The organism is Bradyrhizobium sp. 215_C5_N1_1 (assembly GCF_052075935.1).
GTDB classification, from domain to species: Bacteria; Pseudomonadota; Alphaproteobacteria; order Rhizobiales; family Xanthobacteraceae; genus Bradyrhizobium; species Bradyrhizobium barranii.
The window spans coordinates 5075028-5997773 of record NZ_CP197228.1 but is presented as its reverse complement, the minus strand read 5'-3'; the positions used below and the strand labels follow the sequence as shown (position 1 = coordinate 5997773).

856 protein-coding genes, 1 tRNA gene and 6 pseudogenes (2 of these 863 running past the window's edge) are annotated in these 922746 nt (G+C 63.8%); 458 read left to right on the top strand and 405 right to left on the bottom strand.

Going from position 1 to position 922746, the window contains the following annotated elements:
• The 8 genes from AB7G19_RS28975 to AB7G19_RS28940 all read left to right on the top strand — a co-directional run.
• A protein-coding gene (locus AB7G19_RS28975; protein ID WP_441268589.1) for an ABC transporter permease crosses the window boundary here: on the top strand, positions 1–155 show its final stretch. 880 nt of this gene lie to the left of the window's left edge; the window shows 155 of its 1035 coding nt (coding positions 881–1035); the start codon falls outside the window, past its left edge; it ends in the stop codon at positions 153–155.
• Positions 152–1000: an ABC transporter permease gene (locus tag AB7G19_RS28970; protein ID WP_441268588.1), complete on the top strand. Its 849-nt coding sequence runs from the start codon at positions 152–154 to the stop codon at positions 998–1000. The genes AB7G19_RS28975 and AB7G19_RS28970 overlap by 4 nt, the downstream gene beginning before the upstream one ends.
• Positions 997–2667 (top strand): nickel ABC transporter ATP-binding protein NikE, encoded by a 1671-nt coding sequence (nikE, locus tag AB7G19_RS28965; protein ID WP_441268587.1) that lies wholly within the window; start codon positions 997–999, stop codon positions 2665–2667. The genes AB7G19_RS28970 and nikE (AB7G19_RS28965) overlap by 4 nt, the downstream gene beginning before the upstream one ends.
• Before the next feature lie 141 nt (positions 2668–2808).
• The gene (locus AB7G19_RS28960; RefSeq protein ID WP_231144494.1) at positions 2809–4410 is read left to right on the top strand and encodes an ABC transporter substrate-binding protein; all 1602 of its coding nucleotides are present in this window, start codon (positions 2809–2811) and stop codon (positions 4408–4410) included.
• A 17-nt stretch (positions 4411–4427) separates the two neighbouring features.
• Entirely contained in the window at positions 4428–5369 is a 942-nt protein-coding gene (locus AB7G19_RS28955; RefSeq protein WP_071915430.1) for an ABC transporter permease, read from the top strand.
• Positions 5366–6289, top strand: coding sequence for an ABC transporter permease (locus AB7G19_RS28950; RefSeq protein WP_441268586.1), 924 nt, complete (start codon positions 5366–5368; stop codon positions 6287–6289). The genes AB7G19_RS28955 and AB7G19_RS28950 overlap by 4 nt, the downstream gene beginning before the upstream one ends.
• A 19-nt stretch (positions 6290–6308) precedes the next feature.
• Positions 6309–7298: an ABC transporter ATP-binding protein gene (locus AB7G19_RS28945; protein ID WP_441268585.1), complete on the top strand. Its 990-nt coding sequence runs from the start codon at positions 6309–6311 to the stop codon at positions 7296–7298.
• Positions 7295–8272 carry an ABC transporter ATP-binding protein gene (locus tag AB7G19_RS28940; protein ID WP_441268584.1) on the top strand — a complete coding sequence of 326 codons (978 nt, stop codon included), beginning with the start codon at positions 7295–7297 and terminating at the stop codon, positions 8270–8272. Before AB7G19_RS28945 ends, AB7G19_RS28940 begins: the two co-directional genes overlap by 4 nt.
• A 5-nt stretch (positions 8273–8277) precedes the next feature.
• Here the strand turns inward: AB7G19_RS28940 and AB7G19_RS28935 are convergent, their stop codons facing one another.
• The 11 genes from AB7G19_RS28935 to AB7G19_RS28885 all read right to left on the bottom strand — a co-directional run bounded on the left by AB7G19_RS28935 (position 8278) and on the right by AB7G19_RS28885 (position 19160).
• A complete protein-coding gene (locus AB7G19_RS28935) occupies positions 8278–8565 on the bottom strand; it encodes a YciI family protein (protein WP_248882321.1) in 288 nt (95 codons plus the stop codon).
• A gap of 88 nt (positions 8566–8653) precedes the next feature.
• Complete coding sequence (locus AB7G19_RS28930; RefSeq protein ID WP_441268583.1) at positions 8654–9628, bottom strand: sugar ABC transporter substrate-binding protein; 975 nt, start codon at positions 9626–9628, stop codon at positions 8654–8656.
• A gap of 42 nt (positions 9629–9670) precedes the next feature.
• The gene (locus AB7G19_RS28925; protein ID WP_014496503.1) at positions 9671–10648 is read right to left on the bottom strand and encodes an ABC transporter permease; all 978 of its coding nucleotides are present in this window, start codon (positions 10646–10648) and stop codon (positions 9671–9673) included.
• Positions 10645–11595, bottom strand: coding sequence for an ABC transporter permease (locus tag AB7G19_RS28920; protein ID WP_441268582.1), 951 nt, complete (start codon positions 11593–11595; stop codon positions 10645–10647). Before AB7G19_RS28920 ends, AB7G19_RS28925 begins: the two co-directional genes overlap by 4 nt.
• On the bottom strand, positions 11588–13114 hold the full coding sequence (locus AB7G19_RS28915; protein ID WP_441268581.1) for a sugar ABC transporter ATP-binding protein: 1527 nt from the start codon (positions 13112–13114) through the stop codon (positions 11588–11590). Before AB7G19_RS28915 ends, AB7G19_RS28920 begins: the two co-directional genes overlap by 8 nt.
• Positions 13111–14505, bottom strand: a complete 1395-nt coding sequence (locus AB7G19_RS28910) for an FAD-linked oxidase C-terminal domain-containing protein (RefSeq protein ID WP_441268580.1) — start codon at positions 14503–14505, stop codon at positions 13111–13113. The genes AB7G19_RS28915 and AB7G19_RS28910 overlap by 4 nt, the downstream gene beginning before the upstream one ends.
• A gap of 54 nt (positions 14506–14559) precedes the next feature.
• Positions 14560–15444, bottom strand: a complete 885-nt coding sequence (locus AB7G19_RS28905) for an intradiol ring-cleavage dioxygenase (protein ID WP_441268579.1) — start codon at positions 15442–15444, stop codon at positions 14560–14562.
• Between the two features lie 14 nt (positions 15445–15458).
• On the bottom strand, positions 15459–16361 hold the full coding sequence (locus AB7G19_RS28900; RefSeq protein ID WP_441268578.1) for an NAD(P)-dependent oxidoreductase: 903 nt from the start codon (positions 16359–16361) through the stop codon (positions 15459–15461).
• A gap of 21 nt (positions 16362–16382) precedes the next feature.
• Positions 16383–17756, bottom strand: a complete 1374-nt coding sequence (locus AB7G19_RS28895) for an amidohydrolase family protein (protein WP_441268577.1) — start codon at positions 17754–17756, stop codon at positions 16383–16385.
• Between the two features lie 4 nt (positions 17757–17760).
• Positions 17761–18840, bottom strand: a complete 1080-nt coding sequence (locus AB7G19_RS28890) for a maleylacetate reductase (protein ID WP_441268576.1) — start codon at positions 18838–18840, stop codon at positions 17761–17763.
• Positions 18837–19160 (bottom strand): Dabb family protein, encoded by a 324-nt coding sequence (locus AB7G19_RS28885; RefSeq protein ID WP_441268575.1) that lies wholly within the window; start codon positions 19158–19160, stop codon positions 18837–18839. Before AB7G19_RS28885 ends, AB7G19_RS28890 begins: the two co-directional genes overlap by 4 nt.
• 108 nt (positions 19161–19268) lie before the next feature.
• Here AB7G19_RS28885 and AB7G19_RS28880 point away from each other — a divergent pair, with 108 nt between their 5' ends.
• From AB7G19_RS28880 to AB7G19_RS28860, 5 genes are all read left to right on the top strand, one after another.
• On the top strand, positions 19269–20192 hold the full coding sequence (locus AB7G19_RS28880) for a LysR family transcriptional regulator (protein ID WP_028147172.1): 924 nt from the start codon (positions 19269–19271) through the stop codon (positions 20190–20192).
• Between the two features lie 13 nt (positions 20193–20205).
• The gene (xylB, locus tag AB7G19_RS28875; protein WP_441268574.1) at positions 20206–21651 is read left to right on the top strand and encodes a xylulokinase; all 1446 of its coding nucleotides are present in this window, start codon (positions 20206–20208) and stop codon (positions 21649–21651) included.
• 130 nt (positions 21652–21781) lie between these two features.
• A complete protein-coding gene (locus tag AB7G19_RS28870; RefSeq protein ID WP_441268573.1) occupies positions 21782–23305 on the top strand; it encodes a sugar ABC transporter ATP-binding protein in 1524 nt (507 codons plus the stop codon).
• On the top strand, positions 23298–24335 hold the full coding sequence (locus AB7G19_RS28865; protein ID WP_441268572.1) for an ABC transporter permease subunit: 1038 nt from the start codon (positions 23298–23300) through the stop codon (positions 24333–24335). Before AB7G19_RS28870 ends, AB7G19_RS28865 begins: the two co-directional genes overlap by 8 nt.
• A 102-nt stretch (positions 24336–24437) precedes the next feature.
• A complete protein-coding gene (locus AB7G19_RS28860; RefSeq protein ID WP_441268571.1) occupies positions 24438–25385 on the top strand; it encodes an ABC transporter substrate-binding protein in 948 nt (315 codons plus the stop codon).
• A gap of 79 nt (positions 25386–25464) precedes the next feature.
• On the opposite strand, the gene AB7G19_RS28855 is transcribed toward AB7G19_RS28860, so the two are convergent.
• The 3 genes from AB7G19_RS28855 to AB7G19_RS28845 form a co-directional block, all read right to left on the bottom strand.
• The gene (locus AB7G19_RS28855; protein ID WP_441268570.1) at positions 25465–27000 is read right to left on the bottom strand and encodes a glucosamine inositolphosphorylceramide transferase family protein; all 1536 of its coding nucleotides are present in this window, start codon (positions 26998–27000) and stop codon (positions 25465–25467) included.
• 29 nt (positions 27001–27029) lie between these two features.
• Positions 27030–28205 carry a glycosyltransferase family 4 protein gene (locus AB7G19_RS28850; RefSeq protein ID WP_441268569.1) on the bottom strand — a complete coding sequence of 392 codons (1176 nt, stop codon included), beginning with the start codon at positions 28203–28205 and terminating at the stop codon, positions 27030–27032.
• Between the two features lie 227 nt (positions 28206–28432).
• On the bottom strand, positions 28433–29779 hold the full coding sequence (locus AB7G19_RS28845) for a lipopolysaccharide biosynthesis protein (RefSeq protein WP_441268568.1): 1347 nt from the start codon (positions 29777–29779) through the stop codon (positions 28433–28435).
• Between the two features lie 472 nt (positions 29780–30251).
• Here AB7G19_RS28845 and AB7G19_RS28840 point away from each other — a divergent pair, with 472 nt between their 5' ends.
• Positions 30252–31475 (top strand): FAD-dependent oxidoreductase, encoded by a 1224-nt coding sequence (locus AB7G19_RS28840; RefSeq protein ID WP_441268567.1) that lies wholly within the window; start codon positions 30252–30254, stop codon positions 31473–31475.
• A gap of 28 nt (positions 31476–31503) precedes the next feature.
• On the opposite strand, the gene AB7G19_RS28835 is transcribed toward AB7G19_RS28840, so the two are convergent.
• Positions 31504–32640 carry a GNAT family N-acetyltransferase gene (locus AB7G19_RS28835; RefSeq protein ID WP_441268566.1) on the bottom strand — a complete coding sequence of 379 codons (1137 nt, stop codon included), beginning with the start codon at positions 32638–32640 and terminating at the stop codon, positions 31504–31506.
• 231 nt (positions 32641–32871) lie between these two features.
• On the opposite strand from AB7G19_RS28835, the gene AB7G19_RS28830 reads away from it, so the two are divergent.
• Both AB7G19_RS28830 and AB7G19_RS28825 read left to right on the top strand, forming a co-directional pair.
• Positions 32872–34158, top strand: a complete 1287-nt coding sequence (locus tag AB7G19_RS28830; protein WP_441268565.1) for an O-antigen ligase family protein — start codon at positions 32872–32874, stop codon at positions 34156–34158.
• A gap of 21 nt (positions 34159–34179) precedes the next feature.
• Positions 34180–35205: a glycoside hydrolase family 5 protein gene (locus AB7G19_RS28825; protein ID WP_441268564.1), complete on the top strand. Its 1026-nt coding sequence runs from the start codon at positions 34180–34182 to the stop codon at positions 35203–35205.
• Positions 35206–35258: 53 nt separating this feature from the next.
• Here AB7G19_RS28825 and AB7G19_RS28820 read toward each other — a convergent pair whose 3' ends face one another.
• Genes AB7G19_RS28820 through AB7G19_RS28800 form a run of 5 tightly spaced genes read right to left on the bottom strand, consistent with a single transcriptional unit; the run spans position 35259 to position 41335 of the window.
• Positions 35259–36623: a four-carbon acid sugar kinase family protein gene (locus AB7G19_RS28820; protein WP_441268563.1), complete on the bottom strand. Its 1365-nt coding sequence runs from the start codon at positions 36621–36623 to the stop codon at positions 35259–35261.
• Positions 36620–37828 carry a ribulose-bisphosphate carboxylase large subunit family protein gene (locus AB7G19_RS28815; RefSeq protein ID WP_441268562.1) on the bottom strand — a complete coding sequence of 403 codons (1209 nt, stop codon included), beginning with the start codon at positions 37826–37828 and terminating at the stop codon, positions 36620–36622. Before AB7G19_RS28815 ends, AB7G19_RS28820 begins: the two co-directional genes overlap by 4 nt.
• A gap of 15 nt (positions 37829–37843) precedes the next feature.
• Positions 37844–38383: a VOC family protein gene (locus AB7G19_RS28810; RefSeq protein ID WP_441268561.1), complete on the bottom strand. Its 540-nt coding sequence runs from the start codon at positions 38381–38383 to the stop codon at positions 37844–37846.
• Positions 38384–38402: 19 nt separating this feature from the next.
• Positions 38403–40313 (bottom strand): TRAP transporter large permease, encoded by a 1911-nt coding sequence (locus AB7G19_RS28805; protein WP_441268560.1) that lies wholly within the window; start codon positions 40311–40313, stop codon positions 38403–38405.
• A 5-nt stretch (positions 40314–40318) separates the two neighbouring features.
• Positions 40319–41335, bottom strand: a complete 1017-nt coding sequence (locus tag AB7G19_RS28800; protein ID WP_441268559.1) for a TRAP transporter substrate-binding protein — start codon at positions 41333–41335, stop codon at positions 40319–40321.
• A 136-nt stretch (positions 41336–41471) separates the two neighbouring features.
• Between AB7G19_RS28800 and AB7G19_RS28795 the strand changes: the two genes are divergently transcribed.
• Positions 41472–42527 carry a LacI family DNA-binding transcriptional regulator gene (locus AB7G19_RS28795; RefSeq protein ID WP_441268558.1) on the top strand — a complete coding sequence of 352 codons (1056 nt, stop codon included), beginning with the start codon at positions 41472–41474 and terminating at the stop codon, positions 42525–42527.
• Between the two features lie 307 nt (positions 42528–42834).
• Here the strand turns inward: AB7G19_RS28795 and AB7G19_RS28790 are convergent, their stop codons facing one another.
• On the bottom strand, positions 42835–43566 hold the full coding sequence (locus tag AB7G19_RS28790; protein ID WP_441268557.1) for a DUF3750 domain-containing protein: 732 nt from the start codon (positions 43564–43566) through the stop codon (positions 42835–42837).
• 121 nt (positions 43567–43687) lie between these two features.
• Between AB7G19_RS28790 and AB7G19_RS28785 the strand changes: the two genes are divergently transcribed.
• Together AB7G19_RS28785 and AB7G19_RS28780 are read left to right on the top strand one after the other, a co-directional pair.
• Positions 43688–43948: a hypothetical protein gene (locus tag AB7G19_RS28785; protein WP_441268857.1), complete on the top strand. Its 261-nt coding sequence runs from the start codon at positions 43688–43690 to the stop codon at positions 43946–43948.
• Between the two features lie 372 nt (positions 43949–44320).
• Positions 44321–47425 (top strand): DEAD/DEAH box helicase, encoded by a 3105-nt coding sequence (locus tag AB7G19_RS28780; protein ID WP_441268856.1) that lies wholly within the window; start codon positions 44321–44323, stop codon positions 47423–47425.
• A gap of 7 nt (positions 47426–47432) precedes the next feature.
• Here the strand turns inward: AB7G19_RS28780 and AB7G19_RS28775 are convergent, their stop codons facing one another.
• The 12 genes from AB7G19_RS28775 to AB7G19_RS28720 form a co-directional block, all read right to left on the bottom strand.
• The gene (locus tag AB7G19_RS28775; RefSeq protein WP_441268556.1) at positions 47433–48407 is read right to left on the bottom strand and encodes a tripartite tricarboxylate transporter substrate-binding protein; all 975 of its coding nucleotides are present in this window, start codon (positions 48405–48407) and stop codon (positions 47433–47435) included.
• A 26-nt stretch (positions 48408–48433) separates the two neighbouring features.
• The gene (locus tag AB7G19_RS28770; protein WP_085403183.1) at positions 48434–49147 is read right to left on the bottom strand and encodes a GntR family transcriptional regulator; all 714 of its coding nucleotides are present in this window, start codon (positions 49145–49147) and stop codon (positions 48434–48436) included.
• 23 nt (positions 49148–49170) lie between these two features.
• A complete protein-coding gene (locus AB7G19_RS28765; RefSeq protein WP_441268555.1) occupies positions 49171–49911 on the bottom strand; it encodes an SDR family oxidoreductase in 741 nt (246 codons plus the stop codon).
• Positions 49912–49930: 19 nt separating this feature from the next.
• Positions 49931–50701 carry an SDR family oxidoreductase gene (locus tag AB7G19_RS28760; RefSeq protein ID WP_441268855.1) on the bottom strand — a complete coding sequence of 257 codons (771 nt, stop codon included), beginning with the start codon at positions 50699–50701 and terminating at the stop codon, positions 49931–49933.
• Positions 50702–50716: 15 nt separating this feature from the next.
• Complete coding sequence (locus tag AB7G19_RS28755; protein WP_441268554.1) at positions 50717–51097, bottom strand: carboxymuconolactone decarboxylase family protein; 381 nt, start codon at positions 51095–51097, stop codon at positions 50717–50719.
• 40 nt (positions 51098–51137) lie between these two features.
• A complete protein-coding gene (locus AB7G19_RS28750) occupies positions 51138–52373 on the bottom strand; it encodes an ABC transporter substrate-binding protein (protein ID WP_063984369.1) in 1236 nt (411 codons plus the stop codon).
• A gap of 33 nt (positions 52374–52406) precedes the next feature.
• Complete coding sequence (locus AB7G19_RS28745; protein WP_441268553.1) at positions 52407–53657, bottom strand: ABC transporter substrate-binding protein; 1251 nt, start codon at positions 53655–53657, stop codon at positions 52407–52409.
• Positions 53658–53690: 33 nt separating this feature from the next.
• Positions 53691–54398 carry an ABC transporter ATP-binding protein gene (locus AB7G19_RS28740; RefSeq protein WP_441268552.1) on the bottom strand — a complete coding sequence of 236 codons (708 nt, stop codon included), beginning with the start codon at positions 54396–54398 and terminating at the stop codon, positions 53691–53693.
• Positions 54385–56157, bottom strand: a complete 1773-nt coding sequence (locus AB7G19_RS28735; protein WP_441268551.1) for a branched-chain amino acid ABC transporter ATP-binding protein/permease — start codon at positions 56155–56157, stop codon at positions 54385–54387. Before AB7G19_RS28735 ends, AB7G19_RS28740 begins: the two co-directional genes overlap by 14 nt.
• Positions 56158–56159: 2 nt before the next feature.
• Entirely contained in the window at positions 56160–57095 is a 936-nt protein-coding gene (locus tag AB7G19_RS28730; RefSeq protein ID WP_028147199.1) for a branched-chain amino acid ABC transporter permease, read from the bottom strand.
• 112 nt (positions 57096–57207) lie between these two features.
• Positions 57208–58602 carry an MmgE/PrpD family protein gene (locus tag AB7G19_RS28725; protein ID WP_441268550.1) on the bottom strand — a complete coding sequence of 465 codons (1395 nt, stop codon included), beginning with the start codon at positions 58600–58602 and terminating at the stop codon, positions 57208–57210.
• A 30-nt stretch (positions 58603–58632) separates the two neighbouring features.
• Positions 58633–59526 carry an NAD(P)-dependent oxidoreductase gene (locus AB7G19_RS28720; protein WP_441268549.1) on the bottom strand — a complete coding sequence of 298 codons (894 nt, stop codon included), beginning with the start codon at positions 59524–59526 and terminating at the stop codon, positions 58633–58635.
• A gap of 226 nt (positions 59527–59752) precedes the next feature.
• On the opposite strand from AB7G19_RS28720, the gene AB7G19_RS28715 reads away from it, so the two are divergent.
• The 11 genes from AB7G19_RS28715 (at position 59753) to AB7G19_RS28665 (ending at position 69178) form a co-directional block, all read left to right on the top strand.
• Positions 59753–61129 (top strand): MmgE/PrpD family protein, encoded by a 1377-nt coding sequence (locus AB7G19_RS28715; protein WP_441268548.1) that lies wholly within the window; start codon positions 59753–59755, stop codon positions 61127–61129.
• Between the two features lie 30 nt (positions 61130–61159).
• Positions 61160–61546, top strand: coding sequence for a carboxymuconolactone decarboxylase family protein (locus AB7G19_RS28710; protein WP_027575101.1), 387 nt, complete (start codon positions 61160–61162; stop codon positions 61544–61546).
• 21 nt (positions 61547–61567) lie between these two features.
• Positions 61568–62401 (top strand): N-acyl homoserine lactonase family protein, encoded by an 834-nt coding sequence (locus AB7G19_RS28705; protein WP_441268547.1) that lies wholly within the window; start codon positions 61568–61570, stop codon positions 62399–62401.
• A 69-nt stretch (positions 62402–62470) separates the two neighbouring features.
• A complete protein-coding gene (locus AB7G19_RS28700; RefSeq protein ID WP_441268546.1) occupies positions 62471–63199 on the top strand; it encodes a GntR family transcriptional regulator in 729 nt (242 codons plus the stop codon).
• Between the two features lie 52 nt (positions 63200–63251).
• Entirely contained in the window at positions 63252–64208 is a 957-nt protein-coding gene (locus AB7G19_RS28695; RefSeq protein WP_441268545.1) for an ABC transporter substrate-binding protein, read from the top strand.
• Positions 64209–64213: 5 nt separating this feature from the next.
• A complete protein-coding gene (locus AB7G19_RS28690; protein WP_441268544.1) occupies positions 64214–64969 on the top strand; it encodes an ABC transporter permease in 756 nt (251 codons plus the stop codon).
• Positions 64948–65754 (top strand): ABC transporter ATP-binding protein, encoded by an 807-nt coding sequence (locus AB7G19_RS28685; protein ID WP_041956016.1) that lies wholly within the window; start codon positions 64948–64950, stop codon positions 65752–65754. The genes AB7G19_RS28690 and AB7G19_RS28685 overlap by 22 nt, the downstream gene beginning before the upstream one ends.
• Positions 65755–65761: 7 nt before the next feature.
• Positions 65762–66571 carry an ABC transporter permease gene (locus AB7G19_RS28680; RefSeq protein ID WP_441268543.1) on the top strand — a complete coding sequence of 270 codons (810 nt, stop codon included), beginning with the start codon at positions 65762–65764 and terminating at the stop codon, positions 66569–66571.
• 9 nt (positions 66572–66580) lie between these two features.
• The gene (locus AB7G19_RS28675) at positions 66581–67240 is read left to right on the top strand and encodes a polysaccharide deacetylase family protein (protein ID WP_085403197.1); all 660 of its coding nucleotides are present in this window, start codon (positions 66581–66583) and stop codon (positions 67238–67240) included.
• 3 nt (positions 67241–67243) lie between these two features.
• Positions 67244–68098 carry a fumarylacetoacetate hydrolase family protein gene (locus AB7G19_RS28670; protein ID WP_441268542.1) on the top strand — a complete coding sequence of 285 codons (855 nt, stop codon included), beginning with the start codon at positions 67244–67246 and terminating at the stop codon, positions 68096–68098.
• A gap of 36 nt (positions 68099–68134) precedes the next feature.
• A complete protein-coding gene (locus AB7G19_RS28665) occupies positions 68135–69178 on the top strand; it encodes a uroporphyrinogen decarboxylase family protein (protein WP_441268541.1) in 1044 nt (347 codons plus the stop codon).
• 162 nt (positions 69179–69340) lie between these two features.
• Here the strand turns inward: AB7G19_RS28665 and AB7G19_RS28660 are convergent, their stop codons facing one another.
• On the bottom strand, positions 69341–70348 hold the full coding sequence (locus AB7G19_RS28660; RefSeq protein ID WP_441268540.1) for an alpha/beta fold hydrolase: 1008 nt from the start codon (positions 70346–70348) through the stop codon (positions 69341–69343).
• Between the two features lie 131 nt (positions 70349–70479).
• Between AB7G19_RS28660 and AB7G19_RS28655 the strand changes: the two genes are divergently transcribed.
• Positions 70480–71511 carry an alpha/beta fold hydrolase gene (locus AB7G19_RS28655; protein WP_441268854.1) on the top strand — a complete coding sequence of 344 codons (1032 nt, stop codon included), beginning with the start codon at positions 70480–70482 and terminating at the stop codon, positions 71509–71511.
• Positions 71512–71681: 170 nt separating this feature from the next.
• On the opposite strand, the gene AB7G19_RS28650 is transcribed toward AB7G19_RS28655, so the two are convergent.
• Positions 71682–72440, bottom strand: coding sequence for an SDR family NAD(P)-dependent oxidoreductase (locus tag AB7G19_RS28650; RefSeq protein WP_441268539.1), 759 nt, complete (start codon positions 72438–72440; stop codon positions 71682–71684).
• A gap of 166 nt (positions 72441–72606) precedes the next feature.
• On the opposite strand from AB7G19_RS28650, the gene AB7G19_RS28645 reads away from it, so the two are divergent.
• From AB7G19_RS28645 to AB7G19_RS28620, 6 genes are read left to right on the top strand one after another with little or no spacing between them, the layout of a single operon-like run.
• Entirely contained in the window at positions 72607–73866 is a 1260-nt protein-coding gene (locus AB7G19_RS28645; protein WP_028155765.1) for an extracellular solute-binding protein, read from the top strand.
• A gap of 2 nt (positions 73867–73868) precedes the next feature.
• The gene (locus AB7G19_RS28640) at positions 73869–74810 is read left to right on the top strand and encodes a carbohydrate ABC transporter permease (RefSeq protein WP_441268538.1); all 942 of its coding nucleotides are present in this window, start codon (positions 73869–73871) and stop codon (positions 74808–74810) included.
• Complete coding sequence (locus tag AB7G19_RS28635) at positions 74803–75651, top strand: carbohydrate ABC transporter permease (RefSeq protein ID WP_441268537.1); 849 nt, start codon at positions 74803–74805, stop codon at positions 75649–75651. The genes AB7G19_RS28640 and AB7G19_RS28635 overlap by 8 nt, the downstream gene beginning before the upstream one ends.
• 22 nt (positions 75652–75673) lie before the next feature.
• Positions 75674–76771 carry a Gfo/Idh/MocA family protein gene (locus AB7G19_RS28630; protein ID WP_441268536.1) on the top strand — a complete coding sequence of 366 codons (1098 nt, stop codon included), beginning with the start codon at positions 75674–75676 and terminating at the stop codon, positions 76769–76771.
• 10 nt (positions 76772–76781) lie between these two features.
• A complete protein-coding gene (locus AB7G19_RS28625) occupies positions 76782–77426 on the top strand; it encodes a ThuA domain-containing protein (RefSeq protein ID WP_014496439.1) in 645 nt (214 codons plus the stop codon).
• Positions 77423–78472, top strand: coding sequence for a LacI family DNA-binding transcriptional regulator (locus AB7G19_RS28620; protein ID WP_441268535.1), 1050 nt, complete (start codon positions 77423–77425; stop codon positions 78470–78472). Before AB7G19_RS28625 ends, AB7G19_RS28620 begins: the two co-directional genes overlap by 4 nt.
• Before the next feature lie 71 nt (positions 78473–78543).
• Here the strand turns inward: AB7G19_RS28620 and AB7G19_RS28615 are convergent, their stop codons facing one another.
• From AB7G19_RS28615 to AB7G19_RS28520, 20 genes are all read right to left on the bottom strand, one after another.
• Entirely contained in the window at positions 78544–79170 is a 627-nt protein-coding gene (locus tag AB7G19_RS28615; RefSeq protein WP_039157148.1) for an FMN-dependent NADH-azoreductase, read from the bottom strand.
• Between the two features lie 3 nt (positions 79171–79173).
• On the bottom strand, positions 79174–80748 hold the full coding sequence (locus AB7G19_RS28610) for an isochorismatase family protein (protein ID WP_441268534.1): 1575 nt from the start codon (positions 80746–80748) through the stop codon (positions 79174–79176).
• Positions 80749–80770: 22 nt separating this feature from the next.
• The gene (locus AB7G19_RS28605) at positions 80771–81619 is read right to left on the bottom strand and encodes an N-acyl homoserine lactonase family protein (RefSeq protein ID WP_028147221.1); all 849 of its coding nucleotides are present in this window, start codon (positions 81617–81619) and stop codon (positions 80771–80773) included.
• Positions 81620–81649: 30 nt separating this feature from the next.
• On the bottom strand, positions 81650–82534 hold the full coding sequence (locus AB7G19_RS28600; RefSeq protein ID WP_441268533.1) for an amidohydrolase family protein: 885 nt from the start codon (positions 82532–82534) through the stop codon (positions 81650–81652).
• Positions 82531–83652 (bottom strand): vWA domain-containing protein, encoded by a 1122-nt coding sequence (locus AB7G19_RS28595; protein WP_441268532.1) that lies wholly within the window; start codon positions 83650–83652, stop codon positions 82531–82533. The genes AB7G19_RS28600 and AB7G19_RS28595 overlap by 4 nt, the downstream gene beginning before the upstream one ends.
• Entirely contained in the window at positions 83649–84530 is an 882-nt protein-coding gene (locus tag AB7G19_RS28590) for an AAA family ATPase (protein WP_071915377.1), read from the bottom strand. The genes AB7G19_RS28595 and AB7G19_RS28590 overlap by 4 nt, the downstream gene beginning before the upstream one ends.
• Before the next feature lie 7 nt (positions 84531–84537).
• Positions 84538–85560, bottom strand: a complete 1023-nt coding sequence (locus AB7G19_RS28585; RefSeq protein WP_441268531.1) for a xanthine dehydrogenase family protein molybdopterin-binding subunit — start codon at positions 85558–85560, stop codon at positions 84538–84540.
• The gene (locus AB7G19_RS28580) at positions 85560–87152 is read right to left on the bottom strand and encodes a xanthine dehydrogenase family protein molybdopterin-binding subunit (RefSeq protein ID WP_441268530.1); all 1593 of its coding nucleotides are present in this window, start codon (positions 87150–87152) and stop codon (positions 85560–85562) included. The genes AB7G19_RS28585 and AB7G19_RS28580 overlap by 1 nt, the downstream gene beginning before the upstream one ends.
• Positions 87153–87163: 11 nt before the next feature.
• Positions 87164–87640 (bottom strand): (2Fe-2S)-binding protein, encoded by a 477-nt coding sequence (locus AB7G19_RS28575; RefSeq protein WP_441268529.1) that lies wholly within the window; start codon positions 87638–87640, stop codon positions 87164–87166.
• Between the two features lie 6 nt (positions 87641–87646).
• The gene (locus AB7G19_RS28570) at positions 87647–88465 is read right to left on the bottom strand and encodes an FAD binding domain-containing protein (RefSeq protein WP_441268528.1); all 819 of its coding nucleotides are present in this window, start codon (positions 88463–88465) and stop codon (positions 87647–87649) included.
• A 2-nt stretch (positions 88466–88467) separates the two neighbouring features.
• The gene (locus tag AB7G19_RS28565; protein WP_441268527.1) at positions 88468–88911 is read right to left on the bottom strand and encodes an SRPBCC family protein; all 444 of its coding nucleotides are present in this window, start codon (positions 88909–88911) and stop codon (positions 88468–88470) included.
• Positions 88912–88916: 5 nt separating this feature from the next.
• Entirely contained in the window at positions 88917–89354 is a 438-nt protein-coding gene (locus tag AB7G19_RS28560; RefSeq protein WP_014496426.1) for an SRPBCC family protein, read from the bottom strand.
• Between the two features lie 9 nt (positions 89355–89363).
• Complete coding sequence (locus tag AB7G19_RS28555) at positions 89364–92276, bottom strand: flotillin domain-containing protein (protein ID WP_441268526.1); 2913 nt, start codon at positions 92274–92276, stop codon at positions 89364–89366.
• Positions 92277–92301: 25 nt separating this feature from the next.
• A complete protein-coding gene (locus AB7G19_RS28550) occupies positions 92302–93135 on the bottom strand; it encodes a phosphoenolpyruvate hydrolase family protein (RefSeq protein ID WP_063984343.1) in 834 nt (277 codons plus the stop codon).
• Between the two features lie 3 nt (positions 93136–93138).
• Positions 93139–95352, bottom strand: a complete 2214-nt coding sequence (locus AB7G19_RS28545) for an ABC transporter permease (protein WP_441268525.1) — start codon at positions 95350–95352, stop codon at positions 93139–93141.
• Positions 95345–96127 carry an ABC transporter ATP-binding protein gene (locus tag AB7G19_RS28540; protein ID WP_028147232.1) on the bottom strand — a complete coding sequence of 261 codons (783 nt, stop codon included), beginning with the start codon at positions 96125–96127 and terminating at the stop codon, positions 95345–95347. Before AB7G19_RS28540 ends, AB7G19_RS28545 begins: the two co-directional genes overlap by 8 nt.
• On the bottom strand, positions 96120–97229 hold the full coding sequence (locus AB7G19_RS28535; protein WP_441268524.1) for a branched-chain amino acid ABC transporter permease: 1110 nt from the start codon (positions 97227–97229) through the stop codon (positions 96120–96122). The genes AB7G19_RS28540 and AB7G19_RS28535 overlap by 8 nt, the downstream gene beginning before the upstream one ends.
• 1 nt (position 97230) lies before the next feature.
• Entirely contained in the window at positions 97231–98241 is a 1011-nt protein-coding gene (locus tag AB7G19_RS28530) for a branched-chain amino acid ABC transporter permease (protein WP_071915371.1), read from the bottom strand.
• Between the two features lie 239 nt (positions 98242–98480).
• Entirely contained in the window at positions 98481–99308 is an 828-nt protein-coding gene (locus tag AB7G19_RS28525; RefSeq protein ID WP_071915370.1) for a helix-turn-helix domain-containing protein, read from the bottom strand.
• A gap of 136 nt (positions 99309–99444) precedes the next feature.
• A complete protein-coding gene (locus AB7G19_RS28520) occupies positions 99445–100695 on the bottom strand; it encodes an ABC transporter substrate-binding protein (RefSeq protein ID WP_166351801.1) in 1251 nt (416 codons plus the stop codon).
• Between the two features lie 452 nt (positions 100696–101147).
• Between AB7G19_RS28520 and AB7G19_RS28515 the strand changes: the two genes are divergently transcribed.
• Positions 101148–103418, top strand: coding sequence for an MHYT domain-containing protein (locus AB7G19_RS28515; protein WP_441268853.1), 2271 nt, complete (start codon positions 101148–101150; stop codon positions 103416–103418).
• A gap of 205 nt (positions 103419–103623) precedes the next feature.
• On the opposite strand, the gene AB7G19_RS28510 is transcribed toward AB7G19_RS28515, so the two are convergent.
• Entirely contained in the window at positions 103624–104175 is a 552-nt protein-coding gene (locus AB7G19_RS28510) for a hypothetical protein (RefSeq protein ID WP_441268523.1), read from the bottom strand.
• Positions 104176–105206: 1031 nt separating this feature from the next.
• Here AB7G19_RS28510 and AB7G19_RS28505 point away from each other — a divergent pair.
• From AB7G19_RS28505 to AB7G19_RS28495, 3 genes are all read left to right on the top strand, one after another.
• Complete coding sequence (locus AB7G19_RS28505) at positions 105207–106577, top strand: calcium-binding protein (RefSeq protein WP_175618100.1); 1371 nt, start codon at positions 105207–105209, stop codon at positions 106575–106577.
• A 207-nt stretch (positions 106578–106784) separates the two neighbouring features.
• Positions 106785–108626 (top strand): type I secretion system permease/ATPase, encoded by a 1842-nt coding sequence (locus AB7G19_RS28500; protein WP_441268522.1) that lies wholly within the window; start codon positions 106785–106787, stop codon positions 108624–108626.
• 134 nt (positions 108627–108760) lie between these two features.
• Positions 108761–110164, top strand: coding sequence for an HlyD family type I secretion periplasmic adaptor subunit (locus AB7G19_RS28495; RefSeq protein ID WP_441268521.1), 1404 nt, complete (start codon positions 108761–108763; stop codon positions 110162–110164).
• Positions 110165–110253: 89 nt separating this feature from the next.
• Here AB7G19_RS28495 and AB7G19_RS28490 read toward each other — a convergent pair whose 3' ends face one another.
• The 4 genes from AB7G19_RS28490 to AB7G19_RS28475 form a co-directional block, all read right to left on the bottom strand.
• Complete coding sequence (locus AB7G19_RS28490) at positions 110254–110940, bottom strand: N5-glutamine methyltransferase family protein (RefSeq protein ID WP_071915364.1); 687 nt, start codon at positions 110938–110940, stop codon at positions 110254–110256.
• A 61-nt stretch (positions 110941–111001) separates the two neighbouring features.
• A complete protein-coding gene (locus AB7G19_RS28485; RefSeq protein ID WP_155795295.1) occupies positions 111002–111499 on the bottom strand; it encodes a hypothetical protein in 498 nt (165 codons plus the stop codon).
• A 119-nt stretch (positions 111500–111618) separates the two neighbouring features.
• Positions 111619–112641, bottom strand: coding sequence for a TAXI family TRAP transporter solute-binding subunit (locus AB7G19_RS28480; protein ID WP_085400993.1), 1023 nt, complete (start codon positions 112639–112641; stop codon positions 111619–111621).
• Positions 112642–112688: 47 nt separating this feature from the next.
• The gene (locus AB7G19_RS28475; RefSeq protein ID WP_441268520.1) at positions 112689–115085 is read right to left on the bottom strand and encodes a hypothetical protein; all 2397 of its coding nucleotides are present in this window, start codon (positions 115083–115085) and stop codon (positions 112689–112691) included.
• A 240-nt stretch (positions 115086–115325) separates the two neighbouring features.
• Here AB7G19_RS28475 and AB7G19_RS28470 point away from each other — a divergent pair, with 240 nt between their 5' ends.
• A complete protein-coding gene (locus AB7G19_RS28470; RefSeq protein WP_441268519.1) occupies positions 115326–115862 on the top strand; it encodes a DsrE family protein in 537 nt (178 codons plus the stop codon).
• A 128-nt stretch (positions 115863–115990) separates the two neighbouring features.
• On the opposite strand, the gene AB7G19_RS28465 is transcribed toward AB7G19_RS28470, so the two are convergent.
• The 19 genes from AB7G19_RS28465 to AB7G19_RS28375 form a co-directional block, all read right to left on the bottom strand.
• Positions 115991–118723: an AMP-binding protein gene (locus AB7G19_RS28465; RefSeq protein ID WP_441268518.1), complete on the bottom strand. Its 2733-nt coding sequence runs from the start codon at positions 118721–118723 to the stop codon at positions 115991–115993.
• 138 nt (positions 118724–118861) lie between these two features.
• Positions 118862–120739, bottom strand: a complete 1878-nt coding sequence (locus tag AB7G19_RS28460) for a hypothetical protein (protein WP_441268517.1) — start codon at positions 120737–120739, stop codon at positions 118862–118864.
• Between the two features lie 10 nt (positions 120740–120749).
• Positions 120750–122738 carry an asparagine synthase (glutamine-hydrolyzing) gene (asnB, locus tag AB7G19_RS28455; RefSeq protein WP_441268516.1) on the bottom strand — a complete coding sequence of 663 codons (1989 nt, stop codon included), beginning with the start codon at positions 122736–122738 and terminating at the stop codon, positions 120750–120752.
• Positions 122739–122741: 3 nt separating this feature from the next.
• On the bottom strand, positions 122742–123998 hold the full coding sequence (locus AB7G19_RS28450; protein ID WP_441268515.1) for an O-antigen ligase family protein: 1257 nt from the start codon (positions 123996–123998) through the stop codon (positions 122742–122744).
• The gene (locus AB7G19_RS28445) at positions 123995–125218 is read right to left on the bottom strand and encodes a glycosyltransferase (protein ID WP_441268514.1); all 1224 of its coding nucleotides are present in this window, start codon (positions 125216–125218) and stop codon (positions 123995–123997) included. The genes AB7G19_RS28450 and AB7G19_RS28445 overlap by 4 nt, the downstream gene beginning before the upstream one ends.
• A 239-nt stretch (positions 125219–125457) precedes the next feature.
• Entirely contained in the window at positions 125458–126120 is a 663-nt protein-coding gene (locus AB7G19_RS28440; RefSeq protein ID WP_144030703.1) for a helix-turn-helix transcriptional regulator, read from the bottom strand.
• A gap of 289 nt (positions 126121–126409) precedes the next feature.
• Complete coding sequence (locus AB7G19_RS28435; protein WP_085401006.1) at positions 126410–127681, bottom strand: polysaccharide biosynthesis/export family protein; 1272 nt, start codon at positions 127679–127681, stop codon at positions 126410–126412.
• 65 nt (positions 127682–127746) lie between these two features.
• Positions 127747–128787: an NAD-dependent epimerase/dehydratase family protein gene (locus AB7G19_RS28430; protein ID WP_063984323.1), complete on the bottom strand. Its 1041-nt coding sequence runs from the start codon at positions 128785–128787 to the stop codon at positions 127747–127749.
• Between the two features lie 12 nt (positions 128788–128799).
• Positions 128800–129537, bottom strand: coding sequence for a sugar transferase (locus tag AB7G19_RS28425; protein WP_063984322.1), 738 nt, complete (start codon positions 129535–129537; stop codon positions 128800–128802).
• Positions 129534–130700, bottom strand: a complete 1167-nt coding sequence (locus tag AB7G19_RS28420) for a DegT/DnrJ/EryC1/StrS family aminotransferase (RefSeq protein WP_441268513.1) — start codon at positions 130698–130700, stop codon at positions 129534–129536. The genes AB7G19_RS28425 and AB7G19_RS28420 overlap by 4 nt, the downstream gene beginning before the upstream one ends.
• A gap of 18 nt (positions 130701–130718) precedes the next feature.
• Positions 130719–131435, bottom strand: coding sequence for a nucleotidyltransferase family protein (locus AB7G19_RS28415; RefSeq protein WP_063986521.1), 717 nt, complete (start codon positions 131433–131435; stop codon positions 130719–130721).
• A gap of 350 nt (positions 131436–131785) precedes the next feature.
• The gene (locus AB7G19_RS28410) at positions 131786–132064 is read right to left on the bottom strand and encodes an acyl carrier protein (protein ID WP_166353815.1); all 279 of its coding nucleotides are present in this window, start codon (positions 132062–132064) and stop codon (positions 131786–131788) included.
• Positions 132065–132113: 49 nt separating this feature from the next.
• Positions 132114–133676 (bottom strand): class I adenylate-forming enzyme family protein, encoded by a 1563-nt coding sequence (locus AB7G19_RS28405; protein ID WP_441268512.1) that lies wholly within the window; start codon positions 133674–133676, stop codon positions 132114–132116.
• Positions 133673–135700 carry an asparagine synthase (glutamine-hydrolyzing) gene (asnB, locus tag AB7G19_RS28400; RefSeq protein ID WP_441268511.1) on the bottom strand — a complete coding sequence of 676 codons (2028 nt, stop codon included), beginning with the start codon at positions 135698–135700 and terminating at the stop codon, positions 133673–133675. The genes AB7G19_RS28405 and asnB (AB7G19_RS28400) overlap by 4 nt, the downstream gene beginning before the upstream one ends.
• Before the next feature lie 5 nt (positions 135701–135705).
• A complete protein-coding gene (nadE, locus tag AB7G19_RS28395) occupies positions 135706–136716 on the bottom strand; it encodes an NAD(+) synthase (RefSeq protein WP_441268510.1) in 1011 nt (336 codons plus the stop codon).
• Positions 136670–137572: a thioesterase domain-containing protein gene (locus tag AB7G19_RS28390; protein ID WP_354117169.1), complete on the bottom strand. Its 903-nt coding sequence runs from the start codon at positions 137570–137572 to the stop codon at positions 136670–136672. Before AB7G19_RS28390 ends, nadE begins: the two co-directional genes overlap by 47 nt.
• Positions 137565–137723, bottom strand: coding sequence for a hypothetical protein (locus AB7G19_RS28385; RefSeq protein WP_223153622.1), 159 nt, complete (start codon positions 137721–137723; stop codon positions 137565–137567). Before AB7G19_RS28385 ends, AB7G19_RS28390 begins: the two co-directional genes overlap by 8 nt.
• A 56-nt stretch (positions 137724–137779) precedes the next feature.
• The gene (locus AB7G19_RS28380; RefSeq protein WP_063986520.1) at positions 137780–139084 is read right to left on the bottom strand and encodes a lipopolysaccharide biosynthesis protein; all 1305 of its coding nucleotides are present in this window, start codon (positions 139082–139084) and stop codon (positions 137780–137782) included.
• Between the two features lie 259 nt (positions 139085–139343).
• The gene (locus tag AB7G19_RS28375) at positions 139344–140249 is read right to left on the bottom strand and encodes an FkbM family methyltransferase (RefSeq protein ID WP_441268509.1); all 906 of its coding nucleotides are present in this window, start codon (positions 140247–140249) and stop codon (positions 139344–139346) included.
• A 374-nt stretch (positions 140250–140623) separates the two neighbouring features.
• On the opposite strand from AB7G19_RS28375, the gene AB7G19_RS28370 reads away from it, so the two are divergent.
• Entirely contained in the window at positions 140624–141622 is a 999-nt protein-coding gene (locus AB7G19_RS28370) for a glycosyltransferase family 2 protein (RefSeq protein ID WP_441268508.1), read from the top strand.
• An 18-nt stretch (positions 141623–141640) separates the two neighbouring features.
• Here the strand turns inward: AB7G19_RS28370 and AB7G19_RS28365 are convergent, their stop codons facing one another.
• Both AB7G19_RS28365 and AB7G19_RS28360 read right to left on the bottom strand, forming a co-directional pair.
• Entirely contained in the window at positions 141641–142888 is a 1248-nt protein-coding gene (locus AB7G19_RS28365; protein ID WP_231144509.1) for a hypothetical protein, read from the bottom strand.
• Between the two features lie 314 nt (positions 142889–143202).
• The gene (locus AB7G19_RS28360; RefSeq protein ID WP_085401020.1) at positions 143203–144009 is read right to left on the bottom strand and encodes a LuxR C-terminal-related transcriptional regulator; all 807 of its coding nucleotides are present in this window, start codon (positions 144007–144009) and stop codon (positions 143203–143205) included.
• Positions 144010–144591: 582 nt separating this feature from the next.
• Here AB7G19_RS28360 and AB7G19_RS28355 point away from each other — a divergent pair.
• The gene (locus tag AB7G19_RS28355; protein ID WP_441268507.1) at positions 144592–145284 is read left to right on the top strand and encodes a LuxR C-terminal-related transcriptional regulator; all 693 of its coding nucleotides are present in this window, start codon (positions 144592–144594) and stop codon (positions 145282–145284) included.
• A 115-nt stretch (positions 145285–145399) separates the two neighbouring features.
• Here AB7G19_RS28355 and AB7G19_RS28350 read toward each other — a convergent pair whose 3' ends face one another.
• Positions 145400–145636 (bottom strand): DUF6894 family protein, encoded by a 237-nt coding sequence (locus tag AB7G19_RS28350; RefSeq protein ID WP_028147263.1) that lies wholly within the window; start codon positions 145634–145636, stop codon positions 145400–145402.
• A 391-nt stretch (positions 145637–146027) separates the two neighbouring features.
• A complete protein-coding gene (locus tag AB7G19_RS28345; protein ID WP_441268506.1) occupies positions 146028–147035 on the bottom strand; it encodes an NAD-dependent epimerase in 1008 nt (335 codons plus the stop codon).
• Between the two features lie 376 nt (positions 147036–147411).
• Here AB7G19_RS28345 and AB7G19_RS28340 point away from each other — a divergent pair, with 376 nt between their 5' ends.
• The 3 genes from AB7G19_RS28340 to AB7G19_RS28330 all read left to right on the top strand — a co-directional run bounded on the left by AB7G19_RS28340 (position 147412) and on the right by AB7G19_RS28330 (position 151177).
• Positions 147412–148398 carry an aldo/keto reductase gene (locus AB7G19_RS28340; protein WP_441268505.1) on the top strand — a complete coding sequence of 329 codons (987 nt, stop codon included), beginning with the start codon at positions 147412–147414 and terminating at the stop codon, positions 148396–148398.
• A gap of 287 nt (positions 148399–148685) precedes the next feature.
• Complete coding sequence (gene glmS / locus AB7G19_RS28335; protein WP_441268504.1) at positions 148686–150509, top strand: glutamine--fructose-6-phosphate transaminase (isomerizing); 1824 nt, start codon at positions 148686–148688, stop codon at positions 150507–150509.
• A gap of 467 nt (positions 150510–150976) precedes the next feature.
• Positions 150977–151177 carry a hypothetical protein gene (locus AB7G19_RS28330; protein ID WP_014496380.1) on the top strand — a complete coding sequence of 67 codons (201 nt, stop codon included), beginning with the start codon at positions 150977–150979 and terminating at the stop codon, positions 151175–151177.
• 120 nt (positions 151178–151297) lie between these two features.
• Here the strand turns inward: AB7G19_RS28330 and AB7G19_RS28325 are convergent, their stop codons facing one another.
• Positions 151298–151696, bottom strand: a complete 399-nt coding sequence (locus AB7G19_RS28325) for a hypothetical protein (RefSeq protein ID WP_441268503.1) — start codon at positions 151694–151696, stop codon at positions 151298–151300.
• A gap of 290 nt (positions 151697–151986) precedes the next feature.
• Positions 151987–152235 carry a hypothetical protein gene (locus AB7G19_RS28320; protein ID WP_441268502.1) on the bottom strand — a complete coding sequence of 83 codons (249 nt, stop codon included), beginning with the start codon at positions 152233–152235 and terminating at the stop codon, positions 151987–151989.
• 232 nt (positions 152236–152467) lie between these two features.
• Between AB7G19_RS28320 and AB7G19_RS28315 the strand changes: the two genes are divergently transcribed.
• The 7 genes from AB7G19_RS28315 (at position 152468) to AB7G19_RS28285 (ending at position 161284) form a co-directional block, all read left to right on the top strand.
• Positions 152468–152647, top strand: a complete 180-nt coding sequence (locus tag AB7G19_RS28315) for a hypothetical protein (RefSeq protein ID WP_247308935.1) — start codon at positions 152468–152470, stop codon at positions 152645–152647.
• Between the two features lie 77 nt (positions 152648–152724).
• Entirely contained in the window at positions 152725–153405 is a 681-nt protein-coding gene (locus AB7G19_RS28310) for a response regulator transcription factor (RefSeq protein WP_014496376.1), read from the top strand.
• Positions 153406–153460: 55 nt separating this feature from the next.
• Complete coding sequence (locus tag AB7G19_RS28305; RefSeq protein WP_441268501.1) at positions 153461–154882, top strand: ATP-binding protein; 1422 nt, start codon at positions 153461–153463, stop codon at positions 154880–154882.
• A gap of 179 nt (positions 154883–155061) precedes the next feature.
• On the top strand, positions 155062–155982 hold the full coding sequence (gene rpoH / locus AB7G19_RS28300) for an RNA polymerase sigma factor RpoH (RefSeq protein WP_166353817.1): 921 nt from the start codon (positions 155062–155064) through the stop codon (positions 155980–155982).
• 139 nt (positions 155983–156121) lie between these two features.
• Entirely contained in the window at positions 156122–159304 is a 3183-nt protein-coding gene (locus AB7G19_RS28295; RefSeq protein ID WP_441268500.1) for an efflux RND transporter permease subunit, read from the top strand.
• On the top strand, positions 159301–160572 hold the full coding sequence (locus AB7G19_RS28290) for an efflux RND transporter periplasmic adaptor subunit (protein WP_441268499.1): 1272 nt from the start codon (positions 159301–159303) through the stop codon (positions 160570–160572). Before AB7G19_RS28295 ends, AB7G19_RS28290 begins: the two co-directional genes overlap by 4 nt.
• 10 nt (positions 160573–160582) lie before the next feature.
• A complete protein-coding gene (locus AB7G19_RS28285; RefSeq protein ID WP_441268498.1) occupies positions 160583–161284 on the top strand; it encodes a hypothetical protein in 702 nt (233 codons plus the stop codon).
• A gap of 87 nt (positions 161285–161371) precedes the next feature.
• Here AB7G19_RS28285 and AB7G19_RS28280 read toward each other — a convergent pair whose 3' ends face one another.
• Together AB7G19_RS28280 and AB7G19_RS28275 are read right to left on the bottom strand one after the other, a co-directional pair.
• A complete protein-coding gene (locus tag AB7G19_RS28280; protein ID WP_441268497.1) occupies positions 161372–162580 on the bottom strand; it encodes an ABC transporter substrate-binding protein in 1209 nt (402 codons plus the stop codon).
• A gap of 79 nt (positions 162581–162659) precedes the next feature.
• The gene (locus tag AB7G19_RS28275) at positions 162660–165560 is read right to left on the bottom strand and encodes an ATP-binding protein (protein ID WP_441268496.1); all 2901 of its coding nucleotides are present in this window, start codon (positions 165558–165560) and stop codon (positions 162660–162662) included.
• A 596-nt stretch (positions 165561–166156) separates the two neighbouring features.
• Here AB7G19_RS28275 and AB7G19_RS28270 point away from each other — a divergent pair.
• Positions 166157–167050, top strand: coding sequence for a helix-turn-helix transcriptional regulator (locus AB7G19_RS28270; RefSeq protein ID WP_441268495.1), 894 nt, complete (start codon positions 166157–166159; stop codon positions 167048–167050).
• Positions 167051–167352: 302 nt separating this feature from the next.
• Here AB7G19_RS28270 and AB7G19_RS28265 read toward each other — a convergent pair whose 3' ends face one another.
• The 3 genes from AB7G19_RS28265 to AB7G19_RS28255 form a co-directional block, all read right to left on the bottom strand.
• Positions 167353–167586, bottom strand: a complete 234-nt coding sequence (locus AB7G19_RS28265; RefSeq protein WP_063984302.1) for a hypothetical protein — start codon at positions 167584–167586, stop codon at positions 167353–167355.
• A gap of 153 nt (positions 167587–167739) precedes the next feature.
• The gene (locus AB7G19_RS28260; protein ID WP_441268494.1) at positions 167740–168987 is read right to left on the bottom strand and encodes an ABC transporter substrate-binding protein; all 1248 of its coding nucleotides are present in this window, start codon (positions 168985–168987) and stop codon (positions 167740–167742) included.
• A gap of 380 nt (positions 168988–169367) precedes the next feature.
• Entirely contained in the window at positions 169368–169610 is a 243-nt protein-coding gene (locus tag AB7G19_RS28255) for a hypothetical protein (RefSeq protein ID WP_063984300.1), read from the bottom strand.
• A gap of 313 nt (positions 169611–169923) precedes the next feature.
• On the opposite strand from AB7G19_RS28255, the gene AB7G19_RS28250 reads away from it, so the two are divergent.
• Together AB7G19_RS28250 and AB7G19_RS28245 are read left to right on the top strand one after the other, a co-directional pair.
• Positions 169924–170205 carry a hypothetical protein gene (locus AB7G19_RS28250; RefSeq protein WP_028153535.1) on the top strand — a complete coding sequence of 94 codons (282 nt, stop codon included), beginning with the start codon at positions 169924–169926 and terminating at the stop codon, positions 170203–170205.
• A gap of 118 nt (positions 170206–170323) precedes the next feature.
• Positions 170324–173185: an ATP-binding protein gene (locus AB7G19_RS28245; protein WP_441268493.1), complete on the top strand. Its 2862-nt coding sequence runs from the start codon at positions 170324–170326 to the stop codon at positions 173183–173185.
• 258 nt (positions 173186–173443) lie between these two features.
• Here AB7G19_RS28245 and AB7G19_RS28240 read toward each other — a convergent pair whose 3' ends face one another.
• Both AB7G19_RS28240 and AB7G19_RS28235 read right to left on the bottom strand, forming a co-directional pair.
• The gene (locus AB7G19_RS28240) at positions 173444–176347 is read right to left on the bottom strand and encodes an ATP-binding protein (RefSeq protein ID WP_441268492.1); all 2904 of its coding nucleotides are present in this window, start codon (positions 176345–176347) and stop codon (positions 173444–173446) included.
• Positions 176348–176577: 230 nt separating this feature from the next.
• Positions 176578–177471: an SDR family NAD(P)-dependent oxidoreductase gene (locus tag AB7G19_RS28235; RefSeq protein WP_441268491.1), complete on the bottom strand. Its 894-nt coding sequence runs from the start codon at positions 177469–177471 to the stop codon at positions 176578–176580.
• A gap of 357 nt (positions 177472–177828) precedes the next feature.
• On the opposite strand from AB7G19_RS28235, the gene AB7G19_RS28230 reads away from it, so the two are divergent.
• The 13 genes from AB7G19_RS28230 (at position 177829) to cydB (ending at position 189429) form a co-directional block, all read left to right on the top strand.
• Positions 177829–178881 (top strand): catalase family peroxidase, encoded by a 1053-nt coding sequence (locus AB7G19_RS28230; RefSeq protein ID WP_085401765.1) that lies wholly within the window; start codon positions 177829–177831, stop codon positions 178879–178881.
• Positions 178878–179441 carry a cytochrome b gene (locus AB7G19_RS28225; protein WP_441268490.1) on the top strand — a complete coding sequence of 188 codons (564 nt, stop codon included), beginning with the start codon at positions 178878–178880 and terminating at the stop codon, positions 179439–179441. The genes AB7G19_RS28230 and AB7G19_RS28225 overlap by 4 nt, the downstream gene beginning before the upstream one ends.
• A gap of 125 nt (positions 179442–179566) precedes the next feature.
• A complete protein-coding gene (locus AB7G19_RS28220; RefSeq protein ID WP_063986515.1) occupies positions 179567–180067 on the top strand; it encodes a Dps family protein in 501 nt (166 codons plus the stop codon).
• A 38-nt stretch (positions 180068–180105) separates the two neighbouring features.
• A complete protein-coding gene (locus tag AB7G19_RS28215; protein WP_441268489.1) occupies positions 180106–180729 on the top strand; it encodes a histidine kinase dimerization/phosphoacceptor domain -containing protein in 624 nt (207 codons plus the stop codon).
• A gap of 137 nt (positions 180730–180866) precedes the next feature.
• On the top strand, positions 180867–181466 hold the full coding sequence (locus AB7G19_RS28210) for an HdeD family acid-resistance protein (protein WP_441268488.1): 600 nt from the start codon (positions 180867–180869) through the stop codon (positions 181464–181466).
• Between the two features lie 3 nt (positions 181467–181469).
• Positions 181470–182306 carry a formate dehydrogenase accessory sulfurtransferase FdhD gene (fdhD, locus tag AB7G19_RS28205; RefSeq protein WP_247308970.1) on the top strand — a complete coding sequence of 279 codons (837 nt, stop codon included), beginning with the start codon at positions 181470–181472 and terminating at the stop codon, positions 182304–182306.
• Positions 182307–182324: 18 nt separating this feature from the next.
• Complete coding sequence (locus AB7G19_RS28200) at positions 182325–182990, top strand: YoaK family protein (protein WP_441268487.1); 666 nt, start codon at positions 182325–182327, stop codon at positions 182988–182990.
• Between the two features lie 164 nt (positions 182991–183154).
• The gene (gene fumC, locus AB7G19_RS28195) at positions 183155–184591 is read left to right on the top strand and encodes a class II fumarate hydratase (RefSeq protein ID WP_247308975.1); all 1437 of its coding nucleotides are present in this window, start codon (positions 183155–183157) and stop codon (positions 184589–184591) included.
• Positions 184592–184604: 13 nt separating this feature from the next.
• Complete coding sequence (locus AB7G19_RS28190; protein WP_441268486.1) at positions 184605–185030, top strand: hypothetical protein; 426 nt, start codon at positions 184605–184607, stop codon at positions 185028–185030.
• Complete coding sequence (locus AB7G19_RS28185) at positions 185027–185431, top strand: hypothetical protein (RefSeq protein ID WP_166351885.1); 405 nt, start codon at positions 185027–185029, stop codon at positions 185429–185431. The genes AB7G19_RS28190 and AB7G19_RS28185 overlap by 4 nt, the downstream gene beginning before the upstream one ends.
• 42 nt (positions 185432–185473) lie before the next feature.
• Positions 185474–187012 (top strand): malate dehydrogenase (quinone), encoded by a 1539-nt coding sequence (gene mqo, locus AB7G19_RS28180; RefSeq protein ID WP_441268485.1) that lies wholly within the window; start codon positions 185474–185476, stop codon positions 187010–187012.
• Positions 187013–187030: 18 nt separating this feature from the next.
• Complete coding sequence (locus tag AB7G19_RS28175; protein ID WP_441268484.1) at positions 187031–188440, top strand: cytochrome ubiquinol oxidase subunit I; 1410 nt, start codon at positions 187031–187033, stop codon at positions 188438–188440.
• A gap of 2 nt (positions 188441–188442) precedes the next feature.
• Positions 188443–189429, top strand: coding sequence for a cytochrome d ubiquinol oxidase subunit II (gene cydB / locus AB7G19_RS28170; RefSeq protein WP_441268483.1), 987 nt, complete (start codon positions 188443–188445; stop codon positions 189427–189429).
• Between the two features lie 95 nt (positions 189430–189524).
• Here the strand turns inward: cydB and AB7G19_RS28165 are convergent, their stop codons facing one another.
• Entirely contained in the window at positions 189525–190772 is a 1248-nt protein-coding gene (locus tag AB7G19_RS28165; protein ID WP_085401753.1) for an oxalate decarboxylase family bicupin, read from the bottom strand.
• Positions 190773–191012: 240 nt separating this feature from the next.
• Here AB7G19_RS28165 and AB7G19_RS28160 point away from each other — a divergent pair, with 240 nt between their 5' ends.
• Positions 191013–193304, top strand: coding sequence for an FdhF/YdeP family oxidoreductase (locus AB7G19_RS28160; protein WP_441268482.1), 2292 nt, complete (start codon positions 191013–191015; stop codon positions 193302–193304).
• 6 nt (positions 193305–193310) lie between these two features.
• On the opposite strand, the gene AB7G19_RS28155 is transcribed toward AB7G19_RS28160, so the two are convergent.
• From AB7G19_RS28155 to AB7G19_RS28140, 4 genes are all read right to left on the bottom strand, one after another.
• The gene (locus AB7G19_RS28155; RefSeq protein WP_441268481.1) at positions 193311–195275 is read right to left on the bottom strand and encodes an ATP-binding protein; all 1965 of its coding nucleotides are present in this window, start codon (positions 195273–195275) and stop codon (positions 193311–193313) included.
• 168 nt (positions 195276–195443) lie between these two features.
• Positions 195444–195860 carry a thioesterase family protein gene (locus AB7G19_RS28150; protein WP_441268480.1) on the bottom strand — a complete coding sequence of 139 codons (417 nt, stop codon included), beginning with the start codon at positions 195858–195860 and terminating at the stop codon, positions 195444–195446.
• A complete protein-coding gene (locus AB7G19_RS28145; RefSeq protein ID WP_441268479.1) occupies positions 195847–198990 on the bottom strand; it encodes an efflux RND transporter permease subunit in 3144 nt (1047 codons plus the stop codon). The genes AB7G19_RS28150 and AB7G19_RS28145 overlap by 14 nt, the downstream gene beginning before the upstream one ends.
• Positions 198987–200159: an efflux RND transporter periplasmic adaptor subunit gene (locus AB7G19_RS28140; RefSeq protein ID WP_441268478.1), complete on the bottom strand. Its 1173-nt coding sequence runs from the start codon at positions 200157–200159 to the stop codon at positions 198987–198989. The genes AB7G19_RS28145 and AB7G19_RS28140 overlap by 4 nt, the downstream gene beginning before the upstream one ends.
• 23 nt (positions 200160–200182) lie before the next feature.
• On the opposite strand from AB7G19_RS28140, the gene AB7G19_RS28135 reads away from it, so the two are divergent.
• Positions 200183–200587 (top strand): hypothetical protein, encoded by a 405-nt coding sequence (locus AB7G19_RS28135; protein ID WP_085401748.1) that lies wholly within the window; start codon positions 200183–200185, stop codon positions 200585–200587.
• 336 nt (positions 200588–200923) lie between these two features.
• Here the strand turns inward: AB7G19_RS28135 and AB7G19_RS28130 are convergent, their stop codons facing one another.
• Positions 200924–201265, bottom strand: a complete 342-nt coding sequence (locus AB7G19_RS28130) for a hypothetical protein (RefSeq protein WP_166351901.1) — start codon at positions 201263–201265, stop codon at positions 200924–200926.
• Positions 201266–201570: 305 nt separating this feature from the next.
• Here AB7G19_RS28130 and AB7G19_RS28125 point away from each other — a divergent pair, with 305 nt between their 5' ends.
• The 10 genes from AB7G19_RS28125 (at position 201571) to AB7G19_RS28080 (ending at position 210359) form a co-directional block, all read left to right on the top strand.
• On the top strand, positions 201571–202356 hold the full coding sequence (locus tag AB7G19_RS28125; RefSeq protein ID WP_063984278.1) for an alpha/beta hydrolase: 786 nt from the start codon (positions 201571–201573) through the stop codon (positions 202354–202356).
• A 94-nt stretch (positions 202357–202450) separates the two neighbouring features.
• The gene (locus AB7G19_RS28120; protein ID WP_441268477.1) at positions 202451–203317 is read left to right on the top strand and encodes an MBL fold metallo-hydrolase; all 867 of its coding nucleotides are present in this window, start codon (positions 202451–202453) and stop codon (positions 203315–203317) included.
• Positions 203314–204960: a malonate decarboxylase subunit alpha gene (gene mdcA / locus AB7G19_RS28115; RefSeq protein WP_166351905.1), complete on the top strand. Its 1647-nt coding sequence runs from the start codon at positions 203314–203316 to the stop codon at positions 204958–204960. Before AB7G19_RS28120 ends, mdcA begins: the two co-directional genes overlap by 4 nt.
• 9 nt (positions 204961–204969) lie before the next feature.
• Entirely contained in the window at positions 204970–205287 is a 318-nt protein-coding gene (mdcC, locus tag AB7G19_RS28110; RefSeq protein ID WP_063984275.1) for a malonate decarboxylase acyl carrier protein, read from the top strand.
• Positions 205284–206222, top strand: coding sequence for a biotin-independent malonate decarboxylase subunit beta (locus tag AB7G19_RS28105; RefSeq protein WP_441268476.1), 939 nt, complete (start codon positions 205284–205286; stop codon positions 206220–206222). Before mdcC ends, AB7G19_RS28105 begins: the two co-directional genes overlap by 4 nt.
• On the top strand, positions 206209–206931 hold the full coding sequence (mdcE, locus tag AB7G19_RS28100; protein WP_063984273.1) for a biotin-independent malonate decarboxylase subunit gamma: 723 nt from the start codon (positions 206209–206211) through the stop codon (positions 206929–206931). Before AB7G19_RS28105 ends, mdcE begins: the two co-directional genes overlap by 14 nt.
• The gene (mdcG, locus tag AB7G19_RS28095) at positions 206906–207586 is read left to right on the top strand and encodes a malonate decarboxylase holo-[acyl-carrier-protein] synthase (protein ID WP_441268475.1); all 681 of its coding nucleotides are present in this window, start codon (positions 206906–206908) and stop codon (positions 207584–207586) included. Before mdcE ends, mdcG begins: the two co-directional genes overlap by 26 nt.
• The gene (gene mdcB / locus AB7G19_RS28090; protein WP_441268474.1) at positions 207583–208464 is read left to right on the top strand and encodes a triphosphoribosyl-dephospho-CoA synthase MdcB; all 882 of its coding nucleotides are present in this window, start codon (positions 207583–207585) and stop codon (positions 208462–208464) included. Before mdcG ends, mdcB begins: the two co-directional genes overlap by 4 nt.
• Complete coding sequence (locus AB7G19_RS28085) at positions 208461–209411, top strand: AEC family transporter (RefSeq protein WP_208086004.1); 951 nt, start codon at positions 208461–208463, stop codon at positions 209409–209411. The genes mdcB and AB7G19_RS28085 overlap by 4 nt, the downstream gene beginning before the upstream one ends.
• A 9-nt stretch (positions 209412–209420) precedes the next feature.
• A complete protein-coding gene (locus AB7G19_RS28080) occupies positions 209421–210359 on the top strand; it encodes an acyltransferase domain-containing protein (RefSeq protein WP_441268473.1) in 939 nt (312 codons plus the stop codon).
• A 195-nt stretch (positions 210360–210554) separates the two neighbouring features.
• Here the strand turns inward: AB7G19_RS28080 and AB7G19_RS28075 are convergent, their stop codons facing one another.
• From AB7G19_RS28075 to AB7G19_RS28045, 7 genes are all read right to left on the bottom strand, one after another.
• Positions 210555–211601 (bottom strand): helix-turn-helix domain-containing protein, encoded by a 1047-nt coding sequence (locus tag AB7G19_RS28075; protein ID WP_063986513.1) that lies wholly within the window; start codon positions 211599–211601, stop codon positions 210555–210557.
• Between the two features lie 256 nt (positions 211602–211857).
• On the bottom strand, positions 211858–213156 hold the full coding sequence (locus AB7G19_RS28070) for a biotin/lipoyl-binding protein (RefSeq protein WP_441268472.1): 1299 nt from the start codon (positions 213154–213156) through the stop codon (positions 211858–211860).
• A 10-nt stretch (positions 213157–213166) separates the two neighbouring features.
• Positions 213167–213370 carry a DUF1656 domain-containing protein gene (locus AB7G19_RS28065; RefSeq protein WP_028155834.1) on the bottom strand — a complete coding sequence of 68 codons (204 nt, stop codon included), beginning with the start codon at positions 213368–213370 and terminating at the stop codon, positions 213167–213169.
• On the bottom strand, positions 213367–215205 hold the full coding sequence (locus AB7G19_RS28060) for an FUSC family protein (protein ID WP_441268852.1): 1839 nt from the start codon (positions 215203–215205) through the stop codon (positions 213367–213369). Before AB7G19_RS28060 ends, AB7G19_RS28065 begins: the two co-directional genes overlap by 4 nt.
• A gap of 216 nt (positions 215206–215421) precedes the next feature.
• Positions 215422–215802, bottom strand: a complete 381-nt coding sequence (locus AB7G19_RS28055) for a response regulator transcription factor (protein ID WP_441268471.1) — start codon at positions 215800–215802, stop codon at positions 215422–215424.
• Positions 215803–215902: 100 nt separating this feature from the next.
• The gene (locus AB7G19_RS28050; protein ID WP_038944749.1) at positions 215903–216574 is read right to left on the bottom strand and encodes a response regulator transcription factor; all 672 of its coding nucleotides are present in this window, start codon (positions 216572–216574) and stop codon (positions 215903–215905) included.
• The gene (locus tag AB7G19_RS28045; protein ID WP_441268470.1) at positions 216571–218448 is read right to left on the bottom strand and encodes a PAS domain-containing sensor histidine kinase; all 1878 of its coding nucleotides are present in this window, start codon (positions 218446–218448) and stop codon (positions 216571–216573) included. The genes AB7G19_RS28050 and AB7G19_RS28045 overlap by 4 nt, the downstream gene beginning before the upstream one ends.
• Positions 218449–218900: 452 nt before the next feature.
• On the opposite strand from AB7G19_RS28045, the gene AB7G19_RS28040 reads away from it, so the two are divergent.
• The 3 genes from AB7G19_RS28040 (at position 218901) to AB7G19_RS28030 (ending at position 220882) form a co-directional block, all read left to right on the top strand.
• Positions 218901–219740 carry a helix-turn-helix domain-containing protein gene (locus AB7G19_RS28040; protein WP_441268469.1) on the top strand — a complete coding sequence of 280 codons (840 nt, stop codon included), beginning with the start codon at positions 218901–218903 and terminating at the stop codon, positions 219738–219740.
• A gap of 23 nt (positions 219741–219763) precedes the next feature.
• On the top strand, positions 219764–219946 hold the full coding sequence (locus AB7G19_RS28035) for a hypothetical protein (protein ID WP_223153619.1): 183 nt from the start codon (positions 219764–219766) through the stop codon (positions 219944–219946).
• Between the two features lie 69 nt (positions 219947–220015).
• Positions 220016–220882: a PhzF family phenazine biosynthesis protein gene (locus AB7G19_RS28030; protein WP_441268468.1), complete on the top strand. Its 867-nt coding sequence runs from the start codon at positions 220016–220018 to the stop codon at positions 220880–220882.
• A 63-nt stretch (positions 220883–220945) separates the two neighbouring features.
• Here AB7G19_RS28030 and AB7G19_RS28025 read toward each other — a convergent pair whose 3' ends face one another.
• From AB7G19_RS28025 to AB7G19_RS27980, 10 genes are all read right to left on the bottom strand, one after another.
• Complete coding sequence (locus AB7G19_RS28025; RefSeq protein WP_441268467.1) at positions 220946–221677, bottom strand: YoaK family protein; 732 nt, start codon at positions 221675–221677, stop codon at positions 220946–220948.
• Between the two features lie 52 nt (positions 221678–221729).
• Positions 221730–222512, bottom strand: coding sequence for a 3-hydroxybutyrate dehydrogenase (locus tag AB7G19_RS28020; protein WP_441268466.1), 783 nt, complete (start codon positions 222510–222512; stop codon positions 221730–221732).
• A gap of 34 nt (positions 222513–222546) precedes the next feature.
• On the bottom strand, positions 222547–224163 hold the full coding sequence (locus tag AB7G19_RS28015; protein WP_441268465.1) for an MDR family MFS transporter: 1617 nt from the start codon (positions 224161–224163) through the stop codon (positions 222547–222549).
• Positions 224164–224245: 82 nt separating this feature from the next.
• Positions 224246–225394: an HlyD family secretion protein gene (locus AB7G19_RS28010; RefSeq protein ID WP_441268464.1), complete on the bottom strand. Its 1149-nt coding sequence runs from the start codon at positions 225392–225394 to the stop codon at positions 224246–224248.
• Between the two features lie 32 nt (positions 225395–225426).
• On the bottom strand, positions 225427–226602 hold the full coding sequence (locus tag AB7G19_RS28005; protein WP_441268463.1) for a DUF3734 domain-containing protein: 1176 nt from the start codon (positions 226600–226602) through the stop codon (positions 225427–225429).
• Between the two features lie 33 nt (positions 226603–226635).
• Entirely contained in the window at positions 226636–227433 is a 798-nt protein-coding gene (locus AB7G19_RS28000) for an acetoacetate decarboxylase (protein WP_166353821.1), read from the bottom strand.
• Positions 227434–227512: 79 nt separating this feature from the next.
• On the bottom strand, positions 227513–228718 hold the full coding sequence (locus AB7G19_RS27995; protein WP_441268462.1) for an NAD(P)/FAD-dependent oxidoreductase: 1206 nt from the start codon (positions 228716–228718) through the stop codon (positions 227513–227515).
• Between the two features lie 116 nt (positions 228719–228834).
• Positions 228835–229128, bottom strand: a complete 294-nt coding sequence (locus AB7G19_RS27990; protein WP_441268461.1) for a hypothetical protein — start codon at positions 229126–229128, stop codon at positions 228835–228837.
• Between the two features lie 101 nt (positions 229129–229229).
• A complete protein-coding gene (locus AB7G19_RS27985) occupies positions 229230–230180 on the bottom strand; it encodes a helix-turn-helix transcriptional regulator (protein ID WP_441268460.1) in 951 nt (316 codons plus the stop codon).
• A 52-nt stretch (positions 230181–230232) separates the two neighbouring features.
• Positions 230233–231186, bottom strand: coding sequence for a helix-turn-helix domain-containing protein (locus AB7G19_RS27980; RefSeq protein ID WP_441268459.1), 954 nt, complete (start codon positions 231184–231186; stop codon positions 230233–230235).
• A 447-nt stretch (positions 231187–231633) separates the two neighbouring features.
• Here AB7G19_RS27980 and AB7G19_RS27975 point away from each other — a divergent pair, with 447 nt between their 5' ends.
• A complete protein-coding gene (locus AB7G19_RS27975) occupies positions 231634–232563 on the top strand; it encodes a helix-turn-helix domain-containing protein (protein WP_441268458.1) in 930 nt (309 codons plus the stop codon).
• Between the two features lie 8 nt (positions 232564–232571).
• Here AB7G19_RS27975 and AB7G19_RS27970 read toward each other — a convergent pair whose 3' ends face one another.
• The gene (locus AB7G19_RS27970) at positions 232572–233495 is read right to left on the bottom strand and encodes a catalase (RefSeq protein ID WP_441268457.1); all 924 of its coding nucleotides are present in this window, start codon (positions 233493–233495) and stop codon (positions 232572–232574) included.
• Positions 233496–233931: 436 nt separating this feature from the next.
• Between AB7G19_RS27970 and AB7G19_RS27965 the strand changes: the two genes are divergently transcribed.
• Genes AB7G19_RS27965 through AB7G19_RS27945 form a run of 5 tightly spaced genes read left to right on the top strand, consistent with a single transcriptional unit; the run spans position 233932 to position 239068 of the window.
• Positions 233932–234882 carry a PDR/VanB family oxidoreductase gene (locus tag AB7G19_RS27965; RefSeq protein WP_441268456.1) on the top strand — a complete coding sequence of 317 codons (951 nt, stop codon included), beginning with the start codon at positions 233932–233934 and terminating at the stop codon, positions 234880–234882.
• A gap of 17 nt (positions 234883–234899) precedes the next feature.
• Positions 234900–236240: a Rieske 2Fe-2S domain-containing protein gene (locus AB7G19_RS27960; protein ID WP_441268455.1), complete on the top strand. Its 1341-nt coding sequence runs from the start codon at positions 234900–234902 to the stop codon at positions 236238–236240.
• Entirely contained in the window at positions 236237–236713 is a 477-nt protein-coding gene (locus tag AB7G19_RS27955) for an aromatic-ring-hydroxylating dioxygenase subunit beta (RefSeq protein ID WP_441268454.1), read from the top strand. The genes AB7G19_RS27960 and AB7G19_RS27955 overlap by 4 nt, the downstream gene beginning before the upstream one ends.
• Before the next feature lie 7 nt (positions 236714–236720).
• Positions 236721–238337, top strand: coding sequence for an ATP-dependent acyl-CoA ligase (locus AB7G19_RS27950; protein WP_441268453.1), 1617 nt, complete (start codon positions 236721–236723; stop codon positions 238335–238337).
• A gap of 2 nt (positions 238338–238339) precedes the next feature.
• Positions 238340–239068, top strand: coding sequence for an SDR family NAD(P)-dependent oxidoreductase (locus AB7G19_RS27945; protein ID WP_441268452.1), 729 nt, complete (start codon positions 238340–238342; stop codon positions 239066–239068).
• An 81-nt stretch (positions 239069–239149) separates the two neighbouring features.
• Here AB7G19_RS27945 and AB7G19_RS27940 read toward each other — a convergent pair whose 3' ends face one another.
• The 4 genes from AB7G19_RS27940 to AB7G19_RS27925 all read right to left on the bottom strand — a co-directional run bounded on the left by AB7G19_RS27940 (position 239150) and on the right by AB7G19_RS27925 (position 244003).
• On the bottom strand, positions 239150–239632 hold the full coding sequence (locus tag AB7G19_RS27940; RefSeq protein ID WP_028153094.1) for a MarR family winged helix-turn-helix transcriptional regulator: 483 nt from the start codon (positions 239630–239632) through the stop codon (positions 239150–239152).
• Positions 239632–240126 (bottom strand): MarR family winged helix-turn-helix transcriptional regulator, encoded by a 495-nt coding sequence (locus tag AB7G19_RS27935; RefSeq protein ID WP_085401716.1) that lies wholly within the window; start codon positions 240124–240126, stop codon positions 239632–239634. Before AB7G19_RS27935 ends, AB7G19_RS27940 begins: the two co-directional genes overlap by 1 nt.
• 155 nt (positions 240127–240281) lie before the next feature.
• Positions 240282–241847 carry an indolepyruvate oxidoreductase subunit beta family protein gene (locus tag AB7G19_RS27930; RefSeq protein ID WP_441268451.1) on the bottom strand — a complete coding sequence of 522 codons (1566 nt, stop codon included), beginning with the start codon at positions 241845–241847 and terminating at the stop codon, positions 240282–240284.
• Positions 241844–244003, bottom strand: coding sequence for a thiamine pyrophosphate-dependent enzyme (locus AB7G19_RS27925; RefSeq protein ID WP_441268450.1), 2160 nt, complete (start codon positions 244001–244003; stop codon positions 241844–241846). Before AB7G19_RS27925 ends, AB7G19_RS27930 begins: the two co-directional genes overlap by 4 nt.
• Before the next feature lie 127 nt (positions 244004–244130).
• Between AB7G19_RS27925 and AB7G19_RS27920 the strand changes: the two genes are divergently transcribed.
• The 12 genes from AB7G19_RS27920 to AB7G19_RS27865 all read left to right on the top strand — a co-directional run bounded on the left by AB7G19_RS27920 (position 244131) and on the right by AB7G19_RS27865 (position 252284).
• Complete coding sequence (locus AB7G19_RS27920; RefSeq protein WP_441268449.1) at positions 244131–245147, top strand: carbon-nitrogen hydrolase family protein; 1017 nt, start codon at positions 244131–244133, stop codon at positions 245145–245147.
• 52 nt (positions 245148–245199) lie between these two features.
• Complete coding sequence (locus AB7G19_RS27915; protein WP_028153098.1) at positions 245200–246306, top strand: cupin domain-containing protein; 1107 nt, start codon at positions 245200–245202, stop codon at positions 246304–246306.
• Between the two features lie 43 nt (positions 246307–246349).
• Positions 246350–247258, top strand: a complete 909-nt coding sequence (locus AB7G19_RS27910) for a fumarylacetoacetate hydrolase family protein (protein ID WP_063984241.1) — start codon at positions 246350–246352, stop codon at positions 247256–247258.
• Positions 247258–247695, top strand: a complete 438-nt coding sequence (locus tag AB7G19_RS27905) for an acyl-CoA thioesterase (RefSeq protein WP_231144522.1) — start codon at positions 247258–247260, stop codon at positions 247693–247695. Before AB7G19_RS27910 ends, AB7G19_RS27905 begins: the two co-directional genes overlap by 1 nt.
• Positions 247692–248399, top strand: coding sequence for a hypothetical protein (locus tag AB7G19_RS27900; RefSeq protein ID WP_441268448.1), 708 nt, complete (start codon positions 247692–247694; stop codon positions 248397–248399). Before AB7G19_RS27905 ends, AB7G19_RS27900 begins: the two co-directional genes overlap by 4 nt.
• A 200-nt stretch (positions 248400–248599) precedes the next feature.
• Positions 248600–248815: a dodecin family protein gene (locus AB7G19_RS27895; RefSeq protein WP_063986511.1), complete on the top strand. Its 216-nt coding sequence runs from the start codon at positions 248600–248602 to the stop codon at positions 248813–248815.
• 144 nt (positions 248816–248959) lie between these two features.
• Positions 248960–249265, top strand: coding sequence for a hypothetical protein (locus AB7G19_RS27890; RefSeq protein ID WP_071917568.1), 306 nt, complete (start codon positions 248960–248962; stop codon positions 249263–249265).
• A gap of 152 nt (positions 249266–249417) precedes the next feature.
• Positions 249418–249597, top strand: a complete 180-nt coding sequence (locus AB7G19_RS27885; protein WP_063984236.1) for a hypothetical protein — start codon at positions 249418–249420, stop codon at positions 249595–249597.
• Positions 249598–249748: 151 nt separating this feature from the next.
• A complete protein-coding gene (locus tag AB7G19_RS27880; protein WP_208086031.1) occupies positions 249749–250390 on the top strand; it encodes a glutathione S-transferase family protein in 642 nt (213 codons plus the stop codon).
• Between the two features lie 83 nt (positions 250391–250473).
• Complete coding sequence (locus tag AB7G19_RS27875; RefSeq protein WP_028155869.1) at positions 250474–250803, top strand: GcrA family cell cycle regulator; 330 nt, start codon at positions 250474–250476, stop codon at positions 250801–250803.
• Between the two features lie 313 nt (positions 250804–251116).
• Entirely contained in the window at positions 251117–251563 is a 447-nt protein-coding gene (locus AB7G19_RS27870) for a bleomycin resistance protein (protein WP_075019313.1), read from the top strand.
• Positions 251564–251870: 307 nt separating this feature from the next.
• Complete coding sequence (locus AB7G19_RS27865) at positions 251871–252284, top strand: hypothetical protein (protein ID WP_245328455.1); 414 nt, start codon at positions 251871–251873, stop codon at positions 252282–252284.
• 404 nt (positions 252285–252688) lie between these two features.
• Here the strand turns inward: AB7G19_RS27865 and AB7G19_RS27860 are convergent, their stop codons facing one another.
• Positions 252689–253255: a hypothetical protein gene (locus AB7G19_RS27860; RefSeq protein ID WP_063984233.1), complete on the bottom strand. Its 567-nt coding sequence runs from the start codon at positions 253253–253255 to the stop codon at positions 252689–252691.
• Between AB7G19_RS27860 and AB7G19_RS27855 the strand changes: the two genes are divergently transcribed.
• A complete protein-coding gene (locus tag AB7G19_RS27855; protein WP_441268447.1) occupies positions 253254–253565 on the top strand; it encodes a hypothetical protein in 312 nt (103 codons plus the stop codon). The genes AB7G19_RS27860 and AB7G19_RS27855 overlap by 2 nt on opposite strands.
• A gap of 252 nt (positions 253566–253817) precedes the next feature.
• On the opposite strand, the gene AB7G19_RS27850 is transcribed toward AB7G19_RS27855, so the two are convergent.
• A complete protein-coding gene (locus AB7G19_RS27850; RefSeq protein WP_441268446.1) occupies positions 253818–254789 on the bottom strand; it encodes an alpha/beta hydrolase family protein in 972 nt (323 codons plus the stop codon).
• A gap of 120 nt (positions 254790–254909) precedes the next feature.
• On the opposite strand from AB7G19_RS27850, the gene AB7G19_RS27845 reads away from it, so the two are divergent.
• From AB7G19_RS27845 to AB7G19_RS27825, 5 genes are all read left to right on the top strand, one after another.
• On the top strand, positions 254910–255719 hold the full coding sequence (locus tag AB7G19_RS27845) for a LytTR family DNA-binding domain-containing protein (RefSeq protein ID WP_063984230.1): 810 nt from the start codon (positions 254910–254912) through the stop codon (positions 255717–255719).
• Positions 255720–255899: 180 nt separating this feature from the next.
• Entirely contained in the window at positions 255900–256859 is a 960-nt protein-coding gene (locus AB7G19_RS27840; protein ID WP_231144527.1) for a helix-turn-helix domain-containing protein, read from the top strand.
• A gap of 137 nt (positions 256860–256996) precedes the next feature.
• A complete protein-coding gene (locus AB7G19_RS27835) occupies positions 256997–257710 on the top strand; it encodes an SDR family NAD(P)-dependent oxidoreductase (RefSeq protein WP_441268445.1) in 714 nt (237 codons plus the stop codon).
• 10 nt (positions 257711–257720) lie between these two features.
• Complete coding sequence (locus tag AB7G19_RS27830; RefSeq protein ID WP_441268444.1) at positions 257721–258800, top strand: NAD(P)H-dependent flavin oxidoreductase; 1080 nt, start codon at positions 257721–257723, stop codon at positions 258798–258800.
• 742 nt (positions 258801–259542) lie between these two features.
• Positions 259543–260301, top strand: coding sequence for a ThuA domain-containing protein (locus AB7G19_RS27825; protein WP_223153616.1), 759 nt, complete (start codon positions 259543–259545; stop codon positions 260299–260301).
• Positions 260302–260326: 25 nt separating this feature from the next.
• Here AB7G19_RS27825 and AB7G19_RS27820 read toward each other — a convergent pair whose 3' ends face one another.
• Positions 260327–261214 (bottom strand): haloalkane dehalogenase, encoded by an 888-nt coding sequence (locus AB7G19_RS27820; RefSeq protein WP_441268443.1) that lies wholly within the window; start codon positions 261212–261214, stop codon positions 260327–260329.
• Between the two features lie 317 nt (positions 261215–261531).
• Here AB7G19_RS27820 and AB7G19_RS27815 point away from each other — a divergent pair, with 317 nt between their 5' ends.
• A complete protein-coding gene (locus AB7G19_RS27815; RefSeq protein WP_441268442.1) occupies positions 261532–264399 on the top strand; it encodes an ATP-binding protein in 2868 nt (955 codons plus the stop codon).
• Between the two features lie 224 nt (positions 264400–264623).
• On the opposite strand, the gene AB7G19_RS27810 is transcribed toward AB7G19_RS27815, so the two are convergent.
• Positions 264624–265274 carry an FMN-dependent NADH-azoreductase gene (locus AB7G19_RS27810; protein WP_063986507.1) on the bottom strand — a complete coding sequence of 217 codons (651 nt, stop codon included), beginning with the start codon at positions 265272–265274 and terminating at the stop codon, positions 264624–264626.
• Positions 265275–265477: 203 nt separating this feature from the next.
• Between AB7G19_RS27810 and pdxR (AB7G19_RS27805) the strand changes: the two genes are divergently transcribed.
• The 3 genes from pdxR (AB7G19_RS27805) to AB7G19_RS27795 all read left to right on the top strand — a co-directional run bounded on the left by pdxR (AB7G19_RS27805) (position 265478) and on the right by AB7G19_RS27795 (position 267909).
• Positions 265478–266899, top strand: coding sequence for a MocR-like pyridoxine biosynthesis transcription factor PdxR (gene pdxR / locus AB7G19_RS27805; protein WP_441268441.1), 1422 nt, complete (start codon positions 265478–265480; stop codon positions 266897–266899).
• A 127-nt stretch (positions 266900–267026) separates the two neighbouring features.
• On the top strand, positions 267027–267482 hold the full coding sequence (locus AB7G19_RS27800; RefSeq protein WP_247310112.1) for a carboxymuconolactone decarboxylase family protein: 456 nt from the start codon (positions 267027–267029) through the stop codon (positions 267480–267482).
• A 106-nt stretch (positions 267483–267588) separates the two neighbouring features.
• A complete protein-coding gene (locus AB7G19_RS27795) occupies positions 267589–267909 on the top strand; it encodes a DMT family transporter (RefSeq protein ID WP_441268440.1) in 321 nt (106 codons plus the stop codon).
• Positions 267910–268119: 210 nt separating this feature from the next.
• Here the strand turns inward: AB7G19_RS27795 and AB7G19_RS27790 are convergent, their stop codons facing one another.
• Entirely contained in the window at positions 268120–269349 is a 1230-nt protein-coding gene (locus tag AB7G19_RS27790) for a cupin domain-containing protein (RefSeq protein ID WP_354177046.1), read from the bottom strand.
• A gap of 167 nt (positions 269350–269516) precedes the next feature.
• Here AB7G19_RS27790 and AB7G19_RS27785 point away from each other — a divergent pair, with 167 nt between their 5' ends.
• The 7 genes from AB7G19_RS27785 (at position 269517) to AB7G19_RS27755 (ending at position 277419) form a co-directional block, all read left to right on the top strand.
• A complete protein-coding gene (locus tag AB7G19_RS27785) occupies positions 269517–269891 on the top strand; it encodes a hypothetical protein (protein ID WP_441268439.1) in 375 nt (124 codons plus the stop codon).
• A 195-nt stretch (positions 269892–270086) separates the two neighbouring features.
• Positions 270087–271217, top strand: a complete 1131-nt coding sequence (locus AB7G19_RS27780; protein WP_441268438.1) for a L,D-transpeptidase family protein — start codon at positions 270087–270089, stop codon at positions 271215–271217.
• A gap of 554 nt (positions 271218–271771) precedes the next feature.
• A complete protein-coding gene (locus AB7G19_RS27775; RefSeq protein WP_085398148.1) occupies positions 271772–272176 on the top strand; it encodes a nuclear transport factor 2 family protein in 405 nt (134 codons plus the stop codon).
• 1245 nt (positions 272177–273421) lie between these two features.
• Positions 273422–273640, top strand: coding sequence for a DUF1127 domain-containing protein (locus AB7G19_RS27770; RefSeq protein WP_441268437.1), 219 nt, complete (start codon positions 273422–273424; stop codon positions 273638–273640).
• A 993-nt stretch (positions 273641–274633) separates the two neighbouring features.
• Positions 274634–275710: a hypothetical protein gene (locus AB7G19_RS27765; protein ID WP_071915261.1), complete on the top strand. Its 1077-nt coding sequence runs from the start codon at positions 274634–274636 to the stop codon at positions 275708–275710.
• Positions 275711–276141: 431 nt separating this feature from the next.
• The gene (locus AB7G19_RS27760) at positions 276142–276426 is read left to right on the top strand and encodes a patatin-like phospholipase family protein (RefSeq protein WP_441268436.1); all 285 of its coding nucleotides are present in this window, start codon (positions 276142–276144) and stop codon (positions 276424–276426) included.
• A 9-nt stretch (positions 276427–276435) separates the two neighbouring features.
• A complete protein-coding gene (locus AB7G19_RS27755) occupies positions 276436–277419 on the top strand; it encodes a patatin-like phospholipase family protein (protein WP_441268435.1) in 984 nt (327 codons plus the stop codon).
• A 63-nt stretch (positions 277420–277482) separates the two neighbouring features.
• On the opposite strand, the gene AB7G19_RS27750 is transcribed toward AB7G19_RS27755, so the two are convergent.
• The 5 genes from AB7G19_RS27750 to AB7G19_RS27730 form a co-directional block, all read right to left on the bottom strand.
• Positions 277483–280842, bottom strand: coding sequence for an adenylate/guanylate cyclase domain-containing protein (locus AB7G19_RS27750; RefSeq protein WP_441268434.1), 3360 nt, complete (start codon positions 280840–280842; stop codon positions 277483–277485).
• 643 nt (positions 280843–281485) lie between these two features.
• Positions 281486–282199 (bottom strand): ABC transporter ATP-binding protein, encoded by a 714-nt coding sequence (locus AB7G19_RS27745; RefSeq protein WP_014496276.1) that lies wholly within the window; start codon positions 282197–282199, stop codon positions 281486–281488.
• A complete protein-coding gene (locus AB7G19_RS27740) occupies positions 282196–283965 on the bottom strand; it encodes a branched-chain amino acid ABC transporter ATP-binding protein/permease (protein ID WP_441268433.1) in 1770 nt (589 codons plus the stop codon). Before AB7G19_RS27740 ends, AB7G19_RS27745 begins: the two co-directional genes overlap by 4 nt.
• A complete protein-coding gene (locus AB7G19_RS27735; protein ID WP_014496274.1) occupies positions 283962–285005 on the bottom strand; it encodes a branched-chain amino acid ABC transporter permease in 1044 nt (347 codons plus the stop codon). Before AB7G19_RS27735 ends, AB7G19_RS27740 begins: the two co-directional genes overlap by 4 nt.
• Positions 285006–285048: 43 nt before the next feature.
• Positions 285049–286197, bottom strand: coding sequence for an ABC transporter substrate-binding protein (locus AB7G19_RS27730; RefSeq protein WP_063984213.1), 1149 nt, complete (start codon positions 286195–286197; stop codon positions 285049–285051).
• 619 nt (positions 286198–286816) lie between these two features.
• On the opposite strand from AB7G19_RS27730, the gene AB7G19_RS27725 reads away from it, so the two are divergent.
• Genes AB7G19_RS27725 through AB7G19_RS27695 form a run of 7 tightly spaced genes read left to right on the top strand, consistent with a single transcriptional unit; the run spans position 286817 to position 294189 of the window.
• Positions 286817–287599 (top strand): aspartate/glutamate racemase family protein, encoded by a 783-nt coding sequence (locus AB7G19_RS27725; RefSeq protein ID WP_441268432.1) that lies wholly within the window; start codon positions 286817–286819, stop codon positions 287597–287599.
• Positions 287600–287615: 16 nt separating this feature from the next.
• On the top strand, positions 287616–288044 hold the full coding sequence (locus AB7G19_RS27720) for an organic hydroperoxide resistance protein (protein ID WP_441268851.1): 429 nt from the start codon (positions 287616–287618) through the stop codon (positions 288042–288044).
• Positions 288045–288068: 24 nt separating this feature from the next.
• A complete protein-coding gene (locus tag AB7G19_RS27715; protein WP_441256666.1) occupies positions 288069–289247 on the top strand; it encodes a thiolase family protein in 1179 nt (392 codons plus the stop codon).
• Positions 289244–290485, top strand: a complete 1242-nt coding sequence (locus tag AB7G19_RS27710) for an SDR family NAD(P)-dependent oxidoreductase (RefSeq protein ID WP_441268431.1) — start codon at positions 289244–289246, stop codon at positions 290483–290485. Before AB7G19_RS27715 ends, AB7G19_RS27710 begins: the two co-directional genes overlap by 4 nt.
• 35 nt (positions 290486–290520) lie before the next feature.
• Positions 290521–291303 carry a cyclase family protein gene (locus AB7G19_RS27705; RefSeq protein WP_441268430.1) on the top strand — a complete coding sequence of 261 codons (783 nt, stop codon included), beginning with the start codon at positions 290521–290523 and terminating at the stop codon, positions 291301–291303.
• 57 nt (positions 291304–291360) lie between these two features.
• Positions 291361–292518, top strand: a complete 1158-nt coding sequence (locus AB7G19_RS27700; RefSeq protein WP_441268429.1) for an ABC transporter substrate-binding protein — start codon at positions 291361–291363, stop codon at positions 292516–292518.
• A gap of 9 nt (positions 292519–292527) precedes the next feature.
• Entirely contained in the window at positions 292528–294189 is a 1662-nt protein-coding gene (locus tag AB7G19_RS27695; RefSeq protein WP_441268428.1) for an ATP-dependent acyl-CoA ligase, read from the top strand.
• A gap of 12 nt (positions 294190–294201) precedes the next feature.
• On the opposite strand, the gene AB7G19_RS27690 is transcribed toward AB7G19_RS27695, so the two are convergent.
• A complete protein-coding gene (locus AB7G19_RS27690; RefSeq protein WP_028149405.1) occupies positions 294202–294705 on the bottom strand; it encodes a MarR family winged helix-turn-helix transcriptional regulator in 504 nt (167 codons plus the stop codon).
• A 290-nt stretch (positions 294706–294995) separates the two neighbouring features.
• Here AB7G19_RS27690 and AB7G19_RS27685 point away from each other — a divergent pair, with 290 nt between their 5' ends.
• From AB7G19_RS27685 to AB7G19_RS27675, 3 genes are read left to right on the top strand one after another with little or no spacing between them, the layout of a single operon-like run.
• On the top strand, positions 294996–297314 hold the full coding sequence (locus tag AB7G19_RS27685) for a bifunctional salicylyl-CoA 5-hydroxylase/oxidoreductase (protein WP_441268427.1): 2319 nt from the start codon (positions 294996–294998) through the stop codon (positions 297312–297314).
• Positions 297315–297330: 16 nt separating this feature from the next.
• Complete coding sequence (locus AB7G19_RS27680) at positions 297331–298509, top strand: acyl-CoA dehydrogenase family protein (RefSeq protein WP_441268426.1); 1179 nt, start codon at positions 297331–297333, stop codon at positions 298507–298509.
• Between the two features lie 18 nt (positions 298510–298527).
• Positions 298528–298959 (top strand): RidA family protein, encoded by a 432-nt coding sequence (locus tag AB7G19_RS27675; RefSeq protein ID WP_441268425.1) that lies wholly within the window; start codon positions 298528–298530, stop codon positions 298957–298959.
• 50 nt (positions 298960–299009) lie between these two features.
• Here the strand turns inward: AB7G19_RS27675 and AB7G19_RS27670 are convergent, their stop codons facing one another.
• Together AB7G19_RS27670 and AB7G19_RS27665 are read right to left on the bottom strand one after the other, a co-directional pair.
• Complete coding sequence (locus AB7G19_RS27670) at positions 299010–299690, bottom strand: MBL fold metallo-hydrolase (RefSeq protein ID WP_441268424.1); 681 nt, start codon at positions 299688–299690, stop codon at positions 299010–299012.
• Positions 299691–299870: 180 nt separating this feature from the next.
• Positions 299871–300239, bottom strand: a complete 369-nt coding sequence (locus tag AB7G19_RS27665; protein WP_441268423.1) for a nuclear transport factor 2 family protein — start codon at positions 300237–300239, stop codon at positions 299871–299873.
• 181 nt (positions 300240–300420) lie between these two features.
• Between AB7G19_RS27665 and AB7G19_RS27660 the strand changes: the two genes are divergently transcribed.
• Complete coding sequence (locus AB7G19_RS27660) at positions 300421–301302, top strand: LysR substrate-binding domain-containing protein (protein ID WP_441268422.1); 882 nt, start codon at positions 300421–300423, stop codon at positions 301300–301302.
• 187 nt (positions 301303–301489) lie between these two features.
• Here AB7G19_RS27660 and AB7G19_RS27655 read toward each other — a convergent pair whose 3' ends face one another.
• Positions 301490–302395, bottom strand: coding sequence for a LysR substrate-binding domain-containing protein (locus AB7G19_RS27655; protein WP_441268421.1), 906 nt, complete (start codon positions 302393–302395; stop codon positions 301490–301492).
• A gap of 224 nt (positions 302396–302619) precedes the next feature.
• On the opposite strand from AB7G19_RS27655, the gene AB7G19_RS27650 reads away from it, so the two are divergent.
• The 3 genes from AB7G19_RS27650 (at position 302620) to AB7G19_RS27640 (ending at position 305387) form a co-directional block, all read left to right on the top strand.
• Positions 302620–303951, top strand: a complete 1332-nt coding sequence (locus AB7G19_RS27650; RefSeq protein WP_441268420.1) for a C4-dicarboxylate transporter DctA — start codon at positions 302620–302622, stop codon at positions 303949–303951.
• Positions 303952–303978: 27 nt separating this feature from the next.
• Positions 303979–304488: an ureidoglycolate lyase gene (locus tag AB7G19_RS27645; RefSeq protein WP_259257990.1), complete on the top strand. Its 510-nt coding sequence runs from the start codon at positions 303979–303981 to the stop codon at positions 304486–304488.
• Positions 304489–304550: 62 nt separating this feature from the next.
• Positions 304551–305387, top strand: a complete 837-nt coding sequence (locus tag AB7G19_RS27640; RefSeq protein ID WP_259257989.1) for a bifunctional allantoicase/(S)-ureidoglycine aminohydrolase — start codon at positions 304551–304553, stop codon at positions 305385–305387.
• Between the two features lie 75 nt (positions 305388–305462).
• Here the strand turns inward: AB7G19_RS27640 and AB7G19_RS27635 are convergent, their stop codons facing one another.
• Together AB7G19_RS27635 and AB7G19_RS27630 are read right to left on the bottom strand one after the other, a co-directional pair.
• Positions 305463–306503 (bottom strand): Bug family tripartite tricarboxylate transporter substrate binding protein, encoded by a 1041-nt coding sequence (locus AB7G19_RS27635; RefSeq protein ID WP_441268419.1) that lies wholly within the window; start codon positions 306501–306503, stop codon positions 305463–305465.
• A gap of 212 nt (positions 306504–306715) precedes the next feature.
• A complete protein-coding gene (locus tag AB7G19_RS27630; RefSeq protein WP_441268850.1) occupies positions 306716–307687 on the bottom strand; it encodes a LysR family transcriptional regulator in 972 nt (323 codons plus the stop codon).
• Positions 307688–307860: 173 nt separating this feature from the next.
• Here AB7G19_RS27630 and AB7G19_RS27625 point away from each other — a divergent pair, with 173 nt between their 5' ends.
• The 13 genes from AB7G19_RS27625 to AB7G19_RS27565 all read left to right on the top strand — a co-directional run bounded on the left by AB7G19_RS27625 (position 307861) and on the right by AB7G19_RS27565 (position 323835).
• Complete coding sequence (locus AB7G19_RS27625) at positions 307861–308481, top strand: UbiX family flavin prenyltransferase (RefSeq protein WP_071915243.1); 621 nt, start codon at positions 307861–307863, stop codon at positions 308479–308481.
• Positions 308482–308506: 25 nt separating this feature from the next.
• Positions 308507–309928: a UbiD family decarboxylase gene (locus tag AB7G19_RS27620; RefSeq protein WP_259261118.1), complete on the top strand. Its 1422-nt coding sequence runs from the start codon at positions 308507–308509 to the stop codon at positions 309926–309928.
• A gap of 127 nt (positions 309929–310055) precedes the next feature.
• Positions 310056–310895, top strand: coding sequence for a helix-turn-helix transcriptional regulator (locus tag AB7G19_RS27615; RefSeq protein WP_071917558.1), 840 nt, complete (start codon positions 310056–310058; stop codon positions 310893–310895).
• A 136-nt stretch (positions 310896–311031) separates the two neighbouring features.
• Positions 311032–314034, top strand: coding sequence for a xanthine dehydrogenase family protein molybdopterin-binding subunit (locus AB7G19_RS27610; RefSeq protein ID WP_441268418.1), 3003 nt, complete (start codon positions 311032–311034; stop codon positions 314032–314034).
• Positions 314031–314846 (top strand): FAD binding domain-containing protein, encoded by an 816-nt coding sequence (locus tag AB7G19_RS27605; protein ID WP_441268417.1) that lies wholly within the window; start codon positions 314031–314033, stop codon positions 314844–314846. The genes AB7G19_RS27610 and AB7G19_RS27605 overlap by 4 nt, the downstream gene beginning before the upstream one ends.
• The gene (locus tag AB7G19_RS27600) at positions 314843–315361 is read left to right on the top strand and encodes a (2Fe-2S)-binding protein (RefSeq protein WP_441268416.1); all 519 of its coding nucleotides are present in this window, start codon (positions 314843–314845) and stop codon (positions 315359–315361) included. The genes AB7G19_RS27605 and AB7G19_RS27600 overlap by 4 nt, the downstream gene beginning before the upstream one ends.
• The gene (locus tag AB7G19_RS27595; RefSeq protein WP_441268415.1) at positions 315354–316898 is read left to right on the top strand and encodes an AMP-binding protein; all 1545 of its coding nucleotides are present in this window, start codon (positions 315354–315356) and stop codon (positions 316896–316898) included. Before AB7G19_RS27600 ends, AB7G19_RS27595 begins: the two co-directional genes overlap by 8 nt.
• A 36-nt stretch (positions 316899–316934) precedes the next feature.
• Entirely contained in the window at positions 316935–317741 is an 807-nt protein-coding gene (locus AB7G19_RS27590) for an enoyl-CoA hydratase/isomerase family protein (protein WP_439034484.1), read from the top strand.
• A 72-nt stretch (positions 317742–317813) separates the two neighbouring features.
• Entirely contained in the window at positions 317814–319145 is a 1332-nt protein-coding gene (locus tag AB7G19_RS27585) for an MFS transporter (RefSeq protein WP_439034485.1), read from the top strand.
• Between the two features lie 63 nt (positions 319146–319208).
• Positions 319209–320906, top strand: a complete 1698-nt coding sequence (locus AB7G19_RS27580) for a GMC family oxidoreductase (RefSeq protein WP_439034486.1) — start codon at positions 319209–319211, stop codon at positions 320904–320906.
• A gap of 602 nt (positions 320907–321508) precedes the next feature.
• The gene (locus tag AB7G19_RS27575) at positions 321509–322501 is read left to right on the top strand and encodes an NAD(P)-dependent oxidoreductase (protein ID WP_441268414.1); all 993 of its coding nucleotides are present in this window, start codon (positions 321509–321511) and stop codon (positions 322499–322501) included.
• Positions 322502–322516: 15 nt separating this feature from the next.
• Positions 322517–323299 (top strand): class II aldolase/adducin family protein, encoded by a 783-nt coding sequence (locus tag AB7G19_RS27570; RefSeq protein WP_441268413.1) that lies wholly within the window; start codon positions 322517–322519, stop codon positions 323297–323299.
• A gap of 134 nt (positions 323300–323433) precedes the next feature.
• Positions 323434–323835 carry a VOC family protein gene (locus tag AB7G19_RS27565; protein ID WP_441268412.1) on the top strand — a complete coding sequence of 134 codons (402 nt, stop codon included), beginning with the start codon at positions 323434–323436 and terminating at the stop codon, positions 323833–323835.
• A gap of 25 nt (positions 323836–323860) precedes the next feature.
• Here AB7G19_RS27565 and AB7G19_RS27560 read toward each other — a convergent pair whose 3' ends face one another.
• The gene (locus AB7G19_RS27560) at positions 323861–324775 is read right to left on the bottom strand and encodes a LysR family transcriptional regulator (protein ID WP_441268411.1); all 915 of its coding nucleotides are present in this window, start codon (positions 324773–324775) and stop codon (positions 323861–323863) included.
• Positions 324776–324864: 89 nt separating this feature from the next.
• On the opposite strand from AB7G19_RS27560, the gene AB7G19_RS27555 reads away from it, so the two are divergent.
• Together AB7G19_RS27555 and AB7G19_RS27550 are read left to right on the top strand one after the other, a co-directional pair.
• Positions 324865–325788: a hypothetical protein gene (locus AB7G19_RS27555; RefSeq protein ID WP_441268410.1), complete on the top strand. Its 924-nt coding sequence runs from the start codon at positions 324865–324867 to the stop codon at positions 325786–325788.
• Positions 325785–326798, top strand: coding sequence for a DUF2891 domain-containing protein (locus tag AB7G19_RS27550; RefSeq protein WP_441268409.1), 1014 nt, complete (start codon positions 325785–325787; stop codon positions 326796–326798). The genes AB7G19_RS27555 and AB7G19_RS27550 overlap by 4 nt, the downstream gene beginning before the upstream one ends.
• A 43-nt stretch (positions 326799–326841) precedes the next feature.
• Here AB7G19_RS27550 and AB7G19_RS27545 read toward each other — a convergent pair whose 3' ends face one another.
• The 10 genes from AB7G19_RS27545 to AB7G19_RS27500 all read right to left on the bottom strand — a co-directional run bounded on the left by AB7G19_RS27545 (position 326842) and on the right by AB7G19_RS27500 (position 336991).
• Positions 326842–328530, bottom strand: coding sequence for an ABC transporter ATP-binding protein (locus tag AB7G19_RS27545; RefSeq protein ID WP_441268408.1), 1689 nt, complete (start codon positions 328528–328530; stop codon positions 326842–326844).
• Positions 328509–329357: an ABC transporter permease gene (locus AB7G19_RS27540; RefSeq protein ID WP_441268407.1), complete on the bottom strand. Its 849-nt coding sequence runs from the start codon at positions 329355–329357 to the stop codon at positions 328509–328511. The genes AB7G19_RS27545 and AB7G19_RS27540 overlap by 22 nt, the downstream gene beginning before the upstream one ends.
• Entirely contained in the window at positions 329354–330364 is a 1011-nt protein-coding gene (locus tag AB7G19_RS27535) for an ABC transporter permease (RefSeq protein WP_439034493.1), read from the bottom strand. The genes AB7G19_RS27540 and AB7G19_RS27535 overlap by 4 nt, the downstream gene beginning before the upstream one ends.
• A gap of 38 nt (positions 330365–330402) precedes the next feature.
• Positions 330403–332055 (bottom strand): ABC transporter substrate-binding protein, encoded by a 1653-nt coding sequence (locus AB7G19_RS27530; protein WP_439034494.1) that lies wholly within the window; start codon positions 332053–332055, stop codon positions 330403–330405.
• A 601-nt stretch (positions 332056–332656) separates the two neighbouring features.
• Positions 332657–333169, bottom strand: coding sequence for an Lrp/AsnC family transcriptional regulator (locus AB7G19_RS27525; RefSeq protein ID WP_441268406.1), 513 nt, complete (start codon positions 333167–333169; stop codon positions 332657–332659).
• Between the two features lie 45 nt (positions 333170–333214).
• Positions 333215–333367: a hypothetical protein gene (locus tag AB7G19_RS27520; RefSeq protein ID WP_439034496.1), complete on the bottom strand. Its 153-nt coding sequence runs from the start codon at positions 333365–333367 to the stop codon at positions 333215–333217.
• Positions 333368–333580: 213 nt separating this feature from the next.
• Positions 333581–333907 (bottom strand): hypothetical protein, encoded by a 327-nt coding sequence (locus AB7G19_RS27515; RefSeq protein WP_439034497.1) that lies wholly within the window; start codon positions 333905–333907, stop codon positions 333581–333583.
• A 9-nt stretch (positions 333908–333916) separates the two neighbouring features.
• Positions 333917–334732 (bottom strand): MetQ/NlpA family ABC transporter substrate-binding protein, encoded by an 816-nt coding sequence (locus tag AB7G19_RS27510; RefSeq protein WP_439034498.1) that lies wholly within the window; start codon positions 334730–334732, stop codon positions 333917–333919.
• Between the two features lie 45 nt (positions 334733–334777).
• A complete protein-coding gene (locus AB7G19_RS27505; RefSeq protein ID WP_441268405.1) occupies positions 334778–336121 on the bottom strand; it encodes an LLM class flavin-dependent oxidoreductase in 1344 nt (447 codons plus the stop codon).
• Between the two features lie 33 nt (positions 336122–336154).
• Positions 336155–336991, bottom strand: a complete 837-nt coding sequence (locus AB7G19_RS27500; protein ID WP_439034500.1) for a class I SAM-dependent methyltransferase — start codon at positions 336989–336991, stop codon at positions 336155–336157.
• A 373-nt stretch (positions 336992–337364) separates the two neighbouring features.
• Here AB7G19_RS27500 and AB7G19_RS27495 point away from each other — a divergent pair, with 373 nt between their 5' ends.
• The 5 genes from AB7G19_RS27495 to AB7G19_RS27475 all read left to right on the top strand — a co-directional run bounded on the left by AB7G19_RS27495 (position 337365) and on the right by AB7G19_RS27475 (position 342809).
• Positions 337365–338804, top strand: a complete 1440-nt coding sequence (locus AB7G19_RS27495; RefSeq protein WP_439034501.1) for an FAD-dependent oxidoreductase — start codon at positions 337365–337367, stop codon at positions 338802–338804.
• Positions 338805–339100: 296 nt separating this feature from the next.
• Complete coding sequence (locus AB7G19_RS27490) at positions 339101–340015, top strand: TauD/TfdA dioxygenase family protein (RefSeq protein WP_441268404.1); 915 nt, start codon at positions 339101–339103, stop codon at positions 340013–340015.
• A gap of 22 nt (positions 340016–340037) precedes the next feature.
• On the top strand, positions 340038–341096 hold the full coding sequence (locus tag AB7G19_RS27485; protein WP_439034503.1) for an ABC transporter substrate-binding protein: 1059 nt from the start codon (positions 340038–340040) through the stop codon (positions 341094–341096).
• On the top strand, positions 341093–341950 hold the full coding sequence (locus AB7G19_RS27480; protein WP_439034504.1) for an ABC transporter ATP-binding protein: 858 nt from the start codon (positions 341093–341095) through the stop codon (positions 341948–341950). The genes AB7G19_RS27485 and AB7G19_RS27480 overlap by 4 nt, the downstream gene beginning before the upstream one ends.
• Positions 341943–342809, top strand: a complete 867-nt coding sequence (locus tag AB7G19_RS27475) for an ABC transporter permease (RefSeq protein WP_063984176.1) — start codon at positions 341943–341945, stop codon at positions 342807–342809. Before AB7G19_RS27480 ends, AB7G19_RS27475 begins: the two co-directional genes overlap by 8 nt.
• Here the strand turns inward: AB7G19_RS27475 and epsC are convergent.
• The 6 genes and pseudogenes from epsC to AB7G19_RS27445 all read right to left on the bottom strand — a co-directional run bounded on the left by epsC (position 342806) and on the right by AB7G19_RS27445 (position 348123).
• Positions 342806–343723 carry a serine O-acetyltransferase EpsC gene (gene epsC / locus AB7G19_RS27470; RefSeq protein ID WP_166352076.1) on the bottom strand — a complete coding sequence of 306 codons (918 nt, stop codon included), beginning with the start codon at positions 343721–343723 and terminating at the stop codon, positions 342806–342808. The genes AB7G19_RS27475 and epsC overlap by 4 nt on opposite strands.
• Positions 343713–344285, bottom strand: coding sequence for a flavin reductase family protein (locus AB7G19_RS27465; RefSeq protein WP_085404163.1), 573 nt, complete (start codon positions 344283–344285; stop codon positions 343713–343715). Before AB7G19_RS27465 ends, epsC begins: the two co-directional genes overlap by 11 nt.
• Positions 344286–344329: 44 nt before the next feature.
• A complete protein-coding gene (locus AB7G19_RS27460) occupies positions 344330–345562 on the bottom strand; it encodes an acyl-CoA dehydrogenase family protein (RefSeq protein WP_439034505.1) in 1233 nt (410 codons plus the stop codon).
• A gap of 15 nt (positions 345563–345577) precedes the next feature.
• Positions 345578–346582, bottom strand: a complete 1005-nt coding sequence (locus tag AB7G19_RS27455) for an NrtA/SsuA/CpmA family ABC transporter substrate-binding protein (protein ID WP_208086070.1) — start codon at positions 346580–346582, stop codon at positions 345578–345580.
• Positions 346583–346601: 19 nt separating this feature from the next.
• A pseudogene (locus AB7G19_RS27450) lies at positions 346602–347329 on the bottom strand (ABC transporter ATP-binding protein).
• Positions 347326–348123 (bottom strand): ABC transporter permease subunit, encoded by a 798-nt coding sequence (locus AB7G19_RS27445; RefSeq protein ID WP_208089367.1) that lies wholly within the window; start codon positions 348121–348123, stop codon positions 347326–347328. Before AB7G19_RS27445 ends, AB7G19_RS27450 begins: the two are co-directional and overlap by 4 nt.
• A gap of 297 nt (positions 348124–348420) precedes the next feature.
• On the opposite strand from AB7G19_RS27445, the gene AB7G19_RS27440 reads away from it, so the two are divergent.
• Entirely contained in the window at positions 348421–349512 is a 1092-nt protein-coding gene (locus AB7G19_RS27440) for an LLM class flavin-dependent oxidoreductase (RefSeq protein WP_441268403.1), read from the top strand.
• Positions 349513–349525: 13 nt separating this feature from the next.
• Here the strand turns inward: AB7G19_RS27440 and AB7G19_RS27435 are convergent, their stop codons facing one another.
• Entirely contained in the window at positions 349526–350866 is a 1341-nt protein-coding gene (locus AB7G19_RS27435; RefSeq protein ID WP_208086073.1) for an LLM class flavin-dependent oxidoreductase, read from the bottom strand.
• Here AB7G19_RS27435 and AB7G19_RS27430 point away from each other — a divergent pair.
• The 5 genes from AB7G19_RS27430 to nikE (AB7G19_RS27410) are packed head-to-tail and all read left to right on the top strand — an operon-like array spanning position 350825 to position 356337.
• Positions 350825–351202, top strand: coding sequence for a hypothetical protein (locus tag AB7G19_RS27430; protein ID WP_439035790.1), 378 nt, complete (start codon positions 350825–350827; stop codon positions 351200–351202). The genes AB7G19_RS27435 and AB7G19_RS27430 overlap by 42 nt on opposite strands.
• Positions 351189–352799, top strand: a complete 1611-nt coding sequence (locus AB7G19_RS27425; RefSeq protein WP_439034507.1) for an ABC transporter substrate-binding protein — start codon at positions 351189–351191, stop codon at positions 352797–352799. Before AB7G19_RS27430 ends, AB7G19_RS27425 begins: the two co-directional genes overlap by 14 nt.
• A gap of 3 nt (positions 352800–352802) precedes the next feature.
• Complete coding sequence (locus tag AB7G19_RS27420) at positions 352803–353720, top strand: ABC transporter permease (RefSeq protein WP_439034508.1); 918 nt, start codon at positions 352803–352805, stop codon at positions 353718–353720.
• Complete coding sequence (locus AB7G19_RS27415) at positions 353717–354631, top strand: ABC transporter permease (protein ID WP_441268402.1); 915 nt, start codon at positions 353717–353719, stop codon at positions 354629–354631. The genes AB7G19_RS27420 and AB7G19_RS27415 overlap by 4 nt, the downstream gene beginning before the upstream one ends.
• Positions 354628–356337, top strand: a complete 1710-nt coding sequence (nikE, locus tag AB7G19_RS27410) for a nickel ABC transporter ATP-binding protein NikE (RefSeq protein WP_439034510.1) — start codon at positions 354628–354630, stop codon at positions 356335–356337. The genes AB7G19_RS27415 and nikE (AB7G19_RS27410) overlap by 4 nt, the downstream gene beginning before the upstream one ends.
• A gap of 8 nt (positions 356338–356345) precedes the next feature.
• Here nikE (AB7G19_RS27410) and AB7G19_RS27405 read toward each other — a convergent pair whose 3' ends face one another.
• Positions 356346–357311, bottom strand: a complete 966-nt coding sequence (locus AB7G19_RS27405) for an aliphatic sulfonate ABC transporter substrate-binding protein (RefSeq protein ID WP_439034511.1) — start codon at positions 357309–357311, stop codon at positions 356346–356348.
• A 210-nt stretch (positions 357312–357521) separates the two neighbouring features.
• Complete coding sequence (locus AB7G19_RS27400; protein WP_441268401.1) at positions 357522–359144, bottom strand: MFS transporter; 1623 nt, start codon at positions 359142–359144, stop codon at positions 357522–357524.
• Between the two features lie 130 nt (positions 359145–359274).
• Between AB7G19_RS27400 and AB7G19_RS27395 the strand changes: the two genes are divergently transcribed.
• Entirely contained in the window at positions 359275–360129 is an 855-nt protein-coding gene (locus tag AB7G19_RS27395; protein ID WP_441268400.1) for a LysR family transcriptional regulator, read from the top strand.
• A gap of 12 nt (positions 360130–360141) precedes the next feature.
• Here the strand turns inward: AB7G19_RS27395 and AB7G19_RS27390 are convergent, their stop codons facing one another.
• Entirely contained in the window at positions 360142–361548 is a 1407-nt protein-coding gene (locus tag AB7G19_RS27390) for an LLM class flavin-dependent oxidoreductase (protein ID WP_441268399.1), read from the bottom strand.
• A 250-nt stretch (positions 361549–361798) separates the two neighbouring features.
• On the opposite strand from AB7G19_RS27390, the gene AB7G19_RS27385 reads away from it, so the two are divergent.
• The 7 genes and pseudogenes from AB7G19_RS27385 to AB7G19_RS27355 form a co-directional block, all read left to right on the top strand.
• On the top strand, positions 361799–363118 hold the full coding sequence (locus AB7G19_RS27385) for an O-acetylhomoserine aminocarboxypropyltransferase/cysteine synthase family protein (RefSeq protein ID WP_439034514.1): 1320 nt from the start codon (positions 361799–361801) through the stop codon (positions 363116–363118).
• A 35-nt stretch (positions 363119–363153) separates the two neighbouring features.
• Positions 363154–363984: a MetQ/NlpA family ABC transporter substrate-binding protein gene (locus AB7G19_RS27380; protein ID WP_439034515.1), complete on the top strand. Its 831-nt coding sequence runs from the start codon at positions 363154–363156 to the stop codon at positions 363982–363984.
• On the top strand, positions 363981–364226 hold the full coding sequence (locus tag AB7G19_RS27375; protein ID WP_063984162.1) for a hypothetical protein: 246 nt from the start codon (positions 363981–363983) through the stop codon (positions 364224–364226). Before AB7G19_RS27380 ends, AB7G19_RS27375 begins: the two co-directional genes overlap by 4 nt.
• A 41-nt stretch (positions 364227–364267) precedes the next feature.
• Positions 364268–365050 (top strand): MetQ/NlpA family ABC transporter substrate-binding protein, encoded by a 783-nt coding sequence (locus tag AB7G19_RS27370; RefSeq protein WP_441268398.1) that lies wholly within the window; start codon positions 364268–364270, stop codon positions 365048–365050.
• 24 nt (positions 365051–365074) lie between these two features.
• Positions 365075–366703 carry an FAD-dependent oxidoreductase gene (locus AB7G19_RS27365; protein WP_441268397.1) on the top strand — a complete coding sequence of 543 codons (1629 nt, stop codon included), beginning with the start codon at positions 365075–365077 and terminating at the stop codon, positions 366701–366703.
• Positions 366700–367020, top strand: a complete 321-nt coding sequence (locus tag AB7G19_RS27360; RefSeq protein WP_439034518.1) for a 4Fe-4S binding protein — start codon at positions 366700–366702, stop codon at positions 367018–367020. Before AB7G19_RS27365 ends, AB7G19_RS27360 begins: the two co-directional genes overlap by 4 nt.
• 28 nt (positions 367021–367048) lie before the next feature.
• Positions 367049–367189: pseudogene (locus AB7G19_RS27355) on the top strand (DUF3088 family protein); the annotation flags it as partial.
• A gap of 261 nt (positions 367190–367450) precedes the next feature.
• On the opposite strand, the gene AB7G19_RS27350 reads toward AB7G19_RS27355, so the two are convergent.
• The 8 genes from AB7G19_RS27350 to AB7G19_RS27315 all read right to left on the bottom strand — a co-directional run bounded on the left by AB7G19_RS27350 (position 367451) and on the right by AB7G19_RS27315 (position 373238).
• Entirely contained in the window at positions 367451–367891 is a 441-nt protein-coding gene (locus AB7G19_RS27350; RefSeq protein ID WP_081369286.1) for a hypothetical protein, read from the bottom strand.
• Positions 367892–368046: 155 nt separating this feature from the next.
• Positions 368047–368247 carry a hypothetical protein gene (locus tag AB7G19_RS27345; RefSeq protein ID WP_166352105.1) on the bottom strand — a complete coding sequence of 67 codons (201 nt, stop codon included), beginning with the start codon at positions 368245–368247 and terminating at the stop codon, positions 368047–368049.
• A 130-nt stretch (positions 368248–368377) separates the two neighbouring features.
• Complete coding sequence (locus AB7G19_RS27340) at positions 368378–369142, bottom strand: outer membrane protein (RefSeq protein WP_439034519.1); 765 nt, start codon at positions 369140–369142, stop codon at positions 368378–368380.
• 292 nt (positions 369143–369434) lie between these two features.
• A complete protein-coding gene (locus AB7G19_RS27335) occupies positions 369435–369557 on the bottom strand; it encodes a hypothetical protein (protein WP_256376419.1) in 123 nt (40 codons plus the stop codon).
• 121 nt (positions 369558–369678) lie between these two features.
• Positions 369679–369906 (bottom strand): hypothetical protein, encoded by a 228-nt coding sequence (locus AB7G19_RS27330; protein ID WP_166352109.1) that lies wholly within the window; start codon positions 369904–369906, stop codon positions 369679–369681.
• Positions 369906–370631 (bottom strand): response regulator, encoded by a 726-nt coding sequence (locus tag AB7G19_RS27325; protein WP_441268396.1) that lies wholly within the window; start codon positions 370629–370631, stop codon positions 369906–369908. Before AB7G19_RS27325 ends, AB7G19_RS27330 begins: the two co-directional genes overlap by 1 nt.
• On the bottom strand, positions 370624–372234 hold the full coding sequence (locus AB7G19_RS27320) for a sensor histidine kinase (protein WP_441268395.1): 1611 nt from the start codon (positions 372232–372234) through the stop codon (positions 370624–370626). Before AB7G19_RS27320 ends, AB7G19_RS27325 begins: the two co-directional genes overlap by 8 nt.
• Before the next feature lie 428 nt (positions 372235–372662).
• Complete coding sequence (locus tag AB7G19_RS27315) at positions 372663–373238, bottom strand: hypothetical protein (protein WP_439034522.1); 576 nt, start codon at positions 373236–373238, stop codon at positions 372663–372665.
• Positions 373239–373680: 442 nt separating this feature from the next.
• Here AB7G19_RS27315 and AB7G19_RS27310 point away from each other — a divergent pair, with 442 nt between their 5' ends.
• From AB7G19_RS27310 to dusA, 9 genes are all read left to right on the top strand, one after another.
• Positions 373681–375303, top strand: coding sequence for an outer membrane beta-barrel protein (locus AB7G19_RS27310; protein WP_441268394.1), 1623 nt, complete (start codon positions 373681–373683; stop codon positions 375301–375303).
• A gap of 65 nt (positions 375304–375368) precedes the next feature.
• Positions 375369–376094, top strand: coding sequence for an outer membrane protein (locus AB7G19_RS27305; RefSeq protein ID WP_441268393.1), 726 nt, complete (start codon positions 375369–375371; stop codon positions 376092–376094).
• Between the two features lie 518 nt (positions 376095–376612).
• Positions 376613–377842 carry an efflux RND transporter periplasmic adaptor subunit gene (locus tag AB7G19_RS27300; protein WP_441268392.1) on the top strand — a complete coding sequence of 410 codons (1230 nt, stop codon included), beginning with the start codon at positions 376613–376615 and terminating at the stop codon, positions 377840–377842.
• Positions 377843–377862: 20 nt separating this feature from the next.
• Positions 377863–381021: an efflux RND transporter permease subunit gene (locus AB7G19_RS27295; protein ID WP_441268391.1), complete on the top strand. Its 3159-nt coding sequence runs from the start codon at positions 377863–377865 to the stop codon at positions 381019–381021.
• Between the two features lie 83 nt (positions 381022–381104).
• The gene (locus AB7G19_RS27290; protein ID WP_441268849.1) at positions 381105–382439 is read left to right on the top strand and encodes a TolC family outer membrane protein; all 1335 of its coding nucleotides are present in this window, start codon (positions 381105–381107) and stop codon (positions 382437–382439) included.
• 26 nt (positions 382440–382465) lie between these two features.
• Complete coding sequence (locus AB7G19_RS27285; RefSeq protein WP_441268390.1) at positions 382466–382720, top strand: hypothetical protein; 255 nt, start codon at positions 382466–382468, stop codon at positions 382718–382720.
• A gap of 812 nt (positions 382721–383532) precedes the next feature.
• Positions 383533–384393, top strand: a complete 861-nt coding sequence (locus tag AB7G19_RS27280; protein WP_247315075.1) for a DUF4118 domain-containing protein — start codon at positions 383533–383535, stop codon at positions 384391–384393.
• Between the two features lie 102 nt (positions 384394–384495).
• Positions 384496–385461, top strand: a complete 966-nt coding sequence (gene corA / locus AB7G19_RS27275) for a magnesium/cobalt transporter CorA (protein ID WP_247315078.1) — start codon at positions 384496–384498, stop codon at positions 385459–385461.
• A 422-nt stretch (positions 385462–385883) separates the two neighbouring features.
• On the top strand, positions 385884–386879 hold the full coding sequence (dusA, locus tag AB7G19_RS27270) for a tRNA dihydrouridine(20/20a) synthase DusA (RefSeq protein WP_441268389.1): 996 nt from the start codon (positions 385884–385886) through the stop codon (positions 386877–386879).
• 52 nt (positions 386880–386931) lie between these two features.
• On the opposite strand, the gene AB7G19_RS27265 is transcribed toward dusA, so the two are convergent.
• The 6 genes from AB7G19_RS27265 to AB7G19_RS27240 form a co-directional block, all read right to left on the bottom strand.
• Positions 386932–387600 (bottom strand): outer membrane protein, encoded by a 669-nt coding sequence (locus AB7G19_RS27265; RefSeq protein ID WP_208086087.1) that lies wholly within the window; start codon positions 387598–387600, stop codon positions 386932–386934.
• A gap of 366 nt (positions 387601–387966) precedes the next feature.
• Positions 387967–388506, bottom strand: coding sequence for a TIGR02281 family clan AA aspartic protease (locus tag AB7G19_RS27260; protein WP_063984038.1), 540 nt, complete (start codon positions 388504–388506; stop codon positions 387967–387969).
• 28 nt (positions 388507–388534) lie between these two features.
• The gene (locus AB7G19_RS27255; RefSeq protein ID WP_028146760.1) at positions 388535–388738 is read right to left on the bottom strand and encodes a DUF1289 domain-containing protein; all 204 of its coding nucleotides are present in this window, start codon (positions 388736–388738) and stop codon (positions 388535–388537) included.
• Positions 388739–388782: 44 nt separating this feature from the next.
• Positions 388783–390378, bottom strand: coding sequence for a sensor histidine kinase (locus AB7G19_RS27250; protein ID WP_439034545.1), 1596 nt, complete (start codon positions 390376–390378; stop codon positions 388783–388785).
• Positions 390379–390515: 137 nt separating this feature from the next.
• Positions 390516–391793, bottom strand: coding sequence for a sodium:proton antiporter NhaD (gene nhaD / locus AB7G19_RS27245; protein WP_071915184.1), 1278 nt, complete (start codon positions 391791–391793; stop codon positions 390516–390518).
• A gap of 22 nt (positions 391794–391815) precedes the next feature.
• On the bottom strand, positions 391816–392688 hold the full coding sequence (locus AB7G19_RS27240) for an NAD(P)-dependent oxidoreductase (RefSeq protein ID WP_439034546.1): 873 nt from the start codon (positions 392686–392688) through the stop codon (positions 391816–391818).
• 188 nt (positions 392689–392876) lie between these two features.
• Here AB7G19_RS27240 and AB7G19_RS27235 point away from each other — a divergent pair, with 188 nt between their 5' ends.
• The 4 genes from AB7G19_RS27235 (at position 392877) to AB7G19_RS27220 (ending at position 396725) form a co-directional block, all read left to right on the top strand.
• Positions 392877–393314 (top strand): VOC family protein, encoded by a 438-nt coding sequence (locus tag AB7G19_RS27235; protein WP_071915182.1) that lies wholly within the window; start codon positions 392877–392879, stop codon positions 393312–393314.
• Between the two features lie 108 nt (positions 393315–393422).
• Positions 393423–394565 carry an Mrp/NBP35 family ATP-binding protein gene (locus AB7G19_RS27230; RefSeq protein ID WP_071915181.1) on the top strand — a complete coding sequence of 381 codons (1143 nt, stop codon included), beginning with the start codon at positions 393423–393425 and terminating at the stop codon, positions 394563–394565.
• 193 nt (positions 394566–394758) lie between these two features.
• Positions 394759–395850 carry a TRAP transporter substrate-binding protein gene (locus AB7G19_RS27225; protein WP_014496209.1) on the top strand — a complete coding sequence of 364 codons (1092 nt, stop codon included), beginning with the start codon at positions 394759–394761 and terminating at the stop codon, positions 395848–395850.
• A gap of 524 nt (positions 395851–396374) precedes the next feature.
• A complete protein-coding gene (locus tag AB7G19_RS27220; protein ID WP_071915180.1) occupies positions 396375–396725 on the top strand; it encodes a YunG family protein in 351 nt (116 codons plus the stop codon).
• Positions 396726–396758: 33 nt separating this feature from the next.
• Here the strand turns inward: AB7G19_RS27220 and AB7G19_RS27215 are convergent, their stop codons facing one another.
• A complete protein-coding gene (locus AB7G19_RS27215) occupies positions 396759–397883 on the bottom strand; it encodes an alpha/beta hydrolase family protein (protein WP_439034547.1) in 1125 nt (374 codons plus the stop codon).
• Positions 397884–398053: 170 nt separating this feature from the next.
• Positions 398054–398911 (bottom strand): hypothetical protein, encoded by an 858-nt coding sequence (locus AB7G19_RS27210; RefSeq protein WP_063984030.1) that lies wholly within the window; start codon positions 398909–398911, stop codon positions 398054–398056.
• Positions 398912–399375: 464 nt separating this feature from the next.
• Between AB7G19_RS27210 and AB7G19_RS27205 the strand changes: the two genes are divergently transcribed.
• The 4 genes from AB7G19_RS27205 to AB7G19_RS27190 all read left to right on the top strand — a co-directional run bounded on the left by AB7G19_RS27205 (position 399376) and on the right by AB7G19_RS27190 (position 404461).
• Positions 399376–401139 (top strand): cache domain-containing protein, encoded by a 1764-nt coding sequence (locus tag AB7G19_RS27205; protein ID WP_441268388.1) that lies wholly within the window; start codon positions 399376–399378, stop codon positions 401137–401139.
• A 131-nt stretch (positions 401140–401270) separates the two neighbouring features.
• The gene (locus AB7G19_RS27200; protein WP_071915177.1) at positions 401271–402224 is read left to right on the top strand and encodes an ABC transporter substrate-binding protein; all 954 of its coding nucleotides are present in this window, start codon (positions 401271–401273) and stop codon (positions 402222–402224) included.
• A gap of 160 nt (positions 402225–402384) precedes the next feature.
• Positions 402385–403059 (top strand): response regulator transcription factor, encoded by a 675-nt coding sequence (locus AB7G19_RS27195; RefSeq protein WP_028146749.1) that lies wholly within the window; start codon positions 402385–402387, stop codon positions 403057–403059.
• Between the two features lies 1 nt (position 403060).
• Positions 403061–404461 (top strand): sensor histidine kinase, encoded by a 1401-nt coding sequence (locus tag AB7G19_RS27190; RefSeq protein WP_441268387.1) that lies wholly within the window; start codon positions 403061–403063, stop codon positions 404459–404461.
• A 125-nt stretch (positions 404462–404586) separates the two neighbouring features.
• Here AB7G19_RS27190 and AB7G19_RS27185 read toward each other — a convergent pair whose 3' ends face one another.
• The 6 genes from AB7G19_RS27185 to AB7G19_RS27160 all read right to left on the bottom strand — a co-directional run bounded on the left by AB7G19_RS27185 (position 404587) and on the right by AB7G19_RS27160 (position 410948).
• The gene (locus AB7G19_RS27185) at positions 404587–405873 is read right to left on the bottom strand and encodes a M20/M25/M40 family metallo-hydrolase (RefSeq protein WP_441268386.1); all 1287 of its coding nucleotides are present in this window, start codon (positions 405871–405873) and stop codon (positions 404587–404589) included.
• A 121-nt stretch (positions 405874–405994) separates the two neighbouring features.
• On the bottom strand, positions 405995–407596 hold the full coding sequence (locus AB7G19_RS27180) for a TRAP transporter large permease (RefSeq protein ID WP_166352235.1): 1602 nt from the start codon (positions 407594–407596) through the stop codon (positions 405995–405997).
• Entirely contained in the window at positions 407593–408132 is a 540-nt protein-coding gene (locus tag AB7G19_RS27175) for a TRAP transporter small permease subunit (protein ID WP_014496195.1), read from the bottom strand. Before AB7G19_RS27175 ends, AB7G19_RS27180 begins: the two co-directional genes overlap by 4 nt.
• 300 nt (positions 408133–408432) lie before the next feature.
• Positions 408433–409485 carry a GTP 3',8-cyclase MoaA gene (moaA, locus tag AB7G19_RS27170; protein WP_085404869.1) on the bottom strand — a complete coding sequence of 351 codons (1053 nt, stop codon included), beginning with the start codon at positions 409483–409485 and terminating at the stop codon, positions 408433–408435.
• A 131-nt stretch (positions 409486–409616) separates the two neighbouring features.
• Positions 409617–410120, bottom strand: a complete 504-nt coding sequence (locus AB7G19_RS27165; RefSeq protein ID WP_439034550.1) for a hypothetical protein — start codon at positions 410118–410120, stop codon at positions 409617–409619.
• A 153-nt stretch (positions 410121–410273) separates the two neighbouring features.
• On the bottom strand, positions 410274–410948 hold the full coding sequence (locus AB7G19_RS27160) for an HAD-IA family hydrolase (RefSeq protein WP_063984022.1): 675 nt from the start codon (positions 410946–410948) through the stop codon (positions 410274–410276).
• 165 nt (positions 410949–411113) lie between these two features.
• Here AB7G19_RS27160 and rpiA point away from each other — a divergent pair, with 165 nt between their 5' ends.
• From rpiA to gor, 3 genes are all read left to right on the top strand, one after another.
• On the top strand, positions 411114–411839 hold the full coding sequence (rpiA, locus tag AB7G19_RS27155) for a ribose-5-phosphate isomerase RpiA (protein ID WP_028146742.1): 726 nt from the start codon (positions 411114–411116) through the stop codon (positions 411837–411839).
• Positions 411840–411841: 2 nt separating this feature from the next.
• Positions 411842–412390, top strand: coding sequence for a DUF2059 domain-containing protein (locus AB7G19_RS27150; RefSeq protein ID WP_063984021.1), 549 nt, complete (start codon positions 411842–411844; stop codon positions 412388–412390).
• Positions 412391–412521: 131 nt separating this feature from the next.
• Positions 412522–413910: a glutathione-disulfide reductase gene (gor, locus tag AB7G19_RS27145; protein WP_439034551.1), complete on the top strand. Its 1389-nt coding sequence runs from the start codon at positions 412522–412524 to the stop codon at positions 413908–413910.
• 269 nt (positions 413911–414179) lie between these two features.
• Here gor and AB7G19_RS27140 read toward each other — a convergent pair whose 3' ends face one another.
• Both AB7G19_RS27140 and AB7G19_RS27135 read right to left on the bottom strand, forming a co-directional pair.
• Positions 414180–415475: a DUF892 family protein gene (locus AB7G19_RS27140; protein WP_439034552.1), complete on the bottom strand. Its 1296-nt coding sequence runs from the start codon at positions 415473–415475 to the stop codon at positions 414180–414182.
• Between the two features lie 108 nt (positions 415476–415583).
• Positions 415584–416591, bottom strand: a complete 1008-nt coding sequence (locus tag AB7G19_RS27135; protein ID WP_063984018.1) for an alpha/beta fold hydrolase — start codon at positions 416589–416591, stop codon at positions 415584–415586.
• Between the two features lie 485 nt (positions 416592–417076).
• Between AB7G19_RS27135 and AB7G19_RS27130 the strand changes: the two genes are divergently transcribed.
• From AB7G19_RS27130 to AB7G19_RS27110, 5 genes are all read left to right on the top strand, one after another.
• Complete coding sequence (locus tag AB7G19_RS27130) at positions 417077–417556, top strand: hypothetical protein (RefSeq protein WP_439034553.1); 480 nt, start codon at positions 417077–417079, stop codon at positions 417554–417556.
• On the top strand, positions 417553–417756 hold the full coding sequence (locus AB7G19_RS27125) for a hypothetical protein (protein WP_259257953.1): 204 nt from the start codon (positions 417553–417555) through the stop codon (positions 417754–417756). The genes AB7G19_RS27130 and AB7G19_RS27125 overlap by 4 nt, the downstream gene beginning before the upstream one ends.
• 74 nt (positions 417757–417830) lie before the next feature.
• Entirely contained in the window at positions 417831–418067 is a 237-nt protein-coding gene (locus tag AB7G19_RS27120; RefSeq protein ID WP_259266565.1) for a hypothetical protein, read from the top strand.
• A gap of 85 nt (positions 418068–418152) precedes the next feature.
• Positions 418153–418488: a hypothetical protein gene (locus tag AB7G19_RS27115; RefSeq protein ID WP_063984016.1), complete on the top strand. Its 336-nt coding sequence runs from the start codon at positions 418153–418155 to the stop codon at positions 418486–418488.
• A gap of 28 nt (positions 418489–418516) precedes the next feature.
• Complete coding sequence (locus AB7G19_RS27110) at positions 418517–419137, top strand: hypothetical protein (protein ID WP_071915165.1); 621 nt, start codon at positions 418517–418519, stop codon at positions 419135–419137.
• A 61-nt stretch (positions 419138–419198) separates the two neighbouring features.
• On the opposite strand, the gene AB7G19_RS27105 is transcribed toward AB7G19_RS27110, so the two are convergent.
• The 4 genes from AB7G19_RS27105 to AB7G19_RS27090 all read right to left on the bottom strand — a co-directional run bounded on the left by AB7G19_RS27105 (position 419199) and on the right by AB7G19_RS27090 (position 423011).
• Positions 419199–420338, bottom strand: coding sequence for a hypothetical protein (locus AB7G19_RS27105; protein ID WP_441268385.1), 1140 nt, complete (start codon positions 420336–420338; stop codon positions 419199–419201).
• Positions 420339–420685: 347 nt separating this feature from the next.
• Positions 420686–420907: a hypothetical protein gene (locus AB7G19_RS27100; RefSeq protein WP_175618061.1), complete on the bottom strand. Its 222-nt coding sequence runs from the start codon at positions 420905–420907 to the stop codon at positions 420686–420688.
• Positions 420908–420933: 26 nt separating this feature from the next.
• Positions 420934–422160, bottom strand: a complete 1227-nt coding sequence (locus AB7G19_RS27095) for a carboxylate-amine ligase (RefSeq protein ID WP_441268384.1) — start codon at positions 422158–422160, stop codon at positions 420934–420936.
• 20 nt (positions 422161–422180) lie between these two features.
• Positions 422181–423011: a class II glutamine amidotransferase gene (locus tag AB7G19_RS27090; protein WP_441268383.1), complete on the bottom strand. Its 831-nt coding sequence runs from the start codon at positions 423009–423011 to the stop codon at positions 422181–422183.
• Between the two features lie 202 nt (positions 423012–423213).
• On the opposite strand from AB7G19_RS27090, the gene AB7G19_RS27085 reads away from it, so the two are divergent.
• A complete protein-coding gene (locus tag AB7G19_RS27085; RefSeq protein WP_441268382.1) occupies positions 423214–423810 on the top strand; it encodes a hypothetical protein in 597 nt (198 codons plus the stop codon).
• Positions 423807–424292: a hypothetical protein gene (locus AB7G19_RS27080; protein WP_071915161.1), complete on the top strand. Its 486-nt coding sequence runs from the start codon at positions 423807–423809 to the stop codon at positions 424290–424292. Before AB7G19_RS27085 ends, AB7G19_RS27080 begins: the two co-directional genes overlap by 4 nt.
• Positions 424293–424344: 52 nt before the next feature.
• Here the strand turns inward: AB7G19_RS27080 and AB7G19_RS27075 are convergent, their stop codons facing one another.
• The 4 genes from AB7G19_RS27075 to AB7G19_RS27060 form a co-directional block, all read right to left on the bottom strand.
• Positions 424345–424974: an FMN-binding negative transcriptional regulator gene (locus AB7G19_RS27075; RefSeq protein WP_441268381.1), complete on the bottom strand. Its 630-nt coding sequence runs from the start codon at positions 424972–424974 to the stop codon at positions 424345–424347.
• A gap of 74 nt (positions 424975–425048) precedes the next feature.
• On the bottom strand, positions 425049–426527 hold the full coding sequence (gene pdxR / locus AB7G19_RS27070) for a MocR-like pyridoxine biosynthesis transcription factor PdxR (RefSeq protein WP_441268380.1): 1479 nt from the start codon (positions 426525–426527) through the stop codon (positions 425049–425051).
• 51 nt (positions 426528–426578) lie between these two features.
• Entirely contained in the window at positions 426579–427175 is a 597-nt protein-coding gene (locus AB7G19_RS27065) for a redoxin domain-containing protein (RefSeq protein WP_354176918.1), read from the bottom strand.
• Between the two features lie 64 nt (positions 427176–427239).
• Positions 427240–428997, bottom strand: a complete 1758-nt coding sequence (locus tag AB7G19_RS27060; protein ID WP_441268379.1) for an MOSC domain-containing protein — start codon at positions 428995–428997, stop codon at positions 427240–427242.
• A gap of 176 nt (positions 428998–429173) precedes the next feature.
• Between AB7G19_RS27060 and AB7G19_RS27055 the strand changes: the two genes are divergently transcribed.
• The 5 genes from AB7G19_RS27055 to AB7G19_RS27035 all read left to right on the top strand — a co-directional run bounded on the left by AB7G19_RS27055 (position 429174) and on the right by AB7G19_RS27035 (position 432203).
• Positions 429174–429554 (top strand): nuclear transport factor 2 family protein, encoded by a 381-nt coding sequence (locus AB7G19_RS27055; RefSeq protein ID WP_441268378.1) that lies wholly within the window; start codon positions 429174–429176, stop codon positions 429552–429554.
• Positions 429555–430113: 559 nt separating this feature from the next.
• Positions 430114–430587 (top strand): TerB family tellurite resistance protein, encoded by a 474-nt coding sequence (locus tag AB7G19_RS27050; protein ID WP_439034564.1) that lies wholly within the window; start codon positions 430114–430116, stop codon positions 430585–430587.
• A gap of 2 nt (positions 430588–430589) precedes the next feature.
• Positions 430590–430952, top strand: a complete 363-nt coding sequence (locus AB7G19_RS27045; RefSeq protein WP_439034565.1) for a hypothetical protein — start codon at positions 430590–430592, stop codon at positions 430950–430952.
• Positions 430949–431584 carry a TerC family protein gene (locus AB7G19_RS27040; protein WP_247307055.1) on the top strand — a complete coding sequence of 212 codons (636 nt, stop codon included), beginning with the start codon at positions 430949–430951 and terminating at the stop codon, positions 431582–431584. The genes AB7G19_RS27045 and AB7G19_RS27040 overlap by 4 nt, the downstream gene beginning before the upstream one ends.
• A 34-nt stretch (positions 431585–431618) precedes the next feature.
• On the top strand, positions 431619–432203 hold the full coding sequence (locus AB7G19_RS27035; protein ID WP_071915153.1) for a TIGR00645 family protein: 585 nt from the start codon (positions 431619–431621) through the stop codon (positions 432201–432203).
• Positions 432204–432219: 16 nt separating this feature from the next.
• Here AB7G19_RS27035 and AB7G19_RS27030 read toward each other — a convergent pair whose 3' ends face one another.
• The 3 genes from AB7G19_RS27030 to AB7G19_RS27020 all read right to left on the bottom strand — a co-directional run bounded on the left by AB7G19_RS27030 (position 432220) and on the right by AB7G19_RS27020 (position 435403).
• On the bottom strand, positions 432220–433188 hold the full coding sequence (locus tag AB7G19_RS27030; protein WP_167767998.1) for a helix-turn-helix domain-containing protein: 969 nt from the start codon (positions 433186–433188) through the stop codon (positions 432220–432222).
• A 176-nt stretch (positions 433189–433364) separates the two neighbouring features.
• On the bottom strand, positions 433365–433925 hold the full coding sequence (locus AB7G19_RS27025) for a DUF2478 domain-containing protein (RefSeq protein WP_441268377.1): 561 nt from the start codon (positions 433923–433925) through the stop codon (positions 433365–433367).
• Positions 433926–433993: 68 nt separating this feature from the next.
• Entirely contained in the window at positions 433994–435403 is a 1410-nt protein-coding gene (locus AB7G19_RS27020) for an aldehyde dehydrogenase family protein (RefSeq protein WP_441268376.1), read from the bottom strand.
• Positions 435404–435586: 183 nt separating this feature from the next.
• Between AB7G19_RS27020 and AB7G19_RS27015 the strand changes: the two genes are divergently transcribed.
• Positions 435587–435964, top strand: coding sequence for a hypothetical protein (locus AB7G19_RS27015; RefSeq protein ID WP_028159380.1), 378 nt, complete (start codon positions 435587–435589; stop codon positions 435962–435964).
• Between the two features lie 157 nt (positions 435965–436121).
• Positions 436122–437108 (top strand): cysteine synthase A, encoded by a 987-nt coding sequence (locus tag AB7G19_RS27010; protein ID WP_039150086.1) that lies wholly within the window; start codon positions 436122–436124, stop codon positions 437106–437108.
• A 48-nt stretch (positions 437109–437156) separates the two neighbouring features.
• On the opposite strand, the gene AB7G19_RS27005 is transcribed toward AB7G19_RS27010, so the two are convergent.
• The 6 genes from AB7G19_RS27005 to AB7G19_RS26980 all read right to left on the bottom strand — a co-directional run bounded on the left by AB7G19_RS27005 (position 437157) and on the right by AB7G19_RS26980 (position 442130).
• Positions 437157–437531, bottom strand: coding sequence for a winged helix-turn-helix domain-containing protein (locus AB7G19_RS27005; RefSeq protein ID WP_441268375.1), 375 nt, complete (start codon positions 437529–437531; stop codon positions 437157–437159).
• A gap of 147 nt (positions 437532–437678) precedes the next feature.
• A complete protein-coding gene (locus AB7G19_RS27000) occupies positions 437679–438890 on the bottom strand; it encodes an MFS transporter (RefSeq protein ID WP_441268374.1) in 1212 nt (403 codons plus the stop codon).
• 118 nt (positions 438891–439008) lie between these two features.
• On the bottom strand, positions 439009–439452 hold the full coding sequence (locus tag AB7G19_RS26995) for a cupin domain-containing protein (protein ID WP_441268373.1): 444 nt from the start codon (positions 439450–439452) through the stop codon (positions 439009–439011).
• Positions 439453–439477: 25 nt separating this feature from the next.
• Positions 439478–440278, bottom strand: coding sequence for an alpha/beta fold hydrolase (locus tag AB7G19_RS26990; protein ID WP_441268372.1), 801 nt, complete (start codon positions 440276–440278; stop codon positions 439478–439480).
• Between the two features lie 42 nt (positions 440279–440320).
• Positions 440321–440869: an NAD(P)H-dependent oxidoreductase gene (locus AB7G19_RS26985; RefSeq protein WP_441268371.1), complete on the bottom strand. Its 549-nt coding sequence runs from the start codon at positions 440867–440869 to the stop codon at positions 440321–440323.
• A 28-nt stretch (positions 440870–440897) separates the two neighbouring features.
• Positions 440898–442130, bottom strand: a complete 1233-nt coding sequence (locus AB7G19_RS26980) for an acyl-CoA dehydrogenase family protein (RefSeq protein WP_441268370.1) — start codon at positions 442128–442130, stop codon at positions 440898–440900.
• A gap of 420 nt (positions 442131–442550) precedes the next feature.
• Here AB7G19_RS26980 and AB7G19_RS26975 point away from each other — a divergent pair, with 420 nt between their 5' ends.
• Positions 442551–443342, top strand: coding sequence for a response regulator transcription factor (locus AB7G19_RS26975; protein WP_441268369.1), 792 nt, complete (start codon positions 442551–442553; stop codon positions 443340–443342).
• A gap of 126 nt (positions 443343–443468) precedes the next feature.
• Here AB7G19_RS26975 and AB7G19_RS26970 read toward each other — a convergent pair whose 3' ends face one another.
• The gene (locus AB7G19_RS26970) at positions 443469–444551 is read right to left on the bottom strand and encodes a substrate-binding domain-containing protein (protein WP_441268368.1); all 1083 of its coding nucleotides are present in this window, start codon (positions 444549–444551) and stop codon (positions 443469–443471) included.
• A 112-nt stretch (positions 444552–444663) separates the two neighbouring features.
• On the opposite strand from AB7G19_RS26970, the gene AB7G19_RS26965 reads away from it, so the two are divergent.
• Both AB7G19_RS26965 and AB7G19_RS26960 read left to right on the top strand, forming a co-directional pair.
• Positions 444664–446148 (top strand): aldehyde dehydrogenase family protein, encoded by a 1485-nt coding sequence (locus AB7G19_RS26965; RefSeq protein ID WP_441268367.1) that lies wholly within the window; start codon positions 444664–444666, stop codon positions 446146–446148.
• Between the two features lie 187 nt (positions 446149–446335).
• Positions 446336–446599, top strand: coding sequence for a hypothetical protein (locus tag AB7G19_RS26960; protein ID WP_166352275.1), 264 nt, complete (start codon positions 446336–446338; stop codon positions 446597–446599).
• A gap of 11 nt (positions 446600–446610) precedes the next feature.
• Here the strand turns inward: AB7G19_RS26960 and AB7G19_RS26955 are convergent, their stop codons facing one another.
• From AB7G19_RS26955 to AB7G19_RS26945, 3 genes are all read right to left on the bottom strand, one after another.
• Positions 446611–447402, bottom strand: coding sequence for a COG4705 family protein (locus AB7G19_RS26955; RefSeq protein WP_441268366.1), 792 nt, complete (start codon positions 447400–447402; stop codon positions 446611–446613).
• A 69-nt stretch (positions 447403–447471) separates the two neighbouring features.
• A complete protein-coding gene (locus AB7G19_RS26950) occupies positions 447472–447810 on the bottom strand; it encodes a hypothetical protein (protein ID WP_441268848.1) in 339 nt (112 codons plus the stop codon).
• Between the two features lie 121 nt (positions 447811–447931).
• On the bottom strand, positions 447932–448681 hold the full coding sequence (locus tag AB7G19_RS26945; RefSeq protein WP_441268847.1) for a COG4705 family protein: 750 nt from the start codon (positions 448679–448681) through the stop codon (positions 447932–447934).
• A 227-nt stretch (positions 448682–448908) separates the two neighbouring features.
• Between AB7G19_RS26945 and AB7G19_RS26940 the strand changes: the two genes are divergently transcribed.
• Positions 448909–449571 carry a response regulator transcription factor gene (locus AB7G19_RS26940; protein ID WP_441268365.1) on the top strand — a complete coding sequence of 221 codons (663 nt, stop codon included), beginning with the start codon at positions 448909–448911 and terminating at the stop codon, positions 449569–449571.
• Positions 449568–450878, top strand: a complete 1311-nt coding sequence (locus AB7G19_RS26935) for an ATP-binding protein (protein ID WP_441268364.1) — start codon at positions 449568–449570, stop codon at positions 450876–450878. Before AB7G19_RS26940 ends, AB7G19_RS26935 begins: the two co-directional genes overlap by 4 nt.
• A 2-nt stretch (positions 450879–450880) precedes the next feature.
• On the opposite strand, the gene AB7G19_RS26930 is transcribed toward AB7G19_RS26935, so the two are convergent.
• A complete protein-coding gene (locus AB7G19_RS26930) occupies positions 450881–451777 on the bottom strand; it encodes an alpha/beta hydrolase family protein (RefSeq protein ID WP_441268363.1) in 897 nt (298 codons plus the stop codon).
• Positions 451778–451959: 182 nt separating this feature from the next.
• Between AB7G19_RS26930 and AB7G19_RS26925 the strand changes: the two genes are divergently transcribed.
• The 3 genes from AB7G19_RS26925 to AB7G19_RS26915 are packed head-to-tail and all read left to right on the top strand — an operon-like array spanning position 451960 to position 455481.
• Positions 451960–453348 (top strand): class II 3-deoxy-7-phosphoheptulonate synthase, encoded by a 1389-nt coding sequence (locus AB7G19_RS26925; RefSeq protein ID WP_441268362.1) that lies wholly within the window; start codon positions 451960–451962, stop codon positions 453346–453348.
• 4 nt (positions 453349–453352) lie between these two features.
• Positions 453353–453706, top strand: coding sequence for a diacylglycerol kinase (locus tag AB7G19_RS26920; RefSeq protein WP_014496149.1), 354 nt, complete (start codon positions 453353–453355; stop codon positions 453704–453706).
• A 17-nt stretch (positions 453707–453723) separates the two neighbouring features.
• Positions 453724–455481 (top strand): NAD+ synthase, encoded by a 1758-nt coding sequence (locus AB7G19_RS26915; RefSeq protein ID WP_441268361.1) that lies wholly within the window; start codon positions 453724–453726, stop codon positions 455479–455481.
• A 154-nt stretch (positions 455482–455635) separates the two neighbouring features.
• Here AB7G19_RS26915 and AB7G19_RS26910 read toward each other — a convergent pair whose 3' ends face one another.
• From AB7G19_RS26910 to AB7G19_RS26890, 5 genes are all read right to left on the bottom strand, one after another.
• Positions 455636–456028: a cytochrome C oxidase subunit IV family protein gene (locus AB7G19_RS26910; protein ID WP_085404837.1), complete on the bottom strand. Its 393-nt coding sequence runs from the start codon at positions 456026–456028 to the stop codon at positions 455636–455638.
• A 9-nt stretch (positions 456029–456037) separates the two neighbouring features.
• Positions 456038–456760, bottom strand: a complete 723-nt coding sequence (locus AB7G19_RS26905; RefSeq protein WP_085404836.1) for a heme-copper oxidase subunit III family protein — start codon at positions 456758–456760, stop codon at positions 456038–456040.
• Positions 456761–456774: 14 nt separating this feature from the next.
• Complete coding sequence (locus tag AB7G19_RS26900; protein ID WP_441268360.1) at positions 456775–457479, bottom strand: cytochrome c oxidase subunit 3; 705 nt, start codon at positions 457477–457479, stop codon at positions 456775–456777.
• On the bottom strand, positions 457476–459254 hold the full coding sequence (locus AB7G19_RS26895) for a cbb3-type cytochrome c oxidase subunit I (protein ID WP_441268359.1): 1779 nt from the start codon (positions 459252–459254) through the stop codon (positions 457476–457478). The genes AB7G19_RS26900 and AB7G19_RS26895 overlap by 4 nt, the downstream gene beginning before the upstream one ends.
• Before the next feature lie 74 nt (positions 459255–459328).
• Positions 459329–460162 (bottom strand): cytochrome c oxidase subunit II, encoded by an 834-nt coding sequence (locus AB7G19_RS26890; RefSeq protein ID WP_071915136.1) that lies wholly within the window; start codon positions 460160–460162, stop codon positions 459329–459331.
• Positions 460163–460707: 545 nt separating this feature from the next.
• Here AB7G19_RS26890 and AB7G19_RS26885 point away from each other — a divergent pair.
• Entirely contained in the window at positions 460708–461616 is a 909-nt protein-coding gene (locus AB7G19_RS26885) for a DUF2189 domain-containing protein (RefSeq protein ID WP_166105719.1), read from the top strand.
• Positions 461617–461670: 54 nt separating this feature from the next.
• Here the strand turns inward: AB7G19_RS26885 and AB7G19_RS26880 are convergent, their stop codons facing one another.
• Together AB7G19_RS26880 and AB7G19_RS26875 are read right to left on the bottom strand one after the other, a co-directional pair.
• The gene (locus AB7G19_RS26880) at positions 461671–462867 is read right to left on the bottom strand and encodes a DUF2865 domain-containing protein (protein WP_441268358.1); all 1197 of its coding nucleotides are present in this window, start codon (positions 462865–462867) and stop codon (positions 461671–461673) included.
• Positions 462868–462997: 130 nt separating this feature from the next.
• The gene (locus AB7G19_RS26875) at positions 462998–463303 is read right to left on the bottom strand and encodes a hypothetical protein (RefSeq protein WP_354117388.1); all 306 of its coding nucleotides are present in this window, start codon (positions 463301–463303) and stop codon (positions 462998–463000) included.
• 289 nt (positions 463304–463592) lie between these two features.
• Here AB7G19_RS26875 and cysS point away from each other — a divergent pair, with 289 nt between their 5' ends.
• The 4 genes from cysS to AB7G19_RS26855 all read left to right on the top strand — a co-directional run bounded on the left by cysS (position 463593) and on the right by AB7G19_RS26855 (position 467697).
• Positions 463593–464975 carry a cysteine--tRNA ligase gene (gene cysS / locus AB7G19_RS26870; RefSeq protein WP_441268357.1) on the top strand — a complete coding sequence of 461 codons (1383 nt, stop codon included), beginning with the start codon at positions 463593–463595 and terminating at the stop codon, positions 464973–464975.
• A gap of 115 nt (positions 464976–465090) precedes the next feature.
• Positions 465091–465582 carry a GNAT family N-acetyltransferase gene (locus AB7G19_RS26865; RefSeq protein ID WP_063986451.1) on the top strand — a complete coding sequence of 164 codons (492 nt, stop codon included), beginning with the start codon at positions 465091–465093 and terminating at the stop codon, positions 465580–465582.
• Positions 465579–467177 carry a citramalate synthase gene (gene cimA, locus AB7G19_RS26860; protein ID WP_441268356.1) on the top strand — a complete coding sequence of 533 codons (1599 nt, stop codon included), beginning with the start codon at positions 465579–465581 and terminating at the stop codon, positions 467175–467177. Before AB7G19_RS26865 ends, cimA begins: the two co-directional genes overlap by 4 nt.
• Positions 467178–467319: 142 nt before the next feature.
• Complete coding sequence (locus tag AB7G19_RS26855; RefSeq protein ID WP_441268355.1) at positions 467320–467697, top strand: VOC family protein; 378 nt, start codon at positions 467320–467322, stop codon at positions 467695–467697.
• Between the two features lie 4 nt (positions 467698–467701).
• On the opposite strand, the gene AB7G19_RS26850 is transcribed toward AB7G19_RS26855, so the two are convergent.
• Positions 467702–468307, bottom strand: a complete 606-nt coding sequence (locus AB7G19_RS26850) for a TIGR00730 family Rossman fold protein (RefSeq protein ID WP_071915130.1) — start codon at positions 468305–468307, stop codon at positions 467702–467704.
• 201 nt (positions 468308–468508) lie between these two features.
• On the opposite strand from AB7G19_RS26850, the gene AB7G19_RS26845 reads away from it, so the two are divergent.
• The 4 genes and pseudogenes from AB7G19_RS26845 (at position 468509) to AB7G19_RS26830 (ending at position 473156) form a co-directional block, all read left to right on the top strand.
• Positions 468509–470467, top strand: coding sequence for an ABCB family ABC transporter ATP-binding protein/permease (locus AB7G19_RS26845; RefSeq protein ID WP_441268354.1), 1959 nt, complete (start codon positions 468509–468511; stop codon positions 470465–470467).
• A 74-nt stretch (positions 470468–470541) separates the two neighbouring features.
• Positions 470542–471252: pseudogene (locus AB7G19_RS26840) on the top strand (phosphatidylserine decarboxylase); the annotation flags it as partial.
• An 80-nt stretch (positions 471253–471332) separates the two neighbouring features.
• Entirely contained in the window at positions 471333–472214 is an 882-nt protein-coding gene (locus tag AB7G19_RS26835) for a CDP-alcohol phosphatidyltransferase family protein (protein ID WP_028146689.1), read from the top strand.
• A 222-nt stretch (positions 472215–472436) separates the two neighbouring features.
• Positions 472437–473156 carry an RraA family protein gene (locus tag AB7G19_RS26830; protein ID WP_441268353.1) on the top strand — a complete coding sequence of 240 codons (720 nt, stop codon included), beginning with the start codon at positions 472437–472439 and terminating at the stop codon, positions 473154–473156.
• A 16-nt stretch (positions 473157–473172) separates the two neighbouring features.
• On the opposite strand, the gene AB7G19_RS26825 is transcribed toward AB7G19_RS26830, so the two are convergent.
• Positions 473173–473466, bottom strand: coding sequence for a hypothetical protein (locus AB7G19_RS26825; protein ID WP_441268352.1), 294 nt, complete (start codon positions 473464–473466; stop codon positions 473173–473175).
• Positions 473467–473566: 100 nt separating this feature from the next.
• On the opposite strand from AB7G19_RS26825, the gene AB7G19_RS26820 reads away from it, so the two are divergent.
• From AB7G19_RS26820 to AB7G19_RS26780, 9 genes are all read left to right on the top strand, one after another.
• Positions 473567–474391 carry an SDR family NAD(P)-dependent oxidoreductase gene (locus AB7G19_RS26820; RefSeq protein WP_441268351.1) on the top strand — a complete coding sequence of 275 codons (825 nt, stop codon included), beginning with the start codon at positions 473567–473569 and terminating at the stop codon, positions 474389–474391.
• 226 nt (positions 474392–474617) lie between these two features.
• Positions 474618–475391 carry a motility protein A gene (locus AB7G19_RS26815; protein WP_028146686.1) on the top strand — a complete coding sequence of 258 codons (774 nt, stop codon included), beginning with the start codon at positions 474618–474620 and terminating at the stop codon, positions 475389–475391.
• Positions 475392–475415: 24 nt separating this feature from the next.
• Positions 475416–476246, top strand: a complete 831-nt coding sequence (locus tag AB7G19_RS26810; protein WP_014496126.1) for an OmpA/MotB family protein — start codon at positions 475416–475418, stop codon at positions 476244–476246.
• 273 nt (positions 476247–476519) lie between these two features.
• Positions 476520–478418: a potassium transporter Kup gene (locus AB7G19_RS26805; protein ID WP_441268350.1), complete on the top strand. Its 1899-nt coding sequence runs from the start codon at positions 476520–476522 to the stop codon at positions 478416–478418.
• Between the two features lie 140 nt (positions 478419–478558).
• Positions 478559–480487 (top strand): potassium transporter Kup, encoded by a 1929-nt coding sequence (locus tag AB7G19_RS26800; protein ID WP_028146684.1) that lies wholly within the window; start codon positions 478559–478561, stop codon positions 480485–480487.
• 304 nt (positions 480488–480791) lie between these two features.
• Positions 480792–481118 carry a rhodanese-like domain-containing protein gene (locus AB7G19_RS26795; RefSeq protein WP_028170872.1) on the top strand — a complete coding sequence of 109 codons (327 nt, stop codon included), beginning with the start codon at positions 480792–480794 and terminating at the stop codon, positions 481116–481118.
• A 7-nt stretch (positions 481119–481125) separates the two neighbouring features.
• Positions 481126–482307, top strand: coding sequence for an aminotransferase (locus AB7G19_RS26790; RefSeq protein ID WP_441268349.1), 1182 nt, complete (start codon positions 481126–481128; stop codon positions 482305–482307).
• 5 nt (positions 482308–482312) lie between these two features.
• Complete coding sequence (locus AB7G19_RS26785; protein WP_441268348.1) at positions 482313–483425, top strand: polyamine ABC transporter substrate-binding protein; 1113 nt, start codon at positions 482313–482315, stop codon at positions 483423–483425.
• A gap of 300 nt (positions 483426–483725) precedes the next feature.
• The gene (locus AB7G19_RS26780; protein WP_441268347.1) at positions 483726–484532 is read left to right on the top strand and encodes an outer membrane protein; all 807 of its coding nucleotides are present in this window, start codon (positions 483726–483728) and stop codon (positions 484530–484532) included.
• Positions 484533–484757: 225 nt separating this feature from the next.
• Here AB7G19_RS26780 and AB7G19_RS26775 read toward each other — a convergent pair whose 3' ends face one another.
• The 6 genes from AB7G19_RS26775 to AB7G19_RS26750 form a co-directional block, all read right to left on the bottom strand.
• Positions 484758–485690, bottom strand: a complete 933-nt coding sequence (locus AB7G19_RS26775; protein ID WP_439034590.1) for a lipid A biosynthesis lauroyl acyltransferase — start codon at positions 485688–485690, stop codon at positions 484758–484760.
• A gap of 8 nt (positions 485691–485698) precedes the next feature.
• Positions 485699–486976 carry a beta-ketoacyl-ACP synthase gene (locus AB7G19_RS26770; RefSeq protein ID WP_063983968.1) on the bottom strand — a complete coding sequence of 426 codons (1278 nt, stop codon included), beginning with the start codon at positions 486974–486976 and terminating at the stop codon, positions 485699–485701.
• Positions 486977–487023: 47 nt separating this feature from the next.
• Positions 487024–488229 carry a beta-ketoacyl-ACP synthase gene (locus tag AB7G19_RS26765; RefSeq protein ID WP_085404820.1) on the bottom strand — a complete coding sequence of 402 codons (1206 nt, stop codon included), beginning with the start codon at positions 488227–488229 and terminating at the stop codon, positions 487024–487026.
• On the bottom strand, positions 488226–488696 hold the full coding sequence (locus AB7G19_RS26760; protein WP_441268346.1) for a 3-hydroxyacyl-ACP dehydratase FabZ family protein: 471 nt from the start codon (positions 488694–488696) through the stop codon (positions 488226–488228). Before AB7G19_RS26760 ends, AB7G19_RS26765 begins: the two co-directional genes overlap by 4 nt.
• Before the next feature lie 10 nt (positions 488697–488706).
• Positions 488707–488994, bottom strand: a complete 288-nt coding sequence (locus AB7G19_RS26755) for an acyl carrier protein (RefSeq protein ID WP_007592476.1) — start codon at positions 488992–488994, stop codon at positions 488707–488709.
• 210 nt (positions 488995–489204) lie between these two features.
• On the bottom strand, positions 489205–489546 hold the full coding sequence (locus AB7G19_RS26750) for a hypothetical protein (protein WP_063983965.1): 342 nt from the start codon (positions 489544–489546) through the stop codon (positions 489205–489207).
• Positions 489547–489883: 337 nt separating this feature from the next.
• Between AB7G19_RS26750 and AB7G19_RS26745 the strand changes: the two genes are divergently transcribed.
• On the top strand, positions 489884–490513 hold the full coding sequence (locus tag AB7G19_RS26745) for a ParB-like protein (RefSeq protein WP_063983964.1): 630 nt from the start codon (positions 489884–489886) through the stop codon (positions 490511–490513).
• A 15-nt stretch (positions 490514–490528) separates the two neighbouring features.
• Here the strand turns inward: AB7G19_RS26745 and AB7G19_RS26740 are convergent, their stop codons facing one another.
• Complete coding sequence (locus AB7G19_RS26740) at positions 490529–490684, bottom strand: hypothetical protein (protein ID WP_166352319.1); 156 nt, start codon at positions 490682–490684, stop codon at positions 490529–490531.
• Between the two features lie 276 nt (positions 490685–490960).
• Here AB7G19_RS26740 and AB7G19_RS26735 point away from each other — a divergent pair, with 276 nt between their 5' ends.
• A complete protein-coding gene (locus AB7G19_RS26735) occupies positions 490961–491104 on the top strand; it encodes a hypothetical protein (protein WP_441268345.1) in 144 nt (47 codons plus the stop codon).
• Between the two features lie 43 nt (positions 491105–491147).
• Here AB7G19_RS26735 and AB7G19_RS26730 read toward each other — a convergent pair whose 3' ends face one another.
• Entirely contained in the window at positions 491148–491351 is a 204-nt protein-coding gene (locus AB7G19_RS26730) for a hypothetical protein (protein ID WP_441268344.1), read from the bottom strand.
• 60 nt (positions 491352–491411) lie between these two features.
• Between AB7G19_RS26730 and AB7G19_RS26725 the strand changes: the two genes are divergently transcribed.
• Both AB7G19_RS26725 and AB7G19_RS26720 read left to right on the top strand, forming a co-directional pair.
• Positions 491412–492245, top strand: a complete 834-nt coding sequence (locus AB7G19_RS26725) for a Crp/Fnr family transcriptional regulator (protein ID WP_441268343.1) — start codon at positions 491412–491414, stop codon at positions 492243–492245.
• Positions 492246–492384: 139 nt separating this feature from the next.
• Positions 492385–492552, top strand: coding sequence for a hypothetical protein (locus AB7G19_RS26720; RefSeq protein WP_166094532.1), 168 nt, complete (start codon positions 492385–492387; stop codon positions 492550–492552).
• 32 nt (positions 492553–492584) lie between these two features.
• Here AB7G19_RS26720 and AB7G19_RS26715 read toward each other — a convergent pair whose 3' ends face one another.
• From AB7G19_RS26715 to AB7G19_RS26695, 5 genes are all read right to left on the bottom strand, one after another.
• On the bottom strand, positions 492585–493082 hold the full coding sequence (locus AB7G19_RS26715; RefSeq protein WP_247307148.1) for an MgtC/SapB family protein: 498 nt from the start codon (positions 493080–493082) through the stop codon (positions 492585–492587).
• Positions 493079–493660 carry a peroxidase-related enzyme gene (locus tag AB7G19_RS26710; protein WP_441268342.1) on the bottom strand — a complete coding sequence of 194 codons (582 nt, stop codon included), beginning with the start codon at positions 493658–493660 and terminating at the stop codon, positions 493079–493081. The genes AB7G19_RS26715 and AB7G19_RS26710 overlap by 4 nt, the downstream gene beginning before the upstream one ends.
• 114 nt (positions 493661–493774) lie before the next feature.
• Positions 493775–495547 carry a di-heme-cytochrome C peroxidase gene (locus AB7G19_RS26705; protein WP_441268341.1) on the bottom strand — a complete coding sequence of 591 codons (1773 nt, stop codon included), beginning with the start codon at positions 495545–495547 and terminating at the stop codon, positions 493775–493777.
• A gap of 275 nt (positions 495548–495822) precedes the next feature.
• Entirely contained in the window at positions 495823–498717 is a 2895-nt protein-coding gene (locus AB7G19_RS26700; protein WP_441268340.1) for an ATP-binding protein, read from the bottom strand.
• Between the two features lie 249 nt (positions 498718–498966).
• Entirely contained in the window at positions 498967–500721 is a 1755-nt protein-coding gene (locus tag AB7G19_RS26695; protein ID WP_162136488.1) for an ATP-binding protein, read from the bottom strand.
• Between the two features lie 420 nt (positions 500722–501141).
• Between AB7G19_RS26695 and AB7G19_RS26690 the strand changes: the two genes are divergently transcribed.
• Positions 501142–502110 (top strand): catechol 2,3-dioxygenase, encoded by a 969-nt coding sequence (locus tag AB7G19_RS26690; RefSeq protein ID WP_038955078.1) that lies wholly within the window; start codon positions 501142–501144, stop codon positions 502108–502110.
• A 70-nt stretch (positions 502111–502180) separates the two neighbouring features.
• Here the strand turns inward: AB7G19_RS26690 and AB7G19_RS26685 are convergent, their stop codons facing one another.
• Together AB7G19_RS26685 and AB7G19_RS26680 are read right to left on the bottom strand one after the other, a co-directional pair.
• Entirely contained in the window at positions 502181–505708 is a 3528-nt protein-coding gene (locus AB7G19_RS26685) for a molybdopterin cofactor-binding domain-containing protein (RefSeq protein WP_441268339.1), read from the bottom strand.
• The gene (locus AB7G19_RS26680) at positions 505708–506190 is read right to left on the bottom strand and encodes a (2Fe-2S)-binding protein (RefSeq protein ID WP_441268338.1); all 483 of its coding nucleotides are present in this window, start codon (positions 506188–506190) and stop codon (positions 505708–505710) included. Before AB7G19_RS26680 ends, AB7G19_RS26685 begins: the two co-directional genes overlap by 1 nt.
• A 250-nt stretch (positions 506191–506440) precedes the next feature.
• Here AB7G19_RS26680 and AB7G19_RS26675 point away from each other — a divergent pair, with 250 nt between their 5' ends.
• The 9 genes from AB7G19_RS26675 (at position 506441) to AB7G19_RS26635 (ending at position 515226) form a co-directional block, all read left to right on the top strand.
• Positions 506441–507898 carry a 6-hydroxynicotinate reductase gene (locus AB7G19_RS26675; protein WP_175618064.1) on the top strand — a complete coding sequence of 486 codons (1458 nt, stop codon included), beginning with the start codon at positions 506441–506443 and terminating at the stop codon, positions 507896–507898.
• The gene (locus AB7G19_RS26670) at positions 507895–508791 is read left to right on the top strand and encodes a UPF0280 family protein (protein ID WP_441268337.1); all 897 of its coding nucleotides are present in this window, start codon (positions 507895–507897) and stop codon (positions 508789–508791) included. The genes AB7G19_RS26675 and AB7G19_RS26670 overlap by 4 nt, the downstream gene beginning before the upstream one ends.
• A gap of 15 nt (positions 508792–508806) precedes the next feature.
• A complete protein-coding gene (locus AB7G19_RS26665; RefSeq protein WP_085404807.1) occupies positions 508807–509391 on the top strand; it encodes an amino acid synthesis family protein in 585 nt (194 codons plus the stop codon).
• A gap of 80 nt (positions 509392–509471) precedes the next feature.
• Positions 509472–510674, top strand: a complete 1203-nt coding sequence (locus AB7G19_RS26660) for an ABC transporter substrate-binding protein (RefSeq protein WP_166094556.1) — start codon at positions 509472–509474, stop codon at positions 510672–510674.
• 152 nt (positions 510675–510826) lie between these two features.
• Positions 510827–512716: an ABC transporter permease gene (locus tag AB7G19_RS26655; protein WP_441268336.1), complete on the top strand. Its 1890-nt coding sequence runs from the start codon at positions 510827–510829 to the stop codon at positions 512714–512716.
• Positions 512713–513498, top strand: a complete 786-nt coding sequence (locus tag AB7G19_RS26650; protein WP_063983951.1) for an ABC transporter ATP-binding protein — start codon at positions 512713–512715, stop codon at positions 513496–513498. The genes AB7G19_RS26655 and AB7G19_RS26650 overlap by 4 nt, the downstream gene beginning before the upstream one ends.
• Positions 513495–514199, top strand: coding sequence for an ABC transporter ATP-binding protein (locus AB7G19_RS26645; protein WP_085404805.1), 705 nt, complete (start codon positions 513495–513497; stop codon positions 514197–514199). Before AB7G19_RS26650 ends, AB7G19_RS26645 begins: the two co-directional genes overlap by 4 nt.
• Before the next feature lie 14 nt (positions 514200–514213).
• A complete protein-coding gene (locus AB7G19_RS26640) occupies positions 514214–514669 on the top strand; it encodes a MarR family winged helix-turn-helix transcriptional regulator (protein ID WP_063983949.1) in 456 nt (151 codons plus the stop codon).
• 167 nt (positions 514670–514836) lie between these two features.
• Positions 514837–515226: a hypothetical protein gene (locus AB7G19_RS26635; protein ID WP_441268335.1), complete on the top strand. Its 390-nt coding sequence runs from the start codon at positions 514837–514839 to the stop codon at positions 515224–515226.
• Between the two features lie 4 nt (positions 515227–515230).
• Here AB7G19_RS26635 and AB7G19_RS26630 read toward each other — a convergent pair whose 3' ends face one another.
• Together AB7G19_RS26630 and AB7G19_RS26625 are read right to left on the bottom strand one after the other, a co-directional pair.
• Complete coding sequence (locus tag AB7G19_RS26630) at positions 515231–515914, bottom strand: hypothetical protein (RefSeq protein WP_441268334.1); 684 nt, start codon at positions 515912–515914, stop codon at positions 515231–515233.
• Between the two features lie 125 nt (positions 515915–516039).
• Positions 516040–517236 carry an amidohydrolase family protein gene (locus tag AB7G19_RS26625; protein WP_441268333.1) on the bottom strand — a complete coding sequence of 399 codons (1197 nt, stop codon included), beginning with the start codon at positions 517234–517236 and terminating at the stop codon, positions 516040–516042.
• A 157-nt stretch (positions 517237–517393) separates the two neighbouring features.
• Between AB7G19_RS26625 and AB7G19_RS26620 the strand changes: the two genes are divergently transcribed.
• The 3 genes from AB7G19_RS26620 (at position 517394) to AB7G19_RS26610 (ending at position 519994) form a co-directional block, all read left to right on the top strand.
• A complete protein-coding gene (locus AB7G19_RS26620; protein WP_063983946.1) occupies positions 517394–518167 on the top strand; it encodes a ferredoxin--NADP reductase in 774 nt (257 codons plus the stop codon).
• 106 nt (positions 518168–518273) lie between these two features.
• Positions 518274–518597, top strand: coding sequence for a hypothetical protein (locus AB7G19_RS26615; protein ID WP_166352348.1), 324 nt, complete (start codon positions 518274–518276; stop codon positions 518595–518597).
• 89 nt (positions 518598–518686) lie between these two features.
• Positions 518687–519994, top strand: coding sequence for a cytochrome P450 family protein (locus tag AB7G19_RS26610; protein WP_441268332.1), 1308 nt, complete (start codon positions 518687–518689; stop codon positions 519992–519994).
• Here the strand turns inward: AB7G19_RS26610 and AB7G19_RS26605 are convergent.
• From AB7G19_RS26605 to AB7G19_RS26595, 3 genes are all read right to left on the bottom strand, one after another.
• Positions 519895–521145 (bottom strand): DUF763 domain-containing protein, encoded by a 1251-nt coding sequence (locus AB7G19_RS26605; protein ID WP_441268331.1) that lies wholly within the window; start codon positions 521143–521145, stop codon positions 519895–519897. The two genes, AB7G19_RS26610 and AB7G19_RS26605, sit on opposite strands and share 100 nt — an antisense overlap.
• A gap of 92 nt (positions 521146–521237) precedes the next feature.
• A complete protein-coding gene (locus AB7G19_RS26600) occupies positions 521238–522038 on the bottom strand; it encodes an ABC transporter substrate-binding protein (RefSeq protein ID WP_441268330.1) in 801 nt (266 codons plus the stop codon).
• 10 nt (positions 522039–522048) lie between these two features.
• Entirely contained in the window at positions 522049–523026 is a 978-nt protein-coding gene (locus AB7G19_RS26595) for a tripartite tricarboxylate transporter substrate binding protein (RefSeq protein WP_441268329.1), read from the bottom strand.
• A 110-nt stretch (positions 523027–523136) separates the two neighbouring features.
• Between AB7G19_RS26595 and AB7G19_RS26590 the strand changes: the two genes are divergently transcribed.
• The 6 genes from AB7G19_RS26590 to AB7G19_RS26565 are packed head-to-tail and all read left to right on the top strand — an operon-like array spanning position 523137 to position 528022.
• Positions 523137–523847: a TetR/AcrR family transcriptional regulator gene (locus AB7G19_RS26590; RefSeq protein ID WP_166094647.1), complete on the top strand. Its 711-nt coding sequence runs from the start codon at positions 523137–523139 to the stop codon at positions 523845–523847.
• A gap of 30 nt (positions 523848–523877) precedes the next feature.
• On the top strand, positions 523878–524762 hold the full coding sequence (locus AB7G19_RS26585) for an amidohydrolase family protein (RefSeq protein WP_441268328.1): 885 nt from the start codon (positions 523878–523880) through the stop codon (positions 524760–524762).
• Between the two features lie 52 nt (positions 524763–524814).
• A complete protein-coding gene (locus AB7G19_RS26580; RefSeq protein ID WP_439034608.1) occupies positions 524815–525528 on the top strand; it encodes a PIG-L deacetylase family protein in 714 nt (237 codons plus the stop codon).
• On the top strand, positions 525525–526208 hold the full coding sequence (locus tag AB7G19_RS26575; RefSeq protein ID WP_441268327.1) for a 4-carboxy-4-hydroxy-2-oxoadipate aldolase/oxaloacetate decarboxylase: 684 nt from the start codon (positions 525525–525527) through the stop codon (positions 526206–526208). Before AB7G19_RS26580 ends, AB7G19_RS26575 begins: the two co-directional genes overlap by 4 nt.
• 27 nt (positions 526209–526235) lie before the next feature.
• Positions 526236–527105 (top strand): hypothetical protein, encoded by an 870-nt coding sequence (locus AB7G19_RS26570; RefSeq protein WP_441268326.1) that lies wholly within the window; start codon positions 526236–526238, stop codon positions 527103–527105.
• Positions 527105–528022 carry a DUF1932 domain-containing protein gene (locus AB7G19_RS26565; RefSeq protein WP_439034611.1) on the top strand — a complete coding sequence of 306 codons (918 nt, stop codon included), beginning with the start codon at positions 527105–527107 and terminating at the stop codon, positions 528020–528022. The genes AB7G19_RS26570 and AB7G19_RS26565 overlap by 1 nt, the downstream gene beginning before the upstream one ends.
• Before the next feature lie 19 nt (positions 528023–528041).
• Here the strand turns inward: AB7G19_RS26565 and AB7G19_RS26560 are convergent, their stop codons facing one another.
• From AB7G19_RS26560 to AB7G19_RS26550, 3 genes are all read right to left on the bottom strand, one after another.
• Positions 528042–528353 (bottom strand): hypothetical protein, encoded by a 312-nt coding sequence (locus AB7G19_RS26560; protein WP_247307230.1) that lies wholly within the window; start codon positions 528351–528353, stop codon positions 528042–528044.
• 153 nt (positions 528354–528506) lie between these two features.
• On the bottom strand, positions 528507–529712 hold the full coding sequence (locus tag AB7G19_RS26555; RefSeq protein ID WP_441268325.1) for an amidohydrolase family protein: 1206 nt from the start codon (positions 529710–529712) through the stop codon (positions 528507–528509).
• 73 nt (positions 529713–529785) lie between these two features.
• Positions 529786–531024, bottom strand: coding sequence for an amidohydrolase family protein (locus AB7G19_RS26550; protein ID WP_439034613.1), 1239 nt, complete (start codon positions 531022–531024; stop codon positions 529786–529788).
• 148 nt (positions 531025–531172) lie between these two features.
• On the opposite strand from AB7G19_RS26550, the gene AB7G19_RS26545 reads away from it, so the two are divergent.
• Complete coding sequence (locus AB7G19_RS26545; RefSeq protein ID WP_441268324.1) at positions 531173–531589, top strand: nuclear transport factor 2 family protein; 417 nt, start codon at positions 531173–531175, stop codon at positions 531587–531589.
• Here the strand turns inward: AB7G19_RS26545 and AB7G19_RS26540 are convergent.
• A complete protein-coding gene (locus tag AB7G19_RS26540; protein ID WP_354237887.1) occupies positions 531586–532344 on the bottom strand; it encodes a GntR family transcriptional regulator in 759 nt (252 codons plus the stop codon). The two genes, AB7G19_RS26545 and AB7G19_RS26540, sit on opposite strands and share 4 nt — an antisense overlap.
• Positions 532345–532542: 198 nt before the next feature.
• Between AB7G19_RS26540 and AB7G19_RS26535 the strand changes: the two genes are divergently transcribed.
• From AB7G19_RS26535 to AB7G19_RS26515, 5 genes are all read left to right on the top strand, one after another.
• Positions 532543–533400 (top strand): ABC transporter ATP-binding protein, encoded by an 858-nt coding sequence (locus AB7G19_RS26535; RefSeq protein ID WP_039157079.1) that lies wholly within the window; start codon positions 532543–532545, stop codon positions 533398–533400.
• Positions 533400–534176 (top strand): ABC transporter permease, encoded by a 777-nt coding sequence (locus tag AB7G19_RS26530; RefSeq protein ID WP_014496070.1) that lies wholly within the window; start codon positions 533400–533402, stop codon positions 534174–534176. Before AB7G19_RS26535 ends, AB7G19_RS26530 begins: the two co-directional genes overlap by 1 nt.
• A gap of 40 nt (positions 534177–534216) precedes the next feature.
• The gene (locus tag AB7G19_RS26525; RefSeq protein ID WP_439034616.1) at positions 534217–535242 is read left to right on the top strand and encodes an ABC transporter substrate-binding protein; all 1026 of its coding nucleotides are present in this window, start codon (positions 534217–534219) and stop codon (positions 535240–535242) included.
• Positions 535243–535258: 16 nt separating this feature from the next.
• Positions 535259–536698 carry an amidohydrolase family protein gene (locus AB7G19_RS26520; protein WP_441268323.1) on the top strand — a complete coding sequence of 480 codons (1440 nt, stop codon included), beginning with the start codon at positions 535259–535261 and terminating at the stop codon, positions 536696–536698.
• Positions 536699–536847: 149 nt separating this feature from the next.
• Positions 536848–537756 (top strand): amino acid ABC transporter substrate-binding protein, encoded by a 909-nt coding sequence (locus AB7G19_RS26515; RefSeq protein WP_439034618.1) that lies wholly within the window; start codon positions 536848–536850, stop codon positions 537754–537756.
• A gap of 10 nt (positions 537757–537766) precedes the next feature.
• On the opposite strand, the gene AB7G19_RS26510 is transcribed toward AB7G19_RS26515, so the two are convergent.
• Complete coding sequence (locus AB7G19_RS26510; protein ID WP_439034619.1) at positions 537767–538993, bottom strand: MFS transporter; 1227 nt, start codon at positions 538991–538993, stop codon at positions 537767–537769.
• Between the two features lie 91 nt (positions 538994–539084).
• Between AB7G19_RS26510 and AB7G19_RS26505 the strand changes: the two genes are divergently transcribed.
• From AB7G19_RS26505 to AB7G19_RS26490, 4 genes are read left to right on the top strand one after another with little or no spacing between them, the layout of a single operon-like run.
• The gene (locus AB7G19_RS26505; protein ID WP_028146632.1) at positions 539085–539558 is read left to right on the top strand and encodes a MarR family winged helix-turn-helix transcriptional regulator; all 474 of its coding nucleotides are present in this window, start codon (positions 539085–539087) and stop codon (positions 539556–539558) included.
• A gap of 1 nt (position 539559) precedes the next feature.
• Entirely contained in the window at positions 539560–541611 is a 2052-nt protein-coding gene (locus tag AB7G19_RS26500) for an FUSC family protein (RefSeq protein WP_441268322.1), read from the top strand.
• Positions 541608–541814 (top strand): DUF1656 domain-containing protein, encoded by a 207-nt coding sequence (locus tag AB7G19_RS26495; protein ID WP_028146630.1) that lies wholly within the window; start codon positions 541608–541610, stop codon positions 541812–541814. The genes AB7G19_RS26500 and AB7G19_RS26495 overlap by 4 nt, the downstream gene beginning before the upstream one ends.
• Positions 541811–542677 (top strand): efflux RND transporter periplasmic adaptor subunit, encoded by an 867-nt coding sequence (locus AB7G19_RS26490; protein ID WP_439034622.1) that lies wholly within the window; start codon positions 541811–541813, stop codon positions 542675–542677. Before AB7G19_RS26495 ends, AB7G19_RS26490 begins: the two co-directional genes overlap by 4 nt.
• Positions 542678–543337: 660 nt before the next feature.
• Here AB7G19_RS26490 and AB7G19_RS26485 read toward each other — a convergent pair.
• Positions 543338–544549: an acyl-CoA dehydrogenase family protein gene (locus tag AB7G19_RS26485; RefSeq protein ID WP_441268321.1), complete on the bottom strand. Its 1212-nt coding sequence runs from the start codon at positions 544547–544549 to the stop codon at positions 543338–543340.
• A gap of 568 nt (positions 544550–545117) precedes the next feature.
• Between AB7G19_RS26485 and AB7G19_RS26480 the strand changes: the two genes are divergently transcribed.
• The 4 genes from AB7G19_RS26480 to AB7G19_RS26465 are packed head-to-tail and all read left to right on the top strand — an operon-like array spanning position 545118 to position 547783.
• Complete coding sequence (locus tag AB7G19_RS26480) at positions 545118–545846, top strand: outer membrane protein (protein ID WP_441268320.1); 729 nt, start codon at positions 545118–545120, stop codon at positions 545844–545846.
• A gap of 51 nt (positions 545847–545897) precedes the next feature.
• Positions 545898–546407 (top strand): porin, encoded by a 510-nt coding sequence (locus tag AB7G19_RS26475; protein ID WP_085404777.1) that lies wholly within the window; start codon positions 545898–545900, stop codon positions 546405–546407.
• Between the two features lie 52 nt (positions 546408–546459).
• The gene (locus AB7G19_RS26470; protein ID WP_071915031.1) at positions 546460–547218 is read left to right on the top strand and encodes an outer membrane protein; all 759 of its coding nucleotides are present in this window, start codon (positions 546460–546462) and stop codon (positions 547216–547218) included.
• A gap of 31 nt (positions 547219–547249) precedes the next feature.
• A complete protein-coding gene (locus AB7G19_RS26465) occupies positions 547250–547783 on the top strand; it encodes a porin (RefSeq protein WP_063983914.1) in 534 nt (177 codons plus the stop codon).
• An 82-nt stretch (positions 547784–547865) separates the two neighbouring features.
• On the opposite strand, the gene AB7G19_RS26460 is transcribed toward AB7G19_RS26465, so the two are convergent.
• Together AB7G19_RS26460 and AB7G19_RS26455 are read right to left on the bottom strand one after the other, a co-directional pair.
• The gene (locus AB7G19_RS26460) at positions 547866–548984 is read right to left on the bottom strand and encodes a glycoside hydrolase family 172 protein (protein ID WP_441268319.1); all 1119 of its coding nucleotides are present in this window, start codon (positions 548982–548984) and stop codon (positions 547866–547868) included.
• Between the two features lie 92 nt (positions 548985–549076).
• The gene (locus tag AB7G19_RS26455; protein ID WP_441268318.1) at positions 549077–550702 is read right to left on the bottom strand and encodes a long-chain fatty acid--CoA ligase; all 1626 of its coding nucleotides are present in this window, start codon (positions 550700–550702) and stop codon (positions 549077–549079) included.
• Between the two features lie 163 nt (positions 550703–550865).
• Between AB7G19_RS26455 and AB7G19_RS26450 the strand changes: the two genes are divergently transcribed.
• From AB7G19_RS26450 to AB7G19_RS26380, 15 genes are all read left to right on the top strand, one after another.
• Positions 550866–552728, top strand: a complete 1863-nt coding sequence (locus tag AB7G19_RS26450; RefSeq protein WP_441268317.1) for a flavin-containing monooxygenase — start codon at positions 550866–550868, stop codon at positions 552726–552728.
• Positions 552725–553531 (top strand): shikimate dehydrogenase family protein, encoded by an 807-nt coding sequence (locus AB7G19_RS26445; RefSeq protein WP_441268316.1) that lies wholly within the window; start codon positions 552725–552727, stop codon positions 553529–553531. Before AB7G19_RS26450 ends, AB7G19_RS26445 begins: the two co-directional genes overlap by 4 nt.
• Positions 553532–553650: 119 nt before the next feature.
• Positions 553651–554484: a lytic murein transglycosylase gene (locus AB7G19_RS26440; RefSeq protein ID WP_063983910.1), complete on the top strand. Its 834-nt coding sequence runs from the start codon at positions 553651–553653 to the stop codon at positions 554482–554484.
• Positions 554485–554589: 105 nt separating this feature from the next.
• Complete coding sequence (locus AB7G19_RS26435; RefSeq protein ID WP_028146622.1) at positions 554590–554811, top strand: hypothetical protein; 222 nt, start codon at positions 554590–554592, stop codon at positions 554809–554811.
• 12 nt (positions 554812–554823) lie between these two features.
• Positions 554824–555246, top strand: coding sequence for a hypothetical protein (locus AB7G19_RS26430; protein WP_063983909.1), 423 nt, complete (start codon positions 554824–554826; stop codon positions 555244–555246).
• 387 nt (positions 555247–555633) lie between these two features.
• Positions 555634–556080 carry a MaoC family dehydratase gene (locus AB7G19_RS26425; RefSeq protein ID WP_014496047.1) on the top strand — a complete coding sequence of 149 codons (447 nt, stop codon included), beginning with the start codon at positions 555634–555636 and terminating at the stop codon, positions 556078–556080.
• A 100-nt stretch (positions 556081–556180) separates the two neighbouring features.
• Positions 556181–556693, top strand: coding sequence for a hypothetical protein (locus AB7G19_RS26420; RefSeq protein ID WP_354237903.1), 513 nt, complete (start codon positions 556181–556183; stop codon positions 556691–556693).
• A gap of 289 nt (positions 556694–556982) precedes the next feature.
• Positions 556983–558140 carry a helix-turn-helix transcriptional regulator gene (locus AB7G19_RS26415; protein WP_441268846.1) on the top strand — a complete coding sequence of 386 codons (1158 nt, stop codon included), beginning with the start codon at positions 556983–556985 and terminating at the stop codon, positions 558138–558140.
• Between the two features lie 228 nt (positions 558141–558368).
• Complete coding sequence (locus AB7G19_RS26410; RefSeq protein WP_441268315.1) at positions 558369–559343, top strand: AraC family transcriptional regulator; 975 nt, start codon at positions 558369–558371, stop codon at positions 559341–559343.
• Between the two features lie 135 nt (positions 559344–559478).
• Positions 559479–559727, top strand: coding sequence for a DUF6894 family protein (locus AB7G19_RS26405; protein ID WP_441268314.1), 249 nt, complete (start codon positions 559479–559481; stop codon positions 559725–559727).
• A 73-nt stretch (positions 559728–559800) separates the two neighbouring features.
• On the top strand, positions 559801–559929 hold the full coding sequence (locus AB7G19_RS26400; protein ID WP_441268313.1) for a hypothetical protein: 129 nt from the start codon (positions 559801–559803) through the stop codon (positions 559927–559929).
• A 144-nt stretch (positions 559930–560073) separates the two neighbouring features.
• Complete coding sequence (locus tag AB7G19_RS26395) at positions 560074–561192, top strand: helix-turn-helix transcriptional regulator (RefSeq protein WP_441268312.1); 1119 nt, start codon at positions 560074–560076, stop codon at positions 561190–561192.
• A 112-nt stretch (positions 561193–561304) separates the two neighbouring features.
• A complete protein-coding gene (locus AB7G19_RS26390; protein ID WP_441268311.1) occupies positions 561305–562357 on the top strand; it encodes a helix-turn-helix transcriptional regulator in 1053 nt (350 codons plus the stop codon).
• Positions 562358–562588: 231 nt separating this feature from the next.
• Positions 562589–562846: a hypothetical protein gene (locus tag AB7G19_RS26385; protein WP_441268310.1), complete on the top strand. Its 258-nt coding sequence runs from the start codon at positions 562589–562591 to the stop codon at positions 562844–562846.
• A gap of 193 nt (positions 562847–563039) precedes the next feature.
• Positions 563040–563768 (top strand): sulfite exporter TauE/SafE family protein, encoded by a 729-nt coding sequence (locus AB7G19_RS26380; protein WP_063983902.1) that lies wholly within the window; start codon positions 563040–563042, stop codon positions 563766–563768.
• On the opposite strand, the gene AB7G19_RS26375 is transcribed toward AB7G19_RS26380, so the two are convergent.
• Positions 563765–566968: an efflux RND transporter permease subunit gene (locus tag AB7G19_RS26375; protein ID WP_441268309.1), complete on the bottom strand. Its 3204-nt coding sequence runs from the start codon at positions 566966–566968 to the stop codon at positions 563765–563767. The two genes, AB7G19_RS26380 and AB7G19_RS26375, sit on opposite strands and share 4 nt — an antisense overlap.
• Positions 566969–567103: 135 nt before the next feature.
• A complete protein-coding gene (locus tag AB7G19_RS26370) occupies positions 567104–568348 on the bottom strand; it encodes an efflux RND transporter periplasmic adaptor subunit (RefSeq protein ID WP_071915009.1) in 1245 nt (414 codons plus the stop codon).
• Positions 568349–568549: 201 nt separating this feature from the next.
• On the opposite strand from AB7G19_RS26370, the gene AB7G19_RS26365 reads away from it, so the two are divergent.
• Positions 568550–569155 carry a TetR/AcrR family transcriptional regulator gene (locus tag AB7G19_RS26365; RefSeq protein ID WP_441268308.1) on the top strand — a complete coding sequence of 202 codons (606 nt, stop codon included), beginning with the start codon at positions 568550–568552 and terminating at the stop codon, positions 569153–569155.
• Between the two features lie 16 nt (positions 569156–569171).
• Here AB7G19_RS26365 and AB7G19_RS26360 read toward each other — a convergent pair whose 3' ends face one another.
• From AB7G19_RS26360 to AB7G19_RS26345, 4 genes are all read right to left on the bottom strand, one after another.
• The gene (locus AB7G19_RS26360) at positions 569172–570659 is read right to left on the bottom strand and encodes an amidase (RefSeq protein ID WP_441268307.1); all 1488 of its coding nucleotides are present in this window, start codon (positions 570657–570659) and stop codon (positions 569172–569174) included.
• Between the two features lie 235 nt (positions 570660–570894).
• Positions 570895–572262 (bottom strand): MFS transporter, encoded by a 1368-nt coding sequence (locus AB7G19_RS26355; RefSeq protein ID WP_439034640.1) that lies wholly within the window; start codon positions 572260–572262, stop codon positions 570895–570897.
• Between the two features lie 76 nt (positions 572263–572338).
• Complete coding sequence (locus AB7G19_RS26350) at positions 572339–573868, bottom strand: aldehyde dehydrogenase (protein WP_166094885.1); 1530 nt, start codon at positions 573866–573868, stop codon at positions 572339–572341.
• Complete coding sequence (locus AB7G19_RS26345; RefSeq protein ID WP_441268845.1) at positions 573865–574515, bottom strand: GntR family transcriptional regulator; 651 nt, start codon at positions 574513–574515, stop codon at positions 573865–573867. Before AB7G19_RS26345 ends, AB7G19_RS26350 begins: the two co-directional genes overlap by 4 nt.
• 156 nt (positions 574516–574671) lie before the next feature.
• Between AB7G19_RS26345 and AB7G19_RS26340 the strand changes: the two genes are divergently transcribed.
• The 5 genes from AB7G19_RS26340 to rnz all read left to right on the top strand — a co-directional run bounded on the left by AB7G19_RS26340 (position 574672) and on the right by rnz (position 580440).
• Entirely contained in the window at positions 574672–575445 is a 774-nt protein-coding gene (locus AB7G19_RS26340; RefSeq protein ID WP_166352435.1) for an alpha/beta fold hydrolase, read from the top strand.
• 397 nt (positions 575446–575842) lie between these two features.
• Positions 575843–577060 carry a multidrug effflux MFS transporter gene (locus AB7G19_RS26335; RefSeq protein ID WP_441268306.1) on the top strand — a complete coding sequence of 406 codons (1218 nt, stop codon included), beginning with the start codon at positions 575843–575845 and terminating at the stop codon, positions 577058–577060.
• Between the two features lie 15 nt (positions 577061–577075).
• Positions 577076–578473, top strand: coding sequence for a guanine deaminase (gene guaD, locus AB7G19_RS26330; protein WP_441268305.1), 1398 nt, complete (start codon positions 577076–577078; stop codon positions 578471–578473).
• 14 nt (positions 578474–578487) lie between these two features.
• Positions 578488–579471, top strand: coding sequence for an antibiotic biosynthesis monooxygenase (locus AB7G19_RS26325; protein WP_439034643.1), 984 nt, complete (start codon positions 578488–578490; stop codon positions 579469–579471).
• A 66-nt stretch (positions 579472–579537) separates the two neighbouring features.
• Entirely contained in the window at positions 579538–580440 is a 903-nt protein-coding gene (gene rnz, locus AB7G19_RS26320) for a ribonuclease Z (RefSeq protein WP_441268304.1), read from the top strand.
• Positions 580441–580455: 15 nt separating this feature from the next.
• Here rnz and AB7G19_RS26315 read toward each other — a convergent pair whose 3' ends face one another.
• Complete coding sequence (locus AB7G19_RS26315; RefSeq protein WP_439034645.1) at positions 580456–581289, bottom strand: IclR family transcriptional regulator; 834 nt, start codon at positions 581287–581289, stop codon at positions 580456–580458.
• A gap of 123 nt (positions 581290–581412) precedes the next feature.
• Here AB7G19_RS26315 and AB7G19_RS26310 point away from each other — a divergent pair, with 123 nt between their 5' ends.
• The 10 genes from AB7G19_RS26310 to AB7G19_RS26265 all read left to right on the top strand — a co-directional run bounded on the left by AB7G19_RS26310 (position 581413) and on the right by AB7G19_RS26265 (position 591001).
• Entirely contained in the window at positions 581413–582333 is a 921-nt protein-coding gene (locus tag AB7G19_RS26310) for a dihydrodipicolinate synthase family protein (RefSeq protein WP_439034646.1), read from the top strand.
• Between the two features lie 27 nt (positions 582334–582360).
• The gene (locus tag AB7G19_RS26305; protein ID WP_439034647.1) at positions 582361–583800 is read left to right on the top strand and encodes an FAD-binding oxidoreductase; all 1440 of its coding nucleotides are present in this window, start codon (positions 582361–582363) and stop codon (positions 583798–583800) included.
• Between the two features lie 2 nt (positions 583801–583802).
• Positions 583803–584909, top strand: a complete 1107-nt coding sequence (locus AB7G19_RS26300) for a four-carbon acid sugar kinase family protein (RefSeq protein WP_439035743.1) — start codon at positions 583803–583805, stop codon at positions 584907–584909.
• Positions 584906–585943 (top strand): 4-hydroxythreonine-4-phosphate dehydrogenase PdxA, encoded by a 1038-nt coding sequence (gene pdxA, locus AB7G19_RS26295; protein WP_439034648.1) that lies wholly within the window; start codon positions 584906–584908, stop codon positions 585941–585943. The genes AB7G19_RS26300 and pdxA (AB7G19_RS26295) overlap by 4 nt, the downstream gene beginning before the upstream one ends.
• A 13-nt stretch (positions 585944–585956) precedes the next feature.
• Positions 585957–587087, top strand: coding sequence for an iron-containing alcohol dehydrogenase (locus AB7G19_RS26290; RefSeq protein WP_441268303.1), 1131 nt, complete (start codon positions 585957–585959; stop codon positions 587085–587087).
• Positions 587088–587145: 58 nt separating this feature from the next.
• Entirely contained in the window at positions 587146–588117 is a 972-nt protein-coding gene (locus AB7G19_RS26285; protein ID WP_441256502.1) for a Bug family tripartite tricarboxylate transporter substrate binding protein, read from the top strand.
• A gap of 97 nt (positions 588118–588214) precedes the next feature.
• Positions 588215–588574 (top strand): hypothetical protein, encoded by a 360-nt coding sequence (locus AB7G19_RS26280; protein WP_441268302.1) that lies wholly within the window; start codon positions 588215–588217, stop codon positions 588572–588574.
• A 73-nt stretch (positions 588575–588647) separates the two neighbouring features.
• On the top strand, positions 588648–588968 hold the full coding sequence (locus AB7G19_RS26275; protein ID WP_063983883.1) for a hypothetical protein: 321 nt from the start codon (positions 588648–588650) through the stop codon (positions 588966–588968).
• Positions 588969–589229: 261 nt separating this feature from the next.
• Positions 589230–589303 (top strand) — tRNA-Gln (locus tag AB7G19_RS26270).
• Positions 589304–589558: 255 nt separating this feature from the next.
• A complete protein-coding gene (locus AB7G19_RS26265; RefSeq protein WP_441268301.1) occupies positions 589559–591001 on the top strand; it encodes an SEFIR domain-containing protein in 1443 nt (480 codons plus the stop codon).
• 1 nt (position 591002) lies between these two features.
• Here AB7G19_RS26265 and AB7G19_RS26260 read toward each other — a convergent pair whose 3' ends face one another.
• The 8 genes from AB7G19_RS26260 to AB7G19_RS26225 form a co-directional block, all read right to left on the bottom strand.
• A complete protein-coding gene (locus AB7G19_RS26260; protein WP_441268300.1) occupies positions 591003–591686 on the bottom strand; it encodes a hypothetical protein in 684 nt (227 codons plus the stop codon).
• Entirely contained in the window at positions 591677–592429 is a 753-nt protein-coding gene (locus tag AB7G19_RS26255; protein WP_441268299.1) for a phage terminase large subunit, read from the bottom strand. Before AB7G19_RS26255 ends, AB7G19_RS26260 begins: the two co-directional genes overlap by 10 nt.
• Positions 592420–593067 carry a hypothetical protein gene (locus AB7G19_RS26250; protein WP_441268298.1) on the bottom strand — a complete coding sequence of 216 codons (648 nt, stop codon included), beginning with the start codon at positions 593065–593067 and terminating at the stop codon, positions 592420–592422. Before AB7G19_RS26250 ends, AB7G19_RS26255 begins: the two co-directional genes overlap by 10 nt.
• A 781-nt stretch (positions 593068–593848) precedes the next feature.
• Entirely contained in the window at positions 593849–595543 is a 1695-nt protein-coding gene (locus AB7G19_RS26245; protein ID WP_441268297.1) for an AAA family ATPase, read from the bottom strand.
• Positions 595544–595856: 313 nt separating this feature from the next.
• Positions 595857–596057, bottom strand: coding sequence for a cold-shock protein (locus tag AB7G19_RS26240; RefSeq protein WP_441268296.1), 201 nt, complete (start codon positions 596055–596057; stop codon positions 595857–595859).
• Between the two features lie 56 nt (positions 596058–596113).
• Complete coding sequence (locus tag AB7G19_RS26235) at positions 596114–596296, bottom strand: DNA-binding protein (RefSeq protein ID WP_284274625.1); 183 nt, start codon at positions 596294–596296, stop codon at positions 596114–596116.
• 594 nt (positions 596297–596890) lie between these two features.
• Entirely contained in the window at positions 596891–597103 is a 213-nt protein-coding gene (locus AB7G19_RS26230; RefSeq protein ID WP_441268295.1) for a hypothetical protein, read from the bottom strand.
• 40 nt (positions 597104–597143) lie between these two features.
• Positions 597144–597314 (bottom strand): hypothetical protein, encoded by a 171-nt coding sequence (locus AB7G19_RS26225; RefSeq protein ID WP_441268294.1) that lies wholly within the window; start codon positions 597312–597314, stop codon positions 597144–597146.
• Between the two features lie 842 nt (positions 597315–598156).
• On the opposite strand from AB7G19_RS26225, the gene AB7G19_RS26220 reads away from it, so the two are divergent.
• Positions 598157–599377, top strand: a complete 1221-nt coding sequence (locus AB7G19_RS26220; RefSeq protein WP_441268293.1) for a hypothetical protein — start codon at positions 598157–598159, stop codon at positions 599375–599377.
• Positions 599378–599992: 615 nt separating this feature from the next.
• On the top strand, positions 599993–600235 hold the full coding sequence (locus AB7G19_RS26215) for a hypothetical protein (protein ID WP_135217241.1): 243 nt from the start codon (positions 599993–599995) through the stop codon (positions 600233–600235).
• A gap of 72 nt (positions 600236–600307) precedes the next feature.
• Here the strand turns inward: AB7G19_RS26215 and AB7G19_RS26210 are convergent, their stop codons facing one another.
• Positions 600308–600538, bottom strand: coding sequence for a DUF6894 family protein (locus tag AB7G19_RS26210; RefSeq protein WP_135217240.1), 231 nt, complete (start codon positions 600536–600538; stop codon positions 600308–600310).
• 197 nt (positions 600539–600735) lie between these two features.
• Between AB7G19_RS26210 and AB7G19_RS26205 the strand changes: the two are divergent.
• Positions 600736–600888: pseudogene (locus AB7G19_RS26205) on the top strand (transposase); the annotation flags it as partial.
• A complete protein-coding gene (locus AB7G19_RS26200) occupies positions 600855–601922 on the top strand; it encodes an IS3 family transposase (RefSeq protein ID WP_231142186.1) in 1068 nt (355 codons plus the stop codon). The pseudogene AB7G19_RS26205 and the gene AB7G19_RS26200, both read left to right, overlap by 34 nt.
• 2032 nt (positions 601923–603954) lie before the next feature.
• On the opposite strand, the gene AB7G19_RS26195 is transcribed toward AB7G19_RS26200, so the two are convergent.
• The 5 genes from AB7G19_RS26195 to AB7G19_RS26175 all read right to left on the bottom strand — a co-directional run bounded on the left by AB7G19_RS26195 (position 603955) and on the right by AB7G19_RS26175 (position 608669).
• On the bottom strand, positions 603955–604119 hold the full coding sequence (locus AB7G19_RS26195) for a hypothetical protein (protein ID WP_441268292.1): 165 nt from the start codon (positions 604117–604119) through the stop codon (positions 603955–603957).
• A 14-nt stretch (positions 604120–604133) separates the two neighbouring features.
• Positions 604134–604817, bottom strand: a complete 684-nt coding sequence (locus AB7G19_RS26190; RefSeq protein WP_441268291.1) for a hypothetical protein — start codon at positions 604815–604817, stop codon at positions 604134–604136.
• A 51-nt stretch (positions 604818–604868) separates the two neighbouring features.
• Entirely contained in the window at positions 604869–605093 is a 225-nt protein-coding gene (locus tag AB7G19_RS26185) for a hypothetical protein (protein ID WP_441268290.1), read from the bottom strand.
• A gap of 177 nt (positions 605094–605270) precedes the next feature.
• Entirely contained in the window at positions 605271–606536 is a 1266-nt protein-coding gene (locus AB7G19_RS26180; RefSeq protein WP_441268289.1) for a site-specific integrase, read from the bottom strand.
• A gap of 309 nt (positions 606537–606845) precedes the next feature.
• Positions 606846–608669, bottom strand: a complete 1824-nt coding sequence (locus tag AB7G19_RS26175) for a caspase family protein (protein WP_441268288.1) — start codon at positions 608667–608669, stop codon at positions 606846–606848.
• A 208-nt stretch (positions 608670–608877) separates the two neighbouring features.
• Between AB7G19_RS26175 and AB7G19_RS26170 the strand changes: the two genes are divergently transcribed.
• The 6 genes from AB7G19_RS26170 to AB7G19_RS26145 all read left to right on the top strand — a co-directional run bounded on the left by AB7G19_RS26170 (position 608878) and on the right by AB7G19_RS26145 (position 614252).
• Entirely contained in the window at positions 608878–609240 is a 363-nt protein-coding gene (locus AB7G19_RS26170; RefSeq protein ID WP_441268287.1) for a DUF1428 domain-containing protein, read from the top strand.
• Between the two features lie 369 nt (positions 609241–609609).
• Entirely contained in the window at positions 609610–610863 is a 1254-nt protein-coding gene (locus tag AB7G19_RS26165; RefSeq protein ID WP_085402001.1) for an ABC transporter substrate-binding protein, read from the top strand.
• A gap of 67 nt (positions 610864–610930) precedes the next feature.
• A complete protein-coding gene (locus tag AB7G19_RS26160; protein WP_071914968.1) occupies positions 610931–611794 on the top strand; it encodes a branched-chain amino acid ABC transporter permease in 864 nt (287 codons plus the stop codon).
• A gap of 13 nt (positions 611795–611807) precedes the next feature.
• Positions 611808–612779, top strand: a complete 972-nt coding sequence (locus AB7G19_RS26155; protein WP_071914966.1) for a branched-chain amino acid ABC transporter permease — start codon at positions 611808–611810, stop codon at positions 612777–612779.
• Positions 612769–613536, top strand: a complete 768-nt coding sequence (locus AB7G19_RS26150; protein WP_071914964.1) for an ABC transporter ATP-binding protein — start codon at positions 612769–612771, stop codon at positions 613534–613536. Before AB7G19_RS26155 ends, AB7G19_RS26150 begins: the two co-directional genes overlap by 11 nt.
• Positions 613533–614252 (top strand): ABC transporter ATP-binding protein, encoded by a 720-nt coding sequence (locus AB7G19_RS26145; RefSeq protein WP_441268286.1) that lies wholly within the window; start codon positions 613533–613535, stop codon positions 614250–614252. Before AB7G19_RS26150 ends, AB7G19_RS26145 begins: the two co-directional genes overlap by 4 nt.
• On the opposite strand, the gene AB7G19_RS26140 is transcribed toward AB7G19_RS26145, so the two are convergent.
• Entirely contained in the window at positions 614234–614899 is a 666-nt protein-coding gene (locus AB7G19_RS26140; protein ID WP_441268285.1) for a TetR/AcrR family transcriptional regulator, read from the bottom strand. The genes AB7G19_RS26145 and AB7G19_RS26140 overlap by 19 nt on opposite strands.
• 105 nt (positions 614900–615004) lie before the next feature.
• Here AB7G19_RS26140 and AB7G19_RS26135 point away from each other — a divergent pair, with 105 nt between their 5' ends.
• Positions 615005–617293, top strand: a complete 2289-nt coding sequence (locus AB7G19_RS26135) for an arylsulfatase (RefSeq protein WP_441268284.1) — start codon at positions 615005–615007, stop codon at positions 617291–617293.
• Between the two features lie 177 nt (positions 617294–617470).
• On the opposite strand, the gene AB7G19_RS26130 is transcribed toward AB7G19_RS26135, so the two are convergent.
• From AB7G19_RS26130 to AB7G19_RS26120, 3 genes are all read right to left on the bottom strand, one after another.
• The gene (locus AB7G19_RS26130; protein ID WP_167767988.1) at positions 617471–618037 is read right to left on the bottom strand and encodes an invasion associated locus B family protein; all 567 of its coding nucleotides are present in this window, start codon (positions 618035–618037) and stop codon (positions 617471–617473) included.
• 64 nt (positions 618038–618101) lie between these two features.
• Complete coding sequence (locus tag AB7G19_RS26125; RefSeq protein WP_063983863.1) at positions 618102–621248, bottom strand: multidrug efflux RND transporter permease subunit; 3147 nt, start codon at positions 621246–621248, stop codon at positions 618102–618104.
• A complete protein-coding gene (locus AB7G19_RS26120) occupies positions 621245–622417 on the bottom strand; it encodes an efflux RND transporter periplasmic adaptor subunit (RefSeq protein ID WP_441268283.1) in 1173 nt (390 codons plus the stop codon). Before AB7G19_RS26120 ends, AB7G19_RS26125 begins: the two co-directional genes overlap by 4 nt.
• A 397-nt stretch (positions 622418–622814) precedes the next feature.
• Here AB7G19_RS26120 and AB7G19_RS26115 point away from each other — a divergent pair, with 397 nt between their 5' ends.
• The 6 genes from AB7G19_RS26115 (at position 622815) to AB7G19_RS26090 (ending at position 628927) form a co-directional block, all read left to right on the top strand.
• Complete coding sequence (locus tag AB7G19_RS26115; RefSeq protein ID WP_071914955.1) at positions 622815–623054, top strand: hypothetical protein; 240 nt, start codon at positions 622815–622817, stop codon at positions 623052–623054.
• Between the two features lie 424 nt (positions 623055–623478).
• Positions 623479–626028, top strand: coding sequence for a TonB-dependent receptor (locus tag AB7G19_RS26110; protein ID WP_354117475.1), 2550 nt, complete (start codon positions 623479–623481; stop codon positions 626026–626028).
• A gap of 20 nt (positions 626029–626048) precedes the next feature.
• Positions 626049–626738: a Fe2+-dependent dioxygenase gene (locus AB7G19_RS26105; RefSeq protein ID WP_441268282.1), complete on the top strand. Its 690-nt coding sequence runs from the start codon at positions 626049–626051 to the stop codon at positions 626736–626738.
• Positions 626735–627643: a tonB-system energizer ExbB gene (gene exbB, locus AB7G19_RS26100; protein WP_063983859.1), complete on the top strand. Its 909-nt coding sequence runs from the start codon at positions 626735–626737 to the stop codon at positions 627641–627643. The genes AB7G19_RS26105 and exbB overlap by 4 nt, the downstream gene beginning before the upstream one ends.
• 3 nt (positions 627644–627646) lie before the next feature.
• Positions 627647–628102: a TonB system transport protein ExbD gene (exbD, locus tag AB7G19_RS26095; RefSeq protein ID WP_014495997.1), complete on the top strand. Its 456-nt coding sequence runs from the start codon at positions 627647–627649 to the stop codon at positions 628100–628102.
• A gap of 9 nt (positions 628103–628111) precedes the next feature.
• On the top strand, positions 628112–628927 hold the full coding sequence (locus tag AB7G19_RS26090) for an energy transducer TonB family protein (RefSeq protein WP_439034656.1): 816 nt from the start codon (positions 628112–628114) through the stop codon (positions 628925–628927).
• Here AB7G19_RS26090 and AB7G19_RS26085 read toward each other — a convergent pair.
• From AB7G19_RS26085 to AB7G19_RS26075, 3 genes are all read right to left on the bottom strand, one after another.
• Positions 628915–629334 (bottom strand): hypothetical protein, encoded by a 420-nt coding sequence (locus tag AB7G19_RS26085; protein ID WP_441268844.1) that lies wholly within the window; start codon positions 629332–629334, stop codon positions 628915–628917. The two genes, AB7G19_RS26090 and AB7G19_RS26085, sit on opposite strands and share 13 nt — an antisense overlap.
• Positions 629335–629396: 62 nt before the next feature.
• Positions 629397–630077, bottom strand: a complete 681-nt coding sequence (locus AB7G19_RS26080) for a site-2 protease family protein (protein WP_063983857.1) — start codon at positions 630075–630077, stop codon at positions 629397–629399.
• Between the two features lie 71 nt (positions 630078–630148).
• Positions 630149–631015 carry a LysR family transcriptional regulator gene (locus tag AB7G19_RS26075; protein ID WP_439034657.1) on the bottom strand — a complete coding sequence of 289 codons (867 nt, stop codon included), beginning with the start codon at positions 631013–631015 and terminating at the stop codon, positions 630149–630151.
• A gap of 90 nt (positions 631016–631105) precedes the next feature.
• Here AB7G19_RS26075 and AB7G19_RS26070 point away from each other — a divergent pair, with 90 nt between their 5' ends.
• Positions 631106–632017 carry a DMT family transporter gene (locus AB7G19_RS26070; RefSeq protein WP_441268281.1) on the top strand — a complete coding sequence of 304 codons (912 nt, stop codon included), beginning with the start codon at positions 631106–631108 and terminating at the stop codon, positions 632015–632017.
• A 2-nt stretch (positions 632018–632019) separates the two neighbouring features.
• Here AB7G19_RS26070 and AB7G19_RS26065 read toward each other — a convergent pair whose 3' ends face one another.
• From AB7G19_RS26065 to AB7G19_RS26040, 6 genes are all read right to left on the bottom strand, one after another.
• On the bottom strand, positions 632020–632412 hold the full coding sequence (locus tag AB7G19_RS26065) for a GFA family protein (RefSeq protein ID WP_071914943.1): 393 nt from the start codon (positions 632410–632412) through the stop codon (positions 632020–632022).
• Positions 632413–632415: 3 nt separating this feature from the next.
• On the bottom strand, positions 632416–633549 hold the full coding sequence (locus AB7G19_RS26060; protein WP_441268280.1) for a serine hydrolase domain-containing protein: 1134 nt from the start codon (positions 633547–633549) through the stop codon (positions 632416–632418).
• Between the two features lie 69 nt (positions 633550–633618).
• Positions 633619–634365, bottom strand: a complete 747-nt coding sequence (locus tag AB7G19_RS26055) for an SDR family NAD(P)-dependent oxidoreductase (RefSeq protein ID WP_014495989.1) — start codon at positions 634363–634365, stop codon at positions 633619–633621.
• Between the two features lie 120 nt (positions 634366–634485).
• On the bottom strand, positions 634486–635217 hold the full coding sequence (locus AB7G19_RS26050) for an SDR family oxidoreductase (RefSeq protein WP_014495988.1): 732 nt from the start codon (positions 635215–635217) through the stop codon (positions 634486–634488).
• A gap of 164 nt (positions 635218–635381) precedes the next feature.
• Positions 635382–637211: an IlvD/Edd family dehydratase gene (locus AB7G19_RS26045; protein WP_439036267.1), complete on the bottom strand. Its 1830-nt coding sequence runs from the start codon at positions 637209–637211 to the stop codon at positions 635382–635384.
• A 122-nt stretch (positions 637212–637333) separates the two neighbouring features.
• The gene (locus tag AB7G19_RS26040; RefSeq protein ID WP_166095128.1) at positions 637334–638434 is read right to left on the bottom strand and encodes a LacI family DNA-binding transcriptional regulator; all 1101 of its coding nucleotides are present in this window, start codon (positions 638432–638434) and stop codon (positions 637334–637336) included.
• Positions 638435–638635: 201 nt separating this feature from the next.
• Between AB7G19_RS26040 and AB7G19_RS26035 the strand changes: the two genes are divergently transcribed.
• The 13 genes from AB7G19_RS26035 (at position 638636) to AB7G19_RS25975 (ending at position 651248) form a co-directional block, all read left to right on the top strand.
• Positions 638636–639697 carry an ABC transporter ATP-binding protein gene (locus AB7G19_RS26035; RefSeq protein ID WP_063983849.1) on the top strand — a complete coding sequence of 354 codons (1062 nt, stop codon included), beginning with the start codon at positions 638636–638638 and terminating at the stop codon, positions 639695–639697.
• 72 nt (positions 639698–639769) lie between these two features.
• Positions 639770–641083, top strand: coding sequence for an ABC transporter substrate-binding protein (locus AB7G19_RS26030; RefSeq protein WP_071914934.1), 1314 nt, complete (start codon positions 639770–639772; stop codon positions 641081–641083).
• Between the two features lie 67 nt (positions 641084–641150).
• On the top strand, positions 641151–642098 hold the full coding sequence (locus AB7G19_RS26025) for a carbohydrate ABC transporter permease (protein ID WP_063983847.1): 948 nt from the start codon (positions 641151–641153) through the stop codon (positions 642096–642098).
• A gap of 2 nt (positions 642099–642100) precedes the next feature.
• Positions 642101–642976: a carbohydrate ABC transporter permease gene (locus AB7G19_RS26020; protein ID WP_014495982.1), complete on the top strand. Its 876-nt coding sequence runs from the start codon at positions 642101–642103 to the stop codon at positions 642974–642976.
• 79 nt (positions 642977–643055) lie between these two features.
• A complete protein-coding gene (gene denD / locus AB7G19_RS26015) occupies positions 643056–644042 on the top strand; it encodes a D-erythronate dehydrogenase (RefSeq protein ID WP_441268279.1) in 987 nt (328 codons plus the stop codon).
• A gap of 29 nt (positions 644043–644071) precedes the next feature.
• Entirely contained in the window at positions 644072–645058 is a 987-nt protein-coding gene (locus AB7G19_RS26010; RefSeq protein WP_167767987.1) for a sugar kinase, read from the top strand.
• Positions 645059–645071: 13 nt separating this feature from the next.
• Positions 645072–645722, top strand: a complete 651-nt coding sequence (eda, locus tag AB7G19_RS26005) for a bifunctional 4-hydroxy-2-oxoglutarate aldolase/2-dehydro-3-deoxy-phosphogluconate aldolase (protein ID WP_085401986.1) — start codon at positions 645072–645074, stop codon at positions 645720–645722.
• A gap of 57 nt (positions 645723–645779) precedes the next feature.
• On the top strand, positions 645780–646949 hold the full coding sequence (locus AB7G19_RS26000) for an acetyl-CoA acetyltransferase (protein ID WP_063983845.1): 1170 nt from the start codon (positions 645780–645782) through the stop codon (positions 646947–646949).
• Positions 646950–647072: 123 nt separating this feature from the next.
• Positions 647073–647279, top strand: coding sequence for a hypothetical protein (locus AB7G19_RS25995; protein ID WP_014495977.1), 207 nt, complete (start codon positions 647073–647075; stop codon positions 647277–647279).
• 119 nt (positions 647280–647398) lie between these two features.
• Positions 647399–648601, top strand: a complete 1203-nt coding sequence (locus tag AB7G19_RS25990; protein ID WP_441268278.1) for a CaiB/BaiF CoA transferase family protein — start codon at positions 647399–647401, stop codon at positions 648599–648601.
• Between the two features lie 124 nt (positions 648602–648725).
• Positions 648726–649718 carry an OmpA family protein gene (locus AB7G19_RS25985; protein ID WP_439034662.1) on the top strand — a complete coding sequence of 331 codons (993 nt, stop codon included), beginning with the start codon at positions 648726–648728 and terminating at the stop codon, positions 649716–649718.
• A gap of 37 nt (positions 649719–649755) precedes the next feature.
• Entirely contained in the window at positions 649756–650892 is a 1137-nt protein-coding gene (locus AB7G19_RS25980; RefSeq protein WP_439034663.1) for a thiolase family protein, read from the top strand.
• Positions 650889–651248 (top strand): Zn-ribbon domain-containing OB-fold protein, encoded by a 360-nt coding sequence (locus AB7G19_RS25975; protein WP_439034664.1) that lies wholly within the window; start codon positions 650889–650891, stop codon positions 651246–651248. Before AB7G19_RS25980 ends, AB7G19_RS25975 begins: the two co-directional genes overlap by 4 nt.
• 448 nt (positions 651249–651696) lie before the next feature.
• On the opposite strand, the gene AB7G19_RS25970 is transcribed toward AB7G19_RS25975, so the two are convergent.
• A complete protein-coding gene (locus AB7G19_RS25970) occupies positions 651697–652452 on the bottom strand; it encodes a FadR/GntR family transcriptional regulator (RefSeq protein WP_208086263.1) in 756 nt (251 codons plus the stop codon).
• Between the two features lie 127 nt (positions 652453–652579).
• On the opposite strand from AB7G19_RS25970, the gene AB7G19_RS25965 reads away from it, so the two are divergent.
• From AB7G19_RS25965 to AB7G19_RS25945, 5 genes are all read left to right on the top strand, one after another.
• Positions 652580–653971 (top strand): aspartate aminotransferase family protein, encoded by a 1392-nt coding sequence (locus tag AB7G19_RS25965; protein WP_439034665.1) that lies wholly within the window; start codon positions 652580–652582, stop codon positions 653969–653971.
• 20 nt (positions 653972–653991) lie between these two features.
• Positions 653992–655596, top strand: coding sequence for an ABC transporter substrate-binding protein (locus AB7G19_RS25960; protein ID WP_441268277.1), 1605 nt, complete (start codon positions 653992–653994; stop codon positions 655594–655596).
• A 13-nt stretch (positions 655597–655609) separates the two neighbouring features.
• The gene (locus AB7G19_RS25955) at positions 655610–657847 is read left to right on the top strand and encodes a N,N-dimethylformamidase beta subunit family domain-containing protein (RefSeq protein WP_441268276.1); all 2238 of its coding nucleotides are present in this window, start codon (positions 655610–655612) and stop codon (positions 657845–657847) included.
• A gap of 95 nt (positions 657848–657942) precedes the next feature.
• Complete coding sequence (locus tag AB7G19_RS25950; protein WP_441268275.1) at positions 657943–658470, top strand: carboxymuconolactone decarboxylase family protein; 528 nt, start codon at positions 657943–657945, stop codon at positions 658468–658470.
• A gap of 26 nt (positions 658471–658496) precedes the next feature.
• Entirely contained in the window at positions 658497–658799 is a 303-nt protein-coding gene (locus tag AB7G19_RS25945; RefSeq protein ID WP_014495972.1) for a nucleoside triphosphate pyrophosphohydrolase family protein, read from the top strand.
• A 15-nt stretch (positions 658800–658814) separates the two neighbouring features.
• On the opposite strand, the gene glsA is transcribed toward AB7G19_RS25945, so the two are convergent.
• The 4 genes from glsA to AB7G19_RS25925 all read right to left on the bottom strand — a co-directional run bounded on the left by glsA (position 658815) and on the right by AB7G19_RS25925 (position 664478).
• Entirely contained in the window at positions 658815–660662 is a 1848-nt protein-coding gene (gene glsA, locus AB7G19_RS25940; RefSeq protein WP_441268274.1) for a glutaminase A, read from the bottom strand.
• 22 nt (positions 660663–660684) lie between these two features.
• On the bottom strand, positions 660685–662883 hold the full coding sequence (locus tag AB7G19_RS25935; protein ID WP_441268273.1) for a TRAP transporter permease: 2199 nt from the start codon (positions 662881–662883) through the stop codon (positions 660685–660687).
• Positions 662884–662925: 42 nt separating this feature from the next.
• Positions 662926–664089, bottom strand: coding sequence for a TAXI family TRAP transporter solute-binding subunit (locus tag AB7G19_RS25930; RefSeq protein WP_441268272.1), 1164 nt, complete (start codon positions 664087–664089; stop codon positions 662926–662928).
• 167 nt (positions 664090–664256) lie between these two features.
• The gene (locus AB7G19_RS25925; RefSeq protein ID WP_014495968.1) at positions 664257–664478 is read right to left on the bottom strand and encodes a biotin/lipoyl-containing protein; all 222 of its coding nucleotides are present in this window, start codon (positions 664476–664478) and stop codon (positions 664257–664259) included.
• Between the two features lie 94 nt (positions 664479–664572).
• On the opposite strand from AB7G19_RS25925, the gene AB7G19_RS25920 reads away from it, so the two are divergent.
• A complete protein-coding gene (locus AB7G19_RS25920) occupies positions 664573–665547 on the top strand; it encodes an IclR family transcriptional regulator (protein WP_208086270.1) in 975 nt (324 codons plus the stop codon).
• Complete coding sequence (locus AB7G19_RS25915; RefSeq protein WP_441268271.1) at positions 665477–667036, top strand: acyl-CoA carboxylase subunit beta; 1560 nt, start codon at positions 665477–665479, stop codon at positions 667034–667036. The genes AB7G19_RS25920 and AB7G19_RS25915 overlap by 71 nt, the downstream gene beginning before the upstream one ends.
• Before the next feature lie 489 nt (positions 667037–667525).
• On the opposite strand, the gene AB7G19_RS25910 is transcribed toward AB7G19_RS25915, so the two are convergent.
• Positions 667526–667801 (bottom strand): DUF3303 domain-containing protein, encoded by a 276-nt coding sequence (locus AB7G19_RS25910; RefSeq protein ID WP_038941960.1) that lies wholly within the window; start codon positions 667799–667801, stop codon positions 667526–667528.
• Positions 667802–668070: 269 nt separating this feature from the next.
• Here AB7G19_RS25910 and AB7G19_RS25905 point away from each other — a divergent pair.
• Positions 668071–669987: pseudogene (locus tag AB7G19_RS25905) on the top strand (molybdopterin-containing oxidoreductase family protein); the annotation flags it as partial.
• 141 nt (positions 669988–670128) lie between these two features.
• On the opposite strand, the gene AB7G19_RS25900 reads toward AB7G19_RS25905, so the two are convergent.
• The 6 genes from AB7G19_RS25900 to AB7G19_RS25875 form a co-directional block, all read right to left on the bottom strand.
• Positions 670129–671604: an FAD-binding oxidoreductase gene (locus AB7G19_RS25900; RefSeq protein WP_441268270.1), complete on the bottom strand. Its 1476-nt coding sequence runs from the start codon at positions 671602–671604 to the stop codon at positions 670129–670131.
• A 172-nt stretch (positions 671605–671776) separates the two neighbouring features.
• Positions 671777–672544, bottom strand: coding sequence for an amino acid ABC transporter ATP-binding protein (locus AB7G19_RS25895; RefSeq protein WP_441268269.1), 768 nt, complete (start codon positions 672542–672544; stop codon positions 671777–671779).
• 40 nt (positions 672545–672584) lie between these two features.
• The gene (locus AB7G19_RS25890) at positions 672585–673277 is read right to left on the bottom strand and encodes an amino acid ABC transporter permease (protein WP_166095254.1); all 693 of its coding nucleotides are present in this window, start codon (positions 673275–673277) and stop codon (positions 672585–672587) included.
• Complete coding sequence (locus AB7G19_RS25885) at positions 673274–674068, bottom strand: amino acid ABC transporter permease (RefSeq protein ID WP_441268268.1); 795 nt, start codon at positions 674066–674068, stop codon at positions 673274–673276. The genes AB7G19_RS25890 and AB7G19_RS25885 overlap by 4 nt, the downstream gene beginning before the upstream one ends.
• 62 nt (positions 674069–674130) lie before the next feature.
• Positions 674131–675027, bottom strand: a complete 897-nt coding sequence (locus tag AB7G19_RS25880) for an amino acid ABC transporter substrate-binding protein (protein ID WP_441268267.1) — start codon at positions 675025–675027, stop codon at positions 674131–674133.
• Between the two features lie 29 nt (positions 675028–675056).
• Entirely contained in the window at positions 675057–676217 is a 1161-nt protein-coding gene (locus AB7G19_RS25875; RefSeq protein WP_441268266.1) for an aminotransferase class V-fold PLP-dependent enzyme, read from the bottom strand.
• A gap of 237 nt (positions 676218–676454) precedes the next feature.
• On the opposite strand from AB7G19_RS25875, the gene AB7G19_RS25870 reads away from it, so the two are divergent.
• From AB7G19_RS25870 to AB7G19_RS25855, 4 genes are all read left to right on the top strand, one after another.
• A complete protein-coding gene (locus AB7G19_RS25870; protein ID WP_441268265.1) occupies positions 676455–677249 on the top strand; it encodes an IclR family transcriptional regulator in 795 nt (264 codons plus the stop codon).
• Positions 677250–677629: 380 nt separating this feature from the next.
• Entirely contained in the window at positions 677630–679054 is a 1425-nt protein-coding gene (locus AB7G19_RS25865) for a TadE/TadG family type IV pilus assembly protein (RefSeq protein WP_071917521.1), read from the top strand.
• 10 nt (positions 679055–679064) lie between these two features.
• On the top strand, positions 679065–679622 hold the full coding sequence (locus AB7G19_RS25860) for a TadE/TadG family type IV pilus assembly protein (RefSeq protein ID WP_063983829.1): 558 nt from the start codon (positions 679065–679067) through the stop codon (positions 679620–679622).
• Positions 679622–680275 (top strand): TadE/TadG family type IV pilus assembly protein, encoded by a 654-nt coding sequence (locus AB7G19_RS25855; RefSeq protein WP_028157690.1) that lies wholly within the window; start codon positions 679622–679624, stop codon positions 680273–680275. The genes AB7G19_RS25860 and AB7G19_RS25855 overlap by 1 nt, the downstream gene beginning before the upstream one ends.
• 117 nt (positions 680276–680392) lie before the next feature.
• Here the strand turns inward: AB7G19_RS25855 and AB7G19_RS25850 are convergent, their stop codons facing one another.
• Positions 680393–681193, bottom strand: a complete 801-nt coding sequence (locus AB7G19_RS25850) for a type 1 glutamine amidotransferase domain-containing protein (RefSeq protein WP_441268264.1) — start codon at positions 681191–681193, stop codon at positions 680393–680395.
• Between the two features lie 466 nt (positions 681194–681659).
• On the bottom strand, positions 681660–682835 hold the full coding sequence (locus tag AB7G19_RS25845; protein WP_135214333.1) for a patatin-like phospholipase family protein: 1176 nt from the start codon (positions 682833–682835) through the stop codon (positions 681660–681662).
• A 226-nt stretch (positions 682836–683061) separates the two neighbouring features.
• Between AB7G19_RS25845 and AB7G19_RS25840 the strand changes: the two genes are divergently transcribed.
• The 3 genes from AB7G19_RS25840 (at position 683062) to AB7G19_RS25830 (ending at position 686401) form a co-directional block, all read left to right on the top strand.
• Positions 683062–683844: an acetoacetate decarboxylase gene (locus tag AB7G19_RS25840; RefSeq protein ID WP_063983825.1), complete on the top strand. Its 783-nt coding sequence runs from the start codon at positions 683062–683064 to the stop codon at positions 683842–683844.
• Positions 683845–683959: 115 nt separating this feature from the next.
• A complete protein-coding gene (locus AB7G19_RS25835; RefSeq protein ID WP_028157684.1) occupies positions 683960–684976 on the top strand; it encodes a transporter in 1017 nt (338 codons plus the stop codon).
• A 21-nt stretch (positions 684977–684997) separates the two neighbouring features.
• On the top strand, positions 684998–686401 hold the full coding sequence (locus AB7G19_RS25830) for a carbohydrate porin (RefSeq protein ID WP_441268263.1): 1404 nt from the start codon (positions 684998–685000) through the stop codon (positions 686399–686401).
• Here the strand turns inward: AB7G19_RS25830 and AB7G19_RS25825 are convergent.
• The 3 genes from AB7G19_RS25825 to AB7G19_RS25815 all read right to left on the bottom strand — a co-directional run bounded on the left by AB7G19_RS25825 (position 686398) and on the right by AB7G19_RS25815 (position 690096).
• Entirely contained in the window at positions 686398–687693 is a 1296-nt protein-coding gene (locus AB7G19_RS25825; protein ID WP_439034682.1) for an MFS transporter, read from the bottom strand. The two genes, AB7G19_RS25830 and AB7G19_RS25825, sit on opposite strands and share 4 nt — an antisense overlap.
• Before the next feature lie 113 nt (positions 687694–687806).
• Complete coding sequence (locus AB7G19_RS25820; protein WP_441268262.1) at positions 687807–689003, bottom strand: acetyl-CoA C-acyltransferase; 1197 nt, start codon at positions 689001–689003, stop codon at positions 687807–687809.
• A gap of 322 nt (positions 689004–689325) precedes the next feature.
• Positions 689326–690096: an enoyl-CoA hydratase gene (locus AB7G19_RS25815; RefSeq protein ID WP_441268261.1), complete on the bottom strand. Its 771-nt coding sequence runs from the start codon at positions 690094–690096 to the stop codon at positions 689326–689328.
• A 153-nt stretch (positions 690097–690249) separates the two neighbouring features.
• Between AB7G19_RS25815 and AB7G19_RS25810 the strand changes: the two genes are divergently transcribed.
• A complete protein-coding gene (locus AB7G19_RS25810; RefSeq protein WP_085402205.1) occupies positions 690250–690780 on the top strand; it encodes a PaaI family thioesterase in 531 nt (176 codons plus the stop codon).
• 69 nt (positions 690781–690849) lie between these two features.
• Positions 690850–691470, top strand: coding sequence for a TetR/AcrR family transcriptional regulator (locus AB7G19_RS25805; protein WP_028153393.1), 621 nt, complete (start codon positions 690850–690852; stop codon positions 691468–691470).
• A 109-nt stretch (positions 691471–691579) separates the two neighbouring features.
• Here the strand turns inward: AB7G19_RS25805 and AB7G19_RS25800 are convergent, their stop codons facing one another.
• A complete protein-coding gene (locus tag AB7G19_RS25800) occupies positions 691580–692488 on the bottom strand; it encodes a LysR family transcriptional regulator (protein ID WP_028157678.1) in 909 nt (302 codons plus the stop codon).
• Positions 692489–692589: 101 nt separating this feature from the next.
• Here AB7G19_RS25800 and AB7G19_RS25795 point away from each other — a divergent pair, with 101 nt between their 5' ends.
• The 8 genes from AB7G19_RS25795 (at position 692590) to AB7G19_RS25760 (ending at position 701853) form a co-directional block, all read left to right on the top strand.
• The gene (locus tag AB7G19_RS25795; protein WP_063983817.1) at positions 692590–694086 is read left to right on the top strand and encodes a CoA-acylating methylmalonate-semialdehyde dehydrogenase; all 1497 of its coding nucleotides are present in this window, start codon (positions 692590–692592) and stop codon (positions 694084–694086) included.
• Positions 694087–694109: 23 nt separating this feature from the next.
• A complete protein-coding gene (locus AB7G19_RS25790; RefSeq protein WP_441268260.1) occupies positions 694110–695255 on the top strand; it encodes an isobutyryl-CoA dehydrogenase in 1146 nt (381 codons plus the stop codon).
• Positions 695252–696319 carry an enoyl-CoA hydratase/isomerase family protein gene (locus AB7G19_RS25785; protein ID WP_441268259.1) on the top strand — a complete coding sequence of 356 codons (1068 nt, stop codon included), beginning with the start codon at positions 695252–695254 and terminating at the stop codon, positions 696317–696319. Before AB7G19_RS25790 ends, AB7G19_RS25785 begins: the two co-directional genes overlap by 4 nt.
• 24 nt (positions 696320–696343) lie before the next feature.
• Positions 696344–697240: a 3-hydroxyisobutyrate dehydrogenase gene (mmsB, locus tag AB7G19_RS25780; protein ID WP_441268843.1), complete on the top strand. Its 897-nt coding sequence runs from the start codon at positions 696344–696346 to the stop codon at positions 697238–697240.
• On the top strand, positions 697240–698955 hold the full coding sequence (locus AB7G19_RS25775) for an AMP-binding protein (RefSeq protein WP_441268258.1): 1716 nt from the start codon (positions 697240–697242) through the stop codon (positions 698953–698955). Before mmsB ends, AB7G19_RS25775 begins: the two co-directional genes overlap by 1 nt.
• A complete protein-coding gene (locus AB7G19_RS25770; protein WP_014495943.1) occupies positions 698956–699435 on the top strand; it encodes a MaoC family dehydratase in 480 nt (159 codons plus the stop codon).
• Positions 699436–699718: 283 nt separating this feature from the next.
• Positions 699719–700636 carry an SDR family NAD(P)-dependent oxidoreductase gene (locus tag AB7G19_RS25765; protein WP_071914878.1) on the top strand — a complete coding sequence of 306 codons (918 nt, stop codon included), beginning with the start codon at positions 699719–699721 and terminating at the stop codon, positions 700634–700636.
• Entirely contained in the window at positions 700633–701853 is a 1221-nt protein-coding gene (locus tag AB7G19_RS25760) for an NAD(P)/FAD-dependent oxidoreductase (protein WP_441268842.1), read from the top strand. Before AB7G19_RS25765 ends, AB7G19_RS25760 begins: the two co-directional genes overlap by 4 nt.
• Here AB7G19_RS25760 and AB7G19_RS25755 read toward each other — a convergent pair whose 3' ends face one another.
• Positions 701854–703071, bottom strand: a complete 1218-nt coding sequence (locus tag AB7G19_RS25755) for an MFS transporter (RefSeq protein ID WP_441268257.1) — start codon at positions 703069–703071, stop codon at positions 701854–701856.
• A gap of 93 nt (positions 703072–703164) precedes the next feature.
• On the opposite strand from AB7G19_RS25755, the gene AB7G19_RS25750 reads away from it, so the two are divergent.
• Positions 703165–704067: a LysR family transcriptional regulator gene (locus AB7G19_RS25750; protein WP_441268256.1), complete on the top strand. Its 903-nt coding sequence runs from the start codon at positions 703165–703167 to the stop codon at positions 704065–704067.
• On the opposite strand, the gene AB7G19_RS25745 is transcribed toward AB7G19_RS25750, so the two are convergent.
• The 3 genes from AB7G19_RS25745 to AB7G19_RS25735 all read right to left on the bottom strand — a co-directional run bounded on the left by AB7G19_RS25745 (position 704064) and on the right by AB7G19_RS25735 (position 707569).
• Complete coding sequence (locus tag AB7G19_RS25745; RefSeq protein WP_441268255.1) at positions 704064–705143, bottom strand: D-TA family PLP-dependent enzyme; 1080 nt, start codon at positions 705141–705143, stop codon at positions 704064–704066. The genes AB7G19_RS25750 and AB7G19_RS25745 overlap by 4 nt on opposite strands.
• Before the next feature lie 108 nt (positions 705144–705251).
• On the bottom strand, positions 705252–707063 hold the full coding sequence (locus AB7G19_RS25740) for an ABC-F family ATP-binding cassette domain-containing protein (RefSeq protein WP_441268254.1): 1812 nt from the start codon (positions 707061–707063) through the stop codon (positions 705252–705254).
• A 2-nt stretch (positions 707064–707065) separates the two neighbouring features.
• Positions 707066–707569, bottom strand: a complete 504-nt coding sequence (locus AB7G19_RS25735; RefSeq protein ID WP_063983805.1) for a YaiI/YqxD family protein — start codon at positions 707567–707569, stop codon at positions 707066–707068.
• A gap of 107 nt (positions 707570–707676) precedes the next feature.
• On the opposite strand from AB7G19_RS25735, the gene AB7G19_RS25730 reads away from it, so the two are divergent.
• Both AB7G19_RS25730 and AB7G19_RS25725 read left to right on the top strand, forming a co-directional pair.
• Positions 707677–708477, top strand: coding sequence for a hypothetical protein (locus AB7G19_RS25730; RefSeq protein WP_085402218.1), 801 nt, complete (start codon positions 707677–707679; stop codon positions 708475–708477).
• 18 nt (positions 708478–708495) lie between these two features.
• The gene (locus tag AB7G19_RS25725; protein WP_085402219.1) at positions 708496–709920 is read left to right on the top strand and encodes a DUF5107 domain-containing protein; all 1425 of its coding nucleotides are present in this window, start codon (positions 708496–708498) and stop codon (positions 709918–709920) included.
• A 55-nt stretch (positions 709921–709975) separates the two neighbouring features.
• Here AB7G19_RS25725 and AB7G19_RS25720 read toward each other — a convergent pair whose 3' ends face one another.
• Positions 709976–712348 (bottom strand): xanthine dehydrogenase family protein molybdopterin-binding subunit, encoded by a 2373-nt coding sequence (locus AB7G19_RS25720; protein ID WP_441268253.1) that lies wholly within the window; start codon positions 712346–712348, stop codon positions 709976–709978.
• Between the two features lie 212 nt (positions 712349–712560).
• Here AB7G19_RS25720 and AB7G19_RS25715 point away from each other — a divergent pair, with 212 nt between their 5' ends.
• From AB7G19_RS25715 to AB7G19_RS25705, 3 genes are all read left to right on the top strand, one after another.
• Complete coding sequence (locus AB7G19_RS25715; RefSeq protein WP_441268252.1) at positions 712561–713634, top strand: Ppx/GppA phosphatase family protein; 1074 nt, start codon at positions 712561–712563, stop codon at positions 713632–713634.
• A gap of 1 nt (position 713635) precedes the next feature.
• On the top strand, positions 713636–714328 hold the full coding sequence (locus AB7G19_RS25710) for an RlmE family RNA methyltransferase (RefSeq protein ID WP_063983800.1): 693 nt from the start codon (positions 713636–713638) through the stop codon (positions 714326–714328).
• Positions 714329–714444: 116 nt separating this feature from the next.
• The gene (locus AB7G19_RS25705) at positions 714445–716301 is read left to right on the top strand and encodes a hypothetical protein (RefSeq protein ID WP_441268251.1); all 1857 of its coding nucleotides are present in this window, start codon (positions 714445–714447) and stop codon (positions 716299–716301) included.
• Position 716302: 1 nt separating this feature from the next.
• Here AB7G19_RS25705 and AB7G19_RS25700 read toward each other — a convergent pair whose 3' ends face one another.
• The 3 genes from AB7G19_RS25700 to AB7G19_RS25690 form a co-directional block, all read right to left on the bottom strand.
• Positions 716303–717157, bottom strand: coding sequence for a TorF family putative porin (locus AB7G19_RS25700; protein WP_441268250.1), 855 nt, complete (start codon positions 717155–717157; stop codon positions 716303–716305).
• Positions 717158–717240: 83 nt separating this feature from the next.
• Positions 717241–717924, bottom strand: coding sequence for a VIT1/CCC1 transporter family protein (locus AB7G19_RS25695; RefSeq protein ID WP_441268249.1), 684 nt, complete (start codon positions 717922–717924; stop codon positions 717241–717243).
• Between the two features lie 173 nt (positions 717925–718097).
• A complete protein-coding gene (locus tag AB7G19_RS25690) occupies positions 718098–719588 on the bottom strand; it encodes an MFS transporter (RefSeq protein WP_071914852.1) in 1491 nt (496 codons plus the stop codon).
• Between the two features lie 469 nt (positions 719589–720057).
• On the opposite strand from AB7G19_RS25690, the gene guaB reads away from it, so the two are divergent.
• The 3 genes from guaB (at position 720058) to AB7G19_RS25675 (ending at position 723367) form a co-directional block, all read left to right on the top strand.
• The gene (guaB, locus tag AB7G19_RS25685) at positions 720058–721551 is read left to right on the top strand and encodes an IMP dehydrogenase (RefSeq protein WP_028150953.1); all 1494 of its coding nucleotides are present in this window, start codon (positions 720058–720060) and stop codon (positions 721549–721551) included.
• A 253-nt stretch (positions 721552–721804) separates the two neighbouring features.
• A complete protein-coding gene (locus AB7G19_RS25680; protein ID WP_441268248.1) occupies positions 721805–722827 on the top strand; it encodes an NADP-dependent oxidoreductase in 1023 nt (340 codons plus the stop codon).
• 243 nt (positions 722828–723070) lie between these two features.
• Positions 723071–723367 carry a hypothetical protein gene (locus AB7G19_RS25675; RefSeq protein ID WP_085402226.1) on the top strand — a complete coding sequence of 99 codons (297 nt, stop codon included), beginning with the start codon at positions 723071–723073 and terminating at the stop codon, positions 723365–723367.
• Between the two features lie 9 nt (positions 723368–723376).
• On the opposite strand, the gene AB7G19_RS25670 is transcribed toward AB7G19_RS25675, so the two are convergent.
• From AB7G19_RS25670 to AB7G19_RS25625, 10 genes are all read right to left on the bottom strand, one after another.
• Positions 723377–724441 (bottom strand): LacI family DNA-binding transcriptional regulator, encoded by a 1065-nt coding sequence (locus AB7G19_RS25670; RefSeq protein ID WP_441268247.1) that lies wholly within the window; start codon positions 724439–724441, stop codon positions 723377–723379.
• A gap of 41 nt (positions 724442–724482) precedes the next feature.
• Positions 724483–725511: a succinylglutamate desuccinylase/aspartoacylase family protein gene (locus tag AB7G19_RS25665; RefSeq protein WP_441268246.1), complete on the bottom strand. Its 1029-nt coding sequence runs from the start codon at positions 725509–725511 to the stop codon at positions 724483–724485.
• Between the two features lie 61 nt (positions 725512–725572).
• Positions 725573–725917, bottom strand: coding sequence for a RidA family protein (locus tag AB7G19_RS25660; RefSeq protein WP_018645782.1), 345 nt, complete (start codon positions 725915–725917; stop codon positions 725573–725575).
• A gap of 56 nt (positions 725918–725973) precedes the next feature.
• The gene (locus tag AB7G19_RS25655) at positions 725974–726771 is read right to left on the bottom strand and encodes a transporter substrate-binding domain-containing protein (RefSeq protein WP_441268245.1); all 798 of its coding nucleotides are present in this window, start codon (positions 726769–726771) and stop codon (positions 725974–725976) included.
• Between the two features lie 31 nt (positions 726772–726802).
• Entirely contained in the window at positions 726803–727531 is a 729-nt protein-coding gene (locus AB7G19_RS25650) for an amino acid ABC transporter ATP-binding protein (protein ID WP_441268244.1), read from the bottom strand.
• Positions 727518–728168, bottom strand: coding sequence for an amino acid ABC transporter permease (locus AB7G19_RS25645; RefSeq protein WP_071914840.1), 651 nt, complete (start codon positions 728166–728168; stop codon positions 727518–727520). Before AB7G19_RS25645 ends, AB7G19_RS25650 begins: the two co-directional genes overlap by 14 nt.
• Before the next feature lie 10 nt (positions 728169–728178).
• Positions 728179–728838, bottom strand: a complete 660-nt coding sequence (locus tag AB7G19_RS25640) for an amino acid ABC transporter permease (RefSeq protein WP_063983789.1) — start codon at positions 728836–728838, stop codon at positions 728179–728181.
• An 11-nt stretch (positions 728839–728849) separates the two neighbouring features.
• Positions 728850–730145, bottom strand: coding sequence for an amino acid deaminase (locus tag AB7G19_RS25635; RefSeq protein ID WP_441268243.1), 1296 nt, complete (start codon positions 730143–730145; stop codon positions 728850–728852).
• A gap of 141 nt (positions 730146–730286) precedes the next feature.
• Entirely contained in the window at positions 730287–731129 is an 843-nt protein-coding gene (locus AB7G19_RS25630; protein WP_441268242.1) for a metallophosphoesterase family protein, read from the bottom strand.
• A 70-nt stretch (positions 731130–731199) separates the two neighbouring features.
• Complete coding sequence (locus tag AB7G19_RS25625; RefSeq protein WP_441268241.1) at positions 731200–731814, bottom strand: acriflavin resistance protein; 615 nt, start codon at positions 731812–731814, stop codon at positions 731200–731202.
• A 168-nt stretch (positions 731815–731982) separates the two neighbouring features.
• Between AB7G19_RS25625 and AB7G19_RS25620 the strand changes: the two genes are divergently transcribed.
• Positions 731983–732357: an MAPEG family protein gene (locus AB7G19_RS25620; protein WP_063986431.1), complete on the top strand. Its 375-nt coding sequence runs from the start codon at positions 731983–731985 to the stop codon at positions 732355–732357.
• Between the two features lie 109 nt (positions 732358–732466).
• Positions 732467–733765, top strand: a complete 1299-nt coding sequence (locus tag AB7G19_RS25615) for an RsmB/NOP family class I SAM-dependent RNA methyltransferase (RefSeq protein WP_441268240.1) — start codon at positions 732467–732469, stop codon at positions 733763–733765.
• 214 nt (positions 733766–733979) lie between these two features.
• On the opposite strand, the gene AB7G19_RS25610 is transcribed toward AB7G19_RS25615, so the two are convergent.
• The 3 genes from AB7G19_RS25610 to AB7G19_RS25600 all read right to left on the bottom strand — a co-directional run bounded on the left by AB7G19_RS25610 (position 733980) and on the right by AB7G19_RS25600 (position 735412).
• Positions 733980–734189 carry a cold-shock protein gene (locus AB7G19_RS25610; RefSeq protein WP_008141931.1) on the bottom strand — a complete coding sequence of 70 codons (210 nt, stop codon included), beginning with the start codon at positions 734187–734189 and terminating at the stop codon, positions 733980–733982.
• A 265-nt stretch (positions 734190–734454) separates the two neighbouring features.
• Complete coding sequence (locus AB7G19_RS25605; protein WP_063983785.1) at positions 734455–734787, bottom strand: DHCW motif cupin fold protein; 333 nt, start codon at positions 734785–734787, stop codon at positions 734455–734457.
• 253 nt (positions 734788–735040) lie between these two features.
• On the bottom strand, positions 735041–735412 hold the full coding sequence (locus tag AB7G19_RS25600) for a nuclear transport factor 2 family protein (protein WP_441268239.1): 372 nt from the start codon (positions 735410–735412) through the stop codon (positions 735041–735043).
• Between the two features lie 149 nt (positions 735413–735561).
• Between AB7G19_RS25600 and guaA the strand changes: the two genes are divergently transcribed.
• Positions 735562–737160 carry a glutamine-hydrolyzing GMP synthase gene (gene guaA, locus AB7G19_RS25595; RefSeq protein ID WP_441268238.1) on the top strand — a complete coding sequence of 533 codons (1599 nt, stop codon included), beginning with the start codon at positions 735562–735564 and terminating at the stop codon, positions 737158–737160.
• Between the two features lie 434 nt (positions 737161–737594).
• Here guaA and AB7G19_RS25590 read toward each other — a convergent pair whose 3' ends face one another.
• The 3 genes from AB7G19_RS25590 to AB7G19_RS25580 all read right to left on the bottom strand — a co-directional run bounded on the left by AB7G19_RS25590 (position 737595) and on the right by AB7G19_RS25580 (position 740898).
• The gene (locus AB7G19_RS25590; RefSeq protein ID WP_441268237.1) at positions 737595–739241 is read right to left on the bottom strand and encodes a DUF4238 domain-containing protein; all 1647 of its coding nucleotides are present in this window, start codon (positions 739239–739241) and stop codon (positions 737595–737597) included.
• Positions 739242–739547: 306 nt separating this feature from the next.
• Positions 739548–740147, bottom strand: a complete 600-nt coding sequence (locus AB7G19_RS25585; protein ID WP_441268236.1) for an NADPH-dependent F420 reductase — start codon at positions 740145–740147, stop codon at positions 739548–739550.
• Between the two features lie 16 nt (positions 740148–740163).
• Positions 740164–740898 (bottom strand): SDR family NAD(P)-dependent oxidoreductase, encoded by a 735-nt coding sequence (locus AB7G19_RS25580; protein ID WP_441268841.1) that lies wholly within the window; start codon positions 740896–740898, stop codon positions 740164–740166.
• A 291-nt stretch (positions 740899–741189) separates the two neighbouring features.
• Here AB7G19_RS25580 and AB7G19_RS25575 point away from each other — a divergent pair, with 291 nt between their 5' ends.
• Positions 741190–742086: a LysR family transcriptional regulator gene (locus AB7G19_RS25575; RefSeq protein WP_441268235.1), complete on the top strand. Its 897-nt coding sequence runs from the start codon at positions 741190–741192 to the stop codon at positions 742084–742086.
• A 75-nt stretch (positions 742087–742161) separates the two neighbouring features.
• Here AB7G19_RS25575 and AB7G19_RS25570 read toward each other — a convergent pair whose 3' ends face one another.
• The 4 genes from AB7G19_RS25570 to AB7G19_RS25555 all read right to left on the bottom strand — a co-directional run bounded on the left by AB7G19_RS25570 (position 742162) and on the right by AB7G19_RS25555 (position 744833).
• The gene (locus AB7G19_RS25570; protein ID WP_441268234.1) at positions 742162–742656 is read right to left on the bottom strand and encodes a DUF302 domain-containing protein; all 495 of its coding nucleotides are present in this window, start codon (positions 742654–742656) and stop codon (positions 742162–742164) included.
• Positions 742657–742719: 63 nt separating this feature from the next.
• Positions 742720–743595: an alpha/beta fold hydrolase gene (locus tag AB7G19_RS25565; protein ID WP_441268233.1), complete on the bottom strand. Its 876-nt coding sequence runs from the start codon at positions 743593–743595 to the stop codon at positions 742720–742722.
• 175 nt (positions 743596–743770) lie between these two features.
• Complete coding sequence (locus AB7G19_RS25560; RefSeq protein WP_063983778.1) at positions 743771–744541, bottom strand: alpha/beta hydrolase; 771 nt, start codon at positions 744539–744541, stop codon at positions 743771–743773.
• Between the two features lie 166 nt (positions 744542–744707).
• A complete protein-coding gene (locus AB7G19_RS25555) occupies positions 744708–744833 on the bottom strand; it encodes a hypothetical protein (protein WP_354117641.1) in 126 nt (41 codons plus the stop codon).
• Between AB7G19_RS25555 and AB7G19_RS25550 the strand changes: the two genes are divergently transcribed.
• The 9 genes from AB7G19_RS25550 to AB7G19_RS25510 all read left to right on the top strand — a co-directional run bounded on the left by AB7G19_RS25550 (position 744777) and on the right by AB7G19_RS25510 (position 755816).
• Positions 744777–745736 (top strand): cupin domain-containing protein, encoded by a 960-nt coding sequence (locus AB7G19_RS25550; protein ID WP_439037332.1) that lies wholly within the window; start codon positions 744777–744779, stop codon positions 745734–745736. The genes AB7G19_RS25555 and AB7G19_RS25550 overlap by 57 nt on opposite strands.
• A gap of 396 nt (positions 745737–746132) precedes the next feature.
• Positions 746133–746429: a hypothetical protein gene (locus tag AB7G19_RS25545; protein ID WP_028150930.1), complete on the top strand. Its 297-nt coding sequence runs from the start codon at positions 746133–746135 to the stop codon at positions 746427–746429.
• Between the two features lie 173 nt (positions 746430–746602).
• Positions 746603–748816 (top strand): hypothetical protein, encoded by a 2214-nt coding sequence (locus AB7G19_RS25540; RefSeq protein WP_441268232.1) that lies wholly within the window; start codon positions 746603–746605, stop codon positions 748814–748816.
• 184 nt (positions 748817–749000) lie between these two features.
• Complete coding sequence (locus tag AB7G19_RS25535) at positions 749001–749894, top strand: APH(6)-I family aminoglycoside O-phosphotransferase (protein ID WP_441268231.1); 894 nt, start codon at positions 749001–749003, stop codon at positions 749892–749894.
• Positions 749895–750166: 272 nt separating this feature from the next.
• On the top strand, positions 750167–752086 hold the full coding sequence (locus AB7G19_RS25530) for a Vps62-related protein (RefSeq protein ID WP_441268230.1): 1920 nt from the start codon (positions 750167–750169) through the stop codon (positions 752084–752086).
• A gap of 192 nt (positions 752087–752278) precedes the next feature.
• Positions 752279–753538, top strand: a complete 1260-nt coding sequence (locus AB7G19_RS25525) for a serine hydrolase domain-containing protein (protein WP_441268840.1) — start codon at positions 752279–752281, stop codon at positions 753536–753538.
• A 205-nt stretch (positions 753539–753743) separates the two neighbouring features.
• The gene (locus tag AB7G19_RS25520; protein WP_135214287.1) at positions 753744–754622 is read left to right on the top strand and encodes an AraC family transcriptional regulator; all 879 of its coding nucleotides are present in this window, start codon (positions 753744–753746) and stop codon (positions 754620–754622) included.
• A gap of 169 nt (positions 754623–754791) precedes the next feature.
• Positions 754792–755454: an SRPBCC family protein gene (locus AB7G19_RS25515; RefSeq protein ID WP_135214286.1), complete on the top strand. Its 663-nt coding sequence runs from the start codon at positions 754792–754794 to the stop codon at positions 755452–755454.
• Entirely contained in the window at positions 755454–755816 is a 363-nt protein-coding gene (locus AB7G19_RS25510) for an ArsR/SmtB family transcription factor (RefSeq protein WP_135214285.1), read from the top strand. Before AB7G19_RS25515 ends, AB7G19_RS25510 begins: the two co-directional genes overlap by 1 nt.
• An 81-nt stretch (positions 755817–755897) precedes the next feature.
• Here the strand turns inward: AB7G19_RS25510 and AB7G19_RS25505 are convergent, their stop codons facing one another.
• Positions 755898–756869 (bottom strand): LysR family transcriptional regulator, encoded by a 972-nt coding sequence (locus AB7G19_RS25505; RefSeq protein ID WP_439034730.1) that lies wholly within the window; start codon positions 756867–756869, stop codon positions 755898–755900.
• A 150-nt stretch (positions 756870–757019) separates the two neighbouring features.
• On the opposite strand from AB7G19_RS25505, the gene AB7G19_RS25500 reads away from it, so the two are divergent.
• A complete protein-coding gene (locus AB7G19_RS25500) occupies positions 757020–757445 on the top strand; it encodes a hypothetical protein (RefSeq protein ID WP_441268229.1) in 426 nt (141 codons plus the stop codon).
• A gap of 162 nt (positions 757446–757607) precedes the next feature.
• Positions 757608–758126 (top strand): hypothetical protein, encoded by a 519-nt coding sequence (locus AB7G19_RS25495; protein WP_439034732.1) that lies wholly within the window; start codon positions 757608–757610, stop codon positions 758124–758126.
• Positions 758127–758273: 147 nt separating this feature from the next.
• Here the strand turns inward: AB7G19_RS25495 and AB7G19_RS25490 are convergent, their stop codons facing one another.
• The 8 genes from AB7G19_RS25490 to AB7G19_RS25455 form a co-directional block, all read right to left on the bottom strand.
• A complete protein-coding gene (locus AB7G19_RS25490; protein ID WP_085402293.1) occupies positions 758274–758660 on the bottom strand; it encodes a hypothetical protein in 387 nt (128 codons plus the stop codon).
• Positions 758661–759020: 360 nt separating this feature from the next.
• The gene (gene clcA, locus AB7G19_RS25485) at positions 759021–760349 is read right to left on the bottom strand and encodes a H(+)/Cl(-) exchange transporter ClcA (protein ID WP_439034733.1); all 1329 of its coding nucleotides are present in this window, start codon (positions 760347–760349) and stop codon (positions 759021–759023) included.
• A 253-nt stretch (positions 760350–760602) separates the two neighbouring features.
• A complete protein-coding gene (locus AB7G19_RS25480; RefSeq protein WP_028157629.1) occupies positions 760603–760866 on the bottom strand; it encodes a hypothetical protein in 264 nt (87 codons plus the stop codon).
• Positions 760867–761226: 360 nt separating this feature from the next.
• Positions 761227–762900: an arylsulfatase gene (locus AB7G19_RS25475; protein ID WP_441268228.1), complete on the bottom strand. Its 1674-nt coding sequence runs from the start codon at positions 762898–762900 to the stop codon at positions 761227–761229.
• A gap of 296 nt (positions 762901–763196) precedes the next feature.
• Positions 763197–764198, bottom strand: a complete 1002-nt coding sequence (locus tag AB7G19_RS25470) for an ABC transporter substrate-binding protein (RefSeq protein WP_439034734.1) — start codon at positions 764196–764198, stop codon at positions 763197–763199.
• Between the two features lie 397 nt (positions 764199–764595).
• Entirely contained in the window at positions 764596–765690 is a 1095-nt protein-coding gene (locus tag AB7G19_RS25465) for a transglycosylase SLT domain-containing protein (RefSeq protein WP_439034735.1), read from the bottom strand.
• Positions 765691–766298: 608 nt separating this feature from the next.
• Entirely contained in the window at positions 766299–768041 is a 1743-nt protein-coding gene (locus AB7G19_RS25460) for a tetratricopeptide repeat protein (protein ID WP_441268227.1), read from the bottom strand.
• Positions 768042–768484: 443 nt separating this feature from the next.
• Complete coding sequence (locus tag AB7G19_RS25455; protein ID WP_441268226.1) at positions 768485–768982, bottom strand: peptide deformylase; 498 nt, start codon at positions 768980–768982, stop codon at positions 768485–768487.
• A gap of 77 nt (positions 768983–769059) precedes the next feature.
• On the opposite strand from AB7G19_RS25455, the gene AB7G19_RS25450 reads away from it, so the two are divergent.
• Together AB7G19_RS25450 and AB7G19_RS25445 are read left to right on the top strand one after the other, a co-directional pair.
• Entirely contained in the window at positions 769060–769644 is a 585-nt protein-coding gene (locus AB7G19_RS25450) for a TetR/AcrR family transcriptional regulator (protein ID WP_441268225.1), read from the top strand.
• A 103-nt stretch (positions 769645–769747) separates the two neighbouring features.
• The gene (locus tag AB7G19_RS25445) at positions 769748–770326 is read left to right on the top strand and encodes a DUF308 domain-containing protein (RefSeq protein WP_441268839.1); all 579 of its coding nucleotides are present in this window, start codon (positions 769748–769750) and stop codon (positions 770324–770326) included.
• A 16-nt stretch (positions 770327–770342) separates the two neighbouring features.
• On the opposite strand, the gene AB7G19_RS25440 is transcribed toward AB7G19_RS25445, so the two are convergent.
• Positions 770343–770804: a cupin domain-containing protein gene (locus tag AB7G19_RS25440; protein WP_441268224.1), complete on the bottom strand. Its 462-nt coding sequence runs from the start codon at positions 770802–770804 to the stop codon at positions 770343–770345.
• 323 nt (positions 770805–771127) lie between these two features.
• Between AB7G19_RS25440 and AB7G19_RS25435 the strand changes: the two genes are divergently transcribed.
• The gene (locus AB7G19_RS25435; protein WP_441268223.1) at positions 771128–772348 is read left to right on the top strand and encodes an MFS transporter; all 1221 of its coding nucleotides are present in this window, start codon (positions 771128–771130) and stop codon (positions 772346–772348) included.
• Between the two features lie 6 nt (positions 772349–772354).
• Here the strand turns inward: AB7G19_RS25435 and AB7G19_RS25430 are convergent, their stop codons facing one another.
• Genes AB7G19_RS25430 through AB7G19_RS25420 form a run of 3 tightly spaced genes read right to left on the bottom strand, consistent with a single transcriptional unit; the run spans position 772355 to position 774132 of the window.
• A complete protein-coding gene (locus AB7G19_RS25430) occupies positions 772355–773233 on the bottom strand; it encodes a bifunctional helix-turn-helix transcriptional regulator/GNAT family N-acetyltransferase (protein WP_441268222.1) in 879 nt (292 codons plus the stop codon).
• Positions 773234–773285: 52 nt separating this feature from the next.
• Positions 773286–773699 (bottom strand): cupin domain-containing protein, encoded by a 414-nt coding sequence (locus AB7G19_RS25425; protein ID WP_441268221.1) that lies wholly within the window; start codon positions 773697–773699, stop codon positions 773286–773288.
• A 31-nt stretch (positions 773700–773730) separates the two neighbouring features.
• Positions 773731–774132 (bottom strand): Ohr family peroxiredoxin, encoded by a 402-nt coding sequence (locus AB7G19_RS25420; RefSeq protein WP_441268220.1) that lies wholly within the window; start codon positions 774130–774132, stop codon positions 773731–773733.
• A 148-nt stretch (positions 774133–774280) separates the two neighbouring features.
• On the opposite strand from AB7G19_RS25420, the gene AB7G19_RS25415 reads away from it, so the two are divergent.
• A complete protein-coding gene (locus tag AB7G19_RS25415; RefSeq protein ID WP_441268219.1) occupies positions 774281–774751 on the top strand; it encodes a MarR family winged helix-turn-helix transcriptional regulator in 471 nt (156 codons plus the stop codon).
• Between the two features lie 78 nt (positions 774752–774829).
• On the opposite strand, the gene AB7G19_RS25410 is transcribed toward AB7G19_RS25415, so the two are convergent.
• Together AB7G19_RS25410 and AB7G19_RS25405 are read right to left on the bottom strand one after the other, a co-directional pair.
• On the bottom strand, positions 774830–774985 hold the full coding sequence (locus AB7G19_RS25410) for a hypothetical protein (protein ID WP_094184234.1): 156 nt from the start codon (positions 774983–774985) through the stop codon (positions 774830–774832).
• Between the two features lie 100 nt (positions 774986–775085).
• Positions 775086–775439 (bottom strand): MmcQ/YjbR family DNA-binding protein, encoded by a 354-nt coding sequence (locus AB7G19_RS25405; protein WP_014495871.1) that lies wholly within the window; start codon positions 775437–775439, stop codon positions 775086–775088.
• Positions 775440–775508: 69 nt separating this feature from the next.
• Here AB7G19_RS25405 and AB7G19_RS25400 point away from each other — a divergent pair, with 69 nt between their 5' ends.
• The 3 genes from AB7G19_RS25400 to AB7G19_RS25390 all read left to right on the top strand — a co-directional run bounded on the left by AB7G19_RS25400 (position 775509) and on the right by AB7G19_RS25390 (position 777479).
• Entirely contained in the window at positions 775509–776060 is a 552-nt protein-coding gene (locus AB7G19_RS25400) for a carboxymuconolactone decarboxylase family protein (RefSeq protein WP_441268218.1), read from the top strand.
• Between the two features lie 128 nt (positions 776061–776188).
• Positions 776189–776815, top strand: a complete 627-nt coding sequence (locus AB7G19_RS25395) for a PadR family transcriptional regulator (protein ID WP_071914765.1) — start codon at positions 776189–776191, stop codon at positions 776813–776815.
• A 19-nt stretch (positions 776816–776834) separates the two neighbouring features.
• Positions 776835–777479, top strand: a complete 645-nt coding sequence (locus AB7G19_RS25390) for an O-methyltransferase (protein WP_354179888.1) — start codon at positions 776835–776837, stop codon at positions 777477–777479.
• Here AB7G19_RS25390 and AB7G19_RS25385 read toward each other — a convergent pair.
• Positions 777466–777693, bottom strand: coding sequence for a tautomerase family protein (locus AB7G19_RS25385; protein ID WP_014495867.1), 228 nt, complete (start codon positions 777691–777693; stop codon positions 777466–777468). The genes AB7G19_RS25390 and AB7G19_RS25385 overlap by 14 nt on opposite strands.
• Before the next feature lie 117 nt (positions 777694–777810).
• Between AB7G19_RS25385 and AB7G19_RS25380 the strand changes: the two genes are divergently transcribed.
• The 11 genes from AB7G19_RS25380 to AB7G19_RS25330 all read left to right on the top strand — a co-directional run bounded on the left by AB7G19_RS25380 (position 777811) and on the right by AB7G19_RS25330 (position 786012).
• Positions 777811–778704, top strand: a complete 894-nt coding sequence (locus AB7G19_RS25380; RefSeq protein ID WP_259257858.1) for a LysR family transcriptional regulator — start codon at positions 777811–777813, stop codon at positions 778702–778704.
• A 250-nt stretch (positions 778705–778954) separates the two neighbouring features.
• Complete coding sequence (locus tag AB7G19_RS25375) at positions 778955–780619, top strand: acetolactate synthase large subunit (RefSeq protein WP_441268217.1); 1665 nt, start codon at positions 778955–778957, stop codon at positions 780617–780619.
• A 166-nt stretch (positions 780620–780785) separates the two neighbouring features.
• Positions 780786–781133 (top strand): Lin0512 family protein, encoded by a 348-nt coding sequence (locus AB7G19_RS25370; RefSeq protein WP_441268216.1) that lies wholly within the window; start codon positions 780786–780788, stop codon positions 781131–781133.
• 4 nt (positions 781134–781137) lie between these two features.
• On the top strand, positions 781138–781827 hold the full coding sequence (locus AB7G19_RS25365) for a GNAT family N-acetyltransferase (RefSeq protein ID WP_441268215.1): 690 nt from the start codon (positions 781138–781140) through the stop codon (positions 781825–781827).
• A 73-nt stretch (positions 781828–781900) separates the two neighbouring features.
• The gene (locus AB7G19_RS25360; protein WP_441268214.1) at positions 781901–783085 is read left to right on the top strand and encodes a serine hydrolase domain-containing protein; all 1185 of its coding nucleotides are present in this window, start codon (positions 781901–781903) and stop codon (positions 783083–783085) included.
• A gap of 95 nt (positions 783086–783180) precedes the next feature.
• Positions 783181–783390 (top strand): YgaP family membrane protein, encoded by a 210-nt coding sequence (locus AB7G19_RS25355; protein WP_441268213.1) that lies wholly within the window; start codon positions 783181–783183, stop codon positions 783388–783390.
• On the top strand, positions 783387–783908 hold the full coding sequence (locus tag AB7G19_RS25350) for an RNA polymerase sigma factor (protein WP_441268212.1): 522 nt from the start codon (positions 783387–783389) through the stop codon (positions 783906–783908). Before AB7G19_RS25355 ends, AB7G19_RS25350 begins: the two co-directional genes overlap by 4 nt.
• 3 nt (positions 783909–783911) lie before the next feature.
• Positions 783912–784259, top strand: coding sequence for a carboxymuconolactone decarboxylase family protein (locus AB7G19_RS25345; RefSeq protein WP_441268211.1), 348 nt, complete (start codon positions 783912–783914; stop codon positions 784257–784259).
• A gap of 28 nt (positions 784260–784287) precedes the next feature.
• Positions 784288–784953, top strand: coding sequence for a DUF429 domain-containing protein (locus AB7G19_RS25340; RefSeq protein ID WP_441268210.1), 666 nt, complete (start codon positions 784288–784290; stop codon positions 784951–784953).
• A gap of 118 nt (positions 784954–785071) precedes the next feature.
• Positions 785072–785215: a hypothetical protein gene (locus tag AB7G19_RS25335; RefSeq protein WP_166095729.1), complete on the top strand. Its 144-nt coding sequence runs from the start codon at positions 785072–785074 to the stop codon at positions 785213–785215.
• 92 nt (positions 785216–785307) lie between these two features.
• Complete coding sequence (locus tag AB7G19_RS25330) at positions 785308–786012, top strand: glutathione S-transferase family protein (RefSeq protein WP_441268209.1); 705 nt, start codon at positions 785308–785310, stop codon at positions 786010–786012.
• Between the two features lie 2 nt (positions 786013–786014).
• Here AB7G19_RS25330 and AB7G19_RS25325 read toward each other — a convergent pair whose 3' ends face one another.
• From AB7G19_RS25325 to AB7G19_RS25315, 3 genes are all read right to left on the bottom strand, one after another.
• Positions 786015–786797 carry a sulfite exporter TauE/SafE family protein gene (locus AB7G19_RS25325; RefSeq protein ID WP_441268208.1) on the bottom strand — a complete coding sequence of 261 codons (783 nt, stop codon included), beginning with the start codon at positions 786795–786797 and terminating at the stop codon, positions 786015–786017.
• 3 nt (positions 786798–786800) lie between these two features.
• On the bottom strand, positions 786801–787433 hold the full coding sequence (locus AB7G19_RS25320) for a TetR/AcrR family transcriptional regulator (protein ID WP_441268207.1): 633 nt from the start codon (positions 787431–787433) through the stop codon (positions 786801–786803).
• A 214-nt stretch (positions 787434–787647) separates the two neighbouring features.
• On the bottom strand, positions 787648–788019 hold the full coding sequence (locus tag AB7G19_RS25315) for a tRNA-binding protein (RefSeq protein WP_071914740.1): 372 nt from the start codon (positions 788017–788019) through the stop codon (positions 787648–787650).
• Between the two features lie 104 nt (positions 788020–788123).
• Here AB7G19_RS25315 and AB7G19_RS25310 point away from each other — a divergent pair, with 104 nt between their 5' ends.
• Positions 788124–788477 (top strand): ArsC family reductase, encoded by a 354-nt coding sequence (locus tag AB7G19_RS25310; protein WP_441268206.1) that lies wholly within the window; start codon positions 788124–788126, stop codon positions 788475–788477.
• A gap of 39 nt (positions 788478–788516) precedes the next feature.
• On the opposite strand, the gene AB7G19_RS25305 is transcribed toward AB7G19_RS25310, so the two are convergent.
• Positions 788517–789209 carry a hypothetical protein gene (locus tag AB7G19_RS25305; protein ID WP_063983736.1) on the bottom strand — a complete coding sequence of 231 codons (693 nt, stop codon included), beginning with the start codon at positions 789207–789209 and terminating at the stop codon, positions 788517–788519.
• Positions 789210–789511: 302 nt separating this feature from the next.
• On the opposite strand from AB7G19_RS25305, the gene AB7G19_RS25300 reads away from it, so the two are divergent.
• The 7 genes from AB7G19_RS25300 to AB7G19_RS25270 all read left to right on the top strand — a co-directional run bounded on the left by AB7G19_RS25300 (position 789512) and on the right by AB7G19_RS25270 (position 796005).
• Entirely contained in the window at positions 789512–790267 is a 756-nt protein-coding gene (locus AB7G19_RS25300) for an ABC transporter ATP-binding protein (RefSeq protein ID WP_063983735.1), read from the top strand.
• Complete coding sequence (locus AB7G19_RS25295) at positions 790260–791006, top strand: ABC transporter ATP-binding protein (RefSeq protein ID WP_014495849.1); 747 nt, start codon at positions 790260–790262, stop codon at positions 791004–791006. The genes AB7G19_RS25300 and AB7G19_RS25295 overlap by 8 nt, the downstream gene beginning before the upstream one ends.
• Before the next feature lie 48 nt (positions 791007–791054).
• The gene (locus AB7G19_RS25290) at positions 791055–792275 is read left to right on the top strand and encodes an ABC transporter substrate-binding protein (protein ID WP_071914736.1); all 1221 of its coding nucleotides are present in this window, start codon (positions 791055–791057) and stop codon (positions 792273–792275) included.
• A 72-nt stretch (positions 792276–792347) separates the two neighbouring features.
• The gene (locus AB7G19_RS25285) at positions 792348–793211 is read left to right on the top strand and encodes a branched-chain amino acid ABC transporter permease (protein ID WP_063983732.1); all 864 of its coding nucleotides are present in this window, start codon (positions 792348–792350) and stop codon (positions 793209–793211) included.
• A 1-nt stretch (position 793212) separates the two neighbouring features.
• Positions 793213–794181, top strand: coding sequence for a branched-chain amino acid ABC transporter permease (locus tag AB7G19_RS25280; protein ID WP_071914733.1), 969 nt, complete (start codon positions 793213–793215; stop codon positions 794179–794181).
• Between the two features lie 156 nt (positions 794182–794337).
• The gene (locus AB7G19_RS25275) at positions 794338–794982 is read left to right on the top strand and encodes a DUF47 domain-containing protein (RefSeq protein WP_014495845.1); all 645 of its coding nucleotides are present in this window, start codon (positions 794338–794340) and stop codon (positions 794980–794982) included.
• A gap of 15 nt (positions 794983–794997) precedes the next feature.
• Positions 794998–796005: an anion permease gene (locus AB7G19_RS25270; RefSeq protein WP_441268205.1), complete on the top strand. Its 1008-nt coding sequence runs from the start codon at positions 794998–795000 to the stop codon at positions 796003–796005.
• On the opposite strand, the gene sugE is transcribed toward AB7G19_RS25270, so the two are convergent.
• On the bottom strand, positions 795998–796312 hold the full coding sequence (sugE, locus tag AB7G19_RS25265) for a quaternary ammonium compound efflux SMR transporter SugE (protein ID WP_231144876.1): 315 nt from the start codon (positions 796310–796312) through the stop codon (positions 795998–796000). The genes AB7G19_RS25270 and sugE overlap by 8 nt on opposite strands.
• A gap of 158 nt (positions 796313–796470) precedes the next feature.
• Here sugE and AB7G19_RS25260 point away from each other — a divergent pair, with 158 nt between their 5' ends.
• From AB7G19_RS25260 to AB7G19_RS25225, 8 genes are all read left to right on the top strand, one after another.
• Positions 796471–798090, top strand: coding sequence for a peptide chain release factor 3 (locus tag AB7G19_RS25260; RefSeq protein ID WP_441268204.1), 1620 nt, complete (start codon positions 796471–796473; stop codon positions 798088–798090).
• 201 nt (positions 798091–798291) lie between these two features.
• The gene (locus AB7G19_RS25255) at positions 798292–798870 is read left to right on the top strand and encodes a hypothetical protein (RefSeq protein WP_071914722.1); all 579 of its coding nucleotides are present in this window, start codon (positions 798292–798294) and stop codon (positions 798868–798870) included.
• Positions 798871–799036: 166 nt separating this feature from the next.
• Positions 799037–799621, top strand: coding sequence for an NnrU family protein (locus tag AB7G19_RS25250; RefSeq protein ID WP_441268203.1), 585 nt, complete (start codon positions 799037–799039; stop codon positions 799619–799621).
• 76 nt (positions 799622–799697) lie between these two features.
• Positions 799698–801290 (top strand): class I adenylate-forming enzyme family protein, encoded by a 1593-nt coding sequence (locus tag AB7G19_RS25245; RefSeq protein ID WP_441268202.1) that lies wholly within the window; start codon positions 799698–799700, stop codon positions 801288–801290.
• A 167-nt stretch (positions 801291–801457) separates the two neighbouring features.
• Entirely contained in the window at positions 801458–802111 is a 654-nt protein-coding gene (locus tag AB7G19_RS25240; RefSeq protein ID WP_063983726.1) for a tetratricopeptide repeat protein, read from the top strand.
• A gap of 44 nt (positions 802112–802155) precedes the next feature.
• Complete coding sequence (locus tag AB7G19_RS25235) at positions 802156–802707, top strand: hypothetical protein (RefSeq protein WP_208086392.1); 552 nt, start codon at positions 802156–802158, stop codon at positions 802705–802707.
• A gap of 49 nt (positions 802708–802756) precedes the next feature.
• Entirely contained in the window at positions 802757–804139 is a 1383-nt protein-coding gene (gene der / locus AB7G19_RS25230) for a ribosome biogenesis GTPase Der (protein WP_247311469.1), read from the top strand.
• Complete coding sequence (locus AB7G19_RS25225) at positions 804136–805392, top strand: TCR/Tet family MFS transporter (RefSeq protein ID WP_441268201.1); 1257 nt, start codon at positions 804136–804138, stop codon at positions 805390–805392. Before der ends, AB7G19_RS25225 begins: the two co-directional genes overlap by 4 nt.
• 105 nt (positions 805393–805497) lie before the next feature.
• Here the strand turns inward: AB7G19_RS25225 and AB7G19_RS25220 are convergent, their stop codons facing one another.
• The 7 genes from AB7G19_RS25220 to radA all read right to left on the bottom strand — a co-directional run bounded on the left by AB7G19_RS25220 (position 805498) and on the right by radA (position 812870).
• Positions 805498–806724 carry an ABC transporter substrate-binding protein gene (locus AB7G19_RS25220; RefSeq protein WP_063983724.1) on the bottom strand — a complete coding sequence of 409 codons (1227 nt, stop codon included), beginning with the start codon at positions 806722–806724 and terminating at the stop codon, positions 805498–805500.
• Between the two features lie 166 nt (positions 806725–806890).
• Positions 806891–808054, bottom strand: coding sequence for a hypothetical protein (locus tag AB7G19_RS25215; protein WP_441268200.1), 1164 nt, complete (start codon positions 808052–808054; stop codon positions 806891–806893).
• Positions 808055–808132: 78 nt separating this feature from the next.
• On the bottom strand, positions 808133–808873 hold the full coding sequence (locus AB7G19_RS25210) for an SDR family NAD(P)-dependent oxidoreductase (protein ID WP_354117582.1): 741 nt from the start codon (positions 808871–808873) through the stop codon (positions 808133–808135).
• 70 nt (positions 808874–808943) lie between these two features.
• The gene (locus AB7G19_RS25205) at positions 808944–809075 is read right to left on the bottom strand and encodes a hypothetical protein (RefSeq protein WP_439036340.1); all 132 of its coding nucleotides are present in this window, start codon (positions 809073–809075) and stop codon (positions 808944–808946) included.
• Positions 809076–809090: 15 nt separating this feature from the next.
• Positions 809091–810596, bottom strand: coding sequence for an amidophosphoribosyltransferase (purF, locus tag AB7G19_RS25200; RefSeq protein ID WP_441268199.1), 1506 nt, complete (start codon positions 810594–810596; stop codon positions 809091–809093).
• Positions 810597–810625: 29 nt separating this feature from the next.
• Positions 810626–811255, bottom strand: coding sequence for a CvpA family protein (locus tag AB7G19_RS25195; protein WP_071914705.1), 630 nt, complete (start codon positions 811253–811255; stop codon positions 810626–810628).
• Positions 811256–811421: 166 nt separating this feature from the next.
• On the bottom strand, positions 811422–812870 hold the full coding sequence (radA, locus tag AB7G19_RS25190) for a DNA repair protein RadA (protein WP_354117583.1): 1449 nt from the start codon (positions 812868–812870) through the stop codon (positions 811422–811424).
• A 201-nt stretch (positions 812871–813071) separates the two neighbouring features.
• Here radA and AB7G19_RS25185 point away from each other — a divergent pair, with 201 nt between their 5' ends.
• Together AB7G19_RS25185 and AB7G19_RS25180 are read left to right on the top strand one after the other, a co-directional pair.
• On the top strand, positions 813072–814229 hold the full coding sequence (locus tag AB7G19_RS25185; protein WP_439034761.1) for an ABC transporter substrate-binding protein: 1158 nt from the start codon (positions 813072–813074) through the stop codon (positions 814227–814229).
• Positions 814229–816307: a putative bifunctional diguanylate cyclase/phosphodiesterase gene (locus AB7G19_RS25180; protein WP_439034762.1), complete on the top strand. Its 2079-nt coding sequence runs from the start codon at positions 814229–814231 to the stop codon at positions 816305–816307. The genes AB7G19_RS25185 and AB7G19_RS25180 overlap by 1 nt, the downstream gene beginning before the upstream one ends.
• Positions 816308–816313: 6 nt before the next feature.
• Here AB7G19_RS25180 and AB7G19_RS25175 read toward each other — a convergent pair whose 3' ends face one another.
• The 8 genes from AB7G19_RS25175 to AB7G19_RS25140 form a co-directional block, all read right to left on the bottom strand.
• A complete protein-coding gene (locus AB7G19_RS25175; RefSeq protein WP_439034763.1) occupies positions 816314–817039 on the bottom strand; it encodes a sulfite exporter TauE/SafE family protein in 726 nt (241 codons plus the stop codon).
• Between the two features lie 104 nt (positions 817040–817143).
• Entirely contained in the window at positions 817144–817590 is a 447-nt protein-coding gene (rpiB, locus tag AB7G19_RS25170; protein WP_085402833.1) for a ribose 5-phosphate isomerase B, read from the bottom strand.
• A gap of 68 nt (positions 817591–817658) precedes the next feature.
• The gene (locus AB7G19_RS25165) at positions 817659–818453 is read right to left on the bottom strand and encodes a transporter substrate-binding domain-containing protein (protein WP_071914695.1); all 795 of its coding nucleotides are present in this window, start codon (positions 818451–818453) and stop codon (positions 817659–817661) included.
• Between the two features lie 19 nt (positions 818454–818472).
• Entirely contained in the window at positions 818473–819231 is a 759-nt protein-coding gene (locus AB7G19_RS25160) for an amino acid ABC transporter ATP-binding protein (RefSeq protein ID WP_439034764.1), read from the bottom strand.
• A gap of 1 nt (position 819232) precedes the next feature.
• Complete coding sequence (locus tag AB7G19_RS25155; RefSeq protein ID WP_439034765.1) at positions 819233–819901, bottom strand: amino acid ABC transporter permease; 669 nt, start codon at positions 819899–819901, stop codon at positions 819233–819235.
• Positions 819902–819908: 7 nt separating this feature from the next.
• Positions 819909–820592, bottom strand: coding sequence for an amino acid ABC transporter permease (locus tag AB7G19_RS25150; RefSeq protein WP_439034766.1), 684 nt, complete (start codon positions 820590–820592; stop codon positions 819909–819911).
• Between the two features lie 10 nt (positions 820593–820602).
• A complete protein-coding gene (locus AB7G19_RS25145; RefSeq protein ID WP_441268838.1) occupies positions 820603–821556 on the bottom strand; it encodes an NAD(P)-dependent oxidoreductase in 954 nt (317 codons plus the stop codon).
• Positions 821556–822296: a FadR/GntR family transcriptional regulator gene (locus AB7G19_RS25140; protein ID WP_208086404.1), complete on the bottom strand. Its 741-nt coding sequence runs from the start codon at positions 822294–822296 to the stop codon at positions 821556–821558. The genes AB7G19_RS25145 and AB7G19_RS25140 overlap by 1 nt, the downstream gene beginning before the upstream one ends.
• Before the next feature lie 180 nt (positions 822297–822476).
• Between AB7G19_RS25140 and AB7G19_RS25135 the strand changes: the two genes are divergently transcribed.
• From AB7G19_RS25135 to AB7G19_RS25125, 3 genes are all read left to right on the top strand, one after another.
• On the top strand, positions 822477–822794 hold the full coding sequence (locus AB7G19_RS25135; protein ID WP_208086405.1) for a hypothetical protein: 318 nt from the start codon (positions 822477–822479) through the stop codon (positions 822792–822794).
• Between the two features lie 77 nt (positions 822795–822871).
• Positions 822872–823240 carry a GFA family protein gene (locus tag AB7G19_RS25130; protein WP_441268198.1) on the top strand — a complete coding sequence of 123 codons (369 nt, stop codon included), beginning with the start codon at positions 822872–822874 and terminating at the stop codon, positions 823238–823240.
• Between the two features lie 100 nt (positions 823241–823340).
• The gene (locus AB7G19_RS25125) at positions 823341–824153 is read left to right on the top strand and encodes a DUF4886 domain-containing protein (RefSeq protein WP_208086406.1); all 813 of its coding nucleotides are present in this window, start codon (positions 823341–823343) and stop codon (positions 824151–824153) included.
• A gap of 142 nt (positions 824154–824295) precedes the next feature.
• Here AB7G19_RS25125 and AB7G19_RS25120 read toward each other — a convergent pair whose 3' ends face one another.
• Entirely contained in the window at positions 824296–825072 is a 777-nt protein-coding gene (locus AB7G19_RS25120; RefSeq protein ID WP_208086407.1) for an exodeoxyribonuclease III, read from the bottom strand.
• 68 nt (positions 825073–825140) lie between these two features.
• Positions 825141–825521, bottom strand: a complete 381-nt coding sequence (locus tag AB7G19_RS25115; RefSeq protein ID WP_208086408.1) for a hypothetical protein — start codon at positions 825519–825521, stop codon at positions 825141–825143.
• Positions 825522–825571: 50 nt separating this feature from the next.
• Here AB7G19_RS25115 and AB7G19_RS25110 point away from each other — a divergent pair, with 50 nt between their 5' ends.
• Positions 825572–825796, top strand: coding sequence for a cysteine rich repeat-containing protein (locus AB7G19_RS25110; RefSeq protein ID WP_071914679.1), 225 nt, complete (start codon positions 825572–825574; stop codon positions 825794–825796).
• A gap of 150 nt (positions 825797–825946) precedes the next feature.
• On the opposite strand, the gene alr is transcribed toward AB7G19_RS25110, so the two are convergent.
• Complete coding sequence (gene alr, locus AB7G19_RS25105; protein ID WP_441268837.1) at positions 825947–827224, bottom strand: alanine racemase; 1278 nt, start codon at positions 827222–827224, stop codon at positions 825947–825949.
• A 46-nt stretch (positions 827225–827270) separates the two neighbouring features.
• Positions 827271–828779: a replicative DNA helicase gene (locus AB7G19_RS25100; RefSeq protein ID WP_063983703.1), complete on the bottom strand. Its 1509-nt coding sequence runs from the start codon at positions 828777–828779 to the stop codon at positions 827271–827273.
• A 1057-nt stretch (positions 828780–829836) separates the two neighbouring features.
• Between AB7G19_RS25100 and AB7G19_RS25095 the strand changes: the two genes are divergently transcribed.
• The 3 genes from AB7G19_RS25095 to AB7G19_RS25085 all read left to right on the top strand — a co-directional run bounded on the left by AB7G19_RS25095 (position 829837) and on the right by AB7G19_RS25085 (position 831982).
• Positions 829837–830799: a hypothetical protein gene (locus AB7G19_RS25095; RefSeq protein WP_441268197.1), complete on the top strand. Its 963-nt coding sequence runs from the start codon at positions 829837–829839 to the stop codon at positions 830797–830799.
• Positions 830800–830907: 108 nt separating this feature from the next.
• Complete coding sequence (locus tag AB7G19_RS25090; protein ID WP_441268196.1) at positions 830908–831504, top strand: TetR/AcrR family transcriptional regulator; 597 nt, start codon at positions 830908–830910, stop codon at positions 831502–831504.
• 10 nt (positions 831505–831514) lie between these two features.
• Positions 831515–831982, top strand: a complete 468-nt coding sequence (locus AB7G19_RS25085) for a PaaI family thioesterase (protein ID WP_441268195.1) — start codon at positions 831515–831517, stop codon at positions 831980–831982.
• Between the two features lie 36 nt (positions 831983–832018).
• Here AB7G19_RS25085 and rplI read toward each other — a convergent pair whose 3' ends face one another.
• The 4 genes from rplI to rpsF all read right to left on the bottom strand — a co-directional run bounded on the left by rplI (position 832019) and on the right by rpsF (position 834527).
• Positions 832019–832621 carry a 50S ribosomal protein L9 gene (gene rplI / locus AB7G19_RS25080; RefSeq protein WP_063983702.1) on the bottom strand — a complete coding sequence of 201 codons (603 nt, stop codon included), beginning with the start codon at positions 832619–832621 and terminating at the stop codon, positions 832019–832021.
• A 48-nt stretch (positions 832622–832669) separates the two neighbouring features.
• On the bottom strand, positions 832670–833647 hold the full coding sequence (locus tag AB7G19_RS25075; RefSeq protein ID WP_063983701.1) for a hypothetical protein: 978 nt from the start codon (positions 833645–833647) through the stop codon (positions 832670–832672).
• Between the two features lie 128 nt (positions 833648–833775).
• Positions 833776–834015 carry a 30S ribosomal protein S18 gene (gene rpsR, locus AB7G19_RS25070; RefSeq protein WP_007592020.1) on the bottom strand — a complete coding sequence of 80 codons (240 nt, stop codon included), beginning with the start codon at positions 834013–834015 and terminating at the stop codon, positions 833776–833778.
• Between the two features lie 5 nt (positions 834016–834020).
• Complete coding sequence (gene rpsF, locus AB7G19_RS25065) at positions 834021–834527, bottom strand: 30S ribosomal protein S6 (protein ID WP_014495806.1); 507 nt, start codon at positions 834525–834527, stop codon at positions 834021–834023.
• A gap of 344 nt (positions 834528–834871) precedes the next feature.
• Here rpsF and AB7G19_RS25060 point away from each other — a divergent pair, with 344 nt between their 5' ends.
• The 9 genes from AB7G19_RS25060 (at position 834872) to gmk (ending at position 843478) form a co-directional block, all read left to right on the top strand.
• Positions 834872–835576, top strand: a complete 705-nt coding sequence (locus tag AB7G19_RS25060; protein WP_282522315.1) for a TetR/AcrR family transcriptional regulator C-terminal domain-containing protein — start codon at positions 834872–834874, stop codon at positions 835574–835576.
• A gap of 3 nt (positions 835577–835579) precedes the next feature.
• Positions 835580–836605, top strand: coding sequence for a fatty acid desaturase family protein (locus tag AB7G19_RS25055; RefSeq protein ID WP_441268194.1), 1026 nt, complete (start codon positions 835580–835582; stop codon positions 836603–836605).
• A gap of 172 nt (positions 836606–836777) precedes the next feature.
• Complete coding sequence (fabD, locus tag AB7G19_RS25050) at positions 836778–837737, top strand: ACP S-malonyltransferase (protein ID WP_441268193.1); 960 nt, start codon at positions 836778–836780, stop codon at positions 837735–837737.
• Positions 837738–837749: 12 nt separating this feature from the next.
• Positions 837750–838487 carry a 3-oxoacyl-[acyl-carrier-protein] reductase gene (fabG, locus tag AB7G19_RS25045; protein ID WP_028147729.1) on the top strand — a complete coding sequence of 246 codons (738 nt, stop codon included), beginning with the start codon at positions 837750–837752 and terminating at the stop codon, positions 838485–838487.
• Positions 838488–838794: 307 nt separating this feature from the next.
• Complete coding sequence (locus AB7G19_RS25040) at positions 838795–839034, top strand: acyl carrier protein (RefSeq protein WP_008130699.1); 240 nt, start codon at positions 838795–838797, stop codon at positions 839032–839034.
• A gap of 108 nt (positions 839035–839142) precedes the next feature.
• Positions 839143–840408 (top strand): beta-ketoacyl-ACP synthase II, encoded by a 1266-nt coding sequence (gene fabF / locus AB7G19_RS25035; RefSeq protein ID WP_135215283.1) that lies wholly within the window; start codon positions 839143–839145, stop codon positions 840406–840408.
• Positions 840409–840533: 125 nt separating this feature from the next.
• Positions 840534–841811, top strand: a complete 1278-nt coding sequence (gene mltG, locus AB7G19_RS25030; protein WP_441268192.1) for an endolytic transglycosylase MltG — start codon at positions 840534–840536, stop codon at positions 841809–841811.
• 116 nt (positions 841812–841927) lie between these two features.
• Entirely contained in the window at positions 841928–842815 is an 888-nt protein-coding gene (locus tag AB7G19_RS25025) for a YicC/YloC family endoribonuclease (RefSeq protein WP_071914661.1), read from the top strand.
• Between the two features lie 3 nt (positions 842816–842818).
• Positions 842819–843478: a guanylate kinase gene (gene gmk / locus AB7G19_RS25020; RefSeq protein ID WP_063983694.1), complete on the top strand. Its 660-nt coding sequence runs from the start codon at positions 842819–842821 to the stop codon at positions 843476–843478.
• Here gmk and AB7G19_RS25015 read toward each other — a convergent pair.
• The 17 genes and pseudogenes from AB7G19_RS25015 to lptF form a co-directional block, all read right to left on the bottom strand.
• Entirely contained in the window at positions 843411–844661 is a 1251-nt protein-coding gene (locus AB7G19_RS25015) for a hypothetical protein (protein ID WP_441268191.1), read from the bottom strand. The two genes, gmk and AB7G19_RS25015, sit on opposite strands and share 68 nt — an antisense overlap.
• A gap of 151 nt (positions 844662–844812) precedes the next feature.
• The gene (locus AB7G19_RS25010; RefSeq protein WP_441268190.1) at positions 844813–845319 is read right to left on the bottom strand and encodes a hypothetical protein; all 507 of its coding nucleotides are present in this window, start codon (positions 845317–845319) and stop codon (positions 844813–844815) included.
• A gap of 28 nt (positions 845320–845347) precedes the next feature.
• Complete coding sequence (locus tag AB7G19_RS25005; protein ID WP_441268189.1) at positions 845348–846694, bottom strand: caspase family protein; 1347 nt, start codon at positions 846692–846694, stop codon at positions 845348–845350.
• Between the two features lie 189 nt (positions 846695–846883).
• The gene (locus AB7G19_RS25000) at positions 846884–847105 is read right to left on the bottom strand and encodes a hypothetical protein (protein WP_441268188.1); all 222 of its coding nucleotides are present in this window, start codon (positions 847103–847105) and stop codon (positions 846884–846886) included.
• A 60-nt stretch (positions 847106–847165) separates the two neighbouring features.
• Positions 847166–847342, bottom strand: a complete 177-nt coding sequence (locus AB7G19_RS24995) for a hypothetical protein (RefSeq protein WP_441268187.1) — start codon at positions 847340–847342, stop codon at positions 847166–847168.
• Positions 847343–847376: 34 nt separating this feature from the next.
• Positions 847377–847568 carry a hypothetical protein gene (locus AB7G19_RS24990; protein ID WP_063983688.1) on the bottom strand — a complete coding sequence of 64 codons (192 nt, stop codon included), beginning with the start codon at positions 847566–847568 and terminating at the stop codon, positions 847377–847379.
• Positions 847569–847674: 106 nt separating this feature from the next.
• The gene (locus AB7G19_RS24985; RefSeq protein ID WP_441268836.1) at positions 847675–847890 is read right to left on the bottom strand and encodes a DUF6894 family protein; all 216 of its coding nucleotides are present in this window, start codon (positions 847888–847890) and stop codon (positions 847675–847677) included.
• Between the two features lie 48 nt (positions 847891–847938).
• Positions 847939–848649 carry a Crp/Fnr family transcriptional regulator gene (locus AB7G19_RS24980; protein ID WP_441268186.1) on the bottom strand — a complete coding sequence of 237 codons (711 nt, stop codon included), beginning with the start codon at positions 848647–848649 and terminating at the stop codon, positions 847939–847941.
• Positions 848650–848891: 242 nt separating this feature from the next.
• Positions 848892–849128: a hypothetical protein gene (locus AB7G19_RS24975; RefSeq protein WP_028157550.1), complete on the bottom strand. Its 237-nt coding sequence runs from the start codon at positions 849126–849128 to the stop codon at positions 848892–848894.
• Positions 849129–849200: 72 nt separating this feature from the next.
• Positions 849201–849363: pseudogene (locus AB7G19_RS24970) on the bottom strand (Flp family type IVb pilin).
• 168 nt (positions 849364–849531) lie between these two features.
• Positions 849532–850590, bottom strand: coding sequence for an alcohol dehydrogenase (locus AB7G19_RS24965; protein WP_441268185.1), 1059 nt, complete (start codon positions 850588–850590; stop codon positions 849532–849534).
• A 22-nt stretch (positions 850591–850612) separates the two neighbouring features.
• Positions 850613–851470: a 16S rRNA (adenine(1518)-N(6)/adenine(1519)-N(6))-dimethyltransferase RsmA gene (rsmA, locus tag AB7G19_RS24960; RefSeq protein WP_085402860.1), complete on the bottom strand. Its 858-nt coding sequence runs from the start codon at positions 851468–851470 to the stop codon at positions 850613–850615.
• Positions 851470–852504, bottom strand: a complete 1035-nt coding sequence (gene pdxA, locus AB7G19_RS24955) for a 4-hydroxythreonine-4-phosphate dehydrogenase PdxA (RefSeq protein ID WP_441268184.1) — start codon at positions 852502–852504, stop codon at positions 851470–851472. Before pdxA (AB7G19_RS24955) ends, rsmA begins: the two co-directional genes overlap by 1 nt.
• A complete protein-coding gene (locus AB7G19_RS24950; protein ID WP_439034779.1) occupies positions 852504–853439 on the bottom strand; it encodes a peptidylprolyl isomerase in 936 nt (311 codons plus the stop codon). The genes pdxA (AB7G19_RS24955) and AB7G19_RS24950 overlap by 1 nt, the downstream gene beginning before the upstream one ends.
• Positions 853440–853507: 68 nt before the next feature.
• Complete coding sequence (locus tag AB7G19_RS24945; RefSeq protein ID WP_441268183.1) at positions 853508–855994, bottom strand: LPS-assembly protein LptD; 2487 nt, start codon at positions 855992–855994, stop codon at positions 853508–853510.
• Positions 855994–857091: an LPS export ABC transporter permease LptG gene (gene lptG / locus AB7G19_RS24940; protein ID WP_063983680.1), complete on the bottom strand. Its 1098-nt coding sequence runs from the start codon at positions 857089–857091 to the stop codon at positions 855994–855996. The genes AB7G19_RS24945 and lptG overlap by 1 nt, the downstream gene beginning before the upstream one ends.
• Positions 857088–858257, bottom strand: coding sequence for an LPS export ABC transporter permease LptF (gene lptF / locus AB7G19_RS24935; RefSeq protein ID WP_135215292.1), 1170 nt, complete (start codon positions 858255–858257; stop codon positions 857088–857090). Before lptF ends, lptG begins: the two co-directional genes overlap by 4 nt.
• A gap of 341 nt (positions 858258–858598) precedes the next feature.
• Here lptF and AB7G19_RS24930 point away from each other — a divergent pair, with 341 nt between their 5' ends.
• The 6 genes from AB7G19_RS24930 to AB7G19_RS24905 all read left to right on the top strand — a co-directional run bounded on the left by AB7G19_RS24930 (position 858599) and on the right by AB7G19_RS24905 (position 868140).
• Positions 858599–860098 carry a leucyl aminopeptidase gene (locus AB7G19_RS24930; RefSeq protein ID WP_441268182.1) on the top strand — a complete coding sequence of 500 codons (1500 nt, stop codon included), beginning with the start codon at positions 858599–858601 and terminating at the stop codon, positions 860096–860098.
• Between the two features lie 6 nt (positions 860099–860104).
• The gene (locus tag AB7G19_RS24925; protein WP_441268181.1) at positions 860105–860557 is read left to right on the top strand and encodes a DNA polymerase III subunit chi; all 453 of its coding nucleotides are present in this window, start codon (positions 860105–860107) and stop codon (positions 860555–860557) included.
• A gap of 166 nt (positions 860558–860723) precedes the next feature.
• A complete protein-coding gene (locus AB7G19_RS24920) occupies positions 860724–861212 on the top strand; it encodes a hypothetical protein (RefSeq protein ID WP_028147753.1) in 489 nt (162 codons plus the stop codon).
• Between the two features lie 483 nt (positions 861213–861695).
• Positions 861696–864545 (top strand): beta strand repeat-containing protein, encoded by a 2850-nt coding sequence (locus AB7G19_RS24915; RefSeq protein WP_441268180.1) that lies wholly within the window; start codon positions 861696–861698, stop codon positions 864543–864545.
• Positions 864546–864572: 27 nt separating this feature from the next.
• Entirely contained in the window at positions 864573–866705 is a 2133-nt protein-coding gene (locus tag AB7G19_RS24910; protein WP_441268179.1) for a type I secretion system permease/ATPase, read from the top strand.
• Positions 866692–868140, top strand: a complete 1449-nt coding sequence (locus AB7G19_RS24905) for an HlyD family type I secretion periplasmic adaptor subunit (RefSeq protein ID WP_208086443.1) — start codon at positions 866692–866694, stop codon at positions 868138–868140. The genes AB7G19_RS24910 and AB7G19_RS24905 overlap by 14 nt, the downstream gene beginning before the upstream one ends.
• A 106-nt stretch (positions 868141–868246) precedes the next feature.
• Here AB7G19_RS24905 and AB7G19_RS24900 read toward each other — a convergent pair whose 3' ends face one another.
• The 3 genes from AB7G19_RS24900 to AB7G19_RS24890 all read right to left on the bottom strand — a co-directional run bounded on the left by AB7G19_RS24900 (position 868247) and on the right by AB7G19_RS24890 (position 870811).
• Positions 868247–870109, bottom strand: coding sequence for an ABC-F family ATP-binding cassette domain-containing protein (locus AB7G19_RS24900; RefSeq protein ID WP_208086444.1), 1863 nt, complete (start codon positions 870107–870109; stop codon positions 868247–868249).
• A gap of 57 nt (positions 870110–870166) precedes the next feature.
• A complete protein-coding gene (locus AB7G19_RS24895; RefSeq protein WP_441268178.1) occupies positions 870167–870340 on the bottom strand; it encodes a hypothetical protein in 174 nt (57 codons plus the stop codon).
• 216 nt (positions 870341–870556) lie between these two features.
• The gene (locus AB7G19_RS24890) at positions 870557–870811 is read right to left on the bottom strand and encodes a hypothetical protein (protein ID WP_014495771.1); all 255 of its coding nucleotides are present in this window, start codon (positions 870809–870811) and stop codon (positions 870557–870559) included.
• A gap of 310 nt (positions 870812–871121) precedes the next feature.
• Here AB7G19_RS24890 and ndk point away from each other — a divergent pair, with 310 nt between their 5' ends.
• The 4 genes from ndk (at position 871122) to AB7G19_RS24870 (ending at position 876294) form a co-directional block, all read left to right on the top strand.
• The gene (gene ndk / locus AB7G19_RS24885; RefSeq protein WP_027535388.1) at positions 871122–871544 is read left to right on the top strand and encodes a nucleoside-diphosphate kinase; all 423 of its coding nucleotides are present in this window, start codon (positions 871122–871124) and stop codon (positions 871542–871544) included.
• 41 nt (positions 871545–871585) lie between these two features.
• Positions 871586–872446, top strand: a complete 861-nt coding sequence (locus AB7G19_RS24880) for a TerC family protein (protein WP_135215298.1) — start codon at positions 871586–871588, stop codon at positions 872444–872446.
• A gap of 623 nt (positions 872447–873069) precedes the next feature.
• Complete coding sequence (locus tag AB7G19_RS24875; RefSeq protein WP_441268177.1) at positions 873070–875115, top strand: TonB-dependent receptor; 2046 nt, start codon at positions 873070–873072, stop codon at positions 875113–875115.
• 30 nt (positions 875116–875145) lie between these two features.
• The gene (locus AB7G19_RS24870) at positions 875146–876294 is read left to right on the top strand and encodes a PepSY-associated TM helix domain-containing protein (protein WP_439037338.1); all 1149 of its coding nucleotides are present in this window, start codon (positions 875146–875148) and stop codon (positions 876292–876294) included.
• A 97-nt stretch (positions 876295–876391) separates the two neighbouring features.
• Here the strand turns inward: AB7G19_RS24870 and ppx are convergent, their stop codons facing one another.
• The 4 genes from ppx to AB7G19_RS24850 form a co-directional block, all read right to left on the bottom strand.
• On the bottom strand, positions 876392–877894 hold the full coding sequence (gene ppx / locus AB7G19_RS24865) for an exopolyphosphatase (protein ID WP_041957841.1): 1503 nt from the start codon (positions 877892–877894) through the stop codon (positions 876392–876394).
• Positions 877895–877909: 15 nt separating this feature from the next.
• Positions 877910–880102, bottom strand: a complete 2193-nt coding sequence (locus AB7G19_RS24860) for an RNA degradosome polyphosphate kinase (protein WP_439037339.1) — start codon at positions 880100–880102, stop codon at positions 877910–877912.
• A gap of 144 nt (positions 880103–880246) precedes the next feature.
• Complete coding sequence (locus AB7G19_RS24855; protein WP_439036365.1) at positions 880247–880924, bottom strand: chromosomal replication initiator DnaA; 678 nt, start codon at positions 880922–880924, stop codon at positions 880247–880249.
• Positions 880925–881036: 112 nt separating this feature from the next.
• Positions 881037–881579, bottom strand: coding sequence for a CDP-alcohol phosphatidyltransferase family protein (locus tag AB7G19_RS24850; protein ID WP_063983669.1), 543 nt, complete (start codon positions 881577–881579; stop codon positions 881037–881039).
• Positions 881580–881733: 154 nt separating this feature from the next.
• Between AB7G19_RS24850 and purM the strand changes: the two genes are divergently transcribed.
• Together purM and purN are read left to right on the top strand one after the other, a co-directional pair.
• Entirely contained in the window at positions 881734–882807 is a 1074-nt protein-coding gene (gene purM, locus AB7G19_RS24845) for a phosphoribosylformylglycinamidine cyclo-ligase (RefSeq protein ID WP_354179782.1), read from the top strand.
• 14 nt (positions 882808–882821) lie between these two features.
• Complete coding sequence (gene purN, locus AB7G19_RS24840; protein ID WP_038957360.1) at positions 882822–883475, top strand: phosphoribosylglycinamide formyltransferase; 654 nt, start codon at positions 882822–882824, stop codon at positions 883473–883475.
• Positions 883476–883569: 94 nt separating this feature from the next.
• Here purN and AB7G19_RS24835 read toward each other — a convergent pair whose 3' ends face one another.
• On the bottom strand, positions 883570–883776 hold the full coding sequence (locus AB7G19_RS24835; protein ID WP_007591938.1) for a cold-shock protein: 207 nt from the start codon (positions 883774–883776) through the stop codon (positions 883570–883572).
• A 372-nt stretch (positions 883777–884148) separates the two neighbouring features.
• On the opposite strand from AB7G19_RS24835, the gene AB7G19_RS24830 reads away from it, so the two are divergent.
• Positions 884149–885303 (top strand): autotransporter outer membrane beta-barrel domain-containing protein, encoded by a 1155-nt coding sequence (locus AB7G19_RS24830; RefSeq protein WP_441268176.1) that lies wholly within the window; start codon positions 884149–884151, stop codon positions 885301–885303.
• Between the two features lie 20 nt (positions 885304–885323).
• On the opposite strand, the gene AB7G19_RS24825 is transcribed toward AB7G19_RS24830, so the two are convergent.
• Positions 885324–886364, bottom strand: coding sequence for a LysR family transcriptional regulator (locus tag AB7G19_RS24825; RefSeq protein WP_071914600.1), 1041 nt, complete (start codon positions 886362–886364; stop codon positions 885324–885326).
• Between the two features lie 71 nt (positions 886365–886435).
• On the opposite strand from AB7G19_RS24825, the gene AB7G19_RS24820 reads away from it, so the two are divergent.
• From AB7G19_RS24820 to AB7G19_RS24805, 4 genes are all read left to right on the top strand, one after another.
• Positions 886436–887053 (top strand): hypothetical protein, encoded by a 618-nt coding sequence (locus AB7G19_RS24820; RefSeq protein ID WP_208086453.1) that lies wholly within the window; start codon positions 886436–886438, stop codon positions 887051–887053.
• A complete protein-coding gene (locus AB7G19_RS24815; RefSeq protein ID WP_063983664.1) occupies positions 887040–887660 on the top strand; it encodes a GNAT family N-acetyltransferase in 621 nt (206 codons plus the stop codon). Before AB7G19_RS24820 ends, AB7G19_RS24815 begins: the two co-directional genes overlap by 14 nt.
• A 25-nt stretch (positions 887661–887685) precedes the next feature.
• On the top strand, positions 887686–888249 hold the full coding sequence (locus AB7G19_RS24810; RefSeq protein ID WP_208086454.1) for an isochorismatase family protein: 564 nt from the start codon (positions 887686–887688) through the stop codon (positions 888247–888249).
• 73 nt (positions 888250–888322) lie between these two features.
• A complete protein-coding gene (locus AB7G19_RS24805) occupies positions 888323–888454 on the top strand; it encodes a hypothetical protein (RefSeq protein WP_256468603.1) in 132 nt (43 codons plus the stop codon).
• A 30-nt stretch (positions 888455–888484) separates the two neighbouring features.
• On the opposite strand, the gene AB7G19_RS24800 is transcribed toward AB7G19_RS24805, so the two are convergent.
• Together AB7G19_RS24800 and AB7G19_RS24795 are read right to left on the bottom strand one after the other, a co-directional pair.
• Entirely contained in the window at positions 888485–890077 is a 1593-nt protein-coding gene (locus AB7G19_RS24800; RefSeq protein ID WP_441268175.1) for an FAD-dependent monooxygenase, read from the bottom strand.
• 98 nt (positions 890078–890175) lie between these two features.
• On the bottom strand, positions 890176–890919 hold the full coding sequence (locus AB7G19_RS24795) for an IclR family transcriptional regulator (RefSeq protein ID WP_441268174.1): 744 nt from the start codon (positions 890917–890919) through the stop codon (positions 890176–890178).
• Positions 890920–891074: 155 nt separating this feature from the next.
• Here AB7G19_RS24795 and AB7G19_RS24790 point away from each other — a divergent pair, with 155 nt between their 5' ends.
• The gene (locus AB7G19_RS24790; protein ID WP_208086456.1) at positions 891075–892406 is read left to right on the top strand and encodes an MFS transporter; all 1332 of its coding nucleotides are present in this window, start codon (positions 891075–891077) and stop codon (positions 892404–892406) included.
• A 195-nt stretch (positions 892407–892601) separates the two neighbouring features.
• Positions 892602–893984 carry an aspartate aminotransferase family protein gene (locus AB7G19_RS24785; RefSeq protein ID WP_441268173.1) on the top strand — a complete coding sequence of 461 codons (1383 nt, stop codon included), beginning with the start codon at positions 892602–892604 and terminating at the stop codon, positions 893982–893984.
• A 255-nt stretch (positions 893985–894239) separates the two neighbouring features.
• On the opposite strand, the gene rnd is transcribed toward AB7G19_RS24785, so the two are convergent.
• Positions 894240–895409: a ribonuclease D gene (gene rnd, locus AB7G19_RS24780; protein WP_085402881.1), complete on the bottom strand. Its 1170-nt coding sequence runs from the start codon at positions 895407–895409 to the stop codon at positions 894240–894242.
• 353 nt (positions 895410–895762) lie between these two features.
• The gene (locus AB7G19_RS24775) at positions 895763–896662 is read right to left on the bottom strand and encodes a LysR family transcriptional regulator (protein WP_354131214.1); all 900 of its coding nucleotides are present in this window, start codon (positions 896660–896662) and stop codon (positions 895763–895765) included.
• Positions 896663–896765: 103 nt separating this feature from the next.
• On the opposite strand from AB7G19_RS24775, the gene AB7G19_RS24770 reads away from it, so the two are divergent.
• A complete protein-coding gene (locus AB7G19_RS24770) occupies positions 896766–897755 on the top strand; it encodes a zinc-dependent alcohol dehydrogenase family protein (protein ID WP_354131215.1) in 990 nt (329 codons plus the stop codon).
• A 32-nt stretch (positions 897756–897787) separates the two neighbouring features.
• On the opposite strand, the gene AB7G19_RS24765 is transcribed toward AB7G19_RS24770, so the two are convergent.
• Positions 897788–898522 (bottom strand): FadR/GntR family transcriptional regulator, encoded by a 735-nt coding sequence (locus AB7G19_RS24765; protein ID WP_207794725.1) that lies wholly within the window; start codon positions 898520–898522, stop codon positions 897788–897790.
• 193 nt (positions 898523–898715) lie between these two features.
• On the opposite strand from AB7G19_RS24765, the gene AB7G19_RS24760 reads away from it, so the two are divergent.
• From AB7G19_RS24760 to AB7G19_RS24745, 4 genes are all read left to right on the top strand, one after another.
• A complete protein-coding gene (locus AB7G19_RS24760; RefSeq protein ID WP_441268172.1) occupies positions 898716–899855 on the top strand; it encodes an ABC transporter substrate-binding protein in 1140 nt (379 codons plus the stop codon).
• 66 nt (positions 899856–899921) lie between these two features.
• Positions 899922–900986 (top strand): ABC transporter ATP-binding protein, encoded by a 1065-nt coding sequence (locus AB7G19_RS24755; protein ID WP_354131218.1) that lies wholly within the window; start codon positions 899922–899924, stop codon positions 900984–900986.
• A gap of 11 nt (positions 900987–900997) precedes the next feature.
• Positions 900998–901882, top strand: a complete 885-nt coding sequence (locus AB7G19_RS24750; protein WP_028147781.1) for an ABC transporter permease — start codon at positions 900998–901000, stop codon at positions 901880–901882.
• Positions 901883–901892: 10 nt separating this feature from the next.
• Positions 901893–902714, top strand: coding sequence for an ABC transporter permease (locus AB7G19_RS24745; protein WP_354131219.1), 822 nt, complete (start codon positions 901893–901895; stop codon positions 902712–902714).
• Between the two features lie 75 nt (positions 902715–902789).
• Here AB7G19_RS24745 and AB7G19_RS24740 read toward each other — a convergent pair whose 3' ends face one another.
• Genes AB7G19_RS24740 through AB7G19_RS24725 form a run of 4 tightly spaced genes read right to left on the bottom strand, consistent with a single transcriptional unit; the run spans position 902790 to position 906802 of the window.
• Positions 902790–904121 (bottom strand): ABC transporter substrate-binding protein, encoded by a 1332-nt coding sequence (locus AB7G19_RS24740; protein WP_354131220.1) that lies wholly within the window; start codon positions 904119–904121, stop codon positions 902790–902792.
• An 11-nt stretch (positions 904122–904132) separates the two neighbouring features.
• Positions 904133–905002: a carbohydrate ABC transporter permease gene (locus tag AB7G19_RS24735; protein ID WP_135215311.1), complete on the bottom strand. Its 870-nt coding sequence runs from the start codon at positions 905000–905002 to the stop codon at positions 904133–904135.
• A complete protein-coding gene (locus tag AB7G19_RS24730; protein ID WP_441268171.1) occupies positions 904999–905949 on the bottom strand; it encodes a carbohydrate ABC transporter permease in 951 nt (316 codons plus the stop codon). The genes AB7G19_RS24735 and AB7G19_RS24730 overlap by 4 nt, the downstream gene beginning before the upstream one ends.
• A gap of 1 nt (position 905950) precedes the next feature.
• On the bottom strand, positions 905951–906802 hold the full coding sequence (locus AB7G19_RS24725) for a phosphodiesterase (RefSeq protein ID WP_135215313.1): 852 nt from the start codon (positions 906800–906802) through the stop codon (positions 905951–905953).
• A 260-nt stretch (positions 906803–907062) separates the two neighbouring features.
• Between AB7G19_RS24725 and AB7G19_RS24720 the strand changes: the two genes are divergently transcribed.
• Both AB7G19_RS24720 and AB7G19_RS24715 read left to right on the top strand, forming a co-directional pair.
• Positions 907063–908073: a M23 family metallopeptidase gene (locus AB7G19_RS24720; protein ID WP_354131221.1), complete on the top strand. Its 1011-nt coding sequence runs from the start codon at positions 907063–907065 to the stop codon at positions 908071–908073.
• Between the two features lie 75 nt (positions 908074–908148).
• On the top strand, positions 908149–908682 hold the full coding sequence (locus tag AB7G19_RS24715; protein WP_135215315.1) for an REP-associated tyrosine transposase: 534 nt from the start codon (positions 908149–908151) through the stop codon (positions 908680–908682).
• A gap of 120 nt (positions 908683–908802) precedes the next feature.
• Here the strand turns inward: AB7G19_RS24715 and AB7G19_RS24710 are convergent, their stop codons facing one another.
• Complete coding sequence (locus AB7G19_RS24710) at positions 908803–910281, bottom strand: protein adenylyltransferase SelO (protein ID WP_135215316.1); 1479 nt, start codon at positions 910279–910281, stop codon at positions 908803–908805.
• 197 nt (positions 910282–910478) lie between these two features.
• Between AB7G19_RS24710 and aspS the strand changes: the two genes are divergently transcribed.
• Both aspS and AB7G19_RS24700 read left to right on the top strand, forming a co-directional pair.
• A complete protein-coding gene (aspS, locus tag AB7G19_RS24705; RefSeq protein WP_135215317.1) occupies positions 910479–912251 on the top strand; it encodes an aspartate--tRNA ligase in 1773 nt (590 codons plus the stop codon).
• A 268-nt stretch (positions 912252–912519) separates the two neighbouring features.
• Positions 912520–913461: a transposase gene (locus AB7G19_RS24700; RefSeq protein WP_208067597.1), complete on the top strand. Its 942-nt coding sequence runs from the start codon at positions 912520–912522 to the stop codon at positions 913459–913461.
• 70 nt (positions 913462–913531) lie between these two features.
• Here AB7G19_RS24700 and AB7G19_RS24695 read toward each other — a convergent pair whose 3' ends face one another.
• Complete coding sequence (locus AB7G19_RS24695) at positions 913532–915505, bottom strand: hypothetical protein (RefSeq protein WP_354131222.1); 1974 nt, start codon at positions 915503–915505, stop codon at positions 913532–913534.
• A 246-nt stretch (positions 915506–915751) separates the two neighbouring features.
• Between AB7G19_RS24695 and AB7G19_RS24690 the strand changes: the two genes are divergently transcribed.
• On the top strand, positions 915752–918061 hold the full coding sequence (locus AB7G19_RS24690) for an NADP-dependent malic enzyme (protein ID WP_063983646.1): 2310 nt from the start codon (positions 915752–915754) through the stop codon (positions 918059–918061).
• Between the two features lie 350 nt (positions 918062–918411).
• Complete coding sequence (locus AB7G19_RS24685; RefSeq protein WP_354131223.1) at positions 918412–918864, top strand: DoxX family protein; 453 nt, start codon at positions 918412–918414, stop codon at positions 918862–918864.
• 182 nt (positions 918865–919046) lie between these two features.
• On the opposite strand, the gene AB7G19_RS24680 is transcribed toward AB7G19_RS24685, so the two are convergent.
• The 4 genes from AB7G19_RS24680 to AB7G19_RS24665 form a co-directional block, all read right to left on the bottom strand.
• Positions 919047–919598, bottom strand: coding sequence for a dihydrofolate reductase (locus AB7G19_RS24680; protein ID WP_028147792.1), 552 nt, complete (start codon positions 919596–919598; stop codon positions 919047–919049).
• A 7-nt stretch (positions 919599–919605) separates the two neighbouring features.
• Positions 919606–920619: a polysaccharide deacetylase family protein gene (locus tag AB7G19_RS24675; protein ID WP_028147793.1), complete on the bottom strand. Its 1014-nt coding sequence runs from the start codon at positions 920617–920619 to the stop codon at positions 919606–919608.
• Positions 920620–920785: 166 nt separating this feature from the next.
• A complete protein-coding gene (locus AB7G19_RS24670) occupies positions 920786–921352 on the bottom strand; it encodes a glutathione peroxidase (protein ID WP_247311262.1) in 567 nt (188 codons plus the stop codon).
• Positions 921353–921462: 110 nt separating this feature from the next.
• Positions 921463–922746 carry the 3' portion of a L,D-transpeptidase gene (locus AB7G19_RS24665; protein WP_354131224.1) on the bottom strand. It continues 336 nt past the right edge of the window, so the window shows 1284 of its 1620 coding nt (coding positions 337–1620); the start codon falls outside the window, past its right edge; its stop codon occupies positions 921463–921465.

The window sequence follows — 922746 nt, the reverse complement described above, 5'->3', positions numbered from 1 at the left end:
CGGGCGTCGCTTCCTACGCGCTCGATGCGCTCTTATCCTCCGACTATGCGCCGGTGCAGGGCTTCGTGCTGCTGATGGCCAGCCTGTTCGTGCTGGTCAATCTCGTGGTCGACATCTGCTACGGCATCGCCGATCCCAGGGTGTCGATCGAATGACCAGCGCAACTCTCCGCCATTCGGTCTGGATCCTGCGCGGCAATCCGCTCACCGCCGTTGCAGCGGCCGGCGTTGCGATGTTCGTCCTGATTGCGATCTTCGGGCCCTGGATCGTGCCTTATGATCCCGTGGTCTCCAATGTCTCGGAGGCTCTTTTGCCGCCGAGCGCGGCGCATCTCGCCGGCACCGACCAGCTCGGACGCGACGTGTTCAGCCGCCTCATCATCGCAGCACGCCTCGATCTTGCCATTGCGGTTTCCGCGGTCGGCATCTCCTTCGTGATCGGCGCCGTCGTCGGCGCGTTCTGCGGCTATGCCGGCGGCAAGCTCGACCGCGGCGTCGGCCGCTTCGTCGATGTGATGATGGCCTTTCCGCTGTTCGTGCTGGCGATGGCGATGGTTGCCGCCTTGGGCAACCGGATCGAGAACATCGTGATCGCAACCGCGATCATCAATCTTCCGTTCTACATCCGCTTCGCGCGCGCCGAGGTCAATGTCCGCCGCAATGTCGGCTGGGTTGAAGCCGCGCGCGCCTGCGGCGAGAGCCATTTCTCGGTGGTGCTGCGCTTCCTGCTGCCGAATATCCTGCCGGCGATGGCGGTGCAGATCTCGCTCAATCTCGGCTGGGCCATTCTCAATGCCGCCGGCCTGTCCTTCATCGGTCTCGGCGTCAAGCCGCCGACGCCGGAATGGGGCATCATGGTCGCGGAAGGGGCGCGCTTCATCTCGACCGGGCGGTGGTGGCTGGTGGCCTTTCCGGGTCTTGCGCTGATGATGGCGGTGCTGTGCTTCAATCTCCTCGGTGACGGGATGCGGGACATTCTCGACCCGCGGATGCGCACATGAGCGAGGAGCTGCTAGGGATCAACGACCTCCACGTCTCGTTCTCGACGCGGCGTGGCATGGTCGAGGCCGTGCGCGGCGTGACGCTCTCGGTTCAGAAGGGCGAGATGCTCGGCCTCGTCGGCGAGAGCGGCTCGGGCAAGTCGGTCACCGGCTTCGCGACCACGCGGCTGCTCGATGCGGCCGGGCGCGTCACCGGCGGCAAGATCCTGTTTCGCGGGCAGGACGTCACAAAACTCAGGGGCGATGACCTTCGTCAGCTCCAGGGCGCCGCGATGTCGATGATCTTCCAGAATCCGCGGGCGGCCCTCAACCCGATCCGCGCGATCGGCCTACAGATCGCGGACGCGATCCTCACGCATAAGAAGATATCGAAGGACGCCGCGCGCGCCGAGGCGCTGGAGCTGCTGCGCGCGGTCCAGATCCGCGACCCCGAGACGCGGATGAACGCCTACCCGCATGAGCTTTCCGGCGGCATGTGCCAGCGCGTGATGATCGCGATCGCGATTTCCTGCAATCCCGCGCTGCTGATCGCCGACGAGCCGACCACCGGGCTCGACGTCACCACCCAGAAGGTGGTGATGGATCTGCTCGCAGATGTTGCCGCCGCGCGCGGCATGGCGACGATCCTGATCACCCACGATCTCGGTCTCGCCGCGCGCTATTGCCGCCGCATCGCCGTGATGGAGCGCGGCCGCATCGTCGAGGAAGCGAGCCCCAAAAAGCTTTTCAGCGCACCGCAACACGCCTATACCCGCCGCCTCGTTGCGGCATCGCCGACCGCGACGTCGCGGATCGAGGATCTCGTGACGGAGGAGGAGCGGGAGCGGCACGCGACGATCGTCAGCAAGCCAAGGCAGGAGCTCCCGCACGGGACGCCACCGCTCCTTGAGGTGCGCAAGCTCGCCAAGCGTTTTGACCAGGGCTCCGCGGCGGTCGCGGATTTCTCGATGACGATGGCCGGCGGCGAGAGCGTCGGGCTCGTTGGCGAGTCCGGCTCCGGCAAGAGCACGACGTCGCGGATGATCTGCCGTCTGATCGACCCGAGCGAAGGCGATATCGTGTTCGACGGGCAGTCGATCGGCCATGTCGCCTCGCGCGACTTCCATCGCTCGCCGCTGCGCAAAGACATCCAGATGGTCTTCCAGGACCCGAACGAGAGCCTCAACCCGCGCTTCACGGCCTTTGACTGCATCGCCCATCCCCTGATGCGGCTCGACGGCATGCGGGCGGGCGATGCGCTGCGCAAGCGGGTGGAAGAGTGTGCGGAGCGGGTGGGGTTGCCGCTCGATCTGCTGCCGCGTTTTCCGCACCAGCTCTCCGGCGGCCAGAAGGCGCGCGTCGGCATTGCCCGCGCCATCGCCTGCCGGCCGCGGCTGCTGGTGCTGGACGAGCCGACCGCCGCGCTCGACGTCTCGGTGCAGGCGGTGGTGCTGCAACTGCTCGACCGTCTCAGGCGCGAGAACGACATCGCGCTGCTGTTCGTCAGCCACGACCTCAATGTCGTGCGCATGCTCTGCGACCGCACCATCGTGCTGCGCAACGGCGGCATCGTGGAGCAGGGGGAGAGCCGGGCGCTGTTCGATAATCCCAAGACCGACTACACGCGCAAGCTGGTCGAGGCGATTCCGCATATCGAGACCGGACCGGCACTGGCGGCCGCGCTTTGACGCCTGAACCGGTCGAAATCCCGAACAGATCCCGCTGGCGAAGGCCCGGTTAGTGGCATACCATTTGCACGCCAATGGGTTCTGGTTTCACCTGCCTTTGGCCAACGATGGCCGGCATCACGGCACTACTGGGAGGATTTCATGGATCGTAGGACCGTATTGAAGGGACTGGCCGGCGCGGGCGGTCTGGCATTGACCGGCCTCTCGGCCCCGGCGATCGCACAAGGCGCCTCTGCGCGCACCCTGCGCTTCGTGCCGCAAGCCAACCTCGCCAATTTCGATCCCATCTGGGGCACGCAATATGTCGTGCGCAACGCGGCGGCGCTGGTCTGGGATACGCTTTACGGCGTCGATGCCAAGCTCCAGCCGCAGCGTCAGATGGTCGAGTCCGAGGAGACCACCGACGACGGCAAGACCTGGACCTTCAAGCTGCGCCCGGGTCTCAAGTTCCATGACGGCGAGCCGGTGCTGAGCAAGGACGTCGTTGCGAGCCTGTCGCGCTGGGCCGCGCGCGATCCAATGGGTCTGATGATCCTGGCCATCCAGCAGGAATTGACTCCGGTCGACGACCGCACCTTCAAATGGGTCCTGAAGCAGCCTTTCCCGAAAATGCTGTACGCGCTGGCCAAGAACAACGCGCCGTGCTCCTTCATCATGCCCGAGCGCATCGCGAAGACCGATCCGTTCAAGCAGATCACCGAATATGTCGGCTCGGGTCCGATGAAGTTCGCCAAGAGCGAATGGGTGCCCGGCGCCAAGTCGGTGTTCGAGAAGTTCACCGATTACGTGCCGCGACAGGAGAAGGCGTCGTGGCTTGCCGGCGGCAAGAACATCCTGGTCGATCGCGTCGAGTGGCTGGTGATGCCGGATCCGGCCACCGCTGCGGCCGCCTTGCAGAACGGGGAGGTCGACTGGTGGGAGAACCCGATCTCCGATCTCGTACCCGTGCTGAAGAAGAACAAGAACATCAGCGTCGATATCGGCGATCCCCTCGGCAATATCGGCTCCTTCCGCATGAACCATCTGCACCCACCCTTCAACAATGTGAAGGCACGGCGCGCGGTGCTGATGGCGTTGAGCCAGGAAGACTATATGCGTGCGCTGGTCGGCGACGACGATACGTTGTGGAAGCCGCTGCCCGGCTTTTTTACGCCGGACACACCGCTCTACACCGAGTTGGGCGGCGAGATCCTGAAAGGAAAGCGCGATTTGGATGCGGCCAAGAAGCTGCTCGCCGAGAGCGGCTATTCCGGCCAGCCGGTCACATGCGTGGTCGCGCAGGACCAGTCGATCACGAAGGCGCAGGGCGACGTCACCGCGGATCTGCTCAAGAAGCTCGGCATGAATGTCGATTTCGTCGCGACCGATTGGGGCACGGTGGGCGCGCGCCGCGCGATGAAGACACCGCCGGGGCAGGGCGGCTGGAATATGTTCCACAGCTGGCACGCCGGCGCCGATTGCATCAATCCGGCCGCCTACACCGCCATCCGCGCCAATGGCGACAAGGCCTGGTTCGGCTGGCCCAACAGCCCGAACACCGAGAAGGAGATCACGGCCTGGTTCGACGCCAAGAATCTCGAGGAGGAGAAGGCCGCGATCGGGCAGGTCAACAAGGCGGCGCTCGAGGATGTCGTCTACGCGCCGACCGGCTTCTTCCTGACCTACACGGCATGGCGCAAGAACGTCTCCGGCATCACCAAGGGGCCGCTGCCGTTCTTCTGGAACGTGTCGAAATCCGCATGATGGTACGCTGAAGCCAGATGCTCTCTTACATCCTCCGTCGCATCGTCTCGACCTTGCCGGTGATGGCAATCGTCGCGCTGTTCGTGTTCAGCCTGCTCTACATCGCGCCGGGTGATCCCGCCGTGGTGATCGCGGGCGACCAGGCGAGCCCGGAGGATGTGGAGCGCATTCGCCAGAGTCTGGGTCTCGACCGTCCTTTCCTGATCCAGTTCGGAAGCTGGGTCTGGCGCATTCTGCACGGCGATCTCGGCACCTCGATCTTCACCAACCTTCCGGTCTCGACGATGATCGGACAGCGTCTCGGGCCGACACTGTCGCTGATGATGGTCACGCTGCTACTCACCATCGTGGTCGCGGTGCCGCTTGGCGTCGTGGCCGCGTGGAAGGCGGGGAGCCTGATCGACCGCGTCATCATGGCATTCGCCGTGTTCGGCTTCTCGCTGCCCGTCTTCGTCGTCGGCTATATCCTCGCCTATGTCTTCGCACTCGAGCTCGAATGGCTTCCGGTGCAGGGCTATACGCCGCTCACGGAGGGCTTCTGGCCGTGGCTGCAAAACCTGATCCTGCCGTCGATCGCGCTGGGCTGCGTCTACATCGCGCTGATCGCGCGCATCACGCGTGCCACCATGCTTGAAGTCTTGCAGCAGGACTATATCCGCACCGCGCGGGCCAAGGGCCTCGGGCAAGGCGGCATCCTCTTCGTTCACGCGCTGAAGAATGCCGCGGTCCCGATCGTGACCGTGATCGGGATCGGCATCGCGCTCCTGATCGGCGGAGCGGTCGTCACGGAAAGCGTGTTCGCGATTCCCGGTCTCGGCCGGCTCACGATCGACGCGATCCTGCGGCGCGACTATCCCGTCATCCAGGGCATCGTGCTTCTGTTCAGCTTCGTCTACGTCCTCGTCAATCTGATGATCGACGTCGTCTATACGCTCGTTGACCCGAGGATCCGCTATTGACCGACACGACCGTCACTCCGCAAGCGCTGCCGGCCGGCTTCGTTCTCGCACCGCAACTGCCTGAAATCCTGCGGCCGGTCAGGATCCGGCGCGGCTTCATCGGCCTCTTGCGCGGCCATCCCACGGTCGCGATCGGCGGCGCGCTGCTGCTGACGCTGGTTCTGATCGCGATCTTCGCGCCTTATCTCGGGACGGTCGATCCGACGGCACTTGCGCCCGCCAAGCGCACGCGGGCGCCGTCGGCCGCTTTCTGGTTCGGCAGCGACGTGCTCGGCCGCGACATCTATTCGCGCGTGCTCTTTGGCGCGCGGGTCTCGCTCACGGTCGGTCTGTCGGTTGCGATCCTCGCATCTGCGGCGGGCCTCGCCATCGGCATCGTCTCCGGCTTCATCCGCTGGGCCGACGGCATCTTGATGCGCTTCATGGACGGCCTGATGTCGATCCCGCCGATCCTGCTTGCGATCGCGCTGATGGCGTTGACGCGCGGCAGCGTCGGCAACGTCATCCTGGCCATCACCATCGCCGAGATCCCGCGGGTTTCCCGTCTTGTCCGTAGCGTGGTGCTGTCGCTGCGCGAGCAGCCCTATGTGGACGCCGCGGTCGCCTGCGGCACGCGCACGCCGATGATCATCCTGCGCCACATCCTGCCCAACACGCTGGCGCCGATGCTGGTCCAGGCGACTTACATCTGCGCCAGCGCCATGATCACGGAGGCGATCCTGTCCTTCATCGGGGCCGGCACGCCGCCGACCATTCCGTCCTGGGGCAACATCATGGCCGAGGGCCGCGCGCTGTGGCAGGTCAAGCCCTACATCGTGTTCTTCCCGGCGGCATTCCTCTCCGTCACCGTGCTCGCCGTGAACCTGCTCGGCGACGGCCTTCGCGATGCGCTCGATCCGCGCATGGCCAAGAGCCTGTGATGTCGAGGGGTTGATCGCGATGGCCTTGCTCGAAGTCGAGAACCTCCAGACCCACTTTCGCACGCCCGGCGGCATCAACCGTGCGGTCGACGGCGTGTCCTTTCATGTCAACGAAGGCGAGACGCTCGCCATCGTCGGCGAATCCGGCTGCGGCAAGTCGGTGACCTCGATGTCACTGATGCGGCTGATTCCGGAGCCGCCGGGCAGGATCGCGGGCGCTGTTCGCTTTGCGGGCAGGGACCTGCTGCAACTATCCGACCGCGAGATGCGCGCTATCCGCGGCAACGACATCTCGATGATCTTTCAGGAGCCGATGACGAGCCTCAACCCGGTGCTGACTGTCGGCCGCCAGATCCGCGAGACGCTGATGATCCATCAGGGCCTCGACAAGCAGGCGGCCGAGGCGCATGCGATCGAGATGCTGACGCTGGTCGGCATTCCCGAGCCGAAGCGGCGCGTGCGGGAATATCCGCACCAGCTCTCCGGCGGCATGCGCCAGCGCGTGATGATTGCGATCGCGCTGGCCTGCAATCCAAAACTCCTGATCGCGGACGAGCCGACCACGGCGCTCGACGTGACCATCCAGGCGCAGATCCTGAAGCTGATGCTTGATCTCAAGCGCCGGGTCGGTGCGGCGATCATCCTGATCACCCACGATCTCGGCGTCGTCGCCGAGATCGCCGAGCGCGTCATGGTCATGTATGCCGGCCGCAAGGTCGAGGAAGCGCCGGTGGCCGAGCTGTTTCGCTCGCCGCGCCATCCCTATACGCAGGGCCTGCTCGGCGCCGTGCCGCGGCTCGGCTCGTCACTAACAGGCACCGCGAGGCGGCTGGCCGAAATCCCGGGGCAGGTGCCTGATCTGCGCAAGCCCATCGTCGGCTGCGTCTTCGCCGGCCGCTGCGCGCTCGCGACCGACCTCTGCCGCCAATATGCGCCTGGACTTGAAGAGAAGGCGCCTCGCCACGTCGCCGCCTGCCACTATTCCGCCAAGGGGGCCATCGCGGCATGAGTCCTCCGCTGCTCCAGGTCAACGACCTCAAGAAGCATTTTCCGGTCAAAAAGGGCCTGTTCGGCCGCAAGCCCGAATATGTCTATGCCGTCGACGGTGTCTCGTTCGAAATCGCGAAGGGCGAAACGCTGTCGCTGGTCGGCGAGTCCGGCTGCGGCAAGTCCACGGTCGGCCGCGCCATCCTGCGGCTGTTCGACATCACGGCGGGCCAGGTGATCCTCGATGGCCAGCGCATCGACGACGCCCATCCGAGCACGATGCGCCAGATGCGCCGCCGCGTGCAGGTGGTGTTCCAGGATCCGTTCTCGAGCCTCAATCCGCGCATGCGGGTGCGCGACATCCTGGCCGAGCCGATCCGCAATTTTGGGCTCGCCAAATCCGCCATCGATCTCGAAACCCGCGTGACGGCGCTGATGGATACCGTTCGGCTGCCGCGCGAGGCGCTCAACCGCCGGCCGCACGAATTCTCCGGCGGCCAGCGTCAGCGCATCGGCATCGCGCGGGCGCTCGCAGCCGAGCCCGAGCTGATCGTCTGCGACGAGGCCGTCTCGGCGCTCGACGTCTCGGTCAAGGCGCAGATCGTCAATCTCTTGCAGGACCTCCAGCGCGAGTTCGGCCTCGCGCTGCTGTTCATCAGCCATGACCTCGCGATCGTCGAGCACATGACCCACCGCGTCGCGGTGATGTATCTCGGCAAGATCGTCGAGGTCGCGCCGCGCCGCGAGATCTTTGCCGCGCCAAGGCATCCCTATACCAAGGCGCTGCTCTCCGCGGTGCCGCTGCCCGAGCCCGGCGCCCAGCGCAATCCCATCATCCTCAAGGGGGACGTGCCGAGCCCGATCAACCCGCCGAGCGGGTGCCGCTTCCACACCCGTTGCCCATACGTCTTCGATCGCTGCCGGACGGAGGAGCCGACGCTGCGCTCGACCGGACCCGAGCAATGGGTGGCTTGTCACCTCGAAGAGGCGCCGTAGGCCCCTCAGCCCTGGCGGCGCAGGAAGCCTGTGATCGTGACTTTCTCCCAGATGCCGGCTGCGGCAAAGGGATCGGCGCGGTTGAAGGCTTCGACCTCGGCGCGGCCGGGCGCCTCGATCAGGAACAGGCTGCCGATCATGTTCGCGCCGTCGTCGGAGACGAGCGGGCCCGACATCACGATCTTGACGCCGAAGCGCGAGGTGTCGCTCAGGAAGGCCTTGTGGGCGTCGTAATTGGCGAGCCGGGTCGGCAGCGCGCCGGCGCGGTCGAGGGCGTGAATGGCGAACAGCATGATGTCTCCGTTGACGTGTCGGCTTTCTTGGGACGTTTCTTGGGACGGCCGCGAAGGCGGCCGTCCGTGCTTGTGATGAGCGGTTGGGCTACTTGGCGCCGAGCTTGCCGGCGTCCTCGAAGGTCGGGCAGGTCCGCTGCTCCAGCGGCACGTCGAACGGCTGGTAATTTTCCTTGGTGATGACGGTCGGCTTCAGCACGATCTCGGAAATGACAGGCTGGTTGCGTAAGCTGCGGATCGCCATCATGGTGCCGAGGCACCCTTGCGCAAATCCGTTGTAGTCGCCGCTGGCGAGCAGCTTGCCGGACTTGATCGCGTCGATCGCCTCCTTGGTGCCGTTGATGCCGATCACCTGGGCCTTGCGGTTCGCGCCGTCGAGCGCCTCGATCGCGCCGACCGCCATGGCGTCGTTGGCCGCCAGCACGCCGTCGATCTGCGGGTTCGACTGCATCAAATTCTCCATGACCTGGAGCGCCTGCAGCCGCTGGTAGTTGCCGGGCTGCGAGGCCAGCAGCTTGGCGCCCGAATTCTCCTTCAGCGCGTCGTTGAAGCCGCGGACGCGGTCGACATTGGTCAGCGAGCCCTTGACGCCCTCGATGATGACGATGTTGCCCTTGCCGCCCAAGGTCTTGAGCAGGAAGCGCGCGGTTTCGAGGCCAAGGCTGTAATCGTCGGCGCCGACGAAGGAGAGGAACTTGCCGCCGGCGGAGCGGTCGGTGATGTTGACGACGGGGATTTTCGCCTCGTTGATCTTCTCGACGCCCGGCACCATCGCCTTGTAGTCGACCGGCGTGAACACGATCGCGCTCGGCTTCTTCACCACGACGTCCTCGATCTGGCTGAGCTGCTCGGGGATCGAGTCCGGCTTGGTCGGGATGTACTGCAGCGTCTTCGCGTTCAGCGCTTTCGCCATGTTGTCGGCACCGACCCGTACAGTCTGGAAGAACGGATTGGTCTGGTTCTTGGTGAACACGGCGATGGTCTCGCCGTCGGCGCGCGCTTGCGTGGTGAACGCGGCCGCCATCAGCAGCGGCAGCGCCAAATAACCCAGTGTCTGTTTCATGTAGCCTCCATCCCTCATTTTGCTTGTTGGATTTCTAAGAGCTCATTGCGCGCGGCGGCGGGTCTTCATGTCGAGCCAGACCGCGAGAATGACGATGATGCCGGTGACGAGCGGCTGCCAGTTGGCGCTGACCGACAACAGGTTCATGCCGTTCAGCACCAGCGTCAGGATCAGCGCGCCGATGAAGGTGCCGAACACGGTGCCGACCCCTCCGAACAGCGAAGTGCCGCCGATCAGCACGGCTGCGATCGCGGGAAGCGTCAGGCTTTCGCCGATGTCGGCTTCGGCCGAATTGAGCCGCGACAGGAAGATGATCGAGGCCAGTCCCGCCATGGTGCCGGATACCGCATAGACCAGCAGCAGGCGGCGCGCGACCGGAATGCCGGAGAGGCGGGCGGCGACCGGATTGGCGCCGATCGCATAGATCTCCTGGCCCCAGATCGTGCGCTGCGCAAACAGCGTTCCGATCCCGAGGAACACCAGCAGCAGATAGACCGGGATCGGCAGGCCGAACAGATAGCCGCTGCCGATCTGGCGGAAGCCCGCCGGGAAGCCATGCAGGGTCTCGCCTGCCATGTACCAATAGGTGAGGCCGTTCAGCACCCAGAGCATGCCATAGGTGGCGATGAAGGAGGGGATGCGCAGCGCGGTGACCATGATGCCGTTGAGCAGCCCAACGATTCCGCCGCAGGCAAGCCCGGTGAGGATGCCGAGCGCTGGCGAGCCGGTCTTGTGGATCACGGTGCCGGCGATGCAGGCGGACAGCGCGACATTGGCACCGACGGAGAGATCGAGGCCGGCGGTGAGCACCACCAGCGTCAGGCCCGACGCGATGAAGAAGGTCAGGCTCGCCTGCCTCAGCACGTTGAGGATGTTGCCGAGGCTCAGGAAGGAGTCGCTGAGTACGGCGAGCACCGCGCAGATCAGCAGCGCTGCGAGCAGGCGATAGAACACCTGGATCGCGTCCTGCGACAGGAATGATCGGGGCGGCGAGAGGGCCTCTTTGGAGATGTCGGTCATGCTCGGCTCCGCAGGCCGTCGAGGAAGAGAGCGACGATGACGAGGACGCCGACGCTTGCGACCTGCACCGAGGAGGGCATCGAGATCAGGTTGAGCCCATTGCGAAGCACGCCGACCGCGATCACGCCGAGCAACGTGCCAAGCAGCCAGCCATTGCCGCGCTCGAACGAGGTACCGCCGACCGCGACCGCGGCGATGGCGTCGAATTCGAGACCGAGGCCCGCGGTCGGGTGGCCGGAATTCATGCGCGCGGTCATCAGCAGGCCGGCAATGCCGGCCATGGCGCCGCCGATCGCGTAGACCGCGATCAGCAGCTTGTTTGGCGAGAGGCCGGCGTAGCGCAGCGCCTCGCGGTTGCCGCCGAGCGCGAAGATGTAGGTGCCGAAGCGGGTGTGGTAGAGCAGGCCGTGGAAGGCCGCATAGGTCACCAGCGCCATCACGATGGGCACAGGCACACCCAGAAGCGTCGCCGAATAGATGTCGCGTACGCTGTGGGGGATGCCGACCACGCTCTGGCCGTCGCTGACGATCAGCGACAGGCCCTGCGCCATGCCGAGCGTGCCCAACGTCGCGACGAAGGGCGGAATGCCGACGATAGCGACCAGCCAGCCGTTGGCGAAGCCGAAGGCCGTGCCGACGAGCAGCCCGGCGCCGAGGCCCAGCAGCATCGACTTGGTCGCAAGCGACACGATCGCGACGCAGAGCGAGGTCAGCGTCAGCACCGCGCCCATCGACAGGTCCAACCCCTCGGTCATGATGATCAGCGTCATCGGCAGCGCCAGCATGGTCAGGATGGTCGACTGCACCAGCACGTTGGAGAGGTTGGCGACCGACAGGAAGCCGGGCGCGATCGCGCTGAACAGGGCGATCAGCAGCACCAAGACGATGGCAACGCCGGGAATGCGCTGCAGCGGATTGGGTTGAGAGACGACTGCGGCTTCACGCATGATGCATCCCCAGTCGCACGATGTTCTCCTCGGTCAGTTCGCTGCGGGTCAGGTGTCCGGCGATGCGGCCTTCGCGCATCACATAGGCGCGGTCGCAGACATGGCAGATCTCGACCTGCTCGGACGAGATCATCAAGGCCGCCGCGCCTTCGGCGACCAGCCGGTCGATCAGAGCAAAGATCTCGGATTTGGCGCCGATGTCGATGCCCCGCGTCGGCTCGTCGAAGATGAAGAGCTTCGAGCCGGCCGCCAGCCACTTGCCGATCACGACCTTCTGCTGGTTGCCGCCCGAGAGCAGGCCGACAATCTGGCGCGCGCTCGGGGTTGCGATGCGCAGCTGCCGGATCAGGCTGTCGGAGGTGCGCTGCGCGCTGCGCTGGTCGAACAGGCCGCTCGGGAACAGTTTTCGCAGTGCCGACACCACCAGATTGTCACTCACCGACCGCAACAGCGCGAGGCCCTCGCTCTTGCGGCTCTCCGGGATCAGCGCGATGCCGCGGCGGGCGGCAAGGTCAGGCTCGCCGGAGATGGCCTTGCCGTCGAAAATGATCTCGCCTGACGTCACGGCATCGGCGCCGAATATGGCGCGGGCGACCTCGCTGCGGCCGGAACCGACCAGGCCGCACAGGCCGACGATCTCGCCCCGGCGCACCTCGATGTTGATGTCGGAGATGCCGGTCGACGAGCTCAAGCCCTTGACCTCGAGCAGCAGCTCGCCGGGCTTGTCGGCAAAATTGCGCGGATAGGTCATGTCGACGTTGCGACCGACCATCATGCGAACGAGCTGGTCCGGCGTGACGTCGGCGGGGCGAACGCCGTCGATACGGCGACCGTCGCGCAGCACCGTGATGCGGTCGCCGAGCGCGAACACCTCCGCCATGCGGTGGGAGATGTAGACGATGGACACGCCGTCGGCCTTCAGCCGCGCGATCAGGGCGAACAGCAGCTCGGTCTCGCGGTCGGACAGCGCCGCCGTCGGTTCGTCCATGACCAGGATGCGCGCGTTTTGGCTGATCGCCTTCGCGATCTCGACCATCTGCTGCTGCGCCACCCCTAACTTGTCGACGGAGGTGGAGGGATCGATGTCGAACCCGATCGTGCCGAGCACGCGCCTGGCGTCGGCCAGGATCTTGCGGCGGTCGATGGTGCCGGGAATGCGGCCCTTTGGCTCGCGGCCGAGGAAGATGTTCTGGGCGATATCGAGATGGGGGACCAGCGAGAATTCCTGGAAGATCACGGCAATGCCGAGCTTCTGCGCGTCCGCGGTCGAAGAGATCGCGACCTTGTCGCCCTTGTAGTAGAACTCGCCGGCATCAGCGCGGTAGGCGCCGCACAGCACCTTCATCAGGCTCGACTTGCCGGCGCCGTTCTCGCCGAGCAGCATGTGGACTTCGCCGGGGAAGACGGCAAAGGACACGTCATCCAGCGCCTTGACACCGGGGAATTCCTTGCTGATGCCGCGCAGCTCCAGTAGCGGCGTGGGTGAGGCGGGCTCGATGGCCAATGCGGCGCTGCTCATGCGTGCACTCCGCTCGCGAAGATCTTTCCGGGATTCATCAGTCCATCAGGATCGAGCGCGGTCTTGATCGATCGCATCACGTCGACGGCCTCGCCGAGCTCATCGGTGAGATATTCGATCTTGCCGAGCCCGATGCCGTGCTCGCCGGTGCAGGTGCCGTCCATGGCGATGGCGCGCGCGACCATGCGGGCCTGCAGCGCCTTGGCGCCTTCGGCCTCATCCGGCTTGGCCGGGTCGATCAGGATCAGCATGTGGAAATTGCCGTCGCCGACATGGCCGACGATCGGGGCGGTAAAGCCGTGCTCGTCGGCGTCGCGCCGGGTCTCGGTCAGGCATTCGGCCAGCCGCGAGATCGGCACGCAGACATCGGTGATCACGGCGCGTGCGCCGGGCCGCAAGCCGAGGCCCGCATAAAGCGTGTTGTCGCGGGCGTGCCAGAGCCGGCTGCGGTCTTCCTGCGCCTTCGCCCAGGCAAAACCATGGCCGCCATGGTCGGCCGCGATCGCCTGCGCGGCTTCGGCCTGCTCGGCAACTGAGGTCTCGGAGCCGTGGAATTCGAAGAACAAGGTGGGGGCTTCGCGATAGCCGAGCTTTGCGTAGGCGTTGATGCCGCGCATCATGACGTCGTCGAGCAGCTCGATGCGTGCCACGGGGATCGCGGACTGGATCACGGAGATCGCAGTGTCCACGGCGTCGTGCAGGGTGTCGAAGCTGCAGACCGCGGCTGAGATCGCCTGCGGCACGGGATGCACCTTCAATGTGACCTCGGTGATGATTCCGAGCGTGCCTTCGGCGCCGACGAACATTCGAGTCAGGTCATATCCGGCGGCCGATTTGCGCGCGCGCCTTGCGGTCCGGATCACGCGTCCGTCGGCCAGCACAACCTCCAGCGCCATGACATTGTCCTTCATGGTGCCGTAGCGCACCGCCATGGTGCCGGACGCACGGGTGGAGGTCATGCCGCCGATCGAGGCGTCGGCGCCGGGGTCGATCGGGAAGAAAAGTCCGGTGCCGCGCAGCTCCGCATTGAGCTGTTTGCGCGTGATGCCGGGCTGCACGACGACGTCCATGTCGCTCTCGTGCACCGTCAGCACCTTGTTCATCCGGACGAAGTCGAAGCAGACGCCACCCGCGACCGCGGCCGCATTGCCTTCGAGCGAGGTGCCCGCGCCGAACGGAACGATCGGCATGCCCGCATTGGCGCAGAGCTTGACGATCTCGGCGACCTCCTGCGTGGTTTCAGGGAAGACGACGATGTCCGGCGGCAAATTGCGATAATGCGATTCGCTCTGCCCGTGCTGATCGAGCACGCCGCGCGCAACGCTCGCGCGCGGGCCGATCATGCCGGCGAGGCGATCGGCCAATATGCTCGTGCTGACCCGCGGTCCCATCCTTAGCTCCCGTCTGCTCCCTGTTGCCGGACTCTTGTTGGTCCTTGGTTTAGCCTAGGCGGCTCTCGCGTTGCTCGCGACCTGCTTCACGCCGAAATCGTAATTGAGGTGGAAATAGTCGCGCTCCACCATGCGACCATCCGGCGCACGGCCGGCAGGATGCCCAGTGAATTCGCGGATCAGGCTGTCCTTGACGCCGAACACCACGTCAGAGTCGAGATATTTGTCGCCGGCGACGAACACATGGGTCACCAGCTGCTCGAAACCGGGCGCCGAGATCATGAAATGCACGTGCGCCGGACGCCAGGGATGGCGGCCCTGCACCTCCAGCATCTCGCCGACAGGGCCGTCATGCGGGATCGGATAGGCGGCCGGCTTGATCGACCAGAAATGGAAGCGGCCATTGGCGTCGGTGTGGAAGCGCGCGCGCATCGCGAGATCGCCGATGTCGTCGAGCTGCTGCACGTCGTAATAGCCGTCGTCGTCGGAATGCCAGACATCGACGATGGCGCCCGCAAGCGGTTGTCCGTCGACGGTCGAGACCGAGCCTGTGACCAGCATCGGATCGCCTTCCATCGGGCCGGAGATATCGGCGCCGCTGTCCTTCTCCGGCGCGGCCTGGACGAAGAACGGGCCGAGCACCGTCGTCTCGGTCGCGCCTTCCGGCACGGGATGGTTGATCGCGTCGACCAGCATGGAGACGCCGAGCGTGTCGGACAGCAGGATGAACTCCTGGCGCTTGTCGTCGCACATGTGCCCGGTGCGGGTCAGGAAATCGATGCCGTATTCCCATTCCTTCTGGGTCGGGCGGATCTCGCGGACGAAGGCATGCAGGTGGCGCACCAGCGCTTCGCTGACCTCTTTGATGCGTGGATCGGTCGCGTCCTTGATCCGCTCCAGCACCGCGTCCGTGATCGTAGTCTCGTTGAAGTTGCGCATCGGTGTCTCCGCGATCAGAGTTTGGGTTCGCCAAGCCCGGACAGACGTTCCAGGTGCTTGACGGTCGCGATGAAGTCGGTGTCGCCGTCGCCCTGCGCGACCAGCGAGCCATAGGTTTCACGCACCTGCGCTGCGAGCTGCAGCGGCACGCCCACGGCGTGGCCGGCGCCGAGGATGAGATCGAGATCCTTGGCCATCTGCTTGCACGAGAAGGTCGACTCGAAATCGCGTGTCCGCAGCGGTGCGGTCTTGTACTTCACCATCGGCGAGGCGACCGCGCTGTCGTCGAGCACCTTCAAAATGTCCTGCCAGGCGATGCCGCCCTTGCGCGCCAGCGCCAGGCTCTCGGCCATCATCGCGGCCGACACCGCGATCATCAGATTGACCGAAAGCTTTGCAAAGCGTGCTTCCTCGGCCGGCCCGAGATAGGTCTGGGCGCGGGTGAAGGCGGCGAACAGCGGCTTGGCGTTGTCGAAGGCATCCTTCGGCCCGGAGACGAAGCAGGTCAGGGCGCCGGTATGAACGATGCTGGCGTTGCCGGAGACCGGCGAACGCAGATAGGCAATGCCGCGGGTTTGAGCCGCGGCCGCAACTTCGGTGGAGGCCTCGACGCTCACGGTGCTGGTCTCGATCAGAACAGATCCAGCAGCCATCGCGGCGATCAGACCAGCGGGGCCGAGCAGCGCGCCGCGCAAGGCGGCGTCATCCGGCAGGGACGTGATGACTGCCGCTTTGCCGCTCACGGCCTCGGCCGGCGAAGCCGCAATCGAAATGCCTTGCGCACGCGCCTCGTTGATCCGGGCTGCGCTCTGATCGAATGCGGTCACGGCGTAGCCGGCCTTGGCGACGAGCGCCGACATCGGCAGGCCCATCTTGCCGATCCCGATGAAAGCGACATTCCTTGAAGCGTCGGTCATTGATCTCATCCATTGGCGCCTTCAGGCGGCGCGTCCCTGTCGTTCGATGTCCTGCACCAGCCGCCGGCCGGATTGGGCCAGCAGGTCCTTCTTTGTCTCCAGCCCCTCGGCCAGCAGCCGGCCGTCGCGCTTTTTCCAGGTACCGCCGATCATGACGGCCTCGATATTGGCAAGGCTCGTCTGCATCACGACGGTCGCGACGGGATCGTGCACCGGGAAGAGGTTGAGATCGGATGCGTTGATGATGACGAGGTCGGCGAGCTTGCCCGGCGTCAGCGAGCCGATCTGGCCCTCGCGGCCGAGCATGCGGGCGCCTTCGGTCGTGATCCAGCGCAGCGCTTCGCGGACGGGGATCGTGGTGGTCGCCGGAATGGTGCCGCTCACTTGACGCGACTCCGCATTGTCGAGCGCCCGCTGCATCGACAGCGCGACGCGGGCGACGGAGAAGAGATCGCCGGCCAGCACGGATTCCAGGTCGATCCCGATGGTCGGGCGAACGCCGCGCTTGAGCAGCCGGCCGGTGATCGGAAAACCGTGGCCCTGGATCATCTCGTTCTCCGGCGTCACCGAGAAGGAGACGCCGAGGTCGACCATCTTGTCGAGAAGACCGTCGGGGAGATCGTTGCCATGAACGATGTTGATGCCGGCGCCGACGAGACCCGATTCGATCAGCTTCTCCCAGCCGCCGGGCGTCTTGGCCGGACCGCCGCCCTGATGCATGGATGCGATCAGGTTGAGCTCGCGCGCGAGGCGGAAATCATGCATCGCGACGTCGAGCGTCGAATAATGCGGGCCGAGAATGGCAAGCCCGAGCGTGACGAGGCCGTCGCGATCGGCAAGGGGACCTGCCAGCAGCCGCTCGACTTCGCGGCGCGGATGCGGAATCTCGGAGAAATGCGGCTCGCCCGGTTTCGGCTCGGGCTTCGGCGAGCCGTGGAAGAAGGCGGCGCGGATGCCGCTCTCGATCAGCCCGCGCACGGCGGCATCGGTATGATCAGGCGTCGGATTGTTGTGGCACCAATCGACCAGCGTGGTGGTGCCGCAGTTGATCTGGTTCAGCGCACCGACGAGGGTCGCAATGTAGATGTCGTCCGGCCGGAACACCGTCGCGAGCCCGGCATGCATGCGACGGAAATATTCCAGCAGCGTCCAGTTCGCCGCATAGCCGCGCAACGCGGTTTGCCAGGTGTGCATGTGCGCGTTGATCAGGCCGGGGATGACGATCCGGCCGTTGCCGTCCACGATCTCGGTTTCGGAAGCGCCGCTGCCGAGGTCGATCGATGGGCGCACATCGACGATGCGGCCGCCCTCGACCAGCACATCGCCGGTGTTGAGGTCGCCAATCGCGTCATCCATGCTGATGATGACAGCTGATTTGATCAGCGTGCGCCGCATCGCTTCAGGCCGCCGCTTTGATGGTAACAGGCGGCTCGCCGGCCCAGGCGCGGGCGATCAGCTCGCGGATGGCATTGCGCTCGAGCGGGCGCGGGTTCCAGTAGGCGTTGCTGACGGCAAGATCAGCCGCCTTGTCGATGCCGCTTTCGGGCATGCCGATGTCGCGCAAGGCCAGCTTCGCACCCAGCCGCTTCGCGAGCACGTAGAGCCCTTGGGACGCATCGGCCCCGCCGATCGCGCGCGAGATCCGCGCCATGGCATCGGGCACCGCCGGTGCGTTGTAGGCCAGCGCATGCGGCAGCACGATGGTGTGGGTTTCGGCGTGCGGCAGATCGAAGGTGCCGCCGAGCGTGTGGCAGAGCTTGTGATGCAGCGCCATGCCGACGGTGCCGAGGCAGACGCCGCACAGCCAGGCGCCGTAGAGTGCTTCGGTGCGCGCCTCGCGGTCATCGCTTTTGGCCGCAATGGCGGGGAGGGCGCGAGCGATCGCGCGGATGCCTTCCTCCGCCATCAGCGATGTCACGGGATTGGTGTCGCGCGCATAGAGTGCCTCCACGGCATGTGCGATCGCGTTGATGCCGGATGTCGCAGCCAGGCTCGCCGGCAGCGTCAGGGTGAGGTCGACATCGTAGATCACGGTCTCGGGCAGCACGGCTGCGTCGCGCACCGTGGTCTTCAGGCCGTTTTCGGTCTGGCCGACGATTGGCGTCATCTCCGAGCCGGCATAGGTGGTGGGAATGCAGAGCTGATTGACGCCGGTGCGCAAGGCCAGCGCCTTGCCAAGGCCGGTGGTCGAGCCGCCGCCGAGCGAGACGACGCAATCAGCCTCGCATGCCTTCATCGCCGCGAGCGCGCGCTCCGTGACCTCGACCGGCGTATGCATGGTGGCGCCGGGAAAGATGCCGGCATAAAGCGGGCCGAGTGCGGCCCCCAAGCTCTTGCCTTGCGCCTCCTGCTGCGGCGTCGTCAGCACCAGCGCGCGCTTGCCGCCGAGCCGCTCGATCTCGGCCTTGGCCGAAGTCAGCGTTCCGCTGCCGAACACGACGCGGCAGGGCAGGTTTTCAAAGGTGAACGAACCGATCATGCGCCGGTCTCTTTGATGGGATAATCGACCTGGAAGCGTCCGATCCGCAAGTCGCCCAGCGCCTCGCGGACGCGCAAATGTTCGGGGTGGGTGGCATAGGCGGCGAGTGCGGCCTGGTCGGCAAATTCGGAGAACAGCACCACGTCGCAGGCGTAATCGACATCGCTGACGTCGACACCGACCTCGATGTGGGTGAGGCCGTCGATCCGGCCCCGCAGTCCCTCGAACAGGGTCTTGACCTTCACCCGGGCGGCGGACCGCTCTTCGGGGGTCTCCCCGCGCAGCCGCCACATCACGATGTGCCTGATCGGGCCCGACATTTCCAAGTTTCCTCGCCTGCTATCTTGCTTGTGTTCGGGCCATTTTGACTTGCGGGATGTGGAAATAAAGGTCAATATTTGTAAGTCTCTTTTTCTAAAAGTGGAAAAATGGATCGCCTGCTGCAACTGGAGGTGTTCTCCAAGACGGCCGAGCTCGGCAGCCTGTCAAAAGCCGCCGAGGCCTTGCGCATGTCGAATGCGGCGGCGAGCCGCCATCTCAGCGCGCTCGAGGAGCGCCTTGCGGTCAGGCTGATCGAGCGCAACACACGCAGGCTGTGGTTGACGGAGGCGGGGCAGGAGCTGCTGGAGCGCTCCAGCCGGGTGCTGAGCGAACTGGCGGAGGCCGAGGACATCGTCAGCGATCGCGCGCTGTCGCCGCAGGGCACGCTGCGGGTCACGAGCTCGCTGTCCTTTGCGGTGATCTATCTGGCGCCGATGTTGCCGGCCTTCCGCGCGCGCTATCCGAAGCTCAACATGCAGATCACGACCGCCAACCGCTATCCCGATTTCATCGAGGCCGGCATCGACGTGGCGATCCGGACGCGCGAGCAGGAGCCGGATTCGAACATCATCGTCCGCCGCATCGGCCAGATGCGGCGCGTGCTTGCCGCCGCGCCTTCCTATCTCGCAAGCGCCGGCGAGCCGGAGCAGCCCGCCGATCTCGCGCGCCACAACATGCTGGTCTACAATCTCGCGAACGATCCCTATTCGCTGCGCCTGCGCAAAAGCCATGGCGCGCAGACCGTCCGCATCACGCCGACGCTCGACAGCAATGACGGCCAGGTCATTCGCGGCGCGGCGCTGGCAGGGCTCGGCATCCTCATCCAGCCGCTCTACATCGTTCAAAGCGACATCGCGGCGGGCCGTCTCGTCCCGGTGCTGGTGGATTGGGAGCTGCCGCTGCTCACCATGAACATCGCATACCAGAACCGTGCCGGATTGCCTGCCAAGATCAGGGCTTTTTCCGACTTCCTCGTCACCCATATCCGCGAGCATTCGGAGCCGGGAATCTGGATGGACGCGACCAAGTGAGCGGGTAGCAGCCATGTATCTCGGCATCGATCTCGGCACCTCGGCGGTCAAGACCGTTCTCGTCGATAGCGCCCAGCGCGTGATCGCAAGCGAGAGCCGGCCGTTGACGACCGCCTCGCCGCTATCAGGCTATTTCGAGCAGGATCCCGCGCAGTGGATCGATGCGACCTTCGCCACGCTGGATGCCTTGAAGGCGACGCATGCCGGCGCGTTGGCGGCTGTCGAAGGCATTGGACTGTCAGGGCAGATGCATGGCGCCACGCTGCTCGATGCGAGCGCGAGACCGTTGCGGCCCTGCATCCTCTGGAACGACGGACGCTCCGCCGCCGAGTGTCGTGTCCTGGAACGTCGCTGGCCCGACTTGCGCGCGACGTCGGGCAACAAGGCGATGCCGGGATTCACCGCGCCGAAGCTGCTCTGGATCGCGACGCACGAGCCCGAGATCTTTGCGGCGACGAAACTCGTTCTGATGCCAAAGGCCTATCTGCGCCTGGTGCTGAGCGGCGAGGCCATCGAGGACGTCTCGGATGCGTCGGGATCGCTGTGGCTCGACGCCGCGCGCCGGGACTGGTCGGACGCAGCACTGGCAGCGACCGGCCTGTCGCGCGATCACATGCCGCGTCTGGTCGAGGGATGCGCGCCCGCGACCACGCTGCGCGGCGAGCTGGCGCGGCGTTGGGGCATGACCGGACAGCCGGTGATCGCGGGCGGTGCCGGCGACAATCCGGCAGGCGCGGTCGGCATCGGCGCGATCCGGCCGGGAACCGCGTTCGTGTCTCTGGGAACCTCGGGCGCCTTGCTGGCACCGACCAGCAAAATCGCCGCCACCCCGGACCGCGCGGTGCATACGTTCTGCCACGCCATTCCCGACATGTGGATTCAGGCCGGCGCGATCCTCTCGGCCGCCTCCTGCCTGGCCTGGATCGCGCGCCTGTTCGGCGCCACCGAGGCCGAGTTGCTGGCGCCGCTTGGATTGCGTCCGCAGGCGCCGTCGCCTGTAAGCTTCCTGCCTTATCTGGCGGGTGAGCGGACACCGCACGATGATCCCGCCGTGCGCGGCATGCTGGATGGATTGAGCCACGGCACCGATCGCGGGTCGATCGTGCAGGCGGTGCTCGAGGGTGTTGCCTTCGCGCTTGCCGATTGCCGCGACGCGCTCGCGGATGCCGGCATCGCCATGACGGAAGCCGACGCCATTGGCGGTGGTTCACGGTCCGGGTTCTGGCTCTCGGTGCTGGCAAACGTGCTGAATGTTCCGGTCCATCGCTTTGCCGGAGGCGAGACCGGCGCGGCGTTCGGTGCGGCGAGATTGGGGCGGCTTGCTGTCACCGGTGAGGCGATCGCCGCCGTGTGCACGCGGCCGCAGCGCATCGAGACGTTCGAACCCGACGCAAGACTGGTCGATGCCTATGCCGAGCGGCTTCCCGCCTGGCGCGAACTGTATCGGCCGCGCCACTAGCATCGCCTCGACGTTGCATTCCCGTGTGTTCGGTATTGCTCTGTGCCGCGGCCTTTTGTTTAATGCGTGAACCGCGCTGACAAAATGATTGAGACGCGGGTAGGAAACGCATTGTGCGTCGGGAGGCACGATGAACGATCCGATCCTCGAGATGCGTGGGGTCTCAAAATCCTTCTTTGGCATCAAGGCGCTGCGTTCCGTCGATCTCACCGTCTATGCCGGCGAAATTCATGCCCTGATGGGTGAGAACGGCGCCGGAAAGTCGACGCTGATGAAGATCTTGTCCGGCGCCTACAGGCCCGATCCCGGCGGCGAGATCCGGATCGAAGGAAGCCCGGTACGGATCGAAGGTCCGCTCGGCGGCCGCGCGGCGGGCATCTCCATCATCTACCAGGAGCTGTCGTTGGCTCCCAATCTCACAGTTGCCGAGAATATCTATCTCGGCCGGGAGCTATCGCGAGCAGGTTTGCTGGCACGCGGCGCCATGCGCGAGGGCGTCGGCCCCATCCTGAAACGGCTGGGCGCAGACTTCCTGCCGTCGACGCTGGTGGCGCACCTCTCCATGGGCCAGCGGCAACTGGTCGAGATCGCGCGTGCGCTGCACGTCAGATCAAAAATCCTGATCATGGATGAGCCGACCACGGCGTTGTCGGCCGGCGAGAGCGCGCGGCTGTTCGCGCTGATCCGCCAGCTTCGCGCCGAGGGGCTTGCCATCATCTACATCTCGCATCGCATGGACGAGGTCTACGCGCTCGGCGACCGCGTCACCGTGCTACGCGACGGCCGGCTGGTCGGGGCGCTCGACAGGCAGGACATCCGCGCCGACACCATCGTTCGGCTGATGGTCGGGCGTGACGTCTCCTCGTTCTACAAGAAGGATCATGATCCGGAGGCGGGGCGGGGGCATCCCGTGCTCGCAGCGATCGACATGGCCGATGGCCGGCGCGTCAAGGGCTGCTCGCTGACCGTGCATGCGGGCGAGGTGGTCGGCCTCGCCGGCCTGATCGGCGCGGGTCGCACCGAGCTTGCGCATCTCATCATTGGTGCGGCGCCCAAGACCTCCGGCCGTGTCGAGCTGGAGGGACGCCCGGTCGATATCCGCACGCCGGGTGAGGCGCTCGACATCGGCGTCGCCTATCTGACCGAGGACCGCAAGGCGCTCGGCCTGTTCCTGGACATGTCATGCCTGGACAACATCAACCTCGCGGTGCTCGGCCGGGATGCCCGGATCGGTTACATCCTCGACCGCGACAAGGGCCGTGATCGCGCCAACAGGGCGTTCGCGGCGCTCGGTATTCGTGCCGCCGATATCAACGTCACCGTCGGCGCATTGTCCGGCGGCAACCAGCAGAAGGTGCTGCTGTCGCGCCTGCTTGCGACCACGCCAAAGGTCCTGATCCTCGATGAGCCGACCCGCGGCGTGGATGTCGGCGCCAAGTCCGAGATCTATTCGATCATCGACAATCTTGCCAAATCCGGCACCGCAATCCTCGTCATCTCGTCCGATCTGCCCGAGATCATCGGCATCTGCGACCGCGTCGTCGTCATGCGGGCAGGACATATCGCCGGTGAAATCGAGCGTGGCGCGACGTCGCCCCTGAACCAGGAAGACATCATGGCGCTCGCCACGGGGATGGAGCAACTCGATGCATGACGGCTCTTCAAAGACGGACGCCGCCGCCGCCGCGGGCCTCGCGGCCGCACAAGAGACGAAGCGTCAGCGCATAAGGCTTCTGATCCGCGCCGCCGGCATGTTGCCGGTGTTGTTGATCTTGTGCGGCGGCTTCCATTTTCTGTCGGAGGGCCGCTTCTTCACCGGACAAAATCTCGGCATCGTGTTGCAGCAGGCCGCAGTGAACACCGTGCTCGCCGCAGGCATGACCTTCGTCATCCTCACCGGCGGCATCGACCTCTCCGTCGGCTCGATCCTGGCGGCGTCCGCGATGGCCGGGTTGACGCTCTCCAAGCTGCCGGAGCTCGGGATGCTGTGGCTGCCGGCCGCGCTGCTCACGGGCCTCGGCTTCGGCGTCATCAACGGCGCGCTCATTGCACTCCTCCGCCTGCCGCCTTTCATCGTCACGCTCGGCTCTCTCACCGCCGTACGCGGCCTGGCGCGACTGCTCGGGGCCGACACCACCGTCTTTAATCCTTCCATTCCCTATGCCTTCATTGGCAACGGCTCGCTGACGCTCATTCCCGGCGTCGCGTCGATCCCGTGGCTCTCGGTGATCGCCTTGCTCGTCATCCTCGTCTCCTGGCTGGTGCTGCGCCGGACCGTCCTCGGCGTGCACATCTATGCGGTGGGTGGCAATGAAAGCGCGGCGCGGCTTGCCGGCATCAAGGTCTGGGCCGTGCTGATCTTCGTCTACGGCATCTCGGGACTCTTCGCCGGGCTCGGCGGCGCCATGCAGGCGGCGCGGCTCTATGCGGCCAACGGTCTCCAGCTCGGTCAGTCCTACGAGCTCGATGCGATTACCGCCGTGATCCTCGGCGGCACGTCGTTCGTCGGCGGCATCGGCTCGATCTGGGGCACGCTGGTTGGCGCGCTGATCATCGCCGTCCTGTCAAACGGCCTGATCCTCGTCGGCGTCTCGGACATCTGGCAATATGTGATCAAGGGCCTGGTGATCATCGGCGCCGTGGCGCTGGACCGCTACCGGCTGCAGGGCTCCGCCAGAACCTGAATGGGTTCGGCGCGCACCTGAGTGCGCATGGTGTGATGCGAGGTTCCGCTGCGGCAACTGGTCTGCCGTGCCGGATAAGAATACAGACCAGGGAGGAAGCCAATGTTGAAGACGATCACGTTCGCCGGCGCCGCGATGGCGCTTGCCCTAAGCACCGCGCCATCCTTCGCCAAGGAACTCAAGTCGATCGGCGTCTCGCTGGGGTCGATGGGCAATCCGTTCTTCGTCGCGCTGTCGAAGGGCGCCGAGTTCGAGGCCAGGAAGACCAATCCCAATGTGAAGATCACGACGGTCGGCTTCGAATACGACCTCGGCAAGCAGGTCACCCAGATCGACAATTTCATTGCCGCCGGCGTCGACCTGATCCTGTTGAATCCCGGCGATCCCAAGGCGATCGGGCCGGCGATCAAGAAGGCGCAGGCGGCGGGCATCGTGGTCGTCGCGGTCGACACCGCGGCCGAAGGCGCCGACGCCACCATAACCACGAACAACGTGCAGGCCGGCGAGATCTCATGCCAGTACATCGTCGACAAGCTGGGGGGCAAGGGCGACGTCATCATCGAGAACGGGCCGCAGGTCTCGGCCGTGATCGATCGCGTCGTCGGCTGCAAGAACGTTCTCTCGAAGAATCCCGGGATCAAGGTGTTGTCCAGCGACCAGGACGGCAAAGGCTCGCGTGAAGGCGGTCTCACCATCGCGCAGGGCTATCTGACGCGCTTTTCCAAGATCGACGCCATCTTCGCCATCAACGATCCGCAGGCGATCGGCACCGATCTCGCGGCGCGCCAGCAAGGCCGCAGCGGCATCGTCATCACCGCGGTCGATGGCGCGCCCGACATCGAGGCCGCGCTGAAGGATCCGGCGGCGCCGCAGGTCCAGGCGTCCGCTTCGCAGGACCCGTTCTTCATGGCGCGGCGCGCGGTGCAGGTGGGCGTCGGCATTCTCAATGGCCAGAAGCCGGCCTCGACCGTCGAGCTCCTGCCTTCGAAGCTCGTGACCAGGGACAACGTCGCCGAGTACAAGGGCTGGACCTCGGATCGTTCTCAGTAGAACGCCGCCTCCCGCGCGAGCGGTCGAAACACGAGATGACGGGCGGCGTTGTGATCCACGCCGTCCGTCGTGCCACGCGCTAACAGGCGGTGTGGGGACTGGTTCGCGGGGACAAGACGACCGATGGAAATTTGCTTGCGAAGGCCCGGGTCTTGGGTTGAACACGCGATCCGTCGATCACCTCGAGCCGGCCGCAGCGGTTCAGCGTGTGCAGCTTTCTGCCGGGCCATGCCGGTCCGGGCCTGAGGGAGTGGCGGACGACCTGCTTGAATGTCGTCGGAGACAGTTCGATCACTTCCGCGAGGCCGAGCGCGGCGCCATATCCGTCGGCGCAATCCTGCACCGGCCGCCACAATTTGCCATCGATGGTGACGAAATTCCCCGCGGGTCGCGCACTTGCGCGATCGATCAGGACCGGGTTGCTGGCATGGGGCAACCAGGGGCCGAGCAGGTGCTCGGCGTAATAGATCGCCAGCGAATCCGAATAGCCGCCGGTTCCGTCTCGCCAGGCTCCGAACAAGTAGTTCAGACCGTTGTGCTGCGTGATGGTCACATCGGCCAGTTCGAGGCCTGAGAGCAGCGTGGCGTGTCGTTCCCATTTGTCCGGAAACCGAATGCATTTGTAGAGCGCGACGTCCCCGTGGAGCGAGCTCTCCGGGATCATCCACAACTCGCCATTGTCCTCGATCAGGAACGGATAGGACAGGTGCCAGGATTCTTCCAGCACGGACACGACCTCGCCGACCGGGCCGGCGTCGCCGAACTCGACTGCCGAAATGATGCCTTTTCCAACCCGATGATCGAGATCTTCGAAGTAGACGAATGTTCGTCCCTGCCATGTGATCGGGAAGGGATCGGCGTAGAAATGATTTCCGGGATCGGCGAGGACGTTCCAGCCAGGCCCGGAGAGATCTCCCGTCTGCCAGACACCCGCGCCATCATTGAAGCGCCATCCGACATGCCAATGCGGCGCATAGCAGCAGAGGCGGTAGATCTCCTTGGCGATCGATACGGCGAGGCCGCGCACGACATAGGCCGCCGGCGGCCGGCCGTTGCCGGCTCGGGCCTGGCGTGCCAGCTGAGGCACGATACGCGGCCGTCCCGACAGGATGGCCGCCACCATGGTCAGGGTTCGCACCATGACCGTTTCGAGCCCACCGCTCAAACCGGCGGCGATTTCTGCGGAGGGATGGCCGCGATCGAGCACCGCGCCGTCGATCTCGTTGACGATCTCGATGACGGGCAGGTCGCCGGCGAGAATCGCCGCGAGTGCCGCGTTTTCACCTGCAGTTCCGTTGAACAACGGGCGGAGATACAGCCGGGCCGAACAGTCCGGATCGCGCGCGACGCTGGTGAAATCGACGATCACATCGGCCGTGCCGGTGCGGGCCTGCGTCTGTTCCGGATCGATCTTCAGCCCGTCGGCGCCGCTGTGCCTGCCTTTACGCAGCACCACGCGCTCGAGCTCGAACAGGGCGTCGAGCCCCGCGGGCCGTGGCTCCACCGTTGCAGTCAACGCGATTTGAACCGGAACGTCCCGGCCGTCGATCGACAGCGTCTGGCGGTGCATCCACCGCCGCGCATGGTCACGTTCGCAGCGAAACTCGATGATCATGTCGAGCCAACCTATTCCAACGCATCGGCTCAGACGACCCGATTGAGGATTTGAACGTATTCCTCAACCATCGCATCGACCGAATAGCGCAACCTAAGGCCTTTGGCATTCTTTTGCAGTTCGTCGCTCAGTGCTTGGTCGGTCAGAAGTCTGGAGACGGCAGCCGACAGCTTCGCTTGATCTGAAGCATCGACAAAGAGGGCAGTGGGCTTTCCTTCGAAGGACAGCACCTCGCGCAGCACGGGAAGATCGGTGACGACCGAGGGAACGCCGGCGTTGGCGGCCTCGACGGCGGCGAGGCCAAAGGTCTCGGCCTGCGTCGGAAACACGAATATATCGAGACAGGCGAGAAAATCCGCGATCTGGCGTGGCGCGATTTCGCCGAGCAGATGCAATCGGTCCGAGACCTTCAAATCGTCCGCAAGCTGCCGCAGTCGCGCTTCGTCGGCGCCCTGGCCGGCGAGTGCAAGGTGCCAGGACGGCTCGTCCGGCAGGAGGCGTATCGCCGCATCGAGCCGCTTGTGCGGATGCAGCCTCGCCGCGCAGCCGAGCAGGACGCGGTCCGGCGGCAGGTTGAATTTCTGTCGTGCGGCGCTCTTCGGCAGGATGAGGGCCTTGTCCTCGAAGCCGTGCGGGACATGCACCATGCGCGACCGGTAGGCCTGCGGGTAGCGCGAATACTCGCGCTCCATGTCCTTTGAGTTCAGCGTGATGCGATCGAAGAAGCCGACGCTGCCCATGACGATGTCGGCCGTGCGGATCGGCCAGCTCATCGACAGCGCGGATGAAACCTGGTTGGCGACGACAGGGGCGCGGCTGACGAGGCGCGTCACGCCCGCGCCGATGACGTTGCCGAAATGCTGGAAGGTCAGGACCGCGTCGGGGCGCGTGGCTCTGATCTGACCGCCAAGCGTCCACAGCATCCGCAGCAGCGCAACCGGATTGCCCGGCCGGCTCGGTGCGCAATAGAACGTCTCGGGCGGCTCGTCGAACGAATCCGATTTGCGGAAGAAAAACAGGTTGGAGACGCGATGGCCGCGCGCGGAGAGGCCGGCGCCGAGCAGCCTGGAGATCTCCTGCGCGCCCGCGTTCTCGGCCTGGGTCTGTACGAGAAGGACGTGCAGCTTTCGTTCGCTGCCGTTCAGCCGCGCGAGTTCTGTCGCGGTCGTCTCGCCCAATTCCTTGTTCGGCTGGTAGTGGAGCACGGATCCCGACCGCTAAAGAAACGAAATCTTCACCTTCTTAACCCCGTACCTATCATGCAGGCATCGGGCAGACACCGACTAGCAACAAACGGAGTTAATGCGCGAGCCGCCGATTGCCGCGTTCTCGCGGGAATTCTGCTGGTTCCCGGATGGTGCGCAGCGAGCGCGTTAACCAACGGGACGCGCGCGCCGTCGCGGATCAGCCAAGCCGATCGTACGGTTGACGCCTATTCGGCGGAGTCGGCGCCGCGAACCGCATAGCGGCCGCGTCGCCACGCCGAGAAGCGCAACAGCACGAGAACCGAAGGATCGACCCCGGTTCGCCGCCGGCACAAGATATTGAGCGCGATGGTCGTGAGCGCCAGCGACACGGTGGCCGCAATCGCCGCGCCAAGCACGCCGAGCCAGGGGATCAGGACGAGGAATCCGACCAGTCTCAACGCGACATTTGCGGCGACGACGGGGACGTAGATGCGTTCATGGCCGGTCAATTGCAGGATCGCCGCCGACGGACCGCCCGCGGCCTGGATGGCCGTTCCGATCGCCAGCACGATCAGCACCGAGTGCTGCTCGGTGAAATGAGGCCCGAACAGGTTGAGGAGATAGGGGCCGCCGATCCAGATCATGGCGAGGCCTGCGACCACGCAAAGTGCGGTCACTTCCGCCATGAGCTGCAGCGTCCGCTCGAATTCCCGGTGATTTTTGCTGAAGTAGAGCGAAGGAAGCCGGCGCGCGCCGAACGAGTACAGCGCGGCGGAGAGCATGGCAAAGATGTTGGCGAGGCGTGACGCCGCGAAGTAGATGCCGGCGGTCGCCGGATCGAGCATCCAGTAGACCAGAATGACGTCGAAATACTGGTTCGCGACTTCAAGGATGGACGCAAGCCAGAAATGCAGCGCGCTCGATCGCCAGCGTGTTGCTTCGGAATTCGCTGCAGTCGCGCGCAAATCCGGCAGCGCCCGTACGATCGCAATGATCTGTGCGACGAGGCCCACCGACATCGCAATCGTCATTGCGGCGATCAGCTCGGCGGGATCGAGCTGCCGATGCCCGAACAGCATGGCGAGCAGAAACAGCACGACGAAAACCCGCCAGAAGAACTCGCGGTTGCCTTCGCCCATGATAATGCTGACCAGCGAACGCGCGATCTGGCTGCCGAGCATCAATCCAGCACTCACGGCGGTGTAGGCCGAGACGGCGAGGATCAGCAGCCACAAATCCCCTCTGAAGTGCGCAACCAGCGCAACCGCGGCGATCGCGATCAGCATCGCGACGGCGGAAATCCTGAAGCTGGAGAGCAGGAGGCCCTTGGTGAGGTCGGGCCTGTCGCCGACCTCATACTCGTTCAGGAATCGCACCAGCAATGCTTCCTGACCGACCAGTCCTACGACTGCGGCGATCTGGGCAACCGAAAGCCAGGTCGCAAAGATACCGAATCCATCGGGCGTCATCGTTCGCGCCGCCAGCGAGAACAACGCAAACGCGAGCGCGCCGCTACCAACCTTCAGCAGGATGGTCCCGACGACACCGCGCGTGACGTCACGCCGCAGAAATTGAACAATGGAATCGATCATCGAAGATGCGGAGCGTTCCCCGAAGATGGGCGTTGCAAGGACGGCGAGAGCCTAGCATGCCGGAAAAATGCGAGTGTTAATGCGCGGTCTTCAGGTCCCGTCGTCCAAGGTCGACGAAGGTCGTACGCCGCTGCTTCACTGCGGAACAGCCGCGTCCCCGATGTGCCAGATTGAGCTGGCACCGGCTCGATCGAAAAGCGGCGCGATGTCGTGCCGGTGCAAGATGCGGGGCGAAGCCGGCCAGCCTGCGGCTGTTCGAGCATTGGAATGGCCTCTCTGGAACGAATTCGGACGCTTGGTCTGACGAGACAGCAGTATTTCGAGGTCGTTCTGAGCAAGGCGCGTGCCGGGACGGATGTGTCCGGCGACCCGTTAACCTCAATCGCCGGAAATGATCGCGTTTGGCTCTGCGATACGACATCAGGCGAGGGAATTGCACATGGAACCACCGTTAACCGTGGAGCCCTAAACCATGACGACGGATAGACCCGTGACCGAGCCGAGCGATGCAGCCGCGACTGCGGCCATCGTCGCAGACATTGCGATCGTCGGCGGCGGCCTTGCGGGATCGCTCGCCGCGTCCGTGCTTGCGCGGGCGGGGCATCGCGTCGCACTCGTCGACAAGCGCGCGGTACATCCAGACGAATTCCGGGTCGAGAAGCTCGGTGGCCAGCAGCTCGAGATGTTCCGCAAGCTGGGCTTCCTCCATGCGCTCGAGAACGTCGCCTGCCGGTATGACCGGGTGCTCAATATCCGGGAAGGCAAGGTCGTCGATGTCAGCGTCGGCCAGGCTTACGGGTTTTCCTATGCCGGCCTCGTTGCCATGGCGCGCGGCCAGCTGCCTGATCCGTCCAATCTGATCGTCGACGAAGTCACCGCAATCAGACCCAGCGACGATGTCCAGCATATCGAGCTTGCGTCCGGACGGCGCCTGGACGCGCGGCTCGTCGTGCTCGCCACAGGCATGGCGGGAGCGCTCGGCTACAAGCTCGGCATCAAGCGGCGCGTGCTGGCCGAGCGCCATTCGGTGTCGTTCGGCTTCACGATCGCGCGCCGCGATGGCACGCCGTTCGATTTCGAGGCGCTGACCTGTTACGGCGAGCGCACCGCTGACGGCATCGACTATCTCAGCCTGTTCCCGGTGCCATCAGGCATGCGGGCCAATCTGTTCATGTTCCGCGACCCGACCGATCCGATTATGCGCGAGCTGCGCCGCGAACCGGAAGCGACCGTCCTGCGGCTGCTGCCGGGACTGCGGCCTTACCTCGGCGATTTCCACGTGACCGACAAGGTGCAGAACTGGGTGATGGATCTGACCGTGGTGGAGGGACACCTTCAGCCCGGAATCGTCCTCATCGGCGATGCGTTCCAGACCAATTGTCCCGCCGCCGGCACGGGCGTCGCCCGCCTCCTGGTGGACGTCGATCGCCTTTGCACGGAGTACGCGCCGCGCTGGCTCGCAAGCGCCGGCATGGGCACGGAGAAGATCTCGCAGTTCTATTCCGATCCCGACAAGCTCGCGGCAGACCAGCGGTCGCTGAAAATGGCGCGCTTCCGTCAGGCCCTGACGTCCCGCAACGATATCGAATGGGATGTGCGGCGGCGCTTGCACTTCCTGCGGCGCAGTCTAGCGCATCGTGTCGATCAGATGCATCCGGGCTGGCTCGGACGCGTCCGCGGCGCGTTGCGCGCCTGAGTTCTGTGCTCCCTAGCTTGCGCTTCGGTTAGCGTGTGGGCGTCGGGGTACGGGCCGGCAGGAGCCTGAAATCCGACAGCCGCTTGGCCGCCAGTTTGAGCCAGGGAGCCTGCTTCAGCGCGAACAGGCTGATGGCGCCTGCGGTGCTGCCGGCCTGCGTGACCATCCACATCGGCGAAGGCTGGCCGCCGAACAATTTCTTGTACGGCTCGTCGCCAATCGTGAAGTCGAGCATCTGATCGCCGCGCTCGATGCAATCCCTCGCCACTTGCTCGAACATCAGAGAGCCCAGGGATTGGCTCTTGTACCCGTCGATATCGAAGGCGCTCATGATGACGAGGAAGCTGCCGCGATGGCGCAGTCCGAGCACGGCGGCGATCACGCCGCCGTCCATCTTCATGGCGTAGAGTCGGACGAACGAGCCGAGACCGCGGGCCGCCACGTCAGAATAGAAGCTGTAATATTCGGGGCGCTGGAGCAGGTCGCCGTCGCCCTGGGCGTGAAAGCGCGGGCCGCGATATTGCTTCATCGCGTCCATCGCCTCGGAGATCGAGGCGCTGTCGTCGCAGCATGAGAAGCTCAATGCTCCCTTCTTCTGGAGCTGGCGATATTTCTTGGCGAGCTCCTTCTGATAGGAGCGATCCAGCGCGCTGGCACGCCATTGCTCGAACGGGGCGACGAGAACGGTCGCGTAGGCGTTCGTCTCCATCGAGACCCGGCGTGGCGCGCCGAGTAAGCTCTCGATCGGAAGCCGTCCGGCGGGCAGCTTGGTCATGCGGAGCAGGTCGAACGGGCGGACGAGGCGCCGGATCTCCGCGCAGGCCGCTTCGTCCTCCAGCAGGCTGGCAAACACCTCGGCGCTGCAGACCGGCGCCAGATAGTCGGATACGCGCAGATCGGCGAATTCGATGGTGCGGATCGGGCCGCGGCGGATCCGGAGCAGGGGCAGCACCATCGCCAGCGCCCCCGTCGTACGGCGGCGGACCACGACGACCAGCGGCGTCGCGCCTGCATGGGATGCGAGCCTGGCGTAGAGGCTGTCCAGCCAGAGCGGATGCTGAAATGCGGTCGCCGCAGAGCTGTCGAACAGCGCCGCGTATTCCGGAGACAGGAAGTCGAACGCCTGCTCGATGGCGATATCGAATGTATTGCTCGGCTTATTCATGCGTGACCACGGAAACCAGATAACCCGGAGAAGTCGATCGAGCCGGATCCCGCGCTTGTATAGCAGGGTCGTGACGGCCGAGGCACCAGCGGGGTGCGATTTGCATTAACGCATCGAGCAGGCGCCGTATCGTTATCGATCCCCCGAAGTGTCGAGATTTCGTGGTGCCGGGGCTCGGGAGATCAACCCGCAGTAGCAGATAATTAACCAAGCTTAAGGGAAAGTCACCTCATGGCGATCCTGCAGACCGAGAGAGACTCCGAGGCACTCACGAGCGCGATCTGGAAGACGCGCAGTGCCGGCGTTGAGAAGATCGCCAGGCTCGTCATCTGCGTATCGATCACCGTCAATGTCGTCGCGTCGATGGGGACATTCAATACGGCGATACTGCCGGCGGGACTGACTTATCTGCAACAGGCGGTCGCACTCCTGATGTGGAGCGTCCTGATCTACGCAAGCGCGTTCGTGCGCCCGCGTCTGCAGTTGGCGTTCAACCCTGATCTGATCGCGCTCCTCGCATTCTACACGTTGGCGGTTGTCTCGGTGTTGTGGACCACTCTGAATGCCGCAGCCATCATGAAGAGCGCCGCTCTTGCAATGACGACGTTTGGCGCGTTCTGTATGATCACGCGGATCGATATCGACGATGTCGTGAAGGCGACATCCTCCGGGCTCTTCATATTGGTCGCCGCATCGGCGCTTTGCGCACTCGCCGTGCCCGATATCGGGATAGATCATAGCTGGATGCACAATGGTCAATGGCAGGGCGTCTATGAATCGAAGCAGACGCTGGGCTTTGTCGGCGCGTATCTGATGTTTTTCTCCTGCTACCGGAAGATGACGGGGCAGGGGTGGTTGGCGTTCCTCGTCGCGTTCCTGCTGGCGTCGACCTGCGTCCTCGCGTCGGAATCGCGCGGCGCCGGTGCTGTCGCCCTGGCGGCTTGTGCGCTGCTCGTGACGTCGATGTGGTCGGTCGGCTGCATGAGGCTCTATGCGATCCTGCCGTTCGTCATGTGCGTTATGGCCGGCCTCCTGATCGTCTATTTTTACGCGACGGGATACGACGCCATCCACATTGGCGATGCGACCGTCAATTTTACCGAACGGACCTTCATCTGGCACTACGCGATAAGCCATTTCGACGATGCGCCGCTGCTCGGCTTCGGAATCAACGGTTTCTGGACGATCCCGTCGATCTACGATTATTTCGAGCAGAACCACGGTTGGGTGCTCGACAACTATCATAGCGGCTATATCGCGATTCTGATGGAAACGGGGTTTCTGGGCTACGCGCTTTTCGCCGCGAGTGTTCTTCTGTTCTCGAACAAGGTTCTCTATTTGATTTCTGCACGATCGATCCACCGGGCGCACTGTGCCCTCATCATCGGATTTGTCGCCCTCAGCTTTCAGACCAATTTCACCGAGACGACGTTCCTTCGCTCGACCATGTTCACGTCGGTGCTCCTCGTGGCGTTCCTCCTTGCAACGTGCAGGCCGGTGCCGGAGACTGATTTCTAACCCTTACGGAATGGAAGCAAGATGACCGCCCTCCGCGCTCGTTGGTCGAGACGCTTCAATCTTGCCGCAGCGGCTTTCGTCTTCGCATCGCTCTTCTCCGACGCCCATGGCGCCGGGCAGGTCGTGCCTCGTGATGCGGCAAAATTGGGACGCGGGATCAACATTCTCGGTTATGACGGAATCTGGGAGGGCGGCCAGAACGCGCCGTTCCGTCTGGACAATTTGACGGCGATCAGAAAGGCCGGATTCTCGCACGTCAGGATCAATTTCTTCGGTTTCAAGTTCATGGATCGCGGGAATGTGCTGGATGAGGTCGTGCTGAGAAGGCTTGATGCCGTCATCGAGGAAATCCTCGCCAGGAAACTCGTTCCCATCCTCGACGAACACGACACGCATGTCTGTCAGCGTGATGTATCCGAATGCGGCGAGAAGCTCAGGGCATTCTGGCGGCAGATCGCCGAGCGCTATGCCGGAAGATATCCCGGGCTCGTCTTCGAGGTCTTGAACGAGCCGGGGGGACAGATGACGTCCGCCAGCTGGAATTCGCTCCTCAACGAATGTATCGGCATCATCCGCCGCAACAACCCCGAGCGGCGGGTCATTGCTGCCGTTCTCAACACGGACGAGATTCCCATCGACGATCTGGCTCTCCCCGCCGGCGACAGGAATCTCATCGTCACCTTTCATTATTACGCGCCGATACGCTTCACGCATCAGGGGGCGCCATGGTCCGAGACGTTCGCGCGCATCGGGCCGCTGGATTGGGGCAGTCCGGACGACGAAGCCAAGGCGGCCGCTGATTTCGAGAAGGTCAGCCGGTGGTCGGAGCGGGAGAAGCGCCCGATTTATCTCGGCGAGTTCGGGGTCTACGAACGGGCGCCATCCGAGAGTCGCCAGAGATACCTGTCGTTCGTGGCGCGAAGTGCCGACAGACGTGGCTGGGCATGGGCCTATTGGCAGTTCGATCATGATTTCGCGGCCTTTGACAGCGCCCGTCAGGCCTGGAAGCCCGACATCCTGCGCGCCCTGATCCCGCCGGTCCGTTGAAGCCGCGGTTCACGGCCAATGTCGGCCAGTTCACGATCGCCTAGCGGTGACGGCTAACCGCCGTCCCTCGCCCGGCAGAACAGATCGATCCCGCCGACCTGTCCGCCCTTGAGCGCGATCTCGATGTTCGCATGCGCGCGATCCGATGATGCGCGGTTGAGCGGCGCGCCTTCCGCGAGAGGGGCGATCGCGGTCAGCGCATAGATGCCCATCGCCTGCAGCGCATGGCCGGACGTGTCGCCGCCGGCGACCACGGCGCGCGGGAGCCGCGCGGTTTTCAGAATGGAGTCCAGCGCCTGGCCGAGCCCCGCGCCGATGCGCTCGTTCACTGCACTCGCCGTTGCGCCGCTCGCCTCGACGGCCGCGTTGAGCGCACCGACGGCGGGATCGTCGGGGCCGCTTGCGGTGATCAGGAGCGCATCGCGCCCCGACGCGAGCGCTGCGAGCGCGCGTTCGGCAGCGCGGCCGATCTCCCTGGTCCATTCAGCCGCGTCGACGGCGCGCGTCGCATCGAGCCGCTCGATATCGAAGCCGTTGTCCGCGGCATGGGCGATCTGCGCGGCGGTGACAGGCGAGCAGGAGCCGGAGACGCACGCGATGCGCTCGACGCCGGCAAGGCGCAGATCGGGCTTGCTGTCGGCAATCAGGCCCGTCGACCGCCAATAGGCGACCAGCGCCTGCTCGACGCCTTGCGAGCCGGCGACAAAGAGCCGCTCGCCGCGATATTCCCAGATCAGGCGGCCGGCTTCGATCAGCGAGGCCTGGTCGAACACGTCGAGCGAGATGATCTCGGTGCCGGCGCCCCTCGCGCGCATCAGCGCCAGATCCGCGCCGCCATTGGCCATGGTGACGAAGTCGATCAGTCCGATCGATCGCGCCGTCTGTTTTGCAAGATGTCGGCCGAGATCGGACTCGTCCATCGGCGTCACCGGATGACGCGACATGGTCGGGTGCCGGTCGAGACGATGGCCGACGCCATTCACGGCCGCGAACAGATGGCCGAATATCTGATAGCGGCCCATCGCCGGCGATCCCACGAGGAGCGGATGCCAGGCGCCGCCGAGCTGCGGCACGGCGAGATCGATCGCACGCCCGATCGAGCCGATCTGCGGCGAGGAGTCGAAGGTCGAGCACACCTTGTAGTGTGCGATCGGCGCGCCGATACCTGCGAGCACCGCGAAAGCCGGCGGCAGGTTTTGCTCCATCCAGGCCGGATCCTTCGCGCGCGCCGTGCCGGCGATGCCGATGCCGCGGAACTGGCTGGCGGACGCAAGACGTTCGGGCGTTGGAGGTTCGAGGAACAGGATTGTCGGCAGGCCCGCGAAGGTGAGGGCCTCCATCGCCGCCGACGAGCCGGTGTAATCGTCGCCATAGAAAGCAACGAGTGGACCGTCGGGCAGGGTGGATGCGCCGCTCACGGCTGCGGGCTCGCCATCGCGGCATCCCATGCTGCGCGCAAATCGGCAACGCCGGCGGCAGGTCCATCGGGATGGGCGAGAATGCCGCCGCCTGCTGCGAAGATCAGATCTGTCGAGCCGAGTGCGCGCCAGGTCGGCGCGGCCTGAGCCGGCGTCTGGCCCGAGGAGAACACGGGCATCGCGACGCACGGCTTGTGCGCGAACATCGGCGTCAGCGCCGCCTTTGCGGATGTGACCACGCTGTCATCGGTCTCGCTGAACTTGTTGCCGATGCCGTTGACGTGCATGTGGTCGGCGCCGGCCAGCCGCCAGATCTTGTGCCAGGCCGTATAGTCCCAGCCGAGTGCCGGATGACGGTTTAGCGCGCCCCAGCCGTTGCGATGCGCATGAACGGGGAGCTGCGTGTGGCGGCCGAGCTCGACCATGCCGGCGAGCCCGACCGAGTTGATGCTCGCCATCACGCAGGTGCCGCCCTCGCTGAGCACCAGATCATGCCGGCGGCGCATCTGGTCGATCTCGCCGGTCAGGTTGAAGGCGATCATGACCTTCTTGCCGGTTCGATCAGCGTGGTCGTTGACGACGCGCATCACGGCGCGCACACGCGCGTCGAACGGACAATAGGCGCCGTCCGATTGCAGCTCGTCGTCCTTGATGAAGTCGATGCCGGCCTCGCAGAGCGTGGCGACCAGATTGGCCGTCTCGGTGGGGCTGAGCCCGATGCTCGGCTTGATGATGGTGCCGATCAGCGGACGGCCGCTGACGCCGGTCAGCGCGCGCGTGCCGGCGACGCCGAATTTTGGTCCGGGATAGGCGGCGGCAAACGCGAGCGGCAGTCGCAGATCGAGCAGGCGCAGGCCGGTCAGCTGGCGCAACTCCCAGAGATTGCCGGCGATCGCCGTGACCAGATTGGGCAGTGACGCGCCGATATTGTCGAGCGGCCATGACAACGTCACGCGCGCGCGATTCCAGGGGCCATCGGGGTTGATCGGGCGGGCGACCGGGAGCGACGGCGCGGAGATCGCATCAAGCAACTCGATGCTCTCGACTCGGGCGGCCGCACGCGCCTTCAGCTCCGGCGTTTCGCCGGGCACCGCAACGAAGGTGCCGCTCGACTGCTCGCCCGCCATGGTTTCCGCGGCAAGACGCGGATCTTCCGGCGTTTCGATCAGATAGTCGGCTTCGATGCGAACGGGATTTTGCGTCACGGGAGTGCAGACAATCTAGAGCTTGGTAAGATCGGGGAAGGGACGGACGGGGTCGCGCCCGTCCCAGTCCTTGGCGGCTGCGCGGATGAGATCGAACATCTTGCCCTTGGGTCCCGAGACTTCAGACAATTCGATCACCGTTCCCGGATGATACTCCGTATCGAAATAGACGAAGCGACCGCGCGCGCCGACTTCGCCGCTCATGACCGGCTTGAAACCCTCGGCTTCGAGACGGGACAGATCGGCGTCGTAGTCTTCGGTCCAATAGGCGACGTGCTGCAGACCCTTATGTCCGGCTTTCAGGAAGTCGGCATACATCGACGGCGCATCGTTGCGGATCTGGATCAGCTCCATCTGCAGCGGACCGGAATTGGCCAGCGCCACCGAATTGTGCGGCTCATAGGCCTTGCCGCGATAGTGGTAGTTCACGATTGGAACCCGCGGATTATAGAACCACGGCCCGATGCCGAGCTCGCGGCTCCAATAATCCATGGCCTTCTCGATGTCGTCAACGACGTAGCCGGCTTGCCGGATCTCACCAAAAAAACGGCTCATTGCATGATTCCCATGATCTTCAGAATTTGAGGAAGCCGATCGACAGCCACGGCACGGCCGCGACGATGGCGAGGCCGATGAAGAGCGCCGCGACATAGCCCCAGATGTGCTTGAGGCCTTCGTCCGGCGATATCTTGCTGATCGCGCAGGCGCCGTAATAGCCGACGCCGAACGGCGGCGCGAACAGGCCGATGCCCATCGCGAGGATCACGACCATCGCATAGTGCACTTCATGCACGCCGGCCTGCTTGGCAATCGGAAACAGCAATGGGCCGAACAGCACGATGGCCGGAATGCCTTCGAGCACGCTGCCGAGCACGACGAAGGTCACAATCGAGATCGCGAGGAAGCCGTGGGCGCCGCCGGGGATCGCCGCCATCGCCTTCGCCAGCTGTTGCGAGAAGCCCGATTGCGTCAGTCCCCAGGCCATCGCCGTGGCGCAGCCGATGATGAAGATGATTGCGCCCGTCAGCGAGGCCGTCTCGACGAGCATGGATTTCAGCCGCCGCCAGGGAAACTGGCGGTAGACCACAAGGCCCATCAGCACGGCGTAGGCGATGCCGATGGTCGAGACCTCCGTGGCAGTGGCAACACCTTCGACCACGGCAGTGCGGATCACGAAGGGCAGCAGGATGGCGGGCAGAGCGATCATTGTGAGCTTTGCGATCTCGCGCTTCGAGGCCCGCCGCACATGGCTCAGATCCTCGTTCCGGTAGCGCCGCCACACCACCACGCAGAGCGCGGTGCCCACGACCAGGGCCGGTAGCAGGCCGCCCGTGAACAGCGCCGCGATCGAGACCCCGGTCACCGAGCCGATGGTGATCAGCACGATGCTCGGCGGAATGGTCTCGGTCTGCGCGCCAGTGGCCGACAGCAGCGCGACGAGGTCGCCGGGCTTGGCGCCACGCCGCTGCATTTCCGGCAGCAGCACTGGCGCGATCGCGGCCATGTCGGCGATCTTTGAGCCGGAGATGCCGGAGACCAGATACATGGCCCCGATCAGCACGTAGGACAGTCCGCCCCTGACATGTCCGAGCAGGCTTGCCAGAAACTGGATCATGGCCCGCGCCATGCCGGTCATCTCGATCAACGCGCCGAGGAAAATGAACAGCGGCACCGCGAGCAGGATCAGGTGCGACATGCCCTCATCGAGACGGCCGACCATCACCATCATCGGGACGCTGGTTGTCAGCGCCAGATAACCGAAGGTCGCGAGCGCAAAGGAGAAGGCGATCGGTACGCCGGCGAACACGTTGGCTGCGACCACGCCGACGAAGAAAATGATGAGATTGTAGCGTCCGAGCGGGGCGAGCAACGGTCCGGCAAGCCAGAATGCGGCAATCAGGACGGCGGTGGTGATGAGGGCCGCGACGACCAACGCGGGGCGGTGATGCGTCGCGAGCCGGATCGCGGCGACGACGGCCATCAGGGTCATCCCCACGGGAATTGCGGCTGCGCGCCAGGCGTTGCTGATCTCCAGCGCCGGGGTGACGATGACCTGTTCCTCGCTCGCATAATCGAAGGCGGGATGCAGGATCAGCGCCAGCAGGGCTAGCGGCGCCACCGCCGCGATCGTGTCGAGAAAGGCGCGTGCGCCCGGGCCGACATGGCTGACGAGCCCTGTCATGCGCATGTGCTCGCCTCGGCGCAGCGCGATCACCGCGCCCAGCATCGAGAGCCAGAGAAACAGGATCGAGGCCAGTTCGTCCGACCAGATCAGCGGGCTGTGGAAGACGTATCGCATGATGACGCCGGCGAGCATGATGCCGATCTCGACCAGCACGACAGCTGCCGCGGCGGTCTCGACCACCGCACCGAGCCAGCGGTCGACGGTGCCAAAGGCGCTCGCAAGCTTGCGCGTGCCCGCAGCGGAAGCAGGGTGGCCGGCCGCCGCCAGATAATCCGTCATCTGATGCTCTGCGATCGTCATCGCGCTCAGGCCAGCTTGCCGACGGCGCCTTCGAGCAGCGCCCAGGCTTCGTCGCCGAAGCGGCCCTTCCATTCGCCGTAGAAGCCGGAGTCGCGCAGTTTTGCGCGGAACGAGTCCGGTGAAGGCGTGGTGAATTTCATTCCATTGCTCTGGAGATCGGCCTGCACGGTCGCATTGAACGTCTTGATGTCCTCGCGCTGCTTCAAGCCGGCATCGTTGATGGCGTTGCTGACGATGGTCCTGAGATCGGCGGGAAGGGCGTTGAAGGCGCGGGCGTTGGCGATGAACCAGAAGCCGTCCCAGATGTGGTTGCTGATCGCGCAGTACTTCTGCACCTCGTAGAGCTTCGCCACCTGGATGATCGGCAGCGGATTTTCCTGCGCGTCGACAATGCGTGTCTGGAGCGACGAATAGACCTCGCTGAATTGCAGGCTGGTCGGCGAGGACGAGAGCGCCTTGAACATGGAGATGCTGAGCGGAGACACGGGCACGCGGATCTTGAGGCCGTCCATGTCCTTGGCGCTCTCGATCGGCTTGGTGCCGCTGGTGATCTGGCGGAAGCCGTTGTCCCACATCTTCTCGAACGTATGGAGGCCGACCTTGGCCATGGCGGCACGGATATGCGCGCCGAGCCCGCCGTCCATCGCTTTCCAGACCTGATCGTAATCGGCAAAGGCAAAGCCGACCGCATTGATCGCGGCGATCGGCACCAGGGTCGCGACCACGAGCGCGGAGGGCGTGAAGAAGTTCAGCGCGCCGTTGCGCACCTGGGCGAGCATGTCGGTGTCGCCGCCGAGCTGGTTGTTCGGGAAGATGGCGATCTCGACCCGGCCATTGCTCTCCTTGGCGACGCGGTCGGCGGCTTCCTGGGCGCGGATGTTGAGGGGATGCGTCAGCGGCAGGTTGTTGCCGTATTTCAGTGAGAACTCGGCCGCCCGGGCCGGGCGCGAGAGACCGCCCATCAAGCCCGCGGCGGGGAGAACGGACAGGGCTTGCAAGGCGCGCCGACGGGTCAGGGACATGGGCTTCTCCTCCAACAGCGATTTGATGTTATTTGATGTTTCTGCGACAATGTTGATGCGAAAATTGCGACTTTGAGCTAGCATGTCAAACGATAAAGGTGATGGTTTTTGATGTATTCGACGATTGGGCCCCGGAATGAATAAACCAGTGGCTCCTTCGCTGAGCCGCATCGTTGACGTGGCGCGCCGGGCCGGCGTCTCCACGGCGACGGTCGACCGCGTGCTGAATCGTCGGCCCGGTGTGCGGGCGATTACGCAGCAGCGGGTGCTCGCCGCCGCGTCCGAGCTCGACTACATGCCGGCCGAGAACATCCTGGCGGCGATGCGGCCGAAGCCGATGCGGCTCCTGTTCCTGCTGCCGGCCGGCACCAACCGCTTCCTGTCCACGCTCGGGCAGCTGATCGCCCATTCCGACGGCCGGCTCGCGCCTTTCAACGTCCATTGTCAGGTCGACACCATCAAGGGCTTCAATCCCGACCTGCTGGCACGTCAGCTCTGGCGGGCCCGCGACAAGGCCGACGGCATCGCTTTCATGGCGCTCGAGCATCCCGTCGTGAGGGAAGCCGTCGACCGATTAGCGGAGCACGGCGTGCCGACGGTGACGCTGATCTCGGATATCCTGAATGCGCGCCGCGCGGCCTATATCGGACTGGACAATCGCTCGATCGGACGCACCGCCGGCTATCTGATCGCGCGCTTTCTGGGCGAGCGTCCGGCCAAGGTCGCGATGATCGCGGGCAGCCGCAGCTACCGCGCGCACGAAGAACGCGAAATGGGCTTTCTGCACGTCTTCGAAGAACTGTTCCCGGCCATCAAGGTCGTGGGCCTGCGCGAAGGTCACGATGACGCCGACCGCAACTATCGCCAGACGCGCATGCTGCTGGGCCAGCATCCGGATCTTGCCGGAATCTACAACATCGGCGGCGCCGCCGATGGTGTCGCTCGCGCCCTGAACGAAATGAACCGGGCGCGCGACGTGGTCTTCATTGGCCATGGTCTGACCTCCGATACGCGCGGCTTTCTGCTCGACGGGACGATGGATGCCGTCATCACTCAAAATCAGCTCAACACGATGATGAGCTGTGTCGGCATCTTCGACAATCTGCGCGCCGGCCGCAGCGCCATGCACGGCATCGAGGCGCCGCGTAGCGAGATCATCTTTCGCGAAAATATTCCGGCGCTTGGGGGCTAGGATTCAAGCAGGCTTGCTGGACCCATGGTCGGCCTGGTCGAGCGCATCCTTAGCCTGATTGCCACGTTGCAATTTTGCCGGTGTTTTGCCCGACGAGTCAAATGACCGGCGTCTGAAGACATCGGGCCCGTCGAGCACCTCAACGTGCGTTGCAGGAGAGATGCCTCTCGTTCTGCGCGCGCAAGGCAATTCACCCAAGCCTCATCTCGACTTAAGCCGCGCCACCGCGACCAACCGGCCAAGGGCGGTTCTACTGTGCATGGGGTTGTTTTTCAGTTTTTTGTTTGGCGAGGCGCCGGCGGGCGCTCTACAGGCCGGCGGCGATGCCCAGGCGGCCGATGCCGGGGAGCTTGAGCGCCGGCCGCCGGATGTCGATGCCCAGCACCGCGCCGAAGAAATTGATCTCGAACCCTTCGACCCAGCCGACCGTCATGCCGAGGTAACCCGACAGCGAGGCGTAGGCGCCGGTACGGGAAGGGGTGATGCCGGCCCAGCGTCCGCTGTACGGATAGTCCTTGCCGACCGCGGTGGGTGGAAGGACGGCACGAAGCTCGGGAACGGCGTCCAGCGCCGCCTGCACGAAGGTGTTGGAATTCGGTCCGGGCCAGGCGCTGTAATCGCCGTAGGCGCGGAACTTGTAGGTCTCGACGACGTGGCGGATCTTGGGGATCAGCGCTTCGGCCCGCGCGCCGTCGACCGCCACGACGGTTTCGGGCATGGCGCCGAACCAGCGGCCGTCGGGTGCAAATCCGTTGCTCCGGATCGGGTCGCCCCACGCCGTGTAGTCGTATCGGCTGTAGGTGCTGGCACCTTTCTCCTTGACGACGATCCAGCTGTGGACCGCGAAAATGCTGCGCCACCGCACCGTGCGCGCGGCAAAGACCCGGATCAGCGCGTCCGGATTGGCCGATGCCGGCGGCAACAAGCCGGCGCTCGAGCGATCCGCCGTCTGCCAATTGCCCCGGCCATCGCCGAACAGATAATAGCGTCCGGCCGACAGTCCTATCGGCACGGAGACCAGCAGCAGGAAGAGAATCAAGAGTTTCCTCAAGGGCAGACGGGGGCAGGCGGGACGACACGATTAATATAGTTCGCGCGGCGGGTCGCGCCAGCACGCTTCCGCTCTTGCATTTGGGAGGTGCGCCCCCATGTTCCCGATTATGATGAAACTGTCCCTCATCGAAGACCAAGCCATCCAGGCGCGAATCGCGGGCATCGCGGGCGCCGAGACGTTCGATCGCATCTTCGCCGGCATCCGATTCGACGAGATCGACGGCAATCTGCTGTTCGCCATTGCCAGGGACGAAGACTGCGCGAGCGAGATCGAGGACGAGTTCTCGCATCACCTCGCGGTGGTTGCGACGCAAATCCTCGGGCAGAGCGTCGACGTGGTCGTGGTGCTGCCGAAGGTCCTGCAATAGGCCTTATTTTGGCATGCAGGCCGGTCGTCGGGGCTTGCATCCGTGCTTTCCAACGCAATCGTGAAATTGTAATGACGTGCTTGGGCGCTTAGGCCCAGTCCGCGTTGTCGACCGAGCTCTACGGCAGGGCTCGTCGGCGCGCGACTCTATTTCTGAAACAAAGTTGGATACACATTGGCGTCCACCAAAAAAGCCCGGGCCGCGACCGGCGCGAAAAAGACCAAGGCCAAAAGCTCGAAAGGCGAGAGCCCGAAGACCAAGAGCTCGAAGAGCAAGGGTTCAAAGAGCAAGGGTTCGAAGAGCACAGAGAGTAAAGGCTCGAAAGGCAAGAGCGCGTCGCGTTCTACGGTCTCGTCCTCATCGCCTCTCGGCATGCTGGCGCTGCATCTGCGCGAGCAGTGGGAGAAGTCCGGCCGCGACGGCCTCGTCTTCCTCTGCGACAATGAGAACAGGGCGGAGCGGCTGGGCGGCGTGATCCACGCGCTCGACCCTTCGGTCGACGTGCTGGTGTTCCCGCGACTGAACAATCTGCCATTCGATGGTCTGGAGCCGTCGCGCGAGATCGCGGGCAGGCGGAGCTCGGTGTTGCGGCGCCTTGCCAAGGCAAGGAAGCCGGTCTTCCTCGTATCGACCGCAGAGGCCATCATGGAGCGGCTGCCACTGCCGGCGAGCTGGTCAAAGACCAGCCTCAGCCTGAAAGTGGGCGCGGCCTATTCGGAGGCCGAGCTGGAACGCCGTCTGGATGCGCTCGGCTACGACCTCGACGAAGAGGCGGAATATCCGGGTGGCGTCCTGTTCCACGGCAAGACGTTCGAGGTGTTTCCCGCGGGCGCACTTGGTCCTTTCAGGATCGAACATTCCGACGGTGTTATCCGTAAGATCGTTGCCGTCGATCCGGTCGAGCATGAGGTCGTCTACGAGACCAGGGAATTGCTGATCGATCCGATGTCCGAACAGATTGCGCTCGGAGGCAAGCGCGGACAGCGGGCGACGCTGCCGGATTATTGCGCTCGCGCGCGGTGGATCGTGGATGCCGGCGTACCGGGCCACGCCGATATCTGGCTGGGCACCATCGAGGAGGCCGCTGGCCGCAGGGATGCGGAGCGCGAGTATCTCGGACGGGCGGATTGGAAGCGGATGAAGAAGCGCATCAGCGTGCTTCCGCAAAAATCGGCCTTCACGCCGACGCCCGATTTCTCGAAAGCCTCATCGCCAAGAAAGATCCTCCGCGCTTTTATTGACGACATGCAACGCGCCGGGTCGCGGGTGCTGTTCGTCGCGGCCGTCGAGGATGACCTTCGCGCAATGGAGCGGATGAGCGGCATCAAGGCGGAGCGCTGCGCCGATTGGAGCGAGGCGACCGAGGGACGGGATCGCGAAACGGCGTTCCTGGCCGATTTCGATGCCGGCTTCGTCGGGGCCGGCCGCAAGCCTCTCGTCATCGTCACCGCGTCCGACGTGCTCGGCAGCAGAGCCCATCATCCGCAGCCCATGGCGAGAGCCTGGACGGCCGCATTCGACCATCCTGACGTTCCGGAACGCGGCGCGGCGGTGGTCCATTTGCAGCGCGGACTCGCTCTGCTCGACGGCTTGCAAACCCTCGCCATGGGGACGGGATCGCGGCGCGAGATGGTCAGGCTTGCGTTCGCGGGAGACAACGCCGTTCTCGTGCCGCCGGCCGATCTTGCCTTGATCTGGCCGTATGCGGCCGAGCCCGGCAAGCTGGCACGGGACAAGGCGGACGGGAGCACATGGTGGGCGCGGCGGACCGAGGCCGAGGCGGAGATTCAGGTCGCCGCCAAGGCGCTCGCAAAGCACATCAGCCAGCGCCACCGCCGCCGCGCGCCGAAACTGGTCGCACCCGGGCCACTCTATGAAAGGTTCGTTGCGCGTTTTCCGTATTTCCCGACCGTCGATCAGGCGAAGGCCATTCAGGACGTGCTCGATGATCTCGCGGCAGGTCATCCCATGGACAGGGTGGTGTGCGGCGACGTCGGATTTGGAAAGACCGAGGTGGCGTTGCGCGCGGCAGCCGCGGTGGCGCTGTCCGGGAAACAGGTGGCGATCGCGGTGCCGACCACGGTCCTGGCGCGGCAGCATGTCGAAACCTTCCGCAAGCGCTTCGGTCCTCTCGGTATTGACGTCGGAAGCCTGTCGCGAGCGACCTCCGGCCCGGAGACGCGAGGGATCAAGGAGGGCTTGCGAAGCGGCAGGCTGAAAGTCGTTGTCGGCACGCAGGCGCTCTCTGCAAAGGATGTGAAGTTCGCCGATCTTGGCCTCGTCATCATCGACGAAGAGCAGCACTTCGGAGCGGCGGAGAAGGCGAAGCTTTCTGGGCTGGCAAAGAATGCCCATACGCTCTGGATGAGCGCGACGCCCATCCCGCGCACGCTCGCTGCTGGTCTTGCGGGCTTCCGGGATCTCAGCGTGATCGCAACGCCGCCGGTTCACCGGCTTCCGATCGTGACCAAGATCGCTCCGCTGTCGGATGCGGCCATTGCCGGAGCATTGCTTCGCGAGCGGCGGCGGCACGGACAGAGTTTTCTGATCTGCCCGCGCATCCAGGATCTGGAGCCGATGCTGGCGCGCGTGCAATCATTGGCGCCCGATCTCCGCATCGTCTGCCTTCATGGCAAGATGCCCGTCGACGACCTCGACGACCGCATGATGAGTTTCGTCGATGGCGAAGCGGACGTCCTCCTGGCGACCAACATCGTGGAAAGCGGTCTCGATATCCCGCGCGCGAACACCATCGTGGTGTGCTGGCCCGAAAAGTTCGGCCTCGCGCAGCTCCATCAGCTCAGGGGGCGGGTGGGACGCGGCGGAACGCGCGCCTTCGCCTATCTGCTGACGGAGTCGACCTCGGAGCAGTCCGAGAAGCGTTTGGCCGTCCTCGAGGAGTTCAGCAAGCCCGGCGCCGGCTTTGCCATCAGCGAGCGCGACCTGGACCTCAGGGGCGCCGGCGATCTGTTTTCCGAACAGCAGTCCGGGCACGTGCAGGTGTTCGGGCCGGTGCTCTACAGTCATCTCCTGAAGCTAGCCTCGGAGAGAGTGAACGACTCGGGCGCCTTTCTGTGGGTGCCGGATCTGAATCTGCCTGTCGGCGACATGTTGCCTGAAGGTTATGTGCAGTCGGAAGCAATGCGGCTCGAGATCTATGGTCGCGCCGCCAGGTGCCGGAGCGACGACGATCTGGAAGATCTGGAGGAAGAGACCTCGCGGCGTTTCGGCAGGCTCCCGCCGGAGGCGCGTGATTTCTTTGCGGCCGCCAGGCTCCGGATCGATTGCAAGCGGCGTGGCATCGTCAGGCTCGATGTCGGGCCCGAGGCCGTCGCTGCCACTTTCCTCCCCGGGCGGCTGCGGAAATCCAGAGCGCGATCGCTCCAGCGCGACGGCGATCGCGTCGTCTGCGCCGCCCGCGGGCATGCGGACCCGTTCGGCCGGATCGAGGAGTTCCTGGAGCTTCTGGACGAGTGAAGAAGGCCTACTGCGGTTCGATTCCGGCTGCCTTAATGATCCGGCCCCATTTGGTGATCTCCGCCTTCAGGAAGGCTTCGAGCGCAGCCGGCGTCGCGCGCTCGGCCTCAACCGGAGCCATGCTCAGCTCGGCAAAGCGGCTGATCAAAGCAGGGTCTTTGAGCGCCGTCTGCAGCGCACCGACGAGCTGGTCGATCACGGGCTTCGGCGTGCCGCGCGGCGCGTAGAGGCCATACCAGGTCGTCACATCGAATTCGGGAACGCCGGCCTCGGCCGAGGTCGGCACGCCGGGCAGTGTCGCGACGCGCGTCTTGCTGGTGATCGCGTAGCCCTTGATCGTGTTCGACTGGATATAGGGCGTCGGTCCCGTCGCGGGATCGCAATAGACGTCGATATGGCCGGCGATGACGTCGTTCAGCGCGGGCCCGCCGCCCTTGTAGTAGATTTGCGAGAGTTTCGTATCGGTGGTGCTCATGAACATCAGGCCGCAGAGCTGCGAGGCTGAGCCGAGACCGACATTGCCGAAAGTCATCTTGTCGCCTTCGCTGCGGATGCGCGCGATCATCTCGCCGAGATCCTTGGCCGGGAAATTCGGCCGGGCCACCAGGATCATCGGGACATCAGTGACGAGCCCGATCATGGCGAAGTCGCCGACGGGATCGAACGGCAGCTTGGCATAGAGCGCGGGCGCGGTGGCCTGGCCGACATGCATCAGGAGCAGCGTGTAGCCGTCAGGCGCGGCCTTGGCGACGCGGTTGGTGCCGAGTGTGCCGCCGGCACCGACGACATTCTCGATGACGATGGACTGCTTCAGCGTCGCGCTCATGGCGTTGCCGAGAATTCGCGCGATGACGTCGCCGGGGCCGCCGGCGGAGAACGGCACGATCATCGTGACCGGGCGGGTGGGGTAGTCGTCTGCGATTGCCGCGCCGCAGGGCGAGAGCAGGAGACACAGGATCAGCGATCGTACCAGAGACAACATCGAACACTCCCTGAATTCTTGTTTTTCTAGTCGTCGGAAGGCGCCGCCTCCTTGGCGGCGTTTCGTTCAATCATGTCGAGCGCGGCCACCGCAGCCGCATTGATGTGATCGACGCAGCAGCGCTCGGCGAGATCCGGATCGCCGTTCTGGATCGCACGCCAGATCGCGGTGACCTCGCGCAGGCTCTTGTTGATCCGTTTCGGCTGCGACATCGACGTGATCCGCAACAGTTGGATCCGGTCGTGCAGCGGCTTGAGCATGCGCTCGATGAAGGCGTTGCGGCAGCCGCCGATCAGCGCGGCGTAGAAGTCGGTCTTGGCTTCGAGGCTCCCGACGAGATCCTGCTTGGCTGCGGCCGCCTTCAGCCGTGCCAGGGCTTCCCCGATCCGCCGGGCCACTTCCGGGTCGTGGAGTCTGGCGCATTCGCGGCCGGCAAATCCTTCGAGCACCGCGCGCGCCGCGTAGAGCTGCCGGGCTTCTTCGAGGCTGATCGTGGAGACCACGGGGCCGCGGTGCGGGACGATGTTGACGAGGCCGTCGGCTTCGAGGGCACGCAGCGCTTCACGGATCGAAGGCCGGCTGACGCCCATCATCTCGCAGAGCTCGCGTTCGACCAGGCGCTGGCCCGGTTTGAGTGTTCCGGACATGATCGCCTCGCGCAGCTTTTGCGCGACCATCGCCCGGACGGTCGGGACGTCCTCGATGCGGAGTGTCGACTGCAATTCGCTACGTCTTTCCATGTCCGGACCCTGGTTGGGAAAAGTCAGTACCGGTTTACAGGCAGAATCATCATTTCGGCAATTTGAACGTGCGCGGGCTGGTCCAGGGCGAAGACGATCGAACGGGCAATATCGGCAGGCTCGAGCGCCATCCTGAACTGGTCGAAATAGTCTTTTTCCTTCTGCCTGTCGCCGCGGTAGCGGGTCAGGATGATGTTGGTCCGGGTCAGGCCAGGCTGGAGTTCGGTGACCCGGATCGCGGTTTCCGCCAGCTCGCCCCGCAGCGTCTCGGTGAACATGTGGACGCCCGCCTTGCTGGTGCTGTAGGCGGCCATATCGGGGACGATGCGGACGGCGTTGATGGAGCTGATGTTGACGACATGGCCGGCGTTGCGCCTGACCATGTCGGGCAGGATCGCGCGGGTAACGCGCATCAGGCCGATCAGATTGGTCTGGATAATGTTGGACCAGTCGTCGGCGGAGCCGGCATCGAACCGCGTCCGCCCGCCGATATCGTGCCCGGCGTTGTTGATGAGGACGTCGACCGGCTTGAATTGCGCGGGAATGGCGTCCGGCAGGCGATCCACGGCCTGCCCATCGCTAATGTCGAGCTGGATCGGAAACACCGCGTTGCCCGCCGTGGACGCGAGTTCCTGAAGCGCCGTGGCGTCGCGATCGACCAGCACGACGCGGCGGCCGCTTTCCAGCAAGGCCTTGGTGATGGCGCGTCCCATGCCGCCGGCGGCACCCGTCAGCACGACGCTCTGGCCCGATTGTTCAGTCATCGCAACACTCCCAATGTTTTCATGCGACCGACCAGCCGCCGTCGATCGGCAGGCTGGCGCCGGTGATATCGTTTGCAGCGGGCCCACAGAGAAAGACGACCATGGCGGCGACCGCATTCATTTCGATGAAACGCTGCGTCGGCTGGCGCTCACCGAGATATTCCTTGGTCACGTCGTCGACCGGACGGCCGCTGTTCGACGCGATCGTTGCGATCTTGTTCAGGATCGCGGGCGTTGGCAGTGTGCCTGGGCAGAGCGTGTTGCAGGTGATGCCGCTCCGCGCCGTCTCGATCGCCACCGCGCGGGTCATACCGAGGATCGCAGTCTTGGTGGTGACGTAGTCGATGCGATCCTCGACCGCGCGGCTGGAATAGATCGAGCCCATGTTGATGATCCGGCCCCAGCCGCGCTGCTTCATGGCTGGCAGCGCCAGGCGGATCAAATGGAACGGCGCCGACAGGTTGACGGCCAGCGCCTGCTCCCAGCGATCGGGCGGAAACTGCTCGATGGCGGAGAAATGCCTGACCACGGCGTTGTTGACGAGGATGTCGATGGCGCCGCAGCGGTCGAGCAGATCGGCCATCATGGCCTCGATCGCCTCGCGCTGGGCGAGATCGGCGCCGGCCGAGACGACCTCGACGCCGAAGCGGGCGCGGAGGTCATCCGCGGCCTGCTTCGGCGCGACGAGATCATGAAGGACGATATTGGCGCCCGCGCCGGCAAGGCCTTCCGCGACGGCGAGGCCAAGGCCCGCGGTCGCACCGGTCACGAGTGCCCATTTGCCCTTCATCGTCGTCACGCTCCGTTATTTCTTGTCGAGCTCGGAGAAGACTTCCTTCGCGTTCCGGAACGCATCCACGCCGGCCGGCACGCCGCAATAGATCGCGACCTGCATGAAGACCTCGCGGATCTCCTCCTTGGTGGCGCCGTTGGCGAGCGCGCCGCGGACATGGGTTTTCAGCTCGTGCGGGCGGTTGAGCGCGCAGAGCATCGCCAGATTGAGGAAGCTGCGCGTCTTGCGCGTGAGGCCGTCGCGGCCCCAGACGTAGCCCCAGCAATACTCCGTGGTGAGGTCCTGCATCGGACGATTGAACTCGTCCGCGGATGTGATCGCCTTGTCCACGAACTCGTTGCCGAGCACGCTCTTGCGGATTTCGAGCCCGCGGTCGTAGGTCGCCTTGTCCATGTTGTTCTCCGTTTCTCTTTCGGGCGTTGTCAGTTCTCAGTCAGTTTTTGGGCCAGAACGGCTGCGCCAGCGCGAGCTGGGGCGGGAACACCGTCACCGGCACGCCGGATTGCCACTGCACGATGGTCATGCCGGCGCCGACGCGGCGGCCCTTCTCGTCGAACTTGATCTCGCCAAGCGGATAGTATTTCGAGGGGCCGGCATCCATGGTGCGCAGCGCCTCGCCGACGGCAACGCGGTCGGCCTTGCCGGCCTTCTCGAGCGCGTCCTTGATCACCCACATGTCGCCATAGGTGGAGATCGCGTTCTGCGTCATCCATGGCTCCTTGTAGCGGGTCTTCAATTCCGCGATCAGCGCCTCGTGGCCCTTGGCGCCCCAGCTTGCAACGCAGGTCAGCACGCCCTGGAGCAGTTCGGGGCTGACGGTTTGCAGCATGTCCGGCTCGGCGATCGCGATGCCGAACGAGATGGTTGGAATCTTGCCCTGGCCGAGGCCAAACTCGTTCATCTTCTCGAGCAGCAGCTTCGCGTCCGAGATCACCGTCGGCAGGAAGAACAGCAGATCGGGTTTCGCCGAGCGGATCTTCTGCACCAGCGACGTCGCATCAGCCAGCGGCGGCGTGAACGTCTCGTCGACGATCAGCTGCAACTGGTTCTCCGCCAGCAGGCCCTCGCGCATCGCCTTTGCGGAGGCGATCGAGGCCCCCGTGTTGTCGGTCAGGATCGCGACCGTCTTCGGCCGCTTGCCGGAGGCCGTCTCCGCCAGCTTGATGATCTGGGGCAACGCCTGCCGTGCCTGCGAACCTGCGGTAGCCGCGGTCTGGAACACGTATTTGAAGCCGCGGTCGGTGATCAGGTCGGAATAGGAGAGGGTGAGGACGGGCAGGCTGGCGCGCTCGGTGACTTCGGTCACCGCGAGCGTGAACGAGGACAGGTACGCGCCGCTGGCAGCAACCAGATCGGTCTCCTGCGCGACCATGCGCTGGGCGGCGTTCTTGGCCTTTTCCGTAGTGTCGCCGGAATCGAGCACGACCAGCTTCAGCTTGGCGCCGCCGAGGGCCTTGATGCCGCCTTGCGCGTTGATGTGGTCGACCGCCATCTCGGCGCCCTCACGCATCACCGTTCCCGGGCGGGCGTAGAGGCCGGAGATCGGCACCAGCAGGCCGACCTTCACCTCGGAAGGTTGCTGCGCCCAGGCCCGGGATGCGATCAGCGTGCCGGAGGCGCCGGCCAATAGCGTTCGCCGCGAGATCGTGAACTTGCTTTTTGCAGTCATGACAATTCTCCTCCCTGAAAAATCGCGCGGCGCTTAGGATTTCTTCGGCCAGAACGGCTGCGCCTGCGCGAGTTCGGGCGGATAGACGGTGACAGGCACGCCCGATTGCCATTGCACGATGACGACGCCGGCGCCGACGCGGCGGCCCTTCTCGTCGAATTTGAGCTGACCGCCCGGATAGTATTTCGACGGGCCGGCATCCATGGTGCGGAAGGCCTGTGCGACCGAATTGCGGTCGGCCTTGCCGGCCTTCTCCAGCGCCTCCTTCATCAGCCACATGTCGCCATAGTTCGAGATGACGTTCTGCGTCATCCAGGGCTCCTTGTATTTGGCCTTGAGCTCGGCGATCAGCGCCTCGTGACCCTTCGAGCCCCAGTTGGCGACGACGGTCATGATGCCCTGCACGGTCTCCGGGCTCACGCTCTGGAGCATGTCCGGCTCGGCGATGGTGATGCTGAACGACACCGTCGGGATCTTGCCCTGGCCGAGGCCGAACTCGCTGATCTTCTCCAACCCCAGCTTGGCATCCGACACTGCATTCGGCATGAACAGCAGCAGATCGGGCTTGGTCGAGCGGACCTTCTGGATCAGCGGGGTGGCATCCGACAGCGGCGGGGTCCAGACTTCCTCGACGACAAGCTGGAGGCCTTCCTGTGCGAGCAGCTTTTCCTTGAGTGCCTTGGCGGTGGCGACGGATGTCGCGGTGTTGTCCATCAGCATCGCCACGGTCTTGGGCTTCTTGCCCGACGCGTTCTCGGCGAGCTTCATCAGCGTCGGCAGGCCGAGCTCGGACTGGCGGCTCGCGGTCGCGGCGGTCTGGAAGATGTATTTGAAGCCGCGGTCGGTCAGGAGGTCCGAATAGGACAGCGTCAGCACCGGCAGTTCGGCGCGCTCGGTGACCTCGGTGACGGCGAGGGTGAAGGACGAGAGATAAGAGCCGGTGGCGGCGACCAGATCGGGCTCCTGTGCCACCATGCGCTGCGCCGCGTTCTTGGCCTTCTCGGTGGTGTCGCCGCAGTCGATCACCACCAGCTTCAGCTTGGCGCCGCCGAGCGCCTTGATGCCGCCCTGCGCGTTGATGTGCTCGATGCCCATCTCTGCGCCCATCTTCATCACCTGGCCGGGGCGGGTGTAGATACCCGACAGCGGGACGATCAGTCCGACCTTGACCTCGGCCGGCGCCTGCGCACGTGCCACGCCGGCGAGGCCGACGGCGGCGGCGCCCGACAGCACGGTCCGGCGCGTCAGTCCTTTTGATATGCTGCCCTTCGATGTCTTGTTCACCTTGTTGTCTCCCTGCTCTTTGTTTTTTGCTCGTCACATGCCGAGATAGGCTTTGCGCACGCGATCATCGGCGCGCAGCGTGTCGTTGTTGCCTTCGAGCACGACGTGTCCGGCTTCGAGGACGTAGCCGTGGTCGGCGGACTCCAGTGCTTCCGCCACGCGCTGCTCGACCAGCAGCATGGTCAGCCCGGACTGACGCCGGATATCGATCAGCCGCTCGAAGATGAAGTCCGCGGTTGACGGCGCGAGCCCCATCGAGGGCTCGTCCAGCATCAGCAGCTTCGGCGAGGAGGCGAGGCCGCGGCCGATCGCGAGCATCTGCTGCTGGCCGCCGGACATCGTGCCGGCGAATTGGTTGCGGCGTTCCTTCAGCACCGGCAGCCATTCGAAGATGCGCTCGATATTGGTTTGCCAGTCGCGCCGGCCGCTTTCGGTCATGGCGCCCATTTCGAGGTTCTCCATCACCGTCAGCGACGGGAACACCTGGCGGCCCTCGGGGACATGGGCGATGCCGAGATGGGCGCGCTGCGGCGGCGGCACTGCGAGCAGATCGACGCCGTCGAACGTAATTGCCCCGCTGCTCGGCTTCACGATGCCGGAGATCGTCTTGAACAGGGTGGTCTTGCCGGCGCCGTTAGGCCCGACGATCGCAACGAACTGGCCCGCGCCGACATTGATCGACACGTCGTTCAGGACGGGCTTGGCCGAATAGCCCGCGCTTAATCCCTCAATTCGCAGCATGGCCCGCCCACTTCTTGCCGAGATAGGCCTCGATCACCCGGTTGTCGCGCGTCACCACTTCGGGCAGGCCCTCGGTGATGACGGCGCCATGGTCGAGCACGAGGAATCTGTCCACCAGGCGGACCATCGCCTGCATGGTGTGCTCGATGATGGCGATGGTCATGCCGTCGCGTGCGAGCTGCTGGATCACGGCGACGACCTCGTCCGCCTCGCCGTGGCCAAGGCCCGCGAGCGTCTCGTCGAGCAGCAGGATGCGGGGCTGGCCGGCGATCGCGCGGGCGAGCTCCATCAGCCGCAGCTCCTTGGTCGAGAGTTCGCCGGCGACACGGTTAGCCACGGCGGAGAGCCCGACGCGGGCGACCGCGTCGGCGGCAAGCTTGCGGGCCTCCGCGTCGGAGCCGGCGCGCACATAGGCCCCCACCACGACATTGTCGAGGATCGACATGCGCAGGAATGGGCGCATGACCTGGAAAGTTCGCCCGATGCCGGCCTCGCAGATCACGTGCGGCCGTTGGCCGGACATGTTGCGGCCGTCGATCAGCACCTCGCCCTCGCTCGGTTTCAGGAAGCCGTTGAGGAGGTTGAACAGCGTGGTCTTGCCGGCCCCGTTGGGACCGATAATGCCGAGGATCTCGTTCTTGTGCAGCTTGAAGCTGACGTCCTGAACGGCTTTGAGTCCGCCGAACGAGCGCGAGAGGTTGCGAACCTCGAGCATCACCTCGCCGGTGGCCGCACGCTGCCGCGCGGCGGGCTTCAGCGCCGTGACGTTGGCGACGGCCGTTTCCGGAGTGTCGCTAGCCGTGGCCTTGGATGCACTTCGCTTGCGCAGGAGATCGCGCAGTTTCCAGAACAGGCCTTCCGGCGCGAGCAGGATGACACAGACGATCGCTAGGCCGAAGATGACGCCCTGAATGCCGGGGATGCGCGCACCGGCCTCCGCGTGCAGGATCTCGGCGAGTGGGATCAGGATCACGGAGCCGATGACCGGCCCCCACACCGTGCCGACGCCGCCGAACATCGCGACCGTGAGCGCCTGCGCCGACACCAGCATGCCGAACACCGATTGCGGGGTTACGACCAGCAGCACCTGCACATAGAACCCGCCGATGGCTGCGGCGATCGCGCCGCTCAGCGTGATCGCGCGCAGCTTCCAGGCCAGCGTGTTGATTCCGGCCGCTTCCGCCGCAGCCTCGTTCTGCTTGATCGCGAGCAGCGCCATGCCGAAGCGGGATCGCTCGATCACCTGCGTCAGCACGATGGTGGCAAGCATGATGGCCAGCCCCAGCAGCGTGTAGATGTGGGGATCGGAGAACTGCATATAGGCGATCGGCGCGTCACGTTTGATCGGAAGCGTGACCTCCTGGAAGCCGAGCCACTCGAACACGTAGAGAATGGCGAGCGGGTAGGCGAGCATCGCGAGCGCGAAGTAGTGGCCCTGGAGGCGGAAGGTCGGAAATCCGATCAATAGCCCGGCAATGCCGCCGAGCATGGCGGCCACCGGGATCAGCAGCCAGGGGGAGATATCAAAATAAATCTGCCCGAGCGCGGTCGCATAGGCGCCGATTCCGAAGAAAGCGGCGTGGCCGAACGAGATCAGCCCGGTGTAGCCGCTGAGCAGATTCCAGGACAGGCCGAACACCGCCCACACCGGCACCAGCGTCAGGATGAGCTGGTAGTACGAGTTGGTGACGCCGAGTGATATCCCGGCGTAAGCGAGCGTGAAGAGCAGGGGAGGCAGCAGTGAACGCATCCGGAGCATGGTCACGTCCTCTCGACCATGCGTCCGAAGAAACCTTGCGGACGGAAGAAGATGATGAGGAGGAAGACGGCGAAGATCGCGGCGTTCTGCAATTGCGTCGGCAGGATCAGCGTGGACATCTGCTGCACGAGCCCGATCGTCATACCACCCCAGAAGGCGCCGATGATGCTGCCCATGCCGCCGAGCACGACGCCGGCATACATGACGATCACGTATTCGAGGCCGACGAAGGGGTGGAACGGATAGTTGGTCGCGAGCAGGCCGCCGGCAATCGCGGTGATGCCGCAGCCGAGCGCGAAGGCCGTGCGGTGCGCGCGGTCGACGTCGATGCCCATGTAGGTCGCGGCGGTCGGATTGTCGGCCGCGGCGCGCAGCGACTTGCCGATCCGGGTGCGCGTGATCAGCAGCGAAAGCAGAATCATGATCGCGAGCGAAACGATCGCGTCGATGCTGCGCGCCTTGTTGAGGAAGATGCTGATGTCGAAGAAGGGAACGAACTCCCAGGCCGAGCTCGACAGCGGCGTACGGATCGAGGCCAGCACCGATCCGAAAACGATGAGGCCGCCATTCTGCAGGATCAGCGCGATGCCGAGCGTCAGGATGAGCTGGGCGTAATGGCCTTCGCCTTCCAGCGAGGCGGTACGTGTGCCCGAGACGCGCGAGATCAGGGCCAGATGGACGAAATAACCGAACACGGCGAGCACGGGTCCGGCCAGCAGGATGGCGACGAACGGCCCCACGGTGTTGCCGAACAGCGCCTGGATGCCGGCGGCGGTGAAGAGATAGAAGGCGGCATACATGCCGAGCATCATGAAATCGCCATGGGCGAAGTTGATGACGCGCATGACGCCGAAGATCAGGCCGAGCCCGACGCACATCAGGCCGTAGACGGCGCCGATCAAAAGGCCCGCAGCGAGCGCTTGAAAGAAGCCTTCCATCAGCCCCGCCTCCGCGCGGCGCGAGCGCCGGCTTGCTGGCGATTGTGCGCCGTCGGCACTGCTAGGCTGGTCTCCCGGTCGACCATGTTTCCCCCGTATTGTTTGGCATTTCTTATGATGCCGATCGTAAAACTCGTTCCGGCGCATCCAGACGACACTGCGCTGCGATGTCGCCGGCATTGCCTAGCTGCTCGCAGCCGTCGATGAGTTGCTCGAGCCGGTGCGCGCGATCGTCGCCAAGGACTCTGGTTGCGGCGGCGCGGAAGCGCGCACGAATATCTGAAGGCGTTGCGGCGATGACGTCGGGCAAAGCGTGCCGGATGGTCCGGCCGCTGCGCAGATGCACGGTCACCTCCGCGCCCTGCTTGCCGGGGAAGGCGGCGGTGAAGCCTGGATCTGCCCCGAGATCGGTGACCGCGACCAGGCGAATTATGTCGGCATCATCGAGTTCGGAATAGTTCTCTTCCTCGATCTCGCCCCGCGTCAGCGTCGCAGCAACGCTGAAGGGAATGCTCATCTTGGCCTGGAGCGCGTTGCGATAGGGCCCCATGGAGTCGCAGCCGGGATAGCGAACGGCGGCATCGGGTGCGCGAATGATGACGCGGTCGATCTCCTCAGTGCTGGCGAGCTCGTGCGAGACGCGAAGCGCTGCTTGGGCCGCGGTCTGCGCGAAATTGCAGGCCGGGACCGGCTTGTTGTAGACGGCCATGATCTCGCTCTCGCCATCGGGGAAGAGCGTGATGCTGTCGGGCGCGGCCTGGCGTCGATAGGCGGCGAACAGGCCGGCTTCACCCTCCAGTATGGTTTCCGAGCCGAAAGCGCCGGCTGCCGCAAGACCGATCGCCTTGATGGCGTTGCTGGCCGCAAAGCCCGGATGAAAATACATGTCGGAGCCGCCGGCATGCGGCCACTCGTTCAGCCCGCTGGATGTATTGGCCGCGATCGCGATGGCGCTGGTTGCCTGGTCCTCGGACAGGCCGAGCGCAAAGCTTCCCGCCAGCGCCGCGCCCGGAGGTGCGACCAGCCCAGTCGGGCGATAGAGGCGTGCGAGGTCGGAGGTCAGGAGCGCGCGGCCGATCCGCGCGCCGGTCTCATAGCCGATGATAGCGGCAGCGAGCAGCCTGGCTCCGTGCAGCGGCGTCTGCTCCGACAGCGCGAGCAACGTCGGCCAGATCACCACGCCGTGGTGCGCGATGCTGGCCGCATGCATGTCCTCGCGGACGAGGCCGTGCCCCATGACGGCATTGGCAAAGGCGGCATCGGCCGACGAGGAGAGTTGTGACGTCCCGATGATCGTTGCGTTGCCGCCGGCCTGCGCGATCGCAACCGCCTGACGGCTCCAGGGATGATGGCCGGCCTCGAAGGCGCAGGACAAGAAGTCGAGCAGACAGAGCTTTGCCTTCGCGACGACCTCCGGCCCGAAATCTCCAAGATCAAGCGCAAGCACGCTCCGCGCCATCTGGCGCGCGAGCGAGACCTTGCCTGATCCGGTCGGGCCGATCGTCATCGCAATCGCTCTCCCTGAAGGCTTGCGTGATCAGCCGCGCATCTCAACCCCGGCCCACTCCTCGAGCACCTTGGCGATCGAGGTGAAGTCGGACGAGGCGCCGTACTTGGCGTTGGTGATCGCGAGCATCTGCCGCACCACCGCGCCGCAGACCATCGGCACGCCCATGGCCTCGGCCTCGTCGACGCAGAGCCGGACGTCCTTGTAGGAGAGGCCGGTGGCGAAGCCGAAATCGAACGTGCCGGGCAGCACCGCGCGGGGGAATTTGTCTTCGGAGGCGCTGTTGCGGCCGCTGCTGGCGTTGATGATGTCGATCAGCACCTTGGCGTTGACGCCGCCCTTGACGCCCATCGCGACGGCCTCCGACGTGATGACGAGCGCCGCGGCCGCCATCAGGTTGTTGGCGAGCTTGGCCGTCTGCGCCACGCCGGGCTTGTCGCCGGTGTAGAACAGCTTGCCGAAATTCTTCAGGATCGGCTGCACGGTCTCGTAGGTCGCCTGCGGGCAGGACACCATCACGGCCAGCGTGCCGTTGACGGCGCCCTTGATGCCGCCGCTCACGGGCGCATCGACCAGCGTCATGCCTTTGGCCTTCAGGCCTTCCGCAACGATCTTCGCGGCGCCGGGACCCGAGGTCGAGAGATCGATGACGATCTTGGCGCGGTTGCCGCTGCTGATACCGTCTTGTCCGAGCGTGACGGCCTTGACGATGTCGGGCGTCGGAAGGCTGGCGAGCACGATGTCGGCGCGGGATGCGACGTCGGCCGGCGACTTTGCGAGCTGCGCGCCGCGCTTGACCAGCGGCTGGGTCGCCTCGGCTTGCGTGTCATATATGACGAGCGAATAGCCCGCGTCGATCAATCGCCCCGCCATGGGGCCGCCCATGCGGCCCGTGCCGATTACGCCGAGAATCTCTCCCGCCATCGTCTACTCCCTGTCGCGCGACCCGTGACGGGCGCGCCTTCTTGATCTCGTTGGTCAAACGCTTTCGCCGGCCGGCCTTCTCGGCCGCCGTCGTCGTGGCAGCGGGCTCCCGCGCCAACGGGCCGGATTGTTATGATTGTCAGACAAGCTGTCAAGCATAACATTTGGGGTCGACAGTTTGCCGCGGATCGTCATATGGTCCGGGAAAACGAGGAAGACGCCCCGCGTGCCGCAAGCTTCAATTCCGAGTGTGAGCAAGGCGCTCGCCGATTTCGTCGCGTCCTCGTCGTGGGCGGACGTGGAGGCGCAGAGCCCTGAGGCGAAGCGATCGATCCTCAATTTCTTTGCGACCGCGCTCGGCTCCGCGCGCGATCCGGTGGTCACGGCCGCGATGCGCACGCTGTCGCCATTCAGCGGCGCCGCGACATCGACAATCATCGGCCATTCGGAGTCCATGGACGCGCTGTGCGCGTCATTTCTCAACGCCATCTCGGCGAATCTGCTCGACTTCGACGACACGCACCCTGAAACGATCATCCATCCGGCCGCGCCGGTTGCCGCGCCGATATTGGCGCTGGCAGAGACGCGCAAGCTGACGGGGCGCGCGGTGCTGACCGCGTTTATCCTTGGCGTGGATGTGGAGTGCCGCATCGGCAACGCAGTCTCGCCGCGGCATTATGCGCGGGGCTGGCACATCACCTCGACCTGCGGGATTTTTGGCGCTGCGGCGGCGTGCGCGAAGCTGTTGGGACTGCCAGCGGAAGGGATTGCGAACGCGATCGGACTTGCGGCGAGCCAGTCGGCCGGCAATGTCGAGAATCTGCCAAGCGCCGCCAAGAATGTCAGCGTCGGCAATGCCGCGCGTAACGGGTTGTTCGCCGCGCTGCTGGCGCAGCAGGGCTATGAGGCTGCGCCCCGCGCTATCGAAGGTCCGCTCGGCTGGGCGCGTACCATGGGGGATGAGCCGGATCTCGCCCGCATGCTCGATGGCCTCGGCAAGACCTGGGAGATCGCGAAGAACACCTACAAGCCCTATCCCGCCGGCATCGTGTTCCATTCGGTCATCGACGCCTGCCTGCTGTTGCGCGAACGGATTGGCCGGCGCGTTGACCAGGTCGAGTCGGTGGCAGTGCAGGGCTCGGCACTGCTGCTCGCGCGCGGTGATCGCCCCGTGAACAACGAGCGCGATGCGCGCGTCAGCATCCATCATTGCGCGGCTTGCGGACTGTTGCTCGGCGCGGCCGGTGTGGCCGAGTTCGCGCAGGAGACCGTGGTCCGGCCCGATATCGCGCGGCTGCGGCAGAAGGTGAGGGCGGAGCTTGATGCTCAGATGCCCGATGGCGCTGCCCGCGTCACCTTGCGCCTTTCGTCTGGTGAAATTCTCACAGAGACCGTGACTTCGCCGCGCGGCAGCCAGGCTGCGCCGCTTTCAGACCGCGAGATCGAAGAGAAGCTGCGCGAAGGCGTGAGGACCGGTCGAAGCGACTGGGATGCGGACCGTGTCATCGATGCGGTCTGGCGGCTCGATGCGGCGGACGACGTCGCCACGCTGCTGCAATCACTGCGACCGCCATCGGAGTCGCGCCAAACAATTTCCAACTAGAAAATCTCTCAAGACCGGAAAGGGACGATCATGAGCAAGACCGAACTGTTCGAAAAGGGCCTCAAAGTTCGCAAAGAAGTGCTGGGCGAGGACTACGTCAACAAGTCGATCGCCGGTGCCGACGAGTTCACGCGCACGATGGCGGAGTGGTCGACCGAATTCTGCTGGGGCGCGCTGTGGACGCGGCCCGGCGTCGACCGCCGCACGCGCTCGATCGTCAATCTGGCGATGCTGGGTGCACTGAACCGCCCGCACGAACTGAAGCTGCACGTGAAGGGCGCCCTGAAGAACGGGCTGACCAAGGAGGAGATCAAGGAGATCCTGCTCCAGGTCGCGGTCTATTGCGGCGTGCCCGCCGGCATCGACGCCTTCCGCAACGCGCGCGAGGCCTTCAACGAGGTCGATGCGGGGTCCTGAGCCCGCTTGATTGGAGGCCCCATGGCTGACCCGGACTACGAGCTCTTCGCCATCCGCTATGCAACGCGGGATGCCCAGCGGAGCGAGCACTTCATCGGCGGCGACCCGCATGACGGGCCGATGCCGATGGACTATTTCATGTGGCTGGCGAGGGGAGGTGGCCGCACCTTCGTCATCGACACCGGGTTCAACGCCGAAATCGCAAGGCAGCGCAGGCGAACATTCCTGCGCTGCCCGGTGGAGACGCTTGCCGCGTTCGATATCGACGTGGCCGACGTCAAGGATGTGATCCTCACGCATCTGCACTACGATCACGCCGGCAATTTCGACCGGTTTCCGAATGCGCGGTTTCATCTCCAGGAGCGCGAACTCGCCTACGCCACCGGGCGCTATATGCAGTATCCGCGGCTGTCGCATTCCTTCGAGGTCGAGGACGTCTGCGGGATCGTGCGGCTGAACTATGCGCGCCGGGTGCTGTTCTACGACGGCGACGCCGAGATCGCGCCCGGACTGACGGTCCACGCGGCTGGCGGGCATTCAGCCGGTCTTCAGTTCGTCCGCGTCAACACGCGCCGCGGCCCGGTCGTGCTCGCCTCCGACGTCAGTCATTTCTACGAGAACATGACGAGCGAGCGTCCGTTCACGACGGCATTTCATGTCGGTGACATGCTGGTGGGCTTTGACAAGCTGCGAGCCGCGGCGCCGGACGCGGACCATATCGTTCCCGGCCATGATCCGCTCGTCATGAAGCTCTACCCGGCGCCAGGCCCGAATTTGAAGGGTGTAGCGGTTCGTCTCGACGTGGCGCCATCCAGGGCCGCGCATTCCCAGGACGTTCGGCAAGGCGTAGCGTAACCTAGGCTAGAAAAAATCGATTTTCGATTTTCTGTTGACCGGCGGCCGCCGCCTTGCAATCATCCGACGATGGGTCCGCTTCAGTTCCAGTTGTCCGGAAGCCCCGGGGATGGTCCGCGCAGCCTGACGTCGGCGCTGCACGAACGTCTGCGCGCCGACATCCTGGCGACGCGGCTGCCTCCGGGCCAGAAGCTGCATATCGCGGGGCTCGCCAAACAGTTTTCCGTGAGTCTCGCCGCCGTGCGTGAGGCGCTGTCGCGACTTGTCGCGGACGGGCTCGTGCAGGCGTCAGACCAGCGTGGCTTTCGCGTGAGCCCGGTGTCGCTCGCCGATCTCGCCGACGTGACGCAGACCCGTATCGACATCGAGGGGCTTGCGCTCCGTCGCTCGATCGAGCGGGGCGATGAGGCCTGGCTCGCATCGGTGAAATCCGCCTGGGCGGATTTGAAGGCCGTTCCCCATCGCTATCCCGACGATCCGACCGTGCACTACGAGGAGTGGGTGGTCCGTCACCGCATCTTCCATCGCGCGCTGGTCAACGCGTGCGGCTCGCCATGGCTGCTCGGCTTCCGCGACGTGCTGCACGAGCAGAGCGAGCGTTATCGCCGCCTCTCGATCCGGCGAGAGGCCGGTGGCAAGCCGCGCAACGTCGAAGCCGAACACAAGGCGATCGTCGCCGCCGTGATCAGGCGCGATGCGGATGCGGCAGTTCGCGCCTTGTCAAAGCACTTCGGCACCACCAAAGAATTCGTCGAGCTCGCCGCCTCTCGCATTGCGGAGGTGAGCCTTACGACCTGACGATCCGGAAAATTCCGGCACACAAAAAACAGAGACCGGGAGGAAGCCAATAATGAAGATCAATCACGCGCTGATGTCGCTGATCGCCGCCGCAATTCTGGTGGGCCCTGCGAGCGCCGCCGACACCATCCGCGTCGGCCTGCCCACGAAAACCTATTGGCCGACGACGATTGCCGAGACGGCGGTGCGGCAGAAGCTGTTCGAGAAGGAAGGCATCCAGGCCGAGTTGACGATCTACCGCAGCGGCGCCGAGACGTTCGAAGGCATGGCTGCGGGCGCGGCCGACATCATTCTCGATCCACCGTCGCTGGTGTCCGCCGGACGCAAGAAGGGCGTGATGTCACGGATCGTCGCCAATGCCGCGATGGGCAATTTCGGCTGGCAATTGATGGTCCCGACCAAGTCGACACTCGACGTCAAGGACCTCAACGGCAAGAAGGTGGCGATCACCGCGGCCGGCTCCGGCTCCGACCTGCTCGCGCTGTGGACCATCCAGGACAAGAAGATCGAATTTACGCGCGTTCCCGTCGGCGGCGGTGGCCTGGTGCCGAACCTGCTGGCCGGAAATGTCGAGGCGGCCGTGGTCTATTCGCCTCTGAGTTTCCAGATCTCGAAGTCCGGTGAGGCCAAGCCCATCCTCGATTACGCGACCGCGGTCCCGCCGAACCTCACCGCGGGCTGGATCGTGCTCGACAAATTCGCCGAGGCCAAGCCCCAGATGGTGCAGAAGGCGGTGAACGCCCTCTATGGTGCGGTCGCGTTCATGCGCGCCAACCGCGACGTCACCGTCAAGCTGATCGCCGAGCTCTATGAAATGCCGCCGGAGATCGCGGGCCTTGAGTACGACAACACCATCATGAAGCTCGAGACCAGCGGCGACATGGGCGCGGCCAACGTCAATGCGGCCGTGCAGCTCTCGCTCGACCTCGCCAAGCTCGGCGGCCTCAAGGACATCGTGCCGGTCGAGGACGTGATCTCGGCCAAGTTCAAGCCGGTTCCGACCAAGTAGTCACGATGCAAAGCACGTTCGTCATCAACCTTGCGCGGATCGCGATCATCATCGCGGTCCTGGCGCTGTGGGAGGTGCTGTCGCGCACCGGCATCGTCAATCCGCGCCTGCTGCCGTCGGCGTCCGACACGTTTGCAACGCTCGGCGATCTCCTGCAACGCGCGGCGGTGCAGAAGGATTTGATGGTGACCGCGACCGAGGTGCTGGCCGCGTTCGCGCTGGCCGTGCCGTTCGGTGCGGTGATCGGCTTCCTGGTAGCGGAGAACCGCTACTTTGCGGACGTGGCCAAGCCGCTTTTGTTCTTTGCCTTCAGCATCCCGAAGTCGATCTTCCTGCCGATGTTCATCCTGGTGTTCGGCGTCGGCTTTGCCCAGAAGGTGGGATTCGGCTTCTTTTCGACGATCTTCATCGTGATTATGTCGACCACCACGGCGGTGGAATCGGTCAAGGTCGACCATTTGACGGTGGCGCGCTCCTATGGCGCTACGCCGATGCAGACTGCGTTCCGGGTCTATCTGCCGAGCATGCTGCCGGTGCTGCTGGAGGCCTTGCGGATCTCCATGATCTTCAACCTCACCGGCGTGATTTTGGCCGAAATGTACGCCTCGCGCGACGGCATCGGTCACCAGATCGCGACCTGGGGCGAGAACTTCCAGATGAAGCAGCTCCTCGCCGGCGTCGTGATGGTCGCCGCGATCGCCATGACCTTCAACGAACTTGTCAGATGGGTGGAAACGCGATGCAGCCATTGGCGAACGTGACCCCGTTGAAGCCCGCCGCGCGGGCCGGCGCGATCGAGGTGAAGAACGTCGGTCAGGTCTTCAAGACGAGATCGCAGGACGTCGTCGCGCTGGAGGACGTCTCGCTCGAGGTCAAGCCCGGCCGCTTCGTCGTGCTGGTCGGCCCGAGTGGCTGCGGCAAGTCGACCCTTTTGATGATGATGGCGGGACTGCGCCAGCAGACCTCCGGCACGATCACCATCAGCGGCGCGCCGATCCTGCAGCCCGACCCCGACAGGGTCGGCGTGGTGTTCCAGGAGGCCAGCCTGTTTCCCTGGCTGACGGCGGAGGACAATGTCGAGTTTCCGCTGGCGCTGCGGGGCGTGCCCAAGGCCGAGCGCCGCGCCAAGGCACAGGATGCGCTCAAGCTGGTCGGCCTCGACGGCTTCGGCAGGCGTCATCCGCACGAACTCTCCGGCGGCATGAAGCAGCGTGTGTCGATCGCGCGCGGGCTGGTGCAGGACCCGCCGGTGCTGCTGATGGACGAGCCGTTCGCCGCCCTCGACGAGCAGACGCGCATGACTATGGGCGACGAGCTGCTGCGGATATGGGCCGCGACCGGCAAGACGGTCGTCTTCGTCACGCACAGCCTCACCGAAGCCGTCTATCTCGCCGACGAGGTGATCGTGATGTCGGCGCGGCCGGGCCGCATCGTCGACCATCTCCAGGTCCAGCTGCCGCGGCCGCGCACGTACGAGATGCTGAGCGGCGACGCCTTCGGTGCGCTGCGCGACCGCATCTGGCGGCACATCCGCAAATCGGCGTGAGGCTGATATGAACGCCAGAATAAGTGCGAAGACGCTGCGATACCTGATCGTGATCGGCCTGATTGCGCTGTGGGAGTTGCTGCCGCGCACCGGTCTCATTCCCGAGCTGTTCCTGCCGTCACTGTCATCGACGCTGATCGCCGGATGGACCGATGCTGCGGAATACGGTCATGCGCTCGCGGTGACGCTCTATGAGGTCGTGGTCTCCATGGCGTTCGCCTGCGGCGGCGGCATCCTGCTCGGCGCGATCGTCGGCAGCCTGCCGCGTCCGCGCGTCCTGATCATGCCGATGGTGTCGAGCCTGTATGCGGTGCCGCTCGTGATCCTCTATCCCGTCTTCACGGTGTGGCTCGGCATCGGCTCGGAGTCCAAGATCGCGTTCGCCTCGATCTATGGCTTCCTGCCGACGATGCTCGCCACCGCCGCCGGCATCCAGACCATCGATCCGCAGCTCCTGCTCGCGGCACGCAGCATGGGCGCGACGCTGAGCCAACGGTTGGTTCGCGTCATCATCCCGGCGGCGATTCCGACGGTGCTGTCGGGCCTGCGTGTCGGCGGTGCGCTGGTCATCGTCGGCGTCGTCGTCTCGGAGATGCTGATCTCATCGGCCGGCATCGGCTATCTGATCTCGCGCTACCGCACAATTCTCGATAGTCCGCACGTGTTCGCGGGCGTGCTGCTCGTGCTGTTCCTCGCCATCGCTTTCAATGCCGCGATCCGGTGGATCGAGCGCAAGGCGGCGATCTGGCAGACCGGTACGCGGGCCGGTCAGGCCAATGACGAGATCGCGTCGAGCGCGATGCAGCCGGCGACCTGAGGTACCAGCGTGTACGATTTGACCCTGACATTCGACAACGGCCCCGATCCCGATGTGACGCCGCGCGTGCTCGATGTTCTCGCCGGGCGCGGCATCAAGACCACCTTCTTCGTCATCGGCGAGAAGCTCGCTGACCCCGAGCGGCGCGGGCTTGCGGTGCGTGCGCACGGGGAGGGGCACTGGATCGGCAATCACACGTTTACGCACAGCATTCCGCTCGGTGAGCAGGCGGATCGCGAGACGGCAGAGAACGAAATCGGCCGAACTCAAAAAGCGATCTCCGATCTCGCGCATCCCCAGCGCTGGTTCCGGCCGTTCGGCGGCGGCGGCAATCTTGATGCGCGGCTGTTGAAATCCTCCGTCGTGGACTATCTCGCCCGCAACAAGCACAGCTGCGTGCTCTGGAATGCGATTCCGCGGGATTGGGACGACCCCGAGGGCTGGACCGGGCGCGCGCTCGACCAGTGCAGCCGGCAGTCCTGGACGCTGATGGTGCTGCACGATCTTCCGACCGGCGCGATGGACCATCTCGAGCGTTTCCTTGACGCTGCCGAGGCGGCCGGCGCCCGCTTCCGCCAGGACTTCCCGCCGCAATGTGTTCCGATCCGCAACGGCGAGATCGCGCTTCCGATCAACGACTATGTTTCCTCCATCGAAGAGAGTGTTTGACTGATGAAAGTTGCGAGCTTCACGAACGCCGGCACCGCGAGCTTTGGCATCGTCACCGACAAGGGCGTCATCGATGCCGGCAAGCGCCTGAAGGCATATCCGACGCTGAAGGCGCTGCTTGCGAAGGGATCGCTCGACGAATTGAAGAAGTTGACCGTCGAGAAGCCCGATTACGCGCTGCAGGATGTCGCGCTGCTGCCGACGGTACCCGATCCCGACAAGATCTTCTGCATCGGCGTCAACTATGCCACGCATCTGGCCGAGAGCGGCCACCCGACGCCGGCGCATCCGATGATCTTCACCCGCTTCGCCAACAGCCAGGTCGGTCATGGCCAGCCGATGATCCGGCCGCTGGAGTCCGAGCGTTTCGATTACGAAGGCGAGATGGCCGTCATCATCGGCAAGGCCGGTCGCCGCATCTCGCGCGAAGCCGCGCTCAGCCATGTCGCCGGCTATGCCTGCTACAATGACGGCAGCATCCGCGACTGGCAGCGCCACACCTCGCAATTCGCGCCCGGCAAGAACTTTGCCGGCACCGGCGGCTTCGGGCCCTGGATGGTGACGACCGACGAATTGACCGACGTGACCAAGCAGACGCTCATCACGCGCCTCAATGGCGTCGAGGTGCAGAAGGCCCCGATCTCTGATCTCGTTTTCGACGTGCAGGCCTTGATTGCTTACTGCTCGACGTTCACCGAGCTTGCGCCCGGCGATGTCATCGTCACAGGCACGACCGGCGGCGTCGGCGCCTATCGCACGCCGCCGCTGTGGATGAAGGGCGGCGACGTCGTGGAGATCGAGATCTCCGGCATCGGCATCCTGCGCAATCCCGTCGAGGACGAGGGACGCGCGGCCTGATCGGCTGCACTCAACAACAAAAAGAAGGAGAATCCCATGCCCATGCCAACGCATATCCTGCCGACCACGGTGGTCGGCAGCTACCCGCAGCCGGAATGGCTGGTGAATCGCGCGATGCTGTCGAAGGTGGTGCCGCGCACGCGCCTGCACGACATGTGGCGGTTGCCGGCGGAGCATCTGGAAGAGGCGCAGGACGATGCGACCATCGTCGCGATCCGCGACATGGAGCGCGCCGGCATCGACATCGTGACCGATGGCGAAATCCGCCGCGAGAGCTACTCCAACCGCTTCGCCACCGCGCTCGACGGCATCGACGGCGACAATCCCGCGATGATCGTGGCGCGCGCTGGCAACACCCAGACCCCGGTGCCGCGCGTCGTGGGTCCCGTGAAGCGCAAGGGACCGGTCGAGCTGCACGACATGCAGTTCCTGCGCAAGAACACCGACCGTGCCGCCAAGATCACGTTGCCGGGCCCGTTCACCATGAGCCAGCAGGCCAAGAACGAGTTCTACAAGGACGAGGAGGAGCTCGCGATGGCGCTGGCCGAGGCCGTCAACGCCGAGGCGCTCGATCTGCAGGAGGCTGGCGCCGACGTGATCCAGCTCGACGAGCCCTGGGTGCGCAACAATCCGGATCTCGCCAAGCGCTATGCCGTCAAGGCGATCAACCGGGCGCTGAAGGGCATCACTGTGCCGACGGTCGTGCATCTCTGCTTCGGCTATGCCGCGGTCGTGCCGGGCTCGAACAAGCCGGCCGGCTATTCCTTCCTCGCTGAGCTCGACGACACTATTGCCGACCAGATCTCGATCGAGGCCGCGCAGCCGAAGCTCGACCTCGGCGTGCTCAGGGACCTGTCGTCGAAGAAGATCATGCTCGGCGTGCTTGACCTCGCAGATCCCGCGATCGAGAGCGTCGACACCGTGGCCGCCCGTATCCGCAACGGCCTGAAGTACGTCTCGCCGGACCGCCTGGTCCCCGCGCCCGATTGCGGCATGAAGTACATGCCGCGCGCAACCGCGTTCGGAAAGCTGAAGGCGATGTGCGATGCGGCGGCCATGGTCCGGCGGGAGATCGGCTGAACAAGGCTGGGCCGGCGAGGATGGTTCGTTCGCCGGCCATCGCCTGGCTGTGGCCAGCCTGGTCGAAATCTGCGCGGGCGTCGGCTCAAAGACCAGTTTCACAACGTTGAACATTCGTCGTCATTGGCGAGGACGACATCGCCGCGGAGGTGCAGCCGCCATTCAAGCCGACAGGAATTTGGTTAGAAGCTCGGTTGTGTCGGTGGGGTTTTCCTCGGGAAAGAAGTGACCGCCCTTGACGGCCCGACCTTGTACGTTGTCGGCCCACTTCTTCCAAATTCCCAATGCGCCGCCATTCTGCTCGTAGAATGTATCGAGTGGCCCGCCGGAGGCCCACAGGTGCAGCATAGGGCACTTAATGCGCCTGCCTTCCTTCTGGTCCGCCTTGTCATGCTCGATATCCAGGGTTGCGGCCGCGCGGTACTCTTCGCAGATCGCATGCACCCGAGCCGGATCGCGGTAGGTTTCGATGTATTCCGCTTTCACCTCGGGGCCGAATGAGCCTTGGCCGAAGGGATTGTCGAATACCGCGTCCGGCGCACCGGTCAGGTATTTTTCGGGAAGCGGTGCCTTCTGCGAGAGTAGACTCCATGGCCAGTAGGTCATGGCGAACTTTGCGTCGGCGTGGCCCCAGGCTTCCGAGATCGGCAGCACGTCAAACACTGCGAGACGCTGCACCTTCTCCGGGTGATCGAGCGCAAGGCGGTAGGAAACGCGACCGCCCCGATCGTGTCCAACCAGATCGAATTTGGAAAAGCCAAGCTTATCCATCACGGCGACGAGCTCATTCGCCATCGCCCGCTTTGTATAGGGATAGTGATCCTCCGCAGAGGCGGGAACGCCGCTGCGGCCATATCCACGAAGATCGACGCAGATGACCGTGCGATTGCGGGCGAGACGCGGCGCGACATGACGCCACATCAGGCTGGTTCGCGGAAATCCATGGACCATGAGCAGTGGGGATCCACTCCCGTAGCGCCTGATGAAAATGGTGTTGTCATCGGTCTTGATCTCCTTTGACTCGAAGAGATCGGAAGCGTTCGAGGTGGAATTGTTTGGGGATTGGCCGGCCGCGCGCCGCGGTAGAAGCGCCAGTGATAGAGCGGCGCTCGATGCAGCGGTCATCACCTGGACGAAGGTGCGGCGCTCGATCTTTGTCTTTTCTGTCATCCCTGAGGTCCTTCGAGGTTCGCGCGACGCTCCTGGCAAACGCCCCCCTCAATGACGACGCGGTGAGACATGTTAGCACCTGCGTGGAAGCGCGCTTTCGCAGGATTAGCGTCACTGAACCGTTCGTGCTGATGATTTCGGTCATCCCGCTGGCGCGATGGGGCAGAGGCGGGGAGCAGTCGGGAAGTGATCGCTGGAATGATCCTCCGCCTGTAACCAATTTGGTCGCGTCGCCGAATAGCGGAGGTCAGGGTGAGCGGAGGTGCGTCAACGCACGCCGCCAGAGCAATGGAGGATTCATGTCCGACGAAATCAACCACGATCGCCGGCGTTTCGTTGGTGCTGCGGCAACGACAGTTGCGGCAGCACAATTCGGCGTGATCGCGCCGGCGGTTGCAGATCCCCGAGCGAGCAAGAAGGTCGCCCGCGACGTCAGCAGAAGATCGGAAGCGGCGGGGACGGACGCCACCGTCGTTCTCGTCCATGGCGCCTGGGCCGACGGTTCAAGCTGGGCGCACGTCATTACGCTGCTGCAGTCCGAGGGACTGAAGACGATGGCCGCGCCGATTCCGCTCACATCGCTATCAGATGATGTTGCGGCGCTTGAACGAGCGCTGGAGCGGACCGACGGGCCGGTTGTCCTTGTCGCGCATGCCTATGCCGGCGCCGTGATAGGTGCGGTCACTCAGGACAGAGTGCGGTCGCTGGTCTTCATTTCGGCTCTCTCTCCCGACGAAGGCGAAACAGTCGCGCAAATATTCTATCGCGACAAGCCGTCGCCGGAGGCGCCGAAACTCACCCCCGACAGTCATGGTTTCCTCTGGATGCCGAACGACCGGTTTGGCGCGGCTTGGTGCCAGCATGCCCGACCTGAGCAGGCTGCGCTCCTGGCTGCGATCCAGCGTCCCATTGCCGTCGCGGCAATCCAGGAAAAGGCTCCGAAAGCGGCATGGAAGGCAAAGCCGTCGTGGTACCTGGTCGCCGAGGAGGATCGAATGATCAATCCGGCGACACAGCTATTCCTGGCACGACGGATGGGTGCGCAGGTTCGCTCCGAGAAAGTCGATCATGCATCGCCGATCACCGCGCCGAAGCTGGTCGCCGGAACGATACGGGAGGCCGTCACCAACTCACGTCCGAGCGTCACGCAGCAACACGGCTGAACTGTCGCGGTGTGAGCTGATTGAAAGTGCCATTGGCATCTTTCCAATAGGCTTCGCGACCTCGGCTTGTGCAAACAACTGGACGGAGCCACCCGCTGACTCTTAGTCAGCGGGTAGTCAGCGGGGCCCCGGGTTCGAGCTCTGGTCCCGCCCACGACCTTCAAAGCATCTCACACCCAGCCGCCATCCACGACGTAGTGCTGAGCGGTGCAGGCGGAGGCCTCGTCGGACGCGAGGAACAGAGTGAATTTCGCGACCTCGTCCGGTACCAGCCGGCGCTTCAGGCATTGTCGCTGCTGCAGTTCGATCTCGCCCGCCGGCGTCATCCATTTCTCGAGCTGGCGCTCGGTCATGATCCAGCCCGGCGCGATCGCGTTCACGCGGATGTTGTAGGGACCGTAATCGCGCGCGAGGGAGCGCGTCAGACCGACCACGCCCGATTTGCTGGCCGTGTACGCGGCCATGCCGCCTTGTCCGGCCATCCACGACACCGAGCCGAAATTGATGATGGCGCCGGCGTTCGCCGCCTTCATGTCCGGCAGCACGGCTTGCGCGGCGAAGAACTGGTGCTTCAGGTTCACCGCGATGCGGTCGTCCCAGTATTCCGGCGTCATCTCCTCGGTGTTGTGCCGTTCGTCATGTGCGGCATTGTTGACGAGGATATTGATCGCGCCGTGTGCTTTGCGCGCCTCGGCGACGCCGGCGCGCAACGCGGCGATGTCAGTCAGGTCGACGCGCTGGAAATGCGCAGCCAGACCCTGATCCGACAGCTCGTGTGCGAGGCGTTGGCCCTCGTCGGCCTTGATGTCGAAGAACACGACATTGGATTTCTGCTGCGCGAAGCGCCGCACGATCGCAGCCCCAATCCCCGATGCGCCACCGGTGACGAGAACGACCTTGCCGGCAAGGTCGGAATAAACGGCGGCCATGGGCACCTCTCAAGTTGCATTGCGGGCGGTGCGAGGCGCCGCCCAGTTGTCCCGACAACCTTAGCCATTCCCGACGTGAGGTGCATAGATCAGAATTTTAGTTGCGTACCTCAAAAATCGAAGGCAGGATTGCAGCCAAAGAATAAGAGCCGGTGGGAGGAATGTGATGAGACTGCTCGGGAAGCTGGGACTCGCCGCCGCCGCATGCCTGCTTTGGGCCAACTCCGCCGCGGCCGACACAACGGTCAAGTGGTTGCACATCGAGGCCAATCCGGCCCAGGTGAAGATCTGGGAGGAGGTTGCGCGGGCCTATGAGGCGTCGCATCCCGGCACCAAGATCGAGATGCAGTTCCTCGAGAACGAGGCCTACAAGGCCAAGCTGCCGACCATCCTGCAATCCAAGGACCGGCCGAACATCATCTACAGCTGGGCCGGCGGCGTCCTGAAGACGCAGATCGAGGCCGGCGTCCTCGACGACATCACCGATCAGGTGAAAGGGTACAGCGACAGCCTCACGCCGGCAGCGCTCGCCGCCTTCACGGCCAACGGCCGCGTTTACGGTCTTCCGACCGCGTTGTCGCAGGTCGGCTTCCTCTGCAACAAGGAGCTGATGGCGAAGGCGAAGGTCGATCCCGCAGGGATCAAGAGCTGGGACGATCTTCTTGCCGCGGTGAAAACGTTGAAGGCCGCCGGCGTGACCCCGATCGTGGTCGGCGGCGCCGACAAATGGCCGCTGCATTTCTACTGGACGCATCTGGCGGTGCGCGTCGGCGGCAAGCCGGCGTTCGACGCGGCGCTGCGCGGCGAGAATGGTGGCTTCGCCGGCGAAACCTTCCAGAAATCCGGCGAGCTGTTCAAGCAGCTGGTCGATCTGCAGCCGTTCCAGAACGGTTTCCTCGGCTTCAAGAATCCGCAAGCCGTCGGCTATTTCGGCGATGGCAAAGCGGCGATGACGCTCGCCATCAGCACGGTCTATCATTTGCAGCGCGCGCTTGCCGCCGACAAGGTCGGATTGAGCGAAGACAAGATCTGCTGGTTCGACTTCCCGGTCGTGGCCGGCGGCAAGGGCGCGCCAACCGATACGCTCGGCGGCATCACCGGCTGGCTGATCACCAAGGGCTCGCCGAAGGAGGCCGTCGATTTTCTGAAATACTTCGTCTCCAGGGACGTGCAGACGCGGCTCGCTGCGGGCAACTTCATCATCCCGGTGGTGCAGGGCGCGGATGCCGGTCTCAACAACGCCTTCATGAAGCTGATCGCGGCCAATCTGGCGAAGTCGAACTACCACCAGAACTTCTATGACCAGAGCCTCGGCCCCTCGGTCGGCCGCGTCGTCAACGACGTTACCGCGGAGATCGCCGGCGGCAGCATGAGTCCGCAAGACGCGGCCAAGGCGATCGAGGCGGCGTGGAAGCAGGGTAACTGACGGTGGTACGGCGGGCCGCGAGCGTGTCGGCGATGGACGTTGCCGGTGAGATGGTCCCCCAGGTCGCCGAGCGCGGCCCGAGCTGGGACGGCAGGCTGACGGTCCTCATTCTGTTCCTGCCGCCGGCGCTGCTGTTGTTCACGCTGTTCGTGGTGCTGCCGATCGGCGAGGCGGCCTGGTACTCGGCCTTCAACTGGAACGGGTTCGGCAGGCCGACCAACTGGATCGGCTTCGACAATTACCGATTCGTGCTGGAGACACGCGCCTTCTGGCTCGCGCTGCGCAACAACGGGCTGATCATCGCTGTTTCGCTCGCCATCCAGCTGCCGCTTGCGCTCACGCTGGCCTTGATGCTCGCCGAACGCTTTCGCGGGGCGGTGGCGCTGCGCATGCTGTTCTTCATGCCTTATATCCTGGCCGAGATCGCGACCGGGCTGATCTTCAGCTTCGTCTATGACGGCGATTACGGCCTTGTCGCCTCGATCTGGCGTACCTTCGGCGCCGAGCCCCCGCATCTGCTGGCCTCGACCGACACGGCAATGCTGGCTGTGCTGATCGTCGTCGTCTGGAAGTACTTCGGTTTCCACATGATGCTGTTCATCGCGGCGCTCCAGGGCCTCGACAAGAGCCTGATCGAGGCCGCGCGCATCGACGGCGCGACGCGATCGCAAGCCCTGCGACACGTGGTCATCCCCTTGCTCTATCCGACGATTCGGCTCTCGGTGTTCTTCGCCATCGTCGGCTCGCTGCAGCTGTTCGACCTCGTCATGCCGCTGACGCGCGGGGGGCCGGCGGACTCCTCCAACACGCTGGTAAGCTTTCTCTACAACAACGGCATCTCCCGCATGCGGGTCGGCTATGGCAGCGCCATCGGTGTCATTCTGTTCACGATCTGCGTGACCTTTGCCTTCACGTACAAGCGATGGTTCATGCGCGATGAGTAGCACCGAGACCAATCGTACGCCGTTCGATCCCGCCGTGCTGTTCAAGGCGGTGTTCCTCGCGGTCGTTGCCGTCTTCGTGCTGGTGCCGCTGCTCGCGACCTTGCTCGGCGGCTTCAAATCGCTCGGCGAACTGCGCGTCAATCCGTTCGGCCTGCCACGTCACTGGGAGTGGCAGAATTATGCCGACATCCTGTTCTCTACGCGCTACTGGCAGCTTTTGCGCAACTCGCTGATCATCTCGACGCTCACGGTGACCCTGACCCTGATCGTCGCCTCGATGGCGGCGTTCACCTTCGCCCATGTCAGGTTCTACGGCTCATCGATGCTGTTGAGCTACCTGACCCTCGGCCTGCTGTTTCCGGCCGCGACCGCGGTGCTGCCGTTGTTCATCACGGTGCGCGATCTCGGGCTGCTCGATACCTATTTTGGCGTGGTGCTGCCGCAGGTGGCCTTCAGCCTCGCGATGAGCGTGTTGCTGCTGCGGCGTTTCTTCAAGGACATTCCCTATGAACTGCTCGAGGCCGCGCTGGTCGACGGCTGCAGCTACATCAAATTCTTCCGCTATGTGACGCTGCCGTTGTCGCGACCGATCCTGGCGACCGTCGGGACCATCACCTTCGTCAACAGCTGGAACGCCTATCTGTTGCCGCTGGTGATGCTCAACACCGATGCGCTCTATCCCTGGCCGCTCGGCATCATGGTCTATCAGGGCGAGTATTCGTCCGAATGGCACCTGATCCTGGCCTTCATCACGCTGACCATCCTGCCCACCATCATTCTGTTTCTTCTGGCGCAGAAGCACATCGTCGCCGGCCTCACCGCAGGCGCGGTCAAGGGATGAACGATACCTTACGGAGATTACAATGAGAAAAGTCGGCATCGGAATCATCGGCTGCGGCAATATCAGCACCGCCTATCTGAAGGCGGCCCAGCGCTTTCCGGTCATGGAAATCAAGGCGCTCGCCGATATGCGCAGCGATGCGGCAGAGCGGCAGGGCGCCGCCTTCGGGCTGCCGGCGATGCGGGTCGACCAACTGCTCAAGCGAGAGGATGTCGAGATCGTCATCAATCTTACGGTCCCGCTCGCCCACACCGACGTCAGCCTCGCCGTGCTGAATGCCGACAAGCACGTTCATTCCGAGAAGCCCCTCGGCATCGACGTCGCGGAAGCCCGCAAGGTGATCGATCTCGCCGCGCAGAAGGACCTTCGCGTCGGTTGCGCGCCCGATACGTTCCTTGGCGGTGGCCACCAGACCGCGCGCAAGCTGATCGACGATGGCGCGATAGGCACGCCAGTCGCGGGCAGCGTCTTCTTCGGCTGTCCTGGCCATGAGCGCTGGCACCCGTCGCCGGGCTTCTATTACCTTCGCGGCGGAGGGCCGATGCTCGACATGGGGCCGTACTACATCACGGATCTCGTGCAGCTGCTTGGCCCGGTCGCGAGCGTGATGGGCTCGACCGCGCGCCCGAAATCCGAACGGCTGGTCACCAGCCAGCCGATGAACGGCACCCTTATCCCGGTCGAGGTTTCAACCCATGTCGCCGGCACGCTCGAATTCGAGAGCGGTGCGGTCGTCTCGATCGCGATGAGCTTCGACGTGCCGAAGCACCGGCACGCGCCGATCGAGATCTATGGCGACAAGGGCAGCATGCTGGTGCCGGACCCGAACCGGTTCGGCGGCGAGGTGCAGGTCGCGAAGACTGGCGGTGAATGGGAGCCGGTGCCGCTGACCCACGGTCATGTCGATGGCGAGTTTCGTTCCATCGGGGTCGCCGACATGGCCTCCGCGATCCTGAACAACCGTCCGCATCGCGCCAGCGGCGCGCTCGCTTTCCATGTGCTCGAGGTGATGGAGGCGTTCCAGACCTCCGCCGACGAAGGACGCCGCGTCAAGATCGGGAGCTGCGTGGAGCGGCCGGCGATGCTGCCGGCCGGACGTGAAACCGGACAGATCGACTGAGGGAATGACCATGCGCAAGGCAATGATTGTATGGGGCGGCTGGCCGGGACACGATCCCGATCTCTGCGCCTCGATGATCCGCGGCTGGCTGAAGGCGGAAGGCTTTGAGGTTCGGGTCGAGACCACGACGGCGGCGTTCGCCGATCCCGCGATCCACGATCTGTCGCTGATCATCCCGATCTATACCATGTCGAAGATCGAGAAGGCGGAAGCGCTCAATCTCTGCGCGGCCGTGCGTGGCGGCGTCGGGCTGGCCGGGCATCATGGCGGCATGTGCGATGCGTTCCGCGAGTCCGTCGACTACCAGTTCCTGTGCGGCGGGCAGTGGGTCGCGCATCCCGGCAACATCATCGACTACAAGGTCGACTTGACGAAGCCAGATGACCCCATCATGAAGGGGCTGAAGAGTTTCGAGCATCGTTCCGAGCAGTACTACATGCATGTCGACCCCGCCAACGAGGTGCTGGCGACGACGACCTTCACCGGCGAGCACGCGCCCTGGATCGACGGCGTGGTGATGCCGGTGGTCTGGAAGAAGCGATACGGCGCGGGCAGGGTGTTCTACTCCTCGCTCGGCCACCGCGCTTACGAGCTCGACGTACCGGAGATCCGCACGTTGATGACCCGCGGCATGCTGTGGGCGGCGCGGGAATGACAGCTGGCGCGACCCAGCCGACGGTTCGCGCTACGCTTGAGGACGTCGCACGCGCCGCGGGCGTTTCGCTCGCTACCGTCGACCGAGTCGTCAACCGGCGCGAGGGCGTGCGTGCCAAGACCGTCGCGCGTGTCGAAGCTGCGGTTGCAAAACTCGGCTATCGTGCCGACGTCGCGGCCGCGCGGCTCGCCCGCGGGCAGACGTTCCGCTTCGCCTTCGTGCTGCCGAGCGGCAGCAACAGCTTCATGACCAACCTGGCCGAGCAGGTCCAGCGCACCGCGGACTGGCTCGCCGGCCACCGCGGCTTCATCGATATCCTCCATGTCGACGTGTTCGATCCGGATGTGCTCGCCGGTGCGCTGGAAAACCTGTCGCCGGCCTATCAGGGCGTCGCCGTCATCGCGCTCGACCATCCCAGGGTGCGCGCAGCGATCGACGAACTCGCCACGCGCGGGGTCGCCGTGGTGACCCTTGTGTCGGACGCGCCGAGCTCGCGGCGGCTGCATTATGTCGGCATCGACAACCCGGCCGCGGGGCGAACTGCCGCAACGCTGATGGGACGTTTCCTCGCCGGCTGCGAGGGGAAAGTTGCCGTGATCGCGGGATCGTTATCGCTGCGCGATCATACCGAGCGGCAGTTCGGCTTCCACCAGATCCTGTCCAGCGAGTATCCGAGCCTGCTCGCGCTGCCGGTGATCGAAGGTCGCGACGACAGCGAGCGCACGCGGGAGCTCACGGCCGCACTGCTGGCGCGCCACGCCGATCTCCGCGGCATCTACTGCTGTGGCGCCGGGAACCGCGGCATCGCCGATGCGCTGGAGGCCTCGGGCCGCGCGCGTGAAGTCGTCTGGATCACGCACGAGCTGACCCAGTACACGCGGCGTTTCCTGGTCCGCGGCACGCTCGATGCCATCATCAACCAGGATCCCGGCCACGAGGCGCGGTCTGCGGCGCGAGTTCTGCTCGCGCATTGCTCGGGTGAACCCATCAGCCCCGACCAGGAGCGCATCCGCATCGATATTTTTCTGCGGGACAACCTGCCGTGATTAGCGTTCGCAGGTGATGCGCAGCTTGCTTCGATAGGTGTCGCGAAGTGCGGCAACGGCCTCAACGGTGCTCAGAAGTTCGCCGCCATTGCTGCGAGGTGCTGATGGGCTCTTTCGCGGGCAGCCTCGATGGGCTGTTGCGGTCCGGTGGTTGGCCCGATCGGCACGAAACGGACATTGCTGATACCGATAAAGCGCAAAATTTCCCGCAGGTAAGGCGTTGCCATGTCGATGCGCCCGCGGTTCATTCCGGTGGCGAAATCGCTGCCACTGGCGAGGATCACCGTGGTCGGCCGGTCCTTCAGCAGCGGGAGATATCCCAGGGAGGGATCGAACCGAAAGGTGAGCCCGGGCTGGACGATGACATCGAACCATTGCTTGAGCTTGTAGGGAATGCTGAAGTTCCACATTGGCGTCGAGATCAGAACCCGATCGGCCAGTGAAAAGCGCAGCGCCATCCGCTCGGCCTCCGCAAAGCTGTCCCGTTGCGCGTCGTTGAAGGGCTGCGCCTTCATGCGCGCATATTTGGCCTCGACGATGGGACCTGCGAATTCCGGCAGCCGCTCGCGCCAGAGATCCACGACGTCGATATCCCAGTCCGGACGGGCCTGCCGAAACCCGTCAAGAAAGACGCGCGCGCCGGCGCTCGACTCGGAGTCGGCACGGGGCGAGCAGGAGAGGTGCAAGAGCTTTGCCACCACTCATCCCAGCGCTCTGATGACGGCATCCGCCCGGGTGACGACGGCGACGTTCTGCATGGCAAAGTTGATCGAGGCGGAGTGCCAGTCGGCATTCATGGTCGAGCAGCAGTCTTCCGGCACGATCATGAAATAGCCCTTGTCGGCGCCGGTGCGTGCGGTGTGCTCGACCGACATGTTGGTCCATGCGCCGGTGTTGATGATCATGTCGCGGCCGGTGGCTTTCAGGATCGTCTCCAGCCGGGTGCCCTCCCAGGCGCTCATCCGCATCTTCTCGACGACGAAATCGCCGGGCCGCGGCTCGAGGCCGGAGACCGGGGCGGCGCCCCAGCTGCCGCGCACCATCGCCTTGCTGTCGACGAGACCCTCGAACAGCGGTGCGTTCAGCGTCACGCCGGGTGCGCCGGGCTCGACCACGAACCAGACATGGATGATGGCGACGCCGCGCGCGCGAGCTGTCTCCGCCAAGCGCCGGACGTTCTCGACCACATGCTGTTGCTTCGCATGACCCGGTGCGCCTGACTCGGCGAATGCGCCGCCATCCATGATGACGTCGTTCTGAAGATCCTGGATGATCATGGCGCAGCGGCTCGGATCGAGCCGCATCTCGCCGTCGGCGAGGATGGGCGCCGCAGAGGCGGGGCCGGCACTTGCGCGGCCGCTGCCGCGTTTGCCGCTCATATAGGGCTCGTGGCGCGGCCCGGCCTTGGTCGGGATCGCATAGACCGAATGCGTCGACGTCAAATAGAGCGTGCGGAAATCCGGGCCACCCCAGGCAAGGTTGGCGACGAGCTCAGGCACGCGGACCTTCCCCAGCAACTCGCCGCGCGGCGAATAGACCCAGACGCCGCCGGGCGCGGTGACCCAGACATTGCCATGCTGGTCGCACTTCATGCCGTCGGGCAGGCCCGGCTCCAGCTCGGAGCGGATGCCGCTCGCGAACACGTGCGCGTTCGACAGCGAGCCGTCGCCGTTGACGTCGAATACGCGGATCAGCGCCTCCACGGTGTCGTTGACATAGAGCAGTTTCTCGTCGGGCGAGAAGCACAGCCCGTTTGGCTGGTCAAACAAATTGCGGTCCACCACGAGCGTTGGCTCGCCGCCGGGCATGACGCGATAGACGCCCTGGAAGCCGAGCTGGCGCGGCCGCTCGACACCATAGACCGGCATGCGGCCATACCAGGGATCGGAGAAATAGATGGCACCGGAGGAGTGCACGCAGACGTCGTTGGGGCTGTTGAGCTCCTGTCCCTGGAAGTGCGAGGCCAGCACCTCGCGCCGCCCGTCCGGCCGCTCACGGATCAGCGACGAGGTCGCGTGCTCGCAGACGATCAGATTGAGCTCGGCATCGTAGGTCATGCCGTTGCATTTGTTCGACGGGCGCTTGACCTCCGCGACGCCGCGCCGCGCATCCCAGCGCCGGCGCACGTCGCCCGGCATGTCCGAGAACAGGAGATAATGATCGACCGGATGCCAGATCGGCCCCTCCGTGAAGTCAAAACCCGTTCCGACCTGCGCGACCGGCGTGTAGGGGTCGATCAGGGTCTCGAATTCGGAGCGCAAGGTGACATGCGTCATCGGTCGATATCCTCAGGTCACGTCAGGCAGGGAACCAGTTGCGCGCGGGCAGCGACTGCACGATCGGTCCGGGGACCTGGTCGTGCAGGCGTCCAACGACCATGCCGCCCTCGATCTTGGCCGGCCTGTCGTGCACCGGCAGCAGATAGCGCGAATTGCTGAGCAGCTTCTTGATCGACGCCTTCTCGGCCCGCTTGCTGGTGCCGTGGTTTCCCGTCGTCCGCGGCTCCCAGTCGTGGATCTCGTTGAATGGCGTGACGATCTGGTCGTTGAAGTCGTAGATCACGTCGCCGCAGATCGTCGCGATCCCGTCGGCAGTCTCGACGATGACGTTCATCGATCCCTCGGTATGTGCATTGGCCGCATCACAATAGACGCCGGGCATCAGCTCGATAGGACCTGTGATCTCGAGGTCGAGGAAGCGCAGCGCACTCTTGGTGTGCAGTCGGTCGATGAGATGCTTGATGTCGGGCGCCGGATATTGCGGATGCATCAAGCCGGAGACGGAATATTCGAGTTCTTTCCGGTTGAGGACGACGGTCGTATTCATCGGAAACAGATCGTCCTTGCCGGCGTGGTCGATATGCAGATGGGTGTGGCAGACGAAGCGGACGTCGCCCATGCGCACGCCATGGCGGGCGAGCTGGTTCTCGATCATGTGCTCATGGTACTGGAGGCCGCGCATCCCAAGCGTTTCCATGATCTGGTTGGAGCGGTAACCGGTATCGACCACGACCGGATATTTGCCGCCGAGGATCAGAAAGCCGAGGGTGAGGACGCGGCGCGTGCGGCCGCAGTCGCGGCCGAGGACCAGAAAGCTCGATTCCAGCTCGATATCGCCATAGTCCAGGATCTTGATCTCCAGCGCCATTCGTTTCCCTCCCTGTTCTGTTCTTGTCTGTCAAAGCCGGTAGACGCGCGTTGCCGTCGCCCTGAAAACTGCGTCCTGCTGCTCGGTCGTCAGCCTCGCGGCTGCGGCACGAAAGGCGTCGACGAGCTCCCGATAGCTGGTCCACAATTTCTCAATCGGAAAATTGGAGCCGAACAGGCAGCGCTCCGCGCCGAAAATCGCGACGGTATCGGTAAGGACGGCCGCAATGTGCGCGGGATCGTTGCGATGGATGAAGGTGCCGAGCCCGGAGAGTTTTGAGACCACGTTCGGACAGACCGCGAGCCGGGCCATCCCGGCGCGCCAGGCGGCCCGGCCCGCCGGCGAGAGGTCTTCCAGCATGCCGGCATGCTGGAGGATGAAGGTCACCCTGGGGCAAGACTCGGCGAGTTGCGCCGCGTCCGGCATCTGCGGCGTGAAGACCTGGAGGTCAAAGCTCCAACCGTAGTCGGCCAGGCGTGCGATGTTGCGGCGGACCATGGGATCGACGCAGAGATCGGGCTTGGCCGCGAAGCGATAGAGCGGATTGTCGTGCCAGTGCAGCTGCATGCGCACGCCGCGCACGAGCGGGTAGCGCTTCAGGCGATCGAGTTGCGGGCGCACGTCGTCGACGGCGAAATCGGCGTAGGCGACGATGGCATGCGGCCAGCCGTGCTCGTCGGCAGTCTGTTGGACCCAGGCTGCCTCGTCCTCGAAACGGTCGTTGGCCCAGTTGGTCTGGACATAGACCGAACGGGTGACGCCGGTGCCCTTGAGGTCGTCGAGATATTCCCGGATCGGATAATCGCGACGGATCGGCTCGTAGGGTCCAAAGATGCGCGGCTGCATCGGGCCGGTCAGCCAGGGCAGGTCGGCCTGTCGCCAGATGTGATGATGGCCGTCGACAATGTCGCTCACGCCGCTTTCCTCCGTCCCAACGTCAGAATGTGCGCGACAATCGACGCGCTTGAACCGCCATCCACGAGATCATCGACGAAGCGCTGGATGGCCACCAGCGCCTCGGTCTGCGGGCGGAAGTCCGGGCCCGTCGCGAGCGGCGTCAGCCAGCTCACGCGCCAGGCGCGCCGCGACAACTTTGCGACCGCGTCGCGTAACGCATCGACTTCGCCGCGCTCCAGCCCGTCCGACACGACGACGACGGCCGCGCCTCGCGCGTAACCACCGAACCGCGGCACCGCGAGGAAGGCTTGCAGCGCGTCGCCGATGCGGGTGCCGCCATCCCAGTCGCTGACGAGGTGCGCCGCCGCGCTCAGCGCCTGCTCGCGACGCTTGAGGCGCAATGGGCGGGTGACGCGGGTCAGCCGCGTGCCGAAGGTGAAGACCTCGACATTGGGCGCGGCCTGTACCAGCGCATGCGCGAGCTTCATGTTCTCCTCGGTGCGAATCTTCATCGAGCCGGAGACGTCAATCAGCAGCAGGAGTTTTCGTCGGCGCGGGCGCCGCTTCAGGTGCCCGAGCCGCAGGATCTCGCCGTCGTTCCGGACACACTCGCGCAGGGTTCGGCGAAGGTCGGCAAACGGCCCGCGGCGGGCGCGCATGCGCCGGTGGCCGCGACGCTGCGGCAGGCGCCGGGAGGCCTCGCGGGCCAGGCGGCGGAGCGCGTCAGTGGCGGAGAGCTGGGCGAAGCGGCGCTCCACCAGCGCCTCGGCGCGCGTCGCGGCAAGGCCGGATTCATTGGCGTCGTCGGAGAACAGGGGATCCTGTTCGCCGCGGCCCTCTTCCTGGAGCCGGACAGTCTCGTCATCCTCGCCGTCATCGACATGTTCGATGGCTTCGCTGCCGCGGAAGTGCAGGTCGAACAGCCGGTCGAAGGTCGTGCGGCGCTCGGGTGGCGGGGCGAGCGTGGCCAGCGCCGATTGCCTGATGTCGTTGAGGTCGCGCGGCCCGAGCAGCTCGATCGCGGCGAGATAGGAGGTGGTCTGCTCGGGCGCGACGGCGAAGCCGTTAGCGCGCAGCAGCGCGACGAAGGAGACGAAGATGCGGGCGGCGCGCGGAAGCTCCGGCTCGGTGCTCATGCGGTTGCCTCCGCGAGCATGACGTCGAGCCGTGGCGAGATGAAGTGCAGGTCTTCCTCGTCTTTCAGCGCCACGCCGATCGAGCGCTTGAAGGCGTCGGGCCAGCGCGCACCGCCCTTGTGAAGGAGCGTCGCCGCTTCAGCCCAGTCGACGGCTTCTGCGATGCCCGGTGCCTTGCTGAGCGGCTCGCGGCGCAATTTGCCGACGGCCGCGACGACGGCCCGCGCGGTCGCCTCGGCGACGCTGGAGGCCCGCAGCATCACGATACGCGCCTCCCGCTCTTCGGTGGGATAGTCGATCCAGTGATAGACACAGCGGCGGCGCAGGGCTTCGTGCAGGTCGCGCGTCCGATTCGATGTCAGCACGACCACGGGACGTTCGGCCGCGCGCACCGTGCCGCGTTCGGGGATCGAAATCTGGAAGTCCGAGAGAAATTCGAGCAGGAATGCCTCAAATTCCTGGTCGGCGCGGTCGATCTCATCGATCAGCAGCACGGTGGAGTCGGGCGCGCGGAGCGTCGCCAGCATCGGCCGCTCAATCAGAAACGTCTCGCCATAGATGTCGATGCTCTCGTCGCCAGCCTGGCGGATCGCGAGCATCTGGCGTGGATAGTTCCACTCGTAGAGCGCGGCCGAGGCGTCGATGCCCTCGTAGCATTGCAGGCGAATGAGGCGGCGGCCGAGGACGGCGGCGATGGCTTTCGCGGCCTCGGTCTTGCCGACGCCGGGGGCGCCCTCGAGCAGGAGCGGTTTGCCGAGGGCAAGGCCGAGATAGGCCGCGGTCGCGAGCCCTTCATCGGCGAGGTAATAGGCTGCCCGAAGCGCCTTCTCCAGCGCCTCGGGGCTGTCGATGCCAACGATGTTGCTGCGAACTGCCATGGCCAGCCTAGCGTCGCGCCTGTGGCCGCGCGCCGCCCTGAGTCTTGATCGCGCGCAGCACCTTTTCCGGCGTAATCGGCAGATCGTCGATGCGTACGCCGACGGCGTTGAAAATCGCATTCGCGACAGCCGGCAGCACGGGATTGGCGCACATTTCGCCCGGTCCCTTGGCGCCGAACGGGCCATCTGGCGCGGGGCGCTCCAGCACGGCGATATCGTGCGGACAAATGTCGCCCGGGCCGGGCATCAGATATTCGACGAAGTCGCGGGGGCCGTGAACAGGGTCGGGATAGTGAGGCTCCGTCGTCTCGTAGAGGGCGTGGCTGACGCCCATCCAGGCGCCACCCACGAGCTGCTGCTCGACCAGGCGCGGATTGAGCGCGCGGCCGAGCTCATAGGCGGAGTCCATGCGGACCATCGCGACTTCACCGGTCTCGTCGTCGACCTCGACCTCCGCCACGAGACAGGCATGGGCGTAGCAGGTCGCCGGCGACATCTCGCCGGTTTCGGGGTCGACGTTGGACAGAGGCACGAGGAATATGCCACGGCCGGAGATGGTCTTGCCCTGCTTGAACTGGGCGGCGATGGCGACGTCCTTGGTCGAGATCGAGCGATGCGGCGCACCCTTGACGTGGATGTTGCCACGTCCGTCGGTTTCGAGATCGGCGGCGTTGACCTCGAGCTCCTCGGCGGCCGCCTCCATCATCACGCCGCGTGCCTCGCGCGCCGCGGCCATCACCGCATTGCCGACGCGATGGGTGCCGCGCGAGGCGAAGGAGCCCATGCAATGCGGACCGGTGTCGGAATCCGCGGTATCGACATAGACGTCCTCGACGGGAACGCCCAGCGTCTCCGCGCAGATCTGCCGCGTCACCGACTTCATGCCCTGGCCGAGGTCGATCGACGACAGCGCCACCGTGAACTTGCCGCTCGGGTTGGAATGAACCAACGCCTGGCTGGGATCGCCGCCGAGATTCATGCCGATGGGATAGTTGATCGACGCCATGCCGCGTCCGCGATGCCGGGTCATCAGCGCCTCCTGGTGCCGAACACGGAGGAGAAGCGGGGCGCGCTATGCGAGGGCGCGGCCGGCCGCGGTGGAGGTGGCGACGGCGCAGGGGGCGGCGGCTCGCGCGGTGGTTCGCGGGTGACGGTGGGCGGGAGCCGGTCATAGCTGGTGCGCTGCTGGGCCGGCGCGGCCGGCCGGCTGCGCGAATCCGTCGGTGTCGGCGGGATCACGGCGCGGCTGCCGCCGCCGTCCTTGCGCGACGACGCTCGCTTGAACTCCTCGCGGATCGGCCATTTCGCCTTCTCGGCGGCGACCTGGACGCATTCGATCAGCGCGGTGTTCTTGGCTTCGCGCCGATGCGCCTTTATGTCGCCGTCGCGATAGGCATTGAGGATCCGGAACTCCATCGGGTCCATGCCGACGAGGTTCGCCAGCTTGTCCATCTGGCACTCGATCGCAAAATCCATCGCGGTGACGCCGAAACCGCGCATCGCCGTCGCGGGCGTCCGGTTGGTGAAGACGCAATAGACGTCGCCATAGACATTGGGGATAGTGTAGGGCCCGGGCAGATGCGCGGCGCATTTCACGGCGGCGTAGCTGGAAAGCCTCGTATAGGCGCCGCTGTCGAAATAGGCGCGGATTTTTCGCGCGATGACACGGCCATCCCGCATCACGCCGTCCTTGATGTAGATGCGCTCGGCCCCGCGGGGCGGGCCGTACTGCATCTCCTCCTCACGCCCGAACACATAGCGGACGGGCCGCCCGGTCAGCATCGCGCCGAGGATAGCGAGCGGCTCGGTCAATGTATCCACCTTGCCGCCAAAGCCGCCGCCGACCGTGCCGCCGATGAAGTGAAAGGTGTTGGAAGGCAGGTCCAGGATCTTGGCGCAGGTGTCGACCGAGAAGAACAGTGCCTGCGTCGAGGTGTAGACGACGTAGCGCCCGTTGGTGTCGGGCGCGGCGATCGCGCCATTGGTTTCGGTTGGCGCGTGCTCGATCGGAGACATCTGGTAGCGCTGTTCGAGCACGTGGTCGGCGGTCGCGAGTGCGGCGTCGGCATCGCCGAAGCGCAGCTTCTGGTGATCATGGACGTCGTGATAGATGAAGGCGTTCTTCGGATAGGTCTCGTTGACGACGGGCGCCCCGGCCTTGAGCGCGTCCTCGACGTCGAGTACGACCGGCAGTGGCTCGTAGTCGATCCGCACCTTTGCTATCGCCTCGAACGCCTCGCGCTCGCTGTCCGCGACGATGGCGACGACCGGCTCGCCCTTGTAGCGGACCTTGTCCGCCGCCAGCGTAGGCTCGTCGTCCTTACCGAAGTTGATGAGGCTGAGAAGCGTGTTGAGATTGCGCGGCACGTCGGCGCCGCGGATGATCCGGCGTACGCCGGGCGATCGTTCGGCTTCCGTGGTGTCGATATGGCGCAACCGCGCGTGGGCCTGTGTCGAGCGGACCACCTTCAGATGCAGCATGCCCTGAAGCTTGTGGTCGTTGAAATAGCTCGAGGTACCCGTGACATGGCCGAGCATGTCCTGGCGCTGCGTGCCCTTGCCGATCTCCTTGAGATTGTCGTCGCGCTCGTCGGCGAAAATGTCCTTGCGCAGTTCCAGCATGATAAAATCCTTTAGGCGCTGGCCCGGCCGCCCGAAGCGGCGAGGATGGCATCGATGATGGGTTCGTACCCGGTGCAGCGGCAGATGTTGCCGGAGATCGCCTCGACGACCTCGGCGCGGCTAGGCTGCGGATTGCGATCGAGCAGCGCCTTTGCGGCCATCAGCATGCCCGGCGTGCAATAGCCGCATTGGGCGGCAAAACTGTCGGCGAAGGCACGCTGGAGCGGATGCAGGTTTGGGCCCTGCTTGAGGCCGTCGAGCGTGTCCACCGATCGGCCTGCGACTGTCTCCGCCAGCGTCAGGCAGGACAGGTGCAGCTCGCCGTCGATCAGCACACTGCAGGTGCCACAGCCGCCTTGGCCGCAGCCGAATTTCGGCGTCATATCGCCGATCAGTTCGCGCAGAGCGACCAGCAGATTGGTGCCGCCATCGACGAAGATCGCGACGTCGCGGCCGTTATGACGAAATTGCAGGGCGGTCTTGGCCATGACGAGCTATTCCTGACCCGAGAGGAGACGGCGCAGATGTACGCCGGCGATCTCGCGGCGATACCAGGCGCTGCCGAGCGCGTTGTCGAAGGGTGAGGTGCCCTCGGTGACGGCGGACGCCGCAGCCCCGATGGTCGCGGCATCCAGCGAGCGTCCCTCGAGCACACGCTCGGCGGCGCGTGCCCGAATCTGGGTCGGCGCCATCGAGCCCAGCGCGATCCGCGCCCCGGCGATCCGTCCGCCGCTGATCGGCAGATGGGCTGCGAGCGTAATGACGGAGCCGCCCTTTGGCTTGATACGGGCGACCTTGTGGTAGCGGAAGGCGTCCGCGCTCGCCGGCCGTGCGCAGGACACCGAGAGCACCAGCGTGCCGGCCTGCCGCTCGCGCGACTGCAAGAACTCTTCGATGGCGATGTCGCGCGTGCCAAAGCCGCCCTGCACGGCGACAGTGGCATCGAGCGCAAGCAGCGCCACCGTGAAGTCGCCATAAGGACTTGGCGCGAACAGGTTGCCCCCGACCGTGCCCATGTTGCGCACCGCAGGTCCGCCGATCGAGCGGGCAGGGGCGTGCAGGAAGCCGAGGTCGCGCTCGGCGAGGATTTTTGCGAAGGTGATGCCGGCCCCGAGCGTCACGCGCGGGCCCGATGCGTCGATCCGGGTCAGGGCATGGTCGTTGGCGCGGATGACGGTGGAGACAGAGACGTCACCCTCGTTCAGCGCCCGCATCACCAGCGTGCCGCCGCCGAGATAGCGCGCGCCGCGATCTGCCGACAGCGCACCGGCCGCTTCGCTGGTGCTGGCAAAAGTCTTCACTGTCACGGCCATTGCTATGCCGCCTCCTTCAGGTGCCGGCGGATCGCCTCGAAGCCGGCTTGATAGATGTCTTCAGCGACCATGTGGATGATGCGATCGCGGTCTTCCGGCCGGGTGCTGAAGCGCGACTCCCAGTGCCAGAAGGTGCGGTCGCCGTCGGTCACCGGCAGCAGGCGGACATGCGCCACGTAGTTGAACATCGGCACCGGCGTATCGAGCAGGCAGTAGCTGAAGGTCTGCTCGAGATCGGACAGCGCCAGCAATTGCTCGCGCAGCTCAGATCCGTCCTGGAGCTTGAAGCGCCTGACACAGCCGATTTTGTCAGGCGAGTGCGCGCGCTCGATCGTGGAGGTTGCGACCGCTGGATGCCAGCGATCGTGTCCGTTGAAATCGCGCAGCACGTCCCACACGGCATCGGTCGGCGCATCCAGGATCGTGCTCTTGACGATATGCGGCACGGAGCTCACCCTCCGAACTGGCGCTTGAGGGCGTCGAAGCCGCCCTGGAACACACCGCCGCCGATATTGCCGACGAGCTCCGCTTCCCGTTCGGGTGCGCAGTCGAACTCGGCGGTCCATTCCATGAAGGTCTGGTCGCCGTCGGTGACCGGCGTCAGCCGCAACGTCGCGACATAGTTCTCCACGCCCATGGGGGATTCCAGGATCGAATAGGTGCAGAACATGTCGTAGTCGGAAAGGCCGAGCAGCTTTTCGCGGATGCGGTCGCCGTTGCGCAGGCGAAAATCCCTGACACAGCCGATCTTGTCCGAGGGCTCGCCGCCCTCGATCCGGCTTTCCGCGATCGCGGGATGCCAGTTCGGCATGCCGTTGAAGTCGCGCACCCGCGCCCAGACGCGATCGTTGCGCGCATTGACGACGGTTGAGACATAGACGCGGGCCATGATGTGACCTCAGCTCTTCTTCCGGGGGCTGCGCTCCGCGGGCGGCTCGCCCTCGGTGGAAGGCGAGGGAGCTGCAGCCGGCTTCTCGCCGCCTCCGCCTCCACCGCCGCCCTTGCGGGCGGACTCCTTGATGCCTTGCATGTCGCGGGCCTCGCGGATCAGGCCCGGCATCTTGGCGAGGCTGCCGCCCTCGACGCCGATATCCGCCAGAAGCGAATCGATCAGCGGCGCCTGGACGCGGTAGCGCAGCGCCGAGTCGATCACCTCGTCGGTGGCGCTGCGGCCGCCATTGCCGCCATGGCCGTTGCCGTTGAGGCCGTCGACCTGGAGGATGCGGATGCCCTCGATCTTTTCCATTGGCTTGACGCTCTCGCGCACGATGCCTTCGATGCGGTCGAGCAGCTTCCTGCGGAACAGCGAGTAGCGAGCCTGGTCGGTCAGCACGTTCTCGGCCTCGTTGAGCAGCCGCTGTGCCTCGGCCTCGACGGCCGCGCGCACGCGCTCGGCTTCGGCGGCAATTCGGGTCTCCTCGGCCTGCTTCTCGGCGATCACGATTTCCACGCTCTTGCGACGCCTGGCGATCTCGTTTTCGCGCGCGGTGATGACGCGCTCGGTGGCCTCCGTCGCATGTATCCGCGCTTCCTCGGCCGAGGCCCTGGCTGCGGACTCCTCCAGCGACTTCAGGTGGATCGCGATCGCCTTCTCCATCAGAACGGTCTCGACCTCCTTCTCGCGGTTGACTTCGAGCTTGCGCAGCTCGCGCTCGCGGCCGATGCGGGCTTCATCCAAGCCGCGATCCGACGAAATGCGGGCTCGCTCGACCTCTTCGCGCGCGGCAATCTCGGCTTCCTGCAGCGACTGGACGCGGGCGACCTCGAGCTGCTCGATTGAGCGGCGGCGTTCGATCCGCGCCGCCTCCAGCGCCTGCTCGCGCGAGACGTCGGTGGTCTCGACGTCCTTGCGTGCGACGATCTCGGCCTGCTTGACCTGGCGGTCGGCGTCGATGCGTTCCGAGCGCTTGGTCGAGAGCGCGATGACGCGATCCTCGTCCGCGATCTCGATTGCCTTCTTCTGCTCGATATTGAGCACTTCGCGCTTCTTGGACGAATTGATCCGCTCGGACTCCAGCGCGAGATCGACGCCGATGCGCTGGCGCTCGATTACGTCGCGACGCTGGAGGTCGGCTGCCTCGACTGCGGCGGTCCGCTCGATCTCCAGCGCCTTGGTCTCCCTGTCGGCCTGGATCCGCTCGGCCGCGATCGCCTTCTCCTGCGCGATGCGCGCGGCCTCGATCGCTTCGCGGGAGGCGATATCGGCTTCCTCGACGGCGCGGTTGCGGGCGATCTCGAGCGAACGAACTCGCTCCTCCTGGGCGATACGGGTGGCTTCCGTCGCCTCGCGTGCCGTGATTCCCGCGACGTCGAGTGCCTGGTTCCGCTCGATCTCCAATTGCCGCGTGTTCTGCTCGGCGGCGATGCGCTCGGCGGCAAGCGTCCGCTCGCGAGCGATGCGCGCAGCCTCGACCGCGCGCTGGGCCTCGATCTCGGCTTCCTGGATCGTGCGCACCTGCTGGATCTCAAGCGCGCGGGTGCGCTCGTCTGACGCGATGCGCTCGACATTGACAATCATGGTCTGGGCGATGCGGGCCTTTTCGGTCGCTTCGCGGGCGGCGATCTCGGCTTCGTCCACGGCGCGGGTCCGCTCGATCTCGCGGCGCCGTGTCTCTTCTTCATTGGCAATGCGGGCGTCGGTCACCACCCGGTCCTGCTGGATACGCGCTTTCTCGATCGCCTCGCGGGCGGCGATCTCGGCTTCCTCGATAGTACGCATCCGCTCGATTTCGCGCTGGCGCACCTCGCGCTCCGAGGCGATGCGGCTGGTGTCGATCGAGCGCTGGTTGGCGATCCGGGTCTTCTCGACCTCCTCGCGGGCGAGCAGTTCCTTCTCCTCGATGGTGCGGGTGCGTTCGATCTCCCGCTGGCGTGTCTCGCGCTCCGAGGCGATACGGGCTTCCGCGATCGCCTGGTCGTTGGCGATGCGTGCCTTCTCGATGGTCTCCCGCGCGGAAATCTGCGCCTGCTCGGCCTCGGTCTCGCGCAAGGCCCGTTCACGCGCGACCTCGGTGCGTTGCAGGGCGCGGCGCATCTCGATGTCGCGTTCCTGCTCGAGGCGAGCCGTCTCGCTTTCGCGCTCGATCTCGAGGGCCTGTCGCTCGGCCTCCAGATTCCGGGAGCGGATCTTGATCATCGAATCCTGCTCGATGTCGTTGCGCAGCTTGCGCTTGGCTTCGATGTCCTCCATCAGGCGTGTCAGACCTTCGGCGTCGAAGCGGTTCGAGGGGTTGAAGAATTCGAGATCGGTCTGGTCGAGATCGGTGATCGCAACGGATTCCAGCTCGAGTCCGTTCTGAGCGAGGGCCTCAGCCGCGTTCGCTTTGACGCGGGCCACATACTCGCCGCGCTGCTCGTGCATCTGCTCCAGGGTCATCTCCGAGGCAATCGAACGGATCGCGGAGATGAATTTGCCGGCGAGGAGGGCGTGGAGCTTCTCGGGCTCCATGGTGCGGCGGCCGAGCGTGGCGGCGGCGATGGACACGGCTTCGCGGGTCGCCTGAACGCGGACATAGAAGTCGGCCTCGATGTCGACGCGCATGCGGTCCCGGGTGATCACGGCGTCCTGCCGGGAGCGCACGATGCCCATCGGCTGCACGTTCATGTTGACGGGCGTGTAGTCGTGGATGAAGGGCAGCACGAAGGCGCCGCCGTTGATCACGACGCGCTCGCCGAGCAGGCCGGTCCGGACGAATGAGGTCTCCTTGGAGGAGCGATGGTAGAGCCAGTTCACGATGTAGACGCCGACCACGATCACCACGATGGCGACGATCAGCCAGAGGATCAATTCACCGACCAGAGTCCCTGACATATTTCCCTCCCTCGACCTTCCGGCGTTATCGCGCGCCGATCGCCTTGAATTTGCGTACCTGATCCGTCAGCGCCCGCTCGACCGGCAGCCGCTCCATCGAGGAGGCGCCGTAAAAGCCGTGGCAGTAGCGGGTGTTCTTCATGATGAAATCGGCGTCGTCCGGATCGGCGATCGGTCCGCCGTGGGCGAGCACCAGAATGTCCGGATTGACGCTGAGCGCGGCGGAGGCCCAGGTGTCGATGCGCGCCGGGCAATCCTTGAGCTTGGGCGCGGTCTGCGCGCCAATGGTGCCCCCGGTCGTGAGGCCGAGGTGACAGACGATGATATCCGCGCCCGCGATCGCCATCGCGGCGGCTTCCTTCTCGGTAAAGACGTAGGGCGTCGTCAGCAGGTCCTTCTCGCGCGCCTTGGCGATCATGTCGATCTCGAGCGCGTAGGACATGCCGGTCTCTTCGAGATTGGCGCGGAACACTCCGTCGATCAGGCCGACGGTCGGAAAGTTCTGCACGCCGGCGAAACCGAGCGCCTTCAACTGGTCCAGGAAAACGTCCATGTCGCGGAACGGATCCGTGCCATTGACGCCAGCGAGCACTGGCGTTTTGGTCACGACGGGCAGCACTTCGCCGGCCATCTCCAGCACGATGGCGTTGGCGTCGCCATAAGCCATCAATCCCGCAAGCGAGCCGCGGCCGGCCATGCGATAGCGGCCGGAATTGTAGATGACGATGAGATCGACGCCACCGGCTTCCTCGCACTTGGCCGACAGGCCGGTGCCGGCGCCGCCGCCGATGATGGGCTCGCCGCGCTTTGCCATGTCGCGGAAGCGTTTCAACAGTTCTGCGCGTTCAAACCGGGCCATCGGTCACCTCGCTAGTCTCCGGCGCGCCCCGGTGCGGCCGAACAAGGTCCGGAACGCGCTGACAATGGTGGAGGCGAACTCGGGATCGTTGATGTTCTTGGGGACGCGGATGAGCTGACGGTTGGCGGTCTGCCGCACGTTCCGCTCCAGCGCACGGAACAGCGCCGCATCGGCATCGGGATCCCAGAATGGCTGTCCTCGCGCGTCGAGCGCGGAGACGCCGCCCTCGGGCAGGAAGAAGCGCACCGGGCTGTCCATCTGGTTGAGCCGATCGGAGATCCAGCGGCCCATGCGTTCGTTTTCCTCCACCGTGGTCCGCATCAGGGTGACCTGCGGGTTGTGGACGTGGAATCTGCGGCCGCGGTAGCGCTCCGGAATGGTGTCCGGGGCGCCGAAATTGACCATGTCGAGCGCGCCTACCGAGCCGACGTAAGGCAGGCGGCTGCGGATGATGGCGCCGAAGCGGTCGTCGGTTGCCGGGAACACGCCACCCATCAGGAGATCGCAGATTTCCGTGGTGGTGAGATCGATGACGCCGGCGATGTGCCCGGAATCGACGAGCTTCTCCATTGAGCGGCCGCCGACGCCGGTGGCGTGGAAGACGAGGCATTCGAAATCCTCGCGCAGGTCGGCCGTGATCTTCTGCACCGCGGGCGTGGTGACGCCGAACATGGTGATGCCGACCGACGGCAATCCGCCGTCGCCGCGATCCTTCCGCGCGTGCTGATCGAGGCGCGCCCTGACCATGCCGGCCAGCGCATTGGCGCCATTGGCGAGCACGGCACGCGAGATCGAGTTGAGGCCCTGCACGTCGGTGACCGAATGCATCATGGTGATGTCGGCGGGGCCGACATAGGGTCCGACGTCGCCGGAGGCGACGGAGGAGATGATCAGCTTGGGCACTCCGACGGGGAGGGTCCGCATCCCCGGCGCGACCAGTGACGCCGCGCCCGAGCCGCCCGCCGAAATCACGCCGGCAATATTGCTTTGGCGTCGCAGCCAGCTGGCGAAGGCCTCGGCCATCGCGGTGACGGCGGCGCCGCGGTCGGGTCCGAACACCGCCGATCCGCCGCGCCCATGGTTCAAGGCAATCTCCTGGGCGGACACGTCGCTGGTTGCCTGCCTGCCGCTGGTGGAGACATCGACCAGTCGCGTGCGCAGGCCGCTCCCGGCGATGATGTCGCGGATGAAGCGAAGCTCCGTGCCCTTGGTGTCGAGCGTGCCGACGACGAGCACGACCGGGGGTCCCTGCGTTTGCGCCGCGACCGGCTCGCGCCGGCGCCGGGCGGTCTCGTCGAGACGCGCCACCTGTGTCGAGAGCGTGCGGGCGGCGGCCTCGATGCGGGCGATCGGGACCGGCTGTGACCATCGGGTGGGCGGCGTCGGGTTGGAGATGTAGACCCGGATCGGGCCGCCTGGACGGGACGGCTGCGGTGCGGCCTTCGCCGCGGTGCCTGCCGCCGGCATGTCGACGGCGGGCTCGAGCTCGGCGTGGAGGCCGACGCCGAGCAGGCGCTGCTGCAACCCCCGGTCCGCGGCAAGGCGCGCGGAATCGATGATGCGGTTGATGCGGCCGTTGACCATGATCGCGACGTTGCGCGAGACGGCCGTGGCCACACCGATGTTCTGCTCGATCACGAGCACGGACATGTCGCCGTCCTCGCCAAGCCGTACCAGCATCTCCTCGACCTGGGCGACGATGACGGGCGCAAGCCCCTCGGTCGGCTCGTCCATGATCAGGAGCTGCGGATTGGTGAGCAGCGCGCGGGAGATCGCCAGCATCTGCTGCTCGCCGCCGGAGAGCTGGCCGCCGCCATGGTCCTTGCGCTCGGCCAATCGCGGAAAGGTCTCGTAGATGCGCTCGACCGTCCAAGCCCCGCGCCGCAGGCCCGCGGCAAGCTGCAGATGCTCGTCGACGCTGAGCGAGCGCCATAGCCGCCGGCCCTGCGGCACGTAGCCGACGCCGAGCCGGGCTATGTGGGCGGGCGGCCGCCGGGTGATGTCGTCGCCGCGGACGCGGATCGAGCCGCCGCTGACCGGCACCAGCCCCATGATCGCCTTGCACAGCGTGGTCTTGCCCATGCCGTTGCGACCGACCACCGAGAATACGCCGGCTTCGAGCGTCAGGTCCACGCCCTGCAGCGCATGCGAATGCCCGTAGTAGACGTCGAGGCCGCGGACTTCGAGGGAGGCGGCCGAGCGGCGGACCTCATTCATGGCCGCCTCCGAGGTAAAGCTCCTGCACCTCGGGATCGGACTCGATCTCCTGCGGCAGGCCTTCCTTGAAGATGCGCCCGTTGTGCATCATCGTGACGCTCTCGACGACGCGTAGCGCCACGTCCATGTCGTGCTCGATGATGATGTAGCCGATATGCGCCGGCAGCGAGGTTAGGATCTCGACCAGCTCGGCACGCTCGGTCGGAGACAGGCCCGCGGCCGGCTCGTCGAACAACACGAAGCGCGGCGCGCCGGCGAGCGCCAGTGCGATCTCGAGCTGGCGCTGCTGGCCATGCGCAAGCTCCGCGACGCGCTGGTCCTTCACGCCTGTGAGATGGACGGCCTGCACGAGATTATCGGCCGCGCTCATCAGCGCGTCGTTCTGTCCGGGGCGCAGGAACGAGAAGCGTCCGCGCGAGACGCCGCGGCAGGCGAGGTAGACGTTGTCCTGGACGGTGAGACCGGGAAAGAGCGCTGAGATCTGGTAGGTCCGGCGCAGGCCGCGGCGGATGCGCTCGTAGGGCGGGAAGTGGGTGACGTCCTCGCCGAAGAAGCGGATGGTGCCGGAGGAGGGCGGGAAATCGCCGGTGATGCAGTTGAACAGGGTGGTTTTTCCGGCACCGTTCGAGCCGAGCACGGCGCGCCGCTCGCCGGGGCGCACGGTAATGGTGACGTCGGTGAGCGCGGCCAGCGCACCGAACAGGCGCGTCACGCCGCGAAGCTCCAGCGCCGCGCCGGCGCCGACGGCCGAGAGGCGTTGCGCGACGCTATCCATGACCGGATCCTTGACCAGATCCTCGGCCGTGACGTTCGCGTGAACGGGCCGCGCCGGATCGCTGGCGCTGTCGCCAGCTCTGCCAGAGGCCGATCACGCCGTCCGAGGACCAGAAGACGATGGCGAGGAAACCGAGGCCGATCAGCAGCCGGAAGCGGTTGCCGTCGAGCCCGAGCTTGACCAGGAAGTCGAGCGCGAAGGTGCGTAGCAGCACGAAGATCAGTGCGCCGATGAACGGACCGATGGGACGCGTGATGCCGCCGACCACGGCGATGATGAGGATATCGATGCAGGCGCCGACGCTGACGGATCCCGGCGAGATCTGCCGGTAGTTCCAGACCTGGAGAACGCCGGCCAGCGCCGCGACAAAGGACGCGAAGGCGTAGGCGGCGACGCGGTGCGCATTGACGTTGAAGCCGAGCGCCGCCATGCGGCGGGGATTGTCGCGCACACCTTGCAGCGCCAGGCCGAACGGTGCGCGGGAGATGTATTCGACGGCGAAATAGCACAGCGCGGCAACCGCGAGCACGATATAGTAGAAGGGAATGTCGGCGCGCCAGTTGACGCCCCAGAAATGCGGCGTGGCGACGGTGTTGATGCCGGTGTGGCCGTTGAAGATCGCCCAGTTCTGATTGGTGAAATAATAGAAAGCCGCGCCGATCGCGAGCGTGATCATGATGGTGTAGATGCCCTCGGTGCGCACGGCCAGCGCGCCGCCGAGTGTTCCGAACATGGTCGCGAGCACGAGCGCCATCGGGACCGCGAGCCACCACGGCCAACCCAGGCTGATATTGGCGTTGCCGCTGACGCCGAACACCGCGACCATATAGGCGGAGAAGCCTGCGATGGTGAGCTGCATCAGGCTGACCATGCCGCCGTAGCCGGCGAGGAACATCAGGCTCAGCGCCATGATGCCGAGGATCAGCGTGGTCGCAAAGATCTCGATCAGGAAGAAGCCGTTGGCGATCAGCGGCATGATCAGGAGAATGGTCGCGACGATCCAGGCTGCAGGATTGTTGATCTCCGGCCATCCGCGCAACGTGGGGCGCTGCGCCGCTGCGGCGGGACGAACGGTGACGTGGGCGTCGTGGGCGAGCGACATCTCAGCGCCTCGCCAACAGGCCTTGCGGCCGGACTGCCAGGACCAGCACCATGATCAGGAAGGTCACGACGATGGCGTAGGTCGGGATGTAGACCGAACCGAGCTGTTCGGCGAGGCCGATGATCAGCGCGCCGAGCGCGGCACCGGGGATCGAGCCCATGCCACCGACGATGACGACGACGAGCGAGGCAAGCAGGAAGCGGATGTCTTCGCCGGGCGAGAGTGACTGGAAGGTGCCGCCGACGACGCCGGCGATGCCGGCAAGCCCGGCGCCGAGCGCAAAGACCAGCACGAAGACGAGCTGGATCCGCACTCCGGTCGCGGCCAGGATGTCGCGATCGTCGACGCCGGCGCGGATGATCATGCCGATGCGTGTGCGGTTGAGCGCCAGCCACATCGCCAGGCCGATCACGACGGACGCGGCGAAGATCACCAGCCGGACCAGGGGATAGCGGAGATAGACCGGTTCGCCCGAGGATTTCACCGCAGTGACCAGCGGCAGCTCGATCGGGCCGATCAGCCAGTTCGGTGTCTGGATCTGATAGAAGTCGCCGCCGCAAGCCCACAGCATGAGATCGGCGAAAACGATCGAGAGACCGATCGTCACCATGGTCTGCCGCAAGTCCTGGCCTTCCATGCGGCGGAAGACGATGAGCTGAAGCAGGACGCCGACCAGCGCCGTCAGGATGAAGGCGACGATGAAGCTGAGGAGCCAGGAGCCGGTCGAGGCGCTGATGGCGTAGCCGACATAGCCGCCGAACAAATACAGCGAGCCGTGCGCGAGGTTGACGTTGCGCATCAGGCCGAAGATCAGGGTGAAACCGCTGGCGACCAGGAAGTAGAGGCCGCCGAGCGTGATGCCGTTGAACACGGCGTTCAGGAAGACCCGCTTGCGGCCGATCGCCTCTTCAAGTCCGGGCGGCCACACCGCCAAGGTCAGCCACAATGCAAGCGCGATCGCAACGATCACGATCAGGGCCCAGGCCGGATGACGTTCGACGAAGCGCGTCATGTCAACTGCCTCATCCCCGCCTCGCGCCCCCGCAAACGGGAAGAGGGCGCGATCAGGCCGCTTCGACCTCGCCCTGCCTCATGTTTTGAACGCTGGTCGAACAGCCTTGCGTAGGCTGCGTACCTCGCCATGGACGTGCGTCCTCCCGGACTTGCGATCCTCTTTTCGGGATCGCGTTCCGACCATCTTAGCGAGGGCACAAGGGGAGCGTTTGATCGTCAGTATCTTTTCGCGCGCGGTCAGGCCCGCAAAACCTTGGCGGCGCGGCGGTAATCCGTCGGCGCCATCCCGACATTGGCGGTGAAGAAGCGTGTGAAGCCGCTTTGCGAGGAGAAGCCGAGGTCGAAGCCGATGTCGGCGATCGGTGCTTCGCCGGCGACCAGGGCTTCCAGCGCCTGTTCCATGATCAGGGTGTTGAGGTAGAGATGCGGCGTGACGCCGGTCTGGGTGCGGAATAGCCGGTAGAAATGCGGTCGCGATAGGCCGGATTCGCGCGCGATCGTGTCGAGCTCCATTTCGGCGCCCGGACTTTCCGACATCAGCTTGATGCATTTGCGCACGCGGAAGTCGGTGACGGCGCCGGCCGTGCGCGCGTCGCGCGCGATCTCGGCCTGCTGCCAGCTTTCGTCGTAGCAGATGTCGATCAGCCGCCGCAGCTCGGCATCGAGGCTGGAGAGCGACGGTGCGCCGCACACAAGCGCTGCGGTTCGTCTGATGTGCTTGTCGAGTGCGACCGTGCGCTTGAACTGGGTGCGGCCGAAACGCAGGCGGTCGGCGCCGGGCGCATCGGGGGCGAACCACTCCGGATTGACGTAGAGCACGAAGAAGATCGCGCCACCGTCGAGATCGGACGGCAGGAAATTGTGAGGCTCCCAAGGATTGACCGCAACGATGGAGCTTTCCGTAAGGTCGTAGTGCCCGTTACAGACGTCGATGCATGCGGACTGGCCGCCAACATGGAAGATCAGATGACCTTCGCGATGTGCGTGCACGTTGAAGGGGCGGTTCAACTGATAGACCGTCGCCCGACCGAACCGGCCGTGAAAGACGGCAAGCGCCCGGCTCATGCCTTCCCTCCCGAATGTTCTTGTCTTTTCAGTCAGCGTTCAACAACCGGGGCGAGATTGCAAGAGCACAAGATATCGCGCCTGCAAATCGCTCCCGGTTGCCGGAGAGCATGCGAAACGAGCGACGGTGAATGCGTCAGTACTTCTTACATTCCGGGACCGTACGGCTCGGCAGTCCGATCTTGGCGAACACCGCCGGATCGTAACCGAGCGTCTGGTTCACGTTCGGGATCACCTTCACGACCTTGCTGAACAGCGCGCCCTTGCCGTCATCGACGACCTCGGTGACGAAGTTGGTGCCGATCGCCTGGCGGTTGGCGTCAAGCTTGATCTTGCCGTTCGGTGCGTCGATCTCGATCTTGGCCAGCGCCTCCTTGTATTTGGCCTGGTTATTGGAAAGATCGCCATTGACCTCGCGGAGCGCGAGGATCAGCGCCATAGTCGAGCCGTAGTAGTTGGTCGCAAGAAGCGACGGGCTCGGGAAGCGCTTGTTGGGCGGAAACGCGTCCTGATAGGCCTTCACGAACTTCTGCCAGCCCGGATCCTCCCAGGTGTCGGCCTGGCCGCTCGCCGCGATGGTGCCGACCAGCGCATTCTTGGCGTTGCCCTTGGACGAGAGGATGGTCTGGTCGATCATGATGGACCCGCCCATCAGATGCGCCTTGCCGCCGGCCTGCTGGTATTGGTTCAGGAAGTTGACGGCGTCGGCGCCGCCGAGGCCGAGATAGATGGCATCGACATCATCGGGCAGCGCGGCGATGACGGAAGCAAAATCCTTGGTGCCGAGCGGCACCCATTGCCGGTTGGTGACCTGGCCGCCGGCGCCGCAGAATTCGAGCACAAGGCCGAACACCTGCGTATAGATGAAGGAATAGTCTTCGCCGACGGTCGCGATCTTGCGATACTTCTTGTCCTCATAGGCGTATTTGCCGAGGCCGACCTGCCACTGCGCGCCGTCCATGTTGTAGCGGAAGAAGTTCGGGGCGGGATCGACATAGGTGGTTTCTTGCGCGCCGGATGCCGCATTGATGAAGGTCAACTCGGGATGGGTCTTGGCGAAGTTCTTGACCGCAATGCCCTCGTCACCGGAGAGCGGCGACAGCAGGATCTGCACCTTGTCCTGCTCGATCAGCTTGCGTACGGCGCGCACCGCGGAATCCGGCGTCGCGTCGGTCGAAGCAACGATGAATTCAAGCTCTTTGTCGCCGACCTTCTTGCCAAGCACATTGAGCGCCGTCTGGTGGCCGCGCATGCCGTCCTCGCCTAGCACCGTGTAGGTGCCTTCCAGCGTTGCCGTGACGCCGACCTTGATCTTTTCCTGGGCGATTGCCGCGCCTGAAAGGAAAAGGCTGCTTAGCGCGATCAGTCCCACACTGCATTTCAACATTTCATTCCTCCCTCTATGGCCAAATTTTTCGCTGAATTGGCGCGGCGCCGTGGCTCCCGAAAGGCGCCCGGCTGTTGAACGAAGGCTAACCGAAGTCGGATGCAGTGCACGTATGGGCGCATCGTGCGGCTTGACGGGCAGTCTCATTTTGAATGTTGCGGCGCAATTGGCTTCGCGGTGCAATAGGCGGCCGGCTTGCCCAATTTGCAGGGCGGTGCGTGAGCGGCACGATCCCCTCCGGTTGATCCGTGCACGGAGCCTGATCCAGCACAGGCCTGGTCCGGTTCAAAATCCCCAAGGGAAGGTAGGGTGGAAACAGCCCCCCGACGGCTGGATCCAGCTTGAATTTGCCGACAGGGTGCCACGGATCGCGGCCGGCCGGGCCTCGATCCCCGCGCCGCTATTCGACCTAGGGTGAATTTGCCCCGGATTTCCATTACCATCTGGTGGAAATGAATCACCATACGGCCTCTCACGATCCCGTACTTGTGGCGCTGTCGATCCTGATCGCCGCGCTCGCCTCCTACACAGCGCTCGACCTCGCGACCCGGATGCGTGCCGCGTCTGGGCGGGCTCGTCCGGCTTGGCTTGCAGCCGCGGCCACCGCTATGGGGGGCGGCATTTGGTCCATGCATTTTGTCGGCATGCTGGCTTTCAGGCTGCCGGGGGTCGAGATCTCCTACGATCCATTCCTCACCTTTCTATCGCTTGTCGTCCCCATTGTTGTCGCGGCCGCGGCCTTTGCCGTGGTCGGAAGACGCCCGCAGGCGCTCCTGGTGTCCGGCCTGGCGATGGGGCTCGCCATATCCGGCATGCACTATACGGGCATGGGCGCGATGAGAATGGCGGCATCCGTCGCGTACGATCCTCGGTGGGTCGTGCTCTCGGTCGTGATCGCGATGTGCGCTTCGGTCGTGGCGCTCTGGCTTGCCTTTCGCAAGACAAATGCGACGCAGCGGCTGTTTGCAGGACTTGTCATGGGTCTCGCGATCTCCGGCATGCATTACGCAGCTATGGAAGGTGCCTCGTTCGAGCCTGCGAACACCATGGCGGGACACGCTGGACATTTCGTGGGTCGGGCGCCGCTGGCATTTCTGCTCGCCGGCGCCACCATCTTGATCCTGAGCATCGGGATTGCCGCTGCCGTCTATGATCGGGCCTCGGCGGAGCGCGCCGAACGCGAGGCCAGCGCGCTGAGGCGAAGTGAAGAACGCTTTCGGCTCCTGGTGGAGGGCATCGCCGATCACGCCATGTTCATGATCGAGCCGAATGGGTCGGTGGGAAACTGGAATCTCGGGGCGCGCCGGCTGATGGGTTATGGCGATGACATCGTAGGGACCAGCTACGCGATCCTTCATACCGACGAAGACCGCGCGTCCGGGGCGCCAGCACGTGCTCTCCTGGAGGCGGAGCGGTACGGCAAGTCAGCAGTGGAAGCCTGGCGCGTGCGCCGGGATGGCAGCCGTTTCTGGGCAGAGGCAACCCTAGTCGCGGTACGGAACGAAAGCGGCTTGATCACTGGGTTTGCCAAGATCGTGCGCGACATCAGCGAGAGGAGGCGGGCACAGGAAGAGCTGGATCGGGCACGCGAAGCGCTGACGCTGTCGCAGAAAATGGAGACCATCGGTCAACTTACCGGCGGCGTCGCCCACGATTTCAACAACCTGCTCGCCGCCGTTCTCGGCAGCCTCGAGCTTCTGAAAAAACGCCTGCAAACAGACGATCCGAAGATACAGCGTCTCGTGGACAACGCGATGCAAGGCGCGCAGCGGGGCGCACTGCTAACCCAGCGCCTGCTCGCCTTCGCTCGCAAACAGGATCTCAAGCCGGCTGTCGTCGATATCGCCGCACTGGTGCGGGGCATGGCGTCACTGCTGAAATTCGAGGCAGGCGTCCGTATCGACACACCCTTTCCGCTGGACCTGCCAAACGTAAAGATTGACGCCAACCAGCTCGAACTGGCCATCCTCAATCTCGCCGTAAACGCGCGTGATGCGATGCCGGCCGGTGGCCTGATAACCATCTCCGCCAGAGACGAGCAACACGAAGCTGGCGCTCCCCGCTACGTGGCGCTCTCGGTGAGCGACACGGGCTGCGGCATGGACGAGGAAACGCTGAAGCACGCTCAGGAGCCGTTCTTTACGACGAAGGGTATCGGCAAAGGCACCGGGCTCGGACTATCGATGGTTCACGGCCTCGCCGAGCAGTCCGGCGGCAGGCTCGTCCTGAAGAGCCGCCTTGGAGTGGGCACGACGGCCGAGATCTGGCTGCCGGTGGCTGAGGAGGAGGCCGCGGTGCCAGCGCCGCGAGCGGAGTCCCCGGCACCCATGCTTCGGGCCGACCACCGGCTTTCCGTGCTTCTGGTCGACGACGACCCTCTCGTGCTGGAGAATACGGCGGCAATGCTGGAGGATCTCGGGCATGCAGTGGTCGAGGCACGCTCGGGCGAAGAGGCATTGGATCTCCTCCGCCGCACGCAGACCATCGAACTCGTCGTCACCGACTATGCGATGCCGGTCATGACCGGCCTGCAGCTTGCTGAAGCCGTGGTCGTGGAGCGTCCCGGTACGGTCATCCTCCTGAGCACCGGATATGCGGAGCTTCCCATCGACGCGCGTTCCAATCTGCGCCGCCTGTCGAAGCCGTTCGATCAGGCTGCCCTTGAGAAGGCTATCGAGGGAGCGATGCGAGAGCGGGAGAGCGCGAGATCTGTCGTCGCCTGACGGTGTCGGGCTGACGGCCGCCGATCGGTGCCGCCAGCACATTTGCCTCCAGCTCCCCGACCAACCAATGTGATTGCGTTGAGCCATTAGATCGTGTTTCGACCGGAGAGAATAACGGCGCCTCAGCGACGAGAGATTGCCGCTGTCCCGGTGAAAGCATGCCGGTGCTTGGCAACCGTGTTGCCGATTCGATAAAGGGCTAAATTCAAGTCAGCGTCGCGCGCGGATTCACAACCGTGTACCCCCTCAAAGAACGCGCGTGTATTCTCGTTGCGCGTCCACCTGAGTTGCCGTCGTACGCCATCCAGACGTCGCCCCCGATGTGCTGCTCGAGGACGAAAACGTGCCCGCGTCTGGCCGCGACCATTCCTGGTGCCGGCGACGTACGCGGAAATCTCAGCCAGTTTGCCGCGAGATTCAATTCCGGAACGAGGCGACCAAACAGGCGCAGGGCTGCGGCACAACCGCAGAATGAGGAGGGGCAGCCCGCGGGGCGGCCGCCAACGATCCGAGTGCTGACGGGACTATCAGACGCCGCAATATTTGTATTGGCGACGACGGAGAGTTGTTTGGTTCGGTGCATCTGCAATGAGTCTCGCACCTCTCTTCGCTGGTTCGGGATTTGCGCGTAGTTCGAGAAGTCGCATGGCATGGTGACGTTGCATTCAGAGGCGTGCTGCATGCGATAGGGGCGTGCATCGGAATTGAGCGAGGTGATCACAACGAGGCAGCACGCAGAAATAACTTGCTTGAACATCGCAGGCTCCGGGATTGATGGATCCTGCCCCGAGCAACGAGCAACTAACAAAGATTGGCTGAAATGGGTCAAAAGAGCGGCCCAATGCTGGATCAGGGGCCGGCTATACTTCTGGAGTAACTCAAAACGCGTCGTTGAAGAGCGCCTTCTGCCGCAAGTGGGGCCGTGAACGCTGCGCCCGCTTCACGTGTCGATCATGGCCACGTAGTCCACGTGAAGAGTAATTGGTCCCTTCGATCCGTCCAGAATGACGCGGAGGCTCTTCGGATAGTATCCGGCCCCAACCACGGTCCCGGTCTTTCCAGATAAGCGAGGACCGGCTGCCGGCTTTACCTGAATTCGTGAACCCGGCGGAAACTTGACGTTCGTTTGGGCCGACCCTGACATGACGTCCTCGGCAGCAAATGAGCTGATTCTACTCGAAAAATCGCCAGCGCGCGGCACAGCGAACGGGTGGGACAAATTCGCTTCGCGTGCGCTATCAAAAAGAGCTCTCCAGCCACGGTGCTAAAGAGCGGCAAGGCAACCCAGCGCCTAATACTTCCGCGATTCGCAATTGCCCCCGCAAACGAGCTCGCCTTTGGTGCTAAAATACCGGCTCACAGGAGCGCTGATCCGCTTGGATTTTCTCTCTATTTGCGCCACGCCCTTTACTGAACAACGGAAACGCTTCGATGAGAACATCCGTCATCGGAGGTAATCCACGGACATCAATCCGGTTTGCTGCCCGCTACCGGCATTGAACAATTTCGTCGGCGTTGTGCCAGATTCAACATTGATCTTCTCGGCCTCGATTGGCCGCATATCGTTGAATCGTCTTTCAAAACAAGTTTTCCCGCAGATCCGGCGATCAGCGTTGGCGCGTTGTTGTGCAAACTTTCAGCACAATAATCCCTTGGTTACGCCCAATGGAACGGAGATTCCTGCCTCAAACGTAAACATACGTTCACCTCGGTGGGACGCACGATCGGTTGTCGGGCGCTCAGACCTACAGGTCACTGGGGGCTTTCAACACTGACAGGGGAATATCATTGGCAACATTACACTACGCTGCGGGCGGGGGTCTGGACTCGCAAGGTAACTTCGCACCAGCTGAAGCTGGCTTTAATCTCGCAGATGTCCAGTATGTCGACCAGGTGAATGCACTGCCCGACGGTGTGCAGGGTCTGGTCTGGCTCGATCAGTACCACGGCGTGACTCAGGACTTTATCGACCAGGTGACGCCGTTCCTCAACAATCCGAAAGTGTTCGGCTTCTACCTTGTGGATGAGCCTGATCTGACCGGTCAGTGGGGACCGCAAGCCGACCCCGCGGATCTGAAGGCTGAATCTGACTGGATTCATCAGCACGATCCCGGGGCCAAGACGTTCACCGTCCTGATGAACACTGGATCATCGGACGATCCGAACTACATGAACAGCTACAACCAGGCGAACACCCACATCGACTACTTCGGTCTCGATTGGTATCCGGTGTGGACGGACCGTCCGAACGTCGACCTCAGCACGATCGACAAGTACGTTTCTGCCGCTGAGCAAGCCGGAATCCCGCTCGACTCCATCGTTCCGGTTTATCAGGCGTTCGGCGGCGGCGGCTGGTCCACCGAAACCGGCAGCAAGGTCGCTGTGCCGACTGCCGCGCAAGAGCAGGCAATGATCGATCATTGGGCGGACCTCGTTCCCAATCCGGCCTTTGACTATGCTTACGCGTGGGGATCGCAAAATGGCGACACTGCGCTCGAGAATTTGCCGGCACTGCAGCAGGTGTTCCTTGCGCACAATACGAGCCATGGCACGGGGGGCGCGACCGCTCCGCCTGTTACCGATCCCGTTACCGATCCGGTGACCGACACGCCGCCGCCGGTGGACGCTGGCGGTAGCACCGGCACGGACGGCAGCACGCCGCCGGTTGACAACGCTGGCGGTAGCACCGGCACGGGCGGCAACACGCCGCCGGTTGCGGACGGTGGCGGTAGCACCGGCACGGACGGCTCCACGCCGCCGGTTGCCGATGCTGGCGGTAGCACCGGAGGCACTCCTCCCGTGTCGGGCTCGGACGGAACGACGGATCCGTCGACCGGCGGTTCGACCGATACTGGCGGCTGGGGTGGTCATCACCACGGCGGCGGCTGGTCGGGCGGTTCGTCCTGGCAGGCGGGCAACGGCGGTGGCGGGCACAACCACAACGGTGGTGGGCTCGATTTCTCGCAGTGGCTCAATAATGCCAGCACGTCGTCCGCATCCGGAGATCATTCCTGGTGGCGGGGTCACACTGCGACGTCGAACACGACTGCGGATGCCGATTCTGGGCAGACGGATACGCCGGACACAGGCTCGTTCGTAGCGCATCTGGCTGATTGGATGTCTCACCACAACAACGATCATCACGGGTGGCACTCGTAAGCTCGTAGGTCGTCTACATCGACAAGGACATGCGCGCGGTGCGCTGCGCGCATGTCCACTCTGGGGAGTTCCTCGCGATCACCGGGGCGGTCGAGAGGCGGGGTACCATTCCGCGCACGGCGGAATGTTGAAATGCGGGCGTCTTGACGCTCGATCGCATGCAATTTTTCAACCGTTTACCGCCGCCCGGCCAAGGGCGGCCCGGATATGCACATGCACGCTTCGGCAAAACAGTCTGCGCTCGCGGATGTCTTCCGTCGGATACGTCCCGGCCTGCTCGCGGCGGGTGGACTATCCATCTTCATCAATCTGCTGGTGTTCGTGTCGCCGATCTACACCATGCAGATCTACGATCGGGTGCTCACGAGCCGAAACGGGATGACGCTGCTACTGCTCTCGCTCATCGCGCTCGTGCTCTTCATCAGCTACGCGACGCTCGAGCATTTTCGCAGCCGGGTTCTCGTGCAAACTGGATTGCGCTTCGACCGGTTCGTCTCGGGCGAGACGTTCGAGACCGCGCTCGGACAGGCGCTGAGCACGAGCAGCTCGCATCACGTCCAGCTGCTGCGCGATGTCGACACCTTGCGCGAGGTGCTGTCGGGGGGCGTCATCACGTCGCTGATGGATGTGCCGTGGACGCCGATCTTCCTCGCGATGTGTTTCTTGCTCCATCCGCTGATCGGCCTGGTCGCCCTGATCGGCGCGATCATCATCCTGACGCTCGCCTTCCTCAACGAGCGGGTTACGAAGGCGCCGCTGAATGCGGCCGCATCGAAGAACCTTCACGCACTGGACCGGTTGACGTCCTCGCTGCGCAACGCAGAAGCGATCCGCGCGCTTGGAATGGGACCCGCGGTCCGCGCCGCCTGGGCGGTAACTCATGGTCAGGCGTTGCTGGAAAGCGCTACGGCCGGAGAGCGGGGCGGGACCCTGCTCGCCATCTCCAAATTCCTGCGCATGGCGATTCAGGTAGCCATCATGGGAGTAGGCGCGTATCTCGCGATCCAGCAGGAGATTTCGGGGGGCGTTCTGTTCGCGGCTTCGCTGATCATGGGACGCGCGCTCGCGCCCGTCGAGGCTGCGGTGTCGCAATGGAAGGCGCTGGTTGCCGCGCGCACATCATATGCCCGGCTGGATCGCGCGCTTGCGAACCGCGCGACTGAGCGACAGCCGACACGGCTGCCGCCCCTGGTCGGCGAAATCTCCGTCGAGGCCGCGACAGTGCTTGTCCCTGGATCGCAACTGCCGGCCATCGCCGACGTCACGTTCCGGCTGGCCCCTGGCGAAGTCGTCGCCGTGGTCGGCCAGTCCGGCTCCGGAAAATCGTCGTTGGCGCGGGCCCTGGTCGGCGCCTGGCCGCTGGTGCACGGCTGCGTGCGCATCGACGGCAACGACGTCAGGCATTTCGATCCCAATTTCCTTGGACAGAACCTCGGCTACCTTCCGCAGGACGTCGAGCTGTTCGCCGGTACCGTGCGTGACAACATTGCACGTTTCCGCGACGACGCCTCCGACGAGGCGGTCGTCGAGGCAGCGCAGCTGGCGTCGGCGCACATGATGATCCAGCGCCTTCCCAAGGGCTATGACACCGTGATCGGGGATAATGGCGCAGGTCTTTCTGGCGGTCAGCGACAGCGCATCGGGCTCGCGCGCGCACTGTTCGGCAAGCCTGTGTTGGTTGTGCTCGACGAGCCGAATGCAAATCTCGACGGCGACGGCGATCGCGCCCTGGCCGATGCGATCCAGCGACTGAGGCAGAGCAAGGTGACGATCGTCATCATCAATCACCGCCCGAACCTGCTCGCCGCGGTCGACAAGATCGTGTTCATGCACGAGGGGCGGCTCGGGCAAATCGGCACGCGCGAGGAGATGTTGCCCGCGCTGCTCGGCAAAACGGTTGCGCCGATGCGGCGCGACGTGCGCGAGCCCGCTGAACATCATCGCGCCGATCGTCATCACCATGCTGACGGCAACCATCGAACCGATGGCGCTCACCGTCCGGCACAGCTTTCAAATCAAGCGCGTCAGGCGCACGCGACGAGGCAATAATGGATAATCTATTGCGGCGGGGACCGGACGCTCTTCACGACGAACTGGCGGAGCTTTTGAAGCAGTTCAACAAAGCAGATAAAGTGGCGCAGGAGCCGCTACCTCCGGGCAAACTCCTTGCGAAGACGGAGACCATGACAAGGTCGCTGGTCGATCTTGCCAAGCTGGTCGATCTTGCCAAGCTGGTCCATCTTGCCAAGGTGAAACTGCCGACCTTGTGGCCCCGAGGGCCAGTGGGCAACGATGAGGATCCGTCGGGCGATTGGCAGACCCCCGCGCGGCGAGGCTTCCTGGTCGTCTTCCTGACCTTCGGCGTATTTGGCGGCTGGACCGCCCTCGCATCGATCGACGGTGCCGTGGTGGCCCCCGGCTCCGTCGTTGTCGAGAGCGACCGTAAGGTGGTGCAGCATCTCGAGGGTGGCATCGTCCAGAACCTGTTGGTCACAGGCGATTCTCATGTCGCGGAAGGTCAGGTCCTGTTGCGGCTCGATCCGACCCAGGAGCGGGCCAAGGAAGAGATCGCACGCTCGGCGGTGTACTCGGCGGTTGCCGAGGAGGCGCGCCTGCAGGCGGAATCCGAAGGCAAGGACAGCATCACGTTTCCGACCGAGCTGCTCCAGAAGACGTCCGATCCGAACGCGATACGCGCAATGGGTGATCAGAAGCGGCGCTTCGATGAACGTCGCGCTGCACGAAAGATCGAGATCTCGATCCTCGAGGAACGTATCGCGCAGGCGCAGCGGCAGATCCAGGGGAATACCGCGCAGAACAAGGGCGCGCGCGCGCAGTTCGACAGTGTCAGTCAGGAATACACCAAGCTCAAGCCGCTCGTTGATCAGGGCATCGTACCGTTCGCGCGCGTCGCCACGCTGGAGCGCTCCAGAGCCGATCTCGAGGGCAAGATCGGCGCATATGAAGCGGATATCGCTCGCTATGGCCGCATCATCGACGAGTCGCGGCTCCAGATCGATCAGGTCGGGCAGAAGGTGCTGGAGGAAGCGACCGGGAAGCTCACCGACACGCGCGCCCAGCTTGCTGATGCGCGTGAGAAGCTGCGCGTCGCGGTCGATGTTCTGGCGCGGATGGAAGTACGCGCACCGCGATCGGGGCGGATCGTGAACCTCAAGCTTCACACGATCGGTGCCGTGATCAAGGCGGGCGACGTGCTGATGGAGATCGTGCCGGACAACGATGTTCTTGTGGTGGCCGCAAGGGTGTCGGCACTTGATATCAACCACGTCCAGCTCGGCCTTCCGACCGAGGTGCGGCTTCCCTCGTTCAAGGCGCGCTCCACCCCGATCGCTGTCGGCGAGGTTCTTTCGATCTCGGCCGACGCCACGCGCGACGATGTCACCCATCAGCCCTATTACGAGGTGAAAGTCTCGGTCCAGGTGACGCAATTCCCCGACAAAGTCCGCGAGAAGCTCAAGCCGGGCATGATGGCCGACGTCCTGATCGCAACCGGAGAACGCACAATTCTTGCTTATCTGACCCAGCCGATCACGGACGCGATCCGGCGCGGGATGCGGGAGAGCTGATTGGCTGACCGGCCCGTGCGAGGGCCGCTGGGTTCAGGGTGCTACGCTGCAATGCCAACGATCATTGTGGAGGAAGTGCTCGAACCCGGCTATCCCTTCGCGTACGCCATGACGACGCGACCGGCGCCCGCGTCGTCCAAGACCACGCTGACATTCTCGTAAGCGTCGTTGCGTTCGAGCAGGGTTGCCACCTGTCGATCCTGGTCGCGGCCCACCTCGAACAACAGCAGTCCTCCCGGCCGCAAGTAGCGAGGTGCGTCTTTTGTAACGCGCATATGGATGCTCAGTCCGTAGGGCCCAGCGGCGAATGCCTCGCGCGGCTCGTTCATGAGTAGAGAGGCGCGATCGCCTTTGAGTCGGGATTCCGAGATATAGGGTGGGTTGCAGACGATCATATCGATGGTTTGCTCGAGTTGCAGGCCTGCGAGAGCTTCGAACAGATCGCCCTGGAGCACGGTGATGCGGGTCTCGGCGCCCTGGCTCGCGGCATTGCGTCGCGCGAGCTCGACACATCCGTCAGTCAGATCGCTCGCCCAGACGCGAGCGTCGGGAATATTGAGCGCGATCGCGCATGCAAGATTGCCGGCGCCGCAGCACATGTCGACGATCCGCGGCGAGGGGAGGTGTGCTCGGCGCAGTGCTTCAACCGCGGTCCTGCCAAGCAACTCCGTCTCCGGCCGGGGCACTAGCGCGCCGGGAGCAACCTGCAGTTCGATTCCCATGAATTGGGTACGTCCTCGCTCGTAAGCCTCGGTTACATTGATCGTCTCGCTCATCGCATTCACACCTCTCGCGTGACGTCTTCCCTGTCAGCCGTACAGTCCGACTTGCGGCTATTCAGCTGGGCGGCCAGGTGCAGACCTTTGCAAATCGCCGGCGAACGGCGTCCAGACCCGTCAGTTCAAATGTTTCCTCGTAGGGCGCAGCCGTTCCAGCATACACTTTGGTCAGAAGCCGGCCCACCCCTGGCATGGAGCTCATGAAGCGGGCGGCGTCGCCCGGAAAGGCGAGACTTCGTCCGCCATCAACAACCCTCCAGCGCTGATCGACAGGCGGTTGATCATTGATCTGGAATACGACCCTCATGTCGGTGCCTGGAGTTTTGGTCCAGGAACTCGCCGCGGAAAGCAACACCTCGGTCCGATTGGCGCGACAATGAATGGCGAGCGACGAGGGCCCATCCTTCGCGCCGGCTCGTGCGGTGGTCCGGGCGGCGATCTGCGGCTTGTGGTCCACCGGTGATGTCGTTTCACTCAAGATCCAGTTCGGACTTGGCGGCGGAGCTTGGAAGGACTGCTCAGGTGCTTCCCCAATCTGCTCGTCGACGCATGTCATGTGCTCCATTCCCTGAAACTGCGCACATGCCCTCGAACGATCTGGCGTGTCGCCGGCTTGCGCGCAGCTTAGATGACCGGTACCCACGAGAAAGACGGCCGCAAGGGTACCGGTTCGCTTCATCGCGATAGTCCGACTGTCGCGCTGGGCGAGCGATCGAGCCATTCCTGCGCCGGACCAAACCGGGCAAGAGTGGGGACGCTGGCGCGGAGATTCACGTCCTTCCATTTTGTATCGAAGCCAGCGGATTGCAGCCGGTCGAGCCGTCCGAACAGGTGGTCAACAAAGCGCACCATGCGCCGATAGCGATCGGTCTGCGGCTGCCAGTTGTAGGCGGCAAGAATCGTCGGGACGGCAATGGTCGCGATCCGCTTGCCCGCCGGCACGAGGTTTGGATAGTCCTTTGAATCGAGGGACGACGGAAGATAATAGTCTTCAAATCTGGGGTCGTATTCGATCGGCAGGAACTTGAAGCCATCATCCCAGCGTCCTTTCAAGAAGGCGTCGACCGGCTTTGATGTGATGAAGACGACCGCTGCGATTTCGCCGCTCTTCATCTGCTGCAATGCGACCTGGTGGGGAATGAACATCTTTTCGACGTTCAGTCCCAGCCGGCTGAAGATCAGCGGACCAGAATATGCGGCTGCCGTACCCTGGGTGTTGAAATTGACCTTCTTTCCCTTGAGGTCGTCGAGCGACTTGATCTCGGGACGCACGAAGACGTGCAGCTCGGCCGGAAAGAGGTTGAGAACATAGACGATGCGCTTTTCGATCGACGGAACCTGCGCCTTGTACTCGTCAAGGGCATCCATGTTGATGATCGCGGCATCAACGCCCTTGAGATAGAGCAGCGAATTGACGTTCTCGGTCGCACCGGTCGTCACGATCGGAATGACGTGAAGCTTGTCCTCCTCGTTGGCGACGCGTGCGATCTCTGCGGCGAGCCGAAGCGGTGCGCCCTCGATAAGTCCTCCGGCGAGTCCCACCGTCCATGCATTGATACGTTCCTTTGCGGCCGTATCGGCATTCCGCGGCGCGGTCGGCGCCGGCGGGTCGCGCGGCGAGCGAGATTGGGCATTGGCAGCAAGCTGCAGGCCGACCAGTGCCAATGCGACCGTGAACGCGAGCTTACTCAATGACATGGGGCCTCTCCATTCTCTGGTCTGGCTTCCGGGGCTCGCTCCAGCAGCTATTTGAGCCCCTTGATCCGTCCTTCTGCATCTCGAATGCCGCCGGCCTGGGCTCGTTCATACAGCTCGCGCGCCTTCGCGGAATCGCCGGCGACGCCGCGAGCGTCCCAAGATTGCAGCATGTGAGGATCGTAAGTTTCGGCCAGCATAAAGGCTGCCTGCGCGCTGCCATGTCCAAGCACGTATTCCAGCAAGCCGCGGGCACCGTTGATGTCGGACTGCCGCAACAATGCGCTGGCGCGCGCGAGCAGTCGCTCCTCGTTCGCAAGCGGGCGCGGTACTCCGCTCGCGGCGGCCTGTCGCTCCACCGAAGCCATGGCCTTGGAGTCGGCACCGGGCAGGGCAGCCCCTTTTGTGATCTGCGCGCTTGGTGGCGTCGGGGCGGAGGCTGACTGTGCGGGCGGAGGCGAAGCAGCGGGCTGGAGGCTGCTCTGGCTCGATGCGCGGCCGGTGGGCTGACGCGAGGGCGCCGCTACAACCGTGGAAGCATTCCACGCGGCCAGATGATCCCGGACGGATGCGAACGTTGGGAGCATTGCCGCGCTGCTGCCCGGTTGCTCCTTTTCGCGCTTGGCTGCGGCCTTTGCGGCGACCTCGGCGGCTCGTGCAGCCTCCGACGTTTCAGCCCGCGCCAGGTCGCGCTGATCCTTCAGCGACGCCGCCTCGCGCGCGAGAGCGTCCGCGCGACCGCGCTGCTGTTCGACATCTCGTTTCAGTGCCAGTTTTTGCTCGGCGTCTGCAGCCCGGACCGCAGCCAGCTCGGAGCTCGCGGTTTGCGCTGCACGGAGTTCAGTCTGAAGGGACTGCAGCTTGCGGTCCGCGCTCTCAGCTCGGTCCCGCTGCTTCTCAACCTCTCGGTTCAGTGCCAGTTTTTGCTCGGCGTCTGCAGCTCGGGACGCAGCCAGCTCGGAGCTCGCAGTCTGCGCTGTACGGAGCTCAGCCTGAAGGGGCTGCAGCTTGCGGTCCGCGTTCTCAGCTCTGTCTCGCTGCTTCTCGACCTCTCGTTTCAGTGCCAGTTTTTGCTCGGCGTCTGCAGCTCGGGCCGCAGCCAACTCAGAGCTCGCGGTTTTCGCTGCGCGGAGTTCAGCCTGAAGGGGCTGCAGCTGGCGGTCCGCGTTCTCAGCTCTGTCCCGCTGCTTCTCGACCTCTCGTTTCAGTGCCAGTTTTTGCTCGGCGTCTGCAGCTCGGGCCGCAGCCAACTCAGAGCTCGCGGTTTGCGCTGCACGGAGTTCAGCCTGAAGGGACTGCAGCTGACGGTCCGTGCTCTCAGCTCTGCCCCGCTGCTTCTCGAGCTCGCGCGTCAGCGTCAACTGTTGATCGACATCTGCAGCGCCGACCTTCGCGGTCTCGGAGGCCGCGTTCCGAAGGGGGCCGAGTTCGCTGATCAGGGCTTCTGTCTTGTCCTGCTCCTGCTTTAGTTCGCGCTCGAGAGCCTGCCTTTGTGCGGCCTCCGCCGCGGCAGACTTCGTGGCTTCGGATGCTGCGCTGCGCGAAGCCTCAAGCTCCGAGCGAAGCGAGGCAAGCTGGAGGGCAAAGCGTTTGGCCCCATTCCGTCGGTCGACCGGACGCTCCTGCTTCGGTTCGGGTTCGGGCGCCTGCATAGCCTTTGAAGCTGCAACCCTTGCGACGTCGAGCTCCGCCTTCAGGAAGGAGATCTCACGTGACAGATGATCGGTCTTCTCCCGCTCCTGTTCGAGCGCCTGCGTTTGCTTAATACCAATCTCCATGGCGCGGACGGTGTGCGTCTGGGTCTGCCGCGCCGCGTCGAGCTCCACTCGAGCCGCAGCCAATTCGCGCGCAAGCTTGTTCGCTCGTTGCCGCTCCTGATCCAGCAACAGGTTCTGGTTGAGTCGCTCCGTCTCGGAAGCTGCTTGAGCCGCATTTGACACCGGGGGCGGCGTAGACGTCATGTCCTGCGCAGGGGCATCGGCAGCCGCGCGGGGCTGCTCGGTCGCGGTCCTCGCTCCGCGCGGTCCGGTCGCGGCGGGCCTGCTTCCAGCGGGCTGTGTCGCGGCGGGTCGCGCCTCGTCCGCGCGTTGGACGAGCTTCAGCCTTTGTTTAATCCCGTCGATCCGCTCTGGTCCGCGCGTACATCTGCACAGATCGAGCATCGCCGGTGTGATGTAGGAGGCACCCCGGTCGCCGTCGTCCTGGGATTTGGCATCGGCAGTTGCAGTCAGAACCGGCAGAAAGCAGGTGATCAGAACCACCATGAGCCGGCCGGCTCTGTCGCATGCGCGCGAGCCGTCAGCGATGTCGAACAATCCGAGTTCGCGGAACGCAAATTGCCGGTGCCTGGGCCGGCGCGTAGCTTTGCTCAGCGCGACGGCTGTTCCTTTCGACAAGTCGAATCCGTGTACCCCCATTGCGACGCCCAACTGCTTGGTAGGGACCATGATGCTTGGTAGCTTGGTAGGGATCATGATGCTTGGTAGCGATCATGGCATGTCGTTTATGACGGCGCTTTCATCGACGCGATGTCGATGTCGCAGTTGCGGTAGCCAAAACGGAGTAGTGCGCCGACAATGGGAATTAAGTAGATCGGGCGGAGCTTTGGCCAAAGCTGCTTGCCCCCACGGTTGCGCTTAAATAGCTTGCGACGTGCACGCTTCGTCACACACGCAGGAAGCACAGTCATGAGCAGATCATTTGCCATTTTTGCCGGCGTGGCGGCTGTCGGACTGGTTCTCATTAGCGGCATCGAAACCCGCGGTTCTGCGCAAACCACCCTCTCCACCAAGAATCCCGGCACTGCCGCCAGGAACGCAAATGCCAAGATGGGTGTTGCGACACCTCGGAAGCAGCCGCCGCATCGACTTGTCATCCATGTCGACGTCAACGATCCGGCCGTCATGAATCTCGCTCTCAACAACGTCAACAACGTCGTTCAGCACTACGGCGACCTCAGTCAAAAAGTCGAAGTCGAAGTCGTCGCATACGGGCCAGGACTGCACATGCTGCGAGACGATACCTCGCCTGTGAAGGGGCGCATCAAAATGATGAGTGAGACAACGCCCGAGCTTACGTTCTCGGCCTGCGGAAATACACGAGAGAACATGACCAAGAATGAGGGCAAAGAAGTGCCTCTCATCACGCAGGCGAAGGTCACCAAATCCGGGGTTGTTCGCCTGATGGAGCTTCAGGAGCAAGGCTGGAGCTACCTGCGGCCCTGATGATCGTACGCGACACTCCCAAGCGCGAGACAGCGGGTTCGAGCCAGGTTTGAGCCGAACCCGCGTGATCTCTCCGTGCTGGCCTGTGGTGGGCAGGACCGGCCCCCCAAAAAGCATTGTGTTGTGGATCAGGAGCAGGACGCCCCGATCGCGCGCTCGATGACGGGTCGATTGATCGAGAGGTGGGGCTCGACCACCAGATCAAGATGTCCGCCGGCGATCGGAATCACGTCCAGTTCTTCAAACAGGGAGTCCCATCCGAGGCGCGGCGTCACGCCAGGCCGATGACAGGCAAAGACAGTCCCCTTGATGGCTAGACGAGGCTTGGCATCCTCGACCCAGCGTCCGAACGCGCGCATCCGGAGAATCTCCTCGAGCTCGAGCTTGAGCATGAAGCGCGTATTTGCCAGGCGAGGCCATGTAATGGTGTCGATGAGCCTGCAGAATCGAGCCTCCTGGCCCAAGCGAGCGGCGAACTTCGCCACCGAGCGACAGAACATGCGGTAGATCGTCACTCGATGGGATCGAATCCGCTGTAGCGTGCGAGAGAGGGCTTCTCGGTGATTTGCTCTGCGAGGGCCGACATTGGTGTCGAGGATGCCCAGGAATTTGACGGCACGACCTTGTTCGATCAACCGGCTTGCGACTTCGAAGGCGACGCCGCCGCCCAGGGAATAGCCGATCATTCGGACGTCGCCGCGTGGTTGGACCGCATTGATCTGTTCGACGGCCATCGCGGCCATCTCCTGCACGGAATCGCGTCCCGCGAGGCTCCAGCTCAGATCTGGATAGCGAATCGGAATCACCCGCGCCACCTTGCCGAGCTGAGCGCCAAATGCGGCCATGCTCGGGCCATACCCCATGGAGCCGGGCAGTATGACAAGACCTGGGAGAATCTGGTCGTTTAGACGCTGCCGCACCGGTGGCTCCACCGTCGCGATAGCCCGGATCATGTCTTCAGCGCTCATATCGACCGTGAACGCTTCCATGCTGACTTCGCGGCCGATGAGGTCTTCGATATCCATGACGCAGCGCAGGAGCTTTAGGGAATCACCGCCGGCCTCATCCCAGCGTCCGGCAGCTTCCGGCACGCCGAGGATGCTGCTCCACACCTGCTGCACGATCCTGTTGGCCTCGGCCATTCCTTGCATCGTCGGCACGGGCGCGGGCGAGGTCGTTTTGCTCTCGAGATCGAGCAGTTTCAGCTTGGCGTGATCGATCTTACCTCCTGGAAGGCGCGGCATCTCCGGTATCTCGTGCAGCCTGGTCGGATGCAAAGCCGCAGGAACAGTCTGCCGGATGCTGTTGCGAACGTCGGTCCGGAAGTGCGCTTTCTGTGGATCGGCCGGCGATGCAAACAGGACCAGCTCGTTCGCATCCGTCACGACGGCGACAGCGTCCTTCACATAGGTGAGCTTGCGCAACGCACTCTCGAGCTCGGCCGGCTCGACACGCTGGCCATTGATCTTGAGCTGGCGTCCCTTCCGTCCAACGATCCGCATCAGTCCGTGTGTATCCACGGTGACGAGGTCGCCGGTCTGATAGATGCGAGACTTTGGGTCATCCGGGGAGGGCGATGCCGGAGAAAGCCGACCGTCTTCCCAGTATCCGAGCATGACGTACCTGCTCTTGATCACCAGTTCGCCGACTTCACCGTGCGGGACGGGCTTCCCGCTTTCGTCGACCACGGCGTACGATATGCCGGGAAGCAGGTAGCCAACAGGAACGCTGACGCCGTCCTCTCGCCATTGCTTGGGAAGAAACCACTGGGTGCCGGTGGTTTCCGTCGACAGATAGCTGACCTGGATGAAGCAACCGGGTGGTATCGCTCGCCGAACGAGCGCGATATCGGTCCACAGGACCTTCTCCCCGCCGATGCGGATCATGCGAAGCGAGTCGAGATCGCCTGACCGGCTTGCGTTGATCAGTGCACGCACCAGGGCTGGTACAACGTATGTAATCGTCACCTGTTGCGTGGTGATCTGGCGAAGAACGCCGCGCAATCCGAGCGCCTCGACGTCGACGATGTGCAGTTTCGCCCCCGTCAACAAAGCCGACAGCATCTCTCGGCAACCGGCGATCGTGGTGGGGCCGCTCAGAGGCATGAAGACGTCTGCCGCACCTATGTGGCAGGCGTCCACATATTGCTGGACGCGCTGGAGCAGGTTGCGTTGGCTGTTGACGACCCCCTTCGGAGTTCCGGTGCTGCCGGAGGTATAGAGCACTACGGCAGGCGCATCGACCGAAACCTGGGGGAGTGTTGAAGTTGCCGCGGAAGGGTCGCTGGCGCCGGCGACGTCGAGCCAGCGCAGGCCGTGCTGTTGGATCCACCCGGCGGAGCTGTCGCCGTCTTGCCCGATCAGCACGGAAATCCGGGCGGCCGCGGCGATAGCCGTGAGCCGCTGAACTGGATCGCGGGGATTGAGTGGGACGAGGACTCGTCCGGCCGCCATGCAGGCCAGCATAGCGATCGGCTGCCAGGCCGAGCTGCGCAATAGCCATCCGACGGCTTCCTGCTCCGGGATCAGCGCGCTGATCGCCTGGGCCAAGGTCAAGACGCGGGACAACAGCTGCGCGTACGTGAAGCTGTGATTGCCGTCGCTGATTGCGACCCTGTCGGCGAACTTCGCCGTCACCGCAATCAGGTGTTCGATGGCGGGGACGCAGGCAAAGCCGGCTTCCAGGGGATCGAATGATCGATCGACTGGACCGTTCAGATCGAGAGGGACCCCCACGGGGCTCAGCCAGTTCAGCGTCGCTGGAGCTTGCTGAACGGTCGAGGGCAGGTGCGCGTCAAGGGCGGCGCATGGATCACCCGACGGATCGCCAGATATCTGAAGCCGCATCACCGTACCCGTCATTTTGCTTTCCCAACGTACTTAATCAGGCCTGGGTACGCATACTTCAAACGAAGGATGCCGGTTTCGCAGCCACCGTCTGGTCGATCGGCTGGCTGCCATATCGAAAGACCCGGGCGATTAACCCAGGCCGCCTCGGGATCATTGCCGTGGTCTCAGGCCAGATGCAGCGTGGTCGGAAACATTGATTGCAGGTTCGATGCTTGTCCACCGTACCGCCGTTGTTTTGAAGCGGCGATAGTAATGCATCAAAGTCGATGTTGATGACGGCTCCAGATCCGAGGGCGCGAGCTCGGACGGTACTCCGTGCGTCAGGACACACCAGAGCTTGACACGAGAATCGAGATCCGACGTCCCGGCAAACCGGGTCAAAGTGCTTCGCACGACGTCGCGGCTCGTACTTCCGGCGCGGACGGCAAGCAGAACGTGATCCGCCCAGGAGGCGAGGAGGCGCACTTCCGGCGCATCATCCAGCGATGGTGCGTTGATGACGACGAGATCGTAGGTGTTCCTGAAGTGCTCGAACAGCGAGGCGACTTTCGGACCCGCCAACGGCCCCAGGCGACTGCCCTCGGACAATCTTGACGATATGTAGTCGAGTCCGAGCTCCGGGATGTGCTGGACGGCCTTGGCGGCCGCTCCGTCGTGCGCCAACAGCTTGAACAGATCTGCAGCCTCACCGCCGACGCGCCGGGGCAATTGAGAGAAATCCAGGAACAGAACGCGCTGTCCGAGTTGCGCCGCACAAAAGCCGAAACTCCAGGCGATCGCGCTCTTGCCTTCACCGTGCAAGCTGGATGTCACCAGGATGACATGCGGCGTCTGTGGCGAGACCGGATCGGCGGCCATGAGGGATACGACGGTCGAGCGAACGGCCCTGTTATGCGAGACAGCCGATTGCTCTACGAACCGCTGCGGCGAGATGCTCAGCTCCGGCGGGATCGAGGGGATCAACCCGACGCACGGGATGTCCAATGCCTCTGCAGCTTCCGCCTCGGTGTGCAGACTTCGATCGAAGTGCTTCAGGATGATCGCGACGAGACATGCCAGGAGCGCGAAGATAATCGTGATCGGTGGAACAAGGAGGAACGGGTTCAACGAGCTCGGAAAGTCGGGTGGTGAGGCGTCCGCGATGACGGTCACGTCTGGCTCGGCGACCACGCCCTTCGTGGTGAGATCCTGCCGCTTTCGTATCAGTGTTTCATATTGCTGCGCCAGCGTGGTTATTTTCCACTCCAACGCGGCGGCGGCCTGTGCGGCTGCCGGTGATGACGAGATCTGACCTGAGTGACTGGCGTCCCATTCCGCCTTCGCCGTCGAAAGTTCGCGCTGAACATTCGCCGATTGTGCTGCGATGGCGTCCAGAGCCTGGAGCTCCACAGCCCGCTTTTGCCGGACAAGCTCGTCAGCGTAGGATCGGGTGACCAGGTTTGCGACGTCTGCGGCCCGTTGTGGATTGGGGTCGCTGGCAATTACGCTGATAACTCTGGACCGGCGCTCCTGGCTGACCTTCAGGCGCCCTTTCAATGCTGCCACCGCCGCGCCGTCGCTCGGGTCTTTCCGGAAGGAGAGGAACCCCTTTATCTTTGACAAGGCAGTGCGGAGCACCGAACCGTTCTCGTTGGCCGGGTTGTCGAGCATCCTCAGTGCCGGCAGGAGCCGCCGCAGATACGCATCGGATGACATGACCGTTACGTGCGTATCGATCGTCGGGTCGTCCGAACCGCCAGTCGGCGCGGAATTTCCGGATGCACCGGCATTGTCGGCCGCTCCGCTTCGAGCGCTCACGACAAGCTGTGCCGTTGCGAGATAGGTGGGCGACATGAAAATACTACCGAGCACCGCGAGCAGCGCGCCCGCGCCGATCATTTTGACGATGAAGAGCTTGTATCGCCTGATGCTCTCGAAGACATGCTTGAATGCCGCGATGGCGTCATCGGGAGGTGACTCGTCGCCCTTTGACCGACCCTGGGTCAGGACAGTCACCGGCAGAATCCGTTTATTTGTGAACGCTTCCATCGCCTGCTCCTTATTGCGCCGGTTCCATCACGCCTGCTGTTCGCGAAGGCCCGGAGGTAACTGCTGAGTCGAGCCAGGACTGCAGCATCAAGACAGCCCACAGCGGTCGTGAGAAATCGCGGCGACCGCTAAGATGTTGAAGCCAGCACTCCTGCACGCGGGAAACGTCCAGAAGATGCTGGTTGCGAAGGCGCGACTCCGAAAGGAGGTCCGACGCCCACGAACGAAGCGGTCCCTTCAGCCAGGAGCCGATCGGCACGTCAAAGCCCTGTTTCGGTCGCTCGAAGAGGTGGCGCGGCAGGTAACGGCCAAGGACCTGGCGCAGGAGCCATTTTCCCTGGCCATGACGCACCTTCGCCGAATTCGGCAGCGCCCAGCTGAACTCGACAACGCGATGATCCAGAAGCGGGCAGCGAGCCTCCAGGCTCGTGGCCATGCTCGCGCGATCGAGCTTCACGAGAATATCGCTCGGGAGATATCCAAGCATATCTCGAACGATAAAATCAGACAGCAGATCGTTGAGCGGCGGGATCGTGTCCGGCTCCGAGCCTGCCTGGGTCCGCGTCAACTGCAGTTCGGAGAGCCGCGTCGACCGACGGTACATCTCGCCGACGTCGTTGCTGCCGATAAGATCTGCCAGGCGGTTGATCCGGTCGCCGTGTGTCATCCTCTGCAACCAACCTGGAAGACGAAGTGTTTCGACGACGCTTTCGCGCATGCCGCGCCCGAGCAGCGCCACACCGCTCGCGGCCATGGTCCGGATCGATCGGTTGGAGTTCAGCAGAGGCGCTAAACGGGCGGAAAGTACGTGCCTGGAATACCCTCCGAAGCACTCGTCACCTCCGTCGCCCGAAAGCGCAACGGTGACGTCCTGCCGTGCAAGTCGAGATAGAAGCAGTGTCGGGATCTGCGATTCATCGGCAAACGGCTCGTCCCAGATGGTTGGAAGTTCGGGGATGACCGCTCTGGCGTCCGCGGAGGTGAGACGTAGCTCGGTATGGCTGGTGCCGAGGTGCCGCGCCACGGCCGCAGCGTTAGCCGTTTCATCAAAGGCGCGCTCACCGAATCCGATCGTAAAGGTCCGTACCGGGCGCGCCGATTGGGCCTGCATCAGGGCCACGACGGTCGAACTGTCTATTCCGCCCGACAGGAACAGCCCGACCGGAACGTCGGCAACCATTCGGTCGGCAACCGCGGCCTTGAGGAGATCGCAAGCCTGGGAGACGAGCTGCTGGTCATCCGCGGTGGCCAGCGCTGCGCGGCCCGTGTGCGCGACATCGGCCAACGACCACCAGGAGCGTGCGCGTTCTTGTAGAGCTGCGGCATCCCGGCAGACCGAGAGGTCCTCGGCACGGATCGATAGGGCGCCCCCGGGTGGAATCTTGAAGACGCCTCGCCATATGCACTGGTCTTCCGGCAACCATCCGCGCGATAGAAACTCCGCAACCGCGCCCGGGTCGATCTCCTGGTGAAAGTCGGGGAATGCCGCGATGGCCTTCAACTCCGACGCGAACACCACCGCACTAGACGTCCGCGCGACGTAGAGCGGCTTTTTCCCCATTCGATCGCGGGCCAGATGCAGCGTGCGGTTCCTGCGATCCCACAGGCCGATTGCGAACATACCATTGCAGCGCTGGAGGGCCTTCTCCAGGCCCCATTTCTCGATCAGGCCCAGCAAGACTTCTGTATCGCTATTGCCGATGAAACGCCTGCCTGCGCACTCGAGCTCTTGCCGCAATGGCTTGTAGTTGTAGATCTCGCCGTTGAACGTAATGACGAAGCGGCCGTCGCTCGAAAGCATTGGCTGCCGGCCCGCATCCGAGAGATCGATGATGGACAGCCTGCGATGCCCGAACGCAATGCCGGCGTCACGATCGCTCCAGAACCCGTCCGCATCAGGACCGCGGTGGCGCAGGCGAGCCGTCATCGGCCCGATCGCCGCCAGGTCGGCGGATCGACAAGCATGCGGCGTCTGAAGTATTCCTGTAATTCCACACATTGCTTAACTTCCAACTCGCGCATGCGCCAATGAGCGCCGATCCGAGCCCAGGATGAGGCCCAGCGTGACGGCAAACCACACGGTCGGGTGCCGCAGAATGAAATGGCTGATGCTGAAGACGGCGAGTGCAAAGATCAGGACAGCCAAGGCGTCGAGCCGTGCGCGAAGCAGGAGCGCAAACGTGCCGACAAGCAGGCTGACAATGGCGATCACGCCAGGCAGTCCACCTTGGGTGAACACGTCCAGGAGGGTGCTGTGAGCTTCCACCGGGAGTGCTACGCCCTTGTCCGTGATTCCGGTTGGCTTCTCCAGATGCGGCCCGGGCCCAAGGCCAACCGACCCGGATTCCAGTCCGGCATGCAAGGCGTCTTGCCAGAGACTTAGCCGCAGATTGGCGGTTGCCTTCGTTGCCTCACCGCCACGATCCTTCATCATGCCGGCGGCCAGCCCCTCGACATCATTCGCCGTTGCCACCCCGTAGGGGAGCAGTGAGAGCGAAAGGGGAATTATGGCGACAACGACGATCGCTGCAGCTGCGAAACGCAGGTTCCATCGATGTTCGGGGGATGTCAGCCAGCTTCGCAAGCGTAGCGCAACGAGCAGCGGTATCGACAGCGACATCGAGATAAGAAAGGTATCGCTCTTCGTCAGCCGGCCGACGACGAATGTTACGATGCAGCTAAACACCGCGACGATCCGGCCAAACCGCTTGGCCGTCAGAGCCATGTGAAGCGAGAGTGGTGTCAAAACCGCACAGTAGATTGCAAGCTGGTTTGGATTCTCCGACCACCCGCGGAACCGGTCCCAATACCATGGATCGACCGACGAGATGCTGAGGTAGCCCCAGCCCAATGCAAGTTGCACCGCCACGGCGAGGATCCAAAATCCGATCAGGAACCACAGCGATTGGCGTAGGGTATCCTCGGGTCTCAACGTTGCAGCAACCAGGCAAGTGAGGGCCGCCACGAGGAGATATGCGAAGATGTCGTGCACGACGAGCTCTGGGTCGACGATCTCCGGGCGCAGCAATGCAAGGAAGCCCCCGAAACTCTGAATCAAGACAAAGCAGCCCCAGAATGCAACGAGCCAGAGCAGGGCTTGGGGGTTGTAAATTCTTGAGCTGACCAAGAGATGCAGGGATGCGAGACCGAGCCAGAGGACGAGGCAGGCTTCCCCGATGCCCAGGGGGAAGCTGGGAAGACGCAGCTGCGAGGCTGTCCCAAGTACGAGGCCAAGCGCAAGAAGGGCACTGCCGATCATTGTACTTCACTGCTGCTGTGCGCCGCAGCCCGCCAGCCACTGGAATAGCTGCGGGAAAGCAGCTGCGTGTAAAGCTCGGCATAGCGATCGGCGACGACGTTGAGGTCGAACTCCTTGCGCACCACGTTGATCGAGCGTTGACCCATCGTCTTGGCACGCGCGGAATCCTGAAGAAGGTCGAGAATTGAGGCGGCGAGCGCGCGCGGGTCGCGCGGCGCTACAAGTTTGCCGTTCCAGTCCTCGCGGACAACGTCGTCGCACCCCGGCATGCGGGAGGCGACGATTGGCACGCCAGCCAATCCGGCTTCCAAAAGAACACGGGGAATGCCTTCACGATATTCGGTCGGAAAGGCAAAGAGGTCGGCGATACCCAGAAGCGCGGGAATATCCGATCTGGCGCCGGTCGCAATCACATATGGTGCGTGCGCCTCGATCAGCTCCTGACCTACGGCGAACGGGCCCTCGCTTTCGCGCGGACCGACGAGCAGAAAGCGGACATTCGGGCGGACCTCATGCACGAGCTTTGCCGCTTCGAGGAGCGTTGTGATTCCTTTTTGGACAGTCAATCGGCTTACTGTCAGGACAATCTCGGCATCGTCGAGCCCGAGTTCGGCGCGCAGCGCGGCAGGCGAGGCCGTTCGCGCTTGCGCCGCTTCGAAAGCGCCGACATCGATCCCCGAGCTTCCGATGATGACAGATGAGCTCTTTCCAAGCAGGCGGTGTCGTTGAAAGAAGCTGCTGTCGGCCTTGTTCTGGAAAACCGTTGCTGCGGTCCAGCAAGCAGCCAGGCGTTGCATCGCCAGATAGACGGGGCGGAAGGCCAAGGCTCTCAGTTCTGTCGATGAGAATACCCATCCCATTCCGTTGATCGTGCGCACAACCGGTACGGAGCCGCGAAGCGCCAGCGGCGCAAACAGGTTGGGCTTGGTATCAAACGTCTGGATCACGTCGGGCCGAGCGCTCTTCACGAGCCGCGCCAGTTGACCCATGGCCGCGCGATCGGCAAAGCCGACGCCAAATCTGTCGAACTGATATTGATGATACGGGATTCCGGTCTTCGCGAATGCAGATGCTGCACCAGTGCCGGCCGCGCTCACGCGCAGGCCGCGGTTCTGCAGAGCCGCCAGGAACGGGATACGCAAAGCGTGATCCTCGCCTCCTACGCAAAGCAAGTGCAGCGCCATGTTGGTTCCTTCCAGCCCTTTAAGCAATTCCGCCAAGATGTTAATCTTTGCGGAGGCCCCCGGTTTTCCCGGCGAAAGTTTGACAGGATCAGGTTAGGACGTGGCCGCGGCCTGTCTTCATTCATTCGCATGACAGCGGAAGTGAGCGGTTGGCGGACGTGCTCGAACAGGGCTGAAAAGACGACGCGGCGCGAGTGCATGTTTGCTGAACGCGCCGCGAAGCACGTCGATCTCCGACCAGTCGAGACAACGCGACACCGTATTCCGCGTCCACGCTAGGGCAGGACGGCGAGGCGGCCCAACAACGCGATCAGGTCTGCTTGCCGGCGTGTCTGTGTTTTGACAAACAGGGAAGCCAACTGGGAGCGTACTGTCGTTCGACTCAATCGTCGCGAACGAGCAATGTCGATCAGGTTGTTGCCTCGCGCCAACTCGAGAGCAAGCTGGGTTTCGGCAGCGGTGAATCCAAACAATCGCTGCAGCGTCCGCGGCGAAGGCTCCGGATGCGCGTCGAGATCCAGCAGGATCAATGCGATGGTCTCGTCGGACCACGCATTCGCGACCTGGTTGATCAGCGCGGTAAATCCTTCCTTGGTGGATGTCGCCAACCAGGAAGTCGAGCCTGCCGGAAACTGTGCGCCGGCGCGGTGGACCAGTTGCTTGACGGCGCCATAGAGCGTTTCGTGGCTCGCATCCACGCGCGCTTCGCGTTCCAATATTGCACGGCCGGCCGGACTGAGCTCGATAACCTTGCCGCGTCTGAGCAAGACCTGTCCGCAGCCGATCCGCGCGAGCACCCCGCGCAAGCCGTCCTGCTTGGGGTTCTGGGCGTCAGAGTGAGCAGATGAAACGGGACTGGAAATATTGAATATCGATTCAGAAGAATGACGCTGTAGAGCAATGGTAGACCTTGGCAATGCTTGGCTTAAGTTCAACATTTTATTCCCCCGGCCGCGCTGACCCGATGGAGTGAACGTGCCACAAAGATTCCCAACTTCTGCCACGCCTGGCAACGTTGAATGGGGGGTAACCCCGCGGCCGTCGGAGGGGGTGAAAGTTGCCGATCTTCCGGGCATCGACCCGGTTGTGATCAACGAAGAGGTAGCAACGCGGGTTGAAGGGGTAGCAAGGCGGGTTTAAGCCTCGCGGGAGCAGCCATGGAGGTATGCGGAAGCTACTCCGGAAGGAGCGCCCTGCTTACTCTTAAGGGAGTACCTCTGTTCGTGCTCAGTTCGAGAAGGCCGGCGCAGGGCGCAATGTGACTTCGATCACATCGCCTGGCTCCACGTCGAAGTCGACGGATGCGGTTATCCTGTCCCACTGTTGACCGAGCCGCCGCACGACGACCACGTCGGGATTGAGCTCGCCTGAATTGACGGGGATGGCACCCGAGCCGCCGATGGGCTGCAGTTTCTGGCTGAGCGCCTGCATTCTCACGCGCAAGTCCGCCAATCGAACGTTCGAGTCTTTCTGCTCCCTGAGCAGATTGATCGTGCGCTGGCTGGTGACACGTCCCGCTTGCCGCAGGAAGTCCTCACGCTGGCGCTGGAGCCGCATGAGTTCGACGCTCGTCTGCAGGCGTCGGGTCGACGATAGCAGCAGGGCGCGCCGGCTTTCGCTGACACGAGGACTTGCAAGCAATCCGGAGCCGAACGCCTTCATGACCCGTTCGAGCTCCTCTTCGTCGGCCTGCACGCCCTTCTCTTCACCTTCCTGTTGCTTCTTGAGCGTAGCGAACTGCGCGTCCGTTTGCTTTACGGCGTCGTCCAGGAAGCGTTGTTCCGTGCGGTAGTCGCTTTGTGAGGTCTTCAGAGAGTCCTTCTCGGCTTGAACGACCGAACCGATCACACCCGCGGGCAGCGAAATGTCGCTTGGAGGCGTGGCGTCGAACGTGTCGCGGCCATCAAGCTCCGCGCCGGTTCGGACGATATGGAAGTATTCCTTGGTGTATTCGGTGGCGAGGGACTGGTAGTCCCGCACAAGATCCGCAGGGTCGGTGGCGCCGGGCTGCATGCCACGCGACCGCAACAGGCTGAAGCCGCCGGCCACTGCCACGGCCTGGCGCACGGTCATTGAAGCCCGATACGTCTGCTGTCCGGGCGTGAGCACATCGCCGGAAACATAGACCGGCCGATATTCAACGACGCTTGCTATGACGTCGCCGGGCTTGACCACGAATGCCTGGTCGCGTCCGTCGGTCAGGCGTTGACGCAGTATCCGTGCCTGCAGCAGCGTCTCGATGCGGTTCTGCATCTGCGCGGGGGTCAGGCCGGCAACTTCAACCGTCCCCCCTCCCGGAAGCGGGATGGTGCCGTCGATCTGGATCTGCGTGCGGTTGCGTTGATCGGGGAGGCCACCGATCGAAATCTCGATGGTATCACCCGGTCCCAGCTTGTATGGCGCGGCAAGGGATAGCCCGCTTGTCGCGAAAAACAGAACTGCCGCGCATGAGCCCAGCAGGAGGGTGGAAGAGGGTCTGCCTTGCTTCTTGCACTTCATGGACGAACTCCCGATGTAACCGAGCCTTCGCCGCTCGCGATTTAGGGACACCGATATCGGATCCTTCAGCCGGCTCTCTTCAAATCCGGGATGAGGGCGGTCGGAAGGAAGATCTCGTAGTTTCCGAAGAAGTGCCTCTGCTCCTCGACGTGGTCGAACAGGCCCTGGCTCAAGGCAGCGAGGATTTCGCTGATCCCTTGCTGAACGCTGATCTCGGGCGTGAAATTCAATACCCGACGGATCTTGTCGAAGTTCACGCGGTAATTCCGGGGATCGGCGCCGCGCTCCTGATAGGTCACCTTCGATCGCGGAATGTGCCGCATGATCTCCTCAACGACCATCAGCTTGGTGAAGTTGTTTTCCTCGCAGCCCACATTGAAGACTTCGAAGGCGACCTTGCTGGTGGGCGCGCGGAGCACTTCCTCGATCGCGCGGGCAAAATCACGAACATGGCAGTAAGGACGCCAGGTGTTGGGATCGAATACCAGCAGTTCTTTTCCCAGGTGCAGTTCACGCACAAATTCGTTCACCGTGAGATCGAAGCGCATTCGCGAGGAAAGACCAAAGGCCGTCGCAAAGCGGAGAACCGTTGGATGGAATCCAGCCTTTCCCTTGAGACCCAGGATCTTCTGCTCCATCTCCACCTTGTGCTTGGCGTAGAGGGAGAGTGGTGCGAGCGGGTAATTCTCGTCGACGGCCGTGTCTACTTCCACTAGCCCATAGTTCGAGCAGGTGGACACGAAGATGAGCCGATCGACCGGATGGTGTTGCATCGCGTCGATGAAGGACGCGACGCCATTGCGATTGATGGCGTGACTTTCATCGGGGTACTTGCTCGTGATCGGATCGCCGACGAGCCCGGCGAGGATAACGACGTCATCCACACCCTTCAATGCTTGATTGGCGAAACGGGGATCGCGAATATCGCCTTGCATGAACTCGTATTGCGGAACGCTCAGATAAGGCCAGGCACAGCTCTCGTTCTTGTAGATGAGCTGATCCAAGCAACGGACGTGCCAACCCTTTCTCAGAAGATGGCCCGTGATCACTGAGCCCACGTAACCAGCACCACCTACCAGAAGCACAGTTCGCTTTTCAGTCGCCATTTGATCACCCGTCTACTTTTGAAATAAGTTCGCACCGACAGATCCGCCAGTTGGCGCTATGCCGCTCTGGCTCTCCGGTCGGGGTCTTCGCATGCGGTTGAGAAGCGGCTCCCCCACGGCGATCCAGCCGGCCTGAACGATCCACCGGAGATCGGACGTGACGGTTCGATTGGAATAATATGCCAGGTCGATCTTCGCCTTGGCGGGAAACAGAACCTCCCGATAGAAATCCGCCACATTGCCGTCCGGCGGGAACAGCTCATTTTCATGCCGGAAGAGAACCTGGCACGGCCCGACGAGGCCTGGCCGGTGTTCCAGGATCTTTTCGAATCCGTTCCTGAAACAGTCGGCAAATACGAGGGTCTCGGGTCGCGGGCCGACGAAAGACATGTCACCCCGCAGGATGTTCCAGAGCTGCGGTAGCTCATCTAGCTTGAATGCAGCCAGCAGCCCGCCGATCGTCGTCATGCGGTTGTCGTTCACCATCGTGAGCGGACTTCCGCGATCGTCGCAATCGGCTCTGAACTTCCGGAACTTGTACATGCGGAACGGCGCCCCGTTCAGCCCGAGACGGAGTTGCGAATACAGTATCGGTCGCCCGCCTTCGATCCAGACTGCAAGCGCAATGACCAACAGGATCGGCAGCGAGACGAATATGGCCGTCCCGGCACCGAGGACATCGATGACGCGCCGCAAACGCACGGCCGGAGCTGCCGGCCCAGCGCATCCCGCATTGACCGTTTCGCTCATGCCTGTTCGACCTCCGCGGGACAGGTTGCCCGAAGTCCATCCGCGAGGCTGTCTGCCACGTGATCGACGTCGGCGGGAGTCATCGCGGGATGGAGCGGCAAGGTGAGCTCACGTCCGCAAAAATCCTCAGTGTTGGGTAGACTGATGCCCGGATACTGATCCTGGTAGAACGTCAACCGATGCACCGGGGGATAGTGAATGGTCGTCTGAACGCCGCGCTTGCTGAGCTGCTCGATCAGGGGCTGCCGCGCGCTTGCCGCGGGGAGAACGACCGGCATGAGATGGTGGGCCGAGACCCACGACGCGTTGAATGGCACCAGGACCGAAGGGCAACGTTCGGCGAGCCGCCGCCGATAGTGCAGCGACAGATGCCGCCTGGCGTCGTTCCAACCTGCCAGCTTACGCAGCTGCACCAGGCCGACCGCGGCGCGTAACTCGTCCATGCGGTAGTTGAATCCAAGAAGCGTCACGTCGTATTCGGGGCTGCGGCTGACGAGGCGCTGGCGCGTGTTGGTGGTCATGCCATGCGACCTGGCGCGCTTGATCATGTCGTTCAAGATCCGGTGACGCGTTATGATTGCGCCGCCTTCAGCAGTCGTCATGTTCTTGTTGCCGTAGAAGGAGAACGCGGCTGCATCGCCAAACGTGCCGACCCCCTTGACGCCGGGCGCATGCGCGGCGTCTTCGATCAGGAGCAGACCCTTGCTGCGAGCGAAGGCCTGCCACTCCTCTCGATCAGCGAGGTAGCCCCCAAAATGCATGAGGATCACCGCTTTCGTCCGCGAGGTGCATTTGCGGAGCGCGTCGGCCGCGGACATCAGGGGAATTGCCCCGGATTGGACATCGACGAACACGGGCCGCGCTCCGACGTAGAGCACGGCATTGGCCGTGGCAACGAACGTGAGAGATGGAACGAGGACTTCATCACCGGGGCCGACGCCGAGCGCATGCAGGATGAGGTGAAGTGCGGCCGTGCATGATCCGACTGCAATCGAGTCCTCGGCGCCGTGCATGCGTGCAAACGTTTGCTCGAACTCCCGTACGCGATCCCCCATGGTGATCCAGCCGCTATCGATCGCGGCAACAAGAGCTTCCTTTTCGTCAATTCCCAGGGCCGGTTCTGATACCAACAGCATGTGTTCCTCTTCCCGTTCATTCCCCATGCGAAGGGTGACGCTGCGTCACGCAGCCGCAGTTGCGAATGCAGTCGATTGCTCGTCCCATGCAATGTCCTGGGCTTTCAGGAAGTCCTCGACCCGGCCAATGTCGAGCCACAGGCCAGTGTGCTTGAAGACGTTGACGCGGGCTTCTTCCTCGAGCATCTGGAACATCAGGTCGTCGAATCCGAAGGGGACGCCCGACGGAATGCGCTCGAGGACGACCGGATTCATGCAGTAGATTCCCATGCTGACGAGGTTCGTCAGCTCCGGCTTCTCGCGAAATCCGGTCACGCGTCCATCGATTTCATCAATCACACCGAAGTCCATCTTCGTGCTCCGAACGGAGGTTCCGATGGTGATGTTGGCGTCGGATTTTCGGTGATTGTGGATCAGCTGGTTCAGGTTCAGGTCTGTCAGGACGTCACCGTTGAGGACCAGGAACGGCTCGTTGAGCTGTTCTCGCAGCAATGACAGCGGGCCGATCGTGCCGAGCGGCTCGAGCTCCTGCGTATACGTGATCTGCATGTTCCACTGGCTGCCGTCACCACAGACGCTGCGGATCAGATGGCCCAGATAACCGGTGGTGACGAAGACCTCTCCGATCCCGTTCCGTCTCAACCATTTGAGAACGAGCTCGAGGACGGGACGGGCGCCGATTGGCATGAGGGGTTTTGGCAAAATGGACGTATGTGGACGAAGTCGAGTTCCTCTGCCGCCGCACTGAACTACCGCTTTCATCTGAACCTCCATGTACTCAAAAAAATACGCTTCAAAAAAAACGAGATATGCTTCTCAAGGAAAAAGGTAGGAGCAAACCATGCCTGCGTCTTCGTTCGTTTGCATGAGAGCGTTGGAATCGGACGGCGGAGGAATGCCGGCGGGTTGTCCACGCAGTCGTGCAGCCGAGGGCGTACCTCTCCGGAAGACACGGGATTCGCCTCGACTACTCGACTAAGGGCCTCATGCGGAAGGGTTCGCGAAGGGCGAAAAAACGCCGCACTCGGCGGCCGGGTGAACCCCCGGGGCGCCAAGCCGCGATCGAGTCACAGGACAGCTCGTTTCCTCTGCTTGCCGAACGCGCCGGTCGGTCAGGTATCGGCGGCCAAGTTAACCTTGCTGGCGATGTAACGTGCCATGCCCCGAATGGAATCGAGATTCTCGGGCAGGATCTCATTGTCGTCGACGGCGATGCCGAAGGTCGTCTCGATGAACCCGACCACCTCGAGCACTCCGGTCGAATCGATGATCCCCTGGTCGAGCAGGGAAGCGTCGTCGTTCAGCGACGCGATGTCGCTGATGTAGAAATTCGATGTCAGAAAAGCGCGGATCTGCTCCTTGCAGCGGTCGGGTGCCAAGACCAGTGTCATTGCGTTGGTGCTCCATATGAAAGCGGTTCGTCGATTGGTCGTCCACAAGCTATCCCGTGATGAGTTCTCTCTTGTTGATCTTGCCCGTATCCGTGCGCGCCAGTTCCGGCACGATAACGACGTACTTGGGGACCATGAAACTCTCGAGGCGCTTCTGACATTCTCGCTGGATCTGCTTGGCGTCGATCGGCCGCCCCTGGTCGATGACCACGAATGCCTTGATCGCGTGGCCGAGCAGATCGTCGGGAACGCCGACGACTGCCGCTTCTCTTATGCCGGCAATGTCGAGCAAAGCGCTCTCCACCTCCTTGGGCGCGACCTTCTCGCCGCGAGATTTGATGACCTCGTCGCTCCGGCTGACGAAGTACAGATATCCGTCGGCGTCCATCTGACAGTAGTCGCCGGTGTAAAGCACCTGCTCGCCGGGAAGCGGTCCGGGCTTGAGTTTCTTCGCAGTAGCTTCGGGCTTTCGCCAATAGCCCTTCATGACGGTCGCACCGCGGATCACCAGCTGTCCGGCGATGCCGGGGCCGACCCGTTGATCACGCTCGTCGACGATCCACATTTCGGTATTTGGGATGGCAATTCCTACGCTCGACGGCTTCCGATCGAGATCCTCCGGCGGCAGGTAGGTGCAGCGTTTGCATTCGGTAAGACCGTACATGGAGTAGATGCGGGCGCCGGGGAACGTGTGTCTCAGGTGCACCAGGTGCCGGACCGGCAGTGCGGCACCGGTGCTCGTCACGTAGCGAATGCTGGATAAATCGTAACTCTTCAACGACTCAAGCTGCAGCAGAGTCGAAAACATCGTCGGCACGCCGGGAAAACCCGTCACTCTCTCTTCTGCAATACGCCGAAGCGTCTCGGCGGGGAAAGCAAACGAGCGCTCGAGAACAAGGCGCGCTCCGGCGCGTACGGCCATGATCATCTGATACAGGCCGTAGTCGAAGGCGAGTGGCAGAGCGTTGAGGATGACCTCATCGTCACGGACGTCCAGATACGACGAAACCGACGTACACGCCGTCATCATGTTCCGGTGCGTCAGCATCACCCCCTTGGGCTCGCCGGTCGAGCCCGAGGTGTAGACAATGGCGGCGAGATCGATATCGATGCAGCGGCGCGGGGGTGCTGCGTCGTGCTCGGTGGCCGTTACAGTGTTCCATCGCACGGCATGCGGCAGCGCGTTCAAATCGGCGTCGTCGATGGGGCCGGACACGATCACGCGGCGCAAGGACGGGCAATGTCGTGCAGGTTCGCGGAACGTGGCGTAAAGGCGCGCTTGCGTAATGAGCGCAGTCGGCTGGCAGTCATTGAGGAGATAGCCGAGCTTGTCGGGTTTTGTGAGAGGGTTGATGAGGCATACGATCGCGTTGGCCTTGAGGACGGCCCAGAAACTGACGGCTGCTTCGACGGTGTTGTCGGCAAAGATCATCACACGATCGCCGCGCTCGACGCCGGCCTCGACCAGGTGGTGCGCGACCGCATTCGACCACGCCTCGAGCTGGTCGTAGGTGACCCGATGACCGTCGCATACGAGCGCGACCTTCGCGCCGTTTTGATGGGCCGAGTTGATCAGGTAATCGTGCAGGAGCGGCACAGGATTATTGATCATGCGTAAACTCCCGGTACGTCCTGGCGGTCGACGTCCACACTGAGCTCGAGGCGATGCGGTGCTTCCGGCCGGTCCGCGACGAATTGCTGGAACAGGAGCTGAGTGGACAAGATGCCGACGAGCGCCATGTTGTCGAAATTGGACAGGTCGCCACCGCCGGCGTGCGCATGAGCTTGGCACTTGGTGCGCAACCGTTCGACCGCCACCGGGTCGAAGATGTTGGCGGCGCGGACGCTTGCGCTTGAAAGCGCTTCGTCGACATAAGGGGGGGCATCCCTGTCGACGAAGCAGAGCGCATTGGGGGTCCGGTAGGGCTGCTTCTTGCGTGTGACGATCTCTGGTGGAACCTGCGACTGTGTTACACGCTTAAGGACGTGCTTCTCGTCGAGGATACGAAGCTTGCAGGCGTCCGGAAGGGAGTTCGCGAGCTCGACGACGTCGTCGTCAAGGAATGGAAAGCGTCCCTCGACCGAGTGCGCCATCAGCATCCGGTCTCCCTGGGAGGAGAGCAGGTACCCGGCCAGGAGCGTCTTGGTCTCGAGGTACTGATCTTGTGCGAGCGGCGTCCAGCGGGAAAAATCCGGTGGCAGACGATCGAGCAGTTCGGTCACCGGGTCGGCTCGCGAAGTCGCCGCGCGCATGTCTGCGGAGAACAGGCGCTTGATCGCGCTCGTGCTGCGCCAACGCGGAGAATGAGCGAAGCCGGGCGCATCCGGGGCAGAAATGCCGTGTCCGAAGAACTTTAGCGCGATGGCCTGCATGTGGACCGGCGATCGCGAGATGTAGGGATAGAGCCGGCTCAGGAGGGCGGCGCGCCGCGTTGAGGCCGGCTGGCGGCCCCAGAAACGGCGGATCTTGCCCTCCCGAAACACATCGTAGCCGGCGAACATTTCATCTGCGCCTTCGCCGGTCAGCACGACCTTGATGCCGCGCTCGCGTACGAGCTTCGAGAGCAGGAACAGCGGTGCAGGGGCGGTCCGCAGGATTGGCCGCTCAGTGTGGTAGATGACCTTGGGAAATACCTCGGCGATATCCTGTCGCGAGACCATGAGCTCGTGGTGCTCGCTCGCAATCGTGCGTGCCATCAGGCGCTGATAGGAGGTCTCGTCATACTCAGCGTCGGCAAAGCGCACGGAAAACGTCTGGAAGCGCCTGCCCGCAAACCGGCTTCCCAATGCTGCAACAAGCGAACTGTCGAGACCACCGGAGAGATAGCTTCCCACGGGGACGTCGGACCGCACCATTCGGAGCGCCGTAGCCGCCTCCAATGCGCTACGCACAGCATCGATCACATCATCATTGCAGCCGGCAGACGAAATGCGATGCGCGTCGGACCGGGTCGCATAGCACGGAGTCCAGAATGCGCGGTCCCGGACCGCGCCGCGCACGTAACTGCGGACGTGTCCCGGTTCAATTTCCGTGATCCCCTGAAACACGCTTTGCGGCGGCACGCTACTCCAGAAGGTAAAGGTCTGATCGATGCCCGCTGGATCAAATGCCCGAGGGATTGCCGGATCTGCCGCGAAGATGGCCTTGATCTCACTGGCGAAGTAGAGTTGGCCTTGATGGTTGCAGATATAGAGCGGACAGATTCCGGTCCGGTCACGGGACAAGACGAGGCGGCCGGCGGAGGCGTCCCAGATGGCAAGGGCCCATTGCCCGTTCATCCGTTCGAATGCTGCCTCGCCCCAGGCGCGATAGGCCTGAATCACGACCTCCGTGTCGCTGCGGGTGCGGAAGCGATGGCCGAGCGAGATCAGCTGCTCGCGCAGCTCGACATAGTTGAAGATCTCGCCGTTGAACACGATCCAGGCGGGCCCGCCGGGATCGGAGAGAGGCTGTTGTCCGCCCGCTATGTCGATGATCGATAGCCGGGCGTGCGCCAGGCCCGCGCGTTGGTCCCGGTAGAGGCCTCGCTCGTCTGGCCCGCGATGTGCAAGCGCCCCGGCCATCCGCAACAGCGCTCTCCGCGAAGGACTCGGAGCGTTCGCACTCAGCGCCACGATGCCGGCGATGCCGCACATGCCGTCTAGTCCTCGATTACCGCATCAACGAGTAGAGGCGGGCTGTGAAGATAGCGCGTCGCCCGACGCTTGGAAGTGATGTCCTTGAAGACCTTCTGCACCTGCGCTGTGGCCAGACCTACGGCCTCGGCCACGTTGTCGGCGGAAATGCCGTGGTTGACCGCGTACATGCAAACGTCAGTCAATCGATACGGGGCAGCGAAATAGAACTCCTCCTGGCTCTGCGGCAGCGAGAATGTGTCGGACGTCGGCGGCCGTCGCCTGATCTCGTCGTCGATGCCAAGGTATTCGGCCAGTTGGTAGACCTGGCTCTTGTAGAGATGCGCAATCGGCATGACGTCCGCATCCCCGTCACCCTGCTTCACGAAGAAGCCTTGATCGTGCTCGAGCCGGTTTGGCGTACCTATCACGGCATATTTCAGACGGTCCGCGTGATAGTACTCGGTCATCTTGCGGACCCGTTGCTTGTAGTTGGTTGCAGCAACGATCTGCAGGTAGACCTCGGGCGGGAGACGCACGGTGGAGGTTTCGCCGTCCGGGTCTTGTACGGTCAGACGGGTGATGTTGATGCCGGCGCTCTCCGAGCCCGAGCCAAGCACCAGCTTGCACTTCCAGTCGATTCCATACTCGGGTACGACGGCTTGGATCGCCTCTCGCTGCCGGCGGTACGCGCCCAATGCTTCGAGAGCCGGTGCGATGTCTTCGACGACCGTCGTGAGGCGCAGTTGCGTAGCAACGGCCCGGCCGAGCCTCAGCGAATCGGAAGACGAATCGCGCTCGGGCATCAGGAGGCCGAGGACCTTCGTATTTCCAAATGCGCGCGCACAGAGCGCTGCGACCACGGAGCTGTCGATGCCGCCGGACAGTCCGACGATGGCTCCGCGTCGGCCAAGCACGCCAAGGACACGGTCGCGCAAGAACGCGACGATGCGCGCGACCTCCAATGGCGCATCCAGGACCAGGGCGTCTTTACTGAACGCGGGTTCGGTTTGGCTGTGGGCTGCTTGCAAGGTCACTTGAACAATCCGCCTCTCTCTGGGGAAACTCGGCCGGTGAGTAGGTTTGCGACAGCGCCTTCTGGACGAGGTGCAAGTTCATCGCGAGGTAAGGCGGCATGACTAGATCGGTGTGAGTGCCTGCGCTTGGGACGACATCGATCTGGGCGAACGCACGATCCCATCCCAGAGTTTGCGGCATCTTCTTTCGCTGGCATCGGAACAGGACGGCGGAGAACGGCAGCATCGATTTCGGCTCCGCCAACCAGCGGAAGTAGGCCTTCGCGCGCAAGACTTCCTGCAATTCCTGCTTGAGCCTGAAAGACGTGAGATCGAACTGCCCCTTCGCGCGGCGATCGAGCATCCGGGCCAGGTTAGCTTCATGGCCGATCGCAACGGTTGCCTTGGCGAGGGCCCGGCAGACCATCCGGGGCGCGGTGACCCGGTTGTTGCGGATTCGACGGATCGTGCGGGTCAACGTCTCCCATGCAGAACTGCGCTCGCCCATGAGGCTTGTATCGAGAATTCCGAAAAACTTCACCGAGCGGCCGGCGGCAAACATTCGCGTCGCGACCTCGAAGGCGACCGCCCCACCGAGGGAATGACCGAGAAGTCTGATGTGGCCGCGCGGCTGGATGCGATTGATCTGCTCCACGGCAGCAGCAGCCATATCGCAAACGCTGTCCTGACCCTGCAATATCTTGCCGAGATCCGGGTAGCGGATCGGAACGACATGTGCAATTTCGCGGATTGAGGCTGTCAGGGCGGCGAGGCTGGCTCCATAACCAAGTGAGCCGGGCAGTAGGAAAAGCACGGGCGGCGCCGCCGCCACAATGCACGAGGGCGGAGAAGCCAAATCCTCGCCTGTATCAATCAATGGCCGTAGCTTCATTGGCATGCAACCGACTGACCGAGCTCCAAAATTGGAGTATGAAGACGTTGAAAATCCTCTCATCATTCATTTGCATGAAGCACATGGTCGCGCCCAGGAAATTGGTTATTTTCGCCCCAGCGCGTCTGTCGTCCATGTGCCGCCTCCTCGAGCGGACGCGAAGTTCGGGGCGTGCTCTTTCGACCCTCTGGGTCACACAGGCCCATTGATCGGTGCGCCCGACGTCCGCGCGCCGCCAGGCCCATTCAAGAGAAACAGCGCCACGATAATTCCCAGGGCGTAGCCGGTAGCTCCTCCGGCGGCCATCATGTAGATCACCTGCAACGGGTCGAGGCCGAGGTGAGCACCGATGAGAAGCGGGCCAAATACAAACACGGCCCGCACCAGATCAACCAGCAGACGCAGTTCCTGACGGCGAAAAAGAGTCGGAACTTCCTGAATGGGCGTCGACAAGGCCTGTGCGGCGCACATGAGCGCCAGGGCGCCCATGATCTGCCCCGTAGGTATCCAGGATTCTCCGAGCAGCGGAACGACGACGTAGGGGGAGATAAATCCAAGGCCGAGCACCGGCAGAACGATCAGGCCGGCCGCAACGACCAACAGGCCGCATGCGGTGCCGAGCAGATGATGACGGTCGAAGTCTTTGCTGGCCTCGGCGACGAAGACATTGCTGAGCGGCAAGGCGATCAGGGTGACCGGACCGGTCACGAGACGGGCGGCGACGCCAAAATGCCCGGCGAATGCGGTACCGAATAGCGAGCCTATGAAAATTGCGGGGAGATTGATGATCGCGAATCCCGCAAGGGCCGAGGGCAGCTCGAACAGGGGAAATTTGTACTCTCGCCGCGCCGTCGCCGCGACCGAACCCCACGGGGCTTGCGCGATGCGGCGGATGTCCTCCCATTTCAGGAGCCGGACGCAGAGAAATGCAATCAACACAGCCTGGCTCAGGATGTGGGCTTGGATCATTGCGCCGTCCCCGAGGTGCGCGAGGCCGAAGCTCACCTGGAGCACTGCCATCGACGCCGGCAGGATCAGGCGGCCCATGCCGAAGTCACGCATATGATTGAAGCGCAAGCACCAACAGTTCATTGCGTCGGCAACGCCGACCGCAGCCATCCCGATGGGTACGAGGTAGGTAAGATGTTGCAGTCGTGCTGGCACCACGTCCGACAGCAGGTATCCCGCGGTAAGCACAACAGAGGTCGTAAAGCAGACCGCCACGAGCGTGAGCTTGAGCGCGACCAGCGCGTGAGCTCTGTCCTCAACCACATACAGAGACGTGCTGAAGCGAAGTCCGGCTATCGCGCCGACGATGTTTACGATTGAGAGATAGATCGTGAATATTCCAAAATCCTCCGGCGAATAGAGCCGGGTAAGGATGGGAATGGCCGCTACGAGCATGAGCTGGCCGGTGAGTGCGAGGGCGGAGACGCCCGCCGCTGCACGAACAAGAGCCCTTGTCCGCGTCGGACCGGTCGCCGGTTTCGCGGCCATGAAGAACTTCCTCGGTCCAGAATTCATTTCAAAAACGGCAAGATCGTCGCGACGACGGTGCGATCTATTTCGATTCGATCGTAGGATGGAGAGGGGTGCGCGCCATCATTCGTTCGCATGACGCTGACTGAAGTGTCGCGGAATCGAAGGAGAGTTTGTATGAACAGCTCGTGCTTGCGGAATAGACGACGCACGGAGCCCGATCGTGGGGCCGGAACCCAGCTGTGATGCGCGTGGCTTGTGGGCGGATGATGGATGCTCACGCAAGCCGCGCCGACGGGAGACGCCGATCTACAGGCGATGGGGACGTGAGCTGTGCAAGCCGAAGGCCGGTCCGCGCGAGCAAGTCCGACAAGGCGGATGGTCTGACGGCGATCAGGTTATCGTCGTCCGGTCCCGGTATGTCGGGAGACGCCGGCTCGAGTCGTCCCGCCCTGAGATGGAAGAGCTCAAACCCGTGATCGGTCAGTCGGTCATACAGCTCCGCACGCGAGGTGCCGGCCCGCCGAAGGTTGAGCTCAGAATCCTCTATGTACAGACATCGGCAATTGGAAATGGTCTGGGCGGCGCCCTTGAGAAGATCGACTTCGAACCCTTCGACATCGACCTTCAGGAGATCGATCGCCCGATTTCCGACGATCGAATCGAGCGTTCGTACTGGAACTCGGAGCGCCGCGATGCCGGCCGGAGGAGTAGCGCATGCGAAGTTCATGTCGTCACTCCGAAAGTCCGTGAAGACGAGCTCGCCTTCGGCGCTGCCGATCGCCGTGTTGTGGACCTCGACGGTCAATCCGTTCAGGCGAATGTTGCCCAGCAGGTATTTGCAGATGCGCGGATGTGCTTCGATAGCGATGACTCGACCGGATCGGGCAACCCGCATGGCGGCCGCGAGGCTCAACTGTCCGACATTCGCGCCGACATCGACGAAGGTTTCTCCGGGCTGCAGGTAAGATCCGACGAAGTCGGCGTCTTCGGCGCGAAGGTTCCGGTTGCGCCAGAGTCCTGCGGACATGGAGCTGGGATAGAAACGCATTCTGTATCCGGCAGGAAAGCCGAAGGTGATAAAGCGGCACAGTCCGCTCACCCACAGTCCGCGCGATAGCAGGAACCGAGCCTTGTCGGGCTCCTCTTGAATTCGAGCGAGCAGTTGATGCAATTTGTGCAAGGGGCCACCCATCTCTAGCGGTTAGCTGCTCGGGAGAGCGTAGGCTGACTGGGGCGCCCGGCCATCCTTCATTTGCATGATGGTATCGATCGTTCGATTCCGGATCTCCCGGCTCCGCCGTGATCCTGCCGACCGAGCTGGCCGCTTCGAGACCTCGCGTCTGGGGATAATCATCGTCATGCGAATGAAGGATGACCAGTCCCATGCCGCTACCTAGCGTTCGTCGTGTGTAATTCGGTCGGTCTTGACGTTCACTGCTCATCAAGAAGGACGCGGTGCAACGCGATGAGGTCGGTTTTCTGCGGAGCCGATCGCGGGGTCGTCAGGTCGACTGCTTGAATGAAATGAACTGAACTGAGCTTGAGGGAAAAGCGATGAACCTGTTGCAGCCCGACGGGTCGGAGAGCATTCGAGATCCGGACGCCCGCCCCATGATTTCGGTGGCCATACCAACCTTCCGTCGACCGGATATGATACGCCGTACGATTGAAAGCGTGCTGCAGCAGAATTACGCCGACTGGGAAATGGTGATCAGCGACGACGAAGGTCCAAAAGGCGTCAGTTGGAGCATTCTGTCTGAATACGCGCGGAGCGATTCCCGTATTCGAATTGTCCAGAACCACCGAGGACGGGGCCAGGTTGAGAATACGAACAGCGCGATGCTCGCATGTCGTGGTCATTGGATCAAAGTGTTGCATGACGACGACTGGCTCGTGCCGGGATCGCTCGAGACCTTTGCGGAATTGGCGAGGACGTATCCCGCCGCTGCGTTCATGACCTCCACATCTCATCTCGTTCAGGATGAAGGCATAAAATACCGCCGGGGAGGGCAGGTCACGCTGTATTCGAGCCAGCAGTGCCTGACTGATCTCTATTTGGTCGGCAAGACCCGGGTGCTGGGAATTGTTCCGTCGACCCTGCTGATCAACAGCGAGGTCATCCAGGCGGGTTGTCTGATGCGAAACTACAAGTCGATCCGGTGGGGAGTGGACCAGCTGTTCTTCGTCGACCTCGCCTGTCATGGCGACATGGTGGCGATCGACGACGGCCTGATCTTCTACGATATGACGGACCATGCGAACATTACCGCTTCCAAATCGTTCTCTCAGATCGATGAGGAGACCCTTGATCTCAAGAATCTGACCTGGAGCCTGGTCGAGGACAAGCAAGGGCTTCCGGATCCCGAAACGGTCGTGCGTGCATTGCGGGTTGCAAGATTGCGCGGAAGATTTCGCCACCAGTCCTGGGGGGCGACGATCCGGGACGCGCTCCAGATCCTGCGTCCCTCGGTTATCAAGGCAGCCAACAAGGCGATCCGGGCGCGAGCGCGTACATCGGCAGCGGGCTCATTAGCTCGTGTGGGTCACGCCTGACGGAGCCGCCGCCGATCATTATCGGGACAAGGCGCTGGTCCGATCGGGGGCATCGAGACGTGTTACGAAGTCGAACACGGGGCCGCCCGCTACCCCCCAATTGCTCGACCAGATCACCTGGGAACCGTCAGGCGACGGCGAGCCGTGAGTCTCGCTCCAGTAGTCGTGCGGGACGTTGCGTGTGTACGCGATGCGTCGGAATTCGCCACTGCCGTCAATTCGCAGAGCAATGACTTCCCGAGCGAAGGGTGCAAACTTTGGTAGCTGGGCGATCTCGGCTGGATCGCCGCCATAGCTTAGAATCACCCAGCCGGGCCAGTGGATCGCGCGCGTGGACGCATGCGAGGCCTCTCCACGCGGAGCAAGGGCGGTAACCACGCCGTCATCCAGCCGGCGCTTGATCACCTGGTATATGTCGGGATCAGCTTTGCTGATTCCGACGTATACCTCGCGTCCGTCTGTGTCCACGGCCATGTCGCCATGACTCGGACGATGATGTTCGGTCCAGCTCTGCACCAGATCGCCTGCGACGGTATAGATGAATGCCTCATCCTTTCCGTCGACCCAGCGGCTGCATCTGATGTAGCTGCCCAGGGCAGATATCTCGCAAACGCCGTCTCGCCCGGGCAGTTTCCCCACCTCGATGTCCGGAAACTTCTGTCGGCTCACGAGGTCAAACGCGAATGCGACGACGACGCCGTCGGCGCGCGTGCCTCGCACTGCGATGCGCCGGCCGTCCTGAGAGGGATTGCCCTTGCCCGGTCCGAACTGAAGGCCGCGATAGCCCTCGGCCATCAGCATGATCTCTTCGGCATTGGTTCGCGGCGTCCAGAGCGAGATCTTGCGCCCGATCACGCATATCATGCGCTCGGGATCGCGCGGGTGCCATTCGCACTCGTCTTCGCGTTGCCGGCGGAACAGCGGAACGTATGTCCGTCCGTCCAGAAAGCAGAGCCCGTTACAACCGTTGGCGATCAGAAGCAGAGTCTGGTCGGCGTTCCAGGCCTGCGCGCTCGAATATCGGTGGGTGCAATAAGCTCGTTGGCAGGCCAGGCCAGCGCCCAAGGGCCCCGGGGTTGTTATCCGGACGATCGTGGCGCCGGTGTCGGGATCGGTGACCGGAACGAGATAATCGGGCAAGTTCATGCTGCTGGCAGTAGTCAGCTTGGTCTTTGCAAGCGTCTGTGCGGCGGCGATGCCCGCCAATGCAAGCACGACGGCCACGGCGCCGGCCAGGCCAATTCGCGTGTAGAGGGACGGAGACATCCGTATCTTGCTCCATGGCAAGCAGGGGGCTCGGATCATCCGGGTGGGCAAGCGATCGATACAAGGTTCGATGCTTGCCGGTCACCAGGCTCCTGCGGGGACCAGGACTATTGGTTCGACGATGCGTTCTAGCCGCTCGGTCCCAGCGCGCATCATTTGAATGCAGGAGACGCCCCACGAAATGTTGCCGCTCCACGGGCAGGTCCTGATCCTCTCGATCGATAGATCAGTCCGGCGCGGTTAGCTGGGCGGCGCGTATAGGCGCCGCCCGGCATTTGTTGAGGGCTTGATGGGCGTCAGGCCGATCCGCCAGGCTAGTCCGGCTCTGCGGCGCCGATTTCGTGACGTCCGCGGTCGCTTGACACGAGGCTGAGCGTAGGTTCCCGATCGATTGACAACGGCAGCGCGTGACCATTCGAGACCCGCACCAGTGATCCGTTGTTCATTCCCCAAATTGCGGCCTGCGTCCTGTTCTGGACCCGTATCTTGCGCAGGATCGCCTTGACGTGAACCTTCACGGTCGCCTCGGCAATATCGATCTTTCGCGCAATGCACTTGTTGGAATTGCCCTCGATCAGATAGGAGAGAATCGCCCGCTCTCGCGGTGACAGATGAGGTGCTATCCGTTCTTCGGCCGCAACGAGGAGATTTGATCGCTCTTCGATCACTGGCTGAAGCTGAGGCTCGCGATCGAAACCGCTATCGAGCACGAATGACAGGAAAGCCGGTGGAAACACCGTCTCGCCCATCGTCACGAGTTCGATGGACTTGATGAAAGCGTCGCATGAATTGACGTCGACGAAATAGCCGCTGGCGCCGGCCTTGTAGGCCGCGATCAACTCATCCGGCCGGTAGTGGTCCGAAACGATCGCTACGCGCGCATCCGGATAGTTCTCTCTTACAAATCCGATGTGCTTCATGGCTGCATCGAATTCGCCGGTGCTGTGGATAATCACAAACAGGAGCTGCTGATGTGCCTGGAGTGTGCTTGTAATTTCATCGGTGCTCGAGGCCGACACCGCAATTTGAAAATCTGCCGCATGCAGTATTTGAGAAATTCCCTCTCGCAGCAAAATGTTTCGTCCGATCAAAACAACTTTGCAGGATTGCCGCCTCCTCATCTTACCCTCCGCAACCAACGCAATGACACAACTTGAATGAAAAACACGCAGGAAAAGGAACAAAGCATTGCACAGCCCGTTTTTTCTGATTTACAGAAGTCGGGCGCCGTTTAGTTAATAATTGCTGAAGGTTAGATTCGATCTTTCGATTTTGCCTATATACCTTTCGTTATAGGCCGATGGGTCCCCAAGCTGTTGGTGAATGGTCGTCGGAGATTGACTTGGGGGCGAAAGAGAATACTGATTCAACCTTTGAATGTTCGCCCTGAGCGGGTGAATCCGTTCGCGAAAGCCTTGCTCCATCGCGATGCTTTCGAACTTGCCAAGTGGCAAGACCGCTCTCCAGCGGTTGTGAGCCGAGACCACCGGGTTCATACGGCCCTTTGATCCGGCGAACTTGATGTATATTGCGATCACAGACTCGTGCGGTTATTTGCCTCATAGGTCCGCTACGCCAAATGATACTTTAGGGAATTGCTCGAAGTTTATTTGTTGGTGATCAATTGATGTTGGAGCGGCAAGGGCGGGGGCCTGTAGCTTCAATCGCGGGAATTTTGGGGGCGGCAGGTTAGGGAGCGCCCGATGCGTCGTGCGACTGTAGTGATTGCAGACCGACACCCAATGGTTTTGCAGGGTCTCGCAAGTGTTCTCGGTTCAGAATCCGATTTTGAGGTCGTTGCATCCTGCGGCGATGCTGCGAGTTGCATCCAGGCAATTTTGACGCTTGCGCCCGACATAGCGATCATGGATGCGGCAATGCCGGAGCTGACCGCGCTGATGAACAATTCGCTCAGCCATTCGGACAGCCGACCAACGCGGTTTGTGTTCTTCGCGCCCAGCGAGGACTATGATCTTGTGTTGGCGGGCGCCCCCGCCGGGTACAGTGTCCTTCTCAAGGAGATGACAGGCCAAGCCGTGGTGCAAGGCTTGCGAGACATTGCCAACGGCCAGACCGTTGTTCCGTTATCACCCACCGATCAGGCCGCGCCTCGCGAGCAGAGTCCGAATCCGGAAAGTGCGCTCGCGGTGCTCACCGAGCGCGAGCGGCAGATCATGCGCCTGGTCTCTCGTGGCCTGTCCAACAAGGAAATCGGCCGCCGGCTCAACATTGCGGATGGCACCATCAAGGTTCACCTCCACAACATTTTCCAGAAGCTTGAAATCGGCAATCGCACTGCGCTTGCGGCCCTCGCCATCTCGCAGGATGACCGCGCCAATTCGGTGCAGGACAAACCGGCGCATGCTGGATCGGATCCGGTGCCCGGGGAACGCTAAGACATCATCTCGCACTGTTTGCAGTGCGAGATGCGGGCATTTCGCCGAAGCCCAGCCGAGCGACTATTGCACCTTCAGATTGCGCAAGCGCCGGCAAAGCTGCGTTTTCGGTCTCTTATCCCTCGATGGAGAACTGAAGAACGAACAGCGACCGGCCGCCAAGCTCGGGGCTGTCGCTGACTTCCACCTGCCAGGAAATGTAATGCAGGAGTGGGTCCATCACGTCGTGCTTGAGGATCTCGCCGCTCAGTTCGATCGCAGTGGTCCGTGCCGCGGAAATGTCGGGGAGATCAAGTCCGACATCGTCGAGCACTGAATGACCGTCGTGGATATGAAAGAAATACCGCGGCATGGATGTCTCCGGACAACGCGAACATTCCGATGACTGCAGCGAGCCCCCCGCATCACGGTCAAGATTTCGCATCGCAGGGGCGCGCATAGCAAGCGGCTATTCTAGGAGGGCTCAATCATCATTGATGGGTACCCCGACGTTGATCTCTATGATCACGAATTCAGAATGAACAATTGCTTCTCGAGGACTACGATGATGTTGCGTCGACGGAGCCCACTTCGGCGCAGCGTTGCGGCCCCGGCCCTGCGAATCCCCAATGCCCCCGCCGGGGCCGCGCTCTTTTCTTCGCAAGTCCCGCCTGGTCGTCCATCACCGCCGCGCAGAAGTTGCAACCGATACGCCGATCGATCGGGAGCGGACGGTTTGACCCTTGGGGAGATGATCTCGAAAATCATATCCGGTAGTAGTCGCGATACCAGCGGACGAAATTGGATATGCCGGTTTCGATAGGGGTGGAGGGCGAAAACCCGGTATCGCGCATGAGATCGCCAACGTCGGCAAACGTTTCCGGAACATCCCCAGGCTGCATTGGCAGCATTTCCTTCGCCGTGGTTCGTCCCAGCTCTTTCTCGATCAATTCGAGGACGTGCATCAGCGCTTCCGGGCGGTTATTGCCTACATTGTAGAGCTTGGCCGGTGCGCCCGCCGCATCGGCGTTGTCCTCCGGAGCGCGCTCGATCAGCCGCGAGATGACGCGCGTGACGTCGTCGACATAGGTGAAGTCGCGCCGCATCCTGCCATGGTTGAAGAGCTTGATCGGCTTGCCTTTGACGATCGCGTCGGCGAACAGGAATATCGCCATGTCGGGCCGGCCCCACGGGCCGTAGATCGTAAAGAATCGTAAGCCGGTGACCGGGAGCCGGTACAGGTGGCTGTAAGAATGGGCCATCAGCTCGTTGGCTTTCTTCGTCGCGGCATAGAAGCTGACGGGGTGGTCGGCCCTATGCCGGGTCGAAAATGGCAACTCGGCATTGGCGCCGTACACGGACGATGATGATGCGTAGATCAAATGACCACAGGCGTTATGCCTGCAGCCTTCGAGGACGTTGAGGAACCCCTCAAGATTGGCGTCGACATAAGCGTGCGGCTGATCGATCGAATGCCGGACGCCGGCCTGAGCGGCCAAATGGACCACTCTCGCAAAACGATGTTTTGCGAACAACTCGGCCATCGTCGACCGATGTCCAAGATCGATCTGCACGAAGGAAAAACGCGGATCGCGGCGCAGAATGTCGAGACGCGCGCGCTTCAAGGCGGGATCGTAGTAGCTGTTGATGTTGTCCAATCCGACGACCCGGCGTCCCTCGTCGAGCAGCCGACGGGCGACATGAAAACCGATGAAGCCAGCAGCTCCGGTCACCAGAACGTCGTCGGCAACTTGTTTTGAGCGAGATGACATTCGCTGTCCAAGTTAGATGGAGTTTCGAACGGCGAAGAAGGCGCCATCGATCGCAGAAAGTTAACTCTCAATCGCGCCGCATCTCGATTGCGCAAATGAGCACACCTGACGATGGCGGCGGAGCCGAGCTGCCAGCAGCCGCTCGAACGGACTACTCCGTGCATCCCCGCCACTGTCTCAAATTCCAGGGGCGTAGCGTATGTAATGTCCGAGCGAACCCCGTCATCATCCATTTGCATGAAGATGAAGCCAGGCAAACCTGCAGAGATGTTTCAGCGGCGGGCTTGCCCGACGTGGCCGTCGGCTTGGAGTACGCGCTGTCGAACGATCGACGTCGGTGACTTGAGCGCAAACGGCGTGGTCAGGGGTGCTTGCGATGAAGATGGTCCGTGTTGATGCTCTCGGCGCGAATGTATCGAGCATCGGTTTCGGCTGCGCGTCGCTCGGGGGGCGCGTTGGGGCTCGCAGGGGGATCGAGGGGCTCGAGCGCGCATACGACGCCGGAATAACCTGGTACGACGTGGCGCCTTCGTATGGCGATGGGATGGCCGAGTCTATTTTAGGCCAATTCGTATCCGGGAAGCGCGGCAGCGTCCATATCTGCACAAAGGTCGGGATGCGCCCGCGTGATACCTCCGCCGTTAAGCGGATCCTGAAGCCGATCGCGCGCGCCGCTCTTGCGGTGTTTCCCGGGATCCAACCGCGCCTCTCCGCAATGAAGTCCAAGCCCTTCAAAGTGCCGCTATCGGCCGAGCTGATCAGCACGAGCATCGAGGACAGCTTGAGGCGGCTTCGCACGGATTATGTCGACGTGCTTGCTCTCCACCGTCCCACCCGCGAAGAGGTCGTTCGCGAAGACATCATTCGAGCGGTCGAGCGCATCGTCCAGGACGGGAAGGCCCGCGCCATTTCGATTGCGGGCAATAACGAGGGTGGAATTGACGACCTCCATGAATCGCTACCATACCGGCTGATACAGATCGCGAATAATCCGCTCGAGCCGAATCTTCAGAGGTCGACGGAGATTGCGCGGCGCAGGACGTTTGTCACGTATGGATCATTTTCGAGCGTCGATCCGCTTGTCGCGAGGCTGGGATCGGAGAAGGAAATACTGAGCGGCCTTTACGAGATGGGATACCGGGGTGACCTCACCGAGATCGCTGCTGCCTTCGTCGTGGATTATGCGCTGGCAACGAACTCGGCAGGGATCTCACTGTTTTCGATGTTTCGGAAAGAGCATCTCGCGTTCAATCTGCGCCGGTCAGCGCAAATCCCGGCGCTTCATCAGCTCAATCGCATCGCCGCCGAGCTCTCGAACGGGCCGCGGCAAACCGAACGATTGGTCATGCGTGCGTCGGTGTAACGATCAAGTGCGGAGCTTATGGGCATGAGGTCTACTCCGTCATCATCATACAATCGGCGGCTGCGCGTGCTAGAATTCGCGTCCCACGATACTACTCGCCAATGTTGTCGACGATATTCGACAGGCGCGCGGACGGCCGGGAGGCGGCTAGCTTGAGCGTCTCGCCGAAGCACGCGCAGCAGGCAGGCCAAAGGTGAGGGGGCCAGGCCGCTGCCGTCGCGTTAGGAGATTGCCCGCAATCGTGGTTGCGCTTGGTGGGCCCGTTGATAGATGCTCGGAGAGAGGCTATGTGCGGAATTGTTGGTGTCGTCGGGCGGGGCCCAGCCTCTGCTCTCCTTCTAGATGCGCTGAAGCGGCTTGAATATCGCGGATATGACTCGGCCGGTATTGCCACTCTCGAGGACGGTTCGCTGACGCGACGTCGTGCGGTCGGAAAGCTCGTGAACCTCAAGAGTCGGCTCGACTTGGAGCCGCTTGCCGGGCGGATCGGAATTGGTCACACCCGCTGGGCAACGCACGGCCGTCCCGATGAGACGAATGCGCATCCTCACATGGTTGATGGTGTGGCGATCGTGCACAATGGGATCATCGAAAACCATCGAGAGTTGCGCAATGATCTCAAAGCGGCCGGTGCACATTTTGCGACCGAAACCGACTCCGAAGTGGTTGCGCATCTCGTTAGCCGCGAGCGGAAGAACGGATACGAGCCGGTCGCAGCGGTGCGTAAGGTGCTCCCGCGCTTGAGCGGAACGTTCGCGCTCGCCTTCCTGTTCGAGGGGCACGACAATCTCCTGATCGGTGCCCGAAAGGGCTCGCCGCTTGCTGTTGGCTACGGTTGCGGCGAAATGTTCCTGGGGTCGGATGCGATGGCGCTCGCGCCTCTGACGGATATTGTCGCCTACCTTGAGGACGGCGATCTCGCCGTTGTGACCCGAGAGCAGATCGAGTTTATCGACGTGAACGGCGCGCGCCTGCGCCGTACGTCGGCCAAAATCGCCGGTGCCGCCGTGATTGTTCACAAGGGCGAGCATCGCCACTTCATGGCGAAGGAGATTCACGAACAGCCGAAGGTGGTTGGGCAGACGCTTGCGCAATATATCGCGCGCGACGGGACAATCAGGTTGCCGGCGGGCGTGGATGCGGACCTCAGGACAGTCGATCGCGTGTCGATTGTAGCTTGCGGGACCTCCTTCTACGCCGGTCTGATTGCGAAGTACTGGTTCGAGCGCTACGCCAAGCTCCCGGTCGAGATCGATATTGCTTCGGAGTTCCGCTATCGCGATGTTCCGTTCGGCGCGGGCAATCTGGCGATTTTCGTGTCGCAGTCCGGCGAAACGGCCGACACGCTCGCTTCGTTGGAGTTCGCCAAGACCCACGGCCAGCGCGTTCTCGCTGTCGTCAACGTGCAAACCTCGACGATGGCTCGTTCGAGCCACATCGTAATGCCCACATTGGCCGGTCCGGAAATAGGGGTCGCATCGACAAAGGCGTTCACCTGTCAGCTGGCAATCTTGCTCTGCATTGCAATCGCTGCCGGTCGCAGTCGCGGTGTGCTCTCGGCCGAAGACGAGCGCTCACTCGTCCGGACCCTTGCCGAGATTCCAGACTATATGGCCCGCGCGCTCGAACTGGAGCCGAAAGTCCATGAGCTCGCGCGTGAGATCGCCAGGGCCAGAGACGCTCTATTCATAGGCCGGGGCACCAATTATCCGCTGGCATTGGAGGGAGCCCTCAAGCTCAAGGAGGTCACTTACATTCACGCAGAGGGCTATGCGGCCGGCGAGCTCAAACATGGACCGATCGCGCTGATCGACAAGGGCCTGCCGGTCATCGTCATCGCGCCGTACGACGCGACGTTCGAAAAGACCATGTCGAATATGCAGGAGGTGATCGCCCGCGGGGGCCGCATTATCCTCTTGACCGACGAGAGAGGTGCTTCACTCGCCGCGTCCAGTGGTTGCTCGGTCCTGGCGTTGCCGGATATGCCCCCGATCGTGGCGCCGCTGGCTCTCGCGGTGCCGCTACAACTCCTTGCCTATCACAGCGCCGCGATTATGGGGACCGACGTGGACCAGCCGCGAAATCTCGCGAAGTCCGTGACCGTCGAATAGTCGGTCCGGTCGCGCGACTTCCGCTTCAGAAAGAGGTGCTGCCGAAAGCAGGATGCTGGTCTGACAGACCGGGACGCTCCGAAATGGGTGCCTCCTTCGACCAGTCCGCGTTCTCGGCCGCTCGGCGTAGAGTCTAGTGGCCTTCGGGCCCAGGTTAAGCACCGATGTCCGTAGGGCAGGCGGCCCCGCTATATTGTAACCGCGTTGGCGGGGCCGCTGCTGCCAAGAAACGAGCTAGGACCTGTGCGGCTCGGACTTGAGATACGCAACTCCTCAGAACCAGCCGCCTTGCGCGCGCTCCGCAGCCGAATCCTCGCGGACTCTTCGGCATCAGGCGGCAAGGGCAGCCCGTTCAGGGAGTAGTCCTTTCGGGTTATTGGAAGACCGTTCCGCTTCGAGATAGCTTCAGACAAGCCCGTCCGGTCGACGAGCTCGTTTGGCATGCTACGTGCGCTTCGCGAGGGATCATGTCGGTTTTGACGGGAACAGCCGGCGCGGACATTCGACGTGGTGATATGATTAAGGTGATCAAAGGGAGGCTGTTCCCGGCGCTCCTTTACGAGCAATATGAGGGCGGCGCCGCCGAAGATATTCCCGAGGGCGCCCGTGCCTATTGCCTCAAAGACAAAGTCTGGCGAACGATGCCTCCGGGCTTCCGCCCCTCCTAGAGCTTATTGGCGAAGCAGCATCGCAAGATGGCCGAGCCAGGCTCGGCCAAGTCGCGAGCGGGGCGGCGCCGCAACCTCCGCGGTCGGTCTGGACCGACGGCGGAGCGCCGTGTGTGCAGACTAGCTGCAGCTCAGCGGCAACGGCTGGTCGGGGTGCAACTCGTACCAATCGTAGCAATCTGGATAGGCGCCGTAGAATCCGTATCCGGGTCGATCGCGACCAAAGCGGTGGAACGCATGTTGGCGCAGGCCGATGCCGCCGTTGCCGGCATGACCGCCGAATCCGAGATGTTCGCCGCCAAAGCCTCCATCACGCGCCATGCCACCGAAATGCGCGCCGCCGCCGCCGAAGCCCATATGTCCGCCGCCAAAGCCACCACCGCCAAAACTGCCGTGGCCGCCGCCGCCAAAGCCACCACCGTGGCCGCCGCCGCCGCCACCGCCGTGCGCCTCGGCCGCGCCGATGGCTAGGGTCGAGGCAAGCGCCGCTGTTGCCAAAATCATGATTGCTCGTTTCATGGGACACTCCTTTCGTGTCGATCTGCCTGGTCACCCATGCAATCCGCTTCCGCGTCGTGCCGTCGCCGAAGCTCCTGATGACAAGGCTCGTGATGAAAGGAGAGGTAGGAGCGATGCGCGGCAATCCCACTAAATTCGACTTCAGGAACGAGGCGCGCCGGTAGGGAAGGTGATCCTGCCCGCGGGGGCCGCGGCCCACAGAAGGGGCGGGCTGAACGTTCCAGCCCGCCCCCGTCGTTCGATGAGGAACGGCCGACCGAGGCGCCCGGCCGGCCAAGGAAATGCCGCAATCAGAAGCTGCCCGTGCCGGGCTCGCAAGGCACGTTGTTGCCGGTCCACGGCGCCGTCGCGAAAGCGCCGACGCGCGGCGCGGGAACGCAGACGCGGCCTCCCTGCTGATAGAAGGGCGCGTCCGACGCGGCCGTATCGGTTGTCATCGCGGGCTGTCGCATGACGGAATGGTGCTCGCGCGCCATGACGGGTCCCCCGAGCAAGGCGGCTGCAATCAATCCCGTCGACAAGAGTTTGAGAGTGGTCATTTCGGCTTCTCCTTTGATGACATCAGGCCGACCAAGCGGCTCACCATCAACGTATGGACGGCCGGGCGTCATCCAAATGCACGAATTGCTCACCGGATTTCAACGGCCTGTGAGCCGGCGCGGCGCTGCAAGCACGATCGTGCGAATGCGCAACATCCGTTGCCTTGAGAGTAACGGGGAGCGCATCGCAGGCATATGTTCATGAAAGCGCAGTTCAGAATGGAGGCGGAAGATGATCATGACGACAGCGAGACGTATGGCCATCGCGCTGGCCCTGTTGGCGACGGGCTCGGCGCGCTTCCTGAATCGCTATTTAGTGGTGCCCCATGCTCCGCAGGACTATCTCGTCAGACAACGAGTGGCCTATGGCAGGCTGGCGCGGCGCCGCGCGTCCAGAGCGGGCGGGCATTGAACATGACGCTCCGGACCGCCGAGCCCGTGCTCCCGCGCCGCAGGCCGAAGCGCCTCGCAGAACGTGGGAGCAGGATCATGACGCGGATTCTTCTGATCGAAGATGATGCCGAAACCGCCGAGGTGATCGTCGCCGAACTCGCCGATCGCGGTTTTGAGGTCCAATGGGCCCCTGACGGCGTCGACGGTCTCGATCGGGCGCGCGCGGCGTGTCCGGATGCCATGATCGTCGATCGCATGCTGCCCGGAATGGACGGACTGACCGTGATCGAGGCCTTGCGCAAGGATCGGGTCGGGACGCCGGTGCTGGTTCTGAGTGCGCTCGGCGCCGTCGACGATCGGGTCCGCGGATTGCGCATGGGGGGAGACGACTATCTCACCAAGCCGTTCGCCATCATCGAGCTCGTCGCGCGCATAGAGGCATTGCTGCGCCGTCCGATGGACAGCCGCGAGACCACGTTGCATGTCGGGCCGCTGGAGCTCGACCTGATCGAGCGGACCGCGCGACGGGACGAGCGCGAGATCGATCTGTTGCCGCGCGAGTTCCGCCTGCTCGAATACATGATGCGCCGGAGCGATCAGTTGCTCACGCGCGCGATGCTGCTCGAAGAGGTCTGGAACTACAAGTTCGTTCCGGCAACGACGAATCTGATCGACGTGCATATGGGCCGGCTGCGCCACAAGGTCGATGGTCCCGGCGATACGCAGCTCATCCACAATGTTCGCGGCTCCGGCTTCATTCTGCGTTCGCGCGCATAGAGACGCGAAACCCAGGGGCTCGCGGAGCACATCTCGGACGAAGAGTGCCGGTTCGATGCGCCAAATTCAGTTCATCCGTTCGAACACGTTCCTCTGGGCCCTGGCGGTGGCGGCCGCATTTGCGCTGTTCGTAGTTGGGCTGTTCGCGTTCACCTATTGGAAGCTCGACGACTATCTGATCGCGCGATCCGACCGCATGATCATGACCCGGATCAATTTCATCGCCGATTTGCCGTCGGGGCGCCGCATTGGAGCGATCTCCGATCATCTCGAGCAGGATTCCAGGGGCGTGCAGTACGCGGGACTTTTCAATGCTGCCGGCACCCGGCTTGCCGGCAACATCGACAGCTTGCCGCGCGCACTCGATCTCGGCGGAGCGGCGCAGGGTGTGCGGCTCGACCTCATTGAGAAATCGGCGGTCCACGGACCGGTCATCAGGGTCGTGGGCAGGCGTCTTGAGAACGGCGATGTCCTGGTGATGGGACGGAATGTCGATGAGACGCGCGAAATCTCAAGTGTCGTGGGGCAGGCACTCGCGCTCGGCCTGCTGCCGGCGTTCTGCCTCTGTCTGCTGGCCGGAGCGTGGCTGAGTGTTCGCGCGCAGAGACGCGTGGAGGAGGTGAACCAGCGGGTGCAGCGGATCGTGGCCGGGGAGTTGCGCGAGCGGCTTCCGGAGGACAATTCCGACGATCCGTTCGCGCGACTGGCCAGGATCGTCAACGGCATGCTCGCCGAGATGGAGACCATGATCAACGCGCTTGCCGGTGTCGGCAACGATATCGCCCATGATCTCAGGACGCCGCTCACGCGCGCACGCCTGGCGCTGGAGCGCGGCCGAACGCATGCGACCACCCTGGAGCAGCTCCAGGAGGTCACGGACAAGGCAATGGCCGGAATCGACCAGTCGCTCGCGATCGTCACCGCCTTGCTGCGCCTCACCGAGATCGAGAACAGCCGCCGCACCGCCGGTTTCGGTAACGTTGCGCTCGACGAGATCCTGCGCGAGGTGTGCGACGTCTATGAGCCCATCGCCGAAGACAAGGGCATCGGGCTTGGCGTCGTCATCGATCGCAATGTGCAGGTGTGGGGCGATCGGGACCTGTTGTTCGAAGCGATGGCAAATCTCGTGGACAATGCCGTCAAGTTCACGCCGCCCGGCGGCCAGGTGAGGCTCGAACTGGTGTCGGAAGACGACACGGCGCTCGTGCGCGTAAGTGACACCGGACCCGGCATCAGCACGCAGGAGCGCGAAGCGGTGCTGCGGCGATTCTATCGTTCCGACAAGATGCGCAATACGCCGGGGGTCGGGCTGGGACTGAGCCTGGTGGCTGCCATCGTCAAGCTGCATGGCTTTCGATTGATCATCGGTCCGGCTCCCGGCGGGCGGATCGAGATCCTTGCCTGGACCGGGAGGGCGAGCAAAGCCGCCGCATGCCGGTCCCGGACCCCAACTCTCGCAACCGTCAATCAGATGTGATGCCCCTCATGATGCGCGATGTTCACGATGCCAGGACATGCCGAATGTCTGAAGGCGAATTCAGGTTTGTTACGCTCAATTCAGTGGCCTCCTCCTTCGGAGGCTTCCTAGAGTCCGCTTGCCGGTTTCGTATGTGGGAGTGACAGATGCAGAGCCACGAAGTCGCGAGGAATGGTGCCATGGCTGTCGCGGCCGGAGCCCCATCGCTCCCCTTTCTCAGCGCCTATTCCGCCGCCATCAAGCGCTATGAACTGCTTGAGCCCGGTCACGAGCAGCAGCTTGCGCGCCGCTGGCAGGAGACGCGGGACCGCGGTGCCGTGAACGCGCTCGTCACGAGCCATCTCCGGCTCGCAGCCAAGGTGGCGCGCGGCTACAAGGGGTACGGTCTGCCCTTGGCCGATGTGATTGCGGAGGCAAATCTCGGCCTCGTCATCGCGGCGTCACGCTTCGAACCCGGCCGCGGTGCGCGGTTCTCCACCTATGCGGTTTGGTGGATCAAGGCCTCGGTTCACGAATACATCCTGCGCTCCTGGTCTCTGGTCAGGATCGGCACGACGGCAGCGCAGAAGAAGCTGTTCTTCAAGCTCCGTAGCGAGATGAGGAAAGCCGCGGGCGGCGCGATGGCGGCGCTCACGCCCGATGTCGCCGAGACGATCGCGGAAAGGCTCGACGTCACGGCGCGTGAGGTGATCGAGATGGATTCCCGCCTGAACGGTGACATGTCGCTGAACGCGCGCGTTGGCGACGACGAGCAGGGAACCGAATGGGAAGCGTTGCTGGTCGATCAGGCGATCGACGCGGAGACGGTGCTCGCCGATCATGAGCAGACGGAGCGCCGTACCAACGCCTTGCGCGTTGCGCTGGGCATGCTCACGGCGCGCGAGCGTCATATTCTGGAGGCAAGGCGGCTGGCGGAATGCCCGGTTACGCTGGACCAACTCGGCTTCGAGCTTTCGATCTCCAGCGAGCGGGTTCGGCAGATCGAGATCCGCGCCTTTGCCAAGGTCAGGCGAGCCGCAATTCTTGCCGCGCAGGATGCGGCGCGCAAGCGCCCCGACGGCGCCTCGGGCTCACGACCGCGGGAGCTCACCGCTCCATGAGCGATCGAGAAGCGGTGATGCCGGTACGAATGATGTCTGTCCTGCCACGGAGCATCTGAATTCGTTTTCATTTGAACGGATGCTCTCCCGTCCTCATCTGTTCAATGATCCCGCGCAACTTGCTTCAGGCAGAACCACCATGGGAATTGTTCGCTTCGCGCTACGGTTTCCGCACACGTTCTATGTGCTTGCGGCACTGATCCTGTTTCTCGGCGGCATCGCGATCTGGTCGATGCCGACGGACATTTTTCCGGAGATCCGCATTCCCGTCGTCACGGTGGTGTGGAGCTACACCGGCCTGTCTACGCCCGAGATGGAGCAGCGGGTCAGCACCTACAGCCAGTATTCGATCAGCGCCAATGTCAGCGGCATCAAGAACATCGAGGCGCAAACTCTCAACGGCCTGTCGGTTCAGAAGATCTACTTCCAGCCGGACGTGAATCTCGACCTCGCAATCTCGCAGATCGTCTCGGCAACCAACGCCATCCGCGCTCTGATGCCGCCGGGCATTCAGCCGCCAATCATCGTGCAGTTCAATGCATCGAGCGTGCCGGTGCTGCAGCTCAGCCTCGAGTCCAATAGTCTGAACGAGCAGCAATTATACGATTTCGGTATCTACCGTATCCGGCAGCAATTGGCGCCTGTTCCGGGCGTGACGCTGCCCACGCCTGCCGGCGGCAAGTACCGCCAGATCATGGTCGACATCGATCCGAACAAGCTCCTGTCGCGCGGATTGACGCCGCTCGACATCGTCAATGCGGTGAACACCCAAAATCTGACGCTGCCCACCGGGACGACGAAAATCGGCGACACCCAGTACACCGTTCGAACCAACGCCACGCCGGCCTCGATCAAGGATCTCAACATGATCCCGGTCAAGTTCGTGAACGGGGCCACGATCTTCCTGAAGGACGTGGCCCAGGTCCGGGACGGCTCCCAGGTCCAGCAGAACATCGTGCGCGAGGACGGTCATCGCGCCGTCCTGCTCAGCGTGATCAAGAACGGAAATGCCTCGACGCTCGCTGTCGTCAACGGGGTCAAGAAGGCCTTGAGTTCGATTCGCGCGTCGGCTCCTGCAGGGCTGAAGATCAACGAGCTGTTCGATCAGTCGGTCTTCGTCACCCATTCGGTCGATGGCGTGCTGCGCGAGGGCGCGATCGCGGCCGGCCTCACTGCAATGATGATCCTGCTGTTTCTGGGATCGTGGCGATCGACACTGGTCGTCTTGATCTCGATCCCGCTGGCGATGCTGTCTTCGCTGGTCGTGCTGTATTGTCTCGGCGAGACCTTGAACACGATGACGCTCGGCGGGCTTGCACTCGCGGTCGGTATCCTGGTCGACGATTCCACGGTGACGATCGAGAACACGCACCGGCTCTGGACCGAGGAAGGCATGCCGTTGCCTGATGCGACGCTGCACGGGGCGGCTGAAATCGCAGTGCCGACGCTCGTCTCCACGCTCGCGATCAGCTGTGTGTTCACCTCGGTCGTCTTTCTGGAAGGGCCGGCCAAATACCTCTTCACCCCGCTGGGTCTGGCGGTGGTGTTCGCGATGCTGGCGTCATATGCGTTGTCGCGAACGCTGACGCCGATCACTATCGGCCTGCTGCTGAAAGGCGAACGGCGCCATGGCGAGGGCGGAAGCCCGTCGGGCATGTTCGGTCGCGCCTCGGCGATGTTCGACCGCGGATTCGAACGCCTGCGCAACGGCTATTCCGACCTGCTGTTGACGTTGCTTCGGCGTCGCGTTGTCGTGCCGGTCGTCGCGGTGCTGGTGCTTGCTCTTGGGGCCACCATGTTCGTCTATGTCGGTAGGGACTTCTATCCCCTGATCGACGGCGGCCAGATCCAGCTCCACGTTCGCGCGCCCGCGGGTACCCGCATCGAGAAGACGGAAGCGATCTTCCAGGCGGTCGAAGACATGATCCGTGAAGTGATTCCAGAGCGGGACCGGGCGCTGATCGTCGACAATATCGGGCTTCCGGCGCGTCCCTACAATCTCGCATTCACCGACGGCTCGACGATCGGTGTGAACGACGGCACCATTCTCGTGTCGCTCAAGGACGGACACAAGCCGACCGCGGACTACGTCAGGAAACTGCGCCAGGTGCTGCCGGCGGCGTTCCCGGAGGACACGTTCTATTTCCAGGCGGCCGACATCGTGACGCAGATCCTGAACTTCGGTCTTCCGGCACAGATCGATGTCCGCACGGTTGGCTACGGCGCCAACAATCTGGCCGTGGCCAAGGAGCTGCAGAAGAGCCTCGCGGCGATCCCCGGTGTCGTCGATGCGCATCTGCAGCAGGAAGTCGATGCTCCGGCGTTCTATGCCGACATCGACCGCACGCGGGCCGCGCAGCTCGGGCTCAACGCCAGCACGGTGGCGACCAATATCAATGTCAGCCTCAGTTCGTCGGCTCAGGTCTCGCCGAACTTCTGGACCGATCCGACGTCGGGCATCCCGTATTATCTGGCCGTGCAGACGCCCGAATACAGGGCCAATTCGCTGAACGCACTGGGAAATACGCCGGTGTCGGCCTCGCTTGCCGCGAGCGGGCAGACGGTGCCCGGCCTCCTCAGCAATGTCGCGACGTTCAAGCGGGGGAGTGTCCCCACCAATTCGAACCAGGCAAACGTCCAGCCGGTGTTTGACGTCTATGCGAGCGTCCAGGGTCGCGATCTCGGCGGCGTCGCGGCCGATATCAACAAGGTCACGTCCACACTCCAGAAGCAGCTCCAGCCGGGTAATTCGATCCAGGTCCTGGGACAGATCCAGAGCATGAATCAGTCGTTCCGCAATCTCGGAATCGGCCTGCTGTTTGCCGCCATCCTGGTCTACCTGCTGATGGTCGTGAACTACCAGAACTTCGGCGATCCCTTCGTCGTCATCATGGCGCTGCCGGCGACCTTGTGCGGCATCTTGACGATGCTGTTCATCACCGGAACGACACTGAACGTGCCTTCGCTGATGGGGGCGATCATGGCGGTCGGCGTTGCCTCCGCGAATTCGATCCTGCTCGTGACGTTCGCGCGTGATGAGCAATTGAAGGGACATTCCGCGTTCCAGGCGGCGCTGAGCGCGGGCCGCACCAGGATCCGTCCAGTCTTGATGACTGCTGCCGCGATGATCGTGGGCATGATCCCGATGGCGCTCGGAGGTCCGGGCGAGGAGCAGAACGCCGCGCTCGCGCGCGCGGTGATCGGCGGACTTCTGTTCGCGACCCCGACGACTTTGCTGATCGTGCCGTACCTCTTTGCCATGCTGCGCAAAGGTAACGATGGCAAGCCTCACCACGGCGTATTCGAGGAGCAACCGGAATGAGCGACGTTCGTGTGCGGACCAATGACGACGAGGCGAGGGACCCGCCCGATGCGGAGAGCCGCCGCATCGTCGAGCTCCCCGGCAAGGCCGCGCCATCCGGACGCCGTTACGGCGGCGCGCTGCTCGGAGGAGGGATGCTTCTGCTGCTCGCGGGCGGTCTCGGCATTGGCGGCTGGCGGCACTATCAGGCGGCGCGTGAGGTCGCTGCAGTGGCGGAGCAGGTGAGAACCGCCATTCCGGAAGTGCGGGTGGCGGCGGTCCGGCCCAGCGGCGATCTGATGAAGGTTACCTTGCCGGCGACGACGACCGCGTTCGAGGCAGCTAATATCTTCGCGCGGACCAGTGGCTATATCGAAAAGCGCTACGTGGATATCGGCGATCGGGTCAAGAAAGGCGATCTTCTCGCGGCAATCACCGCTCCGGAGCTCGACCAGCAGATCGCCCAGGCCCAGGCGACGTTGGCCCAAAACCAGGCCGCCTTGCAGCAGGCGCAAGCGAGCCGGGAGCTTGCCGACGTCACCAATGCGCGCGACAGCAATCTGGTCAAGCAAGGCTGGCTGACGGCACAGCAGGGCGACAACGATCGTCTCACCCTGCGTGCACAGCAGGCGGCCGTCGGTGTCGCCCAGTCGAACATCACAGCGCAGGAAGCCCAGATTCGGGTGCTCCAGCAGGAGAAGGCCTATCAGCGCGTGGTGGCGCCGTTCGACGGCGTGATCACACAGCGCAACGTGGACAATGGCAGCCTGGTGCAGGCCGGGTCGACCTTCATGTTCACGCTGATGCATTCCAATGTGATCCGAACCCAGGTTTTCGTGCCGCAGGACGAGGCCTTCGGAGTTGGACCGGGCGTCGACGCGGATATTCGCGTCCCCGAGATTCCGGGGCGGACGTTTCCGGGGAAAGTCACGCGCATCGCAAGCGCATTGCAGCCGGGAAGCCGAACTCTGCTGACCGAGATCGACGTGCCCAATCCGGACGGTGCCTTAAGTCCTGGTATTTACTGCACGGTCGAGCTGTCGATCCCACGCAAGACGCCGTCGATGACCGTCTCGTCCGATGCGCTCGTCTTCGATCAGAACGGTCTTCATGTCGCGGTCGTGCGGAATGGCACCGTTCATCTGCAGCACGTCTCGATCGCGCGGGACTTGGGCACCACAATTGAAGTGCGCGAGGGGCTACAGCCCGGCGACCAGGTCGTGCTCAATCCGGCGGTGAACCTGGCGGAGGGCAGCAAGGTCACCATTCGCAAGGTCGAGGTCAGTTAGGAGCATAGAGATGATCCGGATCGTGCTCGCAACAACGATCGCCCTGCTGTTGGGCTGTTCTTCGAGTGAGGCGCAGGTCTCAACGATGGGCACCACGGCGATGGGCCTTCCAACCGTACCGGGTGCGATCGTCACCTCGCCGCTCAATAGTCCGGGTCCGTTTTCCGCAACAACCGAGCCTGGCACTCCCGACACGACGCTGGCGCCTGTTCCGCTCGCCTCGGATCCGACGACGCCGGGTACGGTCGTCGTCTGCGCCACGCCATCGACGTCTCCGATGCCGGTGCCGGCGACCCCGATCGTATCGAGCATCGGCTCGTCAGCGTCAGGCATCGGCGCTCCGCTATTGCCGGTCACAGGCCAAACCGGCAGCTCCATCGGAACGATTCCCGCAGCGGCACCGGCGGGAACGGGGACGACGGTCGCATGCAGCTCGACGCCGGGAGGGCTCGCGACAAGCGCTGCGTCCCTGCCGCTCTCGATCCCGCAAGTGCCGTCCAGTCTCGCGCCCGGCACGATCCTGGCGGACACCAGCGCCGCCGGCGGCACCGGCATCGATCCGAATGCCGCCGTCATGCCGAGCCCGAACAGCACGGCCTGCGCGGAGGGAGTCTCGATGAACCTCGCAGCGCCTGCGACTGTGTTGCCGGCCAACGCCTCAGGCGCGGCGCCAACGCCGGGAGTGTCGCCGATCTTGCCGCCGGGATGCTGAGACGACGCCGCTACAGGACTCTCGTCGCACCGGGTGCGGATCGGGGGATGACACGTCGGCTGGCGTAGCCTTGGCCGTACCAGCGCTTCACGTTGCCGGGCGTAGCTTCAAAACTTCGGCGTCGGGCGGCAGCATCGTTCCACCGTCCCGGTATTTCCAGTCCACCATCACACCCTTGTTGCCCCGTACAGTGGTGCGGCCGACGAAGGTCCCCATGGTGCTCTGATGGTCGATGGAACGCCAAATCGCCGGGCCGAATGGCGTTTCGAAGCCGACGTTGCCAAAGCCGTCGGCCATCGCCTCGGTATCGAATCTCCCGAGCTTCGCGATCGGCGCCACGATGGAGCTGATCAAGGCGTGACCGACCACGGATCCCATCGTGGGAGCCTCGCCATATCGTGCGGAATAGGCCGAGATGAAGGCGTTGTTGGCGTGATCCAAGACCTCGGTCACCGGATAGCCGGTCACGATCCATCCTTCCGGTGCGTCCTGCCCGAGGGGAAGAAGGTATTCGGGTTCGCCGGTCGTGAACGACACGACGTGTCGCCCTTCGAACAGGCCGCGATCATTGCCTTGCCGGACAAATCTGGCGAGATCGGGTCCGAAGGTGGCGTTGAGGATCGCTTCGGGCTTCTGCTGCGCGAGAGCGTTGACGACCACGCCGGCATCAATGGCACCCAGCGGCGGCCACTGACTGTTGATGAACTCGACGTCGGGACGACGGCGGCTCAGAAGCTGCGTGAACCATCTTACGGCCGACTGCCCGTATTCGTAGTTCGGGGCGATCGTCGCCCACCGCGTCGCCTCCAATTGAGCTGCCTCCTCCACCAGCATGGCTGCCAGCATGTATGTCGAGGGGCGGAGCCGGTAACAATATCGATGTCCTTGCTCCCAAACGAGGGCGTCGGTGAGCGGTTCGCTCGCCACGAAGAGGATCCGGTTTTGCCGGGCGAAGTCGCTGATCGCCAGTCCGACATTCGACAGATATGCGCCGGCCAGAAGATCGACTTCATTCCGCCGCACCAGTTCTTCGGCGGCACGCAGCGCGACGCTCGGCTTGCCTTCGTCGTCCCGGCTGATGACCTGCAGCTCTCGCCCGAGCAGGCCTCCACTCGCATTCAGCTGTTCGACCGCCAACTGCCAGCCGCGACGATAGGGCAGGGTAAACGCGGGCGCGCTGCTATAGGAGTTGATCTCGCCGATCCTGATCGGTCTCGTGCCCTGGGCGCGGATGATGCCGGGCGAAAACACCGACGCGCCAACACTGCCTAAGACCTGTCGTCGAGAGATGCTCATCTGGTACGATCCGGAGGATTGATTGTGAGGGCTGGTCCAGCGCTGCAGGACATGTCGTGCCGGTCGAAAGATCAGCAACCTAGTGGCAGGTGCAGGACGGGGGCCGGTCGTCGCCGCATGTCGAAATCGAGATGCCGGGACTTGCAGCGAGACCGCGCGCAAAGGCGAGCGCGGGAAGATCGACCTCCCGATCGAACAGCGCGCTGACCGGACCGACGAGATCAAGCGCGGTCTGCTGGCGGTCCGACGCTGCCATGATCCTTGCCCAGGCTGCCGCGACCTTCAGCTCGTAGAAGCGGCATTGCTGCTCTCTGGCAACGGACAGGCCCTCGGAGAACAGGACTTCCGAGCGGGACCGATCTGACGAGCCATCGGCCAGCAGGATCTCGCCCTTGATCCGCAGCAGATCAGCAAGGCACCACAATTGCTGGCCTTGCCGGGAGATGGCCAGGGCATCTTCCACGGCGGCCAAGGCCTGCGCAGTCTCGCCGACCGCGAACAGTCCTTCGGCGAGCGATCCGAGAAATTCGGGATTGCGCATCAGCCAGCCGTTCTCGGCCCGCGCTTTCAGTCCGCTGCGCAGCAGCTCTATTCCATCGTGATGTCTGCCTTGCAGGACGAGCAACTGCCCCTTCAGGCAGGACGTCCAGCTCGTCCAGAAAGCTATTCCCTCGCGCGTGACGAGCTCGAGGAGAGACGCTATCGCCTGATCGGCAGTGGCGACATCATGCGTCATCAGCGCAATGGGGCACACGGCGTTCCGCAGCGCGTAAGCGATCGCGAGCTTGTCCTTCTCACGCTGCGCCTCCTCGAGGCATTCCGCGGCCAGGGATCTGCTCTGGGCGATCTTTCCCTGGAGCAGCAGCACGCGGGCTAACATGGCCTTTGCCAGGACGCTCTGGTTGAGCAGGAACCACATCTGGTTCGCGCCGTCCTTCAATCCGTGAGCCGAGTGGTCCAGGGACAGGGTCAGTTCGCGTCGAGCTTCCTCCTGCGCGCCGTAAAAATGGGTGGCGGCGCCGATCAGGCGGCGGCCGACCGTCTCGTTGGCGGGGTTTCCCGTGCGAAGGGCGATCTCCAGATATCGCTCTCCGACACTCTTGGCCGCGTCGTATTGGCCCGAGTTGAGATTATAGCTCCACAGCGTCCAAACAGCCTTGAGCTGAAGCTCGAGATCGGACAGCTCTTCGCCGAGCGCAAGGCCGATGTTCAGAGCCGCCTTCATGCGCTCCGCCGAGCCTGTCGTATTGAGAAGCGCGAACCCCAGCGCGACATAGAGCTGCGCCTTGAGCCTTGGATTGCAGGTCAGCTCTCCGTCAAGATGGGCGAGAGCGTGCTCGATCCGGGTCGAGCATTCCATGAAGGACAGCAGTTGCATCCACACCGGCACAAAGCCGGCTGTCAGCTCTACGCCGAGCGCGGCATCGCCGCCGGGTGCGAAGGCCCAGTCGAGCGCCGCATGCACGTTTCCAATTTCCTGGGCAAGGCGAGTGAGATCGTCGGAGGCGGGGGAGGCATCGCCAGGTGGCATGATGAGCTGCCTGAGAAAGCCCGCATGCCGTCTGCTGGCCTGCGCGCAGAGCCCTGCTTCTGCCAGCTTCTCCAGAGCATAGGCGCGGGTGGTCTCCAGCAGACGCCACCGCCCTTCGAAGGAGGGATCGAGCGAGACCAGCGATTTTCCGACCAGATTGAACAGTGTTTCGATGACGTCCGACCGGGACAACGCGTCGTCCATCATTGCAATGGCCGCATCGAGTGTGAAACCTGCCGGAAACACCGCGAGCCAGCACAACAGCCTTTGCTCGTCGGGCGACAACAGATCGTAGCTCCAGTCCAGCGTCGCTCGCAGGGTCTGGTGCCGCGGCAGTTGGTCCCTGCGGCCGCCGCTCAGCAACTCCATTCGCCTGTCCAGGCGCAGCAAGACGGTGTCTACCCCAAGATTCGCGGTCTGAGCCGCGGCGAATTCCAGCGCGAGCGGAATTCCGTCGAGCCGGCGACAGATGGCAGCCACTTTCAGCAGATCGTCCGCGCCTGGAGAGAAGTTCGCGCGTAGCGCCTGTGTGCGAGCGACGAAGAGCTGCACGGCGCTTGCCTGCAACAGCACACCGGGATCACGCAAACCAGAGTCCGGGACCGACAGCGGCGGGATGGCCGCGACGTATTCGCCATCGATGCGGAGGCCTTCCCGACTCGTCGAAAGAATAGTGACATTGGGACAATAGCGAAGTGCAGCACTCGCGATCTGTGCAGCGATGTCGATGACATGCTCGCAATTGTCCAAGATGAGAAGCAGACGCCGTGACCCGATAGCCTGCGCGATGCAGGCGGCCGAAACCTCCTTGTCACTCAGGGCAAGCTTGAGTGCACGCGCGGTGGTCGATGTCGCAAGTGCCGGATCATGCAAGGTCGCGAGCTCGACCAGCGCCACCGCACCATCGAATGAGGATGCGACCAGGCGCGCAAGTTCGATGGCCAGCTTTGTTTTCCCGATGCCTCCCGGGCCGACCAAAGTCACGGCCCGATATGCGAACATAAGTTCGGCAATTTCGCTCAGGCAATCCTCGCGCCCGATAAGAGGAGCGCGCGTGTTCGGTAGGTTGTTCGAAAAGGATTCGATGGCCGGGACGGATACCGATGTCGCTGCGGGCTGATCCAAATGCCCGCTTCGCCAGGTCCCGGCGAGGGTATATCCACGGCCCGAGATCGTCTTGAGGAGATCGCGATCTTTGCCCAGCGCCTTGCGGACGGCGGAGATATGGACCTGTAGCGTGTTGTCCTCGACGGCCAGGCCTGACCAGACACTTCCGATCAAATCATCCTTGGTCACCAGGTGACCGGCGCAACCCGCCAGTTTCTCGAGAATCTCGAATGCGCGGCTTCCGATCGGGACCGTGATGTTGTCGCACTTCAGCTCTCTCCGCTGGCAATCGATGAGCCAGTTACCGAAAGAGTAGGTTCGTACAGCGGGCGAAGGCGACATAAGGGGGTCCGTGGATCAGCTTCACTGCCGCAATCTAGGAGAGTGACGTGACCCCCAAAGATCACCGCCCCTGGCAAGATTCTGAAAGCGTCAGTATGCCCAGGTGTCGTACAAGGGAGGCCGTTGGGGTGTCAAGACGACCTTCTCAGTAGCCGGCTGTTCGCCATGGCTCGATGCAGGCGTCCGAAACGCTCGTTGCTTGCACACGAATTCGTGAGGACGAATGGGAGTGCCAAAATGGGAGAGCGGGCCGGAAGGAGCGTGCAGCACATCCCGACAGCAACACAGGGCAGGGGATTTCGCGTCGCGACGGTTCAGAAGCTCGGCGGCCTGCTTGGTCTCTTCATTATCGAACGGTCGAAGCGACACCTGTTCACATCGCGAGCTACAGGATATCGCGCGGCATCTCGCTTGAAGCGATGGCACGACGCATCGCTTCGACGGTGTCGGCATGTCGGCGACGGAGAGCCTGAAGTTTCCTGATTTTGCGCCTCTTCACTCGCGATCGGGCCATAGCTTGCTACCTTACTCTGCGATCGATGCGCTTCGCCGGAATGGGGCATCATCGTTTGGATTGTCCTTGCCAGAGTAAGATCATGTCTCAGCCATTATTACTGTCGCCACAACCGAAGCATGGCGACACCCAGGCGACCGTCACCGCGGACGAAACAGATTTCCGCGCGGCCATCGCAATGGCCTCGATCGCGCCGCTTCCGAAGGTCATCGCGCCTACCACCGTTTCGCGCAGGGACGATCTGTCCCCCCTTGATGCAACGACGATTGCCTTCGAGCGGCTCGGCCTGGTCATTGCGATCGAAGGGCAGCCACGGCGCAGCTCCAGCATATCCTCGTGTAATCCGGCGCGCGACACCGGCTGGCTGCGCGTCGAAATCCCGTGGCAACGCGCGGCCATGACTGCACCTAGCTCTCTGACAACTGCGCCCATTTGTGACGACGATCCGGTAGTTCAGCGCCTGTCCGAAGCTCTCGTCGCGATGGAGCGATTGAAAGCCCCCGATAGCGCCCTTTGCGTCGACGCCCTGCGATTTGCCGTCATTGCCCGACTCCTTGCCTTGCGGTCCGAGGCGCAGCCGAGGTTCGACGAGCGAGCCCGCGTCGGCCAATGCACTTCTGAAAGGCCGGTCCAGGGATTGCAGAAGTGGCGGCTCAAGCGGGTGCTCGACTATATCGAGACTCACTTCCGCAAGAAAATCGTGCTGGCGGATCTTGCCGCGGCCGCGGGCCTGAGCCGGATGCATTTCGCCGCCCAGTTCCGCGCCGCGACGGGTTGCAGGCCTCACGAATATATCTTGCGGCACCGGATACAGCGCTCCAAGGATCTGCTGCGGGACTGGGAGATGCCGATTGTTGAGGTCGCGCTCACAGTGGGTTTTCAGAGCCAGGCCCACTTCACGACGACGTTCAGGCGCTTCGCGGGTGACACGCCGAGTCGATGGCGAGATGCCGCTGCGGCTGGATTCGATCTTTGATGCCCTTGCCTCGAGCGAGTAGGCCTCGCCCCCGTGGGGCCTGAGACTGCAGTGGCGAGGTTGGTGAATTCTGCGATGGAGCTGGCATCGCTCTCGGATCCGCTGCAGATGCCGGGCCGCGGCGTTGGTACGGATCAATGCGTCTCAGACATGGCCGGTCGGAAGAACGGGGCTTCATAGGGCCGCCATTCTTCCTCCAGTCACGTCCGTGAGATGGAAGCCCCCGAAGCGCGGAGATGAACCTCTTCAAGTCCGCGCTGACGATTGCCTTGCGGCAAGGGGGCTCGCTCCGGTTGGCGTGCTCAATAGCCCGACTTGGGCTCGCACGGAGGCCGACGCCAGGGGTCGCTCGCATACGCACCGACGTCGGGAGCGCGAACACAGTTGCGCTTGGACGTCACCGGAACGCGCTGAACCGACGCATAGGCGTCGTCATTGGTCCGGCGCGCCTGGTTGTTGCCTTCGCGAGCCATCGCGGGGGAGGCGATCATGGCCGAAACCATCAGTCCCGCCGACAAGAGCTTCAGTGTAGTCATTGCACGTCTCCTTGACAAAGCGACGCCGGGAACGCCTCGGCTCGCCTGCCAGACATGTGTACGCGTGTGTCGGATGAGCAGTATCAATTGAACGATCATTTTCGCCTTTGCACGAAGTTGGCGCCCGCGCTTCATCTCGAAAGCGATTGCTCGCTAGTCGGGCGAAAGCGTTATCCGGTCCGAATGGCCATTCATGAGCGGACCGAACCATTCCCACTTCTCGCCGGTGAAACGCATCATTTGGAGATGCTCGATCGGGCGAAAGTCCGTCGGCGATGTCTTGACCCGGACGCCGGGAATATAGGCCGCCCCCTCGATGTCGAGATTCGTCGCCACCTGCATGATCCTCTCGCGCGTGAGATCGTCGCCACAGCGCCTAAGCACCTCAACGAGCGCGCTCGACATATTGAATGCCACCAGCGGGCCGCTTTCGGATCGATCTGCGTCCGGATAGTATTTCGCCATGAACGCGCGAAAATGCTGCATGCCCGGGTATGAGTCCCACTGCGGGTCGGTCACGTCCATCTGGTACCCGGCACTCAGGACTCCCTTCGCGTTGTCCAGTCCTGCGAGCTTCAACACTGAGCCGACCGAAACCGAGACGTTCGTCATGATGTGGACGGGATGCCAGTCCAGCTCGGCGAGCTTCCTGATCGCCTGAGCCGCGAATTTTGGCGTGGCGACATTGATGAAAATGTCGGGGGCGGCCGCCTTGATCGCCACGATCTGCGAGTCGATTGTCGGCTCGCTGATTTCATATGGCAGGCTCGCAACCACCATTTGCGCGTACCTGTCTTGCAGCACCTCCTTCAGGCCAGCCAGATAATCGCGTCCGAAGTCGTCGTTCTGGTAGAGGATGCCGATCCTGGCGCCAGGGTGATGCGTCAGGACATAGTCCGCGTAGATGCGTGCCTCGGTTCGGTAGCTCGGTAGCCAGCCGATCGTCCACGGAAAGTGGACGGGATCAGCCCAGCGAGATGCTCCCGAAATGGCGAACAATTGCGGCACGTGGCGATTATTCATGTACCTTTGAATGGCGGCGTTGCTCGCGGTGCCGAAGGGGGCGAAGATCGCGAGCACTTCGTCGGCCTCGACGAGCCGCCGTGCCTGCTCGACCGCTCGGGACGGATTGTAGCCATCGTCGTAGGAGATGAACTCGACTGTCCGGCCGTTGATGCCGCCATTGTCGTTGACCATGCGAAAATACGCACTCATCGTCCTGCCGATGATGCCGTAAGCCGATGCCGGGCCGCTATAGGGCATGATGTTGCCGATCCTGATCTCGGTGTCGCTCGCACCGGGATCGTATCGCTGTTGCGCAGAGGCGCTGGCTGCGCCGGCCGCAAATATGACGGCGACGATCGCCAGTTTTCGCAGGCGCCTCGCAATGTCGGGACTCAAATGGCCACTTCCACCGGTGATCAAGCGATGCCTCCATAGCGCTGCTGGTCATCGTGCCTGCCGGGCGGCGGTATGGCGCCAATGGGGGGCCTGCTCGTCCAACAGTCGATAGCCGGAGTGTAGCGCGGGACCCGACGCGAGCCGGATTACAGAAGCTGAAGAACTGTGAAGTTTTACAATGGTGTGCGTAGAATTGACCCGTCACCGGCGCCCGATCTGGGGGAGCGTTCTACGCCGTCGTCGCGAACAAACGTTCGGAGCTGATGATATCGATCGAGGCTCCGGACCCGCGGGGTGCGCCGCGTGGCGCGGTCGCACGCCGAGCGGGGTCACGGACAGGCATGGTTACGCGGCAATTTGCCTTTGCGTGTTGCCGCCGCTCACCGATGCCCGTGGCGGTTGTAGATGTGGCCCGCTCCGAACACCGGAGCCGCGCCACCGGACCGCTCGAGACCCATTCGCCCTGCCGGCGTCAATGCGCCGCCATTCAGCACGTCGCGATTGGGATACATTGATGCAAATGCGGCGGGCTCCTGATCGGCAAAGGACCAGGCCGCGGAGGCGGATGATATCGTTGCCGTTGAGAGCAGCACTGCGGCGATCAGGGTTTTGAATGCACTCATAGCGAATCTCCATTGTTCGTGACGTGCGGAGAGTCGCTTGGCGATGATCGCTGCTCGGCTGATGGCGTTTCCGGAATTGCTTTCTATACCGGGCTATATAGGCAGTCCGGCCGGAAAACCCTGCTTGTCACGCATCACTCTTGCGAGAAGATGACGGGAATATCAGGCAGAGCGCGCGGTTACGAAGGTCTGATGCGTCTTCGAAGCCGAACTCTGTCACAATTGTCATAGTTGCTCGCGCGATCGTGCATGGTCGAATCGTGTGCGACGCCCAGTTCAAGGTGCAGGTCATACAACATGAGGAGTGTGAGCCATGAGACTGCTCTGGTTTCTCTGCGTCGTTGCCAGCCTTGCGCTCTCGGGCGTTGCATCTGCCCGCGGCGGCATGGGATCTCACATGTCGATGGAGAGCGGCGGCGCGCTCGGTACCAGCGCTGCTGCGCCGGGAACGAACTCGCTCGGCACCGCGCTCCCGTCATCGGAGGGGGTTGGTCATCCGACGAAGGGACCGCTGCTCGGCTCGGATGCGACCATCGACAAGGAGGACGCACGGGTCGAGAAGATGCTGGAAGGATCCATCTGTCGCGGCTGCTGACGTGCGAGCATTGCGATATTTGCGGCGAGTGTCTGGCGGCCTTGGTCGCCGGACAGATTGTGTATTTTGAAAGCGTTGGTGATACGCTGGGCGCAAGATCAAACAACCGCCTGGGGCTATGCCGATGATGGCCGAGCCAAACCAGCGCCCCGTCTACGCCTGCGCTGAATGGGAGATCGATCTTGCCAGACGCGAACTGCGCTCGATGGGAGAGTCCGTTCCTCTGGGCGGTCGTGCCTTTGAGATTCTTGCGGAATTGGCTCAGGCCGAAGGCGGGCTGGTCACCAAGAATGACCTGACAGAGCGTGTCTGGCGCGGCGTCTTCGTCGAGGAGAGTGCACTTCGGGTCCATATCGCGGCGATCCGGAAGGCCTTTGGTTCGGATCGTGACATGCTGGCGACAACGGTCGGCCGGGGCTATCGCCTGCTGGGTTCATGGCGGACCCGGCAGATGGATGCCCCGCTACAATCTGCCGCACCCCAGCCACTGCCGTCGACCAACATTCCCAATGCATCATTCGTTCTCATCGGCCGCACCACCGCGGTCGCGCGTTTGTGGGAGCTTCTGTCGGCTTATCGCGTCGTGAGCCTCGTCGGGCCTGGCGGGATCGGCAAGACGGCCCTTGCACTACAAGCTGCCAGGACGCCGCCAGCCGGTTTTGCGGCCGACCGGTTGCTGGTCGAATTGGCCTCGCTGCCCGATCCCAAGCTCGTGTGCTCGGCCGTCGCCAGCACGCTCGGTATCAAGCTCGAAGGGGAGGAGATCACCCCGGGCTCCATAGCGCGCGCGATTGGAGCCAGGCAGTTGTTGCTCATTCTCGACAATTGCGAGCACGTCGTTGATACCGTGGCCCAACTGGCCGAGACGATCGTCAGCCAGTGTTCCGGAACGATCGTCCTGGCGACAAGTCGCGAAGCGCTGCGCATTGACGGCGAACATGTCTATCGCGTTCCGCCCCTGGGGGTGCCGCCCGAAGTCCGGCTCGGGTCTGACGCCGCATCGGCCTACACGGCGGTGGAATTGTTCACGACCAGAGCGAAAGCGCTGGGCTCCAGCTTCGCGCTCGACGAAGAGAACCTCGATGCCGTCGCAGCCATCTGCCGCCGGCTGGATGGCATTCCGCTCGCGATCGAGTTCGCGGCGGCACGCGCCGTGATGCTCAGTCCGCCGAAGATCGCGGCACTTCTCGACGACAGGTTCAAATTTCTGACGACCGGCCGGCGTACTGCGTTGCCCAGGCAGCAAACGCTTCGTGCGACGCTCGACTGGAGCTACGATCTACTGCCGGACGCCGAGGCGCGGGTTCTGCGGCGGCTCGGCGTGTTTGCCGGAGAGTTTCTACTCGATGCCGTGATCGCGGTCGCCGGCGAAGGGATGGGCGATGTCACCGCGGAGCTTGCCAACCTGGTGGCAAAGTCGCTCGTCCTTGCGGATATTCGCGGCGAGCGCCCGTACTATCGCCTGCTGGACACCACGCGCGCCTATGCGCTGGAAAAGCTTCACGCCAGCGGCGAATTTCCCGGCGTCGCGCGCCGCCAGGCCGGATACTATGGCGGGTTCTTTGCGAATGCGGAAGCTGACAGCGAAGTGAAGCCGCAGGCGGAGTGGCTCGGCTTCTATGGCCAGCACATCGACAACGTACGATCCAGCCTCGATTGGGCTTTCTCGCCCGACGGAGATGCGCAGATCGGAGTGGCGCTGACCGCAGGGGCCGTCCCGTTATGGGTACAATTGTCGCTCCTCGCCGAGTGCCGCGAGCGGACCGAACTGGCGTTGGCCAGCCTCGACGGCAGCGCCGCGGGCGCTTTGCGGCTCCGCATGCAATTATCGGCCGCGCTTGGCTGGTCACTGATGTACGGCGTTGGCAGGGCTCGAGAGGCCGGTCCGGCCTGGGCGGCGACCCTGCAGCTGGCCGAGCAGCTCGGCGACAGCGACTATCTGTTGCGTGCGCTTTGGGGGCTCTGCATCGATCAATTCAACAACGGCGAATTCCGCAAGGCGTTGGAATTCGCGCACCGCTTCGCGGATATCGTGGCCGATTCCCAAAATTCGGTCGACCGGATGATGGGTGATCGGCTGCTTGCCACCACGCTGCACTACCTCGGTGACCAGCGGTTGGCGCATCATCACATCGGGCGAACCTTGTCTCGCCTCTCCGATCTGGCGGCGAAGCCGCAGGTGATCCGTTTCAGGTTCGACCTGCGAGCCTCGGCACGCTATTTCCAGGCGCGCATCCTGTGGCTTCTCGGGTTGGCGGATCAGGCACTCAGCGTCGTCGAGCGCAATGTCGAGGAGGGCCGTGCGAGTGGTCACGCTCTGACCTTCTGCAGCGTGCTTGGCCAGGGTGCCTGTCCGATTGCCTTCCTGGCCGGCGATCTCGATGCCGCGGAAGGCTATTGCACCATGCTGCTGGAGCATACCGAACGTCATCCGATCCGTCTGTGGAACGTGTGGGCGCGCGCCTTCAGGGGCATGGTCATGGCGCGGCGTGGCGATGTCGCCGCCGGACTGACGTTGCTGCGCAAGGCGCTCGAGCTTGCGGGCGAGGCGCGTTTCCTGCCGCGCTTCCTGCTTCCTCTCGGCGAACTGGCGGCATGTCTCGGAGAGGTCGGCGAAGTATCGCTGGGGCTTGCGACCGCGGACGAGGCGCTTGCGCGCTGCGAGGCGAGGGATGAGCGGTGGTACGCGGCCGAGCTCTGGCGCATCAAGGGCGAGTTGCTCCGGCATCCCGGCGAGCGTCGCTCGGCTATCGCCGCCGAGCAGTGCTTCGACAAGGCGTTCGAAGTCGCGCGCGGCCAAGGTGCGCTGTTCTGGGAGCTGAGGGCGGCCATCAGCCTGGCACGGTTGAGGACGAGTCAGGGCCGTCCCGCCGATGCGCACCAAATCCTGGCTCTTGTGTACGGCAAATTCACCGAGGGTTTCGAGACCACGGATCTCAGGCTCGCGAGAGCGATGATGACGGAGTTTTCGACCTCATAGTACGGGCGGTGCTCCAGGATGCCCCGGGGGGGGCGTCCGATACATGTCATCGGACGCAGGTGCGGCCTCGGCGAGCGCCGCATCCCCCGTGCTCCAGAACGTTGGCTTCGAAGTCCTATTGCCGGACGTAGAATGCGCCGGCCCCTCGACGCGGTCTTTCCACGCCGCGCGCTTCTATTCGGATTGCACGGCATCGCGGCCAGCCGCGCGACCTGGCCACTGCAGGTTGGCGCACCCCTCGCGAGTTTGTCAGAGCCATCAACTCGCGGCGAGCGAGCCCGAAGGCGGGGACGCCAATTCGGCCAGCAATTCGCTGGCCGCTTTCAGGACGGGCGTATTGAACCCCTCGGTGAATCGTCCATAGATGGGCGCAAGCACGTCTTGCGCTTCACTGCGGCGGCCCCGCCGCCGCAATAGCCCTGCAAGACCGATTGCCGTGCGCAACTCAAAACCGAGCGCCCCCTGATGTCGGGCCAGGTCAAGTGACTGCGCCAGGCTCCGCTCCGCCTCCAGGAAGTCGGGATTGTCCTTACGGATCAGCACTTCTGCCCTTGCCCGCAACATGTCCGGCATCTCCACCATGAAGTTGCGACGCCGACCCCGGGCAATCGCCTGATCGAGGATGTCGAGTGCTTCATCTCCACGACCCGTCGCCGCCAGAGCTTCCGCGAGCGGCACGCAAAGTCCGGCCGCCGCGCCGTAGCGCTGGCTCTGCAGCTTCTTGACGGAGCTGTTCAGCATGGCCAGCCCGACATCACTTTCGCCGCGGGCCAACAGCGCAATCCCTTTCATGGCGTCGCCGACCGTCTGGAGGGTGGCGAGATTGTGCTTGCGGGTCTCCACGAGGAGCCTGTCAATGTGCTCTTCGCACACACCCACATCCCCGTTCCAAAGGAAAACGCCGAATGCCCAGGGCAGCGCTATGCACAATATGGTTGGATGGTTGATGGCGATCACATCGGAGATGGCTTGGCGCGCCGTCGCCGTGGCCTGATCGGGATGTCCCTCGAGCCATAAGATGCGGGCGAGGGTGATTTGAGGACGCCTCGGGTAATCGGACGTCAGGCCGCCACGGGAGTCGCCTTCCAGGCCCGGATGGGACAGCGCCGCTTCGACGTACGAGCGAGACGCGGCAACCTCGCCCAGATAGTGGCACGACGTGCCGAGCAACATGCGCATGCGCGCCACCCCGACGGAATCGTTGCCGGCGAGGGCAATCGCTTCGCCGCGCTTTGCGGTGGCCAGCGCATCGTCGAAATTGCCGACGAGCAGTTGGAGCAGATGCAGTCGGCCAATCAGACGGATTTGGCCGGCGACATCGCCAATTGTCTCGGCCAGCCCGACCGCTCTGTCGAGATAGCCGACGCCCAATTCGTCGATTTGTCCCGTCAGCATCCGGGCAGACGCCAGCGCGGCATGAAGTGCGAGGTCGTGCCTGACACTTCCGCCCGTCTCATGAAGCGCTTCGATTGCGCGCGTGACCCAGAGCTGGCATTCGGTGAAGAGCGACAGCTTGAAGAACAGGGGGATCGCTGCGGCAGCGAGGCCGACGCCGGTTCTGCGGTCGCCTCGATCCGAGAAGCACCACGCCAGCGCGCCGCGTATGTCGCCGAATTGATCGGCCATCGACGACAGGCCTTCATTCGGCTCGTCGGCCGTCTTTTCAAGCAAATCCCGAAAGTAGGATGCGTGGCGTAGCGGCACGATTTCGGCGTCGGTGCTGGCGGCGAGCTTCTCCTGCGCGTAGGCCCGCGTCGCGTCCGCGAGCCTGTAGCGGATCGATTGCGAGCCCTGGTTCAGGGCAAGCATCGACTTGGCCACGAGGTTGTCGAGCCCAGCCATGGTCGTGTCGTCGCTGGTCGGATCGCTGCCGGCGATCGCTCGGGCGGCATCGGCGGTGAAGCTGCCGACGAACACCGATAGCTGGCTGAGAACCACCCGTTCGGGCCCGGATAGAAGATCGTAGCTCCACTCGATGGTTGCGCGAAGCGTCCGGTGCCGGGGCAGCGCCGTGCGTCGTCCTTCCCACAGCAGATTGAAGTGCTTGTCGAGGAGTTGGACCATGGCCTTGACGCCGTAGGCGGTCACATGGCCGGCGGTGAGCTCGATCGCGAGCGGGATGCCATTGAGCCGACAGCAGAGGTTGCCGACGTCCGACGCGTTCGCATCCGTCAATCCGAACCCACCTCCAGCTGCGGCCGCGCGTTCCACGAAGAGTTTTACGGAGGGGTAGGCAATCGCGCTCTCGGCCGTCAGAACGGCATTTTCCGGCGGGCTTGTCAGAGGCGAGAGACGATATGTGTGCTCGCCTTCGACCCGCAGCAGCTCCCGGCTCGTGGCCATGATGTGCAGCTGCGGTGCCTCCTGGTAGAGCCGTTCGGCCAGCGCCGCCGCGGCGTCGACGACATGCTCGCAGCAATCCAGAATGAGCAGCATCCGCCGGTCGCGCAGGAATGCCACAAGGTTGTTTGAGGGATCGTCCGATCGCGCCCGCAGCCCGAGCGAAGATGCTGCAATGGCCGGCACCAGAGCGGCATCGCGAGTCTCGCCGAGACTGACGAAGTGAACCTGGCCGGCGAATTCCGCGAGAAGGGCGTGGCCCGCGGAAACTGCGACCGTCGTCTTGCCGATGCCGCCTGGGCCGACGACCGTGATGAAACGCTGGGCTTTGAGCCTTTCCGATATATCCTGGATGGTTTGCTCGCGGCCCACCATCTGCCAGGGATGTGCCGGCAGGTTGTGCGCGCGAACAGGCTTGGTCGGTGCAGGTTGATTCTGCTCCGGGCTCGCGGCCGAACCGACGAAACAATAACCCTGTCCCGAGACCGTGCTCAGATATTTGGCGCCGGCATTGCCGTCCCCGAGCGCCTTGCGGAGTGCTGCGATATGGACGCGCAGGCTGTTGTCATCGACGCGGGAGCCTGGCCATGTCCTGGCTATCAGATCGCTCTTGCTGACGACGTCGCCCGCATGCCGGATCAGTGTCAGCAGAAGGTCAAATGCGCGAGCCGACAGTTGGACCGGATGGCCATCTTTCTCGATCCGTCTCTGCGAGGCGTCCAGACGAAACGGCCCAAAGACGAAAATCTCTTGAGCGGAGCTCTCCTGGAGAGAGGGTCCGGTCGTGCTTGTTGTGGCGTTGCTCTGCCAGCGGTGGACCATTTGGAAATATCAAATCCGACGACCGACTCGTCGTACTCTATGACTTGAACTCGGGCCGAAACGTGTGACCGCGGTGGCAGCTTCAAACGTAACATCCGGCCGTATCGCGGTAAAGGATCACCGATGGATGTCGCCGATCACTTTCGTCCGGAGGGCAGGGAACTCCGGGGAGAGTCCTGATTTTTCAGGAAACGACCGTCGATTGGGGAAATCTCCGCCAATGGGTGATCTCATCGGATCAACACGGGCTTGAGAAGATCCTCCAGGCCGATCTGGCGGAACAGTTCCGTGCGAGCGCGGTCGGCGACGGCGTCGACAGCTGCCGCCCCATCGTCATCCGGGCCGAAATGAACTTTCAGCGGACGTTGTCCGAACGGCATGTTCACGACATTCGCAACTGTGCTTGCGACATCTTGTGGAGCCGTATCCTTCGGCGAAAGCTGCGCGAGTCCCGCAAGCGCGATTTCACTCACGTCGGCGGTTGGACCATCCGCGTATTCTTCCGCTCGAACAGTATCCTGCGGCCGGCCGGATCGGACATAGTGGCCGGGTCCGAGAGCGCTGGGAGCGATGATAGTCGTCTCGACGCCCCAACGCGCGAGTTCGCCGGCGTAACTGAGTGCCAGCGAATCCAGGGCGGCTTCCGTTGAAGCACAGGCGCCGAGGAACGGAACCGAGCTGCCCCGTGCGCTGCTTGACGTGATCCATATCAGCAAGCCCTGACCTTGCTTGCGCAATTGTGGCAACGCCGCGCGATTGAGGCGCTGTGCGATCAGGACGTTGGTATCGTAGAGCTCGGCGAGCTGCTCCGGCGTGAAGGCTTCTGCGGGTCCGTAAACGACTTGCCGGGCATTGTGCACGACCACGTCGAGGCGGCTGTTTTCGGCGATGATGGTCTCAACGGCCGAGGTCACTGAGGATTCCGAAGAGACGTCGAACTCGATCGTGCGGAGATCGGCGCCGGGCTGGCCGGGATTTGATCCAGCCTCCTCGATCCCTTGCGCAATAGGGCCCCTCATTTCCTGGCTTGAAACGTAGACCGTGTGGCCTGCCTGCATCAGTTGCCGGCAGGTGGTTCGTCCGATGCTGTTTGCAGCACCCGTGACGATGATCACTTTGCTCATTCGATTCCCAATCGCATTCCAGCCACTGCGGCGCTGGCGGCCCCGTCGCGACACGGTCCATCGTTCGGGAGTCGACCGCCGCCATCGTGCGAAGCGCATCTGGAATAGGGCGGGGCGCAGGGTGGGTCTTTTCGGGCATCACGATCGATTGTCAAATTGCACGAAAAATTTCGAGAATGCCCGAAGCTGGATCCGGTCCGGCGAACGCCGAAGACAGTTCAGGCGTGCCTTCGCGAAATTGGCGGTGGGTTCGAAAAGATCGGGCCTTGGCCGCCGGCTACAAGGAGGCTGCGTCGCTCGAAAGAGCGCCGCGCGCACCCGATCGCCAGGCGGTCTGCGCATCGCAAAGGAGACCGGATGAATCAAGGCAAGCTACCACGTTCGGGGCTTGGGTCCCTCGTCCTGATTGCGGCCGTGGTCGGCGGCGGCGCGGCTGCCTTCGCATACACTGCGGGATGGCTCTCGCCGGGGCGTCTGACGCCGGAACGGATGATCGCGGCGCTGACGCCTCCGAGCGGCCCGCCGCTCGGGCACCGGCGAAATCATGCCAAGGGAATCTGCTTCACCGGGACATTCGAGGCGAATGGAAACGGTGCGGAGCTCTCCCGGGCCAAGGTCTTCGCGCAGGGGCACTATCCGGCCTTGGGCCGTTTCAATCTCGGCACGGCCGATCCGAACGCGGTTGATGCGACCGTGCGCGTCCGCGGCCTGGGATTGCAGATCACGACGGCAGACGGCGAAGAGTGGCGCATGGCGATGATCAACCCGCCGGTCTTTGCGGTTTCCACGCCGCAAGCATTTCACGACCTGCTGATCGCATCCGGAAAGAAGGATCCGGAGGCGATGAAGGCATTCATTCAGGCCAACCCGGAATTCGGCCCCTTCGCGGCCTGGGCCAAGACGGCGCCCTGGACCGGCAGTTATGCGGAGGAGCCCTATAACGGTCTCAACAGCTTCGTCTTCACGGACGCCGGAGGCGGCGACCACACCGTGCGATGGTCGCTGTTGCCCTCGGCGCAACCCATTCCGATCTCGCAGGCCGACCTCGAAAAGCGCGGGCCGGATTATCTCGAGCAGGAGATCACCGAACGGGTCCGGACCGCCGGTCCACTGCGATGGACCATGGTCACGACCGTCGCCGATCCGGGCGACCCGACCGCGGATCCGAGCAAGGCCTGGCCGGAGAACCGTCGCAAAGTGGAGGTCGGAACGCTGATCGTGCAGCGGATCGAGCCGGAGCGCGATGGACCGTGCCGCGACATCAATTTCGATCCGGCGGTCCTGCCACAGGGAATCCGGGTGTCGGACGATCCGTTCCCGGCTGCACGCTCATCGGTCTACCGCAAATCCTACGATCTGCGCGCGGCCGAAGCCAGGGACTATCCGCGAACCGGGACCGCCAAGCCATGACCAGCGCTCCTCATCGTTTTGCCCTGATCCAGCGGGTTCTGCACTGGCTGATGGCGGTCTGCATCCTCGCCATGCTGTTCATTGGCGTCGGCATGGTCTCCACGGTCGCGCCGAAATATCTGCCGCTCATCCTGGTCCACAAGACGATCGGCGTCATCCTGCTGGTCCTCGTTCTCATCAGGCTGGCGTTGCGGCTGCATTACGGTGCGCCGCCATTGCCGGCCGATCTTTCGAGACCCATGAAGTTTGGAGCAAGATTGTCGCATCAGCTCCTGTATGCCCTCATGATCGTCATGCCGTTGCTCGGTCTCGGCATGCTCTGGGCCGCGGCCTATCCGGTCGTCCTGTATGGCGGGATCCGAATTCCCGCGCTGCTGCCGCAGAGCGACCTGATGCACACGCTGCTCTGGAATGCCCACGTCTATCTGGGTTTCGCGTTCTTTGCCCTCGTGCTGCTGCATCTGGCGGCGGGGCTATTCCACGCATTGATCCGTCGCGATGGCGTATTCGCATCGATGTCGCTTCTGCCGCTGTGGGACAGGGTGACACAAGCGAAATGAACCCGCTACGCGCCGGCGGGCGCCCCTCGCAGGCGTGCGATCCCAAAAGGATCTTTCGCGCTGGAAAGATTCCTCGCGCACCGCGCGGTTAGATGTTTCCAACCTCCAACACAAGGATGCCGACCATGACCAAAGCAGACCTCCAAAGCCCGACGGATCTCGGAGCGAATGCGAACCGGGACGTTCCAGCCGCGCTGAGAGCGCTGCTCGCCGACGTTTTCGCTCTCTACCTGAAGACCAAGAACTTCCACTGGCACGTGTCGGGCAGCCACTTTCGCGACTACCACCTTATGCTCGACGAGCAGGCCGACCAAATCTTCGCCATGACTGACGACATCGCCGAACGCGCACGCAAGATCGGCGGCACGACGCTACGCTCGATCGGCCACATCGCGCGCGAGCAGCGCATTCTCGACAACGATGCCGACTATGTCGATCCGCAGGACATGCTCGCCGAGCTGCGCAGCGACAACCAGCAGCTAACGCGGGAAATGCGCCGGGTCCACGAGCTCTGCGACGAATACGGCGATGTCGCCACCGCGAGCGTGCTGGAAAACTGGATCGACGAAACGGAACGGCGCATCTGGTTCCTCTACGAGACCGGCCGAAGCGGCCAGAACCCGTAAGTGCAAAGCACGCCGTTGGGCCGGGAGGCGGGTGAAGGATGAGCAGCCTCTCGGAACTCCTGCCGGATGGCGGCGTCAAGGCGGAGCGCCTGCTGCTGCGTGAGCTCGCGCACCGGATCGACGACGAGCTCGCCTCGGCCATTGATCTGGTGGCGCAGGCGGCCGATCGTTGCGACGGCATCGAAGCGAGGGCGACCCTCGCTTCCGTGCAGGACCGGCTGGAAGGTCACGCGCAACTTCACCATGCGCTGCAAATGCCGCAGTTCACCACCACCGTCGATCTGGCGGCCTATCTTCAACAATTGTGCCGCTCGATCAGCCGCTCGAGCCTCGAAGGCAAGGGTATTGCGCTCTCGCTGCTGCTGCATCCACTGCAGATGAGCTCCGAGCGCTGCTGGCTGCTGGGGATGATCGTCTTCGAACTGATCACCGGTGCGGTGCGCCACGTATCCCACTGCGGAGCAGGCGCCATTCGTCTCGAAGTATGGCTCACTGCGACGTCGGTTGCGTGCAGCATCATGGACAACGGCTCGTCCGACGAAAGTCGGTACCGGGAAGAGGACCGCTCCATCGTCGAGACGCTTGCGGCGCGTCTGCACGGGACCATCGACGTCCGCGGCGGCTCCGACGGGTTCAGGACCGTCGTGACCATCCCGCGCTAGTCGCGATCCTCGCGCAACGGTCCGTATCGTGCGGATCAAATAATATCGCTGCGTCCTCGAAAGATGACTTGGGACAGATCTCGATACGCTTGCCCTATTCATGATCTGCGGATCGTCGTGCGAACAAGGGTCAAGCCATGACGGACATGTCGAACTCGAAGGCCTCGCTCGGATGGGCCATCCACGCCATCACCGGAAAATGGGGCTGGTTCGTTGCGCTGGGTGTCGGCGAACTGATCCTCGGCGGTGTTGCATCTGCCAATCTGATGGCGGCGACCCTCGCATCCGTACTGGTCATCGGCGCCACCATGGCGGTCGCCGGCATCTTCCAGATCGTGCAAGCGTTTTCGGTGCGCGGCTTGCGGGGATTCCTGCTTTGGCTGCTGGCCGGGATCGTCTATGCGGCCGCCGGGGCCATCATACTCTACGATCCGATCCTGGCTTCGTTCACGCTGTCTCTCGCAGTGTGTGCCTTCCTGGTCGTAGCCGGGGTGACAAGGATCTGGGCCGGTTTCCATATCCGGCCGGCCGCGGGCTGGCGTTGGATCGTGGCTGCGGGCGTCCTGACCTTCTGCGTCGGTGTCATGCTGGTTGCGGCTTGGCCCGCCATCGGTTTGTGGCTGCTTGGTGTGATGCTGGTCGTCGACCTGATCTTCCAGGGATGGGGATTCATCGCATTCGGGGTCGCGCTCAAGAGCCGCGCGTCCCGCCATTCGTCCCAGCCGGCGACGGTATGAGTCATGGCGAAAGGCTCGACATTCACCCGGCATTGGGAGATTGCCTGGCGCGGCGGTCAGACGAAGTCGACCTCGCGGCTGGTTGCCGAGGAGACCGCGATTGCGCTCACCTATAACGGCTCGACCCAGGCGGTGATGATGGGCACGCCGGGAGATCTGGAGGATTTCGGTATCGGCTTCAGCCTCACCGAGGCCATCGTCGAACGTGCGAGCGAGATCAGCAGCATCGAGCTGATCCCGAACGATCTCGGCGTCGAGGTTCGGATGTGGCTCGATGGTGACCGCGCGGCATCCCTGGCTGCACGGCGCCGAACCATCAGCGGCCCCGTTGGCTGCGGGCTATGCGGCATCGAGAGCCTCGAACAGGCTCGCCGCGCGCCGGCGCGGGTGAAGGGCCGGGGCATCGTTTTTCACGCGCGCGACTTGCTGGGCGCCATGCAGGCCCTTTCTCCGCACCAAATCCTGAATCAGCAAACGCGGGCCGTCCACGCGGCGGCCTTCTGGCATCCGCGGGCCGGCATCGGCCTGGTCAGAGAGGACGTCGGCCGGCACAATGCGCTCGACAAGCTCGCCGGCGCGATCGTACGCGAGGGGAGATCGGCGTGCGATGGCGCGGTACTGCTGACCAGCCGCGTTTCGGTCGAGATGGTGCAGAAAGCGGCGATGCTCGGCGCACCGGTCATCGTGGCCGTATCCGCACCCACCGCACTCGCGATCAAGACCGCGGATGAAGCGGGGATCACGCTGCTCGCGATCGCTCGCGATGACGGATACGGCGTATTCACGCACCCGCGTCGCGTTCTGCTGCCGGATGAGGCCGCAACGCACGCCGGCTGCTGACCTCGCGGGCCGACGCACATGGCGATGCAAGCCGTATCTCCGGAACCGGTCGCCGAGACCGGAAGCGTCGTCCATGCTCCGGAGCGATCGGTTCTCGTGGCGTCTCTTCTGAGCATGACGGGCGGCTTTCTCGACGCCTTTACGTGGCTCTCGCTCGGCGGCGTGTTTGCAAGCTCGCAAACCGGCAATGTTATCTTCCTCGGCATCGACGCCATGTCCGGGCAATGGCGGCAGGCAACCCATCATCTTCTTCCGCTTGCCGCCTTTCTGCTCGGCGCATCGCTGGCAATCCGCCTCAAGTCGCCGCTGCTCTGCCTCGCCGGAGAGATCGTCTGCCTGGTCGCGGTGATGCTGTTGTATCATCAGATTCCGGACATGATCACGATCCTCGGAATCTCCTTCGGCGCCGCGCTGCAGTCGGCCAGCTTCAGGCAGGTCGAGCGCTGGAAATATCTCACCGTCACCGTCACCGGCAACATGCTCCGTGCCCTCGATCAATCAGTTGCGTCCGATCGCGATGCGGCGCGCGGCACCGCAGTCATGCTTCTGGTCTGCCTGATGTTCCTGTCGGGGGCCGCCATCGGGGCCTGCGTGACGAAATGGCTGCACGCCTGGGGCCTTGTCCTGCCGATCGCATCTTCGGTGAGCGTTCTTTGGCTCTGCCGGCCACAGCTGCGAAGCTGAACCGTCGATCCACGTCCCATGATTTTGCTCGTTGACGGTGCGGAGCGCGCACCATGCCATTCGGCAAAAGGACGTTCATTCACGGAAGCATGCGCGTCATGCGGTGCATACACTTTCTAACAGCGCCGAGATGGCCTTTCGACGTCAACTGCCAAGAGGCACGGATGAACAACCTTCGCAAAGAGACGGACAGCCTGGGTGAAGTGGACGTTGCCGCGGATAAGCTCTGGGGGGCGCAGACGCAGCGTTCGCTCGAGCATTTCAGCATCGGCAAGGACCTGATGCCGCGCGAGATGATCCAGTCCTACGCGATCCTGAAGAAGGCGGCCGCGAACGCCAATTGCGCCGGCGGCCGTCTCGACGGCAAGGTCCACAAGCTGATCGCGCATGTCTGCGACGAGATCCTCTCCGGCCAGCATCAGGACATGTTTCCGCTTCACGTCTGGATGACCGGCAGCGGCACGCAATTCAACATGAACGTGAACGAGGTGATCTCGAACCGATGCTGCCAGCTTGCGGGCACGCCGCTCGGGAGCAAGCACCCGGTTCACCCGAACGATCATGTCAATATGTCGCAATCCTCGAACGACAGCTTTCCCTCGGCCATGTACATCGCAGCCGCGATGAACGTGACGGAGCGGCTCGTTCCGGCGGTCGAGGCGTTGCACGACGCAATCGCGGCAAAATCGAGCCAGTGGGACGACGTCGTCAAGATCGGCAGGACCCACATGCAGGACGCGACCCCCCTGACGCTCGGGCAGGAATGGTCCGGCTATGCCGGCATGCTCGCCGACGATCTGGCCCGCATCGACGACGCGCTCAAGGGGGTCTTCCGGCTCGCCCTGGGCGGCACGGCCGTCGGCACCGGCATCAATGCCGCGCCGGGCTTCGCCGAGGCGGTCGCCGCGGAAATCGCGCGGCTGACCGGGCTGCCCTTCGTCAGCGCACCGAACAAGTTTGCCGTCCAGGGTGCGCATGACGCGCTGGTGCAGCTATCCGGCACGCTCCGCACGCTCGCGGGGTCGCTCTACAAGATCGCGAACGACATCCGTCTGATGTCCTGCGGCCCGCGCGCGGGCTTTGCCGAATTGCTGATCCCCGAGAACGAGCCGGGCTCGTCGATCATGCCGGGCAAGGTCAACCCGACGCAGGCCGAAGCGCTGACGATGATCGCCGTGCAGGTGATGGCGAACGACGTCGCCGTCGGGTTCGGCGGAGCCGGCGGCTATCTGGAAATGAACGTCTATAAGCCGCTGATCATCCACAACATCGCGCAGTCCGTCACCATCCTGACCGATGGTTGCACCAATTTCCGCACCTTCCTCGTCGAGGGCACCGAGCCGAACCACAGGAAGATCAAGGAGTATGTCGAGAGATCGCTGATGCTCGTGACTGCGCTGGCGCCCGTGATCGGCTACGACAAGGCGTCGCGGATCGCGCACTATGCGATGGACAACGACCTCACGCTGAAGTCGGCGGCGCTCAAGCTCGGTTTCGTGACCGAGCCGGAGTTCGACCGCATCGTGGATCCCGCCAAGATGGTCAAGCCCTATGTGGCGGAGATCAAGGTGCCGCTCGCAATCGGCGCGAAGGCCGGCTGAAGGGGCGGCGGCAATGATCCGGTGCGTCAGGCTCTGGACGGGTGCGGATGGCAAGTCGCACTTCGAGGATGGCGTCGTCGAGCTCGCGCGCGGGGCGAGGGGCGATGCGCTCAGCGCAAAGCTTCGGATCGATGCCGCTTCGTTCCACGAAACGGATGCAGATCCGAAACTCGGCTGGCATCCCGACGCAGCGCGCCAGCTCGTCATGTCCCTGAGCGGGACGCTACGGTTCGAAACGGCGGACGGAAGCTTCACGCTGCGCCCGGGCGATGTCCTGTTCACGGAAGATACCGGCGGGACGGGCCACAATTGGACCATGACGGACGAGGCACCATGGCAGCGCCTCTACGCGGTTCTCGAGCCGGACGCCGAGGTGCCGTTCCGGTCCGAACGACGCCGCGCAGGCGGCGCAACCACAATGCAAGGAGAGACACGATGATCCGCTGTGTGCGCCTATGGACCGGAGAGGACAACAACTCGCATTTCGAGGAAGGCTTCCTCGAGCTGGAGCCGGGACAGCGCGGCGACTTCCTGACCGGAAAGATCGATGCCGCCAGCGTCTCCTTTCAGGAAACGGAATCGGGCGGAGCTTTCGCCTGGCACACCGCGCCGATCCGGCAGCTGGTGATCACGCTCAGCGGAACGCTCGATTTCCAGACGCGTGACGGCCACCACTTCCTGCTCCACCCCGGCAACATCCTGCTGGCGGAGGACACCGCCGGCTCGGGGCATAGCTGGAAATTGACCGACGATTCATCCTGGCGCCGTGCCTACGTGATCCTGCGCCCGGGAGCGGACGTGCCGTTCCGCGCCAAGGTGCGGCAATCGGTGCGGGCCTGATCGAGCCATCCAAAGCAGCAACACCCGACGAAGGAAATAGCCATGTCAGCAGCTTCCGACCGCGAAACTGATGTCGTCCTCATTGGCGCCGGCATCATGAGCGCGACACTCGGGGTCTTTCTCAAGGAGCTCGAGCCCTCCCTGTCGATCCAGATGTACGAGATTCTCGGGGATTGCGCGCAGGAAAGCTCCGACTCCTGGAACAATGCCGGGACCGGCCACGCGGCGAACTGCGAGATGAACTATACGCCGCAGCGGCCCGACGGCAGCATCGACATCTCCAAGGCGCTCCAGGTCAACGTGGAGTTCGATCTGTCCCGGCAGTTCTGGTCCTACCTGATCGGTCGCGGAGCGATCGCGGATCCGCAAGCGTTCATCCATCCGGTGCCGCATATGAGCTTCGTGCACGGCGCGGAGAACGTCGAATTTCTCCGGAAGCGGTTCAAGGCGATGTCGGCCCATCATTGCTATGAGGGGATGGAGCATACCGAGGATCCCAGGCAGATTGCCGAATGGGCGCCGCTGGTGATGGACGGACGGAGTGGCGACGAGCCGGTTGCCGCAACACGGATCATCACCGGCACCGACGTCGACTACGGCTCGTTGACGCATCTGCTGGTCAAGCATCTGGTCAGCCAGCCGGGCTGTGCGGTCCACTACAACAGCTGTGTCACCGGACTTGACCGGGAGCAGGGTGGCCGGTGGCGTGTCGAAGTGCGGGACACCGCGAGTGGCGAGACGCGGTCGGTACGCGCAAAGTTCGTCTTCATCGGTGCCGGCGGCGGTGCGCTGCCGCTGCTGGAGAAATCCGGCATCCCGGAGGGGCGCGGCTATGGCGGTTTCCCGGTCAGCGGGATCTGGCTGCGCTGCGATGATCCCGAGATCAACAAGCGTCACCATGCCAAGGTCTACGGCAAGGCGGCGGTCGGATCGCCGCCGATGTCGGTGCCGCATCTCGATACGCGGGTGATCGGCGGCCAGCACTCGTTGCTGTTCGGTCCCTATGCCGGCTTCTCGAGCAAATTCCTCAAGCATGGCTCGCTGCTGGATCTCTTCGAGTCCATTCGTCCCGCCAATGTCAAGCCGCTGCTTTCGGTGGCGCGCGACAATTTCGATCTCACCGAATACCTGGTCGGGCAGGTGCTGCAATCCGAGGGACACCGGCTCGCCGCACTCGACGAATATTTCCCGAAGGCCGACCCGAAGGACTGGAGGCTGCAGGTCGCGGGCCAGCGCGTCCAGATCATCAAGCCCAATGTCAAGCGTGGTGGGTTGCTCGAGTTCGGGACCGAGCTCGTCGGCGCGGACGATCATTCGCTGGTGGCCCTGCTCGGTGCTTCACCGGGGGCTTCCACCGCCGCGTTCATCGCGATCAGCGTGCTCGAGAAGTGCTTCGCCGGGGAGCTGACGGCAAGCGCCTGGCTGCCCAAGCTGAAGCAGATCATCCCGTCCTATGGCGTGTCGCTGATCGACGATGCGGATTTCTGTCGCCAGATTCGTGCAGCGACCGCTGCGGTCCTCAAGGTCGACAACATTCCGCAGCCGGCCGCACGCGCGCCGGCGGCCGCGAAGCGGGCGTGAACCAACGGAGAATGTTCGATGGACCCGACGGCGCTCCTTCTGTCGCGGCTGCAATTCGCTTTCACCATCTCGTTCCACATCATCTTCCCGGCGTTCACGATCGGGCTTGCCGCCTGGCTCACCGTGCTCGAAGCGATGCACCAGTACAGTGGCAAGCCCGTCTACCGGACCCTGTTCGCGTTCTGGCTGAAGATCTTCGGCGTGGCGTTCGGCATGGGCGTCGTATCCGGCGTGGTGATGGCGTTTCAGTTCGGAACGAACTGGAGCGTGCTCTCGAAGATGTCGGGCCCGATCCAGGGCCCGCTTCTCTCCTACGAGACCTTCACCGCCTTCATGCTGGAAGCGGCCTTTTTCGGCATCCTCATCTTCGGTCGCCCCCGGGTGCCGCCGTGGTTCTACCTGTTCTCGACGGCGATGGTCGCGCTCGGGACGACGCTTTCGGCGTTCTGGATCATGGTCAACAACAGCTGGATGCAGGTGCCGACCGGCTACGTCCTGCAGAACGACCAGTTCGTGCCTGATGACTGGACGCAGATCATCTTCAATCGCGTGGTCTGGGTCCGGTTTCCGCATATGCTGCTCGCGTCCTACCTGACCGGCGCGTTCTGCGTGGCGGCAACCGGCGCGTGGTATCTGCTGCGGCGGACCTATCGCCCCGAAGCTCATGTCATGCTGCGGATGGGCCTTGCGCTTGCGGCGGTGCTGCTGCCAGTCCAGCTCTTCATCGGGCATCTCGTCGGCGACTATGTTCACGATTACCAGCCGGCCAAGTTCGCCGCGATCGAGGCGCGCTGGCATGACGAGCAGCCGGCCTCGGAGGTGCTGATCGCGATCCCGGATTCGAGTACCGAATCGAACAAATACGCGATATCGATTCCCGTGCTCGGGAGCATCATCGGAAGCATGAGCCTGACGTCGAAAGAGGTCGGCCTCACCAGCTTCGCGCCGCAGGACCGGCCGCCGGTGCTGATCCCGTTCTTTGCCTTCCGCATCATGGTCGGCTGCGGCTTCGTGATGCTGGGGCTGGCCTGGCTCGGGACCTGGCTCGGCCTCAAGCACCGGCTCGATCGGAACCGCCTCTTGCTGTGGGGCATCTTCCTCAGCTTCCCGCTGCCGTGGGTCGCGATCCTCACCGGCTGGTACACCGCGGAAGTGGGGCGCCAGCCATGGACGATCTATGGCGTGCTGCGGACTGCGGACGCCGTGACGCCGTTCCTGACCGCGTCGGCTGCGATGACTTCCTTGATCCTGTTCGTCGCGGTCTACGCCTTCATCTTCTCGTTCGGGACGTATTACATCTATCGGCTGCTGCGTGCCGGCCCGGCGGGACTCGGCGGCAGGCCGCTCCACGTTCCCGTCCCCAATCGGCCGATGTCGCTCGCCGATCAGGTGCCGGCTGCACGCAGCTATCTCGGGGCGGGAGAATAGCCATGGTGATGTACTGGGTTGCCCTTCTTGCCATCAGCATCCTGATCTATCTCCTGCTCGACGGGTTCGATCTTGGCGTCGGCATGCTGTTCGGGGCGGCCGGGGGTGAGTCGCAACGGGATGCCATGCTGAGCACGGTCGCTCCGGTCTGGGACGGCAATGAAACTTGGCTGATCGTCACGGGCGTGATCATGTGGGGCTCGTTTCCCGTGGTCTACGCCATGGTGATGTCGGCCTTCTATATCCCTGTTCTCGTGATGCTGCTCGGATTGATCCTGCGCGGCGTGGCGTTCGAGTTTCGCGGCAAGGCGCTCAGTTCGCGCTGGGTCTGGGACGTCAGCTTCGTCGTGGGCTCGTTTGCCGCCAGCTTCATGCAGGGCGCGATGGTCGGCGCTCTGGTCGAAGGACTCGAGTTCTCCAACGGCGATTATACAGGCGGAACGCTCGGCTGGCTGACCGCCTTTTCCGCCCTGTGCGGGATCGGGCTCTGCTTCGGCTATTCGCTGCTCGGCGCCTGCTGGCTGGTGCGGAAGTGCGACGGTCCCGTTCGGGATGTCGCACGGCGCCAGATCCCGCCGCTGGCAATCGGCGTGCTGGTCTTCCTGGTCGTCGTCTTTGCGTATGCGCTTGTCGAACATCTTCCGATTCTACAACGCTGGACCGACCGGCCCTATCTGTTCGTGTTTCCCGTGATCGGTGCCGGTGCGGCCGCGATGCTGGCCAAGAGCATCCTGCGCCATGACGACTATTGGCCGTTCCATATGGTCGCCCTGATCTTCGTCGCGGCCTTCGCCACGCTGGCCTTATCGTTCTGGCCCTACATGATTCCGTTCGTCGTCACGATCGACGAGGCCGCGGCGCCCCATGCAAGTCTCGCATTCATGTTCTGGGGCGCCGGCCTGTTCGTATTCCCGCTGATGCTGCTCTATGTGGCGATCGGCTATCGCGTCTTCCGCGGCAAGTCGGCCCCTGCTGCCGATCACTACTGACGGCTGCACGCTCGAAGTTGCCGTGAGCTGTCACGGATAAAAAGAAAGGCGCCGGTTTCGGCGCCTTTCTCGTTCAGAACTCTTGCGAGGCTGGTTCAGGATTTGGGCATGACGCCGGGGCTGTTGTCCGGCCATTGGGCGATCAGCTTCTCGTCGATGTTGAAGTGCTGGGCGACCAGTTTGGGTGGCGTGTGCGTCAGCCAGTAGGAGAGCGACACCTCCTCGTAGCGAGGGGCTCGAAACACGCCGACGAACTGCAGCTCGGTGTCGCCGACGTTCTCGACATAGTGGCCGAGATTGCGCCGGACATAGCCGATGTCGCCGGCCGCGAAGTCCGTCGTGAACGCATTGGGGCCGGTGTCGAACACCGTCATTCGCGCCTTGCCCTTGATGTAGTACTGCCACTCGTCGGCATTCGGATGCCAGTGCATCTCCCTGACAGCGCCCGGCGGCATCGACACCAGCGCCGCAGCGACGGTGGTGGCAACCTTGAAGGTCGTGCTGTCGGCGACGCGGATGCTGCCGGCGGAGCTCTCCTTGACCGGGGCCGAGCCGCCGAGCGAGTGGACGAAGGGGTAGGGCGGCGCTTCGGCGTGCTTCGCAACGGCTGCGCGATCGGCGGCGAGATCGCCGGGCACGGTCCCCTGGAAGATCCAGCGGTTGTGCAGCGGGATCTTTGCGAACGCGTCGGCCGGAACACCGAAGTTCTTCGCCAGCACCTCGGGCGGCGTGTGGGCGAACCAGTCGGTCACCAGGAGCGTGTTGAATTCATTGGCGTGGCCGTCGTCGAAACAGATCACGAACTCGCAACCATCGGGGCCCAAGCCCTGCAGCGAATGCGGCGCGCCCGGCGGAAAATACCAGAGGTCGCCGACTTTGAGGTCGCCGACATAGGGACGCCCCTGCGTGTCGAGCACGGTGACGCGGCAGGAGCCGTAGGTCAGGATCGCCCATTCGGCAGCCTGGTGCCAATGCAGCTCGCGGATTCCGCCGGCAGCCAGCCGCATATTGACGCCGGAGATCTCTTTCGAGATGGCGAAATCCTCGACCGTGACCTGACGGGCCCAGCCGCCATTCTGGATGCGCCTCGGCGCATTGTTGAACGAGGCCCAATCCATCGGCAGGCCGCCGACGTCCGTCGGGGGCGGGGTTTGGGCTGAGGGGAAGTGCTTGGCAAGGTCCGGATCTTGAGGACCGGGATCGGACAGGCTTCCCGGGCTCTTGGCGTTCACGGCGCCTTGCGGCGGCTCGTCCGGATTGCCGAAAGTTGCGGCCTGCGCGCTGGAGCCGACCATGGCGGCGCCTGCCGCGGACATGGCCAGCAAATCACGTCTTGAGAACATCTTGGGTCGCTCCTGAAAAATGTCGAAAGCCCTCCGTAGCGACGGGGCTCCAACTGACAAACCTAGTTTCCGGTCGCCGATTCAGCTTCCGTGAACGCGCTCTTTTTGCCGGAATGCACTGGCTGCTGCGGCCGGCTCCGAACATGTGCAATTGCGAAATTCGGCTTCGTTTTGAAAAGACGGCTCTGCCCGCACGATCCTTAACTGGCCCGGAGAATTGCCATATCGCGAGATATCGAGATGACAACGAAATCGGTTCGTCCCTACCGTGAACCCGCCGGCGGCTGGGGCGCACTCAAGGCGCTCAGCGAGGCGCTTCTGGTGCAGCGGGCGCCGCTGAAGGGTGCAGCGACGCTCAGCAGGATGAATCAGCCGGAGGGCTTTGATTGCCCCGGCTGCGCCTGGCCAGATCCGAAGCACACCTCGTCATTCGAATTCTGCGAGAACGGCGGCAAGGCGGTCGCCTGGGAGACGACATCGAAGCGCTGCACGCCCGAATTCTTTGCCGAGCATACCGTCACGGAGCTCGCGAGTTGGAACGATTACGATCTCGAAATGGTAGGTCGGCTCGCCCATCCGATGGCCTATGACGCCGCATCCGACCGCTATCTCCCGGTGCAATGGAGCGACGCATTCGCCATGATCGGCCGCGAGCTGAATGCGCTGCCGGATCCGAACATGGCGGAGTTCTATACGTCCGGGCGAACCTCGAACGAAGCCGCCTTCCTCTATCAGCTGTTCGTGCGCGAGTACGGCACCAACAACTTTCCCGACTGCTCGAACATGTGCCACGAGGCGACCAGCGTCGGCCTGCCGGAATCGCTCGGCGTCGGCAAGGGCACCGTGCTGCTGGAGGATTTCGACAAGGCCGATTGCATCTTCATCTTCGGCCAGAATCCAGGCACCAACAGCCCGCGGATGATGACCAGCCTGCGCAACGCGGCCCGCCGAGGGGCCTCGATCATCTCGTTCAATCCGTTCCGCGAGCGCGCGCTGGAGCGCTTCCAGGCGCCGCAGAGCCCGGTTGAGATGATCACGCTGTCGTCGACGACGATCAGCTCGAAGCTTTTCCAGGTGCGTGTCGGTGGCGACGTCGCCGTCCTCAAGGGGATCATGAAGATCCTCGTCGAAACGGACGAGGCCGCCCGTGCGGCCGAGCAGCCGGAGATCCTGGACTGGGATTTCATTCGCGGGCACACCGCCGGCATCGACGCGCTGATCGACGATCTCAAGCGAACGCAATGGCCCGACATCGAACGTCAGTCCGGCCTGACGCGCGAGGACCTGGAATATGCCGCCGGCGCCTATATGAAGGCGGAGCGCGCCATCCTTGTCTACGGCATGGGCATTACCCAGCACCAGCGTGGCGCGCACAACGTGCAGCAGATCGCCAATCTTGCGCTCTTGCGCGGCAATGTGGGACGCGACGGCGCCGGCGTTTGTCCGGTTCGCGGTCATTCCAACGTGCAGGGCGACCGAACCGTGGGGATCACGGAGACCCCCAAGGCGGATTTCCTCGAGCGCCTCGAGCACCGCTTCGGTTTCAAGCCGCCGAGCGCGCCGGGACACAACGTCGTGACGGCATTGGAGGCAATGATCCGCGGCGAAGTGAAGGTCTTTTTCGCGATGGGTGGCAACTTTGCCGCGGCCATACCCGACTGGCAGGCGACGCAGGCCGCGCTGCGCAAGCTCGATCTGACCGTCCACGTCTCCACGAAGCTCAACCGCAGCCATCTGATCCATGGCCGCGCCGCCCTGATCCTGCCGTGCCTCGGGCGAACCGAGATCGACATTCAGGAATCGGAGCCGCAGTCGATCACGGTCGAGGATTCGATGTCGATGGTCCACGCCTCGGGCGGTCGCAACAAGCCGGCGTCCGAGCACCTTCTCAGCGAGGTCGCGATCGTCGCAGGCCTCGCCAAGGCGACGCTCGGCGAGCGCACGGTGGTCGATTGGGACGGCTTTGTGGGCGACTACGATCGCATCCGGGATGCGATCGAGGCCGTCTTCCCTATCTTCGAGAGCTACAATGCCCGTATCCGCATTCCCGGCGGCTTCCATCTGACCTCGACCGCGCGGGAGCGCATCTGGGCAACGCCGTCCGGCAAGGCCAATTTCCTGGTGTTTGAGGGCTGCGGCGAGGACCCGCCGCAGGCCGATCCGGATTTCCTGTGGCTCAGCACGATACGCAGCCACGACCAGTACAACACGACGCTCTACTCGCTGTCGGATCGCTATCGCGGCGTCTTCGGCCAGCGCGACGTGGTTTTCCTCAACGAATATGAACTGAAGAAGCGCGGGCTCGTGGACGGCGATCGCGTCGACCTGATCACGGAGTCGACCGATGGCGCCGAGCGGATCGTGCGCAACTTCCGCGTGGTGGCGTATTCGTTTCCGACCGGCTGCTGTGCCGCGTACTATCCGGAGACCAATCCGCTGGTGCCGCTCTATGCCCGTGATCCCCTCAGCTTTACGCCGTCATTCAAGGGCATCCCGATCCGCCTGGTGCGCTCGACCGCCCCGGCGCAATAGAGCGGGTCAGGCGTCGGCGTCCCGACCGGATGGCGGCGATGACGCCGGCGTCGCGATCGGCAGCGTAAACCAGAACCGGGCGCCGCGATCGGTGCCAAGGCCTTCGGCGCCAAGTCCTTCGGTGCTAAGTCCTTCGGCGTCGATCCGGCCGCCATGCGCTTCGACGATGGACCGGCAGATCGGCAGCCCCATGCCCATGCCGGACTCCTTGGTCGTGAAAAAGCTTTCGAACACCCGGCCGGCATGTTCGGCGGAGATGCCGGGACCGTTGTCCTCCACGGAGCAGCACAGGGTTGTCACGTCCTGCGCGGCGGTGGTGATGACGATCTTGCCATGGTCGCGTCCCGCCTGCGCCATCGCTTGCACGGCGTTGATGGCCAGATTGACGATCACCTGCTGGAGCTGGGTGCGGTCGCCGAGCACGAGTGCAGCTTCCGCGTCGGGCCGGTGCAGGATCGTTACGCCTCGGGATTCCATCTCGTGGCGCAGGAACAGAAGCGCCTCGCGAATGACATCGTCAAGCGACAGAACGGCACGCTCCGGCGCCTTGCTTGAAGCCATCCCGTGAACACGCGCCACGATGTTCGCGGCCCGCCTCGTATCCGTGGCCATATTCTCGATTGCGCTGCGGACCTCGGCCATGTCGGGAATGGGCCTGTTCAGCCAGCGCAGCCCGGCGGCGGCGTTGGTCGCGATGGCGGCCAAAGGCTGGTTGACTTCGTGCGCGATGGAGGCGGTGAGCTCACCGAGCATCGAGACGCGCGCCGCATGCGCGAACTCCGCCTGCACCTGCCGAAGTCTCTCCTGGGCGCGGACGCGTTGCGAGATGTCGATCGTGGCGACCAGGCTTATTTCGAGATCATTGATTGGACCGACGCGGGCCGTGGTGAAGAGAACGTCGACGACGCGGCCGTCCCACGTCACCATCTTGGTTTCTTCCTCGAAGTTCGTTTCACCGCGAAAGCGGGACTCCATGGCCCGCCGAAACGTATCCGGGCGTGCCTTCCAGGTGTCGGACATGGAACGCCCGACATAGCCGTCGACGCCTCCTCCGAACATCTGGATGGCCCGTTCGTTGGCTTCCTGAAACGAGAGCGCGTCCATGCAGGTCCGGAGAAAGTCGGGATGGCTGTCGAAATAGCTGCCGAGGTCCTTGATGCCCTCGGCTCGCAGTTTTCGGAACAGCACCACCAGTCTGCTGGCGTCGAGCTGACGGAGGGCGATCGGCATGCGGCCGAACAGGTGGCGGTAGCGCTGCTCGCTCCGCTCCAGCTCGGTGTGGTCCTTCTTCTGGGCGGTGATATCCCTGACCGCGCCGATGAACCGAAATTGTCCGCGCTCTTCCGACGTTCCACGGGCGACCACGCGAATGTGCCTGATCGAGCCATCGCTCAGGATCAGCCGATGTTCCAGGGAAAAGTCGTTCCTGTCGTTCGTGGCGCGATCGAGCGCCTCGCGTACGGCATTGAGATCGTCGGGATGCGTACGCTTCAGGATAGTGTCGAGCGACGGCGGCAAGGTCGGCTCGAGATCGAAGATCCTGAACGTCTCTTCGGACCAGAACAGCTCGCCGCTGGCGACGTTCCAGCCAAAGCTGCCGGTGTGGCTGAGCTTCTGGGCCTCGGCGAGATAGGCGACCTGACGCCGCCGCAAGACGTCCTCGCGCTCGAGCCGGTGCTGCCGCCTGACCAGGCTCGCGATCGCAAGCAACGACAACACGACAATGACGACCAGCAGGGCGAGGGCGCTGGTGGTGAGGTCGATCCCGAGCAGGAAGCACGTGAATGACAACACGCCGAGCGCGACGCCTCCCAGGACCCAAAGGGCGGGATGAGCGTAGCGCGAATGGTCGGGCCACGATGCGCGACAGACCATACCCGTGTGACGGACCGTCGCGGGTTCCTTGCCTTCGTGAGCGAGTCCGAGTTGGGCCAGCAGATTGAAGAGGTCCAAGAGATACTCGCCGGGCATGAGACCAATTCCCGAGCCCGGATGTCCGGACGCGGGATGCAAGCGATGTACCGCAGCGTGGAAAACCGGTCTTTTGCTTTTTCGCGGACCCTTTGTCAAAACGCACGGCGTCGCGATGCGAGCCTGCGCGCAGATCCGGGATGTTGCCGCGGGAAGGATTCCGCGACCTTAAGCCAACGCCGCGGTGGGCCTCGTCACGCCGAAACGCCTCTCGAACTCGGCGACATCGACAACGCCGCGCCGATGGGTCCCGTCGCCGATCTTGCGGCCGCCGTCCCAGGCCTCGACCTCGAACACGACGCTCCTGGCTTCGACGGCGACGACCCGTGCGACCGCGCGCACGGTGCGGCCGACCGGCGTCGCCGCCAGATGACGGACGTTGACCATCATCCCGACGCTGACATAGCCGGTCGGCAGGGACGGCTGGATCGCCGATCCCGCCGCCATCTCCATGTGCAGGATCATCATCGGCGTGCCGTAGACCTCAGGCATTCCCGGCACCACGTGGCCGACCGTCATCTCCGCCGTGACGGTCACCAGCTTTTCCGCCGTCATGCCGACGCTCACCTGATCAAGCGGACTCATGGCCCAATCCGGCATCTGCTTCACTCGTGGAGGGGGCGGGTGTCTCGACCGCATGTGGCTTGCGGTTGGTGAACCAATTGCCGAGCCGGTCGAGATAGAGATAGACCACGGGCGTGGTGTAGAGCGTCAGGATCTGCGAGAGCATCAAGCCGCCGACGATCGTGTAGCCGAGCGGCTGGCGCAGTTCGGCGCCGGTGCCGTTGCCGAGCATCAGAGGCACGCCGCCGAGTAGCGCGGCCATGGTCGTCATCAGGATCGGACGAAAGCGGAGCGTGCAGGCCTGGTAGATCGCTTCCTCAGGGCTCAGCCCTTGATTGCGCTCCACCTCGAGGGCGAAGTCGACCAGCATGATGCCATTCTTCTTGACGATGCCGATCAGCAGGATGATGCCGATGATGGCGATGACGCTGAGATCCATGTGGACTGCCAGCAGCAGCAGCAGCGCGCCGATGCCGGCGGAAGGCAGCGTCGACAGGATCGTGATCGGATGGATCAGGCTCTCATAGAGGACGCCGAGGATGATGTAGATCACGATCAGCGCCGCCCCGATCAGCAGCGGTGTGCCGGACAGGGACGACTCGAAAGCTTGCGCGTTGCCCTGGAACGAGGTCGACAGCGAGGCGGGCTTACCGGTGTCCTTCTCGATCTTCTGGATCGCCGTCACCGCATCGCCCAGCGCTACGCCCGGTCGCAGGTTGAACGAGATCGTCACCGAGGGAAACAGGCCCTGGTGATTGATCAGAATCGGCGCCGGCATGATGACGCTGTGGACCAGCGTGCTCAGAGGTACCTGTTGGCCGGTGGCCGAGTTCAGGTAGATATCCTTGAGCGCGTCAGGCCCATACTGGAAGGCTGGATCGACCTCCATGACCACGTGGTATTGGTTCAGCGAGGTGAACATGGTGGAGACGATGCGCTGACCGTACGCGTCGTCGAGGGTGTTGTCGATCGTCGTGGGCAGGATGCCGAAGCTCGAGGCGACTTCGCGATTGACGGTGACCTGCAGCCTCGGGCCGGCATTGGCCTGGTCGCTCGCGACGTCGGTGACGAGGTCGAGCGCGCGAATCTTCTCCAGGAAGATCGCCGACCAGTGGTTGAGTTCGTTGGAATCGGCGTCCGTCAGCGTGAACTGATACTGCGTCTTCGACAGGCGCGCGCCGATCGTGATGTCCTGGGCCGACTGCATGTAAAGCTTGATGCCCTGGATATGGGCGAGCCGGGGTTCCAGCCGCGCGATCACCTGGTCGGCGCTGGCCTTGCGTTCCGGCTTCGGCTTCAGGACGATGAAGATGCGCCCCTGGTTGAGGGTCGCGGTCGGGCCGCCCGGACCGATATAGCTCGCCACCGACTGGATCGCCGGATCCTTTGACAGGATGTCGACGACCGCCTGCTGGCGTTCGGACATGGCGGGGAAGGAGATGTCCTGGGCAGCCTCGGTGATGCCGACAATCTGTCCGGTATCCTGTTGCGGGAAGAAGCCTTTCGGGATGATCACATAGAGATAGCCGGTCAGCGCGATCGTCGAGAGCATCACGAGCAGCGTCACGAAACGATGGCGCAGCACGATTCGCAGGCCGCGCGCGTACAGCGCAAGCAGGCCATCGAAGCCGCGCTCGAACATGAGATAGAGCCGGCCATGCTTCCTGCGCGATTCGTCCTTCAGGAGGCGCGCGCACATCATCGGCGTCAAGGTGAGCGAGATCACCAGCGACAGCAGCAGCGATGCGGTGATCGTGACGGCGAACTCCTGGAACAGCTTTCCGACGTAGCCGCCCATCAGGAACAGCGGGATGAACACCGCGATCAGCGACAGGGTGATGGAGACGATCGTGAAGCCGATTTCGCTGGAGCCTTTGAGCGCAGCCTCCATGGGCGTCATGCCCTGCTCGAGATGGCGCACGATGTTCTCGATGACCACCACGGCGTCGTCGACCACGAATCCCACCGCGATCGACAGCGCCATCAGCGAGAGGTTGTCGAGACTGTAGCCGAGCACATAGAGGACCGCGAAGGTGCCGATCAGCGCCAGGGGAACAGTGATCGCCGGGATGATGGTGGCCCAGAAGTTCCGCAGGAACAGGAATATCACCATCACCACCAAGGCGACGGTCAGCATCAGCGTGAATTGCACATCGGAAACCGCAGCGCGAATCGTGGCGGTGCGGTCGGCGGCGATCGTCACCTTGATCGCCGGCGGAACGGAAGCCTGCAGCTGCGGCAGCAGTTTCTTGATGCGATCGACGGTTTCGATGACGTTGGCGCCGGGGACGCGCTGGACGGCGAGGATGACGGCGGGGTCCTTGCCGTACCAGCCGGCCAGCAGATCGTTTTCGGGCCCCTCGATCGCCGAGCCGATGTCGCGCAGCCGCACCGGCGAGCCGTTGCGATAGGCGATGATGAGGGCTTCATAGGCGGAGGGCTTCAGCAACTGGTCGTTGGTATTGAGCGTATAAGTGACGCGCGGGCTGTTGAGCGTGCCCTTGGGCAGGTCGACATTGGCGCCGGCGATCACGGTGCGGACGTCTTCGAGGCCGATGCCGCGGGCGGCAAGCGCCTGCGGATTGACGCGGATGCGGATGGCGGGCTTCTGCTGGCCGCCGATACCGACCAGGCCCACGCCCGGCACTTGGGAAATCTTGGGCAGCAGGATGTTTTCCGCGTAGGCATCGACCGTGGTCTGCTGCATCGACTCTGACGTCAGCGCGATCAGCATGATCGGCGTTTCCGCCGGATTCACCTTCCTGATCGTCGGCGGGTAGGGGATGTTCTGCGGCAGGTACGGGCTCGCGGCGTTGATCGCGGAGAGCACGTCGACCGCCGCGCTGTCCACCGTGCGCGACAGCTCGAACTGCACCGTGAGCTGGGCGACGCCGAGTGCGCTGGACGAGGTGAGCTGCGTGACGCCGGGGATCTGGCTGAGCTGCTGTTCGAGTGGCGTCGCGACCGACGAGGCGATGGTTCCGGGGTCGGCGCCGGGCAGTTGCGCCGAGATCTGGATCGTCGGGTAGTTGACGTTCGGCAGCGCGCCGACCGGCAACAGGGGATAGGCCGCGAGGCCGCACAGCAGCAGGCCCGCCATCAGCAGAGCGGTTGCAATCGGCCGCAGGATGAAGGGCGCGGACAGGTTCATGGGAGCGCGTCCTGCACGGAGCTTTGCAGGTCGGCTTCGCGCGCGGCCTTGCCGTGCAGTTCCCGAACCTGGCTTCCTTCCGTCAGCCGATACTGACCGTCGACGACGACGGTATCACCTGATTTCAGTCCCTGGTCGATCAGGGCCTGCCCGTCGCTGATCTGTGCGACGTGAACGGGACGCAAGGAAGCGGTCTGGTTGGGAGCGACGACATAGACATAGCTGCCGTTCGGGCCCTGCTGGACTGCGGAGCCGGCGACCGTCAGCGCATCCTTCTGAATCTTCAGCAGCAGCCGGGCATTCACCAGCTGTCCCGGCCACAGCCGGTGCTCGTGATTGGCGAATGTGGCCTTGAGCTGGACGGTGCCGGTCGTCCCTGCGATCTCGTTGTTGACGAGCAGCAGCGTGCCTTCGCCGAGCTTAATCTTGTTGTCCTGGCTGTAGGCGATGACCTTCAACTGGCCTTTTGCTTCGTGTTCCTGGATCACGGGCAGATCCGTCTGCGGAAGGGTGAACAGCAGCGAAATCGGCTCGATCTGGGTGACGACGACGAGACCGTTCGGGTCGGTCGGATGAATCACGTTGCCGACATCGATCTGGCGGACGCCGGTGATGCCGGGAATGGCCGATGTCAGGCGCGTGTAGCTGAGCTGGACGTTGGCCTCGTCGATCTGCGCCTGGTCCGCTTTCACGGCGGCCTTGAGTTGGGCCACCTGCGCGGTCTGCGTCTCGATCAGCTGCGGGGTCGCATAACCCTTGTCACCGAGTTTACTGTAACGGGAGAGATTGGCTTCGGCATTGGTGAGTTGGGCCTGATCTCGGTCGCGATTGGCCGTCAATTGCTCGATCTGGGCCTCGTAGGGACGCGGGTCGATCTGGGCGAGCAGATCTCCGGCCTTGACGGTCTGTCCCTCGGTGAAGGCGATCTTGACGATCTGTCCCTGAATCTGGCTGCGCACGACATCGGTGTTGTAGGCGATCACGGTGCCGATGCCGCGCAGATAGATCGGAACGTCCTTGCCGATGACCGCCGCGGTGACCACCGGTACGGCCGCGGGCACTGGCGCGGCGGCGACGACCGGCTTCCGGTCCGCGGCGAAGAACCAGAGGCCGGCTCCGACGAGAATCGCGGCGAGAGCGACAAGCGCGATGGCGAGATTTCGTTTCATGAGACCGTCCTGGATGTCAGGGATTGCTTGAGCCGCTGATCGAAGTCGTGCTGCCCGTTGCGGCAGGGCCTTGCACCGGGACGGACGGACTGATTCCGGCGCCGCCGAGCTCGGTGGCTCCGAGCGGTATCCCGACGCGTCCGACCGTCGATGCTGAAGGCAGCGGAGGCGCCGCCGTGATGCTGCCGTTGCAGGTGACGGATGAGCCCCCGGACAGTCCGCCGCCGTCGAACAAGGCTCCGGACGAGGCGGTATTGCCGGATCCGGCACAACCCGCCGTGCTTTGCGCCGGATTGAGCGGCGAAATGCCGGGTGTTGCGATCTCGGTCGATCCCAGCGGAACGCCGACGGGCCGCGTGGATTGCGGGTTGAGCGGCGACGTCGCCAGCATGCCGGTGGAAGGCTGCATTCCCGGCATGGTCGTTTGAGCGGACGTCGCAGCCGGGACGAGCCACAGCATGCCGGCCGTGAGTGCCACGGCGAGCGGTATCAGGGTGAACCGGCGCGAGCTGGATCTTCCCGAGCCGACGTCGTTCGATGGGTGCTGCTCTCGCATGAAAAATGCTCCGGCTGAATGCTGTCGAGCACTAGAGAGGTGCGGAACGGTGGGGTATTTCCAGAACGCACGTCCCGCTACCCGGCAGCACGACGACAACGGGCATTCGACGCATCGTAAGCGGGCATTCGTCTTCGTTCGGCCGCGTCGCCGAGTTGCCTCGCCGATGACAGCGCCGTTGGCCGGCTTTGGCTTCGGCTCGCTTTCGCTATTTCAGAATGGCCCGCACATGCGCGAGTTCCCGGCTGCATGTGCCTGTGTCGCCGTTTTGTTCGGCGGTACGTGCGCGGTCAAGCGAATCCAGCGCATCCGCGAAAACCGCTCCGCGGCCGCCTTCGGCCTCTGCAATCGAGCGAGGCGTCGGTTGATGACTGCGCAGCGCGCTGAGGCTCTCCCGCTGCCAGCCGTGGGCGCCCGCGTCTTTTTCTATGGCCTGATCCAGCTGGATCTGGGTTTTCGCGATGTCGTCCGCACAAGTGCCTGCACGCGCGGGCGAAGCTGCGCACAACAGGATGAGAAGCGCGATCTGGAGATTTGCTGTGGATGTCATGTGTCCGATCCCATGCATGGAGTTCAATCAGCATCAGATGCGACCTCTTGAATGCCAAAGCGGATCGTTCGTCTTTCGCGTATGAACGCCGGCCGTTCACAGTAATGAGAGGTCTGTACGCCTGACATATGCGCTGCGCTTTGAAGTGCGCGCCCTAGCTAGGCAGTGTCCCGAGGATGCACGAGCAGCCGTTGTCTCGATCGGCATGTCCCGACGTGCGAAGTGGCAAGGGCCGTTGTTTGCCGAAATACGCCGGCGAGTGTCGACACTACTGTCGCACCATTCCAACCTGGAGTGATCCCGACATGAAACACCTCAACGCTGGCCTCGCCTTCGCTGCCACTCTCTCCCTGTTCGCGACCGTCGCCCCGGCGCGCGCTGAACCCCCGAAGAACATCGTCCTGGTGCACGGCGCCTGGGTCGATGCGTCCGGCTGGAAGCCGGTCTACGAGATCCTGGTCAAGGAAGGCTTCCGCGTCAGCATGCTGCAGGAGCCCGAGACGTCGTTTGGCGATGATGTCACGGCGGCGAAGCGGCTGCTCGATCTCCAGAATGGCCCGACGCTTCTGGTCGGCCACAGCTATGGCGGCTCGATCATCACCGAGGCGGGTGTTCATCCCAACGTGGTCGGCCTGGTCTACGTCGCTGCGCATGCGCCCGACGTCGGAGAGGACGAAGCGGCGCTGGGCAAGAAGACGCCGAGCGTACTTGGAAAGACCGAAGGCGCCATCAAGGTCACGCCCGACAAATTCACCTATCTCGATCCCGTGCAATTCCCCAAGCTGTTCGCCCCCGATCTGCCGCGCGAGCAGGCGGAGTTCGAATCACGCTCCCAGGTTCTGGCCGCGACGCAGGTGTTCAGCACGCCGCTGACGGCGGCTGCGTGGAAGACCAAGCCGAGCTGGGGCATCGTTGCCGGCAACGACCAGATCATCAATCCGGATCTCGAGCGCTGGTATTACGAGCGCGCCAAGAGCCACACCACCGTGATCCCGGGTGCAAGCCACTCGGTCTACGAGTCGCATCCGAAGGAAGTGGCGGAGATCATCACCCGTGCCGCTCGCAGCATCGATCAACCGGCCACCCGCTGACGCGTTTTGCCGGTCCTGACGCACGGCCGGCAGAAGGAAGGACGGCGGGAGAGACAGCACTCCCGCCGGCCCGACTGCCCCTCCGGAGAATTCCATGAGCATGATCGAGACGACCGGCACGATCCTGGACTGGGACGTGACGACGGTGAAGCGGGCTGGACTGAGCCGCGATCTGCCGTCCGGCAATCCGGACCTGATGTGGGTCGCGAATTCGTCGACTTTGATCTACGGCGAGCGGGATGCCATCCTCGTCGACACGTTCCTCACCGCCGGGCAGTCGAAGACGTTGCTGGATTGGGTCGTGTCGCGGGAACGAAATCTGACCGCGATCTACGTCACGCATGGCCACGGTGATCATTTCTTCGGCCTCGCGCCGCTGCTCGATCGCTTTCCGCGGGCACGGGCCGTTGCCGTTCCCGAGGTTGTCGACGAGATGAAGACGCAGCTTTCGCCGGCATCGCTCGACGGTTTCTGGCGCAAGCGCTTTCCGGGCGAGATCGCACAGCGCCTGGTCGCTGCAGAGCCTCTCGAAGGCGAGCTCACGCTCGAGGGACACAAGCTCGTCGTCATCGACATGGGACGAACCGACACGGCGCGTTCCACCGCCCTTCATGTCCCGTCTCTCGATCTGATCGTCGCCGGCGACACCGTGTACAACGGCATTCATCCTTATCTCGCCGAAACCGACACGCAGAGCCGGCTGGAATGGATCGCCGCGCTCGATCGGCTCGAAGCGTTGAAGCCCCGCTTCGTGGTGGCCGGACACAAGAAGCCGGAGAACGATGACGATCCGCGCAGCATCGCGGAGACCCGGCAATATCTGCTCGATTTCAACCGCCTCGACCAGGCGACGATTTCTCCGCGCGAACTCTACGAGGCGATGCTCGCGCTTCATCCCGACCGTGCCAATCCGGGATCGCTCTGGAGCGGAGCCAACGCCGCAAAGGGGCCAAGGTCATGACGAGCTGGCAGAACAACCGCGCCGCGCGCGATGCCCGCATTGCGGCCGGTGCCGGCCTGGCCCACGGCAAGGTCGTGGAAGCATCCGACGCAACGCGCCTGCTGGAGGCCGTGATCCGGCCGGGCGACCGGGTTTGCCTCGAAGGCGACAACCAGAAGCAGGCGGATCTCTTGAGCCGCGCGCTGCTGGCGGTCGATCTGTCCAAGGTCAACGATCTGCACATGGTGCAGTCGGGCGTCGTTCTGCCCGAACATCTGGACCTGTTCGACCGCGGGGTCGCGAAGCGGCTCGACTATGCCTATTCCGGGCCGCAATCGGCGCGCATCGCGCGCATGCTGTTCGGCGGCAAGATCGAGCTGGGAGCAATTCACACCTATCTCGAACTGTTCGCGCGCTACTTCATCGATCTCACCCCGCACGTCGCCCTGATCGCCGCCGTCAGCGCCGACCGTGACGGCAACCTCTACACCGGCCCGAACACCGAGGACACGCCCACCGTGGTGGAGGCAACGGCGTTCAAGGACGGCGTCGTGATCGCCCAGGTCAACGAGATCGTCGAGACGGTTCCGCGGGTCGATATCCCGGCGGACCGCGTCCATTTCGTCGTCAAGTCCGACAAGCCGTTCTTCGTCGAGCCACTGTTCACGCGCGATCCGGCGGCGATCACCGAGGGGCAGATCCTGACCGCGATGCTCGCGATCAAGGGCATCTATGCGCCCTATGGCGTGCAGCGGATCAATCACGGGATCGGCTTCAGCACGGCCGCGATCGAGCTTCTGCTGCCGACGTTCGGCGAGAGGCTGGGCCTGAAGGGCAGGATCGCAACCCACTTCGCCCTGAATCCGCATCCCGCGCTCATTCCCGCGATCGAGTCCGGTTGGGTCCGGCAGATCCACTCCTTCGGCTCGGAGGTCGGCATGGACGAATACATCCGGGCCCGATCCGACGTCTATTTCACCGGCCCCGACGGCTCGCTGCGCTCCAACCGCGCGTTTTGCCAGACCGCCGGACTCTATGCCTGCGACATGTTCATCGGCTCCACACTGCAGATCGATCTCCAGGGAAATTCTTCGACCATCACCACCTCGCGCATCGCCGGGTTCGGCGGCGCGCCGAACATGGGCGCGGATGCGCGCGGGCGCAGGCATCCGAGCGAGCCCTGGCTGAAGGCCGGCGCGGAGGCCGATCCGGACAGCCCGGCGCCGTTGCGCCGGGGCCGCAAGCTGGTGGTGCAGATTGGCGAGACTTTCGGCGACAAGAACGTCCCGTTGTTCGTCGAGAAGCTCGATGCGATCGAGCTCGCCGAGAAGCTCAACCTCGAGCTCGCGCCGGTGATGATCTACGGCGACGACGTCACGCACATCGTCACCGAGGAGGGCGTGGCAAACCTCCTGTTGTGCCGTACGGCGCAAGAGCGCGAGCAGGCGATCCGCGGCGTCGCCGGATACACCGATGTCGGTCGCGGGCGGGATCGCAGCATGGTCGCGCAGCTGCGCGAGCGCGGCGTGATCCGGCGGCCGGAAGATATCGGCATCAATCCGCTCGATGCGGATCGCAACATGCTGGCGGCGCGCTCGATCAAGGATCTCGTGCGCTGGTCGGGCGGGCTCTACGCGCCGCCGTCGAAATTCAGGAACTGGTGAGGACAGGCCATGGAAGATCTCAGCTTTCATCATCCGGTTCGCGAGCGTGCGGGCGGTATCAGGCAGAGCGCGATCGTGGGCGTGGTCGCCTCGGGCAATCTGGAAGTCCTGGTCGAGCGCGTCCTGCCGGATGCGGAATGCGCGGTCGAGATCAAAACCGCGGCGATGGGCTTCGGCGAAGTCTGGAGCGCCGTCATTGGCGATTTCGTCGAGCGCTATTCGCCCGGCGGGCTGAAATTTTCCATCAATGACGGCGGCGCGCGGCCCGACACGGTCTCGCTTCGGCTGGCGCAGGCGGTGCGATTGATCGCGGGGAGCGAGCAATGACCGCGCCGCTCCCGCACATCGCCCCGGCCGAACGGGCCCGCAGCACGAGCTTCAACGAGGCATCGGCGCGGACGAGGCTTGATCTGCTGCTTGATGCCGGCAGCCTGGTCGAGTTCATCGGGCCGGAACAGCGCGAGGTCAGTCCGCATCTGGAGATATTCGGCCTTCCCGAGCAGTTCGATGACGGCATCGTCGTCGGCCATGGCCGGCTCGGCGGCGCGCCGGTCTTCGTCGCCGCGCAGGAAGGACGTTTCATGGGCGGCGCCTTCGGCGAGGTGCACGGCGCCAAACTGCTGGGTCTGCTCCGCGCAGCGCGCGAGATCGGATCGATCCCCGTTCTGATCCTGCTCGATACCGGCGGCGTCCGGCTGCAGGAGGCCAATGCCGGTGAGCTCGCCATCGCCGAGATCATGCGTGCGGTGATGGAGGCGCGCAGTGCTGGCGTGAAGGTCATCGGCCTGATCGGCGGGCGCTCCGGCTGCTACGGCGGCGGCGGTCTGATCGCAGGCTGTTGCTCCGCGCTCGCCGTGTCGGAGGCGGGACGGATCGCGGTTTCGGGCCCCGAGGTGATCGAGACCAATCGCGGCGTCGAGGAGTTCGACTCCCGTGACCGTGCCCTGGTCTGGCGCACCATGGGCGGCAAGCACCGGCGGCTGCTCGGTGCAGCCGACGTCTTCGCCGATGACACTGTGCAGGATTTTCGCGAGGCCGCACTCGAGCTGATCGGGTTGATCGGCCCCTTCGGCCTCGACCGGCTCAGGGCGGAGCAGGGGCGTCTGGCCGACAGGTTGCGCCGCTTCGGCGCTTGCCAGGACGCCGTCGATATCTGGACCGTGGAAGGTGTTGCGCATGCGGAAACGGTTCCGGAATTGCCGGCCGACCAGTTCATTGCGCTCGCTAGCAGGATCGGGAGGAGCAGCCGTGACGCTCGATGACATTCTCGCCTCGCTGTTTCCCGACGGCCATGAGGTCAGGAACGACAATGGCGTCATTGCCGGCGCGGCGACGCTGCGGTCCGGCGGCAGGATACTCGTGATTGGTGTTGCGGATCGGACTGCGCTCGGCGTCGACGAGGCGATCAGGCTTTCCGCGCATGTTCTGGAGTCGATCGACCGGGGGAGCGGACCGATCCTGGTGCTCGTCGACAGCGACAGCCAGCGCATGAGCAAGCGTGACGAGCTGCTTGGGCTCAACGAATTCCTCGCGCATCTGGCGAAAGTGCTGATCCACGCGGACATGCACGGCCGCCCGACCATCGGTCTTCTCTACGGCCACTCGGCGGCGGGGGCCCTGCTTGCGACGGGCCTTGCGACGCGCGTGCTGGTCGGATTGCCCGGCGCCTCTCCCGCGGTGATGGATCTGCCGTCGATGGCGAAGGTCACCAAATTGTCGATGACCGCTCTTGAGGAGAAAGCCAAATCGACGCCGGTTTTCGCGCCGGGGCTCTCCAATCTCGAGCAGATGGGTGCCGTTCATATGACATGGAGCGATGCCACCTCACTCGCAGACCAGCTGGAGGCGCTGCTCGCCGACATGCCGGCTGCGCGGGATCGAAGAGATGCGCTCGGTAAGGAGCGCGGTGGCCGGCCGAAGGCCGCCGATATCGCGGAGCGCGTTCGTGACCTTGCCCTGCAAACCCGCTGAACCGCCGGTCGGTCGCCACGACCTTGTCTTTGTCAGCCCGCAGGGTTGGCGCGCGATGATCGGGATGCGCGGCGATCTCGCAGCCGACCCGCTGGTTTCGCGTTGGTCCGAAATGGGATGGCCGACGATCAGGCGGCGCGCTCTGCCTAGCGAAGCGACCGGCCTTGCGCTCGGCCTGCCGTTGCCGCCCTCCGCCGGCAAGAAGCGGCTGTCGTTTCTCGCGGATATCAACCACGTCACCTCGGTCGCGAGGCCGCCCGCGCTGCGGCAGGTGCGCGCCTCGGCGCCGCGCAACTGGTGGCCGACGCTCGATCGGCTCGACGGGCTCGCGCTCCGTCATTCGGTGGATTTGCGCGTGTTCGGCAGCCTCGCATGGCAATCGCTGACCGGGCTCGATTACGTGACCGCTCGTTCCGACCTCGATGTCCTGTTCGCGTTCCCCCACGAAACCGATCTGGATCGTCTCGCCGCCGAATTGGCTGCGATCGAGACCGATGCGCCGATGCGGCTCGATGGCGAATTGATGCGCGCGGATGGTGCAGCGGTGAACTGGCGCGAATTCCATGCCGGCACGGACCAGCTTCTGGTCAAGAAAATCGGGTGCGTGGCCCTGCTCGACAGGGATCGATTCATTTCGGGAGCGATGGGATCATGATCACAGCGGCCGCGCGAAACATCGAACCGCTTGTTGCCAGCCGGGGGCAGACGCCGTCCGGTATCCGGGCCATCGGCGGCTTCGCTGCCGATTGCCTCGCCATGGAGCTGGAAACCTGGCCCAAGCCGGGGCTCGTGAGCCATGTCGACAATGGTAGTCACGTCGACATGGATGCCGGCACGTTTCGTCGCAGCGCCGCGGCCATCAGGCCTTACCTTCAAAGTCTTGCCGAAGCGGGCGCGCTTGGCTGCGGCATGGGAGTGCTGCGGGTCATCGGCCTGGAGGCCGAACGGGCGATGCTCGAGGCGACCGCGGGCGTTAATACGCATCGCGGCGCGATCTTCGGTCTTGGCCTGTTGTGCGCGGCGGCCGGTGCGAGGGCCGGCGGGCTGGTCGATCCGGCACTTCCGCTCGGCGACGTCGTGGCACGCCTCTGGGGCGCCAGCATACTCGACGGTCCGGTGTTGCTGCACAGCCATGGCAGCGCTGCTCGCCGCCGCTTTCGCGCAGGCGGAGCCCGTATCGAGGCGGCGAGCGGGTTTCCCAGCGTCTACCGGATCGGCTTGCCGGCCCTGCGGAGAACAATGCCTGCCACGCCCGAGGATGCGGAAGCGGCTCGGGTCGAAGCGTGCTTTGCCCTGATTGCGTCCGTGGAAGACACGAATCTGCTGCATCGTGGCGGGCTCGAGGGGCTTCGTTTTGCGCGTCGCGCGGCACGTCGTTTCATCGACGCCGGCGGCGTGCGCGCTCCCGGCTGGCGCGTCAGCGCGCGATGGATCCATGAAAGCTTCGTCGCCCGTCGTCTCAGTCCCGGTGGCTCGGCTGACCTGCTTGCGATGTCGCTCTTCGTCGATGCCCACGACGCGCCGGGGCCATGATGTCCAATGCAATCCTGATGGCGCTGGTGCCGGTGTTCTTTGTCTTGCTGCTTGGATACGCCGCCGGAAGGTTTCATGTCGTCGACAATCTCCATGTCGATGCTCTCAACGCACTCGTGATGGATTTCGCCGTGCCGGCGTCCCTGTTCGCCGCGACCGCCTCAGCGTCGCGCAGTGAGATGATCGAGCAGGTTCCGCTGTTTCTGGTGCTCGGCATAACGATGTCGTTGCTCTATGCCGCCTGGTATCTTGCCGCGCGCAGGTTGTTCAAGGTGTCGCGGCCCGATGCGTCGATTCAGGCACTCACGGTTGGCTTTCCAAATCTTGCCGGCGTCGGTCTTCCAATCCTGACATCCGTCGCGGGACAGGCGGGCGCCGTTCCGGTCGCCGTCGCATTGGCAACCGGTTCGGTCCTCATCAGCCCGGTGACCCTGATCATGGCGGAAATGGACGCCGCCAGGTCCCGTGGCGAGGAAATGGCGGCGCGGCAGATGCTGACGGCAGTGGGGCGTGCGATCACCAAGCCGGTCGTGCTCGCGCCCGTCTTCGGCATCCTGTTTTCCGTGTCGGATCTGAGCCTCGACGCGCTCGCTCATGCCTGCCTCGCCCTGATCGGGAGTTCGGCCGCCGGCGTCGCGCTGTTCCTGACCGGAGCCATCCTGTCGGCACAGTCGTTCCGCCTGAACTGGAAGATCGCGGCCGCAACCGTGGCCGCGGACGTGGTTCGGCCGCTCGCAGCCGTTGCAATCACTCACGTCTTTCCAATCGCTCCCGACACAGCGAGGACGGCCATTCTGCTCGCCGCGGTGCCTTCCGGCTTTTTCGGCATCCTGTTTGCGGTCAACTACCGGCTGGACTCGGCAGCGGTCGGATCGATGGTCATTTCGAGCACCGGATTCAGCGTCGCGACCATGGCGGTCGCGATCGCCGTGCTCTTTCCGCACTAGGCGGCAATCATGACACTTGCGATCCTGTGCTCGGGACAAGGCGGACAGCATCGGGACATGTTCGCCCTGACGGGCGTTGCGCCGGAAGCGACGCACCTGTTTGCACACGCGGCAACGTTGCTGGGCGGCTGGGATCCGCGCGATTTCGTGCGCAGCGAATCTGACGAGGCTCTGCATCGCAACCGGTCCGGCCAGATTCTATGCACGTTGCAGGCACTGGCCGCCGCTGCCGGGCTCAGGGACATCATTCCACATGGCGCTATCATCGCAGGCTACAGCGTCGGTGAGGTGGCGGCATGGGGCGTGGGAGATCTGTTCGAACCGGTCCTCACGCTCGACCTCGCAGTGCGCCGCGCGGAAGCGATGGACGCCGCCACCTGCGCCGGTGACGGGCTGATCTTTGTCCGCGGTCTTTCACATGACGATATTAAGCGCCTTTGCGAGCGCCACGGTGCGGCGATCGCCATCGTCAATCCAGGCGATGCCTTCGTGATCGGCGGTGGCCGGGAGGCATTGAACGGGATTGCCGGAGAGGCGAGGGCGATGCGTGCCACAAGGATCGTCGATCTGCCGGTTCGGGTTGCCTCCCACACCGGACGGCTCGCCGAGGCGTCGGTCGTGTTTCGCGAAGTCTTGCGGTCGGCGCCGGTGGCGTTCCCGTCGGCCGCCGGTGCGCGCATCCTGAGCGGCATCGACGGCGGTTCGGTCGTCTCCGCCGAGACGGGCCACGACAAGCTCGCCGCGCAGATCTCGCAAACCGTGCAGTGGGGAAATTGCCTGCAAAGCTGTCTCGAAGCGGGTGCCACGGCATTTCTCGAATTTGGACCTGGACATGCACTGAGCCGGATGGTTGCGAGCATCGAGCCCGGCCTTCCGGTGCGGTCGCTGGACGATTTCAGGAGTCTTCAGGGCGTACGCAACTGGCTTGCGCGGCATCTCAGCGACTGAAATGGCAACAGCTTCGTTCTGGAATCGGACGGACGGTGCGCTCCGGATCGACGTGCGGCGAGGCAAAAAAAGGGGCCGTCCTTGTGGGGAGGACGGCCCAATGCTCGCATGCCTGGGAGGAGAAGGCTCGAGCCGTGACTTGGGGGTCTCAGTCACTAACACTGCCAGCATCGCCGATCCGGCGTGCAAAGTATTTCACGTCCCCACGCTGTTTCTCATTTCGCATGATTCACGAAGGTCCGCCGGCAGGACATGAGACACCGGCTCGCGTGACGGAACCGGGTCGCATTCGGCTAGCCTGGGTGACGCCAATGCGTTCCGGCTGGTGCATCGCCAACGTGCCGGCGTGTCGCCTGTCAGACGTTTGAAGACAGTCGAGAAATGCGCCTGCGTGCAGAAACCGACGGCCAGCGCCGCCTCGACCAGCGGCGTCTCGGTATTCGACAGGAGAGATTTTGCATGCTCGATGCGCTGTTGCAGGAGATACTCGCGCGGCCGGTATCCAGTCGCGGCGCGAAACTGCGCTGCGAAGTGCATCCGGGACAATCCCGCGACGCCGGCGAGGTCGGATAGGCTGATGGAGTGGTCGAAGCGCGCCCTGACATACTCCTCGACGCGTCGGAGCCGCCATTTCGGCAAGGCGTTGACTTTCGTACGCGGGGGCTCGCGCCGAGCGACGTGCATCACCAGCGTCTGGGCGATGCAGCACGCAAATTCGCGATCGGCCGAATGGCCTTGTTCGGTCAGCGCCTTCGCGAGTTGCTCGGCGAACGGGTCGCGCAACAGAAGGAGATCGTTCAGGCATTCGGGCGCGAGCGGCTCCGTTCCCTGCTGTGGAGATGGAAAGCAATTGGCCGAGATGTGGAAGTGCAGGAAATCGCACGGCGCAAGAAACTGCGCGCGGAGCGGCTTCGACGGCGCGCCGACATAGAGCGTGCCCGCCGGCATGGCGCCGTCGAAAATGGTCTGACTGCCTCTGGTCAGCTTGAGACGTGTGCTCTTCAGGGCGATCGAGAAGAAGTACCGGTCGGGAGGCGTCGTTGCATCCTCGCGCCTGACGGCCGTCTGCGCATAGGTAAAGCGCGAGATCGTGATGTCCTCGCGCGCGACGCCCGCGCGTTGCTCGGGCTGGCGCCATTTTCGTTCGTGGGGGAATGCCCGTGCCCCCTGAGAGAAATCCGGTTCGCGGGCGCCGGGTTGATGTGTCAATCGGGCGCCGGCCGCTTGCATATCGGTGAGCATCGTTCGTCCCGTCTTTTGGATTCCGCTGCCGCCGTGACGGCTGCTGAATGCCATTGGTTGACGCTCGAACGATATGTCTGATGCCGCCACAAGGCCCGTTAGCGTTGCTGAAATCGTGTTAGATTTTGCGAAAGCTGCAGGTGCGTCGGAACGTCGCGATACTCCGAATTAAGCAAGAAGAATCAAAGGCCTGCGCTGTGAGTTCCGATGTTGCGGCGCGATGCAGCTCTCTTCAGGTCGGGCGATCTGACCGGATTCAGGGAAGGCGTGGCGAGGCATCGATGCCGGGGGTGAGTCCGGGCGCGATCTTCTCCGCCGGCGGAATTGCGGGCACCCGCGCGTAGGGAAGCGCCGTCACCTCGGGAGGCTGCTGGGATGGGGATTGGAGGCAGTTGGGGCGCGGCGGATCTCCTGCGCCGAACACATCGAACATTGGGTCCACGAAGGTCGTGCGGAGCCGATGAGGCCAGGTCTGGCGATCGACCGCATCGGGCTGCCGGATCGTCACCGTGGCCGTCATGCCGGAGACCAACGGCACGCCCGGCGGCACCGTGTCGATGGCGACACGAACCGGTATGCGCTGTGCAAGCCGCACCCAGGTGTAGATCGGGTCCACGTTGGGCAGACCTTGCGTGCCCGCCGCGGCGTTTGACGGGCTGATGCCGCGGGTCACGGTTTTCACGTGTCCCAGGATCGGCTTGGAGTAACCGATGAGCTGTGCCTCGACGCGATCGCCGACGCAGACATGCGCCATCTTGGTTTCCTCGAAATAACCGTCGATCCAGAAGCTGTTGGAATCGATGATGGAGACGTTGGTGACGCCGGTCAGCGCATAGTCGCCGACGCGTAGCAGGAGATTGGTGACATAGCCGTCGACGGGGCTGAGCACATTGGTGCGCTTCAGGTTCAATTCCGCCTGTGCAAGCTGGTGAGCGGCCGCTGCGTAGGCGGCCTTCGCCTGCGAGGCGTTGCCGGCGAAGATCTGCTGCTCCTCTGGCGTCGTCGCGAGGTCGGACAGACGCCGGCGCCGGTCGGACTCGGCCTGCTTCACCTCCAGGTCCGCCGCCCGCTGGTCGACGAGGGCCTTGCCGATGCGGACGGCTACGTCGAAGTCGAAGGGATCGATGACGTAGAGCACGTCACCCTTGTGGACGAACTGGTTGTCGGCCACCCGCAGCTCCACGATTTTGCCCGCGATCTGCGGCGCGACATTGGCGACCTGCACGCGCACGCTGCCATTGCGCGTCCAGGGCGCGGTGACATAGTGCTGCCAGGTTGCAACCGATATCAGGATGGCGACCAGGGCGATGGCAAGAGTGGCGAAATGCTTGCCGACGCCGGCCATGAAACGCCCGGCGGCCTTGCGCAGCGACCGCGTCAATGGCGTCGCCTGCCGGGAAGCTTCGCCATCGTTCGCGGCGCGGTCGCTGGTCGCGCGCGCCGCGGCCTCCGTCGGGCTGGAACACGCGACGGCGTCGGCTGCGTCCGCCCGTGCTTCGGCTGAAGATTCGGGGCGGGGCGGAAAGGCCGCATCTCGAGGCAGAGCCGCGTCCATGACTTTCTCCCTAGCAAAACAGCGCGAGCAGGCCGAAGATCGACACGTAGAGGCAGAGCTCGGCCAGCGACGGGTTGCTGAAGATTCTTGTAAATCCAACGAAGCGCAGCACCGGGCGGAGCAGCAGGAATGCGAGCAGCGCCGTTGCCGCATAGGACACGATCGGGGCGATCAGCACGCCGCCCACGACGAGTTCACGATAAGTATTCGTCACGGATGCGTCCCCTGGCCGGAACCGGCGAAACTCTGCCTTGCTTCGAGGACGATGCTGGCCGGAACGAGCGCGGCGAGCACCGGATCGACGGCCAGGTTGCCTTGGGCAGCCGTCTGTCGAAGCGCCTCGGCGGCAGTCAGGATTGCGCCTCCATCTCGTAGGGTGAGCGCGGCTCGCGCGGCGCGCACCGCGTTGCCGAGTGAGGTCTCGGCCAGGCGGTCCAGTTCGGCATGGCACCGTCGCAGCACCACGGCCTCGTCGAAGCAGCGCAGCGCTTCCGCGACGACCCGAGGGGGAGGTGCCGTGGCGCCGTTCGTCGTCAGGATCTGCTCGATCCGGGCGGCATCGCGAAACGCGGCTTCCTCCGGCGCGAGGTGCCGGGCTCGCCCGGAATCGAGGCGGCTCAGCTCGCGATGGGCGTCGTCCAGCAGCAGCCGGATCCTCCGTTCGCCGGACAAGGACGGCAGCAGGAGTTGCGCCGCGAAGACCAGAACCGAGGAAAGCTGGGCAAACAGACACGTCACAAGGAATACGTCGGGGTCGTAGCTCTGCGGATTGCTCGGTGCGAGAATGACAAGCGTGAACACGAGGGAGAGCCGGCCGAGCGGCGGCATGATGCCGCTCGGCAGCGTGATCAGCAGCGCTGCGCCGATCACGAGAGGCGCAAGGCCGATCGCCAGCAGTTGAAACTCGGATACGCCGTTGAAGACGAGGTATTTCAGGATGCCGGCGAGCAGGCATGCGATCGGCATGGCAAAAACCGCCAGTGTCGTGAAGGCGCGCGGATCCGGAGCCGTCGCGCTCAGGCCGATGATGACTGCGGCAAGCGAGAGGCAGAGCGCGGTGGTCGGCCATCCCGCCATCACGAAGATGATTGCAATGAGGATGAAGTGGATCGCGGCCCTGACGCCGGCTTCCGCTGCAATGCGAGGCGAGCGGTAAAGCGGCGCGCGCCATTGCCGGAGTGGATGGTTTCCGGCCCGCAGTGCCTCGAGGCTGTCGCGCACGTCTGCATTCCTGCGGATGATCTGATCGCGCAGATGGGTCCGGCAGATCGCGATCAGGCCGGAGGCGTCGGGGTTTCGGTCGTCCCGGGACGTCGCGGATGCGGCCGGCAGCGCGGCAAGCGTACGGGAGAGCGCGAGCTCGCTCACGAGGCCCACCATCGCGGAGCGTGCGGCTGCGGTTCTGGCCGGGCCGCTGATCGACTCCGTGACGAGGCTCGCGATCTCCGGATGCAGGGCCGCGACATCGCGCAACATGTCCGCAGCAGCGGTCGCGGATGAAGCTTCACCGCGGACGGCGCGTTGCGCGAACTCCGTGACCCGGCGATGCAGTGTTTCGAGGCGGCTCGCCAGAACCGGATGATAGTCCGGCGCGGCGAGCACCTCGTTGACCAGAGCGACCGCGAGGACGCCGATGGCGATGGCGGCGCCCCGGGCGACGCCGGTCGGAAACACCTGCAACGGGCTGTCGATCTGCTGAATGGCAATCAGGGCAACGGTGATGCAGCTGAGAGCCGCCGCATAAGCGCGATTGCCGTCCAGCATCCCGGCAACGTAGACGCAGAGCCCGACCCAGATCCCCAACACTGCGGGCAGGAGCGCGCCGGTTTGGGAAAAGGTGCCGGCGATGGCGATCGATGCGATCACGCCGATGGCGGTTGCGAGCAGCCGGTAGCCTGCCTTTTCCATGCCCTGCGCGCGCGTGGGCAGCGCCAGGATTGCCACGGTGACGGCTGCCGACGAGGGGGATTCGAGTTCGAGCCAGAAGCTTACATAGAGTGCGAGGAGCATTGCCAGCAGGACGCGCAGCGCGAACGCCCAGGAACTCACCGGGAAGCCGGCGAAGACCCGCGGGCGGATGTCATCGGCAGCGCTGGTGGCGTCACCTGGCAATTATGCTCCCTCCATGCGCGGCAAAGCGTGCGGCCTGCCGGCGTCGCGAAATCAAAGGGGAGCATGAGCTGCGGGGGCCGGTATTTTCGGTCCATCAACCTGCTTTCGGGAACGCACGCCGGGAAGGCGCAGTTTGCCCGAGCCGGGGCCCGACTATTGCGGCGCGTGGCCCGCCAGGGCCTCTTCGAGGCGGCGAATGATCTCGTCGCCGCTGGACGGCTTGCCGAGATAGCAATGCGCGCCAGCCGCCATGACGCGCTGGCGCACGGGTTCGCTAGGGAAAGCGGTCATGAAAATGATCGGGAAATGGCGGCCGGAGGCAACCAGGCGCGCCTGCAATTCATCGCCGGGAATGACCGGCATCTGAACGTCGGCGATCATGCAGGCCGGATCTTCTCCCGCCGGTTCCCGCAGGAAGGCGACGCCGGACTCGTAGGCGTGGGCTTCATAGCCGAGCGAACGCACCAGGCTCGCCAGCGACGCGCGCACGCCTTCGTCGTCGTCCACGATCGCAATCACCGGGGTTTTGGCCATTGGCACACATCCTGACCGCTGTGTTCCGCAGGGAGGATATCTCCCATTGGGCGGCCGATGGGGCCTTATGCACCGTGCGGCAGTCCCGCCGGAATTATACTCAGGTTTGGTCCGTAGTCTTTCGGTTCTGAGAAATCCCGAGCGCTTCGGCCTTGCGAACGAGGTCGGCCAGCGATCGGACCTCCATCTTGCGCATGACGTTGCCGCGGTGGATCTTGACGGTGATCTCGCTGAGGCCGATCAGGCCTGCCACCTGCTTGTTCATCAAGCCGGCGGTCACATGGCCCATCACCTCGCGCTCGCGCGCCGTCAGGCTCTCATACTGGATGCGGATATCCTCCTTCGTCGCGGCTTCCGCGCGGCGCTGCGCATCACGCTCGAGCGCTGCCGTCACAGCGTCGAGCATGTCCTGATCGCGAAACGGCTTGGACAGGAAATCCACGGCGCCAGCCTTCATGGCGCGCACCGACATTGGAATGTCCCCATGACCGGTCATGAAGATGATCGGATATCTGATGCCCTGGCGGGTCAGTTGCCCCTGGAGATCGAGGCCGCTCACGCCCGGGAGCCGGACGTCCAGCACGATGCAGGCCGGTTTGTCGGGCATGACGCCGCCAAGCAGCTCGGCCGGTGAGCCGAACAGGCGTGTCTCGAGGCCGACGGATCGGAACAGGCTGTCGAGCGAGGCACGGATGCTCGCGTCGTCATCAACGATGATGACGACTGAACTGGAGGATTGGGCCGGCGGTTGCACTTGGTTTGGTCGTGTCATGGCAAGGCGTGTTCTTGGCTAAATGGCAGTGTCAGGTGGAATGTCGCGCCCGAGCCCGGAGAGCTCTCCACGGACAATCGGCCGCCGTGAGCTTCCACCGTCGTTCGGCAGATCGCAAGTCCCATGCCCATGCCGCCGCCCTTGGTGGTGAAGAACGGATCAAACAGGCGCGGCAAGTCGTCAGGCTGGATGCCCGGGCCGCTGTCCTCGACCGTGATGGCGAGGTTTTCGCCGTCCACGGTTCCGGCGCGCAGCGTAACGGTGCGGGAACCAGGCCGGCCTGACATGGCCTGGCCGGCATTGATCAGAAGATTGACCAGGACCTGCTGAAGCTGGATCCGGTCGCCGCGAACCGGCGGCAGGCCATGCTCCGTCTCGACGATGAGGGTGACGTCGTCCTTGACGAGCTCGCGCGCGACCAGGAGGGTCGCTTCCTCGATGATCTCGTCGATCTGCAGCAGATCCTGCTGGGTAGGGGCCTTCTTCAGGAAAGTCCGGATGCGGGTCACGATCTCGCTGGCGCGGCGGCCCTGAGCAACGACGTGACCGATCGTCGCCGCAACCTCCTTGAGATCGGGCACGTCGCGGCGCAGCCACCGCAAGCCAGCCTCGCCGCTGGTGACGATCGCTGCCAGAGGCTGATTCACCTCGTGGGCAATGGACGCGCTGAGCTCGCCGAGGGTGGCGACGCGCGCGGCATGCGCCAGTTCCGCCTGCGCCGCGAGCAGCGCATCCTGTGCCTGCTTGCGCTCGGTGATGTCGATGACGAAGGCGAGCACGTTGCGATCTCCGTCGGGCTCGGCCGGAAAGGTGATCGTAAACATGACGGGAACCTTGCGTCCGTCGAGACTCACGAAATCGGTCTCGCCTTCGTGGAACCGCTCTCCTTCCGCGAATGCGATCAGCGCGCCGAGGAAACGGCGGTGGTTCTCGTCCAGAAGCCTGTCCACGTTCGCGATGAAGGCCGCAGAGTCGCTTGCTCCCGCCATCTTCTGGAGGGCCGGATTGACGTCGGTAATTCTGGCGAGCCGGCGGACATGCCGCACGAATTCAGGATTTCGTGCAAGGTAGTCCCGCAACGTGGCGCCTCCGGTCTCCAGCGAATTCAGCGCGGTCCGCACTGCGCTCCAATCCTCCTCGACGACGCCGACCCGGCTTGCGTCGAACATCCGGCGGTATCGCTGCTCGCTCTGCACCAGCGCGTTATGTGCCGCGACGCGGTCCGTGACGTCGGTGTGGGTTTCAAGGACTCCAACGGGTTTGCCGAGATGGTCGTGCTGGAGCGCCCATCTTGCATCGACGGTGAGTGCGCCGCCGGCCTTCGTCCGCTGCTCCAGCCTGCCTTCCCATCGGCCGATGTCGAGCAGGCCGGCCTCGATGGCCTCTCGCCGGTCGGGATATTTGGTTCTCAGCAGCGCGTCGGCGAGTTGCCCGACCGCCTCGTCGGCCGACCAGCCGTAGGCCTGTTCCGCGGCCCTGTTCCAGAAACTGATCACGCCGCCGCGATCCCGGACGAAGATCATGTCATGCGAGAGATTGAGCAAGCGCGCCTGCGCCGCGAGGCGCTTCGTCGCCGCCTGATTCTGGAGCGCCAGCAAGGTCGTGATTCCGATGGCTGCGAGGCTCACCAGCGCACGAAGGGCAGGCGAGGCGATCGCCTCCAGATCGTGCGACAGTAGATAGGCGGTTATGGTCAGGACGCTGCAGCCGACAGCGGCGGCGATGATGTCGTTACGCCGGTGCGTCCTCGCCGCGAGCAGGATCGCAACGACGTAGAGAACTGCGACCGCGCCCTCGAGCGGCGTCAGCACATCGACCAGGAAAACCGCGAAAGCGAGGACGGCAGACCAGAACCGCAAGCCGGCGCGGCTCATCGATGAACCCGTGGCCCGATCAAGACTGGTCATCGTCGCTGGTGGTCGCTCTGCTCATTTTCGGTCACGTTGATGCCGCGATTTGATCGGGCCGACAACATGCGGCAACATGATTTTCGTGCTCTCTTGAAAGACGTTGCCGCGGTTTGATCCCGCGCGCGTGCCGATGAGGCACATTCCCCGGCAAAAACGGGGTTTTGCGTGAGTTTCCGACCATTGGCGAGCGCGTCAACTTACCGCAGGGCGAGATCAGTTCCGCCATCGCGGCGAACGGGACGCCCGTGCGGCCGGCGACGCCGCGGTCATACCTAGGTATGACGCGATCAACCCGAGAACCTATCCGGTGCACCCGCGCGTAGAATGGAGCGCGGGGACCGCCGAACTACTCTGCTCCCACATTCGGACGAGCCATTGGGTCTCGCCGGATCGAAAATGGGACAAGGAGTTCGACGATGTCGCTACAGATGTCACACCCGCTAGGCGCGAAGGATCATGTCGTCGGCTCGATCGGCGTCTCCGCCATCGATGGTTGCCAGTCCGGGCTTGCGGAACGTCCGGATCGCGCCGGCGAAAAGGCGATGACGCTGTCCCTCGTTCACCTCGATGTTGCCCTGGCCATCGAGACGCCCCCGCCGGGCGTGCGGAGATGCGCCGGCGACGGGCCCAGCTTCAGGGTATCGGCGAAACGCCTCGCGCGTGCCTCGGTCGAGACCGATCGGGAGGCCGGTGCAGGCGAGTTCCCGGACCCGGTGATGCGAAGCCTCTCCGATGCGCTCGCGGCAACCGAAGCGGCCCATCATCCTCACTCCGCCATCCTTGCGGACGCCTTGCGTCTTGCCATCCTGACCCGCAGAGCCAGCCGGCCGACGGCCGTCGCGCGCGACGAGACCGATCAGGCCGACGAGCGGTGCCGGTCTGTGCGGTCGTTACAGAAATGGCGCCTCAAGCGCGTGCTGCAATATGTCGACGAGAATTTGGCTGGCAAGATCACCTTGCAGCATCTGGCGGCGGTCGCCGGCCTCAGCCGCATGCACTTTGCCGCGCAGTTCCGCGCGGCCGTCGGCATGCGGCCTCACGACTTTCTGCTGAAGCGGCGGATCGAACGCGCCCAGGAACTGCTGAGGCGCGCCGACGTCTCGCTGGTCGACGTTGCCTTGACCGTCGGATTCCAGACCCAGGCGCATTTCACGACGGTATTCAAGCGTTTCGCCGGCGATACGCCTTATCAATGGAGGAGCGCCTACCTTGCGCAATTCCTGCCGCTGCCTCGCGCCGAAGTTGGGCCGTCATGAGCAGTGTTGGCGTTGAGGCCCTGATGCTGCCGCTGGCCGGCATTCACCTGGCGATGACGCAGCATGAAGTCACGGGCGTGCTGGAGATCGCCCGTGCTCTCGGCAACTCCTATCGCCTGGCATCGTCAGATCCGGGATCCGGCGCTCTCTATGGCCGGTTCATTTTCGATTTCTGCCGAACCATCGTCACGGTTGTCGCGCGATAGCCTCGAGCCCTTTACAAGCGGGGCAGGTCAAGCGTTAACACTGCGATGGCAAACCGCAGAGCGAGAGTCATGAGAGCCTACAAAGTCGTCGACGCCTTCTCCTCCAAACCCTTCCTGGGAAACCCCGTCGCAGTCGTCCTTGATGCTGAGGGGCTGGCGACGGCCGAAATGCAGGCAATTGCCCGCTGGACGAACCTGTCGGAAACGACATTTCTCTTGCCGCCCACGAGTTCCGAGGCGGACTACCGCCTGCGCATTTTTACCCCCCGCAGCGAACTGCCGTTTGCCGGGCATCCGACGCTCGGCAGCGCCCATGCCGTGTTGGAGGCGGGCCGCGTGATGCCCCGGGGCGGCCGTCTCGTCCAGGAATGCGGTGTCGGGCTGGTGCGGATTGCCGTGGAGGGCGATGGCGCGGAGAGGCGTCTGACGCTTACGTTGCCGCCAGCGAAGGTCACGGCTCTTTCAGCCGCAGACGTCGATGAACTGGAGGCAGTCATCGGGCATCGGATCGTTCGCGAGGTGGCTCCAGCGATCGTGGATGTCGGGGCCATCTGGGTCGTCGCGCAACTTGCCGACGCGGACAGCGTTCTCGCGCTGACGCCGGACTTCCAGCGCTCGGCTGCCTTCGAGAAGCGACTCGGTGTGACCGGGCTCTCGCTTTTTGGCCGTCACGCTGATGGCGAGGCGGCTATCGAGGTGCGTTCTTTTGCACCATCATGCGGCGTCGAGGAGGACCCGGTATGCGGCAGTGGAAACGGCGCCATCGCCGTGTTCCATCGCGACCGCGGTCTCCTCAAGGCCGGGACGAGTTACACGGCGGCGCAGGGGCGCTGCGTCGGGCGCGACGGCCGCATCGCCTTGGCGATCGAGGCGGACGGCGAGATCAGCGTTGGCGGCGCTTGCGTTACGTGCGTGGATGGCCGGATTGCCGGTTAAGCCATAGGTCGCTGGTCGATCATGCCGCGCTTCGGCTGCGGTACGCATATTGAAACAGACCCGCTAACGCACTGCGACCGCAACGGCAGACAAGGCTGCGGGAAGGGACCAGGCCCAGTCTCCCAGTACTGAAACAGCCGCCGCGGCGGCGACACAGCCGAAGATGAAGCCGAGCAAACGATGGAGCGAGCGACCCAGCGGCGTTGAATCATGCGGCAGCAGAGGGGTGCGTGGAGCGAGCAGGTCCATCGTCGACAAGACGGCATTGGCCAGATTGCCGGTCATCACCGCCGTCGAGATCGCGCCCGGCAGAGCGAGGCGAAGGAGCGCGTACTGGCAGGCCATGGCCGACACGGCGATCATCGCGGCCGCGCCGGCCCGGGATCCAGCCGCATCGGCAGATGGCCTTGTGATGACGCTGAAGATCAACAGCGCGGCCAGCACGAGGAACTGAACCCGAAGCAACAGTCGCGCCAGGCTCGAACCGTGCCGGCCGGAAGCTTGGGCGATCAGCCAGACGGTCGCCAGGGTCAGCATGAAAACGGGAATCGCCAACAATTGTGCCCAATGAAACGGGCCGCCATCGACGGCAACGACGGCGGCCAGCACGATGTTGCCGGTCACGTGAGCCGTGAAGATATGACCCAGCGTGAAGAAGCCGGTGAAGTCGACCATTCCGGCGATGATGCTGAGCAGCGGTGGCAGCCGCGCCTCCAGGCGCGACAGCTCCGCAGCGTCATCCGCTGAGTCCGCGGACCTTTGCAGCACGAGGAGGTCTCTGGCGAGCAGGGACATCTTTGGCTACTCCGATGCCGGCCGTCCACATGGGCCGCTAATTGACTATCGGCTACTGTGCCGTCCATCCGCCATCGACCGCGATCGCGGTGCCCGTGATCTGGTCCGCCGCAGGCGAACACAGGAACGCCACGGTGCCTCCAAGCTGCTCCGGAGAGACGAACTCGGATGACGGTTGTTTCTCGCCCAGGAGTGCCTTGGCGGCGTCCTTTTGACTGATGTTTTTCTGCGCGGCGGTGTCGCTGATCTGCTTTTCGACCAAGGGCGTCCGCACCCAGCCGGGACAGACTGCGTTGCAGGTCACGCCGCTGCCGGCGGTCTCCAGGCCAACCACCTTGGTCAGGCCGATCAACCCGTGCTTGGCGGCGACGTAGGCCGCCTTGTGCGTCGAAGCGACGAGGCCGTGGGTTGAGGCGATGTTGACGATCCGGCCCCAGCGCTGCTTCTTCATCTGGGGCACTGCCGCCGCGATGCCGTGAAACGCGGCCGACAGGTTGATGTCCAGGATCGCATGCCACTTGGCCGACGGAAATTCTTCCACCGGCGCGGTGAACTGGATGCCGGCATTGTTCACGAGGATGTCGAGGCGTCCGAACGTCTCGATTGTCGCGGCGATCAATCGGCGCACGGTGTCGCCCTTCGACATATCAGCGCCATCGTAGACTACGCGCACGCCGTGCTCGCGCTCGATCCCGCCGCGGATGGCTTCGATCTCGCCGGGGTCGCCGAAGCCGTTCAACACGAGGTTGACGCGGAGCCTGGCCAACTCTCTGGCGATTCCGAGCCCGATACCGCTGGTCGATCCGGTGACGACAGCGACCTTATCCTTCAACATGGCAGTTCCTTTCGACGTCAGGTGGGGTGGGGGACTAGTGGGTGCCGCCGGCCTCGATCTGGCCGGGTTTCTTCAGCATCATGGAGGCGGCGAGTGCGACGATCAGCGCGACACCGAGCAGGTAGAACATGTCGCCGAAAGCCAGGATGAAGGCCTGCTTCTGCACGATCTTGCCGATCGCGACATAGGCGCGGTGAGCGGCGTCGATGCGATCGGTCACGCCGTGGCTCATGAAATACTGCGTCAGTTTATCGAGTCTGGCTTGTGTGGCCTGTTCCAGCAGCGAGACCGACTGCGTCAGCACGTTGGAGTGATATTGCTCGCGCTTGGTGAGCAGCGTCTGCAGCAGCGCGATGCCGACGGCGCCGCCGAGGTTACGCATCATGTTGAACAGGCCCGAGGCCGAACCCGCGTTCTCCGCCTCGATGCCCGATGTCGCGACAGCCGACAGCGGGGCGAACACCAGCGCCTGACCGAAGGCGCGGACGACGTTCGGCCAGAAGAGCTGGTCGGTGGCGTAGTCGTTGGTCATCGAGATGTTCATGAAGTTGGAGGCTGCGAACAGCGCAAAGCCGACACCGATGATGAGCCGCGCGTCGAAGCGCCGTAACAGTTGCGGCACCAGCGGGATCAGCAACAGCTGCGGCAGCCCGGTCCACGCCAGCACCATGCCGATCTGCTCGGCGTTGTAGCCCTGGATGCGCGATAGATAGACCGGCAGGATGAAGACCGAGCCGTAGAGCGCGATGCCGAGCAGGAAATTGGCGAGGATACCGAAGCCGAAATTGCGACGCGCGAGGAGGCGGAGGTTCAGCAGCGGCTTCCTCGCCGCCAGCTCGATCCACAGGAAGGCCGACAGCGCGATCGCCGCGACGATCGACAGCTTGACGATGAACGGCGAGCCGAACCAGTCGTCCTTGTTGCCTTCCTCGAGCACGGTCTGCAGCGCGGCGAGGCCGATCGCCATGGTGGCGATCCCGGCCCAATCGCCCTCGCGCAGCAGCGACAGCTTCATCGGTTGCGACTCGAGCGAGACGAACAGCAAGCCGATCATGACCGCGCCCGGCACCAGGTTGACGTAGAAGATGTACTGCCAGCCCCAGTTCTCGGTGAGATAGCCGCCGATGGTCGGCCCGATCGCGGGCGCAAAGGTCGCGGAGATCGCAAACAGCGCCAGCCCGATCGGCTGCTTCGCCTTTGGCAGCAGCGTGATGATGAGCGTGAACGCCATCGGGATCAGCACGCCTCCGGTAAAGCCCTGAACGGCGCGCAACACGATCATCTGCGACAGGTTTTGCGCCAGCGCGCAGGCCGCCGAGAACACCAGGAACAACGTCGCATTGGTCAGGAGATAGATGCGGATCGAGAACGCCTGCGCGAGCCAGCCGGACAGCGGAATCACCACAATCTCGGCGATCAGATAGGAGGTCGAGATCCAGCCGCCATCATCGATACCGGCCCCGATCGCGCCCTGGATGTCAGCCAGCGAAGCGTTGACGATCTGGATGTTGAGCACCGCCATGAAGGCGCCGAGCGTGGCGCCGGCGATGGCGATCCAGGTCTTGGCGGAGACCGCCGGGGCCGGTGTGGTGACGGACCGCTCGTCTTCGCCGGCGGGCACGGCATCGATGGCCGGTTGCAGTGTGGTCATGGTTGTCTGCTCGTCGCTTGCGAGAGAAGCATTGCTGAACGGACTGTCCGGGAGGAGACAACCGCCAGGGACGCGTGTTCATTCAACTGCGAGGCTCGGGGCGCTGCGATGCGAGACGCTTTTTGCTTTCGCGTTCGGCGATCGCCACCGATCTGGTGTTGATGGTCGGCTCGGCCGACATGCCGGGACGGAGCAGGCCGGTCAGGCTGCGGTCGTCGAGGACGATTTTCACCGGCATGCGCTGTACGATCTTGGTGAAGTTGCCAGTCGCGTTGTCGGGCGGCAGCAGCGCGAACTCCAGGCCGCTTGCCGGGGACAGGCTGTCGACATGGCCCTGCAGTCTGGTGCCGCGGAAGCTGTCGATGGTCAGCTCGACGGGCTGGCCACCGCGCACATGGGTGAGCTGGGTTTCCTTGAAATTGGCGACGATGTACACGGCATCGAGCGGGACGACGGCCATCAACTGCGTACCGGCCTGGACGAATTGCCCGACCCGGAGCGAGCGCGCACCGACGGTGCCGTCGACCGGCGCGATGATGCCGGTGTAGGAGAGGTTCAATGCCGCCTGCTGCTCGACCGCGCGGGCGCGGTCGCGCTGCGCGACTGCCCTGGCGCGTTCGGTGGAGAGCACGTCGACCTTGCGCTCGGCCGCGAGCAGGCCCGACTTCGCGTGCTGCAATTGCGCGGCGGCGGCGCGCAGTGCCGCGTCGGTCTGCTGCGCGCGCTGCACCGTACCGGAGCCCGTCTTCATCAGCCCGTCGTATCGGGCCTGCTCTTCCTGCGCGAAGTTCAGATTGGCCGTGGCGGCCGCGACATCGGCCGTGCCTTGCTCGATGATCGGCTGCTGCAGGGCAAGCTGTGCATCGAGATTGCGGACAGCGGCGTCGGATGCGGCGACGTCGGCGCCGGCCTGGTCGAGCGCGGCGCGGAAATCGCGATCGTCGATCTTTGCCAGCAACTGGCCGGCCTTCACGGCTTCGTTGTCGCCGACCAGGACCTGCGCGATATAGCCCGACACTTTCGGCGAGATGATCGTGGAATCCGCCTTCACATAGGCGTCGTCCGTGGTCTCCAGATAGCGGCCGATGGTGAGATAGTGGTGGCCGAACTCGGCTGCGGCGACGACGCCCAGGGCCAGTGCCAAGGCGAGGGCGGCCCGCCTGATCGCCTGCCCGGATGGCCGAAGGCTGGTTTTGGCGCCCTGCTCGGGAGCATAGGGAATGGAAGACATGGTATTCTCCGAAACGAGGTGGGCGGTGAGATTCAGTCGCGACGATGGACGTCGTGGGTGACGATGCCGAGCTCGGGAGCCGGCGGGTCCAGGCGTCGCGGATCGGCCAGCGTGCGGCGGATATCGTCCAGTCCGCTCTGCCAGTGAGCGCGCATCGCGCTCAGCCCGAACTCGTAATCCCTCGAATGGCCCTCGTGGATCTTGGTCTGATAGATCAGGTGCACGATGTTGTAGCAACGATGGCGCGCCATCTCCGCAATCGCGCGGATCTCGGGATCGTGCCTGGCGGCGTCCGGCAATTTCGCGATCGTGCGCTGCAAGGCCTGACGCATCTTCTGCATCCGCAGTACCTGGTCGGTCACGGCGCGTGTGCGGCTCGAATACTGGATGTCCTTCTGCCGGCTCGACACTTCCATCATGTCGTGGGGAACGTGGCCCTTGGCCGACCAGAGATCGATCTGGAACGTCAGCGTGTCACACGGCTCGCCGGACAGCACGCGAGATAAAGGCGTGTTCGAAACCACGCCGCCATCCCAATAGTGCTCGCCTTCGATCTCGACGGCGGGGAAGCCCGGCGGCAGCGCACCCGATGCCATGAAATGTTTCGGTCCCAGCCGGCGCTCGGCGGTGTCGAAATAGGTCAGGTTGCCGGTGCGGACGTTGACCGCGCCGACGCTGACGCGCACGTCGCCGGAGTTCAGCCGGTCGAAGTCGACGAGCCGTTCCAGCGTCCGGTGCAGGGGTGCCGTATCGTAAAAGCTGGTTGCGGAGTCGCCCGAGAACGGTGACCAGAGCGGCGAGGGGAAGCGTGGCTTGAAGAAGCCTGGCTGGCCGTGGATCAAGGCCCGCGCCGCTGCCATTGCGTTGCGTACCGAGTTGATGTCGAACGCAAAGGGCAGTGCGTTGGCGAGCCCTTCGCCGGCGGGCCACTCGATCGAAAACGCACAGATGGTTTCCCAGAACTCGCGCAACCGTGCAACACGCTCGCCTTCGGGCGAGCCCGCGATGATCGCGGCGTTGAGCGCGCCGATCGAAATGCCGGCCAGCCAGTTCGGCCGGATGCCGGCCTCGTGCAGGCCTTCATAGACTCCGGCCTGATAGGCGCCGAGTGCGCCACCGCCTTGCAACACCAGGGCGACGACATCGTAGGGCAGCGAATTGCTCCGCTGCGGCACAGGATTGGTTTGCTCGCGCATCACGTTCAGCATTTTGAGGACTCCCGATGGTACGGATAATGTCGATCAGCCGGCATTGGCGTCGACCAGGGTCTCGGAGGATCCGCGCCGCCGCACGATTTCGCTCGAGGCCAGATAGTCGTGGACCACGGTGCCGAGCCCCAGCGTCAGGTCGGCAACGATATGCTTCGCCGAGAGCACCTGGAGGACCGGCAGCTCGGCGACGGGGGCGAGGGCGTGCGAGTACAGATCGAGCGCAGCGGGCCCAGTCCAGGCGCCCTTCACGGTGATGTCTTCGAGATGGAAGCGCACCAGCTCGCAGATGCGCGGCGTGCCGTCGACATGCGGAATGATCTTGAGCAGGAAATTCGGTGCGGCGAGCTTTTTTGCTTCGGCCGCGGCGTCGAGGGCCCGGTGCTTGTAGCCCATCGTGCCCGTCGCGATGCGGACCGAGCCGTAGTTCAAGGTGCCGACCAGCGTGTCGGTCTCGACCTCAAGTTTCGGCTGCGCCAGCTTCTTGGGAAAGCCCCAGAGCTCGCGCCCGCCTGCAATTGGCGGATGATCGTTGAGGAACATCTGGTGGACGAAGCTGCCGGCCTTGCCCTGATAGGACACCGGAATGACCTGCCCACTTTCGGTGTAGTCGCCGAATCCGGTCGAGTCCGGCATTCGGATGAACTCATAGTTCACCACCGGTTCGGTGATTTCGAGTGGTGCCGGCACGATCCGGCGCAGTGCCTCGGGATCTGTCCGGTACTGGATGATGAAGTATTCGCGATTGATGAAGCGATAGGGGCCGGGCGGGAAAGCCGGGCTGGTCAGCGGCATGGCGAACGCGCTCGCGCGCACGGTCTCGTGTTTCATCATGGTCGGCTCCGGTTGGTATGGGGTGATCGGGCCGGGCCCGCGCACGGTCGGCGCGGCCCGGCTTCGCGTGAGGCAGCTAGACCTCGCCGACGTGCTCCGGATCGGCCGAGGCCAGCGCGGCCGCACGTTCCGGTCGGGGCGGATAGATCCAGACAGTATTGATCTGCTGCTTGGTCCGCTTCGCCTCGTCGCCGACGAGTTCGAGCTTCCGATCCCAGCCTCGCGTGAAGATCGCGCCGGCTTCTCCCAGATCGAGGCATGTGGCGTAGGCCTTCTGGTGATAAGGCCTGGTCGCGACACCCAAAAGTTCGGCAGCGGCATTGTTGCCGGCAAACGCGCCCATTCGCGTGGCATGCCGGCACGACATCAGCGCGTGGTTGCCGACGTCATCACACGCTGCCTTGGCGGCATCGCCGGTGGCGAAGACGCCGGCGACACCAGGGACGCGCAAGTCGCGGTCGACAATGAGGCGGCCCAGATTGTCGCGCTCGGCCGGGATCTGCGCGGTCAAAGGAGCGGCGCGCATGCCGGCGGCCCAGATCACGGTCTCCGCTTCGATGTGTTCACCGCTGGAAAGCGTGACGCCAGACTTGTCGAGCGAGGCGACACCGGTGCCGAGGCGGGTCTCCACGCCAAGCTTGCGCAGCGCATCCTCAATGACGGGGCGGGAATCTGCGCCCATATCGTGAGCGATTGTGCTGTTGCGATCGACGATGACGACGCGCGCCTTGGCGTTCTTGCCGAGGACCGCACGCAGCCGCGCCGGCATCTCCGTCGCTGTCTCGATACCGGTGAACCCGCCGCCGGCCACGACGACCGTATCGCGTCCGTTCCTTGCAGGCCGATCGGCCAGATCATGGAGATGCCGCTCCAGCGCAATCGCATCGTCGAGCTTGTCGACGCTGAAAGCGTGCTCGGCGATGCCGGGGATGTTCGGTCGGAAAAGCCGGCTGCCGGTGGCAACGACCAGCCGATCGTAGGAGAGAGTCTGCTTCGTGCCATCGGCCGTGACGAGCTCGATCGCACGAGACTTGGTATCGATGGTCCCGGCGCTGCCTTTCACGTAGACGACGTCGATGGCCTTCAATACGTCTTGCAGAGGTGCCGTCAGGGTTTCCGGCTTGCTTTCGTAGAGGCGGGGCCGGACCACGAGCGTCGGCTCCGGTGCAACAAGCGCGATCTCGAGCTGTTCGGGCGAAGCGCCCTGAATGTCCCGCAGGCGCGCGGCAGAAAGTGCGGCGTACATGCCGGCAAAGCCGGCGCCGATAATGACGAGTCGCATTTGATGATCTCCTGTGGATTGAGCTTTCCGGGCATGGGCGCGTCACCGCCGCCGCCACTCTCGTGGCGGATCGTCGAGGCCGATGACGCGAAGACGTGAAGTGAGATCGCGAATTCTCAGGGAGAGGGGCAGCCTGGCATCGAAGCCATCGGCGGCGGCCGGCGGTGACGAAAGAAAATTGGCTCGATGGCGTTCGGACGCCAGTCGGCGTAAGGGAGCTGGCCGCCATCCCTGTCGATGATGGACATCACCGGACTTGCGTCGTGTACGGACTGCGGCGGTATTTCCACTTCCTCGCCGGTTGCCGAGGTGAAGCGAACGGCCAATGAAAGTCCGTACATGATGGCGCTTGCGGCCATCCTTCGTCGCGGCACGAGTTTGACCGGACTAACGAAGTTCTTCCAGGTCATTGTTCGTCTCCGTCTCTTGGATCGAGGGCACCCTGATCATTTAGCGGAGCGGACCTGCAGTTGCGCCAGAGCGATTGCTCTGCCTGCAGAGTGATTGCTGCTTAGCGCATGCGACGTCGCCAATCGCTCGGCGTTTCTCCCGTCAATCGCCTGAACGCGGCGGCAAAGGCGGTTTGAGAGGCATAGCCAAGCTCAGCCGCCACCGTGGCGATCGGGATTTCGGTGCCGCGCAGCGTGTTCATGGCCTGCTCGAGCCGGTGCTGGCGTAGCCAGCTATGCGGCGAAAGACCGGTGCTTTCCTTGAAAGCACGACAGAAGTGGAAGCGAGACAGGCCGGCGTCCGAAGCGAGCGCCGCAAGAGAGACGTCGGAATCGCTGTCCGAACGCAAGCGTTCGATCGCGCGTCGCAGAGCTTGGGGAGCCAGCCCGCCTATGATCGGCTCGATGGCGGTTGGCTCGCCGATGTGCGCGGCCAGGATGCGCGTGGCGATGATATCGGTCAGTCGCTGCCTGAAGAGTGCATCCAGAACCGCGTTGCCCTCCAACACATCCGCCCCACTCATCAGCAATCCGGATGTGACAGGGTCGAGATGCCCGGTTCGCTCCAGAAGATCACCTGGAATGGGCGCGTCGGCTTCGCGGGCGACGCGTTCGAGCGTTGCGTGCGGAAGATACAGCTGGACGACATCGACAGGACCGGGAATATCCCATCTGGCGCTCGAACCAGCCGGAATGATCGTCACGACTCCGGAGCGGGCCGTTCCGATTGCAACCGATTTTCCGGCGCGTCGCTCCAGGCGCTGAACGCCTGTGGGGTACGTCATGATGACGTGGTCGGTCATGGGCTCGACGACGTCGTGAAGAGCGCCGTGCTTCCAATGCGCGATGCCGCCATTGGAGGGGTCCGAAGCCATCTGGAGCGGCGCGGTCTTCAGGATGCGCGCCATCTCCACATCGGCACGCCGCCGCTCGACGTTCGGCGAGTCGCTGTGGCGCGCACCGGGTGCGGCCAGCAGAGCCCCCAAAGGATCGTGCACGATTGGCTTGTCCATGGAGTTAGTCTCGCGTTCGGAAGGCACTTCGGGACCCGCGGAGCGATTGCTGCTAACGCACGCGTCGTCGCCAATCGCTCGGCGTTTCGCCGTTCAATCGCTTGAACGCCGCGGCGAAGGCCGTTTGCGAAGCATAACCAAGCTCTGCCGCAACCAGAGCGATCGATGCGTCGGTATCGCGAAGCAGGTTCATGGCCTGCTCGAGCCGGTATTGGCGCAGCCAGGCGTGAGGCGAGAGCCCGGTGCTTTCCCTGAATGCGCGGCAGAAGTGGAAACGCGACAGGCCGGCATCGGAGGCGAGGGCATCGAGGGAGACGTCGGTATCGCTGTCCGAGCGCAAGCGTTCGATGGCACGGGCCAGGACCTTGGGCGAAAGCCCACCGATGGTCGGCTGGAATGGGGCTTGCGAGCCGGTATGGGCAACCAGGAGACGCATCGCCAGGAGGTCGATCAACTGATGCCTGAACAGCGTGTCCAGGGCCCCATTGCTCTCCAGCGTGTTGACCGCGCTCAGGATCAATCGGGACGTAATGGGATCAGGATGCGCCGTTCGCTCCAGGAGTTCGCTCGATGTGCCGCTCGCGGCTTCGTCGGCGACGCGTTTCAGCGTTGCGTGGGGGAGATAGAGCTGAACGACGTCGACGGGCTTCGGAATATCCCATCGGGAGCTCGATCCTTCGGGAATGATGATCACAGCCCCGCGACGAAACGTTCCAATCGCAACCGACCGTCCTGAGCGCCGCTCCATGTGCTGCACCGCGCCGTTGTAGGCCATGATGACGTGGTGGCTCATGGGCTCGACGACGTCGTGCAACGGTTCGTGTTTCCAGTGGGCGATCCCGGCACCGGAGGAGTCCAATGCCACGCGAAATGGTTCGGTGTGGAGCACACGCGCCATCTCGGCATCAGCGGCACGCCGCCCGGTCGACGACGATCGGCCTTGGCTTGGCTCGGATGCGGCCGGAGGATTTTCACGCGCAGAATTGTGCGAGATCGGTTTGCTCATTGGACGTGCTCGTCTCAGGGGCCTTGCACTCGCGCCTGAGCGCGATTTGCGCGCCCGGCGTGAAGCCATCGCTTCTTTTGCGCCCGTACGGGTGCCGCAGCGCGCCGCGAGCGCTCGGTGTGGTTTTCTAGGCACGTGGGACTACGGGGTCTTTCCTGAAACCGCGGTGCTTGTCCTGATTCTGCTCAAAGCACTCGGACGCGAGATCTTGTGATCGGCGATCCTCGGACGACTGCGGAGAATCAAGCTCACGATTTACGCATTAGATATTGAAATCGCTTCTGAAAATGGCTTTGCCACAATCGACAGCGGCGGCCCGTCGCAATCGCAAATCACGCCGCGACGCGACTGGACCGCCGTACTCCGAAGCGGATAATGCTACCGACCTCCAGGGCGACGGCAGTCAGATGGGTTGCCTGGTCAGAATTCCACGGATGGGTCGATCGAATGGCACTGGCTGGCACCTTCGGACAGAGGGTCAAGCGGCAGTTGAGCCTGGCGGATGCACCTCCTTCGCTGATCACGCGGTCGCGGCGAGGCGTCGACGTTGCGGTCACCGAAACCCTGAACAGTGAGCCGGTAGAGGGTCTTTCCGGCTCGCTTGCCGACGACGCCTATCTCGTCAGCCTGAAGCTGCAGGATTATCCTGACTGCGAGCTCTGGGAGCACGGCAAGTGCTTTACGAAGACGGATGTCAGAGCCGGTACGACCTATCTGTACGATCTCCGGCACGATCCGCGCTTCGTCATCGACAAGCCGTTCCATTCCGTCCATTTCTATCTTCCCCGTCTGACGCTCGACGGAATCGCGCGAGAAGCCCGCACGCCGCCCATTGGCGACCTCGCGTGCCGGTATGGTTTCGGCCATGACGACGAGATCATGCGCCATGTCGGTGCCCTGATGTTGGAAGGACTGCGTCGTCCGGCGGAGGCCAACCAGCTCTTCATCGACCACATGATGCTCGCGTTCACGGCCCACATTGCCCAGACCTATGGCGGATGGGAGCGCGTCGCGGATGCGGCCCGGGGCGGTCTTTCCCCATGGCAGGTGAGGCGAGCCTGCGAAAGGCTCGACTCGGATCTTGGCGGGACGCTTTCACTGCAACAGATCGCGGCCGAGTTTGGTCTCTCGGTTAGCCATTTTTCCCGCGCGTTTCGAATCTCGACCGGCCTTCCGCCTCACCAGTGGCTGCTCCGCCAGCGTGTAAAGGCGGCAAAGCAGTTGATGACCCTGCGCGACCTGCCGCTGTCCGAGATTGCGATCTCGGTCGGGTTCGCCAATCAAAGCCACTTGACGAAGGTGTTCTCGGCGCAGGTGGGCGTCAGCCCGGCGGCATGGCGCCGCGAAGCGCTTGGCATCAGAGACAGCGAGACGTGATCGTCCGATCAGCGGCGCTGAGCCAGTGAATTGGCGTAGGCGGCGCGGCGCGCCGCGAAGATCTCATCCGGCGGATAACCGATGCCCTCCGCAAGATTCGCCGGATCGAAGCCGGAAGTATCGCACGTCTCGTCGGCTTCGATCGCGGTGATCACGATCGTTCCGAGCCGTACGGCTTCCCGGTTGTCCTCATCCGGCCACCGGATCGTGACATCCTGCGTCGGGTCGTCGGGACGACCGAGCAGCGCCATCAGGCTGAACCGGATATCGCGCGTCGCGATCCTTCCCTTGAGATCGTCGTGCAGGACGTCGGCGGACGTCGTCCTGCCCTTGCCCTCGATCATCGCAAGTTCGCCACCGACCGGGACGACCTTGAATTTGATGAACTGCGTCTCGCCCTTCGAATTCGTTGCAGGGAAGGCATGGACGGCCCAGTAGGTCGTGCCGGCAAAGCTCGGGGGAGGCGGATGCGCGGCGATGTAGTTCGCCTGACGCAGCGTTTCGGGATTGGCGGTGGAGAAGGCCTTGATCTTCTCCAGGTCCGGCCTTCCGTCGCGACCGGGCATGCGCGAGGTGAGGAATGCCAGCATTTGATCGAGCGTCCTCGCATAATGAACCGGAGCGCTCTGTGTGAGGATGTCGGAGCGATGCTCGTCGTTGCCGAGCCTGAAGCTGAAGCCGCGCGGCGTGAGATCCCTGGTCTCGGATTCGCGGGGACCGCCGTCCACCGAGAAGCGCGCCAGCACGCGCGATGGTGTTGTGAAGCTCCGCGACTTCGTGACCTCGTCGGCCCGATCCGAAGGGATGTAGGTCCCCCGGACGCAGCGGCCTTTGGCAAAGCTCGCGCGTGCCTTGGGTGGATTGCCCAGAACGGCTTTCTGAGCCTCGACAATGGAGGCGGGTGTGGCGGTGCCGCTCGGGGACAGGGACATGGCTTGGTCTTGGATTTGCTCCCCTCAACCGTTAGCGGCGTGGATGCTTCCCCGCTCCAGAGCGATTGCTGTGCTTGCAGCGTGATTGCTGTCTTCTTGCGCGGTCACCAGGGCACTGAACGCGGCGCCGGCGGGCCGTCGGTGATAAAATACCTCAGCAAAATTAATAGCTTGAGTTGAAATCTTCCCACGGCCCATTATGGATCGAGGCGGGCGCTCAAAGGCGGCGTGTGCACGGGCAGCAAAGTCCATTGAAAGCACGGCCGGCCGTTCTTCGGAGTGATCCGTCATCTGCTGAGGCGCGGGCAACCTCCCTCCCTGCACCAACGAGACGTGCCTGGGACTGCCATCCGAGCCTGAGCCCGCGCCGGCGATTGACAGCTAATTATTACATGTCTAAAAATATGCAAATTCATATAATTCGTGAGATGCCTGAATGGACACGCATCCGCTCAAGCTCAAGGTCAGATCGTATGCCGCGGAGACGCCGTTCATACGGAGCCTCGTGCTTGGCGTGGAGGACGGCGTCGCGCCGCGATGGCAGGCGGGCGCACATATCCGCGTGGCGCTCCCGAATGGAGGCGACCGGCCGTACTCGCTGATGGCTTTGCCGGGCCTTCCCGAGAGTACGCTGGCGCTCGGGGTGCTGCGCGAGGAGGCATCGACCGGCGGCTCGCAGTTCATGCATGCGCTGAAGATCGGCGATGTCGTGAAGGCCAGTGCGCCGGTCAACAATTTTCATCTGCATGAGGGAGCGGCGCCCGCGCTGCTGTTCGCCGGCGGCATCGGCGTCACGCCGATCCTGTCGATGGCGGCGAATCTCGCGGCCCGAGGAAGCCCGTATCGCTTGCACTATGCGGGCCGCACGCAAGGCCTGCTCGCGTTCCTGCCGCACCTGCAGGAGATATGCGCCAAGGGCCTGTCCATCCACTACGACAGCGACGAGTCCCGCCTGGACATTGCAGCGACGCTCGGCGATGCCGCCGCAAACGCCCACATTTACGCCTGCGGTCCGGCCGGCATGATTGAAGCGGTGAAGGCGGCTGCGCTCGGCAGGGGCATTCCGGCCGACCGCATCCACTACGAGCTCTTCAAGGCCGAGCAATCGTCCTCGCCCGACTTGCCGTTCGAGGTCGAGCTCAAATCGACCGGGCGGGTCGTCAGCGTCGCGGCCGGTCAGACCATCATCCAGGCGCTGGAGGCCGCGGGTCTCGACGTGCTCTACGACTGCCAGCGCGGCGATTGCGGCATCTGCCAGTGCGGCGTGATCGAAGGGGTACCCGACCATCGCGACATCATCCTCAGCGACGACGAGAAGGCGTCCAACAAGGTCATGCAGATCTGCGTGTCACGCGCGAAGTCGGAACGTCTGGTGCTGGATCTCTAGGGGAGGCGAGGGACGTCATGGCGAAATACGGACAGAATGCCGACGCGATCGCGGCGCTGGTGCGCGAGGCCGAGGTGCATCGCGACGTCTATGTCGACCCCGAGATATTCGAGCTCGAGATGGAGCACCTGTTCCCGAACAGCTGGATTTATGTCGGGCACGCGAGCCAGTTGGGAAAGCCCGGCGATTTCATCACCGCCAATATCGGCCGTCAGCCGGTGCTGGCGAGCCGCCACACCGACGGCTCCATCCACGTCTTCTACAACCGCTGTCCGCACAAGGGCGTGAAGATCGCCTCCGAGCCCTGCGGCAACACCGGAAAGTTCTTCCGCTGCCCCTATCACGCCTGGTCGTTCAAGACCGACGGCTCGCTGCTCGCGATCCCGCTGAAGAAAGGCTACGAGGGCACCGGCTTTGGCGACACGCAGGCGAATGAGGGACTGTCGAAGGTCAGGAACGTCGTGATCTATCGCGATTTCATCTTCGCCCGCCTGAGCGACGACGGCGTGTCCTTCGAGGATTATTTCGGCGAGAGCCTCTCGACCATCGACAACATGGTCGACCGCTCGCCGGAGGGGAAGCTCGCAGTCCAGGCGACGCCGATCCGTTACATGCACACCTGCAATTGGAAGATGCTGGTCGAGAACCAGACCGACACCTGCCATCCGATGGTGGCGCATGAGAGCTCGGCCGGCACCGCGGTCAAGGTCTGGAAGCGCGAGCAGGGCGATTCCACGGAGACACCGATGGCGGTGCAGCTCTATGGTCCCTTCATGAGCCCGTACGAGTTCTACGAGCAGAGCGGCATCAGGATCTGGCCGAACGGCCACGGCCATACCGGCGTCGCCAACTCCATCCATTCCAACTATTCGGACATTGAAGGCTATCTCGGCCAGATGGTCGCGGCCTATGGCGAGCAGCGGGCGCACGAGATCCTCGGCGAGGTCAGGCACAACACGGTGTATTTCCCGAACATCATGGTCAAGGGCGCGGTGCAGATCCTGCGCAATTTCATCCCGATCGCGGTCGACAAGACGCTGGTCGAGAGCTGGGTCTATCGCCTGGTCGGCGCGCCGGACAAGCTCTACGAGCGGGCGCTGATGTACAACCGCTTCATCAATGCGCCGACCTCGATCGTCGGGCACGACGATCTCGAAATGTACGAGCGGGCGCAGGAAGGACTGAAGTCCAACGGCAATCAATGGGTCAATCTGCGGCGCCTCTACGAGAGCCATGAAGAGCAGGACGTCACGGCCGTAATCAACGGCACGTCCGAGCGACAGATGCGAAACCAGTTCCACGCCTGGTCGAAATTCATGACCATGGACATGGACAAGCGTGTCGAGGCCGCGGAATGATCGACGAGAAGGCCATCACGGACTTGATCTATCTGGAAGCCGAGCTGCTCGACACGATGCAATGGCAGGCCTGGCTCGATCTGTTTCACCCCGAAGGGCGCTACTGGATGCCGCTCGAATGGCAGCAGCAGGATCCGGTGCTCCAGCCCTCGTTGATGTACGAGGATCTGCTGCTCCTGAAGGTGCGGGTCGAGCGGCTCGCCGGCGAGCGGACCTTCAGCCAGAAGCCGAAGAGCCGTTGCCATCATCTTCTCCAGGCTCCGCGGATCGTGGCGTGCGACCCGGCTGCGGGCATCTACAAGGCACGGACGTCCTATATCTACACCGAGACCCGCGGTGATCTGCTGGAGCGGTATTCGGGCTGGGCGTCGCACGAATTCGTAGAGGTCGGCGATGCCCTGAAGATCAAGCTCAAGCGGGTCGATCTCGTCAATTTCGACGCGCCGTTCGGCAACATCCAGCTTTTCATGTGAGTACGCCTTGACCGCTGCGACCACAGTCTACGCCCGCTTTCGCGAGACCGCCCTTCGCCGGGAGGAGGCGGGCTTCCTCAACGTGCTGCCGGAGACCGCCGATATCTATGGCATCGCGGCAGGCGAGATTTCCTACCACGCCATGCTCGACCGGGTCGAGCGCTGGCGCTCGGCTTTTGCAAGCCGGGGCTATGGCGAAGGCCACAGGGTCGGGCTGCTGCTCCAGAACAGGCCGGTGTTCGTCGAGCTGTGGTTCGCGCTCAACGCGCTCGGCGTGTCCGTCGTGCCGATCAATCCCGATTTGCGGCTCAGCGAGCTCGAATACATCATTGCGCATTCCGAGATGAATGCGGCGTTCGTCCTCGCCGAGCGGCGCGACGAGGTCGAGACCGCGGCGCGCCAGGCCGGCCGGCCGATCCCGGTCGTGACTGATCAGGGCGACGTTCCCGTACCCTTCGGAGGTGCGCGGCCTTCGACCGCCGGAACCGAGGCGAGCGAATGCGCGCTGCTCTATACGTCTGGAACCACGGGACAGCCCAAGGGCTGCGTGCTCACCAACACATATTTCCTGCATTCCGGAAACTGGTATCGCGATGTCGGCGGGCTGATCGATCTCAGGCCCGACTGTGAGCGCATGATCACGCCGCTGCCGCTGTTTCACATGAACGCGATGGCGGTGTCGCTGATGGCGATGCTGTCGGTCGGTGGCAGCCTCACCATGCTCGATCGCTTCCATCCGCGTACCTGGTGGGCGTCCGTGCGCGACAGCCGCGCGACCTGTCTGCATTATCTCGGCGTGATGCCCTCGATGCTGATGAGCGCGCCGCAATCGGAGCAGGACCGCGCCCACACCGTGCGCTTCGGCTTCGGCGCCGGCGTCGACAAGCTCCTGCATGCGCCGTTCGAGGAGCGCTTCGGCTTTCCGCTGCTGGAGGCCTGGGCGATGACCGAGACGGGAAGCGGCGGCGTCATCGCCGCCAGTATCGAGCCGCGCAAGATCGGCACGAGCTGTTTCGGACGTCCGGCCGCCGAGGTCGACGTTCGTATCGTCGACGACAGCGGCAACGACGCGCCGGTCGGGACGCCGGGCGAGCTCCTGGTGCGGCGGGCAGGTGCGGACCCGCGTTACGGGTTCTTCCGCGAGTACCTGAAGAACGAGGCCGCCACCGCCGAGGCGTGGGACGGTGGGTGGCTGCACACTGGCGATATCGTGTCGCGCGATGCGGACGGCGACCTCCATTTCGTCGACCGCAAGAAGAACGTGATCCGCCGTTCCGGCGAGAACATTGCCGCAGTCGAGGTCGAGTCCGTACTCAATCGCCATCCCGCGATCCGGCAGGCCGCGGTGGCCGCGACGCCCGATCAGGTGCGCGGCGACGAGGTTGCGGCGGTCATCATCGCCGAGGAGGCCGGTGCGGACCGCGCGCGGGCCGAGGAGATCGTGCGCTGGAGCCTGGAGCAGATGGCCTATTACAAGGCGCCGGGCTGGATCTGTTTCGTCGACAGCCTGCCGTTGACTGCGACCGAGAAGATCCAGCGCGGCGGCCTGAAGGATTTCGTCGCCAGGCTGATGTCTGACGGTGCGTTCTTCGACCTTCGCGACCTCAAGCGGCGGCAGGTTTGATCATGAGCGAGATCCGTACGACACTCATCACCGGCGGCAATTCGGGGATCGGCGAGGCGCTGGCGAAAAAGCTCGTCGAGAGCGGGCAGCGCGTGGTCTCGGTCGGGCTGGAGAAGCCGGACTGGACGCATGATCTGCTCGCGGCCTATCGCGCTGATCTCTCCAATATCGAGGAGACGCGCGCGATCGCGCAGAAGATCTGCCGTGATCACGCCGTTGATCGCCTCGTGCACAATGCCGGCGTGATCCTGCCGAACCTGTTGCCCGATGCGAAGCCGGAAGATATTTTGATGCTGGCGCAGCTGCACCTGGGCGCGCCGATGCTGCTGACCCAGGCGGCGCTGGAGGGGATGCGTGCGCGCCGCTTCGGGCGCATCGTGTTCGTCAGCTCGCGCGCCGCGATGGGCGCGGCGACGCGGTCGGCCTATTCGGCGACCAAGGCCGGCGTGCACGGTATGGCGCGCACCTGGGCGCTGGAGCTCGCCGCGAGCGGCATCACCGTGAACGTCGTGGCGCCAGGGCCGATCCTGACCGACAATTTCTGGGGCATCTTTCCCAAGGGCTCCGAGCAGCAGGAGCGGATGGCGCGCAACGTGCCGGTCGGGCGGCTCGGCTCGCGCGAGGATGTCGCGCACGCCATCAGTTTCTTCCTCGACGAACGTTCCGATTTCGTCACCGGCCAGGTGCTCTATGTCTGCGGCGGCACCAGCCTGGTCGGCCTTGGCCCGTAGAGCATGATCCGGACCCGGAGGGCCGCGTTAGCGCAAAGTGTGAAGCGGTTTTCCGAAAAGATCATGCTCCAATAAACAAGATCAGATCTGGTTCTGGCGGATGTTCTCGACCATCTTGGCCAGCACGCGCGCGCAGACCTCGATGTCGTCGGGCTCGATGCCTTCGATCAGCTTGTCGTAGTTGCTCGCCATGATCGGCCAGATCTTGCGCAGCAGCGCCTCGCCGTCCGCCGTCAGACCCACGACGCGGCGGCGCTGGTCTTCCTCCGCGATCTCGCGCTTGACGAGGCCCGATGACACCATGGACTCGACCATGCGGCTCGCCGTCGACTGCTCGGTCACCGCGAGAACGGCGACCTCGTTGACCGTGAGGGTCTTGTAGATGAACAGGACCGACAGCGTCCGGAACACGACATTGTTGATGCCGTGGTCGCTCAGGTCGCGGTTCTGATCGAGATTCCAGCGATTGGCGAGCCGGTTGAACAGATACGGGATGTAGGTTTGCAGCTGGTCCCGCGTCCTCGGCGGACCCGACTTCCATCTGCTCTTGGATTCTCTGGCCATTATCTCTTGCGACTTTGCTTCTTGCTCTCGGTATGAAGTTTTGAAGAAAGGGATTTCAGCACGGACAGCGCACCGTCCAGCTCCCGGGCCGAAACATTCTCGAGCCGTTTGCCGAGATGCTTCTTGTGGACGTCGGCTGCCTTCCTGAACAGCGCCTCGCCCTTCGGCGTCAGGCGCACGATGAAGGAGCGCCGGTCCTCGCTCGACATTTCCCTGCTGATGAGGTCGTCGGCGAGAAGACGCTGCACCAGGCCCGAGACGTTGCCGCCGGTGACTTTCAGATTTTGCGACAGCTGCCCGAGCGCGAGGCCATCCCGGTAGCGATCGAGCTGGGCCAGCACGTCGAATTTTGCGAGCGACAGGCCGAACTCGGAGTTCAGCATCGAATTCAGCGACGCGAACAGCTCGCCATGCAGCGACAGCAATTGGAGCCAGAGCCGGGTTTCGATCTGCCCAGGGACGGGAACAATGTTCTCTTTGAGTGCTGCCGGCATTGCATGACCATCGAGTACAAGATGTCTCGTCGATTGGAGGGATTATCGCGGGTCTTTCGCTCCGATTAACAATTTGAGAATCGTAGTCAAGTCGCCTGATCCTGACGTCTTGGGGGTCGAACGGCAATCCACTCCGGCGTTCCCCTCCGATGGAATCATGCAAAAGTCTTGATGGTCTGGATCACGCCGTCGAGCTCCTTGCCTGCGCTGTCCTTCAGCGCGGCCTCGCGCAGGCGGCGCGCCCAATCGGCGGCATCCTCGCGTCGCTCGACCAGCTTGATCGCCGCCAGCGTCCTGTCGAATTTCGACAGCCCCCGGCTGTGGGTATCGGAATAGCCTTTCACGAGGCGTCGGCATTGCAGGATCTCGACACCGAGCTGGTAGTTGGTGGCGACCGCATCGGTTGCCGCCTTGAGCCATCCGTTCCGATGCGCGGTCTCGACGGCGTGACGCAGCGAGCGGCGTCGCAGGCCGCGTAGTCCGGCCACGACGTAGAGGGTCAGGAACCAGGGCAGCGAGTAGGTTCGCACCCTGCGCCCCCGGTTGACGCGGCGATCGAGCCAGCCGAGCAGGCGCGGCCGCGCCCCGAGCCAGCGGCTGAAGCCCGCGGGCAGCACGCCCATGACCTCCTCCATGCGCGGATGCATGAACTCGGTGGTCTGGAGCACCTGTCCCTCGGACATCTCGAGCTCGCTCTCGATGCGCGCGCGGCGACCAGCGCGCGTCTTCAGGTCGGCCACGCGGATGACGTCGTCATAGCTCATGGCGTTGGCGAGGTACTTAGCCGCGGTCTCCGTGAAGGTATAGGCGTGCGCACCACCGCCGGCGCTTCGGTCGGCCGCGTGCAACGTCTTGAGAATGTCGAGATACTCGGCGCCATAGGCGACGTCCTGGAAGTCGACGACCTTCCTCAAGCCGGCGCGGGCCATAGTGAGCGCAGGCTCGGGCAGCTCCTGCTTCAGTTTTGCGATGAGCCCGGCAAGATCTGGATCGGGCGTTGCGGGAGAGGGGACGTGATCGGCCTGCTTTGATGGCGCTGGCGCTGCGACCTCGGGTGCGCCGGTCTTGACCCGGTCAAACGCGGCTTCAAACGTCTCCACGCTAGCCTTGGCGCCTTTCCCACCTGCGCGGATCACGTCGAGATAGCTGTCGCGGCTGAACGGCAGCACACCGGCCGCCGCGAGCGCGCCGAACATCGCCGCCGAGATGACGCTGCCATGCGCGATCGCCAGCGCATTCAGATCGAAGATGATCTCGGACTTGGCGGCAACCCCGATGGCGCCGGTGACGGCGCCGCCGTCCGCGATGCCGTTGCCCGGTGCGATCTTCTCGCCGATCGCAAACGACCGGTGGTTGGATGCGATCAGCGTGGTGCGATCCGGCGTCACGAGGCCGCGCAGGATCGACCGGCCGGCCTCCATGAACTCCGCCGCCATCACCACGTCGACGTCGCCGGGCGTCGGCATCAACGACAGGATCGGCTTGCGGCCGTCGAGCGGCGGCATCGCCTCGATATAGTAGATCGTGGCGCCGGTGCGCTGGGCGACGCCGGGCACCGAGGTCGATTGCGCGACCCAGCCATGGTTCTCGGCAAGCTGAACGATCCAGTCGGTCAACACGCCGCCGCCCTGGCCGCCCATCGCGACGATCGCGATGGAGATCGGCCGCTCGGTCGCCTCACCGGCGGCGGGGAGGGCCAGCCGGACCGTCTCGTCTCTCATGCCAACGCCTCGAGCGCCGGACGCCGGCGATCACGCCGCCGTTGCAACCAGCCGATCACGGCCATCGCAACCCTGGATTTGAACCTGTCCCAACCGGTCGGATTGTGAATGACGTCCGCGCGATAGAACGAGGGGCAGAGCACGGCGGCCTCGGAGACCTCGCCGCAATTGCCGCAGCCGACGCAGGAATTGTCGATCGCGGCAACGGGATCGTCGCGCAAGGGGTCGTCCAGCTGCTTCACCGAAAGCGACGGGCAGCCCGAGAGGCGGATGCAAGCATGGTCGCCGGTGCAGACGTCCTCGTCGACACCGAAGCGCTCCTTGACGGTGCGCAACCCGTCCTTGATGGCCTTGTTGATCTGCGGCTTCACGCGGCGCTGCTTGTTCAGCATGCATTCGGAGGACGCGACGATGACCTTGGGGCCTTCCTCCTTGGTCGTCAGCGCCTCCTTCAGCGTGTCGCGCATCTTGCCGACGTCATAGGTGCGGTCGAGCTGGCGCACCCACTGGCCGCCGATGCCCTTCACGGCCTTGACGATCGAATTGTTGGTGTCGCGCCGCTTGTTGGTCGCGCGCGAGGACAGGATGTCCTGACCGCCGGTCGCCGAGGTGTAGAAATTGTCGACGATGACGAACACGCCGTCGTGCTTGTTGAACACGGCATTGCCGATGCCGCTGGTCAGTCCGTTGTGCCAGAAGCCGCCGTCGCCCATCACCGCGATCGAGCGTTTGTCGGCCTTGACGTTGAAGGCCGAGGTCGAGGCCGGGCCAAGGCCAAAGCCCATGGTGGTCGCGCCGATATTGAAGGGCGGCAGGATCGAGAACAGATGGCAGCCGATGTCGGCCGAGACATGATGCTGGCCGAGCTCTTCCTCGACGAGCTTCATGGCGGCGAAGATCGGCCGTTCCGGGCAGCCGGTGCAGAGCCCGGGCGGGCGCGCCGGCACAACCTGCTTCAGCTTCTCGACCGCGGGGTGATTGAGCACGGGAACGGCGTCCGGCGCCGGCGGCCGGTTGCCGAGCAGCCGCGGCTCGGTCTTCTCCAGGAAGTCCCTGACGCCCCCGAGCAGGACCTGCGCGGTGTAGTCGCCGCCCATCGGCAGCACGTCCTTGCCATGGATGCGCGCCTGGATGTCCCTGCGCCGCAGCACGGTGTTGATCGCCTGCTCCAGATATTCCGGCTGGCCTTCCTCGACGATCAGGACGGCGTCCTTGTCGACGCAGAACTCCGCGACCTCGGTGTCGATCACGGGGTAGGTGACGTTCATGACGTAGAGCGGAACCTGTGTGTTGCCGTAGGCATCCGACAGCCCGAGATATTGCAGCGCGCGGATCACGTTGTTGTACATGCCGCCCTGCATGATGATGCCGACCTTGCCCTGCTTCGGCCCCATCCATTCATTCAGCTTGTGGTCCCGGATGAAGCCGATCGCCGCGGGCATCCGCGTCTTGATCTTCTCCTGCTCATGCTCATAGGCCGCCGGCGGCAGCACGATGCGGTTGACGTCGCGCCTGGGGTTGTTGAGGGCGTCCTTGATGGTGTGCGCCGGCTTGACGTTGTCCTTGCAGGCGAAGCTGCCGTGCATGTGACAGGCGCGGACACGAACCTCGAGCATCACGGGCGTGTTGGAGAATTCGGAGAGCTCAAAACCCTTCTCGATCAGATTGACGATGCACTCATGATCGGGACGGGGATCGAGCAGCCAGATCTGCGATTTCATCGCGAAGGCGTGGGTCCGCTCCTGCATGATGGAGGAGCCTTCGCCATAGTCCTCGCCGACGATGATCATGGTGCCGCCGGTGACGCCGCCCGAGGCGAGATTGGCGAGCGCGTCGGAGGCGACGTTGGTGCCGACCGTCGACTTCCACGCCACCGCGCCGCGCAGGGGATACATCACCGAGGCCGACAGCATCGCCGCCGCCGCCGCTTCGTTGGCGGAGCTCTGGAACACGACGCCGAGATCGTCGAGCACGTCCTTGGCGTCGGCGAGCACGTCCATCAGGTGCGAGATCGGCGAGCCCTGGTAGCCGCCGACATAGGCGACGCCGGATTGCAGCAGTGCCTTGGTGATGGCGAGGATGCCTTCGCCGCGGAACGTATCGCCATCGCCGAGCCGGAGATCCTCGACTTCGCGAGCAAAAGACCGTTCAGCCATTGCACCCTCCAGAAATATGCGATAGCATACGTTTACATGTGAAGTAAGTCAACGCCGCGCCATGCTATCACGCTTGCGGACCTCTGCTCCGGCAAGGCGATCATGAGCCAGCGGCAGGGTAGGGCCAATGCTGAAGCTGCCTCGCTTTAGAGCCGCCGCCGTCCAGGCTTCACCTGTCTATCTCAACCCGGGCGCGACAGCGGACAAGGCGGCTTCACTGGTCCGTGAAGCCGCAGCCAATGGCGCGAAGCTCGTCGCGTTCCCCGAAGTGTTCGTTCCCGGCTATCCCTACTGGAACTGGATCACCGACCCCGTCACGGGCAGCGCATGGTTCGAGAAGCTCGCCAAGGCATCGGTGCTGGTGCCGGGTCCGGAGGTCGATGTCGTCAGGAAAGCCGCGCGCGACACCGGATGCTACGTCGTGCTCGGCGTGAACGAGCGCAGCCCGGTGTCGCTGGGCGCGATCTACAATACCCTGGTTTTCATCGGGCCGGACGGCGCGGTGCTTGGCAAGCACCGCAAGCTGGTGCCGACCTGGGCGGAGAAGCTGACCTGGACCGGCGGTGACGGATCGAGCCTGCGCGTCTATGATACCGAGATCGGGCGTCTCGGCGGGCTCGCCTGCGGCGAGAACACCAACACGCTCGCGCGCTTTGCGCTGTTGGGTCAGGGTGAGCTCGTGCATGTCGCCAGCTACATCTCGCTTCCGGTCGCGCCGCCCGACTACGACATGGCGGAGGCGATCAAGTTGCGCGCGATCGCCCATTCCTTTGAGGGCAAGATTTTTACGATCGTCTCCTGCTCGACCGTGTCGGAGGAGATCATCACGGCGATGGAAACGGTCGTCCCCGACGCGCGTGCGCGCCTGCAGCGGAAGTCGAGCGCGTTCTCCGGCATCATCGGACCTGACGGCCGCGTGGTCGGCGATCCCCTGATCGACGATGAAGGCATCGTCTACGCCGACATCGATCTCGACCGCTGCATCCAGCCGAAGCAGATGCATGACATCGTCGGGCACTACAACCGGTTCGATATTTTCGATTTGCGAGTCAACCGACGTCCTCTGGCGCCGCTGGGCCTCGCAGACGGTGAGGGCGATGACGCGGGGCAGGGCTTCACGCCGATCCCGCTGAGATCGGAATAGTGGTTGGGCGCGTCGATAAAGCGGCGCCACGAGACAGGACTTGGAGGATAGGATGCGCGAGAACGTCGTCGGCCGGGCCAATGTCGAAGATACCCCCGAGCTCAAGGCCTATTACAAGGACCTCGAAAAGTACGAAGCCGGCGCGCTGTGGACGGTCGCCAACAAGATCGAGCCGTGGGCGCCGCAATCGGCGTCCGTTCCCGTGCTCTGGCGCTACAACGATCTGCGCGAGCACGTGCTGCGCTCGGTCGAGCTGGTCTCGCCGGAGAAGGCGGGGCGACGGGTGATCTATCTCAACAATCCCGGCCGCCGCGATGTGTCGGCCGCGGTCGGCTGGCTCTATTCGGGATTGCAGGTGATGCATCCCGGCGAAGTCGCAACAGCGCACGCGCACTCGGCTTCAGCCCTGCGCTTCATCATGGAGGGTTCGGGCGCCTACACCATCGTCGACGGGCACAAGATGACGCTGGGGGCGCGGGATTTCGTGCTCACGCCGAACGGCACCTGGCACGAGCATGGCGTCGAAGGCAACGGCTCGGTCTGCATCTGGCAGGATGGCCTGGACATCCCGCTCGTCAACGCGCTGGAGGCGAATTTTTTCGCGGTCCATCCCAAGGTGCAGCAGGAAGATTCCGGCTATCCCGTGGACGACATGACCAAGACCTGGGGCAATCCCGGGCTTCGGCCAGCGGATTCGAAATGGTCGAAGGGCTATTCCCCGATGTTCAAATACGAGTGGGAGCCGACCTACGAGTCCTTGCGCAAATATGCCGCCGCGACCGACGGTTCGCCCTATGACGGCATTCTCATGAACTACGTCAATCCGATCTCCGGCGGACACGTGATGCAGACGATCGGCGCGAGCATGCAGCTTCTGCGGCCGGGCGAGAAGACGAAGTCGCACCGGCATACCGGCAGCTTCATCTACCAGGTCGCCAAGGGGCGCGGCTATTCGATCATCGCCGGCCAGCGCTTCGAGTGGCAGGAGCGCGACATCTTCTGCGTTCCCTCCTGGGCCTGGCATGAGCACGGCAATGCCTCGGGCAGCGAGGACGCCTGCCTGTTCTGCTTCAACGATCTGCCCGTCATCGAGAGTCTCGGCTTCTACCGGGAAGAGGCCTATGGCGACAACGCCGGCCATCAGCCAGTCGCGGCCTGACGTCCCCGCACAGAATTCAACCGAAAGAGCCGGATAAAGCTTCATGCGCCTTGTTACCTACACCTTGGGCTCCAGTGGTGCCCGCCTCGGGGTCCTCGTTGACGGATTGGTCGTGGACGTCGAGCACCTCGGTGCGTCGCATGGCTTTGCATGGCCGAGCGACATGTTGTCGTTCATCGACAACAGCGTGACGCTGCTGCCGGCACTGAAGGAGCGTCTGGACGATGCCGATGGACGCTTGCCGGCCGGCTCCGCCGTTCCGCTCGAGGACGTGAAGCTGCAGGCGCCCATCCCGCGGCCCCGCAAGAACATTTTCGGCATCGGGCTGAACTACCGTGCGCATGTGGCGGAGTCCGCCAAGAGCCTGGATACCGACAAAGACCTGCCGAAGCAGCCGGTCGTCTTCTCCAAGCCGCCGACGTCGGTGATCGGCCCCGGCGGCGCTATCCAGCACAATGCGAAGATGACGCAGCAGCTCGACTGGGAAGTCGAGCTCGCCGTCATCATCGGCAAGACCGCAACCCGCATCGCGACCGACAAGGCGATGGACCACGTCTTCGGCTATTCGGTCATGATCGACATCTCCGCGCGCGACAATCGCCGCGCCGGCCAGTGGATCTTCTCCAAGGGCATGGACACCTATGCGCCGTTCGGCCCCTGCATCGTGACCGCGGACGAGATCCCCGACCCGCATGACCTCCGGCTGTGGCTGACGAAGAACGGGGTCATGAAGCAGGACTCTAATACCAAATACATGATCTTCGACATCCCGGTTTTAATTTCCGACATTTCGTCGGGCATGACACTCGAGCCGGGCGACATCATCGCGACCGGAACGCCGGAAGGCGTCGGCGCCGGCAGGACTCCCCAGGAATGGCTGTGGCCGGGTGACGTGGTGGAAGCGGGGGTCGACGGGGTCGGTGTCATCAGGCATCCGGTCGTCGCGATCTGATGACGACGTTCTCGTTCGATCGCGAGCTCAGATTCGGAGACTGCGATCCTTCTGGGATCGCGTACTTCCCGTCTTACCTGAACATCCTCAACGGGGTCGTCGAAGACTTCTGGGCGAGAATTGGATTTCCATGGCCGGAGCTGATCACGGTCCGGAAGATCGGGACACCCACGGTGCATCTGTCCTGCGACTTTTCCCGGCCGTCGATGTTCGGCGATCGCCTGACGTTCAACTTGCATATCAGCCGGGTCGGCGGATCGTCGCTCCATCTGGAGCATGTCGTCTCCGGCGCGAACGGCATGCGCTGGCGCGCGCGCCAGATCCTGGCCGCGACGTCGCTGGTGGATCACCATGCGATCCCGTGGCCGGATGACATTCGCGCCGCGCTGATGGCGCATGTGAGCGTGGGCGAGGGCACCGAGGCAACGCCCGCATGATCTCGCTCTTCATGACATTCTCCGATCCGGCAGGCGAACGACGAATTCATCCCGACGAGGTTGACGCCGTGGCGGAGCTGGTCGGATCGATCCCTGACATGACCGAGGGCTTGCTGTTCACGCCGCTCGAACAGTCGGTCGATCATCCCTACAAGGCCGATGGCTCCGGCCCGGTGTTTGCGCTTCAACTCCGGTTTCCGGACCTGCTCGCCTGCGAGGCGGCGATGGATCGCGGCGGTATCCTTGCCGGTCTCGCGACGGGGGCCGGACTAGCGAGCCTCACCGGCTTGGACGTCACGCACCAGGTCATGCTGACACGCGCGTTTCCCGTCGATGCCGCCGAACATCCGCCAGGCACGACCACTCCGTGCAGCTACCTCGTGCACTATCCCGGCCCGGCGGAGGACATGAACGCCTGGAACCTGCACTATCTCGAGCATCATCCATCGATCATGCGAACCTTCCCTGATGTTCGCCAGATCGAGATCTACACCCGGATCGATTGGGTCGACCGGCTGCCGTCGCAGCGCGTCGAGCACATGCAGCGCAACAAGCTGGTGTTCGACAGCCCGCAAGCCCTCGCGCACGCGCTCGGCTCCGACGTGATCAAGCGCATGCGCGCGGACTTCGTCCAGTTCCCGCCATTCGCGGGCGGCAACAAGCATTTTCCGATGCTGGCGCGGGTGGTCAGGTCTAGGCCTTAGAGAACCGCCTGAGGACGACCTGATCGCACTGCGGCTATGGGCCAAAAGCCGCCATCCCCGCCAAATGCGGTTTGTCCTTATCGGGCCCCCGGGCGGCGTCCGGGACCGTATCGCGTCGTATCAGCGCCGACATCCTGATGCTAGATTTCACAACGGTGGGGAGCACCTGCTTCCTGCTTCAGACCGAACAGGAGGACGATATGCCTGATAGCGTCTACAAGGTCATTGAACTGATCGGTACCAGCAGTGACTCATGGGAGAAGGCGGCCGCCAATGCGGTCGGGCAAGCTGCAAAAACTCTCCGGGATCTTCGCATTGCAGAGGTCGTCAAGCTCGATATGCAACTGGATGAGAAGGGAAACGTCGAGTCCTATCGCGCCAAGCTCAACGTCTCGTTCAAGTTCGAGGGGTCCTGAGCCTCGGCACCTCGCCCCCGCTTGCGGGGCGAGGTTGGCTCGCTGGAGAAAGGCGCGCGGCCGTCCGGGAAGCAGCGCTCTGGTCCAACCGGGACCCGGTATGCTTTGATGCGTGGGGCGGGAACTGTAACGCGCGGTGACCTCATGTACATCGTCATTCGCAAGTACACCAAGGTTCGTTCGGTTGCGGACGCTGCTCGTCGCGCCAAGAGTGGCGTCGGTCAGATCCTGAGGCAATCGCCCGGATTCAGATCTTACTACGTGCTGGATGGGGGCGACGGCGTCGGTGTCGCCGTGATGATATTCGAGGACCGCGAAAGCGCGAATGCAGCGAACGCCAGGATAATGGAGTTTATTCAAGCAAGTCTGCATGACCTCGATCTTGGGGATCCCGAAATCACTGCCGGCGAAGTGTTGGTAAATATGGAACCTGATGCGTCCTCGGCATGAAGTACTCGTAAACGCCGCCAGTTGTGTGGGGTGCCGGCCCCTGCCACTGCTGTGGATCTGATCGCCGTCGCGCAGGGGCGATCGCGCCCTGGACATCCGGATGTCGTCGGTCAGGAATATTCGACTGCTCATGCTTTTCGAGGAGTAACAACATGAGGCAACACGATTTCGAAGCATTTTTCATCACAGCCACCGTCTGGACGCCGCTCGTAGCTATGGGCACCGCGATGCCGCCCCGAGATCCTGATGAAGACGAGGAGGACGAAGAGGGCGACGAAGAGGAGGATGAAGCCGACGAACCGGCGGTCGTACGCGAGCCGGATGAAGACTAGGCCGTGAACCCATAAAGCGAGGAGGACCGGCGTTGCATGATGCCGAGTATTCGACGAACCTTGTGCATATCGTGTCAGAGCGATAGCAGCAGGTGTGGAAATCTCGCTCCTGCGAATTAAGGCACTTAAGCCAACGTAAGGACGCTCAAGTATGCTCACCGTCTATGGCGAAGGTCGTGGGTTCCGTGTCGTTTGGCTGCTCGAGGAATTGGGTGTGGCTTATCGGCTACGCCCGGTCGATCTGTTCGCTATCGAGAATGATCCCGATTTTCTTGCGATCAACCCCGCCGGCTTTATCCCGGCGCTGCAGGACGGCGAGATGATCATGGTCGAGTCGATCGCGATCCTCGAATACCTGCTCGCCCGCCACGGCCCGAGCCCGCTCGCCGTCGCCCCGGATGATCCGGCTTTCGCCGCCTATCTGCAATTCCTCCATTTGGGAGAGGCCGGGCTCGCTGGACCAATGAACGCCGTCATCGTCGGTCGCGCATTCGCCCCCGCAGCAGAGCGAAACGCCCGGGTCACAATCTGGGCACTGGAGACCTTTCATAGCCGGCTGGGATTGGTCATCCAGCGTCTCGCAAATCGTCCATTTCTCGCCGGAGACCGGTTCACTGCTGCTGACATTTCAGTGAGCTACGCACTCCTGCTTGGTCTGCGAACCAGCAACTATACCCCGGGTTCAGTCGAGCGTGCCTATCTCGCCCGTACGACGACACGCCCCGCCTACGCCCGGGCGATGGAAATCTGCCAAGCCACCAAGGCTTGGGCGGAGAGATCACCAGCGTTGTAGAGCCAAGTCGTGAATCCATAGAAGGGATTCCCGCGAGCGGCCTGGACTAGCCAGTGTCGGTCAGTCCGCGCTATAATCTCTCCATGGGCTGGGATGCGAAAGACGTAGCGCTGCTCAAAAGGCTCTGGGCCGCAGGACAGAGCGCGGCACAGATTGCGCGCCGTCTCGGGTGTAGCCGTAACGCGGTCTGCGGGATGCTAACCCGTTCGGGCTTGAAGCGTGGCCACAAGCCGCCAACAGCAAGACCCAAGATAAGGCCGCCCCCGAAGCCAAGGCCGGCGTCGTCGGCCGCCCTGGTACGTCGAGTAGAGAAGAAGGTGTCGCGAAGCACCGCAGAGAAGCAGCAGCCCAAGGAATTCAGCAAGCAGCAGCTGTACGCCATTCTAGCTGAGGCGGTCAGGAACACTGGCTAAGCGCTAACCACGACGGGCGTTACGCTCCGCGTCCGTGTCCTGGTCCAACTCGAACGGTTCGGCTGTCGTGACCATTCCCCAAGCCTTGGTCTGCTTCGGGTCAATCGCGTCGGTTTGGTTCTCCCGAGACGACTTCCGGTCAGCCCCAGTGAGCGGACATCTTTAGTACCCCTCGCCAGGTCTCAAACGGGCCAGAAGCAGACATCGCCTCGACAGCCGCTTGTCTATCAGACAGTCCCAACACGGGAAGATATGTTAGAATTGCCCATCATCAGAATTGGGTCGATCTTTTGCGAGCACGACACGAGTGAGGATGTTGCAGGCTATGGCTGTGTCAGAAGACAGATTACCGACTGGCGGTTTTGCTCACTTGGTCCCTGAAATGGATGTGTTCGACCTCAAACAGAGCACGACCTTTTGGTGCGACCTCCTTGGTTTCCGTATCGCCTATCAGCGGCCTGAAAGTCGATTTGTGTACCTGGAGTTTCAGGGTGCGCAGGTCATGCTCAGACAGCACAGCGGCCATTGGCAAACTGGTGCTTTAGAACGACCACTGGGGCGCGGTATCAACTTCCAAATCTTTGTCGGCTCCGTCGCGCCACTTCTCGATGCTTTGGAAAAGGCACAATGGCCGCTCTTCAGGGAATGTCACGATGCTTGGTATCGGATCGCCGGTGAGGAGCGAGGCAACAGGCAGTTTTTGGTGCAGGACCCCGACGGCTACCTTCTGCGTTTCGCGCAAGACTTGGGAAAAAGATAGCTTTTCGACCCAGCAATCCCACTTGGAGATTGTCCGCTAAGGGTCAAAAGCAGCAGTGGGCGCCAAGCTGTATCGGCGTCCGGTTTGCCCCTGACAGCCGACATGACACGCGCTCAATTGACCTTCGGCTGAGGGCCATAAGCGAGCGCGGCAAAACATGCCAGCGCATGCTCCGGCAAATGCTATTGGTCCATGCCTGGGCGGGGTTAACGCTGCGCCGGCGAGCCAGAAAGTCCTTGACGCAACAGAACACCACGGATTTGGATCGGTCGGAAGACCTTGATTGGACGATGGACGGAGCCGACCCGTGGGATTTTTGCTGAGAATTATGCTCGTAACCGCTCTCGTGAACCTTGCTCCAGCCGTCGCCCAGGCGCCGAAGAAAGCCGTCGCTTCTCCTGCCTTGCAGAAGGAATTCGATGGCTTCATCGAGAAGTTTCGCGCGGCGCTGAGGACAAACGATTCCGCCGCCGTCGCCGGTATGACACGATTGCCGTTCATGAACGACAGCGCAATTCGCGACGCCGCGCAATTTCGCGCCAAGACCTATCCGACCTCGTTCACGCCGAAAAATCGCGCGTGTGTCCAGCGCGGCAAGGCCGTCTACGATCGCGATCAAGAGAACAATGACAATTACTTCGTCTTCTGCGGCGAGCTCATCTTCGTCTTTACCAAGACGCCGGCGGGGTTCCTTTTTACGGACGTCGGCGCGAATGACTGATCAGGCAACAATGCTATCCACTGCCGTCGGACGTATGATCGGTCGCGTCGCTCAGCGACATATTGGATGCAGCAACCTAGGCGATGGGCCGACTCATCAACGGAAAGACTCGCCGCGAGCAGAACGAGTCGGCTCAGCCCCCCATTAACGGACATGCATACGGACAGCGGCGACTTCGCCTTCGGGTCACACCCGGAAGAACTCGGGCTGAGCATATCAAGTCTGCTTCACCCCCAAGGAGCGGACATCTAGCGGACATGCCGGGTCGACCGCTTGGGGCCACAAGCGGACCATCTGACCCAAATTACGAACAGAAGAAGAGCCCAGCTGTGGTGGGCTGGGCTCTCGTTCAGCGATTGATGGCCGCCTCAACAACCATCTTTACGGCGACATCGGGTTCAGGATCATTTGATTTCCCAGGACGTGTTGTGCGGGATGTCCATCGCAAAATAATCGCCAGAGCCAGCCAGCGCAGGCATAGCTATGCACGCAAATGGTTCGCTTCCGGTGATGCCCTTATACTTACCGGTGCCGCCGGTGATGATATGCGTTCCACAATCCATCTTCGGCTGGGCCTTGTCGAGGTCTCGAGTATCGAAGGTCGAGAAAATCTTGTCGCCGTCGCTGTCGGCGAGCACGCAAGCGCCGTCAATGTATTTCTTGTCTCCGGACGCGACGTTCAGCGCCACGCAGCGTGCTGACATCTTGTCCAGCATCTTCTCTCCCTTCATGTTTTGAGTGGTGCCGACCGCCTCCAGCGTAGTGGCCTTGCCGAGTTCGGCGGTGTCAATGCTCATCAAGGGCCGAAAAATAAAGTGCGTCACATAAGGAGTAGTCCCCTTCTTTTCAATCGGCTCTCCCGCGACAGCCGCGGGGGCAAAGGACACGAGCGCAGCAGCAAAAGCCGTTGCTTTGGTGAGTCTCATCGCTGCGGTGACTGTGGGGACTATGCGCACGTTGATGGAGTTCATGAGTGCCTCCTTAGATCAAGCGGCGGTTCAGGTCTCCGCCGTGAACTGCCGCGAGTTGAAAATCGACCTGCGTATGCTTTCTCCTGTCAAATCGAGTTTGCACGCCGGCGCCGAGCGTCAACGTGATCATGCTTTCTTGATGCTTCGCCTTGGACTGACGAAGTATGTGGGGATGGTGGCTCCAATCATCGGTTTTGACCTCAATACAAGGCTCGACCGAACGACCTGGAATATTGGCATAATAGCATGGAACGCGGCGAACGTCAGCGTCATGCCCGGAATACGCAGCGCGCACCGTCAGCTGTCCTGACCGAATGCGCTGTGAAAAATGCAATTCTCCTGTTGTTCGGATGAAGCACGGGGCACATGGGTGCAGTGACCCTGTGCCGCTCTTCATGCTTTGCGTCGTTCCGCTTGCAACTCAGGAGGTGAGCATTGAGTCACGTCGATTTCCACAGCCACCAATATCCGTAATGTCCACTTCGGGTCATGAGGGGACGTTCGCTCTGAGCGCGGGAATGTCAACTAACGGCCAGGAACGGACATCCCACTTCAAAACCTGCTACTGCAGCGTCCGCTTGAAGAAGGCGACGATGTCGTGGTCGAAGCGCTCATGAAACGCAGCGCGGTCGAAGCCCGGCTTGCTTGTGCAGATTGCCGGCATGCGGGTTGCCAGGTCCGCAGAGCACGGCTTCAGAAAGTCGTAGTGCCCGGCGTCAGCCACGACGTGCGTCTCGGGTGGCGTCGGCAACGCGAGCCGAACGGCTTCCGCATAATAGGGGTGTGGTAGCACTTGATCATCCTCGGCCCGCCAGAGCTGCACCGGCTGGAGCACCGCCGCCAGACCGTTGGTCCCGAAGGTAAAACCGAGAGCGGGCGCGGCGGAGACCACCGCCTTGAGTCGCGGATCGTGGGTCCAGACGATATCGGTATCCGGCAGCAACGGGTGCTCTTCCATGATCTGACAGTCTTCGAAGGCGGGATGCGCCTTGCAGTGGCTCGGAAGGGTCCGAAGGTCCGGCTCGCCGCCGGCGGCCGCTAGCACCGTCAAGCCGCCAGCCGAGAAGCCGAACGCGCCAACGCGATTGGCATCGAGGCGCCCGTGGTCGCTCCACGCGCCCAGCATGTAATCCGTGAGCAGCTTCAATTGCCGTGGCCGTTCCCAGATTGCGGTAGGACGGCTTTGGTCGCGCCAGCTATCGCCATTATGCGTAAGAGCGGCGACGACGAACCCTGCATTGGCCAGGGCCGTGGCGGTGTCGAGGTGCCCGGCATAGGAGCCTCCGTGACCGTGAGATATGACCACCAGCGGAAGACCGGTGCCCTCAACCGGCGCGTCGCGGGCGACCATCTGTTGATCGGTCTCGACCGCCTCCGGCTTCGGGGTCATCGTGGTCGGATACCAGACGCCCACCTCGATAGGTGGGCCTTGCGGATCGTCGATGCTGAAATGCCGGAACCCGACCGCGGCGTCGGCCTGGCCGGCGGTGACTGCGATGAGTACGGCGAAAAAATATGCAATCGTGTAGCGCATGGGAACCTCTCGGCGAGTGGGACGCCAAGGATCCAGCAAACGGCACGGGCCTGCGCCAGCAATTGTTCGCCAACGGGCGAATGGGTTCGCCGGCGGGCAAACCGCCACTATAATGGCCTTATGAGTGAAGCGCGTCGGAGTGACTTTCTGCGGGATTGGGCCGTTGACCTCGCGATCGCGAGCGTCTGCGCCATCTTTTTCGGCCTGATCGGACCGTTTGGTAGCTATCTGAACGGACCGACCTGGCAGCGCGTGGTGTTTCAACTCGCTTGCTTCTTGCCCGGAATCCTCCTTTTCGGATCGCTCATCCGGGTGGTGCTGCGGCTGCGCCTGAACCCGGCAATGACCTGGATGTCGATCTTCCTCGGCGTCGTCATCCTGAACGCGCCATTCCAGATCTGGGTCGTGTCGATCGCCGTATCGATATGGCCCTTCCTGAAAATCTTGCGACCGCTCGATTGGTACTTGCAGGGGCTGATCACCGCCTTGCCGATTGTGCTGGGTTTCACCCTTCTCATGCAGGCCCGGTTACATCGCCGGCAACAGGCCAAGGAAGCCGGCGAAGCGCCGCCAACTGCTTTCGGACTACTCGGTGCGCCACCTTCCGCGGTGCTTTGCCTGCAGATGGAGGACCACTATGTACGCGTCCACACCGCCGGCAACTCTCGCCTTGTACTGGCAACGCTCAACCAGGCGATGATGGCGCTCGAAAATGCCGATGGCCTGCAGGTACATCGCTCCTGGTGGGTCGCGAGGAAGGCGGTTGTGCGGGCCGTTACCGAGGGCCGCAATCTGCGACTGCAACTCGTCAATGGAATCACGGCCCCGGTCGCCCGGTCAGCCGTCGCCATCGTGCGGGAGGCGGGCTGGTTGACGAACGAGAGCTCGACGGGGGGCCGCAGCACTGAAACAGAAATATTGCCCCTATGACGGAGGCCATGTCCGTTGTGGGTCAAAAGCTGGCGGTCGGCAGCAGTGTGGCAACGTCGGTTGGGGGCCAATAACGGAAGTGAGCGGCTACACTGCCTGATCGCAGATGCGTGATAGGGCGGGGGCGAGAGTTGTGGTCAGCCACGAGTCCGACCACATTAACGCCGTCGAGCCCGCAGCATGTCCAAAGGTGACGCCGGCGTGGATTTATTTGGCCGAAATCAGGAATTGACATCTCGGCCGACGCCGTCAGGCGAACGCAGCTCCAATAAATACGGCGTCGCCGGGCTGCTGGCCTCATCCGCCACGCGAGGTTGGTCAAATCTCACGGCAGAGCTTCGCAGCCACCGCGGTACGGTTGCCTGGAATAACCCCCAGCCTGATGCCGAGATCTGCGTTGATGTGCGCGGTAGTCGGTCCGTTGTCACGCGTCGGCTGGACGGGGCCATCGACTCGACCATCTCCGAACGTGGAACCATCTGGTTTCGTCCGGCCGGCGTGCAGCAAGGCCTGATCGACATGTCCGAGCCGGTGCCCGCGATTTTGCATCTTTACCTACCGACCGGTTTGTTCTTGTCGCATGATTTGGGTGAAGGGTTCGACGCGACGGCGATCGATTCACTCCGCCACAAGGGCGGCTTCCGCGATCCACTGCTTGCCGAGATGGCCTTTGCCATCATGCTCGAACTGGAACACGAGACGTCCGCGGGCAGGCTGCTCGCCGAAACCCTGGCATTGAGTCTGGTGGCAAGATTGATCCAGAACCATGCTGCGCCGCGGTCCGGCCTGGTCATGCCGGCCGCAGGGGAAGGGCTCGACCGACGCAGATTGGCGCGCGTGCTCGACTATATCGAAGCCAATTTGGAGGGCGATCTGACGGTAGCGCGGCTGGCCTCGGTTGCCTGCCTGAGCGAGTTTTATTTCGCGCGCGCGTTCAAGGCCGCCATCGGCAAATCGCCGCATCGTCATGTCAGTGCAAGGCGCCTCGAACGCGCCAAGGATCTGCTCTGCGATGCGGACCGGGCCTTGGTCGATATCGCCCTCGGGCTCAGGTTTTCGTGCCAGGCCAATTTCACCCGCGCATTCCGGCGAGCCACGGGCCAGACACCGGCGCAATATCGGCGAAACCGGCTGGCTTGACTTTGTTACCGATGTAACGATCTGCATCCACCGACGGCAGGAAATGACAATAGCTGAGCAGGCGATGCAAAGCGGCATTGCCTCGATCAGGGTAACTGTTCGCCCATCCATGCACTTTGCGTGAAGGAGAAGCGAATATGACTTCCGAACGGAAGGTTGCCATCATCACCGGAGCATCGCGCGGCATTGGCGCAGGATTGCTCGAGGCCTACCGGGATATCGGCTACCACGTCGTCGCCAGTTCTCGTTCGATCGGCAGGAGCGACGATCCGTCGATGCTCGCGGTCGATGGCGATATCGCCAGCGCAAAGACGGCCGATCGCATCGTGGAACTGGCCATCGAGCGCTTCGGGCGGATCGATACGCTCATCAACAATGCCGGCCTCTTCATTGCGAAGCCCTTTACCGAGTATTCTGAGGCCGACTTCGCCACGATGGTCGGGGTCAATCTCGCGGGCTTTTTCAATCTGACGCAGCGGGTGGCGGCGAGGATGCTGCTCGCGGGCTCGGGTCACATCGTCAATATCACGGCCACGATCGCCGAGCAGCCGATGGCATCCGTGGCGGCGGCGCTCGCGGCGCTAACCAAAGGCGGGCTCAACGCGATCACCCGCTCGCTCGCGATCGAGTACGCAAGCCGGAATATCCGCGTGAATGCCATATCGCCTGGTGCGATCGCGACCCCAATGCATGCGCCGGAGGCGCATGGCTTCCTCGCAAGCTTGCAGCCGATGGGCCGCATGGGCGAGATACAGGAGGTCGTCGACGCCGTGATGTATCTTGAGCGAGCGGCTTTCGTCACCGGCGAGATCATGCATGTCGATGGCGGCGCGTCCGCCGGCCACTGGTAGGAGGCGTGCGATGTGGTTTAACCGACGTCTTGTTGAATTGTTCAAGATCGAGCATCCGATTGTGCTGGCACCGATGGCCGGATTGGGCACGGTAGACCTTGCAGCCGCGGTCTCGAATGCCGGCGGCATGGGGTCGATCGGCTGCGCTGTCTTGACGCCTGAGCTCATTGCAAAGACCGTTGCCGAGCTACGGCGACTGACGAAGAAACCAATCAATCTCAACTTCTTCTGCCACGATGCGGCAAAGGCGGACGCCGCTCGCGAGCGTGCCTGGCATGAGAAGCTTTCGTCGTATTATCGCGAACTGGGCATCGCCCCCGCAACGGCTGCACCGCGCCTCGATCTCGCTCCATTCGGCGATGCCGCGTCCGCCGTAGTCGAACAGGTCCGGCCGGAGGTGGTAAGCTTTCATTTCGGTTTGCCCGAGCCCGGATTGGTCGATCGGGTCAAGGCAGCCGGCTGCAAGGTGATCTCATCGGCGACGACAGTCGACGAAGCATGCTGGCTCGAAAAGCATGGTGCCGATGCGATCATCGCTCAGGGGTACGAAGCCGGAGGACATCGAGGCTCATTCCTCGATTCTAACAGCGAGCGCGCGATCGCCTCACAGGCCGGCACGTTCGCCCTTGTGCCACAAGTCGCTGACGCCGTCAGCGTGCCCGTGATCGCAGCCGGCGGGATCGGGGATGGGCGAGGGATCGCAGCGGCGTTCGCACTCGGGGCCGCCGGCGTGCAGGTTGGAACCGCCTTTCTGCTTTGTGCCGAGTCGGCAACGCCCCCGCTCCATCGCGAGGCCCTGCGAAACGCGCGGTTGAACCGGACTGTCGTGACAAACGTGTTCTCCGGGCGACCGGCGAGGGTTCTGGTCAATCGCCTTGCCGCCGAGATCGGTCCCTGGTCGGACGCGGCACCGGACTTTCCGCTGCCCATGGGCGAACTGTCGCCGCTGCGTGCTGCGGCTGAGCAGAATGGAAACTCCGATTTCACGCCACTCTGGTCAGGTCAGGCGGCGGCGCTTGCCCGCGAGATACCCGCCAAAATGTTGATGGACGTCCTCGTGCGGGAAGCCACCAAGTCTGGAGGCAGCTGATGTCCGGCTTGGGATACCAACCAAAGTCTGAATTGGGTCGAAGTCCGGCCTGGTTCGCTGCGGATCGGCGCGCCGGGTTTACCCTGCGAAGCTGACCTGACGTTGAGGAGCGCTGTCGGCAGGGATAGGCCATCAGCAGACATTGCGGCTGACTTTCGCGCCACCGTTCGAACGCCCGGCCGGTCTGCTTTGGGGGCGCGCTAGACGCGCGTGCGCGGTAGCGAGGTCGAGCCGAACCGATTGTCGCCAGGCCGTCCGGGAAATGCACTCAGGATTGCAGCGAACGGCCAGAGCGAGATAAAGAGGACAGCCGGGACGATGGGCCAGTCGAGCGGAGGGTTGACGCTATAGTATTGGGGTCCTGAATCGGTGAGCTTCCTCGCGATGCGCACGACGAGCATGTCGACTAGCACAAGTCCCAAAAGTCCCAATCGAAATTCCTGCGGACCGATGCGGCCTTTCATGGATAAGAAATACCAAATGAAAGCTGAATGCATGCGCCTCCGAGATCATCCTGTCCGATAGCTGTAGTGCAACGCTTAAGCAGCATAGGCTATTCAGCCCAACACTATCCGAATAGATAACCTAAAATTGTGCGCACGGGCGGACAATCGCCGACGGTCACAATAGGATCAGGCCAGCAGCGTCGCATAGGACGCGAGAGGGCGATGCCCCCCGGTCGGCGCTGGGCTGATCTGTGCTAGGCTTCGTCAACACATGGTTGGTTTTGGCGGAGGCGGTTGTGAGGCGACGTGAGTTCATCGCGCTCCTCGGCGGCGCGGCGGCAATCCGACCACTCGGCGCGCATGCGGAGCGTCCGCGAGAGCGCATCCTCTATTTCACATACTCCGCCGGCTACCGGCATGATGTCATACCGCTTTCTAAGGTTATCCTGACCCAGCTCGGAAGCCATTCGGGTGTTTTTGAAGTCACTGCAACGGAAGACACGTCCGAATTTTCTACCGAAAACCTCGAGCGCTACGCAGCGGTGATGTTCTATACGTCAGGAGAACTTCCGATGAGCGACGCGCAAAAGAGAGCTCTTCTCGACTTTGTGCGCTCGGGCCGCGGGTTCCTCGGCGTTCATTCGGCGACGGACACATTCTACACTTGGCCGGACTATCTCGATCTGGTCGGCGGCTACTTTAATGGTCATCCTTGGCATCAGGCCGTGAAGATCGAGGTGGTTGATCCCGGCGATCCCCTGGTGGCTTTTCTCGGGAATTCGTTGCAAGTCGAGGACGAGATCTACCAAATCGGCGACTTCGACTATCGTGGTTCACGCGTGCTCCTGCGCCTCGACCCAAGCTCGGTGGACCTTGGCAAGACCGGCGTACATCAACGATTCTATGGCTGGCCTCTCACCTGGACCCGATTCTATGGCGAGGGACGAGTATTTTATTCGGCGCTAGGCCACGAGCCGTCAGTTTGGCGGGACGCCCGCTACCAGCGAATTCTCACGAACGCTATCCTGTGGTCTATGCGAAGGTCGCCCTGGTAGACGCCGCGGCACTTCGCATTTGCGGTCAGCCCAACGCCTCCATCCAGCCGGCGACGGCCCGTCCGATCTCGTCCGGCGAATCTTCCTGGACAAAATGGAGTCCCGAGATCGTCACCTCGGTCTGTGCCGGGAGGCTGCGGGCCAAATCGAGAACCGGGCCATGGGCGAGGATCCCACCGGGCTCCGCCCTCAGGAACAACTTGGGTATATGACTCGTCTTAAGCCAGTCAGCGTAGGCGGTCACGATCGCAGTCACGTCGGCGGGCTCGCCCTCGATGGGGATTTGCCTGGGCCACGTCAGCGTCGGACGCCGGCCCTCGCCGGGCTCGGCGAAGGGCCGGCGGTACTCCGCCATATCCTCGTCGGACATTTTGCGAAGGATGGCTCCCGGCAGGATCTTCTCGATGAAGAAATTGTCTCGCAAGACCATTTCCTCGCCTTTCTCGGAACGCAGCCCTTGCAAGGCGTGACGCATTTCGAACTTGTCCCAGTGGTCCCAGTATTGCGGCCCCATGATCGCCTCCATGTACGCGATACCCTTCACGGCCTCGCGGTGGCGGTTGGCCCAGTCGAAGCCGAGCGCCGAACCCCAGTCATGGATGACGAGGGTGACCCGTTCGCGCACGTCCAGGGACTCGAGCAGGGCGTCGAGATAGCGGCGGTGCTCCACGAAGCGATACGAGTTGGGACCGCTGTCAGGCAGCTTGTCGGAATCGCCCATGCCGATCAGGTCCGGGGCGATGCAGCGACCCAGCGGCTTCAGGTGCGGCAACACATTGCGCCAGAGATACGACGAAGTGGGATTGCCGTGCAGCAGTACGATGGGGTCGCCCTTTCCCACCTCCACATACGCCATCTCGCGGCCGAGGACCCGCCGCAGCTGCTTCTTGTAGGGAAATGCCGCAGAGATCATGTTCGCTCTCCCGTTTACATTTGGGCGCGGCGACACTGCGAAGCCTGCGCAACAGCGCGCCGCTGGGTTCGAGAGTGATCTTACTGGGGCCTTGCATCAATCGCTTGCCCGCCATTGATGCTGTTATGCTAATCTTGCTCAGAAGATCACCCAAGCAGATGCTGGGTATCAAGCCATTGATATGCCGCGCGTTAAGCGGATAGTTCGACGGCGCTTGCCCACTGCCCAGATCAACGTTTAAGCTGCTTTCCTGGAGCGGTTCCCTGATCTGATGCTGAGATTTTCTTAGGATTACTCAACCGACGGGGCAGGCCGTGATGGCCGAGCAAGGCCTACGAGCCGTCTATGAGTCGAACGGGTGGGAGATCGATCTTACCCAGCGTGAGCTGCGGTCCCGAGGTGTTTCCGTTCCGATCGGGAACCGCGCATTCGAAATTCTGGAGATTCTGGTTCAGTCGGGCGGCGAGCTTGTCACCAAGCGCGATCTTATAGATCGGGTGTGGCCGGTTGCGACGGTCGAAGAAAACACGCTCCAGATTCATATATCCGCCATTCGCAAGGCGCTCGGCGCAGATCGCGAGTTGTTGCAGACGGTGTCCGGCCGCGGCTATCACCTGCGCGGCATCTGGACCATGCGGCCAGCAACCGGACCGGGACATCCACTCTACCTAAAGGAAAGTGCGTCGGCGCAGCCATTAGCGTCGACCAACCTGCCGCAGCCGGTTTCAGCGTTGATCGGCCGCACCGCCGAGGTCGAGGAAATCTCGAAGCTTGTCCGTGCCGGCCGGCTCGTCACCCTGACCGGGGCGGGGGGCATCGGCAAGACACGGCTCGCGCTCGCGGTCGCCCGTGAACTGCTGCCGCATTTTCCAGAGGGGGTGTGGCTGGCCGAGTTCTCGCCGCTCGCTGATCCCAGTCTGGTTCCCATAGCGCTCGCTGCCGCGATCGGACTCAAGTTCGGCGGCGGTGAAATTTCGACCCAGCGCGTGGCGCTGGCACTGGCAGCGCGGCGCTTGTTGGTGGTGTTGGACACCTGCGAGCATGTGATCGACGCCGCGGCGAGGATGGCTGAGGGCGTGCTGCGAGCCGGATCCTCGGCCCAGATCATCGCAACCAGCCGCGAGCCGCTCCGGGCCGAGGGGGAGCAGGTCTACTGGGTGCAGCCGCTCTCGATTCCGACGGAGGACGCGGACGATCTCCTGGAATACGGCGCCGTCAGACTATTCATCGAACGTGCACGAGCAACCGAGGCAGGGGCGGTTCTAGATGGCTATCAGGCAAAGACGATCGCGGCGATCTGCCGGCGTCTTGATGGCATACCGCTCGCGATTGAAATGGCGGCGGCACGTGTCACGGCACTCGGTGTCGAAGAACTCGCCGCTCACCTTGACGATCGCTTTCAGCTGCTGACCGGAGGGCGGACGGCGCTGCCGCGGCACCAAACTCTGCGGGCGACCTTCGATTGGAGCTACGAGCTACTGACTGAGCCTGAGCTGGTGCTCCTCCGCCGGCTCGCGGTCTTCGCCGGCGCCATCGACCTGGAGGCGATCTGCGCGGTGGTAACGGGCGCCGGGATCGCTTTGCCGGACGTGGTCGATGGAATTTCCAGCCTGGTTTCGAAGTCGCTGGTTGTGGCGGAAATCGATGCCACCACGGCGCGCTACCGCTTATTGGATACGACACATACGTATGCCCTCGAAAAGCTCGGCGAGAGCGGAGAACGGGAACGGCTCGCACGTCGCCATGCCGAATATTACCGGGACTTGTTCGAGCGGGCTGAAGCGGAGCTGGAGATGCGCCCCACGGTCGACTGGATGGGCGACTACGGACGGCACATCGACAACCTGCGCGCGGCGCTGGGTTGGGCCTTTTCACCCAGCGGTGACGTGCAGATTGGCGCGGGGCTGACCGCGGCCGCAGTGCCCCTATGCGTCCATTCGTCGTTGCTGGAGGAATGCCGCGGCCGCGTGGAGCGGGCGATCGCCGCCCTAGGGGCTGCCGTCAATGGCGACGCGCGCCTCGAGATGAAGCTGTATACCGCGCTCGGTACGACCCTGATATTTGTCACCGACGCGAAAATTCCCGCGCTCGGCGAAGCCTGGACAAAGGCGCTGGAGCTTGCAGAGAGGCTTGACGATGTCGAGCACCAATTGCGGTCGCTGCTAGGCCTGTGGTTCTTTCACCGGGTCGCTGGCCGCCTTCGCGCCTCCTTGACCGCCGCGCAACGATTCAGCGCTCTTGCGGCAAGCCGGTCAAATTCCAACGATCGGCTGATCGGTGAGCGATTGATCGGCATCTCGCAGCAATGCCTCGGCGATCAAGCGAGCGCGCGGTATCACCTCGAACGCATGCTCGCGCACTATGTTCCTCCAGTCCAAAAGTCGCGGATCAGCCGTTTCCGGAGCAACCAGCGGGTGACCGCCGGCGCCTTTCTGGGCCGGACCCTATGGCTGCAGGGATTTCCGGATCGCGCAATGCACGTCACCGAAACATACCTGCATGAGGCATCTGCCAGCAGACACGTCAACTCGGTGTGCTACATCGTCGCCAACGCAGCATGCCCGATCGCGCTGTGGAGCGGCGATATGGATGTCGCAGACCATTACGTGGCAAGGCTGATCGACCTTTCGACCAGGCATTCGCTGATGCGCTATGTTGCCTTTGCCCGCAGCCATCAAGGACTGCTTGCGATCAAGCGCGGAGATACCGCCGGCGGCTTGCCGCTGCTGCGGTCAGGCATCGACGAACTCGGCGACGAAGTCAACGCATCGCATCGCTATTTCCTGTTCGTTGGTGAGATGGCGGAAGGTTTGGGGCGCGTCGGGCAAGTAGGCGAAGGACTTTCGGTGGTGCACGATGCGATCGCGCGCGCAGAGGAGACCGAAGAACGCTTGAGTATCGCCGAGCTGCTGCGCATCAAGGGCGAACTGCTGCTGTTGCAAGGTGCACCCGGCGCTGCGGCAACGGCCGAGGATCAGTTTTTCCGGGCGATGAAGTGGGCGAGCCTGCAGGGCGCTCTGTCCTGGGAACTACGCGCCGCCACAAGCTTGGGACAGTTGTTTCGCGATCAGGACCGACCGACCGAAGCGAAGGCGCTGCTACAACCGATTTACGACCGGTTTACCGAAGGTCTCGACACCGCCGACCTTAAGCGGGCAAAAGGTCTTTTGCGTGATCTCAGTTAAGCCAATCTCCGTTCTTAGCGAGGCTCTGATGTTTGGGGGAAGTTTTGCTTGCTCAATTGAGGAGGCAAGTACCTCAGCTTCCCGGGCGCTGTACTGGTCTCGCTGGTAGGGAATCCCGCGAGGTGCAGGCGTCCCCCAGCTTCCGCGCGAAGCGGCAGCGTCTGCTCAGGGCCAGGAACGGACGTATCGGTGGCCGAACTGAGCGCGGGAAGGCCGTTGCGCGTTCATACAGCTTGCTGAAACACCCCCGTTGAATTGGGCGCGAAACGGAGGAAGAACCTCTGCATTGCCTGATCCGCCTTGGTTCGGGCTGCGACCAATGCATCAGGACCAAGGGCCGATCCTTCAACGGAGAAGAACGTCAAATCATGCAGCCCGATGGTGCCGAGGATAGCTTTTAGATACGGCGTGAGAAAATCGGGCTGATGCGCGCGATCGCCGGAAAATCTTCCGCCCGAGGACACTGCGACAAAAACCGGGCGGTCGCGCAACGCCCCCAGTTTTCCTTGGGCAGTCACGTCGAACGTTCGACGGACTCGAACGACGTGATCTATCCACGCTTTGAGAGCGGCAGGCACGGTGAAGTTGTGCATTGGAGTTGCGATGACGACGAAGTCCGCGCTCTCCAGTTCCTGGATCAGTTCTTCGGACCGGGACATGGAACCCTCGACAAACATTTCCAGGTACGATCGCTCGGTCGCGCCAAGAGCAGTTGCGTAGCTTTCATCGATATCGGGGACGCCGCTGATCGGTCGGATTATGACGGTTGCCGTCGGCTCGCTATCCAGCAAGTAGCCGACGATTTTCTGAGATAGCCTGTAACTCTCCGAGGCTTGCCCGCGGGGGCTGCAAGTCAAATGCAGTATTTTCGTCATCTGCTTTCCAATCTCTGCTGTCCGAACTCTGATCATCAGCAAAGAGCAATTTCGGCCTGCATCCAAGGACCATGAATGAGCTTTGCGACTGGACCATGATTTGCCGGCGCAGGCTTGACCGCTGCAGCGTGCGAGGAGTGGAGACCAATCCGAACCGTTATGGCATAGTGGGTTTTTCGTTCATCGAAAGATCGGATCGGGCCATGCCTGCCGCGAATCCCCGAAAGCTCCCGCCGCTTGATCCGAAGGCGGCAGCACCGTTCTACCGGCAGATTTACGATCGGTTTCGCGACGCTATCGCCACTGGAATGTTGAAGCCTGGTGACCGCATTCCGTCGGCACGGGCGTTGACCAAGGAATTGGGGCTGGCCAGAGGTACCATCGACACGGCTTATTCCTTGCTGGCCGCTGAAGGGTATGTCGAGGCGCGCGGGCAGGCAGGAACCATTGTAAGCCCAGACCTTACGCCGCGAATATCCATTGCGAACCCGACGCCGCGAGCGGATCCCCGGATGGATGCAGTCAGTTTTCGTCCGGATTCCATCCTGCCATTCCAGATGGGTTTGCCCGCCCTGGATGCGTTTCCCCGGAAGATCTGGGCACGCCTTGGCGCGCGCAGTGCGCGGGCCATGCAGCCTTCCGATATGATCCATCCCCCTGTGTCCGGCTTGCCTTCGCTGCGTGCTGAAATCGCGAGATATCTCCAGGTTTCGCGTGGGATAAACTGCTCCCCATCTCAGGTGTTCGTGACCTCGGGATACCGCCAAACCGTGGAGCTAATCGGTCATGCCCTGCTGAAGGCGGGTGATCGCGTCTGGCTCGAAGACCCGGGATATCCGCCCACGCGAGAAATTTTCGAATATATGCATATCGAAGGCATCTCGGTGCCGGTCGATGCGGAAGGCATGGTCGTTTCTGATGCCATCAAGCTCGCGTCCCGGGCGCGCGCAGCGGTGGTCACGCCTGCGCATCAGAGCCCGCTCTGCATGTCCCTGTCGTTACCTCGGCGTCTGGCGCTGTTGGACTGGGCCGCGCGAAACAAGGCATGGATCATCGAAGACGACTACGATGGCGAATACCGCTATGTCAGCCGCCCCCTCCCTGCATTGAAAAGCCTCGATCGTGACGGGCGGGTGCTCTATGCGGGCACCTTCAGCAAGGTACTTTTTCCAGGCATGCGGCTGGCCTATCTCGTCGTGCCGGAAGCGCAGGTCGAGCGGTTTAAGGAGGTCACCGAAAGCCTTTCAACTGGCTCTCCGGGGCTTACGCAAACCATCGTCACTTCATTCATCGCCGAAGGACATTTTGCGCGCCATATCCAGCGGATGCGGAGGCTCTATGCCGAGCGCCGCGCGGCAACCGCGGCGGGGCTGGAAAGCGTGCTGGGAAAAAATGTGCGAATAGATTTACAGCCGGGGGGCATGCACCTGATCTTGCGTCTGCGAGGCAACCGTTCAGATCGCCGGCTCGCTGCGAGCATGCGGGAACAAGGCCTGTACGCGGAGGCACTTACGGATTGGACGAGGCGCAATGATGGGGCTTCCGCCCTTCTTTTGAACTTCACGAATATCGCCTCACGGCGCACGGCCGAAAATTTCGGCCGGCGCATTTTGGGATTGATGTGACTGAAGCTCGAGCGTGATCTGCTGGATTATGGAAATCATGGCCCAGCTGCAAACACCTATCATGGACCTTCTTGAATAGGCCAAGATGAGAAACGATGGAATCCTTCAACCAGATGAGGATTCAATCATGAACAAGCGCATCGATTACGCCAAGGCTTCACCGGAAGGCTTCAAGGCTTTTGGAGGGGTCTATGTCTATCTTCAAAAAAGCGGCCTTTCCAAGCAACTTGTCGATCTCGTCTACCTGCGGGTTTCGCAGATCAACGGCTGTGCCTACTGCATCGATATGCACTCCCGCGACCTGCTCAAGTCTGGCGTCGTCGCGGACAAGCTCGTGCTGGTGCCTGTGTGGCGAGACGCGGGGGAAGTCTTTAGTGAGCGCGAACGCTCTGCGCTGGCCTGGACCGAAACCGTGACGAGGGTGGCCGAAACCGGCGTTCCCGATGCCGACTACGAGGCCGCCGCCGGCGAATTCAGCGACAAGGAACTCGCTGACCTCACCTATGCCATCGGCTTGATGAGCGCGTTCAATCGATTGGGAATTTCGTTCCGCTCGATTCCCGCTGCCGCCAGTAAGGCTTGAGGCGCCCATCAGCAAGCATGTCGCGCATGGAATCCTCCATGCGCGTCCAGCCCCTTACAAGCAGCCCGGCCGTAACGCCCGGTGACCAGCGAATGGATTGACCCACATGGCATGGATGATACTGGCCTCCGCCGGCCTTCTCGAGATCGGATTCGCCTTCGGTATGAAGTGGTCCGCAGGCTTCACGCTGCTGATACCCGCGCTGTTTACGACTGCCACCGGTTTGTCGAGTATCTTTCTTCTCTCGCTGGCGCTCCGCACACTTCCCGTAGGAACGGGGTACGCGGTCTGGACCGGTATCGGTGCCGCGGGTACCGCCGTTCTGGGTATCGCAGTGCTGGGCGACTCTGCGTCGCCAGGGCGGATACTTTGCATTGCTTTGATTGTGGCCGGCGTGATTGGACTAAAGCTTGTCTCTGCAAACTGAGGATGCCACTGACGCTCGGGTGCCCGTTTCGGCCTGACCGTTTGATGCTAAAGCGGATCCGGCGACCACCAACGCAGGGCGGCCCAGGTCAGAACATTCATGGCGTTCTCCTTCTGCAGCCGGAGAGGGCGCGATCTTGCCGGCGGTCCGCCAGCGCCCTGCCCACCGGGCGCCGGACGAGTGCGCCGCGATGTACTCCGACTTTGGCAATTATTCCGGCACGACCAGAGCCTTGTTCGTGCGCAGCGCGCTCATCACCTTCGGATCGAGTTTGAGATGGGCTTGCACCAGTCCCGGCGGTGTTGCCGCCATCCAGGTATCGAGAGAGAAATCGATAAAGCGGTCACTCTTGAACGTCTCGAGAAATCGAAAGTTGGTCGAGCCGGTATTCTCGAGATAGTGGCCCATCGCCACCGGGACGTAACCAACGTCGCCGGCCTGCAGATCAAATGTGCGCGCCTGCCCCTGGCCGGCAAACACACCCATGCGCGCCTGCCCCTCGATGACGTAGAGCCACTCGTCTCCGTTAGGGTGCCAGTGCACCTCGCGCAATCCGCCAGGTTCGAGTTCAACCAGGGCCGCTGCGGTCGTGGTGCTGATTGGAAACAAACGGGAATCGGTGATCCGCACCGTTCCGCCCTTCGTCTTGATGGGCACCTGCTCCATCATCCGCCACGTGTAGCTCGTCTCCGACGCCTTTGCGCCCGATATGGCTTCCGATCCGAGCGGCCCCGGCAACGGGGCCAGGAAAATATAGCGCTCGCTTTCATCGGGGGTGTGGCCGAACAGCGAGGCAGGCACTCCGAAATTCTTGCCCAGCACATCGGTCGGTATGCGCTTGAACCAGTCGTTGAGCAGGAAGGTGTTGTCTTCGTCGAAATCGCCATCGTCGAACACGAGAAGGAATTCGCAGCCGTCGGGGCCGAGGCCCTGGATCGAGTGCGGGGTTCCGCCCGGGAAGAACCAGAGATCTCCGACGCCGACGTCATCGACGAAATAACGTCCCTCGGAATCGACGGCCGTCACGCGAGCCTTGCCATAGAGCATGTAGGCCCATTCTGACGCCTTATGCCAATGCAGCTCACGCACACCGCCCGCGTTCAGGCGCATATTTACGCCGGCCATGGACTTGGCAATGCCCAGCTCACGCTGCGTGACCTGGCGGGTCCAGCCGCCCGGCTCAAGCCGCATATGGGCGTCCGAGAACGAGAAGCGCAGGTTCGGCAGGGTGCCATGATCGGTCGACGGCGGTACCAGCAGATCCGGGTTCTGCTGATCCCGCATGAGATTGCGCGGACCGGGATCGGTGCCGCCGTGACCCGGTCGCTGTGGCTGAGGAATCGCGCCGCCCGCGGTTTGCGCGTGCGCCAGCCCAACGCTCGTTAGAAGACCTCCGGTAGCTGTCGCTGCCAACATATGGCGACGAGAAATGGAATCCATGCTCGGTTCTCCCATGATTCCAGGCTACAATTCTTCTGCGCACGACACCTGCGCCTGACGTCTCCGAGCGTCGTCCGTTGGAAGCGATTCACACTATCAAAGCAGTACGCTTCGATATTTCTCGTTAGCACGAGTTCCAGCGGCTTCCGGCAGGGCGAGCGCCAACATTGGCACTGTCCGCCTCGATGCTTCGACAACCGTATCGGTTTTCGAACCAGGCCGTGAACCCATACCCCCGCTGCGATCGACGAAAGACCCGGGATCACGATGCGGTGCTCTATGCTCGTACGGATGCCATCCACGATGCCTTTGGCGGACAGTTTGCTGCCTTCACTAAGGACGGCGAGGACAACAAAACGCTGTTCGCAAAGACTGGAAAATTGCCGATGCCGGTCCTGGCTATCGGTGGCGATCACTCCTTCGGCACATTGATGAACTCCGACTTGGCCGATGTCGCGAGCGCCGTCAAAGGTGCTGTCAAAACCAATGCGGGCTTTTTGCCTAATTGTCTCCAGAACTGCTTGAGGTCAGCTTTGGGTTAAAAGAAGTCCTCGGCTGAACCGATCGGGCAGGTCAGCTATGGGCCAGAAGCGGACGACGAGACCGAGCGTCTTGGCATCCCCAAGGCCAACGATAAGCTCGAACTTCTCCGGTGGCTGCGTCCATCTGGGCTTGCCTTACGAACCCACTGACTACACGCTACCCAAATGAGCAGATTCCACGCCCGAGGTAAGGTCATGATCGGCGCCACGGCACTCCGTGCGCTTGTGCTGACTGCAGCTTTTTTCGCGGCGTTGTCGCCGGTCACCTGCCTTGGCGAAAACAGCAACCGCTTGCCGGCCAAGGCTACAAAGGAGCTACCACCCGAGTTGCTCTCGCTGCTCCGACAAAAGAAGATGCCAAAATACTCGCCTATCCTTGTGCGCGTCTTCAAGCAAGAGGCGGAGCTCGAAGTCTGGAAACAGGACACCACCGGCCTCTTCAAAATCCTCAAGGTGTACCCGATCTGTCGGTGGTCGGGGGATCTCGGGCCGAAACTGAAGGAGGGTGACCGTCAGGCTCCAGAGGGGTTCTATACGATTACTCCCGAGCTGATGAATCCCAACTCCGATTACCATCTTGCGATCAACGTGGGCTTTCCCAACAGCTTCGACAAGGCAAACAATCGCGACGGCAGCTTACTCATGATCCATGGCGACTGCTCGTCGAGCGGTTGCTATGCCATGACCGACGAACAGATAAGCGAGATCTATTCGCTAGCGCGGGACTCCCTCGGCGGCCGACCGTCCTTTCAGGTCCAGGCTTATCCATTCCGCCTGACGCCGGCAAACCTGGCGCAGCATCGAAATAGCCCGAACCTCTCCTTCTGGAAAATGCTCAAAGTCGGCAACGATCACTTCGAGACGACGCATCTCGAACCTAAGGTGGACGTGTGCAATCGACGCTATGTGTTCGATGCGCAAGCTCCACCAAATTCGCCGTATCCTCTCGTGTTCAGTCCCACCGATAAATGCCCCGCGTTTGTTGTGGATTCCAAAATTGCGCGGCGGGCGCTTGAGAAGCAACGTACCGACGAACTCGAATTCGCGCGATTGCTCAATGACAACGTGCCGGCAGCCCCGATCTATAGCGGACTGGACGGCGGAATGAACGAGGCTTTTCTAGAAAAGTATCTGGTCAGAGTGACGCTTGCGAAAGTGATGCCGTATGCATCTTATCTGCCGCAACTGCCGCCAATCCCCTGGGTCACCAACGATGGTTCGTTGACGAGTAGATGGTTTGGCACCTCGTTCTCGAAACCGATTGCATGTGATCTGGCTCGTTCCAGCTTCCTGTCGACCGTCTTGGAAGGAGACGACGGGTGCTAGAGCGCCCACACATCCATCAACCGCTGCTTGGGGCCAATAGGCGACATCGCCGATCAGCCTTTTGCATTCAATGACCTCGTCGTTTCCATCAACACCTGACGGGCAGGTGAGCTTAACCATCCAGAATCGGTCAAGTGCATTGCCCCTTCGGTGCAAACTGTCTTCTGGCGAGAGATGGGCGTCAACGGTAACATTGCGCACACTGTTGGAGCGGGGAGAGACGAATGATCTCTGCTTGTTGGCTTGCCGTTTGGATCGCGTGCTTCGGCTTAGGAATGGCCGTGGTCTTCCGGACGGGGCTTGGTATTGAACGTTGGTCTCCCGCTCTCGGCTTGGCCTATCTCGTAATCATTGGCCCTTCAGTTCCAATCGTAGCTTGGTTGGCCGCGGATCAGATCGTAACTGTAGAGCAGGCCAGTTGCGCGGAGTTGGACCCAGCAGCGGATCGGCTGAACGGCATGTCGCCATCCGAATTCCGCGTGCGCTGTATCGCAACCCAAGACAATTCGGGTTGGCTTGCTCGTCGCAGAACATGAAAGCTCTGGAGACAAATCATGCCGGAGGCGCTTGAAGTCGAGATATCTGCCTTCTTCAACAAATACATGGAGACATTCACCACCTGGGATGGTGATCAAATCGCCAAACTCTACTGCGCTCCCTGCATCACCATGCGGGGTGACGGGTCGATACATTGTTTTCAGTCACGTGACGAGATTGCGCGGTTTTTCCAAGGAGTGGCCGACACCTACCGGCGCGAAGGGGCCGAAAGTGGAACTCTGCACGATGTAGTGGCTGTTCCTATAGGCGAACGCAGTGCTCTCGGAACTGTAACGTGGAAAAACCTCCGACCGGATGGAAGCGTCACAAGGCAATGGCGGCAGTCGTACAACCTTGTTCGCTCCCCCGACGGCTGGCGCATCCTTGCTACGACATTTCACCTAAGCGGGGTACCGAGCTAGTGATTTCCGCTTTGGGTCAAAAGCTGCGGTCAGCCCAACCATCGTGTGACGTCCGCTTTCCCGTAGACAGCCGACATCGCGACGCCTCTTGCGCTGGTCAGCTGGCGTGATTCTGCTCAACCAAAAGCGGTCATGTGTCGATCTCGGTTCTGAAGATGAATGGAGCTCGATGAGATGTTTCGCATTTTATGGCACAGGTAACCCTTGCGCGCCGGTTTCGCCGAGCGCACTCTTGCAGAGCGCTTTCACAAGAACTACGGAGGGTGCGATCATGCCACGGGTCAAGCAAGCTTCGAAGCAGAAGCGCACAGCCAAAGCCGCCACCGTGAAGGTGCTAGGTGCGGCCGGACTGGGTCTTTCGCTGGCGAGTAGCGCATCCGCATCCACGATGCCCGCTACCGGTATCCCGCAATCCAACACCTCGCCAAATCAGCGCTTCTTTCTTGGCGAAGAGGAAATGGCCGACGTCAGTCTGGCCACGTTCCATCTTTTCGATAGAGAAAACTTTGGCGGCGGCGTGCAGCTAGCGCGGGGGTGCGGTGGTTGCGGGTGCGGCCATGGTGGCGGGGGGTGCGGCGGCGGCCGAGGTTGCGGCGGCGGCGGGTTTGTTGGCGGCCGAGGTTGCGGCGGCGGCGGGTTTGTTGGCGGCCGAGGTTGCGGTGGTGGTGGGTTTGTTGGCATCCGAGGTTGCGGTGGTGGCGGGCTCGTTGGCATTCGAGGTTGCGGTGGTAGCGGGTTCGTTGGCATCCGAGGTTGCGGTGGCTTCCGTGGTTGCCGTGGCTTCCGTGGTTGCGGTTGCGGCGGCTGCGGGTTCGACGTCGGGTTCGATGACGACATCGGGTTCGATGGCTGGGGCTATGGTGGCTGGGGGTTCGGCGGTTGCGCGGGTTGCTGCGCATCCTGGGGGGCGTGCCGCTTGTGCTAAGTCCCACCAAGGACTCTGCTAAGCTGCGATCAGCCTCTCGCTGGTTACGAGTTTAAGGTCGACTTCGGGTCAAAATGCGAAGAACTCAGAGCGAGCAAATCCAGTCCGCACCGCCTCGCTAAGCGGACCTCCTTCAGCGGTGTCGTCACTTCGCTGATGGGCCAACATCGGACTTCCCAAGAAGACATGACGCAAAGTGATTGCCAGCCGAAGCCAGGGCATCTCCGTTCCTTGGGCCAGAGATGCTACCTGCTGCTGACAGTATGCTGTCAGTAGCACAGCGATACAGTCCTCCCGAACTTATAGAGGGAGATAAAGCTGTGAAGTTTGCTTCAACACGCCTGATCTCCGCTGATATCAAGGCTCTCCTCAACCTCTACGAGGTTTGGGCCAGCGTTGGCGCGACCCTTCATCTCTGGCGGCCGCGTTATCGCGATCGCCGGGAGCTCGCACGCTGGACCGAGCCCGACCTGCACGATATCGGCGTCTCCCGGAGCGACATCGCACACGAACTCGAAAAGCCGTTTTGGCGGGCCTAGCGACGGCAGCCGCGCCGGTACCGGGTTAAGGGGATTCGAGGTTTAGCCGCCCCCATAAGGTGCTGCCTGCTCGTTCCCGAACCTGTTGAAGTTGTTCTCCGGATTATACCCGGAGTCGCGCAGGTTCTTGATGTACAGGTCGCGGTCGTTGGAATTACCTGGGCCCACAGCATATGGGCTCAGCCCCCTCGACCCCTCGCTCGGCGACGGCGCAGGCGACGCGCGGCCATGATGGGTCCTCTGTGCGGCCAAAGCGCCAGAAGTAGAAATTGCGAGAATAGCAACGATGACAAGAATGCTTTTGGCCATAGATCAGCTCTTCGATAATCCACGGGACTGGCATGACCGGCACTCATCGGCCATGGTCGAGGGATGATTGCCATACCGTACCAGGGGCTCGCCCTGGCACCCGTACCTCCGCCCTTCCGCCCAAGCAGGCGGCGCAAGCGCGGCAATCGCCAGTAGTCTGGTCTTTTCGTGCTGGCGGTTTCTGATCACTATACGATGGGGACGACCGCTCTGTCTGGCAACAGGAGGTCCTTCAAACTAGCGCGAGGACCGGTCGAGCCTAAGCCCAATGCCTGCGCGGCGAACGGGTGGTCCGGTCTGGGTCAAAAGGCGACCTTCGGGCGCGGCTGATTTAGGTCCGTTCAACCCTCAACAGCGGACATCGGAACACTGCCGCCGCAGGTCCGAAAAGTGCCATAAGCTGCCATTGAAGACGAAGGCACTTTTTTTTCTCGATCCTGACCGGATTCTTCCCGATGTCCTAAAGTCTATCTTGGTTGAAAAGACACGAGAGGCAGCGAAATGCTACCGGCACCAATCACTTGTTGCTTCTACCGTTGTCGCGGACTCTGCCTTCAGACCTGGATCGTCGCGACTTTCGCAATCATGATGGCCTCCGCTCCACTGCAAGCCTCAACAGCACCAAAAACGTCAGCGTGCGGATACCTCGCTGGTCTAATTGATAAGGCACCGCCATCAGGGCCGTTGTTCCTGCCCAGCTATCCGACCGTCGAATCGGGGCCTCTGCATGGCGCCGCCTACCTCTATGACAATGCGGTAGCCGCCATCGCGTTGGTCGGTTGCGGTGAGCAAGACAAAGCGTATCGGATTGGCTCGGCGCTTCTCTGGGCCATCGACAACGACCGCACCTGGCATGATGGACGGCTCCGGAACGCTTACGCCGCGGGCGTGGTGGGGAATGGCCCCGTCAAACTTCCGGGGTGGTGGGACAATACTCAGAACAAATGGTTAGAGGATCGATATCAGGTGGGCAGCGATGTTGGTAACATGGCATGGGCCATGTTGGCGTTGCTGTCGCTTGATGATGTGAACGCCGGCTCTCGGTTCCGCGATGGTGCAGCACGGCTTGGCGCCTGGGTCGCGCAATGGGCCGATACGCGCGGTACTGGCGGTTTCACGGGTGGTACGTTTGGGCACGAACCGACGCCGGAAGTGCGGACGTGGAAATCGACTGAACATAATACTGACCTCGCCGCCGCGTTTGGCCTTCTTGCGATCCGTACAGGGGATTCGCGCTGGCGCGATAAGGCAACGGTCGCTGAGTACTTCGTAAATACGATGTGGGATCCGGCATGCGCCTGTTTCGCCGCAGGTACCGCTGAAGACGGTGTCACGCACAATCCGATTTTGGCTCTCGATGCTCAGGTCTGGCCTTTAATAGCGCTCCACGGAGCGGTCGAGAAATTTGCATCGGCAATTACGACCGCCGAACAGCGAATGAGTGTCGATGAGGGCTTTTCTTACGGTGAAGACCGAGACGGTGTGTGGACCGAAGGAACGGGCCAAATGGCTCTCTTGATGAAATTGCTCGGCAGGACTGGGAGAGCAGACTCGTTGATCGCTGTAGTCGAATCCCAGAGGTCGCCGGATGGTGGGTTCTATGCCACAACTGCCCGCGAGTTGCCGACCGGGTTCGTGTTGGACACCGATCCGACCAAACCGCGGCTCTATTTCCGATTGTCACATCTTGGCGCAGCTTCGTGGGCTGCCCTCGCGGAACGTGGGTTCAATCCCTTTACGGTGACAAAAGGACTCCCGTAGTTGAGTCGCGGTGCTTCTCGTCCGTTTCGGTCTATTTTGATTTCGATATGTCCGTTCCGGGTCACAAGCCGACATCTGAGCAAAGACTACAAAGCGTCCGCTTTGGGCCAATAACGGAAGTCGCGATTGGATAACAGGTCCGCTGCCATGGTCGGCAATAAATATCGTACGTGAAGTGGTTCACAAATGGACGGGCCAGACCGCGATAAGCTGAGCGGGCTCTTGGCCGTCGTGCGCCAGTGGCATCAGCAGATTCGAGATCGAACATCGACGTCGACCGCTCCGTCGCACGTATCGTATTTCGCAATGCTGGCTCTATGAACTGTCAAATTTGGTTCGATGGCATTCTGTGCGGCCGAGAGCCCAAGAACGAGCAATCGCGTTACGCAATTCAGAAAGTTGATTGGAGAATAAGCCACACGATAAATCAGATGGAGGATCCGATGGTAAAGAGAGCGATTGCGCTCGGCGGAGGCGGTCCGGCAGCAGGATTGCACATCGGGGTTCTGGAAGCCCTTGCCAACGCAGATATAGAGTTTGAGGTGTGGGCTTTGTCCTGCATCGGCGCCTGGGTTGGGATCGTCTACAATCAGTTTGATGGAGTTGAAAACAAAGCCAGGGCGGAAAAGACCTATCAATTCTTCAAGAATGGCGTGTTTCGAGACGACGAAGGCTATAAGCGCTTCCCCATAAACACCGTGTTTGGTCCAGATTGAGCAGGAAGCATGAGCAGGGCTCTGACCAGCTTCGTCATGGATCCCAAGAACTATCTGCATTTATGGGACCCATCGACCATGGTGAATGCCTTCAGGGATTCTATGTCGCTCTGGTTCCCTCAACAGAAGTTCACTATCCCGGACGACGGAGACATCAACAGATGGATCCTTAATCAGGTCCTGGCACCCAATCCCTTCGTTCGCTATCTCACGTCAATGATGTACTTGTCCCATGTCACTGGCCTCTCCAAGATCAACTATCCGAATAGCCAGTTCATGAAGAGCATAAAGTTCGAAGCGCTCAAAGAGCCTGGAAAGCCCGTCATATTTCACAACGCCTGGAATCTTGATGACCATAAGCTCGCGTTATTTTCCAACCGACCAATGATCCAGCAAGCCGACAAGAAAGAGTACAAAGGGCCAATCAGCGCGTCCAGCCTATGTGCGTGCTCAGCTCTTCCCTTCATCGAAGAAACAGTTGAGATCGACGGAGTTACGTACTGCGAAGGAGCGCTGATCGACACGGTCAACTTCGAGAGCTTGCTCCAGGAGCACCATAACCCACCGGACGATACGCTGGACGAAGTATGGGTCAGCAGGATCGTTGATTCAAAGCAGGTCCGCAAACCGAAAGACCTTCATGATGCCCTGGCGAATCTTTGCCAGTTATTCGCAGCGACCGTTGGCGAAGATGACGTCAGGATCTTCAAATATCACGTGCAGTACGACGAACCCAAATGGGAAGGCATAATCGTCGAGATCCAGGTGCCGGGGCACATCAATTTCAAATGGAATCACAGCAACCTCTATAACGGGCGAGTGTTGGGAAGAGCCGCTGCGGAACAAGCAATCAAGAGGTATCACGCACATGCAGACCTCGACCCGCATGATGGGCCACACTTCATAAATGAGCATCCAGAGAAGAACGACAAGGAGGGATGGCAAGAGGTGAAAGATACGTATCGTAAATGCCAAGAGCGAGCGGATGCCTAGTGCCAAAGGCAAGTAGCTCCGCGACCGCTGAACCAGACTCCAATATCTGTGATCCGGGCAGAATTACTGCAGTCGATCGAGCAGTGCCTTCGCTTGCTTTAGATCCTGCGTTTCAAAACCCTCGGCGAACCCGGCGTAGACGGGAGCAAGCAGGTCGAGTGCTTCCTTGCGTCTGCCCTGATCGACCCACAAGGCGCCGAGGTCCACTGCAACTCGAAGTTCAAGGGCCTTGGCGTGTTGGCTTCTTGCCGTTGTCAGTGCGCGCTCGAACAGTGATTGCGCCTCGGTGCCGGCTCCCGGTACGTCATCGAAGAGCAGCGCGCGCGCCTTCAGTCGGTACAGTTCGGCCTCAAATATCCGCTCGCTATTGCGGCTGGTTGTGGCAAGACCCTGTTCGATCAGCTCGAGCGTGGCTTCGCGCTGACGGCTCGACAATAGGGCCGGGCTCAGGAGCACGTATAGGGCCGTGATGCCGAGCTGATAGCCCGCGTTGCGATATTCGTTCATCGCACCCTGGATTTCCGCGAGCGCGGCGGACGAAGGATCAAGAAAGGTGGCACTTATCCCCCGAACGGCGCGCGCCAATCCTCTCCATTGCCGGAATCCGTGCTCCTCCGACAAGGCAAGACAGCGTTCCGCATAGCCGTGCGCAGTCAGGAACTCGCCCCGAAGAGCGTGGAGAATGGACGCATAGTAACATCCATAGGCCTGCGAATGCGGATGACCAATGGCGTCGGCACGCCGAATGGCGGTATCCAGTCGTGCGAGCGCGGTATCGGGGCGGCCCAGCAGCCAGAGCACCCATGACATCAGGGCAAGGTCGGCCACGCCCGCATCCTGGCCGGCGGCACGCGCCGCCAATCTGTCCTGCTCGTTGCTTGCCTCGAACGCTTCGAAGGCCCGTACGATCACTTCGTGGGCTCCTTCGAGATGTCCCATGAAAAGTCGAATCATGCCTTGTCCACGCATCGCGTTGAGCAACGTTGGTCGATCGCCGCGCGCCTCCGCGAGTTCGAGTAGCGCCGAGATCATTTCCTCGGCGACCGGCAACTCACCACGAATGACGCTCGCGGTGGTCAACCAGAACATGATTTGTAGTTGCTCGGGGGGGTCTTCGAGGCGCTGGCACAGCTCGCGCGCGCGAGCGAAGATCGCCACCGCATGTGGCGATGCCGGTCCCTGGGTAGCGATCAGGCATGGTCCCAGCGCGAACTGGAAATCAAGCTCTCGTCTGTCCTTCCGAGCACCGTCGGCCAAATGGGCCAACACCTCGATGCCCTTCCGCAGGTGTGCGATAGCTTCGAGGTTGGCGGAGCGCATGGCCGCCTTCCTTCCCGCCTGAAGCCAATATTCTCCTGCCTTTTCGAACAGTCCCGCCTCCGTGAGGTGGAGCGCGAGAGTCTCGGGTTGAGCCTCCACGATTTCCGGGAACTGTTGCTCGAACACGTCCGCGATGGTGGCGTGCAGCGTAGCGCGTCGGCTCTTCAGAAGCCCGGATTCGGCAGCGTCGCGTACCAGCGCATGCTTGAAAGTATAGACCGCCCGGGGTATCTCGCCCCGGCAGAATATCAGCTCCGCCCTGACAAGCTGGGCAAGCGCCTCCTCCAGCGTCTGCCTTGGCAACTCGGCAACGGCGCTCAGCAGTTCGTAGGAGAACTCGCGCCCCACGACGGCGCCGATCTGAGCCACGTATTTCACCGGAGCCAATCGGTCGAGCCTGGCCATCAGCGATGCGCTCAACGTCGTCGGAATCGCCATCGATGGTAGCGGACGGCTGAGCGTGTAATGGTCGTCCCGCTCCTGCAACAGCCCGGTTTCGAGCACGGCCTTCGTCAGTTCCTCGACGAACAAGGGTACGCCATCGGTACGGGCGAGGATTTGGTGCATGACCTCCTCGGGGAGCGTCTTGCCGGCGGTGACGCGCTCGACCAATGCCGCCCCGTTGCGCCGGCTGAGCCGCGTGAGCGAGATCGTCGTCACATGGGCATGACCAGGCCAGGGCGGGGCGAACTCCGGTCTCGCCGTGATCAGCAGCAGTACGCGAAGCCGCGGCAGCTTTTCCAGTGTAACCGCGAGCAGTTCCAGCGACGTCGGATCCGCCCAATGGGCATCCTCGAATATCACGAACACCGGCTGACGCGCCGCCAATGCTTCGAGCTGGGCCAGGAACGCCGCCAGCGTCATGTCCTTGCGGGTCTGTGGAGTCATTTCGGGAAGGCGATAGCGGTCGCAGAGCGGAAGCGACAGAAGATTGGCCAGGGCCGGCACCACGCGGTCTGCATCGGCGCCAAACCGCAAGAGCAGAGCTTCAAGCTTGGCAAACTTCTCCGTCGGCGTCTCGCCTCGCTCGAACCGGGCGGCACGTTCGAGGTTGACGATGAATGGATACAGCGCACTGTTGGCGTGGTGCGCCGAGCAGAAGTGCCGTACCGTAATGTGTGGTTCGGCCTGGAGCCGCTCTTGAAGCGCCAGCGCGATATGCGACTTACCGATACCCGGCTCTCCAGTTAGAACCACGACGCAGCCTTCGCCTGACGCGGCATGCCGCCAGCGCCGCAACAGCAGTTCGATCTCCTCGTCACGCCCGATTAGCGATGTCAACCGCGTCTTGTGCTGCGCCTCGAAGCGGCTTTCCGCTCCACTGATCCCGAGCACCTGCCAGGCAGGTATTGGTTCCGCCCATCCTTTGAGCGCGACAGGGCCGAGATCGCGGTACTCGAAATGTCCATCGGTGAGCTGGTGTGTGCTCTCGGAAATCAGCACCATGCCGGGCTCGGCGAACTGCTGCAGGCGAGCTGCCAGGTTCGGTGTCTCACCAATGACCGCGTGCTCCTTGGCGGCGCCTTCGCCGGTCAGATCACCCACGACGACCATTCCGGTGGCGATGCCAACGCGGACCTGTAGCCTCGTACCGATATCTGTCTGGAGGTTGGCCACGGCATCGACCAGTGTCAGCCCCGCGCGTGTCGCCTGCTCGGCATCGTCCTCGTGGGCCTGGGGATAGCCGAAATAGGCAAGCACGCCATCCCCCATGTACCGCGCGATGACGCCCTCATTCCGGGCGATAACACCCGCGATGCAGTCGTGATAGGCACCGATTACCGAGCGCAAGTCCTCTGGATCCAGTCGGGCCGCAAGTGCCGACGAGTCCACCAGATCGCAAAACATGACCGTCAGTTGGCGCCGCTCGGCGCTGTCCCGCGGAGCCGGTTTGGCGGCCGTTCGGACTGATACGAGGACTTCACTCTTGAGTTCTGCAATTGCGCGCAGAATTTTGCGCCGGTGCCCAAGCAGGACGCCAAGGTCCTTGAGGTCCTGCTCCGTGAGATCGCTAACGACCGAGAAATCGATGGCGTTCTCGGCGAAACGCTGGGCGTACTCCCCCAAACCGATCGATGCGAGCCACTCTGCAGTACCTGTCATGGGATACCTATGGCCTATGCGATAAGAATAGCACATTGGAATAGCCAGCGAAGGCGCATCTATCGCCGGAAGCGCAGATCGCCGGACCTCTCGCCCAATTGAAAGGGCTCCGGCGAAAACTGGATGCTGCCAAGCGATGTCGCAGTTGGGTCAAAAGCCGACATCAAGCAGACGGCCACGATAGGTCTGCCATGAGCCAATAGCGGTCGTCGGCGAGGCCGGACGTAATATGCACTTTGTGCCAAAATGCGGATTCAAAATGGAGCGCAACTGATGTTCGATTTATCGCGCCGACTAGAGCATCATTGATTAGCCTTTGCTGTCGCCCAAGATGTGGGTGCGCAGGCGACGCCATTTCATCGGGTGATGGTGTGCTCCACCGTTCCCAATTGTCGCGGGCGGGCTTTAGCTTGCTGATCCCCTTGTAACTGGGATGTCCGAGTTGGCGATGAAAGCCATCGGCTATCCATGGGCAGCGATGATGGCATTGTGCCACTGTTTTGCCCGACGGATCAAGTTGATTTCGTTAAATCCGCAGTTACTGGGTATCAAACCATTGATATCGCTGTCGCCAGCTACTGTGCATGGGGTTGTTTTTCGATATTTTTGTTGTGTGGCTCGCCGGGCCTGATCCCGGCTCGCTCTAGTGTCCACCTAGATAGGCCGTGATCAGCCGGGGGTCGTGGATGAGATCCTTGGCCGGACCTGACTGCACGACCTCGCCGGTCTCGAGCACATAGCCGTAGTCGGCTGTCTCAAGCGCGGCGCGGGCGTTCTGCTCGACCAGCAGGATCGACACGCCGAGATCGCGCAGGGACGCGATGGTGCGAAAGATCTCGCGCACGATCAGCGGCGCGAGGCCGAGGCTCGGCTCGTCCAGCATGAGCAGTTTCGGCTTGGCCATCAGCGCGCGGCCGAGCGCGAGCATCTGGCGCTCGCCGCCGGAGAGCGTGCCTGCCGCCTGGCGCTGCCGTTCCTTCAGCCGGGGGAAGCGATCATAGACCTCGTCCAGCGTCTTCTGGACGCCCGAGCGGTCGCGCAGGCTGTAGGAGCCGAGCAGGAGGTTGTCCGCGACCGTCATGTCGGAGAACAGCTCGCGCTTCTCCGGCACCAGGCACAGCCGGCGCTCGACGCGATCTTCGACCGACATCCTGCCGATGTCGTGACCCTGGAAGACCATGCGCCCGCGAGAGGCCAGAAGGCCGATGGCCGCCATCAGCAGCGTTGTCTTGCCGGCACCGTTCGGGCCGATGACGGTGACGATCTGACCTTCCTCGACCGACAGCGACACGTTGCGGACCGCTTCGACATTGTCGTAGCAGACCGTCACATCCGTCATGGACAGCATCTCGCTCACGCGACGCCTCCGAGATAGGCTTCCTGGACTCGTTCGTCGCTGCGGATCGCGGCCGGCGCGCCTTCGCAGAGTTTTGAGCCGAAATCGAGCACCACGATGCGGTCGACCAGCGACATCACGAACTCCATGTCATGCTCGACGATCAGGATGGTCAGATGGTCTGCCCGCAGCGACCTGAGCAGTTCCGCGAGCCGCAGCTTCTCCTGGCGGCGAAGGCCGGCGGCCGGCTCGTCCAGCACCAGCAGCGTCGGGTCCGCGGCCAGCGCACGCGCGATTTCCAGGATGCGCTGGTTGCCGAGCGGCAGATTGCCCGCGAGCTCGAACGGCTTGTCGCCGAGCCCGACCCGTTCGAGCTGCATCAGCGCCTCGTGCCGGGTACTGGCTTCCTCGCGCCCGTTGAGGCGGAAGGCGCCGGCGAACAGGCCGGTGCTCGTGCGCGCATAGGTGCCGAGCATCACGTTTTCCAGCAGGCTCATGCGCGGGCGCAGCTTCACATGCTGGAAGGTCCTGGCGACGCCGGCCTTGGCGATGCGGGACTGCGCGTCATGCGTGATCGGGCGTCCCGCAAAGACGATCTCGCCCTTGTTGACCCGGAGCGCCCCGGTCAGGCAGTTGAACATCGTGCTCTTGCCGGCGCCGTTGGGGCCGATGACGGCAAGGATTTCGCCGGCGCGGACCTCGAAGCTGACGTTGTTGACCGCGACGAGGCCGCCGAACCGGCGCTCGGCGCCATCCACTTTCAGAAGAAGCTCCCCGGGCGTCGGTTGCGCGCGACGGGGCAGGGGCGGCGCCGGTTGAGGTCGCTCGCGCCGGGCCTTGGGCAGATAGCGGGCGACGAAGGGAACGATGCCCTGCCGGGCCCATTGCAGGAACAGGATGAACAGCGCGGAGAAGGCGACGATCTCGAGCTGGCCGGAGGCACCCTTGGCGATCAGCGGCAGATAATCCTGCACGCTGTTCTTGAGCAGCGTGACCACCGCGGCCCCCACGACGCCGCCGAGAAGGCTGCCGGCGCCGCCGACCATCGACATCATCAGATATTCGATGCCCATGCCGGCATCGAACGGACCCGGGCTGATGAAGCGGCTCATATGTGCGTAGAGCCAGCCGGAGAGCGAGGCGAGGAAGGCCGCGATCACGAAGGTCACGAGCTTGATGCGGAAAGCGTTGATGCCGAGGCTCTCGACGAGCGTGTTGCCGCCGCGGAGCACGCGCATGGCGCGGCCGAGCCGGGAGTCCAGCAGGTTGTAGCCGAGGAAAAGCACTGCGGCGACGATACCCCAGATCAGGAAATAGATCTGGGCGCTCGTGACCAGCGCAATCGAACCGAAGCTGATCGGCGGAATCGACGAGATGCCGTTGAAGCGGCCGAGCCCCTCGACATTGCCGAACAGGAAGCCGATCGCAAGGCCCCAGGCGACGGTCGAGAGCGACAGGAAATGGCCCTGAAGTCGCAGGGTGACGACGCCGAGAACGGTTGCGACGCCGCAGGTCAGCACCACGCCGAACACGAGGCCGAGCCACGGGGAGTACCCGTTCAACGCGGAGACCCACGCGGTTGCATAGGCCGCGACGCCCACGAACGCCGCCTGACCGAACGACACGATGCCGCCGACGCCGGTGAGGAGTGCAAGACCAATGGCGACCAGCGAATAGATGCCGATATAGTTCATCAGCGTGATGCTGAACGGGCTGAGAACGAAGGGAGCCATCGCAAGACACAGCACGGCGAGGATGGCGGCAAGCTGGATGTGGAGGCGCGTCATTCCTCGATTTCCTCCTCGGAATGCAGCGAGGCGAGGGATCGCCAGATCAGGATCGGGATCAGCAGCGAAAAGACGATGACGTCCTTGAGCGCGCTGCTCTCGAAGGAGGCGAAGCTTTCGAGGATGCCGACGCCGACGGCGCCGATCGCCGCACCGGGATAGCTGGTCATGCCGCCGACGATGGCGCCGACAAAGGCCTTGAGGCCGATCAGGAAGCCGGAATCGTAGAACACGGTGTTAACAGGAGCGATCAGGATGCCGGATACGCCGGCCATCAGCGATCCCAGCAGATAGGCGATCGTGCCGGCGCGGGCGGGGCGTATTCCCATCAGCCGGGAGCCGGTCCGGTTGACGGCCGTGGCGCGTAGCGATTTTCCGACCAGCGTGAAGTCGAAGAAGAGGTAGAGGAGGCCGCTGAAAACGAGGGCCGCGATCACGATCAGCATGGTCTGGCCCGAGATCAGCACGCCCGCGAACTCGGTCGAGAGCGAGGTCAGCGGCTCGGTTCGGACCCCTTCGGGCCCGAAGAACAACAGGCCGAGGCCGACCAGCGCAAAATGCAGCGCCACGGACACCGTCAGCAACAACAGCACGGTGCCGTCAGCGATGGGACGGAAGACGATCCGATCCAGAAGCGGGGAGATCGGCGTGATCAGCATCAGCGCCAGCACGAGCCTGACGGCAAGCGGCGGGTCCAGGCGCATGACAAGCCAGGCTGCACCGACCACGGCGAGCGGAAGCAGGAGATAGAAGGACAGCGCGCGGGGCAGCAGCCGGAGTTCGCCGGAGCGCACCAGCGAGATGATCTCGATCAGGGTCGCAAGACAGGCCAGGATCACAACCAGCGCTCCCGTGCCGGGAAAGCGCTTCGCGTCGAGGGCGGCAAGCGTCAGCGCGGTGAAGGCCGCGATGTCGCCGAAGGGAATGAAGATGACTCGCGTCACCGTGAAGATCAGGACGGTCCCGATCGCCACCAGGGCATAGACGGCCCCGGTGGCGATCCCGTCGATCGCGAGAATGGCTGCAATGTCGCTCGTCATTGAGACGTCGTTGCTCCCTGTGATGCCGGGGCCATTGATCCGGTTATGGCGCGTACTTCCAGGCGCCGCCGGTCAGGCGCACCACGACGAGCGAGCGCTCGTCGACACCGGTGACCGCACCGGGCTTGAAATTGTAGACGGCATGCACGCCCGGCAGCTCCTTGGTGCTGAGGATCGCGTCCCGCAGCGCCGTGCGGAATTCCGCCGTTCCGGGCTTGGCGGTCTTCAACGCGCGCTCGGCGGCGTTGGCGAAGATCAGCCAGGCGTCGAAGGAATAGGCGGAGAAGCCGTCGGTGGTCGGGATGTTATGCGTCTTCTGGTATACGCTGCGGAAATCCAGCGCGATCTTCTTGGCAAAGTGCTCGTCGGGAAGCTGCTCGGCGACGATCACGGGACCCGCGGAGACCTGAATGCCGTCGGCCGCCTTGCCGCCGACGTTGACGAAGTCCGGATTGACGAGTGCCACCGTGCCGTAGGTGTTTCCCTTGAAGCCCCGCTCGGCGAGCGTGAGGAGCGGCAGCGCGCCTTGCGTACCCGAGCCGCCGTCCAGCACGGCGTCGGGACGTGCGGCCATCACCTTGAGAATCTGCGCGGTGACCGAGGTGTCGGTGCGGGCATAGCGCTCGTTGGTCTGAATCTTGATGTCGCCGGCGGCCTCGGCGGCCTTGGCGCCGTTGTAGACGAGGTCGCCCCAGGCATCGGAGAAGCCGACATAGCCGATGTTCTTCATGCCGTCGCGCTTCATGCGGTCGGCGACGATCTTGACGAGGAGAGAGGCCGGCTGCGGCACCGACACCACCCACTGCTCCGGCGTATCCGGCAGCTTGCCGATCGGCGAGACCGCGATCATCGGCACTTTCAGCTCGCTCGCCACCGCCGCCATGGCGATGGTCGAGGGCGCCGTGGCCGTGCCGATCAGGAGGTCCACCTTCTCTTCTTCCACCAGCTTGCGCGCATTGCGGGTCGCGGCCGACGGGTCGGAGCCGTCGTCGAGCTGGATCAGGCGAATGGTCTCGCCGTTGATGGTCTTCCTGTATTCATAGGCGGCATTGATGCCGCGCCCATAGGGGATTCCGATCGACGAGCCGTTGCCGCTCAGCGAGGTGACGAAGCCGATGGTGATGTCGGCCTGCGCAGCCGGCGCTGCGAAGAGTCCGGCGACAAGTGCGAGTAGGCTCAGAGTCTTGCGCATACGCGTTCTCCTCCGTTGGTGCTGGATAGGAATGCCTCGAAGCTGCCGTGCGGGGAGCCCGAACGACGAACGAACTGATTGAAAGCATTGCTGCAGCGCCGAAATCCGGGCGCTCCCGAAGAGGGTTTGCTCGGCCGGATCTCAGCGGCCATGGCGCTGGTTGCCGCTCGAACGACAGGCCCATCGGCAGATGCGGGCGGGACTTTCCCGAAGCAACGAAAGGCCGTTGGCCCGGCCGCGATGCGCGGCCGGCGATGCTGTTGCTGCCGGCTGTTCGAGCACGGCGACTGTCCACACGATCGAGTCTCTCAAAATCGGTGCCCTGCAACATCCACCGGTCCCTGGCCGGCGAGGAATTACTTAAAGCCTAAAGTATTGTTGGTGGAGCCGTCAACACGTGTCACGGCTCTGTCAGAAAAAATGTTGTTGCATACAATTTCGCCAGAGTGCGGCGGCTCAATGCCGATCGAGCGTACGAAAAGGCCGGGCTTCCCTTGCGGTGGCGTTGGCCGTCGGTGGCGACGCCGAGTGCATTTGACGCGTGAATTAGTTTATGATTGAAATATATTTATCGGCCGTCGACGACCGATCCTCCGATCACCGCCTGAGGAGAAGGACGATGCGCATCTTCTGGCAGAGCTTCGTTGATGCGAGCGTGAACGCGCCCTACATGGCGCGGCTGTCGGAATACCTCAACAACATCGCTGCATCGGGCACGACAGTTCACGTCGAGGGCATTTCGCCGCCCGACCGGGAGTTCGGACGGCTCGCGGAATTGCGCTGCGCCGTCCAGGCGATCGACAACGGCATCGCAGCCGAGGAGGGCGGGTTCGACGCCTTCGTGATGGGACATTTCCAGGATCCCGGACTCTACGAGTTGCGTTCGGCGCTCGACATCCCCGTGATCGGGACTGGCGAGGCGACGTTGCTGGCGGCCTCTCAGCTCGGTCGGAGGCTCGGCCTTGTGACGCTCGATCCCGTCTTCGAGGTCTGGCACTACGAGCAGGCCGAGCGTTATGGCCTCGGCGATCGCGTGGTCCATGTGACCGGCCTTGGCTGCAAGCCGGCGGATTTCGCCGATGCCTTTGACGGAGATGAGGCCGCGCAAGCCCGCATGATCAAGGACTTTGTCGCCTGCGCACGCCCGCTGATCGAGCACGGCGCCGACGTCGTTATCCCCGCCGGCGTACTGCCGGGCCTTCTGATCGGAAGGGAGCATGGCCTGAAGGTCGGGCACGCGCCGGTGGTCAATTGCGCGGCGGTGGCGCTGAAAAGTGCCGAGATGTGGGTGCAGCTCCGGCAGCTCAATGGCACCGAGCCCAGCCGCGGGCCGAGCTTCAAGCGAGCCAGCGCCCAGGCGCGCGACGATTTCCGCGCACTGCTTGCTCGCAACAGCCGCTAGGACTGGAGAGTGAATGATGATGACTCCCGAAAAGATCCTGTACGAGACCGAGGTGACGGCGATCGGCGGCCGGGACGGCAAGGCCGCTAGCGCCGACGGCCTGTTGTCGGTATCGCTGTCCGTGCCGAAATCGCTGGGCGGTCCCGGGGGCGAAGGCACCAACCCCGAACAGCTCTTTGCGGCCGGTTACGCTGCCTGCTTTCTCGGTGCGGTCAAGCTCGTCGCGCGCACCCGGACGGGCGTCCCATCCGCTGAGCCGTCAGTGACCGCGAAGGTTGCGATGGGGCCGGTTCCCGTCGGATATGCGCTCGCCATCGAACTGAAGGTCAATCTGCCCGGTGTCGAGAGGTCGGTGGCCGAGGAGGTCGTCGCGGGCGCGCACGAGCGCTGTCCCTATTCGAATGCAACCCGCGGCAATATTGCCGTGAAGCTGACGGTCATCTGAGACAATGAACGAGGCGGGCGGTTGGTGACCAATACCTTGCGCACACCGTACGACGGCGTCGTGATTGCGGCGCCCGTCACGATTCCCTATGTGCGCTACTCCATCGAGAGTGCACAGTGGTGGATCGGCCGGGCACTGAGTACGCTCGTTGCGCAGGCCGGCATCAAGGCTTCCGACATCGACGGTCTGTGCGTCTCCAGCTTCACCATGGGCACCGACAGCGGGATCGGGCTGACGCAGCATTTCGGGCTCTGCGTGCGATGGCTGGATACGATTCCGCTCGGTGGCGCCAGCGCCATCGCAGGCTTGCGAAAAGCGGCGCGCGCGGTTCAGGCGCGCGACGCCGACATCGTGGCGTGCATCGCCGGCGATACCAACCACGTCGATTCCTTCCGGCTGACGCTGGAGAACTTCTCGCGCTTCAACCAGGATGCCGTCTATCCCTATGGCGCGGGCGGCGCCAATGCGAGCTTCGCGCTGATTGCGCGCAACTATATGCGGAGCTTCGGCGTCACGCGTGAAGATGTCGGCAGGATCGCCGTCGCCCAGCGCGCCAATGCCCTGCGCAACCCGCATGCGCTGATGAAGACGCCCCTGACGATGGAGCAGTATCTGGCGGCACGGCCGATCTCCGATCCCATCCATCTCTTCGACTGCGTGATGCCATGCGCCGGCGCCGAGGCCTTCCTGGTGATGCGGGACGAGACCGCGGCTTCGCTCGGGCTGACGGCAGCACGGCTGCTTTCGACGATCGAGCGGCACAACGCCTTTGCTGATGATCCGATGCAGGTCCGCGGCGGCTGGGCAATGGACGTCGGCGAGCTCTATGCGATGGCCGGCGTGAAGCCCGACGATCTCGATGTCGTGCAGACCTATGACGATTACCCCGTCATCACGATGATGCAGTTCGAGGATCTCGGCTTCTGCAACAAGGGGGAGGGGGCCGAGTTCGTGCGCCAGCACGATCTCACCATCGACGGTGACTTTCCGCACAATACTTCGGGCGGACAGCTCTCGGCTGGGCAGGCCGGCGCCGCCGGCGCCTATCTCGGTCTCGTCGAGGGACTTCGGCAGGTTCTGGGGACTGCAGGCCCCACCCAGGTCACGAATGCGAGCCTCGCCTTGGCCTCGGGGTTCGGTATGATCAACTATGACCGTGGTCTCGCCTCGGGCGCCGCGATCTTTGCAGGGCCGTCGCGATGATAGAGCCGATCAAGCCGCCCCGGCGCAAGAACCCGCTGTTGCGGACGCGGCTGCCTGCTTCGCCGCCGCGACCGCGCAGCAGGACGTCGCATGGGTTTACGCGGGCAGCCGCCGAGGGCCGCTTCATGCTGCAACGCTGTGACGCCTGCGGTTCTTTTGCTTATCCGGCGCGGGAGGCCTGTCCGTCTTGCCTGTCGGCCGGCCTTGCCTTCGTCGATGCGCCACGACGAGGTATTCTTCTTGCCGAAACGACTGCGCGCGTGCCGAGCGATGTCTATTTCCGCGAACGGGCGCCCTGGCGCATCGGCCTCGTGAAGATGGAATGCGGTCCGACGATTGTGACGCACCTCCATGCCGACTGCGTGGAGAGGGCACCGGTCCGCATGTCGTTTCAACTCGACAAGAGCGGCCAGGCAGTGGCCTTTGCCCATCCCGAGGGGGGGACTCCCAACATGGCAGACGACAAGCAATGGCGGGAAATGACGGCCGATCCGAAATTCCGGCGCGTGCTGGTGACCAACGGTCGGAGCGTGATCGGTCAGGAGGCCGTCGCAGCCTTGAAGGCCGCAGGCGCCAAGACGGTGTTCGTCGGCATTGCCGAACCGTGGCGGCCTTTCGCCGGCGAGCAGCTGCTGCGCGGTCAGGACGGAATCGAAATCGTGACCCTTGACGCCGCCGACGAGAAATCTACGGCCGATCTCGCGGCCGACATCGGCGGCAAGGTCGACATCCTCGTCAACACGACGGAATATGTGCGGCCGGGCGGCCTGCTCGACCGCAGGGGCACGAGCATCGCGCGTGACGAGATCGACCAAGCCTATCTCGGCTTCATCAACCTCGCACAGGCCTTCGGCCCTGCCATGCGGATGCGGGGTGCCGATGGCCTCAACAACAGTGCCGCGTGGGTCAACATTCTCTCGGTCCACGCGCTGGCGAACTGGCCTGCCTTTGGCGCCTACTCGGCCTCGCAAGCGGCGTGCCTGTCGCTCTCGCACTGCCTCCGTGCCGAACTCAGGCCCGGCGGCGTCAGGGTGATGAATCTGTTCACCGGGCCCGTCGACACCGAGTGGTTCCAGACCGTACCGCCGCCGAAGGTCGCGCCGCGCGCAATCGCGCAGGCGATCGTGTCGGGTCTCAAAGGCGGGCTCGAGGAGATGTATGTCGGAGATGTCGCCGAAGAAATCCGGCAACGTCTCGCGGCCAATCCGAAAGCGCTCGAGCGCGAGCTGGACAGGTGACAAGCGGGATTTCAACCAAGCCGGAGGACGTGACGATGCAGAACAACAATCTCCTGGAGCTGGCGGGTGCGGTTTCTTCCGGCGCGGTGCGCGTCGTCGATCTGACATTTACGCTCAGTCCGGATTTTCCGGTCATCGTGCTGCCGCCGGAGTTCGGCCAGGCCGCGCCGGTCCGCATCCAGGAAATCTCGCGTTATGATGGTCGCGGTCCGGCCTGGTACTGGAACAACGTCACGTTCGGCGAGCACACCGGCACGCATTTCGACGCGCCGATCCACTGGTTCACGGGCAAGAACCTGCCGAACAATGCCGTCGACACGATGCCGACCAAGGACATGATCGCGCCGGCCTGTGTGATCGACTGCTCCGCGCAGGCGGCGCAGGATCCCGATTTCCTGCTGGCCGTCCCGCTCGTCGAAGCCTGGGAAGCAAAGCACGGCCGGATCCCCGAGCGGAACTGGGTGCTGCTCAGGACCGACTGGTCGAAGAAGGGCTGGCGCGACTATTCCAATCTCAGGGATGACGGCGCACACACGCCCGGCCCCAACGCGGCCGTCATGAAGTGGCTGGTGGAGGAGCGCGGCGTCATCGGGTTCGGCACCGAGACCATCGGTACGGATGCGGGGCAGGCCGGTCATTTCGAGCCGCCTTATCCGGCGCATCATTTCCTGCACGGCGCCGGACGCTACGGCCTGCAATGCCTGTGCAACCTGGATCAGCTTCCGGCCACAGGCGCCGTCATCGTGGCCTCGCCGCTGAAGATCCAGAACGGCTCCGGCAGTCCGCTTCGCGTCATCGCGCTGGTTGCGTCGACCTGAATCCAATCCATGGCGCTTGCCAATCGGAATAAGACATCCTCACGAAAGACAGGTGCCATGAACTTGATCAAGAGCCTGCTGGCTTCCACTGCATTGCTTCTCGCCGTCCCGCAAATTGCTCAGGCCGAGATCCTCGTCGGCTTCGTCACCGGTCTCAGCGGGCCGGTATCCTCGATCGGCATCCCGAATGCGAAGGGCATCGCCGCGGGAGAGGCCTATGTCGGTGAGATCGGCGGCGAGAAGGTCCGCGTCATCCAACTCGACGACGCTTCCGATGCCACCGCTTCGGCGCGCAACGCGCGCAAGCTCGTCGAGCAGGAGAAGGTCGATATCCTGATCGGAACGTCGGGCGCGCCGCAGACCCTGGCGATGGCGACCGCCGCGATCGAGATGAAAGTGCCGATGATCGCAGTCTCCCCGATCGCGCCGGTGCCGCCGGGCGACGGCGGCCCCTGGGTCGTCCAGACGCCGCAGCCGACGCCGCTTCTGGTGCAAGGCATCGTCGACCACATGAAGGCGAAGGGCTTGAAGACCGTTGCCTTCATCGGCTTCTCCGATGCGTTCGGCGACCTCATGTACAACTCGCTCGAGCAGAGTGTGAAGATGACCGACATCAAGATCATTGCCAACGAACGCTACGCCAGATCGGATTCTTCGGTCACGGCTCAGGTGCTGCGAGCACTCGCCGCACGTCCCGACGCCATCATGCTCGGCGGCACTGGAACGCCCGGCGCGCTGCCGGTCATCGCCTTGTCCGAGCGCGGATATAAAGGGCCGCTATACGGCAATCATGGACTGATCAGCGCCGATTTCCTGCGTCTCGCCGGCAAGGCCGCCAACGGCATCATCTGCCCGACCGGACCCGTGACCGCGGCGGAGCAGCTTCCGTCCAGCAATCCGATCCAGAAGGTGGCGCTGGATTTCCGCGCTGCCTTCGAGAAGGCCAACGGCGAGGCGCCGACGGATTCATTCTCGTCCTATTCCTTCGACGGCTGGCTCGTCTTCGCCGATGCCGCCAAGCGCGCGATGGCAACCGGTGCCAAGCCCGGTTCGCCGGAATTCCGCACCGCGCTTCGTCAGGCGCTGTTCACGACCAAGGAGGTCGTCGGGACGCAGGGCGTCTACACCTACACGCCGGCGGATCGGCACGGCGTCGACGATCGCTCGCGCGTCATGGTCCAGATTGAGAACGGCAAATACAAGCTGTTGCCCTGAGACGGGAGCATGATCGTGACGGAGAACGCGCCGGTGAACGTCAGCGACGCGGTCGGCCGGGAGAACGTGACGCCGGCCTGGGCGTGTGCAGTGACGTCGTTTCCGCCGTCGGACCGCATCCTCTCAACGATGCTCACGCGGCAGGCCGAGCGCTATGGCGAGCGCGTGCTGCTCGACGCCGGTGAGACGCGCTGGAGCTTTGGGCAGACCGCGGCGATCGCGGCCGCGTCGGCCCAGGCGCTCGTCGACGCCGGGATCAGGCCGGGCGATCGGGTCGCGCTGATGTGTTCGAACCGTCCGGAGTTCCTGCAGGTCTATCTCGGCTGCGCATGGCTTGGCGCCATCGCGGTCCCGATCAATACCGCGCTGCGCGGCTTCCAGCTCTCCCACATCTTCCGCAATTCGCGTCCCGCGCTCCTCGTCGTCGAGGCTCAGTTCGTCGACGCGATCGAGAGTGTCGAGGCGGGTGTCGACCTGCCACCTCGCGCCTGGATCGTCGGAGCTGCCGCCGGTGCAGTCGATGCCCGGCTTTCCGCCGTACCGTTGCCGGCGCTCGGAGCCGCAGCCTCGGCGGGTGCCGTGCGTCCCGGCGATACCGTTGCGATCCTCTACACCTCGGGCACGACAGGGCCAGCGAAGGGTGTGTGCTGTCCGCAGGCGCAGCTGTTCTGGTGGGGCATTTATTCGGCGCGGGCGCTCGGCGTCCGCGAGGGCGATGTGCTGTTCACGACACTGCCGCTGTTTCACACCAACGCGCTCAATGCGTTCTATCAGGCGCTCCTGAACGGCTGCACCTACGTGCTGGAGCCGAAATTCTCCGCGTCCGGCTTTTGGGCCGCCGCGCAACGGCATAAGGCGACGGTCGGCTATCTGCTCGGTGCGATGGCGTCGATGCTGCTGGCGCAGCCGAAGAATGCGAACGACAAGGCGCATCGTCTTCGCGTTGCGCTTGGCGGCGGCGTACCGCCGCAAATCCACGGTCCGTTCCTTCAGCGGTTTGGCGTGCCGCTGGTCGACGGCTACGGGTCGACCGAGACCAATTTCGTGTTCGCGGGCACGATCCCGTCGGATCGTCCGGGAACGATGGGCTATCTGGCCGACGGAATCGAGGCGCGGATCGTCGATGAAAACGATTCAGCGCTTCCTGACGGGCAGGCCGGCGAGCTCGTGCTTCGCGCCGGAGAACCCTTTGCTTTCGCCACCGGCTATTTCGGCATGCCGGAGAAGACGGTCGAGGCCTGGCGAAATCTGTGGTTTCACTCGGGCGATCGGGTCGTTCGCGATGCTGACGGACATTATCGCTTCATCGACCGCATGAAGGATTCCATCCGCAGGCGTGGCGAGAACGTATCCTCATGGGAGGTCGAGCAGACCATCCAGTCCCATCCCACGGTCGCCGCCTGTGCGATCTACCCGCTGCCGTCGGAGCTGGGCGAGGACGAGGTTGCGGCTGCGATCCTGCTCGAACCGGGCCAATCGCTGGAGCCCGTCGACATCGTCAGGCATTGCGAAGGGCAGATCGCCTATTTCGCCATCCCGCGCTATGTGCGCATTCTGAGCCAGATGCCGTTGACTGAGAACGGCAAGATCAAGAAGGGCGTGCTGCGCGAGGCGGGCATCACCACGGATACCTGGGATCGCGAGGCGGCCGGAGTGAAGGTGCGGCGCTGACTGTCGGTCCGCTCAGGGTTTTTGCAGGGCGTCCCTGACGGCACCCTTGAGGTCGTCGAGTTCGCCGATCAATCCGTCGAACCGGTCCGCCGGGAAATCCGCCAGCAGCTCGGCAAGCCACGCGCCGTGGCTCTTGGCCATCCGTCTGAAGGTCTTGCGGCCTTCGACCGTCATGCAGACAATCTGCACGCGGCGGTCGAGGTTCGAGGGCGTGCGCGTGATGTATCCGTCCTCGACCAGGCGGTCCACGATCGGCGTGAGGTTCCCGGCCGAGACCATCAGGCGCTTGGGCAATTCTCCCAGCACAAGCCCGCTCGGTTCGCGGTCGAGCTGGGCCAGAACATCGAAGCGGGGCATCGTGAAATCGAACTCTTCGCGAAACCGGCGCCGCAACTCGCCTTCGATCAGGGTCGTGCAGGCGAGCAGCCGGAGCCAGACCCGCGTTTGAGCCCTGTACTCGGCGTCCTGATCCGCCCCATTCTTTGAAACAGGCGTGGACTCCTTCGCGAGTGCCAATCGAATCTCCCGGGCTTGGTGGCCTGACGAAAGCCGGCGCAGCTGTCGTGGTCATTGGCAAGATAGTTCGTGCCAAAAGTAAATTCAAGGCTGCGCCCGAGCGGCTCGGAATCGGCGCTGCCGTGTGTCCAATTTACACTGAATCTCCAGATCGACGCCGCGGAGACCAGCCCGTGGGCCGGGTCTTTGCAGAACCGCCTTGACAAGACGCGCGCCGAGGAAATATTTTATGCTTAAAATAATTTGGGTGAAAGCTCGGCACACGGCGCGACGCGCGAAAGCGAGGGATCATGCGCATAGTCTGTATCGGCGGCGGCCCGGCCGGTCTCTATCTGGGCCTGCTGATGAAGCGCCGGCACCCGGAGCATGTCATCACGGTCGTCGAGCGCAACAAGCCCTACGACACGTTCGGCTGGGGCGTCGTGTTCTCGGATGCCATGATGTCCGCGATGCGCCTTGCCGACCCCGAGAGCGCGGCCGAGATCGAGGACGCCTTCAATCACTGGGACGACATCGAGCTCGTCTTCAAGGGGACGCGCCAGCGCACGACGGGCCATGGCTTCATCGGTATCGGGCGCAAGCATCTGCTCAATATTCTTCAGCGGCGCTGTGAAGCGCTGGGTGTCGAGCTCGTCTTCGAGCGCGAGGTCGAATCCGATCTCGAATACCCCGACGCCGACCTGATCGTCGCCTGTGACGGCGTCAATTCCAGGATCCGCGCTCGCTATGCCGAGCAATTCCAGCCCGACATGGTGATCCGGCCCAACCGCTTCATCTGGCTCGGCACCAAGAAGGCGTTCGACGCCTTTACATTTGATTTTCAGAAGACCGAGCACGGCTGGTTCCAGGCGCACATCTACAAGTTTGATGCGGAGACCTCGACCTTCATCGTCGAGACCACGGAAGAAGCCTACAACGCCCACGGGCTTGGCGAGCTCGATCAGCAGGCCTCGATCGAGTTCTGCGAAAAGATCTTCGCCGAGACGCTCGATGGCGCGAAGCTCCTGACCAATGCGCGCCATCTGCGCGGCTCGGCCTGGCTCAATTTCAGCCGCCTGATCTGCGGCAAATGGAGCGTGTTCAACGGCAAGTCTCATGTCGTGCTGATGGGGGACGCCGCGCATACCGCGCATTTCGCGATCGGCTCGGGCACCAAGCTCGCGCTCGACGACGCCATCGAGCTTGCCAACCAGTTCGATCGCCATGGCCACGGTCGCGCCGGCATCGAAACCGTGCTGGACGCGTACGAGGAGGTGCGCCGCGTCGACGTGGCGCGCATCCAGAATGCGGCGCGCAACGCCATGGAATGGTTCGAGGTGGTCGGCCACCGCTATGCCGATACGCTCGAGCCGCCGCAATTCTTCTATTCGATGCTGACGCGCTCGCAGCGCATCAGCCACGAAAACCTTCGCCTGCGTGATCGAACCTGGCTGGAAGGTTTTGAGCGCTGGTTCGCCGCGCGGTCGGGCATTGCGGTCAAGGATGGCGAGCGGGTGCCGCCGCCGATGCTGACACCGCACCGTGTGCGGGGACTGACCCTTGCGAACCGGATCATGGTCTCGCCGATGGCGATGTATTCGGCGCAGGACGGGCTCATCGACGACTTCCACGTCGCTCATCTCGGCGCGCGCGCCATGGGCGGCGCCGGGCTGGTCTTCGCCGAGATGACCTGCGTCTCGCCCGATGCGCGGATCACGCCGGGCTGCCTCGGGCTCTGGAACGATGCGCAGGCGGCGCAGTGGCGCCGCTTGGTCGAGCTCGTCCATGGCGTCGGGCATGCCAAGGTGGGGATTCAGCTCGGCCACGCCGGCCGCAAGGGCGCGACCAGGGTGCCCTGGGAAGGGATCGATCAACCCCTTGAATCCGGAGACTGGCCGCTGATCTCGGCCTCAGCCCTGCCGTATCTGCCCCACAGCCAGTTGCCGCGGGCGATGGACCGCAGCGACATGGAACGCGTGCGCGACGATTTTGTCGCGGCAACACGTCGTGCCGCTGCCGCCGGCGTCGAATGGCTCGAGCTCCATTGCGCGCACGGTTATCTGCTGTCGAGCTTCCTGTCGCCGCTGACCAACCGGCGCACGGACGAATACGGCGGCAGCCATGAAAACCGCGCGCGCTTTCCGCTGGAGGTGTTCAAGGCGATGCGCGCGGTGTGGCCGTCCGACCGGCCGATGTCGGTGCGCCTGTCCTGCCATGATTGGACCGACGGCGGTAACATTCCGGCCGATGCGGCGGTCTTCGCTGCGATGTTCAAGGAGGCCGGGGCGGACCTGATCGATTGTTCGTCGGGGCAGGTCTGGAAGGACGAGCGGCCGATCTATGGACGCCTGTTCCAGACGCCGTTCGCCGACCTGATCCGCAACGAGGTCGGCATTGAGACCATCGCAGTCGGTGCGATCTCCGAGGCCGATCACGCCAATTCGATTCTCGCGGCCGGCCGCGCCGATCTCTGCGCCATCGCGCGGCCGCATCTTGCCGACCCGGCCTGGACGCTGCACGAAGCCGCGCGCATCGGCATCACCAAGGTCGAGTGGCCGAAGCAATATCTGTCCGCCAAGGGACAATACGAAACCAATCTGGCGCGCGCGGCGGCAGCTGGCGCGCAATGAGCGGAGGAGGGATCAGATGAGCTCCACGGCGAAAGTGATCCGGCGCGAATGGCTCGATTGGCCGTTTTTCGAGCCGTGCCATCATGCGGTCGGCGAGGCGCTCGACCGCTTCGTGCAGTCGGGGGCTCTCGACACAATCGATCACACTGATGTCGATGGCGCCTGCCGCAAGCTGGTGCGCGCGATGGGCGAGGCGGGGGTGCTCGATTGCGCCGTCGCGGCGCCCGACGGCGATGCGACGACGATCGATTCACGCTCGATCTGCCTGTCGCGGGAGTCGCTGGCCTATGCCGATGGCCTCGCCGATTTCGCCTTCGCCATGCAGGGGCTCGGCTCCGGCGCGATCGCGCTCGGCGGCTCGGCGGACCTGCGCAAGGCCGTGCTGCCGAAAGTTCGCGCCGGCGAATGGCTGGCGGCCTTCGCGCTGTCCGAGAAGGAGGCGGGATCGGACGTCGCGGCGATGTCTTGCACCGCGCGCGCCGACGGCGACGACTACGTCATCGACGGTGAGAAGACCTGGATCTCCAACGGCGGTATTGCCGACGTCTACACGCTGTTTGCGCGAACGGGCGAGGCGCCGGGCGCTCGCGGCATCTCGGCCTTTGTCGTCTTCCCGGATGATCCCGGCTTCGGCATCGCCGACCGCATCGACGTCATCGCGCCGCATCCGCTGGCGACGTTGCGCTTCACCAATTGCCGGGTTCCGGCGAGCCGTCGCCTCGGCGCGCCGGGCGGCGGGTTCAAGCTCGCGATGCAGACCCTCGATATCTTCCGGGCGTCTGTCGCAGCCGCAGCCCTCGGCTTTGCCCGTCGTGCACTGGACGAAGCGCTGTCGCATGCGCGCAGCCGGCACATGTTCGGTGCGACGTTGGGAGATCTCCAGCTAACCCAGGCCGCGCTTGGCGACATGGCGACCGACACCGATGCTGCCGCACTGCTGACTTACCGCGCGGCCTGGCGCCGCGATGTCCAGAGGCTTCCGACGACGCGCGAAGCTGCCATGGCGAAGCTGACGGCAACCGAAACCGCGCAGCGCGTCATCGACCGCGCCGTCCAGATGTTCGGCGGCCGCGGCGTGCGCAAGGGTGAGATCGTCGAAAGCCTCTACCGCGAAATCCGCGCGCTGCGCATCTACGAGGGCGCGACCGAGGTCCAGAAACTGATTGTCGCGCGCGATCTCCTGAAGCCGCGCTGAGAGGGTCGAGAACTCCGCATGAGTACGATGAAAAAGCCAGAGGCCGCCGCGACGAGCGGTCTGCAAGTGCTTCAGCCCGGCGGCTGGCCGCAGCCGAAGGGATATGCCAACGGCATGATGGCCGAAGGACGTCTCGTTGTGACGGGTGGTGTCGTCGGCTGGGATATCGCAGGTCGGTTCGCCGACGGGTTTGTCGCGCAGGTTCGGCAGACGCTCGAAAACATCGTTGCGATCCTGGCGGAAGGCGGCGCCCGGCCGGACCATCTCGTGCGCCTGACGTGGTATGTCGTCGACATGGATGAATACACCGCGAATCTGAAGGCGCTCGGCAAGGCCTATCGCGAGGTGGTTGGCACCCACTACCCCAGTATGGCGCTCGTGCAGGTGGTGCGCCTCGTCGAGCCATCCGCGCGCGTCGAGATCGAAGCGACTGCCGTCGTCCCGCGCTGACGAGGGCGTGCGTGAAGGTGCTGCCGCCCTTCGCGCGGACTTATGGGCCGCTATGCGACCGGAACGAACGCATATCCTTGCCCTTCTTCGACCACTCTGCCGATGCCTGGTCGACCTAAATGAGCGCCGGCCAGCCACGTCTGCGCATTTGCTGCGTCCCGGAGCAACCTGATCCGGGTAGCCCTCGCCACGGCTTCGTCATCGTCATAGGCCCAGGTAAGCTCGGGACGAGCAAACTGTGCGGCGGGAACGTGGATAAGGTCGCCGCAGAACAAGACATCGTCCTCGTCAGTGTTGAGGAGATAACCCATATGGCCCCGAGCGTGCCCAGGTATATCCACCGCCAGTAAATGATCGGCCAGCCGATCTCCTCCGTTAACTGGGGCAAGGAGCGAACGAAACTGCTCCAGCACGGGCTCGGCAAGAAACTCCTCGACGGCGTCTTCCCCTATCACGATCTTCCTCAGGCCATTAAATGCTCGTCGACCGTCAGGCATCAGGAGACCATTGATGTGGTCGCCATGAGCATGAGTGAGGGCGATCATCGTGACCGATGACGTGTCGATGCCTGCCTCCGCCATCGCCTCCACGAGGTGACCCATGGACGGGTCCCAGCTCGCGCCGGCTCCACAATCGATCAAGACGCGATCCATGCCAGAGCGATCGAATAGGAAGCAGTTGACCGATAATCGAACCAGCGAAGCGTCCCGCTGAGGCGGTTCGGTCTGCATGCATGGCTTTTCGTTTGGATGTTTGAGGGATTCGGCGGGCAGGTCGACATATCCATCAGAGAGTGACCAAATCCTCCATGATCCCGAAGCGCAGCCCAAGGTGTTGGGGCTTTGTGATAGAGCTTTCACGGACAACCTGACGAGCGTTTGATTCACTTTCTCAAAACGGCACCGAAACCGTCAGAGTTTCGAAGTCATCACTTTCTGAGCGATCTTCCAGGTTCCGTCGACCTTCAAGCACGACAGCATGTCGGTGAAGTAGCGCGGCGGAATTTGCAATTTCAGCTTCAGAAGCGCGAGCTCTCCTTCAACGTCAATGGAGAGGATCTGATCTTGGCGCTCCAGGCCCTGTTGCTTCGGAGCTTTCAAATTACGGACAGCTGCCAGCCACGTCGCAATTGGCGTCACGCTCACGTTGCCGTCGTCGCCGACCTTGGTCACGGAACTCGAGGGATGGAATATAGACGCGAATTTGTCGGCATCCATTTCATAGGCACTGTCGAAATAGGTCTGCGCCAGTGAGCGCAATGCACGAACATCGGTATCCATAGGCCTGTTATCCATAACGTTTGGAACGGGAAGAAACTGCGCGTGGCTGGAAAGTTTCGTCTCCGGCCGAAACCTGCAGAAGGTTGCCTCAAGTCTTCCTTGCTGACCGAACCTAGGACAAAGTAGCTTATGAGGATAGACGTGTTGAACAACATGGGCTTATGAGGAATATTCATAAATCATGAGAAACGAGCTGAACGAACTTGCTACGTTTGCAATCGTCGCCAGAGAACGGAGCTTTACGCGGGCTGCGGCAAAGATCGGTGTGTCTCAGTCTGCCCTGAGCCACACGATCCGCGGACTTGAGCAACGGCTCGAGCTGCAGCTTCTTGCTCGAACGACCAAGAGCGTTGCGCCAACCGCTGCAGGGGCAGCTCTCCTGAAGGAATTGTCTCCGGCACTCGAGCAGATTGCTCGTGCCATCAACGAAGCCCGAAACGTTCGGCACCGGCCTGCAGGGCGCCTTCGGATTGTAATGTCCCGGTCGGCTGCCGTGATGGTATTGTTGCCGCGGCTCACGGCGTTCGCGGAAGCTTACCCCGACATCGTTCTTGACGTTGTTACCGTCACTGGCCCCGTCGACCTCGTTGCGGGTGAGTTCGACGCCGGTATTCAACTTGGCGAGTACATTCAGAAAGACATGATCGCGGTGCGGGTCACCCAGGAGTTGAGATTGGCGGTGGTCGGATCGCCCGGCTATTTTTCATCACGAAGCATTCCCCAGAAACCCAAGGATCTAAATGACCATCGATGCATAAGCCTGCGTCTTCCGGGCGGTCCATACAGGTGGGAATTCGAGAAAGGACGACAGGCGGTCACGGTCGGCGTGAATGGCCCGCTCATCATCGATGATACCCACCTGGTGATTCAGGCCGCACTCGCTGGCGCCGGCCTGGGGCTCGCATTCGAAGAGCAGGTCGCGGAGCATGTTGCGAAACGTCGCCTTGTTCGTGTGCTGGAGGATTGGACGCCGCCAATTCCCGGGTTCTTCATGTATTACCCCAGTCGTCAGCATCAGCCGGCTGCGCTGTCTGCGCTAACGAACGCACTGCGAGCCTCTTAACCATAATTCGACGCGACGAACTGCATAATGCCGATCAAGGCGATCAGGCTGAAATCCAATCCGAACGCCATTAAGGCCCGCGTGGGTCGCGATGCAGCAGTCGACAATCTGTCGAGCGTTCAACGCCGGGATGTCCGGAAGCCACCCGGACCCGACCGCCGATGGCGACGACGACCGTCGTGCTCATTCAGGAGGCTTGCCTCGGGCTTTTGCGGTGGCTTAGGTACCGAACGGCCAATTTGATGAAATTGCGCACGACCATCGACGTCTCATCCTCTCGGAACACCAAGAACACATCGGCCGAGGGTGGCGAGGGTCTGATGGGCCGGAATACAATGTCGGCTGTCGTGAAGCGCGCAATGGACTGGGGCACCAGTGCCACGCCGAAGCCCGCCACGATCAGGCTCGGAATCGACTGGGCGTCGACGACCTGCTGGGATACCCGCGGCAAAAAGCCGGCATCGACGCAGCATTTCTGGATGTAGCGTGCGAACTCTGAGCTATTGGGGTCGAGGACGATGTGATCCTCCGATGCTAGTTCGCTAAGCGCAACGCGCTTGCGCCCGGCCAACGGGTGCGCGTGCGGCAGTGCGAGGACCACCTCTTCCCGCCAGGCAAGCTTGCTGGTCAGGCCGTGTTCGGTCGGAACGCTGCGAATGAGACAAATGTTGGTCGTGCGGTTGAGGAGTGCTGCGATCTGCAATGCAGGCGCCTGCTCATGCACCGTGGTTCTCACCGACGGAGCAACCTTTCGGTAGGCGGCAAGCAGTTCCGCCAGCCGACCGCGCAGGATGGAGCCGGTCGCACCAACGTCAAGCGTGCCGATAAGGCCAGCGCCGATCGACTGAACTTCGTCTTCCGCGAGCTTGATCTGCTGGAGAATGGCGCGACCTCGACCCAGCAGGGCTTCGCCGGCCTTAGTCAGTTCGACCCTGCGGCTGGTCCTGTGGAGAAGCTGCGTCTTGAGCTCGGCCTCCAGCGTCTGGATGTGCTGGCTCAGCGGTGGTTGGGAAAGGTTCAGTCGCCGAGCGGCGAGGGTGAAGCTGCGCTCTTCGGCGACGGCAATGAAATATCGGAGCTGGCGGAGATCCATTTGGAAAACCTATCAATCGTGTCGTTCTATATATTGGACTTGAGATCCGCGATGGTCAACGAATGCCCGACGGAGCCCTCTGCGGGCCGGGCGCGGTCCGCGATCACGGCAAGCGCGCTCCTTTGTGCGTACGACGACACGTCACCACCAAACAACAAGATAGGCGGAGGCCCGAAGGCCCACCAAGCCGCGTCAGTCGAAGACCAGCCAAGCGAGGAAAAGCCGTGCCCAAGATCTTCAAGTCACTCTTCTTCCAGGTCGTCATTGCGCTCATGCTGGGCATCGCCCTCGGCATGGCTAATCCCGACCTCGCCGTTCAGATGAAGCCGCTCGGCGACGGCTTCATCAAGCTGATCAAGATGCTGGTGCCTGTGATCGTGTTCTGCGTCGTCGTGCACGGCATCGCCGCGGCGGGAGACCTGTCGAAGGTTGGAAGGGTTGGCATCCGCTCTCTCCTGTATTTCGAGATCGTCACCACCGTCGCACTGGTGTTCGGCATTGGGCTTGCCTACTATTTCGAGCCAGGCGCAGGAATGAACATCGACCCGAAGACGCTCGACGCCAAGGCCCTTAGCGGGTTCAGCCAGACCGCGGCTCAGGTCGCGGGAGGCGGCGTCTCCGAATTCCTGATGAAGCTCATCCCCTCGACGATTGTGGGGGCCTTCAGCTCCGGCGACGTCCTGCAGGTGCTGATCGTCTCGATCATGTTCGGCTGCGCCGTGTCCTTGTGCGGCGAGCGAGCGAAGCCGGTCGTCGAGTTCATCGAGCGCGCGAACGAAATCATCTTCAAGATGATGAATTTCGTCGTCCGGCTCGCGCCGATCGGCGTCTTCGGTGCCATCGCCTTCACGGTCGGGAAGTACGGTGTTGGTTCGCTCAAGCAACTCGGCGGGCTCGTCGGCCTGTTCTATCTGGCCGTGGTCCTGTTTGTGATCGTGGTGCTCGGCGCGATCATGCGACTGTCCGGCTTCAGCCTGTTCAAGTTGCTCGCCTACTTGCGCGAAGAGCTGATGATCGTTCTCGGCACCGCCGCAGGTGACAGCGTTCTGCCGCAAACCATGCGAAAGCTCGAGCAGCTCGGCATCAAGCGGTCGACGGTTGGTCTGGTGATACCGACCGGATACTCGTTCAATCTGGACGCGTTCTCCATCTACTTGACCCTGGCCGCAGTCTTCATCGCACAGGCGACCAACACGCCGCTTGCGACAGGCGATCTCCTGGCCATCCTTGGCATCGCGTTGCTCACCTCGAAGGGCGCGCACGGCGTTCCGGGCTCGGCCATCGTGGTGCTCGCCGCGACGCTTGCCGCTATCCCTGCCATTCCGGCGATTGGCCTTGTGCTCATCCTGTCGGTCGACTGGTTCATCGGCATTGCCCGCGCCCTCGGCAATTATGTCGGAAACTGCGTTGCCACCGTCGTCGTCGCGTCCTGGGAAGGCGACATCGACAGGGCAAAGGCACATCGTATCCTGAACGGCGAGATTGATCCCTCAAGTGAGGGGCTGGTCGATGCCGTCGGCGGAGATGAGCCCGTCCCGAGTGCACAGACGGCGTGAAACGCGAGTGTTGGTTGGAATATGGCGATGCTGACGCTTTCGATTGAGCCTCTAACGAGGAAGGCATTTGCGCCGTTTGGCGATGTCGTCGATACGGATGGGTTGACGCCCCTGCCGATCAACGAAGGCTATGCCCGGCGCTTCAACGATCTCGCCACGATCGACGTCACCGCGGAAGGCGGACAGATCAACATCAGTTGGTTTGTCGCCTCCACCCGGCCTGCGCCGATCGCGATCCGGCTGATGGAGCGCCATCCGCTTGGAAGTCAATTGTTCATGCCCTTGAACCGCAAGGACTGGCTGATCGTCGTCTGCACGGATCCGCATATCGCCTCGACCTATCGGGCCTTCGCTGTAACGGGACACCAGGGCGTAAACTATGCCCGCAACTGCTGGCACCATCCGCTGCTTGTTCTGGAAGACTCCAGTCCGTTCTTCGTCGTCGACCGGAAGGGCGGGGGCGACAATCTTGAGGAATATTGGCTGGAAGAGATGATGCAGCTCGATCTTGCGCCGGACAGCATTCTCGGAAAATGACGCGCGGCAAGCAGAGCCGCGCAATGACATACCACACGGGAAACCTATCGGAGGCCACGACCATGCCATCGCAAACCTATCACGTGCCGCAGGGCGGCCATCCGGCCCAGACGGAGCTCTTGAGCGGCCGGGCGGTCTTCACGAACGCATATGCGGTCATACCAGGAGGGGTGCAGCGCGATATCGTCGTCAGCCATCTGCCGCATTGGGATAACACGCGTGTGTGGGTGCTGGCGCGACCGCTTTCCGGATTCGCCGAGACATTTTCCCATTATCTTATGGAGGTGGCACCGGGTGGGGGAAGTGAGTTGCCGGAGCCGGACAAGGATGCCGAAGGCGCGCTGTTCGTCGCGGGTGGCAAATTGAGCCTCGAGGTGGCGGACAAGGAGCGGGAGCTGCGGCCCGGGGCCTTTGCCTATCTTCCGCCCGGCCGCGGCTGGAGTATTCGCAATCGCAGCTCGAGCCCCGCTCATTTTCATTGGATCCGCAAGCTGTATCAGGGCGTACCGGGGCTTGCTCACCCCGACGTCATCGTGACCAACGAGGACTCGGTCGCACCGACGCTAATGCCAGATACGGATGGGAGATGGAGGACCACACGCTTCATCGATCCGGCCGATATCCGATATGACATGCACATCAATATTGTCACGTTCGAGCCGGGCGCATCTATTCCCTTCACAGAGACCCATGTCATGGAGCACGGTCTTTACGTTCTGGAGGGCAAGGCCGTCTACCGGCTCAACCAGGACTGGGTCGAGGTCGAGGCAGGAGATTTTATGTGGCTGCGGGCGTTCTGTCCGCAGGCGTGCTACGCCGGGGGCCCAGGTCGGTTCCGTTATCTCCTCTATAAGGATGTCAACCGGCACATGGATCTGCGGCCCTTCACGGCAGCGTAAGTTGGAGGCGCTTTTTGGCGAGCTATCGCGGACGGATCATCCGGACGATGCTGATAATTGCACAAAAGCTCGGGGTTACATCGGCTCGATGCCGATCTTCTTGATGACCGCAGCCCATTTCGTCGTTTCCGATGTCATGAAATCCTTCAGGCCTTGTGGGTCCATCACCATGGGCTCGGCGCCTTGCTCGACGAAGAGGGCGCGCACCTTCGGATCGTTCACGGCTTCCGCCATCGCCGCATAGAGCCTGTCGAGCACGGCCTTGCCTGTGCTCGCGGGCGCGAGCAGAGCAAGCCAAGCGGCGCTCTCGTAATTCTTGAGGCCCGCCTCCGCCGCGGTCGGCACATCCGGCAGCGCGGTCATGCGCTTGTCGCTGGCCACCGCGAGCGGGCGTGCATCGCCGCTTTTGATCAGGCTGATGACGTTCGGCAAGAGCTGGAAGCCAAGCGGGACCTGGCCCGCGATGAAGTCCGGCGTGTAGGCGGCGATATTGCGATAGGGAACGTGCGTGATCTCGGTGCCCGTGAGCTGCTCGAAATAGGCGGCCGCCAGATGCTGCGACGAGCCGACGCCGACCGTTCCGTAGTTCAGCTCCCGCGGATGCGCCTTGGCATAGTCGATCAGCTCGTTCAGTGATTTCGGTGGCAGCCTCGAATTGATCACGATGACATTCGGCAGCGTCGCGAACAGGCCGATGGGGACGAGATCCTTCTGCGGATCGTAGGGCAGCTCCTTGTACAGCGATTTGTTCGCGGCCAGCGGACCGGAGGTGCTCATAAGCAGCGTGTAGCCGTCGGGTGCTGCATGCGCCGCAGCAGCGGTGCCGATATTGCCGCCGGCGCCGGGGCGGTTGTCGACCACGAAGGCCTGCCCGAGTGACATCGACATGCGGTTGAGCAGGATGCGGGTGATGACGTCGCTGGCGCTGCCGCCGGCGAAGGGCACAAGCACCTGGACCGGGCGGGTCGGATAGTCTTGCGCGTTTGCATGCCGCATTCCCGTTGCTGCGAGCAGGGCGCCACCACCGAGCGTGAGCAGCGACCTCCGGTCAGGACGAAATCCCTCGCTCTCCTGGTGAGCGCCATCTGTGATCTTGCTGCGACCGAACCGTGCCATCTCGGACTGAATCTCCCGACTGTGTCTTGTTCTGCGAGCCCAGGGAGCGTCCGGGACGGGAGTCGTCGGGGATGAGCGCCAGTTCGCATTTTTCTGCGCCTGAACCGTAGTTAGCAGGCCGCTACGACCGTCATGCCTGCACGTCTCAAAACTTACCAACCCGTCTCATTTTGCAGTGGGCGCGACATCTTGTCCGAGCAGGAATTCTGCACTCAAGAGATCGCTTTCCGCCGCGTCTTGCTGCGCGCCATGCGGGGCGATGAGGTCGTGCTGCCAATGAAAGGCTCCACAAACTCTCTCGCCACGGCGGCCGCTTGCGCAAGATCGTGGCTGATGACGTCGAGCACCGCCTTGGCCGCGACCGACACCGCTCGCCGCGGGTGATGCACCCAGGCAATCGAGCGCACGGTCCGTTGCTGGTCGAAGCGATGCGCCCGGATGGCGCCGCTCGCGAGCGATTGCCGGAGCGCGATGGTCGGTAGCACCGTTGCAAAGTCGGTGGTCGCAATCACGTCGCAGAGCGCGGGGAGGGTGTCGAGCTCGAGCCGCGGCCGCAGGTCGATGCCGACGGCGGCGGCGTGCTCATCCAGGATCAGCCGCAGGCCGTGGCGCTTGGACGGCAGCACGAGGTCGAAATTCGCGACGTGGTCGAAGCGCAGCTTTGCCGGTGGCCTGACCGGGCTGTCCTTGCGGCAGGCGAACACCATCTCCTCGTCCATGATGTGATGCGCGGACAGCGGCGTCTTCCGGCGCGGCACGTTGATCAGCGCGAAATCGAGCTGGCCGGTGTTGACCCAGTCCACGAGCGTCTCGGTATAGCCCTCGCAGGCGGACAGCGTGATCTCGGGATAACGACTGGCGACCGTCGCCGACGAACTGGCCATAGTGCTCTGCGCCACCGACGTGATGAGGCCGACCGAGACGCGGCCCGAGATGCGCCCGCCGAGTTGCGCCATCTCCTGCCGCGCATATTCGGCATCGCGCACGATCGGGGCCGTCAGCCGCACCAGCGCCTCGCCGGCGCTGGTCAGAGTCATGCCCTGGACGCTGCGGTCGAACAGTTTTTGGCCGAGTTCGGCCTCGAGCTTGGCGATCTGCATGCTCAGCGCGGGCTGCACGATGTTGAGCTGGCGCGCGGCGCGGGTGACGTTCTTTTCCTCCGCCAGGCAAAGGAAATATTGCATCTGCCTGAGTTCCACGGGGCCTGTCCTTCGTTCGCCGGTCTTGCTCGCGGGCATCATCATAGATGATGGACGATATAATCAATCATTATTTGTAGTGATGGGTGGGATTGCCTAGTCTCGTGGCGGACCGCGGGGCCTCAAGGCCCGGGCCGTCTGGGAGCGAAATCAGACATATGCAGGACGCCACACCCAAGCGGATGATCATCGGCATTTCCGGCGCCTCCGGCGTCACCTATGGCGTGCGCCTGCTGCAGCTCCTGCGCAATGCCGGCGTCGAGACGCATCTGGTGATGTCGAAGACGGCCGAGCTTACCTTTGCCTACGAGACCGATTTGAAGATCGCGGAGGTGAGGGAGCTCGCCAATGTCTGCCATGCGATCGACGACATGGCCTCGGCGATCTCCAGCGGCTCGTTCCGCACCGCCGGCATGATCGTGGCGCCGTGCTCGATGCGCTCGATGTCCGAGATCGCCTCGGGCGTGACCACGACGCTTTTGACCCGCGCTGCCGACGTCGTGCTCAAGGAGCGTCGGCGGCTGGTGCTGATGGTGCGCGAGACGCCGCTGCACACCGGGCATCTCAGGACGATGACGGCGCTGTCGGAGATGGGCGCGATCATCGCCCCGCCCGTGCCGGCCTTCTACGCAAAACCCGAGAACCTCGACGACATGGTCGAGCACACCGTCGGCCGTGTGCTCGACCTGTTCGACATCGATATCGGCGTTGTGCGCCGCTGGGGCGAGGACGAGGCGCTCAAGCGCCGCTCGCCGCCGCTGCGCAAGATCGCGCCTTGACCTGAAGACCTGAGGAATGACCCGTATGCGAATGGAAAATGTTGCGAGGAGAAGCGCGAACGCGCCCGCCGATCTGCGCGCCTGGCTCGCGTTTCTCGCCGAGCGCGGCAAGCTCGCGATCGCTCGCGAGGGCATTGGGCTGGCTGACGAGCTAGCCGCCGTCGCCAAGCGGCTGGAGCGCGACAGCGCGGTGCTCTTCCCGCGACCCGATGGGCATGAAATTCCCGTCGTCGCCAATCTCTTCGCGGGCCGCGACTGGGTCGCCGATTCCATCGGCGTGACCGAGGACCAGTTGCTGCCACGGTTCCTGGCTGCCGCAAACCATCCACTGCCGACGCATGAGGTCGCGAGCGGACCGGTGCAGGACGTCGTCCACGAGGACGTCGATCTGCTGCGCCAACTCCCGGTGCCCAAGCACAATGAGCGCGACAGCGGCCCCTACATCACGGCCGGCCTGCTGATCGCGCGCAACCCGAAGACCGGTGTACAGAACGTCTCGATCCACCGCTGTCAGATCAGTAGCAGGAACCGCATCGGCGTGCTGCTGCTGCCGCGGCACACCTTCTCCTACTACCGCCTCGCGGAAGAGCTGGGCCAGGCGCTGGAGATCGCGATCGTGATCGGCGCGCATCCGGCCTTGATGTTGGCCTCGCAGGCGATTGCCGCGCTTGACGAAGACGAGATGGCGATTGCCGGTGCGTTGCTCGGAGCGCCCGTCGACGTCGTGAAGTGTCGCACCAATTCGGTCCGCGTGCCCGCCCACGCGGAGATCGTCATCGAGGGACGCATTCTTCAGGGCGTGCGCGAACCGGAAGGTCCGTTCGGCGAATTCCCCCAATATTACGGCCCGCGCGCCAATCGCGAGGTGATCGAGGTCGATGCGATCACGCATCGTGCGAAACCGATCTTCCATACCATCGTGGGCGGCGGTTTCGAGCATCTGATCCTCGGCGGCGTGCCGCGCGAGGCGACGCTGCTCCAGCATCTGCGGCGCAGTTTTCCTGGCGTGATCGACGTCCGCCTCACGCGCGGCGGCACCTGCCGCTACCACCTCGCGATCAAGATCGACAAGGCGAACGACGGCGAGCCCAAGAACATCATGATGTGCGCCTTCGGCGCCCATTACGACATTAAGCAGGTGGTCGTGGTGGACAAGGACGTCGACATCTCCTCGTCCGAGGAAATCGAATGGGCGGTGGCGACGCGCTTCCAGGCCGACCGCGACCTCATGGTCGTCGCGGGCGCGCTCGGCTCCAAGCTCGATCCGACCACCGACAACGGCATCAGCGCCAAGATGGGTCTCGATGCGACCGCGCCGGTCAACGCGCCCGAGCTCGCTTTCAAGCGCATTCGCGTCAAGGGCGAGGAGGAGGTCGATCTCGCCACTGCCTTGCAGGCCGACCCCGGCGCTGCGGTCGCGCGGTTTCTTTCGGAGACGCGCGCATGAGCGGATTGCCGCTCGGAAGCAACTTGCGTCGGTTTGCGCCGTTGGAATATGAAGCGGGTGCTGCTTATAGTGCCGCGCCGATGAAGCAATTATTTTGCAGCGCAACGCTGCCGGGAGGAAGGAACTGATGTCGACGGCCCTGCGCATCGCTCATGGCGCTTTCGGCAGGGTCGCTCTGCTCGACATGGACCGTTCGCTGGTCCGCCACGCTCATCATCACTGCCACGTCCTGCTCAAGGTCGAGGGCTCCGACACGCAGTTTCTTGTGGGCGACCAGGTCACGCCGCTGACGGATACGGCCGCCGTGCTCGTCGACGGCTGGAAGCCGCATGCCTATGTGCACGACGCCAACCGTCCGCGCACGCTGATCATGGCGCTCTATATCGAGCCGGAATGGCTGAAGGAGTTCCGTCCCGGCTGGGCGGCCAGCGGTGCGCCGGGCTTTTTCGAGCGGCCGTCGGGCGAGGTGTCGCCGCGCATCCGTCAGCTCACGCTGCATCTGGCGGCCGAAATGATGGCGAATCCGGATGCGGTGCGGACCCACGAGCAGACGCTCTCGGATCTCATGATCGCGGTGATCGAGCGATTCACGCCCTGGCGCAGCTTCCCGACCACGATCCGCGGCATGAGCGCGGTGAGCTGCGATTGGCGCATCCGCCGCGCGATGGACGCGATGCGCGTGCACGATTCCTATGCCAACGTCGATCAGTTCGTGAAGGGCGCAGGCCTCTCGCGCGCGCAGTTCTTCCGCCTGTTCGAGACCTCGCTCGGCGTCTCGCCAAAGCTGTATCTCAATGTCGTCCGGATGGAGCGCGCGCTCGATGCTGTCATGCGCGAGGACACACCGCTCGGCGAGCTCAGCGAGCGCTTTGGCTTTCCGGAGCCGGCGCATTTCACGCGTTTCTTCCGGGATCATGCCGGCGTCAGCCCGCGCGAGTTTCGCAATGTCTCGCGTCTCGCGGGTTGAGTCTTGATATTGCGCTGCACGCTCTCGAATGAGACGATTTGGTAAGTCGTGAGAGCGGGCGGTATGGCTCCCGCACCCCCAGTCCTGACAAACGTCATCGTCGCGTCAAAGAACGCGTCGGGAGGTATGCCGGGACATGTTGCAGGCGGTCAAATCCGCAAATCCGGGAAGTGGCGATGAGCCGTGGGTCGGGCGTTCGATCGAGCGCGTCGAGGATGCCGCACTGCTCAGCGGCCGCGGCCGCTTCATCGACGATCTCGGTGTCCAGCCCGGCACGCTGCACGCGACGATCCTGCGCTCGCCGCATGCGCATGCCGATATTCTCTCGATTGATGTTGAAGCCGCGAAGCGTCTGCCGGGCGTCGCCGCGGTTCTGACCGGCAGCGACGTCAAGGCCGTCACGACGAGCCTCGTCGTCGGCGTGAAGGCGCCGGTGGAGTGTTGGCCGATCGCGATGGACCGCGTGCGCTATGTCGGCGAGCCGGTCGCTTTGGTCGTCGCAACTGATCGCGCACGTGCCGAGGACGCTGCCGAACTGATCAATGTCGAATATCGCCCGCGGGCTGCCGTCGTCGATCCGCTCCAGACGCTCGCGCCAGGCGCGCCCGTGCTCCACGATGGCTTTCCCGGCAATCTCGCCAGCGACCGCCACTTCCGTTACGGCGATCCCGAGAAAGCCTTTGCGGAGGCGCCGCATCGCTTCTCGATCGACATCCGCTATCCCCGCAATTCCTGCACGCCGATCGAGACCTACGGGGTCGTCGCATCGCACGATGCCGGCGAGGATGCCTATGAGGTGCTCGCCAACTTCCAGGGCCCGTTCAGTATCCACACGGTGATTGCGCGAGCGCTGAAAGTGCCGGGCAATCGGCTCCGGCTGCGCACGCCGCCGGATTCCGGCGGCAGCTTTGGCGTCAAGCAAGGCGTGTTTCCCTACATCGTGCTGATCGCGGCGGCAGCGCGCGTCACGGGACGGCCGGTGAAGTGGATCGAGGACCGGCTCGAGCATCTTACCGCGTCGGTGTCGGCGACCAACCGCGCGACGACGTTGTCGGCGGCGGTCGCAGCAGACGGAAAGATCCTCGCGCTGGACTGGGACCAGGTCGAGGATTGCGGCGCGCATCTGCGCGCGCCTGAGCCTGCCACGCTCTACCGCATGCACGGCAATCTGACCGGCGCCTACGACATCCGCCACGTCAAGATCCGCAACCGCGTCGTCGTCACGAACAAGACACCGACCGGTCTCAACCGCGGCTTTGGCGGCCCGCAGGTCTATTTCGCACTGGAGCGCCTGGTACAGCGGATCGCGATTGGCCTCGGCCTCGATCCGCTCGATGTCATCAAGCGCAATCTAATCGACGCCGGCGCGTTTCCCTATCGCACGGCGACCGGTGCCTTGCTCGACTCCGGCAACTACCAGGACGCCGTTGCGCTCGCAGTCGAGCAGGGCAGGCTCGCTGAACTCAAGGCGAAGCGGGACGAGGCGCGAGCGCAGGGGCGGCTCTACGGGATCGGCTTCACCGCGGTGGTCGAGCCCAGCGTCTCCAACATGGGCTACATCACCACCGTGCTGACGGCGGCCGAGCGCCGCAAGGCAGGTCCCAAGAACGGCGCGCAGGCAACCGCGACCGTCGGGCTCGATCCGGTCGGCAGCGTCACGGTTCACGTCGCCTCCGTGCCGCAGGGGCAGGGCCATCGCACGGTGCTGTCGCAGGTCGTCGCCGACGTCTTCGGTCTCCAGCCTAGGGATATCCGCGTCAACACCGAGATCGACACCGCCAAGGACGCCTGGTCGATCGCGTCCGGTAACTACGCCAGCCGTTTCGCCGCAGCTGTGGCGGGCACGGCAAAGATCGCCGCGGAACGCGTCGCCGGCAGGCTCGCCCGCATCGCCGCAAGCCAGTTGAACGTCGAAGCCGCCGACATCGTGTTTGCGAAAGGCTTCGTTGCCTCCAGGTACAATCCGGAGAACCGGATCGCGTTCTCGCGCGTCGCGGCGCTCAGCCACTGGTCGCCGGGCTCGCTCCCTGATGACGCGGGGCAGACCATCCGCGAGACCGTGTTCTGGACGCCGCCGGAGCTGACGCCGCCCGACGAGGACGACCGCATCAACTCCTCGCTCTGCCACGGCTTCATCTTCGATTTCTGCGGCGTCGAGATCGATCCGACGACGCTGGAGACGCAAATCGATCGCTACGTCACCATGCACGACTGCGGCACCATCCTGCATCCCGGCATGGTCAACGGCCAGATCCGCGGCGGCTTTGCGCAGGCGCTCGGCGCCGCGCTCTTTGAGGAATATGCCTACGCCGAGGACGGCAGTTTCCTGACGGGAACGCTCGCCGACTATCTGCTGCCGACCACCACCGAGGTGCCGGAGCCGCAGATCATCCACATGGAGACGCCGTCGCCGTTCACGCCGCTCGGCGCAAAAGGCGTCGGTGAGGGCAATTGCATGTCGACGCCGGTGTGCCTCGCCAATGCGGTCGCGGATGCGCTCGGCGTTGCCGACATAACGCTGCCGCTCGTGCCTGCGCGGCTCGCGGAGCTGGTGCGCGGTGCCGAGCCGCCGCCCCCCGCGGGCGGCGTGACTTCTGCGCCAGTGCGCGAAGGCGACCGGCGCTTGCGCGGCGAGGGACAGGCCTCGGTAAAGGGGCCGCCCGAGCAGGTCTGGGCGATGCTGCTCGATCCCGCCACCCTGCAGTCGGTCATTCCCGGCTGCCAGCGCGTCGACAAGATCACCGACACGCATTTCCGCGCCGACGTCACGCTCGGCATCGGCCCAGTCAGCGGGCGTTATCGCGCGGATGTCGAGCTGTTCGATCTCGATCCGCCACGCGCGGTCACACTGCGTGGCGGTGCGACCGGCGCGCTCGGCTTCGGCAACGCCGAGGGGCGGATCACGCTCGCGCCCGACGGCAATGGCGGCACAAAGCTGACCTACAGCTACGACGCCGCGATCGGCGGCAAGGTCGCGAGCATCGGCGGCCGTCTGCTCGACGGCGCCACGCGCGTCATCATCGGCCAGTTCTTCACCGCGCTCGCGCGGAAGGCGGGCGGCGGTGGTGCAGAGGGCGGCGGTTTCTCGCTGTTCGCCGTGCTGGCGAAACTGGCCAGCCTGTTCGGGGGGCGCCGATGAAACCGCCCGCATTCGACTATCTCCGGGCCGAGACCGTCGGCGACGTCCTCGAAGGCCTTGCCCAGCAGGGCGGTGATGCCCGCGTGCTCGCCGGCGGCCAGTCGCTGATGGCGATGCTCAACATGCGTCTCGCCAAGCCGAAGCTGCTGATCGACATCATGCGTATCAAGGAGCTCCGCCAGATCGAGCGGAAGGGCGATGCCGTCACGATCGGCGCCGGTGTGCGCCAGGCCGATCTCCTGGCGTGGCCTGACCTTGCCGAGGCGTTGCCGCTGGTCGCGCTGGCGCTGCCGTGGGTCGGGCACATGCAGACCCGCAGCCGCGGCACCATCTGCGGCTCGCTCGCGCACGCCGATCCCAGCGCCGAAATGCCGCTGACGCTGGTTGCGCTTGGTGGTGAAGTGCTGTTGCGCAGTGCCAAGCGTCGTCGCCGCGTCGCAGCCAAGGACTTCTTCGCCGGCATGATGCTGACCGCGCGCGCCGATGACGAATTGATCGAAGGAATCTCGCTGCCCGCCGTCAAGGGATCGCGCTTCGCCTTCCGCGAGGTCGCGCGCCGCTATGGCGATTTCGCCATTGTCGCCTGCGCGGCGATGAAGACACCGACGGGCGTGCGTCTCGCCGTTGGCGGCGTCGCCGACGTTCCGACCGCGCGCGACTGGCCGCGGCTGGAGGGCAGCGCGCTCGACGATGCCCTCAATGCATTCGCCTACGAGCTTGGTGCCCGCGACGACGTCCACGCCACCGCGCGCTACCGGCGCGACCTCGTGCGCATGATCGGTCGCGATCTGATCGGCGAGGTGCTGCAATGACCCGTCTCAAGGCAGATCAGCGCCATGCCGTCCGTTTCGCGCTCAACGGCAAGCCGGTCGAGGGCGAGGCGGAGCCGCGCATGCTGCTCTCCGATTTCCTGCGCCACCAGCTGGGAGCGACCGGCACCCATGTCGGCTGCGAGCACGGCGTCTGCGGCGCCTGCACTGTTGTCGTCGACGGCATGCTGACGCGGTCGTGCCTCACGCTCGCTGCGCAGGTCGATGGTTGCGAGCTCAGGACCGTCGAAGGCCTCGCACCGTCGGCGGACCGGCTCGGCGTGCTGCAGCAGGCCTTCCGCCGCAACCACGCGCTCCAGTGCGGCTTCTGCACCGCCGGCATTTTGATGTCGCTCGACCACTACCTCGCCAGGAACCCGGCGCCGACCGAGGCCGAGATCCGCGACCTCCTCAGCGGGCATATCTGCCGCTGCACCGGCTACACACCGATCATCCAGGCGGCGCTCGAAGCCGCCGCCGAACTCGCTTCATCCAAAAAAGAGACGTCCGATGCTTGATCTCGCCAGCAGCTTCATCGCCAGCGCCGCGCGCGATCCCCATGCGATCGCGCTTGTCGACGGTGATCTGCGCCTGACCTACCGGCAATGGTACGGCAAGATCTCCGCGCTCGTGGCATCGTTCGACCGCCTTGGCCTCAAGCCTGGCGATCACGTCGTCACGCTGCTGCAAAACCGCTGGGAAGCGGCGACGCTGCACTGGGCCTGCCAGTTCGCAGGCCTGGTGATCACGCCGATCAACTGGCGCGCCAAGGCCGACGAGCTCGATTACTGCATCGAGAACGCCGAAGCCTGCGCGATCGTCTATCAGGATATCTCTGCCGAGGCGGTGCAGGGCTCGGGGTTGGCAGGCAAGCTGCTGCGTGTTTCCGTCGATCCCGGGACGGGGGAGGCCACCAGCTTTGCCGATCTGATCAAGGACAGCGCGCCGGACGCCGAGCCGCGTGTCGGCACCGATGCCTGGTCGATCATGCTCTACACGTCGGGCACGACCTCGCGGCCAAAAGGCGTGCCGCGACGGCATCGCGCTGAACGTGCCGCGGCGATCGCCCATGTCGCGCAAAATCTCTACGGCCGCGGCGAGCGCACGCTCGGGGTGATGCCGCTCTACCACACCATGGGCGTCCGCTCGCTGCTGGCGATGTCGCTGATCGGCGGCACCTTCATCTGCCTGCCGCGCTATGACAGCCGCCAGGCGCTGGCCCTGATCGAGAAGGAGGAGATCACCAACCTGTATCTGGTGCCGACGCTCTATCACGACCTCGTTCATCACGAGGCCTTCGCCAAAACCGACGTCTCCAGCGTCCGCAAGCTCGGCTTTGCCGGCGCCTCGATGACCGACGGCCTTCTCAGGAAGCTGAACGAGGCGTTCAAGCCAGAGTTGTTCGTCAATCACTACGGCAGCTCCGAGATCTACACCTTTACGATCGACCAGAACGCCGCCGCAAAGCCCGGCTCGGCCGGCAAAGCTGGGCTGAACCAGCACGTCAAGGTCGTGCGCATCGGCGCGAAGTCGGTCGCGGAGCTTGCTGCGGTCGGCGAGGAGGGCGAGATCATCGCGACGCTCGCCGGCGACGAGGCCTTCGAAGGCTACTGGCGCCGCCCTGAAGCCGACGCCAAGTCGCTGCGCGAGGGCTGGTACTTTACGGGCGATACCGGCTTCGTCGATCCCGACGGCGACCTATTCGTCACCGGGCGCGTCGACGACATGATCATCACCGGCGGCGAGAACGTCTCGCCGGTCGAGATCGAGAGCTGCCTGTCGCTGCATCCCGCGGTCGACGAGGTCGCGGTGGTCGGCGTTGCCGACGAGAAATGGGGCAAGGTCGTCGCCGCCTTCGTCAAGCGCAATCGCCCTGTGTCGGACGTCGAGCTGGAGCAGTTCTGCCGGACCACGGGCCTCGCCAATTTCAAGCGGCCTAGACGTTACGTTTTCGTCGACGCCATTCCCAAATCGCCGGTCGGCAAACTGCTGCGGCGACTGCTCGTCGCCGGTGAGTACGAAGCCGAGCGCCTGCCGCCATCAGACGCCGCCTGATCATCACTCATCAACAATCAACAGAAGGAAACCAACATGCCGTCAGCCTACAATTTTACCGATCCTCGACTCGCAAAACTCGACGGGTTCAAGGTCGAGATCGATGAGGCGCATGAGCGGGCCGATATCATCCTGGGCCGGCCGCCCTACAACGTCGTGGCGATGCCGCAGCGTGACCAGCTGCGCCTGACCTTCGAGACGCTGGACGAGGATCCGCGCGTCCGCGTGATCGTGGTGCGCGGCGAGGGCGAGCATTTCTCCAGCGGCGGCAATATCGGCGGCTTCATGGAGGCGAGCCCCGAGCACGTCTCCAAGCTCGCCTGGAACATCGCCGCGCCTGCGCGTTGCGCCAAGCCCGTGATCGTTGCCAACCGCGGCTATTGCTTCGGCGTGGGCTTCGAATTGTCACTCGCTTGCGACTTCCGCATCGCCTCGGAGACCACGCAGTACGCGTTGCCGGAGCAGAAGCTCGGCCAGATCCCGGGCTCAGGCGGCTCGGCGCGCCTGCAGAAGATGGTCGGCATCACTCGCACCAAGGACATCGTGATGCGCTCCAAGCGCATCTCGGCGAAGCAGGCCTATGACTGGGGCATCGCCACCGAATGCGTGCCGGATGCCGAGCTGGAGAAGGCGACCGACAAGCTGGTCGACGAGCTCCGCACCTTCTCGCCGCTGGCGCAGCGCACGGCGAAGAAGCTCCTCAACGACACCGAGGATTCGACGCTCGCCATCGCGATCGAGCTCGAAGGCCATTGCTACAGCCGCCTGCGCCAGTCGGAAGACTTCAAGGAAGGCGTCGAAGCCTTCAACGCCAAGCGTCCGCCGAAGTTCACCGGGCACTGATGCGCGACAAAACTGCCGCGGTTCGCAATGACGCGGGCCGCGGCTCTATCAAAACGGGGGAGGTAAAACAACATGGCTGAGATGGATATGCCGGTCGCGGGCGCACAGGCGTCGGCCGATAACAAGCAGATGGTCAATGCGATCATCGCATCGGTGCTCGGATGGGCGCTGGATCTGTTCGATTTGTTCATTTTGCTCTACGTGGCGCCGGTCGTCGGCGCGCTGTTCTTTCCGTCGAGCAACCCAGCGCTGTCGCTGGCTGCGGTCTACGGCTCGTTCGCCGTGACGCTCCTGATGCGGCCGCTGGGCTCGGCGGTGTTCGGGCATTATGCCGACGTGCACGGCCGCAAGCAGGCCATGCTGATCGCCATCATCGGCGTCGGCATCAGCACGGCCGCCTTCGGCCTGCTGCCGACCATCGCCCAGGTTGGAATTCTCGCGCCGATCATCTTCCTGATCCTGCGGCTGGTGCAGGGCATCTTCGTCGGCGGCGTCGTGGCTTCCACGCACACCATCGGCACCGAGTCTGTGCCGGCGCAATGGCGCGGCGCGATGTCGGGCCTGGTCGGCGGCGGTGGCGCCGGCATCGGCGCGCTGCTCGCGTCCTTCATCTTCCTGATCACGTCCTCGATCTTCCCCGGCGATGCCTTCGCGGTGTGGGGCTGGCGCTTCATGTTCTTCTCGGGGCTGCTGAGCTCGCTGCTCGGCTGGTTCATCTTCCGCAACCTCGAGGAGTCGCCTTACTTCAAGGAGCTCAAGCGCCAGCAGGGTAACAAGCAGGCGAAGGTCTCGAAGGCGCCGGTCAAGGACGTGTTCTCCGGCGAGTATCGCGGCGTGCTGCTGGTCAACCTTCTCATCACCTTCGGCGGTGGTGCCGGCTATTATCTGACCTCGGGTTATCTGCCGAGCTTCCTGAAAGTCATCAATGCGGTCCCGAACCAGACCTCGTCGTTGATCCTGATGGGCGCTAGCGTGTCGGCGTTCTTCTCGGCCGTGCTGGTCGGCGCGCTGAGCGATCGTATCGGCCGCAAGAAGACGTTCCTCATCATCGGCGTCCTGGCCGCGGTGCTGCTGCCGCTGTGCTATCTCAATCTCGCGGCGACCAAGGACACGACGCAAATCACGCTCTATGCGCTCGCGATCGCCTTCATCGGCAATGCCGGCTATGCGCCGGTGCTGATCTTCCTCAACGAGCGTTTTCCGACCGCGTTGCGCGCTAGCGGCACGGGTCTGTCGTGGAACATCGGCTTTGCGCTGGGCGGCATGATGCCGACCTTCGTCTCGCTGGTGAGCGGCAGCCCTGCGGAGATCCCGATGTCGCTGGCCTACTTCGCAGTCGGCGTGTTCGTGATCTACCTGATTGGTGCGGTCGTGATCCCCGAGACCAAGGGTAACTTCCGCTGAGCCAAATCGGCGCGGCCGCATTCGTGGCCGCGCCGATCCATCGAATTGCGCGATGAGACGGGAATGGATGGGCTGCATTTCGACGACGTGATCGTCGGTGGCGGATCGGCGGGCTGCGTGCTCGCCAATCGGCTTTCCGCAGACGGAAGCCGCCGCGTGCTTCTGATCGAAGCCGGGATGGACACGCCGCCCGAGGCGACGCCGCCGGAAATCCTCGACAGCTATCCGATGACGCTGTTCTTCGGCGACAAATACATCTGGCCGGGCCTGTCAGCGGCCGCCGGCCGCAATGCCGAGGGCAAGCCGGTCGTTCGCGCCTACGAACAGGGGCGGGTGATGGGCGGCGGTTCCAGCATCAACGTGCAATCGGCCAATCGCGGCCTGCCGCGCGACTATGACGAGTGGCTCGATCTCGGCGCGCGGGGCTGGGGCTGGGCGGATGTGCTGCCGTACTTCCTCAAGCTCGAGACTGATCTGGATTTCGACGGCCCGCTGCACAGCAAGCACGGCCCGATCCCGATCCGCCGCATCGCGCGCGAGGCGATGCCGCCGTTTGGCAAGGCCGTGGGAGAGGCTTTGTCGGCAACCGGCCTGCCGTTCCGGAAAGACCAGAACGCCGAATTCGAGGACGGCATCTTTCCGCCGGCGTTTTCGAACCGTAACGACCGGCGCGTCTCGACCGCCGCCGGCTATCTCGACGCAGCAACGCGTGCGCGACCGAACCTGACGATCTGGGCTGAGAGCGAGGTCGAGCAGCTTCAGCTCGACGGCCGCCATGCGACGGGCGTGGTGGTTTCGCGCGGCGGTCATAAGCTCACCATTGGCGCCGGCCGTGTCATCCTCACCGCAGGCGCGCTGCAATCGCCGGCGATCCTGATGCGGGCGGGCATCGGCCCGGGTGCGGCGCTGCAAGCGCTCGGCATTCCCGTGGCGATCGATCTGCCCGGCGTCGGCAGCAATCTGCGCGATCACCCCGCACTGACCTTCTGTCAATATTTGCCGCGGCGGTTGCGCTTGCCGCTTGCCCGGCGGCGTCCCAATTTCGCGGCGATGCGCTTCTCGTCCGAACATCCCGGCTGCGACGCCTCCGACATGTACATCACGGCCTCGGCGCGCGGCGGGTGGCATGCGCTGGGCACGCGGCTTGGTCTCTACTTTCTCTGGTGCAACCGGCCGTATTCGAGCGGCTCGCTCATGCTGGCGAGCCGCGACCCGAAAACCTATCCAGTGGTCGATTTCAACCTGCTGTCCGACCGACGCGATCTCGAACGGATGGTCGCGGCCGTCCGGCTGCTCGCGAAACTTGTCGTTCATCCCGCGCTCAACCCGGAGGCGGGCGATTTCTTCCCGGCTTCCTTTTCTCCGCGTATCAAGCGGCTGAGCCGGTACGGCACCGTCAATCGCATCGTTGCGTCCATCCTCGGGCCAATGCTCGACATACCCGCGGGCCTCAGGGCGCTTGTGATCCGGCTCGTGCTGCTCAACGGCACGGCCTTCCAGGCGACGCTTGCCGACGACCGTGCCCTCGAAGCCTTCGTACGGCAAAGCGTGTTCGGAGTCTGGCATCCAGTGGGGACATGCCGCGTGGGCGATCCCGCCGACCGGATGGCGGTGGTCGAGTCCGAGGGCAGGGTGATCGGCAGCGAGAACATTTTTGTGGCGGATGCCTCGATCATGCCGCGGCTGCCGACGGCCAATACCAACATCCCCGTGATCATGGCGGCCGAGAAGATCAGTGATGCCCTGCTGTCGCGAAATTAAGCTTTGTGCTGCGCCAGCGCGGAAACGCCCTCCTGCGTTAGGTATTCGAGTTCCACGAGGTCACTCCATTAGATTCGACTCCTGAACAGGAAGCGCCGCGACGACCGACTGCGGCATCGAGCGGTTCACGTTAGACCGGGCTCGCTCTTCTTCGCTGTTGTTAGCCGAAAGTGGCCCGTGATGGATTGGAGCGAGGGTTAGATTGTTTCAATCAGTTAAAGGGCGGCGTGTGCATGACGTATGCACCGGGAGATCGAGAAAAATCTTGCGCAGGCCAACGTGAGCAGGCGTTTTTGAAGTAGGCGGATTGGTCGCGGAAAGCGCAGCTGCTTTGTACTCACGCAGCTAACTGCGACCTATTTGATCAATGACGCGACGTCTTGGGGATGGGACCAACTGGCTCTTAATCAGCGGGGCTCGGGTTCGAGCCTTTGCCGCGTCGGGCGCGAGCCCCCGTAGAGGCGCCAGGGCTCCAGAGACAAATCCTTTTGTCTTGCCGAAGCGCGTCGTCCTCTTGTTGCAAGACACCCGTCATCTTTGAAAGGACTATCTTGCCGCAAACGCCTAGCATATCCGGATCGTTGCCATCGTGACTGCGTGACATGAACACTCCCCGAATTGAAAGCCAGCGCGCCTCCACCAGCGTGCGATCGCCGATTATCGTCAATCAGCTTGGCCCGGACATTCGTGCGGCGCTGGTCGATCACTGGTCGCGCCCGCTGATCATCGATCATCCCGCCGATCGCGCGCCCTGGGAGGTTGCTCCCGAAGCGGACGTGCTGCTGACGCGGCCGCTAGTGGGCTGGCACAAGGCGCCTGCGGAGAAGCCGGCCGGCTGGCCGTTCGGCCTGCACTGGATCCAGACCGCATCGACGGGAGTCGATTTCTTTCCGGCATGGCTGCTCGACGGTCCGGTGGTCACGGTCGGCCGCGGCATCTCGGCTGATCCGATCGCGGAATATGTCCTTGCGGCGATTCTCGGCTTCGAGAAGCGTATCCATGACATCCGGCCGCGCAATCGCGAGCAGTGGAAGATCAGCCCGCTGGGCTCGCTCACCGGCAAGACGATCGGGATTGCCGGCTTCGGCGCGATCGGCCGCGCAGTCGCCGAACGGGCCAAGCCGTTCGGTGTCAACATCAGGGTTCTCAGGCGCTCGGCCTGGCCATATGTCCTTCCAGGCATCCAGCCGGTTGATAGCATCGAGGAGCTGGTCGCGGTCTCCGATCATCTCGTCCTTGTTCTGCCGGCGACGACCAAGACCGCGCGTCTGATCAACGCCGATGTGCTGGCGCGGGCCAAGACGTCGCTGCACCTAATCAATGTCGCGCGAGGGCGGATCGTCGATCAGGGTGCGCTGTTGCAGGCGCTCGACGAGGGGCGGATTGCCGGCGCGACGCTCGACGTCACCGATCCCGAGCCGCCGCCGGAGGGCGATCCGATCTATCGCCATCCCAAGGTCGTCCTGACCCCGCATGTGTCATGGACGGGTGGCGAGGATGCCAAGCGGCTGGCCGACAAGACGCTGGTCAACCTCGACGCCCACGCCCATGGCGTGGCGCTGGCCGACGTCTTCGACAAGAATCTCGAATACTAAAAAAGGAAAGGCACAATGAACAAGGTCGTCGAGAAGCCCAAGAAGTACTCCCTGGTCGAGCGCACGCCGGCCGCGACGTTCGAGGAAGAGCGGCTGCATCGCAAACAGCGGCTTGCCGCAACATTCCGCCTGTTCTCGCGCTACGGCTTCGATCAGGGGCTCGCAGGCCATGTCACCGTGCGCGATCCGGAGTTTCCCGAACGGTTCTGGATCAATCCGCTGTCGAAGCATTTCAGCCAGATCAAGGTATCGGATCTTCAGCTCGTCGATCACGATGGCAACATCCTGATCGGTGACAAGCCGATCAACCAGGCCGGCTTCGTGATTCACTCCGCGATCCACGCCGCGCATCCTGAGGTGATCGCGGCCGCGCACACCCATTCGACCTATGGCAAGGCCTGGTCGGCGCTCGGCCGCCTGCTCGATCCGCTGACGCAGGATTCCTGCGCCTTCTACGAGGATCACGTGCTGTTCGATCCGTTCTCCGGCGTCGTGCTGGAGGCGGAAGAGGGCCGCAAGATCGCGCAGGCGCTGGGATCGAAGAAGGCGGCCATCTTGCAGAACCACGGCCTGCTCACGGTCGGACCGACCATCGAGGCTGCCGCCTGGTGGTACATCGCCATGGACAATGCTGCGCGCGCCCAGCTGCTTGTGGAAGCCGCCGGAACGCCAAAGCCGATCCCGCACGAGATCGCCAGCCTGACCTCGCGGCAGGTCGGAACGCACAAGGGCGGCTATTTCAGCTTCCAGCCGTTGTGGGACTGGATCACCGAGGCGGAACCGGATCTATTCAATTAGGTATCGAGGCTTCCGAGCCGGGCCGATGACCCGGCTCGCCGAATTGCGCCATGCTCTAACATCGTGAGATATAGCGGCAGGCGGCTTGTCACGCTTGTGCAGGCTGCCGCAGCAACGGTGAGGAGCAGGGCGACATGGTCAATGGTCTGCCAAGCGAAGTTGAAGTCATCACATTGTTCGTCGATGACATTGCGTCGTCGAAAGCGTTTTACGCCAAGGTTTTCACATCCGAGACGGTCTGGGAGGATGCGGTCTCATCCGTACTTCGATTTGGTGGGCTCCTGGTCAACCTTCTCGACGCGACTCAGGCACCGCCGCTTGTCGAGCCGCTGCGTGTCGCGCAGTCCTCCGCAGGGGCGCGCGCACTCCTGACGATCAGGGTCGTCGACGTCGATCAGGTCTGCTCGGCCCTGCGGGAGATTGGCGTCGATCTGCTCAATGGCCCGATCGACCGTCCGTGGGGGCGACGAACTGCATCCTTTGCCGACCCCTCAGGCCATGTCTGGGAGATCGCGCAGCTGATTGAGCGGAAATAGCAGCCGGCTTCCGGCCCGCCGATCGCTACAGCGTCCCGCAGACGCGATTGACCAGCTCGATGAACCAGCGCAGCGCCGGATTGGCCATGGCGCGGCGCGTGTGGAGAAGGTCGATGGTGAATGGTTCCACATCGTAGGGAATCGGAACGACAGACACGCCGGCGGCTGTCGCGAAGCGGCGCGCGACGCGCTCGGCCATGGTTGCCACGAGATCGGTGCCTGCGACGGCAAACGGCACCGCGACGACATGGGCGAGCGTGATCGCGGTCCGGCGCTTGCGTCCGTGCCGGCTCAGCATCGTGTCGATTGCGCCGGGAAGCCCGTCGCCGCCGGCGGAGGAGAACAGCACATGCGGAAGCCGCGTGTAATCGTCCTTGGTGAGACGGGCTTTCAGTTTGGCGCGCTTGGCGTCGAGAATGCAGACGAAACTCTCCGTGAAAAGCGTGGATCGGATGATGCGCGGGGAAGCGGGAAGATGGCCACCTATCAGCGCGTCGACATCGCCGTGTTCCAGGCTCGCGACACTCGCGGCCGGATCAATGATGGGGCGCACCACGAGATCGATACCAGGTGCCTCCCGCCGCAACGCCTCGACCAGTCGCGGCACCACGACGAGGTCGCCATAGTCGGTCGCCGCAATAGACAGGCGATGGCGGGCTGTTGCCGGATTGAAGGCTGATGTGGGTTCGAGCACGCCCCTGATCTGCCCCAGAGCGTCGCTGATCGGTCGCGCCAGCGCCAGCGCCTTGGCCGTCGGCTGCATGCCGGAGGCCGAGCGCACGAAGAGCTCATCGCCAAACAGCGCACGCAGCCGCGTCAGCGTGCTGCTCATGGACGGTTGCGCCAGGCCGATGCGCTGGCCGGCGCGGGTCACATGGCGTTCCTCCATCAGCGCCTCGAAGGCGACCAGGAGGTTGAGGTCGACGGAAGCCAAATTCATTTGAACGATGATAGATATAGTAACAATCGATTTCAAGAATGATGCGGAGTGTGGTCTCCTGGCGGAGACGACATGATTGGGCGCGGCGTATGCGGTCTTCACTCCTGCACTTCATCCCGCGCGGACCGACCTTGCTGGCACTTGGCGTCCTGCTCGGATTGGCCTTTCCGGCTCTTGCGGACCTCGCTCGCCCCCTGATGCCAACCACGATCTTCCTGATCGTGCTGGGAACGCTGTTGCGGATCGACAGTCAGGCCGTCGTCGCAACGCTGCGACGGCCGTCGCTTTCCGTGCTCTTGCCGGCCGTCGTCATGGTGGCCTGTCCGCTCGTGATCGGTGTTGCCGGTCACGCCTTGAACCTTGGTCCGGAGATCGCGCTTGCGGCGGTGCTCGCCGTCTCGGCGCCGCCATCGAGCGGAACGGCAGCAGTGGCACGCATGCTCGGGCTCGACGGTGCGGTGCCGCTCGTGGTGACGGTGTTGTCCATGGTGCTGGCTCCGGTCACCGTGCCGCTTCTTGCAGGCTGGTTCGGCGGACTCGAGATCAGCGCGCTCGAGCTCGCGCTTCGCTTGGCGCTGTTGATCGGCGGCGCCGAAGGGGTGGCTTTCCTGGTCCGCCGGCATGCAGCCCCGGTGCTGGCGGCCCATGGCGGGATGGTCGACGGGATCATCGTCGCGGCGCTTCTCGTCTTTGCGGCGGCGACGATGGCTGACATTCGCGCGCAGATCGCGGCGGATGTGCAGGCCGCCATGCTCTGCCTCGGGCTCGCCTTCGCTTGCAATATCGCCCTTCAAGCAGCTGGTGCCGTGCTGCTGCCGGGCAATTTGAGCCAGCGGCTGACCGTCGGGCTCATCCTCGGCAACCGTAATGTCGGCCTGGTCTGGTCGGCGCTGGGTGCTGCCGCCTCGCCACGCATGGCACTATACTTCGCCGCGACGCAATTTCCGATCTACCTCCTGCCGCGCCTGATCGAGACATTGATCGGCCGGAACACTGGAAAGGCCAAGCCGTGACCACGCCCCGTCTTACCCGCGAACATGCCTCGCATTTTGCCAACATCGCGCTCGGCCATGTCGGGCGCGAATATCCCAATAACGTTGATCACGCGCTGGCTGAACCTGCGGATGCCCGCACGCCGAGCCAGCTGCATCCGATCTTCTATGGCAGCTATGACTGGCATTCCTGCGTCCACAGCTATTGGATGCTGGCGCGACTGCTGCGCAGGTTTCCCGACTTTGCGGCAGCCTCCGACATCCGCGCCCTCTTCGATACGCAATTCGTGCCCGAGAAGGTCGCCGCCGAACGTGCTTACTTCGCCCGCCCGACTGCCCGCGGCTTCAAGCGGCCGTATGGCTGGGCCTGGCTCCTGAAGCTCGCGACTGAACTGGCGCTCCATCCTGACGATCGCTGGAGCCGCAATCTCGCGCCGCTGGCCGAAATCATCGCGCAACGCTTTCGCGACTTCCTGCCGTTGGCGTTCTATCCCGTACGCGTCGGCACCCATTTCAATACGGCGTTTGGCCTGCGGATGGCGGCAGACTACGCCGGCATCAAAAAGGATGAAGCGCTCGCCAGGTTGCTGCACGAGACTGGCCAGCGCTGGTATGGTGAAGACAGCGACTGCCCCGCCTGGGGTGAGCCGAGCGGCGACGATTTCCAGTCCTCGGCTCTTATCGAGGCCGAATGCATGCGGCGGCTGTTGCCTCCGGACGCGTTCCTGCCCTGGTTTGATCGCTTTCTGCCGCGGCTGGTCGAACGACGGCCGGCAACGCTGTTCAAGCCTGCGACGGTCACCGATCGCACCGACGGCAAGATCGCTCATCTCGACGGGCTCAATCTCAGCCGCGCCTGGTGCTGGCGCTCTCTCGGCGACGCCTTGCCGGCAGGCGACCCCCGCCGCGTCGTTGCTCATGAAGCGGCGCGCGAGCATCTGGCCGCAGGCCTCCCCCATATCGCCGGTCACTACATGGGAGAGCACTGGCTCGCGAGCTTTGCCGTGCTCGCACTGGATGATGAGAACTGAGCGGGCAGGGGCCTTTCGCGGCTTATTCAATCCGCGGTCATGATCAACCGAAGGCGCGCGTGCGCATGTGCGCGATATCGTCGCCACCCGACGGGATCGACGCCAGCAGCGACCTCGTATAGGGCTGCTGAGGGTTGTCGAAGATGTCGGCGACGGCCCCGTGTTCGACGATACGTCCGCGATGCATCACCGAGACGGTGTGGGCGAGCTGACGCACCAGCGCCAGGTCATGAGACACGAACACGTAGGTCAGGCCCAGAGTAGCCTGTAGCGAGAGCAGGACTTCGACGATGCCGGCCTGGACGCTGACGTCGAGCGCGGAGGTGGGCTCGTCGAGCACGATCACGTCGGGCTTGAGGACCAGCGACCGGGCGATGGCCACGCGCTGGCGCTGGCCACCTGACAGGGCTCCGGGCTTGCGGGAGAGCAGGTGCTCGCCAAGTCCGACATCGGCCAACGCTTCGCGGACGCGCTCATCCCGTTCCTTTCGCGTTCCGATCTTGAATCGATCGAGCGGCTCGCGCACGAGCCGCTCAATCGTCCAGGTCGGATCGAGCGAGGTGAACGGGTTCTGGTAGACCAACTGAAGGTGGCGCCACACCGTCCGCAGTGCCTCGGGCGAGCGGCCGGTGATTTGTTCGCCTGCGACGGAGATGCTCCCGGTGTCGGGTCCCTCCAGTCCAAGCAGCAGCCGGACCGTCGTGGTCTTTCCCGAGCCCGATTCGCCGACCAGCGCGTGCGTGGTGCCAGCAGGGACGCTGAACGACAAATCGTCGACGGCCGTCAGCGCCTTGCCGTCGACTGTGAAGGTCTTCGTGACGGCGCTGACCTCGATCTTCGGTGCCTGGCCGGTCTCGCGGGAACGGAAGCCCGTGTCGCGCAGTGCGGCGTAACGGTCGGGGTTGAGGGCCGGGACATCCGCGCGCAGCTTCTTTGCGTAGGCCGACGCCGGCGAGGAGAAGACGGAAGCGGTCCGGCCAGCCTCCTGGATGACGCCGTCCTTGAGCACCACGAGCGCGTCCGCTCGCTCGGCGGCGATTGCAAGGTCGTGCGTGATGAGCAGCAGACTGATCTTGAGATCGTGCTGCAGCCGCGTGAGCAGGTCGAGGATCCGCTTCTGGATCGTGACGTCGAGCGCGGAGGTCGGCTCGTCCGCGACCAGCAGTGCCGGCCGTGGCAGGATCGCAAGGCCGATCAGCACGCGCTGGAGCATGCCGCCGGACAGCTGGTGCGGGTAGGAGTCGTAGACACGCAGGGGGTTGTCGAGCCCAACCTGGGCGAACGTCTCCAGGATGAGCTGCTTGCGGATCGTCTTGTCGGGCTCGTCGAGCAGCGCAGCCGCCTCCTGCGCCTGGGCACCGATTGTCCGTACCGGGTTGAGTGAGTTGGCAGGGTCCTGCGGGACGAACCCGATGGCTCGTCCCCGCAACGGCCGGAAGCCGCGCTCGGAAATCCCCAGCACCTCCTGGCCGTCGAACGCGACGCGGCCGGTGGCGTGCCCGCCGCTGGGGAGCAGCCGCAGCACTGCGCGGGCGATCGTCGACTTGCCGGAGCCGGACTCCCCGATGAGGGCGAGGCTCTCGCCGCGGCCGAGTTCAAAGCTCACGTTGGTCACGACCTCGTGCGGGCCATAGGAGACCGACAGGCCGTCGACCCGGAGCTGCGGAATCGACCGCAGCGGCGTCGGCGCGACGCGGGTGAACGTGGCGGTCAGTCTGTCTTGCGGAGCCATCGGCTGATCCTGTTTGCGGAGAGGACGGTCGCGATCGTGACGAAGGCGGGGGCGTACACCAGCCACGGCCATTTGAGGTAGTCCTTGCCGATCGAGATCAGCAGGCCCCAGTCGGAGGCGGGAGGCGGATCGCCGTAGCCGAGGAAAGCAAGGCTGGCGATCACCAGGATCGACAGGCCGAACTGCAGCACCGCGAGCGGGAGCACCGAGCGCGATGCATTCGGCAGCACGTGCCGCAACAGAATGTGCCAGCGCGAGCCGCCCATCAGGAACGATGCCTCGACGAAAACGGCCTGCCGGGTCTTGATCACTTCCGAGCGCATCACCCGCGCGAACACGGCGACCGCCGAGACGCCGGTCGCAACCGCAGCGTTCGTGGTGTCGAAACCGATCGCGGTCACGACGATGACCGCCAGCAGGAAGTTCGGGATCGCCAGCAGCACATCCACCAGGCGGGCGAGCACGATGTCCATCCAGCCGCCGAGGAAGCCGGCCAGGAGGCCGATGAGCCCGCCGGCAACCGCGGCGATGACGACCGCGATGAGCGCGCTCGTCACCGAGGAGGCCGTGCCATAGACGACCCGGGTATAGAGGTCGCGACCGAGGTGATCGGTGCCGAACCAATGCGCTGCGCTGGGGCCGAGCAGCTTGTCAGCGGGGACGCCGCTGGCGGGATCATGACTCGTGAACAAGCTCGGCGCGAGCGACCAGGCGATTACGATCGCGATGACGGCGAATGCGAGCGCGACGGTCGGCGGCACCCGAAGGGCTGTCAGCCGGCTGATCGCCGTGATGCGTGGCGAGGAGGAAACGGAGACGAGTGTCATGATGTCACCGCCGGGGACATGCCAGCGGGGCCTTCGTCAGCGGTAGTCGGGCGGACCTTGGGACCGCCGATCAGCTTCACGCGCGGGTCCAGCAGCGGGTAGACGAGGTCGGCGATCAGGTTGACGAGCACAAACACCACTGCCGCAAGCGAGACGACCGCTTGCAGGACAGGCAGGTCCTGCGTGCTCACCGAACGCTGCACCAGGCTGCCGATGCCGGTGCGTCCGAACACCGTCTCGGTGATCAGCGAACCGCCGAGCAGCTCACCGATGGCGAGTGCGATGACGGTGATGACCGGGAGCGAAGACGGCTTGAGCAGGTGCTTGGCAAAGAGGTGCATCTGCCCGAGCCCACGGCTGCGCGCAACGGCGGCGTATTCCTGTTCGGACTCGTTGTCGAGGTTCGCGATCAGCACCTCGGTGATCCGTGCGGAGATGGGGATGCCGAGCGCGACCGCGGCGAAGAAGGTCGCCCAGAAGCTGTCCGGCGCGATTACGCGAAAGAACCCGAGCTGGAAGCCGAAGATGTGGATCAGCACCAGGCCGATCACGAAGTTCGGCACCGACAGGAACAACGATGGGAAGCCACGCAGCAAGCCCTGGCCAAACCGTTTCGGAAGGAACTGGGTGCCGTAGGCGATCGTAGCCGCCAGCAGCAGCGCGATGGCGAAAGCTGCGGATGCGAGGATCAGTGTCGAAGGGAGAACCTCGGCGATCAGGGTTGTCACAGGCCGGTTGGATCGCATCGACAGGCCGAGGTCGCCGGTCACGAAGTTGGACAAGGACGCCCAGAGCTGGATCGGAATTGGCCGGTCCAGGCCTTGGGCGGCGATGATCTCCTTGATCTGATCCTCGCTGAATCCATTCTGCGGGTCGCGCAGCACGTTGGTGATGGGGTCACCAGGCAAAATACTGACGACGACGAAGGTGAAGACGTAAGCCAGCAGGATGACGACGACGGCTTGGGCGAAGCGCTTCGCGGCATAGGACAGGTAGGCGCTTCTCATGCCGGTCGCCTCCTCACGCTGCTTGTTTGCACTGCGGATTACTCGCCGATCGTTGCCGTGTAATAGCTGGCGTAGGCGATGCCGTTGTAGACCTCCCCCTTGAGCTTCGGGGACTGCACGTAGATCCGCTGGACGATCTGCGTGCGCGGGATGAAATAGCCCTGCTGGAGAACGTAGGTCTGCAACTCGTCGAGCAGCGGATTGCGAATGTCGAGAGAGGCCGCGCCGGCGATCTTGTCGCGCAGTTCATTGAGCTTCTTGTCGCTGTCGCCGAGGTTGAACCAGTTCTCTCCGTTGTTGGCGTCGGTGAGGATGCTGGCCACCGTGCCGGCGTCGATGAAGCTGCGCGTCACCTCGTAGGCAGGCACGGCCGGCCCGCCGAACCGGACCTTCTCGCCGAACGTCACGACGTCGTAGGCGCGAATGGTGACCTTCCAGCCGAGCTTGCCGAGTTGCTGGGCGATGAGTTCGTCGATCGACTTTGCCGTCGCAAGATAGGGGTTGGAGTGGAGCGTCAGCGACAGCTGCTTGCCGTCCTTGGTCCGGATGCCGCCAGCACCCTTGATCCAGCCGGCTTCGTCGAGAAGCTTCTCCGCCTTGCCGGGGTTGTAGGCCAGGAGCTCGCTATGGTCGGTTGCACCCGGTACGTTGCTCTGGATGAAGGACGTCGCCAGCTTCCAGTCAGGCGTATAGACGGTGTCGATGATCTCCTTCCGGTTGATGCCGGCCTGAAGAGCCTGGCGCACTTTCAAGTCATTGTATGGCTCCAGCTTGGTGTTGATCGCGAGGCCGTTGACGAAACCGAGATAGCGCGGGGTCGCGACCGTGAAGCCCGCTTCCTTGAGCGATTTCAGTTCCTGCGGTGAGGGGCTGTAGGCGACATCGGCCTGTCCCGACTGGACAGCGGCGACCCGCAGCGACGGCTCGGTCACGAGTTTGTAGGTGATCGAGTTGAGGTAGGCCGGACCGGTGTGACCGACGGCTGCCGGCCCCCAATTGTAGTTCTTGCGCTTGACCAGCTTGACGAAGTCGCCCTCTTTCCAGGAAGCGACCACATACGGGCCGCTGCCGGATGTCTTGGCCAGATCAGCCTGCTGCGCGGCGGGCTGCGCGATCGTCTTCGGGGAGATGAGGATCGAGCCGTGATAGCCGAGCGTCGGGATAAACCCGAGCGTCGGCGCCTTGAAGACAACCTTCACGGTGGCTGCATCGACCGCCTCGGCGTGGTCGTAAGTCTTCGGGAAGAGGCCAATCGGATTGATCCCCTCGTTCCGCCGGCCTGCGTACCAGATGTCGAGATTGGCGACCACGGCTGACGCGTCGAGCGGTGTTCCGTCGGAGAAGGTCACACCCTTCTTGAGGCGCAGGGTGAACTGTGTGGCCTCGCCGTTCTGCTCCCAGCTTTCGGCGATCCAGGGGCTGACCTTGCCGTCGGCATCGACATAGACGAGCTTGTCGGTCACGTGGCCCCAGATGTGGCCCTGGAAGCTGGAGATTGCGCTGTTGTTCGGAATCCAGGTGCTGCCGAGCGAGTCGATGAGGAAGGTGATGTCGCCGCCGCTCGGTGGAGCGCCGGCAGTTCGCGCCGGAGAGAGGCCCGCCGTTGCCGTCACGGTCGCTGCTGCAATCACGGAGGCCGCAGCGAGGAGGCGGCGCCGGGAGAGCGAAAACATTGGGAAACGTGCGGTCATGAAGAGCCCCTGATGATTGATGCGCGATCAGGTCACCGTTTCGCGAAAGCGTTACGGCACGATCAGCGTTTCCTCGTAGGAGAAGCGAAACAAAGGGACCTGGCCATTCCAAATTTCACTCGGGACAGACAACAAAAGCGTCGGGGCGGGGCAGTGGACGCGATGGTCATTTTGTTTTCATTGCGAACGCGCCCGATCTAGGTTTGCCCGTGACCGAACAGCGCAACGATTGCCGCTTCATTCGCGCGTCAACCCGAGTTCGGCGGCGCGACGGTCCTCTCAGGCGCATTATGTCGCGTGGCGCATCACCAAATTGAAAAGACATTCTGCAGAAAGCCGAGCGCTGGTGTGCACCGGGAGATCAAGAAAAATCCCATCAAGGCCACTGTGAGCAGACATTGAAAAGTGGACTAAGCGCTCTTCCAGCAGGCCGCGCGATGTCTGAGAGCAGCGGGATATGTGGCGTGGCGACAGGCGATGGCAACTGTCCGTTGGTAGGTTCACCAAAAAACTCTAGTCCAAGGGGGTAGCGTCAGTCGGGATGCTTTGGTGCGCTATCGGCAAACTCGTCGCGTGACATAGGCTCGCGGTTCGTCAGCATTTATTCCACCGTCACAGCCGCTGGAATCGGCAGCGCCGTGATCGACTTGATCTTCTCCATCGCGAAGCGCGAGGTGACGTTCTTGAGCGGGACGGCGTGGATCAGCTTCTTGTAGAACACGTCGTAGCTCGGCATGTCCGGAATGACGACGCGCAGCATGTAGTCGACGTCGCCGGCCATCCGGTAGAATTCCATCACCTCGGGCATTGCGCTGACTGCTGAGGCGAAACGCTTCAGCCAGACGTCGGAGTGATCCGCGCTCTCCACCGAGACGAACACCGAAAGGCCGAGGCCAATCTTGTTTTGGTCCACCAGCGCAACGCGCTTGACGATGACACCGTCGGCTTCGAGCCGCTGAATGCGCTTCCAGCAGGGCGTGGACGACAGGCCGACCCGGTCGCCGATTTCGGCCACGGAGAGCGAAGCATCCTCCTGAAGCACCGTCAGGATCTTGCGGTCGATGGCGTCGAGGCGGCGGCCAGTCTCGGCGAGCTGCAACGCAGCGTCGGTCATGTCATAGACCTCAGTGTGATGAAAAGTTGGACGCGTTGCCGGGCGTCAGCCGTGGGGCCCGAACAGGAAGATCTCGTAGAGATCGTCCTGCGTGTTGTCCGAGCCGCCTGTCCGTAGCCGCAGCGAGCGCCGGAACCATCCACGTGCCTGTTCGATCAAACGAGCGAAGCCTGAATGCAGCGAGATGACGTAGCGCATGTTCACTCCGGACGACGGTGTAGGACGAGAACCCGGAAAAGCTATCACGGCAGGGGTTGAATTGAACATTGCTACACACTCGTCGGAATCAGTTTGGTTGAATCATGCTGGCGTCGTCGCGAGCGCGGCTGGAAAATTCCACGATGCTCGGCTGAGATGGATGATTTTGATGTCCACCGCCGCGCCGAAAGCATGGAAGGCATAGTCTTGCCGCTAGTCGGCCGTCAGTAGCGCAAGCACTTCAGCCTGCCGGAGTCGCGGCAGGGAACCGAGGTTCGATGGCCTGCGACAGGACTCCGATGCGGGATAGAGCATGGGCATACCCATGCCCCCCGACACGAGATACGGCAAAGCGTGGTTTGCTCGTCCGTTCAAATGAGCTCCTGTCATGATGCCCAGTGCGAACAGGAAGGTGATCAGCAAGACCAGCGGGAGGACGAAAGCCTCCTGGAAACGAAGCTTGTCGGTCATCGCCCGCGCGTCGATCGCGCGCTCGGCGGCGGAGCGGCGGCTGGCCCATTCAAGCGTGAAATCGAACATGCGATCCCCTCACTTCATGTAGTCGGGCAAAGTGAAGCCGTCATAGAACCGGTCGGCCCGGATTGCCGTCTTGAACGTCGGCGACTTGTAACCGGCGACGATGTCCTGGGCCCATTCGGCATTGGCGTTAGCCTTCTTCACCGCGAGCACGTTGATGTAGGGCGTGGTCATCTTCTCCAGCGCAAAGGCACTGGTCAGCTTCAGCCCGCTGAAGATCGCGAAATTGCCCTGTACGGCGGCGAAATCGACGTCGTCGAGCGCCCGTGGCGCCTGTGCGGCCTCGAGCGGCACGATCTTGATGCCGCCGGGATTTTTGATGACATCGAGCTCGGTGACGTCGACCGACTTGCTATCACGGATCTCGATCAGGCCGAGGTCACGCAGCACCCACAGCGCGCGCTGCAGATTGACCGGATCGTTCGGCACGGCGACGCTCGAGCCCGGCTTGATCGGCGTGCCCAGCGGATGCTTCTTCGAATAGAGGCCCATCGGCGGGGTGGGGACGTGGACGATGCCGACGAGATCAGTCTTCTGCCGCTCGTTGTAGGAATCGAGAAAGATCGTGTGTTGCATCACATTGGCGTCGATCTCGGATTTGAATACCGCATTGTTGGCTTCAAGGCCTGTCGAGAACTCGACATAGCGGATCTTGTAGCCCTTCTTCTTCAGCTCGGGCTCGACGCCGATCTTGAACTCGTCGATATACGGTCCCGGCACGAAGCCGACCCGGAGCTCCGGCTTCGCGGGCTGCTGTGCCAAGGCGTCTTCGGCGGCGAAAGGGGAAAGAGCCAAAAGGCCGGAGAGGAGAAACAACGCTGTCTTCATGTCTTCTTACTGGTCTTGAGTTGGGATGTCAGTGCGGAAGCGGTGTCAGGCGATCGCCTTGACCGCGTTGGAGTAGATGCTGGCGGGACGCGCCAGGCCGTAATGCTCGCGCAGGGTCGTACCGGTGTAGTCCTCACGGAACAGGCCGCGCTTGCGCAGGATCGGGACGACCTGCTCGGCGAAGACGTCGAAGCCGCCGGGCAGCCAGGGCGGCATCACGTTGAATCCGTCCGCCGCACCGCCCTCGAACCAGGTCTGGATGTTGTCGGCGATCTTTTCCGGTGTGCCCGCAATCACCCAGTGGCCGCGCGCGCCGGCGAGGCGCTGCACCAGCTGCCGGATCGTCGGTTTCTCACGATCGACGATGTCGACCACCAGCTTGAAGCGGCTGGCAACGCCGCGCGCGCTCGCGGTGTCGATGAGATGGCGCGGGACGGGGCCGTCGAGATCATATCCGGTGAGATCGACGCCGATCATTTGGCGCAGCTGGGTCAGGGAATATTCCGGTTGGATCAGCGCGTTGAATTCTTCTTGGAGCCGGTCCGCCTCGGACTGCGTGCTGCCGATGAAAGGGCTAATGCCCGGCAGGATCTTGATCTCATCCGGACCGCGGTCGAAGGCGCGGGCCTGGCGCTTGATGTCGGTATAGAACGCCTTCGCCGAGTCCACGGTTTGATGCGCGGTAAAGATCGCCTCCGCAAAGTGGGCGGCGAAGGCACGGCCGTCGTCGGAGGCGCCGGCCTGGACATAGACCGGCCGGCCTTGCGGCACGCGCGAAATGTTGAGCGGGCCGCGCACGCGAAAGTGTTGGCCGACATGGTCGAGCGTGTGGATCTTGTTGGTATCGGCAAAAATGCCCGAGATGGGGTCGTTGACGAGCGCGTCATCCTCCCAGCTGTCCCAGAGCCGCGAGATCACGTCGAGATATTCGCGGGCGCGCTCGTAGCGTTCGTGATGCGGGGGGTGTTCGGGCAGGCCAAAGTTCTGCGCTGCTTGTGGCGCACTGGTCGTCACGATATTCCAGCCGGCGCGACCCTGGCTCAGATGGTCGAGCGAGGCGAACAGGCGCGCGAGGTTGTAAGGCTCGGTATAAGTGGTCGACGCGGTTGCGATGAGGCCGATGCGTTTCGTCACTGCGGCAATCGCAGCCAGCCAGGTGATCGGCTCGAAGCGAAAGCGCTGGGCATAGCGAACGTTGTCGGCGAGGGCCGGACCGTCGGCAAAGAAGATGGCGTCGAATTTACTGGCCTCGGCCCGCTGCGCCAGCTCCTGGTAAAAGGTGATGTCGAGGATGCGTTCCGCCGACGATCCCTTGTAGCGCCACGCGGCTTCGTGGTGGCCGCCGGGATAGATGAAGAGATTGAGAACAAGCTGCCGTTGATTGCCCATGGTTCGAATGTCCAGATGCGATTGCCGGAGAAATTAGGAGGCGGATGGAGCCGTTCGCGACCTCGGCTTTCGCGCGAAGGCGAAACGCAGATATCGCTCCAGGCGCAGGCCCTCCGGGGTACGCCTCGCCTCGACTAGCGCTGCAAAGGCCGCGTCGATCGCTGCCCGCTCCGCCGGCGAAAAGCTGCCAAGGAAGTTGCCGAAAGCGCTGGCCTCGGACCATCCCAGCACCGACGTCACGTCGCCGTGCAGATCGACGAGCGAGCGCAGGTCGCTTCGGTAATCGACGAACCCGACCTCGGCGAACAGGGCTCTGAGCTCGTCGTCGCTTGCTCCGAGCACGCGATGCGGCTCGCTGCTTCTCTCGCCGAAGCCGGCCTGTTCGATCGCCTGGCGGAGCAGGGTTCGCGACTCGTGAGGTTTGGTCGGATCCTGAACGTTCAGCCCGATCCGGCCGCCCGGCCTGAGGACGCGTTCGATCTCGCGCAGCGCCTGCCGCTTGTCCGCGATCCAGTGGAAGACGCTGTTGAGGTAGACGGCGTCGAATTCCGCGGGTCCAAAGCGCGAAAGGTCCTCGGCACGGCCGACATCGAAGGTCAGCGTCCCCGAGGCGCGCAGACGCGCGATGGTGACCCGGTTCTCCAACGGGTCGATGCCGATCACGCGCCCGGTCGGGCCGACAAGTCCCGCGACGAATTCGGTCAGGCGGCCGGTGCCGGCGCCGATATCGAGCACGCGATCCCCGGACTTCAAAGCCAGCGGCCCGATGAGGAATTTACCATGGTGAAACTGGAGGACGCCAGCCTGCTCGTAGGTCCGTGCAAGCTCGGGCGTGTCCCGTTCAAGGCTGATGACGCCGGCGGTCGACATCGTGCTTTCCAAAATCTCCAACGAGCCGTCGAGACGGCTTGATCGAGACGAACTCTATGTTGTCGGGGTGAGAAAAGTCGATGAAATGGATTTGCGTTGTTCGGTGCGATGCGAGCATGAATCTAGCGGCGGGAGCGCATTCAGTAGATAACGTCGCGAACCGATCGTCTCAACTGAAAGTCGATCTGGCGAGCGAATGGCCGGTCGTGTCTTCTGGCTCGCGCCGCTGTCGGCGCAAATCTTTCAACGCCGCGTGACCTCGCGGTCTGTTCGTTGTTCGGGCCGCAAAACAAAACCGATTCCATTTCATTGACTGAGTGTCGTTGGCTTCTACGATTTGGTCGCATCTGATGCAGACAAATCCGGGTGCAACATGTTTCAGTCTGATGTCAATGACGCGGCTCGCGAAACCCTGCGTCTGATTGGTCCAGATCCGCAGAACTGGGTTCCGGATCGTCATGGGGGCGACCACAACGTCGCCATCATCGGGGGCGGGCAATCCGGAAGCGCTTTCGCCTTTGCATTGCGCCGTGCCGGCATCGGCAGTGTCACGGTGATCGATGCATCACATGATGCGGCGTCGTCCGGTCCATGGCTGAGCAGCGCGCGCATGCACAAGCTGCGCACGCCGAAGGGGCTGCCCGGACCGGAGCTTGGTCTGCCGGGGCTGAGTTTTCAGGCTTGGTATGAAGCCCGCCATGGCGCGGTCGCATATGAAGCGATCGATCGTATTGCTCGCGTGGATTGGGCCGCCTACCTCGACTGGTATCGCAACACGCTCGGCATCGAGGTGCGCTATCGTACCAAGCTTGTTCGTATCGAACCGGCGCAGGACCACCTGCGGCTTCATCTCGATATTGCGGGCGAAGCGAAGACGGAAACGGCCCGCAAGATCATCCTTGCCAGCGGTTTCCCAAGCAACGGCGGTCCGTCCGTCCCCGACGTGCTCTCCCGCAATCTGTCAAAGGAGCTTTACGCGCATACGTTGGAGGCGATCGATTTCGACAGGCTCCGCGACAAGTCGGTCGCGGTGCTGGGCAGTGCGGCCTCCGCGTTCGATGCCGCGGCAGTTGCGCTCGAAGCAGGGGCGAGGGAGGTGCATCTCTTTGCACGCCGCGGCAGGGTGGCCTCGGAGCCGGTGATCAGGACGCGTGGATATCCGGGCGCATACGACAATTACGGGGCGCTCCCGGACGCGGTGCGCTGGCATCAGGCCATTCGCTTCCGTCGCGCGGGATCGACGCCGCCGCCCGATGCAATCGCGCGTGCGGTCAAGTTCCCCAACTTCCACCTTCATCTGGCAGCGTCGTGGACGTCAGCCAAGCCGTTCGGACGGCGGCTGCTCGCGACCACGCCGCAGGGCGATATCGCATTCGATTTCGTCATCGCCGGTACGGGCTACCAGGTCGATCTGGCGAAGCGGCCTGAGCTCGCCGCCTTCTCCGACGAGATCCTGCTATGGCGCGACCGCTATTCTCCGGCCGCGGACGAGCAGGACGAGGCCCTGGGCGCACACCCTTATCTCGGTGCGGGCCATGAATTCCTGGAGAAGGGGCCCGGCCGCGCGCCTTACTTGCGGAACATCCACGTGTTCAACCCCGCGGCATTCGTCAGCTTCGGCCTGCCGATTGGGGACGTGCCGAGCTTCAAGCGCGATATTCCGGGCGTCGTGGCGCGGATCAGCAGGGATCTGTTCCTTGACGACCTTCCGGCGCACGAGGCGCGGATCAACGGGCCGATCGCCGACGACTTCGAGCCGGCCCTTTACGCGTCGGCCGTCTGGCGGTCGCCGAATATCGTCGCGGCAGAATAGAGCAGAGTGCAAGTAGCAACTGGACACGCCATGATCGTGGATGCGTCTGTTTCTTAACGGCCTCGAACTTTGGAAGCTATTTCCGAAGTCCTTGAGTTAGCATCCTGTGACTGAACAAGGGGCTGCATCGATGCAGCCCCTGGGGAAGATCCCGCCAGACGCGATTGTCGCCAGAGCAGACGGCGGTCTCGCAAGAGGATCGATCGCAACATCACTGCCTTTCACTCCGCCATCGCAGCAGCGATCGGCGAACGGCGGAGCCTTGTCAAATGGATCGCGGTCTCGGGGAAGATGACATGACAGACGGAATCACCATCGACAACGTCATTCCGCGTTCGGATATCGTCAAGCGATCGGCCCGTATCGGCGCCGAAATCAGGAACATCAAGCTTTCGGGCGATCTTCCGGATCGGACGATTGCGGCGATCAACCAGGTGCTGCTCGAGCACAAAGTCATCTTCTTCCGTGACCAGAATCATCTCGACGATGCCGAGCAGGAGCGTTTTGCCCATCGGCTCGGAAAGCTGGTGCCACATCCCACGGTCGGCGCTACCAAGGGAACGGCCTCGATCCTCGAACTTGACTCCGCGCGCGGAGGCGGGCGCGCCGACCAGTGGCACACCGACGTCACATTCGTCGACGCTTATCCGAAGATCTCAGTCTTGCGCGGCGTCGTGATCCCCGAGTTCGGCGGCGACACGATCTGGTCGAACACGGCGGCGTCCTATCTGGATCTGCCGGCTCCGCTGCGCAAGCTCGCTGACGAGCTGTGGGCGGTGCACAGCAATGCCTACGACTATGCAGTCAAGACCCGTGCGAGCGAGGCTGACCGGAAGCAATTCGAGGAGGTCTTCACGGCGACCGTCTACGAGACCGAGCATCCCGTCGTTCGCGTCCATCCCGAAACCGGGGAACGGACGCTGGTGCTCGGCAATTTCGTCCAGCGCTTTGTCGGCCTTTCGAAATACGACAGCCAGAAACTGTTCGACCTGTTCCAGTCGCACATCACCGCACCCGAGAACACCGTGCGCTGGAGCTGGCGGCAAGGTGACGTGGTGATCTGGGACAATCGCGCGACCCAGCACTACGCGGTCAACGATTACGGCGACCAGCACCGCGTGGTCCGGCGTGCCACCATCGATGGCGAGGTGCCGGTCAGCATCGAGGGCCGCAGCAGCGTGACCCGCGTCAAGGCGGCGAAGGCCGCCTGAAGCGAGCAATGGAGTGAACACAATGAAGATCGCTATCTCTGCGTTGCGTCGTCTGGTTGCCGGCCTGCGGGCAAGAGGGCGGCAACTCGGTCTGGCCGGCCTCGGCCTGGCGGCTCTCGCCAGCAGTGCCATGGCCGAGGCGCAGCTCGAAAAGACCGAGATTCGTTACCAGGGCTGGGCCGGGCAGGTGACGTTCATCGAACTGGCCGACGATCTCGGCTATCTCGCGCCGCTCAAGCTCAAATGGGTCGGCAACACCATCAGCGGTCCGCAGGACATCCAGACCGTCGTCACCGGCGACATCGATATCGGCGGCGCGTTCTATGGCGCGATCATCAAGCTGATCGCAGCCAGGGCGCCGATCAAGGCTGTTGTCGGCTATTACGGCTCGGACGACAACACCTACAACGGCTACTACGTGAAGGAGGACAGTCCGATCAAGACCGCGCGCGACCTGATCGGCAAGAAGGTCGCGGTGAACACGCTGGGGGCGCATCTCGAATTCGTGCTGCGCGAGTATCTGGCCCGCAATGGCCTGACGCCGGCGGAGGCGAAGCAAGTGACGCTGGTTGCAATCCCGCCGGTCACCGGTGAGCAGGCGCTGCGGCAGGGGCAGGTCGAGGTCAGCACGCTGAACGGCGTGCTGCGCGACAAGGCGCTGGAGCGCGGCGGCATCCGCAGGCTGTTCGCGGACTCGGACATCTTCGGAAACTTCACCGGCGGGTCCTATGTGCTGCGGGACAAGTTCATCAAGGACAACCCCAACTCCTCTCGCAAGCTGATCGAGGGCGTGTCCCGTGCCATCGCCTGGGCGCAGACGACGCCGCCCGAGGAGGTCCGCGCCCGCTTCGAACGCATCATTGCCGATCGCAAGCGCAACGAGGACGCAACACCCATCAAATACTGGAAGAGCACGGGTGTCGCGACCAGGGGCGGGGTGATCGGCGATGCTGAGCTCCAGGTGTGGATCGACTGGCTGGTCAAGGACGGTCTGTTGAAGCAGGACCAGCTCAAGCCATCGGACATCTATACCAACGAGTTCAACCATTTCCGCCCCGGCAAGACCGCGGAGGCCAAATGACCATGGCCAAGATCCGCTTCGAGCACGCCCGCAAGGAGTTCCTGGTCCGCGGCAAGGATGGCGGGCCGGCGCAGAGCTTCACCGCGCTCGATGATGTCACGCTGGATGTTCGTGCCGGCGAATTCCTGGCGCTGGTCGGGCCGAGCGGCTGCGGCAAGTCGACCTTGCTGGATCTGCTCGGCGGACTGACGGCGCCGAGCAGCGGACGCGTCCTGCTCGATGGCAAGGTCATCGAGGGCCCGGCGCGCGACCGCGGTATCGTGTTCCAGCAATATGCGCTGTTTCCCTGGCGCACAGCCGCGCAGAACGCTGAGTTCGGGCTCGACATCGCGGGTCTCAAAGCCAGGGAGCGGCGCGAGCGGGCCCTGCATTATCTCGATCTGGTCGGACTGTCCGGCTTTGCCGACCGCTATCCGCACGAACTTTCCGGCGGCATGAAGCAACGCGTCGCGATCGCGCGAAGCCTTGCCTACGATCCGGAGGTGCTGCTGATGGACGAGCCCTTTGCCGCGCTCGACGCACAGACGCGTGAGACGCTGCAAGGCGAGCTGCTGCGGATCTGGCGCAGGACCGGGAAAACCATCCTGTTCATCACGCACGGCATCGACGAGGCCGTCGTGCTCGGCCAGCGCGTGGCCGTGATGACCTCGCGCCCCGGCCGGATCAAGCAGATTGTCGATATTCCCGCCGAGCTGCACAGCGAGACCGAGGACGTCCGCTCGCTGCCCGAGTTCGGGCAGGTCAGGCACGAGGTGTGGTCCTTGCTGCGCGACGAAGTGTTGAAGGCGCAGGGCTCCCAGGTGCCCGCGCCGGACGGCGAGCGCGCAGGAAAGAAGGAGTTGGCTCATGTCTAATCTGGAGATCCTGACGCTGCTGGAACTCGCCGAGGGGAGTCCGAAGGATCGGGTCAGACCACGCGCCGGCGCGGTTGCCGCCGCGACGGGCAGCCTGGTGCGATGGTTCGGCACCATCGGGCAACGATCCCTGCTGCTGCTGGTGTTCCTGGCTGTCTGGGAGACGACGCCGCGCCTCGGGTTGATCGACGTGACGTTCCTGCCGCCGTTCTCCGAGGTGATCGCAGCGGGCTGGCAGCTCGCGCAGAGCGGTGAACTCTATGACGACGTCGGTGCAAGCCTGCTGCGAGCCCTGAGCGGCTTCCTGATCGCCATTGTCCTGTTCGTGCCGTTGGGTGTGCTGACGGGATGGTACGCCCGGCTCGGCGACTTCCTGAACCAGATCATCGAGATCGCGCGCAACACGGCGCCACTTGCGCTGCTCCCTGTTTTCATCCTGCTGCTCGGCATTGGTGAGCTCTCGAAGGTCACCATGGTGGTTTATAGCTGCGCTTGGCCGTTACTTCTCAATACGATCGCAGCCGTGCGCCAGGTCGATCCGCTGCTGGTCAAGTCAGCGCGGACGATGGGCGCGACACCGAGCCAGTTGTTCCGGAAGGTGATCCTGCCGGCATCATTGCCGACGATCTTCGTCGGCATCCGTCTGGCGAGCGCATCCGCGATGCTGGTCCTGGTGGCGTCAGAAATGGTCGGCGCGAAATCGGGGCTCGGCTATCTCATCATCAACAGCCAATACAGCTTCCTGATCCCCCAGATGTATTTTGGCATCCTGGGCATTACCGTGATCGGCCTCGTCTTCAACGCGATCCTCGAGACGCTGGAACGCCGCCTGATGCGCTGGAAGGCGCCGGCCGCCTAACCCTGCTTGTTGCGGGCGGTGGCCTGCGTCACGATGCTGTTCGGCGGCACGTCCTGGGTGACCCAGACGTTGCCGCCGATCGTCGCGCCTCGGCCGATCGTGATCCGCCCGAGGATGGTTGCGCCGGCATAAATCACGACGTCGTCCTCGACGATCGGATGCCGTGCATCGCCCTTGATCAGATGGCCATCGTCGTCGGTTGGAAAGTGGCGCGCGCCGAGCGTCACGGCCTGATAGATCCGGACATTGTCGCCGATGATTGCGGTCTCCCCGATGACCACACCGGTCCCGTGATCAATGAAGAAGCCGGATCCGATGCTGGCGCCGGGGTGAATGTCGATCCCGGTTCTCGTATGAGCGATCTCCGCGACAAGTCGGGCGATCAAGCGCGCATTGAGCCCATCAAGGATATGTGCCAGCCGGTGATGGATGATCGCCGTCATGCCCGGATATCCGATCAGGATCTCCGGAAAGTTCCTGGCTGCGGGATCGCCGACGAAGGCGGCTCTCAGATCGGAGATCAGGAGTCCACGCACCACCGGCAGGCGCTCGCCGAACTGCCGCGTCAGCTCGACCGCGTCCTCGCGCCGGTAGCCCGGGATCAGCTCGTCACCGACGAATCGTGCGCCGCGGTGGATCTGGTCGCAAAGGCCGTCGAGGGCGATGCTCAGGCGATTGCCGACGAAATAGTCGATATTCTCGCCGTCGAGGTCGAACTGACCGTAATGCCTCGGAAACAGCGCCTCGGTGAGGCCATCCAGAATGGCCTGAAGCGCCTCGCGCGAGGGAGCGCGTCGCGCCTCTCCGTCGCGCCTTATGCTGTGTGTTTCTTCGCGCGAGAGGCGAAGCTCGGCGACAATCCTGTCAAGCTGCCAGCGCCCGCCGCTGGGCGATTCCGGCGGGTTATCTGACATGGGCCAACGGAATACTGATCTCGGCGAGGAGGTCGAGGTCGAAGTCATGGGTGATCCTGATGTACTGGCCGTTCCAGTACACCAGGCCCGACAGTTCGCGGGACAGCTCGAAGCTCAACAGGCTGCCGATGATGATGCCATGCGAGTGCCGCTCGATGATTTCCTCGACCTTGCATTCGATGGTTGCGAGAGTGTCGCCAAGCAGCGGCACGCCGGCCGCCCCCGCGGACCATCTGATCCCGTCGAAGCGCTCGTGGCCCTTCAAGCTTCCGTCGCTGAAGCGCCCGGCGAGGGCCTGCTGATCCGATCCCAGAATGTTGACGCCGAATACGCCGTAGCGCGCGATTCGAGCAAAGGACGAGGCCTGCCGGTTGACGCTGACTAGTAGCCGGGGCGGACTGGCGCTGAGCGATGTCAGGGACGTCACCGTCATGCCGGTGATGTCCTCGTCGCGACCGGCCGTGATGATGGTGACGCCGCCGGCCAGGCGCCGCATCACGGCTCGAAACTGATGCTCGACCTCGTCATCGCCGCTGACAAGATGAATGTCGGACTTTCCCATCTGTCGCTCCTCGCATCGGACGCCGTGGATCGGCCTGTTCGCTCTCAGAAAAAGCCCTTCGCGGGCAACGGCGTGCCGTTGATCTCGTGTTCGCCGATCGAACGCGCCTTGTAGGTGGTCGGATTGTGCGAAGAGAGCGTGCGCGCATTGCGCCAGTGACGGTCGAAGTTGGTGACCTTCTTGGTCGCCGATGCGCCGCCGACATCGAACAGCAGGCTGCCACCTCGGATGGCGAAATCATCGGCGATGATCTTGGCCTTTGCCGAGAGCAGCGCGGCGGTGTGCGCCGCCTCTGTAGCGTTCGCCGCGCCGGCGTCGAACGCATCGGTTGCAAGGTCGAGCGCCTCGGCGGCCGCGAGCACCACCGTCTCGGCCGCAAAAGCGCCGCTGGCGATCTGGCCGACCGTCTGTTGCAGGAGCGGATCGTCGGTCGGGATCTCGGTGGGCGCGTAGTAAAACGTACGCTTGCGCGAGCGGACCAGGGCTGTCGCATCGCGCAGCGTCGCGCGTGCAATGCCGGCAACGACCGCCGTCAGGAAGAGCTGTGCAAACGTGTTGGAATAGGGCACGCCATAACCGCCGTCCGGCGTATCGAACACCACTTCCTCGCGCCTGACCTTGACGTTACGGAAGTGCGTCGTGCCGGTTGCGGTAAGTCGCTGCCCGAGCCCGTCCCAGTCGTCGACCAGCTCGATTCCCTCGCGCTTGATCGGCACGATCGTGGCGCCCGTCGCTCCGGACGGATCGGCCGCGCGCACCAGCACATAATCCGAGTACAACGTGCCTGTGCTGTAGTATTTGGTGCCGTTCAGCAGATAATCGCCGTTCCCGTCGGGCGTGAACGTCGTCCCGGGCGTGACATTGCCGACGCGCGGGCTTTCAAGCTCGGTCGTCGCAAGTCCGATGATGGCGCCCTCGGCGACCGCCTTCTGCCATTGCCGGCTCTGCTCGTCCTTGGGGGAACGCACCAGGCGCTCGACCACGCTGAAATGGTTGCGCAGGATATGCGCGACATTGGCGTCGGCCTCGCCGAGGCGAATGACGAAGGCGAAGAGATCGCGGATCGTGCTGCCGGCGCCACCGGCGTCCAACGGCAGCCGCAACGCGCCAAGGCGAGCCCGGCGAATGAGATCGATGACCTCGAACGGCAGGATGCGGTCGCGCTCGCGGTCACTGGCGCCCTCGGCGATCTGGTTAAGGAGCGCCTCCAGCTCCGGCGAGCCGGTCTTGAGCGGTTCGGGTGTGCCGAGGGAGGGGGCGGACACGGTCTTGTTCATAGTGTTGGCCTGTTATTAGAGCTGGGCGAGATGGTCGGTCACCTTGACCGGCTCGGGTAGAACCTTGCGGGCCGCGAGCCAGTCGGCGGCCTTTTGCAGCTCGCTGATGAAGCGCTCGTCGTTGACCGCGAAGTAGCGGTATTTGCGGTTCATCGCGATGAACTGGTCGCGGACCTGATCGCTGTATTTCCCCGCCTTCTGGGCGATGTACTCGGCATCCCTGCTGTTCTCCGAAATCCACTTGCCTTCGGCGCGGAAGGCGTCGTTCACCGCGCGGACGAGGGCGGGATTGTCGGTCGCGAATTTGCGGGTGGTCAGATAGGACGTGTAGTCGATCTGGAATTCGAGATCGCGGCCTTCCAGAAAGATGTCGTGCGCCTTGTATTCGAGCCGGGCGATGTCGACGCCAGGGCTCCACATCGACCAGGCGTCGACCTTGCCGGAGGCGAGCGCCGGCGCCGCATCAGGAGGATTGAGATAGACGAACTTCACCGCGGAGCGGTCGACCTTGTGTTTCTCGAGCGCCGCGACCAGCAGGAACTCGCCGAGGCCTGAGCGATTGACCGCGACCGACTTGCCGACGAGGTCTTCGACCTTGTCGATGCCGGACCCGTCTTTGGCGATGATCGCCGTGGTGCGGGGCTCGTAGACCACGAACTGGGTGAACACCAGCGGCGAGCCGGCGATGATAGCGGCGAGCGCAGGCGTGGTGCTGCCGCCGAAGCTGAAATCTGCGCTGCCGCCGGTCACCGCCTGCAAGGTTGGCGCATGATTAGGGAAGGGGCCGAGCCATTCGACCTTGATGCCATCCTTGGCCAGCACCTTCTCGAACTCGCCGCGCTCCTTGGCGATCAGATTGAGGCCGCTCAGGCCCCAGGTCAGGCGGACCGTGTCGGTGGTACGGCCAGGCGCGGCCTGGGCGAATTCGCTGATATTCATGCCGGCGAGCGCGCCAATGCCAAAAGCTGCGGAGCCGAGGAAGCTGCGCCGGGATGGTTTGGCGATCGATGAGTCGGACATTTTTTGCCTTCCGGATGACCTAGCTGGGAGAATGGGAGACCACGCCAAGCTCGCTAAGGAGTTCGGCGCGCGAGATGGATGCCGAGCTTCCACGCCCGGCGCGATGCTCGAAGGCGATTGCGCCGTCGCGCATCACGAGGATGCGATCGGCCAGCGCGATGGCTTCGTCGACATCGTGGGTGACGAGCAGGACGCCGGGCTGATGATTGGCCACCAGCTCGCGGACCAGCTCGTGCATGCGGATACGGTGAGCGCATCGAGCGCGGCAAACGGCTCGTCGAGCAGCAGAAGCTCGGGCTGCTGCACCAGCGCGCGGGCGAGCGCGACGCGCTGGGCTTGTCCGCCGGACAGATTGCGCGGCCAGTCGTCGAGCCTGTCGCCGAGGCCGACCTCGGTGAGCGCTTCGGCGGCGCGTTCGCGAGGATCCGGAACCTGCAAGCCGAGCGCCACATTGCGCCAGAGATTGTCCCAGGGCAGCAGCCGATGCTCCTGAAACACCACGGCCGGCCGGCGGGGCGCCGCGATACGGCCACCCTGGATGGGATCCAACCCGGCCAGCGCCCGCAACAATGTTGTCTTGCCGCACCCGCTCTCGCCGAGCAGGGCGACGAATTCGCCGCGATCGATGCGCAGGTTCAGCTTCTCGATCACGACGCGGCTGCCGTAGCTGCGGACGAGGTTGCTGACAACGACGGCCGGTCCGGATTCGAACGGCGCGGAAGGCTGCGGAGCGACGTGCACGTTCACCTCGCTGCTCCGTAATTCGGATGCCAGGCGAGGAGGCGCTGTTCGAGAAAGCGCGCAATGGCGTCGGCCGCGACGCCGATCAGCGCGTAGATTGCGATCGTCAGGACGATCACATCGGTGCGCAGGAATTCGCGCGCATCCATCGCGAGAAAGCCGATCCCCGACTGCGCGCCGATGGTTTCAGCCACGACCAGCGCGAGCCAAGCCGTGGCAAGAGCATAACGAACGCCGGTCAGGATCGACGGCAGCGCGCCGGGAAGAATGATGCGGCGGATCAGTTGGAGCGAGCTCAGGCCCTGGACTCGTCCCAGCTCGAGCAGCTTGGGATCAACCTGGCGGATGCCGAGCACGGTATTGATGTAGATCGGGAACGTGACGCCGAGCGCGACAAGGAAGATTTTTTGCGTCTCGCCGACGCCCAGCCAGACGATGACCAGAGGGAGTGCGGCGAGAAAAGGGATGGCCCTGATCATCTGCACGCTGCGGTCGATCGCGGCTTCCGCGATCCGTGAGAAGCCGACAAGGATGCCGAGCGTGGCGCCGACCGCAGACCCGATCGCAAAGCCCGCCGCGGCACGCAGCAGGCTGACGCCGAGATCGTTCAACAGGGTCCCGGTGGTTACGAGCTTGTACGCCGTTCGGATCACCTTGCTTGGTGCAGGCAGCACCTGCGGCGAAAGCCATCCCGCCTGTGCAAGTGCTTCCCAAACGACAACGAGCAGCAGGGGTGCAACCCAGGACAGAAGCTGGAGGCCGCGAGCGCCAAGCTTGCTTGCCGCCGCAGGCGATTTCATGCTGCCTTGCGATGACGGCGCGTTGTCAGCGACGATTGTCGTGCGGTCGATTTGGCTCAGTTCGATATTGCTCAAGACGTGAAACCTTGTTCAGCGCAAAATGTCCCATGAAATCGCGCCGACAGAAATAGAGCGCTATTTCAATTGTCGTTCGCTCCGGAGTGATCTGCTGTCGCCACGGTGCCGCTGCGCGACAAAGAAAATCTTTTGAGGCGGATGTGCTTGATCTTGCGTCAGGCCTTGGCGAGAACAGGCGACGATCGAGAACTTGACGAGAGAAAGTCACAGGAGAGCACGATGGCGACTGCACCTCTTCGCTTCGGCATTTGGGCGCTGGTGCATGGGCCGCGCGCGGCGCATCAGGATCCCGAAGAGCCCTATGATGCGTCCTGGGAGCGCAATCGCGATCTCATCCTTGCAGCCGAAGAGCTCGGTTATGATTCAACGCTGATCGCGCAGCACACCATCAACCCGCATCAGGAAGACCTCGATCAGCTCGAGGCCTGGAGTGCCGCGGCAGCGATCGCGGCGCTGACCAAGCGCATCGAGATCATTGCTGCGATCAAGCCCTATCTCTATCACCCCGTGGTGCTGGCGAAGCTCGCACTCGGGATCGAGAACATCAGCGGTGGCCGGTTTGCGATCAATCTGGTCAATGCCTGGAACCGTCCCGAACTGGAGAAGGCCGGGATCGGCTTCCCGGACCATGACGCTCGCTATGCCTACGGCCGCGAGTGGATATCTGTCGTCTCGCGCCTCATGGAAGGCGAACGTCTCAATTATGCGGGCGAGCATTTCAACGTCACGGACTATGCCCTGCGCCCGACCAGCCTGTATCGCAAGCGTCCGGCCATCTATGTCGGCGGTGAGTCCGAGCCGGCGCGCGGCCTCGTTGCAGGCCATGGCGACGTCTGGTTTATCAATGGCCAGCCGCTGGAGGATGTGGCCGGGTTGATTGCCGATGTCGCAGTGCGCCCGCGCGATGCCGCGCCGCCGCTCCGTTTCGGCTTGTCGGCCTTCGTCGTCGCACGCGAAACCCGGGAGCTGGCGCAGGCCGCTTACGAGCGGTTGCTGAGCCTCGCCGCAAAGGATGCGCCGATGAAGGCGATCCAGAAGCACAACACCGACCCCAAGGTCGTGATGATGCAGACCATGCAGAAGACGCCGCGCGTTGGCAGCAATGGCGGTACCGCCGCGGGGCTGGTCGGGAGCTATGACGAGGTGGCGGAGCGCATCGAGGCGTTCCATGCGGCCGGCATCGAGCTCTTCATGCTGCAATTCCAGCCGTTCGAGGCCGAGATGCGGCGATTTGCACTCGACGTAATTCCGCGCGTGCGGGCCAGGCGATCGGCCAAGCCCGCCGACGGGCGGGCTCGATCTCTGGGATAGATAGTCGGGACAGCTAGGCTGATGCGACCTCCAGCGACCGCTTCGCATATCGGCTCACTGGTCGCTGCAGGCCAAGATGATCGCGCAGCGTCGAGCCGGCGTACTCGGTGCGGAACAGCCCGCGACTCTGTAGGATGGGCACGACGGTATCGACGAAGGTCTCCAGACCGGACGGCAGTACGTCTGGCATGAGGTTGAAACCGTCGGCGGCACCCGCCTTGAACCAAGCCTCGATGTCGTCGGCGATCTGCTCCGGCGTGCCGACGATGATGCGATGTCCGACGCCGCCTCCGAGCGCGCGGATCAGCTGTCGGACTGTGAGATTGCCACGCCGTGCGATATTCACGGTGCCTTGGAACATGGTGTGGTTGGCATTGACCGGAAGCGGCAGGGGATCCGGCAGGGGCTTGTCGAGCTCGAGGAGGGTAGGGTCGATCTGAAGCGTGCCGGCCAACCGCGCCAGGCTGTATTCGATCGGCACCAGTTCCCAGAGCTCGTCCTGTCGCCGCTTGGCTTCGGCCTCGGTGCTGCCGATGACGGTGGCGAGCCCGGGCAGAATCACGATGGAATCGCCGGAACGACGATAGGACGCGGCGCGTGCGCGCAGATCGCGCGCATACGCGACGCCTTCCTCGATGCTCTGCGCCAGCGTGAATACGGCTTCTGCATAGGCTGCCGCGAAATCGCGCCCGTCATTCGAGCCACCCGCCTGCACCGTGACCGGTCGCCCCTGTGGTGAGCGTGGGACGTTCAGCGGTCCTGCCACCGAGTAATGCGGGCCGCGGTGCGCGATCGGGTGCACTTTCGACGTATCAACAAATCGCGCGCTCGCCTTGTCGCCCACAAAGGCGTCGTCCTCCCAGCTGTCGAACAATGCGTGGACGACTTCCGTGAACTCCTTGGCGCGTTCGTAGCGTGCCTTGTGTTCCGTTACCGACGACAGACCGAAATTGCGGCCTGAAGCGGCATCTGCCGTGGTGACCGCGTTCCATCCCGAGCGGCCGCCGCTGGCGTGGTCGAGCGTCACGAAACGGCGTGCGATGTTGTAGGGCTCGTTGTAGGTCGTCGACACCGTTCCAATCAGACCGACGTGCCTGGTCGTTGCGGCAACTGTTGCCAGCACGATGGTCGGCTCCATCGACGTGAACGACCGGTAGTCGATGCGGTCGTTCACGGCTGGCGAGTCCGCCAGAAAGATTGCGTCAAACTTGCCGCGCTCGGCAATCTGAGCCACGCGCACATAATGACCGAGATCGAAGAAGGCGCGTGGATCGCTGTCGGGCAGTCGCCAGGCTGACGGATATACGCCGGAGTGAAGCAGGTTGACGTTCAGGTGCAATTGGCGTGGCGACATGGGGATTCCAAAGGTCAGCTGGTTGTCGGGTCACGATGCGCAACGATCGTGCAGCATCGAATTGTCGGATTGGCGTTCGATGTCGTCGATTTCATCCACCGTCGGCGTGAGGGCTCGAATAATTTTTCAAACTTCATGTGCAGCCGTCGTCGCGACCGTTTGCATGTTGCGTTTGCGCGCGACGACGAATTACATCGCGATGCAACAAGAGATAACGCCTCGTGCAGATCGGATGAAGCGCGAACGTACGTCATCCTTCAATTGATGATGTTCGATGCGCCGATTGCAGGGGCAACAGCAGAAACGATTGCGAGTGACGCGGATGAAGAAGAATAATTTGCTGGTGAGCGGCGTGGCGATTGCCTTGCTTGCGTCGAATGTAGCGTATGCCGAAGACAAGCCGGTTTCCGGAGGCGCGTTGCGGTGGGGCGTGACGACCGAGCCATCATGCTTCGATCCGCATTATTCGTCACAGCAGGCCGCGTTCTTCGTGGCCCGCAATTACATCGACTCGCTGATCGCGAAGAAGGCGGATGGCACGTTCGCACCCTGGCTTGCGACCGAGTGGTCGATTTCGACCGACGGCAAGGAATACACATACAAACTGAGGGAAGACGTCGTCTTCCACGACGGCGAGAAGTTCGACGCTGCAGCGGTCAAGGCCAACTACGATTTCGTCAAGAAGCCCGAGAACGCGGTCACCGCGGTCTCGCTGCTCCAGGCCTACGATCGTGCCGAAGTGGTCTCGCCCTATGTGGTCAAACTGGTGTTGTCGACGCCGGATTCGAGTTTCCTGGAGTCGACCTCGAATGCGAAGCTCGGCCTGATCTCGCCGAAATCGCTGGCGAAGGGTGATCTCTGCGGAGGTGGACGCGGGTTGGCCGGCACCGGACCGTTCGTGTTCGAGAGCTACACGCGCGGCCAGTCCGCGGTGTTCGCGCGCAACGCGGCCTATAATTGGGCGCCTGGCAATGCCGCGCATAACGGACCTGCTCATCTGGACCGCGTCACTCTCCGCTTCCTCCCCGAATATGCCGTTCGCACGGGCGCATTGACCTCGGGGCAGGTGGATCTGATCGAGGGCGTGCAGCCGACCGATGCGCCGCTGTTCGCGGAGCAGCCGGGCTTCAAGCTGCTGACCGGCCCGTCCGGCGCCAGCACGTCCTTCACCTTCAACATCAACTACACGCGCCCGCCGGCGGACGATGTTCGCGTGCGCCGCGCGCTGCGCGACGGTTTCGATCTGGAGCCGATCGTGAAGCAGGTCTATCTCGGCACCGTGCCGCGCGCCTGGTCGATCATCGGCCCGGCCAATCCCGCCTATAACAAGGCACTGGTCGGTTCCTGGGGCAACGACATTGCTGGCGCCAACAAGCTGCTCGACGAAGCCGGCTGGACTGGCCGCGATTCCGAAGGCTTCCGCACCAAGGACGGCAAGCGCCTCTCGATCGAGGTCGGCTATCCGCAGCCCTATGTGCGCGACAATCGCGACATCCTTATCCAGGGCGTCCAGGCGGCGTTGCGCAAGAATGTCGGCCTCGATCTCAACCTGCGCCTGATCACGGCGGGCGAATACGCCAAGAACAACGCCAACGGCACCTGGGTGATCTATCCCAATACGGACAATCCGTCCGATCCTGCCCGCGAGCTTTGGGACATGCTGGGATCGAAGGGCTTCCTCTATTCCAACATTCCCAATCCAGACCAGGAGATCACGAGCCAGATCGACGAGTCGTTGCGGACGACCGATCCCGTCCGCAAGCGGCAGCTCACCGACGCGATTCAGAAGCGGGGTGTGGACCAGGCCTTCATCGTGCCGTTGTTCGCGCCGAGCTGGTTCCTGGCGGCGAAGAGCAACGTCAACGGTCTGGGCTTCGAGGCCGGCCTCGACTCGCCGTCCAGCGCCTACGATTTCTGGATCGCGAAGAAGTAGGCCATGTGGTCTCGCATCGTCTCCAGGCTGTTCACCAGCCTGGTGGTGGCCTGGGCGAGCGTGACAGCAACGTTTCTCGCGTTGCATGCGCTGCCCGGCCGCATTCAGGACATCCTCGCCGGTGACGTCGAATATCCCGGTCTCCGTGAGGCGATCGCAGCCGAATGGGGCCTCGATCGCTCGTTGCCCGAGCAATACGTCGAGTTCTTGTCGCGCATCCTCCGCGGCGATTTCGGCACGTCCTATGTGCTGCGCCAGCCGGTGATCGAGGTCGTCGGATCGCAGCTTCTGCCGACCGTCGAGCTTGCGCTCACGGCCGGCGTGCTTGCGATCGTGATTGCCGGCTTCATCGCGCTGCTAACTGCGGGGCGAGGGCGGTTCTCGCGCGAGCTGACCTCGTTCGTCGAACTGGTGTTCGCCTCGACGCCCGTCTTCTGGCTCGGCATCCTCCTGCTGATGGCATTCTCGTTCAATCTGCGCTGGTTTCCAGTATCGGGCGCGGAGGGGTGGAATTCCCTCGTGCTGCCGGCGATCACCCTGGCATTGCCGACCGCCGGCCTGCTGACGCAGGTTCTGCGTGAAGCCATGGAGAAGACGCTCGACCAGCCCTTCGTGACGACCGTGCGGTCGCGCGGCGTCGGCGAACTCGTCATTCGCTGGCGTCACGTGTTGCGGCACGCTCTTTTGCCGGCGGTGACGCTAGGCGGTTGGCTGATCGGCGGCCTGCTCGGTGGTGCGGTCATCACCGAGAAGGTGTTCGGCCGGCCAGGCCTCGGCACGGTAACGTTGGGCGCGGTGCTGACCCACGACGTACCGGTCGTGCTCACCGTCGTGCTGCTCGCAGCCTTCATCCACGTTGCCGCGTCCACGCTGCTCGACATCCTCTATGTGCTGATCGACCCGAGATTGAGGGCCCAATGACCGCGCCGTCGCATCGCTCCTTCGACACGGCCGTACCGCTCGAGGCCCCGCAAGACCTCGTTGGCTTCGAGGCGTCACATTCTCTGGCTGCAATCGCTGTTCGGCGCCGTCTGCCGTTCGGGCTCGTCCTGTCCTTCGTCTTCGTCGCGTTCCTGATCGCGGCGTCGATCGCGCCTTCGCTGTTCACGCACTTCGATCCGCTCGTCGGCGATTTCAGCGAGGGCCTGAAGCCGCCGGGCTGGGCGCATCTGTTCGGGACCGATCGGCTCGGCCGCGACGTCTTCGCGCGGACCGTCTTCGGAACGCGCTACTCGCTCCTGATCGGGTTCGGCGGTGTTGCGGTCGGACTCGGAGCAGGCATTGTCCTCGGCATCATCGCGGGCCAGCGCAATCGCATTCTGGATGAGGCCGTGTCGCGCCTGTTCGATATGCTGTCGTCATTTCCCGGCGTGCTGCTCGCCATGCTGATCGTGGCCTTCCTCGGCCAAGGCATGCTCAACATCGCCATCGCGGTCGGCATCGCCGGCATCCCGAAATTTGGTCGCGTGGTGCGGGCGCAGACCCAGCTGATACGCGATGCCGATTACGTGACGCAGGCCGCGATCTACGGGTTGAGCCGCTGGCAAGTGTTCATCCGGCACGTCCTGCCCAACGTTCTTGTTGCCATCCCGATCATCGCGACCGTCTATATAGGCTCGACGATCCTGATCGTATCCGGCCTGAGCTTCCTCGGGCTCGGACCGCAGCCGCCGACGCCGGAATGGGGCGTGATGCTGGCGGAGAGCCGGGATGTGCTGCGCGTCGCCTGGTGGCCTGGAGTCTTCCCGGGCCTCGCCATCACCGCGACGGTGATCGCCTTCAGCGTGATCGGCAATCACCTACAACAGAGATTTGAAGGGCGGCTCGCATGAGCAGCGAAGGTTCGCAGATAGATCGGGCAGCGCCGATCGTCGAGGTGCAGGGACTGAGCATCGGCTTTGCCGGCGCCAATGGTGGCAAGCCGATCGTTGTTGATTTCGATCTGACGATCAGGCCCGGCGAATGCGTTGCCCTGGTCGGTGAATCCGGGTCGGGCAAGAGCATCACCGCGCGAAGCCTGCTCAATCTCGCCGGCGACGGTGCGAAGACCGCCGTGCACCGGTTCGAGATCAAGGGACGCGACGCTCGCAGCTTCGGCGAAGCCGACTGGCGCAAGCTGCGCGGGACCGTGACCGGGCTCGTCATGCAGGATGCCCTAGTCTCGCTCGATCCCTTGCGCACGATCGGCCAGGAGGTTGCCGAGGTCATTTCGAGCCATCGCATTCTGACCGATGCAGGCGCTATCCGGGACCGGACGCTGCAGACGCTCGGCAAGGTCGGCATTCCCAACCCCGCTGATCGTGCTCTGCAATATGCGCATCAATTGTCCGGTGGCCTGCGCCAGCGCGCGCTGATCGCGTCGGCGATCGCGGCTGACCCCGATCTCATTATCGCGGACGAGCCGACGACCTCGCTCGACGTCACCGTCCAGGCGCAGGTGCTCCAGGTCTTGGCGGAGCGAATCCGGGAGGGGGCGGGTCTCCTGCTCATCAGTCACGATCTCGCGGTGGTCGCCGGCATCGCCGACCGTGTCATCGTGATGCGCGACGGCAGGGTCGTCGACAGTGGGCCGACTCGCGATGTCCTTACCCATCCGCGCCATCCCTATACGCGGCAGTTGATCGCGGCGATTCCGTCGGGGCGGTCGCGCGGGTCCAGGCTCGCGTCGGCGAGGTTCGAGCCCGGTGCGAGCGATGCGACGGCGGTCTCCATCGTGCGGGAGCCCTTGCCGCAGCGACAGGCGGCAGGCGAGGTCGTGCTCGAAGTCAAGGAGATCTCGAAGAGTTTCATTGCGCCGAAAGCCGCCGGACGGGCGAAGTCGGTGGTCCTGCAGGACATCAGCTTCGATGTCAGGGCCGCCGAGGTCGTCGGTATCGTCGGCGAATCCGGCTCGGGAAAATCCACCTGTGCCAAGGTCGTGCTCGGGCTGCTCGACCCGGATGACGGTGAGGTAACATTGCTCGGAGAGCCCTGGTCCTCGGTCGCGGAAGCGGGGCGCCGCCGGCTTCGTCGCAAGCTGCAATACATCCCGCAGGACGCACTTAGCAGCTTCGATCCGCGCTATCGCGTCAGGAACATCATTGCGGAAAATCTTCCGAGCGCCGATAGCCGCATCGCGCGCCTGGACCGGATCGTGTCGCTGCTCGAACTGGTCGGCCTGAGTGCCGATCATCTCGACCGCGTGCCGCGATCATTGTCCGGCGGCCAGCGTCAGCGGGTGTCGATCGCGCGGGCGCTAGCGGCTGAACCCGCCATCATCGTCTGCGACGAGCCGGTCTCGGCGCTCGACATCTGCATCCAGGCCCAGGTGCTCGATCTCCTGGCCGAGCTCCAATCGCGGCTCGGAACGGCGCTGCTGTTCATCTCGCACGATCTCGGCGTCATCGAGCATCTGTGCGACCGCGTGCTGGTCTTCCAGAACGGCCGCATCGTCGAGCAGGGTGGCGCCGAGGCCGTGCTCAGGCAACCGCAGCACGCCTACACAAGGAGCCTGCTGGCATCCGTGCCGGACATCCAGCGTGGCTTGAGCGCGGCCTAAGCTGGAAGTCAGGACCCCTTCGGCGCCCAGATCTTGATCGCCGTGGTATCGATCTTCACGGGGATCAGGCCCTCGGCGTGGAACGCGTCCGCAATGCGCTGCTGCTCGGACAGGCCCGGGCCGGTCACCGCGCCAACCTGATAGGAGCGGTGGCTGTTGGCCTCTTCGACGGTCGCGGCGTCGATACCCCAGAGCCCGGCGAGCAATGTGGCCGCGTCCTTCGGCTGGGCCTTGACCCATTTTCCCGTCTGGGAGAGTTTTGCGAAGATCACGTTGAGCACCTCGGCGTGCTTGTCCGCATACGCGGCCGAAGCGAGATAGTAGCGCTTGTAGCTCGCGAGACCGTTGCTGCCGTCCGTCAGGATGCGGCCCTTTGTCTGGTGCAAGGCGCTGGTCAGGAACGGATCCCAGGCCACCCAGGCATCGACGTTGTTGCTAACGAACGCAGCGCGGCCGTCGGCGGGTGTCAGATAAGCGGGCGTGATGTCCTTGAAGTTGAGTCCGGATTTCGCCAGCGCCGCAAGCAGCAGATAGTGGCTGCCGGCGCCCTTGGTGACGGCGATCTTCTTGCCCTTGAGCTCAGCAATGGTCTTGATAGTTGAAGACTGTGGAACGACGATCGCTTGCGCTGCCGGCGAGGCGGCTTCTTCCGCGATATAGGCGAGCTTGGCGCCAGCGGCCTGCGCGAAGATCGGCACGGTGTCGGCGACGTCCGCGCCGAAATCGATGCTGCCGATGTTGATGGCTTCCAGCAGCGGCAGGCCGCTGCTGAACTCGTGCCACGTGATGGTGACGCCGAGCGGCGCGAGCGCCTTCTCCAGCTCCCCGTTCGTCTTCAGGATCGCCGTTAGTGTCGAGGATTTTTGATAGCCGATGCGGATCTCCTCGGACCTCGCGGGCTGAACGGACGCCACGGCCAAGAAGCCGAGCGCAACCGCGGCAAGGGCTCGCAGGCGGAACGTGAGATGATGCATTTCGGGTATCCTGTTCAACGAAACTGCCTTGCCGTCTCGACGTCTGTTTGGGGAGATTGGACGGCTCACTTTGACGGCAAACGGGTCCGCGTGGCAATTTCGCAGTCGGGCGCAGAAGGGAACGAACATTCTCTCGTGCGTTCGGAATTGAGAATGGAGTTATCGGCGCGGAAAGGATGTTGTCGTAGCGCCCTGCCTGGACGCATCCGATCAGGGCGATGAGCGGGGAACACAGCTTGGCTCATCGCTGTTCTGCGCGGAGCGCTTCCGTGCGGCGTAGCTCTCGCCGGAAATCGCGAAGCTTACCAGCGCCATGATCCAGACGGACAGTCCGCCATAGAGCATCATCAGCCTGAAGCCGTGGATCAGCGCATCTTGCACGGCAGTTTCCGCCGCCGGCAGGAGGCTCAGCTCGGAGAAGTCGGACATGCCTGCGGTGCCGCCGGCGATCCGCTCCGCAAGGTGTTGCAGACGGCCGGCATCGAGCGCACCGGGAAGCGCGCTGCTCAGCCGGGAGGAAATGCCGGCGATCAGGATGAAGCCCATCAAGGCGATGTTGATGGCGAGCGCGATCATGCGGGCGCTCATGTCGATGCCCGATGCCATGCCGGCCCGCGTGCTCGACACCGCACCCGTCGTGACGTTGGTCACCGGCGTGTTGGTGAGGGCGAGGCCGGCGCCAGCAACCAGACATCCGGGCGCCAGCGTCAGCCACGTGACATGCGCGAGGCTGCTGCCAACCCACATCAACATGAAACCAAGGCCGATGACGAACAGGCCGAACGGGATGGCAATGCCGCCGCCGAACCTCAGCAATATCCGTTCGCCGAGCGGCGGAATCACAAGCGTCGGAAGCGTGTAAGTGAGAAGCGCAAGGCCAGCTGCGACGTTGTCGTAACCAAGGGCGCTGCGATAGAAGATCGGTAGGTAGATCATGAAGGGCCAGAAGCTGAAATTCATGCCGGCCGATCCGAGCAGCGCGCCCGAAAAGGCGCGTATCCGGAACACGGAGAAGTCGAACATCGGGCGGGCGCTATGCAACTCCGCCAACACGAAGGCGATGAAGCTCAGAACGGCCGTCGCGGCGACCGTAAGGCCGGTTGGGCCAGTAAAGCCGAAGTCGGGGCCTTCCGTGATATAGAAGGCGACGCAGAACACCGACGTCGAGAGCGTCGCAATGCCTGCGATGTCGAGGTGCTTTGCCTCGGGATCGCGCGACTCCCGCACGCCGGTCACGGCGAGCGCGATCGTGACGATTGCGATGAATGCGTGGATCAGGAACACCCATTGCCAGCCGGAGACCGCGACGATCGTCGCGCCGATGATCGGTCCGAAACCAAGACCGATGCCGAAGATGATCCCCCAGGCGGCGAAGGCGCGTGCGCGCTCGGGGCCTTCCTGGAATTGATGGGAGAGAACCGCGACCTGACAGATCAGCATCGCACCACCGCTCATGCCCTGGAAGAAGCGGCTGACGATGAGGAGGAGCGCGTCTTCCGCCAGGCCGCAGATCAGGGAGGCGAGGCCGAACACGGCGATGCTGACCACGAATACAAGCTTTCTGCCATAGCGATCTGCCAGCGTGCCGGTTGCCATCAGCACCGTCGTGACCGCGATGGTGTAGGCATTCATGATCCATTGCAGCTGCTGGAAGCTGGCGTGCAGCACCGTCTCGAGCGTCGGCAGGATCGTCGGTACGCTGGATATCTCCAGGCCGAACATGAGGGACGCGAGGCACGCTGCGGCCAGGGCGATCGTGTTTCGTCGTGATGATAAGACCGTCAAGGCCGTGACCTCCAAACATGGTGTCGATTGCCAGCACGCATGCGCCATCGCTCGCTCCGGGAGGGATGGGTGTCCCGTGCGCTTAGGCCCGCGTCAGGCTGAGCGAACATAGGGGGCCCTTGACCACAACAAAATCCGATCGATATAGATTTCAGAGACAACAAAGCTGGATGATGGAATGCTCTCGCTCGATGTCGATGCCGTCAGAGCCTTTGTGATGGTGGCCGACCTTCACAGCTTCACGCGCGCCGCCAAGGCTTTGGGGACGACGCAAGGCGCGATCAGCGTCAAGCTGAAGCGGCTCGAGGATCGCATCGGGCATCGGTTGCTCGAGCGGGCGCCGCGATCGGTCCGGTTGTCTGCGCAAGGGACGGCCTTTCTGCAGGGCGCGCGGGAGCTGATCGTTGCTCACGAACGCGCGATCGCGGGGCTCAATACGTCTCCGCGTCACTTCGGACTTGGTATCGCTGCGCATGTCGCCGGGCCGGAAGTCCCAGCCCTGCTGTCACGTCTCCACGCGCACGATCCGAATTTGACCATCGAGGTCCAGCTCGACAATTCGCGCAACCTCCTCGACCTGTTCGACCAGGGACGGCTCGATGCTGCCATCGTCCAGCGCGAGGACGATCGTCGGGATGGCGAGACGCTGGCGCGTGAGCGCTTCGGCTGGTTTGCGGCGCAGGGGTTCGAGCACAGGCCGGGAGAGCCCTTACGTCTCGCTGCGCTGGCTCCGACCTGCGGCGTGCGCAACGTAGCCACGCAGGCGCTGGATGCGGTCGGCATCAAATGGATCGAGGTGTTCCTGGGAGGCGGCTCTTCGGCGGTTCACGCCGCCGTCGTGGCGGGGCTCGCCATCGCGCCGCTGTCGTATCGGATCGCGCCGAGTGGCACGATCGACATCGGCGAGAAGCTTGGGCTTCCCAAGCTGCCGCCGTCCGAGGTCGTGCTTCATTCGTCCTTGACCGATCGGCGGTCACGGGCCGCCTTGGGGGCGCTGGCAGCCGCGTTCCGCGAGCATCGCACGCAGGCGTGAGCTCCGTCCTTGCTATTCGGCGGCGTCGGATTGGAGCGCAGTCGTCGAAGGCGCGCGCCGGAAGCTCGCGCCGGGATGTGTCGTGTGCAACCGCGGCCCGCGTCCCGGGAACAGTTTTTCGCGTAGCGTGCCGTCGCGATAGGCGGTCTTGTAGACGCCGCGCGATTGCAGCTCCGGCACCACGAGGTCGACGAAGGCGTTCAGCGACTCCGGCGCGACCAGGCGGAACAGGTTGAACCCGTCGACGTCGGTCTCGTCAGCCCAAGCGATCAGCTCGTCGGCGACGTCCTGCGGCGAGCCGACCACGAAGGGCGAGCGGGCGCCGGCGCGGCTCAATCTGGCGAGGTCGCCGACATTGACCGGCCGGTCGCTCCGGACCGTGAAATTCTCGACCATAGACTGGATGGCGTTGCTCTCGACATATTCGATCGGCTGGTCGGGCCGGTAGGTCGAGAAGTCGATGCCGGTCCAGCCCGACAACAAGGCGAGCTGGCCGGTTTGATCGACATGCCGTGCGTAGTCCTCGAGCAGATCATTCGCCTCGGACCGCGTCGGCGCCACGATCACGGTCGCGCCGGCAAACAGGCGGATGTCGTAGGGATCGCGGCCATAGGTCTTGGCCGCTTCTCGAATCTCGCGGACAGCGCGTGCGAGGATTGGCTTGGTCTGACCGTTGAGAAAGATCGCTTCCGAGTGCCGGGCGGCGAAGGCGCGGCCGCGCTTCGAGGTGCCGGCCTGATACAGCAACGGCGTTCGCTGTGGCGAGGGCTCGGCGAGATGGATGCCGTCAACCTTGAAGTAGGGACCATCATGCAGAACCCGGTGAAGCTTGGCGGGATCCGTGAAGACGCGGCTGCCGCGGTCGCGGCGAACCGCATCGTCCTCCCAGCTTCCCTCCCATAGCTTGTAAGCCGCGGTCAAAAAGTCCTCGGCCGCGTCATAGCGCTCGTCATGGGCGCGACCAGCCGGAAGGCCCATCCCACGCGCGCCGCTGTCGAGATAGCCCGTGACGATGTTCCAACCGATCCTGCCCTTGGTGAGATGGTCGAGCGTCGAAAAGGTACGTGCGAGTTGATAGGGATGCTCGAAGGTCAGGTTCGATGTGATGCCGAAGCCGAGATGGCTGGTGACGAGCGCCATGGCGGATACGAGCAGCGTCGGATCCGCGTTCGGAAGCTGCACCGCATGCAGGGCGGCGGTATCGGCCGTGCCGCCATAGACGTCGTAAACGCCGAACACGTCTGCCAGGAAGATGCCATCGAGCAGTCCGCGTTCCGCGGTCCTGGCGTAGTCGACCCAATAATCGAGTGTGTTGTAGTCGATGGACGCATCGCGCGGATGAGACCACAGGCCCGCCCAATTGTGGCTGGGCGCAGTCATGTTGAAAGCGTTAAAGCGCAGCTCGCGCGGTCTCGTCATGGTCGGGCCCAATCGTCAATCGCAAAGAACATCTCTTCGCGTGAGCATTTTTAGCATTCTGCGCGAGCGAGTTTGTTTCCAATTCAGCAAAGGACCGGGAACAAACGCGTTGCGAAGCTGCAATGACGCAGCACGCGCATCGCTATTTTTCAGACACGCTCGACAGCAGCAGAATCCGACCGCATCATTTTCGTCGACAAGCACGGCTTGCCGCGCATGGCGCGCTCTCGAGATCGAAAGGGAATTGCAGATGACCTTGGAGACCCGGAACTTCGAGACGCTGGCGTTGCATGGCGGATCCTACCGCTCCGACCCCGCCACCGGCGCGGTCGCGGTTCCGATCTATCAGACCACGTCGTTCCAGTTCGAGAACGCCGATCACGCCTCGCGCCTGTTCGCGCTCGAGCAGCTCGGACCGATCTACACCCGTATCGGCAATCCAACCCAGCAGGCCTTTGAGGATCGGCTTGCTGCACTCGAGGGCGGGGCGGCCGCCCTCGCAGTTGCCTCTGGACAGACGGCTTCCGCCTTCGCGATCTTCAACATTGCCCAGGCCGGCGACAATATCGTGTCCTCGACCGATCTCTACGGCGGCACCTGGACGCTGCTATCGCAGACCCTGAAGCAGTTCGGCATCGAAGTGCGCTTTGTCGATCCCGCCGATCCCGAAAACTTCCGTCGCGCGACCGACGCCAAGACGCGCGCTTATTTCGGCGAGACGCTTCCGAATCCCAAGCTGCACGTATTCCCGATCAAGGAGGTCGCGGACATTGGCCGCTCGCTTGGCGTGCCGCTGATCCTCGACAACACGGCGTCGCCGCTGATCGCACGCCCGTTTGAGCATGGCGCTGCGGTAGTGGTCTATTCGACCACGAAGTATATCGGAGGCCACGGCACCGCGATCGGCGGCGCCATCGTCGACGGAGGCAACTTCGACTGGGCCGCGCATGCCGATCGCTTTCCGCTTCTGAACAAGCCCGACGAGGCCTACCACGGCGCGATCTGGACTGAGGCCGCGAAGCCGCTTGGCCCGATCGCCTACATCTTGCGAGCCCGCGTCAAGCTGCTGCGCGACCTCGGCGCATCGATCGCGCCGCAAAATGCCTTCCAGTTCATCCAGGGCCTCGAAACCCTGCCGCTGCGCATCCGCCAGCACAACGAGAATGCGGTGAAGGTCGCGACCTTCCTCGCCAAGCACGCCTCGGTCTCGAACGTGATCTTCCCCGGTCTGCAAAACGGAGAGAACCGGCGCAGGGCGGACGCTTATCTGAAGGGCGGCTATGGCGGGCTGGTCGGCTTCGAGCTGAAAGGAGGCGTCGAGGCCGGCCGTCGCTTCATCGACGCACTCAAGCTGTTCTATCACGTCGCCAATATCGGCGATGCCAGGTCGTTAGCCATTCATCCTGCATCGACGACGCATCAGCAACTGACCGCAGCCGAGCAGCTCGCCGCCGGGGTCACGCCCGGCTACGTACGCCTGTCGGTGGGAATCGAGCATCCCGACGACATCTTGGCGGATCTCGGTCAGGCGCTCGCACATGCCGACGTTGGGGCGCGCAAGGCTGCGTGAAGCACATCATCTGAATCGTAATGGGACTTGAGATCATGAAAATTCTTCGTCGCACCGCCCAGGCCGCAGGTCTCTGGCTTGCTCTCACGGCGGCCGCCTTCGCCGGCGAGCCGCTGAGGATCGCGACCAGCGCCGGCCCGGTTGGGCAATTGGCGTCCTTTGCCGCCAAGCTCGCCAAGGAGAAAGGGCAGGACGTCAAGATCGTCGAGCTGTCGGACTGGGTGGCATTGAACGAGGTCGTGAACAGCGGCGATGTCGACGCCAATCTGTTTCAGCATGCAACCTATCTCGCGCTTCAGAATAGGCAGCGCGGCTTCAACCTTGTGCAGGTCGACAAGGTCGGCGTCATTGCGCCGGTCGGTCTGTTCTCGAAGAAGATCAAGAAGCTCGACGACATCAAGTCCGGCGACAGCGTCGCCATTCCGAACGAGCCACTCAACGGCGCACGCGGGCTGATCCTGCTCGAGCGGGCCGGGCTGATCAAGCTGGCGCCCGGTAAGGGCTTCTCGGTCAGCAAGTTCGACATCATCGAGAATCCAAAGAACCTCAAGATCGTCGAGCTCGACCCTGCCCAAACCTATCGGTCGCTCGACGACGTAACGTTGGCGCTCGTCAACATCACCTACCTCATTCCGGCCGGCGGGGATCCCAAATCTGCGCTCATCATCGACCGCACCGTTGATGACGGGCTCGTGCTGCGCTTCACGGCCCGGCCCGACAAGAAGGACGATCCGCGCCTGAAGGCATTTATCCAGGTGTTCAACTCGCCGGAAGTGAAGCAGTTCATCGAGGAGAAGATCCCGGCCTTCATCCCGGCGGGGTTCAGCAGCAAGGAGAGCGCCGTCCGTTGGGAAACTGCACCATGATCTATGTCGTCGACGTCAATCAGATGAGCTTTGCCTTCGTGGCGGGAAGTGAGAGGCACGCATCGGAGATTGCAGGCTCGCCGGGGTTTGTGCAGGCTATGGATCGTTTCTTCCTTCAAGGCTCCAAGGGTTCGAACCATCGTCCGCGTGCTGCGACGGTTCAGGAACTTGCTCTCTTCAACGACATGTCGTCTGAGTTCGCGGATGCCACGGCGGACGTCCTGGTTGCCCGCGTCGGCTAGACGTCGGAACAGATTATCGCTCGATAAGGAGATCGTAGACCATGAGACGTCGCTTGTTGCTCGTGATGGCCGCCTTTGCACTATTCACCGCGCCGGCCTCCGCGGATCAGAAGATCAAGGTCGGGATATCGGGCGGCGATGCCGAAATCATCTGGGCGAAGGTGAAGGAGATCGCGGCCAAGGACGGCTTCGATGTGCAGGTCGTCGTCTTCAACGATTATCTGTTGCCCAATGCCGCGCTGGATGTCGGCGATCTCGATGCGAATGCCTTCCAGCACAAGCCGTTCCTGGACAACCAGATCAAGACCAGGGGATACAAGATCGTCGCCGTCGGCGAGACGATCGTCGCACCGATCGGGCTCTATTCCCGCAAGGCGAAGTCGGTTGCCGAGATCAAGGAGGGGGCGTCGATCGGCATCCCCAACGATCCGTCGAACGGTGGCCGGGCCCTGCGGCTGCTTCAGGCCGAAAAGCTGATCGAGCTCAAGGACGGCGTGGGGATCCTGCCGACCGCGCTCGATGTGACCGCAAATCCAAAGAAGCTCAGGATCCGTGAAATCGACGCCGCCCAACTGCCGCGCAGCCTGGACGACGTCGATGCTGCGGTCATCAACACCAATTACGCCGTCCCCGCCGGCCTCATTCCCGGCAGGGATTCCATCGCAATCGAATCCTCGGTCAACAATCCCTACAACAACTTCATCGCCGTTCGCGAGAAGGACAAGGATGCTCCCTGGGTCGCGAAGCTGGTGCGCGCCTATCAGAACGATACGGTCCGCCAGACCATCAAGGACAAACTGCCGGGTCAGATACCCGCGTTCTGAACAGGTTCAATCCGGAGACGAGCGATGACAAACCCACCTGGCCGTGCCGAGAAGCTATCGAGTTCGGCAGGATCCGTCGTGTTCGATGCCGATGTGGTGGTGCTCGGTGGCGGTCCCGCGGGCACATGGGCGGCGATCAGCGCCGCCGGCCACGGCGCGCGCGTCGTGCTAGCGGACAAGGGGTTTTGCGGCACCTCAGGCGCGACCGCGGCGGCCGGCACCGGTGTCTGGTACGTCGACCCCGCTCCGGAACGCCGTGAGGCCGCGATGGCCAGCCGTGAGAAACTCGGTGGCCACCTCCAGGACCGTCGCTGGATGGCGCGCGTGCTGGACCGGACCTACGCCCAGAGCAACCAGCTCGCCGACTGGGGCTATCCTTATCCTTCGGACGACGACGGCAAGCCGCAGCGGAATTCGCTCCAGGGTCCGGAATACATGCGGCTGATGCGCAAGCGAACGAAGCAAGCCGGCGTCACCATTCTGGATCACTCGCCAGCGCTCGAGCTTTTGGTGGACGAGAACGGCGTGGTGGCCGGCGCCGCAGGCCTGCGACGGCAGAAAGGCGACCGTTGGGTGGTCAATGCGAAGGCCGTGGTGATCGCCACCGGCGGATGCGCGTTCCTTAGCAAGACGTTGGGCTCGAACGTTCTGACTGGCGATGGCTATCTCCTGGCGGCCGAGGCCGGCGCGGAATTCACCAGCATGGAGTTCTCCAACGCCTATGCTATCTCGCCGGCATTCGGCTCCGTGACCAAGACCCTGTTCTACAGCTGGTCGAGCTTCACCGACGAGGAAGGCAGTGTGATCCCAGGGGCGTCATCCAAGGGCGGCCGGTCGATTATTGCTCGGGCGTTGCGCAAGGGCCCGGTGTACGCCCGGCTCGACGAGGCCGACGCCGAGACCCAGCGGCATATGAGGGTATCTCAGCCGAACTTCTTCCTGCCGTTCGACCGGACCGGCCTCGATCCGTTCACGCAGCGTTTTCCGATCACGCTTCGCCTCGAGGGGACCGTCCGCGGCACGGGTGGCCTGCGGATCGTTGACGACAGCTGCGCGACTACCGTTCCCGGTCTCTACGCTGCGGGCGACGCGGCAACCCGCGAGCTGATCTGCGGTGGTTTCACCGGGGGCGGTAGCCACAATGCGGCCTGGGCAATGTCGTCGGGGTATTGGGCCGGTCAGGGCGCCGCCGAATTCGCGCATCAACTGGGCACCACAAGCGGGCGTCAGGCATTTCGGCGCGGCAGCGTTGCGCTGCGCTCCGGCAGTGGGCGACCGCTTCAGGCTGACAAGCTCGCCCGGAACGTTCAGAACGAGGTGTTTCCGTACGAGCTGAACTATTTCCGCGAAGCCGGGCGGCTCAGCGAGGCGTTATGGCGTCTGGACAGCTTCTGGTCTGAGGCATCGAATGCCGACGCGTCAGACGAGCAGGATCTGCTTCGCGCACGTGAGGCCACGGCCATGCTCGCAACGGCGCGCTGGATGTATCGGAGCGCGCTGGCGCGTCAGGAGAGCCGGGGTATGCATCGCCGCGACGACTATCCCCAGCAGGACGACCGCTATCGCCACTACGTGACGACCGGAGGGCTCGACGACGTCTGGACCTCGGCGCGCCCGCTGCGTTCCTCTCAGTACGCGGAGGCCGCGGAATGATCGAGGTCATCGATGTCGAGCGCTGCACGGCGTGCGACATCTGCGTCAACGTGTGCCCCACCAATGTCTTCGACAAGACCGACGACATTCCAAGGATCGCGCGCCAGAGCGATTGCCAAACCTGCTTCCTGTGCGAGCTCTACTGCCCCGAGGACGCGCTGTTCGTCTCGCCATTCGCCGACGCGCCGCAACAGGTCGACGTCGCCGCGTTGAAGGAAGCCGCAGTGCTCGGCAGCTATCGGCGTGCAGTCGGCTGGACCGATGAGAGCCGGCACTTGCGCGATGCGGATCGGAGCTACCGGCTGTTCGGCCATTGAAGTTTCCATCGACTTCGGGAGAACGGACATGACTGGAGATCGCCTGTTCCTGTTGAAGCCCGGATTTGAGGATCCCGAGCGGCCGGGCCGCTTCTTCGTCTGCTCGCACTGCAATGCGATTGAGGGGTTGCTGGCGTCGTTTCTAGGGCTGGCAACACAGATTGAGGTGCTGTGCCTGGGGACACTTTGAAAAGGGAGCGTGAAGTCCGATCGCGGCGCCGATCAGGGAGGAGGACGTTGTCACCAGGCCCAACAAGGCGGCCATGGCGAGGTAGTAGGGCGACGTCATGAGGCTCCCAATACATCGCGATCGTTCGCCGCAACGTGCCTGCTGCAGCATGATGACGTGCGGGATGTAGGAAAGCGAGAGCGCCTGCGGCGTCGCCGCATAGGAAACTCATATGGACGCACTCAGCCGCAGCTCCGCGTTTCAGGCCGCCCGTTTCATCTGGGCAGAATCCTGCCGGTAGGCGGACATCACGAAGCCCTGACGGCATCTGACCCCGGCCTCGATTCGGAAGCCGAGCTGTTCGAGCTTCTTGCGGACCTTGAGCGCGAAGCCCGCCTCGTTCGACTTGATCAGCACCGCGATTGCAGCGGTCGTGCCGAGAGATGGTGCGATCTGGGACAGCGCCATCTCGAACTCACTGAACATGTCTTGCACGGTGATGAGGCCGACGGAAAAGGCCGGCTTACGCAAGAAGATGGAGGGCAGTCCAATTCGGGTGAAGCCGCGCTGGCGCAGCGCCTGATAGAGTTCGGCGCTTCCACGGCCCGCGACGATCGCGCGATTGAGATTCGACAGATGGGTGAGCGAGATCATGGTCTCGACCACCTGGTCGCGATCGGTGAAGGGAGCGGGGTGGAGCACGAAGATACTCCTTACAGTAGGTGCGCGGGCGCACTGGAACGAGAATTTGCCTTGAATGGCGCGACCAATATCGTTCGCGGCCAGTATGATTTCGAGGGGACAGGCAAGCTTATCTCATAGGAACGGCATAGGATCGGGACGAGGTTGAGGTGCGTTCAACGTTCGTTGCGCATGTAGGCGCTTCGTGCCGTCACCGATCTCAGGTCGGGCTCCGCACTGCTGCCTGCACCAGGATGGTTGATCGTTGCCTCCGACAGGCGATGGATGCCGGCGTCAATCTGGCGATCCAAGGCATGAAGAATGACGTGCGCGACGGCGGCCGTCACCAGGATGAGAAGCCAAGAGCGCAAACCCATGAGACTTCCCCATCCCTGGTGGCGTTGCACAGATCGGACAATTGGAGGGCTGGCCTGAACCGGAGCCTCGCTCAAAAAAGGAGCCCCGGACGTGCCGGGGCTCGAGTGGTTGGAGGTTTGCCGAGAGACTTCAGTATTTGGCGACGACAGGGGCATCCCAATGGAATTTGTAGTTGACGCCGACCAGCGCGGTCGAGGCACGCTGCTGGACGTTGATGACTTCACCCGCGCCGCCGCCAGCCAGTGTGAACGCCCGCGCGCTGTCGTCGAGGAACCACATGTAGTTATACTCGGCGAAGACCGACCAGTTCGGCGCGAACATCCATTCGGCGCCGATGCCGATGGTCATGCCGGGCTGCATGAAGCTTGCGGACTCGATCAGCGCGCCACCGGGCGCAAAGACCTGGTTGCGTTCCCGAATGAAGGCCGCACCGCCCTTGAGATAGCCGAGGAATTGCGGCGTCCAGAGATAGCCGATGCGGCCGGTCGCGGTGTAGATCTCTTTCAGGTTGTTCGCTTCGGAGAAGGCGGGGAAGTCGGTCAAGGCGTGGCTGCCCTTGATATTGCCGAAATCGAAGCTGCCGCCGACGCCGAACACCAGATTGCCGGTCTGGAAATCGCAACCGACCTGGCCGCCGCCGATCACGCCGCTGTCCTTCTCGCGGCCGTACTCGTTCGGTGCAGCCACGCCGCCGACGTCGAGGGCGCGGGCCGTATTCAGCCGTGTCCAGCCGCCACCGACATTGGCGCCGAGGTAGCAGCCGGTCCAGTTGTAGTGCGGAGCGGCAGCCATTGGCCGCGCCTTCAACGGCAGATCGGCAGCGACTGCGGCGCTCGCCGCGCCGAGCCCGATCAGCACACTTGCGACAACAAGAGATTTCAATCGTCCGTACATTCGAGCCCCCTGCATGGCCATGAGGCCAATTCTTCTTCGGAGATGATGTTAGGGACAGCGCACGGATTCCGCGATGCCGAAAGGGCTGCTTGAGCGCGCAGAGGTCGCTTTTTGCGCGCGCGTTGTACGCTCGCGACATCGCAAAATGCCGAAAAGAATTAAGGAAAAATAGCTTCCGGACTCGCGGAGTGGTTTCGGTAAATTGAGACGCCGGACATGGCCGCGCGATACGTCGAAGGTCGCCTGAGATTGTATCACTGTGTTTGTGCCGATGGTCCGGTGCGCAATCCCGTCAATCCCTGTCGCGCGTTCGCCAGGCGAAGATGATGAAGATTGCGACAACGGCCGCGCCCGCAAGCATCCAGTACTGGGCGTCGATGCCAAAAACGCTAAATGTTTGAATGAGGAAGTCCACGGCACTCGCCCTTTTGTTGGGCAAGCTACGCGGTTCGGGAATGGAAATATATTATTTTTATACGATGGGTGTTCTGCGCGTCGTGCGCAGGCGGGCGGCGCAAGATGTGGGTCCGCCCTGGTCAGAGCGCCGATCGCGAGGCGCGCTCGATGACCAGTCCGTTGAGGAAATCTTCGAGCGCGATGCGTCCGGCCTCGTGTGCAGCCCGGTGCGAGCGAAACCCGGCTTCACGAAGCCTGATGCCCATCGGCCTGCGCTTGCGCCGGATCTCCCAGGACCAATCCTGACCTGCATCGCCGGACCAGGACACGACGACGTAAAAGGACCGTCTTGGCGAAGGGCGCAGCATCAGGTTACGCGAGCCATGGCCGGTTGCGCATCCAGCCGATTCTGAAGGCGATAGCCGACACCCGACTCGGTCACCAGGAGACGTGGCTGGTTGGGGTCGGCCTCGATCTTCTGGCGAAGCTTGCGCACGAGGATCCGAAGGTACTGGATGTTGTCGCGCTGATTGCCGTTCCAGATATCCTTCAGGAGCTGATCGTGGGTGACGACGAGGCCGACATGCATGGCGAGAACGTGAAGCAGCCGATATTCCTTGCGGGTCAGGCGGACCAGATTGTTGTTCAGCGAGACCGTGCGGGTCACGAGATCGACCGATAGCGGGCCTGCGACCACGACCGGATTTTCCGTCGCCGACTTGAAGTACCGCCGCAGGGCGGCCTCGCTTCGCGCCAGCAGTTCGGCCATGCCGAACGGCTTGACGACGTAATCGTCGGCGCCGGCCTGGAGCAGACGTACCTTCTCGTCCTCGCCGGCAGCGACGGAAAGGATGATGATCGGCACGTTGGACCACGCACGGATCCGCTCCAGCACCTCCGCGCCGTGAAGATCGGGTAGCGCCAGATCGAGAACGATGAGGTCAGGTGAACTGAAGGTCGCGAGCTTCAACGCCTCGGTGGCGTTTTCGGCCTCGAGCACGGCGAAGCTGTTGAGCTCGAAGCCGGCGCGGAGGAAGCGCCTGATCTTCGGTTCGTCGTCGATCAGGAGAACGACGTTTGCGGGCTTACTCATCTGTCAGCGCGAGCGGTTCGGAGGTGGATGGCTCGAGCGCGGGCAGGGAGATCGATACCGTTGTTCCCTGTCCTTGGCCGCGGCTATGAACCGTGATCGCGCCCTCATTGGCCTGGATGAAGGTCGAGGCGATCCAGAAACCGAGGCCCGACCCCGGCACCGACGCCTGATGTCGCGCGCTTCGAAAGGATCGCTGGCCAAGCTTTTGCTGTTCATCGGCGGTGATGCCGACGCCCTGATCGGACACGACGACGTGCACGCGACGGGGCTCGCAACGCACGTCCACGGTGATCGTCGAACCGGACGGCGAATATTTTGCGGCGTTTTCCAGGATCTGCCCGCAAGCCTCCTCCACCAGGCCCGAGTCGACGTGGAGCAGCGGAAGATCATCTGCGAAATTCGCCTCTATCCGATGCGCCGAAAGCCGTCGCGCCCGGCGCGTGGTGGCGCCGTTGACGATATCCCTGGGGTCCGCCCATTCGCGGCGCGGACTCAGTCCGCCGGCGGTGACGCGAGTCGCGCTGAGCAGGTTGCTGATATAGCCGTCGAGATGGCTCGCCTCGTCAGAGATCGCCTCGACCAGCGTTCTTATGCGCGCGTCCCCACGTATGGCCGGAATGGTCTCCAGCACGCTCGCCGAACCCTGGATCGCCGCGAGCGGCGTGCAAAGCTCGTGCGACAGTGTTCCATGGAAGGCGTCGCGCAACATTTGCGCTTGCAGGCGCAATCGCGCGCTCTCCATCACCTTGCCGATGTCGAGGCGCTGCAGCGTCAGCGCGGTCTCGTCGAGGATTGATTGGATCCGTCGAGTCCGCCGTTCAATCGCTGGCTGGGAACCCAGACCGATATTGACCGCGATCACGCCGTGAATAGCGGAATCTGACGAGATCGCCCTGAGCAGCCAGATCTCGGCGCGCTGCTCGTCGACGATGGTCTGCAACCCTGGACCCGCTCCGGAATTCATCGCTGCCGCAGTTGCCTGCACTGAAAGTGGCGCGAAGCGGGACTCAGGCGGTTCGAAATGCCCGTCCGCGGTCGTCACGAACAAAGTTGCCGCGTGGCCGAAGGCGCCCTCGAAATGTTGGCGGATGGCGGAAATCAAGTCCGCGACCGTAAAACAGGACGCGAGGCGACGCGAGAAGTCATAGAGCGCATGCATCTCCTTCTCGCGCTGTCGCAACGTGTCCGTTTCCTTGCGCAGCCGCGAGGCCAGATTGCTGCTCACCAGCGCAACGATCAGGAACAGCAGGAGATCGACCGCCTCCTGCGGGTTGTCGACGCGAAAGCTGTAAAGAGGTTCGAAGAAGAAGAAATCCGCGGCTGCCGTGCCCGTGATCGATGCCGTCATTGCCGGCCAGACGCCCCATCGAGTCGCAGCATACATGACTGGAACGAGGTAGGCGATCGGGACCAGGCTTGACGCCAAGGTCGTGCTGAGTGCGAACAGCGCGGTGGTGACCAGTCCGATGCTCAGAACCGACAGCAACACCGGGATCACGTTGCGCCACACGACGACACGCAGCGACGCGACCTCATCCAGGGCCGGTATCCCCGAGGAAGGCAATTTGGAACCGGTCTGCCGCCCGCTCGTCATCGAAAACATGCGGCCCAGAGGTGGATGAAGAATCAAAGTACGTACATGCCCTTGCCGACGGCGACATCGAAAGATCCGGCGTCGGCCGCGTCGGCCGCAACGGATCAATGGTCAAACAAGACCCGATCGGACAATGTTCGGAAATTCGATAGTTATCGGCATGCGTCGACCAACGGCGCGCACCAGAACCCGTTCAATGTCGTGATGCAGACTCTTCGATGTCGTCAACTACCCGGCGAAGGAACGATGTTCCAGATCGACGTAGAAAATCTATGATGTTGGGAGTGGTTCAACATAAAAAAGAAATAGCCACAGCCTCCGTAGTTCTACGGAAAAGGTTCGCTCCGGACTCCGCGTCAGGCGAAGTCGGGTTCTGATTCCCTCAACGATCGTACCGGGCCTCAGGGCAACGCCACGATTCGTGGCGGTGAGGCGTCTTATGCCTGCCGGACCAAGCTCGCATATTGCAGGGCGCGCTTCTCGCCGAGAAGCTCCGGCCTAGATGCCCGGTAAAGGCCGGCTTCGTCGGCCGAGCGGGTCTGAGGCAGCGCAAGGGCCGCGACCGCCGCGGCGCTGATCTGCTTGGGCGGATAGAGATAGAAGTCCATCAGCGGCATATGCGGCCCGTGCGCACTCTGTTTCAGGACGTCACGCGCGGTCTCGCCGGCGACCGGATAGATCGCGGTCCATCCGGCGAAGCTGCTCGCCAGAATCTCCAGGGAGAGAATTGTGGTCGCGATCTGCACGAAGCCGTCATTGGCCTTCTTCGAGCTGCGGGTCGTCGAGGCGCGGCGCAGGATTCGGCGAAGCTCAGTGTGCCGTTCGATCAGCGGGCCCAAGCGAAAGTGCCAAAGCATATTGGGCAACGAGGCGAAGCCGTGAACCTCGTGATACGATTCGATCAAGCTGCAACATTGCCGCGTCAGGTCCTTCGGCAGGAAGCCGAGGTCGAACGCGACACTGTCCGCTGTTGTGTTGTCGCTGGCGCGCGCTGCACAAGTCACGGCTTCCATGATCAAACCTCGCGAAGCAAATTTGCCTACGTGGCGAGCTTAGCGAGTCCAGGCATATATCTTCGATCGACAATCTGGCGCACATACGTAGCAAAATAATAGCTGTGGCAAGCAAACGGCGCTTGGTTGCGAGTAAGTCGAGCACAGCGCGTCGCGCACTATGACGAAAATGACACAGCGCGAAGTGAACGTTTGCGCTGCATCATCGTTCTAACGGCAAAAGACCACTTTTTCGCTGACGATTTGAGCAAACGCGGTGAGCATCTGATGCTTACGAATGCAAATGATGCCCGCGAGGCGTCTCGCGCTATTTTATTTTAACGAACGCGCGCCGGAAACCGCATCGCTTTTTTTTGCCTGCCTCACGAAAGATTGCACCTGAAGCTTAACCAAACCGAAAGAGCGCCTGGAAGGCGTCGGTCCAACAGCTTGGGGCAATATGATGAGAAACTATCTTTTGGCGGGCGTATCGCTGGTCGCGATGGGGATTGGTGGCGCTGCCAATGCCGCGGACACGCTTCCGCCTGTGGGGAAGACGTTCTGCGATCCCTACAAGAACTATGCGTGCATGGATTCCTATCTGGGGCAGGACTTCATGACCCGCTTCATCAACTACTATCGGCTCGAATGGGGCCATGAGGCCGCGCCGTCCGATCCGAAGGCGGCGGCGTCGCGCCGCGACGGATGGCCTGCGACACCGCAGAGCATTCCGCCGATGCCGTTCACCGAATGGCCCTATGGCGGTGCGACCGCAATCGGCGTCACGCGTCCGAACTCGGTCGACAGCCCACTGATGAACGCGATGAGCAACACGGCCGTCGGGCAGTGGATGAACGATGCGCACATTCAGGTCTATGGCTGGGTCAACGCCGGCGGCAACCTCAGCAACAACACCGTCCGCGGCGGCAATTCGCCGGCGGCATACGACTACAATCCGAACACGGTTCAGCTCGATCAGGCCGTGGTCTATATCGAGCGACTGCCCGACACAGTCCAGAAGGACCACATCGACTGGGGCTTCCGCATCGCGCCGATCTATGGCGAGAACTATCGCTACACCACGGCTTACGGCTTGTGGAGCAATCAGCTCCTCCAGCAGAACAGGAACTACGGCTATGACATGCCGATGGCCTATGGCGAGGTCTTCATTCCCTATCTGGCCGACGGCCTTCTGCTGAGGTTCGGCCGCTACATCTCGATCCCGGACATCGAGGCGCAGCTCGCGCCGAACAACTACATGTATACGCATTCGATGACGTATACGTTCGACAACTATACGAACACCGGCATCAATGCCTCGCTCGCGCTGAACAAGAACTGGATGATCCAGGGAGGCTTCTCGGTCGGCACCGAAGCGATGCCCTGGCATGTCGGCGCCAAGATCGCCAATGCGAATCCAAATCCGCTGTTCCCGGACAGCACCATGCTGAAAGATCCCGGCGCGCAGCCGACCTTCAGTGCGGCCGTTCGTTATGTGACCGACAGCGGCAATGACGGCGTCTACGTGATCGCCAACGGCATCAACAACGGCACCTGGGGCTATAACAATCTCCAGTGGTACGGGCTGACTTACTACCACAAGTTCAACGATCAGTGGCACATCTCGTTCGAGACCTATAACGAGCACCAGAACAACGTGCTCAACCTCGACAATCCGGCCTCGGTCGCGCTCGTGGCCAGCGGTACACCGTTCTCGCTCGACGTCATGCCCTGGAACGCACCGTTCGGCGCGCATTGCGGCAACGCAACTCAATTGTCGTGCACGGCGTCGGTCCAGACCTTCCTGACCTACGTGAACTACAGCCCGACGAAGATGGACAACATCTCCTATCGTCTCGAGTGGTTCGACGACAAGCAGGGACAGCGTACCGGCGTGAAGACGCGCTACGTCGAGACCGGGATCGGCTGGCAGCACTGGTTCTCGCCGCAGATCGAGATCCGGCCCGAAGTGTCGGTGTATCACGCGCTGGACGCGCTGGCGTTCAACGGTAACGCCAACTTCGGCATTCCCCCGAACAAGAAGACGGCCGTCATCGGCTCGGCGGACATCATCATCCACTTCTGATTCTGCGGACGGGTGGCGCCGCGAGCGCCACCCGCTTCGGAAGAGACATTCGACAGGGGCTAACAATGAAAAAGATTCTTCTCACAACGGTTGCATTGGGCGCATTGACAGCGATGTCGCCGGCGTTTGGCGCCGATCTGCCGATCTACGGCAAGGCTCCGCCAGTCGCCGCGCCGGCCTATGACTGGTCCGGCTTCTACGTCGGCGTCTTCGGCGGCTGGGGGCTCGGCAATCACAACGTGAACAACGCCACCGGACCGGTGGGCTTCGCCAACTTCACGACGAACTACGAATCGACGGGCGGCTTCGGCGGCGGCGAGATCGGCGCCAACTGGCAGAGCGGCAACATCGTCGTCGGTATCGAAGCAGACGGCTTCGGCGCCGACATCAAGGGCAACGACAATTTCGCACTCGGCTGGAACGACGCGACAAAGCTGGGCTGGGGTGCCACGCTGCGGGGGCGCGGCGGCATCGCGGTCGACCGCTTGTTGCTGTTCTTCACGGGCGGTTGGGCTTATGGCGAGCTGACGCACACCAACACCAATCCCGGCGTCGGCGTGGACACGTTCAAGGCCACACGGAGCGGCCTGACCGCCGGCGGTGGCATCGCCTATGCGTTCACCAACAACCTGATCGGAAAGTTCGAGTATCGCTATTTCGACTACGGCACGTTCCATCGCGATGCGCCGACCAACGGTGTGCTGCCGTACACGGTGGCGAACACCTATTCGACCGTGATGGTTGGGCTCGACTTCAAGTTCGGCGGCAACGCGGTGGTCGCGAAGTATTGACGCCGGGAGGCAGGGGGACTGCATGATCGCCTCGAGACGAAGACTGAAAGTTGCGGCGATGATCGCTCTCGTTGGGCTTGGCGCTTGCCTTGCCGGATGCGTGAGCGATCTCGGCGCCACTGCAACAGATGGGCCGGGTACTCACCAGATGCGCTACTACGGCGGGCCCAAAGATCCGATGTGGCCGAGCCAATGAGATCGATCGGCACGGCGTGCCCTGTGAGCGGACGCGCCGTGCGGATCGTGATCTCCGTTGCCGCGAGCGTGATGTTGACGGGGCGTGCTGTCAGTTCTGTGCAAGCGAACCATGCTACGCGCTGCCGACGCCATGACAGCCTGGGAGCATCACGGCGGATCGCTGACGGCATGTCCGGCAATCACGGTCCGATGCGGTACGACCGCGGGTCGAGATCGCCGATGTGGCGCGGCCGCGTTCAGAATTGAGCCCCGTTTGGGCGAGTAAGCCAAGGCCTCGCAGGAGGCACGGGAGTGCATGAGTCAATGCGCACGTTTGCATCATGAACGCCGGTTCGAGCCTTAGCCGGAAAAGAATCGTTACGCTTGCGGCTGCGGCGATCGCGCTTGCCATTGCGGCCGTCGGCGCGACGCGGTTGCTCGCGTCACATGGAAAATCCACGGAGATGTCGAGCCAGGCCAAGGTAAAGCCACCGCGCTACGTTCCGACCGCATCTGAGCTGGCAACGCTCTCGATTGCGCCGGTGACGGAGCGGGTGTTTCGTGCGGAGCACGTCACGGAGGGCAAGATCGCCGTCAACGAAGACAGCTCCACGCCGATTTTCTCGCCCTATGCGGGCCGTGTCGTGAAACTTCTGGTGAAGCCCAGCGATGTCGTCGAACGCGGGCAGCCGCTGTTCGTGGTCGAAGCCACCGACACCGTGCAGGGCCTGAACGATTTCGTGACGGCGCTCGGCAGCCTCAATACCGCGCGCTCCAAGCTCAACCTCGCGCAAATCGTCGAGAAGCGCGCCAACGACCTCTATGCCGGCAAAGCGGTGCCTCTCAAGGACTGGCAGCAGGCGCAGGCCGATCTCATCACAGCGCAGAATGACATGCGCTCGGCGGAGACCGCGCTCGAGGCGGCGCATAATCGGCTGCGCATCCTGGGGCGGTCCGAGGATCAGATCACCAAATTCCAGGAGACGCGCCAGATCAGCGCCGAGACGCCGATCACTTCGCCAATCGGCGGCACGGTCGTGCAGCGCAAGATCGGTCCCGGCCAGTTCATCAGCAGCAGCGCCAGCGATCCGGTGTTCGTGATCGGTGACCTCTCGACGGTCTGGCTCACGGCCTTCGTGCGCGAGAGCGAGGCTGCGGACATCGCCATCGGACAGGATATCGCCTTTACGGTGCTGGCGCTTCCCGGTCGCGAGTTCAAGGCGCGTGTGGATTACGTCGCCGCCGCGATCGATCCGTCGACGCGGCGTCTCATGGTCCGCGCCACCATCGACAACAGGGACGGATCGCTCAAGCCGGAAATGTTCGCCAACGTTACCGTCTATGCCGGCGAAATCCGTCCCTCGGTCGGCGTGCCGAAGCAGGCTCTAATCTTCGAGGGCGATCGTGTCCGGGTCTGGGTTTCGCGCGACGACGGTTCCGTCGAGCTGCGCGAAATCCAGATCGGGTTGACCAATGGCGACCTCGTTGAGGCGCGCGGCAACCTGAAGGCCGGTGAAAAGATCGTCACACGCGGAAGCCTGTTCATCGACCGTGCCGCTTCCGGCAGCTAACGTAAGGCAAGCCGGTTCACATGGAACGTCTCGTCGCCTTCGCAGTCAGTCGCCGCTTCCTCATGGTCGGCCTGTTCGCCGCCATGCTGGTCGGCGGCCTGATCGCGTTTCAGCAGCTCAACATCGAAGCGTATCCCGATCCGACGCCGCCGATGGTCGACATCGTGACGCAAAGTCCGGGGCTGTCGGCCGAGGAGATCGAGCGCTACATCACGATCCCGCTGGAGACTCAGGTCGCCGGCATCAAGAACATGAAGGTGATCCGGACAATCTCGTTGTACGGCTTGTCCGACGTCAAGCTGCAGTTCTCCTTCGACTACACCTACGAGCAGGCCCTCCAGCAGGTTCTGAACCGCCTCTCGCAATTGCCGCCGTTGCCGAACAATGCGCAGCCGCAGATCTCGCCGCTGAGCCCGATCGGCGAGATTTACCGCTACCGGCTGGTGGGGCCGCCCAACTACTCCGTGCTCGATCTGAAGACATTGCAGGATTGGGTCCTGCAACGGCGCTTCCGCACCGTCCCGGGCGTGATCGATGTAACTGGCTGGGGTGGCAAGACCAAAACCTACGAGGTTGAGGCTGATTTCAACAAGCTCGTGGCGAACGGCTTGACGCTCCCGCAACTTCAACAGGCCATCAACAACGCCAACGTCAACGTTGGCGGCAACACCGTCAATATCGGCCCGCAATCCGCCGTCGTTCGCGGCGTCGGCCTGATCCGTTCGATCCACGCGCTCGAAAATACGATGGTGGCGTCCAATGGCGGCACGCCGGTGCTGGTCCGCGACGTCGCAACCGTCACCGTCGGCGAGCAACCGCGGCTCGGCATCGCCGGCCAGGATCAGGACGACGACATCGTTCAGGGCATCGTCCTGATGCGCCGCGGAGAGCAGAGCTCGCCGACCATTTCGCGCGTCGAAGAGCTCGTCGCCAGCATCAACAATTCGTCGATCCTGCCCCCTGGCGTGCGCATCGAGCGCATCTATGACCGCAAAGACCTGATCCAGACCACGACCCACACCGTGCTGGAGAACATGGTGGTCGGAATCGGCCTGATCGTGCTGTTGCAGTGGATCTTCCTCGGGGACCTGCGCAGTGCGATGATCGTCGGCGCAACGATTCCGTTTGCATTGTTTTTCGCGGTCACCATTCTCGTGCTGCGAGGCGAATCCGCCAATCTGCTATCGGTCGGGGCGATCGATTTCGGGCTGATCGTGGATGCGACCGTGATCATGGTGGAGGCGATCTTCCGGCGCCTGTCGCATACCGAGCGGCTGACGCCGGGCGAGCGGGCGACGATCTCGTCGCGCACTGTCATGGACATGAAGCATCATGCCATCCTGACGGCTGGCTCCGACGTGTCGCGCTCGATCTTCTTTGCCGCAGCCATCATCATCGCGGCCTTTCTGCCGCTGTTCACCTTGAGCGGCGTCGAAGGCAATATTTTTGGTCCGATGGCACGGACCTATGCTTATGCCCTTGCAGGCGGCCTGCTTGCGACCTTCACGGTTACGCCGGCGCTGAGCGCCATCATCCTGCCGGCCCATGTCGAGGAGACCGAGACGTTTCTGATGCGCTGGGTGCATCGGCTCTATATGCCTGTGCTCGCGCGATCTCTCGCGCATCGCCGCGTCGTGCTGGCGGGCGGCGCCGTCCTGGTCTTGATCACGATCGTCGCCGTGCGATTGCTCGGGCTCGAGTTTCTGCCCAAGCTGGAGGAGGGCAATCTCTGGATCCGCGCAACCTTGCCGCCGACCATCTCGCTCCAGGAGGGTAACTCCTATGTCAACCAGATGCGCAAGGTGATCGCTGCCCGGCCAGAGGTCGAGTCGGTGGTATCGCAACATGGCCGGCCAGACGACGGTACCGACGCCGCCGGCTTCTTCAATGCGGAATTCTTTGCGCCGCTCAAGCCCGCTAAGGAATGGCCTGAGGGTGAGGACAAGGACGCGCTGACCGCCATGCTGCTGGGGCAGCTTCAGGAAAAGTTTCCGGGCGTCGAGTTCAACTTCTCGCAATATCTCCAGGACAACGTCTCGGAGGCCGTGTCGGGCGTGAAGGGCGAAAACTCGATCAAGCTGTATGGCAGTGACCTCCAGGCGTTGACGGACACCGCAAACAAGATCAAGGCGCAGCTCGCCACCGTTCAGGGGATCACCGACCTTGCGGTCTTCACCTCGCTCGGCCAACCGACCATCCAGATCGATGTCGACCGTGCCCGCGCCGCGCGGTACGGGCTGTCGCCGGGCGATATCAATGCGACGATCAAGACCGCGATCGGTGGCGACAGCGCCGGGGACCTCTACGAGCCGGGCTCCGACCGGCATTTCCCGATCATCGTCCGCCTTGCGCCACAGTTCCGAAAGAGCGCCGAGGCAATCCAGAATTTGCGAATTGGGGCGCAGGGGCCGAACGGCGTCACGCAGGTGCCGCTGAGCGAAGTCGCGACAGTCAAGGTCCTTTCCGGCGCCGCCTATATTTATCGCGAGCAGCAGGAACGTTATCTGCCGATCAAGTTCTCGGTGCGCGAGCGCGATCTCGGCAGCGCCATCCAGGAGGCGCAGGAGAAGGTTGCGGCCAATGTGCAATTGCCGGCGGGCTCGCATCTCGAATGGGTAGGCGAATTCGGCAATCTACAGGATGCGATCCGGCGGCTGTCGATCGTGGTGCCGATCAGCCTCGCGCTGATCGCCATGCTGATCTGGTTCAATTTCGGCTCGATCATCGACACCGTCCTGACCATGAGTGTGATCCCGATGGCCGTGCTCGGCGGCATCCTGGGCCTGCTCGTGACCGGCATTCCCTTCAGCGTCTCGGCGGCAATCGGCTTCATCGCACTGTTCGGCATCTCGGTGATGGACGGAATCATCATTCTGTCCCAGTACAACGCGCTGATCGACGAGGGTATGGAACGCGGTGCCGCCATCCTGCGCACCGGCGAGCTTCAGCTTCGTCCGGTGCTGATGACCTGCGTGGTCGCGGGCATTGGGCTCTTGCCCGCGGCGCTCTCCAGCGGCATCGGCTCGCAGGTGCAGAAGCCGCTTGCGGTCGTGGTCGTCGCCGGAATGATGCTGGCGCCGATCGTCATTCTGGTCACGCTGCCAGCGCTGATCTCGTTGTTCTCGCGGCGGACCCGGCCGGGCCTGGCGGCGCAGCCTCAGTTGGCGCCGGCAGAATGAGGTGGGGCGTGCGTAAGAAGATCGTCAGGGGGGCTGCGCGAGCGTCCGACTGGACACTGGTACTTTTCCTTGCCGGGGCGGCGATGATGGTTTGCGGGCCATCGCGCGCGGAAACGCTGTCCGAGGCGTTGGTCCGGGCCTATCAGTCGAGCCCGCAGCTCAACGCCGATCGTGCCCGGCAGCGCGGCACGGACGAGAACGTGCCGCAGGCGCTCGCCGGCTACCGGCCGCAGGTGGTCGCGAGCCTGAGCGCGGGTTTGCAGGCGGTCAGGAATACGCTGCCCGACAATACGATCCAGGGCGCGACACTGCGTCCGTGGACGATTGGCGTGACTGTCAGCCAGGTTCTGTTCAACGGCTTCAAGACCGCCAACAGCGTGCGCGTCGCCGAGTATCAGGTTCTGTCGGGGCGCGAGGCGCTGCGCAACACCGGGCAAGGCGTGCTGCTCGATGCCGTCACGGCCTATATGAACGTATTGGCCAATCAGGCGCTGGTCGAGGCGCAGCGCACCAACGTCGCCGTGCTGCGCGAGATCCAGGCGACGACGAAGAAGCGCCTCGATGCGGGTGATGTGACGCCGACCGATACGGCCCAGGCCGAGGCGCGCCTCAGTCGGGGCCTTGCCGATCTCAACGCCGCTGAGGTGACGCTTGCCATCAGCAAGGCGACCTACGTCCAGGTGATCGGCGGGCCGCACGGTCAGTTGACGCCGGCCACGCCAGTCAATCGGTTATCGCCGGTGACGATGCCGGGATCGATCGAGACCGCCAATCACGAGCATCCGGCGGTGCTCGGTGCGGGATACGATGTGGATGTCGCGCAGACCACGATCAAGGTCGCAGAAGGCAGTCTGCTCCCGACGGTTGCCGTACAGGCGAACGCCAGCCGCTCCAAGGATTCGGATTCGACGCTGAGCACGTTTGCGACCAATCAGGCCTCGATCCTCGGCCAGATCAACGTGCCGATCTATGACGGCGGCACCGCGGCCTCGCAGACGCGCCAGGCCAAGGAACTCGCCTCGCAAAGCCGTCTGGTGCTTGAGCAGGTCAGGAACCAGTCGCGGACGGCCGTTGTCGGCGCGTGGGTGTCCAATGAGGGCACCAAGGTCGCACTGACAGCGGCCGAGTCGGAGGCGAAGGCGGCAGACGTCGCATTGCAGGGCGTACGCCGCGAGGCCGCCGGTGGACAGCGCACCACGATCGACGTGCTCAACGCCCAGCAGGACCTCACCGCGGCCCGTTCGCGTCAGATCCAGGCGCAGCGCGACCGGGTGATCGCTTCCTACACGCTGCTCAGCGCCGTCGGCCGGCTGGATGTCCGCACACTCAATCTCGATACGCCGGATTATCTGCCGGAGGCCCACTATCACCAGGTGCGCGACGCTTGGCACGGCGTCCGCACACCATCCGGACAATAGGCGTTCGTGCCGCAGGAGGAATGAGCATGATCGGCGGAAGGCGCGCACTCCCGGTTCTCGTTGTTGCCGTCGCGGCCGTGTTGGCCTCCACTTTCATGGCCAGCGCACAGGGTTTTGGCCGAGGCCGCGGCAACTCAGGTCCGCCTGTCGAAAGCCGGCCAAAGGTCGACGAGAAGGCTTACAAGGCCGCGCTGGACAGGATTCCGGTCCCTGACGAGAAGTACGATCCCTGGGGTGGCGCCCGCGCCACGGATACAAAGGCGTCCAAGAAGAAGAACTAGCGCACCGCCGGCCGACGACCGTTCGCCAGCATTGCGACGACCGTCATGGCCGCCAAATGTCTGCCGTTGCTCGCGACGGCGACTGATGAACTTCGGTTCTCGGGCAGTCGTGCCCACTATGCGGCGCCTATATGAGCGGACGCCGGGCTATCTCGATTTCCTATCCGATCACCCACATCATGAGTCCATGCGATATCCGTTCGTGGAGGCCAGGGTGCCTAGGCGGCGATCACATCGCAGCCGGTTTGCCCTCGAGGATCGAACCAATTCATTCCGGATTGACCGCGATCTCACTCCCAAGAGTGCGAACCAAGAGTGCGAACGCGGGTATCGGCGGCGTCTCGCTTCGGGGGCAATATGGCAAGGGAATCGTTCGCTAGGCTGATGCTCCTCACTTATCGCGCCCTTGAGGTGCTGATGACGTTTCTGTTTCCGGCCTGGTACGGACCGTCCGCCAGATACCGGCCGGAAAATCATTACATGCGCGGCCCAGGGCCGAAATGGCGTGCGAAATATCTGGCCGAGTCTGTCTCTCCCCCCACGCGGTCGATCACCGCTTCGCGTCCTCGACAGGAATGATCGCGCGCTCATGGCTGACCCGCGGCGCCGCCTCAGCCAGCCGCCGATCGGAAAATCAAATACCTGACAGTCTGGGCGGCGGCGCGCTTCGCGCGACGTTGAATTTGCCTTTGATGCGGCTCACATGTGGATGGAGTTGTTGTATGCTCGGTTAGCTATCAGCGCCGCAAGCGCACGCTGATGGGCTTGCTTTTCGGCCGACGTGTGTCGCCTGCCAGGCGGGAGTTCAAGTGGTGACGGATGTTGAATCGAAGCTGCCGCAGGACATCGCGCCGGCGCCTGATGCCGAGCCCCTTCTGGGTCCGGTAGCATCGGAACTGGCGCGCTACCTTGTTTCGATCGCCATGACCGCCGCCGCAACGGTCATCGCTGTCGGTATTGACAGCAGCGTCACTATCCCCAACCTGTCGCTTATCTTCGTACTTCCAGTGATCATCGCAGGTGTGAGTCTCGGCCTCGGTCCGTCACTCTGTTCGGCGATATCAGGTGCTCTGGCATTCAATTTCTTCCTGACCGAGCCACGCTACTCATTAGCGGTCGATGACCCCGCGAACATCTGGGCGATTGGGCTGCTGTTCGTGGTCGGGGTCATCGTGAGTGCAGTTGCCTTCACCTCCCGGCAGAGGGCGACCGAAGCGAAGCTGTCGAGAAGGCGCGCGACCTTGCTGCAAGGCTATTGCCGTGATGTCGTCGCGGCCGACAATACGAAGACGATCTTCTCGGTTACGTCCCGGGCACTGGCAACGCTCTTCCAGGTTCCCGTCATCGTGATGCTCGTTAGGGAGGGCAGGGTGGTTTCCCTCGAGCAAGTCGGAGACGTGGAGCCGCAGGAGGCCGAGTTGGAGGCGGCACGATCGTCCCTGGCGACTGGAACTGTCATACGCAGTGGCATCTACCCCAATCTGGCCTCCCGCTTTGATTTCTGGCCCGTGGAGACGGACGAAGGCCGGAATGCCGTGGTTGGAATCGCATTCGACCCTGATGAACGCCCTTCGTCACCGGATGCGCAGATCGACGTCGTCGTGCGCATCTTAGCCTTGGTGCTTGACCGTCAACATGCGCGGGTCAAACGCGATGCCCGAGCGTCAGATTGAATCCGAACCATCCCGCGCTCCAAGCCTGCAACAAAATGAAGGCGGGCGATTTAAGGTGACGGGGTGGTGCACACCGCTCGACAGGTTTGGAGGAAGCTCGTTGTGAGCGTCGTAGCAGCCCATTTGTATCGTCATGGCAAGAAGGCAAAAGCCGTCTCATTGGACGAGCCTATCGATTGCAAGGGCAAATCCGAATTTGTCTGGATCGGATTGTTCGAGCCCCCAGAGCTGGAGCTTGAACAACTCGAGAAGAACTACGGACTTCATCCTCTCGCGATCGAGGATGCCCTCAAAGCGAACCAATTGCCGAAGGTCGACGTTTATGGCGACCAGCTGTTCGTGATGACGCGCACCGCCCATCTCGAGCACGACCGCATCGCCTATGGTGAAACCGCAATTTTCGTCGGGAAGAATTTCATCATCACGGTTCGGCATGGCTCGGCGCGCGCGCATAGCAATCTCCGCGCCCAGCTCGAAGCAGCCCCCAGCCTGCTGGGCTATGGCCCCGACTACGTTCTCCATGCCATCCTCGACTTTATCGTCGACGGCTATCTTCCGGTGGTCGAGACGATCGAGGAACGCGTTCTCACCATGGAGCAAAGCGCGCTCGACAGCTTTCTTAGCCGCGCGGACGTCAAGCGGCTCTTCGGGCTTCGCCAAGAACTGATCCGCTTCCAGCGAATTATCGGCCCGATGACGGAGGTCTGTGGCCGGCTCGTGCACCTCGAGACGCCGTGTCTTGACGCCAACGCTCGTCCTTATTTCCAGGACGTCCTGGACCATGTGCGGCGCGTCGAAGCGATGGTGAACTCCCTGCGAGACGTTCTGACTTCGGTTTTCGAGGTGAGCAATCTGTTGGAGCAGCAGCGTCAGGGCGTGATCACGCGGCAGTTGGCCGCCTGGGCCGCCATACTGGCCGTACCCACCGCGATCGCCGGAATTTACGGCATGAACTTTGAAAACATGCCCGAGCTGAAGACGCAATACGGCTACTTTGTCGTCGTTGGCATCATCGTCGTATTGTGCGGTGTGCTTTACCTGCGTTTCAAGCGCGCTCGATGGCTCTGAAGCTAGTGGCTCGTCGCATTTGCCGAGTTGGGCCATTTCATAGATCGCACCGCGGCAGAGCTCAGTTGTGGAAATTCGGAGAGCTCGGGACTCGTAGACATCTGCCACCAACACAAGATCGCCGTGAGTGCTGCGTACCACCTCTTCCCACTTGTGATCTCCCGCAAAACGTGCCGGCCAAATGTCGACCCGGTTTGCGCGAATTCGCTTTCAATGTGACCCGCGCAAAGGGCGAGCGCTGCGCGAGTGACGTGTACATGGGGTTTTCGTGTGCGTGGTGAGAATCCGAAGGCCAGATTTTCGCTTCCAATTCGGACATAGATGAGCCTAGAAGGAGCAATCTGCGAAAGCCGCGTCGTGCCAAATTTCTCAGTCGATCCAGTCACATGCGGGGTCGATCCTAGATAAAATAGTTCAATAAAATGAATGACTTGCGTTGGAAATTTTCTACGGCTCCCATGATGGATTGGACCGATCGGCATTGCCGGGTGTTCCATCGCCATCTGACGCGGCGGGCGCTGCTCTATACGGAGATGCTGACGACCGGCGCCATCATTCATGGCGACCGGGAGCGGCTGCTCGGGTTCGACGCGGTCGAGCATCCGGTGGCGCTTCAGCTTGGCGGGTCGGATCCGCGCGAGCTCGCACAGGCCGCGCGGATCGGCGAAGAGTTCGGCTATGACGAGATCAACCTCAATGTCGGCTGCCCGTCGGATCGTGTGAAGGATGGCCGCTTTGGAGCCTGCCTCATGGCGGAGCCGGAGCTTGTGGCGCGATGTGTCGACGCGATGAAGGGCGCGGTTTCCATTCCCGTCACCGTCAAATGCCGCATCGGCATCGACGATCAGGATCCGGAGGTCGCGCTCGATACGCTTGCGCGTGGAGTGGTCGCCTCAGGCTGCGATGCGCTGATCGTGCATGCCCGCAAGGCCTGGCTCAACGGTCTGTCGCCGAAGGAGAACCGCGACATCCCGCCGCTCGACTATGACCGCGTCTATCGCCTCAAGCGCGCGATGCCTGATGTGCCCATCATCATCAACGGCGGCATCCCCGGTATCGACGAGGCGAAAGCGCATCTCGAGCACGTCGACGGCGTGATGCTCGGCCGCGCCGCCTATCAGGAGCCATGGCGGCTGCTCTCCGTCGATCAAGACATCTTCGGCGAAGCGGCGCCGCATGCGACGATGCAGGACGCGCTCGAAGCGATGATGCCCTATATCGAGCAGCAGCTTGCGCGGGGCACGCGGCTGCATGCGATCACGCGGCATTTCGTCGGGGCGTTCCACGCCGTGCCCGGCGCGCGCGCCTTCCGCCGCCATCTTGCCGAGCAGGGGGTGAAGCCGGGCGCCGGTGTGGACGTGCTGCGCGATGCGATCGCACGTGTCGGTGCGCGCGCTCCGGCGGAGGCCGCGGCCTAGCCCAAACGGGTGAAGAGCCGGATCGCAAAATCCGGCTCCTCGTCGATCCGTCTCAGCGGAGCAGATCGAAATGATAGTTCACGCCGACGCGGAAGGTGTGGAATTTCGCGGCGTTCCAGTCCGGCAGATCGTCGTGCTTGAACTCGGTGTAGAGATATTCGGCCTTGGCCGACCATTTCGGCAGGAACGCCCATTCGACGCCGCCGCCCGCGGTCCAGCCCATCTTCATCTTGTTGATCGGCCCGTCCTTCAACTCGCCGGTGGCAAGACCCGCGGTCCCGAAGAACAGCAGCCGTGAATCCATCGTCGCGATGCCGGCGCGGGCGCGGCCGGTCATGTACCAGGGGATGCTCACCGCGGCGCTGTTGAGCGCGTCGTGGTTCTTGATGTCGCCGCCCTCGAAGTCATTCTCGATGCCGACCACGAACATCGGCGAGAGCTGGTAGTTGTAGCCAATCTGCATGCCGCCGACGGCGCCCTTGACCTTGCCGCCGCTGATGCCGACGAGATTATTGAACGCGTCGTCGCCGCTCTCTGCGTAGCCGGCGTTGAAGCCCGCATAGAGACCCGTCCACGAGTACACCGGCTGCGGCGCAGTGTAGGCCGAGGAGGGCGCGGCGTAGCGCGGCGACAAGTCGGCAGCGCAGGCGTTGCTCGCGGCGAACACCGCGGCAAAGGGCAGGGCGCGCATCGTGCGGCGTAAGGCGGCTCTGGCAGTCATGACTCTCAATCTCCCACTTGGCCGCACCTCACGGAGCAGCCTTGTCCAACCCCGATCCGGGAATGGGACCGTTATAAACCGACTAGGCGGTTTGTAAATGGAGGAAATGCCACATCGATGGATTGTTCGCGGGGGCTCGGGTTAGGCGGTTGGCTGGCAGCCGCGCCGATGTTGCGCAGCGCGCTGGCGCAAAGGTGGCCTCGCGGACTGGATCAAGCGGGGCTGCCTGGATGGAGCGGCTCCGTCAGTTTGACTGGCGCCAGAGCGGCCAAGGGCGATCTGACAAGCGCCGATCGCGTTGTGCGGCTCAGGCAGTCCCGACTGATTGGGCCTTGATCGTGCGCATGAGGCGCGCAGCGAAGCGAATTATCGGAGCGCGCGGCGATCGGGCAATTCCGGGTAGCCGGTGAGCATCAGCTTGTCGGCGCGCACACCCCAGCTCTCCAGGCGGTCGAGGAAGCTCATGCCAAGCAGATTGGTCTTCATCTGCCCGCGCGGCACGACGAGGGCCGGCACCGACTTTTCGACGAGGTGGCCGACGGAGAGACGGTCGAGCGTAAGGCGGGCTGCCTTGGTGTGGCCACCCGCGGTTTCGAGATCGACGTCGTATTCGAGCATCTCGAGCGGCAGTCCGATCGCTTTCGCGGTTTCCCAGGTCAGCACCACCGAGGTCGCACCGGTATCGATCACCATCGGAGCGGCGACGCCGTTGATCTTCGCGCGCAGCGCGAATTCGCCACCCTGGCCGCGCTGGATCTGCACGGCCGGGGCCGGGGAGGCGATCTGCGCGCGAAACATGTGCGAGACCTTGTTGCTCGCGCGCGCGATCCGGTCGGGATCGCCATAGGCGACAACGGCACCGGCCGTGCCGGCGAGCATGACGAGAACGAGCAGGAAGCGGATCATTGCGCGCCTCCGAGGCGACGCAGGGCGGTCAGGCGCGTTTCGGCGATCCCGCGATCGGCTGCAAACCCGCGTCCGCCATGCGTGCCGGCAACAGCGCCATCACCGCGAGCCGTTCCGTGCTCTCCATGGCGTGCCAGCGCGCGATCTCCGGCAAGGTCCGGCCGCAGCCGAAGCACAGCCTGGTCTTCGGATCGATCATGCAGACGGCGACGCACGGCGTTTCTTTGCTCATGTGGACATAGTGGGGGATCGTCGGGCATGTCTGCAAGCATCTCGTTAAGAGCCCGTACCTGCGCTCATGATCGGCTTGTGGCGCGGCCGGCGCTTCTCGTCGGGCACCGCGGAACTGTCCGGCTGGAGCGGCGGAGAATCGTCCGACATCGGCGCCAGCGCACTCATCACGCGCTCCGGCGGGAAGGTGACGATGACCTCGGTGCCGATGCGCAGCTTCGATTTCAGCGTGAATGTGCCGCCATGCAGGTCGATCAGGTTCTTGGCGATGGGCAGGCCGAGCCCTGCACCCTGTTCGGCCGACTTGATCGAGTTGGAGCCCTGGCCGAACGAGGCGAGCACGATCGGGATCTCGTCCTCGGGGATGCCGGAGCCGGAATCCCTCACCGAGAGATATTGCCCGCCCGAGGCGGTCCAGCCGGCCTTGAGCCAGATCTCGCCGCCTTGCGGGGTGAACTTGATCGAGTTGGAGAGCAGGTTGAGCACGACCTGGCGGATCGCCCGCTCGTCGGCCCAGAGCCGCGGCATGGCCTGCTCGAACACCTCATGGATGGTGATGCCGCGGCTCGAGGCGCGCAGCTTCATCAAATGATGGCAGTCGGCGACGATGCCGACCAGCGACACCGCTTCCTCGTTGAGCTCGTAACGGCCAGCCTCGATCCGCGACAGATCGAGGATCTCGTTGATGAGGTTGAGCAGGTGCACGCCGGAATTATGGATGTCGGCGGAATATTCCTTGTAGACCGGCACCGCGTGCGCGCCAAAAATTTCGCTCTTCATCACCTCGGAGAAGCCGAGGATCGCGTTTAGCGGCGTGCGCAGCTCGTGACTCATCTGCGCGAGGAAGCGCGATTTTGCGACGTTGGCGGATTCGGCGCGGTGGCGCGCTTCGTCCGAGATCGCCTTGGCCTGTTCGAGCTCGCCGATCAGCGCGTCCTTCTCGGCGCGTGCCTCGAGCGTGGCGAAGGTCGAGGAGTGCAGGCGGTGCGCCAGCAGCACGAAATAGCCTTCGGCTGCGAGCGCGAGCGCCGCTAGGATGTAATTGTCGAGCGCGCCGGTGATTGCAAAGCTCAGCGCCATTGCGACCGCGACCGGCGCCGTGGCTGCGAGGGCGGCGATCGGCAGATTGGCGGCCAGCATACTCGACACCGCGATCACCAGCAGCATCAGGAACATCATCAGCGTTTCCGTGACCATGTCGAGCACGGGATGGATCAGGATCGCCATCCAGCACAGGCCATAGAGCAGGTCGAGCACGACGAAGTGCGTCCGCCATGTGCGCGTCGCCGCGGGCGAGGAGCCCTCTGCCAGGAAACGGTGGCAGCTGCGGATCATCGCGGCGTGGATGCAGAGCATGCCGGCGGTCCAGGCCGCGGCCGGGATCGGCTGCATCCACAGCCCGAACAGCACGCCGGTAGCGACCACCAGCAGCATCACGACATAGGAGGCCGACAGCCGCGTCTGGGCATATTGGCGCAGCATCTCGGCGTCGAAAGCCGGCCGGGTTCCGCTGGTCGACGTTAACTTGTCGCGCGCCTCGCGTACCCGCTGCGACGCAGCCCGTCGGCTGCTCGCCGATGGCGCGCTCACCGGCTCGGCCGGAAGCTGTACGACCTCTGGCTTTTCAGCGGGTTTACTCATCGAACAACAACATTCCTGCCTGCGCAAAGGCGGGCCTTCTGCATTGTCTATCTCTGGCAAGAAATCCTTAAGAGGTGACTTAAGGAGCTAAAGAATTACGTTAACCCGGCGTTAATTTTGAACGCGCGCAGTGCCGGTCAGTGCAGTGCCGCATGCTGGGCGACGTAGACCACCGCGCCCGCCAGATAGCCCGCGAGCGCGGGGATGGCGATGCGGCGAGCGTACCAGAGGAACTCGATCCGCTCGAGCCCCATGGCGGCGACGCCTGCGGCCGAGCCGATGATCAGGATCGAGCCCCCGGTGCCGGCGCAATAGGCGATGAACTCCCAGAGGAAGCTGTCGGTCGGGTAGTGGCCGAGGTCGTACATGCCCATGGTCGCCGCCACCAGCGGCACGTTGTCGATGACGGCGCTGAGCAGGCCGAGCACGACGACGATGACGTCCTGGCGGCCAATCGTCGCCTCCAGCCAGCGCGCCAGCATCGACAGGAGGCCCGCATGTTCGAGGCAGGCGACCGCCAGCAGAATGCCGAGGAAGAACACGATCGAGCTCATGTCGATCCGCGTCAGCGCATGCGCGAGCGTCAGCGGACGGCGAACATGCTCGTCCTTGTCGCGGTGAACGACCTCGCCGACCAGCCAGACGATGCCGAGCCCGAGCAGCACGCCCATGAAGGGCGGCAGATGCGTGACCGCCTTGAAGGCGGGCACGGCGATCAATACGCCGAGCCCGAGATAGAACATCAGGTTGCGCTCGAACGACCCGACGAGCTGAACTCCGTCGTCCTTGGGCGGCGGTGCGATGGTCTTGCCCTTCACCAGAAGGCTGATGAAGGCGAGCGGCACGAGCAGATTGACCAGCGAGGGGAGGAACACCGAACCCATGATCTTCAGCGGCGTGATCTGCCCGCCGATCCACAGCATGGTCGTGGTGACGTCGCCGATCACGGTCCAGGCGCCGCCGGCATTGGCGGCGATGACGATGAGGGAGGCGAACAGCAGGCGGTCGTCGCGCCTGGCGATCAGCCGCTGGATCAGCGAGACCATCACGATGGTGGTGGTCAGATTGTCCAGGATCGCGCTGAGGAAGAAGGTCACGAAGCCGATCAGCCACATCAGGCGGACCTGACTCGTCGTGCTGATGCGGGAGGTGATGACCTCGAAACCGTCGTGGGCGTCGATCACCTCGACGATGGTCATCGCGCCGATCAGGAAGAACACGATCTGCGCGGTGGAAACGACGGATTCGTCGATCTGCCGGCCGACCATGGCGTGGTCGCCGATCGTGGCCGCGTAGATCGCCCAGAGCAGCCCGGCGCCGATCAGCGCCGTGGCACTCTTGCTGATCCGGAGCGGGTGTTCGAGCGCGATCGCCGCATAGGCCAGAACGAAGATGACGGCGATCGCGATCAGCAAGGCGGGATCAGTTCGACAGGTGTCAGCGGTTCAAGCGCGCGAGCAGGCTCGACGTATCCCAGCGCTTGCCGCCCATCTTCTCGACCTCGGCGTAGAACTGGTCGACCAGCGCGGTCACCGGCAGATTGGCACCGTTGCGGCGGGCTTCGGCCAGCGAGATCGAGAGGTCCTTGCGCATCCATTCGACCGCGAAGCCGAAATCATACTTGTCCTCGTTCATGGTCTTGTAGCGGTTCTCCATCTGCCAGGACTGCGCTGCGCCCTTGGAGATGGTCTCGATCACGGCGGCGACGTCGAGGCCACTCTTCTTGGCGAAGTGGATACCCTCGGAGAGGCCCTGCACCAAACCGGCGATGCAGATCTGGTTGACCATTTTGGTCAACTGGCCGGAGCCGGCGGGCCCGAGCAGCTTGCACATCCGCGCATAAGCGCCCGTTATGATCGGCTCGGCGCCGGAATAGGCGTCCTGCGCGCCGCCGCACATCACCGTCAGCACGCCGTTCTCGGCGCCGGCCTGGCCGCCGGAAACGGGAGCGTCGATGAACTTGAAACCGGCCTTGGTGGCGGCAGCGTCGAGCTCGCGTGCGACCTCGGCGGAGGCGGTGGTGTGGTCGACGAAGGTCGCGCCCTTCTTCATGCCGGCGAACGCGCCGTCGGGGCCGTTCGCGACCGCGCGCAGATCGTTGTCGTTGCCGACGCAGCACATCACGAAGTCCTGGCCTTCGGCTGCCGCCTTCGGGGTCGCCGCGGTCTTGCCGCCGAACTTGTCCGCCCATTCCTTCGCCTTGGCCGCGGTGCGGTTATAGACGGTGACCTCATGGCCCCCTTTTTTCACGAGGTGTCCGGCCATGGGGAAGCCCATCACGCCGAGACCGAGGAAAGCGACTTTAGCCATGTGTGGTACCTTGTCCGTAGTTTGGGTTTTACGGTTTTTGCCGGGCGAGGGGGCGCCCGGTTCCGCTATGAGGGCGGATTAGGAGCGCACCATAAACCCTTGAGGCCAGAGGGCAACGGCTTCGTTTGGCAGCCGCCTGTGCTAGGATGGCGGGACTTAAGGTCCTACATAAAAAAGGGAGCGAAAGCATGGGCGGCGTGAGCGTTGGTGTCCTCGATCATTTCAACATCCGGACCCGGAATCTGGCCGAGACGGTCCGCTTCTATGAGGACGTGCTGGGCCTGGAAAAAGGCGCCCGGCCCGATTTCGCCTTCCCGGGGGCCTGGATGTACAGCGAGGGCAAGCCGGTGGTGCACCTCGTCGATATTTCCCCGACCTCGGAGCCACAAAAGCCGGATTCCGGCGTTGTCCACCATGTCGCCTTCGTCAGCCGCGGTTTCGACGGCATGAAGCAGCGGTTGACGTCCAAGGGCATGAAATTCGACTCCCGCCAGGTGCCCGGCGGCGACCTCTGGCAGATCTTCGTCCACGACCCCAACGGGGTCATGATCGAGCTCAATTACGAGGCCGCTGCGGAGCAGGGGGCTGCCCCCGCGGAGATGGCAGACGATATCGGCAAGCAGTAGCCTTTTGGCCGTTTCCGCTCTAATGGGGCATCCTCAAGCCTTGAGCGTGATCTGATCGGAAAGCCGCTCCACACTTTTCCGGATCATGCTCTGTTCAGGAGATGCGCTTTGAGCGTGACGCAGCAACAGGTTCTCGACAGCCTCGCCAGGATCAAGTCGCCCCGCGGGGTCGCGCTCACCAATGCCAATGTGCTGAGCGCGATCAGCGCGGCCGACGGCAAGGTGTTCTTCTCGATCAACGTCGATGCCGCCGAGGCGCGGGCCTGGGAATCCGTCCGGGCCGAAGCCGAAGCCGCCGTGCGCGCCATTCCCGGCGTCACCACCGTGATGGTGGCGCTGACCGCCGAGCGCAAGCCGGGCGCCGCGCCACCTCCGCCGCCAACGCCGAGCCGCGGCACGCCGGGCGTGCAGCCGGTCCACGCCCACAAGCCACCGCCGCAGGGCGGCGCCCAATCGCCGATGGCTCGCCAGTCCGAGATTCCGGGTGTCGCTGCCGTGATCGCGGTTGCCTCGGGCAAGGGGGGCGTCGGCAAGTCGACCACCGCGCTCAACCTGGCGCTGGGCCTGCGCGACCTCGGCCTCAGGGTCGGGCTGCTCGATGCCGACATCTACGGCCCCTCGGTGCCGCGGTTGACGGGCCTGCACGAGAAGCCGGCGCTGGACGGCGAGCGCAAGATGATTCCGCTCAAGCGTTTTGGCCTCGCCATCATGTCGATCGGCTTCCTGGTGGAGGAAGAGACCGCGATGATCTGGCGCGGTCCGATGGTGATGTCGGCGGTGACGCAGATGCTGCGCGACGTCGCATGGGGGAGCCTCGACGTACTCGTGGTCGACATGCCGCCCGGTACCGGCGATGCCCAGCTCACGCTCGCGCAGAACGTGCCGCTCAAGGGTGCCGTGATCGTCTCGACCCCGCAGGACCTGTCCCTGATCGATGCAAGGCGGGGGCTTGCGATGTTCAGGAAGGTCAACGTGCCCGTGCTCGGCATCGTCGAGAACATGAGCTACTTCCAGTGCCCGCATTGCGGCACGAAATCGGATATTTTCGGCCATGGCGGCGCGCGCCACGAGGCCGAGAAGCTCGGGGTACCGTTCCTGGGCGAGATCCCCCTGCACATGGCGATTCGCGCCACCTCGGATGCCGGAAATCCCGTGGTCGACAGCGAGCCGGACGGCCCTCATGCGGCGATCTATCGCGCCATTGCGGGGCAGGTCCGGGACCAGCTCAAAGGCGTTATCGCCGCGGCCTGAGCCGGTCTTTTGGGGACATGCGACTTTCGTAGAGCCCCGTCATGCCATTGTCGCGTTCCGAAAGCGGGGCTTCCGTGTTAAAGGCCACGGCAGTCAAGCCCCTTCGGTTCGACGCGACAAAAACGCGTCGCCGGAACGAGCGGCGACAACGAGGAAGTTTAGGGGAAACGCCCCAACAAGGAGAGACCTGAAGATGAAGCGTCGTGATTTCCTGAAAGTGTCGGCAGCAGGCGCGGCGGCGACCGCCGCGGTGGCCTCGCCGGCGATCGCGCAGTCCATGCCCGAGATCAAGTGGCGCCTGACGTCGAGCTTCCCGAAGTCGCTCGACACCATCTATGGCGGTGGCGAGCAGCTGGCGAAGTACGTCGCCGAGATGACCGACAACAAATTCCAGATCCAGGTGTTCGCCGCCGGCGAAATCGTCCCCGGCCTCCAGGCGCTCGATGCGACCTCGAACGGCACGGTCGAGATGTGCCACACCGTCTCCTACTACTATGTCGGCAAGGACCCGACCTGGGCGATCTACGCCTCGGTGCCGTTCGGCCTCAACGCGCGCCAGCAGAACTCCTGGTGGTACCAGGGCGGCGGCGAGCAACTCGGCAACGAGTTCTTCAAGAAGTCGAACGTGATCGGTCAGCCCTGCGGCAACACCGGCACCCAGATGGGCGGTTGGTTCCGCAAGGAGATCAAGACCGTTGCGGACCTCTCCGGCCTCAAGATGCGCATCGGCGGCATCGCCGGCCAGGTGCTCCAGAAGGTCGGCGTCGTGCCGCAGCAGCTCGCCGGCGGCGACATCTATCCGGCACTCGAGAAGGGCACCATCGACGCCGCCGAGTGGGTCGGCCCCTACGATGACGAGAAGCTCGGCTTCGCCAAGGTCGCCAAGTACTACTACTATCCCGGCTTCTGGGAAGGTGGTCCGACCGTCCACGCCTTCACCAATTTGGACAAGTGGAATTCGCTGCCGAAGAACTACCAGGCGATCCTCACCAACGCGATGGCCAACGCCAACAGCTGGATGGCCGCGCGCTACGACATGCAGAACCCGGCGGCGCTGAAGCGTCTGGTCGCCGGCGGCACCCAGCTTCGTCCCTTCACCAACGAAGTGCTCGAGGCCTGCCTCAAGTCGACCAACGAGCTGTGGGGCGAGATCTCGGCCAAGAACCCCGACTTCAAGAAGTCGATCGACGCCATGCAGGCCTACCGCTCCGACGAATATCTGTGGTGGCAGGTCGCCGAATACACCTACGACAGCTTCATGATCCGCTCGCGCACCCGCGGCTGATCTTTCGAAACGTCGCAAGACGACAGAGCCCGGCCTCGTTCGCGAGGCCGGGCTTTTTCTTTTGCAGCCAGCGGCCGCCCAAACAAAAATATGAAAAACAACCCCATGCACAGTAGAAGCGCGATGAGGGCAGGTTGCCCTGTGAATGCTGCTAACCATTTGGACCGTTGGGGCAAATCAGCAGGAAGGGGCAATCGTCGCGCAGCCGGAGCCAACGCGGCGATTTTGCCTGATCGCGGCATCTGGAATGACATCGTCATTTGCCGCGCGTCCGTTCCCGCATCGTCATTGCGAAGAGCCTTTGGGAAGAAGCAATCCAGACCGTCACCGCGGATGGACTCTGGATTGCTTCCGCCTTCGCCGAGGCTTCGGCGGACAAGTCGCTATGCTCGCAATGACGAGTGGATGGAGTTGGGGCTCAACCCAGCAACGAACCCGTTTGACACGTCGGGCAAAACAGTGGCAAAAAGCCAACATCGCATAATCCGAAATTGGCGCTTCGGTGCCGATCCCGTGAGGTGACGATGAGCTTCGATCCCGATGAGGTTCAACGCGCGCTGCGCAAGGCATGGTCGCTGTCGACTTCCAGCCAATGGACGCCGAACAATCCGGCGGCAGGGCAGTGCAACGTCACGGCGCTGCTCGTTCACGAACTCTTCGGCGGCGAGCTGCTGAAGACGCCTCTGCCGGCGGGCGATCATTTCTACAATCGGATCGAAGGACGGCGGTACGACTTCACAGCGAGCCAGTTCGATCAGCCGATTGCCTACGTCGACTTGCTCACAGATCGAGCCGACGCAGAGCTGGGAGCAACGAGCGACCAACTGGCCGAACTCAGAGCCGCTTTTCTGCGGCACCGTACTAAATCAGTTTAGTCAGCTTGTTGGGATCGACGCATATTGCGTCGTTCAGTTCTCGGTCGTACGTTGGCCGACGGCATAGACATGGCAGGCTGTGCCGGAAGTATTGCTTTTGCATTCCGCGACAGACCTGTCGCGCGCTTCCGTTGCCGTCCGGCTGGCGGGTGCCAGGCCACAGGCTCCCTTATCGTCGATGGCAAATGCCTTGAAGTCGCTGCGAATGGCCACATAGCTGGCAAACGCCCTCTGGCAGTCCGGCGAAAGACCGGTTGGTGTTGGAAGCGGTGCAGGCTCTGGCAGATCGATCGTAACCGCGGTCGGCAGTTTAAGCTCGGCAAGGAACGGCTCAGCGACTGTGAGCCAGGTTTCGGCCGCTGCCCCTATGATGAGGTCATGACCGTCGGTTCCAAAGGGCGGCAGGATCTGCAATCGCGCCGGCGCGCCGCCGGCCGTGTATGCGGCGATCATCCGATGCGCGAGTTCGGGGCCATATGACCGGTCATTTTCGGCGTAGAGCCAAAGCGCCGGTACGCGGGCGGTTCGGCCGAGTGATGCCACTGTGCCCACGAGACGATCGGGGCTGCAGGCTTCGTCCGGCTTGGCCATCGCATGATAACCGCCGTCGAAGTTCAGAACGCCTACGACGCCGGCGGGATTTCGCTCGGCGACGGCGAGCATGGTTAGCCCGCCGGTTGAGTGGCCGAGCAGCAGGATGTGGTCGGGATCGACCCAGGGCTCACGTCGGGCCGCCGCCATCGCCACAATGATGTCGTCTGCCGCAATGCGCTCGGCCGCGAGGTAATCACACGGCCTTAGCAGTTCCTCGGAGTAGCTCCCTCCAGACAGGCCGAAGCCACGACGCATGATGGACAAGGTCGCGTAGCCACGCTGGGCCAGAGCTACGGCCGGTGTGTTGAAGGCGGTCGGAGTACGCTTGGCAATGTTGCGGAAGAACGCGTCATCCCATCCCCCTGGGGTGCCATGAGTCATGATCACCAACGGAAATCGGCCGGGACGATCCGGGCGAACGACATAGCCGTCCAGCGTCAAATCCTTGCCGAACATCCTGACGGGCAATGTTATGGGCGCACTGATCAGGCCGGACATGAGCCCGGGGTTTTCGGCATGAGCAACGGTGGCGAACGACAGAAGCAGCGCGATCAGGATCCGCACGTGAAACTCCAGAACGGGGCGCCTTGTCAAAGCGGGCTTCGGCAATCTAGCGTGTAATCCAGCCTTCGTTCAACCGGTCACTCGCTTTTGACTGCCATGTGGACGTGACGTCCGAGCCGGACCCGCGCGCGTGTTGGTCGCGCCGGAAATCACCGTTCAAGACCACCGATCTACAGCTGCGGACCAGACAGTCTAACCTCGCGCTCGGCGCGGAAGACATTGCCATACAGGTTGCTGATCCATTGTCTTCCGCTCGAGGTTACGTTCAAATAACGGATCGCCGTCGGGACTTGCGGTGCGACCTTGGTCCAGTAGAACTGCGGATATTTGTGCACCACGTCCGCGGGTGTGGCGTATCCGAGCGATTTGTTGAGCCCTATCTCTTCGAATTCATAGAAGAGCGCATTTGATTTCTTCATGTAGTTCGGATCGCCGAGCTGGCCGATCAGATCAGCGGCGCGCAGCAACAAACCTTCTTCCTCGTCCAGATCATCCTTGAGTTCGCTCGTTGGTGCGTCTGTATAGGGAAAGCGGGTATATTCGATGGCCTGGGCAACGCGCGCGGCGTCGATCTGGTCGACTGCGTCGAGGCGCTCCACCGCGAACAATTTTGAGCGATCGACGTGATAGGGCGCAAGCGCTGCATCGGAGGAGCCGACCGGCAACTCAACCGTTCGGCCGGTACCATCAACGACATAGGCGCCCTCCTGGTCTCCGTAGATGACGCCCCGAACGTAGCCGATGTCGTGGATCAGACAGGCCAGGATAAAGTGAGCGTAATCGCTGGCCGTGGTTTGCCTCAGAAGTGAGCGGCCGATCAGGATGTCGTGCCCCACCAGCGTGACCAACAGGGTGTGCTCCACGTTGTGATACAATGCATCGCTGTTGCCGATACATTCCAGGGCCAGCTTCGCCGCGTAAGGGAGCAATTCCGGCAAGCTGGCATGCGATGAGCCGAAGCGGCCTTTTGTCTCCGAGATGAGGAACGCACCGAGCGCCTGGGACGTCAGTTCTGGAATTGTTATCATGAGCAAGGTCCTCGTCGACGAACCCCCAATAAGCCTGCTGCAGGATCAGGAGGGAGAGGAGGCCACTGGAAGAATGCGACGCCGAGCTGGAAATTGCCGGGCGCCAGCGAACTGAAAGGCGACGTCGCCGCCTCAATGGGGCTGAACATGACGTGAGGCCAAAGGCGGGGGTGATGCTTGACCTAGATCAACGTGGCTGCGGCGCATGCTACGTCTGCCCGGCAGCAACGCCCGTTCAGGGTGGTCAAAAGCCGGCGTGCGGCGCGAAGGCCAGTCAGCCGGAGGCTGACATCGGCCGACAATTCAGCCATGGCGCCAATTTGTCGCCGGACCGCGTGGCTGGTCGGCCCTAGAAAGCGCGAAGGGTGCACCGGTACGCTCGGGTTCGAATGAACCCCACCCGACGGCGGAGCGACATGTTATTCTGGGTCATTGTATTTATGTGATTATCAGGAGACCGGATCATGATTCCTCAGGATCGGTTTCGCGGCCTTTTTCATAAATATCTGTTCGCGCTGTTCGTGGCTGTCGCGATCCCACTTGCATTCAACGGCGTCATCGAGGCGTGGTTCGGCTATCGCGATCAGCGCGCGAGGCTCGACCAGTGGCTTAGCCTCCAGTCCGCATCCGCGGCCGCCGAAATTCACGATTTCATCCACGGCATCACGAGTCAGCTCGGCTGGCTGGTTCAGCTTCCATGGAGTGACGAGTTCGACGAACGCCGGCGGACCGACGCGTTGCGCCTGCTTCGACAAGCGCCTGCCATCGTCAGTCTCACACTCCTCGACGGCAATGGCCTGGAGCGTCTCTACATCTCGCGGATCGGCCTCAATCGTATCGAGAGCCGCACGGACCGATCAGCCGATCCCGCCCTGGTTGGTGCCCGCGCAGCTCAGATCTGGTTCAGCGACGTCAGCTACAATCGAGGCTCCGAACCGTACTTGACGGTCGGGATTGCCGGCAACCGGCCGGCTGTCGGCGCGGTCATAGCCGAAGTGAACCTCAAGCTGATTTGGGACGTGATCTCGGCGATCAAGGTCGGAAAGACCGGCTCCGCCTTCGTCCTGGACCGATCGGGTCGCCTGATCGCCCATCCCGACATCAGCCTCGTGCTCCGCGGGGCGGAGGAAGCAACCTCCAAACCATTTCGGGCTGTGCGGGACGCGATAGGGTCGAAAGCGGGCTTCGCAACGAGCCGGGATGCGCAAGGACACTATGTTGCCGCCAGCGCTGCTCCCGTACTGGGCCCCGACTGGACAGTCGTGGTCGTGCAGCCGCTATCCGAAGCTTACGCGCCGATCTATTCCGCCCTGTGGCGGACGGCAATGCTCCTCGCAATCAGCACCATGCTCGCAGGGATACTTGCCTATGCACTGGCGCACCGGATGACGGAGCCGATCAAGCTGCTCGAGGAGGGCACGGAGAGGATTGGTGCCGGGTCCTTTGACCACCGCATCTCAATCCACACCGGGGACGAGTTCCAGCGTCTTGCAAACAGTTTCAACAGAATGGCGTCCGAGCTGGCGCTGGCGCAGCAGCACCAGGAGCGCATCGCCAAGCTCAAGCGGTTCCTTGCCCCCCAGGTCGCCGATCTCGTCGATCGAGCCGGCGATGACAGCGTGCTGGACGGCCGCCGTACGGAAGTCGTCGTTGTCTTCTGCGATTTGAGGGGGTTCACCGCGTTTTCAGCAGGCGCCGCGCCCGAGGACGTCATGAGCGTACTGTCGGAATATTATGAAAGCCTTGGCAGGGTCATCACGAAATTCGAGGCAACGCTGATCAATTTCTCCGGAGACGGACTGATGGTGCTGGTGAACGCACCTGTCCCGGTCGTAGAGCCTGCATTGAGAGCCATCGATCTCGCCATCGACATGCAGACGAACGTGCAAGCCCTCATCGCCGGCTGGCGATCGCGTGGCTACCACATTGGTTTCGGAATCGGCCTTGCCAGCGGGCCGGCGACTGTCGGCCGGATCGGATACGAGGACCGGCTCGACTACACCGCCATTGGAAGCGTCGTGAATCTTGCGGCCCGGCTGTGCGGATCTGCCGCAGACAAGGAAATCCTGATCGACGCCAAAGTCGCCGCCGACGTCAAGGGCAGGCGGCCCGTTGAGGATCTCGGGGGCCGCGAGATCAAAGGATTTGACGAAGCCATTCCAGTCTTCGGAATATCTTTCGAGGCTCTCGAGCCGAGTGGCCGCGGGATGCCCGGCACAATCCGCTAGAGACTGTCCGCGTATCCGGGGCTATGCTCCGGCAAACGGCTGACGGCAGCGGGTCCGTGGGCATGAGGTGCGCCAACTCTGAAGCAGCAACGCTACGCAGACGCGCCAGACGGCGTGATTTTCTTCTTTGGATGGCAGGCGCCGCGACGTGGACGACCGTCTCGTATGGGCAGAAGCCCTCCATGCCGGTCATCGGATATCTTTGCCCGGAGTCACCCGAGCTCTTTGGCAGTCGACTTGAGGCTTTCCGACAGGGACTGGAGGAAGCCGGCTTCGTCGAGGGGCGCAATGTGGCGATCGACTTTCAGTGGGCCGCCGGACAATACTCTCGATTGCCAGCCCTGGCTGCCGAATTGGTCGCCAGAAATGTAGATCTGATCGTGGCTCCTGGCGGGGCTCCCGTGGCACTTGCCGCGAAGGGTACGGGTACGACCAAGACTATCGTGTTCGAGATGGGCGGCGACCCCGTTCAGCTACGCGTGGTGGACAGCCTGTCGCGGCCGGGCGGAAATATCACGGGGGTATCGAGCCTGAGCGTCGATGTGTCGCCAAAGCGGCTTGAGCTGATGCGCGACCTGTTGCCCACGGCGACCAGATTGGCGGTGGTCGCCAACCCGACAAGTCCGACCGCACCATCACAATTGCAGAAGCTTCAGGCGGCCGCAGAAACCCTGCGGGTTCAACTGCAGATCTATAGCGCAAGCAAGGAGGATGAATTTGAATCCGTGTTCGCGGCCGTTGCCAGGGACGGGCCAGGCGGAGTTGTGTTTACCTCCGACCCTTATTTTGCATTTCGCAGTGCCCGGCTGGCGGCTCTCGCGATGAAATATCAATTGCCCGCAATCACGCAGACCCGAGACTTTCCCGTGGCTGGAGGCTTGATGAGCTACGGAGGAGATTTCATGCAGTCGCACCGTCGCGCGGGTATCTATGCCGGACGCATTCTGTCGGGCGAGAAGCCTTCTGATCTTCCGGTTCAACTCGTCACGAAGGTGGAGCTCGTTGTCAATTTGAAGGCCGCGAAACTGCTCGGCCATCCGTTCTCCGCAGCAGTCATTGCCGGCGCGGACGAGGTGATCGAGTAAATCATCATGGGAACGCGCCCAGGTCGGCTTACACGAACCTGACAGGGGCGCGGGCTAGCTTGCCACGCGCTTTTTCGCTGGCCGAGGCGGCCGGAATGGTGGAAGAGAGCGAAGATGCGGCGCGAGCCGTGATTGCACCGGAACATCCGGCGGGACTGCGATGCGCCTTCTGATCGTCGAGGACAATGTCGAGCTGTCGCGGCTCGTTGCCGCCGGGCTGTCGGCCGCCGGCTACCAGAGCGACATCGTGAGCACCGCGGCCGAGGCACGCGAGGCGGTCAGCAGCGTCAGCTATGCTGCGATGATCCTCGACCTCGGCTTGCCCGACGGCGACGGCCTGTCGGTGCTGCGCGAGCTGCGCCGGCAGATGGAGCCGCTGCCGGTGCTGGTGCTGACCGCGCGTGGCGGCCTGCAGGACCGCGTCAGCGGCCTGCGCAGCGGCGCCGACGACTATCTCGCAAAGCCGTTCGCCATGGAGGAGCTGGTGGCGCGGCTGGAGGCGATCCTGCGCCGGCCCGGCCAACTGCTCGGCCGCTCGCTGCGGCTCGCCAATCTCGTCTACGACACCGAAAGCCGCCAGATCTTCGTCGACGACCAGCCGCGGATCATCTCCGCGCGCGAGACCTCGGTGCTGGAAATCCTGCTGCGCCGGCAGGGGCGGGTGGTGCCGAAGAAGAACGTCGAGGACCACATCTTCGGGCTCGAAGGCGAGGTCGCCTCCAACGCGGTCGAGGTCTACGTCTCGCGGCTGCGCAAGCAGCTCACCGAGCACGGCGCCAAGGTCGTGATCCACACCATCCGCGGCGTCGGCTATCTCATGTCCGAGGAGAAATAGCGTGGCGGCCGCCGGGGCCTATGGCAGATCGCCGACATTCAAATCGTTGATCTGGCGCATCGTGTTCATGCACATCGTGGCGGTCGCGGTGGTCGCGATCTTCCTTCCGCTGGTGCTGTTCTGGCTGCTCAATTCCGAAGTCGACCAGCTGCACCGCGAAGCCATGCGGGCGCAGGCCGAGGTGCTGGCCGAGCGCATTGTCGCCGCGCCGGACGGCCTGCTGACGTTCAACCTGCCGGACAGCCTGCGGGGCCTCTATTCGGAAGCCTACGGCCGCTATCTCTACGATATCCGCGATGCCGACGGCCGTTTGCTGTTTTCGTCCCGCCGCAAGACGGGAGCGGCAGCGTCGGCGCCGCCGACACTTTCCGAGACGATTTCCGGCGCCGGCGTCACCCGCATCATCGACGGCAAGATCGTGCGCATCCGCGTCGCCGAGGATCTGGCGCATCGCGACGTCATCATCGACGACATCATCTCGAACTTCTTCCGCCGGGTCGGGTGGATCACCATTCCGATCCTGCTGATCCTGCTCGCCGCCGACATCATCATCTTCCGCCGCGCCATCGCGCCATTGTGGAAGGCCTCGGAGGAGGCCAGCAATATCGGACCGGCGCGCACCGACATCCGCCTGCCGACGGAGCAGATCCCGCGCGAGATCATGCCGCTCGTCATCGCCGTCAACCAGGCGCTCGACCGGCTCGAGGACGGCTTTCGCGTGCAGCGGCAGTTCACGGCGGATGCCGCGCATCAATTGCGGACGCCGCTCACGATCCTGCGCACGCGGATCGAGACGCTGGGCGATGGCGCCGCAAGGCAGGCGCTGCACGACGACATCGAAGGCATGAGCCGCATCGTCGCCCAGTTGCTGGAGATCGCCGAGCTCGACACCTTGGTGCTCGATCCCGGCGAGACCGCGGACCTGCGCGCCGTCTGCGCCGAGGTGGTCGGCTCCATCGCGCCGTTCGCGATCGCGCAGCACAAGGACATCGCGCTGAAGGGCGCCGACGCGCCGGTGCTGATCCACGGCAATGCGGAGATGCTCCAGCGCGCGATCTTCAACCTCGCCGAAAACGCCATCAAGTTCACGGCGAAGGATACCGCCGTCGACGTCGAGGTGCGCGAGGACGGTTCGGTGCGCGTGCGCGATTGCGGCCCCGGCATTGCGGAGGCCGAGCGCGAGCTGATCTTCCAGCGCTTCTGGCGCGCCGACCGCCAGCGCAGCGACGGCGCGGGCCTCGGGCTCTCGATCGTGCGCGGGGTCGCGGACGATCATGCCGCGACGGTGGCGGTGGAAAATCTTCCCGGCGGCGGCGCGGAGTTCACGCTGCGGTTTCGGCTGGCGGACAGGGTTGCCTCTTCACCCTCTCCCCTTGTGGGAGAGGGTGGCTCGCCGCGATAAGCGGCGAGACGGGTGAGGGGTTCTCTCCGCGAGTCCAACTCTCATTAAAGCGTGCGGATAGAGACCCCTCATCCGGCGCTTCGCGCCACCTTCTCCCACAAGGGGAGAAGGGAAGAAAGCGGCCGCTATTTCAGCTTGCCCGTGGACAGGTCCATGATCATGCGCGTGGCCAGATAGAGCCGCGGCACGATGCTGTTGATCTGCACATATTCGGCATCGTTGGAGTGCGCGCCGAAGCCTGACAGGCCCATGCCTTCCACCACGGCGCCGCTGGTCTTGAGCGCGGCAAATGCGGCGTCGGTGCCGCCGCCGGTCGCCTTCTCGTCGACCTTGAGGGACAGTCCGATCTCCCCATAGATCGTCTTGCCGTAGGCCGCGACGCGGCGTGAGGCGTCGTTGGCCTCCAGCGGCGGGCGGCGCACCTCGAATTTCAGCTCGACCCTGGAGTCGGGCAGCAGGCGGTTCTTGATCTTCTCCTGCAGCGCCTTCTGCAACTCGTCGAAATCTGCGACCTTGAGCGCACGTGCGTCGGCCTGGGCCGAGGCGTCGGCCGGGATCACGTTGCGGTTGGTGCCGGCCTTCGAGACCGTCCAGTTCAGCTTCAGGCCTTGCTCGGGCTTGGACAGGTCCTTCATCTGCAGCACCTGGTGCGAGAGCTCGTACAGCGCGTTGACGCCGCCCTCGGGCCGCGCGCCGGCGTGCGAGGACTTGCCATGCACCGTGAGATAGGCTGAGCCGATGCCGCTGGTGGCAAGGCGCAGCGTGCCGTCGGTGCCGCCGCCCTCGAACGAGAACACCACGTCCTGATCCGCGGCAAATTTGGTGATGGTGCTGCGCCAGCCGGGCGAGGAGATCTCCTCGTCGCCATTGGTGAGCACCGTGAGCGTGCCGTAATCCCTAAAATTGAGTTTCTGGAGCATCGCCACGGTATGGAGAATGAGCGCGACGCCCTGCTTGTCGTCGGCAATGCCGAGGCCGTAGGCCTTGTCGCCGTCGACGCGGAACGGCTGGTCCTTAAGCATGCCCTTCAGGTACACCGTGTCCATGTGGGCGATCAGCATGATCTTCTTGCTGCCGGTGCCCTTGAACACGGCGTGCACGGCCGGGCCGATTGTCTCGGGCGTGTCGTCGAGGCGATAGACGTCGGTGGGGTGCAAAATCTCCACCGTGCCGCCGAGCTGCTTGAGCTGGCCGGCAACGCGCTCGGCGATCTGGTTCAGGCCGTCGATGTCCTTGCTGCCGGATTCGATGCTGACGAGATCGCGCAGCGTGTCGAGCAGCGGCTGCTGCTCCTTTTGCGCCAGCGCATGGACATCGCTCATCGGTTCCGCATGCGCAAACGTTGCGGCACATGCCAGCCAGAGCGACGCGATCAAGGGGGCGAGCGACGGAGCGGGGAGCGATCGGGACATGCGCGGCGGTCCATCAGTTGGAGGATGGCCCGGTATGCCCGTGTTTCCGGCGCTTGTCACGTGCGCGGGCGCGCGCGTCATGAACCGCCGAGGCGGAACATGACGGCGATGGTTATGGCCGCTATTTCTGCGGCGGTCCGAGATCCAGTGGCGGCAGGTCGATCTGCGGCACTTCGATCTTGACCTTGTCGAGATCGACGTTGAGCGGCTTGTCGAGCAGGCCCGTCACCGTGATCGGGAAGATGATCACGAGCAGCACCATGATCAGCTGCAGGCCGATCCAGGGGATTGCGCCCCAATAGATGTCGGAGCTCTTCACTTCCTTCGGCGCCACGCCGCGCAGATAGAACAGCGCGAAGCCGAACGGGGGATGCAGGAACGAGGTCTGCATGTTTACGCACAGCATCACGCCGAACCAGATCAGCGCCGCGTCCGGTCCCACCACGGGGGCGAGGACCTTCTGCGCGATCGGCGCGATCATCGGCAGGATGATGAAGGCGATCTCGAAGAAGTCGAGGAAGAACGCCAGGAAGAAGATGAAGAGGTTGATGAAGATCAGGAAGCCCCACACGCCGCCGGGCAGCGAGGTCAGGAGATGCTCGAGCCAGACGCCGCCGGAGACGCCGAGGAACACCACCGAGAAGCAGGTCGAGCCGATCAGGATGAAGGTGACCATGCAGGTGAGGCGCATGGTGGACTCGTAGCCCTGCTTGATCAGGTCGCGCAGCTCGGGGATGCGTGCGGCCTGGATGCAGATCCACGCCACGGCGAGATAGGTGACGGCGAACGAGAGCCTGAAGACCAGGTTCTCGGTGAACAGCATCGCGACGATGGTGCCGACGCCGGCGGCGATCACGCCGCCGATCAGGATCATGCGGTCCTTCGAGGTGAAGTCCTTGTGATGGATCGCGGCGAGCACGATGGCGCCGACCGCGCCCATCGCGCCGGCTTCCGTCGGGGTCGCAAGACCCATCATCATGGTGCCGAGCACGACGAAGATCAGCACGGCCGAGGGGATGATGCCCATCAGGCACTTCTTCCACAGCGCCCAGCCGGTCAGCGTGCGCGCTTCCTTCGGCACCGGCGGCACGTGGCTCGGCTTGATCAGGCCGAGGATGAAGGTGTAGCCGGCGAACAGCATGATCTGGAACACCGAGGGACCCCAGGCGCCGAGATACATGTCGCCGACCGACTTGCCGAGCTGGTCGGCGAGCACGATCAGCACCAGCGAGGGCGGCACCAGCTGCGTGATCGTGCCGGAGGCCGCGAGCACGCCGGTGATGTAGCGCATGTTGTAGCCGTAGCGGATCATCACCGGCATCGAGATCAGCGCCATGGCGATGACCTGCGCCGCCACCGTGCCGGTGATGGCGCCGAGGATGAAACCGACGATGATGACGGAATAGCCGAGGCCGCCGCGGACCGGGCCGAACAGCTGGCCCATCGAGTCCAGCATATCTTCGGCCAGTCCACATCTCTCTAATATGGCGCCCATGAAGGTGAAGAACGGGATCGCGAGCAGCAGCTCGTTGGAAAGCACGCTGCCGAACACGCGGCCGGGAATCGCCTGGAGGAAGTTGAGGTCGAAGAATCCGAGATAAATGGACAGGAAGCCGAAGGAGAGGCCGACCGCCGCGAGCGTGAACGCGACGGGGAAGCCGATCAGCATCGCCAGAACCAGGCCGCCGAACATCAGCGGCGGCATCATTTCCAGCGTAATCATTGGGTCGGCCTCTCGTACTTGGCGTCGATCGTCACATAGCCCTGGAGAGCCGCGATACGCTTGATGACTTCGGAAACACCCTGGAGCGCCAGCAACACGAAGCCGGCGGGGATCACGAACTTGATGGGCCAGCGGATCAGGCCGCCGGCATTGCCCGACATCTCGCCGACGTTATAGGCCTGCATGAAGAACGGCCAGGACAGATAGGCGAGCAGGAGGCAGGAGGGGATCAGGAAGCAGAGCGTGCCGATCATGTCGAGCCAGAGCTGGCCGCGTTCCGAGAGCGTGAGGTAGAAGATCTCGACGCGGACATGCTCGTTGCGCTTGAAGGTGTAGGACGCGCCGAACATCACCAGGATGGCGAACATGTACCATTGCAGCTCCAGCCAGCCGTTCGAGGAGTTGCTGAAGGCATAGCGGATCATGGCATTGGCCGCGCTGACCAGGCACGCCAGCAGCACCAAGATGTTACAGACGTACCCAATCTTTTCATTGAGGGCGTCGATGGCGTTGCTCACCGCCAGCAATGGACGCATCTTACTTTCTCTCCGTCGCCGTCGCGGCCCAACACTTTACGGGAGGCTTCAGCACGCATCGCCTGGCCGGCGTGCGAAAAGCACGCGACCGCACGGACAATATTCCGGAGCGATTGCGGCGTCAGTCCTCCCCTCGTGCCTTGCCGTCTTGACCGCGACCGCCAAAGGGGCGCGGCCGGCTTATTGCTGCCGGGCAAGCAAAGGCGGCTGCACCAAACCAGCGGGCTTGTGCGCCGTCAATCGGAAAATGGGCAAATTGACGCCGAGTCAAAAGCTTATGGCGGGGAGGGCGCGAATCCCTCAGCCGCCCGTGACGCTCATGTGCCTGGAGACGCTGGGGCGGTCGTGGCGGCGGTCGATGATGAAATCGTGGCCCTTGGGCTTCAGCCCGATGGCGCGGTCGATCGCATCCGCAAGCAGCATGTCGTCGTCAGATGCACGCAGGGGTTTGCGCAAATCTGAAGCATCCTCGTGGCCGAGGCAGGTGTGCAGCGTGCCCGTGCAGGTGATGCGCACCCGGTTGCAGGATTCGCAGAAATTATGGGTCATCGGCGTGATGAAGCCGAGCTTGCCGCCGGTCTCGGCAACGCTGACATAGCGCGCCGGCCCGCCGGTGCTCTCGGCCAAATCGGTCAACGTGAATTGCTGGGCGAGCCGCGCGCGCACCAGCGACAGCGGCAGGTACTGGTCGATACGGCCCGAGCCGATCTCGCCCATCGGCATGACCTCGATCAGCGTCAGGCCCATGCCCTTGCCGTGCGCCCAGCGCATCAGGTCGGGAAGCTCGTCCTCGTTGAGGTTCTTCAGCGCCACCGCGTTGATCTTCACGCCAAGCCCAGCGGCACGCGCGGCTTCGATGCCCTCCAGCACCTTGTCGATCTCGCCCCAGCGGGTGATCTCGCGAAATTTCTTGGGATCGAGCGTGTCGAGCGAGACGTTGATGCGGCGGACGCCGCAATCGGCGAGCTCCCGGGCGTGTTTCGCAAGCTGGGTGCCGTTGGTGGTCAGGGTCAGCTCGCTCAGGGCACCGCTCGAAAGGTGGCGGGACAGCGAGCGCACCAGCGTCATCACGTTACGGCGGACCAGCGGCTCGCCGCCGGTGAGCCGCAGCTTCTTCACGCCCTTGGCGATGAAGGCCGTGCAGAGCCGGTCGAGCTCCTCCAGCGTCAGCAGGTCCGCCTTGGGCAGGAATGTCATGTCTTCCGACATGCAATAGAAGCAGCGCAGATCGCAGCGGTCGGTGACGGATACGCGCAAATACGAGATGGTCCGCCCGAACGGATCGGTCATCGCGCTCGACAGCGCGTCGCGGGGGCTCGCTGCTGCGAGAGGGCTCGCGGAAGGTCCGTTCATACCAGATGCCTTGCCAAATGCCTTGTCACTTACGGCGACGGGCGCACCTTTGCTTCAGTGGTGCTCTGGAAGCAATCTAAGCATCGGACGCGGTTAGGACAATCGGGTGGTATACGTAATCAGCGCTTGGATCAGCGCTTTCCTGCGTTCGGATCGGGAAACGGCGAGGCCGCCACCGCAGCAGGTGCAGCATCCGCAGGGGCCGCAGCGGGTGCGGCATCCGCAGGCGCCGCGGCGGCTGCGGCCGGCTTCGGCTTCTTCGGCCGGTGCGGCTTCTTCACAGGCTTGGGCGGCACTGCCGGCTGGAGTTCCGCAAACACCGGATTCGGATCGGTGGTGACCGTGGCGGCTGTGGTCAAATCGCCGGGGTTCTTGATCACGTTCACGGGCACGCTGGCCGGCTGATATTTCGGCAGCGCGAAAGCGACGGTGAAGGGGGCGTCGGGGGCGGGAACCGAGACGGAGCAGGGGGTCTTGCAACCCGCACCCAGCGAGGTCGTAGCGTCAGCCCCCGGAGGATTGGATTCGAGCCGGACCTGGACGGTCGGCGGCGCCGATTTGAACATGTCCCAAGACATCGAGGAGCAGCCACCAAGGCTCGCTCCCGCTAGCGCAATCGCGATGACACGACGCATGACCACCCACTTCTAACTGCGACGAACCGCCACATCCCCGGGCGAACCTACGAGCGTCGTTCCAAGCAAGCAACCGGCGCGCTGTGCATAGTTAATAGATGGTTAACGCAGGGTTCCGTAGAATATGGCAGTTATCTCAGAGGCTTGTGGTTCCTAGGCAGTCATTAGGCTGTGGGCCGCGGCCGGCAGGTCGCGCATGTGATGGATCAGCCGGTCCGGCTTCAGCTCGGCGATCGGCACGTCCGTATAGCCGAAGCTGACCCCGATCACGGGCACCCCAGCGCGCCGGGCCACGCCGACGTCGGTTCCGGCATCGCCGACCATGATGCTGGCTTTGACCGCTCCGCCGGCGCGCGCCACGGTCTCGCGGAAAATGGTCGGATCGGGCTTCTGGACGCCAAAGGTGTCCGCGCCGCAGATCGCGGCAAAGCGGCGGGTGAGGTCGAGCTGGTCCAGCAGGCGCTTGGACAGCCATTCCAGCTTGTTTGTGCAGACCGCCAGCCGGTGGCCCTGGGCGGCAAACTGGTCGAGTGCGGCCTCGAGCCCCTCGAACGGACGGGATTCGACCGCGATATGGTCGGCATAATAGGCGATGAAATCCGCCGTCATCCGGTCCATGTCAGCCGGCGTGACCATGCGGCCCTCAGCCTCCAGCCCTCGTTCGATCAGCTTGCGGGCGCCGGCGCCGATCATGTTGCGGGCCGAGGCCATCGGCACGGGCGGCAGCCCTTCGCGGTCGAGCACGAAATTCAGCGCGGTGATCAGGTCGGGCGCCGTATCCACAAGCGTGCCGTCGAGATCGAAGACGAGGGTGTAAGGGGAGGTCATGGTCCCAGCGCTATCGGGCCGGCCGGATCGGCGCAAGGGCCGAAGCCATAAGTTCACCTTATAAGATCGGCCCGGAGGCCTGTTCCGGCGGGAAAAACGAGGCTACATAGGCCGCCGCAAGCAACCTATCGGCGGCACACTCTAAAATTCAGGGGCGGGCGCATCGTGAACATGGACCAGTTGAAGCGGCAGGCTGCGGCGCGCGCCCTCGAGGAGGTGCGTGACGGCATGCAGCTCGGGCTCGGCACCGGCTCGACCGCCAAACATTTCGTCGAGCTGCTCGGCGAGCGCGTGCAGGCCGGGCTCAAGGTGATCGGCGTACCGACCTCGGAGGCGACGCGCCTCGACGCCGAGCGCTGCGGTGTGAAGCTGACGACGCTGGACGAGATCGATCATCTCGACCTCACCGTCGACGGCGCCGACGAGATCGATCCCGACTTCAACCTGATCAAGGGCGGCGGCGGCGCGCTGCTGCGCGAGAAGATCGTGGCGGCCGCCTCGGATCGCATGATCGTGATTGCCGACGACAGCAAATGGGTGCCGACGCTCGGCCGCTTTCCGCTGCCGATCGAGGTCATCCCGTTCGGGCTCGGCGCGACGCGCCGCGCGATCGAGAAGGCATTTGCCGAATGCGGCGTTTCCGGGCAAATGGCGGTCCGCAAGGCCAAAGGCGGCGACAAGGATGGCCACGTTTTCGTCACCGATGGCGGCCACTGGATTCTCGATGCTCAGCTCGGACGCATCGTGGATCCGCCTGGCCTCGCCAAGGCGTTGAGCTCGATCCCCGGCGTGGTCGAGCATGGCTTGTTTATCGGCTTGGCCAGCTCGGCCGTTTTGGCGGGCGGCGAGGGAATTCGCGTGATTGAACGGCGTAAGCCGAAAGGAGACTAGGAATGAAGAGCGTATTGAGATTCTTGCCGGCCGCGACGCTTGCTGCTGGACTGGCCGTCTTGGCGGTCCCGGCGATCGCGCAGCAGGCCGCGCCGGCCCAGAAGGCTGCTCCCGCGCCCGCCCCGCCGAAAGCCTCGCCTGCGGCGATCGCGGCGGCCAAGGAGATCCTGCAGATCAAGAACGCCACCGCGATGTATCAGGGCGCCGTGCCTGGCATGGTCGAGAAGACCAAGATCACGCTGATCCAGCAGAATCTCAACTACCAGAAGGAGCTCAGCGAGGTCGCGCCGATCGTGGCCCAGCAGCTCAACGGCCGCCAGAACGAGATCGGCGAAGGCATGGCGCAGATCTATGCCAGCGAGTTCACCGAGCAGGAACTGAAGGACCTCGTCACCTTCTACAAGTCGCCGCTGGGCAAGAAGCTGATCGACGCCGAGCCGCGCGCCATCGGCCTGAGCATGGCCTTCATGAACTCCTGGGCCCAGAACTTCTCCGAGACCGTGATGGGTGCCTTCCGTGCCGAGATGCGCAAGCGTGGCAAGGAAATCTGACAGTACCTATCTGATCAGAAATCCCTAAAGCGCGTCATCGCGCTTTAGGATGTTATTTGCGCATGGTCCTATCGGAGAACCGCTGCACACGTCTCCGGATCATGCGCTGAAAGAAGAGGTCGGAGTGGACAATGGCTGAATTCGACGTCGACCTCTTTGTCATCGGTGGCGGCTCGGGCGGCGTGCGTGCCGCCCGCATCGCGGCCGGTCACGGCGCGCGCGTGATGATCGCGGAAGAGTACCGCATGGGCGGGACCTGCGTGATCCGCGGCTGCGTGCCGAAGAAGCTGTTCGTGATCGGATCGCATGTCCGTCACGAGCTGGAAGATGCCGCTGGTTTCGGCTGGACCGTTCCGCCCGCGACCTTCGACTGGCCGACGCTGATCGCCAACAAGGACAAGGAGATCGCGCGGCTGGAAGCGGCCTACACGACGAATGTCGAGAAGTCGGGCGCGCAGGTCGTCAAGAGTCGCGCGGTGATCGAGGACAAGCACACCGTCCGCCTGCTCGAGAACGACCGGAAGATCAGCGCAAAATACATCCTGATCGCCACCGGCGGCGCGCCCAACCACGGCGCCTCGATCCCCGGCATCGAGCACGTGATCTCCTCCAACGAGGCGTTTCATCTGAAGAAGCTGCCGAAGCGGATCGTGATCCAGGGCGGCGGCTATATCGCGCTGGAATTCGCCGGCATCTTCGCCGGCTACGGCTCCGACGTCACCGTGATCTATCGCGGCGACAACATCCTGCGCGGTTTCGACGAGGACGTTCGCGCCCACGTCCGCAGCGAGATGGAGAAGCAGGGCATCACCATTCTCACCGGCTGCACGGTGGCGAAGGTCGATCGGCACGGCGAGGAATTTACCACGCATCTGTCGAACGGCTCGAGCCTTGCTTCCGACCAAGTGATGTTCGCGATCGGCCGCCATCCGTCGGTCGCCAATCTCGGCCTGGAGAAGGCCGGCGTCGCCATCAACCCCGAGAATGGTGGCATCGCGGTGGACCATTTTTCGAAGAGCTCGGTCGACAACATCTATGCGATCGGCGATGTCACCCACCGGCACAATCTGACGCCGGTTGCGATCCGCGAGGGGCATGCGTTTGCCGACACCGTGTTCGGCAAGCGCGAGGTGCAGGTCGATCATTCCTACATTCCGACCGCGGTGTTCTCGCAGCCGGAGGTCGGCACGGTCGGTCTGACGGAGACCGAGGCGCGTGCGCAATTCAGCCACGTCGACATCTACAAGACGACGTTCCGGCCGATCAAGGCGACGATGTCGGGCCGCGACACCCGCGTGCTGATGAAGCTCGTCGTCGATGGCTCGACCGACCGCGTGCTCGGCTGCCACATCGTCGGCGATTGCGCCGCCGAGGTCACCCAGGTGGTCGCGATCGCGGTGAAGATGAAGGCGACCAAGGCCGACTTCGACGCGACGATCGCGCTGCATCCGACCGCGGCCGAAGAGCTCGTCACCATGCGCACGCCGACGGCGCGGCATGTACGGCAGGCGGCGGAGTAGGACCGGCCTTTAGCGCGACCTCAAAGCACTGAGATCACGTCACGTCATCTCCGATATCTTGCCCTTGCCTTGGCAGGACTCGCATTTGACTGGATAGATCTTGCGACCCGGGTGCGTTGGCTCCTTGGATTTGGGAAAGCCGGTTCCATTGCACAGCGGGCAGGTATGTTCTTTGATCTTCGGGGGCATGCGAGATCCTTTCCGGCTGTGGTGGCGCAGCGGCCCCTGCAGGGGCCGCGTTGCCTTGTGGTCAATGGTTCAAGGCCGACCTAGCCTCCGGCGGGCTCATCCTCGGCGAAGGTCTGCTCGATGGCGGCGGGCATCTTCGCAACCGACATCAACGAACGTGCGACCTGATTGAGCAACTGATCCGCGTTCTCTTCCTCGGCGAGATTCTTGGAAAGCAGCGCGACGACGGCGGTGTGACGCAACTGCTGCGCCAGGTTGCGGGCGGTCGCATAGCCGGCAATCTCGTAATGCTCGACACGCTGTGCCGCACCGATCAACGCGAGATCCGCGGCGGCATCGTCCTTCCTGGCGCCCTCCTTGATCACTTCGTCGCCTTCCTCGACAAGCCCCTGCATGCCCTTGCAAGCCTTGGCGCGCGGCTTCTTCCCGAGAAGTTCGAAGCACTCGTCGAGACGCTCGATCTGCGCTTCGGTTTCGGCCAGGTGAACTGTGAACAGCTCAGAGAGCTGGTCGTAGCGGGCAGCCTCGATCATCTGAGGCAATGCCTTGGTCAACTGCTTCTCCGCGTGCAGGAGATCCCGCAGCTGATCGATCAGCAGGTCGTCAAGGCCAACGGACGGTTCCGATGGCGAGCTCTCGGCAACGATGGAAGGCGCCGCACCGGGATCGCCGTTCTGGAGTGCCGGTGATTCCATGAAAACCCAGTCCTCGCCTTCATTCCAGGGACCTCTGGTGTCGATTTCGCCATTGTCGCCGGACCCTGTCGAATCGTTGAAGAACTGGTTCACGAGACCGGGCGTCGGAGCGATGCGGCCGATGCTGAACGCGGGCTTGTTCATGCTTTCCAGCGCGCGTGAGAACGCCTTCATGTGGGTGATTTCCCGTGTCATCAGGAATTGCAAGGCGTCTTTGGTGCCGGCGTCATCACAGAAATTGATCAGGCGCTCATAGACGATCTTGGCCCGAGCTTCTGCGGCGATGTTGCTGCGCAGATCGACGTCGAGTTCTCCGGTGATCTTGAGATAATCCGCCGTCCAGGCACTGCCTTGCGAGTTGAACAGATTGACGCCGCCGCCTCCGGCAATCGCGATCAAGGGATCGGCTTCCGCCGCTTCGCGATCGAACTTCATGGGCTTCAAGTGCAGGCGCGCGAGCGATCCGACGACCTCAAGGTGGCTCAACTCCTCGGTTCCAATATCCATGAGGAGATCCTTACGGTCAGGATCCTCGCAATTGAGACCCTGAATGGAATACTGCATGGCGGCCGCAAGCTCGCCGTTGGCGCCACCGAATTGCTCCAGCAGCATATTGCCGAACCGGGGATCGGGCTCGTCGACCCGGACTGTGAACATGAGCTTTTTGACGTGATGATACATGGAAAGACCTTTGACTACAGGAGATACCGGGGCCAACTGAGCGCTGTGTTGGACGTTCCTAATTCGGATCGTGCCGCGACCAGATGCTTCTCGGGAGAATCAGGTGGCTCAATGCAGCGTTTCCGCCGCGGCTTCGTCGACAGCGGCCATCAGGTCAGCCGTATCCGATTGCTGGATCATGTGACCCGCATTCGGGACGCGACGCATCTTGCTGTGCTTGATCTCGTCATGCAGCCTGCCGGACTGTTCGTCGATGTCGATGAGGCGGTCGTCCTCGCCGGCCAGGATGGTGACCGGCATGGCCAATTCGCCGTAAGTCTTCGCCGACAGCATCGCAGAAGGGACCATCAACGCCGCTTCCGCGGCACCCGCACGAAGCTGCGACGGACGCACCGCCAGTGATTTGGGGAAGCCGTCGAATTTTTCCGGGACGGATTTGGGCCCGAACAGCTGCCGCAGCATCGTCGGCCACATCAGGCGGCTGAGGATCGGCGAGATCGTGTGACTGAGGATGTCGCCAAACCCTGGTATCGCCGGCCCGGCCATCGCCATCATCGCGTCGGTGCGGGCCGTCGGGAAATAATAGCCCGACGCCAGTATCAAGGCTTCGACCAATGAGGGGTGCCTGCTTGCCAGGGCGATCGCAACCGATGCGCCCCAGGAATGTCCGAGCACGATCGCCTTGTCGACGCCAAGGTGCGCAAGCGCGTCTTTGAAAAGGTCGGCTTGGGCGGCCGGCGTCCACACCACGTTGCGCGGCCTCAGACTGTGCCCGAAGCCGGGACGGTCGAACACGATGACCCGATAGTCCTTGGCTGCAAGATCGATCAGGCCACTCGACTCGAAATCCTGGATCATGCTGCCATTGCCATGGAGCAGAACCAGCGGGCGTCCGGACCCGCGCTCGACATAGTGCAGCCGAACACCGTCGATGTCGATGAACCGCCCTTGGGGCGGATTATCACGCTGCGCCTTGTCGGCAAGGCGCCGATTGACGAACGCGGCCGCTGCGAGCAGGCCGGCCGTCGCGGCAATCGTGGAGGCCAAGGGATGTTCTGCGAGAGCATGAAGGGCCGTGGCCGCCAAAGATGGCGAACGTTTTTTCAGTATGCGCATGTGACACTTTCGCTGACTGCGGCCAGCTGTTGGAGAGTGGGGAAGGGACGCTTCCGCATTGACGCCCTTGGTCGCATCACGACCGCGATGGCGCCGGATTCTTGCTGGAGGAGATTTCCGTGCGTCGCGGGTGCGGTTCGGAGACCGGATCAGCACCATCGAGCAGGGATCGATTTCGCCTTCTTGGGACCCGGAACAGTGCTGGTCCGGACCTCCCGGCATGCGCATTCACGGATCATGTCGTGCAGACGCAACAGGAGGGACGGAGAGATGTTCCTAATCCGATGGAGAGATGTTCCTAATCCAATGGATGCAGCCCGCAGTCGGCCATTGACGTAGATCGGAGGCAAAGGCGTGGTTTCTCGGGACCGCGCACTGGTGAATGTCATTTGCGACACCATATCCAGGATATCACCCGCACAGACATGACAGGCGCCGGTGACAGAGAGACGCTGCCGCGCTCCCGCCACAACCGGAGGCGCGCATTGAACGTTATCTCCTATCCCCTGCATCTCTGCCGCAAGTTCGATCGCCGCTGGAGCGCGAAAGCGGTTCAGGACGAGACACAGCAATCCCCGTCACAACGGCCCAACGGCTGTACCGCCTGCGGGCGAATAGTGGCGGCTCCCTTGCATGCGACCTACTTGCCCACCGGGAACTTCGTCAATCAGTGGCGGTGCCCTGTGTGCAAGAACTCCTGGCAGACCTCTGCCGATGCCACGAGCAGCACTGATATCCAATTGAGCCAGTCCGAGCATCTTCGGCAGAATGCCGGGCACTGCCTGACGCTGGAAGACACCGCTGCCAACGACGCGGCGCGCAAGCGGTTCAGGAGCATGGGCGATGCCTGGCTCGCTCTCGCGGAGACGCAGGAGTGGCTCGATGGCGCGACGCCGCCGGTCTCGCGACCGCAGCCGCAAAGCGCTGATTTGATTCCGATGCCAACGCAGGGGCGTTCGTCATGAATGAGAAGCGCAACCGCGTGCGTCAGGCGGATTCACTTGCCGAGCGTCTCGCAGCTGATGCACTGAGGCTGCGTGAAGAGGCCTCGCACCTTGAACCCGGCCCAGCGCGGGATGCGCTGCTGAGCAAGGCACACCGGAACAAGATGGCTGCCGATATCAACTCCTGTCTGACCGCTCCGGGACGCCGCTTGCCTGGATAGCCAGCGCAGATCTCGAGCCCGAGCTTTCACCGTTTGCCAATAGTAACGAACCACCAAGGGTCCGATTGAGATCCATGGACGATTTGGCGTGGGCAGCACTGCCGGGTCTGACGCAGGCAACCGGTCGACCTTTCCCCGGAATGCAAGGACCAGATGACATGGATCGAGACAAGAGCGGCCGCATCGTTGAGACTGCGCTCGAAGCGCGCCAAGGCGAGCTCGGTCCCAGCGTGTTGATGCTGCTGGGTGTGAGTGTGGGACTTGCAGTCATCCTCATGGTGATGACGTGGATGATATTCTTCAGAACCTGAGCGTGAAGGAGATGTCACAGCGCGAGACGTAGGAACTAAAGCTCTGATGGGGGCTTGGATCACTCCTTAGACACTGGAGACCATCATGAAGCGCCCATCGTTTATCGTTTGCATTTCTTTATTCGCGGCGGCCACCGCCTTCGCAGCTGCTCCGGCCTCAGCGCAAAATCCACCGGCGCAGTCCGGACCGAACAACAGCGCGGTCAACAGCGCGGGGCAAAACAACTCCGACGCTCCTGTCGCAGGTCGCAACAGTTTTACCGAAGGACAAGCCAAGTCGAAGATCGAGGATGCCGGCTACGCCAACGTCACCGAACTGAAGAAGGACGACAACGGTGTTTGGCGCGGCCATGCCAGCAAGGGTGGATCTGCCACCGCGGTCAGCGTCGACTTTCAAGGCAACGTCAATTCGGCCAAGTAAGCCATTAAGCAAATAAGAAGGACACACAATGACCGTTACAATTTCTCGTCTTTACGACAACTACAGCACTGGGCAGCAGGCGGTTCAGCGTCTCGAAGCTGCCGGCGTGCCGCATTCGGACATCAGCATCGTCGCCAATAATTCGGACAGCTGGTTCAACACCGACAAGAAGGTGGACCGTGACCGCGATGGCGTCGACGATCGCGCCGAAGGTGCCGGCAAGGGCGCCGGCATCGGTGCGGGCGTGGGTGGCACTGCCGGCCTTCTCGCCGGTCTCGGCCTCCTCGCAATCCCCGGCCTCGGACCCGTCGTTGCGGCCGGTTGGCTCGCCGCGACCGCGGTCGGCGCGGCCGCCGGAGCCGCAACCGGCGGTGTCGTCGGAGCGATGACTGAGGCCGGCATTTCGCGGGAAGATGCGGACTCCTACGCCGAGGGCGTGCGTCGGGGAGGCACGCTGGTGTCGGCGCGGGTCGCAGATGCCGATCGATCCCGCCTTGACGCAGTCCTGAACGAGTCGTCGGTCAATTTGCGTGACCGCAGCGCCGCCTGGCAGAAGACCGGATGGAAGTCGTTCGATCCCGCCAGCAAGCCCTACGGTGCGGACGAAGTTCGCAAGGAGCGGCAGCTCTACGGTGGATCAGTTCGCTAAAGATCATTGCGCCGAATGAGATCGCGACGGCCCGCTCCGGCGGGCCGTCTTTTTTGCGCGGCTACGCGTACAGATACCCGACCGGCTTGCCCTCGGTGCGCAGGGGACGGATGTCCTTCTGCGTGATGATTTGACTAGCGAGGCCATCGATCTTGTCGCGTTGGGTCGGCGTCCAGCTGCGAAGGTCGTTCATGCCCTTCAGAAGACCGAGCCGGAGGACTTGCGTGTTCTCGCCGAGGCCGACGAGGTTTATCGAGCTCTTTCCCGCCGTCACCACATCGCCAGCCGCAAGCTCAAACGTCTCACCGGCCTTGTTCTTGAATTCAGCCGTGCCGCGAATGACACGGTAGATTGCGATTTCGCCCTTGGCGAAACAGCTGGCGTCCGCGGCTGCCGACGTGCTCTTCGGCAGCAGCGACTGGCCACGCGGGTCGGTTGCGATGATGTGGCCGGTGACGAGATGGCCGCTCGGCACTTCGATGCCGATGTCGCGCACGTACACCGGCAAGGCCGATTTGATCGGACCGTCGACGAGTGGCTTGAACAACGCATCCAGCGCGAGTGGATCTTGAAGCCAGAAGCCTGCGTCGGCCGGCCGGTTGTGCAGCGGGTGGCTCCAGGCCACGCGCGGCGTCTCGGCCTCGTTGATCTGGTCCGGACCGACGATGGTCGGGTTCGGAAAGGTCGTCGGATCGGTCACGAAGGCTTCGAGGAATTTGCCGGAGTAGCCCATCGAGATCGGGTCGGGCACCACGGACTGCGGCGTCTTCAGGTTTTCTTCGGTCGACAGTCCCGACCAGGTGTAGAACAGCTGGCGGTGGACGATCGCGCTCTGCAGCATCACCGCGCCGGGACCGACATTGTAGAAGCGCCCGTCATAGTCGAAGGTGAAGGCGCCCGAGGTGACCAGCACGAGCTGAAAGCCGCCCGGCGGAAGATGAAGATGGAAATCGGTGGGGCCGGTGTCCGGGCGGTAGATCGGGAGGTTTGTCGCGACTTCGTGCAGGAGGAAGGTTTCGTTGTTGGCGTGGAAGCCCTCGTTCGCGCGGTTGTAGAGGGCTTGCGGCCGGTACGTCGGTTCGAACCTGGCATTCCTGTCGCGATCGATCGCCACGAAATCGTGAGCGTTGAGGCGTAGTGGCGCGCCGTTCGGATGGGTGAGGCCGGTAAATTTGAGATCGCCGGCGGCATGCACGTTCATGGCACTCTCCGATCTTTGCCGCTCATCCGGTCTCCGGGCGCACGCATCTTGCTGCGCCAACTCATGGGAGCAGGGAATCAGGCCTGACGCTGCCTTGCGAATTCTGGGCCAGTCGAGATGCAGCGCGATGCGCGGGCTCTGCGGCCCCGCACGGCGCGTTGAAAAATCGAGATTGCACCTGAGGTTAGACCGCACGTCAGGCTGGCTTGCTTGGGCCTTTTCTCGGAGCCCGCAACCCCGGCGACGGGGCGCGCCTTGTCTAATTTGTCGGCAAGCCCTGGCGCGGGCGTGCAGCCGCGCAGGTCGCGTCGATCAGCAAAGGCCGGCGGCTGGCCATGTGAAACCGCTCATTCGAACGGCTGACGGGTGATCCGCTCGGGCTTGCCGATCGGGCTGTCCGCCCACTTCGCCATGTCCACCGTTCGCGCGTCGATGCCTTCGCACCAGAGGCAGCTGAGCTCCGCGCGACCCTTGGCCGAAAGCAGCGGTACAAGTCCGTGGCCGCAGCCAGCGCAAGACGTGACGCGATTCACGCGTTCCTCCACGATCACCGAATTCAGGAGCGACATTGTCGTTCGCCAAGCTTGCGCGGGCGCTATGACGGCGCACGAACGCTTCCGATCGTAGCGCTCGCGCCCGAGATCGTCGAGGCTGCGATCCAGCGCGAGACCGCCCCGATGTCCTCCGCATTCTCGCGATAGGCGCGAAGCTGGAATTCCGCCGAGCTGCCACGCTCCACGATGGTCCGGCAGTGCTCGACCTCGGCGGCGCAGTTCAGCGCGGCTGCGTCCCCGGCGACGTCGTCGATGGTCCGGGCGAGCAGCTCCGAGATGGTGACCGGCCCGTCCTTCGAGGCAAAGATGCAATCGGTGCCGTAGCGCTGGGCCCGCCATTTGTTCTCGACCGCTATCGCGCGCTCGACCACCGTGACCTCCTTCGACCGATGCGGCCGCAGATAGAGATGGCGCGTCAGGCAGCGATAGAGCGAGGCGATGGCAACGGCGTCGTCGATGAAGGTGCAGGTGTCGGGCGCGCGAAGCTCGAGGGTCGGATGCCTCATGGACGGCCGCATCGCCCACCAGATATGGCTCTCGTCGGGAATCACGCCGGAGCGTTGCAGCGCGCCGACATATTCGTCGTAGTCGTGCCTGGTTTCGAACAGTTCGGGCAAGCCGGTGCGCGGCAGCTCGGAATAGGCGGCAAGCCGGTAGCCCTTTAGCCCGGTCTTGTGGGAATTCCAGAACGGGGAGGAGGCCGACAGCGCGATGAACAGCGGCAGATGCGGCAGCATCGCCCGCATCACCGCCATCCGCTTCTCGGGATCGGGCAGCTGGACGTGCACATGCATGCCGCACATCATGTTGCGGTGGCCGATGCTGCGCAGATCCTCGATCATCTCCTCGTAGCGCGGCTTGGGACTCGGCTGCGACATCCGCCAGACCGCGGTCGGATGCGTGCCGCAGGCCATGATGACGAAGCCGTATTGCGCGGCGACGTTGGCGACCTCGCGGCGGAGGAACCGCAGCTCCTCCCGGGCGTCATTGACATCGACGTGAACGTTGGTGGCAACCTCGAGCTGGGATTGCAGCATCTCCCGCATCGCCTGGCCGCCGGTGGACCAGTTCACCGACTCGAACAGGGCGTTGGGCGTTTCGATCGCGACCTCGAAGCTGCGGCGATCGGCGAGGAAGTATTCCTCCTCGATGCCGAAGGAATATTCAGCCGCCTTGCCGCGTCCGCCGGCAGAGCGGATGACGAGGTGCTGCTTGTCGTCGGAGGAATCGAGGCGCAGCAGTTTCAAAACGTCCGAAGCAAATGTCATAGGGCCACCCGGCAGTGGTATTACCTGCGGGCGATAATCCGCCTGACCCGGGCCGGTTCCGCGTCGGACCCACCGGAAATTGCAAGGTCGAACGGAACAATTGTCACGGTTTCGGATGCGCGCGCGACCAGCGCGTGATTCGGCGGCACTTCCGTCCAGTCCGTTTCCTTGTCGAACGGCTCGGACACGACGACGACCTGGCCGCCGCCGGCCTCGCGATAATAGAGCGTGTTAGCGGCATCGTTGACCGCGACGCGAAACGCATAGAGATCCCGGCCGTTTGCGATCGCGCTGGTGAAGCGCAGGCGCTCACGAAGCTCGCCCTCGTGGACCAGGCCGACCAGCGATTGCAGCACGGCTTGCGTTGCGCCAAGGGGATCGCTGTCGAGTCCCGCGCCCATCATGGCGAGGAACACGGCTTCCGAATCGGTCGTGCCCAGCCGCGAGGGGTAGTAGGCATCGGGGATCAGCGCCTCGACCTTGCGCCGCAGGCGATTCCAGCTGCCGACGAAGCCGTTGTGCATGAACATCCACTGGCCGCAGGCGAACGGATGACAATTCTGCCGCGTCACCGCCGTGCCGGTGGCGGCGCGCACATGGGCGAAGAACAGATGCGAGCGCAGATGGCGGCAGAGGTAGCGCAGGTTTTCGTCCGACCAAGCCGGACGTGTCTCGCGGTAAAGGCCGGGCTCCGGATGCTCGCCATACCAGCCGAGACCAAAGCCGTCGCCGTTCGAGCCGGCCGTCGACTGCAGCGAGCGGATGCTCTGCGCGATCAGCGAATGCTCGGGCTCGGTGACGTAGGGCTCGAACGAGGTGGTCTCGCCCCGGTATGCGATCCAGCGGCACATGCGGCCTTCCTGTCAGGATGTGGCGTAAGGTTCACCAACAAGATCGTCTGTGTTGGGTTCCCGGCGATGTGTTCTGCAAAGTCCGGATCATTTCTGCGGCGTGTTTTAGACGTTCATTTACCCTGCATTGCGGGAACCCGCGCATTAATACATCTCTTAACGCCGACACGGTTAGGTTGCGCGCGAATTTTGAGTGCGCATCATGAGCCGATTTGTTCTTTTCACCTGCATGGCGTTCGTCTCCACGTTCGTGGGCATCTCCTGGGCGATTCGCGGATTTCCGGTGTCGCACGTTTCGCTGGTCGGTGAATTGAGGCCCACGCTCAGTTCCTCGTTCGGCGATGAGCATTCAAAGGCCAAGCAGCGGAAGGATTGGGAAGCGGAGCACACCCTGCAAAGCGACAAGGACCCGAAGCAAGACGCACTGCGGATGGACGCATTGCAGGCAAGCACCGCTTACGCGATGTCGCCGTGCGACGACACCATGAAGGCGAACCTGAGGGCGGCTACGGAGGCCTATGCGCGGGGCTGGGTGAAGATCTACGACTGCCCAAATCCGAGAATGGGCATGTTCTGCAGTGAAGAGAAGCGCGATCGGGCGAACGCCGCGTATTCCACGCCGCTGGACGTTCGCGTCAAGGCGCAGCTGGCCGAGGCGTTCAAACAAAAGGGCATCGTCAAGGAAGACTTCCCGGAGGATATCCGCGACGTCGTTCTCTGGTTCACCGGGCCTGGTATGTTGTTTGATCCGTCTCCGGTATGCCTGCCACGGCAGCAGGCGTCGGCGAGCTTCAAATGAGCCGCGCCTGGTTCATCGTCTGGGCGCTTGTCATCTGGCAGGTCGCCGCCTGGGCATTCGCTCCGCAGAAGACAGCCCAGCAACCAGCAGCACCGGTCGATGGTCCGGGTTATGGCTCCAACGAAGAGATCTTCGTGGACGGTCGCGCAGGCTTGCGCCGCGAGACCGCTCTGGCGTTCGAGCGCCCTTATGGATCGCGTTGCGCGGGAGAGGGGCGGAAGCAATTCGTCGCCCATATCGACTACTACTATTATCGTCGTCAGAACGACATGGAACACTACCCCAAGATTTTCGGGAAAGCCGGGGCAGACTACATCGCCAAGCAATGGTCGACCGGAGACGACAAGCGCTTCGAACGCCTGACGCAGGAAGCCTACGCGCAAGGCTATCTTGCCCTATCGGATTTCGGTGACGTCGGGCGCAAACTGGCGGAAGCCGTTGTCAGGGGCGAGCGCGTCACCGCGCATTCCTGCGCAAGCTGATGGTCCACGGAGACTCTCGGTGAAGCCTCTCAGCACCGAGAATCCCGCTCTCTCAGACCGGAAGCGGGATCAGGGCGGCAGCTTCGCGATCATGCGCGTCCTCACTTGCCGCAAGACCTTGCGCGACGCCGACGCGATCGGCCTCAGGGCGGTTCTGGCTCATCTTGCGCTTGCCCTCGAACCGAACCACGGGAATACGCACACCGACGATCCCGCGCAATTGCGCGGCGATGAAATCGGCGGGAGCGTCACTGACGGCCCACGGCTTGGCGCGCGGGCCCTCGTGCCTGTTCGTCAGCCGCGTCACGGCGTCGAGCAGGCGCTCCGGCTGCTGGAAGAATTCGACCGGGCCGTAGGCATGCACGGCGACGTAATTCCAGGTCGGCACGACCTTGCCGGTCTCCTGCTTGGTCGCATACCAGGACGGCGTCACATAGGCGTCGGGGCCATTGAAGATGGCGAGCGCATCGCCGATCGGCGGCAGCTTCCATTGCGGGTTGGCCCTGGCGACATGCCCATAGAGCACGCCGTGCTCGCCTTCGCTCTCGTCGAGGAAGAGCGGCAGGGGCGTGGCGACCGGGCCCTCGGCGGTGGCCGTCACCAGGCTGGCGAGGCGCGCACCGCGGATAGTCGCGCGGATGTTCTCGATGTCGTCGTCCTTGAAGGCGGGCGGGATGTACATGGCGTGTCTCCGTTCTCGATGCGGAGATAGCCGGAATCTGGCCTATATGAAACGGCCAGTTCTGTGTGATTTGATCAGTCCAGTGCGGCGGCGGCCTGGGCGAGGAGCTTGCAGCCTCTCTCGATCTGCGCGATCTCCAGCGCCGAGTAGCCCATGACGAGACCGACGGTCTTCCGCGTCCAGCTCGGCGTCCGGCTTGGGCCGACCAGCAACGCCGAGACCGGATAGATGCCGACGCCCTTCGCGCGAGCCGCCCGGATCAATGCGTCTTCGCGCTTCTGCGGCAGATCGTCGAGCCACGCCACCACGTGCAGGCCCGCCGCCGTGCCCTCGATCCGGACACGATCTCCGAACCGGCGGTGCAACGCGTCGATCAGTGCCTGCTGACGCTCGGCGTTGCGCCGGCGCACGCGCCTGACGTGGCTGTCATAGGCACCGCTTTCGAGCATCGAAGCGAGCGCGTGCTGTTCGATCAGCGGCGTGTGCCGGTCCATGATCTGCTTGGCGGCGGCGAACAGGGATCGCAGCCCGGCGGGCACGACCAGGTAGCCGATCCGCAAGGTCGGGGACAGCGTCTTGGAGACGGTGCCGAGATAGATCACGTTGTCGCTGCCCTCCAGCGCATGCAGCGGCGGGATCGGCTTGGTGTCGTAGCGATACTCGCTGTCGTAATCGTCCTCGATCACGTAGGCGTCGTGCTTGCGTGCCCAGGCCAGCAATTGGTGCCGGCGTCCGATCGGCATGACGCCGCCGAGTGGATATTGATGCGACGGTGTCACATAGGCGAGCCGGGCCTCGACGCCGTCGAGCCGCGCTGTCTCAAGTCCGTCTGCGTCAACGGGGATCGGCACCGTCTCGGCGCCCGTCGCCGCGAGCGTGTGGCGCGCCATCTGGTAGCCGGGATCCTCCATTACGAAGCGGTCGCCGGCATCGAGCAGGAGCCGTGCGCAGATGTCGAGGCCCTGCTGCGAGCCGTTCACGACAACGATCTGATCGACCTCGCAGCGGACGCTGCGCGATCGCCACAGGTAGCCCTGAAGCGCAGTCCGCAGCCGCAGCGCGCCGCAAGGGTCGTCATAGGCCAGCCGCTCGGGCTTGCGCGCCATCGCAGCCGTCACGGCCTTCTTCCATGCCAGCACCGGGAAATCCGACGGCGAGAGTTCGCCATAGCGGAAGTTGGCGATGAGCCCGCGCGGCGGCTCGATCCAGCGCGGCGGATCCGACCGCAGCCGCTCGCCGAAGGCCGACAGAAGCGGCTTGCGCGCCGAGGGCCGCGATGCGGCGCGCGCGCGTCCGCGCTCGACGACGGCGCGGGCAACGCGTGGCCGCGCGCCATGGCGTGTCTCGATAAAACCTTCGGCGGCGAGCTGTTCATAGGCGACGGTCACGGTCGAGCGCGCCACGCCCATCTCGCCGGCGAGCGCCCGCGACGACGGCAGCAGGCCGTCGATGCCGTAGACCCGCGTCAGAATTTGATCTCTCAGGGCTTCGTAGATCTGGCGCGCACCCATGCGGCCGGCACGATCGCCGGGAGTCGTCTTCATCTGGATCATCCACATTCCTGGCTCGGCATTCGTCCGAACGGACGATGCCGGAATGTGGTTCTAATCCCGTTCGCCGAGAGTTTCGACGTAAGCCTTGCCGTAGGGGTAAAAATGCTCCTTGTGGCCCTGATCCCAGAGGGCCTTCAGCCCGGGCGCGGTGATGTCCCAGTCCGGACGGCAATTCATGCTGACGGCTCGGAGATCCTGGCGCAGCTCTTCGACGGTCGGGCGTCCGAAGAACCAATAGCCGTTATAGATCTTGTGAACGCGCAGGCCGGGCTCCAGCACGATGACATGCGGGATCATCGGATTGTGGACGGGATCGGTGTATTCGGCGATGTCGAGATCCTTCTGAACGATCCGCCGCGAATCCGACAGGAAAGGCCAGTGCGCCCCGACGCCGCTGCGATATTCGTTGGTCTGGGTGATGTTGTCGGTGGTGATCGTGACCAGCCGGCAGTAGCCGACCTCCATCTCGCGATGGAGTTGCAGCAGGCCTTCGGCCTGGCGGCGGTCCTTCGGACAGAAGCCGCCGCGGCCGAGAACGAGCACCATCGGATCGCCACCCTGCAGCTCGGAGAGCCTTCGGTGCTTACCGGTGTGGTCGCTGAGCTCGTAATCGGGGAAGGTTACTCCCGGCGTCATGTCAGGTCGCATTGAACTCTCCCATGTCTTCGAACTCTCGCATGTCTTCTCGCATGTCCGGCGTGACTGCCGACACTCACAGATCGATCACGACGTCGCCCTGGGGCCGTGAACAGCAGATCAGGACATTGCCGTCCGCAGGTGCGTCGAGCGGGTCCGGCGCATAGCTGACGGCGCCGGCCACGAGCCCGCTCTCGCAGTTGTGGCAGACCCCGGTGCGGCACGACCAGCGCACGGGAACGTCGCAGGCTTCGGCCAGTTCGAGCAGGCTGGCATATGATGGTCCCCAGCAGACATTGAGGCCGCTGCGGGCGAACGAGACCATCGGGCCCGGGCCGGTTGCGCCGGCCGGCAAGTGCGCTCGCTCCTGCGGGGTGGACGCTATGCCGGGTGTCAGGGACGGTCCGGCGCCGAACATCTCGGTGTGGACGCGATCCGGTGTGACGCCGAATGCGGCAAGCCCGTGCGAGAGATCGGTCATGAACGGTGCCGGCCCGCACAGATAGAAATCGCCGTCTGAGGGGACGCCGAGGGCTTGAAGCACCCGGAGGTCCAGACGTCCGATCGAGTCGAAATCCACATTGAGACGATCGCCCGGATCGGGCGCGCTGTAGCAGACATGGCTGTGGTGGTGGGCCAGCCCAGTCAACAGCCCACGCACCTCGGCGGCGAACGCATGTTCGCGACCGTTGCGGGCGCCGTGCAGCCACCAGACCTCTCGCGTCGATGCTTCCGCGGCGAGCGCGTGCAGCATCGCAAGCACCGGCGTTACGCCGATGCCGGCACTCAGCAAGACGACGGGCCGTGCATCTTGCCGCAGTGTGAAACTTCCGCGTGGCGCGCCGATCTGCACGGCGTCACCAATCTTGACCTCGTCGGCGACATATTGGCTTGCCGCGCCGTGGGCTTCGCGCTTGATGCTGATGCGCCAGGACGCGGCATCGGAACGGCTCGACAGCGAATAGCTGCGCGTCATCGCCGGTGCCGTGGAGGCGCCGAGCCGCACGACGACGAACTGCCCGGGCAGGGCGGCGGCGACGGGATGTCCGTCCGTGGGTTCGAGGATCAGCGACGTCACGTTGCCGCTTTCGGCGATCTTGCGCGCCACGCGGAACGGCCGGAAGCCGCGCCAGGCCGGAGGCGGGCTCGACGCCGGGCCGAGCCCGGCGTTTCCCGCTGTCGTGTCCTTGCGCTGCTGCTCGAGCAGCGCCTCGAAGGAATGACGCCAGCCGCCGCTCAGGGCCGGAATTTTCAGCGCGCGCTCCAGGCGGTCGCGCGGGTGAGGGGGCAGATACAGCAGCGCATTGATCTCGGACACGCTCATGCGCTCGGGCCCGCTGGCGACCTGCACGATCTCGTCGCCTGCCTCGATGTCGCCTTCCTCGATCACCCGAAAATAGAAGCCGGGCCGACCGTGCCTGACGAGCAGCGCGGCCATGTCCGGCTCTTCCATGCGAATACCCAGCCGGTAGCAGGTGACGCGCGGCTGCGTCACCTCGAGCAGGGCAGAGCCGATCCTGTAACGGTCTCCAATGCAGACGTCCCTGTCGGCCAGGCCCTCGACGGTAAAATTCTCGCCGAATTGACCTTGGACGAGGTTCGATCGACCGAGGTGCTCCTGCCAGTATTGATAGGAGTCCTGCTGGTAGACGTAGACGGCACGCTGCTCGCCGCCATGACCGGCGGTATCGCCCTGGCCATCGCCGTCGATGTTGAGCCGGCGCACCCTGCGCGGACCACTGACGGGCGTCTTCCAGACGCCGGTATGAACGGTCCTGCCTTGCCACGCGATGTCGCGCGGCAGGCCGACATTGAGGGAGAGCAAGCGGGCCATGGGGGTTCCCCGTCGTGAGGGCGCGGCTCTGGCGGATTCCAGGTCGCTGCAATGCCAATCTGCATCCATGTCGGATTTTTGGCCCGTTAGTCGTTGTTAGACGTTGCTAGCCGGTCTTGTCGCCGGCTGTCTGCGCCCCGATCTGGGGAGCAGACACCGCAAGACGGGAGATCGCGATGGATGATCAGGCGATACTGGCGGCCCTTCAGCGCCATTGGGCTGCGTCGGACGCGAATGATTTCGAGGCCGAGCATGACATCTACCGCGAGGACGCCGTGCTCGACTATCCGCAGTCCGGCGAGCGCATCCTCGGCCGCAGGACGATTCAGGAAAGCCGGTTCGTGCAGCTCAACAAGAAGCGCTTCACGGTCCGCCGGATCGTCGGCGGCGGCGATCTCTGGGTGAGCGAGTTCGTGCTGACCTATGACGGCGTGCCGTCCTATGTCGTCAGCATCATGGAATTCTGCGAAGGACTGGTGGCGCACGAGACGCAATATTTCGGTGAGAGGTTCGATCCGTCACCGTCGCGCGCGCATCTTGTCGAGCTGGTAGGGTAGGTCCGCATTCCTCCGTCATTGCGAGCGCAGCGAAGCAATCCAGTCTGTCTCCGCGGAAAGATTCTGGATTGCTTCGCTGCGCTCGCAATGACGATGTTGATTCAGTTGCGCGCCAAACGGTGCTCTCGTGCCCCGGACGCAGCGCACCGCCGAAGAGGCGCTGCGCTGCTGAGCCGGGGCCCATATTGCGGCGGAATGCGTGGCCTTCTGGGTTCCGGCTCTGCGCAGCAACGCGAAGGGCGTTGCGGCGCGTCCGGGACACGCGGAGAGACGCGCACTATTGCTTAACCAGATCCACTGACACGGAACCCGATGCGGCGGCTGGTCGCAGTCTTGTTGCCTTGATTCCGACCCACCCATCTTTATGTCTGGAGCGAACAAGAATCCGGGCCCCTCTGGCGAGGACGCCGACCATGTCGGCAAAACCTCGCGATGTCGGATGACCTGTCCCGCGCGAATGCGATGGATCGGCCGATCGTCGGGCCTTCTCGAGTTCTCTCCGACTCAATCGTCCCCATCGCAGCCCCGCGCGGTCATTTCGCAACGTAAGGGAGCTACGATGTCCGACGCCGCTACTTCAAATCCGACCGAAATCGAGATCACGGAACCGTCCAGGCTGAACGAGCAGGCTGCGGTCGCGTTGGTGATCGCCGGCGCGCTCGTCGCCGTCGCCGACCGGCGCGTTTCGCCGGTCGAGCGCGACGAGGTGATCCGCTTCATCAGGGATCGCGGACTGGCGCCGCACATGAGTGACGACCGGCTGTTTGCGATATTCGACGAACTGGCGGAACGGCTCGAGGAGCCCGACTTTGCCAATGTGGTGATCGACACGTTGCGTCCGGTCTCGGACCTGCCGCTGTCGGCCCATTTGATGGAACTGTCGGAGCGCGTCGCGGCTGCGGACGAGGACGTGCATCCCCATGAGGTGCAGGCGATCAAGCTGTTGCGCCTGCTGACGCTCGTGCTGCCGCGCGCAAAGCCGGTGGCGCCGGGCAGCGCAGGCACTGAACGGCGCGCCGCCACGCAGGAGTGAGCATGAGTGCAGCATCGGACGAGCGTACGGCAGGAAATGGGGGCACCACCGGCCAGATGGCCGGTGGCGACCCGCGTCTCGACAAGCTCGTCCGCCGCCTGCCGCCGCGCATGGGCGACACCGTCACCTATCTGCTGAAACCGTCCAGCCGCTGGGTGAGGATCCCGTCGGGCGCGCTGCTCATTGTTGGCGGCGTGCTCTCCTTCCTGCCGGTGCTCGGAGTCTGGATGCTGCCGCTCGGCCTCGCATTGCTCGCCGAAGACGTCCCCGCGTTGCGCGCCTCGCGCTCCAAGGTCCTTGACTGGGTCGAGCGGAAGAAGCCGCAATGGCTCGATCCGTCCGCATCGAAAAATGATCAATCATGACTGAATTCATCACCGCCGACGCGCTGACCGCGCTGCTCCAGGTCATCCTGATCGACCTCGTGCTGGCCGGCGACAACGCCGTCGTCATCGGCCTTGCCGCCGCCGGCCTGCCGGCCGAGCAGCGCCGCCGCGCCATTATCGTCGGCATCGTCGCCGCCACAGCCTTGCGCATCGTCTTCGCCGGCGTCGCGACCCAGCTCCTGCAGGTGATCGGCCTGCTGCTCGCCGGCGGCGTGCTGTTGCTATGGGTGTGCTGGAAGATGTGGCGCGAGCTGCGCGAGCAGTCCGCGCACACCGAGCTCGCGTTGAGCCACGGTGGCAGCGCGGGCAGCGCACCGGCGTCGCGCAAGACCTTCGGGCAGGCGGCGTTGCAGATCGTCGCCGCCGACGTCTCGATGTCGCTCGACAACGTGCTCGCGGTCGCAGGCGCCGCGCGCGAGCATCCCTACATCCTCGCGTTCGGACTGTTGCTGTCGGTCGCGATGATGGGCGTCGCCGCCGATCTGCTCGGCCGGGTGTTGCAGAAGCAGCGCTGGATCGCCTATGTCGGTCTCGCCATCATCGTTTACGTCGCCTTCGAGATGATCTATCGCGGTTCGCTCGAACTCGCGCCCGTCATCGCGAGTCTCTGAGGCGACAATTCCTACCTGCAATCCGGAGTGATCCATGACGCCTGAACCCAAAGCACCTTCGGCGCACGCCGGGCCGCGACCGAAAATCGGCCCATTCGCCCAGCTCATCTTTGGCTCGCGCTGGCTGCAAGTGCCGCTCTATGTCGGCCTCATCGTCGCGCAGGGCGTCTACGTGCTGTTGTTCCTGAAAGAGCTCTGGCACCTGGTTGCGCACTCGTTCGACGCCAGCGAGCAGCAGATCATGCTGGTCGTGCTCGGACTTATCGACGTCGTCATGATCTCGAACCTGCTGGTCATGGTGATCGTCGGCGGCTACGAGACCTTCGTCTCGCGCCTGAACCTGAACGGTCATCCGGACGAGCCGGAATGGCTGAGCCACGTCAATGCCAGTGTGCTGAAGATCAAGCTCGCGATGGCGATCATCGGCATTTCCTCGATCTCGCTGCTCAGGACCTTCATCGAGGCCGGCAATCTCGGCACCACGCGCAGCAATTTCACCGAGTCCGGGGTGATGTGGCAGGTGCTGATCCACCTGACCTTCATCATTTCCGCGATCGGTATCGCCTGGGTCGACCGCATCAGCGAGAGCGGGCACCGCAAGGAGAACGGTCACGCCTGAGGGGCGATCCGCACTCTCAGGCGCCGATGGCCAGATGCAACGGACGCCGTCCGCGTGCCAGCGTCTCGGACGGCGCTTCGCCGAAGGCCAGTCTGTAGCTCCTTGAGAAGTCGCCCAGGTGCCAGAAGCCGTTGCCGAGTGCGGCGGCCTTGACGGTCAAGCCATCGCCCCCGGTCATGAGCTGGACGCGAACGGCCCACAACCGTTTGAGGCGCAGATAGTGATGCAGGCTCACGCCATGCACCGCGTGCGTCGCGACCTGGAGCGTGCGCACGGACACGCCGAGCGCGGCGGCGAGGTCGTCGCTGTAGAGCGGCTTGCTGCCGAACAGCGCAACGACGTCGTCGAGATGCGCGATCAGCTTGCGGTGCTTGTCGAATGAACCGGGGCGGGCGCTGCGTGCGCCTGCCGGCAGCAGGGTGGCGTCGAGGCCGGCGAGCAGCGTTTCCTGGATCGGGCGGTAGAGCGCCTCGAATTGCCGGGGATCGTTGCATGCCGACGCCAGCGAGAACATCTCCACGATAGCCGCGCGCAGGCGCGTCATCGGATCGTCCTGCGTGCGGACATAGGCGAGGCCGGTGTCGAAATCCGCCCAGCCGCGATGGCGCATGTCCGAGTTGAAGCGCAGCATCAGGTAAGTGTTGGGGTGATGCTCGATCGCCTTGACGGGGGCTTTGCCGCGCATGACGGCGATCATCGAACTATCGACCTCGCGGCCATTGGCGATGGAGTGAAAGGTGAGGGGAACAACGAGGCCGACGCCGTTGTCCGTGCCGATCTCGGCCTCAAACCGCCGTGCAAAGGAGCGCTGGAGCACGAAGAGCCCGTCGCGGAGCGGCAGGATGGCGCGAGACAGCGAGAATTCCCGCGGACGGAGCGGCGTGCTGGTGCCGAGGCCGAGCACCTCGTTGGCGCGAAATTCGTCGAAGTCCGAGAAGCGCTCGACGCCGAGGACGCGCGATGGCTTTAGCCGACGTACCGGCATTTCGGGATCCCAGGGCATGTCGGGGTGAGCGGGTTGAATCCGCACAAGCGTATCAGAGGCCCGACCGTCGGCCATATTCCGGGAAACTACTGCCTGCGCGGCGGCGACAGGGGAAGTCGGCGCGCTGCTGTGAGGACTTCACGGACAAGTACGCGAGTCCGGCAGGCTCAGATCGTTCACTTCAGAATTTCGCACACCGTAGGATGTGATCCGGCGTCAAGCCGCGCGTTGCTTGTGGAGATGCTCCGCCACCACGCCTCCAGCGCGTCGCGCTCGCAGCCGAGCCTGACGCTCATGCCGCCGGCGAACTTGATCCAGTCGGCGAAATGGTCTCTGCCAACCGCGATCACCACGGGAATGTCGGCCTCGAGCGCGCGTTCGATCAGATGGGACAGGCCCTTGCCGTCGCGCTCGCGCTTGCCGAAGCGGTTGATGATGAGGAGATCGGCGCCATGCGAGAGGGCTTCCGCGATCCGCATCCCCGCATTTTGCAGCCGCGCGAGATCGAGACGGCAGCCGCGCGCGGCCGGATCGAAATCCTGCGCGAGCAGAAGCGTCTCGCCGCTGTGAAGCAGCACCGCCGACAGGCTCGAATCCGCGCATTGCCCGGCCTGAACCATGCCGACGACGCGACAGCCACGCGCATTCAGATCCGCCGCGAAGCTGCGCAGGACCGCGTCGGGGTCCTGATGCGCCTCGTAGACGAGGGCGGCGAGGTCGCATTGCGCATCGAACATGGTCGGCCTCTGCTTCGTCGCAAAGAGAACGGGGCCGCGGCGGTTTTGCCGCGGCCCCGGATGTCGGATCACGCCGCCGGCGGGCCGTTGATGATCTGCAGCTGGGTGAATTCGGCGAGGCCTTCCTCGGCGAACTCTGTACCGATGCCCGACTGCTTGGCGCCGCCGAACGGGATGTGCGGGGCCATGTCGAGGTGCTTGTTGATCCAGACCGTGCCGGACTCGAGCTGCGTTGCGACCTCGTGCGCGCGCTTGATGTCGGACGACCAGACCGACGCGCCGAGGCCGTAGGTGGTGGCGTTGGCGCGGCGGATCGCATCGTTCTTGTCGGAGTACTTGATCAGCGGCAGCACCGGGCCGAACTGCTCCTCGTCGACCAGTTTCGAGCCTTCCTGGATGTCGCGCACGATGGTCGGCTCGATGAAATAGCCGGGACGGTCCATCGCCGAACCGCCGGCGACCACCTTGCCGTTCTTGCGCGCGTCCTCGAGGAACGTCTTCACCTTCTCGTACTGCATCTTGTTCTGCAGCGGTCCGAGCTTGGTGCCCTGCTTGGCGCCGTCGTCGACCACCGTGCTCTTGGCGATCGCGACCAGCTCGTTGCAGAGCTCGTCATAGACGGACTCGTGGACGTAGAGCCGCTTGATGGCGAGGCAGACCTGGCCGGAGTTCTGGAACGCGCCCTCGAAGATGCCGGGAGCGACCTTCTTCGGGTCGACATCGTCGAGCACGATGCCGGCGTCGTTGCCGCCGAGCTCGAGCGTGATGCGCTTGAGCGTCTGCGCCGCGCTCGCCATCACCTTCTGCCCCGTGGCGGAAGAGCCGGTGAACGAGATCTTGCGGATATCAGGATGCTTGGTCATCTCGCCGCCGAGATCGTTGGCGTCGGTGATGAAGTTGAGCACGCCCTTCGGCAGGACGTCCTTGATCAGCTCGGCGAAGCGCAGGGTCGCGAGCGGCGTGGTCGGCGCCGGCTTCACCACCAGCGTGTTGCCGGCGAGCAGGGCCGACGGCAGCTTGAAGCTGAGGATCAGCAGCGGATAGTTCCAGGGAATGATGGCACCGACGACGCCGAGCGGGCGGCGATAGGCTTCCACCTTGCGGTCGCCGGAATCCTCGATCACCTTCATCGGCAATTCGAGCGAGCTGAGGTAGCGGAAGAACGCGGCCATCCCCAAAACTTCGCCGGTGGCGTCGCCAAGCGGCTTGCCTTGCTCGCTGGTGAGGATGTGGGCGAGCTCGCCCGAATTGGCCTCGATGATTTCGGCCATCCTGTTCACGAGCTTGCGGCGTTCCGCCATCGGGGTCGCGGCCCAGGCCGGGAAGGCGGCCTTCGCCGCGGCGACGGCGGCATCAAGCTGCCCCTTCGAGGCACGCGGGCACTGCGCCAGCACCTCTTCGGTCGCGGGATTGAGAACCGGCATGGTCTGGTCGCCGGGCACCATCTTGCCGTCGATGAGAAGATTGTAGTCACTCATTGGCTTTGCGCTCCCTTGCAGAAACGGGCCGTTCGGGGCCTCGTTATATCGAATTATATATCACGACTTCGCCGGGCCGACCATGGCGGCCGGTTCGATCAATTCCAGAAAAGCAGGGCTGGACGCGGGTGGACATATCGATATATCGTGATGAATATAGCGAACCGTGTTCCGGGACTGACGATGGAAATCAAGGTGAGGCAGCTCACGACCTGCGAGGTGGCGTCCGACGGCGGCGCGATCTCGCTGGGCTTCGAGGATCTGGCGGGCAACCCCGCCGCGGTCAGTGTCTCGCTCAACCAGGTCGGCGCCCTCATCATGACGCTGCCCGGGTTGCTCGAGGCGGCGCTGAAGGCCCGCTACGGCGACCAGAGCCTGCGCTACGCCTATCCGCTGGCGTCCTGGGCGATCGAGCAGGCGACCGATACGACCCAGCGCATCATCACGCTTCAGACCGAGGACGGCTTCAAGGTGCGCTTCTCGATCCCGAAAGCCGAGCAGAGCCTGCTCGGCGAAGCGCTGACCCAGCCGATGCCGGAAATGTCGGTGCGGCCGAACTAGCGGCTTGGGCCATAGGCGCAAATAAAACGCGGCCTAAGAATGGAATTGCCGATTGGGCCGGTCGAACGCCTCAAATATTGCACGCGTCGCCTGAACTAGAGAATCGCATTGCCTGTTCGCCAGCCTAAAGTTGTGGGCGCGGAGAGGTGGGCAAGCGATGAGCGATGTTCGAACGGGTTTCCTGGACGCTATCGGCAACACGCCATTGATCAGGCTGCGAATGCCGTCCGAGGCCACGGGTTGCGAAATCTATGGCAAGGCCGAATTTCTCAATCCCGGCGGCTCGATCAAGGATCGCGCGGCGCTGGCCATGATCAACGATGCCGAACGATGCGGCAAGCTTGGGCCGGGAGGCGTCATCGTCGAAGGAACAGCCGGCAATGTCGGAATCGGCATAGCGCTCGTGGCGAATGCACGCGGCTATAGAAGCGTGATCGTGATGCCTGACACGCAAAGTCAGGAGAAGAAGGACATGTTGCGGCTGTGCGGTGCCGACCTGCGCCTGGTGCCGGCCGTACCCTATTCCAATCCGGGTCATTACGCGCGCTATTCCGGTCAGCTCGCCGAGGAGCTCGGTGCCTTCTGGGCCAATCAGTTCGATAATGTCGCCAATCGGGAGGGGCACTATCGCACGACCGGTCCCGAGATTTGGCAGCAGACGGATGGAAGAATCGACGGCTTCACATGTGCCGTTGGGAGCGGCGGTACCTTGGGTGGGATCGCGCGAGCCCTCAAGGAGCGAAATCCCGGCATCAAGATTGCGCTCAGCGATCCCATGGGGGCCGCTCTCTACAATTGGTTCACCAAAGGCGAGCTGACGACAGAAGGAGACTCCATCACCGAAGGGATCGGGCAAGTCCGTGTCACCCGGAACCTCGAAGGCACGCCCATCGATACGGCATATCAGATTACGGACGAGGAAGCCTTGCCTGTCCTGTTCGACCTGATCGAGCATGAAGGACTGGTGCTGGGTGGCTCAAGCGCGATCAATATCGTTGGAGCCATGCGACTTGCGCGCGACCTCGGTCCGGGCAAAACCATCGTGACCATCCTCGCGGATGGCGGACAGCGCTATCAATCCAAGCTGTTCAACCCGGAATTCCTGCGCAAGAAAAATCTGCCCCTGCCACGCTGGATGCGATAGCGAGCCGCCAGCGGCCGGGTTTCTAACCGTCCATGCGTGCCCGCGCGTTCACGATTTCCGCGAACGGCCGATGTCGCTCCTGAGCGCTTCCAGCTCCTTGTGCACCGCGCGGGCGGCGTCGCGCTCGATCTTGCGGTAGCGCGCAACAAGTTTGTCGCCGAAGGGAGTGAGCATCGCGCCGCCGCCGTTCTTGCCGCCGGCCTGCGGCTCGACCACGGGATGTCCGCAAATGCGGTTGATCTCGTCGACCAGATCCCAGGCGCGCTTGTAGGACATGTCCATGGCCCGGCCGGCCGCCGAGATCGAGCCTTGCTCGCGGATCTGCTCCAAAAGCTCGATCTTGCCGGGCCCGATCCGATCCTCGCCATCGAGGTCGATGCGCAGACTGAGCTGGGGAAGCGATTTGGCGCTCGCGCGCGGCATGACGGGGTCTCTTGGGGCACTTGCATGCGAGATTGCCACTCTTGGCCGCCGCGGACAAGGTGAGGGCGCCTGATTTCCCAGAAGATGGACCTTTTGTCGAGGTCCCCAGAGCACGGGCTTCAGCCCCGTGCCCTTGATCGCTGCATCTTATTCCGCGGGGCTTCCGACCACCGCGCCTTGACTGACGTCCTCGCGGGCGAGGATCATCAAAAGGCCGACGATGATGAGCTCGACCACCGCGAAAGCAATGAAGGCGCCGGTGAACGAGCCGGCCGAGGCGTTGATGATGGCGCCCATCATCCAGGGCGCCACGAAGGCCGAGAAGATGCCAAATACCTCGGCGTATCCAATCGCGGCCGGTGCGAGCGCGTCGGAGTATTTTTCGCTGAGCAGGGCGAAGATAGCGCCGCCGCCGAGCAGCGCGATACCGCTGAGTGCTGCAAACAGCACCAGCATCGAGAACGACATCGGTGTGACCACGCTCCACAGGAACATCAGCGCGGTCAGGAAAGAGAGACATGCGGTGAGTTTGATCATGAAGGGCTTGCCGAGCCGATCGGACATGTAGCCGCCAATCACCAGGAATAGCACCTGCGACAACCCCATGACGGTGCCGATGACAGCGCCGGCTTCCGGCGGCATGTGCTGTACTGTGATGAAGGCCGGCACCACCCAGGTGGCGGTGCCGGCGATCGCGAAGGTGCAGGCCACGATGCCGAAGCCGGCGACCGCGATCCATTTCGAGCGGAAGATCTCGCCGAGCGGAAGGTGCTCCTGCGGTGTTTCGTTGCCCCAGGTGAAACCGTCGATGCCGAGCTCGCGCGGATCGTTGCGGACGACGAGTGCGTCGACGGCTGCAACGAGCAGCGTGCCGATTGCCAGCACGGCGAAGAAGGTCCGCCAACCGGTCGCAATCGTCAGGGGAATGCCGAGCGCGAAATCCATGGTGATGGCGAGGCTGTAGGCGGCGAGGATGATGCCTACCACCGAGCCACGCCGATTTTGCGGAAACCAGCCGAAGATCAGCTTCATGTTGCCGATGAAGATGCCGGCGTCGAAGAAGCCGATCACGAGCCGGAGCATCACGAGCTGTGTGTAGCTTTGTACGAACACCTGGAGCACCATGCCGATGCCAGTGCCCGCAAGCCCGATCAGCAGCATGTTGCGCGCCGTCATCGACCGGCTGACCGGAGACCACACCACCATGCCGATACCGTAGGTCAGCGCAAAGATGCCTTGCGCAAGCCCGGCCTCGGCGGGATTGAGCTTGAGGCTCTCGGAGACGAAGGGCAGTACGGCCGCGAAGGCATACCAGTCGGCGGCGAGAAAGATCTCGCAGAGGATGGCGAGCGCCAGCATGCCTTTTTGCCACCGGGCTATCCGACGGCGGTCGTTCTCGGAGATGGACGTCCAAGTTGTTGTCAGCATGGTCATCATCGGTTCTCGCGGTTTGCGTGTCGACGGAATCGGCGTGGCCTCAGGCGGGCGGCGGCAGGAAGTTGACCTCGTGTTCGGCGGCACGTCGCACGACCTCCTGCGGATCGGGGAGATTGTGGATGCGCTCGAACAGCTCTTTCAGCGACCGCGTCGGTGCGACCCAGAATAGGCTGGTGGCGGTTTCACCCGACTTGTTGAAAATGCCGTGGGGGATGCCCTTGGGCATGCGGACGAGGTCGCCGGCCTTGGCGACAAAGTCCTTGCCGTCGAGCCAGAGGTCGTAGCGGCCGCTCAGCACATGGACGAATTCATCCTGGGTCGGATGCACGTGCGGCGGCACGAAGGTGCCATCTGGAAACACGGCATGCCAGGCCATCGACGCCTCGGAATGCTGCTTCAGCGTGTAGGTCTGGCCCAGAATGTTCCAGATGACGTTGCCAAAGCCTTCTTTGGCAGGGGTCACGCCCGGAGGCATCTCGATCATGGTGGTGTCCTCTGTTGTGTGCGGATCAATCGGCGAGAAAATCGGTGACGTAGTGTGCAGAAGACGGCGTTTCCTCGAACACGAGATGACCGGTCGCCGGCACCAGCGTCACGCGTGCGTCGGGGAGCCCTGCTTTCCAGGCATCTGCCTGGGCGGTCGGGCGCAAGCGATCTGCGGCCCCCCACAGCACCAGCGTCGGCATCGTGATTCGATGCAGCCAGTGCGCGAGCTTGGGATTGCCCTGCGGTTCGCTGCGGATCAGCTTGGCAAAGCCCGTGACCTCGCGTCCAAGCCGGGCGTCGAAGGCCGGATCGGGCGCCTTGGGAAAGTAACGGAGTGCCGCGGCCGGATCGTGCGCGAGATAGGCTGGCAGTTCTTGCGGTGCGATCTCGAACAATCCGGGCGCAGGCGCGCTTCCGACCACAAGACCGGCGGGCGCAACCAGCACCAGCTTGCGGACCCGATGCGGCTGACGGATCGCGAACTCCGCGGCAAGCCATCCGCCGAGGGAGAACCCGGCGAGGTCGAACTGCTCAAGGCCAAGCTTGTCGAACAGATCCATGTAGTGAAGGACGTGATCCTCGACGGTGTCGATCGTCTCGGCGTCGCCGGAGTCGCCAAAGCCCGCATGATAGGGGATGATGACCGTGTGCCGCTTCGCCCAATCGCGCGCCATCTCGAAGCCGGTGAAGGTGCCGGTGCCGTGCAGGAACACCAGCACCGGGCCGCTGCCGATGCCGTGAACGACGGTCCGCACGCCGTTGATCGTATGTTCCGCGCGGGAGAAGCCGGTGAGATCGGGCGAGGGTTTGACGGTATCAAGCATGGTCATCTCCGGTTGAAGGCGGCAGAGCCGGGCGTTGGTGAGTCATGCGGCGGCTTCCTGGCGACCGCTGAGAAGTGAGGCGAATTGTTCGACGGCGTTGGCGAGCCGCGCGGCTGTCATTGGTGCGAGCGGCTCGCCCGGTACGATCTCGCCGCTGCTGGCGTAGATCGCCGTCGAAACGGTGCAGGCTTCGAAGAAGCCGAACAGCGGGCGGAGCTGGTGCTCGACCACCAGCGAGTGGCGCAGGCCGCCGCCGACCGCGGTCAGCAGTACCGGGCGATTGCGCAGCACGCTGGGTTCGATCAAGTCGAATACGTGCTTGAACAATCCGGGATAAGAGCCCTGGAACACCGGGCATCCGATCATGAGACCGTCGGCCTGTTCGATGGCCTCGACGACGGCGCGCGCGTTGTCATCGAGTGCGGTCCGGGTGAAGCCGGCGATGCCGCAACCGGCATCGACAAGATCGAGGACGGTGGTCTTCAGTCCATGCTGCGCCTGAAGATCGGCAGCGACGGCTTCCACCAGCATGCGCGACTTCGCTGGGCGCCAACTATTGCCGCAGAAGCCAACGATGCGGGATGTCCTCACGTCGACGCCCTCGTGTCTGGTCGCTTGCTCAGCCCGTCACCCCGAAGACCGTCCATTGCGCACCAGGGCCGGGGAGGCCGAGCAGCGCACGGCCGCACTCTTCGACGATCTGGTCGGCCATCAGGATGTGCTGCGTGCCCGAATGGATGTCGCGATAGAACCGCTGCATCGGCGTGTTGTGCAGCGAGGCGCCGCGCGCGGCGCGATGCGCGAAGGTGGCGACATCCGACAGAACGTCGTGGACATGGCGCAGTGACAACTTGATCATCGTCATCTGCTCCAGCGACGGACTTTCACCGCCGGCGCAAGTCTCCGAGACGTCCTTCCAGGTTTCGTGGACGAACGCACGTGCTGCGCGGAAACGAGCTTCAGCCTGCGCGAACTGGAACTTGAAGCTCGCGCTGTCGCGCGACTTGCCGAATGGATCCTGGCGCTGGACGATCACCTTGACGAGTTCGTCGAGCATGCGGCGGCCGACACCGACGGCCCAGGCGGAATGCGCCCAGGCGCTGTAGCCCGCCAGTCCCAGCGTACCCTGCACGCCACCTCGGCGCGGCGCGCCAATGTCAAAATCGTAGGTCATGTGCGTGGGCACGAACAGCTCGTCGCCCTCGCTCAAAGTGTAGTCGAAACTTCCCGTCGCGCGCAGGCCGAGCACGTCCCAATTGCCCATCAACTTGATGGTCGTCCGCGGATGGTGGGTGACCACGATCTTGGGCTGGCCGTTCGGGCCGAACACCATGTCCTTGCCGGATGCGTCGGTGACGAAGCAGCCTGAATGGACCCACTCGGCGTGCTGAATGCCGCTGCCATAGGCCCAGTTGCCACGGATCATGTAACCGCCATCGACCGGTCGGGCGAAGCCGCGCGGCACGCCGTTGCCGGCAATCGTGATGTCGGGGCCGCCCGCGAAGACTTTCTTGATGCCTTCGTCCTCGATGTAGATGGCGAGCGTCGTGCCTTCCATGTTGTTGCCGATGACGCACCAGCCGGCGGAGGCGTGTGCGTAAGCGAGCCGCTCGATCACGGTCATGGCGTCGTAAGGCAGAAGCTCGGCGCCGCCGACCTCCTTCGGGAACAGCATGGTGTAGATGCCGGCCTTGCGCAGCGCCGCTACCACGTCGTCAGTCAGATAGCCCTGTGTCTCGGCCTCCGCGGCCCTGGATTCGACCAGCGGTAGCAGCGCGTCGAGGCGCGCATGGAACTCGGCCACCGTCGGGGTCGCGGAAGGCTTTACGACGAGTTGCACGGAAGGGCTCATGGTCGGTGTCTCCACGTCGGGCTGTTGGTTCTTCGCGAAACGCTGCTGGACGCGAAGATCTGGGTCGGGCGGAACAGACGCCGGTCGCGGGCAAGACTCCGCCCACACGCGCCAAAGACTGTTGGTGCGCGCGACGAACGGCTCGCGTTGGCGTAGCGATGTCCCCGTCGGAACCGCGCGAACGTCGTTACGCGATCCCGATGGCCAAGATGCTAGAGATGAGGCGGCTAAAGCCGCAATCCCCCATCATGGGGGGTGTTGGCCATGCTGCTCTGCCGCAAAGCTGGGCCGGGAGAGCCATGTTTTGCCGCTTCTTTTCGCTTGACCAAAGGTCAGGCGAGGCAGAAATTTTAAGCCTATAACAATCGGCAATGACGCGCGTGTGTCCGAGGGCACCGCGCGTTCGCGCGAGGAGTGGCGGTGAGAGCCGAGCAGGAGCATTTGGATGGTCTGCCCGAGCGCCAGCTCGCAGATCGGCTGATGTCCATCGCCGAGAGCCGCTCGGTGCGCTCGCTTGGCATTGCCTGCTGCTCCGCGATCACGGAATTGACGGGATCGCCGACCGTCGGCCTCTATTTGCTCGACGGGCTCGAACCGGAACTGGTCTACAGCCGGCACGTCGCAGACGGCCTGCTCGACAATTACAGGGCCGGCTTCTGGAAGCGCGACCCCGTGCTCGACTGCATCATGACCCAAGGCCGCGCGGTCGACGGCGAAACGGTGATCGGTCCGCAGCAATGGCGGCACAGTCCGTCCTTCGAGATGCTGCACGAGTGGGGCTTTGCATACAACATGGGCGGCCCGTTGTGGTGCGGGCAGAAGATCGTCGGCGTGCTGTTTACGGCGACGACTGATACGGACGCGCCGTACACGATGCGGTCGCGGCAGCGCATGGAGATGCTGTGTCGGGCCGGCTCGCTCGCTTTGACCAACATGACGAACGCGGGCGCGATCGACGCCCATCCTGCTGCAATCCGGGTCCCCGAGCCGGCAACGACGCCGGTGGCGACGCTCTCGGCATCGCTTCCGCCACGGTCCGCGGACGTCGCCATCCGGGTCTGCCGCGGCCAGACCAACAAGGAAATCGCCCGCGAGATGGGGATTTCCGATCAGACCGTGAAGGAGCACGTCGCGAACCTGTGCCGACGCTTCGGCGTGCACAACCGCACCGAGCTTGCGGCCTGCCTGCTGAGTCCGAGCGCTCGGCAATAAGGTGCCGCGCCGGATCAGATATGGTTGACGATCAACTTGAGTGAACCGACGAAGGTCGGACGCTGGCGATAGTGCCCGTGCCGCGCATCCCATCGGCGGGACGCGAGATCATTGCCGAGCCGAGCATCACCGCACGGCGTGCATCTCCAGAAACGCCTTCACGCCGGTGACATCGCCGGTATCCGACGGCACGTAGCCGGGCAGGGTGGCGACGGCGGCGCGGAAATCGGCGCTGCGCATGATCTCCAGGATGCGCTGCATTGGCCCGGTATCGAGGAAGGCACGCTTGCAGACGAAGAAATAGTCCTCGGTGAGGGTGCGGATGAAATCGAGGCCGAAGTGGCGGGCGGCCGCCTCGACGCCAAAACTCGCATCCGCCATGCCGCTCGCGACATAGGCCGCGACGGCGGCGTGGGTGAACTCGATCTGCTGCGCGCCGTTGATCTTGCTCTCGTCGATGCCGTTCGCGGCAAGCAGCTGGTCGAACAACAGGCGCGTGCCGGAATCATGGTCGCGGTTGACGAAGCGGACTTTTGGCCCGGTGAGGTCATGAAGCGAAGCGATGCGCAGCGGATTGCCGCGCGCGACCATCAGCCCCATCTCGCGCGTGACGAAACTGATGATGCGATCCTCGCGCGGGTCCAGCCATTCGCGCGCAGCCTTGATGCCTTGCGCGCGCAGCGCGCCGTGCGGCAGATGCAGGCCGGAGAGGTCGCAGGCGCCTTGCGCCAGCGCGACCAGCGAATGCTGGTTGCTGACATAGCGCAAATCGACGCCGATGCCGGGCTCGCGATCGAGGAATTCACGCAATTTTGCCACGGCAAAGCCGTGGCTGGCATGAACGCGGATCACCGAAGGGCGCTGTTCGAGGAACGGCTTTATCTCGCTCGCCAGCTCCTGCGCCAGATTTTCGAGCTGTGGCCCGAGCCGGGCCTGCATGCGCTCGCCGGCCCACACCAGCCGCTCGCCGAACGGCGTGAGCTTCGAGCCTCTGCCGCGCTGGGTTTCGACCAGAGGGGTTCCGAAGAAAGCCGACCATTGCTCGATCAGATTCCAGACGTGCCGGTAGGACAGGTGCGCATCGCTGGCCGCACTCGTGATCTTCCCGGTCTTCCGGATTTCGTTGAGCACGCCGAGCATCACCACCACGGTGCGCGGATTGCCTTCCCGGCGAAACCGCCAGACAGCCTCGATCTCAATCTGAAGCATGGGTCTTCCTTATGAACTTCGCTTCATATATGGGACGTCCATTTGCAAACCATATCATATTTACTCAAGCCAATAGGCGCCTAGTCTGGTATACCAGAACAGGAGAAATATGATGTCTGTTGCATATGACTTTGCGCACTCTCCGGCGACCGAATTCATGTCCCGGCCGCAGCATCTGCTCATCGACGGCCGCCGCGTCCCCGCGAGCTCCGGCCGTACCTTCAAATCCCTCAACCCGGCCACAGGGCAGGTCATCGCCGTCGTCGCCGAAGGCGGCGAGGCCGATGTCGAGCACGCCGTGGCAGCCGCGCGCCGGGCATTCGAAGGTCCGTGGCGTACGATGCGCGCCTCGGAGCGCGGCCAGATCCTGCTGCGCTGGGCGGATCTGCTTAAGGCACACGCCGAAGAAATCATCGAGCTCGAGTCGATCGATGCCGGCAAGCCGATCTCCGCGACGACGCGCCAGGATTTTCCGGCCGCGGTCGACACGCTGATCTACTACGCCGGCTGGGCCGACAAGATCAGCGGCGACGTCGTGCCGGTACGTGACGATGCATTGACTTATACAGTGCGCGAGCCGGTCGGCGTGGTCGCGGCGATCGTGCCGTGGAATTTCCCGCTGATGATCGGCATGTGGAAGCTCGCGCCGGCGCTGGCCTGCGGCTGCACCATCGTGATGAAGCCGGCCGAGCTGACCTCGCTGTCGGCGCTGCGCATCGCCGAGCTCGCGCTCGAAGCGGGCCTGCCGGCGGGCGTCTTCAACGTCGTCACCGGTCCGGGCCGGGTCGTCGGCGACGCGCTGGTCAATCACCCTGACGTGGACAAGGTGACCTTCACCGGCTCGCCCGGCGTCGGCCGCGGAATCATGAAGGGCGCGGCCAGCAACTTCAAGCGCGTCTCGCTCGAGCTCGGCGGCAAGTCGGCCAACGTCATCTTTGACGATGCCGATCTCGAAGCGGCGTCCAAGGCTGCGGCCTCAGGCATCTTCTTCAATGCCGGCCAGGTGTGCTCGGCCGGCTCCCGCGTGCTGGTGCAGGAGAAGGCGTACGACGAAGTCGTCGAGCGTCTCGCGGCGCGCGCAAAGTCGCTCAGGATCGGCGATCCGCTCGATCGCAAGACGGTGCTTGGCCCCGTCATCTCCGAGAAGCAGATGAAGTCGATCCTCGACTATGTCGACATCGGCCAGAAGGAGGGCGCGACCCTCGTCACCGGCGGCGAGAAGGTCGGCGATCGCGGCTATTTCATCAGCCCCGCGGTGTTCGCAGGCGTCGCACACGAGATGCGGATCTCGCAGGAGGAGATTTTTGGCCCCGTCGTCAGCGTCATCAAGTTCAAGGACGAGGCCGATGCGCTCAGGATCGCCAACGGCACGGCCTACAGCCTCGCCGCCGGCGTCTGGAGCCGCGACATCGGCAAGCTCCAGCGCTTCGCCAAGCGGGCGCGTGCGGGCACGGTCTGGATGAACACCTATGGCTACACCGACGTGCGCCTGCCCTGGGGCGGCGAGCGCGACTCCGGCCTCGGCCGTGAGCACGGCACCGCCGCGCTCGACAATTTCACCGAGCCCAAGGCTGTCTGGATGAATCTGGCCGTCTGATAACCTCCCGATCGGCCAATCCTGGGCCCGCCTGATCGTCCGGTCAGGCGGGCTCTCTTTTCGACATCGATAAAATTGTCTGCATTCCGCTCAGCGGCGGCAAACCCTGCGGACAAGAAGGCCGCTGCCTTAAACCTCGGCTTTGGAACCGGCGTGCTTCCTGCCTGCAAAAGGTTGGGGCATCGACATGTCTGTTCTCAGGGAGATCGTTGCGGCGGTTGCGGGAGTCTACGCGCTCCTGTTCGTCTGCGACGCATTGTTCGGCGTCGGCGAGGCGCGTTTCGACGACGCCTATTACAGCGCCAGTTTCTACGCGCCGCGGCCGAAGGAATTCCGCTTCGCCAGCGACACGCCGCCGGCGGTCCGCGTCAGCGAGGCCTTCGCGCAGTTTGCGCCGGGCGAGACCAAGCCGAACCGGCGCTACTCGTCTCTGACGACGATCATCCGCTAACGTTCGGCCATTCAGGCTTGCTCCGTCGCTGGGGCGTCGCCGGGATGCTGCCCCGCGCGTTGCGGAATCAGCAGCAGGCACACCAGCATAAAGGCTGCGATCACGACCGAGGCCAGCGGCCGGCTCAGCGCCAGCCCGCCGTGGTCGAGCGGCTTGTCGAGAAAGTCGCCGACGGTCGCACCCAGCGGACGCGTCAAGATGAAGGCGGTCCAGAACAGCGTGACGCGTGAGACGCGGGTCCAGAAGTAAAGTGCTGCGATAACGGCGAGTCCGGCCGCGAAGATCAATGCGCCGCCGCGATAGCCCATATCGCCGGTATCCGCGATCCAGTCGCCGAGCGCAGTACCCAGTGTTTGCGAAAAGGTGATCGCGCCCCAATAGAAGGCCTCAACGCGCGGTGTGCTGACGCTGTTGACCGAGATCGTTCCCTCGGCGCGATACCAGAGGCCGAGCACCAGCACGAGACAAGTGAGGAGCAGCGTCGAGCCGCCGGTATAGCCGATGCCAAGCGACCGGTCGGCGAAGTCAGCCATCGTGGTGCCGAAGGTGGTCGATGCGACGATGGTGGCCCAATACAGTGCCGGATTGAATTTGCGCGCGCGGACCTGCGCCGCGACCAGGACGATCATGGCCGCGAGGAACAGGCAAGTCCCGGCCAGATAGCCCCAGTTCAGCGTCATGGTGACGGTGTCACCGCCGGTCTCGCCGAGCGTGGTGGCGGCGATCTTGATGATCCAGAAACCGAGCGTGACCTCGGGGACCTTGCTCTCGCTGGTGATGTTGCTCTTGGTCTGATCTTCCATTGTGTCCTCGTTGATGCGTCAGCCGCGGACCGGGATCCGCGGCTGACGGGATGGTGGCGCGCAGAAGCGTCAGGATTTCGCGGCGGTATCCATGGCCGCGAGCAGGTCAGCGACAGCCTGTTTGCACTTCGCCGCATCCGGCGCGCCCGCGCGCAGCGCCTCCAGCGCGCGGTCGATCGCCTTGTCGACGGTGTGCCAATCGGCTGCCGCGCGCGGCTTCAATCCGGCTTCGGCCTCGTCCCATTTGGTCTCGAGGTCCTTGATTCTTGTCTTGGCGGCGGGGAGGTCGCCCTTGTCGATCAGCGCGGCGACGTCGACCACGATGCTCCGGAACGGCGTGAGATCACCGAGCTTTGCGGTCGCGGCTTCTGCGAACGGCACGAAGGTGAAGTGCTGGGTCGCATGCATGCGCGGCTCGCCTGTGAAGGTCGTCAGCAGACAGACGGCGACGGCGGAAATCAGTTTCATCATGTGGTTTCTCCTGGTGGAGCTCCTGCTTCATGCAGAGAGCGGGATTTCGCGGTTGAAGCTATTGCGCCGGATCGGCGCGGCGCCTGCCGTCGCCCTCGAAGGAGACCCAGGCGACGAGGCCGACGATCACGGTCAGGAAGGCGATGCTGGTCTGGATCGTGCCGAGGCCGATGCCGCCGTACTCGCGCGATTGCGAGAGCAGATCGCCGAGCGAGGCGCCAAGCGGGCGGGTCAGGATGTAGGCAAGCCAGAAGGTGAGGACGGGATTGGCGCCGAAGTAATACGCCATCATCACCGCCGCGATCAGCACGCCGAAGGCGGCGACGCCGAGCTGGAAACCGAGACCAAGTGCTTCGGTGGCAAGATCGCCTGCGGCCGTGCCGAGCGCGAAGGTGAACAGGATTGCCGTCCAATAAAACAGCTCGCGCCGCGTCGTCACGATGCTGTGGATCGATAGCGTGCGCTCGACGCCGTACCAGACCGCAAAGGTCGCGGCGAGCGCGCAAGCGAACGCCGCTGTGCTGATGTAGAGGCTGATCTCGAGCTTGTCGGTCAGGAGATCCGTGAGCTGCGTGCCGACGATACTGACGAGAACGACGGTCAGCCAGTAGATCCAGGGCACGTAGACGCGGCGGTTCAGTTGCAGCAGCAGGGCAGCGACCAGCAGGCTGCTCATGCAGATCGCGGTCAGGCTGGCGCCGAGGCCGACATGCACCGCGAGATAGTCGGCGCTGGTCTCGCCAACCGTGGTCGAGAGAATCTTGATGGCCCAGAAGATCGCCGTGACCTCCGGAACCTTGTTCAGCATCCGTCTTGCGCCAAAACCTGAATATTGCGACACGCCCAAATCTCCCAAAGCCGAAGCGATGCGAGACCGTCGCGCAGGCGACTTAGGCCGGGCTTAGGGACGAGAATTCTCAATGCGGGGCGGCCTTCGCCGCATTTTGGGCCTGCTGGCGTTCCCTAACTCTGCGCTAAGTCGGAACGGTCATGATTTTGACGGCCGGATGGCCCGGCGGTTTCGAGGATCGAGCTTTGCGAGTTTTACTGATCGAGGATGACAGGATGGTCGGTGCCGCCGTCGAACAGGCGCTGAAGGATGCTGCTTACGCCGTCGACTGGGTGAGAGACGGCGAGTCCGCGCTGGTTGCCGCCTCAGCCGAGTCTTACGAGGTGCTGCTGCTCGATCTCGGCCTGCCGAACGCGGACGGCCGGGATATCCTGCGGCAGTTGCGCGCGAATGGCTGCAGGTGCCCGGTCATTATCGTCACCGCGCGGGATGGCGTCGATCACAGGATCGAAGGCCTCGATCTCGGCGCTGACGATTATCTGGTCAAGCCGTTCGAGATACGCGAATTGCTGGCGCGGATGCGGGCGGTGCTTCGCCGCGAAGGCAGCGGTGCGCCCGCTGTGCTTGGCAACGGCAAGCTCAGTCTCGATCCTGCGACCCGCGAGGCTTCGCTGTCTGGCCAAACGGCCCTCCTGACCGCGCGCGAGTTCGCGCTGCTCCAGGCTTTGTTGACGCGCCCCGGCACCATCCTGTCGCGGAGCGAGCTCGAGCGGCAGCTTTACGGCTGGAACGAGGAGGTCGAAAGCAACGCGGTCGAATTCCTGATCCACACCATCCGCAAGAAGCTCGGCACGGAGGCGATCCGTAACGTGCGCGGGATGGGATGGATGGTGGATCGCGCGCCATGATCAACTCGCTGCGCGGCCGGCTGTTCATCAGCTTGACGACGATCGTGCTGGTGACCGGGCTCACCGGAGGCGTCTTCGCACACCGGTGGGCATTCGATGAGGCGATCGAGACGCAGGACTCCGTGCTGATCCAGATCGCGGGCCTCGTTCAGAGCGGTGGCTTCACCGGAGCTCAGGACCTCCATGGGGTCGATGAGAATTCCGAAGTCTGGCTGATGGAGCTGGGCAGGGCGCCGCAAGGCACACCCGAGGAGCGCCAGTTGTGGCGGCTTCAGGATGGGATGCGCGATGCAACGCGACAGGGAAAACCGGTCCGGGTGGTGCTGAGGACGCGATCCGACGGCAGCCGGTTTGCCGTGGCCCAGAGCACGGGGGTCAGGGATGAGATCGCAAGTGACATGGCGCTCCGCACCGTGCTTCCGATCGCCGCGCTGATCCCTTGCCTGATGCTGGTGATCGCCTTTGTCATTGCCGGATCGCTTCGACCCATGGTCCGGCTGGCGGACGAACTCAACGCACGGCGTGCGGATGACATGACGGCCTTGCCGCTTCGCGACCTCCCAAGCGAACTGAATCCGTTCGTGTCTTCCATCAACGGCCTGTTGCAGCGCATGCACGAGATGATAGGGCAGCAGCGAAGGTTTATCGCGGACGCCGCGCACGAACTGCGCACACCGCTGACGGCGTTGAGCGTACAGGCTGAGAATCTCGATCACGTCGAACTGCCACCGGCCGCGCGCGAGCGCCTTGCGGCGCTTCGGCAGGGCATGAGTCGCAGCAAGCATCTTCTGGAGCAGTTGCTTGCGCTGGCGCGACACGACGCTGCGCCCACCGATTGCGGGCAATGGGAGGTTGTGGAGCTCGATCACGCGGCGAAGAGCGTCATCGCCGATCTCTTGCGGGAGGCGATCAGCCGCGGCGTCGATCTTGGTTTCGAACGGGCCGAGTCTGTTCCGGTGCGCGGCGAGCCGGTCATGCTCGCAGCCATGATCCGCAATCTTCTCGACAACGCGCTCCGTTTCACGCCGGCGGGCGGCAGGATCGATGTGGCGATTTACCGGGACGGCGCCATGGCTGTGCTTCGGATCGAGGACAATGGACCAGGCGTGTCCCCCGACGAGATAGGCCGGATATTCGAGCCGTTTTTCCGTGGGCAGCGGCCGGAAGGCGAGGGCGTCGGTCTGGGCCTCTCGATCGTCAAGCGGATTGTCGATCGGCTTGGGGGATCGATCGACGCTGCGAACATCACGGAGGGCGAACGAAGCGGATTACGGATCGTCATCAAGCTGCCCGCGGCGGCCGCGTAATATCACTCCCCCTGGATCCATTCCGCCACGCCGCGCCACAGCGTGTCGCGGTGCTCGGGGCGGAAGAAGCCGAAATGGCCGATCGCCTTGGCGCCGACGTCGGACGGCTTCACCGTCAGCACCTCCGGCTTGATCGCGGAGAAGCCGCTCGCGAGCAGCTCGACCGCGGGCCGCGTCGCCCAGGGATCGTCGGAGAAGCAGAGCGCGCGCAGCTCGCCCTTGAACTTTGCGAAGTTCTCCAGCGCCGGCAATTTGGAGTCGAACAGATAGCGCGGGCTGGAGACCCAGTCGGCCCATTGCAGGAAGACGCCCTTGGGCAGATCCTCGCCGATGCCGGCCCAGGCCGGGGCGTAGCCGAGCGCGTGGACGAGCGGTACGCCGACGAAATTCATGAAGGCGTAGACGCGATATTTCTCCGGCGACGCCATCAGCTGCCAGGTCGCGGCCTGCGAGGCCACGAAGGCGGCGCGCGAGATGTCGCTGTTGTTTTCGATCAGCCCGAGCGCCTGGCCGCCGAAGGAGTGGCCGACATAGGCGAGCGGCAGGGTGGTGTAGCGCTCGCGCATCCAGCGCACCGCAGCGGTGACGTCCTGCGCGGCCCAGTCCGACATCGAGGCCTTGAATCCGACCAGCGATTTCGGCTGGTTGTAGCCGACCATCGCCGGCTGCCGGGAATCGCCGATGCCGCGATAATCGTAGGTCAGGACCGCGCAGCCGCGATGGGCGAGGTCGGAGGCAAAGCCGCGATAGATCTTTCGCGGGACGGCGGTGGCGGAGTTGATCAGCACGGCATGGCGTTTGGTGCCGCGCGGCAGGAACAGGGTGCCTGCCAGCGGATACCCGTCCGTCGCCGGGAAGGTGATCTCGTCGATGAAAACGTCGTCGCGCGCCGCGTCCATGGGCAGCCGATGTCCTGCCGGTTTCCTTGCCAGCCCTCAGCAAATGCGAATTCGGCTTTCCCCGCAAGGGTTTGCAGTGCGAAATGGATTTACAACTGGCGGCCGGGGACCGGGCTGTGTATAAGGCGGCCCTCGCAACCCACAGATCAGGTTGTGCTTTTTTACTTCACGGAGAGATTGCGATGTCCGAGCGGTGGACGCCCGAGTCCTGGCGCAGCAAGCCGGTGCTACAGGTGCCCGATTATCCCGACGCCAAGGCCTTGGCCGACGTCGAGGCGCAGCTTGCGACCTTTCCGCCGCTGGTGTTCGCGGGCGAGGCGCGCAATCTGAAGAAGGCGCTGGGGCGCGTTGCGGCCGGCGAGGCCTTCCTGCTCCAGGGCGGCGATTGCGCCGAGAGCTTTGCCGAGCACGGCGCCAACAACATCCGCGATTTCTTCCGGGTGCTGCTGCAGATGGCGGTGGTGCTGACCTATGCCGGCGCGGTGCCGGTGGTGAAGGTTGGCCGCATTGCCGGCCAGTTCGCAAAACCGCGGTCGTCGCCGACCGAGAAGATTGATGGCGTCGAGCTGCCGAGCTATCGCGGCGACATCGTCAACGACATCGCCTTCACCAAGGAAGCGCGCGTGCCGGATCCGCAGCGCCAGCTGATGGCCTATCGCCAGTCGGCTGCGACGCTGAACCTGCTGCGGGCGTTCGCGACCGGCGGCTTTGCCAATCTCGGCAGCGTGCATCAATGGATGCTCGGCTTCCTGAAGGACTCGCCGCAGTCCCGCCGCTACAAGGAGCTGGCTGACCGTATCTCCGACGCGCTCAACTTCATGCAGGCCTGCGGCCTCGACCTCGAGAGCCATCCGGAGCTGCGCGCGACCGATTTCTACACCAGCCACGAGGCACTGCTGCTCGGCTACGAGCAGGCCATGACCCGCGTCGATTCCACCACCGGCGACTGGTACGCGACCTCGGGCCACATGATCTGGATCGGCGACCGCACCCGTCAGCTCGATCACGGCCATGTCGAATATTTCCGCGGCATCAAGAACCCGATCGGCCTGAAGTGCGGCCCGTCGCTCAAGCCCGACGAGCTCTTGAAGCTGATCGACGTGCTCAACCCCGACAACGAGCCGGGCCGGCTGACGCTGATCAACCGCTTCGGCTCCGACAAGGTTGCCGACCATCTGCCGGGACTGATCCGCGCCGTGAAGCGTGAGGGCAGGGTTGTGGTCTGGTCGTGCGATCCCATGCACGGCAACACCATCACCTCCACGTCAGGCTACAAGACACGCCCGTTCGACCGCGTCCTGTCGGAGGTGAAGTCGTTCTTCACCATCCACGCGGCGGAGGGCACGCACGCCGGCGGCGTGCATCTGGAGATGACCGGCCAGGACGTCACCGAGTGTATCGGCGGCGCCCGCGCGATCACCGACGAGGATCTCAACGACCGCTACCACACGGTCTGCGATCCCCGCCTCAATGCCGAGCAATCGATCGACATGGCTTTCCTGGTCGCGGAGCTCCTCAAGCAGGAACGCGCCGGCAAGGCCAGGCCGATGCCGGTCGCCGCGGGGCTCTAACACCTTGCTGCGGATCTGGAAGGCGACGATCAATTCACGCAACGGTCTGGCCTTCGCGTTCCGGTCGGAGCAGGCCGTTCGCGAGGAGATTTTTGCGCTCATCCTGTCGGTGCCGCTGGCGTGGTTCGTCGCCGCGACGGCGCTGCGGGCGGTCGAGCTGGTCTGTTCGGTCGCGTTCGTGCTGACGGTCGAGCTGCTCAACACCGCGATCGAGAAGCTTGCCGACCGGCTGACCATGGATCACGACAAGCAGATCGGCCGCGTCAAGGACATGGGCTCGGCCGCGGTCGGCGTTGCGCTGCTGATGGCCGGCGCATTCTGGATCATCGCCATCGTCGAGCGATTGGGGTTCCTCTGAAGCGGAGTGCGGCGGCCATGACCGAACGTCTCAACGTATTCGCGGTCACGCTCGCCCAGCTCAATCCGACCATGGGCGACATCGAGGGCAATGCCGCGAAGGTGCGTGCGGCGCGCGCGCAAGCCAGGTCCGACGGCGCCGATCTCGTGCTGTTTCCGGAATTGTTCATCGCCGGCTACCCGCCGGAAGATCTGGTACAGAAGCCGGCGTTCCAGGACACCTGCCGCGCCGCGATCGAGGCGCTCGCGCGCGAGACTGCGGATGGCGGCCCGGCGGTGCTGGTCGGCACGCCCTGGATCGAGGACGGCAGGCTCCATAATGCCTGCGCGCTGCTCGATGGCGGAAAAATCGCCGCCTTGCGCTTCAAGTGCAATCTGCCGAATTACGGCGTGTTCGACGAGAAGCGGCTGTTTTCGCGCGGCCCTGCCGCAGGTCCCGTGACCGTGCGCGGCGTGCGCATCGGCGTGCCGATCTGCGAGGACATCTGGCTGGAGGAGTCCGAGGATTACGAGAACGTGGTCGAGACGCTGGCCGAGACCGGCGCCGAGATCATCCTGGTGCCGAACGGCTCGCCCTATGCCCGCGACAAGAGCGACGTGCGCCTGTCGGTCGCCGTGGCGCGTGTCACCGAGAGCGGCCTGCCGCTGGTCTATCTCAACCAGGTTTGCGGCCAGGACGAGCTGGTGTTCGACGGCGGTTCCTTCGCGCTCAACGGCGATCTCTCGCTTGCGGCGCAATTGCCGGCGTTCGAAGAGAGCGTCACCACATTGCGCTTCACCAGGAACGGCGAGGATTGGCGCTGCGCGGGGCCGATTGCCGCGCAGCCCGAGGGCGACCGCGCCGACTATGCGGCCTGCGTGCTGGGCTTGCGCGACTACGTCGCCAAGAACGGCTTTCCCGGCGTGCTGCTCGGCATCTCCGGCGGCATCGACTCCGCTCTCTGCGCGGCGATTGCGGTCGATGCGCTCAGTGCCGACCAGGTGCATGGCGTGATGCTGCCTTATCGCTACACCGCGGCGAGCTCGATCGCGGACGCGGGCGAACTCGCCGGGCATCTCGGAATCCGCTACGAGGTGCTGCCGATCGCTGAAGCCGTGACCGGCTTCGAGACCATCCTGTCCGGCATCTTTAAGAACCTGCCGCCCGATATCACCGAGGAAAACCTGCAGGCCCGCACCCGCGGCACGCTGCTGATGGCGATCTCCAACAAGACCGGGCTGATGGTGGTGACGACCGGCAACAAGTCGGAAATGTCGGTCGGCTACGCCACGCTCTATGGCGACATGAACGGCGGCTTCAATCCGATCAAGGATATCTACAAGACGCAGGTGTTTCGGCTGGCCGCGCTGCGCAACCACTGGAAGCCCGACGGCGCGCTCGGGCCCGCGGGCGAGGTCATTCCGCCCGATATCATCACGCGTCCGCCGACGGCGGAGCTGCGCGAGAACCAGACCGACCAGGACTCGCTGCCGCCTTACGACGTGCTCGATGGCATCCTGGAGCGTCTGATCGAGCGCGAGGAGCCGCTCGACAAGATCATCGCCGCCGGCTTCGACCGCGAGACGGTCGCCCGCATCGATCATCTGCTCAACGTCGCCGAATACAAGCGCCGCCAGGCCGCACCGGGCGTGAAGGTGACGGCCCGGAATTTCGGCCGCGACCGCCGCTATCCCATCACCAACCGCTTTCGCGATAAGGGCGAGCCGTCGCCTGCGGCGGACGAGACGCTGGTCTCGCGCGGCAGCAAGGCGTCGATCGACGCGTTCGAGGGCTGATGCGAGCCGCGCGGCGATGGCGCCCCACCCCTGTCATCATCCGCGAAGGCGGATGATCCAGTACTCCGTGGCGGGCATTGTAGGAACCGACTGCTGACACGGGTTACTGGATGCCCCGCCTTCGCGGGGCATGACAGTGCAAATCAGCTTGCCGCTACGACGGGGTTGCGAAAAACATCACCCGAAGCAAGTGGGTGTATTCGGATTCGAGCACCATGATGGTCACAAACACCATTACCGCGATCGGCGGCAGCAGGATGGCATAGGTGAGGGCCAGCCGCTCCCAGGCCATGTGCATGAAGACGGCGACGATCAGGCCGGCCTTCAACACCATGAACAGCAGGATCAGCGACCACCTGAGGTAGCCGTGTAGGCCAAAGTAGTCGACGAGGTAGGAGCACGTGCTGAGGACGAACAGCCAGCCCCAGACCACGAGGTAGAGCTTGATCGGGTGCTGTTGCCCCTTGGCGTGCACGGCTGCTGTTGCGACTGCGCCGTGCGCCGGAGCGTGGAGCTGGCCTTCCATGTGTACCGCCGCGTTTGTCATGCGCCGACCTCACCAAAGATAGAACAATGCAAAGATGAACACCCACACGAGATCGACGAAGTGCCAGTACAGGCCCATGATCTCGACGATCTCGTAATAGCCCTTGCGGCTTGTGAAGAAGCCGCGCCTCTCGACGTCGAAGTCTCCACGCCAGACCTTTCGCGCGATCGCGATCAGGAAGATCACGCCGATCGTCACGTGGGTGCCGTGGAAACCGGTGATCATGAAAAAGCTTGAGCCAAACTGCGCCGCGCCCCATGGATTGCCCCAGGGCCGGACGCCCTCCATGATCAGCTTGGTCCATTCGAACGCCTGCATTCCGACGAAGGTTGCGCCGAATGCCGCCGTGACCAGCATCAGGATTGCGGTTCTCACGCGATCGCGGCGGTAGCCGAAATTGACGGCCATCGCCATCGTGCCGCTGCTGCTGATCAGGACGAAGGTCATGATGGCGATCAGGATCAGCGGGATGTGGTTGCCCCCGATATTGAGGGCGAAGACTTCGCTGGGATTCGGCCACGGCACGGTCGTGGACATGCGCGCCGTCATGTAGGAGAGCAGGAAGCAACTGAAGATGAAGGTGTCGCTGAGGAGGAAGATCCACATCATGGCCTTGCCCCAGGACACGTTCTTGAAGGCGCGCTGATCGGACGCCCAGTCGGCGGCGATGCCGCGCCAGCCTTCAAGCCGCGCAGGCGATTGGCCCGAATGTGTCAGCACGGTTTCAGCCATCTGGTCTCGCCTCCCTAGCTCAGCAATTGACGGCAGATGTTGACGAAATCGTCGGTCCAGCCCGTGAGAAGACCGAGCAGGACAAGCCAGACCAACAGCAGGAAGTGCCAGTAGATGGCGCACAGCTCCACGCTCAAGCGCATGTCGGCGATCTCGGTGCCGCGCCACACCTTGGCCGAGGTTCGCCCGAGGGCCACCAGGCCGCCCGTCAGATGCAGCCCGTGCACCGCAGTCAACAGGTAGAAGAAGGAATTCGCCGGATTGGACGCCACGAAATATCCGGCAGCCCCGAGCCGTTGCCAGGCCAGGAGCTGTCCGGCGAGGAAGATCACGGCAGATGCTCCGCCGGCGAGCAGACCGATCTTGACGCTCTCGGTATCGTCTCGCCCGGCAGCCACGTACGACCATTGCAGCGCGACACTGCTCAGGACCAGGACGCCCGTATTGACCCACAGCAGCCGCGGGACCGGCAGCGGCCGCCAGTCCACCACGCTCATGCGCATCGAGTAGGCGCTGATGAAGAGGACGAACAGTGTGCTCGCGACAGCGAGAAACACGCCAAGTCCGACCTTCGCTGCCGGCCAAGTCATGCTATCGCCGCCGGGGAAGTCACCGACCGAGCCTTCCTCCAGCCAGGGCTTGGCCATCAGCCGCTGCTGCGACAGCCACCATCCGGCGATCACCGCAAGCACAGCCAGGAACAGGATGATGGCGCTCACGAAGCAGCTCCCTGAACGAACTGCGTCGCGCGTGGCGGCTGGTTCTGCGGAATGAAGTCCTCCGCGGCGCCGGGCACACTGTAGTCATAGGCCCAGCGGTACACGACCGGGAGCTCCTTGCCCCAGTTGCCGTGTCCGGGGGGCGTCTCCGGCGTCTGCCACTCCAGCGTCGTCGCCCGCCACGGATTGCCGCCCGAGGCCTCGCCCTTGAACAGGCTCCAGGCAAGATTGAACAGGAACACCATCTGGCTGAAGCCGACGGTCAAGGCCACCACGGAGATGAAGGCGTTCAGTGTATGGGCCGAGGACGGGATGAACGCCGTGTCGCCGAGTTCGAAATACCGGCGCGGAACCCCGAGCAGTCCAAGGTAGTGCATGGGGAAGAAGATCAGGTAGGCGCCGAGGAAGGTGACCCAGAAGTGAAACTTGCCGAGGAGGTCGTTCAGCATCCGTCCCGTGACCTTGGGGTACCAATGATAGATCGCGCCGAGCACGACCATGATCGGCGCCACGCCCATCACCATGTGGAAATGCGCGACCACGAACATGGTGTCCGAGAGGGGCACGTCCACGACGACGTTGCCGAGGAAGAGGCCGGTGAGGCCGCCATTCACGAAGGTGATGATGAAGCCGAGGGCGAACAGCATCGGCACCCTGAGATGAATGTCGCCGCGCCACAGGGTCAGCACCCAGTTGTAGACCTTGATCGCTGTGGGGATGGCGATGATGAGCGTCGTGGTGGCGAAGAAGTACCCGAACTGCGGGAACATGCCGCTCACATACATGTGGTGCGCCCACACGACGAAGCTGAGCGCACCAATCCCCACGATGGCCCAGACCATCATGCGATAACCGAAGATGTTCTTGCGCGCATGCGTGCTGATCAGATCGGAGACGATGCCGAAGGCGGGCAGGGCGACGATGTAAACCTCGGGGTGGCCGAAGAACCAGAACAGGTGCTGGAAGAGCAGCGGGCTGCCGCCGCCGTATTTCGACAGCTGTCCCATCTCGACGAGGGAGGGCATGAAGAAGCTGGTTCCCAGGAGACGGTCGAGCAGCAGCATGACCGAGGCAACGAACAGTGCAGGGAATGCCAGCAACGCCATGACGGTCGCCGTGAAAATGCCCCACACCGTCAGGGGCAGGCGCATCAACGTCATGCCGCGGGTGCGCGCCTGCAGCACCGTGACCACGTAATTCAGCCCGCCCATGGTGAAGCCGATGATGAACAGGATCAGGGACGACATCATGAGAATGATGCCCCAATCCTGCCCGGGCGTTCCGGAGAGGATGGCTTGCGGCGGGTAGAGCGTCCAGCCGGCGCCGGTGGGGCCGCCGGGGACAAAGAATGTCGAGGCCAGCACCAGGACTGCGAGCAGGTAGACCCAGTAGCTCAGCATGTTCACATAGGGGAAGACCATGTCCCGGGCGCCGACCATCAGCGGGATCAGGTAGTTGCCGAAGCCGCCCAGGAACAATGCGGTGAGCAGATAGATCACCATGATCATGCCGTGCATGGTGATGAACTGGAGGTACTGGTTGGCATCGATGAAAGAGAAGGTGCCGGGGAATCCCAGTTGCAGTCGCATCAGCCACGACAGCACCAGGGCCACCAGCCCGATGGCCGAGGCCGTCAGCGAATACTGAATGGCGATCACCTTGGCGTCCTGCGAGAAGACATACCGTGTCCACCAGCTCCTTGGATGATAGAGCTCGACTTCAGGTACTTCGGCAGGCGGGATGCCTGCGATCCCTTCATATGGAATATCGACCATAGAAACCTCCTCGGTCGTTTCCATCGGGGGTGAGGCATTGGCCTCGTGCACCCGATCTTCGCAGCGGCAGCCTGCTACTTGCCGCCGGATTGGTACGTCGCCTTCACGACAGCTCGCGCCGGCGACAATTCGGCAAACGTCTTTTGTTGCTCAAGCCAAGCGTGATATTCACGCTCTTCGTCGACGATGACCTTGGCCCGCATCTGATAATGAGCCGCGCCACAGAGCTCCGCACATAGAACATCGAACGTTCCGGTTCGGATCGGCGTTATCCAGAAGTAGGTCACCATGCCGGGGACCATGTCCATCTTGGCGCGGAATTCGGGCACGTAGAAATCGTGCAGGACATCAACCGAGCGGAGGAGAACCTTGACCGGCTTTCCCATTTGAAGGTGCAGGTCGCCGTTCTCGATCACGACGTCGTCCTGCGCATGCGGGTCGTCACGATTGAGCCCCATCGGATTGTCGGAAGCGATGTTGCGGACATCGGATGTGCCCAGCCGCCCATCCTTGCCCGGAAGGCGGAAGCTCCATTGCCATTGCTGGCCCATGACTTCGACCTCGGTGGCATCCGCAGGCACCGTCACGAACTGGTGCCAGACCACGAGACCGGGCGCGAGCATGGCGGCGACGCCGACGCCGGTCCCGACGCTCAGCCACCATTCGAGCTTTTTGTTTTCCGGATTATAGTCGGCCCGCCTTCCCTCTTTGTGGTGAAAGCGGAAGACGCAATAGGCCATGAAGGCGATGACCGCGACGAAAACGAAGCCCGTGATCCAGAACGTGATGCTGATGGTGTGGTCGATATAGGCCCAGTTCGTGGCGATCGGCGTCCACCACCACGGGCTGTAGAGGTGAAACAGCACCGAGCCGATCGCGACCAGAAGCAGTATCAGTGCGACAGCCATCCTGATCCATCCTTGCCATCGAAGGCTACGGATACGAATCCAGGGCGGAGCTCACGTCTGTCGCGATGGCGGACTTTCTCTACGCGGACATCTATGCTGACATATGCGCCATCACCGCGCCTCTTGCCTCGCCCATTCAACCGGTCGCGATATTCAAGAGGAAGACCGCGACCGCTGGGGGCGTCCAGACTTTTAAAATGATCCCCCGCGAACCCGGCGTCAATAGCATGTCAGCACGCTTAGGCGGCGTGGGCGATCCATGTTGCCGTGCAAGCTGGCGAGCGTCAGTCGCATTCTCGATGTGATGCATCGCACAAAATATGCGACGCACAATTCACCCAGCCGGGAGCGCTGGTCATTCCAGATCGCGCGCGCTAAGCTCGGGGCGCAGGTCGCGACGGGTTTCGTCCGGCTAAGCTCCTTCCTCGTTGAGCCTGGAACTGCCGTACTCGGCTCGATCGCGTCTCCCGCACATAAGGGCGGATACGCGCGGCCGGAAAGCGCGCCGTTTGCCGCCGCGACTTTCAGCAGAGGAGGGTGTGTCCATGGCCACTCTTTATCCCGACAACATCATAAAGCGGCACCTGTTCGGCGAAGCGGCCTCCTACCCCATTCGCAAGATCAGCTTGTCCGACCTGACCGAGGCCCTACGCCTGGGTTGGGAGGATTTCCAGGCGATGCCGAGCCACGCGATCGTCGTGTGCGTGATTTATCCCGTTCTCGGTCTCGTCCTGTTCAGGATGGTTCTCGGCTATTCGGTGCTGCCGCTCCTGTTTCCGCTGGCTGCCGGCTTTGCCTTGATCGGCCCTTTTGCCGCGATCGGTCTCTATGAACTCAGCCGGCGTCGCGAGCGCGGCGAGGAGGTCGATGCATGGGATGCGATCAAGGTGCTGCGCGCACCGTCGTTCGGCGCCATGGTCGAGCTCGGCGTGCTTCTGCTGGTCCTGTTCGGGGCCTGGATCGGTGTCGCGAACGCAATCTATGTCACGATCTTCGGTCACGCGGCGGCCGCAAGCATTCCCGACTTCGCAACGCGCGTGCTGACGACACCGGAGGGCTGGTCGCTCATCATCGTCGGTTGCGGTTGTGGCTTCCTGTTTGCGGTTGTGGCCTTGTGCGTCAGCGTCGTGTCGTTTCCGTTGATGCTCGACCGGCATGCGACTGCGATCGACGCGATCCGCACGTCGCTCCGAGCAGTGGCCGCGAATCCGGTTGCGATGGCCGGATGGGGCCTCATCGTCGCGGCACTGCTCGTGATCGGCTCGCTGCCGTTCTTCGTCGGTCTCGCTGTCGTCCTGCCGGTGCTCGGTCATGCCACCTGGCACCTCTATCGGCGGGTGGTCGAGCCGAATCCGAATCCACCGGACGAGCCGCCGCCGCCCCCGAAGGGAAAGCGCTACGCAGCGGACTTTCCGGCCAATCTCTTCCCGTGGAGCCGCGAGGGTAAGCAGTAACAGCGAAACGGCCGCACCTGGCGGCCGCCTTCGCGGGGCATGACGGGTTAGAGCCTACTTCTGCTGCTGCGGCAGGAACGTCGGGCCGACCGAGCGGATCGGCTTGTTCTCCGACGAATTGGTGGCCGTGCCGGTATCCGCAGGCGCTGCCGCAGCCGGTGCGCTGGCCGTCGTCGGCGCGGGAGCCGCGCCCTTCTTGGCAGTCGCAGGCGTGCCCTTGTTGAGCCGCTGCTGCTGCATCTTCTTGGCGCTCTCCTCGGTGACGATGATGTCACCCTGCTGCTCGGCCGCCGCCTTGTCGTCGGCGGATTTCAGCGCGTCGGCCCAGGTCTGGCCTGCGGCCTTGCAGGAGCAGGACGGGTTGAACTCGCTGCGGAATTTGAACGCGGTCGGCAGCGCCGTGTAGGGCTGGCCGCTGGTGGAGACCGCGGAGTTCATGTCCTCGCCGGGATTGCGATGGGTGTAGAGCACGGCTTCCGCGGCCGGGCACAGCGCCTTGCAGGTCTTCTCATCGTCGGGGAAGCGCGCCGGCACGGTGGCAAACGAGACCGGGAAATAGGCGCCGTCGCAGGTGCGCACGCACACGGTGCGGTAGGTGCCGGATTGTGGTCCGAGATCGGAGGGCGGCACGCCTTGCGGATTGTTGGGGTTGTTGCCGCCGCCGCCGAACAGATTGTTCAGGAAGTTGCCGCCTTGCGATTGCGCGGCGTTGGCATATTGCGGGCCGCAATTGTTCTGCGCCAGCGCCGCCAGCACCGAGCGGCGCTGGTTGTCGCGCTCCGGGCTGAAGCCGCCGGGGCCGCCGCCGCGCAGGCGTTCGAGATTGCCGGTGATCTGGTCCAGATTGGCGCGCATCTGCTGGATCTGGGTGTTGACCGGACCGCATTGCGCCGACTGGCCGTTGAACAGCGAGAAGAAGCCGGAGGAATCGCAGCCCATGCGCTTGGCCTGCATGGTGACGCGGTCGAGCTCGGCCTGCTGCTTGGCCTGGGAATCCTGGTAGCGGCGGATCTGGTCTTCGCGCGCGGGGTCGCCACCGCCGCCGCCACGATCGAGCCCGGCGAGCTGGCCTTCCAGCCGCACGCACATCGGATTTGGTCCAAGCCCGTTCTGGCCGGGCTGAGGCGGCGGGCCGGGCGGGCCCGCTTGCGCGAAAGCACCGTTGGCGAGCACGACCGTGCCCAGAAGCACGGTGCAGGCAAGGATGGAGCGAGCACGGGAGAGAGACAAAAATTCAGGCATATCCGCCATTCTAGCGAGGTCACGGCCCGGCGTGATTTTGGGGGCCGACGCGCGCCCTCCAATAGCCGCTTCCTGCGGCATCGTCACGTCGTTTCAGGGGCCGAAAACTGGTCCTAAGGTCCGCCAGCTCCGAGGGAATTCAGCGCTGGCAGGTGATTGCGACATATTCGTCGCAATGGCCATGGGAGCAGTTTGCGCCGGTTTTTGGGACAGAGCCGGTAATTTCGTCGGGATCGACCCGGCGATAGGCCGAGGCCTGGGCAAAATCGCGTGACTGGCAATAGGTGCGCGCGACCTGTGCGCCGCATTTCTCACCCTTGGCGAGGCACTGGTCGACACCGTAGCCGTCCGCCTGGTTGGCGATGATGAAGACGCGGGTCTCGGCGAATGCGCTGGATGCCGCGATGATGGAGGCACAAGAGACGAGCGCGAGCAGGGATCGCATGGGTGCACCGGGGCTTTAGGGAACCGCCGGGTTTCAAGTAAACTCAAAAGGTTAAGGATGATGAACCATCAAGGCGGGGCGGCCGCGCTTTGCGGAGATAAAACGGCGTTTTCGCGGCTCTCTTGACGCGGGGGCGCCTGATAGCCCATATGTGGCCGCATGTACGGTCTCCTCGCCATTTGTGGCATTTGCCGCGAGATTACGAGCTAGCGATTCGCTGGCTGGAGCCGTCTTTTCTCAAAAGCATTGAGAGCACTGGACGCCCGGCCAACAGCCGACGGGTATCCATATGGAATTGCGCCTTTACGATACGCTGAGCCGGGACAAGCGCACCTTCGTGCCGCTCGATGCGAAGAACGTCCGCATGTATGTCTGCGGACCGACCGTCTATGACTTCGCCCATATCGGCAATGCGCGGCCGGTGATCGTGTTCGACGTGCTGTTTCGGCTGCTGCGCCATCTCTATGGCGAGGCGCACGTGACCTATGTCCGCAACATCACCGACGTCGACGACAAGATCAACGACCGCGCCGCGCGCGATTTTCCGGGGCTCCCGCTCAACGAGGCGATCCGCAAGGTCACCGAGCAGACAGGAAGACAGTTTCACGCCGACGTCGACGCACTTGGCGCGCTGAGGCCGAGCGTCGAGCCGCGCGCGACCGAGCATATCGGCGAGATGCGCGAGATCATCGAGAGGCTGATCGCCGGCGGCTTTGCCTATGCTGCCGAGGACCATGTGCTGTTCTCGCCGCAGGCGATGAACGCGGCCAATTCCGGCCTGCCGCGCTATGGCGCGCTGTCCAATCGCTCGCTGGACGAGATGATCGCCGGCGCCCGCGTCGATGTCGCGCCCTACAAGAAGGACAACACCGACTTCGTGCTGTGGAAGCCGTCCAAGCCGGGTGAGCCGTCATGGCCGTCGCCGGCCGGCATCAAGGCAGACGGCCGTCCGGGCTGGCACATCGAGTGCTCGGCCATGGCCTGGAAGCATCTCGGCGAGTATTTCGACATCCATGGCGGCGGTATCGATCTCGTGTTTCCGCATCACGAGAACGAGGTCGCGCAAACCTGCTGCGCCTTCCACCAGGAGCGCATGGCGAACTACTGGATGCACAACGGCTTCCTGCAGGTCGAGAGCGAGAAGATGTCGAAGTCGCTCGGCAACTTCGTCACCATCCACGAGCTCCTCGCGGACTGGCCGGGGGAGGTGCTGCGTCTGAACATGCTGAAGACGCATTACCGCTCGCCGATCGACTGGACCCTGAAGTCGCTGGAGGAGAGCGCCAGGACGCTCGACGACTGGTATCGGGTCGCGGCCGACGCCGAGCCCGGCCAGCCGGCCGCGTCCGTGGTCGAGCCGCTGCTCGACGACCTCAATACGCCGCTAGCGATCGCGGCGCTGCACGGCCTGCGTGGCAGCGACGTGAGCGCGCTGGCGGGCTCGTTGCGCCTGCTCGGCTTCCTCTCCGAAAGCGCTGCGCAGTGGGAAGGGCGCAAGCGGCAGGCCAGCGGGGTCGATGCCAGGGAAGTCGAACGCCTGATCTCGGAGCGGACGGCCGCCCGTAGCCGCAAGGACTTCAAAGAGTCCGACCGTATTCGCGATCTGCTTGCCGCGATGGGCGTTGCGATCAAGGACTCCAAGGACGGGACGACGTGGGAGGTCGCGCGATGAAGCGGCCCGACACGCCTTTTCCGCGGCACTGGCTCTATTACATCGCGCTGAAGATCCTGCTGCTCGTGGCCGCCGTGGCGCTGGCGCTGAAACTCTATGGGATGTGGTGAAGACGATGGGACAGACTTTGCCAAAACCCGGCTTGCGGCCGTTCCTGCCTGATGACGTGCCGGTTCTCGCCGCGATCTTCACGGCAAGCATCGAGGAGCTGACCGGCGAAGACTACAACGAGGCGCAGCAGCAGGCCTGGATGGAAGCGGCGGAAACCGAAGAGTTCGGCAAGCGGCTCGCGGCCGACCTGACGCTGGTCGCGACGCTGGAGGGCTCGCCCGTCGGCTTCGCCTCGCTGCGCGGGGCCGATCACATCCATATGCTCTATGTGCATCCCGCCGTGACCGGTCAGGGCATCGCGACCATGCTGGTGGACGCGCTGGAAAAGCTCGCCGGCGGCCGTGGCGCGACCAGCCTGTCGGTCGATGCCAGCGACACCGCGCAAAACTTCTTCGCCAAGCGCGGCTATGTCGCCATGCAGCGCAACAGTATCACCATCAACGACGAGTGGCTCGCCAACACCACGATGAAGAAGACGCTCGGAGCTGCGCAATGAGCAAGGAGCGTCTCTATCTGTTCGACACCACGCTGCGCGACGGGGCGCAGACCAACGGCGTCGATTTCACCCTGACCAACAAGCAGGTCATCGCGGCGATGCTCGACGATCTCGGCATCGACTATGTCGAGGGCGGCTATCCCGGCGCCAATCCGACCGACACCGAGTTCTTCGGCACCAAGCCCAAGCTCAAGCATGCGCGCTTCACCGCCTTCGGCATGACGCGCCGGGCAGGGCGCTCGGTCTCCAACGATCCCGGCGTGGCCGGGCTCCTTGAAGCGAAGGCCGATGCGATCTGCTTCGTGGCGAAGTCCTCGGCCTATCAGGTGCGCGTCGCGCTGGAGACGACGAACGAAGAAAATCTGGCGTCGATCCGCGACAGCGTCGCGGCGGCGAAGGCCGCGGGCCGCGAGGTCATGCTCGACTGCGAGCACTTCTTCGACGGCTACAAGGAGGATTCAACCTTCGCGCTCGCCTGCGCCAAGGCCGCCTATGAGGCCGGCGCGCGCTGGGTGGTGCTGTGCGACACCAATGGCGGCACCATGCCGAACGAGATCGAGGCCATCGTCACCGAGGTGACGAAACACATCCCGGGCGACCATGTCGGCATCCACGCCCATAACGACACCGAGCAGGCGGTGGCCAATTCGCTCGCCGCGGTGCGCGCCGGCGCGCGGCAGATCCAGGGCACCTTGAACGGCCTTGGCGAGCGCTGCGGCAACGCCAATCTGTGCTCGCTGATCCCGACGCTGAAGCTCAAGAAGGAGTTTTCGGACGCCTTCGAGATCGGCGTCACGCCCGAAAAGCTCGCAACTCTCGTCAAGGTCTCGCGCACCCTCGACGACATGCTCAACCGCGTGCCGAACCGGCATGCGGCCTATGTCGGCGAGAGCGCCTTCGTCACCAAGACCGGCATCCACGCCTCGGCAGTGCTGAAGGATCCGCAGACGTATGAGCATGTGCTGCCGGAATTGGTCGGCAATCATCGCAAGGTGCTGGTGTCAGACCAGGCCGGACGCTCCAACGTCATCGCGGAGCTGGACCGGGCCGGCATCGCCTACGAGAAGAGCGATCCCAAGCTGACGCGGCTGGTCGAGGAATTGAAGGAGCGCGAGGCGGCGGGCTACGCCTATGAATCCGCCAACGCATCGTTCGATCTGCTGGCGCGCCGCACGCTCGGCAAGGTGCCGCATTATTTCGAGGTCGAGCAGTTCGACGTCAATGTCGAGCAGCGCTACAATTCGCACGGCGAGCGCGTCACCGTCGCCCTTGCAGTGGTCAAGGTCGACGTTGCCGGCGAGCGTTTGATCTCGGCCGCCGAAGGCAACGGCCCCGTCAACGCGCTCGACGTCGCGCTGCGCAAGGATCTCGGCAAGTACCAGAAGTACATCGAGGGCCTGACGCTGATCGACTACCGCGTCCGTATCCTCAACGGCGGCACCGGCGCGGTCACGCGCGTGCTGATCGAGAGCGAGGACGAGAACGGCGATCGCTGGACCACGGTCGGCGTGTCTCCGAACATCATCGACGCCTCGTTCCAGGCGCTGATGGACTCGGTGATCTACAAGCTCGTGAAGTCGGGGGCGCCGGCGTAGGGGACGGCTACGTAAGGGACGGCGCGGCCACAAACGCCGTCATTGCGAGGAGCGAAGCGACGAAGCAATCCAGAATCGTTCCGCGGAGGGACTCTGGATTGCTTCGCTTCGCTCGCAATGACGAGGGGAGGGAGCACGGCATATGATCGACCACATCTCCGTCGGCGTCACCGATCTCGATCGCTCCGCAAAATTCTACGAGACCACGCTCGCCGCGCTCGGCCTCACGCGCCTCGTCGCGCGGCCGCGGACGATCGGCTTCGGCAAGGCCTATCCCGAGTTCTGGATCAATCTGCGCGAGGGTATGCCGCACGTGGCAGCGGAGAGCGGCGTGCACATCTGCCTGCGGGCGAAGACGACGGCCGAGGTCGATGCGTTTCACGCCGCGGCGCTGTCCGCCGGCGGTGCGTCCGACGGCGCGCCAGGCATCCGTCCGCATGACCGCGTGCGCTACTACGCGGCCTTCGTGACCGATCCCGATGGCAACCGGATCGAGGCGGTGACGTTTCCGGCGGAGTAAGGCGCTAGAGCTTGCGCGCCACTTCCGGGGCGAGCTGCGTTTCAGATTCGGCGATCTGTGCCGCTGCCGCTTTCAGCTTCGGCAGAATATCCTCGACGCGATCGGCCTTGAGGATGTCGACCGAAAGGCCGGCGCGGATGAACTCGGTCTGGCGCATGTGCGACAGCAGCGAAAACAGCGGCTCCCAGAAATTGTCGATGTTGGCTAGCAGCACCGGCTTGGCGTGACGGCCGAGCTGTTTCCAGGTCAGCTGCTCCACCAGCTCTTCGAGCGTGCCAACGCCGCCCGGCAGCGCCACGAAGGCGTCGGAGCGCTCGAACATCAGCCGCTTGCGCTCGTGCATGTCGGGGGTGACGATCATCTCCTGCACGCGGGTCAGCGCGTTCTCGCGCTTCCGGAGGAATTCAGGAATGATGCCGGTGACGGTGCCGCCGTGATCGAGCACGGAGGTCGCGACCGAGCCCATCAGGCCGAGCGAGCCGCCGCCATAGACCAGGCGGACGTTGTTCTCGGCGAGAGCCTTGCCGAACGCCTTGGCGCCTTCGGTGAAGCTGGGATTGGTTCCTGGGCCGGAGCCGCAATAGACGCAGACAGTTTTGATCGTGCTCATTGGTGCCATGATGCATTGCAGCGCAGGGGCGTCAAGCCCAATTGGTGATTCGGATCACCCGGAAATCTACCGGTAAATGGCGACAAACAATCAAAGATTCGCCATCTGGCGGGGTGCGCTGGCATCGGGAAGGCTCTATATGACGGGCGAAAACCGCAAATCGTAACGCTGCCCGCACCCGGCGGGCTTTCAGGCTTCTTGATGGACCAACCTCAATCGTTCGACGGCGCAGACGTTCCCGATCCTCCCGCAGGGGGATCGCTGGAGCGAGCCACGCTGATGGGCACGCTGGCGCATCTGTGGCCCTATATCTGGCCGGGCGACCGTTTCGACCTGAAGATGCGGGTGGTCTGGTCGATGGTGCTGCTGCTCGCCGCCAAGCTGATCACGTTGACCGTGCCGTTCAGCTTCAAATGGGCGACGGATGCGCTGACCGGCGCCAACACCGCACCGGTCGCGGCCGACAACTGGCACCTCTGGGTGATCGCCTCGCCATTGCTGCTGACCGCAAGCTATGGCGTGACGCGCATCCTGATGGCGGTTCTGACGCAATGGCGCGACGGCATCTTCGCCCGCGTCGCCATGCATGCGGTGCGCAAGCTCGCCACCATCACCTTCATCCACATGCACGAGCTGTCGCTGCGCTTTCACCTCGAGCGCAAGACCGGCGGCCTGACGCGCGTGCTCGAGCGCGGCCGCGAGGGTATCGAGGTCATCGTGCGCATGGTGATCCTGCAGCTGATCCCGACCATCGTCGAGGTCACGCTGCTATTGGCGGTGCTGCTGTGGCAGTTCGACTGGCGCTACGTCGTGGCGACGCTGATCACGGTCGCGGTCTACATGTACTACACCTACATCGCGACCGAGTGGCGGATCGGGATCCGCCGCAAGATGAACGATTCCGACACCGAGGCGAACACCAAGGCGATCGACTCGCTGCTCAACTACGAGACCGTGAAATATTTCAGCGCGGAGACGCGCGAGGCGCAGCGTTACGACAAGTCGGTCGCGCGCTACGAGGAGTCGAGCGTTCAGGCCTATACCTCGCTCGCGGTGCTCAACACCGGCCAGGCCGTGATCTTCACGCTCGGGCTGACCGCGACCATGCTGATGTGCGCGATCGGCGTGCGCAACGGCACCAACACGGTCGGCGATTTCGTGCTGGTCAATGCCATGATGATCCAGCTCTACCAGCCGCTGAATTTCATGGGCATGGTCTATCGCGAGATCAAGCAGGCCATCATCGACATCGAGAAGATGTTCAACGTGCTGGGCCGCGAGGCCGAGATCAAGGACGTGCCCGACGCGCAGCCGCTGGTGGTCTCGGCCGGCAATCTGCGTTTCGAGGACGTGCGCTTCGCCTATGAGCCGACGCGGCCGATCCTCAAGGGCATCAGCTTCGAGGTGCCGGCCGGCAAGACGGTCGCGATCGTCGGCCCGTCGGGGGCGGGCAAGTCGACCATCTCGCGTCTGTTGTTCCGCCTCTACGACATCTCAGGCGGCAAGATCCTGATCGACGGCCAGGACATCCGCGAGGTCACGCAGGCCAGTTTGCGCGCCTCGATCGGCATGGTGCCGCAGGATACGGTGCTGTTCAACGATACCATCCGCTACAACATCCGCTACGGCCGCTGGGATGCCGATGATGCCGAGGTCGAAGAGGCGGCGCGGCTGGCGCAGATCGATCATTTCATCCGCATGGCGCCGATGGGCTACGAGACCCAGGTCGGCGAGCGCGGCCTGAAGCTCTCGGGCGGCGAGAAGCAGCGCGTCGCCATCGCGCGCACCGTGCTCAAGGCGCCGCCGATCCTGGTGCTGGACGAAGCGACCTCGGCGCTCGACACCCACACCGAGCACGAGATCCAGGGCGCGCTCGACCGCGTGTCGAAGAACCGCACCTCGCTGGTGATCGCGCACCGGCTGTCCACCATCGTCGGCGCCGACGAGATCATCGTGCTGGACCAGGGCCGGATCGCCGAGCGGGGCACCCACGCCAAGCTGCTCGTGCAGGGCGGCCTTTACGCCAGCATGTGGAACAGGCAGCGCGAAGCCGAGGCGGCACGCGAGAAACTGGCCAAGATGGCGGATTCCAGCGAGGCGCCCAACCGGGAGCCGCCGCCGGTCGACGACGCCCTCGCGACGTCAGCGGCCGCGGAGTGACCTTGTCTCGGGTCCCAACTCTGGCCTAAACAACTCCACCGCGCGGGGGCGACCCGGCGCCATCAACTCCCAGGCGGCAGATAGCGATGTCCATCCTCGATTCGATCCAGCGTCAGATCCCGCCGATCCACAAGGAGGGCTATCCCTTCATTGGCGGCTTTGCGCTGGCAAGCCTGATCCTGTTCTGGCTGTGGTCGCCGCTCGGGTGGATCGGCACGATCCTGACCGTGTGGTGCGCGCTGTTCTTCCGCGACCCCGTGCGCGTGACGCCGGTGCGCGAGGGGCTCGTGGTGTCGCCGGCCGACGGCCGCGTCTCGATGATCACCATGGCGCTGCCACCGGCCGAGCTCGGGCTCGGCGACCGGCCGCTGCCGCGCATCTCGGTGTTCATGAGCGTGTTCAACTGCCACGTGAACCGCAGCCCGATCGCGGGCAGGGTGGACCGCATCGCCTACCGGCCGGGCCTGTTCATCAATGCCGAGCTCGACAAGGCGAGCGAGGACAATGAGCGCAACTCGCTCGTGATCACGACGCCGACGGCGCGGATCGGCGTGATCCAGATCGCGGGGCTCGTCGCCAAGCGCATCGTCTGCTTCGTCAGGGAAGGGCAGGCGATCGGGGCGGGCGAGCGGTTTGGCCTGATCCGCTTCGGCTCGCGCCTCGACGTCTATTTGCCCCTGGGTACCAAGGCGCTGGTGTCGGAAGGGCAGACCGCGATCGCCGGAGAGACGATTTTGGCCGATCTTGCCGGGGACGACCCAAGCCGCGCCTACCGCGCCAATTAACCATTGGTAGGTGCATCAGGGCCTTCCGCCGCAATGGCGGAGGGGGACGGGGCTTGCTATATCTCGCCTTGAGGTAATCCATGACCCCCTACGATTTCAAAGATCCTGACGTGCGCCGCCGGCGGTTCCGCCCGATCCCGGTGCGGATGCTGGTGCCCAACGTCATCACGCTGCTGGCGATTTGCGCCGGCCTGACCTCGATCCGGCTGTCGATCGAGGGGCGGATGACGCTCGCGGTCTACGCCATCGTGTTCGCGGCCGCGCTCGACGGCATCGATGGTCGCGTCGCACGCATGATCAAGGGCCAGTCCAAGTTCGGCGCCGAGCTCGACAGCCTCGCCGACTTCGTCAATTTCGGCGTCGCGCCCGGCCTGATGCTGTACTTCTGGCAGCTGCATGAGCTCGGCAATGCCGGCTGGATCGCCGCCATGGTGTTCGCGATCTCCGGGGGCTTGAGGCTCGCGCGCTTCAACGCCACCATGGACGATCCGAACAAGCCGGCCTTCGCCGCCAATTTCTTCACCGGTGTGCCGGCGCCGGCCGGCGCGATCACGGTGCTGCTGCCGATCTACGTCGCGTTTCTCGATCTCGGCCGGCTGCCCGCGGCGGTGACGGCGGCCTATACGCTCTTGATCGCCTTCCTGATGGTGTCGCGGCTGCCGGTATTCTCCGGCAAGACCAAGCGCATGCGCGTGCCGCCCGAGCTGGTGCTGCCGGCGTTCGTCGCGGTGATCGTCTTCATCGCTATCCTGATCGCCTATCCCTGGCACGTTCTGTCGATCGGCACGGTGCTGTATCTGCTCGGTTTGCCGCTCGGCTACAAATCCTACCGCGACCAGGCGCGCGCGATGGCGGCCACCGCGCCGTCCGGAGGCGAGGTCCCGTCGCCGCCTTCGGCGCCGACGCTGGCCAATTTGTCGGAGCCGCCGCTCGACGACGACCGGCCCGGACGGCTGCACTAAAACGCGATGAGATTTGGCTGAATCGTCATCGCGCTTTAGGTCGTTGTTTGAGCATGATCTTTTCGGAAAACCGCTGCGCACTTTTCCGGATCATGCACTGAGCGGTTTTCGCGGATATCTGCCATGAAGGCGGCCGAGTTGGGTTGAAGCCCGATCTCGGCTATATCGCCCTGTGCCGGCGGCACCGCGCCAACAGCGGCCGCCAATCTGGGAGAGAACGCCGTGACTGATACCGCGACCGGGCCGCTGCCCGCTGCCGTCCTCGAAGCGCTGGGCCGCTATGACACCCCGACGATCTGCAATGCCATGGAGATCGTGGCGCCCGAGCGCCGGTTGATCGGCTACACCACCAAGCAACTGGTCTGCCCATTTCCCGACCTGCCGCCGATCGTTGGCTATGCCCGCACGGTTGCGATCCGCTCGGTGCTGAAGTCCTCGCTGCCGGCCGAAGAGCAGTCCAGGCGCCGCATCGAATATTACGAATATGTCGGCACCGGCCACGGTCCGCGCATCTCGGTGATCCAGGACATTGACGGTCCCGACGTCGGCTACGGCGCGTTCTGGGGCGAGGTGCAGAGCAACGTGCACAAGGCGCTCGGCTGCCTCGGCGTCATCACCGACGGCTCGATCCGCGACATCCCGCAATGGGCCCCGGGCTTTCAGGCGCTGGCCGGCTCGATCGGCCCGTCGCATGCCTGGGTGCATGCGGAAAGTTTTGGTGGCGAGGTTAGCGTCGCCGGCATGACCGTGAAGTCCGACGATCTGATCCATGCCGACCAGCACGGCGCCATCGTGATCCCGCTCGACATCGCGGCAAAGCTGCCCGAGGCCGCCGAACTCTGCGGCCGCCGCGAGACGCCGATCCTGGAGATCGCGCGCAGCCCCGACTTCTCGCTGGAGAAGCTGAAGGCCGCGCTGAAGCGCTCGGCGGAGATTCACTAAGGGGCGACCGAACGACTTACGGCCGCGACGCCGGCCGTGGGCCGCCCTGTTCCGTCAGAAACAGGGCGGCCTGATCCGGCTCGCCGAAGACTGCGGCGGCGCATCCGATCAGGGTGAAGCCACCGGCGAGATCCCAGAGGGTGATGTTGTCGGCATTATCAGGGACGTGAATCAAGCGCGCTGCGATCACGGCAAAGCCCGCCTCGACAAACAGCAAGACGCTGAACGCCGGCAGGACGAGCCCTGGCTCGAGCAGGTGGAGCGCCAGTACCGCGGGCAGCGCGGTGAGAAGACCGAACAGCGTCAACATGGCAAAACGGCTCCTGCGATGGAGCATGCCGCCCGGCGATAGAATACTGCATGATCTCTCATCGCGGATGTGGCGCAGGGCCGCAGTCGGAGGACGCACAATGAAGATGACTGGCAAAACCGTCCTGATCACCGGTTCAACGGACGGCGTCGGCCGTCACGTCGCGCGCCGGCTGGCCGAAGCAGGTGCGAGGGTCCTGATCCATGGCCGCAATGCCGTGCGCGCGAAAGCGCTGATCGACCAGATCGTGCAGGCCGGCCACGCTGCGCCGACATTCTACCAGGCCGACTTGTCGTCGATGTCAGGCACGCGAGAGCTCGCTGCGGCCGTTCTCCGCGATCACCAGCGTCTCGATGTGTTCGTCAGCAACGCCGGCATCGGCTCGCAGAACGACGGACCGCAACGGCAGGAGAGTCCGGACGGCTACGAACTGCGCTTTGCGGCGAACTATCTCTCGGGCTTCCTGCTTGCGCACTTGCTGCTGCCGCTGCTGAAGTCCGCGGCACCTTCGCGTGTCGTCAATGTTGCCTCTCTCGGTCAGCATCCGATCGATTTCGACGACGTCATGATCAGCAAGGGCTACAGCGGCTCGCGCGCCTACGCCCAGAGCAAGCTCGCGCAGATCATGTTCACCATCGACTTCGCGGAGGAATTGAAGCGCATGGGCATCACCGTCAACGCGCTGCATCCGGCGACCTACATGAACACCACGATGGTGCGCGCCGGCGGCATCACGCCGATCTCGACGGTGGAGCAGGGCGGTGCGGCGATCCTGCACCTCGTCGAAGGCGACGACGTCGCCGGCAAGAGCGGACTGTTCTTCAACGGCATGAACGAGATCCGCGCCAATCCGCAGGCCTACGATGCCGGCGCACGCAGGCTCCTGCGCGCACTCAGCCTCGAGTTGACCGGGCTTTCGTCCTGAGCTGCCATCCTGGCGCCCCGCAATCATGGTTAGCGAAGTGTTGAGATTCCCGTCGGTCGCGGGCAAAGCCGGCGCCCTGTCAGCGCGCTGCGCCGGTCTGGCGCCCCGGCTCAACTTAACCTTTACGCGGCTTTAAGGGGGGCACTCTAGGGTTTCCGATGCGGTTCGGGGTTGGGCCGCGCCAGCGGCCAGGACGGCCGTTGTTGCGTTCGCGTTGGAGTGTCCCATGGATATCATGACGAGCGTCGGGCTCATTGCGGGCATCATCGTCATTACGGCGATGATCTTCATGGGCGGCGACCTCCACATGTTCATCTCCGAACATGCCATGATCATCATCTTCGGCGGCTCGGTCTCGGCCACCATGATCCGCTTTCCGCTCAGCGCGCTCCTGCACGGCCTTCCGCTCGGCGCCAAGTTCGCTTTCACCATGAGCCGCCTGTCGGCGCACGACCTCGTCGACGAACTCGCCCGCATCGCCGAGATCGCCCGCAAGCAGGGCCCGGTCGGCCTCGAAAAGGTCGAGACCGACGAGCCGTTCCTGGCCAAGGGCATCCGCTACGTCGCCGACGGCTACGACCTCGACTTCATCCGCGACAATCTCGAGCGCGACCGCGACAACTTCCTCATGCACCTCGACGAAGGCAGCAAGATCTACCGCGCCATCGGCGACTGCGCCCCGGCCTTCGGCATGATCGGCACCCTGATCGGCATGGTGCAGATGTTCGCCAACATGACCGATCCCTCCAAGCTCGGCCCGTTCATGGCGACCGCGCTGCTCGCAACCCTGTACGGTGCGCTCGTCGCGAACCTGTTCTGTCTGCCGATCGCCGACAAGCTGCACGGCAAGCTGCTCGACGAGGAAACCAACCGCACGCTGATCATCGACGGCATCCTGATGATCCGTGACTCCAAGAGCCCGACGCTCGTGCGCGAAATGCTGCTGGCCTATTTGCCGGAGAAGCATCGTCACGCCGAGGGCGAGCCGGTGCCGGCGTAAAGCCGCCGCCCGGGATCTCGAGAGATGGCCAAGAAGAAGCGCGGCGATGCTCACGGTGGCGGTCACGGCTGGTTCGTGACCTTCGCCGACCTGATGGGCCTGATGATGAGCTTCTTCGTGATGCTCGTCGCGTTCTCGACACAGGACGCCAACAAGCTGAAGATCGTCGCCGGCTCTATGCGCGATGCATTCGGCGTGCAGAGCGAGGCGCGCTACGCCGGAATCGTCGAGTCCGACGGCCTGCCGACCCGCCCGCGGCTGAAGAACGTCGACCACATCCAGCCCGAGGACGCCTCCAACACGCCGACGCCGGATCAGGAGGACCGCGACCGCACGTCGGGCGCGAAGATCAAGGTCGACCGCAACTTTGCGCTCGCCGCGGCCTCGCTGCGCCAGGCGTTGCAGGACATGCCGGAACTGACCGAGATGTCCAAGCACATCATGTTCGAGGAGACCAAGCAGGGCCTCAACCTGGAGATCGTCGATCAGGATGGCCGCTCGATGTTCGCCGACGGCTCCAAGGTGCCGTATGACCGCACCCGCCGCCTGATCGAGAAGCTCGCGATCCCGCTGAAGGCGACGCCGCTCCGTGTCTCCATCGCCGGCCACACCGCGGCCGGATTCGTGCCGACCCGCAGCGACTATGGCGCCTTCGACCTGTCGGCCGATCGCGCCAATGCCGTGCGTCAGATCCTCGAACGCGAGGGCCTGCCGCCGTCCCACATCTTCGCCGTCGCCGGCAAGGCGGACACCCAGCCGCTGTTTCCGGACGATCCCTCGCTCGCGGCCAACCGGCGGGTAACGATCACGCTGATGCGTGAGGATCCGCCGCTGCCGCCGAATTTGAAGCCGTAGAGCGTATCGCGCGAAGCGGCCGCCGATTTCGCGTGAAGAAAACGCGTCGAACCCGGAATCTCGAGGCCCGCTCCGCTTCCCTTGGAGCGGACGGCTCTAGGCACTTGCGCTACCATCTTACCTGAGGCATGTCGTCGCGCTAACAACGATCGTTGCTGCGCCGTCACAGCATCCGCCCCGGCGGCTGCTATGGTGGTGTGCCGATTGACAGGCGCGCCGGAACGGTCAAAAGGCGCCGGATCAATTCTCGGGAAGAAGCGTTTCTCATCTCACATGACGGCGAGCATCACATCGACCGACGCTCAGGACGGGCCGGTCACCTCGGGTTTCTGGGGCCTGACGCTCGGAAGCATCGGCGTCGTCTTCGGCGATATCGGCACCTCGCCGCTGTACGCATTCCACGAGGCGGTCAAGGCCGCGGCCCATGGCGAGCCGGTCTCGCGGGTCATGGTGCTCGGCGTGCTCTCGCTGATTCTTTGGGCACTCTTTATCGTCGTCACCGCCAAATACGTCCTGCTCCTGCTGCGCGCCGACAATAACGGGGAGGGCGGCACGCTCTCGCTGATGGCACTCGGCCAGCGCGCGCTCGGGCGGCGAAGTTGGTTCCTGCTCGCGCTCGGCGTGGTCGGCGCCTCCATGTTCATCGGCGATTCCATGATCACGCCGGCAATCTCGGTGCTGTCGGCGGTCGAGGGTCTGAAGCTCGTGACCCCCGCCTTCGACCACTATGTCGTACCGCTCACCGTCATCATCCTGGTGTTGCTGTTCGCGGTCCAGAGCAAGGGGACGGCGCTGGTGGCCTCGGCCTTCGGGCCGGTGATGGTGGTCTGGTTCACCGTTCTTGCGGTGATGGGCGCCGTGCACATCGCCGACGATCCGTCGGTGCTGGCGGCCATCAATCCCTATTACGCGCTGCAATTCCTGCTGTCGCACGGCACGATCGGTCTGGTCACGCTCGGCGCCGTGTTCCTGGCGGTCACGGGCGGCGAGGCGCTCTACGCCGATCTCGGCCATTTCGGCCGCAAGCCGATCCAGTCCGCCTGGATGTTCTTCGTGCTGCCCGCGCTCCTGATCAACTATTTCGGGCAGGGCGCGCTGGTGCTGTCCGACCCCAGCGCGATCGAGCATTCGTTCTATCGCATGGTGCCCGAGAGTCTGGTGCTGCCGCTGGTTGGACTTGCGACCGCGGCAACCGTGATCGCGAGCCAGGCCGTGATCACCGGCGCCTATTCGCTGGTCTATCAGGCGGTGCAGCTTGGCCTCCTGCCGCGCTTCGAGGTGCGCTACACCTCCGAGACCCATGCCGGCCAGATCTATCTGCCGCGTGTGAACCGGCTGCTGCTGATCGGCGTGATGCTGCTGGTGCTGTTGTTCCACACCCCCAGCAATCTGGCTTCGGCCTACGGCATCGCGGTCTCCACCACCATGGTCGCCGACGGCGTCATGGGCTTCGTCGTGATCTGGAAACTGTGGAACTGGCGCGCTGCGACGGCTGCGGCGGTGATCGTGCCCTTCGTCGTCGTCGACATCAGCTTCTTCAGCGCCAATCTGCTCAAGCTGCTCGAGGGCGCCTGGGTGCCGCTGCTGTTCGGCGCGGTCATGGCCGGGACCATCTGGACCTGGCGCAAGGGGACGGGGATACTGCTCCAGAAGACGCGCCGGATCGAGGTGCCGCTCGACGACCTGATCCGCAGCCTCGAGAAGCGCCCGCCGCACGTCGTCAAGGGCACCGCGGTGTTCCTGACCAGCGATCCCGCCTTCGTGCCGACCGCGCTGCTGCACAATCTCAAGCACAACAAGGTGCTGCATGAGCACAACGTGGTCCTGACCATCGAGACCGCGCACACGCCGCGGGTCGAACTGTCCGAGCGGTTCCGCATGGAGAAGATCAGCGACAAGTTCTCCAAGGTCAGGCTGCGCTTCGGCTACATGGAGCAGCCGAACGTGCCGAAAGCGCTGGCGATCGCGCGCAAGCAGGGCTGGCAGTTCGACATCATGTCGACCTCGTTCTTCGTGTCGCGAAGGTCGCTCAAGGCCTCGGCCCAGTCGGGCATGCCGCTGTGGCAGGATCACCTCTTCATCGCGCTGAGCCGGTCCGCCAACGACGCCACCGACTATTTCCAGATTCCGACCGGGCGGGTGGTTGAAGTCGGCACCCAAGTCACCATCTGAACGCAATTGGCCAAGTCATGCAAATTTCGCATGGCAAGGGCCCAAAATCGGGCTAGGCTATGCCGGCAGCGCAGGACTATAAGCCGCGCGCTCTTCCGCCGTTGTGCAGTGAAGCATTCTAGAGGCCACTGGGCTCTCCCATGACAAGTGACGTAGCGATTTCCGCCCCGGAAACGGCGGCGGCCAATGGGCATGGCGAAGCCCACACCACCGCCCGTTTCGGTGCGCTGACGCTCGGCAGCATCGGCGTCGTCTACGGTGATATCGGCACCAGCCCGCTCTACGCGTTCCGCGAGGCGGTGATGGCGGCCTCGGGCGCGGAGGGGGTGCCTACGCCGGCGGCCGTGCTCGGCGTGCTCTCGCTGATCCTGTGGGCGCTCATCGTCGTGGTGACGCTCAAATACGTCGTGATCCTGCTCCGCGCCGACAACAATGGCGAGGGCGGCACGCTGGCGCTGATGGCGCTGGCCCAGCGCGCGGTCGGCACCGGCGGGGCGACCATCGTCCTGCTCGGCATCATTTCCGGCGCCCTGTTCTACGGCGACGCCGTGATCACGCCGGCGCTTTCGGTGCTGTCGGCCATCGAAGGCATGAAGGACGTCACCCTGCACTTCGAGCCCTACATCGTTCCGTTGACCGTGATCATCCTGGTCGGCCTGTTCGCCGTGCAGTCGCGTGGCACCGCCCGCGTCGCCGCGTTCTTTGGTCCCGTGATGTGCGTCTGGTTCGCGGTGATCGCGATCGCGGCAATCCACCCGATCATCGAGCAGCCGCAAGTGCTGTTCGCGTTGAACCCGCTCTACGCCGTGTCCTTCATGTTCCATCACGGCATCATTGGTTTCGTGACGCTGGGCGCCGTGTTCCTGGCGGTCACCGGTGCCGAGGCGCTCTATGCTGACCTCGGCCATTTCGGCAAGCGGCCGATCCAGACCGCCTGGCTGTTCATCGTGCTGCCGTCGCTGGCGCTGAACTATCTGGGGCAGGGCGCTCTCGTCCTCGGCGATCCCGGCGCGATTGTGAGCCCGTTCTTTCAGCTGTTCCCGCAAGGCTTTTTCCGCGGTTGCATGGTCGTTCTCGCCACTGCCGCCACGGTGATCGCGAGCCAGGCCGTCATCACCGGGGCCTATTCGCTGACGCGCCAGGCGATCCAGCTCGGGCTGCTGCCGCGCTTCGAAATTCGCCATACCTCTGAAGCCCATTCGGGCCAGATCTTCATCCCGCGCATCAACCAGCTTCTGCTGGTCGCGGTGGTGCTGCTGGTGCTGCTGTTCCGCTCCTCCAGCGCGCTGGCGTCGGCCTATGGCATCTCCGTCACCGGGACCATGGTGGTCACGGCGATGATGGGTTTCGTCGTGATCTGGAAGGTCTGGAAGTGGTCGCCGTTCGCCGCCGCCGCCCTGATCGTGCCGTTCCTGTTCCTCGACCTGACCTTCCTCGCTGCCAACCTGCTCAAGGTGTTCGAGGGCGGCTGGGTGCCGCTGGCGCTCGGCGCGCTCATGATCATCCTGATGTACACGTGGCGGCGCGGCAGCCGGCTACTGTTCGAGAAGTCGCGCAAGCTCGAATTCCCGCTCGCCGACCTCGTGGCGATGCTGGAGAAGCGGCCGCCGCAGCGCGTGCCCGGCACCGCGGTGTTCCTGACCTCGGACCCGCTCAGCGCCCCGACCGCGCTGATGCATAGTCTGAAACACTACAAAGTGCTGCATGAGAAGAATGTCATTCTCACCATCGAGACCGCGCAGACCCCGCGGATCGATCCAGCCGAGCGCGTGAGGCTGGAGCAGATCTCACCGACCTTCTCCAAGGTGACGCTGAAGTTCGGCTTCATGGAATCGCCCAATGTGCCGAAGGCGCTGGCGATCGCCCGCAAGCTCGGCTGGCAGTTCGACATCATGTCGACCTCGTTCTTCCTGTCGCGCAGGGCGCTCAAGCCTGCCGCCCATTCCGGAATGCCGCGCTGGCAGGACCGGCTGTTCATCTCGCTCAGCCGCTCCGCCAACGACGCCACCGACTACTTCCAGATCCCCTCCGGCCGCGTGGTCGAGGTCGGTACCCAGGTGACGATCTAGAGCCACCGCCGTCGTCGCCCGGCTTGTCCGGGCGATCCAGTACTCCGAGACAGTTGTGGTTGAATCGATAGGCCGCGGCGTACTGGATTCCCCGCCTTCGCGGGGAATGACACCGAGCGCGTGGTGGGATGCGAAGCAGGAGTTTCAGGCATCCTGAAAGCCGCGCTTCAAGTCGCTGCGATTTAGCTTTAACTTGCGGCATGCAGCTCAAGCCTTTGTAGCGCTTGATTTTCGTCTGCCGAGAGGCGAGGTTGCCGCCCGCCGGGATCGCCCCGGCAGGCGGCTCGTGACGTTGGAGGATGATGTGGCAAACCAGGTACAGGATCTGACCCCGGACGAGGTCTCCAAGGGTGTCGCGGAAGGGCGCTATCTCCTTGTCGACGTGCGCGAGCCGAACGAGGTCGACGCCGAGGCCTATCCTTACGGCGTTGTCGTGCCGCTCTCGACCTTCGATCCCAAGGCGATCCCCGATCCCCAGGGCAAGGAGGTCGTGTTCGCCTGCCGCTCGGGCAAGCGCTCGGTGACGGCCTCGCTCGCGGCCCAGGCGGCGGGTCTGCCTTACGACAAGCATCTGGCCGGCGGCATGCTGGGGTGGAAGGCGGCGGGTCTTCCCAGCAAGGTCGGTGGCTGACCTCGCGATGACGACCAAGAGCTCCTCGCTGAACAAGGTCTTTGCCGACCTTCCCGTCACCATCTTCGAGGCGATGTCGCAGGCCGCGCGCGACAACAACGCCATCAATCTCGGCCAGGGCTTTCCCGACGATCCCGGGCCTGAGGACATCCGCCGCGCCGCGGCCGATGCCTCGCTGAACGGCTACAACCAGTACCCCTCGATGATGGGCCTGCCGGAGCTGCGCCAGGCGATCGCGACCCATTACGGTCACTGGCACGGCCTCAAGCTCGACCCGATGAGCGAGGTGATGGTGACCTCCGGCGGCACCGAGGCGCTGACCTCGGCGATCCTCGCGGTGGTCCAGCCCGGCGACGAGGTGGTCTGCTTCCAGCCGGTCTATGATTCCTACCTGCCGATCATCCGCCAGGCCGGCGGCATTCCGCGGCTCGTCCGCCTCGAGCCGCCGCACTGGCGGTTGAATGAGGACATGCTGAAAAGCGTCTTCAATTCAAAGACCAAGGCGGTGCTCTTCAACAATCCCCTGAATCCGTCCGCGGTGGTCTATCCGCGCGAGGACCTCGAGCTGCTCGCCCGCTACTGCCAGGAGTTCGACGTCATCGCGATCTGCGACGAGGTCTGGGAGCACGTCACCTTCGACGAGCACAAGCACATCCCGCTGATCACCATCCCCGGCATGCGCGATCGCACCATCAAGGTCGGCTCGGCCGGAAAGATCTTCTCGCTGACCGGCTGGAAGATCGGCTTCGTCTGCGCCGCGCCGCCGCTGCTGCGGGTGGCCGCCAAGGTGCACCAGTTCCTGACCTTCACCACCGCACCGAACCTCCAGGCCGCCGTCGCCTATGGGCTCGGCAAGTCCGACGACTACTTCCTGTCGATGCGGAAGGACCTGACGCGGAGCAGGGACCGCCTGACCAGGGGACTGGAGAGCCTCGGCTTCCCCGTGCTGAAGTCGCAGGGCACCTACTTCCTCACCGTCGACCTGTCGCCGCTCGGGCTCAACGAGAGCGATACCGAGTTCTGCTGGCGGATCGTGAAAGACTACAAGGTCGCGGCGATCCCGGTGTCGGCCTTCTACGAGCAGGACGCGGTGACCTCCGTGGTCCGCTTCTGCTTTGCCAAGAAGGACCAGACGCTCGACACCGCGCTGGAGCGGCTGTCGGACGCGGTGCGCGGGCGCAAGAGGTAGGAAAGATGACGAACGTCGGCCGCTCCAGGCGTTGCCTTGGTTTTGCAATCGCCGCGGCGCTGACGTTGCTTTCCGCCCCCGCAGGGGCCGAGGAGCGGGTCGTCAACTTCTACAACTGGTCCAACTATATGGCGCCTGACGTCCTGGAGGCCTTCACCAAGGAGACCGGCATCAAGGTGGTCTACGACACGTTCGACGCCAACGAGACGCTGGAGACGCGCCTGATGGCCGGCAAGTCCGGCTACGACGTCGTGGTGCCCACGGCCTATTTCCTCCAGCGCCAGATCAAGGCCAACATCTTCCAGAAGCTCGACAAGTCGAAGCTGCCGAACCTCTCCAATGCCTGGCCGGTGGTGACCGAGCGCCTTGGCATTTACGATCCCGGCAATGTCTACGCCGCCAACTACATGTGGGGCACGACGGGCATCGGCTACAACGTCTCCAAGGTGAAGCAGATCCTCGGGCCCGACGCGAAGATCGACAGCTGGGACATCGTCTTCAAGCCGGAGAATTTGGCGAAGTTCAGAGATTGCGGCGTCCACATGCTCGACTCCGCCGACGACATTTTTCCGGCGGCGCTGAACTATCTCGGACTCGATCCGAACTCGACCAGGCAGGCCGACCTCGACAAGGCCGCCGACGTCGTCGCAAAAGTCCGCCCGTCGGTGCGCAAGTTTCACTCGTCCGAATATCTCAGCGCGCTCGCCACCGGCGAGATCTGCTTCGTGGTCGGCTGGTCCGGCGACATCATGCAGGCCCGCGCCCGCGCGGCTGAAGCCAAAAGCGGCATCGAGATCGGCTACGCGATTCCCAAAGAGGGCGCGCAGATGTTCTTCGACAATCTCGCGATCCCCGCGGATGCCAAGAACGTCAAGGAAGCCTACGAGCTGATCAACTATCTCTACCGTCCTGATGTCGCCGCGAAGAACTCGGACTTCCTGTCCTACGCCAATGGCAACCTCGCCAGCCAGAAGCTGGTCGACCCGAAGATTCTGAACGACAAGAACATCTATCCGGACGAGGCGACGCTCGCAAAACTGTTCGTCATCACGGCGCGTGAGCCTGCGACGCAGCGGATCATCAACCGGCTGTGGACAAAGGTGAAGACGGGGCGGTAGTCGCTCTGGGAACCGCCCGGAAGCCAAAATCTGCAAAACAACCCCATGCACAGTAGAAGCGTCACCTGCGGGTCGCCGGCGGTGGCGGTGCTTAAGTCGCGATGACGCCTGGCTTCATCGACGCGCGGACGCAATGACCTGAAGCAACGCGCGCGGTGCCGATCTGCGGCCGGTCTTCTCAGATTGCGCATACAACCTGACGTCGTTGCGATGGTATCCGGATGTGTCCTTGGGGTGACAGCGTCCGGCGCGGTTCCGGTGTATGGAACCGGAATATATTCGTTCATAGGAATTGCCCCAATGAAGAAAGTTGTTCTGGCTGCGGCCGGCTCGTTGCTGTTCGTCACCGCTGCGTCGGCGGCTGACATGGCCCCGCGTTACACCAAGGCTCCTGTCGTGGCGCCGGTCTACAATTGGGGCGGTCTCTATCTCGGTATCAACGGTGGCGGCGGTTCTGCGCACACCTGCTGGGACATCTTCAACGATTCCGGCTTCCCGATCGTGCCGTCAGTTCCCGAGGGGTGCCACAACGCGACAGGCGCCACCGTCGGTGGACAGATCGGCTATCGCTGGCAGGCGACCAACTGGGTGTTCGGCCTGGAGGCGCAGGGCAACTGGGCCGATTTTAGGGGCAGCAACGCGAGCCAGTATGCCGTCTTTGGTACCACCTCTCTCCTCAACGACGTCACCAAGGTCGACGCCTTCGGCCTGTTCACGGGGCAGGTCGGATACGCCTTCAACAACGTGCTGCTCTATGCCAAGGGCGGTGCGGCCGTCGTTCACGACAAATACTCGCTCACGGTGACGCCGGCCGGCGCGGCCGCTCTTGCGCCGTTTTTCGCCGTCGTCGCAGGTCAGACCGGTGCCGTCGGCTCCGAGACGCGTTGGGGAGGGACCGTCGGTGCGGGAATCGAGTTCGGCTTCGCGCCGGGCTGGTCCGTCGCCGTCGAATACGATCATCTGTTCATGGGCAGCCGGGACGTGACCACGAACACCATTGCCCCCTTCGCCGCGCCGCCAAGCACTCACCGCATCAGCCAGGACATCGACATCGGCACGGTGCGCGTGAACTACACGTTCGGCGGACCGGTGGTCGCGAAGTACTGAACGGTTCGAGAGCTTGAACGCGAAGGCCCCGGTCATGCGCCGGGGCCTTTTTTGTTTGGGACGAAGTCTTTCGGCAGAGAGGGCCAGACCCTCACCCTGAGGAGCGCGCTCTTCGCGCGCGTCTCGAAGGGCGAGGCCACCGGCCGGGCCTGCATCCTTCGAGATGCGCGTTCCGCGCTCCTCAGGATGAGGAATAGGTAGCCGCGTTAGCCGTCTGACGGCTCGCTACCGCCACCTTCGATGCAGCCACAACCATTGCTCGGGATGCTCGCGCACCCAGCCTTCCACCACGCTCGTGATCGCCTGCGTCGTGCCCTGGATGTCGATCTTGCCGTCGGCATCGCGCACCGGCGGGATCTCCTCGGTCAGCTCGCCGCGGAAACGGTTGCCGGGCAGGCGGATGATACGGACGCCGTGGATCGGGCATTCGACCTGGCGCAGCAGGCGCGCCAGCATCGGGTTGGCGCGGGTCTTGCGGCCGAAGAAGGTGACCTCGACGCCGCCGGTCAGATACTGGTCGATCAGCATGGCGACGTGCTTGCCGTCCTTCAGCGCCTGCGCGAGGCGCAAAGGCGCGTCGCGCCCCGCAGCGATCAGCGTGCCCATGTTGACCTGGCGCATCTCCTGGATGATGCGGTCGGCAGAGGCGATGTTCGGCCGGCGATAGAGGATCGCAGTGTCCAGCCCATGCGCGACGGCGGCGAGCGCCGGCAGTTCCCAGTTGGCGAGATGGGCTGCAAAGATCAGCGCCGGCTTGCCGTCGTCGCGGATCTGGTCGAACAGCTCGATGCTGCGCTGGGGCAGTTCGATCCGGCTCTTTTCCGGATGATCGCGGTCGTAATCCCAGACTTGGTCCATATGGGCGAATTCGGCACCGACGCGGCCGAGATTGTCCCACACGCCCATCAGGATGGTTTCGATTTCTTCCGGCGACTTCTCCGGAAATGCCGCGGTGAGGTTGGCGCGGCCGATGCGGTGCTCGCGCAGGCGCGGGCCGATCGTCTTCACCACGCGGGAGAAGAAGTCCGAGGTCTTGGCCGGATCGAAATAGCGCGTGGTGCGCAGCATGCCGACGGTGGTGGCCCCGATCAGGCTTCCGCCGAGCGACTTGGCAGCCTCCCGCGCGCGGGCCTTGATGCTCGCAGGTAACAGCGCCATGCGTCCGGTCAGGCCGGTTCGCGGGTCAGGATCAGCGAGGCGTTCTGGCCGCCGAAGCCGAACGAGTTCGACATGACCGCGGTGACGCGGGCATCGCGCGCCTTGTTGCCGACGACGTCGAACAGGATCGTGGGATCCGGATTGTCGTAGTTGATCGTCGGCGGAATGCGCTGATGCTCGAGGGTGAGCAGCGAGAAGATCGCTTCGACCGCGCCCGCGGCCGAGATGGTGTGGCCGACCATCGACTTGTTGGAGGTCACCGGGATCTTCTGCGCGAGATCGCCGAACACGGCCGATGTCGTGTTGAACTCCATCTTGTCGTTCTCGGGCGTCGCGGTGCCGTGCGCGTTGATGTGGTCGATCTGGTCCGGCGTCATGCCGGCATCGGCCAGCGTCTTGTTCATGCAGCCGATGATCGGCTTGCCATCAGGCGAAGAGCGGGTGCGGTGGAAGGAATCGGTGAGCTCGCCGCAGCCGGCGATCACGCCGAGGATTTTTGCGCCGCGCGCGGTCGCTGCTTCGTAGCTTTCCAGCACGAGGGCGCCGGCGCCTTCGGCCATGACAAAACCGTCGCGGTTCTTGGAGAAGGGGCGGGAGGCCGCCTGCGGCGGATCGTTCTGGGTCGACAGCGCCGAGAGCAGCGAGAACCGCACGAGAGCTTCGGGGTTCACGGTGCCGTCGGTTGCCACGCACAGCGCGGCATCGGTCTCGCCGCGGCGGATCGCCTCGACGCCGAGCTGGATCGAGGTCGCGCCCGAGGCGCAGGCCGTCGACAGCGAGATCGGCGAGCCCTTGGTGCCGAAGGTCTCGGCGAGATAAGCTGCTACCGAGCCGAACATGAAGCGGTGGTGATAGGCGCTGTACTTGCCGCCGCCGGAGATGCGCAGCAGATCGTCATAGGTGATATCCTGCGCGCCGACGGCACGGCCGAGCTCACGGCGCTGCGGCCACTCGACTTCGACCGGTGCAACCGCAAGGAAGAGCGGACCGGGGAAATCGGCCTTGGCGCCGATGCCGGCCTGCGCGAGCGCTTCCTGCGTGACGAGCTCAGCCATCCGCTCGGACAGGCCGGTGGAGGAGAACGGATCGACGCTGACGAAATCGACCGTGCCGGCCATCGTCGTCCTCAGGCCGTCGACCGGAAAGCGCGTGATGGTGCGGATGCCGGATTCGCCGGCCACGAGCTTCGCCCAATTGTCGGCCTTGCCGTTGCCGAGCGAGGTCATGATGCCCATGCCGGTGACGACGACGACGGGACGCCCGAGTTTGTCGCGTGGTGCAGTCATGTCGATCCCCCGATTGAGCTAGAGCATCCGCCAAAGCGCGACGCGCTTCAGCTTACGGCCTCGACCAGAGCCATGCCCTCGCCGCGCCAGTGTCCGGCCCCCACCACCACAATCTGGGTGGGCGCGCCCTGCATTTCAATCTCGGTCCCGGTGGAATCGTTCGGCGGGAACAGCGCACCGCGCGAGATCGACAGCGCCGCGAGCGCGATGCCAAGCGGGAATTGCGTTTCCATGGCGTGGCCGAACATCGTGCCGGTCGAACGCACCGGGAAGTCAGCATGGCCCTTCAGGAAGCCGCGCTCCTCTGACGTCGCGGGCTCCGCGCCGGTCGCGCCCGATATGATCGCGCCCTTGCCCTCGCGCCTGGGCAGCTTTTCCCAAAGCTTCTCCAGCGTCGCGGCCGTGTCGCCGGGTTGCTTGCGCCGGGCGAGGTCGGCAACGACGCTCGACAGCTTTGCGAACGGCTTTGCGCCGCGCGCTTCCGCGTGCGCCTTCGATTCCAGCACTAGGAACGCGCCGGCAGATCCCAACGCGAAACCGGGGTGATCCTTGCGCGCCCACACCGGAGCAAACTTGTCTTTCAGGTTGAAGTCGCCGAATTCGTAGAGGACCATCAGGTCTTTGCGCTCGCCATTGTGGGAGCCGCCGATCAGCGCGATGTCGCTCTCGCCCGAGGCGATGCGCGCGAGCGCAATGCGCGCCGCATCGGCACCCGCGACCTCTTCGCCCATGAAAGTGCGCGAGGTGCCGCCGAGACCGTGCACGATGGCGATGTTGCCGGCGAGCAGGTTCGAGAGCTGGGCCAGGAACAGCGTCGGCCTGAGATCGCTCATCAGCCGTTCGTTGAGGAAGCCGGGCGCATTGGCGCCCTTGACCTCGGCCGTGAGCACGCCGGAGTCGACATTGAGGTCGCGCTCGCCGCCGCCGGCGGCCACCACCATGTCGATCTTCGACAGGATGTCCTTGTTGCCCTTGATCCCGGCGGAATCGAGCGCAAGGCCCGCGGCATAGGTGCCGATGCGCTGCCAGGCTTCCATCTGGCGCTGGTCGCCCTTCTTCGGGATCTGGCTGTCGAAGCTAACAGGCATCAGGGGATGCACGATGCAGGGCGCAAAGCCCTTCTCATCGACATTGATGCGCTTGTCCTGAAGCGCGGCCCAATTGGCGTCCAGGCCTTCGCCGAGCGAGGTGGCGAGGCCAATGCCGGTGATCCAGACTTCGGTCTGGCCGGGCTTCAAAGCAGTGTCAGTCATGGCGATCCGGCCTGTTGCGGGAAGCCGACGCGTTTGGCGACCGCGTCCATGAAGCCGCGCATATCCGCATTGGGGAAGGGGATCTGCGTGAAGGTGAGCGTCGAATTCGCGCGCAGCTTGCCGCCGACCTTGATCTTGGCCTCGGTCACCGCATAGCCCGAGCCCTGATGCGACAGGGTCGCCTCGATGGTCATGAGATCGCCGGGGAAGACCGAGCCGCGGACCTTGGCCTCCTTGACGGCGGCCAGAATCGGCATGCGCTCGAACTTGAGCACGCCGAGCTGAAGCCAGCCCGAAGCCTGGGCCATCGATTCGATCAGGAGCACGCCGGGCATCAGGGGATAGCCCGGGAAATGCCCCTCGAAGATCGTGCTCTCCTTGGGGACCTGGGCTTCGACGACAATCGTCTTCGCGTCGACGTTCAGGTCGACGACGCGATCAATCATGTGGAAGTATTCGAGTTGCATGACCGCGCGCTTAGGCGCTCGCGCCCTTGGCCGCAACCAGTTCGTCGATGCGGGCGCACAGATTTTTCAGCACGAAATACTGCTCGGTGGTCGCCTTGCCGTCGTTGACCTCCTGGGTCCACTTTTCCAGCGGCAGCTTGATGCCGAACTGCTTGTCGATCGCGAACGCGATGTCCAGGAAATCGAGGCTGTCGATGCCGAGGTCATCGATGGCGTGGCTATCCGGCGTGATCGTGTCGCGCGGGATGTCGCAGGTTTCAGCGATGATCGTAGCGACCTGATCGAATGTGGAGGACATCACTAAGCCTTTGATATATTGCTGATATTTGTCTGAAGTTCCAGAGTGGAACGGTGGGTGGGCATCGCGCCCCGATGACGCCCTCAAACCCCCCTCTGGCCGGGTCGAAAGCCCGTATATCGGAGCGCCGCCCTGAGTTCAATGGAGCCGGGCGGCCCCGGCGACAGGGCTGGGGATGCCGTCGGCGGGCCTTTTCACCCGGGGGGGTGCCTAGATATGGGGCGTCGTGATCTTGGCGCAATCGCGGCGGCCCATCAGCACGCAATCCTGGGTGCGGCGCAGGTCGGCAATGCTCACCGCGAGCCAGATCCCGATCGCGGTCAGCGCGATGGTGAAGGCGAGCGCCGCAATATTGGCGAGCATGCGGTGGCGGAAATTGTCCGGTTCCGGGCGGGGCTTCTCGTAGCGCGACAGGTCGAGCGGCTCGGGCGCGACGCGCAGCGGCTGCACGGTACCGCTGCCCCGTTGGACCGGCGGGGGAGACGCGTTGCGCGGCCTGAACTGGAGCACCCGGTGCTCGTCATCCGAGCTGATGGGCCGCTGTGTTTTCATGGTGAGGGGATCACTCCGAAGCAGCGGTTTTAGATAGCATACGTCGTGAATGCCTTGCAGAAAATCTTCTCAACGCACACGTGCATTGCGCTTTCGCACTATCTTGCATGGCATATTTCCGGAACGGCGCGCGAGCGAACGCGGCGCCGGCTGTCAGGTCGGTGACAGGAAGCGGAGGTGGCGTCGCAGCAACGACACCGAAGCACGCACCGTCGGCTCTCGTGAACATCTGCTTGTGATATCCGCGGCCGGATCGAACGCATTTTGCCGCCGCGGGGCCCATGGCATAATCAAGGGAACCGGACCACCGGTTGCAACCATGTGAGGGGCCTTCATCATGACCACCACCAACGCACGCGAACCGAGAGTGCATCCGGTGCCGATCCTGTCGCTCCGGCCGACGCAGATGACGGTCGGCATGCGCGAGGTCAAGGAGAAGCGCAAGCGCTGGCGCGAGCACGGCAAGAAGAAGCAGGCCGACCTGCTCGGCAATCACATGATCCCCGTCGTCTACGGACCGGACCAGCGCTACTACGTGATCGACCATCATCATCTCGGCCGCGCATTGCACGACGAGGGCGTCAAGGAAGTGCTGGTGACCGTGGTCGGCGACCTCAGAATGGTCGAGCGCGAAGCTTTCTGGGGCGTGATGGACAACAAGCGCTGGGTCTACCCCTACGATTCCAAGGGCGAGCGGCGGCCGTTCCGCGATCTGCCGAAATCGGTCGTCGATCTCAAGGACGATCCGTTCCGGAGCCTTGCCGGCGAGCTCCGCCGCATGGGCGGCTTCGCCAAGGATACCACGCCGTTCTCGGAATTCCTGTGGGCCGACTTTCTGCGCCGGAAACTGACGCGCAAGGCGGTCGATGCCAATTTCGACAAGGCGCTCGAGAAGGCCCTGTCCGCGGCCAAGAGCAAGGACGCTATCTATCTGCCCGGCTGGTGCGGGCCGGCGGATGACGACTAGGCGCAACCGCTCGCATCAGTCGCGCTGAAAGATCTTGGCGCCGGGGTAGACGCGCCGGGCGTAGCTCACGACCAGCGCGCGGTCCTGGGTTGCCAGGAAGGGCGTTCGGATCTGGCACGAGCCGACGACGAGGTGCCACAGACCATTGAGCTTCCGGATAACGACGTTCATTTGAGCAATCCTCGATGACTCCGCGTTCCCGCGAATACTGCTTATCGCGGCAGTCTTGCGATTCATGATCGTGGTCGCTGGCGCGAAATTCCCGTTGCCGCTCGCGACCGTCGCAAGACAACGACGATGATTGTTAGTTGGTTACGGCGCGGCGGCCCGAGAAGCCGGATCTCATCACAGCCGCTTGAGCGAAGTCATTTTCCGCAGGGATGAAACCGTCCTGAAACAGAGCCACCCCATCTCTGTGGGGTAGTCGAGCTCACACAGGAGGCCAAAATGCGCCGTCTGGTTTTCGTAGTTGCCTTGCTCGCAGTCGCCACAGCAGGAATCTCGGCATCGTTTGCGGCAGTTCGCCACGCCAAGACGCTGACATTCTCCGAGCGCTTTGCTCCGGCGCTCGAGTTGATGGCGCAGCGCTAGCCACGTAGCGCCTCGCGGTCGCAGCTACGCAACGGTGGGACGATCACTTCTGGTGTTGCGAACCGGGTGAGGACAGAAGGCGTTCGATCTCGGCGGCTGCCTCGCCGTCGCGCGCCTTCTGCAACAGTGTGTGGCGTTCGGTGCCGGCTGGCAGCTTCTTGGCCGCGGCGCGGGCGTCCCGTGTGAACTTGTTCAGGCGCTCCTGGAGTGACAGGGCCGGTCGCGTGCGGTTGCGCTTCTTGGTCATGGCTGGACCTTTCCGGCGCGAAGCCAACCATGGGGAGGCACGTGGCGTCCTTAACTTTTGTTGGAACCGGGGGCGTGGATCGCGGGTTTTTTATTGCAGCGGCGCCTCTGCGCCAGGGATTGCAGTACAGGTCCCATCTCATACCAACCGGAGCTAGCTCGCGTGCCCAGCGATACGATCCGTGCTGCGCTTGTCAGGCGTTTGCGTACATCTTCCGGCATCTCGGACGACGACGTGAAGGAGATCGAGGCGCTCCCGATTGCGGTTCGTCAATATTCGGCGGAGGCGCCCGTGGTGCGCGACGGCGAGCGCGCAACCGATTGCTGCCTGATCGCAGATGGCTTCTGTGCACGTTCCAAGACGATAGCAAGCGGCAAGCGTCAGATCCTCTCTATCCACATCCCCGGCGAGATCCCCGACCTGATGAGCCTGTTTCTGCACGTGATGGATCACGACCTGTCGACGCTGACGCCGTGCACGCTCGGCTTCATCAGTCACGAAACGCTGCGAAAATTGCACCAGCGCAGTCCAAGCGTTGCCGAGATGTTTTGGCGAGACACGCTGATCGACGCCGCGATGTTTCGCGAATGGATCGTCAACGTCGGCCAGCGTCCCGCGCCCGCAAGGCTTGCCCATGTCATGATCGAGCTGCGCGAACGCCTCCGGGTCATCGGGCGTCTTGACGGCAACGGCTTCGAGATGCCGCTGACCCAGGAGCAGATCGGCGAAGCCCTGGGAATCACCGGGGTGCACGCCAACCGCGTGATCAAGCAGTTGCGGCAGGAGGGCATCGTCGAGCTGCACCGCGGCCGCGTCACGGTGCTGGACGAGCGGAAATTTCTGGACCTTGCGGATTTCGACGGCCGTTACCTGCATCAGTCGCCAACGCTTTGAGGCGCGCAGGCGACTTGACCTACCGCAAATTCGTATCGGTGCAGGGCGCTATGGTCCATCGGCATGATTGCCGAACCGGTGTTGCCTGAATGGCGAGGGCGCAGGTGGCTCCGAGTCATGCTGACCCGGAGGCATCACCGTGAGCGCAATCTTTCGCATTCTCTTCATCGTTGCCGGTGCCATCACCGCGCTGTTCGTCGCGCGCGATGCCCTGAATTTCACGATCATCCAGACCTTCGTTGCCGTTCTGCTCGTCACCGCCATCGTCGGTGTCGGGAGCTTCTGGAGCCAGCGACGGAAAACGTGACGGATGTGAGAGCCGCGTGCTGGCGCAGCCGGCTAGGTCCGCGGCGGCGCGTCCGGAGACGTCTCCGCGGTGTGCGCATCCTCCTTGCCGCCGAGCACGCGGTGCAACCGTCGCTCGATGTGGCGGCCCACCGTCAGCAGCACGAAGGCGAGCGCCAGCGCGACGGCGACGATCTTCCACTGTCCGGCGCCGCAGACGATGCCGATGCAGGCCGCGAGAAAGGTACAGGCGGCGCTGGTCAGCCCGCGGACGCGAAATCCCATGCTTTGATGCACGATGACGCCGGCACCGAGAAAGCCGATGCCGGTGAGGATGCCCTGGATGACGCGGCTGGTGGCATCGGCGACCTTGGTTGGCTCGGCGAGCTGCAGGGCGAGCAGAACCACGGTCGCCGTGGAGAGCCCGACGATGCCGAGCGTCTTCAGCCCGATCGGCTTGCCGTGCAGGTCGCGGTCGAGGCCGATCGCGCCGGCGGCGACGGTCGCGGCACCGAGACGAGCAAGGATTTCGGGCCAGTCGAGCTCCGTCATTTTTTCGGCAAGCGCCCCATCAGGTAAAACTCCTCGTTCGGCCTCATGCCGGTGAAGTTTGCCAGCCGGTTGGACAGCGCGAAGAAGGCGGAGATCGCGGCAATGTCCCAGATGTCGTCGTCGCTGAAGCCGTGCGGTGCAAGCGCCGCGAAGTCCTCCTCGGAGACGCGCTGCGCCTCGGCCGAGACCTTCATCGCGAAATCGAGCATCGCCTTTTGCCGCGGCGTGATGTCGGCCTTGCGGTAGTTCACAGCGACCTGGTCGGCGATCAGCGGGTTCTTGGCGCGAATGCGCAGGATCGCGCCGTGCGCGATCACGCAATACTGGCACTGGTTGGCCGCCGAGGTCGCGACCACGATCATCTCGCGCTCGGCCTTGGTGAGGCCGCCGTCCTTCTCCATCAGCGCGTCGTGATAGGCGAAGAACGCGCGGAACTCTTCGGGCCGGTAGGCCAGCGTCAGGAACACGTTCGGCACGAAGCCGCTCTTCTCCTGCACGGCGAGCAGGCGCGTGCGGATGTCGTCGGGGAGCGTGTCGAGGGCGGGTGCGGGGAAGCGTTGTGAAGGAGGAGGGGACATGACGATGTTCCGGATGGGGCTCTCGGGGAAACGCGGAACATAGTCGATCGCAGTCCTTCGCGCAAAGCGCTTGCGCGGACTACATCCTGGCTAGTGCAGAGAGAGCCGAGGCTCTCAAAGGGTCTTCAAATATTCGAGGAGTGCCTTCTTTTCGTCGTCGCTCAAGCGCGTGCCATAGTCATGCCCGCATCGGCTGTTTCCTGAATTGAGGTCATTGCAATCGGTGACCGGACGATTTGGCCCCTCTTGTGTGACGTCAAGACCAACATTTTTGATGTCGTATCTCGCGCCAACTTTGAATTGTGACATACGCTTCGCAGGCGGTACGAGCAATTCCGCCAATGTCGGCACCGAGCCGTTGTGCAAGTAAGGCGCCGCGGCCCAAATTCCCTCCAGCACGCGAGCTTCATACTCGCCTCTGTTGAGGGTCCGCTCAAGAAGCGTCCCCGGTTCGATCGTCAGGCTTTCTGGCTGGCCCGGAGGTTGCGCGCTGCTGGGCGGCGCGATGGACGCCTTGACCGGAGCCGGTGACAGAGAGAGGGATGTGGAGGGCGCCTTTTGGGCGTTGGGAGGCAACAAGGAGCCAAAGCCGTCACCGGAGCCGACGTCGCTCCCCAAAAACAGCTTATTGTCGAGGATCGCTCCGGCGACTGCACTGAACATCATGTGGACGGCATAATCCTCCTCCTCGAGGTGCCTGGCGATCAACGGGATACCTGCTCCCTTCAGCGCGCCGGTCTTCACCCTCCAACCAAGCTCGTCGAATTGACGTGTGTCGGTGCCGACGTTCTGAACCGGCGTCACCCACGTCGTAACAAACAGGTCGCGCAGCGCACGGACTTCCTTCTTCTCGTGACACCCCTTGCTGCACTGCCTCTCGAAGATTTTTTGACCGTCTTTAGCCAGCTTCGAGTCGATAGGCCAATCTGATGGCCATTTTGGCGGGCCCATCTTCAGGAGCAATTCCTCAAGTCGTTTCAGTCCATCGAAGTTGATGGAGTTGGCATAGTTGAAGAACGGGCCGAACGAGCGCCTTGGTTCGAAGTTGCCGAATGCGAGAGCCTGTCCCGTGTTCCGGGCAAGTGCAAAAACGCGGTTTCCATTCAACACAAAACCGGCCCAGTCGGTCTGGTTCTGCATCGGTGAATTCCACAGGAAAGGATAGCGCACCGGAGCATCGCCAATCTTCATGTTCTCCGGGATCAAAAAATCGGGCGGCGGCCCAACGTCGGTGCCGGATATGCGGTTGAAGATGATCCCGATGGCGTCCAGCCGCCCAGGCCCCCAGCCAACTGGCGGCAATGTACCGGCCACGAATGCATGAACGCGCCGGTGCCATGCATCAACCCTCTGCCGTAGTGCGGCAACATCGGCAGCAGAAGGTGTCGCAGGTTGGGAGACGGCCGCAGCAAATGCAGCGAATGCCGCGTCGCTGGCGGTTACGTCTCCTACCGCCTTGTCCAGGTCGCTCAGGAACTCCTGGAAATCCATAAAGGCCGGACCGCCGTCGATGCGGTACGTCTTGCCCCCAACTTCAACCTGCCGCGTGTGACACGCGGAGCATGTTATCCCGACCATCTGGGACTCTGCGGGACCCGTGATGTGGAGGCCGACGGGGAGGTTGGTATTATTGCCCGGATTTGGGAGAAAGCCGTATCGGGTCAGACCATCCGAGAGGAACGGTTGTCCGTCCTTCGCTTTCAATGCCCGTAACCAGGTGAGGTTGATTAAGCGGGAGCCTTGGTCGCGCGTGTAGTAGTCGGCCCTGTCTTCCGCTGTCCATTTCGGGCCTTGGTCGACATAAATGGGATCGCCGAGAGCGGTCTCAATTCCCGAACTTGCGGCGGCGACCAGCGCAAAGCCAATGAGGAAAGCGATACGACGCATCGCATGAGCCTCCGTGAACTACAATTGAACCACCCGTTTTCTCGAAATCAGAATTTGTGGAGATATGCGCAGCTCGGCGAGACGCAGCTCGCCCGGTAGCGACGAGAGCTGTCAGAAATAGCCGTCCGATGCTCGAGATTGTACTTCTTGGCAAAGTCCCGTCAAGGTCGTTGCTCCGGGTCGGAGCCCCGGATTGCATGCCGCGCCCGTTGAAGAGCGGCGAGCCCGCGACACGGGTTCCTGTGAACTGGTGTGTCTCGACACGAGCGGCCTTGCTAAACCGCGAGCCGGGATCCGTCCCAGGCAACAATGCCAAACTGATCGCAAATCGCGTGCATCTCGGCGAGATCCTCAACGACGCGGGCGGTGCCGGGCTTCGCCTCGGCGAGCAGTCGCGCCCTCAAGCCAAGACATTCGACAATCAGCCATGGATTCCTGATGGTCCTGGCGATGGAAAGAGCATCATCCAAGGCGCTCAGGCCACGTTCGGATTTCCCGTCCCGAACGAGAGCCTCAGCGTAACCCGCATAGAGAAGGCAGAGCTCGATCTGGCCTGTCCGCAGATGCGTGCCGCTCTCCATACAAGCGTCTATCAGGTCGACGGCCTGATGTGCCTGGCCTGTTCGTGCCAAAGCGGTCGCCATTGCTCCGGTCAGGTTGGCCTTGCTGGCATCGTAGCCGTTACGTTCGACGATCTCCCTTGCAATCGACAAGCATTCCACAGCCTGGTCATTTCGATGGAGCATGAGGAGATTTCGTCCCATCGTAATGCGGGCGAGCACTTGCCCATATGAATCCTGTTCACGAACTGCGATCTCCAATGCACGCAACGCGAATCCGAGCGCCTCCGCATATTGACCTGTTGCATTCATGAACCAGCTCCTGAATGCCAAAACCGTGCATTTTGGACCGGCCGGTGTCCCGAGACGGGCAGTCTCGAGTTCTCCTGTGAGCATTTCATTCAGTTCGTCCATCGCCGCAATCGCGCGATGGACGTGGCCCATGCTGTGCAACACATTTGCCATGATGGTCTGATTTGAAAATATGAGTGCGGTCGATTTCAGCGCTCGAGCCGTTCTCAGTCCCTCGCTCGTTATTTGCAGCCCTTCTTCATACCGGCCCTCAAACCAGTAGACCATCCCGAGTTGCGACTGGACGCTGCACACGTGAGCAATCCTGCCTTGGCGCCGCGCCAGCTCCAACGTTCGTGGCAAATGCATATTTACTTTTTTGAATTCGCCGAGTTGCAGCATCGAAGCGAAGCTCATTCGACCGAAGTCGACATATTTTTCTTCGGCGGCTTCCCCAAGACGCTCGATGAGCTTGAGCGCCCGGTCGTATATCAAACTGAGCGATGAGGCTGCGGCGTTCCGGCGCGCTTCGACGGCAGCGTCCCAGAGATAGCCAAGTGCAGCATCAGCATCTCCGGCTTCCTCTGCGTGAAAGGCCAACTGTTCGTAACGACCATCCAGATTCGGGTAACGCCGAATGATCGCCTGGACAGCGGCCTGGTGGATTTCCAGACGCCGGCCACGCGGTATCGTGTTTGCACAGGCCTCGGCGATGATCTGATGCCGGAAACGCACGGAGTTACCCGCAAGCGGATGGACAAAAGCAAATCGGGCAAGCTCGAACAACGCAGTCAGCAGCTCGCCTACGTCCACGCCGAGCACCGTCGTAGCCAATTGGATTTCTACCTCCTCTCCCAGCAGGCTGAGTGTCTGCACGAATGCCTTCAACTTCGGAGAAAGTCGTTGCAGCCGCGCATGAATCACGGACTCGACGCTCTGAGGTAGCGAATGTTCGCTCGTTGCGTTCGTCGCGTCCGCCGAACGCAAGAACTCTTCCAATACGAAGGGGACGCCGTCGGCGCGATCGATGGCTCTCGCAAACACGGTCGGGGATCGAGTTTTCGGCCACAATTGGCGTCCCAAAGCCTCCATGCAGGCCCGCGACAGCGGTTGTAGATGAATGAGCGAGTCCGCAATCTCCATGGACTGGTCTGATGATTCCGGACGTCCGGTCAGCAATATGCAAAGCGGCTGTGGGGGACTTGCGCGCGCGAGCAATTTCAGGAAATGGCGGCTTTCCGGATCGATCCACTGGAGGTCTTCGATCAGCAAGAGAGTTGGTCGATCAAGCGCCAATGCGAGGAAGGCATTGACAAGTGCGCGTGCAATTTGCGTTTGCGTATTGTCGGTCAATCGTTGACGAGAGGACGCTTTTCCAGCGATGAATAGGGCTTCGAGCTTTCTGCGATCGCCTGCTTCGACGTGCAGTTCCGCGAGAGCCTCGCGAATATGGTCATCCGAAGGTGAGCTGTTTGCAGCGAGCATGTCGCCTACCAAGGTGCGGGCGGCGGCGAATGCGGTGGCACGTTTCTGTACGCCGCCATAAAAGACGCAGCATCTCACGTCGGATGTCAGCGCCTCGGTCATTACGGCTGTCGCAAGGCGGCTCTTACCGATACCTGGTTCGCCCAGCAGGGTGACGGAGCAGCTTTTGCCGCCCGGGCGCGGGAGGAGCTCCCGAAGCGCCGCAAGTTCGTCGACCCGATTCACGATCGGATTTTGATAGCGGCTGGCGATTTCGTTGTGATCGACATCGTCCGGCCGGGCATTCAGCGTGTAGGCCTCGATGACCCGATCGGCGATTCCCGAAGTCGTCTTGTGCGCCGTAAGGCCGAGTGGCGACCGGCACAGCTTTGCGGTTTCGGCGCTAACCCTGATCTCGCCTGCCGCTGCTTCCTGCTGCAGCTTGGCAGCAACGTGCACGGTCGCTCCGGCAACGTCGAAGCGGGCGATGGCATTTTTCCCGCCTATGCGTAAGCCGACCAGGCCGGAGTGAAGTCCGACGCGAAAATTGACCGGATCTCCCCTGGGGCCGGTCGACTGGCTATGGCTCTGAATATCCCAGGCTGCGATGCACGCACGATCCGCATGATCCTCATATGCGGTTGGCCAGCCGAATATGGCAATGCCACCGTCTCCCGCATAGTGGACAATCTGTCCCCCGAGACGCTCCACGGAGCTGCGGATGTGATCCAGCCACTGGTCCAAAAACGCTTGAGCTTCATCGGGGTCGCAAGCCGCGATGTGGCGAGTTGAACCCACCATGTCGACGGCGAGCACCGTTATGATGTTACGATCCGCAATATTGGCACCGCCCACGGACATCCTCGCGCCCCGCGTGCTCAAACCGGCTCCAAAAGGCAAGGGTAGCACGAAGGACAAGCCTTGGGCTATCCGCGAGACGCGGCCTTGAGCCGCGATATCCGGTGCATTCCCCGTCTTTCACGACTGTCCGTTGTTCGGGAAATTCCAGAGGCGATCGTGATTGAATCGAGGGGCCGCGGCGTACTGGATGCCCCGGTCAAGCCGAGGCATGACAGCGGAATTTGCCGAAGCGGTGTCCGTTCCTTACCGCAGGGGCTTCTTCAGCAGCGAGAAGCGATCCGGGTCCAGCCCCATCGAGGGCTGCAGCATCGGCGCTTCGGCGGTCGCGAGCGTCTTCGCGGGCGGCTGCGAAAACACCGGATCGTTCGGCACGTCGCGTTGCGAGGTGGCGCCGCGCCAGCGCTCGAGCACGGCGCCGACGAAATGCATGTCGTGACCGGAGGTGACCGACGGCACGCTTGAGATGGTGGCTTCGCCGCGCGGCAATTGGTGCGGCGGCACTTCCTTGAAGCGCAGGCGGGTCGGCAGCGCGACGCCTTCGCCGAACGCCAGGACTTCGCGGGTGCCGAGCGATGGCACGAAGGACAGCAGGTTCGCGGCCGCATCCGATACCGCGGCGCGCAGCAGCGCCTGGTCGCGCTCGTTGGCCAGACGCATCGTGAACAGCGTGTTGCACTGGGAGATGATGGTGGCGTCGAGCTCGGCTGGACGTTGGGTGATGAGGCCAAGATAGACGCCGTATTTGCGGCCTTCCTTGGCGATGCGCGACACCGCCTTGCGGGTCGGGCCGAAGCCGACATTGCGGTCGGCGGAGGCATATCGGTGCGCCTCTTCGCAGACGAACAGCATCGGCGACACGCCGTCGCTCCACAGGCCGAAGTCGAAGGCCATGCGGCACAGCACCGAGACGACGGAATCGATGACCTCGGCCGGGAAGCCGGCGAGCTGCATCACCGTCATCGGCTTGCCGTTGGCGGGCAGGCGGAACAGATGGCTGATCACCTCGGCCATGGTGTCGCCGCCGACATTGGCGTTGTCGAACATGAAGGCGTAGCGCGGGTCGTTGCGGACGGCCTCGATGCGCGAGATCAGCTTGTGATAGATGATGCGAGAGGAGCGGTTTTCCAGCTTGCCCATGCGCTCGTCGATCAGCGAGATCAGATCGACCAGGCGGTATGGCACCGGCGTGTCGACGGTGAAGCCGACCTGCTTGGGATCGATGCGCTTCAGGCCGAGCCGATCGGTGTTCTGATACTGGGTGTAGATGCCCTTGGCGATCGGGATCACCTCGGCGAGGACGTCAAGCTCCTCGGGCACGCCGGCGCGGCCGCCGAACAGCACGTCGACGATTTCCTCGAAGTTGAACAGCCAGAACGGCAGCTTCAGGTTTCGCGGGTTGAGCACCAGCGCGCGATCGCCGAAGCAGCGGCCATATTCGTTGTGCACGTCGAGCAGGAAGATGCGCAGGTTCGGGCGTGATTTCAGGATCTCGTTGAGCAGCAGCGACACGCCGGTGGATTTGCCGACGCCGGTCGATCCCAGCACCGCGAAATGCTTGGAGAGCATTTCCTCGACGTCGACATAGGCGACGACGGAGCGATCCTGCTGGAGGAAGCCGACATTGATCTGGTCCGATCCGGTCGGCGCGTAGATCGTGCGCAGCTCCTGGCTCGTGATCAGGTCGACGGAATCGCCGATGGTCGGATAGTTGGTGACGCCGCGCTGAAACTTGGCCTTGTCGGCGGCATTGTGGATTTCGCCGAGCAGGTCGACCGACGCGATGGCGATGTAGTCGGAGCTCGAGAGGTTCTCGCAGGACACCTCGGTGATCATGGCGACGATCACCGAGCTGGCGCAGCGGATGCTGACGAAACGGCCGACGGTGGCCCGAATTTCTGAGACCGGCATCTGGCTTGCCGCCAGCAGCCCGACCCGGGCGAGCGACCCGCGTACCGAAATCACGCGTCCAAAGGATGTCACGATGAATGAACCTGGCATGAGCAAGGGGTTTAACCCTGACTATGCGTGCCGCGGCTGGACAAACGGTTAAACGGCAGGCGCGGGGGCTTTGTTAAATCTGCGACAATTCGGTTGAGAGATTTGCTCCTAATGCATACTTGCGGGCGGAATCGGTAGGGGAATGCCGCTTTTCTAGGCCGATAGGCCCGACAGCGCTTAAGGAAGATTTTACCATTCGGCCAGTCGGTCCGCCGTTCGGGGATGGAGGTCATCCCGGCTGGCGCGTCATTCGATCCGGGCGGCGATGTTTTGATTTGTTGACGGGACCTAATCATTTGTACATTAGTACAAATGAACCCGCGGCCTGGATGCCGCCCCCGGACACTTGAGCGCGTTTGCAGCCTTGCGTCCGATTGCGCGATCCGGTCCGGCGGATCGCAGCCACGCCCGGAGGAAAGCATGCAGCCCGAACCGATCCTCGATCTTGCTCATCTCGGCCACATGGAACTGCTGACGCCGAAGCCTGACGAGAGCCTGAAATTCTTCGTTGACGTCATGGGCATGACGGTGAGCGGGCAGAAGGGCGAGTCGGTCTACCTGCGCGGCTGGGACGATTATGAGCGCTATTCGCTCAAGCTGACGGCGTCGAAGACGTCGGGCATGGAGCATATGGCGCTGCGCGCGCGCAGCCAGCAGGCGCTGGAGCGCCGCGTCGCCGCGCTCAAAGGCTCCGGCTTCGACATCGGCTGGATCGACGGCGACATGGGGCAGGGGCCGACCTTCCGCTGCCGCGATCCTGATGGCCATATCGTCGAGCTCTATTACGAGACCGAATGGTACCAGGCGCCGCCGGAGCTTAGACCTGCGCTGAAGAACCAGGCGCAACGCTTTCCCGCGCGCGGCGTCAACGTCCGCCGTCTCGATCACCTCAACTGCCTCGCCGTGGACATCAAGGCCAACCGCGAGTTCTTCGAAAACTATCTCGGCTGCCGCCTCACCGAGCAGATCGTGCTCAACGACGGGCGGGAAGCGGCGATGTGGCTGACGATGTCGAACAAGAGCTACGACTTCGCCTATTCGCTCGATCATTCCGGCACGCCCGGCCGCTTTCACCATGTCACCTACGCGCTCGACAGCCGCGAGGAGATTTTGCGCGCCGCCGATATCTTCCTGGAGAACGGCGTGCACATCGAGACCGGCCCGCATAAGCACGCGATCCAGCAGACCTTCTTCCTCTATGTCTACGAGCCCGGCGGCAACCGCGTCGAAGTCGCCAACGCCGGCGCGCGCCTCATCCTCGCCCCCGACTGGAAGCCGATCGTGTGGACCGAGGAAGAGCGCAAGAAGGGGCAGGCGTGGGGATTGAAGACGATCGAGTCGTTCCACACCCACGGCACGCCGCCGGTGGAGGCGAAGAAGCACGGCTAGAGCATGACCCGGACCCGAAGGGCCGCGTTAGCGCAAAGTGTGAAGCGGTTTTCCGGTCATGCTCCAAAAATCAATGCGTTGAGGTGCGCACCCGCGCGATCGTCTCGCGCACGCCGGACCAGGCCGGCTTGTCCGGCGCGAATTGCTGGCGCAGGAAGCTGACCAGTTCTTCGACCTGCGCGTCGCTCATGCTGTTCTTGAAGGCGGGCATGTAGCCGAGGTCGCTGGAGACGGGCTCATTGATGCCGTGCAGGACGACCTGCACGAGATTGTCCGATGTCGCGCTGTGCAGATTGCTGTTGAGCGCGAGCGAGGGCCGCGTTCCGAACAGCGGCAGGCCGCCGACCTCGTGGCAGACGGCGCAGGCGCCCTGATAGAGCCGCGCGCCGGTGGAAGCGGCGGTCGCGACTTGCGTTGCGCCTTCGAGCTTCGCGGCGAGCGCATCCTGCGTCTGCGTATCGGTTGCGGGGTCGTTGAACGAGTTGAGGTAGATCGCCATCGCGCGGATGTCCTGGTCGGGTAGCGCCGTGAGATCCCTGACGATCGGCGCCATCGGACCGGCCGCGACGCCGTGATAACGCGACTGGCCGGTGCGCAAATAGGCGAAGAGTTCGTCTTCACTCCATGGAATCGGCGCATGCGAGAGCGAGGTCAGGGCCGGCGCTTCCCAGCCCTCGGCAAAGCCGCCGGCGAGATAGGCCTCGCGTTGCTCCGCGCCGAGCGCGTTGCGCGGCGAATGGCAGGCGCTGCAATGGCCAAGGCTCTCGACGAGATAGGCGCCGCGATTCCACTGCTCGGATTTGGCGGGATCGGGCTTGAATTCGCTCGTTCTGTGGAACAGGGCATTCCAGCCCGCAAGCAGCGGGCGGAGGTTGAACGGGAAGGCGAGCGCATTCGCCGGCGCCGTGGCGCGCACCGAAGGCTGGGTCATCAGGTAGGAGTAGAGCGCCTGCATGTCGGCGTCGCTGGTCTTCGCGAAATGGGTGTAGGGGAAGGCGGGGTAGAGCTGCCGTCCGTCGCGGTGCAGCCCGTCGCGCATCGCGCGCTCGAATGCGGGATAGGACCAGGCGCCGATGCCGGTCTCGACGTCAGGCGTGATGTTGGTTGAGTAGATCGTGCCGAACGGCGTCTGAAGTGCGCGGCCGCCGGCGTTGAGCACGCCATTGAGGCTGGTGTGGCACTCCGCGCAATTGCCGAGTGCTGCGAGTTGCTCTCCGCGCGCGATCGTCGCCGCGGAATAGACCGATGGATCGGGACGTGCGATCGGCGCGATCGCGCGCCCGGGCAGGAGAGCTGCGCCGACGCCGATCGCGGCAGTGCAGACCGCCGCAATCGTTGCGAAAATGCCGGCGCGCTTGGCGAACGGATTCTGCCAGATGCGTGACGGCGGCGGCGCAGCGGGTGCGGGCAGGGCTTGCGGCATGGCTGCCGCGTCGCCGTGCAATCCCTTAAGGATGCGCTCCGGCGTGAACGGCGGCTCGCGGAAGCGCACGCCGGTGGCATCAAAGATCGCGTTGGCGATCGCGGCTGCGCTCGGCACCGAGGCGGACTCGCCGACGCCGAGCGGCGGTTGGTCCTGACGCGGCAGCATCAGCACGTCGATCTTGGGCAGGTCGGGGAAGGGGATGATCGGATAGGCGCCCCATTCGCGCGCCGCCACTGCGCCGCGCTCGAACGACACTTCTTCCATCAGCGCGCGGCTGGTGGACTGGATGACGTTGCCGTGGATCTGGTGGCGCACCCCGTCGGGGTTGATCATCAGGCCGGAGTCCTGCCCGGCGACGACGCGCGTGACGCTGACATCGCCGGTGGACTTGTTCACCGCAACGTCGGCGACCCAGGCCGACCACGCCGCGCCATAGCCGGGAAACTTGCTGTGGACATAGAGCGCATAGGCAAAGCCGCGCCCGTGCACGACGTCGCCGCCTTTCTCTTCGCGGACGGGCCGGGGCGTCCAACCCGCGCGCTCGGCCACGGCATTGACGAGATCGACGGCGCGCTGGTCTTTCAGGTAACGCAGGCGGTATTCGATCGGATCGACGCCGGCCTCGGTCGCGGCCTCGTCGATATAGGATTCATGCGCGAAGGTGTTCGGCAGGGCCGAGACACCGCGAAACCAGGAGGCGCGCACGATCGGCGCCATGTCATGGGCGACGACGCGCATGTGGTCGTAGTCGTAGGGCGGGATCGCAGTGCGGTCGCCCATCTGGAGCACCATGGGCTCCGGTGAAATCCGCCCCGTCAGCAGCAGCGCCAGCGTTGGCGCGGCGTTCGAGGGATAGCGCGTGGCGAGATCGTAAGCAGCGATGCCGCCGTCGGCGTCGAGCCCACCATTGACATCGATCAGCTGCGCGGTGCCCTTGGGCTCCCAGGCATGCTCCTGCTCGCGCGTCAGCTGCACGCGCACGGGCCGGCCGACGGCGCGCGACAGCAGCAGCGCATCCGCGGTGACATCATCGGCGCAGTTGCGGCCGTAGCAGCCGGCGGCCTCCAGGCGGATCACCTCGATCTCGCTTTCGGGACGTTCGATCAGGAGCGCCAGATCGCTGCGCAGGACATGCGGGTTCTGCGTGCCCGACCAGACGCGGATGTTACCGTCCTGGACATCGGCGACCGCGCAGGACGGGCCGATCGAGGCGTGCATCTGGTACGGCCACACATAAGTGCGCTGCATCGGCGTGGCCGCGCTTGATATCGCCTTATCGACGTCGCCCTTGTCGATCAGCGTGCGCGGCGTCGATGGATTGGCGCGCAGCGCGGTCTCGACGTTGGCGAGATCGGTTAGATGAGGTGTCGGCTTCCAGCTCACCGCGAGCTGCTCCGCCGCGCGGATCGCGTTCTCCTCGCGCTCGGCGACCACGCCGACGAAATCGCCGATGCGCACGACGGCAATGATGCCGGGAATGTCGCGTATCGAGGACTCATCCACCGCGATCAGGCTGGTGCCGACGAACGGGCCGGCATCGACGCCGGCATAGGGCGGGCGCACCACGCGGCCGTGCAGCATGCCTGATAGCCGGACGTCGTGCACGAAGGTCAGCTCGCCGGTCGCCTTGGCGGGCAGGTCGACGCGCGGCGTCGACTGGCCGACGATGGCGTAGTCGCCAACGGGCTTGAGCGCGACGTCGTCGGCAAGCTCGAGGCGAATGGTCTCGCCGCCGATCAGTTCGCCATAGCTGACGCTGCGGTTGTGCCCGCGCACGAGGCCGTCTTCGATCTTGATCTCGCTGGCCGGCAGCTCCAGCCGCTCGGCAGCGCGCGCGATCAGGAAGTGCCGCGCTTGGGCTGCGGCCTTGCGCAGGGGGACGGCGGTGATCTGGATGGTCTCGCTCGCGATCGTCGCGCCCTGGTTCGGCACCACGGCGGTATGGCCGAGCACCACGACGACGCGTGCAAAGGACACATCCAATTCTTCGGCGACGATCTGGCCGAGCGCGGTGCGGATCCCGGTGCCGAGATCGACGTGGCCGTTATAGGCCGTGACCGATCCATCCGTGGTGATACGGATGAAGGTCTCGGATGTGACTTCGTCCACGGTGCGGACGACGACGAGCGAACCGGATTGCCGCTCAGCTCCGTTCGAAACAGGGGAGGCCATCAATCAACGGCCTCAGTGATCTGGCCGGATGCGCGCATCACCGCGCGCAGGATCTCGACATGGGTGCCGCAGCGGCAAAGATTGTAGCGCAGCGCCGACAGCGCCTCCTGCTCGGTCGGCTGCGGGTTGATCGCAAGCAGCGCCTTGGTGGTCATGATCATGCCGTTGAGGCAATAGCCGCACTGCGCGGCCTGCTCGTCGATGAAGGCCTGCTGCACCACATCCGGCTTGTCGCGCGTGCCGAGCCCCTCGAGCGTCAGGATGTCGCGGCCTGCGCAGCCGCTGACGGGGATCACGCAGGAGCGCGCGGCCTGCCCGTCGATCAGGACAGTGCAGGTGCCGCATTCGCCTAAGCCGCAGCCATATTTCGGACCGTTGAGCGCGAGATCGTTGCGCAGCACATAGAGCAGCGGCGTCTGCGGCGCTGCCGTGATCTCGTGGATCCTGCCGTTCACGGTGAGGCGGATCGGTGTCTGCGTCATCCTCGTTCCCAAGCCCGTGGCCAAGTGCTCGTCAAAACCTACGTCGCGACGATACCGTTTGTACACAAACGTGCAAGCCGCGCATGCCGCACTGCAGCGCGACTGCCTTCTTTGTGGACAGAGCGGATAGGCAAATGGGGTTTTATGCGGCAGCCGCATCTTTTGCGCCGCACCGCCGCTTGACAGCCTTAGGGAGGGCGCGCAACATCGTTCGTATACGAATGATAACCGCAGTCGGCTGGCTTTGCACATGGTGACTGAAACGACGAGCGCCGCCATCGACAAGATCCGTTGCGATGCCTGTCCGGTGATGTGCTACATCAAGCCGGGCGCGGCGGGCGCCTGCGACCGCTATGCCAACCACGACGGCAAGCTGGTCCGCGTCGACCCGCACGTGATCCTGGAACGCACCGTCTCGCATGGCGGCAAGCTCGTTCCGTTCAGCCGCACCGAAGATTGGGACGGCAAGATCGTCCACGAGCCCTCAACCTTTGTGACGGCGATCGGCGCGGGCACGACCTATCCCGACTACAAGCCGGCGCCGTTCATCGTCTCGTCCGAGATCGATGGCGTCGATATGGTGACTGTCGTCACCGAGGGCATCTTCTCCTATTGCGGCATCAAGGTGAAGATCGACACCGACCGCTATCTCGGCCCGGAAACCGCGACCGTTCGCGCGCAGGGCGAGGCGGTCGGCCACGTCACGACAAGCGAATACGGTTCGCAGATGCTGTCGCTCGGCGGCGTGCATCATCTCACCGGCGGCTCCAAGAAAGAGGGCCGCGTCACCTGTGACACGCTGATGGATCTCGCCAATTGCAAGGCGGTCGAGCTGACCATCGACGGCGGCGCCAGCGTGGTGGTGCAGGCCGGCCAGCCGCCGATCGTCAACGGCATGAAAGAGGAGCGCATGCGTGTCGGCTGCGGCTCGGCGACGATCGGCATGTTCGCCAAGCAATGGCACGGCAAGGTCGACGAGGTCGTCGTCGTCGACGACCACATCACCGGCGTGCTCTCGGAGCACCAGGCCGGCAAGCTGCTCGACATCGCCGACACCGGCATCAAGATGAAGGGCCGGCGCTCGACGCCCGGTCGCTATTTCCAGGTCGCCGATCCCGGCACGGGGTGGGGCGGCACCAACATTTCCGATCCGCTGGCGATTCTCGGGCCGTTCGACGCCAAGGAAGCCAAGCCTGGTCTCTCCATGCTGATGGTCTCCACGACCGGCGAGCACTCGTCTTATTATGTGCTCGACGAAGCCCTGAAGCCGGTCGAGACCGAGATGCCTGATGACCTGAAGTTCTCGGTCGAGCGCATCCAGGAGAATTGCGAGCCGGCGCTGTGCACGGTGCTGTTCATGGCCGGTGCCGGCGGCTCGCTGCGTGCGGGCGTCACCGACAATCCGGTGCGGCTGACGCGCTCAGTCAAGGACGCTTTGACGCGCGTCACCAGCGGCGGCGCGCCTGTTTATGTCTGGCCGGGCGGCGGCATCACCTACATGGTCGACGTGACACAGATGCCTTCGGGCGCATTCGGTTATGTGCCGACGCCGGCGCTGGTCGCACCGATCGAGTTCACGATGAAGCTGTCGGACTACGCCGCGCTCGGCGGGCACATGGATTACGTCAAACCGCTCTCCGAAGTGCAGAACGGCGAAGATGTTCGCCAGTTGCCCTGGCAGAACCCGATTCCGGGACGCCGGGCATGACCAGGCTCCCGCAAATCGCATTGCTGTCTGGTGGCCGGCGGCTGCATTTGCAGGATGGACCGATTGATCTGATCGTGGAGGCGAGGGGGCGCGCGGACGCAGTGCGTGCGGCCTATGAGGCAGCGGCGCGGCGATTCACCGGACTGCTCGACGAACTCTGTGCGGAATTGCCGGAACTGCGGACGGCTGCTGAGAAGCAGACTTCGCTGAAGGGCGTGGTGGCGCGTCGGATGCACGCTGCTGTCGCACCCTATGCTTCCGATTGCTTCATTACGCCGATGGCCGCGGTTGCCGGCAGCGTGGCAGAGGAGATTCTTGGCGCCATGCTGGGCGCTGCGGCGCTCGATCAGGCCTATGTCAACAATGGCGGCGATATCGCGCTGCATCTCGGCGAGGGCGAGCATTTTTCGGTCGGCTTGATGGATCGGCCTGATCGTGACGGCGTGCTGCGCAAGATGAGGGTCTACTCAGGTGATCCCGTGCGCGGCATCGCGACCAGCGGGCGTCACGGCCGCAGCTTTTCGCTCGGCATTGCCGACGCGGTCACGGTGCTGGCTGCCACCGCATCGCAGGCCGATGCGGCCGCGACGGTCATCGCCAATGCCGTCGATCTGCCCGGGCATCCCGGCATCATCAGAAAGCCTGCGAACGAGCTTCAGCCCGACAGCGATCTCGGCGCGCGTCTCGTCACCCGCGATGTCGGTGAATTGTCGCAGAACGAGGTCGCGGCCGCACTGGAATCTGGCGCGGAATGTGCACGGCAATTGTTCGATCGCGGATTGATCGAGGGTGCCGTGTTGCAGCTTTGTGGTGATATGCTTGTCATCGGAACCAGGGATATGGAAGAGCAACGAACGCGCCCGCGCATGCTGGAGAACGCGGTCTATGTCTGAACAGGGAAGCGAAACATGAGCGCGATCATCCGCAAGATCGTCACCGTCGTCGAAGAGACGCAGATGGAAATGGGTCGCCAGGTCTCGCCGCCGACGCGGCGCGCCGCGGCGATTGCCGTGATCGAGAACCCCTTTGCCGGCAAATATGTCGAGGATCTGTCGCCGCTGATCGCCATCGGCGAGGAGCTCGGCGATCTCCTGGCGAAGCGCGCGGTGGCGGCGCTGGGCATCGATGGCGCGAAGGCGCAGAGCTACGGCAAGGCCGCGGCGGTCGGTGAGAACGGCGAGCTGGAGCATGCGGCGGCTATCCTGCATCCGAAGATGGGCGCTCCGGTGCGCAAGGTTCTGAGCAAAGGCGCGGCGCTGATCCCGTCGTCGAAGAAGCGCAGCGGCCCTGGCACGACGCTGGACATTCCGCTTGGTCACAAGGACGCCGCCTTCGTGCGCAGCCATTTCGACGGCATGGAGGTGCAGATCAACGACGCCCCGCGCGCCAACGAGATCATGGTCGCGGTCGCCGTCACCGATAGCGGCCGTCCCTTGCCGCGCGTCGGCGGGCTGACGGTTGCGGAAGTGAAGGGTGAAGACGGTTTGAAATAGAGTTTGAACCGGGGAGGCGGGCATGGCTTCTCCGACAAGATCACGCTGAAGACGTAGAGAGTTCAAAACTGGAGGTTGGGATGCGAGCGAGAAACACTTTTGTGGGCGCGGCCTTCGCGCTGCTGGCGGGCGGCATGGTTCATTCGGCCGTGGCGCAGGAGATCAAGATCGGCGAGATCAACAGCTACTCGCTGTTGCCGGCGTTCACCGAGCCCTATCGCAAGGGCTGGCAGCTCGCAGTCGAACAGGTCAACGCGGCCGGCGGCATCAACGGCAAGAAGCTCGTCGTCGTCTCCAAGGACGACGGCGGCAAGCCGGCGGATGCGCAGACCGCGGCCAACGAGCTCGTCTCCAGCGAGGGGGTTGCGATGCTGACGGGTACGTTCCTGTCGAACATCGGTCTCGCCGTCAGCGACTTCGCCAACCAGAAGAAGGTGTTCTTCCTCGCGGCCGAGCCGCTGACGGATGCCATCACCTGGTCCAAGGGCAACAAGTACACCTTCCGTCTGCGCCCCTCCAACTACATGCAGGCGGCGATGCTGGTGGAAGCAGCCAGCAAGCTGCCGGCCAAGCGCTGGGCGACGATCGCGCCGAACTATGAGTATGGCCAGTCGGCGGTTGCGGTGTTCAAGAAGCTGATGTCGGAGAAGCGTCCTGATATCCAGTGGGTCGATGAGCAGTGGCCGCCGCAGGGCAAGATCGACGCGGGTCCGGTGGTGCAGGCGGTTGCCGCAGCCAATCCCGAAGCGATCCTCAACGTCACCTTCGGCGCCGACCTCGTGAAGCTCGTGCGTGAAGGCAACACCCGCGGCCTGTTCAAGGGGCGCGAGGTCGTCTCGTTCCTGACCGGCGAGCCCGAATATCTCGATCCGCTCAAGGACGAGACGCCGGAGGGCTGGATCGTCACCGGCTATCCCTGGTACTCGATCAAGACGCCCGAGCATGACGCGTTCCTGAAGGCCTACCAGGCCAAGTACAACGATTATCCGCGCCTGGGCTCGATCGTCGGTTACCAGACCATCAAGGCGGCCGCTGCGATCCTTGCGAAGGCCGGCTCGACCGATCCGGAGAAACTGATCGCCGCGGCGGAGGGGCTGTCGATGCCGTCGCCGTTCGGCGAGATCACCTTCCGCAAGATCGATCACCAGTCGACGCTCGGGGCCTATGTCGGCAAGACCGCGCTGAAGGACGGCAAGGGCGTGATGGTGGATTCTTCTTACAAGAAGGGCTCGGACTATCTGCCGAGCGACGCCGAAGTCGATAAGCTGCGTCCGAAGGATTGATGCGAAGAGAGACCGGGGCCTCATGGTTCGAGACGCGCGGCGTTGCCGCGCTCCTCACCATGAGGGTCCCGGACCTCATCCTGAGGAGGCGCGTAGCACCGTCTCGAAGGATGAAGCCCCATACTGAGACTTATTCTTAACCCGGACCGCCGATGGCCTTTTATGTCGTACAGTTTCTGACCGGTCTCGCCAGCGCAGCGTCGCTGTTTCTGGTGGCCTCGGGCCTGTCGATCATCTTCGGCGTGACGCGGATCGTGAATTTCGCGCATGGCGCCTTCTACATGATCGGCGCCTACATCGCCTTCACGCTCACCGAGCGGCTTTCGGGAGCGTTCGGCTTCTGGGGCGCGATCGTCATCGCCGCGTTTGCCGTGGCCTTGATCGGCGTCATCGTCGAGATGGTGCTGCTGCGCCGCATCTATCATGCCCCCGAGCTGTTCCAGCTGCTTGCGACCTTCGGCCTGACCTTGATGGTCGAGGATCTCGTCGTGCTGATCTGGGGCCCCGACGATCTCGTCGGCCGCCGCGCGCCGGGCTTCAAGGGCGCCATCGATTTCTTCGGCCAGAACATCCCGAGCTACGATTTGTTCCTGATCGTGCTCAGCCCGGTCGTACTCGGCATTCTCTGGCTGCTGTTCCAGCGCACGCGCTGGGGCGTGCTGGTGCGCGCGGCGACGCAGGACCGCGACATGGTCGCAGCGCTCGGCGTCAACCAGAAATGGCTGTTCACATCCGTGTTTGCGGTCGGCGTCTTCCTCGCCGCACTCGGCGGCGCGCTCCAGATCCCGCGCGATGCCGTGCATCACGCCATGGATCTGCGTATCATCGTCGAGGTCTTCGTCGTGGTCGTGATCGGCGGCCTCGGCAGCATCGTCGGCGCCTTCGTTGCGGCGGTGCTGGTTTCCGAGCTCAACGCCTTCGGCATCCTGATCTTCCCGAAGATCTCCATCATCCTGGTCTTCCTGGTGATGGCGGTGGTGCTGATCGTCCGGCCTTGGGGCCTGTTCGGCAAGCCCGAGGCGGCCGCGCGCAAGACACCGGGCCTCACCGTCAATCCCTGGCGGCCGCTGACGTCGAACGAGCGGCTCGCGGCGCTCGCCGCGCTCGTCATCGCGGCGACGTTGCCGCTGTTCGCCGGCAATTATGTTCTCACAGTCGGTTCGGAGATTGCGATCTTCGTGATCTTCGCCGTCAGCCTGCATTTCCTGATGTCGGTCGGTGGGCTCGCGTCCTTCGGGCATGCCGCTTATTTTGGTCTCGGCGCCTACGGCGTCGCCTTCCTCGCCAAGATGGCCGGGCTGCCGATGGTCGTGTGCCTGCTGCTCGGGCCGCTGCTGGGCTGCATGGGCGCTGCCGTGTTCGGTTTCTTCGCGGTGCAGCTTTCCGGCGTCTATTTCGCGATGCTGACGCTTGCGTTTGCGCAGATCGTCTGGTCGATCGCGTTCCAGTGGGTGAGTGTAACGGGCGGCGACAACGGCATACTCGGCGTCTGGCCGTCAAGCTGGGCGGCGAGCCCGGGGCATTTCTATTGGTTGGCGCTCGGCGTTGCGGCACTCGTGACGGTCGCGCTTCGGGCCATGGTATTCTCGCCGTTCGGCTACGCACTCAGGGCCACGCGCGACTCGCCTCTGCGCAGCGAGGCGGTCGGCATTAATGCCAAGCGCATCCAGTGGACGGCGTTCGTGATCGCAGGCACGACCGCCGGCATCGGTGGCGCGCTGTTTGCCTACCTCAAGGGCAGCGTCTTCCCCGACAATCTCGGGATCTCGCTGTCGGTCGACGCACTCGTCATGGTGCTGCTCGGCGGCGTCGAGACGGTGTCGGGCGCGGTGATCGGCGCTATCGTCTACAAGGCGCTCAACATCTGGCTGGTCAGCCAGACCGACCTGTCAAAACTTGTGCTCGGTGGCTTCATCGTGCTGATCGTCGTCGTCTTCCCCAAGGGCATCGTCGGCACGCTGGAGATGCTGGCGCAGCGGCGCAGGAAGACATCGCCGCCGGGATCTCCCTTGCTTGCCAAGCCGATCGAGTCCGTCGAATGAGCGTCGCACCCCCACTTCTCGCGGTTGAAGGCCTGTCCAAATCCTATGGCGGCATCCACGCCGTGCGCGGCGTCTCGTTCTCGCTGCGATCAGGCGAAATTTTGGCCCTGATCGGTCCGAACGGCGCCGGCAAGAGCACCTGCTTCGACATGCTCAACGGCCAGAACAAGCCTGATACCGGCCATGTCCGTCTGCTCGGCGAGGAGACCACCGGCAAGAAGCCGCGCGAGATCTGGCGGCTCGGTGTCGGGCGCACCTTCCAGATCACCGCGACCTTCGCGACGATGACCGTGCGCGAGAACGTGCAGGTCGCGCTGATCTCGCACGGCAAGCAGCTGTTCAATCTCTTCGGCTCGGCCCCGAATTTCGACCGCGGAGAGGCGGGCCGGCTGCTCGAGCTCGTCGGCATGGGCGGCTACGCCGATCGTCCTTGCGGCGAGCTCGCCTATGGCGACCTCAAGCGGCTCGAGCTTGCGGTGGCGCTTGCCAACGAGCCCAAGCTGCTGCTGATGGACGAGCCGACCGCCGGCATGGCGCCGCGCGAGCGCGTCGACCTGATGCGGCTGACCGCGCAGATCGCGCGGGAAAAATCGATCGGCGTGCTCTTCACCGAGCACGACATGGACGTGGTGTTCGAACATGCCGACCGCATTATCGTACTCAACCGCGGCACGCTGATCGCCGAAGGCTCGCCGGCCGAGGTGCGCGGCAATCCGCAGGTGCAGGCCGTCTATCTCGGCGAGGGCCTGCTTTACGATGCCGGGCATGGAGCCTCCGCATGAAGCTCACGGTGCAAGACCTCAACAGCCATTACGGCCCGGCGCATATCCTGTTCGACATCGGTTTCGAGGTCGGCGAGGGCGAGGTGGTGGCGTTGCTCGGCCGCAACGGCGCCGGCAAGTCGACGACCTTCCGTTCGATCGTCGGGCTCGTTGCCCAGCGCTCGGGGCGCATCATGTTCGAGGGCAAGGATGTCTCGGCGCGCCCGACGCATGAGATCGTGCGCGACGGGCTTGGTTACGTGCCCGAGGAGCGGCGCATCTTCACTGATTTGACGGTGGAGGAGAATCTCGAGGTCGGCCGGCAGCCGAAGCGTCCGAACGCCCCGCACTGGACCCGCGAAAAGCTGTTCGCGCTGTTTCCAAATTTGGGTGAGATGAAGAACCGACCGGGCGGCCGCATGAGCGGTGGCGAGCAGCAGATGCTCACCATCGCGCGCACGCTGATGGGCAATCCGTCGCTGGTGCTGCTGGACGAGCCCTCGGAAGGCCTGTCGCCGAAGATCGTGGAGCAGATGGTCGATGCCATCCTGACCATGAAGAAGGAAGGCGTCAGCATCGTCGTGTCCGAGCAGAATTTGCACTTTGCGCGGCTGATCTCCGATCGCGCCTATATCATCGAGCGTGGCCGCATCTGCTTCGGCGGCACCATGGCCGAGCTCGACGCGCGTCCGGATGTCCGCGACGCGCATCTGTCGTTGTGAGGGGCGGGGAGCGGATGGCGAGAAGCGTTGCGGCGAAGAAAAGCGTCAAACCGGCAAAATCATCTTACGTGCTCGACGAGCAGGTCGGCTTCATCCTGCGTCAGGTCTGGCAGCGCCACAGCTCGATCTTTTCGCGCGACATCGGCACCAATCTCACGCCCACGCAGTGGGCGGCATTATCGAAGCTGGCCGAGACCGGGCCATGCTCGCAGAACCAGCTCGGGCGGCTGACGGCGATGGATGTCGCGACCATCAAGGGCGTGATCGATCGCCTGACCGCACGAGGCCTGACCGAGACCAGCCAGGATCCCGAGGACGGACGGCGGCTTCTGGTCAGCCTGACGCGCGCCGGTCAGCAGCTTGCGGAGAAGGTCGCGCCGAGTGCGCTCGCGATCACCAGGGAAACGCTTGCGCCGCTCGACGCCAGGGAGCGCGAGATGCTGATGGCGCTGTTGAACAAGCTGCGGTGAGCAAGGTGCCGTAGGGTGGGCAAAGGCGTGTAAGCGCCGTGCCCACCATCTCTGTGGCTTGGCGAAGAACGGTGGGCACGCTTACGCTTTGCCCACCCTACGGCAGTTGAACAAGCTGCGGGGACTGGCGACTAACCTCGATGAAGGGTTTGTCGAGGTCTTCCGATATGAGAGCGGCGACGCGGTTTGCAATGGTTTTGAGCCTTGGTGCGGCGCTGGCGGGCGAATGCGCCCCTGCCTGGGCGTCGCAGCCCTATGAGGGCTTCTGGGCGTCGACCAAAAAGGATTGCCGCGATCAGGACAGCGCCAACCGGATGAGCATCGAAGGCGGCAACCGCCTCTATTGGTACGAGACGCGCTGCCGCGCCAGCGAGATCACCGCAGACGGCAAGCAAAGCTGGAAGATGCGGCTTGCCTGCGAAGGCGAGGGCGAAAAGTTTCGCTCCAATCCCCGGGTTTCGGTTGCGGCGGATGGCCGGCTGGTGATCGAGAATGGCCCGGTCGGCCAGGCCAAGCGCCAGACCTACGTGCGCTGTGAGATCGCAAAGAAGCGCTGATCCCTTACGTCTTCCCCGGCCATTTGGCGCGGTAGCGGATTTCGCTGCCATCGGCGAGCCGCCGCCACGTGCCGAATTCCGGCGTATGCGGCGCCCGGGCCGTCAAGTCGATCGGATAGATCCGGCTCGGCTGGCCCTGGATGTTGACGGCGAGCTGCCGGTGCGAGGTTCTAAAGGCAAGCTCGACTTCGCCTGCGATGACGGGTTGGTCGCCATCACGATAGAAGGCGGAGGGGGTCACTTCACCCGGCATGGTGTTGAGGTCGGTCTGCAATTCGATTGCGATGCCCTGCGGTGACGCCGGCACCACGACGCCGGCCGGAAAGCGAACCTCGAACACGAGCAGTGGATTGCTGGCGTTCGGATTGAGCCAGGGCGTGGCGGTCGTATACGCGTAGACGGCGTAAGTGACACCGGCGGCGAGGCAGAGCAGGACGACGACGCCGAGTGACTTCAGGCTGTTGCGTGCGAGGCCGCCGCTATTGTCGTCCTTGGGTGTCGCCAGCTTGGTGGCGAGCACCAGGCCGATCACTGCGCCGATGGGGGCGATGGCGAACAGGGCGACCAGCCCCGTCGTGATCGGGTCTGCACGATCGCCGAAGCCGGTCAGCTCGAGCAGCCCGATCGTGGCGATGAAGCCTGCCGCCGCACCGGCGATGCCGGCGGCAATCCGCAGCGAACTTTTCATGTCTCCCTCGATGGTCCAGCAATGAACTGCCGCCGCCGAGGGCTGCCTGCGTTAGACGCGGCAGGCAGCAGACTTGTTCAATGCCTTCGAGGGGCGATGCCGAGCGGCGAGCTGCTCCGGCTGCGTCACTTCGCCACCACGTCCGGCACCCGGCCGGCCGGCGGCGTGTTACGGCTGCGCTGGGTGCGCACGATGCCGTCGATGATGGTCATGCCGATGCCGGGGAGGTCGCCGAGCTGGACGCTCTCCAGGATGGTCTTGCCGGGCGAGTGCTGGGCCTTGTCCATGATGACGAAATCGGCGGAGCGGCCGACCTCGATCAGGCCGCAATCGAGCTGACGCATTCGCGCGGTGTTGCCGGTCGCAAGGCAGAACGCGATCTCGGCCGGGAGGTCACCGAGCGAGGACAGCATCGAGACCATGCGCAGAATGCCGAGCGGCTGCACGCCGGAGCCGGCCGGCGCGTCGGTGCCGAGGATCACCCTGTGCAGATCGTTCATTTCGCGCGCGATGCGCAGCGTGAACAGGGCCGAGCGCTCATTGCCGTTGTGAACGATCTCGAGGCCGCGCTTGCAGCCCTCGCAGATGCAGCGGATCTGGTCGTCGGGAAGCGCGGTGTGGCCGCCATTGATGTGGCCGACCACGTCGGTGTCGGCCTCCAGCACCACGTCCTTGTCGATCAGGCCGGAGCCTGGGATCGAGGGGCCGCCGGTGTGGATCGTGCTCTGGATACCGTATTTGCGGGCCCAGCCGACCATCTTGCGCGCCGTTGGGCCGTCCTTGACGCCGCCGAGGCCGACCTCGCCGAGCAGCTTGACGCCGGCGGCGGCCAACTCCTTGAAATCCTCCTCGACCATCTCGCATTCGATCACCGGCGCGCCGGCGTGAACCTTCACGCCGCCCGGGCGCAGATTCCAGAATGCGCGCTGCGCGAAGATCGCCATCGCCTTCAGCCCGACGACGTCGCGCGGGCGGCCGGGCATGTGAACCTCGCCGGCGGAGATCATCGTGGTGACGCCGCCATGCAAATTGCTGTCGATCCAGCCGATCTGGTTCTGGCGCGGCGTCCAGTCGCCCGCCACAGGGTGGACGTGGCTGTCGATCAGGCCGGGCGCGACCGTGGTGCCGTTGGCCTCGACGATGGTGGTCGCGCCTTCGGTGTTGAGGTCCTTGAAGCGGCCGATCGCAGTGATCTTGCCGTTCTCGGCGATGATGGTGTCGCCGTCCAGGATCGGCTTTTCCAGGGCGCCGGACAGGATCAGGCCGATATTCCGGATCACGAGCTTCGAGGGTCCGGTGGCCTGGGGTGCGTCATGCGCCATGGAAGGGGCTCCTTGTTCCTAACTGCAACGCTCGCGATCTTGGGCAGCCTTGACCCCGGGAGCAAGCAGGATTATTCATTAGTACACGAATGATCGTGTACAAACGACGCATAGCTGCCCGCCTCGGAACCGCATTGGAAGCGACAGGGAAGGTGAGATGAGCAATTTCAATCAGGAAAGCGTTTTGAGCGTCCACCACTGGACCGACACGCTGTTCTCTTTCAAGACCACCCGCAGCCCGACCTTCCGTTTCCGCAACGGCGAATTCACCATGATCGGGCTCAAGGTCGGCGAGAAGCCGCTGTTGCGGGCCTACAGCGTCGCCAGCGCCAATTACGAGGACACGCTGGAGTTCTTCTCGATCAAGGTGCCGGACGGTCCGCTGACCTCGCGCCTCCAGCATCTGAAGGAAGGCGACGAGATCATCGTCAGCCGCAAGGCCACCGGCACGCTGGTGATCGACAATCTCGAAGAGGGCCGCAACCTCTACCTCATCGGCACCGGCACGGGCCTCGCGCCGTTCCTGAGCGTGATCAAGGACCCCGAGACCTATGAGCGGTTCGAGAAGGTCGTGCTGCTGCACGGCTGCCGGCATGTGAAGGAGCTCGCCTATGGCGAGATGATCACCGAGACGCTGCCAAAGGACGAACTGATCGGCGAGTACATCCGCGATCAGCTGATCTATTATCCGACCGTGACCCGCGATCCCTTCCGCAACCGCGGCCGCATCACCGACCTCATCACGTCCGGCAAGCTGTTCGCCGATATCGGCCTGCCGCCGCTGGAAGCCGCCCATGACCGGGTCATGATCTGCGGCAGCCCGGCATTGGTCGCTGATACCCGCGTGCTGCTGGGCGAGCGTGGCCTCATTGAGGGCAATCACGGCGAGCCGGCCCAATTCGTGGTCGAAAAGGCCTTTGCCGAGCGCTGATCGCGGATTTTTCGCGCAATAAGACCGTATTTTCGCCGTTCGGCGGGCGTTGCGGCGCCGATTCCGTGCGCGATACACTGTGGGAGCGAATCAGCGGAGTTCCCACATGGTTGCGGACAGCGACAGCAACATCGCCTGGCACCGGGTCCAGTTGAAGAAGAACCGCGCCGAGTTGAAGGCGCTGGAGACCGCGCGCTTCACGATGGGCGAGATCGCGTCTTCGAAACGGAATGGGGAGACCCAGAAGACGATTGCGGAACTCAAGCGCAAGATCTCGCTATCCGAGCGCGTCATCGCCGATCACGACAAGCGCACGCGCCGCCCCCTCGGCACCGATCTGCAAAGCCTCGCCAACGGTAGCTGGAGCCATTGGGACGCCTACACCAATCAGCAGCGCAAGACCGGCCAACGCTCGCCGGGGCGCGGATAGGCTCGCTTCTTCTCGCGCGGTTCCGGCCCTTGCGCGTCGCCGCGTACACACCATCTGGTTGAGGCGCCACCAACCAATACGGTGATCCCATGACACCGCGCCTCGATTTCACCAGCGAGGCCTTTTTCCGCGATCCGCCCAAGGCGATCGCGGCGCTGCGCGCGTCCGGCCCCGTGATCGCGACGCGATTTCCTCTGGTCGGCGATGTCTGGGTCACCACGACCCATGACGCCACGGCGCAGGTCCTGAAGGACGGCACCACCTTCACGCTGCGCAAGGGGGACGGCAAAGTCGCTGGCCTGCGCTGGTGGATGCCAAAACTGGTCACCACCATCGCCAACAACATGCTGACGATGGACGAGCCTGATCACACGAGGCTGCGCGGCATCGTGGACGAGGCTTTTCGCCGCCGCGCGATCGTGGCGATGGAGCCACGCATTCGCGCCATCGCCGACGGCCTGGCGAACGACCTGTTTGCCGATGGCGGCCCCGCCGACCTCGTCCAGCGTTACGCCCGCATCCTGCCGGTGTCGGTGATCTGCGAATTGCTGGGCCTGCCTGCGGCCGATCGTCCGCGATTCATCGCCTGGGCCAACAAGATGTCGTCGCTGACGAATGTCGTCAGCTTCTTCCGCCTGCTGCTCGCGTTTCGCAAGATGCGCGCCTATCTCGAACGGCAGTTGCAGGTCGCGCGCGTGCAGGGCGGCGAGGGCCTGATTGCCGAGCTGGTTCAGGTCGAGCGTGAGGGCGGCCAGATCACGCCGGACGAAATGGTGTCGATGGTGTTCCTGCTGCTTGCGGCAGGATCGGAGACCACGACGCATCTGATCAGCGGCTCGGTCTACGAGCTCCTCAGAAATCCGGGCTTGCGCGATTGGCTGGAGCAAGACCGGAGCCGCGTCGGGCTCGCTGTCGAGGAGTTTTTGCGCTTCGTGTCACCGGTGCAGTTTTCCAAGCCGCGCTATGTGCGGCGGGATATCGAGCTTGCGGGCGTGCCGCTGAAAAAGGGCGATCGCGTCATGGTCATGCTCGCCGCGGCGAACATGGATCCGGCGGTGCATGACCAGCCCGAGCGGCCCGACCTCGCGCGCAAGCCGAACCGCCACATCTCGTTCGGAACGGGAATTCACTTCTGTCTCGGCCATCAGCTCGCACGGATCGAGGCGGCCTGTGCGCTGGAGGCGCTGTTTGCGCGATGGCCGAAGCTCGGTCTCGCCGTCGATCCCGCGCAGATTCACTGGCGCAAGCGGCCGGGCATGCGTGCCATCGCGGAGTTGCCGGTCGTCGCGGTGGACAGTCAGCCCGTCGATTTCCGTGACGCCACGACATCGCGCTCCCAGCCGAACACGGATCGGCCGTCGAGATCGGGCGAGGCTTCACGCTCTCCGGCGATGTAGGCCTCGACCGACGGACCGCTGGCAGTCCGCTCCAGCCGCCGCGCCTGGTCGTCGAGCCGCCTGATCGCCTGCATCTCCTCTTCGCGTCCGAGCTTGGCGTTCTGGATCGCGCCCTTCAGCACGCGGATGGTCTCGTCATAGACCTTGATCGGGACGGGGTAGGGATGCCGGTCCTTGCCGCCATGGGCGAGCGAGAAGCGCGCGGGATCGTTGAAGCGATAAGGCGCGCCATGCACGACCTCGGCGACCATCGCCAGCGAGCGCACGGTGCGCGCGCCGACGCCGGGCGTCAGCAGCAATTCCGGAAAATCGACCGGGCCGCGTTCGGCCGCGGCGGCCAGCGTGCCGTGCAGGCGGCGTGCGAACACGTCCTTGGGCCTGACATCATGATGCGCGGGCATGATCAGATGCGGCAGCATCGCCTGCGCCGGCTCGGGCGCAGTGCCGGTGAGCCGCTCGAATTCAGTGAGGATGCGATCGGGGCCGAGGCCGCTCAACAGTTCGAGCTGCGCGGCGCGCGAGACATCGGCGCGGTGATCGGTGAGATTGACGATCTCGCCCTGCTGCGGGCCGTCGATCGCGCTGTGCGGCGTGTCGACAAAACTCTTCAGCGCCTCGGAATGCCAGTGATAGCGGCGGGCCTGGCGCTTGTCGCCATTCATGCCCTGCTGCACCACGGTCCACTTGCCGTCGGCGGTGACGAAGAAGCCGTGGAGATAGAGATCAAAACCATCCTGCACAGCCGCGCTGTCGACTTTTGCCACCAGGCGGCTGGCGCGCGTGAGTTTTGCGCCGTCGAAGCCGACGCGATCGCCCAGCTGCAACAGCTCGTCAGGCGTCTTGCGCGAATGCTGGCCGCGGCCGCCGCAGACATAGATGCCGAGCTCATCCTGGAGCGGTCCGAGCCCGCGCTTCAGGGCGCCGATCACGGAGGTGGTTATGCCGGAGGAGTGCCAGTCCATTCCCATCACGGCGCCGAACGACTGGAACCAGAACGGATGCGAGAGCCGCTGGAGGAAGGCGTCGCGGCCGTAGTGAAGTACGATCGCCTGCGTGACGATCGCGCCCAGCGACGACATGCGGGTGGCGAGCCAGGGTGGAACCCGGCCGGTGTGAAGGGGAAGATCGGCGCTGCCGGTTCGGCGAGTCATGATCGACGCAAATTAGCGCAATCCGGGGACGGTTGCATTGAGGGAATACTGTATTGGGCAGGGCGGGAGGACACCTCACCCCAGTCCGCGAGCTACTCGCGCGTCGCCTTGGACGCGCCGCGCAGGCCAGCCTGCTGCTGGATCGTGTCCAGCGCGCCGGACGACTGCTCGTCCGTCACGAAGCGGTTGAGCAGGGGAAGGGCGTCCTCGCGCCCCTTGGGGATCGCGATGGCCATATGCTCGGCGCCCCAATTGCCGTCGAGGATTTTCGCGCCCGGCATCTGGTCGGACATCTCGAACAGCGTCGGTTTGTTGGTGGCGTAGAGGTCGATCTCGCCGCGGCCGAACATCGCGATGGCGACCTTGACGCTTTCGGCGGGAACGATGGTCGCGCTCCTGAACTTCGCCGGCAATGTCCGTTCCGAGGTCGAGCCCTTGGTGACGCCGATCTTCACACCCGGTCTGTCGATGTCCTCGATCCTGCCGATCGGCGAGTTCGCCGGGACGAGATAGCCGAGCTCGATTGCCAGCACGGGCTGGCTGAAGCTGACCTCGTTGGCGCGGGCCGGCGTGGCGTTGGTCACGGTGAAGTCGACCTGGCCGTCACGGATCGCGGTGACGATGTCGGCGACGCGCTGAAACCTGACATAGTCGACGGCAACGCCGAGCCGTTTGGCCAGCTCGCCGCCGAGATCGTAGGCGAGGCCATGCGGCTTGCCGGCTGCATCCGTCACCATCGAGGTCGGGCTGCCCGGATAGATGCCGACACGCAACGTGCCGCTCGGCGCCAGCAGCCTGGCTTCGCCATCGGCGCGCGCGGGCGCGCCGAGCAGGCCGGTCATTGCAAATGCGAGCAGGGCGGTGCGCGCAAATCGCCGGGAAGAGGTCCTCATGTGGCGAGCCTCACTGCGCGCGGATGTCGGCGGCCTTCAGCACCGGCTCCCATTTGGTCGCCTCGGCGTGCATGTAGGCGTCAAAGTCCTTGGCGGAGGAGCCGACCGGCGCCGCGCCGATCTTGCCCAGCGTCGACAGCACGTTCGCGTCCTGCAGCGCCGCCTTCAGATCGGTCTCGAGCTTCGCCACGATCTCCGGCGGCATCTTGGCAGGTCCAAGAACGCCCCACCAGACCGAGACGTCGTAGCCGGGGACGCCTGATTCCGCGATAGTCGGCACATTCGGCAGCGCCTTGGAGCGTTCGGCCGAGGTCACCGCGAGCGTGCGCACCGGGCCGCCTTCGAGCTGGCCGATCGCTTCCGCCAGCGGATTGATGCTGAGCGGAATCTCGCCAGCGATCACGGCGGTCAGCGCCGGTGCACCGCCTTTGTAGGGGATCGCGACGATCTTGCTGCCGGACATGTATTTGAGCAGCTCGCCGGCGAGATGCGCGGAGGTGCCGTTGCCGGACATGCCGTAGGAGAGCTTGTCGGGTTCCTTCTTTGCGGCGGCGAGGAGATCGCCGAGCGTCTTGTAAGGGCTGTCCTTGGCGACGACGATCGCAAGCGGCGAGGAGGCGACCTCGGTGATCGCGGTGAAGTCCCTGAACGTGTCGTAGGGCACGCTCGGATAGATGAACTGGTTGAGCGGATGGCCGCTCGCGACCAGGATCAGCGTGTAGCCGTCGGGGGCGGCCTGCGTCAGCGCCTGCGAGGCGACGATGCCGCCGGCGCCGGGGCGGTTGTCGATCACCGGCTGCTGGCCCCAGGTCTTCGCCAGCGCCTGGCCGAGCGTACGCGCAAGCACGTCGACGGCGCCGCCCGCCGCATAGGGCACAAGGATATGGACCGGCTTGCTCGGGTAATTGTCGGCGGCCTGCGCGGTGCCGCCCAGCAGCAGGCCGGCACCCAGCATCAAACCGCCGATTGTCTTGTTCAAACCCAGCATTTTCCAGCACTCCTTGCGGGCTTTCGCATCCTGCCTCGGTGTTCCCGTCCGGACGCCGCCCATGGTTCTTGTTGACGAGACCTGATCTTTTGTACGATAGTACAAATCACATGGTACGCAAGCCCACCAGCAAGGAAACGGCCCGCAAGCCGAACATGCGCGAGGCGATCCTCGCCGCGGCCGAGGAGCTGTTCGCCACCAACGGCTTCAATGCCGTCTCGGTGCGCGACATCGCGCAGGCCGCCGGCGCCAATCCCGGCAGCGTCACCTATCATTTCAAGACCAAGGACGGCCTGCTGCTGGAGATCTACCAGCGCCATTGCGGGCCGATGAATTTGCGCCGTTCCGAGCTGCTCGCCGCAGCCAAGCGCGTGCGCGACCTCCAGGACCGGCTGGAGGCGATCGTGCGCGCCTATGTGGTGCCGGCCTTCACCTCGGGCAGCGATCTCGCCGGGGGCGGGGCGCGCTTCACGCGGCTGCGCGCCGTGATGTCCGCCGAAGGCAACGAGGTCGTGCGAAAAATCATCGCGCAGACCTTTGACGACACCAGCCATGCCTTCATCGACGCAGTCCACGAGAGCCTGCCGCATATTCCGCGCACCGACATCGTCTGGCGCAGCCACTTCCTGCTCGGCGCACTCTATTACTCGCTGGTGACGCCGGATCGCGTCTCGCGCCTGTCGCGCGGCGAGGCCGACGGCAGCGATGCCGCCAGCGCCATCGAGCAGTTGGTGCAGGCCACCGTCGCCGCCTTCCAGGCGCCGGCGCTCGATCAGGCCGCGCCGGTACGGCGGCGGCCGGTCGTCAGCAGCAAGACTTGAAAGAAGCGATCTCGCTCGGCGGTTCACCTGATGACAACGATTTACACGCCGACCATTCCGCCGCCAGATCCGAACACGCGCACGCCGAAGTTCAAGCTGCCAAAGCTGTCCTGTGACGCGCATTGCCACATCTTCGGGCCCGGCGCGAAATACCCTTACGCGCCTGACCGTTCCTACACGCCGCCGGATGCGCCGCTCGAGGACTTTCGTGCGCTGCATGCCAAGCTCGGCGTCGAGCGGGCCGTCATCGTCAATGCCAGCGTGCACGGCACCGACAACACGGTCGCGCTCGATGCGATCGCGCAGAGCAATGGCGCCTATCGCGCGGTCGCCAATATCGACGACACCATCACCGAGCGTGGCCTCCAGGTGCTGCACGAGGGCGGCTTCCGCGGCTGCCGCTTCAATTTCGTGCGCCATCTCGGCGGCGTCCCAGACAAGGGCGTATTCAACCGCGTCATCGCGATGGTCGCGCCGCTCGGCTGGCACATCGATCTGCATTTCGATGCGATCGATCTGCCCGAATATGCCGACATGCTGGCCAAGCTGCCGCTGAGCTACACCATCGACCATATGGGACGGGTGAAGGCGTCCGAGGGGCTCGACCAGCTTCCGTTCAAGATCCTGATCGAGATGATGCAGCGCGACGAGAAATGCTGGGTGAAGATCTGCGGCTCGGAGCGGGTGTCCTCGGCCGGACCGCCGTTCACGGACGCGGTGCCGTTCGCGCGCAAGATCGTCGAGACCGCGCCCGACCGTGTCATCTGGGGCACCGACTGGCCGCATCCCAACGTCAAGGTGATGCCGAATGACGGCGACCTCGTCGACCTGATCCCGCTGTTCGCGCCGGAGCTGGAATTCCAGCAGAAGATCCTGGTCGACAATCCCGCGCGTCTGTTTGGGTTCGACACATGACGGTGCTCGCGATCGATACGTTGCTTATCAAGGAAAGAGGGGAGTTCGTCCCATGAAAACAGGTCTCGTGATCACCGCCCATCCCGGCGATTTCGTCTGGCGCGCCGGCGGCGCCATCGCGCTGCATGCGAAGAAGGGTTATCGCATGAAGATCGTCTGCATGTCCTTTGGCGAGCGCGGCGAGAGCCAGTTCGCCTGGAAGGAAAAAGGCGCGACGCTGGAATCGGTCAAGGCCGGCCGCAAGGACGAGGCGGAGCGGGCGGCGAATCTACTCGGCGCCGAGATCGAGTTCTTCGACTGCGGCGACTATCCGCTGAAGCTCACCGAGGCGCATTTCGACCGCATGGTCGACATCTACCGCGAGCTCAATCCGAGCTTCGTGCTGACGCACGCGCTGGAAGACCCCTACAATTTCGACCATCCCAACGCGGCGCATTTCGCGCAGGAGACTCGTGTCGTGGCGCAGGCGATGGGCCACAAGCCCGGCGCGCAGTACAAATACTCGGCGCCCCCGGTGTTCCTGTTCGAGCCGCACCAGCCTGAGCAGTGCAACTACAAGCCGGACCTGCTCCTCAAGATCGACGAGGTCTGGAAGGAGAAGTACGAGGCGTTCCAGATCCTCGCCGCGCAAAAACATCTCTGGGGCTATTACGAGCGCGTTGCGCTCAACCGCGGCATCCAGGGCAGCCGCAACGCCGGCGTGCCCATGACCTATGGCGAGGCCTATCAGCGCCTGTTCCCGACGGTCGCGGAGGAGCTGGCATGAAGCCCGTCGTCGTTCGCAACATTGAGCGCGCCGATCCCGCAGGGATGGCAGAGTACGGCGTTTCGACCGTGCACGAGGCGTACGGCCGCATCGGGCTGATGAAGCCTTACTTGCGGCCCGTCTGGGCAGGGGCGTCGATTGCTGGCCCCGCCGTCACCGTGCTGGCACAACCCGGCGACAACTGGATGATCCATGTCGCCGTCGAGCAGTGCAGGAAGGGTGACATCCTCGTCGTCGGCTGCACCACTGATAACACCGACGGCATGTTCGGCGAGCTGCTCGCGACGTCGCTGCAGGCGCGCGGCGTGCAGGGGCTGATCATCGACGCCGGCTGCCGCGACGTCAAAGCGCTGCACGAGATGAATTTTCCGGTGTGGTCGCGCGCCGTCTCGGCCAAGGGCACGGTCAAGGCGACGCTCGGCTCGGTCAACATTCCAGTGGTCTGTGCCGGGGTCAACGTCGATCCCGGCGACATCATCGTGGCCGATGACGACGGGGTCGTGGTGGTGCCCAAGCGCTATGCCGCTGAAGTCGCCGAAAAGGCGAAGAAGCGCAACGCGGACGAGGGCGGCAAGCGCAAGCGGCTGACCTCGGGTGAGCTCGGCCTCGACATGTACAACATGCGCGAGGCGCTGGCGAAAGCCGGGCTCGTCTATGTCGACAATCCCGAGGACGTCTAAGCGGGACCAGAGAAGCGGAGCGGGCGGATGGATCGTCTCAAGTTGAAGGCCGTGCTCGGCAGTCACCCTCACGTGCAGGCGGTGAAGAGCGGCGAGCTCCGCTCCGACCTGTTCGACCTCGATTTCATCGCGTACACGCCGACCAACACGGCGTTCAAGCCGATGGTGCGCGAGCAGGCTTTCGACGTCTGCGAGATGGCGATCGTCACCTATCTGATGGCGAAGGCGCATGGCAAGCCGCTGGTGCTACTGCCTGCCACCATGCTCGGCCGCTTTCAGCATTCCTACGCGCTCTACAACCCTGCAAGGGGAGCGCTCGGCCCCTCCGATCTCGAAGGCAAGCGCGTCGGCATCCGCTCGTTCACGACCACGACCGGCGCATGGATCAGGGGCATTCTCGCCAACGATTACGGCGTCAATCTCGACAAGATCCGCTGGGTAACCTTCGAGGATCCGCACGTTGCCGAATATATCGACACCACCGAGCGTGCGCCGAACGACAAGAAGATCCTGCAGATACTGATCGATGGCGAGCTCGACGCCGTCCTCGGCGAGACCTCTGATCATCCCACGTTGAAGCCGCTATTCTCCGATCCTGCCGCAGAGGCTGCCAAATGGTACACCCGTCGTGGTGTCGTCCCGGTCAATCATCTCGTGGTCGTGACCGAGCGGCTTGCAAGATCGCGCCCCGATGTGGTTGCGGGCGTCTATGATCTCCTGAAGCGGAACAAGGCGCAGGTGGGACCCGCGGCGACGCCCGACCTCGTTCCGTTCGGGATCGAGGCGAACAGAAAACCGTTGGAGCTGATCGTCGACTACGCATTCCAGCAGGCGCTGATCCCGCGCCGCTATGCGGTCGAGGAGCTGTTCGACGAGACGACACGAGGATTGAATTGATGGCAGGTGATCCCAGGCGCTGGCAGATCGGGCTCGTCGGCTACGGCGAGGTCGGCAGGATCCTGGCTGAGGATTTGCGGCAGCAGGATATCAAGGTGGCCGCTTACGACATCAAGCTCGGAGGCGAGCACGGCGCTCCGTTGAAGGAGCATGCGACGAAGTTCGGCGTGACGCTGGCGGTGTCTCACGCCGAGCTGACCGCGAAATCCGATTTCATCATCTCCGCGGTCACGGCGAGCCAGGCCGTGCCCGTTGCAAAAGCCTGCGCTGGCGCAATCAACCAGGGCACCTGGTTCCTCGATTTCAACTCGGCCTCGCCGGGTGCCAAGCAGCGCGCCGCCGCTCTGATCGACGGCGCTGACGGACGCTATGTCGAGGGGGCCGTGATGACCTCGGTGCCGCCTTATCGCATCAAGGTGCCGCTGCTGCTCGGCGGCCCCGGCGCGAGGGAGCTCGAGCCGCTGCTGAATGCAATCGGGTTCGAGGCCAAGGTTGCGAGCGACAAGCTCGGCGTGTCGTCGGCCGTGAAGATGTGCCGCAGCATCATGATCAAGGGCCTTGAGGCCATGGTCATCGAGAGCTTCACCACCGCGCGCGCCTATGGCGTCGAGGATGCGGTGCTGGCCTCGCTCGCGGAGACGTTTCCGGCGATCGACTGGGAGAAGCAGGGCGCCTATTGCTTCCAGCGCGTGATCGAGCACGGCCGTCGCCGTGCCGAGGAGGTGCGTGAAGTCGCGGAGACCGTGCGCGAGGCGGGGCTGACACCGTGGTCGGCGCAGGGCACCGCCGAGCGGCAGGCGTGGGTCGCCGATCTCGCTGATGACGGCCTGTTCGGCATCAAGGGGACGAAGGAATTTGCCCGCAGCGCCGATTGGCGCACCGAGGCGGATCGCATTCTGGCGAAGATCAAGCGCTGAGATCCAGCGCGCATTCAGCTCAAGACTCTGCTGCCGCCGCGTAGTCCGAGAGTTCGTCGCGCGCGAGCTCGATCAGGCTGATCAGGCTCGTGGCTTCGCGGACGACTTCCGTGGTGCGCTCGGTGCGGAACTCGGTGAGAATCGTGCGAATGCATTTGTCGGCCGTATCGAGCGTCAACAGGGCGCGGGCCATGTCGTCCTGCGTGCGGATTGCCGATATGTCGATGCCCGACAGGACTTCGCCGATGCCGGTCAGTCGCTTGATGGCCATCTCGGCGGGCGTGTTGGCCCGAATGGAATGGTAATCGATGCTGCTGAATGCGCTGAACATTCCATACTTCCCCAAGAGAACGCAGATGTCAGTGCGGGTCTTAGTATGATCTCCTTGGCCCGTCGTGCAATGCGCGTATTTACGGTCAGGGATTCTACCGGATTGGGGAGTGAGGAAAGCTAGCGGTATAATCGAACGGAAAAGATCCGATCATTAGCCGCGCTTCCCGACAATCTTACCGTCGCATGCAACGAGCTTGCCTTCCTTGTACACGGAGCGCCCTTGCGGCACTCCGACAACGGCTTCAGGAATATGCTCGGCATTCAGTGTCACGAAATCGGCCTCGGCGCCGACGCGCAGGCCATAGCCTTCGAGCCGCAGCGCCTTTGCGCCGGATACGGTGACGACATCGAACGCGACGCGCAGTTCTTCGTCGATATTGAAGCCCGAGCGATAGCCGAGCGTCGTGGCCCGGCGCAGCATGTCGCCGTCGCCATAGGGCCACCAGGAATCGCGGATGTTGTCGTTGCCGCTGAACACGGTGACGCCGGCATTGCGCAGGGCCAGGATCGGCGGGAAGGGCCGGGCGCCCGGCGCATTGGTCATGATCGCGACGCCCGAGCGGGCGAGGGTGTCGGCGATCTTCTTGAGCTGATCCATGGGGATGTCGCCGAGCCCGTAAGCATGGCTGACGGCAACGCGTCCCTCCATACCGAGCGCGCGGGTGCGCGCTGCGATCTGCTCGATTTCGAACGCGCCCAGCGTGCCCATGTCATGCAGATGGATGTCGACGTCGACGCCGTGCTTGCCGGCCACGCCGAACACGACGTCGAGATGCTTCTCGATATCGCGATCGAAGCTCGCGGGATCGAGCCCGCCGACGAGGTCGGCGCCGAGCCCGATGGCCTCGTCCAGCAATTGCGGCGTGCCCGGGCTCATCAGGATGCCGCTCTGGGGGAAGGCGACGAGCTGGATGTCGATCAGGCCCTTGTATTCCTCGCGCACGCGCAAAATCGTCTCGAGCGATTTCAGGCCGACCGAGCCGTCGACCATGACGTGGCTGCGCATCTGCGTGGTGCCGTGGCCGATGCAGAGGTCGAGCTGGTTGCGTGCGCGCACATCCATCGGCGCTGATACGGCCATGTTCTGGGCCTGGAAGGCAACGCGCTCATGCACGTCGAACCCGTTGGTGCATGGCTTGTGCGGGCGCCAGGCGTCGCCATAGAAGCTGGTGTCGAGATGGATGTGGCCTTCGACGAAGCCGGGAACGACGAGGACGTTGCCGAGGTCGATGGTCTCGTTTGCGGCGGGAGGCTCATCGACGGACGTGATCGCGGCGATGCGGCCGTCCGCGACGGCGATGTGATGCCGGGCTCCGCCGTCGAAGCGCGCGTTCAGGAAGATCGTGTCGAAGGCCATCCGGTTGCTCCGTTGGTCGATTGTGATGATCATCGCGCAAGCTGCGGGTAGGGCGCAAGGCGCGGAAAGTCGGTCAGCCCGGCCCGAACAAAGTGGGCCGCTGCCGCTCAAACGTCTGCCGGCCAGCCTTGAAGCCCATCACGATGTCCGGCAACTCGGCGATGGCGAAGCGGCTGTCCTGGGTATCGAGCACGACGAGGTCGGCGGGGTTGCCGACCTTGATGCCGTAATCACTGAGGTTCATCAGCCGCGCCGGCAGTTCGGTCACGAGATCGAGGCAGGTATCGAAGTCGCTGACCGAGGCGTGCGCGACGTTGGCGTAGAAATTTGCCATCCGCAGCAGCGAGGCGTCGCCGAACGGCGTGAACGGGTTGAGCACGTTGTTGGTGGCGACCGAGCACAGCACGCCGTCGCCGGCGAGCTTGTGCGCAAGCGTCAGCCCGCGCGGCACGTTGTGGGTGGCTTCGCGGCCCATCAGATAGAGATCGGTTGCGGGCAGGACGGTGACGGCAACGCCTGATGTCGCCAGTTGCGCGGTGGCCGCCTTCATCCGCTCCGGCGGCAGCGCCGAGAGTTTTGTGGCATGACCGATCGCCACGCGTCCCCCGTAGTTGCGCCGCTCGGTCTGCCGGCAGACTTCGTCGAGGTGCCACCAGGAGGGATCGAGATCGAAATCGAGATGGAGGTCGACGTCGACGTCGAATTCCTGCGCGAGATTAAAGATGCGCTCGAGGTGCGCGTTCGGGTCGGTGTCCATGTAGGGACAGCCGCCGATCGCTTCGCCGCCGTCGCGCAGCGCCTGCACCAGCAGCTCTTCGCTGCCGGGGTCGTTGGTCAGGCCTTCCTGCGGGAAGACACAGAGCGACAGGTCGATGGCCCAAGCATAGTCGCGCTTCAGCGCCTTGACCGCCTCGAAGCCGCGCAAGGCGATGCGGGGGTCGATCTCGACATGGGTCCGCATGCGCGTCGTGCCATGCACGATGGCGCGTTCGAGCACTTTTGCGCCGCGCGCGTAGACGTCCTCGACCGTAAAGTCCTTCTTCATCCCGGCCACGGCGCGGATCGCGTCCGAGACGCTGCCGTGATTGTGCCCGCAGCGGCCGAGCAGGCAGGCCTTGTCGAGATGGATGTGGGTGTCGACGAACCCAGGCAGGGCGAGGCGCCCGCCGACATCGACCTCGACGGCCTCGCAGGCAAGCTGCGGCTCGATCGCGGCGATGCGTCCGCCCTTCACGCCGATATCGACGGGTGCGGCGGATGATCGCAACAGCGTGTTGCGGAAGATCAGGTCGAAGGCGGGTTGGGCGGTCATGGCGTCGGATTCAGCTGTGGTAGCCTAGCGGAAGCTTTGGAAGCTGGCAGCTCCAGATTGTGTGCAGTTATGCCACCAAATTGTTCAAAAAATGTGCATGCACTTTGGGGCGTGAACTGTAGAATGCCGGCACCTCGGAGAGCCCGCCATGTCCGCCCCCGCAAAAGCCGAACGCCCGATGACCGACGCCGAGATCGTGGAGGCCTATCTCACCGCCTCGATGATACCCGAGCCCGATGCGGCTGCGGCCTATATGAAGCCGGGCACGGTGATCACGTTTACCGGCGGGCGCGAGTTCGATCATCCGCGCGGCCCGACCGGCTTCAACGCAAAACGCTATAGCTGGGTCAAGAAGAAGATGGACCGGTTCGACGTCTGTCCGGGCGCGGACGAGACCGTGGTCTACAGCGTTGGCACGCTCTATGGCGAGTGGATGGACGGCACGCCGTTCGAGGGCAATCGCTATGTCGATCGCTTCGTCGTGCGGGGCGGGCAGATCGTGAAGATGGACGTCTGGAACGACAGCGCCGAGCGGATCCTGGTCCAGCGCGGGATTGAGGCCTAACCCCTGCGGGCCACTTTCGGCAGCTTGACGACGCGGTCGCTCGTCACTTCATCCGCATAAGGCGCGAGAATATCGAGCAGGTCGCGGCCACGTTGCGGGGTGGGGGCCACCAATGCACGATTGGCCACGGAATCCAGATGATGATGCATCAATTGCATCACCTTGGCTTCGTCGCCCTTGGCGAGCGATGCGATGATGGCGCGGTGCTCGTTGATCGCGCATTCGGTGGAATGCGGTCGGCTGTAGAGCGACAGCGTCAGGCAGCAGCGATAGGCGACCTCGCTGACATAGCGCACCAGGATCGGGCTGTTGGTCATGTGCGCGAGCAGGATGTGGAATTCGGTGGCGAGCCGGATCGAAACCGCGTCCGTGCCACCGCGCGCGCGGTCCTCGGCATCGACATGGGCATTCAGCTCGGCGATCTGGCTCTTGCTCAGCTTGCCCGCGAGCTGGCGGACCACAAGGCCCTCGAGCTGGATGCGGATGTCGAAGGCATCGCGCGCCTCCTGCCAGCTCGGCGTTGCCACCACCGCGATCCGGTTGCGGCGGAGCTCGACGAGACCTTCGGCAGCAAGCTGCCCCAGCGCGTGGCGCGCAATGGTGCGGCTGACGCCGAAACGTTCGCCGAGCGCATCCTCGGGCAGCTTTGCACCGGGTTCCAGCGCCTGCTCGATGATCGCGCGCCTGAGCGCGCGGCAGATCACGCTGACCTTGTCCGATGATTCAGAGGTCTTGCTGGTGGTGCGCGCCGCCATTGGCGAATCCTTGCGGGGAGAGTCGAAACCTCTCTTTAGCACAGGCTTAGTCCAATCCAGCGCTCCAATTGCATGCAGTTTTGCGGCCGTATTGCCTAAATCGAATCCGGCCATCCGGCGGGGAGTTTGGCCAAATCATTGATTTTGCGAGGACGACCGACTGGCACCTAGCTTGCATACACTTTGGCTGTGATGCGCATGCAACCCAACGCTCAATTTGACGGCCAGCCCGTTCCCGAAGGCTCCGGCCCTGTCGCCATCGAGCTGTCCGAGGCCTCCGTGACCTTCGGGCGCGGCGACCGCGCCGTGCCGGCTCTGTCGAAGACGACGTTGCGGATCGCCGACGGTGAGTTTGTCGCACTGGTCGGCCCATCCGGATGCGGCAAATCGACCATTTTGCGCCTCGTCTCTGGCCTGGTGCAGCCGACCAGCGGCGTCGTCATTGTCGGCGGCCGCGAGGTCGCGGCGCGGGCGCTGCGGGTCGGCATGGCCTTTCAGAACCCGACCATGCTGCCGTGGATGACGATCGAGCGGAACATCATGTTGCCGCTGAAGATCGTCGAGCCGTTCCGCTCGAACTTCCGCAAGCTGCGCAAGACCGAGTTTCGCGACAAGGCCAACGCCCTGCTGGAGCAGGTCGGGCTTAGGGGATTCGGCAGTCGTTATCCCTGGCAACTCTCCGGCGGCATGCTCCAGCGCGCCAATCTCTGCCGCGCGCTGATCCACGAGCCGCGCATGTTGCTGCTGGATGAGCCGTTCGGCGCGCTCGACCAGTTCACCCGCGAGGAGCTGTGGGCGATCCTCCAGAACCTCTGGATGACGCACAAGCCGACGGTGCTGCTGGTGACGCATGATTTGCGCGAGGCCGGCTTCCTCGCCAGCCGCATCTGCGTGATGAGCGCGCGTCCCGGCCGCATCCTCGACGACAGCCGAGTTGAATTCGCGCGGCCGCGCACCGTCGCAATGACCTTCGAGCCGGATTTCGTCGCGCTGAACCAGAAGCTGCGCGCCTTCATCGAGGATGCGCGCAGTGCGGCCCAACAGGGGACAGGCTGATGTTCGGGATCGATGTCAGGCAGAAGGCGTGGTCTGCGGGGCTGATCGTGCTGTTCTTCGTCGCCTGGGAGCTGTTCTGCCTGATGACGGGCATGTCGGACCTGGTGCTGCCGCGGCCGTCGCAGGTTTTTGTCACGCTGTTCCAGCGCTTCCCGGTGCTGTGGCCGCACATCGTGCAGACGCTCGCGACCACCATGTTCGGCTTCGTCCTCGGCGTTGCGCTGGGTGTAGCCCTCGGCGCCATCATCGGCGTCTCCAGGACGGCCTATGACACCTGCTATCCACTGCTGATCGGCTTCTCCTCGATCCCCAAGGTCGCGGTGGTGCCGATCTTCGTGCTGTGGTTCGGCTCCGGCACGGTGCCGGCGGTGCTGACCGCGCTGTCGATCTGTTTCTTCCCGATTGTCGTCAATATCGCCACGGGCCTTGCGACCACCGAGCCCGAGCTCGAAGACGTATTGAAGGCGCTCGGCGCCAGCAAGTTCGACATCCTCTGGAATGTCGGTCTGCCCAGGACCATGCCGTTTTTCTTCGCCTCGCTGAAGGTCGCGATCTCCTACGCTTTCGTCGGCGCCGTGCTGTCGGAGACGGTCGCCTCCAACCGCGGCATCGGCAACGTCATGATGACCGCGTCCTCGAATTTCAACGTGCCGCTGGTGTTCGCCGGCCTGTTCGTGCTCGCCGGACTTGGCGTCGCGCTCTACGCGGTGTTCTCGTTGATCGAAGGGCGCGTCACCGGCTGGGCCACGCGCAAGAACGACGTGATCGCCACCTGAATTCTTGAACCGTCATGCAACGAAGCTTGAGGAGGTCTTGATGTTGAGAAAAGTAACAGTCGCGCTGCTGGGATTGGCTCTGTCCGCGGGCGCTGCCACGGCCGAGGAAACCACGATCAAGTTCACGCTGGGCTGGAAGACGCAAGGCAGCGATGCCGCATTCTTCTACGCCAAGGACAACGGCTACTTCAAAGAGGAAGGCCTCAACGTCGTCATCGACCAGGGCGAAGGCTCCGGCGCGACCGTCACGCGCGTGATGTCGGGGGCCTATGACGCCGGCTTCGGCGACGTCAACGCCATCATTCAGAACGCCTCGACCAAGCCGCAGGAGGCGCCCGTCATGGTCTACATGATGTGGAACCAGCCGCCGTTCGCGATCGTCGCCAAGAAAACCAGCGGCATCAACACCATCAAGGATTTTGAAGGCCACACGCTGGGCGGCGCGCAGGGTACGCCGACGACGCGGCTGTTGCCGGTGTTCACCCGCAAGAACGGGCTCGACGGCGAGAAGATTAAGATCTCCAATATGGCCCCGAACCTCCAGGAGCCGATGCTGATCAAGGGCGACATCGACGCCGCGCTCGTGTTCAACATCACCAGCTACTTCAACCTCGTGCTCAACCGCCAGGACCCCGACAAGGATTTCAAATGGTTCTCGTTCGGTGAGTACGGCCTCGACCTCTACTCCAACGGCGTGATGGTCTCGAAAAAGCTGATCGCGTCGAACCCGAAGGCGGTGGCCGGGCTCGTGCGCGCCATCAACAAGGGCGCAATCGCGGTGGCCAAGGACCAGAACGCCGGCATGAAGGCGGCGCTGAACTACGACAATCTGATCGACGTCGCCGTCGAGAAGCGCCGGCTGCAATATTCCTTCGACAAGCTGATCGTCTCGCCCGAGATGAAGGAGATCGGCATCGGCGACATCAAGGATGACCGCATGACGCGCGCCATCGGCATCGTGGTCGAGGGCTATCAACTCGCCCGCGCGCCGACGCCCGCAGAGGTGTTCTCGCGCGAATTCCTGCCGCCGCGTGCGGAGCGGGAGCTGGTGTATACTGCCAACTAAATTTGGAGAGACGGTCATGGCCACGGAGATTGCGGCAACCAGCCTGTTCCGTGGCCCTGATCTCGGTGTGACCGACAATGTCGTGCTGCGGCACGATAACGGTATCATCACCGACATTCTTGAAGGAGCGGGGCCTGCTGGCGGGCCTCGCTCCTTCGTCATTCCTGCCTTCGTCAACGCCCATGACCATGCGCGCGCGACCGCGTCGTCCTTCGGGGCGATCGGCATGCCCCTCGAAAGCTGGATCCTGCGCACCGCGCTCGGCACGCCCATCGATCCCTATCTGACCGCGGCCTCCGCACTGGCACGTTCCGCCAGGGTTGGTTGCGCTGCGATGATGGTGCACTACACCCGCCCAAGCGGGACGATGCCGTTGCTCGATGAAGCCAAGGCGATTGCGAGGGCGGCATCCGATGTCGGCATCCGCGTGGCATTTGCCCTCGCGGTGCGGGACCGGAATCCGATCGTTTATGGCGATGCCGAGCCGATTCTCTCCGGCCTCCCCAGTGATGACCGCAAGACCATCGAAGACCTCTTCGTTCGCGCGCCGATGTCTCCGAAGGCCTATATCGAGCTGACCGATGCGATTGCCGCCGCCATCTCCGGCCCGATGGTCGACGTGCAGCTTGGACCCGCCGGCGTGCAATGGTGTTCGAAGCCGCTGCTGGAGGCGGTGGCGGAGAACTCGGCGCAGACGGGCCGCCGCATCCACATGCATCTGCTGGAGACCACGTACCAGCGCGCCTGGGCCGATCTGAATTTTCCGGACATGGTGCGCTGGCTGCGCGATATCGGCTTCCTCTCGGAGCGGCTGACGCTGGCGCACTGCATCCACGCCCGTCCCGATGAGCTGGAGATGATCGCAGCCTCCGGCGCGCGCATCGTCACCAATTTCAGCTCGAACATGCATCTGCGCTCGGGACTCGCCCCGATCGCCGCCGCACACACATGTGGCTGCGCCATCGCGGTCGGCGTTGACGGGTTGGCGCTGGACGAGGACGACGACATCCTGCGCGAGATGCGGCTGGTGCAGATGGCCCACGGCGGCCTCGGCTTCAAGGCGACCTGGATGCCGGCCGAGCTGTTCGCGCTTGCTGTCCGCAATGGGCGCCGTGCCACCGGCGCGCCTAGGAGCGGCGAGCTCGTCGCAGGCAATCCCGCCGATTTCGTCGTGATCGACCTCGACCGGCTGGACCGAGATCAGATCATGCCCGTTGACCCCATGGCGCTTCTGTTCGCGCGGGGCAATGCGTCGCTGGTGAAGGAGGTCGTCGTCGCCGGCAAGACGATCGCGAAGGACAGGGCCTGCATGGGCGTTGACCTACCGGCCATCGAGCAGGAATTGCGGGCGATGTACCGCGTCAATGTCGGCAAGCTCTCGAATTTCCAGCGGATGTGGCCGCCGCTGTCGGAGCGGGTTTCCGGCTGGTTCGAGCAGCAGCTCACCTGCGAATAGGGCGGGGCGTCACGCCCCCCTTAGGTCCGGCCGATATAAAACCGCGATAGCTGATAGGCGGAACCTCGTCTGGCGGTTGGTCCGGCTCTGGGCTATCACACGCGCGGCTGCGCGCCGGCGCAGCCCTTGATCCCCTTGAGGAGCCCCCGATGCGTCTTCCCACCGTTATGCTGGCCCTGACATGTCTTGCGGGCGCAGCTTCAGCCGAGGACCTGTCGGGCACGCTCCAGAAGGTCAAGGAGACCAAGAAGATCACGCTCGGCTATCAGGAAGCGTCCGTTCCCTTCAGCTATCTCGACGGCAACCAGAAGCCGATCGGTTTCGCGATGGATATCTGCCTCAAGATCGTGGATGCCGTGAAGAAGCAGCTCGGCATGCCCGACATCGCCGTCGACACCCTCGCCGTGACGTCGTCGAACCGGATTCCGCTGATGGTCAACGGCACCCTCGATCTGCACTGCTCGGCGACGACAAACAACGCCGACCGCCAGAAGCAGGTCGCCTTCACCAACACGCATTTCCTCAGCGCGACGCGGTTTGCGGCCAAGAAGGCCGCGAAGATCAACACGATCGACGATCTCAAGGGCAAGGCCGTCACGGCGGTGGCAGGCTCGGTCAATCTGAATCAGCTTGCCAAGGTCAACACCGAGCGAAATCTCGGCATCAGGATAATGCCGGCCGTGGATCAAGCCGAAGCGTTCCTGCTGCTGGAAACCGACCGCGCTCAGGCTTACGCGCTCGACGACGTCCAGCTTGCGGTCGCGATTGCGCGCTCGAAGGAGCCGGCGCTGTTCATGATCAGCGAAGAGACGTTTTCGAAGGCCGAGCCCTTCGGGATCATGCTGCGGCGGGAAGACGCGCCGTTCAAGGCGCTCGCCGACCGCGCCACCGCCGAGCTCTACGCGAGCCCGGAGATCGAGGTGCTCTACAAGCGCTGGCTGGAATCGCCGACGCCGCCGAACGGCCTCAACTACAATGTCCCGATGTCGGCGGCCCTGCGCAACGCCTTCAAGAAGCCGAGCTCGAGCTTCGATCCCGACGTCTACGTGGTGAACTGAGGCGAGGGCGCTAGCGCGTCCGCGGTGCATCCAGCAGCTGGCCAGCCAGCGCCGCGCCGATCGCCGCGATGGCGGCCATAGCAAGCGCCCACGGAACGAACAGCCGATGACCGATCAGCGCGCCGCTCAGGAGCGGCGCGCTGATATTCGCACCCGACATCAGCGACTGGTTCAGGCCCATAATCATGCCCTGACGATTGATCGCGGTCGAGCGCGACAGCTCGGCCGTCAGCGTGCTGCGCGCGAACATGGTGCCGACGATGATCAGTGTCAGGTTGATCGCGAGCAGGCCGACATTGTCGCGGGCCGCAAGTCCGGCAAATCCGAGACCCATGCAAGCGAACGCGGCCATCACGATGCTGCGGTCTGACGCGATGATGCTCACACGCGTGATGAGCAGACCCTGAACCACCATGTTGATGAAGCCGGCATAGGCGAACATCCAGCCGAGCTCGCGCGCACCGAAGGGATGTCCGTCCCAGGAGAACCGCGCCGACAGGAACAGGCCGATCTGCGACAGGAACATCGAGTTGACGAAGAAGAACACGATGAGCAGGCCGAGCAGCCGCCAGGCATAGCGCATGCCGAGCAGGCTGCGGGTCAGCGTCGGCTCGGGCACGCGATGCTGGTAGAGCGGCTCGGACGCCGGGTGATCAGGCGGGAGCAGGGCGATCGTCGCAACGATGCTGATCAGCGAGAGCGCGGCCGCGGCCCACACCGGCGCGGTCTGGCCGTAGTGCACGAGGAAGCTCGAGAGAGCAGGGCCGAGCAGCAGCCCGGTCCCGATCGCACCGCTGGTCATGCCGAGTGCCTGCTTGCGTGTTGCCGGCGCGCTGTGCTCGGCGGCATAGGCGTGAGCGACCGAGATGTTGCCTGATGTCAGGCCGTCGATGATGCGCGCCAGGAACACCAGCGTCAGGTTGCCCGCCAATGCGAGCAGGATGAAGCCGATGAAAGTCCCGATCTGGCTGACGACCAGAACCTTCCGCCGGCCGTAGTGATCCGAGAGCATGCCGACCACGGGGCCGGCAACGAGCTGACAGACGGCATAAGCCGAGATCAGCGCGCCGAGCAGGAACGGCGTCGCGCCGAGCCGCTGCGAATAGAACGGCAGCAACGGCAGGATGATTCCCATGCCCGTGGCGTCCACAGCGACGACCACGAAAGTCGGGACCAGCGTCAGCGTGCTCTCGCCCGCTATTGTCTCCCTTGCCTCGGTCGCGGAACCCGGTCCCATCCAGCGTTGTCCTCGTTCGCATTTGCGTGATCGATTGCGATACGTCGGATTATATAGTTGCAAGCTAATAGTTCGCGTCCTATCAAATTGCATGGCTCCCTCGCAGGCGCATATCCACGGCGAGATCGGCCGGCTCATCGCACGTCTGGCCCGCATCTGGCGCCGTGAGTCGGATCAGGCGCTGTCCGATCACGGCCTGTCCTATGCGACCGCGATTCCGCTGCTGGTGCTGTCGCGGCAGGGCGAGAACGTGCGACAGGGCGTGCTCGCCGACGAGCTCGGCATCGAGGGGCCGTCGCTGGTCCGGTTGATCGATCTGCTCGAGGCCGAAGGGCTGGTTGAACGTCGCGAGGATCCGAGCGACCGCCGTGCCAAAACGTTACATCTGACCAAAGCGGGCGAGGCGAAGGTCGAAGAGACCAACCGGGTGCTGCGCCGGGTACGGGCGAGCCTGCTCAAGGATATCGGCGCGGACGAACTTGCGATAACCTTCGAAACTCTTCAGCGCATCGAGCAGCGGGCCAGTCGCCTGCAGGACACCAAGACCGGTCCAGAGACGAAATAGCATGCGCGCAGACGAGCCGTTCCTGGTCCGCCACGCGGACGTCATTTTTGCGTTGAAGACGTTTGCCGCGTCGATGCTGGCGCTCGTCATCGCATTCGCCATGGACTTGCCGCGGCCCTATTGGGCGATGGCGACCGTCTACATCACCTCGCAGCCGCTGGCGGGCGCGACCAGCTCAAAAGCGTTCTTCCGCGTCATGGGCACGCTGGTCGGCGCCGCCATGACGGTGGCGCTGGTGCCGAACCTGATCGATGCGCCGGAATTGCTTTGCCTCGCGATCGCGCTCTGGGTCGGACTCTGCCTCTATCTGTCGCTGCTCGATGGCACGCCGCGCAGCTACGTCTTCATGCTGGCGGGATACACGGTCGCATTGATCGGGTTTCCCTCGGTCTCGGAGCCCGGCGCCATCTTCGATACCGCCATTGCGCGGGTGGAGGAGATTTCCCTCAGCATCATCTGCGCGAGCCTCGTCTCCACCATCGTCTTTCCCCGCAGCGTCGCGCCAGCCGTCGCCAATCGCGTCGACGCCTGGCTGTCGGATGCGCAGCGCCTGAGCCAGGCGGTGCTGCTTCGCCAGGGAACGAGTGAAACGCGCCGTGGCAGGCGACTCAAGCTTGCGACCGACATCGTCGAGATCGACACGCTTTCCACTCATCTTGCGTATGACCGGCTGACCGATCGCAATGCGGTGACTGGCCTCGGCGAGATCCGGCTGCGCATGCTGATGCTGTTGCCGGTGATCGCCTCGCTGGAGGATCGGCTGGCAGCGCTGGGGGAGGAGGCGTTGCGCCGGCAGCCCGAGCTGAAGCGGCTGCTGGAGGATCTTGCGCAATGGATTGCGAGCGATGTCGGCGCGCGGCAACCTGCCGAGCCGATCCGCGCCGCGATCGCAGAGCGACAGGCGGTGCTCGATGACAGCGCCTCATGGGAGCGGATCATCACCACGAGCCTGCTGTTGCGGCTGCGCGAGCTGGTCGACCTCTCGCGCGACTGCCGCGTGCTCAGCGAGGCCATCGCCGAGAGCCGCAATGTTTCGACGCTCGACCTGGCCTTCCGTTCCGAGGCCGGCGCCGCGCCGGTGCGCCATCGCGACCGCGGCCTTGCCTTGTGGTCGGCGGTCGGCGCGGCCACCGCCATCCTGATCTGCTGCGCGTTCTGGATCGGGACCGGCTGGCCGGACGGCGCCTCGGCGCCGATGATGGCGGCGGTCGCGTGCTCCTTCTTTGCCGCGCAGGACGAGCCCGCACGTTTCATCCGCAGTTTCGGCCTGTGGTCGCTGGTCGCCATCGTGGTCGTCGCGATCTATCTGTTCGCGCTGGTGCCCGCGATCTCCAATATTGAGGTTCTGATCGTCGCGCTGGCGCCGACCTTTCTGCTCTACGGCTTCCTGATCGGACGGCCGGCAACGGCGGGAACAGGCATGGCGCTCGCGGCCAACACGGCCACGCTGCTGGCGCTGCAATCGACCTACAGCGCCGACTTCGCATCCTATGCCAATTCTGCGGTCGCCTTCTTCGTCGGCGTCGTCATCGCCGAGCTCGTGACGCGGATCGCGCGCGGCGTGGGCGCGGAGTGGGTCGCCCATCGCCTGGTGCTGTCGAGCTGGAAGACGCTCGCGGTCGCTGCCGAGCGCCGCGGCAAGCATGATCGGGCAGAGTTTGCGGGCCTCATGCTGCATCGGCTCGGGCTGCTGGTGCAGCGCATCGCCTTCCTCACCGAGAGCGATCGCCACGATGCCGATAGCCTCGTGCAGCTTCGAATCGGGATCAATATCATCGACCTGCGCCGCGCCCGCTATGGGCTTGCCGCAACCACTATTGCCGTCATCGACGACATGCTTGATCAGCTCGCGATCGCTTGCCGCAACCATGCCGGTGGAGGAATGCCGACCGAGCTGTTGACCAGCGTCGATCGGGCGCTGGCCAAGGCGGTGACGGATTCCAATGACCGCGCGCGCGAAGACGCTCTGATCGGCCTCGTCGGCATCCGCCGCGGCCTGTTCCCGGACGCACCGGCCTACCGGCCGCGTACAGGCGCGAGTGTTGCCGCATGAGATACGTGATCGACATCTATGGCGTGCTCGTGCCGGCGCTGCTGCTGTGGATCATCGTCGCCTATGTCCTGAGCGCGATCCTGCGCCGGCTCATGCAGCGCTTCGACCTCTACCGGCTGGTCTGGCACCGTGCGCTGTTCGATTTCGCGATTTTCGTCTGTCTTCTCGGCGGCGTCGTCTATCTCTCGGAGTTTTTGCCATGAAGGGGAATTTCGCCTGGTTTGGCCGCCTTGCGCTGACCGTTGTCGCCGTCGTCGCCGCGCTCGCGGTCGGCCGTGAACTTTGGGTCTATTACATGGAGCAGCCCTGGACCCGCGACGGTCGCGTCCGCGCCGATGTGGTGCAGGTCGCGCCTGACGTCTCCGGGTTCGTCACGGAGGTGCTGGTCAAGGACAACCAGAAAGTCCATCGCGGCGATGTGCTGTTCCGGATTGATCGCGAACGTTTCGCGCTGGCCTTGCGGCAAGCCGATGCATCCGTGGCGGGTCATCAGGCCACGCTCGACCAGGCCAATTCCGATTTGAAGCGCTACAGCGCGCTGACCACCGATGCGGTATCGCAGCAGAAGCAGGAGCAGGTGTTGGCCACCCAGCTCCAGGCCAAGGCGGCGTTCGATCAGGCCGTCGCCGACCGCGCGGTCGCCCAGCTCAACCTCGATCGCAGCGAGGTCCACGCCTCCGTGAACGGTGTCATCACCAATATGGATCTGCGTCCCGGTGCTTACGTCACGGCCGGCAAGGGCGTGATGGCGCTGGTCGACACGGATACGTTGCACGTGGAGGGTTATTTCGAAGAGACAAAGCTCGCGCGCATCCGCACCGGCGACAAGGTGCGGGTCCGCCTGATGGGCGAAACGGTCACGCTGTCGGGCCATGTCGAGAGCATCGCCGCCGGCATTGAGGACCGCGACCGCGCTGAGGGCGCGAACCTGCTTGCCAATGTCAACCCGACCTTCAGTTGGGTGCGGCTCGCCCAGCGCGTCCCCGTGCGCATCGCGTTGGACAATGTCCCCGACACCATCTCGCTCGTCGCCGGCCGCTCCGCGACGGTAGAGGTATTGGACTAACGCAACGAGCCCATGGATCGCGCCTGGCTTGGGGAAAACCGCCAACAGGCGTTTCAATGCCAAATCGCAGGGCTAATCCTGACGCGCTTGTGTGAGTCGGGGGACCGTATGGGCGTTTGGTTTTTAGTCCTGGCAGCCTGCGTCGTCGGTGCGTTGCTTCTTCTGGCATTCTGCCGATAGAGCCGACAGCGGACGCAAATGTTGCTGCGAAGCATCAGCCAGCCGTTGAATAGCGGTTCCAGACCGATGGTTTTTGACTGTGCATGGATGACCGCGTTCACTTCCGGGATCGGAGGCGGACATGAGCTGGTTGTTTGTGTTTCTCATTGCCGCGAGCGCAGTCGTTCTGATCGCCCATGCGATTGACGCGATGCGTTCCTGATACTGCCTGCGACTCGGTTTCGTCGGTAGCTAGGTAAGCGACGAAATTGTTCCGAGGCGGGCGAGTGTCAATTTGAGGAACCTGGTCCTGCAGGCCAAGGTTGTCACAGCAGGAGGAATACGATCATGCTTGCGTTCTATCTGCCGATCATCATTTTCGGAGCGATGCTCGAAGCGATTTCGAAGCAAAATGTCTCTGCACCCATCCAGGAGCCGCCAAGCATCGATTAGACTTCGACGCTCAGGCGTTCCGCTCGGGACTGACGAACCAGCGTCTGCTCAGGCATTCGAGTATTTCTTCAGCTCGAACCGCGCGATCTGGTTTCGGTGCACCTCATCCGGCCCATCGGCAAGCCGCAGCAGGCGCGCGGTCGCGTAGGCCTGGGTCAGACCGAAATCGTTCGAGGTGCCGCCGCCGCCGTGCGCCTGGATGGCCCAGTCGATGATCTGGCAGGCCATGTTGGGCACGGCGACCTTGATCATCGCGATCTCGGCCTTCGCGACCTTGTTGCCGACGGTGTCCATCGCATAGGCGGCGTTGAGCGTCAGCAGCCGGGCTTGCTCGATCATGATGCGGGCTTCCGCGATTCGCTCCTGCGTCACGGTCTGCTCCGAGACCGGCTTGCCGAAGGCGACGCGGCTGCGCACGCGGCGGCACATCTTTTCCAGCGTACGCTCGGCAAGGCCGATCAGCCGCATGCAGTGATGGATGCGGCCGGGGCCGAGGCGGCCCTGTGCGATCTCGAAGCCGCGGCCTTCGCCCAGCAGCATGTTCTCCTTGGGCACGCGCACATTGGTGAAGACGACCTCGGAAGCGCGGTCGGGCACGCCGTAGAAGCCGAACACGGGCAGCGGACGCTTGACCTCGATGCCCGGCGTGTCCATCGGCACCAGGATCATGGATTGCTGCTTGTGGCGGTCGGGATTGTCCGGATCGGTCTTGCCCATGAAGATGCAGATCTTGCAGCGCGGGTCGGTCGCGTTGGTCGTGTACCATTTCCGCCCGTTGATGACGTAATGGTCGCCGTCGCGCACGATCGAGCTTTCGATGTTCGTCGCATCGGATGATGCGACCGCGGGCTCGGTCATGGCGAAACAGGAGCGGATTTCGCCAGCGAGCAGCGGCTTCAGCCAGCGCTCCTTGTCCTGCTCCGTGCCATAGCGCTCCAGCACCTCCATGTTGCCTGTGTCGGGCGCCGAGCAGTTGAACACTTCGGGCGCCAGATGCGTGCGCCCCATCACCTCGCAGAGCGGGGCATATTCGAGATTGGTGAGACCCGCGCCGTGGCCGGACTCCGGCAGGAACAAATTCCAGAGACCTTCGGCGCGCGCCAGCGGCTTCAGCTCCTCGACAACGGGATAGACCTTCCACGGTCCGAGCTCTTCCGCTTCGCGATAGAAGCGCTCCTCGTTCGGATAGATGTGCCGATCCATGAAACTTTCGAGCTTGCGCTTGAGCTCGACGACTTTGGGCGACATCGGGTAGAGCATCTGGACCTCCTGTAGATCAAGCAGCGCCTGCACGCGGGGCCGGCCTGCATCAGAATCGAGTCGGCGATAGCGGCGCTTGCCTCATCGCATTTTCATCGGCGCGGCTCTGCGCAAATCGCGTCAGGGCTCACCTGTTGCGTAGCGATATTGACGCCCATTCATGCGTTGTCTTGCGTTTGTGCACCGAATGAGAAGCGCGTGGGAAACAATCAGCAACTGTGACTTTGACGCGACTGGCAATCCGAAAGGTCGTGCCTAAGATCGGCCTCAATCAAAAGTGGGGGCAGCAGTCATGACAACACAAGGGGACTACGGAAGCACATCCTTACGGATCGCGCGCCCCTAGTTCGCCAGTCGATAGGACGCGGAGCGCATTGTCCTAGACTGCGCGCGGGTTCTTCCAACAACCGGTAGTCCGTCCCGTCGATCCGCAAGCTGCGCGGTCGCCGGTTTCGTTCGTTCAAAAGCAAGCAAGGGCTTGATCCAAACGTTGCGTCTCAAGGCACAATCTAAAATAGAGAAATATAAGAATATCAATCTTGAATTCGAAAAGGAAATGGACATCGACATGCACACGCAATCAGGACGTTCCGTAACTCACCGCATCAGACTCGCCGCCACCGTTGCAGCGGTGAGCGCGATTATCACTTCACCTGCTTTCGCCGGCGGTCCGCTGCCTGCACCCGTCGTCTCCTGGTCTGGATTCTACGCCGGTGTCCATGGCGGCTGGGGATGGGGGAAGTCGGAGTTTCGCGATCCCCTCAACAGCCCCGCCAACAATCCGTTCTCTGCCTACTACAACGGACCGCTCGCGGGCGGGCAGCTCGGCTACAATTGGCAGCTGGGCAACTATGTCCTTGGTGCCGAGGTCGACGGCTCCTGGTCCTTCGTGAAGGGCAACACCAGCACCTCGCCCCTTCTCACGTCGAGCACCACCAACGGGGTCGGCTACACCGCCCTCGCGACCGCGACGGGCCGTGTCGGCTACGCATCGGGCCAATGGCTCGCCTATGCCAAGGGCGGTGCCGCCTATGCCCGCATGGAGCTTTCGTCGCGGTTCACCCCGGAGATCACCAACTACAACCGCGAGCTGTTCGGTGCCGTCGGCGGCGTCGGCCTGGAAGTGGCCTTCTTGCGCAACGTCTCCGCCAAGGTCGAATACAACGCGATCTTTCTCCCCACCGAAACGCTGCATTGGGTGAGCCAGGACACGACCTCCGAGATCAAGCATTTCGTCCAGGTGGTGAAGGCCGGCATCAACGTCCGTTTCAACGGCGACGGCGGCCTCCCGCGTTAATTCCCCGGCACATCGAAACAACATTCAACAGAAATCCTCGGAGACAACATCATGTCCACCATGTCCAAGATCGCCGCAGTCGTCACCGCCGGCCTCGGCGCCATGATCGCCGCACCAAGCCACGCCGCCGCTCCAGTCGAGTACGTCAAGGTCTGCTCCTTGTACGGCGCCGGCTTCTTCTACATTCCGGGCACCGACACCTGCACCAACGCCAACCAGATCGCGACGAACCAGTTCGATCTCGCGCGTGCGCAGACCCGCGCTTCGACCGGCACCGCGATGGCCGCGTCGCTCGTCGCGCCGTGGCTTCCGACCGGTACCAACTACGCAGTCTCGACCCACTGGGCGACCTATGACGGCCAGCACGCCGCGGGCTTCTCGGGCCTGATGCGGGTCTCCGGCAATTTCGTGTTCTCGGGCGGCTTCTCGCTCGGCCTCGACAAGGGAAGCCTCACGTCCCTCACCAACCGCACGCAGACGGAATTCGGCACGGCGATCCCGGCGCAATCGTGGAGTGACGTCCGTGGCCTCGGCCGCGCGGGGTTCATGTACGCCTGGTGATGCACGCGACGCTCGCTCCTAAAATTCATTCTGACATTTGAAAGACCATCCCATGACAATCTCTCTCTCGCGATCGGCGCGCCGCTTCCTCTCCTGCGTTGCTGCCGTCACGCCGCTTCTCGCGGCCATGCCGCTCACCGCCACATCCGCGAACGCGGCCGACATGACCGTGAAGGCTCCGGTCGTCGCTCCGGTGCCGCTCTGGAACGGCTTCTACATTGGTGCTCATGGCGGTTATGGCATGGGCAGCAGCCGGCTCGTCGACCCGAGCTTCGCATTCGCGCAAGATCGCTTCACGATGGACACAAAGGGCGCGCTCGCAGGTGCGCAGGTTGGCGCCAACTGGCAGTTCGACAACATCGTGGTCGGTGCCGAGCTCGATCTTTCCTGGGCGTCGATCAAGGGCAATCGTCCGTTCGATCCCGCGAACCCCATCTTGTCCGGGCTTTCAGTGTCGTACCAGGCGATGGCGACGGGCACCGGTCGCATCGGCTACGCGTTTGATAACGTACTGGCTTACGCCAAAGGCGGCGTTGCCTGGGCCAATGTCGCCTACCAGGCCTATGTCGGCACGGTTGCTCCGCTCGACGTGAACCACCAGCGGACCGGCTTGACCGGCGGCGTCGGCCTTGAATACGCGCTGACGAGCAATCTCTCGGCGCGACTGGAGTACGACTACCTTTATTTCGGTCCGGCCGCGATCGCGCTGAGCACACGGATCAGCACCCAGAACGTCGACCACGACCTTCATCTCGTGAAGCTCGGCGTGAACTACCGCTTCAACGGCGATGCCATCGTTGCTCGTTACTGAGCCGCGTCAACGTCACTGATTGGAGACAAACATGTGGAAGCAAATCAACGCGGCACGAGACGTCTTCCGACGTCACCTGCGCGCTATCCTTGCGACTGCCGCTCTGGTTCTGGCGATCCCGACGCCCGGCCATGCTGCGGTCGAGTACGAAAAGATCTGCTCGGTCTACGGTGCCAACTTCTTCTACATACCGGGTACTGACACCTGCGTGAACGCGGGGCAGACGGTGCAGAGCCAGTTCGATCTCGCACGCCAGATTACCCGTGCAGCGACGGGAACGGCCATGGCGACTTCGCTCGTCAATCCGTTCCTGCCCGACGGGACCAACTATGCGATCTCGACGCACTGGGCCGTCTTCGACGGGCAGCATGCCGCCGGTGTGGTCGGAATGATCAGGATCCAGGGAAACCTGTCACTGACCATGGGCATCGCGTTCGGTCTCGATCGCGGCAGCTTGACGTCCACGTCCAACCGGACCGCGACGGAGTTTGGCGTGGCGCTTCCGGCGCAGTCGTGGAGCGACGTGCGCGCCCTTGGACGGGTGGGGCTCCAGTATTCCTGGTAGCCGGCGCCGAACACGAAGGCGCCGCCCGGACGATCTTCACGACGTCCGGGCGGCGCAAATGCTGTGAGCGCAGGAAGGGCGGCTAGCCGATTTCGAGATAGTCCGGGCCGGGCAATGTCGGGAAGGGCGGGGTCGGCAGCGTCTGGTACCAGAACGCGACCGAGGCGATGTCGTCCTGCAATGGAAGATACTTCGCCTCCTTGACGCCCGGCAGCCAGCCCAGCGCCTGGATCGTCACGCGCAGATCGGAGCGGAAGCGCACGGGATCGGGGATGTGCCAGCGGTACAGGCCGAAGCGTTGCTGCGACTTGTAGACGCCATCGGGACGGATCACCTGCGGCAGGCCGGCATAGGGCGTGGTGAATTCCTGGTAGCGGGATTGTTGCGCCGGACCCTGGCCGGCATGCGCGACATAGGGGTCGAAATTATAGGCGCCGCAGAAATAATCCTCGGTGCCGGTGCCGCAGATGGTCGGGAATGCACCGTCGCCGTCGATGAAGAACTTGATCTCGCCTTCGCCCCACCAGCCATTGTTGTTGACGCCCCAGGCCATATAGGTGCCGACATAATGGCCCGCACCGCTGACGCCATCGAGGATGGTGTAGACCTCTTTGTACGGCAGCGGATTGGTACGCCGGAACTGCGCATGGAAATAGGCGCAGTCCTCGGGCACTTCAGTGAGCGTGTAGTTGATCTGGTAGTAGACGGTGAGCTGCTCCTCGCTGCGGTTCTCCAGCGTGAAGCGCGCGCGCTTGCGGAACGGCATTTCCCAGTAGCAGTTGAAGGCGCGGCCGGGATTGACGCAGACCGCGAGCGAGGACACCTGCGCGAACTCCTCCCATCCGCAGGCGAAGAAATCGCCGGCCGGGCATTCCACGCTTGGCAGCGTTTGGTCGTCCCAGTAGATGCGCAGGATCGAGTGACGAAGGCGCCCGCGCGCCAGCGTCATCCAGATCTGCTGGATCGCGCCCTGGCCCTGAATGTCGCCGAGCGTAAAGGTAGCGCCGGGCTCGATGACGACATAGGGCGAGATCTTCCAGCCCTGGCCGAGATCGCGAGCCTGGCGTGCGGCGGGTCCGTCGACGGACATGCCGCCCTTGCCCTTCTCGCCGGTGAAATTCTCGGGGCTGATCGAGCGCGTCTGCGCATTCGACAGGCGCGACAGATTGCCGAGATGCAGGCCCAATCCGGAAAACGCCATGCTGTCCTCGATCCCTGGAGTTAGCGACACCTCGATATATCGCCGTCGAATCTACCAAAAGATGAAGACCGCGCACGCAGGGTGCGCGTACTTCAGGCGACGCGGTACTCCCTGAACTTCTCGCGCAGCGCGGATTTGAGCACCTTGCCGGTGCCGGTCATCGGAAATTCGTCCAGGAATTCGACCGCATCCGGCATCCACCAGCTCGCGATCTTCGGGCGCATGTGGTCGAGCAAGGTCTTGCCATCGACGGTCGCGCCCTTCTTGCGGACGACGAGGAGCAGCGGACGCTCCTGCCATTTCTCATGGTTGATCGCGACCACGGCGGCTTGCAGCACGTCGGGATGGGACAAGGCGACGTCCTCAAGCTGGATCGAGGAGATCCATTCGCCGCCGGACTTGATCACGTCCTTGGAGCGATCGGTCAGCGTGACGTGGCCCTGTGGATCGATTACGGCCATGTCACCGGTGATCAGCCAGCCGTCGCGGTCGAGACCCTCGTCGAGCTTCATATAGCCCGAGGCGACCCACGGCCCGCGTGCTCGCAGATGGCCGACGGTCTTGCCGTCGCGCGGCAGCTCGTTGCCGCCGTCGTCGACGATGCGCAAGGCTGTGCCGAAGCAGGCGCGGCCCGACACCTGGCGCCGGTCGAATTTCTCCTTGTCGCCGAGATGCTCGGAGCCGGGCCGCAAGCCCGGCATCGAGCAGCCCAGGGCCTCGGTCATGCCCCAGGCCTGGATGTAGTCGATGTCATAGTCGCGCTTGAGCTTCTCGACCATCGCACGCGGCGGCGCCGAGCCGGACGACAGTGTCGCGCGCAGCGTCGAGAATTTGTTGCCGGTGCGACCCAGCCAGTCGAGCAGGATCAGCCAGAAGCTCGGCACGCCGGCGGAGAGCGTCACCTTCTCGCCTTCGAGCAGCTCATAGAGCTTGTCGGGCTCATAGTTGCGGCCGGGCAGCACCAGCTTTGATCCCGTGTAAGGCGCGGTGAACGGCATGTTCCAGCCATTGCCGTGGAAGAGCGGCGCCATCGGCATCATGACTTCGCGCACGCCTTCGAGATGTCCCGGCAGGAAGTCGAAATTGCAGCAGGTCATGGTCTGCAGGATCGCGGCGCGGTGCGAGTAGATCACGCCCTTGGGGTTGCCCGTCGTGCCCGACGTGTAGCAGATGGTGGATGCGGATTTTTCGTCGAACTCCGGCCAGGCGAAACCGGCGTCGTTCTCGCTGGCGAGGAGATCCTCATAGCAATGCACGTTCGCGAGCTTGGTCTCCGGCATCCGCTCGCGCGAGGACATCACGACATAGGCCTCGATCGTCTTCAGCTGCGGCGCGATCGCCTCGACCAGCGGCAGCGTGGCGCGGTCGATGAACAGCAGCCGGTCCTCGGCGTGATTGATGATGTAGACGAGCTGCTCGGGAAACAGCCGCGGATTGATGGTGTGCAGCACATAGCCCATGCCCGGCGCGGCATAGAACATCTCGAAATGCCGGTGCGTATTCCAGGCCAGGGTGCCGACGCGGTCGCCTTGCTTCATGCCGAGCCGCTTCAGAGCCAGCGCCATGCGCTTGATGCGTGGATGGGCGTCGGCGTAGGTGTAGCGATGGATGTCGCCCTCGATCTCGCGCGCGACGATCTCGGCTTCGCCGTGATAGTCCGCGGCATACTGGATCAGGCCGCTGATCAGGAGCGGCATATCCATCATCAATCCCTGCATGGTCTCCTCCGCAGCCACGTCGTTGCGTGGCATATGTTGTGATTTGCGCGTGAGGTTAGCGGAACGTCACGGGACGATCACGCAAAAAGCGAGGGACGCGATTGCATGCGTCACTTTTTCGGGGCTAACTGATCCGAAGCAGCGTCCGCCGTGGAGGAAATCGATGTCAGCGGAAAGACACAAGACCGGTGCAGCCGGCGAATCTACGGTCGATATTTCCGCACTCCGTGCGCGCTATCGCGACGAGCGCGACCGGCGTTTGCGCGCCGAGGGCAAGGCGCAATATGTCGAGGCCGCAGGCGATTTCGGCCGCTATCTCGACGATCCCTGGGCCGATCCAGGATTTGCGCGCGCAGCTGTCAGCGAAGAGACCGAAGTTCTCATCGTCGGCGGCGGCTTCGGCGGCCTGCTCTGTGGCGCGCGTCTGCGCGAGGCTGGCATCGAGGATTTTCGTATCGTGGAAAAGGCCGCCGATTTCGGCGGCACCTGGTACTGGAATCGTTATCCCGGTGCGGCCTGCGATACCGAGAGCTACATCTATCTGCCGCTGCTGGAAGAGACCGGCTACATGCCGGTGCGCAAATATGCGCGCGCGCCCGAGATCTACGAACACTCCCGCCGCATCGGCCGTCATTTCGGCCTCTACGAGCGCGCGCTGTTTCAGACGATCATCTCGCGGATGGAATGGCAGGAGCAGGAGGGACGGTGGTTGGTCGAGACCGATCGTGGCGATCGTATCGGTGCACGCTTCGTCATCCTGGCCGGTGGCCCGCTGAGCCGTCCGAAGCTGCCTGGCATTCCCGGCATCGAGACCTTTAGGGGACACAGCTTCCACACCAGCCGCTGGGACTATGGCTACACCGGCGGCACGGCCGAAGGCGGTCTCACCGGTCTCGCCGACAAGCGCGTCGGCATCATCGGGACCGGCGCCACCGCCGTGCAATGCGTGCCGCATCTCGGCCGATCGGCGAAAGAGCTCTACGTCTTCCAGCGCACGCCATCGGCGATCGGCGTGCGCGATGATCGTCCGACGGACGCAAACTGGGCGCAGAACCTCAAGCCCGGCTGGCAGCGCGAGCGCATGGACAATTTCACTGCGGTGATCTCCGGCGAGCCGTTCGAACGGGATCTGGTGCAGGACGGCTGGACCGGCCTGCTGGGCGAGATCCTGCTTGCGCCGCGCCGCCAGCCGCAGCCGGTGACCTCGCTCGAAGAGGCGCTGAAGGTCATCGAGCAGGCCGACTATCGCAAGATGGAAGAGATCCGTGCGCGCGTCGATACCGTGGTGAAGGACGAAACCGCCGCGGCGGCGCTCAAGCCCTGGTACAAGGCGTTCTGCAAGCGGCCATGCTTCCACGACGAATATCTCGACACCTTCAATCGTCCCAACGTGCATCTGGTCGACACTAAAGGGCAGGGCGTCGAGCGGATCACCGAGAACGCCGTCGTGGTTGACGGCAAGGCCTATGAGCTCGACTGCCTGATCTATGCCAGCGGCTTCGAGGTCGGCACCGATTACGCCCGCCGCATGGGCTTCGAGGTTTACGGCCGTGACGGCGTGAGCCTGTCCGAGCGATGGCGCGATGGCGTCAAGACGCTGCATGGCTTTTACAGCCGTGGCTTCCCGAATTGCTTCCTGATCGTCACGGTGCAGGCCGGTCAGAGCGCCAATTTTCCGCACATCATCGACGAGCAGTCGCAGCACATCGCCTATGTGATCGCGGAGGCGCGCAAGCGCAAAGCGCGGACGCTGGAGCCGACGCTCGCTGCCGAGAACGCCTGGGTCGACGAAGTCGTCAAGGCCGCGCTCGGCCGCCAGACCTATCTGGCCGAATGCACGCCGGGCTATTACAACAACGAGGGCGTGTTCGATCCGATCGCGGCAAGAAACAGCCAGTACTGGCGCGGGCCGGTGGCGTTCCTGCGGCTGCTCGACAAATGGCGCAAGGAAGGCAATCTGGATGGCCTGGAATTGACTGAGGGGACCGAGGCGGGCGGCTCTCAGGTTCCGGCTTCAACGGCATGATCCCGGCTCTATCAGGCGCGACGCGGCTCTACGTCATCGTCGGCGATCCCATCGCACAGGTACGCTCGCCGGCAGGCGTAACAGCCGCCTTCGCCGCGCGCGGCCATGACGGCATTCTCGTGCCGGTCCAGGTCGCGCCAGCGGATTTGCCGGATTTCCTCTCGGTGGCAACGCGGCTGAAGAACCTCGACGGCATCGTCGTGACCATCCCGCACAAATTTGCCTGCTATCAGGCCTGCGCCAGTGCGACCGAGCGCGCACATTTCCTGCACACCGCGAACCTGATGCGCCGGCGCGCCGACCGCTCATGGCATGGCGACATGGTGGACGGCCTCGGCTTCGTTGGTGCGGCGCGGGCGAAGGGGATCGATCCCCGGGGCATGCGGGCGCTGCTCGTCGGCGCCGGCGGCGCAGGATCGGCGATCGCACTGGCGCTTGTCGAGGCCGGCGTGACCGATCTCGCGATTCACGACAGCGCGACCGAGCGCCGTGACGCACTGATCGGCCGGCTCAACGGGCGCGGCAGAACGCCTGTGCGGGTCGGCACCAGGGATCCCGCGGGCTTCGATTTCGTCGCCAATGCGACACCCGCCGGGATGAAGGAGGGCGATCCGCTGCCGGTCGATGTCGCGCGGCTTGCGCCGACGGCCTATTGCGGCTGCGTCATCACAAAGCCGGAAGTCTCGCCCTTCATCGCTGCGGCCCGCAGGATCGGCTGCGTGACCGGGACCGGTACGGACATGTACGAGCAGCACCAGGGCATCATGGTGGATTTCCTGCTCGGCCGCGACGGGGCAGGGTAGGCGGTCGCCCCGGTGTCAAGGCACAGGTTGCGCCGGATGGGGCTTGAGCGATCAGGGCCGACGTAGGATCATGGGCCGGCGCGAGCCGGTCGCGCACGTTTATGTGAGAGGACCAGGGAATGACCAAGGGCAGGACCGTTGCGACGGCCATGATCGGCGCTGCAGCGCTGCTTCTCTCGCTGGCGCCCATGTCCCTGATATCCATGGCCCACGCCGCCACATGCGGCAGCTCGCCGGCGGGCTTTGAGGCCTGGAAGCGCGAGTTCGGCGCGGAGGCGCAGGGCAAGGGCGTCGGCCAGACCGCGCTCTCGGCGCTGATGCAGACCAATTACGCCGGTGCCACGATTGCGGCCGACCGCGGCCAGCGCAGTTTTTCGCTGACGCTCGACCAGTTCCTCGCCAAGCGCGGCGCCACCACCATCGTGGCCAAGGGGCGGCAGCTCAAGCAGTCGCAGGCCGCCTTGTTCGCCTCGATCCAGCAGCGCTACGGCGTCCCGCCCGGGCCGCTGATCGCGATCTGGGGCATGGAGACCGGGTTCGGCAGCCAGCGCGGCAACCAGAACATGCTGTCGTCGATCGCGACCCTTGCCTATGACTGCCGCCGTCCCGAATTTTTTACCGACCAGCTCTATGCCGCCCTCAAGCTGATCGACCGCGGCACGCTGTCGGGGGCGACCCGCGGCTCCATGCACGGCGAGGTCGGCCAGACCCAGTTCATGCCCAAGAACATCCTGGCCTATGGCACCGGCAATCTCGAGGTTGCCGCCAATGCGCTGAACTCGACGGCGAATTTCCTGAAAGCTCATGGCTGGCGCGCAGGAGCCGGTTACCAGCCGGGCGAACCGAATTTTGCCGCTATCGAGGCTTGGAATGCTGCCGGCGTCTATCAGAAGGCAATCGCCCTGATGGGACGGCAGATCGACGAGGGAGGAGGGGCGGCCGCGTTGCGTTGAGGCCGCATGAAGGCTCGGCCGCGCACGAGAAAGTTCTTGCGTTGAGGAACTGACGGCACGAGGTTTGCTTTGATCGGGGGCAGGGCTGGCATGAGGAGACTCAATATGGCTACCCAGATCGTGATGGACCAGACTGGCGACACGCGCCACGAGTTTGATCCTGACAATGCCGAAGCGCTGGCGCGAGCCGAACGGCGCTTTCGTGAGCTGACCGGAGCGGGCTTCACCGCCGCCTATCGTACCGGACCCGGTGAAGTTACCCGCATCAAGTCATTCGATCCGACCGCGCACGAAACGCTGTTCTATCCCCGCCTGGTCGGCGGTTGATCTGAGCTGCTCATGATCGCGGCAATTTGGCTCCGTGCGCCGGCGCGTGCGCGTCTGCACGCGCTGCGCGAGCTCTATCGGCGCTTCTTCGGCGAGAACACGCCGGATGCCCGCGGCCGCCGGCTTTTGGCCGAATGGCTGTCGCCGGCGCAGCGCGCGCAATTCGAGCAGCATCGGTATTTCGATGTCATCGGCTGCGATACCGGCAAAAGGTACCGCATCCACTACGGCACGGCCGCCAATGTCCATGAGATCGACGATGAGGGGCGTGCGGCGATGGGATGGTGCTTCGTCCCGTCAGGCTTTCTCGTGCCCGGCGACGTGATGCTGGCGCAGAAGGTCGCGCTCGAGACCGACGAGAACGCGGCAATCGCGCTCGCCAACCGGTTTCCGCCGGCCACGCACTCGGAGCACTTTTACCGGCGCCCGTTCTAGCGGCCGGAGGGCGTACAGATCAGGAGTGCGTGGTGCGGTAGGCATCCAAAGCATGCGCCGCGAAGACAGCGACGCTGCAAAGCGCGAGCACGGCTGAGATCAGCTCGATCATAGCTCATCCTCCCGCAGCGGCTGGGAGACGAGATTTTGGCAGCAGGCATAATCCAAGATGAGGTCGAGGAAGAATTGCATGGTCGCCGTCCCTGTATGATTTTGATAACCAGATAACCGGCCATCTGTTTCAGGCGTGTTTCGTCGTTTTGGGAAACGGGTTTCGCGGGGAACCCGGGGCTGGTTTGTGCACCGCAGACCCGCTACATCCCGCGCTGCTTAGTCCTTCAGCCGCGCCTTTCCGGCGGGCGGCAAGTCATATTGCGAGGCAAAATCATGGCGCAGGTCGAGTGGTTCGACGATCTCACCATCGGAATGCGGTTCAAATCCCCCGAGGTGCAAGTCACCGAAGCCGACATCAAGCGCTTTGCAGCCGAGTTCGATCCGCAGCCGATGCATCTCGACCATGAGGCCGCCAAGCAGACCCTGTTCAACGGCCTGGCTGCATCAGGATGGCACACCGCCGCGATCGCCATGAACCTCGCGATCCAGGCCCGCCCGTTCGGCCCGCATCCGCTGATCGGCGCGGGCGTCGACGGTCTGCGCTGGACCATCCCGGTACGGCCCAATGACCGCCTGCATCTGGTCGGCGAGGTCATGAGCCTGACGCCGTCGAAGTCGAAGCCGCAGGGCATCGCGCTGGTGAAATGGACCATGTTCAACCAGAACGGCGAGGAGGTCTACACCTTCACCCCGATCGCCATCATCCCCAGGCGGGTGTAGGGCCGGCGACGTTCAGCATCGGCCGGGATCAGCCTCCTCGAGCCCTTGCGGGCCGCAGGCTGAGGTGGTCATCTCCACGTGGGGAACGCTGGAGGCTGACATGAGACGATTCCTTCTTGCCGCTTTGCTGAGCGCGGGCGCCTTGGGCGCAGCCGTCTCGAGCGCAGGGCCGGCGTTCGCGCAGCAATCCAGGGTCGGCGACTGGACCATCGAGAAGCGCGCGCAGGACACGCATTGCAATGCGAGCCGCGGCTACAAGGACAAGGAAGACGAGAACCGCAACTACGTCATCGTGATCACCTATTCCGAGAAGGCCATCGTGATCGTGATGATCTATGACGGTTGGGAGTGGGACAAGGTCGGCGAGATCCTCCGGGCCGACGTCGGCACCGATGACGCCGACATCATGAAGAAGGCGAAGTGGGAGGTCATGGACAAGACCACCGTGCGCGGCATCTTCGAATACGACCAGTCGATCATGGACCGGCTGTCGAAGGCCAGGCGTCTCTCGCTCGATTTCGAGGACGATGACGAGGACAGCATCGAGATGCAGATCCCGCGCGCCGGCGAGGCGCTGGCCGCGCTGAAGTTCTGCGAGGAGAACCGGAAGTAAAGTGCTGCGCCGCGCACAGTGCGCGCGATCGAGCAAGCAGCGCGAGGGCGCGTGACCCACAGCACACAGCCCGCGCGCTGTTCGCTTTTATCCTAGTCTTTGGCGAAAACGTCCAAGCCGCACCCTGCGGTTGACGTTACGCAAGGACGATGTTCGATATTTTAGCATCTCGCTGCACTGCTTTTTCCACGCCGAAGGCGACGATCGACCGCTCCGTCGGCTCTGCCAATGTCCAATGCGCAAGCTCCCTTCGTCACCGGGCCCGCACGCCGATCGCATCGTCCTTCCGATGACGATCCTCCAGGCAAACCGGTTCTCGTCTCTCGTCGGCGAGATCTACGATGCGGCGGTCGATCCTGCGCTGCGCAGCGGCGCGCTGGAACAGGTTTCACATTTCGTCGGCGGGTGCGCCGCGACCATCCTGTCCCGCGATGAGGCAAGGCTCTCGATCGAGATTCACCAGCATTTTGGCACCGAATCCCGCTTCCGCCAGCTCTATCGCGACAGATATGTCGAGCAGGATCCTCTGCTCGATCGTCATCTCGCTTTTGCGGCCGGGCACGCCATCGGCGTGACCGATATCATGCCGCACGCGGACTTCGTGGCGACGAGCTTCTATCGCGAGTGGGTCGAGCCGCAGGGCGCGATCGACCTCGCGACCGTCGCGCTCGAGAGATCGGACGCGCGTACCACGGTGTTGCAGGTGTTACGCCACCGATCCCGCGGAACCGTCGACGAGGCGATGCGCGAACGCATGCGGCTGCTCGCACCCCACATCCAGCGTTCCAGGATCATGGGCCGGCAGATCAGGGCGCGCTCGCATACCGTGGACGACCTTGCCGATGTGCTTGACGGCCTGAGCACGGCGATCTGCCTGCTCGATGCGGATGGCCGGGTCGTCCACGCCAACGCGGCGTGCCGGCAGCTGTTCGTCGATGCAAACCTGCTCGCGATGGTCGGCGACCGGATCGTGGTCCGTAACACCCAGGCCGACAAAATATTCCGCGGCCTGTTCGAAGTTGCCGCAGATGGTGAAACTCACCCGGCCGGTCGCCGCCGCATCGGGCTCGCGACGTCGGCGGACGGTCAGCACTATCTCGTCCAAGTCCTTCCATTGAAGCGGGAGCGCAGCCTGCCGAGAGACGTCGCGGCTACGGTGCTTCTCGTACAGAAGGCCGCGATGGTGCCATCGCTCGTGCCCGACGCCATTGCTGCGGCCTTCAGGCTGACGCGGTCCGAATTGCGCGTGCTGATGGCCATCGTCGAGGTCGGCGGCGTTCCCGATATCGCGGCAAAGCTCGGCATTGCCGAGACCACGGTGAAGACGCATCTCGGTCGCCTGTTCGAGAAGACCGGTGCCGGCAGGCAGGCCGACCTCGTGAAGATCGCGGCCGGCTTCACCGCGCCGTTTGTACCGCGAACGCGCCGCGACGACGACACCATGTGATTCATTTGACGGCGCGAGCCGCGCGGCGATGCAATCTCAATCCATTGTGATGAGCAGGATCGTCAGGTCCTCCGAACGTACGACGCGCGTCATTTGATACTTTCGTATATGGCGCCACTTGAATGAGAAGGGCAGCGTGCGCCACGGAACAATGCGCGCCGGCACCGGACGCGGGTGCGGGAGACGACAGCGCGTGAGCGAGCCTGCCTGTCGGTTGGAGAAATTGCAGTGAGCGGCAACGACGAATTTTCCATTCTCAATGTTTCGACGGACCACATTCCCGAAGACGAGCGTATGCCGCTGCTGCGCGAATTCTATTGCCGCGGCGTGCTCAAGGCGGAGGTCGAGCCGACGGACGAAAAACCGTTCGCCGCGAGCCTCACATCCCATGGCTTGCCGGACGTCCAGCTGGTGATCGGCGGGCTGGTCGGAGCTCGGGTCATCCGTACCAAGCAACTGGTCGTCGACGGCAACGACAGCCTTGGCCTGATGATCAACCGATCCGGCATCGTCGAAGTATCTGCGCGAGGACGAGATCTGAGGCTTCATCCCGGTGACGCGGTTCTGACGAGCGCGGAGGACGCGACGATCTACGAACGCCTCTCGCTTGGAAATTGTCTGTCGCTGCGCGTGCCGCGGCGGGTGCTGGCGCCCATGATCGTGGACATCGACGACACCGTGATGCGAATCATTCCGGAGCGCGCCACCGGACTTCGCCTGCTGGTCGACTACGCGACGTCTCTGGTGCGCGAGCGCGCGTTCGCGGTGCCCGCATTGCGCCAGCTCGCTGTTGCACATCTCCATGATCTGATGGCGCGTGTTCTCGGCGCGACGGATGAGGTTCACGAGCTGGCCGGGCGCCGAGGCGTCAGGGCCGCGCGGCTGCGGAAGGTGAAGTCCTTCATCGTCAACAATTGCTGGCAGCAGGACCTCTCGGTCGCGACCGTGGCGCAGGAATTCGGCGTGACCACACGCTATCTCCAGCGGCTGTTCGAAGCCGACGGCAAGACGTTCTCGTCCTTCCTGACCGGGCAGCGCCTCAAACGCGCCCATCGCATGCTGCGCGAGCCTGACTTCGCCGGGCAGCCGGTGAGCTCGATCGCCTACGACGTCGGCTTCGGCGATCTCTCTTATTTCAATCGTTGTTTCCGGCGGGCCTATGGCGCGACGCCCAGCGGCGTCAGGAGCGGCGAAGCGCTGTGACCGCGCGGTGCGCGGTTCGTGCGACCAGGCGGGTGCCTATCGCAGCGCGCCGCGTTCGGCCGACTACGTCTTCTAAGCGCGCGGAGTAGAACGATGACGCTGTGTTTCGGACGGCGCCGGCAGTTGGAGTTGTGAATGCGCCGCTTCTTCTTTGATCTCCTGGTCGACAATGTCGTGAAGATCGATCCGGGCGGCATGGTCTTCGAGCAGGCCAGGGCCACGTTCGTCGTGGCCGACGAGATGGCGAGACATCTGTTTGTCTGGCGTGACGATCTGCGCGATCGCGACGCCTGGATTCGCGTCAGGGATACCGGCGGACGAGAGGTCTATCGCGCGGCGGTCTGGTCGGAAAATTCCGAGAAGGTCGGCTGGGACCAGGCATGACGGTCCCGGCTTCACCTTCCAGGGCGGCAACGCCGACAACAGGTCGCGGCGCCAAGTACTCAACAATGCTGCGGTGGCCGGCTTCGGCTTCGACTACCGCACCACCCAAAACGTGTCCGTGTTCGGCGCGGTCGAGGGCATGATGATGTCCGACCAGAGCCGTACCGGCACGGCGAAAGGGGGCGTTCGCGTCGCGTTCTGAGTCGGCATCAGCCCTGGCGGCTTGAACGCGATGCCCGCCGGCCGGGCCCCATCCGCCCGGCCGGCGCCTCCTCCGATCGGAGGACGCCGCATGCTGTGGTTGTAGTATGCTTGGTGATATTGATCACTCAGGCCATTTCAAGCCATGCGCGGACTACGGAAGCTGCCCGAACTGGTCGAGTCCATCTATGACGCAGGGCTCGATCCCTCGCTGTGGAACAACGCCGTTGCCGGCATTCGCGATTTCGTCGGCGGGCAGGCCTGCGGGCTGTTTTCCAAGGATTCGATCAGCAAATTCGGCGTCACTCATTATTATTGCGGGGCCGACCCGCGCTACATCCAACTCTATTCAGAGACTTATTCGAAGTTCGACCCGCTGACGGTGCTGCCGCCGCATGGCGAGATCGTCAGCATCCCCGATCTCGTCAATTTCGCTGAATACCGGAAAGGGCGCTTTTACCAGGAGTGGATGCAGCCGCAGGGTTGCAGCGACGCGGCCAACGTCGTGCTCGAGACATCGCATGCGAGCTGCCCCGTGATGATGACGGTGCTGTCGGGCCGGCGCATGGTGGACCCAGCGATGATGCATCGGCTTTCGCTGATTGTGCCGCACGCCAGCCGCGCGCTGCTGATCAACCGCGCCATCACCTCGCAACTGACGCTGGCTACGGCGCTGGTGGATGTTCTGGACAATCTGGCGTCCGGTATCTTCCTGCTCGATGCCTTTTGCCGGGTGGTGCATGCGAATTCGGCTGGCCACGCCTTGTTTGTCGCCGCCGACGTGGTTCGGTCCGTTGCCGGGCAGCTAGTAACCAGCAGCGCGGAGGCCAATCAGACGCTGCGCGAGGCGCTTGCGACCCGCAGCGAAATTGCCCTGCTTGCCACACGGGGCCATGCGATCCTGCTGCTTTCGCCGAGCGGCGAGCGTTATGTCGCGCATATTCTGCCGCTGTCGTCCGTGCTGCGAAATGGCAGCGAGCAGGTGGTCGATGCCGCCGGTGCGCTGCTCCTGCGCAAGGTGTCGCCTGGCGGGCAGTCCTATGGCGAGCTGATCGCACGGACCTTCGGCCTCACGCCGGCCGAGCTGCGCGTGTTCCTGTCGATCGTGGAGGTCGGCGGCATCCCGGAAACGGCGGCAGCGCTCGGTATCGCAGAGACCACGGCGAAGACTCATCTGCATCGGGTGTTCGCCAAGACCGGCGTTTCGCGTCAGGCCGATCTCGTCAAGCTCGCGGCGGGATTCTCCAATCCGCTCGTCAACTGATCGGTCAATCGCTGTCGGGGTTGAACCTTTTGCTCCCACGATAGACTCAATTGTGCCGCCGGGCATGACGAACATTTCGCGATCTCCAAGTCACCATTGGCTGTTCTGAGAGTTGTGGAGTGATGTCGTCGTCAAGCTCAATGCGTTCATCGGCAGCCAGGCTTGCGGGCTGATTTCGAAGGATCCGGTCAGCAAGTCCGGCGCGACGCATTACTACTGCGGTGTCGATCCGCACTACATCCAGCTCTATGCCGAGACCTACGCCCAGTACGATCCGCTGGCACGGCTGCCTCGCTATGGCGAGGTTCGTAACATCCCCGATCTCGTGAATTTCGACGAATATCGCCGCGGGCGGTTCTATCAGGAATGGCTGCGGCCCCAGGGCTGCGTCGATGTCGCCAGCGTGGTTCTGGAACAGTCGAAGTCGCCGTGTCCGATGCTGATCACCGTGATTCCCGGCAAGGGGATGCTCGATGCCGAGCAGCGGGCGCGGATGCAATTCCTGGTTCCGCATGCGAGCCGGGCGCTGCTGATCAACCGGGCGATCGAGCGGAAGCAGCAGCGGGCGATCGCGCTCGCCGATGTCGTGGATCGGCTGAATGCCGGCGTCATCCTGCTCGATACGGCCTGCAACATCGTCCACAGCAATCCTGCCGCGGACACGTTGCTCGCCGCCGATGATGTCCTGCGGTCTGTCGCGGGCCGGCTGGCGGCACGATCTTCCGCGGCAAATTCGGCGCTGCGCGATATCTTCCGTGACGCAGGCGAGGTTGCCGTCGCGGCCGCCGCCGGACGAAAGATTCCGCTGATGTCGCATGACGGCTCCTACTACGTCGCGCACGTCATCGCGCTGCCGTCGTTGTTGCGTGAAGGCGCGGCGGAGCGCATGTCGGCGGTCGGCGCCCTGTTCATCTGGAAGGCGGAACTCGACGGCCGCTCATGTGCCGGCCTCATCGACCGCGCGTTCGAACTGACCCCTGCGGAGCTGAGGGTCATGCAATCGATCGTCGAGGTCGGCGGTGTGCCGGAGACGGCCGTGGCGCTCGGCATCGCGGAGACGACGGTGAAGACGCATCTGCATCGGGTGTTCGCGAAGACCGGCGTCTCGCGTCAGGCCGATCTCGTCAAGCTCGCGGCCGGCTTCTCCAATCCGGTTCTGCACTGACGCGCTTTCCGAAGGCGCAAGCGAGTCGCTCCGGCTCGCGATAGGTTCAAACAGCAGCATCATTAGAAAGTTATCGCGGGTCGTTCGATCGAATGACGCGATTCTCCGCGCTCTCTTCTACGAGAACTCACACGTTTTCTTGCTCGACGCGTTCGATCCTCGTGTGAAGCAACTCACAGCAAGCGGAAGTGAACCTCATCAATCTCTCGCACGAGTTGAGAGGAGATTGTCATGCGAAAGGCGTCACCAACTCCGGCCGGCAAGTTCCGCGACATCGTCGCGCGCATCGGCGCGGCATTCCGCGCGCAGCGCGAGATCGACGCGAAGCGCGCGTTGCGGCGCTACAGCCATTTGCTGGAGCAGTCGCATGAGACTTCGCGTTTGAATGAAATTATTCCCGTCTGCAATGAAGAGGATACTTTTGAAGATGCCAACAGAGTTGATCCGCGCGCGCGCGCGGCCGGCCGCACCACGTTCGAACGCGCGTAACGTCAACATTGTCGCCGCCGCGCTGACGGCGGCGCTCGTCACGCTTCAACTGGTCGGGCTGGCAATGCTGGAGCGTTCGCACGCGCAGCCGGTCTCTCGGCCTCTCCTGAATTCGCACGATGCGGAGCTCTGCACCGGGACTGCCGATGTCCCGGCGACGCAGACACCCTACGACTGAGCCGGAGAACGCATCGTGCCTGATATCACGACCAGCCTTCTCGTGAGCGTCGCCGTGTTCGCAGGCGCCTTCGTCTCGGGGCTCTCGGGCTTCGCGTTCTCGGCCGTGGCGGGCGCGATTCTGCTCCGCGTGTTTCAGCCGCTGGAGGCCGTGCCGCTGATGATGGCGTGTAGCATCGGCGTGCAGGCCACAAATCTGTGGGCGCTTCGGCGCAGCATCCGGTGGGAGGGCAGTCTGCTGCTGATCGTCGGCGGATTGATCGGCGTTCCCATCGCGGTGTCGCTGCTCCAATCCACGGACACGCATCTGCTCCGGCGCGGCTTCGGCATCATCGTCGCGCTCTATGCGGCCTACATGCTGCTGCGGCCGACGCTTGTGACGGCCGGTGAGGCAGTCGGCCGGCCCTGGGTCGCACTGATCGGGTTCGGGGGAGGGCTGGTCGGCGGCCTGACCGCGATGCCTGGCGCGATCCCCACGATCTGGTGCGACATGCGCGGCATGCCCAAGAGCGAGCAGCGCGGCCTGGTGCAGCCGTTCATCGCCGCGATGCAGGTCTTCGCGATCGCGCTGCTGGTCGGACACCAGGATCTATCGTCCAAGGTGTTCGTCGACCTCGCGATCAGCCTGCCTGCGCTGTTCGCAGGCTCAGCGCTCGGTGTGATCGCCTTTCACCGGGTCAACGAGACGGTCTTTCGCAAGACCGTGCTCGTTCTGTTGTTGCTCTCAGGGATTTCCCTGATCTAGTGGCCTGCGCCTTCGTGCTTGAGACCCTGGGCCGGCGCCGCGCTGGTGTCGCTGCTGTGATGCACCAGCGGCTTGTTGCCGGTGACGGTCCGGAGCAGCACATAGAACACCGGCGTCAGGAACAGGCCGAACACGGTGACGCCGATCATGCCGGAGAACACCGCGACGCCCATCGCGCGCCGCATCTCCGAGCCCGCGCCGGTCGAGAGCACCAGCGGCAAGACGCCCATGATGAACGCCATCGACGTCATCAGGATCGGACGCAGCCGCAAGCGGCTCGCCTCGATCGCGGCCCGGATCGGCGTGCGTCCGGCGAATTCGAGCTCGCGCGCAAATTCGACGATCAGGATGGCGTTCTTGGCGGAGAGGCCGACCAGCACGATCAATCCGATCTGGGTGAAGACGTTGTTGTCGCCCTTCGAGATCCAGACCCCGAACATCGCCGCCAGCAGGCCCATCGGCACGATCATGATGATCGAGAGCGGCAAGGTCAGGCTCTCGTAGAGCGCTGCCAGCACCAGGAACACCAGCAGGATCGCCAGCGGAAACACCCAGAGGCCGGAATTGCCGGCGATGAACTCCTGATAGGTCAGGTCGGTCCATTCGAAGGCAAAGCCGGGCGGCAATGTCTCCGCCGCGATCCGCGTCGCGACCTCCTGCGCCTGGCCCGACGAAAAGCCGGGCGCGGCGGCCGCGTTGATGTCGGATGACAAGAAGCCGTTGTATCTGATCGCGCGCTCCGGCCCCGCGCTCTGGCGGATCGTGAGCAGCGCCGACAGTGGCACCATGTCGCCGGAGGACGAGCGCACCTTCAACTGCCTGATGTCGTCGGCGCGGGCGCGGAACGGCGCGTCGGCCTGGACATAGACGGAGTAGGTGCGACCAAACTTGTTGAAGTCGTTGACGTAGTAGGAACCGAGGTAGATCTGCAGCGTGTTGAACACCTCGGTCACGGGCACGCCCAACTGAAGCGCCTTGGTGCGGTCGATGTCGGCAAAGAGCTGGGGCACGTTGACCTGGAAGCTCGAGAACACGCCGGCGATCTCCGGCGCCTTCTGCATCGCCGTCATGAACGCCTTGGTCGCCTCGTTCAGCGCTTCATAGCCGAGACCGGCGCGGTCCTCGATCTGCAGCTTGAAGCCGCCGATGGTGCCGAGGCCGTTGACCGGCGGCGGCGGGAACATGGCGATGAAGGCTTCCTGGATGCCGGAATATTTCTTGTTGAGGTCCGCCGCGATCGCGTTCCCGCTCAGGGCCGGACCCTTGCGCTCGTCGAACGGTTTCAGCGTCGAGAACACGATGCCGGCGTTGGATGAGTTGGTGAAGCCGGCGATCGACAGGCCCGGGAACGCGACCGAGCTCTCGACACCGGGCTGGGTCAGCGCGATGTCGCTCATCTTGCGGATCACCTCTTCGGTCCGATCGAGCGCCGCACCATCGGGCAGTCGTGAGAAGCCGACGAGATATTGCTTGTCCTGACCTGGCACGAAGCCACTCGGCACCTGCTGGAACAGGAAAGCGGTCACGCCAACCAGCACCACATAGAGGCCCATCACCGCGGCCTTGCCCGAGATCACCTTGGTGACGGTGCCGCTGTAGTTCTCCGACGAACGCGTGAAGGCCTTGTTGAAGCCACGGAAGAACCAGCCGAGGCTCTTTTCCATGATGATCGTCAGCCGGTCCTTCGGCTCGTTGTGGCCCTTGAGCAGCAGCGCCGACAGGGCCGGCGAGAGCGTCAGCGAGTTGACGGCGGAGATCACGGTCGAGATCGCGATGGTCAGCGCGAACTGCTTGTAGAACTGCCCGGTCAGGCCGGAGATGAAGGCGAGCGGCACGAACACCGCGATCAGCACCATCGCGATCGCGATGATCGGGCCGGAGACCTCGCGCATCGCCTGGTAGGTCGCGTCGCGCGGCGAGAGGCCACCCTCGATGTTGCGCTCGACGTTCTCGACCACGACGATGGCGTCGTCGACGACGATACCGATCGCGAGCACGAGGCCGAACAGGCTGAGCGCATTGATGGAGAAGCCGAACAGATGCATCACCGCAAACGTGCCGACGATCGACACCGGCACCGCCAGCAGCGGAATGATCGAGGCGCGCCAGGTCTGGAGGAACAGGATCACGACCAGCACCACCAGCGCGATCGCCTCCAGCAGGGTGTGAATGACGGCCTCGATCGAGGAGCGCACGAACTGGGTGGGATCGTAGACGATCTGGTAGGACACGCCCTCCGGCATGTTCTTCTTGATCTCGGCCATGGTGGCGCGGACGTGGTCGGAAATCTCCAGCGCGTTGGAGCCCGGCGCCTGGAAGATCGGGATCGCCACGGCCTGCTTGTTGTCGAGCAGCGAGCGCAGGCCGTATTCGGAGGCGCCGAGCTCGATGCGCGCGACGTCGCGTAGCCGCACCACTTCACCGCGCGTGCCGGTCTTGACCACGATGTCGCCGAACTGCTCCTCGTTGGCGAGCCGGCCTTCGGCATTGACGGACATCTGCAGGTCGATACCCCTGACGTTGGGGGAAGAGCCGACCACGCCGGCGGCGGCTTCGACGTTCTGGGCCTGGATCGACTTGACGATGTCACTTGCGGTCAGGCCATGCTCGGCCGCCTTCTGCGGATCGACCCAGACCCGCATCGAATAGTCGCCTGCGCCATAGAGCTGGACGTCACCGACACCGTCGATCCGCGCCAGGCGGTCCTTGACGTTGAGCACCGCGTAGTTGCGCAAATACGTCATATCGTAGCGGTTGTTGGGCGAGAGCAGATGCACGACCATGGTGAGGTCGGGGGACGATTTCTTGGTGATGATGCCGAGCTGACGCACCACGGCCGGCAGGCGCGGCTCGGCCTGCTGCACGCGGTTCTGCACCAGCTGCGTCGCCTTATCAGGGTCGGTGCCGAGCCGGAACGTCACCGTCAGCGTCATCGCGCCGTCGGTGGTCGCCTGGCTCGACATGTAGAGCATGCCTTCGACGCCGTTGATCTGCTCCTCGATCGGGGTCGCCACCGTCTCGGCGATCACCTTGGGATTGGCGCCGGGATAGGTCGCGCGCACCAGCACCGAGGGCGGCACCACGTCCGGATATTCGGAGATCGGCATCGCGAACAGCGAGATCAGGCCTGCGAGGAAGATCAGGACGGACAGCACGCCGGCGAAGATCGGACGGTCGATAAAGAACTTTGAGAGATTCATGGCCTTGCCCCTGCAAGAGAGACAGCTCTCCCGTTACCCCGACGCGGGAAATACCCGCGAACCCGGAATCGAGATGCGATGTCTTGGTAGCTCTATGACGTCGTTATTCCGGGCACGCGGTCCGGAATGATGTAACTAGCGCTGCACCACGTCCTGGTTGCTGTGGTTGGAGGCCTGCTGCGGTCCACGCGCACCCATCGCCGCGACCTCCGTCTTGAGGAGCGCACCCGGACGCACGCGTTGCAAGCCATTGACGATGATGCGATCACCGGGCTTCAGCCCAGCCGTCACGATGCGCAGGCCGTCGACCGATCCGCCGAGCGTGATCGGCCGATAGACCGCCCGGCTGTCGTCGCCGACCCCCATCACGAACTTCTTGTCCTGGTCGGTGCCGATCGCGCGCTCATCGATCATCACCAGCGTCTGCTGCTTCGGCTGACCCATGCGCACGCGGGCGAACTGGCCGGGGATGAGACGCCCGTCCTCGTTCCGAAACACCGCGCGGACCCGGATGGTGCCGCTCTGGCCGTTGACCTGGTTGTCGATCAGCTGGATATGACCTCTCGCCGAGAGACCGCCGGATGTCGTCATTTCCACTGGGATCTGGTCGAGATTGCCGCGCTTGCCGGAAGCATCCGCGATCGAGTTCAGCGCGCGCAGCACGACCTCTTCATCCGCATCGAACGAGGCGTAGATCGGATTGACCGACACCAGCGAGGTCAGCACCGGGGAGGCGGTGCCGGCGGCGACGAGATTGCCGACGGTGATCTCGAACTTGCCGACGCGGCCGTCCACGGGTGCACGCACCTCGGTATAGTCGAGATTGAGCTTTGCGGTCTGGAGCGTCGCTTCGGCCGCCTTCACGTTGGCGATGGCTTCGCGATTGGCATTGTCGCGCTGGTCGTAGTCGCGCCGTGTGACCACGGCATTGCCGACCAGCTGCGCGCCGCGCTCGAGCTCGCTCTGGGTGAACACGACGCGCGCCTTGGCAGCCTCGAGCTGGGCGTTGGCCTTGTCGACCTCTGCTGCGTAAGGCGCCGGATCAATCTTGAACAGCACATCGCCGGCCTTCACCAGCGCGCCTTCGGTGAAGTTGGTCGCAAGGATCGCACCCGCAACGCGGGGACGAAGCTCGACGCGGTTGATGGCCTCGAGCCGGCCGGAGAAATCGTCCCACAGCACGGTCTGCTTCGGTTCGATCAGCGCGACCGTGACAGGGACGGCCTGCTCGGCGGCTGCCGCCGTTGCGGTCGCCTGCGCGGCACGTAAGTAATGGCCGGTCGCGATCGAGCCGGCCACGGCGAGGGCGCCCACGATGGCGACGCCGCCGAGGAGGCGGCGGAAACGGCCGGTGCGAGGGGAGTTTTGCGAGGGATGCATTTGCGCGCTCCAGATATGTAGTGTTCGCTACAGATGTGGAGCTGGATGTCGCAGTGCAAGATACTTATGTACCATTCACTAAGAAAATTGTAGCGGCATACCGCAAGAATTGGAAGACGGCAGAGAAAATAAAGCTAGAACAAATAGATAGGATTCGGCGTTAAGCTTCAGGCAGAACGTGAATTCCGAGGAGACAGGCACATGGGCATGGGACGCCCCCGCGAATTCGACGCCGAAACGGCGTTGGACCAGGCGATGGAAGTGTTTTGGCGCCATGGCTATGAGGGCGCCACCATTGCCCAGCTCACCGAGGCCATGGGCATCAATCCCCCGAGCCTTTACGCCTGCTTCGGCAACAAGGAAGGCCTGCTCAAGGCCGCGCTCGACCGTTACACCAAATTGCGTGGCGTCTGGATGGACGAGGTGGTCGCCGCACCTACCGCCCGCGACGTTGCCGAGCGGATGCTGATGGGCATCGCCGACAAGCAGACCGATCCCGCCAATCCGCCCGGCTGCCTGCTCGTGCAAGGCGGCATCGCCTGCGGCAGCGGCTCCGAGAACGTCCCGTTCGAGCTCGCCGCCCGCCGCGCCGAGAACGAGGACCAACTCCGCGACCGTTTTGTCCGCGCCAAGGCCGAGGGCGATCTCAAGCCGACGTCTGATCCTGCAGCACTCGCGCGCTATGTCTCGGCGGTGTCAGTCGGCATGGGCGTGATGGCGTCTTCGGGCTCCGACCGCGAAGCGTTGCGGCAGGTGGCGGACGTGGCCGTGCAGGCGGTCGAGGCGCAGTCGGCCGACAGAACGTGACGGCCGCCGGCCGTTGTCATTTTGAGGATTGCAGCGACGGCGGCCGGACGAAGCCGCCGAAATCGCGTTCGATCAGCCCGCCGAGCGCAATCGTCGTGCGGTCCTCGAGATAAGGCCCGATGATCTGGACGCCGATCGGCAGGCCAGACGGCGCGCGCTCGATCGGAACGGCGGTCGCCGGCAGTCCGCAGGTCGAGGCGGGGTCGGCCCAGATGAAGCACGCATCGGAGTAGTTGTAGAGCTTGCCATCGATGTCGAGCTGCCGCGCGTCGAACGGTTCGGAATGGTCGTGTGGAAAGGCCGGCACGGCGGCGACCGGGTAGATCACCGCGTCGAACTCGCGGAAGAACTGCTGCCACCGTTGCTGCAACTGCAGGCGCGCCGCGTCGGTCACCAGCCATTCGCGATGGATCATGCCCCAGCCGCGGGCGCGCTCGGCCTGCAGGCTACGGTCGTCGGGCGAGAGTGTCGCGGCAACTCCTTGCGCCTCTGCGAGAGCGGCCGGTGTCAGACGCGGGCTTCGCGCTGCGTTCAACAGCTTCATGTAAAGCCGCGCGGAGTCGGCGAGATCGGGCAGTGACGTGCTTGCGCGCGCGACCCGCGCGCCAGATTTGTCGAGCCGGTCGGCCAGCCGCCCAATGGCTGAACGCACGGCATCGCCCGTCGGCATCAGCGGATGCGTATCGATCACGAGGATCCTGAAATCCTTGAGCCGGTCATGCCGCGGGGCAGGCAGAGCCAGGCGATAGCCGATCCCGTCGCGCGTCTCGTCCGGGCCGGCAATCACGTCGAGCGCCAGCGCGAGGTCCGAGGCGGTGCGCGCCATCGGCCCGACGACAGCCAGATCGCCCTGGCCGGGGACGGGTAGTGCCGGCGGCAGGCTGTAGCCGCGCAGCGGCACCAGGCCGAGGCTCGGCTTGTGTCCGAACACACCGCAGAAATGCGCGGGCACCCGGATCGAGCCGCCGATGTCCGAGCCGATCGAGAGCGGACCGAAACCCGCCGCCAGCGCCGCGCCCGATCCGCCCGAGGAGCCGCCGGGTGACCGGCCGAGGTCCCACGGGTTGTTCGTGGTCCCGTGGATCTCGTTGTAGCTCTGGAAATCCCGCAAGCCGATCGGGATATTGGTCTTGCCGATGATGATGGCGCCTGCCGCCTTCAACCGCGAGACCACAAGGGCATCTTCCGCAGGCTTAAAATCCCTGAAATGCGGAAAGCCCCATGTCGTCGGCAGGCCGGCGACGTTGAACGGTTCCTTGAGGGTTACGGGGATGCCGAGCAGGGGCTGCCGGTCGCCGCGGGCAAGCGCGGCATCGGCGGCGCGTGCGGCCCCTCTCGCACGATCGAAATCGCGGACGATGATCGCGTTGATGCGCCCGTCCAGCGCCTCGATGCGCGCGATCGTATGCGCGAGCAACTCGGACGCGGACACTTTGCGAGCGTGCAGGGCGGTCAGCAGTGCGCTGATCGAGCCGTAGTCCAGGTCAGCGGCATCTGCGGTCATCACGAGCTCCATTGTATCCCGGCTGAGACCTTGTAGCCCGGATGGAGCGCAGCGCAATCCGGGACATGTCCCGACGCGGATCCAGAACCCAGATTACGCTATCGCTTCATCCGGGCTACGACGCTATCGCATCTGGTCGTCGTGCCCGGGCTTGTTCCGGGCATCCACGTTCTCAGTGCGGCGTCGCAAGGCGTGGATGGCCGGGACAAGCCCGGCCATGACGCGGTGGAGAGCCTCAGGAGGCTTCCTTCAGCACCGGTGCGGCAGATTCCTCCGCCTTGAGCTCCTCGAGGCTGCGATGCCGCGGCTCGATGCCCAGCGCCCAGACCGTGATGATCTGCACCACCAGCAGCCCGATCATCAGCGCCATCACGCCGGCCACGCCGCGCGTCTCGAACAGCGACACGACGAGGAACGGCGTGACGATGGTGGCGCCGCGCCCCAGCGTGTTGACGATGCCGGAGGCGCGCAGGCGGACCTCGGTCGGAAACAGCTCGGGGATATAGATGCCGAACAGAAGGGCGACCAGGACGTAGATCGGTACCGTCAGCGCGAAGCCGACAGCCGGCAGCAGGATCGGGTCGGAGATCATGGGGTAGAGGATTCCGAGCATCACCGTGATCAGGGATGCGCCGATGATGGTCGGCTTGCGGCCCCAGCGGTCGGCGGTCAGCGCGCCGATGGCCGAGCCGACGGGCGCGCCGAGCGCCATCAGCAGCGAATAGCCGAACGAGGTCGCGATCGAGAGGCCCTGCTTGACGAAGAACACGGGCAGCCAGGTCACGAAGCCATAGAGCAGGGTGTTGATCGTGATCAGGCAGACGGCGCCGACGATCATCCGCGACAGCAAGGGCGCGGTGAACAGCGTGCCGAGATCCGCAGATGCCGGGACCGGTGTCGTGGCCGCGGGAGGAGGCAGGGGCTGACCCTGCGCGGCTTCCTTCTCGATGGCTTGCATCAGCGCTTCCGCCTCGGCGGTGCGTCCCACGGCTTCCAGCCAGCGCGGCGATTCCGGCAGCGACTTGCGCATGTACCACACCACGAGCGCGCCGACGCCGCCGAGCACGAACATGGAGCGCCAGCCGAATTGCGGCACCACCACGGACGCGACCAATAGCGCCACGGGCAGACCGGTGACGACGCACACGGTGGTGAAGCCGAGCCATTTGCCGCGGGTGCGCGCGGGCACGAATTCCGTCATCGTCGAATAGCCGACGACGTTCTCCGCCCCGAGCCCGACGCCCATCACGAAGCGGCAGGCGATCAGGAAGGCCATGTTCGGTGAGAACGCCGCGGCCAGGGAGGCAACGCCGAAAAGGAGCAAATTGAATTGATAGGTGAAGCGGCGTCCGTAGCGGTCGCCGAGGAAGCCGGTGCCGAATGATCCCAGCATCATGCCGACGAAGGTCGCGGAGATGAAAACCGCATTCTGCGCGAGGGTCGAAAAGCCTGTCTTCAGCGTGACGCTGAGCACGGTCCCGGCGATATAGATGTCGAAACCGTCGAAAAACATTCCGATGCCGATCAGCAGCATGATGCGGCGGTGGAATGGCCCGATCGGCAGCCGATCCAGACGGCTGCCTGCGTTCACCAATGTCGACATATACGCTCTCCCCTGACTGTTGTTCTGGTCGATGCGGCCCGCCTTCTATGGGCGGTCGGCCGCTCGTCGTTTTTTGCTAGTTCAGGCGCTGTTGGTTGGCCGTGTCGCGATACCAGTCGAACGGCTGCTCGTGGGTCGCGACCATCACGCTCTTGGTGTTGAAGTGGTCGTTGAAGCTCTCGGTGCCGCATTCGCGGCCGATGCCGGAATCGTCGACGCCACCCCAGGGCGAAGCCGGGTCGAGACGGTGGTGATCGTTGATCCAGACGATGCCGGCCTTGACGGAGGCGGCGACACGGTGCGCGCGGGCGACGTCGCGGGTTCGGATGGCCGCGGCGAGGCCGAACGGCGAGTTGTTGGCAAGCCGCAGCGCATCGGCCTCGTCCTTGAACGGCGTCACCGAGGTGAAGGGACCGAACACTTCCTCCTGGAAGATGCGCATGTCGGATGTGACGTCGGCGAACACGGTCGGCTCGACGAAATAGCCGTTGTCGTGGCCCGGCACCTTCGCGGCAACGCCGCCGGTGACGAGACGCGCGCCATCCTCGTGGCCGTAGCCTACATAGGTGAGAACGCGGTCGCGCTGCCGCGCGGAGATCACGGGGCCCATCTGGGTGTTCGCGTCGAAGGGATCGCCGACGCGGATCGTGCGGGTCTTGGCCTGCAGCTTCTCGACGAATTCGTCATAGATCGAAGCCTGGACGATGTGGCGCGAGGCACAGACGCAGGTCTGTCCGGCGCCGATGAAGGCGCCGAACGCGGCGTAGTTGACGGCGCGGTCGACGTCGAAATCGTCGAACACCATCACCGGCGTCTTGCCGCCGAGCTCCATGGTTTGATGCGCGAACACTTTTGCGGCCGCGCTGCCGGCGATGCGGCCTGCCTCGGTGCCGCCGGTCAGGACCAGCTTGTTGATGTCGCCATGCTCGGCCAGCATCTTGCCGGCGTTCTGCCCGAGGCCGAGAACGATGTTGAAGACGCCGGGCGGAAGGCCGGCTTCGGTGAAGATCTGCGCGAGCTTCAATGTCGTCAGCGGCGTGTATTCAGACGGCTTGACCACGGTGACGCATCCGGTCGCCAGCACCACGGCGAGCGACTTGCACAGGATCATCAAGGGATGATTGAACGGCGTGCAATTGGCGACGATGCCGATCGGCGTGCGAAGCGTGTAGTTCAAATACGCGCCTTCTACCGGGATCACGGAGTCCCGACGCGCCAGCGCAACGCCGGCAAAGTAGCGGAAGAAATCGGGCAGGCGGGAGAGCTGGGCGCGGGTCTCGTTGACCGGCCGGCCGTTGTTGAGGGTTTCCAGCCGGTACAGGCTGTCGAGATTGGCCTCGAAAGCATCGGCGAGCTTGTTGACCAGCCGGGCACGCGCGCGCGTATCCATGCCGCCCCAGGCTTTGCCTTCGAACGCTGCGCGCGCGCTCTTCATCGCGCGGTCGATGTCCTCGGCGGTCGAATTGGGGATGCGGGCGATGACGTCGCCGGTCGCGGGATTGCGAACGTCGAGCATCACGCCGTTGCCGGCTTCGACTTCACGTCCGTCGATGAAATTGCCGTGGGTTTCGACGTCGATCGACGCGGGTTTTGACGGAATGTTCATGATGACCTCTCCTCGACGATGACGGCGTTGCGCTTGAGCGCCGGCAGAACGCGTTTTTCGGTGGCCCCGATATGGGCCTTGATGATGCGCGCCGCGGTTCGCGTTTCGCGGCTCTGCATGGCGTCGATCAGGGCGACGTGCTCGGCGACGAGCTTTGCCGGATCGTGACCCTTCAGATTGGACACGCTGACGCGGACCAGCCGGTCGGCCTGGCCGATCAGGTCGCACAGCGCCGTCGCCATGCGGCGATTGCCGGACGCATGAGCCAGCGCGGAATGGAAGCCGCGATTGTAGGCGATGAAGTCTTCGTGGTTGCCGGAGAAGCGGCGAAATTCATCGAGCGATTTCAGAACGCTGTCCGGAGCGCTCTCGATCGCCTCGGCGACGCAGGCCGGCTCCAGCGCAAGACGGAAGCGGAGGAGGTCGCGGGCGTCCGACAGCGAGATCGGCGTGACCCGGTAGCCCTGGCGCGGCTGCACCGTCACCAAATGCTCGCGCTGCAGCCTCAAAAGCGCATCCCGAACCGGTTGGCGGCTCACCGAATAGCGTTCGGCCAGAACCTGTTCCCGCATTTCATCGCCCGGAGCGAACCGGCACGCTAAAATATCAGACCTCAGAAGATCGTAGATGTTTTCGCGCAAAAGCATGATTCTAGGGACCTCGTTGGCTCCAATTTGGCAATCCTGATATTTCACGTCAAGAGCCAAATGCTTGAATTCCCTGACAGTTGATTTATCAATCGGGGGCCTCCACGGCACGCAAACGGGTGTGATCCCGCCGACGAAGTTAAGGAAAGACCGGACATGGACAGGCTTCTTGCCAACGGGACCGTCAACGCCGCGCAATCGGGCGATGGGCCGCCGCTGTTTCTCTTCCACTCGCTGTTGTCGGACCGTGCGAGCTTCGATGCGATCGTGCCCGAGCTTGAGGGATCGTTTCGCACCATCGTGCCGGAGTTGCCGGGGTTCGGCCGTTCACGCGCGGTCGAGGGCGGGCTCGTCGCTGTCGCGGACAGGATGGCGGAGGCCGTGAAGGAGGCTGCGGGCGGTGCGCCGGCGATCGTGCTCGGCAATGGCTATGGCGGCTTCGTCGCCTTGCAGATGGCGATCCGGCACCCGGAGATCGCCAGCAAGCTCGTTCTCGCCGATTGCGGCGCGGCGTTCTCGGAGCCCGGCCGCGAGGCGTTTCGCAACATGGCGAGGGTCTCGCGGGACAAGGGCCTCGAGGCGATCACTGACGTTGCGATGCGACGCTTGTTTGCGCCCGAGTTTCAGGAGCGGCATCCCGAACTGATGCGGGATCGTCGTGAAGCTTTTCTGCAGACGGATCCCGATGTGTTTCGCAGCGCATGCGACGCGTTGGCAAACCTCGATCTCCGCGCCGAACTTGCCGCGGTGAAAGTTCCTGCCCTCGTTCTGGTCGGTGAGCACGACGAAGCGACGCCTCCGCCAATGTCGCACGAGCTGGCCGCCGGTTTGCCGCGCGCCGAACTCAAGGTCATTCCAGGCTGCGCGCACGTGCCGCAGCTTCAGTCGCCGCGGCAGTTTCTCGGAGCTCTCAAGGGCTTCCTGCTTTGATCTGCGCCTGGCCGATGCCGATCCTGCGCTCGAAACGGCGATGCCTTCCGAACGGTTAATGGCGTCTGTGCGGCGGGAATTCACAAGCGGGGATGGTGCAATCCTGCGCCTGTGTTGCCCGACGCGTCAAACGTCCTCGGGGGGCACGCTCGCGTCATGCCGGAGCGAAATTCTTCAATGATTTGTACTGTGCATGGGGTTGTTTTCGCATTTTTTGTTGGAGCATCCCCAGGCCGCGAGGACCAGAGGATGAGCCGCCCGCATTGAAGCGGGCCTCCTAAGAGTTTTTATACACAGTTCTGGCACGCTCCGCGCGTCAATATCCGCAACCTGCATCGTCGCCTCTTATTGCGCGCACGAAAAGACGGCACCCGCGGGCATCGAGGGGGCGTGAGCCATGACTGCAGTTGCTTCGGACGCTGGTCGCGCGAAGGGCGGGATCGTGCCGATCCTGCTATGCGTGGTGCCGTTCAGTCAGATTCCGCTCGATGCCTATACGCCGGGCCTGCCGCAGATGGTGGTGGACCTCGCAACCGATTCCGCGTCGATGCAGAACACCGTTACCGCCTACATGCTCGGCATGAGTCTGGCGCTGGTGCCTGTCGGCATCGCCTCCGACACGCTCGGCCGCCGTAACGTCCTGCTCGCGGGGCTATCGGTTCTCATCGCGATGAGCATCGCCTGTGCGCTCGCCACCAGCGCATCGCTGCTGCTCGCGTTGCGATTCCTGCAGGGCGTCGGCGGCTGCACCTGCCTCGTCGTCGCCTATGCGGTTGCGGCCGACTGCTTTCGCGGCCGCGAGCTCACGGCGATCTCTGGGCTGCTTGGTGCCGCCTGGGGGCTTGCACCCGTGCTCGCACCGGCGGCCGGCGGTTTCATCGTCGAGCTGACGTCCTGGCGCGGGGTCTTCGTCATCATCGCCATCGCCGCGGCCATCGTCGCTGCGATCGTCGTGCTGCTTCTGCCCGAGACGCTGCCGGCCGAGCGACGCGCGCCGTTCGATCCGCGCCGCACGGCGAGCATTCTCCGCGAAGCGCTCGTCCGTCCGGGTTTCCTGGCCTTCGTGCTGGTGTTTGCCGCCGCGGCCAGCGCGCAACTGGCGTTCGGCGTCGTCGCGCCGTTCCTCTACCAGACCGGCCTCGGTTATTCCGCGGCCGTCTACGGTCTCGTCGCGCTCGGCCTTGGCGGCGTCAATCTCGCGGGCGAGCTCGGCTGCGCGCATTTCGTACGCTTCATGCCGGCCCGCGTGATGGGCTTTGGCGCCTTCGCGCTCTTTCTCGCCGGCGCTGTGGTCTTGACCGCGACCGGCTTGGCCGTCGGTCTCGATTTCATGTCGATCACGATCGGCGGTGCGCTGGTGCTCGGCGGTTGCGGCGTGCTGTGCCCGATGATGTACGGCATGGCGCTCGGCCTGTTCGAGCGCGACCACGGCCTGATCGGCGGCCTCATCAGCGCGCTCTGCTATCTCGCGGTCAGCGGCGCCATGGCGATCGCGGCGGTGTTGCCCGAAGCGACCCAGGCGCCGATCGGATGGCTTTATCTCGGCCTCTGCGCCGTCGCAGGGACGCTGCTTGCGATCTCGTTGCCTGCGGCACGCCACGCCACACAGACTTAAGGAAGGAACCCATTCATGACCACCGTCGGTATTCGCGGCACGTTCTTCGACTTCGTCGACGATCCCTGGAAGCACATCGGCAACGAGCAGGCTGCCGCGCGCTTTCACCAGGACGGCCTGATGGTCGTCACGGATGGCGTCATCAAGGCGTTCGGTCCGTATGAGAAGATCGCCGCCGCGCATCCGGGCGTCGAGATCACCCATATCAAGGACCGCATCATCGTCCCGGGCTTCATCGACGGCCACATCCATCTGCCGCAGACCCGCGTGCTCGGTGCCTATGGCGAGCAGCTGCTGCCGTGGCTCCAGAAATCGATCTACCCCGAGGAGATCAAGTACAAGGATCGCAACTACGCGCGCGACGGTGTGAAGCGTTTTCTCGACGCACTGCTTGCCGCCGGCACCACCACCTGCCAGGCCTTCACCAGCTCCTCGCCGGTCGCGACCGAAGAGCTGTTCGAGGAAGCGGCCCGCCGCAACATGCGCGTGATCGCGGGCCTCACCGGGATCGACCGCAACGCGCCGGCCGAGTTCATCGACACGCCCGAAAACTTCTATCGCGACAGCAAGGGTCTGATCGCGCAGTACCACAACAAGGGCCGCAACCTCTATGCCATCACGCCGCGCTTCGCCTTCGGCGCCTCGCCGGAGCTGCTCAAGGCATGTCAGCGCCTCAAGCACGAGCATCCGGACTGCTGGGTCAACACCCACATCTCAGAGAATCCGGCCGAATGCAGCGGCGTGCTCGTCGAACATCCGGACTGCCAGGATTATCTCGGCGTCTACGAGAAGTTCGACCTGGTCGGGCCAAAGTTCTCCGGCGGCCACGGTGTCTATCTCTCGAACAACGAGTTCCGCCGCATGTCCAAGAAGGGCGCCGCGGTGGTGTTCTGCCCGTGCTCGAACCTGTTCCTCGGCAGCGGTCTGTTCCGCCTCGGCCGTGCCACCGATCCCGAGCATCGGGTGAAGATGTCGTTCGGCACCGACGTTGGCGGTGGCAATCGCTTCTCGATGATCTCCGTGCTCGACGACGCCTACAAGGTCGGCATGTGCAACAACACGATGCTCGACGGCAGCATTGATCCGGCGCGCAAGGATCTCGCCGAGGCCGAGCGCAACAAGCTCTCGCCCTATCGCGGTTTCTGGTCGGTCACGCTCGGCGGCGCCGAAGGCCTCTATATCGACGACAAGCTCGGCAATTTCGAACCCGGCAAGGAAGCCGATTTCGTCGCGCTCGATCCGAATGGCGGCCAGCTGGCGCAACCCTGGCACCAGTCGCTGATCGCCGACGGTGCTGGTCCGCGCACGGTCGACGACGCCGCGAACATGCTGTTCGCCGTCATGATGGTCGGCGACGACCGGTGCGTCGACGAGACCTGGGTGATGGGCAAGCGTCTCTACAAGCAGAGCTGAAGCGGACGGTCGCGATGAGCGCATCTCCGGATCCGGCGGCCCAGGCGGTCGCCCTCGTCATCCAGCGCCGCATTGCCGACGACGGCTTTGCCGCGTTCGCGCGGTGGAACGGCGAGGTCGGCGAGGCGCTGAAGGCGTGGCCCGGCTTCCTCAGTCAGGAGGTCGTGCCGCCGCAGCCGCCAGCGCACGTGGACTGGGTGACCATCCTGCGTTTCGCGAACCCGGCCGCTGCCCGCGCCTGGCTTCAGAGCGATGTACGGGCGCGGCTGATCGCGGACGTACAGCGCTTCTTCGTCGGGTCGGAGGACGTCCATATCCTTCCCGACACCGGCGTTCAGCGCGACAGCGCGGTCTCCGCCGTCATCTCCTTCAAGGTCCCGGATGGACTCGAGGATGCGTTCCTCAAATGGCAACAGCGCATCCAGGCCGCGGAGGCCGAGTTCAGGGGGTTCCTGCGTCACAAGATCGAGCGGCCTATCCCGGGCCTGCACGACGAGTGGATCGTCATCCTGTCGTTCGACAGCGATGCCAACCTCAACACGTGGCTGGACTCGCCCTTGCGGCAGACGCTGCTTGAGGAAGGCGCGCGCTTCAACGCCGGCATGAACGTGAAGCGGGCAAGCTACGGCTTCAATTTCTGGTTCCCGGCCGGCAAGACGCAGGCTCCGGAGCAAGGGCCCGGCCTGATTTGGAAGAGCAACCTCATCGTCCTGCTGGTGCTCTATCCCGTGGTCTATCTCTGGGGCTATTTCATCAGCGCGCCGCTGATCGACAGCCACGGCGTGCCGGTCTGGCTGTCGCTGTTCGTCGGCAATCTCGTGAGTACCCAGCTGCTCGGCTGGTTTCTCGTGCCGGCCGCCTTCAGGGCGCTCGACTGGTGGATCAAGCCGAAGGCAGCGCTCGGCCGCCAGATTGCGGGATATGCACTGCTTGCCGCGCTCTATGCGGGCTCGATGGGCCTGTACGCGCTGCTGCTCGCATGGCATTGGGGACGGTGAGGCCATCCACCGTGCGGACCGTTGCGGTGCTATCGGGGAGAGGTCGGTCTCTGGACGCTGACGACCATGTTCGCCCTGACATTCCTCGGCACCTCGGCAAGCGTTCCCTCAGTGGAGCGCAACCATCCGGCCCTCCTGGTGGAGGCCGCGGGCAAGCGCATCCTGGTTGATTGCGGAGAGGGCACGCAGCGCCAGTTGCTGCGCAGCGGCGCCGGCTTTCGCCGGCTCGACCGCATCCTGCTGACGCACGGGCACCTCGATCACGTGCTCGGCATCCCCGGTCTCTTCTCGACGCTGGGGTTGCGGCAGACCTCCGACGTGATGACCGTTCATGCGGGCCCGGGCACGCTCGACATCGTCGTTCGCATGCTCGCCGGCTTGTCGGGCGCGGGCAGGGCGCCGATCCCTGTGGCGTTCGCACCGCTGACCGAGGGGCAAGTCATCGATGCCGGCGACTTCACCATCGACTGCTTTCCGGTCCGCCACCGCGACACCGACAGCTTTGGCTTCTCTTTCCAAAGCCCCGCGCGCCGCCACCTTCTGCCCGAGCGCCTCGCGTCTCTCAGTGTCCCGGACGGGCCAATGCGCGGAGAGCTGGCCGCCGGACGGCCGGTCGTGATCGCCGGTCGAACCATCGATCCGGAGGACGTCCTGGGTCCGCCGGGCGGCGGGAGGAAGCTCGTCGTGGTCGGCGACACTGAAACCACTGATGGTCTATCCCGACATGTCGCCGACGCCGACTTGCTGGTGATCGAGGCGACGTTCCTCGATCGTGACGCCGCGACCGCGCGGGACTACGGCCATCTCACGGCGACCGAAGCCGCTTCGTTTGCCGCCGCCAACAACGTCAAGCAGCTCGTGCTGGTCCACATGTCGGGACGGTACGACGATGAAGAGATATTGGCCGAAGCGACAAGGGTGTTTCCGAATACGCGGATCGCCGCCGACTTCGATCACATCGTGATCTAATCGCCATCACCGCACTCAGCTCGTCAATCCAGACTTGATCGTGAGATCCTGGACTTGGGCCGTCGCCTGCATCAGCCGCGGCAACGCCTGGTCGCGGAAGGCCGCCATGTCCATGCGCATCGCATCGACCGTGACGCTCAGGCCGCCGATCACAAAACCCTGAGCGTCGAAGATCGGCGTTGCCAGCGTGCGCAGGCCATAGGCATTCTCGCCGTCGGAGACGGCATGGCCTTTTTTCTTCACCTGATCGAGCCGGGCGAGCAGTGCATCGAGATCGGTCAGCGTTCGCTCCGACAGTTTGACGCGAGGACGCAACTCGAGCCGCTCGATCTGCTGGTCGCGTGGCAGATGCGCCAGCATGACATGACCGAGCGCGGCGCTGTAGGCGGGGATGCGCGTGCCCGGCCGGCGGTCCATCTTGTGACGGTCGAGGCCGGCACCGACGCGCGCGAGATAGACCACGTCGCCGCCATCGAGAATGCCGAGCGAGGCCGCATCGCCGACCGCTGGGACGAGGTCGCGCAGCAGCGGCTCGACGATCGGCCGCAACGAGCCGCGCGACAGCACGGTGTAGCCGAGGTCGAGACAGGCGACGCCGAGACGGAACCGGCGACTTTGCGGAACGGCCTGGAGATAGCCGAGTTCGGTCAGGGTCTGGATCAGGCGGAACGCCGTCCCGCGATCGAGTTCGGCCCGTGCGGCAATCTCACTCAGGGTCAGCTCGAAGGTTTCGCTGGTGAAACTCTTGAGCACGGCAAAGGCCTTGCCGACGGAGGCGACATAATTCTTGGGATTTTTGGCGCTAGTTTCCGATACGCGCTTCGCTGCCTTCCCTGCGACCTTGGCCATGCTCGAATGCCCCACCATGACAGCCATGCCCTTGACGTCGGGCCGGGCTGATTTTACGACTGCACCAGCAAATAACAAATGTTCGCATTCCGAACAACATCGTTCTGACGATCGGAGGAAGTTTTGTCGACATCATCGCTGCACCCTCATGGCGTGTTCTCCGCCGCGTTGACGCCGCTCGACGCTGAGCTTGCTCCCGATCATGCGCGCTTCGTGGACCATTGTCGCTATCTGCTCGACGAAGGCTGCGACGGCATCGCGATGCTGGGCACGACGGGTGAGGCGAACTCCTTTTCGGTGGCCGAACGCACGGCGCTGCTCGAGGCGGTGGTGGCCGCCGGCATCGCGCCGCGGCGGCTTTTGCCCGGCACCGGCGTTGCCGCGCTCAGCGACACCATCGCGCTGACGCGCCACGCCCTCTCGGTCGGCGTCGACACCGTGGTGATGCTGCCGCCGTTCTACTACAAGAACGTCACAGATGACGGCATCTTCGCCTCCTACAGCGAAGTGGTGCAGCGCATCGGTGATGCGCGCCTGAAAGTCGTCCTCTATCACTACCCGCAGATGTCGGCGCAGCCGATCTCGCATGCGCTGATCGAGCGGCTGCGCAAGGCCTATCCGGCCACGTTCACGGGCATCAAGGATTCGTCCGGCGACTTCGCCAACATGACGGCGATGGTCGAGCGCTTCCCGGGCTTCGCTGTCCTCGGCGGCGCCGATCCATTGATGCTGCCGCTGCTGCGCAGGGGCGGCGCGGGCTGCATCACCGCGACCTCCAATGTCATCGCGCGCAGTCTTGCCTATGTCTTCAAGCACTTTGGCGACAGTGACGACGATCCGGCGCTCAAGGCGGCGCAGGCGCGCATCGTGAAGGCGCGCGAGCTGGTCTCGCAATTTCCGCAGATGGCCTCGCTGAAGGCGCTGGCGGCCGACCGCACCAAGCATGCCGGTTGGCAGCGCCTGCGGCCGCCGCTGGAGTCTTTGCCGCCGGACCAGCTGAAAGAGCTGCTTGCGAATGCTGCGGCATTCGCAGCCTCCGCCTAGGCCCGGTACGGACGACGAGGCGATCTGATGTCCGACTCATTCCAGGATGCATTGGCCGGGCTCGCCGCGATCGTCAGCGACAAGCACGTCATCGCGTCCGGAGCCGACCAGGAGCCTTATGTGGTGGACTGGCGCGGGCGCTATCGCGGCCGGGCGGTCGCGGTGGTGAAGCCCGGCTCGACCGCCGAGGTCGCCTCCGTCGTCAAATACTGCGCCGATAGGCGCCTTGCGATCGTGCCGCAAGGCGGCAACACCGGCATGTGCGGAGCCGCGACGCCGGACGATCACGCGGGCAATGTCGTGATCCGGCTCGACCGCATGCGAGCCGTGCGCGACGTCAGTCCGCTCGCCAATACGATCACGGTCGAGGCCGGCTGCATTCTCGCCGAGGTCCAGAATGCGGCGCGTAGCGTCGATCGCTACTTTCCCTTGAGCCTGGGTGCCGAGGGTTCCTGCCAGATCGGCGGCAACATCTCGACCAATGCCGGCGGCACGGCCGTCCTGCGCTACGGCCCGACGCGCGATCTCGTGCTCGGGCTCGAAGCCGTGCTGCCCGACGGGCGTATCTTCAACGGCCTGCGCGCGCTGCGCAAGGACAACACGGGTTACGCGCTCAAGCAGCTCTTCATCGGGGCGGAAGGCACGCTCGGCATCGTCACCGCGGCGGTGCTGAAACTGTTCTCGCCGCCGCGCAGCTCGGCGCTGGCGCTGGTGAAATTGCAGGGTGTCGCGCAGGCACTCGAGATCATGGCGCGCCTGCGCGGTGTGGTCGGCGACCGGCTCGGCAGCCTCGAAATCATGTCGCGCTCGCAGATCGAGGCGATCGCGGAGACCGTGCCGCATGTCACCATCCCGTTCGAGCTGACGACACCGTGGTATCTGATCGTTGAGTTGACGGACACGCTCGCGGGCGTCGATCTCGACGAGCCGCTCGCCACGGCGTTGGCGGATGCGATGGAGGCCGGCATCGCCGAAGACGTCATCCTGGCCTCCAACCTCGCGCAGGCGAAGGCGATCTGGGCCGTCAGGCACAGCGTGTCCGAAGGCAACAAGCGCAGCGGCTATGTCGTCTCGCACGACAGCGTTGTGCCGCTGGAGCGCCAGGCGGACTTCGTCACCAATGTCGAGGCGCGAATTATGGCCGCTGTGCCGCATGCCCGCGTGGTGATGCATGGCCATATCGGCGACGGCAACATCCACGTGATCGCCCTGATCGACCGTGCGCATTGTCAGGAGCCGGCGACCACGGCCGCCCTGGTGGCGCAAATCAATGAGATCGTCGACGATGAGACCGCAGCGCAGGGCGGGGCGATCAGTGCCGAGCACGGCATCGGGATCACCAATCGCGTCCGGCTGGCCCGTGTCGCCGATCCGCTCGATATCGAGCTGATGCGCGGCATCAAGCGCTTGCTCGATCCGAACGGCCTGATGAACCCCGGCAAGATCTTTGGCGCGGGAGCAGCATGACGATGACGGTCGTGCGCCTGCTTGCCGACGATCTCACCGGCGCGCTCGACACCGCGGCGGAGTTCGTCGGCCTGTGCGGACCGTTCGACGTCACCTGGGCGGATTCGCCCGCGGCTCCGAGCGCGCAAAGCCTCGCGATCGACAGCGGCACCCGCGAGCGGTCGAAAGCCGACAGCGTCGAGATCGTCGGACGGCTGGCGCCGCAGCTTCAGGGTGGGACGATCGCCTACAAGAAGGTCGATAGCCTGCTCCGCGGTGCCTGGGCGGCCGAGCTCGGCGCCTGCCTGCGCGGCGGCGATTGGGCGTCATGCGTGGTCGCACCGGCCTTCGACTATCAGGGACGCCGCACCATGGGCGGCCAGCAATTTGCGCGTACGGTCCAAGGCGACTGGCATCGTGTCGGTGACAATCTCCTGGCTCAACTGCAGCTCGAGGGCATCGATGCACGGCAGGGCCGGGCCGATACGCTGTCGCAAGGCGGTGTTCAGGTCTTCGATGCCGAGAGCGACATCGACCTCGATCGCGTCGTCGAAATGGCGCGGCAGATGCCGGGGCCCGTGCTGTGGTGCGGAAGCGGCGGGCTGGCCGGCGCGCTCGCCCGCGGCCATCGCGCCGATGCGCCTAGCCGGCTGAAGCGGCCGGTGCTGGGGCTGTTCGGTTCCGACCAGGCCGCCACCGCCTCCCAGCTCGCAGCATGTGGCGAAGCCACCATCGCGTTGGCCGAAGGTGAGGGGGGCGCAGGCGTTCAACGCAAGCTGGCTGACGATGGCGTGGCGCTGGTGAAATTCGCGCTCGCGGATGGCCTTTCGCGCGCTGAGGCCGCCCAGCGGATCGCGCGCGAGCTGACGACGCTGATTGCGGTGCTCAATCCGCCCGGAACCTTGATCGTTGCTGGCGGCGAGACCTTGAAGGCCGTATGCGTTGCGCTTGGCGCGCATGCGCTCCAGGTGACGGGGCGTATCGTGCCGGGGCTACCGCGCTCGATTCTGCAAGGCGGCCGCTGGGCCGGCGTGGATGTCATCTCGAAATCCGGCGCGTTCGGCACCAGCGAGCTGTGGCGCGATCTGCTCCGGGATAATCATTTGCTCAATACGGGGAGCCCGACATGACCTCTCGTCATCTTGCCATTACCATGGGCGATCCGGCCGGGATCGGCCCGGAGATCATCGTCAAGGCCTGCCTCGGGCTGAAGGACCGGATCGCGACAGGCGATCTGCGCATCCTGATCATCGGCAGCGGCGCCGCGCTCGATGGTGCCAAGGCCGCGCTCGGCGCTGCCGTTGCGATTCCGGAGGTGAGTGCCGACGATGCTGACTGGCCGAACCTCTGTTTCCTCCAGGCGGATGTCGAGGGCACCCCGATCAAGCCCGGCGTCTTGAGCGCCGATGGCGGCCGCTTTGCCTACAAGGCGATCGAACAGGGCGTGCTTCTGACCCAGGCCGGGCGGACCTCCGCGATTGTCACCGCGCCGCTCAACAAGGAAGCACTCAACAAAGCCGGCTATCACTTCCCTGGCCATACCGAGATGCTGGCGCACCTCACCGGCGTGCGCGGGTCGGTGATGCTGCTCGCCCACGGCAACATGCGCGTCAGCCATGTCTCGACCCACGTGGCGCTGGAAGACGTGCCGAAGCGTCTGACGCCGGAGCGTCTGCGCATGGTGATCGATCTCACCAACGAGGCCTTGCTGCGGCTCGGTATCGCCAAGCCGAAGATTGCGATCGCCGCGCTCAATCCGCATGCCGGCGAGGGCGGTCTGTTCGGCCGGCAGGATATCGACGTTTCGGCACCGACGATTGCCAAGGCCGTCGCCGATGGCCTCGACGTCGTCGGCCCGGTGCCCGGCGACACCATCTTCGTCAAGCTGCGCGCCGGCCAGTACGATGCTGCGGTCGCGATGTATCACGACCAGGGGCACATCCCGGTCAAACTGCTGGGCTTCCAGGTCGATCCCGCGACCGGGCGCTGGCAGGAGCTCTCCGGCGTCAACATCACGCTGGGCCTGCCGATCATCCGCACCTCCGTCGATCACGGCACCGCCTTCGACATTGCCGGCAAGGGCATTGCCAACGAGCACAGCCTGATCGAGGCCATCGACTATGCCGAGCGGCTCTCCGCTGGCGTCTCCGCCTCCAAGTCATGAGATCTAGCGCACGATGACCAACGCCTTCACGCCCATCGAAATCCAACGTCCCACCATCCTGGAATTCGGCAACGGCACCATCACGGCTGCTGCGCGCTTCGCCGAGCGGATCGGCGCCAGGCGGCCGCTGGTGATTTCCGATCCGTTCAATGCGTGCCGCGTCGATGCGCTGGCGCTGCCGGGGGCAGTGAAAGTGTTTGGCGACGTCAAGCCTGAACCGGACCTGCCTAATCTGGAGAAGGCGGTGGCGATGGCGAAAGAGGTCGCGCCTGATCTCGTCGTCGGCTTCGGCGGCGGCAGCGCGATGGATCTCGCCAAGCTGGTCGCGGTGCTCTGCACGAGCGACGTGGCCTTTGCCGATATCGTTGGGCCGGAAAAAGTCGCCGGCCGCAGCGTGCCGCTGATGCAGATCCCGACCACGTCGGGCACCGGCAGCGAGGCCGGCACCCGCGCGCTCGTCACCGATCCTGTCAGCCAGAACAAGCAGGCGGTGCAGAGCCGCTTCATGCTTGCTGATATCGCCATCGTCGATCCTGATCTCACAATGACCGTTCCGAAGGAGGTCACTGCGGCCACCGGCGTCGATGCGCTGGCGCATTGCGTCGAGGCCTATACCAGCCGCAAGGCGCATCCCATGATCGATCTCTACGCGATCGAGGGCGCGCGGCTGGTCGGGCAATATCTCAAGCGGGCGGTCGCTGACGGCGGCGATCGCGAGGCGCGCGCGGGTCTCTCCCTGGCCTCGCTCTATGGCGGCTATTGCCTTGGACCGGTGAACACCACCGCCGGGCATGCTGTCGCTTATCCGCTGGGCACGCGCCATCATGTCGCACATGGGCTCGCCTGTGCCTTGATCTTCCCGCACACGCTGGCCTTCAACATGCCGGCAGTCGAGGCGAAGACGGTCGCGGTGCTGGCGGCGCTCGGCCTGCCGGCGCAGAACGATGCGAAGCTCGCATTCGACGCCACTTACGAGTTCTGCAAGAACCTCGGCATCGAGATGCGTCTGTCCGCGCTCGGCGTGCCCAAGGGCGATCTCGGCGTGATGGCCGACGAGGCCCATGCCATTCGCCGCCTGCTCGACAATAATCCGCGAGACCTCGGCCGGGATGCGATCCTGAACATGTACGAGGTCGCGTTCTAGTCACCTCCGCCGCGCGCGGCACCCAATCAACAAAACAGTAGCAGTAGAGGAAACTTCGATGAGATCGATGTGGCTTGGTCTTGTGTCAGCCGTGCTGCTGGCGACGTTGCCGGCAAAGGCGCAGGACGGCTATCCGGCCAAGCAGGTGACGGTGATCGTCCCCTTCGCCGCCGGCGGTACCGCCGACATCTTCGCGCGCATGGTGTCGAACCATCTGCAAGTGAAGCTGGGCAAGCCGTTCGTGGTCGAGAATGTCGGCGGCGCCGGCTCGATCCTCGGCGTGACGCGGCTGGCGAAATCGGCGCCTGACGGCATTACGCTCGGCCTTGCCAGCACCTCCGCGCTCGCGATCAACCCCACGCTCTACGGGCCCAAGCTCAGCTACCAGCCGGACAGGGACCTGGTGGCGGTCGCCCAGATCAGCGTCGTGCCGAACGTGCTCGTGGTGAATCCCAACAAGATCAAGGCGCGCACCGTGCCGGAGCTGATCGCCTATCTGAAGGCGAACCCGGACAAGGTCTCGTTCGGCTCGGCCGGCGTCGGCACCTCGCAGCATCTTGCCGCCGAACTGTTTCAACAGATGACAGGTACCAAGATGGTGCATGTGCCCTACAAGGGCTCCAGCCAGATGCTGACGGATCTGTTGAGCGGCCAGATCGATCTTGCCTTCGACAACGTGCCGCTGCTGCTGCCGCAGGTGAAGACCGGCCAGCTCGCGATGCTCGCCACTGCAACGCCCAAGCGCGCCGCCTTCGATCCGGAAGTCCCGGCCGTCGCCGAATTCCTGCCGGGCTTCGAAGCGGTGGCCTGGCACGGCTTCTTCGTTCCCGCGGCCACGCCGAAGCCCATCGTCGAAAAGCTGTCGGGCGAGATCCGCGCCTTCATGCAGCAGCCGGAGACGGTGCAGAAGATGGCCGAGCTCGGCGCGGCCGCGGTTGCGGTCGATTCCGAACCTTTCAAGGCCTACATCGCCTCCGAGACGGAGCGGTGGAAGAAGGTGATCGAAGCGGCGAATATCAAGCTGGAGTAGGCGACGGTCGTTTATCTGGCGGACGGGTCGCTGTCGGCTCGGCTTCCTCACGAGCCCCCGCCGCTTCAAGGACGTGTTCGATGGGTCGGCGTTTCTGGTGTCGATCGTTATCGGCTGCGTGGCGGGGATCTCCGCGGGGCTTATGGTCGAGCCGAAGGAAATCGGCCGGCAATTTCTCCTGAGCGTCCTGGCGGCCGGATACGCTGGCGCTGACTTCATCGACGCGTTCGTGAAGAAGAGCGTCCCCGACATCAACAAGGTTGCGGAAGCGGCCAAAGCCGTCGGCGGGCCGGAAAACTTGCCGGCCGTGAAGGCGTTGGCGGTGAGGCTCCGGCCGTCGCCAACGCGATCCGCGCCAAGGCGGCAGCCGGGACTTGAAAGCCTGGTCGAAGGGGAAGGCGGCGATCGGGTGGTTTGTCGGGGCCTGATATCTGTCCGTCAGGCTGCGCTGATTTAATAGGCGAAAGGCCGGCGCCGCGTGTCGGGACGAGGGGCGGACAATTCGCAGCTTGGCAAAGGAGAGACGTGTCATGACTGTCCTGCTGAGAAACACCTTCAAGGCCTGGATCGACCGGGCGCCAGGCGCGCCGCCCAAGCTGGTCATGGTCGGCGACGTGAGAGTACCGACCGATGGCTGGCAGGCCCGGCTGACCAGGCGTTCGCCGCAAGGGATCAACCCGAAGATCCTGATCCTCGACGTGAACACGCAGCAGCCGGGTGGCGAAGCGCAGGAAGCGATCACCACGATCCCGCTCCGCTACGAGGAGAGCCCGCCGCAGGACGAATACGGCCAGGTGATGATCGCGAACGGCAAGGCTGAGATCGTGGTTCGAGTCTGCGGCTCGAACTAGCTGAGGCGCTGATGAAGCAGCAGACGGGGGGATTTTCGGCCGCAGGCATCAGCGAACTGGATCAGGCGCTGCCTGCGCCGGCGGGTCTTGGTTACCGGCGCAGTCGGGCCGCCGGTTCACAGGCCCGTGCACCGCAGCGCTTGCCAGCCCAAGGCCGAGCGGGTAGAACGCTGCCACGCCTGAGCCGTGATTTGCGCCAAACGCGCTTCCGGCCGCAGCTGAACAAGTCAGCAAGCTATTGAATTTGTTCGGCTATTCCGTTGGGGAATGGTGTAACGGTAGCACAGCAGACTCTGACTCTGTTTGTCTTGGTTCGAATCCAGGTTCCCCAGCCAGTTCCTAATTCATTGAAATCGTTGAAATATTTGCCGTTCGATCGCGGCGATTTTGGCCGTCTTCTTGTTGCGCCTGTCGCACCTAAATCGTGTGCAAATTCAACGGCTCGAGTCCAGTCGAGGCGGCTCGGCGCGACAACGGGCGCAACACAGCCTGTGGATAGGAGGCATGGCTTCCAAGTGCCGTCTTGCGTGTGTAAAGGCTGTGCAACCATCGTTCGTTGATTCGCGCATCTCTCGTTTCAGAGGTTGAGAATGGCCCAGCCTGTTGCCTTCATCTCATACAGCTGGACTTCGCCAGCACACGAACAATGGGTGGTGGAGCTGGCAACCGAGCTGGTGCAGAACGGCGTAGAGGTGCGTTTAGACAAGTGGGACCTGCGGGAAGGGCAAGATGCTCATGCCTACATGGAGACGATGGTTGCCGATCCGAAGGTCACCAAGGTGATCGTGGTTTCCGACAAGAAATATGCTGAGAAGGCCGACAAAAGAGCCGGTGGCGTCGGCGCTGAATCGCAAATTATGTCGGCCGAACTCTACAACAATACCGATCAGACCAAGTTCGTTGCCGTGATCCCTGAGGTCGACGAAAATGGAGAGCCGTACCTACCGCGGTTCTTCACCTCCCGCATCTATATTCAAATGACGGAAGCACTTTACGCTACGAACTTTGAGCAGCTGCTCCGATGGCTATACGACAAGCCACTCTACACAAAGCCGGCTCTGGGCAGCATGCCGGAGTTCTTGAAAGAAGATCGCCCCCTCAGTCCCACGAGGAGCAAGGCGAAGCGAGCAATTGAGGCCAGTTCGGTAGGGAGCAACGCTGCAACTGGCTTGGGACCGAGCGTTTCATTTGATGCCTACCTCGATTCTTTCGCGGGGATATTTGCGGAGTTCTACGTCGATCCAAAGTCGTCTGATTTTTCGCAGGCGGTCCTCGACAATATCGAAAGGTTCCTACCTCACCGAAACGAGTTCATCGAGGTGATGACGGCGGCCACGGCAAGTCGTACGCCGGAACTAGCTCGGTCGCTCCAGCGGTTTTTCGAACGCGCAATTCCTTTCATGTTCCGCCCAGAGACCGTCATGAGCTGGAGCGGCTGGGAATGGGATAACTTCAAGTTCATCGTCCATGAGCTGTTTCTGTATTCCGTCGCGACGCTCCTAAAGTTTGAACGCTACGACGTACTTGGCGAGCTAATTGACTTGCACTTTTTCGCTCGCCTCGAAGATCATCCAACGACCCAGATGCATCCCTATACTGTTATCTGGCAACCGATGGAGGCGCTTCGCCCGAAACAACAGGAGTTGCGAAGATCCTCCCTCCGCGCGGATTTACTGGAGCAGCGTAGCCATGTCAGCGGTGTGCCATTCTCGATTCTGATGGCTGCAGATTTCTTGCTTTTCCTGAGGGCTGTGTCCTTTGGGAATTCATATGATCATTGGTACCCGGAGACGCTTATGTACACTACATTCCGCTTCCGCCCGCCGTTTGAAATCTTCGCCCGCTCAGAATCGAAAGCTTATTTTGCCAAGTTGGCGCCTGTTCTCGGAGTTGCCAGCAAAGAACAGCTCGCGGAGCTTGCCAAATCCTTCTCGGTGAACGGCGAAACTGGCCGATGGCTTCCGCGCTGGAATTACCACACGCTTGGCATCGCTCAGCTTGCGAACGTTGAGAAGCTTGGAACCCGCCCCTGAATTAAATCCGCAGCTCCCAATGCTCGGTCCGCGGTCCCGACGTGCTCCACCAAATCCCGTAGCTCACGGCCAACACGATGTCGTCGTGCTTGCCGGTCCGCGCTGACCATGTGTTGGCACCCGATGCGGTGACATGCCGCTGGAAATCCCGCAACTCATCGCGCAGCGAATCTGCTTCCGACAGTTCCGCCGCCACGTGCAGCTCTTTCGAATGCATCGCGGCTTCCAGTTTAGAAATCAGGATGGTTTTGGCGACCCTGTAGACGTTGCCTTCCTGTGTCTGTTCGCTGCCGGCGGTGATCTGTAGCCGGATCGGACGCAAGCCGTTCGCCTCCATCAGGTCCACCACACCCGCACCGACGCCGCTTTGGTCGATGACCAGCTTTGCCCTAGCGCTCTTGAGTGGTTCGCGTTGCATCAGTTCTCCGATCGCGAGCGCCTGCGCCACGTAGTTCGTGCCGAGAGGTAGCCGCTGCAAATGCAGGAGATCAAATCTTCGAATGCTCAGTTCACGGCGGATTCTGAGTCGGTGATCGACAATATCCTCGCCGGTCCCTTTGACCGTGTGGCGCATGACAGCAATGGCGGTGCTGTCGGCCGACTTTCCGAGGTCGACGCCAACCACCCACTCGTCAATCGCGCGAGCGGGAACGTACTTCCAGTCTCCAACAGTGATCATGCCCATAGCGGTCGCAACTCCTTGTCGAAAATTCCATCGATAATCTCGTTCGGGAACGCGGCCTCCTGATCGTCCAAGAACTCAAGGCCGTACTCCGTGCGGAACGTTGTTTCGCCGAGTGCCTTCCGTTCGCTGGCCAGGAATTCAGGCGTGATCCGTGGGCACATATCAGGCGTGACCCGGATCTTTTCGAAGTCGGACTCCGGATCGGTCCAGCCCTCGTAAAACCAGCCACGCTTCGCGGCGCCCGTCGTGAGCCCGATCAGTTGGCCTCGGGGGTGCACCGCCAGCATGGGGCGGACGGCCGCATAGATGTCATCCGAGACGCGGGCGCCTTCGTCGATCAGCACCAAACGGACGCGGGCGATCCCACGCACGTTGTCCGCCTCGCCAGGCAAGCCAATGATGCGCGAGCCATTGGGCAACTCGATACGTTGCACGGCGTCGTTGGCCAGTTCTGCCCCGGACAAATGCAGATAGCGGTACTTTGCCCGGCGGATGAATTCCGAACTGATGCGCTGGGCCGGGCTGATCACGACAATGGTTTCGCCCGGCTCGGTGTGCGCCACATGGTCGGCGAGCAGCACGCATGTCTCGGTTTTGCCGGCCTGGCGACAGGCCAGGATCAGGCCGCGGCGCGGCGGCCGGCGCAGGAACGCTTGCTGCCAGTCGTCGGGCTGCACGCCGCAGTCATTGGCGAATGACACGGGATCGCAGGCGTAGGCCAGATCTCGCGCCATCAGGGACACGGCGGCGCCTCCGGCAGCGGCACGGGGCAGGGCGGCGGCCCGGTCGGTTTCGCCTCGATCACTAGGGGCGCGTTCCGAGCGGCTTTGGTGATGTCCTCGGCCGCCTGCGTCTCAATGCCGGCGAGCGCCCGGCCGACCGCAATGCGCGCCTCAGGGAATGGCACCAAGGCACGCAACAGCACCTCGCGCAGGCGCAGGTAATCGGGATGGGTGAGGATGTGCTGATGCCGCGTCTCGTGGACGTTGACCAGCACTCCGAGCAGCTTCGAGACGAGTTGCAGGTTACTCGTGATCGCCGCTTCGCCGCGAATGGCCGCGCCCGCGTCGCCGGTCGACACCGCCAGCTCGATATGCTGCGCGATCCTGGCGCGCTGATGCATCAGGTTGTGCATCAGATTCTCACCTTCGCTCACCTTCAGGGCGTCGAGATCGACAGCGCTCGGGTGCAAGGCGTGTTGCACCGCCGCCATCATCTGCGGCGACAGGTGGTTCTTGCCATGGCGCTGTACGCTGTGGGGTGACAGGCCGTAGCGCTTCCCGATCGCGTCATGACCAAGGCCGTGCGCGAGTGCGACGTCGACGCTGTGGCGGTGCGGGCTGTTGCAGACTTGGCAGGCGCCAGGGCCGGTCTTGACCATTTCGAGTTCGCTTTCAGCAAGCGCGAATGGTGCCCCCGACCCGCATCACCGGCCGAAGGCGCAACATAGGCGCATCATGATTCATAAAGTTGCGGCATTTCAGCGCGTTAGCATGCGAGTAGAAGATATAAAATCCGTTAATCGATATTGTTTGGAGCGATACGAGCGCGATAAGTCGAAAAAGTCGGCGCGGATTGATTGATGATCGCGACACGCCTCCAAGGCGGTGTAACCATTTCACTGGACACCGTCAGTAGTGAGGTCCAAGGTACTTCAATTCGAGGTTGTCAAGTGGGAGACCCGCATGCGAGCACTATCTTTGATCGTGTCGTTCGTCGCTACGCTGGCACCAATCGGTACCGCAGATGCGGTCGAAGCGATAAACAAGTCCTTGGCCGCGCCGAACTTTGTTCTCAGAATTGATTACACAGGAAATTGCGGCGGTAGTTATACCTGTGTGAATGGACAATCGATCAGCTGTCAGCAACCTCCGAACGGATCCAGACCATTGGAACGGTTAAAACCCGTATACGTATGCGGGTGTGAAAAAGCCGCTGTCTGCCGATGATCTTTGACTGCCGGGCCGGCTGATTCATTTTCCATGGCTGTAACGTGTAACAAGCCTAGGATCTGATTGTTACGTTACGGCCGTACGGAGGGCGTAAACGCCCCCGCCGTACTACGGTTTGTAACAACGGCTCTGTAACGTGTTACAGCCTTGGCTTTGCAACGCTTTTTGCCGTCGCTGGCACAGTTTGTAACGTCGATCCGTAACGCGCTTTCAGCGCTCCGGAATTGGTGGAAATTGACCGTTGCCTGTAACAACGCCTGTTACAGTCGGATTCAACGGATGAGTGAAGTTCGTCGGCCGCTCGATCTTGTTCAATTCGATTTCGCCTTTTGATGTGACCTGCCAGGCGTTCCGGTGCTTCTGAATCAGCTTCTCGCGAGCCAGCACATCCGCTGCGCGGCTGACCTTCATGGGATTGGGCTGCCCCTTGCTGTCGAGCCAGCGCAACGCCACAGCAAGCGCCCGTAGGCTCGCGCCGGGGTGTTCGAAGATCACCTTGAGCAGGTCATCCTCCGCGCGCCGGTTGGCGGCTGCCATCTGTTGCTTGCCGGTCTCGTCGATCGGTTGAGCAATTACGGTGGGAATGTCCCGGCCGCGCACGTCCTTGAGCATTGGGTGATGCACGGTCTTGAGTTCGAAGCTCAGAGGCAAAAATTCGCGACCGCGAAACTTGCCCTGCGTGCTGGCCACCACGAGGCTTTCACGCTTTTGCAGGGCGATGTTGCCGTCGACTTCGGCCAGGAACGCGCCGCCGCCGCGCGGGATCAGGTCATCGTCGCCAGCCCGCTTGGTTGGATGGCACAGGACGATAACGGTCGGGCCGCCGGGAAGCGCCGTGAGGGAGCGAATCCTGCGGGCGTGGTCGACTGCCTGTGCGTTGTCGTTCTCGTTATCGCCCTCGAAATAGGCCGCCGCGGTATCCACGATGACCAGAGACAATTCGAGACCCTTTGCCTGTACTTCCGTTGTGATGCGCTCAGCGATCGACGATAGAGGCATTGCGCCGGCAACAAAGTGGACATCTGCCGCGGCGGGATCGATTCCCAATTCGCGAGTCTGTCCAAGCCAACGCATTTGAATGTCGGTGGGGTTCTCGCCCGCGAAGTAAAGGACTGTGCCTTTGGCCACGTCCAAGCCTTGCAGGGGGCGACCGGTGGCGACAAGCGCGGCGAGGAGCAGCGCCACCGTCGTCTTGCCGACGCCCGTCTGCGCGGTCAGCGAATAGCAGAACCGCCGTTGCAGCACGCCGTCGACAAGATAGTCGGGGGGCACGAAGCCGCGCACAAAATCTCCCGACGCCTGCAACAGGTTTGGTAGGGGTTCGGCGCGTGGCGCAGATGGAAAAGGGACGACGGGCATTGCTTTAGTTTTCTCCAATAGTTCACGGAATCGGCGTTCCTGCCACCGCTCGAATTTAAGTCCGTTGCCATCGGGCCGGCCGTCCGCCAACCACTTCGCATAACCGGCGTCGTCCAATTCGAAGAACCGATCCAGCCATTTTAGGCGGCTTGCCTCGTGCGCATCCCGTTCGACCTGATCCACCGCGCGCTTCGCGCCGACCTTGGCGGCTAGGTCGTTCAAGATTGGCTTTGGTCGCGCGTATCGCGCCCATTCCTCGACTAGAGCGGCTTCATACTGCTCCATCGTCACAGCCTGGCGAGGATCGCCCGAGCCGAGCAGATTGCTCGCGAGCAAAGGCGGCTCGTACTCGTGCATCAGATCGCGCCAGATTGCGAAACCCTCTGCATTCGGCCATTGGCGATGAATGTCCCATCCTAGTGCAAGCGGAGGAGACATTTCCGGCTCGTGTTTGCCACCACACCACCATTCGGTGAGGTCGCGAAATGCCTCGATGCCAAGGGGTGCAGAGAGGCGTTCCGTCTCGTCGATTTCCAATAAACTCATCGTGGACTCCTTTGATGGAGCCCCAACATTTACATTGCGATGAGCGTCGAAGTGTGCTAGCGATGAACTTGCGACAGTTTATCGGACAACTCTTCGACGCCTCAGCAATTGCCGTTGCTGGGGCGTTTTCGCTTATGTTGGCTTGTTGGTTGGGTTGAGTGGATGGCTTCGGCAGAATTCGAGCCAGTCGAGATTTTCGACCAGCTCCTTGCAGCGCGTTCGCCAGGCCGTCGGCTCGACTACTATTTCGGCCCGGTAACGCTCGACATGATCATGCAGAAGTGCGTAAGCGTGCGCGCAAGACTTGTCGATCTCAGACTGTGCGGACATTGGTCGCCTGCGGCTTGCCGGTGCGTGCGCTGATTTCAAGCTCGAAGCCGACGTGTGTCCCGACTTCTAGTGCTTCGGTTCCACGCGGTAGAGCGCTGACGTGGACGAAGACATCATATCCATCCGTGCCGATGAAGCCGAAGCCACGTTCGGCGTTCCACTTTTTCACTTGTCCAATCTTCATTTCCGATTTCCTTGTTTGGTAGAAGTTAGGCGCGCAGCGCCACACCGCCGTGCTTGCTAGGCAGCAGTTTCGAACATGGAGAAGAAAATGCGGGGCTTAAACGCCCATCGGCCGGCGACTTTTTGAGCGCCAGCCAGTTGCCCCCGTTCGAGCATTGCGAACGTGGCCTTTTCACCCTTGCCGATCACCTGAGCGATCGCGCGGGCGCCCCAAACGACTTCTGGCTGATTGCTGTGCATCTGCGAGACTCCGATTGAGTGCTCGCTTTGCATGGATGCTAGGGCGAGCACAGATTTGTGCTGATCGCTCCCGACACGCATCCCGCTTGTCGTTCAGCTTCACGGCATCCGCCAAGGCATCCCGCCTCAAAGCGCCATCTCGGCGCAACGAATCCGCTACCCGCTTAGAAACTGCGCCGTACTCCACAGCGCTCTAGGCACCATATAACACCCAAAGTAAAAATCGACTTAACCGGGCGCTGAGTCGCGATCTTTCGCCCGCGGTGCTTTCAACCCAATCTCAATCAACTGCCGGATCGCATCCGATACGTTCGGAATTGGCTTTTGCTTGGCGCGCCATTTGTCGACACGTTCGGATCGAAAGCAATCACTATCCTTGGATTTTCCCGATGCAGCCCATCAGCGAAGCAGTGCCCCATCTCATTGAGGTCCGCTCAGTGAAGCATTGCAGACTAGATTTGCTCATGTTGAGTTCTTCGCGTTTTGACCCCAACCAGACATCCGCAGCCTTTTCTCTCGCACTAGTCGCCGGTAGGCGTGATCCGAAATTCTACGACTTCGGGCCGCCTGCGAAGGTAGGAGGAAAGTGCGTCGTCAGTGCATTCTGTCGGCTATAATTCCTAGCATCACGATGATGCCCATCAGCAGATAAACAGCCAGCCTCAAATCCTGTCGAATAAACAGGAAGCGCGCACGAAGGAAATCATCGGTCACCGGGGACGCTTCTTGGTTTCGTTCCTGACGCTCACGTCGTTCCGATGCCCAAACCATCCCGGCAAGCAGCAATATTGCGCCGAAGGTGAACACGCGTTTAGCCCTCCCTGCGAAGCTTACGGTAAGTTCGGTGTTAGCGGGCTTTCTTGACGGCTTTTTTCTTGGCCTTCAAAACATCAGCCTGAGCGCGATAGGCGCGGGCCATATTCAGGTATCGTTGCGAGATGTCGTCGTCGCTGGCGCTGCGCGCCATGCGCTCCGCCTTGTCGGCCTGCTTACGGAAAAACTTGGTTTCCTTCACCATGGTCTTAGCTCGCCAGAAAAACCCCACTCATCAAGAGTGATGAGCAGGGCTAGTGGGCTCGCTGCCTTCAAGGCACCTGAGAACCCTGAGAGGTGCGCGTCAAGTATACGACGCGATGGGCGGCAAGTCACCAATGGTGGGGGACGTATTGGAGGGCGACTACGACACCTAGTCCGAGCAAAAGCACGAGCATTCCGAGTCCAACCAACTGCTGAAAACGCATTTGGCGCTCCCTTCGGTTATGGGCCTTGATAGCACTCGGGAGGCCGCCAATCGAGACGGCTTCGAAATGGTAGAGAGCACGACTGGAAAATGACCGCTTTCGAAGCTATACTTGCCTGATGGCAAATCTCGCTCCCATCAAAGTTTTGTTCGCCTGCAACAGATGCGGGCAAATCTATTTTGCCTTGCAGCAGCGCGCAAAGGGCGCCGGTCAGTTTGACTGCACTGAGTGCCTCAATACTGTTTACGAATGGTCGGGTTCTTACGATTACGCAGTTTGGGTGCCCCTAAAAACCATGGGTGGCGTTGAGACCATCCACTGACAGGGTGCGTCGATACACAAGAATATCGGCGCAACCATCCCCGGTCCATGATACGGGCGCGACATGTCGCCTATTGGCCCTTAGCCGAACAAGGCTGAGACCATTGTAGTGTCGGCTATCGGCGGCAGACCGGACGCGGGGCCGTGCTCACTTCGACCGCCGCTTGTAGCGGACATCACCGACCGGGCTACTGGTGTCGGCCCGGCGACCTTCCGCGCGGGCATCTGCCGGCAAAATCCCAAAGCGCCCTCGACCAGACCGTGCTAAGAAACACTTACAATCTGCAGGAGACACCCCATGGGCTATTCTGTCGTAGATCTTGGTCCGATGCAGCCACAAGGAATAAGCAATCGAGGCGACGTCATCCTGACGGGCTCCGGGTTGAACCCGCCAAACTTTGTCCGCCTCGTGGACGGCACTCTCATCACTCTTCCATCTGAGATCATAGATGTACGGGCCATCAACAACGAGCGCGTTGTCCTCGCCAGAGTGCAGGGCTCCACCGGGCGGGAATACGCGCTTTACAATCTTGAAACGAATACGACCGAGCCGATCGCAATTCCGGGTTATCCCGCAATTGGACCCCTGGCGCTGAACAATTCCGGCGATGTGGCGGGAACAGCGGCAAAGGGCTGGAGCGTCTTGGATGATCAGAGAGGTTTTATCTTCAATCACAACACCCAGGCGGTTACTTGGGTGTTGCCAACGTTACCGTCGCAACCACCCGGATCGACGGCCTTCCTTGAATTGAAAGATATCAACGATATTGGCCACGCGATCGGAGTTCAAGGGTGGGTACTAGGCTACGATCAGCTCGAAGTGCCCGTTTTTTACGATGGTGCAAATCTGCGCGCTGTGGCAAATCCCACCTTCCTGTCCAATGGAATTCGCATCACCAACGACGACAAGCTGTGGGTTTGGTTTTTTGGTCGGGGCGGCCCCGAAGTACAGGCAATTTACGATGCCACCACCGACACACTCACGCCATTCTCAAATGGCCAAATGCTTGACCTCAATGCTAACGGTCAAATCTTGTTTGAGCGCGAACTTAACTACTATCTTCAAAGCGGAGGATTTATCACAGCAGTAAGCGATCTCTTCCCGTCCGGATCCGGTTGGAGTCTAGACTTTGCAATTCAAATGAATGATTCCGGGGCAATTGTCGGCTGGGGTGAACTACATACCAATGCTGGTTCCTCCGCCGGACATGGATTTTTATTGAGCCCCCCACCTCTCCGAATTCCGCGCGGCAAGCGGGACGATATTATCGCGATCATCCTCTGGGGCGTGATCAACTGCGGTCCCGGGGTAGCAATAATTGGGGGACATTTAGTCCGAATTCCACCTCACGGACCGCTGAACGAACTTATGGCCGCACTGCCTGAAGCCCTTCGCAACGAGCTGACGCCCTTGATCGAGGATGCGCATTTCAGGGAACCCGCCGACGTGCGAGATTTTCGCAGACGAGTCACGTCTGTAATCTCAAGCTACTCGCGCCGTACATTCGGTCGCTCATGAGGGCAGAAATGAAAAGTGCCCAAGCAACCGACCGTGCCATCAGCAAAATTATTCCTGCTCAGAATCACCGCTCATGTTCTGTGCGGCTTCCACGGGCTGGACGCTTGGTATTGTTGGGTGAACGGTGCTGCGGTTCCTCCTCTACAAGGAATAAACCCGCCCCGGGGAACCTGATGGCTTCTGCGTGCTTTGATCTGTATGCCGAGGGAGATTGCGATAACGCTTTGGTCTCCGGCCGCCGCTTGCGCGGTGGCATTTAGTTTGGCCGCACTTGTCTCTCCTCACTAGCCAAGCACTTAGTATCTCATCACTAGCCAAAAGACCGCCCGGCGACCTTTTTTGTAATCGCGAAAGCGTATGACCCTAGAGCTGGATGGCCAGCCCTGGAGGGGTCATTGGCAATCTTCGTTGATCGTCGGCTCGTGGCCCAACGCGGAAGTCCCGCGATGTCCGCTTTCGCGCCGCTATCAGAGTCTCAGCGGACATCAACGGTGTCGCTGAACTATCACGACAGGCAGTAGCTCGTGCTCGTTCCAAGCCGCCAGGAATCGATAATTTGACGCAGGTTTGCCGAGTGGCTCGGGAACGTTCGGTGGTGGCGTTGCTTGGAGAGCAATGACGAGCACGACCGTAGTTCTCATTCCCGGCATGCTGAAAGCCCTTCGCCTGGTGCGCGTCTACGGCTTTATGGTCGAGCGCAGAGACGGCCTGTATTACCCCGGCAGCAACCAGCCGGCATGCTCGAAGGCTTTGGCAGAGAAGATGGTTGAAGGCGGCTGGCTGGTAAAATACGGAGAGCGTTATCAGCCTACAGAGAAGGGTTGGCACGCAGGAGAAGCCGGTTCGGATGTGGGGTAAGACAGGTGAATCCCAGAGCCGCCCGCGGCTTGCTCCCTCTTTGCAACACCGAGGCCGCCAACTGAACCGTCCTTACTGCTTCGTCCTACTTCTGTCGAAAATGAACGCGGCTTGAAACACCCGCTCAACGTCTGTTCTCACTTCCACGGAAACGTCCTGCCGTATGGTGGCAAAGTCCTTTGCCAAGTTCGCAAGCGACCTGGCGGCTTCGACCTCGGCCTCTTGCTGAGTGTCGAATTCCAGACCTTCCTCGTCCGGGTACAAACCGGTGTCGTCCCGGATGTCGAAGTAGTACCGGGTCATGCGCCGCCCTCATTCGAGGGAGAGCAATGGAATTAAATGTCCACCTGTTCCTATTCCGGCGGCTGTAACCCGGGCGATCTCAGCCAATCGCTGATGTGAGAGCCGGTCTCGGCTTGTCTGGCTTTGCGGAGGAGTGACCTGCCCCTGCCGATTTCCTCCAGTTGAAGTTAGAGTCCGGCCTTCTGAAGGACGGACAGATGAAGCGAGCCAGGTTTACGGAAGAGCAGATTATTGGCGTGCTGCGTGAGCATGAGGCGGGTGCGAAGGCTGCCGATTTGGCGCGGAAGCATGGCGTCTCTGAAGCGACGCTGTACAATTGGAAGGCGAAGTTCGGCGGTCTGGACGTCTCCGATGCCAAGCGGTTGCGGCAACTCGAGGACGAGAACGCCAAGCTGAAGAAGCTGCTGGCCGAGCAGATGCTGGATGCTGCAGCGCTACGCGAGCTTTTGTCAAAAAAATGGTAGGGCCCGTCGCCAAGCGCGAAGCCGTCGCGCACCTGCAGGCCGTCATGGGTCTGGCGGAGCGGCGGGCCTGCGGCATCGTCGGCGCTGACCGCAAGATGGTTCGGTACCGATCGTGCCGACCGCCGGACACCGAACTACGCGGCCACTTGCGCGAGCTTGCTAATGCCCGTCGGCGGTTCGGCTACCGCCGGCTGTTCGTGCTGCTTCGCCAGCAGGGCGAGCCGTCCGGGCGGAACCGGATCTACCGTCTGTATCGAGAGGAAGGCCTCAGCGTGCGCAAGCGCCGGGCCCGCCGCCGCGCCGTGGGCACCCGAGCGCCGATACTGGTCGAGGCTCGGCCGAACGCCCGGTGGTCGCTGGATTTTGTCCACGACCAGTTCGCCAGCGGCCGTCGCTTCCGGGTCCTGAATATCGTCGATGACGTGACCCGGGAATGTCTGGCGGCCATCCCCGACACCTCGATCCAGGGGCGGCGGGTGGCACGCGAACTGACGGCGCTGATCAATCAGCGCGGCAAGCCGGGCATGATCGTCTCCGACAACGGCACCGAGTTCACCTGCAATGCCATGCTGGCCTGGTCGGAGGAGAACAAGATCGACTGGCACTTCATTGCGCCGGGCAAGCCGATGCAGAACGGCTTCTGTGAAAGCTTCAACGGCCGGATGCGGGACGAGCTTCTCAACGAAACCTTGTTCTTCGGCCTCGATCACGCCCGCGCCAAGATTGCGGATTGGGTCGGCGACTACAACGGCCAACGCCCGCATTCCTCGCTCGGCTATCTGACCCCTGCGGCCTATGCCGCCTACCTCACCGCAACGTGCGATCGGCTGCGCAACCCCGACCAGCTCCGCCGATCGCACGTTGCTCACACCGCGCCAAACGGCGTAACATCCGCCGAGACTCTAACCGCTACTGGGTGAAACTTCAGGGGCAGGTCAGGAGGATTTCGCGCTCAGGGCCGTGCGGGAGCCTCTTGGCTTCCTCTCTCAATCGCTGGGCTTCTTGGCCGAGACGTTCTTCGAGGGTGACGGTCTGTTTAAACCTGCGGCGTTTCGTCATGACTGGCCTCGTGCATACGGGTCCTAACCGTTTGGTTTGCAGTCCATATTTTAGCCAGAGCACTACCTGTTGCCATTTACAAATGTTGGAATCTCGCGCCCTCGGAAGAACTTTTATTTCAGATGCAAGCGTTGACCGGCGGGGCAGCTGGAGGACGGAGCGCTTCTTTCTTGGGCTCGCATTCATAGGCGCGAGCTGCCTGTGCGCTGTTTTCACTTTGTGGCTGTTTAGCTGAAGTATGGCCCGCCAGCGTGAACCGGTGTCCACGCATAAACTTCCCAGGGGCAACGAAAAACCCGCCGACCTTTGAGTGGCGGCGGGAGTTCGCTGCAGATTATAGACCGGCGGGCACCGGTCGCTTGGGAATCAGAATTAGCATCCGGGCCCGCCAGCGTGAACCGGCGGCCGGATCTGCTTTCCACACTACTAGGCGCAGTAGCTCGCGCGCGTTCCGCGGCCCAAGGGATTGATAATTTGCGAGGTGGGCGGGGACGGGTCGATGCAGGAACCAAACTATTATTGCTATGTTGCAATTCGCCGGGCTCACCGAGACCAGTATTAGGAATTTCCATGTCAGCCCAGATCATCAAGTTATCCGACCGCAGGACGCGTCCTACGCCATATTCGAGCTTGATAGACCTGCAGCTTTCGTTTTTCGTTGCGTACGTTGCTATAAGCCTCGCGGTCTATCAGTCGGTAGTTAATGCTGCCGAGCAAGGTTGGAAGGCGGTTCGTCTGCAGGGGTTGCGGTAATCGCGGCGCCGAGATTCGGCCAGACTTCGAGCGGGGTAACCCGCAGCTCGCCATAATGGGATATCGCGAGTGCTATGTTAGCCAAGGCGCCTTACTTTTTAGGCGGCTGCAGTATGCCCTTTATCAAATCCTGGAGGTCTGCCAATTGCATCGGGTCAACGTCATCGCATCGGACACATTGAAGTTTGCGGACGCCGTTTGGCCAGATCAGCAGGTGCATGGGCTTATTGCATAGCGGGCAGCGGGGCGGGTCCGGAGCCATAGAGGTGCTCCTCGATCAGGCGGGAGCGCGACACTCTCAGTCACCGGCAAGTGCCCAAGGACGGTACGATGATGGAGGAACTACACTCCAGTTCCATTCGAGAGTCGAGTTAAATCGAACCGTGAACTGGCGGAAATAAGTGCCGGATTTTGAAAGCGGCAAGCCGCAGCAATTTGTGCTTGCGAGGCGCCCGTAAAAAGCTACGGCTCCAGCCATTGGCAAGCTGGAGCCGCGCTGTCACCGATCTTCCAACCCACGGGGATAGGCCAGAAGCGATTCAAAAATGATCCAAACTTGAGAAGGTTCCTCAACCTGTTTTTAGCTGCTCGTAAGTAAGCAGGTGCAGTCTTGGTTGCGGGACGGGCCGTGGGGACATACGCGGCCTTGTGCTTGGGGTTGAAGGCCCGCCAGCTCTTTGGTCGCGCCCTACAGTTGCCTACCGATAACGCCTCGGTGAACGAAATCTTTTATTGCGTCACGCGAAGCGATCCCGAAACAGTCCGAGCCCAAATTCCTCTCACTAACGAGGGGATTTCAAAATGATCAGGCTGAAAGCAATTGCAGCCGCCCTTGGTGCCGGATTTGTCTTCGCCATGTTTTCGGGCGACCTGGGCGCCGACGTCGTTCTCGCCGTCGTCGCCTGCCTCTCTTAACGAGATGGCCCGCCGTTTGGCTGCTTTCAGATGCCGGAGACCTTCTTCCCGGGATGGCGAGGCACATACTGAGCTTGAAGCAGAGCCTGCCGAGTAGGAGCCGGGCAAGGCGGTGATTTTTCTTCGACCGATGCCTCCGTCGAGTTCGATCCAAATCGGATTGCCGACTTTGACAATCGTCGGGAGAGTTACGTTCCGGCCTCGAAATACTGCATGCTCCACCCCTTAAGACTGTGTTTGTCCCAGCGCGCGCGCGAGATCGGCCGGAAGCGGTTTCTTCGCCGGCAGCGGCGTTTGCTTGACACCCGCGGCGCCGTTGAAGTCGGCGACGGGCTGCAATGCTTCGGTCACTTGCTTTGCCGCGCCGTCCGTATTTAGGGTCTTGGTCATGGTGGTCTCCCTGGTTACGCCGCGGCGAGCGCGGTTTCGCGCTCAACATCGGCTTGAATGTGCCGCTGATCGGGCACGGACTGGTTCAGAAAGTCGTTAAGAGCGTGCGCGTTCGGCAGGTCGGCGAGATCGCGCATAGCATCAGCAGCCGCGGCCGTTGCGTTGGTCAGGAGCTGCACGGCGGCGCGCTCGCGCTCCAACTCGTCGAGCTTGCCGGGGTGGACAATGTTGATCGCCCGGGTGCGCGCATCTTCGGCGATCTCGCGATCTGCGCCGACGAGTTCGGGCGCTTCCAAAAGCGTCTGTAGGTAGAGCAGCGACATCGTCGGAACCAGCGCCTTGAGTTCCTTTGCCGACTTCGGCAGGCGATCGCGAACCTGGCTGCGAAGCACCGCGCCGGCGGCATCGGTCTTATCGATCGCGGGCAGTTCGAGCTTGGCGCGCTTCTCGTCGATCCGATCATTGAGCCGCGACGCGAACGCTTTGGCTCGGATCATTTTCCAAGCATTCTTTTTCATCTCGTCGCGGGCCTTCTTGGTCCTGCCCTGCGTGCTCAGATCAGTGTCACCGCGCACTGCGGCGGTGGTCGCCATGATGTCGCGATGCAGTTCGATCAGACGGTCGAACGTGGTGCGCACCGTTGCGTTGGGGATGCCTGCGGCCTGATCTTTGAGAAGGGAGAAATAGCGATCGTTCATGTCGGTGGTGTCCTGATGTTGGCAATTAGCGCGCGATGTTGATTGTCAACATCAAGCCGCGGCGCTTGCGCGCGGCGCTATGGCGGGTTGGAAACTGGCGAGGAAGGTGGGAACGTGCATGCCCCATCGACCGGCGACCTTTTTGGCGCCGGGCACACGATCCTGTTCGAGCATGAACCAAGTCGCTTCTTTGGAGCGACCGAGGTACTTGCCGATATCAGCGGCACCCCAAACGAATTCGTCGGGATTTGCGATTGGTGATGTTTTGTTTTTCACAGCGAGACTCCGCAGAGGCTCGCAGTGGGGGCTCAAGAGCCGAAAGCGAGCCACGGTGTGGCATCAAGCTCCCGGCAGCATCCCGCTGTCGTAAAGGACCGCTACGGCGTCCCGCCGCTGGTCCCGTAGAGAGTACGTGTATCCAGTAATGCGCGCTAAAGCTTAATCAAACGTTACCTAGCCAAACTTGCCCTCAGCCGCGGCCAATTCTTCGGAATCGTCAGCGCGAGGAAATAGATGGCCGTATAGATCGGCCGTGATCGCAATATTCGAGTGTCCAAGCCGTTCACTCACGACCTTAAGCGGCAGTTCTAACCCACCGTCCACCTTGCGATTTATGCACCAGCTCGCGAAGAAATGCCGCAGCGCGTGCAAGCCGGTATATTTCGCGGTGAGCGTCGATTTGCCGTCCTCGCCGCGAACGGGCTTACCTTCATTGTCGAGGACTGGCGCTGTCACGCCCGCATCAATCATCGTTGGGATCAGCCCGCGGGTGATGATATTGGCGTGCGATTCGACTTTTCCCGCCCCATTGGGAAACACGAAATGCTGCGCACCGTCAGCACGTCGCGGGCACTTCAATTTCCACTCCTTCAGGGCCTTGAGGGTGGTGGGCGGAATAGGAACCGAGCGTTCGCCGGCTTCCGATTTAGGGCGACCGATCTCATTGTAGGCGTCGGCGCGCTGATGCACGTGCAGTTCGCTCTTTTTCAAATCGACGTCTTGCCAGCGCAGGCCACGCAACTCGGAAGCACGCAGACCGCACCGGATCGCCACGAGCAGAAACGGCCGCCACCGACCGTCGGCAGCGCCAAGCAGAGTTTCGATTTCCACCGGGGTGGGGATGTCGACGCCAATTTTCAGTTTTCCCTTTGCCCGGCGCTCGGCCTTTCGTTCCTTGCCGCGCTTCCGGCTCGCCTTAAGGCTGCGGACGACATTCTGGCCGACGTGGCCGCGCACTTGGGCATCGGCGAGCATGGAGCCGAGTGAGCCCGTCACCCGCTTGACCATGTCGGCAGACCTTGGCGACGCCTCGGATTGGCCAGGGGCGGGGACACCCTTCCGGAGCCGGTCTTGCCAATCTCGCACGACCGCTACCGTAAGAGCGGACAGCTTCAATCCGCCAAGATAGGGGGTGATGTGGTCGCGCAAGTGCTGTTCGTACCCATCCCGGGTCGTGCGTTCCAGATCCGCACAAGCGTCAATCCAGTTACGGCCTGCCTCGACGACGGTGGGACTTTTCGACGCCGGAACGTGGGTGCCTTTCCCGAGGTCGACCCGAACTTGGGCGTGGAACGCGTCGGCGTCCTTCTTGCGGTCGAACGTCTTGATTACCCGCTTGCGCTTGCCGCGCGTGTCCAGTTCGGGAATGGAATATTGCACCACGTAGGCTTCGCGCGCCTCGCCGGACGACGTTGTCCATGTGCGCTTCCTGACTGACATCGGCCCCCGCTCCATCGCTCGATTGGGCTCGACTATACATGAGGCGCGACAAGGGCGCAACACAACGCGAATTTAATGAACAAAAACAACGCGAGATATAAGACTCTGACTCTGTTTGTCTTGGTTCGAATCCAGGTTCCCCAGCCAGTTCCGGGCGATTTACCCAGATCATAACTTGCTCTGAATCGGGCCCGCGTCGCGAGCCTGACGTGCCGTCGGCAGGCCTTTCCTTTCGTCGGTGCCACCTCGGCGCGTTGGCCCGACTCATCGCGTCCGCGATGCGCCGCCCCGCGATGCAAGGCGAAATGATTAGCGGCGCTTCTTCCGGCCCGTCTTGGTGGCACGCTTTTTCGGCGCCCGTCGCTGGCCGCGACCTGCATCTGCCGCGCCCCATGGAATTTTCGCGCTGACGCGCGTCTTGGCGCCGACGAGATTCGGCGTCTGGTTGTATTTGAGGCGACGGAGTTTGGCCGTGACGAGCTCGTTCAGCTCCCGGAACGATGGATTGGCGCCGCGGTCTCGTTGTTCGCGCAGCACCTTCGCCATGCAGAACGTGTAGGCGCCATACGATGTGACGCCGTCACGATATTCATAGGATAGCTCCTGCTCCTGGCAGGCCTCGAGGAGAATCGGCAGATAAGGACCGTGATGCCCGAGCTCGGCCCGCGTCTTGTTGTATTCCTTGTCGGGCTGGGTGCGGAGCGCCATGCTGCGCCCGAGCCGCTGCGTGGCGCCGTTGTCGCCGAGATAGTCGGCGCCGTTCTTGCTCTTGCTCAGACTCTCGTTGAGGGGCGGGAACTCGCGCGGCACCCACATGCCTTCGCTTGCCTCCCACCGCAGCGCCCGGTGGCGGATATCGTCGGGCGGCGTCAGGCCGCGGATACGCGGACCACCGTCACGTGTCATGCCGCCGGAATGGCAGCAGTCGAGCATGGCGACGAAATAGCAGTCGTACGGAAGCTGTGAGTAGAGCTGGCTGAACTGGCGGTCGAGAATGGCGTGCTCGGGCGTCCAGTCGAAATCATAGGGAACCAGGCACTCGTCGACGCTATCCGGTGCGCCGCTCGGGCTGTATCTGGGAATCTGGGCGCCATGGCCCGAGTAGAACAGCATACGCTCGTCACCGTCGCGGACGCCCTCGAGCAGCCAGTGAAGCCTTTCCATGATGCCCTGCGCCGTCGCCCGCTCATTGAGCACGACGCGTATTTCGTCCGGCTTGAAGCCGCTTTCCTGCAGCACCGAGCTCATGAGGAATACGTCGTTGACGCATCCTTCGAGCCTGTCCGCGGGTTTGGGATAGTCGTTGATGCCGATCAGCAGGGCGCGGCGGGTCGGCCGGGCGTCAATGCGGGCAATTCCCCGCGCGGCGCTGACGATGGAGCGTGACGCCGGCACCGGGACCACGTCGTGCCAGACGGTGGCGACGGTCTCGGGGCGCGACAGGTACCAGGTCGCGTTGTGATTCAGGAGATCGTTGGGGACATCGAACGGTGTCAGTACCTGCTGAAAATTGTCTGCGGCGATCTCGAGCGGATAGGTGAGAACGTGATCTTCCCGGTTGAACAGATGGTACCATTTCCGGCAGGGAAGGTCCTGAATGCGGCCTGCGAAGACGTCGCGCACCGCGGGATTGCCGATCTGCGAGCCGAACGTGACGAAGACCTTGTCCCTGATCGCAGCGGGGTTGCGCACGAACGTGTCGTAGCAGATCAGCGAGCCGAGACTGTGAGCCAGGACAACGTCGTAGTTGCCGCTCTTCAGCTTGTCGAGGACTGCGCCGCGCAGCGCGGCCTGCAACTGCTCATCCACCGACCACTGGGCGACCATGCCCGCGGTCCATCTGATCAGGGTCGGTACGTCATCGAGGCCGCGCGTGCCCGAGAGCAGATCACCGATCCCATGGACTGTCGCGCTCGCCAGCAGCTTCGCCAAGGCGATGCTGTAGGTGACGAGGTTGGGCGGGCTCTTGTCGAACAGGTCGTCATACGAGAGGAAGTCGATGGCCGGGTTGAGGCTCTGATCGACGGACTGGACGGCGCGTATGATCGCCTCGGACCATGACTTTCGAAACTCGGCGTCGATCTCCGCGTGACCGACGCCGTGGACACAAAGCAATGACAGGCGGGTGCTCATGAAAGCTGCCTTCTGCTCAATTGCAATCTGAAGTAGCCGATGTGCGAGCGCAAACGTCCGGGATGATGTCACGGCGCGGCGAGCTTCAAATGTGAAGTAGCGCACGAAATCCTCGCGACAGTTTGCCTCACCTTGCGGGTGCGATGACGTGTCGGATCGCCGTGCGCCGCTTCGTCCTTGGGGCAGGCAACCCAAAGGAGATCCCGTGATGCCCTATGTCGATGGTTTCGTGCTGGCCGTGCCGAAGGACAAGATCGAGGCCTACAAGGCGCTGGCGCGAAAGGCCTGCGCCGTGTGGATGGAACACGGCGCGCTCGATTACGTCGAGTGCATCGGCGACGACGTGCCCTATGGCGAATTGACCTCGTTTCCGCGCGCGGTGATCGCGAAGGAGGACGAGGTCGTGGTGTTCTCCTGGATCGTCTACCGTGACCGGGAGACCCGCGATGCCGTCAACAAGAAGGTGATGGCCGATGAGCGGCTCAAGGGCGCCGACATGCCCTTCGACGGCAAGCGCATGATCTATGGCGGCTTCACGACGCTGCTGCGGGCGAGCGACATCGTCGGCTGACGGCGTCTCGCAGGGTGGGTTGGCGACAGCGTCACCCACCGCCTCTGCGTTCGCGGAAACACACGGGGGCCGGGTTACGCCAGCGGACCGCGCTTGGCACAGTCGCAGTGTTAACCCACCCCTGCAGATGGCAATGACGTCCACCGTTCGAGTTACCGCGTTCGCGCCGGGCGACGCCGGATTTGAACGCCGCCCGCGCCGGCGCGTTCGCTGCCTCCCATGCAGCATTGCGCAAGTCCGTTTCGTCTTGCCGGTGTCCGGCTGGCATGCCATCCTAGATCCACCAGGCATAAACAAACGGAAGCGGGCGCTTAGCCTGAAGCTTCCAAAATAGCTTGGTTGGGGAAACCCTTTGGGAGGTCTGATTTGATGAATTTCAAGCACGTCACCGGGCTGTTTTGCGCAGCCGCGATGTTCCTTGCGCTCGGCTCCGGCGCGCAGGCCCAGGACAAGGTCATCAAGATCGGCGTCATCATGCCGATGTCCGGCGGCACCGCCTCGATCGGTGCGCACGCCAAAGCGGCGCTCGAAGTCGCCATGGACATCATCAACAACGCCCATCCTGAGCTTGGCAATCTGCCGCTGGCGAAGAACGCCGGCCTTGCCGGCCTCGGCGGCGCCAAGATCGAGGCTGTGTTCGCCGACAACCAGGGCAACCCGGCGACGGGCCAGAATCAGGCGCTACGCCTGATCACGGAAGAGAAGGTGGCGGCCGTGTTCGGCTCCTACCAGTCCGGCGTCACGCTGACTTCGAGCGCGATCGCCGAGAAATACGGCGTTCCTTTCCTGAACTCGGAATCGGTCGCCGCCAATCTCACCGAGCGCGGCTTCAAATGGTTCTTCCGCACCACGCCGATTGCGACCGATTTCGCCAAGATCTATGTCGACTTCCTCGCCGACATCAAGGCGCAGGGTGCCAAGACCGACAGCGTCGCGGTGGTCCATGACAACACCGAATACGGCACCTCGGTCGCCAACACGATCGCCGGCGCCTTCAAGGAAAAGGGCCAACCGATCGCGCTCGACATCGCCTATCCCGTCAATGCGACCGACTTGCAGGGCCAGGTGCTCCAGCTCAAGGACAAGAAGCCCGACGTCGTCATCATGATCAGCTACACGTCGGATGCGATCCTGTTCGCCAAGACCATGCAGTCGCTCGACTACAAGCCGGCCGTGCTGCTGGCCGACGATGCCGGCTACTCCGATCCGTCCTTCACCAAGGCGGTCGGCAAGATCTCGCAAGGCGTCTTCAACCGCTCGTCCTGGGTCGTGGGACCGCCGGGCTCGGCGTCCGCCATCATCGCCGAGATGTACAAGAAGAAGAGCGGCGAGGAGATGGACGACACGGTCGCCCGGCAGATGCAGGGCTTCTTCGTGCTGGCCGATGCCATCGACCGCGCCGGCTCGACCGAGCCTGCAAAGATCCAGGCCGCGCTGAAGGCGACGGACCTAAAGCCCGAGCAGCTCATGATCGGCTACAAGGGCGTGAAGTTCGACGACAAGGGCCAGAACATCCTGGCTTCCGGCGCCATCATCCAGCTCCAGGATGGCGAGAACTACGTCGCGGTATGGCCGAAGGCCAATGCCGAGAAGGCGCCGGTACTGCCCTACAAGGGCTGGTAAGATTGCCTGAAGGCGGGACCGCGCGTCCCGCCTTTCCCAGAATGTTTTGATCAGAGCAACGCAGCTCATGTCCTTCGTACTCGTGCAGGTGATTGTCGGCGGGCTTCTGCTTGGCGCCGTCTACGCCCTGTTTTCCTCGGGCCTCACGCTGGTGTGGGGCATGATGAACATCGTCAATTTCGCGCATGGCGACTTCGTCATGCTTGGCATGTACGTCGCCTATGTCGTCTATACGCTGATGGGGGGCGGGCCCATCCTCGGCGCCCCACTGGCGACACTGGTGCTCGCGACCGTCGGGGTCGTCGTCTATTTCGCCCTGATCCGCGACATCATGAAGGGGCCGATGCTGGCGCAGATCCTCGGCACGTTCGGGCTCGCGCTGCTGCTGCGCTATTCCGTGTTCTGGTGGTTCGGCGCCAACTTCCTGTCGATGCCGTCGAATATCGTCGGCGGCACTTATGCGTTTGCGGGCCTGCGGATCGAAGCCTCGCGGCTGCTTGCCGGTGTCGTCGCGCTGCTGGTGACATTCGGCCTCCACCTGCTTCTGACGCGCACATCGCTTGGTTCAAAAATGCTGGCGGTGGCGGAGGATCAGACCGCGGCTCAGCTTATGGGCATCAGGCCCGATACCATGCAGGCGATTGCCTGGGCCATCGCGGCCGGCGCCACCGGCCTTGCCGGCGCGCTGATCGCGAACTTCTTCTACATCGTGCCGACGGTCGGCGAGACGCTCGGCATCGTCGCCTTCGTCACGGTATCCCTTGGCGGCTTCGGCAGCGTGCCAGGCGCGCTCGTCGCGGGCCTGTTGATCGGCGTCATCGAGTCGCTCTCCGGCTATCTGATCGGTGCGGTCTACAAGGACATCGTCGTCTATGTCCTGTTCCTGTTCTTCCTCTGGTTCCGGCCGCAAGGCCTGATGGGCAAGCTCTGATGAGAAAGCTGCAATGCGGCGCTTGATCTGGCTCTCAATCGTCGCAGCACTGGCGATTGCCTATCCGTTGCTGCTGTCCTCGCCGTTCCAGCAGCGCTTGGGCGCACTGGTGCTGCTCTATGCCATCGCCGCGTCGGCCTGGAACATCGTCGGCGGCTATGCCGGCCAGGTCTCGGTCGGCCATGTCGTGTTCTTCGGCTGCGGCGCCTATGCCGCGATGGGGTCTTACGCCAAGTTCGGGCTGTCGCCACTGTTCGGCATCCCCGGCGGCATCGTGCTGGCGGTGGGGCTTGCCGCGATCATCGGCGTGCCGACGCTGCGGCTGTCGGGTCACTATTTCAGCATGGCGACGATCGCGGTCGCCGAGACCATGCGGCTGATCGTCACCAACACCGACTGGCTCGGCGCGGCCGTGGGTCTTTCCGGTCCAACGGTCCCGCGCAACATCTTCGATCTCTCGTTCCTGTCGTCGCTGCCGTACTACTACCTCTTCCTGGTCGTCCTCGTGATCACGCTGCTCGTCACCTGGTGGATGACCAACAGCCGCATGGGATTCTATCTGCGCGCGATCAAGGATTCCGAGAGGGCCGCACGTTCCCTGGGCGCACCCGCGAGCCGGACCAAGCTCTACGCCTACATGCTGAGCGCGGCGCTGACGAGCGTTGCCGGCGCGCTCTATGCGATGATGTTCGGCTTCGTCGATCCCGAGTCCGGGCTCGGCATCCTGATCTCGGTCAAGATCCTGATCATGGCGGCGCTGGGCGGGGCGGGGTTGCTGTTCGGTCCGCTGGTGGGAGCCGCGATCCTCGTGCCGCTGGAGGAGATCTCCAACAGCTGGCTTGGCGGCAAGGGGGCCGGCCTCACCTTCGTCCTGTATGGCGCGATCATCGTGCTGATCGCACGCTTCCAGCCCGGCGGCCTGCTCAGCCTGTTCATGGGACGACGGAAGCCCGGCGCAGATAAGGGAGCCGGCCATGCTCCTTGAGGCGCGCGGGATCACAAAGGCGTTCGGCAGCTTCAAGGCGGTGGACGATGCGTCCGTCACGCTGGAGCAGGGCGATATTCTCGGCCTGATCGGCCCGAACGGCGCCGGCAAATCCACCTTCTTCAATTGCCTCACCGGCGACCTCAAGACCACCTCGGGCCGCGTGCTGTTCGAGGGGACCGACATCACCGACTTCGCGCCGGAGCAGCGCGCCGGGCTCGGGCTTGCGCGCACCTTCCAGGTGCCGCAGACCTTTGAAGGCATGACGGTGCTCGAGAACGTCATGATCGGCGCCTTCCTGCGCACCTCGCATCGCCACGAGGCCGAGACAAGGGCGCGCGCGGTGCTGGAGCGCGTCGGCATGAGCAGGCTTGCGGATGCGCCAGCGCGCTCGCTGGGCACACCCGGCCGCAAGCGGCTGGAGATCGCCCGCGCACTGGCGACCGAGCCGAAGGTGCTACTGCTCGACGAGGCCATGGCCGGGCTCAACGCCCACGAGGTGAGGCTCGCCATCGATCTCGTGCGCGACATCCACCGTTCCGGCATCACGCTCGTCATCGTCGAGCACATCATGGAAGTGATCATGTCGCTTGCGAGCCGCGTGATGGTGTTTCACCAGGGCAAGGAGATCGCCCGCGGCTCGCCGCGCGAGGTCACCTCGAACCCGGCGGTGATCGAAGCCTATCTCGGCAAACGCGCGGCGAAGGCCGCGGCCGGCCATACGCCGGTCGAGCTGATGGGCGGGCGGGACCTATGAGCGGCGCGCTTCTTCGGATCGAGCACCTCGAGGTGCGCTATGGCGACCTCATCGGTGTCTCCGACGTCTCGCTGGAAGTGCCGGAGGGCAGCGTCGTCGCGCTGCTCGGCTCCAATGGCGGCGGCAAGACCACGACGCTGAACGCAATCGCGGGTCTCATTCCCGTGCATTCCGGATCGATCAGCTTTCGCGGCGAGGACATCGCCGGCCAGAAGGCCTTTGCGATCGTGCGCAAGGGACTGGCGCTGTCGCCGGAAGGCTGGCGGCTGTTCGTGCAGCAGAGCGTCGAGAACAATCTGATGCTCGGCGCGACGCCGCTGCACGACAAGTCGCGCCAGGCCAATTTGCTGGAGCGTGTCTACGAGATCTTCCCGCGCCTGAGGGAGCGCCGCAACCAGCGCGCCGGCACCATGTCCGGCGGCGAGCGGCAGATGCTCGCGGTCGGCCGCGCGCTGATGAGCGACCCGAAGCTGCTGATGCTGGACGAACCGTCGCTCGGCCTCGCGCCGGCGGTGGTCGAATCCATGTACGAGACCTTTGGCCGCCTGCATCGCGAGGGCCTGACCATCCTGCTTGCCGAGCAGTCGATCGAGCTCGCTCTGGAAGTCTCGGACTTTGCGACCGTGCTCCAGGTCGGCAAGAGCGTGCTGTCCGGCACGGCCGCGGCGCTCGCACAGGATCCGCAGGTGCAGAAGGCCTATCTCGGCGTCGACTGATTGATCTCCGCCTGGAGCAACAGCAACAGGCAACCGGCCAGCCGCGTCTCCATCTCTTTTGATCCAAGCGACAGCGGCCCGGGATCGTTGAGGATCGCGTTCACCAGCGAGCCCAGTATGACCTGAAAGCCGAAGGCGATCGTGAGGGTCTTGGCGGCTTTGCGTCCCTTGCCCATGGCCGGGAGCAGGAGAGGGGTCGCGCGTTGCGTCGTTGCCTTCGCGAGGGCCTTGAACGGCGTCCATTTGTCCGGACGGGTGTCATCGTGCTGAAGCGCGGCGCGCAGCACGCCCTCGTGGTTGCGCATCCAGGCGATGATCCCGCTGACGATGATGTGGCAGAGCTTGTCGAGGTCCGCATCCGGCGATGGGCGCCGCATGTCGCCGAGCCGTTGCTCACCGTCGCGCGCAGCCAGCGCCATCAGTGCGTTGAAATAGGCCTCCTTGCTCTCGAAGCGGCTGTAGAAGGCGCCGACGGTGGCGCCGACCTCGGTGCAGAGCGCCTCGATCGACAGCTCGGCCAGGCTGCGCGTGCGCAGCATGTCGGCGCCGGCGCGCAGCAGCGCCAGCGTCGTCTCGCGGCTGCGCTTCTGCCGCGACGGGGCAACGCCGGGCAGGTCGAAATCGGGTTCGTCCGAGCTTGGCCGCATCCGTGCTTGCATCCGGCTAAAACAATAATAATAATTCGGATTATAATTTAGGCGTGGCCGAGCCACGGGTCAACCGCAGCCGCCGGGCAACATCGGGAGGAGCAGATGAGCGCAAACAGCGGCACGCCGTTCCGCGGCACCGTCGGCAAGACAGTCGCGGAGTCAAAACCCTGGTGGCCGGAGGCGCCAAGGCCGCCCGAGGGCGCGCCGAACATCCTGGTCGTGCTGTTCGACGACGTCGGCTTCTCCGATTTCGGCTGCTATGGCTCGGCAATCAAGACGCCGACTATCGACCGGCTCGCCGCCGAAGGCCTGCGCTACTCAGGATTTCACACCACGGCGATGTGCTCGACGACGCGCGCCGCGCTGCTGACAGGACGCAATCATCACTCGGTCGGCGTCGGCTGCCTTGCCAATTTCGATTCCGGCTATCCCGGCTACCGCGGCAAGATCGCGCGTGAGGCGGGGACGCTGGCCGAGATGCTGCGCGGACATGGCTATCGCAACTACATGGTCGGCAAATGGCACGTCACGCCGCTGACCGAAAGCGGCGCCACCGGCCCGTTCGACGGCTGGCCGCTCGGCCGTGGCTTCGACCGCTTCTACGGCTTCCTCGACGCCGAGACCGACCAGTACGCGCCGGAGCTCGTCTCCGACAACACGCATATCGATCCACCGGGCACGTATGCGGACGGCTATCATCTGACCGAGGATCTGATCGACCAATCGATCCGCTTCATCGGCGACCATGTCGCCGACCGTCCTGACGTTCCCTGGCTCACCTGGGTCGCACTTGGCGCCTGCCACGCGCCGCATCAGGCGCCGGCCGATATCATCATGAGCTATGACGCCGAATTCGCGCACGGCTGGGACGTCGAGCGCGAACGGCGTCTGGCACGCCAGAAGGCGATGGGGCTGGTGCCTGAGGGAACGCGGATGCCGGCGCGCAACGACGGCGTCAAGGCCTGGGAGGAGCACTCGACCGATGAGCGCCGCGTCTTCACCCGCCTGCAGGCGGCCTTCGCCGGCATGCTCGATCATTCCGATCGGCATCTTGCTCGGCTTGTCTCGTTCCTGGAAACGGCCGGCATTCGCGACAACACCGTGATCATCGTGATGTCCGACAACGGCGCGAGCCAGGAGGGCGGGCCGCTCGGCTTCGTCAACGCGATGGGGCCGTTCAACTTCAAGCCGGAGCCGATCGCCGAGAAGCTCAGCCGTATCAACGACATCGGCGGGCCCGACACCCACAGCAATTTCCCGCATGGCTGGGCGATGGCGTCGAACACGCCGCTGCGGCGCTACAAGCAGAACACCCATGGCGGCGGCATCCGCGATCCCTTCGTCATCAACTGGCCGAAGAAGATCGCAGGCAAAGGCGAGCTGCGGCACCAGTTCGTCCACGCCTGCGACCTCACGCCGACGCTGCTCGAGCTGATCGGCATCGAGGCGCCGAACAAGATCGCGGGCTGCCCGCAGATGCCGCTGGAAGGCGAGGGCTTTGCGCGCTCGATCATGGATGCGTCCGTGTCCTCAAAAAGCTCGCCGCAATATTTCGAGATGTTCGGCCATCGCGGCCTCTGGCAGGGCGGCTGGAAGGCGGTCGCCTTCCATCCCTCGGGCACGCCGTTCGAGAACGACAAATGGGAGCTGTTTCATCTCGACCAGGATTTCTCCGAGACCGACGATCTCGCCGCGAAGGAGCCGGAGCGTCTGGCAGCAATGATCGCGACGTGGTGGGCGGAGGCCGAGAAGCACAAGGTTCTGCCGCTCGACGACCGCTTCGGTCCGCGCTTCGCCGAGAACGCCGCGCGCTTCCATGGTGCGCGCCACCATTTCGTCTTCCACGCCGGCATGGGCCACGTGCCGACCGATGTCGCGCCTGACGTGCGCAGCCGCAGCTACACGATCGAGGCGCATGTCGAGATCGAGGAGGGGGGATCCGATGGCGTGCTGATCTCGCATGGCGACGCGACGTCGGGCTACAGCCTCTACGTCAGGGATGGCCATCTCGTGCACGACCTCAACATCGGCGGCAGCCACCAGGTCGTGCGGTCGGACCGCAAGGTGTCGTCAGGCGCGCGGCGGCTCGGTGTGCATGTCGAGCGGCTCGTGCGCAAGGAGCCGCCGGCGAAGGGTTCGCGCACCGGCGTCACCGAATACACGCTGCTGATCGACGGCGAGCCGGCGGGGTCGCTCCAGACCCAGCTCGGCTTCCACACGCTGATCTCGTGGTCCGGCCTCGACATCGGCCGCGACCGCGGCAGCCCCGTGTCGCATTACGAGGCGCCGTTCGAGTTCGAGGGGCGGCTGCTGCGCGTCACCGTGACCATGCACGACGACCAGAAGCTCGACGGCGATGCCGTCGGCAATGCGCAGATGGCGCGGCAGTAGGGGCGGGAGGTTGGGCGGCGAGAACCGGTGTCATGCCCCGCCTAGTGCGCAATCGCGCACGGGGGCGGGGCATCCAGTACGCCGCGGCCTATCGATTGAACCATAAACGTCTCGGAGTACTGGATCGCCCGCCCCAGTGCGCAATTGCGCACAAGGCGGGCGATGACAGTGTGGGCCTTACTTGATCTTGTCGTAGGCCGCTGCGAAATCGCCCAGCGGCATCGGGATCGCGATCGCCTCCTTGGCCATGTTCTGGAAGGAGACCTTCAGCTGCTTGCCCGACCGCAAGGCCGCGAGCAGGTCCGCCGCGATTGGCGTCGAGGCGTAGCAGCCGCGGTTCTCGCAGGTCTGGATCTGAAGATCGAATGTCTTGCCCTCGTCGACCTGGAGCTTGGCGCCGACGGGCAGGTTGAGGCCGAGCGGCAATTGCAGCAGCGCCACCGGCGTGCGGGTGTCGGGCGCGATACGGATGTTGATCAGGACGATGGTCTGGCCGGTCTTGGTCAGCACCGCGTTCTGCTCCATTGCGCATTCGAGCGGCGCGTCGCGGCTGACGCTGGTGCAGCGCACGACCCATCCGGCTTGCTGCGCACCGTCAGCCGGCGGCTGGGTCGGAGCTGGCGCGGGCTGAGCGGCCGGTGCAGGGGAAGCGGCGTTCTTTTTGGCGCTCTGCTGGGCATACGCGCCGCCTGTCGACAGCAGAAGGGCGGCGGCGAGGGCGACAAGTCTGGATTGCATGGACATGGCGAAACCGCGTTGGCGTGAACCGAGGGCCTCGCTGTAGCGTCGCGGAAGCCGCGGTGCAAGCTTACTCGGCGGCCTGCTTGACGGTGCTGTGCTCGGGCGCCTCGTGACCTTTGCCGTCACCCGAACGGCCCCAGCCCGAGAACCAGTTGTTGAGCTCGTCGAGATAGAGATAGACCACCGGGGTGGTGAACAGCGTCAGCGCCTGGCTGACGATCAGGCCGCCGACCATGGCGTAGCCGAGCGGCTGGCGGATCTCGGCGCCGGTGCCGTGGCCGAGCATCAGCGGCACGCCGCCGAGCAGGGCGGCCATCGTCGTCATCATGATCGGCCGGAAGCGCAACAGCGCGGCCTGACGGATCGATTGCTCCGGCGTCTTGTGCTCGTCGCGCTCGGCCGCGATGGCGAAGTCGACCATCATGATGCCGTTCTTCTTCACGATGCCGATCAGGAGAATGATTCCGATCAATGCAATGAGGCTGAAGTCGAAGCCGGCCGCCATCAGGATCAGGAGCGCGCCGACGCCGGCCGAGGGCAGGGTCGACAGAATCGTGATCGGATGGATGTAGCTCTCGTACAGGATGCCGAGGATCAGATAGACCACGACGAGGGCTGCGAGGATCAGCAGCGGCACGGTGCCGAGCGACTGCTGGAACGCCTGCGCGGTGCCCTGGAAGCTCGAATTCAGGGTCGGGGGTGCGCCGAGATCGGCCATCGCCTTCTGCACGGCCTCGGTGGCCTGACCGAGCGCGACGCCCTGGGCGAGGTTGAAGCTGATCGTGATCGCCGGGAACTGGCCCTGGTGGCTGATCGAGAGCGGGCGGACCGGATCAGTGGTCCAGGTCGCAAAGGTCGACAACGGCACCTGGTCGCCGGTCAGCGGCGATTTCAGATAGAGCTTGTTCAGGCTGTCGAGACTGCCCTGCATCTCCGGCAGGATCTCGAGGATCACCTTGTAGGTGTTGAGCTGGGTGAAATACTGCGTGACCTGCCGCTGTCCGAAGGCGTCATACAGCGTGTCGTCGATCAGCTGCGGCTGGATGCCGTAGCGCGATGCGGTGTCGCGGTTGATCTTGAGCTGGACCGTGGTGCCCTGCGTCTGCTGGTCGGTCGCGACGTCGCGCAGTTGCGGCAGCGTCTGCATCTTGGCGAGGATTTTCGGCGCCCAGTCGTTGAGCTCGGTGAGGTCGGCATCCTGTAGCGTGAACTCGAACTGCGTGCGCGTCGGCCGGCCGCCGAGCCGGACGTCCTGGGCCGCCTGCATGTAGAGGCGGGCGCCCGACACCTTCTCGAGTTTGGGGCGCAGCCGGGCAATGATCTCCTGCGCCGACGCGTTGCGCTCGTTGCGCGGCTTCAGCGTGATGAACAAATTGCCGTTGTTGCCGGCGCGGCCGCTGCCGCCGATGTTCATCGCGATCGTGGCGACGTCGGGATCGTCCATCACGATCTTGCCGAGCTCGACCTGGCGCCGCTGCATCTCGGCGAAGGAGATGTCCTGGGACGCTTCCGAGGTCGCGGTGATCAGGCCGACGTCCTGCTGCGGGAAGAAGCCCTTCGGGATCAGGATGAACAGGTAGATCGACAGGCCGAGCGTGGCGAAGAAGATCAGGAGCGTGGTGCGGCGCCAGGCCAGGGCATGATCGAGAACGTACTCGTAGCCGCGCAGCATGCCGTCGAAGGCGCGTTCGCTCCACTGGTAGAACTTGCCGTGGGTCACCTCGCCATGGGCGCGCAGGAAGCGCGAGGCCATCATCGGCGTCAGCGTCAGCGACACGAACATCGAGACGAAGATGGTCATCGCCAGCACGACGGCGAACTCGCGGAACAGGCGTCCTATGATGCCGCCCATCAGCAGCAGCGGGATCAGCACCGCGACCAGCGAGATGCTGATCGAGACGATGGTGAAGCCGATTTCCTTGGAGCCCTTGAAGGCGGCCGCCATCGGCGATTCGCCTTCCTCGATGTAGCGCGTGATGTTCTCGAGCATCACGATGGCGTCGTCGACGACGAATCCGACCGCGATGGTGAGCGCCATCAGCGACAGATTGTCGAGCGAATAGCCAACCACCCACATCAGGGCGCACGCGCCCAGTAGCGCCAGCGGAACCGTGATGGTGGGAATGACCGTCGCCCAGAAGCTGCGCAGGAAGACGAAGATGACCATGACCACGAGGGCAATGGTCAGCAGCAGCGTGAACTGGACGTCCTCGACCGCGGCGCGGATGGTCGTGGTGCGGTCGCTGATCAACTCGATCTTGATCGCGGGCGGAATCGCCGCGACGAGGCGGGGCAGGGTGGCCTTGATCCGGTCGACGGTCTCGATGACGTTGGCGCCCGGCTGCTTGAACACCACCAGGAACACGCCACGCTTGCCGTTGGCCCAGGCTGCCTGCTTGGCGTCCTCGGCGCCGCTCACCGCCTGTCCGATGTCGCGGATTCGAAGCGGACCGCCATTGCGATAGGCGATGACGACGTCGTTCCAGTCCTTGGACTGGGTGAGCTGGTCGTTGGCGTAGATCGTGTAGGCGCGCTTCGGCCCGTCGATATTGCCCTTGGGGCTGTCGACCGTGGTGATCGCGATCTGGCTGCGCACGTCCTCCAGCGACAGGCCCTTGGCGACGAGTTTCGCCGGGTCGATCTGAATGCGGATGGAGGGCTTCTGCTGGCCGCCGATGAAGACCTGCGCGACGCCCGAGAGCTGGCTGATCTGCTGGGCAAGCTGGGCGTCGACGGCATCGCTGACGGTGGTCAGCGGCAGTGTATCGGATGTCGCCGAGAGCAGCAGGATCGGCGCGTCGGCCGGGTTGACCTTGCGGTAGGTCGGCGGCGAGGGCAGGTTCTTCGGCAATTGGCCGCTTGCAGCGTTGATGGCGCCCTGCACGTCGTTGGCGGCGCCGTCGATGCTGCGGTTGAGGTCGAACTGGATGGTGATCGAGGCGGTGCCGAGATAACTCGTCGAGGTCATCTGGGCGATGCCGGGGATCTGGGCGAATTGCCGCTCGAGCGGCTGGGCCACCGACGAGGCCATCGTCTCGGGGCTGCCGCCCGGCAAATTGGCTGTGATCTGGATGGTCGGGAAGTCCACCTGCGGCAGCGGCGCGACCGGCAGCAGGGGATAGGCGACGAGACCGACGAAGAGGATGCCGGCCATCAGCAGCGAGGTGCCGATGGGATAACGGATGAAAGGTGCCGAAATCCCGCCCTCGGTCATTCCTGTCGTACCTTATTCTGGCTCGGATCCGAGCTTGCTACGGCCGTCGAGACGAGGCTTCCGGGCTGGACCTTGAACTGGCCGCCGGTGATCACCTGTTGACCCGGGCTCAAGCCTTCGTCGACGACCGAACGGCCGTCGATGGCGTAGCTGACCTTGATCTTATGCACTTCCGCCTTGTTGTCCTGATTGACGGTATAGGCGTAGAGGCCGTTGGTCGAATGCTGAACCGCGTCATCCGGAACCACGGTCGCGTCCTTCAGGGTGCGTACCAGAAGGCGCGTCGAAACCGACTGGCCCGGCCACAGCGTGTGTTCCTTGTTGTCGAACACCGCCTTGAGCCGAATAGTCCCGCTGGTCGTGTCGACCTGATTGTTGATGACCGCGAGCTTGCCCTCGGCCAGCGTCTTCTTGCCGTCGGTGGTGAACGCGATCACCTTGAGCGCACCGGCCTTCTGGCCTTCGCTGATATAGGGCAGCTGATCTTCCGGCGCGGTGAAGATCACCGAGATCGGCTCGACCTGCGAGATCGTCACGATTCCCGTCTGCGTGGAGGCGTTGACGATGTTGCCAACGTCGACCAGGCGCAGCCCGGCCACGCCGGTGAACGGCGCCTTGATCTGGGTGTAGTCGAGCTGGGTCTGGGCGTTGGAGATGGCGGCTTCGTCGGCGGCGATCTGGGCGGTCAGCTGCGCGACGGTGGAACGCTGGGTGTCGACCCGCTGCGCAGTCGCGAACTCGCCAAGCTTCATGGCGCGCTGGAGCTCGAGATTGGCGTTGGCGAGATTCGCCTCGTCCTGCGCCTTCTTGGCCTTGGCCTGGTCGAGCGTGGCTTGATAGGGCCGGGGATCGATCGAGACCAGAAGGTCGTCCTGCTTGACCATCTGGCCTTCGCTGAAGGCGATCTTGTCGATCTGGCCGTCAACCCGGCTCCGGACCTGTACCGTATTGAAGCCCTGAACCGTGCCGAGACCGGTCAGGTAAACCGGAAAGTCGGCCTTCTGGACCGGCGAAACGCTGACGGGGATGGCGGGCGGACGCGCCGGACCCTTCTGAGCCGTCTGGGCTTTTCCGGCCTCGGGCGAGCCGAATTTCTGCCAGCCATAGTAACCCGCGGAGGCCACGGCCGCGATGATCAGAATCCAGAGGATCGGCCGTGTTTTTTTCATGTCGGCTCGTTGGCTCTTACGCCCAAAACTACGAATTGTGGAGCAATCATAGGGTTCCAGCGCGCTTGTATAATACACGCCAAGTTCCAGTGTAAACAGCACTATCGGTTCGGAATCCTAAACAATTGGAAAGCTTTGCACTGTCTAGGCAGCTCCGTGACACTACGGTGTGCAGTGCTGCATTTTCCCGGCACGAACGATCCGCGCGCAAATCTTGGGCAATGCCCGGAGCCGGTGTGGGCGGCTTGCAGATCTGTCCGCGAGGGCGCCCCGGCTGCGCTGCGAAGTGAGCCGGAAACAACTCCCGTGAGAACGGTTCTAATTCGCCTGCACGGCGTTTCGGTTGTCAGGAAATCCGGCATCGGTCATATCGGCCCCGCCACAACGGGAGCGCAGGATGGACGAACTGAACGGCAAGCTGATCGCGTGCCAGATTCTGATCACGGGACTGATCGCGCGCGTCGCCAACGAGCAGCGCGATCCCTTGCGATTTCTGACCGACTTCCGCGACGAGATCAAAGCCGTCGTTAGCGGCGTCAACATCGCCGGCATGGACAACTCCGATCGTGTGCGTGCCGTCGCGCAGAAAACCGTCGACGAATTGTTCTCGCTGATGAAGCCGCCGAGCAGCGATTGAGAGCGGCGCCGCTGCTCGCGCCTGCGCAGCTCTCGCATGCGCCCATGTTTCCAGATTGAAATCTGCACCGAGTCCGATCTGGATGAATTCAAATGTGCAGGCAGATCAATCGCATTGACCTGCTTTTCTCCGACCGATAGCACCGCCCCATCGTTCGCGTTTCTGCATCGACGAAGCGCATCAGCTCGAAGGTTGATGCGGCACGACGAGATCGCAGCGATCAATGTCCAGATTAGAACGGTTCAAGTTTAGAACCATTTAAAACTGCGGCGCACTCAACCGAGTTTAGAATTGCTTTGAAATGGTCGGATTCAAACGGAGTGTTGCAGAGATCGCGTTGACCCCCATGAACACGCCCGATAGCACCAATGCGTCGCGTTGTCGCAACGCGACCAATGGAAGCATAAGCACTGTGGGGCGTGTGATGGGCATGATGAAGACACCGCGATCGTTGCGTTCGGTCGCGGATCGGAAATCCTTCGGCAACAATTTCGACACTGCGACCGGCAAGACTGTGTCCACGGTCGCCAGTCTGATCGCGGTCGCGACGGTCTCGACCGGCGCACAGGCGCAGCAGACCAATCTGCCCCCCGTGAACGTCGATGCGCCTCAGCAGCGTCCGCGTCCGACCGCTTCGAAGCCCACCGCCGATCAGATTCGCGCGCGCAACGCGCTGCGGCGCGCGGCGCAGCGGCAGCAGGCCGCACAAGCGCCTGTCGCCAATCCGAGCCCTGGTCCTGCCGATCGTGATCCGTACGCAAATCCCGCCGCGCCTTATATGGCCACCCGAGTGCAAGCGTCGGGTAAATTCCCTGAGCCAATCCTCAACACGCCAAAATCGATCACCGTGCTTACAAAGGATGTGCTCGCGGACAAGAACGCCACGACGCTGAAGCAGGCGATCCTGAGCACGGCAGGCGTGACGCTCGGAACGGGTGAGGGCGGCAATGCCTTCGGTGACCGCTTCTTCATTCGCGGCTTCGATGCCCGCAACGACATCTTCATCGACGGCGTGCGCGACGCGGGCGTCAGCGTCCGTGAAAACTTCTTCACCGAGCAGGTCGAAATTCTGCGTGGTCCGGGCTCAACTTTCGCGGGCCGCGGTGTCGCCGGTGGTGCGATCAACATCGTCACCAAGCAGGCGACGACGCAGAACAGTTTCTACAACATGGACACGACGTTTGGCACCGACCAGACCAAGCGTGTGGTGCTCGACGTCAACCAGGTGATCAACCCGACGCTGGCCGTTCGTGCCGGCGGTCTGTTCCAGGACGCCGATGTCGCCGGTCGCGATTTCGTCAAGGATAATCGCAACGGCGCGTTCGTCGCCACGACCTGGAAGCCGACCGACACGATCAGGGTGACCGGGGGTTACATCCACACCGAGTTGACCGGCGTGCCGGACTTCGGCGTGCCCTACTACCGGCCGAGCACGGCGACGACCGCCGGTGGGCCGTTCCCGGACTTCGGCTCCAACCGCAACAACTGGTATGGCCAGATCAACCGCGACTTCTACCGGACCGGCCAGGACATCGGCTCGTTAAACGCGGAAGTGCAGATCACGCCCGACTTGATGGTCAGCAACAAGTTCCGCGTATCTCGTTCGACCCAGAACTATGTCGGAACGCTGCCTGAGCAGCCGGTGATCGCCAACCCGCTTTCGAATTCGACGCTCACGATGAATCCGCAGAGCCGTCTCCAGATCACTGACGTGCTCGCCAACCAGACGGAAGCGACCTACAAGTTCCAGGACTGGGCCGGCTTCAAGCACACCGCGCTGGCCGGGATCGAAGTCGATCGCGAGCGGTCGTCGATCGACAAGTATCTCGGGCTCACCTCGGAAGGGAACGGAGTTCCGATCACTCCAGGCGGCTCGCCGACAGGTGTCAGCGTCTTCTTCCCTCAGGACACGTTCTTGCCCGGGAAGGCGCTCGCACTGGCCGGTCTGCCGGCCAAGATCGGCATCGACACTGTCAGCGGCTACGTCATGGACAGTGCGAACTATCGTGACCTCCTGATCCTCAATGGCGGCTTCCGCTACGACAACTACAACCTCGATACGTCTGCATACGGGGCGGGCAACGCTCTCAAGCAGCAATCGGCAAACTTCCTGATTCCCAACTTCAATCTCGGTTTGACCTTGAAGCCGGCGCCAAACGGCAGCGTGTACGTGGCCTACGCGACCTCAGCGAACCCGGTGGGCGCCGAGTTCGACGGCACCAGCACCGCGTATGGCGGCGTCAATCCCGCTCTGGCCGGCGGCAACAATCAGATCTTCGGGCCGGAGAAGAACACGGCCATCGAACTCGGCACCAAGTGGGAGCTGTTCGACCGCCACCTGCTCCTGACGGCTGCGCTGTTTCAGACCACCAAGGACAATGCGCGCGAGGCACAGAACGTCAATAGTGTGGCCACGGCGTCCGCGTTGGGATGCGTCTATCCCGCCGGCACGACCGGCAACATATCGTGTATCACCGCAGGTTCCGCTTATCGTATTCGCGGCATCGATCTCGGCGTGAGCGGCAAGATCACCGACAAATGGAGTGTGTTCGGCGGCCTCGTCCTGATGCAGTCGGAGGTTACGGCGTCCAACGTGAAGCCCGCGAACATGCCCGCGCCGCTTCTCTACACCACCAATGTCGGGCTTCCTCTGGCCAACGTTGCCCATCAGTCGTTCAGCATGCTGTCGAAGTACCAGTTCAACGATATCTGGGAACTGGGCGGGCAGGCCGTCTACCGCTCGAAGATCTACGGTGGCTCGTTGCTTGCGGCCAACGCAGGCACGTCGCTTCCGAGCTACTGGCGCTTCGATGTGTTCGCGGAAGCCAAGATCAACAAGAACTGGCAGTTGAAGCTGTTCGTGAACAACATCTTCGACAAACGCTACTATGACGCGCTGTACCAGAGCGCCGCGCCCTTCGTGCTGGAAGCACCGGGACGCGCCGCCTATCTGGTGATCTCGGCGCGCTACTGATGGAGTAACGACGAGGTGCCATGCTGACATGCATAGACGGCGTCCTGAGCAAGGATGATGTGGCGGAATTCCGCCGCATCATGGACGCCAGCGAATGGGAAGACGGCCGTTCCACCGCGGGCGCGCAGTCAGCAATGGTCAAGCGCAATGAGCAGTTGCCGCCTGACAGCGAGGTCGCGCGCAAGCTCGGCAACCGCATCATCTCGGCGTTGACGTCGGACCCGCGTTTCCTGGCAGCGGCGATCCCACTGCAGATCTTCCCGCCGCTGTTCAACCGCTATGCGGCGAACAGCGGCCATCATTTCGGGCTGCATGTCGACAATGCGATCCGGGGCGACCGCCTGACCGGCCTTCGCATCCGCACAGACCTGTCGGTCACGCTGTTCCTGGCCGAGCCGGAAGAGTATGACGGTGGCGAACTTGTGATCGAGGACACCTACGGTTCGCACGAAGTGAAGTTGCAAGCCGGGGACTGCGTGCTCTATCCCTCGACCAGCCTCCATCTCGTCACGCCGGTGACGAGGGGGACGCGGGTTGCGTCTTTCTTCTGGCTTCAGAGCATGATACGGGACGATCAAGCCCGGAGCATGATCTTTGACCTCGACACCGCGATACAGGCGCTGGTGGAACGGCTCGGGCGTGACGATCCCGAAACGGTCAAATTGACGGGTATCTATCACAACCTCATTCGCTACTGGGCCGAAGTATGAAGATCATGTCCTTCCAAGCAAGCCTTGCCGCCGCCTTGATGCTGGCGGCCGCCTGGCTCGTATCCCCTGTTTCTGCCCAGACACAGACCCCGCCGGCGGCACCTGCACCGGCACAGGCGACGGCTCAGCCGGCCACCGCCAGCCCGGCTCCGGCTGCCGCTCCGGCGGTGGTGGCGCCCGTGGCGAAGCCCGACGCGGCCGCTATCGCGCCGGCCATGAAGGAGCTGTCGCCCTGGGTGATGTTCATGTCGGCGGACGTCATCGTGAAGGCGGTGATGATCGGGCTTGCCTTCGCATCGCTGATGACCTGGACCGTCCTGATCGCCAAGTCGATCGAGCTGTCGGTCGCGTCCGGCAAGCTTCGTTCGGCACTGAAGAAGATCTCGGAGGCGCGCTCGCTCGCGGAAGCGCAGATGGCGCTCGGCGCCAAGCAGGGCATTCTGCCGTCCTTCCTGGCGGCGGCGCTGCGTGAGGCGCGGATGTCGGCCGGCCTGTCCAGCGATGCCGGCATCAAGGAGCGTGCGGCCTCGAGCTTTTCCGAAATCGTGCGCGCGGAGGCGCGGCGCATCCGCATCGGCATGGGCGTGCTGGCGACCATCGGCTCGACATCACCCTTCGTCGGCCTGTTCGGCACGGTCTGGGGCATCATGAACAGCTTCATCGGCATCTCGAAGTCGCAGACCACGAACCTCGCCGTGGTCGCGCCCGGCATCGCCGAGGCGCTGCTCGCGACCGCGATCGGCCTCGTCGCCGCCATTCCCGCCGTCATCATCTACAACCACTTCTCGCGCGTGACGAAAAGCTATCTCGAGCTCGTCAGCCGTGCCTCGGGCGCAGCGGGGCGGCTGCTCTCGCGCGATCTCGACCGCAGCCACGGCAGCGCGCATTCGCGCGCGGCGGAGTGAACCATGGGCGTTTCGCTCGCAGACAATGATGACGACGACGATTTCGGCGAGACGCATGACATCAACGTCACGCCGTTCATCGACGTCATCCTGGTGCTGCTGATCATCTTCATGGTCGCAGCTCCGCTCTCCACGGTCGACCTGCCGATCGATCTGCCGACCTCGAGCGCGACCCCGCAGAAGAAGCCGGACAAGCCGACCTATCTCAGCATCAAGCCCGATCTGACGCTTGCGATCGGCGAAAACCCGGTCCACCGCGCCGAGTTGATCGGGACCCTCGACGGCCTGTCCGACATGAGCAAGGACAAGTATGTCTTCCTGCGCGCCGATCGCTCGGTGCCGTATGGCGAATTGATGAGTGTCATGGAGCTCTTGCGCTCAGGCGGCTATTCCCGGGTGAAGCTGGTCGCGCTGGAGGGCGCTCCCGGAGCGCCTGCGGCAGGCGCCGGTCAGCCTTAGAGGCGCACGATGTCGGACGAAGCCAGACCATCCCGGAAGCTCTGGATTTTGGCGGCGGTGGCGGCGCTCGCGCTCCATCTGGGCGGTGCCGCGCTCGCCCTGGCCCATCTGCGGACCGATGACGACGATGATGGCCTGGGCGCGTCCGGCGCGGAGTTCGCCGTCGAGATGGCCTCGCCCAAGGCGCCCGAGACCGACCTTCCGCCGGGACCGGACAGCGAAGCGATGCAGGAGCAGCAGGCGCTTCCCGAGCAAAAGGCCGAGACCAAGGAAACCGAGCTTCCAAAGGACCAGTCGCAACCGGTCGACGATCCCGATCGGGTCGTCACCGAAAACATCTCGAAGAAGCCGCAGGACGAGGATCCCAAGATCGCGGCGGTCGAGACACCCGCTGCCGAGGCTTCGCCGCAGTCGGTTGCAACGGCGCGGCAGACACTCGACGAGGACGCGCGCGAGGCCGAGAAGGCCCTGGCGCCGGTGCTTGGCCTCGGCAAAGACATCCTCAGGATCACGACCGACTGGAATCGCAAGATCAGCGCGCACCTCACGGCCCATAAGGTCAACCCTGAGGGCAAGCAGCCCAATAATCAGAAGGTGAAGGTCAGCTTCGCGATCAACCGCAGGGGCAATGTGCTGTCCGTCGACGTCGTGGAGTCATCGGGGGATGTGGCCTACGATGCGGCCGCGCTCTCGATTGTCCGCAAGTCCGATCCCATCCCGCAGCCCCCGGCCGGACTGACCGAAGACCGGTTCGAGCGGACCGTCGACATCATCTTCACGCCGCCGGACGAGAAGAAAAAGAAGAAATCGGCTCAGCGCCAGTAGAGCCGGATCCCGACATAGACCACGACCAGGCAGACGAAGATCAGCGCCACCGGGAGCGGCCGTTTCTGGGCTCCGCTAAACGCCGCCGTGAAGGAGGCCGTCTTCGTCGGTTTCGGAGGCGGGCGGCGGAAAGCGGTAACATTGTCCGCCGCCGGCTCGGGCGGACGGGTGCGGACGTCGGGCGGAGTTCCCGCGCCGCCCATCTCGGCATAGTAGGCCTTGTAGATCGCGCCGATCGTGGCCTCGGTGGCCTCGCCCTCGCTCATCCGCGCCAGTAGGTTCTTGTAGCTGACCAGGAACTTCTGCGCCTCGGCAGGCAGCGCGGAGGCCCCGTTGAGCTTGGCCATCATCTTCCAGGTGGCAAAATCGGCGCGGGCGCGGGTGTCCGCGCGTCGCGCGATCAGCATATCGGCAGCTTTGACCAAGTCGGCCTCGAGCCCTTCGGCTTATGTTCGGGTGTTCTGTTGAACTACGCGTTGCCGGTCAGGAAGAGAACAGCCTGAATCACATAACCGGTCAACGTTCGCAGTATTCCTGAAATAACATCAAGATTTAGACCGAACTGCGAGCCCGCGAGCGGCAGCAGGATCAGAAGACCAATCAGGATCAGCATCCCGAATGGCTCGAGCCGGGCCAGCGGCATGGCGAGGGCCCGAGGCAACAGCCCGACCGCGACGCGCCCGCCGTCGAGCGGCGGGATCGGCATCATGTTGAACACCGCCAGCACCGCGTTGATCACCAGCGCATTCTTGAGGTTGTCGAAGATCCACTGGGCCGAGGCCGCCGGTGCTAGGGGCAGGGCATGCAGGGCAAGAGCCGCCGCGAGCGCCAGCAGGATGTTGGTGGCGGGTCCGGCAAGGGCCACCCAGACCATGTCGAGCCTGGGATGGTTGAGCTTGCGGAAATTGACGGGAACCGGCTTGGCATAGCCGAATAGGAACGGCGAGTGCGCGAACAGCAGCATCGCCGGCAGGATCAGGGTGCCGAACGGATCGATATGCTTGATAGGGTTGAAGCTGACGCGGCCGAGCTGCCAGGCCGTGTTGTCACCGAGACGGTACGCGACGAAAGCGTGCGCGGCCTCGTGGAAGGTGATGGCGAGCAGCAGCGGTAGCACCCATACAGAAAGCTCATAGAGGGAAATGTTCACGGCTCGTCCGTCCCGGTTTGTGCCTCGTGGCCTTGCAGCCAACCCGGCCGATCCGGTGATGGGGCAACGCGTCAGGTCAGGATATGGGACGCGGGTTCCGAAATCCCAAGCCGTAAATGATCCGCCAGCAGCGCCGCCGGCTGCGACAGGTTGCGCGCGCGGTGCAGGCGGATGTCCGCGGCGGGCAGCGGCGGCAGGCCGTTCGACACGACGCGCAGGCGGGAGGGCAGGGTGCCGGCCTTCACGACCGTGATCGCGAGGCCCTGCGCCGCGATCGCTTCCACCGCTGCCAGCGTCCGGCTGACAAAGGCCAATCGCCAGGGCCGGCCGGCGGCATCGAGGGCGTCCGCGGCCCATTGCCGGAACAGGCAGCCCGGCGGGTAGAGCGCGACGGGCAGCGTGTCCTGCGCTTCGGCTCGATATGTCCTGGCCGCAGCCCAGACCGCCTGCTCGCGCCGGAGCAGTTCGCCATCGCCGCGTCCTTCCGGATGCATGGCGATGACGAGGTCATAGGCCTCGCCGAGCCGTGCCGGCATCGTCGCGGTCAGGCCGGTTTCGATCTCGACCCGGATCTCCGGGTGGTTTTGGGCAAAGCGCGCCAGCAAGGGCGGAATGACGATCGTGCCGTAATCGTCCATCACGCCGAGGCGGACCACCGCGTCGTGCTTGCGTGCGCGGAGCACATCGATCGCCTCTGCATTGAGGTCGAGAAGCCGTCTGGCATAAACGAGGAGTTCATCGCCCGCCGCGGTCAGCGCGACACCGGCTCTGGTACGTTGAAACAGCTTGGTGCCGATCCGCTCTTCCAGGCGCCTGATCTGGACGCTGACCGCCGACTGGGTCCGGTTGAGCAATTGGGCTGCGCGCGTGAACGAGCGATGCTCGGCGACGGCGAGAAAGGCCTGCAGCAGATCGGGATCGAGAACAGGCGTGATCATGACGAAAACTTATCCCAGCATGACGGAAACTCCATTCCCTGTTTCGGCGCGCCTCGTATGCTGCGTTCAGGGCTCGTCAAGGGAGGGAGTGTGGGCGAAATCTCCGGCGTTCTGGCCGCGGTGCTGTCGAGCGGCCTCGGCGGCACCTCGATCGGCGCCACGCGCTATCTCGTGGGCAGCCTCGATCCGCTCGCGATCGGCTCGTTCCGGTTCGGCATCGGATTCCTGCTGCTGTTACCCCTGACGCTGCTCAGCGGTGACCGCTGGCCGGGGCGAGGGGACTGGGCCGCCGCGATCGGGCTCGGCATCCTGTTCTTTGCCCTGTTTCCGATCCTGTTCAACGCGTCGCTGATCTTCACGACTGCCGCGCGCGGCGCGCTCGCTTTGTCGACACTTCCGCTGCTGTCGCTCGTGATCGGCGCCGCGCTCGGCGCCGAGGCCCTGAGCTGGCGCAAATCGATCGGTGTCGTGATTGCGACGTTTGGCGTTGCCGTCGCGCTGCTCTCCGACCTGACCTCGGCACCATCCGGCGCCTGGCGCGGCGATCTCCTGATGATGGCGGCCGCGCTGTGCATGGCGTTGTACGGCATCTGGTCGAAGCCGCTGATCCGGCGCTCCGGCCCGATCGCCTTCACGACCATGAGCATGGCGGCCGGGGCGACCTGCCTCATCCTGCTCTCTTATGTCCGCGGCAGTTTTGCGCCGGTCGCCGGCTTCGGCGCGCCGCAATGGCTGGCGGCTTTCTATCTCGGCGCCTTCGGCGCAGCGCTGACCTTCTATCTCTGGGCCTTCGCGCTGGAGCGGACGACTCCGACGCGCGTCGCGATCTCGGTGACGGTCAACCCGATCACGGCCTCGCTGGTCGGCGCTTGGCTGCTGAACGAACCGCTGCGCTGGAATCTGGCGGCCGGCATTGTCGCGGTGTTTGCCGGGATCTGGATCGCGACGACGACGGGACGGCGCGCTCAGGCGGCGAGAGTGCCTGCGTCAGGGCAAGCCTGACGTCACGCCGGGATGGTGCCCTGATATTGCGTCAGGCCGTCGTCGAGCTTCAGCCAGGCGACCTTCTCCGAGACCCAGATGTGCTCGGTCGGCGCGAAGGCGTTGCGATCGTCGAAGGTCGTGAGCGAAACGCCCGCCAGCGTGCCGTTGCGCCGCCAGGAGAACAGGCGCGTGCCGCAGCGCTTGCAGAACACGCGGTCGATGTTCTCGGACGAGGCATAGCGCTCAATGTCACCCTCGACGGTCAGCGCGCGTTGATCGAATTGCGCGCGGGCGAAGTACGGCGAGCCCATCGCCTTCTGGCACAGGCGGCAATGGCAGATGCGGACGTTGAGCGGCTCACCCTCCGCCTTGAACCGCACCGCGCCGCACAGGCATCCACCTTCCCGGATCATGGCTCAGGCCACCCGCCATTCGCCGACCTGGCGCGCCATGCTCCAGTTGAGATTGTCGAGATCGCCATCCATGTTGGAATTTCCGCGTCTGGTGTTGGTGAAGGCGGCCCAGCAGAAGCCGCCATGGGTGCGCACGGCGATCGTGCTCGTGCCCGGCAGGCTGCCATTGTGCCACCAATTGTCGAATTTGTTGACACAGAAGCCCTTGGCGTAGTTCGGGCTGTAACTGGGCGCGGTGGTCATGACCTCGATGGTGCGCGGCCGCAGGATGTTCGCCGGTCTCGTGTAGCCGTCGACATGCATCAGGAACTGGACGAGATCCGCCGGCGTCGCGATCCAGCCGCCATGGGAATCCATCCGCCTCACCTTCATCTCATACGGACTTTCGCCCTGACCGGAATAGGCGACTTCGCCGGCCTGACGCTGGTCGCGGGTATTACCGGCGATGGTCATGTCGGTGACGCCGCAGCGCGTCAGCACCTCGGTGCGGACGTGCTCGGCATAGGCCTGGCCGGTGAGCTTCTCGATCACGCGGCCCAGCACGCAATAGCCGAAATTGGAATAAGCGTAGTGCTGGCCCGGCGGCCGGTCCAGCGGCCGGTTGGCGAGCGTCCAGGCGATCAGCTCGGCATGATCCATCCGCGGATGCGTGAACATGGGATCGCGGTTGTCGTTGCTCCAGCCGCCTGCAGCGTGCGTCAGCAGATGCTCGAGCGTGATCTGGTCGATGCCGGCAGAGTAGGGCGGTGACCCGTAATCGGTGCCGAGCAGTGCACCGGGGCCGAACGCGCAATCCGTGAGCTTGAGGCGGTTCTCCTCGATCAGGCGGAAGATCGTGACCGAGGTGATCATCTTGCTGACGCTGGCGATCCGGAACAGATGCCGCGGCGTCACGGTCTCGTTCCGCTCGCGATCCGCAAGACCGAAGGCGTCCTCGTGGACAACAGTGCCGGCATAGCCGATCGCAAAGGACAGCGCCGGCACGTCGTATTTGTCCATGAAGCTGCGCGCGAGCCGCGCCATGGCGCCGCGTTCGGCCGGCGAGGGCGGACGGATGCTCGGCGGGCTGGGCGCCAGTTGCGCGGGTGCAACGCGCGACAGCAGCGGCAGCGCGCCTGCGCCCGCTGCGAGCTTCACGAAATCCCGACGCCCAAAATCCCGACGTCCAAGCCGCATGGTCCACCCCTTCAAGGGGCGGCCAAAGCTTCAGTAGGTCGCCCGTCCGCCGGAAATATCAAACACCGCGCCGGTGGAGAAGGCACAATCTTGGGATGCGAGCCAGCTCACCATCGCGGCGAGCTCTTCCACCAGCACGAAGCGTGCCTTGGGGATTTTCGACAGCATGAAGTCGATATGCTGCTGCGTCATCTGGTCGAAGATCGCGGTCTTCGCCGCGGCCGGCGTCACCGCATTCACGAGGATGTCATGTGCCGCCAATTCCTTGCCGAGCGATTTCGTCAGCGCGATCAGTCCGGCCTTGGAGGCCGAATAATGCGAGGCGTTGGGATTGCCTTCCTTGCCGGCGATCGAGGCGATGTTCACGATCCGCCCGTATTTCTGCTTGAGCATCGTCGGCACGATCGCCTTGCAGACGATGAAAGGGCCGTCGAGATTGATGCGCAGGACCTTGCGCCACTCCTCGAGATCGGTCTCCCAGACCGGCTTGTTGACGCCGGCGATGCCGGCATTGTTGACGAGGATGTCGATCTTGCCGAAGGCGGCAAGCGTCGCATCGCGCGCCTGCTCGACGGCGGCGGGGTCGGTGACGTCGACCTTGAAGACTTTTGTCTCGCCGCCGACTTCATTCGCGGTCTTCTCGGCGAGAGCCGAGTCAAAATCCCAGATCGCGACCTTGGCGCCGGAGTCGATGAAACGCCGGGTGATGGCACGGCCAAAGCCCTGCGCGCCGCCGGTGACGACGGCAATGCGGCCGTTGAGATCGATCTTGTTCATCGAGAACTCCCTTCTCTATCCCTCATGGTGAGGAGCGCGCACTTGCGCGCGTCTCGAACCATAAGCCCGTGGCCCATCCCTCGAGACGGCGCTGTCGCGCCTCCTCGGGATGAGGGGCGATCAGAGCATGTAGCCGCCGTCGACGACAAGGTCGACGCCGGTGGTGAATGCGCTTTCGTCGCTGCCGAGATAGACCGCCATGGATGCGATTTCGTCGGCGGTGCCGAGCCGGCCCATCTTCTGGCGGGAGACGAACATCTCCTTGCCCTGCGGACCCTGGGCGGCGGCGCGGTCGAGCATCGAGGGCGTCTCGACGGTGCCGGGGCAGATGCTGTTGCAGCGGATGCCCTTGGTGATGAAGTCGAGCGCGACCGCGCGCGTCAGCAGCGACACCGCGGCCTTCGACGCGCTGTAGACGTAGCGGTTGGCCGGCGGCCGCAGCGCCGCGCAGGACGAGATGTTGACGATGCTGCCGCCGCCGCCCGCCAGCATCTCGGGCAGGAACGCCCGGATGGTCCGGTGCATCGACTTGACGTTCAGGTCGAACGAGAAGTCAAAATCCTCTTCCGAGCACTCCAGGATGGTGCCGTGATGCACGAAGCCCGCCGCGTTGAGCAGGATGTCGACCTTGCCGACGCGCTTGGCGAAGGCGTTGACGTCGGCGGTGTTGCGGACGTCGAGCTTGGCGACCTCGGCGATGCCTTCCTTGGTCAGGCCCGCGATGCCGGCCTCGTTGATGTCGGTGGCGATGACGGTTGCGCCTTCACGCGCGAATGCGATGGCGCATGCGCGCCCGATGCCTGCCGCTGCAGCCGTGACGACGGCGCGCTTTCCCTTGAGGCGGTCTGCCATGTTGTTTTTCTCCTTGGCTTGAATTTGTCTATCGGCTCGTCATTGCGAGGTGCTCGTGACAAAATTGCGCAGCAATTTTGCACTGTTGCGACGAAGCAATCCAGACTGTCTCCTTGGAGATATCTCTGGATTGCTTCGCTTCGCTCGCAATGACGACGTGGCTGTTAGTGGTTGTCTCTGGCGACACCAAACGTGCCGGCGACGTTCTGGTAGCGTGTGGCGAGCTCCATGCATGCGCCGGTCGATTGCTGGCCCACCGTGTTGCGGTAGATCTCCTGCCACGGCGTCTGGTTCGCCGGATGCTTGAAGCCGCCATTGGCCATCAGCTCGGCGTGGCGCTTCTTCACCTCGTCGTCCGAAATGAGAATATTGGCGCTGCCCTTGTTGAGGTCGATGCGTACCTTGTCGCCGGTCTTGAGGATCGCGAGCCCGCCATTGGCGGCAGCTTCCGGCGAGGCGTTCAGGATCGACGGCGAGCCCGAGGTGCCGGACTGGCGGCCGTCGCCGATGCAGGGCAGGGCGAGAATGCCGCGTTTGATCAGCGCAGCCGGCGGCTGCATGTTCACGACCTCGGCGCCACCGGGGTAACCGATCGGGCCGGTGCCGCGGACGAACAGCATGCAATTCTCGTCGATGTCGAGTGAAGGATCGTCGATCCGCTCGTGATAATCCTCCGGGCCCTCGAACACGATGGCGCGGCCCTCGAATGCGCCAGGGTCCTTTGGGTTGCTGAGATAGCGGTCGCGGAATTCCTTGGAGATCACGCTGGTCTTCATGATCGCGGAATCGAACAAATTGCCCTTCAGCACCAGGAAGCCGGCGTCCTTCACCAGCGGCTTGTCGTAGGCCCGGATCACGTCATTGTCGGGCGCGGGCGCATTGGCGCAGTTCTCGCCGATGCCGCGGCCGTTCACCGTGACCGCGTCCTCGTGGATGCGCTTGTGCTTCATCAGCTCGCGCACCACGGCCGGCACGCCGCCGGCGCGGTGGAATTCCTCGCCGAGATAGAAGCCGGCCGGCTGCATGTTGACCAGCAGCGGCACGTCGTGGCCGAATTTCTGCCAGTCGTCGATCGACAGCTCGACGCCGATGTGGCGCGCCAGCGCGTTGATGTGGATCGGCGCGTTGGTCGAGCCGCCGATCGCCGAGTTGATCACGATGCAGTTCTCGAACGCCTTGCGGGTCAGGATGTCCGACGGCTTGAGGTCTTCCCAGACCATCTCGACGGCGCGTTTTCCCGTCTCGTAGGCGATCTGGCCGCGCTCGCGATAGGGGGCGGGGATCGCCGCGCAGCCCGGCAGCGAGAAGCCGAGCGCTTCGGCAAGCCCGTTCATGGTCGAGGCGGTGCCCATGGTGTTGCAATGGCCGACCGACGGCGCCGAGGACGCCACGATCTCCATGAATTCCTCATAGTCGATCTCGCCGGCGGCGAGCCGTTCGCGCGACTTCCAGACGATGGTGCCGGAGCCGGTGCGCTCGCCGGCATGCCAGCCGTTCAGCATCGGGCCGCCCGACAGCACGATCGCGGGCAGGTTCACGGTCGCCGCCGCCATCATGCAGGCGGGCGTGGTCTTGTCGCAGCCGGTGGTCAGCACCACGCCGTCGAGCGGATAGCCGTAGAGGATCTCGACGAGGCCGAGATAGGCGAGGTTGCGGTCGAGCGCCGCGGTCGGGCGCTTGCCGGTCTCCTGGATCGGATGAGTCGGGAATTCCATCGCGATGCCGCCGGCCTCGCGGATGCCTTCGCGGACGCGGTGCGCCAGCTCGATATGGTGGCGGTTGCAGGGGGAAAGGTCGTTGCCGGTCTGGGCGATGCCGATGATCGGTTTGCCGGACTGAAGCTCGGCCCGGGTGAGGCCGTAATTCAGGTAGCGCTCCATATAGAGCGCCGTCATGCCCGGATTATGCGGATTGTTGAACCATTCCTGCGAGCGGAGGTGGCGGCGAGCGCCGTTGCTGGCGGGCGCATGCCCATTGGTTGGTTTTTTTGTCATTGGTTTCTCCTGCAATGCAAACGCACTGGCGTCGGGAGCTCAGCTTCGGCTGGTGCGATGCCCAACGGCGCGATCCATGGTTCAAAGGCCCGTTGGCGGGTCATTCCCTCACAAGCGCGATACTAGTCTTGGCCACTTGGTAACGCTATCATTTTGTTCGCGGCGCCCGCGCCTGATGCGGCAGGCCTGTCGTCCGAACGCCGCGACGACGAGCTCTGCCGCTCGATCACCTTGAAGCCGAGATCGAGCACCGGCTGCTCGGGGCGGCGTCCGTCGATCGCTTCGATCAGCATGGTGGCGGCCGTGTTGCCCATCTCGTAGCGGTTGGTGCGCACGCTGGTGAGGGTGGGTACCGCGGAGGCCATGAATTCGAGGTCGTTGAATCCGACGATCGCGATCTGCTCGGGGACCGCGATCTCCCGGCGCCGGCATTCGAACAGCACGCCGAGCGCGAGGTCGTCATTGGCGCAGAACACCGAGTCGATATCGGGCTCGCGCGCCAGCAGATCGGTGAACAGGGTGCCGCCGAGCGTCACCGAGGTCGGTGTCGCCGTCGTGACGACGAGGCGCTGTTCGAACAGCGCGGCGTCCTTCATGGCCGAGACATATCCGTCCAGCCGCCGCTGCACCCGCGGATCCATGCGCGCGCCGACGAAGCCGATCTTGCGATGGCCTTGCGCGAACAGGTGGGCGATCGCCGCGCGGGCCGCATCATAGTGCGAAAAGCCGATCATCATGTCGACCGGATTGGGCCCGATCTCCATGATCTGCACGATCGGGCAGTCGGCGGCCTCCAGCATCGCGCGCGATTCCGCGGTCTGGTCGATGCCGGTGACGATCAGTCCGGCCGGCTTCTGCGCGAGAAACAGGCGCAGCAGCTTCTCCTCCTGGAGAATACTGTAGCGTGTGTTGGACAACTGGATCGAGTACCGGCTGCCTTCGGAGGCGTCGTAGATGCCGCGCAGCACGTCGGAAAACACGTTGTTGGTCAGTGACGGGATCAGGACGCCGATCACTTCGGTGCGCTGCGAGGCCAGCGCCCGCGCCGCCAGGTTCGGCACATAGCCGAGCTCGTTGGCCGCGCTCTCGACCCGCGTCCGCTTGGCGACCGACAGGGCCTCCGGATTGCGGAAGAACCGGGACGCCGTGATCGGGCTGACGCCGGCAAGCTCGGCAACTTCCGCCAGCCGGATTTTACCTGACTTGGTGCGTTTTCGACCCATTTGCTGCTCTTATCACAGTCGGTCCGGCAAACAAAGGAACGTTGACAGCGCTACCAGCAACGACTAACCAAAGACAAATTGCCAAAACCGCACAAACTGCCGACAATGTCGCTCGCTAAGATCGGGCTTCGTTCGGTGAAGTCTGAAAAACAAGACGGTCGCGGCGCGTGAGGCGTCGTGGACTTTCGAGGAGGGAGCTAGATGTCGTCTGTGCAAATCCGCGACGTGCGGAAATCGTTCGGCAATTTTGAAGTCCTGCACGGCGTTTCGATTCCGATCGAGGACGGCCAGTTCGTCGTCCTGGTTGGCCCCTCCGGCTGCGGCAAGTCGACGCTTCTGCGAATGCTCGCAGGCCTCGAGAACATCACCTCCGGCACGATTTCGATCGGCGACCGCGTCGTCAACAATATCCAGCCCAAGGAGCGGGATATTGCGATGGTGTTCCAGAACTATGCGCTCTATCCGCACATGACCGTCGGCGAGAACATGGGCTTCTCGCTGAAGCTGCGGAACGCGAGCTCCGACGAGATCAACAAGCGCGTCAAGCGCGCCGCCGAAATTCTCGCGCTGTCGCCGCTGCTCGAGCGCTATCCGCGCCAGCTCTCCGGCGGCCAGCGCCAGCGCGTCGCGATGGGCCGCGCCATCGTGCGCGATCCGCAGGTGTTCCTGTTCGACGAGCCCTTGTCGAACCTCGACGCCAAGCTGCGCGTCGCCATGCGCACCGAGATCAAGGAGCTGCACCAGCGGCTGAAGACCACGACCGTCTACGTCACCCACGACCAGATCGAGGCCATGACCATGGCCGACAAGATCGTCGTCATGCATGACGGCATCGTCGAGCAGATGGGCACCCCGCTCGAGCTCTACGACAAGCCCGACAACCAGTTCGTCGCCGGCTTCATCGGCTCGCCGGCCATGAACTTCCTGAAGGGCCATGTGCGCGTCAACGGCGTTGCGACCTTCGAGGGGCCGAACGGCGTCAAGCTGCCGCTCAAGAACGCGCCGGCGGCGTCCGACGGTCGCCCTGTCGTCTATGGCGTGCGACCCGAGCATTTCACCATCGCGGACGACGGCGCCGATGCCGAGATCATCGTGGTCGAGCCGACCGGCTCGGAGACGCAGGTGTTCGCGAAGGTGGGTGGCGAGCAGGTCGTCGCCGTCTTCCGCGAGCGTCACCAGTTCAATCCGGGCGACAAGGTCAAGCTGAAGCCTGACCCGTCACTGGTTCATCTGTTCGACGAGGCGACGGGCAAACGCATGTAGCCGCGCCGAAGGATTGCCCAACGACTGTTCAAGAACGACCCAAATACAAATATAAAATTCAGGGAGAGAACGATGAGCAATTTCGACAGGCGAAGTGTGCTTAAGGCCGGCCTGGGCGGCGCAGCGTTGCTGGCCGGCCCGGGCATCGTGCCGGTGCGCGCCGCGGAGTGGACCAACACGCCCGAACCGAACGCGTCCATCCGCGTCTTGCGCTGGAAGCAGTTCATCCAGGCCGAGTTCGACAAGTTCGCCGAGCAGACCAAGAAGTTCTCCGAGAAGACCGGCGTCAAGATCAAGCTCGAGGCCGAGAGCTGGGAAGACATCCGCCCCAAGGCCGCGGTGGCCGCCAATGTCGGCGCCGGCCCCGACCTCATCATCGGCACGCTCGACGATCCCCACAAATTCCCGGAAAAGCTGATCGACATGACCGATGTCGCCGACTATCTCGGCGCGCAGTATGGTGGCTGGTATCCGGTTGCCGAACGTTACGGCAAGAAGGGCAACAGCTGGATCGCCATTCCGCAGGGTGCAACCGGCGGCTGCCTTAACTACCGCATCAGCCACGTGAAGGCTGCGGGCTTCGAGGAATTCCCCAAGGACACCGCCGGCTTCCTCAAGCTCTGCCAGGCGTTGAAGAAGAACAACACGCCGGCCGGCTTCGCGCTTGGCCATGCCACGGGCGATGCCAATGGCTGGTGCCAGTGGGCGCTCTGGGCGTTCGGCGGCAAGGTCGTCAACGACAAGAACGAGGTCGTGATCGACTCCCCGGAGACCATCGCCGCGCTCGAATACGTTAAGCAGCTCTACGAGACCTTCATCCCGGGCGTGCTGTCGTGGAATGACTCGAACAACAACAAGGCGTTCCTGAACGGCGAACTCAGCCTGACGCTGAACGGCATCTCGATCTGGACCGTCGGCAAGAACTCTACCGATGCGAAGCAGCAGGAGATCGCCAAGGACATGAACCACGCGCCGATGCCGATCGGCCCCGTGGGCGTGTCGACCGAGCAGCAGAACGTGCTGGTCTACTACGGCTACAAGCACTCGAAGTATCCCAAGGCGGTCAAGGAATTCATCAAGTTCATGATGGACAAGGAGAACTACGACGCCTGGGAGGTCGCTTCCAACGGCTACGTGTCGCCGCCGCTGCCGGCCTACAACGACAACCCGGTTTGGACGTCGGATCCGAAGATCACCCCGTATCGCGACTGCCTGAAGCGCTGCCGCGACAACGGCTTTGCCGGCGATCTCGGCTATGCCTCCGCCGCGGTGATGGGCGACTTCGTCGTCGTCGACATGTTCGCGGAAGCAGCCTCCGGCTCGGCGACGCCAAAGCAGGCGGCGGCGCGCGCCGCCGAGCGCGCCAAGCGCTACTACCAGGTCTGATCAACGCCAATCCGCGCGGCGTCCGGTTCGCCGGACGCCGTGACTTTTCTCCCGAGGGGAATCCGACATGGCAGTCATGGCCGAGTCCGCTGTCGCGCAGGTCAAGCGCGCCAGCCTCTGGACCAGAGCATTCGAGAGCCGGAATTGGCTCGGCGCGATGTTCATGGTGCCGGCGATCGCGATCCTCATCCTGTTTCTGGCTTATCCGCTGGCGCTGGGCTTCTGGCTCGGCATGACCGACACCAAGATCGGCGGGGCCGGGCGCTATATCGGCTTTGCGAACTTCGTCTCGCTCTCCAAGGATTCGGTGTTCTGGCTCTCGGTCTTCAACACCATCTTCTATACGTTCACCGCGAGCATCGTGAAATTCGCCATCGGCCTTTACCTCGCGCTGCTGCTCAACGAGCGGCTGCCGTTCAAGTCGATGATTCGCGCCATCGTGCTGCTGCCCTTCGTGGTGCCGACAGTGCTGTCCGCGATCGCGTTCTGGTGGATCTATGACAGCCAGTTCTCGATCATCTCCTGGGTGCTGATCAAGGCCGGCCTGATCACGCGCTACATCGACTTCCTCGGCGATCCCTGGAATGCGCGCTTGTCGGTCGTCGCCGCCAACATCTGGCGCGGCGTGCCTTTCGTGGCGATCACGCTGCTGGCGGGATTGCAGACGATTTCGCCCTCGCTCTACGAGGCGGCCAATCTCGATGGCGCCACCAACATGCAGCGCTTCCGCCACATCACGCTGCCGATGCTGTCGCCGATCATCGCGGTCGTGATGACATTCTCGGTGCTGATGACGTTCACCGACTTCCAGCTGATCTACACCATCACGCGGGGCGGGCCGATCAATGCCACGCATCTGATGGCGACGCTGTCGTTCCAGCGCGCCATCACCGGCGGCAATCTCGGGGAGGGCGCAGCGATCTCGAACGCAATGATCCCGTTCCTGGTCGCAGCGATCCTGCTCAGCTTCTTCGGGCTTCAGCGCTCCCGCTGGCAGCAGGGCGGGAGGGACTGACCATGAGCACCGCAGACGACCAAAGCGTTGGAATGGACTATCTCGAGAGCTTCCCGCGGAAGTTCTTGCGGGTCTACTTTCCGCTCGGCCTGATCATCTTCTTCCTGCTGTTCCCGTTCTATTGGATGGCGGTCGCGACGTTCAAGCCGGACGCGGAGATGTACGATTACGAGAAGTACAATCCGTTCTGGATCGTGAATCCGACCATCGAGCACATCAAGAAGCTGTTGGTCGAAACCGACTATCCGCTCTGGATGTGGAACACCGTGATCGTCTCGGTGTCCTCCACCTTCATCTCGCTGTTCGCCAGCGTCTGCGCCGCCTACGCGATCGAACGTCTCCGCTACAAGGGCTCGCGCTATGTGGGGCTAGCGATCTTCCTCGGCTATCTCGTGCCGCCCTCGATCCTGTTCATTCCGCTGGCGGCGATCGTATTCCAGCTCGGCCTGTTCGATGGCAATCTGGCGCTGATCCTGACCTATCCGACCTTCCTGATCCCGTTCTGCACCTGGCTCCTGATGGGCTATTTCCGCACCATTCCCTACGAGCTGGAGGAATGCGCGCTGATCGACGGTGCGACGCGGCTCCAGATCCTGGTCAAGATCACGCTGCCGCTGTCGCTCCCGGGGGTGATCTCGGCCGGCATCTTCGCCTTCACGTTGTCCTGGAACGAGTTCATCTACGCGCTGACCTTCATCTCCTCGTCGGAGAACAAGACGATTCCCGTCGGCGCCATCACCGAGCTCGTCAGCGGCGACGTCTACCATTGGGGCGCGCTGATGGCGGCGGCCCTGATCGGCTCGGTCCCCGTAGTTATCCTTTATTCCTTCTTCGTGGAGTATTATGTGTCGGCGATGACCGGCGCCGTGAAGGAATGATCGCGGGGCCTGCCTTGAGAGCGTGCCAGGAGAACGTGTCAGGAGCGGCGCGCTCCGGCCAATAAGAAGGAGTAGGCTCTTGCACATTCTGGTTCTGGGCGCCGCCGGCATGGTCGGCCGTAAATTGTGTGAACGGCTGTTGCGCGACGGCCGGCTCGGCAAGAGCGACATCACCAAGCTGACCATGCACGACGTGGTCGAGCCCAAAAAGCCGGAAAAGGCCGGTTTCCCCGTCGAGACCGTGTCAGGCGATTTCGCCGTGCCGGGCGCAGCCGAAAAGCTGATCGCCGGCCGCCCCGACGTGATCTTCCATCTCGCCGCGATCGTTTCGGGCGAAGCCGAGCTCGATTTCGACAAGGGCTACCGCATCAATCTCGACGGCACGCGGATGCTGCTCGATGCCGTCAGGCTCGTCGGCGGCGGCTACAAGCCGCGCGTGGTCTTCACCTCGTCAATCGCGGTGTTCGGCGCGCCGTTCCCGGATGCGATCGGCGACGAGTTCTTCCACACCCCGCTGCTCAGCTACGGCACCCAGAAGGCGATCGGTGAATTGCTGCTCGCCGACTATTCGCGCCGCGGCTTCCTCGACGGCATCGGCATCCGTCTGCCGACCATCTGCATCCGGCCCGGCCTGCCCAACAAGGCGGCATCGGGCTTCTTCTCCAACATCCTGCGCGAGCCGCTGGCCGGCAAGGAAGCGATCCTCCCGGTCTCCGAGGACGTCCGCCACTGGCACGCCACGCCGCGTTCCGCCGTCGGCTTCCTGCTCCATGCCGGCACCATGGACCTCGCCAAGGTCGGTCCGCGCCGCAATCTGACCATGCCCGGCTTTTCGGCGACGGTCGGCGAACAGATCGCTGCGCTCACGCGGGTGGCCGGCGACAAGGTCGCCGCACGCATCAAGCACGAGCTGGATCCGTTCATCGTCGGTATCGTCGGCGGCTGGCCGCGCAATTTCGAGGCGAAGCGGGCGCGCGAGCTCGGCTTCACCACCGAAGAAAAGACTTTTGACGACATCATCCGCATTCACATCGAAGACGAGCTCGGCGGCAACTTCGTCGCCTGATCGAACCGATGAACAGCGTGGATATGACGATGGCGAGCGTTGCTTGCATCGGTGAATGCATGGTCGAGCTCCGGCAGGCCCAGGGTGGACAGTCCGCTGGACAGTCCAGTGGGCATGGCCAGGGCGGCGGCCTGTATTCGCGCGGCTTCGGTGGCGACACCCTCAATACGGCGGTGTATCTGGCGCGGCTCGAGGTCAAGGTCGACTATCTCACCGCGCTCGGCGACGATGCCCTGAGCGACGAGATGATCGCGGCCTGGAATGCGGAGGGCGTCGGGACCCGCCGCGTCTCCCGGCTGCCGGGCAAGCTGCCCGGCCTCTACATGATCCAGACGGATGCGAAGGGCGAGCGGCAGTTCTTCCACTGGCGCGACAGTGCGGCGGCGCGCCAGTTGATGAGCCTGCCCGAGACGGACGAGCTGCTCAACTCGCTGATGAGCTACGACATCGTCTATCTCTCCGCGATCACGCTCTCGATCTACGATGCGGCCGGGCGCGAGCGCCTGTTCGCGGCGATCAAGCGGGCGCGCCTGCTCGGCACCCGCTTCGTGTTCGACACCAATTTCCGCGCGCGGGGATGGCCGGACCGCGACGTCGCCCGCGAGGTCTTTGCCACGGCGTTTGCGACCGCCGACATCGTGCTGACCTCGACCGAGGATCTGCTCGCGCTCTATCCCGGCGAAAGCCACGAGCAGTTGATGGCACGCATCCCGAGCCCCGAGCTGGTGTTCCGTCTCGCCGAGCCCGTCAGCCTGCTGCGCTTTCCCGGCGGCACCAGCGAGGTCCGCGCCGAACCGATGACCAAGCCGGTCGTTGACACCACAGCGGCGGGCGACAGCTTTGCCGCGGCCTATATCGCGGCCCGGCTCGGCGGCTCCGATCCGGTCGAGGCGGCCCAGGCCGGGCACCGCCTCGCCAGCCTCGTGATCTGCTATGCCGGCGCCATTATTCCGGGCTATGCCATGCCGCCGAAGAAGCGGCACCGGCCGGCGACCACGCGTCAGGCGACCAAGTGAAACGAAAGCCAAGATGACCACGACTGCCCAACAGAACCATCTCGTCGCGCTGTTCAAGGCCGCGACCGTCATTCCTGTCCTCACCATCGAGCGTATCCAGGATGCCGTGCCGCTGGCGAAAGCGCTGGTTGCCGGCGGCGTCCGCACGCTGGAGGTGACCATGCGCACCCCCGTTGCGATCGAGGCGGCGAGGGCGATGATGGCCGAGGTGCCCGAGGCGGTCGTCGGCATCGGCACGATCCTCAATCCGGCCGATTTCGTCCGCGTCGAGAAGCTCGGCGTCGCGTTCGGCATCAGCCCGGGCCTGACCCCCGATCTCCTGAAGGTCGCCGCCGACAGCTCCTTGCCGTTTGCCCCGGGCATTGCCACGGCGTCCGAACTGATGCTGGCGCTGTCCTACGGCTTGGACGTCGCAAAATTCTTCCCGGCCGAGCAGGCCGGCGGCATCAAGGGCCTGCGCGCGCTGGGCGGGCCGTTCCCGAATGTGCGGTTCTGCCCGACCGGCGGTGTGGGCGAGGCCAATGCGGCGACCTGGCTCGCCGAGCCCAACGTGGTCGCGGTCGGCGGTTCCTGGCTATGCCCGACGGCGGAGATCAAGGCCGGGAACTGGGCCGGCATAACTGCCATCTGCCAGCGCACCCTCAAGGCCCTGAAAGCCACGTGAAGTCTTGCGGTTGGTGGGCTAAGACTTAGGTCAGTAAGAGACCCCAGGGAGATGACCATGACCGCCAGCATCGTCGGATGGGCGCATACGCCGTTCGGCAAGTTCGACACCGAGACCGTCGAAAGCCTCGTCACCCGCGTGGCCAACGAGGCGATGGCCGATGCCGGCATTTCCGCGTCCGACGTCGACGAGATCGTGCTCGGCCATTTCAACGCCGGTTTCTCGCCGCAGGATTTTACCGCCTCGCTGGTGCTCCAGGCCGACCCGAAGCTGCGCTTCAAGCCGACGACCCGCGTCGAGAACGCCTGCGCCACCGGCTCCGCCGCGGTCCATCAGGGCCTGCGTGCGATCGACGCAGGCGCGGCCAGGATCGTGCTCGTCGTCGGCGTCGAGCAGATGACCCGCACCCCGGGGCCCGAGATCGGCAAGAACCTGCTCAAGGCATCCTATCTGCCGGAAGACGGCGACACCGTCGGCGGCTTCGCCGGCGTGTTCGGCAAGATCGCCAGCTCCTATTTCCAGAAATACGGCGACCAGTCCGATGCGCTGGCGCTGATCGCGGCCAAGAACCACAAGAACGGCGTCGCCAACCCCTTCGCCCAGATGCGCAAGGACTTTGGCTTCGAGTTCTGCCGCGCCGAGAGCGAGAAGAACCCCTACGTCGCGGGTCCACTGAAGCGTACCGACTGCTCGCTGGTCTCCGACGGCGCCGCGGCGCTGGTGCTGGCCGACGCCGAGACCGCCAAGGGCATGAGCAAGTCGATCGGCTTCCGCGCCACCGCGCACGCCCAGGACTTTTTGCCGATGTCCAAGCGCGACATCCTCCAGTTCGAGGGCTGCACGGTCGCTTGGCAGCGCGCGCTGGAGAAGGCGGGCGTTGCGCTCACCGATCTCTCCTTCGTCGAGACCCATGACTGCTTCACGGTCGCCGAGCTGATCGAGTACGAAGCGATGGGCCTGACGCCGAAGGGACAGGGCGCCCGCGCCATCAAGGAAGGCTGGACGCTCAAGGACGGCAAGCTGCCGGTCAATCCGTCCGGCGGGTTGAAGGCCAAGGGCCATCCGATCGGCGCCACCGGCGTCTCCATGCACGTGATGACCGCGATGCAGCTCGCTGGCCAGGCGCCCGAGGGCATGCAGCTCAAGAACGCCAAGCTTGGCGGCATCTTCAACATGGGCGGCGCAGCGGTCGCGAATTACGTTTCCGTGCTGGAGCCGCTGAAGTAAGTTCTCGTAGGGTGGGCAAAGGCGCGTTTGCGCCGTGCCCACCTTTTTGTTGCGCTAGATCATGGTGGGCACGCTACGCTTTGCCCATCCTGCGGCTCTTCATTGATTGGCAGGGAATGCATCATGGGCAATGATTACGAAGACTCGCTGTCGATAGACGCACTCAACGATCGCATCGCGATCCTCGAGGACAATATCCGGCAGCTCATCGAGCAGGCCGCTGCCGCCTCCGGCGAGCAGAACGAGTCGCGCATCGCCGACCGGATCAACCAGCAGAACGATGAGCTCGACCGCCTCATCAAGATCCGCGAATCCCGCCAGAAGAAATAGCGGCCGCGGCACCGCGCATGCGGCCATACCCCGGCCGCCCTTGCGCGTGCGGCGTCGCTGCCCTTAGCTGGACCGAAATCGCAGGGCCAGGTTGAGCCCGCGCAATCGGGAGCGAACGGATGGGGCCGCTGAAGGGCATCAAGGTCGTGGATATGACCACCGTGCTGATGGGTCCCTATGCGACCCAGATGCTCGGCGATTACGGTGCCGACGTGATCAAGGTGGAATCGCTCGACGGCGACGTCACCCGCCTGATCGGTCCGATGCGCCATGCCGGCATGGGCCCGGTGTTCCTCAACACCAACCGCAGCAAGCGCTCGATCTGTCTCGATCTGAAGAAGCCCGCCGGCCGAGAGGCCGTGCTGCGGCTGCTGAAGGACGCCGACGTTCTCGTCTACAATGTCCGCCCGCAGGCGATGGCGCGGCTTCAGCTCGGCTACGACGTCGTCTCCGCAATCAACCCGCGTCTCGTCTACGCCGGCGTGTTCGGCTTCGGCCAGGACGGGCCCTACGCGGCAAAACCCGCCTATGACGATTTGATCCAGGGCGCGACCGCGCTCCCCGCCTTGATGGCGCAGACGGGTGATGGCGTGCCGCGCTATGTGCCCAACGCGCTGGTCGACCGCATCGTCGGTCTCACTGCGGTCGGCGCGATCTGCGCCAGCCTCGTGCATCGGGATCGCACCGGCCGCGGCCAGCGCGTCGACATCCCGATGTTCGAGACCATGGCCGGCTTCGTCATGGGCGACCACATGGGCGGGCTCACCTACGAGCCGCCGCTCGACAAGGGCGGCTATGCCCGCCACCTCTCGCGCGACCGCCGGCCCTACAAGACCTCGGACGGCTATCTCAGCGTCATCGTCTACAACGACAAGCAGTGGGAGAACTTCTTCAAGGCAACGAGCCGCGACGATCTGTGCGCCGACCCCAAATTCGCGACCTTCGCCGGCCGTGCCGCCAATATCGACGTCGTCTATGCCGAGCTCGCGCGCATCTTCGAGACCCGCACCACGGCCGAGTGGATCGACCTGCTGACCAAGGCCGATGTGCCCGTGATGCCGATGCACGACCTCGCGTCGATCCTGCACGACGAGCATCTGGAAGCCACCGGCTTCTTCCCGGTCGTGAACCATCCGACCGAAGGCCCGATCCGCAGCATGAAGGTGACGGCGACCTGGTCAGAGACGGAGGCGGAGCCGGTGCGGCTCGCGCCGCGGCTCAACGAGCACGGCGCGGAGATTCTGCGCGAGGTCGGCTACTCCCCGGACGAAATCGCCGCCATGGTGCGCGACGGTGTCACCGGGGCTATTGCCGGCCAGTAGGGATTGGCTATGTCGATTCGTGCTCTGCGGCGGCGCAGTCGTGAAAATGTATCCATTGTTGGACAAGATCCCTGGGCCTGCATCAAGCTCCCGTCGCTCCCCAAACTCGTAAACGGACCTTCTCATGATCGTCTTCACCCGTCTGCTCATGATCGCGTGCAGCATCGTGCTCGCGCCTGCCGTCGCTCGTGCTGCGATGCCGGCCGATGCGCCCGATGCCCGCGACCACGCGCTGATCAGTCGCTATGCCGGCTCCTGGCTGGTGGCGCAGGACGTCCAAGGCTTCGACCAGGTCGGGATGCCGCGGGGGAGCCAGAATGGTGAGGTCGTGAAAGTCGAGGGCCGTGTCACTCGCTTGTTCTACCTTGCCCCGGCCGGCAAATCGGCGCTGGAGGTTCAGCGCAACTACGAGCAGGCGTTGGAGCGCGCTGGCGCGGCCAGGCAGGATAGCTGCGCCGAGGACTGCGGGGCACGGGACTTCGGCCAGCTTCGCAGGCTGCCGGCTAACCCGTCGCTGCCAAAGGCCCAGCTTGAAGGGTGGACCCCCATCACCTTGCTCCAGCAATGGCAGGAACCCGGGACCGAGCGCTACTGGTACGGGACCGTGAACGCATCCGGTGCAATGCTGCATGTCGCGATTGTCACGGGGAAGCCAGGAACGGTCGCACTGTCCGGCAAGTACGTGGCCACCATCGTGGAGATCGTCGAGGCCAAGGCGATGGAGTCCGACAAGGTGGTGGTGGACGTGAAGGCCCTGACGAAGGGCTTGCAGGCCGAGGGCAAGGTGGCGCTGTACGGCCTGTACTTCGATACGGGAAAATCCGTCATCAAGCCGGAGTCGAAAGCTCAACTCGACCAGATGGCACAGTTGCTCCAGTCCGATGGATCTCTCAAGGTCCATATTGTCGGGCACACCGACAACCAGGGCGCGCTGGACGCCAACCTGGCCCTGTCGAAAGCACGGGCGCAAACGGTCGTGGATGCCCTGGCGACGACGTACAAGGTCGATCCGAAGCGGCTGTCGGCGGCCGGCGTCGCCAGCTATGCGCCGCTCGGTAACAACGCAACCGACGTGGGCCGTGCGCGGAACCGCCGGGTAGAGATGGTGTTGCAGTAGCGCGCCGCTACCAGATCGCAGGAGCACGAACGTCACCATGAGCTTCATCACCGGCGTCGGCCTCACACCTTACGGCAAGCACGAGGGCTCATCCTCGCTCGACCTGATGAGCCGGGCCGCGCAAGCCGCGCTCGACGACGCCGGCCTCAAGCGTGCCGAGATCGACGGCATCCTCTGCGGCTACTCCACCGTCTCGCCGCACATCATGCTGGCGACCGTCTTCGCCGAGCATTTTGGCATCCGCCCGTCCTACGCGCATGCCGTGCAGGTCGGCGGCGCCACTGGTCTCGCGATGACGATGCTGGCCCATCACCTCGTGGAGGCGGGTGTCGCGCGCAACGTCCTCGTCGTCGCCGGTGAGAACCGGCTCACCGGGCAGAGCCGCGACGCTTCGATCCAGGCGCTGGCGCAGGTCGGTCATCCCGACTACGAGGTGCCGCTCGGCCCGACCATTCCCGCCTATTACGGCCTGGTCGCCACCCGCTACATGCACGAATACGGCGTGACGGAAGAGGACCTCGCCGAATTCGCCGTGCTGATGCGCGCGCATGCCTGCACCCATCCCGGCGCACAATTCCACGATCCCATCACGGTCGCCGATGTCATGGCGTCCAAGCCGGTGGCGATGCCGCTCAAGCTGCTGGACTGCTGCCCGGTGTCAGACGGCGGCGCGGCCTTCGTCATCAGCGGTGAGCGGACCGGCGAGGCGGGTGTGCGCATCCGCGGCTGCGCCCAGGCGCATACCCATCAGCACGTGACGGCCGCGCCCGCGCTCAGCGAGCTCGGTGCTGAAATCTCCATCGCCCGCGCCAAGGAGGCCACAGGCCTTGCGATCTCCGACGTGCGCTACGCCGCGATCTACGACAGCTTTACGATCACGCTCGCCATGCTGCTGGAAGACCTCGGCCTTGCCGGCCGCGGCGAGGCGGCTGCGCGCGTGCGATCAGGTCATTTCAGCCGCGACGGCGCGATGCCGCTCAACACCCATGGCGGCCTGCTCAGCTATGGCCATTGCGGCGTCGGCGGCGCCATGGCGCATCTGGTCGAGGCGCATTTGCAGATGACGGGGCGGGCGGCTCACCGCCAGGTGCGCGATGCCTCGATCGCGCTGCTGCACGGCGACGGCGGCGTGCTGTCGTCCCACGTGAGTATGTTTCTGGAGCGCGTGCGATGAGCGAACGAATCGCGGACTGGACCAAGGGTGAGCAGGCCATCACCTTTCAGACCTGCGGCGCATGCGGCCATGTGCAGTATTTCCATCGCGCCTTCTGCGCGGCCTGCGGCGCGCCCGATCCGCGCGATGCGCGCGCCAGCGGCAAGGGCAGGGTCTACGCGACCTCGCTGGTCTGCCGCGCCGCCACGCCCGAGACTCGTGCGCACGTGCCCTACAACATCCTGCTGGTCGATTGCGCCGAGGGATTTCGCATGATGGCGCACGGCGAGACGAATCTAGCTATCGGCGATGAGGTCACCGCGAGCTTCCCGACGTTCGCCGGCAAGCTCGTGCCGTTTTTCAGCAAAAGGGAATAGTAGGATTCGTCATTCGGGGGCGGTCCGAGGGACCGAGCCTGGAACGGGATTCTGGGCCTGGCTTGTGCGAGAGCCACCCCGGAATGACGAAAACACTCTACGCAACTCTTTTGCTAACGCCCGTAGAACAAGATGCTGGCGATGACGAGCATCGCCGTCACCGCCAGCATGTGCGCGAGCGCTCCCGAGGCCGCCCCCTTGGTGGCTTCCTTCATGCCTATTCTCCCTAGACTTGGGCGTGATTCATCGTTGCGCGCACTGCGCACCCGACGGTCAATTGTTTTTACTCGGAACACCCCTTGCGAGTATTCACCGTGATTTGTCCCCACACGGTGAATATCGACTGTGCCAAGGTCGATCAGCAATGCGGCGGCATTTTGACTCGATGATGTTGCTGTTGCGGTAGCGAAGCACAGGGTTTGCGGCAACTTTCTTCAATCGCGACGAATCATCGGATTTTCCCGCGAGAATTCGCGGGTTTCTTTGTGGCCATCGATTTGGCCTTCGAAGCCTCCATCAGCGCATCCCTGATGTTGGTGAGGTGACGCGTCATGGCGTGGCTCGCCTTGCGCGGGTTCCTCGCTTGAACGGCTTCGAAGATGGCCTCGTGATCCCTGCGCCACATGGGCCGGTAGTCCTCCATCTGCATGTGGTTGTGAATCTCCTGCCAGATACCGGACTCGGTCTGTGCGCGCCACAGCGAGTCGCTGATCGACACCAGCGCGCCGTTCCCGGTCGCCTCGGCCAGCACCATGTGGAAGCGGTGGTCCGACGTGTCGGCCTCGCGTCCCTGCGCATGTTCCCAGCGCATCATCGCGAGCGCTTCGGCGAGCTGCGCGAAGGCGGCCTCGGAGCCGCGCTGCGCCGCGATCGCCGCGATCTGCGGTTCGATCAGCTGGCGCGCCTCCAGGTTCTCGAATGGCCCAAAACCTTCGAGCACGTGCACGTCAGGTGCCTCCTGACGACTGATCACATAGACGCCGCTGTTACTGCGCACCTTCAGCATGCCGGCCATCGCCAGCGACAGGATGGCCTCGCGCACCGTCGGCCTCGACACGCCAAACGTCTTCGCGAGATCGCGCTCTGCCGGCAGGCGCTGGCCGATCCGGTAACTCGCCTGGATCATCGCAGCAATGCGCCGGGCAACGATCTCGAAGCTGCGTTCAGGCTTGGACGGGGGATCGTGCAACATCTTCGTGCTCATCAGTCCTTTTTTTGAGTTTGACAAGCTGCCGCTCGAAAGCCAAGCTGGTCAGACCAATTTGGACTGACCAGTTTCGCGCGACCGGGGTTGGGAATACTCTGTCGGTGGGACGATGGAGGCTGCGCGCGTGTTCGACAGCAAGCCGAATTCAGCCGAGGCGCGTGACATCGCGTTCCATCTGCACTCGCAGACCAACCCCCAGCGACATGCAGAAATCGGACCGCTGATCATGGCGCGCGGCGAGGGCGTCCATGTCTTTGACGCGAACGGCAAGCGTTATCTGGAAGCGATGGCCGGGCTCTGGTGTACCTCGCTCGGCTTTTCCGAGACGCGCCTGAAAGCGGCAGCAGCGGCGGCCTACGACAAATTCGGCTTCTATCACAGCTTCAATCACAAGACGCCGGACAACACGATCGACCTCGCCGAGAAGCTGGTCGAGATCTCGCCGATCCCGGATGCTCAAGCATATTTCGCAACGTCAGGCTCGGAAGCCACCGAGACGATGGTGAAGCTCGCCTGGGTGTATCACGCGGTTCACGGCAAGCCCGGAAAGCGCAAGATCATCGCCCGCGATCGCGGGTTCCATGGCTCGACGATCGTTGCAGCTTCGATGTGCGGTCTGCCCCGCATGCACCGCGAATTCGGTCTTCCGCTCGAAGGCTTCCTGCACACGCATTGCCCGGATGCCTATCGCGGCACGAGGCCCGGTGAGAGCGAGGCGGCGTTTGTCGGCCGGCTCGCAGCCGATCTCGAAGCAATGATCATGGCCGAGGGACCCGATACGATCGCAGCCTTCATCGCCGAGCCGATCAACGCCGGCGGCGGCATCGTCGTGCCGCCGAAGGGATATTTCGCTGAGATCGAGGCGGTGCTGCGCCGTCACGACATCCTGGTGCTTGGTGACGAGGTGGTCTGCGGCTTCGGCCGCACCGGCAACTGGTTCGGCTGCCAGACGGTCGGCATGAAGCCGGACATGGTGGCGCTCGCCAAGGGCATCACCTCGTCCTATTTCCCGATGTCGGCCGTGTTGCTGGGCCGTCCGATCCGGGACGCGCTCAGCGAGATGAACAAGGGCGGCGAGCTGTTCGGCCACGGTTTCACCAATTCCGGGCACCCCGTTGGCGCGGCGATCGCGCTCGAAACGCTGAAGATCTATCACGAGATGGATGTGGTGCCGCACGTCCGCCGCATGGGCTCGAGGCTCCGCGCCGGACTGGAGCAGATCGCGCGGGATTCGCGCATCGTCGGCCAGGTGAGGGGCGAGGGACTCATGATCGGGGTCGAGCTGGTCGCGGACCCCGCGACGCGGCAGGCCTTCGATCCCGCGCTGAAGGTCGGCGCGATGTTCGATGCGCTCGCAATCGAGAATGGCCTGATCATCCGCGCGATGGGCGACACGATCGGGTTCTGTCCGCCGCTGATCATCGACGAAGCCGGAGTTGACGAGGCGCTCGACCTGTTCGCGCGGACCTTGCTCAGCGCCGAGGCCAAGCTTGCCGAGACACGTCCATCTGCGTAACCCCTTGAGGAGACCATAGCATGCGCCGTCGAGACCTGCTCCGATCCACACTGGGCGCCGGTCTCGGCGTCGCCCTGGGCTCGAGTCTTGCGATGCCGCGGCTGGCCCGCGCGCAAGGTTCGCGCGTGCTGCGCTTCGTGCCGCAGGCCGATGCGGCCATCCTCGATCCGATGATCACGACCGGCCTCGTCAACCGCAACCACGGCTTCCTGATCTGGGACACGCTCTACGGCGTGGATGAGAAATTCCAGGTTCAGCCGCAGATGGTCGCCGGCCATACCGTCGAGAACGACGGCAAGCTCTGGACGATGACGTTGCGGGACGGCTTGAAATTCCATGACGGAGAGCCCGTACGCGGGCGGGATGTGGCGGCGAGCCTGAAACGTTGGGCCGCGCGCGATGCCTTCGGCAATTCGCTCTTCAATTTGGTGGACGAACTCTCGGCGCCTGATGACAAGACCGTGCGCTGGCGTCTGAAGTCACCGTTTCCGCTGTTGCCGGAAGCGCTCGGCAAGGTCGGTGCCATCATCGCCTTCATCATGCCGGAACGTCTTGCGCAGACCGATAGCGTCACGCCGGTCAAGGAGCTGATCGGTTCCGGTCCGTTCAAATTCCAGGCCGATCAGCACGTGCCCGGCGCGCGCCTGGTGTATACGCGTTTCGATGGCTACGTGCCGCGCCCCGAGGGGACGCCGAGCCTGCTCGCCGGTCCGAAGATCGCGCATTTCGACCGGGTCGAGTGGCAGGTCATCCCGGACCCCGCGACGGCCGCGGCTGCGCTTCAGCAGGGCGAGATCGACTGGTGGGATCAGCCCATCGTCGACCTGTTGCCGAAGCTGAAGGGCAACAAGGCGCTGACCGTCGAACTGCTCGACCCCATCGGTAATGTCGGCGTGCTGCGCTTCAACCATACGCAGCCGCCGTTCGACAACCCGGCCATCCGCCGCGCGGTGCTCTCCGCCATCAGCCAGAAGGAATTCATGTCCGCGGTTGCGGGCGACGACACAAGTCTCTGGCGCGACAAGGTCGGCTTCTTCGCGCCCGGCGGCATCATGGCGAACGATGCCGGCATGGACGCGCTGAACGGCCCCCGGGATATCGCCGTCGCGGCCAAAGCCATCAAGGACGCCGGCTACAAAGGCGAGAAAGTGCTGCTGATGGCGCCGGGCGATTTCCCTGTCATCGGGCAGATGAGCGAAGTCGCAGCCGATCTGTTCCGCAAGCTCGGTCTCAATGTCGACTACGCGGCGATGGACTGGGGCTCGATGCTGCGGCGCATGGGCAACCGCGACACACCGGACAAGGGCGGATATAGCGCCTTCTGCACTTATTCTGCGGGCGTCACGCAGCTGAACCCCTCGGCGCATAACTTCATCCGCGGCAGCGGTGACAAGGCGACCTTCGGCTGGGCAAAGAGCGAGAAGCTGGAGCAGCTCCGGGATGCCTGGTTCGCCGCGCCCGATGCCGCCACGCAGACGAAGATTGGCGTCGAGATGCAGAAGCAGTGCTTCATCGATGTTCCCTATGTTCCGCTTGGTGTCTTCTATCAGCCGACGGCTTACAAGAAGAGCCTGACGGGCATGCTCAAGGGCCTGCCGTTGTTCTGGAACGTGCGCGGCGCCTGAAGAGGGATTTTCGATGCTTCCGATCACCGGTTATGCGGACCGCTGGAGCGTGCGCTCCGGCGACGACATCAACTTCATGATTGCGGTCAAGGGCGGCGGCCGCTATTCGGCGCGGATCGCCCGCATCATCTGTGGCGACCCGAATCCCAGGGGACCAGGCTATCGCGAGATTCCGGTCAAGTGGGACCTGGAAGGCCAGCACGATGGCATCGAGCAGACCATCGCCAAGGGCTCATGGGTCGATGTATCGGCGCTGACGCTGCCGGCGGGCCCGATCGCCTTTGCCGCGACTGTCTGGCCGACCTTGCTCTCCGCGGGCCAGCAGGCCGTGCTGAATTGGGCCGGCGCAGGCGGCTCAATGACGCTCGGCGTCGGCAAGGCGGGCGCTTTCGTCCGGCTCGTGACCGGCGGGGGCACCATCGAGGTCGAGACCGGCGTCGGGCTCACCGAGCGGGCGTGGCACGACATCGCGTGCGTGTTCGACCCGGCAACCGGATCGTTGGCGATCGCACAGGCACCGCGCAAGATCAGGCTCGATCGCGACGAGCGCGCGACGAAATCGCTGAGCGCGCCAAAGGCCGCGTTGGCCGGCACGGGGGCGGCGGCGATTGCAGCGGAGCGCGCAGGCCGGGGCGTAGTCCACCATTTCAACGGCAAGATCGAGCGGCCGCGCATCACCGATGGCAGCACCGGCCTTGACGGCACCATCGCCGTGCAGGCTTCTGGAACGCCGGCTCCGTCCATCGCTGAATGGGATTTTTCCATCGGCATTCCAACCGACTCCGCGACCGATATCGGCGCTGCCAAGGCGCACGGCACCTGCATCAATTTGCCGACGCGCGCGATGACGGGGTCGCGCTGGACCGGCGGCGTGACGCATCGCTGGACAGAAGAACCCAAGCTCTGGGGGGCGATCCATTTCCACGACGACGATATCGGCGATTCCGGCTGGCAGCCGTCGCTGACCTTCACCGTGCCGGAGGACTGGAAGAGCGGCGTCTACGCACTGCATCTCGAAAAGGATGGCACGCGCGACAACATCGTCTTCTATGTCCGCGCCCGGATACCGGGATCGCAGGCCAAGGTGGCTTTTCTCGCGCCGACCTTCAGTTACACGGTCTACAGCCAGTATCAGAAGAAGGGCAGGCAAGCCCTGATCACGGAGCGCTCGGTGGCCTGGGGCGCGCTGGCGCAGGCGCCGGACGGTCATCCCGAGTACGGCGTCTCGCCCTACAACTTCCACTCTGACGGCAGCGGCGTGGTGATGTCGACGATGCGCCGGCCGCTGATCGACAAGCGTGTGAACCAGATCCATCTGGTCGATCCCAGCGACTACGGTTCCGGCCTCTACTGGATCTCCGCCGACAGCGCCATCACCGATCTGCTGACCCGCAAGGGTATCGACTTCGAAGTCATCACCGATCACGACGTCCATGCCGAAGGCGTCGATCTGCTCTCGAAATATTCTGTGGTTCTGACCGGGCAGCATCCGGAATATCACACCCATGAGACGCTCGACGCGCTCGGCGCCTATCTCGGCAATGGCGGCCGCTTCATGTATCTCGGCGGCAACGGCTTCTACTGGAAAGTGGTGCCGCATGCGACAGGCACCTGGGCTTTCGAGCTGCGCCGCGCCGAGGGCGGCATCCGGCTCTGGGAAACGCTGCCCGGCGAGAGCTATCACGCGTTCGACGGGTCCTATGGCGGCCTCTGGCGTCGGCTCGGCCGTCCGCCGCAGGCGCTGGTCGGCGTCGGCTTCAGCACGCAAGGGGAGTATATGGGTTTCCCCTACACCTTTCTCGACGGCATTCTCGATTCCCGCGTCGCCTTCATGCGCGAGGGGATCGAGGATCTGGCGAAGCCCGGTGCCAAGCTTGGCGAGCGCGGCTTCATGGGCGGCGGCGCGGCGGGTCACGAGCTGGATCGGGCGGACACGCGCCTTGGCACCCCGCATCATGCGATCATCGTCGGCCGCGCAGTCCTCACTGATCCGACCTATCAGCCCGTCAACGAAGAGCGCTACGACCATACCTGGCCGGCATCGCGCGAGGACATCATCCGCTCCGACCTGACCTTTTTCGAGACGCCGAATGGCGGTGCGGTGTTCTCCGTCGGCTCGATGAATTTCATCGGCGCGTTGCCGGTCGACGGCTACAACAACGTGGCAGCCCTGCTGGTGACCAACATCGTCAGGCGCTTCGCCGATTCGACGCCATTCCCGGTGCCGAAGGCCCCCGCACAAGGGGGATGACCTCACGCGACGATGTTGCTCTTGGGCCGGTGCGAGAATACTCTTGGGACCTCTGCTCGAACAAACGACAACAAGATCAAGACCCAAGGTGACTGATGGCCCGCATCAACTACAGCGACCCGATCAAGGCGTCCGACCGCACCCGCGAAATTCTCGACAAGAACCGCAACGCCAACATCTTCCGCATGATGGCGCACTCGCCGAGCTACTTTGAGCAATACTGCCGGCTCGGCGGAGCCATCCGCCACAAGGGCGAGCTCGATCCCATCGTGCGCGAGCTCGCGATCACCCGCACCGGCATTTTGTGCGAGGCGCCGTATGAGATCGTCGCGCACAAGCGCATCGGCAAGAATGTCGGCGTCACCGACGAGCAGAACGAAGCGCTGGAGAACTGGCAGGCCGCGACCTGCTTCAACGAGGTGCAGCGCGCCGCACTCGCCTTCACCGACGAGATCGTGAAGCTGAAGAAGCCGACGGATGCGACATTCAAGACGATCGCATCGAAGCTGACACCGGCCGCGCTGGTCGAGCTCCAGCTTTCGGTCGGCTTCTACATCATGACCTCGAAATTTCTGGAGACTTTTGAAATCGATCTCCAGCCTGTCACGGAAGTGGTGGGCTGATCCAAAAACTGTGGCGAGGTCTGCCGATGACGATCGATGAATACGCGGTCTGGGCCGCGAGCATTGCGAAAGTCGATGAGCATCCGTCCAACGAGCGGCTGTCCTATCTCGGGCTCGGCCTCGCCGGCGAATCCGGCGAGGTCGCCGACCACATCAAGAAGCTGCTGCGCGATGACTGGCTCGACAAGGCGGGCCTCGTCGATGAGCTCGGCGACGTCATCTACTACTGGGCTTGCCTGTGCGCCGCGACCGGCCAGCAGCCGTCCGAATTGCTCAAGGCGAGCGCTGCCAAGATCAAGCGGCGACTGAGCGAAGCCGCGAGCCGCTGACCCGGATCAGCGCGCTCACGTCGACGTCAGAATGTCGACCTTGGCATTGGCGACGATCAGGCGGTCGGCGAGCAGCTGCGCCAGATTGCGCATGATGCGCTCGGAAGCGCGCGGGTGCTGCTTGCGGAAGCGCTCGAAATCCTTCAGCGGCACCTCGAATGCGGTCGCTGCCATGTCCGCGTAAACATCGGCCGAACGCGTCGGCTCCAGCAGCGCCATCTCGCCGAAGGCCATGCCGGCGGTCAGCGTCGCCAGCCGCACGCCGTCGGGCAGGGTGACATGCACGGCGCCGCTGCGCAGGAAGAACAGGGAATCGGCGGGGTCGCCTGTCGTGATGATCTTTGCCCCGGATGGAAAGGTCCGGATCGTGCAGATCGAGGTGAGGTCGGTCAGCTCTTCCTCGCTCATGCCTGATAGCAGCGGCTGTTCGGCAAGCTCGGTGGTTTCGTGGAAATCGATCGAGCCGCCGTAACGGTAGACGATCTGGTCTTCCGCCCATTCGATCGCGGTGTCGAGCAGATAGAAGTCGCGGACGTTCTTCAGCTCCGCCGTCCATTCCCGCAGGCTGTCCCATTCCTTCGACGCACGCCTGACCCCTGACAGGACGACGGTCACGTTCAGCGCTGCCAGCTCCTCGAACGCCTCGGCGACGAGCCGCGCCCCGGCGCGCGTGGTGGAGGTGACGCGGTGGAGATCGAAGATCACGATTTGCGGCCGGGCCTGTCCGGCCAGCCTGCGCGAGACATAGTCCACTGCCGACAGCGACAGCGTGCCGACCAGCTCGATGACCCGCACCTCCTGCTCGCGCCCGGCCAGAATCTCGCGCTCCTGCGGCCGGCGCACGCGCCGCGACGGGCTCTTGCCGATGTCGTAATCGGCGATGACGGCGTTGCGCGCGTCGTCGCTGCGGTTGAGCATGTGCAGGTCGTAATGCGAGGACAGCGCCTCGCAGACCTTGATGCCGCGCACGCTGTTGCCATGCTTGTCGAGCCTCGGCGAATAGCTGCCGAGCCCGAGCCGGGCGGGAAGGGCCGCGAGGATGCCGCCGCCGACGCCGCTCTTGGCGGGGATGCCGATCCGGTAGATCCACTCGCCGGCGTAGTCGTACATCCCCGACGACGTCATCACCGACAGCGTGCGCGAGATCGCGTAGGGCGTCAGCACCTGCTCGCCCGTCACGGGATTGACGCCGCGGTTGGCGAGCGTCGCCGCCATCACCGCGATGTCGCGCGCCGTGACCAGCACCGCGCATTGCCGGAAATAGACGTCGAGCACGCCGGCGACATTGTCCGAGATCACCGCGTTGGTCTTGAGGAGATAGCCGATGGCGCGGTTGCGGTCGCCGGTCTGGCTCTCCGAGCTGTAAACGGCCTCGTCCACGGCGAGATCGCGCCCCGCAAAACGGCTGAGCGCAAGCCGGATCTGCTCGAACGCGTCCGGGCCCTTGCTCTCATAGATCAGCCCGGTGCAGGCGATGGCACCGGCATTGACCATCGGGTTGAACGGATGGTTGTCGGAATTGAGCCGGATCGAGTTGAAGGGATCGCCCGAAGGCTCGACGCCGATCGCGCCCTCGACGCGGCCGGCGCCCAGGAGGTCCAGCGCCAGCGCGAACACGAACGGCTTTGACATCGACTGGATGGTGAAGGGCACCCGGCTGTCGCCGACCTCGTAGACATGGCCGTCCAGGGTCGCGAGGCTGATGCCAAAATGGGCAGGGTCGGCCTTGCTCAGCTCGGGGATGTAGTCGGCGACGGCGCCGGAGGTCTCGGCCGAGAATTCGTTGAGACAATTGCCCAGAAACCGCAGCAAGGGCGGCTTCGAGCGGGTCCAGGCGGAGGCGAGAGGCGAAAGCGTTGTCATCGCCTGTCTTTGTGCAACGCAATCAGGGCACGCGCAACCCGTCCGGCACCACGGCCTGCCGCCGGACCAGCAGCAGGGCGATCAAAACCGTGGGCACGAGGATCGCGAGGCCCAGCAGCGTGACCTGCATTTGCGACAGCGGCATGATCCCGCCGCCCGGGGTGGCCACGACAAAGCCGCCGATCACCAGCAGCACCCGCAAAGGCCACTCCATCAGGCCCGCGCCGCGAAGGTCGCCGACAAAAGCCTGGTAGCCCTGGATGCCGCCGCAAATGAAGACGATGCCGAAGCAGGCAAGTCCGGTCAGCCCGAATGCCTCCAGATACGGGTTGCTGCCCTGAAGCAGCAGCGCCGGATTGAGCACGAAGAAAAACGGGATGAAATAGATGATGCTGCCGACCCACATGCTCTCCCAGCCCGTCTTCATCGCGGGCGCGCCGGCGATGCCGGCCGCCGCGAAGGAGGCGATCGCCACCGGCGGCGTGATCGAGGACAGCATGCCCCAGTAGAAGATGAACATGTGCACGGCCATCTTGTTCAGCCCGAGCTTCTCCAGCGCCGGCGCCACCAGAATGGCCAGGAAGATGTAGCAGGAGGTCGTGGTCAGCCCGAGCCCGAGGATCAGGCTGGTGATGGCGCACATGATCAGCAGCAGGAAGGCATCGCCCCCGGCGATGCTGAGCAGGTCGTTGGCGAGGCTCGAGATCACGCCGGTGAGCGAGAAGGCGCCGATCAAGAGGCCACAGCCGGCGAGGATCGCGATCAGCTCGACGAAGGTCTTGCCGTTGAGTTCGAGGAAATGCAGCCAGCGCGCGCCGCCCCAGTTCTTGCCGGGGAAGAATTCGTTCAGCGCGGCCAGCAGGCACATGCCCCACAGCGCGGCATTGAGCACGCCGAACCAGAACATCGCAGCCGTTGCCGCGATAGAACCGGCGAGCACCAGCGTATTGCCGTGCTTCCAGCGCGCCGGCCCGGACCATTGATGCAGGATCACGAGCAGCACGGAGGCATAGAACGGCGCGTGGCTCTCGCGCTTGAAGTAGAGCAGCATCACCACGAGCACGACGATCACGAACAGATAGTACCAGCCCTCTTTGAAAGCGTCCCAGAAGCGCGGCAGCTCGGCGCGCGGCAGGCCCTTCAGCTTGTGGCGGGCGGCATAGGCGTCGACCTGTGCGAACAGGCCGACATAATAGAGGATCGAGGGGATGGTGGCGGCGAGCGCGACGTCGGCATAGCCGGTGTTCATGAACTGCGCCATGACGAAGGCAGTGGCACCCAAAACTGGCGGTGCCAGCACAGCGCCCGTCGAGGCGCAGGCCTCGATCGCGCCGGAATAGGACGGCGTGAAGCCGGTCTTCTTCATGGCGGGGATCGTCATCGTGCCGGCGGTTAGCACGTTGGAGACGATGCTGCCGCCGACGGTGCCGAGCAGGCCGGAGGCGAACACGCAGACCTTTGCCGCGCCCCCACGAAAAGTGCCGCACATCGCGAAGGCGATGTTGATGAAGAATTTTCCCGCGCCCGTCATCATCAGCGCGGTGCCGAAGACGAGGAAGCCGATCACGGTGTCGGCGAAGGCCTGGATCGGAATCCCAAGCAGGCTCTCGCCGGAGAGCATGTGATAGGACGTGGTCTGCGCCAGCGTCGATTGCGTGCCGCGGAACGGACCGAGCCAGGAGGAATCCGCAAATAGCGGATAGAGCGTGAAGGGCAGCACGCTGAGCAGCAGGCTCCAGCCGCCGGTGCGCCGCAGCGCCTCCATCAGCACGAACCACATCACGAGTCCGGCGGCGATGACGCTGCCAGGCGCGCCATCGAACTCCCAGCCGAATTGCGCGGCCTTGCGGATGTTGAGCATCAGCCAGATCGCCGAACCGAAGGTCGCCGCGAACAGCAGCAGATCATACCAGGGGATGCGGTCGAGCGGTGCCTTCTCCGATCCCGGAAAGATCAGGAAGGTGAATGGGAGCATCAACGCGATCAGCAGGTAGAAATATTCGGTGTTGAGCTGGGTGTAGTCGATGAAGAACCGCAGCGAGAATTGCTGGTTCACACACAACAGAATGGTGGCCGCGGTGGCCGTCATCAGCACCCAGCGCCCCGCGCCCTTCAGCGTACGGACACGCGTGACCTCGGCTTCCTGCAGGTCGGCAGCGGCGCCGAGATGCGGATCTGCGAACTCAACCTTCGTCGCCGGCGCTGCCGCAGTCTCTGACATCGGCGCTCTCCTCAAACAGTTCTGCGGCAGGCAGCTTGACGGTCAGTCAAACCCGTTCGGCATGTCGGCCTTGGCCAGCGCCGTGGCGCGCGCCTTCATCCAGCCCTCGAGGAAGGCCTTTTCGTCCGACGGTGGATTGGACTTGCCGTAATCCGCCCATGCCGCGCCAAGCACTTCCTGACGCTTGAACAGCTTGTTGTTGTGGGCGTCCTGCGCGTCAGACCATTGCCCGGCTTCTTTCAAGGCCTTCACTGCGCCGGGATGCACCGGCACCACCCAGTTCTTGGTCTGCCGGTCCGCAGCGAGCCCGCCGGCGCCGGGCGCGGAGTCCTTGTACGCGTCGTAGCTCACGATCATCGCCTTGGTCATCGCATAGATCTGGTCGGCCGGTTGCGAGGCATAGGCGACGAAGATCGGGTAGGGGTAGTTGCCGAGCTCGATCGGCTTGTCCGGCGTGATGCCGGCGCCGCAGGTTGCCGTCTGCGGGAAGAAGAACGAGCCGACCTTCTGCATCCGCGCCCAGCCTTCCTTGTCCTTGGCGGGCAATGGCGGCCAGACCAGGCCGCGCGGCGAGGTCTCGGCTTCCTTGGCGGGGCCGGTGATGGTGGTGCCGAAGGCGGCGTCGGTGTCGTTGTTGATCAGGCCTTTCCACATCGCGCCGTAGCTCGCGAACTCGACGACCTTGACGTCCTTCTGCGTCAGGCCTGCGAAGGCGAGCACCGCGAGCGAGTTCTGGTTCAGCGCGGGCGAGCCGACCACGAAGCCGACGCGCTTGCCTTTCAGGTCTTTCAGATCTTTCACGCCGCTATCGGCTGCGACCCCAAGCGAACCGCAATTGCAATCGACGCTCGAGAGCATGATCTGGAGCGGCTGCGGGCCCCATTCCTTCGAGCCGAACTCGAACACGCCTTCCTGCGCGAAATAGGTACCTGATCCCATCGCCGATGACGCCGCGCGCTTGGCGCGCAGTGGTGCAAGCCGCGCGACGTCGTTGCCTGCGGGCAGCACGCGCACATCGGTGCCGTATTTGTCCTTCATCATCTTGCCGACGCCAACCGCGATGTTGAATCCGGCGGTTCCGGTGTCATAGGCGGTGAATGTCAATGTCGGCGGCAGCTTGATGTCTTCGGCGATTGCATAGCGTGTAGACGCAAAAGAAATGCCCGCAACCAAGGCAGGCGCGAGCATGGTCAGCCCACGAAGCATGTTTCCCTCCAATGATCCTCGCGTTTGCCGCGAAGAGTTTCATTCTTTGTTTGAAACAGATTTTTGTTTGAAGCAGATCATGTCATCGCGATCAGGCGATGGCAACGCCGTACCGCGAACGCGGCGATGAGGCAGACAGATTGTCGCGGAAGCCACGGATAATGCAGTCAGTTCGCGACGATCGCGATCGCCTGTCCTTCGGCGACGACATCGTCGAGCTTGACGAGCAGCGATGTGATCGTGCCGCTCGCAGGCGAGGGCACAGGTATCTCCATCTTCATGGCCTCGACGACTACAACGTCATCGCCATCAGCAACGGTTCCTCCAACTTGCACGGGAGTTGCGCAGATGCGACCCGCGACCTCCGTGACGATCTTAATTTCTGGCATGCCATCGCCTTTTTGTTGTCGTTGCAAAATGCCTGAGGTAGCGTCGTCTGCAAGTGGAATTTAATTCCGCAGAGCGGAACGAACGGTAGGGAACATGGGACGACGATCGGAGCGGTTAAGCAGGCAAGGTGCGCTCGCTGGCGATGCCGGCGAGGGTGATGTCATCCAGGTGGTGTCGCGCGCGTTCGACGTGTTGCGATGCTTCGAGGGCCATGAGGCCCGACTCGGCAATCTCGAGATTTCAAATCGCTGCGGCCTGCCGCGCTCGACGGTGTCGCGGCTCACGCACACGCTGACGCGGATGGGGCAACTCGTCTACCTGCCGCGCGACCAGAAATATCGCATCGGTCCGAGCGCAGTGGCGATGAGCGCCTCGATGATGAAGGGCGCGCAGCTGCGCAGCATGATCCGGCAGCGGCTGCAGGAAGTCGCCGAGCAATTGCCTGGCACTGTCGGCTTCGTCGTCCCCGATCGCTTCCATCTGGTCTATCTCCAGTTCGCGCGCTCGGCGACTGCGCTCGGCCTGCATGAGGGCACCGGCAGCCGCATCTCGATGGCCTCGACGGCCGCGGGCGCGGCCTACACCGCGGCGCTGGCGCCTGAAGTCGGCGATGCCTTCATTACAGACATGGAACGGGAAGCGCCCGAAGCTGCAAAGATCCTGCGGCCCCGCATCGAGGCCAACAGGCAGTCGTTGCTCGAGCGCGGTTATGTCACGGCCTGCGGCCTGTGGAGCCCGCACATCAACGGCCTCGCGGTGCCGATCTGGTCGCCGCAATACCAGACCTTCGTCGTCATCACGATCGGGCTGCTGTCGTCGATGTATGACGAGCAGCGTCTGCATGCTGAAGTCGCGCCGTTGATGGTCGCGCTCGGCCGCTCGCTCGGAAGCCTGATGGAGGGCGCGGAAGGCGACGTCTTCAACAACCGTATCTCGCGTAAACCGGTCGCAATGGCCGTGCACAACAATAACAAGCCGATCAATTCGGAGGGAGTGAATGAACTGGAAGCCGGAACTCGACGAGCTCGCCCGGCGCGAAGCCTTCGCGCGGGAGATGGGCGGCGTTGACAAGGTCAAGCGTCAGCATGACCAGGGCCGACTGACTGTTCGGGAGCGTATCGACAAGCTGATCGACAAGGGCAGCTTTCACGAAATCGGTGCCGTCTCCGGAATCGGTGAGTACGATTCCAGCGGCGAGCTGCAGAAATTGACGCCGGCGAACTGCGTGTTCGGCCGCGCGCGTGTCGAAGGCCGCACCGTGGTGGTCGTCGGCGACGATTTTACCGTGCGCGGCGGCTCGGCCGATGCGTCGATCTCGGCAAAGCCGTTGATGGCGGAGGAGATGGCGCATGATTTCCACCTGCCCATCGTCCGCATCATCGAGGGGTCCGGCGGCGGCGGCTCGGTCAAGACCATCGAGACCAAGGGCGCGGCCAATCTGCCGGGCGGCATTGGCGGCACGCGCTGGTATCGCTTCACGACGGAGAATTTGTCGCGCGTGCCGGTCGTCGCGCTCGGCCTCGGCTCGGTCGCTGGCCTTGGCGCGGCACGCCTTGCCGCCAGCCACTATTCCATCATGACCCGGAAGTCCGCGATGTTCGTCGCGGGGCCACCGGTGGTGAAGGCGCTGGGGCAGGACCTCACCAAGGAGGAGCTCGGCGGCGCCGACATCCAGACTCGCGCCGGCGCGGTCGATCACGCCGTCGATACGGAAGAAGAGGCGTTCGCCTGCGCGCGACGTTTCCTCTCTTATCTGCCGTCATCGGTCTATGAGCTGCCGCCGACCTTGCCCTGCACCGACAATCCGGAGCGCACCGAAGAAGCGCTGATGAATGCGGTGCCGCGCAACCGCAAGCAGGTCTACAAGATGCGGCCGATCGTCGAGCAGGTCGTCGACAAGGGCTCGTTCTTCGAGGTCGCCAAGAATTTCGGTAAGCCAATCATTGTCGGTCTCGCCCGGCTCGAGGGCAGGGCGGTGATGGTGCTTGCGAGCGACAGCTTTCACTACGGCGGCTCGTGGACCGCGGATGCGTGCCAGAAGGTGGTGCGCTGGGTCGACTTCGCCGAAACCTTTCACCTGCCGATCGTCTATCTCATGGACTGCCCGGGCTTCATGATCGGCCTCGATGCCGAGAAGGCGGCCACCATCCGCCACGGCGTCCGCGCCATGGCCGCGGTCAACCAGACCACCGTGCCCTGGTGCACCGTGATCCTGCGCAATGCCTTCGGTGTCGCCGGCGTGGTGCATCAGCCGGCCGACCGCTTCTCGATCCGCTACGCCTGGCCGTCAGCCTATTGGGGCTCGCTGCCGCTCGAAGGCGGCATCGAAGCCGCCTACCGCGCCGACATCGATGCGGCCGAGGACAAGGCGGGCAAGCTCAACGAGATCCAGGAACGGCTGAACAAGCTACGCTCGCCGTTTCGCTCCGCCGAAAAATTCTGGGTCGAGGAGATCATCGATCCCCGGAAGACGCGGTCGCTGCTATGCGAGTTCGCAAGGCTGGCCGAGCCGTTGCGGAAGGCGGGGCCGCCGGAGAACATGACGATCAGGCCGTAGGTTGCGGTCATTGCGAGCAACCGGGCGCGCGAAGCGAAGTCCCGATGACGGGCTCCGCGAAGCAATCCAGACTTTACCCGCGGAGGCCGTCTGGATTGCTTCGTCGCTTCGCTCCTCGTGGAGCGGCGCGGTGAAAGTCGTGATGGATGGAACCATTTCCGGCGCGGTGCATTCAAACGCGCATGAGGAACCTGTATTTCGGCATCGGGGCTCTCGCCGCCGCGCTGGTTCTCTTTACGGTTTGGCTGGGCCAGCATGAACGGGAGGCATCAATCGATCGCCTCGAGCAATGGGTGATTCCACGCCCGCCACCTGAGCGCTAAAGGAATCGCGGGCGTCACTGACGGCCCTATCGAAATACCCGCAAACACATTCGTTGTAAGCCGCCACGGAAACGGCCACGCCTTCGGCCGGACAGATCGACATTTTAGACCTGCCGGGGATGTCACTGCCGCCGGTCTTCAGCGGCAGCGACATGAGGATTGACGATTAGCGCTTGGGCAGCGAGGCCATCACTTCGCCCGCGTCGCCATCCTCCAGACAGGGTGTGACGGTCAATGGGAGCAGGTCAGCCCACTGCGCGAGCCAGCGATACATCGCCTTTGGATCGCTCGATTCAGAGATCGCAAATCCCTGTCCGTTCATGCCATGCCACCGGCCCAGCATCTTGACGCCTTCGGGTGGCGCTCCGCCGGTTTCCAGAAAACGGCTGACGGCTGCATTGAAGGTGCCTTGAGGTACACTCCAGGTTGTAATGAATTTCATGCGATTCTCCCATAATCTGAATTATTGGATGAATGCTGCGGCTGCGCCGCCCGCGCACAATAGCGCTGGCATGTCGAATAACAACGGCGAATGAAGCCGTGGGTTAGTGCGGTGGAGGCGCCGTAGCGGACTTGGTCGTGTGTCACCGGCGTCCGCCGGAGAACATGACGATACGGCCGTAGCGGCGCGAACGGGGAACTCATTGGGGCTGCCGACCTATCCCGTCTCTGATAAGATCATCTCGGGAATGAGACCGGGAGGGCTCGCTCATGTCGGCTGTCGATGCGAAGATCGTCCGCACCATGTGTCCGATGAACTGCCACCCGACGTTTTGCGGAATGCAGGTTGAGGTCGAGAGCGGTCGGCTCAAGACGCTGAGCGGAGACAAGGATAATCCGGACAGTGCCGGGTTTCTTTGCGTTCGCGGGCGCGCGACCAGCGAGATCTTCGGCAATCCGAAGCGACTGCTCTACCCCCAGATTCGCGACGATCGCCGCACCGACATCTGGCGCCGCGTAAGCTGGGACGAGGCGCTGGATTTCATGGCGAAGCGGATGCGGTCGGCTGGGCCCGAGGCGGTGGGTCTATGGGCGGGGCATGGCGGCTTCACCGTGGGGAGTGCCGTGACGGTGCAGTTGATGCAGCGTTTCGCGCATATGTATGGATGCCAGAACTGGCATCCTGCAATGGTCTGTTGGGGGCTTGGCGGTTTTGGAGTGGGTCTGACGGGCGCGCTCAAGGTCAATACCAAGGAGGATATGGCTGAGAACTCGAACATGATCGTGCTTTGGGGCGCGAACATTTCGAGTCAGCCCAATACCGCCCGTCATATCGTCGCGGCTCGGCGTCGCGGGGCAAAAGTCATCACGATCGATGTAAGGAGAACGGAAGCGGCGGCTCAATCGGATGAAGTTTTCCTGATCCGCCCTGGATCGGACGCTGCGTTCGCTTTGGCCGTCATGCACGTCATCGTCACTGAAAAGCTCTATGACTCTGAGTTTATCGAAGCGCATACCGTCGGCTTCGCGGAATTGTCGTCTCACGTTCTGCCCTTCGCGCCGGCCTGGGCAGCAGCCGAGACCGGTCTTGAGGAAGGCCAGATTGCGTCGTTCGCCAGAGCGTACGCGTCCACGCGACCAGCCATGATCCTTCTCGGCGGCAGCTCCATGCACAAGAGTGCCAACGGCTGGCACGCGGCGCGTGCGATCAGCTGTCTGCCGGCGTTGACCGGCAATTTTGGGGTTGCAGGCGGCGGTCTCGGCCCACGTCATGGCGCCCACAGTGCGACCATGTGCAATCTGAATACGGGTGTGGCACGCGCGCCGGGCAATTATGTTGCCAATCAAATGCCCGACATCGCAAAGGCCTTGTCCGACGGGCAGCTCAAGGTTTTGCTCCTGCTGGGGACCAACATGCTGTCGTCCTTCGCGGACGCCGGTGAAATCTCCCATGGTCTCAACAAGACGGGTCTGGTCGTTTGCGTCGATCTGTTCATGAATGAAACGGCGCGGCGTTTCGCCGATGTGTTGTTGCCTGGAACCGCCTGGCTCGAGGAACTGGGATTTAAGGTGACGAACACGCACCTCTATCTGATGGAGCGTGCACTGGAGCGGGAGGGAGAGACGCGCCCGATCTATGAAATCCTGAGTTCTTTGGCAGACTCCCTCGGGCTTGCTGACTTCTTTCCGTGGGCGTCGATCGAAGAGGTGATCGATGTCATCTTGAATGACACGACAACCGGCCATGCGACTGTTGCGTCGCTGCGCGCTGCCGGTGGCTTTTTGCCTCTTAACGTGCCCGCGGTCGCCTATGCGGATCGGAAATTCGATTCACCGTCCGGGAAGATCGAATTCTGCTCGCCGCAGGCGGCAAGGCTCGGGCTTCCGCCACTTCCGGTGCACGGCGGCGACCAGGCTTCGCCCTATCCGTTGTCGCTGAGCTTCGGAAGGACGCTGACACATTTTCATTCGTTCTATGACGAGGGCCAGGCTCTCCCGGCATTGGCAAAGCACAATGTCGCCCCGCAACTCTGGATATCGCCGGTGGATGCAGAGGCGCGTCAACTCAGCAACGGGGATGCGATCAGGATTTACAATCAGCGGGGCGAGTTCGCGGCAAAGGCCTGCGTCACCGACGACGTCAAGCCCGGGGTGGTCTGGATGCGCGATGGCTGGGTTGGCCTCAATCATCTCACGTCCGGCGACGCGGTTCTGACCGGAGACGCTCTCAGTCTTTTTCACTTCTCCGTTGGCCAGTCCGACTACGGCGCCCGCGTGGAGGTCGCGCGAAGGACAGGCGTCGTTGTAGACGAGGCTATCCGGCATCCGTCACAGCCGCAGCACCTTGCCTGGATTCATGATGTTCTGCGGATCGAGCGCGCGCTTGATGGTGCGCATGACGTCGAGCTCGGTCTTCGAGCGGTAGTGACTGAGCTCGTCGAGCTTGTCGATGCCGATGCCGTGCTCCGCCGAGATCGAGCCGCCCATGGAAGTGATGAGATCGTTCACGGCCCGCGTGATGGCGGACGAATATTGGGTCAGCGTCTGCTGATCCATGCCTTTGGGGCCCATGAACGAGAAATGCAGATTGCCGTCGCCGATGTGTCCCAAAGGATAGGGGCGAATGGTCGGAAGAATGTCGAGCACGGCCTTGAGCCCCTGGTCGATGAAGCCGGGAATCCTGGAGATGGCCACCGACACGTCGTAGCTCAGTCCCGGCCCCTCGGCGCGGGAGGCCTCGGCGACGCTTTCCCGGATGCGCCACATGTTGCGCGATTGACCGACCGTCTGCGCCAATGCCGCGTCGAGCACGCGGCCGGCCTCGAGCTGATCAGCGAGAAACTGCTCCAGCTTCTCGGTCATGCCCTCGGTCCCGTCCTGTCGGGCCCGCGAGGACGACCATTCGAGCAGGAGGTACCATGGCGTGTCGGCCTTGAGAGGATCCTGGGTGCCGGGAATATGGCGCAGCACCATGTCGATGGCGCTGCGGCTCATCAGCTCGCAGGAGCCGACATTGTCCCCTGATGCCGCATGGGCTTCGGACAGGATCTCCAGCGCCGCGCGCGGATCGCGGATCGCCAGCCACGCCGTGCAGACGTCCTTCGGCGCCGGCCACAGCTTGAGGACGGCCTTCGTGATGATGCCCAGCGTTCCCTCGGCGCCCATGAAAAGGTGCTTGAGGTCGTAGCCCGTGTTGTCCTTCTTGAGCGCACGCAGTCCGTCCCAGACGTCCCCGTTGGCCAGCACGACTTCGAGCCCCAAGACGAGATTGCGGGCATTGCCATAGCGGAGCACCTGCACGCCGCCGGCGTTGGTCGACAGGTTGCCGCCGATCATGCATGAGCCCTGGGCGCCAAGGCTGAGCGGCAGGAACCTGTCGTGACGGCTTGCGGTCTCCTGAAGCGTCTGGAGAACGCAGCCGGCCTCGACCGTCATCGCGTAGCCGACGGCATCGACGTCCAGCACGCGGTTCATGCGGCCGAGCGACAACACGATGCCGGTGTGCGCTGGCCAGGGCGTGGCCCCGCCCATCAGACCGGTGTTGCCACCCTGCGGCACGATCGCGACGCCGTGCTCATGGCAAAGCCGGACGACCTTCGAGACTTCCTCGGTGCTGCCAGGACGAACGACGGCGCCCGCGCCGCCGACCAGTAGTCCGCGCCAGTCCGTCACGTACGGCTGCTTGCCGTGCTCGTCCTCGATCAGGCCCTTCTCGCCGACGATCGCGCGCAGCGCATCGCGCATCCGGGCGGTCAAAGGAGCGGTCGGGATGGTGGGTAGGGAGGACGGGAAGGCAGCCGGCATTTTGTTTCCCCTGGCGCATCTTGGTGTGCACTGCGCACGTAACGTGCGGGGGTATTCTCCACGTTTGCGGCGGGGAGTCTAATGGCAATATGTCTCGAAGCGGGGGACCGTGGACGAACGCACCGAGCAGGTACCCGTCACCGACGGAGCTTGGTCTCGGCCGAGCGGAATCCTAGTGGATGATCTGGTTCAGGAAACCCTTCGCCCGTTCCGTGCGCGGAGCCCGGAAGAATGTCTCCGGATCCGCTTCCTCCACGATGCTTCCGCGATCCATGAAGACGACCCGATCGGCGACCTCGCGGGCGAATCCCATCTCGTGCGTCACGCAGACCATCGTCATTCCGTCTCGCGCCAGCTCGACCATGGTGTCCAGCACTTCCTTGACCATCTCGGGGTCGAGAGCAGATGTCGGTTCGTCGAACAGCATGATCTTGGGCTGCATGCACAGCGCCCGCGCGATGGCGACGCGTTGCTGCTGGCCACCCGACAATTGCGCGGGATACTTGTCCGCCTGATCCTGGATGCGGACCTTCCGCAGCAAGCCGAGCGCGCGATCGCGCGCTTCCGCCTGCGAGATGCCGCGAACCTTCATCGGAGCCAGCATGCAGTTCTCGGCGACCGTGAGGTGCGGAAAGAGGTTGAAGCTCTGAAAGACCATCCCGACCTCGCAGCGCACGCTGTTGATGTCGGCCATGCGATTGCTCAATTCGACACCGTCGACGACGATCCTGCCGCCGTCGTGTTTCTCGATATGGTTGATGCACCGGATGAGCGTCGACTTGCCGGAGCCCGAGGGGCCGCACAGCACGATCTTCTCGCCCTTGCCGACCCTGAGATTGACGTCGTTCAGCGCATTGAATGCGCCGAATCGCTTCATCACATTCTCGACGAGGACGATTGCACTGGGCTGCGTGGCATTGCTGACAGTCGCTTGAGGCATGTTCGTCTCCCGAATACAAGGCCGTTTGGTATCCCGATGATCATCGTGCCGTGGCAAGGCCGTATCGCTTGCGAAGGGTGGCGACGCACTGGGAGGCCGCCGAGCTGATGGCGAGGTAGGCCACCGCGACGACGAGGTACATCTCGACGAGACGTCCATTGAGCTGTGCGAGCTTGGAAGCCGCGCCCAGAAGATCCGTCAACGACAGCACGTAAACGAGAGACGTGTCCTGAAACAGGATGATCGTCTGGCTCAGGATGATCGGACTCGCCACGCGAAGGACTTGCGGCAGAACGACATGGCGGTAGGTGTCGTAGGTCGACAGCGCGAGCGCCTGGCAGGCCTCGAACTGCCCCTTGTTCACGGCCCGCAGTCCGACGCGGATGATCTCGGAGTAGTAGGCGGCTTCAAACAAGCCAAAGGTGATGAACGCCGTGTAGGTCGCCCCGATCGGGATCGGGCGGCCGTTGCCGCTCAGGTGCCCGAGCACGATCGGCACCAGGAAGAAGAACCAGAAGAGAACCAGGATCAGCGGGATCGACCGGATGATCGCGACGTAGCCGCGGACGATCTGGGCGAACACCGGGACCTCGAAGTGCTGTACCAGCGCGAGACAGGTTCCGAGCACCATGCCGATGGCGAATGCGGCCGCCGTGAGCGAAAGCGAGAACAGCAGGCCCGACCAGAGATAAGGCCACGACTGCGCGACGATCGAGAAATCGAGGGTATTCATTTCACGGTCTCCATGGCGCCAGGCAGAGCGCTGCCTTGCTGCATGTCGGCGGCGAGATCCTGTTCAGCAGTAAGCTTCACCGGGGTGCTACCCGGAATCCTGACGGCCTTGTCGATGAGCGTCATGATCTGATACGCAACCAGCGCCAGGCAAAGATAGATGATCGTCGCCGCGCCGAATGCCGAGAATGTCTGGAACGTTGCCTCGCTGATCTGGCGCGCCTGTGCGGTCAGCTCCATCAAGCCGATCGTGAGTGCGACGGAGGTGTTCTTGTATATTCCCATCACCTCGCTGGTGAGGCTCGGCACGATCAGGCGCAGAGCCTGCGGCACGACGATGTACCGATAGGTGAGGTAGCCACTGAGGCCGAGAGCGTTGGCGGCCTCGATCTGCCCCTTCGGAAGCGCTTCGATGCCGGCCCGGACCTGCTCGGCTATCCGCGACGCCGTGTAGAGTCCGAGGCAAAGGAGAGCCGGGAAGAACGATGCCCAAGGCGGCGGCATCTGCTTGATGGCATTTCCGAGCGCGGTCGGCACCACCTCCGGGAAAACGAAGTACCAGAGGAACATCTGCACCAGGACAGGGATGTTTCGGAATATCTCGACGTAGAGCCGGGCCGGAATCGAGACGAAACGATTCTGGACAGTGCGGCCCACGCCGACGAACACGCCGATACCGAAGGCGATCCACCAGCCGAAGAAGGCCAGAGCCAGGGTCCAACCGAGACCCGACAGAAGCCAGTCGATATAGCGCTGGCCGTCTGCCGCCTGTTCAAAAAGCACTCCGAACATCGCGAGCCTCCGGGTTGCAGGTGCGGACGAGGATGACTTTCCGGGACGATCAGCTCCGTCAATCAGTCGACGGCATCGCTGGGATGTGCGATCCGCTCCATCAACTCGTCGGTGAGCGGGAATGCGAGGTTCTCACCCTTGGGCGGGATCGGCCTGGTGAACCATTTCGCGTAGGTCTTCTCGAATTGGCCGGATGCCATCTGCTTGGAGAGAACGTCGTCGACGAGCCTCTTGAAGCCGGCATCGCCCTTGGTGAACATCAGCCCATAGTAGATCTTCGCGTAACCCTCGGAAAGGAAGAGGAGCGCGTCCGGATTCGGCGCCGCAGCCTTGAGCCCGGCGAGAAGGATATCGTCCTCCATGAAGGCGACGGCGCGGCCGGTGTTTAGCATGAGGAAGGACTCCGCATGGTCCTTGGCCTGGACGATGTTGAGGCCGAGCTGCGCCTTGGCGTTGACGCTCTGCGCGAAACCGACCGCGTTGGAGCCTTGCGTGGCGACAACCGTCTTGCCTTTCAGGTCGCCGGCGGTCTTCACGCCACTGGCGGCCTTGACGAGCCAGCGCGGCTGGCTGACGAACGTTGCGACCGAGAACGAGACCTGTTCCTGCCGCTTCTTGTCGTTGGCGGTGCCGCCGCATTCGATGTCGACAGTCCCGCTTTGGATCAGGGGAATCCGGTTCGAGGAGTTTACCGGCGTGTAGTTGACCTTCAGACTGGGCAACTTCAGCTCCTCCTTGATGCGATCGACGATCGCCGCGCAGAGGTCGAGCGAGAAGCCGATCGGCTTCTGGTCCGGCCCGAGGTACGAGAACGGTATCGAAGCCTCACGGTAGCCGATCGTGATCGATCCGCTGGATTTGACCTTGTCGAGCGTCGGGCTGTCGGCTGCCGCGGCCGGGCTTGCGTTGACAGCCAGGAGCGCCGGGAGAAGTCCCAATACCTGAACGAGCTTCTTCATGGTCTTTGCCTTCCGATCGTTTGTCAAACTCAAGCTGCGACGGACGGGCGTCCGAGCCCTCGCCGGCGGATGACGTCGATCAGCCGATCGATGTCGGTGGCGGTGTTGAACATGCCGAGCGAGACGCGAATGCCATCTCGTTCGGGCGACACGCGCACGCCGTTCTCCTCGAAATGGCCGAGCCAGTCTGCCGCGGGCAGGGCGATGACGTAGATGTGCGGAGCGCGATGCTTGCGCTCGCGCGGACCAACGAGGCGGACGCCCAGCTCGTCCAGGCGTGCAATCAGGTGATCGCCGAGATCGAAGCAGTGGTTCTGGATGTTCTGCACCCCGATCTGCTCGATCATGTCGAGCGAAGCACCGAGGGCGTGGACTGCGGGCAGGTTGAAGTTGCCGAGCTCGAAGCGCCTGGCGGCCGGCGAGGGCGCCATCCCGTCGGCACGCGCGATGAGATCGCTCGGGATCTCGGCGAGGCTCGCAGCCGCCAGATAGGTCGGCTCGAGCTCTTTGAGCGTCTGGTCCCAATAGAGCAGCCCGAGCCCTTGCGGAACCAGTAATCCCTTGTGGCTGCCGGAGCCGATGAAGCTTGCGCCGATCGCCTTGGCGTTAACAGGCACGACTCCGATGGCCTGCATCACGTCCACCACAAAGTGGAGTTTGTTCCTGACGCACATCGCGCCGACGCTCTCGATGTCAAAGCGGTGACCGGCGTGAAAAGTCACATGCGACATCGAGATCGCACGCGTCCTTTCGTCAATGAAGGGAGCAAAGCTGTCGGCGTCGACGACTTCCGTCATCGGGATGAAGCGGACCTCGACGCCTTTCCGTTGCAGATTGAGGAACGCGTAGGCGTTGTTCGGATGATCGCCGTGGATCATCAGAACGTTGTCGCCGGCGCGCAGCGGCAGTGCATTTGCCGCAATGTTCATGCTTTCCGACGTGTTTTTCGTGAAGGCAATCTCGTCCGCCGTCACGCCGAGAAAGCGGGCGACCTTGGCACGGGTCTGCTCGACCCGATCGAGCCAGATGCTCTTCGGACCGGCTGTCTCGAAGCCCTCGCGCAGGAAAAGCTCGATCGCGGCCTTCACGGGACGCGCGAGCGGCGTTTGAAACCCGGCATCCAGATAGACCATCCGTTCGACGGCGGGGAATTCCTTCCTCACGGCGTCCACGTCGTAATGACGAGACATGCACATCTCCTGTTGAGCGCGCCGGCAGAACTTGGCTCCCGGCCAAGCGGCGGAGCGCGATTTTCGGAACGGCGAGACCGCACTGCACAATTTCTGGTCAATCGCCGGTGACGCCAAGAATATGAGCTTTCAGGATTTCGACAATCTATTATGTCGAATTTCAATAGGTTTTATTCCGAAAAATGATAATACTCGGCGTTGATCTTGATTTCACTTCCAGTTTTGGCCGGGTGGGACATGACGAAGCGAATTGGGAAGGAAGGACCGTTGGATCGGGCTTTCGCGATCGTTCGGCATGTTGCCGACCAACGCAAAGCCGTCTCGGCCGCGGAGATCGCAAAGGCTCTTTCGCTGCCGCTTCCAACGGCACACAGGTTGATCGGAAATCTCGAAGACCGCGGACTGCTTCAGAAGGCGTTGGGTACCAAGCGGTACGTTGTGGGCAACCAGCTCGTCACACTGTCCACCACCGTCATCAGCGCTGCATTTCGCACCGCGCGGCGGCATGCGGTGCTTCGGGCGGTCGCGGGAGAAATCGGCGAACAGTGTGAGATCGGCGTCGTACGCGACAATTTCGTTGCCTATGTCGACAGCGTTCGCGTTTCGGAGCCGCAAGGTCTTCAGTTCAATCCGGGGGAAGCGGCGCCGTTACACTGCACGTCGACCGGAAAGATCTATATGAGCAGACTGCCCGAGCGGATCCGGGCGAAGCTGTGCCGCGCGCTACCCCTGACCAAATTCACCGAAACGACGATCGTCGATGTCCACGCGCTGATGAAGGTTCTCGAGGAGACGCGACAACGCGGCTGGGCCAAGACAAACGAAGAGTACGTCAAGGGGGTGGTGGGGTGCGCCGTCCCCATTCTGTCACCGGATCGGGAATTGATCGCTTGCCTCGGCGTCTCTGTACCGGTGGCCCGCGTGAGCTTCGCCGAACTGGACCGGTTCATAGCGCCGCTTCAAAAGGCCGCCGCTCTGCTATCCGACACCATTCTGCAAGTTGAAGACGACGATGGCGCAGATGCCCAATGACGGCATGATGCCTTGGCCTCTGTGCCATAGCCGTCCTTAACCAGACCGACGTGCCTGCTGCGCGGTGATGCTGCGCAGCCCACCGGACGCACCCGCCAGCGCCGGCGTTGAGGCCGTATCGACCGCACCTGAGGCCGCTTACCCCTCAATCTCTGCGATCGCGTTTAACCGACGTTAATGATGTCTTCTCGATATGGAACATCCCACTCCGTTGCACTCCCTGTTTGTGGATTGCCCGTAAGTGTTGATTAAGAAGGCCATATCCATATTCCAGCCTGCGATTGGCGGGCTGACCGGCAGCGGTAATCCCACCGGTTGCCCCGATCAAAAGACTTTAGGAATTGCTCTCTGCCGCCACGACGGCAATCAGGATGAAGGTCATGCTCCGCCGGGTAGTGCTCCGTTTCGCAAGAGACCGGAAGGCCAACATCGCCGTTATCTTCGCCCTCACGATGGTGCCGATCGTCTTTCTCCTGGGCATGACGCTCGACTACACGCAGGCCGTCCGCAAGCGGGAGCAATTGAACGCAGCCGCCGACGCGGCCGCGATCGCAGCCGTGCGGCCGGCGATGCTGACCCAGACCGACAAGACGGTCGTCCAGGCGACCGCCGCAGCCGTCTTTGCAGCGAAGGCGAATCTTCCCGGTCTGACGGCGACGCCGACGCCGACCATCACCGTCACGGATTCCGGCCTCGCACGAAGCATCACGGTTTCGTACACCGCGCAGTCCGTCAATAATTTCCCCAGCGTTCTCGGCAAGCAGACCTGGGACGTCTCTGGCTCCTCAACGGCGAAGGCGTCGAGTGCGCCCAACATGAATTTCTACCTGCTGCTGGACGACTCGCCGTCGATGGCGCTTGCTGCGACGCAGGCCGACATCACCAACATGATCGCGGCCACGAAGAACCAGCCCAGCTACGCGAAGAATTGCTCGTTCGCCTGCCATGAGGCGCGTCCCAACAACGCAACTGCCAGCTCGACGAACAAGGACAATCTCACCGTCGCACGCGCAAACAACATCACGCTGCGCATCGATCTCGTGACCAACGCCGTTACGCAATTGCTGAAGGGACCCTGGACGTGCCCGCAAGCGGGTGTGACGGGCGGCGTCATGCAGTGCATGTCGGCGCTCAACAACACGACCTACAAGGCCGCCATCTACACCTTCGACTACGCCCTCAACACGATTCAGGTGCTGACCACGCCGGACACCGCCGCCACGAAGATCAACAACATTCAGCTCCTGACGGTCGACCACCAGAACTGCCCCATTGTCGATAGCAAGGGCAACTGCACCTACACCACCGACTACGGCACGGATATCTCGGGCGGGCTCACGGGCGTCAACACCGTGATGCCTGCGCCAGGCACCGGCACCAATCAGGCGGGCGATACGCCGCAGGAAGTGGTCTTCCTCGTCACCGACGGCGTCGAGGACAAGCTCATCCCGAAGACGGGGGGCTCCTGCGACCCCAATGCCACCTATGCGCTTCCGACAGCCAACTCGACGACCTTGCGGTGCCAGCAACCGCTCGACACGACGGTCTGCACGACGATCAAGAACCGCGGCATTCGCATCGCGGTCCTCTACACCGAGTATCTGCAGCTGAGCGACAGCTGGTACACGAGCCGCATCTCGCAGTTCAACAATCCATCCTCGTCAACCGGCACGATCGCGACACGGCTGCAATCGTGCGCATCGCCCGGTCTGTATGCGAGCGTGCAGACAGGTGGCGACATTTCCGCGGCGCTGACCAACCTGTTCATCAAGGTTGCATCCAGCACGGCCAGCCTCGTGCAGTAGGGAAGGCGCCATGACCCGACAGGTCACGACAACGAAAAGATGCCGCAACCGCTGGGCCGCCTTCGCCGGCGATAGCCGCGGAGCCACGGCCGTCGAATTCGCGCTCGTTGCCGCGCCGTTTCTCGCCCTCATCATCGCGCTCATCCAGACGTTTCTGGTTTTCTTTGCCCAGCAGATGCTTGAAACCGTGGTGCGCCAGTCGGCGCGTCTCGTCATGACGGGGCAGGTTCAGTCGGCCCAGATGAACCAGGCGGTTTTCAAGCAGAAGGTCTGCGATCAGATCGTGATCCTGTTCAATTGCAGCGGCCTGATGGTCGACATGCAGGTCGCAACGTCCTGGTCTTCCGCGAACACGGCGACGCCCACGCTGACCTTCGACGGCTCGGGCAATGTGACCAACAGCTGGCAATACAATCCGGGCGATTCCGGCGATATCGTCGTTCTCCGCGTCATGTATGTCTGGCCGGTCGTGCTCGGGCCGCTCGGCTTCAATCTCTCGAACCTTAGCAATGGCAACCGGCTGCTCATGTCGTCCGCCGCGTTCCAGAACGAGCCAGGAGCTACCTGATGATCTCCGCCCTGTCGTCTCGCGCTCGGCAGATGTTGACCGATGTACGCGCTGTTGCAGCGACGGAGTTCGCCATCGTGACGCCGTTCATGCTGGTGCTCTATGTCGGCGGCGTCGAGCTCGGGAACGGGCTCGCCATGAACGTCAAGGTCAGCGCGACTGCGCACAGCGTTGCCGACATGATCTCGCAGAACACGGCCGTCACGTCGACCCAGATGGACGGCATTCTCGCTGCGGCGAGCTCCATCATGGCTCCCTATCCCATCAAGAACGGCAGCACCTCGCTGATGACGATCACGGTCTCCGAGGTCTCGACCGACAGCAATGGCAACGCGACGGTGCAATGGAGCAAGTCGACCAGTACGTCGGGGGCGAGGGCCGCCGGTCAGCAGATGACCTTGTCGTCCTTTACCGCGCCGGGCGGCACCAGCAATGCCAACATCTCGCTCATCCTGAGCGAGGTGTCCTACGACTACGCGCCCAACCTCGGCTTCACGATCGCCGGCACGGTGAAGCTGTCCGACAGCTATTACCTGTTCCCCCGCTGCTCGACGAACACCCCCGCCACGTCGAGTTTTCCCTATTACGACGTGAAATATCCGGCGGCGAAGACCTGCACCTGCGTGCAGCACTTGCAGCAGAAGACCTGTTAGTTTCACGGAACGCGGTCCGAAAGAAGCCGGATGCCGCTGAGGCACGCTTCCGTCCCGATTTCCTCCCGGCCCCTGTGCGCAATTGCGCACCGGGCCGGATGACATTGGAGTAAACGCTTACGCCGCCACAGTGGCGCGGTCGAGCGCTGCGATCAGCTTTGCCGCGATGGGATGGTCGGACCGCGGATTCTGGCCGGTGATCAGCTCGCGGTCCTCGACGACGTAAGGCTCGAAATCGACGGCGCTTCGGCTGACCTCGGCACCCGCAGCTCCCAGCGCGTCCGGCATGGTGAAGTAGATCTTGCCATGCAGGAACTGCTCCTCGATCGGTATCTCTTCCGAGGCGGTGAACACCGTCATCTTGTATCCCGCATATTGCCAGCCCTTGCCCAGCTCCGCGACCTTGGCCTTGTCGCCGGCGATCAGGGCGGCGCGATAGGCCTTGGCGTCGGGCAGGGTGGCCAGAGTTGCGATCGGTCCGTGGCAGAGCAGCGCCGTGATCTTCTTCCGGTCGTGGAAATATCGCAGAATCTTGCCGAGCTCGGGATCCTGCATGAGGTCGACGACCGGACCCTGCCCGCCGGGGACAAAAACGGCGGCATATTGATCCAGTCCTCCGTCCACGATCGCGCGCAACGTGCGCACGTTGGTCATCGACGGGTCCTTGTCGAAGAAATCGCGTCCCCGCCGATAGGCTTTCTCGTCGCCGCCGAAATGGGCCGCATGATCGGAGGCCGGATCGATGTACGGTTGCTTGCCGTTCGGCGTCGCCAGCACCACCTCGTAGCCGGCATCGATCACGGCCATTGCCGGCACGACGGTTTCATTGAGGTATTGGCCGGTCGGTCCGGTGCCGCCGCCCTGGATTTCGATACGGGTGGCATTGGAGCCGACAACGAGCACTTTTCCTTTGGACATGGTGTCTCCTGCGATTTGCTTGATCGTCTTGCGGTTAGAACTTCATAACAATCCGGCCGACGCGAACGGCAACCTGACGCGACGACCGTTCTGGCGTTTCAAGCAACGACTGGAGCAGATCGGGCGGAGCACGCCGCTTCGCTCCGCAAGCTCGCCCCGAAGGCTCCTGCGGAGGGAATAATCTGTCGCTGCCGAAGAAGTAAGCGGCTTCGCTGATGGCGCGCAAGCCAGCCTCCCAACGTCATTCCGCGCGCAATTTAGGGGATGCGGCGTAGTCTGACCATGTGGCGCGATCGGCCTGGAGCTGATGCATCGTGCGATTTTGCAATGATGCCATCATGCTCCTGTTTTGCCCGACGAGTCAAGTCTACTTCGGTAAAACGTAAGTCATTGATCCGCCACGCGCCGGCTACTGTGCATGGGGTTGTTTTCGCAGTTTTGTTTGGAGCAGCCCGCGCGGGGTGCTTTACGCGCTCTCCGTCTCCCGGTGCACGTCGTGCACCACGAGGCCCATGCCTTCGTCCGGCATCTTGATCCAGTCGCGGCGCTTCAGCGTGCGCTTGGTGTCCTCGTAGCCGCTCGTCCAGTGCTCGCGCATCGAGGTGCCCGAAAATTCGTGGTCCTTGGCGTCGCCCTCATAGGCCTTCTGCTGGTAGATCAGGTGCAGGATCGCGATCTCCGGCATGCGGCGCAGGCTCGACTTGAGCTGGCGATCCTCGTCGGAGAGTTGCTCGTCCGGGACTTTCGCCAGCGCCTTGTAGAGCAGAACCTTGAGGTTGTGGGTGCGGCGGTAGACGTCGGTGTTGTGGCGCGTGCGCGAGGAATACATGATGTCCTTGTGGCGGGCCATCACGTCCTGGATCGAGCGCGGCAGCACGCCCCGCGCGCTGAACAGGTCGACCTGGAACACCAGCGAGTTGAGCGCGTCCTCCTGGTCCAGCAGATGCTGGAGCGGTGTGTTGGAGACGATGCCGCCGTCCCAGAAATGATCTGTGCCGATCCGCACCATCGGCAGCGCCGGGGGCAGGGCGCCGGAGGCCATGATGTGCTCCGGCTCGATCTCGTCATGGGAATTGTCGAAATAGATGAAGTTGCCCGAGAGCACGTTGACCGCGCCGACTGCGAAACGGACCTTCTTCTCGTTGATGAGGTCGAAGTCGACGAGCTCCAGCAGGCTCTCCTTCAGCGGCATCGTGTCGTAATAGCTGGTTGCGGTGCGCGCGCCGACCGGGCTGAACCAGGGATTGACCTGGTGCGGGGTGAAGAAGCCGGGCTGGCCCATCGCCGACGTCATCCACGCACTGGTGAGATTGCGCCACTGGCGGAAGATGTCGCCGTCGGGCGTGTAATGCCAGATCTTGCGGTTGGTGATGCGCTCCCAGAAGATGCGCAGCGCCTCCAGCCGCTTCTCCGGCTTGTTGCCGGCGATGATGGCAGAATTGATTGCACCGATTGAAACGCCGCAGACCCAGTCGGGCTCGATGCCGGCTTCGTGCAGCGCCTGGTAGACGCCGGCCTGGTAGGCGCCAAGCGCGCCGCCACCTTGCAGCACCAGCGCGACGCGGTCGCAGCGTTCGGGGCGCCAGCCCCGTGCGGGAGGCTGATGCGTCTGATGAGCCGGTTGCGACGTGCGGGCGTCCATGGGTGCCTCCTAGCGTGGACCAAACGATTGCGTCCGGCAGTGACGGCGTGATGACAATTTCAGCGCCGATGCATCGTCTGCATGCAGGCCGACCGCAGCGGGAATGGCGGGAGGTCGTGCGGCTGACGGAAAAGCTTCACATCGCAGTCAATGACGGCGGCTAGCAATTTGCATCTTGCCTTTAGCCGCCGGGCCGACATCACAGACATCACACAGGAGACCAGCGATGCGCAGGGAAGACGTGCTGAGACTTCCGTCCATGCCGGCGGCGGGGCCGAGCTATCCGGCCGGGCCCTATCGCTTCGTCAACCGCGAATTCCTCGTCATCACCTACGAGACCGATCCGGAGCTGATCCGCGCCGGCCTGCCTGAGCCGCTGGAGCCGATCGACCAGCCGATCGTGCATTACGAATGGATCAAGATGCCGGACTCCTCCGGCTTCGGCAGCTACACCGAATCCGGCCTCGTCATTCCGGCGCGCCTCAACGGCGAGGAGGTCAATTTCGTCTCGCAGATGTATCTGGATGATGATCCGCCGATCGCGGCGGGCCGCGAGATCTGGGGCTTTCCCAAGAAATACGCCCATCCGAAACTCGAGATCGTCAAGGACACGCTGACGGGTACGCTGGAATATGCCGGCCAGCTCGTCGCCATGGGCACGATGGGCTACAAGCACGAGAGCATGGCCGGCAACGGCGATCGCACCCGTGCGACGCTGTCGAAGACGCAGATCAATCTGAAGATGATCCCGGGCGTCGACGGCCGTCTCGAAGTCTGTCAGCTCGTCGCGATCAACCTCATCGACATCGTGCCGAAGGGCTCCTGGATGGGGCCCGGCCGGCTGCATCTGGTGCCGCATGTCAACGCGCCGGTCGCGGATTTCCCGGTTCGCCGCTGCCTGGGCGCGCACCACTACATCGCCGATCTCACGCTGCCGTTCGGCCGCGTCGTGCACGACTACGTCAAGGAGGCCGAGGCGATGGCCGCGACGGGGCTGGCCGCGGAGTAGGGCGGCACCATCATCAAACTGTAACAAAGCCGTAATTGAGTACCCGCGAGAGGTCCGGAGGATGCCGTCAGCCATCTTCCGGAAACGGGGCATTTGTTGACGGTTGGGGTTGGCCATGGCTGAGCCGGCGAAGCTTGTCAGCGCGATATCGGATTCCGTGCCCGCCATTCCCGGCCTGGTCTGGGCGTTCCGGCTGCACGGCGACGGCAGCGCCGAGGCGCTGCCGATCGACCAGCCGATCGAGTTCAGCCATGACGGCCGGCTCTGGCTGCATTTCAATCTGACCGATGCGCGCGCGCGGCCCTGGATCGCGGCGTCACAGCTGCCGCCGCTGGCGCGCGACCTCCTGCTGTCCAACGACACTTTCCAGCAGCTTCACGTCATCGACCATTGCGTCTACGGTGTCTTCTCCGATCTCGTGCGCGACATCGACAGTGCGACGGAAGAGACTGCGTTCCTGCGTTTCGCCATGACCGAGCATCTTCTCGTCAGCGGCCGGCATCAGGCGCTGTGCTCGGCCGATGCGACGCGCCGCGTGCTCGAAGGCGGCTACCGCGTCGACAACGTCGCCCATCTCCTGGAAAAGATCGTCGACGAGGTCGCCGACACGCTGGACCGGATGGCGGACAAGCTCGGCCAGGAGATCGACGACATCGAGGAACGGATTTTGGCCGACGACGCCAAGCCGGAGATGCGCCGCAATCTCGGCCGGCTGCGCCGGACCTGCGTCAGGTTGCATCGCCAGCTCACCGGCCTGCGCGTGCTGTTCCACCGCCTCGATCAGAAGAACACCGATCATCTCGCGCCGGCCTTGCGCATTCACGCCGGCAAGCTGGCGCAGCGGCTGGACGGGCTCGATCACGATATCGTCGAGCTCCGCGAACGCAGCCGCCTGCTCGAGGAGGAGCTGCGCTTCAAGAACGAGGAGGAGAGCAACCACCACCTCCACACGCTCTCCATCGTGACCTCGCTGCTGCTGCCGCCGACCCTGATCACCGGCATCTTCGGCATGAACACCAAGGGCCTGCCGCTCACCGACGTCGAGAGCGGATTTCTCTGGGCGGCGCTCCTGATGGCCTCGTCGGTGGGGGCGGCCTATCTGTTCATGCGGCGCACGGGCATCTTCAGGTAGCGTACGCAGCCGGTATCAGCCGTGATCGGGACGTCCCACAGATTTCCGCTGCGAAATGCGGCCGCGATCGTGCTGGCCTCAACGGTGGCGAGCACCGGCGCGTTCGCCGGCGCCAAGGACGAAAGCGCGGCCGAATGGCTGGCGCCAAAATGGTTCAACGAATGGCATGACGGACTCGCCAACAAAGGCCTGAATTTCGGCGCCACCTATATCGCCGACAACATCACTAACGTCTCCGGCGGCGTGAAGCGTGGCGCCATCCATTTCGGGCGCCTCGATCTCTCGGTCGATGCCGATCTCGACAAGCTCGTCGGCTGGACCGGCGGCCGCTTCTACGCCAATGCGTTCGTGATCTACGGGCAGGGACTGAGCCGCAACTACGTAATGAATCTCGCCACCATCAGCGAGATCGAGGCATTGCCGGACCAGCGGCTCTACAACGCCTATTTCGAGCAGAGCTTCTTTGGCGATCGCCTGAACATCAGGGCCGGCCAGCAGGCCGCCGACGTCGAGTTTTTCGACAGCCAGACCGACGACCTCTTCATCAACGGCACCTTCGGCTGGCCCGCGATCAAGGCGAGCAACCTTCCGGCCGGCGGCCCGGCACCGCCGATCGCTGTGCCCGGTATCCGCATCAAGGCGGCGCTGACCGACAACATCACCGCGTTCGGTGCGGTGTTCAACGGCGATCCGTCAGGTCCGGGCGATCAGGATCCGCAGCTGCGCGACCATCATGGCCTGGCGTTCCGCGTCAACGATCCGCCGTGGGTGATCGGGCAGGTCCGCTTCAACTACGACATCGATATCGGCGGCCGGCCGCTCGCCGGCAATTTCACGCCGGGCGCCTGGAAGCATTACGGCTCGTTCGACAGCCAGCGTTTTACGGCCGAGGGGCTCTCGATCGCCGATCCCGGCGGAAGCGGTGTACCTGCAAGACTTCGCGGCAATTACGGTATCTTCGCCGTCATCGAGCAGGTGCTCTATCGCCCGCCGGAGGTGAAGGACAACACCACGTCAGCCTCGATCCCGGGCGTCACCGCGTTCGGCCGCATCGCCTACAGCCCGCCGGACCGCAATCTGATCGACCTTTATGTGGACGGCGGCATCGGCTTCGTCGGCTTCACGCCAGGCCGTCCGCTCGATCGCTTCGGCGTGGCAATGGCCTATATGCGGATTTCGAACACCGCGCGCAATCTTGACATTGATACGCAGGCTTCCACCGGCATCCAGAGTCCGGTGCGCAGCAACGAGACGCTGATCGAGATGATCTACGAAGCGCATATCAAGCCGGGCTGGCTGATCGCGCCTTACTTCCAATACGTGTTCCGCCCCTCCGGCGGCATCCCCAATCCGAACGATCCGACCGGCGTGTCGCGGATCGGTGACGCCGCAGTGTTCGGCGTCACCACCACGATCAGGTACTAGGCCATCGCCGGCTTCGGCTCGGCCTTCGGTTGCCGCGACAGCGCCAGCACGATCAGCGAGGCGAACACGCAGAGCGCGCCGGCGATGAAGAACGCGGGCAGGTAGCTCTCATAGACCGTCCGCGAGAAACCGGCGCCGAACGCCGCGGTGCCGGCGCCGAGCTGATGGCCGGCAAAGATCCAGCCGAACACCAGATTGGCGCGCTCGGGTCCGAATTTCTGCGCGGTGAGCCGCACCGTCGGCGGCACCGTGGCGATCCAGTCGAGCCCGTAGAACATTGCGAACAGCGACAGCCCGTAGAACGAGAAGTCGCTGAAAGGCAGGAAGATCAGCGAGAGCCCGCGCAGGCCGTAGTACCAGAACAGCAAATAGCGGTTGTCGTAGCGGTCCGACAGCCAGCCCGACATGATGGTGCCGAAGAAGTCGAAGATGCCCATCGCGGCGAGCAGGCCTGCCGCCTGCACCTGCGGGATGCCGAAATCGAGGCACATCGGGATCAGGTGCACCTGGACGAGGCCGTTGGTCGACGCGCCGCAGACGAAGAAGGTCGCAAACAGGATCCAGAACGCGCGCGACTTCGAGGCGTCGCGCAGCGTGCCGAGCGCCACGCCGGTGATCGAACCATGGCTGACCGGCGGGGCCGGCAGGGGCTCGGTGCCTTCGTCGCCGAACGGGCGCAGGCCCACATCGCTCGGCCGGTCGCGCATCGCGAGGAGAACCGCCACGGCGGAGACGCCGAGCGCGATGCAGACGAAGCCGAGCGCGAGCCGCCAGCCGTAACGTTCGGTCAGGCTTGCGAGCAGCGGCAGGAATACGAGCTGGCCGGTGGCGACGCTCGCGGTCATGATGCCGACAACGAGACCGCGCCGCGCGGCGAACCAGCGCGTCGCTATGGTAGCGCCCAGCACCAGCGCGGTCATGCCGGTGCCGATGCCGATCACGACGCCCCACAGCAACACGAGCTGCCAGACTTCAGTCATGCCGAGCGAAAGGACCAGCGCCGAGACGACGATGAGCTGGGCGGTCAGCGTGACGTTGCGCAGGCCGTAGCGGTTGAGCAGGGCGGCCGCGAACGGCGCCATCAGCCCGAACAGGATGAAGCGGATCGACAGCGCGGAGGAAATCTGCGCCGTGCTCCAGCCGAACTCGTGCTGAAGCGGGACGATGAAGACGCCGGGCGCGCCGACCGTGCCGGCGCTGATCAGCGCGGTGAGGAAGGTCACGCCGACCATCACCCAGCCGTAGTGGATATTGCGGCGGCCGAGTGTCGCCGCGAGCCAGTTCGAGATCATTGGGCCTCAATGTTTGATGGGCAGGCTTTGAGACACCTGCACGAGCTTGTAGAATGGCACGGGACGTGTCTGTCGAAAATGACAGAGTTCCCTCATTTTCGGACGTTTCTAGGTCAGTGCGTCAGACGCTCCACGGCGATGGCCGTGGCTTCACCGCCGCCAATGCAGAGTGCCGCAACGCCGCGCTTGAGGTTTTGCGCCTCGAGCGCGTGCAGCAGCGTCACGATCAGCCGCGCGCCGGTGGCACCGATGGGATGGCCGAGCGCGCAGGCGCCGCCGTTGATGTTCAGCTTCTCGCGCGGGATGCCGAGGTCGCGCTGCGCCGCCATCGCCACCACGGCGAAGGCCTCGTTGATCTCGAACAAATCGACGTCGCCGGCGCTCCAGCCGATCTTGTCGAGCAGCTTGCGGATCGCCGGGATCGGAGCCGTCGTGAACCATTGCGGCTCCTGGCTGTGGGTGGCGTGACCCTTGATCTCGGCAATTGCCGGCAGGCCGTTGCGATCAGCCAGCGAGCGCTTCGTCAGCACCAGCGCGGCGGCGCCGTCGGCATTGGCGGAGGAGGCGGCCGGCGTGATGGTGCCGTTGGCGCGGAACGCCGGCCTCAATCCGGGGATTTTCGCAGGATCGACCTTCAGCGGATGTTCGTCATTGGCGACGATGCGCGGGCCTGCTTTCTCGGTGAGTGTGATCGGCGCGATCTCGGCCTTGAACGCGCCACCCTCGACCGCCTTGCGCGCGCGGCTCAGCGTCTCCATCGCGTAGGCATCCTGGTCCTTGCGGGTGAACTGATAGGCCTCCGCGGTGGCCTCGCCGAAATCGCCCATGGAGCGGCCGGTCTCGTAGGCATCCTCCAGCCCGTCCATCATCATGTGGTCGATGATGCGATCATGACCGACGCGGTAGCCGCCGCGTGCCTTGGCGAGCAGATAGGGCGCGTTGCTCATGCTCTCCATGCCGCCGGAAACGACGATCTCGGCCGAGCCGGCGCGGATGATGTCGTGCGCCAGCATGGTCGCCTTCATGCCGGAGCCGCAGACCTTGTTGACCGTGGTCGCGCCCGTGGCGTCGGGCAGGCCGGCCGCGCGCGCTGCCTGGCGCGCCGGTGCCTGGCCTTGTCCGGCCGGCAGCACGCAGCCCATGAAGACCTCGTCAACCTTCTCAGGGGCAAGCTTCGCCCGTTCCAGCGCCGCGCCGATCACGTGCGATCCGAGCTTGTGTGCCGCCAGCGGCGACAGCTCGCCCATGAAGCGGCCGAGCGGGGTGCGGGCGGCGGAGACGATGACGACGGGATCGGCGGCTTCGGCCATGATGAAACTCCCAGCGATGACGGAAAAGATTATGATCATCATATGATGCGGCGCAAAAAATGCAACCGCGACCGGCATGAGAAATTGTCGTGGGTCGGATGAGATTTGGTCGTTCGATTGGAGGGGGTGACGTGAGTGTCGCGGGCTTTGGCGTGGTGACCGCTCCGCACGACACTGTCATCGCCCGACTTGATCGGGCGATCGGGTATTCCAGAGGCGGTGGTGATCGAACCGATCAGCCGCGGCGTACTGGATGCCCCGGTCAAGCCGGGGCATGACACCTCTGGCTTGGAGAGAGCCTCTTCAGTACTGCGGTCGCAGTCTACCGCTTCCTGTTCACGAAAGCCTGCATCAGCCGCGTCGGCTCGTCTGTCAGGAACGACTCGCCGAACACCTTGACGCTGAGATTTACCGACTCCGTCAGCGGTAATTCCTCCCATTGCCGCAGCAGCGCCTTTTGCGACCGCAGCGCCTCCGGGCCGCATTCGAGCAGCGCCTTCACGACGTGTTCGACCTCGGCATCCAATCCGCCCTCCGGCGCGACCTTGTCGATCAGCCCCCAGGCCAGCGCCGTCGGCGCGTCGACGTTCTCCGCCGTCATCACCAGCCAGCGGGCGCGGGCCCAGCCGATGAGGCGCGGAAGCAGGGCGGCGTGGATCACCGAGGGGATGCCGACGCGGACCTCGGGCATGCCGAAATGCGCATCATGCGCCGCGATCCGGAAGTCGCAAGCGGCCGCCACCTCGAGACCACCGCCGAGGCACCAGCCGGGCATGCGTGCAATCACGGGGGCAGGGAATTGGCGCACGGCCTCGCAGAGATCGCGCAGGCGGCTGATGAAGGCTTCGGCTGACTTCTGGTCGAGCTTGGCCATCTCCTTGATGTCGGCGCCGCCGATCATGCTCTTCTCGCTCTGGCCGCGCAGCACCACGACGCGGATGCTGCGGTCAGTCGCGAGGGTCTGCAGGCCTTCGCGCACGGCATCGGTGACGGGCGAGCCCAGAATGTTCAGCGAGCCGGCGTTGCAGATCGCGACATGAACGACGCCGCGCGCATCGCGCGTCACGCCGCAGTGATTGTTGAGCATTTCCATCGGAGCATCTCGGAGTTTCGTGGACATGCGCGAGGCGCGCGGGTCGGGATCACTTCGGTGCCGAAACGCTCTGCTTGTCAAGCGGGTGGGGGGTGGAGTTGCCATGGCGAAGTTCGTGACATAGTATGACATACATCATACAAAGAGGCCGCCATGACCTGTAACGATCAACTTGACCTGTTTTCGCCCGCGCAGCGGCGTGAGCGCGTGGTGGACTGGCAGGTGCCTGCGCCGGTTGCAAAAGCAGCGATGGGGCTTTCAGGCATGGACGCGATGCTGGGAATCCGCGACGGCCGGTTGCCGCCGCCGCCCTTCGCAAAGTTGATTGGTTTCACCATGGCCGTGGTCGAGCCGGGCCGGATCGTGATGGAACTGGAGCCGCGTGAGGATCTCGAAAATACCATCGGCCTCCTGCACGGCGCGACCGCCGCGGCGCTGATCGATACCGCCATGGGCTGCGCGATTTCGACGCGGCTGGAGCCCGGGCAATCGTCCGTGACGCTCGACCTGAAAATGACGTTCCTGCGCCCGCTGTCGGTCCGTTCCGGGCTGATCTCGGCCGAAGGCAAGATCATCAAGCTGGGGCGCCAGGCCAGCTACACGGAAGGCTTCGTGCGCGACGGCAAGGGGGCGCTCGCAGTCCATGCAACTGCAACCTTTTCCATGATCGGCGCGACAACTTAACATGAATTAATGCACCGCCTGGTCCATTTCTGTGTTATGAGATGATCTCCGACATTCAATGAGACCCGCATGCGCTATTCCCGGGAACACAAGCAGGAAACCCACGACCGAATCGTGAAGAAGGCCTCCGTGCGGCTGCGCGAAAAGGGCGCTCACGGCATCGGCGTCGCCGACCTCATGAAGGAGGCGGGCCTGACCCATGGCGGCTTCTACGCGCATTTCGACTCGCGCGAGGCGCTGGTGATCGAGGCCTTTGCCTATGCCATGGACCGCTCGATGGAGCACTGGCGCAAGCAGTCCGATCAGGTCGCGCCCGAAAAGCAACTGACCCAGATCGTCGAGACCTATCTTTCGGCGCTGCATCGGGACAATCCCGGCCACGGCTGCTCGATTCCCGCGCTCGGCGCCGAGATCGCCCGCGAGAGCCCGAAGACGCGCAAGGCCTTTGCCGGAAAGCTCGACGAGATGGTCGAGATGATGACCGATTTCATCCCCAACCTGCCGCGCAAGGCCGCGCGCAAGCAGGCGATCGCGACGCTGGCCACGATGGCCGGCACCATGTTGCTGGCGCGCATTGCCGGCTCCAGCGAACTGTCGGACGAGGTGCTCAAGGCCGGCAAGGACAGCGCGCTCGATGGCGCGAAGCGCGAGCCGAAGGTGACGGCGGCGAAGAAGGCGAAGCAGAACTGAGATGCGGTAGGGTGGGCAAAGGCGCTCCAGCGCCGTGCCCACCATCTCTCCACGCCTGCAAGAGACATGGTGGGCACGCTTTCGCTTTGCCCACCCTACGAGACCGTCATTACCGCCCCGCGAACAACGCCCGCTCGCGCTCTACGATCTCGCCGATGTAATCGGCCACCGCGCGGATCCGCGCGAGATCCTTGCTGTCCGCATGCATCAGCATCCAGAACGTCCGCGTGATCGATATCTCCTCCGGCAGCACCGCCACCAGCTGCGGATAATCACTCGCCATGAAGTGCGGGAGCACGGCGATGCCGAAGCCCGCGAGCGTGGAATTGAGCTGCGCGATCAGATTGGCGCTGCGGAAGCGCGCCGAAATCCGCGGCGATACTTGCGGGAGGTAATCGAGCTCGGGCGTGAACAGGAGCTCCTCGATATAGCCGACGAAGCGATGCTGCGGCAGGTCCTGCCGCGAGGTGATCTTCGGGAAACGGTCGAGATAGGCCGGCGCCGCATAAAGCCCGAGGCGGTAGTCCAGGAGCTTGCGGCCGACGATGCGGCCTTCCTTCGGCATGGTCAGGCTGATCGCGATATCGGCCTCGCGCTTGGAGAGACTGAACAGCCGCGCGGTGGCCACAAGTTGCAGATCGAGGTCGGGATAGCGATCCGCGAAGGGCGCCAGCCGCGGCGCCAGGAAGGCGGTGCCGAACCCGTCGGGCGCGCCGATCCGCACCGTTCCGGTCAGCCGTGCCACCGAGCCGCCGACCTGCTCCTGGTTGGCGACGATGGTCGATTCCATGGCTTCCGCGCTGTCGGCGACGCGCTGGCCGGCCTCGGTGAGGAGATAGCCGGTCTTGCGCCGGTCAAACAGCTTTGCCGAGAGGTGTCTCTCCAGCCGGTCGACGCGGCGGATCACGGTGGCGTGGTCGACCCCGAGCTGTTTAGCCGCAGCCGAAACCGAGCCGCCCCGCACGATGGCCAGCACGAAGCGGAAGTCGTCCCAGTCGATGCTACCTTGATCCAGCATTTTCGCACATCTATGGTGCATTATCTCAGACTTGAATCCTATAAAATGCAGGTCGATAGGATTTGTCAAAGCGTTCACGCTCGACCTCAGGAGATCATTCCATGCGTTCAATCGGACATTTCATCGGTGGCAAGGAGGTCAAGGGCACCTCAGGCCGGACGGCGGACGTATTCGAGCCGATGACCGGTGACGTCCAGGCCAAGGTGGCGCTGGCGTCCAAGGCCGAGGTCCGCGCTGCCGTGGAGAACGCCCGCGCCGCCCAGCCGGAATGGGCCGCGACCAACCCGCAGCGCCGGGCCCGCGTCATGATGAAGTTCGTGGAACTGGTGCAGCGCGACTACGACAAGCTCGCCGAGCTGCTCGCGCGTGAGCATGGCAAGACCGTGCCGGACGCCAAGGGCGACATTCAGCGCGGCCTCGAAGTCGCGGAGTTCGCCTGCGGCATCCCGCATCTGATGAAGGGTGAATACACCGAAGGCGCCGGGCCCGGGATCGACATCTATTCCATGCGCCAGCCGCTCGGCGTGGTCGCCGGTATCACGCCGTTCAACTTCCCGGCGATGATTCCGATGTGGAAGTTCGCCCCCGCGATCGCCTGCGGCAATGCTTTCATCCTGAAGCCGTCCGAGCGCGACCCCGGCGTGCCGATGATGCTCGCTGAGCTGATGATCGAGGCGGGCCTGCCGGCTGGCATCCTCAACGTCGTCAACGGCGACAAGGAAGCTGTCGACGCCATTCTCGACGATCCCGATATCAAGGCCATCGGCTTCGTCGGCTCCACGCCGATCGCGCAATACATCTATGAGCGCGCAGCCCAGACCGGCAAGCGCTGCCAGTGTTTTGGCGGCGCCAAGAACCACGCCATCATCATGCCTGACGCGGACATGGACCAGGCAGTCGACGCGCTGATCGGCGCCGGCTACGGCTCCGCCGGCGAGCGTTGCATGGCCGTCTCCGTCGCCGTTCCCGTCGGCAAGTCCACCGCCGACCGGCTGATGGAAAAGCTGATCCCGCGCGTCGAGTCGCTCAAGATCGGCACCTCGATCGATCCGTCCGCCGACTACGGTCCGCTGGTCACGCGCGAGGCGGTCGAGAAGGTCAAGAGCTACATCGACATCGGCATCAAGGAAGGCGCGACGCTCGCCGTCGACGGCCGCGGCTTCAAGATGCAGGGCTACGAGAAGGGGTTCTATCTCGGCGGTTCGCTGTTCGACAACGTCACCAAGGACATGCGGATCTACAAGGAAGAAATCTTTGGGCCCGTGCTCTCGGTCGTGCGCGCGCACGACTACAAGGAAGCGCTGGCGCTGCCGTCGGACCATGACTACGGCAACGGTGTCGCCATCTTCACCCGCGACGGCGATGCCGCGCGCGACTTCGCGGCCAAGGTCAATGTCGGCATGGTCGGCGTCAACGTGCCGATCCCGGTGCCGATCGCCTACTACACCTTCGGCGGCTGGAAGAAGTCGGGCTTCGGCGATCTCAACCAGCACGGCCCGGACTCGGTCCGCTTCTACACCAAGACCAAGACGGTGACCTCGCGCTGGCCGTCTGGCGTCAAGGAAGGTGCGGAGTTCTCGATCCCGCTGATGAAGTAACCCTCTCAAGAGCGAGGCCGGGGATGCAGTTCGCTCTGAACGAGGATCAGGTCGCGGTTCGCGACATGGCGTTGGCGTTTGCGGCCGAGAAGATCGCGCCGCACGCGTTGCGCTGGGACGAGGAAAAGCATTTCCCCGTCGAGGTGATGCGCGAGGCGGCGACCCTCGGCATGGGCGGCATCTACATCCGCGAGGATGTCGGTGGTTCCGCCATGACGCGGTTCGACGCGGCGCTGATCTTCGAGGCGCTGGCGACGGGCTGTCCGACCACATCGGCCTTCATCTCCATCCACAACATGGCGTCCTGGATGATCGATGGCTTCGGCAGCGACACCCAGCGCCACAAATGGTTGCCGAAACTCTGCTCGATGGAGCTGATCGCGAGCTACTGCCTGACCGAGCCGGGTGCCGGCTCGGACGCCGCGGCGCTGCGCACGCGCGCGGTGCGCGACGGCGATCATTACGTCCTCAACGGCCAGAAGCAGTTCATCTCCGGCGCCGGCGGCACGGATCTCCTTGTCGCCATGGTCCGAACTGGCGGTGACGGCCCCGGCGGCATCTCGACCGTCGTGATCGACGGCAACACGCCCGGCGTCTCCTACGGCGCCAATGAGCGCAAGATGGGCTGGAATGCGCAGCCAACCCGCGCCGTGATGTTCGAGAACGCGCGCGTGCCGGTGGCGAACCGGCTGGGCGAGGAAGGCATCGGCTTCAAGATCGCGATGGCCGGCCTCGATGGCGGCCGCCTCAACATCACCGCATGCTCGCTCGGCGGCGCGCAGACCGCGCTCGACAAGGCGCGCACCTACATGAAGGAGCGCAAGGCTTTCGGAAAACGTCTCGACGAATTCCAGGCATTGCAATTCCGGCTCGCCGACATGGCGATCGAGCTCGAGGCCGCGCGCACCTTCCTGTGGCGCGCCGCCGCTGCGCTCGACCGCAAGGACCCAGATGCCACCATGCTCTGCGCCATGGCAAAGCGCTTCGGCACCGATGTCGGCTTCGAGGTCGCCAACCAGGCGCTCCAACTCCATGGCGGCTACGGCTATCTCAGCGAATACGGCATCGAGAAGATCGTGCGCGATCTGCGCGTGCACCAGATCCTCGAAGGCACCAATGAAATCATGCGGCTCATCGTGGCGCGCAAATTGATCGAGGGCGCGCGATGAGTTCAGTGGAGGAGGGTGATCTGGTCGCCCGGGTCGAGGGCGCAGCTGGCGTGATCCGGCTCAATCGCCCCAAGGCCATCAACGCCGTGACGCTGGAGATGTTTCGCGACATCGAAAAGGCGCTCGACCGCTTCGAGGCCGATTCCGCCGTCGCCGTGATCCTGCTGGAGGGGGCCGGCGAGCGCGGCCTGTGCGCCGGCGGCGACATCCGCACGCTCTGGGAAAGCTCGAAGGTCAACGGTGACCTCGGCAAGATCCTGTGGCGCGAGGAATACATCCTCAACGCCCGGATCAAGAGATTCCCAAAACCCTATGTCGCGTTCATGGATGGCATCGTGATGGGCGGTGGCGTCGGGCTCTCCGCCCATGCAAGCCACCGCGTCGTCACCGACCGCACCAGGCTCGCGATGCCCGAGGTCGGGCTCGGCTTCTTCCCGGATGTCGGCGGCACCTTTCTGTTGTCGCGCTCGCCGGGGGAGATCGGCACGTATTTCGGCCTGACCGGCCAGACCATGAACGGGCCCGATGCGATCCACGCGAGGTTCGCCGATGCCGTGGTGCCGGCCGCCAAATGGCCGGAGCTGCGCAACGCGCTGACGAAGGTTGGTCAGGGGGCGACTGCGGCCGACGTGAGCAAGCTCATCAACGGTTTTGCGACCGGTGAGACCGCGGGGCCGGTCGCCGCGAAAGAGCCTGTTATCGACGCGCTGTTCGGCTTCGACCGCATGGAGGACATCGTCGCTGCGCTCAGGCGCGATGGCTCCGAGTTCGCGCTGGCGACGTTGAAGACACTCAACGAGAAATCGCCGCGCGGCATGGTGGTGACGTTGAAGCTGCTGCGGCTCGCGCGCACCGCATCGAGCCTGGAAGAGTGCCTGGTGCGCGAATATCGCGCTGCGCTGGAGGTCTTCCGCAGCGACGATTTCCGCGAAGGCGTGCGCGCGGCCGTGATCGACAAGGACCGCAATCCGACCTGGTCGCCGCCGCGCATCGAGGACGTGACGCCGGCGATGATTGCGCCGTATTTCGCCGAGATCGGCGCCGACGAACTGAAGTTCAACTAATCAACGAAACGTCTAGCGGAGGATATCGATATGGCCACGATCGCATTCATCGGTCTCGGCAACATGGGCGGCCCGATGGCGGCCAATCTGGTCAAGGCCGGCCACAAGGTGGTGGCGTTCGATCTCGCCGAGGCCTCCCGCAACCAGGCCAAGGCCGATGGCGCCGGCATTGCCGACAGCGCTGCGGGTGCGGTGAAGGGAGCCGATGTCGTCGTCACCATGCTGCCGGCTGGCAAGCACGTGCTTGGCGTCTGGAGCGAGGTTGTTCCGGCCATGGCCAAGGGCGCGCTGATCATCGACAGTTCCACCATCGACGTCGAGAGCGCGCGTCAGGCGCATGCGCTCGCCGCCAAGCACGGCGTGCTCTCGGTCGACGCGCCGGTGTCCGGCGGCACGGGGGGTGCCAAGGGCGCGACGCTCACCTTCATGTGCGGCGGCGAGGAGGGCGCGTTTGCTGCGGCAAAGCCTGTGCTGGAGAAGATGGGCAAGAAGATCGTCCATTGCGGCGGCGCCGGCGCCGGGCAAGCGGCAAAGATCTGCAACAACATGATCCTCGGCATTTCCATGATCGCGGTGAGCGAGGCCTTTGCGCTCGGTGAGAAGCTCGGGCTCTCGCATCAGGCGCTGTTCGACGTCGCCTCGACCTCGTCGGGCCAATGCTGGTCGCTGACGACCTATTGCCCGGTGCCGGGCCCGGTGCCGACCTCGCCCGCCAACAACGATTACAAGCCGGGCTTTGCCTCGGCGCTGATGGTGAAGGATCTGACGCTGGCGCAGGACGCCGCCAAGGCCGCGGGCGCGGCCACGCCGCTCGGCAAGCATGCGCAGGAGATCTATCAGTCCTTCGATGCCGCCGGGCAGGGCGGGGTGGATTTTTCCGGAATTATCAAGCACGTTAGGGGGCTAGCCGGGAAAGCCTAATGACGACATTTCAGGACGCGCGTGCGTTTCTGCTTAAACACCGCACGGATTACGAGACAGCGGTCAAAGACTTCCGCTGGCCCGATCCGGTTCCCTTCAATTGGGCGCTCGACTGGTTCGACGAGCTCGCGAAGGATGCGGACGCCAAGGACCGGCCCGCGCTCTGGATCGTCGATGCCGCACAGGACAAGCAAACCAAGCTGTCTTTCGCGGCGCTCTCGCAGCGCTCCAACCAGGTCGCCAACTTCCTGCGCGCGCAGGGTCTGAAGCGCGGCGACCACCTGCTGCTGCTGCTCGGCAATGTGGTGCCGTTGTGGGAGACGATGCTGGCGGCGATGAAGCTCGGCGTCGTCGTGATTCCCGCCACCACGCTGCTCACCGCGGACGAGCTGCGCGACCGGCTCGATCGCGGCAAGGCGAAGGCGGTGGTCGCGGCGCAAGACCAGGTCGCGAAATTCGCAAGTCTCGGTGTTGAGAATATCGTCCGCATCGTCGTCGGTGCGGCCTCTGATGGCTGGCTTGCCTATGACGAGGCAGCGAAGGCTTCGCAGAGCTTTACGGCTGACGGTCCGACCAACGCCGAAGACCCGATGCTGCTCTATTTCACCTCGGGCACCACGGCAAAACCGAAGCTCGTGCTGCACAGCCAGCGCAGCTATCCCGTCGGCCATCTCTCCACGATGTACTGGATCGGGCTGAAGCCGGGCGACGTCCACCTCAATATCTCATCGCCCGGCTGGGCCAAGCACGCCTGGAGCTGTTTCTTCGCGCCGTGGAACGCGGGCGCGACCGTGTTCGTGGTCAACCAGCCGCGCTTCGATGCCAAGGGTCTGCTTGCCACCATCGGCCGCTGCGGCGTCACCACGCTGTGCGCGCCGCCGACGGTGTGGCGGCTGTTCATCCAGGAAAACCTTGCGGCCTTCAAGGTGGCGTTGCGCGAGGTCTGCGGCGCTGGCGAGCCGCTCAATCCGGAAGTGATCGACCGGGTGCAGGCCGCCTGGGGTCTTACCATCCGCGACGGCTACGGCCAGACCGAGACCACCGCGCTGGCCGGCAACTCGCCGGGGCAAAAGATCAAGGTCGGCTCGATGGGCCGGCCGCTGCCGGGCTATCGCGTGCAGGTCAGCGACGCCGACGGCCATCCGGCGAAGGAAGGTGAGGTGGCCCTGGTGCTGGGTGCTGACCGTCCGGCCGGCCTGATGCAGGGCTATCAGGGCGACAACGGCAAGCTCTCGGGTGCGGAAGGCGCGCTCTACCGCAGCGGTGACGTCGTGTTCGCAGACGAGGATGGCTATCTCACCTTCGTTGGCCGTTCCGACGACGTGTTCAAATCCTCCGATTATCGCATCAGCCCGTTCGAGCTGGAGAGCGTGCTGCTCGAGCATGAGCTCGTCGCAGAAGCCGCGGTGGTGCCGAGCCCGGACCCGATCCGGCTCGCGATCCCCAAGGCCTTTGTGCTGCTGACGGCAGGTGCGGAGCGCTCGCCCGAGACCGCGCTGTCCATCTTCAGGCATCTGCACACGCGCCTTGCGCCGTTCAAGCGCATCCGCCGCCTTGAAATCGTCACCGAGCTGCCGAAGACGATCTCGGGCAAGATCCGCCGCGTGCAGCTCAGACGGCTGGAGCGCGATGACGACCGCAACGATCCCCTGCGCGGTCGCGAATTCCGGGAAGAGGATTTTCCGGAGCTGCCGAAAACACGGAGTGAGACCTAAGTGAACGAAGTCTGGAAGAAGCCGCCGATTTCCCTCGAAGCCTATCAGGCCATGGTCGGCAAGGAGATCGGCGTGTCGTCGTGGCATCTGGTCGATCAGCCCCGCATCGACACCTATGCCGACGTGATCGAGGATCACCAGTTCATCCATGTCGATCCGGAGCGCGCGAAGAAAGAGACCGCCTTCGGCACCACCATCGCCCACGGCTTCCTGACGATGTCGCTGCTGTCGATCATGTCGTACGAGGTGATGCCGGTCATCGCCGGCACGACGATGGGCGTCAATTACGGTTTCGACAAGCTGCGCTTCATCTCGCCGGTGCGCTCGGGCAAGCGCGTCCGCGGCCGCTTCGTGCTGGCGGAAGCCAAGCTGCGCAAGCCCAACGAGTTGCAGTCCCGCACCAACGTCACGGTGGAGATCGAGGGCGAGGACAAGCCGGCGCTGGTCGCCGACTGGCTCGGGTTGATCTATTTCGCCTGACCCGATGCGTCGTTGCCGGGCTTGACCCGGCAACCCATCGCTGCTCAAAAGCTGACCAAATCTCGTGCGGAGCCCTCTTACCCTCTCCCCCTGTGGGGGAGGGTGGCTTTGCGGAACGCGAAGCCGGGTGAGGGGTATCTCTCCACGAGCTCGGCTGCCGAGAGATACCCCTCATCCGGCGCCGTAGCCGACGCTACGCGTCGGCGTCTTTTTAGGACGGCGGCCGTAGGCCGCCTATGCCACCTTCTCCCACAAGGGGAGAAGGAAGAAAGGAAGCACACTCATGGCAATCAGGTTCGACGGACGTGTCGCCATCGTCACCGGCGCGGGTAATGGCCTCGGACGCGCGCATGCGCTGGGGCTGGCCAGCCGCGGTGCGAAGGTCGTCGTCAACGATTTCGGCGGCGCGCGTGACGGCAGCGGCGGCTCGCTGTCGCCGGCCGAAGCCGTCGTCGAGGAGATCCGCAAAGCCGGCGGCACCGCGATGGCCGACGGCGCCGACGTCTCCAATTTCGAGCAGGTCACCGCCATGGTGGAGCGCGCCACCAAGGAGTGGGGCAGCGTTGACCTGATGTGCGCCAACGCAGGCATCCTGCGCGACAAGTCGTTCGGCAAGATGGAGGCCGCCGATTTCCAGAAGGTGCTCGACGTGCATCTCGTCGGCACCTTCTATTGCTGCAAGGCGGCCTGGGCCGGCATGCGCGACCGCAATTACGGCCGCATCGTGCTGACGACGTCGTCCTCCGGCCTCTACGGCAATTTCGGCCAGGCCAATTACGGCGCGGCCAAGTCCGGCATGGTCGGCCTGATGAACGTGCTGGCCGAGGAAGGCCGCAAGACCGACATCCGCGTCAATATCATCTCGCCGACCGCGGCGACCCGCATGACGGAAGAGCTGCTGCCGCCACAGGCGCTGCAACTGATGAAGCCGAACGCGATCACGCCCGCTGTCGAATACATGCTGAGCGAGGACGCACCGACCCGCACCATCATGGGCGCCGGTGCCGGCTCCTTCGCCGTGATCAAGATTGTGGAGAGCGAAGGCATCAACCTGCCGGAATCCGAATGGACGCCGGATGCGGTCGCCGCGCATTTCGCCGAGATCAGCGACATGTCGAAGGCGAAGGCGCTGCAGGGCGCGTTCGAGCAGACGCAGAAATACGTGGCGCAGGCCGCGGCACGGGCGGGGATCAAGCTCTGACTGACGTCGCCGTCATCGGTGCCGGTCCCGCCGGGCTGATGGCGGCGGAGGTGCTGGCGCAGGGCGGCGCCCGCGTCAGTGTCTACGATGCCATGCCGTCCGCGGGCCGCAAATTCCTGATGGCTGGCCGCGGGGGGCTCAATCTCACCCACAGCGAGCCGCTGCCGGAGTTCATGGCACGCTACCGCGAGGCAGCGCCGATGCTGCAAGCGGCGATCGCGGCGTTTTCGCCCGATGGGCTCCGCGCCTGGAGCGCGGCGCTGGGCGAGCCGACTTTCGTCGGCAGCAGCGGGCGCGTGTTCCCAAAGGCGTTCAAGGCGTCCCCGTTGCTGCGCGCCTGGCTGCGACGCCTCGATGCCGCCGGCGTGCGTTTCGCGTTTCGTCATCGCTGGACCGGCTGGGACGACCAAGGACGGCTTCGGTTTCAAACAGCCGACGGCGTGCAGGCCATCGCGGCCAAGGCCACAGTCCTCGCGCTCGGCGGCGCAAGCTGGCCGCGGCTGGGCTCCGACGGCGGCTGGGCCGATATCCTTGCGTCCAAAGGCGTTGCGGTCTCAAAGCTGCGGCCGGCCAATTCCGGCTTCACCGTCGCATGGTCCGATGTGTTCCGCGACCGCTTTGAGGGCCAGCCGCTCAAGGGCGTGGCGCTGACGATCGGGGCGCATACGGTCCGCGGCGAAGCCATGATCACGCGCAGCGGCATCGAAGGTGGCGCCATCTACGCGTTGTCGGCCGAGCTGCGCGAGGCGGTGCTGGGTCTTGGGCAGGCGACGCTGACGATCGCATTGCGGCCCGACCTCGACGTGGCCGCGCTGACCACGCGCCTGTCGGGCACGCGCGGCAAGCAATCGCTCGCAAATTTCCTGCGCAAGGCGGCGCAGCTGTCGCCGGTCGGCATCGGCCTGATGCAGGAGGCCGCCATCGCATCCGGCCGCCCGCTGGCGTCGTTCTCGCCGGCGGAGCTTGCGAAGCTGATCAACGCCATTCCGGTTCAGCTTACCGGCGTTGCCCCGATCGAGCGCGCGATCTCGACGGCGGGCGGGGTGACCTTCGACGAGCTCGATGACCACTTCATGCTGCGAAAGCTGCCCGGCGTGTTCGCCGCCGGCGAGATGCTGGACTGGGAGGCGCCGACCGGCGGCTATCTGTTGCAGGCGTCGTTTGCGACGGGGGCGGCGGCCGGAAGGGGCGTGTTGCGATGGCTCGCGTCGTCCTGATCACGACGTGCCGGTCCTGGTCAGAAGATCGGTGAGAAGACCTAGCACACCAAAGCTCGCCGCGACCACGCAGACAGCGGTCCAGCCGCCAAAACTCCAGGCCAGCGAGGCCGCTGCGGAGCCGACGCCGCCGCCGATGAAGAACAGCGCAACGAACAGGCCGTTGATGCGGCCGCGCGCCTCGGGGTGCAGCAGATTGACGGCGCGGCGGCCGAGCGTCTGGTCGGCGGTGATGCCGACGTCGAGCAGGATCGTGCCGAGGCTCAATACCAGCAGTGCCGCCATGCGGGACTCCATCGCACCGGCCACGGCGCAGAGCGCGAGCGAGCCGATGATGAGCAGATGCGCCACAAGAAACAGCGGGCGCGCCCAGCCCTTATCGCCCCAGCGGCCAGCGAGCGGTGTCGCCGCGGCGCCTGCGACGCCGATCAGCGCGAAGGCCGCGATGCCCTTGGAGTCGAGGCCGAATGGCGCCTCCGGCAGGCGCAGCGCGACCGCCGACCAGAAGGCGGTGAAGGAGGCCATGACCAGCGATGCGGTCCAGGCCCGCACGCGCAGCACAGGTTCTTCCCGCAGCAGCTTTGGGAACGAGCGGAGCAATTCGCCGTAGCCGACGCGGGCTGCCGGTCGCAGCGTCGGCAGATAACGGCCGAGCGCACCTGCGAGGAACGTCATCAGGATGGCTGAGGCGAGATAATAGGCACGCCAGCTCCAGAGATCTGCGATCAGGCTCGCTGCTGGCCGCGACAGCAGGATGCCGATCATCAATCCGCTCATGACTTCACCAATGGCCTGGCCGCGACGCTCGGGCGCCACCATCGAAGCCACGAGCGGAACCATCATCTGGATCGCGGCGCAGGAGGCGCCGAGAATGAACGTGGCGAGCAATAGCAGCGACGGCGTCGGCGCGAGCGCCGTTGCCAGCGCCGCGAAGATCGCGCAGCCGAGCGTGCGCAGGATCAGGCGCCGGTTCTCGATGAGATCGACCAGCGGCACCAGCAACAACAGGCCGAGCGCATAGCCGAGCAGCGTTAGCGTGCTGACGAGGCCAGCCTGCCAGGCGGTCATGGCCAGCGACCGGCCGATCAGTCCAACGAGGATCTGCGGTGCGAACAAATTGGTGACGACGACGCCGGTGGTGATGGCGCCGAGCCAGATCAGGGATCGCTCGGCAAGTTGCTTCGAGGATGCGAGCTTGGTGGTTTCGGAGATGGTCATGGGACCTCGCGGGCTGGGTACGGGGTCCCCTTTAAGCGGAGTGACTAATATGCTACAATTCAATTAAGCCTATAAAGAATATGCGAGTTAGTTATGAATACCCATGACCTCGTCGCCTTCGTCGCTGTGGTCGAGACCGGATCAATCGTTGCCGCCTCGACGCGCCTCAATCTCACGCAGCCTGGCGTAACCCGGCGCATCCAGAATCTCGAGGAGATGCTGGGCGCGCAGTTGTTGGACCGCCTGTCGAAACCGTTGAGGCCTACGGCCGCAGGTCGTGAGGCCTATGAGCAGGGCCGGCGCCTTCTTCGGATGCTGGACGACCTCAAGTCAGGCGTCGCCAATGACGGCGTTGTGCGCGGCGAGTTCAGGCTCGGCCTCACGCCGTTTCTCTCCGAGGCCGGACTCAGCGCGCCGCTCGACGCGGTGCGTGCCGAATTTCCGGCGCTGAGCGTGCGCGTCGTCTCGGGCTGGTCGCCCAACCAAGTCGAGCGGGTCAGCCGCAACGAGCTGGATGCCGCCGCGATCTGCCTACCTGACGGGGCAATGCCGCCTGCCGATCTCGTCGCCGACGATCTCGGGTCGCAGCCGGTGGTGTTCGTCGTCGCGCGCGACATGAAGATTCCGCGCACCGTCGACCTGGAGCGCCTGTCGCAGCTCTCGTGGGTGATCAACCAGGACGGTTGCGGATTTCGCGACACACTCAAGCGTCGCTTCGATGCAGAGCATTTACCGTTCACCGTCGCTGTGGAGGCGCTGGACAGCGAGCTTCGGCTGTCGCTGGTGTCACGCGGTCTGGGCGTCGGCCTGGTCACGCCGATCGGGCTGAAGCGCAGCGCATTTCGCGACAAGCTCAAGCCGGTCGCTGCGCGGGAGTTCAATCCCGCCGTGCGCGCATGGCTGGTGCATCGCCCGCCGGCCGGGCGACTGACTCGCCCGATCAACCTGTTCCGCGACGGACTGGATCGGGAGCTGCAAGCTCTAATTCGCGCCTAGCGCAGCTTCCCGCGCGCCGCCACCGGCAGCGTGCCGATGATCTCCTCGCCGCGCACCATCACGACCTCGTCCATCATGTTGACGACGACGCAGACGTGGTTCGGCACGATCCGCACGACGTCGCCGACGTTGGGGCGTGTGTTGCTGCGCGAGAGGTCGAGGAAGCCGTGTTCTTCCGCGAAGCGCGCAATTTTGGCCTCGGGGTGCTCCAGGATCAGGCCGTGGCCGTCGAGCCCGCCGGTGTCCGTCGTCAGCGTCTTCGAGCCGGCGTCCAGAATGCCGCGCTCGGGCGCGGCGCGGCTGACGACCGTCGAATAGATGTGCAGGGCGCAGTCGTCCCAGGTCGCGGAGCCGGCGGCGACCTGCATGCGGTCATTGTAGATGTAGGTGCCGAAGCGATGCTCGGTGCCGCCCTTGAGCTTGCCGAGATTCTTCAGGTTCGGCGTGCCGCCGGTCGAGACGATCTTGGCGTCGAATCCGTGGGCGCGCACGCCGGCCAGCGCCTCGTCGTAGAATTTCTGCGCGTCGGCCCAGCCGGTCTCGGTCGGGTACAGCATGAAACCGGCGAATTCGAGCCCCTTGGACCCGGCTATCTCGCGCGCCAGCGCGATCGCCTCAGCCGGGGTCTCGACGCCCGCGCGCTTGCGCCCCGTGTCGCATTCGACCACGACCGAGAGCGGACGACCCGAAGCCGCGGCTGCCTTGGGCAGGCCGGCGACGACCGTCGAATTGTCGGCAGCGACTGTCATGTTCGCCTTCGCCTGCAGCGCGCCGAGGCGCGCCATCTTCTCTTCGCCGAGCAGATTGTAGCTGATCAGGATGTCGTCGATGCCGGCATTGGCCATGATCTCGGCCTCGCCGAGCTTCTGGCAGGTGATGCCCTTCGCGCCGGCCGCAACCTGCAGCTTGGCGATCGTCGGGTTCTTGTGCGTCTTGATGTGCGGCCGGTTGGCGACACCCGCATCGTCGCAGGCCTTCTGGATCCGTGCGATGTTGCGCTCGACCCGGTCCATGTCGATGACGGCGCAGGGCGTGCCATATTCACGGGCGATTTTGGCGGCGAGGGGAGTGGTCATGTCATCTCTCTATTTCTGGACCCGTAGGATGGGTAGAGCGAAGCGAAACCCATCAATACCTAATCCCGTTGTGCGATGGGTTTTGCTGCGCTCTACCCATCCTACAAATTACGCTTGCTCGATCTCTTCGCGGAGCATTTCCAGTTCGAGCCAGCGCTCTTCGGCGGCAGACAATTCGTCATGCGCCTTGGCGATGGCGGTGGAGGTGTCGTCGAATTTCTTGCGGTCTTTGGTGTAGAGATTGGGATCATCGAGGAAGCGCTGCAGCTTGGCAATGTCGGCGTGCAGGGTCTCGATCTTCTTCGGCAACGTTTCCAGCGCGTGCTTCTCGTTGAAGCTCAACCGACGTTTTGCCGTGGCGGGCGGAGCAGCCAGCCGCTCCTCTTTCTTTTCCGCGGGGGCTTGCGCCTTCGTCGTCTCGCGCTTGAGGTCGGCACCGCGCTGCGCCAGCATGTCGCTGTAGCCGCCGGCATATTCGGTCCACTTGCCGTTGCCTTCGGGTGCGATCACTGACGTGACGACGCGGTCGAGGAAGTCGCGGTCGTGGCTGATCAGGATCACCGTGCCCTCGTAGTCGCCGAGCATGTCCTCGAGCACGTCGAGCGTCTCGAGGTCGAGATCGTTGGTCGGCTCGTCCAGCACCAGCAGGTTCGAGGGTTTTGCCAGCGCGCGGGCCAGCATCAGCCGGCCGCGCTCACCGCCCGAGAGCACCTCGACAGGCGTGCCGCGCTGCTCCTGGGCGAACAGGAAGTCCTTCATGTAGCCGACCACATGCTTCGGTTTGCCGCCGACCATGATCTGGTCGCCACGGCCGCCCGTTAGCGCCTCGGCCAGCGTCGACTTGGGATCGAGGCTTTCGCGGTGCTGGTCGAGCGTGGCCGTCTCAAGATTGGCGCCGAGCCGCACGATGCCGGAATCAGGCTCCGCGCCGCCGGTCAGCAGGTTGACCAGCGTGGTCTTGCCGGCGCCGTTCGGTCCGACGATGCCGAGCCGGTCGCCGCGCTGGATGCGGGTCGAGAAATTGTCGACGATCACGCGGTCGCCGAACGCCTTGGTGACGCCCTTGGCCTCGATCACCAGCTTGCCGGATTGCTCCGCTTCGGACGCAGCGAGACTGGCGGTGCCGGCCGTGCCGCGATAGTTGCGGCGCTGGTCGCGCAGTGCATGCAGATTGCCGAGCCGCTTGACGTTGCGCTTGCGGCGGCCGGAGACGCCGTGGCGCAGCCAGTGCTCCTCGTCGACGATCTTGCGGTCGAGCTTGTGCTGGTCGCGCTCTTCCTCGGCGAGCACCTCGTCGCGCCAGCTCTCGAACGAGGCGAAGCCACGATCGATCTGCTTGATCTTGCCGCGGTCGAGCCATGCGGTCGAGCGCGAGAGATTGGTGAGGAAACGGCGGTCATGGCTGATGATCACCAGCGCGCCGCGGCGGCTGTCGAGCTCCTTTTCCAGCCATTCGATGGTGGAGAGGTCCAGATGGTTGGTCGGCTCGTCCAGCAGCAATATGTCGGGCGAGGGCGCCAGCACGCGTGCCAGCGCGGCACGGCGGGCCTCGCCGCCGGAGACGTTGGCCGGGTTCTCGTTGCCGGTAAGCCCGAGCTGCTCCACGAGGTAGCGCGCCTGGTACGGATCGTCGCCGGGCGCGAGGCCCGCTTCGACATAGGCGAGCGTGGTCTTGTGGTCGCCGAAATCCGGCTCCTGCGGCAGATAGCGAACGGTCGCGCCCGGCTGCACGAAGCGCGTGCCGCCGTCGGGCTCGACGAGGCCGGCTGCGATCTTCAGCAGCGTCGACTTGCCCGAGCCGTTGCGGCCGATCAGGCAGACGCGCTCGCTCGGCGCGACGTTGAGCTCGACGCCGCTCAGCAGCGGCGTGCCGCCAAAGGTGAGCTTGATGTCTTTGAGTTGGATCAGGGGCGGCGCCATGACTAGCCTTGATTCAAATTCTGGCTCGTCGCGGCCTGGTCGGCACGGCGGCGCTGGATCCGGCGCAGCGTCTGGTCGAGCGCGGAGAGGAACGCGGAGCGGTCGCGCGGCGCGAACGAGCGCGGCCCGCCGGTGACTTCGCCGGCCGAGCGCAGATCCGTCATCAGATTGCGCACCGCCAGCGTCATCCCGATCGACTCTTCCGTGAACGGCTTGCCGTTCGGTGCGATCACGTCGGCGCCCGCTTTCACGCAACGGCTCGCCAGCGGAATGTCCGATGTCACGACGACGTCGCCCGGCTTGGCCCGCTCCGCGATCCAGTCGTCGGCGGCATCCATGCCGGCGCCGGCCGCGATCCGCTCGATCATCGGGTCCTGCGGAACGCGGATGAAGTTGCCGGCAACCACGCTCACGGGCACTCCGTGCCGGAGCGCGACGCGGTAGATCTCGTCCTTCACCGGACAGGCGTCGGCGTCGACATAGATGCGGGTGGGGGTATCAGTCATTCGCCGCGTGGTACCCCATTCGGGCCGCAAAGGCGAGGGGATTGACCGGTGTTCCCGGGGGCCTACGATCAACCCTGAAACAACAAGAATTCAGGGAAAGGCCCGCCATGCCGAACCGGCTCGAAACCTACCGCGTCGAGGCCTACAACACCGCCAAACAGTCCGAAAACAAGATGCATGACGACACGGTGGCGCGCCGCTTCGGCTTTTCCGGCGGGCTGGTCCCCGGCGTCGATGTCTTCGCCTACATGATGCACGTGCCGGTGGCGCGCTGGGGCCGCGATTTCCTGTCGCGCGGGCTGGTCGAGGCCCGCTTCATCAAGCCGGTCTATGACGGCGAGACCGCCGATGTCGATGCGACCGAGCACAACGGCCTGCTCACGATCGAGGTCTTCAGCCGCACCGAGCTCTGCGCCACGGGGACAGCGTCGCTCCCGGCGGCCGCGCCTGTGGTGTCATTGAACGACTTTGTCGAGGTCGCGGCCATTGCCGAGCGCAAGCCTGTGAGCCCGGCAGCGTTCGAGGTGGGCAAATGGCTGGGCACGACGCCGCGCCGCTGGGCCCGGCAGGACGCGACCGATTATCTCGCCGACGTCAGGGAAACCGATCCGATTTTTGCGCGCGAGGGGCTCGGCCATCCCGGCCTGATCCAGCGCGTGATGAACCGCGTCCTCGTCGACAACACGATTTTGGGCCCGTGGATCCATGTCGGCAGCCGCATGCAGCTGCTGTCGGCCGCGCGCGCCGGCGACGAGATCACCGCGCGGGCAAAAGTCACCGCGAACTACGAGAAGAAGGGCCACCGCTTCGTCGAGCTCGACGCGCTGGTCGTCGCTAACGGCACGACGCCGCTGGCGCACTGCCAGCATACTGCGATCTACCAGCCGCGCGAGCAGGCGGCGGCCTGAAAGCCAGTTGAGGTCTCCTTGCGCGCCCTCGTTTGTTTTGGAATAGCACTCCTTTTGTCGCTCCAGGCGCTTTGCGTCGTGCATGCCGCCGCACCGGTGTCCGATAGTGTGTCGCTCAGCGAGCAGACGACGACGTGGAGCACCGTCAAGTTCGCCGTCGATGCGGAGAATGGCTTTGTCAGCGGGTCGCTCGACAAAAGCGTGATCGTCGAACGCAGTTTCAAATCCTACGTGCTAGAGAATCGATATCTGAAGGTAACGCTCGTGCCCGAATTCGGAGGGCGTATTCTTTCCATGGTCTACAAGCCGACCGGCCACGAGCAGCTTTATCGAACGGAGGTCGGAGTACCTTACGGCATGAAGGCCGGAAATTTCTACTACGACTGGCTGATGGTGTACGGCGGAATCTTTCCCACGTTCCCGGATGCCGAGCACGGCAAGACGTGGCTGAAGCCGTGGGCTTTCCGGGTGGTGAAGGAGGGCGCCGACGAAGTCACGGTCGTGATGTCGTTCCGGGATGACTTCGATTATCCCGCACGGCCGAGCAAGTTCAGGCGCGCGACCGGCATCGAGGCGAACTACTACGTCACGCTGAAGGCCGATCGTGCCGCACTCGACGCGCGCGTGGTGCTGAAGAATCCGAACGACGAAGCTGTCCAGTACGAGTACTGGACGTGCACGACGCTCGCTCCGGGATCGGAGCCGAAAAATCCCAGGGCAACCGGCGGCGCCGAAATCATCGCGCCGATCCGAACTTACACGACGCCTGCCTGGTCGGCCAACCTGGCAGACGGCGACGAGAGTGCGGGTATGGGCAGGCGGCGCTTCGAAAACCTGCGCTACTTCAAGAATTGGCCAACGATGGGCATCGCCTATGCTGCACCAGATATGCAGGGCGGGAATTTCTGGGGCGCCATCAACCATGACAATGCAGAAGGAATTATTCGCATTGCGGACAATACCCTCACGCGGGGCTTGAAAATGTGGACGTGGGGGTTTCCGTCGCTCACCGGCGAAACCGATGCCCGGAAGGATCCGAACGAGTGGCGGCCGTATGTCGAATTATGGGCGGGCGTGTCAGACCAGTTTTTCCACAGCACAGACTTTCCCGCACGCAGTGAGGTGTCGATTCCGGAAACCTACAGCCCGACCGTCGGCATGAGCAACGTGACGCATGCGAACGAGAAAATCCTGATCAATTTCTCGGCCGAGGCGTCTCGCGCTGTTCTCGAGTTCTTCAGCGTCGAACCGGCCATCCCGTTGCTTGTCACGTTGAAACGGGGTGACACGGCTCTGTTCAGCGGGGTCGTGAGCGCCGATCCGAACAACGGAAATCGCATTTCGGCAGCGATTGCCGACGGCCGCAGCGGGGAAAAGATACGGCTAACGATCACGACCACGGAGGGAAAGGAGTTGATCGCCGCCGAAACGGCGATCAAGTGATCTCTTTCGGAATGCCGGTCGAACCCCCGGCGTTGTCACGATCGCGGAACTGCCCCTACGCCGCCTTGCCCTTCGCATCCTGGATCGCACGCCACACCCGCTCCGGGGTCAGCGGCATGTCGATGTGCTTGATGCCGTAGTCGGATAGGGCGTCGAGCACCGCATTCACCACCGTCGACAGGCTGCCGGCGCAGCCGGCTTCGCCGCAGCCCTTGCTGCCGAGCGGATTGGTCGTGGCCGGCACCGGATGATCGCCGACCGTCATGTTCGGAACGTCCTCCGCGCGCGGCAGCGCGTAGTCCATCAGCGAGCCCGTGATCGGCTGGCCGCTCTCGTCGTAGCGGACATGCTCCATCAGCGCCTGGCCGATGCCCTGGACGACGCCACCATGAAGCTGGCCCGCGACCAGCAGCGGGTTGATCACCGTGCCGAAATCGTTGACCGCGCTGTAGCGCACGATCTGCACCACGCCGGTATCAGGGTCGATCTCGACCTCGGCGACGTGGCAGCCGTTCGGGAACGCCGAGGGCACCGGTTCGCTGGTATGGTCGACGTCGAGGCTGTCAGGCACGCCGTCCGGCACCTTGCCGTCATGCAGCTTCCTGGCGAGCTCCATGATGTCGATGCTGCGGTCGGTGCCGGCAATGGTGAAGCTGCCGTCGGCGAACTCGATGTCGGCCTCGGAGGCCTCCAGCATGTGCGCGGCGGCGCGCTTGCCCTTCTCGATGACGAGCTTGGCGGCGCCCACGATGGCCATGCCGCTTGCCGTGATCGAGCGCGAACCGCCGGTGCCGTTGCCGGTGTGGACGATGTCGCTGTCGCCTTGCTCCAGCTTCACGCTGTCGAACGGCACCCCTAGCTGCGCGCACAGCACCTGCGCGAATGCTGATGCGTGGCCCTGGCCGTAGTCGAGCGTGCCGGTGATCAGCTGCACGCTGCCGTCAGGGTCGAACACGATCTTGCCGAGCTCGGGGCTCGGCGGCGCGGTGACCTCGAGATAGGAGCCGACGGCGATGCCGCGCAGCTTGCCGATCTTCTTGCTCTCTTTCTTGCGCTTGGTGAAGTTCTCGTGGTCGGAGATTTCGAGCGCCTTGTTGAACACCGCCTGGAAGTCGCCGCTGTCATAGGTCACGCCGGAGGAGGCCGGGAACGGCATCTGGTTCGGCTTGATGAAGTTGCGCTTGCGCAAGGTCAGCCGGTTGATGCCCATCTCGTCGGCGGCGCGGTCGATCAGCCGCTCCATGTAGTAGTTCGCCTCGGGCCGGCCTGCGCCGCGATAGGCGCCCATCAGCGTGGTGTTGGTGAGCACCGTCTTGATGTCGACCGCCATCAGCGGCGTGCGGTAGACGCTCGAAAAGTTCTTGCCGGTGTTGAGCGAGAGCGGCCCCGGCGCGACGCCGGTGATGTAGGCGCCGAGATTGCCGTAGCCTTCAAGCTTTGCCGCGAGGAAGTGCCCTTCGGCGTCGAGCGCCAGCTCGGCATGGATTTTCTGCGCACGGCCGTGGCTGTCGGAGAGGAAGCTGGTGGAGCGTTCGTCGAGCCATTTCACCGGGCGGCCAAGCTCCTTGGCCGCGTACAGGATGCACATGTATTCGGGGTAATTGACGTTCTTCATGCCGAAGGAGCCGCCGACATTGGCGGTGAGGACCCGCACCTTCTCGTTCGGCACCTTCAGGTTCTTGGCGAGGTTGGCGCGGTTGCCCGCAACGCCCTGCGTCGGCATCTGGATGGTGTAGCGCTCGGTCTTCTTGTCGTAGGAGGCGAGCCCCACGCGCGGCTCCATCGAGACCACGGCGACGCGGGTGTTCTCGATGTCGACCTTGGTGACGTGGGCGGCATTGGCGAAGGCCGCGTTCACCTTGTCGATGTCGCCATAGTGGTAGTCGAGCGCGACATTGTTCGGGATGTGGTCATAAAGCAGCGGCGCACCGGGCCTGGCGGCTTCCTCGGGATCGGTCACGGCCGGTAGCGGCTCGATATCGAGCTCGACGGCTTCGGCGGCGTCGCGCGCCTGCGCCAGCGTGTCGGCGACCACGAAGGCGACGGGATCGCCGACGAAACGGACCTTGTCGGTCGCCAGCGGCTGCCGGTTGGTCTGCAGCAGGGGGGAGCCGTCGCGGCTCTTCAGCGGCAGGCCGCAGGTGAAGGGGCCGTATCCGGCGGCATCGAGGTCCTTGCCGGTCCACACCCCCAGCACGCCCGGCATCGCCCTGGCGGCGTCGGTGCCGATGCCGCGGATGAGCCCATGGGCATGGGTGGAGCGGACGACCACGGCATGGGCCTGGCCGGGCAGGTTGAAATCGTCGGTGTAGCGGCCCTTGCCGCGCACCAGCGTATCGTCTTCCTTGCGGCGGACCGGCTGCCCGACGCCGTATTTTTGCAGTGCAATAGCGTTTTCGAGCGTGGACGATTTGGTGTGTTCTTGCATGGAATTGACCTGAAAAGCCGGCAATCGCGCGTTTTGGGGGGCGCCTGGAGGACCGGACCCTCCAAAAATAACCCACGGTCCCGTTCACGACAACGCACGAATGGGCATGGTCCCATGTGATGCGTTGTTGCGCAGGCTTGCCGCGCTGCTAATGTTTCAGGCGAAAAAGCAATTCCAGATCGGCCCCATCGGGCCGCGGAAAGACAATTTGTATGAATGACCACACGCGGCTCCGCGACGGCCATGCGCCGCACGGTGGGCTGGAGGGGTCGATGGCGGCGGTGGCGTTGGCCCCCGAACCGGCCGTCGCCGCGCAAGCGCCGGGAACCGGCGTCTATGCGGCGCTGGACCTCGGCACCAACAATTGCAGGCTCCTGATCGCTTGTCCGACTAGCGACGGCTTTCGCGTGGTCGATTCCTTCTCGCGCATCATCCGGCTCGGCGAGGGCGTCTCGGCGACCGGCTGCATCAGCGAGGCTGCGATCGAGCGCGCCGTCGTCGCGCTCAGCATCTGCCGCGACAAGATCAATCTGCGCAAAGCCAAGCGGCTGCGGCTGATCGCGACCGAAGCCTGCCGGGCCGCCTCGAATGCGGAAGGTTTCCGCAGCCGCGTCGCGGCCGAGACCGGCATCGAGCTTGAGGTAATCGACCGCGAGACCGAGGCCTCGCTCGCCGTGCTCGGCTGCGCGCCGCTGGTCGACCCCCGGGGCCGGGGCGCGATCCTGTTCGACATCGGCGGCGGCTCGACCGAACTGGTGCGGATCGAGCGCGATCCGCAAAATCCGGAACCGCGCATCAAGGCCTGGATGTCGATCCCGCTCGGCGTCGTGACGCTGGCCGAGCAGTTCGGCGGCCGTGACGTCACGCCGGAAATCTATGCCGCGATGGAGCAGGAGGTCGCCAACCACGTCGCACCGTTCGCCGAAGCGCACGGCGGCGATCTCGCCGACATGCACCTGCTCGGCACCTCGGGCACGGTGACGACGCTCGCCGGCATCCATCTCAACCTCGCGCGCTACGACCGCCGCCGCATCGACAGCATCTGGATGAACGATTCCGACATCACCGCGACCATCAGCAAGCTGCTCGGCATGAGCTATGAGGAACGCGCCAACAACAGCTGCATCAGCGTCGAGCGCGCCGATCTCGTGCTGGCCGGCTGCGCCATCCTCGATGCTATCCGCCGCGCCTTTCCGTTGCCGCGCCTGCGCGTCGCCGACCGGGGCCTGCGCGAAGGCATGCTGGTCGAGATGATGCGCGAGGACGGCGCACTCAGGAGCTGGTGAGATGGCCAAGGACACCACCGGCCGCTTGCACGTCCAGGTCAAGACCGGCGGCAAGCGCAAATTGTCGTCGAAGCTGTGGCTGGAGCGGCAGCTCAACGATCCCTATGTCGTCAAGGCGAAGGCGCTCGGCTATCGTTCGCGTGCGGCATTCAAGCTGCTCGAGATCGACGACAAATACCGCCTGCTGAAACACGGCATGGCCGTGGTCGATCTCGGCGCTGCGCCGGGCGGCTGGAGCCAGATCGCCGCCAAGCGCGTCGGCTCGGTCGACGGCAAGGGCAAGGTCGTCGCGATCGACCTGTTGGACATGCCCGAGATTGCCGGCGTCGACTTCGCGCAGCTCGACTTCATGGACAACGACGCACCCGCGAAGCTCACTGCGATGCTCGGGGGCGGCGCCGACATCGTGATGTCCGACATGGCCGCCAACACCACCGGCCACCGCAAGACCGACCAGCTCCGCATCGTCGGCCTGATCGAGACAGCGGCCGCGTTCGCCTGCGACGTGCTGAAACCGGGCGGGGCATTCCTGGCCAAGACGTTCCAGAGCGGCGCCGACGCCGATCTGCTCGCCCAGCTCAAGCGCGATTTCGCGACGGTGCGGCATGTGAAGCCGGCTGCGAGCCGGCAGGATTCGTCGGAGCGCTATGTGCTGGCAACGGGGTTTCGCGGCGGGCAGCCGGACCCGGGCTGACGTGTCACGCTCACATCAGCATGACATTCACATCGATAACATCTTGAGCTGATAGATTCATCATCTGCAATTCCTGCGGGTGAGATCAATCCATGCCGTGCCTTCATCGACAACGCTTGCGCGTTTGCAAGCATCGCCTGTCCCTTGCCTCGGTCTCCTTTCTGGCGTTGGCGTCGCTCGGCTTTGCTTCGGCGACGACGTCGCGTGCAGGGACGTCGATCACGGTCAGCACCCAGAGGCCTTACAATATCGGCCTCAGCGGTAACGATGATCTCGGTGATCTCAAGAAGATCTACCAGAGCGCGAACAGCCCGTCCGAACAGGCCCTCGACCAGTTCAACCAGATCATCACCGATACCGGCATGAAGCGGACGCGCCTGCTGCTCAGCGATGTCTATTGCGATGTCGATCAGACCGGCGATGTGTTCGGGTACACGCAGGACGGCGTTTTCCATCCGGGCGACTGCCAGCCTCTGGCCTGGCATCTTGAGTGGGCCCTGGGTCGCGGGCTCTCGCCTCACGTGGCGGTCGCGGCCTTCATGCCGCCGCGCCTGGTGCAATACGGACCTGGCGAGAGTTGGAATCGGAACGGGCCGGCTCCGGCACTTTTCCAGAAATACGCCAACGCTCTCGTGCGATATATCGCGAAGAAATCGTTCGACGGCGGGGCGTCATCCGTCATCTTCGAGGTCAGCAACGAGGCCGATATCGCCGATTCAGCCCCGGAGAACTGGAGCGACACCAATCCTTCCGCCTACAGGCTCAAGCCATTGGGGTCATGGGGCCGTTGGCTGTGGTGGATGGATCCGGCCAAGTATGTCCTCAAGCAGTGGACCCCGCTGCAGACCCACGTGATGTCCAAGGCCGAAGATCCGACCTTGTCGTACCCCTACGGGCTCGATGCGCGCCGTCTGCCCAGGCAGCTCTTGCCGGTTCAGAAGGTCTTCTCGCAGGCGATCGTGAACATCAGAAACGAACTCGCCGCCAACCAGGGTTATAACGGCAAGACGCTGGAAATGGCCGGGCCGGCCCTGGTCGGACTGAGCTTCAACTATTATCCGGCGGAGAATCTTCCGACGCTGGAGGAAGTCTTCCTCGACCAGACCTTCAATCCGCTGGCAGACACTTACTTGGCAAAATTCAACGCGCGGCTCGATCGTTTTTCGTTCCACTATTACGGCTCGACAGACGGCACCGGCGGTTTCGCGTTCTTCGACAATCTGGTCGACAAGGCCAAGGCCAAGCTGGACGCCTTGAAGAAGAACAATGCCAACATGCCCGACGTTAAACTGTTCCTGTCGGAATGGGGCCCTACGGCCTATGAGGCGACTGACGTCAATTATTCGCACAAGGGGGCGGCGTGGACGGCGGCGTTCCTGTCCGAAGCCGTGAAAAAGAAGATATCAATGGGGTCGTACCTCATTATCGGCGACGGCCAGGGGGATCCGAACATCACACCTTTCCTCGGCCAGGCCAGCCTGCTGCACAAGGTGCCGCACGGCGACAAGCCGGCCGATTACTACCCGAAGCCGGTCGCGAACCTCTTCAAGATGTACAACAAGATGTCAGGCCAGCGCGTGCAGGCTGCGCTCACCGGCGGATCGGGCTCCCACCTCAACGCGTTCGCGACCTGGGATGGCGCTAACTCGACCGCGAACATCATGGTCTACAACTATGATCCGACACGTGTCTTCGGCAACAACATTTCGACCGAGACGCCGGAGGGGATTTCGCTTGAGGTCGACAACCTGCCGTTCAGCGACGGCTCGACCGTGACGATTGAGCGCTACCTGATCGATGCGAATACCAGCAACCTGGCGAAGTTCTATTCCGATCCGACCCACCCCGATCCCAACCTGCAGAGGATATTGCTGCAGCGAACGATCAATAGCGGAAAGCTCGTCCTGACGGGCGACGCGCTCGGGCTGGGTGTCGTGCTCTACCGCATATTGCCGCCGACGGTGGTTCCCTAAATTAGTTGAACGCAAACCAGACCTTGGCGACGAATGTCGCGCCGCACCAGTTCGAGACCAGGCCGTCCGGGTTGGTGATCGGATTGACACGGCCGCCCGGCCGCGCATTTGGATCGCCTGTAAAGACGAAGCAGTTTTCCTTCGACAGATTGGTGTCGTAGTAGCGCAGATCGAGGTTGAGCGCCTTGTGCGTGAACGTCACGCCAGCCTGCCAGCTGAGATAGGCAGGCAGCGGGAAGCCGCCGAGTTGCGGGGTCTGGTTGCCAAACCAGGAATAGCCGGCGGCGGTGGTGAACGACACGGTCAGGTTCTGCAGCAGAAGCCGCTCCGGCACGTCGAAGCCGACTCCGGCCGCCATATATTGGCTCCAGGCGCCGGTGTTCGAGACGTTCGGAGAATAGGCGTAACCGCCGGCGACGCGGAACTGATCGCCGATGCGTCGATCGCCGCGGACCACGATCTCCCAATAATTGATGCCGTTGGTCTCGCCAGGAAGTCTTTCACCGGGATAGGCGAAATAGGTCGCCCCAAGATCAAAATCGATCGTGGCAATCTGCGGGCGCACGCCGGCGGCAAAGGTGAGTTCGGCGGCCGGTTGGGTCGGCAGCTTGACGGTGGCGACCGTTGTGCCGGCGTAGAGCGGGCCCCATCTCGTCTCGAAGGCGGCGCCGGCTGCGGGGCCATGATCGGACAGCGTGGTCCCGCGATAGATGTAGTCGGATGCAAGCCCCGCGCGAGCGCTGAATTCGAGCTCGTCGGCAGGCGTTGCGTGGGTGGTGTCGGCCGCCGACCAACCGCGGTTGCCGAGGCCGAGCGCCCCGGCCGGGGATTGGGCCAGCGCCAAACCGCCGGTCACGGGTGCAAGCCACAATCCGGCCAGCGCGGCAAATAAGGCGCCGCTTGCACCCCAAAGCGATGTTTCGTGTCGCCGCAAGTCGATCATCCTCCCAGAGCGACCGCGATGCCAACCAGCGTACTACCGACAGCCACCATCGCAAGTCCCGCCACCGAAGGCCGCAGCCCGCTACGAACCCCGAACACGTAACCGCAACAGAACAGCATCACGATGGCGACGGCGTAGGAGACGCGCAGCGCCAGTCTGGCGTCGCTCAGGAACAGGAACGGGATGACCACCGGGAAGGTCGACAGGAAGCTCAGCAGGCAAAGGCCGAGCGCTCCGATCCAGTCGCGCTTCGTCAGCCCTGGACCGGGAGCCGGCTCAGGCAATTGTTGCAGCCGTTTCCGCATCGATTCCAACTGCTCTACGGGCAGCATGGCCGACAATTCCGGCGGCAGCGCGTCGGCAATGACGCGGCGCGCTGCTTCGGGATCCGGCGCCTTCCGTATCGCGCGGAGGGTCAGAACCTTGTCTCCCCGGTCATTGATGCGCGCCAGCAGATAAAGACCGCCGTCAACGATGCCCCATGCGAGATTGCAGCCGAGCGCGCCGATCAGCATTGTTTGAATATTGATATTGGTCCCGGTCGCGACACCGAGCGAACAGATGAAGGTGAGGGCCATGATCAGCCCGAACAAGGTCTCCGAGATCCGTTCCATCGGATCAAGTACGTCCCCGAACGGAGTATCCGGTCCCAATAGAGCCATGGCTTGGTCTTCGATCACCGTTTGCAGGTGTCATCGAGGCTCATGTCCGGCTTTCGCTCCTTGAGCTAGGTCAAGGCGGCTGGGCACGAGTGCTGGGCCGATCGGCCGGCGGACGCCGCCCGTGCCCGCCACATCGTGGACGATTTTACGACGTCGGGTTCTGACCGACGTCGCTCGGACCTGATAGCGCTTTACCCCAGCCGCTGGTCCCGCACGTCCTGCGTATCCTCCGTCGCCGTCTTGACGGCGGCGGTCGCCGCGCTCTTTGCGGCGCCCTTGCGGCTGGCGATCTCCACCGCCTTGCGGCCGGAGATCTCGTGGCCGGCATCGGCGGGCATCTGCCAGAAGAACCAGCTTGACGCCGCCGAGGTCAGTGCGATCACGACGAAGGCCGGCGCGAACACGGTGGCGTCGATCTCGCTGACATGGTTGAACCACATCGTCGTTTCCACGCAGGCCGCGCCGACCGCGACGCCGGCGGAGACCGCGAGCTGCTGGTTGACGCTAACCAGCGTGGTGGCGCGGCTCATCTGCGCGGTCTCGACGTCGGCATAGGCCACCGTGTTGATCGCGGTGAACTCCAGCGAGCGGAAGAACCCGCCGACCACCAGGATCACCAAGATGATGAGCAGCGGCGTCGTCACCGTGAACAGTGCGCAGACGCCGAGGAAGAACGCGCTGACGATCGCGTTCACCGTCATCAAATTGCGGAAGCCGAAGGTGCGGATGATGCGCGCGGCCAGCGTCTTCATGCCCATGGCGCCGAGCGAGGAGCCGAAGGTGACGAGGCCGGAATGGAAGGGCGACAGCCCGAATCCGATCTGCATCAGCAGCGGAAGCAGGAACGGTAGCGCGCCGATGCCGAGCCGGAACATGAAGCCGCCGAAAACGGCCGCGCGCAGCGTCGGCAGCTTCAGCAGCGAAAAATCCAGCACCGGCGAACCTGTCCGCCGCGCGTGCAGGACGTACAGTGTCATCGAGATTGCGCCGCCCACAACCAGGGCCGCGACCGTGCTCCAGGGCAGAAGGTTGAGCCCGGCGACGGACAGACCGAACGCGATGCCGGCGAGGCCGACGCCCGCGAGCACCATACCGTAAAGATCGAACGGTTCCCGCGTCTCGCTCTTGATCGGATCGATGAAGCGCAAGGCCATGAAGATGCCGAGCAGCCCGATCGGAATGTTGATCAGGAAGATCCAGTGCCATGACGCATAGGTCGTGATGAAGCCGCCGAGCGGCGGGCCGATCACGGGGCCGATGAGGGCAGGGACCGTCACCCATGCCATCGCGTTGACCAGCGCGCTCTTGTCGACCGAGCGCAGCAGCACCAGGCGCCCGACCGGCGTCATCATCGCCCCGCCCATGCCCTGAAGGATGCGCGCGAATACGAAATCGGTGACGGAGGTCGAGAGTGCGCAGCCGATCGAGCCGACCATGAACACGCCGACCGCGATCGCGAACACCATGCGCGCGCCGAACCGGTCCGCAGTCCAGCCGCTCGCCGGGATGAACACCGCGAGGGACAGCAGATAGGAGGTGATGGCAAGCTTGAGCGTCAGCGGGCTCGTGCCGATGTCGGCCGCGATCGCCGGCAGCGAGGTGGCGATCACCGTCGAATCCATGTTCTCCATGAAGAGAGCGGTGGCCACGATCAGCGGGATGACGCGTTGCTTGTCGACCATGACGGATTGGTAATGAAAATCAGAAGGAAAGGTGGACTTGCGGCTTATCACCGCCGCTCCGCCGGGACCATTGCGGATCAACGCATAGCACCTAAATCCTGCGTAACAACGGTGTGACCCTCGACGGCGGGTGCGCGCGCTCCCTCGTCATTCCGCGGCGCGCCCCTTGGCGGGCCCGGAATCCATCGGGCCCCAGAGACCGCTGCGAGATGGATTCCGGGCTCGCGACTTCGTCGCGCCGGGGAATGACGAGGGGGGCCGCCACCCGGCCATCCACGCCGAATTTACTTAAAAAGCCTGTGCATGGCTGGCCGGCGGTGCGATTTGCTTTGATTCGTCGCGTGGCCGTGCTATCGACCCGCGTCAACCCCACCGATGGGCTCCGATTCTCCGGCGATGCCGCAAGGCACGCTGAGGGCGGCGCTCATCCATAGCTATTTGCGGCAGGGCCGCAGGAAGGAGTTGGCAGATGGCCACGGTGCAACTTCAAGGCATTCGCGAAGCCTTTACGTTCGACGACGTGCTGTTGAAGCCGGGCCTGTCGGACGTCATGCCGGGCGAGGTCGACATCCGCTCCCGCGTCACCCGCGCCATTCCGCTCAACATCCCGATCATGGCCTCCGCCATGGACACGGTCACCGAAGCCCGCATGGCGATCGCCATGGCGCAGGCCGGCGGCCTCGGCGTCATCCACCGCAATTTCGATCCCGAGGGGCAGGCCGCCCAGGTCCGGCAGGTCAAGCGCTACGAGTCGGGCATGGTGGTGAACCCGCTCACCATCAGCCCCGAGGCCACGCTCGACGATGCGCTCAAGCTGATGAGCGACCACGGCATCTCCGGCATTCCCGTCGTCACCGGTGCGAGCAAGAATACGCCCGGCAAGCTGGTCGGCATCCTCACCAACCGCGACGTGCGGTTTGCCACCGACCGCCGGCAAAAAGTCTCCGAGCTGATGACGCATGACGGGCTGGTCACCGTGCGCGAGAATGTCAGCCAGGACGAGGCGCGGCGGATGCTGCACCAGCATCGCATCGAGAAGCTGCTCGTGGTCGACGAGCAATATCGCTGCGTCGGCCTGATCACCGTGAAGGACATGGAGAAGGCGGTCGCCCATCCGCTCGCCTGCAAGGATGCGCAGGGCCGCCTGCGCGTCGCCGCCGCCACCACCGTCGGCGACACCGGCTTCGAGCGCACCGAGCGGCTGATCGATGCCGGCGTCGATCTCGTCGTCGTCGACACCGCGCACGGCCATTCCCGCCACGTGCTGCACGCGGTCAATCGCATCAAGCGCCTGTCCAACTCCGTCCAGGTCGTTGCCGGCAACGTCGCCACCACCGAGGGCGCGCAGGCGCTGATCGATGCGGGCGCGGACTGCATCAAGGTCGGCATCGGACCGGGCTCGATCTGCACCACGCGCATCGTCGCCGGCGTCGGCGTTCCCCAGCTCACCGCGATCATGGATGCGGTCGAGGCTGCAAAGAAGTCCGACATTCCCGTCATTGCCGACGGCGGCATCAAGTTCTCCGGCGACCTTGCCAAGGCGCTCGCCGCCGGCGCCGACATCGCCATGGTCGGCTCGCTGCTCGCCGGCACCGACGAGACCCCCGGCGAAGTGTTCTTGTGGCAGGGCCGTTCCTACAAGGCCTATCGCGGCATGGGCTCGGTCGGCGCGATGGCGCGGGGATCTGCCGACCGCTACTTCCAGCAGGACATCAAGGACACGCTCAAGCTCGTGCCTGAAGGCATCGAGGGCCAGGTGCCCTACAAGGGCCCGGTCGGCAACGTCATGCACCAGCTCGCCGGCGGCTTGCGCGCCGCGATGGGCTATGTCGGCGCAAAGGACATGAAGGACCTGCACGACAAGGCCCAGTTCGTCCGCATCACCGGCGCGGGCCTGCGCGAAAGCCACGTCCACGACGTCACGATCACGCGCGAGAGCCCGAACTATCCGGGCGCGGGTTAGGCGCTCCGCACACCGCTGTCATGCCCCGGCTTGACCGGGGCATCCAGTACGCCGCGGCCATTCGGCTCAATCACCGTAGCCTCTGGAATACTGGATCGCCCGATCAAGTCGGGCGATGACACCGAGAGTGTGGCGCGAGCGTGCCGCCTCTCGCCAGCGCATGCCTCCGCGACCAACCGCGCCACCGCTTTTGTATTGACGCGCATCGCTCCCTCCGCTTCCGTCCGGGTCGAAACAAAATCCGGAGGAAGCCATGTCCCAAGCCAAGCGCATCGTACTCGCCGCACGTCCCGTCGGTGAACCCAAGCCATCCGATTTTCGTCTGGAGGAATTCGCGATTCCGGCGCCTGGCGCGGGTGAAGTCCTGCTGCGCACGATCTGGCTCTCGCTCGATCCCTATATGCGCGGGCGCATGAGTGACGGTCCGTCCTACGCAGCACCTGTGCCGGTCGGCGGCGTGATGGAGGGCGAGGCGGTCAGCGAGGTTGCGGGCTCCAACAATCCTGATTTCGCCAAGGGTGACATCGTTCGAGCCCGTACCGGCTGGCAGTCGCACGCAATCTCGAACGGCAAGGGCCTGATCAAGGTCGATCCGAAGCTCGGTCCAATCTCGACCTCCATCGGCGTGCTCGGCATGCCCGGCATGACCGCCTATACGGGCCTGCTCGACATCGGCAAGCCGCAGGAAGGCGAGACCGTCGTCGTCGCCGGTGCCTCCGGTGCGGTCGGCTCGGCCGTCGGGCAAATCGCGAAGATCAAGGGCGCGCGTGCAGTCGGTATCGCCGGCGGCAAGGACAAGTGCGACTACGTGGTGAAGGAGCTCGGCTTTGATGCCTGCCTCGACCACCGCGAAACCGATTTCGCCGCGAAGCTGAAGTTTGCCTGCCCGAAGGGCATCGACGTCTATTTCGAGAACGTCGGCGGCGCCGTGTTCGAGGCGGTGTTCCCGCTGCTCAATCCGTTCGCGCGTGTGCCGGTTTGCGGCCTGATCGCCCATTACAACGACACCGAGGCCAAGCCGCCGAAATGGGCCGCAGCGATGATGCGCGCGACGCTGACCAAGCGGCTGACCTTCCGCGGCTTCATCGTCTCCGACTTCGCCAACCGCCATGGCGACTTCCTGCGCGACATGTCCGGCTGGGTCCGTGACGGCAAGGTCAAGTACAAGGAGTTCGTCACCGAGGGCCTGGACAGCGCGCCCGGCGCCTTCATGGGGCTCCTGAAGGGCGCCAATTTCGGCAAGCAGTTGGTGCGGGTCGGGCAAGATAAGGCGTAAAGCGTTTTCGAGCGAAGTGGGTACCGGTTCGCGTGAAGAAAACGCGCCAAACGAGACGCTAGAGCCCCGGAACGGGGCTCTAGCTGCAAGGCCTAGTTGCAAAGGCGTCACACCCCGGACATCGATGGTTAACAAAGAGTGACCGATCGGCCACACCTGCCCGCAAAAGCCTCAGGTGTGACCGTCGGTTCATTGACGGCTGGGCGAAGGCATTGAATCATCGCGCATATTTTAGGTGCTGCGATGTTAGAGATTGGTATTTTCAGCGTAATCCTTCTGGCTGCCGGCTATTGGGCGACCCTGTTTGTCATGGGCCGTCGCGACGACGTCATCCATGGCAAGTTCGTCCACGTCGACGAGGAGGGCGATTTCACGCCAGCCGCGATGCCGGCGCCACCACCGCCATTCCCGAAACGTCCAGGCAAAGCTGCGCAGCCTGACAAGGTCCAGCCTGCGAAGGCGGAGGCGAGGCCGGTGAACAGCGATGCGCTGCAATCGCTGCTGGCTGCGATCCAGCAGGATCTCAAGACCATCGCCTGATCCGCAACCTCAGACGCTGCCGCGCTCGACCAGGAACAGTTCGACGGCGAGCCGCTGTTCGGCGCGTGGCGTGCCTGATAGCCGCGCCAGAAGCAGTTCGCCCGCGATCCGTCCCACGGCCGCCGCATCGAACGAGATGGTGGTGAGACCGGGCGTGATCTGATCGGCGACGTCGTTGTCGCCGAAGCCGAGCAGCGCCAGATCGCGCGGCACCGAGAGGCCGCGGGCGCGGGCCTCGATCAGCGCGCCGGTCGCAAGCAGATCGTTGGCGCAGAACACCGCATCGACGTCGCCGCCGCGTTCGAGCAGGGCGGTGAAGGCGGCGCGGCCGTCGGCCAGTCCCGTGATCTCACCGACGCCGATCTCGTGGACGATCTCGAGGCCCAGCTGTGCCGCCGCGTTCCGAAATCCGTCGCGGCGCAGTGCGCCACGGCCGCTGCCGCGGCCGATGAAGGCGACGCGGCGATGTCCGGCTTCAGCCAGCCTGCGCGCCGCCATCGCGCCGGCATCCGCATTGGGCAGGCCGACCAGCATGTCGATGGGGTCGCGCGGAAACGCCCAGGTCTCGATCACGGGAATGCCGAGCTCGAGCAGCGCGGCACGATTCTCCTCGAGCTCGATCACGCCGGTGAACATCACTGCTGCGGGGCGGATGCCGCGCAGCGACTGGATCATCGCGACTTCCTTGGCATAGGAGTAGGAGGTCTGGCCGACCAGCACCTCGAAGCCTTCCGGCTCCAGCGTGGCGGCGAAGCTGCGCACCGCGAGCCCGAACTGCTGGCTGAGAATGTTGGAGACGAAGGCCATCACCACGTTCGAGCGCCCCGAGCGCAGCGCGCGCGCATGCGGGTTGGAGGCGTAACCGGTCGCCTCGATCACTTCGAGGATGCGCTCGCGAGTCTCGCGATTGACCTTCTCGGGGTGACGCAACACCCGCGACACCGTGATCGGCGCGACGCCCGCGCGCTCCGCGACTTCCTCGATGCGCGGCGGCCGCCCGCTCGCGCTGGCGCGGCCGGGCGGCGCTGGAATACGCACAACGTCGTCATAACCTGGCTTTGCCTGATCGCTCATCGAATCCCAAGGGTAATCGAAGTCGTTAGCGTCTCCAAAGCTCAGCGCGTCGATAGTTCGTCGCGCGACAGCGCGCGGCCGACCTGGACCAGGCAGTCGCCGCTCTGGCTGTCGGTGTGCAGGCGCTGCGAGATCACGATGCCGTCGGCGGGGAAGCGCAGCACCTCTTCCGGCAGCTCCGGGCGCTCGAAATCATGGTACCAGCCGGCGACGTCGCCGGCCGCAACGCGCGTGCCGACCATGACGGCGGGCTCGAACCAGCCGCGCCGCGTCGCGAACACCGCCTGCGCATGGCTTTGCAGCGCCAGCAATTCGGTGGCGCGCTCGACCGGCGCATGTGGCCCGAGCACCGGGGCCTGGACGAGGCCGAGTGCGAGCAGCAGCCGATCGACGGCGCGCGCGGTGAGCGCCATGGTCTGCGGTGTGACGGTGCCGCCGCCGCCGAATTCACCGGAGAGCCCGATCGCGCCGGCGCGTGCGGCCGCGGCCATCGAGGTCGGAGCGGTCGCGCCGTTTTCTGCGACGAAGGCGAAGGGCATCCCCAACCCCTCCATCAGGCGCAGCGCGTGGCCGAACATCTCGGGCGTGCCCTGCCACTCGATCAGCGCGCAAGGCACATGCGCCATCGAGGTGCCGCCGGAATGGATGTCGAAGACGACGTCGTGCCGCGGAAACAGCTCGTGCTCGAGGAAGTGCGCAAGCCGGAACGTCGGCGTGCCCGCGGCATCGCCGGGGAAGGCGCGGTTGAGGTTACCTTCGTCGAGCGGCGAGCGGCGGCGTGCCGCCATCACGGCTGGCCAATTGGCGAAGGGCAGGATGGTGATCTCGCCTTTGACGTCCTTTGCATCGAGCCGGCGATACAGTCGCGTCAGCGCGATCTCGCCCTCATATTCGTCGCCGTGATTGCCGGCCATCAAAAGCAGTTTTGGCCCGGCGCCGTTCTTGATCCGGAAGATCGGGATCTTGAGCTGGTAGTAGGGGGAGCGATCGATCGAGAAGGGAATGCCGAGATGGCCCGACCATTTCTGGTCCTTCTCGAAATCGATCTCGTGGAAAAGTCCGGTATGCATGGCTTGCCTCGCGGCCGCGCCGTCGCCGGCGCCGGCCAAAGGTTGAAAGGATGGCGGCGCCCTAGAGCAAGGCGACCGCGGTCATCTCGACGCGCAGGTCGGGATCGGCGAGGCGGGCTTCGACGCAGGCGCGCGCCGGCGGGTTGGCCGGATCGATCCAGGCATCGTAGACCGAGTTCATGGTGTCGAAGTCGGTGATATGAGGCAGGAAGACGTTGACCGCGATCAGCTTGGAGCGGTCGGAGCCGGCTTCCTTCAGCAGCGCGTCGATCTTGGCGAGCACCTGCTGGGTCTGCGACACGATCCCGGCCTTGCGGTCGTCAGCGACCTGGCCGGCAATGTGCACCATACCGCCGGCGGCGACGGCCTGGCTCATGCGCGAGCCGACGACGTAACGTTTGATCATCTCGAATTCTCCTCATGAAGATTGGCTCCCGCATGATGCGGGAGCCGTGCGCAAGCTTACAGCGTCGGCAGCGTCTGCTCTTCCTTGAACCACTTCAGTTGCAACGCGCCGAGCTTGCCGTTGAGCTTGTTGAAGAAGATGTCGGTGTTGATCCAGTTGAGCAAGTTCTGCTCGCCCTGGCGCACGCCGACATGGGCCGGCGACTGGCGGATCAGGAATTTCAGCTCGACCTCCTTGGTCGGGTTCTGGTCCTGAACCTTCAACGCGATGGCACTGTTCTCGGCAAAGGTGTCGGCTTGTCCTGCGAGAAACGCGGCGAGCGCGGCCGGCGTGTCCTCGAAACGCACCAGCTTCACCTTCGGCGCGTTGTCGGTGAGCCAGACGTCGAGCGTCGAGCCCTTGGCCACCGCAACGCTGCGGCCGTCGAGATTGTCGGGCTTCTTGCCGGTCGCGGCCGGAATTGCCTTGGCGCCATAGACGCCGAGATTCACCACCGCATAAGGCTGCGAGAACATCACCTGCTGGGCGCGCTCGGGCGTCGCGCCGAGGCCCGCGATCAAAATGTCGATCTTGTCCGAGAGCAGGCTCGGGATACGCGCTGCGCCCGTCACCGGCACGAGCTCGAGCTTGACGCCCATGTCGGCGGCGATCAGCCGGGCGAGATCGGCATCTAAGCCTGCGATCTCGCCCTTGTCGTCCTTGAAGCCCCACGGCGCGGCGTCGGTCAGCAGGCCGACGCGCAGCTTGCCCGCGCCGAGCACGTCCTGGAGCTTGTCGGCCCGCGCGAGGGTGGGGGCAGCGAGCACGGCGAGCGCCGTGGCTGCGATCGCAAAGAGGGATTTCAGTGGTCTCATGGCTCTCTCCTGATCGGGGATTGGTGGATGGTTATCTGGCGGACGCGATGAAGCTTGCGAGCTCGGGAGTTTCAGGATTGGCGAACAGTTTTGCCGGCGGTCCCTGTTCCCAGACGCGGCCCTGATGCATGAAGACGATGCGATTGGCGACGTTGCGGGCAAACCCCATCTCGTGGGTGACGAGGATCATGGTCATGCCCTGCTTCGCCATCGCCTCCATCACCTTCAGGACTTCGCCGACGAGCTCGGGGTCGAGCGCGGAGGTCACCTCGTCGAACAGCATGAGGTGAGGGGCCATGGCGAGGCAGCGCGCGATGGCGACGCGCTGCTGCTGGCCGCCAGAGAGCTGCTCCGGCCAGGCGTCGATCTTGTCGGCGAGGCCGACTCTGGTCAGCACGTCCTCGGCGAGGGCCCGCGCGCGGGCCTTGTCGGTGCGGCCGGTGAGGAGCGGAGCGAGCGTGATGTTGCGCTCGACTTTCAGATGCGGAAACAAGTTGAAAGCCTGGAACACGATGCCGACGCGCTGACGGAATGCCTTCAGGTCAGGCATCCTGGCGTGGACCTTCTCGCCCTCGACGCGGATATCGCCGGAATCGACGCTCTCCAGTGCATTGATGCAGCGGAGCAGTGTCGACTTGCCGGAGCCGGAGCGGCCGATGATCGTGACGATCTCGCCTTCCTCGACGTCGAGCGAGACGCCCTTGAGCACCTCGACCTTGCCGAATGTCTTGTGCACGTCGCGGATTTCAACGAGAGCCATCGAGGCGGGCCTCCAGAGAGCGGGACCAGAGCGTGAGCGGCAGGCACAGCGCGAAATAGATCGCAGCGACCAGCGCGTAGGTGAGCAGCGGCTGGAACGTCGCCGCGCTCACCACCTGGCCGGCGCGGGCGAGCTCGACGAAGCCGAGGATCGAGGCGAGCGAGGTGCCCTTGATCAGCTGCACCAGGAAGCCGACGGTCGGCGGCAGCGACAGCCGCAGTGCTTGCGGCGCGATGATGTGGCGGAATTGCTGCCAGGCGGAGAGGCCGAGACAGCTGCCTGCCTCCCATTGCGCCTGCTTCACGGCTTCCAGCCCGCCGCGCCAGATCTCGCCGAGGAAGGCGGCGGTGTAGAGCGTGTAGGCGACGGTGACGGCGACGAGGGCCGGCACCTGGATGCCCAGGAACATCGGCATGCCGAAATAGAAGAAGAACAGCAACCCGAGCAGCGGCACGCTTTGGACGATCTGGATGCACGCCGCCATCGTCCAGCGGAGGCCGGCGAAGCGGCTGATGCGGCCCGTGGCGAGCGCCAGCGCCAGCGGCGCACCGAAGGCGAGCGCGAGTACGACGAGCGCAACTGTCCAGCGCAGCGCCGCGAACAGCGAGACGAAATCGATGAGGGTGAAGGATCGCATCGCTGTCCCCTCAGCGCCGCCGCGGCCAGCGGAAGGCCGCCAGACCGATGATGGCGAACAGCGCCTTGAACGACATCGCCATCGCGAAATAGACCACGCAGATCACCGCATAGACCTCGAAGCTGCGATAGGTGCGGCTCTCGATGAAGCCCGCGACATGAAACAGCTCGTCGGCGGCGACCTGCGAAGCGAGCGAGGTGCCGAGCAGCAGGAGGACGAACTGGCTGGTCACGGCCGGATAGGCATTGCGCAGCGCCGGCGGCAGCAGGATGTGACGGAACACCTGCCAGCCCGACAGCCCAAGGCACTGGCCGGCCTCGATCTGGTTCTTCGGCACGGAATCGAGGCCTGCGCGGATGATCTCGACCGAATAGGCGCCGAAATAGAGCGAGAGCGCGACGGCGGCGGCTTCGAACGCCGGCAGCTTCAGGCCGAAGTTCGGCAGCACGAAGAACACGATGAAGATCTGGATCAGCGACGGCGTGTTGCGGAACAGCTCGATGTAGCCGCGCACCAGCCAGCGCAGTGGCGTGATGCGGCCGTTCAGCGCGACCGCGCCGGCAACGCCGATCAAAAGCCCGGCCAGCGCAGCGATCACCGTCAGCTCGAGCGTGACGATGGCGCCGTCGATGAGCTGGTTCTGATAGCGCCACAGCGGCAGGAAATTCATCGGGCCCGCTCTCAGCCGAACTGGGTGGGCAGGGCGCGCGTGACGACGCCGTCGGCGTCGAGGCCGAGGATGACGCGCCAGCGGTCGAGGCAGGTGCAGGGATGCGAGATGCCGAAGGCGATGATGTCACCGACCGCAAGCGCGCCATCGGGCGCGACGGACAGGAACGCATGCTGGTCATTCAGACGGGTGACCGACAAGGTCTCGGCGAGCCCTTGTTGTTCGACGCCGTCGCGGAAGACGCGCAGCGGCACCGGCAATCCCTGATCGAAGGAAGCATCGCGCATGCCGAAGCCCGCGATCGCAAGGCTTGCCTCCGGCCGCGACAACACCTCGGCCCAAAGTTTGAGTGCAGGCTGGAAACCCTCGGCCGCCGAGTGCCGCGCGCCGTCGATGACGAGACCGCCGCGACGGTCGAGCTCGGCGAAAGCGCGCGCGTAAATACCGTGATCGGCGAAGAACAGGGCGCCTGAGCGCAAGAGGACGCTGGCGTTGCCGTCGGCCTGCGCACTCGGTGCGAGCGCGCGGGCGACGACGTCGAAATAGGCCGAGCCGCCGGAGCTGATGATCAGCGGCCGGCCCGGGGCAGCATGACGTACCAGCGCGAAGGCCGCGATGGTGCGCTCCATCAGCGCCGCGATCGCGCGCATCGTCTCGTCGGCATCGGGCGTTGCGACCGCGCCTTCGTAAGTGGCGACGCCGCCGAGCAGGAGGCCGTCGGCCGCGAGCACGGCTGCGATCGTCGCTTCGACCGCGGCGCGATCGCGCGCGCCGGCTCGGCCCGCGCCGAGCTCGACCAGCACGGACAATTCGCTGCGGCCCGCAATCCGGGCCGCTTCAGCGAGCGCTGCGACCGCCGCCGGTGAATCCGCGAAGGCGTGAAATTCGACGTCGGGATAGGCGCCGAGCAACGCGCCGAGCCGCCGGCCGGCCGCGAGGCCGCCGATCTCATTGGCCAGCAGCAGGCGCCGCTCGCCATGGGCGAGCAGCACGGCGGCCTGCTGGATGTTGGCAACCGTCGTGCCCCAGGCGCCGGCCTCGCGCAGCGACCGAGCGAGCTCCGGCGACATCGGCGTCTTGGCGTGGGGCGCAACGGCAACGCCGGCGCCCTTGCACCAGCGCAGGAAGAGGTCGCGGTTGGCTGCGAAGGCGGCTTCATCGAGCGTGAGGGCGGGCAGGGCGAGATCGCCGCGGCACGGCTGCCAATCCTGGCGGGCGATCTCCTCGATCGGCAGGCCATCGACCAGGGGGATGCCCCGCGTGGTCGTTGAAAGACGTTGGCTCTCCCACCGGGACAAGAACTGCATCGTCGCTCCCTCAGCGGCCCCTCGACCGCTCGGGAACGATAGGTCGGAATGACAACGTTGTCATTAGCGGATTCTAGCCAATCTTGGCGCGAATTCGATACAGGGAGGTAATTTGGTAAGGTGTTGTGCCCGTGAATTGGGCTAGTGCTCGCCGCCCATCTGGGCGAGCAGCTCCTCGATATCGACATCGACCTGGCCCGCGGCCCTGACGTGACGAACTTCAAAACTGTTCGGCCGGAAGCGGTATTCGACGAGCCCGACTTCCTTGATCGCGATCCGGTCCTGGCGCTGGTCGTTGATCCTGAAGCCGGCCGACGGCGCCCAGACATGGCGGGTGTGGCGATAGGTGAAGTCGCGCCGCTGGTGCACGTGGCCGCTGGCGATGAGACGCAGGTCCACAGTCGAGAACATCTCGATCAAGCGCGCGCGTGCCGGCTGCGGCACGTAGCGAATCGAGGTCTCCGGCGTCTCGGGGTCGTCGGGCAGGTTGAGAAACATCGGCTTGTGCACGAACAGCGCGATCGGCCTGCCGTTGATGCGCGCCATTTCCCGGGACAACCAGTCGAACTGCTCAGCCTCGAATGCGAGCCCGGAATTCATCACCAGCGAGTTGAGGCCGATGAAGTGCCAGCCGGCCGCTTCGAACGACCAATGGTCTTCGCCGATGATGTCGCGGAATTGTTGGCGGTGCTTTTCCTCAACCGGCGGCTTGGGCGCAGGCCCGATCGCGGTTGGATTGTCGCCGATGTCGTGATTGCCGGGAATGTAGCAGCAGGCGACGGGCAGGGCGTCGTGCCGGCTCTTGGCGAATTCGACATCGTCGCGACTTGTCGGCCCGTCGAAGGAGACGTCGCCGGTGTTGACGACGAGGTCGGGCCTATCAGCGTCGATGTGTTCGCTGACGCGATCGAAGTTGGCGATCAGGCCGGGGAAGCGCCGGCCGAGATGGGTGTCGGAAATCTGCGTGAGGCGAAATTCGGACATGGGGTCAGCATACGCGTTGTCGCACGTCGGAACGATGACGGCGCGCGCATGCATCGCGATGAAACAAAGTTTAAAGCACGCGATAGCGGATCGTGTAGGCGTCCTGCGGCGCGACGCCGCCGGTGGCCGGCGAGGCGATGCGGTCAGCGAGGTGCCAGGGCCCGAACTGCTCGGAGCGATGCGGCTCGGCGGACAGGCGGAGGCGGAATTCGAACGTGCCCTTGCCGGGCAGGTTCACGACCAGCATGCGGTCGGCGGTGCGGTGGTTGAGCGCCACGGCGCCGCGCAGCACGGAGCGGCCATCACCGAGCTCGCGCACGCCGTCGACCAGCGCCAGCGTCTGGTTGCGGTCGGTGTGCAGCTCGATCTGGCTGTCGGACACCGCCGTCAGCGTTTCCCTGGGCATCCGGATCTCGAACTCGACCGCCGGCTTGGAGGGATTGAGGCCGAGATAAGCGAGCGCGGCGTGGCGCATGTCGTAGGCGGCGAAGGCGAACAGGGCGAGCGCGGCCAAAGTGGCGAGGCCATGCCTGACGACGTCGCGCCAGCTCCGGTAGCTCAGGCGGAAGTACACCGTCATCGCCAGCGCGACCGCGAGCGCCGCCGCCATGCCTGACAGCGCCGACATCAAGGCGCCGAGCCGGCCGTCCGCGGATTCGGTCAAAAGGCTTGGGAGGGTGTTCATGTCAGTCTCTTGGCGCTAGCTCGCCTTGCGGCCTCAAGGGGCCGAAATCGCTTTAACTATCGGCCTTTGGTCGCGGGACCGGGAACACCGGTTCAACTCGTTGATTGTCAGCGCCAGCAGTCGCGGCTAATGACGGTCCGCGGTGTTCCGCCTTACGGGAAAGTTCCGATGTCCATCCAAATGGTTTTGCTGCCTGTCTTCGTGCAGGTCGGTCTCACCTTCGCACTCCTGATCGGAATGGTACTGGCGCGCCGGCGCTCGCTGGTCTCCGGCGAGACCAAGAGCCGCGACATTGCGCTGGGCGAGCAGTTCGAATTGCCGGTGCTGTTCTACGCGCTGATCGCCCTGGCGCTGCCCTTGCGCCATGCCGATCTCTTCATCGTGCTGATGTCCTGGGTGTTCGTGGTGACGCGCTTTGCCCATGCCGGCGTGTTCGTCTCCTCCAACGATCCCGGCCGGCGCTCCACGATCTGGCTCGCGGGCGTGCTTGTGCTGCTCGCGATGTGGATCTACTTCGCGCTGAAGATGCTGTTGTTGATCTGATGCACGCATGATCCGGACCCGGAGGGCCGAGTTAGCGCAAAGTGGATACCGGTTTTCCGACAAGATCAGCGCAAAACAAAAATAGCCATTCCTGACCTGAAAGATTCAAATGACTCCCGCTGCCCGGCTGTCCGCAGCCATCGAACTGATCGACACCATCGAGAAGGACCGCGTGCCCGCGGCCAAGGCGCTGAAGGAGTGGGGCACCGCGCACCGCTTCGCCGGCTCCGGCGACCGCGCCGCCATCGCCGGCCTCGTCTGGGACGTGCTGCGCCGCTATGCCTCGAGCGCTTTCCTGATGGACGCCGACACCGCACGCGCCCGGCTGATCGGCATGCTCCGCCTCGAGCGCAACATGGACGCGGCCACCATGGGCGCGCTGTTCGACGGCAGCCGGTTTGCACCGGCGCCGTTGACCGAGGCCGAGCAGGCCGCGCTGGCCTCGCGTTCCCTCGAGGACGCGCCGGCCGCGATCGTCGGGGATTATCCTGATTGGCTCGACCCGTACTTTGCAAAAGTGTTCGGCGAGGACCGCGCCGCGGAGGCGGCCGCGATGGCGAGCCGGGCGCCGCTGGATTTGCGCGTCAACACGCTAAAATCCAATCGTGACAAGGTGCTGCGCGGGCTTGCTCATCTTCATGCGGAACCGACGCCATGGTCCGCAAACGGCCTGCGTATCGAGCTTTCGGCCGATGCACGCAACCCGGGCCTCCAGGCGGAGGAGGATTTCATCAAGGGCGCCGTTGAAGTTCAGGATGAGGGATCGCAGCTTGCGGCCAGCTTCACCGCGGCAAAACCCGGCGAGCAGGTGATCGATCTCTGCGCCGGCGCCGGCGGCAAGACGCTGGCACTCGCAGCCATGATGCAGGGCAAGGGCCGGCTGATCGCCACCGACAGCGACAAGCGCCAGCTTGCCCCGATCCACGAACGCCTGTCGCGCGCCGGCGTCCACAATGCCGATGTCCGCACGCCCAAGGGCGAGGCCGATCCGCTGGCCGACATCAGCGGCACCGCCGACCTCGTCGTGATCGATGCGCCCTGCACGGGAACCGGCACCTGGCGCCGCAACCCCGACGCCAAATGGCGCATGCGCCCCGGCGCGCTGGAGATCCGCCTGCGCGATCAGGCCGAGGTGCTGGAGCGCGCCGTGCCGCTGGTCAAGGCCGGCGGCCGCATCGCCTACATCACCTGTTCGGTGCTGGCGGAAGAGAACGGCGAGCAGGTGAGGGCGTTCGTGGGGCGCCATCCCGAATTCGCAGTCGTGCCGCCGGAGCAGACCGCAAGCGTGCTCTGGGACAAGGCGGAGGATTTTGCGAAGGCCGCGCTGCAGTCGGACGAAGGCTGGCTGATGACGCCGCGGCGGACGGGGACGGACGGGTTCTTCGTCTCGGTGCTGAAGAAGACGTAGCTCTCGTAGGGTGGGCAAAGCGAAAGCGTGCCCACCATTCGTAGTGTGAAAGATGGTGGGCACGGCGCGCGAAGAGCGCGCCTTTGCCCACCCTACGGCACCGCGTGTGCCGCGCCGCAGTTCCCCAAAACAAAAACCCCGCGAACCGAAGCTCGCGGGGCTTTCTAACTCGACGTTCTGCCGGTACGTCCGTGGTCAGAACGGTGCGTGGGCGTTAGCCGACGCGGAGATTGTCAGCCGACGACTTGCCGCTGCGGCGGTCGGCGACGATGTCGAACGAGACCTTCTGACCCTCGTTGAGGGAGGAGAGGCCAGCGCGCTCGACGGCGCTGATGTGAACGAACACGTCCTTCTGGCCGTCATCCGGCTGGATGAAACCATAACCCTTTTGGGTGTTGAACCACTTCACGGTGCCCATAGCCATGGGAATTTCCTTTAGTTAGTTAGAGAGGATACGCACGTGGACCGGTACGCAAAATGGCGCCCATGATCCTGTTCAGTCGATGTTTGGGGAAGTCATCTGAAGCGTGCGCGCCCGTCTGCAACGAAGCGAAGCGGCCCAGTCGTTCGGCCAAGTATCGATGATCACAATATAGCGAGAATTTGGGGCTACTTCAAGGCACCACCCGTGGGCCGGCATGTGGCGCGGCTTTGCTATTTTGCGGTGCAAATGAGCCGCCCGACAGCCCTCAATCCACGATGAAAAGCGTCGCCCCCGTGGCCGTCGAGGACCGGTGCGCGGCGTCGCCGAAGTCCGAGACCTGGTAGCTCATCCCCGCCGTCAGCTTGAATTTCCGCCCGTCGCGCAGCTCGCTGTCGAGCTCGCCCTCGAGCACGTAGAGCACGTGGCCGCGGTCGCACCAATGATCGGCGAGATAGCCCGGCGAATACTCGACCATCCGCACCCGGAGATCGCCGATGTTGAGCGTCCGCCACTTGGCCTGCCCGGTCTCGCCGGGATGCGTGGTGGCCTCGACCTTGCTCCAGTCGGTTACGGTGAAGGGGGAGGCGGGGAGTTTCATGGGTGGTGATCCTGTCTCAGAGCCGGCGGGCGCAGTGTTAGCGCACGCTCGTCCGGCAGTCTCCGTCATTGCGAGCGATCCTCGGTGTCATCGCCCGACTTGATCGGGCGATCCAGTATTCCAGAGGCCGCGCCGTGATGCGGAAAAGCCGCGGCGTACTGGATTCCCCGCTTGCGCGGGGAATGACAGCGGTGGATGGGGCGGCACCGTCTGCACACGATAAGCGCGTGGCCGACAGCAATGCGCGCAAGCGTCAATGCACCAAATGGTTCGCCGACCCCTGCACGATCAGCCCCGCATCATTCACCCGCAGATATTCGCAAATCCGCTTGCCCCGCTCGTTCTCGTAAAACACCACGACGCTATCAGGGCTGACGAACAGGTCGATCAGCGCAAAATGCAGCTCCGGCAACAGGGCGAGCGCCTTGCCCCAATACGCCCGCAAGGCGTCCTTGCCGCGCACGGTGCCGCTGGAATCGAACCCCATCGCGGGGATGCGGTCCGAGGTCATCACGGTGTCCTCGGCGTAGAGCGTCAGCACGCGCTCGAGATCCCGCGCGTTCCAGGCCTCGACCCAGGTCCGGCCGAGCGCGGCGAGCGTCGATGGCTGATGGTGCTGTGGCATGGCGTTCTCCCCTGATTGCCCCCTGTTTGGCGTGAGGGCATATTAGGTCAATAATACTGACCTATATCCATTTGTCCATGCCCAAAGAAGAATGTGGGCGCGCGCATCGCGCGGTTGCGGGCAGGGGCCCGGTCGCGTATTTGCTGGCCATGACAGCAGCACAGAACGACCGCTCCGCGTCGACGCCCTCGGTGGCCTCGGCGCACGACAAGATTCTCATCGTCGACTTCGGCAGCCAGGTGACGCAGCTGATCGCGCGTCGCGTGCGCGAGGACGGCGTCTATTGCGAGATCGTCCCGTTCAACAAGGCCGAAGAAGCCTTCAAGGAGATGAAACCCAAAGCGGTGATCCTCTCCGGCGGCCCTGAGTCGGTGCATGAGGCCGGCTCGCCCCGCGCCCCGCAACTGATCTTCGCCTCCGGCGTGCCGGTGCTCGGCATCTGCTATGGCCAGATGACCATGGCGGAGCAACTCGGCGGCACCGTCGAGGGCGGCCATCATCGCGAATTCGGCCGCGCCGATGTCGAGGTGAAGGCGCCGAGCAAGCTGTTCGAGGACGTCTGGTCGCCGGGCGGCAAGAACCAGGTCTGGATGAGCCATGGCGATCGCATCACAAAAATGCCGCCGGGCTTCTCGGTGGCCGGCACCTCGCCGAACGCGCCGTTCGCGATCATCCAGGACGAGGCGCGCAAGTACTACGGCCTGATGTTCCACCCCGAAGTGGTGCACACGCCTGACGGCGCCAAACTGATCCGCAACTTCGTGCGCAAGATCGCCGGCCTCTCCGGCGACTGGACCATGCGCGCCTTCCGCGAGGAGGAGATCGCGAAGATCCGCGCCCAGGTCGGCAAGGGCAAGGTGCTCTGCGGCCTGTCCGGCGGCGTCGATTCGGCCGTCGCGGCCGTGCTGATCCATGAAGCGATCGGCGACCAGCTCACCTGCGTGTTCGTCGATCACGGCATGCTGCGTCTCGACGAAGCCAAGACCGTGGTCGACCTGTTCCGCCACCACTACAACATCCCGCTCGTGCACGTGGATGCCTCGAAGCAATTCTTGGGCGAGCTCGAAGGCGTCACCGACCCCGAGACCAAGCGCAAGACCATCGGCCGCCTCTTCATCGAAGTGTTCGAGGCGGAGGCCAAGAAGATCGGCGGCGCCGACTTCCTCGCGCAGGGCACGCTCTATCCCGATGTGATCGAGAGCGTCTCCTTCACCGGCGGCCCCTCGGTGACGATCAAGTCGCACCACAATGTCGGCGGTCTGCCCGAGCGCATGAACATGAAGCTCGTCGAGCCGCTGCGCGAGCTGTTCAAGGACGAGGTGCGCAAGCTCGGCTATGAGCTCGGCCTGCCCGAAATCTTCGTCGGCCGCCACCCGTTCCCGGGTCCGGGCCTTGCCATCCGCTGCCCCGGCGACATCACGAAGGACAAGCTCGACATCCTGCGCAAGGCCGACGCCGTCTACATCGACCAGATCCGCAAGCACGGCCTCTACGACGACATCTGGCAGGCCTTTGCCGTGCTGCTCCCGGTGAAGACAGTGGGCGTCATGGGCGACGGCCGCACCTACGACTATGTCGTGGGCCTCCGCGCCGTCACCTCCACCGACGGCATGACCGCCGACTTCTACCAGTTCGACATGAAGTTTCTCGGCGAGACCGCCACGCGCATCATCAACGAGGTGAAGGGCGTGAACCGGGTGGTGTACGACGTGACCAGCAAGCCACCTGGGACGATTGAGTGGGAGTGAGGGGGAGTCGTCGAAGATTAGTCGTAGCTACCGAAGGAAGTTGGGAGAACTAGCCGTTGATCCGTCACAAGGCAGCAGACGTCACCATCTTGGGGCCATGCATAAATGCCATGTGCCCAAAGTATCCTTTCAAAATGGCGACTAAGTCTTACAACCATCGACATGTTTAGTCCGGCGGAATCTGTTTCGTAGACGGCTGCCAGATCTCGCCCGAACAATTCTAGCCATTTATCCAAGCCACGGGATTGCAGACGCACCGGCAAATCGTCCCCCTCAAATCCCTGGCCCTCCGACAGGCCCGCACGGTGGCCTAGCCAGTCAGCTGCATGCTGTAAGATCGCAGAGATGCATTCGACGGATCGCCGCGTCACATTGCCTACATCACCCGTCTTCTGACTGAGTACGCGTTCCTCAGCTAACTTACGTTCCGTGAATTAGATGCTGGTGATCACGAGTTCGGCATATCTTTGTCCCATGTCTGGTGCGAGGAAGGCGCTTTCGCGAGCGCTGAACCATCCACAAGGTGTCATTGCAACGGCCGAGTGCAGTTGAGCAGCTAAGAGATCTGGGGGCATTTCGCAGCGTTGATCGGCGAAGAGCGTGCTGTGTGCTACAATCACCAACATCTTCGCTACGATATAGAGCCCGCTAGCCCTCGTCTCGTCGTCGTCGGAGAGGCAAGCTTGCGCAACGTCCGCATTGAGAACAATCTGTTGCTTCCTCGTTCCATCGCGTTGCAGGCTGACTGTTCTGGCTATACCTGCGCCATATTCAAGGGCGTCGCTCTTTGCAGGTGGCAATTCGGGGGCGCCTCGGTCTAAGCAAGCAAGCGCCGCTCCATAGTCTTTGGCGATCGTGAAGCCATCGAGGTTTTGCAGGGGAAGCCGCCGGCGTGAGAGTTCTGCTACTATGACCTGAAATACCTCCCCTAGCTGCTTGGCAAGCGCTTCATCGCCGAAGTCCGCAAGACGGATAGTATACTTGAAGTCAAGTAGTTCGAAGTCATTGCTGTGAGAGCGCGCAGATATCTCTGGAGTGGACACTCCTTCCATGCTGGCGCTATCCATTGCTAGCTCGATCGCTTGTCGAACCGCAGTCATAGGGCCCGATCCAATCAAGGCGACAACATCATTGTCATATGGGCGTGCGCCGATAAAGAATGCCTCGCTGCAAGCAGCGGCGCGGTGGTTCAAGGTGGTTAGATCTAATCGATCCTCATTTGCGGCAACACCTATGAGGATGCGCTCTCTCGAAATCGGCAGCGCCAATCGACGGACGTCTGCCGCGCGCGAGAATAAAAGCGGCACAAGACGTTCGTTGGCCTCGGTAGCTAGCGCAACACAGTCAGGCAAAATTAGATCCTCGCCAGCTTCGACCGTCCAGGACAAGCTTGATAAGGCTGTCACCCATGCATTATCGCCAGACGAGGTTTGAAGGATTTCATTGTGCGCGTCGCGTATCTTGCTTGTTAGATCGCCGAATATATGTGGAAGAAGTGGTGCGAATGATTTTGTGATGTTGCGCACTATGTCATCCCCGTTTTCTCTCACCAGGAACGACATTATTCGTTCCGTGAACGGGATTGGAATTCCGCTAGAAGCAAGTTCAAATGCCTTGCCCCGAATGCTTTCGGTGACGCGTGGTGCAATTTCATAAGAATTGAACCCAAACATTCTCTCCAAACTCGAAGGATCTGAAAAGATTGATTGTATCTTTTCGGACACGCTCGAAAATCCCTTGGACATCAATGTTCGGAGGTGATTGGTGCGCATTACAAGGTGAACCACAAAGTGCGCGGCAATGTCGGAATTGACAGCGCTCCCGATTGGTGTCGCGCGCAGGTCGTTGATTGTGCCGCTAAGGTCGCTCTCGATGTTGGTAATGATATCATCGAGCGTCAGTTCGCCTCCGGACGACTCTTTTGAGTAGAACCATTCTTCGACGCCGACGTCACGAATGCTAACAAGCCTGGGTTCGATTGGTCGTCGGTGAAGCCAAGTTCGTTCAGCTTGTTGACTGGGATCGTGAAGAAAGCCGCGCTGGAGCAGCCGCGGAACATAGTGTTGACGCTTGCCGGCCATAGTGCCCTTCGTTCCAGAATCATCCTTCGGTCGAATAGTATACCGTATGCCGCTAGGGGTGGTGCAATCTCCATCACCGGTAGTAAGGCCGTTGATCTCGCCCGCGCCCCGCCGCCCAATTTGCCGCACCTCCGCTGTGAACCATCACACACACACGCTCACATCAATCATGTGACAAAACGCCTGCTGTGATTGTGGCGGCCAACCCCGACCACATCAGCTCCAGATGAGCTGCGTACGTCAGAACGACATGTTACTCCTCCGTCGGGCGTCTCCCCCGCTCTTGGAACGGCGCCGATACGCCGATTACTGCTCCTTCCTAAACAAGTCCTGGAAGATGAGCTGGCCCCAGATGCGGCCGCGTGCGTGCACCAGCGCGCCACCCTCGTTGAGCTTTCCCAGCTTGACGGGGGCGAAGCCGAGTTGTTTGGCCAAGGCCGCCACGGGAGCGGTCGCGTCCTCGTCGTCACCAGACAGGAAGACGACCCGGTGCCCGCCCTCGACGATTGGATCGGCAGCCAGGGTGGCCGCAACCAGGTGATTGAAACCTTTCACGAGCTTGGCGCCGGTGAACGCCTTCGCGACGAAGGCGGAGGACGGGAGACCGTCCAGCTCCTCAGGGGGAACCAACGCGTTCATCGCGTCGATGATCGTCTTGCCTTTCCAGCTCGGCAGGGCCTTCGCAACCTCGCGATGCTCCCCGAACGGGACCGCCAGGATGATCGTGCCGGCCTCGAGTGCTTCCCGCAGCGACTTGGCGACGACCGTGGGGCCAATCGCCCGAGCCTGCGGCGCCAACGCCTCGGGCGGCCGGCGGCTCGCGACTGTTACCTCGATGTTCTTACGGGCGAAGGCGCGGGCGAGGGCCTGGCCTACCTTGCCGAATCCTATGATTGCGTAACTCATCATGTTTCTCCGATTTTCAGATGGCCGAGAAGCCGCCGTCGACAGACAACTCCACCCCGTTCACGAAGCTGGAATCGTCTGAAGCAAGAAACAGCGCGACCGCCGCAATTTCCTCTGGACGACCCATCTTTCCTCGCGGGATCAGGGATTCGAACATCCGCTTCGCCTCCTCGGTGAGAACCTGGTCCTGCATCGGCGTGGCGATCGGCCCCGGGCTCAGCACGTTCACCCGGATATTCCTGCCCTTCAGTTCGTTGAGCCAAGTGCGTGCGAATGAGCGCAACGCCGCCTTGCTCGCCGCATACACGCCGTAACCGGGAAAACCTTTCACCGACGCAACCGACCCGGTCATGAAGATCGATCCGCCATCGCGAAACAGCGGCAACGCCTTCTGAACCGTGAACAGCGTGCCGCGCGTATTCAGGCCGAAGGCCGCATCGAAATGCTGCTCGGTAATCTCGCCCAGTGGGACGGCTTCGCCGATGCCGGCGCTCGCGTACAGGACGTCGATCTTGCCCTTGTCCCGCTTGACCGTGTCGAACAGACGGTCGAGGTCGTCGAGATTGGCCGCGTCGCCGCGCACGCCGGTCACGTTCCGGCCGATCAGCCTGACGGCCTCGTCGAGCGCCTCCTGCCTTCGGCCCGTGATGAAGACATAGGCGCCTTCTTCAACGAACCGCCTGGCGCTCGCCAGCGCCATGCCGCTCGATCCACCCGTGACGACTGCAACCTTACCTTCAAGCTTTCCCATGACTTCTCCTTTGAGACTCCGCCTTTGGTCGTTCGGGGAGGCCCCCGAGGACCTCGACATAGGTCCGTCGTCGTCAGGCGTTGAGTGCGGAAGCGCGCACATCGGTGGTGCGAAATCGATCCGGCTGGACGATTGACGCCAGCCGCGACGATCGCTGTCCGCCGTCCGGAATTGGGCCGCGCCTGGCGGCATGGGCTATGATCACCGCCCGTGCTACCCAGATACGAGATGCTGTTCGATGTGTTGGACACGGGCACTGGAAGGCGCACCCCGGCGGTGCAGGATTGCACCATGATCGACTGGGACGACGTTCGCTACTTTCTTGCCGTCGCGCGCGGAGGCTCGGTGCGGGCCGCCGCCGAGCGCCTCGGGGTGAACCATTCAACCGTGTTGCGACGCGTCGCCCAACTGGAGGAACGGCTCGGGGCGCTCATGTTCGAGAAGCTGCCTTCGGGTTACCGCCTGACGGCTGCAGGGGAGGAGGTTCTCGAACTTGCGGACCAGATGGAAGCGTCGTCGCACCAGCTGGAGACGCGCGTCTTCGGCCGCGACCAGCGCGTGCGCGGGCTTCTGCGGGTGACGCTGGCACCGCCGCTGGCGACACACCTGCTCATGCCTGATTTCGCCGACTTCGCGCGTCTGCATCCGGACATCGAGATGGACATCCTGTCGTTCGGCGAGCTGGCAAATCTGACCAACCGAGAGGCCGACGTCGCGATCCGCGTCGTCTACGACCGCAAAACCCTGCCGCTCAATCTTCACGGCCTGAAGGGACCGGAGCTGTTCGGCGGCGTCTACATGTCCCGGGATCGACTAGCCGCGTGGCGTGCAGGCGCGCCTGATCCTATCAGGTGGATCGTCATCAGCATTCATGGAATTCCGGATTGGGCCAGCGAGGGTGAGGTTCGCGCCGCCGAGGTTCCGTTCAGGGTCACAGATGCCGGGGCGCAGATCGTTGCTGTACGGCAAGGGCTCGGGATCACGACGCTGCCGTGCTTCGTCGGAGATGCCGATCCCTTGCTGGTGAGGGTGCCGGGCACCGACCTGCACATGTACGGAACGCTCTGGCTTCTCACACAGGGGGAGACACGCAAGACGAAGCGCGTGCGGCTCTTCACCGAGTTCGTCTCCCGCAGGCTCGCCGCGTACGCGCCGCTTCTCGCGGGGCCGTCCGTATCGCGCGACTGACGCCCGGCAGGTCGCCGGCGACGCTTGCCGTAATCCGGTCGGAAGCCGGGCTGCGATCGCTTGAAGCGATGTCGTTCAGCTTGCACATTCGCGTAGCAAGGTTGTGATTTTCGCATCGAGATTTCGGGCAACGGTGAGGGCTTCCGAGTTGCCATAGGGCAGCAGAAAACTCTCCATTTTGTCATAAGAGACGTGCACACCATCGGGGCGCTCATCAATGAGCACTGTGACCGGAGCGTAAGATCCAGCATCGGGCACGTGCTTGACCATTTCTTTCATGATGAGTGGATTGCCGATCACAAGCCGTATGATTTTAGGCGTCTTGGATCCGGCTTCGCGACGCAGAATGTCGCCCAAGTCAAATTCCGCGAAGAGCATAAGGTCCGTTCGGCCGAGGCCGCTTCGTACAACGCGCTCCAAATCCGGGAAGGAATTTGTCGCCCTCGTTTCCTTGAAAAAATCGACCATGTTGGGCTGCCCGACCGCCGACTTGAGCGCCGCCACAATAGTGTCGAACGATTTTAAGCTCGTGAGGCTGAAGCGCTCCACTTCGATTTTTGCGATTGTCATTTTGTCCTCTGTAACAACTCTCATGGATAAAGTGCGCCTGATCCCGTCGGAACGCGCCTTGTGTCATTCAGCCGCGGGTTGGGCATCCAGGAAAGTCCGGACGTGGCTGACGAAGATGTCGTGGTGCTGAAACAGCGCGCCGTGCCCTGAATCGGGATAGAGGACCAACTGAGCGTTACTCAGTTCCCTAGACATTGCGTAAGCGTTGTTCGCAGGCAGCATGGTGTCGTGGCTGCCGCTGACCACAAGAACGGGCTGGCGGATAGCGCGCAGAATGGCGTGCCCGGGATCAGGTGTGGCGCACCAGGTGATCAGCGCCTTGGCCTGTGGATCGGTTACCGCGTTGCCGTTATCGGTGTCCCGATCATCCTTGCGCACCTTGGTCCTCTTCAGGAAGGCCAAGCCGGAAGACCGGCTGGCGGATGAATTCGTGAAGAACAGCGGCAGGCGGGGGTCCGGCACATCGGTTTGGGAAAACGCTTCCTGCAGAACCGCCAACAGGTGTTCCTCTCCGCCTTTCGGCGCGGTACCGACGAGTATGAGCTTCCGGACCAGCTGTCCGTGTTCGGCGGCGATCTGCTGAGCGACGCAGCCGCCGAGAGAAAAGCCAAGCAGGTCCACTTCGAGGAGGCCGAGCAAGTCGATGAAATCCACGGCGTCTCGTGCCATCGTCGCGACGTTGTCGGGCGTTTGACCGGTCGACCGGCCGACCCCTGCGTTGTCAAAGGCGATCACGGGGCGATCAGCGGCCAGAGCGTTGACGACGGCGGGATCCCATCCGTCGATGTTTCCCGAGAAGTGCTGCAGAAGAACCAGCGGAGTTCCAGTCGCGGGGCCGAGACGGCGATAGGCGAAGCGGATTCCGTGGCCTTCGATGTAACGGGTTGGCACCGTTTCGAGTGAGAGGGCGTCCTGGTTCGCGATGTCGAGTTGAGTCATATCGTACTCCGGATGCTTGGCATGAAATGATCGAGCGGGTGACGCACGTAGCGCGGCGACCGAAACCTTCCTCCAGGAAGTCGCTGGCGCTTCGCGCCATCGCGGTCCGAGGCGTTCCGCATTCCTCCGAGCGAGCGTGTGCGCTCCCGGCGCGACAGCGCCGGGAGCAGGTTCGTCACTTCGCGAGCGCGGCCTTTTCGATGACCTCGGCGACTTCCTTCGCATGGACCACGAGCGAGGCATGGCTGCCGGCGACTTCCGTCGTCTGAGCCTTCATCCTGGCTGCGAACAACTTCTGGACCTCGGGCGCGATGACTTTGTCCTTCGTGGTGATGACGTAGAACGTCGGCTTGTCGCGCCAGGCCGCAATGCTGACAGGCGCCTCGAACGCAGCGAGGCTCAGCGGAAGCTGCGAGTTGGCCAGGTGCTCGGCGATCTCAGGAGGAAGGTCAGCCGCGACGGCTGACGGAAACAGCTTGGGATCGATATACAGATTGCCCTTCGCGTCGGGATGGATCGCCTTGACGCCTTCGGTCTGCGGGCCGTCTTTGGCCAGCAACGCCAGGGATTGACCGACCTCCGGTGCGAAGGCGGAGACATAGACCAGCGCCGAGACCTTGGGATCATTGCCGGCTTGCGTGATCACCACGCCGCCCCATGAATGACCGACCAGAACGGTCCTGCCGTCCTGTTTCGCGAGCGCCTGCTTGGTGGCATCGACGTCAGCGGCGAGCGAAGTGAGCGGATTTTCCACGAGCGTGACGTTGTAGCCCTTCTTCGAGAGAATATCGGCAACGGGCTGCCAGCTCGTCTGGTCCACGAAAGCGCCGTGCACGAGCACGATGTTGTGGGCTGCTCCCTTGGGCAACTCAGCGGAATGGGCGGGGCCGACCCATGCCGTTCCGGCCAGGAGTACGGTGGCGGCTGAGAGAAGGATATTTAGCATTGATCGTTCCTGTTGATATGTCGGACGGAATAAGGTCCGGGGGAATGGACAGGCGTTTCCTGCCTGGTCGCGGTTTCTTCCATCCGCCGTTGGCGAAATGGTTGCCGCACATGACGTCGGCCCGCCGCGACATGACCTAGTTCGCGGGCTTTTCGGACGGTAGGGATCAATCGTCCGGATGTTGTGTCCGACCGTCCACCGGACTAACTTCGGCGGCATGGACATCCTTGCCCAAGTGCTCGATCGCGTTCGTCTCGGCGGGACGCTGCTGTTCCACTTCGAGCTCGGTCACCCCTGGAATCTGGCGCTGCCGGCGCGCCCCTACGCGCTGTTTCACTATCTCAGTCGGGGCTCCGCGACCCTCGCGCTCGAACTCGGACAGGAAATCCAGATGACCGAGGGCGATTTTGTCGTCATCACGCGCGGCGAGCCCCATGTGTTTTATTCGGATCGCCGGGCCAAGCCTTTGCAGATTGTGGACCTCGATCGATCGTCGGCACGTCTTGGCGTCGTTCGTCACGGCGGCCGTGCCAAGCCGCTCTCGACCATGATCTGCGGCAATTTCACCGTGTCGCGGCCCTCGTTCAGCAGCGTGCTGGAAATGCTTCCGCCCGTGCTTCTGCTGAAGCCGACGGCGGACGGTGGCTGGCTCGAAGCCATCCTGCGGCGCATGGTGAGTGAGTCCGCGCACGAGCGTCCCGGCCAGCGCGTCGCGCTCTCACGACTGACGGAAGTGCTGTTTGTCGAGGTGCTCCGAAGCTGGATCGCGTCTCTCAGTCCCGGACAAGGCGGCTGGCTCGGGGCCATATCGGACCCGCATATCGGACCGGCGCTCAAGTTGATCCACGAAAACCCGGAGCGGCCCTGGACCCTGAGCGACCTCGGCCATCGCGTGGGGCTCGGCCGCTCCGTATTCTCGGCCCGCTTCACCAAGCTCGTCGGCCAGTCGATGCACCGCTATGTGATCGAACGCCGGATGGCGGAAGCGGCGTTCCTGCTCGAAACCAGCGATGAGCCCATCGCACGGATCGCGAGCCAGGTCGGGTACGAGACAGCGGCGGCGTTTTCGAAACTCTTTCATCGACATCATGGCATGTCGCCCGGCCGCTACCGGACCTCTCAGCGCCTTGATGGACACCAAGGTCAACCGCACGGTTCGGAAGTGCACGGTTCGGAAGTGAAAGTCTCCGATTGAATTTGCGTCAGTTGGTGCTCACCGTGAATGTCAGGCGTGCTGCCAACCTGCAACGCGACCACGTCTCTGCGAACCGCGCCATCCAATGTCCTGTTCACGAACGCCGGTTCTGATTTGAGCCCGCTCTCGCAAGATGCAGACTGAGCTGCTTCTCCGCCGCGCTGTCATCTCGCTCTCATCGCCGGTGCTCAATTGTCGCACCTTCGGTGTGAAGCATCTCACACGCACGCTTGCGTCAATGCTGCGATAGAGTACCTGTTGTGATTGAACGAGGTGAATTTAGTCGATTTGGCACACCCGCCATCACATCAGCCTCAAATGAGCTGCACACGCCAGAACGGCATGTTGAAATAGCCTCCAATCGGCCGCTCGGCCGATGAGAGCTATGGAGACACTATGGCTGACAAACACGAACAGAGCATGGTTGGTACGTGGACCAAATCCACGTCGGCTGCGTGTGCGGACAAGTACCCCGCCACTCTCACATTCTCGACCGGCACCTACCGCGGCATGCGCGGACCAGGGCAGGGCATGGTGTGGTGGGACGCGGGAATCTACCGTCTCGAAGATTCCAACACACTCGTCGTCGGGACGGCGACTGATGAACTTGTGACCTATCGCATTTCACTCAAGGCCGACCGATTTGAGTTTACGGATTCAGAGGGCTGTGTCGTGACCTATCGGCGCGCGTAGGACTGCGCACGCCACAGCTGACCGAAATAACGCGGCTGTACCCGCGAACGAGCCCGATGCTCACGTCGATCGTCTCACCCTTTCAACGAGGAGAAGACGACATGTGCAATTGCTCAGAGCATGAATCGAGTGGCAGCCTTTCCAAGATGACCGCGGCATCGGTCGAGCCCGCGATGAAGCCGCAAGTCCCGCTGTCGCGCCAGATCAGCTTCAGCGACGAGGAGTCCGGCGATCAGCCGGCCTCGACCGATCTGCAGCCGTTTCCGCCGTTCAGGCTCTGCAGGCTCGACTTCCGCGAAGGCTGCTACCAGATCAACTTCAGGCCGACCGCGGGCTTCGTGACCTTTGAAGGCACGCTGCGCGTCGATCGCTCGGCACCCGACGGCGGCGCCGACCATCTGATCGTCAGCGGCGATCTCTACTCGCGCCGGCCGGTGATCGGTCCGATCCCGCCGGTGGGGCCCGTGGTGCCGGTGGGCGACGCGGACGAAGATGAAGCGGCGGCGGGCTCGGGATTGACGAGCCTGGCCGGTTCGCTCAGTGCGCTCGATGACCCCCTGATTCCGTTTCCGATCCGCAGGCCGCGGATCCCCATCTTCCCCCGCGCGCGCTATCATTCCTATCTCAGGGTGACCAGCGTGTCCGCGCCGGTCGCGGTCCCGCCGCCGAAGAAGTGCGAGCTGACGATTGTCGCCGAGCAGTTCAATCACACGCAGCCGCCGGCCGGCCAGTTCAAGGGCACGTTCCCGGCTTCGCCGTCGCGCACCGTGACGATGAAGCTTTCAAAGTTGCCAGCGCCGTTTCCGTTCTCCCTGACCGGCGGGCCGTTCTACCAGGGCCGGCTGTTCGAAGGCGGCGTGGACAAGGGCAGCGTCACGCTCGCCTGGGTGTCGAAATTCTTCCGCCGCGCCACGCTGGAGATCGACACGCTGGTCGGAGCCGTCCGGCCCGCGCCGGTGCCTGACGGTGCCGGTGGCACCGAGTTCTTCGACACGGTCTTTGCGAAGACCGGCTGGCAGCTGTCGGTGGTGCAGGACCAGCTCAACGTTCCGGTGCCATCAGGCGTGGTGGCGACCAATTGCTGGAGCTCAGCGGATCTGCATGCGCTGATGACGACCGTACGCAATCCCGCGACGAATCTGGACACCGAATGGCGCGTGCACATGATCGTGGTGCCCGCCAAGCTCGGCTGCTCGCGCGGCATCATGTACGACCAGATCGGCGTACCTCGCGAAGGCTGCGCCAGCTTCTCCGATGACGGCTATCCCGTCTCGGACTCCTCGAACTTCGGTCTCGCCGCGAACAAGAAGCAACGCGACGTGCCGCGAGCGTTCCTGCGCAGCGCGACCCACGAGCTGACGCATACGCTGAACCAGATCCATCAGGAGCAGGAGACGGCGGCCGACAACTCGATCATGACCACGACGCCGAGTGTCGCGGACGTGCTCGGCGGTCCCGCGACCGGCGCACCCGGCGTGTTCCCGGACCAGATCGCGCTCGCGCACAACACCAACGTCCGTCATCACCTCAACCACATGCCGGATCCGGTCATTCGTCCGGGCGGATGGCCGTTCGCAAGCTGGTTCCCGACCGGTGCGCCGCAAGCCGCCGACCGGCACGACTTCGAACCTTCCGAGCTGGCGCTGACGGTCACGGCCACGACCGACCGCGTCGCGCTCGGCCAGCCGCTGGATCTGACCTGGACGATGACGAACACGAGCGGCGTGTCGCTGCGCGCGCCGAACGACGTCAGCACCGAGGCCCTGTTCGCATCGATCACCGTCACCGACGGCGAGGGGCACGAGCGTCCGGTCAGGCCCTTCGTGATCCTGTGCGAGCACGCGAAGCTTGGCGAGCTCGAGCCCGGCAAGAGCGTCACGGCGTCAGCCAAGGTGTTTTGGAGCACCGCGGGCTTCGCCTTCGAGAAACCGGGCCGCTACCGCGTCGACGTCGCGGTGTCGTGGTCGGCGCAGGGCGTGATGGTGGGCGTGCAGTCGGGGATCGACGTGTTCGTCGACTATCCGACCAGCGCGAGCGACAACCATTCGGCCAATCTCGTGCTGCATCCCGAGGTCGGCAAATGGGTGGCGCTCGGCGGCGATGCCTATCACCTCGGTGAAGCGTGCCGGCGATTGCAGGCGCTCAGCCAGACCGCAGTGCCGTCAGGCGCGCGCGCCGCAACGGTTGCGGCCGGCGACGATACGACCGCGCCGCGCGCGATCGACGGTTTTGCCGACATGCTGCCGGACCGCGCCAAGCTCGCCAGGTTGCGTCCCGAACTGTCCACTGAGACCAGCGGCCGTACGCTACGCGGACCGGCGCGAGCAGCCGCCCCAGGGCGCAAACGCGCGGCGAAGGCAAAGGGGCGCGCTGGACGGAAGCGGTAACGGGTTCGCCAGAGTCCGGTGAAGACCATCGGTGTCATGGGCGAGCGCACCTGCGACTGTGTTGTCGCAGGTGCGCCGTCACCTCCACCGACGGCGACGCGAAAGCGCGACTCTTTGGCCACGGGAAAGGAAAACGAAAACGTGGAAAGGGTATCGCTGCAACGAAACGGTGGTGGCCGGCCGCATGATTGATCAAGTCTCGGCAGACAGAGCGCCGGACATGATCTCAGGTGATGACCCCATGGACTCGCATCCCAATATTCCAGCGCCAGTCGCAATTTGGCTTGAACGATGGCGTCTGGTTCCGGACGGGGCACTGCTGACCACCCATTCCAGCTGGGTCCTGCCGGTCCGACACGAGGGCCGGCCTGCAATGCTCAAGATCGCCCGTATTCCCGATGAGGGGGCAGGCTATCGCCTTCTCACTTGGTGGGACGGTCAGGGCGCTGCGAGGGTCTTTGCCTCGAGTGCGGACGCTCTGCTGATGGAACGGGCCTCGGGAGCCGGTGATCTCGCGCAGATGGCCTGGTCGGGCCGGGACGACAAGGCATGCCGGATCCTCTGCGACACGGCGGCTCAGCTGCACACAACGCGGTCCGGCCCGCTTCCCGACCTGCACCCGCTGGAAGCCTGGTTTCAGCCGCTCTTCCAGCTCGCCCCGGACCATGCGGCACTCGCGCCCGCCGCCGACATCGCCCGCCAGCTCCTGGCCGCGCCACACGCCATCGGTCCGCTGCACGGCGACCTGCACCACGAGAATGTGCTCGACTTCGGTGAGCGGGGATGGCTGGCGATCGACCCGCATGGGTTGATCGGCGAACGAACATTCGACTATGCCAACATCTTCACGAACCCCGACCTCAGCGATCCCTGCCGTCCGCTTGCGACCCTGCCGGGTCGACTGGAGACCCGGCTGGATATCGTGGTCGCCGTGACGGGACTTCAGCCCGAGCGGCTGCTTCGCTGGATCGTTGCGTGGACTGGGTTGTCGGCAGCCTGGTTTATCGGCGACGGCGACGAGCAGGGCGCCGCCATCGACCTTACCATCAATACAATAGCTCGCCGCCTGCTCGCTTAGCCTCGGCGCGCGAGTGCTCGCTCATGACGCGGCCCCCGCGCGAGCGGCCGCGCCAAGACGCAAACGCGTGCGCCGTCATCTACACAGACGAATGACAGCAGTGTGAAATTCTCCATCGCTGCCGCGCTGTTTCATCTGCGCTCAGTTTCAGTATGATGTGATCTCGCTTTAAGCGTGTATTGTTGTAGGCTATCGCGCAGGGGCTGGCTCGCGTCCAATATCGGTTGTTCGAAGCTCCCGACCGTCGATCTACGACCAGCAGGGAGCAAATCATGGCCTGGCCTACGCTTGACGAACTCGTCTCGAACTTCGCGCCGATCCTTCATCTCGACAAGGACGAGGTCAATCTGCCTTCGTCGACCGACTGGTACATCGGCCAGGTCGGCTATCAGGCCGCCGGCGGCATCTATTCCGGTCCCGGTCAGTGGAATTGGGGGACGGCCGAGCAGAGCAGCCCCGACGACTATCTGGTCGCGCCGCAGGCCATATGGGCCTCGCTGATGAAGGGCTATATCCCCACCGCCACCAGCTATGTTCACGTCCTGCCGGTCGACGACCGCACCGACATGGTCGATCTCCAGTACTGGTTGTTTTATCCCTATAACGGACAGGAGACCTTCGAGGTCACCGGTTGGACCGGCAGTACCGGTCAGGCGCTGATGCCGCTCTCGATCCATTGGGGCGACTGGGAATGCGTCACGGTGCGCGTCAATATCGACCAGCAGGTCGTCGGCGTATTCTTCTCGCAGCATTCGGGCGGACAATGGTGCTCGCCGAACGACGGCTTCCTGTCGCTCAGCGGTACGCACCCGAACGTCTATGTCGCGAGCGGGTCGCATGCCAACTATCCGGCCTCGAGCAACAGCACCTACGAGATCGGCGGCGTCGATGTGTGGGACGTGCGCTTCGCGGTCGCCGACTACGCGCGCGGCGGCGGTCCGACGGTCAATCTGGTCACCCCTAATCCGCCGGTCGTGATTCAGAACGATGCGCAGGCGATCCTTCCCACGCCCGTGACCCCGCCACCCTGGCTCGCCTTTAAGGGCCGCTGGGGACAGCCGATCGAGCCCACGCTGACCGACGCGGAGATCGGCACATTGGTTGCCGCCGCCGCCGACGGCATGCAACTGAATGTGCTGGTCGAGGAGGCCGTGCAGTACGTCGCAGGCTCGACGACGCTGCAGGCCTGGCTCTCGGAAGTGATCCTGCCGATCGCGAAAGGCGATCTGACCGGCCCAACGGGACCGTCGCAGAAGGGCTCCTGGGCTGTGACGCCGACCTTCCTCCCGTTCGGCACCGACGCGCCTATCGCTTCGAGCGTCAGTCTCGTTCCGGTGGCGCTGGCGACGATGCCGGGATCGCAAATCCTCTGCATCGGAATGGGAAATCCCTTGCCGCCAGCGATGCGTGCGTGGAGCCTCAATCAGGGTAAATGGTCCAGTGCGAAGTCGCCTACCATGAGCCCGTTCGGCGGACTGGCCGCCTGCGCGACGCCCTCGGGCGGACTGGCGCTGCTCGGTCTGGGCAAGACCAGCCTTCTCGCCTTCATCTCGTCCTCTGGGGCGTCCGGAGGGCCGTGGAGCGCAGCGGGGCTCTGGCCCGCACCGCCGGCCACGACCGGGGCCAGCATCGGCCAGCTCAACGGCGTCTGGTATATTGCCTGGGGCGGCGCCGACGGCAGCATCCAGTATCTCAGCACGACCGACTGGGTGCATTTCGGGTCTCCGCAAAGCGTGATGATTCCCAGCGTCGACGGCCCGGTGCCTGCGACGATCGCGGGCGGTGGGCTGGTGGCGCCTGCGGTGGAGAGCTGCGGGGGCGCGCTGGTGATCGTGGCGCCGATCGCCGGTCTCGAAAAGGGGATGCCGACGGTGCTCGGCGCCTATGTGTCGTCCGACGGTTCGAACTGGACCGGCCCCAATCTGCTGCCGAGCATGTCGCTCTGTTCGAACACCAGCGGCGCGCTCGCCGCAGGGCCGAACGGGACGCTCTATTGCTTCTATGCCGACAACAACAAGAAGGTGCGTTACTCGGTCACCAGCGACGGCGCGGACTGGAGCGATTCAGGCACGATCGCTGGCGCGTTCACCCAGCGGACGCCTAGCGTGGTCCCCTGGCAGGGCGGCTTTCTCGTCGTGCATCCCGGCAAGTCGTCACCGACGGTGTACTGGAACAGCGCGACCTTCGAGTAAGGCGCGATGCGCTGTCGGATGCAGGCGTCGATGTTGACGACGTCGATCGGCGTGTGATTGACCAAGCAGGGGCAGGCGGCGAAGGGGCGCCGCCGCCCCGATCACTGCACGGCACCTCGGCGCAAACGCCGGATGTGGATCATGCCATCCCATGATACGCCATCCGCACCGCTGCTTCCGGAGTTCGTGTTCATGTCCGCCGCAACTGCCCCGAACCAACAGCCCGCAACTTCCACCGAGACCGATCCCGAAGCGCTCGGCTGGATGAAGGGCCTCCCGCCAGCGCCCGACCGCACGATCACCTTCCAGAACGGCTCCTTCCGCAGCTTTCCCGAACTGCGCTGGGCCTGGAGCAACGTCCGCCAGTTGGTGCCGACGGTGAATGTCTGGCGCGGAGCAGGGCCTGCGTCGGTGCTGCCGCGTGAGGACCACGACATCGGCGCGGTCGCCTCGACCACCATGGACGGGCGCCCGATGACGTTCGCAAAGATGCTGGAGGAGACCTACACCGACGGCATCGCGGTGCTGCATCGGGGCAGGCTGATCTATGAGCGCTATTTTGGCGTGTTGAAGCCGCACAAGCCGCATATCGCGATGTCGGTGACGAAATCCTTCACGGGCGTGCTCGCCGGCATTCTGGTCACCGAGGGCAAGATCGATCCGCAGGCGCTCGTGCCGGATTATGTGCCGGAGCTGAAGGCCAGCGCGTTCGGCGATGCGCGCGTGCACGAGGTCATGGATATGACCACGGGGCTCGAATACACCGAAGTCTATACCGACAAGAACTCCCACGTGTGGGGCTTGCGGCGTGCCAACGGCATGGCGCCGATTCCGCCTGACTATGACGGTGCGACCAATATCTTCGATTTCCTTGCCGCGCAGAAGAAGCAGGGCGAGCACGGCAAGGCCTTTGCCTACAAGACCGTCAACACCGACGTGCTCGCCTGGATCTGCCGGCGCGTCAGCGGCATGACGTTGTCCGACCTTCTCTCCGAACGCGTCTGGACGCCAATGGGCGCGGAGGAGGACGCGCATTATCACGTCGATCGCATCGGCACCGAGAGCGGTGGTGGCGGCCTCTCGACCACGTTGCGCGATCTCGCCCGCTTCGGCGAGACCATGCGCAATCATGGCCGATTCAACGGCCGCCAGATCGTCCCGTCACAGGTGGTCGAGGATATCGCGCGCGGCGGCGATCCCGAGAAGTTCAAGCCGGCCGGCTACACCACGCTGCCCGGCGCGTCCTATCGCAACCAATGGTGGGTCACGCACAACGCCCACGGCGCCTATATGGCGCGGGGCGTTCACGGCCAGGGCATCTACGTCGATCCGAAGGCCGAGATGGTGATCGCGCGCTACGCATCGCACCCCGTCGCGGGCAACGCCGCCAACGACCCCGTGACGCTGCCGGCCTATATGGCGCTGGCAAAGGAGCTGATGGCCGGCGGGTAGGGCGTGGCGGGGGCTGATGGCGTAGGGTGGATTAGCCGAAGGCGTAATCCACCATCTGTCATCGAGCCGCGTTGAAGATGGCGGATTACGCTTCGCTAATCCGCCCTACGGGGCCGACGAATTCGCGACAACTTCCAAACCGCAAGATCGGTCGAGCAAATGATCGCCGTCAGCGGCTATCTGGAGCCGCCACGGAGGAGGGACGATGAAGGCGGCGCTGCAAAACTATCAGAATCGGATGCGGCGGGTGCTGGACCATATCGACCGGCATCTCGACAGCGATCTGGACCTGGAAACGCTGAGCAGCGTTGCGGCCTTCTCGAAATTTCATTTCCACCGGCAGTTTACGGCGACCTTCGGGTTGTCAGTGCATCGCTATGTCCAGCTGGCCCGTATGAAGCGCGCTTCCTACATGCTGGCCTACAGTGACGCCCTTGGTGTCACTGACATCGCGATGGACGCCGGTTACGATGCACCGGACGCCTTTGCCCGCGCCTTTCGGCAACGGTTCGGGCAATCACCGTCGTCGTTCCGCAATTCTCCCGACTGGGAGCCGTGGCTTGTGGCCTTCGGGCCTCTCGACAACGCGAGGAGCAAGCTCATGAAGACTTTTACCACCGACGACGTGACGATACGCGATGTGCCCTCCACGAGGGTGGCGATCATGGAGCATCGGGGCGACCCGGCGACGCTCGGCGACACCATCCGGCGGTTCATCGCGTGGCGCAAGGCAGCCGGCCTGCACCCCAGGACAAGTCCGACCTTCAATGTCTGGCGGTCCGAACGGCGTCCTTCCTCGCCCGCCACTTACAGCACGGACCTCTGTGTCGGGACCGACCAGCCGATCGAGGCGAATGGCGAAGAGATCAAGGCCGGCGAGATCCCCGGCGGACGCTGCGCGGTGCTGCGGGTCGTCGGCTACACCGACAATCTGGAGCCCGCCGCGCTCTACCTTTATCGCGACTGGCTTCCGGCCAGCGGCGAGGAAGCACGCGACTTCCCGATCTATTGCCAGCGGCTGAGTTTCTTCCCGGAGGTGCCGGAGCATGAGACGGTTGCGGACGTGTTCCTGCCGCTGAAATAGCGCCCTCCGACGGCGGACGAACTGGCATCAATCAATATCGCGCGCTCCATGCGTCGTACGGTCTGCCCGGAGCGCCAGCCACAGCGGCACGGTCTCACTAATATAAGAGTTGACTTATATTAGTTAGGGCCGATATTCGCCATTGCGCGAAACGATACGGAGGGATGCAATGGAAATCGACGTCGCCAGGGTCTTGGGGCTTGTCACGCGTTCGGTGAAGAATTTCGAGAAGGATGGAAAAGCAGCCAGCACGGTGACGCTGACGCGGCTTTACGAGACCAGTGTCGACGATCTCTGGGACGCAGTGACCAGCCGGCAACGCATTCCGCGCTGGTTCCTGCCGGTCGAGGGAGACCTCCAGCTGGGCGGAAGGTACCAGCTGAAGGGGAACGCGGGCGGCACCATTACGGCATGTGCGCCGCCGACGCATTTTGCAGCGACGTGGGAATTCGGCGGCGGGATAAGCTGGATCGACGTCAAGCTGGCGGCAGAACGAGATCAGGCGCGTCTGACGCTGGAGCACACCGCAATTATCGAGGACCATTGGAATCAGTTCGGTCCTGGTGCGGTGGGTATCGGTTGGGATCTCGCCATCGCGGGATTGGAACGATATGTTGCGACCGGCGCATCGGTCGACCACGAGACGGCCGAGGCTTGGATGGGCTCTCCTGCCGGTAAGGAATTCATGACGACAAGCGGTGAATATTGGTGCGCGGCGCATGTCGCAAGCGGGGTCGATCCTGATACGGCGAAGCAGCGCTCCGACCGCACCATCGCCTTCTACCGCGGCGAGATGCCGCCTGACGTCGCACATCCGGGCACAGGAAGCTGATGCACGTCTTCGAGGTCCTCGCCGATCCCGTGCGCCGTCGCATCCTCGAGCTGCTCGCCCCGGGGGAGATGGCGTCCGGTGAGGTCGTTGAAGCGATCGGGGCCGAGTTCGGGATCACGCAGGCGGCCGTGTCGCAGCATCTCAAGGTGCTGCGCGAGAGCGGCTTTGCGACGGTTCGGGCGGAGGCGCAAAGACGACTCTATTCGGTCGACGGTGCGGGGCTTCGGTCGGTGGATGCGTGGATCGGTCAGTTCAGGAATTTCTGGGAGCCGAAGCTGGACGCGCTGGCGACGGAGATCGCGCGCGGCAAACGGGAGCGACGTCACGCGCCGATGACCAAACGGAGCGGGAAGAGGGCGTGAGCTCCATAATGTAGGATGGGTTTCGCTTCGCTCTATCCATCCTGCGCGCTCATCTCCCCAGCGCCATCCGCGCTTTCGATATCAGCGCGTTTTCGTCCCGCGCGTTCGCTTGTCATCAGCGTGAACGCGCGTTTTGCCGGCAGCGACCGGGCGGCCCTTCACGTGATCGATGAAGGCTCTCAGTTTCGGCATCGTTTGATGACGGCTCGGATAGTAGAGAAACACGCCCGGCGCCATTGGCGCGAAAGACTTCAGGACCTGTGCGAGCTTTCCCGTCTTCACCAGGCTGGTGGCGATCGGCGCGGGCACTTGCGCAAGTCCCATGCCTTCCACGGCGGCGCCAAGCATGGTGGGAAAGTCGTGGGCAATCAGCGGCCCCGAGACGATCGCTTCGACTGTCTTGTTGCCATCGACAAGAGACCAGGGCGCGATCGATCCGTTGCTGCGGCGAATGCGCAGGCATGCGTGCCGACGCAGGTCGTCGATACGCTCGGGCCGCCCGTGCCGGCTTAGATAGTCGGGGCTGCCGACGACCACGAACGGGAAGGGGGGCGTCAGCCGGACCGCGACCATGTCGGTGGCGATGAACTGGCCCATCCGGACGCCGGCATCAAACCCCTTGGCCGCGAGGTCGACCAATTCCTCGCCGGCGGCGATTTCCACTTCGACCTCGGGATAGGCCTGGCAGAAGGATGCGATCAGCGGCTCCAGCAGGATCGGTATCACCGCGCGCGGCACGGTGAGGCGCAACAGTCCAGTCGGCCGCTGCCCAAGATCGCGCGCAACCTCGCTTGCGGCGACAAGCTCCTCGAAAGCGGGTTTTGCGCGCGAGAGGAACCGCGCGCCGGCCTCGGTCAGGCCGACACTGCGTGTCGTGCGTATGAACAAGGCTGCGCCGACACGTGCCTCGAGCGCGCGGACCGCCTGGCTGATGGCCGATGGCGTGACGCCGAGCTCCGCGGCTGCGCGGCGGAAACTGCGGTACTGGGCGACGCGCAGGAACGCTTCCACGCCATCGAGCGCGCCTTGTCTGACTGTGAAGTTCTGCTTCATAGCCCATCAACATTATCCCGAATAGTCGCTCGCGCCAATCGATCGTATGTCTCGCTCGCAGATCGGAACCATCGCTGATGGCGGACATCTGCGACGTCAGCGCGATCTCAGAGAACCAAGGGGGCCGCCGTGCTCCGGAAAACGAGACCGATGAAAGTCATCCGTAAATTTGTCGTCATGCTCACCCTAACCCTGATGGGAGCGACTTCCATGACCGATCCATCCGTTGCCCAAACACAAGCCATCTCACAAGCCATGTCGCCCACAACCACCGGGGTGATGGTCATCCTGACCGTGAAGGCGGGCGTCACGCGCGAGCAGGTCATGGCCGTCATGCCCGCTGAAATCCAGCAGACGGTGCAGCTCTATCTCAATGGGAAAATTCGCGAGTGGTATTCACGTGGCGATGGGCGCGGAGCGGTCTTCCTCGTCGATGCCGGGGATGTCGCCGGGGCGCAGGCGATCATGGAGGATCTCCCATTGGCCAGGCAAGATCTGATGGACCACGAGTATATCGCAATCGGTCCGCTTTTGCCGCTCCGCTCGCTCATGGCCAATCCCGAGCGTCGGCAATAAGGGCGAGACTCGGATGGAGGGCGGCCGATGACCACCGATGCTGCTCCCGCTGCGATCGCCCCGCCGCTTCGGGCCTGGCATAGCCTGCTTTGGACCGTCCCATTCACGGCACTGTGGACCTCGTTGCTCTACGCGCTAGTCGCGATCTGATCGGAGGCCAAAATGACGACAGAAACTCTCTTCCAGATACATCTTGTCCTCGGTTATGTCGCGTGGCTGCTCTGCTTCGGCACGTATGTCTGGCCCTGGCTCAGGTCGATGGACGGGCGCGACGCGCACCGTGCCATCGCCACTCTGCACAGCTTCCGCTTCTTCGGGCTCGTCTTCATCCTTCCCGGCATCGTGAGCCCGGACCTGCCGGCTCGCTTCGCCATGTTCGCCGCCTGGGGCGACTTCGCGACCGGGGTGCTGGCCATGCTGGCGCTTCTCACGGTGAGGATACGCACGCTCTTCTGGCTGTTCGTCGTCGCCTTCAATCTCGCGGGCACGGTCGATCTCGTCGTCGACTACTATGACGCCATCCAGGTCGGCCTTCCCGCGCATGCGGAGTGGCTTGGCTCAACCTACGCGATCCCGATCATCTACGTGCCGCTGCTGATGATCACGCACGTCACCGCGTTCTATTTTCTGGCACGCCCTCGGCTCGGCGCCGATGCCGCGGCACTGGCCGGCGCGGCCTGAGACGAACCGCTAAAGTAGGAGTTCCCTCCGACAGAGGCCTCGCCCTCCCTACCAATCGGCGGCTGCCTCGAGCAGCCGTTGGCGCATGAAGGCAAGGCGCGGCCGTTTGCGTTCCGGTCGGCGTATGAACGGTGAGGATTGAGCCGATCAGGTCACGCAACGGCCGGGCTGCAGAAGCCTTGCGACTTCCGTGAGCGCGCTGACCACGGGCTCGCAGGCAAGTGTCGGCTTACGGCTCTGATTCCGCAGCAGCGTCGGCGGCTTGGTGGTGCGGGCCTGCGCAGCCGGAATACGCAGCAAGACCGAGGTATCGGCGAGATCGTTCAAGCGCAGCGAAACCGTTTTCGTCGGAACTGCGAAAGGCTTGCGGTCGGCAAGATGATCTGCCTTGCCGGCGCGATTGACGATGTGGCTTGGCTGTTCGGAGACCGCCTGCCAGCGGTTTACGAGGTCGTGACCTGAAGCGTATTGCACTGCACCGAGCGTCAACGCGGTCGCGACAGCGCCTAGAAGAGCTTTGCGAATCTGTGACATGGCTTCGCTCCTCGCCCCATGGCGATTGTCGTTCCTTACGCAGCGCCCCCTCGGCCCATCGCTTCCTGTGGTCGCTTTCTAATGGCCGGCGGTTTCACCATGCCTTCGTGAACGCCGGAAAATGGTTTCATCCCGGCAGGTTTTGTTTCGTCGCATTGAAGGAGGTCTTGGTTCCCGCGTTCGCACAGCGGTTACGTCCGCGTTGGGTCACAAGCCGACATCTGAGCAAAGACCACAAAGCGTCCGCCAGGGGCCCACAAGCGGAAATGAACGCTGCTCAAGAACAGAATTTCCGATGGGGAAGTCGAAGGCTCAAAACGTTGCAACGCATCGGCGTCGTTGGGGTGGGTGACACCGATCTCATCTCTGTCTGATTTGCCGCTCCAAGCGCAGCGTATGCTCACGCAGGGAATCGTAAATCGGCGCATTACCCAACAGCGTGGGCAGCAGCATCGCCATGAAGCAAGCTCCCAGCATCGGCAGCAGCATCGTCACGTTACCTGTCATTTCAGCGACGAGAACGATGCCGGTCACCGGCGCGCGCACAACGCCGGTGAAGAGAGCGGCCATGCCCACCAAAGCAAATGCTTCCGGCTGGATAGAGAGCGCCGGGAATGCAAGACGGCAAGCCGCCCCGAACAGCAACCCAGACTGGGCTCCCAGCACGAGCAAGGGTGCGAACAGGCCGCCGGGCGTGCCGGCAGCGTATGAGAGAGCGCCGAGTCCGAATCGGATCAGGAATGCGCCCCCCAGGATCCCCACACTCTCGTGGCCGATCAGCGCCCGCTGCGTGATCTGATCTCCGCCGCCGACCAGTTCGGGCGCGAACCAGGCCAACATGCCGACGCTTGCGCCGATCAATCCGGCGCGTAGCTCGATCGGTAGCCCTCCAAATCGGTCGCGAACTGCGATGGTCGCGAGCAGGGTGCGATTGTATGCGACGGCCAGCAGGCCTGCGATGCCACCCAGAGTAAGGAACAGCGGGGCGGACTCAGCGCTGGGATAGCTCAGCGGCCCGATGTGAAAGTCGGGCGCGTCACCGAGAAGCAGCCTTGCGACCGGGATCGCCGTCGCCAGTGCTGCAAGGGCGGCGATGGCAACACGGTGTTCGAACCTCTGCACCAGTTCCTCCAGCACGAACACGAGCCCGGCAATCGGCGCATTGAAGGCCGTTGCAAGGCCGGCGCCGGCGCCGGCCGCCAGAAGCACTCGCGAGTCCGCCCAACACAACCGGCAGACGCGCGCAGCGAAAACCGCGATACCGGCGCCCATCTGGACGGTCGGCCCCTCACGGCCCAGCGCCAGCCCGGAGCCGATCGCCAGTATTCCGCCGAAGAATTTCACTGGCACCAGGCCAAACGGAGCCGGCGGGATCTCTTCGCGCAGAACAGCTTCGACATGCGGAATGCCGCTGCCCGAAGCGTGTGGCGAGAATTGCCGCACCATCCACGCGGCAACCAGGGTCGCGACAGCGCACGCGCCGACGACAGTCAAGAACCCCCAGATTGCGTGGCCATGGGCCCAGACGATCATCGCATCGCGCAGACGATCGGCATGCGCGAGCAAAAGCCGGAAGATCGCCCCAACGCATCCAGTCGCCGCTCCTATGATGAGCGCCATCGCCGCGAGCCCCAACAGGCTGCGACGTTCGTCTACGACTTGCCGGTCGTCGTTAGGGTTATGGTCCACGGCTGGTCGATGATCCCGAGGCCTTCGCAAGGGCTAATCTTTGCCAAAATCACTGGCGAATGTCCCGGAAAAGAATGCTTCCAACTTGACCGAACAACTGCCTCTCCGAGGGACCTCACCGCACGTCCCAACGAAAAGGTGCGCCGAACCAAGGCCTCGCTTTGGGTCACAGGCTGACTTCGACAACCTGCTTGACCTGGTTCGCTTATCTCCTGAAAGCAGACATTGCAGCCCTGAAACAGCCGCGACCTGATCAGCCGCAGATGCGCACGCGGCGCTCGCGCCAGCCATGCCCGTCCCAGAAGCGCTGGGTTATCCAGTGGCAGGGCGGGATCGGCTCTCCAACCGGGGCATCGACATAGCCCGACCAGTACGGATAGCCGCCGGGTCCGGGATAAGTGCGCGGATACGGATTGCCGCCGGGGCCGTAATCATAGCGCGGACCAGCATAAGCGGGCGAGGCTGCTGAAACGACCAAAGTCGCGACGGCAGCGAGAGCCAACAACGTCTTCCTCATGGTGATACCTTTCCAACGCTGCGAAGGCTGCAAGACGATCGCCGAGCAATGCAGCGTCAGCGTCGACAAGCTGAAATGTCAAGGAGAGTGATCTCAGCAAGGCTATTGCCTGGCGACCTCCTCGGATGTCGCCTTCGGGTCAAAATGCGAAGAACACAGAGTGAGCAAAGTCAGTCCGCTCTACCCCACCAAGCGGACCTCAATGAAAGGTGTCGTCACTTCGCTGATGGGCCAAAAGGCGACGTTGGCTCCCGCCGGGCAAGCACTCGATGCGCGACGGCGAGCCGCTCGTGAAAGCCGACCCGCCGTATGCCGCTTGATGCAGCCCGTCAGCCAATGGCTTCACGGGACGTCGCGATATTACCCACCGCTCCCCTTGATATTCGGCAGGTTTTTCATGTCGAGCATCGGGACCGGGTTTTCCGGGCGCTGCAGATCCGGTCTCCAATCGTTCGAGGCTCCGCCCGGCTTACGCTTGATGCTTGGATAGTCGGCAATCGATTTGTTGAATTCCATCACGACCGGGAAGATTAGTGCCAAGACCCAGCCGTTGTCCTGTCCGGTGTACTTGCCCGGCGACTGCAATGGCATACGTGCCGACATCGCGCCGTTGAAAACCATGTCGTATTTCTCGAATGGGTCCATCGTCAGGTTGTAGACCGAGCCAATCGCGCCGAGATTTTGCTCCGGACCGAGCCAAGTGTCCTTGGCCGTCCAGAGATACTTCCATGCGATGCTGAGATCGGGGTTGGTTGGATCACCGCCGACATCCGCCCGCGCTCCCATGAAGCTTTCGCCGTCGATGTAAATCCACGACCTTCGTGCCGAGTGCTTCGCGCGGCCGAGGATGTACTCGCTGTTGTCGATGCTGTCGAAGTAGATTGGCCTGCCATTATCGTCGGTCCATGCGCCGTGCGGCGGCGGGCTCAGGCCGACCATCTTGGCGAGCGTTGCCCAGCAGTCGATATGGGACATCATTTCATGGTAATTTGCACCGGCGGGAATGTGTTCGGGCCACCACATTAACCCGGGTACGCGCCAGCCTCCTTCAAATGCTGAACCCTTTTCGCCGCGGAAAGGCGTGGTGCCCGCATCAGGATAAGCATCCTGCCACGCCCCGTTGTCTGCCGTTACGATCACAATCGTATTCGGCGCTTCGGCACGGATCGCGTCCATGATCCGGCCGATGTCGTCATCGAGCTCTATCACCGAGTCCGAGTAATCGCCCAACCGCGACTTCCCGGCGAATTTTGATGATGCGTTGGTCGGGTTGTGCATCTTCATGAAATTGACGTCCATGAAGAATGGCTTGGCGTCCTTGGCGTGCTTCTTGATGTAATCGATTGCGTAATCAGCCTGCCGGACGTCAAAGTTGGCGAGGTAATCGTACGTAATGTACTCGCCTCTCTTCGCCGGTTGTCCAGCAACTCCCTCCCACTCGTACATGTTTACGACATCAAAATAGGCTTTCGCGATCTCTGGGTTGTACGAGGGAAACCATGGATGAAACCACTTGGACGTATCGGCATAGGTGTAGACGCCCGGATAGTATGCGGCGAACGCCTTCATCTCGTCGAACCCGTGCTCGATCGGATAGGACTCCGGCTTATCACCGAGATGCCACTTGCCAGAAAAGTAGGTGGAGTAGCCGTTCTTTTGAAAAAATTCGGTTATGGTCGGCGTCTCCTTTTTGAGCGCATTCTCATCGCCCGGAGCGACCACGATGGAGAGCGCCGAACGGATCGGAATACGTCCGGTTATAAACGAGGCGCGGCCTGCCGTGCAGCTTGCTTGCCCGTACCAGTTCGTGAACGTCGCGCCTTCCTTAGCGATCCGGTCGATGTTTGGTGTTGGATGGCCGAGCGCGGCGCCACCCCCGCTATAGGCGCCGAAATCGTTCCATCCAGTGTCATCCGTCATTAGCATGACGACATTTGGCCGCTTCTGCTGCTGTGCGGTCGCTTGAGGTACCGCAACCAACATCGCGCCGAACAGTGCGAACATGCCGTGCGCAACACTCTTTCGGATACTCATGACTGCTTCCTCCGATTTCAAAGGTCGGTCACTTGTGCCAAACGAATGGATATGTCGCAGTCGTGCTTTTTAGCTCTGCGCCACAGCGTGTTCAATGTGCGATTGTTTGATTTAGATCAAGACACCGATTGTGACGGGTCTATGCCGCTTGCTAGGCGTCGCTCCGCGATGTCCGCTGCGGGTCAAAAGCGACGGTTTGGCGATGTCCGCGCTACTTCCGCTTTACCCCCGAAAACCGACATTCATCGTGAGGGGCGGCATTTCTCAACGGGGCCAATCGCAGACATTCTGGCTGCTCACTCGAACACTTCGTCGGCGGTCAGGAGAGAGTCTCGACCAGCCGCCAAACCAAGCGCCTTGGCCGCTTTAAGGTTTACAACCAGCTCGAACTTGGTTGGCTGCTGTATCGGCAACTCGGCCGGCGTTGCGCCTTTGAGTATTCTGTCCAGATAGATAGCGGTCGCGCGTGACAGGTCAGGCAGGTTGACCCCGTAAGAGACAAGGCCACCGAGCTCCACGCCCTCTCTGGCGGCGTAGATCGTCGGGAGGCGGTTCTTCTCGGCAAAGGGTACAATCCGAGAGTACTGGCTGTACAGCATCGGACTAGGAAACACGACGAGACCATCCGCTCGCGCTTTGGCCAACTCCGCAAACGCTCTTTCGAGATCGGCGGGGCTATCCGCCGGCACAAGTTTAAGGCTTGCTCCGAGAGATCGGGCGGCGCTCTCAATCTCGTTCAGCATCCCCTTCATTGTGCGCTCACCGTATGCACGAGGGTGCCACAAAACGACAACGTGAGAGAGACCGGGAACGATCTCCTTAAGCAGTTGAAGCCGTTTGGACACCAACTCCGGGCCGAGAAATGCCGTCCCGGTGACATTGCCGCCCGGCCGCGCCAGGCTGGAAGCGAGTTCGTCGTCGACGGGATCTGCCATGCCTATGCCGACAATCGGAATGGTGGAAGTCGCTTTCTTGGCTGCGCGGACGGCCGGGGTAGCCAAAGCAACAATTGCGTCGACGCGGTGCGTCACGAATTCCTGCGCGTACTCGTTGAGCTTGTCCTCATCGCCGTCTGCGAATTTACGGTAAAACGCGACATTCCTTCCTTCAGTATAGCCGAGCACACGCAATGCCGGCACAAACGCATCGAGAGTCTTTAGACTTGCGTCGGACTTGTCACCGCGGCCGAGTGAAAGCACACCGATCTGATGAAGCTTGGTCGATTGCTGAGCATGACCTGCGAACGGCCACGTTGCAGCCATACCCCCAACAACCGTGATGAACTTGCGCCGTTTCATGCGGCCCTCAGCCAAGCCGAACTATCGTACAGACAAAAGGTGGCGCCTTGGAAGTGTAATCAGGCCGGTGAAAGTCTGCTTTGGGTCAAAATGCGAAGAACTCAGAGTGAGCAAATCCAGTCCGCTTCACCCCACTAAGCGGACCTCAACGAGGAGTGTCGTCACTTCGCTGATGGGTTATCAGCCGACGTGATTGCCTGTGAATAATCTAGGAGTCCGGGCCGCGGAGCGGCACTGGTCGAGGTATTGGGTCAATCCGGCCGCGGGAGCCGAACAACCACCCAGTCTCTGAGCGGAACGCAAACTTACCTGGCGCCGGAAACTAGATTGCCGACACAGCTTCTCGACGAAACGAATGTCGACCCAGAGGTGTGCGTGTGCGCAGTCGCAAGCTGTTCTATCTCGAGCGTTCGGCCGCCGCCGTTAGCACAGGATAGCGGGCATAGAGCGTGTCGACGCGGTCCCGCCACATCGCCACGAACGCACCCGAGGTGAGATCATCGACCGACTTCCATTCGCGTTTGACCGCAGGCAGCGTATTGCCCCAGATAGCGCGCTTGCACCATCGCTCGCCCTTTGCCGAGCCCTCCCGGGTTGCGCACATCGACTTCCAGGCAATCCGCTGCGGACGGCTGATGTGTTGGGCGGCTCCTTCCCAGCCCTGCTGGTGGATCAGGTAGAGGTCGGAAAGGGTCGGCTTTTTCTGCGTCAATATTTCGAATAGCGCAGCCTCGCTGAGAAACTTGTAGGCGGCACCTACAGCGTTGTCGCGAGGATTGAGGATGTCGCCCGATCCGTATTTGCTGAACTCATACTTGCTCAGCTGGAACAGGCCGACATAGGAGCCGGTGCGTTGCCTGGGATTGAAATCGGATTCGATTTTGGCGACCGCCTTCATGAAGTTGACATCGACACCGAACGCTTCGGCTGCACGTTCGATCTCCTGGACGGGCGTTCCGAGCGGAACGTCGCTCAACGCCGACAAGGCGATCTTTGCGGGCTTTTCCGGCGGCGGAATTTCCGAGTAGACGTAGTATTTGAGATACGACGGTTTGCCTTCGCCCGGATTGGGCGAAGCAACGGGCGGACGGTCCTGCTGTAGCGTTGCCGAGTTCTCGGGCGACGCTGCCTCAAGGCTGGCGACCTGCAACATTGGCTCTTGCGAAGTGGTTACATCGGACGGCGGCACCGAGTCCGGCGCCGCGGCGCCGAATCCCGCCGCAACGATCGCATTAGCCGATAATCCTGTATCGAATTTCGTCTCGATGGCCGGGGCCGGAAACGCGGCGCCAGCATTTGTCAGAACCGTCGTCACATTCAGCGGGATGCCGCTGAATGCATCAGCCACTCTTGCATTCGGCGTTGCGATGCTTGGGCGCGGTACCGCGATCTGACCAATCGCGACAAGCGAAGTCGCTGTCAGCGCGCCGGCAATACAGCTTGTTTGCCAAATCTTCAATGTCGCCAGCCGCGCGGCCGCGGTCCCCCCCATTCACGTCCCCGACTTGGCACGCAGATTAAGGAGGTGAGGGGATGACAATGGGGCGCACCTGTGGCGCAGGTGCGGCCAGTCTCGGCCGCGTCGCCAAGATTGCCTAAATTGAAAGTTGCGGTCGTGATGCGCCTCCCGCCGAGGAACAGGACGGGCGCCATATCGCGCAACCATCGCTAAACAAGGCATCTTCGTGCGTTAGCGCATCGAGACCGGCGCCCGCGCGCACGCCGCTCCCAAGCATCTCGAGGCCGCGACGTCGCAAGACCCGAGGACGGTTCGCTGGGAATGGACAATCGCGATCCGCTTTATGGCCGCTAGCGTCGGTCTCAGCGGAGCCGGTCTAGCCAAGCTCAGGTCTGCCGTGACCGTTGTCTCCGCTCGGGCCGGAGCGTTGCAGCTCACCACAGCGCCTGCCGCATTCTTGCGCAACAGTAAACTAGTGCGCCAATGTCTCAGTTGGGTCAATCGCGTCGCTTGGCCCGTAGCTCGACGACTTCCGGTCTACTCCCCGCTCCGGACATGTCGCAAACTGAAGCGATGGGCCATAACCGGACTCATGCGTCGCAGCAGAGTGCCGCTATTCAATCGCCTCATGGGATGGAGAGCTAATCGGGCAACCCCGCTTTCCGAAGACCCTCAATAAACAGCTTTGCGTTTGATAGTCCGGCCCGGGCGATAAGCGCCGATATTGTAAAGGCGGGATCGATCTCAAGCACACGCGCCGCCGCGTCGTGCGCCTCAGCGTCACGTCCGAGATGGGCGAAGGCGGACGCGAGCCATTGGTAAGTTGCCAAATAAAGGTTCTGACGAAGGGCTTTCTTCAATACGACGATGGCTTCGTCAAAGCGGCGAAGCTCGATAAGGGCCTGCCCAATGCCAGTAAGCGTCATGTATAGTAGCGGGTCTACTGGGCTCATGCGAACGGCACGTTCAAAGCTCCAGATCGCTTCCTCCGGCAGCCCCGCAATTCTATAGACATGGCCTCTGCAGCTCCATGTGAGCCATGAATTTGGGTTGAGCCCGACCGCCCGGTCAGCCATTTCGATCTCGGCTTCACGATCGCCGACCATGAACGCCGAGATTACGGCAGCCCTTGCTAACGTGTCCGGATCGCCATCGTCGATGCTCAATGCCAAACGAGCAAGCCGAACCGCTTCCTTGCGGTCGAACTGAGGATCGTTGGCATAGCCCAAAAGGACGTTGAGCATGTGGCAGACACCTGCCAGAGCCGCGACAGCGCCGAACCGAGGGTCGAGCTCCAAGGCGCGGTGGAACAGTCGGATTGCCTCGGCCAACCCTTCGCGGGTCCTTAGGTAGAACTGCGGCATGGCACGGAGATAAAAATCATACGCGGTGAGGTTCTCTGGCCGCCGCCGCGTCGCCAATTCAATTTCTGTTTGAAGCATCTTTGGCTCAATGGCCGACACAACGGCGAGCGTTACTTCGTCCTGAAGAGCAAAAACGTCGGTCAGGTCACGCTCAAACCTGTCCACCCAGATGTGTGCGCCTGTAACCGCATCGATCAACTGCCCTGTGATGCGAACTTTCCCCGACGCCTTCCGCACAGACCCCTCGAGGACATAGCGCACGCCGAGCCTTCGCCCGACTTCCTTGATATCGACCGCTCGCCCCTTGAAGGTGAAGCTCGAATTGCGCGCGATCACGAACAGCGACTTGAAGCGCGACAGCGCGGTGATGATCTCCTCGACCATTCCGTCCGCAAAGTATTCCTGTTCGGGATCGCCGCTCATGTTCTCGAACGGCAGTACGGCGATGGAAGGCTTGTCCGGGTGTGGCGGGGCCGCACTCAGCCCCTCTGTCAGCGCCCCTGGCGCTCCGGCGCGGACAGCGTAGGCGCGGACCGGCTTGGAGATGTTCTTGAGCTGCTGCTCGCCACGATCCTCGAAGCCAGCGTCTAGCTTGCCCTCGACTTCGTTGTAGACCTTGTCGGAAATCAGGATACCGCCCGGATCGGCGATCCCCTCCAGCCGAACAGCAATGTTGATCCCGTCGCCGTAAAGGTCGTCGTCCTGTCCAACGATCACGTCACCAAGGTTGAGCCCGATGCGTAGCTTGAATGGACCGCTACCCTCGGCGAGATGATCCTGTATCTCAACCGCGCATCTCATGGCGGCGAGGGGACTGGCGAACTCGGCGAGTGCGCCATCACCCGTTGTCTTGATTAGACGGCCTTCGTGGCGGGAGAGGCTCGGCTCGATCAGTTCTCGCTTGAGCCGCTCGAACTCGGTATAGGTAGCTTCCTCAGCGCGTTGCATCAACGCAGAGTAACCGACCACGTCGGCAGCCAAAATCGCCGCTAATCGCCTTTGAACCCGCTGCTCCGTCACAGCGCTCTCCGAACGGCCAGCCAAAAATTCGTCGCTGGGGCCAGGAGGAGCCTAGCACTTTGTTGCGGACCTGTGAGCGGTAATCGCGGGAGGGCCCTGTTGCCCCGAGGCGGCATTTGCTGTTGCACGGTGGCAGTAAGCGTGCGGCAACTCGGATGGTCCGAGTTGGGTCACGACCGGTAAGGCTTGGATCGAGCACGTGAGTTCTGCTTCGCATCCGAAAGCGGACATCTCGCCTCAATGAGTACACGCCCTCTGGAAGCACAACGCCAATCGGCTTGAATTTCGTGCAAACCTGGAGCTGCAGTGGCGGGAGTTCTCTCTGAAATCTCGCTCTGTATGCCGAGACCCAGTGCCGACCTCTATCGAAATCCATGAGCATCGCCGAATTGCGACACGCGGCCACAACCCCGGCTGTCGGGGAGCCTGCACTGGCGATGCGCTCAATCCCGCGACATCTTCTCATACTTCTTCACCAGCCGTTCCCGCTTCAGCCGCGACAGCCGCTGAATCCAGAACATGCCGTCGAGCTGGTCGATCTCGTGCTGGTGACAGACGGCGCGCAAGTCGTCCGACTCCTCGCTGTGCGTGTTGCCGTCAACATCCTGATAGCTGATCCGCACCCGTGCGTGGCGCTGGACCTCGTCGTTGACGCCGGGCATCGAGACGCTGCCTTCCTTGTGCAGGATCATCTCGGGCGAAGCCCACGCGATCTCCGGATTGACGTAGGTTTGCGGGCCCGCCTTGGCGTCGAGCTCGAGCACGACGACGCGCAAGGGCACGCCGATATGCGGCGCCGTGATGCCGATGCCGGGCGCGGCGCGCATGGTGTCGAGCAGGTCGGCTGCAAGCTCGCGCAACGCGCCGTCGAATGCGGTGACGGGATGGGCCGGCGTCGCGAGCCGGCGATCGGGATAGCGGAGGAGGGGACGAATGGTCATGCAGGCTCCTACCACTCACGGATGGTTGAAGCATCCCGTTCTTGACTGCCTACCAACTGGAAGGTAGTTAATCCGCCATGACCAACGTTTCCTCGACGGCCGACGACATCCTGGCCTGCGCGCGTACCCTGATCATCGCGGGCGGCTATAACGGCTTCAGCTATGCCGACGTGGCCGAAATCGTCGGTATCCGCAAGCCGAGCATCCACCACCATTTCGCCAGCAAGGTCGATCTGGTCCGAACCCTCGTGTCGCGCTATCGCGCGGAAGCCGAGGCGGGACTGTCCGCGCTCGAACGCAATGTCGCGGACCCCCGCGACCAGCTCAAAAGCTATGTCGGGTATTGGGAGGCGTGCATCAATGATGCGACGGCGCCCTTCTGTGTGTGTGCGCTGCTTGCCTGCGAGCTTCCGATCCTGCCGGAGGAGGTGGCGCTTGAAGTCCGCGCGCATTTCCGTTCGCTGGCGTCGTGGCTGACCTCGGTGATGGAGCGCGGTAATCGGAAGGGGCAGCTGCATCTCTCCAGCGCAGCGAAGATCGAGGCTGAAGGCTTCATGGCGACCGTTCACGGCGCGATGCTGTCGGCGCGTGCCTATGGCGATCCAAAGATGTTCGGTGTGATCACCGGGCCGCTGCTGGATCGGTTGTCCGCCAGGCACTGAAACATATCGACGAGACGACAACGACACGCCCGCAGGTGAGCTTGCGGGCGAGGGTGACTTGTTGTGCGAAAACTACCAACTAGTAGGTAAAGGAGAGAGTGCAGTGGCGCATCATCAATTGGATCTCGTTCGGGCCGACCGCGAGCAATGGCTGAAATTCTACTACTTCATCCGGGCGGTGTTCTCCGTCGCCTGGGTCGTTGCTGCGTTTGCCGTCGGGCCGTCATCTGCGGCGATCGCCGGAGCCTTGCTCGTGCTCTACCCGGCATGGGACGCCGCAGCGAACTTCGTCGACGCGTTGCGCAGTGGCGGGCTCGCTCAAAATCGCACGCAGGCGCTGAACGTTCTGGTCAGCCTGGTGACCACTGTCGCGGTCCTCGTCGCCTTGCAGATGAGCATGAACGGGGTGCTCGGCGTTTTCGGGGCCTGGGCGATCCTGTCCGGATTGCTCCAGCTGGGAACCGCGATCCGCCGCTGGAGAAGTTTTGGCGCGCAGTGGGCGATGGTGCTCAGCGGTGGCCAGTCAGCCCTGGCCGGCGGCTTCTTCATCTTTCAGGCCACGACGCCGATGTCTCCAACGATCGCGAATGTCGCGGGCTACGCTGCAGTCGGCGCGATCTACTTCCTGGTCTCGGCGGTATGGCTGAGCGTGACCGAGTGGCGGCGTGGCGCAGCCATGTAAGGCGTCGCCGTGCCGTTCATTCGTGCGGATAAGGCGTGCCGTCCTTGTGCAGGAACCGGCCGCTGGAAGCCGGGCTCATCATGTCAACGTCGGAGCAGGTGATGAGGTCATCGGGCGAGCGCGAGCCGACTTCGAGGTAGACGGCCGTCGCATCAGACCGGTTGATCATGTGATGGCCGTTGCCGCTTCCCTTCGGGAAGGCGGCGCAGTCGCCGGCGCTCAGCACGGTTTCGCCCTCGTCCTCGACAAGCGTCAGCTCACCTTCGAGCACATAGACGAACTCGTCCTCATGCGAATGCCAGTGCCGCTGGCTCGACCAGCTGCCCGGCGGCAGACGCATCAGGTTGACGCCGAAATCGGAGAGGCCACCGGCATTGCCGAGCCGTTTGCGGATGCGATCGGCGCAAGGGCCGGCGAAGGGCGCGGGATAACCGGAGCCTTTCCGGCCTGGCACGGCGGCGAGATCAATCTTTGGCATGCAGCCATTCCCTCCGAAATCGGAACGTTGACAGCGCACCGGATCGGTGGCGTGCGCCGGATCGGCGACGTCCGGAGCGTGATCTGATCGCGTTGGCGGGATGATGACATTGTGCCGGTGTTTTGCCCGACGTGTCAAACGCGCCCCTCGCGTTGCGGGTCGTTGGTAAGTCTTTGATCCGGCAGCGGCCGGCTACTGTGCATGGGGTTGTTTTCGGGATTTTTGTTTGGCGGCGCCAAAAAAATCTGGTGTCCTCGATGCCGTTGTCGGCAGGCGCAGTTCCCATTCGTCTTCCACCCAGACAGTCCTGACGGGAGACCCAAATGAACGCTTCCTCCTATCGCTGGGTGATCGTCGCCGCCGGCGGCTTGCTCGGCTGCGTCGCGATCGGCGGCATGTTTTCGCTGCCGGTGTTCCTCCAGCCGATCGCCAAGGACACCGGCTGGTCGGTGACCGGCATTTCCAGCGCGATGACGATCGGCTTCCTGGCGATGGCCTTCACCAGCATGGCCTGGGGCACGGCGACCGACAGATATGGGCCGCTGCCGGTGGTACTGACGGGATCGATCGTGCTGTCGCTCAGCCTGTTCGCGGCAAGCCATGCGACCTCGCTGCTGGCGTTCCAGTTCATGTTCGGCCTTCTGGTCGGTGCCTCCTGCGCGGCGATCTTCGCGCCGATGATGGCGACCGTCACCGGCTGGTTCGACACCCATCGCAGCCTGGCTGTGTCGCTGGTGTCGGCCGGCATGGGCATGGCGCCGATGACGATGGCGCCGCTCGCGGCCTGGCTCGTCTCCGGCCACGACTGGCGCACCTCGATGCAGATCGTGGCGCTGGTGGTCGGCGCCATCATGATCCCGGTCTCGTTCCTGGTACGACGCCCGCCCGCGCTCGCGCATGCCGTGGCCGCGCCTGCCGGCGAGAGCGCGCCGCAAGGGGAGATGTCGCTGGGCGAGGCGCTGCGCTCGCCGCAATTCTTGATCCTGCTCGCCACCAACTTCTTCTGCTGCGCCACCCATTCCGGCCCGATCATCCACACCGTCAGCTATGCCGTGAGCTGCGGCATCCCGCTGATCGCAGCGGTGACGATCTACAGCATCGAGGGCTTTGCCGGCATGGGCGGCCGTATCGCCTTCGGGCTGCTCGGCGATCGTTTCGGCGCCAAGCGCGTGCTGGTGACGGGGCTGCTGTTGCAGGCGTTCGGCGCGCTCGCCTATGTCTTCGCGCAGCAGCTCGCGACGTTCTACGCGGTCGGCGCCGTCTTCGGCTTCATCTATGCCGGCACCATGCCGCTCTATGCCGTGCTGGTGCGCGAGAACTTTCCGCTGCGCATGATGGGCACGGTGATCGGCGGCACGGCGATGGCCGGCAGCCTCGGCATGGCGACCGGCCCGCTCGCCGGCGGCCTGATCTACGATGCGTTCTCCAGCTACGCCTGGCTCTATATCGCCTCCTGGGCGATGGGCCTCGGCGCTTTCCTGATGGCGATGAATTTCAGGCCATTCGCGAAGCCGCAAGGCGAGGCCGCGGCGGCGGCGGCGTGACGAGGTCTATGACTGGATGTGCTTTTCGAAAAAGAGATCCGGGTAGGGATCATCGTTGAAGCGGGGGATCTCGCGCCAGCCCGTGGTGCGGTAGAGCTGGCCGGCCTCGGCGAGCGCGCTGTTGGTGTCGAGCCGCAGCAGCGCGATGCCGAGGTCGCGTGCGGCATTCTCGGCCGCGTCCATCAGGCGCCGGCCGAGCCGCAATCCGCGCGCTGCGGGGGCGACCCAGAGGCGCTTGATCTCGGCATAGCCGTGATCCGTTCCCTTCAATCCGACGCAGCCGATCGGCAGCGTGTCGGACATCGCGACGATGAAGGTGCCGCGCGGCCGGCGCATGTCCTTGGCGTCAGGATCGCGCGACAGCGACACGTCAAAACCCTGCTTGAAGCGGCGGCCGAGCTCGGAATAGTACTCGTGCAGGCAATAGCGTGCTTCTTCTCTCCGTGGATCCATCTCCTCCAGCGCGACGCGCTCGCGCGTCAATGCGGAGGCGATGAGGTCCATCGCCGCCAGCAGTGCCTCGCGCTGCGAATGTTGCGCCAGGAAGCCTTCGGCCTGCGTATTGGACAGCGCCTCATAGGCTGCGAACTCGCGCCGTCCCGCACGCGTCAACGTCGCGACACGGCGGCGCGCATCGTCCTCATGCGTCGTGGTCTCGACCAGCCCTTCGTCCTCGAGGCTGCGGAGCAGCCGGCTCATCAATCCGGAATCGAGCCCGAGATAATCGCGGATCTCCGCCACGTCCGAGCGCCCATGTCCGATCGCATTGAGCACCCGCGCCGCCCCGAGCGGCCGGCCGCGCCCGAGGAACGAGGTGTCGAGCGCGCCGACGGCGGAGGTCACGGCGCGATTGAAGCGGCGGACGCGGGAGACGGAATCGAGCATGATACCTGACTTTAGTCAGATATTGTGTGCTGGTCAATCGAGACGGCCGGTCTCACTTCACCAGCGTCAGCAGCGGCTTGTTTTTGGCGACGATATAAGTCGCAAGTTCGCTCGCGGTGTCCTGGCCGACGTTCTTCGCCGCATGAACCGCTCCCGCTGGAATGAACAGCACGTCGCCTGCCTTCAGCGTCACTGGCGGCTTGCCCTCGACGTCGTATTCGATGGCGCCTGTCAGCACATAGATAATCTCCTCGCCTGGATGCGTGTGCCGGCCGAACGCAACTCCGGGCGCGAGGTCGACGCGGACCTGGATCGCCTCGCGGCCGGGCGCGCTGAGATCATGGCGCTGGAGGTCGGTGCGCGTGACGCCGGCCGGCTGGGCTGCCGCCGGCAGGGTGAGAAGGTTGGTGGCAAGCACGGCAGCGCTCGCAAGCAGGCGCAGGGTTCGTAATGGGTAGGGGCTCATGGTCGGCTCCTGATGTTCGCTTGATGGCGGGTCAGACGAGGGTGGTGGTCACCTCGATGTTGCCGTGGACGGCCTTGGAGTAGGGGCAGATGCCGTGCGCCGCCTCGATCAACTCCTGGGCGATCGTGCGATCGACGCCGGGAACGCTGACGTCGAGACGGGCCCGCAGGAAGAAGGCGCCATTGGCGTTGCTCAGGTCGATCGTGGTGTCGACCAACGGCTCGCTCGGCAGGTTGACCTTGCGCTGGGCGGCGGCGAGGCCGAGCGCGCCGAGGTAGCAGGCCGACCAGGCGGCAGCGAACAGGTTCTCGGCGGCCGGGTGCGGCTGGGCCAGCTTGATATCGAGAGAGCCGTCCTTCGCGTGCGCGGCGCCGTCGGGGCCGGAGGTGACGTGGGTCGTGCCGGTGAAGAGAAGCTTTGCAGCGGTGGTCATGGCGGATCCTTTCGGGCTCGGCTTAAATCGTATCCGATCTAATCGGATGCGTTCTTAAATAAACCCGTCGCTCTGTCCGGTCAAGCTCTTCCGATTTAATCGGATGCGATTTATATTGACGCGGAGATCACGAATTGCGGAGGTTCACGTGTCCCGTCCCGCCAAAGCCGCCGGCAAAGGCCGAAAACTGTCGAATTTCCTGTGCTTTGCCGTCTATTCGGCCAATCTGGCCTTCGGCCGCGCCTACAAGCCCCTGCTGGACAAGGTCGGGCTGACCTACACCCAGTACATCGCCATGGTGGCGCTGTTGGACGAGGATGAGCAGACCGTCAGCGCGCTCGGCGAAAAGCTGTTCCTGGAATCCAACACGCTGACGCCGATCCTGAAGAAGCTGGAGCAGATCGGTTACATCAAGCGCCACCGCGATCCCGCCGACGAGCGGCAGGTGCGGGTGAGCCTGACGCCGGGCGGCCGAAAACTGATCGAACAGGATCTCGGCAACTCCGTGATCGAGGCAACTGGCCTCGGCGACGAATTCCCGGTGGTGCAGAAGACGGTGAGCCGGCTGCGCGACAATCTGCTGCGCGCGACCCAGGCGGACGGAGAGAAGAAACGCTGAGCGGGCAGCGTCGTCCCGCTGGGAAAGTCGGAGGCGGCGTCCGCCTCCGATACAAGCACGAAGGAAAAGCGCGCGGCTCTAGTTGCAGACCGTGCGCGGAATCATCCAGGTCGCAAAAGTCTGCCAGAACCCGTCTTCGCGACGGCGCTGGTAAGCGACGAAGTCGGCGTCATCATCATCATGCACGAGTTCATAGCGATAAGTGTTGGCTGCAGTGGTGTTGGGCTTGCTCATGGAGCACTCCATCTCGAATGGGCTTTGCTTCGAGCTAGGTGCGGTGCAGCAAAAGTCCAATGGGAGTATGATGATCAGCGCATCACGTTGTGGAGAGTACTCAGTCCAGCCCGAGCGCCTTGCGCGATTTGCGCGTGAGCTTTGCGACGATCAGGGCATGGGCCTGCGCCAGATAGGCCGTGAGTTCCGCATCGGGAAGTGCGTTGTTGCTGGCGAGCTGCACCCATTTGGCGCGCGCCAGATAGGGCGCCGGTCGTGCCACGCCATGCTCGATCAGCATCGCATAGGCCATGTCCGAGACCTTGAACATGTAGCCGCCGGAGCCCGCGGCAAAGCCGCCGCCGAGCGCGAACATCTTGCCGCCGACCTTGAACACGGAGGTGCCTTCCCACTGCACCACCTTGGTGGCCGCGGGCAGGCGCAGGCAGCGGGCTTCGAATGTCTTGGGTGTCATGCGCTCGCACTTGAGACGAAAGGCCCGCCGTTATGGCAACATGCGTCTTCCAACCAGGGATGAATTGCCATGTCGCGCGTTTCGATCAAGACCAGGGACGATCTGCCGGAGGCGCTGAGGCCGCTGTGGGACAAGATGACGACCTACGGCGCGTTCGAGAACCAGGCCGGTGTCATGGCCCACCGCCTGCCGATCTTCAAGCATATGTGGTCGCTGCTGGCCGATCTTGCTGAAGAAGGCAATGTCTCGAAGCGCCATCTGGAGCTCGCGCTGGTCACGGTCTCGCTGCTCAACAAATGCGACTATTGTGTCTCGCACCACGCACCAAAGCTGGCGGTGCAGGGCGTGTCGGAGGACGGCGCCGCGCGCCTCGTCGATTACAAGGACCATCCCGAGCTCGATGAGCTCGACAAGCTCGTCGTCGAATATTCCATCGCCGTCACCAACAACTGGAACAAGACCCGCGACGAGATATTCGCCCGCCTGCGCGCGCATTTCTCCGAAGCCCAGATCGTCGAGCTGACCTGGCGCATCGCGCTCTGCGGTGCCTTCAACCGCTTCAACGACATCCTTCAGCTCGAGGTCGAGCAGGGCGTTCCCCACAGCGAAGCCGCGGAGTAATCGGCCCCCGGCGGTGCTGGTCCCCCGAGCCGGGACCGGCGCCAAGGCGCCCGATCACAGATTTGTGGGTTGTGGACTGTCTATCGCAAATTATATCGTAAGATATGTTTTACAAAAGGACGTACGATATGCACCACGGACGAGACCACAAAGACTTCCATTTTGGGCATTTCGCCCATTTCGTCATGGGCCGGCACGGCGGCGGACGGCGCTTCGGCCGCGGCGGGCATGGCTTCTTCGGGCGCGGCCCGGGGGGCGATTTCCCCGGCGCAAGGCGGCTGTCCTCGCAGGACCTCCAACTCGTGATCCTGGCGTTGCTCGCCGAAAAGCCGGCTCATGGATACGAGCTGATCAAGATTATCGAGGAGCGGTCCGACGGCTTCTACACGCCGAGCCCGGGCGTAATTTATCCGGCGCTGACTTATCTGGAAGAGGTCGGCCACAGCAGCGTCGAGCAGGATGGCGGTCGAAAGCTCTACAGCATCACGCCGCAGGGCGAGGCGCATCTCGCCGAGAACCGCGCCACTGCGGATGCAATCCTGCAAGCGCTGTCGCGGATCGGTCGCCGCATGGACGAGGTGCGCGAGGCCTTTGCCGGCGTCAGCGATCTCGATGCCGACGCCTCCGACGAATTGCACCGTGCCCGCCACAACCTCAAGCGCGCGCTGCGTTCCAGGCTTGGCAGCGACCCCGCCGAGGCGCGCCGCATCGCGGCGATCCTGGATCATGCCGCCGCGGAAATCCTCGGCAAATAACTGAGAGGCGAAGCAACACATGAATGATCGGCCCCACAGCCCGATTCAAGACCCACGCGTCAACGCCGTCCTCGCGCGCCTCCAAGGCGCGCGGCAGCGGCCGGCCGGCGGCGGGCCGCGCGGCTCCTTCAACAGCCGTGATCCCCACGCCTATGCCGAGCAGGGCTTTTCGATTCATTCCGAGCAGGGCGAACTGATCTATCTGCTGTGCCGTGGCTTGCGTGCTACGCGCGTGGCCGAGTTCGCCACCTCGGTCGGCATGTCCACGCTCTATTTCGCGGCCGCTATCCGCGACAATGGCGGCGGCACCGTGATCGGCTCGGAGATCGTGCCGGCCAAGGTCGAGACCGCCAAACGCAATCTCGCCGAGGCCGGCCTTGCCGACTATGCCGAGATCCGCGAGGGCGATGCGCGAAAAACCTTGCGCGATCTCGGCGGTCCCGTCGACTTCGTTCTGATCGACGGCTGGCCGGGTGAGAGCGGTCCCTCGCTGGCGCGCGAGGTGATCGGGATCGTCGCGCCGCAGCTGCGCGTCGGCGGCTACGTCATGAACGACAATGCCGAGCCCGACTATCTCGATTTCATCCGCGATCCCGACAACGGCTTCGTATCGATGACGCTGCCGCTCAAGGGCGGCACCGAGCTCAGCCTCAAGGTGAGGTAGCGGCGTCGCTTGCGCGATAGGCGTCGGGAACCACGAACACCTCGTCGGCGCGGCCATAACCGCCATCAGGCACTTCCTCGATCAGCACCATGGTGTGCGTCCGCGCCGCTTCGCCGAAATAGTGCGCGAACAGCGCGGTGAGGTTGTGCACGATCTCCGCCTTCTGCGCCCGCGATAAGGCGGCCTGGGGGATCTTGATATTGGCGAAAGGCATGATGGGTCTCTCCGTGTGATGGGGTGTGGTTGCTCCTGTTCGAGAATGCCCGATCGCCGCGACCGGATAATCGCGAAAAACTTGTCATCACTTGTCGGCTGTGGTGAACAATCGGCCATGGACCGGTTTGACGCCATGCGCCTGTTCGTCCGCCTCGTCGAACGGCAGAGCTTTACGGCTGCGGCTGCCGACCTCGGCATTCCCCGCTCGACGGCGAGCGAGGTTTTGCGCGGGCTCGAGGCGCGGCTGGGCGCGCGCCTGCTCGAACGGACGACACGGCATGTCACGCCGACGCTCGACGGCGAGGACTATTACCGCCGCTGCGTCGCCATCCTCGCGGAGGTCGAGGAAGCCGAAACCACGATGCGCGATGCGCGACCGCGTGGCTTGCTGCGCATCGACGCACATCCTTTGCTGACCCGCACCTTCATCTTGCCGCACCTGCCGGAATTCCTGGCGCGCCATCCGCAGCTCGACTTGCAGATCGGGCAGGGCGACCGGCTGGTCGATCTCGTGCGCGAGGGCATCGATTGCGCGATCCGGTCGGGCGAGCCCGAGGACAGCGGGATGATTTTGCGGCGCCTCGGCACCGTCGAGGAAATCACGGTGGCGAGCCCGGCCTATCTCGCCAGCCACGGCATGCCCGCGACGCCGGATGCGCTCGACGGCCATCAGATGGTCGCGTTCATCTCCTCGCGCACCGGCGATGTTTTGCCGCTGGAGTTTTCCGTCGCCGGCGCGCTGCGCAATGTCGTGTTGCCGAGCCGGGTTCGCGTCAACAATTCCGACACCATGGCAGATCTCGCGCGGCTCGGCTTCGGCCTGACGCAGGCGCCCCGCTATCGCTTCGCGGCGGATCTCGCCAGCGGTGCGCTGGTCGAGGTACTGGCTGGCTATCCACCGTCGCCGACGCCGCTCTCCGCGCTCTATCCGCAAAACCGCCAGCTCGCGCTCCGCCTGCGCGTCTTCCTCGACTGGATATCAGGCATCTTTGCTGAGGCGAAATTGTAGAGCTTCGTAGCCCGACAGGCAAAACACCCGAACAGTCGGTCAATCCACTCTACCGGAATTCGGAAACGGCGTCGTTGCGAGCGCGGCGGAGCAATCCAGAAATATCCGCGGAAAGATTCTGGATTGCTTCGCTGCGATCGTATTGACGATGTTGGAACAATCGCCCGCCTCTTTGTGAGTTGTGCCTGCGCCACGAGCCGCTACCATGTGACCGCTCCCGACCACGGGACGCACAGCGAGCGGAGGCGACATGAGCGGGCAGGAACGCAAGGCAAAAGGATCGGACCTGTTTGTCGCGGCGCTGGAGAACGAGGGCGTCGATCGCATCTTCGGTATCCCCGGAGAGGAAAATCTCGACCTGGTCGAATCACTGCGCACCTCCAAGATCGAGCTGGTCCTGACCCGTCACGAGCAGGCCGCGGCCTTCATGGCCGCCACGCACGGTCGGCTCACCGGCAAGCCGGGAGTGTGTCTCTCGACACTCGGCCCGGGCGCGCTCAACCTGTCCACGGGCGCCGCCTATGCACATCTCGGCGCGATGCCGATGATCTTGATCACCGGCCAGAAACCGATCATGAGCAGCCGGCAGGCGCGCTTCCAGATCGTGGACGTGGTTGCGACCATGAAGCCGCTGACGAAGCTCTCTCGGCAGATCATCAGCGCCTCCAGCATTCCGACCGTGGTGCGCGATGCCTTTCGCGTGGCGATGGAGGAACGGCCGGGGCCGGTGCATCTCGAGCTGCCCGAGGACATCGCGGGCGACGAAGTGCCGGCCGTCCCCGTGATCCCGGTCCATCCGATTGAAATTCCGGTCGCCCATCGCGCCGCGCTCGACCGCGCGGCCGAGATGATCCTCGCCGCAAGGCGTCCATTGGTGATGATGGGAGCTGCGACCAGCCGGCCGCGCTCGACCCACGGCATCGCCAGCTTCGTGCGGCGAACCGGCATTCCGTTTTTCACGACACAGATGGGGAAGGGCACGGTGCCCGGCGGCACCAATCTCTACATGGGCACGGCGGCGCTATCAGAGCGCGACTATGTCCACGACGCGATCGACGCAGCCGATCTGATCGTGGCGATCGGCCATGACCCGATCGAGAAGCCGCCCTTCATCATGGGGCCGTCGGGACCGAAGGTCATTCACGTCAGCTACACGCCGGCCAGCGTCGAGCTGGTCTATTTCCCCGATGCCGAGGTCGTCGGCGACGTCGGCCCGAGCCTGGAGCTGCTCGCCGACCGGCTCGAAGGCAAGCTGCCGCAGGCGGCGGCGCTGTTGCCGTTGCGCGAGGGGATCCTCACGCACATCGCCGACCGCGCCACCGAGGCGCGCTGGCCGCCGACACCGCAGCGCATCGTGCACGACATCCGCCAGGTGATCCCGGAGAATGGCATCGTCGCGCTCGACAACGGCATGTACAAGATCTGGTTCGCGCGCAACTACCGAACCCGCGTCGCCAACACGTTGCTGCTCGACAATGCGCTCGCGACGATGGGCGCCGGTCTGCCGTCGGCCATGATGGCTGCGATGCTCTATCCCGAGCGCCGCGTGCTCGCGGTTGCCGGCGACGGCGGCTTCATGATGAACAGCCAGGAGATGGAGACCGCCGTCCGCCTCAAGCTCAATTTGGTCGTGCTGGTGCTCGAGGACAACGCCTACGGCATGATCCGCTGGAAGCAGGCCGTCGATCACTTCGCCGATTACGGCATGACATTTGGCAATCCCGATTTTGTCGTCTATGCGAAGGCCTATGGCGCCAAGGGCCATCGCATCGAGAGCATCGACAGCTTCGGCCCGACGCTCGATGCGGCCTTCAAGGAGGGCGGCGTGCATCTGGTCGTGATCCCGATCGACTATTCGGAGAATGTGCGCGTGCTGGTCGACGAGTTGCGGGCGCATGAGAAGTCAAAGGCGTGAGAACTGCGATCTCGTGCCCCGGACGCAGCGCAGCGCCCCTTCGGCTCTGCGCAGCAACGCCAAGAGCGTTGCAGCGCGTCCGGGACACGAGAGATGCAACCGCACTTGTGTAGCGCACCCCGATCCCCGACACTCACAATCACCCAACCAACCACAGGAATAAGACATGACTCGCGTTCGCTGTATCACCGAGATGGGCATGGGCGTCGACGTACACGGCAGCGACGCCACGAAGGCGGCGAAGCGCGCGGTGTCGGATGCCATCCGGCATTCGAGCCTTGGTTTCTTCCGGATGATCGGGAAGACCGCGAACGATATGTTCGTCGATGTCACGATTGCGGTGCCCAACCCTGAGGCGGTGGACAAGGACGCCGTTGCCAAGGAGCTGCCTTACGGCACGGTGACCGTGACTGCGGTCAAGGGCGGGCTGGAGATTCCCTCGGCCACGGAAGTGGCCAACGATCCCATCCTGATCGCCAATGCGGCGGTGATCGTCAGCTTCGACAAGGACTAGGCCGGTGTCCGACAGCGATGAGCGGCTACTGGATCGTCCGATCTGGAGTGCGCTGACGACGAGCCAGAAGCATCTGGCGGAGGGCGGCCCGCGCGCGCGGCGCTATCCCGTGGACATGACACCGTTTGCCGACATGGTCGACATGTCCGAGGCAAGCTTCGCCGCGCTCGGTGATCTCCTGGCGGGCTCGCAGGTTGCCGCGCTGTTCACGCCGGAGCCGGTCGACGTTCCCGCCAATTTCAAGGTCGTTCTGGCCGAGACCGGCGAGCAGATGATCGGCTCGCCGGCCGACAGTCCGCTTCGCGATGCCGAGATCGTCAAATTGGGCGCGGCAGACGTCGCCGCCATGATGGCGCTGACGGAGCTGACCAAGCCTGGTCCGTTCGCGTTGCGCACCCATGAGCTCGGCACCTTCCTCGGCATCCGCGTTGGTGGAGAATTGGTTGCGATGACGGGCGAGCGGATGAAGCCGGGAACGTTCGTCGAGATGACCGCCGTGTGCGTGCATCCTGACTATCGTGGACGCGGCTATGCGCAGGCGCTGCTGGCGGCGGTCGCGCGCCGGATCGAGGCGCGCGGCGAAATTCCGTTCCTGCACGTGTTTTCTCATAACGCGTCGGCGATTGCGCTGTACGAACGGCAGGGCATGAAGATCCGTCGCCGGCTGCACGTCACGGCGCTGATGAAGATTTGAGGGCCGATCGGACGGTCTTCATTTCCCGCGAAAGCGCGCTATATCCATCGCAACCATAATTTGGGGGAAACACATGGACGTCAGGACAACGGATTTTTCCGCCGCACGGACGGCGATGGAGCGCTATATCGATCAGGAGATCATTCCGGGTGTGTCCTGGGCCGTGCTCCGTGGTCATGAGGTGGTTGACCAGCAATGCGTCGGCTTCGCCGATCGCGAGGCAAAAGCCGCGCTCCGGCCCGACCACATCTTTCGCGCGTTCTCCAACACCAAGATCTTCGTGACGTCTTCGATCATGCTGCTGGTCGAGGAGGGCCGCATCGGGCTTGATGATCCCGTCGAGAAATTCCTGCCGCAGCTCGGCAATCGCAAGGTGCTGAAGCAGGGTGCCGCGAGCGTTGCCGATGTCGAGCCGGCGAAGAGCCCGATCACGATCCGCCAGCTGCTGACCCACAGCTCGGGTCTCAGCTACGGCATCTTCGATCCCGGCACCGTGCTGTTCAAAGGCTATAACGAGGCGCGCGTGCTCAATCCGCTCACGCCGCTGACCGACATGATCGACAAGCTCGCCGATCTGCCGCTGTCCTATCATCCCGGCGCGGGCTGGGAATATTCGGTGGCGACCGACGTGCTCGGCCGCGTGGTCGAGGTCGTCTCCGGCCATGCGCTCGACACCTTCCTCAAGGCGCGCATCTTCGATCGCCTCGGTATGGTCGATACCGGCTTCTCAGTGCCCGAGGCGCAGCAGGGCAGGCTGGTTGCGCTCTACACCGGCGCAGACGTGCTCGATCCGATGAAGCCGGGCCTGACGCGGGCCGACAATCTGCCTTACCCGCAGGCCTATCGGCGGCCGTTTCCGCGGCTCTCGGGCGGCGGCGGTCTGGTCTCGACCTTGCCCGACATGCTCGCGCTGGTACGCGCGCTGCTCCCCGGTCCGGATGCGCTGCTGAAGCCGGACACGCTGCGGCAGATGATGACGAACCAGTTGCCCGCGGGCCAGACCATCCGATTTGCCAATCTCGGGCCGATCCCCGGCAAGGGCTTTGGTCTCGGCGGCGCCGTCACCTTTGCGCCGACGCCGTTCGATCCCCCGAATTCGACCGGCGAATTCCAGTGGGGTGGGCTTGCCGGCACCCATTGGTGGATTTGTCCGCAGGCCAACACCGCCGGCGTGCTGATGGCCCAGCGCCATATGGGCTTCTGGAACCCGTTCTTCTTCGAGTTCAAGCGTCTGGCCTACCAGGCGGTCGGGGGCTGATCGCGAAAAAATTGCCGGCGTCCGCGAATCCTTTCCGGCCTTCGCGTCCTCTTGATGGTCGAGGCATTTTGCTTCGGCTCATTTCGGAGGATGTGATGGCATTCTACAGGAAGAATATCGGCGGTCTGAATCAGGCGGTGCGGGTTGCGCTCGGAATTGCGGTTGCGATTGCCGCATTCGTGTATCTCGCCGGCGTCACGGCGTGGCTGGTGGCGCTCGGGAGCGCAGGCTTCGCACTGACGGGGCTCGTCGGCTATTGCCCGATGTGCGCGATGGCCGGGATCGGACGAGGAGGCGTGTCGTGAGTGCGGCGGCGATCTCGCTAGACCTGTTCGAGGCGGCCCGGCTCGGCGATCCCCAGGCGATCGCGTCCCTGCTCGAGACGGCGCAGCCGGATATCCGCCGCTACGCACGCGCCACCTGCCGCAGCTCGGCGGATGCTGAGGATGCAACCCAGGAGGCGATGTGGATCCTGTTCCGCCATGTCGGCACGATCCGCTCGCTGGTCGCTTTTTCCGCGTGGCTGTTCAGCGTGGTCCGCCGCGAATGTCTGCGGCTCGCGCGCAAGGCGGGCCTTGCGCCATCGATCGACGACGGCGAGGCGGAGGCTCTGCTGCTGTCGCGCTCCGAAGCGGATTTGCGTCTTGACGTGGCGGCTGCGTTTGAAGCGTTGCCGGCGCACTACCGCGATGTCGCGCTGATGCGGGACGTCAAGGAAATGACCATCGACGAAATCGCCGCCGCGCTCGGTGCGTCCAGGCAGACCGTGAAGGCGCGCCTGCATCGCGCCCGCGCCCTGATGCGCGAATATCTGACGAGGTGAGACATGACCGATTATCAAACGCCTGTCGATCTGAAGTCTGTCCCCGCTTTCGTGGCGCTGGCGCCGGTGGAGGCCAACGCGTTCCTTGCCTTCAACCACTCGGTCGAGCGCAAGGACGGTTTGATCCCGCCGAAATATCGCGAGCTGATCTCGCTCGCGGTGGCACTCACCACGCAATGCGCCTATTGCCTCGACGTGCATACGGCGCAGGCAGCGAAGGCCGGCGCGACGCGGGAGGAAGTCGCGGAAGCGGCGTTGATCGCCGCGGCCGTGCGCGCCGGTGGTACGCTCGGCCATGCGCTGCTGGCGCAGCGGCTATTCGAGCAGCATCGAGACGAGGGAGAAGCATAGATGTCTTGTCGACGTCGGGACGCATGATTTGCCAAACTATCTCGGTCTCGATGGATTTCGCTTCGGCTGGGTCGCAGCCTGGATCGACGAGCGCGGCGATCATGGCTTCGATTACTCGCCGGGCCTGACGCGCTTGCTTGCGTTGCCGCATGCGCGTGCGATGATCGACATGCCGATCGGATTGAATCCGAGCGGCTATCGAGTCTGCGACCTGCGCGCACGCGAGCTGTTCGGCCCTGCCGTGTTTCTTGGCGCGCGCCGCGATCTCTGGACATTTCCCGACATGGCGGCAGCCAATCGCCACTATTGGGAGCGGGAAGGCAAGGGCAGGGGCGTGTCGGCGCAGCTCTGGAACATCAGGGACAAGATCAGGGACGTCGACGAGATCATGACGCCGGTGCGGCAGGCGACAATTGGCGAAGCCCATCCGGAGTTGATTTTCTGGAATCTGGCAGGGCGAGTCCGTCTCCCGAAGAAGACGTCGGCGCAAGGTCGTGAGCAGCGCATTTCGCTGCTGGCGCAACGCGGCTTCACGCGCCTGGAGACATGGCTGACGCAGCGTCATGGCACCGGCATCGGCCGCGACGATCTCATCGATGCCTGTGCCTGCGCGGTCGCGGCCCGCGACAGCACACAGCGTGTCGGCGGCGAGGAAGTCGATCCGCGCGGTCTGCGGATGGAGATCAATTATTGAGGTCGCGGCCTGGTGCGTCTCGATTCGGGAGAAAGTGGCAATTTATTTGAGGCGTGCAGGAACTGTCGATAGTCGGCCCGCGTTCCCCGTGCGAACCGATGACGGAGAAGCTCGTGCGATGAAGGATGCCAGTCAGTTCGCGACCGCGATGCTCGCGCTCGTTTTCACCGGAGCGCTGCTCGTCACCGGGCAGCTCTTCATCGAGCAACGCGCGCAGCGCGATATCGCGTACGCGGCCAGGCATCTGCTGCGGCCCCTGTAGTCCGGCTTCGATGCATGATCACTGCTCGGCCTTGCGCCGTTCGACGGCTCGCCTAGATTAGGCGGCATCTCACGAACGAAGCCGGGGTCCCGATGCCTGATCTGTCCGCCTTTCCCATCACCAAGCGCTGGCCTGCCAGGCATCCGGAGTTGCTTCAGCTTTATTCGCTGCCGACGCCGAACGGCGTCAAGGTGTCGATCATGCTGGAAGAGATCGGTCTGCCTTACGAGGTCCACCTCGTCGACTTCGGCAAGGACGACCAGAAGACGGCGGAATTCCTCTCACTCAATCCGAACGGCAAGATTCCGACGATCCTCGATCCCAACGGTCCGGGCGGCCGGCCGCTGCCGCTGTTCGAGTCCGGGGCGATCCTGCAATACCTCGCCGAGAAGACCGGCAAGCTTCTGCCGGAGGACGCCGCGCGCCGCTACCAGGCCATCCAGTGGGTGCATTTCCAGATGGGCGGCATCGGGCCGATGTTCGGCCAGGTCGGCTTCTTCCACAAATTCGCCGGCAAGGATTTTGAGGACAAGCGGCCACTCGAACGTTACGTGGGCGAGGCCAAGCGTCTGCTCGGCGTGATGGAGACGCATCTTTCCGGCCGGCAGTGGTTCATGGATGACGACTACACCATCGCCGATATCTCCATGCTCGGCTGGGTGCGCAATCTCATCGGCTTCTACGGCGCCGGCGATCTCGTCGAGTTCAGCCAGTTCAAGTCGATCGGTGCCTGGCTCGAACGGGGGCTGGCGCGTCCTGCCGTGCAGCGTGGGCTGAACATTCCGAAGCGGCCGTAGAATCAGGTCAGCGCCTTATGCGTCATGTAGAGCGCCATCACCGAGATGAGGGCGATCATGACCCTGTGCAGCACCGCTTGGCTGACGCCGTTGGCCGCGCGTGCGCCGAGATCGGTGCCGATCCAGAGGCCGGCGAGAATCCCGACGATGGCCGGCCAGCCGACCATGAGCCCCTTGCTCCAGTAGATCCAGGCCGCCGGAATGTTGGTCGGGATGACCGAGAAGATGAGGCTGACGAGTTGCGCCTGGTGCTGCGGGACGCGTAGGCCCGCGGCGAGGCCGACGGTGATCGCGAGCCCGCCGCCGATGCCCATGAAGCCGGAGGAAAATCCGGCAAGCGCGCCGATGAGGAGCAGGGGGAGCCAAGGCAGTTCGTCTCGGTCGGCCGCCGCGAGGCTCCCGTCCTTGCGGTCGCGGCGCAGGATCAGAAGGGCGATCAGCGCGACGAGATAGACGACGTAGGTCCACTGCAGCACCGAGTCGGAGACCGCCGCCGCGGCGTAACCGCCGCCGGCACCGCCGACGAGAAATCCGAGGCCGATCCAGGCGATCCATTGCAGCGGGCTGCGATTGCCGCTCTGCCAGTAGCGGCGTACGCCGGCGAGGCCAGTGGGCGGGACCTGCGTGATCAGCGACGTCCCCTGGGCGACATGCTGCTCCGCGCCGAGCAGAAGCACGGTGAAGACGACAAGCCCGCCGCCCGGGCTCGTACCCATGAAGCCCGATGTCAGTCCGCCGACGAGACCGACGCCAATGCCTGCGAGGAGATCGTGAATCCAGGACATCGCTTACGTCCTGGTCCGTCGCTTGATGTCAGGCCTGGTCGAGCGAAATCCCTCGATCACGCCGCCGACGGCCGTCATGCAGGCCTCGATATCAAAATCCTCGCCCCAGCATTTCTGCAGCACGAAGCCCTGGAAGATCGCGATGAGCACGCGCGCGATCGCATCGGCGCCGAGGTCACGCTTGATCAGGCCGTCATGCTGGCCGCGCTCGACCAGCGCCACGATCAGCGCGCGCGGCATGTCGATGCCTTCGACGACGCTGGTGCGGACGCGGCGGTTACGAAGGGCCTCCGCCCAGCCGTGGATGCCGACGCGACGCCGCGCTTCGCCGGCGGGATCGGTGAGCCATTGCGCGTAGACGCGGATCAGCGCGTGGAGTCCTTCGATCGGATCACCCGATCCCTGTGCCACCGAGTTGAGCACGGCCTCGCGACGATGCCGGTCGTCGGCGAGCGCCTCGATCAAATCGTCCTTGCTCTGGAAGTAGAGATAGACCGCGCCGTGGCTTAAGCCCGACCGTTTGACGATGTCGGCCATGCCGGTCTGGTGAAAGCCTTGCTCGGCGAAGCAGGCAAGCGCCGCTTCGAGGATCTGCTGCCGCCTACCTTCGCGTTGCTTGTCGCTGATCTTGGGCATTTTGGCAGTCCATAAATAACTGACAGATCGGTCGTTTTGACCGTTCGCCTGATGGGGCCGCCATATAGTCGGGCATCAATAAAAAACGATCAGTCAGTCATTTTTATGACCAAAGGCGATCTTGGTCAAGTCCAGACGGTCCGGAAACAGGAGGATCAAGCCGCCGCCGGGGGTATGGCGGGAGGTAACGGCGGCCCGGCCCGCAATCGCGCGGCTAGAACAGTCGTCCGCCGTTCGGCACAGGCTTGCTCGGCTGCACCAGCACGACCTTGCCCTCGGCATCGGGGAAGCCGAGCGTCAACACTTCCGAGACAACAGGACCGATCTGGCGCGGCGGGAAGTTGACGACGGCCGCGACCTGCTGCCCCACCAGCGTCTCGAGCGGATGATTTTCGGTGATCTGGGCCGAGCTCTTGCGCACGCCGATCGCGGGACCGAAGTCGATCCACAGCCGCCAGGCCGGCTTGCGCGCCTCCGGGAACGGTTTTGCATCGACGATGGTGCCGACACGGATATCGACCGCGAGGAAGGCGTTGAAGTCGATGGCTGGCGACGCGGCCGCGGCGGGATCGTGAGTGGCGTGCATTGATGTATCCGTTCGGAGAGCGGGGTTCGTTCGCAATGTTGTTGCGCGAACCGGAGTTTCGTACAACGCTGCAGTCATCCAACGACGCATGCGCGAGGAAGGTCTTGCCCAACATCATCTACGGCATCAAGAACTGCGACACCATGAAGAAGGCGCGCGCATGGCTCGACACCCATGGCGTCGCCTACGAGTTCCACGACTACAAGGCGGCGGGCGCCGAGAAGGACAAGCTCAAGCAGTGGAGCGACAAGGCTGGCTGGGAGACGCTGCTCAATCGCGCTGGCACGACCTTCAAGAAGCTGCCGGATTCCGACAAGGAAGGCCTCACCGAGAAGAAGGCGCTGGCGCTGATGCTAGCGCAACCATCGATGATCAAGCGGCCGGTGCTCGAAGTCGGCGGCAAGCTTCTGGTCGGCTTCAAGCCGGATATCTATGCCAAGGAAGTCAAGGCCAAGTAGGTCAAGGCCAAGTAGGTCGGCGCCAGATCGCGCTAACCCCTAATTCAGCTCGACGATCTCGGTGGTGACGCCGGGCTGATCGGCGAACTCGACGACGTCGGCGGCAGCGATCCGGCCGGGAGCGCGATGGAAGAGATCGCGGTCGATCACCGCGCGTAGTTTCGGGCGCGGCAGCGCGTCATTTCCGCGCATCAGATTCTTGATTTCGAAGCCGCCGTCCTCGCAGAATGTCTTGAGCGAGGCGATGACGTGGCAGACCTTGCCGTCGGTCTGGAACGGCAGCAGCAGCCGTTCATAGGCAACCACGCGGCCATAGATGTCGTCGACGTCGGCCACGCTGTAGACCGGAAGGCCGCGCGCCACGCATTCATAATAGATCGGCATCACGAAGGGTGCGAGGCGCGGCCCGATGTAGTCGTCGAGCAGAACGCCCTTGCCGGTCTGTCCATAGGCGCGCGAGATGCGCGTACCTTCGCTCTGGATGATGAGGCGCGGCGTCGGCGCCGAGATGTCGACGGTATAATAGATGAGATCGGACAGCTCTTCCTCGAGCCGCGCGGGCTGATACTCCCAGATCGCCGGCACCATCTGCCCGCGCGCATAAAGTCGCAGCCACGTGTTCAGGAGATCACGCTGCCTGATCGACTTGACGACAGAAGGAGCGGCGCTTGCAAAATCCAAGGCAATTTCCAAGACAATATTCCCGACGCATAAAACCCGCGCATGATCCATGCGGCGGGAAAATTTTCTATGAAGGCTGGCGCGCGGGAAGAAAGACCGTTAACGACGGCTTGATGACCGGTGCCTTGCGAACCGGGAGGCCGGGCAGGCGACATCAAAACGCGTCCGACTAAGGGAGCATAAGCCTCCCGGCCGGAGACCTGATCTGCTCAGCTTTCCGCCTTGCCTAACCCCCGTCACCTCCGGCATATTCCGCGCCCGGAGGCGACGTTCCGGGACAGGCTCCAAGGCCCCCGGAAAGCCGAAGTAACTAAGGACAGCCACGCGTATTGTGCGGGCAGGGGGAAATCTGTTTGGCCGATGAGTTCATTCTCGAAACGGAAGGCTTGACCAAGGAGTTTGCGGGCTTCTTCGCCGTCCGCGACGTTGCGCTCAAGGTTCGCCGTGGGAGCATTCACGCGTTGATCGGCCCGAACGGGGCGGGCAAGACGACGTGCTTCAATCTTTTGACCAAGTTCCTCAAACCGTCCGCCGGCAAAATTCTGTACAAGGGGCAGGACATCACGGCGATGGCGCCAGCCGACGTGGCGCGCCTGGGACTGGTCCGTTCATTCCAGATCTCGGCGGTATTTCCGCATCTCACCGCGCTGGAAAACGTTCGCGTCGCGCTCCAGCGCCAGCACGGCAGTTCCTTCGATTTCTGGCGCTCCAAGTCCGTGCTCAACCGCTTCAACGATCGCGCGCGTGAACTGTTGAACGATGTCGGCCTCAGCGAGTTTGCCAATACGCCCGCGGTCGAGATGGCCTACGGCCGCAAGCGCGCGCTCGAGATCGCAACGACGCTCGCGCTCGACCCCGAGATGATGTTGCTGGACGAGCCGATGGCCGGCATGGGCCACGAGGACATCGACAAGATCGCGGCGCTGATCAAACGCATCTCCGCGAAGTACACCATCCTGATGGTCGAGCATAATCTGAGCGTCGTGGCCAATCTCTCCGACATCATCACCGTGCTGACGCGCGGACAGGTGCTGGCGCAGGGCCATTACAGCGAACTCACCAAGGACGAGCGCGTCAAGGAAGCCTATCTGGGAGCCGGTCATGCCTGAGACTGCAACCGCGGACGCTCCCGCAAAAGCCGCAACCGGCGGCAACATCCTCCAGGTCCGCAACCTGGAAGCATGGTACGGCGAGTCCCACATCCTGCACGGGATCAATTTCGACGTGAACGCGGGCGAGGTGGTTACGCTGCTCGGCCGCAACGGCGCCGGCAAGACGACCACGCTGAAGTCGATCATGGGCATCATCGGCAAGCGGACCGGCTCGGTGAAGTTCAACAACCAGGACATCATCCGCGCGACCTCCGACAAGATCGCGCGGATGGGCATCGCGTTCTGCCCGGAGGAACGCGGCATTTTCTCCAGTCTCGATGTGCGGGAGAATTTGTTGCTGCCGCCGGTGGTTCGCCCGGGTGGATTGCCGCTCGAGCAGATCTTCGATCTGTTTCCGAATCTGAAGGAACGTCTCAACAGCCAGGGCACCAAGCTCTCCGGCGGTGAGCAGCAGATGCTCGCGATCGCGCGCATCCTGCGCACCGGCGCGAGCTTCCTGATGCTGGACGAGCCGACCGAAGGTCTTGCGCCTGTCATTATCCAGCAGATCGGCCACACCATTGCACGGCTCAAGAAGGAGGGTTTTACCATCCTCCTGGTCGAGCAGAATTTCCGGTTCGCATCCACCGTCGCCGACCGTTATTACGTGGTCGAGCACGGCAAGATCATTGACGGATTTTCCAATTCGGAGCTTGCCGCCAACATGGACAAGCTCCACACCTATCTCGGCGTCTAAGACGGCCAAGCGTCAAACGGCCACGAGAAAATTCACGAGGGAAGTAGCATGAAAAAGTCGATTGCGTCGTTTCTGCTCGGCACGGCGTTGGCCGTCACCACGGCTGGCGTAGCCTTTGCGCAGGACAAGACCGTCAAGATCGGCGCGCTGTCCGATCAGTCCGGCCTCTACGCCGACCTCGGCGGTCCCGGCTCGACGCTCGCCGCCCAGATGGCCGTCGAAGATTCCGGCCTTGCGGCGAAGGGCTGGAAGATCGACATCATCTCCGGCGATCACCAGAACAAGCCCGACATCGGCACCGCGATCGCGCGGCAATGGTTCGACGTCGACAAGGTCGACATCATCGTCGACGTGCCGAACTCCGGCGTGGCGCTCGCCGTCAACAACGTCATCAAGGAAAAGAATGGCGTCTACATCAACTCGGGCGCCGCGACCTCGGACCTCACCAACGCGCAGTGCTCGCCCAACACGGTGCACTGGACCTACGACACCTACATGCTGGCCCACACCACGGGGCAGGCGCTGGTGAAGGCCGGTGGCGACAGCTGGTTCTTCCTGACCGCGGACTACGCCTTCGGTGCGGCGCTCGAGCGCGACACCACGGCCGTGGTCACCGCCAACGGCGGCAAGGTGGTCGGCGGCGTCAAGCATCCGCTCAACACGCCGGACTTCTCCTCGTTCCTGCTGCAGGCGCAAGCTTCGAAGGCCAAGATCATCGGTCTTGCCAATGCCGGCGGCGACACCACCAACTCGATCAAGCAGGCGGCCGAGTTCGGCATCGTCAAGGGTGGCCAGAAGCTCGCGGCGCTGCTGCTGTTCCTCACCGACGTCAAGGCGATTGGCCTCGAGACCGCGCAGGGCCTCAACTTCACCGAGACGTTCTATTGGGACATGGACGACAAGACCCGGGCCTTCTCCAAGCGCTTCTCCGACAAGATGAAGAACAACGCGCCGCCCACCATGGTGCAGGCCGGCGTCTATGCGGGTGTGCGTCACTATCTCAAGACGCTGGAAGCGCTCGGCGGCAATCCTCATGACGGCGTCAAGGTCGTCGAGAAGATGAAGTCGTTGCCGACGGAGGACGACCTGTTCGGCAAGGGCGAGATCCAGCCGAACGGCCGCACCATCCACAGCGCCTACCTGTTCGAGGTGAAGAAGCCCTCGGAGTCCAAGGGGCCGTGGGACTTCTACAAGCTGGTCGGCACCGTGCCGGGCGACCAGGCTTTCACGCCGCTGTCCGAGAGCAAGTGCGCGCTCTTGAAGAAGTAAGATAACCGCCCGCAGGCCATCAGGCCTGCGGGCGATTTTCAGGCAACGCCGAAGGGACCGGGTGCGGGATCGATGCAGGCTCTTTACGCTCAGCTACTGGTGGGATTGATCAACGGCTCGTTCTACGCGCTGCTCAGTCTCGGGCTTGCCGTGATCTTCGGCATGCTCAACATCATCAATTTCGCCCACGGCGCGCTCTACATGATGGGCGCGTTCGTTGCCTATTTCCTGCTGAGCCTCGGCGGCATCAACTACTGGTGGGCGCTGCTGATCGCGCCTGTTATCGTCGGCATCTTCGGCATGATCCTGGAACGGACCATGCTGCAATGGCTGACCGGGCTCGACCACCTCTACGGCCTGCTCCTGACCTTTGGCATCGCGCTGATCGTGCAGGGCGTGTTCCAGAACTATTTCGGCTCCTCCGGTCTGCCTTACGCCATTCCGGACCAGCTCAAGGGCGGCATGAATCTCGGCTTCATGTTCCTACCGATCTATCGCGGCTGGGTCGTCATCTTCTCGCTGGTGGTGTGTATCGCCACCTGGTTCCTGATCGAGAAGACGCGGCTCGGTGCTAACCTGCGCGCGGCCACTGAGAATCCGACGCTGGTGCGCGCTTTCGGCATCAACGTGCCGCGCATGATTACGCTGACCTACGGTCTCGGCGTCGGCCTTGCCGCGCTCGCCGGTGTGCTCTCGGCGCCGATCAACCAGGTGCGGCCGTTGATGGGCGCCGACCTCATCATCGTCGTGTTCGCGGTGGTCGTGATCGGCGGCATGGGATCGATCATGGGCTCCATCATCACCGGCTTTGCGCTCGGTGTGATCGAGGGCCTGACCAAGTATTTCTACCCCGAGGCCTCCAACACCGTCGTGTTCGTGCTGATGGTGCTGGTGCTCTTGGTGAAGCCAACGGGACTGACGGGAAGGGCGGCCTGATATGACAGCCTTGACGGACGACACGCTGCCGGTAACCCCGCGCGCGATGCGTGACGAGATGGTCGTGTTCGTGGTGATGGCGCTGCTGCTGGCGTCGGTGCCCTTCACGGGCGTCTATCCGTTCTTCGTGATGCAGGCGCTGTGCTTTGCGCTGCTTGCCTGCGCCTTCAACCTGCTGATCGGCTATGGCGGCCTGTTGTCGTTCGGCCACGCAATGTTCATGGGCACCGCCGGCTATTGCAGCGCGCACGCGCTGAAAGTGTGGGCGTTGCCGCCGGAGCTCGGCATCCTCGTTGGAATCGTCGCGGCGTTCGGGCTGTCGCTCATCACCGGCTATATCTCGATCCGCCGCCAGGGCATCTATTTCTCGATGATCACGCTGGCGCTGTCGCAGCTCCTGTACTTCATCTACCTCCAGGCGCCGTTCACCCATGGTGAGGACGGCATTCAGGGCATTCCGCAGGGGCGGATGTTCGGCTTGCTCGATCTCTCCAAGCCGACGGTGCTTTATTACGTCGTGCTGGCCGGCTTCCTCGCCGGCTTCCTGCTGATCTACCGCATCATCAACTCGCCGTTCGGTGAAGTGCTGAAGTCGATCCGCGAGAACGAGCCGCGCGCGATCTCGCTCGGCTACCGGACCGACCAATATAAATTCCTGGCTTTCGTCCTGTCCGGCACGCTGGCCGGCTTTGCCGGATCGCTGAAGGTGTTCGTGGCGCAGAATGCCTCGCTCACCGACGTGCACTGGACGATGTCGGGCGAGGTCGTGCTGATGACGCTGGTTGGCGGTCTCGGCACCATCTTCGGCCCCGTGGTTGGTGCCTTCGCGATCATCGCCATGCAGCAATATCTGGCGGGTTTTGGCCAATGGGTGACGGTGATCCAGGGCTCGATCTTCGTGGTCTGCGTGCTCACCTTCCGCCGCGGCGTCATCGGCGAAATCGCTCATTACTTCCGGCGCTCGCTCTAAGTCATTGATATCGCGCCAATTTCATTGGCGCGATAATCCGGTGGATGATCCTGCTTCGCGGGCGTGAGATGACACGCGCGCGGGGTGGAAATGGTCTATGACAGTTTCATGACGGTCCGTTCGGGCCGGGCCATTTCCAACCGGTAGCCTATCCCCATGATGCGATGGTTTCGCGCTTTCCTGCCCAAGGAAGAACGGTTCTTCGACCTGTTCGACCGCCATGCACAGACCGTGATCCAGGGCTCGATCGCACTCCAGGGCATGCTCAATGGGGGCGAGGAGACGCCGGTCTACTGCCAGCGTGTCAACCAGTTCGAGAATGACGCCGACAACATCACCCGTGAGGTGCTGACGGCGGTGCGCCGCACCTTCATCACCCCCTTCGACCGTGGCGACATCAAAAATCTGATCACCTCGATGGACGATGCCATCGACCAGATGCAGCAGACGGCCAAGGCCGTGATGCTGTTCGAGGTCCGCACCTTCGAGCCGCCGATGCGGGAGATTGGCGGGCTCCTGATCGAATGCGCCAATCTCGTGGGGCGCGCGTTGCCGCTGATGCAGTCGATCGGCCCGAACGTCGCGATGCTGACCGCGATCACGGAGGAGCTGGGCAAGCTGGAGGGCCGGGTCGACGATCTCCATGACATCGGGCTGAAGGAGCTGTTCCTCAAGCATCGTGATGGCAGCGCGATGGATTTCATCGTCGGCGTCGAGATCTACGACCATCTCGAAAAGGTGGCCGACCGTTTCGACGACGTCGCGAACGAGATCAACAGCATCGTCATCGAGCAAGTTTAGGGCAGGAGTCGCGCCGTGGATGCTGCGCTCGGACTTCCTGTCCTCGTCGGCTTGATCGCCGTCGCGCTGCTGTTCGACTTCCTGAACGGCCTGCACGACGCCGCCAATTCGATCGCGACCATCGTGTCCACCCGCGTGCTGCGGCCGCAATTCGCGGTGCTCTGGGCGGCGTTCTTCAATTTCATCGCCTTCATGGTGTTCGGGCTGCATGTTGCCCAGACCATCGGCACCGGCATCATCGAGCCCGCGGTGGTCGACGCCCAGGTGATCTTCGCGGCCCTTGTCGGCGCGATCGTCTGGAACCTGGTGACCTGGGGGCTGGGCATCCCGTCCTCGTCGTCGCATGCGCTGATCGGCGGTCTCGTCGGCGGCGGCATGGCCAAGGCGGGGATCTCGGCTGCGGTGTGGAGCGGACTGTCCAAGGCGGTGCTGGCGATCGTGCTGTCGCCGCTGGTCGGCTTCCTGCTCGCGATGATGCTGGTCGCGATCGTGTCCTGGCTCTCGGTGCGCTCGACGCCGTTCGCGGTCGATCGCGCCTTCCGCATCCTGCAATTCGCCTCCGCCTCGCTCTATTCGCTCGGCCATGGCGGCAATGACGCCCAGAAGACCATGGGCATCATTGCCGTGCTGCTCTATTCGCAAGGGCATCTTGGCGGTGAATTCTCGGTGCCGTTCTGGGTGGTGCTGTCCTGCCAGGCCGCGATGGCGCTGGGCACGCTGATGGGCGGCTGGCGCATCGTCCGCACCATGGGCCTGCGCATCACCAAGCTGACGCCGATGCAGGGCTTTTGCGCCGAAACCGGCGGCGCCGCGACCCTGTTCATGGCGACCTTCCTCGGCGTTCCCGTCTCGACCACCCACACCATTACTGGCGCGATCGTCGGCGTCGGCGCGGCCCGCCGCGTCTCGGCGGTGCGCTGGAACGTCGCGAGCTCGATCGTCTATGCCTGGGTGATCACGATCCCGGCCTCGGCCATTGTCGCGGCGCTGACCTGGTGGGCGGTCCAGATTTTCGTCAGGTGACGAATTTCAGCCCTGCGATGCCGGCGACGATCAGCCCAATGCTGGCGAGGCGGAACGCCGTGGCCGGCTCGCCGAACAGAATGATGCCAAGCGTGGCGGTACCGACCGCGCCGATGCCGGTCCAGACCGCATAGGCGGTTCCGACGGGCAGCGATTTGAGGGCTAAACCGAGCAGGATGACGCTGCCGGCCATCGCCGCGAGCGTGATGACGGACGGAACAAGCTTGGTAAAACCCTCGGTGTATTTCAGGCCGATCGCCCAGGTAATCTCGAGAAGACCGGCGACGAACAGGATGCTCCAGGCCATGACGACCCTCCATTCAAGGCAGGGTCGTCCCCGCGGCGGATATGCTGATGAGGGGGGAGGCCGTCCTCCCCGGGAGCGGATATGGGGCTGGCCGTAGGGCTCCGCAATCACCACATGAGGCTTGATCAGGCCCATTTTCCCTGCCAAACGCTCCCGCCATGTCCGACATCGCCATATCAGCCGACTCGCCGGCCCGTTCCCCGCTTGCCACCGAGGTGGCGCGGCGGCGCACCTTCGCGATCATCTCCCACCCGGACGCGGGCAAAACCACGCTGACCGAGAAACTGCTGCTGTTCGGCGGCGCCATCAATCTCGCCGGCCAGGTCAAGGCCAAGGGCGAGCGGCGCAACACCCGTTCGGACTGGATGAAGATCGAGCGCGAGCGCGGCATCTCGGTCGTGACCTCGGTCATGACGTTCGAGTTCGAGGGTCTCGTGTTCAATCTGCTGGACACGCCGGGCCACGAGGACTTTTCGGAGGACACCTACCGTACGCTCACGGCCGTCGACTCCGCCGTCATGGTGATCGACGCTGCCAAGGGCATCGAGGCGCGCACCCGAAAGCTGTTCGAAGTCTGCCGCCTGCGCGACATTCCGATCATCACCTTCATCAACAAGATGGACCGCGAGAGCCGCGACGTGTTCGAGCTGCTCGACGAGATCGAGAAGACGCTCGCGCTCGACACCACGCCGATGACCTGGCCGGTCGGCCGCGGCCGCGATTTCCTCGGCACCTATGACGTTGCCAATGGCGGCGTGCGTCTGCTCGAAGGCGGCGGCGCCAAGACCGGCGCTGCACAGCAGATCGAGATCGCCGAGCTCGGCAAGCTCAACGCCAACCTCGATGTCGGCGCGGTCAAGGACGAGCTCGAACTCGTCACCGAGGCTTCGAAACCGTTCGAGCTCGCCGCGTTTCGCGAGGGCCATCTGACGCCGGTCTATTTCGGCAGCGCGCTGCGCAATTTCGGCGTCGGCGACCTCCTGGAAGGTCTCGGCAAGTTCGCGCCGGAGCCGCGCGCGCAGGAGAGCGACCAGCGCAAGGTCGAGGCGACCGATCCGCGCATGAGCGCCTTCGTGTTCAAGATCCAGGCGAACATGGATCCGAACCACCGCGACCGCATCGCCTTCGCGCGCCTGTGCTCCGGCAAGCTCAGCCGCGGCATGAAGGCCAAGCTGGTGCGCACCGGCAAGAGCATGCCGCTGTCGAGCCCGCAATTCTTCTTCGCGCAGGATCGTTCGGTCGCGGACGAAGCCTTCGCCGGCGACGTCGTCGGTATTCCCAATCACGGCACGCTGCGCATCGGCGATACCCTGACCGAGGGCGAGGATTTCACCTTCGTCGGCGTACCGAGCTTCGCGCCGGAAATCGTCCGCCGCGTGCGTCTCACCGACGCGATGAAGGCGAAGAAGCTGAAGGAAGCGCTTCAGCAGATGTCGGAAGAGGGCGTGGTGCAGGTGTTCCGCCCGCGCGACGGCGCACCGGCGCTGGTCGGCGTGGTCGGGGCGCTGCAGCTTGACGTGCTGAAGGCACGCCTCGAGGCTGAATATTCGCTGCCGGTCGAGTTCGAGGTCAGCGAGTTCCAGCTCGCCCGCTGGGTCTCATCCGAGGACCGCAAGAAGCTCGACGCCTTCATCGCCGCCAACACCTCGAGCATCGCCGACGATGTCGACGGCGATCCCGTGTATCTGGCGAGAAACGAGTTCTATCTCGGCTACGCCAGGGAACGCGCGGAGGGCATCGAGTTCACGAACGTCAAGGACGTCAAGAAGAAGGGGTAGGGCGCACTCCGCTGTCATTCCCCGCGAAGGCGGGGAATCCAGTCAGCCTCTCAATTCCATCACAGCCGTCTCGGAGTACTGGGTCGTCCGGTCGAGCCGGGCGACGACACCGGAGCTAAACGCGAGCATGTGAACAGCCGCAGGCTTGACGGGTTCGTTGTCGATGCCACGTTGGTTGGTGTGGCATTGTGAGCTTGCATCATGTGGCGCGGCATCCTGGTCTTTCTCCTGCTGGCGATATCGACGGTTGCCGCCGATGCGCAGCGCCGCCAGATCAATCCGATCCCGTTTTCGCATGAGCCGTGCAGCGTGCTCGCCGGCCGGCCCTGCACGCCGTACTATTGCAGCCCGCTCGAGCCCGGCCCCTGCATTCCCGAGATCGATTACCCCTACGGCCAGAATCTCCAGCTCACGATCGAAACCGTGCCGGCGGAGGCAGATCGCTCGAAATATCAGAGGCCGGATCACGATCTCGATACGATCGGCGATCTCTTCGCCGAGCTGCGCACCTGCTGGTCGCCGCCATCGGACAATGCGCGCGCGGGCATGCAGATGGCGGTGCGCTTCAGCTTCAACAAGGCGGGCGGCATGATCGGTCCGCCGCAGCTGACCTATGCGACCGCGGGCGTCCCGGCCGATACCCGAACGACCTATCTCAATGCGATCAATTCATCGCTGAAAGCCTGCCTGCCGCTCAAATTCACCAACGGCCTCGGCGGCGCTCTGGCCGGACGCCCGATCGCGATCCGCTATGTCGATAATCGCGAGCTTGGAAAATAGCTCTATCCCCGCATCTTGCGGACTGCGCTTGCGCGGGTCTCACAGGATGAAGGCCGCGCTGTTGCAGACCCGAGCCTGCACGCCTCACCATGAGGCGTGAGAGTTGCGACCCGCGCCCAATCGATGATACGCCATAGGCGGGGGCGCTGGTTGAGGGGAGGATGTCGTGGGTCTGCTGGTCATGATCCTGGGGCTGATGCTGTTTTTTGCGGCCCATGTTTTCACAACGAAACGAGAGGCGCGCGCGCAGGCGATCGCGAGACTGGGCGAGGGGACCTACAAGATCCTCTATGCGGCCGTCTCGCTTGCGGGACTGGCGCTGATCATCTGGGGCTTTGCCCATTATCGCGCTGCCGGAATGATCCCGATTTGGGAGCCGCCGGTCGCATTCAAGCACATTACAGTCGCGCTGATGCTGCCCGCTGTCATCCTGGTGGTGGCGTCCTACTTGCGCGGGCGCATCTATGCGACGCTGAAGCATCCGATGCTGGCGGGCATCAAATTGTGGGCGGCCGCGCATCTGCTCGCCAATGGTGATCTCGGCTCCATCATCCTGTTTGGCTCGTTCCTGGGCTGGGCCGTGTACGACCGCATCTCGCTGAAGCATCGCACCGATGGCGGCGGCCCGCCGATTCCGGTGGGCGGGGTCACCAATGATCTGATCGCCGTTGCAGTCGGTGTCGTCGCTTATCTCGCGCTGGCCTTCGCATTCCACCCGGTTGTGATCGGCGTTCCCGTCATGGGAGGCTGACGACAGCCGATCAGCGCAAGACGGTTCCGCGCAGCCGTGCGCGGAACGTGACAAAGCAACAGCCGAGGGCATCCCGATGGACTGGTCGCATTCTCAGATCCCGCCGATGCGGTTCGAGGCGCGCTTCGGCGATCGGATGGTGCCGGCCTTCAGCGACCGGCCGGCGAGCCTGTGGGCGATGATCGCGGACGCTTGCGCCCGCAATCCGGATGGCGAAGCGCTGATCGCAGGCGATGTCCGGTTGAGCTGGCGGCAGGCGGTGGAGCAGGCCACGCGGATCGCGGCGGGCTTTCGCAAGCTCGGCCTGCAGCGCGGCGATCGCATCGCGATCCTGCTCGGCAATCGCATCGAATTTCCGCTGCTGCTGTTTGCCGCCGCGCATGAGGGGCTGGTGACGGTGCTGCTCGGCACGCGCCAGCAGAAGCCCGAGATCGCCTATGTCCTCGCCGATTGCGGCGCCAAGATTCTTATCCATGAAGCGGGGCTCACCGGGCGGCTGCCCGATGCGCTTGATGTCCCCGCTGTCATCCACCGCATCGCCGTCGACAGCAATCAGGCCCTGTCGCGTTTCGCCGTGCTCGCCGACAACGTCCCGGCATCGGCGCCGGTCGAGATCGGCGAGGAGGACACCGCGATGATCCTCTACACCTCGGGCACGACGGGCAAGCCGAAGGGCGCGATGCTCGCCCATTGCAACATCGTCCATTCCTCGATGGTGTTCGTCTCCTGCCTGCAATTGACGGAAGCGGACCGCTCGATCGCGGCGGTGCCGCTCGGCCACGTCACCGGCGTCGTCGCCAACATCACGACGATGATCCGCTGCGGCGGCGCGCTGATCATCATGCCGGAGTTCAAGGCTGCCGATTATCTCAAGCTCGCCGCGCGCGAGCGTGTCACCTACACGGTGATGGTGCCGGCGATGTACAATCTCTGCCTGCTCCAGCCCGATTTCGACAGCTACGATCTCTCGAGCTGGCGCATCGGCGGCTTTGGCGGCGCACCGATGCCGGTCGCGACCATCGAGAAGCTCAAGGCGACGATTCCCGGCCTGAAGCTCGCGAACTGCTACGGCTCAACCGAGACGACGTCGCCCTCGACGATCATGCCGGGCGAGCTGACCGCGAGCCACATCGACAGTGTCGGCCTGCCGTGTCCCGGTGCCCACATCGTCGCGATGGGAGCGGACGGGCGCGAACTGCCCGCTGGCGAGATCGGCGAGCTCTGGATCCAGAGCGCCTCCGTCATCAAGGGCTACTGGAATAACCCGAAGGCCACGGCCGAAAGCTTCACGGGCGGATTCTGGCATTCCGGTGATCTCGGCTCGGTCGATGCGGAGGGGTTTGTCCGCGTGTTCGACCGGCAGAAGGACATGATCAATCGCGGCGGCCTGAAGATCTATTCGGCCGAGGTCGAGTCCGTGCTGGCCGGCCACCCCGCCGTGGTCGAGAGCGCGATCATTGCCAAGGCTTGCCCGGTGCTGGGCGAGCGCGTCCACGCCGTGGTGGTGACGCGCGCGCCGGTGACCGGCGAGGCCTTGCGCGCCTGGTGCGCGGAGCGGCTGTCCGACTACAAGGTCCCCGAAACTATGGCGATCACCCCCGAGCCGCTGCCGCGCAATGCCAACGGCAAGGTGCTGAAGCGGCAGCTGCGGGAGCTCCTGGGAACCTGAGCCGGACAGGCCGGCTCCGGGCTATCCCGGGTGGTTAACGCCTTGATTGGGCTCGCTTTGCCTTGCCACCGCCATATCGTTAGGGTACCCCGCCGCCACGTGGGGGACGGGATTCCTGACGCGAACGCATTGGCGCGCGCACCCGGACGGGCATGGGATTAGCATAAGTGTCTGAATTATTTGACGAAGTCGACGAGGAAGTACGTCGCGAACAGCTCAAGAAGCTGTGGGACAAGTATTCGATTGTCTTCATTGCCCTGATGGTGCTGATCGTGGCCGCCGTCGGCGGCTGGCGCGGCTACCAGTATCTGGAGGGCAAGAAGGCCGCCGAGGCCGGCGCCGCCTTCGAGAAGGCCGCTGAGCTGTCCGACCAGGACAAGCACGCGGAGGCCGAGGCCGCCTTCACCGCGCTCGCCGCCAAGGCTCCCTCGGGTTATCGCACCCTGGCGCGGCTACGTGCCGCGGCCGAGGCAGCGCCCCGCGATCCCAAGGCGGCCGCCAAGATGTTTGACGACATCGCCGCCGATCGCAGCATCGGTGGTGAGTGGCAGGATCTGGCGAAGATCCGCGCCGCCGGCTTGCTGGTCGACAGCGCGTCCTATGCCGACATGCAGCAGCGGCTGGAGTCCTCCGCCGCGCCCAAATCCACGTTCCGCCACAGCGCCCGCGAGTTGCTGGCGCTATCGGCCTGGCGCAACAACGACATGACCGCGGCCCGCAAATGGCTCGACGCGATTGCCGAGGACGGCGAAACGCCGCCCGGTTTGCGCTCACGCGCCGAGGCGCTCCAGGCCCTGCTGCCGCCCGTCGCCAAAAGCTGACCAAGAGCTGACCTTCGGGCTCTCTGACGTAGACGAGACACAAGATGCGCCGCACGCCCCGCTTGATCGCAGCCGCCGTCCTGATCGCCTTCACGGGCATCCTGGGCGGCTGCTCCAGCTTCGATCCAAGCGACATGCTCGACTTCCTCGACACCAAGAAGAAGCTGCCGGGCGACCGCAAGCCGGTCTTCCCGGAGGGCGTTCCGGGCCTCGAGCAGGGCGTGCCGCGGGAGATGTACAAGGGCGCAGCACAGCAGCAGCCGGATCCGAACGCACCGGCCGTCGCGGCTCTGCCCGCCGAGCCGTCGCCCGAGGCCAAGCCGGCAAAGGGTGCCAAGGCGAAGAAGACCAAACAGCCTTCCAGCACCGCGGCCGCGCCCGCTGAGGCGCCCGCGGGCGAGGTCGACGGCGAGGCCCAGCCGGAGGCCGCGCCGCCCACGGCCGCTCCGCCGCCCAAGCAGAAGATCGTGCGCAAGCGCACCACCGCCCCGCCGCCGGATCAACCCGTCCAGCAGGCGCAACCGACCCAAACCACCCAGCAGCAATCGCAGGGAGCTTTCCCGGCACCGATGCCGAGCGGCAGCTTTTCGCGCTGATCACTTCATTACATTGACAGGCGCGGCCTTCGCAGCGCACGAATGACCGATGTCCTTCACGATTGCTATTATCGGCCGGCCAAATGTCGGCAAATCGACGCTGTTCAACCGCCTGGTTGGGCAGAAGCTCGCGCTCGTCGATGACCTGCCGGGCGTCACCCGCGACCGCCGCGAAGGCGAGGCCAGGCTCGGCGACCTCGAATTCACCATCATCGATACCGCCGGCCTCGACGAGGGCGCCAAGGGCTCGCTGACCGCGCGCATGCAGGAGCAGACCGAGGCCGCGATCGCACAGGCCGACGCGCTGTTCTTCGTCATCGACGCCCGCATCGGCCTGACGCCCACCGATCGCGCCTTCGCCGATTTCGCCCGCAAGGCCGACAAGCCGGTACTGCTGGTCGCCAACAAGAGCGAAGGCAAGCACGGCGATGCCGGCGCGATGGAGGCCTTTGCGCTCGGCCTCGGCGATCCCATTCAGGTCTCGGCCGAGCACGGCGAAGGCATGGGCGAGCTGTATGACGCCCTCCGCGAGTTGATGCCGGAGCCTGTCGAGGAAGATGAAGCCGAGGACGACGAGCCGCTGACCGAGGAGGAGGCCGCGACGCGTCCGATCCGCGTCGCCATCGTCGGCCGGCCCAATGCCGGCAAGTCGACGCTGATCAATCATCTGCTCGGCGAGGAGCGCCTGCTGACGAGCCCGGAGGCCGGCACCACGCGCGATTCCATCGCGGTCGAGATCAACTGGAAGGGCCGCGATTTTCGCGTGTTCGATACCGCAGGCCTGCGCCGTCGCTCGCGCATCGAGGAAAAGCTGGAGAAGCTCTCGGTCGCCGACGCGTTGCGCGCGGTGCGCTTTGCCGAAGTCGTCGTGATGATGATGGACACGCAGAACCGCTTCGAGGAGCAGGACCTGCGCATCGCCGATCTGATCGAGCGCGAGGGCCGCGCGGTCGTGCTCGCCGTCAACAAGTGGGATCTGATGGAGACCAAGGGCGGCGGCGCCATCTCGGGCCTGCGCCGGGATGCCGACCATTCGCTGCCGCAGATCAAGGGCGTGCCGATCGTCGCCGTATCAGGTCTGATGGGCGAGGGCATCGATCGTCTGATGCAGGCGATCCAGGACGCCTACGCGGTCTGGAACAGGCGCGTGCCGACATCCGCGCTCAATCGCTGGTTCGAGCAGGCCGTGCAGGCCAATCCGCCGCCGGCCGTGTCCGGCCGACGGCTCAAGCTGAATTACATCACGCAGAACAAGGCGCGTCCGCCGAGCTTCGTGCTGTTCTGCTCGCGCGCGGACGCGGTGCCGCAGTCCTATTTGCGCTACCTGACCAATTCCATGCGCGAGACCTTTGAGCTGCCGGGTACGCCGGTGCGCATCACCTTGCGCGAAAAGGCCAACCCCTTCGCCCACAAGCGCAAGCGGCCGTCGTGAGCAACGATGCCGGCGAGGCGACGGCGCGAAGCGCTGCGCCGGTCCGGCGTGGTGCCGTCGCCTTCATCTTCGTCACCATCCTGCTCGACATGCTCGCGCTCGGCGTGATCATGCCGATCCTGCCGAAGCTGATCGAGAGCTTCGTCGACAACGACACCGCGCATGCGGCCCGCATCTTCGGCCTGTTCGGCACCGCCTGGGCGCTGATGCAGTTCGTGTTCTCGCCGGTGCTCGGCGCGCTGTCGGATCGCTTCGGACGGCGGCCGGTGGTGCTGCTGTCGAATTTCGGGCTCGCCGCCGACTATGTGCTGATGGCGCTCGCGCCGTCGCTGCTCTGGTTGTTCATCGGCCGCGTGATCTCGGGCATCACCTCGGCGAGCATTTCGACCGCCTTTGCCTATATCGCCGACATCACGCCGCCGGAGCGGCGCGCGGCCGTCTTCGGCAGGATTGGAGCTGCCTTCGGCGCCGGCTTCATCCTGGGCCCGGCGCTCGGCGGCCTGCTCGGCGATATCGATCCGCGGCTGCCGTTCTGGGCGTCGGCGGCTTTGAGCCTTGCCAATGCGCTCTATGGGCTCTTCGTCCTGCCGGAATCGCTGGCGCCGGAGCGGCGCGCGCCGTTCCGCTGGACCAGCGCCAATCCGGTCGGAGCGCTGCACTTGCTGCGTTCCAACGCGGCACTGGCCGCGTTATCCATCGTCAACTTCATCGCACAAGTCGCGCATGTCGTGCTGCCCTCGACTTTCGTGCTCTATGCGACCTATCGCTACGGCTGGGATTCCAAGACCGTGGGTCTGACGCTCGCGATGGTCGGCATCTGCGCCATGGTGGTGCAGGGGCTCGCCATCGGCCCGATCGTACGCGTGTTCGGTGAGCGGAATGCGCTGGTGCTCGGTCTGTGCTGTGGTGCGATCGGCTTCGTGATCTTCGGCGCCGCGCCGACCGGCCCGCTGTTCTGGATCGGCATTCCCGTGATGTCGCTGTGGGGCATCTCGGGCGCCGCCATGCAATCGCTGATGACCCGACTGGTCGCGCCCGATCAGCAGGGCCAGTTGCAGGGCGCGACCGCGAGCGTGCAGAGCGTGTCGCAACTCGTCGGACCGTTCCTGTTCACGCTGACGTTTTCCTATTTCATCGGCGCCAGCGCGCCGTTGCATCTGCCCGGCGCGCCGTTCCTGCTTGCGGCGGTATTGATGGTGGTATGTGTCGCGATCGCGATGCGGACGCTGGTGACTACGAAGACGGTTTCGTAGGGTGGGCAAAGCGAAGCGTGCCCACCGCTACTTCGTCAACTCGCGGAGAGAAGGTGGGCACGGCGCTTACGCGCCTTTGCCCACCCTACGGCGGCGTCGACGGTCTTACTTCTTCACCAGCGGGCACTCGCTGTCCTTGAGCGGCTTGGCCGCGTCTTCCGCCGCGATCGTGGCGATCTGCTTGTAGTAGTCCCACGGGCCCTTCGACTCCTCGGGCTTCTTCACCTCGAACAGATAGGCCGGGATGAGACGGCGTCCGTCTTGGCGCAGCGGGCCATTGCCGAACAGCGGATCGTCGGTCGGCAGCTCCTTCATCTTGGCGACGACCTTGGCGCCGTCGTGCGGATTGCCGCCGAGCGCTTCCATCGCCTTGAGATAGTGTAGCACCATCGCGTAGTTGCCGGCCTGGGTCATAGACGGCATCGCGTTCTTGCTGGCCAGGGCAGCGAAGCGCTTCGACCAGGCGCGGGTCTGCTCGTTCATGTCCCAGTAGAACGACTCGGTGAAGGTCAGGCCGTGCGCGGTCTTTAGCCCCAGCGAATGCACGTCGTTGATGAACAGCAGCAGCGCCGCGAGCTTCTGGCCGCCCGATACGATGCCGAATTCGGCCGCCTGCTTGATCGAGTTCGTGGTGTCGCCGCCGGCATTGGCGAGGCCGACCACCTTGGCCTTGGACGATTGGGCCTGCAGCAGGAAGGACGAGAAGTCCGAGCTGTTGATCGGGTGCTTGACGCTGCCCAGCACCTTGCCGCCGTTCGCCGTCACGACGGCCGTGGTGTCGCGTTCCAGCGCGTGGCCGAAGGCGTAATCCGCGGTAAGAAAGAACCAGGTGTCGCCGCCAGCCTTGGTCAGCGCCTTGCCGGTGCCGTTGGCGAGCATGTAGGTGTCGTAAGTGTAGGAGATTGTGTTCGGCGTGCAGGCCTTGCCGGTCAAGTCGGCAGAGGCGGCGCCGGAATTCAGCAGCACCGAATTCTTTTCCTTGACGAGGTTGCTGACCGCAAGCGCGACGCCGGAGTTCGGCGTATCAGCGATCGCATCGACCTTCTCGTTGTCGATCCACTGCCGAGCGATATTGACGCCGACGTCCGGCTTGTTCTGGTGATCGCCGCTCAGAACGTCGATCTTCCAGCCCTTCTTGAGCAGGCCGGAATCCTCGACGGCCATCTTGATCGCGACCACGGAGTTCGGGCCGCCGATATCGGCATAAAGGCTCGACATGTCATTCAAGACGCCGATCTTGACGGTCTTGTCCTGCGCGTAAGCGGATGTTGCAAAACCGAAGGCGGCACAGGCCAGAAGGGCCGCATAGCGGCGCGCGAGCGTCGTCGTCATAAAAGGTCTCCTCCATTTTCAATATGCGGACGGCTCTCTTGCGGAGCCTTGTTCCGGCTGATCGCTCTACCGTGTCCCACGGCTGGCGGCAATGCGCCTAAAGCCGGATGACGCTGCGGCGTAGCGTCATCCGTCGGTTAACCTTTGGGCAAAGTGTGTTGAGACGCTATTTGAGCGCGTCCGAGGTCAGCTTGAATTTCTGGATGCGCTTACCGGTGTCGACCTCGGCGGTATAGACGTTACCCTTGGCGTCTATCGCCATGGCATGCACCCAGTGGAACTGCCCGGCATTGCGGCCGTTGTGCCCGAAGCTGCCGACCACGCTGCCGTCCTCGCGCTTGATCACCCGGATCTCGTTGTTCTCGCCGTCGGCGCTGAGCAAATAGGTCTGCTTCGGATCGGGCCAGATCGCGACGTCCCACACCGCGCCGTTGCCGAGCGTGTTCTTCTCGAAGAAGAACTCCTTCACGAAGGTGCCATCCTTTTTGAACACCTGGATGCGATTGTTGATGCGGTCGCAGACGTAGACGAGACCGTCATTGGCGAGCTTCACGCAATGGACGGGATTTCCGAATTGCTGGGAGACAGGCGCCTTGGGATCATACGCCGGCTGCTTGTCGTCGTTGGGTTTGCTGCCGTAGGCGCCCCAGTGCCGCTTGTAAGCGAGCGTCGTCGCATCGAACACGATGACGCGGCGGTTGCCATAGCCGTCGGCGACGTAGATTTCGTTCGCCTCCTTGTCGATTGCGGTTTCGGCGGGCTTGCCGAGCTGCGTGGTGTCGTTGCTGCCGAGGCTCGGCGCGATCTTGCCGATCTGGGCGACGAACTTGCCGTCGAGCGTGAATTTCAAAATGGCGTTGTCGTTGTCGGCGTTGCCGCCGACCCAGACGAAGCCGCGCTCGTCGACCTCGATGCCGTGCTCGCGGCCGACCCATTCATAGCCTTCGCCCGGACCGCCCCACGACCGCAGCAGATTGCCGTCCGTGTCGAATTCGAGCACGGGCGGCGCCGACACGCAGCACTTCGAGCGCGGCGGGTTGAGGCCCGCGCCTTTCTCGTCATCGGTGAGCGAGCGCGGGCGATGGATCACCCAGATATGGCCCTGCCAGTCGACGGTGATGCCGCCGACCTGGCCGAGGATCCAGTTGTTAGGTAGCTGTTTTGGCCAGGAGGCGTCGACCGCGAAGGTCGGGACGTCGCCCGCAGACGCCGTGCCTGGAAGCACGAACGCAATGACTGCAATCAGGATGGAGAAGGCTTGAGAGAGTCGTACGAGCGCACGGCCGAGCCTTGTACAGACAAGCCCTGCGCGATCATGCCACGGCGCCATGGCAACCTCCCTTTTTTGGCTTGCGGCTTGCTGCCGCTTGAGCGCGGGCAGTCAATCGCGGGGAGGCGCTTGAGTCAATCAGGCCGGCGAGCGGAAGCTCATCAGCGTGCGGGTCTTGTAGTCGTAGAACTTGCCGGTTTCGGTCCAGTCAGGCGCGCACATCGGGACGATGAATTCGGCAACCTGCTCGGGTGTCTCCAGGGTCGCCGGATCTTCGCCCGGCATCAACGTGGCGCGCATGCGGGTACGGATCGGGCCCGGGTTGAACAGGTTAACACGGAGCGGCGTGTTCGCGGTTTCCTGCGCCCAGGCGCGGGCCAGTGTTTCCAGCGCGGCCTTGGAGGCGGCGTAGGGGCTGACATAGGCGGTGGCCTTGTTGGCGGCGCCCGAGGTGATGAACACTGCCCGGCCGGCATCGGACTGCCTCAGCAGCGGCTCCATGCAGCGGATCAGCTGGAAGTTCGCCGAGACGTTGACGGCCATCACGTCGGTGAAAGTTTTCAGTTCGATATGGCCGACCGGCGAGGAGGGGCCGAGCACGCCGGCATTGCCGACGAGGATGTCGAGCTTGCCATAGCGTTCGTGCAGGCCGGCCCCGAGCCGCGCGATGCCGTCGGAATCGGTGAGATTGAGCGGCACCAGCGTGGCGCTGCCGCCGTCTTTCCGGATCTCGTCATCGAGCTCTTCCAGCCCGCCCTGCGTGCGCGCCGTCGCAACGATATGCGCGCCGGCCTTGGCCAGCGCCCTGGCCGTGGCGAAGCCGATGCCGCGCGAGGCGCCGGTGACGAGAGCGATACGGTTGGCGAGGGGTTTTGTCATGGCGGGGTTTTACAGGCGTGGATGGCCGGGACAAGCCCGGAATTTCTGCCCTCGATCTCCCGCCGCAGCCCTACTGGATATTGGTACTATTGTTCGGGCCGTTCGCCGAGCTGTCAGGCGGCACCTTCATGCCCTGCCTGAAGGCGAAGACGATGAAGCCGACCAAAAGCCCTCCGCAGAGAATGGCGATGGCCAGCTGCATCGTCGCGGTCTTTCGTCAGCTCGCCTCCGCCAGCAACGACAATTGCCGCGGCTGCTGCTCGGTCTGGGGCTGGTCGGTGAGATGAGTCGGATACGCCCCGGTGAAGCAATGATCCGAGAATTTCGGATTGGCGGGGTCGCGGCCGGGCTCGCCCATGGCGCGATACATGCCGTCGATCGACAGGAAGGCGAGCGAGTCGGCGCCGATGATCTCGCGCATCTCCTCCAGCGAATGCGTCGCGGCCAGGAGGCCGCCGCGATCCGGCAGGTCGATGCCGTAATAATCGGGATAGAGGATCGGCGGCGAGGCGAGGCGGAAATGCACTTCCTTGGCGCCCGCATCGCGCATCATGCGCACGATCTTCTTCGAGGTGGTGCCGCGCACCAGCGAGTCGTCGATCAGGATGATGCGCTTGCCTTCGATCGCGGCGCGGTTGGCCGAATGCTTCATGCGCACGCCGGACTCGCGGATCGCCTGGGTCGGCTGGATGAAGGTGCGGCCGACATAGTGGTTGCGGATGATGCCGAGCTCGAACGGTACGCCGGAATGCTGGCTGTAGCCGACCGCGGCTGGCACGCCGGAATCCGGCACCGGCACGACGACGTCGATCGGCACATGGCTCTCGCGCGCGAGCTGCGCACCAAAGGCCTTGCGTACTTCGTAGACCGAGCGGCCGTGAACGATGGAGTCCGGGCGGGAGAAATAGATGTATTCGAAGATGCAGGGGCGCGGCGCCATCGGCGGGAACGGCTTGTGGATGTCCTGGCCGTTCTCGTCGAACACGATGACTTCGCCGGGCTCGATGTCGCGAATGAAGCGCGCGCCGATGATGTCGAGCGCGCAGGTCTCCGAGGTCAGGATCGGACAACCGTCGAGCTCGCCGAGCACCAGCGGGCGGATGCCGCGCGGATCGCGCGCGCCGACCAGCTTCTTGTTGGTCAGCGAAACCAATGCATAGGCGCCCTCGATCTCGCGCAGCGCGTCGATGTAGCGCTCGATGAAGCGGCTGCGCCTGGAGCGCGCGACGAGATGCAGGATCACCTCGGTGTCGGTGGTCGACTGCATCATCGCGCCGTTCTTCACGAGCTCGCGGCGCAGCGTCAGGCCGTTGGTGAGGTTGCCGTTGTGGGCGACCGCAAGGCCGCCGGCATTGAGCTCGGCGAACAGCGGTTGCACGTTGCGCAGGATGGTGGCGCCGGTGGTGGAGTAGCGGACATGGCCGACGGCCATATTGCCGGGCAGGCGGTCGATCACCTCGCGGCGGGAGAAGGTGTCGCCGACGAGGCCGAGGCGGCGTTCCGAGTGAAAGCGGCTGCCGTCGTAGGAGACGATGCCGGCGGCCTCCTGGCCGCGATGCTGGAGAGCGTGGAGACCGAGCGCAGTGATGGCGGCGGCGTCAGGGTGGCCATAGATGCCGAAGACGCCGCATTCCTCGCGGAGCGTATCGCCCTCCAGGTCGTCCTGAAGCTCTAGCGCGGCTGGGCCGAGATCAAGTTGGGCGTCCTGGTCAGGGTGTCGCATCTCGTCCGCGCCTCTCTTTTAGGGCCTAATCAACGCGCCGCAGGTTTCTCGATCAGCTTCTTGAGGCTGTCACGAGCCGGTTTGCTGTATCCGTCGCCAGTGCCCGAAGGCTGCTGTTCGGAATCAGCTTGATCATCATCTGGTTTGTTTTTCTTGAATCTCTTCAAGATGGTGTTCTCGGGGTCGTCAGGCAAGAGGGCCATCAGCCAATCCCCGGTTCCCTGGAGCACCACGCGAGATTTGGCTCCCGTGACCCAGTCCGGGCGCTGCTTGTCCGGCACCAGCCAGGTGAAGAACAGGAACGCGACCACGACGATCAAAAGCCCGCGAGCGAGGCCAAACAGGAAGCCCAGGGTGCGGTCCAGCGCGCCGATGCGCGAATCCAGGATCATGTCGGAGATCCGGACCGTGATCACGGAAACCACGACCAGGGTGCCCACGAACACGCCGGCGACCACGACGACGCTCGCCACCGTGTCGTTGTTGAAATAGGTCTTTGCGGTCGGCAGCAGCTTCGAGAACGAGTACAGCGTCACGATCGCCGCTGCGCCCCAGGCCGCGATCGACAGGATTTCGCGCATGAAGCCGCGGACCATGGCGAGCAGGCCCGAGATCAGCATCACACCGAGCAGGATCAGGTCGAGGAGTGTTACTGGCATCGGCTGGTCGGGTCCGCTCGTACTTCAAAGGTGCTCAGCGAATCGGTGCTTGGCCGTGGCCCTAAGTGAGGGCCAGACGGCGTTCCCGGCAAGGCCGCAACCACGCAATCCCATGCTGCTTTTGTGACGGCTGTATAGCGGTGGGGGCGGAGGACGTCACCTCCGCCTAACCCTCTCCACGGCGGAATCTTGCCGGTGTGGCATTTTTCTCCGCCGGCGGGCTCTGTTCGCCGCGGCGGGAGCCCCGGGCCGCGATCTCGGCCACCAGTGTCGTCAGGCTGTTGATCGCGTTCAGGGACAGTCCGGCGTCGCCGCCGGCATCGCCGCCCCGGGCCGATTCGGGCAGCACGGCGCGCTTGAAGCCGAGCTTGACCGCTTCCTTGAGCCGGGCCGGGGTCTGCGCCACCGGGCGGATGACGCCGGACAGCGAAATCTCGCCGAAATAGACGGCATCGGTGGGTAACTGCGCATTAACCAGGGATGAAACCAGTGCGGCCGCAGCGGCCATATCGGCCGCCGGCTCGTGGATGCGCAGGCCGCCCGCGACGTTCAGATAGACGTCGTGGCCGGACAGCTTGACCCCGCAATGGGCCTCCAGCACCGCCAGCACCATGGAGAGCCTGCTCTGATCCCAGCCGACCACCGCCCTACGCGGGGTGCCGAGCGAGGTGGGGGCGACCAAGGCCTGCAATTCGACCAGAACGGGCCTCGTGCCCTCGATGCCCGCGAAGACTGCGGTGCCCGGCGTGCCCAGGTCGCGCTCGGACAGGAACAGCTCGGAGGGATTGGTGACCTCGCGCAGGCCAAGGCCAGTCATCTCGAACACGCCGATCTCGTCGGTCGGGCCGAAGCGGTTTTTCACGGCGCGCAGGATGCGGAATTGCTGGGAGCCTTCGCCCTCGAAGGACAGCACCGCATCGACCATGTGCTCGACCACGCGGGGGCCGGCGATCTGGCCGTCCTTGGTGACATGGCCGACCAGGATGATGGCAGCACCCGTCTTCTTGGCGAAGCGGATCAGCGCCTGCGCCGAGGCGCGCACCTGGGTGACCGTGCCGGGCGCGGATTCCACCGTGTCGGTCCACATGGTCTGGATCGAGTCGATCACGATCAGCCGCGGCACCGCGCCTTCCGACAGCGTCGAGACGATGTCCTCGACAGAGGTCTCGGCCGCGAGCTGCACCGGCGCGTCCGACAGGCCGAGCCGCTCGGCGCGCAGGCGCACCTGGGCGACCGCCTCTTCGCCGGAGATGTAGACGATGCGGTGGCCGGCGCGCGCCATCATGCTGGTGGCCTGCGTTAGCAGCGTCGACTTGCCGATGCCGGGATCGCCGCCGACCAGCAGCACCGAGCCGCGGACGAAGCCGCCACCGGTGACGCGGTCGAGCTCGGTCATGCCCGAGGACAGGCGAGGAGCGTCCTGGGTCTTCCCCGACAGGCTCTCCAGCGCAAACGTCCGTCCCTTGCGCTTTGAGCGGATCGAGACCGGCACGCTGCCGGTCGTGTCCTCCTCGGCAAGCGTGTTCCACTCGCCGCAGGATTCGCACTTGCCCTGCCAGCGGTTATAGGCCGCGCCGCAGTTCTGGCAGACGAAGGAAAGCGTGTTCTTGGCCATGGGGACAGCGAGTCGAGGGTTTCAGGTTTGCTGATAGCACGGAATGACGGGCGAGACGGCGATCGCCGGCACCCCCATTAGCCCAATTCACCGCAGCCGATACACCCTTTGTTAGCTCTACGCCGCCGCGCCGTTCCGGACTTTGCCAAATGTTAGCGGACGCAGGTCCAGTTTCGAAACCGATACGGGATGGCGAAACGAATGACGGTAGTCTTGCGGATAATGCTCGCCGTGGGCATGGCCTGCGGCTTTCTTCTGCCGGTTGGCGGCGCCGTTGCGGCCGACGCCGGGCGTCTCAACATCGTTTTCGTCAACCCCGGCAAGACCGGCGAGGTCTACTGGGACATGGTCGCGCAGACCATGCAGGCCGCGGGCCGCAAGCTCGACGCGCATGTCGAGGTGCTGACCAGCGAGCGGAATTACCGCACCATGCAGGAGCTTGGCTTCGGCGTGGTGGCACGCGCCGACAAGCCGGACTTCCTCATCCTGTCGAATGAGGAATCCGCTGCCGTTCCCATCCTGGAAGCGGCCGAGGCCGCCGGGGTCAAGACGCTGCTGCTCTCGAACACGCTGATCGGCGACGACGCCGCGCGCCTCGGACCGCCCCGGCAAAAGCTCAAGACCTGGCTCGGCGACATCACGACGGATCTCCAGACCGCGGGTGCGAGGATGGCCAATGCCTTGATCAAAGTGGCGCGCGCCGAGAAATGGCAGAGCCCGGACGGCAAGATCCACATTCTCGGCATCGGCGGCGACGAGATCACGCCGGCCTCGATCGCCCGCAACGCCGGTCTCAAGCTCGCGGTGGACGCCGCGCCCGACGTGGTGGTGGACCGGATGCTGTTCGCCAACTGGACCCAGTCGGAGGCGGAGCAGGTCACCAGGAATTATCTGAGCTGGGCCGCGCGCAAGGAGATCCGGCCTGCCGGCATCTGGGCCGGAAACGATCCGATGGCGCTCGGCGCGCTTCGCGCGGTGGTCGCTGCCGGCCTCACGCCCGGCCGGAACATCCAGCTGGTCGGCCTCAACTGGTCGGAGGACGCGCTGCGCGAGATCAAGGCGGGCCGTCTGCTCATGACCGATGGCGGACATTTCCTGCTCGGCGGCTGGTCGATCGTCCTCCTGCGCGACTACGCCGACGGCTGCGACTTCGCGGCCGCATCGCCCCGCGTCGAGGCCAAGACGTCTGCGATCACGCGCGACAATCTCGCTGCGGTCGGGGACCTCATCAAGACGCGCGCCTTCGATCGGATCGATTTCGCGCGCTTCAGGGCGAGAGCGGGGCGCTGCGGCCAGTATGATTTCTCCATCGATGCGCTCATCTCTTCGCTGACGCTTCCGGAAGGCGCTGCTGACTGATGCGAAACGGTGACGACATGACCGATCCGGATCGCAAGCAGCAGGCGGCGGCGCCGTCGCGCTCGCGCTCGGTGGTCCGCGCGATGCTCTGGGCCACCGTGCCGGTGCTGCTGGTGGTGCAGCTGCTCGCCTCCGCCGGCGTCGAGGCATCGAGCTTCTGGTCGCAGATCAGGCAGCTCGACGCGCGCATTGCCCGCACGGCCGAGAGCCGCGCCGAGCTGATCGCCGAGCCGCTCTGGAAGATGCGCTACGATCAGGTCACGAGCGTCCTCAACGAGATCATGCACGACGAGACCATTGCCGCGGCGGCCGTTTATGACGACACCGGCGTCGCGATCGCCCGCGTGGTGGCGCGGCCGGCGGACCAGGCGGTATCGGAAGTCTCGCGTCCGATCCGCTACAGCAACGGCAACATCGCCGTGCAGGCCGGTCGTATCGCGATCGCCTATTCCTATGCGACGGTCTACACGGACACGGGCAGCCGGCTGATGTTGCTGCTGGTGGTCGGCCTGCTCGCGACATTTGCCACCCTGATCGCGATGCGGATCTCGGCCAACATCTTCATCGGCAAGCCGCTCACCGCGATCATGTCGGCGATCCAGCGCAGCAAGCAGGACGGGCGCGCCTATCCGGCCGACATCAAATCGACGAACGAATTCGGCCAGCTCGCGCGTGCCTTCAACGCCATGCAGCACACGACGTCGGGGGCGCTCGACCGGCTCGGGCACATGGCCGCGCACGATCCGCTCACGGGCCTGCCCAATCGTCGCTCGCTGTCCGAGCATCTGGTGACCCTGAGCGGCGATGCCGGCTCGCCGGACTCGCTGATCGCCTTCTGCTTCATCGATCTCGACGACTTCAAGGGCATCAACGACACCTTCGGCCATGATGCCGGCGACAAGTTCCTGGTGCACATCTCCGAGCGCCTTCGTGATGCGGTCGAACCGCAGGATTGGGTCGCCCGGCTCGGCGGCGACGAATTCGTCGTCATCCGCCCCGAGGTCAGCAATGAAGCGACCGCTCAGGCGTTCGCGCGCCAGCTGTTAGATGCGATTTCCGAGCCGATCCGGCTGCACGACAAGCAGGTCGTGCCGCGCGCCAGCATCGGCCTTGCCGTGCGCCGCGCCGGCGATCCCGAGCTGTCGCATTTGCCGGCGCTCGCCGACATCGCGCTCTACCATGCCAAGAGCAAGGCGCCGGGCACCGTCGCTGTGCTCGACGAAGCGCTTCAGCGCGACTATCGCCGCCGCCGGGACCTCGAGCTCGCCATTCCCGCGGGCTTCGCCGAGGGGCAGTTCGAGGTCTGGTATCAAAGCCAGGTCGACCTCGGGAGCCAGGCCGTTGTCGGCCTCGAGGCGCTGATCCGCTGGCGCCATCCCGAACTTGGCTTGATCGGTCCCGGCGAATTCCTGTCGCTGATCGAGCGCAGCGGCAACAATGCGCGGCTGACGCGCTACGTGCTGACCGATGCCTGTCGCGCGTTGCAGCGACTGGCATCCGCCGGCAGGCCGCAGATCCGGATCGCGATCAACCTGCCGCCGTCCGAGCTCGCCGACCATTCGCTCGCTGCCGAGCTGCGCGCGACCTGCGCGCGTTTCGATGTCGCGGCATCATTGCTGGAGCTCGAGATCACCGAGGGCTCGCTGATCAACAACATCGCCAGCGCCTCCGAGACGCTGCACCGCCTGCGGCGCCTGGGCGCAACCATCGCGCTCGACGATTTCGGCACGGGCTACAGCTCGCTCGCGCATCTCAGGCGGTTCCCGCTCGACAAGGTCAAGATCGACAAAGCCTTCATCAGCGAGATCCCTGACAGCGCGGAAGACAAGGCGATCGTCGGCGTCATCGCCTCGCTCGCCGGCACGCTAGGGCTGACGCTCGTCGCGGAAGGCATCGAGCGGCCCGAGCAGGCCGACGCCATGCGCGAGATGGGCGTGATGCTCGGGCAGGGTTATCACTACCATCGGCCGCAGCCGCTCGACGCCGTGCTGCAATGGCTCGAAAAGCAGGCGGTACCAACTGAGACAAGCCGCGTCCTCGCCGGCAGCCCGTCGATCGCGCCCGAATTCGCCGCCTGAGCGCGATTACGACTGCGTTGCGTTCCAGAGCATGGAGAGGCCCGCAGCGATCATGATCGCGTCCATCACCACGCGGAACATCTCCGGCTTGAGATGCAGCACGAAGCGCTTTGCGATGAAGGCGCCCGACATCAGCGAGGAGCCTGCGATCAGGCCCTTGATGAAGACGTCAGCGGTCAGCGCGCCGAAACGTTCGAAGGTCACGGACTTCGCGAAATAGAGGCCGAGTGAGGAGGCCGCTTCGGTTGCGAGGAAGGCGCCCTTGGACAGGCCGTAGAACAGGAACAGCGGCACGCTGAGCGGGCCGGTCGAGACCACGATGCCGGTGAGATAGCCGATGATCGCCCCGCCGATCGCGAGGTGCCAGAGATTGGCCTTGAGATCGTGCCGCGCCAGCCAGTGCCGCACCGGCACCATCGCGATCAGGAAGACGCCGATGGCGAGATCGACGGCGTGCGAGGGGAGCGCGAGCAGCGTGCGCGCGCCCAACACGGCGGCCGGAATGCCCGTCACCGAATAGGCCGCGCAGGCACGCCAGTCGACCTCGCGCCACCACGCCAGGATCCGCGAGAAATTCGCCATCACGGAGGCGACCGCCATGATCGGCACGGCTTCCTTCGGCCCATAGGCATAGACCAGCACCGGCATCAGCATGATCGACGACCCCGTGCCGACGATGCCTGAGACGGTGCCGGCGATCAGGCCGACGATGAGGACGAAGAGAAAGGCCAAGGTGCTCTCCACGAATCGGGAGAGTTTAGCCGTGGCCGGCGATGCGGGCGATCCATTCCAGGCGAGGGAACCAATCGCTCAGCGCATGCCATCCCGGCCGGCCGTCAGCCTTGCTCGTCCATGATGCGCAGCTTCTCGACGCGGCGGCGAAAATCCTCGTCCGTCGAGAACTCGGCCGAGAGATAGGACGAGACCAGATCCACGGCGAGCCAGGCGCCGACGATCTGCGCTCCGATGCACATGACGTTGACGTCGTCATGCTCGACGCTCTGATGGGCGGAATGAACATCGTGGCAAACCGCGGCGCGGATGCCCTTCATCTTGTTGGCTGCGATCGAGGCTCCGACGCCGGTGCCGCACACCATGATGCCGCGTGCGGCTTCGCCTGACGTCACCTTCTGAGCCACGGCCCGCGCGATGTCGGGGAAGTCCACCGGCTTGTCGTCATGGGAGCCGACATCGACGATGTCGTGGCCGAGGCTGCGGATGTGATCGATAACGGTCTGCTTGAGCGGCCAGCCGGCGTGGTCGGATCCGATGACGAGACGCATGTGATGTCCTTCTTGATTTTATGTTGGTCGTGACAGCCTCTTCGCGGCTGCCACGATTTTCCCTGGTTTCAGCTGCGCATGTCGGGCGGCAGCTCGACCCCGTGGAATTTCTTGTAGATCGCGTTGAGCTTGCCGTTCTTGACGTTCTCGGTGATCCAGGCGTTGAGCTTGTCCATCAGGCGCTGCTCGCCCTTCTTCAGGCCGATCGCGAGGTCGAAGGTCGCCAGCGGGATCCGGGATTCGAACACGCGCGACGGGTTCTTCACCCCGATCTGGTTGATGATCGTCGCCGACGAGGCGACGCAGTCGACCTGGCCGGAGACGGCCGCCGTCACCATCGTGGCGTCGTCGTCGTAGCGCGAGATCTTGAGGTCCTTGTCCTTCATGTTGGACAGGGTGGTGTCCTGCGTGGTGCCGCGGGAGACGCCGATCGACTTGTCCTTCAAGTCGGGCCAGTCCTTGACGGTCGAGGATTTCAGGCAACCGACGTCGGATTGCAGCGTCGCATAGCGCTTGGTGAAGTCGATGACCTTGGCGCGATCGGGCGTCACCGACAAGGTCGAGATGATGATGTCGGCCTTGCCGGTCAGGACGTTGGGGATGCGTGTCGCGCCGGTGGTCTGGATGAATTCGAGCTCGAGCCCCCAATCCTTGGCGAGCAGTTGCGCCACTTCGACGTCGGAGCCGGTCGGCTTCATGCTGCTGTCCATCATACCCGAGGGCGGAATGGCGACGTCCGTCGAGATGCGGATCTTCTTGGCCTGCGTGATGTCGTCGAGCAGATCGGCCGATGCCGGCGTGGCTGATATCATGACGAGGCCGAACAGCGCGGTGGCGGTCCCCAGCAGTGTCTTGTTTGTCATCCTTGGTTCTCCTCTCCTGTTATGATTTTAAGTTTCCAGTGCCCACGAATTGCGTGAGTTCGGGCGTCGCCGGCGACGTCAGGATCGAGGCGGGGCCGGTCTCGTGGACCTTGCCGCGATGCATGAAGACGATCCGGTCGGCGATGCCTTTGGCAAAACCCATCTCATGGGTGACCATCACCATGGTCATGCCGTCCGCCGCCAACTGCTCGATCACCTTCAGCACCTCGCCGGTGAGCTCGGGATCGAGCGCGGAGGTGACCTCGTCGAACAGCATCACCTTCGGCTGCATCGCGAGCGAGCGGGCGATCGCCGCGCGCTGCTGCTGGCCGCCCGAGAGCTGCTCGGGATAGGCGTGCAGTTTCTCGTCGAGCCCGACCTGCGCGAGCACTTTTCGGGCGAGGTCCCTGGCTTGCGAGGTGGCCATGCCCTTCACGGCGCAGGGGGCGAGCGTGATGTTCTGTTCGATGGTGAGGTGCGGAAACAGATTGTAGCTCTGGAACACAATGCCGACGTCCTGGCGCAGCGCGCGCAGATCGACATCAGGGCGGTCGACGCGATGCCCGCACACAACGATCTCGCCGCCGTCCACCTTCTCGAAGCGGTCGATGCAGCGCAGCGCCGTGCTCTTGCCGGAGCCGGAGCGGCCGATCAGTGCCAGCACCTCGCCGCGTTCGACGGCAAAGGAGACGCCATCGAGCACCCGGAGCGGGCCAAAGCTCTTCTGCACGTCGCGGAGCGACACGATCGGTTCGGAGGAGGAGGGGTTTTTCTGCATGTCAGGCTGGTGCGAGGTTGGACCTGCCACGCCCCATCCGCCGTTCCAGCTTCTGGCTGAACAGGGATAGGGGATAGCACATGGCGAAATAGACGACGGCGATGATCGCGTAGATGGCGAACGGCTCGAACAGCGAGTTGTTGACGATCTGGCCCGACCGCATCAGCTCGACGAAGCCGACCACGGAGGCGAGCGAGGTATTCTTGATGATCTGCACCATGAAGCCGACGGTCGGCGGCGTCGCGATGCGGATCGCCTGCGGCAGGATCACCTTCAGCATGCGCTGGGTCCGGCTCAGCGCGAGTCCTTCGGCGGCCTCCCATTGCGGCTTCGGCACCGACTGGATGCAGCCGCGCCAGATCTCGCCGAGATAGGCCGAGACATAGAGCGTGAGCGAAGCGCCGGCGGCAGCTAACGGCGAGACCTTGAGGCCGATCGCGGCGAGGCCGAAATAGCCGAGGAACAGGATGACGAGCAGCGGCGTACCCTGGATCAGCTGGACGTAGACGCCGCTAGCGATCCGCACCGATTTGAGCGGCGAGATGCGCGCGAGCGCGATCACGAAGCCGACGATGCCGCCGCCGATCAGCGCGATCACGGACAGGCCAATCGTCCACAGCGCGCCCTGGCCGAGGAACATCAGATGATTGATGTTGAGATGTCCGCCCATGGTCATCTCACAACGGCGTGCCGAGCCGGCGCCGGCGCGGAAACAGCGCGAGGCCGAGGCCCCAGAAGCCCGCGCGCATCACCAGCGACAGGATGACGTAGAGCACGGCGACGATGATGTAGGTCTCGAACGCGCGATAGGTGTCCGACTGGATGTAGTTGGCGACGGCGGTGAGTTCTTCCGCCGAGATCTGCGAGCAGACCGAGGAGGCCAGCATCAGCAGCACGAACTGGCTGGTCAGCGCCGGATAGACCTTCTCGATCGCCGGCAGCAGGATGATGTGCCAGTAGATTTGCAGGCGCGACAGGGCCAGTCCTTCGGCGGCCTCGATCTGTCCGCGCGGGATCGCTTCGAAGCCGGCGCGCATGATCTCGGCAGTGTAGGCGCCGACATTGATCGTCAACGCGGCCACCGCCACGGTGAAGGCGGAGAATTTCAGGCCGAGGCTGGCGAGGCCGAAATAGACCAGGAAGATCTGGACCAGCAGCGGCGTGTTGCGGATGGTCTCGACATAGACTTTGCAGGCGCCCGCGATCAGCGAGCTTCGCGAGCCGCGGCCGACGGCCGCGAGCGTGCCGAACAGGGCGCCGAGCACCGTCGCAAAGGCCGCCAACTCCAGCGTCAGCGCCGCGCCGGCCAGAAAATTCGGCCAACGCTCCAGCACCGCGGGAAAGTCGAGTTGGAGGCTCATCGTATCGGCTTCAGCCCGTCACCTGGTTGGTCATGCGGTCATAGACGCGGAACAGCGCTTGATTGCCGTTGCTGCCTTCGCCATGGGCGCGCGCATCGACATATTGGCTGGTGACGAGCGCGGTGCCGGGCAGCGGCACGCTCAGCACCTGTGCGTGCTCCTGCACCAGGCGGAGATCCTTGAGTTGGAGATCGATCCGGAAGCCGGCGGAGACGTCGCCCGCGATCATTGCGGGGCCGAGCTTGTCAAGCATCCAGGACGCGGCGGAGCCGCCGAGCAGAACGCGACGCAGCAGATTGAGATCGATGCCGGAAGCGCGCCCGAGCGCTAGTGCCTCGCAGATCGCCTGGATGTTGATGCCACAGATCAACTGATTGCAGAGTTTCACGGTCTGACCGGCGCCGGCCGCGCCGACATGCGTGATGGTCGTGCCCATCGCGCGGAAGAACGGTTCGGCCTGGGCGAAAGCGGCCGCATCACCGCCGGCCATGATCGAGAGCGCGGCGTTCTTGGCGCCCACCGGCCCACCCGAGACCGGTGCGTCGATGAAGCTGACGCCGGCCTTTTGCAGGTCGGCATGGATGCGGCGGACGGCGACCGGCGAGATCGTGCTCATGTCGACGATCAGCTTGCCGGGCGGGGGAGACTTCAGGAGACCATGTTCGCCGTAAACGGTCGCCTCGACATGAGGCGTGTCGGGCAACATGGTGATGACGATGTCAGCGCCTTGCGCGGCGTCGGCGGGGCTGTTGGCGCCGGCCGCGCCTTCCTTGACGCTGTCGGCCAAGGCTGCTTCGTTGAGATCGAAGACACGAACCGCATGCCCGGCCACCAGGAGGTTGCGCACCATCTCGCGGCCCATCGTGCCGATGCCGATGAAGCCGACATTGCCCTTGTCGTTCCGTCCCATGTCAGTCGTCCGTTTCTTGGTTGATTGGTTTCTTGCTTGTTGGCCTGCCGCGATCAGCCTGAGGCGCTGGTCTTGTCGATGTCGCCGACGACGGCGCGCCTGCGGTATTCGTCGCCGATGGCAAAATGCTTGCGCAGCGTCGCATCTGCTCGCTCGGGGTCGCGCGCGATGATCGCGTCGAAGATGCGCCGGTGGTCGTCGATCAGGTACGTCTTCATCGACGGGAAGGCCTGCACCAGCTCGCGGCGGCTGCGATGCGAATGCGTCAGCAGTCCCGCCAGCGAACCGTGCAGGACCGTCAGCGTTTCCGAATGCGATGCCACGACGATGGCGCGATGGAATTCGAAGTCGGCCATGCCGCCGGCATCCGCCTCGTCGATCGTCTCTCCGATCTTCGCGAGCGCACGCTGCAGGCGTTCGAAATCGGCGATGTTGGCGCGCTCGCAGGCGAGCCGGATCGCCTGACACTCGATCGCGACGCGCGCCTGCATGACGTCATCGAGCATGTCGGCCTGCTGGGCGAGCGCGAAGGTGAAGAAGTCGTTCAGCACTGAGACGTCCGGCTGTGTCACCACAGTGCCGATGCGGTCGCGGATCTCGACGATGCCGAGCACGGTGAGGGCGCGCAGCGCTTCGCGGACGATCGGCCGGCTGACGCCGAGGAGGGTCGCCAGCTCGCGCTCGGAAATCAGGCGGTCGCCGGGCTTGAGCGAGCCCGCAAGCAGGCGTTCGCGCAGGAAGGCGAACACCTTCTCGAACCCTTTTTCGCCCTCAGCGGCCCGCTTCACTTCCATCCCGGTCTCTTTTTGGTCTGATCTTGGTCAGACCAGTAGGCTAACCAGAGCGTCGGCGTCAAGAGCCTTGGTTAATTGCGGGTGTCGCAGGCGCGGCCAATCCGATCGGTTCCCCGGCCGGATCCTTCAAATTTGAGGCGTATTGATCGGAGCGCTCACTCAAAGAACTTGAGGTCCGCGATGCCCGATCATCGTTCTTTCTCCGCCCTCGACCGTCATGCGGCGCTCAGCGGATCCGACAACGGCTTTCCCTGGTATGCGAGCGCGATGCTCGCGGTCGAAGCGAGCGAGGTGGTGCGGCTGCGCTGCGAGAAGCTCAGCCACGGCGACGAGGGCGCCCGGCAGGAGGCCGCGCTGATGGTCAGCGAGAAGATCGCCGCGGCTTTCGAGGCGGCCGCGAGCCTGCTTGCGGGAGCAACGCCGGCCGCCATCGTCCAGCGCTATCGCGAGCACGTGGCCGCGAACGCCAGGCGGCTGTCCGCGAACGAGGCTCCATGACCGAGTTGCGCTGCTGACAGCATGTTGGCAGCAGGGGCAGGCTACGACCATCTCCTGACAAAACGGAGAGCGGGTCCATGCCGATCGAGGCAAGCTGTCATTGCGGTGAGACGGTGTTCGAGGTGACGGAGGTGCCGGCGAGCGTGACGCGCTGCACCTGCTCACTCTGCGTCAAGCGGGGCGCGTTGTGGGCCTATTACACGCCGGCGCAATTTCGCCTGCTGTCGCCGCCGGAAAATGTCGCGACCTATCTCTGGGGCAGCCGCACGGTCAAACATCATTTCTGCGCGAGCTGCGGCTGCGGTACCTATTCGGAGTCGCCGGACTGGTCGACCGGCAAGGCCGATTTCGACAATCCCAAGGTTGCCGTGAACGCGCGGCTGTTCGACGATTTCGATCTCGATGCCGTGCCGGTGAATATGATCGACGGCAGGAATTTGTGGTGAGCATGCAGGGCGCGCGCATGTCCGCTGCGCGTTTGTGACCTTGAGGCGATTTTGAAAAGCTGATTTGGTCCGGCCCCAGAGAAAAAGGGGGGAAGCCACGATGCGTCTTTTTGCGCGAGTGATGCTCGCAATGTGTCTGGCCGTTGCAGCCGGCTTCAACGCGCAGGCGCAGACCAAACCGAAGGTCACGACATCGGGACCTGACTTCCTCAAGGCCGCGCTGTTCGTCGGCAACAGCTTCTTCTACTACAACAACGGCATGCCCGGGCATCTCTCCTTCATGGAGCGCGCGGCTGATGCTGACAACAAGGCGGCGTACCGCAACACCATGGCCACGATCGGCGGCTCCGGCCTCGATTGGCACGACATGGACAACCTGCTGCGGCCGGGCGGCATCGGCGCCTATTCCTTCGACGACCAGAACAACGTCGTCTTCAACAAGCCGGGCAGGCAGTTCGATGCCGTCGTCATGATGGATTGCAGCCAGTGCCCGATCCATCCGCAATTGAAGGACGCGTTCGCGACCTTCGCCAAGAAGGACAGCGAGATCGTCCGTGCCCACGGCATGCGGCCGGTGTTCTTTATGTCCTGGGCCTATGCCGACAAGCCGGAGATGACCGAGGCTCTGGCCGAGGCCTATACGACCGCGGGCAATGCCAACGATGCGCTCGTGATCCCCGCAGGCCTCGCCTTCGCGCGCGTGCGCAAGCTCCAGCCGGAACTCAATCTCTATGCGCCGGACAAGCGGCACCCGAGTCCGGCGGGCACGTACCTCGCAACCTGCGTGACCCTCGCCGCGCTGACCGGGCGCTCGCCGGTCGGCAACTCCTATACGATAGGCTTGGATGCGGAGACCACCCAACTGCTGCAAAAGGCGGCGTGGGATACGGTGCAAGACTATTACGGGCGGTGATCTCGGGTGATCTCGTAGGGTGGGCAAAGCGACTTGTCCACCGTAGCTCGAAGAGCGAAGGCGGAAGCGTGCCCGCCACCTTACTCGCGATAGAAGATGGTGGGCACGGCGCGAGAGCGCCTTTGCCCACCCTACGGCACCGTCAACGCTCCTTCAGCACCACCCACGCCGGCGCGTGATCGCTCGCACCATCTTCGCCGCGCACCTTCTTGTCGACACCTGCCCTGGCCAGCCGCGAGACGAGGGCAGGGCTGAGCAGGAGATGATCGAGCCGCAGGCCGGCATCGCGCGGCCAGCGGTTTCGCTTGTAGTCCCAGAACGTGTAGATGCGCTTGTCCGGATTCAGTTCGCGGATCGCATCACACCAACCCTGTTCAATGAGCGAGGCAAATGCAGCGCGGCTCTTCGGCTGAATCAAGGCATCCTTGTCCCATGACCGCGTCGGATAGATGTCGATCTCATCAGGCGCGACGTTGTAGTCGCCGGCGAGCACCACGGGCAGATCCTGCTTGATGAAGGTCTTGGCGTGGCGCTTGAGCCGCGCGAACCAGTCGAGCTTGTAGTCGAATTTCGGTCCCGGCTGCGGATTGCCGTTCGGCAGGTAAATGCTGGTGACGATGATTCCGCGCACGGCGGCCTCGATGTAGCGGGCTTCGCGATCATCAGGCTTTCCCGGCAAGCGATCGCGCGTGAGAATGGGCTCGGCATTGCGGGCGAGGATGGCGACGCCGTTCCACGTCTTCTGTCCACACCACACCGCGCCGTAGCCGGCCCTTTCGATGGCTGCCGCCGGAAATTCGCCGTCGGCTGCCTTCAGTTCCTGGAGCGCGACGACATCAGGCTTCGCCGCGCTCAGCCAACGCAACAGGTTGGGCAGGCGGCGGTTGACATTGTTGATGTTGAACGTCGCGATCCTCATGGGCCCAACGACTGGAAATCTTCAGAAATGACTCGCAACCGTTGTCATCGGCGTTCCACGATGTATGCTTACAACCCAAAATTGCCGATCGACACGATGGAGGTTTGACGATGACCAAGCTTTGCCTTGCCGTAGTCGTGGCCGCAACCGCATTTTCCGGAGTGGCTCTTGCTGCCGAGAAAATGGAAATCGCCTGTAGGGTGGAATATTTCAAATACTGCCCCAGTGTCGTGCCGGGGGGCGGGCGCATTGTTGCTTGCCTGAACAGGTACAGGAGCCATATCGGCAACGCGTGCAAAGAGAGCATGGATGCGTGGGTTATCGATAACAAGGTGCGCGGATAATCGAGCGCGATGAGATCGACGAAGCGTCATCGCCCCTAGCGACATCAGGCTTCGCCGCGCGGTCGTAGGACAGATTCGGTTGACGTTGAGTGCCGCAATCTTCATGTAGAGATTGCGGCCGCGGTCGTTTGCGCCGCCACCGGAGATCCAAATCCATGTTGAAGTCCAGTCTGAGCCTCGCCATCGTCGCATTCGTCGTCGCGTTCTCCGGTGTCTCGTCGGCACAATCGTCCGATCCACGCGGCGCGTGCAAGGCGGACTATGACAAATTCTGCGCCGGCATCGCGCCCGGTGGCGGCAAGATCATCGCCTGCCTCAACGCCAAGCGCGATCAGCTCAGCGCGTCCTGCAAGACGGCGCTCGACAGCCGGAAGAAGTAAGTCTCGTGTCCCGGACGCGGCGCAGCGTGTGACGCTGCTCCGCAGAGCCGGGACCCAGAAAGCGACAGAGTACGGTGCAAGGAGATGGCCCCGGCTCTGCAGCGCATTGCTGAAGGAGCGCTGCGCCGCGCCCGAAGAACGGTCGCGTCCCTAACTCGGCAGCGGCGGCGGGCTCGCGGGCTGCTCGATCGGCGGCGGGGAGGGCGGCTGCTCGGCCGTCGGCGCGGGCTCCGGCTTGACCAGCGGCTCCACCTCATTGCCGCCCTTGTAGACGCGGGCGTAGCGGTGGCCGAGGCTGGTCAGCACCTCGTAGCCGATCGTACCGAAATGATGCGCGAGCTCGTCGACGGTGATGCCTTCGCCGAGCAGCGTCACCATGTGGCCGCGCCGCGCCGCATTCGGGGCCAGGTCGGTGATGTCGATCGCGATCAGGTCCATCGAAACGCGGCCCGCGACCGGGCAGCGCTTGCCGGCGACAACGACCTCGGCGCCGCGGGTGCCGTCATTGGAGCTGGCGGCGCGGAAATAGCCGTCGGCATAGCCGACCGCGATGATCGCGAGTTTTGTCGGCCGCCGCGCGGTCCAGGTGCCGCCATAGCCGACGGTCTCGCCGCGCTCGACATTGCGGGTTTGCACGATGCGCGCCTTGAGGTCGACCACGGGCTGCATCGGGTTGTCGGCCTCAGGCGTCGGGTTGACGCCGTAGAGCGCTGCGCCCGGCCGCACCAGGTCGAACTGGAAGGGCGCGCCGAGGAAGATTCCGGAGGAATTGGCAAGCGCAGCCGGCACGCCGGAAAATTCGCTGGCGATACTGCGGAAGGTTGCCAGCTGTTTTGCATTCACGGGACTGTTGAGCTGCTCGGCCGAGACCAGATGGCTCATCACCAGCGTGATGCCGTGATCGCCGGCGTTGATGCGGGGGATGATGGCCTGCGCGTCCGCAAGCGTCAGCCCGAGCCGGTTCATGCCGGTGTCGATGTGAACAGCGGCGCCTCCGGTCCAGCCGGTGCGGCGGCAGAACACGTCCCATTCGGCAAGCTCGTTGAGATCGCCGATCACCGGCCGGCAATTGATCCTGGCGTAGTGCTCGCCGGTGTTCTGGAAATAGCCGCCGAGCACGTAGATCGCGGCCTCCGGCACGGCTTCGCGCACAGTGCGCGCTTCCTCGATGGTGGCGACGAAGAAGGTCTTGCAACCGGCCTTGCTAAGGGCCCGCGAGACCTGCGCGGCGCCGCAGCCATAGGCATCGGCCTTGATCACGGCCGAGCATTCGGCCGGCACGGCCGTCTTCTCAAGCTTGCGCCAATTGGCGATGATGGCGTCGAGATCGACGGTGAGCACGCCGCCATAGGCTGCGAGCGCGGCAGCCTGATTGGCCTCCGCGGAGAGGAGGCCGGATTGCGGGATCATTTTCGGGTCGGACGCCATTGTCATGGCGCCGTTTTACGCAAGAGGCCGGTCTGGTTCAAGGAACTCAGTAGTCGTTGCCGCTGCGAACCGGCAACTGACTGTCAGGCGCGAGGTCGCCGAACCTGGTGACCGAGGCTTCGAACGCCAAATCGACGGTGCCGGTCGGGCCGTGGCGCTGCTTGCCGATGATGACCTCGGCTTTTCCGTGCGCAAGACTCATGTCAAGCTGCCACTTCTCGTGTTCAGGCGTGCCTGGGCGGGGCTCCTTCATCGCGAGGTAATATTCCTCGCGGTAAACGAACAGGACGACGTCGGCGTCCTGCTCGATTGATCCGGATTCACGCAAGTCGGAGAGCTGCGGCCGTTTGTCGTCGCGGGATTCGACTTGGCGTGAGAGCTGGGACAGCGCGATCACGGGAACGTTGAGCTCCTTGGCCAGCGCCTTCAGGCTGGTCGTGATCTCCGTGATTTCCTGTACTCGGTTGTCACTCCGCTTGCCGGATCCGGAGAGCAACTGGATGTAGTCGATCACGAGGAGATCGAGGCCCTTCTGCCGCTTCAGCCGGCGCGCGCGTGCCATCAGCTGCGCGATCGACAGGCCGCCGGTCGCGTCGACATAGAACGGCAGCGACTGCAGCTCGATCGAGACTTCCCGGATCTTGTCGAAATCGGCTTCCGAGATGCCGCCGCGGCGGATGTGGGAGGAGGGAATGCCGGTGCGCTCGGCGACGATACGCGTGGCGAGCTGGTCGGCCGACATTTCGCAGGAGAAGAAGCCGATCACGCCGCCATTGGCGGCCTTCATGGTGCCGTCAGCCTGGACCTCGCCGACATAGGCCTTGGCGACGTTGTAGGCGACGTTGGTCGCCAGCGAAGTCTTGCCCATGCCCGGGCGTCCGGCCACAATGATGAGGTCGGAGTGCTGGAGGCCGCCCATCTTGGTGTCGAGGTCGCGCATGCCGGTCGAGATGCCGGACAGCTTTCCATCGCGCTGGAACGCTTTGGCCGCGAGATCGACCGCGACCGCCAACGCCTGCGAGAATTTCTGGAAGCCGCCGTCATAACGGCCGGATTCGGCGAGTTCGTACAGGCGGCGCTCGGCGTCCTCGATCTGCGCCCGCGGTGCGAAGTCGACCGGCGCGTCATAGGCGACATTGACCATGTCCTCGCCGATGCCGATCAGGTCGCGTCGCAGCGCCAGATCATAGATGGTGCGGCCGTAGTCCTGGGCGTTGATGATGGTGGTCGCTTCCGCCGCGAGCCGCGCCAGATATTGCCCGATGGTCATGCCGCCGACATCGGTGTCGGCCGGGAGGAACGTCTTCAGCGTGACGGGCGTGGCGATCTTGCCCATCCGGATCAGGCTGCTGGCCGTCTCGTAGATGGTCTGATGCAGCGGCTCGAAATAATGCTTCGGCTCGAGGAAGTCGGAGACGCGGTAGAAGGCGTCGTTGTTGACCAGGATCGCGCCGAGAAGGCTCTGTTCCGCCTCGATATTATGCGGCGCGCTCCGATACGCCGGAGTTCCGGGCTCGGGCGCGAGTTTGAGGACGTTCGAATCAGTCAGGGCCATGGTCGAGCGTTAGCAATTTTCTGGGGCGGATACGGGGCCGGGATAAAGCGCCGCCTCAGGCCAAAGCGGAAGCAAAAGCTGACCGCTATCAACCGCTCAGTTAAAATGGTGGATGATTGGCAGCCGCGGCACGCGCCGCGCTTGACGGTTTTTGCGGAACTCGCCCGTCCCGGAAGCGGCCGTGACCGCCCCACGGAAAACTCCGGGTGACATGAACCTAATGGATTGGCGCGCAGACGTATCAAGAAGCGCGCGAAATGACGCACGCCGGGAGCTTTGGGCTCGGATTCAGACCAGCAGGAGGTAGACCAGCGCAACCAGGGCCGCTCCGACGCCGGTGGCGATCAGGGCGTAATCGGTGCGGAGGTCGTCCTGCACGTCGAATGAGGTTTGGGTCCGCTTGCTCATGGCGACGGTCTAAGCCGGGCCCGACGAGACTTATGTGAAACAGATCACATCTCCCCGGATTCTTTCGGGGTACGACCCGGAACAGGAAGGCGGGCGGGGGGTTGTCTCCCGCCACCAGGGAACGAGGCGAGCGATGCGGCCAGAACGGCAGCAGAATTGGCGAAGCGAGGCGGCCAGCCGGCTTTGGCTGTCGTGCCTCATCGCGGCCATGCAGCACGCCGAGCGGCCCGAAGTGCGGCGCGAGCCGGTCTCGCCCGAGACTCTTGCGGAGCTGAGGGCGCAGCTGGCGTTAACAGCCTCTTTCCGATCGTCCCAGATCTCGACCCTGCGTCATTAGGATTCATTCACCAACCAGCGTCAGGCCCGGGTTCGGCGTTGCCTTCGCGCGCACGATGACGGGTGTCTGCGGCGTCGTGACTTTGCGACGATGTGCCGCTTCCGACAGGCGACGCGTCGTCTCACGAGGCCACCGGCACTCGAACGAGCTGCAGCGCTATTGCGCTGTGATCACAGCCGATATTCCAAAAGCGCTTAATCACATCCTTGCGTATGGAGGCTGCTTCCATTCGCGGCTCAATCCGCTAAAAGGTGACCCGCCGCCGCGCCTTATGCCGGCTGCATTCGCGTAAATTCAATGGAGATGATGGGAATGTCGAGCCGAGCGCTCAGCCTCGCGACGGTATTGCTTCTGATCGGCTTCGGCGCGACCGATACCGTCCTTGCGCAGGCGACGAACCTCGAGGCCGGCAAGGCCCCATCCCAGCTTTTCGCGCAGACCTGCAGTGCCTGCCACAAGAGCCCGCGCGGCCTGTTGAAGACGGTGGCGCCGGGCTCGCTGCCAGGCTTCTTGCGCCAGCACTACACGACCAGCTCCGACATGGCCGGCGTGCTCGCGTCCTATCTCGTCTCCAACGGTGCCACCGACACCCGCTACCAGGCCAAGGACGGCAAGGACAAAAAGGACGGCGCCAAGGAGAAGGAAGCCAATACCGCGCCGGACCATCAGGGGCGCCGCCAGCGCTCCCAGGACGCAGCCAAGCCGGACGGCGAGGCTGCCGCTCCCGCGTCCGAGGGGGCGCGTCAGAAGCGCGCGGCACGGCCACCCGAGGAGGGATCGAAGGAAGGTGCGAGGCCCGAGGGCCAGGCAGCGCCCGAGGGACGCAAAGCTAAGCGTCGCGCCAAGCCCGGGACCGAGGAAGCACCGAAGGTCGACGCCGCCGCGCCGGCCATTGAAGACAAGAAGAGCGAGCCGAAGGCCGAGACCAAGCCCGACACGGCCAAGGTCGAGCCCGGCCGTGACGAGGCGAAGCCCGAGAACAAGCCGGCGGAGAAGCCGGCTGAGGCCAGGCCGGATAGTGCCAAGGTCGAGCCGCGCGGCAGCGATACTCCGGCGCTGCGGCCCGATCCGGTACCGCAGGTCACGCCTGCTGCACCGTCTGCCGCCGCGAAGCCCGCCGAGGCCAAGCCGGCGGAGGAGGCTGCTCCCAAGCCGGCCGCGAGCTCCGAACCGGCAGCCAAGCCGCAGGAGCCTGCACCGCCCGCGACCGCTGCGGCCCCGCCCGCGGCGCCAGCCGACTCGTCCGGTCCGCCCACACCGCCGATTTCGCGCTAAGCGAGCCAGATTTTCCGTCGATTTGCGAAGGCCGCACGCATCGTGGCCTTCGCATCGTCTTGACCACAATTGGAGCGTTACTCTAGAGTAATGCTCTAGGAGGCGTCGATGACGACGAGCGTGCGTGACGACCTGTTGGCGGCCGGGCTTTTCGTGTTCGACCGCGTCGGCTTCGAAGCCGCGACGGTGGCAGCGATCCGCGCCCGGGCACGCGCCTCCAACGGTAGCTTCTTTCATGTCTTCGGATCGAAGAAGGAACTGGCCGGTGCGCTGTTCCTGGAGGTGCTGCGGCACTATCACGCCGCGGTGCTGGCCGCGCTCGATCCGATGCCCAGTGCCGGGCAGGGCATCGATCGGTTGATCCGGGCCCATCTCGACTGGGTGGTGTCGAGCCGGCGCGAGGCCCGCTATCTCTTCGAGATATCGCGCAGCGAATGGAGCGAGGACGTCCGCGACGCTCAGCGCGCGCAGAATGCGCGCCTTGCCGAAGGCATCGAGCGCTGGCGCGCGCCGTTGGTTGCCGGTGGCGAGCTTTTGCCGATGACGCCGGTGATGTTCGTCAGCCAGCTCATCGGCCCTGCCCAGATATTCTGCCGCGCCTTTCTCTCGGGACGTGACCGCGCCGATCCGCGCTGCGAAGCCGACACGCTTGTCGCCTGTGCCAACCGTGCGCTTCGCCCGCCCGATCGCATCCACAAGCAATAGGAGAAGCCGCATGCGAGCCGAAGCAGATCCCGAATTCGGTCCGATCGCCGAGCGCATCCACGCCAATGTCGGCCGGCAGGGGTTTATGAACCTGGTGGGCGCCGAGCTCTCGGAATTGTCGCGCGGCACCTGTACGATTGCGGTCGCGCGCCGGCCCGAGCTGCTCCAGCAGCACGGCTTCTTCCATGGCGGCGTCACCGCCTTCCTGGTCGACAACGCCACAACGATCGCAGCGGCGACCTCGCGCGGCCAGCCGGCGTTGACGGCGGAATACAAGCTCAATCTGTTGTCGCCGGCAATCGGCGAGAAACTGATCTGCCGGGCCAGGGTGATCAAGCCGGGCCGCCAGGTTTCGGTGGTCGCGGCCGACGTGTTTTGCGTCAACGACGGTGTCGAGAAGCATACGGCAACTGCGCTCGCCTCGATCGCGATGCTGAGCGAGGACGTCGCCGCGAAAACAAAAAGCCCGGCCGCCTGAGGCGGCCGGGCGTCGCAACCTGCGCGAACGCGGGTCTTACTTCTCGGTCTCGTCCGCAGCCGGCGCCGGCTCGTCGTCCTGCTGGGCTTCCGGATCGAAGAACTCGCCGGCGGCGGCGATCGCTTCGGCGGCCGCATCGCGGTCCTCGTTGCGGGTCGAGATGTCCTCGCCGCGGTTGATGCGCTCGGCCTCGTCCTGGCTGCGCGCAACCGTGACGGAAACCTCGACCTCGACCTCGGGGTGAACGGCGACGGTGATGGTGTGCTTGCCGATGGTCTTGATCGGCGCGTCGAGCTGCACTTGCGGGCGCTCAAGCGAGACACCGTCGGCTTCGAACGCAATGACGACGTCGCGCACCGTGACCGAGCCGAACAGCTGGCCGGCTTCGGAAGCCTGACGGATCACGATGATGTTCTTGCCTTGGATCTTCTCGGCGACCTTGGACGCCTCGCCCTTGGACTGGAGGTTGCGAGCCTCGAGATCGGCCTTCATGCCGTCGTACTTGGCGCGGTTGTCGGCGGTGGCGCGCAGCGCCTTGCCGCGCTTGAGCAGGAAATTGCGGGCATAGCCGTCGCGAACCTTCACGACTTCGCCCATCTGGCCGAGCTTGCTCACGCGTTCCAGCAAAATGACTTCCATATTCGTTCTCCTTTGAAGTGTTGAGTGAGTTGGGTTTTGGGGTTGAACTTAAGAGGTTGGCAGCGGCGGTGGCTGGCGGCTGCGCAGGAAGCGCTCGCGGAAGCCGAACACGGCATCCGCAAGGCCGAGGATCACCATCGCGATGACGGGCCAGCCGAACACCACGACGACGGCATAGGTCGAACCGAGCCAGAAGGTGCGGCTCTTCAGCGCCAGCGTCAGCGTATGCAGCACGGCAAATCCGGTCAGCGCATAGCCCATCATCAGCGCCGCCGTCGTGATCTGCGCGACCATCGCGAGCAACCCGCCGGTGAAGCAGAACGCGAGCGCGATGCAGAGCGCCACCAGCGTCATCGGCGGCAGCTCGGCCGTCATCATGTCCGGCCACGGACGCAGCAGGCGGCCCGATGTCGCCGTTATCTTGCCGCTGAGCCAGAGATTGAGGGTGAGCGTCATCATCGCGACGATGGTGGCGGCGGCCGGAGCGATGAGCACCAGCGCGTCGACGAACTGACCGGCTTCGCCTGACGTCTGCGGGTCGGCGGTGCGGAGCAGGCGCATCAAGCCGCGCCGCAGCGTGCCGGTGATGGTCTCGGCGTCGGTGCCGAGGGTGAGCAGGGCGGCGATCGTGGTCAGCGCGGCGAAGCCCGCGATCCACAGCAGGATGCGGCCGACCGGATACCATTCGAGCTCGGGCTCGGCCGGCGGCTCGGTGGTGGCTTCCGGCGCGACGGGTCCAACCCGCCGGCTGAGCAGGACGAGATGGCCGAGCCACCACGCGGGCAGCGCGACGGTCACGGCAAAGGCGATGCAGTAGGGCAGGCCGAACAGGGCCCCGAGGCCGATCGCAGCTGCGATGCCGCCGAGGCTCGCGCAAAGCGGGCCCCAGCCGATCGAGGCGACCATCAGCGGTAGCGGCGCGAGATAGAACAGGACGAGCGAGATCAGCGCGCCCGATACGATCGAGGCGAACATCAGGGCCGACGCAGCGCCGGCGATCAGAGCTATCAGTCCAAGAGTCATCATCAGCTGTCCCGCTCCCTTCGAGCGGTTAGAGGCATCTTGCCCCAACCATCGGCGACCGGACGACCCGGAAGCCTTATGAAACCAAAAAAGCGCGGCCGGCGGCGATGTCGCCGCCGGCCGAATTCGTCTTAGCGAATGACGTAGGGCAGCAGGCCCAGGAAGCGCGCGCGCTTGATGGCGCGGGCGAGCTCACGCTGCTTCTTGGCCGACACCGCGGTGATGCGGCTCGGCACGATCTTGCCGCGCTCGGAGACGTAGCGCATCAAGAGCTTGGAGTCCTTGTAGTCGATCTTCGGAGCATTTGCGCCCGTGAACGGGCAGCTCTTGCGACGACGGAAAAACGGACGGCGTGCACCAGCTTCAGCCATTGATCTTACTCCGCATCCGGCGTTGTCGTTTCAGCTTCGTCGCGCGGACGGCGCGGACCGCGGTCACCGCGGAAGCCACCACCGTCGCGATCGCCGCCACGGAAACCACCCTCGCGGTCGCCACGGAATCCACCGCCTTCACGATCGCCGCGGAAGCCGCCGCCACGGTCGTCACGCTCGCGGTCACGGTCAGCCTTGCGCATCATCGCCGACGGACCTTCCTCGAGCTCCTCGACGCGAACGCTGAGATAGCGGATCACGTCTTCGCTGATGCGCTCCTGGCGCTCGATCTCGGCAATCGCCGCGGACGGCGCGTCGATGTTGAGCAGCACGAAGTGCGCCTTGCGGTTCTTGTTCATGCGGTAGGTGAGGGAGCGAACGCCCCAATTCTCGGTCTTGGTGACCTTGCCGCCGAGACCCTCGACGATGCCGGTCATCTGCGCAGTCAGCTCTTCGACCTGCTGCGTGCTCGCGTCTTGGCGCGCGAGAAAAACATGCTCATAGAGAGCCATAATGGTCCTTTCCTCATGTTGGCGCATCGCCCGGCGTCAAGCCCTTAAGAGGCCTTCGGAAAGGACTCTGGGATTAAGCTCAGAAGGCGGAAACACGGGACGACGGGCCGACTGGCCCTGCCACACCAAAATCACGAATGATTTGCTGAGACCGTCCGTTCAGCTCCCGGCCGGGGTCTGCGGATGGCGCGCTTATACTGATTTTGGCCGGCTTTGCAAGGTTGGAGGCCGTGCTTTCGGCCCGGATGGTTCCGGTGCGGGCAGCGGGACCGGTCCTCCCGGGCCATACCAGCTTGATTTGTTTGTTTGTATAGCATACAAATAAATCAACGCAGAGGACCCCGATGGCGGAAAAGTCGGTCCATGAGCCGTTCGAGGCGGCTGGCGACCCCAAGCATGCGGCACGGGCCACACGTTCGGCCGGCCGCAAGATGCGGTCGCTGCTGCTGGATGCGGCGAGCCCGCTGTTCAGGGAGCGGGGGCTGTCCGGCACGGCCATCACCGACATCGCCGCCGCCGCGGACGCGTTCCCGAGCCAGATCACCTATTACTTCCGCACCAAGGAGGCGCTGTTCGTCGAATGCGCCTGCCGCGAGCTGCTGTATCTGGCGCGGGCGACGGAGCAGGCGGCGCTGAAAGCGCGCACGCCGCGGGACTACACCCGTGCGCTGGCCGAGACCGTGACGGCGAGCGATTCGGTCGCCTTCTTCGCCGAGGCGCTGACGCTGACCCGGCGGCGCCAGGATCTTGCGCCGCTGGTCGAGCGCACCATCGAGCGCCTGCACGGTGAAGGCGCACGCGCCTATGCGAGCCAGGTCGCGCGGCACGGCTGGCGCTCCCTGCGTGCGCCCGACGAAAGCTCGCGGCGGTTCTGGGCCGTCGCCATCGGCGTCATTCTCGAGGGGTACGCGATGGGCCGGTCGCCGGATGAATTGTGCGCCGAGATGCTGCGTGTGCTCGGCGAGCAGGCGAAATCAGCCAGCGACACGGCGCGGCTCCGTCTGGTCGACGAGCGCGACGCATCTGGCAGTTCAAATGAGGAGGGTTAGGCCATGACCGCACTTCGCATGCGTGCCCGCGATTTGCTGACCGACGACCAGCTCGCCGACGTGCGCCAGCGCGTGACCTGGAAAGGCGTCGCGCTGATCGCCCACGCCTGGGCACTCATTGTCGCAGCGATCGCGTTGGTCGCGTGGTGGCCCAACCCGATCACCTACATTCTCGCCGTAGCCATCATCGGTTCGCGCCAGCTCGGGCTCGCGATCCTGATGCATGACGGCGCGCATGGCTGCCTGTCCGCTGACGAGAAGACCAATCTGGCCCTGAGCCAATGGTTCTGTGCCTATCCTCTCTTCGCGGAGACGCGCAGCTATCGGCGCTACCACCTTCAGCATCACGCGCGCACCCAGCAGGAGGACGACCCCGATCTCGTGCTGTCGGCGCCGTTTCCGATCACCAGGCTGAGCTATCGTCGCAAATTCATTCGCGACATCACCGGGCAGACCGGCTACCAGCAGCGCAAGGCGCAACTGCTCAATGCGCTCGGGCCGAAGGACTGGACGTTGCGGCAGCGCGCGGCGCATTTCTGGGAGAAACTCGGCCCGCAATGTCTCGCCAACGCCGCGATGTTCGCAGCGCTCGCGGCAGCCGGCGTATGGTGGGCCTATCCGCTGCTATGGCTGGTGCCGCTATTGACCTGGATGATGGTCATCACCCGTATCCGCAACATCGCCGAACACGCCGTCGTGCCCGACAGCAGCGATCCCTTGCGCAACACCCGCACCACGCATGCGAATTTCCTCGAGCGGCTGTTCATCGCGCCGTACTACGTGAACTATCACCTCGAGCATCATCTCTTGTTCTACGTGCCCTGCTACAATCTGCCGAAGGTGCATCGGCTGCTGAGTGCGAGCCGGCACGCAGATCGCATGGAGGTGCAGCCGGGCTACGCCGCGGTGCTGCGGCTGGCGACCGCGAAGCCGGACCGGGATGACCGGCCGGGGCAACTCGTGAACAGCGCGCGCCGCGCGCAGGCAGGGGCGGCGGTCGACGCCAATCAGACCAATGGTGGATTTTAGGGCCAGCATTCCCCGTTGAATCCCGGGCGAAGTTCCTATCTTGGCTTGACATTCCGGCCCCGGACAGTGTCTACGGCCCCCTTTGGAGCATGATCCGGAACCATGGCCTAAGGCCGTGCGTCATCGGCTGCCGGTTCTCGCAGGGATCACGCCCGACAAGCAGGGAGCGCCGATGACGGCAGCATTCACATTTCCAGGGCAGGGGTCCCAGGCGGTTGGCATGGGCAAGGCCCTGGCCGACGCCTTTCCGGTGGCGCGCGCCGTGTTCGACGAGATCGATGCCGCGCTTGGGGAGAAGCTGACGGCGATCATCTGGGATGGTCCTGCAGAAACGCTCCAGCTTACAGAGAACGCCCAGCCGGCGCTGATGGCGGTATCTGTCGCCACCCTGCGCGTGCTGGAGGCCGAAGCCGGGTTTTCCGTGGGACGGGACGCGGCCTTCGTCGCCGGCCACTCGCTCGGTGAATATTCGGCGCTGGCTGCGGCCGGCAGCCTGACGATCTCGGATACCGCGCGGTTGCTTCGCACCCGCGGTCTCGCAATGCAAAAAGCCGTGCCGGTCGGCGCCGGCGCGATGGCCGCTCTCCTTGGTCTCGACTACGAGGCCGCCATGGAGGTCGCAGGCGAGGCGGCACAGGGCCAGGTCTGCCAGGCCGCCAACGACAATGGTGGCGGGCAGGTTGTCGTCTCCGGCGACAAGGCTGCGGTCGATCGCGCCGTCGAGATTGCCAAGACCAAGGGTGCCAAGCGCGCAATGCTGCTGCCGGTGTCCGCACCGTTCCATTGCAAGTTGATGCAGCCCGCCGCCGACGCCATGGCGGAGGCGCTGGCGAAGGTCACGATCAAGGCGCCGGCGGCGCCGCTGGTGTCGAACGTGCTGGCGAGCGCCATCACCGATCCCGACGAGATCCGTCGCCGCCTGGTCGAGCAAGTCACCGGCACAGTGCGCTGGCGCGAGTCGGTTGCCTATATGGCAGGGCAGGGCGTCAACCGCTTCTTCGAGATCGGCGCTGGCAAGGTGCTGTCTGGTCTCGTCAAGCGCATTGCGGACGGCGCTGTCGGCGTGTCGGTCGGTGGTCCCAACGACATTGCCGCCGCCAAGGATGCATTGGCCGCTGCGAAGCAGGCCTAGAGGAGTTTTTCAATGTTCGACCTGACTGGCAAAAAGGCGCTCGTCACCGGCGCGACCGGCGGCATCGGCGGTGCGATCGCGCAGGCGCTGCACGCGCAGGGTGCTACCGTTGCGATTTCCGGAACGCGCAAGGAAGTGCTGGATGAGCTTGCCGGCAAGCTCGGCGAGCGTACCCATGTGCTGCCCTGCAATCTCTCCAAGGCCGACGAGGTCGAGGCGCTGGTGCCCGCTGCGGAAGCCGCGATGGGACAGGTCGACATTCTCGTCGCCAACGCCGGCATCACCCGCGACAATCTCTTCGTCCAGCTCCGTGACGAGGACTGGGAGGAGGTCATCAACATCAATCTGACCTCGACCTTCCGCCTGGCGCGCGCCGCGACCAAGCTGATGATGCGCAAGCGCTTCGGCCGTATCATTGCCATCACGTCGATCGTCGGCGTCACCGGCAATCCCGGGCAGGGCAACTACACGGCATCGAAGGCCGGCCTGATCGGCATGATCAAGACGCTCGGTGCCGAATACGCCAAGCGCGGCGTGACCGCGAACTGCATCGCGCCGGGCTTCATCAAGACGCCGATGACCGATGCGCTCAACGACAAGCAGCGCGAGACGATTCTGGCCAAGGTTCCGGCTGCCCGCCTGGGGACGCCGGAGGACATCGCAGCCGCCGCCGTCTACCTGAGTTCGAACGAAGCGGCCTACGTCACGGGACAAACCATCCACGTCAACGGCGGCATGGCCATGATCTGACGTCTCCTTCCGCACTGCCCACATGGGCGGTGCGGGATGCGGCAAACGGCCGTTTCCGGTGCGAAATGAGGCTTGTAGTCAAGGCAGTTGAAGTATGATAACCGGACGCTCAACGGATGGGCAAAGAACGCCATTGCAGGTTTTTGAAACCCTGTATATTGGCGATGCGGAGCCTTGGCCGTCTCGCCGGGCCTGCATCGGTTAAGATGGGGCCAATCAAAGTTCGTAAGCGAAGGCAGTCAACGACCACGACGGCTCGTATCGTCCCGGGGGGTCGGGTCTACAGGGAACAACACGAGGTTATGCAATGAGTGACATTGGCGAGCGGGTTAAGAAGATCGTGGTCGAACACCTTGGTGTTGAACCCGAGAAGGTTGTCGACGCTGCGAGCTTCATCGACGACCTCGGCGCCGACAGTCTGGACACCGTCGAGCTGGTGATGGCGTTCGAAGAAGAATTCGGTTGCGAGATTCCGGACGACGCCGCGGAGACGATTCTCACCGTCGGCGACGCCACGAAGTTTCTCGAGAAGAACGCGAAGAGCTAAGGCTCTTCATTTTCGCGGGGACAACATTGAAACCGGACGGGCCGCTGACCAGCGGTCAGCCGGTTTCTTGTTATTGGCCGTGAATCTTTCGATGCGGAGTTTTCGAATATGAGGCGGGTTGTCGTCACTGGTCTCGGCATGGTGTCGCCGCTCGGCTGCGGCGTCGAACCGACCTGGAAACGCATCCTCAACGGCGAAAGCGGCGCACGCAGGATCGAGAGCTTCGATGTCTCCGATCTTCAGACCAAATACGCCTGCACCGTCGTGCGCGGCGACGGCACGAACGATACTTTCAATCCCGATACCTGGATGGAGCCGAAGGACCAGCGCAAGGTCGACGACTTCATCATCTTCGGCATGGCCGCAGCCGGCCAGGCGCTCGATGATGCCAACTGGCATCCCGAGACCGAAGAGGACAAGTGTGCGACCGGCACCATGATCGGTTCCGGCATCGGCGGCCTCACCGGCATTGCCGAAACCGCGATCCTCCTGAAGGAGCGCGGACCGCGCCGGGTGTCGCCGTTCTTCATTCCGGGCCGCCTCATCAATCTTGCCTCCGGCTACGTCTCGATCGCGCACGGCCTGAAGGGGCCCAACCATTCGGTGGTCACGGCCTGTTCGACCGGTGCACATGCGGTCGGCGACGCCGCCCGTCTGATTGCGCTGGGCGATGCCGACGTCATGGTTGCCGGCGGCGCCGAGTCGCCGATCAGCCGGATCGGCATTGCCGGCTTCAATGCCGCGCGCGCGCTCTCGACCGGCTTCAACGAAACGCCCGAGAAGGCATCGCGCCCCTACGACAAGGACCGCGACGGCTTCGTGATGGGCGAGGGCGCCGGCGTCCTCGTCCTGGAAGAACTCGAGCACGCTCAGCGTCGCAGCGCCAAGATCTACGCCGAGGTGATCGGCTACGGTCTTTCGGGCGATGCCTATCACATCACCTCGCCGTCGCCCGATGGCGATGGCGGCTTCCGCAGCATGGCGGCAGCGCTCAAGCGCGCCGGCCTCACGGCATCCGATCTCGACTACATCAACGCCCACGGCACCTCGACACCGCTCGGCGACGAGATCGAGCTCGGTGCGGTCGAGCGGCTGCTCGGCAACGCCGCTTCCAAGGTCGCGATGTCCTCGACCAAATCCTCGACCGGCCATCTCCTTGGTGCCGCCGGCGCGATCGAGGCGATCTTCGCCATTCTCGCGATTCGCGATAATGTCGTGCCGCCGACCATCAATCTGGACAATCCGTCGGTGGAGACTGCGATCGATCTCGTGCCGCACATTGCGAAGCAGCGCGAGGTCAACGTCGCGTTGTCGAATTCTTTTGGTTTTGGCGGTACCAACGCGTCGGTGATCTTCCGCCGTCTGGTTCATTAGTTTGCGTTTGAAACGAATCCACCGTTTTGCCGTATTCAGCGATAGTCATACCCCGTGGGCGCGTGCATTGGCTCGACAAGCGATTGTCTGGCCGCGATTGAACCGGCAGGATTCAGGTTGCTTCGATGAGTGAAAGGCCGCCCATTTCGCCCCGGAGTCCGCGGGCAGCGCTGGAGCCCGAGCAGGTTCCGCCGCCGCCGAGGCGATCGGACCGGGCGCGCAATCCCTTCGTGATCGTCGGCAACGCCATCATCACCCTTCTGCTGATCGCCATGCTCGGCGCCGGCGGCGTCTACTATTACGGCCGGCAATTGCTCGAGGCGCCGGGGCCGCTGAAGGAAGACAAGATCGTCAACATCCCGCAGCGGGCCGGCAAGCGCGACATCGCTGAGACGCTGAACCGGGAAGGCGTGGCCGACGTCAATCCGTGGGTGTTCATCGCCAGCGTCGCCGCGCTGAAGGCGAGCTCGGACCTGAAGCCGGGTGAGTATTCGTTCCAGAAGAACGCCTCCTTGCGCGACGTCATCGCCACCATCGTCGAGGGCAAGGTGGTGCAGCATTCCGTCACGATCCCGGAAGGCCTGACCTCCGAGCAGATCGTGGCGCGGCTGTCCGACAACGACATCTTCACCGGCAGCGTCCGCGAATTGCCGCGTGAAGGCACGCTGCTGCCCGAGACCTACAAGTTCCCGCGCGGGACCCCGCGCGATCAGGTGATCCAGCGCATGCAACAGGCGCACAAGCGCGTGCTGGCCGAGATCTGGGAGCGCCGCAGCCAGGACATTCCGGTGAAATCGCCGGAGCAACTGGTGACGCTGGCCTCGATCGTCGAGAAGGAGACCGGCAAGCCGGACGAGCGAAGCCGTGTCGCTGCCGTATTCGCCAACCGGCTCAAGCAGAAAATCAAGCTGCAGTCCGATCCGACCATCATCTACGGCCTTGTCGGCGGCAAGGGTACGCTCGGCCGTCCGATCAAGCGCAGCGAGATCACGCAGCCTTCGCCCTACAACACCTATGTGATCGAGGGACTGCCGCCCGGGCCGATCTCCAACCCCGGCCGCGCCTCGCTGGAAGCCACCGCCAACCCGGCCCGCACCCGCGACCTCTATTTCGTCGCCGACGGCACCGGCGGGCATGCCTTCACCGAAACCTACGACGCGCACCAGAAGAACGTCGCCAAGCTGCGCGCGATGGAGAAGCAGATCCAGAACGACACGGTCGAGCCGGTCGAGGATGCGCAGCCGCCGGCAGCCGCCGCGCCCGGCGCTGCCGCGGATCCGCCGACCGCGACCACGCCGGCGCGGCCCAATCAGCAGAAAAAGCCGCCAGCCGCTCGCCCCGCTGGTCCCGCGCCCGCCCGCCAGGGCGCGGTGCAGCCGTCGCCGCCGGTGGTCCAGCGCTAGGTTCGCGCAGACCTGCCTGCGGGACTTTGCGGATTCCACTTTCCTGCAAAATAGTCTTAAGATTCGCGTGGCCTGATGGGCCTCGCGAATCCTGTGTTTCCGGAGAAATTGACCTGATGGCGCTGTCGTCCATGACCGGCTTTGCCCGAAGCCACGGCGCTAGCGGGCCGTATACGTTCGAATGGGAATTGAAGTCGGTCAACGCCAAGGGCTTTGACCTCAGGGTGCGGTTGCCGCAGGGGTTCGACGAGCTCGAGGCCCACGCCAAGAAGCGCGCCGGCGAGCTTTTGTCGCGCGGCACCGTCTACGCCAATCTCAACGTCAAGCGTGCCAACGCCGCAGCCTCCGTCCGCGTCAACGAGGACGTGCTCAACGCCGTCCTGAAGGCGGCCGCGATGATCGCCGGCAAGGTCGACGCGGTTGCGCCGAGCGTCGACGGCCTGCTCGCCATCAAGGGCGTCGTCGAGGTCGCCGAGCCCGAGGGTGACGAGGAGGAGGACAAGGCCGCGCGTGCCGCGGCCGCGGAGGCCTTCGACAAGGCGCTCGCCGATCTTGTCGAGATGCGCAAGCGCGAGGGCACGTCGCTCGGGCAGATCCTGACCCAGCGGGTCGACGAGGTCGAGGCGCTGGCGAGGAAGGCGGAAGCTGCGCCTGGCCGCAAGCCCGAGGCGATCAAGGCGAGGCTCGCCGAGCAGATCGCGACCCTGCTCGACACCTCCGACCGTTTCGATTCCGACCGCCTGATGCAGGAGGCGATCCTGATCGCCACCAGGGCCGACATCCGCGAGGAGCTCGACCGCATCGCCTCCCACATCGCGCAGGCGCGCGAGCTGATCGGCAAGGGCGGCCCGATCGGCCGCAAGCTCGACTTCCTGGCGCAGGAGTTTCATCGCGAGGTCAACACCTGCTGCTCGAAGTCGAACGACATCGAGCTGACCAATACGGGCCTGGCCATGAAGAACGTGGTCGAGCAATTCCGCGAACAGGTCCAGAATCTGGAGTGATCGATGACGACGGGCGGTCACGGAACTGACGGTGTCGAGCGGCGTGGTTTGATGTTCGTGCTGTCCTCGCCGTCGGGCGCGGGCAAGACGACGCTGTCGCGTCTACTGATCGACCGCATGCCCGGCCTGCGGATGTCGGTCTCCGCGACCACGCGGGCGATGCGGCCGGGCGAGGTCGACGGCCGCGACTACCTGTTCGTCGACAAGGCCAGGTTCGGCGCGATGGTGAAGGGCGACGAGCTGCTGGAATGGGCGACGGTGTTCGACAACAGCTACGGCACGCCGCGTGCGCCGGTCGAGGCGGCGCTGTCGGCCGGGCAGGACGTGCTGTTCGACATCGACTGGCAGGGCACGCAGCAGCTCCGCGAGAAGGCGCGCGCGGACGTCGTCAGCGTCTTCATCTTGCCGCCCTCGGCCGCCGATCTCGAGAAGCGGCTGCATTCGCGCGCGCAGGATTCCGACGAGGTGATCCGCAAGCGCATGAGCCGCGCCAGCCACGAGATGAGCCACTGGGCCGAGTACGACTACATCGTCATCAACCACGCGGTCGACGAGGCGTTTGCCGAAGTGCAGTCGATCCTGAAGGCCGAGCGCCTCAAGCGCGAGCGGCGGACTGGCCTCGTTGGTTTCGTACGAGGTTTGCAAGGCCAGCTTCAAGGTTAGGCTTCGCGAGGCGCGGTCCTTCCTGCGCCAGCCGTTCCAGCATCGCCGTGATCACGTCGACGTCGACGGCATCCTCGATCTGCACATCGTCATCGCGATCGGCCGACCCCTTGTCATTGATGTCGTTGGCCGCGAGCCGGGGGGCCGATGCCTCGATCTCGAACTCTCCGTTGAACATGTTGGCCTCGTCGAGCTCTGCGACCTCGTTGCGGGCTTGGGGCGCCCGCTGATCGACGGCATCGATCGCGTGATCGATCGCCTCGAGCTGCGCGGCTTCGCGCTGAGTGGCTTCGCGTTGGGGGGCTTGGCGACGCGCGGCCGCCTGGGGACGGGCGGCATCGAAATCCACCGGGCGCGGCTGCTGCGCGCGCGGCGCGGCAGTCGGCATCGCCTCCTCGAGCCAGGGTGCGCGGCCGTCGTCGTGCGGCTCCCGATTGTCCCAATTGACGCGACGATCCTGGACGCGGACGCGTCGTCCGCCTGCGAAGCGATAGATGATGCTGGCGAGGAGGCCGGCGAGCGCCAGCGCGCCACCGATCACGAGCAGCAGCGTCTGGAGCGAGCCGGTCGCTTTATCGGTGGTGGCATCTGCTGCGGCAAGCGCGACCGGGGCAGGGGATTTTGACGGCTTCGCGCTCGGCGGTGCCGGCGAGGCGACAGGAGCGGGCGCAGCCTGCGGTGCGGGCGACGGAGCCGCGGCGGAGGCATCGGGCCAGCGCGTGGCGACCGGGGGCTGCTGCGCGTTGCTGTCGGCGGAGGGAGTGGCAGCTTGTTGCATCGGCGCCGGTTTCGCTGGTGCGGGCGCATTCGGCGTCGTCGGCGCGGTATTGCCCTGCGGCGTCAGATATTCGGCGCGTGCGTCCTGCACTGGGTGCTGCTGCTGCGGCGCTGCTGAATCTGCCGTCGGTGCATCGGGCGCAGCCTGCGCGGTCTGCACGGCCTTGGCGCTGTCCTTGCTGCCTTCGGCGCGCAGATACCAGCATTGCCGCTTGCTCCCGCGCTCCAGGCGATAGTACCAATGCTGCCCCTGCGGCGCGACGCCCTTTGGCGAGGCGAGGCAGTCGCTGGCGGCATTTGCCGAGCTCGTTGCCTCCGGCGCATTCTGCGACACGGCGGCCAGTGGTGCGCCGGCGATGATGCTGCCGACAAGCGCAGATATGAACTTCGCGGTGCGGTTGCCCATCCTGGTCTCCCGATTACGCATAACGCAACTCTTTACCTTCCCTTTGTCATCAAAGACTTGGGTGGCAATGAGCCGCAAATCCGGAGAGGATGTGGCTTGAATCGGGCCTGCGCGGCGTTCGTTCCGCTGCGAATTCAGGCGTTTTCGAGGGCTATTGCTTCGCCGAACTCCAGGTTCCGCCGCAGCCGTCGGAGCGGCGCCACGTTCCGGAACCACTGCGGCCCGAGAGCCGGCCTGTGCTGGTGAAGGTCACGCCCTGGCCCTGGCCGAACGTGCTGACCGAGCCGCCCGTGCTGACGGTTCCGCGAACGCCTTCGCCGATGATCTTGCCCGAGCTCACGACGACAGCGCCGCTCGTGCTGCCGCCGCAACCAACGCTGACGACCGCCCAGGCACCGTCGAAACCACCGCCGCCACCTCCACCTCCGCTTCGCCGAGGCGACGAGCGTTCCTCGGTCGCCGGCTTGCTCCGGCGTGAGGGCGCGGCCGGTTCGGCCGAGCGGCCTGAAGAAGTATCCTGGCGCGAGCCGGACAGCGACTTTTCGTCGTTGCCGATCGAGCCGCCGGCGCTGCCGGACTGCGCGAAGGCGGACGACGAGGCGAGGGCGAGGTTGAGGAGGGACGCAAGGGCGATCGTACGGACGACGGCATTGGGCATGAGGAAACAATCCGAAATGAAAAAGGTATCAGCGGCCGGAGCCGTCGGCGCAGACGGATCCGATAATGCGGCAAGCTTTGCCAGCCTTGCCGCATTCGTCAAGCGCGGCATCCCTGGCGTGCTGGATGCTGTCGCGCTGGACCAACGACCAGGATTTGTCTGATATCGCGAACGCGCCGCAGCGGTTGCCGTAGAAGGAGAGCTCGATCGGACATTTGGCGCCGGCGCAATTGCCGCGCGCATCCGCCACCGCCGCGCGCCGCGAGGCGTGGTTCCACGATATGCCCCATTTGCTGCTGTCGGGACCGTACACGATCGAGCCCCACGGCTTCAGATCCTCCATCTTGCGCATCCGCAGCAGCAGGCCTTCGGTTGCCTCGCCCGTCGGCGCCATCGAGATCCGCTGCTGGAGCTTGGTGATCGCACGGGTCAGTCCATCGGGCGTGTCAGGATCGAAATTGAGCTCGTAGAGCCGCTCGCTCAATTCGCTCAGCAGCGCGGCATCGCGCAGCGGCACGCGATCGGGATCGGCGCGCAGCCGATCCGCCGGCAGCGGATCGGGCTGCATCGCGGCGACCTGCGGCGGCGGGCTTTGCGTCGGCGGCACGAAATAGAAGGTGCCGTCGATCGGCGAGGACGACACCCAGGGCTGCTGCGCGCCTGATGTGGCGCGCTTCACGGCGAGGCCGACCTGGTTGAAGGTCTGGAACACGTCGAGGCCCGCGGTCCGGACCGTCGCCGCCAGCGCCTTGGTGTAGGGGCTGTGGCCGTCGCTGCCGTCCTGCGCGACGTTGCCGGGCTGCGTCGCGTAGGAGATCAGCGTGCCCTCCGGCGCGCGCATCTGCGCAAGGCCGCCGTCGGAGGATCGCAGGCCGCGCGAGCCAAACGGGTTGTTGCGGCAGGCGTCGAGGATCACGAGGTTGAGGCGCGTACCCGATCCCTGCATCTGCCGCAGCACGAGGTTGACGTCGGTCATCTGGAAATCGACATCGGCCTCGCGCGTCGGATTGGCGCCGACAGGCACGAGATAGTTGGAGCCGGCGACTTGCACGCCGTGGCCGGCATAATAGAACAGCGCGACGTCGGCGCCCTGGACCTGCCGGCCAAAGCTCTGCACCGCGATATCCATCGCGCCCTTGTCGAGATCGAGCTGGGGTCGCCCGCCGACCAGCGTGAAGCCGAGCGCGCCAAGCGTCTCCGCCATCAGGCTCGCGTCCTTGGACGGGTTGTCGAGCGGCGTGATGTTCTTGTAGGCGGAGTTGCCGACGACCAGCGCAATGCGCTTCTCGGCCGAGGCCGGCGCCGCCCCGGCGACAAGCAGGGCTGCAGCCAGCGCCGCCAGCCCCACGACGCGATTGAAAATCCTCGCGCGCATGAAAACCCCCAAAGCGAAAACTCTTCAAGGCAATGACGCCAATCTACCAGCCCGGCGCCCCGGCGAAAAGCGGTGCGACATTCTGTGCAGGGCAATCGCATGGGAGCGTTGCAGGCCGTCATGCCCGGGCTTGTCCCGGGCATCCACCCCGGGCCACGCACGCCGGAATGATGAGGGATGGATCGGTGTTTACTTCCAGACCCGCGCCAGCGTCAGCGCTAGACACCCCAGCGCAGTGCCGATCAGCCCCACCATCGCGTAGGACTGCGCGAATACGCCGGTCTGGATGAAGACCTGACAGGCGATGGCGATGCAGATCGCGGCCAGCAGCAGGCAGGCGCAGCTGACGATGGTCGACAGATAGCGCATCGCGGTTGCGACGGGCCCTGCGGGTGATGCGGGATCGTTCATGCGGGGATACAACGGCGCGGCCGGCGGCGGTTACTCCGCCGCGGCGTGCACGCAAGAGCATCAGTCGCGGGCGCAGCAATCGACAAGTGCGCGCCAGATGCGGCGAACTTCGATGGTCCGCTGCAGCTCAAGGACGTGGTTCTCGCTTGCATCAGAGGATTTTTCCTCCAGTCGTGATTCACGTGGTGCGATCCAGCGCTCGGATATCGGATCGTACCATTTGCCGAGATCGACCAAGTTCGTGTCTCCTCTCTTCGATCCCCCTGGTCTTTTAGCCCATGCGCCTGTTCGTGGTGTTCTGGGTGATGTTGCCGTGCTCGGCCTGTTCGCGAATGTTCTGCTTCTCGTCGTCGCGATGGCCCTTGGTGGTGTCGAGCGGAATTGACGGCGTGCTGCCGGGACCCTTGTGGCTCTGGTTCTCCGCGGGAACAGGCTTGACCGTTTTCGTCAGCGGCTTCGTCATGGGCTTTGACTCCGTCGTTGCCTCACGAGATGCCAACGCATGGGACATTCGCGGCGTTCCAATTGGTGGTCTGATGTGATCGGTGCGGAGGCGACGGGAAGGGCTGTCAGCGAAACCGCCGTGTCACCATTGCAAGCACGAAGACAGGCTCGCTTCCGTCAAACACGCTGAGCGTCCAGCTGTCGCCGGGGCGCAGCGCATGCTCGACGTCGCGGGAGAGGTGGACGGCTTCGCGCCAGGCGGCATCGTCGTCGAGGAGCGTTTCACCGGTCGTGTCGGTGTGAGGTTGCTGGCCCTCGAAATGAAAGAAGTACCGCGCCATGTCGGGCAATGCGGGCCACGCGAATATGTTCCGGCTGCGCGGATTGTTCTAGCCCGCCGAGCGTCCCAGCACTTCGCGAAAGTGCTTCTTCACCGCGCCGTTGCAGGTGCAGGCGCTTGTCTCGAGTGCCGGCGCATCGAGAATCAGGATGGCGCCGCGGCGGGTCGCGAGGATGCGCCTGGCCTTGAACGTCTGGATGACGCGGCTGGCATAGCTGCGGGAGACGCCGAGCATGCCGGCGAGCTGCTCATGGGTAAGGCGGATTTCGTCGCTGCCGATATGCTCTCGGGCCGCAATGATCCATTTCGCCGCGCGTTGCTCGATCGAATGCGCCGCGTTGCAGGCCGCGGTCTGGAGCAGCTGTGCGAACTGGCAGGCTGCGTAGCGCGAAAAAATCTCATGCATGCTGGGCGATCGCTGCTGCGTCTGCTCGAGCGCGCGCAGCGGCAGGCGGACCAGCGTGCCGCCGACCTTCACGACGACGCGGGAAAAGGCCAGCGACGGGCTGCGGCCTGCGGAAAGACCGACCCCGCCCTCGCGGCCCACCAGGAGACTTTCGACCTCGCGGTCATCCTCAACCGGCACCGCGAACGACACGAACGCAGGGCCGCAGGGGAAGTGGACCACGGAGATGCCGTCGCCGGCGTGATGCAGAACGTGGTTCGCGGCGACCTCGACCGATTGCAGGTGCGGCGCGAGCAGCTCGAAATCCTGGGCGCTGAGCCTTCGCAGCAGATCGTTCCTGGGCCGGCCGGTCACTCTTCTTGTCTCTGGGCTCTTCGTTGGCCGGGAATCGGCGTCTCCAGGAAAAACCCTACGTTTCCGCGCAGGAACCGACAGTTCCAAAGTGAACACAAGTGCTTGCGGGAAACCGAAAAGTTCGCAGCAGCGAGGCGTCGCGCCGTCCGGCGTTGCCCGCAGGACACGCTGCGAACTTTGTTCTCATCCGGAGAACTACGGAATTTCCAAATGAGCCAGCGCTTGTGGGGCGCCGCGGGCTCTTATCCGAGACGGATCTGGCGTTCGGCCAGGAGGCGGCTTTGGGCCACCTGCTTGCGGTAGGCACCGATCGCCTTGTTGGCGAGCATCAACTGCCGGCGCTCACCGGTCCTGAGCTGCGCTTCGATGGCATCCAGAATGGTGTTGGCGGTCTCGTCCGGAGGTCCGAGCTCGCCGCTCTGCTCCAGGAAGCTCCAGGCGATGAAGAATGCGCTTTCGACGGTGCAACGAATGGACATGCGCTGCCAACGCGGTGTGGTCGCAGCCGTTCCGCGCGGTGACGTGCCTTCAGCGCGCGGGCTGGATTCGCGCTACTTCAGCGAGGTGCTGATCGAGCCGAACTTCAACTTCAACGACGAGCCGAGATTGTCGACCACGGCGATGATCGCGAGCAGCGATGCCGGCTGCGATCAGGCCGTTTTCGATCGCAGTGGCTGCGGTTTCATCGGCCAGGAAGCGGCGGATGGTCTGCATGGCCTCACCAGAATTCCAAAGAGAAAGCTGGCGAGGACTTTAGTTCGCGGCTTGCCGGTTCCCCTATTTGGAACCGGGGCTTGCGTCAATTCCGGGTTAATTCGGCGGAGGAAAGCGCGGCGGCGAGACCTCGTCCCGCCGCCAAGCCTGCCTGGATTTTCCTGCGCATCAGTTCTTCAGCACGATGCGGCCGACGACCTTGCCGGCGCGCAATTCGTCGATCCATTTCTGGACGTCGCCCATCGGCTCCTCGCGCATCGGCGTCGGCTTGATCTTGCCGGCGCGGGCGAGCGCCATCAGCTCCTGGGCTTCCGCGAGCGTGCCGACCATGAAGCCCTCGACGGTCAGGCGCTTGTAGACCCATTGCACCATCGGCAGGGTGAACTGGCCGCCCATCAGGCCGGAGACGACGACCTTGCCGCCGCGCGCGGCGACCGCCACGGCAAAGGCCATCGACTTCTCATTGCCGGCGAAATCGACCACCTCGTCGAAGCCGCCCTCGGTTTCCTTCAGGATGCGCTTGATCACGTCGGGCTCGGACGGATCGTAGGCGACGGCTGCGCCGTTCTTCAGCGCGGTCTCGCGTGCGGCCGGCGAGAGATCGGCCACCGTGATTGGCTGCTTGAACATCGCCTGCGCAAACGACAGGCCCATCATGCCGACGCCGCCAAGGCCGATCAGCAGCAGATTGCGCTGGCGCGGACGGTCGACCAGGCGCTTGAGCGCGCCGTAGGCGGTCACGCCGGAGCACATCAGGGTCGCGGCCTGGTTGACGGGCAGGGGATCGTAGTCGAGCAGGTACTTCGCGTCGGGCACCAGTACGTGGGTGGCGAAGCCGCCATCGATGGAGACGCCGAGGAAGCGCTGCTTCACGCAAAGGTTTTCGTCGCCATTGGCGCAGTCGCGGCACTGGCCGCAGCCGATCCACGGGAACACCGCCTTCTTGGCTCCGACGAGGTTCGCCGGCACGTCCGAGCCGACTTCGTCGACCACGCCCGCGATCTCGTGGCCGAGCGTGAACGGCAGCGTCATGCCGCGCGTGGTGTCGAGCTTCTTGCCGCCGCCGAGATCGGCATAGCCGTCCTGGATGTGCAGGTCGGAATGGCAGAGGCCGCAGCGCTCGATGCGCACCAGCACCTCGCGGTCTTTCGGCTTCGGCGTGTCGACGATGGTCTCGCACAAGGGCGCATCGAACTTGACCAGGGACTGCCGACGCATCAACGCCATATTCCTTCCTCCGAAATTCCTGTTATCCAGCTTGCTTTCGTATATCCGCCAATTCACGCGCCATGGCAACAAAGCCTGATATCGGAATGGTTTCGGCGCGCCGCGTCGCATCGACACCTGCGGCGGCGGCAAGGCGAGCGGGATCCGCTTGAAGCGATTTCAGGCTTTGCCGCAGCATTTTTCGGCGCTGCCCGAAAGCGGCGGCTGCGACCTGTTCGAGCAGCTTGCGATCGCAAGGCAGAGGCTCTGCGCGCGGCACCAGCCGCACGACGGAGGAGGTGACCTTCGGCGGCGGCACGAAGGCGGAGGGCGAAATGTCGAACAGGATCTTCGTCTCGCAGCGCCAGTTGGCGAGCACGCCGAGGCGGCCATAGGCCTCCTCGTCCTCGCGTGCCACGATCCGCTCGCCGACCTCGCGCTGGAACATCAGGACCATCATGTCGTACCAGGGCGGCCAAGGGTCGGTGGTGAGCCAGCCGATCAGGAGCTGGGTCGCAATGTTGTAAGGCAGGTTCGCGACGATCTTGGCTCTTTCGCCATTGAGCAGCGGACGCGGGTCGAAGGTCATGGCATCGCCATGCACGATCTCGAGCCTATCAGGGTAGCGCGCGGAAATATCCTGCAAGGCAGGGATCGCGCGCTCGTCATGCTCGATGGCGATGACGCGTTTGGCGCCGAGCGCGAGCAACGCGCGCGTCAACCCGCCCGGGCCGGGACCGATCTCAACGATGGTGGAGTCCTCGAGCGGCGCGGCGGCACGCGCGATGCGCGCGGTGAGATTGAGGTCGAGCAGGAAGTTCTGCCCCAGCGATTTGCGTGCCGACAGTGCGTGCTGGCGAATGACCTCGCGAAGCGGCGGGAGGTCGTCGATCGCGCTCATCAGCTTTGCGCAGCCGCCATGCGGCTTGCGAGCTTGAGCGCAGCGATCAGGCTTGCCGGATTGGCCTTGGCCGTGCCGGCGATGTCGAACGCGGTGCCGTGATCGGGCGAGGTGCGGATGAAGGGCAGGCCGAGGGTGACATTGACCGCGTCGTCGAAGGCGACCGTCTTGATCGGGATCAGCGCCTGGTCGTGGTACATGCAGACGGCGCAGTCATAGGTGCTTCGCGCGGCTTCGTGAAACATGGTGTCGGCAGGGAGCGGTCCCTTCGCCTCGATGCCGTCGCCGCGCAACGCCTTGAGCGCTGGCGCAATCACGGTCTGCTCCTCGTGGCCGAGCGAGCCGTCCTCTCCGGCATGCGGATTGAGGCCGGAGATCGCGATGCGCGGCCTTTCGATGCCGAAGCGGGATTTCAGCTCGGTCGCGACGATGCGCACGGTCGAGACAATGAGCTCGCTGGTGAGCTGGGCCAGCGCATCGCGCAAGGAGACGTGGATGGTCACGGGCACCACGGCGAGCCGCGGCGACCACAGCATCATCACCGGCTGCGGCACGCGGCCGTTCTCTGCGGCAAGCTCGGCGAGGTATTCGGTGTGGCCGGGATGGCGGAAGCCTGAGCGGTAGAGCACGCTCTTGGCGATCGGGTTGGTGACGACGGCGCTGGCGCGGCCTTCACGGACATCGGTGACCGCCTGCCGGATCGAGGCGAGCGCGGCCGGCGCGCTCGCGTCATCGGGCTTGCCGGGCTCGGCTGTCGCACTCTCACCCGTTGCGACCACGGGCAGGGCCTCGGTGAACGCGGCTGCGGCCTCGCCGGCGCTTACCGAGGCAATCCGGATATCGGCGCCGAGGGCCTTGGCGCGGCGAGCGACGAAGGCCTCGTCGCCGAGCAGATAGAAGGCGGGCAAGTTCAGTTCGCGGCGTCTGAGCCAGGCTGCGATCGTGATGTCGGGGCCGATGCCGGCGGGCTCTCCCAGGGTCAGGGCGAGGGGCTTCGAAGGCTTGATGGAAGGTTCTAAGGCGAAGTTGGCCATCAGCGGTTGCGATATTCGATCATCGCCGCTTTCCGGAGATCATCGAGATAGGCCTTCTGGGTCTTCTCGTATTTCTCCGAATACATCTTCTCGCGGACCTCGCGCTTTTTCGGCGTGTCGATCATGGTCGGCTTGCGCGAGCACAGCACGACCATCTCGATGCCCGCCTTGGTGACCTCCGGCGCGGTCAGGTGGCCGATCTGGGTGTCGTCGAGCACCTTGCGAAGCGCCTCGGGCAGTTCCGCGGTGGTCTTGGTGACGGTGTCGCGGATGGTGGCGTTCGGCGTTGAGCGGAACAGCGAATTGGCTTCCTCGCAGCTTCCGACACGCGAGCGATAGGTCTCGGCTTCCTTCTGCCGCGTCTCCAGGAACGCCGGGGACGAGCCGCGCGGCACGATCAGCACGATCGGCTGCATTTTGTACTCGGTGCCCTCGATCTGGAGCTTGTCGCCGGTCTGGGCCTGCACGGCCTGCGCGACGTCACGCTCGCCGACCATCAGCTTCTCCTTGAAGCGGCCGCGTACGAGGCTGGTCCAGACCATCTCGGCCTTCATGCGGCCCTTCAGCGTCTCGGGGCGGACGCCCTTGACCTCGAGCGACTTGGTGAGCTGATCCGGCGTGATGCGCATGCGCTGCGCCATGCCCTCGTAGGACTGGTTGATGTCGGAGATGCCGGGGTCGACGCCGTATTTCTTGCCTTCCTTGAGCTTCACCTTGTCGTCGATCAGCTCGTTGATGACCTCCTGCCGGCTCGGGGTCTTCTGGGTCGTCAGCTGGTCGAGCTTGGAACGCTGCTCGATGTCGAAATCGGTGATCGGGTCGCCGTTGACCATCACGACGATGTTCTGCGCGCGCGACGGCGCGGGCAGGCCGGTGAGGATCAACCCGGCACCGATGGCGAGGAGGAGGCGAAAAACAGGCAATTGGGTCGTCATGATTATCGCTCGCATGTCAGCCGGGATGAGCTCGCTCTCGGGAGAGCCCGGCCGTCATTTCAGACGGTTCATTGGTAGCCGGCGGACGAGCTGGACCCGGTCGAGGTCGCCAGCGTGCGCAGGCCGATCTGGAACATGAACGCGTGGTTCAGTACGGGCGGCGCCGTGCCCGCAGAGTAACTATACGAAGTTACATAGTTCACGCCGAGCACGAAGCAATCGTCGACATAGCCCGCTCCGAGCACATACTGGTTGATCTTGTTGGCCTCGAGGTCCCAGCGCGCCGAGCCGGTCACCACCCAATTGGCCGCGACCTTGATCGAGCCCGAGGTCAGGATGCCCTCGCGCCGCGTCAGATAGCCGAGCTCCGGCTGCTCGGCGTAATTGCCGTACATCATGCTGACCGACCAGCGATTGAAGTTGGCGCGGCCTTCCGCCTCGAAGCGCTGCACGTTCCAGGTCTGCTCGTCCATGCGGGAGCGGACGCTGAACGTGTAGGTGCTGTTGGGTGAGTAGCTGGCGCTCGCCACGTAGTCCGAGCGCGGCTTGTCGAGGCCGGAATCAAGGCCGGTGTTGATGGTGTCCTGGACCGTGTAGGAGTTCAGGCCGAACAGCTGGTAGGACTGGCCGAACAGCACCTTGACGGCGCCGCCCTTGTCGAACTGCGTGGTGGACTGCACGCCGACATTGGCGCGGCCGCCGCCCTCGACGCGGTCGTAACCGGAGAACTTGTCGACGCTGAACAGGTTCGAGGTGTCGAACACCATGCTCTGGGCGTCCTCGTTCGGGAACTTGCCGGCATAGGGCTCGTTCGGCCGGATGATGACCTGCGCGATCGGCTCGATGGTGGTCGAGCCCCAGGGCTGAACGTTGATGAAGGGATAGCGGTATTCGAGGCCGACGGTCGGCATCAGGCGGAACGCCTGGGTGTCGCCGACCGGCAGGTAGTTCGACACGCCCGGCTGGTTGGAGATCGAGGCGTTGATCGCGTCGGCGCGGAGGCTGGCGAACGGTGTCCAGATCTCGCCGAACGGGTCGGTGTAGGACTTGCGCCACTGCGCTTCCGCCGTGAGGCGGGTGTAGGTGCCGGGGACGCCGCGCAGCAGGCACTGCGACGGCGTGCGCGCGAGCGGATCGGCCGACGTCGTCGTGCACAGGCTGTTGGTATTGGCGAGCGTGGTGATCGGATCGAACACCGCGGTGTCACGCGACAGGTTCGTGAAGTTGGTCTTGTAGCTGAACTCGCCGCCGAACACCGGATAGTTGAGCACGTTCGAATAGTCGATCACGGGATAGACGATCGGCACCTGGCTCTGGTTGCCCGAGTAGCTCAGCCAGTACATCGTGCGCGCATCGAAGAAGCTGCGATTGCCGACGCCGGTCAGATAGAGCTGCGACAATGCGTCGGTCGGCAGATACAGGAACGAGCCCAGCGGATCGCGGTATTGCGACAGGCGGTAGTCCGAGAAGAAGTAGTAATCGGACATGACGACGCCGTCCCAGCCCCAGACCCACTTGTCGTTCAGCGCGAACTGACCCTTGGTGTCGACGGCGCCGCGGAACTGGCGGTCGCCGGGCTGGCCGGCGAGTGCGCCGGGGTCGAGTTGGTCGATGCCGTAGACTCGGATCTGGTAGGCGCCGTCCATCAGGCGCTGGCGGTACTCGGCCTGGAACAGCACGCCCTGCCTGGAGGTGATGCGCGGGCTGAAGGTCATGTCCATATCGGGCGCGATCGCCCAGTAGAACGGAACTTCGACGCCGTAGCCGAACGGCGTGTTCGACGTGAAGCCCGGCATCAGGAAGCCGGTCTTGCGCTTCACGGTCGGGTCGGGCGTCGAGAAATAGGGCATGTAGGCGATCGGCACGCCGAAGAATTCGAGCTGTGCCGTCTCGAAATACAGTATCTTCTCCTGCTGGTCGTGGATGATGCGCGCACCCTTGACCTGCCACAGCGGCGGCTTCTTCGGATCGTCCTTACACGGCGCGCAGGCCGTGTAGACGCCGTTCTCGAACACCGTGTAGTTGCCGCTGGAGCGGTCGGCGCGGCTCGCGGCCATGCGGGTCTGGTCGGCGGTGTCCACGCGCAGCGAATCGACGAAACCGTCGCGGTAGTCGTCGGAGAGATCCAGGATCTCGGCATAGGTGATCTTGCCGTCGGCATCCGTCATGCGGACGTTGCCTTCGGCATGCAGCCGCTTGGTCTTCTGGTCGTAGATGACCTTGTCGGCCTCGACGCTCGTGCCGTTGTAGAACAGCTGGACGTTACCGACCGCGGAGACGCGCGAATTGTTGTAGTCGTAGTCGACCTCGGTCGCCTGAACCAGCATCTGGTTGTCGTTGGCGACCTTCGGCGGCTTCGCGCGCGGCGGCAGCGGATTGTAGGTGAAGCTCTGAGCGGAGGCCGGCGTCACGGCGGCAATGTCGATCAGCCCGCCGAGCGACGCCACGGCGGCGACAGCCAGCAGGAGCCTGCGAATGGACAAGCCGCATCCGTTCGCGCGCACCACAGTACGCTGCGTCAAACGAGACACGAGCCCTCGATGGACGGCAGTCACTAACCGTCCTCCTGATACAACAAGGCCAAAAAGCCGGTGAGGCCGCCCACCACCGCGGGCAACCACGCCGCAGCGATCGGATGCATCAACTCAGCCTTGCTCAAGTCTTCAGTCACTTTCGACAAAACGTAGAGCAGAAAGCCTGCGCCCACGCCACTCAAAACCATCTTCTGCACGCCGCCCATCCGGAAGAAACGCAACGACACGGAAGCCGCCAGCATCACCATGGCGGCCAGCAAAAACGGCTGTGCCAGGAGCTTGTGATACTGGAGTCGATAGCCGGCTGTCGCGAAGCCCGAGCTCTCCGAGGAGCGGATGTAGCTCGGTAGTTGCCAAAAGGACACAGTCTCGGGTGTGGAAAAGCTGTTGCGGATCTGGGCTTCGGTCAGCGTCGTCGGAATCTCCAACGTCGCCTGGTCGATCGGCGGCGAATCCAGCGAGAAGCGGCGCACCGATTTGAACAGCCAGTGACCGGACTCCAGCGCCGCCTCGCGCGCCTCGATCCGCTCCTTGAAATGCCAGTCCGTATCGAATCGGAACAGGGTCAGGCCGGTCAGCCGGACGCCCTGCTGTTCGCTGCGCGCCGCATTGATGATGACCTGGCCGTCATTGGTGACCTGGTTGAGCCAGAAGCCGGAGGCGTCCTGGATGCCGCCGCCGGGGGCCGAGCCGAACAGCTCGGCTTCCATGCGCTTGGACAGCTCGCGCAGGTTCGCCGACATCGGATTGTAGGCGACGGTCGCGATCACCCCGATCAGGAGCGCGCTGCCGAGAGCCGGCGAGATGAATTGCCATGCGGAGATGCCGGCGGCGCGCGCGACCACGAGCTCGAGCCTGCGGGAGAGGGCGAGATAGCAGGTCATGGCGCCGATCAGCATGCAGAACGGCGTCAGCTTCTCGAGCAATTGCGGGACCCGGAACAGCGAGGTCTCGGCCACCATGATCGCGGAGGCGGATGCGAGTCCTGAGGTCTTGCGCACCATCTCGATGTAGTCGACCAGCACCAGCAGCAGGAAGATGCCCGCGAACACGCCGAGCGCCGCGACGACGAAGCGTCCGGCGAAATAGCGCCCGAGGGTGTTGGTGAGCATGCTCATGCGGCGGCCGGCCGTCTGAACAGCCGCGCGATGCGCGCGTTCGACCTGTTGATGGCCTCCATGAGGCGGGGCGGCGGCTCGACCACGATGCCGCCGATGATCAACCACAGCCCGACGCCGATGGCGCCAAGGACCATCGCGTACTGGAACAGCACCGGGCCAGGCGACTTTACCGCCATCACCGAGCAGGCGAATCCTGCCATGCGCAGGCCGAACACGGCGATCACCGAGCCGCCGATCGAGAAGTTGCGGCTTTGGCGCGTGGTGCGCGGCGCGCCGAGGAAGGCGAAGGTCAGCACGGCAAAGGCGAAGGGATAGATCGGCGCCAGCAGGCTGTCGTGCAGAGCCGAGCGGAACTGGCCGGGAATCTGCTTGTAGACCGGATCGTCCTCGGACGGGGAGAACAGCTCCCAGAGATAGCGCTCGCGGATGCCGAGGGTGACGTCGTGACCCTGGCCCGAGAATTTCGACATGTCGAAGCCGTAGCGGCCGAACGCCACCAGCGCGGGATCGCGCTTGCCGGCCTCGAAGCGCTGCAGATTACCGTCCTTGAGCACCAGGAACGAGCCGTTGTCGTTCTTCACGACCTCGCCATGCTCGGCGACGATCGAGACGCGCTCGTTGGGATCGCGGCGATCGTCGATGAAGATCCCGGCGAGGATGCCACCGGGCTGGCGTTCGCGGATCCGGATCGTCAGGTTCTTGTCGAGCTGGGCGAAGCGGCCGGGCTGGAGGATGTTGGTGAGCACGTCGGCGGTGATCTCGGCGTCCCACTGCTTGATCCGCCGCATGCCGTCGGGGGCGAGATAGGCCGCGATGAAGGCGACCAGCAGCGCCACGACACAGGTGGCGTAGAAGAACGGATAGAACAGCCGGAACGGCGAGAAGCCGGCGGCATTCATCACGATGATCTCGGAATCGGTCGCGAGCTTGTTCAGCGTGTGCGAGATCGCGATCATCAGCGCGATCGGCGAGATGATCAGGACCAGTGCCGGCACGACGAGGCTGGTGATGCCGAGGAAGGTCAGGATGGTCTGACCCTGGCTCGTCATCAGGTCGATGCCGCGCAACGCCTGCGTAATCCAGATCACGCCGGTGAGGCTGACCAGGACCAGCGCAAACGACGCCAGCGTCGTGCGGAAGATATACCTATCGATTGACCCCATGCGCTACCGCACGAATCCCCACCAGCGCCCCAATGCAGGCCGGAAGTCCGGCTGCCCAACCAATCCCCGATCAGGGGATCCCCAAGGTCGGCCAACCACCTCTACCACCGGCTTACTCTCTCACTACCATCCCTTTGATCCATCAACAAAATGGCTGCCCCGTGGCGCCGTCAATATATGGTTAATATTTCCCTCGTTGTGGCCCGGCGGCCACGGGGGTGCTTGGCAGCCACCGCGCCGGTGGCCCATAGTGGGGAAAGTCCAGTGAATCGTCGTTCAGCTCCGGCCCGTGGCCGGGTCCGCCCAGCGACGAAAAGCCCGATGTTTTGAAGGAGTTACCCATGTCCGATGCCATCAAGGTCGGCTTTGTCCCGTTGTCTGCTGCCGCCCGTGGCATCCTGGTCGTGTTCTGCGACGACACTCTGAAGCTCGGTCCGGCGACGGCCAAAGCACTCGGCGGTGCCACTGAGCTGGTCAAGCGGGCGGCCTCCGCCGCCGGCTTCAAGGGCAAAAGCGGCGCCGCGCTGGACATCCTGGCGCCGGAGGGGGTGAAGGCTACCCGCCTGGTCGTGATCGGCGCCGGCAAGGCGGCGAGCCTGAAGGCGAACGACTTCCTCAAATTCGGCGGCGTGGCGGCGGGCAAGCTTTCGGCCGCGGCCGCTGCCATGACCATCGTCGCGGAACTTCCTGATGGCGCCATGACCAGCGAGCAGGCGGTTGCGATCGCCTCGGGCCTGCGGCTGCGCGCCTACAAGTTCGATCGCTACAAGACGAAAAAGAAAGACGGCGAGGAGGGCGGCTTGCGCGCCGACGTCTCGCTTGCGGTCGGCGATGCCACCGCGGCGAAGAAGGCGTTTGCCTCGGCCGGCCATGTCGTCGACGGCGTGATCATCGCGCGCGATCTCGTCAACGAGCCGCCGAACGTGCTTTTCCCCGAGGAGTTCGCGCGCCGCGCGGGCCTGCTCCGCAAGCTCGGCGTCAAGGTCGAGGTGCTCGACGTCAGGGCGATGGACAAGCTCGGCATGGGCGCGCTGCTCGGCGTCGGCCAGGGTTCGTCACGGCCGAGCCGGACCGTGATCATGCGCTGGGACGGCGGCAAGAAGGGCGAGGCACCGGTCGCCTTTGTCGGCAAGGGCGTCTGCTTCGACACCGGCGGTATTTCGATCAAGCCGGCCGGCAGCATGGAAGATATGAAGGGCGACATGGGCGGTGCCGCCTGCGTCGTCGGCCTGATGCATGCGCTCGCCGCGCGCAAGGCCAAGGCCAACGTAGTCGGCGCCATCGGCCTCGTCGAGAACATGCCCGACGGCAATGCGCAGCGGCCGGGCGACATCGTCACCTCGATGTCGGGCCAGACCATCGAGATCATCAACACCGACGCCGAAGGCCGCCTCGTGCTCGCCGACGTTCTCTGGTACGTCGCGAAAAAGACCAAGCCGAAATTCATGGTGGATCTGGCGACGCTGACCGGCGCGATCATGGTCGCGCTCGGCACCGAGCATGCCGGCATGTTCTCCAACAATGACGAACTCGCCGACCGTCTGCTCGCGGCCGGCATCGAGAGCGGAGAGAAAGTCTGGCGCATGCCGCTCGGCCCCGAATACGACAAGCTGATCGATTCCCAGTTCGCCGACATGAAGAACACCGGCGGCCGCCATGGCGGCTCGATCACCGCGGCGCAGTTCCTGCAGCGCTTCGTCGACGGCACGCCGTGGGCGCATCTCGACATCGCCGGCACGGCGATGGGCGCGCCGAAGACCGACATCAACCAGAGCTGGGGAAGCGGCTACGGTGTCCGTTTGCTCGACCGTCTGGTCGCCGACCACTACGAGCGCAAATGATCTGAGATGACCGAAGTCCTTTTCTACCATCTGCAAAACATGACGGTGGAGAACGTGTTGCCGCCGCTTCTCGAGAAATCGCTCGAGCGCGGCTGGCGCGTCGTGGTGCAGTCGACCTCGCCGGAGCGTGCCGACGCGCTCGACGCGCACCTATGGACCTATCGCGACGATTCGTTCCTGCCGCACGCGACATGGCGCGTGAACGATGCCGCCGATCAGCCGATCGTGCTGGCGATCGAGGAGGACAATCCCAACGGCGCCAATGTCCGCTTCCTGGTCGACAACGCCGCGCTGCCGCAGGACGTGCAGGGCTATGAACGCATGGTGCTGCTGTTCAACGGCGACGATCCGGATGCGCTGGCGTTTGCCCGGAGCGCCTGGACGGATTGCAAGGCTCGGGGATTTGATGTCACCTATTGGCAGGCCGACGAACGGGGCCGTTGGCAGCGCCGGAATTAGCGGTCGTCTGCAATTAATGATAATTTGCACTTTTCGGGCGATGCTGGCTTTTGTCACCTTCGTGCCGCAAAGTGATGTTGGGACAATCGCTTAGGGCCGGTCCTTCATGCGGGGAATTTAGTTTATCGTGCGACATCAAAAGCTTCCCAGCTCGCTCATAGTTGCGTTGGCTGCCGTAGCACCGCTGCTCGCGGGCTGCTCGGGGACCGACCTGTTGTCCAAGGATGCCCAGTGGTTCAACACGCCGAGCCGCCTGTTCATCAAGAGCATCTCAATCGAATCGCCGCCGTTGACCCCCGACAAGCCCGTGACGGCCGAGGATCTGGTCAGCGCCGACGGCGCCTGTCCCGGCATGACGCCGCCCCCCGGGCCGGCCGACGCCAATGCTTCGACGACGGCGCCGGCGCCCATGGGCGGCACGGTCGCGCTCGGCCACACCGAATGCGACGTGGTGCGCGGCATCGGGGCGCCCTCGACCGTCAATCTCTCCAGTGATGCCGCCGGCCGGCGCGTTGCCGTCGTCACCTGGAGCACAGGTCCGCGCGCGGGCATCTACACCTTCACGTCCGGCCGTCTGTCCTCGATCGAGGGCACGCCGGAAGCGCCTGTCATGCCGAAGGCGACCAAGCCGAAGCCGAAGAAGAAGTCGGCGTAAGGCGAACTCTCGCGTCCCGGACGCGCTGCAGCGCCATCAGCGCGTTCACGCGCGTCTTCGACGCGCTATGCGCTGCTGCGCTGAGCCGGGACCCGGTCTCTCTCGATCCAGTCTCTCTCGATCATGAGCCCCGGCTCAGCAGCGCACCACTATCGTGCTGCGCTGTGTCCGGCGCACGAGAGCACCGATCGAATTCGCCATCTCATCAAAACGAATGCGTCGTCGCTTCGAGCTGTGGCTTCTGCGCGTGCATCAATGCGTTGGTGGGATTCGCGCGCGCCTTCGAAAGTCACGCTGCCGTTATACGTGATCGGCAATTCGTGATGTGAGAGCGTTTGCATCCGCTGTCGCAACCAGCCCGGAGGAAAACTGGAGGAAATCTCCAGAATAATCACGCGCGTCTAAAGCAGTGCTTCAAGTAAGACATCCGCACCACTGCTACGCATCGAGGGGAGGGGCTAGATCGATCGAAGGAATATTTGAATGTCTACTACCTCTGTTTTCTCCCCGGTTACGGGCCAGCTCACCATTTTCGGCGACAGCGCCAATAACGGCGTCGTGATCAGCCGCGACAAGTCGGGCCGCATTCTCATCAATAACGGGCAGGTGAAGACGATCGGTGGCGATCCCACTGTGGCCAACACCAATGAGATCGACATCTTCGGTCAGGGCGGCGACGACACGATCACCGTTAACGAATCCAACGGCCCGATGCCCGCGGTGCACATTTTCGGCGGCGACGGCAATGACAGGATCACGGGCGGCTCGGGTGCCGATTTGCTGTTTGGGCAGGCCGGCGACGACACGATCAAGGGCGGCGGCGGCAACGATCTGCTGTTCGGCGGCGCGGGGAACGACACGCTGGACGGCGGCAGCGGCGACAACCAGTTGTTCGGCGAAGCGGGCAACGACCTCATGATCTGGAATCCGGGGGGCGGCACCAACCTGTTCGAGGGCGGTGACGGCAACGACACCGCGCAGGTCAACGGAAGCAATGACCCGGAGACGTTCACGATCACGGCGAACGGCACGCGCGTGCGATTCGACGGGACGGGCGCGGCGCCATTTTCGCTCGACATCGGCACGACGGAGAATCTTGTGCTGCACGGCGGCGGCGGCGACGACGTCATCACCGCAAGCAATGGACTCGCCAGCCTGATCTCGCTGACGCTTGACGGCGGCGCCGGCAACGACAGGATCACCGGCGGCGACGGCAACGACCTCCTGATCGGCGGCAGCGGCGACGACATCGTCAATGGCGGACGCGGCAACGACGTCGCGCAATTAGGGACGGGCGACGACACCTTCATCTGGAATCCCGGCGACGGCAGCGACACGGTCGAAGGCGGATCGGGCAACGACAAGCTGCTGTTCAACGGCGCCAACATCAACGAGACCATCGACATCTCGGCCAATGGCGGCAGGGTGCGCTTCACCCGCGACGTCGCCAACATCACGATGGACCTCAACAGCATCGAGCAGATCGAATTCGATGCACGCGGCGGCGCCGACAACATCACCGTCGGCGATCTCTCCGGGACCGGCGTCAAGCAGGTGCTGGTCGATCTCGGAGCCGTTCCCGGCGGCACGCAAGGCGACGGCGCGGCCGACACGGTGACCGTCACCGGCACCAACGGCGGCCAGCACATCGAGGTCACGTCCAACGGGACGACCGTGACGGTGACGGGCCTGCCCGAAGTCGTGACGATCGCGAATGCGGAAGCTGCCAACGACCGGCTGGTGATCCAGGCGCTCGGCGGCAACGACGTCATCGATGCATCGCTACTTGCTGCGGCGATTGGGCTGACCATCGACGGCGGCGCGGGCAACGATACCATCACCGGCAGTCAGGGCGCCGACACCCTGATCGGCGGCGACGGAAACGACAAGGTCAACGGTGGCCGCGGCAACGACGTCGCTCTTCTCGGCGCAGGCGACGACCTCTTCACGTGGAATCCCGGTGATGGTAGCGACACCGTCGAAGGTGGCGCGGGAACGGATACGCTGGTGTTCAACGGCTCCAACGTCGCCGAGAACATGTCGATCTCGGCGAATGGCGGCCGCGCGCTTCTCACCCGCGACGTCGGTGCCATCACCATGGATCTCAACGGCGTCGAGCATGTGCAGATCGCTGCCGCCGGCGGCGCCGACAACATCACCGTCAACGATCTCTCCGGCACCGGCGTCACGCAGGTGGCGATCGACCTCAGTGCCGGCCCCGGCAGCCAGAGTGGCGACGGTGCGGCAGATCGTGTGACCGTGAACGGCACCGCAGGCGATGACAACATCTCGGTCACGACCTCTGGCGGATCGATCGTTGTCAACGGCCTTGCGGCGCAGGTGACCATCGCTCACGCCGATGCCGGTGACGTCCTGACCGTCAACGGCGGAGGCGGTAACGACGTCATCAATGCCTCGTCCATCAAGGCGGGGCAGCCGTTCAGCCTCAACATCAACGGCGGTGACGGCAACGACACCATCACCGGCAGTGCCGGCAATAACATCGTGAACGGCGGCCGTGGCAACGACGTTGCCAATCTCGGCGCCGGCGATGATACCTTCGTCTGGAATCCCGGCGACGGCAGCGACATTGTCGAAGGCGGCAAGGGCACCGATACGCTGCTGTTCAACGGCGCCAACATCAACGAGAACATCAACATCTCGGCCAATGGCGGCCGGGTGCTGTTCACCCGCGATGTTGCTGCCATCGCGATGGACCTCAACGGCGTCGAGCATATCAACTTCAACGCCCTCGGTGGTGCCGACAACATCACGGTCGGCGACCTCTCCGGGACCGGCGTGAATCAGGTCAACCTCGACCTCGGCGCCAATGACGGCGCCGCGGATACGGTGACGATCAACGGAACCAGCGGCAGCGACGTCATCACGGTGACCGAGCACGACGGCATCATTACGGTGTCGGGGCTTGGTCAGGACATCAACATCACCGATGCCGGCACGGGCGACAGGATCGTGATCAACGGGCTCGATGGCGACGACGTCATCACGGCCTCCGGTCTGCACGGCGGCATCCAGCTCGTCGCCAATGGCGGAAATGGCGATGACGTCCTGATCGGCAGCCCCGGCAACGACACGCTCGCGGGCGGTGCGGGTGACGACGTGCTGATCGGTGGCGGCGGACAGGACGTCCTCGACGGTGGCCCCGGCAACAACGTCGTCATCAACGGGGGCGGGGCGATGGCGGCCGCGATGCTGCTCAACCAGGCCATGGCGGCGAACCTTATCCCGGCAGGTGACGGTCACGGCGAGATGCCGTTGCCCGATCCGCACGCGGCGCAGAGCCAGACCCTCGCACCGCCGCAACACGCCTGACACTAGGCTCCGGCCGGGAGAACGCCCATGACCACGAACGCGGTCTCGACCGATACGGGGTTGGACGCGCTGCTCACCCTGCTGCATTTGCAGGGTGTTGCGGCCGACCGCGACCAGCTCAGGCACCGGACCGGAACGGCTATCTTTGGCGCAGCGGAGATCATCCGCTGCGCCAAATCTCTCGGCCTCAAGGCACGAACCTATCGAACGCAGTGGAGTCGTCTATCGGGCAGCCCGCTGCCGGCGATCGCGATACTGCGCGACGGCAGCTTCATGGTCATCGCGAAAGCCTCCGCCGACAAGGTGCTGGTGCAATCGCCGCAGGCCCAGCGCCCGGTGCTGATGGAGCGCGACGAGCTGTGCGCGATCTGGGACGGCGGATTGATTCTGATGGCCCGGCGCGCCGGGCTCTCCGACCTCGGGCGCCATTTCGACATCACCTGGTTCATCGGCGCGATCGGCAAGTACCGGCGGCTGTTCGGCGAGGTGCTGGCCGCCTCGTTCTTCCTCCAGCTCTTTGCGTTGGTCTCGCCGCTGTTCTTCCAGGTCGTGATCGACAAGGTGCTGGTCCACCGCTCGCTGTCCACGCTCGACGTGCTCGTCATCGGTCTCGTCGTCGTCTCGCTGTTCGACACGGTGCTGGGTATCCTGCGCAATTATCTGTTTGCGCATACGACCAACCGCATCGACGTGGAGCTGGGGGCGCGGCTGTTCCACCACCTTCTGGCATTGCCGATGGCCTGGTTTCAGGCGCGGCGCGTCGGTGATTCCGTGGCGCGGGTTCGCGAACTCGAGAACATCCGCAACTTCATCACCAGCTCGTCGCTGACGCTGCTCATCGACCTGTTCTTCACCTCGGTATTCCTGGCGGTGATGTTCGCCTATTCGCCGTTGATGAGCTGCATCGTGCTGGCATCGTTCCCGTTCTACATCGCGATCTCGGCGGTGGCGACGCCGCTGTTTCGCCGCAGGCTGGACGAGAAATTCCGCCGCGGTGCCGAGAACCAGGCTTTTCTGGTCGAGAGCGTCAGCGGCATCGAGACATTGAAGGCGATGGCGGTCGAGCCGCAGATGCAGCGCCGGTGGGAAGAGCAGCTGGCCGGCTATGTCTCGGCGAGCTTCGGTGTCACCAGCCTCGGCAACACCGCAAGCCAGCTCGTGCAGTTCGTCAGCAAGGTCGTGACCGCCGCCATTCTCTATGTCGGCGCGCGCCTCGTGATCGGCGACGCATTGACCGTCGGCGAGCTCGTAGCCTTCAACATTTTTGCGGGGCGCGTTTCGGCGCCCGTGCTGCGGCTGGCCCAGGTCTGGCAGGATTTTCATCAGGCGCGGCTCTCGATCGCGCGGCTTGGCGACATCCTCAACAGCGCGGCAGAGCCGGCTTATTCGGCGGCGCGTGCGGGGCTGCCGCCGATCCGGGGCAATATCCGGTTCGAGCACGTGTCGTTCCGCTACCGGCTCGATGGGCCGGAAATCCTGCATGACGTCTCGTTCGATGTTCCGCCCGGGCAAACCGTCGGCATCGTCGGATCGTCGGGCTCGGGCAAGAGCACGTTCGCCAAGCTGGTGCAGCGGCTCTACGTTCCGCAAGGCGGCCGCGTGCTGATCGACGGAATGGATCTGGTGATGACCGATCCGGCCTGGCTCCGCCGCCAGATCGGCGTGGTGCTCCAGGACAACATGCTGTTCAACCGCTCGGTGCGCGACAACATCGCGCTGGCCGATCCGACCCTGCTGATGGACCGCGTCATGGACGCAGCAAAACTTGCGGGCGCGCATGATTTCATTCTGGAGCTTCCCGAAGGCTACGACACGGTCGTCGGCGAGCGCGGCTCGACGCTCTCGGGCGGGCAGCGCCAGCGCATCGCGATCGCCCGCGCATTGGTGACCAATCCCCGCATCCTGATCTTCGATGAAGCGACCAGCGCGCTCGACTATGAAAGCGAGCGGATCATCCATGAGAACATGAAGGAGATCGCGAGGGGCCGCACCGTTCTGATCATCGCGCATCGGCTGTCCACCGTTCGCGGCGCCGATCGCATCTTCACGCTGGAGCGCGGCCGTCTGGTCGAGGACGGCACGCATGACGCGTTGATCAAGACCGGTGGCCGATACGCGGCCCTGCATCGTCTCCAGGGAGGGATCTATGAGGTCGGCTAGCGCGGCGCCGGCCCCGCGGCCGGAGCAGACCGTCGTTCCCTTCCGGAAAGCGAAGGGGCGGCGCACGGAAGAGATCGCTTTCCTGCCCGCGGCGCTGGAGATTGCCGAGGCACCACCGTCACCGATCGGCCGGGCCATCGCGATCGCCCTGATGCTCCTTGTCTGCGCGGCACTCGCGTGGTCGGCATGGGGCACGATCGATATCGTGGCGTCCGCAACCGGGAAGGTGGTGTCGAGCGGGCGAAGCAAGGTGGTCCAGCCGTTCGAGACCGGGGTGGTGCGCGCCATCCACGTGCAGGACGGGCAGGCGGTCAAATCGGGCGACGTGCTGATCGAGCTCGATCCGACCGTGAATGCCGCGGAGCGCGATCACCTGCACGACGATCTCATGGCCGAACGGCTCAATATGGCGCGTCTCCGCGCCGCACTGGCAAGCGGCGAAGATGCCTCCACCGATCTCGTCCCGCCTGCGGATGCCGATCCCTCGCTGGTCGCGACACAGCGGCAGCTTCTTGCCAATCAGGTCAGCGAGCATCGCGCCAAATTAGCGTCGCTTGCGCGCCAGCAGGCGCAGAAGGAGGCCGAGCATCAGACCATTGCGGCGACGATCCACAAGCTGGATGCGTTGCTCCCCGTCACCCAGCAGCGCGTCGATATCCGCAAGATTCTGATGGAGAAGGAAATCGGCTCGAAGCTGACCTATTACGAGACCCTTCAGCTCCAGATCGAGCAGCAGGAGGAGCTTCGCGTCCAGAGCAGCCATCTGAAGGAAGCCGAGGCAGCCGTCGCCGCGATCCGGGAGACCCGCACCCAGGCCGTGGCGGAGTATCGCAAGAGCCTGTCCGACGAACTCGCCAAGAGCGAGCAGAAAGCCAACGGCGTCGCGCGCGATCTGATCAAGGCGCAGCAGCGCACCCAGCTCCAGCGGCTGACCTCGCCGGTCGACGGCGTGGTGCAGCAGCTTGCGGTCCACACCGTGGGCGGTGTGGTCACGCCCGCGCAATCGCTGCTCGTGATCGTGCCGTCAGATACGCGGCTCGAGGTCGAGGCGATGATCTCCAACCGCGACATCGGCTTCGTCGAGGCCGGACAGGATGCCGCCGTCAAGATCGACACCTTCAACTTCACCCGCTACGGCCTGCTGGAGGGGCGGGTGCTGAGCGTCTCGCAGGACGCCATCATCCGCGATCGTCCGCCGGGGAGCGACCGCGCGCTCGGGACGCAGCGCGACAGCAGCGAGCCCAACGGCCAGGAGCTGAGCTACAGCGCACGCATCTCGCTCGATCGCACGCAAATGCAGGTGGACGATCGCCTCGTCAGCCTGTCACCGGGAATGGCCGTGACAGTGGAGATCAGGACCGGCTCGCGCACCATTTTGAGCTACCTGTTATCGCCATTGCAGCGCTACCGGCACGAGATCATGCGGGAACGCTGATGTTTGCTGATTAAGCCAGGCGTTTCAACGGCTTGGGTGATCTCACCGACGCGCCGGCCGCACCAGCCCCGCTACTGTGCATGGGGTTGTTTTTCAGATTTTGAGTCTAGCCCGCTGCCTCGTCGAACTGCGTGCTCGCCTCCAGCCACTGTTCCTCCGCACGCGCCAGCGCGTCGGCGGCGTTGGCGCGGGCCTTCGACAGTTGCGCGGCCTGCTTGGGATCCCTGGTGAAGATGTCGGGCAGGGCGAGTGCGGTGTCGATCTTGGTGATGATCTCGCTGACGCGGGCGATCTCGCTCTCGGCTTCCGCGATGCGCTTCTTCAGCGAGCCGCGATTGTCCGATCTCGGGCGCTGCGGCTTCTCGCTCGCGGCGCTACGCTCGCGCGGGGCGGGCTCGCCGTTGCGCGCCGACAGCACCAGGCGGCGGTACTCGTCGAGGTCGCCGTCGTAATTGGTCACGGTCCGGTCGGCGACGATCCAGAGTTGGTCGGCGCAGGACTCAATCAGATAGCGGTCGTGCGAAACCATGATGACGGCGCCGGGGAATTCGTTGATCGCCTCCGCAAGCGCAGCGCGGCTGTCGATGTCGAGATGGTTGGTCGGCTCGTCGAGGATGATCATGTTCGGGCCGAAGAAGGTCGCAAGGCCCAGCAGGAGCCGCGCCTTCTCGCCGCCCGAGAGCTTTGCGACCTTGGTATCGGCCGCCTTGCCGGAGAATCCGATGGCGCCGGCGCGTGCGCGCACCTTGGCCTCGGGCGCTTCACCCATAAGCTTGCGGACGTGGTCGTAGGTCGAGGCATCCTCGTTCAATTCGTCGAGCTGGTGCTGGGCGAAATAGGCAATCGAGAGCTTGTCGGCACGCGTCACCTTGCCCGAGAACGGTGCGAGGCGGCCCGCGAGCAGTTTCACCAGCGTCGACTTGCCGTTGCCGTTGGAACCAAGGAGCGCGATGCGGTCGTCATTGTCGACGCGCAAGGTGACGCGGTTAAGCACGGGCGTGTTCGGATCGTAGCCGACCACGACGTTGTCGGCGGCGATGATCGGCGGCGACAGGATTTTCTCCGGCGCGGGAAAGTTGATTTCGCGCACATCCTGGGTGACCAGCGCCGTGATCGGCTTCAGCCGCTCCAGCATTTTTACACGAGATTGCGCCTGGCGGGCTTTCGAGGCTTTCGCCTTGAAGCGGTCGACGAAGGCCTGCAGACGGGCGCGTTCGGCTTCCTGGCGCTTGACCGCTTTGGCATCGAGCAGCTCGCGCATGGCCCGTTGCTCCTCGAAGGAGGAATAGGTGCCTTTGTAGAGCGTGAGCTTGCCGCGCTCCAGATGCAGGATCTGGTCGACCGAGCTTTCCAGGAGGTCGCGGTCATGGCTGATCACGATCACCGTGCGCGGATAATGCGCAAGGTGATCCTCGAGCCACAGCGTGCCTTCGAGGTCGAGATAGTTGGTGGGCTCGTCGAGGAGCAGGAGGTCAGGGGCGGCGAACAGCGTGGCGGCGAGCGCAACGCGCATGCGCCAGCCGCCGGAGAATTCGGCGCAAGGGCGAAGCTGGTCGGTGGCGGAGAAGCCGAGGCCGGAGAGGATCGCGGCGGCACGGCTCGGCGCCGAATGGGCGTCGATGTCGACCAGGCGGGTCTGGATTTCGGCGATCCGGTGCGGGTCGGTCGCGCTCTCCGCTTCGTGAAGCAGCGCGTCGCGTTCGAGGTCGGCCTTGAGCACGACGGAGATCAGGCTCTCGGGCCCGTTCGGGGCCTCCTGCGCGAGGCTGCCGACGCGCCAGCGTGGCGGCAGGGTGACCGTGCCGTGCTCGGCCGCCAGCTCGCCGCGGATCACCTTGAACAGGGTCGACTTGCCGGTGCCGTTGCGCCCGACCATGCCGACGCGCGCGCCGGGCGTGATCTGCACGGAACTCTGGTCAATCAGAAGGCGTCCGGCAAGGCGGATGGAGAGGTCGGTGATAGCAAGCATGCGGCCTTGTCACCGCAAGGCGCGTCGAACGCAACCCGTTTTTGCGTGAGCCTCACGTCAGTGCGAATCGCGGTCGCGCTGCTTCAACTCGTCGAGGAGCTGTTCGAGATGCGTCGGGAGCCGTGGTTCGGGGCGCAGGCTCTGCTGAAGCCGTTCGCCCACGGCATCGCAGATCGAGCGGCTGGTGCGCCGGTCGATCTGTTCGCTGTCATTGGCAAAAAGGCCAGGCATTGTGGGGTTCCGTGTTCTCAAAGTGATGACACGGTACCAAGTCCTTGGCCCCCCAAATGGTTTCGCCGCTCGCGGAGATTGCCCGGCACTCTAGTAAAAATTGCATGAAGCCGGGCAAAGGCCGCCCAAATACAAAGCCCCGGCGCAGGGGAACGCCGGGGCTTCGCTTGGAAGGTACCTGGGGGGCCTAGGTACCTCAGGAAGGTGCTGTCGGGCTCAGTAGCAGCGGTTGATCAGCCGCCAGCGGGGTCCCCAGGGGGTCGGGACCAGCCGGCGCACGTAGCAGCCGCCATAACCGTAGGAGACGGGGCCGCCGGCATAGAAGCGCGGTCCACCCCAGCCGTGATGCCAGCCACCGCCGCCGCCGTGCCAGCCCCAGCCGCCATGCCAGTGAGCGGAGGCGGAGGTCGGCGCCAGCGCGGCACCCAGCGCAACCGCGGCGACAGCGGCAAGCGAAAGTTTCCTCAACATGGTGATCTCCTAAAGACTGCCGGCGCGGGGCTATCGCGTCGATGGAAAGGCCGCCGAAACGATCCGCCTAATGATCAGGCTTTGGTTTCGATAGGCCCAACCTTACGCCAGCGAGGCTGAACCAAGCCCTGAACGGAGCCTTCAGATTGGGTTCATCTGGGTGAAATCTCGGTAATCCATGACTAGATCCGGCGGGGCAGCCTGCGGCGAAGCGTCCGGGGGCGGTTTTGGCGGTCGCTTGCCGTCCGGCAAAGGCGCCGATATAAGCCCGGCAACTCCGAACCACCGCTTTCTTCTCAAGGACAAGATTATGGCCATCGAACGCACTTTCTCGATCATCAAGCCCGATGCGACCGCGCGTAACCTGACCGGTGCGGTCAACGCCGTGATCGAGAAGGCGGGCCTGCGCATCGTCGCACAGAAGCGCATCCGCATGACCAAGGAACAGGCCGAGACCTTCTATGCCGTGCACAAGGCGCGCCCGTTCTTCGGCGAGCTCGTCGAGTTCATGACCTCGGGCCCCGTGGTGGTCCAGGTGCTGGAAGCCGAGGGCGCCATTGCCAAGTACCGCGACGCGATGGGTGCGACCGATCCGTCCAAGGCCGCCGACGGCACCATCCGCAAGCTCTACGCAAAGTCGATCGGCGAGAATTCCGCTCACGGCTCGGATGCGCCGGAGACTGCCGCGATCGAAATCGCGCAGTTCTTCTCGGGCAACGAGATCGTCGGCTGATCAGCCGATAGGTTAATATCGACGGGGCGAAAGGACGTATTGTGAACTGGCTCTGGCAGGTCTTCGATCCCGCTACGATCGGGGCATTCTTCACCCAGTTTCGCAACGAGATGGCCGAACCGACCTTCTGGATTGCGGTCGGCAAGATCATCTGGATCAACATCCTGCTCTCCGGCGACAACGCGCTGGTGATTGCGCTCGCCTGCCGCGGACTCAAGCCGCGGCACCGGCTGTGGGGCATGATCTTCGGCGCCGGCGCAGCCGTGCTGCTGCGGATCATCTTCACCGGCATCGTCGCGAGCTTGATGGAGCTGCCGTATCTCAAGCTCGTCGGCGGTCTCGCGCTGATCGTGATCGCGGCGAAGCTCCTGGTGCCGGAGAACGAGGACGAGGAGGGCGTCGAGTCCGCCTCGCATCTGTGGCAGGCGGTGCAGATCGTCGTCGTCGCCGACATCGTCATGAGTCTCGACAACGTCATTGCGGTGGCCGCCGCCGCCAATGGCAGCGTGCCGCTGCTGATCCTCGGCCTTGCCATCAGCGTGCCGCTGATCGTCGCCGGTGCGGCCCTGATCATGGCGCTGCTCGCAAAGCTGCCGGTCCTGGTCTGGGCGGGTGCAGCACTGCTCGGCTGGATCTCGGGCGAGGTGATCGCGACCGATCCCGGCATCGCGCCGAAGCTGCACACGCTGTTCGACGGCCCGCTCGGTGCCTCGCTGGACAGCATGCTCGGCGCGCTTCGCATCCCGCCCCAATTCGCCCATGGCGGCGGAGGCGGCGAATATCTCTGCGCCGCTCTCGGCGTCGTCGTCGTGCTGGTCGTCGGCAGCATCTGGCGCCGGCGCAGCCTGAGCGCGGCCGCGCTGGAGTCCTCCGAGCGCCACGCCAAGGCCTCGGCGGAGTAATCTCCACGGCATGATCTGGTTTTGCTTGCCTCTTCCCGGCGGGGAGAGGTGTTGCGCGCGATCATTCTGACAGCCGCCGTCCCCACTGAACCGGTCATCATAGCTCCGCACGCCGGCGAGCATTGCCGCCTTATGGCGAACTCGCGCGTCAGGCGGTCACGCACAGTGCGGTCCGGCACTTCGTGGGTGACCCACAGCGCTCTCAACCTCTGCGCGATTTAGACTTTGACTTATTATAAACTACTGAAAATAAAGGCGTTTTTATTGACTTGGCGGCTCATGCCGCGGCACGTCGCTCCGGTATTTATTCCTGTCAAACCGGAAGCTGTTGAGAGATGCCTTCGAGAGCCACCTGCCGCCCTGCTGCTATTCTTGCCGCTACCGTCAAATCCCATTCGAAGTTCTCCAGACCGACGGCCTTCGCGGCCTCTCTGGTCTCCATCGCCTTGTTCGGCGACGGCTTCCTTCACCGCACCAGCGCGCAAAGCGCTGCGCCGGAGACGGCGACAGCCTTGCCGGCGGTGACCGTCACTGCCGACGTGCCGAAGCAGCGTGCACGCCCGCGTTTGAACCCAAGTCGAAGGGCGGGCCGTCAAAGCGCGCCCGCGAATGAGCGGGCCAGGATGCAGGCGGAAGCGAAGCCCGCTGCCGCAAGGCCCGGCGCACTCCCGCCCTCCTACCCAGGTGGGCAGGTCGCCCGCGGAGGCCAGATCGGCTTGCTGGGCAACAGGGATTTCATGGACACGCCGTTCAACATCACCAGTTACACGGCGAAGAAGATCGAAGATCAGCAGGCCAGCACGATAGCCGACGTCGTCAGCAACGACCCTTCGGTCCGTTTCACCGGTCAGACCGGCGGCATTCTCGACTCCTTCTTCATCCGCGGCTTTCCGATCGGCGAGGGGAATGTCGGAGAAATTGCCTTCAACGGTGTCTACGGTGTTGCGCCGAACTACCGTGTCTTCACCGACTACGTCGAACGGATCGAGATCATCAAGGGCCCGACCGCGCTGCTTTACGGGATGGCCCCGAACAGCAGCGTCGGGGGCACCATCAATATCGTCCCGAAGCGTGCCTCTGATGTCGATCTCACACGGGTTACGACCGACTACGCGACGAACAGCCAGTTCGGCACGCATCTCGACGTCAGCCGACGGTTCGGCGAGAACCGCGAATTCGGAATTCGCGTCAATGGCAGCTATCACAATGGTGATACGCCGCTGGACAACCAGAACCGGGAGGCGCATGTCGGCGCCGCCGCATTCGATTATCGCGGTGAGAAATTCAGAGCATCGCTCGACTTCATCGATCAGGAAGAAAAGTTCGACGCGCCCACGAGACCGTTTCTGGTCGCAACAGGCGTAGCTGTCCCGACCGCGCCGGTCGGGAGGCGCAACGTCACGCAGGCCTGGGAATGGGCCAAGGTTCACGACAACTCGCTGCTGGCGCGCGCCGAATACGATGTGACGGAGTCCGTGACGGTGTTCGCCGACGGCGGTGGCGGCAGGACCCAGGTCGATCGCTTGTTCGGCACGCCGACGATCCTGAACGCTGCCGGCAACACCACGTCGACACCGGGACGATTCAAATTCGATATCGACAGGAATGTCGCCGACGCCGGTGTGCGCGCCCGGTTTGAAACCGGCGCGATCAGTCACGCCGTGAGTTTCCAGGGCAGCTACTACACGGATCAGATCTCACGGGGCTCTGTGTCCGGAACGTCGGTTCTGTCCAACATCTATGCGCCGATCGCCCGTCCTGAGCAGCTCGTTGCTGCTCCCGCGACTGTTCCGAAGCTTTCGGATACCGAATTGACCGGCCTGGCGCTGGCTGACACTTTGTCGGTTTTTCAGGAGCGCCTTCAGCTGACCGTCGGCGTGCGCCAGCAGGGGGTGAAGTCCAACAACTTCAATACCACCACGGGAGCGGTCACGTCCTCCTATGACCAGACGGCGCTCACGCCGATGGTCGGCCTCGTCGTCAAGCCCTGGAGCAACGTTTCGCTCTACACCAACTACATCGAAGGGCTCAGCAAGGGCGATGTCGCACCGACGACCGCGAGCAATCAGGGGGAAGTTCTTGCGCCTTACTTCAGCAAGCAGCACGAGGCAGGCGTCAAGGTCGACTTCGGAATGCTGGCCACCACGATCAGCGTGTTCCAGATCACCAAGCCGTCGGGACAATTGGGGGTCGACAAGATCTTCCGGGCCGACGCCGAACAGCGCAATCGCGGCCTGGAGTTCACCGTATTCGGAGAGGTGCAGCCGGGCATACGAGTCCTTGGCGGCGTGACGTTGATCGATGCAGAGCTGACAAAGACAAGCACGCCAACCAATCTCGGCAAGACGCCGATCGGTGTGCCTCAGGTGCAGGCAAACCTGTCCGCCGAATGGGACACGCCGTTCGCACCCGGACTGACGTTGGTCGCAAACACCATCTATACGGGACACCAATATCTGGATGCGGCGAACACGCAGGTCGTTCCGGCCTGGACGAGGCTCGACCTGGGTGCCCGCTACAACACGCGGATCAACAACCGGCCGGTGACGCTGCGGGCCCTGGTTCAGAACGTGTTCGATACCAATTACTGGGCTGGCGTGGCGAGCTTCTCCGCATTGTCGCAAGGTGTCCCGCGAACCCTGCTATTGTCGATGTCGACGGATTTCTGAGGCGGGTCGGCTTTGACGCGTGCAACGGCGATGTTGCCGGCCCCGAACCTCACCGGACGCGCACGGCGCGGGCTTCTGTGGGCTCATCGATGGCTCGGATTGCTCGGCGGCATCGTCGTGGTGCTGATCGGCCTCACGGGTAGCTTCATCGTCTTCTATCGGGAAATCGACGCCGCCCTGAACCCGGCGCTTTACACTCCCGCCGGTCGGGAACGAGAGGCTACGCTGAGCGAGGTGATGCGCGCCGCCGCGGCAGCGGATCCCGCGCCGATAGCCACGATCCTCGCGCCGGATCGGACCTGGCCGGTCTGGGTCGTGATACATGCGCATGAAACTGCGAAAGGCCGCTACCCGAATCGCTGGACGACCATGGTCGATCCTTCGAACGGGAAGGTGCTCGGGCGGCGTGACTACATCAACGCGTTTTCCCTCAAGGTTTATCGTCTGCACTACACGCTGCTGCTCTACGAGTGGTGGGGCAAAGAGCTGGTCGGCGTTGTCGGGTTCATGCTGCTCGGCCTGGCCATGTCAGGCCTCATCTTGTGGTGGCCGAGGCCGGGTCGATTCTGGCGATCGGTGTCGGTCCGGAAGGACGTTTCGCTGCTTCGATTTGTTTTCGACCTCCACGGCACGGCCGGCTTTTGGGCGCTGCTCGCGCTCACGGTGATCTCGATGACCGGCGTCGGGATCATTTTTCCCGACGTCGTGCGTCCCATCGTTGGCCTTGTGTCGCAACCGACAGCCGATCCGTCGCCGCGGATCGAAGCGCCGCCCCCCACGGGGACACCGCCGCTATCACCCGATGCGATCATGCGGAGCGCGCAAGCGGCCAAGCCGGGCATGGCGGTTGCCATGCTGAGCCCGCCCACCGAAACGCGCAACACGTGGCGGGTGCAGTTCCGGGCCGCGGGTGTTGATCCCGCGGTACGTGCCCGGGGGGCGATCTGGCTCGATCCATGGAGTGGCGCAGTGGTGCACGATCGCACTTCGGCCGCGATGTCGATGGGGGATCGCTATCTGGCCGAACAGCTCTGGATCCATAACGGCGCGACGTTCGGGCTGATCGGGCGCCTGTTCGTGTTCGCAACCGGCTTCGCACCTCTCGCCCTGTTCATCAGCGGCGCGATCATGTGGCTCAAGAAGCGTCCGGGAAGGATCAGGACCGGCCGGCGAGTCTAAAGCGCGATGAGCTTGGAATGAATCCTTATCGCGCTTTAGGTTGTTGTTTGAGCATGATCTTTTCGGAAAACCGCTGCGCACTTTTCCGGATCATGCTCTAGCGCCGCACGATCGAGCCGGAGCGGCCGATCAGGCGGGCGAGGGCGCGGAAGCGGCTGCCGACGCGGTCGGCGACGAGGTCGACGAGCCGGTGCTCGAACACCAGCATCAGATTGCGGCCCTGGCTGCGGAAATGCGTAGCCGGCAGCACACCCGGGCGTGCTGCCGAGATCAGATGGGCGACGCGGAACGCCGCGCCCAGCAGACGGGCACGTTCGAGCTGGGCCGGTGTCAGCAGTTCCTGCATGGTCACCGGCGGCTGGTTCTCCTCGCTCAGGCCGGCATAGCGGTAGAACACGGACAGGCCGACGAAGGCGCGCTCGGTGTGGGTGATTGCGCCGAAATTGCCGTTGACGACCAGGCTCAGCGTCTGCTCGCCGCGATGGTCGGGATGCACGCGCCAGCCGATGTCGGAGAGCAGGCACGCGGTGTGGCGCAAGCGGCGGTCCTCTTCGGTCTCGCGCAGCTTCACCACGCGCGCGAGGCGGTCGGTCCAGGCGATCAGCTCGCGGGCGTGCTTTGCCGAACGCGACAGCAGCTGATTGAGCTCTTCCGCGGCGCAGATCAGCCCGTCCTTGTTGCGCTCGGATTCCGACAGCTTCTCGTGCAAGAGGCCCTCGCGCACGCCGAAGGTCGAGAACACGATGGACTTGGGTTTCGCCACGCGGATGATGTGCTCGAGCACCAGCGCCGCATAGGTGAGGAGCGGGCGCCTGGCATCCGCGACGATCTCGATGTCGGCCAGCATGTCGGCGGCCGCAAGCCGGCGGAGCCGACGCGAAAAGTCCAGCGCTTCAGCTGCGGAAATGGAGTAGCCGTGCATTACCTGGAGCGGATAGCCGCTCTGGATGATGTGGATGCGCGCCAGCGCGCGCCAGGTGCCGCCGACGGCGTAGAAGGTGCGGCCGCGGCCGGCGGTGAGTTGCGGCACCTCGTCGAGCTCCTCGCGCACGATGCGGTCGGCGCGCTTGAGCGATTTGTGCGCGAGGTCCTGGAGCGCGAGGCCACCGAGCGGCAACGTCACGCCGCTGCGCACGCTGTTCTTGCGCACGTCGATCAGCTCGAGCGAGCCGCCGCCGAGATCGCCGACAATGCCGTCGGGATGATGGATGCCGGAGATCACGCCGAGCGCCGACAGCCGCGCCTCGCGCGGGCCCGACAGGATCTCGATCTTCACGGCGCAGATGCGCTCGGCTTTCGCGATGAAGTCGGGGCCGTTGGAGGCGTCACGGCAGGCTGCGGTCGCAATCGCAAACACGCGACCGACCTGCATGACGCGGCACAGGGCCCGGAACCGCTTCAGCGAGGTCAGCGCCTTGTCGACGGCATCGGGCGCAAGCAGGCCCGTGCTCTGCACCTCGCGCCCGAGGCCGCACAGCGTCTTCTCGTTGAAGATCGGAATGAGGCTCCGCGTCAGTCCCTCGTAGACGACGAGACGGACCGAGTTGGAACCGATATCGATGACCGCGACGCTCGAGCCGCGCTTACGCGGCCGCTTCACGTCCTCGATCCCGGATCAAGACTGATGACGTTCATTACGGCGCGTGAGACGGCGCGGCGAGGATTCCTTGAGCGACTTTCCACGGCCAGATAGACTCGGATTTGTCATGAAGTAGTTGTGGACATTGAAAGGCTCCTCGCCCTTCGCGGTCTTCATACGCGTCGAGGACCCGTCCGGCAACAATTGCCAGCTCTGCTCATTGTCCTTCAGATTCGCGACCATGATCTGTTCGAGAACCTGCTGATGCACCGTGGGATTTTGCAGCGGACACAGCACCTCGACGCGGCGGTCGAGGTTGCGCGGCATCATGTCGGCCGAGGAGATATACACAGCCGCTTTCGCGCTCGGCAGGCCCTGGCCCATGCCGAAACAGTAGATTCGGCCGTGTTCCAGGAAGCGCCCGATGATCGACTTGACGCGGATGTTCTCCGACAGGCCTGGAATGCCGGGCCTGAGGCAGCAGATTCCGCGCACGACGAGCTCGACCTGGACGCCGGCTTGCGAGGCCTCGTAGAGCGCGTCGATGATGTCGGGGTCGACCAGCGCATTCATCTTCATCCAGACCGCGCCGGGTCGGCCATGCCGCGCATGCGCGGTCTCGCCTTGGATGTGCTCGATGATGCGCTTGCGCAACGTCAGCGGCGACACCGCCATCTTTTCCAGATCGCTCGGCGCGGCATAACCGGTGATGAAGTTGAACACGCGCGCCGCGTCGCGGCCGATGGTCGGATCCGAGGTGAAGTAGGAGAGGTCGGTGTAGATACGTGCGGTGACGGGGTGATAGTTGCCGGTGCCGGTGTGGACGTAAGTGGTGAGGCCGCCGCCCTCGCGGCGCACCACCATCGAGAGCTTCGCGTGCGTCTTCAGTTCGAGGAAGCCGTAGACGACCTGCACGCCGGCGCGTTCGAGGTCGCGGGCCCAGCGGATGTTGGCCTCCTCGTCGAAGCGCGCCTTCAATTCGATCAGCGCGGTGACGGACTTGCCGGCTTCGGCGGCTTCCGCCAGCGTGCGCACAATCGGGGAGTTGTTGGAGGTGCGGTAGAGCGTCTGCTTGATCGCGACGACATCGGGATCGCGGGCGGCCTGCTGCAGGAACTGCACCACCACGTCGAAGGATTCGTAGGGATGATGGACGACGAGGTCCTTCTGCCGGATCGCGGCAAAGATGTCGCCGCCATGCTCGCGCACGCGCTCGGGATGGCGCGGTACGTAAGGGGTGAATTCGAGATCGGGCCGGTCGAGGCGGGTGAGCTGCGAGAGCTCGTTCATGGCGAGCACGCCGTCGACCAGGAAGACCTCGTCGTCGGCGGCCGACAGCGCATGCTGCACGAAGCTGCGCAGCTCCTCCGGCATCTTGCCGTCGATCTCGAGCCGGATCACGGACCCGCGGCGGCGGCGCTTCAGAGCGGTCTCGAACAGGCGGACGAGGTCTTCGGCCTCTTCCTCGATTTCGAGCTCGGAGTCGCGGATGATGCGGAAGGCGCCCTGGCCGTGGAGATTGTAGCCGGGGAACAGGCGGTTGATGAACAGCCCGGTCGCCTGCTCGAGCGAGATCAGCCGCACGACCTTGCCCTCGGCCGGCAACCGGATGAAGCGGTCGATCTTGCCGGGCATACGAATCAGCGCGTTCATCTGCTTGCCGTCGGCGGCGCGCGTGAGCTGGAGCGCGATGGTGAAGCCGAGGCTCGGAATGAACGGGAAGGGGTGAGCCGGGTCGATCGCGAGCGGGGTCAACAGCGGAAACACGTTGTTGAGGAAGTAGTCCTCGACCCAGGTTCGTTCCGCCTTGGTGACGTCCTTGCCGTCGACCAGCACGATGCCGACGTCGGCCAGCGTGCCGCGCAGGTCGCGCCAGATCGCCTGCTGGTCAGAGGCAAGCTGCGAGACGGTGCGGTTGATCAGCGCGAGCTGTTCGGACGGCGTCAGGCCGTCGGGGCTGCGCTCGGCGATGCCCTCGCGGATCTGGGCCTTGATGCCGGCGACGCGGACCATGAAGAATTCGTCGAGGTTATTCGCTGAAATCGACAAGAAACGCACCCGCTCCAGCATGGGGTGGCTGGGATTGACCGCTTCCTCGAGGACGCGGCGGTTGAAGTGCAGCCAGGAGAGCTCGCGATTGATGAAGCGCTCGGGACTTGAGGCAATCGCCGGCAGGCCCTCGGTCTCCGGGGCTTTTTCTTTAATTTCAACAGCTTGCGCAGAGTCCATCAGAAGTCGATCCATCCAGTTCGCCTCAATTTGCGACTTATGCGCAAAACCGGCGGGAGCATGTGTTAGTCCGATGACGTTTCGATGACATTGATGTTCCGCCGCTGCGCCGCGTCAAGCGGCCTTGGAGCCAAGGCGGAAGGGTCAGGCGTCCCGAAGCAGCTCGGCGGCCAGCGCCCGCGTGACGGGGCGACCGAGGCGCAGGGCCTCGCTGTCGAGCAGCTGCACGGCCTCCCGCGCGGCCGCCGAGGACCGCTCCAGGCGGGTGGCGAGGTAGCTGACCACGCTCTCATCCACGGTGAGCTGGCGGTCGGCGCAGAACTTGACGATCAGGCCGCGGAAGAGCTGGTCGTCGGGCGGCAGCAGCGAGATCACAGGCACCGCGCGCAGCCGCGAGCGCAGGTCGCGCAGCTCGATCTCGATCGACGCCGGTACCTCGCGGCCGGTGAAGAGCAGGTAGGCCCCATCCTCGCGCGCGAGGTTCATCAGATGAAACAGGGCCCGCTCGTCGAACTGTTTTGCCCTGAGATCCTCGACCACCAGCGCGCCGGTGGCGAGCGCGCCCGGGACGTTTTCGGCGGTCAACCCATTGGCTGTGGTCGAGCGGGCGCCGGAAGCCTCGGCCCAGATCGCGGCGAGATGGCTCTTGCCGCTTCCTTCCGGGCCGGCCAGCCACATGATCCGGTTCGGCCATTCAGGCCAGGCATCGATGAGGGCAAGACCGGCTTCGTTGGCGGGGCCTTCGAGAAAATTGTCCCGGCTGAGGCTTTCCGCGTGCGGAAGCGAGAATGCCAATTGTCGGGGATGAACGCGGCCTGCCACGCTTGCTGTGCTCCGTGCCGGCGCGCCGGCTTCGTTTGAAGAGATTCGACGTCATCGAGCGGGAGTTGGCCTTTTGCGGGGCCGCATCCCGGCTCATTTGGCCTCGATCGTGCTACTTGGCCTCGATCGTGCTCATGTGCCGCAGCCACTCGACGAGATAGAGCGACACGGAAGAGAGCGTGAAGACCGTGACGAGGCCCATCAGGATCATATCATAGGGCGCCGGTTTGAAGCCGAAAGCGAGGGAGGCCAGCACCAGCGCCGCGTAGGCCACCTGGGCGGCGGTGTTGAGCTTCGACACCTTCGACGGCTTCATCTCGACCGGCTTGTCGAACAGCCAGGACACGATCACGGCGGCGACGATCATGATGTCGCGCGACACCACCAGGATCACGATCCAGCGCGGGATGTCGCCCCAGATCCCCAGTGCCAGATAGATCGAGACCAGCAGCGCCTTGTCCGCGAGCGGATCGAGCAGGGCGCCGAGCTCGCTCGTCATGTTGAAGCGCTTGGCGAGGAAGCCGTCGACCGCGTCGCTCACGCCGGCAATGAGGAAGACGGCGAACGCAACCTCCATTTGGCTCGACACGATGGCCCAGACGATGATTGGGACCAGCATGATGCGGCCCAGGGTAATGATATTCGGAATACTCACGCGGCGCTTCCTGGCACCCGGCCTGATCTCGAATCCGGCCCGTTTGAAGGCTGAACCGGTTGATATCTACATAGTATAGGGCGGGGCGCCACGCTTGCCATTGCGCGTCCCCGGAATTCGACGTAACCAGCCGCAAACCCACTGGAAATCGGGCATGACCGACCGCAAAAACGGCCTCACTTACGCCGATTCAGGCGTCGATATCGACGCGGGCAACCGCCTGGTCGATCTGATCAAGCCGATGGTGCGCGCCACCGCGCGGCCCGGCGCCGACGCCGAGATAGGCGGATTCGGCGGCCTGTTCGACCTCAAGGCGGCCGGTTTCAAGGACCCCGTCCTGGTTGCCGCCACCGACGGGGTCGGCACCAAGGTCAAGATCGCGATCGAGACCGGCCTGCATGGCGGGATCGGCATCGACCTCGTCGCCATGAGCGTCAACGACCTCGTGGTGCAGGGCGCCGAGCCGTTGTTCTTCCTCGACTATTTCGCCTGCGGCAAGCTCGACCCGGAGGCGACCGCCTCGATCGTCGCCGGTGTCGCCGAAGGCTGCCGCGAATCCGGCTGCGCCCTGATCGGGGGCGAGACCGCCGAGATGCCCGGCCTCTACAAGGACGGCGACTACGACCTCGGCGGCTTTGCCGTCGGCGCCGCCGAGCGCGGTACCTTGTTGCCGCGGAAGGACATCGCCGCGGGCGATGCAGTGATCGGCCTTGCCTCGTCTGGCGTGCACTCCAACGGCTTCTCGCTGGTGCGCAAGATCGTCGAGCAGTCCGGCCTCAGCTTCGAGGCGCCGGCCCCGTTCGCGCCGGTCATGACGCTCGGCGGCGCGCTGCTGACGCCGACGCGGCTCTACGTCAAATCCTGCCTGCGTGCGATCCGCGAGACCGGCGCGGTGAAGGGGCTTGCCCACATCACCGGCGGCGGTTTCACCGACAACATTCCGCGCGTGCTGCCGAAAGATCTCGGCGTCGGTATCGATCTGGCGCGCCTGCCGGTGCTGCCGGTGTTCAAATGGCTGGCTGCCCAAGCCGGCATCGCCGAGCTCGAGATGCTGCGCACCTTCAACTGCGGCATCGGCATGATCGCGATCGTCGAGCCCGACAAGGTCGATCAGGTCGTGCAGGTCTTCAGCGATGCCGGTGAGACGGTCGCGCAGCTCGGTACCGTGATTCCGGCCGAGGGCGAGCATCGCGTCGTCTATAACGGCCACCTCGACCTGGCACCGTGATGACTGGCGCTGTGATGAAGCGGCGCGTCGCCATCCTGATCTCCGGCCGCGGCTCCAACATGTCCGCGCTGATCAGGGCCGCTGCTGCGGCGGAGTTTCCAGCGGAAATCTCGCTCGTCATCTCCAACAAGGCCGACGCTCTCGGGCTCGAACGCGCAAAGGCGAGCGGCGTCAACACGCTGGTGATCGAAAGCAAGCCGTTCGGCAAGGACCGCGCCGGCTTTGAAAAGCTGCTGCAGGCCGCGCTCGACCAGCACGGCATCGAGCTGATCTGTCTCGGCGGCTTCATGCGCCTGTTCACGGCCGAGTTCACCAAGGCCTGGTATGGGCGGATGCTCAACATCCATCCGTCGCTGCTGCCGTCATTCCCTGGTTTGGACCCGCACGGTCAGGCTTTGCGCGCCGGCGTCAAACTGTCTGGCGCGACAGTGCACTTCGTGATCCCCGAGACCGATGCTGGCCCGATCGTGATGCAGGGTGCAGTCCCCGTCAGCGACCACGACACGGGCGCTACGCTGTCGGAGCGCATTCTCGAGGTGGAGCATCGCATCTATCCCGAAGCGCTGCGGTTGCTAGCGACCGGCAAGGTCCGGATCGAGGGCGATGTGTGCAAGACGGCGGGTAGCGGGCCGTCGGAGAATTTTCTGGTTTCGCCGGTGGTGCGCTGAAGCGCCGTCGCACCGTGTTTCGTCTTCGCAAACAAAATCCCCCGGCAGAGCCGGGGGCATCGTCATGATCTCTCGCGCTAAGCTTTGAGAGACATCAGGAGACCTTGAGGTTCTCCGCGGATGCTTTGCCGCGGTTCTCCACGAGGTCGTATTCAACCACCTGGTTCTCATTAAGGGTCGAGAGTCCGGCACGCTCGACGGCCGAGATATGGACGAACACGTCCTTATCGCTGCCGTTCGGCTTGATGAACCCATAGCCCTTGGTCGGGTTGAACCATTTGACGGTGCCCTTTTGCGGCATCGCTCATCTCCTCCACTAGATACAAAAAAGACGCAGCCGCAGTTTCGCGTGCCACGCCACAAACGGGCTTCCGGTAGTCTGTTCGAGTCTCAATGTCGCGAAACGCACAGCCGAGCGGCCAATTCCGATTGTGTCCAATATTGCAACATGAAATTCGCGCGTTAGCAAGCGGTGCACGGCTTTCAAGATCGCGGCGGGTGTCGCTGTCTGCTATTTGCGACCTGTGGCAAGGGAACCACAATCGAGGCAATAGCCCCGCTCCAGCGCGCCAACCGGTTGACCCTGCGTGGCAGTTCGGCACAAATCGCCGCAAGCGCGCGCCGTTCGTGTTGCATTTTTGCGCTCCGCCACTTTGCTTCGGGATTGGTCGTTATGCGCTGCGCCCTGCAGCTCTCCGGGACACGGCAGACGGTCGGGCTGGGCCGTGTCCGCCGGATCGCGGCTGCGCTCGTCATGGCGTTTGGACTCGTCGTGATGATGTCGGCGACATCAGCGTTTGCGCAGAGCCCGACGCCCACGCCGACCCCGACCCCGACACCCGCGCCGTCACCGACCCCCATGCCGACCGCGACCAATTACGACCAGTCGGCCGGCAACAGTGCGCTCAATCTTGGCTCCAATTTCCTGGAGCGGCTCGGCAACCAGGCCTCTAGCGGCGTCAACCGTGCATCGCGCACCAATCCCGGTGGGGGCGGCGCCTCGGCGAGCACGGAGGATCCGCTCTACCGCACCTGGTTCGAAGGCTATGGCATCTCGGTCCGGACCGACGCGCAGGGCGATTTCCTTGGCGACAAGCGCAAGACGTTTGGCGGTGTCGCCGGCTTCGGCGCGCGGGTCGCGCCGGGCGTCAATCTCGGCTTCTCCTTCGACCAGAGCCATACCGACATCGACGTGCCGCTGGCGCTCCAATCGGCGACGCTCGACCTGACGCAAATCGGTTTCAACGGCTCGGTCGACAAGGGACCGTGGACCTGGGCGTTCGCGGTGGTGCACGGTTTCGGCAAGGTCCGTTCCAGCAGGGACACGGGCGTTGGTCTTGCGACCGCGGGTTATCGTGCCGCGATCGACGGTGGCCTGACCGAGATCAGCTATTACTGGACCAAGGACCAGATGCGCATCGTGCCCAAGGGCGCGCTCGAATATGTGCGCGCCACCAGCGCCGCGTTCCAGGAGGCCGGAGGGCTCGATCCACTGAACGTCGGCTCCACGGCACTCTCACGCGCGCGCGTGATGATCGGCGCGGAGATCGGGCGCTACTTCATTTACGACCAGAAGATCCTGGACCTGTCGGCCTACGGCAAGTTCGTCGACAATTTCTACCAGAACCTGGGATCGGTTCAGGTCAGCCTGGGAACCCAGAGCATCGTCGTTCCCGGCATCGGGGAGAGCCGTTACGGCATGGATGCCGGCGCCTCGGCCTCGCTCAGCCTCACGAGCGTCGCGCGGCTCTACATCAACTATGACGGCAAGTTCCGCAACGAATTGACGTCGCATCAGGGCACGGTCGGCTTCGAGTACAGATGGTGAGGGCGAAGCGCGCCCTGCGTCTACGTCGGCGTTGCCGCGACATAACCCGTTAGCCCAAAGCCCTCGCGCGCGGCCGTCATCATTGGCACCAGCGCATTCGGATGGATGAACTCGTCGCGGAAGCAGGGATAGGTCTTGGCATCGAAGATCTTCTTCAGCCAGTCGACCACGATCTTGTGGCGCTCGGAGTTGCGGAATTCCTTGTGATAGGTGAGCCAGAGATCGGCGTGGTGGCTGACACCGAGATCGACGGCAACGAGCGGTGCGCCGAGCGCGATCGACACGGTCGGCAGGAAGCCGATGCCGGCGCCGCGCTCCACCGCATAGAGCACGCCGACCGAGGAGTTGGTCTTGATTCCGACGATGCCTTCGAGCGACTTCAGTCCAAGCACGCGGGCGTAGGCGCCGTCGTCGACCTGCGGCGCGCTCTGCTTGATGATGCGATGGTTCTTCAACTCGGCGAGGGACGCCGGCACGCCGTAGAGGTTCTCGTATTCCCTGGAGACGAAGGGATAGATGTGCAGGCGGCCGAGCTTGGCGACGATCAGGTCGGGATTGGTCGGCGGCTCGAGCTGGATCGCGATGTCGGATTCAAGCCGGGCGACGTCGGCCTGCTCCATCGCGCAGCGCAGATCGACGGTGATCTTGCGATAGGTCTTCTGGAAATCGATCAGCCGCGGCAGGATCCAGAAATTGCCGGGGCCTTCCGTCACCGCAACGCGCACCGTGCCTGACGTGTCGTTCGACGATCGCGAGGCACGCCGGAAGACGTTGAAGGCATGACGCTCCATATGCGCGACGTCGGCGATCATCGCAGCGCCTTCATCGCTGAGCGTCAGTCCGCTCTGGTCGCGCAGGAACAGCTTGCAGTCGATGCTCTCTTCGAGCCGGTCGATCCTGCGCATCAGCGTGGTGGAGGTGAGGCCGAGTTCTTCGGCCGCGTTGCGGAAACTTTTATATTTTGCGCACGCTAAAAAGAGTTTCAAATCGTCCCAGGACGCGTCCAGGGCTTCTTCACGGTGCTGCATCAAAGCAGCACCCCGGTGCAATAACTGCTGCATACGCCAGATCCCCAACCGCTAAGGTCATCGTCATAGCGGGGCACTAAATCCTCGGACGATAGAGGGGTGACATGAGTATGGAAAGGGGCTCCTTTGCCGCAAGGCATGATTTCGATGCATTGCCGCTCAGTCCGGACGTCGATGTCCGATGTGCGCAATCTTCCGAAATTGCTGCGCTTTCTGAAATGGCGCACCGGCTGGTGCCGGGTGTGCAGATCGGAACGGCAGAGCTTGCGCGATATTTCACGTTCGATCCTCAGAGCATCCTGACATTCAGTCGCAAGGGCAATCTGGTCGGCGGCATGGCCTTCTTGTTCCTCAACGACCGCGGACACGATGCGCTGCTGCTCGACGAGATCTGCCTGACCGCACCCGAAACGCGCTATCTCGCTTCCGCGAAGGAAGACGTTGCAGCGATCTACATCTGGGCGATCGCGGCGACAGGCCGGGGTATCGCCGGTCTCGGCAAGGCCGCGGCTCATCTACGTCAGGTAAGGTTTCGCGGCGCGGATTGCTATGCGCAGCCGTCAACCGTGGCCGGACGCGACATCATGAAGGCGACGGGATTCGACCCCGTCCCGAGCTTCCAGCCCGATCTCTGGTGTTACGAGCGGCCCTGGCATCGGCAGCCGATGCGGATGCCGGGCGCGATCATCCAAACAAGGAGTTTTGCAGATGCACGGCACTAGGATTCCCCTCGCCAAGCCCGACTCCCGCGCCATCACCATTCGCCTCGCGCGCGATCCCAACGACCTCATGCTGGTCACCGCCATTCGCGCGGCGGTCTATCTCGCCGAGCAGGATTGTCCGTTCGACGAGGAGTTCGACGGCAACGACATGGTCGCAGCGCACTTCATCGGTTACGTCGGCAACGAGCCTGCGGGTTGCCTGCGGGTACGCTTCTTCGGGGATTTCGCCAAGGTGGAGCGGCTCGCGGTGCGTCATCAATATCGGCGCTCGCGCGTCTCGTTCAAGCTGGTTCAGGCGAGCGTCGACTATGTGAAGCGCAAGGGCTTTCGCAAGATCTACGGCCAGGCGCAGGACCGGCTGGTCGATTTCTGGGCTCATTTCGGCGCCAAGCCGCTCGGTCACAACCGCAAGATCACCTTCTCGGATTTCTCCTACACGGAGATGCTGCTGGAGATCGAGCCGGGGCCGGACGCCATCACGCTGGACAGCGATCCCTATGTGATCATCCGTCCCGAGGGCGATTGGGACCGGCCCGGCGTGCTCGACGCATCCGCGGGGCGGGCGGTGACCTCGCCGCTACGGGACCTCGCACTCGCCGATCACTGAAATTGGTGCAGCTCTGCGCAAGACAATGCTGGCTTCCATTACCGATGATCCGTCGATCCTGGTCTGTGCGGATCTCCAGGTCGAATATCTGACCCCCGGGCGTCGCCATGTCATCCTCGACGGCGAAGCCGCCACCGTGCGCTGCCTGGAGCTCCTGACACTGTGGCGCACCAATCTCTGGCCGGTGATGCATCTGAAGCGCATCGCCCAGGCGGCGTGGTTCAATCCGGCATCCAGGCTGACCGATTGGATCGCGGAGGCGAAGCCGCGGCCCGGCGAAATGACTTTCGAGCACCCGCTGCCGTCGGCCTACAGCTCTTCGCGGTTCGTGGACTACATGTCCAATATCCGCAATGTGCGCTGCATTCTGGTCGGCTTTTCCCTGGACGAAACCATCCTGGCCACCGCCGTCGACGGGTTTCACCGCAGCCATCGCTACCAGATCGTCACTGACGCCGTGGCCTGCCGGCAGCCGGGCACGGGCGATGCCGCCGTCTACAAACAGTCGGTGGTGAATGTGATCGGGAATTTTGCTACAGTCCATGCCAGCGCCGAACTGATCAGAACCAGCGGCGCCATCGCGGTCTAGGCGGCCGTGGTCGGCGGATGGATGGGGTGGGACATTGTCACGGGGGGACGAGCTCAAGGAGCTGGCAAGCGATTTGTCGCGTGCTGTGGAGACGGCGCGCAGCGTCGGCTTGCCCACGACGGTCTATCTGCTCTCGATGGCGCTGGTGGAGGTGAGGGAAGCCGCTCGCGCTGCCGACGAAGAGGATGACGACGGCGCGGCGTAGGGTTTCGGGCCTGCGGCGAAAGCGTTTCTCTCAGGATCGGCCGATGGCGCGCATCAGGATATCGGATGCGTCATCAGCGTTGTCGCCCGCGTAGGCGACGAATTGATCGGGCCGCACCAGGATCAGCCGCGCCTCGTATTTCTCGCGTCCGCCTGATGCGGTGTCCCTGATCACCGTCAGCGGGATGCCAAGCCGCGCGGCGGCTTGCTCAAGAGCTGTTGCCGCGGCGCCGTCCGTCAGATCGATCAAGGTGAAGCCGTCGCCCAATTCCTCGAACACGTTTTTGCCTGACGACAGAGGTTGCGGGGTGAGATGATGACCTGCGCGCGCCGGATAGGCGTGCGAGCCGATCGCGCTGCAGACAGCGCCGGCCGGACCAAAGACGATTGGTGACCCCTCGTAATTCGGCTCGAAGGCGTTGACCTCGGCGCGCGCGCCGGAGTGCCGCTCGTGCCAGGCGGCCTCGAAATCCGCCCGATCGCGCGCCGGATCGTGCCGGCGAAGAAAATCGCGGTCGCGGAAGATCGGAGTCTCGATGAAATCGCGCGCAGTGGACGCAAACACCGGACGCCGCTCGGCATCGTAGCTGTCGAGCAGACCGGCTGGCGCCCAGCCTTGCAGCGTCGCGGCGAGCTTCCACGCCAGATTTGCGGCGTCCTCGAAGCCGGTGTTGATGCCATAGCCGCCGTAGGGCGGATGGCTGTGCGCGGCATCTCCGGCGAGGAAGACGCGGCCGGCGCGGTAGCTGTCCGCGACCGTGAAGCGAAGATCCCAGAATCCGATGTGCTCGAACTCGATGTCGAATTGTGCGCCGGCGGCATCGTGCAGCAAGCGTCGGAAATCGAAATTGTCGGCGGTGGCGTCCGCGGGAACGGGGGCATGGAAGAACCAGGTGCTGCCGAGATCGACCCGGCCGAAGAACTTCCAATAGCCCTCGAGGTCCGGATGCAACACGCTGTAGAACGACTTGCCTGGAAAGGCCTCGAGCAGTCGATGCAATTCGACGGAGCGAAACACCAGCAGCACCATCAGCCGGTCGTGGTCGGAGCGGGTCTGGGTGATGCCGGCGCGTTCGCGCACGATCGATCGGCTGCCATCGCAGCCGATCACGTAGTCGGCGCGAAGGCTCTGCATCATCCCGTCGCGATTTTCGATGTCGAGGCCCACGCCCTCGGCGTCAGGCCGGACATCCCGGCAGGTCCAGCCGTATTGCAGGTCAATGGAGGGAAGCTGTGCCGCCCGTTGCCGCAACACGGCTTCGGTCGCGTATTGCGGCAGGCGTTCGTTGTCGGTGAAATAGAAGGGGCGGACGAGCTCGCGCTGCAGCCAGTTGTAATTGTGGCCGCTGAGCAGCGTCCCGTAGCTGGTCATTCCGCCGATGCCGTAGTCGGGAGGAATGGTGCGGGCCGCGCGCAGCGCTGCCTCCGCGCCCCAGAAATGGAAATGCTCCATCGTCCGCTGCGTGAGGTTCTGTCCCTTGGGGATCGGCTGCGGCTGTTCGTGGCGTTCCACGACGATGGTCTTGATGCCGCGCTGGCCAAGGCCGATCGCCAGACCCATCCCGACCGGTCCGCCGCCGACGATCACGACGGGCGCGTCGCTATCCGCTGAAGCCTGCCTCACATCGCTTCCCCACGATTGTCATCGCGCGAGGCGCGATCGCTCGTCCTCATGAGATGTCGTACAGATCTCGTCAAGTAAAATCTCAAATAATGAGATTATTATGTCGCAGCCTCGGAGATCTGCCGGGCCGCTTCGCGGACCTCCGCGCTGATGCGATCGATCAACTCGCCCTTGGCATGTGGTCCGGCGATCGTGATGCAGAGGCTCGCGATCGGGTAGCCCGCATCGAGGATCGGCGCGGCGATCCCGACCGCGCCCGGTGTCACTTCGCCAAAGGCAACGGCGACGCCGGCGCGCCGCACGCGCTTCAGCGCTGCCAGGATTTCGTCGGAGGTGTCGCCGACGCCGACGCTGCGCAGATCGGCGGCATAGCGCGTCACCAGTGGCATTACGCGTTGCTTGGGCAGAAAGGCCATGATCGAGCGCGCGATTGCCCCACGTCCCATCGCCATCGGTCGGCCACGCGGATAGCTGCTTACGGGATTCACGACGGAGGCGATTGAAGCCACGCACAGCATCTTTTCGCCATACCAGCGCACGACCAGGGCCGTACAGGGGTGCGCGGCCGACAGCCGCTCCAGATGCGGGGTGGCTGCTGCGATCAGCGGATCGGAACGGCGGCTGAGATAGTCCATCTCCACCACGCGCGGGCCAAGCGCGAACCGGCCGCCGCGCGTCGGCATCACGAAGCCGCTGTCCTTCAAGCTCTTCAGATAGCGATACAGCGTCGGCCTTGTGTAGCCGAGCTCCTTCATGAGCTCTTCGGGCGACCATTGCGGCCGTGCCTCGGTGAAGAGATCGAGCACGGCAAGAACCCGATCCTGACTGTTTGCTTTGACCAAGTGAGATTCGATCCAGCTTCGCGTATTCGCCGTGATACCCGCATTCGCGTCGGCCGCAAAACGGCGGCACGGCAGTGGCTTGCCTTCGTTATAATCTCACTATAAGAGATTTTAAGAAGAATAATAGTGCGTGAGCTGCCGGGGAGGGGTTGGGCATGGCCGTCACAGCTACGGATGGGATCGTGTCGGGCACGGTCGACGTTCCCGCCTATGTCGATCGTCAGCCGGTCGGCGCCTTTCAGATCCGGGTTCTGCTCGTCTGCGCCGCGGTGCTGTTCATCGACGGCTTCGACACCCAGGCCATCGGTTATGTCGCGCCTGCAGTCGCGCAGGAATGGAAGCTGGCGCGTGGCAGCCTGGGTCCGGTGTTCAGCGCGGGGCTTCTGGGTCTCATGATCGGCGCCCTGATCTTCGGTCCGATGGCCGACAGGATCGGTCGCCGCCGCATCATCCTCGCAAGCACGCTGGTGTTCGGCATCGGGACGCTGCTCACCGTGTTCGCGGTGGATACGACCTGGCTGATCGCGTTGCGCGTTCTGACCGGTCTCGGTCTCGGCGGTGCAATGCCCAATGCGATTGCGCTGATCTCCGAGTTCAGCCCGCATCGCCGCCGCGCCACCATGGTCATGATCATGTTCGCAGGCTTTTCGATCGGTGCGGCCCTGGGCGGACTGCTGGCGGCCGCCATGATCCCCGCTTTCGGCTGGCGCTCGGTGTTCCTCGTCGGCGGCCTCGTGCCGCTGCTGCTTCTGCCTTTCCTCTTCAAGGCGTTGCCCGAGTCGATCCGGTTCCTGGCGATGATGGGCGGCCGCGACCGCGAGGTGGCGAACCTCCTGCAAAAGATAGCCCCGGGGGTATCCTTCGCCGGCAATGCCAAATTCGTGGTCCAGGAGCCCAAATTGTCGGGATTGCGCGTCGCGCATTTGTTTGCAGAGGGCCGCGCATCGGTGACGGTTCTGCTCTGGGTCGTGTTCTTCATGAGCCTGCTCGACCTGTATTTGCTGTCGAACTGGCTGCCCACCGTGCTGAACGATCTCGGCGTGTCGGTCTCGGGGGCGGCCGCGATTGGTGCGATGCTCCAGGTCGGCGGCGTGGTCGGCACGTTCACGCTCGGCCAGTTCATCGACCGCTTCTCGTTTCGCGCGCTGTCGCTGACCTATCTCGCTGCGGCGGTCGCGGTGGCCGCCGTTGGGATGGCCAGCCATTCGATCGTCCTGGTCACGATCGCGATCTTCGCGTCGGGATTTTGCATCGTCGGGGGACAGATCGCCTCGAACGCGCTGACGGCGACCTTCTATCCGACGGCGATCAGATCGACCGGCGTGGGCTGGGCGCTGGGCATCGGCCGCATCGGCTCGATCGTGGGGCCTCTGATCGGCGGCGTCATGCTGGCCCGCGACATGGGACCGCAGCCGCTGTTTGGCGCTGCGGCCGTCCCGGCATTGATCGCCGCGGCGGCGGCCTTCGTGCTGGCACGGCGAGGCTAGCCGAGGCGATATATCCTGCCGAAGTGCCAGCGCTGCTTTCCTGCAACGCTCGTGTGCGCTTGTTGCCAACGAAATGACGTTGCAAGTTGCGGCCTGCCGCAATAGCCAAGATGTCGACGTTTTCTTTGGACAAGCTCGTCGTTTGGACAGGTCTGCGTCATGACCTCCAATGACGCACCGTTGAGGAATCCCGCAATGTCCATGCTGCCCAATTCGCAAGAGGCCCGGGACGTGGCCTACCAGCTCCATTCCTATACCAATGCGCGCGCGCATCAGCAGGCCGGTCCGCTGGTGATCGAGCGTGGCGAGGGTCCTTACGTGTTCGACGCGTCGGGCAAGCGCTATTTCGAGGCCATGGCCGGCCTGTGGAGCGTCGGGCTCGGCTTCAACGAGAAGCGGCTGGTCGAGGCGGCGCACAAGCAGATGCTGGCGCTGCCGTTCTACCATACGTTCTCCGCCAAATCGCACGGGCCCTCGATCGACCTCGCCGAGAAGCTGGTGGCGCTCGCGCCGGTGCCGATGAGCAAGGTGTTCTTCACCAATTCCGGGTCGGAGGCTAACGACACCGTTCTCAAGCTGATCGCCTATCGCTCCAACGCGCTCGGCCAGCCCCAGCGCAAGAAGATCATCAGCCGGATGCGCGCCTATCACGGCGTCACCATTGCCTCGGCAAGCCTCACCGGCCTGCCGAACAACCACCGCTCGTTCGACCTGCCGCTGCCCAACATCCTGCACACGGGCTCGCCGCATTTCTACAAGGACGGCGCGCCCGGTGAGAGCGAGGAGGCGTTCGCGACGCGCCGGGCCGAGGAGCTCGACGCGCTGATCCAGAAGGAGGGCCCGGATACGATCGCGGCCTTCTTCGGCGAGCCGGTGATGGGCGCGGGCGGCGTCGTCGTGCCGCCGGCGACCTATTGGGACAAGATCCAGGCCGTCCTGAAGAAGTACGACATTCTGCTGGTCGCAGATGAGGTCATCTGCGGCTTCGGCCGTACCGGCAAGATGTTCGGCTGCGAGACCTATGGCATCAAGCCGGACGTGATGGTGGTCTCCAAGCAGATCACCTCGAGCTATTTCCCGCTGTCGGCGATCATCCTGAACGATCGCATGTTCGAGCCGATCGCGGACGAGAGCAACAAGATCGGCGTGCTCGGCCACGGTTTCACCGCGGGCGGCCATCCCGTCGGCTCGGCCATCGCGCTGGAGAACCTCAAGATCATCGAGGAGCGCGGCCTGGTCGCGCACGCCGCCGAGCTCGGCGGCTACATGCAGGGCAAGCTGCGCGAGCTCACCACCGATCCGCTGGTCGGCGAGGTCCGCGGCGTCGGCATGATCGCGGCGATCGAGCTCGTGCTAGACAAGGGACGCAAGACCGCCGCCAGCACGCCCGGCGCCGTCGGCGGCATCGCCAGCCGCATGCTCCAGGAGCGCGGCGTGATCTCGCGCAACATGCTGGATGCCATCGCCATCTGCCCGCCGCTGATCGTCACCAAGGCCCAGATCGACGAGCTGATCGCGGCCATTACGGGCGTGCTGAACGACATGAAGCCGGAAGTGGCGAAGCTGACGCCGGCGTAGGCTCTCTCCTCGTCATTGCGAGGAGCCCGCAACAAAATTGCGAAGCAATTTTGCGCGGGCGACGAAGCAATCCAGACCGTCTCCGCGGAAAGATTCTGGATTGCTTCGCTTCGCTCGCAATGACGGCGTTGATGCAGTGAGCCTCGATTTATCACCGTCACCCTGAGGTGCTCGCCTCTTCGGCGAGCCTCGAAGGGCGACGGCCGACTGGCCGCAGCGGGGGCCGCTCATCCTTCGAGGCTCACGCCTCGCGACTCAGGATGACGGTTTAACCGGCTCCACCCGTTGGACCCCGATCACGCGGCCTTTCTCGATCGCGAGCGCCAGCTCGCCGCGCTTGAGCTTCAAGGCGGCGTCGCCGAACAACTCGCGGCGCCAGCCGCGCAAGGCCGGCACGTCGGCCTCGTCGTCCGCTGCGATCTCTTCGAGATCGTCGACAGTGGCGATCACCTTGCTGGCGACCGCGTGGCGCTCCGCGGTCATGCGCAGCAGCACCTTCAACAGCTCGACGATGGCGGCGCCATTGTTGTTGTTGCGCGGCTTCTCCAGCTTCGGCAGCGTCGCAAAGTCCCGCGCCAGCCCGCGCTCGACCGCGGCGACGATGTCCGCGCCCCATTTGGATTTCTCGAACCCCTTCGGCACCGAGCGCAGATGGGCGAGCTTCTCCAGCGTGTTCGGCGCGTGGGTCGCGATGTCGCTGATGGCTTCATCACGCAGCACGCGGCCGCGCGGCACGTCGCGGCTCTGCGCTTCCTGCTCGCGCCAGGCCGCGACCTCCATCAGGACCGCGAGGTCCTTCGGCTTGCGGACCCGCGTCTTCAGCCGTTCCCAGGCGCGCTCGGGGTGGAAGTCGTAAGTGCGGGGCGAGGTCAAAACCTCCATCTCGATGGAGACCCACTCGCTGCGGCGCCGCTTCTTGAGGTCGGCATCGAGCGCGGCGAACACGTCGCGCAGGTGCGTGACGTCGGACACCGCGTAGTGCATCTGCTCTTTCGTCAGCGGCCGGCGCGACCAGTCGGTGAAGCGGTGGGTCTTGTCCGGGCGGTGGCCCGCGACCTTCTCGACCAGCGCGTCATAGGCGATGCTGTCGCCGTAGCCGAGCACCATGGCCGCGACCTGGGTGTCGAACACCGGGTGCGGGATGATGTTGGCCTGGTGCCAGATGATCTCGATGTCCTGGCGGGCGGCATGGAATACCTTCAGCACGCCCTCGTTGCCCATCAGGTCGAAGAACGGCTTGAGGTCGATGCCCTCGGCCAGGGTGTCGATGACGATCGCTTCCTCGGGGCTGGCCATCTGCACCACGCACAGCAGCGGGTAGTAGGTGGTTTCGCGCAGGAACTCGGTATCGACTGTAATAACGGGGTGCTTGGCCAGCCGGCTGCAGGCAGCCGCGAGGTCAGCGGTGGTGGTAATCAAATCCATGAACGGCCCATGACACTTGGTATCAGCCGTTCTGCCGAAAGCGCTGTGATGTCAAGGGGCTCTAAGCGAATTCGAGCCTTGCATCGGGCCGGAATCGTCTCTTTCCGACGAAATTCCTATTCGTAACGGATCCGGTGCGAGGATTTGCGCGCGCAGGGCAGCGCCACCACGACCACGCACATGGCGACCAGCGCCAGCCCCAGGAACTCGAAAACCAACAGATCCACGGCGAAATCTCCAGAAACATTGATAGATTTGTCGGGGGTACGTTGAGGGTCTGTTAATGCTCGTGGTTACCGGCCGCCCGGCAAGCCGGATGGTGGACGGGGAGTTAACGGGGGCGGGCTCGACCATCACCCCATGAGCTTCGGCAAGACGGCGGCGAGCGCGTCCACGGCGGCACGGACTTTTGGCGGAATCCGGGGCGAACGGGGCCACAGCGCGTGGCAGTCGTAGAGGAATTCGGGCTGGCCTTCGAAGAGGCCGACCAGCGCGCCGGTATTGAGACGCTCGCGGACCAGCCAATAAGGCAGCCAGGAGAGACCCATGCCTTGCGCGGCGGCGTCCGCGATCGCCTCCATATCGTCGAGCCTCAGCCGGCCTGAAGGCATGATCTCGCGTGCCGGCTGGTCGGCTTGCGGAAACAGCCACGGCCGGACGCGTCCAGAGCGGCGATAGATGATCGCCTGATGCGCGGCGAGATCGTCGAGCGATTTCGGCTTGCCGTTGGCGCGCAAATAGGACCGCGCGCCGCACACCACCATGCGCTGGCTTGCGATGCGCCGCGTGATCAGACCGGACTGGTCGTCGAGATCGCCGGTCCGGATCGCAAGATCGTAGCCGGCCTCGATGATGTCAGCGATCGGATCGCCGAAGGAGAGGTCGAGCTCGAGATGCGGATATTTTCGCGCGAGCTTCATCAGCAAGGGCGCGATGCAGTGTCGGCCCAGCAGGGCAGGCATGGTCACGCGCAGCCTGCCGCGCGGCGCGGAGAGTTCATCGGCCACGACGGCGTCGGCGGCTTCGGCCTCGCTGAGTACCGTGCGGCAGCGCTCGTAATAGACTTGGCCAGCTTCGGTCAGGCTCTGGCGCCGCGTGGTGCGGTTGAGGAGGCGGACGCCGAGGCGTTCTTCGAGGAAGCGCACATGCTTGCCGACCATCGGCCCCGACATCTCCAGGGCGTCGGCCGCTGCTGCGAACGAGCCGAGATCGACGGCCCGGACGAATACGGCCATGCTGGTCAGGCGGTCCATGATTGAAAACTCCTGGTTTCGACTGTTCGCGCATTCGGGCCATTTATCCACTTCGGTGGGATCGGCATAGCTCCATTCAGTTCAACTGTTTTGGAGTGTATCCATGACCCGCGTCGTTCGCTTTCACCGGTATGGCGGTCCCGAAGTGCTTTGCATCGAGACCGTCGACGTTCCACCGCCGGGAAAGGGCGAGGTGCAGATCCGGGTCAGGGCACTCGGTCTCAACCGTGCAGAGGCCCTGTTGCGGACGGGCACCTATATCGAGACCGCGACATTTCCGTCCGGCCTTGGTCTGGAGGCGGCAGGTATCGTCGAGGCCATCGGCGAAGGCGTGGCCGGCTTTGCGCCGGGCGATGCGGTCAGCATCGTGCCGCCGCTGTCGATGGTGCGATGGCCGGCCTATGCCGAGCTTACCACCTTTCCGGCCGAGCTCGTCGTGAAGCATCCGCCCGAGCTTGGCTTCGAGGCGGCGGCCGCGGTGTGGATGCAGTATCTGACGGCCTACGGCGCGCTGGTCGACATCGCCGGACTTGGGCGAGGGGATGTCGTCGCCATCACGGCGGCATCGAGCAGCGTCGGGCTTGCGGCCATCCAGATCGCGAACCGGATCGGCGCGGTCCCGGTCGGCCTGACGCGGACCTCGACCAAGCGGCGCGCCTTGCGCGATGCCGGCGCCGCGCACGTGATCGCCTCGGACGAGGAGGACATCGGAGCGCGGCTCGCGGAGATCGCCGGTTCAAACGGCGTCCGCGTGGTGTTTGACGCCGTCGGCGGTCCCGCATTCGAGCCGCTGACCGCGGCGATGTCACCGGGCGGTATCCTGATCGAGTATGGCGGGCTAAGCCCCGCGCCGACGCCGTTCCCACTCTTCAACGTGTTGACCAAGAGTCTGGTCCTGCGCGGCTACCTCGTGCACGAGATCATCCGCGATCCCGTGCGCCTTGCGCGGGCAAAGGCGTTCATCCTCGATGGGTTGGCGGACGGCAGCTTGAAGCCGGTGATCGCCAGAACGTTCCCGTTCGATGAGATCGTCGAGGCGCATCGTTTCCTGGAGTCGAACAATCAGTTCGGCAAGATCGTTGTGACGATCTAAACGCGCGCGGCGCGTGGCTCACGTCGCGGCGATCAGCCCCCCTCGAATATTCTCTTGCGGGCATTTTCGACATGCGTGCGCATGGCGCGGCGGGCGCCGTCCTCGTCTTGTGCCTCGATGGCCTCGAACACGCGGCGATGCTCCTGCTGCCCCCTGAGAATGCGGCCGCGCGGCTGAATGAGCGACAGGTTGCGGTTGAGATTGACGCCAATGGCGATCTGCTCCCTCAACGACGTCAGCGTCTCGACAAAGAACCGGTTGCCGCTCGCCTCCGCAATCGTGCGGTGGAAGAGGAGATCTTCCTCGACACCAAGGCCGCCCTCGCGCCCTTGGGCGACCATCGTATCCAGCCTGGTCAGCACCTGCTGAATGCGGCGCAGGCTTTGCCTGTCCCGATTACGGGCGGCGAGGGCCGCGGCATCACCCTCGACGGCCATCCGGAACACGAAGCAGCGCTGGATGTCGGGGATGCTACTGACAGGCGCGAAGTCGAAGGCATTGGCGGCCGGGCGCCGCGTCACGAACCAGCCCGCACCCTGGCGTGATGCGATCAGCCCGTCGTCGCGCAATCGCGTCAGCGCCTCGCGAACGACGGGCCGCGACACGCCAAGGAGTTCGGCAAGGCCATTCTCGGGCGGTAGCCGGCAGTTCACGGGAAGGATGCCGATCGCGATCTGACCGAGCACATGGTCGTAGATCCGGTCGCTCAATCGTCCCGTCGAGGACGACAGCGGCAACTCCACGGATTTCATCGCAGGCTTTTTCAAGTCCGGCTCCGCCCGGTTTTGCGTTCGGCTTCCAAACAAGTTTTTGACATTTCAGTCCGTGCACAAGGCGCTCGGCCGCCAGTTTAAAACAGCTACAGAACAGACCGCTTGACAACCAGCGAAGATTTCGTCGATGCTTGCCTTACAAATAAATAACAAGTTGCGCAAAAAATAAAGCGCGTGGGAGGCGAGAATGAAACCGAGGTCAGCAACCCCAATGGTCGCCGCCCTGTTGGGGGCGTGTCTTTGCAGCGGAGCCCTGGCCGCTCCGGTCAGTCTTTCGATCATTGATACCGGCGGTGACCTGGCCTCGGTGCAGACCACCATCGAGAACTACAAGAAGGCGAATCCGGACAAGGTCAGCGAGATCAGAATCCAGCGCGCGCCCGCGCCGGAGCTTCCGGCCAAGATCAAGGCGCAGCAGGACGCCGGACGCCTCGATATCAATCTGGTGCTGACCGGGCAGGATGGCGGCGCACTGCTGGCCCAGAACGGCCAGCTCATCGCCATCCCCGATTATCAGAAGACCTTTCCGCGCGACGGCCTCACCGATGCGGGCAAGGCGCTTTACGACGAGGGCAAGGGCGTCCTGATTCCGTCAGTCGGCAATGCCGGTGGACCGGTGCTGATCTACAATCCGGCGAAGGTGCCGAGCCCGCCGAAGACCGCGCAGGAATTGCTGACTTGGGTGAAGGCGAACCCGGGCAAATTCATGTATGCGCGTCCGGCGAACAGCGGGCCGGGCCGCGCGATCCTCCAGGGCTTTGCCTTCATTCTTGGGGACTCCAAGCCGCTCGACCCCGAAAAGGGCTGGGACAAGAGCTGGGATTTCCTGAAAGAGCTCGGCAAGTCCGTCGAATATTATCCGACCGGTACCGCGATCACGTTGAAGGAATTCGCCCAGGGGCAACGCTGGATGATCGCCGGGATCATGGAATGGGACATGAAGCCGCGCGCGCAGAGCGTGATCCCGCCGGACTCGAAGATCGCAATTTTGGAGAACACGACGTTCGTGGTGGACGGCCATTATTGGTGCATCCCGAAGGGCGTACCGCAGGAACAGGTCGATGTCATCGTCGACCTCATGAAGTTCATGTGGAAGCCGGAGCAGCAGGCGCTCACCTGGAAGGCCTTCATCGGGCCGGTCGTGAAGGCCGCGGCCCTCGCATCGGCGCCCAAGGATATCCAGGACGAGGTGAAGGAGTTCTGGCGTCCTGAATATGATCAGATCGGGACCAAATGGAAAGTATCGCCTCCGCTGGGCGTGACCGAGCTGAGCTACGCGATGGAACGGTGGGACCGTGAGGTCGGCGCCGATCAGGTCAAGAAATAACAATAACCGGGACCAAGACGCGAGGGCGCGCAGGTGCGGCCCTCGCGTGCGTATGCGGGGCGGGGAATGGCCGACTCTATCGATAAGCTGCAGATGTCGATCACCAAGCGTTATGGCGGCAAGGTGGTGCTCGACCACTTTCCGCTGGAGGTCGGCGGCCGCGAGTTCGTTACCTTCCTGGGGCCGAGCGGGTGCGGAAAGTCCACGGCGCTCGGCATCATCGCAGGCCTGGTGCCGCCGAGCGACGGCGAGATCCATCTCAACGGACGACGGATTGACGATGTCTCGCCCGAAAAGCGCGGGTTCGGCATGGTGTTCCAGAACTACGCGCTGTTTCCGCATCTGACTGTGTTCGGCAACGTCGCCTTCGGCCTCTCTCTCCAGAAGCGGCCGTCTGCGGAAATCGAGCAGCGCGTGCGGGACATGCTCGGTCTGGTGCGTCTTGCCGGTTATGAAGACCGCTATCCCGGTCAGCTCTCGGGCGGACAGCAGCAGCGTGTCGCCATCGCGCGCGCTCTTGTGCTGCACCCTCGGTTGATGCTGTTCGACGAGCCGTTGTCCAACCTCGACGCGAAGCTCCGCGTCGAGATGCGCGCCGAGATCAAGCAGCTGCACGCACAGCTCGGCCTGACCTCCATCTACGTCACCCACGACCAGGCCGAAGCTCTCTCGCTCTCCGACCGCATCGTCGTGCTGCGCGAAGGTGTGCTCATGCAGGTCGGGACGCCGCAGGAAATCCACGACCGTCCCAAGAACGTCTTCGTGGCGGATTTCATGGGCTTCCGAAATTTCCTCGATGTGACGCTCGGCAAGGAAGCGGGCGGTATGATCGATGCCGGTTTCAAGGGGCAAATCCTGCAGGCCAGGGCCAGGGATAGCTTCCGCCCGGGCGAGCACGCCGTTCTGGCGATCCGGCCGGAAGATGTGCGTCTCGGCAAATTTGGCGATGGCGTCAACGTGCTGCGCGGCAAGGTCGAGCTGGTCGAATATCTCGGACGCGAGCAGGAGGCCGAGATCGCGCTCGATGGCGGCACAAGGCTCTGGGTGCGCTCGCACGAGAAGCTCGTACTGGGCGAGATGCTGGATCTGACCTTGCCGGCGGACAAGTTCGTTCTGCTGCGTCGCGAGTGAGGGGACAGATCGTGGCCCGCATCCGCTCTGATTCTCGCAGCGAACTGGACCTCGTCGCGATCCTCTGTCTTGCGCCGTCGCTGCTCTACGTGCTCGCGATGTTCGTCTACCCGTTCCTCTACGGGATCTACATCAGCTTGCAGCCGAAGAAGCGCGACGCCGGGATATTCTCGAACTATGTCGCGTTCTTCAACGACGCCTACCAGTACAATACGATCAAGACGACCTTCATGTTGGCGTTGCCGACGACGGTCGCGGTCGTGTTGGTTGCGCTGTTCCTCGCATACGGCATGCGGCGTGGCATCTGGTTCGAGCGCACCATCACGACCATTCTCGTGCTTCCGATCTCGCTCGGTGTCGTCTTCCTGTCGGAAGGGATCCTCGGCTTCTACGGCCACAATGGCTGGCTGAACCAGTTGCTGCTTGCGGTCGGATTGATCCAGAACCCGCTCGAGCTGACCCACAATTCGATCGGCGTCATCTTCTCGCTGTTCATGCAGAACTTTCCGTTCTGCTTCCTGATGTTGCTCGGTTACATCTCCGGCATCGACCCGAGCCTGGAAAGCTCCGCACGCATGCTGGGCGCCGGGCCCTGGACCATCTTCCGGCGCGTCATGTTCCCGTTGATCGCACCGGGCCTGATCATCGCGTTTGCCCTCGTCTTCGTGATGAGCTTTGCGGTGTTTCCATCCGCGGTGATGGTTGGCCAGCCGGCCGGTTCGACGCGGACGATCTCGATCGCGGCCTACCAGCAGGCCTTCGAGCAATATGACATGTCCTACGCATCCGCGATCGCGGTCATCATGGGGCTCTGCCAGCTCGCGGCGCTGGTGGTCATCGTGCTGGTGCGCCGCCGGATGACGATTGCAACAACCATGGGCGTCGGCAAACGCTGAGGGGGCGCCAATGCGCGGACGGATGTGGAAATTGGCGATCTACCTGTTCCTGCTGGGATTCATCCTGAACCTGGTCGGCATCGTGACGCATGTCGTGGTGAGCTCGTTCGCCAAACGCTGGTTCGGCAAGCCGTTGCCGCCGGCGTTCACGACGGATTGGTTTACCTACGCCTGGCGGGAGTTCGAGCTGTCCCATGTTCTCTTCATCACGCTGTTCATCGCGCTGGCCGTGGTCTTCATCGCGCTCGCGATCGGATTTCCAGCGGCCTACGTGCTGGCGCGGCGGAATTTCAACGCCAAGCCGGTCCTGCTGCTGCTCTACTTCCTGCCGCTGCTGATCCCTCAGATGACCTACGGCATTCCGCTTGCCACGACGCTTTATGGGTTCGGTGTCGGCGGGACGGTCATTGGCGTCATTCTCGCCGTGCTCGTCCCGATGGTTCCTCTTGCCGTCTTCATCCTGTTGCCGTTCTTCGAGCAGATCAGCTTGAACCTTGAATGGTCGGCGCAGATGCTCGGCGCGAGCCGGCTGCAGATATTCCGCCGCATCCTGTTGCCGCTGATGCTGCCCGGCATTTTGACGGCGGGCCTGCTGGTTCTCGTGAATACGATCTCGAACTTCGAGCTGGCGTTTCTGCTCGCGGGCGGGGGATCGCAGACCCTGGTCGTCGCGCTGTATTACAACGTCTTCGCTGGCGGTGTGCGGCCGGTCTATTCGATTGATGCGATGGCTGTCATCTACATGTGCACCGTCATGGCTGTGCTGCTGGTCGCATTGCGGTTCGTGCGTCCGACGCAGATGGTGTTCAGGCTCGACGGCAGGCGCAACTGACGCGATCACGGCCCCTGAAATGATTTCGGCGCCCCACACCGTGGAGCGCCGAGGTTGTTTGGCTGATCGCTGGCCTCACGGCAGCTTCAGCGAGGTCTCCGCGTTGTACGGCCTCAGCGTCTCGTCGGCAGCCTTCTGGGCGGCGACCAGCGCCTCCTTCGGCTGCTTCTTGCCGTTGAGGACCAGCATGACCTCGTCCTCGAGCGTCTTGCGGACCGGCACGGTCTTGTAGGTCGCGAACCAGGGTTTTGCGACGTCGAGCTGCTCGACGGCGGTCTTGGCGTCCGGGTTCTTGTTGAGGAAGTCGACCATGTCAGGCGTCTTGTAGGCGGCCATGTTGGGCGCGAAATAGCCGGTGGCGCGGCTCCACCAGGCGCTCTTCTCGGGCGAGGTCATCCACTTGATCAGCGTCCAGGCGGCCTTCTGCTTGTCGGCTTCGAGGCCGGCCGGAACGATCAGCGAGGCGCCACCGATCGGCACGGCGTTGCGGACGTTGCGCGGGATGAACGCGACCTTGTAGTTGAACTTGGCGTTGTCGCGCACATAGGTCAGCGAGCCCGTCGAGAGCATCATCATCGCGGCATTGCCGGAGATGAAGGAGGTGCTGACGGCCGGGCCGGGCGTCGCGCCGGGGGCGTGGACCTTGTGCTTGTAGACGAGGTCGTTCCACCAGGTCAGCGCGCCCAGCATCGAGGGCGTGTCGTAATAGACTTCGCCGCCGAATTCCTCGTTGTAGTAGCGCCCGCCATTGGTCATGGTGAGCGTTTCCATCATCCAGCCGCAATAGTCATAGGCGCAGGGGATCGCGATGCCCCATTGGGTCACCTTGTCGCCTTCGCGCTTGGTGAGCTTCTTGGCCCAGTCGGTGAGCTCGGCCCAGGTCTGCGGCGGCTTGCTCGGATCGAGGCCGGCTTCCTTGGCCTTGTCGGCGTTGATGTAGAGCAGCGGCGTCGAATTGTGGAAGGGCACGCCGTAGACCGAGCGGTCGATCACCGCGTTGCCCTGCAGCGCCGGGAAGAACTGGCCCAAGAACTTTTCCTTGGTGGAGCCGTCGGCGGCGATCAGGCTGTCGAGATTGGTGAGCTCGTTCTCGATCTGCATGTCGAGCAGGAAGTTCGCGGACATGATCACGGCGGCCGGCGGCTTGCCGGCCTTGATGGCCGCGCGCGTCTTGATCAGCGTGTCGTCATAGGAGCCGGTGTAGACCGCGGTCGCCTTGATGGCGGGATGGGTCTCGTTGAACTCCTTGATCAAGGTGCCCATGTCGCGGGCGAGCTTGCCGTCGACGGGAACGGGGAAGAACAGGTCGATCTCGGTCGGACCTTCGGCCATTGCCGGGAAGGCGAGGGCGCCTGCCATAGAGCCTGCCATGGCGAGGCCAAGCATGAGCCTGCGGGTAAACAGCATCGAAAAATCTCCTATTTGATGCCTGAGGTGACGAAAGAGCTGATGAAGCGTTTCTGGAAGATCAGGAATGTGATGAGCAGCGGCGCGATCACCATCAGCGTGCCGGCGGCAATCGTGCCCCAGGCCTGCGTGCCTTCGGCGGTCGCGGTGAAGACGGACAGACCGACCGTGAGCGGCCGCTTGTCCGGCGAATTGATCACCATCAGCGGCCACAGGAAGTCGTTCCAGTGGCTGGTGACGGAGATGATGGCGAAGGCCGAGAAGCTCGGCATCGACAGCGGCACGTAGATGTGGCGGATGCGCTGGAGAAGGCTGGCGCCGTCGATCAGGGCGGCGTCTTCCAGCTCGGTCGGAATGGCTTCAAAAGCCTGCCGCATCAGGAAGGTGCCGAAGGCCGAGGCGAAGAACGGCATCATCACGCCGGCGAGCGTGTCGTAGAGCCCGAGCTGCGCCACCAGGCTCAAATTCGGCACGATCAGCAGCACCGGCACCAGCATCAGCTGCATCAGGAACAAATAGAAGATCAGCGTCTTGCCGGCGAATTCGAGCCGCGCAAAGGCAAAGCCCGCCAGCGTGATCGTGACGAACTGCACCAGCAGAATGCCGGTGCAGATGATCGTGGTGTTGAGGGTGTAGCGCGGGAAATCGCCGATCTCCCAGGCATCCCTGACATTGTCGAGGGTCGGCTTCAGGCTCGGCATCAGCTCGGCCATCACGTTGATGCCGTCGGACGCCGGGCGCAGCGTCGCCACGCCCATCCACAGGAACGGGATCAGCCAGACGATGGCGAGCAAGATCGTCAACACGAAGCCGAGCTTGGGCGTGATCTCGCGGCGGGTGGCGAGCGGGGCATCCTTGAGCAGGCGGTCGATCAGCGTCATGGCCCGCCCTCGCGGTTTGCCATCGTCCGGAAGGAGAGCGCGGTGAGGCCCATCAGCGCCGCAAGCGTCAGCAGTGTCGCTGCCGAGGCCTTGCCGATGTCGTAATGCTCGACCGCCTGCTGGTAGATGTAGAACAGCACAAGATTGGTCGAGTTGGACGGCCCGCCCTTGGTCATGACGAAGACGTGGTCGACCTGCGTGACCGCGTTGAGCGTGGCGATGACAATGACGAACAGGAAGGTCGGCTTGAGCTCGGGCAGGATGATGTAGCGCAGCCGCATGAACGGGCCGGCGCCATCGAGATGCGCGGCTTCCATGACATCCTCGGGCACGGCCTGGAGGCCAGCGAGGAAGAACAGCATGTAGTAGCCGGCGTTCTTCCAGATGGTGATCACCATGATCGCATAGAGCGCGATGTCGGGGTCGCCGAGCCAGTTCGGCACCACCGGAAGCAGGCGGCCGATGTAGTAGTCGAGCAGGCCGACATTGGGCAGGAAGATGAACAGGAACAGCGCGGAGGCCGCGACCATCGGGATCAGCACCGGCAGGAACAGCGCCGCGCGCAGCGCGCTGCTCACCGCATTGGTGCGCGACAGCGCCAGCGCGAACAGCAGTGCAAGTCCGATGCTCGGGATCGCCGTGCCGATGGCGTAGACGAGATTGTTGACGACCGCGCCGGTGAAGGCGGGATCGGCAAGCACGGCACTGACATTGTCGAGGCCGACGAAGCGGACCGGTGCCTTCGGCGTCGCGCGCTGGTAGAGCGCGTCGATCAGCACGCGGCCCATCGCGCCATAGGTGAACAGTGCGAGGAAGACCAGTGATGGCAGAAGCAACAGATAGGCAGGCAGCGAGGCGTTGAAGCGGCCTACAAACCGCTTCAGGACGTGCAGACGCGGTGCCGCCGAATTCGCGACCGGGAGAGCCGCGGGTTCAGCGAGGCTCATCTCATCGCGCCGGGAAATTGAGCGCATAGTCGCGGTCGTTCATTCCCGTCGGTGCGGCGAATGGAAAGCGCAGACTGGTGTCGAGGAAGTCGTGGCTGTGCACGACCAGGTTCTCGCTGTCGATGAGCACCACGCCATAGGCCGGCGGCTCATGGCTGGCGAGATGGTCGGTCGCGGCAGCGTCGAGCTCGAACCAGACCTGGTGGTTGGTGCCGCGGAGCGTCGAGAACGGGATCTTGCCGTAGCTGCCGAAGATCGGCCGGTGCACGTGGCCGAAGAAGAGGTGGCGGATGCGTGCGCGATAGGGCGCGATCACCTCGGCGAATTCGGCGCTCTGCGCCAGTGCGATCTCGTCCATCGCGTGGACGCCGACCGGGAAGGGCGGATGATGCATGAAGACGACGAACGGCATGTCGGCGGGCGCTGCGGCCAGCGTGCTCGCGAGCCAGCCGAGGCGCTTGGCGCACATCTCGCCGGCGTGGCTGGTCTCGTCCAGCGTGTCGAGGAAGACGAACAGGCCGTGCTCGGTGGTGCGGGTGCCCTGGACGAAGCCGTTCGGGTCGCGCGGCGCGGCCTTCAGGCCGTCGAGGCAGGCCACGCGCTTGTCGTGATTGCCGACCATGGCGATATAAGGGATTTTCAGCGCGCCCATCGCCTCGGCGAAATTGATGTAGGATTCAGGCTCGCCCCAATGGGTGAGGTCGCCGGTCACGACTGCGAAGGCAGCGTCGGACTGGTGCTTGTTGATGTTGGCAACCGCCGCGTCCAGCCGGGCGCGCGGATCGAGGCCATAGAGCTTCAGTCCGGGGTTCGCGAGATGCGTGTCGGTGATGTGGATGAATTTGAAGGGCATGGCGCGTCAGGACTGTTGGAGGATGGGCGCCTCCGGCAGGACGTCCCTGATAGGCCGTTAGAGTGCCAGTGTTTCAGTTTGATGACAGCGGTTCCTGCGGCGCGTGGAAGATGTGGACATGCTTGGGACGACCGGGCGAGCGTACTCTGGGGCCGAATGACCTCTCACGATTGAGGCGCAAGATGCGGTCTACCTTGCCGCGAAGATGCGGTCGTGGTTTGCTCATGCTGCTCACCGAATTTGCATCACGAGACCTCCGAATGTTGCCGCCGCGTGGCCTCCCCAAGCTGGGTTTGCTTGCCGTCTCCCTGCTGCTTGTCGTCCTCTCCGCCGTCCCCGATGCGGCGCGCGCCGAATTCAATTTCGCCCGTTACAAGGAGACCGATCTCGACGAGTTCCTGGCACGGCGGCGACCGGCCACCGGCCTCGACGTCTACCCGATGTCGCCGCTGAAGCTCGACGTCACGCTGGCCTCCCACGGCGAGCCGTGCGCAAGCGGCGCGCTCAAGCGATCGCTGATCATGAGCGGCATGCCCAAGACCGACGCCGACGCCTTGCAGGCGACCAACTGCATCACGGTCCGCTCCGCCAAGGGGCGCGAGCTCAAGGTCTTCATCCAGGATGTGGTCTACGGCTTCTTGCCGGCGGAGGTGCCGGTCGGGGACAAGCTCTCGCTCTATGCGATCCATGCCTTCACGTCCCCCGAAGGGCCGGGGCTGCTGGTCAATGAATTCCTCACCCCGCGCAGCTTTCCGCGCGCCGACAAGCCGGCAGACAAGACGATGACCTCCTGTGGATGCTGGACCCAGGACGAGCATCCCGGCGTCGATTTCACCTCCGACAAGGCAGGCGGTCCGGTGGCGGCGATGGCGGACGGCGTCGTCGTCAAGATCGAGACCAGCGAGCAGGCGCCGGCCGACCTGCCCGTGATCGGCGGTTGCGGCCGCTATGTCGTGCTCAAGCACACCTATCCCAACGGCGGCGTCATCTACACGCGCTACGTCCAGCTTGGCCGCATTGTCGGGCCGAAGGGAGAGGCGCTTGCGGTGGGCGCGAGCGTCAAGGCAAAGGACACGATCGGCGAGATCGACCCGAACAAGGTGCTGCATTTCGAGATCCGCCCCGTCGCGCCCGGAACGACGACGACGAACAAGGCCTGGGCCGAGCGGTATGCCAACGTGCCCGACATGGAGTGGTCCCGCTACGATCCCGTCGATCCGCAGAAGTTCGACGCGGCGTCGTTCGGCGGGATCAGGAAGGCGACGAAGTAAGAAGGTGCGTAGGGTGGATTAGCCGAAGGCGTAATCCACCACTGTGAGCCAACTTCAAGTTGTGTTATCGGTGATATGTCCGACTACCGCCGCGCATTCATCCCCGGAGGGGGCTGGTTCTTCACCGTGAACCTGCTCGATCGGCGGAAAGCTCTTTTGACCCACCACATCGAAATCTTACGGGACGCGGTCGCCGCAACGCGCCGGAGCCATCCTTTCGAGATCGATGCTTTCGTAGTTTTACCGGATCATCTCCACGCGATCTGGAAGCTGCCACCGGACGATGCCAATTTTTCGGTCCGCTGGAGGCTGATCAAGACGCGATTTGCCAAAGCACTCCCAGCGAATGAGCGGCTGAGCGTTGTCCGTGCGGCGCGGAACGAACGCGGCATCTGGCAACGCCGGTTCTGGGAGCATCTGATCCGTGACGAGGCCGACTACGCCCGCCACGTCGAATATTGCTATTACAATCCCGTCAAGCACGGTCATGTCTCGAAGGTTTGCGATTGGCGGTACTCGTCATTTCACCGCGATGTGCGGGCTGGATTATTTCCCGAGGATTCGGGCGGTGACGCCAAGATCGCGGGCGAATTCGGTGAGCGGGCGTGACGATCGCGTTAGCTCGTAGGGTGGATTAGCGAAGCGTAATCCACCTCTGTACTCTCGTCTGGTTGAGAGAAGCGGTGGATTACGCCTTCGGCTAATCCACCCTACGCACCGAGTTTGTTGCTATGTCCCGCAGAACGTCTGCAGCACTCGCTGGTCCGGCAGCGGCGGATCGGCGTAGGCGGCATAGTCCGGCTGCTCCTCGAACGGCTTGGCCAGCACCTTCACCAGCTCTTCGAACGGCGCGTAGTCGTCGTTGTTCACCGCGGCCTGGATCACGGCCTCGACGCGGTGGTTGCGCGGGATGAAGATCGGGTTGACGGCGTGCATGGCGGCCTGCCGCTCGGCTGCGGCCTGCGGCTCCAGCGCGGTGCGCTCGCGCCAGCGTCTGGCCCAGTCGTCGAGGGCTGAGGGGTCCATGAACTGCGCGCGGACGTCGGCAGCGGCGGCCTCGTCGCCTGCGGCGTCACCGAGCTTGCGGAAGGTGAGGGTGAAGTCGGCCTGGTTCTTGGCCATGGCGTCCAGCAGGTCCTGGATCAGCGCCTCGTCGCCGTCGCGTTCCGTGAACAGGCCGACCTTCTTGCGCAGGCCTGCTTGATAGGCGGTGCTGAACGTCTCGGAGAAAGCGCCGAGAATGTCCTGGGCTTCCGCGACCGCCTTCTCCTGATCGTCGGAGAACAGCGGCAGCAGGCATTCGGCGAGCCGGGTCAGATTCCACAGCGCGATGCGCGGCTGGTTGGCATAGGCATAGCGGCCCATCTCGTCGATCGACGAAAACACCTGCGCGGGGTTGTAGGCATCCATGAAGGCGCAGGGGCCGTAATCGATGGTCTCGCCCGAGATCGAAGAGTTGTCGGTGTTCATCACGCCGTGGATGAAGCCGACCAGCAACCAGCGCGCGATGAGATCGGCCTGACGCGCGACGACGCCGGCGAGCAGGGCGTGATAGGGGCGCTCTGCATGGAGCAGATCCGGATAGTGGCGGGCGATGACGTGGTCGGCGAGCCGGCGGATCGCGCCGGTGTCGCGGCGGACGGCGAAGAACTGGAAGGTGCCGACGCGGATGTGGCTCGCGGCGACGCGCGTCAGCACAGCGCCGGGCAGCGCGGTCTCGCGGATGACGTGCTCGCCGGTGACGACCGCGGCGAGCGAGCGCGTGGTCGGGATGCCGAGCGCAAACATGGCTTCGCTGACGATGTATTCACGCAGCACCGGACCCAACGCAGCACGGCCGTCGCCGCGGCGGGAGAACGGGGTGGGACCCGAGCCCTTGAGCTGGATGTCGCGGCGGATGCCGTCTCTGTCGATGACCTCGCCGAGCAGGATCGCTCGGCCGTCGCCGAGCTGGGGCACGAATTGCCCGAACTGGTGGCCGGCATAGGCCATGGCGATTGGGTCGGCGCCAGCGGGAACCGTTTTCCCGGCCAGGATTTCGGCACCCTCAGGGGTCTCTAGCAGGTCAGGGTCGAGCCCGAGCTGGACCGCCAGCGGCCGGTTCAGCTTGATCAGCCGGGGGGCGGCCACAGGGGTCGGCGCGACCCGGGCAAAGAAGCTGTCCGGCAGTGCCGAATACGAGTTCTGGAAGGGGAAATGGACGGTCATGGAGGTAAAGATAGGCGGGGAACGCCTGATGGCAAAGGCTTGAGGCCCAATCGGCCAAAAATGGGCGCTTCGGCCCCAAAACAGCCCGTTCCCTTGGTTGCCGCCTCCGGCCTCGTCGGGTAAACCCTGCCGCAACTTCGGACCGGTCGTTTCAGGCCGTCCGATTCGACCCCTCCGACATTGATTTTGGGACGACCATGCATCGCTACCGGTCACATACATGCGGCGCGCTCCGCGAGAGCAACATCGGCGAAACAGTTCGCCTCTCGGGCTGGGTCCATCGCGTTCGCGACCATGGCGGCGTGCTGTTCATCGACCTGCGCGACCATTACGGCCTGACCCAGTGCGTGGTCGATCCGGACTCGCCGGCGTTCGCGCTGGCCGAAAAGCTCCGGTCGGAATTCGTGGTCAAGATGGACGGCAAGGTCCGCCGCCGCCCCGAGGGGACCGACAATGACGATCTGCCGACCGGCAAGATCGAGATCTATGTCAGCGAGATTGAGGTGCTCGGTCCGGCCGGCGACCTGCCGCTGCCGGTGTTCGGCGATCAGGAATACCCTGAGGACATCCGCCTGAAGTACCGCTTCCTCGATTTGCGCCGCGAGAAGCTGCACCAGAACATCATGACGCGCGTCGAAATCATCAAGTCGATGCGTCGGCGCATGGAGGGGCAGGGGTTCTTCGAGTTCAACACCCCGATCCTGACTGCGTCCTCGCCGGAAGGCGCGCGCGACTTCCTGGTGCCCTCGCGCATCCATCCCGGCAAGTTCTATGCGCTGCCGCAGGCGCCGCAGCAGTACAAGCAGCTGCTGATGATGTCGGGCTTCGACCGCTATTTCCAGATCGCGCCCTGCTTCCGCGACGAGGACCCGCGCGCCGACCGTCTGCCGGGCGAGTTCTACCAGCTCGACGTCGAGATGAGCTTTGTCACGCAGGAGGACGTGTTCGCGGCGATGGAGCCCGTGATCACCGGCGTGTTCGAGGAGTTCGCCAAGGGCAAGCCGGTGAGCAAGAACTGGCGCCGTATCCCGTTCGCCGAAGCGCTACGCAAATACGGCAGCGACAAGCCGGACCTGCGCAACCCGATCGAGATGCAGGACGTCTCCGAGCATTTCCGCGGCTCCGGCTTCAAGGTCTTTGCGCGCATGCTCGAAGACCCCAAGAACCAGGTCTGGGCGATCCCGGCGCCGGGCGGTGGCAGCCGCGCGTTCTGCGACCGCATGAACTCGTGGGCGCAGGGTGAAGGCCAACCCGGTCTCGGCTACATCATGTGGCGCGAGGGCGGCGAGGGCGCGGGTCCGCTCGCGAACAACATTGGGCCAGAGCGTACGGCTGCGATCCGCGCGCAGATCGGCGTCAAGGAAGGCGATGCCGCCTTCTTCGTCGCCGGCGACCCCGACAAGTTCTGGAAATTCTCAGGTCTTGCCCGCAACAAGGTCGGCGAGGAATTGAACCTCACCGACAAGGAGCGGTTCGAGCTCGCCTGGATCGTCGACTTCCCGATGTACGAGTACAACGAGGACGACAAGAAAGTCGACTTCTCGCACAACCCGTTCTCGATGCCGCAGGGCGGTCTCGACGCGTTGAAGGGCCAGGACCCGCTGACCATCAAGGCGTTCCAGTACGACATCACCTGCAACGGCTACGAGATCGCCTCGGGCGGCATCCGCAACCACGTGCCGGAAGCGATGGTGAAGGCGTTCGAGATCGCGGGTTACGGCGAGCAGGAAGTGGTCGACCGCTTCGGCGGCATGTACCGCGCCTTCCAATACGGCGCGCCGCCGCATGGCGGCATGGCCGCGGGCGTCGACCGCATCGTGATGCTTCTGTGCGGCACCAATAATCTGCGCGAGATCTCGCTTTTCCCGATGAACCAGCAGGCCATGGATCTGCTGATGGGCGCGCCGTCGGAGCCCAGCACCAAGCAGCTCCGCGAGCTGCATGTGCGGGTGAATCTGCCGCAGAAGTGATCTGAGCCGGTTTTCGGTCCCGTACCCCGGACGCAGCGCAGCGCGACTTCGGCGGTGCGCTGCGGAGCCGGGGCCCACGTCTCGGCGAGCAGCGGCGCTTCTGGGTCCCTGTGTCTTGGAAGCCTGTCATGATGGAGTGGGCGGGAAGCCGTTGGGTCCTTGGCGCTTGACGCCGTGATCCGGCCCGGTCTCCCGCCCGTTCCATCTATCAACCTGAACAGTTGCACGAGGCTGCGGCAACAGACCTCGCATCACAGGGACAGGCACCGTGATCATACCCCTTCGTTACGTCGGAATCGACGTCTCCAAACAACATCTCGATATCTTCGATGAGGGCTTGGGTGTGCCGGAGCGCATCGCCAACGCGCCGCAGGCCATCACACAGATCGTGGCGCGTTGGCGATGCGACGTGCTGGTCGTCTTCGAGGCAACGGGTGTCTATGATCTCGAACTTCGCGAGGCGCTGGGTCAGGCCGGTATCCGCTTCGCGCGGATCAACCCGGCCCGGGCTCGCGACTTTGCGCGCGCCAGCGGCCAGCTCGCCAAGACCGACCCGATCGATGCGAGGATGCTGGCGGCCTTTGCGCGGGCCCTGAAGCCAGCCACCGAGCAAATTGCCAATCCCGCCCGCAATGCCTTGGCGAGGCTCGCAAAACGGCGGGATCAGCTGGTCCTCATGCGTGCGCAGGAGAAGAACCGGCGCAGCGAGGCCGACGACCGTGCCATGGCCGATCGTATCGGCCGTCTCATCGAGGTCCTCGACGGCGAGATCGCCGAGATCGAGGCCGACATCAGCACGCTGATCAAGACCGAGCCGGAGATCTCGGGCGATGCGCAGTTGATACGTTCACTTCCTGGCGTGGGTCCCGTAACCTGCATGCAACTGATCGCGCAGATGCCGGAACTCGGAAAAGTGGGACCGAAGCAGGTGGCAGCGCTAGCCGGCCTGGCTCCCTTCAACGTCGACAGCGGGGCTTACCGTGGCAAACGTAAGATCGCCGGGGGCCGAAAGCGCGTCCGTGATGCCCTTTACATGGCTGCTCTCAACGCGGTCCGCCGGGCCGATCCGTTCAAGGTCTTTTACGTACGATTGCGACAGGCCGGCAAACCAGCCAAACTCGCCCTCATTGCCGTCGCCAGGAAGCTGCTGACGGTCCTCAACGCCATGATGCGCGACAGGAAGCCCTACCTGAACGTCAAGCCGACATAACAGTTGCCGGCTCTGCGCAGCAGCGTAAGAACGCTGCAGCGCGTCCGGAACACAAGACCACCGCCGTCGCCTACAGCCCCGTCGACGCCTCGATCCTGAACTGCGCCAGCGCGACGATCGGCTCGCTGTTCAGTGCGTCCATGAGCTGAAGCACCGGCACCTTGCCGAGCGGGGTCAGCTTGATCGTCAGCGTCTGACCTGAGGTCTCGACGAAGCCGGCGAGTGCATCGACCGCCGCTTTGGCATCGAGATTGGCGGCCGTGACCTTCTCGCCCTGCGCGCGGATCATCTCGGCGATGGTACTGCGGGCGGCGTCGCGGCTGACATTTTGCATGCGCGAGAACTGCGCCACGACGAGATCGACGACGCCGCTGTCACGCAGGGAGAGTTCGAGCGTGCCGGTCTCGACCTGCGCCATCTCACTCATAGCCTCCATCGGGTCGGTCATGGTGAACAGGCCGCGCGGCACATTGGCGAGCGCGAAGCGGGCCTGCGCCTTGGCGAGGTTGCCGAGATCAATGGTGGCGGGCGCAAGCGCAAACGCGCCCGAGGACTCCGTCCAGGCGGCGCCGAGATCGAGGTCGATCGCCAGCTTGTCCACGCCCGCCATGATCAGCGGCCGCTGCGCCGGATTGGAGGGATCGGTCGGCGTGACCATCTTCACGACCAGATTGGCCTTGCTCGGGATCGATCCGACCAGCTGGCCCCAATTCAGGCTGATCGTGTCGATGGTGACGAGCTGCCGCGTGTTCTTGAAGGGCGAGACCACGCCCTTGATCTCGGCACCTTCGAGCACCCGGAACAAGCCCAGCATCTGGTCGGGCGAGGGCGCCTGCCCGGGATTGCTGAGGCCAGCGGCCCAGCGCATCAGGTTCGTAATGCTGAACGATTTGAGCGCGAAGCGCTCCATCTTGAACTGCCCTTGCGGCGACGGCGTATCGACGCCCTCGACGGCGAACTCGCCCTCGCGGTACCTGACCGCATTGATCTTGGCTGTTCCCTGCGGCGTCCCGATCGACGTCTTGCCCATCTCGGCCTTGCCGATGCGAACACCCTCGTAGACCCCGGCGAGCTTCTCCAGCAGCTCGCGCGCCTGCGCCGGCGTCTGGGGCGCCGATTGATCCTGCGGCAGCGCGGCGAGCACGTCGGCCAGCCGGAATTTCGACGGCTGCACGGCGATGTCCTCGATGGCGAAGCCGTCGATATCGACGCGAATCGCCTGTGCCGATTTGAGCGTGTACGGGCCTGCCGAGACTTGCCGGTAGACCCGGCGATAGTTGTCGTCGCCGCTCGTCTGCGGATCGAGCGCCGCGAGGATCGCGGTGGCATCGAAATCGTTGACGATGATGTTCGACAGCTCGCCTGTCAGCTTGTCCGGCTTGCCTGGCTGCTTCACCTCGACCGAGATGACGGCGCGGTCGGCCTTCATCGCATCGATCTTGCCGTGCTTGAGGTTCTGGATCGCCAGCCCGGTATAGGTGAACTCGCCGCTGCCGGCGGCAGCGTTGCCGGAATCGAAGCTCATCGTCAGTGTCGGGGCCGTAAGCGACGAGGCCGTGACGCCCGTGTACTGGCTGAGCGCATAGCGGTACATCTCGATCAGGGAGTTGTCCGCTGGCGCAGCCGCGGCGTGAACGGGACCGGCGTAGTCGCGCATCGTCAATTGCGGGATCTTGTAGGAGACCTTCAGTTTTGCCGGGGGAGCCTGGTCCAGTGCGACCTCAACACCGGTGATGTCGATGCTGTCGGCCGAAAACCTGATATCGTCGACCAGGCGAACGCCCGTCCCTTTGATGCCGGCGATCTTGATCTGCGCCTGCGGCAGGTTGCCGGGAGTGACCGCGATATCCTCGATCGTCAGCGTCCGGGTCGCGAGCTCGAACGTGATCTTGCCGTGGCTCGCCTTGCCGCCCTGTTGGCGCATCTGCTCGAACGCCGCCTCGACCTCGCTGGTCGCGCGGTGCTGGACATAGAGGTTGAAGCCGAACCATCCGCCCGCGGCAAGCACGGCTGCCACGATCAGGCCGATCAGGATTCGCTTCATTCCCAGCTCCAGTTGCCCGTTTTGCACTGCGCAACCTGCCATATTCGGGAAATGCCGCGCGGTCTAGGGAAAGCTAGCGCTATCAGGTATTTGACCATGCGCCCTGTTGATGGGGCCGTAATCGGATGTTGCCACCGGGGCGCCCGCCGTGCTTCATCCCGTTTCCATGACCCGGAAATACCGTCCGCTTGGGCGGCGGCTCCGGATGAGGCATTTTGAAGCCGGTAACGCGAGGCGAGACACCGCATGTCGTCTTATTCTGATGATCTCCACCAGGCGGCGCTGGCCTATCACCGTCTGCCGCGCCCCGGAAAGCTCGAGATCCAGGCGAGCAAGCCGCTCGCCAACCAGCGCGACCTCGCGCTTGCCTATTCTCCGGGCGTTGCCGCCGCCTGTACCGAGATCGCCAAGAACCCGGCGGAGGCCGCCACGCTTACCACCCGCGCCAATCTGGTCGCGGTGGTCTCCAACGGCACCGCGGTGCTCGGCCTCGGCAATATCGGCCCGCTGGCCTCCAAGCCGGTGATGGAGGGCAAGGCCGTCCTGTTCAAGAAATTCGCCGGCATCGACGTGTTCGACATCGAGATCGCCGCCGACACCATCGAGCGCGTGGTCGAGACCGTGGCGGCCCTCGAGCCGACCTTCGGCGGCATCAATCTCGAGGACATCCGCGGACCGGAATGTTTTGAGATCGAGGCGCAGCTGAAGGAGCGCATGAAGATCCCGGTCTTTCATGACGACCAGCACGGCACCGCCATCATCGTCGCCGCCGCCATCACCAATGGTCTCAGGCTGAACGGCAAGAAGCTGTCCGACGTCAAGATCGTCGCGTCGGGGGCAGGCGCCGCCGCGATCGCGACGCTCAACCTTCTGGTGTCGATGGGCGCGCAGCGCAAGAACATCTGGGTCTGCGACATCGACGGTCTCGTGCATGAAGGCCGCAACACCACGATGGATCGCTGGAAGGCGGTCTACGCGCAGAAGACCGACAAGCGCACGCTGGGCGACGTCATCGGCGGCGCCGACATCTTCATCGGGCTGTCGGCACCAGGGGTGCTCAAGCCGGAGATGGCCAAGGCGATGGGCGACAAGCCCCTGATCATGGCGCTCGCCAACCCGACCCCGGAGATCATGCCGGAGGAGGCGCGGAAGGTGCGCCCCGACGCCATGATCTGCACCGGCCGCTCCGACTATCCGAACCAGGTCAACAACGTCCTGTGCTTTCCGTTCATCTTCCGCGGCGCGCTCGACGTTGGCGCCAGCGCCATCAACGAGGAGATGAAGCACGCTGCCGTCGAGGCCATCGCGCAGCTCGCGCGCGAGGCGCCGTCGGATGCGGTCGCGCAAGGCTTTGACACCGGCGAAACGCAGGGCTTCGGCCCGGGCTCGCTGATCCCGAGCCCCTTTGATCCCAGGTTGATTCTGCGCATCGCGCCCGCCGTCGCCAAGGCGGCGATGGAGTCGGGCGTCGCGACGCGCCCCATCACCAACTTTGACGAATACACCGCGCTGCTCGAGCGCTTCGCCTTCCGCTCCGGCCTCGTCATGAAGCCGATGTTCGCCAAGGCCAAGACCCAGCCGGTGCGCGTGATCTACGCCGAAGGCGAGGACGAGCGCGTGCTGCGTGCCACGCAAGTGGTGCTGGAGGAGAAGCTGGCGACGCCGATCCTGGTCGGGCGTCCGTCGGTCGTCGAGGCGCGCATCAAGCGCTTCGGCCTGTCGATCAAGGCAGGCAAGGATTTCGACCTCGTCAATCCCGAGGACGATCCGCGCTATCGCTCCTATGTGCAGTCCTATGTCGAGGTTGCCGGCCGCCGCGGCGTGACGCCGGATGCGGCGCGTACGGTGGTGCGCACCAACAACACGGTGATCGCCGCGCTCGCGGTCATGCGCGGGGAGGCGGATGCCATGCTCTGCGGCGTCGAAGGCCGCTACATGCACCACCTCCGCCATGTCCGCGAGATCATCGGCTTCTCCGCGGGGATCATCGACTATGCGGCGCTGGCGCTGCTGATCACCAGCAAGGGCGCCTTCTTCATCGCCGACACGCAGGTTCGGCCCAATCCGAGCGCCGAGGAGCTCGCCGAGATCGCCTCGCTGGCGGCGGTCCACGTCCAGCGCTTCAACATCAAGCCTAAGATCGCCTTCGTCTCGCACTCGGATTTCGGCAGCTACGACACCGAGTCCTCGCGCAAGATGCGCCGGGCGACCCAGCTGTTGAAGGAGAAGCATCCGGAGATCGAGGCCGACGGCGAGATGCAGGGCGACACGGCACTTTCAGCTGCTGCGCGGAAAATGGTGCTGCCGCACTCGAAGCTGGAGGGCGAGGCCAACATCATGATCATGCCGAGCCTCGACACCGCCAACGTCGCCTATCAGATGATCAAGTCGTTGGCGGATGCGCTCCCCGTCGGCCCGATCCTGATCGGCCCGGCACGCCCCGCCCATATCCTCACGCCGTCGGTGACGGCGCGAGGCATCCTCAACATGACGGCCGTTGCGGTCGTGGAAGCGCAGGAGCGCGCTGCACGGCAGCAGCCGACGTTGTTTACGTAAGATGCCGTCTTACCCTCTCCCCCTGTGGGAGAGGGTGGATCGCGGCGTTAGCGGCGAGACGGGTGAGGAGTCTCTATCCACGAGTCCCACCGCTATTGAGCTCGCGGATAGATACCCCTCATCCGGCGCCATAGCCGAAGCTTCGCTTCGGCGTTCTTAAGAACGGCGGCCGCAGGCCGCCTATGCCACTTTCTCCCACAGGGGGAGAAGCTGCACCGCCCGTGCCGCCAACTTTGAATTGCTCGCAGTTCGCCATTTCCCCGTTTGTAAACCGGCGCACGACTCTTCATAATCGCCCGGTACTCTCGTGAAGATGCCTTTTTCAAAAAGCCTGAGCCAAGAGGCCGATCATGCCAGCGTTCGTGACTTTCGGGCGAATCCTGTTCGCCGTGCTGTTCATCTACACGGGCGCGACCAAGTTCTTTCCCCTCCAGGCGACGGCCGATTTCATCGCCACCAAGGTGGTGGTGCCTGAGGTCATCGAGTCCTACACCAAGCAGATCGAGACGGCGACCGCCATGACCACGCCGCAACTGCTGGCGATCGCGGCCGGCGGGCTTGAGATCATTGCAGGCCTGATGATTGCGCTGAACTTCGGCGCGCGCTTTTTCGCATTGCTCATGATCATCTACATCGCGGTTTCGACCGTCCTGTTCTCCGATTTCTGGAATCAGGCCGCGCCCGACAACGCCAGGATGGTGGTCGATGCGCTGAAGAATCTCTCGATCATCGGCGCGCTGTTCATGATCATGGGCTACGGCCGCGCTACGCGCTCAGCCGAGACGGCCTACGGCGACGTGTAAAGCGAGTTGATGGCTCGTCCGACAGCATCTCCGCCCGCGCCGAATATCGCGTCACCCATCTCGGGGCGCGAGACGATCTGGCGTCTGATTTCATGACCAGCCTGAGCGCGGGCGGCACGGTGCACACGCTGCGCGGCGTGCTGGCCTATCACCTTCCGACGCCGTAGCGCAGATCGCCTGCGCTAGACTCGACGCCACGGCGTCACCGTGACGTCATGCGCCGCGTCGAGCAGATACGGCGCCCCCGGCTTCATCCCGTGTGACGCCAGCACCTCATGCGGCGTCCGCTCCGGCACGCCGACAAAGCAGCCTTCGCCGCCGGGCAACCGCACATGCGGTGCTTCCGACAGCCAGAACGTGTCGTAGCGGTCCATGAACATGTCGAACACGACGGGGCCGCCGATGATTGCGACCGTGCCGGAGGCGACATCGGCGAAAGCGCAGGCCTCCTCGAAGCTCGCATGCTCGGGATTCCACAGCGTCGCGTTCGGCATCTCCGGGTCGACGGTGAGTGCCTTGATCTTGCGGGTGAGGATCAGCCGCTTGCGCTTCGGCGAATTCGGCTGCTGCTCGTGCGAGTGTCCGCCGTGCACGACGACCGCGGCTCGATCGAGCGCTTGCTCGAAAAAGCGCTTGTCGCCTTCGAACACCAACGTTGAGGGCATGATGTGCGACGGATCGGCAAGCATGCCGTCCGCCGATATGATGACGTAACCTTCAAACCGGAAAGACAATTGCGGTCTATTCCGAGACCGTCGTCACGACGGAATTGACCGGGCGCGTGCTCACCGTCGGCAGCTTGACGTCCTTGAGCAGCTCCTGGTCGTATTCCGGCAGCGTCGAGGCCGGGAACTTGGCGCGCATCGCCACGACCTTGTAGCCGCCGGCTTTCAGCCGCTTCAGCAACTCGGGCAGGGCTTCGGCGGTGTGCTTCTGGAAATCGTGCATCAGGATGATGCCCTTGCCCTTGGTGTCGAGCTTCTTCATGACGGTCTCGATCACCTTCTCGGGCTTCGAGGCCTTGAAGTCGAAGGAGTCGATGTCGCAGGAGAAGATCGCGACGTTGCGGTTGCCGAGATAGGTGACCATCTCCGGCGGGTGCTGGAGCGCCGGGAAGCGGAAGAACGGCGAGGGCGAGATGCCGCCGAGCGCCCACTTCACTGCGGAGAATCCCTTCTCGATCTCTTCCTTGCGCTGCGCTTCCGTGAGCTTCTTGTTGTTGAGGTTGGCGTGCGACCAGGTGTGGGCGCCGACGGTGTGGCCGGCCGCATAGACCTGCTTCAAGATCTCCGGCTCATAGGTCGCGTGCTTGCCGATCGAGAAGAAGATGCCGGTGGTGCATTCGTCGGCGAGAGCCTTCAACACGGCGGGCGTGTTCTTCGGCCAGGGGCCGTCGTCGAAGGTCAGCACGACCTCCTTGTCGCGCAGGAAGTCGAGCTCCTTGAAATGCTCGAAGCCGAAGCCCGGACCACCCGTGGTGTCGATCTCAACCGTGCGGGCGACGCCGAGCGCGCCGGGCGTGTTGCAGGCCGCGCGGGCGGGCTGGGGCGCCTGTTTGGGCGGGGGCGGGAAGGCCGCTTGCGTCGGCGCAGCGGCTGCCGCCGCGGGAGCGGGCGCCGGTGCTGCGGCGGGGGCTGCAGCAGGTGCCGCCTGTGTGGCGGCTGCGGGCTTTGCGGCCGGGGTCTGCGACCACGCTGCGCCTGCCATCGCAACCGACATCGCGCTTGCCAAAATCAGTCCTGCCGCCACACGCATGGTGTTGTCCTCGAGATTGATCCCGTTGTTCCGCCGCAGCTTTTCGCCTCTGGCAAAACCATCCTGCCCCTTGATAGTCCTAGCCTAGATGGTGGGCCCTCGTCATTGCAACGGCTGTTTGGCACCCCGCCACAATTGTGCCCAACCGGATGCGGGCTTGCGGGTGTCAGCTGTCGGCCAGCGCCTTCGCAATCGCCGTCTTGACCCGTGTGTCCGTCGGATCGACCGCAGACGGATACACCTCGGCAATGTAGCCGTCGCGCCCGATCAGGTATTTGTGGAAGTTCCAGCGCGGAACGTCGCGGGGGCGCGCCTCGGCCGCCCATTTGTAGAACGGATGCGCCTTGGCGCCGAGCACCACGGCCTTGGCCGCGATCGGGAAGGTAACGCCGTATTGGTGGTGTGCAGTCTCCGTGATCTCGCTGGTGCCGCCGGGCTCCTGGCCACCGAAATCGTTGGAGGGCACGCCGATCACGGTGAGCCCGCGCTCGCGAAACTCGCTCCAGAGCTCTTGCAGGCCGGCGTATTGCGGAGTGTAGCCGCAGAGCGAAGCAGTGTTGACCACCAGCAGCGGCTTGCCCGTGAACGCGGCAAGGCGGATGTCGTCGCCTGATAATGCAGGGAAGGAGAAGGCATAGGCCGAGATTCGGCTCATGCCGCCATCGGCACGGCTGCGTCCAGCAGACGCGGTAGTCGCGACCAGCGCGGCGAGCATGGTCCTGCGGTTCAGCATGGCAACGTCCCCCGACGTGATCCGGGACGCACCTTACTGCGTCGGCGCGACGCGCCTGGTCAACACCGCGTTATCGGACGCGGGGCGGCGCCACTTCGCTCGAAAGCGCTCTAGTACAGGCGGACGATGAAGTCGGTGCCTTCGCCGGTCTCGCCCTGGTTGATGCCCTGGTCGGAGACGATGATCGAGCCGCCCGATGTCAGCATCTCGTTGATCTTCGCCATGGTGTCCGCAGGGATCGAGATACGGTCGAGTGCCTCGGCTGGGCTGTCCGGCATGACCACGGGCTTGGCTGTAACGGGCTTGGCGGCGACGGGGATCACGGCGGCGCCACGCTGGCGGAGTGTCACGCGGCTGTCATCCTCGCGCGCGGCGGCGCGGGCGGAGACCGGCAGCGATACCACCGACCAACGCAACGCGTTGGTGTCGGTCTTGTCGACCTCCGCGGTGAACACGTGCGTGCCGAGCGGCCGGTCGCTCGCAGCGATCGTGACGGGAACCTCGAACAGCGGCGCAAAGTTCTGCCGCACGTAGAGCTTGGAGTCCTTGCGGCTGATGAACACCGCGATCTGGCCGGCCCGTTTGGGCGTCTCCGGCTTCGCGGCAGGCGCAGGATCAGCGACGCGGGTCTCGTCCTTCTTGGCGTCGGGCGAGGCGGCGAGCGCCGGTGCGGCAGCGGGCGCATCGGGCTTCTTCGCGGGCTCGGCGGCTTCAGCCTTGGGCGCTTCTGCAGTCTTGGGCGCTTCCGCGGCCTCAACGGGCTTTGCGTCGGTGCTTGCGGGTTTGGCTGCTTCTTCCGACTGCGGCTTGACCGGGGCAGATGCCTCGGCGCTCTTTTCAGACTTGGCCTCAACCTTGTCGGCTGGTGCGGCTGCTTCCGCGCGCGCCGGTGCATTGCCGGTGGTGGCATCCGACATCACGGTATGGCCGAGCGACGAACGCAGCTCGAGCGCGCTCTCCGCGCTGGCGGTCTTCGTCTCGACGGGTTTTGCTTCGCTGACTTTGGTTGGTGCGGCGCCCTTGTCGGCCTTGTCGCCGACATTGGTCTGCGGCTCCAGGCTGGCGGCGGGCTGCGGCGGCACGCGCACCGAGGCGAGCAGGGGATGCGAGAAATTTTGCGGCGACATCTGGCCGGGCGAGACGATCACGCGCGCGCCCATCCTGGTCCAGTTCCACATCTTCACCGCGAACGCCATCGGCATGCGGATGCAACCGTGCGAGGCCGGATAGCCCGGCAGCACGCCGGCATGCATGGCGATGCCGGACCAGGTGATCCGCTGCATGTACGGCATCGGCGCGCCGCTATAGATGTTGGACTGGTGGAATTTGTGCTTCTGGATCACGCTGAACACGCCCATCGGCGTCGAGTGGCCCTTCATGCCTGTCGACACCGC

Coding starts and splice junctions, on each gene's coding strand:
- AB7G19_RS28970 (WP_441268588.1), top strand. CDS start 152: ATGACCAGCGCAACTCTCCGCCATTCGGTCTGGATCCTGCGCGGCAAT.
- nikE (WP_441268587.1), top strand. CDS start 997: ATGAGCGAGGAGCTGCTAGGGATCAACGACCTCCACGTCTCGTTCTCG.
- AB7G19_RS28960 (WP_231144494.1), top strand. CDS start 2,809: ATGGATCGTAGGACCGTATTGAAGGGACTGGCCGGCGCGGGCGGTCTG.
- AB7G19_RS28955 (WP_071915430.1), top strand. CDS start 4,428: ATGCTCTCTTACATCCTCCGTCGCATCGTCTCGACCTTGCCGGTGATG.
- AB7G19_RS28945 (WP_441268585.1), top strand. CDS start 6,309: ATGGCCTTGCTCGAAGTCGAGAACCTCCAGACCCACTTTCGCACGCCC.
- AB7G19_RS28940 (WP_441268584.1), top strand. CDS start 7,295: ATGAGTCCTCCGCTGCTCCAGGTCAACGACCTCAAGAAGCATTTTCCG.
- AB7G19_RS28935 (WP_248882321.1), bottom strand. CDS start 8,565: ATGCTGTTCGCCATTCACGCCCTCGACCGCGCCGGCGCGCTGCCGACC.
- AB7G19_RS28930 (WP_441268583.1), bottom strand. CDS start 9,628: ATGAAACAGACACTGGGTTATTTGGCGCTGCCGCTGCTGATGGCGGCC.
- AB7G19_RS28925 (WP_014496503.1), bottom strand. CDS start 10,648: ATGACCGACATCTCCAAAGAGGCCCTCTCGCCGCCCCGATCATTCCTG.
- AB7G19_RS28920 (WP_441268582.1), bottom strand. CDS start 11,595: ATGCGTGAAGCCGCAGTCGTCTCTCAACCCAATCCGCTGCAGCGCATT.
- AB7G19_RS28915 (WP_441268581.1), bottom strand. CDS start 13,114: ATGAGCAGCGCCGCATTGGCCATCGAGCCCGCCTCACCCACGCCGCTA.
- AB7G19_RS28910 (WP_441268580.1), bottom strand. CDS start 14,505: ATGGGACCGCGGGTCAGCACGAGCATATTGGCCGATCGCCTCGCCGGC.
- AB7G19_RS28905 (WP_441268579.1), bottom strand. CDS start 15,444: ATGCGCAACTTCAACGAGACTACGATCACGGACGCGGTGCTGGAGCGG.
- AB7G19_RS28900 (WP_441268578.1), bottom strand. CDS start 16,361: ATGACCGACGCTTCAAGGAATGTCGCTTTCATCGGGATCGGCAAGATG.
- AB7G19_RS28895 (WP_441268577.1), bottom strand. CDS start 17,756: ATGCGGCGCACGCTGATCAAATCAGCTGTCATCATCAGCATGGATGAC.
- AB7G19_RS28890 (WP_441268576.1), bottom strand. CDS start 18,840: ATGATCGGTTCGTTCACCTTTGAAAACCTGCCCTGCCGCGTCGTGTTC.
- AB7G19_RS28885 (WP_441268575.1), bottom strand. CDS start 19,160: ATGTCGGGCCCGATCAGGCACATCGTGATGTGGCGGCTGCGCGGGGAG.
- AB7G19_RS28880 (WP_028147172.1), top strand. CDS start 19,269: ATGGATCGCCTGCTGCAACTGGAGGTGTTCTCCAAGACGGCCGAGCTC.
- xylB (WP_441268574.1), top strand. CDS start 20,206: ATGTATCTCGGCATCGATCTCGGCACCTCGGCGGTCAAGACCGTTCTC.
- AB7G19_RS28870 (WP_441268573.1), top strand. CDS start 21,782: ATGAACGATCCGATCCTCGAGATGCGTGGGGTCTCAAAATCCTTCTTT.
- AB7G19_RS28865 (WP_441268572.1), top strand. CDS start 23,298: ATGCATGACGGCTCTTCAAAGACGGACGCCGCCGCCGCCGCGGGCCTC.
- AB7G19_RS28860 (WP_441268571.1), top strand. CDS start 24,438: ATGTTGAAGACGATCACGTTCGCCGGCGCCGCGATGGCGCTTGCCCTA.
- AB7G19_RS28855 (WP_441268570.1), bottom strand. CDS start 27,000: ATGATCATCGAGTTTCGCTGCGAACGTGACCATGCGCGGCGGTGGATG.
- AB7G19_RS28845 (WP_441268568.1), bottom strand. CDS start 29,779: ATGATCGATTCCATTGTTCAATTTCTGCGGCGTGACGTCACGCGCGGT.
- AB7G19_RS28840 (WP_441268567.1), top strand. CDS start 30,252: ATGACGACGGATAGACCCGTGACCGAGCCGAGCGATGCAGCCGCGACT.
- AB7G19_RS28835 (WP_441268566.1), bottom strand. CDS start 32,640: ATGAATAAGCCGAGCAATACATTCGATATCGCCATCGAGCAGGCGTTC.
- AB7G19_RS28830 (WP_441268565.1), top strand. CDS start 32,872: ATGGCGATCCTGCAGACCGAGAGAGACTCCGAGGCACTCACGAGCGCG.
- AB7G19_RS28825 (WP_441268564.1), top strand. CDS start 34,180: ATGACCGCCCTCCGCGCTCGTTGGTCGAGACGCTTCAATCTTGCCGCA.
- AB7G19_RS28810 (WP_441268561.1), bottom strand. CDS start 38,383: ATGAGCCGTTTTTTTGGTGAGATCCGGCAAGCCGGCTACGTCGTTGAC.
- AB7G19_RS28805 (WP_441268560.1), bottom strand. CDS start 40,313: ATGACGATCGCAGAGCATCAGATGACGGATTATCTGGCGGCGGCCGGC.
- AB7G19_RS28800 (WP_441268559.1), bottom strand. CDS start 41,335: ATGTCCCTGACCCGTCGGCGCGCCTTGCAAGCCCTGTCCGTTCTCCCC.
- AB7G19_RS28795 (WP_441268558.1), top strand. CDS start 41,472: ATGAATAAACCAGTGGCTCCTTCGCTGAGCCGCATCGTTGACGTGGCG.
- AB7G19_RS28785 (WP_441268857.1), top strand. CDS start 43,688: ATGATGAAACTGTCCCTCATCGAAGACCAAGCCATCCAGGCGCGAATC.
- AB7G19_RS28780 (WP_441268856.1), top strand. CDS start 44,321: ATGCTGGCGCTGCATCTGCGCGAGCAGTGGGAGAAGTCCGGCCGCGAC.
- AB7G19_RS28775 (WP_441268556.1), bottom strand. CDS start 48,407: ATGTTGTCTCTGGTACGATCGCTGATCCTGTGTCTCCTGCTCTCGCCC.
- AB7G19_RS28770 (WP_085403183.1), bottom strand. CDS start 49,147: ATGGAAAGACGTAGCGAATTGCAGTCGACACTCCGCATCGAGGACGTC.
- AB7G19_RS28765 (WP_441268555.1), bottom strand. CDS start 49,911: ATGACTGAACAATCGGGCCAGAGCGTCGTGCTGACGGGTGCCGCCGGC.
- AB7G19_RS28760 (WP_441268855.1), bottom strand. CDS start 50,701: ATGAAGGGCAAATGGGCACTCGTGACCGGTGCGACCGCGGGCCTTGGC.
- AB7G19_RS28755 (WP_441268554.1), bottom strand. CDS start 51,097: ATGGACAAGGCGACCTACGACCGCGGGCTCGAAATCCGCAAGAGCGTG.
- AB7G19_RS28750 (WP_063984369.1), bottom strand. CDS start 52,373: ATGACTGCAAAAAGCAAGTTCACGATCTCGCGGCGAACGCTATTGGCC.
- AB7G19_RS28740 (WP_441268552.1), bottom strand. CDS start 54,398: ATGCTGCGAATTGAGGGATTAAGCGCGGGCTATTCGGCCAAGCCCGTC.
- AB7G19_RS28735 (WP_441268551.1), bottom strand. CDS start 56,157: ATGCTCCGGATGCGTTCACTGCTGCCTCCCCTGCTCTTCACGCTCGCT.
- AB7G19_RS28730 (WP_028147199.1), bottom strand. CDS start 57,095: ATGGAAGGCTTCTTTCAAGCGCTCGCTGCGGGCCTTTTGATCGGCGCC.
- AB7G19_RS28725 (WP_441268550.1), bottom strand. CDS start 58,602: ATGACGATCGGCCCGACCGGATCAGGCAAGGTCTCGCTCGCGCGCCAG.
- AB7G19_RS28720 (WP_441268549.1), bottom strand. CDS start 59,526: ATGGCGGGAGAGATTCTCGGCGTAATCGGCACGGGCCGCATGGGCGGC.
- AB7G19_RS28710 (WP_027575101.1), top strand. CDS start 61,160: ATGAGCAAGACCGAACTGTTCGAAAAGGGCCTCAAAGTTCGCAAAGAA.
- AB7G19_RS28705 (WP_441268547.1), top strand. CDS start 61,568: ATGGCTGACCCGGACTACGAGCTCTTCGCCATCCGCTATGCAACGCGG.
- AB7G19_RS28700 (WP_441268546.1), top strand. CDS start 62,471: ATGGGTCCGCTTCAGTTCCAGTTGTCCGGAAGCCCCGGGGATGGTCCG.
- AB7G19_RS28695 (WP_441268545.1), top strand. CDS start 63,252: ATGAAGATCAATCACGCGCTGATGTCGCTGATCGCCGCCGCAATTCTG.
- AB7G19_RS28690 (WP_441268544.1), top strand. CDS start 64,214: ATGCAAAGCACGTTCGTCATCAACCTTGCGCGGATCGCGATCATCATC.
- AB7G19_RS28685 (WP_041956016.1), top strand. CDS start 64,948: ATGCAGCCATTGGCGAACGTGACCCCGTTGAAGCCCGCCGCGCGGGCC.
- AB7G19_RS28680 (WP_441268543.1), top strand. CDS start 65,762: ATGAACGCCAGAATAAGTGCGAAGACGCTGCGATACCTGATCGTGATC.
- AB7G19_RS28670 (WP_441268542.1), top strand. CDS start 67,244: ATGAAAGTTGCGAGCTTCACGAACGCCGGCACCGCGAGCTTTGGCATC.
- AB7G19_RS28665 (WP_441268541.1), top strand. CDS start 68,135: ATGCCCATGCCAACGCATATCCTGCCGACCACGGTGGTCGGCAGCTAC.
- AB7G19_RS28660 (WP_441268540.1), bottom strand. CDS start 70,348: ATGACAGAAAAGACAAAGATCGAGCGCCGCACCTTCGTCCAGGTGATG.
- AB7G19_RS28655 (WP_441268854.1), top strand. CDS start 70,480: ATGATTTCGGTCATCCCGCTGGCGCGATGGGGCAGAGGCGGGGAGCAG.
- AB7G19_RS28650 (WP_441268539.1), bottom strand. CDS start 72,440: ATGGCCGCCGTTTATTCCGACCTTGCCGGCAAGGTCGTTCTCGTCACC.
- AB7G19_RS28645 (WP_028155765.1), top strand. CDS start 72,607: ATGAGACTGCTCGGGAAGCTGGGACTCGCCGCCGCCGCATGCCTGCTT.
- AB7G19_RS28635 (WP_441268537.1), top strand. CDS start 74,803: ATGAGTAGCACCGAGACCAATCGTACGCCGTTCGATCCCGCCGTGCTG.
- AB7G19_RS28630 (WP_441268536.1), top strand. CDS start 75,674: ATGAGAAAAGTCGGCATCGGAATCATCGGCTGCGGCAATATCAGCACC.
- AB7G19_RS28625 (WP_014496439.1), top strand. CDS start 76,782: ATGCGCAAGGCAATGATTGTATGGGGCGGCTGGCCGGGACACGATCCC.
- AB7G19_RS28620 (WP_441268535.1), top strand. CDS start 77,423: ATGACAGCTGGCGCGACCCAGCCGACGGTTCGCGCTACGCTTGAGGAC.
- AB7G19_RS28610 (WP_441268534.1), bottom strand. CDS start 80,748: ATGACGCATGTCACCTTGCGCTCCGAATTCGAGACCCTGATCGACCCC.
- AB7G19_RS28605 (WP_028147221.1), bottom strand. CDS start 81,619: ATGGCGCTGGAGATCAAGATCCTGGACTATGGCGATATCGAGCTGGAA.
- AB7G19_RS28595 (WP_441268532.1), bottom strand. CDS start 83,652: ATGAGCACCGAGCCGGAGCTTCCGCGCGCCGCCCGCATCTTCGTCTCC.
- AB7G19_RS28590 (WP_071915377.1), bottom strand. CDS start 84,530: ATGGCAGTTCGCAGCAACATCGTTGGCATCGACAGCCCCGAGGCGCTG.
- AB7G19_RS28585 (WP_441268531.1), bottom strand. CDS start 85,560: ATGACCCGGCATCGCGGACGCGGCATGGCGTCGATCAACTATCCCATC.
- AB7G19_RS28580 (WP_441268530.1), bottom strand. CDS start 87,152: ATGCTGGAACTGCGCAAGGACATTTTCGCCGACGAGCGCGACGACAAT.
- AB7G19_RS28575 (WP_441268529.1), bottom strand. CDS start 87,640: ATGGCCAAGACCGCCCTGCAATTTCGTCATAACGGCCGCGACGTCGCG.
- AB7G19_RS28570 (WP_441268528.1), bottom strand. CDS start 88,465: ATGGCCGTGACAGTGAAGACTTTTGCCAGCACCAGCGAAGCGGCCGGT.
- AB7G19_RS28560 (WP_014496426.1), bottom strand. CDS start 89,354: ATGGCCCGCGTCTATGTCTCAACCGTCGTCAATGCGCGCAACGATCGC.
- AB7G19_RS28555 (WP_441268526.1), bottom strand. CDS start 92,276: ATGTCAGGGACTCTGGTCGGTGAATTGATCCTCTGGCTGATCGTCGCC.
- AB7G19_RS28550 (WP_063984343.1), bottom strand. CDS start 93,135: ATGGCCCGGTTTGAACGCGCAGAACTGTTGAAACGCTTCCGCGACATG.
- AB7G19_RS28545 (WP_441268525.1), bottom strand. CDS start 95,352: ATGAATGAGGTCCGCCGCTCGGCCGCCTCCCTCGAAGTCCGCGGCCTC.
- AB7G19_RS28540 (WP_028147232.1), bottom strand. CDS start 96,127: ATGGATAGCGTCGCGCAACGCCTCTCGGCCGTCGGCGCCGGCGCGGCG.
- AB7G19_RS28535 (WP_441268524.1), bottom strand. CDS start 97,229: ATGTCGCTCGCCCACGACGCCCACGTCACCGTTCGTCCCGCCGCAGCG.
- AB7G19_RS28530 (WP_071915371.1), bottom strand. CDS start 98,241: ATGACGCGCTTCGTCGAACGTCATCCGGCCTGGGCCCTGATCGTGATC.
- AB7G19_RS28525 (WP_071915370.1), bottom strand. CDS start 99,308: ATGAGCCGGGCGCTTGCCGTCTTTCACGGCCGGTTCGGTCGGGCGACG.
- AB7G19_RS28520 (WP_166351801.1), bottom strand. CDS start 100,695: ATGTTGAAATGCAGTGTGGGACTGATCGCGCTAAGCAGCCTTTTCCTT.
- AB7G19_RS28515 (WP_441268853.1), top strand. CDS start 101,148: ATGAATCACCATACGGCCTCTCACGATCCCGTACTTGTGGCGCTGTCG.
- AB7G19_RS28510 (WP_441268523.1), bottom strand. CDS start 104,175: ATGTTCAAGCAAGTTATTTCTGCGTGCTGCCTCGTTGTGATCACCTCG.
- AB7G19_RS28500 (WP_441268522.1), top strand. CDS start 106,785: ATGCACATGCACGCTTCGGCAAAACAGTCTGCGCTCGCGGATGTCTTC.
- AB7G19_RS28495 (WP_441268521.1), top strand. CDS start 108,761: ATGACAAGGTCGCTGGTCGATCTTGCCAAGCTGGTCGATCTTGCCAAG.
- AB7G19_RS28490 (WP_071915364.1), bottom strand. CDS start 110,940: ATGAGCGAGACGATCAATGTAACCGAGGCTTACGAGCGAGGACGTACC.
- AB7G19_RS28485 (WP_155795295.1), bottom strand. CDS start 111,499: ATGACATGCGTCGACGAGCAGATTGGGGAAGCACCTGAGCAGTCCTTC.
- AB7G19_RS28480 (WP_085400993.1), bottom strand. CDS start 112,641: ATGTCATTGAGTAAGCTCGCGTTCACGGTCGCATTGGCACTGGTCGGC.
- AB7G19_RS28475 (WP_441268520.1), bottom strand. CDS start 115,085: ATGGTCCCTACCAAGCAGTTGGGCGTCGCAATGGGGGTACACGGATTC.
- AB7G19_RS28470 (WP_441268519.1), top strand. CDS start 115,326: ATGAGCAGATCATTTGCCATTTTTGCCGGCGTGGCGGCTGTCGGACTG.
- AB7G19_RS28465 (WP_441268518.1), bottom strand. CDS start 118,723: ATGACGGGTACGGTGATGCGGCTTCAGATATCTGGCGATCCGTCGGGT.
- AB7G19_RS28460 (WP_441268517.1), bottom strand. CDS start 120,739: ATGGAAGCGTTCACAAATAAACGGATTCTGCCGGTGACTGTCCTGACC.
- asnB (WP_441268516.1), bottom strand. CDS start 122,738: ATGTGTGGAATTACAGGAATACTTCAGACGCCGCATGCTTGTCGATCC.
- AB7G19_RS28450 (WP_441268515.1), bottom strand. CDS start 123,998: ATGATCGGCAGTGCCCTTCTTGCGCTTGGCCTCGTACTTGGGACAGCC.
- AB7G19_RS28440 (WP_144030703.1), bottom strand. CDS start 126,120: ATGTTGAACTTAAGCCAAGCATTGCCAAGGTCTACCATTGCTCTACAG.
- AB7G19_RS28435 (WP_085401006.1), bottom strand. CDS start 127,681: ATGAAGTGCAAGAAGCAAGGCAGACCCTCTTCCACCCTCCTGCTGGGC.
- AB7G19_RS28430 (WP_063984323.1), bottom strand. CDS start 128,787: ATGGCGACTGAAAAGCGAACTGTGCTTCTGGTAGGTGGTGCTGGTTAC.
- AB7G19_RS28425 (WP_063984322.1), bottom strand. CDS start 129,537: ATGAGCGAAACGGTCAATGCGGGATGCGCTGGGCCGGCAGCTCCGGCC.
- AB7G19_RS28420 (WP_441268513.1), bottom strand. CDS start 130,700: ATGGGGAATGAACGGGAAGAGGAACACATGCTGTTGGTATCAGAACCG.
- AB7G19_RS28415 (WP_063986521.1), bottom strand. CDS start 131,435: ATGAAAGCGGTAGTTCAGTGCGGCGGCAGAGGAACTCGACTTCGTCCA.
- AB7G19_RS28410 (WP_166353815.1), bottom strand. CDS start 132,064: ATGACACTGGTCTTGGCACCCGACCGCTGCAAGGAGCAGATCCGCGCT.
- AB7G19_RS28405 (WP_441268512.1), bottom strand. CDS start 133,676: ATGATCAATAATCCTGTGCCGCTCCTGCACGATTACCTGATCAACTCG.
- asnB (WP_441268511.1), bottom strand. CDS start 135,700: ATGTGCGGCATCGCCGGCATCGTGGCGCTGAGTGCGAACGCTCCGAGT.
- AB7G19_RS28385 (WP_223153622.1), bottom strand. CDS start 137,723: ATGGACGACAGACGCGCTGGGGCGAAAATAACCAATTTCCTGGGCGCG.
- AB7G19_RS28380 (WP_063986520.1), bottom strand. CDS start 139,084: ATGGCCGCGAAACCGGCGACCGGTCCGACGCGGACAAGGGCTCTTGTT.
- AB7G19_RS28370 (WP_441268508.1), top strand. CDS start 140,624: ATGAACCTGTTGCAGCCCGACGGGTCGGAGAGCATTCGAGATCCGGAC.
- AB7G19_RS28365 (WP_231144509.1), bottom strand. CDS start 142,888: ATGTCTCCGTCCCTCTACACGCGAATTGGCCTGGCCGGCGCCGTGGCC.
- AB7G19_RS28360 (WP_085401020.1), bottom strand. CDS start 144,009: ATGAGGAGGCGGCAATCCTGCAAAGTTGTTTTGATCGGACGAAACATT.
- AB7G19_RS28355 (WP_441268507.1), top strand. CDS start 144,592: ATGCGTCGTGCGACTGTAGTGATTGCAGACCGACACCCAATGGTTTTG.
- AB7G19_RS28350 (WP_028147263.1), bottom strand. CDS start 145,636: ATGCCGCGGTATTTCTTTCATATCCACGACGGTCATTCAGTGCTCGAC.
- AB7G19_RS28345 (WP_441268506.1), bottom strand. CDS start 147,035: ATGTCATCTCGCTCAAAACAAGTTGCCGACGACGTTCTGGTGACCGGA.
- AB7G19_RS28340 (WP_441268505.1), top strand. CDS start 147,412: ATGAAGATGGTCCGTGTTGATGCTCTCGGCGCGAATGTATCGAGCATC.
- glmS (WP_441268504.1), top strand. CDS start 148,686: ATGTGCGGAATTGTTGGTGTCGTCGGGCGGGGCCCAGCCTCTGCTCTC.
- AB7G19_RS28330 (WP_014496380.1), top strand. CDS start 150,977: ATGTCGGTTTTGACGGGAACAGCCGGCGCGGACATTCGACGTGGTGAT.
- AB7G19_RS28325 (WP_441268503.1), bottom strand. CDS start 151,696: ATGAAACGAGCAATCATGATTTTGGCAACAGCGGCGCTTGCCTCGACC.
- AB7G19_RS28320 (WP_441268502.1), bottom strand. CDS start 152,235: ATGACCACTCTCAAACTCTTGTCGACGGGATTGATTGCAGCCGCCTTG.
- AB7G19_RS28315 (WP_247308935.1), top strand. CDS start 152,468: ATGATCATGACGACAGCGAGACGTATGGCCATCGCGCTGGCCCTGTTG.
- AB7G19_RS28310 (WP_014496376.1), top strand. CDS start 152,725: ATGACGCGGATTCTTCTGATCGAAGATGATGCCGAAACCGCCGAGGTG.
- AB7G19_RS28305 (WP_441268501.1), top strand. CDS start 153,461: ATGCGCCAAATTCAGTTCATCCGTTCGAACACGTTCCTCTGGGCCCTG.
- rpoH (WP_166353817.1), top strand. CDS start 155,062: ATGGCTGTCGCGGCCGGAGCCCCATCGCTCCCCTTTCTCAGCGCCTAT.
- AB7G19_RS28295 (WP_441268500.1), top strand. CDS start 156,122: ATGGGAATTGTTCGCTTCGCGCTACGGTTTCCGCACACGTTCTATGTG.
- AB7G19_RS28290 (WP_441268499.1), top strand. CDS start 159,301: ATGAGCGACGTTCGTGTGCGGACCAATGACGACGAGGCGAGGGACCCG.
- AB7G19_RS28285 (WP_441268498.1), top strand. CDS start 160,583: ATGATCCGGATCGTGCTCGCAACAACGATCGCCCTGCTGTTGGGCTGT.
- AB7G19_RS28280 (WP_441268497.1), bottom strand. CDS start 162,580: ATGAGCATCTCTCGACGACAGGTCTTAGGCAGTGTTGGCGCGTCGGTG.
- AB7G19_RS28275 (WP_441268496.1), bottom strand. CDS start 165,560: ATGTCGCCTTCGCCCGCTGTACGAACCTACTCTTTCGGTAACTGGCTC.
- AB7G19_RS28270 (WP_441268495.1), top strand. CDS start 166,157: ATGTCTCAGCCATTATTACTGTCGCCACAACCGAAGCATGGCGACACC.
- AB7G19_RS28265 (WP_063984302.1), bottom strand. CDS start 167,586: ATGACTACACTGAAGCTCTTGTCGGCGGGACTGATGGTTTCGGCCATG.
- AB7G19_RS28255 (WP_063984300.1), bottom strand. CDS start 169,610: ATGAGTGCATTCAAAACCCTGATCGCCGCAGTGCTGCTCTCAACGGCA.
- AB7G19_RS28250 (WP_028153535.1), top strand. CDS start 169,924: ATGAGACTGCTCTGGTTTCTCTGCGTCGTTGCCAGCCTTGCGCTCTCG.
- AB7G19_RS28245 (WP_441268493.1), top strand. CDS start 170,324: ATGCCGATGATGGCCGAGCCAAACCAGCGCCCCGTCTACGCCTGCGCT.
- AB7G19_RS28240 (WP_441268492.1), bottom strand. CDS start 176,347: ATGGTCCACCGCTGGCAGAGCAACGCCACAACAAGCACGACCGGACCC.
- AB7G19_RS28235 (WP_441268491.1), bottom strand. CDS start 177,471: ATGAGCAAAGTGATCATCGTCACGGGTGCTGCAAACAGCATCGGACGA.
- AB7G19_RS28230 (WP_085401765.1), top strand. CDS start 177,829: ATGAATCAAGGCAAGCTACCACGTTCGGGGCTTGGGTCCCTCGTCCTG.
- AB7G19_RS28225 (WP_441268490.1), top strand. CDS start 178,878: ATGACCAGCGCTCCTCATCGTTTTGCCCTGATCCAGCGGGTTCTGCAC.
- AB7G19_RS28220 (WP_063986515.1), top strand. CDS start 179,567: ATGACCAAAGCAGACCTCCAAAGCCCGACGGATCTCGGAGCGAATGCG.
- AB7G19_RS28215 (WP_441268489.1), top strand. CDS start 180,106: ATGAGCAGCCTCTCGGAACTCCTGCCGGATGGCGGCGTCAAGGCGGAG.
- AB7G19_RS28210 (WP_441268488.1), top strand. CDS start 180,867: ATGACGGACATGTCGAACTCGAAGGCCTCGCTCGGATGGGCCATCCAC.
- fdhD (WP_247308970.1), top strand. CDS start 181,470: ATGGCGAAAGGCTCGACATTCACCCGGCATTGGGAGATTGCCTGGCGC.
- AB7G19_RS28200 (WP_441268487.1), top strand. CDS start 182,325: ATGGCGATGCAAGCCGTATCTCCGGAACCGGTCGCCGAGACCGGAAGC.
- fumC (WP_247308975.1), top strand. CDS start 183,155: ATGAACAACCTTCGCAAAGAGACGGACAGCCTGGGTGAAGTGGACGTT.
- AB7G19_RS28190 (WP_441268486.1), top strand. CDS start 184,605: ATGATCCGGTGCGTCAGGCTCTGGACGGGTGCGGATGGCAAGTCGCAC.
- AB7G19_RS28185 (WP_166351885.1), top strand. CDS start 185,027: ATGATCCGCTGTGTGCGCCTATGGACCGGAGAGGACAACAACTCGCAT.
- mqo (WP_441268485.1), top strand. CDS start 185,474: ATGTCAGCAGCTTCCGACCGCGAAACTGATGTCGTCCTCATTGGCGCC.
- AB7G19_RS28175 (WP_441268484.1), top strand. CDS start 187,031: ATGGACCCGACGGCGCTCCTTCTGTCGCGGCTGCAATTCGCTTTCACC.
- cydB (WP_441268483.1), top strand. CDS start 188,443: ATGGTGATGTACTGGGTTGCCCTTCTTGCCATCAGCATCCTGATCTAT.
- AB7G19_RS28165 (WP_085401753.1), bottom strand. CDS start 190,772: ATGTTCTCAAGACGTGATTTGCTGGCCATGTCCGCGGCAGGCGCCGCC.
- AB7G19_RS28160 (WP_441268482.1), top strand. CDS start 191,013: ATGACAACGAAATCGGTTCGTCCCTACCGTGAACCCGCCGGCGGCTGG.
- AB7G19_RS28155 (WP_441268481.1), bottom strand. CDS start 195,275: ATGCCCGGCGAGTATCTCTTGGACCTCTTCAATCTGCTGGCCCAACTC.
- AB7G19_RS28150 (WP_441268480.1), bottom strand. CDS start 195,860: ATGAGTCCGCTTGATCAGGTGAGCGTCGGCATGACGGCGGAAAAGCTG.
- AB7G19_RS28145 (WP_441268479.1), bottom strand. CDS start 198,990: ATGAACCTGTCCGCGCCCTTCATCCTGCGGCCGATTGCAACCGCTCTG.
- AB7G19_RS28140 (WP_441268478.1), bottom strand. CDS start 200,159: ATGAAACGAAATCTCGCCATCGCGCTTGTCGCTCTCGCCGCGATTCTC.
- AB7G19_RS28130 (WP_166351901.1), bottom strand. CDS start 201,265: ATGACATCCACAGCAAATCTCCAGATCGCGCTTCTCATCCTGTTGTGC.
- AB7G19_RS28125 (WP_063984278.1), top strand. CDS start 201,571: ATGAAACACCTCAACGCTGGCCTCGCCTTCGCTGCCACTCTCTCCCTG.
- AB7G19_RS28120 (WP_441268477.1), top strand. CDS start 202,451: ATGAGCATGATCGAGACGACCGGCACGATCCTGGACTGGGACGTGACG.
- mdcA (WP_166351905.1), top strand. CDS start 203,314: ATGACGAGCTGGCAGAACAACCGCGCCGCGCGCGATGCCCGCATTGCG.
- mdcC (WP_063984275.1), top strand. CDS start 204,970: ATGGAAGATCTCAGCTTTCATCATCCGGTTCGCGAGCGTGCGGGCGGT.
- AB7G19_RS28105 (WP_441268476.1), top strand. CDS start 205,284: ATGACCGCGCCGCTCCCGCACATCGCCCCGGCCGAACGGGCCCGCAGC.
- mdcB (WP_441268474.1), top strand. CDS start 207,583: ATGATCACAGCGGCCGCGCGAAACATCGAACCGCTTGTTGCCAGCCGG.
- AB7G19_RS28085 (WP_208086004.1), top strand. CDS start 208,461: ATGATGTCCAATGCAATCCTGATGGCGCTGGTGCCGGTGTTCTTTGTC.
- AB7G19_RS28080 (WP_441268473.1), top strand. CDS start 209,421: ATGACACTTGCGATCCTGTGCTCGGGACAAGGCGGACAGCATCGGGAC.
- AB7G19_RS28075 (WP_063986513.1), bottom strand. CDS start 211,601: ATGCTCACCGATATGCAAGCGGCCGGCGCCCGATTGACACATCAACCC.
- AB7G19_RS28070 (WP_441268472.1), bottom strand. CDS start 213,156: ATGGACGCGGCTCTGCCTCGAGATGCGGCCTTTCCGCCCCGCCCCGAA.
- AB7G19_RS28055 (WP_441268471.1), bottom strand. CDS start 215,802: ATGGCCAAAACCCCGGTGATTGCGATCGTGGACGACGACGAAGGCGTG.
- AB7G19_RS28050 (WP_038944749.1), bottom strand. CDS start 216,574: ATGACACGACCAAACCAAGTGCAACCGCCGGCCCAATCCTCCAGTTCA.
- AB7G19_RS28045 (WP_441268470.1), bottom strand. CDS start 218,448: ATGAGCCGCGCCGGCTTGCGGTTCTGGTCTGCCGTCCTCGCTTTCGCG.
- AB7G19_RS28040 (WP_441268469.1), top strand. CDS start 218,901: ATGTCGCTACAGATGTCACACCCGCTAGGCGCGAAGGATCATGTCGTC.
- AB7G19_RS28035 (WP_223153619.1), top strand. CDS start 219,764: ATGCTGCCGCTGGCCGGCATTCACCTGGCGATGACGCAGCATGAAGTC.
- AB7G19_RS28030 (WP_441268468.1), top strand. CDS start 220,016: ATGAGAGCCTACAAAGTCGTCGACGCCTTCTCCTCCAAACCCTTCCTG.
- AB7G19_RS28025 (WP_441268467.1), bottom strand. CDS start 221,677: ATGTCCCTGCTCGCCAGAGACCTCCTCGTGCTGCAAAGGTCCGCGGAC.
- AB7G19_RS28020 (WP_441268466.1), bottom strand. CDS start 222,512: ATGTTGAAGGATAAGGTCGCTGTCGTCACCGGATCGACCAGCGGTATC.
- AB7G19_RS28015 (WP_441268465.1), bottom strand. CDS start 224,163: ATGACCACACTGCAACCGGCCATCGATGCCGTGCCCGCCGGCGAAGAC.
- AB7G19_RS28010 (WP_441268464.1), bottom strand. CDS start 225,394: ATGTCTTCCATTCCCTATGCTCCCGAGCAGGGCGCCAAAACCAGCCTT.
- AB7G19_RS28005 (WP_441268463.1), bottom strand. CDS start 226,602: ATGCTGAACGTGATGCGCGAGCAAACCAATCCTGTGCCGCAGCGGAGC.
- AB7G19_RS28000 (WP_166353821.1), bottom strand. CDS start 227,433: ATGAAACACGAGACCGTGCGCGCGAGCGCGTTCGCCATGCCGCTGACC.
- AB7G19_RS27995 (WP_441268462.1), bottom strand. CDS start 228,718: ATGCGACTCGTCATTATCGGCGCCGGCTTTGCCGGCATGTACGCCGCA.
- AB7G19_RS27990 (WP_441268461.1), bottom strand. CDS start 229,128: ATGACCTGGAAGAACTTCGTTAGTCCGGTCAAACTCGTGCCGCGACGA.
- AB7G19_RS27985 (WP_441268460.1), bottom strand. CDS start 230,180: ATGGACAAGCCAATCGTGCACGATCCTTTGGGGGCTCTGCTGGCCGCA.
- AB7G19_RS27980 (WP_441268459.1), bottom strand. CDS start 231,186: ATGAGCAAACCGATCTCGCACAATTCTGCGCGTGAAAATCCTCCGGCC.
- AB7G19_RS27975 (WP_441268458.1), top strand. CDS start 231,634: ATGGCACTGGCTGGCACCTTCGGACAGAGGGTCAAGCGGCAGTTGAGC.
- AB7G19_RS27970 (WP_441268457.1), bottom strand. CDS start 233,495: ATGTCCCTGTCCCCGAGCGGCACCGCCACACCCGCCTCCATTGTCGAG.
- AB7G19_RS27965 (WP_441268456.1), top strand. CDS start 233,932: ATGGACACGCATCCGCTCAAGCTCAAGGTCAGATCGTATGCCGCGGAG.
- AB7G19_RS27960 (WP_441268455.1), top strand. CDS start 234,900: ATGGCGAAATACGGACAGAATGCCGACGCGATCGCGGCGCTGGTGCGC.
- AB7G19_RS27955 (WP_441268454.1), top strand. CDS start 236,237: ATGATCGACGAGAAGGCCATCACGGACTTGATCTATCTGGAAGCCGAG.
- AB7G19_RS27945 (WP_441268452.1), top strand. CDS start 238,340: ATGAGCGAGATCCGTACGACACTCATCACCGGCGGCAATTCGGGGATC.
- AB7G19_RS27940 (WP_028153094.1), bottom strand. CDS start 239,632: ATGGCCAGAGAATCCAAGAGCAGATGGAAGTCGGGTCCGCCGAGGACG.
- AB7G19_RS27935 (WP_085401716.1), bottom strand. CDS start 240,126: ATGCCGGCAGCACTCAAAGAGAACATTGTTCCCGTCCCTGGGCAGATC.
- AB7G19_RS27930 (WP_441268451.1), bottom strand. CDS start 241,847: ATGAGAGACGAGACGGTCCGGCTGGCCCTCCCCGCCGCCGGTGAGGCG.
- AB7G19_RS27925 (WP_441268450.1), bottom strand. CDS start 244,003: ATGGCTGAACGGTCTTTTGCTCGCGAAGTCGAGGATCTCCGGCTCGGC.
- AB7G19_RS27920 (WP_441268449.1), top strand. CDS start 244,131: ATGCTGAAGCTGCCTCGCTTTAGAGCCGCCGCCGTCCAGGCTTCACCT.
- AB7G19_RS27915 (WP_028153098.1), top strand. CDS start 245,200: ATGCGCGAGAACGTCGTCGGCCGGGCCAATGTCGAAGATACCCCCGAG.
- AB7G19_RS27910 (WP_063984241.1), top strand. CDS start 246,350: ATGCGCCTTGTTACCTACACCTTGGGCTCCAGTGGTGCCCGCCTCGGG.
- AB7G19_RS27905 (WP_231144522.1), top strand. CDS start 247,258: ATGACGACGTTCTCGTTCGATCGCGAGCTCAGATTCGGAGACTGCGAT.
- AB7G19_RS27900 (WP_441268448.1), top strand. CDS start 247,692: ATGATCTCGCTCTTCATGACATTCTCCGATCCGGCAGGCGAACGACGA.
- AB7G19_RS27895 (WP_063986511.1), top strand. CDS start 248,600: ATGCCTGATAGCGTCTACAAGGTCATTGAACTGATCGGTACCAGCAGT.
- AB7G19_RS27890 (WP_071917568.1), top strand. CDS start 248,960: ATGTACATCGTCATTCGCAAGTACACCAAGGTTCGTTCGGTTGCGGAC.
- AB7G19_RS27885 (WP_063984236.1), top strand. CDS start 249,418: ATGAGGCAACACGATTTCGAAGCATTTTTCATCACAGCCACCGTCTGG.
- AB7G19_RS27880 (WP_208086031.1), top strand. CDS start 249,749: ATGCTCACCGTCTATGGCGAAGGTCGTGGGTTCCGTGTCGTTTGGCTG.
- AB7G19_RS27875 (WP_028155869.1), top strand. CDS start 250,474: ATGGGCTGGGATGCGAAAGACGTAGCGCTGCTCAAAAGGCTCTGGGCC.
- AB7G19_RS27870 (WP_075019313.1), top strand. CDS start 251,117: ATGTTGCAGGCTATGGCTGTGTCAGAAGACAGATTACCGACTGGCGGT.
- AB7G19_RS27855 (WP_441268447.1), top strand. CDS start 253,254: ATGAGTGCCTCCTTAGATCAAGCGGCGGTTCAGGTCTCCGCCGTGAAC.
- AB7G19_RS27860 (WP_063984233.1), bottom strand. CDS start 253,255: ATGAACTCCATCAACGTGCGCATAGTCCCCACAGTCACCGCAGCGATG.
- AB7G19_RS27850 (WP_441268446.1), bottom strand. CDS start 254,789: ATGCGCTACACGATTGCATATTTTTTCGCCGTACTCATCGCAGTCACC.
- AB7G19_RS27845 (WP_063984230.1), top strand. CDS start 254,910: ATGAGTGAAGCGCGTCGGAGTGACTTTCTGCGGGATTGGGCCGTTGAC.
- AB7G19_RS27840 (WP_231144527.1), top strand. CDS start 255,900: ATGTCCAAAGGTGACGCCGGCGTGGATTTATTTGGCCGAAATCAGGAA.
- AB7G19_RS27835 (WP_441268445.1), top strand. CDS start 256,997: ATGACTTCCGAACGGAAGGTTGCCATCATCACCGGAGCATCGCGCGGC.
- AB7G19_RS27830 (WP_441268444.1), top strand. CDS start 257,721: ATGTGGTTTAACCGACGTCTTGTTGAATTGTTCAAGATCGAGCATCCG.
- AB7G19_RS27820 (WP_441268443.1), bottom strand. CDS start 261,214: ATGATCTCTGCGGCATTTCCCTACAAGAAGCAGCTGCGGCGGGTCCTC.
- AB7G19_RS27815 (WP_441268442.1), top strand. CDS start 261,532: ATGGCCGAGCAAGGCCTACGAGCCGTCTATGAGTCGAACGGGTGGGAG.
- AB7G19_RS27810 (WP_063986507.1), bottom strand. CDS start 265,274: ATGACGAAAATACTGCATTTGACTTGCAGCCCCCGCGGGCAAGCCTCG.
- pdxR (WP_441268441.1), top strand. CDS start 265,478: ATGCCTGCCGCGAATCCCCGAAAGCTCCCGCCGCTTGATCCGAAGGCG.
- AB7G19_RS27800 (WP_247310112.1), top strand. CDS start 267,027: ATGAACAAGCGCATCGATTACGCCAAGGCTTCACCGGAAGGCTTCAAG.
- AB7G19_RS27795 (WP_441268440.1), top strand. CDS start 267,589: ATGGCATGGATGATACTGGCCTCCGCCGGCCTTCTCGAGATCGGATTC.
- AB7G19_RS27790 (WP_354177046.1), bottom strand. CDS start 269,349: ATGGATTCCATTTCTCGTCGCCATATGTTGGCAGCGACAGCTACCGGA.
- AB7G19_RS27780 (WP_441268438.1), top strand. CDS start 270,087: ATGATCGGCGCCACGGCACTCCGTGCGCTTGTGCTGACTGCAGCTTTT.
- AB7G19_RS27775 (WP_085398148.1), top strand. CDS start 271,772: ATGCCGGAGGCGCTTGAAGTCGAGATATCTGCCTTCTTCAACAAATAC.
- AB7G19_RS27760 (WP_441268436.1), top strand. CDS start 276,142: ATGGAGGATCCGATGGTAAAGAGAGCGATTGCGCTCGGCGGAGGCGGT.
- AB7G19_RS27755 (WP_441268435.1), top strand. CDS start 276,436: ATGAGCAGGGCTCTGACCAGCTTCGTCATGGATCCCAAGAACTATCTG.
- AB7G19_RS27750 (WP_441268434.1), bottom strand. CDS start 280,842: ATGACAGGTACTGCAGAGTGGCTCGCATCGATCGGTTTGGGGGAGTAC.
- AB7G19_RS27740 (WP_441268433.1), bottom strand. CDS start 283,965: ATGACGCGCCTCCACATCCAGCTTGCCGCCATCCTCGCCGTGCTGTGT.
- AB7G19_RS27735 (WP_014496274.1), bottom strand. CDS start 285,005: ATGACGAGCGACATTGCAGCCATTCTCGCGATCGACGGGATCGCCACC.
- AB7G19_RS27730 (WP_063984213.1), bottom strand. CDS start 286,197: ATGCGCAAGACTCTGAGCCTACTCGCACTTGTCGCCGGACTCTTCGCA.
- AB7G19_RS27725 (WP_441268432.1), top strand. CDS start 286,817: ATGCGCATCTTCTGGCAGAGCTTCGTTGATGCGAGCGTGAACGCGCCC.
- AB7G19_RS27720 (WP_441268851.1), top strand. CDS start 287,616: ATGATGACTCCCGAAAAGATCCTGTACGAGACCGAGGTGACGGCGATC.
- AB7G19_RS27710 (WP_441268431.1), top strand. CDS start 289,244: ATGATAGAGCCGATCAAGCCGCCCCGGCGCAAGAACCCGCTGTTGCGG.
- AB7G19_RS27705 (WP_441268430.1), top strand. CDS start 290,521: ATGCAGAACAACAATCTCCTGGAGCTGGCGGGTGCGGTTTCTTCCGGC.
- AB7G19_RS27700 (WP_441268429.1), top strand. CDS start 291,361: ATGAACTTGATCAAGAGCCTGCTGGCTTCCACTGCATTGCTTCTCGCC.
- AB7G19_RS27695 (WP_441268428.1), top strand. CDS start 292,528: ATGATCGTGACGGAGAACGCGCCGGTGAACGTCAGCGACGCGGTCGGC.
- AB7G19_RS27685 (WP_441268427.1), top strand. CDS start 294,996: ATGCGCATAGTCTGTATCGGCGGCGGCCCGGCCGGTCTCTATCTGGGC.
- AB7G19_RS27680 (WP_441268426.1), top strand. CDS start 297,331: ATGAGCTCCACGGCGAAAGTGATCCGGCGCGAATGGCTCGATTGGCCG.
- AB7G19_RS27675 (WP_441268425.1), top strand. CDS start 298,528: ATGAGTACGATGAAAAAGCCAGAGGCCGCCGCGACGAGCGGTCTGCAA.
- AB7G19_RS27670 (WP_441268424.1), bottom strand. CDS start 299,690: ATGCAGACCGAACCGCCTCAGCGGGACGCTTCGCTGGTTCGATTATCG.
- AB7G19_RS27665 (WP_441268423.1), bottom strand. CDS start 300,239: ATGGATACCGATGTTCGTGCATTGCGCTCACTGGCGCAGACCTATTTC.
- AB7G19_RS27660 (WP_441268422.1), top strand. CDS start 300,421: ATGAGAAACGAGCTGAACGAACTTGCTACGTTTGCAATCGTCGCCAGA.
- AB7G19_RS27655 (WP_441268421.1), bottom strand. CDS start 302,395: ATGGATCTCCGCCAGCTCCGATATTTCATTGCCGTCGCCGAAGAGCGC.
- AB7G19_RS27645 (WP_259257990.1), top strand. CDS start 303,979: ATGCTGACGCTTTCGATTGAGCCTCTAACGAGGAAGGCATTTGCGCCG.
- AB7G19_RS27640 (WP_259257989.1), top strand. CDS start 304,551: ATGCCATCGCAAACCTATCACGTGCCGCAGGGCGGCCATCCGGCCCAG.
- AB7G19_RS27635 (WP_441268419.1), bottom strand. CDS start 306,503: ATGGCACGGTTCGGTCGCAGCAAGATCACAGATGGCGCTCACCAGGAG.
- AB7G19_RS27630 (WP_441268850.1), bottom strand. CDS start 307,687: ATGCAATATTTCCTTTGCCTGGCGGAGGAAAAGAACGTCACCCGCGCC.
- AB7G19_RS27625 (WP_071915243.1), top strand. CDS start 307,861: ATGCAGGACGCCACACCCAAGCGGATGATCATCGGCATTTCCGGCGCC.
- AB7G19_RS27620 (WP_259261118.1), top strand. CDS start 308,507: ATGCGAATGGAAAATGTTGCGAGGAGAAGCGCGAACGCGCCCGCCGAT.
- AB7G19_RS27615 (WP_071917558.1), top strand. CDS start 310,056: ATGTCGACGGCCCTGCGCATCGCTCATGGCGCTTTCGGCAGGGTCGCT.
- AB7G19_RS27610 (WP_441268418.1), top strand. CDS start 311,032: ATGTTGCAGGCGGTCAAATCCGCAAATCCGGGAAGTGGCGATGAGCCG.
- AB7G19_RS27605 (WP_441268417.1), top strand. CDS start 314,031: ATGAAACCGCCCGCATTCGACTATCTCCGGGCCGAGACCGTCGGCGAC.
- AB7G19_RS27600 (WP_441268416.1), top strand. CDS start 314,843: ATGACCCGTCTCAAGGCAGATCAGCGCCATGCCGTCCGTTTCGCGCTC.
- AB7G19_RS27595 (WP_441268415.1), top strand. CDS start 315,354: ATGCTTGATCTCGCCAGCAGCTTCATCGCCAGCGCCGCGCGCGATCCC.
- AB7G19_RS27590 (WP_439034484.1), top strand. CDS start 316,935: ATGCCGTCAGCCTACAATTTTACCGATCCTCGACTCGCAAAACTCGAC.
- AB7G19_RS27585 (WP_439034485.1), top strand. CDS start 317,814: ATGGCTGAGATGGATATGCCGGTCGCGGGCGCACAGGCGTCGGCCGAT.
- AB7G19_RS27580 (WP_439034486.1), top strand. CDS start 319,209: ATGGATGGGCTGCATTTCGACGACGTGATCGTCGGTGGCGGATCGGCG.
- AB7G19_RS27575 (WP_441268414.1), top strand. CDS start 321,509: ATGAACACTCCCCGAATTGAAAGCCAGCGCGCCTCCACCAGCGTGCGA.
- AB7G19_RS27570 (WP_441268413.1), top strand. CDS start 322,517: ATGAACAAGGTCGTCGAGAAGCCCAAGAAGTACTCCCTGGTCGAGCGC.
- AB7G19_RS27565 (WP_441268412.1), top strand. CDS start 323,434: ATGGTCAATGGTCTGCCAAGCGAAGTTGAAGTCATCACATTGTTCGTC.
- AB7G19_RS27560 (WP_441268411.1), bottom strand. CDS start 324,775: ATGAATTTGGCTTCCGTCGACCTCAACCTCCTGGTCGCCTTCGAGGCG.
- AB7G19_RS27555 (WP_441268410.1), top strand. CDS start 324,865: ATGCGGTCTTCACTCCTGCACTTCATCCCGCGCGGACCGACCTTGCTG.
- AB7G19_RS27545 (WP_441268408.1), bottom strand. CDS start 328,530: ATGGCTCCGCAAGACAGACTGACCGCCACGTTCACCCGCGTCGCGCCG.
- AB7G19_RS27540 (WP_441268407.1), bottom strand. CDS start 329,357: ATGACACTCGTCTCCGTTTCCTCCTCGCCACGCATCACGGCGATCAGC.
- AB7G19_RS27535 (WP_439034493.1), bottom strand. CDS start 330,364: ATGAGAAGCGCCTACCTGTCCTATGCCGCGAAGCGCTTCGCCCAAGCC.
- AB7G19_RS27530 (WP_439034494.1), bottom strand. CDS start 332,055: ATGACCGCACGTTTCCCAATGTTTTCGCTCTCCCGGCGCCGCCTCCTC.
- AB7G19_RS27525 (WP_441268406.1), bottom strand. CDS start 333,169: ATGACCGACGCTGCGTTGCAGCTCGCCGAGACTGGCCGCCGCCTCGAC.
- AB7G19_RS27520 (WP_439034496.1), bottom strand. CDS start 333,367: ATGCGCTACGTCATCTCGCTGCATTCAGGCTTCGCTCGTTTGATCGAA.
- AB7G19_RS27515 (WP_439034497.1), bottom strand. CDS start 333,907: ATGTTCGATTTCACGCTTGAATGGGCCAGCCGCCGCTCCGCCGCCGAG.
- AB7G19_RS27510 (WP_439034498.1), bottom strand. CDS start 334,732: ATGAAGACAGCGTTGTTTCTCCTCTCCGGCCTTTTGGCTCTTTCCCCT.
- AB7G19_RS27505 (WP_441268405.1), bottom strand. CDS start 336,121: ATGGGCAATCAACGGCAGCTTGTTCTCAATCTCTTCATCTATCCCGGC.
- AB7G19_RS27500 (WP_439034500.1), bottom strand. CDS start 336,991: ATGTCGACCGCCGGCGTCATCAGCCTTGAACGGGACACGCCCGAGCTT.
- AB7G19_RS27495 (WP_439034501.1), top strand. CDS start 337,365: ATGTTTCAGTCTGATGTCAATGACGCGGCTCGCGAAACCCTGCGTCTG.
- AB7G19_RS27490 (WP_441268404.1), top strand. CDS start 339,101: ATGACAGACGGAATCACCATCGACAACGTCATTCCGCGTTCGGATATC.
- AB7G19_RS27485 (WP_439034503.1), top strand. CDS start 340,038: ATGAAGATCGCTATCTCTGCGTTGCGTCGTCTGGTTGCCGGCCTGCGG.
- AB7G19_RS27480 (WP_439034504.1), top strand. CDS start 341,093: ATGACCATGGCCAAGATCCGCTTCGAGCACGCCCGCAAGGAGTTCCTG.
- AB7G19_RS27475 (WP_063984176.1), top strand. CDS start 341,943: ATGTCTAATCTGGAGATCCTGACGCTGCTGGAACTCGCCGAGGGGAGT.
- epsC (WP_166352076.1), bottom strand. CDS start 343,723: ATGTCAGATAACCCGCCGGAATCGCCCAGCGGCGGGCGCTGGCAGCTT.
- AB7G19_RS27465 (WP_085404163.1), bottom strand. CDS start 344,285: ATGGGAAAGTCCGACATTCATCTTGTCAGCGGCGATGACGAGGTCGAG.
- AB7G19_RS27460 (WP_439034505.1), bottom strand. CDS start 345,562: ATGAACAAGACCGTGTCCGCCCCCTCCCTCGGCACACCCGAACCGCTC.
- AB7G19_RS27455 (WP_208086070.1), bottom strand. CDS start 346,582: ATGTCCGACTCATCGATCGCCAAACCATCCCGGCGCAGCTTCCTCGGC.
- AB7G19_RS27445 (WP_208089367.1), bottom strand. CDS start 348,123: ATGAAATCGCCTGCGGCGGCAAGCAAGCTTGGCGCTCGCGGCCTCCAG.
- AB7G19_RS27440 (WP_441268403.1), top strand. CDS start 348,421: ATGGCGACTGCACCTCTTCGCTTCGGCATTTGGGCGCTGGTGCATGGG.
- AB7G19_RS27435 (WP_208086073.1), bottom strand. CDS start 350,866: ATGTCGCCACGCCAATTGCACCTGAACGTCAACCTGCTTCACTCCGGC.
- AB7G19_RS27425 (WP_439034507.1), top strand. CDS start 351,189: ATGAAGAAGAATAATTTGCTGGTGAGCGGCGTGGCGATTGCCTTGCTT.
- AB7G19_RS27420 (WP_439034508.1), top strand. CDS start 352,803: ATGTGGTCTCGCATCGTCTCCAGGCTGTTCACCAGCCTGGTGGTGGCC.
- AB7G19_RS27415 (WP_441268402.1), top strand. CDS start 353,717: ATGACCGCGCCGTCGCATCGCTCCTTCGACACGGCCGTACCGCTCGAG.
- nikE (WP_439034510.1), top strand. CDS start 354,628: ATGAGCAGCGAAGGTTCGCAGATAGATCGGGCAGCGCCGATCGTCGAG.
- AB7G19_RS27405 (WP_439034511.1), bottom strand. CDS start 357,311: ATGCATCATCTCACGTTCCGCCTGCGAGCCCTTGCCGCGGTTGCGCTC.
- AB7G19_RS27400 (WP_441268401.1), bottom strand. CDS start 359,144: ATGGCGCATGCGTGCTGGCAATCGACACCATGTTTGGAGGTCACGGCC.
- AB7G19_RS27395 (WP_441268400.1), top strand. CDS start 359,275: ATGCTCTCGCTCGATGTCGATGCCGTCAGAGCCTTTGTGATGGTGGCC.
- AB7G19_RS27390 (WP_441268399.1), bottom strand. CDS start 361,548: ATGACGAGACCGCGCGAGCTGCGCTTTAACGCTTTCAACATGACTGCG.
- AB7G19_RS27385 (WP_439034514.1), top strand. CDS start 361,799: ATGACCTTGGAGACCCGGAACTTCGAGACGCTGGCGTTGCATGGCGGA.
- AB7G19_RS27380 (WP_439034515.1), top strand. CDS start 363,154: ATGAAAATTCTTCGTCGCACCGCCCAGGCCGCAGGTCTCTGGCTTGCT.
- AB7G19_RS27375 (WP_063984162.1), top strand. CDS start 363,981: ATGATCTATGTCGTCGACGTCAATCAGATGAGCTTTGCCTTCGTGGCG.
- AB7G19_RS27370 (WP_441268398.1), top strand. CDS start 364,268: ATGAGACGTCGCTTGTTGCTCGTGATGGCCGCCTTTGCACTATTCACC.
- AB7G19_RS27365 (WP_441268397.1), top strand. CDS start 365,075: ATGACAAACCCACCTGGCCGTGCCGAGAAGCTATCGAGTTCGGCAGGA.
- AB7G19_RS27360 (WP_439034518.1), top strand. CDS start 366,700: ATGATCGAGGTCATCGATGTCGAGCGCTGCACGGCGTGCGACATCTGC.
- AB7G19_RS27345 (WP_166352105.1), bottom strand. CDS start 368,247: ATGGGTTTGCGCTCTTGGCTTCTCATCCTGGTGACGGCCGCCGTCGCG.
- AB7G19_RS27340 (WP_439034519.1), bottom strand. CDS start 369,142: ATGTACGGACGATTGAAATCTCTTGTTGTCGCAAGTGTGCTGATCGGG.
- AB7G19_RS27330 (WP_166352109.1), bottom strand. CDS start 369,906: ATGCTGCGCCCTTCGCCAAGACGGTCCTTTTACGTCGTCGTGTCCTGG.
- AB7G19_RS27325 (WP_441268396.1), bottom strand. CDS start 370,631: ATGAGTAAGCCCGCAAACGTCGTTCTCCTGATCGACGACGAACCGAAG.
- AB7G19_RS27320 (WP_441268395.1), bottom strand. CDS start 372,234: ATGTTTTCGATGACGAGCGGGCGGCAGACCGGTTCCAAATTGCCTTCC.
- AB7G19_RS27315 (WP_439034522.1), bottom strand. CDS start 373,238: ATGGAAGCCGTGACTTGTGCAGCGCGCGCCAGCGACAACACAACAGCG.
- AB7G19_RS27310 (WP_441268394.1), top strand. CDS start 373,681: ATGAGAAACTATCTTTTGGCGGGCGTATCGCTGGTCGCGATGGGGATT.
- AB7G19_RS27305 (WP_441268393.1), top strand. CDS start 375,369: ATGAAAAAGATTCTTCTCACAACGGTTGCATTGGGCGCATTGACAGCG.
- AB7G19_RS27300 (WP_441268392.1), top strand. CDS start 376,613: ATGAACGCCGGTTCGAGCCTTAGCCGGAAAAGAATCGTTACGCTTGCG.
- AB7G19_RS27295 (WP_441268391.1), top strand. CDS start 377,863: ATGGAACGTCTCGTCGCCTTCGCAGTCAGTCGCCGCTTCCTCATGGTC.
- AB7G19_RS27290 (WP_441268849.1), top strand. CDS start 381,105: ATGATGGTTTGCGGGCCATCGCGCGCGGAAACGCTGTCCGAGGCGTTG.
- AB7G19_RS27285 (WP_441268390.1), top strand. CDS start 382,466: ATGATCGGCGGAAGGCGCGCACTCCCGGTTCTCGTTGTTGCCGTCGCG.
- dusA (WP_441268389.1), top strand. CDS start 385,884: ATGAATGACTTGCGTTGGAAATTTTCTACGGCTCCCATGATGGATTGG.
- AB7G19_RS27265 (WP_208086087.1), bottom strand. CDS start 387,600: ATGACTGCCAGAGCCGCCTTACGCCGCACGATGCGCGCCCTGCCCTTT.
- AB7G19_RS27260 (WP_063984038.1), bottom strand. CDS start 388,506: ATGATCCGCTTCCTGCTCGTTCTCGTCATGCTCGCCGGCACGGCCGGT.
- AB7G19_RS27255 (WP_028146760.1), bottom strand. CDS start 388,738: ATGAGCAAAGAAACGCCGTGCGTCGCCGTCTGCATGATCGATCCGAAG.
- AB7G19_RS27250 (WP_439034545.1), bottom strand. CDS start 390,378: ATGAGTAAACCCGCTGAAAAGCCAGAGGTCGTACAGCTTCCGGCCGAG.
- AB7G19_RS27240 (WP_439034546.1), bottom strand. CDS start 392,688: ATGGCTAAAGTCGCTTTCCTCGGTCTCGGCGTGATGGGCTTCCCCATG.
- AB7G19_RS27235 (WP_071915182.1), top strand. CDS start 392,877: ATGGGCGGCGTGAGCGTTGGTGTCCTCGATCATTTCAACATCCGGACC.
- AB7G19_RS27225 (WP_014496209.1), top strand. CDS start 394,759: ATGAAGCGTCGTGATTTCCTGAAAGTGTCGGCAGCAGGCGCGGCGGCG.
- AB7G19_RS27220 (WP_071915180.1), top strand. CDS start 396,375: ATGAGCTTCGATCCCGATGAGGTTCAACGCGCGCTGCGCAAGGCATGG.
- AB7G19_RS27210 (WP_063984030.1), bottom strand. CDS start 398,911: ATGATAACAATTCCAGAACTGACGTCCCAGGCGCTCGGTGCGTTCCTC.
- AB7G19_RS27205 (WP_441268388.1), top strand. CDS start 399,376: ATGATTCCTCAGGATCGGTTTCGCGGCCTTTTTCATAAATATCTGTTC.
- AB7G19_RS27200 (WP_071915177.1), top strand. CDS start 401,271: ATGGCAGGCGCCGCGACGTGGACGACCGTCTCGTATGGGCAGAAGCCC.
- AB7G19_RS27195 (WP_028146749.1), top strand. CDS start 402,385: ATGCGCCTTCTGATCGTCGAGGACAATGTCGAGCTGTCGCGGCTCGTT.
- AB7G19_RS27185 (WP_441268386.1), bottom strand. CDS start 405,873: ATGTCCCGATCGCTCCCCGCTCCGTCGCTCGCCCCCTTGATCGCGTCG.
- AB7G19_RS27180 (WP_166352235.1), bottom strand. CDS start 407,596: ATGATTACGCTGGAAATGATGCCGCCGCTGATGTTCGGCGGCCTGGTT.
- AB7G19_RS27175 (WP_014496195.1), bottom strand. CDS start 408,132: ATGCGTCCATTGCTGGCGGTGAGCAACGCCATCGACGCCCTCAATGAA.
- moaA (WP_085404869.1), bottom strand. CDS start 409,485: ATGAACGGACCTTCCGCGAGCCCTCTCGCAGCAGCGAGCCCCCGCGAC.
- AB7G19_RS27165 (WP_439034550.1), bottom strand. CDS start 410,120: ATGCGTCGTGTCATCGCGATTGCGCTAGCGGGAGCGAGCCTTGGTGGC.
- AB7G19_RS27160 (WP_063984022.1), bottom strand. CDS start 410,948: ATGACCTCCCCTTACACCCTCGTCTTCGATCTCGACGGCACGCTTGTG.
- AB7G19_RS27150 (WP_063984021.1), top strand. CDS start 411,842: ATGAAGAGCGTATTGAGATTCTTGCCGGCCGCGACGCTTGCTGCTGGA.
- gor (WP_439034551.1), top strand. CDS start 412,522: ATGGCTGAATTCGACGTCGACCTCTTTGTCATCGGTGGCGGCTCGGGC.
- AB7G19_RS27140 (WP_439034552.1), bottom strand. CDS start 415,475: ATGTATCATCACGTCAAAAAGCTCATGTTCACAGTCCGGGTCGACGAG.
- AB7G19_RS27135 (WP_063984018.1), bottom strand. CDS start 416,591: ATGCGCATACTGAAAAAACGTTCGCCATCTTTGGCGGCCACGGCCCTT.
- AB7G19_RS27125 (WP_259257953.1), top strand. CDS start 417,553: ATGAATGAGAAGCGCAACCGCGTGCGTCAGGCGGATTCACTTGCCGAG.
- AB7G19_RS27120 (WP_259266565.1), top strand. CDS start 417,831: ATGGACGATTTGGCGTGGGCAGCACTGCCGGGTCTGACGCAGGCAACC.
- AB7G19_RS27115 (WP_063984016.1), top strand. CDS start 418,153: ATGAAGCGCCCATCGTTTATCGTTTGCATTTCTTTATTCGCGGCGGCC.
- AB7G19_RS27110 (WP_071915165.1), top strand. CDS start 418,517: ATGACCGTTACAATTTCTCGTCTTTACGACAACTACAGCACTGGGCAG.
- AB7G19_RS27105 (WP_441268385.1), bottom strand. CDS start 420,338: ATGAACGTGCATGCCGCCGGCGATCTCAAATTTACCGGCCTCACCCAT.
- AB7G19_RS27100 (WP_175618061.1), bottom strand. CDS start 420,907: ATGTCGCTCCTGAATTCGGTGATCGTGGAGGAACGCGTGAATCGCGTC.
- AB7G19_RS27095 (WP_441268384.1), bottom strand. CDS start 422,160: ATGACATTTGCTTCGGACGTTTTGAAACTGCTGCGCCTCGATTCCTCC.
- AB7G19_RS27090 (WP_441268383.1), bottom strand. CDS start 423,011: ATGTGCCGCTGGATCGCATACCGGGGCGAGACCACCTCGTTCGAGCCC.
- AB7G19_RS27085 (WP_441268382.1), top strand. CDS start 423,214: ATGAGCCGATTTGTTCTTTTCACCTGCATGGCGTTCGTCTCCACGTTC.
- AB7G19_RS27080 (WP_071915161.1), top strand. CDS start 423,807: ATGAGCCGCGCCTGGTTCATCGTCTGGGCGCTTGTCATCTGGCAGGTC.
- AB7G19_RS27075 (WP_441268381.1), bottom strand. CDS start 424,974: ATGTACATCCCGCCCGCCTTCAAGGACGACGACATCGAGAACATCCGC.
- pdxR (WP_441268380.1), bottom strand. CDS start 426,527: ATGATCCAGATGAAGACGACTCCCGGCGATCGTGCCGGCCGCATGGGT.
- AB7G19_RS27065 (WP_354176918.1), bottom strand. CDS start 427,175: ATGCGACCTGACATGACGCCGGGAGTAACCTTCCCCGATTACGAGCTC.
- AB7G19_RS27060 (WP_441268379.1), bottom strand. CDS start 428,997: ATGGCCCGCTTGCTCTCCCTCAATGTCGGCCTGCCGCGCGACATCGCG.
- AB7G19_RS27055 (WP_441268378.1), top strand. CDS start 429,174: ATGGATGATCAGGCGATACTGGCGGCCCTTCAGCGCCATTGGGCTGCG.
- AB7G19_RS27050 (WP_439034564.1), top strand. CDS start 430,114: ATGTCCGACGCCGCTACTTCAAATCCGACCGAAATCGAGATCACGGAA.
- AB7G19_RS27045 (WP_439034565.1), top strand. CDS start 430,590: ATGAGTGCAGCATCGGACGAGCGTACGGCAGGAAATGGGGGCACCACC.
- AB7G19_RS27040 (WP_247307055.1), top strand. CDS start 430,949: ATGACTGAATTCATCACCGCCGACGCGCTGACCGCGCTGCTCCAGGTC.
- AB7G19_RS27035 (WP_071915153.1), top strand. CDS start 431,619: ATGACGCCTGAACCCAAAGCACCTTCGGCGCACGCCGGGCCGCGACCG.
- AB7G19_RS27030 (WP_167767998.1), bottom strand. CDS start 433,188: ATGCCGGTACGTCGGCTAAAGCCATCGCGCGTCCTCGGCGTCGAGCGC.
- AB7G19_RS27025 (WP_441268377.1), bottom strand. CDS start 433,925: ATGTTCGATGCGCAATGCGACCTCGCCGCCCTCGTCTACGAGGCGCAT.
- AB7G19_RS27020 (WP_441268376.1), bottom strand. CDS start 435,403: ATGAGTGACTACAATCTTCTCATCGACGGCAAGATGGTGCCCGGCGAC.
- AB7G19_RS27015 (WP_028159380.1), top strand. CDS start 435,587: ATGGAAATCAAGGTGAGGCAGCTCACGACCTGCGAGGTGGCGTCCGAC.
- AB7G19_RS27010 (WP_039150086.1), top strand. CDS start 436,122: ATGAGCGATGTTCGAACGGGTTTCCTGGACGCTATCGGCAACACGCCA.
- AB7G19_RS27005 (WP_441268375.1), bottom strand. CDS start 437,531: ATGCCGCGCGCGAGCGCCAAATCGCTTCCCCAGCTCAGTCTGCGCATC.
- AB7G19_RS27000 (WP_441268374.1), bottom strand. CDS start 438,890: ATGCTGGCGCTCGCCATCCTCTGCGAGATCTTTCTCGCCGCCGACTGG.
- AB7G19_RS26995 (WP_441268373.1), bottom strand. CDS start 439,452: ATGATCGAGATGCCTCCGGGCGTGACCCCTGCCAAAGAAGGCTTTGGC.
- AB7G19_RS26990 (WP_441268372.1), bottom strand. CDS start 440,278: ATGCTTGATACCGTCAAACCCTCGCCCGATCTCACCGGCTTCTCCCGC.
- AB7G19_RS26980 (WP_441268370.1), bottom strand. CDS start 442,130: ATGAGCCCTTCCGTGCAACTCGTCGTAAAGCCTTCCGCGACCCCGACG.
- AB7G19_RS26970 (WP_441268368.1), bottom strand. CDS start 444,551: ATGCTTCAGATTGAGATCGAGGCTGTCTGGCGGTTTCGCCGGGAAGGC.
- AB7G19_RS26965 (WP_441268367.1), top strand. CDS start 444,664: ATGTCTGTTGCATATGACTTTGCGCACTCTCCGGCGACCGAATTCATG.
- AB7G19_RS26960 (WP_166352275.1), top strand. CDS start 446,336: ATGTCTGTTCTCAGGGAGATCGTTGCGGCGGTTGCGGGAGTCTACGCG.
- AB7G19_RS26955 (WP_441268366.1), bottom strand. CDS start 447,402: ATGGAAGATCAGACCAAGAGCAACATCACCAGCGAGAGCAAGGTCCCC.
- AB7G19_RS26950 (WP_441268848.1), bottom strand. CDS start 447,810: ATGCATGCGACCCAGCACTTCACCTTCGTGCCGTTCGCAGAAGCCGCG.
- AB7G19_RS26945 (WP_441268847.1), bottom strand. CDS start 448,681: ATGCTGAACAAGGTTCCGGAGGTCACGGCGATCTTCTGGGCCATCAAG.
- AB7G19_RS26935 (WP_441268364.1), top strand. CDS start 449,568: ATGATCAACTCGCTGCGCGGCCGGCTGTTCATCAGCTTGACGACGATC.
- AB7G19_RS26930 (WP_441268363.1), bottom strand. CDS start 451,777: ATGGACGCGGCGCGCGACGACGTTTTCATCGACGAGATCACCTTCCCG.
- AB7G19_RS26925 (WP_441268362.1), top strand. CDS start 451,960: ATGTCCGAGCGGTGGACGCCCGAGTCCTGGCGCAGCAAGCCGGTGCTA.
- AB7G19_RS26915 (WP_441268361.1), top strand. CDS start 453,724: ATGACCGAACGTCTCAACGTATTCGCGGTCACGCTCGCCCAGCTCAAT.
- AB7G19_RS26910 (WP_085404837.1), bottom strand. CDS start 456,028: ATGACAAACGCGGCGGTACACATGGAAGGCCAGCTCCACGCTCCGGCG.
- AB7G19_RS26905 (WP_085404836.1), bottom strand. CDS start 456,760: ATGGCTGAAACCGTGCTGACACATTCGGGCCAATCGCCTGCGCGGCTT.
- AB7G19_RS26895 (WP_441268359.1), bottom strand. CDS start 459,254: ATGGTCGATATTCCATATGAAGGGATCGCAGGCATCCCGCCTGCCGAA.
- AB7G19_RS26890 (WP_071915136.1), bottom strand. CDS start 460,162: ATGGCTGTCGCACTGATACTGCTTCTGGTCGCGATCGGCTCGGTGCTG.
- AB7G19_RS26885 (WP_166105719.1), top strand. CDS start 460,708: ATGGCCACTCTTTATCCCGACAACATCATAAAGCGGCACCTGTTCGGC.
- AB7G19_RS26880 (WP_441268358.1), bottom strand. CDS start 462,867: ATGGCGGATATGCCTGAATTTTTGTCTCTCTCCCGTGCTCGCTCCATC.
- AB7G19_RS26875 (WP_354117388.1), bottom strand. CDS start 463,303: ATGCGATCCCTGCTCGCGCTCGTCTCTTGTGCCTCCATCATCGCGGCA.
- cysS (WP_441268357.1), top strand. CDS start 463,593: ATGGAATTGCGCCTTTACGATACGCTGAGCCGGGACAAGCGCACCTTC.
- AB7G19_RS26865 (WP_063986451.1), top strand. CDS start 465,091: ATGGGACAGACTTTGCCAAAACCCGGCTTGCGGCCGTTCCTGCCTGAT.
- cimA (WP_441268356.1), top strand. CDS start 465,579: ATGAGCAAGGAGCGTCTCTATCTGTTCGACACCACGCTGCGCGACGGG.
- AB7G19_RS26855 (WP_441268355.1), top strand. CDS start 467,320: ATGATCGACCACATCTCCGTCGGCGTCACCGATCTCGATCGCTCCGCA.
- AB7G19_RS26850 (WP_071915130.1), bottom strand. CDS start 468,307: ATGAGCACGATCAAAACTGTCTGCGTCTATTGCGGCTCCGGCCCAGGA.
- AB7G19_RS26845 (WP_441268354.1), top strand. CDS start 468,509: ATGGACCAACCTCAATCGTTCGACGGCGCAGACGTTCCCGATCCTCCC.
- AB7G19_RS26835 (WP_028146689.1), top strand. CDS start 471,333: ATGACCCCCTACGATTTCAAAGATCCTGACGTGCGCCGCCGGCGGTTC.
- AB7G19_RS26825 (WP_441268352.1), bottom strand. CDS start 473,466: ATGTTGACGCTGTTCGGTCTTCTCACCGCGCTGCCCGCGGTACTGGCG.
- AB7G19_RS26820 (WP_441268351.1), top strand. CDS start 473,567: ATGAAGATGACTGGCAAAACCGTCCTGATCACCGGTTCAACGGACGGC.
- AB7G19_RS26815 (WP_028146686.1), top strand. CDS start 474,618: ATGGATATCATGACGAGCGTCGGGCTCATTGCGGGCATCATCGTCATT.
- AB7G19_RS26810 (WP_014496126.1), top strand. CDS start 475,416: ATGGCCAAGAAGAAGCGCGGCGATGCTCACGGTGGCGGTCACGGCTGG.
- AB7G19_RS26805 (WP_441268350.1), top strand. CDS start 476,520: ATGACGGCGAGCATCACATCGACCGACGCTCAGGACGGGCCGGTCACC.
- AB7G19_RS26800 (WP_028146684.1), top strand. CDS start 478,559: ATGACAAGTGACGTAGCGATTTCCGCCCCGGAAACGGCGGCGGCCAAT.
- AB7G19_RS26790 (WP_441268349.1), top strand. CDS start 481,126: ATGACGACCAAGAGCTCCTCGCTGAACAAGGTCTTTGCCGACCTTCCC.
- AB7G19_RS26785 (WP_441268348.1), top strand. CDS start 482,313: ATGACGAACGTCGGCCGCTCCAGGCGTTGCCTTGGTTTTGCAATCGCC.
- AB7G19_RS26780 (WP_441268347.1), top strand. CDS start 483,726: ATGAAGAAAGTTGTTCTGGCTGCGGCCGGCTCGTTGCTGTTCGTCACC.
- AB7G19_RS26775 (WP_439034590.1), bottom strand. CDS start 485,690: ATGGCGCTGTTACCTGCGAGCATCAAGGCCCGCGCGCGGGAGGCTGCC.
- AB7G19_RS26770 (WP_063983968.1), bottom strand. CDS start 486,976: ATGACTGCACCACGCGACAAACTCGGGCGTCCCGTCGTCGTCGTCACC.
- AB7G19_RS26765 (WP_085404820.1), bottom strand. CDS start 488,229: ATGACTGACACTGCTTTGAAGCCCGGCCAGACCGAAGTCTGGATCACC.
- AB7G19_RS26760 (WP_441268346.1), bottom strand. CDS start 488,696: ATGCAACTCGAATACTTCCACATGATTGATCGCGTCGTCGACCTGAAC.
- AB7G19_RS26755 (WP_007592476.1), bottom strand. CDS start 488,994: ATGTCCTCCACATTCGATCAGGTCGCTACGATCATCGCTGAAACCTGC.
- AB7G19_RS26750 (WP_063983965.1), bottom strand. CDS start 489,546: ATGAAAACACAGCGGCCCATCAGCTCGGATGACGAGCACCGGGTGCTC.
- AB7G19_RS26745 (WP_063983964.1), top strand. CDS start 489,884: ATGACCACCACCAACGCACGCGAACCGAGAGTGCATCCGGTGCCGATC.
- AB7G19_RS26740 (WP_166352319.1), bottom strand. CDS start 490,684: ATGAACGTCGTTATCCGGAAGCTCAATGGTCTGTGGCACCTCGTCGTC.
- AB7G19_RS26735 (WP_441268345.1), top strand. CDS start 490,961: ATGCGCCGTCTGGTTTTCGTAGTTGCCTTGCTCGCAGTCGCCACAGCA.
- AB7G19_RS26730 (WP_441268344.1), bottom strand. CDS start 491,351: ATGACCAAGAAGCGCAACCGCACGCGACCGGCCCTGTCACTCCAGGAG.
- AB7G19_RS26715 (WP_247307148.1), bottom strand. CDS start 493,082: ATGACGGAGCTCGACTGGCCCGAAATCCTTGCTCGTCTCGGTGCCGCG.
- AB7G19_RS26710 (WP_441268342.1), bottom strand. CDS start 493,660: ATGTCCCCTCCTCCTTCACAACGCTTCCCCGCACCCGCCCTCGACACG.
- AB7G19_RS26705 (WP_441268341.1), bottom strand. CDS start 495,547: ATGCGTCGTATCGCTTTCCTCATTGGCTTTGCGCTGGTCGCCGCCGCA.
- AB7G19_RS26695 (WP_162136488.1), bottom strand. CDS start 500,721: ATGCCAGGTTCATTCATCGTGACATCCTTTGGACGCGTGATTTCGGTA.
- AB7G19_RS26690 (WP_038955078.1), top strand. CDS start 501,142: ATGCAGCCCGAACCGATCCTCGATCTTGCTCATCTCGGCCACATGGAA.
- AB7G19_RS26685 (WP_441268339.1), bottom strand. CDS start 505,708: ATGGCCTCCCCTGTTTCGAACGGAGCTGAGCGGCAATCCGGTTCGCTC.
- AB7G19_RS26680 (WP_441268338.1), bottom strand. CDS start 506,190: ATGACGCAGACACCGATCCGCCTCACCGTGAACGGCAGGATCCACGAG.
- AB7G19_RS26675 (WP_175618064.1), top strand. CDS start 506,441: ATGGTGACTGAAACGACGAGCGCCGCCATCGACAAGATCCGTTGCGAT.
- AB7G19_RS26670 (WP_441268337.1), top strand. CDS start 507,895: ATGACCAGGCTCCCGCAAATCGCATTGCTGTCTGGTGGCCGGCGGCTG.
- AB7G19_RS26665 (WP_085404807.1), top strand. CDS start 508,807: ATGAGCGCGATCATCCGCAAGATCGTCACCGTCGTCGAAGAGACGCAG.
- AB7G19_RS26660 (WP_166094556.1), top strand. CDS start 509,472: ATGCGAGCGAGAAACACTTTTGTGGGCGCGGCCTTCGCGCTGCTGGCG.
- AB7G19_RS26655 (WP_441268336.1), top strand. CDS start 510,827: ATGGCCTTTTATGTCGTACAGTTTCTGACCGGTCTCGCCAGCGCAGCG.
- AB7G19_RS26650 (WP_063983951.1), top strand. CDS start 512,713: ATGAGCGTCGCACCCCCACTTCTCGCGGTTGAAGGCCTGTCCAAATCC.
- AB7G19_RS26645 (WP_085404805.1), top strand. CDS start 513,495: ATGAAGCTCACGGTGCAAGACCTCAACAGCCATTACGGCCCGGCGCAT.
- AB7G19_RS26640 (WP_063983949.1), top strand. CDS start 514,214: ATGGCGAGAAGCGTTGCGGCGAAGAAAAGCGTCAAACCGGCAAAATCA.
- AB7G19_RS26635 (WP_441268335.1), top strand. CDS start 514,837: ATGAGAGCGGCGACGCGGTTTGCAATGGTTTTGAGCCTTGGTGCGGCG.
- AB7G19_RS26630 (WP_441268334.1), bottom strand. CDS start 515,914: ATGAAAAGTTCGCTGCGGATTGCCGCCGGCATCGCCGGTGCGGCGGCA.
- AB7G19_RS26625 (WP_441268333.1), bottom strand. CDS start 517,236: ATGGCGCATGACGCACCCCAGGCCACCGGACCCTCGAAGCTCGTGATC.
- AB7G19_RS26620 (WP_063983946.1), top strand. CDS start 517,394: ATGAGCAATTTCAATCAGGAAAGCGTTTTGAGCGTCCACCACTGGACC.
- AB7G19_RS26615 (WP_166352348.1), top strand. CDS start 518,274: ATGGTTGCGGACAGCGACAGCAACATCGCCTGGCACCGGGTCCAGTTG.
- AB7G19_RS26610 (WP_441268332.1), top strand. CDS start 518,687: ATGACACCGCGCCTCGATTTCACCAGCGAGGCCTTTTTCCGCGATCCG.
- AB7G19_RS26605 (WP_441268331.1), bottom strand. CDS start 521,145: ATGACTCGCCGAACCGGCAGCGCCGATCTTCCCCTTCACACCGGCCGG.
- AB7G19_RS26600 (WP_441268330.1), bottom strand. CDS start 522,038: ATGAGGACCTCTTCCCGGCGATTTGCGCGCACCGCCCTGCTCGCATTT.
- AB7G19_RS26595 (WP_441268329.1), bottom strand. CDS start 523,026: ATGCTGGGTTTGAACAAGACAATCGGCGGTTTGATGCTGGGTGCCGGC.
- AB7G19_RS26590 (WP_166094647.1), top strand. CDS start 523,137: ATGGTACGCAAGCCCACCAGCAAGGAAACGGCCCGCAAGCCGAACATG.
- AB7G19_RS26585 (WP_441268328.1), top strand. CDS start 523,878: ATGACAACGATTTACACGCCGACCATTCCGCCGCCAGATCCGAACACG.
- AB7G19_RS26580 (WP_439034608.1), top strand. CDS start 524,815: ATGAAAACAGGTCTCGTGATCACCGCCCATCCCGGCGATTTCGTCTGG.
- AB7G19_RS26575 (WP_441268327.1), top strand. CDS start 525,525: ATGAAGCCCGTCGTCGTTCGCAACATTGAGCGCGCCGATCCCGCAGGG.
- AB7G19_RS26570 (WP_441268326.1), top strand. CDS start 526,236: ATGGATCGTCTCAAGTTGAAGGCCGTGCTCGGCAGTCACCCTCACGTG.
- AB7G19_RS26565 (WP_439034611.1), top strand. CDS start 527,105: ATGGCAGGTGATCCCAGGCGCTGGCAGATCGGGCTCGTCGGCTACGGC.
- AB7G19_RS26560 (WP_247307230.1), bottom strand. CDS start 528,353: ATGTTCAGCGCATTCAGCAGCATCGATTACCATTCCATTCGGGCCAAC.
- AB7G19_RS26555 (WP_441268325.1), bottom strand. CDS start 529,712: ATGGCCTTCGACACGATCTTCCTGAACGCGCGCTTCGACGGCGGAGCC.
- AB7G19_RS26550 (WP_439034613.1), bottom strand. CDS start 531,024: ATGACCGCCCAACCCGCCTTCGACCTGATCTTCCGCAACACGCTGTTG.
- AB7G19_RS26545 (WP_441268324.1), top strand. CDS start 531,173: ATGTCCGCCCCCGCAAAAGCCGAACGCCCGATGACCGACGCCGAGATC.
- AB7G19_RS26540 (WP_354237887.1), bottom strand. CDS start 532,344: ATGGCGGCGCGCACCACCAGCAAGACCTCTGAATCATCGGACAAGGTC.
- AB7G19_RS26535 (WP_039157079.1), top strand. CDS start 532,543: ATGCAACCCAACGCTCAATTTGACGGCCAGCCCGTTCCCGAAGGCTCC.
- AB7G19_RS26530 (WP_014496070.1), top strand. CDS start 533,400: ATGTTCGGGATCGATGTCAGGCAGAAGGCGTGGTCTGCGGGGCTGATC.
- AB7G19_RS26525 (WP_439034616.1), top strand. CDS start 534,217: ATGTTGAGAAAAGTAACAGTCGCGCTGCTGGGATTGGCTCTGTCCGCG.
- AB7G19_RS26520 (WP_441268323.1), top strand. CDS start 535,259: ATGGCCACGGAGATTGCGGCAACCAGCCTGTTCCGTGGCCCTGATCTC.
- AB7G19_RS26515 (WP_439034618.1), top strand. CDS start 536,848: ATGCGTCTTCCCACCGTTATGCTGGCCCTGACATGTCTTGCGGGCGCA.
- AB7G19_RS26510 (WP_439034619.1), bottom strand. CDS start 538,993: ATGGGACCGGGTTCCGCGACCGAGGCAAGGGAGACAATAGCGGGCGAG.
- AB7G19_RS26505 (WP_028146632.1), top strand. CDS start 539,085: ATGGCTCCCTCGCAGGCGCATATCCACGGCGAGATCGGCCGGCTCATC.
- AB7G19_RS26500 (WP_441268322.1), top strand. CDS start 539,560: ATGCGCGCAGACGAGCCGTTCCTGGTCCGCCACGCGGACGTCATTTTT.
- AB7G19_RS26495 (WP_028146630.1), top strand. CDS start 541,608: ATGAGATACGTGATCGACATCTATGGCGTGCTCGTGCCGGCGCTGCTG.
- AB7G19_RS26490 (WP_439034622.1), top strand. CDS start 541,811: ATGAAGGGGAATTTCGCCTGGTTTGGCCGCCTTGCGCTGACCGTTGTC.
- AB7G19_RS26485 (WP_441268321.1), bottom strand. CDS start 544,549: ATGCTCTACCCGATGTCGCCCAAAGTCGTCGAGCTCAAGCGCAAGCTC.
- AB7G19_RS26480 (WP_441268320.1), top strand. CDS start 545,118: ATGCACACGCAATCAGGACGTTCCGTAACTCACCGCATCAGACTCGCC.
- AB7G19_RS26475 (WP_085404777.1), top strand. CDS start 545,898: ATGTCCACCATGTCCAAGATCGCCGCAGTCGTCACCGCCGGCCTCGGC.
- AB7G19_RS26470 (WP_071915031.1), top strand. CDS start 546,460: ATGACAATCTCTCTCTCGCGATCGGCGCGCCGCTTCCTCTCCTGCGTT.
- AB7G19_RS26465 (WP_063983914.1), top strand. CDS start 547,250: ATGTGGAAGCAAATCAACGCGGCACGAGACGTCTTCCGACGTCACCTG.
- AB7G19_RS26460 (WP_441268319.1), bottom strand. CDS start 548,984: ATGGCGTTTTCCGGATTGGGCCTGCATCTCGGCAATCTGTCGCGCCTG.
- AB7G19_RS26455 (WP_441268318.1), bottom strand. CDS start 550,702: ATGCAGGGATTGATGATGGATATGCCGCTCCTGATCAGCGGCCTGATC.
- AB7G19_RS26450 (WP_441268317.1), top strand. CDS start 550,866: ATGTCAGCGGAAAGACACAAGACCGGTGCAGCCGGCGAATCTACGGTC.
- AB7G19_RS26445 (WP_441268316.1), top strand. CDS start 552,725: ATGATCCCGGCTCTATCAGGCGCGACGCGGCTCTACGTCATCGTCGGC.
- AB7G19_RS26440 (WP_063983910.1), top strand. CDS start 553,651: ATGACCAAGGGCAGGACCGTTGCGACGGCCATGATCGGCGCTGCAGCG.
- AB7G19_RS26435 (WP_028146622.1), top strand. CDS start 554,590: ATGGCTACCCAGATCGTGATGGACCAGACTGGCGACACGCGCCACGAG.
- AB7G19_RS26430 (WP_063983909.1), top strand. CDS start 554,824: ATGATCGCGGCAATTTGGCTCCGTGCGCCGGCGCGTGCGCGTCTGCAC.
- AB7G19_RS26425 (WP_014496047.1), top strand. CDS start 555,634: ATGGCGCAGGTCGAGTGGTTCGACGATCTCACCATCGGAATGCGGTTC.
- AB7G19_RS26420 (WP_354237903.1), top strand. CDS start 556,181: ATGAGACGATTCCTTCTTGCCGCTTTGCTGAGCGCGGGCGCCTTGGGC.
- AB7G19_RS26415 (WP_441268846.1), top strand. CDS start 556,983: ATGACGATCCTCCAGGCAAACCGGTTCTCGTCTCTCGTCGGCGAGATC.
- AB7G19_RS26405 (WP_441268314.1), top strand. CDS start 559,479: ATGCGCCGCTTCTTCTTTGATCTCCTGGTCGACAATGTCGTGAAGATC.
- AB7G19_RS26395 (WP_441268312.1), top strand. CDS start 560,074: ATGCGCGGACTACGGAAGCTGCCCGAACTGGTCGAGTCCATCTATGAC.
- AB7G19_RS26385 (WP_441268310.1), top strand. CDS start 562,589: ATGCGAAAGGCGTCACCAACTCCGGCCGGCAAGTTCCGCGACATCGTC.
- AB7G19_RS26375 (WP_441268309.1), bottom strand. CDS start 566,968: ATGAATCTCTCAAAGTTCTTTATCGACCGTCCGATCTTCGCCGGCGTG.
- AB7G19_RS26370 (WP_071915009.1), bottom strand. CDS start 568,348: ATGCATCCCTCGCAAAACTCCCCTCGCACCGGCCGTTTCCGCCGCCTC.
- AB7G19_RS26365 (WP_441268308.1), top strand. CDS start 568,550: ATGGGCATGGGACGCCCCCGCGAATTCGACGCCGAAACGGCGTTGGAC.
- AB7G19_RS26360 (WP_441268307.1), bottom strand. CDS start 570,659: ATGACCGCAGATGCCGCTGACCTGGACTACGGCTCGATCAGCGCACTG.
- AB7G19_RS26355 (WP_439034640.1), bottom strand. CDS start 572,262: ATGTCGACATTGGTGAACGCAGGCAGCCGTCTGGATCGGCTGCCGATC.
- AB7G19_RS26350 (WP_166094885.1), bottom strand. CDS start 573,868: ATGAACATTCCGTCAAAACCCGCGTCGATCGACGTCGAAACCCACGGC.
- AB7G19_RS26345 (WP_441268845.1), bottom strand. CDS start 574,515: ATGCTTTTGCGCGAAAACATCTACGATCTTCTGAGGTCTGATATTTTA.
- AB7G19_RS26340 (WP_166352435.1), top strand. CDS start 574,672: ATGGACAGGCTTCTTGCCAACGGGACCGTCAACGCCGCGCAATCGGGC.
- AB7G19_RS26335 (WP_441268306.1), top strand. CDS start 575,843: ATGACTGCAGTTGCTTCGGACGCTGGTCGCGCGAAGGGCGGGATCGTG.
- guaD (WP_441268305.1), top strand. CDS start 577,076: ATGACCACCGTCGGTATTCGCGGCACGTTCTTCGACTTCGTCGACGAT.
- AB7G19_RS26325 (WP_439034643.1), top strand. CDS start 578,488: ATGAGCGCATCTCCGGATCCGGCGGCCCAGGCGGTCGCCCTCGTCATC.
- rnz (WP_441268304.1), top strand. CDS start 579,538: ATGTTCGCCCTGACATTCCTCGGCACCTCGGCAAGCGTTCCCTCAGTG.
- AB7G19_RS26315 (WP_439034645.1), bottom strand. CDS start 581,289: ATGGCCAAGGTCGCAGGGAAGGCAGCGAAGCGCGTATCGGAAACTAGC.
- AB7G19_RS26305 (WP_439034647.1), top strand. CDS start 582,361: ATGTCCGACTCATTCCAGGATGCATTGGCCGGGCTCGCCGCGATCGTC.
- AB7G19_RS26300 (WP_439035743.1), top strand. CDS start 583,803: ATGACGGTCGTGCGCCTGCTTGCCGACGATCTCACCGGCGCGCTCGAC.
- pdxA (WP_439034648.1), top strand. CDS start 584,906: ATGACCTCTCGTCATCTTGCCATTACCATGGGCGATCCGGCCGGGATC.
- AB7G19_RS26290 (WP_441268303.1), top strand. CDS start 585,957: ATGACCAACGCCTTCACGCCCATCGAAATCCAACGTCCCACCATCCTG.
- AB7G19_RS26285 (WP_441256502.1), top strand. CDS start 587,146: ATGAGATCGATGTGGCTTGGTCTTGTGTCAGCCGTGCTGCTGGCGACG.
- AB7G19_RS26275 (WP_063983883.1), top strand. CDS start 588,648: ATGACTGTCCTGCTGAGAAACACCTTCAAGGCCTGGATCGACCGGGCG.
- AB7G19_RS26265 (WP_441268301.1), top strand. CDS start 589,559: ATGGCCCAGCCTGTTGCCTTCATCTCATACAGCTGGACTTCGCCAGCA.
- AB7G19_RS26260 (WP_441268300.1), bottom strand. CDS start 591,686: ATGGGCATGATCACTGTTGGAGACTGGAAGTACGTTCCCGCTCGCGCG.
- AB7G19_RS26250 (WP_441268298.1), bottom strand. CDS start 593,067: ATGGTCAAGACCGGCCCTGGCGCCTGCCAAGTCTGCAACAGCCCGCAC.
- AB7G19_RS26245 (WP_441268297.1), bottom strand. CDS start 595,543: ATGAGTTTATTGGAAATCGACGAGACGGAACGCCTCTCTGCACCCCTT.
- AB7G19_RS26240 (WP_441268296.1), bottom strand. CDS start 596,057: ATGAAGATTGGACAAGTGAAAAAGTGGAACGCCGAACGTGGCTTCGGC.
- AB7G19_RS26235 (WP_284274625.1), bottom strand. CDS start 596,296: ATGCACAGCAATCAGCCAGAAGTCGTTTGGGGCGCCCGCGCGATCGCT.
- AB7G19_RS26225 (WP_441268294.1), bottom strand. CDS start 597,314: ATGGTGAAGGAAACCAAGTTTTTCCGTAAGCAGGCCGACAAGGCGGAG.
- AB7G19_RS26220 (WP_441268293.1), top strand. CDS start 598,157: ATGGGCTATTCTGTCGTAGATCTTGGTCCGATGCAGCCACAAGGAATA.
- AB7G19_RS26215 (WP_135217241.1), top strand. CDS start 599,993: ATGACGAGCACGACCGTAGTTCTCATTCCCGGCATGCTGAAAGCCCTT.
- AB7G19_RS26210 (WP_135217240.1), bottom strand. CDS start 600,538: ATGACCCGGTACTACTTCGACATCCGGGACGACACCGGTTTGTACCCG.
- AB7G19_RS26195 (WP_441268292.1), bottom strand. CDS start 604,119: ATGACCAAGACCCTAAATACGGACGGCGCGGCAAAGCAAGTGACCGAA.
- AB7G19_RS26190 (WP_441268291.1), bottom strand. CDS start 604,817: ATGAACGATCGCTATTTCTCCCTTCTCAAAGATCAGGCCGCAGGCATC.
- AB7G19_RS26180 (WP_441268289.1), bottom strand. CDS start 606,536: ATGTCAGTCAGGAAGCGCACATGGACAACGTCGTCCGGCGAGGCGCGC.
- AB7G19_RS26175 (WP_441268288.1), bottom strand. CDS start 608,669: ATGAGCACCCGCCTGTCATTGCTTTGTGTCCACGGCGTCGGTCACGCG.
- AB7G19_RS26170 (WP_441268287.1), top strand. CDS start 608,878: ATGCCCTATGTCGATGGTTTCGTGCTGGCCGTGCCGAAGGACAAGATC.
- AB7G19_RS26165 (WP_085402001.1), top strand. CDS start 609,610: ATGAATTTCAAGCACGTCACCGGGCTGTTTTGCGCAGCCGCGATGTTC.
- AB7G19_RS26160 (WP_071914968.1), top strand. CDS start 610,931: ATGTCCTTCGTACTCGTGCAGGTGATTGTCGGCGGGCTTCTGCTTGGC.
- AB7G19_RS26155 (WP_071914966.1), top strand. CDS start 611,808: ATGCGGCGCTTGATCTGGCTCTCAATCGTCGCAGCACTGGCGATTGCC.
- AB7G19_RS26150 (WP_071914964.1), top strand. CDS start 612,769: ATGCTCCTTGAGGCGCGCGGGATCACAAAGGCGTTCGGCAGCTTCAAG.
- AB7G19_RS26145 (WP_441268286.1), top strand. CDS start 613,533: ATGAGCGGCGCGCTTCTTCGGATCGAGCACCTCGAGGTGCGCTATGGC.
- AB7G19_RS26140 (WP_441268285.1), bottom strand. CDS start 614,899: ATGCGGCCAAGCTCGGACGAACCCGATTTCGACCTGCCCGGCGTTGCC.
- AB7G19_RS26135 (WP_441268284.1), top strand. CDS start 615,005: ATGAGCGCAAACAGCGGCACGCCGTTCCGCGGCACCGTCGGCAAGACA.
- AB7G19_RS26130 (WP_167767988.1), bottom strand. CDS start 618,037: ATGTCCATGCAATCCAGACTTGTCGCCCTCGCCGCCGCCCTTCTGCTG.
- AB7G19_RS26125 (WP_063983863.1), bottom strand. CDS start 621,248: ATGACCGAGGGCGGGATTTCGGCACCTTTCATCCGTTATCCCATCGGC.
- AB7G19_RS26120 (WP_441268283.1), bottom strand. CDS start 622,417: ATGAAAAAAACACGGCCGATCCTCTGGATTCTGATCATCGCGGCCGTG.
- AB7G19_RS26115 (WP_071914955.1), top strand. CDS start 622,815: ATGGACGAACTGAACGGCAAGCTGATCGCGTGCCAGATTCTGATCACG.
- AB7G19_RS26110 (WP_354117475.1), top strand. CDS start 623,479: ATGGGCATGATGAAGACACCGCGATCGTTGCGTTCGGTCGCGGATCGG.
- AB7G19_RS26105 (WP_441268282.1), top strand. CDS start 626,049: ATGCTGACATGCATAGACGGCGTCCTGAGCAAGGATGATGTGGCGGAA.
- exbB (WP_063983859.1), top strand. CDS start 626,735: ATGAAGATCATGTCCTTCCAAGCAAGCCTTGCCGCCGCCTTGATGCTG.
- exbD (WP_014495997.1), top strand. CDS start 627,647: ATGGGCGTTTCGCTCGCAGACAATGATGACGACGACGATTTCGGCGAG.
- AB7G19_RS26090 (WP_439034656.1), top strand. CDS start 628,112: ATGTCGGACGAAGCCAGACCATCCCGGAAGCTCTGGATTTTGGCGGCG.
- AB7G19_RS26085 (WP_441268844.1), bottom strand. CDS start 629,334: ATGCTGATCGCGCGACGCGCGGACACCCGCGCCCGCGCCGATTTTGCC.
- AB7G19_RS26075 (WP_439034657.1), bottom strand. CDS start 631,015: ATGATCACGCCTGTTCTCGATCCCGATCTGCTGCAGGCCTTTCTCGCC.
- AB7G19_RS26065 (WP_071914943.1), bottom strand. CDS start 632,412: ATGATCCGGGAAGGTGGATGCCTGTGCGGCGCGGTGCGGTTCAAGGCG.
- AB7G19_RS26055 (WP_014495989.1), bottom strand. CDS start 634,365: ATGAACAAGATCGATCTCAACGGCCGCATTGCCGTCGTCACCGGCGGC.
- AB7G19_RS26050 (WP_014495988.1), bottom strand. CDS start 635,217: ATGGCAGACCGCCTCAAGGGAAAGCGCGCCGTCGTCACGGCTGCAGCG.
- AB7G19_RS26045 (WP_439036267.1), bottom strand. CDS start 637,211: ATGACAAAAAAACCAACCAATGGGCATGCGCCCGCCAGCAACGGCGCT.
- AB7G19_RS26040 (WP_166095128.1), bottom strand. CDS start 638,434: ATGGGTCGAAAACGCACCAAGTCAGGTAAAATCCGGCTGGCGGAAGTT.
- AB7G19_RS26035 (WP_063983849.1), top strand. CDS start 638,636: ATGTCGTCTGTGCAAATCCGCGACGTGCGGAAATCGTTCGGCAATTTT.
- AB7G19_RS26030 (WP_071914934.1), top strand. CDS start 639,770: ATGAGCAATTTCGACAGGCGAAGTGTGCTTAAGGCCGGCCTGGGCGGC.
- AB7G19_RS26025 (WP_063983847.1), top strand. CDS start 641,151: ATGGCAGTCATGGCCGAGTCCGCTGTCGCGCAGGTCAAGCGCGCCAGC.
- AB7G19_RS26020 (WP_014495982.1), top strand. CDS start 642,101: ATGAGCACCGCAGACGACCAAAGCGTTGGAATGGACTATCTCGAGAGC.
- AB7G19_RS26010 (WP_167767987.1), top strand. CDS start 644,072: ATGGCGAGCGTTGCTTGCATCGGTGAATGCATGGTCGAGCTCCGGCAG.
- eda (WP_085401986.1), top strand. CDS start 645,072: ATGACCACGACTGCCCAACAGAACCATCTCGTCGCGCTGTTCAAGGCC.
- AB7G19_RS26000 (WP_063983845.1), top strand. CDS start 645,780: ATGACCGCCAGCATCGTCGGATGGGCGCATACGCCGTTCGGCAAGTTC.
- AB7G19_RS25995 (WP_014495977.1), top strand. CDS start 647,073: ATGGGCAATGATTACGAAGACTCGCTGTCGATAGACGCACTCAACGAT.
- AB7G19_RS25990 (WP_441268278.1), top strand. CDS start 647,399: ATGGGGCCGCTGAAGGGCATCAAGGTCGTGGATATGACCACCGTGCTG.
- AB7G19_RS25985 (WP_439034662.1), top strand. CDS start 648,726: ATGATCGTCTTCACCCGTCTGCTCATGATCGCGTGCAGCATCGTGCTC.
- AB7G19_RS25980 (WP_439034663.1), top strand. CDS start 649,756: ATGAGCTTCATCACCGGCGTCGGCCTCACACCTTACGGCAAGCACGAG.
- AB7G19_RS25975 (WP_439034664.1), top strand. CDS start 650,889: ATGAGCGAACGAATCGCGGACTGGACCAAGGGTGAGCAGGCCATCACC.
- AB7G19_RS25970 (WP_208086263.1), bottom strand. CDS start 652,452: ATGAGCACGAAGATGTTGCACGATCCCCCGTCCAAGCCTGAACGCAGC.
- AB7G19_RS25960 (WP_441268277.1), top strand. CDS start 653,992: ATGCGCCGTCGAGACCTGCTCCGATCCACACTGGGCGCCGGTCTCGGC.
- AB7G19_RS25955 (WP_441268276.1), top strand. CDS start 655,610: ATGCTTCCGATCACCGGTTATGCGGACCGCTGGAGCGTGCGCTCCGGC.
- AB7G19_RS25950 (WP_441268275.1), top strand. CDS start 657,943: ATGGCCCGCATCAACTACAGCGACCCGATCAAGGCGTCCGACCGCACC.
- AB7G19_RS25945 (WP_014495972.1), top strand. CDS start 658,497: ATGACGATCGATGAATACGCGGTCTGGGCCGCGAGCATTGCGAAAGTC.
- glsA (WP_441268274.1), bottom strand. CDS start 660,662: ATGACAACGCTTTCGCCTCTCGCCTCCGCCTGGACCCGCTCGAAGCCG.
- AB7G19_RS25935 (WP_441268273.1), bottom strand. CDS start 662,883: ATGTCAGAGACTGCGGCAGCGCCGGCGACGAAGGTTGAGTTCGCAGAT.
- AB7G19_RS25930 (WP_441268272.1), bottom strand. CDS start 664,089: ATGCTTCGTGGGCTGACCATGCTCGCGCCTGCCTTGGTTGCGGGCATT.
- AB7G19_RS25925 (WP_014495968.1), bottom strand. CDS start 664,478: ATGCCAGAAATTAAGATCGTCACGGAGGTCGCGGGTCGCATCTGCGCA.
- AB7G19_RS25920 (WP_208086270.1), top strand. CDS start 664,573: ATGGGACGACGATCGGAGCGGTTAAGCAGGCAAGGTGCGCTCGCTGGC.
- AB7G19_RS25915 (WP_441268271.1), top strand. CDS start 665,477: ATGAACTGGAAGCCGGAACTCGACGAGCTCGCCCGGCGCGAAGCCTTC.
- AB7G19_RS25910 (WP_038941960.1), bottom strand. CDS start 667,801: ATGAAATTCATTACAACCTGGAGTGTACCTCAAGGCACCTTCAATGCA.
- AB7G19_RS25900 (WP_441268270.1), bottom strand. CDS start 671,604: ATGCCGGCTGCCTTCCCGTCCTCCCTACCCACCATCCCGACCGCTCCT.
- AB7G19_RS25895 (WP_441268269.1), bottom strand. CDS start 672,544: ATGCCTCAAGCGACTGTCAGCAATGCCACGCAGCCCAGTGCAATCGTC.
- AB7G19_RS25890 (WP_166095254.1), bottom strand. CDS start 673,277: ATGAATACCCTCGATTTCTCGATCGTCGCGCAGTCGTGGCCTTATCTC.
- AB7G19_RS25885 (WP_441268268.1), bottom strand. CDS start 674,068: ATGTTCGGAGTGCTTTTTGAACAGGCGGCAGACGGCCAGCGCTATATC.
- AB7G19_RS25880 (WP_441268267.1), bottom strand. CDS start 675,027: ATGAAGAAGCTCGTTCAGGTATTGGGACTTCTCCCGGCGCTCCTGGCT.
- AB7G19_RS25875 (WP_441268266.1), bottom strand. CDS start 676,217: ATGTCTCGTCATTACGACGTGGACGCCGTGAGGAAGGAATTCCCCGCC.
- AB7G19_RS25870 (WP_441268265.1), top strand. CDS start 676,455: ATGACGAAGCGAATTGGGAAGGAAGGACCGTTGGATCGGGCTTTCGCG.
- AB7G19_RS25865 (WP_071917521.1), top strand. CDS start 677,630: ATGCTCCGCCGGGTAGTGCTCCGTTTCGCAAGAGACCGGAAGGCCAAC.
- AB7G19_RS25860 (WP_063983829.1), top strand. CDS start 679,065: ATGACCCGACAGGTCACGACAACGAAAAGATGCCGCAACCGCTGGGCC.
- AB7G19_RS25855 (WP_028157690.1), top strand. CDS start 679,622: ATGATCTCCGCCCTGTCGTCTCGCGCTCGGCAGATGTTGACCGATGTA.
- AB7G19_RS25850 (WP_441268264.1), bottom strand. CDS start 681,193: ATGTCCAAAGGAAAAGTGCTCGTTGTCGGCTCCAATGCCACCCGTATC.
- AB7G19_RS25845 (WP_135214333.1), bottom strand. CDS start 682,835: ATGGACGCCCGCACGTCGCAACCGGCTCATCAGACGCATCAGCCTCCC.
- AB7G19_RS25840 (WP_063983825.1), top strand. CDS start 683,062: ATGCGCAGGGAAGACGTGCTGAGACTTCCGTCCATGCCGGCGGCGGGG.
- AB7G19_RS25835 (WP_028157684.1), top strand. CDS start 683,960: ATGGCTGAGCCGGCGAAGCTTGTCAGCGCGATATCGGATTCCGTGCCC.
- AB7G19_RS25825 (WP_439034682.1), bottom strand. CDS start 687,693: ATGATCTCGAACTGGCTCGCGGCGACACTCGGCCGCCGCAATATCCAC.
- AB7G19_RS25820 (WP_441268262.1), bottom strand. CDS start 689,003: ATGGCCGAAGCCGCCGATCCCGTCGTCATCGTCTCCGCCGCCCGCACC.
- AB7G19_RS25815 (WP_441268261.1), bottom strand. CDS start 690,096: ATGGAAATGCTCAACAATCACTGCGGCGTGACGCGCGATGCGCGCGGC.
- AB7G19_RS25810 (WP_085402205.1), top strand. CDS start 690,250: ATGACCTGTAACGATCAACTTGACCTGTTTTCGCCCGCGCAGCGGCGT.
- AB7G19_RS25805 (WP_028153393.1), top strand. CDS start 690,850: ATGCGCTATTCCCGGGAACACAAGCAGGAAACCCACGACCGAATCGTG.
- AB7G19_RS25800 (WP_028157678.1), bottom strand. CDS start 692,488: ATGCTGGATCAAGGTAGCATCGACTGGGACGACTTCCGCTTCGTGCTG.
- AB7G19_RS25795 (WP_063983817.1), top strand. CDS start 692,590: ATGCGTTCAATCGGACATTTCATCGGTGGCAAGGAGGTCAAGGGCACC.
- AB7G19_RS25790 (WP_441268260.1), top strand. CDS start 694,110: ATGCAGTTCGCTCTGAACGAGGATCAGGTCGCGGTTCGCGACATGGCG.
- AB7G19_RS25785 (WP_441268259.1), top strand. CDS start 695,252: ATGAGTTCAGTGGAGGAGGGTGATCTGGTCGCCCGGGTCGAGGGCGCA.
- AB7G19_RS25775 (WP_441268258.1), top strand. CDS start 697,240: ATGACGACATTTCAGGACGCGCGTGCGTTTCTGCTTAAACACCGCACG.
- AB7G19_RS25765 (WP_071914878.1), top strand. CDS start 699,719: ATGGCAATCAGGTTCGACGGACGTGTCGCCATCGTCACCGGCGCGGGT.
- AB7G19_RS25755 (WP_441268257.1), bottom strand. CDS start 703,071: ATGACCATCTCCGAAACCACCAAGCTCGCATCCTCGAAGCAACTTGCC.
- AB7G19_RS25750 (WP_441268256.1), top strand. CDS start 703,165: ATGAATACCCATGACCTCGTCGCCTTCGTCGCTGTGGTCGAGACCGGA.
- AB7G19_RS25745 (WP_441268255.1), bottom strand. CDS start 705,143: ATGACCACTCCCCTCGCCGCCAAAATCGCCCGTGAATATGGCACGCCC.
- AB7G19_RS25740 (WP_441268254.1), bottom strand. CDS start 707,063: ATGGCGCCGCCCCTGATCCAACTCAAAGACATCAAGCTCACCTTTGGC.
- AB7G19_RS25735 (WP_063983805.1), bottom strand. CDS start 707,569: ATGACTGATACCCCCACCCGCATCTATGTCGACGCCGACGCCTGTCCG.
- AB7G19_RS25730 (WP_085402218.1), top strand. CDS start 707,677: ATGCCGAACCGGCTCGAAACCTACCGCGTCGAGGCCTACAACACCGCC.
- AB7G19_RS25720 (WP_441268253.1), bottom strand. CDS start 712,348: ATGCAAGAACACACCAAATCGTCCACGCTCGAAAACGCTATTGCACTG.
- AB7G19_RS25715 (WP_441268252.1), top strand. CDS start 712,561: ATGAATGACCACACGCGGCTCCGCGACGGCCATGCGCCGCACGGTGGG.
- AB7G19_RS25710 (WP_063983800.1), top strand. CDS start 713,636: ATGGCCAAGGACACCACCGGCCGCTTGCACGTCCAGGTCAAGACCGGC.
- AB7G19_RS25690 (WP_071914852.1), bottom strand. CDS start 719,588: ATGGTCGACAAGCAACGCGTCATCCCGCTGATCGTGGCCACCGCTCTC.
- guaB (WP_028150953.1), top strand. CDS start 720,058: ATGGCCACGGTGCAACTTCAAGGCATTCGCGAAGCCTTTACGTTCGAC.
- AB7G19_RS25680 (WP_441268248.1), top strand. CDS start 721,805: ATGTCCCAAGCCAAGCGCATCGTACTCGCCGCACGTCCCGTCGGTGAA.
- AB7G19_RS25675 (WP_085402226.1), top strand. CDS start 723,071: ATGTTAGAGATTGGTATTTTCAGCGTAATCCTTCTGGCTGCCGGCTAT.
- AB7G19_RS25670 (WP_441268247.1), bottom strand. CDS start 724,441: ATGAGCGATCAGGCAAAGCCAGGTTATGACGACGTTGTGCGTATTCCA.
- AB7G19_RS25665 (WP_441268246.1), bottom strand. CDS start 725,511: ATGCATACCGGACTTTTCCACGAGATCGATTTCGAGAAGGACCAGAAA.
- AB7G19_RS25660 (WP_018645782.1), bottom strand. CDS start 725,917: ATGATCAAACGTTACGTCGTCGGCTCGCGCATGAGCCAGGCCGTCGCC.
- AB7G19_RS25655 (WP_441268245.1), bottom strand. CDS start 726,771: ATGAGACCACTGAAATCCCTCTTTGCGATCGCAGCCACGGCGCTCGCC.
- AB7G19_RS25650 (WP_441268244.1), bottom strand. CDS start 727,531: ATGGCTCTCGTTGAAATCCGCGACGTGCACAAGACATTCGGCAAGGTC.
- AB7G19_RS25645 (WP_071914840.1), bottom strand. CDS start 728,168: ATGCGATCCTTCACCCTCATCGATTTCGTCTCGCTGTTCGCGGCGCTG.
- AB7G19_RS25640 (WP_063983789.1), bottom strand. CDS start 728,838: ATGAATTTCCTGCCGCTGTGGCGCTATCAGAACCAGCTCATCGACGGC.
- AB7G19_RS25635 (WP_441268243.1), bottom strand. CDS start 730,145: ATGCAGTTCTTGTCCCGGTGGGAGAGCCAACGTCTTTCAACGACCACG.
- AB7G19_RS25630 (WP_441268242.1), bottom strand. CDS start 731,129: ATGTCCGAATTTCGCCTCACGCAGATTTCCGACACCCATCTCGGCCGG.
- AB7G19_RS25625 (WP_441268241.1), bottom strand. CDS start 731,814: ATGAACACCCTCCCAAGCCTTTTGACCGAATCCGCGGACGGCCGGCTC.
- AB7G19_RS25620 (WP_063986431.1), top strand. CDS start 731,983: ATGTCCATCCAAATGGTTTTGCTGCCTGTCTTCGTGCAGGTCGGTCTC.
- AB7G19_RS25615 (WP_441268240.1), top strand. CDS start 732,467: ATGACTCCCGCTGCCCGGCTGTCCGCAGCCATCGAACTGATCGACACC.
- AB7G19_RS25610 (WP_008141931.1), bottom strand. CDS start 734,189: ATGGCTATGGGCACCGTGAAGTGGTTCAACACCCAAAAGGGTTATGGT.
- AB7G19_RS25605 (WP_063983785.1), bottom strand. CDS start 734,787: ATGAAACTCCCCGCCTCCCCCTTCACCGTAACCGACTGGAGCAAGGTC.
- AB7G19_RS25600 (WP_441268239.1), bottom strand. CDS start 735,412: ATGCCACAGCACCATCAGCCATCGACGCTCGCCGCGCTCGGCCGGACC.
- guaA (WP_441268238.1), top strand. CDS start 735,562: ATGACAGCAGCACAGAACGACCGCTCCGCGTCGACGCCCTCGGTGGCC.
- AB7G19_RS25590 (WP_441268237.1), bottom strand. CDS start 739,241: ATGGCCGGCAAGCGTCAACACTATGTTCCGCGGCTGCTCCAGCGCGGC.
- AB7G19_RS25585 (WP_441268236.1), bottom strand. CDS start 740,147: ATGAGTTACGCAATCATAGGATTCGGCAAGGTAGGCCAGGCCCTCGCC.
- AB7G19_RS25580 (WP_441268841.1), bottom strand. CDS start 740,898: ATGGGAAAGCTTGAAGGTAAGGTTGCAGTCGTCACGGGTGGATCGAGC.
- AB7G19_RS25575 (WP_441268235.1), top strand. CDS start 741,190: ATGATCGACTGGGACGACGTTCGCTACTTTCTTGCCGTCGCGCGCGGA.
- AB7G19_RS25570 (WP_441268234.1), bottom strand. CDS start 742,656: ATGACAATCGCAAAAATCGAAGTGGAGCGCTTCAGCCTCACGAGCTTA.
- AB7G19_RS25565 (WP_441268233.1), bottom strand. CDS start 743,595: ATGACTCAACTCGACATCGCGAACCAGGACGCCCTCTCACTCGAAACG.
- AB7G19_RS25560 (WP_063983778.1), bottom strand. CDS start 744,541: ATGCTAAATATCCTTCTCTCAGCCGCCACCGTACTCCTGGCCGGAACG.
- AB7G19_RS25545 (WP_028150930.1), top strand. CDS start 746,133: ATGGCTGACAAACACGAACAGAGCATGGTTGGTACGTGGACCAAATCC.
- AB7G19_RS25540 (WP_441268232.1), top strand. CDS start 746,603: ATGAAGCCGCAAGTCCCGCTGTCGCGCCAGATCAGCTTCAGCGACGAG.
- AB7G19_RS25535 (WP_441268231.1), top strand. CDS start 749,001: ATGATTGATCAAGTCTCGGCAGACAGAGCGCCGGACATGATCTCAGGT.
- AB7G19_RS25530 (WP_441268230.1), top strand. CDS start 750,167: ATGGCCTGGCCTACGCTTGACGAACTCGTCTCGAACTTCGCGCCGATC.
- AB7G19_RS25525 (WP_441268840.1), top strand. CDS start 752,279: ATGTCCGCCGCAACTGCCCCGAACCAACAGCCCGCAACTTCCACCGAG.
- AB7G19_RS25520 (WP_135214287.1), top strand. CDS start 753,744: ATGAAGGCGGCGCTGCAAAACTATCAGAATCGGATGCGGCGGGTGCTG.
- AB7G19_RS25515 (WP_135214286.1), top strand. CDS start 754,792: ATGGAAATCGACGTCGCCAGGGTCTTGGGGCTTGTCACGCGTTCGGTG.
- AB7G19_RS25510 (WP_135214285.1), top strand. CDS start 755,454: ATGCACGTCTTCGAGGTCCTCGCCGATCCCGTGCGCCGTCGCATCCTC.
- AB7G19_RS25505 (WP_439034730.1), bottom strand. CDS start 756,869: ATGAAGCAGAACTTCACAGTCAGACAAGGCGCGCTCGATGGCGTGGAA.
- AB7G19_RS25500 (WP_441268229.1), top strand. CDS start 757,020: ATGAAAGTCATCCGTAAATTTGTCGTCATGCTCACCCTAACCCTGATG.
- AB7G19_RS25495 (WP_439034732.1), top strand. CDS start 757,608: ATGACGACAGAAACTCTCTTCCAGATACATCTTGTCCTCGGTTATGTC.
- AB7G19_RS25490 (WP_085402293.1), bottom strand. CDS start 758,660: ATGTCACAGATTCGCAAAGCTCTTCTAGGCGCTGTCGCGACCGCGTTG.
- AB7G19_RS25480 (WP_028157629.1), bottom strand. CDS start 760,866: ATGAGGAAGACGTTGTTGGCTCTCGCTGCCGTCGCGACTTTGGTCGTT.
- AB7G19_RS25475 (WP_441268228.1), bottom strand. CDS start 762,900: ATGAGTATCCGAAAGAGTGTTGCGCACGGCATGTTCGCACTGTTCGGC.
- AB7G19_RS25470 (WP_439034734.1), bottom strand. CDS start 764,198: ATGAAACGGCGCAAGTTCATCACGGTTGTTGGGGGTATGGCTGCAACG.
- AB7G19_RS25465 (WP_439034735.1), bottom strand. CDS start 765,690: ATGGGGGGGACCGCGGCCGCGCGGCTGGCGACATTGAAGATTTGGCAA.
- AB7G19_RS25455 (WP_441268226.1), bottom strand. CDS start 768,982: ATGACCATTCGTCCCCTCCTCCGCTATCCCGATCGCCGGCTCGCGACG.
- AB7G19_RS25450 (WP_441268225.1), top strand. CDS start 769,060: ATGACCAACGTTTCCTCGACGGCCGACGACATCCTGGCCTGCGCGCGT.
- AB7G19_RS25440 (WP_441268224.1), bottom strand. CDS start 770,804: ATGCCAAAGATTGATCTCGCCGCCGTGCCAGGCCGGAAAGGCTCCGGT.
- AB7G19_RS25435 (WP_441268223.1), top strand. CDS start 771,128: ATGAACGCTTCCTCCTATCGCTGGGTGATCGTCGCCGCCGGCGGCTTG.
- AB7G19_RS25430 (WP_441268222.1), bottom strand. CDS start 773,233: ATGCTCGATTCCGTCTCCCGCGTCCGCCGCTTCAATCGCGCCGTGACC.
- AB7G19_RS25425 (WP_441268221.1), bottom strand. CDS start 773,699: ATGAGCCCCTACCCATTACGAACCCTGCGCCTGCTTGCGAGCGCTGCC.
- AB7G19_RS25420 (WP_441268220.1), bottom strand. CDS start 774,132: ATGACCACCGCTGCAAAGCTTCTCTTCACCGGCACGACCCACGTCACC.
- AB7G19_RS25410 (WP_094184234.1), bottom strand. CDS start 774,985: ATGAGCAAGCCCAACACCACTGCAGCCAACACTTATCGCTATGAACTC.
- AB7G19_RS25405 (WP_014495871.1), bottom strand. CDS start 775,439: ATGACACCCAAGACATTCGAAGCCCGCTGCCTGCGCCTGCCCGCGGCC.
- AB7G19_RS25400 (WP_441268218.1), top strand. CDS start 775,509: ATGTCGCGCGTTTCGATCAAGACCAGGGACGATCTGCCGGAGGCGCTG.
- AB7G19_RS25395 (WP_071914765.1), top strand. CDS start 776,189: ATGCACCACGGACGAGACCACAAAGACTTCCATTTTGGGCATTTCGCC.
- AB7G19_RS25390 (WP_354179888.1), top strand. CDS start 776,835: ATGAATGATCGGCCCCACAGCCCGATTCAAGACCCACGCGTCAACGCC.
- AB7G19_RS25385 (WP_014495867.1), bottom strand. CDS start 777,693: ATGCCTTTCGCCAATATCAAGATCCCCCAGGCCGCCTTATCGCGGGCG.
- AB7G19_RS25380 (WP_259257858.1), top strand. CDS start 777,811: ATGGACCGGTTTGACGCCATGCGCCTGTTCGTCCGCCTCGTCGAACGG.
- AB7G19_RS25375 (WP_441268217.1), top strand. CDS start 778,955: ATGAGCGGGCAGGAACGCAAGGCAAAAGGATCGGACCTGTTTGTCGCG.
- AB7G19_RS25370 (WP_441268216.1), top strand. CDS start 780,786: ATGACTCGCGTTCGCTGTATCACCGAGATGGGCATGGGCGTCGACGTA.
- AB7G19_RS25360 (WP_441268214.1), top strand. CDS start 781,901: ATGGACGTCAGGACAACGGATTTTTCCGCCGCACGGACGGCGATGGAG.
- AB7G19_RS25355 (WP_441268213.1), top strand. CDS start 783,181: ATGGCATTCTACAGGAAGAATATCGGCGGTCTGAATCAGGCGGTGCGG.
- AB7G19_RS25345 (WP_441268211.1), top strand. CDS start 783,912: ATGACCGATTATCAAACGCCTGTCGATCTGAAGTCTGTCCCCGCTTTC.
- AB7G19_RS25335 (WP_166095729.1), top strand. CDS start 785,072: ATGAAGGATGCCAGTCAGTTCGCGACCGCGATGCTCGCGCTCGTTTTC.
- AB7G19_RS25330 (WP_441268209.1), top strand. CDS start 785,308: ATGCCTGATCTGTCCGCCTTTCCCATCACCAAGCGCTGGCCTGCCAGG.
- AB7G19_RS25325 (WP_441268208.1), bottom strand. CDS start 786,797: ATGTCCTGGATTCACGATCTCCTCGCAGGCATTGGCGTCGGTCTCGTC.
- AB7G19_RS25320 (WP_441268207.1), bottom strand. CDS start 787,433: ATGCCCAAGATCAGCGACAAGCAACGCGAAGGTAGGCGGCAGCAGATC.
- AB7G19_RS25315 (WP_071914740.1), bottom strand. CDS start 788,019: ATGCACGCCACTCACGATCCCGCCGCGGCCGCGTCGCCAGCCATCGAC.
- AB7G19_RS25305 (WP_063983736.1), bottom strand. CDS start 789,209: ATGGATCATGCGCGGGTTTTATGCGTCGGGAATATTGTCTTGGAAATT.
- AB7G19_RS25295 (WP_014495849.1), top strand. CDS start 790,260: ATGCCTGAGACTGCAACCGCGGACGCTCCCGCAAAAGCCGCAACCGGC.
- AB7G19_RS25290 (WP_071914736.1), top strand. CDS start 791,055: ATGAAAAAGTCGATTGCGTCGTTTCTGCTCGGCACGGCGTTGGCCGTC.
- AB7G19_RS25285 (WP_063983732.1), top strand. CDS start 792,348: ATGCAGGCTCTTTACGCTCAGCTACTGGTGGGATTGATCAACGGCTCG.
- AB7G19_RS25280 (WP_071914733.1), top strand. CDS start 793,213: ATGACAGCCTTGACGGACGACACGCTGCCGGTAACCCCGCGCGCGATG.
- AB7G19_RS25275 (WP_014495845.1), top strand. CDS start 794,338: ATGATGCGATGGTTTCGCGCTTTCCTGCCCAAGGAAGAACGGTTCTTC.
- sugE (WP_231144876.1), bottom strand. CDS start 796,312: ATGGCCTGGAGCATCCTGTTCGTCGCCGGTCTTCTCGAGATTACCTGG.
- AB7G19_RS25260 (WP_441268204.1), top strand. CDS start 796,471: ATGTCCGACATCGCCATATCAGCCGACTCGCCGGCCCGTTCCCCGCTT.
- AB7G19_RS25255 (WP_071914722.1), top strand. CDS start 798,292: ATGTGGCGCGGCATCCTGGTCTTTCTCCTGCTGGCGATATCGACGGTT.
- AB7G19_RS25245 (WP_441268202.1), top strand. CDS start 799,698: ATGGACTGGTCGCATTCTCAGATCCCGCCGATGCGGTTCGAGGCGCGC.
- AB7G19_RS25235 (WP_208086392.1), top strand. CDS start 802,156: ATGCGCCGCACGCCCCGCTTGATCGCAGCCGCCGTCCTGATCGCCTTC.
- der (WP_247311469.1), top strand. CDS start 802,757: ATGTCCTTCACGATTGCTATTATCGGCCGGCCAAATGTCGGCAAATCG.
- AB7G19_RS25220 (WP_063983724.1), bottom strand. CDS start 806,724: ATGACGACGACGCTCGCGCGCCGCTATGCGGCCCTTCTGGCCTGTGCC.
- AB7G19_RS25215 (WP_441268200.1), bottom strand. CDS start 808,054: ATGGCGCCGTGGCATGATCGCGCAGGGCTTGTCTGTACAAGGCTCGGC.
- AB7G19_RS25210 (WP_354117582.1), bottom strand. CDS start 808,873: ATGACAAAACCCCTCGCCAACCGTATCGCTCTCGTCACCGGCGCCTCG.
- AB7G19_RS25205 (WP_439036340.1), bottom strand. CDS start 809,075: ATGCAGCTGGCCATCGCCATTCTCTGCGGAGGGCTTTTGGTCGGCTTC.
- purF (WP_441268199.1), bottom strand. CDS start 810,596: ATGCGACACCCTGACCAGGACGCCCAACTTGATCTCGGCCCAGCCGCG.
- AB7G19_RS25195 (WP_071914705.1), bottom strand. CDS start 811,255: ATGCCAGTAACACTCCTCGACCTGATCCTGCTCGGTGTGATGCTGATC.
- radA (WP_354117583.1), bottom strand. CDS start 812,870: ATGGCCAAGAACACGCTTTCCTTCGTCTGCCAGAACTGCGGCGCGGCC.
- AB7G19_RS25185 (WP_439034761.1), top strand. CDS start 813,072: ATGACGGTAGTCTTGCGGATAATGCTCGCCGTGGGCATGGCCTGCGGC.
- AB7G19_RS25180 (WP_439034762.1), top strand. CDS start 814,229: ATGCGAAACGGTGACGACATGACCGATCCGGATCGCAAGCAGCAGGCG.
- rpiB (WP_085402833.1), bottom strand. CDS start 817,590: ATGCGTCTCGTCATCGGATCCGACCACGCCGGCTGGCCGCTCAAGCAG.
- AB7G19_RS25165 (WP_071914695.1), bottom strand. CDS start 818,453: ATGACAAACAAGACACTGCTGGGGACCGCCACCGCGCTGTTCGGCCTC.
- AB7G19_RS25160 (WP_439034764.1), bottom strand. CDS start 819,231: ATGCAGAAAAACCCCTCCTCCTCCGAACCGATCGTGTCGCTCCGCGAC.
- AB7G19_RS25155 (WP_439034765.1), bottom strand. CDS start 819,901: ATGGGCGGACATCTCAACATCAATCATCTGATGTTCCTCGGCCAGGGC.
- AB7G19_RS25150 (WP_439034766.1), bottom strand. CDS start 820,592: ATGAGCCTCCAACTCGACTTTCCCGCGGTGCTGGAGCGTTGGCCGAAT.
- AB7G19_RS25140 (WP_208086404.1), bottom strand. CDS start 822,296: ATGGAAGTGAAGCGGGCCGCTGAGGGCGAAAAAGGGTTCGAGAAGGTG.
- AB7G19_RS25135 (WP_208086405.1), top strand. CDS start 822,477: ATGCCCGATCATCGTTCTTTCTCCGCCCTCGACCGTCATGCGGCGCTC.
- AB7G19_RS25130 (WP_441268198.1), top strand. CDS start 822,872: ATGCCGATCGAGGCAAGCTGTCATTGCGGTGAGACGGTGTTCGAGGTG.
- AB7G19_RS25125 (WP_208086406.1), top strand. CDS start 823,341: ATGCGTCTTTTTGCGCGAGTGATGCTCGCAATGTGTCTGGCCGTTGCA.
- AB7G19_RS25120 (WP_208086407.1), bottom strand. CDS start 825,072: ATGAGGATCGCGACGTTCAACATCAACAATGTCAACCGCCGCCTGCCC.
- AB7G19_RS25115 (WP_208086408.1), bottom strand. CDS start 825,521: ATGAAGATTGCGGCACTCAACGTCAACCGAATCTGTCCTACGACCGCG.
- AB7G19_RS25110 (WP_071914679.1), top strand. CDS start 825,572: ATGTTGAAGTCCAGTCTGAGCCTCGCCATCGTCGCATTCGTCGTCGCG.
- alr (WP_441268837.1), bottom strand. CDS start 827,224: ATGGCGTCCGACCCGAAAATGATCCCGCAATCCGGCCTCCTCTCCGCG.
- AB7G19_RS25100 (WP_063983703.1), bottom strand. CDS start 828,779: ATGGCCCTGACTGATTCGAACGTCCTCAAACTCGCGCCCGAGCCCGGA.
- AB7G19_RS25095 (WP_441268197.1), top strand. CDS start 829,837: ATGTCGAGCCGAGCGCTCAGCCTCGCGACGGTATTGCTTCTGATCGGC.
- AB7G19_RS25090 (WP_441268196.1), top strand. CDS start 830,908: ATGACGACGAGCGTGCGTGACGACCTGTTGGCGGCCGGGCTTTTCGTG.
- AB7G19_RS25085 (WP_441268195.1), top strand. CDS start 831,515: ATGCGAGCCGAAGCAGATCCCGAATTCGGTCCGATCGCCGAGCGCATC.
- rplI (WP_063983702.1), bottom strand. CDS start 832,621: ATGGAAGTCATTTTGCTGGAACGCGTGAGCAAGCTCGGCCAGATGGGC.
- AB7G19_RS25075 (WP_063983701.1), bottom strand. CDS start 833,647: ATGATGACTCTTGGACTGATAGCTCTGATCGCCGGCGCTGCGTCGGCC.
- rpsR (WP_007592020.1), bottom strand. CDS start 834,015: ATGGCTGAAGCTGGTGCACGCCGTCCGTTTTTCCGTCGTCGCAAGAGC.
- rpsF (WP_014495806.1), bottom strand. CDS start 834,527: ATGGCTCTCTATGAGCATGTTTTTCTCGCGCGCCAAGACGCGAGCACG.
- AB7G19_RS25060 (WP_282522315.1), top strand. CDS start 834,872: ATGGCGGAAAAGTCGGTCCATGAGCCGTTCGAGGCGGCTGGCGACCCC.
- AB7G19_RS25055 (WP_441268194.1), top strand. CDS start 835,580: ATGACCGCACTTCGCATGCGTGCCCGCGATTTGCTGACCGACGACCAG.
- fabD (WP_441268193.1), top strand. CDS start 836,778: ATGACGGCAGCATTCACATTTCCAGGGCAGGGGTCCCAGGCGGTTGGC.
- fabG (WP_028147729.1), top strand. CDS start 837,750: ATGTTCGACCTGACTGGCAAAAAGGCGCTCGTCACCGGCGCGACCGGC.
- AB7G19_RS25040 (WP_008130699.1), top strand. CDS start 838,795: ATGAGTGACATTGGCGAGCGGGTTAAGAAGATCGTGGTCGAACACCTT.
- fabF (WP_135215283.1), top strand. CDS start 839,143: ATGAGGCGGGTTGTCGTCACTGGTCTCGGCATGGTGTCGCCGCTCGGC.
- mltG (WP_441268192.1), top strand. CDS start 840,534: ATGAGTGAAAGGCCGCCCATTTCGCCCCGGAGTCCGCGGGCAGCGCTG.
- AB7G19_RS25025 (WP_071914661.1), top strand. CDS start 841,928: ATGGCGCTGTCGTCCATGACCGGCTTTGCCCGAAGCCACGGCGCTAGC.
- gmk (WP_063983694.1), top strand. CDS start 842,819: ATGACGACGGGCGGTCACGGAACTGACGGTGTCGAGCGGCGTGGTTTG.
- AB7G19_RS25015 (WP_441268191.1), bottom strand. CDS start 844,661: ATGGGCAACCGCACCGCGAAGTTCATATCTGCGCTTGTCGGCAGCATC.
- AB7G19_RS25010 (WP_441268190.1), bottom strand. CDS start 845,319: ATGCCCAATGCCGTCGTCCGTACGATCGCCCTTGCGTCCCTCCTCAAC.
- AB7G19_RS25005 (WP_441268189.1), bottom strand. CDS start 846,694: ATGCGCGCGAGGATTTTCAATCGCGTCGTGGGGCTGGCGGCGCTGGCT.
- AB7G19_RS25000 (WP_441268188.1), bottom strand. CDS start 847,105: ATGAACGATCCCGCATCACCCGCAGGGCCCGTCGCAACCGCGATGCGC.
- AB7G19_RS24990 (WP_063983688.1), bottom strand. CDS start 847,568: ATGACGAAGCCGCTGACGAAAACGGTCAAGCCTGTTCCCGCGGAGAAC.
- AB7G19_RS24985 (WP_441268836.1), bottom strand. CDS start 847,890: ATGGCGCGGTACTTCTTTCATTTCGAGGGCCAGCAACCTCACACCGAC.
- AB7G19_RS24975 (WP_028157550.1), bottom strand. CDS start 849,128: ATGTCCATTCGTTGCACCGTCGAAAGCGCATTCTTCATCGCCTGGAGC.
- AB7G19_RS24965 (WP_441268185.1), bottom strand. CDS start 850,590: ATGGCGTTGATGCGTCGGCAGTCCCTGGTCAAGTTCGATGCGCCCTTG.
- rsmA (WP_085402860.1), bottom strand. CDS start 851,470: ATGAGCGCGATCGACGACCTCCCGCCGCTTCGCGAGGTCATTCGCCAG.
- pdxA (WP_441268184.1), bottom strand. CDS start 852,504: ATGGCCAACTTCGCCTTAGAACCTTCCATCAAGCCTTCGAAGCCCCTC.
- AB7G19_RS24950 (WP_439034779.1), bottom strand. CDS start 853,439: ATGACGACCCAATTGCCTGTTTTTCGCCTCCTCCTCGCCATCGGTGCC.
- lptG (WP_063983680.1), bottom strand. CDS start 857,091: ATGAGCATGCTCACCAACACCCTCGGGCGCTATTTCGCCGGACGCTTC.
- lptF (WP_135215292.1), bottom strand. CDS start 858,257: ATGGGGTCAATCGATAGGTATATCTTCCGCACGACGCTGGCGTCGTTT.
- AB7G19_RS24930 (WP_441268182.1), top strand. CDS start 858,599: ATGTCCGATGCCATCAAGGTCGGCTTTGTCCCGTTGTCTGCTGCCGCC.
- AB7G19_RS24925 (WP_441268181.1), top strand. CDS start 860,105: ATGACCGAAGTCCTTTTCTACCATCTGCAAAACATGACGGTGGAGAAC.
- AB7G19_RS24915 (WP_441268180.1), top strand. CDS start 861,696: ATGTCTACTACCTCTGTTTTCTCCCCGGTTACGGGCCAGCTCACCATT.
- AB7G19_RS24910 (WP_441268179.1), top strand. CDS start 864,573: ATGACCACGAACGCGGTCTCGACCGATACGGGGTTGGACGCGCTGCTC.
- AB7G19_RS24905 (WP_208086443.1), top strand. CDS start 866,692: ATGAGGTCGGCTAGCGCGGCGCCGGCCCCGCGGCCGGAGCAGACCGTC.
- AB7G19_RS24900 (WP_208086444.1), bottom strand. CDS start 870,109: ATGCTTGCTATCACCGACCTCTCCATCCGCCTTGCCGGACGCCTTCTG.
- AB7G19_RS24895 (WP_441268178.1), bottom strand. CDS start 870,340: ATGCCTGGCCTTTTTGCCAATGACAGCGAACAGATCGACCGGCGCACC.
- AB7G19_RS24890 (WP_014495771.1), bottom strand. CDS start 870,811: ATGTTGAGGAAACTTTCGCTTGCCGCTGTCGCCGCGGTTGCGCTGGGT.
- ndk (WP_027535388.1), top strand. CDS start 871,122: ATGGCCATCGAACGCACTTTCTCGATCATCAAGCCCGATGCGACCGCG.
- AB7G19_RS24875 (WP_441268177.1), top strand. CDS start 873,070: ATGCAGGCGGAAGCGAAGCCCGCTGCCGCAAGGCCCGGCGCACTCCCG.
- AB7G19_RS24870 (WP_439037338.1), top strand. CDS start 875,146: ATGTTGCCGGCCCCGAACCTCACCGGACGCGCACGGCGCGGGCTTCTG.
- AB7G19_RS24860 (WP_439037339.1), bottom strand. CDS start 880,102: ATGGACTCTGCGCAAGCTGTTGAAATTAAAGAAAAAGCCCCGGAGACC.
- purM (WP_354179782.1), top strand. CDS start 881,734: ATGACCGACCGCAAAAACGGCCTCACTTACGCCGATTCAGGCGTCGAT.
- purN (WP_038957360.1), top strand. CDS start 882,822: ATGAAGCGGCGCGTCGCCATCCTGATCTCCGGCCGCGGCTCCAACATG.
- AB7G19_RS24835 (WP_007591938.1), bottom strand. CDS start 883,776: ATGCCGCAAAAGGGCACCGTCAAATGGTTCAACCCGACCAAGGGCTAT.
- AB7G19_RS24830 (WP_441268176.1), top strand. CDS start 884,149: ATGCGCTGCGCCCTGCAGCTCTCCGGGACACGGCAGACGGTCGGGCTG.
- AB7G19_RS24825 (WP_071914600.1), bottom strand. CDS start 886,364: ATGCAGCAGTTATTGCACCGGGGTGCTGCTTTGATGCAGCACCGTGAA.
- AB7G19_RS24820 (WP_208086453.1), top strand. CDS start 886,436: ATGAGTATGGAAAGGGGCTCCTTTGCCGCAAGGCATGATTTCGATGCA.
- AB7G19_RS24815 (WP_063983664.1), top strand. CDS start 887,040: ATGCACGGCACTAGGATTCCCCTCGCCAAGCCCGACTCCCGCGCCATC.
- AB7G19_RS24810 (WP_208086454.1), top strand. CDS start 887,686: ATGCTGGCTTCCATTACCGATGATCCGTCGATCCTGGTCTGTGCGGAT.
- AB7G19_RS24790 (WP_208086456.1), top strand. CDS start 891,075: ATGGCCGTCACAGCTACGGATGGGATCGTGTCGGGCACGGTCGACGTT.
- AB7G19_RS24785 (WP_441268173.1), top strand. CDS start 892,602: ATGTCCATGCTGCCCAATTCGCAAGAGGCCCGGGACGTGGCCTACCAG.
- rnd (WP_085402881.1), bottom strand. CDS start 895,409: ATGGATTTGATTACCACCACCGCTGACCTCGCGGCTGCCTGCAGCCGG.
- AB7G19_RS24775 (WP_354131214.1), bottom strand. CDS start 896,662: ATGGACCGCCTGACCAGCATGGCCGTATTCGTCCGGGCCGTCGATCTC.
- AB7G19_RS24770 (WP_354131215.1), top strand. CDS start 896,766: ATGACCCGCGTCGTTCGCTTTCACCGGTATGGCGGTCCCGAAGTGCTT.
- AB7G19_RS24760 (WP_441268172.1), top strand. CDS start 898,716: ATGAAACCGAGGTCAGCAACCCCAATGGTCGCCGCCCTGTTGGGGGCG.
- AB7G19_RS24755 (WP_354131218.1), top strand. CDS start 899,922: ATGGCCGACTCTATCGATAAGCTGCAGATGTCGATCACCAAGCGTTAT.
- AB7G19_RS24745 (WP_354131219.1), top strand. CDS start 901,893: ATGCGCGGACGGATGTGGAAATTGGCGATCTACCTGTTCCTGCTGGGA.
- AB7G19_RS24740 (WP_354131220.1), bottom strand. CDS start 904,121: ATGCTGTTTACCCGCAGGCTCATGCTTGGCCTCGCCATGGCAGGCTCT.
- AB7G19_RS24735 (WP_135215311.1), bottom strand. CDS start 905,002: ATGACGCTGATCGACCGCCTGCTCAAGGATGCCCCGCTCGCCACCCGC.
- AB7G19_RS24730 (WP_441268171.1), bottom strand. CDS start 905,949: ATGAGCCTCGCTGAACCCGCGGCTCTCCCGGTCGCGAATTCGGCGGCA.
- AB7G19_RS24725 (WP_135215313.1), bottom strand. CDS start 906,802: ATGCCCTTCAAATTCATCCACATCACCGACACGCATCTCGCGAACCCC.
- AB7G19_RS24720 (WP_354131221.1), top strand. CDS start 907,063: ATGTTGCCGCCGCGTGGCCTCCCCAAGCTGGGTTTGCTTGCCGTCTCC.
- AB7G19_RS24715 (WP_135215315.1), top strand. CDS start 908,149: ATGTCCGACTACCGCCGCGCATTCATCCCCGGAGGGGGCTGGTTCTTC.
- AB7G19_RS24710 (WP_135215316.1), bottom strand. CDS start 910,281: ATGACCGTCCATTTCCCCTTCCAGAACTCGTATTCGGCACTGCCGGAC.
- aspS (WP_135215317.1), top strand. CDS start 910,479: ATGCATCGCTACCGGTCACATACATGCGGCGCGCTCCGCGAGAGCAAC.
- AB7G19_RS24695 (WP_354131222.1), bottom strand. CDS start 915,505: ATGAAGCGAATCCTGATCGGCCTGATCGTGGCAGCCGTGCTTGCCGCG.
- AB7G19_RS24690 (WP_063983646.1), top strand. CDS start 915,752: ATGTCGTCTTATTCTGATGATCTCCACCAGGCGGCGCTGGCCTATCAC.
- AB7G19_RS24685 (WP_354131223.1), top strand. CDS start 918,412: ATGCCAGCGTTCGTGACTTTCGGGCGAATCCTGTTCGCCGTGCTGTTC.
- AB7G19_RS24675 (WP_028147793.1), bottom strand. CDS start 920,619: ATGCGTGTGGCGGCAGGACTGATTTTGGCAAGCGCGATGTCGGTTGCG.
- AB7G19_RS24670 (WP_247311262.1), bottom strand. CDS start 921,352: ATGCTGAACCGCAGGACCATGCTCGCCGCGCTGGTCGCGACTACCGCG.